Below are 920654 nucleotides of genomic sequence, written 5' to 3' on the forward strand. Positions count from 1 at the left end.
AGGGCCAGCATCAGCAGCAGCATCCCGGCGACGCCGGACCAGCTCGCCGGCCGGTAGCCGATCGCCGCGGCCCCGGCCACTGTCACCGCCATCTGGAGGACGACGGCGATCAGCGCGGCGACGACCGGGCCGACGAGGAACGGTGTCGTGGTGCCGTGGGCGAGCCGCAGGCGGTCGAGGTATCCGCTGCTGAGGTCGCCCAGCACCAGCGTGCCGGCGGCGCCCGCGCCGGTGGCGACGCCGGTGAGCAGGATCAGCGGCAGCAGGAACGCGATGAAGCTCGTCCCGTCCAGGTAGGTGCTGCCGACGGCGTCGAGCTGCCCGGCGTAGACGAGCAGGAAGAACAGGGACTGGGCGACCGGGGCGACAAGCAGTGCGGGCGTACGGAGCACGGCACGCGTGGAGCGTCTGATCGCCGCGAGGACGACAGGGGCCGGGGAGTGGCGGGGCGGGGCGACTGCGAGCGGGAGCACGGGTTCGGGCCTTTCGGGGTGCGGTGGGATCACGCCTCAGCGGGCGGCGAGGGCGACGAAGACGTCGTCGAGGGAGGGCTCGGCGAGGTGCAGCCGGGTGATGTCGGCGGCGGCGTCTCCGGCCTCGACCAGGGCCTTCGCCAGGGCGCGCGGGTCGTCGGGAACGCTGAGGCGTACCCGGTCCGGGCGGTCGGGGTCGGCGCGGAACCCGGCCTCGGACGCGGCGGCGAACGCGGCAGCGGCGGCGGCGCCGGACAGGTCGAGCGTGAGCGTACGGGCGCCGACGCGCTGCTTGAGCGACGCCGGTGAACCCTGGGCGACCACCCGGCCGTCCCGGAGCACCGCGATCTCGGTGGCGAGCACGTCCGCCTCGTGCAGGTCCTGGGTCGAGATGAGCAGCGACGTGCCGGCCTGGTTGAGGCGGGTCAGCTCGGTCCAGAAGTCGATGCGCGCGAGCGGGTCCAGGCCGGTGGTCGGCTCGTCCAGGATCACCACGGCGGGCTCGGCGACGAGCGCCACGGCCAGGTCGAGCTTGCGGCGGGTGCCGCCGGAGAGCGTGGCGACCCGGGCCGCGCGGTGCTCGCCCAGGCCGAACAGGTCGACCAGTTCCCGCGTACGGCGGGCCCGCTCCCGGCGGCCGAGCCCGAGCGCCACGCCGTGGAAGTCGAGCACCTCGGTGGGGGTGGCCAGCGGGTCCAGGGCGTTCGACTGCGGCGCGAGGCCGATCAGGCGCCGGGCGTCCCGCGCCTGCGTGACGGTGTCGAAGCCGCCGACGCGTACCGAGCCGGACGTCGGGGTGCGCAGCGTCGCGATGATCTCCAGCAGCGTGGACTTGCCGGCGCCGTTGTGGCCGAGCACGACGAACCGGCTGCCCGGCGCGACTGTCAGGTCGAGCGCGCGCAGGGCGTCGCGCGTCCCGTAGGTCTTGGTCAGGGCGGTGGCGAGCACGAGCGGGGTCATACGCACCACCCTACCGACCGGTTGGTAGGGGAGCCAAATCCGGTTGTCGGCCCACCCGTCCGCCGTTAGCGTCGCGGCATGTTCGCCACCGACCGGGTCCGCCTGCGTCCGCCCACCCCCGACGACGCGCCGGACATGTTCCGGCTGCACAGCGACCCGGAGCTGCACCTGGTCACCGACGACGAGCCGTTCCTGCCGCACCACGTCGGGCAGGTCCGGGCCCGGCTGGAGAAGCGTGCCGCCGAGCAGCCGGAGGCCGCCGCTCCGGTGTCGCTGCTGGCCGAGACCGTCGCCGACGGCACGTTCCTCGGCACCGGCGTGCTCTGGGGCATCAACGCCTTCAACGGGTACGCCCACCTCGGCATCACGCTGCTGCCCGAGGCGCGCGGCCAGGGCTACGGCACCGAGGTGATCCGGCTGCTCTGCCGGTACGGCTTCCGCAACCGCAACCTGCGCCGGCTGGAGATCGAGACGCTCGCCGGCAACACGGCCATGCGGCGTACCGCCGAGCGGTGCGGCTTCGTCCACGAGGGCACCCAGCGGGACCGCGAGTACGACGGCGACGGCTTCACCGACCTGGTGATCTACGGCCTGCTGCGGCGCGACTGGACGCCGTAGCAGGCGGTCCCGCGCTCAGCCGGTGCGGTAGAACCGCTGCGCGCCCGGGTGCAACGGGATCGGGCGGGTCGCCGCGGCACTGGACCGGTTGAAGTTCGCCGCCTCCGGGTGCACCTGGATCAACTCGCCCTGCCAGGTGAACAGCACCCGGGTCAGGTCGTACGCGAGCTGCTCCGGCATGTCCGCCGCCACCAGGATCACGTTCGACACGGTGATGGTCGGCGTCGGCTCGGGCGTGCCGTAGACCTCCTTCGGCAGCGTCGCGGTGGTGTAGACAGCGCCGAAGCGGGCGCTCAGCGGCTCGATCAGCTCGTCGATCGGCAGCAGCCGGAACGTGCCCGGTGCGGACGAGAGCAGATCCTTCACACCGGGAGTGGGCAGACCGCCGGAGAAGAACATGGCGTCCAGGCCCTTGGCGCGCATCCGCTTGACCGTCTCCGGCAGCGACAGGTTGAACCGCTGGATGTCCCGGTTCGGGTCGATGCCGCCGGCGGTGAGCAGGCGCCCGGCGATGATGTCGGTGCCGGACTTCGGCGAACCGGTGGAGATGCGCTTGCCGCGCAGGTCGGCGAAGCTGCCGATCTTTCCGTCGGCGCGGACGATCACGTGGGTGTAGTTGCTGTAGACCCGGGCCAGCGCCCGTACCGGCTGCGGCTGCTTGTCGAACGCCCCTCGCCCGTCGACCGCGTCCGCCGCCGTGTCGGCCAGGCTGAACGCGATCTCCATGTCCCCGCTGGCCACCCGGGTGATGTTCTCCACCGACGCGCCGGTCGGCTCCGCCCGCGCCTCGTACCCGGGCAGGTGGCGGGTGATCAGGTCGGCGTACCCGCCGCCGAGCTGGTAGTACACGCCTGTGGTGTTGCCGGTGGCCAGGAAGATCCGCCCGCCGTGCCACGCCTCCGGGGTGGAGTCCTCGGCCGCGCAGCCGACCACCAGCACCGCCGTCATCAGCGCGGCCAGCAGCCGCAGCGGGCGGCCGGTCACCGTCGCACCGCCGGTTCCAGCGCCTCCGCCACCCGCTGCACGAGCGTCGCCGTCTCGTAGCCGATCTGCCCCAGGTCGCAGCCGGGCGCGGCCAGCACGCCGAGCAGCGCCCGCTCACCCACGGCCATCACCAGCATCACCCCGCCGTCCATGTCCACGATCTGCTGGCGTACCCGGCCGGCGGACATCAGCCGGGCCGCGCCCACTGTCAGGCTCGCCAGCCCGCTGATCACCGCCGCGAGCTGGTCGACCTGGTCGGGGGCGAGGTCGGGTGAGGACGCCAGCCGCAGCCCGTCCTCGGAGACCGCGAGCGCGTGCGAGACGTCCGGCACCTGCTCGGCGAAGTTCGCCAGCAGCCAGTCCAGGCCGGCGGAGGACGGTGAGGTCATGGTCTTCTCCCGTTGGGTGTGGTGTTCGGGGCACGGCGGGTCGCGCTGGCCACCCCCTCGGCGAGGGCGGACAGCCGGGCACGTACCACTTCGGGGTCGAGCAGGTCGATCGCCGGCGGCGGCGCGGTGGTGTCCGGCATCGGCTCGGGCAGGTGGCCGCCCACCTGCCGCCGTGGTAGCCCGGCGGCGGTGGTCGGGACGGGCGTCGGCGGCACGCTCACCGGCCGGATCCGCGCCGCGCTCGGCGCCAGCAGCGCGCCACCGGGCGTGCGGACGGCGGCGACGCCGCGCACCGGGCCGACGGTCGTGGCGCTGGTGACGAGACTGCGGCCACCGGCCGGCCCGGACTTGAACCAGGCCGCGGCGCGCTGTCGCCGCTCGGCCGTCGGCCGGGACGCCACCGACTCGACCCGGGTCAGCACCGATTCCGGTACGTCGACCTGTGCCACAGTGCCGGTGCCCGGGTTGTGCAACTGCACCCGGATCCCGTGCCGGGCGGCCAGGTGGGCCACCACGTGCAGGCCCATGCTGCCCGCCGCCGCGCTGGACAGCGTGGCCGGCGCGGCCAGCCGATCGTTGATCTCGGTCAGCCGGCTCTCGCTGACACCGATGCCCTGGTCGTGTACGCGCAGCACCAGCCCGTCGACGGTGCGCCGCCCGTCGACGAGCACCCGGGCCTCCGGTGGCGAGTAGACGGTGGCGTTCTCCAGCAGCTCGGCCAGCAGGTGCACCAGGTTGCCGGCCGCCGCGCCGTGCACCGCAGCGGTCGGCACGTCGATCTCGACCCGCGGGTAGTCCTCGATCTCGGAGGCCGCCGCCCGCACCACGTCGTCCAGCAGCAACGCGCCCTCGTGCCCCCGGCCGGGCTCGCCACCGGCGAGCACCAGCAGGTTCTCGCCGTTGCGGCGCAACCGGGCGGCGAGGTGGTCCAGCGCGAACAGGCGGGCCAGCGCGTCCGGGTCGGTCTCCTCGCGCTCGAAGTCGTCGAGCAGCCGCAGCTGCCGGGTGATGAGCGTACGGATGCGCCGGGCCAGCGCCTCCGCCATCCGGGTCACGTCCAGCCGCAACTCGGCCTGCTGCCCGGCCAGCCGCAACGCGGCCCGGTTCACCGTGTCGAACGCCTCGGCGACCTGCGCCACCTCGTCCTTGCCGCGCCTGATCCCGTCGGTCATCCGGGTCGCCGGACCCTCCGCCGGGGTCCGCTCGCCCGCCGCGATCGCGGTGATCCGTTCCGGCAGCTCCCGGTTCGCCATGGTGAGCGCGGCCACCCGCAGCCGGCGCAACCGGCGGCTGGTGCGTACCGCCAGCAGCACTGCGGTGACGAGCGAGCCGAGTGCGACGGTGCTCGTCGCGCCGGCGGTCAGCACCGCACGCAACCGGGCCGTCCCGGCCAGGTCCGCCGCGTCCCGGTCCAGCCCGTCGGTCAGGTCCCGGCCGAGCAGGTTGTACCGGCGGATCGCGCCGCTCTGCGCCACGTACCAGGCGTCACCGTCGGTCTTCACCGTGCCCGGCGCGCCGTCGGAGTCGAGCACGGCGTCACCCATCCGGCGGGCAGTGGTCACGTCGGTGCCGTCGACCAGCCGGTACCAGGCCCTGTTCGCCGGGGCGGAGGCGATCCGCAGGAACTCGGCCTGCCGCTGCTCCCGGGCACCCCGCAGCCGGCCCAGCCGGGCCAGCTCGCCACTTTGCAGTCCACCCCTGACGAACACCGCCCGCAGCAGGTCGCGCTCCAGCGCGGACAGGTGCTCCTGGGCGGCCACCGCTGCCACCTCGCGCGCCTGGTTGGCCAGGTCGGCGTCGCGGAGCTGACTCGGCAGCGCGTCCGCGACCGCGAGCAGCGACTCCACGAGCGACACGTACGCCGGGTCGCCGCGCTCACCGGCCAACGCCAGGTCCCGGGTGGGTGCGAGCTGCGCCAGGCGCCCGCCCACGTCGTCGAGCACCCCGGCCAGATCCGGGGCGGCCCGGCGCGCGTCACCCTGCGCCGAGCGGTAGCGCTCCACCGCCGTGTCCACCCGCCGACGCTGCGCGTCCACGAGCGGGCGGCCGGACGTACCGCCGCGCTGGCGCAACGCGGCCGTCTCGGCCAGTTCTCGTTCCAGCTCGTGCACCAGCCGTACGGTCGCGGTGGCGGTGCCGGCCAGCACGCGGGCCCGGTCGGCGTCGGCGGACGCGTCGAGCGCGGCGCCGGTCTGCGCCGCCCCCAGCACGACCAGACCGGCAGTGGCCACCAGGATCGGGGCCAGCAGTTGGACGCGGACCGAGCGGAGGCGTCCGGTGCGGTCCGCGGAGCGGTGATGCCGGCGTACGCGGGCCGGGTGGGGCAGCGGCACGGGGGTCTCCGGGTCGGGTCGGTGGGCCGGGCCCGGACGCGCGTCCGGGCCCGGCCCGTTCGGGTCAGCTCGCGCCGAGGTCGCTCAGCGCCCGCTCCGCGCCGCGGTGCAGCGGCACCGGGTCGGTCTTGCGGGCGTTGCCCAGCTCGATGCCCTTCGCCGCCGGGTTCGCCTGGGCCAGGGCGTCCTTGGAGTCGAACACCGTACGGGTGATCGCGCAGGCCACGTCGGCGTCCAGGTTGTCCCGCACCAGCAGCACGTTCGGCACCACGATGGTGGGCACGTCGGCCGGGGTCCGGTAGATGTCCTTGCCGATGGTGCCCGCCTGGTACGCCGGGTTCAGCTCGGCCATCTTCGGCAGCAGCGGGCTGATGTCGACGAACTTCACCTTGTCGCCCGACGTGGTGAACAGGTCGGTGACCCCGCCGGTCGGCACGCCGCCGGACCAGAAGAAGCCGTCGATGCTGCCGTCCTTCATGCCGTCGACGGTCTTGGTGAGGTCCAGCCGCTGCGCCTGGATGTCCTTGGCCGGGTCCAGTCCGGCGGCGGTGAGCAGCCGGTTGGCGATGACCTCGGTGCCGGACTTGGGCGAGCCGGTGGAGATCTTCTTGCCCTTCATGTCGGCCACCGACGTGATCCCCGCGTCGGCGCGGACCACCACCTGCGTGTAGTTGTCGTAGATCCGGGCCAGCGCCTTCACCGGCTGCGGCGAGCTGAAGCTCCCCTTGCCCTGCACCGCGTTGACGGCGGTGTCGAACAGCGAGAACGCCACGTCGTACTGGCCGGCGACGAGCTGCTCGACGTTCTGCACCGAGGCGCCGGTCTCGGCGGCCGTCCCGGTGAGCTTGCCGTCGGTGGACTTGCTCAGCTCACCGGCGAGCGCGTTGCCGACCACGTAGTAGACGCCCGTGGCGTTGCCGGTGGCGATGCCGACCCGGGTGTCCTTGGTGACCTTGCAGCTGACCTCGCGGGCGGCGTCGTCCTTCGCCGCGCCGTCCTGACGGCCCCCGCAGCCGGCGGCACCGGCGGCGACCAGGACCAGTGCCCCGACACCCGCCACTATCCTCGCGTCGATCCGTCCCACTCTCTCTCCTCCCCAAGGTCCACGGATTCTTCGACCGCCGGGCGGCCGGCGTGCCCGGCGGCGCCACGTCGGACGTACACGCCCGCGACCGCGAGCGCGGCGAGCGCCGCGCCGATCGCCATGGGCAGTGGTTCCAGCCAGAGCAGCACCAGCCCGGCGATCGCGCCGACGATCCGCTCCGGCACGCCGGCCGGGCCCACACCGGGCAGCCAGCCGCCGGCCGCGACCGCCAGCACGGCGACGCCCAGTGCCGACACCAGGCCGGCCGTCACGATCCGCCCGGCGCCGCCGATGCCGAGCAGGCCGAGACCGGTCGGTGTGATCACGAAGGCCAGCGGAATCAGGTACGCAGGCAGCGCGTACCGCAGGGTCTGCCACATGGTCGGCACCAGCCGGCCGCCGGTGACCGCGGCGGCGGCGACAGCTGCGAGCGCGGTCGGCGGCGAGACCTCGGACAGCACCGCGAAGTAGAAGACGAACATGGCCGCGGCGGGCGCTTCGACGCCCAGGTTGAGCAGCGCCGGACCGATGATCACCCAGCCGATGACGAACGAGGCGGTGACCGGCACGGCGAGGCCGAGCAGGCTGAGCGCGACGGCGGCGAGCACGGCGGTGAGGGCCAGCACCACTGCCGGCTCGGAGCTGACCGCCTGCGCCCCGTCGATCAGCAGCGCGGCGGCCTGCGGCCCGAGGCCGGTCTTCGTGGTGGTGGCGGTGATGATGCCGGCCGCGGCGCAGACGGCGCTCACCGCGAGCACCCCGCGTACGCCGTCGCGCAGCGCCTCCACCAGCCGGGCCGGCGTGAGACGGTGTCGCCGGTCCAGGAAGGACAGCACGGCGGCGAGCGCGGTGGCGATGACGACCGCGCGCATCGCCGACGCGCCGAGCGCGAGCACCACGATGATCACGAAGAGCGAGAGGAAGTGGTAGCCGAAGCGGGCCAGCAGCCGCCAGGCCGAGCCGGTGTCGATGACCACCGGGCGGACCCCGGAGCGCCGGGCGTCGATCTCGACGGAGAGCAGGATGCCCAGGTAGTAGAGGATCGTCGGCACCGTTGCCCAGCCGAGCACCTGGAGGTAGGAGACGCCCAGGTACTCGGCGATGATGAACGCCGCGGCGCCCAGCGTCGGCGGCGACAGGATCGCCCCCACACCGGCGGCGGCGAGCATGCCGCCCGCCCGCTCGGCCGGGTAGCCGGCGCGGCGCAGGATGGGCCAGGTCACCGCGCCGATGCTGACCGTGGTGGCGGCGCCGGAGCCGGAGACCGTGCCGAGCAGGAAACCCGAGGCGACTGCGGTGCGCCCGGCGGCCGTCCGGGAGCGGCGGAACGCGGCGGCGGACAGCTCCACGAAGAACCGGCCCGCGCCGGACAGGTTGAGCACCGCGCCGTAGATGGTGAACAGCACGATGTAGGAGGCGGCCACGTCCAGCGGGGTGCCGTAGAAGCCGCTGTCGGAGTTGTAGAACGCGTCGACGAGCTGCCCGAAGTCGAGCCCCGCGTGCGCCACCGGCCACGACTGCGGCAGCAGCCCGCCGTAGTAGCCGTACCCGAGGAACAGCACGCAGACCGCCGGCAGGATCCATCCGGTCGTGCGCCGGCACGCCTCCAGCAGCAGGAGCAGCAGCCCGGTGCCGAACGCCACGTCCAGCGGATCGAGCAGGCCCTGCCGGTCGAGGAAGGCGTCGTACCCGCCGCCACCGGCGCCGATGGTGACCGGCAGCACCGGGTAGAGGCAGACGACGAGCGCCGCGAGGGCCAGCAGCCAGTCCACGGGCGTCGGTCCGCGCCGGTCGTCCGCGTCGGCCGCGTCAGCCTTGACGCGTCGCAGCCGCACCCCCGAGGGGTACGCGAGGAACACGATCGGCAGGACGCCGGCCAGGAAGAAGATCAGGTAGTACTTGCTGCCCTGGGCCAGCGGGAAGAACACCTGCCAGAGCGTCAGCAGCCCGACCGCGACGGTGATGCCGGTGAAGAGGACACCGACCGGTCCGGCGAGTACGCGTCCCGGCTTCTCCTCCTCGAACCGGGCGGCCAGTTCGCGGGCGTCCTGGGTTTGTTCCTGGCTCTCGCTCTTGTCGCGGGTCTCGTGCTCGCCTGCGGTGTGGTGCTCGTCCGCGGTGTGGTGCTCGCCTGCGGTGCGGTGCGCTGCTCGGCTGTGGTGGTGGGTCTCGCCCGGCCCGTCGTCGGCCCACTCGGGCCCGGCGACGCTTCCGTCGTCCGGCGGCAGCGACACCACCTCGGCGTCCACGTCGGACCCCGGTCGTCCGCCGGACGGCGGCCGGGGTTTGGGGGGAGTCGCGTCGGAGGGGCGAACGGGCGGCACGAGGGGGCACGATACGCGAATAGCGCGCATGTTGGGAACATTGCCGATCGTGATTGCAATGAGTGACGGAATGGAGCTTCGCTCACTCGCGTCACTTATTTCTTGAAACTGTTTCGCAATGGCGGGAGAAGGGTTCTCCCGGCTCTCTCCCGATATCACTTACAACGATGAAGAATGAACGTGCCGGGGATGCTTGTCGTCACGCAACGTGTCCACTGAGGTGGGTGCGTCTTTCGTGGCGGCTCGCGCGGACGGCGCCCGTAGCGCCCCGCTCGCGCCGCGCTGTGTGCGCTCGCGCCCGCCACGCTCACCCGGTTGGGAAATGGCTGGAAAGCGTCTTCGCCGTCTCACGTTTCCACGATCGACTCCACTTCGCCGAGGTGGTGGCATCGGAAGACGGATCACGCGTTACCCCAGCGCCCCGGCTTTCGCCGCCCGCACACCGCGCTCTCGCTTCCGCACACGGTGGCCGGTCAACCGGTGGCCGACCCTCGGTGAGTGGAACGTCATGGGTGCTTCCGGCCCCGTTTGACACCCATGACGTTCCACTCGTCGTGACGGTCGTCGTGATGGTGGCGATCGGTGGTCGCGGTGGAGCGACGGCTCGCCGGGATTCGGGCGGGAAGTGGCGGGGCGGCGGTGGGAGCGCTGCCCCCGCCGCCTTTGCTCTGCATCCATCGGCGCACATGGTTACGGAGCGTGTCTGTCGCGCGCGTGGCTGCAGAGCCAGAGGCGGCGAGCGGGCGGAAGGTGCCGACGGGGGAGGCGGTGACAGGGCGCGGGCAGTGGAGCGGGTGGGAGTTGAGGGCCGGGCGGGGTCGCGGAAGGGGCCGGCAGGGAGGTGGGTGGGGACGGTCGCCGGCGGTCGAGTGGCCGGTTTGCGGGTGCGGTGGTTATCGCTGCCCTCGTCAGGGCATGTCGTGCGGGACGACATGACGACGAGGAGGTGCCATGGCCGCCCGCGACGACGCCCACGACGTCCACGAGGACACCCGCGACGGGCGTGAGGACGCCCCCACCACGCGCGACGACGCCCGCGCCGGGCACGACCGGCCGGACGGGCGGAAGCACGCCGGACCGGTGGGGCCGGACGACGGGCCGGACAGCCCGGCCGACCTGTCGGCGACGGGCTGGATGGCGACCCTCAAGCGGACCGTGCGGGAGTTCCAGGACGACAGCCTGACCGACTGGGCCGCCGCGCTCACCTACTACGGCGTGCTCTCCATCTTCCCGGGCGTCCTGGTGCTGATCTCGGTGCTCGGCCTGCTCGGGGACCGGGCCACCGAGGGGGTGCGGGACACCGTCGGGCAGGCGGTGCCGGAGGAGAACATCCGCCGCATCATCGAGAGCGCTATCGACCAGGCGGGCCAGTCCGGCGGGCTGGCGAGCATCGCGGCGATCGTCGGTCTGGTGGCGGCGTTCTGGTCGGCGTCCGGTTACGTCGCCGCGTTCATGCGGGCCTCGAACAGCATCTACGACGTGCCGGAGGGGCGGCCGATCTGGAAGACGCTGCCGGTACGCCTCGGCGTGACCGCGGTGATCGGCGTGATGCTGCTGATCAGCGCCGTGATCGTGGTGTTCACCGGCGGGCTGGCCGAGCAGGCCGGGAACGCGATCGGGCTGGGCGAGACCGCCGTGACGGTGTGGAACATCGCCAAGTGGCCGGTGCTGCTGGTGCTGGTGAGCCTGATGTTCGCGATCCTTTACTGGGCCTCGCCGAACGCCCGGCACGGCGGCTTCCGCTGGGTCAGCCCCGGCGGCGTGCTCGCGGTGGTGCTCTGGCTGGTGGTGTCCGGCCTGTTCGCGCTCTACGTGAGCAACTTCGGCTCGTACAACAAGACGTACGGCGCGGTGGCCGGCGTGATCATCTTCCTGGTGTGGCTCTGGCTGAGCAACGTCGCCATCCTGCTCGGCGCCGAGTTCGACGCCGAGCTGGAGCGCAGCCGCGCCATCGCCGCCGGGCACCCGGCCGACGAGGAGCCCTACGTCGAGCTGCGCGACGACCGCAAGCTGCGCAAGAAGGGCCGCGCGCACTCCCGCTGACCCCCAGAACGCATCGCCCCGCCCGGAAGAATCCCCGGCGGGGCGATGCGTTTTCATGATCCGGAACTCGCTTTTGTTCGTATGGACAAAAGTTTGCATCAGACGTGCCGAAGCTATGGACATGCGGCCCGGAAGGCTCCTACTGTGTCGGACACAACACACATCGCTGTCGTCGATGTGACGGACTTCCGATGCGGAGGTGACTGCCGGTGCGGACGGTCGACCCCCTGCACGTACGGCTTCTGCGACTGCTCCGGGACGAGGGCGCGGTGTCCCGCGCCGAACTCGGCGACCGGCTCCAGATGCCCCGCCCGCGCCTGCTCGCCGAGCTGGAACGCCTGGTCTCCCTCGGCTACGTGGCCGAGGCGGGGCTGGCCGCCTCCCGGGGCGGGCGGCGCTCCACCCTCGTCGAACTGAGCCCGCACCTGCGGTTCGCCGCCGTCGACCTGGGCGCCAGTTCGATCGACGTGGAGGTGGTGAACGGCCGGCTGGAGACGGTGGCCGCCTACACCGAGACCGCCGACATCCGCTCCGGCCCGAAGGTGACGCTCCAGCGGGTCAACGAGCTGCTGCACAAGGCCAAGGTGGACGGCGCGTACGAGCGGCTCGACGCGGTGGGCATCGGCGTACCGGGGCCGGTCAGCTTCCGCGACGGCGTGCCGGTCTCCCCGCCGATCATGCCGGGCTGGGACCGGTTCCCGGTCCGCGAGCTGCTCACCCGTGAGCACGGCTGCCCGGCCGTGGTCGACAACGACGTCAACATCATGGCGATCGGCGAGCGGCACGGCGGCGTGGCCCACTCGGTCGACGACTTCCTGTTCATCAAGATCGGCACCGGTATCGGCTGCGGCATCTACCTGCACGGCGAGGTCTACCGGGGCACCGACGGCTGCGCCGGGGACATCGGCCACATCCAGGTCGACCCGAACGGCCCGATGTGCAGCTGCGGCAACCTCGGCTGCCTCGAGGCGGTGTTCAGCGGCGCCGCGCTGGCCCGGGAGGCGACAGTCGCGGCCCGCACCGAGGTGTCCCCGGCACTGGCCGAGCGGCTCGCGGCCCGGGGGATGGTGACCGCGCTGGACGTGGCGCAGGGGGCGATCGAGGGGGACGTCACCTGCATCCAGCTCATCCGCGACGGCGGCCGGCGGGTCGGGAGCGTACTGGCCGGGCTGGTCAGCTTCACCAACCCGTCGATGATCGTCATCGGCGGCGGGCTCGCCCAGCTCGGGCACATCCTGCTGGCCGAGATCCGCAGCGTGGTCTACCGCCGCTCGCTGCCACTGGCCACCGGCAACCTGCCCGTCGTCCTGTCCGAGCTGGGCCCGCGCGCCGGCGTCGCCGGCGCGGCGGTGCTGGCCAGTGACCTCGCATTCGGGGAGGCAGCGTGAACGACACCGGCAAGCCGCTCGTCGAGGCGCCCGCGGACGCCGTCGCGGGCGAGGTGGTCCTGCGCCTCACCGACGTCGTCAAGACGTTCCCGGGGGTACGCGCGCTCGACGGCGTGCAACTGGAGGTGCGGGCCGGAGAGGTCCACTGCCTGCTGGGGCAGAACGGCGCCGGTAAGTCCACACTCATCAAGGTGCTGGCCGGGGTGCACCGGCCGGACTCCGGCGAGGTGCTCTGGCGGGGCGAGCCGGCCTCGTTCGCCAACCCGCAGGCCGCCATGCGCGCCGGCATCGCCACGATCTACCAGGAACTCGACCTGGTCGACGACCTGTCGGTGGCGGAGAACGCGTTCCTCGGCCACGAGCCGCGCCGGTTCGGCTTCGTCCGGCGGGGGCACATGGCCCGGCGTACCCGGCAGATCCTGGCACGGCTCGGCCACCCGGAGATCCCGCCGGGACGGCTGGTGCGGCACCTGCCCGCCGCCGGGAAGCAGATCGTCAGCATGGCCCGGGCGCTGTCCCACGAGGCGCGGCTGATCATCATGGACGAGCCGAGCGCGGTGCTGGCCCACGACGAGGTGGCGAACCTGTTCCGGATCATCCGGGAACTCACCGCGCAGGGCATCGCGGTCATCTACATCTCGCACCGGCTGGAGGAGATCCGCGAGATCGGCGACCGGGTCACCGTACTCAAGGACGGCCGGACCACGGCGGCGAGCCTGCCGGCCCGCGAGACGCCGACCCGCGACCTGGTCGCCCGGATGACCGGGCGGACCATCGAGTACGTCTTCCCGCAGCGCCCGGCCGACCACGGGGGCGGCGCGGAGCTGCTGCGGGTGGACGGGCTGACCCGGCACGGCGAGTTCGCCGACGTCTCGCTCGGGGTCCGGGCGGGAGAGATCGTCGGCATCGCCGGGCTGGTCGGTTCCGGCCGGTCGGAACTGCTGGAGACCATCTTCGGCGCGCGCCGGGCGCACGCCGGGACGGTCCGGGTGGACGGCCGTGCGCTGCGTCCCGGCAGTGTGGGCGCGGCGGTACGGGCCGGGATGGGCATGGCGCCGGAGGAGCGCAAGAGTCAGGCGCTGCTGCTCGGCGAACCGATCTACCGCAACGTCACGCTCGCCACGTTCAGCAGGTACGCCCGCCTCGGCTTCACCGACACCGGACGGGAACGCGCCGAGGCGGACCGGATCGCCGCGTCGCTGGAGCTGCGGCCCCGGGACGTACGCCGACCGGTGCGCACGCTGTCGGGCGGCAACCAGCAGAAGGTGGTGGTCGGGCGGTGGCTGCTCGGAGACACCCGGCTGCTGCTGCTCGACGAGCCGACCCGGGGCGTGGACGTGGGCGCCCGCGCCGAGCTGTACCAGGTGATCCGCGATCTGGCCGCCCGTGGCGTCGGGGTGCTGCTGGTCTCCAGCGAGGTGCCCGAGGTGCTGGGCCTGGCCGACCGGGTGCTGGTGATGCGGGAGGGCCGGGTGGTCCGCGAGGCCCCGGCCGGCGAACTGGACGAGAACACAGTGCTCGACCTCGTCATGGCGGGGTCTCTCATGGAAGGCGCACCGGCATGAGCGATGTCAGAGAATCCTCGCTGCCCGCGCAGTCGCCGCCGGTGGAGCGGACGGAGACCGCGAAGGCCGGCGCGCCGGCGAAGCTCTCCTGGTGGCGCGGTGACGGCGGGGAGGGCGTCAAGCGCAACCTCGGCCTGCTCGCCACGCTCGTCGTGCTGGTGGTCATCGGCGTCCTGACCCGCCCCGACCTCTACGGCGACCCGAACTGGGTGTGGGGCAACACGCTCACCATCCTCAAGCTCGCCTCGGTGGTCGGCGTGGTCACCGTCGGCATGACCTTCGTGATCATCGGCGGGGGCATCGACCTGTCGGTCGGCGCGATCGTCGCCCTCGCCGGGGTCTGGTGCACCACAGTGGCCACGCAGAGCTACGGCGCGGGCGGCATGATCTTCACCGCGCTCACAGTCGGGCTCGCCGTCGGCGTGGTGAACGGGCTGCTCGTCTCGTACGGGCGGCTGGTGCCGTTCATCGCCACGCTCGCCATGCTCGTGGCCGCCCGGGGGCTGGCGGCGGAGATCTCCGACAAGCAGACCCAGGTGTCGGGCAACACGTTCATCAACGGCATCGCCAGCACGAACGTGCTCGGCATCCCGCTGCTGGTCTACATCCTGGTGGCGGTGGTGGCGGCCGGCTGGGTGCTGCTGAACCGGACCACGTTCGGCCGCCGTACGGTGGCGGTCGGCGGCAACCCGGAGGCGGCCCGGCTGGCAGGCATCAACGTCCGCCGGCACACGGTGCTCCTCTACGCGCTGTCCGGCCTGTGCTGCGGCATCGCCGCGGTCATGCTGACCGCGCAGGCCACCTCCGCGCAGGCGGCGATGGCCAACCTCTACGAGCTGGACGCGATCGCCGCCGCGATCATCGGCGGCACGCTGCTCAGCGGCGGGCGGGGAACGATCATCGGCTCCCTGCTCGGGGTGATCATCTTCTCCACCATCACCAACCTGTTCGCCATCAACAACCTCTCCGCCGAGGCCCAGAACATGGTCAAGGGCGGCATCATCGTCGCCGCCGTCCTGGTCCAGCAGGTGCAGTTCGGCAGTCTCACCCAGTTCCTCGCCCGCAACCGGGCCACCACCACCTGACCCCACGCGCACACCCGGCTGCCGTCGTACCGACTGTGGTCCGGCCCGCCACACCCGAAACCACCCCACCACCTCATCCCAGGAGGCGTCATGAGAACACCGCGCCATGACCTGTCCCGCCGCCGGCTGCTCTTCGGCGGGGCCGCCGTCTCCGCCGGGGTGCTGCTCGCCGGCTGCACCAGCAACGAGCAGAACCCGACCGAGGCGCAGACCAAGGCGGCCGGTTCCGGCGCCAACACCGAGACGGGCAAGAAGGTGAGCATCGGCTTCTCCGCCCCGGCCGCCGACCACGGCTGGATCGCCGCCATCACCAACAACGCCAAGGCCCAGGCCGGGGCGTACCAGGACGTCGAGCTGAAGTCGGTCGAGGCCGGCGCGGACGCGGCGGCCCAGCGGGCGGCGCTGTCCACGCTGATCTCGCAGAAGCCCGACGTGATCGTGCTGCTGCCGCACGACGGCAAGGAACTCAACGCGTTCGGCCTGGAGGCGATGAAGGCCGGCATCCCGGTGGTCAACCTGGACCGGGCCTTCCCGGACGCGCGGGCCTACCGGCTGCAGATCAAGGGCGACAACTACGGCATGGGGGTGGCCGCCGCCACCTACATCGCCGAGCAGCTCAAGGCCAAGGGCGTCAGCAACCCGGTGATCGGCGAGATCCCCGGCATCGAGTCGCTGGAGCTGACCCAGGAACGGTCGAAGGGGTTCGCCGACACGCTCGCCTCGTACGGGTTCAAGGTCGCCAACCGGCGGCCCGCGGAGTTCACAGTGGACTCGGGGCAGCAGGCCGCCACCGGTCTGTTCCAGGCGCTGCCGAAGATCGACGCGGTCTGGAACCACGACGACGACCAGGGCATCGGTGTGCTCGCGGCGGTCAACCAGGCCAACCGCAAGGAATTCGTCATGGTCGGCGGCGCCGGCTCCAAGAAGGCCATGGAGGACATCGCCGCCGACAACACGGTCCTCAAGGCCACAGTCACCTACAGCCCGTCGATGGCCTCCTCGGCCATCTCCCTGGCTCGCCTGATCGGCCAGGGCAAGGGCATGTCCGACCTGGTCGAACTCCAGGTACCGAAGGAGATCGTGCTCGCCTCCGAGACGATCACCAAGGAGAACGCGAGCGACTACCTGAAGCTCGGGTTCTGACACACGGGGGGAGACCCACCTTGTCCAGTCACGACAGCATCCTTCGGGTCGGCATGGTCGGCTACGCGTTCATGGGCGCCGCGCACTCCCAGGCGTGGCGCACCGTGAACCGGGTGTTCGACCTGCCGGCGCGGGTGCGGATGGCGCTCGTCTGCGGCCGCGACGAGCCGAAGGTGGCCGAGGCCGCCGACCGGCTCGGCTGGGACGGCTACACCACCGACTGGCGGCGGCTCGTCGAGTCCGACGAGATCGACGTGGTCGACATCTGCACGCCGGGGGACAGCCACCGCGAGATCGCACTCGCCGCGCTCGCCGCGGGCAAGCACGTGCTGTGCGAGAAGCCGCTCGCGAACAGCGTCGCCGAGGCTCGGGAGATGACCGAGGCCGCGGCCCGGGCACGCGAGTCCGGGGTACGCGCGATGTGCGGCTTCAACTACCGGCGGGTGCCCGCTGTCGCCCTGATGCGGCAGCTGGTGGCCGACGGGCGGATCGGCGAGATCCGGCACGTCCGGGCGACCTACCTCCAGGACTGGATCGTCGACCCGCAGTTCCCGCTGGTGTGGCGGTTGCAGAAGGACAGGGCGGGCTCCGGCGCGCTCGGTGACATCGGCGCGCACATCATCGACCTGACCCAGTACGTCACCGGTCAGCTCGTCACCGGGGTCAGCGCGCTCACCGAGACGTTCGTGCGTCAGCGGCCGCTCGTCGCCGGGTCGAGCGGCCTGGCCGCGCAGGCCGACGGCAACGGCAGCGCGACGGGCCAGGTGACGGTTGACGACGCGGCGGTGTTCGTGGCCAGGCTCGACGGGGGAGCGCTGGCCACGTACGAGGCGACCCGGTTCGCCACCGGCCGCAAGAACGCCCTGCGGGTCGAGATCAACGGCTCGCGCGGCAGCGTCGTGTTCGACCTGGAACGCCTCAACGAGCTGGAGTTCCTGGACGCCACCCGGCCGGCCGCCGAGCAGGGCTTCAGCCGGATCCTGGTGACCGAGCCGGACCACCCGTACCTGGGTGCGTGGTGGCCGCCCGGCCACATCATCGGCTACGAGCACTCCTTCACCCACCAGGCGCGCGACTTCGTCGAGGCGGTCGCCACCGGCGCCGACCCGGCCCCGTCGTTCGCCGACGCGTTGCAGGTCCAGCTCGTGCTCGACGCGGTGACCCGCTCGGCCGAGCGGGCCGCCTGGACGGAGGTGGAGCCCGCTCTGGCCGAAGCTTCCGCCTGACCCGAGACGGCCCCTACGGGGTCCGTCGACACTCACCGGCGCCGGCCGGCGAGGGCCCGCCGCGGTTGCGCCCCGCGGCGGGGACGAGGCCGGCTCCGGGGAGCGTGCCGCCGGTGTCCGCCGGCACGACCAGCACGGCCCTCCGGTGCGGCCGGACCGGGATTCCCCGGCCGCACCGGTGGACCGGCCATACCTGGGGAGGTAGCGCGAATGCGTACGGGTGTCTGGCTGGTGGGTGCGCGCGGCTCGGTCGCCACCACGAGCGTGGTCGGGGGACTGGCCCTGCGGGCCGGGCTCACCGCGCCGACCGGCTGCGTGACCGAGCTGCCCGACCTGCGCGGGCCCGCCCTGCCGGGCTTCGCCGATCTCGTCTTCGGCGGCCACGACGTGGTCGCCACCCCGCTCACCAAACGCGCCGAGGCGCTTGCCGCCGCAGGCGTGCTGCCCGCCCGGCTGGCCGACGCCGTGGCGCCCGACCTGGCCGCCGTCGAGGCGTCGCTGCGGCCCGCGCCCACCGAGGGCGGCCAGGGCGAGCGGATCGCCGCGGTGGTGCGCGACCTGACCGACTTCCGCCGCCGGAACGGGCTGGACCGGGTGGTGGTGGTCAACGTCGCCGCCACCGAACCGGCGCCCGCCCCGCACCCGGCCCACAGCGACCTGGCCGCGCTGCGCGACGCGCTGACCGGCCCGGCCGACGTGCTGCCGCCCAGCTCCGGATACGCGTACGCGGCGTTCACCGCGGGCTGCCCGTACGTGGACTTCACCCCGTCCACGGGCGCCCGCCTGCCGGCCCTGGCCGCGCTCGCCGCCGAACGAAAGCTGCCGTACGCCGGGCACGACGGCAAGACCGGCGAGACGCTGCTCAAGTCGGTGCTCGCGCCGATGTTCGCGATGCGGCACCTGGCCGTGCGCTCCTGGTCCGGCACGAACCTGCTCGGCGGCGGCGACGGCGCCACGCTCGCCGACCCGGCCGCCAACGCCGCGAAGGTGGGCAGCAAACAGCGGGTGCTCGCCGAGACGCTCGGCTACCTGCCGCAGGGCCACACCCGGATCGAGTACGTCGAGGAACTCGGCGACTTCAAGACCGCGTGGGACCTGGTCACGTTCGCCGGTTTCCTGGGCACCGGCATGCGGATGGAGTTCACCTGGCACGGCTGCGACTCGGCGCTGGCCGCGCCGCTCGTGCTGGACCTGGCCCGGCTCACCGCCGCCGCGCACGCCGCCGGCCGCCACGGCCCGCTGACCGAGCTGGCGTTCTTCTTCAAGGACCCGCTCGGCGCGACCGGCCACGCGCTCGGTGAACAGTGGACGGTGCTGCGGGAGTTCGCCGCCGCCCTGCACGCCCGGGTGACGCCGTGACCCGCCTGGCCGACCTGGCCGAGCTGGTCCGGGCGCCCGCCGCGCTCTCCGTACCCGGGGACGTGCTCTCCGGCGCGGCGGCCGCCGGTGCGCTCGGTCCGCGTACACCGGCCCTGGCCGGCGCGTCGGTGCTGCTGTACTGGGCCGGGATGGCCGCCAACGACTGGGCCGACCGGCGGCTGGACGCGGTCGAGCGGCCGGAGCGGCCGATCCCGTCCGGCCGGGTGCGCCCGTCGGTCGCGCTCGGCGTCGCGTCCGGCCTCACCGCCGCCGGGCTCGCGGTCGCCACCGCCGCCGGGGGCCGCCGGGCGGCGGCAGTCGCGCTGCCGCTCGCGGCCACGATCTGGGGGTACGACCTGCGCGCGAAGAACACCGCCGCCGGGCCGGCGGTGATGGCCGCGTGCCGAGGGCTGGACGTGCTGCTCGGCGCGTCCGGCGGGCGGGTGGTCCGGGCGCTCCCGGCCGCGCTCACAGTCGCCGCGCACACCTGGACCGTGACCGCGCTGTCCCGCCGCGAGGTGACCGGCGCGGACCGGCGGCTGCCCGGCCTCACGCTCGCCGGCACCGCGCTGATCGCGCTCACCACCCCGGCCCGGCCGACCGTGTTAAGCGGGGCCCCCTCCTCTACCGGATGCGTTAAGAGGGGGCCCTTCCTTCGGCTCGGGGAGCTGGTTCCGGCGGTGCTCGCCGCCGGGTACGCCGTCCGCTACGGCCGGGCGCAGGCCCGCGTGCTCGCCGACCCGTCACCGGCCCGGGTGCGAGCCGCGGTCGGCGCCGGGATCACCGGGCTGCCCGCGTTGCAGGGCGCGCTCACCGCCCGCGCCGGGGCCCGGCTGCTCGGCCTCGCCGTGGCCGGCGCCGCGCCGCTCGGCCGCCGCCTGGCCCGACTGATCTCACCGACATGACCGCCGCGCCGGCCACCCGGCCCACCGCCGGCCCGCTGTCCGGGCCGGGCGCGCTGCGCTTCGGGTACGGCACCAACGGCTTCGCCAACCACCGGCTCGGGGACGCGCTCGCGGTCCTCGCCGACCTCGGCTACGTGGGCGTCGCGCTCACCCTCGACCACGACCACCTGGACCCGTTCGCCCCCGGCCTGGCCCGCCGGGTCGCGGCCATCAGTCGACGGCTGGACGCGCTGGGGCTGGCCGTGGTGGTCGAGACCGGCGCCCGGTACCTGCTCGACCCGCGGCACAAGCACGCGCCGACGCTGCTGCACGACGACCCGGCCCGGCGGGTGGAGTTCCTGCGCCGGGCCGTCCGGATCGGCGCCGACCTGGGCGCGGAGGCGGTCTCCTTCTGGGCCGGGGTACGCCCACCCGGCGTACCACCCGGCGTCGCCGCCGACCGCCTGGTGGCGGGCTGCGCGACGGTGTGCGCCGCGGCGGCGGAGGCGGGCGTGCCGCTGGGCTTCGAACCCGAGCCGGGCATGTTCGTCGAGGACATCGCCGGGTGGTGGCGGCTGCGCGAGGCGCTGGGCGCGCCGCCCGGCTTCGGCATCACGCTCGACATCGGGCACTGTCGCTGCCTGGAGCCGATGCCGGTGCCGCAGTGCGTGACCGAGGTCGCCGCGCACCTGGTCAACGTGCAGATCGACGACATGCGCCGGGGTGTGCACGAGCACCTGGAGTTCGGCACCGGCGAGATCGACTTCCCGCCGGTGCTGCGTGCCCTGGCCGACGCCGGCTACCGCGGGCTGGTGGCCGTGGAACTGCCCCGCCACTCGCACGCCGCCCCGGCCGTCGCCGCCCGCTCACTGGACTTCCTGCGCACCGCCGCCTCGCGCGGCGAGGGGCGGTGACCCACCACCTTCCACCCGGCAGAGGGGAGACGGCATGACACCCGACCGACTGCGCGCCGCGCTTCGGGGCGTACCCGATCCGCAGTGGCTGGACGCGGCGCTGCGCCGCGTCGCGACCGAACCCACGGCGATCGGGCGGTTCTTCGCCGCCGCCGCCCGGCGGTGCGGTCGCCTGCCGCTGCCCGACCCGCCCGGCTGGACGGCGGACGAGGCGGCCCGGGCGCTGCTGCTGACCGCGCTGCCGCACGGCCACGCCGCCGGCGCGGAGACGCTGTACCGGCAGGGCGACGCCGCCGAGAAACGCGCCGTGCTGCGCGCGCTGCCGCTGCTGCCGATCGGCGCGGAGTGCGTGCCGCTGCTGCACGACGCGACCCGCACCAACGACACCCGGCTGGTGGCCGCGGCGCTCGGCCCGTACGCCCGGCACCTGGAGCAGGCGACCTGGCGGCAGGCGGTGCTCAAGTGCGTGTTCACCGGCGTGCCGCTGGCGGTTGTCGACGGCCTGCCGGAGCGGGCCGACGGCGAGCTGGCCCGGATGCTCGCCGCGTTCGCCGCCGAACGGCACGCCGCCGGCCGCGACATGCCCGCCGACGCGACCGACCTGCTGCGCCGGCTGACCATCCCCACCACGGAGGCGTGACATGCGCATCTTCGACCCGCACATCCACATGACGTCCCGCACCACCGACGACTACGAGCGGATGGCCGCGGCGGGCGTCCGCGCGGTGGTCGAGCCGGCGTTCTGGCTGGGCCAGCCGCGTACGAGCGTGGACAGCTTCGTGGACTACTTCGACTCGCTGATCGGGTGGGAGCCGTTCCGGGCCGGCCAGTTCGGCATCCGGCACCACGCCACTGTGGCGCTGAACCCGAAGGAGGCGAACGACCCGCGCTGCCGCCCCGTGCTCGACCTGCTGCCCCGCTACCTGGACAAGGACGGCGTGGTGGCGGTCGGCGAGATCGGTTACGACGCGATGACGCCGGCCGAGGACGCCGCGCTGGCCGGTCAGCTCGCCCTGGCCGTCGCGCACGACCTGCCGGCGCTGGTGCACACGCCGCACCGGGACAAGGCGCGCGGCGTCGAGCGGACGCTCGCGGTGGTCGCCGAGTCGGGCATCGCGCCGGGACGGGTGCTCGTCGACCACCTCAACGAGGTGACTGTCGAGCTGGTCCGGGACACCGGCTGCTGGCTGGGCTTCTCGATCTATCCGGAGACGAAGATGTCGCCGCCGCGGATGGTGGAGCTGCTGAAGCGGTACGGCACCGAACGGATGCTGGTGAACTCGGCGGCCGACTGGGGCCGGTCGGATCCGCTGCTGACCCGGGCCACCGGGGAGGCGATGCTGCTGGCCGGGTTCGACGCCGACGACGTGGACCGGGTGCTGTGGCGCAACCCGGTGGAGTTCTACGGCCAGTCCGGCCGGCTCGACCTGACCGACCTGGAGGCGAGCGACCCCACCTTCGCCGGCAACTCGATCGCCCGTGGGGGGCAGTGATGCGGCTGCGCCACGCCGACGGCACGACCGTCCATCTCGGCTACTGCACGAACGTGCACCCGGCCGAGGACATGCCGGGCGTCGTCGCCCAGCTCGACAGGTACGCGGTGGCGGTCCGCCGGGCGCTCGACGTGGACCGGCTCGGGCTCGGACTCTGGCTGGCCGCGCCGGTGGCCGCCGCGCTCGCCGCCGACCCGCCGGCCCGGCGCCGGCTGCGCCACGAGCTGGCGGTACGCGGGCTGGAGGTGGTCACGCTCAACGGCTTCCCGTACGCCGCGTTCCAGGCCCCTGTGGTCAAGGGCGCGGTGTACCACCCGGACTGGACCACGCCGCAACGGTCGGCGTACACGCTGGACCTGGCGCGGGTTCTCGCCGACCTGCTGCCCGACGACGCCGTCCGGGGTTCGATCTCGACGCTGCCGATCGCCTGGCGCACCCCGTGGGACGCCGGGCGGGCCGCCATCGCCCGGCGTCGCCTGGACGCGCTGGCCGAGGGCCTGGCCGCGGTGCAGCGGGAGACGGGCCGGGTGATCCGGGTCGGCTTCGAACCGGAGCCGGGCTGTCTGGTGGAGTCGACGGGACAAGCACGCGAGGTATTCTCAGACATGGATACCGACCGACTCGGGATCTGCGTGGATCTCGCGCACCTGGCGTGTGCCTGGGAGCAGCCGGCGGATGCCCTGGCCGGGCTGCGTGCCGCCGGTCTCCCCGTGGTGAAGGTCCAGGTGTCCGCAGCGGTCGAGGCCGCTGACCCGCCCGCCGCGAGCGCGGCGCTGCGCCGGTTCGTCGAACCGCGCTTCCTGCACCAGACGCGGGCTGCCGGTTGCGCAGGCGCCGCCGATCCGGCCGATCCGGCGTACGCGGCCGACGACCTCGACGCCGCGCTCGACGCGCGGCTGCCCGGGGCGTGGCGGGTGCACTACCACGTGCCGTTGCACGCCCCGCCCGAGCCGCCGCTGCGCTCCACAGCGCCGGTGCTGCGCGAGGCGCTGGCCGCGTTGTACGCCGGTCCCGTCGCCGGCTGCGACCACCTCGACGTCGAGACGTACACCTGGGGGGTGCTGCCGGAGGCGCGGCGGCCGCGCGGCGACGCGGAGCTGGCCGCCGGCATCGCCGCCGAGCTGGCGTTCGCCCGCGACGAGCTGACCGCGCTCGGCCTGGCCACGACGGTGGGGGCGCCCTCGTGAGCCGGCGGCTCGTGGTGCTCGACGTGGTCGGGCTGACGCCGCGGCTGCTGGCGCACATGCCCCGGCTGCGCACGGTGGCCGACGCCGGGTTCGCCGCCGAGCTGGGCACCGTGCTGCCGGCGGTGACCTGCTCGGCGCAGTCCACGTTCCTCACCGGCGAGCTGCCCGCCGGGCACGGCGTGGTGGGCAACGGCTGGTACTTCCGCGACCTGGGCGAGGTGCTGCTCTGGCGGCAGCACAACGGGCTCGTCGGCGGCGAGAAGGTGTGGCAGGCGGCCCGCCGCGTCGAGCCGGGCTACCGGGTGGCGAACGTCTGCTGGTGGTACGCGATGGGCGCGGACGTGGACTGGACGGTCACGCCGCGCCCGGTCTATTACGCCGACGGGCGCAAGGAGCCCGACTGCTGGACCGACCCGCCCGAGCTGCGGGACACCCTCACCGACGCGCTCGGCACGTTCCCGCTGTTCAGCTACTGGGGGCCGGGTGCCGGGCTGCCGTCCTCGGCGTGGATCAGCCGGGCGGCGCAGCGCATCCTCGCCGATCACGCTCCCGACCTGACGCTGGTCTACCTGCCGCACCTGGACTACGACCTGCAACGCTTCGGCCCGTCCGGCCCGCAGGCCGCCGCCGCGGCGGCGGAGCTGGACACCGTGCTCGGTCCGCTGCTCGACGCCGCGCGGGAGCGGGACGCCACAGTGGTGGCGTTGTCCGAGTACGGCATCACCGACGTGTCCCGCCCGGTGGACGTGAACCGGATGCTGCGCGCCGAGGGGCTGTTGCGGGTCTACACCCAGGCCGGGATGGAATATCTCGACCCGTGGACCTCACGGGCGTTCGCGGTGGCCGACCACCAGGTGGCGCACGTCTACGTCGAGGATCCGGCGGACGTGCCGGCGGTGGCGAAGCTCTGCGCGTCGCTGCCGGGCGTGGCCGAGGTGCTCGACGCCGCCGGGCAGGCCGGGTACGGGCTGGATCACCCCCGCTCGGGTGAGCTCGTGCTGGTGGCCGAGCCGGACGCCTGGTTCACGTACTACTACTGGCTCGACGACGCGCGGGCGCCCGACTTCGCCCGGCTGGTGGAGATCCACCGCAAACCCGGCTACGACCCGGCGGAGCTGTTCTTCGACCCGGCCGCGCCGGGTGCGGCGAAGCGCCGCGCGGCGGTGGCGCTGGCCCGCAAGAAGCTCGGGCTGCGCTACCTGATGTCAGTGGTGGGGCTGGACGCGGGCGCGCGTGCGGTGCGTGGTTCACACGGGCGCCTGCCCGCCGACCCGGCGAACGGCCCGGTGCTGCTCTGCTCCGACCGGGCCGCGATCCGGCCCCGGGTGGAGGCCACCGATGTGAAGGCGTTGCTGCTCGAACTCGCCGGACTGGCCAGGGAGGCACCATGACCGTAACCGTCGCACCGACCGATCCGGCCCTGCTGCGGGGCCGCTTCGACGCCGCGCTAGCCGCGTTCCTGGACGCGAGAGAGCCGGATCGGCCGGACGACGGTACGGGGGCCGTCCACACTGCTCTGCGCTGGTTCGTCCTGGCCGGCGGCAAGCGGATGCGCCCGCTGTTCTGCTACTGGGGCTGGCGGGGTTTCGGCGGCCCGGACGCCGCGCCGATCGTGGTCGCCGCGGCGTCGCTGGAGCTGTTCCACGCGTTCGCGCTGATCCACGACGACATCGTGGACCGCAGCGACCGCCGCCGGGGCGCGCCGACGCTGCACCGGTTCTTCGCCGAGCTGCACGCCGCGTCCGGCTGGCCGGGCGACCCGGCGGCGTACGGGCGGCAGGCCGCGGTGCTCTGCGGCGACCTCTGCGCCACCTGGTCGGCGCAGATGTTCCACGGGTGCGGGTTGCCGCCCGAGCGGCTGCGCCGGGGGCACGTGCTGCTGGCCCGGATGCGCTCGGAGGTGATCGCGGGGGAGTACCTGGACGTGGTCGGTGCGGCCGGGGACGGCTCGGTGGCGAACGCGCTCACAGTGGTACGGCTGAAGACGGCCCGCTACACGGTGACCCGTCCGGTGCAGATCGGCGCCGCGCTCGCCGGTGCGGCGCCGGAGGAGGTGGCCGCGCTGGCCGGGTTCGGCGACCCGCTCGGTGACGCGTTCCAGCTGCGCGACGACCTGCTCGGCGTCTTCGGTGACCCGTCGGTGACCGGCAAGTCCAACCTGGACGACCTGCGTGAGGGCAAGCCGACGGTGCTGCTGGCGCTGGCCCGGGCGTCCGCCTCGCCGGCCGGTGCGGCCCGGCTGGGGGAGCTGGTCGGCGATCCCGGCCTCGACCAGTCGGCCGCGGCCGAGGTGCGGGGCATCGTCGAGGAGTCCGGCGCCCGGGAGGCGGTGGAGCGGATGATCCGTACCCGGGCCGACGCGGCACTTGTCGCGCTGGACGCGTTGCCGCTGGCGGAGCCGGCGCGGCGGGTGCTGGCGGCGCTCGCGGAGCGGGCGGTCGACCGCCACGAGTGACACCTACTTTTGTCGCAGAGCGCCGAAAGTCAAAGCCGATCGATCAGAAGCTATGGACAGGCTGATCGAAAGGTTTTAATGTCGTGCACAGCACAACGCTGTTTCGCCGAGGCGACCGCCCCGCACCGCCCGCCTCGGCGAGGTGACCTCCGGTCCCGACCGGAGGTCGCGGCCCGCCGACCTCCCCGGCAGGCCGGCGCAGCATCCCCCTGCTCGGCATCCGGCGCGACGCGCGCCCGTTCCTGGCTGCGCGCGTCAGGAAGGGACAGCACAGCATGTCCAGCCACCACCACCCCCGTGCCCGACGACCGTTCGCCGCTGCCGCAGCGCTGCTGCTCGCGGCCACCGCCGGCACCGTCACAGTGGCCGCGGCGTCCGTCCCGGCGTCCGCCCACCCGATCCCGGCGAGCGACTTCCAGCAGGTCGAACTCGCCCGCGGTGTCGCCGAGACCGGCGAACCGATGTCGCTCGCGGTGCTGCCCGACCGGTCGGTCCTGCACACCGCCCGCAACGGCACGCTGCGCCGCACCGACGCGGCCGGCGCCACCACAGTCATCGGCACGCTGCCTGTCTACACCCACGACGAGGAGGGGCTCCAGGGCGTCGGCGTCGACCCCGGCTTCGCCTCCAACCGGCACATCTACCTCTACTACGCGCCGCCGCTGTCCACCCCGGCCGGCGACGCGCCCGCCACCGGCACCGACTTCTCCGCCTGGCAGGGCGTCAACCGGCTCTCCCGGTTCACCCTCAACGCCGACTTCACGCTCAACCAGGCCAGCAAGGTCGACGTGCTCGACGTACCGGCCGACCGGGGGCTGTGCTGCCACGTCGGCGGCGACATCGACTTCGACGCCGCGGGCAACCTCTACCTGTCCACCGGCGACGACACCAACCCGTTCGACTCGGCCGGCTACGCGCCGATCGACGAGCGCACCAACCGCAACCCCGGGTACGACGCGCAGCGCAGCGCCGGCAACACCAACGACCTGCGGGGCAAGATCCTGCGGATCAAGGTGAACGCCAACGGCACCTACTCGATCCCGGCCGGCAACCTCTTCGCGCCCGGTACCGCGCGGACCCGCCCGGAGATCTACGCGATGGGCTTCCGCAACCCGTTCCGGATCAGCGTCGACAAGGCCACCGGCGTCGTCTACGTGGGCGACTACGGGCCGGACGCCGGCACCACCACGGCCCGCGGCCCGTCCGGGCAGGTCGAGTTCAACCGGGTGACCGCGCCCGGCAACTACGGCTGGCCGTACTGCACCGGCACCAACACCGCCACCGAGACGTACGCCGAGTGGGACTTCGCCGCCGGCACCGCCGGCCCGAAGTTCAACTGCACCGGCGGGCCGACGAACAACTCGTTCCGCAACACCGGCCTGGCCACGCTGCCGGCGGCGAAGCCGTCCTGGATCCGCTACGCCGGTGACGCCGGCAGCCCGCCCGAGTTCGGCGGCGGCTCCGAGTCGCCGATGGGCGGCCCGGTCTACCGGTACGACGCGGCGAACCCGTCCACCACGAAGTTCCCGCAGTCCTTCGACGGGCAGTTCTTCGCCACCGAGTTCGGCCGGGGCTGGATCAAGCCGATCCACGTCGGCGCGGACGGCTCACCCGGCACCATCGACAGCTTCCCGTGGACCGGCAAGCAGGTGATGGACTCGGCGTTCGGCCCGGACGGCGCGTACTACGTGCTCGACTACGGCACCGGCTACTTCAACGGCGACGCCAACTCGGCGCTTTACCGCTTCGACTACCTGGGCGGCGCCAACCGCGCCCCGGTGGCCCGCGCCGCGGCCGACCGGACCTCCGGCGCCGCGCCGCTGACTGTGGCCTTCTCCTCGGCCGGCTCGTCCGACCCGGAGGGCGGCGCGCTGACGTACGCCTGGACGTTCGGCGACGGCGGCACCTCGACCGCCGCGAACCCCTCGCACACCTACACCACCAACGGCAGGTACACCGCCACCCTCACCGTGCGCGACCCGCAGGGCGCCACCGGCACCGCGAGCGTGACGATCACAGTGGGCAACACCGCGCCGACAGTCGTCATCGAGACGCCCGGCAACGGCAAGCTGTTCTCCTTCGGCGACACCGTGCCGTTCCGGATCACCGTCACCGACCCGGAGGACGCCACGATCGACTGCACGAAGGTCAAGATGACCTACGTGCTCGGCCACGACCAGCACGGCCACCAGATCACCTCGGCGACCGGCTGCACCGGCTCGATCGCCGTACCCGTCGACGGTGAGCACGACGACGCGGCGAACATCTTCGCCGTCTTCGACGCCGAGTACACCGACTCCGGCGGCCTCACCACGCACACCCAGCACACGCTCCAGCCCCGGCACCGGCAGGCCGAGCACTTCAAGACCTCGTCCGGGATCAACATGTTCGACAAGGCCACCGCCGAGGGCGGCAAGACCGTCGGCGACATCCACAACGGGGACTGGATCGCGTTCCAGCCGTACCTGCTCGCCGACGCCACCGGGTTCACCGCCCGGGTGTCGTCCGCCGGAGCCGGCGGCACGCTCCAGGTGCGGGCCGGCTCGGCCACCGGCACCGTGCTCGGCTCGGCCACCGTCCCGGTCACCGGCGCCTGGGACACGTTCACCACAGTCACCGGCACGATCGCCAATCCGCCGGCCGGCACCACCACGCTCTACCTGACGTTCGCCGGTGGCACCGGGGCGCTCTACGACCTGGACGCGTTCACGCTCACCACGTCGGCGGTCCGTACCGGCCCGGTCAAGGGCCTGGCCGGCAAGTGCCTGGACGTGCGCAACGCCGCCACCGCCGACGGCACCCAGATCCAGCTCTACACCTGCAACGGCACGACGGCGCAGTCGTGGACCGTGACGCCGAACGGCACCGTGAAGGCGCTGGGCAAGTGCCTGGACGTATCCGGCGGGGCCAGCGCGGACGGCACGAAGATCCAGCTCTACACGTGCAACGGCACCGGGGCGCAGAACTGGTCCGCGCAGGCCGACGGGACCGTGCGCAACCCGCAGTCGGGCAAGTGCCTGGACGTGTCCGGCAACAACTCGGCCGACGGCACGGCGGTGCACCTGTGGACCTGCACCGGCGCGGCGAACCAGCGCTGGACCCTGCCGTGAGGATGAAGGAGAACCAGATGAAACTCGTGCGTACCGCACTGGGGGCGGTGACCGCCGTCCTCGCCACCATCGCCTGCACCGTCCCCGCGGGCCCGGCAGCCGCCGCCGACGCCCCCTACGACGTGCTCGTCTTCTCCAAGACCGCCGGCTTCCGCCACGACTCCATCGCGGTCGGCACGCAGGCCGTACGGGAGCTGGGCGCGGCCAACAACTTCACCGTCACCGCGACCGAGGACGCCGCCCAGTTCACCACCGCCAACCTGGCCCGCTTCGAGGCGGTGATCTTCCTCAACACCACGGGGGACGTCCTCAACGCCAGCCAGCAGTCGGCGTTCGAGGCGTACATCGGCGCCGGCGGCGGGTACGTCGGCGTGCACTCCGCCGCCGACACCGAGTACGACTGGCCGTTCTACGGCAACCTGGTCGGCGCCTGGTTCGCCTCCCACCCGGCCATCCAGCCGGCCACGGTGAAGGTGGAGGACCGGGCGCACGCCGCCACCGCGCACCTGCCGCAGCGGTGGAACCGCACCGACGAGTGGTACGACTACCGCACCAACGCCCGCTCCACCGCGCACGTGCTGGCCAGCCTGGACGAGTCCACGTACTCCGGCGGCTCGATGGGCGGCGACCACCCGCACGCCTGGTGCAAGACGTACAGCGGCGGCCGGTCCTTCTACACCGGCGGCGGCCACACCCAGGCGTCCTACGCCGACGCGGCGTTCCGGGCGCACCTGCTCGGCGGCATCCGCTACGCCGCCGGGCGCACGAAGGCCGACTGCCGGCCGGAGACCGGCTACACCGCGCTCTACAACGGCGGCACCACCGGCTGGTCGCAAGCCGGGCCGGGCAGCTTCACCAACGCCGACGCCACGCTCACCTCGGTCGGCGGCATGGGCCTGTACTGGTACAGCGCGAAGCAGTTCACCAACTACTCGTTGAAGCTGGACTGGCGGCTGGCCGGTGACGACAACTCGGGCGTGTTCGTCGGCTTCCCGCCGTCGAGCGACCCGAACTCGGCGGTGAACAACGGCTACGAGATCCAGATCGACCCCACCGACGCGGCCGACCGGACCACCGGCGCGATCTACGGTTTCAAGTCCGCCGACCTGGCGGCCCGGGACGCGGCGCTCAACCCGGCGGGGGAGTGGAACACCTACGAGATCCTGGTCGAGTCCGAGCGGCTCCAGGTCTTCCTCAACGGCGTGCGGATCAACGACTTCACGAACACCGACCCGGTGCGGTCGCTCGCCGGGCACGTCGGCATCCAGAACCACGGCACCGGCGACGACGTGTCGTTCCGCAACATCCGGATCAAGGAACTCGGTGGCACGCCGCCGCCGACCGGCAACACCACCGTCCAGGCCGAGGCGTTCGGTTCGGCGAGCGGCGTCAGCGCGTACCCCAAGGCCGGTGCCAACGGCGGCCAGACCCTGGGGTATGTGGACCCGGGCGACTGGGCCGCGTACCCGGGTCTGGACCTGACCGGTGTGACGTCGCTGCGCGCCCGGGTGGTCTCCGGCGGCCCGGGCGGCACACTCCAGGTGCGGACCGGCTCGCCGGGCGGCCCGGTGCTCGGCCAGGTGGCGGTGCCGAACACCGGTAGCTGGACCACGTTCGCCGACGTGAGCACCGCGCTCACCGGCGTGCCGTCCGGTACGCAGACGGTCCACCTGACGTTCACCGGCAGCGGCTCCGGGCTGTTCGACGTCGACGACTTCACGCTGGTCCGCTCGACCGGCACCGGCGGCGCCGGCCCGATCAAGGGCCTCGCCGGCAAGTGCCTGGACGTGCGGAGCGGATCGTCGGCCGACGGCACCCAGATCCAGCTCTACACCTGCAACGGCTCGTCGGCGCAGTCGTGGACCGTGACGCCGAACGGGCCGGTGAAGGCGCTGGGCAAGTGCCTGGACGTGTCGGGCGGCGGCAGTGCGGACGGCACGAAGATCCAGCTCTACACGTGCAACGGCACAGGCGCGCAGAACTGGTCCGCGCAGGCGGACGGCACGGTGCGTAACCCGCAGTCGGGCAAGTGCCTGGACGTGTCCGGCAACAACTCGGCCGACGGCACGGCGGTGCACCTGTGGACGTGCACGGGCGCGGCGAACCAGCGCTGGACCCTGCCCTGACGGAGGCCATAGAGTGGAGGCGGCGACCGCGAGGTGGCCGGTGACCCGGCGGGAGGCGCAACCCGTCCGGGAGCAGACGCTCCGGCGTCCACCGGTTCCCACGCGCCGCCGCCTCCGGTCGTCCTCGCCCCGGTCCGCGACGGAATCCCCCATCACCACAGGGGAGAAGGACAATGGCGCGACCCATCACGCTCTTCACCGGCCAGTGGGCCGATCTGCCGTTCGACGAGGTCTGCCGGCTCGCCGCCGAGTGGGGCTACGACGGGCTGGAGATCGCCTGCTGGGGCGACCACTTCGAGGTGGACAAGGCGCTCGCCGACGACTCGTACGTGGAGCGCAAGCGGGCCACCCTCGCCAAGCACAACCTCCAGGTGTTCGCCGTCTCCAACCACCTGGTCGGGCAGGCCGTCTGCGACCACCCGATCGACGAGCGGCACCAGGACATCCTGCCGGCCCGGATCTGGGGCGACGGTGCGCCGGAGGGGGTGCGGCAGCGGGCCGCGGAGGAGATCAAGGACACCGCGCGGGCGGCGGCGAAGCTCGGCGTGAACACCGTCGTCGGCTTCACCGGCTCGTCCATCTGGCACACGGTGGCGATGTTCCCGCCGGTGCCGCCGGCCATGATCGAGCGCGGCTACCAGGACTTCGCCGACAGGTGGAACCCGATCCTCGACGTGTTCGACGAGGTGGGGGTGCGGTTCGCGCACGAGGTGCACCCCAGCGAGATCGCCTACGACTACTGGACGACGAAGCGCACGCTGGAGGCGATCGGGCACCGGGAGGCGTTCGGGCTCAACTGGGATCCGTCGCACTTCGTCTGGCAGGACCTGGACCCGGTGAACTTCATCTTCGACTTCGCCGACCGGATCTACCACGTCGACTGCAAGGACGCGAAGGTCCGTACCGGCGACGGGCGGCGCGGCCGGCTCTCTTCCCACCTGCCCTGGGCCGACCTGCGGCGCGGCTGGGACTTCGTCTCCACCGGCCACGGCGACGTGCCGTGGGAGGACTGCTTCCGGGCGCTCAACGCGATCGGCTACGACGGCCCGATCTCGATCGAGTGGGAGGACGCCGGCATGGACCGCCTGGTCGGCGCGCCGGAGGCGCTCCAGTTCGTCCGCCGCCTGGCGTTCGACGCCCCGTCCGCGGCCTTCGACGCCGCCTTCAGCAGCAGCCGCGACTGACCGGTCAGCGGGCGGCGTAGACCTGGTCGCTGACCAGGCGCGCCGCCCCGACCAGGCCGGCGGTGTCGCCGAGGTCGGACAGGACGATCGGCATGCTGCCGGTGGCCAGCGGCGTGGAGCGCCGGTAGACCACGCCCCGGATCTCCGCGAGCAGCACCGGCCCGATCCCGCCGGGTGCGCCGCCGATGATCACGATGGCCGGGTTGACGAAGCTGACCAGCCCGACCAGCACCCGCCCGAGCCGGCGGGCGGCGTCGCGCACCAGCGTCTGCGCCGCCGGGTCGCCCTCGGTGGCCGCCGCCGCCACGTCGGCCACCGACAGCGTCCCGGCCGCGGCCAGCCGGTCCGCCAGCGCCGTCGAGCGCCCGGCCCGCGCGGCGCTCACCGCCTCGCGCACCAGTGCGACATCCCCGCAGTACGCCTCGACGCACCCGTTGTTGCCGCAGCCGCAGAGCGGCCCGTCCTCGGTGAGCTGGAAGTGGCCGATGTCGCCGGCCCCGCTGGCCGCACCCCGGTAGAGCGCGCCGGCGAGCACCAGCCCACAGCCGATCGCCTCGCCCAGCTTGAGGTAGAGGAAGTCGTCGAACGGGCGGCCGGTGCCGGCGTGCCGTTCGCCGAGGGCCATCGCGTTGGCGTCGTTGTCGACCTGCACCGGGCAGCCCAGCTCGGCGGCGAGCGTGTCGCGTACCGGGAAGCGGTGCCAGCCGGGCAGGGCCGGCGCGGACACCGGCGTGCCGTCGCGGACCTCGACCGGCGCGGGCAGCGCGACGCCGACGCCGGTGAGCGACGACAGTCCCGCCTCGACACGCAGTTTGCCGAGCAGTTCGACGATGCGCCCGACCACCACGTCCGGGCCGAGCCGGACGTCCACCGGCTCGTCGTGCCGGGCGAGCGGGTTCAGTTCGCCGTCGGTGAGCGCGACCCGCAGGAGGCCGTCGCCGACGAGCACCGCGCCGAACCGGACCTGCGCGCCGACGCGCAGCAGCGACGAGCGGCGTCCGCCCCGGGACGCGGCCGGTCCGGCGGTCTCCACCAGGCCGAGCGTGGTCAGCCGGTCGACCTCGGCGGCGAACCGGGCCCGGGGAAGGCCGAGGAGGTCGGCCAGCTCGACCCGGGAGCGTGGGCCGTCGTCGCGCAGCAGGCGCAGCAGTCGCGCCTGGTCCGCCGTCTCCGGTCCGACCATCGGCATGTGGTCACCTCCCCACGGAGAATGTGCCACATCGCCGCCCGCGCACACGGGAGCGGGCCGGTCACCCGGAGGTGGCCGGCCCGCTGTCCGCTGGTGTCAGAGCGTGTTGCCGGTGCTGGACGGCTTGGTGCTCGTGCCGGTGGTGGTCGAGCCGGACGCGCTGGTCGAGCCCGTCCCGTTGGCGCTGCGGCTGCCGACCGCGGCCGGCGTGCCGGCGAACGGCTTGTCGGCGTCGGTCATGCCCGGCTTGCCGCCGTTGGTGGCGAGCTTCTCACCGAGCTTGGTCTGCCCCAGCTTGTCCTTGCCCTCCGAGTAGAGCCGGGTCGCCTGGGCCTGCGCGACCCCGGCCGCCTCCTGGACGGTCGGGTGGTCGAGCACCTTGCGCCCGCGGACCACCAGCTCCTCGTACTTCTCCCGGCCGGCACGGGCGCCCAGGACGAATCCCGCAGCCAGCCCGCCAAGAAACATGATCTTTCCGCGCATGGCGGCTCCTTCCGTACCTGACGCTCTCGCCGGTTTCCGCCAGCTCGGCGGAATGACCGTCTCGCGCCTGCTTCTCTGTCGACGGCTAACTACCCATCCTGCTCTCCGCTCATGCCTCCCTGTGCCGAGATGACGATTTGTCCGTAATCCTGGCGCGTCAGCCGGTCCGGTCCTCCTCCGGTAACCCCCTGGCGCGCCACCCCCCGATGTCCTGTACTCTTGTCCCCGTCGCACGGAGCGGAGAGATCCGAACCGAGCGGTGCACGGTCCCCTGTAGCTCAATTGGCAGAGCAGCCGGCTGTTAACCGGCAGGTTATTGGTTCGAGTCCAATCGGGGGAGCTTCGCTCCACGTCACGCCCGTCGGCATCGTCGGCGGGCGTTAGTCGTCGCTGGCCCCCTTCGCGTGCCCGGCTGCCCGGTTTCCGCCCCCGAGTCCTCGTTCGCCCGGCAGGATGGTCGGCGTCGACTTAGACTCCCGCTGCGTCGATTGATGCGTCGATTCGAGGACGGTGGAGATGGCCGCAGGACGCAGCCGCTGGACCGCGACGCTGATCGCGGTGGCGGTGGTGCTCGGCTGGCTGATCGTCGGCGGCATCGCCGGCCCCTACTCCGGCAAGCTCGGCGAGGTCTCCACCAACGACAACGCCTCCTTCCTCCCGGCCGACGCCGAGGCCACCCGGGCGCAGGACCTGGCCGCCGGATTCGTCGACCGGGAGACCACCCCGGCACTCGTGGTCTACGAACGACCCGGCGGCCTCACCCCCGCCGACCAGCAGCGCATCCGAGCCGACGCGGCCCGCTTCGCCGAGGTGCCGGGCGTGGTCGGCCCGCTGCCGCCACCGGTCGTCAGCCAGGACGAGCAGGCCGCCCAGGTGATCGTGCCGATCGACAGCTCCGAGGGCGAACAGATCCGGTCCGTTGTGGAACGCCTGCGCGACATCGCCGGCCCGGACCGCGACGGGCTCACCGTCGACGTGGCCGGACCCGCGGGGCTGCTCGGCGACCTGATCGAGGTGTTCGGCGCGATCGACGGGCCGCTGCTCCTGGTCACGCTGACAGTGGTGCTGGTCATCCTGCTCGTCGTCTACCGCAGCCCGGTCCTCTGGATCTTCCCGCTGCTGGCCGCCGGGATGTCGTACTCGCTCGCCGCCGTCTTCGTCTACCTGCTCGCCGACCACGACATCGTCAAGCTCAACGGGCAGGCACAGGGCATCCTCACCGTGCTCGTCTTCGGCGCCGGCACGGACTACGCGCTGCTGCTCATCGCCCGCTACCGGGAGGAACTGCACCGGCACGAGCGCCCGTGGGACGCCATGCGGACCGCCTGGAAGGGCGCCGCCCCGGCCATCATCGCCTCCGGCGCCACAGTCATCGTGAGCCTGCTCTGCCTGCTGCTGTCCAGCCTCAACTCCAACCGCGCGCTCGGCCCGGTCAGCGCCGTCGGCATCGCCGCCACGCTGCTGGTCATGCTCACCTTCCTGCCCGCGCTGCTGGTCCTCGGCGGCCGCTGGGCGTTCTGGCCCCGGCGACCCCGCTACGACCAGGCCGACCCGCGCACCGAGCACGGCATCTGGGGGCGGATCGCCGGCTTCGTGGCGCGCCGCGCGCGTACCGTCTGGGTCGTCACCGCCGTGGTGCTCGCCGCCCTCGCGATCGGGGTGACCCAGCTCGGCGCCACCACGCTCGGCCAGTCCCAGCTGTTCACCCAGCGCACCGACTCGGTGGCCGGGCAGGAGGTCATCGACAGGCACTTCCCGGCCGGCACCGGCAGCCCCGCCACCATCTTCACCACCGAGGGCACCGCCCGGCAGGTCGCCCAGGTGGCGCAGGGCGTACCGGGAGTCGCCTCGGTGCTGCCGCTCGGTGAGCGGGGCGAGAACGCGCCGCCCGACCCGAACGCGCCCCCCAAGGTGGTCGACGGGCGGGTGCAGCTCAACGTCACGCTCGCCGACCCGCCGGACAGCAACGGCGCCGAACGCACCATCCGCGACCTGCGCGAGGCGGTGCACCGGGTACCCGGCGCCGACGCCGTGGTCGGCGGCTTCACCGCGATCAACGTGGACACCGCCGACGCCTCGGTACGCGACCGCGACGTGATCATCCCGGTGGTGCTGCTGGTCATCGCGGTCATCCTGGCGCTGCTGCTGCGCGCCCTGGTCGCCCCGGTGCTGCTGATCGCCACCGTGGTGCTGTCGTTCCTGGCCACGCTGGGCCTGTGCGCGCTGCTGTTCCGGTACGTCTTCGACTTCCCCGGCGTCGACCAGTCGTTCCCGCTGTTCGCGTTCGTGTTCCTGGTCGCGCTCGGCATCGACTACAACATCTTCCTGATGAGCCGGGTCCGTGAGGAGTCGGTGCGCCGCGGCACCCGCGCCGGTGTGCTCGCCGGGCTGGCCGTCACCGGCGGCGTGATCACCTCCGCCGGCATCGTGCTCGCCGCCACGTTCTCCGCGCTCGCCGTCCTGCCGCTCGTGGTGCTCGTCGAGCTGGGCGTGGCGGTCGCTGTCGGCGTACTGCTCGACACCATCGTGGTCCGCTCGCTGCTGGTGCCCGCGCTCGCGTACGACATCGGGCCGAAGGTCTGGTGGCCGGGCCGCTTGTCGCGGTCGCACCGCGAGGGCGACCGGGCCGGGGCGGGGGTGGACCGTGCCTGACACGGACGTGGTGATCGTCGGCGGCGGCCTGGCCGGCCTCGCCGCCGCCCGGCGGCTGCACCGCGCCGGCGTGCCGTGGCGGCTGCTGGAGGCCGGCGACCGGCTCGGCGGGCGGGTCGCCACCGACCGCGTCGACGGGTTCCTGCTGGACCGGGGCTTCCAGGTGCTCAACACCGCGTACCCGCGGCTCACCGGCCTGGTCGACGTCGGCACTCTCACGATGGGCTGGTTCACCTCCGGCGTGCTGGTGCGCCGCGGCGACCGGCTGGAACGCCTGGTCAACCCGCTGCGCGAACCCACCGGCGCACCCGGCACGCTCACCGCCGGCATCGGATCGCTGACCGATCGGTTGCGGTTCGCCACGCTCGCCGCCGGCTACGCCACGGTGCCGGTCGGGCGGCTCCTCGACACACCCGAGACCAGCGCCGAGAAGGCGCTGCGCCGGGCCGGGCTCTCCGACGCGATCATCGAGGAACTGCTCCGGCCGTTCCTGTCCGGCGTGCTGCTCGACCGCGAGCTGGCCACCTCCAGCCACGTCCTCGCGGTCGTCATGCGCTCCTTCGCCCGCGGCCGGATCGGCCTGCCCGCGGACGGGATGCAGGCGCTGCCGAAGGCGCTCGCCGCGCCGCTGCCCGCCGAGCTGATCGAGCTGAACACCCCGGTCACCGACGTCGCGCCCGGCCGGGTCCGCACCCCGGCCGGCGAGATCACCTGCCGCGCCGTCGTGGTCGCGGTGGACCCGCCCGCGGCGGCCACGCTGTTGCCAGGGCTGCCGAAGGTACGCATGCACGCGTACACCACCTACTACCACCGCACCGACACGGCGCCGCTGGACGAGCCGATCCTGCTGCTCGACGGCGACCGGCGGGAACTGATCGCCAACACGGTGGTGGTGAGCCGGGCCGCGCCCACGTACGCGCCGGACGGCCAGCACCTCGTCGCCACCTCGGTGGTCGGCCCGCAGGCGCCGCCCGAACCGGTGATCCGACGCGAACTGGACCGCCTCTACGGCCGCTCCACCGCCGACTGGACCCACCTCACCACAGTCGCCGTGCCGGACGCGCTCCCGGCCGCACCGCCACCACAGGGCCGGCTGCGCAAGCCGGTGGCGCTCGGAGACGGCCTGTACGTGGCCGGGGACCACCGGGACAGCCCGTCCATCCAGGGGGCGCTCGCCAGCGGGTGGCGTACGGTCGGCGCGGTCCTCGCGGAGTTGCGGCGCGGGTGAGCCATCGGCGGGTAGCGCGTTGTTATCCTCGCGTTGCCCATCGTGCTGTCGCGGCCGTGTTTCCGCCCGGTAGGTGGTGGTCCGCGCAGCGATCGGCGGGTTACGATCCGGCGCGGTCACGGGGCGGTAGCTCAGCCGGTTAGAGCAGGGGACTCATAATCCCTCGGTCGCGGGTTCGAACCCCGCCCGCCCCACCACCCGTTTTCCCTGTTCAGCCATGTTGGCGGCGATCCGGACGTACCGCGTCGAGGTCCGGTCCGACGCTCTCGGTCCGCACTGAGGCCGGTCACTGCGACGAGGAGACAGCGAAGTTCCTGGCGAGCCTTCCTAGGAACTTGGCGGGTCGGTTCCGTCGCACGGGACACCGATACCTAGCTGTACTTGCGCCGTCTGCCCCCGCGACCGAATTGTGAGCGGTAGGCAGGTCGCCCGCGCAACCCACGTGCCGCCGACGAAGGCCAGCCACTGAGATTGGTCGTCGACAGGTGCGCAGGCGCGCACACGGGCGCGCACGGCCGGCACCACTGACGAGCCCCATCCGAGACGCGCCCTGTCCTCCCAGCCGGGTGCCACCCGAAGATCGACCACTGCGCCGCCGCGTACGACCAATCCCCATTTGGCGAACAGCCGGGCTGCCGGGTCCGGTTGCCCCGATTCCTCTGCTTGAAGCACAGGCCGGTCAGGTACCGCGACGTCCTCTCCCACGAGCCGATAGCCCGCCGGCGGTTCCTGCATCGCATCCACCGATACAGTGCATGACTCCTGCCTGGCGCTCCCGTCAGTTGACGGGGACGCGCTCGGGTCAGTACCCAGAGATGCAGTTGGTGCGGGTGGTCGGGCCTCACCCTGGCCGGAACCGCTTGAGGACGTACAGGCTGCTGGCGTCACCATCAGGCAGACGCTGAGCGGCCACCACAACATGCGGCTGGTCCATCGCACGCGCGTCACCTCCTGAACGGCGAGGCCTTCGACGGTTGGGGCGCGACCCGTGAAGCGTCACCGTACCGAAAGGCGGGATGCGTTCGATGCCGCCCGCCCTGCCACGCGAGACGCCCTGCTCAGCCGAGCTACCAGTACCTGCCGCAGGTCGGCTCGAGCTTGTCGACCGCGCTCTCCAGGTCGCCCGTGTCGCTCGCCACCTTCACGATCGCTTCCGCATATTCGAGCTTGGGCTTGATCGAGCGGACCTCGACGTCCTTCCGGCCTGCGGCCATGGTGAGCACCTGGAACTTCTTCTGCAGCGTGCGGTCGGTCTGCTCGCCGGCCACCCTGTTCGCCACCGCCTCGAGGTTGACCAATCGGGTGGACGCCTCCGCCCGGGCGTTGACGAGCTCGGCCTCCACTGTCGAAGTGGAGGCGACCCCGACCAGGATGATCAGGCCGGCGATGGCCTTCTCCAACGGACCCTTGACGGCGGTGCAGGCCACCTTGTTGCTGGCGGTGGCCACTTGCGTGGCCTTCTTGGTCGTGGTCGGAGCTGCGGGGGCCGTCGAGGATCGCGGGGTGCCCGAGGAGCGTGAGGTCGGCGAGGGGCGGGGGGTCGGCGAGGGCTCGGGCGCGAGGCTCGGTGTGGCCGTCGGCGCCGAGGGCATGGGAGTGGGTGACTCCGTATCGGTGCTCGCCGCCACGGCGGTGGGCGTGCCCGGCGTCTCGTCGGCGCGGCCACACGCCGAGGCGGTGAGCAGCATCGCAGCGACCGCCACGTAGAGCCCGAACCGTCGTACCGTCACGTCGTATCCCATCTCGCGATCTTGCGGGAGCGTGACGATACATGTCGGACGCAGTGGCGGCCATCAACCAGATGGACCGCCCGGGTGACAATCGCGCGCATGAGCGCTGCTGACGTCGTAACGGTTGATCTCACTTCGGATCAGCGGTTCCTGCTACGGCGCGGGTTGGCCGAGTGGGGTGGCCCCGCGCATTCCACTGATGAACTCGCCCGGGTCATGGGCTTCCAGGACCGGGCGGACCTCTACCACGGCGAGGGCCGGGCCCGTCGGGAGCGCTCTACCCAACTCACGCCTGCTTCGGCATGCTGACCGGATGGAGAACCCGCACGCCTCGACGCCGTTCGCTCTGCACCTGTACTGCAGAGTCGACGTCCTGGTCACCGACGCGGAGGCTCTCACCGATCGCGCAGTGGCCCAGCTGCGAGATGCGGATGTCGAGTGGCGCACGGAAGACGACGACCTCGAATCGGCGGTCGGAGAACTGCGCGGCAGCGTCGCCGACTCTCTCGGGGCGGTGGTCGACATCGGCCGCCTGATCGAGGGAATCCCCGGAGTGGAGTTCCGAGGCGGTTGGTGCCGCGCCGAGCCGGGGCCGCCTCGGGAGATGCCTGCTCCTGGAAGCCGGCGCTCATCGCTCGGGCACGACCCGGACGATGCTGCTGCCACTGGACGTGGCGTTGCCTCCGTCGATCACTGAGGTGACCAGGTCGTAGAAGCCCGGCTTGGCGTCGGGACCGATCACGATCGTGCTGACGGGACGCTCGCCCGGAGTGCCGGTCGGCCGGACCGGTGTCGCCGTGAAGGTGACCAGCCCGGGCACCGCCGAAGCGGCCTTGAGGTCGTCCACAGTGCCGTACGGGCCCGTCAGCCGTGCGGTCAACTCGACCTGCGGCGAGGTGGAGCCCGGCTCGTCCGGGGACTCGACCGTCCAGTGGACGGTCAGGGTCTGGCCCGGTTGGTACGGCTTGTCGACGTCCAGGTCCTCGCAGCAGGTGTACGCCGGCGGCGGCACCTCCGTTACCGTCTCGGACGGTTCGGCGGCGCAGGCTGCCAGCAACGGAACGGCGAGGCAGCTGAGAAGGCGCAGGCGCGGCGATTTCATGCGCGAGATCGTAGGCGTGGCGCGCCGCTGCCAGGGGGCGGCGGGCAGATGCACCGCAGTCTATGGTTGCCGCGTGAACAGACGCCTGTGGGTGGTGTCGGCACTGGCCGTGACCGCGCTGCTCGCCTTGCCGGTGACCGTCGTCGGCGTCCACGTGACCCACCCTCGGGACGAGGACGGATACCTGGCGTACCTGAAGCAGTACGGCGACCGGCAGAACGGTCGGCCGCTGGCGGTGTTGCCGCCGACCGCGGATCTGGTCGCCGAGGGCGACGCGGCATGCGACTGGTTGCGCGAGCAGCCGTACGCGCTCTGGCGGCACGATCCGGAGTACCGGGAGCTTGTCGTCTTCGAGCGCTACGTCCGGCAGGTCGAGAACCGCTCGCCGGCCTGGGGCGACGAGCTGCCCGATCGGCGATCGGTGACGGGAGCCGCGTGGACCCACCTCTGCCCGGCGGAGTGGGAACTACGCCAGCCCCGCCGTAACCCCTTCGCCCCCAAGCCGCCGGACTGAGCGCGCGGCCCGTCGTTCCCGGCGCCCTCGCTACATCGATCTTGGAGTTGTGGCACCTCACAAAAGCCGCGTGCGGGACATCCGAGGCGCCACAACTCCAAGATCGACGAAAGCCCGCCCGAGGCGGAAGGTCAACGCCCGCGGTTCGTGGCCATCCAGGCGGTGGCGAAGTCGACCAGGGTGCGCTGGTGCATCAGCCGTGCCGTCGCGCTGGCGACCTGGCCGGTCGTCGCGCTGCCTGTCGCCTCGAAGTCGGCGCCCAGCCGGTCGAAGTCGCCCTCGTCGGTGACGACGTCGGTCCACGTGGTCCACCGGCTCGTGCCGTCCGGCAGCCGTACCGCCGAGCCCGTCACCGCCCGCGGCGGCGACGCCTGCCGCCACTCCGCGAGGTGCAGCGAGGTGTTGGAGCTGTGGTCGCAGCCGAGCAGCAGCACCTTGCCGTCGAGCCGGTACACCGCGCCGAGCGGTGAGTGCTCGCCCAGCGCGTCGTCGAGGCGGTGTCCCTCCACGGCGTCGGCGGCGTGCGCGCCGAGCGCGGCGAAGGACACCTGCGGGTGGTCGCTGCGGCGGGCGCCCGGCCAGGTGCGTACCGTCTCGGCGACCGCGCCCATCCACCGGCTCGGCGTGCACGCCGGGTCGAAGCCGGGCGTCTGCTCGCGGATGACCGGCCACCACGCCTCGGGTACGGGCGGATGCCGCCACTCGGCCGGGTCGGTGTTCTCCGGGGTGTGCGTCGGCACGACGAGGGTGCCCTCCGGCCCGAGCGCCGCCAGCAGCGCCCGCACCACCGCCTCGGTGCGACCGGCGACGAACCCGAGACTCCGGTACGACGAGTGCAGCAGCAGAACGTCACCCGGGACGATGCCGAGCACGCGCAGGTCGTACGCGATCGAGCTGACGGTGTGCGGTGCGGCCTGGTCCACCCGCCGCAGTGTAGGCGGGGCCGAGCCTGGACCGGGGACGGTGCCGACGCCCGCGGAAACCGTTTCGCCGATCCCGGGATAGCGGCGGTGCCGTCCGGCGTCTGTCACTGGTGAACGAGGAGACGAGGGTGGTGCGGTGGACGAGGACGAGCGGGCGGTGCTGGCCGAGTTCGTGGCGAGCCGTGCCCCGGCGCTGATACGGGTCGCCTACCTGCTCACCGGTGACCGCAGCAGTGCCGAGGATCTGTTCCAGTCGGCGCTGTCGAAGATCATTCCGAAGTGGCGGAGCATCCGGCACGCCGACCCGGAGGGCTACCTCCGTGCCGTCATGTACCGGGAGCAGGTGAGCTGGTGGCGGCGGTTGCGTCGTCGCCGGGAGTCCCCGGCCGGCGTGCACGAGCCGGTGGTGGCCGACCCGGCCGGCGGTACGGATCTCCGGCTGGCGTTGCGGGCGGCGCTGTGGGAGTTGCCGCCCGCGCAGCGCACCGTCGTGGTCCTGCGCTACTACGAGGACCTGCCGGAGGCCCAGGTCGCCGAACTGCTGGGCTGCTCGGTCGGGACGGTGCGCAGCCGGACCCACCGGGCGGTCACCCGACTGCGTCAGATCCTGCCGGACAGCGAGCTTCTGGAGATGCGGCGATGAGTGATCCGTTCGAAGGTCTGCTCCGCTCCACCCTCACCGACATCGCCGAGGAGGCACCGACTGTGCAGGACTCATTGACCAGGGCGGAACGGCGCGTGCGTAACCGTCGACGCAACACGGTGGCGGCAGGTGCGGCGGGCATCCTGGCGGTGCTGGTGATCGGCGCGCCGTTCGCCTACGCCGGCCGCGGCGACGACCCGGTGATCTCGCCGCAGCCGGGCACGAGCGCCCCGCAGCCGGACCGGACCGAGCCCGTTCCGCCCCCGCCGGGCCTGGCGTCGCCCGTCCCGGTCGGCCCGGACGGCCGGCGGATGCCGGACGGCGCGGACCCGACTCGCCCGGGCGCACCGTCGCCCGTCCCGGTAGGCCCGGAGGGCACGAGCCCGCCGGGCGGTGCGATGCCGTCGCCCAGCCCCATCAGGCGCTGACCGTCGTACGCCGGCACCCTCCGGGCCGGTGCGAGAGCCGGGCCCGCCCCGACCGTGGCGGGCCCGGCCCTCGGCGCGGTCAGTCCATGCGGGTACGCCCGGCCGATCCGAGCCGGGGGGAGAGAGACGGCCCTACCGACGTTCGGCGTCACTCCCACGGTGGGGCGTGCCGGTTCACGTAGTCGCGGGCGCGGGGGAGCGGATCACCCCAGTACTGGTGTGGCATGCGGGAGAAGTGCTCCCGGCAGAAGGTGGCGAGATCGTCGACGATCGCGATCCGCTCCAGGGGGCGCCGTTCGAACTCCCGGTTGGCCGCGAGCAGATCCGCCTCCGGGTTCCAGCCGGCGTGGTCGAACGCCCGGTCCGCCCAGGTCGCGTACACGTGGAAGACCTGGCTCTGACCCGCGAACCGCAACCCCGCGAGACCGATCGGCCGATCCGGGTAGGTGTCCCGGCACACCCAGGCCAGGATGTGGCAGGCCCCGGCGGCGAAGAACGGCTGGTCGGCGCGTTCCCAGGCGAGTCGCTGGTCGGCCCGTTCCTGCGGCGTACGCCGGAAGACGCCCGCTGCCGTCACTGCCACAGGCGCACCCTAGCCGAACGCAGCGCGGCCGTGCACGACGACGGACGGCACGACATGCACCTGCACGCCCGCGTCCGGGGCGAAGATCGGGCTCGGCATGCCGGTGAGCCAGCGCGCGGCGGCCCAGGCCAGCGCCGCCGCCAGTCCGGCCTGCACGGCGAGTACGGACTTGATCCGCAACTGCTGCATCCGGTCCCGCCCGGCGGCCCGGCCGCGCTCGTTCACGCGTTCCCACGCCTCGTCGAACCGTTCCGCGTCCAGGCCGGCGCGCCGCGACGACCCCCGCCGGCCGCCGCGCCCCGCCCGCTGCCCGGTCACCGCCGGCGGCTACCCGCAAAAGCCGCCGCCATTCCCGGCCTCCGCCGGGGTCAGGCGCCCGGTTCGAGGTACGCGGCCAGGTGTGCCAGCGAGGACGCGATGCCCTCCTCGTGCACCCTCTGGTCGATGCCCGGCGGCACACCGGTGGCGGTGACCGTCACAGCGGTGCCGTCGCCTGCCGCCGCGAGGTGCCAGGTCATGGTCATGGTGCCCGCGTAGGCCGGGTCGTCGGCCTGGAACACGGCCGTCTGCACCACCCGGCGTGCCGGTACGAGTTCGGCGAACCCGACGTCGACCACGTCCGTCGCGTCCGACGTCTTACCGGGGCTGCCGGCCGGGTCGAGGTAGGTGAGCACCATCCGGAACCCGCCGCCCGGCCGTGGATCCCAGCGCTCGATCCGCCCGCGCATCCCGTCCGGCGGCAACCACGCCTCCAGGGCGGCCCGGTCGACGAGCGCGTCGTACACCGCCGCCGGTGGCGCGGCGATCGTCCTGCTGCCCCGATCGATCCTGCTCACCCCCCAACCCTAGGCCCGCACCCTCCCGCCCGCGGGTGCTCCTCGTCGATCTTGGAGTTGTGGTCGTGAACGAATGCGGCTGAGACGGGCGATTCAGGCGCCACAAGTCCAAGATCGGCGGGGAGCGGGAGCGGGGCGCGCCCGGTACGCTGCCGCGAATGCCGGTACGACAACACCTCCACGACTCGCTGCTGCTCGGTGACGACGACACCCCGCTGGCCCGGATGCGGCTGCGGGACGACGACGGCACGGCGGTCGCGGCCGACGTCCGGCCGCTGCCCGAGGCGCCGCTCACCCGGCTCGTCGCGCAGGTGCGGCGCGACCTGGCCGGGCACCGGCTGGAGACGCCGGACGAGGCGCTGGCGGCGGCACTGGTGGCCGACGGGCTGAAGCTGGACCGGGCCGCCACCGACATGCGGCACGACCTGACCGGCGTACCCGAACCGGTGGCGCTGCCGGACGGCTGGTCGCTCGGCGCCCCCGGCTGGGACGACGACCTCGCCGAAGGGCTGGACGCGGCGTACGGCCCGGACCACCCGGACGGCCGCTGGCAGCCGAGCGATACCGAAGAGGTACGGGCGATGTTCGACACCGGCGAGCCGGTGCCACCCCTGGTGCCCGCCTCGGCCCGGCTGATCGACCCGGACGGCCGCAGCGCCGGGCACGTGCTGTGCGCCGGGCCGGTGCCGTGGACCGACGACGACTGCGTCTGGATCCTCAACCTGGGTGTGGCGCCCCGCGCACAGCGGCGCGGGTTCGGCCGGGCGCTGCTCGTGCACGCGTTGCGCGGCGCGCGGGAGGTCGGGCTGCCGTCAGTCGGCCTGTCGGTGGTCGACGGCAACCCGGCCCGCCGCATGTACGACGCGGCCGGCTTCCGCGTCCTCACCCGGGTGCTCACGGTTCGCATCCCCGACGCGTAGCCCGCTCGATGCGTCCCGAGGTGGCGAACCCTCAGGCGCCGGTGAGCAGAGGGCGGTGCTCGGACCAGAGCCAGCGCAGGTAGTCGCGTAGCCGTTCCGGGGTGGCGATCCAGCCCTGGCCGGGATAGCGGAGCAGTCGGCTGACCTCGCCGGCCACCAGGTCGTACCCGGCCGCGCCGGTCTCCGGCACGGGGGCGTCCGGTGCGACAGCCACGGGCAGCGGGACCATCGGGATCCGCAGACCGGCGTCGTCGCAGGCCCGCAGCACGGTGAGATAGACCCGGACCAGGTGGTACGGCGAGACGACGAGCGCGACGCTGCCGACGCCGAGCGCCCGCACCTGCTCCGCGATCCACGTGGCCTGCCGGCCGGTGCCGGTGACCGGCTCGGCCTGGAGAACTACCCCGCCGGTCCGGCGCAGACCGAGCCCGCGCAACCGGTCGAGCGTGAGCGGGCGGTAGGTCCGCTCGGCCGAATCGGTGTTCGCCACCAGCAGGTGCCGCAGCGCCGGGCCGGTCTCCCAGGCACGGATCGCGTCGGTGAGACGCCAGTCCTCGCCCTGGCCGGTGGGCACCACGAGCGCGTCCACCCGCTCGGCGGCGCGGTGGGGGAGCGTGAGGACCATCGTGACCGCCTCCAGCACCGCCAGGAGCCGTTCGGCGGGTACGTCCGCGAACGCCTCCGCCTCCACGAGCCGTGGCAGCGGGCGGGACACACTCGTCACGCCCGCGATCTTGCCACGTTGCGGCGGACGGGGGATGAGAGAGCGGCGGCGGAATCGAGTACGCGTGCTCATTCGCCCGGCCCGTCGGCCGGGCAGGATCGAATGCGTGACAACGAGACGTACGCTGCTCGGCGGTCTGCTCCTGGCACTGGCCACGGCCGGCGCCTGGGTGGCCTGGCTGAGCTGGGAGTCCGGCTGGACCGTGGACCCGCAGACCGGCGACATGAGCGGGCCGTACGCGGTCTGGCAGGTCGCCGCCGCGGTGCTGACCCTGGGCGCGCTGGCCGCGGTAGGCGGCTGGTGGCTGAACATCTGGCTGGTGGCAACGGTGATGACAGTGGCGTTCACCGTCCCGTGGGCGGTGCACGCCGCCTCGACCGACGACACCGGCCTGTGGGCGGTCGGGGCGGCGCTCGTGGCCATCGGCACGACCATCGGGACGACGCTGGTCGGCGGCGCCGCCGGGTGGCTGCGCCGCCGGACCGCGTGACGACCGTCGTCAGTCGCGGTTCAGGCGTTCGGCGTACGCGTCGCGCAGCTCCGCCCAGCCGAAGTCCTTCGCCTCCGCGCCCCGGATCGGGCCGACCGGGTCTCCGTCGAGCAGATGGGCGGCGACGTCCAGGCAGAGGTGCCAGCCGGCGGCAGTCATCGGGGCGAGGTCGGGCCGGCCGACCCGGTGCCGCAGCGTGAGCGTGGTGCCGTCGCCGGTCGGGGCCAGCTCCCAGCGGAGCAGGTCGTCGCCCCAGGTGTACTCCAGCAGGTGCGGCCGGTCCGCGCGCAGCACCCGGGCCGGCGCCGGGTGGGCCTGCTCGCCGTCGACGGTGCTGAGCACGGCGTCACCGGTGCGGCCCAGGTCGCGGTCGGCCAGGAACGGCGCCCACGCGGCGAGCTGATCCGGGTCGGTGAGCGCGGCCCACACCGTCTCCGGCGGGTGCCGCAGGTCGCGGACGAAGACCAGGTCCCACCTGTCGTTCGCGGGTTCCAGATGCACCCGGGCGAGCGGGCCGGGACGGAACGTGTCGCGGTCCATCTGTCACTCCTGACTGTCGAGATGGCGTTCCAGGGCGTCGAGATGCGCGGTCCACATCGACCGGTACGGCCCGAGCCAGTCGTCGACTGCGCGTAGCGGCGCCACGTCGACCCGGTAGATCCGCCGCTGCGCCGCCGTGCGGCAGGTGACCAGGCCGGCGTCGCGGAGCACCCGCAGGTGCTTGGAGACCGCCGGCTGGCTCATGCCCAGCGCGTCCACCAGCTCGCCGACACTGCTCTCCGCTCGGCGCAGCCGGTCGAGGATGCGGCGCCGGGAGGGCTCGGCCAGCACGGTGAAGGCGTCGACGGTCACCCTCGCAATATGCCTCATCGGTTATATGCCTGGCAAGGAATGACAGGTCGCGCCGCCCCGGCCCGGCGGGCTCCATATGCTCGGGGGATGGAACTGCGGATCTTCACCGAGCCCCAGCAGGGGGCCACATACGACCAGCTCCTCGCCGTGGCCCGCCGCGCGGAGGAGACCGGCTTCGCCGCGTTCTTCCGCTCCGACCACTACCTGAAGATGGGTTCGGTGAGCGGCGAACCCGGCCCGACCGACGCGTGGACCACGCTCGCCGGCCTGGCCCGCGACACCACCCGGATCCGGCTCGGCACGCTCATGACAGCCGCCACGTTCCGGCTGCCGGGCCCGCTGGCGATCACCGTGGCGCAGGTCGACCAGATGAGCGGCGGCCGGGTCGAGCTGGGCATCGGCACCGGCTGGTACGCCGAGGAGCACTCCGCGTACGGCATCCCGTTCCCGTCGCTGGGGGAGCGGTTCGACCGGCTGGAGGAACAACTCGCCGTCATCACCGGGCTCTGGTCCACCCCGGCGGGCTCCACGTTCGACTTCCCCGGCACGTACTACCCGGTCAGCGACTCGCCAGCGCTGCCCAAGCCGGTGCAGCGCCCCCGCCCGCCGATCCTGCTCGGCGGCATGGGCCCGAAGCGCACACCCCGCCTGGCCGCCCGGTACGCCGACGAGTTCAACCTGCCGTTCGCCTCGGTCGAGGACACCGTCGCGCAGTTCGGGCGGGTACGCGACGCGTGCGCCCAGATCGACCGCGACCCGTCCACGATGACCTGGTCCAACGCGCTCGTGCTCTGCTGCGGCCGAAACGAGGCCGAGGTGAAGCGCCGCGCCGAGGCGATCGGCCGTGACCCCGACGAGCTGCGTGCGAACGGCGCCGCCGGCACGCCCGCCGAGGTGGTCGACACGCTCGGCCGGTACGCCGAGGCGGGCAGCTCCCGCGCCTACCTCCAGGTGCTGGACCTGACCGACCTGGACCACCTGGAGCTGGTAGCCGCCGAGGTGATGCCCCAGCTCTGACCCGGGCTCGCCCGCCCCTTTGCGGCCCGGCCCCGCCGCCCCGGCCGTCCCCGTCGATCTTGGAGTTGTGGCACCTGACAAGCCTCGCCTGAGCGACAATCCGGGCGCCACAACTCCAAGATCGACGGGCCGGGGCGGGCCGAGCCGGTCGGGGCGGGGCGGGGCGTGAGGGTGGGCGGCGGACGGTCAGCTCGCTGTGGCGCGGCGGACGGTGTCGAGGCGGCCGTCGCGGTCGCTGTCCAGGTACGTCACGTCGGGCACACCGTCGCCGTCCAGGTCGATCTGCACCACGTCGGCCACGCCGTCGCCGTCCAGGTCGGTCACCACCTCGACGGAACCGTCCAGATGCCGGGTCACGATCGACCGGCCCGACGCCTGGCGTGGCGGCGGCCCCGGATGAGGCACCGGGTCCGGCTCGGGCTCCGGCGTGGGCCCCGGCACCGGCGCGGTCGCGGCAGGCCCCATCCCCACAGCGGCAGGCGTCACCCCCACGGCGGCAGGCGGCATCCCCACAGCGACGGGCGCCACCCCCACAGCGGCGGGCGGCGTCTCCGCAGCGTCGGGGTCCACGCCGGTCGGGTCGATCTCCTCCTCCGACGGGTACACGTCGCCGCGGAGGCTCGGGTCGCGGTAGCTGCTCATCCCGCCAGGATTCCCGCCGAGTGGCCGGGGCAACCCTGCCGCCGCATGATGGCGGATGATGCAGCGCATGACGGACACCAACTGGGCCGGAAACGTCAGCTGGTCGGCGCGTACCCGATCGCGGCCGACCTCGACCGACGACCTGCGCCGGCTGGTCGCGGAGGCCGACCTGGTCCGGGCCGTCGGCACCGGCCACTCGTTCAACCGGCTCGGTGACACCACCGGCATCCAGGTCGCGCTGGACGGCCTGCCGCCCACCGTCGCGCTCGACGCCGACCGCGGCGCGGTCACCGTCGCGGCCGGTCTGCGCTACGGCGACCTGGCCACCGCGCTCCAGGCTCAGGGGTACGCGCTGGCGAACCTCGCCTCGCTGCCGCACATCTCGGTGGCCGGCTCGGTCGCCACCGCCACCCACGGGTCCGGCGCGCGGAACCGCAACCTCGCCGCCGCCGTCGCCGCGCTGGAACTGGTCACCGCCGACGGCGACCTGATCACCGTCGACCGGGATGATCCACGGTTCGCCGGGCTGGTGGTCAACCTGGGCGCGCTGGGCGTGGTCACCCGGCTCACGCTCGACGTGGTGCCCACGTACGCGGTGCGCCAGCACGTGCGCCTCGGCCTGCCCCGCGCGGCGCTGGACGAGGCGCTGGACGCCGCGTACAGCGTCAGCGTCTTCACCTCGTGGCGCTCGGAGCGCTTCGACCAGGTGTGGGTCAAGCAGTACGCCGACCAGGCCCCGCCGCCCGCCGACTGGCTGGACACGGTGGCCGCCGACTCGCCCCGGCACCCGGTGCCCGGCATGTCGCCGGAGCACTGCACCGCGCAGCTCGGTGAGCCGGGGCCGTGGCACGAGCGGCTGCCGCACTTCCGGCTCGGCTTCACCCCGAGCAGCGGCGACGAGTTGCAGTCGGAGTGGCACGTGGCCCGGGCCGACGCGTCGGCGGCGCTCGCCGCGCTCGACCCGGTCGCCGACCGGATCGCCGCCGTGCTCCAGATCTGCGAGCTGCGGACGATCGCCGCCGACGAGCTGTGGCTCAGCCCGAACTTCCGGCGCGACTCGCTGGCGCTGCACTTCACCTGGATCGGTGACCCGATGGCTGTCGCGCCGGTGCTGGCCGAGGTGGAGGAGCGGCTGGCCCCGTTCGCGCCGCGCCCGCACTGGGGCAAGCTGTTCGAGCGCGATCCCGCCGCCGCGTACCCCCGGCACGCCGACTTCGCCGCGCTGCTGCGCGAGTTCGACCCGAAGGGGAAGTTCCGCACCGCCGAGATGGACCGCTACTTCCCCCGGGACTGAGTTACCGCCCGGCCGGCACCTGCTGGCGCAGGCTGCCACGCTGGACCGCCCGGCTGATGTCGCTGGGCGAGACGATGCCGACGAGCTGGTCGTCGACCACCACGAGCGCCCGGCCGTCGGTGCACTCGTTGAGCCGGGGGAGCAGGTCGGTGAGCTGTTCGTCCGGGCGGGCGAGCACCAGTTCGTCGGCCCGGCAGGACACCTCGGCCAGCGTGGTCGAGGCGCGGCGGTCCGCCGCGATGCCGCGTACCCGATCGAGCGTGACCAGACCGACCGGCCTGCCGTCGACGGTGAGCGGCAGCGCCGAGTGCCGGTACGCGAAGAGGTAGTGGTCGACGAAGTCGGCCACTGTGACGTCGCCGGACGCGGTCTGCGGCTGCGGCGTCATCACGTCGCCCACCCGGATGCCGCGCAGCGCGTCGCCCATCCGGGCGGCGCGTTCCTCCTGGCCGGCGGCCCCGAGCAGGAACCAGCCGATCAGCGCCAGCCAGAGCCCGCCGAACCCGGCGCCGGTGAAGAACCGCCACAGCCCCAGCCCGATCAGCACGACACCGAGCACCCAGCCCGCGCGGGCCGCCACCACAGACGCCTTGGTCCGGTCGCCGGTGAACTTCCAGACCGCCGCGCGCAGCAGCCGCCCGCCGTCGAGCGGGGCGGCGGGCAGCACGTTGAAGATCGCCAGCAGCACGTTGATGCCCGCGAGCCAGGACAGCGCACCGAGCAGCAGGCCGTCCCCGGCCGTCACCGCGACCGCCACCGCGATCGCGGCGAAGAACACGCCGATGATGAGGCTGACCAGCGGCCCGACCCCGGCGATCCGCAGCTCGGCGCCGGGGTTCTTCGCCTCGCCCTTCAGCTCGGCGACGCCGCCGAACAGCCACAGCGTGATGCCCTCGACCTCGATGCCGTTGCGCTTGGCGACCACCGCGTGCGCCACCTCGTGGGCGAGCAGGCCGAGGAAGAAGACCACAGCGGCGGCCAGGCCGGCCGCGATGTAGGCGACGGGGGAGTGACCGGGGTACGAGGAAGGGAACAGGCTCGCCGACAGCGCCCACGCGATCAGCACGAAGATGACCAGGACACTCCAGTTGACGCCGACCGGTACGCCGGCGATTCGACCCAGACGGAAACTCGCCCTCATGTTCCCGTCATACCCGGCGCACCCACCCGCACACCAGGGCCGGCAGGCGGCACTTTTGCACTTGTACGAGTCGTACGAGCTGTACGATCGGGATATGAGTGAGCCCGCCGCCGAACTGCCGATCTCCGATGCCCGAGACAGCCTCGCGGATGTCGTGTCGCGTGCCCACTACGCCGGGCGGATCACTTACGTGACCCGCCGGGGGCAGCGCTTGGCGGCCATCGTCCCCGCCGAGCTTGCCGAAGCGATCGAGCGAGCCGAGGACGCCGCAGATGTCTCGGCGGCCCGCGATGCCCTGGCCCGTATCGACGCCGGCGACACCCCCGTCCCGCTGGCCGACCTGCGCGACGAGCTCGGCCTGTGACGCTGCCACCGGAGCCGGTCTTCGCCGTCCGGGTCGATCGAGCCGCTGCCAAGCTGCTGCGCAAACTCGATAGACCCGTGCAGGCCCGCCTTGTCGACGCCCTCGCCTCGCTGGCCATCGAGCCCCGTCCGGCCGGGGTGAAGGCGCTAGCCGGGCATCCCGGTCTACTGCGCGTACGGGTCGGTGACTACCGCATTATCTACACCGTCCGCGATCGTGAACTGATCGTCCTCGTGGTTCACCTCGGCCATCGTGGCGATGTCTATGACACGCTCTGAGCCTGAGTCCGGTGAGATCATGATGCCGCCGCTCCGGTGTAGGCGCGGGCAACGGTCAGCGGCTCAGCGTCTCGCTCTTGACGGCCCGGATGAAGGCGGCCCAAGTGCCCGGCGGGAAAGCGAGGGCCGGGCCAGCGGGGTTCTTGCTGTCGCGCAGGCCGACCACGTCGGGGAGATTGTCGGCCACCTCCACGCACTCCCCGCCGTTGTTGCTGCGGGTCGACTTGCGCCAGGCGGCGCCGGTCAGGTCAGGCACGGGAGTACTCCTCTGCGACATGCTGGATCAGGCTCTTCGACTTGGACTCGCTCAGCGCGCGGCTCGCTATGTCAGTCCAGATGGTGTTGTAGGCGTCGGTCTCGTGTGGCTTGTCGAGGTAGATGGCACCGGTAGCGGCTTCCAGGTATGTCACCGGCGGTTCCACCTCCTTGCCGCTGCTGTCTCGCGGAAATTCCAGGATCGAGAAAGCCCCGGCCATCGCTCCGGCGTGCAGCCCGGAAGAAAAAGCTAGAACCTGCACGGTTACGTTGGGTAGCTCTGCGGCCTTCAGGATCTGGTGTAGCTGCTCGGTCATGATGGTCGCTCCACCAACCGGACGCCGCAACACCGCCTCGTTGATTATCACGCTGAGTTGTGGGGCGGAGAAGCGGGTGAGAAGTGCCTGCCGCTCCACGCGGAGCTGGATGGCTCGCTCTTGGCCCTCGCGGTCACCTGCCTCGATGGCGCCGCCGGGCATCCGGAAGAGCTGCTCTGCGTAGGCGCGGGTCTGGAGTAGGCCGGGAACCAACTCGGCTTGGTACTGCCGGATGCTGGACGCCGCTGCTTCAAGGCCGATGTAGAGCTGGAACCAGCGCGGAAGGCCCGAGCCGATGTAGTCGTGCCACCAGTTCTTGTTCTCTCGCGTGGCCGATGCCATCGCGAGGACCAGTTCGGTGTCTTCCTCGGAAGCTCCGTAGAGCTTGAGCATCTCCTTGACGTCCGCTGCGCGGAAGCGGACGTTCTCGGCACCGCTCTCAATGCGGTAAAGGGTTGCCCGCGCCCGGTCCAGTTCTTCGGCCGCCTTCTCCATCGTCAGCCCGGCAGCCTTGCGAAGTGATTCGAGCTTCCTGCCGAGCTGCCGTCGAAGCATCGTGGATCCCGTTACGGCCTGTGACACCCCTGCCTCCGATGGTCAGGTAGCGGTTGACGCGCGTTCGCTCAATTTAGCGCCCCCCATGTATCAGAAACAATAGACACGTCACGCTGAGTTCTATGAATGATGTCCAGCGCTGCTAGTACACCTTTTGTTAGACGTTGCATTAGATCCGATGCGGTGCTTCACTGCCTCTGCGGCCACTGTGGAGTTATTGCTGCTCAGTGGCCATGTGAGCCCTGCTGACGTACTGCTGGTCGAAGGCTGCGGTGGCAGGTGCCGGGGTGGGTCCGCCGGTGCGGGGCGGGCCGGCGGACCCGCCCTTCCACGGTTCGATCTCGATGGTGAGAGGCAGGTCTTGTCATGCGCGTCTTCCTTCGGCGGGGACGAGGTAGCCGGCGGTCGGTCCTCGGGTCGACCTGCTACCGCTCGTCGGCGTACCACCCGCTGCGTCCCTGGCAGGTGCGTGAGCGGAGCTTCCGGCCGACCCCGCTGGGACGGCGCGGGCTCGACCCGCAGGAGGTGCGGGAGTTCCTCGACCGCGTCGCCGGTGACCTGGCCGCTGTCTACGACGCGCTGGCGCAGAGCCGCCGCGAGACGGACCGGATCAAGAACGCGCTGCGCCGCTGGCAGTCGGAGCAGGCCCAGGCGCGCAACGAACGGGGATACGACAGGTGACCGAGCGATGGGTGATCCACCTGCCGGTCGTCGTCAACGACCTGCTCTCCGCTCAGCGGCTGGCCCGGGTGGTGGCGCACTGGACCCACGTCCTGCCACAGACCGAGCCCGGCGGCACCACTGTCTCGGCGGAGGACGACCAGAACGTCCGGCACTGGGTGTTCTGCGACCGGTTGCTGCCCGGCGGGCAGCGGTGTCTGCTCCGGCCCGGACACGACGGTGAGTGCTCCCGGCGGTTCCGGCCGCGATGAGCATGCGCCGGAGCAGCGTCGGACGCCCGCAACCGGAAGCGGAATATGCACGAGCCGTGGTCGAGAACGTGAGTGGCTGCGCCAGTTCGGGGGCGACGGGGCGGCCGGCGCGTGAACGGGCTCGTCCTGGACACCTCGGCGCTGCTCCCGGCGGCCCACCCGGCATCGAGGGCCGGAGTCGGTCAGTCGGCCTTCCCGGCCGGGACGACCCACGTCGTCGGCTGGCCGGTGATCGCGGTGATCAGGTCGAAGTCACCGTCGTAGTGCAGAACGGTCACGCCATGCCGTTCGGCCGTCGCGGCGATCAGCAGATCGGCCATCGAGAGCGCGCGGTGGTTGCCCTTGTGCAGCGCCTGCACCTGGATGTCGATCGCACGATCCCAGATGTCGTCGGGCATGGCGAGCCAGTCGAAACCGCGGAGCAGCCATCGAGCGCGCTTCGCGTCCTTGGCCGAGCGGGCGCTGTGTACGACCTCGATCTCGATGGCGCCGCAGACCGCCAGCAGACCGCGATCGGACAACTCGTCCAGGACTGGCGCCACGGCGGGCTTCGGCCACCGGGCCAGCGCCGACTTGTCGAGGAGGTAGCGCTCCCGCGTCATGCCGCTTCGGGCTTCGACGCCTGCCCCGGGTCGGTGAGGTCCGGCAGGCCGCCGCTCTTGAGCCAGTCGGCGAACTCCCGGCGCTTCTCCCGGTTGACCACTTCCTGCAGCGCGGCGTTGACAGTGGCCTTCTTGGTGCCCGTGCCGAGGATCTCGGCGGCCTCGGCCAGGAGGTCGTCGTCGACATCGAGAATGGTGCGGGACATGGCGTGCCTCCTCGTCCAGCAGGCGAACGAGGCGATGATATCAATTTCTCGGCTTCTTGATATACGTCTGCGGCGGTGTCGGGCGTGGTCAGCGCCGTCGAGGGGCCTCGGCGACCACTGTCGGGGAGAACTCGTTCGCCGCCTCCACCGCCCACTCCAGCGCGAAGTCCGCCTCCTCCTCCCAGCCCGGTTCGCCGCCGACGAAGTGCGACCGGCCGGGGAACTCCCGGTAGCCGGTGAGCGCCGTCGAACTCCGGTAGAGGTTGGAGATGCTGGTGGCCAGCGATGCGGGCACCACGTGGTCCTCACCGCCCGCGGTGATCAGCAGCGGGGCGCGGTCGCTGCGCTTCTTGTCGATCTCGGTGGCCGAGTTCGGGTCCAGGTTGGCGAACGCCGCCTCGAACAGCACGTGCCCGGCGCCCGGTACGGCGTACCGCTCCCAGGCGGCGTCGGACTGCTCCTGGCTGATGGTGTTGCCGAAGGCGTACCGGAAGTCCTCCGGGGTGAACGGCACGGCACGGTGCCGGTTCGCCGGGTTGTGCAGGATCGAGTACCCGGACCGCAGCGTGCTGGGCGGCAGCTTGAGCACGCCCCGTACCGGCGCGGGGTGCACGGCGACCACCGCGGCGCCGAGGCGGCGGTCCGCCAGCAACTGGGCGATCAGGCCGCCGAACGAGTGACCCATGATGATCGGCGGGCGCGGCAGGTCCCTGATGATCGCCTCGTAGTGGTCGGCGATGTCGGCGATGCGCTGCGCGGCGATCGGCGCCGGGTCGGCCCGCAGCTCCTCCACCTCGCGGTCCATGCCGGGCCAGGCGGGCGTGAGCACCTGGAAGCCGCGCGCGGCGTACCGCTGCGCCCAGTGCTCCCAGCTCCGCGAGGTCATCCAGAGCCCGTGGATGAGCACGATCGTGTCGACCCGTCCCGTCGGTGCGCTCATGTCTAGTCTCCCCGTTTCGCCGCTGGACGGCCCGCGCGTACCCGGACTGGGTGCCGGCAATCCTGTCTGATCGAACGGACAGGGCACGGACGGGTGGCCCGGATGATCAGCGTCCTGAGTCGACTGTCAGGATGACGGCATGACGGTCAGACTTGCCGACAGGGTTGCCCTGGTGACGGGCGGGAGCCGGGGTATCGGCGCTGCCGTCGCGCGCCGGCTGGCCGAGGACGGCATCCACGTCGCGTTCACCTACCGCACCGCGGAGGACAGCGCGAAGTCCGTGGTGAGCCAGATCGAGGCGTACGGCCGGACCGGGCTGGCGATCAATGCGGACAGCACCGACGCGACGGCCGTGGTCGGCGCCGTGGAGCGGACCGTCGCCGAGTTGGGGCGGTTGGACATCCTGGTCAACAACGCCGGGGTGTTCGCGGGTGGGCCGATCGAGTCGGTCAGCCTCGAGGCCCTGGACCGGGCGATCGCGGTGAACGTGCGCGGGGTCTACCTCGTCACCCAGGCGGCGGTACGCCACATGGGCGCGGGTGGGCGGATCGTCAACATCGGCAGCAGCTTCGCCAGCCGTGTCCCGGCACCCGGGGTGAGCGCGTACGCGATGACCAAGAGCGCCGTGAACGGGCTGACCCGGGCGCTCGCCCGCGAGCTCGGTCCGCGTGGGATCACCGTCAACCTGATCCTGCCCGGCTCGACCGACACCGACATGAACCCGGCGGACAGCGCGGGCGCGGACGGGCAGCGGTCGCACATCGCCCTCGGCCGGTACGCGGATCCGGACGACGTGGCGGCGACCGTCAGTCACCTGGTGGGCGCCGGCGGACGGCACATCACCGGCGCGTCGATCGCGGTCGACGGCGGCGCGACGGCCTGAGCGGATCCGGGCCGACGGCCGGCTGCTGGGCCGAGCCCGGTCAGGGCAGGCGGTCGACCACCACGAAGGCGGTGCCCGGCTCGACCTCGGTCAGCAGCAGGCGCTGGGCGCTGCGGGTCAGCCGGATGCAGCCGTTCGTGACGTTCTTGCCGAGCGTGTCGTCGTTGTACCAGCTGTGCAGGCCGATGTGGGCCCCGCGCAGCCCGGTCGGCACCGCGCCCGGGTCGTCGGGGATCGCGCCGAGGGCGAAGATGTCGACGCCGCCGTAGACGGCCTCCGGGGGCGGGGTGCGGCCCAGCACGAACGTGCGGCCCAGCGGGGTGAGCTGCCCGGACATGCCGAGGCTGACCGGCCAGGTGCGCATCGCGCGCCCGTCCCGGCTCCAGGTGAGGCGGTGGGTGCGCCGCTCCACCACGATCTGGTCGCGCAGCACCACAGTGGTCCAGCCGCCGGACGGCAGCCAGGCGATGGTGCGGTTCGCCGACGGCAGCAACACCGCCGTCCAGCCCGAGCGGCGGTCGACGATCGGCACGGTGAGCCGTACGCCGCTGATGGTCGGCGCGAGGAACGCCAGCGGCCGGCCGCCCGGTGCGTCGTAGGCGGCCACGTTCCGGTTCGGGCGCAGCCCCTCGCTCAGCGGGCGGGTGTCGGCCGGGTCCGGGTCGGGCGGGAAGCCGCGCGGCGCCGGGTCGTAGGTGACCACCGGCAGGTCGTCCGGTGCCGGCGCGGCGGGCGGCACCGACTCCACCGGCGACGGGCTCGGCGCGGCGGTCGTGGCCGGGGGCGCGGCGGCGGGCGGCGCCGCCTGGCGCGCAGGCGCGGCGGTGAGCGCGCGGCCGACCAGCAGCGCGGTGACGAGCAGCAGCGGTACGGCGAGCGCGGCGATCAGCCAGCCGGGAGGCCGGCGCGTGGCGAACCGGTCGAAAAGCACGAAACCGACTGTAACCGACCGGAAGCCCCCGTACCCGGTACTGCGGGTACGGGGGCTTCGCGGCCCGGGTGGCTCAGCTGAGCTTCGCGCCGATGTGGATGGCGATTCCGTCGTGCGCGGCGATGTTCGCGGCGAACCAGCCGGACGAGTCCACGGTGATCACCGGGCCGCTGCACGAGCCGTTGCTGAATGTGCCGTGGACGACGTCGCAGTAGCGGCCCGCCGGCAGCCCGGTGTAGTACGACCGGCCGTTCACCGCGCTGTCCTCGTCGTTGATCGTCAGGTAGCCCTTGCCGGTACGGCTGAACGCGATGTGCTGGTAGCCGTTGTCGTACCAGTTGGAGACCCCGGCGCCCTCGGTGGCGTTGCGGAAGCCGACCATGTTGGCGATGACCGGCCAGCGGTGCTCGCACTCCCAGCCCGAGTAGCAGGTGACGTTGGTGATCCGGTTGCTGCCGTCGGCGGGCGGGCCCTGGTCCCGGCCGCTGTACGTGAAGCTCGACATCACCGCCGGGGTGCCGTACGGCCAGGCCAGCATGAACGCGTTGGCGAGCGCGTACGTGCCGCGGTTGCGGTAGGTGAGCACGCCGCCCTCGCGCTGGGTGTCGTGGTTGTCGGTGAAGACCACCGCCTTCGCGCTCGACAGGTAGCCCCAGGACTCGCCGAAGTTCCGCAGATACGCGAGGCGCTCGTTGTTGAACATCCGGGCCAGGTCCTTGCCGTACCGGAACTCGTGCACGTCGCCGTTGCCGGTGTACTCGGTCGGCTGGATCGGCTCACCGGCGCCGTAGATGACCTCCTGCACCAGGTACGCGCTGCGGTTCAGCTTGGCCTTGATCGCCGCGATGTCGGCGGCCGGCATGTGCTTGCTGCCGTCCAGGCGGAAACCGTCGACGCCGAGCGAGAGCAGGTCGTTGAGGTACGCGGCCAGCCGGCCGCGCACGTACTCCGACTCGGTCTTGAGGTCGGCGAGGTTCACCAGCTCGCAGTTCTGCACCTCGTACCGGTCGTTGTAGTTGGCGATGTCGTTGTTGCCGTTGCGGCCGCAGTAGTGGAAGTCCTGCGCCGAGTAGACGCCCGGGTAGTTGTAGTGGCCGTACGACGAGCCGGCCCAGCCGGTGCCGCCGTTCTCCTGCCCGGACATGTGGTTGACCACGGCGTCGACGATCACCTTGACGCCCGCGGCGTGGCACGTGTTCACCATGGACTGGAACTGCGCGCGGGTGCCCTTGCGGGACTCGATCCGGTAGCTGACCGGCTGGTACGACACCCACCACGGGCTGCTGTTGACGTGCTCCTGCGGCGGGGACACCTGCACGTAGCCGTAGCCCTTCGGGCCCAGCGTGCTGGTGCACTCGGCGGCAACCGAGGTCCAGTTCCACTCGAAGAGCTGGACGATGACCTTCTTGGCGCCGGGGGTGGCGGCGGCGGCCGGGGGCGCCGCCGCGGTGAGGGGGACGAGCAGACTCGCGGCCAGACCCAGGGCGAGCGCGGCGGCGCGGCATCGGCGTCGATGCATCAGGACTCCTGCGGGGTGCGGGGATGCGGGGGAGTGGAGCCTGTATCAGTGCCGGCTTCTTGCAACCAGCCTGAAATTTTGCGGCAAGGTTACGAGCCTGTTGCAAAGTCTGTCAACGCATGGGCATCCGTCGTTGCGTCAGGCGCTACACGCGCGTCCGGTCCGGACGGTTCGAGAATCCGGCCGAGAAATTCGCCACCGGAGGTGATCCGTCCGCGCCGTCCCTCCGTACCTGAGGTGGGAGCAGGGTCGGCCGGTGGGGGCGCCGCCGCGAGACGATCGAGGAGCAGATGGCCCGGGCACAGCAGAACGAGAAGGCGACGACCGTCCGGACCACCACCACCAGTCGTGGTGCCCGGACGATGTCGAAGTCCGCGATGGTGGCGCTGACCGCCTCCGCGCTCGGCCTCGCGTGGGCCGGGGTGGAGCTGGCCGGCGCCGGCGGCGTCATGTACTCGTACGGATTCTTCTTCACCGAGTTCTTCGCCGGGGTGGTCGCCCTGGTCTCGCTCAGCATCACCGTGATGCTGGGCCTGCTCGCCACCGACCGCCTGGTGCTGCTCATCCGGCACCGCGTGCTGCTCCAGTCGGCGCACCGCGCCACCGGCGTGCTCGGCGTGGCCGGGCTGGTCTTCCACGTCATCACCAAGGTCGCGATCGGCCGGGCCGGGCCGACCGACGCGGTGGTGCCGTTCATCAGCGGCAGCGGCCTCTACATCGGGCTCGGCACCGTCGCCGCGCTGCTCATGGTGGGCGTGCTCTGGACCGGCCTGATCCGGGTCCGGTTCGCCGGCGTCGGCCCGAAGTGGTTCTGGCGCGGACTGCACTCGATGGCGTACGTGTCCTGGCCGTTCGCGCTCGTGCACGGCCTCAACGCCGGCCGGCCCGCCGCCGGCTGGGTGGTGCTGAGCTACCTCGCCTGCGTGGTGCTGGTGGTGATGGCGCTGCTGGTCCGCGTCTCGGTCCACCTCGGCAAGCGCAGCCGCGAGCAGCACCAGGCCGTCGCGCTCAACAAGGCGATGGCCGGCAAGGGCGAGGAGCGTACCGGCGTGTTCGCCGCGCTCACCCGGAAGAAGGCCGCGGACAAGGAGGACAGCGGCGCCGGCCGGGGACGCTGGGCCGAGGCGACAGCCACCTGGACCGCACCGGCGGGCACCGCCCGGCGGCGCGACCCGGAGCGGTTCGCCGTACCCGTGGTGCCGGAACCCGGGTCGCTGCGCGAGCCGGTCCGCGCGGCAGCCGCCCGGCGGCGCGACGCCGAACCGGACGCGCCTGCCCGGCGCGCCCGCACCCAGGAGGCGCCCGCCCGCCGCCGCGACGAGGAGCGCGAGCCCGTCGTCCGCGCCCGCGACGAGGAGGCGGCGCCGGCCCGCCGGACCGACGGCGAGCGGCCCCGCCGCCGTCGCCGCGACGACGAGGAGCGCGTGACCCGCCGGTCCCGGAACGAGGAGCGGGTGAGCCGCCGGTCCCGGGACGACGAGGATCTGGTCGCCAGGTACTCGGCTCCGCCGGAGAGCGGCGGCCGGCACTCGGCGCCGCCGGACACCGGCGGCCGCCACTCCGCACCCCCGGACAGCAGCCGGTACGCCACCGCGGCCGAGGTTGCCCGCTACTCCGCGCCGCCGCGCGCGACCGACGAGCCGGAGGAGCCGTGGGACAGCCCGCGCCGCTGGGAGAGCCGCCCGATCTCCGGTGAGCCGATCTCGGCCGGCCCGATCTCCGGCACCCCGCTCTCGGCCGAACCGCTCAGCGGGTCCGGCCGCCGCTACCGCGACGAGGAGGACGTGCCGGAGGAGCCGGACTACTGGCGCCCGCCGGCCCGCTACGCCGCCGACGAGGCGTTCGTGGACGACACCCCGACGCTCGTCGACCTCGCCTCCCGCCGGGCGATGCGCGCGGGCAAGGAGAGCCGGTCCGGCCGTCGCAAGCGGGCCGACGCGGACGCGGTCGACGGCGCGTACTGGGCCGGGCTGCGAGGTGAGGCCCGGTGACGCGCACGACGGTCCCGCCGGTCGCCTGTGTCGGCGAGCCCCGCCTGACCGCCGGGTTCGCCGAGTTCGGCCGGCTCGACCTGCTGGCCCACGAGGAGGTGCACGGCCCGATCGGCCCGATGGAACCGGCGGCGCTGCTGCGACTCGCCGAGGCGATCGACCTCAAGGGCAAGGGCGGCGCGGGCTTCCCGTTCGCCCGCAAGCTGCGCGCCGTGCTGGAGTCCTGCGAGCGGCAGGACCTCGGCGCCGTGGTGGTGGTCAACGCCACCGAGGGGGAGCCGGCCAGCTGGAAGGACAAGGTGCTGCTCACCCGCGCCCCGCACCTCATCCTGGACGGCGCCGCGCTCGCCGCGTTCGCGCTCGACGCCGAGGAGATCGTGATCGGGGTGGCCGACGACGACGTGGGCCGGCCCTCGCTGACCGAGGCGTTGCAGGAACGGCGGATGCCGGTGCCGACCACCATCGTCACGGTGCCGCACCGGTTCATCTCCGGTGAGGGCGGCGCGCTGGTCAACGGCATCAACGGCCTGCCGCACATCCCGCCCGGCACGAAGAAGCGTTCCAGCGACTCCGGCGTCGGCGGTCTGCCCACACTGCTGTCGAACGCCGAGACGTACTCCCAGCTCGCCGTCGCCGCCCGGATCGGCCCGTACGAGTACGCCGCGCTCGGCACCGACGACGAGCCGGGCACCGTGCTGCTCACAGTCACCGGGTCGGCGAAGCGCCCCGCCGTTGTGGAGTGCGCCGCGGGCACACCGCTGCGGGAGATCCTCGACCTGTGCGAGGTGCCGCCCGGCCCGGGCATCCTGATGGGCGGCTACCACGGCAAGTGGATCACCGCGGCGGCCGCCGAGCGGGCCGAGGTGTCCCGCAAGGGGCTCACCGCAGTGGGCGGCACGCTCGGTGCCGGCATCATCGTGCCGCTCGGTGCCGACACCTGCCCGCTCGGCGAGGCCGCGCAGGTGGTGCGCTACCTGGCGGGCGAGTCCGCCGGGCAGTGCGGCCCGTGCAAGATGGGCCTGCCCGACCTGGCCCGCTCGGTCGACCTCGCGGTCTCCGGCAGCGCACCCGTCGAGCTGGTCCGGGCCGCCGCCGGTGACGTCAAGGGACGCGGCGCGTGCAGCCACCCGGACGGCACCGCCCGGTTCGCGCTGTCCGCCATGGAGGTGTTCGCCGACGACCTGCGGCTGCACGCCACCGGCGAGGGCTGCGGCAAACGCGTCAAGGGCATGATGGGCCTGCCCGGCGCGCCGGACGCCAATCCGCAGAAGCTCACCCTGGACTGGTCGCGCTGCGACGGCCACGGGCTCTGCGCGCACGTCGTACCGGACTTCATCCGGCTCGACGGCAACGGCTACCCGGCGTTCCCGCCCACCCCGGTGCCGACGTGGCTGCGCGAGGGCGCGCTCAAGGCGGTCAAGGTCTGTCCCGAACTCGCGCTCCGCCTGGTCCGGGCCGAGTAGAACCAGGAGCCGCCGATGCGTACCGCCGCTCGTGTGACAGCCGCCGCCGTACTGGCCGCCACGCTCGCCGCCGCGACCGCCTGCGCCGCCGGGCCCGAGCCCGGGGACCGGGCCGGAGCGGTCGCACCGGCACCCCCGGCCGCCGCGTCCCCGACCGGGCCGGCATCCGGTCCGGCGTCCGCGTCACCGGCCACGGTGCCGGCCGCGCTGTCGTTCACCGGCAAGACCCTCGACGGTACGGCGTTCGACGCCGCCGCCCTGGCCGGGCGGCCGGTCGTGCTCTGGTTCTGGGCGCCCTGGTGCGCCACCTGCGCCAGCCAGGCGTGGACGGTGGCCGAGATCGCCCCCACCTACCGCGACACGGTCCCGATCGTCGGCGTCGCCGGACTCGGCGAGCAGAAGGCGATGAAGTCGTTCGTCACCGAGTTCGACCTGGGCGGCACGACACAGATCGACGACCGGGCGGGCGCGCTGTGGCGCCGGTTCAAGGTGGCCGAGCAGAGCACGTTCGTCGTCCTGGACCGCACCGGCCGGGTCGTCCACCAGGGATTCCTGGACGGCGAGGCACTGACCCGGCAGGTCGAGACGCTGGCCCGGGGATGACCGGCGCGCTGCTGCTCGCGCTCACCGCGGGCATGCTCGGCGCGGTCAACCCGTGCGGCTTCGCGATGCTGCCCGCGTACCTCTCGCTGCTCGTCGCCGGCCCCGACGGCGGGCGCGGCGCGGTCGGACGCGCGCTCACCGCGACCGCCGGTCTCACCCTCGGGTACGTGCTGGTGTTCGGCGCGTTCGGGCTCGCCCTGGCACCGGCGGCGGACTGGCTGCGGCCCCGGCTGCCGTGGCTGACGGTGACGCTCGGCGTGCTGCTGGCGCTGGCCGGATGCTGGCTGCTCGCCGGTCGGAAGCTGCCCACGCCGCGCCCGCTGCGTGTCGCGCCCCGGCTCACCCGCACCTGGCCGTCCATGGCGCTGTTCGGCGCGGCGTACGCGCTCACGTCGCTGACCTGCGCGATCGCGCCGTTCCTGGCGATCGTGGTGACCAGCCTGCGGGCCGGGTCGCCGCTGCGCGGCCTGGCGCTGTTCGGCGCGTACGCGCTGGGGATGGCGCTCGTGGTCGGCGTGGCCGCGCTCGCCGTGGCGCTGCTGCGCGGCCGGGTCGTGGCGCGGCTGCGCGGCGCGGGCGCGTGGGTGCCCCGGCTGAGCGGCCTGGTGCTGCTGGTAGCGGGCGGCTACGTCGCCTGGTACGGCTGGTACGAGATACGCCTCGCCCAGGGCCGCTACGACGCCTTCACCGACCCGGTCATCCGCACCGCCGCCCGCATCCAGCAGTCAGTGGTGAGCACAGTCGACACGCTAGGCCCCGCCGTCCTCACGGCGCTGCTCCTAGCCGCGCTGCTCCTCGCCGCCCTCACCCGCCGCCCCCGCCCCCGCCCCCTCTCCCGCTCCCGCCCCCGCTCCCTCTCCCGCGATCTTGCAGTTGGTGCCCGGGCGGAAGGGGTGAAGCGGACTTCTCGCGGGCCGGAAGTGCAAGATCGCGGGGGAGAGGCGGGGGCGGGGACGGGGACGCGGGTCAGCGCGGGGTGAGGCGGTCGGTGCCGAGCTTGTCGCGGAGGACCTCCGGGACCACCACCGAGCCGTCGGGCTGCTGGCACTGCTCCAGGATGGCCGGGAACAGGCGGCTGGTGGCGAGCGCCGAGCCGTTGAGCGTGTGCACGAAACGGGTCTGCTTCGCGCCCGGCTCGCGGTAGCGGATCGCCGCCCGGCGGGCCTGGTAGTCACCGGCCCAGGAGACCGACGACACCTCCTTGTACTTGCCGGTGCTCGGCATCCACACCTCGACGTCGAGCGTCTTCTTCATCGAGGCGCTCGCGTCACCGGCGGCGAGCAGGCTGGTCTGGAAGTGCAGACCGAGCTTGCCGACCAGGCCCTCGACGTGCCCGACCATCGCCTCCAGCGCCTCGCCCGCCTGCTCCGGCAGCGTGAACTGGAAGATCTCCACCTTGTTGAACTGGTGGCCGCGCACGGTGCCGCGCTCGTCGGAGTGCGAACCGGCCGCCTCGCGCCGGTAGCACGGCGTGTACGCGAACGCCTTCAACGGCAGCTTCGGCGTCTCCAGGATCTCGTCCTGGTACGCGCCGAGGATCGCCGTCTCCGCGGTGGGCAGCAGGAACTGGCCGCGCGAGGACGACTGCTTGTCGATGTGGTAGACGTCGTCGTGGAACTTCGGGAACTGCCCGGCGGCGAAACCGGCGCTGTCCAGCAGCAGGTGCGGCGGGAGCAGGAACTCGTAGCCGGCCTGGATGTTCTGCTCGATCAGCCAGTTCACCAGCGCCCACTCCAGCCGGGCGCCCAGGCCGGTGTACATCCAGAAGCCCGAGCCGCCGAGCTTCACACCCCGCTCGTGGTCGACCAGGCCGAGCGCGCGGCTCAGCTCCACGTGGTCGCGTACCTTCTCGATGGCCGGCGCCTCGCCGAACGTCCGCACCACCCGGTTGGCCTCCTTGCCGCCGGGGACCACGTCCTCGGCGGGCAGGTTCGGCAGCTCGCTCATCGCCGAGCGGAGCCGGGACTGCACCTCGTCGAGCTGGGACTCCAGCTCCGCGAGCTGCTTGCGCTCGGCCTCCGGGGCGACCGGCTGCGGCGTGCCGCCGGACCGTTTCGCCTCCGCGTACGCGCGCGCCTCGGCCTTGCGGCGCTGCCGCTCGGCGTCGATCTCCGTGATCAGGGCGCGTCGTTCCTGGTCGAGCCGCTGGATGTCGTCCAGCGCCCGGGTGACCTCGGCGGGATCCAGACGCTTCGCCAGCGCGGTCGCCACCGCCTCGCGATCCTTCCGGATCAACTCCATGTCGAGCATGCTGCTCGTACGCCTCCGTCCAGGCAGTCAGGTGGGACCTCCAGATGCTACCGTCGCGCCCCCGCCGCCCCGGCCCGGCCCGCGCAGCCCGCCGCCGCGAGGCCCTTTCCGGTGACGGTGCGTGGTGGTGCCGCCGTCGGTGCGCCGTTCTCACTTTCCGTGATGGTGCTCCGGTGCTGATGCCGCCCCGCTGCGGCTCGCTAGTTCGCTGAACTGGTCAATCTCGCGGATCCGCTCTCCGGCGGACATGCCCCTCCGGCGACTTTGCTCTGCAGCCACCGACGCGGCGTTCGACGGAGCGTCAGCGTCGCGCCGATGGCTGCAGAGCAAAGTGCGCGAGGGGTGACGCACCCAGGAGGGCGGCGGCGTCACGCACAGTCACGGATGCCTGCCGCAGAGCGGTACCGACGCCGGCGAGCGCGGAACGTCAGAGGCGTACCGGCATCAGGACCGAGAAGGCGTGCGCGTCGTCGGCCCGCCGTACGGCCAGCGGGGCGATCGGGCCGTCCAGCTCCAGCACGAGCTGGCCGTCGCCGGACCCCAGCGCGTCCAGCAGGTACTCGCGGTTCACCGCCACCCGAAGCGCATCCGGGCCGCCCGCGCCCGCCCCGCCCTCCACGCCCCCGGCGGCGACCACGCCGTTCGGGTCGACCAGGCGCAGCTCACCCCGGCCGTCCAGGCCGAGCGCCACCACCTCGTGCTCGACTCCCTCGTGCGCGCGGTGGCAGACCGGGACGCCGTCGGCGGTGAGCGCCGCGCGCAGCGCCGCGCCGTCGAACGGGATCCGGTACGTGGGCACGTCGCCGAGCTGCGCCCGCAGCAGCCGCCGGTAGTCGGGGAAGTCGTACGGCAACGGGACGGCGGTCAGCGGCCGGCCCGCCACCGTGACAGTCACCCGGTCGGTGGCGACGACGACCTCGGCGGAGTCGGCGCCGTCGAGGTCCAGCAGCGCGCGGAGTTCGTCGACGGCGGCCACCGGCAGCAGCGCGCTCACCGGCGGGCCGTCGACGGTGCCGCCGACCCGGGCCACGGCGAGCCGGTGCCGGTCGGTGGCGACCAGCCGGACACCGTCCGGCTCGACCTCCACCAGCACGCCGGACAGGACCGGCAGGCCGGGGTCGGCGCCGACGGCGAAGCGTACGGCGTCCACGGCGGCGGCGAGGTCGGTGCGGGACAGCACGAGGCGGGTGGTCACTGTGATCTCCTCCGGGTCGATCAGGCTACGGATCCGGGAGAGTTCGCGACGCGCGTCGGCCAGGCCGTCCTCCAGGCGGCGCAGGTGCGCGTCCAGCAGCCGGTGCACCTCGGCCGGCCGGTGCCGGTTCCGCAGCGCCTCGGCGATGCCGGCCAGCGGCATCCCCACCCGGCGCAGCCCGGCCACCAGCCGGGCCGGGTCCACCTGCTCCTCGGTGTACCAGCGGTAGCCGGTCACCGGGTCCACCCGGGCCGGGGCCAGCACGCCGGAACGGTCGTAGAACCGCAGCGCGCTGACCGTCAACCCGCTGGCCCGGGCCAGTTCGCCGATGCTGCGAAGCTCGCTCTCCACGGCCGTCATCCTGTGACCTCAAGCGGGTCGAGGGTCAACCTCACGCCGGCAGCGTGCGGAACGTGATGCCCGCGCGTACCAGCCGATCCAGCAGCGCGTCACCCATCGCCGTGACCGGCGTGACCTGCCCGGTGGTCTCCGGCAGGTCGTCGAAGGCCAGGCACAGCGCCGACTCGGCGAGCATCTTGGCCGTCTCGTCGTAACCCGGGTCGCCGCCGGCCACCTCGGTCACCACCCGCCGGTCGCCGGCGGTGCCCACGAACCGCACCCGGAACCACGACTTGGCCCGCTGCTCGGCGGTCGGGCCCTGCCCGGAGGCGAGCCGCCCGAGCAGCCAGCGCCGCGTCGGCGCCACCTTCACCAACCCCACCACACCGGCCAGTCCGACGCCGGCGACCAGCACAGTGGGCAGCCGCTTCATCGCCGCGAAGTGCCGGTAGCGGAAGTCCGGGCCGTACTCCGGGCGGGCCGCCGCGGACCGGCGGACCACCTGCGGGTCGATGGTGGGCAGCGGCACCGCCCACTGGCCGAACTCGCGTACCCGGCCGACCTTGCCCGGCACCGCGCGGACCCGGCGTCCGTCCGGGCCGGGCTCCATCGCCCGGCGGGCCCGCGCCGCGCGGCTCATCTCACCGGTACGGGAGAACGCGGTGAGCGCCGAGTGGTACGTCCCGGCGGAGAACCGGCCACCGGCCCGCACGTAGCCGTCCACGGCGATCGGCCCGTCCGCCGGCAGTTGCTTGACCGTGTACCAGACGCCCAGGTCGTGCGGGATCGAGTCGAAACCGCAGGCGTGCACCAGGCGCGCCCCGGTGCGCACCGCCTCGGCGTGGTGCCGCACGTACATCCGGTCGACGAACTCCGGCTCGCCGGTGATGTCGAGATAGTCGGTGCCGGCCGCGGCACAGGCGGCCACCAGCGGCTCGCCGTGGTGCACGTACGGGCCGACTGTCGTGGCCACCACCCGGGCGCTCTCCGCCACCGCCCGCAGCGACGCCGGGTCGGTCACGTCGGCGGTGAGCAGCGGCAGGTCGGCCAGGGCCGGGTCGATCGCGGCCAGCCGGTCCCGCACCGCGGCCAGCTTGTCCGGGTTGCGCCCGGCGAGTGCCCAGCGCAGCCGGTCCGGCGCGTGCCGGGCCAGGTACTCGGCGGTCAGTCCGCCGGTGAAGCCGGTGGCGCCGAACAGGACGAGGTCGTACGGACGGTCTGCGCGCATCCGCCGAGTGTGCCATCCACAGCGCCCACCTTCACGGGGTGAAGAGCACCCGGACGCAGCCGTCGGCCCGGTCCCGGAACAACGCGTACCCCTCGGCGCCGCGCTCCAGCGGCATCCGATGGGTGGCCAGGTGCTCGGTGACCAGCTCGTCGCGGGCCATCCGTTCCAGCAGCGCCGGGATCGCGGCACTGCCCCGGCGCCGGGCGGCGCGGACGGCGAGCCCCTTGTCGGCGAACGCGCCGAGCGGGAACCGGTCCACGAATCCGGGCCGGGCGCCGAGCACCACCACCACGCCGCCCTTGCGACAGGCGTGCACCGCCTCGCGCAGCGCCGCCCCGCCGTCCGGCTCGGCCACCGGCCACCGGCCCGGCGCGGCCGGCGCCCCGGAGGCGTCGACGCACACGTCCGGGCCCCGGCCGCCGCTGCGTTCGCGCAGCTCGGCGAGCACGTCCACGTACCTGTGGTTGAGCGCCTCCACGCCGTCGTGCCCGGTGACCATCCGCAGCCGGTCGTCCCGGTCGTCGACCACCACCACCCGGTCCGCGCCCCGGGCCACCGCCGCGTCGGCGGTGAGCTGGCCGACCGCGCCCGCGCCCCAGACCGCCACCACGTCGCCGGGGGCGACCTCGCCCAGCTCGGCGCCGTACCAGCCGGCCGGTGCGGCGTCGGCGGCGAACACCGCCCGCTCGTCGCTCACCGACTCCGGCACGGCGAACGCGCCCACATCGGCGTACGGCACCCGCACGTACTCGGCGTGACCACCGGCGAAGCCGCCCAGCCGGGCCGGGCGGCCGTACCCGCCGGCGGGGGGTTGCCCCCACTCCGGCTCGGCCGCCACGCCGCTCGTGCCGTTGTCACAGCACGCCGGCAGTCCTTGCCGGCAGAACCAGCACGCCCCGCAGGCCACCGCCGCGCCCACCACCACCCGGTCGGCGACCCGGTGCCGGCGTACCTCCGGACCGACCTCGACCACGTCGCCGAGGAACTCGCGTCCGAGCACCTCCCCGGCGGACGCCTCGGGCACCTGCCCGGCCAGAAGCGGCAGGTCCGCGCCGCAGGTCGTGCTCCGCCGGACCCGGACGATCATGTCCTGGGCGTTGCGCAGCTCCGGGTCCGGGACGCGGCGCACCTCCACGAGACCGGCTCCCGCCCAGCACAGCGCCCTCACGTCACGGTCCCCGGCCGGTCCAGCGGCGAACGGTCCGCCCGCAGCACCTCGCCGGTCTCCAGGAGCTGCTTGGTCTGCCGCAGCACGTGGCGCAGGAACCGGCCCGGGTCGTCGCCGACCAGGTGTGCGGCGAACCCCGGGAGCGTGCACTCCCCGCCCAGCGGGCGGACCGCCAGCTCGGTACCGCGACCGCCGGGGGCCGGACGGGCCCACAGCTCGACCGCGCCGTCGAGGCGGCGCAGCGGCTCGGGCCATCGCCCGGCCGGGAGCACCTGCTCGGGCGCCCCGGCGATCGTCACCACCTGCCACCGGCCCGGCCGCGGGTCGGCGCCGGACCGCCGCGCCCGGCGGCGGGCCAGCACCCGCGCGCCCGCCGGAGCCAGCACCCGTACCCCCGCCAGCACCAGCACGCCCGCCGCCAGCCGCCCGCTCCGCGCCACCTGACCTCCCGCCGTCCCCGGGTGGCCGGCCAACCCGGCCGGCCACCCCGCGTGCCTACAGGGTGCGCGCCGCCCGGGTGAGCGGGGTTCGCCCCGAAGGGGTGAACCGGCGCGCTGCGGGTAACCGCTGCCCGCACCGACGGGGGGAGGGACGCATGCCGGAGGAGGCAGACCAGGTCGTCACCGCACCGAGCGGCACAAGCGACATCACCGGTACGCCCGATCTGCTCACCACCGGCCTCGATTCGCCCGATGTCGCCGGTGGTGCGCTGCCGGGTGGCCCGCCGCTGCTGGCGTCCCGGTTGACGCCGCCCGTGCCGCCCGAGCCGGTCCTGCTGCGTCCCCGGCTGCTCGACCGGCTGGAACAGGGCGCGTCCGGGCCGGTGACGCTCGTCTGCGCGCCAGCCGGCTGGGGCAAGACGACGCTGCTGTCGACCTGGGCGCAGGGGGAACGGGACGGGCCGGCGCCGGCCTGGGTCACGGTGGCCGAGGGGGAGACCACCCGGCGGCTCTGGGGCTACCTCGCGGCGGCCCTGCGTACCGCCGCCGCCGACGATCCGGACGACGGGCCGCCACCGATGCCGGACGGGCCGCCCCGGCCCGAGCAGCTCGAAACGCTCGCCGCCGCGCTCGCCACCCGTGAACGACCCGTGCTGCTGGTCCTGGACGACCTGCACCGGGTCACCGACCCGGCCGCCCTGACCGGGCTGGAGTTCCTGCTCCGGCACTCCGACGGCCGCTTGCGGCTGGTGGCCGGCGCGCGCGGCGAACCACCGCTGGCGCTGCACCGCTGGCGGCTGGCCGGCGAGCTGACCGTGATCGGCGCCGACGACCTGGCGTTCACCGCCGACGAGGTGGCCGACCTGCTCGTCGCGCACGGCGTGGCCGTACCCGCCCCGGCCGTGACCCGGCTCGTCGAACGGACCACCGGCTGGCCGGCCGGGCTGCGCTTCGCCGCGCTCGCGCTCGGCGACGGCGCCGACCCGGCGCGCACCGTGGAACGGTTCGCCGGTGACCAGCCGGACGTCGCCGCGTACCTGCGGGACGAGGTGCTCGCCCCGCTGGAACCGGCGACCCGCGACGTCCTGCGCCGGGTGGCGGTGGCCGTCGCGGTCCACGCCGACCTGGCGGCCGCGCTGACCGGGCGGCCCGACGCCGGGCACCTGCTCGCCGAGGCGGCCCGGGAGGGCGGCTTCCTCCACCAGGACGGCGGCAGCCCACCCTGGTACCGGCCGCACCCGCTGCTGGCCGACGTGCTGCGCGACGAGCTGGACCGGCTGCCCGCCGACGAGGTGCGGGAACTGCACCGGCGGGCCGCCGGCTGGTACGGCACCCACGACCGTCCGGCCGAGGCGCTGCGGCACGCGCTTCTCGCCGGTGAGTGGGCCGACGCCACCGAACTGCTCGTCACCCGCTGGCCCGAGCTGGCGCCGGACGAACCGGCCGCCGTACCCGCTCCGCCCGAGCCGCCCGCCGAGGCGGTCCGCCGGGATCCGGAGCTGGCGCTGGCCGCCGCCGCCGAACGGGCGTACGCCGGGGATCGGGCCGCCGCCGACGCGCAACTGCGGCGGGCGCTGGCCGAGGCCGCCGGCCTGCCCGCGCCCCGCCGTGACCGGTTCGGCCGGCTGGCCGCCGCCGTGGAGCTGAGCCTCGCCCGGCTCGGCGGCGACCACGAGGAGGTACGCCGGGCCGCCGACCGCCTGCTGGCCACCATCGCCGCTGACGAGTCCCCGGGCGGCCCGGACGCCGACAGTGCCGTTGCCGGTGATGCCGGCGATCCGCGCGCCGGGACGGCCGAGCGGCACGACGTGCGCGCGGTGGCCGGTGCCGCGCACGGGCTGGTCGCGCTGGCCGAGGGGGAGCTGTCCACCGCCCGGGACCGGTTCGCCGCCGCGCGGGAGGCGGCGCGGCGAGCCGGGCGGCCGCGTACCGAACTGCTCTGCGTCAGCCGCTCGGCGTTGCTGGAGGCGGCCCGGGGCGCGCTGCGGGCCGCAGAGCAACTGGCCCGGGAGGCGCTGGCGATGCCGCCGTGTCAGGGCTGGTCGTCGCGGTCCGACTGCGGCTACGCGTACCTGGCGCTGGCGTTCGTGGACTGGCAGCGGGACCGGCCGGCGGAGGCCACGGCCCACCTGGCGCTCGCCGGGCCGGCCGGTGCGGAGCCGGGCGGCGCGGCGCTCACCGCGCTGTGCCGGGCCGGGCTGCTGGCCGACGGCGGCGACCCGGGCGGCGCGCTGCGCACGCTCACCGGGGCGCGCGCCGTCGCGCCCGGCGCGGAGCTGGGCGAATGGTTCGCCGCCGACGAGGCCCAGGTACGCGCCGCCGTCGGCGACGTCGACGGTGCCCGGACGCTGCTCGACGCGGCGGGTGACGGGCCGGCGCCGGCGCTGGTGGCCGCGCGGCTGCGGCTGCGCGCCGGTGACGCCCGCGCGGCCGAGCGTGCGCTGCCCGACTGGACCGCGTCCGACGCGGCGGACTGGCCGCTGCCGGTGCGGCTGGGCGCCGGGCTGCTCGACGCGGCGCTCGCCGACGCCTCCGGTGACGCTCGGCGCGCCGGGCGGCTGCTGGAGGAGGTGCTGGCGCTCGCCGAGCCGGACGGCTTCCGGCGCGTCTTCACCCGGGCCGACCCGGGGGTACGGGACCTGCTCGCCGCGCGCCTGGACTCGGGCACCGCGTACTGGGCCACGGTGAGCGAGCTGGTCCGGGGCGTGGACGCGCAACCGGCAGCGGCACCGGCCGACGGTCCGGCCCGGTCGCTCGACGAGCCGCTCACCGAGCGGGAACTGACCATCCTGCGCTATCTCCAGAGCATCCTGTCCAACGTGGAGATCGCCGCCGAGCTGTCACTGTCGGTCAACACGGTCAAGACGCACGTGCGCAACATCTACCGCAAGCTCGACGCGACCCGCCGGCGGGACGCCGTCCGGCGGGCGCGCGAGCTGCGGTTGATCTGACAGTCAGCCGTCGTCGGTGGCGGCGTCCACCACTGCCAGCAGTTCGGCCAGGTCGTAGCCGCCGTCGTGCCGGACGTCGTTGACGAACAACGTCGGGGTGCCGTTGACGCCGCTGCGGATGCCGCCGACGAAGTCCTGCCGGACCCGGTCGGCGTACTCCTGCCGGCCGACCTCCGCGGCGATCTCCTCCGGCGACAGGCCGATCTGCTCGACGCCGAGCGACAGGTGCACCTGGTCGAGCTGGTCCTGGTGCTGGTAGAGCCAGTCGTACATCTCCCAGAACCGGCCCCGGGCGGCGGCGGCCTCGGCGGTCTCCGCGGCGGTCTCCGCGTACGGGTGGACGTTGGTGATCGGGAAGTGCCGGTACACCAGACGCACCATGTCGGCCCGCTGGCGCAGCACCTCCGCCAGGTTCGGGTAGGCGGCGCCGCAGAACCGGCACTGGAAGTCGCCGTACTCGACGACGGTGACCGGCGCGTCCACCGGCCCGCGGACATGGTCGCGTTCGGTCACCGGGATCCGCAGCCGCGCGGTGGTGACCTGAAGGGGCGTGGTCATCCGGTACTCACCCGCCGATCCGCGTCCAGCTGTTCCAGTGCGTCGAGGATCCCGTCCACGCCCGGGTTCACCTCGGGCGGGGACAGATGGCTCCAGGCCACCCGGCCGTCCGGGTCGAGGACCACGAGTGCCCGGTCCGACTGCCCGTGCGGCGCGTACGCGCCGTACCGGCGCGACACCTCGCCCTTGGGCTCGAAGTCGGCGAGCAGCGGGAACCGGATACCCCGGCTCTCGGCGAACGCTCGGTGCGAGTCGACGCTGTCCACCGAGATGCCCAGCAGCACCGCGTCGTACCGCTCCAGCTCGGGCAGGGCGGCCTGGTACAGGGTCATCTGCTCGCCGCACACAGGTGACCAGTCCGCCGGGTAGAAGGCCAGCACCACGGGACGGCCCCGGAACTGCCCGGGGCCCACCTCCCGTCCGTCCGGCGCCGCCGGGAGCGTGAACCCGGGCGCGGCCCGCCCGGGTGTGATCAGCCCGTTCGGATCACTCATGCCTCCCACCATGGCCGCGGCCCGGGTGAGGCGGGCTCACCCGGGCGGGGTGGTTCCGTCAGCGCACGGCGAGGTGGTTGCGCACCTCCCGGATGCCCGGGGCGTTCCACACCACCCGCTCGATCTCCTCGCGCTCGCCTGCGGAGTGGACCTGCCCGTCCAGCAGCACCGTGTCGCCGTGCACCCGCACGTCGACCTCCTCGGCCTCGGTGGCGGCGTTGCGGGCCAGCGCATCCACGATCCGCTCGGCCAGGTCACCGCCGTCGGCGCGCACGGCGGGGCGTACCGCGATGCCGTTGCTCACCCCGCACACGCCGGTGAGCCGGGCGACCGAGCGTTCGGCGGCCCGCCGTTGGTACTCCCATTCGACCTCGCCGTGCAGCGTGACCCAGCCGTCGGCCACCGTCACCTGCAACGCCTCGATCGGCACGAACGCGTCCCATTCCAGCGCCCGTACGGCCGCGACCGCGATCTCCGGGTCCTCCCGCCCGGCCGCGGTGTCGATCCGGACGGCGATGTCGTTGGCGACCGCGCGGACGCGGGCGACCCGGTGCGCGGCCCGCTCGGCGGCCCACTTCTTGGCGTAGCTGTCCACCCGTCCGGTGAGCGTCACCACGCCCTCGGTGACGGTCACCCCGATCTCGTCCGGGCCGACCCGCGGCTCCCAGGTCAGCTCGTCGAGCACGGCGGACTGGATGTCCCGGTCGGTACGCGTGATCGTGTCGGTGGCCATCCGGCTCCCCTCCCGTCGATCGCGGCGCGGGCACGTGGTCCCGCACCCGCGATCCTGCGCGCGCCCCGGGTGAGCGGGCCTCACCCGGGGCGGGTGAGGCAGCACGACGGCCGCCCCCGGGAGTCCCGGGAGCGGCCGTCGTCGTGTCGTACGGGCGGGTCAGCCGTCCAGGCCGGCCGGCGAGTTCGGCCGGTCCACGTCCACGAACTCGATCTCGTCCGCGGCCCGGTCCCGGCTGCCGGCGGCGCGCGCCGCGGTGCCGGCGGCCCAGCCGATCGCCGCGCCCGCCAGCGCCGCCGCGATCAGCAGCGTCCAGGGCAGGGCGGGCCGGCGGCCGGCGAGCGCGTCGAAGGCGAGGGACGCCCGGCGGCGTGCCTCGTCGGCGGCGGAGCCGACCAGGTCGGTGGCGTCGTCGGCCAGGCCGGAGGAGCTGCGGCGGGCGGTCCGGGTGGCGTCGCGCACGCTGTCACCGGCGGAACCGGCGGCGGAGAGCAGGTTCTGCCACGCCTGGTCGGCGACCCGCTCGGCCTTGCCCCGGCGGTCCAGCAGGTTGGATCCGAACATCGTTCTACCTCCTCGGGTGCCGAAGGCCGGCGGCCACTTCGGACTCCGGTGTCCATCCGGCGGGTTCACTGTCTCGGGCAGTGCCCCACCGGGGCGCGTGGCAAACCACGCCGTGGTTCCCGGCCGTGAGCTGCGAACGGGACGAACCACCCGAACGCGCCGGGACCGGTGCCCACGGGACGTGCGTGCGCCCGCTACCCTGGTCGGCGGATCGGCGGGCCCGCCCGGTCGCACGGTTGGCCGCGACCCGCCATACAGGGGAAACTGGAACCCGGAGGTCCGGATTGGGTACGCCCAGGTGTGCCCAGTTCGCGAATTGCTCATCCCGGGGGGTGGCGACCGGGCCGTTGGAGGAATACTCTCGGTCGCGGCCCGCGTACTGATGAGGCGCCCGTCATGGGCGAGTGGAGGTGCTCGCGTGAGCCTGTCGATCGTGAAGTCGGTGCGGCCGGGTGGTGTCGTCCAGATCGCGCCCCGTGGGGAGATCGACGTCGACACCGCGTACGAGGTGCGGGAAGCGATCGCCGAAGTGCTCGCCAAGGGCCGCCCCGCGCGGATCGAGCTGAACATGCGGCTTGTCACGTTCATCGACTCGGTCGGCATCAGCGCCATGGTCGCCGGCTTCCAGACCTGCGAGGTCAGCGGCGTCAAGCTCGTGGTCACCGAGCCGAGCCGGTTCGTGCACCGGCAGCTCTGGGTGACCGGCCTGCTCGGCCTGTTCGGCGCGCCCGAGCCGTGGTTCGCCGACGACACCCCCGAGGTGCTGCCCGGCGCCTGAGCGCGCCGTCCACACCCCCTGCAGCCAGGGGACTTTCTACCCGTTGCCAGTCCGGCGTCGGTACGGGACGATCGTCGCGACGCACGACGGCGAGGGGGCCCGCTTGCAGAGCAGCGACAGCTTCAGCTACACCGTGCAGGCCCGGTGCACCCGGGCCGAAGCGGTGGCGCTACTGGGTGACCTGAGTCGCCAGGGCGAGCTGCATCCGCTGATCGTCCGGGTCCGGAAGCTGCCGGCCCGGCCAGGCGCGCTGGCCAGCTACGCGATCACCGACCGGCTGCAACTGGGCCCGCTGCACTTCCCGGTCACGTACCAGGCGGACGTGCTGATCGCCGGCGAGGACGAGGTCGTCACAGTGGCGCGTCAGCAGCCCGCGACGACGGTCCGCAACCACACCCGGCTGCGCGACGAGCCGGACGGCACGGTACGCATCGACGTGGAGATCACGCTCACCGCTCCGGCGCCACTGTTCGGGTACGCGTTCCGCCAGGCCCGGGCGGCTCACCTGGGCCTGGCGGCTCGTCTCGGAGCGACCCTGGAGGGCCGGCCGGCCTGATCCGGCCGGCCCTCTCGGGGCGCGCTCAGTACACCGACAGGTGCACGTGGTTGGTGTGGTCGCTGGACGGGTCGCCGTTGCCGCCGCTGTACGACTTCCACCCGCTGCTGGGCAGCCAGATCTGCTTGAACCAGATCACGTAGAGCACGGCGAGCGGGTCGGCGTTGCGCACGAAGTATGCGGCCAGGTTGTTGCCGTACGTCCGGTCACCACCGGTGGCCACGCCGCCGAAGCCGTTCTTCTGCGCGGCGAAGTCGCAGGCCCGCCCCTTCGGGTGCTCACCAGAGCCGCTGGGCCGGTGGCACGAGACGTACCGGGTGAAGCCCGCCGCCTTGGCCTGTTGCAGCGCGTGCAGCGTTCGCGGGGTGATGCAGCCGTTCGCCGGGGTCGGGTCGTTGACGCTGCACGACTCCGACGGCCAGGAGCCGTCCGAGTTGCGCGGTGCCGGCTTCGCGTTCTTGCTGGAGGTGCCCTGGACGCTGCCACCGCCGCTGCTGCTGCGCGAGGCCCGGTCGTTCGCCACCTCCAGGGCGCGCTCGGCCTGCTCCTTGCGCTTGGCCATCACCGTCACCTGCTTGCGCTGCTCGCGGATCTCTCCGTCGAGCTGGGCGCGGGTGCGGGTGGCCTCGTCCCGGGTGGTGATCAGGTCGCGCAGCGTACGGTCCTCGTGCGCGGCGACCTGCTCCAGCGCGGCGGCCCGGTCCATGAAGCCCTCCGGGCTGCTGCTGCCGAGCAGCGCCCCGGCGGTCCCCAGACGGCCGTTGCGGTACGCCACGGCGGCGATCTCGCCGACCTTGGCGTCGCGTACGGCCAGCTCGGCGCCGACCGTCTTGAGTTGTTCGTTCAGCTGCTTCTGGCGGCTCACCGACCGGTTCAGCGCGGCTTTCGCCTCCAGCCAGCCCTTGCTGGCCGCGTCGAGCTGGGCACGCAGTTCGGGCGTGCCACCCTCGTCGTCGCCGGGCGCTGCGGCGAGCAGGCCGGTCGCCGGCGCCGCCGAGGCGGGGGAGACCGGAACGGTCGCGACGCCGAGGGTCAGCGTCGCGACGAGCAGGGCCGCCAACCGGGCGGCCGTCCGTCGTACAGGTGCCACTGGGGGCATTCACACGTCCTTCCGTCAACGCCGACCGGGTTAGCTGACGGGTTCGGGACGGAAGATCCCTACCGCTGACGCGGATGCACCCCACGTACGTGGTTCCCCGGCTCGTCCCTGCGGACGATTAGGCGACGGCCGCCCCACCGGGGCCGGGTGGCGCCCGCGGGTGCGGCCGCGACCGAGACTACCGGCGCTGCCCGGGCACGGCTCCGTGGAGCAGTGCCACTAGGCGGGGCAAAACCGGCATAAGACTACATTAGCCACAGTGATTTAAGTGTGTCCTAATCACCACTCGGTCTGTCCGCACACTCCGGCCGACGCTCCGGGTTCGACCTGCAACGTGGCGTGATCGATGGAGAAGTCCTCGTGCAGGGCGGCCCGCGCGGCGGCCAGCACCACGCCCGGGTCCACGCCCGGATCGGTGGTCAGGTGCGCCGAGGCCACCTCCATGCCCGAGGTGAGCGTCCAGACGTGCAGGTCGTGCACCTCGGCCACGCCCGGTACGGCGGCCAGCCGGTCGTGCACGGCGGTGACCTGGAGGTGCTCCGGCGCGGCCTGCACCAGGATGCGCAGCGCGGCCCGGCCGAGCCGCCAGGTGCGCGGCAGGATGAACAGGCCGATGCCGACGGCGACCAGTGGGTCCGCCCACCACCAGTCGGTCGCCGCGATGACCAGCGCGGCGGCGATCACGCCGAGCGAGCCGAGCAGGTCGCCGAGCACCTCCAGGTACGCCCCGCGCAGGTTGATGCTCTCCTTCGACCCGGCGCGCAGCAGCGCGAACGCGACGATGTTGGCGAGCAGGCCGAGCACCGCCACCACGAGCATCGGGCCGGCCAGCACCTCCGGCGGCTCGCCGAACCGGCGTACCGCCTCGACCAGGACGTAGATGGCGACGGCGCCGAGCAGCACGGCGTTGGCGAGGGCGGCGAGCACCTCCAGCCGGTAGAGCCCGAACGTGCGCTGCGGGTCGGTGCCGGCGCGGCGGGTCGCGGTGATCGCGGCGAGGGCCATGCCGATGCCGAGGACGTCGGTGAACATGTGCCCGGCGTCGGAGAGCAGGGCCAGCGAGCCGGTCGTGAAGGCGGCCACCGCCTCGACCACCATCAGGGCGGCGAGCAGCGCGAAGGCGGCCCAGAGGCGGCCCCGGTGGCGGTGCGCCGCGTTGGTCACCGCGCCGCTGTGGTCATGACCTGCGCCCACGCCAACACCCTTCCTGCCCCGTACCGGCCAGGCCCAATGTATGTTCACATCGCTATGTATGCAACTGAACGATGGGTGACCGCCGGGTCACCGTCGGGTGTCCGTCAGGAGGGGTCGAGCGTGGTGAGACGCTGGGTGGCCCGGGACAGCGCCACGTAGAGCGTGCGGACACCCGAGCCGGGGTCGGCCCGGATCTCGCTCGGCGCCACCAGCACCACGCCGTCGTACTCCATGCCCTTGGCCTGCAGGCTGGTCACCACCTGGAGGCGGCCCGCGCCGAGCCCGCCCAGCCAGCCGGCCACCTCGTCCCGGCGCGGCACCGGCGTGATCACCCCGACGGTGCCCTCCACCTGCGCGAGCAGCGCCTCGGCCGCCTCGACGGTGGCCGCCGGCAGGTCGGCGGCGGGCACCGTGCGCTCGACCGGCGGCACGCCGGTGGACCGCACCGCGTCGGGCAGCGGCAGGTCCGGGTAGAGCCGGCGGATCTCCGCCGCCGCCACCGCGAAGATCTCCGCAGAGTTGCGGTAGTTGGTGGTCAGCTCGTAGCGGTGCCGCTTGCGCCGGCCCAGCGCCTGGTCCCGGGCCCGGTCCAGCTCCTGCGGGTCGCCGGTCCAGGCGGTCTGCGCCGGGTCGCCGACCACCGTCCAGGACGCCAGCCGCCCGCGCCGGCCGACCATCCGCCACTGCATCGGCGAGACGTCCTGCGACTCGTCCACCACCACGTGCGCGTAGTCGCGGTAGTCGTCCGGACGCTCCCGCGCCGCCGCGCGGGCGGCGCGCTGCCGATCGGCGTACGTGCTCAGCTCGCGCACGCCACCGGCGAGCTGGTACGGGTCGCGCTTGGGGCGGGCCCGCCGCACCGGCTTGCCGAGCAGCGCGTCCAGCTCGTCCAGCAGCGCGATGTCGGCCACCGTCAGCCCTTCGGTCGCGAGGCTCCGGTACGCGTCGCCGAGCAGCCGGATCTCCGCCGAGGAGAGGATCCCACCGGCGTAGCGGCGCAGCCGGTCCGGGCGGGCCAGCCAGTCCAGCACGTGCCTCGGGTGCAGCCGGGGCCACCAGGCCTTGAGGAACTCGCGGAACTCCGGCCGTTCGATGATCTCGTCCTCGAACGCGGGCTGCTCCGGCAGGCGTCCCACCCGCAGCGTGCGGGCCTGCGCGTAGAGCGCGGCGAGCACCGCGTCGAACGCCGCCCGGCGTACCTCGTTGCGGCGTGCCCCACGGGCCAGCGTCCGGTCCCGGATCGCGTCCAGCGCGGGGCGTTCCAGGCGCAGCAGCTCGCCCCGGTAGAGCAGGCGCAGCTCGGCGGGGGAGTCCGGCACCGCGTCGCGTACCGCGCGTTCCAGCACCCGGCGCATCCGCAGCGAACCCTTCACCGCCGCCACGTCCGGCGGATCGGTCCGGGACGCGGACAGGCCGGGGAACAGCGAGCCCAGCGAGTGCAGCGTGGCGGTCTCCTCGCCCAGCGACGGCAGCACCGAGGCGATGTACTCGACGAACACGCCGGACGGGCCGACCACCAGGATGCCGCCGCCGGCGTACCGGGCCCGGTCGGAGTAGAGCAGGTACGCGGCCCGGTGCAGCGCCACCGCCGTCTTCCCGGTACCGGGGCCGCCGGAGACGATCGTGACGCCGTTGCCGGGGGAACGGATCGCCTCGTCCTGCTCGCGCTGGATCGTGGCGACGATGTCGCGCATGCCCCGGCCGGTGGCCCGGGACAGCGTGGCCAGCAGCGCCCCGTCACCGACCACCGCCATGTCCGGCGGCGCGGCCTCCGGGTCCAGCAGGTCGTCCTCGATCCGGGTGACCTTCTCGGACGCGGACTGGATCGTGCGCCGGCGCACCACACCGCGCGGCTCGGCGGGCGTGGCCTGGTAGAACGCGGCGGCGGCGGGGGCCCGCCAGTCCACCACCAGCGTCTCCGCGTCCACGCCCCGCACGCCGAGACGGCCGACGTGCAGCACCTGCCCGGTACGCAGGTCCAGCCGGCCGAACACCAGCCCCTCGTGCTCGGCGTCCAGCACGTGCCGGCGCTGGGCGGCGTGGAAGACCATCGCGTCCCGCTCGACCAGCGCGCCGAAGTTGCCGACCCGGGCCAGCCGGTAGCCCTCCCGCTCGGCGTCGGCCGCCGACCGGCGCAGTTCGGCCAGCCGGGCGTACACCCGGTCGAGGTGGCGCTGCTCGGCGGCGATCTCCCGGTCCAGCGTGGTCTGGTCGGTCAACGCGGATGCTCCTGTGTTCGGAGGGCACGACGGGCTGAATGAGGGTACGGGCCGCCGGCAACCGCCACGCCGGGGCATGCCGCGCACGTGGCGTACGTCAGTGCCGCTCGCGAGCGGAGACGCTCAGAGGCGGGTCGCCGGGCGGCCGGCCAGCACCCGGTCCAGCACGCCGGCGAGGGCGGCGTTCACCTCGTCGGGGCGCTCCATCATGAGCATGTGCCCGGCACCCGGGCAGACGGTCAGCTCCGTGGTGGGCAGCGCCGCCGCGATCGACTCGGCGCAGGGCGGCGGGGTGAGCCGGTCCCGGTCCCCGACCAGCGCGGCGGCCGGCAGCCCGCCGAGCGCGGCGAGCGTCTCCAGCCGGTGCTGGGCGCCGATCGAGGCGCGGAAACCGCCGATCGAGCGCAGCGTGGCCCGGGCCACCGCTGAGGTGACCAGCCGGATGTCGGCCGGGTCGCAGCGGTCGCCGAACAGCATCCAGCGGATGCTCGGGCGCAGCGCGCGCAGCAGCGCGTGCGGGGGCCGCCAGCCGCCGCAGCGGGCCAGCACCCCGGCGCCTGTCGTCTCGGCCAGGCGGATCAGCCGGGTGATCCGGGGGGAGAGGCCGTACGCGGTGTGCGTGTGCCCCTCGGCGGTGGTGGAGACGAAGACCAGCCCGGCGGTACGCGCGGCGAACCGGCCGGGGTGCCGGTGGGCGTACTCCATCACCGTCATCCCGCCCATCGAGTGCCCGACCAGGACGATCGGACCGGACGGGACGATCTCGTCGATCACCGCCGCCAGGTCGTCACCGAGCTGCGCGAGGGTGGCGTCGCGCAGCGCCAGGCAGCTCGACCGGCCGTGGCCGCGCGCGTCGTACGTGACCAGGCGGACCCGGCCGCCGAAGCGTTCCCGCAGCTCGGCGACCTGACGGTGCCAGCTGCGCCCGTCCAGCGTCCAGCCGTGCAGCAGGACGGCGGTCACCTCGGCGTCGACCGGCCCGGTGACGCTGACGTGCAGGCGTACGTCGTCGGGGAGCCGCAGTTCCAGGTCCGGCATCGTCCACCTCCCGGGCCCGCCGATGTGTGTCCACCGGATGACCCGGCGGTGACACCGGCGTTACCCGCCATGAGACCACGGCAACCGGCCCGGAGAGAAGATTCCCGTCCGGCCCCACGAGGTCGGATCGGTGACCAGGCTGGGAGGCATGCCGTCCACCAGCCCGCGCGCCGCGCTGGCCGAGCTGCTCTCCGGCAACCGCCGTTTCGTCAGCGGGCAGCCGGTGCACGGGCACGACGTCACCGCCGCCGCGGCGGCGGCCTCCGGCGACCAGCAGCCGTACGCGGTGGTGCTGGGCTGTATCGACTCCCGGGTGCCGTTGGAGGCGATCTTCGACCAGACGTTCGGTTCGATCTGCGTGATCCGTACCGGCGGGCACGTGCTGGACCGGGCCGTCCGGGGCTCGATCGAGTACGTGGTGGAGCAACTGGGCGTACGCCTGGTGATGGTGCTGGGCCACGAGCGCTGCGGCGCGGTCGGCTCGACCGTCGAGGCGCTGCGCACCGGACGCCGGCCCGGCGGAGACCTCGCGTACGTGGTGGACCGGATCGCCCCGGCGGTCACCGACGTCGGGGTGGACGACCCGGACGCGCATCCGCTGGCGATCCGCCGCCACGTCCGGCGCACGGTGGCGGCGTTGCGCCGCGACGACCGGCTGGCCGGGCCGGTGGACGCAGGTGAGCTGGCAGTGGAGGGCGCGCTCTACGACCTGGCCACGGGCGAGGTGACGCTGTTGCCGCAGGAGCAGACGCGAAACCGCCCGCCGGGGTGATCCCGGCGGGCGGTCGCGGTGGTGCGGGTGAGAGCGCTCAGCCCTCGAAGACGCCGGCCTCGACGAGGCGCTTCTCGGTGGCGTCCCAGCCGTGGTCCGGGTAGGACGCGGCCAGGCCGTTGATCTCGGCGCGGATCTTGGCGGCGTGGCCGGCGGCGGCCAGCACGCGGATCTCCTCGACGAAGGCGTCGGAGTCGGTGCGCAGGTGCGCGGTCTTGCCGTTGGTCAGGTTGCGCACGTAGGCGTGCTTGCCGCCGTTGAGCGGGATCAGGTACTTGAACTCGCCCAGCACGCTGAGGGCGCCACCCTGGCCAGCCTGGCCGGCCCGGACGGACGCGCGCGCGGTCTTAGAGGTGTTGCTCGCCACGGAGGTACTCCTTGCAGACGTACGGTGGGGACGGAAGCCGTCCGGGGGCTGTATGCGGATGACGCCCGGGTGGGCGCCGGCCCGCGAAGATGTACGGCGGCACAGAACCGCCCAGAGAACTGTACACGACCACGACACCTGGCTGGTCGTCGCGGCGTCAGAGGGCACAACCAGGTCCACCACCCGGGTATTTCCCGCTCCGGGGCCCGGCGAATTTTCCGATTCGCTGGCGCACCACCAGTCACACGGGTCATCATGTGTGCCAGGTACCACTCGGTAGGACGAGGTCGTAGGGGAAGACGCACCTCGGCTCATCGGGAGGTCACCGTGCCAACGCGTGGCGTCGTATACGTCCACTCGACCCCGCTCGCCGTGTGCTCGCACGTCGAGTGGGCGATCGCGCGCGTCCTCGCCGCGCCGGTCAACCTGCACTGGACGGCGCAGCCCGCCGACCCGGGCGCCCGCCGCGCCGAGTGCGGCTGGACCGGCAGCCCGGGGACCGGCGCGGAGCTGGCCGCTGCCCTCCGGCAGTGGCCCATGATCCGTTTCGAGGTCACCGAGGAACCCAGTCCCGGCGTCGACGGCGAGCGCTTCATGTACGTACCGGGCCGCGGCCTGTTCCGCGCCGCTGTCGGCGCGGCCGGCGACATCCAGCTCGGCGAGGACCGGCTCCGCAGCCTGATGGCCGCCGCACGCAGCCCGGAGGCGCTGGCCCACGCCCTGGACAAGGCGCTCGGCACCGCCTGGGACGCCGAACTGGAGCCCTACCGGTACGCCGGGGACGGTGCTCCGGTGACGCTGCTCACCCGGGTCGGGTGACGGCGGCCGAGTTGCCCCGATACGGTGGGCCGCGTGTCGATTTCCCCGCGGCGCTCCGCCGTCGCGCTCGCCGCACTGACCGCGCTGCTCGTCTCCGGGTGCTCGGACGGGCCGGACCGGCCCCGACCTGCCCCGACGAGCCCGGCGCCGTCGTCCGCAGCGCCCGCGCCGAGTGACCCGCCGGCCGCCGATCCGGCCGCCCGCGCGGCCGCGCTCGTCGGCACGCTGAGCGACGAGGACCTGGTCGGGCAGGTGCTGATGCCGTACGCGTACGGCAGCTCGGCCACCGAGGTGTCGGCCGGGTCGGCCGCCGGGAACCGGGCGCTGGCAGGGGTCGACACCCCCGCCGAGATGGTGGCGAAGTACCGGCTCGGCGGGCTGATCCTGGTCGGCTTCAGCGCCGACGACCCGACCTCGGGCAACCAGGCCACCACGAACGTGGACAACCCCAAGCAGGTCCGTGCGCTCACCGACGGACTGCGCGCCGCCGCCGGCAAGCTGCCCGCGGGTGCCGCGCCGTTCCTGATCGGCACCGACCAGGAGTACGGCGTGGTCACCCGGATCACCGACGGGGTGACGCTGCTGCCCAGCCCGCTCGCCGCCGGCGCCGCCGGGAACCCGGCGCTGACCGAGGCCGCCTGGCGGGCCGCCGGGGCAGAGCTGGCCGCCATGGGCGTCAACCTCGACTTCGCGCCGGTCGCCGACGTGCTGGCGACCCGCAGCGCGGTGATCGGCTCCCGGTCCTTCGGCGCCGACCCGGCGACCGCGTCCCCCCAGGTGGCGGGCGCGGTACGCGGCCTGCAGGCCGAGGGCGTCGGTGCCGCGGTCAAGCACTTCCCCGGGCACGGCCTGAGCGCCGAGGACTCGCACACCGAACTGCCGGTGATCAAGCAGTCCCGCGCCGAGCTGGACCGCCTCGCGTTCCCGCCGTTCCGGGCCGGCATCGGCGCCGGGGCCATGGCGGTGATGTCGGCCCACCTGGACGTCAAGGCAGTCGACCCGGGCACCCCTGCCACGTTCTCCCGCAAGCTGCTCACCGACGTGCTGCGCGGCCAGCTCGGCTTCCAGGGCGTGGTGATCACCGACGGGATGAACATGGCCCCGGCGAAGAAGTGGTCGCCGGGCGAGGCCGCCGTACGCGCGCTCAACGCCGGCAACGACCTCATCCTGATGACCCCGAACGTCACCCAGGCGTACGACGGGCTGCGCGCCGCGCTCAAGGACGGCTCGCTGCCCCGCGCCCGCCTGGTCGAGGCGGTCACCCGGGTGCTGACCATGAAGTTCCGGCTGGCCGGGCGGGACGCGCCCGCGCTGTCCACGCTCGACGGCGCAGCCCACCGCAAGGCCGCCGACGACCTGGCCACCGCCGCCGTGACTGTGCTGCGCGGCAAGTGCGGCGGGGCGGTGACCGGCCCGGTGAGCGTGACCTCCTCCGGCGGCCGGGAGCGCACCCGCAAGCTGCTGACCGAGGCGCTCACCGCGGCCGGGGTCAAGGTGGTGCCCTCCGGCGGCACGGTGGTGCACCTGGTCGGTTACGGCGACGGCGCGAAGGACCTGAGCGCCGGCGCCGCCGTGACGGTGGCGATGGACACGCCGTACGTGCTGTCCGGGGCGAAGTCCCCGACGCTGATGGCGACCTACTCCTCCACCCGGGCCTCGATGACCGGGCTCGCCGCGGTGCTCGCCGGCAAGGCCCGCCCGGCCGGCCGCTCCCCGGTGCCGGTCTCCGGCCTGCCGGCCACCACCTGCCGCACCTGACCCGGCCGCCCGCCCGGATCGCGCCGAAACCCGGATGCGTCCGGGCGGCCCCGGCTGGCAGGGTGGCGCCCATGGGAGAGGCAGCACAGGGTTTCCGCTACGTCGAGCGCGCCGACGGCACGGTGGTCATCACGCATCACGGCCGGGTCGCCGGCACGCTGCGCGGCGGCCGGGCCGCGCAGTTCCTGGCCGAGGTCGGCGACGACCCGCAGCTGGCCATGGCCCGGTGGACCGGCAACTACCGGCGCGGCAACGAGCGGACCGCCCGGCAGCACCCCCGCAACCGCGGCTGAGGTGTAAGGAAGGGCCCCCTCTTAACGCCTGCGGTAGAGGAAGGGCCCCTTCTTAACAGTCACTGTTAAGAAGGGGCCCTTCCTTACCTCAGGGCGGAACCTCAGGGGCGGGTGAAGACCAGCGCCACGTTGTGCCCGCCGAAGCCGAACGCGTTGTTCAGCGCCGCCGGGATCTCCATGTGACGTGCCTTGTGCGCCGCGACGTCCAGGGTCAGGCCCTCGTCCGGGTCGTCCAGGTTGATCGTCGGCGGGATCACGCCGTCCCGGATGGCCAGGATGGTGGCGATCGACTCCAGCGCGCCGGCCGCACCGAGCAGGTGCCCGGTCATCGACTTCGTGGCGGTGAGCACCGGGTGGTCGCCGACCGCCTGACGCAGCGCGCCGATCTCCAGCATGTCCCCGACCGGGGTGGAGGTGGCGTGCGCGTTGACGTGCACGATGTCGGTACGGGCCACGTCCGCGTCGGCGACCGCCCGGGCGATGGCCCGGATGGCGCCCTCACCCTCGGCGTGCGGCTGCACGATGTCGTACGCGTCCGAGGTGATCCCCGCGCCGGCCAGGCGCGCGTACACCCGGGCGCCCCGGGCGGCGGCGTGGTCGGCGCGCTCCAGGATCACCACGCCCGCGCCCTCACCGAGCACGAAGCCGTCGCGACCCGAGTCCCACGGCCGGGAGGCCCGCTCCGGCTCGTCGTTGCGGGTCGACATGGCCCGCATCGAGCTGAAGCCGGCGATCGGCAGCGGGTGGATGACCGCCTCGGTGCCGCCGGCCACCACCACGTCGGCCCGGCCGGCGCGGATGATGTCCAGCCCCAGCGCGATCGCCTCCGCGCCGGTCGCGCAGGCGCTGGCCACGGTGTGCACCCCGGCCTTGGCGCCCAGCTCCAGACCGACCCAGGCGGCCGGGCCGTTCGGCATCAGCATCGGGATGGTGTGCGGGGAGACCCGCCGCGGTCCGGACGCCTCCAGGATGTCGTCCTGGGCGAGCAGGGTGGTGGCGCCGCCGATGCCCGAGCCGACGCTCACCGCCAGGCGCTCCGGGTCCGGCCCGGCCTCGTCCAGACCGGCGTCTGCCCACGCCTGCTTGGCGGCGATGATGGCGATCGCCTCCGAGCGGTCCAGCCGGCGCAGCTTCACCCGGTCCAGCACCTCGGACGGGTCGACCGCCAGTTCGGCGGCGATCCGGACGGGCAGTTGCGCGGCCCACTCCTGGGTGAGCGCACCCACCCCGGAGCGGCCGGCGAGCATGGCGTCCCAGGTCGACGCGACGTCCCCGCCGAGCGGGGTCGTCGCGCCGAGCCCGGTGACGACGACGTCGGGACGACTCATGATCAGGACTGCGCCTCGATGTAGCTGACCGCGTCCCCGACGGTCTTGAGGTTCTGCACCTCGTTGTCCGGGATCTTGACGCCGAACTTCTCCTCGGCCGCCACCACGACCTCGACCATGGAGAGCGAGTCGACGTCGAGGTCGTCGGTGAAGGACTTCCCCTCGGCCACGTCGTCCGGGTTCACCCCGGCAACCTCTTCGAGGATCTCGGCGAGGCCGGCGGTGATCTCGTCACGGGTCATTGCGGTTGGTTCCTCTCATCGGGGGTTACCGGTGACCGGCGTCGCCGGTCACACACCTCGGCGCGTTCGCGCCCGAGGGGGTCTCAGGGGCAGCGCACGACCTGACCGGCGTAGGTCAGGCCGCCGCCGAAACCGAACAGCAGCACCGGGGCGCCCGAGGGCACCTCCCGCCGCTCGACCAGCTTCGACAGGGCCAGCGGGATGCTCGCCGCCGACGTGTTGCCGGACTCGACGATGTCCTTGGCGATGATCGCGTCCGGGATGTTCAGCCGCTTGGCGATGCCGTCGATGATCCGGGCGTTGGCCTGGTGCGGCACGAACGCGGCCAGCTCCGACGGGTCCACCCCGGCGCGCTCGCACGCCTGGAGCGCGAGCGGGGCCAGCGCGGTGGTGGCCCACCGGAACACCGACTGCCCCTCCTGGGTGATGTACGGCTGCCAGCCCTCGATCCGGACCGCGTCGCTCTTCTCCGGCGCGGAGCCCCAGACCACCGGCCCGATCCCGGCCGGCTCGTCGTCGGCGGTCGCGCTGACCACCGCCGCCCCGGCGCCGTCGGCGAAGATGATGCAGGTCGAGCGGTCGGTCCAGTCGGTGAAGTCGGAGAGCTTCTCCGCGCCGATGACGATCGCGTTGCGCGCCGCGCCGGCCCGGATCGCGTGGTCCACGGTGCCCAGCGCGTACGCGAAACCGGAGCAGGCGGTGTTGAGGTCGTACGCCCCGGGCGCGTTGATGCCCAGCTTGGCCGCGACCCGGCAGGCCACGTTGGGGCTGCGGTCCACGGACGTGCAGGTCGCCACCACGACCAGGTCGATGTCGGCGGCGGTCAGCCCGGCGTTGGCGAGCGCCTTGCCGGCGGCGGCGGTGGCCATGTCGGCCACCGTCTCGTCGCCCGCGATCCGCCGGGTGACGATGCCGACCCGGTCCCGGATCCACTCGTCGTTGGTGTCGACCATCTGGGCGATCTCGTCGTTCGTGACGACGCGGGAGGGCTGGTAGTGCCCCATCGCGACGATCCGGCTGCCGGCCATTTAGTGCGTTCCTCCGATACGGACGAGGGGCTGGCCCGGTGCGACCGGGTCGTCGTGGTGTGCGAGCCACTCGACGAGCGGCCCGTTGTCGTGCGCGGTCACCTCGACCGGCCCCCGGCCCGTGGTGACGTGGCCGAGGACCTGTCCGGCGCGTACCCCGGCGCCCTCGGCCGGTCCGGCCGACAGGTCGAGGCGGCCGGCGGCGGGGGAGACGACCACCCGGAACGACGGCGCGGTCGGCCGGGCGGCGGGACCGGCGTGCCGGGCGATCAGGCGGCGCGCGGCGGGCAGGTCGGCCGGCGTGTTCAGGGTGACGATCTCGGGCGCGCCCTCGCCCTTGAGCTCCCGCTTGACCAGCCCGGCCAGGGTGCCGGCCGGCGGCAGCTCGATCACGCCGGTGACGCCGAGGTCGGCCAGCGTACGCGTGCACAGGTCCCAGCGGACCGGAGCGGTCACCTGCCGGACCAGCCGGCGTACCGTCTCGGGGCCGTGCCCGACCGGTGCGCCGTCGAGGTTGGACAGCAGGATCCGGGCCGGGGCGGAGGCCGGGACACCGGCGGCGACCGCGGCGAGCGCGGTCTCGGCCGGCGCCATGTACGGCGTGTGGAACGCGCCCGCCACCTGGAGCCGGATGACCCGGGTGCGGGTCGGCGGCTCGGCGGCGAGCCTGTCGAGCGCGTCGACAGCGCCGGCGGCCACGATCTGACCGGCGCCGTTGCGGTTGGCCGGGTGCAGCCCGTGCGCCGTCAGCGCGGCGAGCACCTCGTCCGGGTCGCCGCCGAGCACGGCGGCCATCCCGGTCGGCTCCAGCGCGCAGGCGGCGGCCATCTCCCGCCCGCGTACGCCGGCGAGCGTCACGGCGGCCTCGGCCGGCAGCACCCCGGCCAGCGCGGCGGCACCCAGCTCGCCGACGCTGTGCCCGGCGACCAGCCCGACGTCGTGCATCGGCAGGTGCTCGGCGGCGAGCAGCGCGGCGGCGACCAGCAGCGGCTGGGTACGGGCGGTGTCCTTGATCTCGTCCGCGTCCGCCCGGGTGCCCAGGTGGATCAGGTCCACCCCGGCCAGCGCCGACCACCAGCGCAGACGCGCCTCGGCGCCGGGGAGGTCGAGCCACGGCGCGAGGAAGCCGGGCTTCTGCGAACCCTGTCCGGGAGAGAGTACGGCGAGCACGTGTACGACTCTGACGGATACCGGCGTGCCGCGCTGTAACGTACGGCACCAAACCGCACTAGAACCTTTAGAGGAATCCTACAAAGATTGTCGGCGATCATCGCCGGTCGGAGACCGTCGGCACCACCGGGTCGAGGCGTCCCACTGTCAGCGCGACCTGCAACGCGAACGCGTCGCGCGGGGCCAGCGGCGAGAATCCGGTCACCTCGGCGATCCGCTTCAGCCGGTAGCGCACGGTGTTCGGGTGCACGAACAGCGCCCGGGCCGCGCTCTCCAGCGTGCCGCCGGCGGCGAAGAACGCGTCGAGCGTCTCCAGCAGCTCGCCGCCGGAGCGGGCCAGTGCCGCGTACACGTCGTGGCGCAACCGGCGGCGGGCCTCGGTGTCACCGGCCAGCGCGCGTTCCGGAAGCAGCTCGTCGGCGGCGACCGGGCACGGCGCGGTCGGCCAGGCCGGCGCGGCCCGGAACCCGGCCAGCGCGGCCCGCGCCGACTCGGTGGCCTCGTCCAGGCTGGGCACCGCCGGCCCGACCACCACCGGCCCCTCACCGAAGGCGGTACGCAGCTTCTCCGTGGCCGCCACCGGATCGGCAGCCCCGCCCAGCACGATGACCAGGCGGTCGCCGTGCACGCCGCCGATCACCTCGACGCCGATCCGCCGGGCCTGCCGGTAGACGGTGTGCAGCACGGCTGCCACCTCGCCGCCGGGGGAGCGGCCCACCGCAACCGCCACCGGCGGCGCGTCCGTCCAGCCCAGCGCGGCGGCGCGGCTGGCCAGCACGTCCGGGGAGTCGCCGCGCAGCAGCGCGTCGACCAGCAGCGCCTGCAACCGGGCGTCCCAGGACCCGCGGCTCTCGGCGGCCCGGGCGTAGACCCGTGCGGCGGCGAACGCGATCTCCCGGGAGAAGCGCAGCACCGCCTCCCGCAGCGACTGCTCCTCGCCCGGTACGGCCAGCTCCGACACCTGCTCCTCGACCACGTCGATGGTCACCTTGATCAGCGCCACGGTCTGCTGGAGGCTGATCGAGCGGGCCAGCGCCTGCGGTGCGGCGGCGAAGACCTCGTCCGACACCTCCTGGGTGCGGTCGGTCGCGCCGCCGCCCTGGCGCAGCCACAGCACCAGCGAGCGCACGCCGGCCTGGGCGACGAGCATGACCCAGGAGCGCTGGTCGGCGGGCAGCTCACGGAACCACGGCAGCGTCTCGTCCATCCGCGCCACGCTGGCGGTGGCCAGGCCGCCCGCCGCCCGCTCGATGCGACGCAGCGTCGCCGACGTCTCCGTTCCGCCCGGTTCGCTCACCGCACCAGCCTGACACGGCGTGACCAGCGGATCCACTTCGAGGTGACGCCCTCACCGCGGCGTGACGATCTCCACCGGTACGCGCTGACGATCTCGTGCGGCCGGGCCAGTACGGTGTCAGGGCACGCCGGGCCAGACTCCGGCCGGGCGGGCGAGGGCGACGCGTGAGGGGGGCCGGGGATGGCGCAGGGGGAGGCCGAGCACGGTTGCGCCCAGGGTGAGGCCTGCCGGCGGGGTCACGACCAGCCGGCGACTGCCACGCACCCGCGCCGGCCGTGCCTGAACCACCAGGGGGAGCAGCCGGCCGGCCGGGTGCCGGAGCGTGCCGAGGACGAGCCGGGCGTGCCCCGGCAGCGGGCGGCGGAGCCGGCGCACCTGGCCGACGACGAGCCGGCCGACCGGAGCTGCCGCAGCGACCTGTCGGGCTGGGCGGGAGCCCACCGTCACGGCGCGGTACGCCCGCGCAACCGCACCACACGCCGGGAGCGCCCGCCGCGCCGCTGGTGCTGACGCGCCGCCTGCCGGGCTGACCGGGTGCGGCCGGGCTCAGCGGGTGCGGCCGGGCTCAGCGGGTGCGGCGGCGGACCAGCAGCGCGATGCCGGCCAGCCCGGCGGTGATGACGAGCACGATGCCCACGTTGAGCAGCAGCAGCCGCTGGAGCTCGCCGAGCGCGGTGTCGATGTTCTGCACCGGGTCGAGCGCCTCCTCCGGAAGCACCCGCTCGCCGCCGCCGACGCCTCCGGCGAGCGTGTCGAACTGCGCCGGCATCGGCACGCCGACCGAGCGCAGCGTCTCGGGCATGTTGAGCCGCCCGAAGAACCAGCCGGCCCGGGTGCTGCTCAGGTCCGGCTGCTTGCCCGGCCGGTAGATCCGGGGACCGCCCTTGGCCAGCGGGAACAGGTCGTAGGTGCGCTGCGGGCCGGCGGCGGCGAGCACCACCACCGTGTACTTCGGACCGAGATCCTTCGCGGCCGGGCCGCGCAGCTGGCCGGTCGTGCCCAGCCACTTGACCTGGTCGATCACCAGGTTGACCTCGTTCGGGCTGGTGTCGGCGCGCAGTTTCAGCGGCGCGTCGAGCCGCTCGCCGCTGATGTCGACACCGGTGGGGGCCGGCTTCGGCTTGGGCGCCGCCTGGGCCGCCGCGGTGCCGGTCAGGGCCAGCGTGCACGCCAGGGCCGCCACGCTCCCGGTCACGGCGACCAGCAGCCGTTTCACCCTTCGGATCATCGCCGCCTCCTCGCCCCGTTCGATGGCTGGCTTCCGCTGCAGGTCACACTGGACCGGTGTCCACCACAAAGACTCCGCAGAACGGCGCTCGGTTGCAGCTGGTGGAAGAGTATTTGGAACTATCTGCGAGCTGAGACCGACCAATGAGCGGTCGATGATCATCGGCCGGATCCTACCCGGACGGAGGGAACCATGGGGGGCAGGGTCGCCCGTGTGGCGCGTACCTGGGCGGTGGTGCTCGGGGTGGTCGCGGCGTTCGCGCTGCTGCCGGCCGCGCCCGCCGCCGCGCACAACTCGCTGACCGGCAGTGATCCGCGCGACGGGGCCCGGCTGGCCGCCGCACCGGAGCGGATCGAGCTGCGGTTCCTCGCCACGCCGAAGGAGGCGACGACCGAGGTCACAGTCACCGGCCCGGACAACGTGGCCGCTACCGGCGGCGCGCCGACGTTCTCCGGCAAGCGCGTGATCGTGCCGTTCCGGCCGGGCGCGGCCGGCCTCTACATCGTGACCTACCGGCTGGCCTCCGACGACGGCCACCCGATCAAGGGGGAGGTCCGGTTCACCCTGACCACCGGCACTCCGGCCGAGTCGCCGTCGGCGACGGTGCCGCCCACCAGCGCCGCCCCCGCCACTTCCGCCGCTCTGCCCACCAGCGCGGTGCCGAGCCCCACCCCGGCCGCCGCCGGGGCGGACGATGACGGGGGTACGGGCTGGCTGTGGGCGGCCGGCACGGTGGTGGTGCTCGCGGCGCTGGGCGGCGGGCTGCTGCTGCGCCGCCGGGCCACCCGCCGGTGATCGTGGCCAGTGCGCGGGACCACTCTGCGTGACACTGCCGGCGCAATGATCGCCGAAAACGTATATGCCTCTGAGTCATAATTATGACTCAGAGGCATATCGGCCAATAGAGGAACCGCTTTCTGGCCACGACACGCCCGAGCGTCGGGAACGGGCGCAGTGCCGCGGCTCAGACCAGGCGTACGCGGGCGGCGCGCAGCCGGGTCAGCGTACGGTCGCGGCCGAGCACCTCCAGCGACTCGAACAGCGGCAGGCCGACGGTGCGTCCGGTGACCGCGACGCGTACCGGCGCCTGCGCCTTGCCGAGCTTCAGCCCGCGCTCCGCGCCGACCGCCTCCAGCGTGGCCTTCAGCGACTCGGCGTCCCAGGACTCCAGCGCCTCGAACGCCACGATCGCCGCGTCCAGCAGGTCGGCGGCGCCCTCCTTCATGGCCTTGGCCCATGCCGCCTCGTCGATCAGCGGGTCGGCCAGGAACAGGAAGTCGACGTTCGGCACGATCTCGCTGAGCACCGCGATCCGGGTCTGCGCCAGCGGGGCCACCGCCGCGAACGCGGCCGGGTCGAACTCGTCGGGCTGCCACGGCGGCGGGGCGATGGTCTCGGTGCCGGTGAGCCACGGCCGGCACGCCTCGACGAAGTCCTCCATCGGCAGCGCCCGGATGTAGTCGCCGTTGAACGCGCGCAGCTTCTTCTCGTCGAAGAACGCCGGGGACGGGTTCACCTCGTCCAGCCGGAACTCCTCCTCGATCACCGACCAGGGCACGATCTCCCGGTCGCCCGACGGCGCCCAGCCCAGCAGCATCAGGTAGTTGCGCATCGCGTCGGCGAGGTAGCCCTCGTCCCGGTACGCCTCCAGCGCGACCTTGTCCCGCCGCTTGGACAGCTTCTGCCGCTTCTCGTTCACCACCACCGGCACGTGCGCCCAGATCGGCGGCTTGACGCCGAGCGCGTCCCACAGCAGCTGCTGCTTCGGGGTGTTCGGCAGGTGCTCCTCGGCCCGGATCACGTGGGTGATGCCCATGCTCATGTCGTCGACCACGTTCGCCAGCAGGAACACCGGGGAGCCGTCGCCACGGGCGATGACGAAGTCCTCGATCAGCTTGTTCTCGAACGTCGGCTCGCCGCGGACCAGGTCGACCACCACTGTCTCGCCCTCGTCCGGCGTCCGGAAACGCAGTGCCCGTCCCTCGCCCGGCTCCAGGCCGCGGTCCCGGCAGAAGCCGTCGTAGCCGCGCTGCTGCGGGCCGGTACGCGCCTGCACGTCCTCGCGGGTGCAGTCGCAGTAGTAGGCCCGGCCGCCCTCGTACAGCCGCTGCGCGGCGGCCCGGTGCTCGCCCGCGTACGAGGACTGGAAGTACGGGCCCTCGTAGCTGCCCCGGGCGATGCCGATCCAGTCGAGCGCGGACAGGATGCCCTCGGTCCACTCGGGCCGGTTACGTGCCGCGTCGGTGTCCTCGATGCGCAGCACGAACACCCCGCCCTGCTGCTTGGCGAAGATCCAGTTCTGCAGCGCCGAACGGGCGCCGCCGACGTGGAACATACCGGTCGGGGAAGGGGCGAAGCGTACACGTACCGTCACGCCCCCCAGCCTACGGCGGGCCGCGAGGGGTTTCCGGCAGGGGGCCGGGTCAGGGCACCGACTTGATCTTCACGACCAGGGCGCTGCCGAGCAGGGTGACCGCCGCGGTGACCGCGTACAGCGTCGGGTAGCCGCCGAGGTGCACGACGATCGGCGCGGACAGCGCCGGCCCGAGCACCTGCGGCGCCGAGTTGGCGATGTTGATCACGCCGAGGTCCTTGGCCCGGTCGGTCGCGGCGGGCAGCACCTGGGTGATCAGGGCCGCGTCCACCGACAGGTAGACGCCGTAGCCCGCGCCGAGCAGCAGCGCCGCGACGATCGCCATCGGCCAGGTGGGAGCCGCCGCCAGCAGCACCGCCGCCACCGCCATGATCAGCCCGGAGGTGATCACGAAGACCTTGCGCCGGCCGGAGCGGTCGGACATGCGCCCGGCGACCACCGCGGTGAGCATCATGCCCAGCGTGTAGAGCAGGATCAGCACCAGCAGGGAGCCCTCGGGGTCGGCCACCCGTACCCCGTCGGTGAGGAAGTAGAGCAGGTAGAGCGTGCCCAGCGCGTTGCCGGTCTGCACCAGGAACCGGGTGAACCACGCCCAGGCGAAGTCGGGGTGGCGGCGCGGGCTGATCCACATCGAGGCGAACAGCGAGCGCAGCCGCAGCGGTGAGCGGTGCTCCCGGGGCAGGTGGTCGTCCTGGGTCAGCAGCGCGAACGGCAGCGACAGCAGCAGCACGGCGAGCGCGATCGCCGCGTACCCGGCGGCGTTTCCGGTGACCACGGCGGTGACCAGCACCGCGCCGAGCACCAGACCCAGCGCCTGCGGGATGCCCACCCAGCCGGACACGCCGCCGCGCTGCGCCACCGGCACCCGGTCCGGGATCGCGGCGGTGAGGCTGGCCAGCATCGCGTTGAAGCAGACCTGCGCTGCGACCCAGGCCACCGCCACCCCGGCGATGGTGTTCTGCCGGGCCAGCAGCACCAGGGCGAGCGCGCCGATGACCGCGCCGAGCGCGGTCCAGACGTGGCGGCGGCCGAAGTGGCGGTTGGCCAGCCGCAGCGAGGTGCGGTCGGACAGCGCCCCGGCGAGCGGGTTCGCCAGCACCGCGGCGAGCGCGCCGATGCCGGTGACCACCGCCAGCATGGCCTCCTTGTCGGCCGGGGCGATCCGTTCCACCTGCTGCGGCAGCAGCACCTGGATCGGGGTGAAGAACGCCATCCAGACGCCCAGGTTGGCCGCGAAGATCAGCGCGATCCAGCTCCGCCGTACCGGGACGGTCGGCTCGGCGAGCGCCGCCGGCAGCGAGGCCGGCGTCGGGTTCACAGTGGTCACCGCCGGACCAGATCCCGGAACCAGGTGTACGACGACTTCGGCGTCCGCCGCTGGGTGTCGAAGTCGACATGCACCAGGCCGAACCGCTTGGTGAAGCCCTCGGCCCACTCCCAGTTGTCCAGCAGCGACCAGACGAAGTACCCGGTCACCGGCACGCCCCCGGCCATCGCCTCGCGCACCGCGCGGATGTGCCCGTCCAGGTACGCGATCCGCTCCGGGTCGTGCACCCGGCCGTCGGCGTCCGGCGCGTCGTCGTACGCACAGCCGCTCTCGGTGACCTGGATCGGCGGCAGCGCGTCGCCGTACCGCTCGTGCAGGAGGAGCAGCAGCTCGCGCAGGCCGTCCGGGGCCACCGGCCAGTCGAACGCGGTACGCGGGTAGCCGTCCAGCGGCACGATCTCGAACGGCAGCGGCGAGTCCGCCTCCGGCGCCCGGATGCCGGTCGGGTTGTAGTAGTTGACGCCGAGGACGTCGATCGGGGCGGCGATCACGTCCAGGTCGCCGTCGCGTACCACTGCGGGGTCGGGGCCGAGCGCGTCCGGGTAGCCGCGTCCGAGCAGCGGATCGGTGAACAGGCGGTTGTGCAGCGCGTCGTACGCCGCGGCGGCGGCCCGGTCCGCGTCGGTGTCGCCGGCCAGGCGCACCGGGGAGTAGTTGTTGGCGATCGCCACCGGGGACGTGCTGCGGGCGCGCAGCGCGGCGACCGCGAGGCCGTGCCCGAGGAGCTGGTGGTGGGCCACCGGGAAGGCGTCGAACAGCAGCGTGCGGCCCGGCGCGTGCTCGCCCATGCCGTGGCCGAGGCTCATGTGGATGAACGGCTCGTTGAGCGTGATCCAGAGCTTCACCCGGTCGCCGAGGCGGGCCGCGGTCAGGTCGGCGTACTCGGCGAAGCGGGCGGCGGTGTCCCGGTTGAGCCAGCCGCCAGCGTCCTCCAGCGCCTGCGGCAGGTCCCAGTGGAACAGCGTGGCGACCGGGTCCACACCGGCGGCGAGCAGTCCGTCCACCAGCCGGTCGTAGAAGTCCAGCCCGGCGGCGTTCGCCGGGCCGGTGCCGGCTGGCTGGATCCGGGGCCAGGCGATCGAGAACCGGTACGCGGACACCCCCAGCCCGGCCAGCAGCGCGGTGTCCTCGGCGTACCTGTGGTAGTGGTCGCACGCCTGGTCGCCGGTGCTGCCGTCGGCGATCCGGCCCGGGTCGTGGGCGAACGTGTCCCAGATGGACGGACCACGCCCGTCGACTGTGGTCGCACCCTCGATCTGGTACGCGGAGGTGGAGACCCCCCAGCGGAAGCCGGCGGGGAACTCGGGCATCGGCGCGGTCGTCAAGTCACCCTCCAGGAACGTGAAGCGTGCTCGCGACTCTAGGGCTCTGCGGACCGACGCGCCATAGGCCGAGATGACTGGGTGACGCAAGGGAGTTCGGCGTGTCTTTTCCGAACCCGTCCGCTTAAGTCCGATTTACACATAGAGTGCCAAATATCGCGGATGTGATTTAAGTGGGGGAAAGATACTCATGATCCTCGTGGAACGAAGCGCGCACGTGGCGGCGCCGGTGGATGTGGTCTGGGACGTCGTGCAGCGCGCCGAGCAGCTGCCGGCCTGGCTGGCGGGAGTCCGCGCGGCCGAGGTCCTGTCCGGGGAGGGATTCGGGCGGCGGCAGCTGGTCCAGGCCGGACGCGGCGCCGCGCACGAGGCCGAGGTGATCGCCTTCCAGGAGCCGACCCTGATCGGCTGGCGCGAACGCGCGAAGGGCGCCGGCGCCCGGGCCGAGGCGCGCACCGAGATCTACGTCCAGCTGACCCCGGACGAGGAGGGTGGCGGCACCGTCGTACGCCTGATCGTCGTGCGGTGGCCCGCCGGACCCGTCAAGGCGGCCCTGCTCCGGCTCGGCCTGCGCCGGGTCGGCGCCGACCTGGAGGACTCGCTGGCCCGGCTGACCGACCTGGCCGCCGTCGGCTGACCGAGCCCGTCCCGGCGTCGCCCGCGATGGTGACGGCCCGGCGTTCCCGCCAGGGACGCCGGGCCGTCGTCGTCTGTGCCCGAGGTGTTAAGAAGGGGCCCCTCCTCTACCGGAGGCGTTAAGAAGGGGCCCTTCCTTTCAGCTGTCGCCGCCGGTCTCGCCGACCGGGGCGGCGTTGACGTCGTCCAGCGCGTACTTGCGGGCCGCGTCGGCCGGCACGTGCGCCGGCACCACGCCGCGCAGCGCGAGCTGGCGCAGCGTGGCGACCGCTACCGACTCGGCGTCCACGTGGAAGTGGCGGCGCAGCGCGTGCCGGGTGTCCGACATGCCGAAGCCGTCGGTGCCGAGCGAGGTGTAGTCCCCGGGTACCCAGCGCGCGATCAGGTCCGGCACCGCGCGCATCCAGTCGCTCACAGCGACCTTCGGCCCGTCGGCGTCGGCCAGCTTCCGCGCGATGTACGGCACGCGCGGCTCCTCGCCCGGGTTGAGCAGGTTGTGCTCCTCGCACTCCACCGCGTCGCGGCGCAGCTCGGTCCAGGACGTCACCGACCACACGTCGGCGGACACGCCCCAGTCCTCGGCGAGCAGCTGCTGGGCCTTGAGCGCCCACTGCATCCCGGTGCCGGATGCGAGGATGTTCGCCTTCGGCGCGTCGTCACCGACCTGCGGCGCGGGGGAGTAGCGGTGGATGCCCTTGAGGATGCCCTCGACGTCCACGCCCTCCGGCTCGGCCGGCTGGAAGATCGGCTCGTTGTAGATGGTGAGGTAGTAGAAGATGTTCTCCTGCGCCTCGCCGTACATCCGGTGCAGGCCGTTCTCCACGATGTGCGCCAGCTCGAAGGCGAACGCCGCGTCGTAGGAGACCACCGCCGGGTTGGTGGCGGCGAGCAGCAGTGAGTGGCCGTCCTCGTGCTGGAGGCCCTCACCGTTGAGCGTGGTCCGGCCGGCTGTCGCGCCGAGCACGAAGCCCCGCGCCATCTGGTCCGCCGCCGCCCAGAACCCGTCGCCCGTGCGCTGGAAGCCGAACATCGAGTAGAAGATGTACAGCGGGATCATCGGCTCGCCGTGGGTGGCGTACGCCGTGCCCGCGGCCGTGAACGAGGCCACCGAACCGGCCTCGTTGATCCCCTCGTGCAGGATCTGGCCGGTGGTCGACTCCTTGTAGGACAGGAACAGCTCCCGGTCCACCGAGGTGTAGCGCTGGCCGTGCGGCGAGTAGATCTTCTGGGTCGGGAACAGCGAGTCCATACCGAAGGTACGGGCCTCGTCCGGGATGATCGGCACCCAGCGCTTGCCGAACTCCTTGTCCTTCATGATGTCCTTGAGCAGGCGGACGAACGCCATCGTGGTGGCGACCTTCTGCTTGCCCGACCCGCGCTTGACGTCGGAGAACCGCTCGGTGCCCGGGATGGCCAGCGTCTTGCGCGCGGTGCTGCGCGTGGGCAGGTAGCCGCCGAGCTGCTGACGCCGGTCCTTCAGGTACGCGATCTCGTCGGACTTCTCGCCCGGGGTGTAGTACGGCGGGAGGTACGGGTTCTCCTCCAGCTGCTTGTCCGGGATGTCCAGGTAGAGGCGGTCGCGGAAGAGCTTCAGGTCCTCCAGCGTCAGCTTCTTCATCTGGTGGGTGGCGTTGCGGCCCTCGAAGTGCGAGCCGAGCGTCCAGCCCTTGATCGTCTTGGCGAGGATCACCGTCGGCTGGCCGGTGTGCTCCATCGCCGCCTTGTAGGCCGCGTAGAGCTTGCGGTAGTCGTGGCCACCCCGCTTGAGGTTCCAGATCTCGTCGTCGGACAGGTGCTCGACCATCTTGCGGGTCCGCGGGTCGCGGCCGAAGAAGTGCTCCCGCACGTACGAACCGGACTCCGCCTTGTAGGTCTGGTAGTCACCGTCGGGCGTGGTGTTCATCAGGTTGACCAGCGCGCCGTCGGTGTCCGCGGCGAGCAGCGGATCCCACTCGCGGCCCCAGACCACCTTGATGACGTTCCAGCCGGCGCCCCGGAAGAACGCCTCCAGCTCCTGCATGACCTTGCCGTTGCCGCGGACCGGTCCGTCCAGGCGCTGGAGGTTGCAGTTGATCACGAAGGTGAGGTTGTCCAGCTCCTCGCGGGCGGCCACGCCGATCGCGCCGAGCGACTCGACCTCGTCCATCTCACCGTCGCCGAGGAACGCCCAGACGTGCTGCTGGGAGGTGTCCTTGATGCCGCGGTGGTGCAGGTAGCGGTTGAACCGCGCCTGGTAGATCGCGTTCAGCGGGCCGAGGCCCATGGAGACGGTGGGGAACTCCCAGAAGTCCGGCATCAGCCGCGGGTGCGGGTACGACGGGAGCCCGCCGCCGGGGTGCGACAGCTCCTGCCGGAAGCCGTCGAGCTGGCTCTCGCTGAGCCGGCCCTCCAGGAACGCCCGCGCGTACATGCCGGGGGAGGCGTGACCCTGGTAGAAGATCTGGTCGCCGCCGCCCGGGTGGTTCTTGCCCCGGAAGAAGTGGTTGAAGCCCACCTCGTAGAGGGACGCCGAGCTGGCGAACGTGGAGATGTGCCCACCGACGCCGATCTCCGGGCGCTGCGCCCGGTGCACCAGCATCGCGGCGTTCCACCTGATGTACGCCCGCAGCCGCCGCTCGACGTGCTCGTCACCCGGGAACCACGGTTCGCGCTCCGGCGGGATCGTGTTGATGTAGTCGGTGGTGGTCAGTGACGGCACCCCGACCTGCCGCTCGCGGGCCCGCTCCAGCAGGCGCAGCATGACGTACCGGGCTCGCTTTGTCCCGCGCTCGTCGATGACACCGTCGAGTGACTCGACCCATTCGCTGGTCTCTTCAGGGTCGATGTCCGGAAGCTGGCTCGGCAGACCAGCGGTGATCACCGGGCGCTTGCGTTCCGTAGCCACAGGCGTTCCCTCGGTTTCGTGTGGGATAGGTCTCTAGCGCCATCCTGCCCCCTGGTGGCGTGTGCCGTCACCTCTCCCACCCCCAGACGCGACGCTGAACACAGGTACCCATCAGTAACTTTGCGCTATCACCGGATGCGCTATCGGCGGGCGGGGCGGTGAACCGGGCACTGCGGCAGAATGCGCCGTATGCGCAGTGAGGTGATCACCGTCCGGACCGGCTCCCGGCCGACCGTCCGGGACATCACGAGCGAGGCCGAGCGGTTCGTGTCCGGGGCCGGCGACGGCCTGCTGCACGTCTTCGTCCCGCACGCCACCGCCGGGCTGGCGATCATCGAGACCGGTGCCGGCTCCGACGACGACCTGCTCCGGGCGCTCGACGACCTGCTCCCCACCGACGACAGGTGGCGGCACCGGCACGGCTCTCCCGGGCACGGCCGCGACCACGTGCTGCCGGCGTTCGTGCCGCCGTACGCGACGCTGCCGGTGCTCGGCGGGCGGCTCCAGCTCGGCACCTGGCAGTCGATCTGCCTGGTCGACACCAACGGCGACAACCCCGACCGTCAGGTGCGCTTCTCGTTCCTGGCCGGCTGACCGGCCGGACCGGGCGTGCGACGCCCGGCCCGGCCGCGCCGTCACGGGCGGACCGTCTCCGCCTCCACCGTCTGCCGGCCCTGGTCGACGCCGGGGGCGGCGGTGCGCGCCGCGGCCGGCGGCCGGTCGTGGGTCAGGTTCAGCCCGGGTACGCGGTCCTCGATCACGAACGTGGCCCGGGTGTACGCGGGCGCGTCCGGCCGGCTCACGTACGGCAGGACGTCGAAGTCGGCGGTCAGCTCGGTCGGGGTGATAGTGGTGCGGACGTACCCCCGAAGGTTGTTCTGGAAGCGCAGGTGCGGGTTGAACGCCAGCCACGGGTGCGAGCCGGTCGGCGAGTCGGCGCCGTCCCCGGTCGAGGTGATCGACGAGCAGACCAGCTCGCTGCCGACGGTGCGCGAGGTCGGGTCGGCGTAGTCCAGCTTCAGGTCGCTGGCCCAGTGCGCGTGCACGTCGCCGGTGAGCACTACCGGGTTGCGCACCCCGGCGGCCGTCCAGCCCCGGGTGATCCGGTCCCGGGATGCGACGTACCCGTCCCAGGCGTCCATGCTCGTCACCGTCAGCGGACCGGAGTTGTTGTCCCGCTGGGCGAAGAACACCTGCTGGCCGAGCAGGTCCCAGCGGGCCTCGGAACGGCGGAAGCCGTCCAGCAGCCACGCCTCCTGCGCGGCGCCGGTGATCGAGCGGGCCGGGTCGGACGCCTCGGCGCAGCTCTTGTAGCCGTCGCCGCACGCCTGGTCGTCCCGGTACTGCCGGGTGTCGAGCATGTGGAAGGTGGCCAGCCGGCCCCAGCGCACCCGCCGGTAGAGCTGCATGTCGATGCCGCGCGGGATCGAGGTGCGGCGCAGCGGCATGTTCTCGTAGTACGCCTGGAACGCCGCCGCCCGCCGTGCGGGGAACTCCGGGTCGGGCGCCTCGGGCACCTCGTCGGCCCAGTTGTTCTCCACCTCGTGGTCGTCGAAGACCACCACCCAGGGCGCGACCGCGTGCGCCGCCTGGAGGTCGGTGTCGGTCTTGTACTGGGCGTGCCGCTGCCGGTAGTTCGCCAGCGTCCGGGTCTCCGGGCCCTCGTGGTCGCGCGGGTTGCCGCCGGGGACGTTGTACGTGTCCTTGGCGTACTCGTACTGGTAGTCGCCGAGGTGCAGGATCAGCTCCGGCTCGGTCTCGGCCAGCCGCCGGTACGCGGTGAAGTAGCCGTGCTCGTACTGCGAGCAGGAGGCGAAGCCCATGGCGAGCGCGGAGGGCATCGACCACGGCGCCGGGGCGGTGCGGGTGCGCCCGGCCGGGGACGCCCAGCGTTCGGCCCGGAACCGGTAGAAGTACTCCCGTCCGGGCAGCAGGCCGTCCAGTTCGACGTGCACGCTGTGCGCGGACTCCGGGCGGGCCAGCCGTACGCCGCGGCGCACCACGTGCCGGAAGCGCTCGTCGGCGGCCACCTCCCAGGACACCGGCACGACCCGCGACGGCATGCCGCCCAGGCCGTCCTCGGCCAGCGGCTCCGGCGCCAGCCGGGTCCAGAGCACGAAGCCCTCGTGGTCCGGGTCGCCGGAGGCCACGCCGAGCGTGAACGGGTCGCGGCGCAGCGGGCCGGGCGACGCGGCGGCCGCGACCGGCAGGCCGGCTGCCGCGCCGGCGGCGCCGAGCGCCGCGCCGCTGAGCAGGATGGTACGTCGGGACAGAGCCACGGTTTTCCTCCCCGGAGTCCGGTTCGTCGACTCCCGGCAGCCTCACGGACGTCGATGGCCGTCAGGTGAAGGGCGGACGACCGGCCGGGAATTTCCGCCGAACAGCGCTTCATGATCGGCAATCGGTTGCAGGAGGTGCCTGACCGTTCGGCTGATCGAAGATCGACTCGCCCATACGATGATCGGATGGCGCAATCCACCGTTCCCACCGTCCGTGACCGGGCGGACCTGGCCGGGGAGACCGTGCGCCGGATCCTGCACGTCGCCGCCGCGTTGCGGCACCACCAGGACGAGGGGATCGCGGCGCTGGGCCTCACCCCGGCGGTCGCCCGGGCGCTGCACGAGCTGGACCCGGACCGCCCGCTCCCGGCCCGTGACCTCGCCGAGCAGCTCGGCTGCGACAGGTCCAACGTCACCGGCCTGGCCGACAAGCTGGAGCAGGCCGGGCTGGTGGAACGGCGTACCGACCCGGCCGACCGGCGGCAGAAGGCGCTCGTGGTCACCGGGCGGGGGCGGCAGGTACGCGACCGGGTCCGCCAGGTGATGTCGGACTCCCGACTCCTCGACGCCCTGAGCACCGACGAACTGGCCACACTGCGGGACCTGGTGCTCAAGGTCTCCGACGGAGGCTGCCCGCAGGAGTGTGGCCAGGTCTGAGCCACGCCGGGCGGAACGTGTCCGAGTGGGCGAGGTGGGCCCGAGTCGGTAATGCTGTCCGCGTGACCACCCCGCACGATCTCGACGACCGGCTCCGAGCCGAACTGGCCGCGCTCGGGGCGCCCGACCAGCGGCGCGACCTGGGCGAACCGCTGCCCGACGGCGGTGCGTTGACCGGGGCGCAGGCGCTGGCCCTGTTCGACGCGCAGCTGACCAGCCGGCTGCTCGACCTGGCCGGGCGGTGGCTGTCGGGCTTCGGTGAGGGGTACTTCACTGTCGAGTCGGCCGGTCACGAGGGCGACGCCGCGGTGGCAGCCGCGCTGCGGCCGACCGATCCCGCGCTGCTGCACGCCCGCTCCGGCGCGTTCTACTGCCTGCGCGCGGCCCAGGCCGCCGGCGCCTTCCCCGCAGCCCCGCCGGACCTGCCGCCCGCGACCGGCGCCGACGCCCCACCCACCACCCCGGAACCGGGAAGATCTTGGAGCGAAAGCGCCCCTCCGGGGGCCGTTTCCCACCAAGATCTCGACGTTGACCCGGGGGAGACGGAGGCGGCCAGCCTCCCCGTGGGCGCCGGGATCGTCGTGGACGCGGACGGGGACGCGACTGTCGTCGTACCCGATCTGCCGCAGCCCGCGCCCGACGACGCGTTCGCGGCGGCGGCGCGCGACGTGCTGCGCGGCATCGTCGCCTCCGCCGAGGAGCCCGCGGCCGGCGGGCGGGCGAAGGTCTTCGGCCGCGCCGACCTGGCGGTCGTGCCGACCACCTCGGCCGCCGGTTCGCACCTTCCGCGCGCCGTCGGCCTGGGGCTGGCGCTGGAGCGGCTGCGCCGCGGCGCGCGACCCGCCGACGGCGAGGCCGAGGCGGCGCCCTGGCCGGCCGACGCCGTGGTGGTCTGCGCCTTCGACGACGGCGCGGCCGACCACGCCGCGGCCACCGCCGCGCTGAACACGACCGGCTGGTACGACCACACCGGCCTGCGCATCCCGGTGCTGTTCGTCTGCGCCGACGGCGGCGCCTCCGCCGAGGGCTGGGTGGCCGCCACGCTGCGGGCCCGGCCCGGCATCAGGTACTTCGCCGCCGACGGCACGGACGTGGCCGCGACCTACCGGGTCGCGGCGGAGGCGGCGGAGTGGGTACGCCGGCAGCGCCGGCCCGCCGTGCTGCACCTGAGCGCGGTCCGCCTGATGGAGCAGGGTGACGGCGACGCGGCCCGCGACCCGCTGCTGGCCACCGCGCGGCTGCTGGTGACCTCCGGGTACGCCAGTGGCGAGGAACTGCTGGCCCGCTACGACGAGCGGGGCTGGCAACTGCGCCGCGTCGCCGAGGAGGTGCTGGACGAGCCGAAGCTCGCCTCCCCGGTCGAGATCGTGCGGGAGCTGGCGCCGCGCCGGCCGGTACGGGTGTCCCGCGCGGTCGCCGAGGCGGCGGCGCACGCGGCCGGGCCGGGCGCGGGAGCGCGGGCGGAGGCGTTCGGCGGCAAGCCGCCGGAGCTGACCGGCCCGCTGACGCTGGCGCAGAGCATCAACGCCGCGCTCGCCGACGGCATGCTCGACCACCCCGGGACGGCGGTGTTCGGCCACGACGTGGCCGCCCACGGCGGGGTGTACGGCGTGACCGAGGGGCTGCGGGACCGGTTCGGGGCGGCGCGCGTGTTCGACACGCTGCCGGACGCGACCTCGATCCTCGGGCTCGGGCTGGGTGCCGGGCTGGCCGGCCTGCTGCCGGTGCCCGAGATCCGCCACCTGACGCTGCTGCACGGTGCCGAGGACCAGCTCCGCGGTGAGGCGGCCACCATGCGGTTCCTGTCGCGGGGCGCGTTCCGCAACCCGATGGTGGTGCGGGTGCCCGGCCTGGCGAGCCCGGAAGGACTCGGCGGCCACGACCGCAACGACGACTCGCTGGGGGCGCTGCGGGACGTGCCGGGGCTGGTGGTGGCCGTGCCGGCCCGGCCGGACGACGCCGCGCCGATGCTGCGGACCTGCCTGGCGGCGGCCCGGGTGGACGGCGGCGTCTGCGTGTTCGTGGAGCCGATCGCGCTCTACCACGTGCGGGACCTGTACACGGACGGTGACGACGAGTGGACCGCCGAGTACGCCGAGCCGGGCGCCTGGGCGGACCGGCACGTGCCGATCGGGCGGGCCCGCGTCTACGGGATCGGCTCCGCCGAGGACCTCACCATCATCACGTTCGGTAACGGGGTGCGGATGTCGCTGCGCGCCGCCGCCACGCTCGCCGAGGAGGGCGTGGGCAGCCGGGTGGTGGACCTGCGCTGGCTGGCCCCGCTGCCGGTGGCCGACATCATCAGGGAGTCCTCGGCGACCGGCCGGGTGCTGGTGGTGGACGAGACGCGGCGAACCGGCGGGGTGGGCGAGGGCGTCCTGTCCGCGCTCGTCGACACCGGGTACGTGGGCGCTGCACGCCGCGTAGCCGCACTTGACTCGTTTGTACCATTAGGTCCGGCTGCCCGTCAGGTACTGGTCTCCGCGGAAGCCATCACCCAGGGTGCCCGTACGCTGCTGGCACGGTAAATTCCGTTCCACCCGGTGCGCCACTTGCGCGGCGAGCCGCAACTGTGTGGACTGAGCCCGACGGTGTCACCCGACGCCACGAGCAGGGATAGATGAGGAGGCACTCGACAGTGAGCGCGACCGCTGGCCAGGCCGACGGGGTACGCAGCCTGGCGGACCGGTTCGGTATCGAGCCGGGCATGGTCGTCATGGAGATGGGCTACGACGACGACGTCGACACCGATCTCCGGGACGCCCTGACCGACCGCTGTGGGGAACTCGTCGACGAGGACACCGACGAGGTGGTCGACGCGGTTCTGGTCTGGCACCGCGACGGCGACGGTGACCTGTTCGAGCTCCTCGTCGACGCCCTCGGGCCGCTCGCGGACAACGGCGTGGTCTGGCTCCTGACCCCGAAGGCCGGCCGCGACGGTCACGTCGAGCCGAGCGAGGTCGCGGAGAGCGCGCAGACCGCCGGGCTCCAGCAGACCTCCACCATCAACGCCGGCCGCGACTGGAGCGGGGCCCGCCTCGTCATGCGTCGCGGGTCCAAGAGCAAGAAGTAGGGCGGCGCCGCACACCCGGTGACCGCGGTCGCCGGGTGTGGCAGGCTGATCATCTCCAGACCCGATCCCGAGGGAGCACGCATGCCCATCGAGGTTGGCGCCGAGGCGCCCGACTTCCTGCTCAAGGACCAGAACAACCAGGAGGTCCGGCTCTCCGACCTCCGCGGTAGCAAGACCGTGCTGCTGGTCTTCTACCCGCTCGCCTTCACCGGCATCTGCCAGGGCGAGCTGTGCGAGGTGCGGGACAACCTCAACGAGTACGTCAACGACGACGTCCAGGTGCTGACCGTCAGCGTCGACTCCGTGTACGCCCACAAGATCTGGGCCGACCGGGAGGGCTACCAGTTCCCGCTGCTGTCCGACTTCTGGCCGCACGGCGCGGTGGCGCAGGCGTACGGCGTCTTCAACGACGTCGCGGGCATCGCCAACCGGGGCACCTTCGTCATCGACAAGGCCGGCGTGGTCCGGTTCGCCGAGATGAACATGCCCGGCGAGGCGCGCGACCAGCAGGGCTGGCGCAAGGCACTGGCCGAGGCCGTCGCCGCCTGAGTCCCACACCCCAGGCACGTCGTTGCGCGGGGCCGGAGGCGGGCAGGTAAGCTGGCCGCTCCGGCCCGCCGTACGGGCGTTCCGGGCGCGTAGCTCAGTGGGAGAGCACTCGCCTTACAAGCGAGGGGTCGCAGGTTCGAAACCTGCCGCGCCCACCACCCACCAGCAGTGAACCGCCCCGAGAAGATCATTCCTCGGGGCGGCGACAGCAACAGGGGCTTACGTCGGCGTGCCGGGCGATGGCCTGGACGACGTGCGGCGGGACGCGCAACTCCGTCAGCAGCGAGACGACGGTGTGCCGCAGGTCGTGCAGCCGGACCTCGGGGCAGCCGGCTTTCTCTCGGAGGCCGGCGAAGTGCAGGGCGAGATCACCAGCGCGAAGCCAAGAAGGGTCTGCTGCGCAGATATCGGTGTTCGGTGGCTGTAACGGCGCGCTCCTGGGATGAGGCTGTGCAGCGTCTCTCGGTCAGGGTCTAAGCGCCGGTAGCAAGACTGGCGCGATGAACGCTGCGACCGACACCAGCCCGGCGGCGACGGCGAGGGTGATCATGGCCCACCTCGGCGCTCTTACGACCTGACTGTCGGTGCTACCGGCGCTGGTCACGTCGCTCAGCATCGCCACGATTCGCTCGACGGTGCGCGCCTGGGTCCGCCCGTTGGTTCGGTACCTGCTGTTGCCGGCGTCCAATATGGGTGAGTCGACCCGGAACTGGACGTAGTCGCCGTTGCTCAGGTCGAGACGGATCTTTACGCCGCGCTGGGAGAAGTCGCCGAGCATGTGCCGGGGTATCGATATGCGGCGCAGCGCCGTCTCGATGCGGAGATATTCCGGTGTGACGACGAACCGGGCGGCCGGCCCGGCCAGGTAGCAGCCGGCAACGCCGCTCGCGGCGAGCGCCAGTTCAAGCAGGCTGCCAGCGCGGGGCTGCTCATCCCAGTTCACCAGAGCGGCGCCGGCGAGCCCGCCAGCGATGACCGCCATATACAGGTAGGCAATGCCGCTGCTACGTCGTAGCGAGCGCCGCTGCCTCCCGACGTGGTGTGTCACCCCCAGTTCGTGGGGAACCTTCGGCAGGGTCGATTCTGCGTACCTCAGGGCGTTGGCCGAGGTGATTCGTCCAGCCACCGCTACCAGAAGCGCGACGGCACCGAATATCGCCGGGACCATGAATCTGCCGCCTCCATCGGCGACCTCGGCCGGAGTGCGGACCGCCCAGAGGACCGCCGCAACGGCCAACAGCAGCAGCCCGACGCCCGACACGATCAGCGTCAGCCCCCAAGTCCAGGTGAGCGCGCCGTTGTCGTGCCACTCGACACGTGATCGCTTGCCCACGCCACACCCCCGGCCGATGCCCGCCGGCTACGCGACCGGCGGCCGATCATGTTAAGAGCACCGGCCAAGTCATGTGAAGAGCACCGGTCCAATCGGCCGCCTGCACTGATCGGCGTTCAGTGGACGCGTCGCCCAGCAACCGCTGGACCACAGCCGCGCCAGGTCCGCTGCGGCAAGCTGCCTACGGCCATGACCGGCAACTCCTAGACGTGAGACGGGCCAGGGCGCGGCGGCCGACAGCAACGGTGACCGTGCAGACGGAGCACCCAGAACTTACAAGCGAGGGGTCGCAGGTTCGAAACCTGCCGCTCCCACCATCAAGGGAAGGGTGCCACCACGCGAAGCGAATCCCGGCCACACCTCAACGCTTCCGCCCCGCATATCGGAGCGCGAGTCGTCGGATGATGGCCTCCCCGTCGGTAGCTGGTAGCCAGCTTGCTTCCTCGTGTGATTCGCTCTCTTCCCACTCAGGGATGTCGGAAGGGTCTTCGCCTCCGATGCCGAGCGATACATCGCTGTGACGGGCACGGAAGTAGAACCGCTCGCCACTCGGCAAGTGACCTTCCATCTGCACCGGAGCTGCCTCACACGTCATCTGCGCCTCCCAGCCCTCGCTTTGCAAGGTGGTGGCGAGGCGGAGCCAGGAGGCCATGTGCTGCTGCATCCACCCCTGTGGCGCAGTCTCCTGGTCCATGCGGTCATGGTTCCACATCACGTGGGGACCTTGGCCGCACGAGACACCTCTGGTGGGACGACGGACGAGCGTCGAATGCTGCTGGAGCCGTAGGGTGCCGGACATGCCTGAGGAAGAGGAAGTCGTTCTTCGTCTCGACCGACCGTCAGCGACGGCGCTTGCCGACCTGATCTACAACGTCGGGGAGCACCAGGCCGCCGGCATGGCCATCGCTGAGCTGTCGATGGACGACAGCGAGCGGCTCGGACGGGTGCTCCGTGACCTCTGGCGAGCCTTGGGCGTCCCGCTTCCGTACGGTGGTGTCAGCGGCAGAGAACCTCGTCGCCGGGCCTGATCCCCGCGCTGGGAGTCGCTGACAGCACGGGCGGGCGTAAGAAGGGCTCAGTCGACGACCAAGTGCTGGTGGCATCGGTCGCCGGCGGTGTCCGGCAGCAGGACACACCCGCACACCTGGCAAGTTCCCCAGCGGCCGTACCACGATCCCGTGCGCCGAAATCGGGAGAGGGCTGCCCGCCAAGCGTTCAGATCCGCCTCGTCGGTCTCGCCGTCAACGTCCACCGGGTGTCGGGGCTCGCTGCCGGCCAGGAAACCCGCGACGAAGTAGCGGGCCTCGTCCGACATCGCCGCCATCTCGGTGCGCGAGACGTTGTAACCCACGTTCTCGTGGGGACACCACGCTGCCATTCGCCCGGTGAACGTGTGGCCGTTACCGACCAGGACGTCACGCCCGCAGGGAGCCTCAAACCACAGCCGCTCATCGATCACCGGCTCATCGAGCGGAGCCTGCTCCCAACGCAGCGGGAGGCTCACCTTCGCCAATACGCAGGAGGGGACCGCCTCGTCGGACGGCGGGCACCAAGCCACGAGACTGGCACCCCGTTCGTGGGCGAAGGCGATCGCCTCGTCCCGGGCCATCCGCTTCAGCTCTGTCCCGCTGTCGAGGTACACCTCGGCAGCCTCGATAGCCTCGTCGAAGCGGAAATCGGCCAGCGACCACATCCTGTCGGGCATGGACGAGGACCCTAGATCCACCGAGCCGCCCTCAACACTCGCTTATGCCGTATCGGCACGCCGAGGTGTCGCACTCAGCCGACGGAGGACACGCCTGATGCCCGGCGACTGACGCGGAGAGCGGGAAGACCGCAAGGCCGCCGCGGAAAGACAGGGCGCTGTCCGGCGTGGTTAGAGCGGGCAGTCGGCGGGCCGGCTGCCGCCTGTCCAGCACCGTCGGACGTTCACACGTTGCCTAGCAGTTCAGGATGACGCGCTCGACGTCCGCGCCGGCCTGGACGACCACGGCGTTGGCGCGAAGTTCCTCGGGAAGGTGGTCCCGCTGCCCTTCGTGCGCGAGCAGGGTGGGGGAGCCAGGTGGAAGTACCACGGCATCGGAGAGCCCGATGAACTCGACGAGCATGTCGAGAACCGCGCCGGCGGAGAATCGGCTGATCGTGAAACTGTCGAGAGTGTCGCCGGTGAGGGCGGCGTAGACATCTGCCGTGCCGCCGTCCTCGGCGCTGATGTGCCAATGGCTGTGCTGCGGTGCTCGGCGGTCGACACGGGGCGCAAAGACAGCCAGGAAGGCGTCAGCCGCCATCGGGGCGGCGTAGCCCTGCGCGAAACGCTGAACGAACATGTCGTAGCCCACCCCGGCAAGCTAGCGCCTCGGCCAGAACGATCATGTCCAGTATCAGCCGGGAGACGACATCTGCTCGTCACTGCGGCAGGGCCGTCCTTCGGCGTCAGGCGTCTCGACGCGGATGAGGTAGCCGATCGGCACTCTCTGCTCGCGCTGCATCCCGAGGACGTTGAATCGCACTTCGTGCGTTGCGAAAGAGAACCCCGCACACGGAGGCTGATAGTTCAGAAGGAGATCTTCGGAGAAGCGCAGGGTCGCCCACACGAATATCTGATCGCCCGCCGGAAGGTCGAACGGCTCGAAGGGAGTGGCCTTTCCCCTCTCGAAGCCCTCACGGCCGACATCCATGTTCACGTGAACCTGATCAACAGCGTAGCCGGGGCCGCCGTCTTTGGTCACCTCCTTGAGGCGGACGGTCAGCGGTCCGCGGTTGGCGATGCTGAACCCGTATTCGATGATTCGACCGGGCTGCGCAAGGTACCGGTACTCCGTGTAGAGACCAGCAGTGGCGCTCGACAACGCCTGCGGGTTCGCTCCGAAGTTTCCTTGGTGCAGCTTGTACCTCAGCGTGATCGTGAGGTACGTGGACAGCAGCACGAGCACCACAACCAGGGACGCGAGAATCGCCTTGCCTCGACGCCTGGCGCGGCGGGCAGCGTTCGGCACCACGACGGAATCGTAGAGCGACGAAGGTGGCACCCGCCGACCCGGAAAGGACCTGGATTGCGCCGCGCTCAGCCGGGCAGATCCGCCACACCCGACTGACTTGTCTGGGCGGAGGAGTGCCTGAAATCCAACGCCGATATCAGGTGTTCGGCCAGCGCGTATCGACGCCAGCGGGCTGCTCGGTCCTAGCCTGGCGCGGGGACGGTCCTGACAATAGCCGTTGCCAGGGACGTGGCCTTCTCCTGAGCGGTTGCGGTGACGTCGGCGGCGGTGCTCAGCTTGGGCGACCAGAAGGTGAGCGCCTCGACACTGATGAGCAGCGAACCGTGCGCGAAGATCAGCCGCGCGTCGCCGGGCAGGAACGGCATTCCTTCCGCGCTTTCCGGGTTCACCCGGCTCACCGTCGCCGTGGTCAGCCGCGCGCTCGTCGATCCGATGGTCATCGTGCGTGCGGCCCACCGGGCGGTGGCCATGCCGATGTTGAGGCGGAAATCGTTCCTCGAGCAACGTGCGGTGCGCGCCGTACGTGCGGCCGCGGATGCCGCGGAGGCATCGCGCAAACCGATCACTGTGACGTTCAGAAGGGTTGTCGGGGGCTGGACGTCGACGAAGGTCCCTACGGGGTTGACCTCCAGACCCGCGCCCCACACCTGATCGAACTCCAACCCGCCCCCGTTCGACCGGTCGGGGTCGGCAATGAGCAGGTCGCAGGGTTCATAGGGCTCGCCGACCTCGATCGTGCGCTCCCGGATGTCGTCGCCGACGTCGGCCCGCTCGACCAGCTGGCGAATCGTCGCCATCAGCGCCTCTTGCTCGGTGGGCGATGCCGACGGCGCGGGATTCACGGAGGGCGCCGGAGGCGGTGGCGGGTCGGCTCGTGTGACGCAGCCGGCAAGGCCCAGCACCACCAGTACGCCGGCGACAAATGATCCGCCGCGAACCCGATCAACGATCCTCACGAATCCCCGCTTCCACTCGGGGTGCAGCATATGGCTCATCACGTCTGGCGTTTGCCCGTGCGCGGTCGCTGCGGTAGACGAGACACGCGGGAGCCGCTCAGGCTGGATGGTCGCGCAGGAACGACTGGGCCGCCACCTTAGCGGCCGCAATCGCCTCCTCCGTCTGGTCGAAGGCCGGGCCCCATCCGACGTACAGCTCCAGGAAACGATCGGCCACGGGTCGCAGTTCCGGCAACTGGGAATAGGCCGCGTGCCAGTAGATCTCGTACGCCAGGTCCTCGGCGTCACCGTCTCCCGCAACGATGTCCGCCGCTGCCATGCAGCGTGCCGTTGCCGAACATCGCGATCCGCTTGGCCTTCCGGGCACCGAGCACGTGCTCGTCGCGAGCACGATGTGCGCCTCGCCTGGATGCGAACACCCTGCCGTGCCGCATTCCGCTCATGTCCGCCAGTCGAGGCGATGGTGCGGCATCTCTACGTCGCTGGCGTGTTGTACCGGTCCAGCGTCGCCTTGGAGGTCGACGCGTCGCGGAAGACGAGCTCCCACGGGCCGGTGTTCACGTCCATGTCCTTGCCGAATCCGACCCACTTCCCGGCCATCCGTCGGCCCGTCGGCTCGGCCAGGAGCTGAATCGCCCCGTGATAGCGGGCGCCCCGGTAGTAACCGGCCGGGTCGGTCTGTTCCACCCAGGTGCCGGTGATGACGGCGCCGTCCACGGTGAGGTCCAGCGACAGGGACGAGGACGCCGATCCGGGCAAGCTTCGCGCGGTCAACCTGTCGCCGTGCTGCAGCAGGACGACGAAGTGCTGTCCGGCGAAGGACTCCTCCCGGCCGCTGGAGTAGTACTGGTAGCGGCTGAGCCATACGCCCTCGTACGACCTGTGGGCCGTGGCCGGCTTGGCCGTCGGCGTCGGCGTGGCCAGGCCCGATACGGGTGAGGTCAGGTCGTGGCCACCGTGTTGGTCGTCGGCGACGTGCCCGCCGGGCACTGCGGCGAAGCCGAGCAGTGAGATGGGCAGGCCGGTCACGACCTCCAGCGCGCGAGCGTAGACGGGGCGCGGTGCGGCGATCACGCCTGACTCCCATCGCTGGACGAGTCGCTTGTTGGCGTCGTTGGGCTCGCCGACGCGGTGGCCGGCGGCTTGGAGCGCGCGGGCGAAGTCGTCCTGGCTCATGCGCATTCCGGTACGGACGCCGCGCAGAACCGTGTTGGGGGCGGTCATGCCCGCCACGATAATGCGATGTCGCCTAAATGTCGCCACCTGTGTGGTCGGATTGTCGGCTCTTGTGCCGTCGCGATCGGTGACAGCTGCACGTCACTGTGGACAGGCGGCGGCTGAGAGGGATGCCGCGTTTTCCCTGGCGGAGGTGGAGATGCCGAGCACTGGCGACGAACCGTCGATGAGCCGGAGCGATCTGATCCACGCGGTGGACCGAGGGGCGACAGAGAGGCGACCTCTCGCCGCTGCTGAGGCGGCTCGTGGCGAGGGCGTCGGTCGGTACCTTCCGTCGTCGGCGGTGTCCGGCTTCGGCGAGCGCCTCCAGGCCCGGGAGCAGGAGATCGCCCGGCGCCGTTTGCTGGACCAGGCGCGAGGCGGGCAACGGTCCCCGGACGGCGACGCCTCGCGGGAGCGCCGGGTCTCGTACGACGCGTACCTGTCCGCCGCCGCGTTGACGTTCGCCCGGCGGCATCGGCCGGTCTGGTGCTGGCGGCGGTGGAGACGGGTCTGCCGGTGCGGCGCCGACCTGCCCTGTCATTCGCGGCATCGGATTCCGATCAACCGTGGTCACTGGCCGCAGGGGAGTGACGAGTGATCGGCGGGCCGGAGGAGACGATCCTCGCGGTTCACGTCCGGGGACTCGACGGCATGTGTGCCGGATGCCGGGCGTGGTGGGCGCGGCTCACGCCGTACCCCTGCTGGCAGGTGGAATGGGCGACCAGCCGGCAGGCGCGGGCGGTCACCGCGCGATTCCTGGAGGGCGCGCGGTGACCACCCACGGCCCGGTCATGCCGATCTGGAACTGCGGCGGCTGCGACCTGCCCTGGCCGTGCCCGACGCGGAGGCGGGAGCTGCGGGCGGAGTACGCCGGCGCGCCGGTGTCGCTGGCCCTGTACCTCGGCGCCTACCTCGTGCAGGCCTCGGAGGACATGCCGTGGGCGCCGGCCGGCGCACTGCACCGCCGCTTCGTCGGGTGGACCCGGGAGGCCCGTCCGCGCGAGCGATATGACTGAGAGGCATAAATATGCCTCTCAGTCATATCGCTCGAAGTCATCAACCTTCAGGCAGGCATGACCCTGGGTGACCGGACGGCCCGGCGTCGCCGGCGGTGAGGGGCAGCGTGGGCCAGGCCGCCAGGTCCTGGAGCATCTGCCGGTCGTGGGTGGCGACGACCACCGCGGCCCTGGTCGTCAGCAGGGCGGCGGTGAGGTCGTCGACGAGCGGCGCGGACAGGTGGTTCGTGGGTTCGTCGAGGATCAGCAGGTCGGGACGCTCGGCCAGGCGCAGCGCCAGGTTCAGCCGCCGTTGCTGTCCGTGCGACATCCGGCCGACCGGGGTACGCCGGGCCTCGGCGTCGAGCAGGTTCGTCGCGCCCAGCGGCAGAGGCGTGCCGGAGCCGAGGCGCCCGGTGGAGCGCAGCCGGCCCACGTGCTGCTCGTACAGGTCGTGGGCGAGCATCAGGGGCGGCCAGTCGGGCACCTCCTGGCCGAGGTACGCCACCCGCGCCCCGGACGGGTGACGGACCTCCCCGGTCGACGGCACGAGGTCGCCGGCCAGTACGGAGAGCAGCGTCGACTTGCCCGCACCGTTGGGTCCGGTCACCAGCAGGCGGTCCCCGCCGTTGAGCGTGAGCGTGACCCGGGTACGCAAACGCCCGGCCACCGTCACGTCGTGGCACCGCAGGATCGGCAGTCCGGGCCGGGTGTCCAGCGGCGGCCAGCGCAGCGGCTGCGGTGGCTCCGGGACGGTGATCCGGTGCTCGTCGAGCGCCTCCTGCCGGCGTCGCAGCGCCTGCACCAGGCCGGGGGCGCGGGACTGGCGCTGGTGCTTGCCGTGGCCCTTCTCCGGACGCCAGCCGGTGCTGAGCCGGCCCTGCGCCTCCCGTACCGCGTCGGCCAGCCGCTGGTGCTCGGCCTGCTGCGCCTCGTGGTCGCGTACCCAGTGCGCGAAGTCGCGGCGACGCCCGTCCTGCCAGGCCGCGTAGTCCCCGGCGTAACGGCGCGGGCGCCCGTCCGCGCTGGGGTCGAGGTCGAGGAACTCCGTGGCCACGTCCCGCAGCAGGGCGCGGTCGTGGGTCACCAGCACCACGCCGCCCGGGTGCTCGCGCAGCCGCGCGGTGAGGAAGGCCAGGCTGGCCGCGTCGAGGTGGTTGGTCGGCTCGTCCAGCATCAGCAGGTCGACCCGGGCCCCGAGCAGGCACGCCAGCCGGACCCGGTAGCGCTGGCCGACCGACAGCGTCGCCAGCGGGCGGTCCCGGTCCGGGCAGGCGTCGAGACCGGCCAGCGCCACGTCGACGCGACGCTGCGCGTCCCAGGCGTCCAGCCGGGTCGCCGCGTCGAGCGCTGTGGCGTACGCGTCGTCCGCGCCCGCCCGGCCCTCGGCCAGCGCGTCGGCGGCGTCGTCCAGCGCCCGCAGTGCGCGTTCGGACTCACGGATCGCCCCGTGGACGAGCGTGCCCACCGTCTCGCCGTTGCGCGCCTCCAGGTTCTGCCGGGCGACGCCGATCGTGCCCAGCCGTTCCACGGTGCCCTGGTCGGGCACGAGGATGCCGGCCAGCACGTGGAGCAGGGTGGTCTTGCCGCGGCCGTTCTCGCCGACGACCGCCAGGCGGGATCCGGCGGAGACGGTCACGCCGACGTCGGACAGCACGACCCGGCCGCCGCGTACGACGCGAACGCCGTCGGCCCGGACGTGCGCCCGGTGCCCGGCGGGCAGCGAACCGCCTGAGGTGGATGGGGATGAAGGTACGTGGTCGAGGTTGTTCACAGTCCGCTCTCGGCTCGTCGTGGAGCCGGGCAGCGCGAGGACACCGCCCGGCGGGAACGCCAGGACGGCGGAGCAGAGCTGGTACGTCAGAAGAAGCCGGTCACCCTGCCGCCGTCAGCGGAGGGACCAGGGCTTCATGACGGCGGCGTGGAACCTCATGCGGTGAAGGCTACCCGGGACCGGGCCGGAGATCACCGGAGTTACCGGCGGAGGCGGGCGTCGGCCTCGGCGTCGAGCAGGTCGTTCACCGCCAGCGCCGAGTTGATCAGCGCGAGGTGGCTGAACGCCTGCGGGTAGTTGCCGATCTGCTCACCGGTGGAGGCGATCTCCTCGGCGTAGAGGCCGAGGTGGTTGCTGAAGGTGAACATCTTCTCCAGGGTGAGCCGGGCGTCGTCCAGCCGGCCGGAGCGGGCCAGCGCCTCGACGTACCAGAACGTGCACATGTTGAACGTGCCCTCGTGGCCGGGCAGCCCGTCGGGGGAGTGCAGCGGGTCGTACCGGTGAACCAGGCTGTCCGAGACCAGATCCCGCTCGATCGACTCCAGGGTGGACAGCCACAGCGGGTCGCTGGGCGTGACGAAGCCGACCGCCGGCATGTAGAGCAGGGCGGCGTCGAGCACGTTCTCGTCGTACGCCTGCACGAAGCTGCCGCGTTCCCGGTGGAAACCGCGGGCCATGACCTGGTTGTAGATCCGGTTGCGTTGCTCGGTCCAGCAGCTCATGTCCCCGGGCCGGCCGGTCCGGGTGGCCAGCCGGATGGCCCGGTCCAGCGCCACCCAGGACATCACCCGGCCGAACGTGTAGTTGCGGGGGTGGTGCCGGCTCTCCCAGATGCCGGCGTCGCGCTTGTCCCAGTTGTGGCAGAGCCAGTCGACCAGGCGCACGGTGCTCTTCCACACCTGGTGCGACACCCGGATGCCCTGCTCGTCGGCGAGGTGCATGGCGTAGAGCGCCTCGCCGTGGATGTCGAGCTGGAGCTGGTCGGCCGCGCCGTTGCCGATCCGAACCGGGCGGGAGCCCCGGTATCCCTCCAGGTGGTCGAGCACCTCCTCGTGCAGGTCCGAGGACCCGTCCACCCGGTACATGATCTTCAGTGGGTCCTGGTGGTCGCCTGCTTCGCGGATGCGCTCGTCCAGCCAGTCCATGTACCGGCTGACCTCCTCGGTGAACCCGAGACCGAGCAGCGCGTGCACCGAGAACGAGGTGTCGCGTACCCAGGTGTAGCGGTAGTCCCAGTTGCGGGAGCCGCCGACCAGCTCGGGCAGCGCGGCGGTCGGTGCGGCGATCATCGCGCCGGTCGGCGCGTACGTCATGAGCTTGAGCGTGATGGCGGAGCGCTCGACCATCTCCCGCCAGCGCCCGGTGTAGCGGGAGCGTTCGACCCAGCGCCGCCAGTAGTCCCGGGTCCACTCGAACATGCCCTGGACCTCTTCCGGCGGGATGATCCGGGGTTCCTCACTGCCGGTCTCCAGGATCACCCCGCCGGTGTCGCCCTCCTTCAGGGTGCCGTAGGCGATCAGGTCGCCGCCCTCCATGCGGATCTCGCCGGTCTGGGCCCAGAGCTGCCGCACCGGGTCGATCGGGTTGAAGGTGAGCGTCGCCGACGGGCTGCGGAACAGGTAGCCGTTGCGGTGCCGCTCCAGGTCGTGGCGCTCGCGTGCGTAGTCGAACCGGGGCCGGCACTCCACCCGGAAGCGCATGCTGCCGCGCACCATGTTGACCATGCGCACGATGCGGTGCGAGTCGGTGACCCGTTCGCCGGTGACCGGCATGAAGTCCATCACCTCGGCGACGCCGTCCGCGCTGATGAACCGGGTGATCAGGATCGGTGTGCCGGGCAGGTAGAGCTGCTTGGTGACGTACCGGACCTCGTGCGGGGCGATCTGGAAGAAGCCGCCCTTCTCCTTGTCCAGCAGCGCGGCGAAGATGCTCGGCGAGTCGAAGCGCGGAGCGCAGAACCAGTCGATCGTGCCGTCACAGGTCACCAGCGCGGCGGTCTGGAGGTCGCCGATGAGCCCGTGATCCTCGATCGCCGGATAGCCCTTCACATCGCCCCCCAGGTTCCGACTGCCCTCTCCGACTCAACCTAGGGGAAGAATTGTCAGGTTAGGGGTGATTCGTGGTCACCCACCCGCCCGCGCGCCACGGTGCGCCTCGATCGCCCGCTGGGTCTCCGCCTGCACCAGGTCCGCGTTGATCATTGCCGCGGTCCAGGCGCCCGCCGCCGCGGCGGCGCCGACCTGCGCCGACAGGTTCGTCACGTTGCCCGCGACCCACACCCCAGGCACATCGGTACGCCCCGACTCGTCGGCCGGCAGGTACTCGCCCATCCCGCTGGGGTGCGGTTGCGGACGCAGGCCCAGCCCGGCGAGGAACGCGGCGCGCGCCACCATCCGGGGCGCGACTGTGAGCACCTCGCGGTCGACGGTGCGGCCGTCGCGCAGGCGTACCCCGGTCAGCCGGTCCCCGGCCGTCTCGACGGCCGCGATCTCGCCCTCGACCACAGGCACGCCGCGCGCGGCCAGCTGCTCGGCCTGCTCGTCGGTGAGCGGCGGCGCGGTGTGCCGCAGGTAGACCACATCGTCGCTCCACTGCCGGAACAGCAGCGTCTGGTGCACCGACATCGGGCCGCTGCCGATCACCCCGATCGGCCGCTCGCGCACCTCCCAGCCGTGGCAGTACGGGCAGTGCACCACGTCCCGCCCCCAGCGCTCGCGCAGGCCGGGCACATCCGGCAGCTCGTCGACCAGGCCGGTGGCGACCAGCACGTGCCCGGCGCGTACCCGGCGGCCGTCCGCGAGCGCCACCGCGAACCCGTCGCCGTCGCGGTCCACCGTCTCGACCCGGCCCTCGGTCAGGTGCCCGCCGTAGCGGCGCACCTCGTCCCGGCCGCGCGCCAGCAGCTCGGCCGGCGGCACGCCGTCGTGCCCCAGCAGCGCGTGCACGCCGTCGGCGGGCGCGTTGCGGGGCTCGCCCCCGTCCACCACCAGCACCGAGCGGCGTGCCCGGGCCAGCATCAGCCCGCCGTTGAGCCCGGCCGCGCCGCCGCCGATCACCAGTACCTCGTAGTTCTCGGTCATCGTGACCACCTCCGCGACCAGACTGCGGCCGGAGCCGGCATAACTGCAAACTCTGTTGCCGATGTGGCAAACTGGCCGGCATGGACGACGACCTCGACCAGGCCCTCGACGCGGTCGGCCCCCGGCTGCGCGCGCTCCGCCGCGAGCGGGAGATCACACTCACCGACCTCTCCGCCGCCACCGGCATCTCGGTGAGCACGCTGTCCCGGCTGGAGTCCGGCGGTCGCAAGCCCACGCTGGAACTGCTGCTCCCGCTGGCCCGCGCGCACGGCGTCACGCTCGACGAACTGGTCGGCGCCCCACCCACCGGCGACCCGCGCGTCCACCTGCGGCCGGTCGCCGCGTACGGGATGACCATGCTGCCGCTCACCCGCCGCGCGGGCGGCATCCAGGCGTACAAGCTGATCATTCCGGCCGGCGGGCGGTCCGAACCCGAGCCGAAGACCCACGAGGGGTACGAGTGGGTCTACGTGCTCAACGGGCGGCTGCGGCTCGTGCTCGGCGAACACGACCTGGTGCTCGAACCCGGTGAGGCGGCCGAGTTCGACACCCGCGTACCGCACTGGTTCGGCCGCGCCGACAGCGAGGGGGTGGAGTTCCTCAGCCTCTTCGGCAGCCAGGGCGAACGCGCCCACCTGCGCGCCCGCCCCCGCGCGTCCCGCTGAGCGGCGTCCGCGAACGCGCCCGCCGCGGCGCCGGGGGCGCGACGATCGGCGGGTGACCTATGCGGACGTCGGCGGGCTGCGGATCTGGTACGAGGAACACGGCACCGGCAAGCCGCTGGTCCTGCTGCACGGCGGATACGGCTCGACGGAGACGTTCGCGCCGGTGCGGCAGGCGCTCGCCGCGCGCCGCCGGCTGATCGCCGTCGACCTGCGGGGCCACGGCCGCACCGGCGGTCTGGACCGGCCGCTGCGGTACGAGTCGATGGCCGACGACGTCGCCGGGCTGCTGCGTCACCTCGGCCTGCCGCGCGCCGACGTGCTCGGCTACTCGCTCGGCGGCGGGGTGGCCCTGCGTACCGCGATCCAGCACCCCACGCTGGTCCGCCGCCTGGTGCTCGTCTCCACGCCGTTCCGGCGGCACGGCTGGTACCCGGAGACGCTGGCCGCGATGTCCGCCCACGACGAGCGCGCCGCCGAGCGCATGCGCGGCACCCCGCCGTACGAGCGGTACGCGCGGGTCGCGCCCCGCCCGCAGGACTGGCCCCTGCTCTGGGCCCGCAGCGGGGACCTGCTGCGGCGCGACTACGACTGGTCCGCCGAGGTGGCCGCGCTGCCGATGCCGGTGCTGCTGGTCTTCGCCGACGCGGACGCGATCCCGGTGAGCCACGCGGCGGAGTTCTTCGGCCTGCTCGGCGGCGGCCACCGGGACGCGGGCGGCGACGGCGCCGACCGTCCCGCGTCCCGGCTCGCGGTGCTGCCGGGGCTCACCCACTACGACGTGGTGGCCTCGCCCGCGCTGCCGGCGGCGGTGCTGCCGTTCCTCACCCATCCGGCGCGTGCCCCCGGCTGACTCACCCCACGAGCGCCGGAGCCTCGGCCCGCTCGGCCGTGCGGGGGCGCAGCAGCGCGTACGCGAGCACGACGGCGACCACCACGAGCCCCGCGCCGACCGCGAACGCCGCGTGGAAGCCGCTGGTCAGGGCCGTTGCTCTGTCGTCGCCGAGCGCGACCCGGTCGGCGGTACGGGCGGCGGCCAGCGTGGACAGCACCGCGACGCCGAACGCCATGCCGAGCTGCTGGGTGGTGTTGAACAGCCCGGAGGCGAGACCGGCGTCCTCGGCGCGGGCGGCGGACATGCCGAGCGCGGTGAGCGCCGGCAGCACCAGCCCGAACCCGCCGGCGAGCAGCATCACCGGGAGCACGTCGGGCAGGTAGCGGCCGTCCGCAGGCACCCGGGCCAGCAACGCGAACATGGCGGCGAGCAGCACGAGCCCGGCGATCAGCACGGCCCGCTCGCCGAAGCGGGCGTTGAGCCGGGCCGAGACGCCGAGCGACACCGCGCCGATGACGACAGCCGCCGGGAGCAGCGCCAGCCCGGTGCGGGTGGCGTCGTAGCCGAGCACCTGCTGGAGGTAGAGCGTGACGAGGACCTGGAACGCGAACGTCGCGGCCACGGTGAGGATCTGCACCACGTTCGCCACGGCGACGCCGCGCGAGCGCAGCAGCCGCAGCGGCATGAGCGGGCGGCGCGCGGTGGCCTGCCGGAGCACGAACCCGGCGACCAGCGCGGCGGCGAGCGCGCCCAGTCCGAGCGTGTGCGCCGACGTCGCGCCGTACCGCTCGATCGTGACCACCGTGTAGATGCCCAGCACGAGCCCGGCGGTGACCAGCAGCGCGCCCGCCACGTCGGCGCCGGCGGCCAGGCCCAGGCCCCGGTCGGCGGGCAGCGTACGGACCGCGAGCGCGATCGTCGCCAGGCCGATCGGCAGGTTGATCAGGAAGATCCAGTGCCAGCCCAGTGCGTCGGTGAGCAGGCCGCCGGCGACCTGGCCGATCGCCGCGCCGGCGGCGCCGGTGAACGCGAACACGGCGAACGCCCGCGCCCGCCCGGCGGCGTCGGGGAAGAGCGTGACCAGGATGCCGAGGCTCACCGCCGTGGCCGCCGCGCTGCCGACGCCCTGGAGGAAGCGGGCCGCGACGAGCGTGGCGCTGTTCGCCGCCACCCCGGCCAGCACGGAGGCGGCGGTGAACAGCGCGGTGCCGCCGAGGAACATCGTCCGGCGCCCGATCAGGTCGCCGAGCCGGCCGGCGAGCAGGAGCAGGCTGCCGAACGCGATCAGGTACGCGTTGACGACCCAGCTCAGGCCGGCCGGGGAGAAGCGCAGGTCGCGCTGGATGGCCGGCATCGCCACGGTGACGATGCTGCCGTCGAGGATGGTCATCAGGGCGCCGGTGGCGAGCACGCCGAGGGCGAGCCGCCGGGAGCGGGGAGCGGACATGGAGTCCTCCTGTCGAGAGGTGCGACAGGAGAGACCGTAGCGGATAGTTCCGTTACAGACAATCTATTGAGGGACTATTGGCGGGCCCGGCGGGCCGGCTTCGGGCTCTGCACAGGCGTGGCCAGGTGGCCTGCGGTCAGGCGTTCCAGCGCGCGCAGGAAGACCTTCCGCTCGTCGTCGGGCAGGCTCGCCAGCGCCTCGGCGTGCACCCGGTCGACGATCTCCTGGCTGCGCGCGGCCACCCGGGCGCCCTCCTCGGTCACCGCGATGATCCGCGCCCGCCGGTCCGTACGCGACGGACGCCGCTCGGCCAGCCCGGCCTGCTCCAGCGCGTCCACCGTCACCACCATCGTCGTCTTGTCCATGTCGCCCATCTCGGCGAGCTGGATCTGCGTACGCTCCTCGGGCAGCGCGTGCGCGAGCACGCAGTGCATCCGTGCGGTCAGCCCGATCTCGGCGAGCGCCGCCGCCACCCGGGTACGCAACACGTGGCTGGTGTGGTCGAGGAGGTACGACAGGTCCGGGGTGCTCATCCGCCCAGCGTACCGATGATTCCGTGGCGGATGATCCGGCTCGGATCCGGTCCGGGCCCGGATACGATCTTGTGAGATGTCGTCGGTGAGAGAGGTTGGGTGCGGTGAGCGACGAGCACGGCAGGCAAGTGGTGGTGGGTTACGACGGGTCTCCGGCCGCTAGCGCCGCCATCGAGGTGGGCGCGCTGCTGTTCCCCGGCGCGCACGCGTGGATCGGGCATCTGTGGACGCCTCCGTTCGCGAGCGAGGAACTGCGCAAGCGGCTCTGGACCGGCACCCGCAACATCAACGTGTTCGTGGAGGCGATCGAGCGCGAGGGCGGCCGGGAGGCCGACCGGATGACGGCGGTCGGCGTGATGCTGGGCCGGGCCGCCGGCTGGGACGCCGAGCCGCTCGTGTGCCGCAGCTACGGCGGCGAAGGGCTCCGGCTCGCCGAGCTTGCCGACGAGAAGCAGGCCGACGTGCTGCTGCTCGGCTCGCGGGGCCTCGGCGGCGCCCGCGCGGTGCTCGGCAGCGTCTCCGACATGGCCGTGCACTACAGCCCGCGTCCCGTGCTGGTCGTGCCGCACCCGCTGCTGACCGACGAGTACGACGCGCTCGCCGGCGGGCCGGTGGTGGTCGGCTGGGACGCCTCGGCCGGATCCGAGGCCGCGCTCGCCGCCGCCCGTCGCCTCTTCCCGGAGCGTGAGGTCGTCCTGGTCGCCGTCGACGGCGACGAGGGGGATGCGCCGGAGACTGTCGACGGGCAGCCGGTGACCACGGTGCGCGTCCGCGCCGGCGGCGGTGCTCCGGGCCGCGCGGTGGCCGACGCGCTCTCCGTCGTCGCCACCGAGCGCAAGGCGAGCGTGGTCGTCGTCGGTTCGCGCGGCCGCACGGCGGTCCGCAAGATCCTGCTCGGTAGCGTCGCCATGGCCACGCTGCACCGCGCCCACCGGCCGGTGATGGTGGTGCCGCAGAGCCCGGTCCGCGAAGCCGAGTAGTCCTCCGCGCCGACCTCACGGGTGTCTCCCCGGCCGGGGAGACACCCGTGGCGTTCCACCGCGTCACTGACGCCTGCGGCGGCAGCCCGAGCCGGTCCGGCAGCGCCGCCCCGCCCGAGCCCGCCGGGGCGGGCCGGCCGTCCCCGCGTACCGTCAGCGGCACGGCCGCCACCAGCGCCAGCACCGCCGTGACCACCGCGACGGTCCGCCACCGCGTGCGCCGCGCGGTCCGCACCGCCCGGTCGTGCACCGGGTACGCGGGCACCCCGGCCGCCGCCTCCCGCAACGCCTCCCGCAGCCGTACGCTCACCGCTCGCTCCTCTCCGGAGTCCGCTCCAGAAGTTCGGGGACCAGATTGCGGAGCCGGCGTACGGCGTCGTGCCCGTGCCGCTTCACGGTGCCCACCGAGCAGCCCAGCACCTCGGCCACCTGCGCCTCGGTCAAGTCCTCGTAGTGCCGCAGCACCACCACGGCCCGCTGCCGCGCGGTGAGCCGCCGCAGCGCCGCCACCACGCTCAGCCGCAACGCCGTCTCGTCGGTGTGGTCGCCGCCGCCGCGCTCGGCCGGCGTCGCGTCCAGCCGCTCGGCCACCCGCCGGCGGCGCCACCAGGAGACCTGCTAGAACGCCGGTCGGGCCCAGGATGGTTGAGACGGCCGTCCCTTCGGCGGGCGCTGGCACCCGTCGATGTGCGGGAACTATCCTCGGGCCACGAGCCAGTCGCCATCCGACGGAGTTGTCGATGCTGAAAGGTCTGGCAGCAGACCGGCACGCGCAGGGGGACAGCCGCCGGCTCAACCTCGGCGCGCTGCTGCGGCGCGTCCACCTGACCGGCCCGGTCACGCGCGTCGAGCTGGCCGACTGGATGGGCGTCAACCGCAGCACGGTCATGGCGCTCACCGCGGAACTGGCGGCGGCCGGCCTGGTCCGCGAGGTGACGGCGGGTGGCAGCGGGCGGGCCGGGCGTCCCTCGCGTGTGGTGCGTCCCGCCTCCGACACCGTCTACGTCCTCGCCTTCGACATCGCTGTGGACCGGCTCGTGGCCGCCCGCGTCGGGCTCGGCGGTGTGGTGGCGGCGCGGCTGGAGGCGGAACGGCCACGGGCCGGCGCCGACCTCGACTCCGTTGTCTCGGTGCTCGCCGACTTCGGGCGGGCGCTGCACCACGCCGCGCCACCCGGATCGGTCTGCGTCGGCGTGGGCGCCTCCTACTGCGGCATGATCCGGCCGGGCGACGGGATGGTCCGCTTCGGACCGGACATGGGGTGGGTGGACCAGGCGTTCGGTGCCGAGCTGGCCCGGCGGCTCGATTTGGGCCTGCCCGTCCTGGTCGGCAACGAGGCGCATCTCGGGGCGCTGGCCGAGCATCAGCGCGGCGCCGGTGTCGGCGTCCAGAACCTCGTCTACCTGCACGGTGACGTGGGTGTCGGCGGCGGGATCATCGTGGGCGGCGAACTGCTCGACGGCGACGGCGGGTACGCCTCCGAGGTCGGGCACATGCTCGTGAACCCGTACCAGGGGCGGCCGTGCGGCTGCGGCTCGCGCGGGTGCCTGGAGGCCGAGGTCGGTGAGCGGGCGCTGCTCGACGTCGCGGGCCGCCCGGCGCGGGAGAAGGGGCGCGAAGCGGTACGCGCGGTGGTCGCCGCCGCCGCTCAGGGAGAGCCGGCCGCCCGGGACGCGCTGCGGCACATCGGTGACTGGCTGGGCATCGGCGTGGCGAACGTGATCAACCTGTTCAACCCCGGCGTGGTGATCTTCGGGGGCACGCTCCAGGAGGTCTTCCCCGCCTCGGCCGCCCACGTACGCAGCCGGATCGCCGCGAACGTGCTGCCCATCTCCCGCGACAAGGCCCGCCTGCGCGTGTCCGCACTCGGCTACGACGCCACCTTGATCGGCGCCGCCGAACTGGGCTTCTCCCCGTTGTTCGCCGACCCCCTGGGCGTCCCCACTGCCGGGTGAGCCGCGCCGTGCACCGCCGCGCCTCCAGCCCTCTCGATCGCGTTGATCTTGCAGTTCCGGCCCCGACAAAGCGCGCCAAACCGGCGTCCCAGAGGCCGAAACTGCAAGATCGCCGGGCCGGGCCGGGCCGCGCCGGGCCGCGCCGGGCCGGGCCGGGCCAGGCCGGGCCGGGCCGGGCCGGGGCGGTCAGGGGCGGTCAGGGCTTCAGGCGGTGGGTTAGCCAGGGGAGCAGGGACTCGCCCTGTAGGCGCTGGAATGCCCGTACGGTCGGGATGCCGGGAGGCGGTGGCTGGCGGGCGCCGTCGAGGAAGAACCCGGTGAACCCGGCCAGCACTCCGGTCAGGTCGGCCGGGTTCACGTCGGCGGCCACCGCTCGGGCGGCCAGCAGGGCGTCCGGGTCGTGTCCGCCGTACACCTGCACGTTGACCACTGTGAGCAGCGTGTCCAGCCAGGCCGGCCCGCGGCAGGCCCAGGGCCAGTCGACCACTGTGACCGAACCGTCCGGGCCGAGCCGCAGGTTGTCGGCGCGCACGTCGACGTGGCAGAGCGTGTCGCCGTCGAGTGCGGCCAGTCCCCGGTCGGCGGCGGCGCACAGCTCGGGCAGGTGGGACCGGGCCCACGGGTCGAGGTCGGGCGGCGGGTCGGCCGTGAGGCGCCGCCAGCCGCCGAAGTCGTGTGCGAGCCGTTCGGCGGCGGTGGGTGTGGTCGCGGCTGCGGGCGCCGGGGTGAGCGCGGTGGCCATCGTCTCCAGTGTGGACAGCACGGCGGTCAGCTCGTCGGCCCGCCACGGGGTGACCGGGTGCCGGCCCTCCACGTCGGCGAAGACGAGTGCGATCCAGTGGCCGTCGTCGTAGCTGCCGAGCAGCCGGGGCGCGGGCGTGTCCGGCGGCAGGGCTGCGGCGATCCGGGCCTCGGCGCGGTGCAGGTCGGGGCTGCGGTCGTTCTGCGCCGGGCTGACCGCCTTGACGAAGGCCCGGTCACCACCTGCGGTACGGACCCGGTCGGCGGTGCCGGGGGAGAAGCCGCCCGGCTGCGACCGCGCCGCCACCACCCGGTCGCCGAGGACGCCCTCGACGCCGTCGCGGACGTGCGCGGGCAGTTCGTGCCAGTGCAGCCGGGTCTTCGTCTGAGTCGTCACGGTTCCACGGTGCGTGCCGCCCGCCGTCCGGGGCAACCGGGTTAATCGTTGCGCGTGTAGCGCAGGACGACCACGCCGGCGTCGAACGGGCGCGCCGAGGTGAGCGTGAGCCGCCGCGGATCGAAGCCGCTGTCGACGAGCTTGATGCCGCTTCCGACGACCACCGGGTTGAGCTTGACCACCAGTTCGTCGATCTCGTCGACGAGCTGGCCGGCGAGTTGCCCGCCACCGCAGAGCCAGATGTCACGTCCGGGCCGGGTCTTCAGCTCGCGGACGAGGGTGGCCGGGTCGCCGTCGACGACGTGCACGTCCGGGTAGTCGGCCGGGGGCAGGGAGCGGCTGAACACGTACTGCTCCAGGTGGGCGTACGGGCTGGTGACGCCGACCTTCAGACCCGGCTCGTAGCTGCCGCGGCCCATCAGCACGGTGTCGAAGCGGCCGCCGGGCGGGGAGTCGATGCCGAGCTGGGCGTGGGCGAACGTGGGCAGCGTCTGGGGCCACTCGGCCACCAGGTAGGGCGCCAGGTCGGGCGTCAGCGGGAGGAAGTCGAACGACCCGTCGGGTGCGGCGATGAAGCCGTCGAGGGTGCTGGCGACGAAGTACACGAGCTTGCGCAAACCGGCTCCGATGTCTGAGGTGATCCACGACGGCTGTCGTGGTTAGGTGGTGAATGTACAACACCTGTCGTGGTTGCTGCTAGTGTTTTCGCGTGGCCAGGAATCCGGAACGCCGTACCCTGCTCGCCGACGCCGGGCTGCGGGTGCTCGCCGACGCGGGCGCGCGAGGGCTGACCCACCGGGCGGTCGACGCCGAGGCGGGCGTGCCCACCGGCACCGCCTCGAACTACTTCCCGTCCCGCGCGGCGCTGCTCGCCGGCCTGGCCGAACGCATCTTCGACCGGATCGCGCCCGACCCGGCCGTGCTGGCCGACCTCGGCCGCCGGGAGCCGTCGCTCGCGCTGATGACCGACTACCTGCGCGACATCGTCGCCCGCACCACCCGCGAGCCGGGCCTCACCCGGGCGCTGTTCGAGCTGCGGCTGGAGGCCGCGCGCCGCCCGGAGCTGCGGGCCGCGCTCGGCGGCGTGCTGCGCCGGGGGTACGCCGACGACGTCGCCCACCACACCGCCGCCGGACTACCGGGCGGGGCGTACGAGGTGGCGCTGCTGCACTACGCGGTCGACGGGCTCCTGCTCGACCTGCTCACCACCTCGATCGACGCCGGGTTCGACACCGATCAGGTGGTCTCGGACCTCGTCTCCCGTCTGGTCGGCGACGCCACCGGTTGAGCCTCCTCGCCGTGCGTTAACCCGGGGCGGCCAGCGGGAACGCTGGGGCGGACGCCCCTGGGAAGGAGCAACGGATGAGGGAACGCACCGGACTGACCATCGGCGTGCTCGGCTCCTACGGCGGTCGCAACCTCGGCGACGAGGCGATCCTCACGGGTCTGCTGGACGATCTGCGCCGCCACGAGCCCAACGCCCGGATCATCGTCTTCTCCCGCAACCCGGCGCACACCGCGCTGGCCCACCCCGAGGTCGAGGCGGTGCCGTGGGAGGGCGTCAGCCGGGTCGACTCGTCCCCGGTGCTCAACCAGCTCGACCTGCTCATCCTCGGCGGCGGCGGGATCCTCTACGACAAGGAGGCCCGGCGCTACCTGCGGGTGGTCCGGGTCGCCCAGGAGCGCGGGCTACCGCTGATCACGTACGCGGTCGGGGTCGGCCCCCTCACCGACACGCTCGACAGCGGCATGGTGCGCGAGACGCTGGCGCAGGCCGTCGAGGTGACAGTTCGCGACCAGGAGTCACGGATGGTGCTGGAGGAGGCCGGCCTGGTCAACCCGATCACCGTCACCGCCGACCCGGCGTTCCTGCTCGAACCGGAGGAGTTCCCCCAGCAGTGGCTGCGCGAGGAGGGCGTACCGGCCGGCTCCCGGCTGGTCGGGCTCAGCGTGCGCGAACCGGGCCGGGCGGCCGAACGGCTCGACGTGGACGGCTACCACCGCCTGCTCGCCCAGATCGGTGACTTCCTGGTGCACCGGATCGACGCGTACGTGCTGTTCGTGCCGATGGAACGCGACGACATCCGGCACTCCCACGGCGTGCTGTCGCACATGACCGCCGCCGACCGGGGCCGGATCCTGCACGGCGACTACCGTCCGGCGCAGATCCTCGGGCTGATGCGCCACTTCGACCTCGCGGTCGGCATGCGGCTGCACTTCCTGATCTTCGCGGCCATGATGGGCACGCCGTTCCTGCCGCTGCCGTACGCCGGAAAGGTCTTCGACCTGGCCCAGCGGCTCGGTGTGCCGGCGCTGCGCGGCGTGGAGCGGGAGGTGGAGGGCCCGTTGCTGGCCGAGGTGGACCGGCTGTGGGACGAACGGGCGGCCCGGGCCGACGAGACCGCACGCCGGGTCGCTGAGGTCTGCGAGCAGGCGCGCGGCACCTCGCAGGTGACCCGCAGCGTGCTGGACAGCATCCGGGCCCGCACGCTGACGCCGGCGGTGTGAGCCGGGCCGTCAGACCGCCGGGCCGCGCCAGGCGTAGACCCACTCCCGGCCCGGCTGGTCGTCCGACTCCAGCTCGTAGATCTGCGCCTCCGCGAGGCCCTTCGACCCGAGGTGGTGGTGGGTCAGCGGCGGACGGCCGTTGACGTCCAGCTCGACGGTGACGGTCTCGCCGTCGGCCGCGCCGCCCACCAGAGGGATCTGCACCGAGGAAGCCATGCGCCCATCCTGCCCCGGCCGGCCCGCCCGCGCAGGGGATCACGCGGGGCAGCGGACCGTACACACCGCGTACTAGGGTCCGGGGATGGCGCACCCGACGATCGATCCGGCACTCGGTCCGGTCCTCGCCCGCACGGGCGACGAACGGGCGATCCTCGACGCGTTCCTCGACTTCCACCGTGCCAACGTGCTGCGCAAGGCGCGCGGCCTGACCGACGCCGACGCCGCCCGGCGCCTGGTGCCCTCGCTGACTACACTGGCCGGGCTGCTCAAGCACCTGACCCTGGTCGAGGGGAACTGGTTCCGCTGCCTGTTCGCCCCCGAGCCGGGCGACGTCTACGTCACCTCCCAGGCCGACGCCGACGCCAGCTTCACGCTGGGCGCCGGCGAGACGGTCGAGACACTCGCCGCCGCGTACGAGGCGGCCTGCGACCGGTCCCGCCGGGTCGCCGAGCGGTTCGACCTCGACCACGTGGTGCCGCACCCGCAGCTCGGCGAGGTGTCGCTGCGCTGGGTGCTGGTGCACCTGATCGAGGAGACCGCCCGGCACGCCGGGCACGCCGACATCCTGCGCGAGCTGACCGACGGCGAGACCGGCTCGATCTGACGGGTCACTCGCGGGGCAGCAGCCCGTCCGGGTACTCCATCCCGTCGTGGGTGCACGCGGCAGCCGCCACCCGGGCGGCGTACCGGGCCGCGTCGAGGATGCCCGCGCCGCGCAGCCGGGCGGCGATCACCCCGGCGGCGAAGGCGTCCCCGGCGCCGTTGGTGTCCACCACCGGTCCTGGCGGGGTGGCGGCGGGCACGTGCGTCGGAGGGGCGCCGGGGGTGTGCAGCGTCGCGCCGGCCGCCCCGCCGGTGACCAGCACCGTGCGCGGCGCCAGCTCGGCCGCCTCCTTCGCGGCCCGCTCGCCGAGCCGCGTGTCGCTGACGAAGACCAGGTCCGCGATCCGGGCGAACGGGCGGTGGTAGTCGTTCTCGCCGTCCCAGTCGTGCAGGTCGGTGGAGATCGACGTGGCGGCGCGCAGGACAGCCAGCGAGTCCCTTGCCCAATCCATGATCGACAGGTGGACGTGGGTGGCCTCGGCGACGAGCGCGGCAAGCTCCGCCTCGCCGAACGGCGCCGGCCCCGACCAGGGACGCGGGTCGTGCAGCGACATCCGCCGCCCCGCCGGGTCGACCAGGTTCACCGAGCGGCGGGTGCCGGCCGGCGCGTCGGCGAGCGTGGTCCGGATCGAGGTACGCGCCAGCGCCGCCCGCACCACGTCGCCGGCCGGGTCGGCGCCCAGCACGTCGACGAGCGCCACCCGCAGGCCGAGCGCGTGCGCGGCCAGCGCGACCCCGGCGCCGGTGTTGCCGATCCGCAGGTCGATCGGCGGCACCAGCAGCGAGTCGGCGACGGGCGGCGGCAGGGCGGGCACCCGGGCGCGGATGTCCACGCCGAGCCCGCCGATCACGAGAAGGTCGACCATGGCGCCGACGATAGCGGCGTCCGGCGGCCTATCCTGGCTCCCCGGGCGCCGTCTTCCGGCCCCGGGGACGTCGTCGAGGGGGAACAGTGCTGGTCATCCACGGGTTGTGGCTGCCCGGCGCCGGGCTCGCCCTGTGGGCCGAGGACAGCACGCTTCCGGCCCGCGTGCCCCGCCGTCCCGGCCGCGTCCCGCGCGAGCGCCCGCACCCGTTCGCCGCCGGCCACGCCGCGCTCGCCGCCGCGCTCGACGGCATGCCGGGCGAGCCGATCTCCGTCCTGCTGGACCTGCCGACCCGGGCCGGCTCGCCGCTGGACTCGCCGGAACTGGTCCGGGCCACCGTCGGGGAACCGGTCCGCGGCCCGGTCACCCGCGCCGGATGGCGGGCTCCCGCCCTGGGGTACGCCCCGGACGACGCGTACGCGTTGCTGCGCGCGCCGATGCCGGGCCCGGTCGGGGCGAGCCTGCGGCACCTGTACGAGCTGGCCGGCTTCGCCGCCGACCTGGTCGTACGCGGGCGGCTGCTGCCGGGCGTGCTGGAGGCGTACCCCGGTGGTGTTCCCGACGGTGGACCGGCCGCGACCGGCCGGCGGACCTCGGCGGTGCGGGTGCCGGCGGCCTCGGGCGTCGCGGGGTCCGGGCGGCGGTTGCGGGCCGTGGGGGCGGACGACGTGGCGACCGGATGGGCGCTCTGGCGGCCGCTGCTCACCGGCACCGACGCGACCTGGGCGCGTGACCTGGCGATGGCGTTGCCACCGGCGGCTCGCGCCGCCCGGGAATGGCGGCCCGAGCCCTGGGGTGCGCCGGTGGCCGTCGCGGCGGCACCGGTCGGGGCGGGCGATCGCGGCGGGGCGGGCGGCCCGGCGGACGACGCGTGGGGCGGGCGGGCCGACGACATCGGGGCGGGTGAGCTGGTCGCAGAGGCGCTGGACGCGCTGGTCGACGCCGCCGCCCGGGTGGCGCTCGCCGACACCCGGCTGCACCGGGGGATGCGCCCGGTCGGCGCGGTGCCGCGCTGGCTGGCCGCGCTGACCGGCCCGGAGCGCGCCTTCCCGGCCGAGCCGGACGCGCTGGCGACGCTGCGCGACGAGCTGGACGCCTGGCAGCGCGACGCCGCGGGCGGCGCGGTACGGGCCACGTTCCGGCTCGTCGAGCCGGCCGTCGACCCGGTCGCCGAACTGGTCGAGGACGCCGCCTGGCGGGTCGAGTTCGGCCTGCACCCGGCCGACGAGCCGGGGCTCGTGGTGGACGCCGCGCACATCTGGCAGCGGCCCGCGCCGGCGCTCGCCGCCCGGGGCGTGGAACCGCAGGAGACGCTTCTCGCCGAGCTGGGCCGGGCCAGCCGGCTGTGGCCCGAGGTGGACGCCGCGCTGCGTACCGCCGCGCCCGAGGGCATGGAGCTGGACGCCGAGGGCGCGCACCGGTTCCTGCGCGAGGGCGCGCCGGTGCTGCACGCGGCCGGGTTCGGGGTGCTGCTGCCGTCGTGGTGGCGGCGTTCCTCGTCGCGGCTGGGGGCGCGGTTGCGGGCACGCAGCCGTACCGCCCCGGGCGCTGTCGCCACCACCGCCGGGAAGCTGGGTCTGGACGCGCTCGTCGACTACCGCTGGGAGCTGGCGCTCGGCGACGAGCCGCTGACCGCCGACGAACTGGCGTCGCTGGCCGACCTGAAGTCGCCGCTGGTCCGGCTGCGCGGCCGGTGGGTCGAGCTGGACCCGCAGCGGCTGGAGGCCGGGCTGAAGCTGCTGCGCTCCTCCGGTGAGCTGACAGTGGCCGACCTGCTGCGGATGGGACTGTCCGGTGACGACCGGGCCGGTGAGCTGCCGGTGCTGGACGTGGTCGCCGACGGCGCACTCGGCGAACTGCTGGCAGGTGAGGCGGAACGGCGGCTCACCCCGGCCGACCCGCCGCCGGGCTTCAGCGGGACGCTGCGGCCGTACCAGCGGCGCGGGCTGGCCTGGCTGGCGTTCCTCCAGTCGCTCGGACTCGGCGGGATCCTCGCCGACGACATGGGCCTCGGCAAGACCGTGCAGCTGCTCGCGCTGCTCGCCGGTGACCCGCCGGAGGCCGGGCCCACACTGCTGGTCTGTCCGATGTCGCTCGTCGGCAACTGGCAGCGGGAGGCCGCGAAGTTCGCGCCGGGGCTGCGCGTGCACGTGCACCACGGCGCCGAGCGCACCCGCGGCGAGGGCTTCGCCGCCGCAGTGGGCGAGGCGGACCTGGTGCTCACCACGTACTCGGTGGCCGCCCGGGACGCGTTCGAGCTGGCTGGCGTCGACTGGCACCGCGTGGTGGTGGACGAGGCGCAGGCGATCAAGAACGCCGCGACCCGCCAGGCCGAGGCGGTCCGGTCGCTGCCCGCGCGGCACCGGGTCGCGGTCACCGGTACGCCTGTGGAGAACCGGCTCGCCGACCTCTGGTCGATCATGCAGTTCGCGAATCCGGGGCTGCTCGGACCGGCCGCGACGTTCCGCAAGCGCTTCGCCGAACCGATCGAGCGGCACGGCGACGCCGAGGTGGCCGAGCGGCTGCGCCGGATCACCGGCCCGTTCGTGCTGCGCCGCCTCAAGACCGACCCGTCGATCATCACCGACCTGCCGGAGAAGCTGGAGATGGAGGTGGTCTGCAACCTCACCGCCGAGCAGGCCGCGCTCTACCGCGCAGTGGTCGACGACATGATGGCGAAGATCGAGTCCAGCGACGGGATCGAGCGGCGCGGACTGGTGCTCGCCACCATGACCCGCCTCAAGCAGGTCTGCAACCATCCCGCCCAGCTGCTGCACGACGGCTCCGCGCTGGACGGCCGATCCGGCAAGCTGGAACGCCTCGACGAGATCGTCGACGAGGTGCTCGCGGCGGAGGAGAAGGCGCTGCTGTTCACCCAGTACGCCGAGTTCGGCGGCATGCTGCGTGGGCACCTGTCGGCGCGTACCGGCCGGGAGGTGCTGCTGTTGCACGGCGGCGTCGGCAAGGCCGAACGGGACGCCATGGTGACCCGGTTCCAGACGCCGCAGGGTCCGCCGCTGTTCGTCCTGTCGCTCAAGGCCGGCGGCACCGGGCTCACCCTGACCGCCGCCAACCACGTGGTGCACGTGGACCGGTGGTGGAACCCCGCCGTCGAGGACCAGGCCACCGACCGGGCGTTCCGGATCGGACAGCGCCGCCGCGTGCAGGTACGCAAGTTCGTCTGCGCCGGCACGGTCGAGGAGAAGGTGGCCGCGATGATCGCCGACAAGCGCAGCCTGGCCCGGTCGGTGGTGGGCAGCGGCGAGCAGTGGGTCACCGAGCTGTCCACGGACACACTGCGCGACCTGTTCCGGCTGGAGTCGGGGCGGTGGTCGAGTGAGCCCCGGTTTTGACGACTACGGTCCGCCGGTGCGCGTCGAGGGTGGCCTGCGGGCGCGCAGCACCCGGGGCGCGATCGGGCAGTCCTGGTGGTCCCGGCGGTTCATCGAGGTGCTGGAGTCGTTCGCGCTCGGCTCCCGGCTCACCCGTGGGCGGGCGTACGCGCGGCGGGGGCAGGCGCTCCGGCTGGACGTGTCGCCGGGGACTGTCACCGCCGAGGTGCAGGGATCCCGGCCGCGGCCCTACCCGGTGCGGATCGGGCTGGCCGCGTACCCGGAGGAGACGTGGCGGCGGATCGAGGCCGAGCTGGCCGGGCAGGCGTTCTTCAGCGCCCGGCTGCTCGCCGGTGACCTGCCGGCCGAACTGGAGGAACTGTTCGCCGAGGCGGGCGCGCCGCTGTTCCCGGCTGCGATCGGCGAGCTGGACCAGCGCTGCGGCTGCCCTGACTTCGCGGTGCCGTGCAAACATCTGGCGGCCACGTTCTACCTGCTCGCCGAGGCGTTCGACGCGGACCCGTTCCACCTGCTGCACTGGCGCGGCCGGTCCCGCGCCGAACTGCTCGACCGGCTGCGTACGCTGCGCGGCGCCGACGCCGGCAGCTCAGGTGGAACCGGCAGCTCAGGTGGAACCGGCGGTGCCGGCGGAGCCGGTGGTGCGAGCGGGGCCGGTGGCGCGGGCGGAAGCGGCGGTGCGGGCGCGGAACCGGTCCCGGGTGCCGGGCCGGATTCGGGCGCCGTGCCGGAGCCGGCCGGGCCGGCCGGTGTGCCGGTGGTCGGCGCGGCGCGGGCCCTGGCCGGGTTGCCGCCGGTCGAGGCGGAAGCCGAACCGGACCGGTTCTGGCTGTCGCCGGTGCCGCTGCCGGACCGGCCGCCCACGCTCGCCACCGGCTCGGAGCTGCTGTTGCGCCAGCTCGGTTCACCCGGTGCCATGATCGGTGGGCCGGGCCTGGCCGAGCGGCTGCGCCGGGCGTACCGGGAGTTCGGTCGCGGCGAAGCCGCGTCCCCCAGGGAGTTCGGTCGCGGCGAGGCCGCAGGCGAGCGTTAATAAGGGGCCCTTCCTCTACCGGAAGCGTTAATAAGGGGCCCTTCCTCTACCGGAAGCGTTAAGAAGGGGCCCTTCCTTGCACCTAAAGGAGGCGGCGGCGGAAGCGCCACATCACTGCGGCGTTGGCGACGAGCACCACCGCGCAGATCGCCCCGGCGAGCCGTCCGACGAGCACTGTCATCGCCGGCAGCGACGCCCACAGCACGATCGTCAACAGCATCATGTACCGGCCCCGGCGGCCCTTGATCCGGTTGTCCAACCGGGCGAAGAAGCGTGGATCACTCTCCCGCAGATGACGGGTGATCTGTTCGAACCTGCGCTGATCCTCTTGGCTGAGCATGGCGGTGCCCTTCCCCTCACGGCTTCAGCGGTTCGGCGGCATACCCGGATCGGAGGCCGGTCACGCGCCGCCGCTGCTGCTGTTTCGCCGGACCGGACAGGCGGAACGAGGTTCTCAGCGGAGGCTTATCCGTACCTTAATTTTCGGTGAGGCAATGAACGCCCCCGGCGGCGTCGCCGCTGTGCGAAACCTCGCATCCGGGCGGTGCGCGCCCGGGTCGGCCCTGCTCCGGACGCCGCCGCGCCCCCGCCGCCGCGGCGGGCCCTCCCCGGCGGGCCTGAGCACCGTCTTAAGTGCGCTCACGAGCGCGTTCGGCGCGCCTTGAGCGGCCGGGACGGCATGGCTACTTTCCCGTAGGCAACTTCTCCGGCAACCGTCGCCGCCCCTGCGCCACCCCGACCCCCATCGGGTGGCAGGCGTGCCGGCGCTCGAAGAAAACGGGATAGGTACATGGCCGACCTGAACGTGCCACCGCGTCGACCCCGGGACGACCGCGGCTGGGACGGATACCAGCACCCCCATCCGGACGGGTACCGCGACCCGCACGCGCCGCACCCCGGCGCCCACCCCGCCCAGGGCCCGCAGTGGGTCGGGCCGAACGGCTTCGCCCCCGCCGCGCCGGCCCCCGCCGGCTACCCCCAGTCCGGCTACGGCCAGCCCAGCGGCGGGTACGGCCCGCCGCCCGGCGGTGGACTGCCCGACCTGGACGACGACGGCGACGAGGCCCCGAAGCGGGGCCGGCGCCGGGCGCTGGCCACCCTCGGCGGCGCCGTGGTGGTCGCCGGTGGCGCCGCCCTGGCCATGTCCCCGCAGGTGCGCGGCCTGTTCAGTGACGCGCCGGCCGGTGACGCCACCGGTACGGTGACCACCGACGGCAACGCGGCCCGGCCCAGCGGCCAGCAGCCGAGCACGGTACGGACCTACACCGAACAGAACGAGAGCTACATGGGCTCCCGGGCCGGCGAGGCGCTCAAGCGCAACGCGCCGTCCGGTGGCCGGCTCTACGGCAGCCCGGCCGCCGCCGCCGAGGCGACCAAGGTGACTGTGAAGACGGTCCTCGCCAAGGACCCGATCCGGCACCTCGCCACCCGCACCACGTTCGCCGCCACCCCGAAGGTGATGGCCGACATCAAGCGGCTCGGCATCGACGACTGGCTGCGCCAGCAGCTCGAACCGGAGAAGATCGCCCCGACGAAGGCCGAGCTGAAGCTGGCCGAGCTGCAGTCGCTCAAGCTCAGCCCGACGCAGCTGCGCGACCAGCGCGAGCAGCTCAACGAGAAGGGCGTCGACCCGGCCCGGGAGACGGTGGACGCCACCATCGCCCGGCAGATCTGGTCGGACCGGCAGCTCTTCGAGGTGATGGTCGACTTCTGGAACGACTTCCTGCACGTCGCCGCCGACTTCGACGGCGGGGAGAACTACCGCAACGCGTTCGACCGGGACGTCATCCGCAAGCACGCGCTGGGCAGCTACCCGGAGATGCTCGTCGCCGCGAACAAGCACCCGGCGCTGCTGCTCTACCTGAACCAGGTCGACTCGCGCAAGGACGCGGTCAACGAGAACCTGGCCCGGGAGAACCTGGAGCTGTACTCGGTCGGCGTCGACGGCGGCTACACCGAGAAGGACGTCCGCCAGGCCGCGCTGCTCCAGACCGGACGCGGTGTCGCCGACGGCAAGTACAAGTTCTTCGCCGAGCGGCACTACCTCGGCAAGGTGAAGATCCTCGGGTTCAGCCACGCCAACAACTCCGACGACCCGGTGGCCGCCGACAAGGTCATCGACTCGTACATCCGCTACATCGCGATGCACCCGTCGACCGCCCGGTACGTGGCACAGAACCTCGCCACCCGGTTCGTCTCCGACACCCCGCCGAAGTCCGTGGTGGACCGGCTCGCGAAGGCGTACACCACGAACAAGGGGCAGATCCGGCCGGTGCTGGCGACGCTGTTCAGCTCCTCGGAGTTCTGGGCGGCGATCGGCCAGAAGGTACGCCGCCCGATGGAGTACCTGGTCGCCACGTACCGGGTGCTCGGCGTCTCGCCGGACGCGGCCCCCGGCTTCACCGGCGACAACCGGCGCACCCCGTTCGCGCAGGGGCTGCGGCAGATCCAGGACAAGATGCGCGAACTCGGCCAGTACCCGATGGGCAAGCCCACCCCGGACGGCTACGCCGACGTCTACCTGGCCTGGACCTCGGCCGGGACGATGATCGACGGCTGGAACGAGGCCGGTGACCTGATCGGCGGCTGGCGCAAGCAGTTCACTTTCGTCAAGCCGGAGAAGCTGGTCGCGAAGCCGCCGGCCACCGCCGGGGCGTACGTGGACGCGCTGGCCCAGCGGCTGGTGCAGCAGAAGCTCAGCGCCAAGGAGAAGAAGCTCGTGCTCGCCGTGGCCGGTGTGGCCGAGAGCGCCAAGGTCGACGCCACCTTCAACGGGGCCATCGCCGCTGTCGCGCGGACGATCCTCGCGTCCCCCCAGCACCACCTCCGGTGAGGCATTCGATGGAGATGACCGTGAACCCGTACCCCCTGCACCCCGAGTGCCCCGACCTGCGGCGGCTGGCCGACAACCCGGCCGAGGCGCTGCTGCGCGCGGAGGCGGACATCGTCGCGGCCGAGAACGCGGCCGAGACCGACCGGTACCGCCGGCTGGAGGAGATCGAGGAGGCGCAGCAGGACGGCCGGGGCGTCACCCGGCGTACCTTCGTCGCCGGCGCCGCCGCGACCGCGACCGCGCTCGCGACGGCACAGTTCGTCACCACCTCGGCGTCGTTCGCCGCGACCAAGACCGGCACGCTGATCCACGTCTTCCTCTACGGCGGGCTGGACGGGCTGAGCCTTGTCGCACCGGCCGACGACCCGGTGCTCGCCAAGGCGCGCCCCGACCTGCTGCTCGGTGACGACTCGCTGGCGCTGGCCCGTGGCTTCAAGCTGACCAGCGCGTTCGCGCCGCTGGAGAAGTGGCTCAAGGCCGGGCAGCTCGGCTTCGTGCCGGCCGTGTCGGACCCGCGGCTGTCCCGCAGCCACTTCCAGGCCGCCGACGCGTGCAACCTGGGTGGCCTGCCCGGCGAGACCGGCGGCCGGGGCTGGCTGGACAGCCTGGTCGACTCGCTCGGCAAGGGCACCGCGTTCCGCAGCGTCGGCATCGGCAGCACGCTGCCCCGCTCGCTGGTCGGCGTGAACGGCGCGATCTCCCTCAACAGCGTCGGCGACCTGCGGCTCAACGGCGACGACAAGTTCCGGGCGGCCACCGAGAAGGCGATCCGCGGCCTGTTCACCGGCATCAACCACCCGGTCGAGGAGGCGGTGCAGGAGGGGATGGGCGCGCTGGCCACCGCGCAGAAGCTCGCCGCCAAGCCGTACGCCGCCGCCGAGGGCGTCGAGTACCAGGGCGTCGGGAACGCGTTCAAGCAGCTCGCCCAGCTCATCAAGGGCGGCGCGAACGTGCGGGTGGCGACGGTCGGCATGGGCGGCTACGACACCCACGAGAACCAGGGCACCCGCGAGGGCGGCCAGCTCTGGCGGCGGCTCAACGAACTGGCGAACGCGATGGCCGCGTTCTTCACCGACCTGGGCGACCGGTCGGCGGACGTGACCATCATGGTGTCCAGCGAGTTCGGCCGGCGGGTCGGCTCGAACGGCGGCGGCACCGACCACGGGCACGGCGGTGTGGTCACCGTGCTGTCCGGCCGCAAGCTGGCCGGTTCGCTGCTCGGCACCTGGAACGGACTGGACAAGCTGGACAGCGGCGACGTGCCGGAGTACAACAACATGTTCAACGTCTACGGATCGGTCGCGCAGGGACGCTTCGGCCTGACCACCGCCCAGGTGGACAAGGTCTTCCCCCGGCAGAAGTTCACCCCGGTCAAGATCTACGCGTGACGTACCAGGACACCCGCGCCGCCGGCCGCCGTACCGGGCATCCCGCCCCGTACGGCGGCCGTCCGGCTGCCCCCGTACCCCCGGGTCGTCCGCGTCGCGGACCCGGCGGCCGGCGGGCGCTCGCCGCGCTCTTCTGGCTGGGCCTGGTCGCCGCGGTCCTGCCGTGGTGGCTGGACACCCCGGCCGGATCGCTCGCCGACACCGCCGACCTGCTCACCGCCGGTGGCCGGATCACCGGGCTGCTCGCCGGCTACCTGCTGCTGGTCCAGGTGCTGATGATGAGCCGGCTCGGCGTGCTGGAACGCGCGCTCGGCGGCGAGCGGATCTCCCGGCTGCATCGGGACCTCGGCGCGACGCTGCTGGTGGCGGTGCTCGCGCACATGTCGCTGCTGGTGGTCGGCTACTCCCGCCAGGAACGCAAGACGGTGCTCGGCGAGGTCGGCGCGCTGCTGACCGACTACGAGGACATGGTCTCCGCGTTCGTCGCCGCGGGCATCCTGGTCGCTGTCGCGTTCACCGCGGTACGCGCGGTGCGGCGCCGCCTGCCGTACGAGCTGTGGCACCTGCTGCACGCCGCCAGCTACCTCACGCTGCTGCTCGGGTACGCGCACCAGTTCAGCAACGGCGCGCAGCTCTACGAACCCGGTCCGGTGCGTACCGGCTGGATCGCCGCGTACCTGCTGGTGGTGGCCGCGCTGGTGTGGGGCCGGATGCTCGCGCCGCTGGTGTTCAACCTGCGGCACCGGCTGCGCGTCGCCGACGTGGTGGCGGAGAGCCCGGACACCGTCTCGGTCTACCTGACCGGGCAACGGCTCAACCAGATCGACCTGCTCGGCGGCCAGTTCTTCCGCTGGCGCTTCCTCAACCCCGGCTGCTGGTGGCAGTCGCACCCGTTCTCCGTCTCCGCCGCCGCCAACGACAGGTGGCTGCGGATCACCGTCAAGGTCGTCGGCGGGTACACCGCCGAGCTGCGCGACCTCACGCCCGGCACCCGGGTCTGGGCGCAGGGCCCCTCCGGTACGTTCACCGCCGCGCACCGCACCCGGGAACGGGCGCTGCTCATCGCCGGGGGCAGCGGCATCGCGCCGCTGCGGGCGATGCTGGAGGAGCTGCCGCCCGGCGCGGCGCTGATCTACCGGGCGCGTACCCCCGCCGACGTGCTGCTGCACCAGGAGCTGGACTGGCTCGCGCAGGCCCGGCAGACCTCCGTCTGGTACGTCGTCGGCCGCCGCGACGACCCCGGCCCCCGCCAGGTGATGAACCCCGAGGGCCTGCGCCGGCTCGTGCCCGACCTGACCCGCCGCGACGTCTACCTGTGCGGCCCCGGCGGTCTGGTCGACGAGGCAGTCGCCGCGCTGCGTGCGGCAGGCGTGCCCCGCCGCCAGATCCACCTGACCGCGTTCGAGCTGTAGGAGAGGCACCGCCCATGCGTCGCGCGCTGCTCGCGATCACCGGACTGGCCGCCGGCACCACCGCACTGGTGGTGCTCAAGGGCGCGCCGGGCGCCGGGCAGGCCGGAGCGGACGTACCGGCCGCGCTGGCCCCGGTCGCCCCCGGCGGCTCCGCCGCGCCCGAGCCGCCCTCGCCCACCGGCTCCGCGCCCGGCGTCACCCCGTCGCCGCGCGCCTCGTCGAAGCCGACCCCGAAGCCGTCCGCCGACCGCAGCGCGGCCAGCCGCGGTGGCACCCGCACGCGCACCACACCGGCCGCGCCCCGGACCACCACCAGCGCGCCCAAGGCCACCATCCGCACGGTGACCGGGCCGTCGGTCACCTACGAGTACGGCTCGCTCCAGGTCCGGATCACGCTCAGCGGAAGCCGGATCGTCGACGCCACGGCGATCGGGCTGCCGCTGGGCGGGCAGTCCGGGCAGCGCAGCGACGACGTGCAGGCCCGCTACAGCGGCACCTCCGGCGAGGTCGTGGCCCGGCAGAGCGCCAACCTGAGCACCGTGTCCGGAGCCACCTACACCAGCACCGCGTACAAGCAGTCGTTGCAGGCCGCGCTGGACAAGGCGTGACCGTGCCGGCTCATGCCGGTGCCGGTGCCGTCGGTCCCGGTCCGTCCGCCCGGCGCGGCCTTCGCCGGGTCGAACACATCATGGGTACGGCGATCAGCCTCGACCTGGCCGACGACCTGCCCCCGGAGACCCTGCACGAACTGGCCGAAGACACGTTCGGCTGGCTGCGCGAGGTGGACGCGCGGTTCAGCACGTACCGCGACGACAGCGAGGTGTGCCGGATCGACCGGGGCGACCTGCGGGTCGCCGACGCCTCCGCCGACCTGCGGGCCGTGCTGGCCGCCTGCGCCGACCTGTGGACCGTCACCGACGGGTTCTTCGACGCGTACGCGACCGGTCGTCTCGACCCGTCCGGCTACGTGAAGGGCTGGGCGGCGCAGGTCGCCTCGGACCGGCTGGTGGCCGCGGGCGCGCCGAACCACTGCGTGAACGCGGGCGGCGACGTGCGCGTACGCGGCCGCGACGCGGCCGGTGAGCCGTGGCGGATCGGGGTGCGGCATCCGTGGGACGCGGGGGCGACCTGTCTGGTGCTGACCGGCACCGACATGGCGGTCGCCACCTCGGGCGTGTACGAGCGCGGCCACCACGTGGTCGACCCGCGCCGGGGCGTACCGGCGACGGGTTTGCGCTCGGTGACTGTGGTGGGGCCGGATCTGGGCGTGGCCGACGCGTATGCGACAGCGGCGGTGGCGATGGGCGCATCGGGCCTGGCCTGGCTGGACCGCCTAGCGTCCCCGTGGCAGCACGCCGTGGTCACGGACGAGGCACACCAACACCACTCCCGAACCCTCCCCACCCTGCCCTGACCGCCGCCTCCCGCCCCCGCCGGTGCGTTTGCGTGCTGCCCTTCCCTCCGCCTGCCCTTGGTGCGGTGATCAAGGAGTTTGTGTCCTCCAGAACGTGCTGGGCGGACGCAAACTCCTTGATCAACCGGCGGTGGGCTGGTGGGGGAGGAAGGGAGAGGGGGAAGGGAAGGGTGCAGGCGGGGTCAGCGGAGGGGGCGGTGGAGGATGGCGGGGCGGGAGCCGGTGGGGCGAGGACGGCCGGGGCGGACGCCCAGCGGTCGGGTGAAGGCCCACGGGTGCAGGCGGCGGCGGGGCCGCGCCGGCTCGGTACCGCCGGTGTGGCGGGCAGCGTCGTCCCTGGACATGGTCAAACCCCCGCTCTGGCGCGGACGCGCCCTCGCCAGGAACAACGAGCCCGGTGCCGGGGAGGTCGCTGTCGGCCACCCGTCCGGGTCACCGGACCCGCTGTGACCAGGGAGAACGCTCGGCGTCGGAGCACGCGTTGCGGAAGCACCGGCCGGGTGCTGGGAGGTCAGCGGCCGCGGCGGGGCAGCGGGAGATGACCGGGGAACAGGTCGGCGCCGAGCGTCACCCCGGCCGCCCGTAACGCGGCGATCAGCGCGTTCTGCACCAGGTACGAGTCGGGTAGCTGCCACCGGGCCTGCTCGGGCGCGACCACCCAGCGCACCGTCCCCTCGGGCAGCCGGGTCGGTGGCGCGGGGATCCACGAGCCGGGTCCGTGGCGTACCACGTGGAAGCAGTGCTCCAGCTCGGGCCGCAGCGGGTCGCCGGGGCGTACCAGGAACATCCAGCGGCCGGTCGGGGTGACCAGCGCAGGGCCGCGTACGCCGAAGCCGGCGGGGTGGGTGGCGACCGCTTCCAGGACCTGCCGGCCCAGGTGGGCGGCGACCTCCAGGACGTCGAAGGCGCGGCCGGTGGGCAGCAGGATGCCGTGCGGGCGGCTGCGCCACCAGGTGGCCACCCGGGCCGGGTCGGCGCTGGCGGCGTGTTCCCAGTCCTCCAGCGCCGGGTGGCAGCCCACTGTGGGACAGCCGGCCCGCCCGCAGACGAAGCGGCTGTTCGCCAGGCAGGCGCCGGGGGTGACCGGCCAGCCGTGCAGCGCGTACCGCACCGCGACGCGGCGCAGCCGGACCCGCTCCAGCGGCGAGAGGTGAGCGACGCGCGGTCGGACGTTCCTCCACATGTCTGTCGTCCCCTCTGGTCCCGCCGAACCGTCCACAAGCCACACGTCGAAAGCCGTCACTGCCGTAACCCACGCTCGTTGAGGTGACTAACGGTCGGTGCAACTTGCACGAAAACTACGAGAACTGGCTGGACGGTGGACGCACAACCTGTGCGATCGGCGCGAGCCTGAGGGACGTGGGGGGACCGGCCGGCGCCGTGAGGGGGAGGGAGCGGGAATGGACGAACTGCCCATAGGCCGGCGGGTGGCGTACTGGCGGAGCCGCCGCAAGATGTCCCAGCAGGTCTTCGCCGACCGGCTCGGCAAGTCCAAGAGCTGGGTGGACAAGGTGGAGCGCGGCGTCCGCCGGCTGGACAAGTTCTCCGTGCTCTACGAGATCGCCGACATCCTCCAGATCGACGTGCAGTTGCTGCACGGCAAGGACCCGGAACGGCGTACCGACGCGCTCAACTGCATCGACCAGGTCGAGGTGGAGGAGATCCGCACCGCCCTGGAGCGGTACGACTCGATGAGCGCCTACTTCGACGCGGCGCCCTACCCCCCGCCGCTGGCCGACATGCGCAAGGCGGTGAACCACGCCTGGCTCACCTACCAGTACGGCCGCTACGGCATGCTCACCCGCGCGCTGCCCAAGCTGCTGCGCGACGCCCAGGCGGCAGACGCCGGCTACGCCGCCGGCGACCAGGTACGCGAGGCCGCCCACCTGCTCGGGCAGGTCTACCAGATCGCCTCCTCGGTGCTGCGCAAGCTCGGCGAGTGCGACCTCGCCTGGCTCGCCGCCGACCGGTCGATGGCGGTGGCCCAGCGCGCCGACGACCCGCTGCTGGCCGGCATCGCCACCACGCGCGTCTGCAACGCGCTCGTCGCGATGGGCCGCCCCCGCCCGGCGCTGGAGCTGAACGTCCGCATCGCGGGGCGGCTCGCGCCCGGCGGCGACAACGACGTCCGGCCGGAACGGCTCTCGGTGTACGGGATGCTGCTGCTCCAGGGCGCGATGGCCGCCGCCCGGATCGGTGACTCGGCGACAGTGGACGACCTGCTCGCCGGCGCGGGTGAGGCGGCCACCATGCTCGGCGGCGACCACAACCACTACTGGACCTCCTTCGGCCCGACCAACCTGGAGCTGCACCGCGCGGCGGCGGCGGTCGAGCTGGGCGACGGCGGCCGGGCGGTGGAGACCCACATGCGGCTGTCCGAGCCGGCGTTCAACGCGCTGCTGCCGGAGCGGCGCGCGCACCACCTGCTCGACCTGGCCCGCGGCTACTCCCAGATCGGTGACGTCGCCAACGCCGGGGACATGCTGCTGCGCGGTGACCGGCTCGCGCCCTCCGAGATCCGGTGCCGGCCGATAGCGCACGAATTGATGTCCGAGATTCTCCGTCGCACACGTGGTGCGCCGCCTCCGCCGATCGCGGAGTTGGCTGAGCACATGGGAGTCGGAGTATGAGCGGTCCGAAGACCGCCAACGGGCACCGGCGGGTGCTCTACGTCATCGCCTGCGGTTCGCCGCTGGCCCGTCACGTCGGCCGGCTGGTCGACCTCGCCCAGCGGGAGGACTGGACGGTCTGCGTGGTCACCACGCCGGACGGCGCGAAGTTCGTCGACCGGACGGAGCTGGCCCGGCAGACCGGCCACCCGGTCCGTACGCACTACAAGAACCCGGGTGACCCGGACGTGCTGCCCCCCGCCGACGCCATGCTGGTGTGCCCGGCCACCGTCAACACGATCAACAAGTGGGCGGTCGGCATCACGGACACCCTGGCGCTGGGCCTGCTGATCGAGGCGCAGGGGATGGGGGTGCCGATCGCTGCCGTCCCGTACACGAACGAGGCGATGGCCGCGCACCCGGCGTTCCGGGCCAGCCTGGACCGGCTCGTGCAGTGGGGCGTCCGGATGGTCTTCGGCGACCACGTCGTACGCCTGCACCCGCCCGGCACGGGGGACCGGCGCGCGGACGCCTTCCCCTGGGACGCCGGCCTGGCCGCCCTGCGCGGCGCGGCCCGGCCGGTCGCCCCGGTCGGCTGAGAGGCGCGGTGGGCACGGCCCCCGGCAGACGCCGGGGGCCGCGCCCGGCGACGGTCGGCGTGTACCGGCCCGGACGCCGGTAAGCTGGCCGCCCGTGAGCACAACCGGATCGCCGCACACCGTCGCCGACGTGGTGGCCGCCCTGGACCGCCGTTACCCGCCCGCGTGGGCCGAGGAGTGGGACCGGGTCGGCCTGGTGCTGGGCGAGCCCGACCACCCGGTACGCCGGGTCGCCTGCGTGGTGGACGTGGTCCCGGAGACCGTGGACGAGGCGCTCGACGCCGGCGCGGACATGATCGTCGCGCACCACCCGCTGCTGCTGCGTGGCGTCTCCTCGGTGGCCGCCACCACGTACAAGGGCCGGATCGTGCACCGGTTGATCAAGGCGGACGTCGCGCTGCACGTGGCGCACACCAACGCCGACGTGGCCGACCCGGGGGTCTCCGACGCGCTCGCCGCCCGGTTCGGGCTCACCGGGCTGCGTCCGCTGCACCCGCCCCGCCCCGGCTCGCCCGCCGCCGGGCCCGGCCGGGGCATCGGCCGCATCGGCGAGCTGCCCACCCCGATGACGCTCGCCGAGCTGACCCGGCTGGCCGCCGCCGTGCTCCCGGTCACCGCCTGGGGAGTTCGCGCCGCCGGGGATCCCGGGCGTATGGTTCGTACCCTCGCCGTCAGCGGCGGCTCGGGGGACGGCTTCCTCGCCGAGGCGACCGCGGCCGGGGTGGACGCGTTCCTCACCGCGGACCTGCGCCACCACCCGGCCGGGGAACACCTCGCCGCCGGTGGCCCGGCGCTGCTGGACGCTGCCCACTGGGCGACGGAGCGACCCTGGCTGGACGACCTGGCCGCCTACCTGGCCGCCGAGCTGGACGTCGAGACCGTGGTGTCCGACCTGGACACCGACCCGTGGACCGTGCACGCCGCCGCGCCCCGGCCGGACGACAAGGAGCCCCGACGTGAAGGCTGACCCGAAGGTGCAGCGCCGCCTGCTCGACCTCCAGGCGATCGACACCGCGCTGGCCCAGCTCGCGCACCGCCGCCGCACCCTGCCGGAGCGCGCCGAGCTGGAGGCCCTCGCGCGTGAGCTGTCCGCGCTGGAGGACGAGCGGGTCCGCGCCCAGGTGGCAGTCGACGACCTGGACCGGGACATCGCCCGGATCGAGAAGGACGTCGACCAGGTGCGCGCGCGCAAGAGCAAGGACGAGGCCCGGCTGGCCTCGGGCAGCGGCCCGGCCCGCGAGCTGGAGGCGATCCAGCACGAGCTGGTCTCGCTGAACCGCCGGCAGAGCGACCTGGAGGACGCCGAGCTGGAGCTGATGGAGCAGCGGGAGACCGCGCAGGGTGTGCTCGACGGCATCGAGAGCCGGCTCGCCGAGGCCCGTGAGCGCCGCGCCGCGACCGAGCAGCGCCGCGACGAGACCCTGGCGGAGATCGCCAAGGAGGAGGAGTTCAAGCGCACCTCCCGCCAGCCGCTCGCCGGTGACCTCCCGTCGGACCTGGTCGGTCTCTACGACAAGATCCGCGAGGACACCGGCATGGGCGCCGCGCTGCTCACCGGTGGCCGCTGCGGCGGCTGCCGGCTGGAGATGTCCGGCGCCGACCTGGCCCGTATCCGCAAGGCCGACCCGGACGACGTGGTCCGCTGCGAGGAGTGCCGGCGGATCATGGTCCGGACCAACGAGTCGGGACTGTAGCCGTCGTGGCGGCGCGCGCGGTCGTGATCGAGGCCGACGGCGGCTCCCGGGGCAATCCCGGCCCGGCCGGCTACGGCGCCGTGGTCCGCGACCCGGAGACCGGTGAGGTGCTGGCCGAACGGTCCGAGGCGATCGGTACGGCGACGAACAACGTGGCCGAGTACCGGGGCCTGATCGCCGGGCTGGAGGCCGCCGCCGAGCTGGGCGCGGCCGAGGTCGAGGCGCGGATGGACTCCAAGCTGGTGGTCGAGCAGATGTGCGGCCGCTGGCAGATCAAGCACCCCGGGCTGCGTCCGCTCGCCGCCCAGGCGGCCGGGCTGGTCAGCCGGTTCGCCGCCGTACGGTTCACCTGGGTGCCCCGGGAGCGCAACCGGCACGCCGACGCGCTCGCCAACGCGGCGATGGACGCCGCCGCGTCCGGCGCCGCACCGGCAGCGGCGGCGGCCGAGGCGCGGGAGGCGACTGTCGTGCGCGCCACCGGCACCGACCCGGCCACCACGCCCGCCTCCTGGGAGCCGCGCCCGACCGAGGAGGCCACCCGGCTGATCCTGGTGCGGCACGGGGAGACCGAGCGCACCGTGCAGAAGCGCTACTCCGGCCGGGGCGACGTGCCGCTCACCGGGCGCGGCCGGGCCCAGGCCCGGGCCACCGCCGCCCGGGTGGCCGCGCTGGCGCCGTCCGTCGCCGCAGTGGTCAGTTCCCCGCTGTCGAGGTGTACGGCCACCGCCGAGGCGGTCGCCGCGCAGGTCGGCAACCCGCCGGTACGCACCGACGACGACCTGATCGAGTGCGACTTCGGCGTCTGGGAGGGGCACACGTTCGCCGAGGTACGCGAGGGCTGGGCGGCCGAGCTGGACGCCTGGCTCGCCTCCACCCGGGTCGCGCCGCCGCGGGGCGAGTCGTTCGTGACAGTCGCCGAGCGGACCGGGCGGGCGGTCGACCGGCTGCGGTCGGCGTACCCGGGGGAGACGGTCGTGGTGGTCTCCCACGTCTCGCCGATCAAGCTGGTGCTGCGCGACGCGCTCGCCGCCGGCGACGCGTTCCTGCACCGGCTCTACCTGGACACGGCCGGCATCTCGGTGCTGGACCTGTACCCGGACGGCGGCGTCGCGGTCCGCTCGGTCAACGACACCTCGCACCTCGCGGACGCCTGACGGCCGCTCGGCGCATGCCGGCGGCCGTTCGGCGCATCGACATCACCCGATCGGACGTGACCCCCGTCACAGGGTCGTAGCCTCCGGCCGTCACATGGCCCGCTACGAATGCCCGGAGGGGTGTCACATGTCCGCACCGGAACCGGAGGCGCTCGACACGGCGCGATCCAGGGCGAAGGACAAGAGTCCCTGGAACTGGTTGCTCTTCATCCCGATCGTGGTGCCGCTGATCCCGGCACTGTTCAACGCCGACTCGCCCCGGCTGTTCGGCTTCCCGCGTTTCTACTGGTTGCAACTGGTCTGGATCCTGCTCGGCGTCGGCACCACCACGCTGGTCTACCAGATGACCAAGAAGCGGGGTGACCGCTGATGTGGCGGGACCACCTCACCGAGATCATCGTCTTCACGCTGCTGTTCCTGCTGGTCAGCGCCATGGGTTTCGTGGCTGCACGGTGGCGCAGACCGACGGACATGGCCCACCTGGACGAGTGGGGACTGGGCGGGCGCAGCTTCGGCGGCTGGATCACCTGGTTCCTTGTCGGCGGTGACCTCTACACCGCGTACACGTTCGTGGCGGTCCCGGCGCTGATCTTCGGGGCCGGCGCGGCGGGCTTCTTCGCGGTGCCGTACACGATCGTCATCTACCCGCTGGTGTTCCTGGTGCTGTGCCGGCTCTGGTCGGTCTCGCACCGGCACGGATTCGTCACCCCCGCCGACTTCGTCCGCAACCGGTTCGGCTCGCCGATCCTGGCGCTGCTGGTGGCGATCACCGGCATTGTCGCCACGATGCCGTACATCGCGCTGCAACTGGTCGGCATCGAGGCGGTGCTCAAGACCATGGGCGTCACCGGGGACAGCGCGCTGGCCCGGCACCTGCCGATCATCATCGCGTTCGCCATCCTGGCCGCGTACACGTACCAGTCCGGGCTGCGCGCCCCGGCGCTGATCGCGTTCGTCAAGGACTCGCTGATCTACATCGTGATCCTGGTCGCGGTGATCTGGCTGCCGTACAAGCTCGGCGGCTGGGGCGCCATCTTCGACGCGGCAGACGCGAAGTTCCAGGCGTCACCCGCGCCCGGCGACGGCATCCTGCTCAACCAGAACAACCAGATCCAGTACGTGACGCTGGCGTTCGGCTCGGCGCTGGCGCTGTTCCTCTACCCGCACAGCATCACCGGTGTGCTGGCCAGCCGGAACCGCGACGTGATCAAGCGGAACATGTCCGCGCTGCCCGCGTACAGCCTGCTGCTGGGGTTGATCGCGCTGCTCGGCTACATGGCCATCGCGGCGAACGTGAAGCCGTTGCCCGGCGCGAAGGAGGGTACGACCGACGGCAACACTGTGGTGCCGCTGCTGTTCGACCAGCAGTTCCCGGACTGGTTCGCCGGGGTGGCGTACGCCGCAATCGGCATCGGCGCGCTGGTGCCGGCGGCGATCATGTCGATCGCGGCGGCGAACCTGTTCACCCGCAACATCTACAAGGAGTACCTGAAGCGGGACGCCACCCCGGCGCAGGAGGCGAACGTCTCGAAGATCACCTCGCTGGTGGTGAAGGTCGGCGCGGTGGCCTGCATCGTCTTCCTCGACCCGCAGTTCTCCATCGACCTCCAGCTCATCGGCGGCGTGATCATCCTCCAGACGCTGCCCGCGGTGGCGCTGGGCCTCTACACCCGCTGGTTCCACAGGGGCGCGCTGATCGCGGGCTGGGCGGCCGGCATGGGCCTGGGCATGTGGATGCTCTACCAGATCGGCAACCCGGCGACCGGGAAGAAGCACTTCGCCGGATCGGCGTTCCCGCTGGAGAAGTTCGGTTTCGACACGCCGAAGACCATCTACGTCGGCATCGTTGCGGTGCTGGTGAACCTGGTGGTGGCCGCGCTGCTCACGCTGGTGCTGCGCGCCGCCAGGGTGGCCGACGGGCCGGACGGCACCACGCCGGACGACTACTTCGCCGACGAGGGCGACCCGCGCGTGACGGCGACCGCCGATCGCGGAGACTCCGCGCGGGAGCCGGTGGCGTGAAAGGAAGGGCCCCTTATTAACGCATTCTGCATAATAAGGGGCCCTTCCTAATACCTCAGCGGCGGCGGTTGCGCGCGTCGAGCGCCTCGTTGAGGCGGTGCAACATGTCCGCCAGTGTCTCCCGGTCCGCCTCGGGCCAGGCGGCGAGGATGTCGCCGTACAACCGGGTGCGGGCCGCCCGGACGGCGGCCATCCGCTGAAGCCCGGCCGCCGTCGCGGAGATCACCGTGCCGCGCCCGTCGGCCGGGTCGGGGGTACGCGAGATCAGCCCGTCGCGCTGGAGCGCGGAGACCTGCCGCGTGACGGTGGAGCCGTCCAGGTTCAGCCGCGCGGCGAGCGCCGAGACGTTCTGCGGGCCGGCCGCGTCCAGGTGCCGCAGGATCACGTACGCGGCGCGGTCCAGCAGCCGGTGCTCCATCGTGCCGGTGCCCCGGCGGGTGGCCTCACCCAGGCGCATCAGCAACGCGACCTCGGTTTCGATCCGGCCGAGGGTGACCTCGGGCGCGTGGACGTCGTCACTCATAGCTGTATGATACAAGAAAAATACCTGTACGATACAGCTATATGGGAGGTTGCGGAGTGGATCGCCGATCCGAGCCCAACCGCAGTGCCATCTACGCCACCACGCTCGTGGCGTTCCTCGCGATCGCCGGCATCGCCGTGGTCGACCCGATCCTGCCCGCCATCGGCGAGGCGATCGGCGTCACCGCCTGGCAGGTCGAGCTGCTCTTCACCGCGTACATCGCGGTCATGGCCGTCGGCATGATCCCGGCGACGCTCGCCAGCGGGCGGTTCGGTTTCAAGCCGGTGCTCGTCACCGGCGTCTCGGTCGTCGGCCTGGCCGCCATCGGAGCCTCGTTCAGCAACGACATCGTGCAGCTCTCCGTGCTGCGCGGCGTCTGGGGCCTGGGCAACGCGATGTTCTTCGCCACCGCCATGGTCGTGCTGGTCAACCTCGCGAACGACAGGGAATGGGTGGTCGGCCTGTTCGAGACCGCCCTCGGGCTCGGCTTCGCGGTCGGCCCGCTGATCGGCGGCCTGCTCGGCGAGGTGAGCTGGCGGCTGCCGTTCTTCGTCTGCGGCGTGTTCATGGTGCTGGCGCTCGGCGTCGCCGCCCGCAAGCTGCGCGAACCGGTGAACAAGCAACAGCCGGTACGCCTCGGCCAGATCTTCGCCACCTACCGCAAGCCCGCGTTCGTGACGCTGTGCGTGGTCACCGCCGCGTACAACTTCGTCTTCTTCGTCGTGCTCGGCTACACGCCGCTGTTCCTGCGCCTCGACGTCATCCCGCTGGGCCTGGCGTTCACCGGCTGGGGTCTCGGCCTGGCGGCCGGCATCCTGCTGATCGGGCACCGGCTGGCCCACCGCATCGGCGCGGTGCAGACAGTCGGCGTCGCACTGCTCGGCCTGCTGGTCTGCATGGTCCTGTTCGCCACCTCCACCGGCACCGCCATGTCGCTCGTCGTCCTCGTCGTCGCCGGCCTGTTCATGGGCCTCGCCAACGCCAACCTGACCGACCTGGCGCTCGGGCTCGGCTCCGCCGACCGGCGCGTCGCCACCGGCGCGTTCAACCTGGTCCGCTGGGGCGCCGCCGCGCCCGCGCCGATCATCTCCGGCAAACTGGCCGAACACGGCCTCGCGCTGCCGTTCTGGGTCGGCTTCGGGGTGCTCGCCGCCGGCGTGCTCGCGTACCTCGCGTTCGGGCACCTGATGGCGGCCGGCTACGGCGAACGGGTCATCTGGAACCGGGCCGCCCGCCGCGCCGAGCACGCACCGGAGGAGCCGGTGGGGGAGGCCTACTGACGGGTCCGGTCTTGCCGGGTGGCGTCAGGCCAGCGCCCGCCACAGCAGGTAGAACCCGATGGCGGTGCCGAACACCACGATCACCGTCTTCAACACCACCTGCGGAAGCCGGCGGGCCAGCCGCGCGCCCGCGTACCCGCCGAACAGGGTGGCCGGCGCGACCACCGCGACGGCCGCCCAGTTCACCGGGCCGAACAGGGCGAACACCACGAGCGTGGTCAGCCCCACCACTGCCGAGAGCAGGTTCTTCATCGCCGACACCCGGGCCAGCGTCGCGTCCAGCACCAGCGCCAACCCGGCCACCAGCATCACCCCGAGGGCCGCGCCGAAGTAGCCTCCGTACACAGTGCCGAGCGCGACCATGGTCTGGACCGTGACGGTACGGCGGCGCGCGCCCAACCGTTCCGGATGGCCGACCAGCCGGCGCAGCGGACCCTGGAACGCGAGTACGGCGGTAGCGCCCAGCACGAGGAACGGCACCACCAGCTCGAACGCGCGCGCCGGAGTCGCCAGCAGCAGCGCGCACCCGGCGATCGTACCGAGGACGGCGGTGGGCAGCAGCGACCACAGCTCCCGCCCGCGCGGCAGGTCCACCCGGCTGCCCGCCACGCTCGCCACGTACCCCGGGAAGACCGACACCGAGTTCGAGACGTTCGCCGCCACCGGCGGCAGGCCGGTGGCGATCATCGCCGGGAACGTGATCAGCGAGCCACCACCGGCCACCGCGTTCACAGTGCCCGCGGCGAGACCGGCGGCGAGCAGGAGCGCGGCGTCGGAGAGATCCATGGTCCCCCGAGGCTAGTCGGTCGGGGCGGCGAGCGCGCACCGCGCCAGTTCGGACGCGCACCGCGCCAGTTCGGGCGCGCATCGCGCCAGTTCGGGGAAGTGGCGGTATCCCGGGCCGGTTGATGCCGCCACCTCCCCGAACTGGTGGACGAGATGGTGGGGCGGGGTGGAAATGGGCGCGGCGGGTGCGTCGTTAGGATGAGGGCGCGACGGACGAGTCGACCGGGCGGTCGCGTCGACGGGCTCCGGCCCGTCGCCGAGGAACGTCCGGACTCCACAGGGCAGGGTGGTTGCTAACGGCAACCCGGGGTGACCCGCGGGACAGTGCCACAGAAAACAGACCGCCGGCCCGTAACGGGACGGTAAGGGTGAAACGGTGGGGTAAGAGCCCACCAGCACCCCGGGTGACCGGGGTGGCTCGGTAAACCCCACCCGGAGCAAGGCCAAGAAAGGGCCGTCACCGCAAGATGACGACCCGCGCAGACGCTTGAGGGCTGCCCGCCCGATGTCTGCGGGTAGGCCGCTGGAGCCTGCCGGCAACGGCAGGCCGAGATGGATGGCCGCCGCCGGTGCGCCTATGGGCGTGCCGGTCACAGAATCCGGCGTACAGGTCGACTCGTCCGTCGCCCACCAGCTCAGAGCCGTGATCATGGCTCTGAGCTGGCCGTTTATCCGGTGCTGTTGGTTGACCTTGGTCATCGTTGGGTGGCGTTTGACGGCCTGGCCACGGCCTGAGACGGCCTGGAGACGGCCTGAGTGCTGGCTCAGTAAGCCTCGTGCTGGCTTGGCCGCTGCGGCAACGCGCGGGAGCAATCCGCCATAGCCATCACTTCAACTCGTGCCACTCTCCTGCCCGACGAGCATCACCCGTGCGGACGAACTCCTCGACAACCTGCCAGGCGCGTTCGAGATTGAGAACAAAGTCCGCGGTGAAGTCGACCAGGCCGTCGAGCACCACCACTGCCGCATCTGCGTCCGCAGGCTCATCGGCGGCCAGGAGGGACACGGCGTCCTCGTCCGTCATCAGATGGACGACCGCCGCAGAACCCGCGAACCCGAGCGTCAGCACAGGGAACGCGGCGCTGCCCCGTACTTCGAGGTAGCCGCGCCCCTGGGCACGCAGCTCGTCGAACCGCTCGGTGAGGCTGGCGAAGTCCGACCGTTCCACCGGAGCGAACTTCCCTGACGTCGGAGACGTGGCGCTCCACGACATGGGCACCCGGCAACCTCCTCGACGACCACGAGGGTACGGCTGCGGAGCGCGATCGGTGACCCGGTGATCCGGTGGCAAGCCAGTCCTGGGGTTGGACTGGCGCGGCAGGCGGAAGCCCCGGCCACCCGCGCAGAGTGGCCCCGCAGGCTTCCGTCACGGCCTGGCTTGCAACTGGCTGCTACTCCCGGTTGAGGGCGGTCTCCCGGCGGCTGTCGGTGGCTCACCGCCCCGGCGCCGTAGGCGGCCGGGGCGGCTTGCCGCCGGCCGGGCTTGCCGCCCCCGCACCGCGCGCAGCGCGGTGCCTTGATGTTCGCGTCCTCTACGGACTCACGCGAAACCTCGCGGGTCTGGGGCTCGATTGGGCTCAGGTTGTCGTAGGTCGGCTCTACAGTACGTCCTGCTGTTCGTCTCTCCATGGAGCTGACTCTTCAGGATGGGGTTGAGTTGATGGGGTACAGCCGTCGCGATATGCCAACTCCCTACGGCATCGTGGAGTACTGGAGGAGCAGGTATGAGCAGGTCTTTCCGCACCTAAGGGCCTGGTCTATCGGCTGGGGCGAGCCGTTCTGCTTCAGATGCGGCTGGCTGGCCCCGGTAGATGACACGCAGGCCACTCTTGCTGCTGTCTGGAACTCGGCTAGTGGCTGGCTTGATAGAGCACACTTGCAGGACTTGGCCCTCGGTGGCTCAAACAGGCCAGAAAACCTTGTCCTGCTATGCCGACAATGTCACGACATCATGGACCCCTGCGAGAGTAGGGAAGAGGCGCTTGCGTATGTGAATGACGGGATTCCCGCTGATGGTTGGTGGCAGTTGCATACCGACACCATTTTCGGACCCCGGGCGAACCTTAGCGTGACCTATAAGACCAAGCTCATGCGAGATGTCTATATCCGGTGGGTTGAGTATAAGCGAGTGATCGAGGCCGCAAGGCACGGCGATCCGCAAGCGATCAAGCGCGTTGAGAAGATCTTGGAGCGGGTCAAGGCCAACGCCGAGTCCGAGGGGCGCGACTTCTCGATCACCATCGACGATCTGCAACGCTCCAGTCCTGCGGGCGATGGGTTCAGCGCTCTCTGACGGCCTGGCGGCGGCCTGCAGCAGCCTTCGTGAGGCTCCGCTCCTGGTTGGAGGGGGTGCGGTGATCTTAGTCCGGCGTACAGGTCGACTCGTCCGTCGCCCACCCAGCTCAGAGCTCTGATCAAGATTCTGAGCTGCTTCTAGTACGCGTCGACGGTCGTCGTTGGTCAGCAAGCTCTCGCGGTGCCGACGTCGCCCGTCGTCCCGGCGGTGCTGCCTCCGCGCGGCGTCGTCCAGCCAAACCGGCCGCACGTCGTCGGGATCCTCCGATGGCCGCCGTCTGTACCGGTCACCCACTATCGGAATTCGTGGATGACCTCGATCGAATCGACGATGTGCGCGTTGAACTCGTCGAGTTCGTCGGCTGCAACCCACAGCATCGGAGCGGCGGATCCGCCGAAGGGCCGTGTCGAGTAGCGGCCCAGGAAACCTGTCTCGACGTGGAAGCGGGCCACGTAGCGCACGGGTCCGAACAGGTTCCAGTTCTGCGCAGCCCTGACCGCGAAAGCCTCGTCGAGCATCGGGAAGAAGTGAGTTTGCTCCGGCGAGAGTGGCGGCCACCTGCGCCCCCCTGCCTCGCGGACGAGGTCGAGTTCCTGCTGTCCCAGGGGGCGCCACAGCACTGTGGTTACGTCGCTGCTCACGTCGCCCCCGCTGCCTTGATCGTGATACCGGACAGTCCCGCCGGAGCGAACATCGCAGCACCTCGTGCCTGTTCAGTGTGAGATTTGCAGATGACCGTGCCGCTTGGAGGAGCGGAACTGAGCGTGCGACGGAGACTTCGGATCTTGCCACGAGCACCGACCACTGTCAGGCTTCGAAGATGACCTTGCTCAGACTGATCGAGACCACTCCCGGACAGTATTCGCTGCTGCTGGATGCCGGGACCACTCCAGTCGACAGTGTGATCGGGGAGCTTGGTCACGAGCCCAACGGGTACTTCTGGGCAGGCGTCGCGGAGGTTCTTGTCAGCACCGAGGCCCCGACGCTCGAAGGTCGATTCGCCTATGACCCTGAGGCCGGCATGTTCTGCGCCTACGGCACCGATCGAGGCGCGCTGCAAGAGCTGGAGGCCTTGATGAAGGCGGTAGCCACTGGCGGCGAACGTATGCGGCGGCTGGTCAACGACGCCGAAGCGCGCGGGTTCGAGTTCGACGACTGACAGCTGAAGCGGGCGGTTGACGAGGGAGACGTAGCGCTCCACGCGGTGTCCACCGGCAACCTCCTCGACGATCGCGACGCTCTGGCTCCGGAGTGGTCGCCGAATTCGCAGGAGTGCCAGGCGGTCGTGGCGCTAGCATCGGCCACCCGTCACTGTCGCGGCGGGCTCAGGGGAGGAGAGGCGATGGCGGACGTATCGGTCGATGTGCCGTCGCCCCTGCGTACGTGCATCGCCTTCTGCGAGGTCGAGTGCGTTGTCGGATGCTGCGGGATCGATGCCGTCTCCACGGACCCCGACCTGATCGAGGAATGGTGTCGCCAGGTGGGCTCGGCCGCGGTGATCGAGGCTCGGCTTCAACTCATCGAGCTGATCGAGGTGGTCGAGGACCGCTCCCGTTGCGTCGCGTCGGACGTCCTGAACCACCGCACGCATGACGAGGCCGCGCGGCGTGAGTTGCTGGACTTCCTGGCCGCGCTCGACGCCGGACTGGCTGCCGGGGATGCGTCCGTGAGCGGTGCTGACACCTAGGGAGCCGGTGGCCGGTCCGGGAACGGCTGGGTAGCCCGGGGGCCATCAGGACTTGCGATGATCCGGTGATGACCTCCTACGTGTCCCACACCACCGTGGACTGTGCCGACGCCTACGCCCTGTCCCGCTGGTGGGAAGCCGTCCTCGACTACCGGGAGGACCCGGACGATCCGAACGAGCCGGGCCACGAGGAGTGCATGATCTACTCGCGGGACGGGCGGCACCGCCTGCTCTTCATCGAGGTACCGGACGCCAAGCAGGTCAAGAACCGCATCCACCTCGACCTGCGCCCGGTCGAGGGCACGCGCGACGAGGAGTTGGCCCGGCTGACCGGCCTGGGCGCGGCGGTGGTGGCCGACCGGCGTGAGCCTGACGGCACCGGCTGGGTGGTGCTCGCCGACCCGGAGGGCAACGAGTTCTGCATCCTCCGCAGCGACGCCGAGGTGGCCGCCAGCCGACCGTGACAGGTCCGTCCCCCTCCAGCGATCTTGGAGTTGTGGCGCCCGGAACAGCCCTTCCGCGCAGTTTGCGAGGTGCCACAACTCCAAGATCGACGAGTGCCGGAGCGCGGGGCGGCGGAGCGGTGGGGCGCCGCGCGTGGGACGGCGCGGGGCACGGGGGCCGGTGTGGGACGCTGCGGGGGTGATCGAGCTTGCGGACATCCAGGCGGCCGCCGACCGGATCGCCGACGTCGTCGTACACACTCCGACCGTGCCCAGCCCGGGACTGACCGAGCTGCTCGGCGTACCGGTCACCGCCAAGCTGGAGCTGCTGCAACGTACCGGCTCGTTCAAGGCCCGTGGTGCGGCGGCCAAGCTGCTCGCGCTCGACGACGCGGAGCGGGCGGCCGGGGTGGTAGCGGTCAGCGGTGGCAACCACGGCATCGCGGTCGCGGTGATGGCCGGCGCGCTCGGGGTGGCGGCGACAGTGGTCATGCCCCGGACGGCGCCCGCCCGCGCGGTCGAGGTGGCCCGCGCCGCGGGGGCGGACGTGCGCCTGACCGAGGACATGGCCGGCGCGTTCGCGCTGATGAACCGGCTGCGGGACGAGGGCGTCACGCTGCTGCACCCGTTCGACGACCCGATTGTGCTGGCCGGGCAGGGCACTGTCGGGCTGGAGTTCGCCGACGACGCCGGTGAGCTGACCGACGTGCTGGTCAGCATCGGCGGTGGCGCGCTGATCTCGGGCGTGGCGGCGGCGCTGCGGGCGCGGCGACCGGGGGTACGGATCTGGGGCGTCGAGACCGAGGGCGCGCAGGCGATGTCGCAGGCGCTGGCGAAGGGCGGCCCAGTCGAGGTGCCGCTGTCGTCGATCGTCACCACGCTCAGCGCGCCGAGCGTCTCGCAGCTCACCTATGACCATGTGACCGCGCTGGTCAGCGACGTCCTCGTGGTCTCCGACGCCGAGGCGGTGCGGGGCACGCTGGAGCTGGCCGAGCACGCCAAGGTGTGGGCCGAGCCCGCCGCCGGGTGCCTGCTGCCTGCCGCCCGCCGGGTGGTCGAGCGGGTGGGCGCCGACGCCCGGATCGGCCTGGTGGTCTGCGGCGGCAACGCCACGGTGGCCGACGTGACCGCGTGGGCCGGCCGCTTCGGCCTCTGACCCGCCGCGCCGCGACCGCCGCGACCGCCGCGACCGCCGCGACCGCCGCGCCAAGCGCGCGACCGCGCCGCGCGACCGCCGCGACCGCCGCGCCAAGCGCGCGACCGCGCCGCGCGACCGCCGCGCCACACGAACGACAGAACCCGGGGGTACGCCGGCCGCCTCCGGTCCGGACGGGTGGGATCGGGACGACCGGCGTACGTCAGGACGTGGCCGGGCTGACGCCGTCGAGCAGTTCGGCGAGCCGGGCCGCGGTGGTCGGGGCGTGCAGGTGCAGCCGCGCCACGTTGATGCTGTCCGTGCCGACCACGGCGAGCAGCGCCTCTCCGTTGATCGCGTACACGCTGAGGTAGCCGCCCGCGTTGCGCACCGTGGACTGCTGGAAGTCGCCCTGTCCGAGCCGGAACCCGACCTGGCGGCCGAGTCCGTACGTGGTGGCGGCGAGCGCGGCCAGGTCGTCCGGGTCGGCGCCGTTCTGCAGGTTGTGCGTGACGAGCAGGCCGTCGACGCCGCCGAGGACGCAGCCGTGCACGCCGGGGATCTGCAACCGCAGCGCGGAGAGTTCCTGGGCGATGGCCGGGTACGGCAGTGCCGGGTTGCCGGCCAGCGACTGTGGAAGCGCCCGTGGTGGCGGCAGGGTGCCGGCTTGGGCGCGCGTACGGCGGGGGAGGTCGTCCACCCGGCTCACAGTTCCAGGCTCTCCTCGATCGTGCGCAGTTGGTGCCGCGCCATCGCGAGGTTGGCCCGGCTCTTGCTCACCATCAGGTAGAGGAACAGGCCCTTGCCGGTGCGGTTGCTCAGCGGGCGGATCAGGTGGTACTGGCTGCCGAGCGTGATCAGGATGTCCTCGATCTCGTCGTCGAGCTTGAGCATCTCGATGGTGCGCAGCTTGGCGCGTACGACGTCCGTGTTGCCGGCGGCGGCGACCGTCAGGTCGATCTCGCCGGTGCCGCCGGCGACGCCGAGGGTCATGCCACTTGTGTAGTCGACGAGCGCGGCCCCGATCGCGCCGTCGATGTTCATCGCGTTCTTCAGCGCGATGTCAAGGTTGCCCACGATTTTCTCTCCCCAGCTCGGGTCGCTGTCCGCTGGAAGCGCGACAGCGGATTCGTCCGTCGAGGCTCGCATATGGAGTCGTGCGATGCACCCGGGCCACCGGTGATCCACCTGAGCGGGCCCTGCCGGACCGGCCACCGGTTCCGCCGAAGGGGACACACCGTCCCATTGTCGATCACCGTTCGTCCTGCTACCTCGGGTGCACCCGCCCTATGTAGAGTTCCGATAGAGTGCCGCTGTGCGACTGACCATCCCGGTGGCGAAGGTGCTCTCGGCGCTGCTCGCCGAGCCCGAGGCGCCGCGTTACGGCCTCGACCTGATGCGGCTCACCGGCCTGCCCAGCGGGACGCTCTACCCGGTGCTGCACCGTCTCCAGGCGGCGGGCTGGCTCGCCGCCGACTGGGAGGACGTCGACCCGGTGACCGCCGGCCGCCCGGCCCGCCGCTACTACCGCCTCACCGGCGAGGGCATCCGGTCGGCCCGGCTGGCGCTGGCCGAGCTGCGTGCCCTCGTACCCTCCGAACGTGCCGGCGGCGCGGACCCGGCCGGGGCGCCGGCGTGGTGACCCGGCGGGTGGCGGCGCTGCTGCTGCGGGTCGCGGTACGCCGGTGGCCGGCGGAGCTGCGTGCCGGCCTGGCCCGGGAGTGGGCCGCCGAGCTGCACGAGCTGGCCCGCACCGGCCGCCGCTGGGGGATGCTCCGGTTCGCCGCGAGCCTGGCGGCGCGCCGGGCGGCCACGCCACTGACCGGCCGGGCCGGGTCGCGGCAGCTGGGGCGTACCGCAGGGGTGTTGCTGCTCGCGCCGCCGGCCTGCGTCGCGGTGCTCGTGCTCGCCGGCGCGGTGATGGCCCTGACCCACGGGTGGCTGGAGATGCGCGTGCCGTGGGCCGCAGCCGCGCAGCTGCCGACCTGGTCGGCGCTCACCGCGCTGCTCGGCACGGCGCTCGCGCTCGGAGTCACCCGGGCCGCACGCCGGACCGTACGCGTGGGGGCGCTGCCCACCGCGCTCGGCGTGGTGCTGCCGATCGCCGCGACGGTGACCGCGACGCTCGCGCTGCTCGCCGCGCGAGGTGAGAGCCGGGTGTGGGAGACGGTGCCCGGGCTGCTGCTCTGGCTGGCGCTGCTGACGGCGGCGCTCTGGACCGCCGGGGCGCTGGCCCGCCGGGGCCGGGTCCGGCTCGCGTGGTCGGCCGGGCTGCTCGGCGCGCTTGTGGCGGCCGACGCGGCGGTGGTGCTCGCGGTGGTCACCTCGATCCCGGCCACCGCGCCGGTGGCGGACGGCCTGCCGCCGGACGCGGTGGACCGGATCTCCGCGCCGCTCTGGCTGTTCACCTGCTGGACCGACTCGTCGTTCGGGCTGCCCCGGCCGACCGGGTGGGAACGGTTCCTCATCACCGACCGGGTGCTCGTCGAGCCGATGTTCCATCTGGCCTGCACGCCCTACGCCCTCGCGTACGCGATCGCGGCGGCCCGCCCGGCGCCCGCCGCCGTACCCGGTCCGGAGCCCGTCCCGGCACCCGCCTGAGCGTCAGGCGTTCCAGCTCAGCGCCCGGCCGGCCCGCTCGTAGTGCCCGGCCAGCTCGGCGTCGATCCGCGCGGCGCGCGTCCCGTCTCCACCCGCCAGGTGCCCGGCCCGTGGCCGCCGCGTACCGCGTTGCGTACCGCCGTGGCCACCGAGCCGGTCCGCAGCAGCGTGTCCAGCAGCCGCGACAGCGCCCAGGACGCCAGGTGCCCCAGCCACTCGCCGACCATCACCAGCAGCCCGCCGCCGTCGGACCCGCCCCGGGGCCGGAACAGGTCGGCGGCGTTGCCGAGCATGGTCAGCGCCGGCTGGGTCACCGGCCCACGGCGGACGTCGCCGTTGACGAAGTGGCCCAGCTCGTGGCCGAGCAGCGCGACCCGCGCCGGCCCGTCCAGGGCGCCCCACAGCGGCAGCCCGAGGCCGAGCACACGCCGCCGGCGCAGCCCACCGACGTCGCGTACGCGTTGATGCCGCCGTCGACGCCGATCACGTGCGGCGTCGGTGCGCCCACCGCCGTGGCCACCTCCCGGACCAGGGCGTGCAGCTCGGGCGCCTCGCGTTCGGTGAGCACGTCCAGGTCCCGGTCGAGCCGGCCGAAACGCGGCCGCAGCGCCACCGCGAGCGCGATGAGCGCCACGCCGCCGACCACGGCGAGGTTCGGGAAGGGGTACGCGAACAGCAGCCACACCCCGTTCGGACGAGGGCGGGCATGTCCGGGGTCTTCCGCCGTTCCCCGCCGCAACCGCCCCGACCAGGTCTAATGTGGAGAAGGACGTGACTATTTGTGCCGTTCCGGTGGCGGCCGGGCGGTTCCCGGTGCACAGTGATCGCATGAGCGACGACGGAAGTGGTGGGCACTACTACTGGTGCACGCGACACCACCGGGTCGAGACCGATGCCGACGTGTGCCCCGCCAAGCACGTTCTCGGACCGTACGCCTCAGCCGCCGACGCGGACAACGCCCTGCAGACAGTGCGGGAGCGTAACGACGCGTGGGACGCCGAGGACGCCCGTTGGGCCGGGGAGGGCTGCTAGACGGCGCGGGAGGGCCCGCGTCGAGGTGATCCGTGCTCCGCGAGGGCGAGAGCACGTCCCCAGGAAAGGGAACCGAGATGGCCGAAGCACAGCAGGCCACCCGCCCGGCCGCGAAACGGACGACCGCGAAGAGGACCGCCGCGGGCAGGACGACGACGGTCACCAAGGCGTCGCCGAACGCCTCGGGCGCCGGCGCCGGACGGACACCGGCGAAGAAGGCGGCGGCCAAGAAGGCGGCCGCCAGGAAGGTCGTGTCGGCGGCTCGTAAGGCGCCGGCCACCAAGGCCACCACAAGCAGGACGACGGCGAAGAAGGCCGCCGCTCGTACGGCGCCGGCCGGCCGGGCCACCGCCAAGACCGCGCCTGCGAAGAAGACCACGGCGAAGAAGGCGACCGCGACGAAGACCACAGCGGCCAAGAAGACGGCGGCGAAGAAGACCACAGCGGCCCGGAAGACCACGACGCCCCGGACCACCACGACGCCCCGGACCACCGCGACCGCGAAGAAGGCGCCGGCCCGCAAGACGACGGCGGCGAAGAAGACGACGACGGCGGCCAAGAAGACCACCGGCGCGCGGAAGGTCACCTCGGCGGCGAAGAAGACGACCGCCGCCAAGAAGACCACAGCGGCGAAGAAGACCACAGCCTCGACGCGTCCCACGGCGCGCAAGGCGGCGGCGAAGAAGGCGCCCGCCCGCAAGACCACCACCGCGCGCAAGACCACCACGACGGCGAAGAAGACCACCGCCGCGAAGAAGGCGCCGGCCCGCAAGAGCACCGCAGCCAAGAGCACCACCGCACGTAAGGCGCCGGCCCGCCGCGCCTGACGCCGCGGACACCGCTCCCTCCCGGGGAGCGGAACGTGCGGGGCACTGTCAGGATTGACCGCGTGGTGATCCGACGCGTACTGGCGCCCCGTATCGACTTCGGCGCGCTGCGCCGCGAGCTGGGACTGCCCGAGGGCTTCCCGGCCGCGGCGCAGCGCGAGGCCGACCTGGCGGCCGCCGCGCCGCCGCCCGCAGTCGCCGACCGGACCGACATCCCGTTCGTCACCGTCGACCCGGCGACCTCGCGCGACCTCGACCAGGCCATGCACCTCACCCGCCGTCCCGGCGGCGGCTACCGCGTCCGGTACGCGATCGCGGACGTCCTGACCCACGTACGCCTCGGCGGTGACCTGGAGGCCGAGACGTGGCGCCGCGGGCAGACGGTCTACCTGCCCGACGGCAACGTGCCGCTGCACCCGCACACGCTCAGCGAGGGGGCGGCCAGCCTGCTGCCCGACGCCGACCGGGCCGCCGTGCTCTGGACCGTCGACCTGGACGCCGACGGCGGCACCGCCGCGGTCACGCTGGAGCGGGCGCTGGTGCGCAGCCGGGCCAAGCTCGACTACGGCGGCGTGCAGCGCGACGCCGACGCCGGACGGCTGCCCGAGCCGATCGCCCTGCTGCCCGAGATCGGGGCGCTGCTCACCGCGCGGGGCCTGAGCCGGGGCGCGATCAACCTGCCGCTGCCCGAGCAGGACGTCGAGCCCGACGGCGACGGGTGGCGGCTGGTGCTGCGCGGCCCCGGCCCGATGGAGGAGCACAACGCGCAGATCTCGCTGCTGACCGGGATGGCCGCGGCCGACATCATGCTGGCCGGCCGGATCGGGCTGCTGCGCACCATGCCGCGCCCCCGCCCGGAGGCGGTCGAACGGCTGCGGCTCGCCGCCGGCCCGCTCGGCGTGCCCTGGCCGGACGGCACACCCGTGGGTCAGGTGCTCGACGGGCTGGACACCTCCCACCCCCGGGTGGCCGCCTTCGTCGACCAGGCCGCCGAGCTGATGCGCGGCGCCGCGTACACCTCGTTCGACGGTGACCTGCCCGAGCAGCCCGAGCACGGCGGGGTGGCGGCCGCGTACGCGCACGTCACGGCGCCGCTGCGCCGCCTCGCCGACCGCTACGCCACCGAGGTCTGCCTGGCGCTGCACGAGGGCCGCGAGGTGCCCGAGCAGGTACGGGCCGCGCTGCCGAAACTGCCCGAGGTGATGGCCGCGACCGACCGCACAGCGGGCGCCGCCACCCGCGGCGCTGTGGAACTGGCCGAGGCGGTGCTGCTCGCGCACCGGGTGGGGGAGACGTTCGAGGCGGCGGTGCTCGACGTGGACGAACCGCGTCCGGCGGGTAACGGCCGCCCCGGCCGTCCGCCCGGCGGCACGATCGCGCTCGACGAGCCGCCGGTGCGCGCCCGCTGCGCCGGTGAGCTGCCGCTGGGCGAACGCGTCCGGGTACGCCTCACCGCCGCCGACCCGGCCCAGCGCCGGGTGGCCTTCGAACGGGCGTGACCAGCGCGGCGATTGTCACAGCATCGGGATGCACCGCTCGCGGCCCCGCTTTGCGAGGATGAGCGCATGGCTTACGACGCGACCACGCTGCCCGACGTCTCCGGGCTGACCGTCGGCATCATCGGTGGCACCGGCGACCAGGGACGGGGTCTCGCCTACCGGTTCGCCCGGGCCGGGCAGACCGTGCTGATCGGCTCCCGCACCGCCGAGCGGGCCACCCAGGCCGCCGCCGAGATCGCCGCCCTGCCGTACGTACCGGAGGGTGCCGTCGTCTCCGGCGGCGACAACGAGGACGTCGCCCGGCGCAGCGACGTGGTGATCGTGGCGGTGCCGTGGGACGGGCACGCGGCCACAGTCGCCGCGCTCGCCGGACCGCTGGCCGGCAAGATCGTGGTGGACTGCGTCAACCCGCTCGGCTTCGACAAGCAGGGCCCGTACGCGCTCACCGTCGCCGAGGGCAGCGCCGTTCAGCAGGCCGCCGCACTGCTGCCCGAGTCCCGGGTCTGCGCCGCGTTCAACCACGTCAGCGCGCCGCTGCTGGCCGACCCGGAGATCGACCGGATCGACCTGGACGTGCTGATCTGCACCGAGGACCGGGAACTGGTGGGCGTGGTCGGCGCGCTGGCCGCGCGGATCCCCGGCATGCGGGGCATCTACGCCGGGCGGCTGCGCAACGCCCACCAGATCGAGGCGTTCACCGCGAACCTGATCGCGATCAACAAGCGCTACAAGGCGCACGCCGGCATCCGGGTCACCGACCTCTGACGCGTCGCGCCGCCGTCGCGGCGGCGCGTGTTAAAAAGGGGCCCCTTCTCTACGCCAGGCGTTAAGAAGGGGCCCTTCCTTACACCTCAGAAGGTGTGCTCGGCCGCGGGGAACTCGCCGCCGCGCACCTCGTCGGCGAACCGGCGGGTGGCGTCGGTCAGCGCGCCCGCCAGGTCGGCGTACCGCTTCACGAAGCGCGGCGCCCGGCCGGTCCGCAACCCGGCCATGTCCTGCCAGACCAGCACCTGCCCGTCGGTGTCCGGGCCGGCCCCGATGCCGACGGTGGGGATGGGCAGCTCGGCGGTGACCCGCTTGGCCACCTCACCCGGCACCATCTCCAGCACCACCGCGAACGCGCCCGCCTCGGCCACCGCCCGCGCGTCGGCGAGCACCTCCTCGGCGGCCTCGCCCCGGCCCTGCACCCGGTAGCCGCCGAGCGTGTGCTCGCTCTGCGGGGTGAAGCCGATGTGCGCCATCACCGGGATGCCGGCGCCCGTGATCGCCTCGATCTGGGCGGCGCAGCGTCGCCCGCCCTCCAGCTTCACCGCGTGGCAGCCGCCCTCCTTCATGAACCGCACCGCGGTGCGCAGCGCCTGCGCCGGTCCCTCCTCGTACGAGCCGAACGGCAGGTCACCGACGATCAGCGAGTGCTTCGTGGCCCGTACCACGGCACGCACCAGCGGCAGCAGCTCCTCGGCGGTCACCGGCAGCGTGGTCTCGTAGCCGAAGACGTTGTTCGCCGCCGAGTCGCCGACCAGCAGCACCGGGATCCCCGCCTGGTCGAAGATCGAGGCCGTGTACTGGTCGTACGAGGTCAGCATCGCCCACCGCTCGCCGCGCTCCTTGGCGGCGATCAGGTCGCGGGTGCGTACCCGCCGGGTGGCCGGCCCGCCGTAGAGGGCGGCCACCTCGGCCGGGGTGGACTCCACCATGACAATCTCCTTCCTCGAGGCCGCGCACGCGGTCCCCGGGTTCCCCGCGATCGTCGCACCGGGCGGCGGGCCGCGGGCAGGTCGGAGTGGAGGATGTCACTCCCCGGCCCGGGGGAGCGGTCAGCCGTCCTCGCGCCACCGGTTGGTGATCGGCAGCCGCCGGTCCCGCCCGAACGCCTTCATGGAGATCTTGGTGCCGGGCGCGGACTGCCGTCGCTTGTACTCGGCGGTATCCACCATCCGCAGCACCTTGTCCACCACGGCCGGGTCGTGGCCGGACTCGACCAGGCCGTCACGGCCCAGGTCGCCGTCGACGTAGCCGATCAGGATCGGGTCGAGCACGTCGTAGTCGGGCAGCGTGTCGCTGTCGAGCTGGCCGGGGCTCAGCTCGGCCGACGGCGGCTTGCCGATCGAGTTCTCCGGGATCGGCGGCGTCTGCCCGCGCCGCACCGCGTCCGTGTTGCGCCACTTCGCCAGCCGCCACACGAGCGTCTTCCAGACGTCCTTGACCGGGTTGTATCCGCCCACCGAGTCGCCGTAGAGCGTCGAGTAGCCCACCGCCAGCTCGCTCTTGTTGCCGGTGGTGAGCACCAGGTGGCCCTCCTGGTTCGACAGCGCCATCAGGATCACGCCGCGTACCCGGGCCTGGAGGTTCTCCACCGCCACTCCGGACAGCGACATGTTCGCCAGGAACGTGTCCACCATCGGCTGGATCGGCTCGACCCGGTAGTCCAGGCCGGTGCGCTTCGCCAGGTCCTCGGCATCGGTGCGGGAGTGCTCGGAGGAGTGCTGGCTGGGCATCGAGACTCCGACGACCCGCTCCGGGCCCACCGCGTCCACCGCGATGGCCGCCGCCACCGCCGAGTCGATGCCGCCGGACAGGCCCAGCACCACCGAGGGGAAGCGGTTCTTGTCGATGTAGTCGCGCAGGCCCAGCACCAGCGCGTGCCACACCTCGGCCTCGTCGGCGACCGGCTCGATGATCCCGCCGTCCGCAGCCGGACCGGACGGCGCGGCCGGGATCGCCGGGATCTCGTGGCGGGCCACCCGCATCCCGTCGGCCGGCGCGACGGTCCCGCCGGGCGCCCCGGTCGCCGCCGGCAGCTCCAGGTCGTGCACCAGCAGGTGCTCGACGAACTGCGGCGCCCGGGTCAGCAGCATGCCGTCCGCGGCGACGACCATCGAGTCGCCGTCGTAGACCAGCTCGTCCTGGCCGCCGACCATGTTCACGTACGCGATGGCGGCCCCGGCCTCGGCGGCGCGCCGGCGCACCAGCGGCAGTCGCGCGTCGTCCTTGTTCAGTTCGTACGGCGAGCCGTTGATGCTCAGCACCAGCCCGACGCCCGCCTCCCGGGCCACCGCGAACGGCCCGCCGGCCTGCCACAGGTCCTCGCAGATGGTCAGCGCCACGTCCACCCCGCCGACGCGCACCACTGTCAGCGTGTCACCGGGCACGAAGTAGCGGTCCTCGTCGAAGACGCCGTAGTTGGGCAGATGGTGCTTGAAGTAGGTGGCCACCACCTCGCCCCGGTGCAGCACCGCTGCCGCGTTGCGGGCGCCCCGGCCCGGTTCCGCGTCCGAGCTGACCTGGGGAGGGCCGTCCGCGTCCAGGTAGCCGACCAGGACCGGCAGGTCACCGAGGCCGTCGGCGGCCAGGTCGGCGGCGAGCCGGTGCAGCGCGGCGCGGGACGCGGCCACGAACGAGCGGCGGAACACCAGATCCTCGACCGGGTAACCGGTGAGCATCAGCTCGGGGAACAGGACGAGCTGGGCGCCGGCGTCGGCGGCCTGACGGGTCCACGAGCGGACCAGGCCGGCGTTTCCGGCGAGGTCGCCTACCGTCGGGTTGACCTGGCACAGGGCGAGACGCAGGGTGGGCATGCGTTTATCTTCCCCCAGCCGTCCGGGCCGAATCCGACAGGTCGCGGGAGACCGGGGCGGCGCAGCGCGCGTCCCGCCCGTCCGGACACGGCGGGACGGCCGGCCGGGGAAGGCGTAACGTCGGCGTAACGAGCCCGGTGGAGACTGGGCGGTCAGGCCGGGCCGGCCCGACCGGTGCGGACGTACGTGTCACGAGGGGTGGAAGTGGACCGTCAGCAGGAGTTCGTCCTCCGCACGCTGGAAGAGCGGGACATCCGTTTCGTCCGGCTGTGGTTCACCGATGTGCTCGGCACGCTCAAGAGCGTCTCGGTGGCCCCGGCGGAGCTGGAGGCGGCCTTCGAGGAGGGCATCGGCTTCGACGGCTCAGCGATCGAGGGCTTCGCCCGGGTGTTCGAGTCGGACATGGTGGCCATGCCGGACCCGACCACGTTCCAGGTCTTCCCGTTCGAGGGCGGGGTCAGCGGCGAGAGCGCCCGGATGTTCTGCGACATCATGCTGCCCGACGGCAGCCCTTCCTGGGCCGACCCGCGGCACGTGCTGCGCCGGATGCTCTCCCGGGCGGCCGACAAGGGCTTCACCTTCTACACCCACCCGGAGATCGAGTTCTTCCTGCTGGAGAACGGTCCGCAGGACGGCTCGGTGCCCACCCCGGTGGACACCGGCGGCTACTTCGAGCACACCACGCACGCCGTCGCGCGGGACTTCCGCCGCCAGGCCGTGCTGGCGCTGGAGCGGATCGGCATCTCGGTGGAGTACAGCCACCACGAGGTCGCCCCGGGCCAGCAGGAGATCGACCTGCGCTACGCCGACGCGCTCACCACCGCCGACAACATCATGACGTTCCGGCACGTGGTGAAGGAGGTCGCGCTCTCCACCGGCGTGCAGGCCAGCTTCATGCCGAAGCCGTTCACCGACCAGCCGGGCAGCGGCATGCACACGCACCTGTCGCTGTTCGAGGGGGAGCGCAACGCGTTCCACGACGCCGGCGACCCGATGAAGCTCTCCAAGGTCGCGAAGTCGTTCATCGCCGGGCTGCTCACCCACGCCCGGGAGTACACCGCCGTCACCAACCAGTGGGTCAACTCGTACAAGCGGCTGTTCCCGCAGGCGCTGCCGGACCGGATCACCGAGAGCCCCGCGTACGTCTGCTGGGGTCACCTGAACCGGTCCGCGCTGGTGCGGGTGCCCGCGTACGGCAAGCCGAACTCGGCCCGGGTCGAGGTCCGCTCGCTGGACTCCGCGACCAACCCCTACCTGGCGTTCGCGGTGATGCTCGGCGCCGGCCTCAAGGGCATCGAGGAGGGCTACGAGCTGCCCCCGGGCGCCGAGGACGACGTCTGGTCGCTGAGCAGCGCCGAGCGCCGCGCCATGGGGTACGAGGCGCTGCCGGAGAACCTGGCCGAGGCGATCGACGTGATGGCCGGTTCGGAGCTGGTGGCCGAGGTGCTCGGCGAGCACGTCTTCGACTTCTTCCTGCGCAACAAGCGCTCCGAGTGGGAGCAGTACCGCCGCGAGGTCACCCCGTACGAGCGGCAGCGCTACCTCTCGCTCTAGATCACGCTGGCGCGGTGCCGCTATCGTCTGCGGCACCGCCCCGGCACCACCGCCGGGCGGCGTGAGCCGGGGAGGCGTTGGTGCTGGGAGATCTGCTCGACGGGGCGTGGCAGAGCATCGTGTTCGGGATGGTCGGGGTCGCCCTGATGGCAGCCGGATTCCTGCTCGTCGACCTGCTCACCCCGGGCAAGCTGCGGGAGCTGATCTGGGTGCGCCGCAACGGCAACGCCGCGCTGCTGCTCGCCGCCAACCAGCTCGGCATCGCCGGCATCGTCTTCACCGCCGTGCTGACCAGCTACAGCTCGTTCGCCAAGGGGCTCGCGTCCACTGTGGTGTTCGGGCTGGTCGGCCTGCTGGTGATGGCGCTGGCGTTCCTGGTGCTGGACCTGCTCACCCCGGGCAAGCTGGGCGACGTCATCGCCGCCGACGAGCCGCACCCGGCGGCCCGGGTCAGCGCCGCCACCCACTTCGGCGCCGCGCTGATCGTCTGCGCCTGCATCGCCTGAGGGGTGTCGTACCCCCGGGTTAGCGTCCGGGGGTGAACCGCACCGACCGCCTCTACGCCCTGGTCGAGGAGCTGCGGGCGGTCTCGCCGCGCCCGCGCAGCGCGACCTGGCTGGCCCGCCGCTTCGAGGTGAGCACCCGCACCGTCGAGCGCGACATCTCCGCGTTGCAGGGCGCCGGGGTGCCGATCTGGGCCGAGCCGGGCCGCACCGGCGGCTACGTGGTCGACCGGGCGCGCACGTTGCCGCCGGTCAACCTGACACCGGCCGAGGCGGTGGCGATGGCCGTCGCGCTGCACCGGCTCGGCGGCTCACCGTTCGCCCCGGCGGCCGGCGCCGCGCTGCGCAAGCTGGTCGCGGTGATGCCGCCGGCCGCGGTGGCCGAGGCGCACCGGCTCGCCGGCCGGGTGCACCTGGTCGGCGACGGGCCGGGCACACCCGTCCCGGCCGCCGTCGCCGACGCGGTCGCCGCCGGGCGGGTGCTGCGCCTGCGGTACGCCGACCGCGGCGGTGCCGATTCGGCGCGCGACGTGGAGCCGCTGGCCTACCTGGGCAACTCGGTGCACTGGTACCTGGTCGCCTGGTGCCGGCTGCGCGACGGTGTGCGCTGCTTCCGCACCGACCGGATCCGCTCGGTGCACCCGCGCGCCGAGCCGGTGACCCGGGAGTGGCGTCCCGGCGACCTCGACGTGCCGGTCGACCGGGTGCGCCCGCTCACCCTGGTCTGAAACCCGACAGCGCGGGTCGCCTGCCTCGGCGATCCTGGTGGGTCTGCCGTCCCTGGGGAGGAACGCCGGTGCCCGACACGCTCAGCTATGCCGACGCCGTGCGCCTGCTCGGTGGCGAGAAGAGCAGGGTCGTCGACTGGTTCGACAAGCTGACCGGGGGCGCCTTGCTGGTCGCGTCGGTGCCGGTGCCGGCGCTGCTCGGCATCTTCGACGCCAAGGCGGAGTTCGTCCGGCTCGGCCACGAGCTGGTGCGCACGGCGTCCGAGAAGCGCTCCGGGCTGTCCCGGTACGGGCGGACGCAGCGGCTGGAGGCGGCGCACGCGGTGATCGCGGTGACCGCGTTCTTCGAGGCGCTCCGCGAGATCGACCTCCCGTTCGATGTCGAGGAGCTTCGCGTCACCGCGGCGGAGCAGGTGACGCTGGCCGGGGCCGGGCCGGTGCTGCCCGACGACGACGTCGACGACCACCTCTTCGCCATCCCCGTGCCGCTGCCCGGCCCGCACCTGCCGTATCCCGCGCTCCGTGAGGCGCTCGTCCGCTACTACGACGGGTTGCTCCGGCCGCTGGTCTACTTCCTGGACGGGCTCGCCGGCTTGGGCGACGTCGACGGGAGCCTCCCGGTCCGCCGGGCGCTGCTGCGGCTGCCTTCGGTCGCCGCCGACCGGCACCGGGACCTGCTCACCCGACTCGCCGCCGACTTCCCGGAGGTGTCGCTCTGGCTCGACCTGCACGAGCACGAGGCGACCCGGGCGGAGGTGCGTCGGCTGTCGCTCGGACTGGCCGACCTGCGGCAGTCCCTGGCCGAGCTGTCCATCGGCCGTGCCCCGGACCCGCGCCGGGCCGCGCTCGCCGCCGCGTACGCCGCCGAGCTGCGTCGGCCGGTGATCTCCTCCGGTGACGTGCCCGCGGGGTTGACCGTGCCGACCCTCGGCGAGGCGTACGTGCCGCCGCTGTGCCGGATCGCCGAGTTGGGCTCGCTCGCGCGTCCCGGCGACGAGACCTGGTGGGCCGGACAGCCGGTGCGGGTCGATCTCTGGCAGTCCCTGGTGGTCCATCTCACCGGGCCCGGCGGGACCCGGGCGCCGCTGCTGGTCCTCGGGCAGCCCGGATCGGGTAAGTCGGTGCTCACCCGGGCCCTCGCCGCCCAGCTACCGGCGGCGGACTTCCTCGTGGTCCGGGTGGTGCTCCGCGAGGTGTACGCGGCCGGCGACCTGCAGGACCAGATCGAGCAGGCGATCCGCAACGACACCGGGGAGCGTCTCGAGTGGCCGGCGCTGGCCCGTTCGGCGGGGGACGCGCTGCCGGTCGTGCTGCTGGACGGCTTCGACGAGTTGCTCCAGGCCACCGGCGTCAGCCAGAGCGACTACCTGGAGCGGGTGGTGGCCTTCCAGCGTCGCGAAGCGGCCCAGGGACGGCCGGTGGCGGTGCTGGTGACCAGCCGCACCAGCGTGGCCGACCGGGCGCAGGCGCCGCCCGGCACCGTGGCGGTGCGGCTGGAACCGTTCGACGAGCCACGCGTGGAGGCCTGGGTGCGTTCCTGGAACCGGGTCAACGCGGCCGCGTTCCGGGTCCCGGGTGCGCGCCCGCTCGATCCGGCCATCGTGCTGTCCCACCGGGAACTGGCCGAACAGCCGCTGCTGCTGATGATGCTCGCCCTCTACGACGCCGAGGGACGCGACCTGCGTCAGGCCGGGGAGTTGCGCCGTGGCGAGTTGTACGAGCGGCTGCTGCGGCGTTTCGCCCGGCGGGAGGTGAGCAAGCACCGCGCGGGCCTGCCCGGGCCGGACCTGGAGCGGGCTGTGGAGGCGGAGCTGCGCCGGCTCGCCGTGGTGGCGTTCGCGATGTTCAACCGGGGCACCCAGTGGGTCACCGCCGAGGAGTTGGGCGCCGACCTGGCGACGTTGCCCATCGCCGGCGCGGCGGAGGTCCGGCCGGACGGGCTGCGCGTCTCGTTACCGGCCGCCGAGCTGGTGCTGGGCCGGTTCTTCTTCGTCCACCGGGCACAGGTCGCCGCCGAGCAGCGGCGCCGCGAGACGTACGAGTTCCTGCACGCGACGTTCGGTGAGTTCCTGGTCGCGCGGCTCACCGCTGAGGTGGTGGCCGACCTGGTGACCCGGGAGTCCGCCGCCAGCCTGTCCTGGGGCGGCGGACCCGCCACCGACGACCTGTTGCACGCGTTGCTGTCGCACGCGGTGCTGACCAGCCGGGCCACCGTCCTCGGCTTCCTCGTCGAACAGGTGGCGGGGTGGGGTGAGGCACAGCGCGGCACCTCCGTCCACCTGCTGCTGCGGTTGTTCCGGGGTGCGGCGTACGAGGCCGGGCCGCGCCGCTTCGACGGCTACCGGCCCCGACGCCTGCGGGTGGCCGCCCGCCACGCCGCCTACAGCGCGAACCTGCTGCTGCTCGTCCTGTCGGCGGCGGGGGAGGTGACCGGGCACGAGCTGTTCCCGGAGGCGGTGGCCCCGGTGGACGAGTGGCGCGCCCAGGTCGGGCTGTGGCGGTCACAGCTCGCCGCCGACGAGTGGGACAGCCTCGCCGACCTGCTCGCCCTGGAGCGAACGGGTGAGGCGTCGACCCGGGACGTCCGCATCCGGGTGGACGGCCGGCTCGCCGTACCCCCCGAGCCGGACCCGGGTTGGGTGTCCGGGCTGCCGACCGGCGGGCCGGGATCCGGCTACCGGCTCCCGGTGGAGGTGCTGACGCGTCTGCGGCGGGCGGCACACCTGAGCTGCGACCGGGGCGAGACGATGCTGCTGCACGCGCTGGAACCGATGATCGACCAGTTGCACACCGCGCTCACGGCCTACCAGACTCCGGCGGGCGGCCCGGCTTTCTCGGCCGCCCGGGCGTTGCTCACCGCATGGCTGTTGCCGTTACGACCGACGAGTCAGCGGCAGCGCCGGGACGTGTACCTGCGCTGCGTGCGGCTGACGGATGAGGTGGCGGATCTGGTCGCGTCCTGGGACCGGGCGGCCTTCCTGCGCCTCCTGTTGGACCGGCTCGCCCTGGACCACGAGGCTTCCGCGGAGGTGGTCGCGGATGTGCTGTCGGCCTGCCGGATCTCCCTGGTCACGGACACGGGGGTCTGCGTCGCGCTACTGAAGTGCGTCGAGCGGGCGATGGGGGCCGACGGGGCGGCGGACCGCAGGTTCGCTGCGGTGGTGGGTGACGTGATCGCCGCCCAGGTCGTCTCGCCCGACCCACTCCATCCGGCGACGATCGAAGCGGTGATCCGCCTGCGCGAACGAGGCTTCGTGCCGGAGGTGCCCGTGACGTTGCCCGGATTCGTCGCGCGCCACCAGGGTGACCGGCTCGACCGGGCACGGCGGCTGGATCTGCTGGTGGGGGAGCGGGCCGAGCTGGCGGAGAAACACCGACAGGACGCTGTCGGGGACACCCGCGAGGCTGGTTCCTGACGACGTCGGCCGACCGGCCGGCGCGGTGAGGAGGCAGCATGTCCAGCACGCCCGTGACCTGGTTCGAGATCGGCTCCGACCGCCCGGACGAGGCGCAGCGGTTCTACTCCGAGCTGTTCGGCTGGAGTTTCGACGAGCAGGGCGGCCCGGGCCTGTCGTACCGGCAGACGGCGGCCGGCGGTGAGCGGGGGATCGGCGGCGCGATCCGGGACACCGACACCGGCAATTACGCGATCTTCTACGCCGAGGTGACGGACGTGCCGGAGACCTGCCGCCGGGCGGAGGCGACCGGCGGCACCGTTCTGACGGCGCCGGTGACCACACCGACCGGTCTGGTGCGTGCCCTGTTGCGCGACCCGTCGGGCAACCTGCTCGGCGTGTTCACCCCGCCCGCCGAGGGCTGAGCGCCGCGCCCTTGCTCCCGGCCCGGCCGGTCGCCGACCGGGAGCAAGTCGTTGCGGGCCGTGCAATCCGTTACGCCCATGTCTACTGTGAACCACTGGTTTCGTGGAATCGAAGCTGGTAACTTCCTGGCACCACGCGTCGCAAGTTCTTGCAACGCCTTCATCCCCTTGCGCCCGTCGTGCGGGCGTGGGTGTCAGGAGAGCGCCATGAGGGGCACCACCACCAACCGCCGCCGGTGGGGAGCGCTCGCGCTCGCCGCCGGCGTGCTCGCCGCGCTGCTGCCGTTCACCGCCGCCGCGGCGGCGAACACCGTCACCGTCTACTACCAGCCACCGGCCGCCTGGGGCACGTCCGTCAACATCCACTACGGCGTGGACGGGCAGGCCTGGACGCCGGTGCCCGGCGTGCCGATGGACACCGCCTGCGCCGGCTGGCGTCGCAAGACCGTCGACCTGGGCGCTGCCACCGGCGCCCAGGTCGTCTTCACCAACGGCAGCGGCGTCTGGGACAACAACAACGGCGCCAACTACCGCCTCGGCGCCGGCACCGTGACCGTCGCCGCCGGCCGGATCGGCACGGGCGACCCGTGCGCCACCCCGTCGCCGTCCGGCACCCCGACTCCGAGCCCGTCCGCCACTGTCGCGCCGAGCCCGACGCCGGGAAACACCGCCGAGGTCTGGTACCACCTCACGCCGCGCGGCTGGACCGCCGCGAACCTGCACTACCGGCCCGCCGGCGGCACCTGGACCACCGCGCCGGGCGTCGCCATGGAGACGCGCTGCGCCGGCTGGGCCCGCCGGATCGTCGACCTCGGCACGGCCACCGGCCTGACCGCCGCGTTCAACAACACCGCCGGCGCCTGGGACAACAACGGCGGCGCGGACTACACCCTGGGCGCGGGGCGCAGCGTCGTCGACAACGGCCGGGTCACCGCCGCCGCCGCGGACCCGTGCGCGCCGGTCACCCCGGACACCACCCCGCCGTCCACGCCGGGCGGCCTCACCGCCGTCGCCGACGGTCTGGCGGTCACCCTGACCTGGACCGCCGCCACCGACGACCGGGGCGTCACCGGGTACGAGCTGACCCGCACCGGGGGAGCCGGCGGCACCACGGTCACCAGCGCCACCACCCGGCACGTCGCGTACGACCTGCGGCCCGGCACCGCGTACACCTGGACCGTGCGGGCCCTGGACGCGGCCGGCAACCGGTCGGCGGCGAGTGCGCCCGCCTCCGCGACCACCGGCACCCCGCAGACCGGCGGTGCCCCGCTCGGCGGCGACCCGCGCGAGGACACCATCTACTTCGTGATGACCGCCCGGTTCGCCGACGGCGATCCCACGAACAACCGCGGCGGCAGCCAGCACGTCGCCTCCGGCAACGCGGCCAACGACGACCCGATGTTCCGGGGCGACTTCAAGGGGCTGGTCGACAAACTCGACTACATCAAGGCGCTCGGCTTCTCAGCGCTCTGGATCACCCCGGTCGTGCTCAACCGGTCCGACTACGACTTCCACGGCTACCACGGCTGGGACTTCTACCGGGTGGACCCGCGGCTGGAGAGCGCGGGCGCCTCCTACCAGGACCTGATCAACGCCGCGCACGCCAAGGGCATCAAGATCTTCCAGGACGTGGTCTACAACCACAGCTCCCGGTGGGGCGCCAAGGGCCTGTTCACGCCCACCGTCTACGGCACCCGCGACGACCAGTGGAAGTGGTACTACGACCAGCCGCAGGCCGGCCGGGAGTACGACCCGATGGTCGAGGCGACCGGGAACGACCCGGCGCTCACGCCGGCGCAGAACGCCAAGGCCAAGGGCCGGCCCTACAACGGCGACGTGTGGTCGTCCGCCGCGCCGGCCGGAAACCAGTGCCTGAACTGGGGTACGCCGACCGGCGGGCGCAGCCCCGAGGGCTACACGCTCTACCAGTGCCAGTGGCCGGTCCCGACCAGCAAGCTCTTCCCCGCCGACAAGTACCACCAGTGCTGGATCGGCAACTGGGAGGGTGAGGACTCACGCAGTTGCTGGCTGCACGAGGACCTGGCCGACTTCAACACCGAGAACGCCGCCGTGCAGCAGTACCTGATCGACGCGTACAACCGGTTCATCGACATGGGCGTGGACGGCTTCCGGATCGACACCGCCGTGCACATCCCCCGGGTCACCTGGAACCGGCGCTTCCTGCCCGCCATCCAGCAGCACGCGGTCGCCCGGTTCGGCGAGAAGGGCAAGGACTTCTACGTCTTCGGCGAGGTGGCCGCGTTCGTCAACGACAAGTGGAACCGCGGCTCGGTCAACCACTCCGCGCAGTTCTTCACCTGGAAGGAGCGCAAGGAGTACAGCCCGGACGACGTACGCGCCGCGATCGAGCAGTACGACCACGAGCAGCTGCTCGGCCCGAACGGGCAGCCGACCACCGACAACGCGTTCCTGCGCGGCAACACGTACCACGCGCCGGACCGCTCGCAGTTCTCCGGCATGAACGTCATCGACATGCGGATGCACATGAACTTCTCCGACGCCGGCAACGCGTTCGGCAACGGGAAGGACTCCGACGACAGCTACAACGACGCCACGTACAACGTGGTCTACGTCGACAGCCACGACTACGGGCCGAACAAGTCCTCCACCCGGTACACCGGCGGCACCGACGCCTGGGCGGAGAACATGAGCCTGATGTGGACGTTCCGCGGCATCCCGACGCTCTACTACGGTTCGGAGATCGAGTTCCGCAAGGGCGCCCGGATCGACTGCGGGCCGACCTGCCCGCTCGCCACCACCGGGCGGGCCTACTACGGCGACCACCTGGCCGGCAGCGTCACCGCCGCCGACTTCGGGGTGGTCGGCTCGGCCGGCGGGGCGGTGGCCACCACGCTCGCCCAGCCGCTGGTCAAGCACGTGCAACGGCTCAACCTGATCCGGCGGGCAGTGCCGGCCCTGCAGAAGGGGCAGTACTCGACCGAGGGCGTGAGCGGCGCGATGGCGTACAAGCGGCGCTTCACCCAGGGCGCGGTGGACAGCTTCGCGCTGGTCACCGTGTCCGGCGGCGCCACGTTCCGCGGGGTGCCGAACGGCCGGTACGTGGACGCGGTCACCGGCGACGTGAAGACGGTCACCGACGGCACGCTCACCGCCGCGGCCGGCGGCAAGGGCAACCTCCGGGTCTACGTGCTCGACCTGCCCGGCAACCCGGCGCCGGGCAAGATCGGCGCGGACGGGCCGTACCTGCGCTGACACGGGCGCGGCGGGGTGGCGGTGCGAGTGCACCACCACCCCGCCGCGGTCCGAGGGGATCAGGCGTGGGTGGCCCCGCCGGGCGCCGGCCAGGAGGAGGGAACGGCCGGTGAGGGGCGGCGGGGCCACCGCGTCACTTGCCGCCCTGGCCCTCCTGCTCGGCCTCGGCGCCCTGGTCGGCCTTGCCCTCCGGGCCGCCCTTGTCGCCACCCTTGCCGTGGTGGCCGGGCCTGCCGTCCGGGCCGCCCTTGCCCGGGCCCGGGAACACGCCCGCCTCGGCGGCCTTGAGCACCGCGTCGGCCTGCTCCTGGGTGAGCTTGCCGTCGGTGACGGCCTGGTCCAGCCGCTCCTTCAGCGCGGCCTGCCGGTCCTCGGTCGACGGCCGCTCCGGCCGCTCCGGGCGATCGCCCTGGCGCTGCTCGTGCAGCTTCTCCAGCGCCGTGGTGACCTTGTCGGTCGAGACGCCCAGCTCCTTGGCGAGCGCCTCGGCGAACTCGGCCTGCCGGTCGGCGTGCTTCTGGCGGCGGTCGTCACCCTGGTCGGTGGTGCTGCTGGCGCTCGAAGACGGGTTCGGGCTCTTGTCGTCGGCGAGCGCCACCGTCGGGGCGGCGATCCCGACGCCGAGCACGCCGGCGGCGGCCAGGCCGGCCAGCAGGTGCTTCTTCGACATCGTGCGGATCATGCGATTCTCCTGTTCGGTGGTGGTGCGATGACGTCACCGACAGTGGTCGCCGGAACTGAGGGCCACCCGTGGCTAACCTGTCAGCGAGCTGGCAATCCCGTCCGGAAAGCCCGAATTATTCGTGTTGCCGGGGTGCCGGAGCGCCCGCGAGGCTGGGCGAAACCCGACGGAAGGCCACTCGATGACACAGTCCGCCATCCGCGAGATCCCGCTCACCGGGCCGGGCTCCGGGCCGTACTCGATCACGGTCGGGCCCGACGGCGCGCTCTGGCTGGCGCTGGCCGGCTCCGGCGGCGTCGCCCGGCTCGGCCTCGACGGTGAGGTACGGACCTACCGCGACGACCCGCCCGGCAGCCGCCCGCTGATCATCGTCGGCGGCCCCGACGGCGCGCTCTGGTACACCCGCTCGGGCGACGACCGGCTCGGCCGGATCACAGTCGACGGCGAGACCGGCTCGGTGGCGCTGCCGCCCGGCTGCGGCCCCTGCGGGCTGGTGGTCGGTGCGGACGGCGCGCTCTGGTACGCCGGCATGAGCGACGACACGGTCGGCCGGGTGAGCGTCGACGGGGAGGTGACGTCCTTCCCGCTGCCGGTGACCAAGGGTTTCCCGTCGATGCTGGCGGCCGGCCCGGACGACGCGCTCTGGCTCACGCTCAACCAGGCGAACGCGATCGCCCGGGTCGGCCTGGACGGGTCGGTGACTGTGCATCCGCTGCCCACCGAGGCGGCCGGGCCGGTCGGCATCACCCGGGGCGGTGACGGCGCGCTCTGGTTCGTCGAGATCGTCGCCGGGCAGATCGGCCGGATAATGCCGGACGGGCGGATCGACGAGTTCCCGCTGCCGGACCGGGCGGCGCGCCCGCACGCCATCGTCGCCGATCCGGCCGGTGGCTGCTGGTTCACCGAGTGGGGCGCCAACCGCGTCGGCCACATCGACCCGGACGGCCACATCACCGCCCACACCCTGCCCACCCCGGCCTCGGAACCCCACGGCCTGACGGTCACCCCCGACGGCGCGGTCTGGGCCGCCTTGGAGATCGGCGCCGTGGCCCACCTCACGACCTCGCCGCGTTGATCATGAGGTTGGCGGCAGTTGTGGATCTCTGAACTGCCGCCAACCTCATGATCGCCGGGGTGGGCCTCAGCCTTGGCGGACGGCGGCGGTCGCCGTCAGGGTGCCTGTGGTGGCGTCCAGGGTGGCGGGGGTACCCACCGGGACGGTGAGCTGGTTGGGGCCGTGGCCGATGGGCAGGCCGCCGAGGACCGGCACGCCCAGGTCGCCCAGGCGGTCGGTGAGCACGTCCACGACCGTGGTGTCCCAGCCGTCCGCGCACTCGGTGAACTGGCCGACCGCCACCCCGGCGATCCCGTCCAGCGCACCGCAGCGGCGCAGGTGGGTGAGCATCCGGTCGATCTTGTACGGCGGCTCCTGCACCTCCTCGACCAGCAGGATCGCCCCGGTCAGGTCGGGCATGTCCGGGGTGCCGATGGACGCGGTGATCAGGCACAGGTTGCCGCCGAGCAGCCGGCCCTCGGCCCGGCCGGGCACCCGCACCGGGAACGTCTCCTCCGCCTCGACCGCCGTCACCGTCACCGGCTCGGCGCTGGTCAGCACGGCGTGCAGCGACTCGGCCGAGCGGATCGGCGTGCGCTCGTCCCGCCACGCGGCGCCCGGCCCGTGCACCCCGGCCAGGCGGGCGCCCCGCCAGAGCGCGAACTGCAACGCGGTGATGTCGGAGAACCCGGCCACCACCTTCGGATCCCGGCGTACCGCCGCCATGTCGATCAGGTCGACCACCCGCTGCGCGCCGTAGCCGCCCCGGGTGCAGATCACCCCGCGGATCTCCGGGTCGGCGAACGCCGCGTTCAGGTCCGCGGCCCGCAGCGCGTCGTCGCCGGCCAGGTAACCCCGCCTGGCGTACGCGTTCGGCGCGGGCACCGGCCGCAGCCCCCAGCCGGTGAGCAGCTCGATGCCGCGGGCCACCCGTTCGGGACGGGTCGGCCCGGACGGGGACACCAGCATCACCGCGTCGCCGGGACGCAGGGCCGGTGGGCGCAGGCAGTCGTCAGGCACGATCGGAGCCTAGGGCCTGCCGGACCGTGCCCTGTCGGGCGTACCGGTTAGCCTCGACGTCGTGGCGACCGCGCTGGTGATCGAAAACGACCCGACCGACGACCTCCGCCGCCTGGGGGAGTGGCTCAGCGAAGGGGGCCTTGAGCTGCGCGTGCTGCGTCCGCACGCCGGTGACCCGCTCCCCGGCGACCTGGAGGGGTACGCCGCGCTCGTGGTGCTCGGCGGCGACCAGCAGGCATACCCGGGGTCCGACGGCGGCCCCGGCGCGCCCTGGTTCCCGGCGCTGGAGGGGCTGCTGCGCAAGGCGGTCCGCGGGCGCGTGCCCACGCTCGCCGTCTGCCTCGGCGCGCAACTGCTGGCCACCGCGCACGCGGGCCGGGTCGAACGCAGCCCGTCCGGTCCGGAGGTCGGTCCGGCGCTCGTCGGGCGGCGCGACGCCGCCGAGGACGACCCCCTGTTCCGGTACGTGCCGCTGATGCCCGACGTCCTCCAGTGGCACGCCGACGAGATCACCGAACTGCCGCACGGCGCGACGCTGCTCGCCGCGTCCACCCGCTACCCGCACCAGGCGTTCCGCCTCGGCGACCGGGCCTGGGGCCTGCAGTTCCACATCGAGTGCGACACCGCGATGATCGCCGAGTGGTCCCGCGACTCGGCCGTGCTGGCCGAGCTGGGCTACGACCCGGAGCTGGTGGTGGCGGCCTGCGACCGGGTGATGGCCGACGTCGAGGAGGCGTGGCAGCCGTTCGCGATCCGGTTCGCCGCGCTCGCGCTCGGCGAACTCGGCGACGACAACCCGCGCCGCAGCCTGCCGCTGCTCGGGGCCTGACGGTGACCCGGCCGGCCCGCGGGCGCCTGGCCCGCTACGGATTCGCCGAGGGCGACGGCGCCACCCGCGCCGCGGACCTGCTCGGCCCGGACGGGCTCGCCCTGTGGCGGCCCGACACCCAGGAACCCGCCGACGAACGCGCCGCCGAACTGCTCGCCGCGCTGTCCCGCGCCGCCGACCCGGACCTGGCCCTGCGTCAGCTGCACCGGCTGGTCGAGTCCGAGCGGCGCTCCGGCGACGAGGTGGCCGTACGCGACGCCCTGGCCGCCGACCCCGGGCTGCGCCGCCGGCTGATCGCGGTGCTCGGCGCCTCGTCCGCGCTCGGCGACCATCTGGTCGCCAACCCCGGGCAGTGGGCGGTGCTGGCGACCGAGCCGGACGGGCTCGCCCCCACCGCGGAAGGGCGGCTCGACCTCGGCGTCGCCGCCCGGCTCACCACCGTCACCGGCGCGGTCCCGCTGCTGCGGCAGGCGTACCGGCTCGCGCTGCTGCGGATCGCGGCGGCCGACCTGACCGGCGGGCGCGGCCTGGAGCAGACCATGGCGGCGCTGTCCGGGCTGGCCGACGCCACGCTGGCCGCCGCCTACGACATCGCCGCCGACGAGCTGCCGGAGGGCACGCCGCGCCCCCGGCTGGCAGTGGTGGCGATGGGCAAGTGCGGCGGCGACGAGCTGAACTACGTCTCCGACGTCGACGTCATCTTCGTCTCCGCCACCGACGACGACCTGCCCGCCGCGACCCAGATCGCCACCCGGCTGATCCAGATCTGCGGGCTGGTGGCGTGGCCGGTCGACGCGGCGCTGCGTCCCGAGGGCAACCGGGGGCCGCTGGTGCGCACGCTCGCCAGCCACCTCGCCTACTACAAGCGCTGGGCGCGCACCTGGGAGTTCCAGGCGCTGCTCAAGGCCCGCCCGGCCGCCGGCGATCTGGAACTCGCAAAGGAGTGGATCGACGCGCTGGCCCCGCTCGTGTGGACCGCCGCCGAACGCCCCGAGGCGGTCGAGGACGTCCGGTCCATGCGCCGCAAGATCCTCGACAACGTGCCGCCGAAGGAGCTGGAACGCGAGATCAAGCGCGGCCCGGGCGGGCTGCGCGACATCGAGTTCGCCGTCCAGCTGCTCCAGCTCGTGCACGGCCGGGGCGACGAGTCGCTGCGGGTGCCCGGCACCGTGCCGGCGCTGCGCGCGCTCGTCGCCGGCGGCTACGTGGGCCGCGCCGACGGGGAGGCGCTCCTGCGCGGCTACCGCTTCCTGCGCGCCGTCGAGCACCGGCTCCAGCTCCAGGCCCTGCGCCGCACCCACACCGTGCCGACCGAACCGGCCGCGCTGCGCTGGCTCGCCGCCGCGCTCGGCTACGCGGCCACGCCGGGCCGCAGCGCCGTCGAGGAGTTCCGCGCCGAGTGGGTCACCCACGCCACCGAGGTACGCCGGCTGCACGCCAAACTGCTCTACCGGCCGCTGCTCGAATCCGTGGCCCGCGTACCGGCCGAAGGGCTGCGCCTCACGCCCGAGGCGGCCCGGCACCGGCTGGAGGTGCTCGGCTTCGCCGACCCGGCCGGTGCGCTGCGGCACCTCCAGGCGCTCACCGGCGGGGTCAGCCGGACCGCCGCCATCCAGCGCACGCTGCTGCCGGTGCTGCTCGACGAGTTCGCCGACGCCCCCGAACCGGACCGCGGCCTGCTCAACTACCGGCAGGTCTCCGACAAGCTCGGCAGCACCCCCTGGTACCTGCGCCTGCTGCGCGACTCCGGCCCGGTGGCACGCCGGCTGGCCCGGGTGCTGTCCTCGTCCCGGTACGCGGCCGACATGCTGGCCCGCGAACCGGAGGCGCTGCGGCTGCTCGCCGAGGACAGCGAACTGACCCCGCGTCCACGGGAGACGCTCGTCGACGGCTTCGCCGCCGCTGCCGCCCGCCACGACGACCCGGTCGAGGCGATCCGGGCGGTCCGCGCGCTGCGCCGCCGGGAACTGGTCCGGATCGCCGCCGCCGACGTGCTCAGCCGCGCCGGTTCGCTCGCCCCGCTCACCCCGCGCCCGGTCGGCGGCGGGGAACGCCGGCCCACAGTGGTGGACGTGACGGCTGTCGGCACCGCGCTGTCGCACGTCGCCGACGCCACGCTGGCCGCCGCGCTGCGCGCCGCCCGTACCGTCCACCCCGGACCGCCCGGCCTGCGCTTCGCGGTGATCGGCATGGGCCGGCTCGGCGGGTACGAGTCGAACTACCTCTCCGACGCCGACGTGCTGTTCGTCTACGACCCGCCGCCCGGGGTGGAGGAGAGCGCGGCGAGCGCAGCAGCGCACGCCATCGCCGAGGAGTTGCGCCGGCTGCTGTCCGCGCCCGCCCCCGACCCGCCGCTGGGCGTCGACGCCGACCTGCGCCCCGAGGGCCGGCAGGGCCCGCTGGTCCGCAGCCTGGCCGCGTACGCGCAGTACTACGCGCGCTGGTCCCGCGTGTGGGAGGCGCAGGCGCTGCTGCGGGCCCGGTTCGTCTGCGGCGACGCCGACCTGGGCGCCGAGTTCGAGGCCATGATCGAGCCGGTGCGCTACCCGGCCGAAGGGCTGAGCCGCGAGCAGGTGGTCGAGATCCGGCGGATCAAGGCGCGGGTGGAGACCGAGCGGCTGCCCCGGGGCGCCGACCCGGCCACCCACACCAAGCTGGGCCGGGGCGGGCTCGCCGACGTCGAGTGGGCGGTGCAGTTGCTCCAGCTCCGCTACGCCGGTCAGGTGCCCGCCCTGCGCGGCACCCGTACGCTCGACGCCCTCGCCGCCGCCCGCGACGCCGGGCTGCTCGACGCCTCCGACGCCGCCGAGCTGGCAGCCGGCTGGACGCTCGCCGCCGAGGTGCGCGACGCGCTGATGCTGGTACGCGGCCGGGCCGGTGACCAGTTGCCCCGGCACGGGGTGGAGCTGGCCGGTGTGGTGCGGCTGCTGGGGCGCGAGGACCAGGGCGAGTTCCTCGACGAGTACCTGCGCACCGGACGCCACTCCCGCACAGTCGTCCAGCGAATCCTGGAGTCCCCCCTCTAGACCCGGGCCCGGATGCCGGCCCGGGTGCCGCGGCGTGCCGGGGCCTCGCTGACCGCCTTCGCTGCTCCTCTACCGAGGCTTGTCCCGACACGCGAGCCATGCGTTCCGCATCTCGGGAGCGCCGAGAGATCTTGGTAGCAAACGGCCCCTATGGCGGCCTTTTCGTACCAAGATCTCTACCCGGGTCAGCTCGTGAGGGTGTAGGTGCCGGGTTGGGGGACCGTTACGGTGGTCCACCTGCCGGCTCGGGTGACCGTGGCGCCGTTGGAGACGGTGAGCCAGCGGTCGTGGCGTACCCGGATCGGGATCGGGCCGGGGGCGAGGGCGCGGAACGTGATCGAGGCGCCGTCCTGGCTGATCAGCTCACCGGGCGCGCCGACGATCGGGGTGGGTTCGGCCACCGCGTACAGCTTCCAGTGCCGGTTCGACCAGACCTCGGTCAGGTACGGCTGGCCCAGCTCGACCAGCTTCGCCTCGGATCGCCCCACCCAGGAGAACTCGGCATCGGGCACTGCCACGTACTGCACCGCGTTGTCGGCCAGCCAGTCCCGGTAGGTAACGGAGGTCAGCGGAATGCCGGTGCCGTCCGCGCCGGGCACCGTGGTGAAGAACAGCGGGTTGCGGTCGATGTCGGCCTGGCGTAGCCAGCCCCGGGCCAGCGGCACCTCACCCATCCGGGCCGCCTCCCAGTAGTTGCGGGTCGGCGGCACCTCCACCCGCCCGGTGAGCCCGCGCCGGGCCAGTTCCGCGCGCAGCGGAGCGAAGTACGCCGGGTCGGCCGTCGGATCGTCGGCGCTGCGCAGGTCGGCGGTGACCACCGGCGGCTGCCACCAGCAGACGACGGCGAGCAGGGCGGCCAGCCCGGCCGCTCCGACAGCCCGGCGGGACCGACCCTGGCCGAGCCGGTCAATGCCATGCGCGTCGCTGTCGGGACGGCCCGCACCGAGTCGGCCCGCGCCGAGTCGGCCGCCGAGGCGGCTCGCGGTGAACCATGCGGGGGGCGTCGCCGCGGCGGCCAGCAGCGGCAGCGCGAACATCACCACCAGGCGGGTGGCGTTCAGCCCGACCGGTGTGTGCAGCAGCGCCGACGCCAGCACCCCGGCCGCGGACAGCAGCGCGCCCACCCGCACCGGCCGGTACGCCACGAGAGCCGCCACGACCAGGCTCGTCACCACGGCGTGCACGGTGTCGGCCGTGCTGATGTTCATCCAGCCGCCCTCGCCGAACAGCAGCCCGGTCACCGCCAGCGGCACCGCGGCCGGTACGGCGAGCAGCAGGCCGTCGGCGTACCGGCGGGACAGCAGCAGCGCGACGCCGGCGAGCCCGACGAACAGCCCGGCCACCGGGCTGGCCGCCGATGCGAGCAGCGCGGCGGCACCGGCGGCGACGGCCGCCCAGACGTTCCGGCCGCCACCGGCAGCGCCGGGACCGGCCGGCCCGGCAGCGACACCATCGGCACCGGCGGCGACGAGCCGGGCTCGGCGGGCGGGGACCGTGAGCGCGAGCAGCGCGGCCAGGCCGAACGCGACGCCGAGGGCGTACGTGACCCGGCCGGACACCAGGTTGCCGGCGATCGTCACCACGCCGACCAGGCTGCCGAGCAGCGGGCGGGGCACCCGGGTCCGTACCAGCAGGGCGGCGAACGCGGTGGCGGAGGCGAGCAGGGCGAGCGCGCCGGTGACGCGTACCCCGAGCAGTGCCATCAGCGGCGGTGAGACGAGGCTGTAGCCCCACGGGTGCACGCCGCCGTACCAGCGCAGGTCGACCAGGGCGGCCCCGTGGTCGGCGAAGAACCCGGCGCGGGCGACCTGCGCGGACAGGTCGGAGCCGGTGGCCGGCAGCGTGAGGTAGAGCACGGCGAGGACGAGCGCCGACACGGCGGAGACCGCCACCACCCGACCGCCCCGCATGCCCACCTCCTGATCGCGAACCACCGTACTGGCAGCATGTCGGACGTGCCTCACCACCTCTCGCGCTGGATCGGCCTGGCGGGTTCGGTGCTGCTCGCCGTGGCCGCGTTCCTCGGCGGCGCCCTGCCCGACGGCGAGTTGCGTCCCACGCCGCTCAGCATCTGGCAGGGCCCGAACGGGCCGCTGATCATCGGGTTGTGGCTGGTCGGCACCGCGCTGCTGGCGTGGGCCTGGTGGTCGCTGCGGGACCGGGTGCCGTCGTCCCGGTGGGTGCTGGTCACAGTCGCGCTGTGGCTGCTGCCGATGCTGGTCGCGCCGCCGCTGGGCAGCCGGGACGTGTACGCGTACGCGTGCCAGGGCGCCAGCTTCTCGGCCGGGATCAACCCCTACGAGCAGGGCGTCTCAGCGCTGCCCTGCCCCTGGCTGGACACCATCTCCTACATCTGGCGGGACACCCCGGCGCCGTACGGGCCGCTGTTCGTGCTGCTCGCCGGCGCGGTGGTGGAGGCCACCGGCTCGCTGCTCGCCGCCGTCGCGCTGTTCCGGGTACTGGCCGTGGCCGGGGTGGCGCTCACCGCGTGGGCGCTGCCGGTGCTGGCCCGCCGCTGCGGGGTGCCGCCACGGCGGGCGCTCTGGCTGGCGCTGGCGAGCCCGCTGGTGCCCGTGCACCTGGTGTCCGGCGCGCACAACGACGCGCTGATGATCGGCCTGCTCGTGGCCGGGCTGGCCGTGGTGGCCGCCCGGCCGGGCCGGCCCGGACCGCTGCTCGCCGGTGGGGCGTTGCTCGGACTTGCCGCCGCCGTCAAGATCACCGCGCTGGTCGTGATGCCGTTCGCCGCGCTGGCCGCGATCGTCGGGGCGTACCGGATCAGGACGCTGGTGCGCGACGGCGGGTGGGTGGTCGGCGGCTCGCTCGCCGCGCTCGCCGCCGTGACCCTCGCCTCCGGGCTGGGGCTGGGGTTCGTCGGCGGGCTGGAACAGGGCGGGCTGGTGGTGGCCTGGACGTCGCCGCCGACGGCGGTGGGGCAGACCGTCGGCTACCTGCTCGCGCCGTTCGGCGTGCACGTCGATGCACTGCCGGTGACCCGGGCGATCGGCATGGTCGTGCTGGTCGCCGTGCTGATCTGGCTCTGGTTCCGGTCGTTCCGTCGCGGTGAGCCGTTCTGGCACGCCGGGCTGGCGCTGACCGCCACCGTCGCGCTCTCCCCGCTGTTCCACCCCTGGTACTGGCTGTGGCCGCTGGCCGTGCTCGCCGCCACCGCGCACCGCACGCTCTGGTTCTCGATCGTCACAGTGGTGTCGTCGTTCCTGGTGCTGGCCGACGGCACCGGTTTACCCCGGTACACCAAGATGCCCGGTGCGCCCTTGATGACCCTGTTCGTGATCGGGGTGGTCGTGTGGTTGGTACGGTCGGCTCGCAAGGGCCGGCAGCCGGTTCCCGTGGACTGAGGAGTGTGCCGGTGAGCGAGCCCGACGGACCCGTCCGGCCGATCGCCGCCGGTCTCGCCCGCTACGCCGGCCTCGCCGGTGCCGTACTGCTCACCGTCGCCGGATGGCTCGGCGGCGCGCTACCGGGCACACCACCGCGCGGCACGCTCGCCGCGATCTGGGCCGCACCGCACGGGCCGGTGACGCTCGGCTGCTGGCTGGCCGGGACGCTGCTGCTCGTGGGCGCCTGGTGGTCGCTGCGGTGGGGCGCCCCGTCCGGCCGGTGGGCGTACGTGACCGCCGGGCTCTGGTCGCTGCCGCTGCTCGCCGCGCCGCCGATCGGCAGCCGCGACGTCTACTCGTACGCCTGCCAGGGCTGGACGTGGACGCAGGGGCTCAGCCCGTACCGGATTGGGGTCGCCGCGGCCGGCTGCCCGTGGACCGACTCGGTGTCGCCGATCTGGCGGGACACCCCGGCGCCGTACGGGCCGTTCTTCGTGCTGTTGGCCGGGCTCGCAGTCCTCGCCGGTGGCGGCCTGATCGGGACGATCGTGGCGCTGCGGCTGGTCGCGGTGGCCGGGGTACTGCTGGCCGCGCTCTGCCTGCCCGGCCTGGCCCGCGCCGCCGGGGTGCCCACCCGCCGCGCCGCCTGGCTGGTGCTCGCGTGCCCGCTGGTCGGGATCCACCTCGTGGCGGGCGCGCACAACGACGCGCTCGCGCTCGGGCTGCTCCTGCTCGGCCTGCTGGTGCTGGTCCGCCTGCCGGGCAAGCCGCGTGCGCTGCTGGTGGCCGGGGTGCTGCTCGGCCTGGCCGTGGCGGTGAAGGCGGTCGCCGTCGTGGCGCTGCCGTTCGCGGCGCTCGCCGCCGTGCTCGGCCGCTACACCTGGCGGGCGCTGCTGCGCGACGGCGGGCAGCTGGCCGCGTCGGTGCTCGGCACGCTGCTGGTCGTGTCGCTCGCCACCGGCCTCGGGCTGGGCTGGGTGGAAGGGCTCGGCCACAGCGGCGACTCGCAGCAGTGGACCTCCCCGCCCACAGCGATCGGCTTCGTGATCGACTACGCCGGTGAACTGGCCGGGCAGCGGCCGGCGGCGGTGCCGGTGGCCCGGACGGTCGCGCTGGTGCTGCTCGCCGGGACGCTCGTCGCGCTCTGGTGGCAGGCGTGGACGGCGCTGCGGCGGCTCAACGACGCCCGGCAGCGGGTGGCCCGGCTGACGCTGGCCCGCCCCCGGGTGGCGCTGCTCGGCGCGGGGCTGGCGCTCGCCGCCACGGTGCTGCTCGCCCCGGTCTTCCACCCCTGGTACGCGATCTGGCCGCTGACAGTGCTCGCGGTCGCGGCGGTGCCGCTGGCCCGGCAGGTCTGGTTCGTGGCGCCCTGCGCGGTGGCCTCGGCGCTCACCCTGCCGGACGGATCCAACCTGGCCCGGTTCAGCAAGGCACCGGGCGCGGTGCTGATGACGGCGCTGGTGGTGGTCGTGGCGGTCGTGTGGACGTTCCCACGCGGTTCTAGGAGATGAAGGCAGGCCAGCGGTGCCTGCGCCACTCGTCCCAGGTGGCGAACCCGGCCGGTGGATCGTCGACAGGTTCACTGCCGTCCAGTTCCCCCGGCGTCGGGATGCTCATGACGGCAGCCCACGTGGCGAGTTCCTCGTCGGACATGTGCCAGGTCGTGTGCGGCTCCTCGGCCTGCCGCCGGTCAAGCCGTTGCCGCTGCTCGGCCGGTGTGAGCTGGAAGTAGCGCATCGTCACCGACGCTCCGAGGTCGGCTGCTGCCTGTCGTAGCGCCGAGCGCTCATCTCGGCCCCAGAGGCCGAAGTCGATGACGACGTTGACGCCGAGTTCGAGCGCCCGCAGCGCGATCTCGATGAGCCGTCCCTCGATGACGTCCGAAGCCGACGGCGGGTTCGCCAGCCCGTAGAGGGCCTTCACCCACTCGTCCTTCGTCAGACGAAGGGCCTTCTCCTCGACCTCTATGCGCCGCGCCTCCGTGGTCTTCCCGGTGCCCGGCAGTCCTACGGTCAGGAACAGCGTCGGTCGTGTTGTCATCACTACCCCTACGAGCGGTCGCCTCATCATCGCTGACATCCGGCCATGCCACGATCAGCACGCGACCGCTCGACACGAAACGGCGGCCACGCCGGCTGTGAGCCGGCATGACCGCCGTCCGTCAGGGCGGACCCGATTCGTGCGGGTCGGCGCCTTGATCTACCTCAGCAGTCGAAGTACATCGCGAACTCGTGCGGGGTCGGGCGCAGACGCACCGGGTCGACCTCGTTGGCCCGCTTCCAGTCGACCCAGGTGGAGATCAGGTCCGGCGTGAACACGCCGCCGTCGAGCAGGTAGTCGTGGTCGGCCTCGAGCGCGTTGAGCACCTCGGGCAGCGAACCCGGGACCTGCTTGACGTCGCCCCACTCCTCCGGCGGCAGGTCGTACAGGTCCTTGTCGATCGGCGCCGGCGGCTCGATCTTGTTCTTGATGCCGTCCAGGCCGGCCATCATCATCGCCGAGAATGCCAGGTACGGGTTGCTCGACGGGTCCGGCACCCGGAACTCGACGCGCTTGGCCTTCGGGTTGCTGCCGGTCACCGGGATGCGGGTGCACGCGGAGCGGTTGCGCTGCGAGTAGACCAGGTTGACCGGCGCCTCGAAGCCCGGCACCAGACGACGGTAGGAGTTCACCGTCGGGTTGGTGAAGGCCAGCAGCGACGGGGCGTGGTGCAGCAGGCCGCCGATGTACCAGCGCGCGGTGTCGGACAGCCCGGCGTAGCCGGTCTCGTCGTAGAACAGCGGCTCGCCGCCACGCCACAGGCTCTGGTGGGTGTGCATGCCGGAGCCGTTGTCGCCGAACAGCGGCTTGGGCATGAACGTGGCGGTCTTGCCGGCGGCCCAGGTCTCGTTCTTGACGATGTACTTGAACAGCTGGAGCTGGTCGGCGGCGTGCAGCAGGGTGGAGAACTTGTAGTTGATCTCCGACTGGCCGGCGGTGCCGACCTCGTGGTGCGACCGCTCGACCGTGAAGCCGCCGTCGACGAGACGCCGCACGATCCGGTCGCGCAGGTCGGCGTAGTGGTCCACCGGCGGCACCGGGAAGTAGCCGCCCTTGTACGCGGTCTTGTAGCCGCGGTTGCCGCCCTCCTCGATCCGGCCGCTGTTCCAGGCGCCCTCGATCGAGTCGATGTAGTAGAACGACTGGTGCGCCGAGGTCTCGTGGCGGATGGAGTCGAAGATGTAGAACTCCGCCTCGGCGCCGAAGTAGGCGGTGTCGGCGATGCCGCTGGCCGCCAGGTACGCCTCGGCCTTCTTCGCCACGTTGCGCGGGTCGCGGGAGTACGCCTCGCGGGTGAACGGGTCGTGGATGAAGAAGTTGAGCGCGAGCGTCTTCTGGGCCCGGAACGGGTCGATGAAGGCGGTGGCGACGTCCGGCAGCAGGAGCATGTCGGACTCGTGGATGGCCTGGAAGCCGCGGATCGAGGATCCGTCGAAGGCGAGGCCGTCGGTGAAGACGCTGTCGTCGAACGACTCGACCGGCAGGTTGAAGTGCTGCATCACGCCGGGCAGGTCACAGAAACGTACGTCGACGAACTTCACGTCCTCGTTGGCGAGGTATCGCAGGAGTTCCTCGGAATTGGCGAACACACGTCCTCCTGGCAGGTCCACTCCGTTAGCTGGCTACTGGCGACGCTATGGCCGGGGGGTTGCCCGGCCGTGTCTCGTCTGTTTCCGCCGTGTTACGTCGCTTGCGGAGCGTCATCCCGGCACCCTCTGATGCCGAATGTCGTATTTTTCGTCAGGGGTCGCGGCGGCGCTACCCTGGCCGCTGTGACCGATACCGCCGCCACACCGGTGCCGCCCGCCACCAACCCCGCCTTCACCCCGCCCAGCCTCGGCCGCCGCTTCGGCGCCCTGATCATCGACTGGGTGCTGTGCCTGATGGTCGCCCGGGCCTTCTCCGACCCGGTCCGCGACGGCTGGCCGCCGGTCCTGGTGCTGATCCTGGAGTACGGCTTCTTCATCGGCCTGTTCGCCCAGACCCCCGGCATGTACCTGACCCGGCTGCGCTGCGTGTCCTGGGCCGACGGCGGCCGGATCGGGTTGCTCCGCGGACTGCTGCGCGGCTTCCTGCTGGCCCTCGTGGTGCCGGCCCTGCTCATGGACGAGCACCGGCGCGGCCTGCACGACCGGCTCGCCGGGTCCGTCGTCACCGACGCCCCGCGCCGCTGACCCGCACGAAGAAGGAGCCGGCTCCGCACGGGACCGGCTCCTTTCTCGCGTACGCCGGAGGTCAGCGACCCCGGGTCTGCCGGAACGCGCCACGCGCCGGCCGCATGTTCTTCGGGATCGCGCCCTTGGGCATCTGCGGCCGCGCGGTGAGCGCCTTGAGCCGCTTGTCGAGCGCGTTGACGTCCTTCGGGGACAGGGCGCGGGGCAGCCGCATCAGCGTCATCCGCAGCTTGCGGACCGGCAGCTCACCCTCGCCCTGCCCGATCACGTAGTCGTGCAGCGGGGCGGTGCCGATCACCTTCGCCAGGCGGCGCTTCTCCTGGCCGAGCAGGCCGCGGACGCGCTGCGGGTTGCCCTCGGCCAGCAGGATCACGCCCTGCCGGCCCACCACCAGGTGCACCATGTCCATCTGGGTGGTGGAGCTGACCGCCGGGGTGACCCGCCAGTCGCCGCGCATGCTCTCCATGATCTGCGCCGCCGCGCCCGGCTGCCCCTCGGCGGCGTTCATCATCGCCTTGTTGGAGCGCAGGTTGAGCACGATCAGCACGGCGAGCAGGGCGAGCAGGATGCCGATCGGCAACCAGATCCAGCCCCAGGCGATCACCGCGACCACGGTGAGCGCGAGCGGGATCAGCACCGCCGCCGCGGTCAGCGGCGCGAACCACTTGTCCTGCTTGGCGGTGAACCGGAACACCATCCCGATCTGCTTCAGCCGCTGGCCGAACGAGACCTTCTCCTGGGGCTTTGCCATACCGCAGAGTCTAGTGGTCGGCGCGCACCCCGTTGATCCGTGGCCGCCTCCTGCGCCGTGGGCTGAGTACCTTACCGCCGCGCCGTCCCGAATCGGCCCGCCGGTAAGGAGGCCGGACGGCCGAAGATCAGGCGGCGTACCCATGCCCCGGGGGCACCTTCGCGCGGAGAGTCGATCTCGACAGGGACACACCGCACGACAGGGAGATCCGAGATGTTCGGCAACGACGCAGACCTCATCCTCAGCATCCACCGCAGCCACGCCGCCGAGCTGCAGGCCGACGCGGCCCAGGACCGGCTCGCCCGGTCGCTGCCCCGCCGGCACCCGCGCGGCTGGCTCAGCCGCCGCCAGCACAACGCCCGCCCCGCCGACGCCCGCCGGTGACCGCACCGGCGGCCGTCGCCGGGCTCGCCGGTGCGGCCGGTGCTGTGGGTCGTGGGGAGTTCGCCGGCCCGGCCGTCCCCGGGAATGTGGGCGCGGCCGGTGCCGTGGGGGAGTTCGCCGGTCCGGCCGTCACGGGGGCGGCCGGACCGGCGGCCATCCGCCGTCCGATCGGCCCGGTAGGGCCGTCGGAGGGCCGTGGCATGCTCGACGGCGTGACCGTACGCGCCGCCAGCACCGTCCTCGTCGGCCGCCGGCCCGAGCTGGCCGCGCTCGGCGACGCGCTGGCCCGGTCCCGGACCGGCGAGCCGGCGACGGTGCTCGTCGGCGGCGAAGCGGGCGTCGGCAAGACCCGGCTGCTGGAGGAGTTCGGCACGCAGGTGGACGCCGCCGGCGCGCGCCTGCTCGTCGGCCAGTGCCTGGAGCTGGGCGAGGCGGGCCTCCCGTTCGCCCCGTTCGCCGCCGCGCTGCGCGACGTGCTGCGCCACGACGGGCCGGCCGCCTTCGCCGGCTACGAGGCGGAGTTCGCCCGGCTGCTGCCGGAGCTGGCCCGGATGCCCGCAGGCGTCGCCGCGCCCGCCGGGCCGGCCCTCGCCGACACCCCGCGCGGCTATCTGTTCGACCTGGTCGCCGAGCTGTTCCGGCGGATCGCCGAGGAACGCCCGCTGGTGCTGGTGATCGAGGACCTGCACTGGGCCGACCGGTCCACCCGGGATCTGATCGGCTTCCTGGTGCGGGCCGCCCGCGCCACCCGCCTGCTGGTGGTCTGCACGTACCGCACCGACGAGCTGCACCGGGGGCACCCGCTGCGGCCGTTCCTCGCCGAGCTGGACCGGGTCCGCGGCGTGGACCGGATCGAGCTGGGCCGCCTCGACCGCGACGGCACCGCCGCCGTGCTGGCCGACCTGCTCGGCACCGAGCAGGTCGCCCGGACCGTCGACGACGTGCACGAACGCACCCAGGGCAACCCGTTCTTCATCGAGGAGCTGGCCGCCGCCGGTGGCCCGGTCGGCTGCGCGGCCATCCCGGAGACGCTGCGCGACCTGCTGCTGGCCCGCGTCGACCGGCTGCCCGAGCCGGCCCAGCGGGTGCTGCGGATCGCCGCCGCCGGGGGCACCCGGTTCGCCCACCAGCTCCTCGCCGAGGTGGCCGGCCTGCCCGAGGCCGAACTGGAGGACGCGCTGCGCGCCGCCGTCGCCGGTCAGCTCGTGGTGGCCGACCCGGACGGCGACTACGAGTTCCGGCACGCGCTGGTCCGCGAGGCCGTGCACGACGACCTGCTGCCGGGCGAGCACGCGCGGCTGCACGCCCGGTACGCCGCGGCGATCGAGGCCAACCCGCACCTGGTCGCCGCCGGTCGCGCGCCGGCCGAGATCGCCCACCACTGGTACGCGGCACACGACCACCCGCGCGCGCTCACCGCGGCCCGGGTCGCCGCCGAGGCGGCGGCCGAGCGGTACGCGTACGCCGAGCAGAGCCGGCTGCTGGAGCGCGTCCTCGAACTCTGGGAGCAGGTGCCCGACGCCGCCGACCGGCTCGGCATGGACCATCTGCGGGTGCTGGAGGACACGCTCACCGCGGCGGTGACCGCCGGAGACCTCAGCCGGGCGCTCACGCTCACCCGGGCCGCGCTGGCCGAGGTCGACTCCGACGCCGAACCGCTGCGCGCCGCGCGCCTGCTCGACCACCGGGGCCGGTTGTTCGCGCTGCTCGGCAAGAGCGACGGCGCGGCCGAGCTGCGCGAGGCGTACCGGTTGGCGGCGGGTGCGCCGCACGGCCCGGAACGGCTCGGCGTGCTCGCCGACATCGCGTCGCACCTGATGAAGGTCGACCCTCGGGAGGCCGCCTCGGTCGCCACCGAGGCCGCGGCCGGCGCGTCCGAGGTCGGCACCGACCTGGTGCTGCTGCCCACCCGGATCGCCCTGCTGCACCGCATCGACGGCACGCCGGAGCTGGGGCTGGCCGAGCTGCGCCGGGTGGAGGCGCGGGCCCGTGCGGCCGACGACTCGTGGGCCCTGGTCAGCGCACTGGTCTTCCTCTCCGACGTGCTCTACGAGCTGGGCCGATACGACGAGTCCGAACAGGCGGCCTCGGCCGGGGTGAGCGAGGCGCGCCGGGTCGGCATCAGCCGCTCGATCGGGGCGTACCTGCTGTCGAACCGGGCCGAGGCGCTGATCGCGCTGGGCCGCTGGGACGAGGCGGACGCCACCTGCGCCGAGGCCGCCCGCATCGACCCGCCCGGCGTGTCCGGGCTGCACTGGCTGCAACTGCGCGCCGGGCTCCACCTCGCCCGCGCCCATCCGGGCGCGGACGAGGTCGTCGGGCGGGCGCTGGCGTTCCTCGGCCGCCCGTACCTCTGGCCGAACCACCGGCTGCCGCTGCACGAGCTGCGCGTGGAGGCCGCGCTCGCCGCCGACGACAAGCCCGAGGCGGTACGCGCGGCGCGCGCCGCCCTGGCCGACGCGCACCTGGCCGACCTGCCCCGCGAGGGCTGGCCGGTGCTGAACGCGCTGGCGCGTACCGCCGCGCTGACCGGGGACGCGACGCTCGCCGCCGACGTGTCGGCGGTGGCCGCCGCGCTGCCGGCCCGGCACCCGGCCGAGCACGCCCACGCCGCCCACGTCACCGCGATCCTCGGCGGGACGGCGCCCACCGGTCCCGCCGACGCGCTCGCCGCGTGGCGGGCGACGGTGGCGGCGTGGCGGACGGCCGGGCAGCCGTACCCGCTGGGCCGGGCGCTGCTCGGGCTGGCCGAGGCGGCCGCGGCAGCGGGCGAGCGGGACGAGGTGGCCGCCGCGGTACGGGAGACGGCCGAGCTGGCCGCCCGGCTGGGTGCCACCCCGCTGGGCGAGCAGGCGGCGACGCTTGCCCGCCGGGTCGGGCTGCGCGGCACCGGGCGCCCCGGGCCGGACCTGCTGACCAGCCGGGAGCAGGAGGTGCTGCGGCTGGTCGCCGAGGGGCACAGCAACAGCCGGATCGCCGAGCGCCTGTTCATCTCGCCGAAGACGGCGAGCGTGCACGTCTCCCGGATCATCGCCAAGCTCGACGTGACCAACCGGGTGGAGGCCGCCGCGCTGGCGCACCGCCTCGGCCTGCTCGACCCCCAGCCACCCGTCCCGGCACAGCGCCGCGCCAGGTAGCGCGCCGGACCATCCCGCTTCGCGTCAGGACGCGCCGGGCCGGTCGAGCGTCGGGCCGGTCGAGCGTCGGGCCGGTCGAGCGTCGGGCCGGTCGAGCGTCGGGCCGGTCGAGCGTCGGGCCGGTCGAGCGTCGGGCCGGTCGAGCGTCGGGCCGGTCGAGCGTCGGGCCGGTCGAGCGTCGGGCCGGCCGGGCGTCGGGCCGGCCGGGCGTCGGGCCGGTCGAGCGTCGGGCCGGCCGGGCGTCGGGCCGGTCGAGCGTCGGGCCGGTCGAGCGTTAGGCCGGCCGGACGCCGGGCCAGCCGACCGTCACAGCCGAGCGCCGGGCCGGGCCGGTAGCCGTGCCGGGCCTGCGTCAGCGGCGGGGCAGGTAGATCCGCCAGCCGGCCACGGTGACGACGTCGAGCGTCCCCGATTCGGCGCCGACGCGTTCGTCCAGCCGCGCGGCCAGCGGCGAGCCGGCCGGTGCCACCCACGCCGCGTCCGGGTCGGCGGCCACCTCCCGCCGGTACGCGGGCAGCCTGTCGAAACCGGGGGTCAGGTCGTCGTCGACCACGGCGCAGAGCACGTTCTCGCCTGTCGCGTAGGTGAGCCGGTTGCACGTCCAGTAGCCGCCGCGGACGTTCCGCACGTCGAGCGCGCCGAGCGTGTCCACGAGCGACCGGTGCCGGTCCGCCTCGGCGTGCACGCCCGGCGCGGTCCGCGCCACGTCCACAGTGGCCGCCACGCCGGTGCCGAGCACCCCCGCGATAACCGCCAGCGCCCCGACCCCCGCCATCCGGGCCCTCCGCCCAGCCGGCAGCCCGCCCGCCGCCTTGATCGACTCCACTTCGGGGAGATGGCGGTATCCACCCTCCTCCGATGCCGCCACCTCGGCGAGCTGGCGGCGCGCCGTCAGCCGGCGGGCGGCGAACGGGTGAGCAGCGAGCGGGCGGGCGGCCTGCCACAGTGGCCAGAGCAGGGCCGGCACGGCGACCGCCAGGCACGACAGGTAGCGGCTGCTCTCGATCGGCGTCTGCCCGGCCGCGTTGCTCACCGCGTACGCGCCGAGCACACCCGCCGCGCCGCCGAGCAGCGCGAGCCGCACCCCGGCCTGCACCCGCTCCGGTGAGCCCGGCCCGCCCGAGGTACGGCGAAGCGTGTGCCACGCGGTGAACGCGGCGAGCACCAGCAGCACCGGGAAGACGACGGCCCACCAGAGCTGCCAGGTGGCACACCGGCCGGGGGAGCAGAAGCCCATCGCCAGCGGCGGCCCGAGGACCAGCGCGCCGTGCAGCCGGTCCGCCCAGTCGGCCGGTGTGCCCGTGCCACCGGCCGCCAGTACCGCGGTCACCGGGTTGCGGCCGTGCCGGATGCTGTCCACGAGCATCGGCGCCGCGCCCAGCAGCAGCGCGGCGGTCAGCACCACCCCGGCCCGGCCGGCCAGCTCCCGCCACCGGCGGGCTACGAGCAGCGCGCCGAGCGTCAGCACGTACGGCAGGATCAGCGGATCCACCCAGAGCAGCACTCCGGCGACCAGTCCCCAGGCCGCCCAGCGGGGCAGCCGCGCGCCCGCCCCGGTCAGGCAGAGCCCGACCGTCAGCAGCGCCAGCGCGGCACCGGCCGGGTTCAGCTCCGGGTAGCCGCCACCGGCGATCAGCTGGTTCTTCACCACCCGGTCCGCGCCGAGCGCCAGCACGGCGACCACCAGCAGGGCGTACCAGCGGTCACCGCCGAGCCGCCGGGTCAGCCGCCAGGACAGCAGCAGGAACAACGCGTACAGCGCCAGCGTGGGCACCCGCAGCACGAGCACCGACGGTCCGGCCAGCGCGACCAGCGGCGCGGCCAGGTACGCCTCCAGCGTGCCCATGTACGCCTGGCCGTAGAACCACACCGGGAAGCCGTCACCGCGGGCGATGTGCAGGGCGGCCAGCCCCATCGTCGCCTCGTCGCTGTTGGTGGGCGGCGCGTCGGCGAACAGCAGCGCCAGCCGGTAGCCCACACCGGCGAACCCGACCAGCAGGGCGAGCAGCGTCGGCAACGGCAGCCGCCGGGGCGTACGAGGGCGCACGGCTTCGCGTGGCTCCTCGCGTACCCCGGCGGTCATGCCTGTGATCATGGCATCCGGCAGGCGGCCGGCGGCGGGTGACGCGGTGGTCGGCCGGCCTCAGCCGGCGACGGTGACCTCCCGGCGGGCGTCGAGCGCCTGCTGGTAGAGGCGGCCCGCGCGGTACGACGAGCGGACCAGGGGACCACTCATCACGCCCGCGAAGCCGATCTCCTCGGCCTCCTCGCGCAGCTCGACGAACTCCTCCGGCTTGACCCAGCGGGTCACCGGGTGGTGCCGGGGGGAGGGACGCAGGTACTGCGTGATGGTGATCAGTTCGCAGCCCGCCTCGTGCAGGTCGCGCAGCGCCTGGGACACCTCGGCGCGCTCCTCGCCCATGCCGAGGATCAGGTTGCTCTTGGTGACCAGGCCGTCGGCCCGCGCCTGGCGGATCACGTCCAGCGAACGCTCGTAGCGGAACGCCGGGCGGATCCGCTTGAAGATGCGCGGCACGGTCTCCACGTTGTGCGCCAGCACCTCGGGCCGCGAGCCGAAGACCTCGGCGAGCTGCTCGGGCACCGCGTTGAAGTCGGGGATCAGCAGCTCGACACCGCAGCCGGACTGAAGCGCGTGGATCTGCCGGACCGTCTCGGCGTAGAGCCAGGCCCCGCCGTCGGGCAGGTCGTCGCGGGCGACACCGGTGATGGTCGCGTAGCGCAGACCCATCGCGGCGACCGACTCGGCGACGCGCCGCGGCTCGTCGGCGTCGAACTCGGCCGGCTTGCCGGTGTCGATCTGGCAGAAGTCGCAGCGCCGGGTGCACTGGTCACCACCGATGAGGAAGGTGGCCTCCCGGTCCTCCCAGCACTCGTAGATGTTGGGGCAGCCGGCTTCCTGGCACACGGTGTGCAGCCCTTCGCGCGAGACGAGCCCGCGCAACTGGGTGTACTCCGGGCCCATCTTGGCCTTGACCTTGATCCACGGCGGCTTGCGCTCGATCGGCGTCTCGGCGTTGCGCGCCTCGATCCGCAGCATCCGCCGCCCCTCCGGGGCGACAGTCGCGGTGCGCGCTGGCTGCTCAGTCGTCGGCGCGGATTGCTCGATCGTCACAAAACCGAGCGTACGCCGGTCGGTGCCGGTCGATGAACGAGGGCGACGGCCGTCACGCCGGAATGGCTGTGACACCGGACACCAAGGGCGAAAAAACCCGGTCACAGCGCGGCGCGTGCGGTGCTAGCGTGCCGGGCAGAGCTGTGACGGAGCCGAGTAACGGGCCGATCCGCCAGTCGAGAGAGCCGCCGGTTGCTGTGAGGCGGTCTGGCGCCGGTCCGCGAAGACCCTCCCGAGCTGCGGGAAGAACGGCGTTTCGCGCCCAGTAGAGCCCGCCCGGCCGGCCCCGGTGAAAAGGCGACGAACGAGGCTCCCGCCCTGGCGGGGGCGAAGGTGTGGTGGCACCGCGAGGTTCCCGCTCGCCCACACCTCCCTGGGGATCGCGTTGCGATTGGTCAAGGAGGTAGTCGTCGTGCAACGCATCCTGTCCACAGAACTCCCCGCCCGTGTGGGCGCCACAGTGCGGCTCGCCGGCTGGGTCCACCGCCGCCGGCTGCTCAAGTCGGTGGCCTTCCTGATCGTCCGGGACGCCGCCGGGCTCGCCCAGGTGGTGGTCGCCGCGCCCGCCGTGCGGGAGCAGGTCGAGGCGCTCACCGAGGAGACTGTCGTCGAGGTCGTCGGCACGGTGGTCGCGAACCCCACCGCGCCCGCCGGGGTCGAGGTCGTCGAGCCGACGGTACGTCCGCTCGGGCCGCCCGCCGTCCCGCCCCCGTTCGACCTGTACCGGCCGGTGCTCACCGCCACCCTGCCCACCCAGCTCGACCACGCGCCGGTCGCGCTGCGGCACCCGGTCCGCTCCGCCGCGCTGCGGATCTCGGCGGCGGCCGTGTCCGGCTTCCGGGCCACGCTCGACGGGCGGGGCTTCGTCGAGGTGCACACGCCGAAGGTGGTCGCCTCGTCCACCGAGAGCGGAGCTAACGTGTTCGCGCTGGACTGGTTCGGGCGGCCGGCCTACCTGGCGCAGTCGCCGCAGTTCTACAAGCAGCTCATGGTCGGCGTCTTCGAGCGGGTGTACGAGGTGGGGCCGGTGTTCCGCGCCGAGCCGCACGACACGGTGCGCCACCTGGCCCAGTACACGTCGCTCGACGTGGAGCTGGGCTTCGTGGCCGACCACCGGGACGTCATGGCGGTGCTGCGGGAGACGCTGGCCGGGATGGTGGCGACGGTCGGCGAGCGGGCCGGTGGCGCGCTGGCGACGCTCGGCGTGACGGTGCCGGAGGTGCCGGCCGAGATCCCGGCGGTGCACTTCACCGACGCGCTGAAGATCGCCGGAGCGCCGGCGGACGAACCCGACCTTGCGCCGGCGCACGAGCGGGCGCTGGGGGAGTGGGCGCTCCGCGAGCACGGCAGCGACTTCCTCTTCGTCACCGGGTACCCGATGGCGAAGCGCCCCTTCTACACCCATCCGGACCCGGCCCGGCCCGCGTACTCCAACGGTTTCGACCTGCTGTTCCGGGGCGTGGAGCTGGTGACCGGCGGGCAGCGGCTGCACCGGCACGCCGACTACCTGGCCGCCCTGGCGGCGCGCGGCGAGCCGGTGGAGCCGTACGCCGGGTACGTGGACGCGTTCCGGCACGGCATGCCGCCGCACGGCGGTTTCGCGATCGGGCTGGAGCGGTTCGTCGCCCGGCTGACCGGGGCGGCGAATGTCCGGGAGGTGACCGCTTTCCCGCGCGACCTGCACCGCCTCACGCCCTGACGGCGGGGCGCGGGCTCGCCATCGGGACCGTCGGTCTCGCCGCTTGCTCTCCGGAATCGGCTCGGATCTGCCACTGATAGTGACGATAGGTCGCTCGGCCTTGTGGTCACGCTCGGTGAGGGTTGTTTCGGGGTGGTCGAGCTGCCCTCAACGCCGGTGGATTGCGCTGAGCTGGGGTTATGGCGGACAGCCCTCGGGAGGGAGGGAAGGGTGTCTGCGCCCTTTGCTCTGCAGCCACTGGCGCAGCGGTTGACCGGGAGTGACCGTTGCGGATCCGGCTGCAGAGCAAAGTCGGCGGGAGGCCACATGCTGCGGGCGCAGCCTTGTGACTCAACGTGACCGACGGCGAGGCGGGGCCTGGGTGGGCGGCGGGTCTGGGCGGGCGGCGATCCGGACCGGTCGCACACCGCGCCGCCCGAGCGGTCAGGCCGGGCCGAGCAGGTCCCAGGAGTTGCCGGCGATGTCGCGGAAGACCGCGACCCGGCCGTACGGCTCGGTGCGGGGCGGCCGGACGAACTCGACGCCCGCGTCGACCATCCGGCGGTGCACCGCCTCGAAGTCGTCGACCTGGAGGAAGAAGCCCACCCGGCCGTGGGTCTGGTCGCCGACCGCGCCGGCCTGGTGCTCGCCGTCGGCACGGGCCAGCAGCAGGCCGGTGCCGCCGCCCGGCGGGCGTACGACCACCCAGCGCTTGGGCCGGCCGTCGTTCGTCAGCGACGGCTTGTCCTCGGCCAGCTCGAACCCGAGCACCTCGGTGAAGAAGGCGATCGCGGGGTCGTACTCGGTCACGACGAGCGTGACCAGGTCGAGCCGCACGGGGCTCAGACCTGCGTCAACGTCGGCAGGTGCCGCTCGACCACCGGCAGCACGTCGGCGACGGTGATCGGCCGGCCCAGCTCGGCGGTCAGCGAGGTGACCCCGGCGTCGCGGATGCCGCAGGGCACGATCCGGTCGAAGAAGCCCAGGTCGCAGTCGCAGTTGACGGAGAAGCCGTGCAGCGTGACGCCGCGGGCCACCCGGATGCCGATGGCGGCGACCTTGCGGGCCGGGCCCCGGTCGTCCTCCGGCACCCACACGCCGCTGCGTCCCTCGACCCGGCCGGCGGACAGCCCGAACTCGGCGCAGACGTCGATCAGGAGCTGCTCGGTGCGCCGGACGTACGCGACCACGTCGACCGGGTCGGGCAGCCGGACGATCGGGTAGCCGACGAGCTGCCCCGGACCGTGCCAGGTGATCTTCCCGCCGCGGTCCACGTCCACCACCGGGGTGCCGTCCATCGGCCGGTCCCACGGCTCGGTGCGCTTGCCGGCGGTGTAGACGCTGGGGTGCTCCAGCAGCAGCACCGTGTCGCCCTGCTCGCCGGCCACCACCGCCTCGTGCAGCCGGCGCTGCTCGTCCCAGGCGGCCTGGTAGTCGAGCAGGCCTGCGCGGACGGCGGTCAGCCCGGAAGTCGTCACGCTCACCCGTCCAGCCTAGTCCCGCCCTCCGGGAACCGGACCCGTGAGCCTCGTCGCCATCGCGGGGGACACGGCGACGGTCAGGCCGGCACCCGCCACAGCCAGACGTCCTCCACCCGCTCGGGCGGGCCGAGCAGCGCGGTGGCGGTGCGCCGCAGCGCCTCCTCGTCGACGTCGAACTTGGCGCCGTGCACCCGGTCCGGCAGCACCACCGCCTGGACCCCCCAGTAGCGCAGGTCCGCCCGGGACTCGCGGATGCTGCCGTCGGTGATGATCGGCACCAGCCCGGTCCGGCCCGCCTGGTCCATCAGTGAGTCGAAGGTGCGCGGCACCGGGCCGATCCGGCCCCGGCCCTCCGGCCCGCCGGGCCCGAGGAAGAAGCCGGACGGGATCCGGAACTCACCCTGCCGGTGGGCGAGCGCGTACGCCTGCCAGCGCTGCCCGTCCGGGTAGACGTCCACGGTCAGCGGCAGCGGCGTCAGCACCCCGTCGGGCGGGACGTAGCGCTGCCAGGCGCCGCTGGTGATGAACTGCGGGATCGGCTCGCGGACGCTGGTCAGCAGCGGCGTGGGCACCAGCGGCAGCAGCGCCGCGGCGAAGCCCAGCGCCCAGGCGAGCCCGCTCACCCGGCGCCGGGGCGGCCGGGCGCGCAGCGAGTCGATCGCGTACGCCAGCAGCAGACCGATGACCGGCGCGACCACGAGCGCCAGCCGGGACGGCAACGCCGCGTTGATCACCGGCAGGTTGTCCAGCACCCCGAACGGCAGCGTCTGGTCGAAGCGGCGGCCGTTCCACTTCACAGTGGGCCCCCACGACAGCACCGCGAAGACCACTGCGGTCACCCCGAGCGCCGCGAGGGTGGCCCGGAACGCGCGGTCCGCGCGCCGCCACAGCAGCGCGAAGCAGGCGGCGGCGAGCAGGAGCAGCGGTACGCCGAAGAACGAGTTCTCCTCCGTCGGGTTGGGCGCGAGCGAGGTGCCCCACCCGGCCCAGCCCGCGAGCGACCGGCGCGGATAGGACCCGTACGCGGCGATGTCCTCGGAGTGGATCAACGGGTCGAACCCGGTGCCGTGGAACCGTTGCGGTCCGAGGAAGTGCAGCCACAGCGGGTACGCCAGCAGTGCCCCGGCGACGAGCGCTGTCACGCCCAGCCCGGCCGCCATCCGGGGCAGCGCGGCGCGTACCTCGGACCGGCGGGCCGGGTGCAGCGCCCACACCGCGAGGAACACGCCGAGCGCCAGCGCGGTGAAGAACAGACCCTCGGCGGCGATCGAGAACGCGACAGCCACCAGCAGGCCGAGCACGATCCCGCCGGTGACCGCCCGGCCCGGACGGCGCAGCCGGAACACGCCCCAGATCAGCAGCGGCACCAGCCAGCCCGCGGTCCAGTTCAGGTGCGCGTTGGCGTGCGACACCATCGCCGGGCAGAAGGCGATGAACAGCGCGCCCACCCCGGCGGCCAGCCGGCTGCGCACCAGGTGCCGGCTGAGCAGCCAGTACCAGGCCACCGCCGTCGCGGCCAGGTTGAGCGTGAGGATCACCAGGAACGTCGCGGGCGGCCCGATCAGGTACGTCAGCGGCGCGAAGACCGCCGCGTACACGGTGATCGAGGTGTTCACCGCGAGGTTCACCCCGTCCGGGACGTTGATCAAGGTGGTGTACAGCGGGTTCTGCCCGTGGGTCAGCGCGTGCCCGCCGAACGCCAGCAGCCACTCGAACAGCGCCTGGTCACTGGAGTTGACGGTGATCGCGCGGCTGTTCGGATCCCGCCACATGCCACTCGTCACCCAGAGGGCCAGGGCCAGCGCGGCGAGCGTGACCAGCAGGTCGGCGCGCCGGTCGCGGACGCGCGTCGGCGCCGGGCCGGCGGCCGGGGACGGGGAGGAGGGCACGCAGCGGACGTTACCAACCGGACCTGGGCAGACCGCCCGGACACGGAACTCGCCGCACACTTCGGTGACCGTGAATGTGTGAGCGGCGGCCATTCCGGTGTGACGAAACGCGGCCGTAACGTCTCGGCAACTCGGAGGTGACTCAGTTCACATTCCACGATCGGGAGGTCCCCGTGCCCCGCTCCTCATCCCTCATCGCCCGCGTCGCCGGGGCGGCGGCCGGGGTCGTGCTGGCCGCGGCCACCGCGCTGGTCGCCGCCCTTCCCGCCCAGGCCGCCTCGCTGACCCAGGTCACCGGTTTCGGCTCCAACCCCGGCAACCTGGCCATGTACGCGTACCGCCCGGACGGCCTGCCCACCGGCGCGCCCGCCGTGGTGCTGCTGCACGGGTGCGTGCAGAACGCCTCGACGTACGTCACCAACTCCGGCTGGCAGAAGTACGCCGACCAGTGGAAGTTCACGCTCATCGCGCCGCAGCAGCCCAGCGGCAACAACGCCAACTCCTGCTTCAACTGGTTCGAGACCGGTGACACCGCACGCGGCCAGGGCGAGGCGCTGTCGATCAAGCAGATGGTCGACTACGCCAAGACCACCTACGGCACCGACGGCGCCCGCGTCTACGTCAGCGGCCTCTCCGCCGGTGGCGCGATGAGCGCGGCCATGCTCGCCGCCTACCCCGACGTCTTCGCCGGCGGCTCGATCATCGCCGGCATCCCGTACCGCTGCGCCACCAGCACCGTCACCGCGTTCAGCTGCATGAACCCGGGCGTGGACAAGACCCCGGCGCAGTGGGGCGACCTGGTCCGCGGCGCGTACGCCGGATACACCGGCAAGCGCCCCCGCGTGGCGATCTGGCACGGCACCAGCGACACCACCGTGGCGACCGCGAACGCCGCCGAGTCGCGGGACCAGTGGACGAACGTGCTGGGCCTGTCGACCACCCCGACCAGCACGTCCACGCTGCCGGCCGGCACCGGCCTGGAGGTCTACGGCGCCGACCAGGTCCGCCTCTACCGGGTCTCCGGGATGGGCCACGGCACCCCCGTCGACCCGGGTACGGGCGCGGACCAGTGCGGCACCGCCGGGGCGTACTTCCTGGACACCATCTGTTCGACGTACCGGGACGCGGTCTTCTTCGGGCTCGGCGGTGGCGGCGCCTCGCCGAGCCCGACCCCGACGGCCACCGCGTCACCCACGCCGACGGCCTCGCCCACGCCGACCGCCTCGCCCACGCCGACCAGCGCGCCGGTCTGCGTCACCGCCAGCAACTACGCGCACGTGGTGGCCGGGCGGGCCTACCAGTCCGGTGGCTACGCCTACGCGCTCGGCAGCGGGCAGCGGATGGGCCTCTACAACACCTTCTACAAGAGCACGCTGAAGCAGACCGGGCCCGCGTACTGGGTGATCGGCTGCTGATCCGCCGCGTCGCGCCGCCCTCGGCCGGTCACTCGGAGAGGGCGGCGCGCAGCGCGCCCGCCAGGTCCGGGTGCGCCCAGGAGAAGCCGGCCTTGTCGAGCACGGCGGGCAGCACCCGCGCGCTGGTCAGCGCCTCCTGCGCGAAACCGCCGAGCGCCACCTTCAGCGCCACCGCCGGGATCGGCATGATCGCCGGGCGGTGCAGCTGGCGGGCCAGTTCCCTGGTGAACTCGGCGTTGGTGACCGGCGCCGGGCCGACCACGTTCACCGCGCCGGCGATGCCGTCGCGGTTCAGCAGGAACTTCGCGGCGTCGAGCCAGTCCCGCATCGAGATCCACGGCAGCCACTGCCGCCCGTTGCCCAGCTTGCCGCCGACGCCGAGCCGGAACGGCAGCAACTGCGGCTTGAGCAGGCCGCCGTCGCGGTGCAGCGGCAGTCCGGTACGCAGGCGCACCACCCGTACGCCCGCGTCCTCGGCCGGGCGGGTCGCGGCCTCCCAGACGCGGCAGACATCGGCGAGGAACCCCTCACCCGCAGGTGCCTCCTCGGTTACCGTCCGGTCGCCGGTGTTGCCGTACCAGCCGACGGCGGAGGAGTTCAGCAGCACCGTCGGCCGGTCGGCGGCGGGCAGGCCGGCGATCGTGATGGCGAGCGTGGTGGTGCTGTCCACCCGGCTGGTCCGGATCACCTTCCGGTACTCGTCGTTCCAGCGCTTGTCGCCCACCCCGGCGCCGGCCAGGTTCACCACCACGTCGGCGTCGGCGACACACTGCGGGTCCATCTGTGCGGCGGAGGGGTTCCACTGCCGTTCGACGGGTGTGCGTGGCGGGCGGCGGACCAGGCGGGTGACCTGGTGGCCGTCCGCGGTGAGGCAGTCGACCAGTCGGGTGCCGAGGAAACCGGACGCGCCGGCCATGAGGATCCGCATGCTCACATCTTCGAGTACGCGGCGCGATTCGGATGCGTTGAGCGAAATCACTCACTCGTCACGCCCGCCGGTCACGCACGCTAAACGCGTTGCGCTTTTTTCGAATAGAGATACGCTTGCGTCATGAGCAACGCCCTGCGTGAACGTACGGTCCTTCCCCCGGACGACCCGGCTGAGCTGGCCCGGTTCGTGCAGGAACTGCGGAGCGCCGGCGGTCGTGCGCGGGCCAGGCTGGTCGGGCCGGACGGGTCCGAGATCGAGATCCCCGACGAGTTGTACGGCGTGCTGCGGGACGTGGTGACGGCACTGTCCGAAGGGCTCGCGATCTCCATCGCGCCGCACAACACGATGCTGACGACCCAGGAAGCGGCAGACCTGCTCAACATCTCCCGGCCCACGCTGGTCCGGTTGCTGTCCGAGGGCGAGATGCCGTACACGATGCGCGGCCGTCACCGGCGAGTCATGCTCCGGGACGTTCTCGACTACCAGGAGCGGACCCGGCAGGCGCGCCGCCGGACACTCGACCGGATGACCGCCGAAGCCGAGGAAGACGGCCTGTACGACGCGACGGCCACACCGCGCAGGACGAGATGAGCGTGACCTGAGTGGCGTTCCCGGCGTTTCTCGACACCTGCGTCCTCTACCCGGCGAATCTCTGCGACACCCTGCTGCGGCTGGCCGAGGTCGCCGCCTACCGACCCCTCTGGTCCAAGGACGTCCTGGACGAGCTGCGACGCAACCTGATCGTACGAGGCATCGCGGAGGAGCGGGTCGACCGCCGAATCGGCCAGATGGCCGAAGCCTTTCCGGACGCCATGGTCAGCGGGTACGAGTCGCTGATCGACGGCATGTCCAACGATCCCAAGGACCGGCACGTGCTGGCTGCCGCCGTCCGGGCGAACGCGGAGGTGCTGGTCACGTTCAACGTCGGTGACTTCCCCGAGCCGTCGCTCAAGTCCTTCGACATCGTGGCGGTGCATCCGGACGACTTCCTGCTCGATCAGCTGGACCTCTATCCGGGGCAGACACTCGACGTCCTGCACCGGCAGGCAGCGGCCTACCGCAGGGAGCCGACGACCGTACCGGGTCTGCTCGTACTGCTGGGACGCACCGGCCTGCCCCGGTTCGCCGCGGAGGTCCGCCGACACCTCTGAGGCGTCCCCCCGCGGCGAGACCCGGGCGGTCAGGCGTCGGCGGGGGCGGTGCGCAGGTCGGCGAGCAGGCGCTCCACCTCGGCGAACGCGTCCTGCGGCAGCGGCCCGTACGCCAGCGCGCCGAGATTCTCCTCGGCCTGCCCGACGGTCCGGCAGCCGGGGATCGGCAGGGTGTGCGGGCTGCGGGCGAGCAGCCAGCCCAGCGCGCCCTGGGCGAGCGTGCGGCCGTCGGTGGTCAGCGCCTCACGGACCCGGGCCACCCGCTCGGCCCACTCGGCGCGCGGTACGCCGCCGGTGAACCAGTCCAGCCACTCCGGTGCCACGCCGCGCACGTCGTCGTCGCCCCGGGCGGTGGGAGCATCCTGGTACTTCGCGGTGAGCAGGCCCATCGCCAGCGGCCCCCGGTTCAGGGCGGCCAAGTCGAACTCAGCGCAGACCGCGAGCATGGCGGCGTTGTCCCGCAGCACCGACTGGTCGTGCTGGATCGCCGCGCAGTGCGGTCCGGCCTCGGCGAAGGCGCGCGCCGAGGCGGGGTCGTCGGTGCTCCAGCCGTACGCCCGGATCTTTCCTTCGGCGACCAGGTCCTCCAGGGTGCCGACGAGGTCCAGCGCCCGCGGCACCGGCAGGCCGCCCAGGTGGAGCTGGTAGAGGTCGACGTGGTCGGTGCCGAGCCGGCGCAGCGACCCCTCCAGGCTGCGCCGTGCGTAGTCAGGGCTGGCGTCCTCGCCGAGCGCCTGGCGGGTCGCCTCGTCGGTGGGATAGCCGAACTTGGTGGCGATGACCGCGCGGTCCCGGCGGCCGGCGAGCGCGCGCCCGAGCACCCGCTCGCTGTGCCCCGCGCCGTAGTTGCTGGAGGTGTCGAACAGCGTCGCGCCCAGGTCGAGCGCCCGGTGGACGGTACGCACCGACTCGTCGTCGTCCACCTCGCCCCAGCCGAGCGGTTGGGTGCCGTCCCAGAGCGGGCCGCCGATCGCCCAGCAGCCCATACCGATCGCGCTGACCTCGATGCCGCTGCGGCCCAGCCGTCGTGTCGTCGTCATGCGCCCAGTGTTCACTTTCGAGTGTGCTCGAAGTCCAGCCCTTTTCCCGCCAGCCGGGGCAGGAGCGGGGCGAGCGCGTCGACGGCCCCGGCGCGTACCACGAAGCGGGTGACGCCCCAGCGGCGCCGGTGCCCGGCCACGGCCGAGACGATCTCGGCGGGCGTCCCGGCCAGCACGAACGGGGTGGCCAGCACCTCCGCCGGGGTGAGCCCGGTCTCGGCGGCCGTCCCGGCGGCGGCCGCCTCCGCGTCGTCGGTGACGGCGACGTGCTGGACCAGCGCCTCCAGGACCGGCGGCGTCTCCCGGCCGGCCGCTCCGGCCGCCACGTGCGCGAGCTGCGCCTCGATCTGGTCGGCCCGCCACCGGACGGTGTGCTGGTGGCCGTCGGGCAGCGTACGGCCGAAGCCGGCCAGGCCGACCACGTCGGCGTGCCTTCCGGCCCAGCGCAGCAGCGTCGAGTTGGAAGCGCCGACGGTCAGCGGGATCCGGTCCTGGACCGGGCGGGGCCGGTCGAGCCGTGCCGCGTACGTCGTCAGGTCCCCGGTGTCCACGGTGACCTCGTCGCCGGCCAGCAGCGCCCGGACCGCCTCGGCCACCTCGACGCAGCGGCGTACCCGGCCGGCGACGTCCGGGCGCTCGCGCCCGACGGCCCGCCACTCGGCCGGCGTGTGGCCTGCGCCGAGGCCGAGCCGGGCCCGCCCGCCGGAGACCACGTCCAGGGTGGCCACGTCGGCGGCGAGCAGGATCGGCTCGCGTACGCCGGCGTTGGAGACGTACGAGCCGAGGCCCAGCCTGCTGGTCACGGCCGCCGCGGCGGCCAGCGCGACGAACGGCGACGCGCAGGAGCCGGGGTGGTCGGCCGCGAACAGCGCGTCGAAGCCGGCCGCCTCGACGGTACGGGCCAGCTCGGTCCAGCTCGCCGCGTCGGTGGGCTGCGCCTGTACGGAGAAGGTCGCCATCGCCTCAGCATCGGCGCACGCCGCGCCGCCGGCCACCCCGCACACGCAGATTCTGCCGACGGCCGAACGTCACACGGCGGCGTTCATCTGTTCGTGTCGCGGTCCTCGGGTTGCTCGTGCCACCGGGCCCGCCAGGCCGCCTCGTGCGCCTCGTGGCTGGCGCGCTCCTCGAAGACCAGCTTGCGCAGCGCCTGCCGGCCCTCGGCGAAGACGATCACCTCGACGGCCACCATGCCCACTGTGAGGGCGGTCAGGATGCCCAGCGCGGCCAGCCCCGGCACCCGCTCCGCGACCGGGATGGCCACGCCGAGCAGCAGCACCGTCCCGACCCGGGTCCAGCTCACCGTGCGCAGGGTACGCAGCTGGAACAGCATGTTGCCGCACAGGTAGCAGATCACGCCGCCGTACAGCAGCGGCACGCCCGGACCGTGTGCCGGCTCGCTCGGCGGCACGTTCGGGTCGGCGATCCCGTGCACGATCGTCTCGGCGCCGAGCGCGAACAGGATGATGCCCGCGATCATCGGCAGGAACAGGTACGCGTACGCGTCCCGGGCCATCGCCACCCGGGGACCGTCCTGCGCGGCGTGCAGGGCGATCCGGGCGGCCGGCCCGACCATGTCGTAGTGCGCCCACCAGAGCGCGGCGGTGAAGAAGATGCCGAGCACCGCCGCCGCCACGGCCGGCCAGGTGGGCGGCTGGCCGAGCAGGTTGCTGCCCACGCCGACGGAGATGACCGACTCGCCGAGCGCGATGATCAGGATGAGGTCGTATCGCTCGGTCCAGTGTTCGGCGGACGCGACGCCCCAGCCCCACGTGCCGGCGAGGATGCCGGTGCCGTACTGGAGCAGGATGACGCCGGCCCACAGCACGTCCCGCAGCACCGCCGCCGAGAACAGGTCGTCGATCCTCGGCGGCAACAGCGCGGCGACCAGCAGCAGCGCGGTGCTGCCGACCACCTCGGGGGCGAACCGGATCAGTTGCCGGCGCTCGTTCGGGCTGTCCCGGACGGCGTGCCGGTAGAGCAGCAGGTGCACCAGCCGCAGGACGGTGTAGCTGAGCGCCGCGACCATCGGCCCGGCTTCGTTGCCGCGCGGATCGCGGAACGCGTGCGGCAGCGACAGCGCGAACGTGAACAGCGCGGCCATGCCGACTGTCATGAGCACCGGGACGAAGCCCTCGCCGAGGCGTACCCGGGTGGCGACGACGCTGTGCACCACCCACGACCACCAGAGCACGGCGAGGACCAGCAGCGCGTGCAGCAGCGCCCTGCCGGTCACCTCGAGCGCGGTGGCCCGGGTGATGATGAAGAACGAGAAGACGAAGACCAGGTCGAAGAAGATCTCGAACCGGTCGACCCGGGCGCCCGGGGCCACCGGCACGGCCGGCCCCAGGCGTCCCCGCCACCCGTACGAGCCCACCGGCCGAGTCTGTCAGCGCCGGTCCGGGCCGCGGGCCGATTCCGGTCAGCCCGGCCGGTGGCGCAACCCGTCCATCAGCAGGTCGAGCAGGCGTCCGGCCTGGGCACGCTGGTCCGGCTCGCCCGCCACCAGGGAGACCCCGCTGAGGCTGGCGAGCACGTCGGCGGCGGCCACGTCGGCGCGTACGACGCCCGCTGCGGCGCCCGCCGCGAGCAGCGCCCCGAGCGCGGCGAGCAGCAGGTCGCGGCTCTGCGCGTACGGGTTGGCGCCGGAGGCGATGACCAGCCGCAGCGCGTCGGCCATGCCCCGCTTGGTGGCGAGGTAGTCGACGAACCGGTCCATCCAGGCGCGTAGCGCCGCGTCGGCGGGCTGGGCCGCGAGCAGCGCCGGAGCGGCGTCGCAGAGCTTCTCCAGCTCGTTGCGGTACGCCGCCTCGATCAGTGCCTCCCGGCTCGGGAAGTGGCGGTAGAGCGTGCCGATGCCGACGCCGGCGTCCTTGGCGACCCGGTCCAGCGTTACCTCCGGGCCGTCCTGGGAAAACGCCTGGACCGCGGCGTCCAGCAGCCGCTGCCGGTTGCGCAGCGCGTCCGCGCGCAGCTGTCGGTCGGGCACGGGCACTCCTCCCTCGACCGGGTCGCCGGCCCGGCACGATGGTAACCGGAGCCCCCTCCGATTATGCTGGCGGAGTAACGGAGGATCCTCCGCTTCTCATCGTAGCGGGCGGACATCGGTCCGCGTCGCCGTCGACAAGGATGGACCATGACCAGCTCGACACCAGTCACCACCCCGTTCTCCGCCGAGACAACAGCCCTGGAGGTGGTCCGCGACCTGGACCTGACCGACCGGCGGGCCGTCGTCACCGGCGGCGCCTCCGGGATCGGCGTGGAGACCGCCCGCGCGCTCGCCGCCGCCGGAGCCGACGTCACACTCGCCGTCCGCAACACCGAGGCCGGGCAGCGTGCCGCCGACGACATCATCGGCACCACCGGCAACGACCGGATCCTGGTCGCCCCGCTCGACCTCGCCGACCTCGCCTCGGTGGCCGCGTTCGTCCGCACCTGGGACGGGCCACTGCACATGCTCGTCAACAACGCCGGGATCATGGCCTCGCCCGAGATGCGCACCGAGCAGGGCTGGGAGATGCAGTTCGCGACCAACCACCTCGGGCACTTCGCGCTCGCCACCGGGCTGCGCCCGGCGCTCGCCGCGGCCGACGGCGCGCGGATCGTCTCGGTCAGCTCGGCGGCGCACCTGCGCTCGCCGGTGGTGTTCTCCGACATCCACTTCCGGCAGCGGCCGTACGACCCGTGGCTGGCGTACGGGCAGTCCAAGACCGCGAACGTGCTGTTCGCGGTGGAGGCGACCCGCCGCTGGGCCGACGACGGCATCTACACCAACGCGCTGATGCCGGGCGCGATCCGGACCAACCTCCAGCGCTACATCAGCGAGGAGGAGCTGGCGCGGATGCGCAGCGGCAACGCGGCCGCCTTCAAGACCCCGGAGCAGGGCGCGGCGACCTCGGTGCTGGTCGCCACCTCGCCGCTGCTCGACGGCGTCGGCGGCCGGTACTTCGAGGACTGCCAGGAGGCCGGGCCGAACCAGCCGGGCACTCGCACCGGCTGGGCCGCGTACGCCCGGGACCCGGAGGCCGCCGAGCAGCTCTGGACCGTCTCCGAGGCGCACCTGCGCGGCTGACCCGCGGAAACGAGGAAGGGGGCGCGCGGCATGTCGCCGCGCGCCCCTCGCCGTCTCGGATCTACAGACCCAGCTCGGCCTCGAAGTTGCCGCCCTCCAGCCGCTCCTTCACCGCGGTGAGGAAGCGGGCCGCGTCGGCGCCGTCGATCAGCCGGTGGTCGTACGACAGAGCCAGGTAGACCATCGAGCGGATCGCCACGACCTCGCCCAGTTCCGGGTCGTTCACCACGACCGGACGCTTCACCACGGCACCCGTGCCGAGCATCGCCGACTGCGGCGACGGCACGATCGGGGTGTCGAACAGGGCGCCCCGGCTGCCGGTGTTGGTGAGCGTGAACGTCGCCCCGGCCATCTCGTCCGGGGTGATCTTGTTGGCCCGGGTGCGCTCGGCCAGGTCGGCGATCCGCTTGGCCAGGCCACCCATGTTCAGGTCGCCGGCGTTGTGGATGACCGGCGTGAGCAGCCCGCGCTCGGTGTCCACCGCGATGCCCAGGTGCTCGGCGCCCGGGTAGGTGATCGTCCCGCCGTCCAGGTCCATGCTGGCCTGGATGATCGGGTACGTCTGGAGCGCTTCGATCGCGGCCACCGCGAAGAACGGCAGGAAGGACAGCTTCACGCCGTGCTTGGCCTGGAACGAGTCCTTGGCCCGCGCCCGCAGCTTGGCGACCTTGGTGACGTCGACCTCGACGACGGTGGTCAGCTGCGCCGTCTCGTGCAGCGACTGCTGGAGACGCTTGGCGATGATCGAACGGATCCGCGGCAGCTTCTCCGTGGTGCCCCGCTTGGCGCTCGGCTCCGGCTTGGCGGCCGGCTTGGCCGGGGCGGGTGCGGACGGGGCAGCGGCGGCGGCCGGCGCGGGCTTGGCGGCCTTCGCCTTCTCGGCCGCCTCCAGCACGTCCTGCTTGCGGATGCGGCCACCCACGCCGGTGCCCTTGATCGAGCCCAGGTCCACGCCGTGCTCGGCGGCGAGCTTTCGCACCAGCGGCGTCACGTACCCGGCGGCGTCCTCGCCGTACTCGGACGGAACGCTCGGGCGCTGCGCGGCGGCCGGCGCGGCCGGCTGGGCCGCCTGCTCGGCCTTGGCCGGCTGCGCGGCCTGCTCCGCCTCGGCGGCCGGCTCGTTGTAGGACGCGCCCGGCGTGGGCTCCTCGACCTTCGGCTCCGGCTTCGGCTCGGGCTTCGCCTCGGCCTTGGGCTCCGGCTTGGGCTCGGGCTTCGGCTCCGCCTTCGCGGGCGCGGCGCCGGCCACCCCGACGATCGCCAGCACGGCGCCGACGTCGGCGGTCTCGTCCTCGGCGACCTTGATCTCCTGCAGCGTGCCGGCGACCGGCGACGGGATCTCGGTGTCGACCTTGTCGGTGGAGACCTCCAGCAGCGGCTCGTCCACCTCGACGGTCTCGCCGACCTGCTTGAGCCAGCGGGTGACAGTACCCTCGGTGACGCTCTCGCCCAGGGCCGGCATGGTCACCGGCGTGCCCTCGCCCGACGGCGCGGGCTCGGCCGGCTCCTCGACGGCCGGCTGCTCGGCCTCGGCGCCCGGCTCGGCAGCGGCCTCCTCGGCCTCCTGGGCCTGCTCCGGCTCGGGGCCGGTGCCCTCGGCGGCGGCCGTCGGCTCGGTGGCCGGCTCGGCCTTCTCCGGGGGAGCCGCGCCCGCGTCCTCGCCCTCGCCGGCGATGACCGCCAGCTCGCTGCCGACCTCGGCGGTCTCGTCCTCGCCGACCACGATCCGGCTCAGCACGCCCGCCGCGGGGGACGGGATCTCGGTGTCGACCTTGTCGGTCGACACCTCGAGCAGGGGCTCGTCGACCTCGACGGTGTCACCCTCCTGCTTGAGCCAGCGCGTGACGGTGCCCTCGGTGACGCTCTCGCCGAGCCGGGGCATGGTGACCGATACCGGCATGTTCTCCAGACTCCTTCATTCCCCTGGTGGGATCATCGCCCGTCGCCGGACGCCGCGGTTGTCGTGTCAGGCGTGCGCGTGCAGCGGCTTGCCGGCCAGGGCCAGGTGCGCCTCGCCCAGAGCCTCGTTCTGCGTCGGGTGGGCGTGCACGAGCTGCGCCACCTCGGCCGGGTACGCCTCCCAGTTGTAGATGAGCTGCGCCTCGCCGATCAGCTCACCGACCCGGGCGCCGACCATGTGCACGCCGACCACCGGGCCGTCGTCCACCCGGACCAGCTTCACGTGGCCGGCGGTCTTGAGGATCTGGCTCTTGCCGTTGCCGCCCAGGTTGTAGTTGTAGGTCTTGATCTTGTCGGCGCCGTACTGCTCCTTGGCCTTCGCCTCGGTCAGGCCGACCGACGCCAGCTCCGGGTCGCAGTAGGTGACGCGCGGGATGCCGGCCTCGTCGATCACCGCCGGGTTCTTCCCGGCGATCTCCTCGGCGACGAAGATGCCCTGCTGGAAGCCGCGGTGCGCGAGCTGCAGGCCGGGCACGATGTCGCCGACCGCGTAGACGTTCGGCACGCTGGTGCGCAGCCGCTCGTCGGTCAGCACGTAGCCGCGGTCCATCTTGACGCCCTGCTCCTCGTAGCCGAGGCCGGCGGTGTTCGGGCCGCGGCCCACGGCGACCAGCAGCAGCTCGGCCTCGACCGTGTCGCCGCCCTGAATGGTCAGCTTCACGCCCTTGTCGGTCTTCTCGACCTTCTCGAACGGCTTGCCGACCTTGAAGTTGATCTTCCGCTTGCGGAACGCCCGCTCCAGCGCCTTCGACGACTCCTCGTCCTCGGCGGCGACCAGGCGGGGCAGCGCCTCGACGATGGTCACGTCCACGCCGAAGGACTTCCAGACGCTGGCGAACTCGACGCCGATCACGCCGCCGCCGAGCACGATCGCCGACGACGGGATCCGGTCCAGCGTCAGCGCGTGGTCGCTGGTGATGATCCGCTCGCTGTCGACGTCCAGGCCGGGCAGGCTCTTGGCGTACGAGCCGGAGGCCAGCACGATGTTGCGGCCGGTGTAGCGCTTGCCGTCGACCTCGACGACGTTCTTGCCGACCAGCTTGCCGGCGCCCGCCACGAAGGTGATCTTCTTGTTGCCGCCCACCAGGCCCTGGAGGCCCTTGTACAGGCGGGAGATCACGCCGTCCTTGTACGAGTTGACGGCCTTCATGTCGATGCCGACCAGCTCGGCCTTCACGCCGAACTGCTCGGACTCGCGGGTCTGGTCGGCGATCTCGGCGGCGTGCAGCAGCGCCTTGGTCGGGATGCACCCGTTGTGCAGGCAGGTCCCGCCCAGCTTGCTCTTCTCGATGAGGGCGACGGAGAGGTCCAGCTGGGCGGCACGCAGCGCCGCCGCGTAGCCGCCGCTACCACCTCCGAGGATGACGATGTCGAAGGTCGTGTCGTTCGGCTCGCTCACATCCAACTCCCAGGTCGCGTCACTGCATCGGGGGTTACGGCGGAGTAACAGGCACACCCCACCTCGGTCATCTTGTCACCACCACGGACCGAGCGCGTACCGAGGTGCCCAACGACACGTCGGTGACACGTACCCTTGGCACCGTCTTCGATGACGGCGCTGGGGGAGGAGTGGATTCGGTGGGGCTGTTCCGACGACGTAAGCGGGCGGCCCCGGCGAGCCGCGACCGCGCCGCCGACCGCGCCGATCTGGACCATCTGGAGAACTTCGTCCGGACCCGCAAGGGCGTCGAGGCGTACATCGAGCCCCGCACGACGGTCACCGAGACCACGATCATGCTGATCGCCGACGACGGCGAGTGGACCCGGCGGCGTGTCGGCGGGCCGGACGAAGCACGCCGCTGGGCGCACCGGATCGCCATCCCGATCTACGACGTGCGGCTGATGGGCTATCCGCAGCGCATGCGCGACTACAACGAGCGCCGCAAGCGCCGCCCCGAGCTGTTCTGAGCCGTTCGCGCGCGGGTGTTAAGAAGGGCCCCTTCTACAACGCGAGGCGTTAAGAAGGGGCCCTTCCTTACCCGTCAGCCGTTGGTGGCGACGTCCTCGACCAGGTGCACGAGCGTGCGCACCGGCACGCCGGTGCCGCCCTTGGTCCAGTAACCGGTCGCCTCGCCCGAGTGGTAGCCCGGACCGGCGATGTCGATGTGCGCCCACGCCACGTCGTCGGTCACGAACTCGCGCAGGAACACGCCGCCCTGGAGCATGTGCCCGGCCCGGTCCATCCCGGCGTTGACCTGCGAGATGTCCGCGACGTCCGACTCCATGCCCTTGCGCACGTCGTCGGGCAGCGGCATCGGCCAGGCCGGCTCGCCGGTCGCGTCACCGGCCACCCGCACCCGCTCGCACAGCTCCGGGGTGCCCATCACACCGGCGATCCGCTTGCCCAGCGCGATCACCTGGCCGCCGGTCAGCGTGGAGGTCTCGAACAGGTAGTCCGCGCCGTCCGCGCAGGCCCGCGCCATCGCGTCGGCCAGCACCATCCGGCCCTCGGCGTCGGTGTTGAGCACCTCCACCTTCTTGCCGTTGAACATGCTGATCACGTCACCCGGCCGGTAGCTGGTGCCCGACGGCATGTTCTCCGCCATCGGCAGGTAGCCGGTGACGGTGACCGACGGCTTGAGCGCCGCGACCGCCAGCATGGCCGCGCCGACCGCCGCCGCGCCGGCCATGTCCGACTTCATCTCCCACATGCCCTGCGCCGGCTTGATCGAGATGCCGCCGGTGTCGAACGTGATGCCCTTGCCGACGAGCGCGACCCGCTTGCCGTTGCCGCCGCCGGCGGGCGTGTAGGTGAGCTTCACCAGCCGCGGCGGGGCCTCGGAGCCCTGACCGACGGCGAGGATGCCGCCGTAGCCGCCGGCCTTCAGCGCCGCCTCGTCCAGCACCTCGACCTCCAGCCCCGCCTCGCGGGCGGCGGCGGAGACGACGTCGGCGAACGCCGGGGGACGCAGCTCGTTCGGGGCGGTGTTGATCCAGTCCCGGCTGGTCCGCACCGCACCGGCCACCGCCTGTGCCCGCGCGATCTCGGCCTGGGCGGTCGCGTCGGCCGCGTCCGGCACCGCCACCAGCACCTCGGCCACCGGCTCGCGCCGGGCCGGCTGCGGCTTGGTCTTGTAGCCGGCGAACCGGTAGCCGCCCAGCAGCGCGCCCTCGGCGACCGCGCGCAGCGCGGCCGGGGCGTCGGCGTCGTCGGGCAGAGGCAGGGCCAGGGCGACGCGCGGGGCACCGGCCAGCGCCCGCACCGCGGCACCGGCGGCCCGGCGCAGCGACTCCGGGGCCGGAGCGGCGCCCGAGGGCTCCGGGCCGAGGCCGACCGCCACGACCAGCGGCGCGGTCACGGTACCCAGCGTGGCCAGCTTGATCACCTCGCCCGGGCCACCGGTCGCGCCGAGCAGGGCCAGCGTCTCGGTCAGCTTTCCGTCGAACGCGGCGGCGATGCTCTCCCCGCCGGTGGCCAGCAGCAGGGCGTGGGCGGGTGCGCCGCTGCCCGGCTCGGTGGTCTGGCTGTGCACGCCGATCACGATCGCGTCGACGGCGAGTTCGGCGGGGTCGGTGTCGACCAGGCTGAGGGTGGTGCGGGGCGATGTCACGAAAGCTACTCCGGGCGGGCCGGGCCGGCCGCGTCGTCGCGTACCGGCGATGAAGGTCTCTCCGGCGGCAACCTACCCGCCGGGAGGCGTGGCTGTCCCGCCGATGCGTGCCGACGGGATCCCGCCGATGCTAACCACAGCGGTCCGGGCCGGTAAGTTGCCACCCATGACCGAGGTGACCTCCGACGCCGCCGAGACCCGGCTGCGCCGATCCCCGCTGCACGAGCGGCACACCGCGCTCGGCGCGAAGTTCGCCCCCTTCGGGGGCTGGCAGATGCCGCTGGAGTACGCCGGTGGCGGCGTGCTCAAGGAGCACACGGCCGTCCGCGAGGGCGTCGGCGTGTTCGACGTCTCGCACCTGGGCAAGATCCGGCTCACCGGGCCGGGCGCGGCGGACTTCGTCAACACCTGCCTCACCAACGACCTCGGCCGGATCACCCCCGGCCAGGCGCAGTACACGCTCTGCTGCGACGACGCCACCGGCGGCGTGGTGGACGACATCATCGCCTACCTGCACGCCGACGACCACGTCTTCCTGGTGCCCAACGCGGCCAACACCGCCGAGGTGGCCCGCCGGCTGCGCGCCGCCGCGCCCGAGGGCGTCACAGTCACCGACGAGCACGAGGCGTACGCGGTGCTCGCCGTGCAGGGACCGCGCTCGGCTGAGCTGCTGGGCGCGCTCGGCCTGCCCACCGGGCACGACTACATGAGCTTCTCCACCGCCACGCTCGACGGGGTGGAGCTGACCGTGTGCCGCACCGGCTACACCGGCGAGCTGGGCTACGAGCTGGTCGTGGCGTCCGAGCACGCGGTCGCCGTCTGGGACGCGCTCTTCGCCGCCGCAGACGACGTACGCGCCTGCGGCCTGGCCGCCCGGGACACCCTGCGCACCGAGATGGGCTACCCGTTGCACGGGCAGGACCTGTCCCCGGAGATCACCCCGGTGCAGGGCCGCTCCGGCTGGGCGGTCGGCTGGGACAAGCCGGCGTTCTGGGGCCGCGACGCGCTGCGCGCCGAGAAGGCCGCCGGCCCGGCCCGTACGCTGCGCGGCCTCACCGCCGTCGACCGGGCCATCCCGCGCCCCGGCATGGCCGTGTACGCGGGCGACCGGCAGGTCGGCACCGTCACCAGCGGCACGTTCAGCCCGACGCTCAAGCACGGCGTCGCGCTGGCGCTGGTCGACACCGACCCGAAGCTGGCCGACGGCGACGAGCTGGAGGTGGACATCCGGGGCCGCCGTGCCCGGATGCGCCTGACCAGGCCGCCGTTCGTCAAGCCCTCGGTGCGCTGAGCCGCGCGGGTCAGTCCTCGCCGCGCTCCCCGGCGTCGAGGACTGCCTGCGTCCAGCCGCCCTCCAGCACGCCGGTGCCGTCCAGCACGGCCCAGTCGACCACGTCCGACGCCTCCACCACCACCGGCGAGCCGATCCGCACGCTCGGGTCGGTGTTGGCGTCGCTGGCGCTGGCGCCGACGATCCGTTCCGGGGTGTCCCACGAGGTCACCCCGGCCCAGACGTACTCGGGGCCGTCGTCGCCGGGCAGGCCGTACTTGACCACGAGCTGGCTCTCCTCGGGCAGCCGCCCGGCCAGGAACCGGGCCCGGATGTCGCCGAGCGCCTCTCGGGCGGTCTCCACCGCGCGGCTCATCGCGTCCCCGGTTCGGGTGTAGCGCACGTCCGGCTGGATGCCGTTGAACAGCGTCGCGCAGGCGGCGGCGAAGTAGCGGCCGGGCGGACCCGGATGCCCGGGCGGCGGGTTGAGGCTCAGGAACGAGTCGGCGTCCGGGTCGGTGGCCGGGTCCAGCTCCAGCCGCAGCAGCACCGGCGCGGTCGCGCCGTGCTGCTCCGGATTGCCGTACGCCACGGCGATGTCGTGCCCGGTCACCGTGGCCAGCACCGGAAGCTGCACGAACGCCGGCACCTCCTCGCCTGCCAGCCCGTCGGTCCAGTCCCGCAGCAGCCGCCGGGCCGCGCCGGTCATCACCGCGCCCCACGCCCGGGTCAGGTGGTCCGGTACGCCCTGCGCCTGCAACTCCAGCAGCCCGAACCGGCGCAGTCCCTTCGTAGTGAACCAGAGCCCGTCGGAGTCCGAGGAGTAGGGCACCAGCACCCAGTCGACGAGCCGGATCCGGCCCTGCTCGTCGGGCAGCGAGCGCAGCGCCGCCGCCGGGTCGAGGAACTGGAGCCCGAAGACGTCCACCACGTCCCCGCCGACCGTCTCGGCCACCGCCGCGGCCACGGCGCGGGCGGCCCACTCGTGCGCGGGCGGCCAGCCCGGCCGGTACTCGGCCTGCACCACCACGAGGTGGGTGGCGGCGGCCAGCCGGGCCAGCTGCTCCTCGGTGGCGCCGAACGCGGTGAGCAGGTCCGGCGGCAGCTCGGGGAACTCGTCCACGGTGCGGGTGTCCACGGTCATCAGCGGACTGTCGAGCATCTGCTTGGCCAGCCCGTGCACCGGCTCGGAGAGCCGGCCGGCCAGCCCTTCCACGGCTGTCTTCGGGCTCACCTTGGGCAGCCCGGTGATCGGCACCAGATAGGTCGCGTCGAGCGACTCGGGCACCGGTACCGGCAGGAAGTCGTCCGTGATGAGCATGCCGTCCCCCTCGACCGCGCCGGTGCACTCGCCCCGAACGCTACCCGCCCGGACCGGTGACGCTCAGCCGGTCAGCACCAGTCCCAGGTAGGACAGCGTGGTGACGATCTCCACGAGCGCTCCGAGCACGTCGCCGGTGATGCCGCCGAAGCGGCGTACCAGGTGCCGCAGCAGCCCGGCCGCGACGGCGAGCGCGGCGAGGACGGCGAGCGGCCCCTGCCACGGACGGTCCGGCACCGCGGGCACCGCCGCCAGCGCGACGGCGACCGCGCCGAGCGTCAGCGCGGTCCACCCGACAGTGCCGGCGACGAGCGCGCCCAGGCCCTCCGGCCGGGCCGCCGGCACGCCACGCCGGCAGGCCAGGCCGACGGCGAGCCGCCCGGCCGCGGTGGCCGCGACCACGGCGGCCAACGCGGCGAGCGCGCCCCGGCCGGCCAGCTCCGCGAGCACCGCGCTCTGGAGCAGGAGTACGACCACCAGCGCGACCACCCCGAACGGGCCGACGTCCGGCTGCTTCATGATCTCCAGCGCGGCCGGACCGCGCCGGTACGAGCCGAGCGCGTCGACGGTGTCGGCCAGCCCGTCCAGGTGCAGGCCCCGGGTGAGCAGCGCGCCCAGCCCCACTGTGACCACCGCGGCGACGAGCGGTGGCGCGAGCGCGCCGGTGAGCAGCAGCACCCCGCCGAGTACGGCGCCGAGCAGCGCCCCGACCAGCGGCGCGAGCGCCATCGCGATGCCCGCGGCGGCCCGGTCGACCCGTCCGGCGCGTACCGGGAGGGTGGTGAACGTGGTGAGCGCCAGCCGGATGCCGTCGGCGAGCCGCGCCTCAGTCGGCACGTCGGCCGGGGGAGACCGGCTCGTCCGACCCGATCGTGGTCGGTCCCGGCCCGGCCGGCTCCGGCTCGGCGAAGTCCGGTTCGTCGTCGCCGGTCCGGCCGTCGCCGCTGCCGTCGTCGCCGGTGGGCTCGCCGGTACCGGTGCCGGTGTCGGTGCGGTCGCCGGCGTCGTCGTCGGTGCCGCTGTCGTCGTCGGTGCCGCTGTGGTCGGGGCCGCCCAGCGACGGGTGCACCGGCAGCGTGGCGGCGAGCGTCAACGCGGAGCGCAGCAGCGGCAGCGCGGCCAGCGCGGTCGCCCCCTCGCCCAGGTCGAGCCGCAGGTCCACCAGCGGGGTCAGACCGAGCACGTCGGCGGCGAGCCGTACGCCCGGACGGCCGCCGTGGTCGGGCAGCAGGCACCAGTGCCGGGCCTGCCCGGCCAGGTCGCGGCTGACCATGGCGGCGGCGGTGCCGACCGGCCCGTCCAGCAGCACCGGCACCTTGCGGGCGGTGGCGCCCAGCAGTACGCCGGTGGCCAGCGCGATGTCGCCACCGCCCAGCTCGGCCAGGACGTCCTTGGCCTCCCGGGCGGAGCGCCGGGTGCGGTGCAGCGCGTCCCGCACCGCCGCGCAGCGGACCATCCAGGCGGTGTCGTCGATCTCGCCCTGCTCGGTGACCACCCGGCCGAGCACCATCGGCGGCTCCGCGCCAGCGGTGGCCGCGAGCACCGCCGCGGCGGCGGCCTCGGCCCCCGCACCGCACGCGGCGAGCACCAGCAGCTGCACCCCCGCGTCGGCGGCCTGCTCGGCGAGCCGCCAGCCGTAGCGCAGCGCCGCCTCGACCTCGTCGGCGGACAGGGCCGGGCCGTCCTCCATCGGCGCCGCGACGGGCGCCTCGACGATCTGCAGGCCGGCCCGGTTCTCGGCGGCGAGCCGGGCCAGTGCGCCCCGGCCGGCGCGGGCCTGCCGGGCGCGGCGCGCCGACTCACCGGGCGTCGCGCCGGCCGACGCGCCGCCCTCGTGGTCGCCCTGGATCAGCAGGACGCGCACCGAGTCCCACGGACGCGGCGTCGAGGTGCCCTGGGTGGCGGCCGCGAAGCCGACCACCTGTTCCAGTACGCCGAGACCGGCACCGGCGATGTCGAGGGTGGCGAGCCGGTCGACCGCCTGCGGTCCGGTGTAGTCGTCGGGCATCGGCAGTTCCATGCCCGGCTGGATGACCAGGCCGGTGGCGATCATCGGCAGCGCCATGGTGGGGGCGGCCCAGTCGCCCGTACCGGGCTCGTCGGATGTGGCCGGGGCGGGCACCGGGGCGGCGGCCGGGGTGAGCACCTCGGGCAGCGTCACGTCCCCGGCGCCGAGGTCGGCCGGTACGGCCTGGGTCGGCGCGGGCTGGGCCGCCGCGTGATGGGGCGCGGCGGCGCGGCCGGGCTCGGTCTCGGGCGACGTGGCCGCGGGCGGCACGGCGTGCGCGGGGGCCGAAGTGGCCGGCTTCAGCCACGCCGTCTGACCGGCCACCACGAGCGCGACCGCGTCGCAGGCGTCGGCGACCGCGCGGTTGGTCGCGCCGAGCGCGTCGGTGAACGCCCGGCCCAGGGGCGTGGTGGGCACCAGGGACAGGCCCACCTCGGGGCTCACCAGCACCAGCCGGGCCGTGCTGGAGCGCACCGCCGCTGCCAGCTCGGCGATCGTCGCGGTGTCGTCGGCCGGCTGGTGGGCCGGGTCGAGCAGCACCGTCACCCAGCCGCCCAGGTCGTCCACGAGAAGCGTCTCGTTCGGCCCGGCGGCGGCGATCACCTCGACCAGCCGGCCCGGATCCGCCGCGGTCTCCTCGGTGCTCCAGCTCCCCGGGCGGCGGGCGCGGTGCGCCGCGAGGCGGGTCGCCCACTCGGTGTCCTCCGGATCCCCGGCCGGGGCGGTGGCCACGTACCGGACCGTGGGCGCGTCGGCGACCAGAGACTCGGCGAACTCGGACTTGCCGGAGCGGATACCGCCGAGCACCAGGAGGGTGTGCCACCCGTCAACGGACATGCCCGTACCTTAGTTCGCCCGCCCGCTTTCCGGGCAGCTCGCCCCTCCCCGCCCTCACCCCGCCCTCTCGCGGCGCTGATCTTGCACTTGTGGCCCCCGGGATGCCGGGAATGACCGCTCTGTCGGGGCACTAACCGCAAGATCGCGGGTGCGGCCCGGCGGTGGGGGTGGGCATGATCCATGTGGTGGCGGGCCGTCGTCGGCGGGGCCGACTAGGCTTGCGGAGGTTTGGCGTCCCACGGGACGACGGCGGCGAGGGGAGACGCGGCATGGCGTGGAGCTGGCGGTACGAGGGCACGAACGGCGACGCGGCCGACGGGCCGGCCGAGTCGTTCCCGAGCCAGGCGGACGCCGAGTCGTGGATCGGCCAGGCCTGGCGGGAGCTCGCGGCATCCGGCGTCACCACAGTCGTGCTGGTCGAGGACGACCGGGTGGACTACCGGATGAGCCTGCAACCCCCGGCCGAATGACGGGCTACGACCGCCCGGGCGAGCCGCTGATCCTCGGCGTGCCCCGGGCGGCGTTCCGGCCCAGCCCGATCTTCCTGGCCCTGGTGGCACTCTTCGTCGCCTCCGGGGTGATGACCTGGAACCGGTACGGCAACGTCGGCTTCGACGTGTTCCTCTTCGTCGTCTCGGGCTGGCTGGTCTCGCTGTGCCTGCACGAGTACGCGCACGCCGTGGTCGCGTACCGGTCCGGTGACCGGGACATCGCGCACCGCGGCTATCTCACGCTCAACCCGCTGAAGTACACCAGCCCGCTGCTGTCGATCGTGCTGCCGGTGGTCGTGGTGCTGCTCGGCGGCATCGGCCTGCCCGGCGGCGCGGTCTGGGTGGACCGGCACGCGATCCCCGGCCGGCTGCGGCACACGCTGGTCAGCCTGGCCGGGCCGGCGACGAACGTGCTGTTCACGCTGGTGCTGGTCGCGGCGGTGGCATGGGGGCCGGAACTGGGCGGGCCGCTGGAGTTCTGGGCCGGCGTCGGGCTGCTCGCGTTCCTCCAGCTCACCGCCAGCGTGCTCAACCTGCTGCCGGTGCCGGGCCTGGACGGCGGCAACATGCTCCAGCCCTGGCTCAGCCCCGCCTACCGGCGGATGTACGACCTGTTCGCTCCGTACGGCTTCATTCTGCTCTTCGCGCTGCTGTGGAGCCCGCAGATCAACCGGGCGTTCTTCGGCGCGGTCTTCGCCGTCGGCGACGCGCTCGGCCTGCCGCGCGAGCTGTACCAGATCGGCTACGCCCTGATCCGCTTCTGGGAGTAGCCGGCCCGGTCGTTCCCGGGCCGGTCCGAGCCGGCCCGGGAACGACGCGACGTCACGGGCGCTGAGCCGGGCTCTCGGTCTTCGCCGGATCCCGCTCGGTGACCGGCTCGACGATCTCGTCGATCGCCTTGAGCAGGTCGGCGTCGAGCTTCACGCCCGCCGCCTTCACGTTGTCGTGCACCTGCTCCGGCCGGGACGCGCCGACGATCGCCGAGGAGACGTTCGGGTTCTGGAGCACCCAGGCGACGGCGAGCTGCGGCATGGTCAGCCCGGCCTGCTCGGCCAGCGGCTTGAGCCGCTGCACGCGGGTGAGCACGTCGTCGGTCATGAACCGGGCGATGAACCCGGCGCCGGACTTCTCGTCGGTGGCGCGGGAGCCCGCGGGCGGCGGCTGGCCCGGCAGGTACTTGCCGGACAGCACACCCTGGGCCATCGGCGACCAGACGATCTGGCCGATGCCCAGCTCCTCGCTGGTGGGGATCACCTCGGTCTCGATGACCCGCCACAGCATCGAGTACTGCGGCTGGTTCGAGATCAGCGGGATGCGCAGCTCACGGGCCAGCGTGTGCGCCTCGCGCAGCTGGGACGCCTTCCACTCGGAGACGCCGATGTAGTGCGCCTTGCCGGAGCGTACGACGTCGGCGAAGGCCTCCATCGTCTCCTCCAGCGGAGTGCTGTAGTCGTAGCGGTGGGCCTGGTACAGGTCCACGTGGTCGGTCTGGAGGCGGCGCAGCGAGCCGTCGATCGACTCCATGATGTGCTTGCGGGACAGACCCCTGTCGTTGCGGCCGGGACCGGTCGGCCAGTAGACCTTCGTGAAGATCTCCAGCCCTTCGCGACGCTCGCCCTTGAGCGCGCGGCCGAGCACCGACTCGGCGCGGGTGCCCGCGTACACGTCGGCGGTGTCGAAGGTGGTGATGCCGCTGTCGATCGCGGCGCGGACGCACGCGACCGCCGCGTCCTCCTCGACCTGCGAGCCGTGGGTGATCCAGTTGCCGTACGAGATCTCGCTGACCATCAGGCCGGAGCGGCCCAGGTGACGGAATTCCATGCTCCCGACCCTAGACCCGCCCGGTCGCGGACGCCGTCCGGCGTTCACGCCCCCAGCAGCGCGTCGCGCATCCGGACGGCGAGCCACTGCCGGAAACTCTCCTCCGTCCACCCGCACCGCTGCACCAGCGCCGCGTAGTGCGCCGGGTCGTTGTAGAACCACAGCGCGTCGACCGCGCGGTCGGTGCCCGCGTCCGGCCGGAGCGGGCCGTCCAGGGTGAGCAGCCGGTCGACCACCATGGCGGCGCCCGCGCGGCGGTTGCGCAGCAGCGTCTCCCACAGTTCGGCCACCTCGGGCGCCTCGTCCGCCGCGCGGCGGACCGTCTCGAAGGCGCCGGCCGCGCGGTGGCCGATCAGCGTGCAGACCCCGGCGTACGCGTCGAGCACCGCGCCCTGGTCGGACGCCTCCCAGACCGGCTGGAACCAGGGGCGGCGCGCCACCGGCACCGGCTCGTCGTCGCCGGCGAGCGCCTCGTCGAGCACCTGGCGCAGCAGGGCGGCCTTGGAGCCGAATGCGGCGAACACGGTGGGCCGGGCGACGCCCGCCTCGGCGGCCACGTCGGCCAGTGACGTCGCCGCGTAGCCGCGCGTCACGAACAGGTCGGTCGCCGCCCGCACGACCGCCTGACGGGTACGCCGGGCGCTCTCCTCGCGCACCGCCGAGCGGTAGGGGCGCGTCGACTTGCCGTCCTTGACTCCAGCCATGACCTCGCGATACTAACAATCTATTCACTAGACTCCTGGCTATCGAATGTTCCCGCATTCACTGAAATCGGAGGCCACCCATGTCCGTCCGCCCCTACCTGCTCGGCCCCGACGACGGCGAGGCGTACTGGTTCCTCGGCAACCTGTGCACGTTGAAGGCCGGTGGCCGGCACACCCGGGACCGCCTCACCGTCGCCGAGTTCGTGAACCCGCCGGGCTTCGCTCCGCCCCTGCACCGCCATCAGGTCGAGGACGAGATGTTCTACCTGCTCTCCGGCACCGCCCGGTTCCACTGCGACGGCGAGACGCTCACCGCCGGTCCCGGTGACTTCGTCCTGCTGCCGGTGGGCCTGGCGCACACGTTCGTGGTCGGCCCGGACGAGCCGTTGCGCGCGCTCCAGATCACCACCCCGGCCGGGTTCGAGCGGTTCGCCGCGGAAGCAGGCGTACCGGCTCCGCACCGCCGGCTGCCCGACCCTGCGCCGATCGACCCGGCAGCGCTCGGGCACGCCGCAGCCCGCAACGGCATCGAACTGCTGGGCCCTCCGCCGACGGCGTGAGCGGCCGAGCCGGGGTCGCCGGGGCTGCCAGACGCTGACGGGCCGCGTCCGCCGCTCGAGGTGGCGTGCCGGGCGCGGGTCAGAGCACCGGGCTGGCGTCGGCGAGCAGCCGGTCGATCTCCGCGACCACCGCCGCGCGCCCCGGATGCACCGGGTCGATGAGCGGCTCGCCGCGCCGGTCCAGAGCGCCCCACCGGCCCGACTCGGTGGCGACCAGGAACGCCACCGGATGCACCACCACCGTCGGGTACGCCGGTGGCACCACCACCCGGCCGGCCCGGTCCACCACGCCACGGCGACCGGCCAGCTCGACCACCGCCAGTCCGTCGGCGGTGAACCCGTCGACCTCGCGACCGTCCGCGAGCGGCGTGCCGAGACGGTGGTACCGGGTCGGCACCACCACCTCGCCGGTCAGGTCCACCGCGCCCCAGCCGCCGTTCTGCCGTACCGCCGCCAGGCCGTTGCGGAACGGCCTGGCCTCCTCGTACCCGGGCGGGATCTTCACGATGTTCATCCGGTCGACGGCCATCCACCGGCCCTTGCCGTCCATCGACACCCAGGACAGCCCTTCCGAGAAGGGCACCACCGCCCGGTAGCCGTTGTTCGCCTCGATCAGCGCCGCGCCGGACGTGTCGATGAGCGCCCACCGGGACGCCTCCGGCCGGCGCACCCAGGCCATTCCCTCGTGGAACGGCTGCGCCTCGGCGTACCGGTGCGCGATGACCATCTCGCCGTCGGCGTCCGCGTACCCCCAGAGCTCTTGCTCCTCGTCGAACGTCGGCATCGGCGGACGCGGCGTGCCGAGCACCTCCTCGGGCCGGCGCGGCGCGGGCCCGAAGCCGTCGGCGGCGGCCCGCTCCGCGACCGCGTCCAGCGCGACCTCGACCCGGGCGTTGAGCTGCGCGTCCTCGCCGTGGCGCAGGTCCAGCGCCCGCTCGAAGTGCAGGCACGCCTCGGTCAGCCGGCCCTGGTCGTAGCAGCACCGCCCGGCGTGCTCGTGCAGCAGCGCACGCAGCCGGTCCGGCAGCTCCGGCGAGTTCGCCTCCGCGAAGAGCCGGTCCGCCTCCGCGTGTTCACCCCGCCACCGCAGCGCCTCGGCGAGGCGCGCGCGGGCCAGCGCGGTCCGCCGGAACTCGCCGGTGGCCTCCGCGTACGTGACGGCGAGCCGCGCGTCCCCGAGCGCGTCGTCCAGGTCACCGAGGACCCGGGACGCCACCGCGCGCAGGCTGAGCAGCCGGGCCCGGCTGCGGTTGTCGAGCGTGGTGTCGAGCTTGCCGGTGAGCCCGTCCCGGATGACCCGCAACTGGGCCGGGTCGGGGGCCTGCTCGCGCAGCGTACGCGGATCCAGCTCCCAGCCGACCGCGGCGAGGGCCTGCTCCGGGTCGACAGGAGGCGGCGGCTCGGCGTCCGCCGCAGGTTCGGCGCCGTCGTCGGTTCCGGCTTCTTCGGGGGTACGCCGATCCTGCGCGGCGTCGGCGTCGGCGTGCTCGGTGCTGTTGGTGTGCTCGGCGCTGCCGGCGTGGTCGGCGTCGTGCTCGGTGCTTGTCGGGGTCGGTTCGGCGTCGTCGGCCTGCGTCTGTTGCACGGGTGCGGCAACGGTGGCGTCCGTATCAGCGGCCGTGTCGACCGGCTCCGGGGTGGACGGTGCGGGCGCGGAGTGGCCGGTGCCGTCGGCCGCCGCTGGTCCCTGGGCTGAGCCGTCGGCGATGGTCTCGCGCGTCGTCTCGTCGGCAGTGCTCTCCGGTGCCGCGTCGTCCTGCCGGGTCTCGGTGGTGCCGGAGGCGGCGACATCGTTCGGAGTGCGCTCCGGCGCAGGGCTGAGCCGCTCGGGTGCGGCAGCCATCGCGCCGTGCGGCTCGGGCTCGGCGCGCGGACCGTCGGGTACGGGAACGCTGGTGTCCGCCGTCGTCGGCTCGGCCGGCGGCGGGGTGATCGGCGCGTGCACGGGTGCGGCCGGTGCGTCGGTGGTCGTTGCGGCATCGACCGATGCGCCGGCGGTCGACGCGTCCACGGCGGCGGCATCGGCCGATGCGCCGGCGGTCGACGCGTCCATGGCGGAGGCGGTGACGATCGGTGCGGGTGCGGGTGCGGGTGCGGGTGCGGGTGCCGGTTCAGGTGCGGGTGCGTGCGCCAGTTCGGGTGCCGGCGGTGCGTCGAGGGTGCCCGCGGGTTCGCTGGCGCTGGTGGGTGCGGGTGCGCTCGCATCGGCAGTGGACGCCGGTGCTTGACCGCCGCTCGCACCGGGCACGGCGAGCACGGCAGCGCCTGGCGGCACCGCGGCATCGAGTTCCGGAGTCCTCCTCGCGTCCGCTGCGTTCGTCTCCGCTTGGTCCGTTGCGGCTTCCGGCCCCTTCGCCGCCGATTCCGAAGCCTCCGCCACCGCTGGAGACCCGTCGTCAACGGTCGGGTGCGTGCCCAGCGTTGGCGCGCCGAGGGATGCCGCCGGCGTCTCGACGGACGGCACCCCACTGCGCTCGCCACCCGACGGTGCGATCGAGTCCTGGCCGGGTAGAGATCTTGGTACGAAAGGGCCCCCAGAGGGGCCGAAATCGTCCAAGATCTCCGGCGGTTTCGGGGCTTCCGCGGGCTGGTTCGGGCGGAACCACGCCTCGGCGCCGGGGGACGGTGGAGGCGTCGTCTCCGCCGGTCGGCCGTTCTCCGACGGCATGTCGCTCCGGACAGAGGACGTGCCGGCTCCGAGGCGCTCCGTGCCCTGTGTGGGCCGGGTGTCCGCGTCGGCTTCCGGACGGACGAGGTCCGCCCCGGACACAGCTTGGACGTCCACTCCGGCATCGGGCCGGCTTCCGTCCGAGCGGGACTCGGGCCGTATGCCTGCGTCGGCTCCCCGGCCGCCCTTCTCTGCTGGGACGTCCACATCGGCCTGCGGCCGGCCGGTGGTCGGCGTGGCGTGGGTGGCGGTCCGGGACGTCGTCCCGGCGTGCGCGTCGACCACCGGACGGTCGACCACCGGACGGTCGGAGTCCGTGCTCGGCGTGATCGGGGTGCCGGGCGAGGTCCAGGGACGCGGGTCGGCTACGGGGCGATCGGCGTCCGCGCCCGGGACCGCACGGGTGCTCGTGCCGGGCGTCGCTCCGGAGTACGCGCCGGATCCGGGACCGTTGGTGCCCGCGCCCGCGCCCGCGCCCGTGCTCGTGCCCGTGGTGCCGGTGCCCGTGGTGCCCGTGCCCGTGCCCGTGCCTGTATCCGTGCCCGTGCCCGTATTCGTGCCCGTGCCCGGCGCGGGTCGGATGCCTACTCCGGAGGTCGCTCCGGCGTCGGCTTCGAGACGGTTGGCGTCCGTGTGCGGAGCGGGTCGGCTGCCCGTGCCGGTCGTGGGCCGAGCCGCCTGTGCTTCCGGGGCGGCAGGGCCCATCGCCGGGACGACCGGTGGTGGCGTGGTCGGCCGGGCCGGGGCAGGGCCCGGATAGGTGGGCGGAGCGGGACGAGCCGGCGCGGCCTCGGTCGGCTGGACGGGACCGGCCGAAGGAAGCTCTTGACGTTCCTCGGTCCGCCCATGCGGCGGCGTGGGGTGGACGGGCTCCGCTCGTCCCGTGCCTGTCGGAGCCTGCGCATCGCCTCTGGGCGTGCCGACAGCCGGCGCGGGGGGAGTGACCCCGCCGGAGACCGGTGCGCCGGAACCGGGCGCACCCGAGGCGGGCGCACCCGAGGCGGGCGCACCCAAGGCGGGCGCACCCGAGACGGGCGCACCCGAGACGGGCGCACCCGAGACGGGCGCACCCGAGACGGACGCACCGGGCTCGTCTCGGACGGGAACGGCCGGTGCGGAACCGCCGTCGGCGACGCGTCGGTCGGGCTCGGTCACCGGCGGACGGGTCGCCTCGTACCGACCCGGCGCCGGCATCCGGTGCTGCTCGTCCGTACCAGCTGGTGGCACGGGCCGCAGCGGGGCCTGGCCGGTCGACGGCGAGCCGTCACCGGAGTGCGCGGGCGTGCGCGGTGTCGACAGCGGATCCGGCGCCGCCGGGGCAGGGCGGGGACGGTCGTCGGGGCGCGGGTGCCCGGCCGACCCGGCCGTGCTCCTGCCCTCGGCGCCGCGGACCGGATGAGCATCGGGCCATCGCCCAGGCCGCGTCGTCCCCGGTGCGTCCGGCGGCGTCCGGCGCTCGTCTGGCCGCGCCGTCCGGGAATCGTCGGAACGCGCGGCGACCTCGTCCGGCCGGCGACGGTCCTGCTCCGGCTGCGCTCGACCGGCTTCCGGGCGCGTCGGGGCGGCGTCGGGGCGCGTCGGGGCGATGGGCGGCCGGGTGGCGTGGGGACGCGGACCGGTGCCGTCGGGCTGCGCGCCCGGACCGGCGGGCCGAGCGTCGCGTGGGTCCGGACGGACGGGCCCGTCCTGCTCGGGACGGCGCGCGTCGGGGCGTGGACCGTCGGGGGGCGGCATCGGGTGCCGGGGCGGCATCGGCCGGTCCACGGGTGGGCGGTGCCGGTCGTCCGGCCGGTACGCGTCGGGTTCCGGCCGGGGGCGGGGCTCGATGACGGGCCACTCGCCCTGGTGCGGGCGGGGACGATCGGCCGGCGGGCGCTGCCAACGCTGGTCGGCGCCCGGCCGCACGGGGGCGGAGGCTTGCGGGTCAGCCGGACGGTGCCCCTGCGCGCCGTACCGGCCGGGTTCGCCCTGCTGCGCGGGCCGCCCGTTCTCGGGTGCCCGGCGCTGGGTCTCGGGGTAGGCGGCGGCCTCGCGGCCCGGCGCACGATCGTCCCATCGGCCACCGGCCGGGTCGCGCCGGTCCGCCGGGGGACGTGGGCCGGGCTCGCGCCAGCTGTCACGCCCGGGCTCACGCCGGCCGTCGTGGCCCGAACCGGCCCAACCGGGTTCACGCCGGCCGTCGTGGCCCGGCTCGCTCCAGCCTGGTTCGCGTCGGCCGTCGCGGCCGGGCTCGGCCCGGCCTGGCTCACGCCGGCCCGGCTCGCCCCAGCCGGCAGTGCTCCGCTCCGACGGCGGCACGGCCTGGTCACGCCCGTCGACGCCGGGACCGCGCCGACCATGGGCCGGATCGTCCGGTGACGGCTCAACGAAGGGGCCGCGACGACCATCGGGCAGGGGTTCGCGGCGTCCGCCGGGGGAGTGGTCCTGGCGAGCGTCGGGTGGCGTGCCCCATCGTTCACCGGAAGCCGCCGGACGACCGTCGGCCGGGGCGTGCCTGCGCGGAGCGGGGTGCGGGGTCTCGTTCGGCTCCGGCATCCAGCCCGGTTGGACGGCCTGGCGCGGTGGGCCGTCGGGGCGTACCCAGCGTTGGTCGAGCCGCTCCGGAGGCGGACCGGGGCGGTGGGGCCGACGGCCGTCCGCGCCGGGGCCGTCGGGATGCCCGCGCCGCTCGTCCGGCCCCGCGGGACGCTGTCCGCCGGAACTGGCGGAACCGATCGGGTACGCCCCGCGCGAGGCGGCCGGCCCGTCCAGGTACGTGCCGCGTGGTCCTGCCGGCCCGTCTGAGTGCCCGCCGCGCGGCCCTGCCGATCCGCCCGGATGCACACCGCGTGGCGCTGGCGTGTTCGAGTGCCCGCCGCGTGGCCCTGGCGGTCCGTCCGGACGCCCGCCGCGTGGGTCTGCCGTTCCGTCCGGATGCGCGCCGCGTGGCCCGGCAGGGCTGGTCGGGTGCACCCCGGGCGGGGCCGCGGGACTGATCGGGTACGCAACGCGCGGGACCGCCGGGCTGACCGGGTATGCGCCGTGCGGACCGGCCGGGCTGACCGGGTAGGTGCCGTGCGGACCGGCCGGACTGGTCGGGTATGTGCCGTGCGGGCCGGCCGGACTGGTCGGGTATGTGCCGTGCGGGCCGGCCGGACTGACGGGCTCACCGCCGCGCGGGCCGGCCGGGCTGACCGGATGACCGCCGGCCGGACTGACCGGGTAGGCGTCGCGTGGACCGGCCGGACCCGCCGGACGTCCGCCCTCGTGCCCGGGGGGCCGGGAACCGGCGGGGCTCACCGGGTACGTGTCCTCGTCCGGCGCGGGGCTGACCGGGCGTACCTCGGCGCGGCCGACAACGGGGCGCGGACGCGGCGTCAGGTTCTCGATGCCGATGTCACCCGGGTAGCGCTGCCCGGGGAACTGCGGCTGCCACTCGTGGGTTGGCTCGGCGGCCCAGGCCGGTTCGGCCGGCTCGCGCCAGCTGCCCCAGCCACTCATCGGCAACCCCTCCGGCCGCTCGCGCGGGACGGCCCCGGGGCCGGCTCGCGTCGCTCGCTCACGGCGGTGTCACCTCATTGGAAATTCTCGCGCTGGGGCGCCGGACGTGCCGGTACAGTCGCCCGGTCCAGCACGTCGTGGCTGCGGAAGGAGGGTAACGGCGTGGGCTCGGTCACCGCCACTGTGGCACCACCCACCGGCGCACACGTTACCCCATGGTTTCGGACATTCGGCGCGATCGCGGCGGCCGGGTTCCGGCGGCACGCGACCTACCGGCAGGCCGCCGTGGCGGGGTTGTGCACCAACACCGTGTTCGGCTTCCTGCGCTGCTACATCTTCCTCGCGGCGACGGGTGCGGCGGGCACCGTGGCCGGCTACGACAGGGCGCAGCTCGCCACGTTCGTCTGGGCCGGCCAGGGGCTGCTGGCGGTCATCGCCATCTGGGGCTGGACCGATCTGGCCGACCGGATCCGCACCGGTGAGGTGGCCGCCGACCTGCTGCGGCCGGTGCACCCGGTGACCAGCTACCTCGCCACCGACCTCGGCCGGGCCGGGTTCGCGTCGCTGGCCCGGCTGGTGCCGCCGCTGGTGGTCGGGCCGTTCTTCTTCGCGGTGTACGTGCCCCGGCACTGGGCCACGGTGCCGCTGTTCCTGCTCTCCGCGCTGCTCGCGGTGGTGGTCTGCTTCGGCTGCCGCTACCTGGTCAACGCCACCGCGTACTGGTTGCAGGACGTGCGGGGCCCGATGATCCTGTGGACGCTCGGTTCCGGCGTGCTGGCCGGGCTCTACTTCCCGCTCGGGTTCCTGCCCGGCCCGCTGGAGGCGGTCCTGCGGTACGCCACCCCGTTCCCCAGCATCCTCCAGGTGCCGCTGGACGTGCTCGTCGAGCGGGAGCCGATGGCCACCGGTCTCACCCTGGTCGCGGTGCAGGCCGGCTGGGCGGTGCTGCTGCTGGCGCTGTGCCGGCTGGTGCAGCGTCGCGCCGAGCGCCGCCTGGTGGTCCAGGGTGGCTGAGCGCGCGAGCGTCCCCAGGGTGGCTGAGGTGGGTGAACTACGGGCGTACCGGGCGCTGCTCGGTGCGCAGGCGCGCTCGCAGGCGGCGTACCGCACGTCGTTCGTGGTGGACCTGGTCGGCAACGTGGGCGCCACCGTGTTCGACGTGGTCACCGTCCTGGTGATCTTCGGCGTGACGCGGGAGCTGGGCGGCTTCACGCTGCGCGAGACGCTCGTCGTGGTCGGCCTGTCGTCGTGCGGCTTCGCCACCGCCGACCTGCTGGTCGGCAACATCGAACGGCTTCCCCGGTACGTGCGCACCGGCCTCTTCGACGCCGTGCTGGTACGCCCGCTCGGTGCGCTGCCGCAGCTGCTGCTGATGGACCTGCCGCTGCGCAAGCTGTCCCGGGCCGTGTTCGGGCTCGCCGTGCTGCTGTTCGCGCTCGTCTCGGCCGGAATCGACTGGACGCCGGGGCGGGTCGCGCTGGCGGTGGTCGCCCCGCCGGCCGCCGTGGTCTTCTTCGGCTCGGTCTTCGTGCTGACCGCGACCGTGTCGTTCTACTGGGTCGACTCGGGCGAGCTGGCGAACGCGGTCACCTACGGCGGGCGCGACTTCACCTCGTACCCGATCACCGTGTACGGCGGCTGGTTCCGCGCGCTGTTCGCGTACGGGATGGGGTTCGCCTTCGTCAGTTACCACCCGGCGCTGGCGCTGCTGGGCCGCGCCGACCCGCTCGGCCTGCCGCCCTGGACGGGGTGGGCCGCGCCGGGCGTCGCGGTGGTCGCGGCGGCGCTGGCCGCCCTGGCCTGGCGCGTCGGGGTCCGTCACTACCGGAGTACGGGGTCATGAGCGTCATCGAGATGGACGGGCTGCGCAAGGAGTTCACGGTACGGGTGAAGGCCGGGCCGCTGCGGCGCGAGAAGCGGACGGTGACCGCCGTCGACGGGGTCGACCTGCGGGTGGAGCGCGGCGAGATGCTCGGCTACATCGGTCCGAACGGCGCCGGGAAGTCGACCACGCTGAAGATGCTCACCGGCGTGCTGACGCCGTCGGCGGGGCGGGCCCGGGTGTGCGGGCTGCGTCCGGTGGCCGACCGGACCCGGCTGGCGCTGCGCATCGGGGTGGTGTTCGGGCAGCGCTCGCAGCTCTGGTGGGACCTGCCGTTGCGGGACTCGTTCGACCTGTTGCGGCACGTCTACCGGGTGCCGGCCGGCGAGCACGCGGTCCGGCTGGCCCGCTGCCGGGAGCTGCTCGACCTGGACGGGTTCCTGGACACGCCGGTCCGGCAGCTCTCGCTGGGTCAGCGGATGCGCGGCGAGCTGACCGCGGCGCTGCTGCACGGCCCGGAGGTGCTGTTCCTGGACGAGCCGACGATCGGCCTGGACGTGGTGAGCAAGCAGGCGGTGCGCGGCTTCCTGGCCGAGCTGGGCCGGGCCGGGGACACCACGCTCGTGCTCACCACGCACGACCTGGCCGACATCGAGCGGCTGTGCCGGCGGCTCGTGGTGATCGACCACGGGCGGGTGGTGCACGACGGGTCGATCGCGGAGCTGCACCGCCGGTACGGCTCGCGCCGCATGGTGGTCGCCGAGCTGGACGCGGCGCTGCCCGAGCCGCCGGTGCTGCCCGGCGCGCCGGTGCAGCGGGTGGAGGCGGACGGGCGGCGGCTGGTCTTCGCGCTGGAACGGGCGAGCGTCGCCGAGGTGGTGGCCGGGCTGGCCGGCCTGACCACGCTGCGGGACATCTCGATCGTGGAGCCGGACATCGAGGAGGTGGTGACCCGGCTCTACCGGGCGCCGTCCGCGGTCACGGGTGTTCCATGACGAGTACGGCGAAGGTGCCGGGGGCCAGCGCCTCGTACCGGTGCGGGGTGTCACCGGGGAAGGTGGCGTAGTCGCCCGGCTCCAGCTCGACCAGGTCGGTCTCGGGGCCGACCCGCATCCGCCCGGCGGCTACCACGACGTGCTCGACGCTGCGCGGGGTGTGCGCCTCGGCGAGCCGTACCGCGCCGGGTTCCAGCTCCATCACGTAGACGTCGCGCCGGGCGTGTGGCGCCCCGGCCGCGAGCAGGGTGGCCGAGAAGTCGGCGTGCTCGGACCGGATCCGGGGCCCCTGCCCGGCCCGGACCACGCGGACGGCGGCGGTGGGTGGTTCGACCAGGCGGCTGAACGGTACGTCCAGCGCCACGCCGAGCGCCCAGAGCGTCTCCACGCTGGGGTTGCCGGACCCGGACTCCAGCTGGGACAGGGTGGACTTGGCGATCCCGGCGCGGCGGGCCAGCTCGGTCAGCGACAGGCCCGCGCGTTCGCGCTCGCGGCGCAGCGCGGCGGCGATGGTGGCGAGCGGGGGAGCGGGGTCGATCGCCATATGTTCGCTCCATCGGTCGGTTTGTTCGGTTTGACGAACCAGCGTGCTTCCGTTCAGGATAATGGACATGCGTACGGCATACCGAACGGGCGACGCCCGGGTGCTCCGCGACGTCGCCGCCATCGGCGCGGCGATGCTCGCCGTGGGCGCGTCGTTCGGCGCCGTGGCGGTGGCCGCCGGCCTGCCCGTCTGGGCCACGCTCGCCATGTCGGCGGTCGTCTACGCCGGCGGCGCCCAGTTCATGGCCGTCGGGCTCGTCGCGGCCGGCAGCCCGCTCGCGGCGGTCCTCGCCGGTCTGCTGCTCAACGCCCGCCACCTGCCGTTCGGCCTGGCCCTCGGTGGTGCGCTCGGTTCGCGGCGCGCGCATCGGCTGCTCGGCAGCCACCTGATGACCGACGAGGCCACAGCGTTCGCGCTGGCCCGCCCGGCCGGGCCGGAGCGGCGCCGGGCGTTCTGGCTCGCCGGGGTGCTGCTGTTCCTGGCCTGGAACGCCGGCACCGCGCTCGGCGTGCTCGCCGGCGGCGCGGCCGGCGACCCGGCGACGCTGGGACTCGACGCCGCGTTCCCCGCCGGGCTGGCAGCACTGCTGCTGCCCAGCCTGCGCGACCGGGAGACCCGCCGGGTGGCGCTCCTCGGCGCCGGCCTCGCCGTGCTGGCGACCCCGCTGCTGCCGGCCGGGCTGCCGGTGCTGCTCGCGCTCGCCGCGCTGGCCCTGCCGCTGCTGGCCCGCCGCCGGCTACCCGCCGCGCCGTCCGATGTGACGGCTGCGTCGCACGATCCGGATGCCGCGCCGGACGGGACCGCTGACGAAGCGGCTGACGGCCGGAGTGTGCGGGCCGGGGAGGTCTCGTGCTGATCGCCGTGATCCTCGCGCTGGCCGCCGGCACCTACGGGTTCCGCGTCGCCGGGGTGCTGCTGCGGGACCGGCTGGACCTGCCGGAGTGGTCCCGTCACCTGCTGCCGATCGGCGCTGCCACGTTGCTGGCCGCGCTCGCCGCCACCGCGGCGCTCACCGAGGCCGGCGGCTTCGCCGGCTACGCCCGGCCCGCCGGTGTGCTCGTCGGCCTGCTGCTCGCCTGGCGCCGGGCGCCGTTCGTGCTGGTCGTGGTCGCGGCGGCGGCCACCACCGCGGTGCTGCGCCTGCTCGGCGTGGCCTGAGGCCGGTCCTCGCACGAGAACGGCCCCCCACCGCCGGGGGCGGGGAGGGGCCGAGTCGGGGCCGGTCCGGTCAGACCTTGTCGCCGATGTTCACGCGGGGCGCGGGAGCGCGCATCCGGCGGAACGTGATCGACCGCATGATCGCGTAGAAGTAGAGCGAGCCGAGCTTCTCGGTGCTCTTGGGGAAGCGCTCGCGGACCAGCCGCTTGATCTTCCGGGAGATCAGGATCGAGTCGATCAGCACGCCGAGCGCCAGCGCGCCCCAGAGCACGTTCGACAGCAGCCGCACGATCGGCGGCATGGCCTGGTTGGAGCCGAACAGCACGATCAGCGCGCCGCCGAAGAACCAGGTGCCGATCGTACGGCGGGAGTCGACCACGTTGCGGGCCAGCAGCCGCTCGGGGCCCCGGTCACGCGGGCCGCCCTCGCGGCGGAACTCGGCGGCGGCCTCGGCGCGGGCGGCGCGGCGCTGCGCGCGGGCCTCCTCCTTGGTCAGCGGCTTCGCCGGCGCGGTCGGCCGGCGACCGGCGACCGGACGCTTCGGCGTGACCTGCCCGAGTTCCTTCTTGCTGGGCGTGTAGCCCCGAGGGCGGGCGGCGGACTCCTCGTCGGTCGTCACAGTGGTGACGGAATCCTCGACGAGGTCGGCGGGCTTGCGGCGAAACAGCGACGGCACGCGGCAAGGGTAGCCAACCGGCCGCGTCCGGTGCACATCACGGGTGCACCGGGCGCGGCCGCTTCCGGTCGTGGCGCCGCGACAGGGGCGCTGTCGCGACGCGGAACGGGACGGTCAGGGACGCTCGACGTGGGCGCCGAGGTCGGCCAGCTTGGCCTCGAAGTCCTCGTAGCCGCGGTTGATCAGGTCCACGCCGTACACCCGGGAGGTGCCCTCGGCGGCCAGCGCCGCGATCAGGTGGCTGAACCCGGCCCGCAGGTCCGGGATGACCAGGTCGGCCGCGTGCAGCTTGCTCGGCCCGGCGATCACCGCGGAGTGCTTGAAGTTGCGCCGGCCGAAGCGGCACGGGGTGCCGCCGAGGCAGTCCCGGTAGACCTGGATGTTGGCGCCCATCGTGTTCAGCGCCTCGGTGTAGCCGAGCCGCTGCTCATAGACCGTCTCGTGGACGATCGACAGGCCCCGGGCCTGGGTGAGCGCGACCACCAGCGGCTGCTGCCAGTCGGTCATGAAACCGGGGTGCACGTCGGTCTCCAGCGCCACCGCGTTCAGCTCACCGCCCGGGTGCCAGAACCGGATGCCGCCCTCCTGGCCCGGGCTGCCGCCGCGCGGCGGACGCAGGTCGGTGACCTCGTACTCGCCGCCGACCGACCGGAAGATGTTCAGGAAGGTCATCATGTCGGCCTGCTGGGCGCCCAGCACCTCGACGTGACCGCGGGTCGCCAGCGCCGCCGCCGCCCAGCTGGCCGCCTCGATCCGGTCCGGGATCGGCCGGTGGGTGTAGCCGTGCAGCTTCTTGACGCCCTGGATCTCGATCACCCGGTCGGTGTGCACCTTGATGATCGCGCCCATCTTCTGGAGCACGCAGATGAGGTCGATGATCTCCGGCTCGACCGCCGCGTTGCGTAGTTCGGTGACGCCCTCGGCCATCACCGCGGTGAGCAGCACCTGCTCGGTGGCGCCCACGCTCGGGTACGGCAGCGCGAACTTCGTGCCGTGCAGCCCGTTGGGCGCGGACAGGTGCAGGCCCTCCGGTGTCTTCTCGACGGTGGCGCCGAACTCGCGCAGCGCCTGGAGGTGGAAGTCGATCGGGCGCGGGCCGATGTGGCAGCCGCCCAGGTCGGGGATGAAGGCGTGGCCGAGCCGGTGCAGCAGCGGGCCGCAGAACAGGATCGGGATCCGGCTGGACCCGGCGTGCACGTTGATCTGGTCGGTGCTGGCGCTCTCGACGTTCGTGGGGTCGAAGACGAGTTCGCCCTCCTCCACGCCGTCGCTGACCTTCACGCCGTGCAGGCCGAGCAGACCGCGGACCACCTCGACGTCACGGATACGCGGCACGTCGAACAGCCGGCTCGGTGTGTCGCCCAGCAGGGCGGCCACCATCGCCTTGGACACCAGGTTCTTCGCGCCGCGCACGCGGATCCGCCCTTCAAGCGGAGTGCCTCCGTGTACGACCAGGACGTCGTCGGTCAACGCAACCTCCAGCGCGTTGGGTGCTGCCGTGTCTAGTGATGGGTGCACGAAGTTCATCGCTACCCGGAACGCGGTCATGGGAAAACGGGCCGCGTGTGTCGTCGCCCCGGCAGCATAGCCCTCCGTGACGGGAATGGAATCGGTCACATCGCCAGCGAGGGCACGAACCGGGGTGTCCGGTGCGTTTCCGTGCCAGCGGGGTCACCGACGGTGATCAGGCTCCCGGAAGGGCGAGCATCTGGTCCAGCGCCGACCGGGCGTGTCGGGCGGTCTCCGGGTCGACGGTGATCTGGTTGACCACGCGTCCGGCGACCAGCTCCTCCAGCGCCCAGACCAGGTGCGGCAGGTCGATCCGGTTCATCGTCGAGCAGTAGCAGACCGCCCGGTCGAGGAACATGATCTGCTTGTCCGGGTGGGCCAGCGCGAGCCGGCGCACCAGGTTCAGTTCGGTGCCCACCGCCCACGCCGAGCCGGCCGGGGCCGCCTCGATGGTCCTGATGATGAACTCGGTCGAGCCGACCAGGTCGGCGGCGTTCACCACCTCGTGGCGGCACTCCGGGTGCACCAGCACGTTCACGCCCGGCACCCGCTCGCGTACGTCGTTGACGCTGTCGAGCGTGAAACGGCCGTGCACCGAGCAGTGACCCCGCCACAGGATCATCTTCGCGTCGCGCAGCTGCTCCGGGGTCAGCCCGCCGTTCGGCTTGTGCGGGTCGTAGAGCACGCAGTCGTCGAGCGAGAAGCCCATCTCCAGCACCGCGGTGTTGCGGCCGAGGTGCTGGTCGGGCAGGAACAGTACCTTGCGGCCCTGCTCGAAGGCCCAGTCCAGGGCCCGCTTGGCGTTCGACGAGGTGCAGACCACGCCGCCGTTGCGGCCGACGAAGCCCTTGATGTCCGCCGAGGAGTTCATGTACGTCACCGGCACGGTCTCCGCCGCGATGCCCAGATCGGTGAGCGTGTCCCACGCGGCCTCGACCTGCGACAGCACCGCCATGTCGGCCATCGAGCAGCCGGCGGCGAGGTCGGGCAGGATCACCTTCTGCGCGTCCGAGGTGAGGATGTCCGCGCTCTCGGCCATGAAGTGCACGCCGCAGAAGACGATGTACTCCGCGTCCGGGCGGGCGGCCGCCTCCCGGGCCAGCTTGAACGAGTCGCCGGTCACGTCGGCGAACTGGATCACCTCGTCGCGCTGGTAGTGGTGGCCCAGGACGAACACCTTCGTGCCGAGCGCGGCCTTCGCGGCGGCGGCACGGGCCACCAGGTCGGGGTCGCTCGGCGCGGGGAGATCACCCGGACACTCCACGCCACGCTCGGTGGCGGGGTCGCTGCCGCGGCCGAGAAGCAGCAGCGCCGTGGCGGTGTTGGACGGCTCAACCCAGGTCGAAGTCACGCCCCCATGGTCCCACAGCGCGACCACCGCGCAGCCGTCCCCGATGTGGCCTGCCACACTGCTGCGCATGCGCGTGCTGCTCTGTCCGGACAAGTTCGCCGGCACGCTGTCGGCCCCCGACGTGGCCGCCGCGGTGGCCGACGGCTGGCGTGACGTCGCGCCCGGCGACGACCTGCTGGCCCGGCCGCTCGCCGACGGCGGGCCGGGGTTCGTCGACGTGCTCGCCGGGGCGCTCGGCGGACGCCGGGTGCCGGTGCCCACCGTCGACCCGCTGGGCCGCCCGGCCGCCGGTGAGATCCTGCTCACCGACGACGGCACGGCGTACCTGGAGAGCGCGCAGGCGTGCGGACTGCACCTGCTCACCGCCGCCGAACGCGACCCGAAGGCCACCACCTCGTACGGGCTGGGGCTGCTCGTCGCCGCCGCGGTCGAGGCGGGCGCGCGGACGGTGGTGGTGGGGCTGGGCGGCTCGGCCACCAACGACGGGGGTGCCGGGATGCTCGTCCCGCTGGGCGTCACGCCGCTGGACGGCGCCGGCCGGGCCCTGCCGTACGGCGGCGCGGCGCTCGCCGAGGTGGCCGCGCTCGACGGGGAGCCCCGGCTGCGCGGCGCGACGCTCGTCGCCGCCACCGACGTGGACAACCCGCTGCTCGGGCTGCACGGCGCGAGCAGCGTCTTCGGCCCGCAGAAGGGCGCCGACCGGGCCGGCGTGCTGCTGCTGGACGCCGCGCTGACCCGCTGGGCGGAGGTGCTGACCGAGCGCCTGCCCGGCTGCCCGTCCGGGCTGGGCGCGCTGCCCGGCGGCGGCGCCGCAGGCGGCCTCGGTGCGGCGGTGCTGGCGCTCGGCGGCCGGTGCGAATCCGGCATCGGCCTGGTCACCCGCGCGGTGGGGCTGGACGCCGAGCTCGACGCCGCCGACCTGGTGATCACCGGCGAGGGCTCGTTCGACCACCAGTCACTGCGCGGCAAGGTGGTCGCCGGTGTGGCCGGGGCGGCCCGGGACCGGGGCGTGCCCTGCGTGGTGCTGGCGGGACGGGTGAGCACCGGGCGGCGGGAGGCGGCAGCGGCCGGTGTCACCGAGGCGCACAGCCTCGTGGAGCACTTCGGCGGCGAGGAGCACGGGGGAGTGGACGCGGCGATGGCCCGCCCGGCCGAAGGGCTGCGCGCGCTCGGCGCCCGCCTGGCGCGGCAATGGAGCCGCTGACCGGTTCCGCTGGTCACGCCGCGGGGTGGTGACGCCGGAGGCGGCGTACGATCGAAAGACGGACCACACCGGGAATCACTGGCGGACGTGCGGCGTTGGCCAGGACGTCCGGACCTCATACCGCGCAGGGAGACTTCCACGTGACCACGCCAGCGCAGACCGAGTCGACCGAGGCCAAGGCCCCCAGCACCGTCGTCCTCACCGACGTCGCGGCGCAGAAGGTCAAGGCCCTGATCGAGCAGGAGGGCCGCGACGACCTGCGGCTCCGGGTCGCCGTGCAGCCGGGTGGCTGCTCCGGCCTGCGGTACCAGCTGTTCTTCGACGAGCGCTCGCTCGACGGTGACGTCGTCACCGACTTCGACGGTGTCGAGGTCGTCGTCGACCGGATGAGCGCCCCCTACCTGGCCGGCGCCACCATCGACTTCGCCGACCGGATCGACGCCCAGGGCTTCACCATCGACAACCCGAACGCGGGCAACTCCTGCGCCTGCGGCGACTCCTTCAGCTGAGTCGACAGACCGACCGACAACGGCGGGCCGTCCCGGGTGGGGCGGCCCGCCGTTTCGTCGTACCCCCTGCGCGTGACGTCCGGATGTGCGCCGATCGACCGGTTGGTGACCGACCGCCGTCCGTGCGGCCCGGGGGCCGGTAGGCTGACCGCGCCGTGCTCCCGACCCCGAGGGTTGACATGAAGATCGCCGTGACCGGCTCGATCGCGACCGACCACCTGATGAGCTTCCCCGGCCGATTCGCCGACCAGCTCATCGCCGACCAGCTCGACAAGGTCTCGCTGTCCTTCCTCGTCGACGAGCTGGTGCTCCGCCGCGGCGGCACCGCGGCGAACATCGCCTTCGGCATGGCTCAGCTCGGGCTGCGCCCGGTGCTGCTCGGCGCGGTCGGCGCCGACTTCGCCGACTACCGCTCCTGGCTGGAGCGCCACGGCGTCGACTGCGACTCGGTGCACGTCAGCGAGGTCGCGCACACGGCACGCTTCGTCTGCACCACCGACACCGACATGTGCCAGATCGCCTCCTTCTACGCCGGGGCGATGAGCGAGGCCCGCAACATCGAGCTGGCCCCGGTGGCGCAGCGCCTCGGCGGTCTGGACCTGGTGCTGGTCAGCGCCAACGACCCGGCCGCGATGATCAGGCACTCCGGCGAGTGCCGGGACCGCGGCTACTCCTTCGTCGCCGACCCGTCGCAGCAGCTGGCCCGGATGGACGGCGAGGACGTGCTCGGCCTGATCGACGGTGCCGACTACCTGATGACCAACGAGTACGAGAAGTCGCTGCTCCAGAGCAAGGCCGGCCTTACCGACGAGCAGCTGCTGGACCGGGTCAAGGTGCGGGTCACCACGCTGGGCAAGCAGGGTGTGGAGATCGCCGGCCGGGAGATCGGCACGATCCGGGTGCCGATCGCGCGGGAGATGCAGGCGGTCGACCCGACCGGTGTCGGCGACGGCTTCCGGGCCGGTTTCTTCGCCGCGCTCGACTGGGGCGTCGGCCTGGAGCGGGCGGCCCAGGTCGGCTGCCTGCTGGCCACGCTCGTGCTGGAGAACTTCGGCGGCCAGGAGTACGAGGTCCGCCGCGACCTGTTCGTGAAGCGACTCGCCGAGTCGTACGGTGACGCGGCCGCCGAGGACGTCCGGCCGCACCTGCTGTGACCGGCCCGGCGGCCCCGGCCGGAGGGGTGGACCCGGAGGTCCGCCCCGGCGGCGGCGGTCCGGTGCTCGTCGCGTTCGCCGGGCTGCCGGGCGTGGGCAAGACCACGCTCGCCGCCCGGGTCGGCGCCGCCCTGCGCGCCCCGGTCCTGCCGGTCGACCCGGTCGAGCGCGCCCTGCACCGCTACGGCCTCACCGGCGACGTACCCGGCATGGCCGCCTACGGCGCGGTCGCCGGGCTGGCCGAGGTGCAGCTCGGCCTCGGGCTCAGCGTGGTGGTCGACGCGGTGAACCCGGTCGCCAGCGCCCGGGGCCTCTGGCACGACGTGGCCGAACGGGCCGGCGTGCCGCTGCGGGTGATCGAGGTGCACTGCGGCGACGAGGCGGAGCACCGCCGCCGGGTCGAGGCCCGCCCGCCCGAGGAACACGGCACCTGGGAGCAGACGCTGCGCCGCCGGGCCGAGTACGAGCCGCTGATCGGCCCGCGCCTGGTGGTCGACACCGCCGTGGCCGCCGACCCGCTGCCGGGCATCCTCGCGTACCTGCGCTGACTGCTGGTCGGCCGGCGTTAAGAAGGGCCCCTTCCTCTACCTGAGGCGTTAAGAAGGGGCCCTTCCTTACACCCGGACGTCGTAGGCGGGCCCCGGGCGCTCGGCGAGGAACTCGTGGCCGCGCATCCGGCACCACGCCGGGATGTCCACCGCCGCCGCCGGGTCGTCGGCCAGCACCCGTACCACCGCGCCGACCGGCAGGCCGGGCACCAGCCGGGCGAGATTGATCACCGGTAGCGGGCAGCGCTGCCCCCGGCAGTCCAGCACCTCGTCCGGCTCGCTCCTCGCGCTCACAGGTCCGTCACCCCCGCCTCCGCCCGCAGGTTCGCCACGATCCCGGGCAGCTCGGCCAGGAACCGCTCCACGTCCGCCTCGGTGGTCTCCCGGTGCAGCGACACCCGCACGTTGCCGTGCGACAGCACCCCCATCGCCTCCAGCACGTGTGACGGGCGCAACGTCGACGACGTGCACGACGAGCCGGAGGACACCGCGAACCCGCGCCGGTCCAGCGCGTGCAGCAACGCCTCGCCGTCGACGTACAGGCAGGAGAACGTCACCAGGTGCGGCAACCGGTCCACCGGGTCGCCGACCACCTCCACGTCCGGCACCTCGGCCGCCACCCGCGCCCGGATCCGGTCGACAAGCGGACCCAGCCGGGCCGCCTCCGCCGCCGCGTCGGCCGCCGCCGCGCGCAGGCTCGCCGCCGCCGCGACCACCGCCGGCAGGTTCACCACCCCGGGGGTACGCCCCGACTCCCGCTCGTCGGCCGGGTACGGCGACTCCCACCGGGTGCCCTTGCGCACCACGAGCAGTCCGACACCGGGCGGTCCGCCCCACTTGTGCGCGCTGGCGGTCAGCACCGACCAGCCCGACGGCAGCGGCGCCCGCCCGGCCAGCTGCGCCGCGTCCACGTACAGCGGCACGCCCGCCTCGGCGCACAGCTCCGCCGCCGCGGGCACCGGCTGCACAGTGCCCACCTCGTGACTGGCCCCGATCAACGCCGCGAGGGCCACGCCGGGCGCGGCCACCGCCGCCGCCCAGGCGTCCAGGTCCACCCGGCCCGACCGGTCCACGGGTACGGACACCGCCGCGCCGCCACCTGCCGTGTGCCGCTCCGCGGCGTGCAGCACCGCCGAGTGCTCGATCGCCGAGTGCACCAGCGTCGCCCCGGCCCGCCGCCGCCCGGCCAGGCCTCCGAGTACGGCGGCGTGCGCTGCCGCCGTACCGCTGGGGGTGAAGGACAGCTCGTCGGCGCGGACGCCGAGCGTCTGCGCGGCGGCCTCGCGCGCGGCGTCGAGGAGCTGGCGAGCCCGGCGGGCCGCCGAGTAGAGCCGGGCCGGGTCCGCCCAGCCGTCGTCCAGTGCGGCCAGCATCGCCTGCCGCGCGACCGGATGCAGCGGCGCCGCGCTGGCGGCGTCCAGGTAGACCGGGGAGACGCTCATGAGGCTCCACGCTATCGCCCGGTTACGCCCAAGATCCCCCCGATGGGGGTGGACAGCGACCCCAAGACGGCCTGGCCGGTCATGGTCGAGTAATCTGCGACCGTCGGTGACGCCTTTGCCGTCGGTGTCAAGGAGAACAACCGCCGCGGCGCGCTAGGGAGGCAGGACCAGGTGGTCGCAAGGAGTTCGGAGGTACGGCGCTCGGCCGTACGGCACAGCGCTTCCCCGGGGGCCGGTGGACGCCGGCGGCGTGGTGCTGGTCGAATCGCCGGGCTCGGTCTCGGCGCGGCGGCGCTGCTGGTCTCGCTCACCGGCTGTGACGTCGGTAAGGCGTTCGGCGGGTTCGGCTGGCCGCAGGGCGGCATCACGCCCGAGTCGCACCGCATGTACGACCTGTGGATCGCGTCCTGCATCGCGGCGCTCGCCGTCGGCGTGTTCGTGTGGGGCCTGATCTTCTGGTGCGTGGTCCGCTACCGCAAGCGCGGCAACGAGCTGCCGGTGCAGACCCGCTACAACCTGCCGATGGAGTTCCTCTACACCATCGCGCCGATCCTCGTGGTCTCCGTGCTCTTCTACTACACGGCGGTCGTGCAGACCGACGTGAACAAGCAGTCGAAGAACCCGGACGTCACCGTCGAGGTCGTCGCGTTCAAGTGGAACTGGCAGTTCAACTACCGCGACGGCCAGGGCCCCGAGGCCAACACCGTCGCCTCGGTGCTCGGCACCAGCGAGGTCATCCCGGTGCTGGTGCTGCCCAGCGGCCGCTCGATCCGCTTCGAGGAGACCAGCCGCGACGTCATCCACTCGTTCTGGGTGCCGGAGCTGCTGTTCAAGCGGGACGTCATGCCGGGCAACGTGCGCAACACGTTCGAGGTCTCCAGCATCGACCAGGAGGGCGCGTTCGTCGGCCGCTGCGCCGAGCTGTGCGGCAGCTACCACGCCTTCATGAACTTCGAGCTGCGGGTCGTCTCGCCGGAGAAGTACGACCAGTTCCTGGCGGCCAAGAAGGCCGGCAAGTCGACCCAGGAGGCGCTCGGCGCGATCGGTGAGGAAGAGTACGCCACCGAGACGAAGCCGTTCGACACCCGGCGCGACGTGAACAACTTCAACCCGTCCGACGCGACGGCCGGCGCGGGAAGCTGAGGGGTCCGGCATGAAGACCGAGTGGAAGATCTTCCTGACCATCGCCACGTTCCTCCTCGGCGCGACGATCCTCTACGGCGCCTGGACGTACGCCGACAGCGGCGGTCACGTCGAGTGGATCGGCACGGTGGCGCTGCTGCTGTCCTTCCTGCTCTGCGCGATGTGCGGCGGCTTCTTCTGGTTCGTCTCCCGCCGTATCGACCTGCGCCCCGAGGACCGGCCGGACGGCGAGATCGCCGACGGCGCCGGTGAGGTCGGCTTCTTCAGCCCTGGCAGCTACTGGCCGTTCGGGCTGGCGCTGGCCGCCGCGATCGCCGGTCTCGGCCTGGTGTTCTGGCAGTTCTGGCTGCTGGGACTGGGCCTGGTGGCGGTCGTCCTCGCCACCTGCGGGCTGCTGTTCGAGTACTACTCGGGCACCCGCCGTACCGCCGAGCACTGACAGACCCACCGCCGCAGGCCCGCCACCCCCCACCGGGGGAGGCGGGCCTGCCGCTTTCCCCCACCCCCCCTCCGCCTCCCGCCCTCCGCCCCCCCGGCCCTCCGCCCCCCACCCTCCGCCCCCCGCCCTCCGCCCGTCCCCGTCGATCATGAAGTTGACGGCGCTGGCGGTCCTTTTTGTCCCCGCCAACCTCATGATCGTCGCCCGTGCGGTCGGCCTGGTGCCCGCTCCACCTCCGACACTCACCACCCGGGTTCTCGCTCACCGGGCCGTTCCATTCACCGGAAGCGCCGTTCCACTTGCCAGGACCACAGGAGATCTTGGAAGGAAAGCGCCCTCATAGGGGCCCTTTCCTTCCAAGATCTCGCTCACCGCACCGCTTGTCCGCGTCCAAGGCCGGGTGCCGTGACGGGTCAGCGCCGACACTCACGCCCGAAGGCCCGACGCCCGCCCTCACGCCTTGCGCGCACCGCCGACCGCCCAGGCGAGCGCCGGCCACCGTGCGCTCCCGCGCGGGCCCGGCCTTGTTGATCAAGGAGTTTGAGGCACTTTCGCGCGCCGTCGATGACACAAACCCCTTGATCACCGGTTCGGCCGGGGAGAGCCCTCGCCACCCCGGCCACCAAGCGGTGATCAAGGAGTTTGGGTCCACCGGGGCGACCGTGGGGGACACAAACTCCTTGATCACGAGCGGCGGACGGTTGGGCTGTCGGGCGGGGTGGGGCGGGGCGGGGCGGAGTGGAGAAGGGTGGGCGGCCGCTCGCGGCGCGGGGGCGCAAAGAGGCGCGAGGGCGCAAGAGGCGCGGACAGGCGCGGGGGTGCAAAGAGGCGCGAGGGCGGCAAGAGGCGCGGACCGGCGCGGGGGCGCAAAGAGGCGCGGACAGGCGCGGCGCGCAGACAGGGCGCGGACGGGCGGGAGGGCGGGAGGGCGGGAGGGCGGGAGGGAGCGGCGGTCAGGCGGCCCGGGGGTGGGACGGCCGGCGGGGTGTGCGGCGGCTCGCCAGGCGGGTCTCGCGGAACGTGAACGTGGCGATCACCACTGCCGCGCCGCAACCGGTGCAGATCAGCTCCGGGCAGTCGGCGCCGTGCCCGTCGCCGCACGGCGGCGCCTCGAACAGCACGACGCCCTCGCAGGTGTCACAGTGCAGCTCGCGGTCAGACACGGGAGGCTCCTCTCGCTCCGGGCACCGGCCCAGGCGGTGAGACGCCGGCCGGCGGACCAGAGACCGAAAACGAAAGACCGAAAACGGAAAATAACTCCCGTGTAGTTTGGCACGCGGGTACGACAACACCCGCGCCAGGCCGCCGTCAGGCGGTGCGCGCCACCTCGAGCCAGCGCTCCAGCGCGGCCGCGGCGGCGCCCGAGTCGACAGCCTCGGCGGCCCGGTCCAGATTGGCCCGCAGCACCTCGTGCAGATCGCCGTCGAGCGGCCCCTGGGTGGCAAGCGCGACAGCGGCGTTGACCAGGACCGCGTCCCGCACCGGGCCGGTCTCACCGGCGAGCAGGCGGCGGACGACGTCGGCGTTGTAGACCGCGTCCCCGCCGCGCAGGTCGGCCAGGGTGGCCCGGGGCACGCCGAGGTCCGTCGCGTCCAGCACGGCCTCGGTGACGCTGCCCTGCTGCGCCACCCAGACCCGGGTGGGGGCGCCGGTGCTGAACTCGTCCAGGCCGTCCTCGCCGCGTACCACGATCGCGGAGTCGCCACGGGCCGCGAAGACGGCGGCCATCACCGGGGCCATCCGCTTGTCGAAGCAGCCCACCGCGCCCGCGCGGGGCCGCGCCGGGTTGGTCAGCGGGCCGAGGAAGTTGAACGCGGTGGGTACGCCGATCTCGCGCCGGACCGGGCCGGTGTGGCGCATGCCGGGGTGGAAGCGGGCGGCGAAGCAGAAGCCGATGCCGGCCTCGGTGACGCAGCGGGCCACCTGCTCCGGTGCCAGGTCGAGGGGTACGCCGAGCTGCTCCAGCACGTCGGCGGTGCCACACGAGGAGGAGGCGGCCCGGTTGCCGTGCTTGACCACGCGGACCCCGGCCCCGGCGACCACCAGCGCCGCCATGGTGGAGATGTTCACCGTGTGCGCGAGGTCTCCGCCGGTGCCGACCACGTCCAGCGCGGTCGCGCGTACGTCCTCGGGCAGGTGCACCGGCACCGCGCGGGTCAGCATGGCCTCGACCAGGCCGCCCAGCTCGGCGGGGGTCTCACCCTTGGTGCGCAGCGCCACGGCGAACCCGGCGATCTGCGCCGGGGTGGCCGAGCCGGCCATGATCTCGCCCATCGCCCACGCGGTGTCGGCGGTGGAGAGCTCCTCGCCGCGCAGCAGCGCGTTGAGCAGAAGCGGCCAGGTCCGTTCGCCCATGGCGGGCCTCCCGAGCGGCGTGAGGAATGCGGTTGGGGCGCGCCACGGCCGCGTGGCCGTGGCGCGCGAGGACCGGAGGGGTCAGGCCGCGGCGTGGGTGCGGCGCAGCAGCTCCGCCACGGTGCTGCCGGCGACCACCGGGTCCAGCGGGTGGGTCAGCGTGGCGTCGACCTCGGCGTACGCGGCCAGCCAGCGGTCGGCGGCGCGAGCCAGCACCACGCAGGTCGGCGGCGCGTCGTCCCGGTCGTCCTTGATCTGGCGGGCGATGCCGATGCCGCCGCCCGGGGTCGCCTCGCCGTCGAGCAGGAGCAGGTCGATCTCGTAGTCGTCGACCAGCCGGATGCAGGCGTTGTAGTCGTCGGCCTCGACGAACTCGATCTCGATCCCGGGCGCCGGCCGGGTGCCCACGGCGAGCCGCATCCGGTCGCGGACCTTCGGGTCGTCGCTGTAGAGCAGGACGGTGCAAAGACGATCGCTCATCGTGACGTGGCTCCCACCTCGTAGCTGCCCGCTGATCGTAGCGGTCGTCACATCCGGGCCGTCGCCCCGCCCGGCGGGCTCGGGGCGTACCCCGGAACGTGCCGTCAGGTGCTCGCCTCCGCGGCGCGCTGGCGGGCCTCCTGGCGGTCCAGCTCGCGGTCGAGCCGGCGGGCCTCGCGCTCGGACTGCTTGACCCACTGGACGACCAGGACAGCGAGCATGGTGACGCTGACGAACTCGCCGCCGGCCCACAGGATGCCGCCGGCGACCACCTGGTCGTTCCAGGGGTCGGACCAGGACAGGTTGAGCGACGGGTACCAGTCGCCGCCGAACAGCGTGGTGCTCTGCATGATGGTCAGGCCGAGGACGGTGTGGAACGGCACCGAGAGCAGCATGAGCAGCGCGCGCCCCGGGTACGGCCAGCGGCCGGGCAGCGGGTCCAGGCCGAGCAGCGGCCAGAAGAAGACGCAGCCGGTGGCGATGAAGTGCGCGTGGACCAGTTCGTGCGCCCACTCGTGGCGCAGGGTGAACTCGTAGAGGTCGGTGAAGTACAGCGCGAACGGGTTCACCACGAAGATGGCGAACGCCACGAGCGGGAAGCTGTAGATCCGGATCACCTTGCTGTGCACGATCGCGAGCAGCCGCTTGCGGGGCCGCACCGGCAGCGTGCGCAGCGCCAGCGTCACCGGGGCGCCGAGCGCCAGGAAGATCGGCGCGATCATGGACAGCACCATGTGCTGCACCATGTGCACCGAGAGCAGGGCGGTGTCGTACGCGCCGAGGCCGGTGAGCGTGACCAGGGCGATGCCGCCGAGGCCGGGGCCGAGGAACGACACGGTACGGACGACCGGCCAGCGGTCGCCGCGCAGCCGCAGCCTGTGCACCCCGTAGAGGTAGAGGCCGGCGGCCAGGACGATGCCCAGCGTGAGCCAGCTGTCCAGCCGGGTCTCGGTGAGGACCCGGGTCACGGTGAACGGCGGCGGGGCGCCCTCGCCTCCCGCCGCCAGTGTCGCCGGAACAGCCGAGGTGACGGCGCGGATCTGATCGACGTGCAGCACGCTTTTCAGGGTAGGTCAGGCGAAGCGGACCACCACGATCGGGCCACGGAAGGGACCGGTTTGGCACCCCGCTGATCGTCGGTCCCGGTCAGGGGCAATAATGACCGCGTGACTGCGGCCCCAGCCATTGACAAGAGCCGGATCCACTCCCTGACCCGACCCAACATGGTCAGCGTCGGGACGATCGTGTGGCTCTCCAGCGAACTCATGTTCTTCGCGGCGCTGTTCGCGATGTACTTCTCCATCCGCGCGGCGGCGCCGGAGCAGTGGGAGAAGCACACCGAGGTGCTGAACATCCCGTACGCGACCACGTTCACGGTGATCCTGGTGCTCTCCTCGATCACCTGCCAGATCGGCGTGTTCGCGGCCGAGCGCGGTGACGTCCACGCTCTGCGCCGGTGGTTCACGATCACCTTCGTGATGGGTCTGATCTTCGTGCTCGGTCAGCTGAACGAGTACCGGACCCTGGTGCACGAGGGTGTGAAGATCAACGAAGACGGTTACGGGTCGATGTTCTACCTCACCACCGGCTTCCACGGTCTGCACGTGACCGGCGGCCTCATCGCCTTCGTGATCTTCATGATCCGTACCACGATGGGCCGGTTCACCCCCGCCCAGGCGACCTCGGCGATCGTCGTGTCCTACTACTGGCACTTCGTGGACGTCGTGTGGATCGGGCTCTACGCCATGATCTACTGGCTCCAGTGATCTTGGCGCGTCACGAACCGCGCCGCTGCTCCGTCCCCTGAGACAAGGTCCAACCGGTTAAGGACACAGGTCATGACTTCTGACAACGACCGCCGACGCGGTCTGCTCGCGCGGCTGCGCGGGCGGCCCGTAGCGCGCAGCAGGGGCCGCCGCCGGCTGGGTGCCGCGGTCCGGCTGTTCGCCGCGCTGATGCTGGCCGGCGGTGCCTACACCGTCTTCGCCCCCGGCGTGCAGGCGCAGGACAACCCTCCGTTGACCGCCGCAGGCAACGAGGGCAAGGCGCTGTTCGATGTGAGCTGTGTGACCTGTCACGGTCGCAACGCCCAGGGCGTCGAGGGCCGCGGTCCGAGCCTGATCGGCGTCGGAGCGGCCTCGGTCGAGTTCCAGGTCAGCAGCGGTCGCATGCCGATGGCCCGGCAGGAGGCCCAGGCCATGCGCAAGCCGCCGCAGTTCACCGACGAGCAGGTGCGCCAGCTCGGGCAGTACATCCAGGAGCTCGGCGGCGGCCCGGAGGTCCCCAACGGCGACCTGCGTGAGGGCGCCAACCTGTCCACCGGTGGTGAGCTGTTCCGGATCAACTGCTCGCAGTGCCACGCCTTCAGCGGCGGCGGCGGCGCGCTGTCCTCCGGCAAGTACGCGCCGAGCCTGGCGCCGGCCAGCGACCGGCAGATCTACGCCGCGATGCTGAGCGGCCCGCAGAACATGCCGGTGTTCGGCGACAACCAGATCACGCCCGAGGAGAAGGCGGACATCATCGCCTACATCCAGGAGACGCTGAAGCACGACGGCGATCCGGGCGGCTTCAACCTGGGCCGCTACGGCCCGTCGACCGAGGGTCTCGCGATCTTCCTGGTCGGCATCGTCGCGCTGGTCTTCGCGAGCCTGTGGATCGCGGGCAAGTCGTGACCGGACGGATCAATGCTTCCAGTGCTGTGGCGCCGACCCCCGGCGTCACCCGTAGCGAGGTGACGGCATGAGCACCCACACCGAGCACCAGGCCCAGCAGGGCCCGGAGCCGCTCGACGTGAACGACCCCCGGCTCTCCCGGTTCGACATCGTCCAGGAGGGCGCGCGGCGGGACGACATCGAGATCGTCCACTACGAGCCGCAGGTGGTCCCGGGCAGCAAGGCCGAGCGCCGGCTGACCCGCACGGTCGCCCTGATGTTCCTGCTGACCGGCGTCTTCGCGACCGCCTTCCTGGTGGTCTACATCTGGTGTCCGTGGCAGTGGGAGCCGGGTACCGGCGGCGACAAGCTCTACACGCCGCTGCTCGGCGTGACGCTGGGCCTGGCGCTGCTGGGCATCGGTTTCGGCATCCTGACCTGGGGCAAGAAGCTGCTGCCCAAGGAGGTCTCGATCCAGGACCGGCACGACCAGGCCGACGACCCGGAGGGTCGCAAGATCACCGGCGAGACCATGCTCTACCTGGCCGACGAGATGGGCGTCCGTCGCCGGCCGCTGCTCGGCATCTCGCTGCTCGCCGGCCTGGCGCCGGTGGGCGCGGTGGCCGCGGCCCCGCTGATCGGTGGCCTGATCGAGCAGCCGCACAAGAACAACCAGATGTTCACCACCGGCTTCCAGCCGGGCGAGGGCGGCAAGAAGATCCGGCTGATCCGTGAGGACGGCCGCCCGATCCGCCCGGCCGACGTCAGCGTCGGCGGCCAGCTCACCGTGTTCCCGGGCATCGACGGCGGCGTGAGCAACCTGCACGCCGACTCGCCGACCCTGCTCATCCACCTGCGGGAGGACGACGCGCAGAAGTCGCGCGCCGCGAACGAGCGCAAGGGCCACGGCGACTACATGTGGGGCAACTACGTCGCGTTCTCCAAGATCTGCACGCACGCCGGCTGCCCGGCCAGCCTCTACGAGCAGCAGACCAACCGCCTGCTCTGCCCCTGCCACCAGTCGCAGTTCCTCATCACCGACAACGCCAAGCCGATCTTCGGCCCGGCGAACCGGCCGCTGCCGCAGCTGCCGATCGAGGTGGACGAGGAGGGCTTCTTCGTGGCGAAGTCCGACTACACCGAGACCATCGGTCCCGACTTCTGGGAGCGGCCATGAAGCGCCGAAAGTTTGATGCAGCAGCGCTGCCGGCCAAGAGCGCGCGGGCGGTGGACGACCGCTTCCAGGTGGCCACGCCCCTGCGCAAGCTGCTGAACAAGGTCTTCCCCGATCACTGGTCGTTCCTGCTCGGCGAGATCGCGCTGTTCTCGTTCATCGTCCTGCTGCTCACCGGCGTCTTCCTGACGTTCTTCTTCGAGCCGGCGATGACCGAGGTCATCTACAACGGCAGCTACGCGCCGCTGCGGGGCACCCCGATGTCGGCCGCCTACGCCTCCAGCCTGGACATCTCGTTCGATGTCCGCGGTGGTCTGATCATGCGGCAGATGCACCACTGGTCGGCCCTGCTGTTCATGGCCGCCATCGTGGTCCACATGCTGCGGGTCTTCTTCACCGGCGCGTTCCGCAAGCCCCGTGAGACCAACTGGATCATCGGCTCGCTGCTGTTCTGGGTTGGCTTCCTGGCCGGCTTCACCGGCTACTCGCTGCCGGACGACGGCCTGTCCGGCACCGGTCTGCGGATCGCCTCCGCGATCATCCTGTCGATCCCGGTGATCGGCTCCTGGGTCAGCTCGTCGATCTTCGGCGGGGAGTTCCCCGGCACCATCATCATCAGCCGCTTCTTCATCGCCCACGTGCTGCTCGTCCCGGGTCTGCTGGTGGCGCTGATCAGCGTGCACCTCGGCCTGGTGTTCAAGCAGAAGCACACCCAGTGGCCCGGCCCCGGCCGGACCAACTCCAACGTGGTCGGCGAGCGGATGTTCCCGCGCTACGCGCTCAAGCAGGGCGGCTTCTTCATGGTCGTCTTCGGCGTGATCGCGCTGATGGGCGGCATGTTCCAGATCAACCCGATCTGGCTGTTCGGCCCGTACGAGGCGTGGGTGGTCTCGGCCGCCAGCCAGCCCGACTGGTACGTCATGTTCCTCGACGGCTCGACCCGCCTCATGCCGGGCTGGGAGATCCACATCCCGATCGGCAACGGGTACGTCATCCCACCGTTGTTCTGGCCGACTGTGGTGCTACCCGGAATCCTGGTCGGCCTGTCGACGATGTATCCGTTCCTGGAGGCGCGCCGCCTCAAGGACTACAAGCACCACAACCTGCTCCAGCGGCCCCGGGACGTTCCGGCCCGGACCGCCGTGGGCGCCATGGCGCTCGCCTTCTACGTTGTGCTGACCCTCTCCGGCGCCAACGACGTCATCGCGGACAAGTTCCACATCAGCCTGAACGCGATGACCTGGGGTGGCCGGATCGGCCTGCTGATCCTGCCGCCGATCGCGTACTACATCACGTACCGGATCTGCCTGGGTCTGCAGCAGCACGACCGGGAGGTGCTGGCCCACGGCGTGGAGACCGGCATCATCAAGCGGCTGCCCGACGGCCGGTTCGTCGAGGTCCACCAGCCGCTCACCTCGGCCGACGGCCACGACGGTCACCCGCCGGCGCTGGACTACGTCGGCTGGGTGGTGCCGAAGAAGATGAACCGGCTCGGTGCCCTCGGCCCGGCGATCCGGGGCTTCTTCTACCCGATCGAGAAGCCGGCCGAGGCGCCGGTCTCGCCGGGGCACCCGCCGGTCGAGGCCCGGCCGGAGCGGGAGGAGATCGGCAGCGGCGAGAGCCGTCGCTGACCCTCCCCGGTACGACTGACAGTGGCGCCCGCCGGATCTTCCGGCGGGCGCCACTGCCGTTTCCGCACCGGTCGTCCCGTTCCCTCCCGCGTACGGCGGGAGGCCGGTGCGCCGACGGCCGTCGCCCCCGACACGGACGGGTGGAATCGCAGGAATAACCCCGGTCAGCCGGGTATCCGTGCGGTCCGACGTCTCATGGGGGAGGAACGAATGTTGGGAATCAAACGCCTGGGCCTGCTGGCCGCGCTGGTGGTCGTGGGGCTGGCGCCCGCCGCCGCGGCGCAGGCGGCGGCACAGCCGTCGACGCAGGACACGCAGTACCTGCAGGCGGTTCACCAGGTCAACCTGTTCGAGATCACCGCCGGTAACCTGGCCCAGCAGAAGGGTCAGAACCAGCAGGTCAAGGACCTGGGCAAGATGTTCGTGACGGACCACACCCAGCTGGACCAGACGGTGCAGTCGACCGCGCAGCAGCTCAACGTGCAGTTGCCGGCCGACCCGACCGCCGACCAGCAGAAGGTCCTGGACAAGCTGAACAACCTCAGCGGGGCCGAGTTCGACAAGGCGTGGGTGACCGCGCAGCTCGCCGGCCACGTCCAGGCGATCCAGGCCACCCAGACCGAGATCTCGCAGGGCTCGGAGCAGTCGGTGGTGCAGATCGCGCAGGACGCGCTGCCGGTCCTCCAGGCGCACTACGACGCGCTTGTGGCCCTGGCCCAGACCCTGGGCGTCCCGGTTCCGCAGACCAGCGCCAGCGGCACGCCCAGCCCGGGCGGCACCACGTCCCCGGGTGGCACCGAGTCGCCGGCTCCGGGCGGCACCGAGACCGAGGAGCCCGCTCCGGGCACCACGGAGACCCCGGTGCCCAGCCAGAGCTGACGTACCGCACGGTCGACGGTGGCCGGTCCGCCCGCGAGGGCGGGCCGGTCACCGGCTCGTGTCAGTCGGCGTTCGCCAGCCCGATCGCGAACGCCTCCTCCAGGTCGTGCTGCGAGTAGGCGCGGAACGCGATGTGCGACTCGGTGTTGAGCACGCCCGGCACCTTCGAGATGCTGCCGGCGATGACCTGGGCGATCTGCTCGAACTCCCGGACCCGGACCATGGCGATCAGGTCGACGTGCCCGGCCACCGAGTAGACCTCGCTGACGCCGGGCAGGTTGGCCAGGGTCTCGGCCACCTCGGGGATGGAGTCGGTGGCGCAGTCGATCAGCACGATCGCGGTGATCACGGGACGGTTCTCCGTTCGTCGGCGACGAGGCCCATGCTAGAGCCCGCGCCCCTCACCGCGCCGCCGGGACGGTCAGGTCGTCCCCGGCCCGGATCACCTCGCGCAGGCGTTCCCCGGCCGCGACTGTCGCACCAGGCCACACCACCGACCGGTCCACGTCGCCGTGCACCCGCGCGCCCGCGCCGATCACCGAGCCGGTGACCCGGCCGTCCACCGTCGCGGCCGGGTCCACCAGTCCGTCCGGTCCCGCCGCGTGCAGGTTGGCGGCCAGGTAGTCGGCCGGGGTGCCGGTGTCGTAGAACGTCCCCCGGTAGGGCACGACTGTGAGCGCCCCGGCGGCCTCCGCGGGCCGCCACACCGCCCGGACCAGGTCGCCGAACGTGGGTGGCAGGTCGCGGACCAGCCGCCAGGGCAGCAGCGAGAAACCCACGAACTCGTGGCCGTCGAAGGTCCCGGGGGCGTGCGGGTCGTCGGCGGGACGGCCGAGCAGGCGTACGCCGTGCCCGTCCCACCCGTCCAGCAGCGCGGCGATGTCCGGCCCGGGCGGGGCCTGCGGGTCGGCCAGGTATGCGTCGGCGTTGCCGACCAGCACGCCCCGGCCGTCGATCCAGTCCCGCAGCCGGCCCACACCCCCGGCGGTGCCGAGCGGGGCGTCCGGCTCGACCGACAGGTGGGCCCGTCCGCCCACCCGCGCGACCACCTGGTCGCCCAGGTAGCAGGCGTTCACCGCGACCCGCTCCGGGCCGGTCAGGCCGAGCCCGGCCAGCCGCGCCAGCGCCCGGTCCAGCAGCGGGACGTTTCCCACCGGGCAGAGCGCCTTCGGCACCCGCTCGGTGAGCGGGCGCAGCCGGGTGCCCTCGCCCGCGGCCAGCACCACCGCGCACACCTCGACCCCGGGTGCCGCAGTGCCCGCGTACGGGGTGCTCACGCGGCCGGTGGGTGCTCGCCGGCGCGCGGGCCGATGCCGTAGTAGCCGAGCAGGTTGGCGGTGGCGCGGCTGAGCCGGGGCAGGTCGTCGAGCGGATGGAAGGCGGCCTCGAACACCTCGGCGCCGTCCACCTTCAGCTCGGTGGTCGACGCCGGCACCTCCGCCTCGAAGACCACGTCGACCCAGCCCTTGGCGTGCACCACCGCGTTCGGCACCGCCGGGCGCAGCGCGTCGGGGGACAGACGGACGCCTGATTCCTCGTACAGCTCGCGGGCGGCGCCGACCACCGGGGCCTCGCCGCGTTGCAGCAGCCCGGCCGGCAGCGTCCAGCTGTAGCCGGGCGGCTGGCGCAGCAGCAGGATCCGGCCCGCGCCGGTGGCCTCCGTGTCCTTGACCAGCGTGACCGCGCCGACGATGTACTTCGGTACGGCCAGCCGGACCAGCCGCCGTCGCAGCGGGACCGGAAGCCGGTAGAAGATCTGGTAGCCGAGGGCCCGTCCGGTGGCACGCGCGCGGGGGATCATGCCGTCCAGGCTAGTGGTCCCGGCGCGGACCGGCTCCGTCTACTGCCTGTGGTCGACCAGATCGATCAACTGCTGGACCACGGTGTCCGGCTCGACGGTGCGGTCGAAGACCGCCACCAGCAGCGTCTCCAGGTCGGGGTAGCCCAGTTCCTCGGACAGCCGCAGCAGCGGCAGGTCGCTGGCCAGGCCCCGGTTGTGCTTGCGCAACGCCAGGCCGATCGAGGCCCGGCCGAGCCGGACCTTGTCGGCGATCGAGATGCCCGGCTCGGTGTGCTCGGCGAACCAGCGGTTGATCTGCATCTGGGCGTGCGGGGACTTCACGAAGCCCAGCCACTCCCGGCGCGGGCCGCGCGGGGCCACGTCCGCCTCGAAGCCGCTCTCCGCGTCGTTCTCGGTGAAGATCTCCACCACGTCGCCCTCTTCCAGTTCGGAGGACAGCGGCGCGAGCCGGCCGTTGATCCGGGCGGCCAGGCAGTGGTCGCCGCGCTCGGTGCCCAGCTCGTACGCGAGGTCGACAGGTGTCGCCCCGGCCGGCAGCACCACCTGCCGCCCGTCGGCCACCACCTGGATCTGCGCCTCGGACAGATCACAGCGCAGCGACTCCATGAACTGGGTCGGGTCGACCGTCTCCTGCTCCCAGTCGAGCACCCGGCGCAGCCAGGCCAGCTCGTCCGCCCGGTCGGCGCCCCGGCCCGCGGCCCGGGGGAAGCGGTAGTGGGCGGCCACGCCGTACTCCGCGGAGCGGTGCATCTCGGTGGTGCGGATCAGCACCTCGACCGTGCGGTCCTGCGGGCCGCAGACGCTCGTGTGCAACGACCGGTAGAGGTTGTTCTTCGGGGATGCGATGAAGTCCTTGAACCGGCCCGGCACCGGCCGCCAGAGCCCGTGCACGGCGCCCAGCGCGGCGTAACAGTCGGTCGCCGGACCGTCCACCACGATCGCGATGCGGGGCAGGTCGAACGGGGCGGCGTGGTCGCCGGCGACCGTGTCCTTCCAGATCGAGTAGAGGTGCCGGGGGCGGGGGGAGACGTCGGCGTCGACCCGGTTGCGGCGCAACGCCGCCCGGGTGCGGGCCACCACGTCGGCCAGGTAGGCGTCCCAGCCGGGCCGGTCGTGCACGAACCGGGCGATCCGCGCGTGCTCCTCCGGCCGCAGGTGCAGCAGCACCACGTCGTCCAGCTCGCGTTTGAGCGTCTGGATGCCCAGCCGGTCGCAGAGCGGGACCAGCACCTCCTGGGTCTTGCGGGCGATCCGCTCCCGGGAGGCGGCCGAGCGGACGCCGAGCGTACGCATGTTGTGCAGCCGGTCCGCCAGCTTGATCACCAGCACCCGGACGTCCTTGCCGGCCGCCACGATCATCTTGCGGACGGTCTCCGCCTCGGCGGCCTTGCCGTAGAACGCCTTGTCGAACTTGGTCACGCCGTCGACCAGGTGGGCGACCTCGCGGCCGAAGTCCTCCTGGAGCGCCTGGAGCGTGTAGCGGGTGTCCTCCACCGTGTCGTGCAGCAGCGCGGCGACCAGGGTGATGGTGTCCATGCCGAGGTCGGCGCAGATCTGCGCCACCGCCAGCGGGTGGGTGATGTACGGCTCGCCGCTCTTGCGGAACTGGCCGCGGTGCATGTTCTCGGCGATCGTGTAGGCCCGGCGCAGCACCGAGGCGTCGGCGCTCGCGTGGATGCCTCGGTGGGCGCGGACCAGTGTGGTGACCGGGTCGCCGTCGGCCGTCGGCCAGGTGAGCAGGGAACGCAGGCGGCGGGTGAGCGGTAGTTCGCCCTGGGTCGGGAGCGCGCCACCCAGGGCGGCGCCGTGTCCGGCGTCGACGTCCACCTGGGACACCTCCTCACCCCGGCCCTCGGCCACCGGGAACCGGCGACCGGGAGCAGAGCCCGCGAATCGGGCAGGTCTGCACTCCTTTAACAGACTAAGGGAGTCGAGGTAGTCCGATCGGTCAGTTGGTCATGAGCGTTCGGTCGAGAGTTTGGCGGATCCGCCGTTCTCCGCCTTCGTCAGCAGGTCGCGGAAACGCCCCGCACCGGCCACCGGCGAGGCCCACCCGTCGGTCGTCTCGACCAGCCGGGTCTCCGGTCGTTCCAACCAGGACAGGATCCGCTCGGTCTCCTCGGCGGTCGCGGCCGGCACCGGACCGTGCCCGGGCAGCACCGTCTCGGCGGTGGCGCGGATCGCCGCGATGGTGGGTCGCGGGTGGACACCCGGCGGGGACACCCCGGCCCCGGCGAGCCGGCCGTGCCGCACCAGCGCCAGCTCCCAGCCGCCCCGGGCGGCCGGACGGGCGGCGGCCAGCTCGGCGATGCCGGTCAACGCGGCCAGCCGTTGCATCCGGACCGCCGCGCGCAGCACCGCGACGAGCCGGCCGCGGACCACGGCCGCCTCCTCGTACCGCTCGGCGGCCGACAGCACCTCGATGCGGGCGAGCAGCGCGTCCACCACCACTCCGGGGTCGTCGCTGGTGGCGGTGCGGAACGGCGTCGCCGCTGCGTCGTCGTACTCCTCGGGGGTGATCCGGTGCTCGCAGGGCGCCGGGCAGCGACCCAGCTCGGCCAGCGCGCAGGCCGGCATGGTGGTACGCCGGGAGAGCCGGTGTGTGCACTGCCGCAGCGGCACGGCGTCGTGGAAGCCGGCGGCGGCCAGCTCCGCCGCCTGCCGGGACCGGAACGGCCCCAGGTAGGCCGTGTCGGTGGGCGCGATGTCGCGCACGATCGACAACCGGGGGTACGCCTCGTCGGTGAGCTTCAGCCACACCTGGCGCTCCGGATACTTCGACCTGCGGTTGTACGGCGGCGCGTGCGCCGCGATCAGCCGCAGTTCACGGACCTCCGCCTCCAGCGAGTGGGCGCACTCGACCGCCTCGACGCGCTCGGCGGCGGCGAGCATCTCGGAGATCCGGGCCCGCTTCTCCGCGGCGGTGAAGTAGCTGCGGACCCGGGTGGCGATGTCGCCGGACGTGCCCACGTAGAGCGGCCGGTCGTCGGCGGCCCGGAAGATGTAGACGCCCGGCACCTTCGGCAGCCCGTCGGCGAGGTGCCGCTTGCGGCGCTGGGTGGGCGTGACCGCGCGGGCGAACTCGATCGCCTCGCCGACCGTGCCGACCCGGTGCCCGCCGAGGCGGCCGATCAGCCCGTGCAGCACGTCGACTGTGGCCTTCGCGTCGTCGAGCGCCCGGTGGGTGGGCTGGGTCGCGGTGCGGAAGTAGGCGGCGAGCGTGCCCAGCTTGCGGTTGGGCACCTCGTCGCGGGTGAGCACCCGCCGGGCCAGCGCGGCCGTGTCCAGCACCCGGGGGTTGGGCCAGCGGTAGCCGTGCTTCGCGCAGGCCGCCTTGAGGAAACCCACGTCGTACGGCGCGTTGTGGGCGACGAGCACGGCGTCGCTGACGAACTCCAGGAAACTCGGCAGCACCTGCTCGATCGGCGGGGCGGGCAGCAGCATGGCCTGGGTGATGCCGGTGAGCACGGTGATGAACGGCGGGATCGGCACGCCCGGGTTGACGAGCGTGGCGAGCACGCCCAGCTCCTCGCCACCGCGGACCTTCACCGCGCCGATCTCGGTGATCCCGCCGCCGTCGGGCGCGCCGCCGGTGGTCTCCAGGTCGACCACCACGAAGGTGGTCGCGTAGAGCGGCAGCGCCGGGTCGACACCGCTGCCCGCCGGGTCCAGGCCGGCCAGCGACTCCTGGACGTACTCCGCTCGTGTCACCCGCGGGACGCTAGCGGCACGGTCCGACACTCCTGTCACTGCCGCCCCAGGAGATACCACGGGGGTACGATGAGAGATCGGCTCACTCACCGGGCGGTGGGCCCGTTCGGGGTGGGAGACTTGCCTCATGCCCCTCACCGAGCCGTACGACGACCACTCCTCCGTGGAGGAGCCGGTGGTCGGCGTGCCCGCCGATGAGGACGCGCCACCCGCGATCGAGCCCGAGCCCGTGCTGCCCGAGCCGGTCCGGCAGCGGATCGTCACGCTGACCGCCGCCGTGCTGCCCGGCCTGCCCGCCGACGAGGTGCCGGTGCCGCTGCGGCGGGTCGCCAAGTTCGCCCCCAACCGCCGCGCCCGCCTCGGCGCGCCCGCGATCGCCGCGCAGCTCACCGCCGACCCGCTGTTCCGGCAGCGGATCACCGCCCGGGTCCTCGCCGACGCCGGTGACCTGGGCGCGGCTGTGGTCGAGGGCACCGCACCGGCCGCCGCCGACCCGGTCGAGGTGGCCGCCCTGGCCTACCTGGCCCGGCCCCGCGGCTGGCGGGAACTCATCGACGCCAGCGGCGAGGCGGTACGCGCCGAAGCAGACAGCGCGGTAGTGGCCGAACTGGTACGCGAGGCCGAGCAGCGGGCCGCCCGCGCCGAGCACGACCGTGCGGTGGCCCGGGTCGAGGCGGAGAAGCTGCGCGACGAGCTGGCCCGGGTCCGGGAGGAACTGGGGCAGCTCCGCGAGGAGGCCCGCCAGCTGACCCGTACCCTGCGGGAGACCCAGGCCCGGGAGCGCAAGGCCACCGAGATGCTCGCCACCGAGCGGGGGCGGGCAGCCCGCGCCGCCGCCGACGCGGACGCCGAACTGCGCCGCGCCCGGGCCCGGCTGGCCGAGGCGGAGGCCGCCGCCGGAGTGGCCCGGGCCAGCGCCAAGGAGGCCCGCTCGGTCGACGACGCGCGGCTGTGGCTGCTGCTGGAGACGATCGGCCAGGCCGCCGTGGGGCTGCGCCGCGAGTTGGCGCTCGACCCGGTGGACAAGCTCCCGGCCGACTTCGTCGCCGACGCGTTCGCCGAGCAGCCGGGCACCGCACCGGCCGGCCCGTCGACGCGGGCCCGCGACACCGACGACCCGGCCCGCCTCGACCAGTTGCTCGCGCTGCCCCGGGCGCACCTCGTGGTGGACGGCTACAACGTGACCAAGCGCGGCTTCGGCGAGATGTCCCTGGAGCAGCAGCGCAAGCGGCTCATCACCGGGCTGGGCGGGATCGCCGCGCAGACCGGGGACGAGGTCACAGTCGTCTTCGACGGCGCCGAGCGGATCCACGGCCTGCCACCGGCGCCGCGCGGCGTGCGGGTGCTGTTCTCCCGCAAGGGGGAGACCGCCGACGAGTTGATCCGCCGGCTGGTCCGCGCCGAGCCGGCCGGGCGGCCGGTGGTCGTGGTCTCCTCGGACCGCGAGGTCGCCGACGGGGTACGCCGGCACGGCGCGTACCCGCTGGGCGCCGACTCGCTGCTGCGGCGCCTGGCGCGTTCCTGAGCCCGTCCTTTCTGCCGCTTGATCGACTCCAGTTCGGGGACGTGGCGGGGTCGCGCGCGTGCTGATCGCGCCACTTCGGCGTAGTGGTTCTGTTTCGCGGCGGCTGCTGCCTCGATGTCCGGTTCTGTCGTACCCGAGCGTTAGCGTCGTGGTGACCGACGGTGGTGGCTCCTTCCCCGGCCGCCGCCGGCGACCCGTCAGGAGGCGTTGATGCTGATCGACTGCGACACCTGCGGCAACCGTGGTGCCGGCTGCTCCGGCTGCCTGGTGACCGCCCTGTTCGACTCCGGCCCGGCCGATCTCGGCCCGGCCGAGCACCGGGCGATCGAGGTGTTCGCGCGGGCCGGATTCGACGTGGAGGTGCTGCCGTCCCCACCGGCTGAGACACGGGCACCGGTGCCCCGCCGTGGCGGCCGTCGCCGAATCGCCTGACACCGCCTGCCTGCCCGGGCTCTGTCGACCCTGAGCTCTGTCGGCCGTTCGCTGCCCGGCCCTCGGCCCCGGCGCCGTGCCTGAGCCCTGCCCGACTGATGCCGGGCCACGCTGTCGGGTCGCGCGTCGGGCACGGCGGTCCCGATCGAGGGCCGGGCAATAGGATGGGCGGTCACGGCGGGAGGGGAGCGGCATGACGCGGACGGGGCACGACGGCGGGGTGGGTCGGTGACCCCGCGCGCCTGGGCGCTGCTGACCCTGGGCGGCCTGGTGGTCGCGCTGCTCGTGGCGGTGGCGCTGCTGGTGCCGTGGAGCCGCCCGCCGGCGCCCCGCGCCGACCAGCTCGCGGCACTGCGAGACCTCCCGGCCGAGCAGGTGACCCGGGGCCGGGCGTTCCACGGCGCGCTGCGCCCGGCGGCCTGGTCGGCGCTCGCAGTAGGGCTGGTGGTGGCGCTGCTGCTCGGGCTGACCCCGCTGGGCGGGCGCCTTGTCGAACTGGCCGGCCGGCCCTTCGGCGGGCACTGGATCGCGCAGGCCGTGCTCGGCGGGCTCGCCGTCATGTTCCTCGCCGACCTGCTCACGCTGCCGTTCGCGGCCTGGCGCCGGACCGTGCTGGTCCGCTACGGGCTGAGCACCCAGACCTGGGGCGGCTGGGCGGTCGACCTGCTCAAGTCGTACGCGGTCAGCGCGGTGATCGGCGCGCTGGTCCTGCTCGGCTTCTACACAGTGGTACGGCTCGCCCCGCGCTGGTGGTGGGCGTTCGGCGCGGCCGGCGCGGCGGTCCTGGTGGTGGTGCTGTCGTTCGTGCTGCCGGTGCTGGTCGAGCCGGTGTTCAACCGGTTCACCCCGATGGAGCCGGGCCCGCTGCGCAGCGAGCTGACCGCGATGGCCGCCCGGGACGGCGTACCGGTGCGCGACGTGCTCGTCGCCGACGCGTCCCGGCGCACCAGTGCGGTGAACGCGTACGTCTCCGGGCTCGGCCCGACCCGGCGGGTGGTCGTCTACGACACGCTGCTGCGCGAGGCGGAACCGGCCGAGGTGACAAGCGTGGTCGCTCACGAGCTGGGGCACGCGAAGGACCGGGACGTGTGGACCGGCACGGTGCTCGGCGCGCTCGGTGCCGCCGCCGCGGTGGTGGCGCTCTACCTGATCGGTTCGTGGACGCCGCTGCTGCGGCTCGCCGGCGTCGACTCGATCGCCCAGCCGCGGGCGTTCCCGCTGCTGATCGTGCTGGTCACGGTCGCCGGCCTGCTCTCCACCCCGGTGCAGGCGCTCGTCTCCCGCCGGATCGAGGCCCGCGCCGACGCCCACGCGCTGGCGCTCACCGGCGACCCGGCGACGTTCGAGGCGATGCAGCGGCGACTGGCCGGGGTCAACCTGGCCGACCCCGACCCGCCGCGCTGGGAGCGCCTCTGGTCGGCGACCCACCCGTCCACCGTGGAGCGGATGGCTGCCGCCCGCGCCTACGCCAGGGAGTCCGGCCGATGAGCCGCACCTTGCTGATTACCAACGACTTCCCGCCGCGCCCCGGCGGCATCCAGTCGTTCGTGCACAACCTCGCGGTACGCCAGCAGCCCGGCTCGGTGGTGGTGTACGCGTCGAGCTGGCGCGGGGCGGAGAAGTTCGACGCCGACCAGCCGTTCGAGGTGGTCCGGGAGCGGACCCGGGTGCTGCTGCCCACCCCGCTGATCGCCCGGCGGGCGGCGCGGCTGGCGCGCGCGTACGACTGCGACACCGTGTGGTTCGGCGCGGCGGCCCCGCTGGGGCTGCTCGCCGCGGGCCTGCGGCGGCGGGCCGGGATCCGCCGGGCGGTGGCGTTGACCCACGGCCACGAGGTCGGCTGGGCGGCGCTCCCAGGCGCCCGGTCGGCGTTGCGCCGGATCGGGCGGGGCGTGGACGTGACCACCTACCTCGGCGAGTACACCCGGGCGCGGCTGGCCCGCGTGCTGGACGGGCTCACCGAGCTGCGGCGGCTCGCGCCCGGCGTGGACGTGGACACCTACCACCCGGACGTCGACGGCGGGCGGGTCCGGTCACGGCTCGGGCTGGCCGACCGGCCGGTGGTGGTGTGCGTGTCGCGGCTGGTGCCCCGCAAGGGCCAGGACATGCTGATCCGCGCGCTGCCGGAGATCCGCCGGCGGGTGCCGGACGCCGCGCTGCTCGTGGTCGGCGGCGGCCCGTACCGGTCGACGCTGGAGAAGCTGGCCCGGCAGACCGGGCTGGAACGCGATGTGGTCTTCACCGGCTCGGTGCCCTCGGCCGAGCTGCCCGCCCACTACGCGGCCGGCGACGTCTACGCGATGCCGTGCCGTACCCGCAACCGCGGGCTGGACGTGGAGGGCCTCGGGATCGTCTACCTGGAGGCGAGCGCGACCGGGTTGCCGGTGGTGGCCGGAGACTCCGGCGGCGCGCCGGACGCTGTGCGCGAGGGGGAGACCGGGTACGTGGTCGGGGGCCGGGACGTGGCACAGCTCGCCGACCGGGTGGCCACGCTGCTCGCCGACCGGGATCTGGCCCGGCAGTTCGGCGCCGCCGGGCGCGCCTGGGTGGAGCGGGAGTGGCGCTGGGAGACGCAGGCACAGCGGATGGCCGCCCTGCTGGCCGGCTGACCCCGCGCGGGCCGGGCCGGCAGGCCGCGTGCCGGCCGGATCAGGGCAACTGCGGGCCGGCCGGGTCAGGCGGCGGCGGGGTCAGGGCGGCGGCCGGGTCAGGGCGACGGCCGCGTCAGGAGGCCGCGTCGACGTGGGCGGGCACCCGGCCCAGGTGCGGCGCGGCCGGGCCGGGACGGCCGAAGTGCCAGCCCTGCCCGGCGTCGCAGCCGATCGCGCGCAGCCGGTCGGCCTGGTCGGCCGTCTCCACGCCCTCGGCGGTGACTGTGAGGTCCAGCGCGTGCGCCAGCGAGACGAGCGAGGCGAGGATCCGCTCGTCGGTGCCGCTGCCCGGCGCGCGCAGGCCGGTCACGAACTCGCCCGCCACCTTCAGCTCGTCGACCGGCAGGTCCCGCAGGTACGCGAGGTTGCAGTAGCCGGTGCCGAAGTCGTCGATGGCGACCCGGACCCCGAGGTCACCGAGCACCCGCAGGGCCCGCACCGGCTCGACCACTGTGCTCATCATGGTGCTCTCGGTGATCTCCAGTTGCAGCCGGTGCGGCGGCAGGCCGGTGCGCCCGAGCACGCCGCGTACCTCGGTCACCAGGTCGGTGCGGTGCAACTGCCGGACGGCGAGGTTGACGCTGACGAACGGCGCGTCGCCCTCCGCGTCCGGCCAGGTGCCCGCCTCGCGGCACGCCTCGGCCAGCACCCAGCTGCCGAGCCGGACGATCAACCCGGTCTCCTCGGCCAGCGGGATGAAGCTGTCCGGCCGCAGCACACCCAGCTCCGGGTGACGCCAGCGCACCAGCGCCTCCATGCCGAGCACCCGCCCGTCGCGCAACGACGTCAGCGGCTGGTAGTCGAGGTAGAACTCGCCCCGGTCCAGCGCGGCGGGGATCGCCGCGGACAGCGCGTACCGGGCCAGGTCGCGGCGGTTGCGGTCGGCGTCGAACAGCGACCAGCGGGCCCCGCCGGCGGCCTTGGCCCAGTGCAGCGTGCTGTCGGCCGCGCGCATCAGGTCCATCGGCGAGGTGCCCGCGACCGGGCGTTCCACGATGCCGATGCTGGCGGAGACGGTCAGCTCGTGGCCGTCGACGAGCGCCGGTTCGCGTACCGCGGCGAGGGCCGCCTCGGCGACCTTCACCGCGTCGTCGGTGCCGACGGTGCGTTCGACCAGGATCACGAACTCGTCGCCGCCGAGCCGGGCCACCAGGTGCTCGCCGAGCGCCCGGTGCAGGCGCTGCGCCACCGTCACCAGCAGCGAGTCGCCGATCTGGTGGCCGAGGGAGTCGTTGACGACCTTGAACCGGTCCAGGTCGAGGAAGCAGACACCGACCCGGTCGGCGCCCCGCCCCGGCGCGGTGATCGCGGCGGTCAGCCGTTCGGTGAACAGCGTGCGGTTCGGCAGGCCGGTGAGCGGGTCGTGGGTGGCCTGGTGCCGGAACCGGGCCTCGCTGTCGCGCAGCGCCCGTTCCGCCTGCGCACGGGCCATCATGGCGGCCCGGCGGATGGACTCCTGCTCGTCCAGCGTGCGGTCGCGCAGGGCGCGGGCGTACCCGGTGGCGACCGTGGCGAGCAGCCGGGCCATCCGGTCCTCGACGTCGTCGACGACCAGGTCGAGGTCGCGGACCAGGCGCAGCTGGATCACCTCGACGGTGCGGCCCAGCCCTTCCGCGGAGGCGATGTGCGCCTGCACCAGCTCCGCGCCGACCTGCTGGCCGATCCGCAGGTCGAACGGTTCGGCGCGCAGCGCCTGGGCCAGCCGGTCGGTGAGCCGTTGCAGCATCTCCTCCAGCTGCGACTGGGTCATCGGCAGGTAGCTGGTGCCGGACACCGCCTTGGCCCAGGCCCGGGCGAAGACGCCGGGCCTGCTGCGGGCCGCGTCGTCACCCACCGAGCCGCCCGACCCCGCCCATGAAGACGGCCCGCTCGGCGTTCTCCGCCTGGTCGGGGGAGTCCGGCCGCCACTGCGGCACCCACACCACGCCCGGGTCGACCAGCTCGAAGCCGTCGAACAGCGCGGTCATCTCGGCCCGGCTGCGGATCCAGAGCTGGCTGTCGGTACGCCGGTAGACCCGCTCCGCCTCGGCCCGTTCGCCGGTGCCGGCGCGGCCGTCCTCGCTGGCCTGGGAGAGCACCAGGTGGCTGCCGGGCGCCAGCGCCCCGCGCAGCGTCCGCAGGATCTCCTCCGGGCGGTCGGCGTCCGGGATGAAGTGCAGCACCGCCACGACCATCACGGCGACCGGCCGGGTGAAGTCCAGCAGCCGGGTGACCTCCGGGTGAGCGAGGATCGCCTCCGGGTTGCGCAGGTCCTCCTGGAGCACCGCGGCGTGCTCGTTGCCGGCCAGGATCTCCTGGCTGTGCGCCACCGCCACCGGGTCCACGTCGACGTAGACCACGCGCGACTCCGGGTCGATCCGCTGGGCGATCTCGTGCACGTTGCCGACGGTCGGGATGCCGGAGCCGATGTCGAGGAACTGGCGGATGCCGGCCTGGGCGAGGTACTGCACCGCCCGGCGCAGGAACGCGCGGTTGGCCTGCGCCATCAGCGGCGCCTCCGGCACCGCCTCCACCATCGCGCGGGCGGCCGCCCGGTCGGCGGCGAAGTTGTGCGAGCCGCCGAGGTAGTAGTCGTACATGCGGGCGACGCTGGGGCGCTCGATGTCGATCGTCTCGGGTGCCCAGTCCGGCCGCTGCATGTCCTGCCCCTCGGGTGTCGGCGACACGCGGTCGTCACCGCCGCGCGGATCACCCGGGTATTCTGCCCCTCCGCCGTCGCGGTGCAAAGACCGCCGTCGCTACGCGTCCGGCTGCTCACCGTACGCGACCACACGTGGCCGGGAACGCCGAGAGGCCCGCGTCCGTGGTGGACGGGGCCTCTTCCGGCGGTACGCCTCAGAACTTCGGGGCGTCCGGGGCCTCCAGCAGCCCCAGCCGCAGCGCGGTCATCAGCGCCTGCGCCCGGTTGGCGGCACCCAGCTTCTCGTAGAGCTTGGAGATGTGGGTCTTGGCGGTCGACTCGCTGACGAACAGCTGCTTGGCGATGCCGGCCACGCTCATGCCGTCGGCGAGCAGCCGCAGCACCTGGCCCTCACGGGGGGACAGCTGCGGGCCGGACGGCGCCAGCCGGCGCTTCATCGCCTCGGCCAGGTCGGCGGCGGTGAACGCGCTGGGGGAGGAGGCGGCGTGCCGGGCGGCGGCCACCACCTCGTCGGCCGGGGCGGTCTTCGGCACGAACGCGCTCGCACCCGCCTCCAGGGCGCCGAAGAGCTGGTCGTCACCGGCGTACATGGTGAGCACGACGATGCCCATGGACGCACTGGACTTGCGCAGGGCGCGGGTGGCCTCCAGGCCGCTGCCGTCGGGCAGGCGGAGGTCCATGATCACCACGTCGGGCTGGAGCGCGCCGGCCTGGCGCACGCCCTCCGCAGCGGTGGCCGCCTCGCCCACGACCTCGAACTGACGGTCGCGCTCGAACGCGTGACGCAGCCCCTTGCGGATGAGGTCGTGGTCGTCGACCAGGAGAACCTTGGTACGGGTGGCCGGTGTCGGACTGCTGGTCATCCTCGGGTTACTCCCCTTCTGCTGCTGCGGCGCTGCCGCGCACCTTATCGCGCCGGGGCGACGAACCGAGCACCACCGCCACAGTCGTCCCACTCGGCTGCCGCGGCCTGATCTCCAACCGGCCTCGGATACGTTCCGCCCTCTCGGCCATGATCGCAAGGCCATAGTGCCCGTCCGGGCGCTGGTCACCGATGCCGTGACCGTCATCCGACACTTCGATTCGGGTGTACGGGGGATCCACCTCGCACGTGACCCACAGGTTCGACGCGCCGGCGTGCTTGCGCGCGTTCGTCACCGCCTCCTGCGCGATGCGCAGCAACTCGGCCTCGGTGGCGGCCGGCAGCCGGGCGGTGGACTCGTCCAGCGACAGGTGCACCCGCAGGCCGCCGGACGCGCCGACGGTGCGGGCGTACTCGGCGATGGCGGCGGCCAGGCCACCGTGCCGGTCCACCTCGCTGCGCAGCTCGAACAGGCTCAGCCGCAGCTCGGTGATCACCCGGGTGACCTCCTGGCGCAGCGTGCGCAGCGAGTCGGCGGTTTCCTCCGCGTCCTCGTGCACGGTGGCGAGCGCGTTGTCGATGCCGTACCCGACCATGACCAGCTCCTGGGCGACCCCGTCGTGGATCTCCCGGGCCAGCCGCTGCCGCTCCTCGTTGGTCGCCAGCGAGCGCACCTCGTCGAAGAGCAGCGCGGCCTCCAGCCGCAGCGCCGCCGGGCCGGTCAGCGCCGTCACCCGGGACACCACGGGCGGCGGGTACGCGGCGGCGGTGTCCGCCTCGATCACCACCAGGCCGACAGTGCGTACGCCCGCCACCAGCGGGACGATCAGCGCGGAGACCTCGCCGGAGCGCCGGGACCGGGCCTGCGAGCGGGCCGAGACGGTCGGCTGCTGGCTGGCCCAGGCGTCGGCGATGGCGGAGTCGGCGTCGAGCGTGGTCTCCCAGTCGACCCGGTCCGCGCCGATCTGCGCGAGCACCACGAGCCGGCCGCCGCCGCTGGCGGACAGCACCGCGCCCCGGTCGGTCTTGGCCACCACCCGCAGCTCCTCCAGCAGGTGCTCGGAGATGCCGCCCGGGTCGAGGGTGGCGCCGGGCAGCTGGCGGGCGACCGTACGGAGCTGGGTGAGCAGGCGGGTCGCCTCGGCGTACGGCTGGGGTTTGCCCTCGCCGCGCACCCGCATGACGCGCTGGAGCGTGCCGGCGGTGTAGAGGCCGAGCCCGGCGAGGATCAGCCACTGGGCGCAGACCGCGAGGTAGCCGACCTGGCCGAGCTGCGGCCCGCCGTCGACCTGCGTGAACGCGGCGCTGGCCAGCAGCGTCGCCGCCGCCACGGCGAGCAGCGCGGCGCCCTCGCGGAACCGGCGGCTCAGCGCGGTCACGGTGACCGGCACGGCGAGGTACGGCAGTACCGCCGAGGCGCCCACCCCGCCGGTCACGCCGGACAGATGGGTGTCGGCGGCGACCTGGCTGGCGGCCAGCCCGAGCACCACCACCTCGGCGAAGCGGCTGATCGGGGCGAGCAGCCGGTGTTGGGGGGCGAGCACGGCGGGCAGGCCGGCGACGCCCAGCAGCGCGATCCACCAGAGCTGGGTGGCGTCGCGGGTGGCGAACAGGGTCAGGGCGGCGACCAGCGCGAGGAGGACCGCGCGAGCCGCCGCCGCGAGGGGCTGCGTCGACGGCTGGCGGGATGTGGAGGCGGGCACGTGACGGATGGTAGTCAGCCCCGGTAGATCTCGGCGATCTCCGAGGCGTACGTCTTGTGCACGACCTGACGCTTGACCTTCAGCGACGGGGTCAGCTCGCCGGTGGTCTCGGTGAAGTCATGCGGCAGGATCCGGAACACCTTGATCGCCTCGGCCTTGGAGACCGCCTGGTTGGCCTGGTCGATCGCGGACTGCACCTCGGCGCGCAGCGCCGCGTCGTCGCGCAGCTCGGCCATGCTCGTGGTCTCCGGGCGCCCCTGCCCGGCCAGCCACTTCGGCAGCGCCTCCTCGTCGATGGTGACCAGCGCGGCGATGAACGGCTGCCGGTCGCCGACCACCACGCACTGGCTGATCAGCGGGTGCGCCCGCACCTGGTCCTCCAGCACCGCCGGGGCGACGTTCTTGCCGCCGGCGGTCACGATGATCTCCTTCTTGCGGCCGGTGATGCTCAGGTAGCCGTCGTCGTCCAGGTGCCCGAGGTCGCCGGTGCGGAACCAGCCGTCGGTGCTGATCGCCTCGGCGGTGGCCGCGTCGTTGTGCCAGTAGCCCTGGAAGACGATGTCGCCGGCGATCAGGACCTCGCCGTCGTCGTCGATCCGGATGGTCACGCCGGGCAGCGGGCGGCCGACGGTGCCGATCCGGGTGCCGGTGGGCAGGTTGGCGGCGGCGGCCGGCGAGGTCTCGGTGAGGCCGTACCCCTCGCAGATGGTCACCCCGACGCCGCGGAAGAAGTGCCCGAGCCGCGCGCCCAGCGGCGCGCCGCCGGAGATGGCGTCGCGGCACCGGCCGCCCATCGCCGCCCGCAGCTTGCGGTAGACCAGCTTGTCGAAGAGGGCGTGCTGCGCGCGCAGCCCGAGGCCGGGACCGCCCGGCAGCTCCTGGGCCTCGCTCCACGCGATGGCGACCTTCTCCGCGCGGTCGAAGATCTTGCCCTTCCCCTCGGACTCGGCCTTCTGCCGCGCGCCGTTGTAGACCTTCTCGAAGACCCGGGGTACGGAGAGCACGAACGTCGGCTTGAAGTCCTGCAGCTCGGCGACCAGGTTCTTGGTGTCCGCGCAGTGCGCCATGGTGGCCCGCGCGTGCACGACGCCGACCTGGATGAGCCGGGCGAAGGCGTGCGCGAGCGGCAGGAACAGCAGGGTGGAGGCGCCCTGGCGGAACAGGTTCGGCAGCACCGGCACCGCGTTGGCGATGTCGGAGTAGATGTTGCGGTGGGTCAGCACGCAGCCCTTGGGCCGGCCGGTGGTGCCGCTGGTGTAGATGATCGTGGCGACGTCGTCGGCCTTGAGCAGCGAGCGGCGGGTCTCCACCTCGGCCCGGTCCACCGACGCGCCGGCGGCGACCAGGTCGTCGACGGCGCCCAGGTCGATCTGCCACACCTCGCGCAGCTCGGGCAGCCGGTCCCGGACGCCGGCGACCATGGTGGCGTGCGCGGTGCTCTCCACCACCACCGCCACGGCGCCGGAGTCGCCGAGGATCCAGGCGGCCTGCTCGGCGCTGGAGGTCTCGTAGATCGGCACGGTCACCGCGCCGGCCGCCCAGATCGCGTAGTCGAACAGGGTCCACTCGTAGCGGGTGCGGCTCATCAGGCCGACCCGGTCGCCGGGCGAGACGCCTGCGGCGATCAGGCCCTGCGCCACCGCCACCACCTCGTCGCGGAACTGGCGGCAGGTGACATCCTCGCGCGCGTCCGTTCCCGCGCCGGGGCGGACGAACTGCACGGTGTCCGGGGCGACCTCGGCGTTTTCCCAGACCGGGTCGGTCAGGTTGGCCGCGTCGCCGACGGTGACGATCGGCGGGACGGAGAACTCGCGCACCTGCACTCCCTCGTGCTCTACCGGCGGGGGCCGGCCTGGTCGGCTCTGTCGAAACCTACCCGCACACCCCGGGGGGTCTGCCAGGGAGGTTGCCCGCCCGGCTGGTGGGACGCCGTCCGGCGGGTGGAGCGGGACCGGGCGGGAGGCGGCCGGGTAGCCTCCCCACATGGCGGACTCCTCCACCCAGTCGATCATCGTCGGCGCGTCACCGGACCGGGTGGCGGCCGTCATCTGCGACTTCCCGAGTTATCCCGAGTGGGCCGAGGCGGTACGCCGGGCCGAGGTGATCGAGGAGTACGAGGACGGCTACGCCAGCCAGGTCCGGTTCACCCTCGACGCGGGCGTGATGGCCGACGAGTACGTGCTGGCCTACGAGTACGCCGAGGACATCTCCCGGATCGAGTGGCACCTGGTCGCCCCGTCGAAGATGCAGCGCTCCCAGCGCGGGTCGTACGACCTGGTGGGCAACCCGGACGGGACGACCACGGTGACGTACACCCTTGAGGTGGAGCTGTCCGTGGCGATGCTCGGCATGTTCCGCCGCAAGGCCGAGAAAATGATCATGGACGCGGCGTTGAAGCAGCTCAAGCGCCGGGTAGAAGCACCCGGTGCGGCGCAATGACCCGACCGTCGTCCCGGTAGTCACGCTGGAGGAGCCGAACCATGGGCACCACTGATCCGGGTTCGGCCCGGGAAGAGGCCGAGCGCCTCGTCGCCACACTGCTCGCCGGCGCGAAGATGGCCGCCGCCGCACCCGGCTCCGGCGCCTGGGGTCCGCTCGGTGGGATCCTCTCCGGTGTCCTCGGTCACACCCCGCCCGGCGCCGGCCCCGCTCCGGAGACGCCCGCGCCCGCCGGTTTCGCCACCGGCTCGCCGGAATGCTGTGTCTGCCCCGTCTGTCGCGGTATCGCCGCGTTGCGGGATCCAAGTCCCGAGTTCGCCGAGCGGCTTGCCACCGGCGCCGGGGACCTGGCAGCCGGGGTGGCCAGCCTGCTGCGCGCGTTCACCCCGGCCGAGCCGGAGCGAACCGCCGACGCCGGCACCGCCGCACCGGCCGGATCCGGGGACCACGTGTGGCGCGAGGCGACCCGTACCGGGCATGATTCTCAGCCGGCACCCGAGCAGGACGTGTGGTCCGCCGCCACCCGGGGGGAGGGCGCGGCCGATTCGGGTGCCACCGCCGACGCCGCCGGGCCGCCGGAGCCGGACACGAGCCGGACACCGGCCGGCCGTCCCGTGGTGCCCGCCTCGCGGGCGTCCGGAGAGGTGGGCGCGGACGCACCAGGCGACGGGGCCTGACCACCGGACATCCCGGGACCGTACGGCCGGTTCGGCCGGTCCCCGGGCAGCACAGCAGAGGGGAGTGGCAGCGGTGACGCTGACCATCGGAGTCGACGTCGGTGGCACGAAGGTGGCCGGCGGTGTCGTGGACGACGCCGGCACGGTACTCGTGCAGACGCGACGGGACACCCCCGCCGACGACGTGGCCAAGACCCGTGACGTCATCATCGAGGTGGTCACCGAACTGGCCGCCGGTCACGCCGTGGAGGCGGTCGGCATCGGCGCCGCGGGCTGGATCGACGCCTCCCGCTCCACCGTGCTGTTCGCCCCGAACCTGGCCTGGCGGGACGAGCCGCTGCGCGCGTACGTCGGCGACGCCACCGGCCTGCCGGTGATCGTGGAGAACGACGGGAACGTGGCAGCCTGGGCGGAGTTCCGCTACGGCGCGGCCCGCGACGCCGACGACTCGATGGTCATGTTCACCATCGGCACCGGTGTCGGCGGCGGCATCGTGCTCGGCGGTGGCCTGGTCCGCGGCGCCAACGGCATCGCCGCCGAGCTGGGCCACATGCTCACCGTGCCGGACGGCCACCAGTGCGGCTGCGGCCGGCTGGGCTGCATCGAGCAGTACGCGAGCGGCAGCGCGCTGGTCCGCTTCGCCCGCGCCGCCGCCCGGCAGGAGCCGCACCGGGCGGCCGCGTTGCTGGAGCTGGCCGGGGGCGAGGCCGAGACGATCACCGGTCCGATGGTGACCGCCGCCGCGAAGGGCGGCGACCCGGTCTCCACCGAGGCGTTCGCCCAGGTCGGCCGCTGGCTCGGCACCAGCCTCGCCGACATGGCGCAGATCCTCGACCCGCAGGTGCTGGTGGTGGGCGGCGGCGTGATCGACGCCGGTGACCTGCTGCTCGGCCCGACCCGGCGGTCGTTCGCCGACGCGCTGGCCCAGCGCAGCCGCCTACCCGTCGCCGAGGTGCGCCCGGCCGAGCTGGGCAACACCGCCGGTGTGATCGGTGCCGCCGACCTGGCCCGGCGGATCTGACATGACTGATGCGGGTGTGCCGCTGCGGGTCGTGTCGTACAACATCCACAGCCAGCGCGACGACACGGCCGCGCTGGCCGAGGTGGTCCGGACTGCAGCCCCGGACGTGGTGATCGTCCAGGAGGGACCGCGCCGGTTCCGGTGGCGGCAGAAGACCGCCGCGCTGGCCGAGTCGTTCGGCATGGTGGTGGCGGCCGGTGGCCTGCCGTCGCTGGGCAACGTGCTGCTGACCAGCCTGCGGCTGCGGGTCGTCGACACCAGCTGCCAGCGGTACCCGCTGACGCCGGGACGGCACATGCGCGGCGCCGCGTATGCGCACTGCCGGGTCGGCGGCGTCGACGTGCTGCTGGCCGGCTCGCACCTGTCCACCGACCCGGCCGAGCGGCCCGCCCAGGCGGCGGCGTTCAAGCGTGAGCTGGCCGCGTCCACGCTGCCCGTGGTGGCCGGCGCGGACATCAACGAGGGCCCGGACGGGCCGGCCTGGCAGACGCTCGCCGAGGGGCTCACCGACACGGCGCTCGCCGCCGACCGGGCCGACCGGCACACGTTCTCCTGCGCCGACCCGCGCCGCCGCATCGATGCGCTGTTCGTCGACCCCCGGATCACGGTGGTCGACTACGACGTGGTGGACACGCCGGCGGCCCGCCGGGCCAGCGACCACTTCCCGGTCCTGGTCGACCTGCTGCTGCCCACCGCCTGACCGCGAGGACCGCCGGGCCGTGACGCACGGTCAGGCGCCCGGCGGCCGGCAGGACAACCGCTTCGCCGCCTTTGCTCTGCCGCCATATGCGCACCAGCTACCCGCCGTGACCGGCGGGCCGTGTCCCGGCCGGACGGCCGCGAGACATCGGCGCAGCTCCCGGGGGTGCTGCGTCCGTGGCTGCAGAGCAAAGGGCCAAAGAGGGTACGCCTCCCGCGCCGCCGGTCCACTCACGCTCGGTGACCGGCTCTGCGGTGACGCTGAGTCAGGGGAGCCGGGCGGGCGTCGGGTGCCGGATCCGATGGCTGGACAACGGCGGGCATTCTCGGCAGGATTTCGCTCCGACCCGGCACGCGTGCCGCACAAAGGAGAATTCGCGGTGTCCTCCTCCACCGACCCCGGCCGCCCCGATCCGGACCGGACGGACGTCCCGGTCCGCGACGACCGCCCGGTCTCCGACCGGGGCGACACGGTCTGCGTGATCGGCGCCGGCGCCAGCGGCCTGACCGCCGTGAAGAACCTGCGCGAGGCCGGCTTCGGCGTGGACTGCTACGAGCGGGAGACCGGCGTCGGCGGCGCCTGGAACTGGCGGCACGACCGCAGCCCGGTGTACGCCAGCACCCACCTGATCTCGTCCCGGCCGTTCACCCAGTTCCCCGACTTCCCGATGCCCGACGACTGGCCGGACTACCCGCACCACAGCCAGCTGCTGTCCTACTTCGAGCGGTACGCCGACCACTTCGACCTGCGCCAGCACGTCTGGTTCGGCACCGAGGTGGTCCGCGTCGAGCCGGTCGAGGGGGACCGCTGGGACGTGACCACGCGCAGCACCGGCGGCTACGGCCCCGAGCGCACCTCCCGGTACGCCGCCGTGGTGCTCGCCAACGGCCACAACTGGTCGCCCAAGCTGCCCCGCTACGAGGGGCTGGAGGAGTTCCGCGGCGAGGTCATGCACGCCTCGTCCTACAAGGACCCGGCGCAGCTGCGCGGCAAGCGGGTGCTCGTGGTCGGCGCCGGCAACACCGGCTGCGACATCGCGGTGGAGGCGGCCCAGCAGGCGTCGCACTGCTGGCACTCCACCCGCCGCGGCTACTGGTACGCCCCGAAGTACGTCCTCGGCCGCCCCGCCGACCAGGTGAACGACACGCTGCTGGCGCTGCGGGTGCCGTTGCGCGTACGGCAGTGGCTCTACCACTGGACGCTGCGGCTGACCGTCGGCGACCTGACCCGGTTCGGCATGCCCAAGCCTGACCACCGGGTCTACGAGACGCACCCGATCGCCAACAGCCAGCTCGTCTACTACGTCGGCCACGGCGAGGTCACGCCGGTGCCGGACGTGGCCCGGTTCGACGACCGCGCGGTGGAGCTGACCGACGGCCGCCGGATCGACCCGGAGCTGGTCGTCTTCGCCACCGGCTACCTGCCGCGCTTCGAGTTCCTCAAGGGCCGGGTGCTCGGCGACGAGGACGGCTCCGGGCGGCCCCGGCTGTGGCTCAACGCGTTCACCGCCGGTCACCCCACGCTCGCGGTGGTCGGCCTGGTGCAGCCGGACTCCGGCATCTTCCCGATCTCGCACTGGCAGAGCGTGCTGTTCGCCCGGCTGCTCACGCTGCGCGCCACCCGGCCGGAGCGGGCCGCCGCGTTCGACCGCAAGGTCCGGGCCGGCCTGGGCGAGCGGTACTCGGCGAAGGTCAAGGACAGCACCCGGCACTGGTTCGAGGTCGGGCACGCCGACTACCTGCGCGCGCTCCAGCGGGCGCTGCACGAGCTGGAGGAGGGTAAATGACGGCGGCCGAGCGGGTGCGGGTGGTCCGGTCCTGGGAGTGGGCCCGCCCGGAGCGGCCCGCCCGCCGCGAGGTGCTCGCCGCCCTGCCGGAGCGGGAGGAGGCGAAGCCGCCGCTGCTGTTCGTGCCCGGGTTCGGGCACGGGGCGTGGGCGTTCGCCGAGCACTGGCTGGGGCACGCCGCCGGTCGCGGCTTCCCGGCGTACGCGCTGAGCCTGCGCGGGCACGGCGGCAGCGAGCCGGCGCCGGAGGCGACGCTGCGGTCGTACACCCATGACGTGACGCAGGTGGCGGCGAGCCTGCCGCGGCAGGCGGTGCTGGTGGGGCACGGCGTCGGCGCCCGGGTCGTGGCGCACGCGATGGCCCGCTACCCGGCGCGGGCCGCGGTGCTGGTGGCGCCGGTGCTCGGCGGCTGGGGGACGTTCGGGACGGCGTTGCGGCGCAACCCGGTCGGCACGGTGCCTGCGGTCTTCGGCGCCGGACTGCGACTCAACCGGCGGCAGTTGTTCAGCCGGGAGCTGCCGGACGCCGACGCGCGGCGGCACCTGGCCCGGCTGGGCCGGGCCGGGCGGCGGGCGCAGTGGCAGCTGCTGACCGGCCGGTCGCCGGAGCCTGCGGTGGGCCGCCCGCCGGTGCTGGTGCTCGGCAGCCCGGACGACCGGGTGCTGCCGGCCACGGCGCTGACCAGGGCCGCCCGGCGGTACGCCTCGGCGCCGCTGCTGTTCCCCGGCATGGGGCACGACCTGATGCTCGACGCCCGCTGGCGCGAGCCGATCGACGCGATCCTGGACTGGCTGGACAAGGACCCGGCGCCCGCCCAGGGGTGAGCGCCGGGGCTCGGGTCACCGGGTGGCGGGGCGGCGGCCGACGAGCGTTCCGCTCTCCTCCAGTGCGCTGAGGTAGGACGCCGCCCAGGCGTGGATGTCGTTGTGGGCCAGGTGTTCGCGCATCGCGCGCATCCGGGCCGCGACGTCCTCCGGGCCGGCGCGCAGCGCGGCCAGCAGCCCCTGCTTCAGGCCGTCGAGGTCGTGCGGGTTGACCAGGTACGCCTGCTCCAGTTCGGAGGCGGCGCCGGCGAACTCGCTCAGCAGCAGCGCGCCGGTGCCGTCGACCCGGGCCGCCACGTACTCCTTCGCGACCAGGTTCATGCCGTCGCGCAGCGGCGTCACCGCCATCACGTCCGCGACCCGGTAGAGCGCCACCAGCTCGGCGCGGTCGAACGGCTGGGTGAGGTAGTGGATCGCCGGCTCGCCGACCCGGCCGAACTCACCGTTGATCCGGCCGACCTGGTGCTCCACCCGGTCGCGGAGGATCTGGTACTGCGCCACCCGGTCGCGGCTGGGCACCGCCACCTGGACCAGCACCGTGTCGCGGACCTTGATGTCGCCGTTGGCGAGCAGCTCCCGGTACGCCTTGAGGCGTTGCTCGATGCCCTTCGTGTAGTCCATCCGGTCGACGCTGAGGATCACCTGCTCGGGCCGGCCGAGATCCTGCCGCAGCCGGCGGGCCCGCTCGGCGACCTCGGGGCGGGCGGCGAGCGCGGACATCTCGGCGGTGTCGATGGCGACCGGGAAGGCACCGATGCGCACCACCCGGCCGTCCACACCGATCCGCCGGTCGGTGGCGGGCAGGCCGAGCACCTTGGCGGCGAGCTGGGCGAAGTTGTGCGCGGCCTGGGCCCGCTGGAAGCCGACCAGGTCGGCGCCGAGCATGCCGCGCAGCAGTTCGGCCCGGCGGGGCAGCTGCATGAACAGTTCCGGCGGCGGGAACGGCACGTGCAGGAAGAACCCGATCCGCAGGTCGGGGCGCAGTTCGCGGAGCAGACCCGGCACCAGCTGGAGGTGGTAGTCCTGCACCCAGACCAGACCGCCCGGCTCGGCCACCCGGGCCGCGGCCTCGGCGAACCGCTGGTTGACCCGCTGGTACGCCTCCCACCAGCGGCGGTGGTACTCCGGCTGCTCGACGGCGTCGTGGTAGAGCGGCCAGAGGGTGGCGTTGGCGAAGCCCTCGTAGTGGTCGCGGAAGTCCTCGGCGCTCAGCGGCACGGTGTGCATCCGGACGCCGTCCACGTCCGGCAGGTCGGGCGCGGGACCGGTGCCGCCGGCCCAGCCCACCCAGGTGGCGGGTGTGTGCCGCAGCAGCGGGTGCAGGGCGCTCACCAGGCCGCCGGGGCTGCGGCGCCACTCGAAGGCGCCGTCGGGCGCCACGCTGTCGTCGATGGGGAGGCGGTTGGCCACCACCACGAGGGGGCTCTGTCGCATCTCGGGCATTCCGCTCAGCAGGGGACCGGCAACCCGGAGGAGTCGCAAGCCGGACAGCCGGTGCGGGACGTGACGTTCGGCCTATTCCTACTGACTGTAAGTTACACGCTTGTTACGCCCCCGCCCAGGGCGGGCGGCGTCCCGCCATCCGGGCAGCGTCCGGCGCGGCGTCAGACGACCGCGCCGTCGTCCGGGTCGTGGTCGTCCCGGTCGCCCGGGCGCAGCCGCCAGATCAGCATGACGAAGCCGGCCAGGATGCCGGTGAAGCCGAGCAGCGTGACCACCGACGGGTCGACCAGCGACACCACGGTGGGGGACAGGAACAGCAGGAAGCCGAGCACGATGCAGGCCACGCCGAGCACCGCGTACTTGGAGAAGCGGGGCAGCGGGGGCGGCGGGGGCGGGGTGTAGTGCTCCTCGTCCGACGCCTCGTCGGGCAGGTTCGCGCCGAACGTGTCCAGGCCGTCGAGCAGCGAGGGCTCGTCGTGCCGGTCCCGGCTGAGCGAGACACCGGAGACGTCGGCGGCGTACGGCAGCCGGCGCACGTCGGTGGCGGTCGGGCCGGCGGGCTCCTCGGCCCGGCCGCCGGCGGCGGTGCCCGGCGCGGGCGGGTCGTCCACGTCCTCGGCGGCGGGCCAGGGGTGGCTGCCGGCGCTCGGCGCGGTGTGGAAACCGGCGACGATCTTCGCCCACTCGGCCTCGATGTCCGGCTCGTCGGCGCGCGGCGGGTCGCCCCCGCCCTCGTCGGCGAGCTGGGTCAGGTAGTCGCGGGCGGTGGTCAGGTGCGACCTGTCGACGTAGAGCCGGTCGACCGGGCGGGCCGGGACGGTGGTGGTGCGGGTCACCGGGTTCAGGTCGGCCGAGGGCTGGAGGTAGGCCGCGATGCCACCGGCGGCGAGCACGTCGAGCAGGTGCTCGCCGACGCGTGGATCGACGTCGCCCGCGATCGCGTACTCGGCCGCGTCGAGCCCGTTGTCCCGTCGTCCCCGACGGGGCCCGCCCCCTGACACCGGACACCCCCTTCGCCGATCCCTGCCCGTGCCCTGAATCGTGACACGTCGGCACCCGGTTCCGGGAGTGCGTTGTGGCGTGCCGCTCGTCGTTCGTACCCTCTTCCCGGACTCCCGTGGGCGCCGCCGGCGCCTCCGGGGCCACGCGGCGACCCGTCCGCCGCCACCGACACGGGAAGGACGCCGGTGCTGTACTGGCTGCTGAAGTACGTCGTTCTCGGCCCACTGCTGAGGTTGATCTTCCGCCCGCAGGTCGAAGGGCTGGAGCACGTTCCGGAGACCGGGCCGGTGATCCTGGCCAGCAACCACCTCTCCTTCTCGGATTCGATCTTCACACCGCTGATCGTCAAGCGAAAAGTCACATTCATCGCGAAAGCCGAATACTTCACCGGTAAGGGCCTCAAGGGCCGGCTCACCAAGATGTTCTTCGTCGGCTCCGGCACCATCCCGGTCGACCGCTCCGGCGGACGGGCCGCCCGGGCCGCCCTCGACACCCAGCTCTCCGTGCTGCGCGCCGGTGGCATCGCCGGGATCTACCCGGAGGGCACCCGCTCGCCCGACGGCCGGCTCTACCGGGGCAAGACCGGCGTGGCGCGGCTGGCGCTGGAGAGCGGCGCCCCGGTCGTCCCGATGGCCATGCTCAACTCCGACGCGATCCAGCCCACCGGCCAGATCGTCCCGAACCTGGGCCGGGTGCGGATCCGCTTCGGCCCGCCGCTGGACTTCTCCCGCTACGCCGGGATGGCCGGCGACCGGTTCGTCGAGCGGGCGGTCACCGACGAGATCATGTACGAGCTGATGGAGCTGTCCGGCCGCGAGTACGTCGACACGTACGCCCAGAAGGCCAAGAGCGCCGCGGTGGGGCAGCCGGTCCCGGCCTGACCTCAGCCCGCCCCGGCGATCCGGAGCAGCCCGGTGGCGGCGTGCCGGCCGGCGAACGCGCGTACCCGGGCCAGCGTCGCCGCCGCGGCCGGCGGGTCCGCCTCGGTCAGCGGCCCGACCGCCAGCGCGGACGCGATCATCTGGTCGGTGACGTCGGTCATCTCCGCGTACCCCTCGGCGGCGGAGGTGAGCAGCCGGCCCGCCCGCGCGGCGTCCCCGTCGCCCCGGGCCAGCGCCGCCTCGGCCGACCGCCCGGCCTCCCGTGCCCAGCGGGTCACCCGTGGCGCGTGGGCCAGCAGGTCGCGCACCAGCACCGCGGCGTCGCCGCCGAGCAGCGCGGCGACGTGACCGACCGCCGGCACCCACTCGGCGAACGGGATCATCTTGGTCTGCCGCCAGTCCTCGTCCAGCTCGGTCAGCAGCGCCATCGTCTCGTCCCGGCGGCCCTGCACCGCGCGGCAGAGCGCGGCGTGCGCCAGCGTGGAGCGCAGCACGCGCTGGAAGCCGCTGCGCCGGGCCGCGACGAGCGCCTGGTCCACCAGGTCCTCGCCGGTGCCCGGCCCGGCCGGGTCGTCGCCGAGCGCCCGGATCCAGCCGGACACGGCCACGATGTGCAGGTCCCACTCGTCGGTCGGGCGCCGCGTCGACCCCTCGGCCATCCGCAGCGCCGACGTCCAGTCCCCGCTGTAGTACGACCGGGCCCACTGGTCGCTGAAGCTCACCGTGAGGGCGTGCTCGCCGGCCAGGTCCAGCGAGCGCTGCTCGTCGACCAGCCGGGCCGAGCCGGTCAGGTCGCCCTCCTCCTGGAGCACCCAGGCCAGGTTGTGCACCGCGCGGCGGCGGCTGGTCAGCCGCTCCACCCGGCACTCCTCGGTCACGTCGGCCAGCTCGGCATACGCCTCCTCGGCGCCGGCCTGGTAACGGACCACCGCCAGCGTGATGCGCGCGTTCGCCCGCGCCTCGCGCAGCTCCAGCCGCTCGGCCAGCTCGGCGGCGGTGCGCGCGGCCACGCACGCCGGCTCGGTCTCCGCGTCGAGCATGTGCGCCCGCGCCAGCTCCAGCAGCACGCCCACCTTGTCCTCGCTGTCCGGCAGCGTGGCGTGCAGCCCGATCGCCCGGTCCAGGCAGCGCATCAACTCCGAGCGGTCGGCCCGCGCGAAGGCCGCAGTGGCCAGCAGCCGCCACGCCTTCGCCGCACCGGGCCGGTCACCCGCGCCGGCCAGCCGGCCGGCCAGGGTGGTGAGCAGCGCCGTCCCGCCGCCGTCGAGGAAGCCGTCCCGGTCCCGGTAGAACGCCAGCTCGGCCTGGAACAGCTCGAGCGCCGGGTCCGGACCGCACTCCACGCTCAACGCGCGGTCCACCAGCGTGGCCGCGGTCTCCAGCGCGTGCAGGTCGTACGCCCGGCGTGCGGCCCGGTGCAGCGCGGACCGGGTCGCGGCGGCGTGCGGGGTCTGGTCCAGCCCGACCGTACGGGCGATCTCGTGCGCCGCCCACCTGTGGTTGGCCAGCACCTCGGCCAGGTCGTGCTGCCGGCCGTCGGCGAGCTGCTCCAGCCAGTCGGCGGTGCGCTGGTGCCGGGCGACCCGCTCGGCCCGGGGCAGCCGCTGATAGCAGACGTCCCGGACCAGCACGTGCCGGAACCGGTACTCCGCCTGTCCGGGCATTGTCGACACGGGCAGCTCGTAGACGAGGTCACGGCGCTGGAGGTGGTGCAGCGCGCGTTCGACCCACTCCACCGGGCGGCCGAGCGCCAGCGCCACCGGCGCGGCCCAGAACTGCACGCCGACGACGGAGGCGGCCTGGAGCACCGCGCGGTCGGCCGGGTCGAGCAGGTCCAGCCGGTTGGCGATGACCGCCTGCACGGTACGCGGCATCCCGGCGCCCCCGGCCGGATCGACGAGCGCCAGCCCGGCGGTCCGCTCGGCCAGCCCGCCGTCGAGCAGCATCCGCGCGTACTCCTGGGCGTAGAGCGGGTTGCCGTCGGCGAACTCGATCAGCGGCGCCCGTGCGTCCTGCGGCAGCGTGGCCTGGCCGAGCAGCAGCGAGTAGAGCGTGTCGATGTCCCCGTCGTGCATCGGCGGCACCGAGATGGACATCGCCCCGCTGATCGTGCCGGTCCAGGCCGGGTGCCGCTCGCGCAGTTCCGGCCGGGCGGTCGCGACGACCAGCAGCGGCACGTTGCGGGCCGCCGCGCCGAGCTGCTCGACGAAGGACAGCATCGCCTCGTCGGCCCAGTGCATGTCCTCGAAGACGAGCACCGTGGGGCCGGTCGCGGCCAGGGTGAGCAGGAAGCGCCGCCACGCCGCCTCGGTCTCCGCCGAGGTGAGCCGTTCGCCGGAGACGCCGACGAGCGGGCCCAGCGCCTCGGCCAGCCGTATCGCGTGCGGGTCGGCGAGGTGGCCCAGTCGCTCGCGCAGCCGGTCCCGGATGGTGGCCGGGTCGTCGGCGCCGGTCAGCCCGGCCCAGCTCCGGACGATGTCGGCCAGCGCCGCGTAGGTGACGTTCTCGCCGAACGGCGGGCACTGGCCGGTCAGCCAGGTGACCCGGGTGCCGGGCAGGCTGGCGGCGTGCCGGGCCAGCTCGCGCAGCAGCCGGCTCTTGCCCACCCCGGCCGGGCCGAAGACGGTGAGCAGCTGCGAGGTGCGCTCGGTCAGCGTGCGGTGCAATGCGCTGACCAGCAGGCCCCGCTCGTGGTCCCGGTCGACCATCGGGGTCAGCTCGGCGGTCTGCCCGTCGCGCCGGGGCCGCGCCCGTACGGCCAGCCAGATCCGGCTCACCGACGACCGGCCGCGCAACGTCACCGGTGGCTGGTCGTCGTACTCCATCTCGCGCCGGGTGGCCGCCCAGGTGCTCTCGTCGACCACCACGCCGCCGACCGGGGCGAGCCCCTGCAACCGGCTGGCGGTGTTCACCACGTCGCCGGTGACGAACGCCTGGCCGCCGTCGCGCGCCGCGGCCAGGTCGACCAGGGCCTCGCCGGTGGCGATGCCGACCCGGAACCCGAGCGGCGGGTGCGGTCCGGCCGGCTGCCGGGCCAGGCTGCGTTGCAGCTCCAGCCCGGCGCGTACGCAGCGCAGCGCGTCGTTGTCGGTGGCCACCGGCGCGCCGAACAACGCCATGACCGCGTCGCCGATGTACTTCTCCACCACGCCGCCGTACTGGTGCACCAGCCGGCGCACCGTGGCGAAGTAGACCTGTTGCAGGCTGCGGGCCTGTTCCGGGTCGGCCCGCTCGGCGTATGTCGTGAAGTCGACGATGTCGATGAAGAGCACGCTGACCTGGCGGCGGTCCTCCTGCACCGTGACCGCGTGGTCGCGCAGCGGCTGACCGCAGTTGGTGCAGAAGTTGGCGCCGGTGTCGTTGGCGTGGCCGCAGCCTGGGCAGGCCGCGGCCAGCGGACGGCCGCACCCACCGCAGAAACGGTCGTCCGGCCCGGCGGTCCGGGCGCAGTGTCCACAGGTGAGGTCGATGTCCGGCTCCGTACGCGTGAGGTCCCCAGTGTCCCGCGCGGCCGCGCAGTCGGGTACCCGACGGGTCGGCGGGACGTCACGGCTGTTCGGCCGGGTCTAGTCTCCCCTAGCAGGAAGTCCCGTCGACAGGGAGATTGCCGTGCACGTCCGGCTGTCCGCCTCATGGACCGATCCACGGGGGACGGTGTGGGCCGTCGGTGACACGGTCGACGTGGACGCTGTCACCCTCGCCGAACTGGAGGAAAAAGGCATGGTGGAGCAGCCCGCGGGTAGCGGATCGACCGAGACCACGACCACCACGACGACCCCGCCGAAGAAGACCGACCCGTCGAAGATCGGCCCGGGGCCGAGCTCGCCCCCGGCCGACACCACGAACGACTGACCGGGCGTACGACGAACGGGCGTACGACGAACGCGGCGGGGGCCGGCGGGACGACCGCCGGCCCCCGCCGTCGTCGTGTCAGCGGTCGTTCATGCCGGCCCGGCGGCGCAGCGCCGCCACGTCGGTGACCACGATGCGGCGTCCCTCGGTCCGCAGCCAGCCCCGGCTGGCGAACGAGCCGATGGCCTGGTTGACGCTCTGCCGGGAACCGCCGGCCATCTCGGCGAGCTGGCTCTGGTTCAGCTCGATCGTGATCATCGGGGCCTGGCTCTCGCCGGCCAGCCGGACCAGCGTCTTGGCCACCCGGCCGGGCAGGTCGAGGAAGACGTGGTCGGCGTTCTGCTCGGTGAGCCGGCGGATCAGCTGGCCCAGCGAGCGCATCACCGCGTCCAGGATGCGCGGGTTGGAGTGCACCAGCTCCATGAACGCGGGCCGCGACAGCGCGAGCGCGGCGCAGTCCTCGATCGCCTCGGCCGACGCCGAGCGGGTGGAGGCGTCCAACAGGGACACCTCGCCGAGCACGTCCGGGGGTCGGATCACCGACAGCACCGCGCGCTCGCCGGTCGGGGCGGTGCGGAACACCGCCACCGCGCCGCGGCGCAGCACGATCAGCGACTCGCCGGGGTCGTTCTCGACGAAGAGCAGCTGGCCCTTGCGGTAGGTGCGCGGTACGGCCGCGGCGATGACACGCTGCCGCACCTCCGGCTCAAGCCCGGCGAACATCTCCACACCCGTGAGCGCGTCACCCGGCTCCGGCAGGCGAGACTCCACGGCTCAACCCCTCCCCGGTCAGAAGTCACGACTCGCACACCGGGTGAAGCTGTCAGTCCCGGTACGAGGCAGCTCAACCGGTTCGGCGCCCGACGGCGGTACACATCAGATCATGACGCTCTCGTCGCGTGCTGTACACCCCCGGAAACACTTCCGTGACCATGCCCGGCCGCCGACGGCACGCCCGCCGACCTCGGCGGACGCCCCGGCGACCGGCGCGTGCCGGTGATGGGTGAGGATGGGGGGCGATGGTCTACCGCTATTTCTACGACTGCGAATTCATCGAGGACGGCCGCATCGTCGACCTGGTGTCGATCGGCGTCGTCGACGAGTACGGCCGCGAGTTCTACGCGGTCTCCACCGAGTTCGACGACTCCCGGGCGGTGCCCTGGGTGCGGCGCAACGTGCTGGACAAGCTCCCGTCGCCGGCCGACCGGGCCTGGCGCTCCCGCGCGCGCATCCGCGACGACCTGCACGAGTTCCTGCTGGAGCCGGTGCGGGACCGGCCGGGCGAGCAGCTGGAGCTGTGGGCCTGGTACGCCGCCTACGACCACGTCGTGCTGGCCCAGCTCTGGGGCGCGATGCCGGCGCTGCCGCGGGAGATCCCCCGCTTCACCAAGGAGCTGCGTCAGCTCTGGGACGACCGGGGACGCCCCCGGCTGCCGGACGCCGAGGCCGACCGGCACGACGCGCTGGTCGACGCCCGGCACAACCTGGCGCGGTGGCGGGCGATGACGGCGCGGGAGGTTTGACCGGTTCCGCCCAGGGCACCGGAGCGGCATCTGCGCCGATCCGAGACAGGAGTGCCCCATGAGCAATGAGCCGACCAACGCCGCGGACGCCCGCCGCCGGGTCACCGAGCTGATCCGGGACGCCCGGATCTGCCTGCTCACCACCACCGGCGTGGACGGGCGTCTGGTCAGCCGTCCGATGGGGTTGCAGGAGGCGGACTTCGAGGGCGACCTGTGGTTCTTCGCGTACGCCGACTCGGCGAAGGTCCGGCAGATCCGGGTGAACCCGCAGGTGAACGTCGGTTTCTCCGACCAGCGTCACCACGCCTGGGTGTCGGTGGCCGGCACCGCCACCGAGGAGTGGGACGCCGGCCGGGCGAAGGAGCTGTGGAGCCCGCTGCTGAAGGCGTGGTTCCCGGACGGGCTGGACACGCCCGGGATCACCTTGATCAAGGTGCACGCCGGGTCGGCGGAGTACTGGGACTCGCCCGGCAGCACCGTGGTCAACCTGCTCGGCTTCGCCAAGGCGGCGGTGACCGGCAAGCCGCCGAAGGCGGGGGAGAACCACGAGGTCGGCTACTGACGGGTAGCCCGTCCGCCGTCCGGAACGGCCCGGGGTGCGGTGCCGGCGTACACCTGCGCCGACTACAGTGCGCAGTGACGGCCCGCCCCGGGCCGGCAACGGCGCCGATGGTCTGATCTGACACATATCCTGGGGCTTATCCGGGCTTCACCTGATGCTCCAGGAGGATGAGCAGATCATGCGTATCGGCGTGCTCACCGGCGGCGGCGACTGCCCAGGTCTCAACGCGGTGATTCGGGCGGTGGTCCGCAAGGGCGTCGCCACCTACGGTCACGAGTTCGTGGGCTTCCGCGACGGCTGGAAGGGCCCGCTCGAGGGCCTGACCAAGCCGCTCGGCATCGCCGAGGTGCGCGGCATCCTGCCCCGCGGCGGCACCATCCTCGGCTCGTCCCGCACCAACCCGTTCAAGATCGAGAACGGCGTGGAGCGGATCAAGGACAACCTCGCCGCCCAGGGCGTGGACGCGCTGATCGCGATCGGCGGCGAGGACACGCTCGGCGTCGCGACCAAGCTGCACGAGCTGGGCGTCAACGTCATCGGCGTGCCGAAGACGATCGACAACGACCTCGGTGCGACCGACTACACGTTCGGCTTCGACACCGCCGTCAACATCGCCATGGAGGCGATCGACCGGCTGCACACCACGGCGGAGAGCCACCACCGCACGCTCGTGGTCGAGGTCATGGGCCGGCACGCCGGCTGGATCGCCCTGCACGCCGGTCTCGCCGGTGGCGCCAACGTGATCCTGCTGCCGGAGCGGCAGTTCGACGTCGAGCAGGTCGCCGGCTACGTCGAGAAGCGCTTCCAGCACCAGTACGCCCCGATCGTCGTGGTCGCCGAGGGCGCCCAGCCGCTGGACGGCCAGATGGTGCTGCACAACCAGGAGCTGGACGCGTTCGGTCACGTCCGTCTCGGCGGCATCGGCCAGTGGCTGGCCGAGCAGCTGGAGGCGAAGACCGGCAAGGAGGCCCGCACCGTGGTGCTCGGCCACATCCAGCGCGGCGGCACGCCGACCGCGTTCGACCGGGTGCTGGCCACCCGGCTCGGCCTGCACGCGATCGACGCCGTGCACGAGGGCGACTGGGGCAAGATGGTCGCGATGCAGAGCACGGACATCGTCCGCGTCCCGCTCGCCGACGCCACCCGCGAGCTGAAGACCGTGCCGCTGGAGCGGTACGCCGAGGCCGAGGTCTTCTTCGGCAGCTGATCGACGGCGCACGGGCGTGGCGGGCCGGCGACCCGGCCCGCCACGCCGTGCCCACGTGACCCGGGAAGGGGTACGGCTGATGGCACGCGAGGTGCACACGGTCGCGGTGATCGGCGCCGGCAAGATCGGTGAGCTGATGCTCTCCGGGCTGCTGCGTTCCGGCTGGCCGGTGGAGCGGCTGCTCGCCACCGCGCGGCGGCCGGCGCGGGCGCGGGAACTGGCCGACCGTTACGGCGTACGGGTGGTGGACAACCTCACCGCCGTGACCGAGGCCGAGGTGCTGGCCGTGTCGGTCAAGCCGCAGGACGCCGCCGCGCTACTGGACGAGATCGGCCCGAAGGTGCCGGCCGACAAGCTGGTCATCTCTCTCTGCGCCGGCCTGCCGACCGCCTTCTTCAACCGCCGGCTGCCCGAGGGCACCCCTGTGGTCCGGGTCATGACGAACACCCCGGCGCTCGTCGACGAGGCGATGAGCGCGATCTCGGCGGGCGCGTACGCCACCGGCGAGCACCTGGCCCTGGCCGAGGAGATGTTCTCCCCGCTCGGCGCCACCGTCCGGGTGCCCGAATCGCAGCAGGACGCGGTCACCGCGCTGTCCGGCTCCGGCCCGGCCTACTTCTACCTCCTGGTCGAGGCGATGATCGACGCGGGCATCCTGCTCGGCCTGCCGCGCCAGGTGGCGCACGAGCTGATCGTGCAGACCGCGATCGGCTCGGCGGTGATGCTGCGCGATTCCGGCGAGCACCCGGTGAAGCTGCGCGAGGCGGTCACCTCGCCCGCGGGCACCACCATCTCGGCGATCCGCGAGCTGGAGAACCACGGCGTACGCGCGGCCATGCTGGCGGCGCTGGAGGCGGCCCGGGACCGGGCGCGGGAACTCGCCGCCCAGGCCGACTGACGCCCAGGCGGACTGACGCTCAGCCGGGCCGCGACGCCGGTCCTGGTTGCCGGTGCCGGCGCAGCAGCAGGATCAGTACGGCCAGCGCGAGCGTCCCCCACAGCGGCACCCAGCGGGGCCGGTGCTGGGCGAGTGTGCCGACCGCGCCGCCGACGCTGTAGCTGACCAGGGCGAGCAGCCCGAGCAGGGTGCCCCGCCGGGCCCGGCCCCGGCCCGCGGTGGGGCCGAGCAGCCAGCGGGCGGCCCGCTCGCCGGTCTTCGTCGTGGTGTCCGACTGGTACGTGATCGGCGTCGCGATGCCCGCGGTGCGGCTCGCCAGGGTGGTGAGGCTGCCCATGGCTACCGCGCCCGCGGCGGCGAGCAGCACCCGGGACGCCGTGCCGTGCCGGCCGTACGCGAGCACCAGGTTGAGCACCGTCCAGACGATCATGGCGGCCTCGGTGACCGCGATGTCGACGAGCGGCGCCACCGTCGGCCGGGTTTGGCGGCGGAGCAGATTCACCAGTCCGGCGGCGGTGGCGAACGCGACGATCGAGGCCGCCGAGACGGGCCACGTGGGATGCCCGCCGGCCGGCCCCATGCCGAGGAAGATGGCGTTGCCGGACTGGTTGGCGACGAACGCGCCGTACCGCAGGAACGCGAAGGCGTCCAGCGCGCCGGCGGTGACGACGGCGAGCACGAGCGCTGCGAGCGGGTGCCGGAACTCGCGGTAGGAGTCCGCGGGGCCGTACGGCGCCGACCGGTTCACCCTTCCCCCGTCCGTGTGCAGGAGCGACCCCGGCAGCGTCATCGTTTCGCTGTCGGACCGCTGCGGCGAACCTACTATATGTCGCATATGTAGGTTTTCGGCCGTTTCGGTGGGCGGTCGCCGGCGGACGGGGTGACATGGCGGCGAGCGGACGCGCGGCCGGCCGGCCGCCCCGCCACAACCTCGTGGCGATCGTGTCGATCGTCGTCCTGTCCGGCGCGTTCTTCGGCTACAACCAGGGCGTCATCAGCGGTGCGCTGCACGACATCCGGCACACGTTCGACGTGGACACCTTCGAGGTGGAGGTGGCGGCGAGCTGGGTGACGCTCGGCGCGCTGGCGGGCGCGCTCGCCGGTGGTCACCTCGCCGACCGGATCGGCCGGCGCGGCGCGCTGTGGGTCGCCGCCGGGGCGTACGTCGTCGGCACGATCGTGCAGGCCGCGGCGCCGGCCATCGGCGCCCTGCTCGGCGCGCGGCTGCTGCTCGGCGTGGGCATCGGCGTGGCCTCGGTCGCCGGGCCGATGTTCGCGGCCGAGGCGGCGCCGGAACGGATCCGCGGCGGCCTGCTCGCGGTCTACCAGTTCTCGACCACCTTCGCGATCTTCATCGGCTACCTGGCGGACGAGCTGTTCACCGGCGGCGAGTCGTGGCGCTACCTGCTCGGCGCGGCGGTCGTGCTGGGCGTGGCGCTGATCCTGGTGACAGTGGTGGTGCCGGACTCGGCGGTCTGGTACCTCAAGCGGGGCGACCGGCGCCGCGCCCGGGAGTCGCTGCGCCGCACCGTTCCCGAGCAGCGGGTGGAGCAGCGCCTCGGCGAGATCGAGAAGAGTCTGCACGGCCGCACGGCGAGCTGGCGGGAGCTGCTGTCACCGCAGTGGCGGCGTCCGCTCGCGCTCGGCGTCGGGCTGGCGCTGTTCCAGCAGACGACAGGGATCAACGGCATCATCTACTACGCCGACTCGATCTTCTCGGCGGCCGGATTCCGTACCCCGGAGGCGCAGCTCTCCGCGACCACCTGGGCGATCGGCGCGGTGGACGCGGCGTTCGCGCTCGTCGCGGTGGGCCTGCTCGACCGCGTCGGCCGCCGGCCGCTGCTGCTGGTCGGCCTGGCCGGGATGGCGGTCTCGCTCGCCGTGGTGAGCGTCAGCTTCCTGGGCGCGGGCACCGGGCGCGGCGACGGCCGGATCACCACCTCGGGCCTGTTCCTGCTGGTCGGCGTGGTCTTCTTCGTCGCGTTCTACGCGGTGTCGATCGGGCCGGGCGCGTGGACCGTGATCAACGAGATCTATCCCGGTCCGATCCGCGGCCGGTGCGTGGCGATCGCGTCCGCGACCCACTGGGGCACCGAGTACCTGATCACGCAGTTCTTCCTGAGCCTGCTCGACGCGCTGGGCCGGTCGGGCGTGTTCGCGCTCTTCGCCGGGCTGTGCGTGCTCGGCTTCCTGTTCGTCCGGCGCTACCTGCCGGAGACCAAGGGCCGGACGCTGGAGCAGATCCAGCAGATGTGGGTCGCCGACTACCACCGGCGCGAGCGGGCCCACACCGGTTCCTGAAATCTCCCTGAACGAGCTGCGGGCGGACCAAACCGCTCTTACCGTGACGGAATAGCTGAAACCGTACATAAGGTGCGGACGAAGGGGTCGCGAAGTGCATCTCACGCCGAAGGAATTCGACAAGCTGACGATCCACTCGTTGGCGATGGTGGCAAACGCCCGCAAGGCGCGCGGGGTCAAGCTCAACCACCCCGAGGCGGTGGCGGTCATCTGCGCCGCGGCGCTCGAAGGCGCGCGCGAGGGCAAGACCGTCGAGGAGGTCATGAACGACGCGAGCCACGTGCTCACGGCCGACGACGTGATCCCCGGCGTGGCGGACATGATCCCGATGCTCCAGGTCGAGGCGGTCTTCACCGACGGGTCACGGCTGATCACCGTCCACTCACCCATCCAGTAGAGCAGCGACCGGAGGCCACGGTCTCCGGCAGAGCGGGGGCGACATGGCGAAGCAACACCCGGGACCGAACTCCAAGCACCTTCGGCCCATCGGCGGCTACAAGCTCAGCGACCAACCTCTGGAGCTCAACGCCGGGCGGCCGGTGACCGAGGTGGTCGTGCACAACACCGGTGACCGGCCCATCCAGGTCGGCTCCCACTTCCACTTCTTCGAGGCCAACCGCTTCCTGGAGTTCGACCGTCCGTCGGCGTTCGGCAAGCGGCTGAACATCCCGGCCACGACCTCGATCCGGTTCGAGCCCGGCGACCGCAAGACCGTCCAGCTCGTCCCGTACGGCGGCTCCCAGCGGGTGTACGGCTTCAACGGCCTGGTCCAGGGCTGGACCGGCGACGGGCCGATCCCCGGCTACCGGCCGGACCGGGCCGAGGCGCTCCACCAGGCCCAGACGCGCGGCTTCAAGACCACGTCGCAGCAGCAGGACCAGGGCAAGGGCCAGAGCAAGGGCCAGGGCAAGGGCCAGGACAAGAGCGGCAAGGGCGACAGGTAGCCCGGCAATCCTTCGACGTGCCAGAGCTGGAGCGACAACGCATGAGTCAGATCTCACGGCAGGAATATGCCGGAATGTACGGCCCGACCACGGGCGACCAGATCCGTCTGGGTGACACCGACCTCTACATCGAGATCGAGAAGGACCTGCGGGTCCTCGGCGACGAGGTCATGTACGGCGGTGGCAAGACCCTGCGCGACGGCATGGGCAGTGCCAGCCAGGCCACGAGCGCCGAGGGCGTGGTGGACCTGGTGATCACCAACGTGACCGTCGTGGACGCGCTGCTCGGCGTGGTCAAGGCGGACGTGGGGATCAAGGACGGCAGGATCGCCGGGATCGGCAAGGCCGGCAACCCCAACATCATGGACGGGGTGACCCCGGGCCTGGTGACCGGTCCGGGCACCGACGCGATCTCCGGTGAGCACCTGATCCTGACCGCCGGCGGCATCGACGCGCACGTCCACCTGGTCACCCCGCAGCAGGTGTACGCCGCGCTCAGCAACGGCGTCACCACCCTCTGGGGCGGCGGCACCGGGCCCACCGACAGCACCAACGGCGTCACCATCACGCCCGGTCCCTGGAACATCCACAACATGATGCGGTCGTTCGAGAACCTGCCGATCAACATCGGCCTGCTGGGCAAGGGCAACAGCAGTGGCCGGGCGCCGCTCGTCGAGCAGATCATGGCCGGGGTGCCCAGCTTCAAGATCCACGAGGACTGGGGTGCGCCGCCCGCGGTGATCCGGTCCTGCCTGGCCGTCGCCGACGAGTACGACGTCCAGATCAGCATCCACACCGACACGCTCAACGAGAGCGGCTACATCGAGGACAGCATCGCCGCCTTCGAGGGCCGGACCATCCACACCTTCCACACCGAGGGTGCCGGCGGCGGGCACGCGCCGGACATCATCAAGGTCGCCGGCCAGATGAACGTGCTGCCCGCCTCGACCACGCCGACGGTGCCGTACGGCATCAACAGCCAGTCCGAGCTGTACGACATGATCATGGTCTGCCACAACTTCAACCCGAAGGTGCCCTCGGACGTCGCCTTCGTGGAGAGCCGGATCCGCACCGAGACCATCGCCGCCGAGGACGTGCTCCTCGACGAGGGCGTCATCTCGATGATGCAGAGCGACTCGCAGGCCATGGGCCGGGTGGGGGAGACCTGGCTGCGCACCGTCCAGCTCGCCGGGCAGATGAAGAACGTCCGCGGCAAGCTGGCCGAGGACTCCGACGCCAACGACAACTTCCGCGTCCTGCGCTACGTCGCCAAGATGACCATCAACCCGGCGATCACCCAGGGCGTCTCGCACGTCATCGGCTCGGTCAGCCCGGGCAAGCTCGCCGACCTGGTTCTCTGGGAGCCCGCGTTCTTCGGCACGAAGCCGAAGATGGTGCTCAAGGGCGGCATGATCGCCTGGTCGATCATGGGCGACCCGAACGCGTCGCTGCCCACCCCGCAGCCGGTCTACTACCGGCCCATGTTCGGCGCCACCGGCTCCCAGGTCGCCAAGAACTGCGTGACGTTCGTGTCCCGGGCCGCGCACGAGGCGGGGGTGGCCGAACAGCTCGGTCTGCAACGGCAGGTCATGCCGGTCTACGGCTGCCGCAACCTGACCAAGCGCGACATGGTGCGCAACGACCGTACGCCGAAGCTCGAAGTCGACCCGGAGACCTTCGCCGTGAAGATGGACGGCGTGCACGCGACAGTGCCGGCGGCCAAGAACCTCCCCCTCAGCCAGCTCTACTTCTTCAGCTGACCCGGCGCGGTGCCCGCCCCCGGCCGGGCCGGTGGCGGGGTCGCGTGAAAGGAGAACACATGCTCGTCGAAACGGTACTCGGCAACGTGAACGAGCCGGCCTGGACCGAGCGGCTCCGGGAGGCCAAGGTCGACGACCTCGTCCTCGACCAGTGGGACGCCCAGAAGAGCCGGCTGCGCCGGACCACAAGCCTCGGCACCGAACTGGCGCTGTCCCTGGCCCGCGGCGTACGGCTGCGCGACGGCGACGTGCTGGCCTGGGACGACGCCACCGCGACCGCGGTGGTGGCCCGGATCGCGCTCGGCGAGGTGATGGTCGTGCACCTCGACACGCTGCACGGGGAGTCGCTGGACATGGTGATCCGCTCGGCCGTCGAACTGGGCCACGCGATCGGCAACCAGCACTGGCCGGCGGTGGTGAAGGGCACCAAGATGTACGTCCCGCTGACTGTGGACCGCAAGGTCATGGACTCGGTGATGCGGACCCACGCGTTCACCGGTCTCACCCACGAGTTCATCCCCGGCACCGAGATCATCGCGTACCTGGCCCCGCACGAGTCGCGGCGCCTGTTCGGCGGGGCCGACTCGACCCCGCACACGCACCTGCCCGCCGACCTGAACTGAGGGGCCGGGGTGTCCACGGTGACCGAGGCACTGAAACTGCTCCAGTTCGGCGACTCGGTCTTCCCGGTCGGCGCCTTCTCCTTCTCCAACGGGCTGGAGACGGCGGTCGAGCAGGGCGCGGTGCACGACCGGACCACGTTGCAGGAGTTCGTGCGTACCGTCACGCGCGCCGCCGCCACCGGTGACGGGGTGGCGCTGCTCGTGGCGCACCGCGCCGCCCGCGCCGGTGACCTCGACCGGATCCGGGCGGCCGACGAGGCCGTACACCTGCGCAAGATCAACGAGGAGACGCGGACGATGACCGTCCGCATGGGGCGCAAGCTGGCCGAGGCCGCCGAACGGGTGGTGGGGGAGTCCCTGCTGCGCAAGCGCGTCGCGGAGAGCGGCGGCGGCGTCCCGGTCACCTACCCGGTCGCGCTCGGCGTGCTCTTCGCCGAACTCGGCGTGGGCGAGGCGGACGCGTTCGCCGCCCACCAGTACGGCGCGGCCTCCATGGTGCTCGGCGCGGCGGTCCGGCTCATGCGGGTGGACCACCTCGACACCCAGTCGATCCTCTTCGCGGTCAACGATCGGGTCGGCGAGGACTACGAGGAGGTGCACACCGCCGGGCTCGACGACATGCAGAGCTTCGCACCGCACCTCGACGTGCTGGCCGGCGCGCACCAGCACGCACACGTACGGATGTTCATGAGCTGAGCGCTCACCCACCTGAAGGGCTTTCGGAAATGAAATCAGCGAGTCGGATCGGCGTCGGCGGCCCGGTGGGCAGCGGCAAGACGGCCATCATCGAGGCCGTCGTGCCCCGCCTGGTCGAACAGGGCCTGCGCATCCTGGTCATCACCAACGACGTGGTCACCACCGAGGACGCCAAGCACGTCCGCCGCGCCCTGACCGGCGTGCTGGTGGAGGAACGCATCGTCGGCGTGGAGACCGGCGCCTGCCCGCACACCGCTGTTCGCGAGGACCCCAGCATGAACCTCGCCGCGGTCGAGGACATGGAGGCGCGGTTCCCGGACAGCGACGTCGTGCTCATCGAGAGCGGCGGCGACAACCTCACGCTCACCTTCAGCCCCGCGCTGGTCGACTACTTCATCTACGTGATCGACGTGGCGGCCGGCGACAAGATCCCGCGCAAGAACGGCCCCGGTATCTCCAAGTCCGACATCCTCGTGATCAACAAGACCGACCTGGCCCCGTACGTCGACGCCGACCTGGACGTGATGGCCCGCGACGCCGAGCTGATGCGCGGCGGCAAGCCGTTCGTCTTCACCAACTGCAAGACCGGCGAGGGCATCGACGACCTGGTGGACCTGGTCCGCCGCAACGCGCTCTTCGACGCCGAAGTCCTCGCATGACCACTCTGGACTCCGTCCGGGAACTCGCGCCGTACCAGGATCAGCCGGCGCAGCTGCCGGCCGCCGCGAACGGCAAGGTGGGCATCCTCCGGCTGGGGTTCGAACGGCGCGAGGACCGGACCATCATGCGCGACGTCTTCCGGCAGTCCCCGCTGCTGGTGCAGCGGGCGCTGTACTGGGACGAGGAGATGCCGGGCCTGCCCTGCGTCATGATCCTCACCACCTCCGGCGGCGTGCTCCAGGGCGACCGGCTGCGGATGGACGTCGACCTGGGGCCGGGCGCGCAGGCGCACCTGGTCACCCAGGCCGCCACCAAGATCCAGGAGATGGACGCCAACTACGGCACCCAGGCCCAGAGCTTCACCCTGGCCGACGACGCCTACCTGGAGTTCCTGCCCGAGCCGGTGATCCCGTTCCGGCGCAGCCGGTTCGTCTCCGACACCGTGGTCCGGCTGCCGGAGACCGCCACCATGCTGTACGCCGAGGTGCTCCAGCCCGGCCGCAAGTACTACCGCGACGGCGAGATCTTCGCGTACGACCTGTTCTCCACCACCCTGCGGGCCGAACGGCCCGACGGACGGCCGCTGTTCGTCGAGAAGTTCGTCATCACGCCCGGCCGCTTCCCGGTGTCGCGGATCGGGATGATGGACCGCTTCCACGTCTTCGGCAACGTCGTGCTGCTCACCGACCCGGACCGGGCGGCCCGGGTCTTCGAACGGACCGCGACGCCGGTGTGGGACGAGCAGACACCGCTGGCCACCGCGGTCAGCCGGCTGCCGAACGACGCCGGCCTGGTGTTCAAGGTGCTCGGTCAGGAGACCGAACCGGTCCGCGCCGCGGTACGCGCGTTCTGCACGGCCGCCCGCGAAGAGGTGACCGGCTGCACCTTCCCGCCGGTCTTCAGCTGGCGTTGAGGCGAGGAGGGCAGCGACATGGCCGACATCGGACGAGGCTGGCGCCACCTGGCCGACCGGAACCCGCTGGTCCGGTTCGTCGACGCCGGCCTGCGCGGCGCCGCGCAGGTGGTGCTCCAGAACAACCCGCTCAGCGGCCTGCTCATCCTGATCGCGCTCGCCTGGGGCGCGTTCGAGAACGGGACGCCCCGCGTGTTCGGCGGCGGTGTGCTCGGCCTGGTCGTGGGCACCGCGACCGCGCTGGCGCTACGGGTCGACATGTCCAGCTGGCGCAAGGGCCTGTTCGGCTTCAGCCCGCTGCTGACCGGGCTCGCGGTACCCACGTTCCTCGACCAGCGCCCGCTGATGTGGCTCTACCTCGTGCTCGGCGCGATCGGCACGGTGGTGGTCACGCTCGCCCTCAACGCCGTCTTCAAACGCTGGAACCTGACCGCCTACACGTTCCCGTTCGTGCTCACGACCTGGTTCCTGCTGATGGCGGCGTACCAGTTCGACAGGTTCACAGTGCTCACCAAGCTGACGCCGAAGTTCCCCGGTGAGGGATCGCTGACCGGCGGCACGTTCGACTGGGGCCTCATCCCCGTCTTCTTCAAGGGCGTGTCCCAGGTCTACCTGATCGAGAGCTGGGTCACCGGCCTGCTCATCCTCGTCGCCCTGCTGATCAACTCCCGGTGGTCGGCGCTGTTCGCGGTGATCGGCGCCGTCGGCGCGACACTGCTGGCGCTCTGGTTCGGCGCCGACGGCGCGTCCCTGGACAAAGGGCTGTTCGCCTTCAACGCGGTCCTGACCGCGATCGTGGTGGGCGCTGTGGCGAACCGCCCCGGCGCGCTGGTGACCGTCTACACGCTGTTCGGCATCGCGCTGACGCTGTTCGTGCAGATGGCGCTGACCACCATGCTCACGCCGCTCGGCATCCCGGTGCTGACCGGGCCGTTCAACATCGCGACCTGGCTGTTGCTGCTGCCGGACCGGCACTTCGCGCCGGTACCGAACCACGAACGGGTGAAGGACACCGTGCTGCACACCGTCCGCGACTCCGTCAACCTGCGATAGAAGGAGGGAAACCGTGTCCGCTCCGAACGCGGGTGACACCGCCTGGGTGCTCGTCTGCGCCGGCCTCGTCCTGTTCATGACGCCGGGGCTCGCCGCGTTCTACGGCGGCATGGTCCGCACCCGCAACGTGCTGGCGATGCTGCAGCAGAACATGATCGCGCTCGGCGTGGTCAGCCTGACCTGGGTGCTCGTCGGCTACACGATCGCCTTCGGCGACGACGCCGGCAGCGGGCTGTTCGGCAACCTGGAACTGTTCGGGCTCACCGACCTGAAGGTGCCGCCCGCACCCAACCTGCACGTGGTCGACGGTCGGATCACCATCCCGACGCTGGCGTTCGTGCTGTTTCAGATGATGTTCGCGGTGATCACACCCGCGCTCGTCACCGGCGCCACCGCGGGCCGGCTGCGCTTCGGCGGCTGGGTGCTGTTCCTCGCGGTCTGGTCGATAGTGGTCTACGCGCCGATCGCGCACTGGCTCTGGCACCCCGGCGGGTGGCTGGCGAAGTTCGGCACCCAGGACTGGGCCGGCGGGCTCGTCGTGCACGCCAGCGCCGGCGCCGCCGTCCTCGCCGTCCTGCTCGTCGTCGGCCGACGCCGGGACTGGCCGCACACCGCCGCACCACCGAACTCGATCCCGCTGACCATCGTCGGCGCCGGCATCCTCTGGTTCGGCTGGTTCGGCTTCAACGGCGGCGACGGCCTCCAGGCCAACGGCCTCGCCGCCCAGGCCGTCCTCAACACGCACCTCGCCGCCGCCGCGGCGATGCTCGTCTGGCTGGCGCTGGAACGCGTCACCGACGGACACAGCACCGTCGTGGGCGCGGTCTCCGGCGCGGTGGCGGGCCTGGCGACGGTCACCCCGACCGCCGGGTACGTCAACGCGGCCTCGGCCGTCGCGATCGGCGCGCTGGCCGGCCTGGTCTGCCACTTCGCGCTGAAGCTGAAGTACCTGCTACGCCTCGACGACGCGCTCGACGTGCTCGCCGTGCACTTCGTCGGCGGCATGCTCGGCACGCTCCTGCTCGGCCTGTTCGGCAACCGCGGGGTCAACCCGCTCGGCGCCGACGGGCTGTTCCTCGGCGGCGGAGGCGGCCTGCTGTGGCGCCAGCTCGTCGGCGTGGTGAGCGTGGTCGCGTTCTCGTTCGTCCTAACCTGGCTGATCGCCGCCGGGGTGCAGGCGCTCATCGGCCTGCGTGTGCCGCGTGCCGACCAGGAACGCCTGGACCAGGCGCAACAGGGCGCCGACGCGTACCACCTGGGCGGCGTGACCAGCCTGACCGCGCCGGGCGCGCCCCGGCGTCGTACCACGGCGGCACCGGCCGGCGAACCGTCCGTGCCGCCCGGACAGCGGGTACGGGTGGTCACCGCGCTGCTGGAACCGGACCCGGCCGCGAACAGCGCCGACCTGCGCGACGCGCTGCTGCGCGCGGGCGCGATCTCGGTCATCGTCAGCGACGCCGCCGTGGCGACGACGACGCCGCAGGCGAGCCTGCTGCCGCGTGGCTACTGGCAGGACCAGCCGTTGTCGGCCCGGCTGCGCGTCACAGTGCTGGTGGGTGCGGACGGGGTGGGTGCGGTGCTGGACGAACTGGACCGGATGGGGGCCCGGCGGAGCGATACCTTCGTGCAGGAGGCGGAACGCGTCCAACCCTGACAGGCGGGTGCCTGCCATCGATTCGAGTCTGGTAACCCGTCCCCTCACTCGGCAAGCACGACGAGACGTCTGATCCTTGAGTGTTGGAACGCGATGACGCAGGCTGTGCGTATGGGGCGACAGCATCTGCCGAACCTCGACCCGCCACCCGGATACGGCCCTCGCCGTGCGCTGGGATCGGACGGCTCGTGCTAACGAGCAATGGCCGACTCGACAGGTCAAGCCGTCGAGTCCCGCGGCGGGACATGATCATCCGCCCATTCCCCGTCTTGGCGGCGGACCAACAGCCTGAGGCCGTCCTGGATCGCTTGCGTGGGTGGGCGGAGGGGCAGGCCGAGGACGCGGTTGCCTGGTACCTGCGCGACAAGGCGGTGCGCCGCACAATTTCCCGCCTGCTGCGCGGCTGCGCCATCCTGCTGGGGATCGCCGGCGGAGTCGTACCCCTGGTTAGCGCGGCGAGCGCTGGGAGCGGCGCCAGCTGGGGATATGTCCTGCTCGCCATGGCCGGTGGCTGTCTGGCCTTCGATCACTTCTTCGGCCTGTCCTCGGCCTGGATGCGCGACATCGCTACCGCGCAGGCGCTTCAGCGGGCGCTCACCGAGTTCCGGCTGGACTGGGTGACCACGGAACTACGCACCTCAGCCACTGAGGAAGCGGTGCTACGGCGGCGCGAGGAACTAATCCGCGTGCTCGTGCGGCGGACGGCCGAGTTGGTCGAGGCGGAGACCGGCGAGTGGCTGAGTGAGTTCCGGAGCAACATCGGCGACCTGAACCGGCGGAACGGATGGTCGCCCGCAACGGGTCACCCCTCTGTCGGAGCGGGTCAATCGGCCGGCCCTGACGGCAAGCAGGCCGATATCACTTGAGGCCGCCTCGGTTGCGATGCTGCACGGAAGGTGTAGTGCTCGCGTAACTCGTGAAATGCGTCAAGCGTTACGTCCGGCTCGTATTGCGGCGGATCATCGCTCTTGGCTTCTGCTGCGGTGACGGCCGCGGGGTCCCAATGGGACAGCGCGACCAAGCCGCGCCAGAGGTCGGAATCGTGGTGGGTGCCGTAGCGGGCCCAGGCGGCGAGCATCCCCGCTCGCTTGGCCATTGCCACGTCCTTGCTCAAGCTGTCGCCCACGTACAGACAGTGGGCGGCCGGAACGCCCAGCTGCTCGGCGATCTGACGGGCGATCTCCGGATTGGGCTTGCGTGCCGTCGGTGGCAGTACCCGAACCTCGATTGCGGCCGGAACAGACCGTCGATCGGCGCCCAAAGGGTGAGGCGGCCCGACGAACCGGGGCGCGTAGATCGCCTCCAACATCGCGTCCAACCCGAGCGACCTCGCTCGACTGCTGATGTTCACGTCCTTGGCCTCGGTGTGCCCCACAACGTGACAACCTGTGGCCTTGATGGTCTGGAGCGTGCTTTCCACGTCCGGGTAGAGGTGGAGGTGGCGTCGCCGGACCTCGTTGAAGGCGGCGAAGGCCGGAAGCAGGTGCTCGTGTCGTGCTCGTTGGCTCATCCCGGGCAGGCGTCGCTCGACGGCCGAGGTCTCGAGCAGCGCGAAGGGGTGCTCGGTATTGCCGTGGTTGCGGTGCACGGCCTGGAGGTCGCTCCGCAACTCGTCCTCGGACACGTCGAGGATCTCGGCGGCCACGGCCACCATCGCCCGCACTGCGGGCACAAAGTACGCCACCCAGTCGTACAGCGTGTTGTCCATGTCGAGGATGAGGGCGTGCACGACCGGGCGCCTGGTGGTCATGGGGAAACGACCTTCCAGGGAGCAATCTCGAGTCGGCCGTCTGCCCCGGTTACCAGCGGGGCCCGCCAGGTCATGAAGCGCTCGAATGAGCCCTGCTGTTGACTCCGGTACATTTCCAACTCCACGACGGGACCCGCCATCCGGATCAGGTTGAAGAAGTTACGCCGCCCGTCTGACGATCTCGAGCCGCTGCTCCCACCACCGACGATGTTGAAGCGTCCCAGGTCCCAGCGTTCGTTGCTGTATTCGGGGAGATGGTACGCCTCGGTACGCCAGACGAACGCGCGGTGTTTGTGCCCGTGCACCGCGAGGTGCACCCCGTCACGGGCGGCTAGGCGCTGGATCCTGGGTGCGTCGATGGCGATCCCGAAACCGGTCGCGTACTCGTCGGGCGATTCGAGGTCCTCGGTCAGCGCGAGATGATGATGCAGCGCGAGCACGCGCAGGGCTGATCCAGGGTTCGACCAGGCGAGCGCGCTGGTCACCTCGCGGTACGCGGACTCCTGCACCCGGCCCATGCCCGCCAGGAACGACTGCCCCTGTTCCAGTGAGCTGGAGTTGACCGCGGCGATGTCGACAAGGTTGCCGCCAGGGAAGATGAAACGGCGAGCCATCGAGAGGTGGGGCGAGGCCGGGTATCCGTAGAGCGCTCGAAAGAACTCCCGGTAGTTGGCCGTTGCCGCCGCCGGAGCCACCTCGACCGGTGCTCCATATTCGTACGAGTCACCGCGGGTCCAGGCGATGTCGTGATTGCCGGGTATGACGACGAGGTGCTCCATGCCCAGCCCGAGCAGCCCATTGGTGAGCTTGAAGAGGCCAGCCCGCGCCGCCGCGAACTCGTCGCGGTGGGCGACATAGGTGAGATCGCCTGTGACGAGGACCGCTCCGACCGGCCGCTGGTCACGAGCCAGGGCATCGGAGATCGCGTCGACCATGGTCGGGCGGGTAGCGCCGTCCTCGGTCTCCAGCCGCCACTGATGCTCCGACCGAAACCGCCCCGTCGCATAGTGCGGATCGGTGAGGTGCAGCAGCCACGGCCCCGGGCAGGCGATCGGCTCGGGAGACAGCGCGCCGTCCTGGCGTGGCGACGCGGTCAGGAACCGCTCGCTGGAGTCAGCCGGCTGGGCCGGCCGGATCTCCCAGATGGTGGTGTCCATCGCGCGCAGCTCGTCAGCGTCCAGGATCCGCTTACCCACCAGCCGCTCCAGTTGGCTCCGTGGATGATGGGGCAACGGCGGTGCGGAGGCGAAGGAGAACCTCCCGAAGAATTCCATCGGCTCCTCGGCCAGGGCCACCAGCCGTAGCCAACCCCGGCTGTGCCGACTCGCCCGATAATAGGGTGGAACGCCGTCCCGTTCGGCGTCGGGCGGACTGAGCGAGGTGAAGGCCCCGAGTTCGTCCGGCTGCGGCAGGATCACGCGTTCGACGATGGCGGGATGAACGAGGCCCGTCCCGGAGTGGAACAGCCCGATCGGCACCCGACGTCCCTCCAGCGTCTCGCGTTCGAGCGCCTTCCACACCTCCAGCCGGCCGGGTTCGTTGGGTCGTTTCCACCAGCCCCACCAGCACCAACCACGCTCCTGCAGGACGGCGCGATGCTCGGGCAGGGTGTCGGCGACCAGGTCCCGGTACCGGAACAGGTACCGCGGGTCCGGGGTGCTGGAGCTGGGCGAACGATCGCTCATGCCAGTGAGCCTCCGACGACGGGCGAGGGGCGTCCGGGCAAGCCGATGGCCGATCCGGGAGGAACCATCTGTATACCCGAGCGCGACCATGCCCGATACCCGGCGCCGGTTTGCGGCGGTGACGCCCAGGCCCCGGCGTTCCACGACGTGCATCGAGGTGCGGCGTGTGCCGTGTGGAAGCTTCCCTCTGGACGGTCGTGCCGCATACTGGCCCGGTGTTCACTCTCGCCCAGGCGCGTCACCTGGTGGCCACGTTGCGGCCGCGCGTCGACGAGCTGATCCGGCTGCGGGCCGACCTGGCCGAGTTGCGGGTCGACCTGGCCGACCACGGCGTCAGCGCGCTCGGCGGGCTCGCCGAGGTGAAGGCGCTGGAGGCGCGGCTGCACGTGGTGGTGGACGAGTTCCACCAGCATGAGATCGCGGTCAAGGGGATCGCCCCGGTGCTGCTCGACTTCCCCGGTGAGCGCGACGGCCGGGCGGTGCTCTGGTGCTGGCTGGAGGGCGACACCGACATCCGGTGGTATCACCGGGTCGAGTGCGGTTTCGCCGGCCGCCGTCCGGTCTGAGTCGACCCGTCCGCGCCTGATCTGCGTCGATCTGCCCCCACTGGCGGAATCCTTCAGCCCGCTCCGCGAAACCGGCAACGATTTGTAGGCGTAAGTCGCTATGCGCGCCGGCCCGCAAATCGGTGATCTTCCATCCCCCGTGATCTTATTGATATCTATCTCTCACCACCACTTCACGCCTCCAGGAGTGCGACGTGCGGAGATCCCGTCTTGCCACCCTCGCCCTGACTCTGGCCGCCTCGGTCGGGGTCACTCTGTCTCTGGCCGCCCCCGCCCAAGCGGCCCCGTCCGACCGCTACGTCGCGCTCGGCGACTCGTACGCCTCCGGCGTCGGCGCCGACAGCTACACCTCCGAGAGCGGTAACTGTCTACGCAGCACGAACGCCTACCCGGCGCTCTACAACACCAACATCAAGCCCGCGTCGTACCGTTCGGTCGCCTGCTCCGGCGCCACCACGGCGGACGTCATCAACAGTCAGCTCTCCGCGCTCTCGTCGACCACCACGCTGGTCAGCGTCACTGTGGGCGGCAACGACGTCGGCTTCGCCAACATCATGAGCACCTGCGTGCTCCAAGGGGAGACCCAGTGCGTGGCGGCCGTGCAGTCCGCCATGAACGTGGCCCGTACCTCGATGCCGGGCCGGCTCGCCAACGTCTACAACGGCATCAAGAGCCGCTCGCCCTCGGCCCGCGTCGTGGTGGTCGGCTACCCGGTCTTCTACCAGCTCGGCACTCCCTGCGTCGGGCTCAGCGCGACGTCCCGGGCGAAGATCAACGAGGGCATCAACCTGCTCGACGACATCACCCGCACGGCCGCCGTCTCGGCCGGCTTCACCTTCGCCGACGTCCGCTCCATCTTCGTCGGCCACCAGCTGTGCAGCTACGGGACGAAGTGGCTGCACGCGCTCAACGTGCTGAGCCTGAGCAAGTCGTACCACCCGACGGCCGCCGGGCAGTCCGGCGGCTACTACCCGGTGTTCCGGGCCGCCGCCGGCTGACCCGATCCGCGGCAGCGGCACGCCTCCCCGGGGGGCGTGCCGCTTCGCCGTGCCCGGCGGCGGGTGCGCCGGTCAGGCCGGCAGGACCTTCTCGATCGCCGCGCGCAGCTCGGGATCCTCGGGTGTGACCTGCGGGCCGAACCGGGCGGCCACCGTGCCGTCCGGCGCGACGAGGAACTTCTCGAAGTTCCAGCGCACGTCGCCGGTGTGCCCCTCGGCGTCCGGCGTGGACACCAGCTCCGCGTAGAGCGGGTGCCGGTCCGGCCCGTTGACGTCGACCTTTTCCGTCAGCGGGAACGTCACGCCGTAGTTGACCTGGCAGAACTCCTCGATCTCGGCGGCGCTGCCCGGCTCCTGGCCGGCGAACTGGTTGCACGGCACCCCGAGCACCGTCAGCCCGCGTCCGGCGTACGTGTCGGCGAGTTCCTGAAGGCCCGCGTACTGCGGGGTGAGGCCGCAGCGGGAGGCCACATTGACCACGAGCAGGGCGCGGCCGCGGTAGCGGCCGAGGTCGGCCGGGCCGCCGGTGAGGGCGTCGATCTGGACGTCGAAAACGGTCATGGGACGAGGCTACGACCCCTCGCGCCCACCGTCCCGCGTCACCCGTGAAATCGATGCATCTACATCTTGACGAAGTGGTGACGGCGTGAGTAGCGTCTCAGCAATCAATTTGGAAAGTTTCCTAACTATTGGAGGGACGCCGTATGAAGAGATCGCTCCGCCGGGCCCTGTGGGCCACCGGCGCCGTGGTCGCGCTCGCGGTCGCCGCGGTGCCCATGACCACCGCGTCGGCCGCCGGCAGCGTCACCGCCACGTTCGCCAAGGTGCAGGACTGGGGGACCGGCCACGAGGGGCGGGTGACAGTCACCAACGGCACCAGCTCCACCGTCAACGGCTGGCGCATCGAGTTCACGCTGCCCTCCGGCACCTCGATCAGCAGCTCCTGGGACGCCGACATCACCCGCAGCGGTGACCGCTACGTGGCGGTCAACAAGAGCTGGGCGTCGACGCTCGCCCCCGGCGCCAGCTTCAGCTGGGGCTACAACGGCACCGGCGCGTACAAGGCGCCGGTGAGCTGCACGATCAACGGCGGTTCCTGCACCGGCGGCGGCACGCCGACGACCACCGCGCCGACCACGGCGCCGCCGACCACCACGCCACCCACCACCACGCCGCCGACGACCACCCCGCCGACCACGCAGCCGCCGACCACGCCGCCGCCCGGCGGCAAGAAGATCGTCGGCTACTTCGCCGAGTGGGGCGTCTACGCCCGCAACTACCACGTCAAGAACATCCACACGAGCGGCTCGGCGGCGAAGCTGACCCACATCCTGTACGCCTTCGGCAACACCACCGGCGGCCGCTGCAGCATCGGGGACAGCTACGCCGACTACGAGAAGGCGTACACCGCGGCGGACAGCGTCGACGGCGTCGCCGACACCTGGGACCAGCCGCTGCGCGGCAGCTTCAACCAGCTGCGCAAGCTGAAGAAGATGTACCCGAACCTGAAGGTGCTCTGGTCCTTCGGCGGCTGGACCTGGTCCGGCGGCTTCACCCAGGCCGCGCAGAACCCGGCCGCGTTCGCCGACTCCTGCTACTCCCTGGTCAAGGACCCGCGCTGGGCGGACGTCTTCGACGGCATCGACATCGACTGGGAGTACCCGAACGCCTGCGGCCTCCAGTGCGACAGCAGCGGCCCGAACGCGTTCAAGAACGTGGTCTCGGCGCTGCGGGGCAAGTTCGGCTCCAGCTTCCTGGTCACCGCGGCGATCACCGCCGACGGCAGCAACGGCGGCAAGATCGACGCCACCGACTACGCCGGCGCCGCGAACAACCTCAACTGGCTGATGCCGATGACGTACGACTACTTCGGCGCCTTCAACGCCCAGGGGCCGACCGCGCCGCACTCGCCGCTCTACTCCTACGCGGGCATCCCGCAGCAGGGCTTCTGGTCGGACGCGGCGATCCAGAAGCTCAAGTCCAAGGGCGTACCGTCCAGCAAGCTGCTGCTCGGCGTCGGATTCTACGGACGCGGCTGGACCGGTGTGACCCAGGCCGCACCCGGCGGCAGCGCCACCGGCGCGGCCCCGGGCACCTACGAGGCCGGCATCGAGGACTACAAGGTGCTCAAGAACAGCTGCCCGGCCACCGGCACCGTCGGCGGCACGGCGTACGCCAAGTGCGGCAGCAACTGGTGGAGCTACGACACCCCGTCGACCATCGGCGGGAAGATGAGCTACGCCAACAGCCAGGGCCTCGGTGGCGCGTTCTTCTGGGAGCTCTCCGGTGACACCAGCAACGGTGAGCTGATCGGCGCCATCAAGGGCGGTCTCGGCTGAGCCGAGGGCCGACGCACCACCCACCCGGCGGGGAGGGGCCGCACCGGCCCCTCCCCGCCCGCGTGCCGTCCTGGCCGAGCGCGCCGATCCGGGTCAGGATGGGGAGTCATCCGACCGATCTGGCCGGATGTGGCACACTCGCCGCTCGACGAGTCCACGCGACGGGAGGACAGATGGGTCGCAGCCACCGGGGCCGGTTCACCGGGCTCGCCCTCCTCGCGCTCCTGCCGGCCGCCCTGGCCGCCTGCGGCTCGGGCGGCCAGGGCGGCGACACCCCACCCAGCGGGAAGGCGCCGGCCGAGGAGGCGGCGGCCAAGAGCCGGGAACGGGTGCAGGCGTACCTGGACGCGCTCACCGCCCGCGACGCCGCCGCCGGCCGCAGCCAGCTCTGCGCGCCCATGCACGCCGCCTTCGACTCCGCCGCCACCGGCCCGAACGGCGACTTCGCCGACCACTTCACCGTCCCCGAGGCGACGATCACCGAGGTCCGCTCCGGCCCGAACGGTCAGGAGGTCAGCGCCTCGATCACCGTTGCCGCCGGCTCGCGCAAGGCCGCCCGGTCGCTGCTGTTCACCGTCACCCGCAACGGCGCAGACTGGTGCATCTCCGGCGAGGCGCCCGGCGAGCGCGCGGTCGAGCCGACCGCCGACCCGGCGGGGCCGCCGCCACCGGCGATGGCGCCCTCGCCGGTGTCCTCCCAGTGACCGGAACCATCCCCCTCGGCGGTGAGTGATCGCGACGGTCGCCGTACGCTTTCCTTCATGCGCCATGAGTGGCATCAGCTGAGTCACCCCGCCGTGGGCAGCCCTGGTCTGCAGACCAGCCGCCCGACCGCCGACTCCGCCGAGGACGCGGCCCTCGGCCTCGACCGATGGCGGGAGCTGCCGCGCGCGCAGACCCCGCCCTGGGACGACCCGGCCCAGGTCGCCGAGGTCTGCCGGGTGCTGGACACGGTGCCCTCGGTGGTCGCGCCCTACGAGGTCGACCAGTTGCGGCAGCGGCTCGCGCTGGTCTGCGAGGGCAAGGCGTTCCTGCTCCAGGGCGGTGACTGCGCGGAGACCTTCGCCGACAACACCGAGAGTCACCTGCTCGCCAACGCCCGCACGCTGCTCCAGATGGCCATCGTGCTCACCTACGGCGCGTCGCTGCCGGTGGTCAAGGTCGCCCGGGTCGCCGGCCAGTACACCAAGCCCCGGTCGCTGCCGACCGACGCCCGGGGCCTGCCGGCCTATCGCGGCGACATGATCAATTCCCTGGAGGCCACGCCGGAGGCGCGGGTCGCCGACCCGCAGCGCATGATCCGGGCGTACGCGAACTCGGCCGCCGCGATGAACATGCTCCGGGCGTACCTGGCCGGTGGGCTGGCCGACCTGCACGCCGTGCACGACTGGAACAAGGACTTCGTCCGGCGGTCCCCGGCCGGCGAGCGCTACGACGCGATCGCCCGCGAGATCGACAGGGCGCTGGCCTTCATCCGCGCCTGCGGCATGACCGACGACGAGGCGCTGCGCACCGTGACGCTGCACTGCTCGCACGAGGCGCTGGCGCTGGAGTACGACAGGGCGCTGACCCGGATCTCCAACGGCAAGGCGTACGGGCTCTCCGGGCACTTCCTCTGGATCGGTGAGCGGACCCGGCAGATCGACGGGGCGCACATCGACTTCATCTCCCGCATCGCCAACCCGATCGGCGTCAAGCTCGGCCCGACGACCACGCCGGACGAGGCGATCGAGCTCTGCGAGAAGCTCAACCCGGACAACATCCCCGGCCGGCTCACGCTGATCAGCCGGATGGGCAACCACCGGGTCCGCGACGCGCTGCCGCCGATCGTCGCCAAGGTCACCGCCGCCGGGGCGAAGGTCGTCTGGCAGTGCGACCCGATGCACGGCAACACGCACGAGTCCTCGAACGGCTACAAGACCCGGCACTTCGACCGGATCGTCGACGAGGTGCTCGGCTACTTCGAGGTGCACCGGGGCCTGGACACCCACCCGGGCGGCCTGCACGTCGAGCTGACCGGCGAGGACGTCACCGAGTGCCTCGGCGGTGCCCAGGGCATCGAGGATCTCGACCTGCCCGACCGGTACGAGACCGCCTGCGACCCCCGGCTGAACACCCAGCAGTCGCTGGAGTTGGCGTTCCTGGTGGCGGAGATGCTCCGTGGCTGACGCGAGGAGTGAGCTTGCGAGCCCCGCAGTCGGCAGCCGGAGGAGGCACAGTGGCTGACGTCATCGATCTGCGGACGGACACCGTGACCCGGCCGACGCCGGGGATGCGGGAGGCGATGGCCGCCGCCGAGGTGGGCGACGACGTCTACGGCGAGGACCCGACGGTCACCGCGCTGGAGGCCGAGGTGGCCGCGCTGTTCGGTCACGAGGCGGCGCTGTTCGCCCCGAGCGGCTCGATGGCCAACCAGATCGCGCTCCAGCTGCACGTACCACCCGGCGACGAGCTGCTCTGCGACGCCGACGCGCACGTAGTCACGTACGAGGTCGGCGCCGCCGCCGCGTACGGCGGGATCTCCTCGCGGACCTGGCCCGCGGTGGGCGCGGAGCTGGACCCCGACGTGGTCGCCGGGATGATCCGGCCGGACGGCTACTTCGCGGTGCCCACGCGGGCGATCGCCGTGGAGCAGACCCACAACCGGGGCGGCGGTGGGGTGATCCCGCTGCCGACGCTGCGCCGGATGCGTGAGGTCGCCGACGAGCACGGGGTGGCCCTGCACTGCGACGGCGCGCGGATCTGGCACGCGCACGTGGCCGACGGGGTGCCGCTGGCCGAGTACGGCGTGCTGTTCGACACGCTCTCGGTGTGCCTCTCCAAGGGCCTCGGCGCGCCGGTCGGCTCGCTTGTGGTGGGCAGTGCCGAGAAGATCGCCCGGGCGCGGTTCCTGCGCAAGCGGATGGGCGGCGGCATGCGGCAGGTCGGCATCCTCGCCGCCGCCGGCCGGTACGCGCTGGCGCACCACGTCGAGCGGCTCGCCGACGACCACGTGAAGGCGGCCCGGCTGGCCGAGGCGGTCGCCCCGCACGGCGTGCTCGCGTCGGTGGTGCGGACCAACATCGTGCCGCTGGACCTGACCAAGCACCCGTTGGACGCGCACGCGCTGGCGACTGCCGCGCGGGCGGAGGGGTTGCTGATCTCGGTGCTCGGCCCGCGTACCGCCCGGCTGGTCACCCACCTGGACGTCACCGACGCGCAGATCGACCGCACCGCCACCATCCTGAACACCGCCCTGCGCGCCTGACCCGCGGGCCCCACTGCGCCCCGCGCTCCCCGCGAGGGGGGCGGGCGGACCCGTCAGGGGTGGAGGCGCTTCAGGGTGGCGATGTCGGCGGCGTGGCCGATGTGCTTCTCCGTGGGGGTCTCCACCAGCACGGGCACCCCGGCGGTCGCCGGGTGGCGCATCAGCTCGGCGAACGCCGGCTCGCCGATGGTGCCCTTGCCGATGTTCTCGTGCCGGTCCCGGGTGGAGCCGCACAGGTCCTTCGAGTCGTTCGCGTGCACCAGTCGCAGCCGGTCCGCGCCCACCGTGGCGACCAACGTGTCGAGCGTGGCGGTCATGCCACCCTCGGCGGCCAGGTCGTGACCGGCCGCCCAGGCGTGACAGGTGTCGAAGCAGACCCCGAGCATCGGGTGCCGGTCGACCGCGTCCAGGTAGGGGCCGAGGTGCTCGACCCGGGACGCCAGTGACCGGCCGCCCCCGGCGCTCGGCTCGACCAGCAGCATCGGCCCGCCGGTGGCGGCGATCTCGTCGAGCAGCGGGAGCAGCGCCGAGCGGACCTGCCGCAGGGCCACCTCGGCGTGACCGGCGTCGACAGCGCTGCCGGCGTGGAACACCACGCCCTCGGCACCGATCGCCCGGCCCCGCCGCAGCGCGTGCGCCAGCGTCTCCGCCGACCGGGTCACAGTCGCCGGGGTGGGGGAGCCGAGGTTGACCAGCAGCGAGGCGTGGATGAACACGGGCAGCCCGCGCTCGCCGCACCCGTCGCGGAACAACGCGTCCTGCGCCGGGTCGCCGGACGGCAGCGCCCAGCCGCGCGAGTTCGAGACGTAGACCTGCACCACCTCGGACTCGGCCGCGTCCGCGTACGGCAGGGCCGCCCGGGCCAGACCGCCGGAGGTGGGGGTGTGCGACCCCACCCGCCGGCGTCCGTCACATCCGCTCACAGGCACGTCACAGTGATCGTCGTACCCGGCGGCACCGGCGTGTTCTCGACCGGGTTCTGGATCCGGACGATGCCGTTCGGGTTGAGCTGGACGTTGACCGGGAAGCCCTGGCTCTCCAGCGTCTGCTTGGCCTGCTGGCAGGGCATGTCGACCACCCGGGGGACGGCCACTTGCGGCGGGCCCTTGCTGATCTCCAGCTTGACCTGGGCGCCCTTCTCCACGCCGGTGCCGTCGGCCGGACTCTGGCCGAGGATCTCGTCCTTCGGCTTGTCGGAGTCCTTGACGTTCTCCACCGGCTTCAGCCCGAGCTGCGCGAGGATGGTGCGCGCCTCGGTGAGGCTCTTGCCGACCAGGTTGGGCACCGTCACCGGCGCGCGACCCTTGCTGAGGATCACCGTCACCTTCGCCCCGGGCTTGACCACTGTGCCCACCTTCGGGTCGGTGGCCAGCACCACACCCGCGGGCAGCGTGTCGTCGTACCGGGAGGAGCCCTTGGCCACAACCAGGTTGGCGCCCTCCAGCTCGGCCTGGGCCAGCGCGTAGTCCTTGCCCACCACGTCCGGCACCGGCAGCCGCTCCGGACCGAGCGACAGGGTCAGCGTGATCGTGCCGCCCTTGACGATCCGCGCGGCCGAGCCGGGGGACTGCCCGAGCACCGTGTCCTTGGGGACGTTCTCGTCGTGGCGCGGAGTGGCGTACTTCAGCGTGAAGCCGCCGCGCTGGGCCTGCGCCTCCGCGTCGGCCTTGGTCAGGCTGACCATCTGCGGCGCCACCGTGTAGCGGCCCACGCCGAACCACCAGCCACCCACTGCGGCGACCAGGCCGAGCACCACGACCGCCGCGGCGACGGCCAGCCGTCCGCGCGGCGAGCCCATGATCCGGGTACGCAGGGCGGCGAACCCGGTCCCCGGGCCGTCCTCCTCGACGGCGCGGCGCCGGTGCGGGCGCTGCGCGGCGCCGCTCTCGGGCAGCCGTGCCCACGCCGGGCGCTCGACCGGCTGGAGCGCGGCCACCACCTGGGTCGGCTGGCTCAGGACCGCCGTGTCGTCGCTGAGCTGCCGCAGCACAGTGGTGTGCGCGTGCGGGTTGCCCAGCTCCTCGCGGGCCGCCTGCACCTCGCTCAGCAGCGCCGCGGCGTCGGCCGGCCGGCCGGCCGGATCCCGCCGCGTGGCCCGGGCGACGAGCGCGTCGAGAGCCGGCGGCAGCGTCGGCACCAGCGTCGACGGCGCCGGTACGTCCCGGTCGACGTGCTGCCACGCGACCTCCACAGGACGGTCGCCGTCGTAGGGCACCCGGCCGGTGAGCATCTCGAACAGCACGATGCCGGCCGAGTAGACGTCGGTGCGCGGGTCCGCGTGGCCCTGGGTGACCAGCTCCGGCGCCACGTACGCCACCGTCGCCATGAGCTGGTTGCCGTTCTCGTCCTCGGCGCTGGCCTCGACGGCCCGGGCCAGCCCGAAGTCGGCCACCTTGACCACGCTGTCGACGAGGTTGCGGCTCCCGCCGGTGGGCACCTCGGCGACGAGCACGTTCTCCGGCTTGACGTCGCGGTGCACCAGGCCGGCCCGGTGCGCGGCGGCGAGCGCGGCGAGCATCTGCTCGGTGATCGCGAGCGCCTCGTCCGGGTTCAGCCGGCGGCGCTCGGCGAGCACGTCGCGCAGCGTGCGGCCGCGGACGTACTCCATCACCAGGTACGGCAGGCCGGCGTGGATGCCCTGGTCGTAGACCGCCACCACGTTCGGGTGGGTGAGCCGGGCGATCGTCTTCGCCTCGTCGGTGAAGCGTTCGACGAAGCCGGCCATCCGGGCCTTGGCCTGCGGCGCCTGGGTCGGGTGAATGATCTTGACCGCCACGGTGCGCTCCAGGCGCTCGTCGGTGGCGGTGTACACGGTCGCCATGCCGCCACGGGCGACGCGCCCGCGAATGCGGTAGCGCCCCTCGATCAGCGAGCCCAGCAACGTGTCGGCGACCTGTGTGTCCATCGGCAGGCAGTCTATGTGTCGGAGGGATGAAGGTAGAACAGGATGCTACCGCCGGGTTGCGACAAGGGGGGACCGCCGCGCTCCCGGCGGCGGTGCGGGGTGCCGTGCACCGGGTCCGGCGGGCACGTGGCAGGGTGGTCGGGTGACCGATTCCGTACCCGCCGAGACCGGCCCCGAGCTGGCCGGACCGGCCGACCCGGCCGGCTGGCTGACGCTGCCCGACGTGGCCGAGCGCCTGGACCTGTCGATCAGCAAGGTGCACCAGATGATCCGCGACCGTGAGCTGATCGCGGTGCGCCGCGACGGCGTCCGCCGGATCCCGGCCGACCTGGTGGCCAACCGCACCGTGCTCAAGCACCTGCCCGGAGTGCTCAACCTGCTCGCCGACGCCGGTTACGACGACGAGGAGGCGCTGCGCTGGCTCTACCGGGAGGACCCCACTCTTCCCGGCACCCCCGCCGTAGCCCTCGGCGGCGACCTGGCCCGAGAGGTGAAACGCCGAGCCCAGGCAGTCGCCTTCTAACCCCGAGGACCGCCTCACCGTTCTCGTCGATCATGAAGTTGGCGGCGGAGTCGATCTCCGAAAATGCCGCCAACTTCATGATCGACCGCTTCGGGGGCGGGTGTGGGGGCGGGTGGGCGGGTGGGCGAGGGGGCGGTCAGGCGGGGCGGCGGGTGGCGGCGATGGCCAGGTCGACCAGGGCCTGGCGGGCCTCGGTGTCCAGGTCGACAGCGGTGAGCGCGGCCAGGGCGCTCTCGGTGAGCGCGGTGATGTGCCGCTCGGCCCGATCCAGCGCGCCGCTCGTCGTGATCAGCTCACGCAGCCGGTCCACCCCGGCCGCGTCCAGGTCCGGTACGCCGAGACCGGCCAGCAGTGCCTCCCGGCCGGCCGGGTCGAGCGCCTCCAGTGCGGCCGCCACCAGGTACGTCCGCTTGCCCTCGCGCAGGTCGTCGCCGGCCGGCTTGCCGGTGCGCTCCGGGTCGCCGAACACCCCCAGCACGTCGTCGCGGAGCTGGAACGCCTCACCCAGCGGCAGCCCGTACGCCGAGTACGCGGCGTGCACCTCGGGCGGCGCGCCGGCCAGCGCGGCACCGAGCAGCAGCGGACGCTCGACCGTGTACTTCGCCGACTTGTACCGGGCCACCTTGGCGGCCCGGTCCAGCGAGGTGTCCCCGGTGGCCTGGGTCAGCACGTCCAGGTACTGCCCGACGGTCACCTCGGTACGCATCTCGTCGAAGACCGGCCGGGCCCGGGCCACGGTGGCCGGCGGCAGGCCGGAGGAGTGCAGCAGCTCGTCGGACCAGACCAGGCACAGGTCGCCCAGCAGGATCGCCGCGGCGTCGCCGAAGGAGTCCGCGTCGCCGCCCCAGCCGGCCGTGCGGTGCCGGGCGGCGAACCGCCTGTGCATCGCCGGCTCGCCGCGCCGGGTGTCCGACCGGTCCATCAGGTCGTCGTGGATCAGCGCGCTGGCCTGCACGAACTCCAGTGCGGCAAGGGTGGCGACGACCTGGTCGGAGTCGACCCCGCCGGCGCCCCGGTAACCCCAGTAGCCGAACGCCGGACGCAGCCGCTTGCCGCCGCCCAGCACGAACGCCTCGATCGCCTCGGCGACGGGCAGCAGGCCGTCGTCGACGGCGGTCAGCCAGCCGCGCTGGCCGGCGAGGAACTCGGTGAGCGCCTTGTCGATCCGCTGGCGCAGGCCGGCACGGTCGACGGGGGATACGGGAGCAGCGTGGGTCACGCCACGACGCTAGCGGTTCGCACCCGTTCCCGCCGCGCCCCCGCCCCGGCGTGCCTCGTGGCTCACCGGCGCGGACTGTCGCGCAGGTGGCGCGGCACGCCGGACGGCAGGTAGGGGCGGGCCGCGGTGACCAGTCGCGCGTACCCCCGGGTCGCCGGACCGGGCGGCGCGTGCGCCAGGCCGCGACGGAACGCGGTGAGCTGGCCGACGGCCCGCGGGGATCCGGACCGGACCGCGTCGAGCAGCGCCTCGCCGGCCACCGCGCACGCCTCGGGCACCGCGCCCAGGCCCAGGTGCCCGCGGGCCAGCCAGCCGCCGTACACGGCCGACCGGCGCGGGCGGCCCCGCGCGCCCACCGCCGGCGTCAGCAGCGGCACTGCGGCGGCGTGACGGCCCAGCGCGACGAGCGTGCGCCCGGTCATCGCCGCCAGTTCGGCCGCGTCGAGCCAGTAGAGCCAGGGCGGCTCCCGGCCGGGCTCCGGCGTGCCGGCCCGATCGGCACCGGCCAGCGCCTGCCGGGCCGCGCGGGGACGCCCGGCGAGCGCGGCGGCGAGCGCCACCCGGTGCAGCAGCAGCGCCCGCAGGCCGGGCGAGGCGGTGGCACGGCCGGCGGCGTACCCGATCCGGGCCAGGACCAGCGCGCCGGCCGGGTCGCCGGCGTCGGCCAGCAGGTGACTGGCCGACGCGAGCACGTGCCCGGCCAGCGGCGCCTGCCCGGCGGCCACCGCCGCCCGCAGCGCCAGCCGGTACGCGACCAGGCCCCCGCCGAGGTCGCCCGCGTCGGCGGCCAGCCACCCGGCGAACTGCGCCGACTCGGCGAGCGCGGGCAGCATCGCGCGACGGCCGGCGGGCCCGGCGCGCCGGTAGCCGCGGACCGCCTGCCGCAGCCGGCGGGCGCCGTGCCCGGCGAGGTCGCCGCCGCCGAGCAGGTCGTCCCAGCGCCGCAGCGTGGCGAGCGTCACCCCGTCCGCCGGGTGACCACGACCGGAACCGGTGGGCTCGTCGTCCGGCCCGCGCAGGACGTGGACGCCGAGCGGCCCGGACTCGTCCGCGACGGACATGCGCGGGGCGGGACGGCCGGTCCGGTGCTCGTCGTCCCGTCCGGGACGGCCGGGCAGCGGCGTTGGCGCGGCGGCGAACGGGCCGGCCGGCGTGCGGCCGCCCGGGTCGGCCGCCCAGCGGTACGCGAGCGTGAGCAGGGCCAGCCGGGCCCTGGACCCGGCCGGGTCGACCACCGCAGGCGCCACGCCCAGCCGGCGGCTGCGCGCGGCGGCCCCGGCCAGCACCTCGCCCGGCACCCCCAGGACCGTCGCCAGCCAGGCGGACCAGAAGTCGCCGGGAAGCCGCAGCTGGCGCTCCCAGCGGGACACCTCGTTGCGGGTCAGCGTGGGCACGCCGGAGGCGGCGCACAGCTCGGCGGCCAGCCGCTGCTGGCTCCAGCCACGGGCGGCCCGCAACTCGGCCAGCAGCGGCCCGAGCAGGCGCGGGCCCGGCGGCGGGGACGGGATCATCGGAACCTCCGGGGCGACGGCGCGGATGGCGACGCGGACGCCCGGCCAGTGGCGGCGCCGGCGCGTCGCCGTCGTGGCGACCCCCGCGCGGGCCCCCGGAACGGCCGTCGGCCGCCCCACCGCGCTGCCGCATTTCTACCCCCGGGGTACGACGTCGCGCCGGGACAGGTGTTCGCGGGCTGGGAAGATTCCCGATGCGGCGTGCCGTCCCGGTTACAGTCGGTCTGTGGCGCTCGGTCTTCCCTCGGTCCTTCCCAATCCCCAGCCGGCCATCGGGGAGCTGATCCGTGACGGCCGCCCCACGTTCTCCTTCGAGTTCTTCCCGCCGAAGACCCCGGCCGGGGAGAAACTGCTCTGGCAGGCCATCCGCGAGCTGGAGTCGCTGCGGCCCTCGTTCGTGTCGATCACCTACGGCGCGGGCGGCTCGACCCGCGACACCACTGTCGCGGTGACCGAGCGGATCGCCACCGAGACGACGCTGCTGCCGATGGCGCACCTGACCGCGGTGAACCACTCGGTGGCCGAGCTGCGGCACGTGATCGGCCGGCTGGCCTCGGTCGGGGTGCGCAACGTGCTGGCCGTGCGGGGTGACCCGCCGGGCGACCCGGGCGGCGAGTGGATCGCCCACCCCGAGGGCGTCCGGTACGCCGAGGGCCTGGTCCGGCTGGTCCGCGACAGCGGCGACTTCAGCGTCGGCGTGGCCGCGTTCCCGTACAAGCACCCGCGCTCGCCGGACGTGGACAGCGACACCGCGCACTTCGTCCGCAAGTGCCGGGCCGGCGCGGAGTTCGCGATCACCCAGATGTTCTTCGACGCCGACGACTACCTGCGTCTGCGCGACCGTGTCGCAGCCGCCGGCTGCGACACGCCGATCCTGGCCGGGGTGATGCCGGTGACCCAGATCGGCACCATCGAACGCTCGGTGCAGCTGTCCGGCGCGCCGTTCCCGCCGGCGCTGGCCGAGCGGTTCGAGCAGGTGGCCGACGACCCGGAGGCGGTCCGCCGCCTCGGCGTCGAGCAGGCGAGCGAGATGTGCGAGAAGCTGCTCGACGAGGGCGTGCCGGGGATCCACTTCATCACGCTCAACCGGTCCACTGCGACCCGGGAGGTGTGGCAGCGGCTGCGCGCCGCCGCACGGGTGTGACCACCCGCCACACGACACCCGCGCCGTGCTTCTACGGTTGATCCGTGGTGGGCACACAGCTGAACTGGGACCAGTACGCGACCGCGTGGGCGCGGCTGCACGGCGGCTTCGATCCGCGTACCGCCGCGCCGGTGGTGCGCGCCTGGCTGCGCTTCGCCTACCACGTGGGCTACGTGCTGGGCCGGCTGCGCGTCGGCCCGACCCCGGTGACCGTGTTCGGGGTGCTGCTCTGCTTCTGCGTACCCCTGTTCGTGGAGCGGCCCGGCAACGGGCCGTTCCTGGGCGCGTTGTTCGTGCTGCTGGCGGCCGTGGCCGACAGCGTCGACGGCGCGGTGGCGGTGGCGACCGGCCGCACCACCCGGCTGGGCTACGTGTACGACTCGGTCGCCGACCGGCTCGGCGAGGTGGCCTGGCTGGTCGCGTTCTGGCTGCTCGGCGCGCCGGGCGCGCTGGTCGCGGCGGCCGGTGGGCTGTCCTGGCTGCACGAGTACGTGCGGGCGCGCGCGGTCTCGGCCGGGATGCGGGAGATCGGCGCGGTGACTGTGGGGGAGCGGCCGACCCGGGTCTGCGTCGCGCTGGTCGGGCTGCTGGTCGCCGGGCTCACCGGGCTGATCGACGCCGACCTGACCGCCGGCACCATCACCATGGCCACCACGGTCTGGGTGCTGCTCGCCGGGTTCGGCCTGGGGCAGTTGCTCTCCGCCGTCCGCCGCGCCCTGGTCGACGCCGGCTGACCGCCGCGCCCGCGCCCGCGTAGCCGGCGCGGCGGTCAGCCCGTGTTAAGAAGGGGCCCTTCCTCTACCGGAGGCGTTAAGAAGGGCCCCCTCCTTACACCCTCACCAGGCCGGGCCGACCGCCTCGGCGACGATCTCCGCGGACAACGTGACCATGGGCAGCCCGCCGCCCGGGTGGCTGGAGCCGCCGACCAGCCAGAGCCCGGCCGCCGGACCCCGGTTGGCCGGGCGCAGCAGCCCGCCCGCGGTGCCGTAGATCGCTCCGCCCGGCGCGCCGGTGGCCGCGTCCAGGTCGGCCGGGGTGCGGATCTCCCGGAACACCAGCCGGTCCCGCACGTCGGCACCGCGTTCGGCCAGCACGTCGAGGATCCGGTCCGCGTACGCCTCGGCCAGGCCGGGCCGCCGCCAGTTCACGGCGCTCGCGGCGGTGCCGTGCCGGGGCGCGTTGACCAGCACGAACCACGCCTCGTGGCCGTCCGGGCGGACCGCCGGGTCGTCGGCGGCGGTGACGAACACGGTCGGGTCGGGCGCCGGGCGGGCTCGCACCCCGCGACCCGGGTCACCGAACACGGCGTCGAACTCGGCGTCGTAGTCGCGGGGGAAGAAGACGGTGTGGTGGGCCAGCCCGGAGTCGCCGCGTACGCCCAGCAGCAGCACGAACCCGGCCAGGCTGCGGTCGGTGAGCGCGGCCAGGCGGCGCGGGTCGGGCAGCAGGTCCCGGTAGACGGTGAGCGCGTCCACGTTCGCCACCACCACGTCGGCCGGGATCGGTGCGGCCGCCCCGGCCACGCGTACCCCGTGCACCCGCCCGCCCGCGGCGTCGATCCGGGTGACGGTGGCGTCGGTGCGCACCACCACGCCCAGGTCCAGGCAGCGCGACAGCAGCGCGTCGGCGAGCGTGCCCAGCCCGCCGCGCAGGTACCAGCCGCCGTACGCCAGCTCGGCGTAGGGGACGGCGACGAGCGCGGCCGGGGCGCGGCGCGGGTCGGCGCCGGTGTACGTGGCGTACCGGTCCAGCAGCATCCGCATCCGCGGGTCGGACAGGTGCCGGCGGCCCAGCCCGCGCAGGCTGCGGCCGGGGCCGATGGCGGCCAGGTCGCCCAGCCGCCAGGCCAGCGCCGCCAGGTCGCGGGGCGAGTCGACGGTACGGCGCAGGATGTCCCGGTGCGAGGCCGCCCACACCCGGCCGGCGCGCCGCCACAGCCCGCGCCAGTCGGCGGCGGACCGGTCCCCGAACGCGGCGCCGATCCGGGCGGCGAACTCGTCCGGGTCGGCGCAGGAGTCGAGCGCCTGCCCGCCGCCGGGGAAGACGTGCCGCACGATCGGGTCCAGCGGGACCAGGTCGAGGTATTCGTCGAGCTTCGCCCCGGTCGCCTCGAACAGGTCGTGGAAGACCTGCGGCAGGGTGAACAGGCTCGGCCCGGTGTCGAAGTGCCACACCCCCTCCGGGGTGTGGTGGGCGTACCGGCCGAGCTTGCCCCCGACCGTGCCGGCCCGTTCGAGGACGGTGACCTCGTGCCCGGTGACCGCGAGCCGGGCGGCGGTGGCGAGCCCGCCCACCCCGGCGCCGATGACCACGATGCGCGCCATGGCGTGCCCCTCCTAGGTGACCGGGCGACCCCGCCAGGTGAGCCGGCGTCGCTTCCGCAGATGGTACGACCGGACGGTCAGCCAACCGAGGACCACGACCGACACGGGGTGGCCCAGCGCGTCGGGCCACGCCCGCCCGCCGGTGGCGCGGGCGCTGACCACCCGCCCGGCGACGCCGGCCAGGTAGGCCAGGAACGCCACGGCGGCCACCGCCGGCGCGCCGGCGAGCAGCGCCCCGGCGGCCAGCAGCGGCGGCGCGACGTAGAGCGCGAACAGCAGCGCCAGCACGGCCGCCGCCGCCGTGGGGTGCCCGAACGTCGCCCACAGCGACTTGGTGTAGCCGTCGCGCAGCTGCGGCCAGGTGTCGTACATCCGGCAGGACGCCAGCCGGGAGCCGTCAGCGAGCGCGATCCGCCCGCCGGCCCGCTTCACCGCCCGGGCCAGCTCGATGTCCTCCAGCACCTTGTCGGCCACCGCCGCGTGCCCGCCGGCCCGCAGGTAGCCGGCCCGGTCCACGACCAGGAACTGCCCGCCCGCCGCCGCGAGGGAGGGCCGCCGCGAGCGTTCCATCGCGCGCAGCGGCAGGAACGTGAGCCACAACCACTGCAACAGCGGCTGCACCAGCCGGTCGCCCGCCGTCCGCACCACGATCCGGGGGTACGGCGACAGCAGCGCCGCGTCAGCCGCGCGCAACTCGGTCACGGCCGCCGCCACCGCGTACGGGGTGAGCACCACGTCGGCGTCGACGAAGGCCAGCACGGCCGGTTCCGGGCCGGTACGGGTGGCGAGCTGCCAGCAGGCGTGCGGCTTGCCCAGCCAGCCCGGCGGCGGGGCGACGCCGGTGAGCAGCGTGACCCGGGGATCGTCACCGGCCACCGCGCGGACCACGTCGGCGGTGCCGTCGGTCGATCCGTCGTCGAGCACCACGATCCGCAGGTCCGGTACGCCGCGCTGGGCCAGCAGCGCGCGCAGGCACGGGGTGACCCGTTCGGCCTCGTCGCGCAGCGGCAGCAGCACCGCCACCGGCTCGTCCACCTCGGCCGGGCCGGTGGCCGGGCGGCGCAGCCAGGCGAGCGCGTTGACGAGCGTGTGCCCGGTGAGCGCGGCGACCGCCACGGCCAGCGCGAGGGCGGCGATCATGCCGGGGCGTCGACGCGCGGCTCCGGCTCCGGCGTGCCGGTCCGGTCCTGACGGGCCCGCCACAGCGTCACCGCCAGCGGCACCGCCGCCACCGCCATCCCGGCCGCGCCCCACAGAGCCGACGCGGGCAGCCGCAGGAACACCGCGTGCGCCAGCACGCTGGAGGCGTACGTCCAGAGGTAGAGCGCGAACATCGGGGCGTCCCGGCCGTCGACCCGGTCCGCCGACGGCCCGGCGAGCGGGCGCAGCGCGACTGCGAGCAGCACCGCGAAGCCCAGCCAGCCGAGGTAGTTGCTGACCGGGATGCCGGGTAGCCCGGGCAGCGCCGGGGTGGCGTCGAGCCAGGTCCAGTAGCCCTCGGCCACCATCTGCGGGTCGAGGAACAGGTCCCAGGCGGCCAGTCCGACCGCCGAGAGCGCGATCCGCGCGATGCGGGAACGGACCAGCCGGACTGCGGTGAGCCAGGCCGGCCAGGCCATCCAGGTCCAGGCGAGCGGGATGATCAGCGGCACCCCGGCCAGCTTCGGGCCCAGCTCGCCGGAGTAGTCGTAGCTGCCGAACGGGAACCCGGTGGCCACGCCGATCGCCTCGACCGCGAACCCGCCGCCGGTGACGACCGCGACCAGCGCGACGGCGGTACGGACGCCGCGGGTGAGCAGCGCGTGGCCGACCGAGAGCAGCCAGCCGAGGACCACGGTGGCCACCGTGAGCCCGGCCCGGGTCGCGCCGCCGGTGAGCGGGTAGCAGATCTGGGCGAGCACCAGCACGGCCAGCAGCGCCCAGGGCAGCCGGGCGGCTTTCACTGTGCCGCCTTTCGTTCGCGACTGCGGGGCTCGCAAACCCGGCTCACTCCTCGCGCTCACGGTGTCGCCCTTTCGTTCGCGACTGCGGGGCTCGCAAACCCGGCTCACTCCTCGCGCTCACGGGGCATCCGGCGGGGGCAGCGGCAGGTCCCGGCCGAGCACGCCGAACGGCCGCTCGTCGCCGGGGAAGTGGAAGTGGCGCAGGACGTCGACGAAGCCGAACCGGCGGTACAGCCGCCAGGCCCGGGACTTCTCCTCGTCGGCCTCCGGCGTGGACAGCAGCGTGGTGTCGCCCTCGGCCACGGCGAGCAGCGCGCGCAACTGGCGGGCGCCCAGGCCGTGCCCCTGCGCGGGCGGGCGGACGTGGAGCTCCACCACCTCGAACGGGTGGGCCAGCCAGCGCTGCCGGGCCTGCGCGTTCAGCGCCCGGTGCACCTGGTCGTGCCACCACTGCCCGGTGGCGCCCCGGTAGCCGTACCCGAAACCGGCCAGGTGTCCCTCGTTGGTCAGGCTGGCGACGGCGCGGAAGCCGGGCCGGCGGACGTGGGTGGCGATGTAGCCGCGGCGGGCCTCCAGCAGGTCGGGCCGGTAGCCCATCGCCTCGCCGTAGACGGCCACCACGTCGTCCAGCCGCCGGACCAGGTCGTCCGGTGTCCACCGCACCAGCCTCATGCGTGCCCTCTCGCCGTCTCCGGGGCGCCCTCGGCGGCCCAGCCCAGCACCGTACGGTCGCCGACCACGTCGCCCACCGCGAACCGCGCGAACAGTTCCTCCGCGTACCAGCCCTCGGTGGGGGTACGGGTGATCGCGGCGCGGTGCTCCGGGGAACGGTACGCGAACGCGACCAGGTCCGCCGGGTCGCGCCACACGCTCACAGTGCCCTGCCAGCCCAGCGGTGCCTCGCCGACGCCGAACCGGGCGAGCAGGCCGGGCGCGGCGTGCAGGGCGCCGGCGACCGGCGGGATCGCCCGCCAGAACGTGGCCGCGCGGCGGGCCCGCAGCCGGGCCCGGGTCAGCGCCAGCACCGGCCCGGTGACCCGTCCGCCGGACGGTGTGCCGAACGGCTCGCGGCCGGACCACCGGCCGCGGCTGGTCAGCGGGCGCAGGTCCACCCGTACCGCGGCGCGGGCGATCCGGGCCCAGGAGCGGGCGACCGGGGAGGCGTCGAAGCCGGCCGCGTCGGCGGGGGATTCCCAGACCACGAGTGCGGCCCACCGGGTCAGGTCGGCGTCGCCGGGGCCGAAGCCGGTGCCGGTCCCGGTGCCGAGCAGTTTGGCGAAGCGGACGCCCGGCAGCCGGCGCAGCCGTGCCGGGTGGGTGGCCATCCGGCCCAGCACACCGGGTACGGCCCGGCGGGGCACACGCCACACGTGCAGCGTGACGAGTCCGGGGTTCACGCCACCTCGGCCGGGGTGCCGGCGGTGATCCGCAGCAGTTCCGCGTACGTGGTGGGGAACACCGCCCGGGGTACGCCGCCAGCGGCCCACACCTCGTCGTACCCGGCCAGTGCGGTGTCCACGACGGTGCGCAGCGGAGCGGGGTGGCCGACCGGTGCGACGCCGCCGATCACCTGCCCGGTGTGCTGTTTGACGAACTCCGGGGTGGCCCGGCGCAGGTGGGTCACGCCCAGCGTGGCGGCCAGCCCGGCGGTGTCCACCCGGTGCGCGCCGGAGGTGAGCACCAGCAGCGGCGCGTCGTCCGCGTCGAAGATCAGCGAGTTGGCGATGGCGCCGACGGCGACACCGAGCGCCTCGGCCGCCGCGGCGGCGGTGTGCACCGCGTCGGGCAGCAGTCGGACGAGGCTGGCCTCGCCCGATCCGTTCCGCGCGCCCGCGTCGTCGAGCGCGCGCTGCACCGCCTGCACGTTCGGGTGTGGCTGCATGTACCCATTCTTCCCCCACCCCGGGATGGCCTCGCCGGGGGCCGTCGCCCTCCCGTGCGTCCCCGGCGCGTCACACGTTGCGTTTTCGTCGGTGGGGAGGTGTACTGTCAGGGTAGTTAGAACGAGTGTTCGATTCCGGCTCGAAGTCAGGTTCGCTCGACGTTCGGTTCGACCCGAACGGCAAGCGGCTCAGCTCCCCGGCTGGCCCGGCCTGATCCGAGCCGGTCGCGCACTCGTCGAACGCTCCGGAAGCGGTGTTTCGCGGCACCGGCTTCCGGGAGGTGCGGCACCGCGGGCCGCACCGGGTCTCGGACAGTCGCGAGTCCGGGCCCGTCAGGCAGGTCGTCGCCCGCCGCCCACGACCCCCGGGCGGCGGGCGACGGACCCGCCGGCACGCCGGCCGGGTGTGGGTGTGGGGAAGCGTCCACATCCGGCCGGCCGCCACCTGAAAGGTGCGTCTTCCTCCGCACCGACCGCTCCGGGCGACCGGGCGACGTTCCCCGTCGCGCGACCGCCCGCCCCGGCCACACGCGGAGGAGAGACCCATGCCGATCAGTCCGGCCCAGGCGCCCACGGTGCCCGCGCACGTGCTGCCGCACCGCACCCCCGCCCAGTTGCTCGCGGTGGCCCGCGACGGGCTGGCCGAGGCCGCCCGCACCCGCCCCGACGGCCTCCGGTACGCCGCCGCCCACCTGGCGGCGCTGCGCGCCGCCGCCGCCGTGCTCGCCGCCCGGGCCCGTCCCGCGCCCACCCGCCGGCACCGGATCACCAGCGTCTGGGTGCTGCTCGCCACCGTCGCCCCCGAGCTGGACGAGTGGGCTGCCTACTTCGCCGCCGGCGCGAGCAAGCGGGCTGCCGCCGAGGCCGGCATCCCCCGCGTGGTCACCGCCCGGGAGGCCGACGACCTGCTGCGCGCCGCCGAGGAGTTCGTGACGGTGGTGGAGACCGCCCTCGGCCTGGCGCACCAGCCGGCACTCGACGGCCTGCCCCGCCCGCTGCGGCTCGGCGCCTCCGACTCACCGCCCCGGCCCGGAGCAGCCGCCGCCTGATTCGTGGCGCCCGGCCACCACCGGCGGGACCCCGGGTGGCCGGGCGCCGCACCCACGGCACACGCGTGCCGCGCACGACACGATCCACAGCACCATCCACGGGCGAGGCCCGTGGCGAAACACGACGGGGGGTTGGTCCGATGGCGGGCCGCATGGTGGTCGGTTCCGCCGCCCTGGCCGATCTGGTCCGTCCGGCGAGCGCGCCCGACCCGGCCGGCGGTCACCGGGTGCTGCCCGTCCGGGCCGAGCTGACCGGGCTGCTGCCCAACCGCGGTCTGCGGCGTGGCAGCACCGTGGCGGTCGGCGCCGGCCAGCCCCGGCGCAGCGGCGCCACCTCGCTGATCCTCGCGCTGCTCGCCGAGGCGTCCCGGGCCGGCTCGTGGTGCGCGGTGGTCGGTGTACCCACATTCGGGGCGGGCGCCGCAGCCGAGGCGGGCATCGCCCTGGACCGGCTGGCCCTGGTGCCCGACCCCGGCCCGGAGTGGCCCACGGTGGTCGCCGCGCTCATCGACGGGGTCGACGTGGTGGTCACCGCCGTGCCGGCCACCGTCTCCGCCTCGGTCGCCACCCGGCTGGCCGCCCGCGCCCGGCAGCGCGGAAGCGTGCTCGTCCCGTACGGGCGGTGGGACGGCGCGGACGTCACACTCCAGGTGGTCCGGGGCGTCTGGCAGGGGCTCGGCGCCGGTCGCGGGCGGCTGCGCCGCCGCGAGGTGACCGTCTCGGCCCGGGGCCGGGGCGCCGCCGCCCGTCCCAAGGAGATCAAGGTGTGGCTGCCCGGCGACGAGCTGACCCGGGTGATCCCCCGCTCGGCCGGGCTCGGCGCCCCGTCCGCCGCGCCGTCGCGCCGGCTGCGCGTGGTCGCCCCACCCGCCCGTACGCTCGCCGCGGCCGGTCCGGCGTGAGCGGCGTACCGCAGCGGACGCTGCTGCTCTGGTGCCCGGACTGGCCGGTCCTCGCCGCCGAGATCGTCGACGGGGTGCCCGCCACCGACCCGGTCGTGGTGCTGCACGCCAACCGGGTGATCGCCTGCTCCGAGCGGGCCCGCGCCGAGGGCATCCGGCGCGGGCTGCGCCGCCGCGAGGCGCAGGGGCGCTGCCCGCACCTCACCGTGGTCGACCACGACCCCGGCCGGGATGTGCGGGCGTTCGAGCCGGTGGTGGCCGCCGTGGAGGAGGTGGTCGCCGGCGTCGAGGTGATCCGGCCCGGCGCCTGCGCGACGGCGGCCCGGGGGCCGAGCCGCTACCTCGGCGGTGAGGAGGCGGCGGCCGAGCGGATCGTGGAGCACGTCGCGCAGAGCTGCGCGGTGGAGAGCCAGGCCGGCATCGCCGACGGGGTGTTCGCGGCCGGGCTGGCCGCCCGGGAGGGCCGGATCGTGGCCCCCGGCGGCACCCGCGAGTTCCTGGCCGCCCGGCCGGTCGAGGCGCTCGGCCGGCCCGCGCTGGCCGACCTGCTGCGCCGGCTCGGCGTCCGTACCCTCGGCGAGTTCGCGGCGCTGCCGGCCGGGGACGTGCTTGCCCGGTTCGGTTTCGACGGGGCGCTGGCGCACCGGCTCGCCGGTGGCCGGGACGACCGTCCGCTGGCGGTCCGGCAGCCGCCCGCCGACCTGACCGTCACCGCCGACTACGACGAGCCGGTCGACCGGGTCGACGCCGCCGCGTTCGCCGCCCGCATGCTCGCCGAGCGGCTGCACGAACGGCTGGCCGGGTACGGGCTGGCCTGCACCCGCCTCGGCATCGAGGCGGTCACCGCCCACGGCCAGGAGCTGCACCGGGTCTGGCGGCACGACGGCCTGCTCACCGCCGCGGCCATCGCCGACCGGGTCCGCTGGCAGCTCGACGGCTGGCTCTCCGGCAGCAACGGCCGGGGCGGGACGCGTCCGGCCCGGCCCACCGCCGGGATCGTCCGGTTGCGACTGGTGCCGGACGGGGTGCTCGCCCAGGCGGGCCTGCAACCCGGGCTGTGGGGGGAGACCGGTGAGGAGCGGGAGCGGGCGCACCGGGCGCTCAGCCGGGTGCAGGGCATCCTCGGCCCCGAGGCGGTGGTCACCGCCGTGCTCGGCGGCGGGCGGTCCCCGGCCGACCAGGTGCGCCTGGTCCCGTGGGGCGACGAGCGGGCGCCCGCACGTCCCGGCCCGCCACCCCTGCCGCCCGCCGGGGCCGCTCCGGGTGCCGTGTCCGCCCCTGTCGTCGTACCCGCCGGGGGTGGTGCGGGGCGACGGGCCGGGCGGGGCCGGGCGGTGGCCGAGCCGCCGTGGCCGGGGCGGATTCCGCCACCGTCGCCGGCCGTGGTGCTGCCCACCCCGTTGCCGGCCGACGTGCGTGACGCCGCCGGGGAGCCGGTCGTGGTGAGCGCCCGGCTGGCGGTCAGCGCGGCGCCGGCCCGGCTCACAGTCGGCGACGGCCGCCCGGCCGAGATCACCGGGTGGGCCGGCCCGTGGCCGGTGGACGAACGCTGGTGGGCGCCGGCCGAGGCGCGCCGCCGGGCCCGGTTCCAGGTGAGCCTGGCCGACGGCGCCGCCCTGCTGCTCGCGGTCGAGGGCGGGCAGTGGCTGGTGGAGGCGATCTATGACTGAGCGCCGGGGGAGCGCGGGGTGAGCTTCCACAACCCGAAGATGCCCTGGTCGAAGCTGGAGCAGGTGCTCTCCGGCCGGGCCGGGGGCGAGCGGCACCTGCACGTGGTCGACCCGCTCGCGGTCGACGCCGACGGCGGCGACTCACCGGCCTGGAGCCGCAAGCGCCAGGAGTACCGGCCGCCGGAGCTGGCCCGCCCGGACGGCGTGGTGCCCTACGCGGAGCTGCACGCGCACTCCAACTTCAGCTTCCTCGACGGGGCCAGCCACCCGGAGGAACTGGCCGAGGAGGCGGCCCGGCTCGGGCTCACCGCCCTCGCCGTCACCGACCACGACGGCTTCTACGGCGTGGTGCGCTTCGCCGAGGCGGCCCGCGCGCTGCGGCTGCCGACGATCTTCGGCGCGGAGCTGTCCCTCGGGCTGCCCGGCCCGCAGAACGGCGAACCCGACCCGCTCGGCCGGCACCTGCTGGTGCTCGCGCACGGCCACGAGGGGTACGCGCGCCTGGCCGCCACCATCTCCCGGGCCCAGCTGCGCGGCGGGGAGAAGGGCCGCCCGGTCTACGGCGAGCTGGAGGAACTCGCCGCCGAGCTGCGCGACCACGTGCTGGTGCTCACCGGCTGCCGCAAGGGGCACGTGCCCGCGGCGCTGCTCACCGAGGGCGTCGACGCGGCGGCCCGGGAACTGGACCGGCTCACCGCGCTGTTCGGCGCGGAGACGGTGGCGGTGGAGCTGACCGACCACGGCCATCCGGTCGACGCCGACCGCAACGACGCGCTCGCCGACCTGGCCGCCGCGGCCGGGCTGCCCACCGTCGCCACGAACAACGTGCACTACGCCACCCCGGGACGGCGTCGGCTGGCCACCACCGTGGCGGCGGTCCGGGCCCGGCGCAGCCTCGACGAGATCGACGGCTGGCTGCCCGCCGCGGCCACCGCCCACCTGCGCAGCGGCGCGGAGATGGCGGCGCGGTTCGCCGCGTACCCGGGCGCTGTGGCGCGGGCCGCCGAGTACGGCGCGGAACTCGCCTTCGACCTTCAGCTCGTGGCGCCGAGGCTGCCGGCGTACCCGGTGCCGCCCGGGCACACCGAGATGAGCTGGCTGCGCCGGCTGACCATGGACGGCGCCCGCGAGCGCTACGGCCCGCCCGAGGCGCACCCGGAGGCGTACGCGCAGCTGGAACACGAGCTGCGGATGATCGAAGACCTCGGTTTCCCCGGCTACTTCCTGGTGGTCTACGACATCGTCGCGTTCTGCCGGGCGCAGGACATCTACTGCCAGGGCCGGGGCTCGGCGGCCAACTCGGCGGTCTGCTACGCGCTGCGCATCACCAACGTGGACGCGGTCCGGCATCGGCTGCTGTTCGAACGGTTCCTCGCCCCGGAACGCGACGGCCCGCCCGACATCGACGTGGACATCGAGTCCGACCGCCGGGAGGAGGTGATCCAGCACGTCTACGCCCGCTACGGCCGGGAACACACCGCCCAGGTCGCCAACGTCATCTCGTACCGGCCCCGGTCGGCGGTGCGGGACGTGGCGAAGGCGTTCGGCTTCTCACCCGGCCAGCAGGACGCCTGGAGCAAGCAGATCGACAGGTGGGGTTCGGTCGCCGCGGTCGACGTGGCGGACATCCCGGAGCAGGTGGTCGCGTACGCCAACGAGCTGCAGACGTTCCCCCGGCACCTGGGCATCCACTCCGGCGGCATGGTGATCTGCGACCGGCCGGTGATCGAGGTGTGCCCGGTGGAGTGGGGCCGGATGCCCGGCCGCAGCGTGCTCCAGTGGGACAAGGACGACTGCGCCGCCGTGGGCCTGGTCAAGTTCGACCTGCTCGGCCTCGGCATGCTCTCGGCGCTGCACTACGGCTACGACCTGATCGGCTCCCGCCTTGACCTGGGCGACATGACGCTGGACGACCCCGAGGTCTACGACATGCTCTGCCGGGCCGACTCGGTGGGCGTGTTCCAGGTGGAGAGCCGCGCCCAGATGGCCACGCTGCCCCGGCTCAAGCCGCGCGAGTTCTACGACCTGGTGGTCGAGGTGGCGCTGATCCGGCCCGGCCCGATCCAGGGCGGCTCGGTGCACCCGTACATCAGGCGCAAGAACGGCCAGGAGCCGGTCACGTACGCGCACCCGCTGATGCGCAACGCGCTGGAGAAGACGCTCGGCGTACCGCTGTTCCAGGAGCAGCTCATGCAGCTCGCCATCGACCTGGCCGGGTTCGACGCGGCCGGGGCCGACCAGCTGCGCCGGGCCATGGGGGCGAAGCGGTCGGTGGAGCGGATGGCGCAGATCGCCGACCGGCTCTACGCCGGGATGGCCGAGCGGGGCATCACCGGCGAACTGGCCGACGACGTCTACCGCAAGCTCACCGCGTTCGCCAGCTACGGCTTCCCGGAGAGCCACGCGATGAGCTTCGCCTACCTGGTGTACGCCAGCTCGTGGCTCAAGCGCTACCACCCCGGCCCGTTCCTGGCCGCGCTGCTGAACGCCCAGCCGATGGGCTTCTACTCGCCGCAGACGCTCGCCGACGACGCCCGCCGGCACGGCGTCGAGGTACGCCGGCCGGACATCAACGCCAGCGGCGCCAAGGCGGTGCTGGAGTCCACCCCGGAGACCCGGTGGGGCAGCGTGCCGGGCGAGCCGCCGCACGCCTGGGGACTGGGCGGCCCGGCGGTACGGCTCGGGCTGGGCAGCGTCCGTACCCTCGGCGAGGACGTGGCCGAGCGGATCGAGGCGGAACGCGCCGCGCACGGGCCGTACCGGGACATGCCGGACCTGGCCCGCCGCGTCGGTCTCACCGCCGCGCAGCTGGAGGCGCTGGCCACCGCCGACGCGTTCGCCTGTTTCGGGCTGACCCGGCGGCAGGCCCTCTGGGCCGCCGGCGCGGCGGCTCAGGACCGGCCCGGCCGGCTGCCCGGCACGGTGACCGGCGCGGACCCGCCCACCCTGCCCGGCATGGCCGCGGTGGACCGCCTGGTCGCCGACGTCTGGGCCACCGGCCTGTCCCCGGAGAGCCACCCGGCCCGGTTCATCCGGGACCGCCTCGACGAACTGGGCGCGGTGCCGATCGCCCGCCTCGGCCAGGTGCCACCCGGGCAGCGGATCCGGGTCGGCGGGATCGTCACCCACCGGCAGCGCCCGGCGACGGCCGGCGGCGTCACGTTCCTCAACCTGGAGGACGAGACCGGGATGCTCAATGTCACTTGCTCCCCGGGGTTGTGGCAGAGATACCGTCGAGTCGCCCGCACCAGCGGAGCACTTGTGGTGCGGGGCCGGCTGCAGCGGCACGAGGGCGTCACGAACCTCACCGCGGACCGGCTGGACGCGATCGAGCCCCCCGTCACACCGGCATCCAGGGATTTCCGTTGATGGAGTGATCCACATTACGGTTTCTCCGAGCCGGAGGCGGGAGACTCCCGACGCGGGTGGGCAGAGTGGCCCACCCGGGGTATGGGGGATGAACCGATGACCTTTCACCGCACGAACGCCGGTGGCGTGGCGAACGCCCGACGGACCCGCCTCGGCGCCGACTGGGCGCCCACCCACGAGGCCGAGCCGCGGGAATACCAGGTGACCGACGGCCCGGTGGCCAACCACCAGCGTTCCCGCGCCGAGGACGACCCCGCCGGCGGCGGCGAGTCCTGAACCCGGGCCGGGGGGTGACTAGGCTCGGCGCGTGGAGCAGATCCGAACCCTCACCCCCCGCACCGCCGTCATCTGGTCGGTGCTCCGGGCCGAGCTGGACCGGCGGGCCGGCGAACGACTCTCCGTGCTCGACGTCGGCGGCGGGACCGGCGGCTTCGCCGTCCCGCTCGCCGAGGCCGGTCACCGGGTCACAGTGGTCGACGCCAGCCCCGACGCGCTCGCCGCGCTGACCCGCCGGGCCGCCGAGGCCGGGGTCGCCGATCGGGTACGCGCGACGCAGGGCGACGCCGACGCGCTCACCGGCCTGGTCGAGCCGGCCACCGTGGACCTGGTGCTCTGCCACTCCGTCCTCGAGGTGGTCGACGACCCGGAACCGGTGATGTCCGCGCTGGTCACCGCGTTGCGCCCGGATGGTGCGGCGAGTGTGCTGGTCGCCGGCCGGGCCGCCGCCGTGTTCGGCCGGGCGATGAACGGGCAACTGGACGCCGCCGCCGCGCTCGCCGCCGACCCGCACGGCACCACCGGCGGCCGGGACACGCTGCGCCGCCGCTACGACGCCGCCGACGCGAGCGCGCTGCTCACCGCCGCCGGCCTCGTCGTGGAGGAGATCCACGGGGTACGGGTGCTCGCCGACCTGCTCCCGGCCGCGGTGGCCGACGGCCAGCAGGCCGCACTGGTGGAGCTGGAGCGTGCCCTCGCCGCCCGGTCCCCGTACCGGGATCTAGCCGCCCAGTTGCACCTGTTCGCCCGCCGCCCGGCATGACCGGCCCGGCTCCCGATCCGACGCCCGGTCCGCTCGACCCGGTGGCGCCGCGCTACGACGGCGGCAGCCTGATCGACGTGCTGCCCAGCGCGCTGGCGCTGCTTGGCGTACCGGGCGCGACCGACCGGCTCGGCCTGGCCCCGCGCCTGGCCGGGGTACGCCGGATCGCGGTGCTGCTCGTCGACGGCCTCGGCTGGTACCAGATCCCCACCGCCGCCCCGTACGCCCCGACGCTCGCCGGCCTCGCCGCCACCGTCGGCCGACCGCTCACCACCGGCTTTCCGTCCACCACCCCGACCAGCCTGGTCAGCCTCGGCACCGGCACCCCGTCGGGCGCGCACGGCGTGCTCGGCTTCACGGTCCGGGTGCCCGGCACCGATCGGGTGCTCAACCACGTCGACTGGACCGGCGACCCCGATCCGGCGAGCTGGCAGCCGGTGCCCACCTGGTACCAGCGGGCGCGCGCCGCCGGGGTCGCGGTGACTGTGGTCAGCCGACCCGAGTTCGCTGGCAGCGGCCTCACGCTCGCCGCCAACCGGGGCGGCGACTACCGGGGTGCGGCAGGCGTCGACGCGCTCGCCGCCCGGATGCTGGCGGCGCTTGCCGCCGGGGACGGGCCCGCACTGGTCTCCGGCTACCACCCCGACCTGGACCGGCACGGGCACCTCAGCGGCGTCGACTCCGCGCCCTGGCGGACCGCCGCCGCCGAGGTGGACGTACTGCTGGCCCGGCTCGTCGACGGGCTGCCGCCGGACGCCGCGCTGCTGGTCACCGCCGACCACGGCCAGCTCGACGTGCCCGCCGGGCACCGGATGGACCTGGACACAGACCCCCGGCTGCGCGCCGGGGTACGGGTGGTCGCCGGTGAGCCCCGGGTCCGCTACCTGCACGTCGAGCCGGGCGCCGAGGCCGACGTGGTGGCCGCCTGGACCGAGGTGCTGGGCCCGGCCGCGCAGGTGCTGACCCGGGCCGAGGCGGTGACGACCGGCTGGTTCGGGCCGGTGCCCGAGGCACACCTGACCCGGATCGGCGACGTGGTGGTGGTCTGCCGGGACACGTACGCGGTGGTCGCCACCCGCTCCGAACCGCCGATGGCGTCGCGGCTGGTGGCGTACCACGGCGCGGACACCGCCGCCGAGATGACAGTCCCGCTGCTGGTGGTCCGGGGCTGATCCCGGTTCGTCCGTGCTGGTGGCCGCGGGTCCGGGTCGGCCCCGCCTCGTGCGGGGTCGGCGGGCGGTGGGGTTGTCGGACCGGCGGGCTAGCCTGCTGGCATGGGCCGCAGCCAGTCGTTGCCCCGAGGCGGTGACCCCCGCTTCGGGCCGGACGCCGACGACACCGGCTGCACCATCCTGCACGTCGACATGGACGCGTTCTACGCCTCCGTGGAGGTGCGCCGCCGCCCCGAGTTGCGTGGCCGGCCGGTCGTGGTGGGTGGCGTCGGCCCGCGCGGCGTGGTCAGCTCCGCCAGCTACGAGGCCCGGCGGTACGGCGTCCGCAGCGCGATGCCCACCGCCCGCGCCCGGGCGCTCTGCCCCGGCGCGGTCTACCTCCCGCCCGACTTCACCGCCTACACCGAGGCGTCCCGGGCGGTCATGCGGATCTTCCGAGACGTCACGCCGCTGGTCGAGCCGCTGTCTCTGGACGAGGCGTTCCTCGACGTGGCGGGCGCCCGACGGCTGTTCGGCCGGCCCGCCGACATCGCCGCGCTGATCCGCCGCCGGGTCGCCGAGGAACAGCGGCTGACCTGTTCGGTGGGCGTGGGGCCGAGCAAGTTCGTGGCGAAGCTCGGCTCCACCCGGGCCAAGCCCGACGGCCTGCTCGTGGTCCCGGCCGCCCGGGTGCTGGAGTTCCTGCACCCGCTGCCGGTGTCCGCCCTGTGGGGCGTGGGGGAGCGGTCCGCGGACGCGCTGCGCCGCCTCGGTCTGCGCACCGTACGCGACCTCGCCGAGGCACCGGCCGGCCTGCTGCGCCGGGCGGTGGGCGAGGCGTCCGCCGCCCACCTGCACGAGCTGGCCTGGGGGCGTGACTCGCGCGGGGTCACGCCCGAGCAGGTGGAGAAGTCGATCGGCGCGGAGGTCACGTTCGACACCGACGTGAGCGACCCGGACGAGATCCGGCGGTCCCTGCTCGCGCTCGCCGACAAGGCCGGCGCTCGGCTGCGGGCGGCCGGGCAGGTGGGCCGTACCGTGTCGCTCAAGGTCCGTTTCGCCGACTTCCGGACGATCAGCCGCTCCCGCACGCTCGCCGTGCCCACCGACACCGCCCGGGAGATGTTCGACACGGCCTGGGCGCTGTGGGGCGCGCTGGCCCCCGGCGAGCCGGTTCGGCTGGTCGGGGTCCGGATGGAAGGTCTCGCCCCCGCAGGGGAGACCCCGCAGCAGCTCACCCTGGGTGCGCCCGAGCGCGGCTGGCGCGAGGCGGAGGCGGCGGCCGATGCGGCGGCTGCCCGATTCGGGCGGTCCGTCATAGGTCCGGCCAGTCTTCTCGGCCGTCGTGATACACGACAAGTCGAAAAACCGACCCGGCCGTAGGTCGTCCCGCTTTCCGACGCGCGGGGGCCCTCGTAGACTTGCGGGTAAGCAGCCGGTTGGCTGCCACGGTCTGTCGGCCCGCCCGGGCCGACCAACGTGACCGGGGAGGAGTGCCGTGCCGCTCTCGGAGCACGAGCAGCGGCTGTTCGAGCAGATCGAGCGGTCGCTTGCCGAGGACCCCAAGTTCGCCTCGGCCGTGCGCGCCAGCGACCCGCGTTTCCACGCGCGGCGTCGCGTGCTCGTCGCTGCCGGCGTGGTCGTCGCTGGTCTGGCCCTGTTGATCTACGGTGCCGTGATCAAGATTCCCGCGGTGGCCGTGGCGGGTTTCGTCGTCATGCTGGGCTCGTTGGGCTACGCGGTGCAGTCGCACCGCCGATCCCAGTCGCCCGACCTGCACGTGGTCGGCGGCACAACGAGCCGGCGTCGTCCCCGTGGCCGCAGTGGTGGTGGTCGCCGGGGCTCCTTCCTCGACCGGATGGAGGACCGCTGGCGGCAGCGCCCGGAGGGCCACCGCTGACCGCGTCCCGCCCCTGACCCGGGGCGGGAAACCGGCGGCGCCTCCGTAACAGGCCGGCAAGCGCCGCCGGGGCGACCTGCTGCCGGTCGCCGTGGCAACGCGGGCGAGAGCCCGCGCTCAACCGTGCCCGCAATCGGTCCCACCGTCCGCCACTCACCGTCCGGACCGCCGCTCGGCGCGCCCCCGGCGGTCCGCCTCCTCTGCACACCGCCGGCGCCTCCGTCAGCACATGGTGCCCGGGCCGCCCCGCACGTGAGCGTGTGCACCGCGCCCGGGTCGCCCCGCCACGTGAGCATGTGCACCGCGCCCGGGTCGCGGCAGGGCAGCTCACCCCCTCGTGCCCAAGCCTCCCCGCCTCAGCGCACGGCGAGCACCTCCCCGCCGCTCACCAGCAGGCGCACACCCGCCCTTCACCCGCGATCTTGCACTTTCGGCCAGAGCGGTGCCCAGAATGTCCCGTTCACCCGGGCACAAACTGCAAGATCGCCGAGGTGGGGCGGTGTGCCCAGCTCGCCTGATCAGCCCCTGCTCGCTCGGCAGGCGGGATTCGCTTCCCGTATCCCGGGAGCCGCCGTAGATCTTGGAAGGAAAGCGCCCCTATGGGGGCCATTTCGTACCAAGATCTCGGGCGCATCCGGCCCAGAAGCGGTGATCAAGGAGTTTGTGTCTTCAGCAGGGCTGGATTTGGACACAAACTCCTTGATCAACGCCGTGGGGGTGGGAGGGGCGGGGCGGGACGGGGAGGGGAGGGAGGGGCGGGCGGGGGTCAGCGGGCGGGGCGGTGGGCCAGGAGGCGGCGCGGGCTCCAGCGCGACATGCGCTGCCGGACCTGGCCGCTCGTGGTGACCACCCTCGCCGACCGCTCGGCCAGGCCGGTACGCCAACGCTGCAGCACCGACGGGGGCAGCAGCGCGGCCAGCAGCCGGGTACGGCGGTCCGCGCCCGCCGCCAGCGCGCCCCGGACCGTACGCAGCGCCGGCTGCAACTCCGTGTCGGTCAGCGGGTCACGGGCGTAACGGGCTCGTTCCTCGGCGCGGCCGAGCAGGCGTACCCCCGTTGCGGCGTCCCCCCTCTCGGCGAGCGCCTCCCGGGCCAGCCGCTCGGCGGTGGCCCGTGGGGTCTCCGTGCGGTCCACCCGGACGTGGAAGTCGACGAGCGTGTCGAGCAGCTCGTCCCAGGCGGCGTGCGCGTCGGCGCGGGCCGCCTCGGCGTCCACACCGACGACGACCTGCCGTGTTTCGCCGCGCTGGCCCGGCACCGGCAGCGCGGTGGCCGCGGGCGTGACCGCCCGGACGCGCCGGCGGCGGCGCAGGGCGGAGCGGCGCAGGGCCGGTACGGCGAGCAGCGCCAGCAGCGCCAGCGCACCGGCCAGCCACCACGGCCAGACCGGGCTCTCCTCGGCCGGGCCGCCCTGGTTCAGCGTCAGGCCCTGGTCGGTGTCCTTGTCGAGCCGGTCCGCCTCGTTCGGCCCGGCCGACGGGCCGGCCGCGTCGGGAGCGCTGGTGCTGCCGGTCGAGGGGGTGACCTCCTCGGGGGCGTCGATGTCCGGCGCCCAGGCCGAGCGGACCGAGCCCGTCACGGCCGCCGCCGGGGTGGCGTCGAACGGCACCCAGCCGATCCCGCTGAAGTTGACCTCGGTCCAGGCGTGCAGGTTGCGGTTGGTCAGCACGTACGTGCCGCTGTCGGCCTTGCTGCCGTTGGTGAACCCGACGGCGACCCGGGCCGGGATGCCGGCGGCCCGGACCAGCCAGGCCATCGCCGCGGCGTACTGCTGGCAGTAGCCGACCTTGGTGGCGAGGAAGTCGGTGATGTCCTCGCCGCTGCTGCCGTTGCGGGTGGACAGCGCGTAGGTGAAGCCGTTCTCCACGGAGAAGTAGTCGTAGATCGCCCGGACCTTGTCGTAGTCGTTCGACTTGCCCTTGACCAGCTGCGCGACCAGTTCCTCGACGGCCGGGACGGACGGCCGCTCGGTCTGCTGCCGCATCACCGGGCTGTCCGAGGGCAGCGACGGGGCCGCGCGCAGCGCCGCCGGGCTGAATGTGGACCGTACGTAGTCGAACGAGTAGCTCTTGCCGCGGGCGTTGTCCCGGTTGGAGAAGACGACCTGCTGGTTCGGGTCGTACAGCCAGTTGCCGTTGAGGTCGTCGGTCTTGACCGGCTCGGCGTAGACCGGCATCAACGGCATGTTCAGGTTCTTCGTCACCTCGACCGTGGCGCGGTAGCGCTGCTGGTCGACGCCGCGCGGGGCGCGTTCCCCGGGGTCGGGCAGCGGGCGGGTGATCGGCCGCCCGGTCGGCACGCGTGCCTGGAAGCCACTGGGGCGCAGGTCGTCGACGACACCCAGGCGCAGGTAGAACGGCGTCGTCTCGTTGGTGCTGACCTTGACCAGATCGAGTTCCTCGCTCTGGTTGAGCTGGCCGCTGAGCGCCGCGAACAGGTCGACCCGGCCGGAGCTGCCGCCCTGGCCCGGCCGCCCGCTGCCGTCGCCGGGCCCGGCGCCGACGTTGTTCAGCAGCCCGCCGGTCATCCCGGGCACTGCGAGCGGCAGCGCCACCGCCACGATCACGCCGACCACTGCGAGCCGCCGTCCGGCCGCGGCCAGCGGGGACGCCTCCCAGACGTCCACGTCGCGGCCCTCGCCGGTGAACCGGCGGCCGAACCGGCGTACCCGGTCGACGTTGTCGGTGACCAGCAGCCAGAGGTAACCGGCGGCGCCCACCACGAACGGGGTGGCCGGGACGCTGTCCACGTAGACCGCGACCGGCACCGAGTAGATGGCGAGCATCGGCAGGCCGGCCAGCGCCGGACGGCGCAACCCGACCGCGAGCACGTCCACCACCACAGCGACCGCGCCGATGCCGAGCACCGCGAGGAACAGCAGCGAGTCGACGTCCGGCACCTTCACGCCGTACGAGCGCATGTCCTGCAACGACGTCTGGAGCAGGTCGCCGAAGTGGGCGAACGTGGCCGGGGTCGGTACGAACGCGAGCAGTTCGGTGCCGCCGGGGAAGACCCACGTCAGGCCCAGGGTGAGCCCGGCCAGCATGGCCAGCACCTGCCCCCACAGCGGCATCCGGCCCAGCCGGCTCAACGCGGCCGAGCCGGCCACCACGGCGACCACGACGGCGGCCTGGATCAGCCAGGTCCAGCGTTCGAAGATCGCCGACAGCGGGGCCGCCGCCAGCAGCGTCGCCGCCGCGGCGACGAACCCGATGTTGCGGTGCGGGGTCACAGGACCATCCCTCCGGTCATCGTCGTCCGCCGGCCACCGTCTCGGCCATGGCCGCCCGCAGCGCGAAGCCCTGCGAGCCCCGCCCGGCCTGCGGCCACAGCATCGGCAGGCGGGTGCCGTGCTCCACCCCGATGACCCGCCAGCCGCTCTGCAGCAGCGCGAGCGCGGCGGCGCCGTGCGCCCGCTCCGCCTCGGTCCGGGCGTTCGGGGGCAGGTTGAGCCAGGTGTTGCTGTCGAGCAGGAACGCCACGCAGGTGGCCCCGTTGCCGCGCAGCCCGGCCAGCAGTTCCGCCTCGGCGGTGCCGAGCGTGCCGAGCAGCGCGATGATCAGACCGCCGTCGGCCCGCTGCCGGACCTGCTGCACCAGCGTGGTGATCTCGCCGCGCCGGTCCAGGTGCACGTCGGCGAGGTGGTCGAGCAGCAGTCCCTCGCCGCCTGCCTCGGCGGCACCGACGTCGGCGCCGTTGCCGGTGACCAGCCGGAGCTTGTAGCCGGCCTCGCGCAGGTGCACGGCGATGCTGGCGGCGGCCGAGACCGCCCACTCGAAGCTGGCCGTCGGGCCCTCGCCCCGGTGCCCGGCGGCGCGGGTGTCCAGCACCACCGTCGCCCGGCTCTCCCACGGCTGCTCCTCGCGGCGCACCATCAGCTCACCGGTGCGGGCGGTGGACTTCCAGTGCACCCGGCGCAGGTCGTCGCCCATCCGGTACTCCCGGGTGGCGGCGTCGTCCTCGCCGTGCACCGCCACCGAGCGGGCCCGGCTGTCGCCGCTGCCGGCGTACTCACCGGGCAGCCGGACCGACGGCAGCGGGGTGACCTGCGGGATCACCGTGAGGTGGTCCGTGCTGGGGAACGACCGGGTCAGCTCGCACAGGCCGAACGGGTCGGTCAGCCGGATCACCAGCGGCCCCACCTCGTAGCGGCCGCGCACGTCCGCGCGGACCGTGTACGCCACCGAGCTGGCCTGGTGCGCGCCGAGCCGCTCCAGCACCACCCGGGGCCGGCTGCCCAGCGCGTACGGCAGGCGGTCCTCCAGCAGCAGCGTGCCGGTGGGCAGCCGGGACAGGTTCTGCAGCCGCAGCACCACCCGGGAGCTGGCGCCGACCGGCACCCGGTGCGGCTCCAGCGACCTGTTGCAGGCCAGCTTGTACCGGCTGCGCCCGACGTATGCGGCGGCCAGCAGCGGCAGCACGGCGAGCAGGACCGCCACCCGGAGCAGGTCCTTCTCGCCGAGGATGCCGGCGGAGATCGCGGCGGCCACCGCGGCCGCCAGGAAGGATCGGCCGCGGGTGGTCAGCCCACGCAGGCCGTCGCGCACGTCACGGCCTCCGCGGCTCGTACGGCCCGCGGCCGTTGTTGCCGCCGCCGGGGCGGGTGTCGTACGGCGACCGCTGCCGGTCGTGCGGCAGCGGCAGGCGGTGCACCAGCTCGGAGACGATCGCGTCGGTGGTGCGCCGGGCCAGCTGCGCGTCGGCGGTCGGGATGATCCGGTGCGCCAGCACCGGCACCGCGAGGACCTGGAGGTCGTCCGGCAGGACGTAGTCGCGGCCCTCCAGGGCGGCCACCGCGCGGGCGGTGCGCAGCAACTGGAGCGTGGCCCGGGGGGACGCGCCGAGGCGCAGGTCGGGCGCCTCCCGGGTGGCGGTGACCAGGTCGATCGCGTACTGCTTGACGGCGTCGGCGACGTGCACCTGCCGGACGTGGCCGATCAGCCGGCGGACGGTGGCCGCGTCGGAGACCGGCCGCAGCCCTGGCAGCGGGTCGGTGGCGCCGTGCCCGTCGAGCATGGCCAGCTCGGCGCGCGGGTCCGGGTAGCCCATGGCGATGCGGGCGGTGAACCGGTCGCGCTGCGCCTCGGGCAGCGGGTAGGTGCCCTCCATCTCGATCGGGTTCTGCGTCGCGATCACCATGAACGGCGTCTGCAACTGGTAGGTGACCCCGTCGACCGTGACCTGCCGCTCCTCCATGCACTCCAGCAGCGCCGACTGGGTCTTCGGCGAGGCCCGGTTGATCTCGTCGCCGACCACCAGGTTGGCGAAGACCGCGCCGGGGCGGAACTCGAAGTCGTGCGTCTCCTGGTTGTAGACGCTGACGCCGGTGACGTCGCTGGGAAGCAGGTCGGGGGTGAACTGGATCCGCCGGACCGAGCAGTCGATGGACCGGGCCATCGCCTTGGCGAGCTTGGTCTTGCCGACGCCGGGCACGTCCTCGATGAGCAGGTGACCCTCGGCCAGCAGCACCGCCAGGGCGAGCCGGACGGTGGCGGTCTTGCCCTCGATGACCTGCTCGATGTTGGCCACGATGGCCTCGCTGGCGGCGCGGAACTCGTCGTGCGGCAGCAGACCGCCCACCTCGTCCCAGGTCTGTTGTGTCACGGGCCTCCTCCTCGTCGCCTGGACGGCAGCTCTTTATAGAGCACCTGGACCCGCCGTTGGGTTCGCGACGCCGAGCCTCGTCTGCCGCAGAAATCTCATTGGTATCTCAGGCTAACCATGTTTGTCGTTACTGCCGACTCCCGCAGGTGGTCGGTCGGTTACGCCCGGAATATTCGCCGGACCGGGGGACCGGCCGCCGCGGGTGGAACGGGCGCGCCGCCGCCGAGGGGTGCGAGGTACACTGCCTGCATGGCCGGGTTCTTCCTGCTTCTTACCGAGCCGTGTTGATGCGCTGAACGCGCGACAGCACGGCCGCCCCTCCTGCGCGAGGGGCTTTTTTGTGCCCGCAGCAGACCGCCCACAATTTTTTCGAATCGATCCGCGCCGAGGAGACGCCATGAGTGAGGCAGCCGCACCGGCGACCGACATCCCCCCGTTCCGGTACACCGCCGCCCTGGCCGACGAGATCGAGCACCGCTGGCAGGACACCTGGGCGCGGGAGGGCACCTTCCACGCGCCGAACCCGGTCGGTCCGCTGGCCGACCCGGGCCACCCGCGGGCGGGCGCCGAGAAGCTGTACGTGCTGGACATGTTCCCGTACCCGTCCGGCGCCGGCCTGCACGTCGGGCACCCGCTGGGCTACATCGGCACCGACTGCTACGCCCGCTACCAGCGGATGGCCGGGCGCAACGTGCTGCACGCGATGGGCTTCGACGCGTTCGGCCTGCCCGCCGAGCAGTACGCGGTGCAGACCGGCACCCACCCCCGGACCACCACCGAGGCCAACATCGAGCGGTACCGGGAGCAGCTGCGCCGGCTGGGGCTGGGCCACGACGAGCGGCGGTCGGTGGCGACCATCGACACCGAGTTCTACCGCTGGACGCAGTGGATCTTCCTGCAGGTCTTCAACTCCTGGTACGACGCGGACGCGTGCAAGGCCCGGCCGATCGCCGAGCTGATCGCCGAGTTCGAGGGCGGCACCCGCGCCACCCCGGACGGGCGTCCGTGGGCCGAGCTGTCAGTGGGGGAGCGGCGGCGCGTCGTCGACGACCACCGCCTGGCGTACGTCTCGGAGGCGCCGGTGAACTGGTGCCCGGGGCTGGGCACCGTGCTGGCGAACGAGGAGGTCACCGCCGACGGCCGTTCCGAGCGCGGCAACTTCCCGGTCTTCAAGCGCAACCTGAAGCAGTGGATGATGCGGATCACCGCGTACGGGGACCGGCTGCTGGAGGACCTGGACACACTGGACTGGCCGGAGCCGATCAAGCTGCAGCAGCGCAACTGGATCGGCCGGTCGACCGGCGCGCACATCGACTTCCCGACCGCCGCCGCCCCGGTGCGGGTGTTCACGACCCGGCCGGACACCGTCTTCGGCGCCACCTACATGGTGCTGGCGCCCGAGCACGAGCTGGTCGACGTGCTGACGCCGGCCGCCTGGCCGGAGGGGACGAAGGACGCCTGGACCGGTGGGCACGCCGGCCCGCGTGAGGCCGTCGAGGCGTACCGGAAGGCCGCCGCGGCCAAGACGGACGTGGAGCGGCAGGCGGACAGCAAGGAGAAGACCGGCGTCTTCGTCGGCGCCTACGCCACCAACCCGGTGACCGGCGGGCAGATCCCGATCTTCATCGCCGACTACGTGCTGGCCGGGTACGGCACCGGCGCGATCATGGCGGTGCCCGCCCAGGACGAGCGGGACTGGGACTTCGCCGAGGTCTTCGAGCTGCCGATCGTGCGGACCGTGCAGCCGCCGGAGGGCTTCGACGGCAAGGCGTACACCGGTGACGGCCCGGCGATCAACAGCGCCGCGCCGGAGCGCGGCATCGACCTGGACGGCCTGGGCGTCACCGACGCCAAGGCGCGGATCATCGAGTGGCTGGAGGCGAACGGGCACGGCGCCGGCGCGGTCACCTGGCGGCTGCGCGACTGGCTGTTCTCCCGGCAGCGCTACTGGGGCGAGCCGTTCCCGATCGTGTACGACGAGTCCGGTGCGCCGATCGCGCTGCCCGAGTCGATGCTGCCGGTCGAGCTGCCCGAGGTGGAGGACTTCTCGCCGAAGACGTTCGACGCCGACGACGCCGACAGCAACCCGGAGACCCCGCTGTCGCGGCGGCGCGACTGGGTGGAGGTGGAGCTGGACCTGGGTGACGGGCCCAAGCGCTACACCCGCGAGACCAACGTGATGCCGCAGTGGGCCGGTTCCTGCTGGTACGAGCTGCGCTACCTGGACCCGACCGACCCGCAGCGTTTCGCCGACCCGGAGAACGAGGCGTACTGGATGGGCCCGCGCCGCGACGGTGACTGCGGTGGCACGGACCTGTACGTCGGCGGTGCCGAGCACGCGGTGCTGCACCTGCTGTACGCGCGCTTCTGGCACAAGGTGCTGTACGACCTGGGCCACGTCTCGTCGTTCGAGCCGTTCCGCCGCCTGTTCAACCAGGGCATGATCCAGGCGTACGCGTTCGTCGACCCGCGCGGCGCCTACGTACCCGCCGAGGAGGTCGTCGAGGTCGACGGCCGCTGGTTCCACGGCGAGACCGAGGTCCGGCGCGAGTACGGCAAGATGGGCAAGTCGCTGAAGAACGTGGTCACCCCGGACGACATGTGCGCGGCGTACGGCGCCGACACGTTCCGGGTGTACGAGATGTCGATGGGCCCGCTGGAGGTGTCCCGCCCGTGGGAGACCCGGGCGGTGGTCGGCTCGTACCGGTTCCTGCAGCGGGTCTGGCGCACCGTCGTCGACGAGCAGACCGGTGAGCTGCGGGTCACCGACGAGCCGGCCGACGAGGCGACCCGGCGGCTGCTGCACAAGGCGATCGACGGGGTCCGCGCCGACATGGACGGGATCCGGTTCAACACCGCCATCGCCAAGCTGATCGAGCTGACCAACGGCCTGACCCGGCTGGCGCGTACGCCGCGCGAGGTGGCCGAGCCGCTGGTGCTGATGGTCGCCCCGTTCGCCCCGCACATGGCCGAGGAGCTGTGGCGCAAGCTGGGCCACGACACGTCGCTGGCGTACGCGGACTTCCCGGTCGCCGACCCGGCCCTGCTGGTGGCCGAGTCGGTCACCTACCCGGTGCAGGTGAACGGCAAGGTCCGGGGCCGGGTCGAGGTGCCCGCCGACGCGTCCGAGGAGACCGTCCGCGCGGCGGCGCTGGAGGCGGTCGCCGGCACGCTGGGCGGCAAGGAGCCGCGCAAGGTGATCGTGGTGAAGGGCCGGATGGTCTCGGTCGTCGCCTGACGCCCGCAGGTGGGCGTGTCCACTTCGGGGACACGCCCACCGACGGTCAGGGCGCGCGACGCCGTCGTTCGGCCCGCCACCAGCGGTGGATGATCAGCACGCTGGCGATCAGGCCGAGGCTCGCCGGCGCGGCCGCGTACCAGTTGATCGAACCGGGTGTGGTCACGGCCGCGCCGATCGCCGCGTAGCCGATGGCGGTGGGCGCGGAGGCGATCACGCTGCCGGCCAGGAACGGCATGACCCGGGCCGCGGTGGTGCCGTAGCCGTAGCTGACCAGCCCGAACCCGGCGATCGGCAGCAGCCGTACGGTGACCACGCCGAAGACGCTCTGCCGGGCGAACCAGCCGTCGAGGCGGGCCAGCCGGCCGCGTACCCGCTCGGCGACGAAGTCGCGGCCGAGCACCCGGCCGACCGTGAAGCCGATGGCCGCAGCGAGCAGCGCCGCGCCGAGCGCGTACGCGGCGCCCTGCACCGGCCCGAAGATCGCGCCCGCGGCCAGCGTGACGAACGTGCGGGGCACCAGCGCCACCAGCAGCAGCGCGCCGCCGACCACAGCCGCGGGCGGGCCGTAGCCACCCAGCGAGTCGGCGAGCCGGGGCAGGTCGGCCGGGTCCGGCCGGGGCACCAGCAGCAGCGTCACGCCGAACCCGGCGAGCAGCAGCAGGAGCAGCCCGAACCGGCGCGCCGAGGGCTGCCGCAGCAACCCGGCGAGCCGGCGGGCCACCGGTCGCCGCCCCGGCCGGGCGGCGTCGGTCACGGCCTCGGTGCGGCGGCCACCGCGGTGCGGCGCTCGGAGCGGAGGCGGTCGGCCCAGGTGTCGTCGAGCGGGGGGAGCTGGTGGATGCCGGTCGCCCAGCGCAGCAGCAGGTCGGCCAGGTCGGGGTTGCGCGCCAGCGCCGGGCCGTGCGAGTAGGTGCCGAGCAGCTTGCCCCGCCACGCGCCCTCGGTGGCCCCGTCGTTGCCGACCCCGGTGGTGACCCGGGCCAGCGGGGACACGCCCGGACCGAGGTGGGTGCGGCCGCCGTGGTTCTCGAACCCGGACAGGTGCGGGATGCCGAGCCGCGGGTCGACCTCGCCGGCCAGCTCGCCCACCGCCCGGGTGGGTCCGCGGTCGGAGGAGAGGTCGAGCAGCTCCAGGCCGGCGCAGCGGGTGCCCTTGGCGAAGAACGAGGTGCCGAGAAGCTGGTAGCCGGCGCAGACGCCGAACACCACCGAACCCTGGGCCACCGCCCGGTGCAGGCCGCCGTCGGCGATCAGACGCTGGGCGCCGAGCGCCTGCGGGCCGTCCTCGCCGCCGCCGAGCAGGTAGATGTCGGCGGTGGCGGGCAGCCGCTGGTCGGAGCGGACCTCGAGCACCTCGACCGGCATGCCGCGCAGCTGGGCCCGGCGGGCCAGGATCAGCGCGTTGCCCCGGTCGCCGTATGTGGACAGCAGGTCGGGATAGATCCAGACGATGCGCAGGCTCTCAGTTGACACGGTCCAGCTCCGCTCGGATGTCCTGGAAGGCGGTGTAGTTGGCGATGACCTCCAGCCGGCCCGGTGGCACGGCGCGGACGGCCTCGTCGAAGCTGCGGACGTGCTGGAACGGCACGCCGTTGACCTCCAGTCGCACCGCCAGGTCGTACGCCCTGTCGCCGGTGATCAGCACCTGCCGGCCGGTCAGCGGGGAGAAGTCCACGTCGAACAGCCACGAGGTGTCCAGCCCGTCGGGATCGCGGGCGTTGATGGACAGCAGTGTCGGCGCGACGTCGGCCATGTCGAACGCCTCCAGCCAGCTCGCCGGGTTCTTCGCCAGCAGCAGCCGGATGTTGCGCCCGTCGCGGTCCACCTGGGCGTAGCGGCCGGCCACCGAGGTGACGGTGCCGAGCCGGGACACCGCGTCCACCGGGCGTACGCCGAACTCGGCGGCGACGGCCAGCGCGGTGGCCGCGTTGCCGAGGTTGACCTTGCCGGGGAGCTGGAGCTGGATCTTGTGCCAGGCGCCGGTGGGGTCGAGCACGCCGTCGTCCTCGACCGTCCAGTGCGGCTCGGGGCGACGCAGCGGGCAGCCGGTGCACCACCACTGCTCGCCGGAGCGCTGGATGGTGGAGCCGCACTCGGGGCAGACCCAGGAGTCGTCGTGCCAGCGCTGCCCGGCGCTGAACCAGGTGACGTGCGGCGGCACGTGGCCCTGGGCCGGGTCGGCCGGCGGGCAGGCGGCCCACACCACCATCGGGTCGTCGGCGTTGGCGACCACCCGTACCCGCGGGTGCCGGACCAGGGCGGCGCGCCAGAGCTGCGCCATCATGGCGACCTCCTTGGCGCGGTCGAGCTGGTCGCGGGAGAGGTTGAGCAGCGCCACCACGTGCGGCTCGGTCGCCTCCAGCACCTGGGCGAGGTAGTGCTCGTCCACCTCCAGCACCGCGTACGGCGTGCTGCCGGCCTTTGCGAGCGCCGAGGTGTGGCCGGTGGGCATGTTCGCGCCGAAGGAGTTGGTGGCGACCCGGCCCAGCACGCCGACCGCGGCGGTGGTGAGGCGGGTGGTGGTGGTCTTGCCGTTGGTGCCGGACACCAGGGCGATGGCGCGCCCGGCCGAGAGATGGGCGAGCAGGTCCGGGTCGATCTTGAGGCCGATCCAGCCGCCGATCACCGAGCCGTCGCCACGGCCCGCGGCCCGCGACAGCGCCGCGGCGGTGCGCGACACGGAGCTGGCCACCTTTGCCCGCAAGGGCATCTTCGCGTCCGTCACCCGAGCGAGGTTACCGGACCGCCACCTCCACCAGATCGCCGCCGACGGCGAACCGTTCGGCCGGGGACGGCCCGGCGGACGGGCGGAGCGCGCGGGGCCGGACGGCGGCGGTCGATGTCGGGTAGCGGACGGTGTGGGGCGCGCCCCACCCCCTCCACTCCGCCCCACCCGCGTTGACGTGCGGTTTTGCGCGCGGAAACGCCACGCCGCGCGGGCGATTCTGGTTGCAGGTGGAGGGAAGTGGAGTAGAGTGGGGCGCGATGGTGAGGCCGGGAGGGCCACACCGGCCCGGGGGGTCAGCGGCGCCGCGAACGCCGCTCAGGGCGAGGGGGTTGGGCCGATGTTCCTCGGCACCCACACTCCGCGCCTGGACGACAAAGGCCGGTTGATCCTGCCGGCGAAGTTCCGGGACGAACTGGCGGGGGGTGTCGTGATCACCAAAGGGCAGGAGCGCTGCCTCTACGTCTTCCCGATGCCCGAGTTCCAGCGGATCGCCGACCAGTTGCGCGCGCAGCCGATGACGAGCAAGGCGGCCCGGGCCTACAGCCGGGTCTTCTTCGCCAGCGCGCACGACGAGGTGCCGGACAAGCAGGGGCGGGTCACCATACCCGGCCACCTGCGGTCGTACGCGGCACTGGACCGGGATCTGGTCGTGATCGGAGCGAGCACCCGGGTGGAGATCTGGGACAAGGCGGCCTGGGAGGCCTACCTCGCGGAGAGCGAAGACGACTTCGCCGACATCGAGGAGGGGGTGCTGCCCGGCGGTCTGTAGGGCGTGACGGCGCCCGACGTACTGCGAGATCTCCAGCCGCTTTCGAGTTCCTGGCACCCCTTCCCCGGTGCCAGGCGCACGATCCGACACGGAGGGCCGCGGCCTCCGGCGGGCGGGAGCGGATGGGGATCTGGCGGTATGGCGAGGCGTCGTGGCGACGACGGACACGTGACGGAACGGTTGGCGAACGGGGTGGGGGTCGAGATGGGGGAGCTACGCGGCACGCATGTGCCGGTGCTGCTCGAGCGGTGTCTCGAGCTGCTGGCCCCCGCACTGGGCCGGCCCGGTCGCACCGTCCACGTCGACGCCACGCTCGGCCTGGCCGGGCACGCCGAGGCAGTGCTCTCGGCGCATCCGGACACGGTGCTGATCGGCCTGGACCGGGACACCGAGGCGCTCGCCCACGCGCGGGTCCGCCTGGCCCGGTTTGCCGACCGGATCCACCTGGAGCACGCCGTCTACGACGAGCTGCCCGAGGTGCTCGACCGGCTCGGTTACCCGGCGATCGACGGGGTGCTGTTCGACCTCGGCGTCTCGTCCCTGCAACTCGACGCGCCCGACCGCGGGTTCGCGTACGCGCAGGACGCGCCGCTGGACATGCGGATGGACCAGACCCGGGGGGTGACCGCCGAGGAGGTGGTCAACACCTACTCCCACCCGGACCTGGCCCGCCTGCTGCGGGTGTACGGCGAGGAGAAGTTCGCCGGGAAGATCGCCTCGGCGATCATCCGGGAACGGGAGCGCAACCGGATCACGTCCTCGGCCCGGCTGGCCGAGCTGGTCCGGGACGCCATTCCGGCACCGGCCCGACGAACCGGTGGACACCCGGCAAAGAGAACGTTTCAGGCTTTGCGGATCGAGGTAAACAGAGAACTGGCAGCGCTGGAGACGGCGCTGCCGGCTGCTCTGGACAAGCTCACAGTGGGCGGCCGCATGGTGGTCCTGTCCTACCACTCGCTGGAGGACCGGCTCACCAAGCAGGCGCTCGCCGACCGGGTCCGAAGTAAGGGCCCGGTCGACCTCCCGGTCGAACTGCCCGGGTCGGGCCCGACGTTCCGGCTGTTGAGCCGGGGCGCCGAGCTGCCCGGGGAGGCGGAGGTGGCCGCGAACCCGCGTGCCGCCTCGGTGCGGCTGCGGGCCGCGGAACGGCTCGACCCGGAGGCGGCCCGGCAGGGGCGTACCGACCGCGAACGGTACCGCCGCCGGGTGAAGGCGATGCACCAACCGGGGACGGGGTCACCGGGGTCCGGCAAGGACCCGCGGTCGGCCCCGGGGGACGCGAACGGGACGGACGAGGAGGGGGAGGGGACATGAACGTCGAGAAGCGCGACGGCCGGGGAGCCGTCGGGCAGCGCGCACCGCGGTCGGGGGGCCGGACCGCGGCGCAGCGCACCACGCGGGACACGACGGCGACCGACCGCCGGGAGGCGACTCGCGCCCGGGGGGCGCGCGAGTTCCCGACGCAGGGCAGTGCCGCCCTGCGGCCGGCCGAGCGTACCCGGGTCACCGGTGCGCCCGCGCCGCGCCTGCGGGTCGCCCCGCCGGCGCCGATCCGGGTGCCCCGGGCACCGTTCGTCGCGCTGATCCTGGTGCTGGTGGTCGGCGGGGTGCTGGGCATCCTGGCGGTCAACACCAAGATCAACGAGAACGCGTTCAAGCTGGAGAAGCTCCAGCAGCAGCAGGCCAAGCTGGACGTGGACGAGCAGGAGCTGAAGAAGGAGATCGCGAAGCAGGAGGCGCCCGGCAACCTGACCGCCAACGCCCGGCGGCTCGGCCTGGTCGAGTCCGAGGACCCGGCCTACATCCGGCTGCCGGACGGGCAGACCATCGGGGTGCCGCACCCCGCGCAGGGTGCCCCGTCGGTCACCAGCCAGCAGGGCAACGGAGGCTGAGCGATGCCGCCGAGATCGGATGATCCGCGCCGGGACGCCACGGGCTCCCGGCGCGGATCGTCGCGGGGGTCGGAGCCGCGCGAGCCGGGCCTCGGCGGGATCTCCGACGCCCGCGCGTACACGCCGCGCGGGCGGACCGTGCGCGAGGGCGGCGGCGCGGAGCAACGGCGTACCCCCCGCAGCAACCGGTCCGGCGACCCGTTCCGGCCCGCGTTGCAGGTGCTCGACGGCGGCCGGGCGGGGCGTGCCGGCACCCGCGAGCCCGCGACCGACGGCGCCCGGTCCGGCCGCCGGTCCACCGCCGCGGGCGGCCGGGCCGGCGTGGTGCGGACCGTCTCGTCCCGGCCGGTGCGGGAACCGTTCGACGACGACGACGAGGACGCGCCGCCGCGCCGCCGGTCCCAGCCGCGCCGCCCGGCCGCGCAGCCCCGCCGGCCGGTACGCAAGCCGCGCCGGCCGCCGCGACTCGGCGACCCGCGCCGGCGGCTGCGGCTCGGCACCGTGCTGGCGCTGGCGTTGTTCGCCAGCATCGGCGTGCGGCTGGTCTACCTCCAGACCGTGGACACCCCGGCGTACGCCGACGGCGGCCTGCCCAACCGGCTCGCCGTGGTCGAGCTGCCGGCCCCGCGCGGGGCGATCCTCGACCGCGGCGGCGAGCCGCTGGCGCACAGCGTCGAGGCCCGGTACGTGTTCGCCGACCCCACCCGGGTCAAGGACCGGTTCGCCACCGCGCGCCTGCTCTCCCCGCTGCTCGGCGTGCCCGTGTCCGACCTGGCCGAGAAGATGCGCAAGCGCACCCTGCCCGGCACCGACACCCCGTTGCAGTTCGTCTACCTGGCCCGCGGTGTGGAGATCGGCACCGCCAAGCGGATCATGGAACTCGACCTGGCCGGCATCAACGTGCACCGCGACGAGCGGCGCGAGGTGCCCGGCGGCGACCTGGCGGCGAACCTGATCGGCTTCGTCAGCCAGGACATGAACGGCCTGGAGGGGCTGGAGGCCAAGTACGACGACGTGCTGCGCGGACAGGCCGGCAAGCGGACCTACGAGGTGGGCCTCGGAGACCTGGCCGCGCCCATCCCCGGCGGCTACAGCCGCACCACCCAGCCGCAGCCGGGCAGCTCGCTGAAGCTCACCGTCGACCGGGACCTCCAGTTCATGACGCAGCGGATCCTGGCGAAGCAGACGGCCAAGGTGAAGGGCAGCGTCGGCGCCGCGGTGATCATCGAGGTGCCGAGCGGTGAGGTGCTGGCGCAGGCCAGCCAGCCGACGTACGACGCGGCCAACCCCACCAAGGTCGGTTCCCCGGCCGACCGGGACGACGCGGCCACCACGTTCGTGGTCGACCCCGGCTCGATCCACAAGGCGATCACGTACGGCGCGGCTCTCCAGGAGGGCGTGATCACGCCGGACACCGCGTTCCCGGTCGCCGACACGATCGTCCGGGGCGGCGTCACCTTCCGCGACACCCACCCGGTCGGCGGCCGCACCATGAGCATCCCCGGCATGCTCGCCTTCTCGTCGAACGTCGGCACCATCGAGATCGCCGAGAAGCTGGGCAAGGACCGGCTGTTCGACTACCAGAAGCGGTTCGGGCTGGGCCAGGCCACCGGTGAGGGCATGCCCGGCGAGGCGGCCGGCCGGCTGCTGCCGCCGGACCAGTGGAGCGGCTCGGCGTACGGGTCGGTGCCGATCGGGCACAGCGTGGACGCCACGCCGCTGCAGATGGCCGCCGCGTACGCCACCATCGCCAACAACGGCACGTACGTGCAGCCGCACCTGGTCAAGGAGACCATCGGCGCGGACGGCGAGCGCAGCCCCGCCGCGGCGCCCACCACCCGCTCGGTGCTCAGCCCGGCCAACGCGGCGGCGCTGCGCCGGATGATGGAGGCGGTCACCACGGTCGACGGCCCGGACGGCCGGGCGACCGGTCTGGCCGCCGCCGTACCCGGATACCGGGTGGCCGGCAAGACCGGCACCGGTCTGCGCTACGACGGCGGCAAGCAGCAGCCCGGCGAGGTCGGCTCGTTCATCGGCATGGCCCCGGCGGAGAACCCCCGGTACGTGGTCGCGGTGTTCGTGTGGAGCCCCGGCGGCGGGGGCGGCGCGGTCGCCGCGCCGGCTTTCCGGGAGATGATGGGCTTCACTCTCCGCCACTACCGGGTGCCGCCGTCGCTCACCAACAAGTCCCCGAAGTTCGAGGTCTTTCCGCGCTGAGCGGGGACGGCGGGACATCATCGGTGAGTGGCGACGAACCACCGGGGCGGCTGTGCGGTCGGAACCGGACGACCGGGTAGGGTCTGACGCCGTGCCCGGCAATCCACGTCCCACAACCGTGCGTCCCGTACGGCTCGGCGACCTCGCCGACCGCGTGGCGGCGACCCCGCCGGAGGAGGCCGCCGACCTGGCCGTCACCGGCGTGACCCACGCCAGCCAGGAGGTACGCCCCGGCGACCTGTACGCCGCCCTGCCCGGTGCCCGGCGCCACGGCGCGGAGTTCGCCGCAGCGGCGGCGGAGGCGGGCGCGGTGGCCCTGCTGACCGACCCGGCAGGTGTGGCGCTGGCCGCCGGGACCGGCCTGCCCGTGCTCGTCGTCGCCGACCCGCGCGACGCGCTCGGCGAGGTGGCCGCGACCGTCTACGGCGACCCGACCGCCGGCCTGACCGTGATCGGGGTGACCGGCACCGCCGGCAAGACCTCCACCAGTTATCTGGTCGAGTCGGGGCTGCGGGCTGCCGGGCACGTCACCGGGCTGATCGGCACCGTGGAGACCCGCCTCGGCGACCTGGTGATCGACAGCGTCCGGACCACCCCGGAGGCCACCGACCTGCACGCCATGCTCGCGGTGGCCCGCGAGCACGGGGTGGACACGGTGGTCATGGAGGTGTCCAGCCACGCCCTCGCCATGGGCCGGGTCGGCGGCGTCCGGTTCGACGTCGGCGGCTACACCAACTTCGGCTCCGACCACCTGGACTTCCACGCCGACGAGGCGGACTACTTCGCGGCCAAGGCCAAGCTGTTCGACGGCCGCTGCCGGGTCGAGGTGCTCAACCACGACGACCCGGCGCTGCGTCCGCTGCACAAGCCGGGCACCGTCACCTACTCGGCGGCCGGCGACCCGGACGCGACCTGGTGGGCCGACGGCATCGACGGCGAGGGCTACGCGCAGCGCTTCACGCTGCACGGGCCGGACGGTCTGGCGCTGCCCACCGGCGTGGCGCTGCCCGGCCGGCACAACGTGGCGAACGCGCTGTTGGCGGTGGCGCTGCTGGTCGCCGTCGGGGTGGACCCGGAGACCGCGGCGCGCGGCGTGGCCGCCTGCGGTGGCGTGCCCGGCCGGCTGGAACTGGTCAGCGGCGACGCCCCGGTGCGCGGGGTGGTCGACTACGCGCACAAGGCCAACGCGATCGAGGCGGTGCTCATCGCGCTGCGCGACCTGACCGAAGGCCGGCTGATCTGCGTGCTGGGCGCCGGCGGCGACCGGGACCGGGGCAAGCGGCCGGTGATGGGCGGCGTGGCCGCGCGCGGCGCCGACGTGGTGCTCGTGACCGACGACAACCCGCGGACGGAGGACCCGGCCGCGATCCGGGCCGAGGTGCTCGCCGGCGCGTACGCCGCCGCGACCCCGGCCCGCGTCATCGAGGTGCCCGGGCGGCGGGCTGCGATCGAGGAGGCGGTCCGGGTGGCCGAACCGGGTGACGTGGTGGCGGTGCTGGGCAAGGGCCAGGAACGCGGCCAGGAGATCGGCGGCGAGGTGCTGCCGTTCGACGACCGGGTGGAGCTGGCGGCGGCGCTGCGCGCCCGCTTCGGTGACCTGGTGGGTCAGCGGTGATCCCGCTGACGCTGGCCGAGGTGGCCGCCGCCGTCGACGGCCGGCTCGTCGGCGCCGACCCGGACGCCCGGGTCACCGGCACCGTCGAGTTCGACTCCCGCAAGGTGAACCAGGGCGGGCTGTTCGTCGCCTTCCCCGGCGAACGGGTGGACGGCCACGACTACGCGGCCGGTGCGATCTCCGCCGGCGCTGTCGCGGTGCTCGGCACCCGGGAGGTGCCGGGCGTGCCGATGGTGCTCGTCGGCGACGCGCTCGACGCGATGGGCCGGCTGGCCCGCGCGGTGGTGGACCGGCTGCCCGGGCTGACCGTGATCGGGCTGACCGGCTCGTCCGGCAAGACCACCACCAAGGACCTGATCGCCCAGCTCGCGGTGCGGCTCGGCCCGACGGTGGCGCCGCCCGGCTCGTTCAACAACGAGCTGGGGCACCCGTACACCGCGTTGCAGGCCACGCCGGAGACCCGCTACCTGGTGATGGAGAAGGGCGCCCGCGGGGTCGGGCACGTCCGCTACCTGTGCGACGTGGTGCCGCCGCGGATCTCCGTGGTGCTCAACGTGGGCGTGGCGCACCTGGGCGAGTTCGGCTCGGTGGAGACCATCGCGCTCGCCAAGGGCGAACTGGTCGAGGCGCTGCCCTCCGACGGGCTGGCGGTGCTCAACGCCGACGACCCGCGGGTCGACGCGATGGCGTCGCGTACCCGGGCCCGGGTGGTCCGCTACGGCGAGTCGGAGCGCGCCGACGTACGCGCCGTGGACGTGACAGTCGACGGCCGGGGACGGCCCTCGTACACCCTCGTCACCCCGGAGGGCAGCGCGCCCGTGCGGCTCGGGCTGACCGGCCGGCACCAGGTCTCCAACTCGCTCGCCGCCGCGGCGGTCGGCCGGGAGCTGGGCCTGCCGCTGCCGGACCTGGCGGCGGCGCTGAACGAGCTGGGCCTGGTCTCGACCCGGCGGATGGACGTCTTCGAGCGTCCCGACGGGGTGACCGTGATCGACGACTCGTACAACGCCAACCCCGCCTCCACCGGCGTGGCGCTGCGGGCGTTGGCCAGCATGCGTGGCGAGGGGCGTACCGTCGCGGTGCTCGGCTACATGGCCGAGCTGGGTGACTTCGAACTTCAGGGGCATCAGCAGGTCGGCCGGCTCGCGGCCGAACTGGGAGTGGACCGGCTGCTCGTGGTGGGCGAGCCGGCGGCGCCGATCCACGAGGGCGCGACAGCGGTAGGTAATTGGGGAGGAGAGTCGGTGCTGCTCACCGATCAGGCGGCGGCCGTCGAGGTGCTGCGGAGCGAGCTGCGTCCGGGAGACGTGGTGCTGGTGAAGGGCTCCCGGTACCGGACCTGGGAGGTGGCCGACGCGCTGCGCGCGGACGCCCGGGAGGGTGCGACGGAGGGCGGCGCCGCATGAGGGCGGTCATCGTCGCCATCGGGGTCGCGTTCCTGATCTCGCTGTTCGGCACCCCGATCGCGATCAAGGTGTTCGCCCGGCTCAAGGCCGGCCAGCCGATCCGATCGAACCTCGGGCTCGCCAGCAACGAGGGCAAGAAGGGCACGCCGACCATGGGCGGCGTGGTCTTCATCCTGGCCACAGTCATCGCGTACGTGGCCGGGCACCTGGCTCTGACCACGCTGCCGGACGCGCAGATCGCCCAGGTCGAGCCGACCATCACGGCGCTGGTGCTGCTGGGGCTGATGGTGTTCTCCGGCGCGGTCGGCTTCATCGACGACTTCCTGAAGGTGCGCAAGCGCCACAGCGGCGGTCTCAACAAGCGGGGCAAGCTGGCCGGGCAGATCCTGGTCGGCGCGGTCTTCGGCGCGGTGGCGGTCTACTTCCCGTCCAGCATGACCGACGCCGGCGGCAACGCGACGAACACCGAGACCGTGGGCAGCACCACGCTGAGCTTCATCCGGGACATCCCGGCGCTGGAGATCGGCAAGATCGGCGCGGTGATCGTCATCATCATGGTGGTCATGGCGGCCACCAACGGCGTCAACCTCACCGACGGCCTGGACGGCCTGGCCACCGGCGCCTCGGTGATGGTGCTGGCGGCGTACGCGCTGATCGCGTTCTGGCAGTACCGGCACTGGTGCGCCGACCCGAACTACACCGAGTCGTACTGCTACACCGTGCGCGACCCGCTGGAGATCGCGTTGATCGCCGGCGCGGCGGCCGGCGCCTGCGTGGGCTTCCTGTGGTGGAACACGTCACCGGCGCGGATCTTCATGGGCGACACCGGCGCGCTCGGGCTGGGCGGCCTGATCGCCGGCATGGCGATGTCCACCCGCACCATCCTGCTGCTGCCGATCCTGGGCGGCCTCTTCGTGATCATCACGATGTCCGTGGTCATCCAGATCATCTCCTTCCGTACCACCGGCAAGCGCGTGTTCCGGATGTCGCCGTTGCAGCACCACTTCGAGCTGGCGGGCTGGAGCGAGGTCAACATCGTGGTCCGGTTCTGGATCATCGCCGGTATCGGCGTGGCCATCGCGCTGGGCCTGTTCTACAGCGAGTTCCTCGCCGCGGTCAGCTGACGCCTCGGGTGTAAGGAAGGGCCCCTTATTAACAGACGTCTGTTAATAAGGGGCCCTTCCTTCAGATCCGACACGCCGACCGGGCGGTTGCGCCACGGGCGCGCGGGTCGAGCGGCCATGATGGGCCTGTGGGGGAGGGACGAGACATCCAGGTGACCAGCGACCCGCCGGCCCGCCGTGCCCCGGCGGCCACGCCACCGGCCGACCCGCCCGCGGCGCGCTGGGATCCGGCCGGTGGCCTGGCCGCGCTGCGCGGCCTGCTGGCCCGGCCGCTGGCCTCCTACTACCTGCTGCTGTCCAGCGCCGGCCTGCTGCTGCTGATCGGCCTCACCATGGTCTTCTCCGCCACGAGCGTGAAGGACTTCGCCGAGGGCGGTGACGCGTCCGCGTCGCTGACCAAGCAGGCCGTGTTCGCGGTGATCGGCATCGGCGCGTTCTGGGCCTGCCAGCGGCTGCCCGCGCGCACGTTCCGGGCGGTGAGCCGCCCGGCGCTCGGCGTGGCGGTGGCGCTGCTGCTCACGCTCAACCTGTTCGTCGCGCTGAACTCGCTGTTCGGGGTGACGTCGATCGGGCCGCTGCGGGCCGAACTCCTCTCGCTCTCCCTGGGCCCGATCTCGCTGCAACCGGTCGAGGTGGCGAAGTTCGCGCTGGTGCTGTGGGCGGCGCACGTGCTGGCCCGCAAGGGCGCCTCGCTGGGCTGGTGGAAGGAACTGGCGACACCGCTGTTCCCGGTGGTGGGCCTGCTGTTCGTGCTGGTCGGCTTCAACGACCTGGGCAGCATGCTCTGCCTGCTGGCGCTCGTGGTCGGGCTGCTCTGGGCGGCCGGCGTGCGGGGCCGGGTCTTCGCCGCGCTCTCCGCGATCGGCCTGGCCGGCATCGGCCTGCTGGTGGCCGCCGCCTCGCTCGGCGCCGGCTCCGGCTCCCGGGACGCGGACAACTACCGGCTCGGCCGTCTCACCATGTGGCTCGACCCGCCGGATCCGAAGACCTGCTTCGAGCAGAAGCTGGACTACTGCTACCAGCTCGTGCAGGCCCGCTACGCGATCGGCAACGGCGGCTGGTTCGGCGTCGGCCTGGGCCAGAGCTCGCTGAAGTGGAACTACCTGCCCGAGGCGCACAACGACTTCATCTTCGCCATCGTCGCCGAGGAACTGGGCGTGGTCGGCTGCACAGTGGTCCTGACGCTGTTCGCCGTGCTCGCGTACACCGGGATGCGGATCGCCCGCCGGGTCGAGGACCCGTTCCGCCGGCTCGCCGCCGCCGGCGTGACCGCCTGGCTGGTCGGCCAGGCCGTCATCAACATCGGTGGCGTCACCGGGCTGCTGCCGCTGACCGGCGTACCGCTGCCGTTCATCTCCGACGGCGGCAGCGCCCTGGTGGTGACGCTCGCCGCGATCGGCATGCTCGCCTCGTTCGCCCGCGCCGAGCCGGACGCGGCGCGAGCGCTGCATGCCCGTCCGCCCGCCCGATGGGTCCGACTAGTGTGGGCCCCGTTGCCGCCGCTTCCCGGCCGGCGCCGCAGACCGGCGCCGCCCCCGGCCGACCGAGGGTCCGTGCCCCGGTCCCGGCAGCGGCGGCAGGACGATCAGGCCGCGCCCCGCGGCGCCCGGTCCGACCGGGCGCGCACCGGCGCGGCGAGCGAGAGGAGACGCTGATGGGTCCGCTGCGTTCGGTGGTGCTCTGCGGAGGGGGTACGGGCGGGCACATCTACCCGCTGCTCGCCTTCGCCGACTGCCTGCGCCGACACGACCCGAGCGTCCGGATCACCTGTCTGGGCACACCCAAGGGGCTGGAGAACGAGCTGATCCCGCCGGCCGGCTACGACCTGCGGCAGATCCCGGCCTACCAGCTTCCCCGGTCGGTCAACATGAGCCTGGTGCGTACCCCGGACCGGATGTGGAAGGCGGCGCGCGCCGCGGGCAAGGTGATCGACGAGGTCCAGGCCGACGCCGTGGTCGGCTTCGGCGGGTACGTCTCGGTGCCCGGTTACCTGGCCGCGTGGCGGCGGGAGCTGCCGATCGTCATCCACGAGGTGAACGTGCCGCCGGGCGTGGCGAACCGGCTCGGGATGAAGTTCACCAAGAACGTCGCGGTGGGCTTCCCGCACCAGCCGGCCCAGGCCGAGGCGCTGCGCGACGCCCGCGTGGTCGGCGTGCCGCTACGCCGGGGCATCGCCGGGCTGGACCGGGCCGCGCTGCGCGACGCCGCCCGCGCCCACTTCGGACTCCGTCCCGACCTGCCGGTGCTGTTCGTCGCCGGCGGCTCGCAGGGCGCCCGCTCGATCAACCTGGCCGTCTCCGGCGCGGCGAAGGAGCTGGCCCGCAACGGTGTGCAGGTGCTGCACGTCATCGGCGCCCGCAACGAGCCGGTCTCCGTGCCGACCGACCTGCCGGTGCCGTACGTCACGCTGCCGTACCTGTCCGAGATGGAGCTGGGTTACGCCGCCGCCGATCTGATGCTGGCCCGGGGCGGCGCGATGACCTGCGCCGAGGTGGCCGCGATCGGCCTGCCCACCATCTACGTGCCCTACCCGCACAGCAACCAGGAGCAGAAGCGCAACGCGCTGCCGGTGGTGGAGGCGGGCGGCGGTCTGCTGGTCGACGACGCCGAGATGACCCCGGCGTGGCTGGAGCGGACGGTGATCCCGCTGATCCGCGACCCGCAGCGGCTGTACGCGATGAGCCACGCCGCAGCCGGGTACGGCCGCCGCGACGGCGACGTGGCGTTGCTGAACTTCGTCTACGAGGCGGTGGCCCGCTGATGAGGGGCACCGCGACGGGAAGGTACGTCTGATGAACACCGCGCAGTTCACGCCCGCCGGCACCATGACGGCGGAGGACCTGGGCCGGATCCACCTGATCGGGGTGGGCGGCGTCGGGATGGCCGGGCTGGCCCGGCTCTTCCTCACCCGGGGTCTGCCGGTCTCCGGCAGCGAGCTGCGGGAGTGGCCGTCGCTGGCCGGCCTGCGGGCGCTCGGCGGCACCATCCACTCCAGCCACGAGGCGTCGAACCTCGACGGGGTGGACACGGTGGTCTACTCCTCCGCCATCCCGCAGGACCACCTGGAGATGGTCGAGGCGCGTCGCCGGGGCCTGCGGGTGCTGCACCGCTCCGAGGCGCTCGCCGCCGCGATGACCGGGCGCCGCACGGTGGCGGTGGCCGGCACCCACGGCAAGACGTCCACCACGTCGATGGTCACCATGGTGCTCCAGCAGGCCGGCACCGACCCGTCGTTCGTGATCGGCGGCGAGATCTCCGAGGTGGGTTCCGGTGCGCACCACGGCACCGGCGAGCACTTCGTGGTCGAGGCGGACGAGAGCGACCGCTCCTTCCTCATCTACCGCCCGTTCGTGTCGATCATCACGAACATCGAGGCGGACCACCTCAACACCTACGGCGACCTGGCCACGCTGGAGGCGGCGTTCGCCGAGTTCGCCCGGCTCACCGACCCGGCCGGCTTCGTGATCACCTGCGCCGACGACGCGGGCGGGCGCCGGCTGGCCGAGACGCTGCGCGCCGAGGGCCGCCGGGTCTGGACGTACGGCGAGTCCGCCGACGCGGACCTGCGGATGAGCGAGGTCGTCTCGTCCGCGCACGGGGTGCGCTTCCAGGCCGAGGTCGAGGGCCGGCCGCTGGGTGAGATCCGGCTGCCCGTACCGGGCCGGCACATGGCGCTCAACAGCGCCGCCGCGGTGCTCGCCGCGTACCTGCTGGACCTGCCGGTGGCCGCGGCGGAGGCCGCGCTCGGCGCGTTCCCCGGCGTGCGGCGCCGCTTCGAGCGCAAGGGCGCGGCGGACGGTGTGCTGGTCTACGACGAGTACGCCTACCACCCGACCTCGATGACGCTGGCGTTGCAGACGCTGCGCGAGGTGGCCGGCGACGGCCGGCTGATCGTGTTGTTCCAGCCGTACCGGCTCTACCGCACCCGCGACAACCAGGCGGAGATCGCCGCCGCGCTCGGCATCGCCGACGAGGTCGTGCTGCTGGAGGTCTTCGGCCCCGGCGAGACGCGCCGTCCCGGCGAGGGTTCGGCCGCGCTGATCCAGGAGGTGCCGCTGCCGGCCGAGCGCAAGGTGTTCGTCGAGGCGTGGGACGACGTGCCGGGCGAGGTGGCCCGGCGGGCGCGGACCGGCGACGTGGTGGTGACCATGGGCGCGCCGCCGATCTCGCTGATGGGTGACCAGTTGCTCGACGCCCTGCTCGCCCGCTCCGCCGGGGGCACGGGGCTCGGCGCCGGCGTCGACCCGGACGGCGCGGCGACCCCCGCCGGATGAGTCCCGGTCCGGCCCGCGGCCGTACCCCCGGACCGGACGGCGGGGCGGGGCGGCGCAGCCCGGCCCGGCGCTGGCAGCTCGTGCGGGCGAACGCGGACGCCGTGCCGCCGTCGACCCGCCGGTTCATGGCCCGGGCCCGGCAACGGCGGATGCGGGCCGCGCTGCCCTGGGCGGTCGCCGCGGCGGTGCTCGCCGTCGCGGGCCTGGTCGCGTGGACGGTGCTGGGCACCGGCCTGTTCGGCGTCCGCGAGGTGCGGGTGGTCGGCGCGCAACTGGTCACCCCGGTGCAGATCCGCGACGCCGCGGCGGTGCCGGACAACGAGCCGCTGGCCCGGGTGGACCTGGACGCGACCGCGCGCAAGGTCGGCACGCTGCCGCCGGTGGCCCGCGCCACTGTGGAGCGCCAGTGGCCGGACACGCTGGTGATCCGGGTGCAGGAGCGCACCGCGGTGGCGGCGGTGCCGCAGGGCGACGGCTTCGTGGTCGTCGACGGCTCGGGTGTGGTCTTCCAGCGACTGGACCGGGCGCCGGACGGGTTGCCGCAGGTCCGGGTCGCCCGGCCCGGCCCCGACGACCCGGGTACGCGGGCCGGGCTGGCGGTGCTCGCCGCGCTGGGAGAGAAGCTGCGCGCGGAGCTGGTCGCAGTGGACGTGGCCGGCCTGGCCCGGATCACGCTGCTGCTGCGCGGCGAGCGTCAGGTCTTCTGGGGCGACGCCTCCCGCGGCACCGACAAGTCGACAGTGGCCACCTCGTTGCTGAGCCGCAAGGCGGACCGGATCGACGTCAGCGCGCCGGACGTGGTCACGTTCGAGTGACCCGTGGCTCAGCGAGCCCGCGCTGTGTCCCCTGTCGCTCGGTCGGCGACACGCCGGAACAGGTCCTTGGCTCCTGGCGCGGCGGCGCATACGTTGCCCCGAAGAGATCAGTGGTTGACATAACTCTAAGCCTCTAGTAGAGGGTGAGAGTTCAGCCGCCGGAGGGCACGGGGGCGTGCTCGACCGCTGATCCGGCCAAGCCGTGTGGGGTCGGCCCATGCCAATCTCGAAGGGAAAGGACCGGAGATGACACCTCCGCACAACTACCTGGCGGTCATCAAGGTCGTCGGCATCGGGGGCGGCGGCGTCAACGCCGTCAACCGGATGATCGAGGTTGGGCTCAAGGGCGTCGAGTTCATCGCGATCAACACCGACGCGCAGGCGCTGCTGATGAGCGACGCCGACGTCAAGCTCGACGTGGGCCGGGAGCTGACCCGGGGACTGGGCGCGGGCGCCAACCCGGACGTCGGCAAGAACGCCGCCGAGGACCACCGCGACGAGATCGAGGAGGTCCTCAAGGGCGCCGACATGGTGTTCGTGACCTGCGGCGAGGGCGGCGGCACCGGCACCGGCGGCGCGCCGGTCGTGGCGAACATCGCCCGCAAGCTCGGTGCGCTCACCATCGGTGTGGTCACCCGGCCGTTCTCGTTCGAGGGCAAGCGCCGGCAGGTCCAGGCCGAGGCGGGCATCGAGGAACTGCGCAACCAGTGCGACACGCTCATCGTGATCCCGAACGACCGGCTGCTCGCGCTCGGCGACCGCAACATCTCCATGATGGACGCGTTCCGCACCGCCGACCAGGTGCTCCTCTCCGGTGTCCAGGGCATCACCGACCTGATCACGACGCCGGGTCTGATCAACCTGGACTTCGCCGACGTGAAGAGCGTGATGAGCGGCGCCGGAAGCGCGCTCATGGGCATCGGCAGCGCGCGGGGCGAGAACCGCGCCGTCGAGGCGGCCGAGGCGGCGATCTCCAGCCCGCTGCTCGAGCAGAGCATGGACGGCGCGCGCGGCGTGCTGCTCTCCATCGCCGGCGGATCGGACCTCGGCCTGTTCGAGATCAACGATGCGGCGCAGCTGGTCACCGACGCGGCCCACCCGGACGCGAACATCATCTTCGGTGCGGTCATCGACGACGCGCTCGGCGACGAGGTGCGGGTCACCGTGATCGCGGCGGGCTTCGACGGGGGCACGCCGGCGTACAAGGCGGTGGAAGCGCCGCGCAAGAGCAACCAGAACCCGCCGGCCCAGCCGAACGCGCCGGTGAGCCCGCCGGCCACCATGCCGGCGCCGCAGCAGCCGTCGCGCCGGGTGCTCTTCGACGACGTCGACGTGCCCGACTTCCTGAAGAACGGGTCCTGAGCCGCGCCGATGACGGAGTCACAGACGGCGGTGCGGCCCGAGCGGCGTGCCGAACTCGCGGTCGGCCTGGCCCGGGTCCGGGCCCGCATCGCCGACGCCTGCGCGGCGGCCGGGCGGCAGCGCGACGAGGTCACACTGGTCGCGGTGACCAAGACGTACCCGGCGGCGGACGTGGTCGCGCTGGCCGGGCTCGGCGTGAGCGACGTCGGGGAGAACCGCGACCAGGAGGCGGCGCCGAAGGCGGAGGCGGTCGCCGCCGCCGGGGCCGCGCCGCGCTGGCACTTCATCGGCCAGTTGCAGCGCAACAAGGCCCGCTCGGTGGTCCGGTACGCCGACGTGGTCCAGTCGGTGGACAGCGTCCGGCTGGCCGCCGCGCTGGACGCCGCGGCCGGCGCGGTCCGGGACCGGCCGCTGGACGTGCTGGTGCAGGTGAGCATCGACGGCGACCCGGCCCGGGGCGGGGCGCTGCCGGGCGCGGCCGATCCGCAGCGAGGGCTCGACCCGGTGGCCGCGGCGGTGGCCGGCGCCGACGGTCTGCGGCTGGCGGGCCTGATGGCGGTGGCGCCGCTGGGCTGGGAGCCGGACCGGGCGTTCGCCCGGCTGGCCGAGGTGGCGGCGGCACTGCGGGCCGATCATCCGGACGCGACGGTGCTGTCGGCGGGCATGAGCGGAGACCTGGAGAGCGCGATCGGGTACGGCGCGACACATGTCCGTGTCGGCAGCGCGTTGCTCGGAATGCGCCCTGCGCTGCGGTAGCCTCACCACGACGGAAGCAAATTACATCAGTGTTGTTCAGGACGGCGTTCCCGTAGCCGGGGGCCGTGACGGGCGGACCGCGAACCGCGCGTCAGGGGATTGCCGATCCGGTCCGGTGGGCATGATCGTCCACTCGTGATCAAGCGACACGGCACGGGGGCGCGTGCCGCACGGCGGACGGAAGGGCGCGGGGATGGGTGCACTGCGCAAGGCGGGGGTCTGGCTCGGTCTCGTCGAGGAGGACGACGAGCGGGCGTACGAGGACGGTGGCTACGACAAGGGTGGCTACCGGGAATCGTCGCGCTACCGGTCGAGCCGGTACGCCGAGGAGTTCGCCGACGAGGACGACGACGAGGCCGAGGAGCCGCCGACGACGCGGAGCCGGCTCGGCGACCGGGGCCGGCTGTCCGAGCGCGCCTCCAGCCGCGCGGTCGACGCCGACCGGGCCGAGGCCGAGCGCCCGGAGCGGGCCGAGCGGTCCAGCGTCCGGTCGATCACCCGGTCCTCCGCCGGTGACACCTCGGGCGCGCTGACCTACCACACCCGGGACAACCTCGCGCTCGCGCCGCAGGCCCAGCCGCGGGAGCGGGAGCGCGTGGCGCCGGAGGACGAGCAGCGCTACCAGATCACCACGCTGCACCCGACCACGTACCGCGAGGCGCGGACGATCGGCGAGCACTTCCGCGACGGCGTACCGGTGATCATCAATCTCACCGAGATGGACGAGGCGGACGCCCGCCGGCTCGTCGACTTCGCCGCCGGGCTCGCGTTCGGTCTGCGCGGTACGATCGAGCGCGTGACCAACCGGGTGTTCCTGCTCTCACCGGCCAACGTCCAGGTCACCGCGGAGGACAAGGCCAAGATCGCTGAGGGCGGCTTCTTCAGCCTGAGCTGAGCCGCACGACCGAGGGACGTCGCCTGCCGTGTTGTCGATCCTGTTCCAGGTGCTCTACCTGCTGCTGTACATCTTCCTAATTGTCCTTTTGGCGCGATTTGTTCTCGGGGCGGTGCTGGCCTATGGTCGCCGCTGGCAACCGGGGCGGGGAGCGTCGGCGGGACTGGAAGTCGTGTGGAGCGTCACTGATCCGCCCCTGCGAGCGTTGAGGCGTGTGATCCCGCCACTGCGAATTGGTACCGTGAGCATCGACCTGGCCTCCCTTGTGCTCCTGGTTATCCTGTTCGTGCTGATGGAGTTCGTGTTTAGGCGCCTGATCTTCGCGTTTGCCTGACCAGAGCGCTTTCGCGGCCGCAACTGACCCGAGGAGTTTCGATGCCGCTGACCCCGGCCGACGTTCACAACGTCGCCTTCAAAAAGCCGCCGATCGGCAAGCGGGGGTATGACGAGGAGGAGGTCGACGCCTTCCTGGACGAGGTCGAGCGCGAGCTGGCCCGTCTGATCGAGGAGAACAACGAGCTGCGCGCCCAGGTGGAGCGCGGCGGTCGGGGTGGCGCTCCCGCCGGCCCCGGCGGTGACGCCCGCCTCGCGGCGGAGCTCAACGACGTCAAGGCCCAGCTCGACCGGGTGCAGCGCGACAAGGCGGCCGCCGAGCAGGCGGCCCGCGCGATGCAGGCCGAGCTGGAGCAGGTGCGCACGCAGGGCGGCCCGGCCGGCGTGACCGGTGACGGCGAGCAGCAGGCGCTGCGGGTGCTCATGATGGCCCAGCGCACCGCCGACGACCACGTCTCCGACGCCCGTCGCGAGGCCGACCAGCTGCTCTCCGAGGCCCGTTCGAAGGCCGAGGAGGTCACCCGGGAGGCGCGCGCCAAGGCCGACGCCCTGGAGCGGGACGCCCGCCAGCGGCACCAGGAGGCCATGGGCGGCCTGGACGCCAAGCGCACCGCGCTGCAGAAGCACATCGAGGAGCTCAAGCAGTTCGAGCGCGAGTACCGCACCCGCCTCAAGGCGTACCTGGAGAGCCAGCTGCGTGACCTCGACGGTCGCGGCCAGGGCCTCGAGGTGGAGATGAACCGCGCCGAGGGCACCCGTGCCGCCGGCAGCAACGGTCTCGCCGCGGCCGGTCTCGCCGGCTCCTACGGCGGTGGCCGCGCGGGCTCGCTCGAGTCCGGCCGCTGATCCCGCGTCGGTGGCCGTCCCCGTGACGGCCACCGACCGCCCAGACCGACACGACGCGGCCGGGGGTGAGCCGTGGTAGCCGCCAGCATCCTGCTCATCCTCGTCGCGGTCGTGCTGCTGATCGCCGGCCTCGCCGGCGGATCCAGCCTCCTGCTCATCGTCTCGATCGCGGCCAGCCTGCTGTCCGCCGTCGCCTTCGTCGCGTTCGCCCGCCAGGCCGCCGCGGCGCGGGCCACGGCCGGCCGGGAGACCGGGCCGCGACTGCGGACCGCGCACACCGTCCCGTCCCCGGACGAGCCGGTGAGCCCGGTCCCGCACCACACGTCCACGTTCGGCACCGGCGGATCCGGGTGGCGGCAACCGCCCGGGTCGCCGGTGACCGAACCGGACGACGCCCCGCCGCCGGCCGCGTACTCGCCGCCGGCCGAGCCGTTCGCCGCCGGGCCGTACACGTCGGCGTCCGGCACCGAGCCCGCTGCCGGGCCGTACACGACGTCCGACACCGAGCCCGCTGCTGGGCCGTACACGACGGCGTTCGACGGCGAGCCCGCTGCCGGGCCGTACGCGGCGCCGGATCCGGTGGTCGCGGACGCGGCGCCCTACTCGCCGCCCGGCCCGCGCGTGCCGGAGACCGCACGGCCCACCTCGCCCGCACCGGGCGAGGCGTTCGACGGCGACCCGCCGGCCGAGTTCCTCTCCACCGGTGAGGTCGCCCGGCTGGTCCGGCTGCCCGACGAGGTCCTGGTGGTCGACGGCCATCCCCGCTTCCACCTGCCCGGCTGCCCGCACCTGGTGGGCCGGGAGGACGAACCGCTGCCGGTCGCCGAGGCGGTCGCGCTGGGCTTCACCCCGTGCGCGCACTGCGCCGCCGCCACCACCCTGCTCACCGAGGCCCGGCCGCGCTGACCATGACGATCGCGGACACACTCACCGTCGCGGTGCGGGTGAAGCCCGGGGCGGCCCGCGCCCGGGTGGGCGGGCGGTTCGACGGGCCGTACGGTCCGGCGCTCGTCGTCGCGGTGCACGCGCCCGCGGTGGACGGCCGCGCCACCGAGGCGGCCCGGCGCGCGCTCGCCGACGCGCTCGGCATCCGGCCGGCGACCGTGTCGCTGCGGTCCGGCGCGGCCAGCCGGGACAAGCTGTTCCTGGTCGAGCGCCCGCACGACGGGCTGCCCGAGGTGCTGCGCCGGCTGCGCGACGGCAGCACGGCGTGAGGTCCGGTCCGGCCGGCCGGCGATGACCCCGGGGCTCGACGTCGCGCTGCTCGTGGGCGCTGCCGTGCTGCTGGTCGCGGTGGGCGCGGTGCGGTTCTCCACCCGGCTCGGCGTACCGAGCCTGCTGGTCTACCTGGCGCTGGGCGTGCTGCTCGGCGAGGCCGGCCTGGGCATCCGGTTCGACGACGTCGAACTGACCCGGGTGCTCGGCTTCTGCGCGCTCATCGTGATCATCGCGGAGGGCGGGCTGACCGCGCGGTGGAGCACGCTGCGGCCGGTGCTGGGCCTGGCCGCGGCGCTGTCCACGGTCGGCGTCGTGGTCAGCATCGTGGTCGTCGGCGTGGTGGTGCACCTGCTGCTCGGCCTGGACTGGCGGCTGTCGCTGCTCTACGGCGCGGTGCTCTCCTCCACCGACGCGGCGGCCGTGTTCGCCACGCTGCGCCGGTTGCGCCTGCCGCCCCGGCTGGTGGCCGCGCTGGAGGCCGAGTCCGGGGTGAACGACGCCCCGGTCGTGCTGCTGGTGCTGCTGCTGTCCCGCGCCGGGGTCGAGGCCGCCCACCCCTGGTGGTACGAGGTGCTGCTGCTCGGCTACGAGCTGAGCGCCGGCGCGGCGGTCGGTGTCGGCGCGGGCCTGGCCGGCCGGTACGCGCTGCGCCGGGCCGCGCTGCCGTCGGCCGGCCTGTACCCGATCGCGGTGGTCGGCTTCACCGTGCTGGCGTACGCGGCCGGCTCGGTGCTGCACGCCTCGGGCTTCCTCGCCGTGTACGTCGCGGGCGTGCTGCTCGGCAACTCGCGGCTGCCGCACCGCCAGGCCATCCTCGGTTTCGCCGACGGGCTGGCCTGGCTGGCCCAGATCGGCCTGTTCGTGCTGCTCGGCCTGCTGGTCTCGCCGAGCCGGCTGGACGCGGCGGTGCTGCCGGCCGTGATCACCGGGCTGGCCCTGCTGCTGCTCGCCCGGCCGCTGTCGGTGGCGGTCTCCGCGCTGCCGTTCCGGGTGAACCTGCGCGAGCAGCTGTTCCTGTCCTGGGCCGGGCTGCGCGGCGCGGTGCCGGTCGTGCTGGCGACCATCCCGCTGTCGCTGCACGTGCCGGGCGCGGCCCGCCTGTTCGACGCCGTCTTCGTCCTGGTGGTGATCTTCACGTTGCTCCAGGCCGGGACGCTGGCGCCGGCGGCCCGCCGGCTGGGGGTGACCGCGCCGGCCGAGGCGAGCGAGATCCTGCTGGAGACCGCCCCGCTGGAACGGATGCGCGCCGACCTGCTCCAGATGGAGGTGCCGGCCGGGTCGCGGCTGGCCGGGGTGCACGTGGACGAGCTGCGGCTGCCGGTCGGCGCGGCGGTGACGCTCGTGCTGCGCGACGGTGCCGGTTTCGTGCCGGGCGCCGACACCCGGCTCAAGGTCGGGGACAGCCTGCTCATCGTCGCCACCGCGGGTGTACGGGACGAGACCGAGCGGCGGCTGCGGGCGGTGAGCCGCCGGGGCCGGCTGGCGAGGTGGTTCGGGGAGTACGGCGAGGAGCCGGCCCGCTGATCTGCTACCGTTCCTTTTGCCCCGATTGATGGCAGTCCGGGGCGGATACGTGGGACGACGGTGCGGCACGTTGTCGGACGCCTGTACGTTCCGTATTCTTGCCAACCTCCGGAGTGCACGGCGGGCCCGCTCGCCGTGCACCCTTCCGTACGCGGACGACGCCGACGACGGCGTCCCGCCCACGCACCGCTGACCGCCGCGCCACGCGGCTGAGGGAGCTGACGATGGCGAAGCCAGCCGACACCAGGACCGCCGGTCGCAAGCCGGTGGCGAAGGCCACCCGCAGCGCGGCGGAGACCGAGAAGATCCGGGCCGCCCTGGCGGCACGGCGGGACGAGCTCAACGCCGAGTACGATCAGACGCTGAGCGAGATCACCGAGCTGCAGCGCGACCGGCTGACCGACTCGGCCGGGGACGACCAGGCCGACACCGGCACCAAGACGTTCGAGCGGGAGCAGGAGATCTCTCTCGCCAACAGCATCAAGGAACGGATCACGCAGGTCGAGCGCGCGCTGGAGCGCCTCGACGAGGGTGGCTACGGCTGGTGCGAGCGGTGCGGCAACCCGATCCCGGTGGAGCGGCTCGCCGCGTTCCCGTCGGCCACCCTCTGCGTGACGTGCAAGCAGCTGGCGGAGCGGCGCTGATCACCGCTCCCCGGCGGCCGTACGGCAGACGGTGACCACGCCGTCGCAAGCGTCGATGGGGAGCAGATGACCGCAGCACCGCCCGCCGGGTCCGGCACCACCGAGACGGGCGCCGGCGCGCCCCGCCGTAAGGCCGTCGGCCTGCTGCTCGGCGTGTCCCTGTTCTCGCTGCTGGCGGACCTCGGCACGAAGCAGCTCGCGTTGGCCGAGCTGACCGGCCGGGAGCCGGTGTCGCTGCTCGGCGGCGCGGTCTACCTCAGCCTGACCCGCAACAGCGGCGCGGCCTGGAGCATCGGCTCCGACCACACCTGGATCTTCCCGATCATCACGTTCGTGGTGATCGGGTGGATCACCTGGATGGCGCTGCGGCTGCGCTCGCTGCCGTGGGCGGTGTCGCTGGGCCTGGTGCTGGGCGGCGCGCTCGGCAACCTGATCGACCGGATCTTCCGCGCTCCAGGGCACTTCGTCGGCCACGTGGTCGACATGATCAGCCTCTTCGACCCGTACGGCCAGGTCTGGCCGGTGTTCAACCTGGCCGACAGCTCACTGGTGTGCGGCGTGGTGCTCGCGGTCTTCCTGGAGCTGACCGGCCGGCAGCGCGACGGCTCCCGGCTGCGCGACGAGAAGCGCGACGACGCCGCCCCGGCCGAGCAGCGGGAGAGCGCGTGACCTCCGCGTTCGCCGCCGGCGGCGACACCCGTTCCCTGCCCGTGCCGGACGGCCTCGACGGCATGCGCCTGGACCAGGCCGTGTCCCGCCTGCTCGGGCTCTCCCGTACCGCCGCCGCCGGCCTGATCGACGCGGGCGACGCGCTCGTCGACGGCGTGGCCCGGCCCAACTCGTACAAGGTCAAGGCGGGTTCGTGGCTGGAGGTCACGCTGCCGGCGCCGGCCGCGCCGCCCGCCGTGGTGCCGCAGGCCGTGCCCGGCCTGACAGTGGTGTACGCCGACGACGACATCGTGGTGGTCGACAAGCCGGTCGGCGTGGCGGCGCACCCGAGCCCGGGCTGGACCGGCCCCACAGTGATCGGCGGGCTGGCCGGCATCGGCCACCGGATCTCCACGAGCGGCGCCGCGGAGCGGCAGGGTGTGGTGCACCGGCTCGACGTGGGCACCACCGGGATCATGGCGGTGGCCAAGAGCGAGCGCGCGTACACCGCGCTGAAGCGGGCGTTCAAGTACCGCGAGGTGGAGAAGCGCTACCACGCCGTGGTGCAGGGTCACCCGGATCCGCTGCGCGGCACCATCGACGCGCCGATCGACAGGCACCCGCACCACGACTACCGCTGGGCCGTGGTCTCCGGCGGCAAGCCGAGCATCACGCACTACGACACGCTCGAGGCGTTCCCCGCCGCCAGCCTGCTCGACGTGCGGCTGGAGACCGGGCGTACGCACCAGATCAGGGTGCACTTCTCCAGCATGCGGCACCCCTGCGTGGGCGACCTGACCTACGGCGCGGACCCGACGCTGTCGGCCCGGCTCGGGCTGTCCCGGCAGTGGCTGCACGCCCGCTCGCTGAGCTTCGCGCACCCGGGCACCGGCGACGAGGTGACGTTCGTCAGCGAGTACCCGGACGACCTGGCCCGGGCGCTGGAGATCCTGCGCGACTGACGTGAGTGACGACGCCGCGCGGCCCCGCCGGTCCCGGTCCGCCGCGCTGACCTGGCTCGCGCTGGCCTGCGCGCTGGTGGTGCTCGTGGTGGCGGTGGCACAGCGGCGGGACCGCCCGGTGAGCGACCGTACTGTGGGCGAGGTGACCCGGGTCGGTGTGATCGACGGCGCGAGCATCCCGGCGTACCTGCGCGCCGCCGGGGACGAACTGGCCCGCCTCGACGCGCCCGACGGCTACGCGCTGGTCTCGTTCGACGGTTACCTGACCCCGGCGCGGGCGGCCGCCACGCTGGACGGCACGCGGGTCTCGGCGGTGGTGGCACGGGTGCCGCTGCCCGGCCGGCAGACCGAGATCGTCCGGATCGCGGCGCTGACCCTGCCCCGGGACGTGGTGGCCGGGATGGCCGGCGTCGCGACGCGCAAGGACCGGGAGACCGCGGACTACCGGTCCCGCGCCGCCGCCACCGCCGATCCGGAACTGCGCCGGGTGTACGACAGCGGCGCCGAGGTCGCCGCCCGCGAGGCGGAGGCGTACCGGACGGGCTGCGCCTGCGTCTACGCCGCGGTCGTCAGTGCCCCGCCGGACGCCCTGCGCGGGCTGGCCGGTCGTCCGGGCGTGCGGGTGGTGGACCCGGCGCCGGAGGTGACACGTCTGGACCGGACCGTGTTCACCCCGCCGCTTCCCGAGCAGCGTGACGTGGTCCGGCCGCCGGCCGACACCGGGCCGGCCGAGGCAGGCGGAATGGGCGATTCGTCGGAAGCCGCACGGACGGTGAGCGGACCTTCACCCACCGCCCCCGGGTCCGTCACCGGCTCCGGGGCGCCCAATCCCGCTCCCACCTCCTGAGACATCGGGGCACACGGCGACCGGGCCGATCCCATGGTGCGGCGGGCCACCGGGCGATGTGCGGCGCGGGGAGTGGTCCGAATAGGGTTTCGTTCGTAGCCTGTCAGGCGGAGATCGATGGGCTGGGGGAGGGCGAATCCTTGGACGGCAGCGAGACCGGCTGGGGTCGGCAGGGCGAGCCGGCACCGCGGTGGCGGGCGCTGCTCGACCGGGCCCGGCTCGGCGGTCGCGGCGCGGAGCACGCCGACGCCGACCGGCACGTCGAGGAGCAACCGGCGCCGCCGCCCGACCCGCTGCCCCGCCGTGGCGCGGGCACCGGGTGGACCGGCCGCGCCACCGCCGTCGGCCGGGCCCCCGACGGGTCGTACGGCGCGGAGCCCGCTTACCGGGCCGAGGCCACGTTCCGGGTCGACCCGGCCTTCCGCGCCGATCCCCGGCACGACGGCGAGCCGGCCTACCAGGCCGAACCGGCCTACCGCAGCGACCCCGAACCGTCGTGGCGCGCCGGGCAGCCCTATCCGCCCGACCCGTCCTGGCGCGCCGACCCGTCGTTCGCGCCCGACCCGCGCCCCGAGCAGCCGTTCACCGCCGAGCCGCGCCCGGAACCGTCCTGGCGGCCCGACCCGGCCCGTCCGGAGCCGCGCGGCCGGGCCGAGGCGCCGGCCGAGTCCCGGTACTCCCTTCTCGACGGCGGCTACCGGCCCGCGCCGCCGCCGCCCGAGTCCCGCTACGCGCTGCTCGACCGGGGCCGCTACCGGCCGGACACGCCGCCCGCCCCGGAGCCGGTGGTGCCCGCGCCCCGCCGCCCGCTGGAGGGCCGCTCCGGCCGGGTCGACGCGGCCCAGGTGCAGTGGCGCGCCCCGGAGCCGGACCCGGAACTGGAACGGGCCACCAGCGTGCTGCGCCGCGAGCTGGGCACCCCGCGGGTGCTCGCCTTCGCCAACCCCAAGGGCGGGGTGCACAAGACCACAGCAACCGTGCTCGCCGCCGCGACGGTGGGCAGCGTCCGCGGGCGCGGCGTGCTCGCCTGGGACGACAACGAGCTGCGCGGCACGCTCGGTCTGCGGGCCGGCAGCGCCCGGCACGCCCGCACCATCCGCCACCTGATCCACGACCTGGCGCAGATCGAGATCCTCGAAGGCAACACGCTGCTGTCGCACCTCGACGACTACCTGCGGCATGCCTCCGACGGCTCGTACGACGTGCTGGCCGGCGAGGAGAGCCCGCGCTTCGCCCAGCGGCTCGACCAGTTCACCGTCAAGCGGGTGCTGGAGCTGCTGCGCCGCACCCACGAGGTGGTCTGCGTGGACACCGGCAACAACGTGGAGAGCCCGAACTGGCGCACCGTCATGCAGGCCGCCGACCAGCTCGTGGTGACCACCGTGCCGCGCGAGGACGCGGCGTTCAGCGCGGACTGGATGCTCGACCTGCTGCACGAGGTGGGCATGGGCGAGCTGGCCGACAACGCGGTCACGCTGATCTCCTGCCCCACGCCGGGGCGTACCTCGTTGCAGGACGACCTGGAACGGCACTTCGCCACCCGGACCCGGGCGGTCGCCGTGGTGCCCTACGACCCGGCGCTGGAGACCGGCTCCTCGATCGAGTACCACCAGCTCCAGGCCGAGACCCGCAACGCCTGGCTCAAGGCGGCAGCGGTGATGCTGGAACCGTTCGCGCGCTGAGCGCCGACCACCGCCCCGAGCCGTGCCCGGGCCTGAGAGGATCAACGGGTGAGTCCGGACACCCCTGAGCCCGAGCGGGCGCGCGAGCGCACCGACGGCACCGACGCGCGCACCGACGGCACCGACGCGCGTACCGGCGACGCGGCCCCGCTTCCCGGCGGCGCGTGGCCCGAGCGCGAGCAGCCGCCCGGCTGGCCCGGCGGCCTGCCGGTACCCGCCGGCACGCCGGTCACCGCGCCCGGCGCCGACCCGCTCGCCGGATACCCGGGCGTGGTGGCGGAGCTACCCGGCGCCGACGCCACCCGATCCGGCCGCCCGCTGCTCACCACGCTCGGCGTGGTCGCACTGCTCACCGCGCTCGGCGCGCCGCTGGGCCTGCTGTGGGCATGGGCGGCGCCCGCCACCCCGGTCCGGCAGACCCCCGCCGGCACGGTCTACGCGACCACGCAGCCGGAGCAGCCGATCGCCGCGGACGGCTGGTTCAGCCTCCTGACGCTCGGCTTCGGCGTGCTCGCCGCGATCGCCCTGTGGGTGCTGCTGCGCCGCCGGCGCGGCCCGGCCGGCCTGCTCGCGGTGACGCTCGGCGGTCTCGGCGCGGCGGTGGTGGCCTGGCAGGTCGGCCGCCGGATCGGGCTGTCGACGTTCCAGCGGCTGGTGGAGACCGCGCCGCCGGGCACCGCCTTCACCAAGCCCGTCGACCTGCGCGCCGGCGGCGTCGACTGGTACGGCCCGCTGCCGGTGCCGCACGGGAACCTGCTGCTCGCCGCGTTCGGCGCCGCCGTCACGTACACGCTGCTGGCGGGCTGGTCGCGGTGGCCGTCGCTGCGGCCGGAGCCGGAGCCCGACGCGGCCTGGCCGCCGCCCCCGCCCGGGTTCAGTTCGGCGCCGGGGGACCAGCCAGCTCGCTGAGCGGCACCGGCACCGCGCGCACCTGCCGCAGCAACGCCGTCTCCCGGTTGAGCAGGCGCAGCTCGGCGCGCAGCCGCCCGGCGGTGTCGTCGACGGCGAGCAGCCGCTGCCGGTCGGCGACGGTCAGCGCGGCGGTCGCGGCGACCAGGTGCGACAGGACCGTCGGATCCTCCGGCAGCTGCTCGGTGATCTCCTGCTGGTCCGGCCGGATCAGGCCCAGGTATTGCCGGAACACCGAGATCACCCGGGCCGCCAGCAGGTCGGAGACCTCGTCCGGGCCGTCCGGCTCCGGCAGCCACTCCACCTCGGCGGTCAGGTACGGCTCGGCGGAGGCGTCCACCTCGGCGACCCGGAACCGCCGCCGCCCGACGGTGACGATGTCGAAGCCGCCGTCGGCCAACTCGGTGACCTGCCGCAGCTCGGCGGTGCAGCCGACCTCGTGCAGCGTGACGTCGCCGCCGGGCGGCCCGGAACGCCCCGGCGGCCCGGCCTCCCAGCCGGCCTGGATCGCCACCACGCCGAACTCGCGCGGCGCGCCCTCGGGCAGGCCCACGAGGTGGCGCACCAGCGCCTTGTAGCGCTCCTCGAAGATGTGCAGCGGAAGGACCAGCCCGGGGAAGAGGACGGTCCCGAGCGGGAACACCGGCAGCCGTGCGCTCACGTGATCGAGCGTATCGCCAACCCGCCCGCCCGCGCGTGTCCCGGCTCACCGTCCCGGCGTGCGGGCGGCCCCGGCCGGTGACACCGGCGGCGGCCTAGACTCGCAGGCGTGCTGAATCGGATCGACCTGCGCGGCGGGGCCCGTGACCCGCGCCGCCTGCTGCCCCGTGCCCAGCTCGACGTCTCCGTGGCGGTCGAGCGGATCCGCCCGCTCGTGGAGGCGGTCCGGGACCATGGGTACCCGGCGATCCGGGAGGCGAGCGAACGGTTCGACGGCGTCTCGCCGGAGCGGCTGCGGGTGCCGGTCGAGACGATCCGCGCCGCCGAGGACGAGCTGGACCCGCAGGTACGCGCCGCGCTGCTGGAGTCGATCACCCGTGCCCGCAAGGTCCACGCCGACCAGCGCCGCACCGACCACACCACGACTGTGGTGCCCGGCGGCACGGTGACCGAGCGGTGGGTGCCGGTCGACCGGGTCGGTCTCTACGTGCCCGGCGGCCTGGCCATGTACCCGTCGACGGTGGTGATGAACGTGGTCCCGGCCCAGGCGGCCGGGGTGCGCTCCCTGGTGGTGGTGAGCCCGCCGCAGAAGGACAACGACGGGCTGCCGGACCGCCGGGTCCTCGCCGCCTGCGCGCTGCTCGGCGTGGACGAGGTGTACGCGGTCGGCGGCGCCCAGGCGGTCGCCATGCTCGCGTACGGCGCGAGCGTCGACCCGGCCGGGGACGAGCGCTGCGAGCCGGTCGACATGATCACCGGTCCGGGCAACATCTGGGTCACCGCCGCGAAGCGGCTGCTGCGCGGCGTGGTCGGCATCGACGCCGAGGCCGGCCCGACCGAGATCGCGATCCTGGCCGACGACACCGCCGACCCGGCGCACGTCGCGGCCGACCTGATCAGCCAGGCCGAGCACGACCCGCTGGCCGCGAGCGTGCTGGTCACCCCGTCCACGGCGCTGGCCGACGCGGTCGACGCGGAGCTGGCCCGGCAGGCGCCGGCGGCCAAGCACGCCGAGCGGATCGGCACCGCGCTGCGCGGCGAGCAGAGCGGCGTGGTCCTGGTCGACGACCTGGAGGCAGGGCTGCGGGTGGTCGACGCGTACGCGGCCGAGCACCTGGAGATCCAGACCGAGAACGCCCGCGACTGGGCGCTGCGGGTCCGCAACGCCGGGGCGGTGTTCGTCGGCGCCTGGTCGCCGGTGTCGCTCGGCGACTACTGCGCGGGCTCCAACCACGTGCTGCCCACCGGCGGCTGCGCCCGGCACTCCTCCGGGCTGTCCGTGCAGTCGTTCCTGCGCGGCGTGCACCTGGTCGAATACACCCAGGACGCGCTGCGCGAGGTGGCGCCGCACGTGGTCACGCTGGCGACCGTGGAGGACCTGCCCGCGCACGGCCAGGCGGTCAGCGTCCGGTTCCCCGGGGGCGGCCCGTCGTGACCACGCTCGACGACCTGCCGATCCGCGACGACCTGCGCGGACGGACGCCGTACGGGGCGCCGCAGCTCGACGTGCCGGTGCGGCTGAACACCAACGAGAACTCCTACCCGGTGCCCGAGCCGGTGGTGGCGGCGATCGGCAAGGCGGTCGCCGCCGAGCTGCGCGACCTCAACCGCTACCCGGACCGGGACGCGGTGGCGCTGCGCGCCGACCTGGCCGCCTACCTCGGCCACGGGCTCACCGCCGACCACGTGTGGGCGGCGAACGGCTCCAACGAGATCCAGCAGCAGCTGCTCCAGGCGTTCGGCGGTCCGGGGCGCACCGCGCTCGGGTTCACCCCGGCGTACTCGATGCACCCGCTGCTGACGCTCGGCACCGGCACCCGGTGGGTGCCCGCCCGGCGCGGCGAGGACTTCGGGCTCACCGCCGGCGAGGCGGTGGCCCAGGTCCGCGAGCACCGGCCGGACGTGGTGTTCCTCTGCTCGCCGAACAATCCGACCGGCACCGCGCTCGACCCGGCGGTGGTCGCCGCCGTGCTGGACGAGGCACCGGGCATGGTGATCGTGGACGAGGCGTACGCCGAGTTCGCCCGTCCCGGCACGGTGAGCGCGCTCGCCGTGCTGCCCGGTCACCCGCGGCTGGTGGTGACCCGCACCATGAGCAAGGCGTTCGGGTTCGCCGGCGGCCGGCTCGGCTACCTGGCGGCCGACCCGGCGGTGGTGGACGCGGTGCAGCTGGTCCGGCTGCCGTACCACCTGTCCGCACTCACCCAGGCCGCCGCCCGCGCGGCGCTGGCGCACCGGGACGCTCTGCTCGGCACCGTGGCCGCGATCAAGGAGCAGCGGGACCGGATCGTCGCCGAGCTGCGCGCCCGGGGCCACCGGGTGGCCGACAGCGACGCCAACTTCGTGCTGTTCGCCGTCGAGGGGGACCAGGCGGTGGCCTGGCGTACCCTGCTCGATGCCGGCGTGCTGGTGCGCGACGTCGGCCTGCCCGGCTGGCTGCGCGTCACCGCCGGAACCCCGACCGAGACCGACGCCTTCCTCACCGCGATGGAGACAGTTTCATGAGCCGGATCGCCCGGATCGAGCGGGTCACAAACGAGACGAAGGTGCTCGTCGAGATCGACCTCGACGGCACCGGCAAGGCCGACATCGAGACCGGCGTCGGCTTCTACGACCACATGCTCAACCAGATCGCCCGGCACGGCGGCTTCGACCTGACCGTGCACACCGTCGGTGACCTGGAGATCGACGCGCACCACACGATGGAGGACACGGCGCTCGCGCTGGGCGCGGCGTTCGACCGGGCTCTGGGTGACAAGGCCGGCATCCGGCGGTACGGCTCGGCCACCGTCCCGATGGACGAGGTGCTGGTCCGGGCCGCGGTAGACCTGTCCGGCCGCCCGTACGTGGTGCACGACGAGCCGGCGCTGGCCCCGTACATCGGGCCGGTCTACCCGACGAGCATGACCCGGCACATCTGGGAGTCGTTCGGCCAGTCGGCCCGGATCACGCTGCACGTGGACGTGCTGCGCGCGGCTCGTCCCGGCGGCCACCCGGACGCCCACCACGTGGTCGAGGCGCAGTTCAAGGCCGTCTCCCGCGCGCTGCGCGAGGCCACCGCTATCGATCCGCGTAACGCGGGTGTGGTGCCGTCGACGAAGGGCGCTCTCTGATGAGCGCGAGGAACGCAGCGCAGCGGAGTCCCGCAGTCGCGAATGGAAGGTGGCTCTGATGAGCGCGAGGAACGCAGCGCAGCGGAGTCCCGCAGTCGCGAATGGAAGGTGGCTCTGATGAAGGTGCTGCCCACGCTTCTGTTGATCCTGGCCGGCCTGCTGGTCGGCGGGACGTGGTCGCTGCTCAAGCAGGGCGCCCCTCGCGCCGCCGTGGTGATCACCGGTCTGCTGGCCCTGCTGGCGACCGCTGCCGGGGTGCTCTGGCTGCTGCCGGGGGAGAGCTGATGACGCGGCGGGTGGTGGTGCTCGACTACGGCTCGGGCAACCTGCGGTCGGCCGAGCGCGCGGTGGCGCGCGCCGGCGCCGACGTGACTGTCACCGACGACCTGGACGCCGCCGCGTCGGCCGACGGCCTGGTGGTGCCGGGCGTGGGCGCGTTCGCCGCGTGCATGGCCGGGATCGAGGCGCTGGGCGCCGGGCCGGTCATCGCCGACCGGGTCGCCGCCGGGCGGCCGGTGCTGGGCATCTGCGTCGGCATGCAGATCCTGTTCGGGCACGGCGAGGAGCACGGCGTGGTCACCAAGGGGCTCGGGCTGCTGCCCGGCGGCGTGACCCGGCTGCCCGCGCGGCGGCTGCCGCACATGGGCTGGAACACCGTGCGGCCGCCGGCCGGCTCGACGCTGTTCGCCGGACTGCCGGCGGGCACCCGGTTCTACTTCGTCCACTCCTACGGGGTGACCGACCCGGCGGCGCTGGCCGAGGCGGGGGCCACTGTGACCACCTCGCACCACGGCGCGGACTTCGTCGCGGCGGTGGAGCGGGGGCCGCTGTCGGCCGCGCAGTTCCACCCGGAGAAGTCGGCCGACGCCGGTGCCGCGCTGCTGCGCAACTGGCTCGGCACGCTGTGACCGGCCCGCTGGCGGGCACGCGGGCGTCCGCGTGAGCAAGGAGCGGGCCCGCCGCCGCGCGGCGCGCGAGGCCGAGCAGGAGCGGGCGCGCGCCGTCCGCGCCCGCCGGGTGGCGCGCCGGGAGCGGCGTCGTTCTCTGGTACACCGGCTGACGCCATCGCTGCGGCGCGGCCGTACCGGCCGGCTGCGCCGGCACACCCGCCGCGAGCGGGCGACGATCCTGGTGCTCACCGTGGTGGCGGTGGCCGCCATCTGGAATCTGGTGGACGACCTCGCGCTGCGGCTGGTGCTGGTCGTGTTGTTGTTGCTGGTCCTGCCCGCGATCGTGGTGATCGCGCTGGACCGTCGTTGAGGATCCGAGGAGAGAAGCGTTGAGCCTCACCCTGTTGCCCGCCGTGGACGTCGCCGACGGCCAGGCCGTCCGGCTCGTGCAGGGCGCCGCCGGTAGCGAGACCGCGTACGGCGACCCGCTGGACGCGGCGCTGGCCTGGCAGTCCGACGGCGCGGAGTGGATCCACCTGGTCGACCTGGACGCGGCGTTCGGGCGGGGCTCCAACGCCGCGCTGCTCGCCGAGGTGGTCGGCAAGCTGGACGTGAAGGTGGAGCTGTCCGGCGGCATCCGTGACGACGAGTCGCTGCGGGCGGCGCTCGGCACCGGGGCGGCCCGGGTCAACATCGGCACCGCCGCGCTGGAGGATCCGCAGTGGTGCGACCGGATCTGCGGCGAGTACGGCGACCGGGTGGCGATCGGGCTGGACGTGCGCGGCCGTACCCTGTCGGCGCGCGGCTGGACCCGCGACGGCGGTGACCTCTACGAGGTGCTGGCCCGGCTGGACGCCGCGGGCGCGGCGCGGTACGTGGTCACCGACATCACCAAGGACGGCACCATGCGCGGGCCGAACCTGGACCTGCTGCGCGAGGTGTGCGCCCGCACCGACGCCCCGGTGATCGCCTCCGGTGGTGTGTCCACGCTGGACGACCTGCGGGCGCTGGCCACGTTGGAGCCGGTGGGGGTGGAGGGCGTGATCGCCGGCAAGGCGCTCTACGCGGGCGCGTTCACCGTCGCCGAGGCGCTGGCGACGCTGCGGGCCGGCGCGTGACGGCCGAGCCGGCCGAGAGGCCGGTGGACGCCGGGGTGGTGACCCGGCTCGGCTCGGGCGGCCCGTGGGAGGCGCTCTACGGCTACTCGCGGGTGGTCCGGGCCGGCGCACTGGCGATCACGGCCGGCTGCACGTCCACGGTGGACGGCCGGGTCGCGCACGCCGGCGACGCGGCGGCGCAGACCGCGCAGGCGATCCGGATCGGCCTGGACGCGCTGGCCGAGGTCGGCGCCGGGCCGGGGGACGTGGTGCGGACCCGGATGTACGTGACGGACCGGATCTACGCCGACGAGGTGGGCCGGGCGCACAACGCGGTGTTCGGCCCGGTGCGCCCGGTCGCCACGATGGTGGTGGTGGCCGGGCTGATCGACCCGGATCTCCTGGTCGAGGTCGAGCTGGAGGCGTACCTGCCGGACCGCTGAGCGGTGCCGGGTGACCGGCGCCGCACCGCTCCACGCCCCGATAAGTTGTGCACAACTTGATTGCGCGCTACGGTTCAGGGCGTGACCGATGATCTGGTACTGCGCCGGCAGGTGTGCTTCGCGCTCTACGCGGCGTCGCGCGCCCTGACCGACGTCTACCGGCCCATCCTCGACGAGCACGGGCTGACCTACCCGCAGTACCTGGTGCTGCTGGTGCTCTGGGAGCACGACGACGACGCCCCCACGGTCTCCGAGCTCGGCGCTGCGCTCCGGCTCGACTCCGGCACGCTCTCCCCGCTGCTCAAGCGGCTGGAGGCGGCCGGTCTGGTGGTGCGTACCCGCTCGGCGGCGGATGAGCGCCGGGTCGAGGTGGGCCTCACCGACCGGGGCCGGGCGCTGCGGGAGCGGATGGGTGACGTGCCGCGGCAGGTGGCATCCGCCACCGGGCTCACCGAGGCCGAGCTGGTCTTCCTCCACGGCATCCTCACCCGGGTCACCGAGACGATCCACCGACAGAAGGAGCAGTGACATGCAGGTGCTCTACACCGCCTCCGCCCGCGCCACCGGCGACGGCCGCGACGGTCACGTCCGGACCTCCGACGGCACGGTCGAGCTGGACCTCGCCGTACCGAAGGAGATGGGGGGCGCCGGCGGCGCGGCCAACCCGGAGCAGCTCTTCGCGGCCGGCTACGCGGCCTGCTTCCACTCCGCGCTGCGCGTGGTGGCCCGCCAGGCCAAGGCGGACGTCTCCGGCTCCGTCGTCGAGGCCGAGGTGGGCATCGGCCCGAACGGCAGCGGCGGTTACGGCCTGGCCGTGACGCTCGTGGTGGACCTGCCCGCTGTCGAGCGCGCGGCTGCCGAGCAGCTCGTCGACGCGGCCCACCAGGTCTGCCCCTACTCCAACGCGACCCGTGGGAACGTCGAGGTGACCCGCACGGTCCGCGAGGCCCTGTGAGCACGAGGAGTGCAGCGCAGCGGAGCCCCGCAGTGCGAACCGAGGAGGCCCGATGAGTGAGGCGCGCGTCAACCGGGAGATCCATCTGGCGTCCCGGCCGGACGGCTGGCCGACGCCGGAGAACTTCCGGCTGGTCACCACCGAGGTGCCGACGCCGGGCCCGGGACAGGTAGTGGTCCGAAACCGGTTCATGTCCGTCGACCCGTACATGCGCGGGCGGATGAACGACGTCAAGTCGTACGTGCCGCCGTTCGCGCTCGACGCCCCGCTGGACGGCGGCGCCATCGGTGAGGTGGTGGCCGGCGAGGCCGGTGGCGTCAAGCCCGGCGACACGGTGCTGCACGGGCTCGGCTGGCGCGAGTACGCGCTGGTGGACGCCAAGGGCGTGCGCAAGGTCGACCCCGGCCTGGCGCCGGTCACCGCGTACCTGGGCGTGCTCGGCATGACCGGGCTGACCGCGTACGCCGGGCTGCTCGACGTGGCGGCGATGAAGCCGGGGGAGACCGTGTTCGTCTCCGGCGCGGCCGGCGCGGTGGGCAGCATGGTGGGCCAGATCGCGAAGCTGCGCGGCGCCGGCCGGGTGATCGGCAGCGCCGGTTCCGCGGCGAAGGTGGAACGACTCACCGCGCTCGGCTTCGACGCCGCCTTCGACTACCACGACGGCCCGGTGTACAAGCAGCTCAAAGCGGCCGCCCCGGACGGCGTCGACGTGTACTTCGACAACGTCGGCGGCGATCACCTGGAGGCCGCGATCGGGGCGATGAACCTGCACGGCCGGGCCGCCATCTGCGGCATGATCGCGCAGTACAACGCCACCGAGCCGCCCGCCGCGCCGCGCAACCTGGCGCTGGTGATCGGCAAGCGGCTGACGCTGCGTGGCTTTCTCGTCGGTGACCACGGTCACCTGCGGGAGCAGTTCGTGCAGGAGGTGGCGGGCTGGCTGCGGGAGGGCCGGCTGTCGTACGACGAGACGATCGTCGACGGCATCGAGCAGGCCCCCGAGGCGTTCCTCGGCCTGCTGCGCGGCGAGAACCTCGGCAAGATGCTGGTCCGTCTCTGACCGGTGCGAACGCACTCCACCGCGGGCGGCGGTGACCGGCCTCACCGGCGGGTCACCACCGCCCGCGCGTTCGTTAGGCTCGGGGCATGACGGTGGCGGTACGGGTCATCCCGTGTCTGGACGTGGACGCCGGGCGCGTGGTCAAGGGGGTCAACTTCCTCGACCTGCGTGACGCCGGCGACCCGGTGGAGCTGGCGGCGGCGTACGACCGGGCCGGCGCGGACGAGCTGACCTTCCTCGACGTCACCGCCTCGTCCAGCGACCGGGGCACCATGCTCGACGTGGTGCGGCGCACCGCCGAGTCGGTCTTCATCCCGCTGACAGTGGGCGGCGGTGTCCGCCGGGTCGCCGACGTCGACACGCTGCTGCGCGCCGGTGCGGACAAGGTCGGCGTGAACACCGCGGCCATCGCCCGGCCGGAGCTGATCGCCGAGATCGCCGACCGGTTCGGCCGGCAGGTCCTGGTGCTCTCGCTGGACGTGCGCCGCGCACCGGACGGCACGACGCCGAGCGGTTTCGAGGTGACCACGCACGGCGGCCGGCGGGGCACCGGGCTGGACGCGGTCGAGTGGGCGGCGCGCGGCGCCGAGCTGGGCGCGGGCGAGATCCTGCTCAACTCGATGGACGCCGACGGCACCAAGGCCGGATTCGACCTGCCGCTGATCCAGGCGGTCCGCGAGGTGGTCGACGTGCCGGTGATCGCCAGCGGCGGCGCGGGCGAGGTGGCCCACTTCCCGCCGGCCGTCGGCGCCGGGGCGGACGCGGTGCTCGCGGCGAGCGTCTTCCACTTCGGCGAACTCACAGTCGGCGAGGTCAAGGACGCGCTGCGCGGCGCGGGCCACCCGGTGCGCTGAGGCGGCGGTCACTGCCGGCCGGAGTGCCCCTCGGGGGAGCGGCGCGGCATCGGGATCGACCGGACCACGTACTCCTGCACGGCGGCGGCGTGGTCGTCCTCGTCGAGGTGCCACTCGGACTCGGCGGGCGGGTGCCGCCGGGTCAGCACGCCCTGCACGGTGTCCACTGTGGTGCCGAGACCGGCGCTGGGCCGGGTGCGCCAGAGCCGCTCACCGTCCGGGGTGACCCGGAACCAGCCGTCGGCCACGCTGACCAGGCCCGCGCCGACGAGCCGCCGGACTGCGCCCTCCACCTCGTGCCGCTCCGGGATGGCCTGGTTGAGGTGGTCGGCTGTGGAGAGGACGTCGGCCAGCCGTACGCCTTCGGGGCGGCGTGTCGCGGCGGCCCGCCGGTGCCGGCCGGCGCCACTGGCGATGACAAGCGCGACGAAGATCCAGGCGTCGCTCCAACGCCATCCGTTCTCCCCCATGCAGGAATGATGCCCGGCCGCGACGGCGGAGGAAACACCTGGTTTCCCGGTTGTGCGTCGTCGCAGCTCAGCGCGTTGCGGTCGGTACCGGGCCGTGGCGGTCGGCCCGGCTGCGGTCACGTAGCGTACGCACCCGCCGCCGGCCGTGCGGGCAGCGCGAAGACCGGGATGAAGAACTGGGCCAGCGGGCCGATGGTGAGCGCGTACGCCACCGTGCCGAGGCCGACGGTGCCGCCGAGCAGCCAGCCGAGCGCCAGCACGGTGATCTCGATGACGGTGCGGACCAGCCGGACCGAGAAGCGGGGGTGGCGGGCGACGAAGCCGGTCATCAGCCCGTCGCGCGGGCCGGGGCCGAGCCCGGCGCCGATGTAGAGGCCGGTGGCGGCGCCGTTGGCGACGATCCCGGCGACGAGCAGCGCGACGCGTGCCGGCATGCCCTCTCCGGGCGGCAGCACGGTCAGGGTGGCGTCGACGACCAGTCCGATCACCACGACGTTGCTGACCGTGCCGAGGCCGGGCCGCTGCCGCAGCGGGATCCAGAGCAGCAGCACGAGGGCGCCGACGGCGATGGTGACGGTGCCGAAGGACAGGCCGGTCTGCCGGGCGAGCCCCTGGTGGAACACGTCCCACGGGTCCAGCCCCAGCTCCGACCGGATCATCAGCGCCATGCTCACGCCGTAGAGGACCAGCCCGGCGTAGAGCTGGGTGAGCCGCCGCACCGGTCGGTGCCGGAGATTGCCAAGCTGTGCCATGCATGCCACCCTAGGGGCCAATCGCGGCTATCAAGGGTGCCAATTTCGGAGGTGTGGCCATGACCAGCCAGGTGCGCGGCGTCCAATTGGCGCGACTCCTCGGCCAGTGGCATGCCCTGCCGGGCCGTCGGCGCAGCCCCGACTACGCCGCGCTCGCCGGCGCCGTCCGCGGCTTGCTCGCCGACGGGCGGCTGCCTCTCGGGGTACGCCTGCCGGCCGAGCGGGAGCTGGCCGAGGCGCTGCGGATCAGCCGGACCACTGTCACCGCCGCGTACCGGGAACTGCGGGAGAGCGGCCACCTGGCCAGCCGCCGGGGCGCGGGGAGCTGGACCATGCTGCCCGGCGGGCACCGGGTGGCCAGCACCGGCCTGTGGACGCCGCTCGACGACCGCGACATGATCGACCTCGGCGTGGCCGCGCTGTCCGCGCCCCCGCAGCTCGTCCCCGCCGCCCGGGCCGCGGCCGAGGACCTGCCCCGCTACCTCGGCGGCGCCGGCTACCACCCGACCGGCATCATCGAGCTGCGCGAGGCGGTGGCCCGCGCCTACACCGAACGCGGTCTGCCCACCAGCCCGGAGCAGATCATGGTCACCAGCGGCACCCAGCACGCGCTGGACCTGGTGCTGCGGCTGGCCCTGTCGCCCGGCGGCGCCGTGCTCGTCGAGTCGCCCACCTACCCCAACGCGCTGGCCGCGCTGTCCGCCCGGCGGGCCCGGATCGCCACGCACGGCCTGTCCGACGAGGGCTGGGACGCCGAACTTCTGCTCGGCAGCCTCCGGCAGACCCGGCCGAAGCTCGCGTACGTGATCCCCGAGTTCCAGAACCCGACCGGCCACCTCATGGCCGCCGACCTGCGCGAGCGGCTGGTCGGCACGGCCCACGCGGCCGGCACCGACCTGGTGGTCGACGAGTCCTTCGTCGACCTGCCGCTGGACGACACCACGCTGCCGCCGCCGGTGGCCGTCTTCGACAGGCACTCCCGGGTGATCAGCATCGGCGGCATGAGCAAGCCCTACTGGGGCGGGCTGCGGATCGGCTGGGTCCGCGCCTCCGCGCCCCAGGTGCAGCGGCTGGCCGCGGCCCGGGTCGGGGTGGACATGGCCAGCCCGGTGCTCGACCAGCTCGTCGCCGTGCACCTGCTCACCGAGGCGCCGGCCATCGTGGCGGCCCGCCGGGCCCAGCTCGTCGCCCAGCGGGACGCCCTGGTCGCCGCGCTCGCCGACCGGCTGCCCGACTGGCGCGTACGCGTGCCGAGCGGCGGTGTCACGCTCTGGGCCGAGCTGGACGGCCCGATCTCCAGCGCGCTGGCCCGCGCGGCCGAGGAGGTCGGCGTACGGCTGGCGCCCGGACCCCGGTTCGGCCTGGACGGGACGCTGGAGCGCTTCCTGCGGCTGCCCTTCACGCTGCCCGCCGACGAGCTGGTGGAGGCGGTCGGGCGCCTCGCGGCGGTCCGCTACGACCTGGACCGCACCAGCCGCCCGCAGTGGCGGGAGCCGAGCGTCATCGCCTGAGCGCGCGGTGCCCGTTCCGGTGGTGAATGCGCCGAACGACGGCTGCGGGACGGACGGTGCCCGCACACTGCCCGGGTGGGGAACGGGAGTGGAGTCCGGCGGTCGTGGACCGTGCGGTCCGCCGCCCCGGGTTCCCGCACCACCCGGCTGGAACTCTTCTACGACCTGGTCTTCGTCTTCGCGTTCCTGAACGTCACCACGCTCACCGCCTCGGAACTCACGCCGGCCAACCTCTACCGCTTCCTGCTGGTGCTGGCGCTGCTCTGGTGGTCGTGGACCGGCTTCGCCCGGATGGGCAACTTCTTCCGCGCCGACCAGGGCGTGCTGCCGCTGGTCGGCTTCGTCACAGTGGCGGCGACGTTCATGCTGGTGCTCAGCGAGCCCAGCGCGTTCGAGGACCTCCCCGGCGGGCTGCCCGGCCCGCTGGTCTTCGCCGGCTGCTACTTCGTGATCCGGATGGCCCAGCTCACCGTCTTCGGCTGGGTGGACCGCGCCGACCCGGTCCGGCGCCGCCGGCTTCTGCTGCGCGCCGCGTTCCCGGCCGCCGCCACGGTGCTGCTGGTCATCGCCGGAACCGTGCCGACGCGGCTGCCGCAGGAGCGGTTCGCGATCCCGCTGCAACTGGCGCTCTGGACGCTGGCGCTGCTCGTCGAGTACGTCGGCGGGGTGACGCTCGCCCGTCAGTGGTGGGTGGTGGTCTCGGCCGGGCACTGGGCCGAACGGCACGCGCTGATCGTGCTGGTCGCGCTCGGTGAGTCGATCATCGCCCTCGGCTTCGGCCCGAAGCACGGGCTGCCGCTGACCGGGCCGGTGGCGGTGTCGGCGCTGCTCGGCATCGTGGTCGTCGCGGCGCTGTGGTGGGCGTACTTCGACACGCTCGCCTTCGCGATGGAACAGGCGCTGCACCACGCCCGGGACGAGGCCACCCGGCTCCGGTTGGCCAGGGACGTCTACACGTTCATGCACCTGCCGATGGTCGCCGGGATCATCCTCTACGCGCTCGGCCTCAAGGATCTGCTGGCCGAGGCCGCCGACCCGGCCACGCCCACCTGGGGGCTGCCGCTGGGCGACTTCTGGGGCGCGATCCTGTTCGGCGGGGTGGCGTTGCACCTGCTCAGCCTCGCCGGGTGCTGGTGGCTCGCGCTACGCGAGGTGCACCGGCCGCTGCTGCTCACGGTGGTGGCGCTGGTTGTGGTCGGCCCGTTCGTCTTCCGTATCCCGGAGCTGATCGCGCTCGGTGTGCTCGCGGTGATCACCGGCGTCGGTGTCACCTGGGAGACGCGCCGCGAGGACGGCCTCCGGCGCCGGGTACGCCGGCTCGCGCTGGAGGAGCAGATCGCCGCCGAGGCCGAACAGAGCCGGTGGCGGCGGGGGCACCTGTGAACGGCGTGCGGCCGTGCCCCGGGACGGTGGGGCACGGCCGGCGCGACCGTGTGGCGGTACGGGCTACAGCTCGGCGAGCGTGCCCTCGTACATCTTGTCGATCTCGGAGGCGAAGTTCGTCTCCACGCTGCGGCGCTTGATCTTCAGCGACGGCGTGACCTCGCCGTCCTCGATGGTCAGGTCGCGGGGAAGGATCGTCACCTTCTTGATCGTCTCCCAGCGGTTGAGCTTGGCGTTCAGCTCGGCCACGTACCCCTCGACCATCTCCCGCGCCTGCGGCGAGGTGACGATCGTGGTGTAGTCGCTGCCCTCCAGCGGGGTGCCGGCGGCCCAGCCCTTGATCGCGTCCGGGTCCAGCGTGACGAGCATGGTGCAGTAGTTGCGCGCCTGCCCGATCACCACGGCCTGTGAGGTGTACGGGCACACCGCCTTGAACATGCCCTCGATGTGCGACGGCGCGACGTACTTGCCGCCGGACGTCTTGACCAGGTCCTTCTTCCGGTCGGTGATGCGCAGGTAGCCGTCGGCGTCGAGCGTGCCGATGTCACCGGTCCGGAAGAAGCCGTCCTCGGTGAACGCGGCGGCGGTCTCCTCGGGCAGGTTGTGGTAGCCGCGCATGACCGGCTTGCCGCGCAACAGGACCTCGCCGTCGGTGTCGATCCGGCACTCCAGGTCGCCCATGGCCCGGCCCACGCTGCCGATCTTCAGCCCGTCGGGCGGGTTCACGAACGCGCCCGCGCTGGTCTCGGTCAGGCCGTAGCCCTCGGAGATGGGCAGGTTGGCGGCGGCGAAGAAGGTGGCGATCTCCTTGCTCAGCGGCGCCGCGCCGGAGACCAGCACCCGCATCCGGCCGCCGAGCCGGGCCTGGAGCTTGCTGAACACGAGCTTCTCGGCCAGCGCGTACTTCATCCGCAGCCCGGCCGGGACCGGCTTGCCGGCCTGCTCCAGCGCGACCTTCTCCTTGCCGACCCCGACGCCCCAGGCGAAGATCTTGGCCTTGGCGCCGCCGGCGCCCTGAGCGGTGGTGACAGCCTTGTTGTAGACCTTCTCGAAGACCCGGGGCGCGCCGCACATGAGCGTCGGCTGCACCACGCCGAGCAGTTCGACGAGCTTGTCCACCCGGCCGTCGACGTACGTGGGCAGGCCGACGTGGGTGGCGCCGCAGAGCAGAGTCTTGCCGAACGAGTGCGACAGCGGCAGCCACAGGTATTGCAGGTCGTCGACGCGCAGCAGGCCCAGCTCGGCCTGCGCCACGCCCTCCCAGCACCAGCCGCCGTGCAGCAGCTCCACGCCCTTCGGGCGGCCGGTGGTGCCCGAGGTGTAGATCAGCGTTGCCAGGTGGTCCGGGCCGATGCCGGCGACGAGCATGTCGATCAGGTCCGGCTCCGCGCTCAGCGCGGCGGCGCCCCGCTCCTCCAGCTCGGCCAGGGTGAGCTGCGGGACGGCCGCCGCCGGGTCGGGCGTGCCGTCGAAGAGCACCACGTGGGTCAGCGCGGGCAGGTCCGCCCCGGCGATCTTCGCCGCCTGGGCCTGGTTCTCCGCGAACAGCACCTTCGAGCCGGAGTCGGCGATGATGTAGACCGCGTCCTCGGGCTCGGTGGTGGGGTAGACGGTGGTGGTGGCACCACCGGCGCACATGATGCCGAAGTCGGCGAGCACCCAGTCCAGGCGCGTGTTGGCCAGGATCGCGACCGGGTTCTCCAGGCCGACACCGAGCCCGTGCAACCCGGCGGCGATCGCCTTGGCGCGCTGCCCGACCTGCTCCCACGTCAGCCAGACCGGGCCCGAGTCGTCGGGGGCGGGGTGGGCGAAGGCGTGCCGGTCGGGGGAGTCCGCCACACGCTTGAGGAACATGTCCGGTACGGAACGGTACGGTACATCGAGAGCCATCGCTGTAGCCGCCTTCAGGGGTGGAGGGACGTGACGGGGGTCACGCCGGTCTGCGGTTACCGAAGGGTATTGCGTGCACCCGGCCAGCGGCTAGCCCCGATCGGCCGAGTCGTCAGCGGTCCCGCCTGCTGGAACCGGTCAGGCGTACCGGCTGGCCGCGCGGGACCAGTCGTAGGTGGCCCGGATCCAGTCCCGGCGGGTGTCCAGGAACGCCCGCATCCCCTTATCGGCCACGGCGCTCAGCGCCGCGTCCCGCTCCGCGTACGTGGCGAGGGTCTTGTTGAACCGGTCCGCCGCCGCGTACAGCGCCGCCGACTCGTCCTGCCCGGTCTCGCCCGCGATCGTGGTGACCAGGTTGTGCGCCTCCGGGCTGGCGCCCCGCTCCTTGCCGTAGGAGAACAGGTCGTTGCACCAGCAGATCAGGTCGGTGGCGAGGGCGTCCAGCACGGTGAGCGCCGGCGCGACCCGCTGGTCGGCGCGGGGCGCGGACGGGCGGGCCAGGTCGGTCACAGTGAAACTGGGGCGCACCCCGCCGGTGTGGCGGCGCATCTGCGTGTACTCGGCCACCCCCGGCACCCGCCGGCGTTCCCGGTTGGCGGCCTCCCAGAGCAGCGCCAGCAGGTACTCCCGCAACTGGCTGACCAGGCGCAGCAGGTGGGCCGGCCGGCCCCGGTCGCGGGCCCGCCGGCACAGGTCGTGCAGCGCCAGGGCGATCGGCCCGCCGTCGGCCGGTGCGGGCGCCTCCGGGTCGCCGTGCCGGTCGAGCACCGCCAGCAGCGCGGCCAGCGTGGGCGCCAGCAGCGTGGGCGTCGCACCGAGCCCGTCGTCGTCGCAGGCGTCGTCCACCACGAACAGCCAGTTGATCAGGTCGGTGAGCAGGCGCAATCCGGACGGCGACGCCTCGGGGCAGGCGCGAGCGGCCAGCTCCGCGGCGTGCGCCCCGGCCAGCCGCCGGCGCCCGGCCTGGTCCTCCACCAGGCCGAAGTCGCGTACCCAGGCCGCGCTCTCCGCGGCCGCCTGGTCGACGGCGGGGTGGCGCCGGGAGGGAAAGGGTGGCTCGTGCAGTGCCGAGAGGGCGAAGTCGCGCATCGTCGTCGTCCCCTGTCCGCCGCCCCGCGGGGTCGGGCCGGTGCGCAGGAGCGTACGGGAGGACGTAACCGTTATCGAAGCCGGTCCGTCCACTTTCCACAGTCAGCGAGCGATCGGCTACACACCCTCGGTCAGAGTCCCAGCTCGGCGGTGCGCAGGCGCTCGGCGCGGTCGGCCGGACCGTCCACCTGGACCCGGGCCACCCGCTGCCGTCCGGTGAGGAACAGGACGAGCTCGCCCGGCGCACCGACCAGCCGCAGCCGTTCGCCGCCGCCGCCGGCCCGCAGCTCGCCGTAGCCCGGCGCCTGCACCAGCACCTCGGCCGGGAACCGCCGCAGCGCCATCCGGGCCAGCAGCGCGACCCGCTTCCACAGCACCGCCTGCTGCCCGGCCGGCAGGTCGCGCGGATGCCAGCCCGGACGGGCGCGCCGCACGTCCTCGTGGTGGATGAAGAACTCCATCCCGTTCGCCAGCTCGTCGGTGAGCGGGTTGCTCACCGGGCTCCACACCGGCGGACGGCGTACCCGGGCGATCAGGTCGGCGTACGGCCCGGCGGCGATCCGCCGACGGACCGACTCGCCGTAGCCGCGCAGCGGCGGCAGCAGGATCCCGCCCGCCGCGTCCGGCCGGCGCTCCCGCACCAGCAGGTGCGCCGCCAGGTCACGAGTGGTCCACCCCTCGTTCACAGTCGGTGCGTCCGGTCCCACTTCCAGCATCAGGTCGGCGAGCGCCTCGCGCTCCGCTCGGGCGTACCGCGGCATGGGCCGATCGTAGGCCGGTCCCGGCCGATCGGCGCGCCACGCCCGGCGCGACCACGCCGCCGGACCGCCTCCGGTCGCCGTCGGCCCAGCTCCGGCGGGAACGTGACGGCGGACATATCCCGGCCGGGTCGGCGGGACGGGCGGCGAGCGGTAAGGATGGGGGAGAAAACTGCGGCTTACGGCGGGGGAGAGCGTGGCGAGCGGGACAAGTCGGGACGTGCTCGGCAGAGGGCTACGGGTGCTCGGCCGGGCCATCCGGGAACAGCCACGGATCTTCGCGGTCGCGGTCAGCGGCAGCGTGCTGTTCGGCCTCCTGGTGATCGCCAGCGCGTACGTGGTCGGCGGGGTGGTCGGCGACGTCGTCGTACCGGCCGTGGAGCGCGGCGAGGTGGCCCGCGGGGCGCTGGCGCTCGCCGCGACGGCGCTGTTCGGCATCAGCGTGCTGCGTGTCGTCGGCATCTTCGGCCGCCGGCTCGGCGCCGGTTACATGCAGTACCGGCTCCAGGCCGCCTACCGCCGCCGGGTCACCCGCCGCTACCTGGAACTGCCGCTGGCCTGGCACCACCGCAACTCCACCGGCACGCTGCTGTCGAACGCCAACTCCGACGTGGAGGCGGCCTGGTACCCGATCGCGCCGCTGCCGTTCGCGGTCGGCACGCTGGTGATGCTCGTCGGCGCGGTGGCCTCACTGTTCTTCACCGACTGGGCGCTGGCCCTGGTCGGCCTCGCCGTGTTCCCGGCGCTGTTCGCGCTCAACGTGGTCTACTCCCGCCGGATGGCGCCCCGGCAGGCCCGGGCGCAGCGGCTGCGGGCCGAGGTCAGCGGCATCGCGCACGAGAGCTTCGACGGCGCGCTCGTGGTCAAGACAATGGGCCGCGAGGCCCAGGAGACGGCCCGCTTCGCCTCCCGCGCCGGTGAGCTGCGCGACGCGCTGATCTCGGTCGGCCGGCTGCGTGGCGTGTTCGACCCGATGCTGGAGACGCTGCCCAGCCTCGGCACGCTCGCCGTGCTGGTGGTCGGCGCGCTGCGGCTGCGGGAGGGCGCGATCACCGTGACCGAGCTGGTCAGCGTCGCGTTCCTGTTCACCGTGCTGGCCTTCCCGGTACGCGCCATCGGCTGGGTGCTGGCCGAGCTGCCGCGCAGCGTCGCCGGGTGGGACCGGGTCCGCCGGGTGCTCGACGCGACCGGCGAGATGCCGTACGGCACGACGACGCTCGACCCGGCCACCCGCGAGCCGGCCACGCTCGCCTTCGACGACGTGCACTTCGCGTACGAGCCGGCCGAGGCGCACCTGCCCGGCGCGAAGGTGCTCGGCGAGGTGACGTTCACAGTCCCGGCCGGGAAGACGGTCGCCCTGGTCGGCCCCACCGGCGCGGGCAAGTCGACGATCGCGTCGCTCGCCGTGCGCCTGGTGGACCCGGGCGCCGGCCGGGTCACGCTGGACGGCGTGGACGTGCGGGAGCTGACCGCCGCCTCGCTGGCGGCCACGGCGGGGCTCGTGGCGCAGGTGCCGTTCGTCTTCGACGACACGGTCCGGGCCAACATCGCTCTCGACCGGGCCGGCATCGGCGACGACGAGGTCTGGGCGGCGCTGCGGCTGGCCGAGGCGGACGGCTTCGTGGCCGCGCTGCCGGACGGGCTGGACACCATGGTCGGCGAGCGGGGCACGTCGCTGTCCGGCGGCCAGCGCCAGCGGCTGACGCTGGCCCGGGCGCTCGCCGGGCGACCCCGGCTGCTGGTGCTCGACGACGCCACGAGCGCTGTCGACCCGCGGGTCGAGGCGGCCATCCTGGCCGGGCTGCGCGCGCCCGCCGACGGCGCCCCGGCGTCGATCCTGGTGGTGGCGTACCGCCGGGCCACCATCGCGCTCGCCGACGAGGTGATCTACGTGGAGCAGGGCCGGGTGGTCGCCCGCGGCACCCACACCGAGCTGCTGTCCACCGTGCCCGGCTACGCCGACCTCGTCACCGCGTACGAGCAGGCCGAGCAGGAACGCGAGCAGAATCGGACGTACGACGAGGTCACGCCGTTGACCTCGGGCCTGGAGGTGGACCGGTGAGCGCGAGGAGTGCAGCGGAGCGGAGCCCCGCAGTCGCGAACGAACGGCGGGCCCGGTGAGTACGACCACGGCCGAGACCACCGAGACCACCGAGGCCACCGAGTCGACCTGGCGGACGCTGCGGCGCGGGCTGGCGCTCTCCCCGGAGCTGCGCACCGGCCTCGCCGGCACGCTGGCGCTGGCGCTGGTCTACATGGTCGGCCGGGTGGCCGTGCCGGTGGCGGTGCAGCGCGGCATCGACCACGGCATCGTCGGCGGCCTCGACCTGAACGTCATCTCGCTGACCGTGGCCATCACCGCCGGCGTGCTGGTGGTCACCACCGCCTGCGGGTACCTGATGATGCGCCGGTTGTTCACGGTGAGCGAGACCGCGCTGGCCGGTGTGCGCACCCGGGCGTTCCGGCACGTGCACGACCTGTCCATGCTGCACCAGCAGTCCGAGCGGCGCGGGTCGCTCGTCTCCCGGGTCACCAGCGACGTCGACCAGATCACCCAGTTCCTCCAGTGGGGCGGCGTGATCCTCATCGTCAACCTGGGCCAGTTGCTGGTGACCACCGCCGTGATGCTCGCGTACTCCTGGCAGCTGACGCTCGTGGTGCTCGTCGCGTTCGCGCCCGCGGTGCTGGTGATCCGGCAGTTGCAGCGCCGCCTCGCCGGTGCGTACGGGCTGGTGCGGCAGCGCACCGGCACGCTGCTCGGCGCGATCGGCGAGAGCGTGGTGGGCGCGCCGGTGATCCGGGCGTACGGCATCGCCGGGCGCACCGCGCGGCGGCTGGACACGGCCATCGACGGGCAGCGGGTGGCCCAGCAGCGGGCGATCCGGATCAGCATCATGGGCAGCTCGGTGGGGGAGCTGGCCGCCGGCCTGGCGCTGGCGGGCGTGGTGGTGGTCGGGGTCAGCCTGGGCGTCGACGGCACGCTGACGGTCGGCCAGCTCACCGCGTTCCTGTTCCTGGTCACGCTGTTCATCCAGCCGGTGCAGATCGCCACCGAGGTGCTCAACGAGGCGCAGAACGCGATCGCCGGCTGGCGCCGGGTGCTGGACGTGCTGGACGTCTCCCCGGACGTCGCCGACCCGGGCGAGCAGGGGCGGGAGCTGCCACCCGGGCCGCTGGACGCCCGCTTCGCCGGTGTCACGTTCGCCTATCCGGGCGGGCCCCCGGTGCTGCACGACGTGACGCTGGACATCCCGGCCAAGAGCCGGGTGGCGGTGGTGGGCGAGACCGGAAGCGGCAAGACCACCTTCGCCAAGCTGCTCACCCGGCTGATGGACCCCACCGAGGGGCAGGTCCTGCTCTCCGGGGTCGACCTGCGGCAGGTGCGCTTCGACTCGCTGCGCTCCCGGGTGGTGATGGTGCCGCAGGACGGCTTCCTGTTCGACGCCACGGTCGGGGAGAACGTCCGCTTCGCCCGCCCCGACCTGACCGACGAGCGACTCACCGCCGCCTTCGCCGAGCTGGGCCTCTCGGACTGGCTGGACGGCCTGCCGTCCGGGCTGGACACACCGGTCGGTGAGCGCGGGGAGGCGCTGAGCGTCGGCGAGCGGCAGCTCGTGGCGCTGGCCCGGGCGTACGTCGCGGACCCGGACCTGCTGGTGCTGGACGAGGCGACGAGCGCTGTCGACCCGGCCACCGAGGTCCGCCTGCAACGGACGCTCGACGCGGTGACCCGGGGCCGGACCACGCTCGCCATCGCGCACCGGCTGTCCACCGCGCAGGCGGCGGACGAGGTGATCGTGGTGGACCGGGGCCGGATCGTGCAGCGTGGCCCGCACGAGGAACTGGTCCGCGACGCCGACTCGGTGTACGCCCTGCTGTACGCGTCCTGGCTGGAGCAGACCCGCTGACCTTGGCGGGTCTGCTCGGGAGCGGCGGTCAGCGGGAGTAGAACTCCACCACCAGCTGCTCGTCGCACACCACCGGCACCTCGTGCCGGGCGGGTTCGCGCACCAGCGTGGCGCGCAGTTCGGCCGGCTGCGCCGACAGGTACGGCCGGGGCTGCGCGTCGGCGTGCGCGCCGGTGGCGGCGAGCTGGAACGGCGGCAGCGCGCGGCTGCGCTCGCGTACGCCGACCACCTGGCCGGGCCGCAGCCGGTACGACGGCCGGTCGACCTTGCGCCCGTCGACGGTGATGTGGCCGTGCGCGACGAGCTGGCGGGCCTGGTAGATGCTGCGCGCCAGCCCGGCCCGCAGCACCACCGCGTCGAGGCGTCGCTCCAGCAGCGCGACGAGCGTCTCGCCGGTCTTGCCGGCGCCCCGGGCGGCCTCGTCGAACAGGCGGCGGAGCTGGGCCTCGCTGACGTTGTACTGGTGGCGCAGCCGCTGCTTCTCCAGCAGCCGCACCTGGTAGTCGGAGGTGGTGCGGCGGGACCGGCCGTGCACACCCGGGGGATAGGGGCGCCGCTCGAAGTACCGCACGCACTTGCGGGTCAGCGGGATACCGAGGGCGCGGGAGAGCCGGGCCTTGGGCCGGGGGTGGTTCACGTCGACGTCTCCGATCGTCTAGCCTGCTTCTTAGGTAAGCCTAACCTATGTTGAGGAGGTCGGGATCATGCGGCCCAGCCCGGCGGAGATCGTGCGAACCCTTGTCGCGGGCCGGTTGCCCGCCCTCGTCCACCTGGCCCGGCACCCCGGCCCGCACCAGGTCCGGCACGCCGTCGACCCCGACGGGCGGGTGCTGCTGCTCGTACCCGTGGTCAGTGACCTCGCCGCGGCGCTCGTGCCGCCGGCGGGCGACACCGACGTGGCCACCGTGCTCGACGTGCTCGACCTGCCGCCGGCGGCCGGGGCGCCCTCGCTCGGCCGGGCCTGGGTGTCCGGCTGGGCCGAGCGGCTGGACGGGGACGAGGCGCGCGACGCGGCAGTCGACTTCGCCGCCACCGACCCTGTCGGCGACCTGCTCGACGTGGGCAGCCGCTTCCACCTGCACCGCTTCGAGGTGGCCGAGGCCCGCTGGGAACGCGCCGGGCGCGTGCGCCGGGTCGACCCGGAGGCGTACGCGGAGGCCGAGCCGGACCCGCTGCACCCGGTCGAGGCCGACCTCCTCGCCGACCTGGCCGACCACCACGCCGAGCAGGTCGGCGACTACCTGCGGCGGCGGCTGGACCTGCCCGGCGACCAGACGCCGCAGGTGGTCCGGATCGACAGGTACGGGCTGCTGGTCGCGCACGGGCGGCCCGGCGCGACCCGGCGGGCCCGGCTGGCCTTCCCCCGGCCCGTCGCCGACGTGGCGGAGCTGTCCCGCCTGCTGCACCCGATGCTCTGCCCCCGGGCCGCCGCCTGAGCACAGCCGGCCCGGCTGCCCGAGCAGCGCGGTCCCGGCCGTCGGAGCCGTCGGCCGGGCCGGCTCAGGTGATGTCGCCGGTGAGGTACCGCTGGACCGTCGGGCCGATGGCTGCCACCAGCGTCGCCGGCTCGGCCGTGGCGACCGCGTCGAGGCGGAGCACGTACCGCATCATGGCCAGCCCGGCGAGCTGCGTGGCGACCAGCCCGCCGCGCAGCGCGCGCTGCGCCGGGTCGACGTCGAGCTGGTCGAGCACCCGGCGCAGCACCTGCGTGACCAGGAACTCGCGCAGCAGGCGCGCGGTCCAGTCGTTGCTCACCGCCGACCGCAGCAGCGCCACCGCCGCCGTGCCGGTGGGGGAGTCCCAGACCTCCAGGAACACCCGGACCATCCGCTCGCCGAGCGCGTCCGGGCCGCCGGCGAGCACCGCCGGCAGCAGCCGTCCCGGGTCGGCCGGGAACGCCGTCGCGGCCCGGAACAGCTCCTCCTTGCCGCCGAAGTAGTGGTGCACGAGCGCCGGGTCCACGCCGGCCGCGGCGGCGATGGCCCGGATCGACGCGGCGTCGAAGCCGCGTTCGGCGAACGCCTCCCGCGCCGCGGCGAGGATGGCCTCGCGGGTGTCCGGAGTGCCGGGCCGCCGCCCGGTGCGCCGCGCGTTCACCCGCTGCGCCGGCGCAGCGTCGCGGCGGCCAGCACCAGCGCCGCCACCGCCGCCCCGGCCACGATCGCCAGGTCCCGCCACATCGTCCCGGTCGGTTCGGCGTGCGCGCCGACCTCCTGCAACGCCTCGACCGCGTACGACAGCGGCAGCACGTCGCTGACCGCCTGGAGCCAGCCGGCCATCTCGCCGCGCGGCACGAACAGGCCGCACAGCAGCAGTTGCGGCGCCACCACCACCGGCATGAACTGGACCGCCTGGAACTCGGTGCGGGCGAACGCCGAGCAGAACAGCCCGAGCGCCACCGCGAGCACCGCGTTCACCCCGGCGATCAGCACGACCAGCCATGCGCTGCCCGCGGTCTCCAGCCCGAACACCCGGTACGCGACGACCGAGGCGACTGTGGACTGGAGCACCCCGGCCAGGCCGAACGCGATGCCGTAGCCGAACAGCAGGTCGAGCTTGCCCAGCGGCGTGGTGAGCAGACGCTCCAGCGTGCCCGTGGTGCGCTCGCGGAGCATGGCGATGCTGGTCACCAGGAACATGATGATGAACGGGAAGAAGCCCAGCATGATCAGGGCCACCCGGTCGAACGTACTGGGCCCGCCGGGCGGGGCGGGCTGGTCGACGTACATGAAGTAGACGAGCGTGAGCAGCACCGACGGCACCACCACGAGCAGCGCCACGGTCCGCCGGTCGTGCCGGAGCTGGCGCAGGATGCGCCCGGTGGTGGCGGCCAGGATCCGTCCGTTCATCGCGCCTCTCCCTCGGCGTCGCGGATCAGGCGCAGGAACGCCTCCTCCAGGTCGTCGGTCCCGGTGGCGGCGCGGACCGCGGCCGGGGTGTCGTCGGCGACCAGCCGTCCCTCGCGGATCAGCAACAGCCGGTCGCAGCGGGCGGCCTCGTCCATCACGTGGCTGGAGACCAGCAGCGTGGTGCCGTTCGCGGCCATGGCGTGGAACCGGGCCCACAGGTCGGCCCGCAGCACCGGGTCCTGGCCGACTGTCGGTTCGTCGAGGATCACCAGCTCGGGTTCGCCGACGAGCGCGCAGGCGAGCGAGGCGCGGCTGCGCTGGCCGCCGGAGAGCGTGCCGACGAGCTGGTCGGCCGCCTCGGCGAGGCCTACGTCGGCCACCGCGCGGTCGGCCTCGGCGCGGCCCCGGCCCTGGAGCACCGCGAAGTAGCGGGCGTTCTCCCGCACCGTCAGGTCGGCGTAGACGCTCGGGGCCTGGGTCAGGTAGCCCACCCGGCGGCGCAGGTCGGCCGAGCCGGCCGGGCGGCCGAGCACGTCGACGGTGCCGGAGCCGACCGTCTGCACGCCGACCACCGCGCGCATCAGCGTGGTCTTGCCGCTGCCGCTGGGCCCGAGCAGCCCGGTCACCGTGCCCCGGGGCACCTCGCAGCTGATGCCGTGCAGCACCCGCCGCCCGCCCCGGTCGACCACCAGCTCGCGGACCGACACCGCGTCGTCCATGCTCGCCTCCATCAATTCATCACCCGTTGAACTCAACGGTAGGTGAATTGCGTGCGCCTGGCAATGAGGGACTTGACTTCGAGTGCGCTCGAACTGGAAGCCTGGAGGGCGTGGACATCAGCACGCGGGAGATGAGCCTCACCGTGGGTGAGGCGGCGGAACGGGTCGGCCTGACCACCTACACGCTGCGCTGGTACGAGCAGGAGGGCCTGGTGGGCCGCGTCGGGCGGGACTCGTCGGGCCGCCGGCGCTACACCGAGTCCGACGTCAACTGGCTGTTCCTGCTCACCCGGCTGCGGCGCACCGGGATGCCGGTTCGCGACATGCGCCGCTACGCCGAACTGGCCCGGCACGGGGACAGCACGCTCGGCGCGCGGCGGGCGCTGTTCGAGGCGCACCGGGCCCGCGTGCTGGCCCGGATGGCCGAGCTGGAGGAGGACCTGAAGGTCCTCGAACACAAGATCGACGCGTACCGCCGGGCCGAGGAGGAATCAGGCTGAACGCCCCAGTGGCGGACAGTGGGTCCGGCAACGGTCATTGCGGTGAAGATCGGATTTCGGCACCATGGCGCCGTGGGTCCAGCGCAGTTGCCCGACACCGCGTTCCTCGACGACTGGGCCGCCCGCCTGCGGCAGGCCGCCGACCGGCCGGTCGTCGGGATCATGCTGCGCGGCAGCCATGCCCGGCGGGCCGCCACCGAGCACAGCGACGTGGACGTGGACGTGCTCGTGGTCGCCGACGACGGACGGACCGCCGGCACGGGCACCCGGCAGGCAGCGTCCCGCCGCGGCACGCCGTACGCGGCCCGGCGGGCGTACCTGACCGAGTTCGCCGGTCGCCTCGTGCACGTGTCGGTGGCCGCCCGTGACGTCCGCTCGTGGGTGCGCCGGCTGGGCCAGCCCGCCGACTGGGCGTTCGGCCTCCCGGTCACCGCGCCCGCCCGGCTGCTGTGGGCCGTACCGGAATGGCGCCGCCGGATCGACCTGCCGGTGCTCTGCCAGCCCGCCGACGAGCCGCGCCTGGAGGAGCTGATCGCGACGCTGGGCAAGGTCGCCGCGGCCCGTGTGGCCGACGACCCGGTCGGGGTCCGGCTCGCCGCGGCCGACCTGGCCCGGCTCTGCCCCTCGGTGCTGCGGCCGGCCAACCCGAGCGTGCGCGTGGTGTCCCGCCGGGCCGCCCTGACCGCCGCGCTGGACCTGCCGGTCGCCCCGTCCGGCTACCGCCACGACATGCTGCTCTGCCTCGGGCTGCGCGCCGGCGACCCGGCCGAGGTCGGCGCCGCCGCCGGACGGCTGGTCACCGGCATCCTGCCGCTGATCCGCCCGTACGCCGACGAGATCGCCGCCACCCACGGGGCGGACCTGGCCGAGGCGCTGGTCGACGGCCGGGTGGACCGCTACCTCGGCCGGTTGGGCCGGGCGCTGGGGACGGTGACGCCCGCCTCCCGGGACACGTCGGCGGTGCCCGGGCCGCGTGCGGGAGAATGGTCAACCGTGCCCGCCCCTGACGCGCCGCTGACCGGCGCCCCCGCTCCCGGACCGGCCCGTCCGTCCCGGCTCGACCCGGCCGTCGCGGCCAAGCTCCGCCGCACCCCGGACGGCCTGGTCGCCGCCGTGGTCCGCGCCCACGACTCGGGCGAGGTGCTGATGGTCGCCTGGATGGACGACGAGGCGCTGCACCGGACGCTCACCACCGGCCGGGCCACCTACTGGTCGCGCAGCCGCGGCGAGTACTGGGTCAAGGGCGCCACCTCGGGCAACCACCAGTACGTCCGCTCGGTGGCGCTCGACTGTGACGGCGACGCGCTGCTGGTCAGCGTGGAGCAGGTCGGGGCGGCCTGCCACACCGGGCAGCGCACCTGCTTCTTCACCGAACTGCCGGTCAGCTCCCCGGAGGCGACCCCGTGACCGACGGCACGGTCAGCCCGGACCGGTCCACATTCGCCGACCTGGCCGCCCGCTGGCGGGTCGTGCCGGTGACCCGGCGGCTGCTCGCCGACGCGGAGACGCCGGTCGGGGTCTACCGCAAGCTGGCCGGCGGCCCCGGCACGTTCCTGCTGGAGTCCGCCGAGCAGGGCGTCGGCTCGGCCGGCACGGCCTGGTCGCGCTACTCGTTCATCGGCGTCCGCAGCAGCGCCACGCTCACCGAGCGCGACGGCGCGGCGAGCTGGACCGGCACGCCACCGGCGGGCGTGCCCACCGGCGGCGACCCGGTCACCGTGCTGCGCGAGACAGTCGCCGCGCTCGCCGGGCCGGGCTGGGATCCGGCCGGTGACATGCCGCCGCTGACCGGCGGCCTGGTCGGCTACCTCGGGTACGACCTGGTCCGCCGCTTCGAGCGCCTGCCCGAGCTGACCGAGGACGAGCTGGACGTGCCCGAGCTGGGCATGATGCTCGCGACCGACCTGGTGGTCCTCGACCACTACGAGGGGTCCGCGATCCTGGTCGCCAACGCGGTGCTGCCGCCGCTGGACGACCCCGGCCGGGCGGAGCGGGTCGAGGCCGCGTACCACCACGCCGTCGGCCGCCTCGACGCGATGACCACAGCGTTGTCCCGACCGATTCCGCCCATGGTCTCGACAGTCGGCCGGCCCGGCGTCGGTGACGTGGTCAGCCGCACCCCGGAGGGCGGTTACCCGGAGGCGGTGGAGGCGGCCAAGGAGGCGATCCGGGCCGGCGAGTGCTTCCAGATCGTGCTCAGCCAGCGCTTCGAGCGCCCCACCGACGCCGACCCGCTCGACGTCTACCGGGTGCTGCGCACCACGAACCCCAGCCCGTACATGTACCTTCTGCGCTTCGACGGCTTCGACATCGTCGGGTCGTCCCCCGAGGCGCACCTCAAGGTCAGCGCCGGGCCGGACGGGCGGCGGCGGGCGCTGCTGCACCCCATCGCCGGCACCCGGCCGCGCGGCGGCTCCCCGGACGGCGACGCGAAGCTCGCCGCCGAGCTGCTCGCCGACCCCAAGGAACGCGCCGAGCACGTGATGCTCGTCGACCTGGGCCGCAACGACCTGGGCCGGGTGTGCCGGCCGGGCACCGTCGAGGTGCCCGAGTTCGCCACCATCGAGCGGTACAGCCACGTCATGCACATCGTCTCCACTGTCGTCGGCGAGCTGCGCGACGATCGCACCGCGTTCGACGCGCTGGCCGCGACGTTCCCGGCCGGGACGCTCAGCGGCGCGCCCAAGGTGCGCGCCATGGAGATCATCGAGGAGCTGGAGCCGGTGCGGCGCGGCGTCTACGGCGGCACCGTCGGCTACTTCGCCTTCGGCGGCGACCTGGACATGGCCATCGCGATCCGGACCGCGCTGATCCGCGACGGCCGCGCGTACGTGCAGGCCGGCGCCGGGATCGTGGCCGATTCCGACCCCGCCGCCGAGGACCAGGAGACGCGGAGCAAGGCCGCCGCCGTCCTCGCCGCCATCGCGGCCGCCGAGACGCTGCGGGCGGCCCGGTGAGCGCGCCCGGCACCACCGCGCCGGCGGCCCGCGGCCGGCGCGAACTCGCGTACGCGGTGCTGCTCTGCCTGGCTGGCGCGGGCCTGGCCTGCTGGGCGGTGACCCGGACCTGGGCGGTGGAGGTGACCGCCCGGGGGTCGCTGCCGTCCGGGCGGGCCGAGCGCACCGGCACGGACCTGCTGCCCTGGGTGCTGGCGCTGACCTACGTGGGACTCGCCGGCGGTGGCGCGGTGCTCGCCACCCGGGGCCGGCTGCGCCGGCTGCTGGGCGTGCTGCTGGCCGGTGTCGGCGTGGCCGTGACGGTCGGCGGCGGGATCGGCCTGACCGAGGCCGGGGTGAGCCGGCAGTGGCCTGCGCTGGTGCTGGCCGGCGGCCTGGCGCTGGCGGCCGGCGGCGCGTTCACCGCGCTGCGCGGCGACGGCTGGCCGGCGATGGGCGCCCGGTACGAGCGGCGGTCCGCCCCGGCGGACGAGCCCGGCCGGCCGGCCGTCGAGCGTGGCACCCGGGACGCGTGGGACGCGCTGGACCGGGGCGAGGACCCGACGGTCAGCTGACCGGCTGCGCCTCGCGGGCGTCGCGCCGCTGCCGGGCCGCGGCCCGCGCGGCGGCCAGCTCGGCCACCAGCCGCTCCAGCTCGCGGCGCTGGGCGGCGCGGGCCCGGTCGGCGCAGACCGCCTCCCAGGCGTTGCCGCGGGCGGTACGCGTCCGGCCGTCCCCGGCGACCGCGCGTTCGAGCGTGTCCACCACGCCGACGGCGAGGGAGGCGACGGTACGGGAGATGGTGGTCAAGCCGATGGTCTGGGTCGGCCCGTTGGCGCTCATGGTCACCCCATACGAGATCGTTGGCGACGGTCGGCAGCCGCCGCCGTCGAGTGTGCCCGACGACGATGCTTCCGGGCGGACGTTTCGCCGCCGTGAAGCACAGGTCAACGCTGTCGCACCGGGGACGACCTGGGCAGGGCCGGAGGTCCTTGAGCTTGGTCACAGCCCACGGCCGGAACCCGTCCTGCGGGGCCGGAACGATCGTGGTGAGATAGGGGATGGGTGACGGTCGATGCCAGCGGTGGCGCTGCGTGACATGGCGTTCACCGGAAGTCGGCCATCATGCCACAGCCCATGTCGTGAGGTGCGCCATACCCCCCGGCACTCGTCGCCAGGTGGCGCCCCCTAGCATCGGCCCATGACGCCCGGAGAGGGGAGTCCGTTGGTGACTGCTGAGCATGCGCACGCGGAGGGGGACGACGCCGGAGCGGCGCCGTCCGCAGGGGTGCTCGACGAGATCCTGGCCGGCGTGCGCGAGGACGTGGCCCGGCGCCAGGAGCAGGTTCCGCTGGAGCGGATCCGTGAACTGGCCGCCGCCGCGCCGCCACCGCTCGACGCGTACGCGGCCCTGCGCCGCCCCGGCGTGGCCGTGATCGCCGAGGTGAAGCGCTCGTCGCCGTCCAAGGGGCGGCTGGCCGAGATCGCCGACCCGGCCGACCTGGCCGGTGACTACGCGGCCGGTGGCGCGCGGGCGATCAGCGTGCTGACCGAGGGCCGCTGGTTCGGCGGGTCGCTCGACGACCTCGCCGCGGTGCGGGCCGCGGTGAACGTGCCGGTGCTGCGCAAGGACTTCGTGGTCTCCAGCTACCAGGTGCACGAGGCCCGCGCGCACGGCGCCGACCTGGTGCTGCTGATCGTGGCCGCGCTGGAGCAGAACGTGCTGGTCGGGCTGCTGGAGCGGATCGAGTCGCTCGGCATGACCGCGCTGGTCGAGGTGCACACCGAGGAGGAGGCGGACCGCGCCCTGGAGGCCGGCGCGCAGGTCATCGGCGTGAACGCCCGCGACCTGCGTACCCTGGAGGTCGACCGCTCCGTGTTCGAGCGGATCGCGCCCGGCCTGCCCAGCAGCGTCGTCAAGATCGCCGAGTCCGGGGTGCGCGGTCCGCACGACCTGATCCGGTACGCCTCCGCCGGCGCCGACGCCGTGCTGGTGGGCGAGGGCCTGGTCACCCAGAAGAGCCCGCGCGAAGCCGTCGCCGAGCTGGTCAACGCCGGTAACCACCCGGCCACGCCCCGCCCGGTGCGCTGAGCCGCCGGGCACCCGATCCGAGAGGACGCCCGCGATGAGCGCCGCACCCGCAACCGGCCAGGTCCCCGACGCCGCCGGTCACTTCGGCCGGTTCGGCGGCCGGTTCGTCCCCGAGGCGCTCGTCGCCGCGCTCGACGAGCTGGACGCGGCGTACCGGAAGGCGATGGGCGACGAGGACTTCCTCGCCGAGTTCGACGCGCTGCTGCGCGACTACGCCGGCACGCCCTCGCTGCTCTACGAGGCCCGGCGGTTCTCCGCGCAGATCGGCGCGCGGGTCCTGCTCAAGCGCGAGGACCTCAACCACACCGGCGCGCACAAGGTCCGCAACGTGCTGGGCCAGGCGCTGCTCACCAAGCGGATGGGCAAGCGGCGGGTCATCGCGGAGACCGGCGCCGGCCAGCACGGCGTCGCCACCGCCACCGCCGCCGCCCTGTTCGACCTGGAATGCGTCGTCTACATGGGCCAGGTGGACACCGAGCGGCAGGCGCTGAACGTGGCGCGGATGCGGATGCTCGGCGCCACCGTCGTCCCGGTGACCACCGGCTCGCGCACGCTCAAGGACGCGATGAACGAGGCGATGCGGGACTGGGTCGCCAACGTCGACAGCACCCACTACCTGATCGGCACCGCCGCCGGGCCGCACCCGTTCCCGGAGATGGTCCGCGACTTCGTGCGCGGCATCGGCGAGGAGGCGCGCCGGCAGTGCCTGGACCTGACCGGCGCGCTGCCGGACGCGGTGGCGGCCTGCGTCGGCGGCGGCTCCAACGCGCTGGGCATCTTCCACGCGTTCGTGCCGGACGCCGGGGTCCGGCTCTACGGCTTCGAGGCCGGCGGCGAGGGCGTCGACACCGGCCGGCACGCCGCCAGCATCACCGGCGGCTCGTCCGGCGTGCTGCACGGCACCCGCACGTACGTCCTCCAGGACGCCGACGGCCAGACCATCGAGTCGCACTCGATCTCGGCCGGCCTGGACTACCCGGGCGTCGGGCCGGAGCACGCCTGGCTGCACGACACCGGCCGGGCCACCTACCTGCCGGTCGACGACGCCGACGCGATGGCCGCGTTCGAGCTGCTCTGCCGCACCGAGGGCGTGATCCCGGCGATCGAGAGCGCGCACGCGCTCGCCGGCGCCCGCGCGATCGCCCCCCGGCTCGCCGAGGAGCTGGGCCGGGAGCCGGTGATCGTGGTCAACCTGTCCGGGCGGGGCGACAAGGACGTGCACACCGCCGGCGCGTACTTCGGCATCCTCGACAAGGAGTGACAGCGTGAGCCGCATCGGGGTCGCCTTCGACAAGGCGCGGGCGGACGGGCGGGCGGTGCTGGTCGGCTGCATGCCGGCGGGCTTCCCGACCGTCGAGGGCAGCATCGCCGCCATGAAGGCCATGGTCGAGGCGGGCGTGGACGTCATCGAGGTGGAGATCCCGTACTCCGACCCGGTGATGGACGGCCCGGTCATCCAGAAGGCGAGCGACATCGCGCTCGCCGGCGGTGTCCGCGTCGCCGACGCGCTGCGCGTCGTCGAGGCGGTCGCGGCGACCGGGGCGAGCGTGGTCACCATGACCTACTGGAACCCGATCGAGCAGTACGGCGTGGACGCGTTCGCCCGCGACATGGCCGCCGCCGGTGGCACCGGCCTGATCACGCCGGACCTGATCCCGGACGAGGCCGCCGAGTGGCTGGCCGCCTCCGACGCGCACGGCCTGGACCGCACGTTCCTGGTCTCGCCGTCCTCGACCGACGCGCGGCTGCGGATGACAGTCGAGCACTGCCGCGGCTTCGTCTACGCCACCGCGATCATGGGCGTCACCGGCGCCCGCGCGCAGACCTCCGAGGCGGCACCGATCCTGGTCTCCCGGCTGCGCGAGGTCACCGACATCCCGGTCGGCGTCGGGCTGGGCGTCGGCACCGGCGCGCAGGCCGCCACAGTCGCCGGGTACGCCGACGCGGTGATCGTGGGCAGCGCGCTGGTCCGCTGCGTGCTGGACGCTCCGGACCAGGCTGCCGGCCTGACCGCGCTGCGCAAGCTCAGCGCCGAACTCGCCGAGGGCGTCCGCAACCCGGCCCGCTGACCGCCGGCTCGCCATGCCCTTGATCGACTCCGTTACGCCGAGCTGGCGTGGTCATAGACGCCAGGACCTCGCCACTGCGCCGAACTGGTATCGATCATGCGCGAGCGCGACCCGGCCGCCCGAGATCCTGGTACGAAACGGCCCTCACAGGGGCCGAAACCTACCAAGATCTTGAAGGCGTTCCGCGTGAGCGGGAGGGTGGTCAGCGGCTACTGCTGTCGGCCTGCTCGGACGCGCGCTGGCCGGGCGGGGCGGGCGGCCCGTCGCCGGGTGGCGTGAGCGCGTCGGCGGCGGTCGTGTGCCGCAGCACGCCGGCGCGACCGGCGAGCGCGTCCGCGACCGCCGCGCGCGTGGCGGGGGTCAGCACGTCGGGCAGTTCCTGCGGCGGCCACCACCGCGGCAGGCACCCGGCCACCGGATCGCCCGCGGGCTCGGCGCCGGCCGGCGCGGCGCGGAACACGTGCACCAGCACGTCCGGCCGCCCGCCGCAGCGCCCGGCCGACGGCGAAGGCGCCTGCGGGTCGGTGACCCGGTAGAGGCCGACCAGGTCGACCGGCGTCACCGCCCAGCCGGTCTCCGCACGGACCGCCCGGACGACGGCGTCCGCCGGGCTCTCGTCGTGACGCAGCCGCCCGCCCGGCAGGCCCCAGCGCCGGGCCCCCTCGGACCGGCGGCAGAGCAGCAGCCGGCCGGACCCGTCGGTGACGACAGCGGCGACCGCCCAGGTGAGCGGGCTCATGGACAAACAGCCTACGACCGTGCAAAACAGAAGTCATCCGACCCGCGCGGCAGGCGGCCCGGGGTGCCGCACACACAGTCCGCACCGGTACCGTGTGCACCCGTGACCCTCGCCCCGATGACCCCACTGGCGGCCATGCCCAGCCCCAGCACCGCCGTCTGGCAGCTCGGTCCGGTTCCGATCCGGGCGTACGCGCTCTGCATCATCCTCGGCATCGTGGTGGCCTGCGTGGTCACCGAGTACCGGCTGCGCCGCCGCGGTGTGGCGCCGGGCGCGGTGCTCGACATCGCCGTCTGGGCCGTGCCCGCGGGCATCATCGGCGCGCGGATCTACCACGTGATCACCTCGCCGGAGAAATACTTCGGTGCCGGCGGTGAGCCGATCAAGGCGCTCTACATCTGGGAGGGCGGCCTCGGCATCTGGGGCGCGGTGGCCGGTGGCGCGGTCGGCGCGTGGCTCGCCGCGCGGCAGCTCGGCATCCCGTTCACCGTGATCGCCGACGCGCTGGCGCCGGGGCTGCCCCTGGCGCAGGCCGTCGGCCGCCTGGGCAACTGGTTCAACAACGAGCTGTACGGCGGGCGGACCACGCTGCCGTGGGGCCTGGAAGTGCACGTGATGGACTCGGACAACCCGGGTCACGCGTTGCGCGACGACGCCGGCAACCCGGTGCTCCAGCCCGGGCTCTACCACCCGACGTTCCTCTACGAGGCGCTCTGGAACGTCGGCGTCGCCGCGCTGGTGCTGTTCCTCGACCGTCGTCTGCGGCTCGGCCGCGGCCGGGCGTTCGCGCTCTACGTGATGGGCTACACGGCGGGCCGGTTCTGGATCGAGCTGATGCGCACCGACGAGGCGAACCTGATCCTCGGCGTACGCCTCAACGTCTGGACCGCCGCGCTGGTCTTCCTCGGCGCGCTCGCCTACTTCATCCGGGTCCGCGGTCCCCGCGAATACCTGGTGCCGGTGGGCGAGCCGGCCCTTGCGACCGGCCCGGCCGGGGACGTGTCCCAGGTCGACCTCTCCGCCCGGGAGGCCGCCGAACGGCCGGCCGCGCCCGAGGGCTACCGGGTGGTGACCGAGGAACAGTTCGACGCGTACCGGCAGACCGGCGTGCTGCCCCCGGTCGACGACGAACGGCCGGAGGCCGCCACCGGGGCCGACGCCGCCCCGGACGACGCGGACGAGGCCGGACGCGCGAGCACCGGCTCCGCCGCCACCGAGGGTGCGGACGCCACCGGCCGCGCGGACGCGGACGGCGACGACACGGACCCGGAGCGGGCCGACGCGGAGCGCACGAACGCCGGCCGGGCCGACAGCGGCGGGCGCCCGGCGGACCGGGACAGCTGAGCGGGGGAGTCATGCGCAGCGCGGTGGTGGTCGGCGCCGGCCTCGGCGGAATGGCGGCGGCCGGTGTGCTGGCCCGGTCGGGCTGGCAGGTCACGCTGCTGGAACGCGCCGACCGGGTCCGCCCGGAGGCGACCGCCGTGGTGCTCTGGCCCAACGGGGTACGCGCGCTGCGCGCCCTCGGTCTGGGCGACGGGCTCGACGCGATCGCCACCCCGCTGCCCGACGGTGGCGTGCGCCGCCCGGACGGGCACTGGCTGGTGCAAGCCCGGTCCACGCCGGCCGAGCGGATGCCGGTGGTGGTGCACCGGGAGGACCTGCACGACGCGCTGATCGCCGGCCTGGGTGACCGGGTCGAGCTGCGTACCGGGGTGACAGTGCGGACCGTACGCGCGGCGTCGGGCGAGCGCCCGGCGGTGGGCGACGGCCGGCACACCTACGAGGCGGACCTGGTGGTGGCCGCCGACGGCACCGACAGCGAGATCCGGCGGCACCTCGCCCCGGAGACCGCCGTGGTCAGCTCCGGGTGCGCGGCCTGGCGGGCGGTCATCCCCTGGTACCGGGCCCCGCAGCTGCCCGACGACCAGCCGGTGCACGGCGAGACGCTCGGTGCCGGATACCGCTTCCTGGCCGCCTCGCTCGGCGAGCGGGGCACCGCGGGCGCGTCCCGCCGGGGCGGCGTCTACTGGGTCGCCACCGCCGCGGGCGCGCCCCGCCCCGAGCCGCCGGAGATCCAGCTCGCGCTGCTGAAGCGCTGGTTCGCGGGCTGGCCCGCCCCGATCGGCACGCTGCTGGAGGCGACCGACCCGGAGGACGTCGTCCAGCAGGAGATCCGCGAGCTGCGCCCGCTACCGAAGGCGTACGGCTTCCCGGCCGGTCCGGGCGGCGTGGTGCTGCTCGGCGACGCCGCGCACGCCATGCCGCCGCACCTCGGCCAGGGCGCCTGCCTGGCGTTCGAGGACGCCGCGACGCTGGCCGGGCTGCTACGGGAGTCGCGGCTGCCTGATGCGGTGACCGCGTACGACAGGTTGCGCCGCCCCCGCGCGGCCACGATGGTCCGGCAGACCCGGCGGATGTCGGCGGTCCTGCAGGCCCGGGGCCGGCTGGCGCTGCGCGCGCGGGACGCGGCTCTGGGCACGATCAGCCCGCGACTGCGCAACACCGCCGCCGCGGCGGCCGCCGCCTGGCAGCCGCCGTCCTGACCGTCCGCGCGCGCGGCCTGTCCTCGTGCGGACGTCCCTCGGGCGGCACGGCTCCCCGGCGGCCCGGCCCGCAGTCGGCGCGGTCCCCGGGCGACCGGCCCGGCCCGACAGCCGGGTAAGTAGTCAGATGACGGCGGCGGGCTCGGCGATGCAGGCGGTGCCGATCCGGCGGAATCCGACCCGCAGGTAGACGCGGGCGATGTCCTCGCTGCCGGCGCTCAGGAAGATCAGGTCGGTGCCGGCGGCGCGCAGCTCCCGCGCGAGCGTGGCGGTCACCGCCGCGCCCAGTCCGCGCTGCCGGGCGGACGGCAGCGTGGCCACCCCGGCGATCTCCGCCACGTCGTCGACCCGCATCGCCATCCCGCTGGCGAGCGCGCCCTCGTCGAGCGTCTCGGCGAGCACCGAGATACGCCGCCCGTCGGCGACCCGGGTCGCCTCCTCCTCCAGCGCCGCCACGTCCAGCTGGGCGAGGGCGGCGTCCCGCTCGGCCGGTCCGGCGTCGCCGCGCGCGGTGCCGCCGTTGGCGAAGCCGACCGCCGCGACGGCCCGTCGCAGCGCGATGTCCGCCGCGAAGCCGGGGTCGCCGGGGTCCAGCACCCGCACCGGTACGTCGCTGAACGTCCCCGGATCGGGCAGCCGCTCCGGCTCCAGCAGCATCAGCGGCGCCTCCAGCACGCTGAGCCCGGCCGAGCGGGCCACCGCCAGCAGGTCGGGCTGGTGCTCGTGCACCCACTCGAACGCCTCCGGCAGGCCCAGCTCCCGCTGCCGGGCGCGGACCGCTGTCACGTCGGCGAGCGTGGGATGCTCGGTGGCGTCGAGCCGGGGCCGGGCGTAGAACGGCCAGCCGTCCCCGTCGCGGACGAACAGCACCAGGGCGCCGTAATCCTCGGTCCGGGCCCCGTCGCGGGGCACCGCGTCGTAGAACCGCTCCAACCGGTCGAGTACGTCAACGCGTGCGAGATCCACCGCGCGAGACTACACGTCCCAGCATCTGGAAGTGTGATCAATCTGAACTGGCCTTGCGCCGGAAGCCCTAACGTAGACTCAATAAACCGCAGAGGGCCGACGTCGTCCCCACCATGATCCATCCTGAGTGACGACAGGAGGCCCGGTGGCCTTTCCGTACCCTCACAGCCCGCAGTCGGCCCCACAGGCGACCGGGCTCTACGACCCCGCGTACGAGCACGACGCCTGCGGTGTGGCCTTCGTGGCCGACCTGCACGGGCGGCGCTCGCACCAGGTCGTCGCGAACGGCCTCGGGGCGCTGTGCCGGCTGGACCACCGGGGCGCCCGGGGCGCGGAGCACAACACCGGAGACGGCGCCGGCATCATGATCCAGGTGCCGGACGCGTTCCTGCGCGGCATCGTCGACTTCCCGCTGCCCCCGGCCGGCCAGTACGCCACCGGCCTGGTGTTCCTGCCCGACGACGACGCGGCCGAGGCCCGCGCCCGCCAGGTGGTCGACAAGTACGCGCTGGTCGAGGGCGCCGACGTGCTCGGCTGGCGCGAGGTGCCGACCGACCCGTCCGGCCTGGGCGAGACCGCGCTCGCGGCGATGCCCCGGGTCCGGCAACTGTTCGTGGCCGCGCACCGGCTGACCGGCTCGCCGGACGGCCCGGCCGGCTCCCCGCTGACCGGGCTCGACCTGGACCGGGTGGCGTTCTGCCTGCGCAAGCAGGTCGAGCGGGAGACCGCCGAGCGGGGCGTGCCGGCGTACTTCCCGTCGCTGTCCGGCCGCACCATGGTGTGGAAGGGCATGCTCACCCCGGACCAGCTCCCGGCGTTCTACCCGGAGCTGACCGACGAGCGGGTGGTCAGCGCCATCGCGCTGGTGCACTCGCGCTTCTCCACGAACACGTTCCCGTCCTGGCCGCTGGCGCACCCGTACCGCTTCATCGCGCACAACGGCGAGATCAACACGATCCGCGGCAACCGGAACTGGATGCAGGCCCGCGAGGCCTTGCTCCGGAGCCCGAGCATTCCGGGCAACATCCGCCGGGTCTTCCCGGTGTGCACACCCGCGGCGTCCGACTCGGCCAACTTCGACGAGGTGCTCGAACTGCTGCACCTGGCCGGGCGGAGCCTGCCGCACGCGGTGCTCATGATGATCCCCGAGGCGTGGGAGAACGACCCGGACATGCGCGCCGACAAGCGCGCGTTCTACCGCTTCCACGCCAGCCTGATGGAGCCGTGGGACGGCCCGGCGTCGGTCGCGTTCACCGACGGCGAGATCGTCGGCGCGGTGCTGGACCGCAACGGCCTGCGGCCGGGCCGCTGGTGGCACACCGCCGACGGCCTGGTGGTGCTCGGTAGCGAGGCGGGCGTGCTCGACCTCGACCCGGCCACCGTGGTCGCCAAGGGCCGCCTCCAGCCGGGCAAGATGTTCCTGGTCGACACCGTCAACGGCCGGATCGTCTCCGACGACGAGATCAAGACCGAGCTGGCCGCCGAGCAGCCGTACCAGGAGTGGCTGCACGCCGGCCTGATCGAGCTGGACGACCTGCCGCCGCGCGAGCACACCGTCTACACCCACGACTCGGTACGCCGCCGCCAGCAGACGTTCGGCTACACCGAGGAGGAGCTGAAGATCCTGCTCGGCCCGATGGCCCGCAGCGGCGCCGAGCCGATCGGCTCGATGGGCACGGACACGCCGATCGCCCCGCTGTCCACCCGGCCGCGTCTGCTCTACGACTACTTCCATCAGCTCTTCGCGCAGGTCACCAACCCGCCGCTGGACGCCATCCGGGAGGAGCTGGTGACCAGCCTGGCGTCCACCATCGGGCCGGAGGGCAACCTGCTCGACCCGGGCCCGGCGAGCTGCCGGCAGATCGTGCTGCCGTACCCGGTGATCGACAACGATGAGCTGGCCAAGATCCTGTCCATCGACGAGGACGGCGACCTGCCCGGCTTCAAGGCGGTCCGGGTCTCCGGGCTCTACCGCCTGCGCGACGGCGGCGCCGGCATCAAGGCGCGGCTGACCGAGATCTGCCGGCACGTCTCCGAGGCGATCGAGGACGGCGTCCGCATCCTGGTGCTCTCCGACCGGGACTCCAACGCCGACCTGGCGCCGATCCCGTCGCTGCTGCTCACCGCCGCGGTGCACCAGCACCTGGTCCGCGAGCAGACCCGTACCCAGGTGGCGCTGATCGTCGAGTCCGGCGACTGCCGCGAGGTACACCACGCGGCGGTGCTGATCGGGTACGGCGCGGCGGCGGTCAACCCGTACCTGGCCTTCGAGTCGGTGGAGGACATGATCTCCACCGGCGTGCTGGCCGGCGTGGACCGGGTCAAGGCCGTCCGCAACTACGTCAAGGCGCTCGGCAAGGGCGTCCTGAAGATCATGTCCAAGATGGGCATCTCGACCGTGTCGTCGTACTGCGGCGCGCAGGTCTTCGAGGCGGTCGGCCTGGACACCCGCCTGGTCCACAGGTACTTCCGGGGCACCCCGAGCACCATCGGCGGCATCGGCCTGAACGAGATCCACGCCGAGGTGGCGGCCCGGCACGTGCGGGCCTGGCCGGCACCGGGCGCGCAGGCCACCGACCGGCTGGAGGTCGGCGGCGAGTACCAGTGGCGCCGCGAGGGCGAACTGCACCTGTTCAACCCGGAGACGGTCTTCCTGCTCCAGCACGCCACCCGCAGCCGCCAGTACGACGTGTTCCGGCAGTACACCGCCAAGGTGGACGAGCTGGCCGCGCAGGCGGGCTCGCTGCGCGGGCTGTTCACGCTGCGCACCGGCGTACGCCCGGCGGTGCCGCTGGACGAGGTCGAGCCGGCCTCCGAGATCGTCAAGCGCTTCGCCACCGGCGCCATGTCGTACGGGTCGATCTCGGCGGAGGCGCACGAGACGCTCGCCATCGCGATGAACCGGCTCGGCGGCAAGTCCAACACCGGCGAGGGCGGCGAGGACGTCGAGCGGCTGCACGACCCGGCGCGGCGCTCCGCCGTCAAGCAGATCGCCAGCGGCCGGTTCGGCGTGACCAGCGAATACCTCGTCAACGCCGACGACCTCCAGATCAAGATGGCGCAGGGCGCGAAGCCCGGCGAGGGCGGGCAGCTGCCAGGCAACAAGGTCTGGCCGTGGATCGCCCGGACCCGGCACGCCACCCCCGGCGTCGGCCTGATCTCCCCGCCGCCGCACCACGACATCTACTCCATCGAGGACCTGGCCCAGCTCGTCCACGACCTGAAGTGCGTCAACCCGGCCGCCCGGGTGCACGTCAAGCTGGTCAGCGAGGTGGGCGTGGGCACCGTCGCGGCGGGCGTGGCCAAGCTCAAGGCCGACGTCATCCTGATCTCCGGGCACGACGGCGGCACCGGCGCGTCCCCGCTCAACTCGCTCAAGCACGCCGGCACCCCGTGGGAGCTGGGCCTGGCCGAGGCGCAGCAGACGCTGCTGCTGAACAAGCTGCGCGACCGGGTGACGGTGCAGGTCGACGGCCAGCTCAAGACCGGCCGGGACGTGCTGATCGCGGCGCTGCTCGGCGCCGAGGAGTTCGGCTTCGCCACCGCGCCGCTGATCGTCGAGGGCTGCGTGATGATGCGGGTGTGCCACCTGGACACCTGTCCGGTCGGCATCGCCACCCAGAACCCGGTGCTGCGTGAGCGCTTCACCGGCAAGCCGGAGTTCGTGGAGAACTTCTTCCTGTTCCTCGCCGAGGAGGTCCGCGGCTACCTGGCCGAGCTGGGCTTCCGCAGCATCGACGAGGCGATCGGCCACACCGAGCTGCTCGACGTGGCCGGCGCGATCGACCACTGGAAGGGCCACGGGCTCGACCTGAGCCGTGTGCTGCACCTGCCGGAGCTGCCCGAGGGCGCGGCCCGCCGGGGCGTACGCGCCCAGGACCACGGCCTCGACGCGGCGCTGGACAACCGGCTCATCGAGCTGGCCGGGCCGGCGCTGCGTGACAGTACCCCGGTCCGGGTCGAGGTCGAGGTCCGCAACGAGCACCGCAGCGTCGGCGCGATGCTCGGCGGCGAGGTGACCCGCCGCTTCGGCGGCGACGGGCTGCCCGACGACACGATCGAGTTCCGGCTGCGCGGCACCGCCGGCCAGTCGTTCGGCGCGTTCCTGCCGCGCGGGGTCACGCTGCGCCTGTACGGCGACGCCAACGACTACGTCGGCAAGGGACTGTCCGGCGGCCGGATCGTGGTCCGGCCGGACGCCGACGCGCCGTTCGTCGGCGTGGACGCCACGCCGGGCCGCCGCGCCGAGGACCAGATCATCGCCGGCAACACCATCCTGTACGGCGCCACCGGCGGCGAGGTGTTCCTGCGCGGCCGGGTGGGGGAGCGGTTCGCGGTGCGCAACTCCGGCGCGGTCGCGGTGGTCGAGGGCCTCGGCGACCACGGCTGCGAGTACATGACCGGCGGCACGGTCGTGGTGCTCGGGCCGACCGGGCGCAACTTCGCCGCCGGCATGTCCGGTGGCACCGCGTTCGTGCACCGGCTCGACCAGCGGCTGGTGAACGCCGAGCTGGTCGACCTGTCGCCGCTGCGCGACGAGGAACGCGACCGGCTGCACGAGCTGGTCCAGCGGCACTTCGCCGAGACGGACTCGGCCGTCGCCGAGGACCTGCTCAAGCGCTGGCCGCAGGCGGTGGAGGAGTTCACCGCAGTGGTGCCCCGGGACTACCGCCGGGTCATGGAGATCATGCGGGCCGCCGAAGCCGCCGGCCGAGATGTCGACGACGCGGTGATGAGCGCGCTCAGCGTGCCGTCGGCCGCGCCGGTACCGCCCGCGCCCCGGGCGGTCGCCCAGGAGGTGGCTCGTGCCTGACCCGAACGGTTTCCTGCGCTACGACCGGCGGCTGCCGGCCCGCCGTCCGGTGCCGGTGCGCATCTCCGACTGGCGCGAGGTCTACCCGCCGGCCGGTGAGGAGCTGATCCGCGAGCAGGCCACCCGGTGCATGGACTGCGGCATCCCGTTCTGCCACGACGGTTGCCCGCTGGGCAACCGCATCCCGGACTGGAACGACCTGGTCCGCACCGGCAACTGGGACGCCGCGGTGGAGTCGCTGCACGCCACGAACAACTTCCCCGAGTTCACCGGCCGGCTCTGCCCGGCGCCGTGCGAGGCGGCCTGCGTGCTCGGCCTCGGCGGCCAGCAGCCGGTCACCATCAAGCAGGTCGAGGTGGAGATCGCCGACGCGGCGGTGGCCCGCGACGGTCTGCGGCCCCGGCCCGCCTCCGCCCCGACCGGGCGGTCGGTGGCGGTGGTCGGCTCCGGCCCGGCCGGGCTGGCCGCCGCGCAGCAGCTCGCCCGCGCCGGTCACACGGTCACCGTGTACGAGCGCGACGACGCGATCGGCGGCCTGCTCCGCTACGGCATCCCCGACTTCAAGCTGGAGAAGCAGCACATCGACAAGCGGCTGGCCCAGCTCACCGCCGAGGGTGTGCGCTTCCGGACCGGCGTCGACGTCGGCGTCGACGTGACCGCCGAGCAGTTGCGCGCCGAGCACGACGCGGTGCTGCTGGCCTGCGGTGCGTTGCAGGGCCGGGACACCCCGGAGACGCCCGGCCGGGCGTTGCGCGGCGTGCACCAGGCGATGGCGCACCTGGTCGCCGCGAACCGGGTGGTGGCCGCCGCCGGGGACGGGCGGCCCGCCCTCGCGACGTTGCCCGACGGTACGCCGATCGACGCCGCCGGCAAGCACGTGGTGATCATCGGTGGTGGCGACACCGCTGCGGACTGCCTCGGTGTGGCGCACCGGCAGGGCGCGGCCGGCGTCCACCAGCTCGACCTCTACCCGGAGCCGCCGTCGGAGCGGGACGCGGAGCGCGACCCGTGGCCGACCTGGCCGTGGGTGCTGCGCAACTACCCGGCGCACGAGGAGGGCGGCGAGCGGGTCTTCGCCGTCGCGGTGCAGGAGTTCGTGGACGACGGCACCGGCCGGGTCCGCGCGGTCCGGATCGCCGAGGTGACAGTGGAGAAGGTGGACGGTCGCCGCATCGTCACGCCGCTGCCCGGCTCCGAGCGGGAGATCCCGGCCGACCTGGTGCTGCTCGCCATCGGTTTCGAGGGCACCGAGCAGCAGCCGTTGCTGGCCCAGTTCGGGGTGACCCGCAACCGCCGGGGCGCGATCGACTCCGGCCCCGACTGGCAGGCCGCCGACGGTGTCTTCGTCGCCGGTGACATGCACCGGGGCGCCTCGCTGATCGTCTGGGCGATCGCCGAGGGACGCGCCGCGGCGGCGGCGATCCACGCGTACCTGGGTGGGGTGGGCGAGCTGCCCGCCCCTGTCGACCCGGCCCGCCAGCCGCTCGTCGCCAGGTGAAAAGGAAGGGCCCCCTCTTAACGCCTCAGGTAGAGGAGGGGGCCCTTCTTAACATCCCCCGCCGCGCGGCGCGCTGTCCGTGGACGACGCGCCGCGCGGCGGCGGATGTCAGCGGCCGAGCAGGTCGTGCGCGGCCCGGATCTTCGCCCACGAGGCCGGCTGCGCCGGTGCGGCTGTCGTCCGCGCGGCGGTCGCCACGTCGGGCCGGCCGGGCGTGAACAGCCAGGTGGTGAACACCGCGTCGAGATCCCGTCCGGAGATCCGCTCGGCGAGCGCCTGGAACTGCGCGACGGTGCCGTTGCCGTACTGCCGCTTGGCGGTCCAGGTGCGCAGGATGCGGAAGAACGCGGCGTCGCCCACGGCGAGCCGGATCTGGTGCAGCGCCATCGCGCCGCGGTCGTAGACGGCGGCGTCGAAGATCCCGCTCGGCCCCGGGTCGCCGGGTCGCACCTGCCAGAACTCGGAGTCGGCCGGGTAGCTGTCGTAGGTGAAGTCGAACAGCTCCTGCGCGGTGCCCTCGCCCTGCTCCTCCGACCAGAGCCACTCGGCGTACGACGCGAAGCCCTCGTTGAGCCAGATGTGCCGCCAGTCGGCCACCGACACCGAGTCGCCGAACCACTGGTGGGCGTTCTCGTGCACCACCACGTACGTGTTGGCGCCGCGCCGCCAGAAGCCCGGGCCGTAGACCGGGCGGGTCTGCGTCTCCAGGGCGAACCCGATGCCGTCGACCGGCCCGGCCACGCCGCCCTGCGCCTCGAACGGGTACGGGCCGAACAGCCCGCTCTCCCAGTCGACGATCTCGGCGGTGCGTTCGATGCTGGCCCGGGCGGCGGGCAGGCGCTCGCCCAGCGTGGTGCTGTACGCGTTCACCACCGGCTGCCCGTTCGGCGCGGTGCCGGTGACGATGTCGTACTGCCCGATGGCCAGGAACGCCTGGTACGTGGCGCCGGGCTTGACGCTGCGCCAGCTCCACCGGGTGCGGTTGCCGGCCTCGGGCAGCGGGTCGCGCGGCTGCACGCCGTTGCTGATCACCTCGACGCCGGTCGGCACCGACACCGAGACGTCCCAGGTGGCCTTGTCCTTCGGGTGGTCGTTGCTCGGGTACCACCACCAGGCCGACTCGGGCTCGTTGACGGCGAGCGCCCCGTCGGCGGTACGGGTCCACGCGGTGTAACCGTAGACGGTGGTCTGCGACGGCACGCCGGCGTACTTCACCACGACGGTGAGCTGCTGGCCCTTCGCCAGCGGCCGGGCCGGGGCGATCACCAGCTCGTGGTCGCCGGCCCGGGCGAACCCGGCGACCCACCCGTTCACCCGCACCGACTCGACGTCGAGGGCGAAGTCCAGGTTGAACCGGGACAGGTCCTTCGTGGCGGTGGCGAGGATCGTGGTGGTGCCGCTGAGCCGGTCGGTGGCCGGCTCGTAGCGCAGCCGTATGTCGTAGTGGCCGACGTCGTAGCCGCCGTTGCCGTAGTCGGGGAAGTAGCTGTCGCCCAGCCCGGGACTGCCCGGCGTCGGGGTGGCCGCCGCGGGTTGCGGCCGGCCCCAGCCGGTGGGGGCAGCCTGGCCGGGGGCACCGGTCACTGTGGTGCCGGCTGCGGTGAGGGTCAGGGCGGCGATGGCCGCCGTGAGTGCGCGTCGCACGGTGGGACTCCCTCCGTCGGGTGTCGTCACCGTCAAACTAATCGACACATGTGAACGTATCTGTCCTGTCCGGCCGATCGGGGCTATTCAATTTCGACGAATGTTTCGATAGCATTACCGACCAGTAACAGCACCGATCCCTCGGCCACGCGCGCGGTCAACGGGCTCCACCACCCCTGCCCCGTGGAGGCTCTGCCATGCCCCGTCGCGTCCGTACCGTGTTCGCCGCCCTCCTGGCGGCCGTACTCGGCGCCGTGCTCCTGCCCGGCGCCGCCCGGGCGGCCACCGTCAACTACGTCGCCCTCGGCGACTCCTACTCCTCCGGGGTCGGCGCCGGCCCGTACGACCTGTCCACCTGCCTGCGCAGCCAGAAGTCGTACGCCCCGCTCTGGGCGGCCGCCCATTCGGTCACCAGCTTCAAGTTCCCGGCCTGCGGCGGCGCGGTCACCGCCGACGTGCTGGCCAACCAGGTCGGCCAGCTCAGCAGCAGCACCACGCTGGTCACCATCACCATCGGCGGCAACGACGCCGGCTTCGCCGACGTGATGACCAGTTGCCGCTTCGGCAGCACGTCCAGCTGCGAGAGCGCGGTGAACGAGTCGAAGGCGTTCGCCACCGCCACGCTGCCCGCCCGGCTCGACGCCACGTACACCGCGATCCGCAACCGGGCCCCGAACGCCCGGCTGGTGGTGCTCGGCTACCCGCGGCTGTTCGAGACCGGCTCCTGTGGACTGCTCGCCATGAGCAGCTACAAGCGCACCATCCTCAACCAGGCCGCCGACACGCTCAACGGCGTCATCTCCGGCCGGGCCACCGCCGCCGGGGGCACCTTCGTCGACGCGCGGCCGTTCTTCGCCGGGCACGGCGTGTGCGCCGCCGAGCCGTGGATCCGCGACGTCAGCGGCGTCATCGAGGCGTACCACCCGAACGCGAACGGCTACCGCTACGGCTACCTGGCCGCGCTGACCGCCGCCATCGGCTGATCCGCACGCGAGGAGGGCCCCGCTCGACACCCGTCCGTCGAGCGGGGCCCCGCCGTGCCGGGTTGCATCGAACGTCGACAATGGTGCGACACCGCATGCGACCCGGAGGTGACCATGCGTGAACCGGCGACCCGGCCGCGGCCGGTCCGCGAGCAACTCCCGGCCGGTGGCCCGGAACTGCTCACCCTGCTGGCCCGGCTGCTGCGGCGTCCACGCCGCGGCGACCGCCGGCTCCCGCTGCTCTGGCTGGTCCGGCCCACCGGGGACGGCGCGGTCGCGGCCCTGCTACGGCGTTTCGCGGCGCGCCGGGCCGGGCGCCGGGTGCCGCACGTAGTGCTGGACCTGACCGGCCGCCCGGCCGGCGACGACGTCGCAGCCGTGCTGCGCGAACTGCACCGGCAACTCTCAGTGGAGGCGTTCGGCGCGCCCCGGCTGCGGTTCCGGCACTACCCGCTGGCCGACTGGCTGATGCACCAGACGCTCGCCGTGGACCTGGACGCCGCCGACAGCGGCCGGGCCGCGCTGGTCCGCCGGCTGCGGGACTGGCGGGGACGGCGGACCGGTGACGACCCCCAGGTCGGCGGCGACTCCGGCCTCGGCGCCGCGCTGCACCTGCTGCTCTGGCTGCTGTGGCGGGCCGTGCCCGGCGTCGTGTTCCGGATCGCCGTCTCCGGCCGGGTGCCGCTCGTCGGACGGCAGTACCGCTGGTTCATGCGCCAGCAGTACCTGGCGCCCCGCCAGTCGGTGACGTTCCTCGGCTTCGCCGAGCGGCTCACCGCCGGCTGGCGCGACGGCGAACACCCGGCCCAGGTGGAGAAGCTGCTGCTGCACGCGTTCCTGGAGGACCTGCGCCTGGCGTACCGGCGGCGGTTCTGGCGGCCCGGGGACTGGCGCCGCACCGCCTATCCGGTGCTGGTGCTCGACGGCGCGCGGCCGGACAACGTCGGGCACACGCTGGTCCGGCTCGTCGACGAGGTGCGCAACGAGACCGGCCGCAACGACCCGCTGCTCGTCGTCGCGGTCGCCGCCGACCCGCCGCCGGAACCGGCCGCTTCGCGGCCGCTGACCGAGGCCGAGGAGGCGTACGAGGAGTGGGCCGAGGCGCTGCCGGAGAACCGCCGGCTGCGTCGCTCCGGCGCCTGGCTGATGCTGCTGGAGGCGGACGACCGGGACGTCGACGCCCCGGTGGGAGGCGTCCCGCCGGCCCTTGTCGCACCCGACCCGCCCTGGTGGGCGCGGCGGTTCCTGCCCGCCGCGGTGGCCCTGGCGCTCGTCGCCGGGCTGGGCGTGTGGGCGCACGGGCGGTGGGCGCCTGACTGCCGCCCCTGGCCCACCGACCGGGTCACCGTCCGGCTCGTCGGCGGCGAGTGCGTCGGCTACAGCGACACCGCCGGGCAGGTCTTCAACAGCGAACCCGGGCAGGACCGGCTGCGCGCCGTGCAGCGGCGCATCTTCGCCCAGAACCGGGCCGCCGAGGAGGTGTGGCGGCGCAGCGAGCACCGCCGCCCCTACCTGACGCTTGTCTACCTGGGCAGCCTCACCGGCAACCGGACCCGCGCGGACGAGGAGTCCTACGTCTCCGAGCGGGAGGAACTGGAGGGCATGGCCACCGCCCAGTACGCCCTGCTCCAGGAGTCGGCGGCGGCGGACGACGCGGCGCTGCTGCACATCGTGGTGGCGAACGCCGGGCGGCAGATGCGGCACGCCGACGACGCGGTGCGGATGCTGGAGGGGCTGGCCCGCGACGACCCCACAGTGCTCGGCGTGGTCGGGCTGGTGGACAGCCGCACCAGCACGGCGGCGGCGCTGCGCGAACTCAACCGGGTCGGCCTGCCGGTGCTCGCCCCCACGCTGTCGGCCGACCGGATGGACGCCAACTCCAGCCTCTACCTGGCCATGTCGGCGCCGAACCGGGACCAGGCCCGGATGGTCGAGGCGTACGCCCGGCAGGTGCTGCGGGCGGGGGAGGCGCACGTCTACTGGACCACCGGCGAGGGCAGCTCGCTCACCGACGACCTGTACGTCGCCACCCTCGTCGACGGCCTGCGGGAACGCTTCGGCGACCGGATCACCCGGCTCGACGAGTGGCGCAGCGGGCGGCGGCTCACCCAGGAGTGCGGCTACCCGGGGATGCTCTTCTTCGCCGGCCGCTGGTCGGAGTTCGACGGGTTCATGCGCGCGCTCAAGGAGTGCGGCGCGAATCCGCCCCGGCACCTGGTCGCCGACGACTCGGTGAACCGCTACATGGCCAACCCGGGGCTGCGCGCCAGCGCGCCGGGCAACCTGCCGGTCACGTACGTGTCGAAGGCCGCGCTGGCCACCTGCGCGTCGCTGCGGGCCGCGCAGGCCGGGCGCGACGACGCCCGGGGCAGTTTCCTCACCTGGATCGGCGCGGACGGCCTGCTCGACCCGCCCCGATGCCGCGCCGGGACCGGCCCGCCGGTCGGCGAGCGGGTCAGCCTGGCCTACGACGCCACCATGATGACGGTACGCGCGCTGGAGAGCCTCGCCGCCCGGCTGCGCCACGCCGACACCGGCCGCCGCTGGGAGCCCCGCTCGGTCAACCCGGTCGGGGTGCACGCCGAGGTGCTGCGGCAGAACGCCGCCGGCGGCTACCCGGGGGTCAGCGGCCTCATCCGGTACGCCCCGGACTCAGGCGAACCGGTGGCGAAGCGGCTGGCGCTGCTCACCGTGTCGAAGGTGCCCGACGTGGACGCCGCCCCGGTCGAGGTGTTCCACTGCGGCGTGGCCGACACCGGCCCCGACCCCGGCTGCCGCGTCGCCCCACGCTAGTGCGCAGCCGCCATTCGTGATCATGGTTGGGGTTCGAGGTTGCCGTGCTGGGCAGCCAGGGAGGCAAGGATCATTTCTCGCGCCGCTCGGACCGTAGCCGCGAAGGCGGCCGGCACCGCGGAGCCCCGCCCGGCACGCGCCGGGCGGGGCTCTCGTCTGCTCGTACCCCTTGAGGTCAGCGGGCCGGGACCAGCTCCGCGGCCGGCACCGGCGCCAGGTCCGGCACCGCCGGCCCGATCCGCCGCCGGGGCCACCGGCGGCGACCGGAGGGTACGGCGAGCGCGGCCAGCGCCGCGGCCACCGAGATGCCGGTGAGCAGCAGGAAGCCCGCCGTGAAACCGGCCTCCCGGGGCAGCCCGCTCGGCTGCGGATTCGCGGTGATCACGGCACTGGCGAGCGCCGCGCCGATCGCGCCGCCGATGGTACGGATGTTGGCGTTCATGCCGGTCGCCGCGCCGGTCTGCCCGGCCGGCACGTTCGCCACGATCAGGTTGGCCATCGAGGCGAACGCCAGCCCGATGCCGAGGCCCACCAGGCCGCCGGCGATCCCGACCTGCCAGCGGGTGTCGTGCGCGACGGTCAGCATGGCGGCGGCCGCCACGTTGAACACCGCGTCGGTGCTCAGCTGCGCCTTGGCGCTGAACCGGGACTGCAGCCGTCCGGCCAGCAGGCCGGCCACGAACATGCCGACGAGCATCGGCAGCATCAGCAGCCCGGCCTGGGTGACGCTGGCGCCGAAGCCGTAGCCGGCGCTGGTCGGGATCTGCGCGAACTGCGGCAGGAACGCGTAGACGGCGAACATCGAGGCGCCGTAGAGCAGCCCGACGAGGTTCGTGGTCCAGACCGCGGGCAGGCGCATCATCCGCAGGTCGATCAGCGGGTTCGCGGCCCGGGCCTCGGTCGCCAGCCAGGCGGCCGCGAGCGCCGCGGCCAGCGCCAGCAGCGCGACCACCCGGCCGGAGCCCCAACCCCACGAGGCGCCCTTGCTGACCGGCAGCAGCAGCGCCACCAGCCAGCCGGACAGGAGTACGGCGCTGAGCCAGTTGATCCGGCCCGGGGTGCGTACCGGCGAGCGCGGCACGAACCGGTGCGCGGCGAGCGCGGTCAGCCCGACCACCACCAGCGGGATCCAGAACAGCCACCGGTAGCCCAGGGTGGCCACGATCGGCCCGGCCAGCACCACGCCCAGCCCGCCGCCGACTGCCACGACCGCGGAGATCGAGGCCACCGCCGAGCTGACCCGGGCGGCCGGGAACTCGTCGCGGATGATGCCGAACGAGAGCGGGAAGACGGCGCCGCCGATGCCCTGCACCACGCGGGCGGCGATCAGCACGCCGATGCTGGGGGCGACGGCTGCCAGCAGGCAGCCCAGCGCGAGCGCGGCGAGCGAGAAGACGAGCGTCTTCTCCTTGCCGACCATGTCGCCGATGCGGCCGACGATCGGCGTGAAGACGGACGCGGAGAGCAGGTACGCGGTGAGCACCCAGGTCACCGTGTTGGGCGAGGTGTGCAGGTCGTGCTGGATGGTGGGCAGCACCGGCGTGATCAGCGACTGGAGCATCGCGAAGAATCCGGTGCCGGCGGCCAGCACGAGGAAGGTGAGTCGGCGCGAGCCGCGCCCTGATGAGTGGATCATGTGGGAGAACTCCCCGTTGTCGGTACGAGACTGGTGGCCGCTCGCGCAGTCGTGCGGCGGTGGCGGCCGGGTCGTGCGGGCGCTCAGCGGTCGGCGGGCATGGTGGGACCTCCCGGGTCCGTGTCGTGGCGCGAGGATCGCGTGGCCGGAGGGCGGCCGGAAGTCCGGAGTAAGCTATCCGGAGGGGTGGCTCCGGTCAGTAACCGGAGGCTTGCCTCCATTAACCTAGCGGAGGGGTGCCTCCGGTTGCAAGGCGGAAGGGGTGACGCGCCTCATGGCTGACGCCGACGTGTCCGGCGAGGTCTTCGCGCGCCGCCCCAAGCGGGCCGACGCCCGCCGCAACTACGACGCGCTGATCGCCGCCGCCCGCGAGGTCTTCGGCGAGCACGGCGCGGGCGCGTCGCTGGAGGAGATCGCCCGCCGGGCGGGCGTGGGCATCGGCACGCTCTACCGCAACTTCCCGCAGCGGCGGGACCTCTTCGAGGCGGTCTACGTCGAGGAGGTGCGCGCGCTCAGCGCCTCCGCCGCCGACCTGGCCGACGAGCCCCCGTGGGACGCCCTGGTCGGCTGGCTGCACCGGTTCGTCGCCTACGTGGCCACCAAGCGGGCGCTGGCCGAGGAGCTGGTGCACGACTCCGAGGTGTTCCGCAGCTGCCGCACCGAGATCTACGCGACCGGCGAGCCGCTGCTGCGCCGCGCCCAGGCCGCCGGGGAAGCTCGGCCGGACGCCGGCTTCGACGACGTGATCCGGCTGATCAGCGGCCTCGCCGCGTACCAGTTCCCGGACCCGGCCCAGCGGGACCGCGTCCTGGCCATCGCGCTGGACGGCCTGCGCCCGCCGGCGGGCATGAATTGATACGTCCGGCCGTTTGTTGACGTGACGCATCAAGGGCTGCTCTGTGCGGGAGGAAGTGGCGGGTGCGGCCGGGTTCAGCCGACCCCGCCACGCTCCGCGATCGCCGGGAGCGTCGCGCGGGCAACCGTCGGCGCGGTCCAGTGCGCCGATCTTGCACTTTCGCGCGGCGAAATGCGGCTTATGCACCCATTCTTCAGGGCTGCAGGTGCAAGATCGCCGAGGAGAGGCGGATCGGCCGGCGGCTCCCGCCCGGGAACCGCCGGCCACCCGCTCAGCGGTGCCCGTTACCAGGCCGCCCCCACGGTCCGGTGATCGCGAACACGTACCCCGGTGACTGGATGTTGGCGAACAGCGTCTTCCCGTCCGCGCTGAACGTCGGCCCGGTGAACTCGCTGTCGTTCAGTTCGTTGCGGGCCAGCGGGTACGCCTTGCCCTGCTCGGTGACGCCGACCAGGTGCGACACGCCCTCGCCGTCCTCGGCCAGGATCACCCCGCCGTACGGCGACACGGTGATGTTGTCCGGCCCGTCGTAGTTGCCGGTGTCGGCCTCCGGGTCGGTGTTGACCCCGAAGATGGTCTTCAGCGTCACGGTCTGGCGGCGCGGGTCGTAGAACCACACCTGCCCGTCGTGCTCGTTGGCGCTGCCGTCGTCGTGTCGGGCGTAGCTGGCCACGAAGTACGCGCCGCCGTCGCCCCACCAGGCGCCCTCCAGCTTGCGGCTGCGGGTCACCTCGGCGTCGGTGAACTGCTTGCGTACGGACACGGTCCGGGCGTCGCGGTCCGGCACCTCGACCCACTCCACCCGGTAGCGGGTGCCGGGCGTGGTGGCCTCGGACAGGTCGGCCACGTGCGTGTCGCCGCGCAGGCAGCGCATCGCGGCGAGGCTGCCGGCGGTGCCGCCGTCGGGCCGCTGGGCGAGCGCCCGCAGCGCGCCCTTGCCGGCCCGGAAGCCGGGCGGCGGCGTCCACCGGAAGTACAGGCCGTTGGGCCCGCTCGCGTCCTCGGTCAGGTAGATCGAGTGCGTGTACGGGTCGACAGCCACCGCCTCGTGCGAGTACCGCCCGAGGAACGTCAGCGGCACCGGGTCGGTGTTGGCGGACCGGTCGTGCGGGTCGACCTCGAAGACGTACCCGTGGTCCTTCAGATACCGCCCACCGGCCCGCTGCTCGGTCTCCTCGCAGGTCAGCCACGTGCCCCACGGGGTGATGCCACCGGCGCAGTTGTTGTGCGTGCCGGCGACGCTGACGTACTCGCGCAGCCGCCGCCCGTGCCGGTCCACCTCGATGGTGGTGGTGCCGCCGCGGGCACCCGGGTCGTAGGTGAGGCCGGGCAGCGCGGGCACCGGGTACGGTTCGTCGCCGCCGATCTCGTGGTTGTTCACCAGCACCGAGCCGTGCGGGCCGCGGAAGCAGCCGGTGCCGTCCGCGTCGCTCGGGGTGGGCTGCCCGGACTCCAGGAGCGTCGCGCCCGCCTGCGCGACGACCGTGTACGAGAAGCCCGGCGGCAGCGCCAGCAGGCCGGCCGGGTCCGGCACCAGGTCGCCGTAGCCGACGGCGGGGCGGCAGGCGGGCCGGGCCGCCGCCGGTCCGGCGATCGCCTCCAGGCTGCCGGCCACCATGATGCCGAGTCCGCCGGCCACGCCGCCGCGCAGCAGGGACCGCCGGGGAAGAGGTGAGGTGGTCACGTCGTCGCCTTCCTGTGCGCACGATTGCCTGGGGGAAGGCAAACCGGGCCGGGGGAACGGCGTGCGGCGCGCCCGTCCGTAGCCGGGTGAACAGTGGACGAATCCCCGGTGCGGAGCGCCCCGTGCCGGTGCGGCGCGCGTCCGTTAGGGTTCCCTTCGATCGCAAACGTCGGAGGGCGGACGGTGGGCAGACTCGCGGCGGCGTACCGGCAGGCGGTCGATCGGCATCGGCGGGCGGTGCGGCACTGGGAGGCGGCCCGGCGGCTGCTGGGCGCCGCGGGCCCGGCGCCGGTGGGCAGCCCGGAGCTGGTGGCGCGGCTGGCCCGCCTCGGCGGTGAGCTGGCCGCCGCGGTGCCCGGCACCGCCCGCGTCGCCACCCACCCCGTTCCGGTACGCCTCGGCGCCGCGACCACTGTCGACGGCGCGTTCCCGGTGCTCGTGCCGGTGGGCGCGGGCGCGCACCTGGCCGTCGACGCGGACGCCCGTGACCCGCGCGTCGGCGAGCTGCTGCGGGCGGTGGTGGTACGGCTGCTGACCGCCGCGCCGGCCGGCGCGATCCGGGTGGCCGGCATCGACCAGGCCGCCTTCGGCGCGGCGTTCCTGCCGTTGCGCCCGCTCCAGGATGCCGGGGTGCTCGCCGCGGCGGCGACCACCGAGGCGGAGACGACGGCCCTGCTCGACCTGGCCGAGCGGCACGCCCGTACCGCCCAGCGGTCCGCGCCGGAGGACCGCGAGCTGCTGGTGGTGGTCGCCGCGTCCGCGCCGCCGCCCCGGGAACTGGCCCGGCTGGCCGCGCTCACCCACGCCGGCCCGGCCGCGGCCGTCTGCGTGCTGCTGGCCGGCCACCCACCGGCCGGGCCGAGCGCGGCTCCGCCGCTGGGCGCCACCACCCAGCTTCGCGTCACCGAGCGGTACACGCTCGTCGGCGACCCGCCGGGGCGCCCGTTCAGCACCGACGGCAGCGGGCTGGCCGCACCCGTGGTGCTCGACGGCGACCCGTCGCACGCCACTGTGACCGCGCTGGCCCGCCGGTACGCCGAGGCCGCCGATCAGGACGGCGTCACGTTCACCGACCTGCTGCCCGCGCAGCGCTGGGCCGGGTCCGCCGCGTCCGGGCTGCGTACCGTGCTCGGCCGGGCCGGACGCCGTCCGCTGAGCGTGGCGTTCGACGACGCCACCCCGCACTGGCTGATCGGCGGGCGGACCGGCGCCGGCAAGACGGTCCTGCTGCTCGACGTGCTGTACGGGCTGGCCGCCCGCTACTCCCCGGCCGAGCTGCGGCTGATGCTGCTCGACTTCAAGGAGGGCGTCAGCTTCACCGAGTTCGTGCCCACCGACCGTGACCCGTCCTGGCTGCCGCACGCCGACGCGGTCGGCATCGAGTCCGACCGCGAGTACGGCGTGGCGGTGCTGCGCGAGCTGCGCGCCGAACTGGGCCGCCGCGCCGACCTGCTGAAGCGGCACGGCGTCAGCCGCCTGGCCGACCTGCCGCCGAACGCCCGGCCGCCCCGGATCGTCACAGTGGTCGACGAGTTCCACGTGCTGTTCGCCGGCAACGACGCGCTGGCCCGGCAGGCCGTCGACCTGATCGAGGAACTGGCCCGCAAGGGCCGCTCGTACGGCCTGCACCTGGTGCTGGCGAGCCAGAGCACCACCGGCATCGAGGCGCTCTACGGCCGGGCCGAGGCGATCTTCGGGCAGTTCCCGCTGCGGATCGCGCTGCCCGGCGGCGACGCCGTGCTGGACCCGCGCAACGACGCCGCACGCGGGCTCACCGTCGGCACCGCAGTGGTGAACACCGGCGCGGGCGCGCCCGGCTCGGACGCCGAGGTGCGGTTCCCCGACGCGCACGCCGCCTCGGCCGACCTCGCCGCGCTGCGCCACGAGCTGCACGCGGCCCGCCCGGCCGGGTCACGCCCGCCTGCCGTCTTCCGGGGACACGAGACGCCCCGGCTCACCGACGACCCCGCCTGGGCGGCGCTGACGCCGGGCGCCGACCCGCCGTACGCGCTCGTCGGCCGCGTGGTCGACGTCCCCGGCAGCCCGGCCGGGTTCGCGCTCGACGCCAGCCCCGGCCGGCACCTGGCGGTGGTCGGCACCGCCGCGGCCGGCGCGGACGTGCTCCGGTCGGCGACCCTGTCCCTGGCCCGCCAGCACGCCCCCGGCACCGCCCGGTTCCTGTTCGCGCCGCTGGCACCGGGCACCACCGACGCCGCCGACGACCTGGCCATGACGCTGGCCGCCGCCGGGCATCCGGTCCGGCGCCTCGACGCCGGCGCGCTGCGCGCCCAGCTCGCCGAGGCCGCAACCGGGGACGCCCCGGCCGCCGGGCGCACCTACCTCGTGGTGTTCGGGATGGACGCCGCCGCCACGACGCTCGCCGCCTCCGACCCGGCGACGTTCCGCTCCGGGTACGACGACCTGCGCGCCGTGCTGCGCCAGGGACCGTCGCGCGGTGTGCACGTGCTCGGCTGGTGGCGCGGGCTGCGCCGGCTCGCCGACGACCTCGGCGGCAGCGGGCACCGCGACGACGTGACCGGCCTGGTCGCGCTGAACGTCCCCGCCGCCGACCTGGGCCTGCACCTCGGCGTGCACGACCTCGCGTACGTCCCGCGCGAGGGACGCGCCCTGCTCGTCGACCGGCACGAGCACCGCACCGCGCTGATCGTGCCGTTCGCCGCCGGGAGTGAGGTCACCCCGTGAGCGCGAGGAGTGAGCCGGGTTTGCGAGCCCCGCAGTCGCGAACGAAAGACGGCCTTGTGAGCGCGAGGAGTGAGCCGGGTTTGCGAGCCCCGCAGTCGCGAACGAAAGACATCACATGAGCGGGTTCGACGAGTACGCGGCGCTGCTGCGGGAGTTGTCCACCCGGCAGCGGGGCGGGGAGCGGGAGATCGCCGCCGAGGCGGAGCGCCGCCGCGGCCTCCAGGCCGCCGTCGACTCGGTCGGGCAGCGGCTCGCCGCCCAGGGGCAGCACCTCGACCGGCTCGGGCAGGCGATCGGTGTGCCGATGGCCTCGGTCCCGGCGGAGGAGCCGGCACCGGCGATGGTGGCCGGTGGGGGAGCACCAGGTCCCGCGCCCGGACCGGGTGACGGGGTGACCGGCGGCGTAGCCGACGCGCCGGGGCGGCCGGAGGTCGGGGCGTACCCATCGGGTGGTGTTCCGGCGCCGCGGGCCGGCGACCCGGCGGGGGAGCTGGCGGCGGCGGGGCGGCTCGCCGAGGAGGCCGACGTGTTCGGGCAGCAGGCCGACGCGCTGGCCCGCACGCCGGTGCTGCTGCCCACCTGGTCCGCGCCGGCGCGGGCGGTGGTGGTGTACGCGGGCTGCGCGCTCGCCGGTTCGCTGCTGATGCTGATCGCGATGGTGGGTTCGTCGCTGCCGGTGAGCGGGCTGGACCTGGTGGCGGCGCTGAGCTGCGCGGGCGTGCCGTTGATGTCCTTCGTGGCCGGTCAGGTGGTGCTCGCCCGCTGGGGCCGCCCGACGGTGGAGGGCGACGCGCCCCCGGCCGGACGGTACGTGCCGCTGGGTTTCGTGATCTGCGCGCTGGTCTCCCCGTCCTTCTTCTGCCTCTACCTCCTCCTGTTCCGCCTCCTCCGCTGACCCGGCCCCTACCACTCCGTCGATCATGGAGTTGCGGCCTCCGGGGTGCGGCATTGGTGGCTTTTGGACGGGCGGAAACTGCAAGATCGCGAAGGTGGGAGGGCGGGGTGGGGAGGTAGGCTTCCGGGGCGGGTGAGCTGGGGGAGGGCGTGTGAGCGCGGCGGAGATCATCGCCAGGCTGGCGGCGGCGGCACAGAAGCTGGACGAGGCCAAGGCGCGCACCGCCGCTGCCGCGCAGGACGCGGCCGAGGCGCGGGCGCTGGTGGCGGGCGCGCTGGAGGGGGCCACGGCGGGCCCGCTGATCGGGGTCATCGACTCCTACCGGCAGGCGCTGGCGCAGGCCGCGCAGGGCGGGGAACCGGCCCGGCAGCACGTGCAGGAGACCATCGCGAAGGTGCAGGCGCTGGGCAACTGAGCCCGGTCCGGCATGCCGGTTTGCGCTGAGGGCGCGACAAGGGTTACCGCCGCGTAACTTTTCATTGACGTGTGTGAAATCGGACACGCATCATCGTGACCACGATCGATCGGATCCCACCCGTCCCCCCCGGGTCCGCCCGGGTGCCTCCCCCCGGAGGTGCAGCCCATGCTGCTCCGAACGATCCTGGCCGCCACCACCGCCGCCACCGTCCTGCTCGTCCCGGCCGCCGCCCAGGCCGCCACCGCCGAACCCGCCACCCCGTCGAACACGGCCGCCGTCGCCACCGCCGCGCAACGGGCCGCCGCCGCGGCCGCCGACCCGGTGATCGTGGTCGGTGGCCTGAGTGGAATCTCCATCGCGTACGAGCCGATCGCCGCCCGGCTGCGCGCCGACGGCTACCGGGTCTCGATCTTCCAGTTGCCGAACCTCGGTCTCGGCGACATCCGCGAGTCCGCCCGGGCGTTGTCGTCCTACGTGGACCGGGTGCGCGCCACCACCGGCGCGGCCCGCGTCGACCTGGTCGGCCACTCCGAGGGCGGGCTGGTCAGCCGCTGGTACGTCAAGTACCTCGGCGGCGCGGCCACCGTCGACCAGTACGTCAGCCTGGGCAGCCCGCAGTACGGCACCTACGTCGCGAATCTGGTCGCCGTCCTCGGGCTGGGCAGCTGCGCCGGTGTGATCGCCTGCCAGCAGATGACCATCGGGTCGAGCTTCCTCGCCGACCTCAACGCCGGGGACGACACGCCCGGCCCGGTCCGCTGGGCCACCGTGCGCACCTGGCAGGACGAGCTGGTCCGGCCGGTCGACAACGCCGTGCTCGCCGACGGTGCGACGAACATCCTGGTGCAGGCGTGGTGCCCGCTGCGGGTCGTCGGCCACCTCGGGCTGGTGCTGGACGGCACCACGTACACGGCGGTGCGCCAGGTGCTCGCCGGCGCCCCGGTCCAGCCGAACTGCTTCGCGGTCTGAGCCACGTGCCCGGACCCGCCGTCGCGCGGGTCCGGGCACGTCCGGCCGGGCCCCGGTGCGGGCGCCGGCCGGGTCCGGGCGGTCAGTCCGCGTCCCGTCCCCTGATCACGTCGGCGGCCCGCCAGGCCAGCGCGGTCACCGGGGCGCTGGTCCAGCCGGCCACCATCACCGGCAGCACCGACGCGTCGACCACCCGCAGCCCGTCCACGCCGCGTACCCGCAACCGCTGGTCGACCACGTGCTCGTCGCCGGTGCCCATCGCGCAGGTGCCGATCGCGTGGTAGCCGCAGTAGCCGCGTGCCACAGCCGCCTCGACGATCTCCGCGTCGGTGGTGGTCGCCGTTCCGGGCACCGTCTCGGCCTGGATGCGCTTCGCGATCGGGCCGGTGCCGAAGAACTCCCGCATCCGGCGGAACAGGTCCACCGCCACCCGCCGGTCGTGCTCCGTGGTGAGGTAGTTCGCCACGATGGCCGGCGGCGTACGCGGGTCCGCGTCGGTGATCGTCAGGCTGCCCTCGCTGTCCGGCCGGGTGACGGTGCCCAGGCACATCAGGCCCGGCTCCCGCTCCAGCTCCAGCGCCTTGCCGGGGCGCGGCGGGGCGGCCGAGAACGGCGCCATCAGCAGGTGCGCGTCCGGGCGATCCAGCTCCGGCCGGGACTTGAGGTGGGCCGCCACGTCCAGCACCGGCAGGGCGAGCGGTCCGCCCCGGGTGAGCAGCCAGCGCAGCGTCGCCCGGGCCTGCCCGAGCGGGCTGCCGATGGTCATGTTGTGGCCGCCGGGTTCGGCGAGGCGGTACTGGAGCACGATCGACCGGTGCTCGCGCAGCCCTGCGCCGACCCGGGGCCGGTCGAGCAGCACCGGCACCCCGGCCGCGCGCAGCGTGTCCGCCGGGCCGATGCCGGAGACCTGCAACAGGTGCGGGGTGGCGAGGGCGCCCGCGGCGAGGATCACCTCACCCGCCGCCCGGTACGTGGTCTCCCCGCCGCCGCGCGCCACCCGTACACCTGTGGCGCGGCCGCCCTCGACGAGCACCCGCAGGACGACGGCGCCGACCTCGACGGTCAGGTTGGGCCGGCGCCGCACCGGGTGCAGGAACGCGTCCGCGGCGCTGACCCGGCGTCCGGCGCGGATCGTGGCCGTGGGGTAGCCGATCCGCTCGTCGTCGTGGGCGTCCAGGTCGTCGGCGTGGCGCCAGCCCAGCTCGGCGCCGGTGGCCACCATCTCCTCGGCGAGCGGGTCGGTGCCGGTGGCGACGGACAGCCGCACCGGACCGCCGACGCCCCGGTGCGGCGCGGGCCCGAGCGGGTGGTCCTCCAACTGCGGGAACACCCGCCGCATCGCCGACCAGCCCCAGCCCAGCGGTTCGAGGGCGTCCCAGTCCCGGGCCGCGCCGCGGCTCCAGATCATGCCGTTCACCGACGTGGAGCCGCCGATCATCCGTCCGCGCTGCCAGATCTCCTGGCGGCCCGGCCCGGTGGTGGCCGGGTAGTGCCAGGCGGTGCGCTGGTCATCCATCAGCCGGGAGAACGCCTTCGGCACCCGCACGTACGGGCTGCGGTCCCAGCCGCCCGCCTCCAGCAGCAGCACCCGCGTCCCCGGATCCTCGGTGAGGCGGTTCGCCAGCACGCACCCCGCCGCACCGGCCCCCACGATGACGTAGTCGAACTCCTCCACAGCGGACCCCCACTCGCGAGAATCCCTCTGACAGTAGTTGCTCGATCACAGTCCGCGAAAGGGTCGGTCGGCGGAGGTGCGGCGGCCGGCTCAGGTTGCCTTGGCCAGCGCCTCGAACTCGTCGTCGGTCAGCTCCACCCCGGCCGCCGCCACGTTCTCCTCCAGGTGCGCCACCGACGAGGTACCGGGGATCGGCAGCATCACCGGCGACCGGCGCAGCAGCCAGGCCAGCGCGAGCTGCGCCGGGGTGGCGCCGTGCGAGGTCGAGATCGCGTCGAGCGGGCCGCCGGGCCGGGCCAGGTTGCCGGTGGCGATCGGGAACCACGGGATGAACGCCAGGTCGTGGCGCTCGCAGTGCTCCAGCACGTCCTCCGCGCTGCGGTCGGCCAGGTTGTAGAGGTTCTGCACGGACACGATCGGCGCGATCGCCCGGGCCGCCTCGATCTCCTCGACGCTGACCTGGGACAGCCCGATGTGCCGGATCTTGCCCTCCTGGCGCAGCAGAGCCAGCTCGCCGAGCTGGTCGGCCAGCGGCACCTTCGCGTCGATGCGGTGCAGCTGGTAGAGCGGGATGCAGTCCAGGCCCAGGTGGCGCAGGCTCAGCTCGCACTGCTGGCGCAGGTACTCCGGGCGGCCCACCGGCCGCCAGTCGTCCGGGCCGGAGCGGGTCAGCCCGGCCTTCGTCGCGATGACCAGGTCGTCGGCGTACGGGTGCAGCGCCTCGCGGATCAGCAGCTCGCTGACGAACGGCCCGTACGAGTCGGCGGTGTCGATGAACGTGACGCCCAGCTCGTACGCGCGGCGCAGCACCCGCACCGCCTCGGCCGGGTCCTTCGGGTCGCCCCACACGCCGGGGCCGGTGAGCTGCATCGCCCCGTAGCCGAGGCGGTCGACCGGCAGGTCGCCACCGATCCGGTAGCTGCCCGACGCCTTGGCGGGCTGGGTGCTGGTGGCCATTCGCGGTCCTCCTGTGCTCGTACGTACCTCGCGGGGCGGTGCTGCGCCCCGACCCCTGGACATTCCCCGAATCGTGGCGGCGAAGCACCGGCAGTTGCGGCGAGCGGCCCCGGCGCACCGGGCCGCCGTGGGAGGCTGGGCGGGACGGTGGTCAGGAGGTGCGCATGGCCGCGACGCCACGGCTCGACTTCGCGCTGGACACGTACGAGTGCATCGTGCTCTACCCGGGGCCCTCGGGACGGGCCCTGCCGGACGAGACAGTGCAGCGGTTGCAGGCCGAGCACCTCCAGCACATGCGGGCGCTGCAACGGCGCGGCATCGTGCTCGTGGACGGGTCGGTCGACGGCCCGGCCCGGGAACCCGACCCGCCGATCGGTTTCGGCCTGGCCCGGACCGGCTCGGTGGACGACGTCCGCAGCGTCATGGAGGCCGACCCGGCGGTGCAGGCCGGGCTCTACCGGGTCGAGGTGCTCACCTTCCTCTGCCCGGCCGGCTCACTGGAGTTCCCGCTGGTCAAGACGGAGAGCTGAGGCTCCGAGCGAGCCCCTCCGACGGCACCGCCCACTGCCGCGTACCCAGTGCCCGCCCACGGCCGGACGGCCGGGCGCGGCGGCCCCACAGTGCCCCCGGCCGGCCCGTGACGGGGAGCGGTACGATTTCTCACCGCGCGGTCGCCGATGCCCGCCACACGACGTTCCGGTGCGGTACGCCTACCGCCCGCCCACGCGGTTGACGCGCGTCGTTGGACAAATGTTCCGCAGTCCGCAAGGGGTCGGCCGGGAGGCCGATCCGGAGGAGAGACTAGCCTGATGGGCGTGACACGCCGCGCGAAGATCGTCTGCACTCTCGGCCCCGCAACCGCCTCCCCGGAGCGTATCCGCGGGCTCGTAGAAGCCGGCATGAACGTGGCGAGGCTCAACTTCAGCCACGGCAGTCACGCCGACCACGAATCGGTCTACCGGTTGGTCCGGGAGGCCGCCGAGGCGTCCGGGCGCCCGGTCGCGGTGCTCGCCGACCTCCAGGGGCCCAAGATCCGGCTGGGCCGGTTCGCCGACGGCCCGCACGAGTGGCGCACCGGCGACTCCGTCGTGATCACCGGCGACGAGGTGGTGGGCACCAAGGAGCGGGTCTCCTGCACCTACCGCAAGCTGCCGCAGGAGGTGAAGCCGGGCGACCGGCTGCTGATCGACGACGGCCGGGTCGCGGTCGAGGTCAGCGACGTCACCGGCAACGACATCCGGTGCCTGGTCACCGAGGGCGGCCCGGTCTCCAACAACAAGGGCGTCTCGCTGCCGAACGTCGCGGTGAGCGTCCCGGCCCTGTCCGACAAGGACGCCGAGGACCTGCGCTTCGCCCTCGGCCTCGGCGTCGACCTGGTCGCGCTCTCCTTCGTCCGCTCGCCGGAGGACATCAAGCTCGTCCACTCGATCATGGACGAGGAGGGCGTGCGCCGCCCGGTCCTGGCCAAGGTCGAGAAGCCGGAGGCGGTCGATCACCTGGAGGCGATCGTGCTCTCCTTCGACGGGGTCATGGTCGCCCGCGGCGACCTCGGCGTCGAACTGCCGCTGGACCAGGTGCCGCTGGTGCAGAAGCGTGCCGTGCAGCTGTGCCGGGAGAACGCCAAGCCGGTCATCGTGGCCACCCAGATGCTCGACTCGATGATCGAGAACTCCCGCCCGACCCGCGCCGAGGCCTCCGACGTGGCCAACGCGGTGCTCGACGGCGCGGACGCGGTGATGCTCTCCGGCGAGACGAGCGTCGGCAAGTACCCGGTGCTCACCGTCAGCACCATGGCGAAGATCATCACCACCACCGAGGCCGGCTCGATCGCCGTCCCCCGGTTGCAGCACGACCCGCGTACGCACGGCGGCGCGCTCACAGTCGCCGCCTCGTCGATCGCCCGGGCCATCGGCGCCAAGGCCATGGTCGCGTTCTCGCAGACCGGTGACACCGTCAAGCGGCTGGCCCGGCTGCACTGCGACCTGCCGCTGCTGGCGTTCACGCCGGTGCCGGAGGTGCGCAACCAGCTCGCGCTCTCCTGGGGCGTGGAGACGTTCCTGATGCCGTTCGTCGAGCACACCGACGACATGTTCCGCCAGGTCGACCAGGCGCTGCTCGGCCTCAACCGGGCCAACCCGGGTGACTACGTGGTGATCGTGGCGGGCAGCCCGCCCGGCACCCCCGGCTCCACCAACACGCTGCGCGTGCACCAGCTCGGTTCGCTGGTCGACGCGGCCTCGGCCCGGGCGCTCCAGTGAGTGCGAGGAGTGAGCCGGGTTTGCGAGCCCCGCAGTCGCGAACGAAGGTGACACAGTGAGTGCGAGGAGTGAGCCGGGTTTGCGAGCCCCGCAGTCGCGAACGAAGGTGACACAGTGAGTGCGAGGAGTGAGCCGGGTTTGCGAGCCCCGCAGTCGCGAACGAAGGTGACACAGTGAGTGGGGTGGCGACCGGGCAGGCGGCGGTCGACCAGCTGCTGGAGGTGCTCGACCTCGCCCGTGCCGGGGAGATGACCTTCCGGGGGATGAGCCCGCAGGTGGGTCCGCAGCGGGTCTACGGCGGGCAGGTCGCCGGCCAGGCCCTGGTCGCAGCTGGCCGCACCGTCGACGCGGAGCGGGCCGTGCACTCCCTGCACGGCTACTTCGTGCGCCCCGGCGACCCGGCCGAGCCGATCGAGTACCAGGTGGAGAACGTCCGTGACGGCCGCTCCTTCTCGGTGCGTCGCTCGGTGGCGTTGCAGCACGACAAGCCGATCTTCTTCATGTCGGCGTCGTTCCAGCGCCAGGAGGAAGGGCTGGACCACCACGCCCCGCTCCCGCCGGACGTACCCGGCCCGGACGACGTGCCGACCATGACCGACCGGCTCTCCCGCTACCCGGAGCGCCTCGGCATCTGGGGGATGATCCCGCGCCCGATCGACGTGCGCTACGTCGGCGAGCCCGGCTGGGTCCGCCCCGGCGACCGCCCGGCCGAACCGCACCAGCGGGTGTGGATGCGCCTGGACGGCAAGCTGCCGGACGATCCGCTGCTGCACGCGTGCGCCCTCACGTACGCCTCCGACCTGACCCTGCTGGACTCGGTGCTGTCGGTGCACGGCGAGGTGTGGGGCCCGGGCGGTGTGGTCGGTGCGAGCCTCGACCACGCGCTGTGGTTCCACAGGTCGTTCCGCGCCGACGAGTGGTTCCTGTACGACTGCTGGAGCCCGTCCGCATCGGGCGCCCGCGGCCTGGCCACGGGCCGGATGTTCACCACCGACGGCCGGCACATCGCCAGCGCCGTCCAGGAGGGGCTGCTGCGGCGCGTCGGCGGCTGAGAGCCCGATCGGTGATCGTCCGGGTGCGGGTCGGGGGGCCGGCCCGCACCGCAGCGGACTAACCTGGCCGTATGCGTCTCTCCGCCCGGGTCGACTATGCCCTCCGCGCGGCCGCTGAGCTGGCCTCGGTCGCGGTCGGGGGGACCACTGGGCGGAGCCGGCCGGTGACCGCCGAGCAGATCGCCCGCGCGCAGGACATCCCGCCGAAGTTCCTGGAGAGCATCCTGCTGCAACTGCGCCGGGGCGGCATCGTGCACGCCCAGCGTGGCCCCGAGGGCGGCTACTGGCTGGCCCGGCCGGCCGGGGAGATCTCCCTGGCCGAGGTGATCCGCGTCATCGACGGTCCGCTCGCGCACGTACGCGGGCAGCGCCCGGAACAGCTCGGCTACCAGGGTGCGGCCCGCGCGTTGCAGGACGTCTGGATCGCGTTGCGGGCCAGCGAGCGGGAGATCCTCGAGCTGGTCACCATCGCCGACGTGGCCGCCGGCGCGCTGCCCGGCCGGGTCAACGAGCTGGCCGCCGACCCGCGCGCCTGGAGCTGACGCCGGCTTCCGCACACCCCGGCACACCGTCCGGCGTCTCCTACCAACCGGATGGGGGACTTGACCCGGGGCGCCTCCGTGCCGCATTGTCGACCAAGTTGATAGGAGATACCGAAAAGTCAGGGGGCGCTCGTGCGCAAGCTGCTGGTCCTCGCCCTCGTCGGGCTCGCCGCGCAACTCGTCGACGGCGCGCTCGGCATGGCGTACGGGCTGACCTCCTCGACGCTTCTCCTGTTCGCCGGTGTGGCACCGGCCGCCGCGTCCGCCTCGGTGCACCTGGCCGAGATCGGCACCACGCTCGCCGCGGGCGTCTCGCACTGGCGATTCGGTAACGTCGACTGGCGGGTGGTCGGCCGCATCGCGCTGCCCGGCGCGATCGGCGCGTTCGCCGGGGCGACGTTCCTCAGCTCCATCTCCACCGAGGCCGCGGCGCCGTGGATGGCCGCCATCCTGTTCACGCTCGGCGCGTACCTGCTGGTGCGGTTCTCCCGGCCGCTGCGCGCCAACCGCGCGGCCGGCCGGCTGCGCAGCCGCTTCCTCGCCCCGCTCGGCCTGGTCGCCGGCTTCGTCGACGCCACCGGCGGCGGTGGCTGGGGGCCGGTCGCCACCCCGGCGCTGCTCGTCTCCGGCCGGATGGAACCCCGCAAGGTCATCGGCTCGGTGGACACCTCCGAGTTCGTGGTGGCCGGCGCGGCCAGCATCGGCTTCCTCATCGGCCTGGGCTCCGAGGGTTTCCTGCTGCCCACTGTGGCCGCTCTCCTGGTCGGCGGCCTGATCGCCGCGCCGATCGCGGCCTGGCTGGTCCGCATCGTCCCCGCCCAGCTGCTCGGCGCCGTGATCGGCGGCGTGATCGTGCTGACGAACGCCCGCACGCTGCTGAGCGCCGGCGGCGTGGGCGGCTCGGTGCCGGTGGTGGTGTACGTGCTGCTCGGCGTCGCGTGGCTGGTCGCCGTCGGGCTGGCGGTGCGCGCCCTGCGCCGTACCCGCCGGGCACGCGCCACAGTCGAGGCGGCCCTCGCCGACGGCCCTGCTCCGGCAGGAGAGCCTACCGCGTCGGCGGAGCCGGCGGAGTTCGCCAAGCCGGGTGAGTCCGCCGCGTCGGCGGAGCCCGCGGCTTCGGGGGAGTCCGCCGAGGCCGCGGAGTCGCGGAAGCTCGCCGCCGCCGTCGAAGGCTGAGCCTCTGGGCCTTCCCGGGGCGCCCCCGCACCCGCGAGGGGTGTTCCTCGGCGTGTCGCCCTCCGGAGACACAAGCACTCCAACCGATATGCCTCTCGGTCATAAATATGACCGAGAGGCATATCGGTTGTCGGCTGTCCCTTCTCGCCGCCCGCCGCGACTCTGCCGTGCCGCCGACCTGCCGTGCCGCCGACCTGCCGTGCCGCCGCGCCGGCCGCCACCGCGACGGGACGGGGTGAAGGGCGCGTGCGACGTGCCCGGTGAGTCCGGCGCTTGTGGGCGTGTCCAGCGGTGACCTAGGCTGACGGAGCGCGGAGCCGAATCATGGACGTCGATGTGTTGACGTCGCTCGTCGCGTCAGGGCACGAATTCGCCGGTCCGGGCAGGCCGGCGCTCGCCCCGTGCCTGACCTCCGCGAAAGGCATTCCCCGTGCACCTCACCACCCCACGCCGCCGGATCGCGCTGCTCGCCGCGGCTTCGGCGGTCACCCTGTCGGCCGGCGCGCTCACCACGATGACCGCCGCGGCGGCTGCCGCCGCCTGCCGGGTCGACTACCGGATCACCAACCAGTGGAGCGGCGGCTTCGGCGCCGACGTGACAGTGACGAACCTCGGCGATCCGGTCAACGGCTGGACCCTCGGCTGGAGTTTCGCCGCCGGCCAGCAGGTCGTCCAGGCGTGGAACGCGACTGTCAGCCAGTCCGGCGCCCAGGTCAGCGCCCGCGACGCCGGCTACAACGCGGCCATCGGCACCGGCGGCACCGCGAACTTCGGCTTCAACGGCTCGTGGAACAACGCGTCGAACCCGGTTCCGGCCGCGTTCACGCTCAACGGCACCGCCTGCACCGGCGCGCCGTCCACCAGCGCGCCACCGTCGACGCCACCACCGAGCACGCCCGCGCCCACCACGCCTCCGCCGTCCACACCCCCGCCCACCACCCCGCCACCGACCACCCCGCCGGCCGGCGCGAAGCAGATGGAGGACCTCGACCGGGGCCTGATCAGCGTCCGCTCCGGCAGCGGGAACCTGGTCTCCTGGCGGCTGCTCGGCACCGAGACGACGGGGGTCTCGTTCAACCTCTACCGGGGTGGCACCAAGGTCAACGGCAGTCCGATCACCGGCGCCACCACGTACCTGGACAGCGGCGCGGCGGCCGGATCGGCGTACACCGTGCGGGCCGTGGTGAACGGCGCCGAGCAGGCGGCGTCCGCCCCGGCGCTCCAGTTCGCCAACGGTTACCTGGACGTGCCGATCCAGCCGCCGCCCGGCGGCACCACCCCGTCCGGGGAGGGGTACAGCTACGCGGCGAACGACGCGAGCGTCGGTGACCTCGACGGCGACGGCCGCTACGAGTTCGTGCTCAAGTGGGATCCGTCGAACGCCAAGGACAACTCGCAGTCCGGCTACACCGGCAACGTCTACGTCGACGCGTACACGCTCACCGGCACCCGGCTGTGGCGCATCGACCTCGGCCGCAACATCCGCGCCGGCGCCCACTACACCCAGTTCCAGGTGTACGACTACGACGGCGACGGGGACGCCGAGGTGGCCGTGAAGACCGCCGACGGCACCCGCTCCGGCACCGGCCAGGTGATCGGCAACGGCTCGGCCGACCACCGCAACTCCAGCGGCTACGTGCTCGCCGGACCGGAGTACCTGACCATGTTCGACGGCCGCACCGGCGCGGCGCTGTCCACCGTCGACTACGACCCGCCGCGCGGCACCGTCTCGTCCTGGGGTGACTCGTACGGCAACCGGGTCGACCGGTTCCTCGCCGGCACCGCGTACCTGGACGGGCAGCGCCCCTCGCTGATCATGGCGCGCGGCTACTACACCAGGGCCGTCGTCGCGGCCTGGGACTTCCGCGACGGCACGCTGCGCAAGCGCTGGACGTTCGACTCGAACGCCTCCGGCAACGGCGCCGCCGCCGGCCAGGGCAACCACCAGCTCTCCGTGGCCGACGTGGACAACGACGGCCGCCAGGAGATCGTGTACGGCGCCGCCACCATCGACGACAACGGCCGGCTGCTGTACTCCACCGGCAACGGCCACGGCGACGCCCTGCACGTCGGCGACCTCGACCCCTCCCGCGCGGGCCTGGAGGTGTTCAAGGTCGACGAGGACGGCAGCAAGCCCAGCTCCTGGATGGCCGACGCGCGTACCGGGCAGATCATCTGGCAGACCGCGCCGAGCGGCGACAACGGCCGCGGCGTCTCCGGCGACGTCTGGGCGGGCAGCCCGGGTGCCGAGTCCTGGTCGTCGGCTGTCGACGGGCTGCTGAACACCCGGGGCCAGAACGTCGGGCGCAAACCGTCGTCGGCGAACTTCCTGATCTGGTGGGACGGCGACCCGGTCCGGGAGCTGCTCGACGCCACGAAGATCGACAAGTACGGCACCGGCGGCGACACCCGGCTGCTCACCGGCAGCGGCGTCGCCTCGAACAACGGCACCAAGTCCACCCCGGCGCTCTCCGCGGACCTGCTCGGCGACTGGCGCGAGGAGGTCGTCTGGCGCACCTCCGACAGCACCGCGCTACGGATCTACAGCACGCCTGTGACCACCGGGCTGCGCCTGCCGACGCTGATGCACGACCCGCAGTACCGGGTGGCGGTGGCCTGGCAGAACACCGCCTACAACCAGCCGCCGCACCCCGGCTACTTCCTGGGCGACGGCATGAGCACCCCGCCCGCGCCGAACATCTACCTGCGCTGAAACGGCAGGCACCGGGTCGCCGGCCGCGGAATCCGCTCCGCCGGCGACCCGGTGCACCACACCGCAGCATTCCCGACCCGTCCCGACCGGGAATGCCGTACCACCACCGGGGACAAAGTTATGCGTCCCACGCGACGGTGCGGTGACGTCGCTATGAAGAGCGTGTTTCAGCCCTCCCGGCGCAGCCCGCCCGCCACCTTCTCGGCGATCAGCTCGAACGAGCGGACCCGGTCCGCCACGTCGTACACCATCGTGGTGAGCATCAGTTCGTCCGCGCCGGTGCGCGCCAGCAACTCACCGAGCTGCCGGGCCACCGTCTCCGGCGAACCGGTCGCCTGGCCGTCGCGGCGCTGGGCGACGAACTCCCGCTCGAACTCCGAGTACGGGTACGCCGCCGCCTCCTCCGGCGTGACGAGCGGCTCCGGCCGCCCCGACCGCAGCTTCAGGAACGACAGCCCGGACGGTCCGGCCAGCCACTCGGCCCGCTCGTCGGTCTCCGCGCAGACCGCGTTGACAGCCACCATCGCGTGCGGCCGGTCCAGCCACTGCGACGGCCGGAAGTTCTGCCGGTAGAGCTGCAACGCCGGGATCGTGTTCTGCGAGCTGAAGTGGTGCGCGAACGAGAACGGCAGCCCGAGCAGACCGGCCAGCTGCGCGCTGAACCCGCTGGACCCGAGCAGCCACACCTGCGGCGACTGGCCGCGGCCCGGCGTCGCGGTGATCGGGCCCGGCTCGGCGCCGGAGAAGTAGTTCATCAGGTCGGCCAGCTCACGCGGGAAGTGCTCCGCGGACAGGCCCTCCATGGTGCGGCGCAGCGCCAGCGCGGTCACCTGGTCGGTGCCCGGCGCCCGGCCGATGCCCAGGTCGATCCGGCCCGGGTGCAGCGCCTCCAGCGTGCCGAACTGCTCGGCCACCACCAGCGGCGCGTGGTTGGGCAGCATCACCCCGCCCGAGCCGAGCCGGATCGTGCTGGTGTTCGCCGCCAGGTGCGCGAGCAGCACCGCCGGGGCGGAACTCGCGATGGCGGGCATGTTGTGGTGCTCGGCCACCCAGAACCGGCGGTAGCCCAGCTCCTCGGTGCGGCGGGCCAGCTCCGTGGTGTACCGCAGCGCCTCACCGGCGTTGCCGGTCGCCGCCACCGGGGCAAGATCAAGAACAGACATGGGTACGTCGATCACAGGCAGGTGCAACCCGCGACGTGCCGGAATTGTTCCGCCGGGTGCGCTACCCCATACCGCGGGCCTGCTCGAAGATCAGGCTGGTCTGCGTGTGCTGCACCGCCGGATCGACAGCCAGATGATCCAGGACGAAGTCCCGCAGCGCGTCGCCGGAGGCGGCGCGCACGTGCAGCACGTAGTCCTCCGCGCCCGCCACATGGAACACCGACACCACGCCGGGCAGCCGTACCGACCGGGCGCGGAACGCGTCAACAGCGGCCCGCTCGTGCGCGGTCAGCCGCACCGACACCAGCGCCTGCAACGGCAGGCCCACCGCCGCCGGGTCCACCTCGGCGTGGAACCCGCGGATCGCCCCGCACTCCCGCAGCGCCCGGGTACGCGTCAGGCACGTCGACGGCGCCACCCCGACCCGCTCGGCCAGCGCGTTGTTCGGCAGCCGGCCGTCGGCCGCCAGCTCGGTGAGGATCGCGCGGTCGGTGTCGTCCAGGCCGGCGAACGGCCGTACATCATTCGGTGCGGCAGGCATGCGACCATCCTTCACCGAATCGCAGCCGGGCGAAAGCGTGATCGTCAGAATCTTGTTCGCTGCTATTGCCTCTAGCCGTCGTCATGTTCGACGCTTCCCCCATGACTTCCGTGGACACCGCAGCCGTACACGCCGGGCGCGCCGACCTCGCCGGGCTCGGCGTCCACGTCCCGCCGATCGACCTGTCCACCACCAACCCGCTGCCCTCGGTGGCCGGCGGCGGTGACGACTACGAGACACTCGCCACCGGCGGCACCCTCCCGGCCGGCGGCAGCGCCGTCTACCAGCGCCTCTGGAACCCCACTGTGGCCCGGTTCGAGACCGCCCTCGCTGAGCTCGAAGGCACCGCCGAGGCCGTCGCGTTCGCCAGCGGCATGGCCGCGCTCACCGCCACCCTGCTCGCCGCCACCCGCGACGGCAAGCGTCACGTCGTCGCCGTCCGCCCCCTCTACGGCGGCACCGACCACGTCCTCGCCACCGGCCTGCTCGGCACCGCTGTCACCTGGGCCACCACCGCCGACGTGGCCGCCGCGATCCGCCCCGACACCGCCCTGGTCGTGGTCGAGACGCCTGCCAACCCCAGCCTCGACCTGGTCGACATCGCCGCGCTCGCCGATGCCGCCGGTGACGTCCCGCTGCTCGTCGACAACACCGTCGCCACCCCGGTGCTCCAGCAGCCCGCCCGCCACGGCGCCGCGCTCGTGCTGCACAGCGCCACCAAGAGCATCGGCGGCCACGGCGACGTCCTCGCCGGCGTCGTCGCCTGCGGACCCGAGTGGGCCGCCCGGCTGCGTCAGGTCCGCGCCGTCACCGGCGCCGTCCTGCACCCGCTCGGCGCCTATCTGCTGCACCGCGGCATCCAGACCCTCCCGCTGCGCGTCCGCGCCCAGCAGGCCGGCGCGGAGAAGCTCGCCGCCTGGCTCGCCGGGCACCCCGCCGTCGAGCGCGTCCACCACCCGTCGCTGCACGACCCGGCCGGACTGGTCGGCCGCCAGATGTCCGGCACCGGCAGCCTGCTCGCCTTCGAGGTACGCGGCGGCGCGCCCGCCGCGGCCGAGGTCGCCGGCGCCTGCGAGTTGATCACGCACGCCGTGTCGCTCGGCGGCGTCGACACGCTGATCCAGCACCCGGCCTCGCTCACCCACCGGCCGGTCGAGGGCGACGCCAAGCCGTGCGGCGGGCTACTGCGGGTTTCGGTCGGCCTGGAGGACCCGGAGGACCTGCGGGCGGACTTGACGAATGCCCTATTTGGAACGCACTGATCTGTGCAATGCCTGCACTAGTGGGCTGAGTGGATCGGAGGGCTCTTGGCGCGTCAGCTTCGCGCTTTTGCTAAGGGGTGTGGATAGCGGGTATTGGGGCACCGCACGCTGGGTCTTGATGGACGACTGGCGGAAGTCGCTACTAGGCTCGGTCATCGAATAGGGTGATCCTTCCATCTGCCGCCAGCCATAATCGACTAGATATCCAGGATCTTGATTGTCAGAACCTCCTCTGCTAGGCTCCTCTCCATGATCGCGCCGGACGTGGTGCGTCGGATCACGGGGAGGTTCAGTGTCCATTCCTCATTGGCGCCGCAGTCGGTCGGCTGTGCTGGCGGTGCAAATGGCATTGGTGCTAGCCGCTGCGGGTGGTGCTGTGGCGATTAGTGGGACGCCGGCTGCTGCGAGCTGCAGCCACGGCCACTCAGACAAGGATCCCGGGAGTGAGCAAGTCGTGGGTGCTGGTTCGACCGGGCTTGCCATGCGGACTGGGCCGCATACAAGCTGTGGATTGATCAAACGAGTTCCGAACTCGCACTGGGTCACCCTGGAGTGTTTCGACTACGGGGACTCTGTCAGCGGCATCACCTCGTGGAGTTACGTCAGGTACGGGAATGGGTCCGGCACCTGGAATGGCTGGGTTTCCGACGCCTATCTGAGTAATAGCGGAAGCAGCTTCCGTTGCTAGTTGCGGACTGAATGTCCACGTCAGGCTCACGTAGCGCTGAGTAGTTCGCAGATGCGGGGCATCCGCGGCGAAAAATGGCTTTGTGGTGCTTCGCATCTGCGGACGGTGTCTCGATTTCTGCGATAGCTCTCCCGCCTGCTACTGCCTAGTTGCACCGATACCGGTGCCTTTAAGGTGAATGGGTCGGCTGAGTGGCGGATTAGGAAGCGATATTTCGCGTACCGGCGAAGTCTCGGTTGCTGTTGGTGAGGGAGCCTGGGTCGAGCTTAGGCTTGGCGGTCTCACCCGTAGCGTTATAGCCTGATCGTAGGTGTCGACAGCGAAACGGTAGTCCTCGAAGGGACTCGCCGCTGCTGGCGTTCTGAGGTCAAGTCACGCCTTCGGGCCGACGTGCCGGTCGAGGGCGGCCACTGCCTCCCGGCGCGCCACCGACAGGGAGTTGCGGCGGTTCATCCGCCAGGCGATGCCGAGCCGGTCGAGCGCCTGCTGACAGAGGCCCATGATGTCGGCGGACTCGTTGGCGAACATGTAGCGCGGATAGACGTAGCGCTTGCCGCGCACGACCACCTGATTGGCGAAACGGCAGCCGTCGGAGTGGAACAGGCCGCGCAGGAAGTCGCCCGGATGGGCCTCGACGATGGGTCGCTGCCAGTCGGTCAGGACGATCGGCCGCTCGTGCTTCTTGCCGGGCCCGTGCTGCGGTAGTAGGCACGGCCAGTGCTTGCCGTAGCTCTGCACATTGACGCAGCCCGGTTTGGAGACCCGCTGCACCTTTTCGGCCAGCACCGCTCGCATGGCGTCGTCGCACGCTTCGATCAGGCCCGGCCAGCAGTCGCTGCAGGCGATCCGGAGTACCGGCACCCGGGCCTTGGTGACGAGGTGCCCGTCGCCGAGGTAGAGGCCGAGGAGATAGGCGTAGGCCGCCGGGTCTGCCGGAGCGTGCATGTCGTCACGACAGCGGAAGCATCGCAGTGCGGTGCCCTGCTGCTTCGGCACCGGCCGATCCTTGCACCAGTGGCGGACCGTCGGATAGGAGAGCCCCACGGTCCGCGCCACCTCGGCGACGGTGGCGCCGTCGAGGTAGAGACGCCGCGCCCGGGCGCGCAGTTCGGGTGGATGCACAGCCCTATGGTCGAACGCCTGTATGACATTTCTGGTGCCCTCGGTGGGATTCGAACCCACACTGTATGGAGTTTGAATCCATTGCCTGCTGCCAGTTGGGCTACGAGGGCGCTCCGTGATTCGGCCTCGACAGCCTACCCGCTAGGCTGAGGGCGGCGACACCCGGCAGGGCGGGTGTCGGGCTCGAACCGGTGGGAGTGGCTCGTGGGCGAGATGCAGGCGGACGCCGAGCGCAAGCGCGTTCTGATCGCCGAGGACGAGGCGCTCATCCGGCTGGACCTGGCCGAGATGCTTGTCGAAGAGGGCTACGAGGTGGTCGGCGAGGCCGGTGACGGCGAGACCGCCGTCAAGCTCGCCGAGGAGCTCAAGCCGGATCTGGTCATCCTCGACATCAAGATGCCGATCATGGACGGGCTGGCCGCCGCCGAGCGGATCGCCGGCGCGCGCATCGCCCCGGTGATCATCCTGACCGCGTTCAGCCAGCGTGACCTGGTGGAGCGGGCGCGGGCGGCCGGCGCGATGGCGTACCTGGTCAAGCCGTTCCAGAAGAGCGACCTGGTGCCGGCGGTGGAGATCGCGCTGTCCCGCTACTCCGAGATCGCCGCGCTGGAGTCGGAGGTCGCCGGTCTCACCGACCGGCTGGAGATCCGCAAGACCGTCGAGCGCGCCAAGGGTGCGCTGATGACCACGTACGGGATGACCGAGCCGCAGGCGTTCAAGTGGATCCAGCGCACCGCGATGGACCACCGGATGACCATGAAGGAGGTCGCCGAGCGGATCCTCGCGGAGACCACCGGCGGCGAGGTGGAGCAGCCCGCGTCCTGACCTCCCGCGGAGGCGTCCGATCGATAGGATCGGATCCATGCCTTCCGCGCGCGCCCGGCCGGTCCTCGTCGCCGTCGTCGCCGCGCTGCTCCCGGTAGCCTGCCACGCGACGCCGCGACCGCTGCCCGAGCCCGCCCCGGTACGCCCGCAGTGGCAGCCCGTCGATCTGGCCCTTCCCGCCGGCGCCACCGGACGTCCGGTGCTGCGCGACGTCGCGCGGTGCGCCGGCCGGTGGTACGTGGTGGGCGGGCTGGTCGATCCGGCGGGGGAGACCCGCCCGGCTGCGTGGTCCTCATCGGACGGCGTGACCTGGTCGCCGATTCCGGTGCGCGCGCAGACGTTCTACGGCCGCCAGCACGTGCTCTACGCGGTGGCGTGCCGCGACGACGGGATGGCGGCGCTGGGCGCGAAGACCGGTGGCGTGCACGGCAATCCGCGTACCGGAACGTGGGTGTGGCGTCCGGGTGGGCCGTTGCGGGAGATTCCGGCGGCGTTCGAGTTGTTCGGCGGCCCGCGCGCGGTGAGCGCGTCGCGGCTGGCGGCGGGTCCGGCCGGCTGGCTGGTCGCCGGGGCGCGCGCGGACGGTGCGGCGGTGTGGTCGTCGCCGGACGCGGAGGGGTTCGTCCTGCGCGAGGGGGTCGCGGAGCTGGCCGGCGACGGCCGGGGCCGGACGGCGGCGTACGACGTGGCGGCTGTGGGGCCGGGCTGGCTGGTGGTGGGGTCGTTGCTGCCGCCCGGCGGTACGTCCCGGACGCCGCTTTCGTGGTTCTCGGCCGACGGCCGGGTGTGGCGGCGGGTGGCTCTGCCGATGCCGGCGGGTACCTCCGGGGCGGCGGAGCGGGTGGTGCCGGCCGACGGCGGGCCGGTGGCGGTCGGCCCGGTGGGTGACCGCTTCGCCGTGTGGCGCGGGTGCGACGACTGCGGCTCGCCGTCCGCCGGTTCGGCGGGTGCGGCGCAGGGGTGGCGGCGGGTCGGCGGGTTCGGCTCGGCGGGCCCCGGGGTGTCGTCGGTGGACGCGCTCGCGGCGTCCGGTGGGCGGCTCGTCGCGGTGACCGGGGACGGGGGTCAGCGACGGCTCTGGATGTCGCGTGACGGCGGTGCGTCGTGGCTTCCGGTGATCACGCCGGTGCCGGTGCCGGACGGGGGCGACGCGGCGCTGACGGTGGCCGTCCGCGACGACGGGCTGCTCGTGGTCGCCGACGACGGAAAAACATCCCGTGCCTGGTGGGGGGCGTTGTCCGCCGTCGATCGGTAGCGGGTGGGGAGGGCCTGGCCCGTTACCGAGGAATAGTCGGTGAAAGCCTTTGCCCGCCTTCGCTTCTTACGCCGATGGGCTTGAATCCGCCACGGCGTGTAACGGTTCGGTCAACCCCGCTTTCCAGGTCTTACGCCACCGCTCGCGGTGGGATAACGTCCCGGCCCAGACCGGCGACGACGGTCTTGGTTCGTCCACCCCGCAAGGGCCAATCAGCGGCGGGTGGTTCGGATCATGGACGGAGGAGGGTTCGGGCCTTGAGGCAGAAGCTCGCACGCGTGATCGGCGGGGTCGCCATGCTGGCGCTCGTCGCCGGTGGCACCGCTTGTTCCAGCGGCAGCGACGATGAGGGTTCCGGGGGCAGCGCCTGCGGGAGCAAGATCGCTTTCTTCGGCGCGCTGACCGGTAGCTCGGCCGCGCTGGGCATCAACGAGAAGAACGGCGTCAAGCTGGCCGTCGACAAGTACAACAAGGAGAACCCGGACTGCAAGGTCGAGCTCGCCGAGCTCGACTCGCAGGGCAGCCCGGACCAGGCGCCGGGTCTGGCCCAGAAGGCGATCGACGACACCAAGATCCTGGGTGTCGTGGGTCCGGCCTACTCGGGTGAGTCCGAGGCCGCCGGCCCGCTGTTCAACGAGGCCGGCCTGGTCACCATCACCCCCTCCGCGACCAACCCGACCCTGGCCACCAAGGGCTGGAAGACGTTCTTCCGTGCGGTCGGCAACGACCTGAGCCAGGGCCCCGCCGCCGGCGTCTACATGAAGAACGTGCTCAAGGCCGACCGGGTCTACGTCATCGACGACCAGTCCGCCTACGGTGCCGGCCTGGCCGACGAGGTCAAGAAGGTGCTCGGCCCCGCGGTCGTGGGCAGCGACAAGGTCCAGGGCGAGGGCAAGCAGGTCGAGTTCTCCGGTGTGGTCACCAAGGTCAAGGCCGCCAACGTGAAGGCGGTCTTCTACGGCGGCTACTACCAGGAGGCCGGCCTGATCCGTAAGCAGCTCACCGCTGCCGGCGTCACCGCTCCGCTGGTCGCCGGTGACGGCGTGAACGACGGCGCCTACATCACCTCCGCCGGCCAGGCGGCTGCCGAGGGCACCATCCTCACCTGCCCCTGCCAGCCGTCCACCGAGGCGCGCGGCACCTTCGCCGCCGACTTCAAGGCGCTCAACGGCACCGAGCCGGGCACCTACAGCGACACCGCGTTCGACGCGGCGAACATCCTGCTGGCGGGCATCAAGGCCGGCAAGACCAGCCGTGCCGACCTGCTGGAGTTCGTCAAGGGCTACAGCGGCGAGGGCGTGGCGTCCACCTACAAGTTCGTCGAGGGCGGCGAGCTCGACCCGGCGCAGGTCAAGGTCTGGGCGTTCAAGGTGCAGGGCGGCAAGGTCGTCCCGGACCAGGAGATCCCCAAGTCCTGATCGGTCGATCGCTGGGCTGGCGATTGAGTTGTGATCGCGGGTGCGGCCGGGAGCTGGCTCCCGGCCGCACCCTCTTTTTCTCTTGAGCGACGGAGCGTCCCTCCCTTGGACTTCGACGGATTGTTCTCCAACTTCGGGGAACTCACCACGACCGGCTTGACGCAGGGCGCCATCTACGCCCTGGTCGCGCTCGGCTACACGCTTGTCTACGGCGTGCTCAGGCTTATCAACTTCGCCCACTCCGAGGTCTTCATCGCCGGCGCCTTCGCCGCGATCTGGACCTGGAACGGCTTCGGACTCGACCAGAACTCGCAGGTAAGCGGTATCGGCTCGATCCTGTTCTACCTGCTGGTGGCGATGATCGTGGCGGCCATCGCCTCGGCGGGCACGGCGACTGTGATCGAACGGGTGGCGTACCGGCCGCTGCGGAAGCGCAACGCGCCGCCGCTGGCGTTCCTCATCACCGCGATCGGCGCCTCGATCGCCATCTCCGAGGCGTTCGGCGTCTACACCCGGCGTCTGCCGGAGGGCGCGCCCCGGCTGGTCAGCTCGGAGCCGCTGTTCCACATCGCCGGCGTGCCGATCGACGCGGTGCAGCTGCTCACGATCGGGTCCGCGCTGGTGATGATGTTCGCGCTGGACCAGTTCATCAACCGCAGCCGTACCGGCCGTGGCATCCGCGCGGTCGCCCAGGACGCCAACACGGCGGCCCTGATGGGCGTCAACAAGGACCGCATCATCCTGATGGTCTTCATCGCCGGTGGCACCATGGCCGGTGTCGCGGGCCTGCTCTACGACGTGCGGATCCAGACGCTGACCTACAGCGTCGGCTTCCTGCTGGGCCTCAAGGCGTTCACCGCGGCGGTGCTCGGTGGTATCGGCAACCTGCGCGGCGCGTTGGTCGGCGGCTTGCTGCTCGGCGTCGTGGAGAACTACGCCTCGGGCCTGTTCGGTAGTCAGTGGAAGGACTTCGCCGCGTTCGCGGTGCTGGTCGTGCTGCTGATGTTCCGGCCGACCGGTCTGCTGGGCGAATCACTGGGGAGGGCACGCGCATGACGACCACCATCGACCCGCCGGAGCGGCGGGAGACGGCGGCGGACAAGCTGCGGCAGGGTCGGCACGCGATCTCGGAGCGCTGGCATCACGCACCGCGCTGGGTGCGCTGGGTGCTGCTGGCCGCGGTCATCGTGTTCTTCTACGCGCTGCCGAACAAGGAGTTCTACCAGTACCTCGGGCCGATCCCGACGCCCGGGGCGAACTTCACCCAGGTGCTGTTCACGGTCTCGATCTACGTGCTGCTGGCGGTCGGGCTCAACATCGTGGTCGGCTTCGCCGGCCTGCTCGACCTCGGCTACTTCGGCTTCTTCGCCGTCGGCGCGTACACGGTCGCGGTGCTGACCTCGCCGAGCAGCAACCTCAAGACGCTGTGGCCGTGGCTGCTGGTGGTGCCGATCGCGATCGGCCTGACCATGGTCTCGGGCGTCATGCTGGGTACGCCGACGCTGCGCCTGCGCGGTGACTACCTGGCGCTGGTGACGCTCGGCTTCGCCGAGATGATCCGGATCGCAGCGGTCAGTTCCGAGTTCCTGAGGGGACAGCGGGGCTTCAGCGAGATCCCGCACCCGCCCGGCCAGTACGCCGACGGCCGGCCGTGGTTCGGCGTGCTCGACGCCCGCCCGTACTACTGGCTGGTGCTCACGCTGATCATCCTGGTGGTGATCGGGGTGCGGAACCTGACCCACAGCCGGGTCGGCCGGGCCTGGATCTCGATCCGCGAGGACGAGGACGCGGCCCAGCTGATGGGTGTGCCGACGTTCAAGTTCAAGCTGTGGGCGTTCGCCTCCGGCGCGGCCATCGCCGGCCTGGCCGGCGCGTTGTTCGCCGGTAAGCAGAACTTCGTCAACTCGCAGAACTTCGAGTTGCTCAACTCGATCATCATCCTGGCCGCTGTCATCTTCGGCGGCTCGGGCAACATCGTCGGTGCGATCGTCGGCGGTGGCCTGGTGGCGTACATGATCGAGCGGTTCCGTGGCATCGAGCTGTTCGGCATCGAGCTGTACGAGTACCGGTTCCTCTTCTTCGGCCTGGTGCTCGTGGTGATGATGATCTTCCGGCCGCAGGGCCTGATCCCGAACCGGCGACGAGCGGCGGAGTTCAAGGACCGCCGCAAGGAGGTGATCGTCGGTGAGTGACACCGAGCAGACCCCGGCCGTTCCGGCCCAGGCGGCGGCCCCCGCCGTCGAGACGGTCAACGAGCGGGAGCCGTTGCTGGAGGTCGACCACGTCACGCTGCGCTTCGGCGGTGTGGTGGCCCTCAACGACGTGGACTTCACCCTCTACAAGGGTGAGATCCTCGGTCTCATCGGCCCGAACGGCGCCGGCAAGACCACCTGCTTCAACGCGATGACCGGCATCTACCAGCCCACCGAGGGGCAGATCCGGTTCCTGGGCCAGAAGATCAGTGGCAAGAAGCGCCACCAGATCACCCGCATGGGCATGGCCCGTACGTTCCAGAACATCCGTCTCTTCCCGGAGATGACCGCGCTGGAGAACGTCCAGGTCGGCGCGGACGCGCACCACAAGACCAGCGTGATCTCCGCCCTGCTGCGCCTGCCGCGGCACTGGAAGGAGGAGCGCGAGGGCCGGGAGAAGGCCGAGCGCCTGCTGGAGTTCGTCGGCATCCGCAACCGGATGCACGAGTTCGCCCGCAACCTGTCCTACGGCGAGCAGCGCCGGCTGGAGATCGCCCGCGCGCTGGCCACCGACCCGAAGCTGCTCTGCCTGGACGAGCCGGCCGCCGGCTTCAACCCGGCGGAGAAGGAGGAGCTGCTGCAGCTCATCCGGCAGATCCGGGATCAGGGCGTGACGGTGCTGCTGATCGAGCACGACATGCGCCTGGTGATGGGCGTGACCGACCGGATCGTGGTCCTGGAGTTCGGAAAGAAGATCGCCGAAGGGCTGCCCGCCGAGGTGCGGGACAACCCGAAGGTGGTCGCGGCGTACCTGGGGGTGCCGGACGATGCTGCTTGAGATCGAGGACGTGAGCCTGCTCTACGGGCGGATCCAGGCGCTGCACGGCATCAGCCTGACCGTGGACGAAGGGGAGATCGTCGCGCTGATCGGCGCGAACGGCGCCGGCAAGTCCACCACCATGCGGGCGATCTCCGGCATCCGGCCGGTCGCCTCCGGCCGGATCAAGTTCGCCGGTGAGGACATCACCAAGCTCCGGGCCGACCTGCGGGTGCGGCGCGGGCTGTGCCAGGCGCCCGAGGGCCGGGGCATCTTCCCCGGCATGTCGGTGCTGGAGAACCTGGACATGGGCGCGTACACCCGGCGCGACAAGGCCGGCATCGCGCAGGACCTGGCCCGGGTGCTGGAGCTGTTCCCGCGGCTGGCCGAGCGGCGCAAGCAGCCCGGCGGCACGCTCTCCGGCGGTGAGCAGCAGATGCTCGCGGTCGGCCGGGCGCTGATGAGCCGGCCGAAGCTGCTGCTGCTCGACGAGCCGTCGATGGGTCTCGCGCCGATGCTGATCCAGCAGATCTTCACGATCATCACGGAGATCAACCAGCAGGGCACCACAATCCTGCTGGTGGAGCAGAACGCCCAGCAGGCGCTGGCGCGGGCCCACCGGGCGTACGTGCTGGAGACCGGCCGGATCGTCAAGAGCGGTTCCGGCGCGGACCTGCTGCACGACCCCTCGGTCAAAGAGGCCTACCTCGGCGTGGCCTGACCGACCCCTCGCAAAAGGAGTACAGCCATGTTCCACCCCAACCCCGGACGGCGGGCGGCGCTCGGCGTCGCCGGTGCGGCCGTCCTGCTGCTCTCTCTCGCCGCGTGCGGCGAGAAGGAGAACTCGGCCGAGCCGGGCTCCGGCCCGTCGGTGTCCGCCACGGCCGACTCCACCCTGGCCGCGAAGGTGCCGGACGCCATCAAGGCCGACGGCGTGATCAAGGTCGGCACCGACTCGACCTACGCCCCGGCCGAGTTCCTCGACGCCGACGGCAAGACCGTGGTCGGCTTCGACGTGGAGCTGTTCAACGCGGTGGCGCAGAAGCTGGGTCTCAAGGCCGAGTACGAGTCGGCGCCGTTCGACGCGATCCTGCCCGGCGTGGGTTCGGGCAAGTACGAGGTCGGCGTCTCGTCGTTCACCATCAACCCCGACCGTCTCAAGACCGTCAACATGGTGAGCTACTACTCGGCGGGCACCCAGTGGGCGACCAAGAAGGGCAACCCGGCCGGGGTCGACCCGGAGAACGCCTGCGGCAAGAAGATCGCCGTGCAGGTCGGTACGGTCCAGCTCGACGACATCACCGCCCGGTCGAAGAAGTGCACCGACGCCGGCAAGCCGGCCATCAAGATCGACCAGTACCAGGCGCAGAGCGACGCCACCGCCGCCGTGGGCAGCGGCAAGAACGACGCCATGCTGGCCGACTCCCCGGTCGGCGCGTACGCGGTGAAGCAGAGCAACGGCCAGCTGGAGGTGCTCGGCGACATCTACGAGTCGGCGCCGTACGGCTACGCGGTGAACAAGGACCAGCAGGCGTTCGCCGAGGTGCTCAAGGAGGCCGTGCAGGCGGTCATCGCCGACGGCAGCTACAAGGCCGCGCTCGCCAAGTGGGGTGTCGAGGGCGGCGCCATCACCAACGCTGAACTGAACCCGTCGGTCTGACCATGTCGGTCGACACATCCGGACGGGCACGGCCAGAACCGATCAAGGCCGTGCCCGTGCGGCACCCCGGGCGCTGGGTCGGCGTGGCGGTCATCGCCGTGCTGGTCGCGATGTTCGTGCACATGCTGGTCACGAACTCCGCGTTCCAGTGGTCGTTCATGGTGGACGAGATGTTCCGCCCGCCGATCATCGAAGGGCTGCGCGGCACCATCCTGCTGCTGATCACGTCGATGGTGATCGGCATCGGCCTGGGCATCGTCATCGCGATCATGCGGCTGTCGCCCAACCCGGTGCTGCGTGGCGTGGCCTGGGTGTACACCTGGTTCTTCCGGGCGGTGCCCCGGCTGGTGCTGGCGATCCTCTTCGGCAACCTCGGCATCCTCTGGTCGCGGCTGGAGTTCGGCCTGCCGTTCGACCGGCAGATCGGCGCCCTGTTCGGGCTGCACGACTTCGAGGCCCGGCTGTTCGGGTTCAGCGCGGTGGACATCCTCACCGGCTTCGTCGCCGGCATGCTGGCGCTGGGCCTGTCCGAGGCCGCGTACATGGCCGAGATCGTCCGGGCTGGCATCCAGTCGGTTGACGAGGGGCAGACCGAGGCGGCTCAGGCGCTGGGCATGAGCCGGGCGCAGATCCTGCGGCGGATCGTGTTGCCACAGGCGATGCGGGTGATCATCCCGCCGACCGGCAACGAGACCATCGCGATGCTCAAGGACACCTCCCTGGTGGCCTTCGTGCCGGTGTCGATGGAGCTGTTCTTCCAGCTCAAGGCCGTCGGTTCCCGGACCTTCCAGCCCTTCCCGATGTACGTCGCCGCAACCCTGTGGTACCTGCTGCTGACCAGCGTCCTGTTGGTGGGGCAGTACTACCTGGAGCGGCACTACTCCAAGGGGTTCGGACGCAGCGGGCGGGCTCGGCAGCGGCTACGAGGGCTCGCCGCGGAGAGCGGCAGCACCACGAGTGGGACGGCGCAATGACGGATATGACCGCTTCCCCGCAGACGCCGACCGCCGAGCCCGGGCTGATGGTGCGGGCCGAGCAGGTGCACAAGTCGTTCGGGCCGCTGGAGGTGCTCAAGGGCATCGACCTGGAGGTCCGCTCCGGCGAGGTGTGCTGCCTGCTCGGGCCCTCCGGCTCCGGCAAGTCGACGTTCCTGCGCTGCATCAACCACCTGGAGAAGATCGACGCCGGCCGGATCTGGGTGGACGGCGACCTGATCGGCTACCGGGAGCGCGGCGGCAAGCTGTACGAGATGCGGGACAAGGACGTCGCCGCGCAGCGCCGTGCCATCGGCATGGTGTTCCAGCGGTTCAACCTGTTCCCGCACATGACGGTGCTCCAGAACGTCATGGAGGCGCCGGTGCTGCTGCGCCAGGCCAAGAAGGCGCAGGCCCGCGAGCACGCCGCGCAGTTGCTGGACCGGGTGGGCCTGGGCGACAAGCTCGGCGCGTACCCCGGTCAGCTCTCCGGCGGCCAGCAGCAGCGGGTGGCGATCGCCCGGGCGCTGGCCATGCGGCCGAAGCTGATGCTGTTCGACGAGCCGACCAGCGCGCTCGACCCGGAGCTGGTGGGCGAGGTGCTGGACACGATGAAGGACCTGGCCCGCGACGGCATGACGATGATCGTGGTGACCCACGAGATCGGCTTCGCCCGCGAGGTGGGCGACCACCTCGTGTTCATGGACGGCGGCGTCGTGGTCGAGCAGGGCGACCCGCGCGAGGTGATCTCGGCGCCGAAGCACGAGCGGACCAAGGCGTTCCTGGCCAAGGTTCTCTGACCTCGGCCTCCGGTGCGGCGCGCGCCGCACCGGAGGCCGGAGTTGTCGGGCGTACGGACTAGAGTCGCAGCCGTGACAGCTACGACGCCGCGCCTGCTCCTCGTCGACGGACACTCCCTGGCATACCGGGCGTTCTTCGCCCTGCCTGTGGAGAACTTCTCCACCACCACGGGGCAGCCGACCAACGCCGTCTACGGCTTCACCTCGATGCTGATCAACGTGCTGCGCGACGAGCAGCCGACGCACATCGTCGTGGCGTTCGACGTCTCCCGCCGCTCCTTCCGCACCGACAGGTACGCGGAGTACAAGGCCGGCCGCAGCGAGACCCCGACCGACTTCAAGGGCCAGGTCAGCCTGGTCAAGGAGGTCCTCGCCGCGCTGCGCGTGCCGGTGGTCGAGAAGGAGGGCTACGAGGCCGACGACGTCATCGCCACGCTCGCCTGCCAGGCCCGCGACCAGGGCATGGACGTGCTGATCACCACCGGCGACCGGGACGCGTTCCAGCTCGTCGGCGAGCGGGTGACGGTGCTCTACCCGCGCAAGGGCGTCTCCGACCTGGCCCGGATGGACCCGGCCGCGGTCGAGGCGAAGTACGGCGTCACCCCGGACCGCTACCGCGACCTGGCCGCGCTGGTCGGCGAGACCAGCGACAACCTGCCGGGCGTGCCCGGCGTCGGCCCGAAGACCGCCGCCAAGTGGATCAACCTGTACGGCGGCGTCGAGGGCGTGGTGGCCCGCGCCGACGAGATCAAGGGCAAGGCCGGCGACAGCCTGCGCGAGCGGCTGGCCGACGTGATCCGCAACTACGAGATCAACTGCCTGGTCTCCGACCTGGATCTGCCGGTCCGCCCCGAGGACGCCCGCTGGCAGGGCTGGGACCGCGAAGCGGTGCACCAGGTCTTCGACACGCTCCAGTTCCGCATCCTGCGTGACCGGCTCTACCAATACCTGGAAGCGGTCGAGCCGGAGGCCGAGGCGGGCTTCGATCTCGCAGGCGAGGTGCTCACCGAGCCGGGCGCGCTCGCGGGCTGGCTCGGCACGCACGCCCCGGCGGGCGCACCGGTCGGCCTGGCGGTCACGCTCGACACCGGCCCCAACCGCCGGCACACCGCCACGGTCACCGCGATGGCGCTGGCCACCGCCGCCGGCGCGGGCGCCTGGTTCGACCCGAGCCGGCTGGACGCCGACGACGAGGCCGCGCTGGCCGGTTGGCTGGCCGACGCGGAGCGCCCGAAGGTGCTGCACGACAGCAAGCCGGCGGTGCTGGCGTTCGCCGCGCACGGCTGGGAGCTGCACGGCATCGCCCGCGACACGCAGATCGCCGCCTACCTGGCCCGCCCCGACCAGCGCTCCTACGACCTGACCGACCTGGCGCTGCGCTACCTGCACCGGGAGCTGCGCGTCGACGCGCCGGAGACCGGTCAGCTCACTCTCGACGGGCTCGGCGACGAGGGCGTGGCCGAGCAGAACCTCATGCTCCAGGCCCGCGCCACGCTCGACCTGGCCGACGCGATCGACGCCGAGCTGTCCCGCGACGGCGAGCAGTCGGCCCGGCTGATGGCCGGCGTGGAGCTGCCGCTGATGCGGGTGCTCGCCACCATGGAGCGCACCGGCATCGCCGCCGACACCGACTACCTCTCCGAGCTGGAGGCGCACTTCGCCGCCGAGGTGAAGGCCGCCGCCCAGGGCGCGTACGAGGTGGTCGGCCGGGAGTTCAACCTCGGGTCGCCGAAGCAGTTGCAGGAGATCCTCTTCACCGAGCTGGGCCTGCCCAAGACCAAGCGGATCAAGACCGGCTACACCACCGACGCCGACGCACTCCAGTGGCTGTTCGCGCAGACCGAGCACCCGCTTCTGCACCACCTGCTGCGGCACCGTGACGTCGCGAAGCTCAAGTCGACTGTCGACGGGCTGCTCAAGTCCGTCTCCGACGACGGCCGCATCCACACCACGTTCAACCAGACCGTGGCGGCGACCGGGCGGCTGTCCTCCACCGAGCCGAACCTGCAGAACATCCCGATCCGCACCGAGGAGGGGCGGCGGATCCGGCGCGCGTTCGTGGTCGGCGAGGGCTACGAGTGCCTGCTCACCGCCGACTACAGCCAGATCGAGATGCGGATCATGGCGCATCTGTCCTCGGACGACGCGCTGATCGAGGCGTTCAACTCCGGGCACGACTTCCACGCCGCCACCGCGTCCTCGGTCTTCACTGTCGAGGTCGGCGACGTGACCGCCGACCAGCGCCGCAAGATCAAGGCCATGAACTACGGCCTGGCGTACGGGCTCAGCGCGTTCGGCCTGTCCCAGCAGCTCGGCATCAGCGCCGAGGAGGCGCGCGGGCTGATGGAGAACTACTTCGCCGGGTTCGGCGGGGTCCGCGACTACCTCCAGGAGGTGGTGGCCCGCGCCCGCCAGGACGGCTACACCTCCACCATCCTGGGCCGCCGCCGCTACCTGCCCGACCTGGTCAGCGACAATCGGCAGCGCCGCGAGATGGCCGAGCGGATGGCGCTCAACGCCCCGATCCAGGGTTCGGCGGCCGACATCATCAAGGTCGCGATGCTGCACGTCGACAGCGCGCTGCGCGACGCCGGGCTGCGGTCGCGGATGCTGCTGCAGGTGCACGACGAGCTGGTCTTCGAGGTCGCCCCGGGCGAGCGGGAGACGCTGGAGGCGCTGGTGCGCAAGCAGATGGGCGAGGCGTACCCGCTGTCGGTGCCGCTGGAGGTCTCGGTGGGCGACGGCCGCGACTGGAACAGCGCCGACCACTGACGCCACCGCCGCCCCACCCGCGCCGGCCACCGCCGCCCGCCCGCCCACTCACCCGCCCCGGCGTTGATCAAGGAGTTCAGAGGCCGAGCAGGACGGGCATCGCGTTGACCGCGCCGTGCACCACGAGCAGCGGCCACATCCGGCGGTACCGCGACCACAGGTAGCCGAGGAACAGCCCGGCAACCCCCTGGTTCACGATCACCGACGCCAGGTCGACGGCGGGCCGGCCGCTGCCCTGGATGGCCACGTGCCAGGCCGCCCACACCAGCGACGCGAGCACGATCGCCGGCCAGCGTCCCAGCAGCGACTCCCACCGGGTCTGCAGCCACCGCCGGTAGAAGACCTCCTCCAGCAGCGCGTTCACCGCGAAGGCCACCAGCAGCGTGACGGCCAGCTCGACCGGCGTGACGGTCCGCCCCCAGTCGCTCGCCGGCACGGCCAGCGGCGTCGCGTAACTGAGCACCAGCCACACCGCCACCGGCAGCGCCGGACCCCACCGGTGGGCGGCGTCCGCCGGGGCCGGGCCCGGCCGCCACCGCGGCGGCCACCGGCGCGCGACCAGGAACACCACGGTGGGCACGCCGAGCAGCAGCGCCAGCTTCAACACGGTGTACGCGGGTTCGCCGCCCAGCAGCGGCATGACGGCGGCGAACGCGATCCCGGCCAGCAGCAGCGGCACCGCCTCGCGGTAGGGCGCGACCGGGTCCGGCCACCTCGGGTCGGGTGCGGGCGGGATCAGCCGGATCAGCGCGATCCCGGCCAGCGCCGGTATCCACCGGCTCCACATCGGTACGGTGCCGTCGTGGTCGGCGCTGTACCGGATGCCGGTGTTCCCGGTCACCACCAGGAGGAGCGCCGCGACGGCGACGAGCCCGAGGCCCGCCACGAGGACCACCCGCCCGGCACGGGGATGACGGCCGGCGGTCGGGACGTCTGTCGTCATCGCCGGCACGGTACCAACGCGCGGCTAACGGACCGGGCGGCTCAGCCCTTGAGCGGGTCGTGACCCCAGTTCATCAGCGACCAGCGCCACCTGGTGTCCCGGACGTCGCCTGCGGGCCGCTGCGCCAGGTGGCGGTGGACGTACCCGATCACCTTGCGCATGTGCTTGTAGTCGGCGGCGGTGAGGTCGGCGCGCTTGCGGCGCAGCAGGTCGACGATGCGCCGGCCGGAGTCGTGGCCGACCGACTCGCCGCCCTGGGTGCCCTTCTTGTGCCAGCCGACGTGCTTGGACTCCTCGCTCTCCAGCCAGCGGGACAGCTCGCCCGGCTTCATGTTCACCGCGTCGGTGAACTCCCGGTACGTCTGCTGCGGGTCCTCAGCGCGACTCATGGCGAAGCACCTCCGGGCGGTGGGCCACGTCGCGGCCCGAGTCGTCGTTGGTGATCCGGTACTGCGGTTGCTCGGGCGAGGCGTTCACCGTGTGCCCGCGTACGTGGGTGCGCTCGGTCAGCTTCTCCTTGACGACGCCGTACGCCCGGCCGCTGTGGCTGGCCCAGGAGACGTGGTCGCCGGCGCGGAACTCGTTCTCGGCCATGCCGCCCGGTTACCCGCGGCGGGTACCGAGTAACGGCGTGGTCAGGGCCGGATCTCCGCGATCGGCAGCTTGATCGCGAAGGGATCGGACAGCTCGATCACCTCGCTGCTGTCGTCCACCAGCTCGTACTGCCGCTCGCCGCCGGGGCCGATCCGGTCACCGAGCCGGTACGCGTAGAGGTGCACCGGATCCTGCTCGATCCGCCAGTGGAACGGGATCCCCGCGGCGGCGTACTCGCCCGGCTTGGCGAACCGGTCGACCCGCCGGGTGCCGGGGGAGACGATCTCGACGGCCAGGACGACGTCCGCCGGTCGCAGGAGGGACCTGTCGCTCGGCAGCCCGGCGTGGTGGAGCAGGACGTCCGGTTGGCGGCTGGTGTTGGGGCTGAGCCCGACCCCGACGGCTTGGGACGCCCGCAGGTGAACCGGTGCGTGCGATCGAAGCCAGAGCCACAGCAGGCTGGAGATTGTCTGGTGGCCCAGGGTGGGGGAGGGTGTCGCCTGGATGACTCCGTCGACGAGTTCGACGCGGGGGGCGTCGTCCGGCAGGGTGAGCAGATCCTCCAGCGTGTAGTCCGCACGCTGCTGCCGCATCGGGTCCGGACACCAGGGGCCAGGTGACGCCGGGATGGGCTCGGCGCTCATGCGGCGAGCGTACCGCCGGGTGCCGGAGCCCGTGTCGCACCGGACGTGCGACGCGCTCAGTCCGCCGGCTTCTCCGCGACGAAGATCGCGGTGCCGGGGAACAGCCGCCCGCGCAGCGGGCTCCACTGCCCCCAGATCCCCTCGTGCCCGGCCGGCCACTCCGGCTCCACCAGGTCCAGCAGGCGGAACCCGGCGCCGACCAGCTCCCGGATCCGGTCGCCCAGGGTGCGGTGCTGCTCGACGTACGTGGCCACCCCGTGCTCGTCCTGCTCGACGTAGGGGGAGCGGTCGAAGTACGAGTGCACGGCGGTCAGCCCGCCCTCGCCCGGGTCGTCCAGGAAGATCCAGCGCATCGGGTGGGTGACCGAGAAGACCCATCGGCCGCCGGGGCGCAGCACCCGGGCCACCTCGCGCATCGCGGCCGCCGAGTCGTCCACGAACGGGATCGCGCCGAACGCGGTGCAGACGGTGTCGAACGCCGCGTCGGCGAACGGCAGGGCGAGCGCGTCGGCCTGCACCAGCGGCACGCGTACCCCGGTGCGCCCGGCGGCCTCGGCGGCGTGCCGCAACATGCCGGCGGACAGGTCCAGCGCGACCGGCCGGGCGCCCTGGGCGGCGAGCCAGCGGGCGGCGGCGGCCGCCCCGGCGCCGAGTTCGAGGATCCGCCGCCCGGCGACGTCGCCGAGCAGCCGGGCGTCGGCCTCGCGCAGCCCTTCCGGGCACCAGACGAAGTCGGCGTCGCCGAGGAACGCGCCGTGCTCGGCCTGGTACGTGTCGGCGTCGGTGTCCCACCATCCGCGGTTCGCGCGGCGGATCTCCCCGGCGTCGACCCGTCGGCGGGTCACCCTGTCGTCGTCCACGGGTTCACGCTAGGTCCGGCGGCCCGGACCCGGTGCGGTGGGGTGGTGGCTGGGGCGGATGTGACGGACGAGACAGCTGTGGCACCTTACCGCGCAAAATCTCCGCTTTCGCAGCGGATGAGTTCGCGCGGACCCGGGAGGGCTTGCACGCTGTGGTAATGCAGCGGGTAGGCTAGACGATGCGCTCGCGGATCGTGTGCCTCGGCAGGGAGCAGGTGCGCGGTCACCGGAGCCACTAATGATCTTCTCGCGTCGATCGTTCGGTGTGCCCGGCGACGGATCCGTTGGCGCGGCAGAGTCACCGCGACACCCATGCCCGCTGTGACAACCCATCCGACCGGAGCAACCGCCCACATGACGAGCAGCATCGAGGCCACCTCGAGCGCCAACAAGGTCACCCACGACGACCTCGGCTCTGAGGAAGCTTTCCTCGCCGCGATCGACGAGACCATCAAGTACTTCAACGACGGCGACATTGTCGAAGGCACCGTCGTCAAGGTCGATCGGGACGAGGTCCTGCTCGACATCGGCTACAAGACCGAGGGTGTCATCCCCTCTCGGGAGTTGTCGATCAAGCACGACGTGGACCCGGCCGAGGTCGTTTCGGTGGGTGACCACATCGAGGCCCTCGTCCTCCAGAAGGAGGACAAGGAGGGTCGGCTGATCCTCTCCAAGAAGCGGGCGCAGTACGAGCGGGCCTGGGGCACGATCGAGAAGATCAAGGACGAGGACGGCGTCGTCCGCGGTTCGGTCATCGAGGTCGTCAAGGGTGGTCTCATCCTCGACATCGGCCTGCGTGGCTTCCTGCCCGCGTCGCTCGTCGAGATGCGGCGTGTGCGTGACCTGCAGCCGTACGTCGGCCGCGAGCTCGAAGCCAAGATCATCGAGCTGGACAAGAACCGCAACAACGTGGTCCTGTCCCGCCGTGCCTGGCTGGAGCAGACGCAGTCCGAGGTGCGCACCGAGTTCCTCAACAAGCTCCAGAAGGGGCAGGTCCGCAAGGGCGTCGTCTCCTCGATCGTCAACTTCGGCGCGTTCGTCGACCTGGGCGGCGTGGACGGCCTCGTGCACGTCTCCGAGCTGTCCTGGAAGCACATCGACCACCCGTCCGAGGTCGTCGAGGTGGGCCAGGAGGTCGAGGTTGAGGTCCTGGACGTCGACCTGGACCGCGAGCGGGTCTCGCTGTCGCTGAAGGCGACGCAGGAGGACCCGTGGCGTCAGTTCGCCCGCACCCACGCGATCCAGCAGATCGTGCCGGGTAAGGTCACCAAGCTGGTGCCGTTCGGTGCGTTCGTCCGCGTGGACGACGGCATCGAGGGCCTGGTCCACATCTCCGAGCTGGCCGAGCGCCACGTGGAGATCCCGGAGCAGGTCGTGCAGGTCGGCTCCGAGGTCATGGTCAAGGTCATCGACATCGACCTGGAGCGCCGCCGGATCTCGCTGTCGCTCAAGCAGGCCAACGAGGGCTTCGTCGAGGGCGAGGAGCACTTCGACCCGACCCTCTACGGCATGGCCGCGACGTACGACGACCAGGGCAACTACATCTACCCGGAGGGCTTCGACCCGGAGACGGGCGAGTGGCTCGAGGGCTACGACAAGCAGCGCGAGACCTGGGAGCAGCAGTACGCCGAGGCGCGTCAGCGCTGGGAGGCCCACACCAAGCAGGTGCAGACCTCCCGCGCCGCCGACGCCGAGGCCGCCGCCAACCCGGCTCCGGCCACCACCGGCACCACCACCTCGACCTCGGCCCCGAGCCGTCAGGCCGAGGAGCCGGCCGGCACGCTCGCGACCGACGAGGCGCTCGCCGCGCTGCGGGAGAAGCTCGCCGGCGGCAAGTGACCGGACGCTGACGCCTGTTCGTCCCACCGGACGAACCGGCGACTGCCTCTGACGACGGGCCCCGTCCCCGCGTTCCGCACCAGCGGAGCGCCGGGGGCGGGGCCCGCGTCGTACGCCGGGAGGGTTTGGCATGCGGACGGCAGATCCGGTTGACTGTCCGGGTGCTGAAGGTGGGGCTGACCGGCGGAATCGGATCGGGCAAGAGCGCGGTGGCGAGCCGGCTCGCCACGCTGGGCGCGGTGATCGTCGACTCGGACCGCATCGCCCGCGAGATCGTCGCGCCCGGCACCGACGGGCTGGCCGAGGTGGTCGCCGCCTTCTCCGAGAAGGTCCTGGACGCCGACGGGGCGCTGGACCGGGCCGCCCTCGGCGCGCTGGTCTTCGGCGACGAGGCGGCCCGCCGCACGCTCGAAGGGATCACCCACCCCCGGGTACGCGCGCGCAGCGCCGAGCTGGCCGCCGCCGCCCCCGCCGACGCGATCGTGGTGAACGACGTACCGCTGCTGGCCGAGGTGGGACTCGCGCCGACGTACCACCTGGTGGTCGTGGTGCAGACGGCCGTGCCGACCCGGATGGCCCGGCTGACCCGCGACCGGGGCATGGCCCCGGCGGAGGCCGAGCGGCGCATCGCCGCGCAGGCCGACGACGCCACCCGCCGTGCGATCGCCGACGTGCTCCTGACCAACGACGGCACGCTCACCGACCTGCACGCCGCCGTGGACGCCCTCTGGCGGGACCGCCTGTCGCCCTACGAGCGCAACGTCCGCGAACGCCGCGCCGTCCCGCCCGACCCGACGGCGCTCGCCGGACCGGACCCGACCTGGCCCGAGCAGTACGCCCGGCTGGCCGCCCGGATCCGCCACGCGGCCGGCGGTGAGATCCGGGTCGACCACGTCGGCTCCACCGCCGTGCCGGGACTCGCCGCGCCGGACGTGATCGACATCCAGGTGACTGTGTCCTCGCTGAACGAGGCGGACGGGCCGCTCGCGCAGCGGCTGGCCGAGGCGGGTTTCCCGCGGCTGCCGGGCGAGTGGTGGGACGCCCCGCGACAGCCGGAGCCGGTGCGCTGGGCCAAGCGGCTGCACGGCGGCGCGGACCCGGCGCGTCCGGTGCGCCTGCACCTGCGGGAGGCCGGTTCGCCCGGCTGGCGGTACGCGCTGCTGATGCGCGACCACCTGCGTGCCGACCCGGCGCGGCGGGCCGACTACCTCCAGGTGAAGCGGGAGTTGGCGGCCGCCGCGCCGGAGCACGCCGCCTGGGGCACGGTGACCGATCCCTGGTTCGACGAGGAGCACCTGCGCGCCGAGGAGTGGGCCGCGCAGACCGGCTGGCGGCCCTGACCGGGCCGTCCCGGCGGCGCCGGTTCAGCGGACCGCGGAGGCGGCGCCGGTTCAGCGCGACGTCGAGGCCGACGATCCGCCGCTGCCCGCCGCACGGCCCGGCGTGAGGTCCAGCCGGATCCACACGCCCGGCCCGGTCCGCAGTTCCATCCGGTGCGGCACACCGCCCCGGTCCAGCCACAGGCGTCTGCCGCCCGGCACCTCGAACACGTCGACCGTCCGGTCGCCCAGCCGGTCCTCCCGGACCCGGACGGTGTCACCGGCGGGCGCGCGCCGGGCCGCCCGCAGCGCCGCGTCGAACAGCCGGTCCAGGTCGTCGCCGGGCGGGCGCGCGGGGGCCGCGAGCAGCGCGGCCGGCACCGGTGCCGGGGGAGTGGCGGGCCCGTCGGGGGACCGCTGTACCTCGGCCACCCGTCCCGGCCGGACCCACCGGAGGGTACGCCTGCCGCTGCCCTCCTCGGTCACCGCGAGGTACGCCGACGGGCTCGTCCAGTCCACCGTGCCGGTGGCCCGCAGGTTCGCCGACGGGGCGAGCGGAGCGGCCACCGTCACCGCCGCGCCGCGCAGTGCCCGGAGCCGGGCGGGCAGCGCGGCCAGCCGGGCGATTTCGTCGTCGGTGAGCGCCCGGGGCTGCCCGGGCCGGCCGCCGAGGGCGTCCACCGGATGCAGTGTGGGCCGGTCGGCGCGGGTCAGGTCGACGGTGACGGGTGTGCCGTCGGCCAGCCGGCCGGTGAGCCGGTGCAGCCGGGCGTCGGCGTCCACCCACAGCGTCGGCCGCGGGTCACCAGGCGGTGCGAGGGGTGCCTGGAGCACGTCCACCGGGATGCCGCCGACCCGGTCGGCGCGTAGCCACCGGCCGTCCGCGGCGGGCCTGTCGACCCGGTCGGCGCCGAGCCCGATCAGCAGGTCGCGTACCGCGCCGAGGCCGTGCCCGCCGGCCGGGGACCGCATCCGCCACCGGTCCGCCGGCGGCACCAGCGGGGGCCGGGCCGGGGTGGGCAGCGCGCCGGGGTCTGGCCGCACCAGCAGCGCGGACGCGGTGGCCTGGACCAGGCCCCTGTCGTCGCCCGCGCCCGGGCCGCCGACGTCCAGATAGACCAGGGGGCGGGCCCAGTCGACCCAGCCGACCAGTTCGGTACGGGCGCCGCCGGTGCCGACCGTGACCCGGACGCCGGCGCGTACGTCGCGCAGGTTGGTGACCCGCAGCGCGGCCACCCGGTCGGCCTCGGCGGCGGTGAGCGGGCGTGCCGTCCCGGTGTCGTCGCCGCGGCCGGGTACCCAGGTCAGCAGCCCGGCGACGAGCGTCGCGGCGGAGAGCGCGGCGGCTGCCACGAGCGCGGCGAGCGCGATCCGGCGCCGGTCCGGCCCGTCCGGCGGGTCGTCGGCGCCGTCCAGTTCCGGGTCGCCGCCCGGCCGGGTGGTGAGTGTGGGACGGCGGCCGGCGAGCGGGTCGGCGCGGCGGCGCCGGCCGGCCACGGTGGCGGGCCGGGTCGGTGCGCCGGTGCGGCCGCGGCGGTGGCCGCGACCCGGTTCCCGGGGTACGGCCTGGTCGCCGTCGCCACGTGCGGAGAGCCGGTGCGGGCGGCTCACGGCGCGCTGGCGGCCCGGCTCGTCGGCGGGCGGGGGTGTGCCGGTGTCGGGCTCGCGTCGCGGCCGGCGGTCGGGAGAGGTCCCCACGAGTGGAGAACGCGAGAGCGGGGTTTCGGTGACGAGCAGGGGCGCTCGCGGCGGCCGGTCAGCGCTGCGCGCGACCACCGTCGGCGCGCACGCCGGTCGTCCCGGGTGCTGCGGCCCTGGCGCCGGGGGCGACCGGCCCGCGAGGGGCGATCACCGGCCCGGTCGGCCGCCGCGAGCGGCCTACGGTACGAGGGTAGACCGGTGAGATGAGCCACACAATGGGAATATCGAAGCCGATCAGGGACGGTCGGTGGTCGTGGCCGGAAGTGTCGGACCGCGGGCGTACGGTTGGTGTCATGGCGCTCGACATTCCCCGGCTCGACGGCCGCTTCCAGGTCGTCAGTGAGTTCCAGCCGGCCGGTGACCAGCCGGCTGCCATCGACGATCTTGAGCGTCGCGTGCGGCGCGGCGACCGCAACACGGTGCTGCTCGGCGCGACCGGCACGGGCAAGAGCGCCACCACGGCGTGGCTGGTCGAGCGGCTCCAGCGGCCGACCCTGGTGCTCGCCCCCAACAAGACCCTCGCCGCCCAGCTCGCGAAGGAGTTCGGCGAGCTGATGCCGCACAACGCGGTCGAATACTTCGTCTCCTACTACGACTACTACCAGCCCGAGGCCTACATCCCGCAGACCGACACCTACATCGAGAAGGACTCCTCGATCAACGAGGAGGTGGAGCGGCTGCGGCACTCGGCCACGATGTCGCTGCTCACCCGGCGGGACGTCATCGTGGTCGCCACCGTCTCGGCGATCTACGGCCTGGGCACGCCGGAGGAATACCTCGACCGGGCCGTGCGGGTCAAGGTCGGGCAGGAGCTGGACCGTGACCAGCTGCTGCGCCGGCTGGTCGACATTCAATACGCGCGCAACGACATGGCCTTCCAGCGCGGCACCTTCCGGGTCCGCGGCGACACGCTGGAGATCATCCCGGCGTACGAGGAGCTAGCGGTCCGGATCGAGCTGTTCGGTGACGAGATCGAGAAGCTCTACTACCTCAACCCGCTGACCGGTGACGTGGTCCGCGAGGTCGACAGCCTGATGATCTTCCCGGCCACGCACTACGCCGCCGGTCCCGAGCGGATGGAACGGGCGATCCGCGACATCGAGGCCGAGCTGGGCGAGCGGCTGGCCGAGCTGGAACGGCAGGGCAAGCTGCTGGAGGCCCAGCGGCTGCGCATGCGCACCACCTACGACATCGAGATGATGCGCCAGGTGGGCTTCTGCTCCGGCATCGAGAACTACTCCATGCACATCGACGGCCGGCTGCCGGGCAGCCCGCCGCACTGCCTGCTCGACTACTTCCCCGACGACTTCCTCACGGTGGTCGACGAGTCGCACGTGACCATCCCGCAGATCGGCGGCATGTACGAGGGCGACGCCTCCCGCAAGCGGATGCTCATCGACCACGGTTTCCGGCTCCCCAGCGCCGCCGACAACCGGCCGCTGCGCTTCGACGAGTTCCTGGAGCGGGTGGGCCAGATGGTCTTCCTCTCCGCCACCCCCGGCCCGTGGGAGCTGGAGCAGGCGCAGGGCGAGTTCGTCGAGCAGGTGATCCGGCCCACCGGCCTGATCGACCCCGAGGTGGTGGTCAAGCCGACCAAGGGGCAGATCGACGACCTCATGCACGAGATCAAGCTGCGTACCGAGCGGGACGAGCGGGTGCTCGTCACCACGCTCACCAAGAAGATGGCCGAGGACCTCTCCGACTACCTGCTGGAGAACGGCATCCGGGTGCGCTACCTGCACTCCGAGGTCGACACCCTGCGCCGTGTCGAGCTGCTGCGCGAGCTGCGCAAGGGCGACTACGACGTGCTGGTCGGCATCAACCTGCTCCGGGAGGGTCTCGACCTGCCCGAGGTCTCGCTCGTGGCGATCCTCGACGCCGACAAGGAGGGCTTCCTGCGCAGCGGCCGGTCGCTGATCCAGACCATCGGTCGCGCGGCCCGTAACGTCTCCGGCCAGGTCCACATGTACGCCGACAAGATCACGCCGTCGATGGCGGACGCGATCGACGAGACCAACCGGCGCCGGGCCAAGCAGATCGCGCACAACGAGGCGAACGGCATCAAGCCGGAGCCGCTGCGCAAGAAGATCCACGACATCCTCGACGACATCTACCGCGAGGCGGAGGACACCGAGAACAGCAACGTCGGCGGTGCGGTGCGGCAGTTGTCGCGGGGCAAGGCGCCGGTCAAGGAGACCCGCAGCCGCCGGGGCGCGGCGGCCACCCCGTCGCGGGAGGGGATGGCCCGGGCCGACCTGGCCAACCTCATCCAGGAGCTCAACGACCAGATGCTCGCCGCCGCGCGCGAGCTGCAGTTCGAGCTGGCCGCGCGGATCCGCGACGAGGTGGCCGACCTCAAGAAGGAGCTGCGCGGGATGGACGCCGCAGGGGTCCGGTGACCGGCGTGACGGCCGAGGCGGCGCGATGCTGACCGAGGCCGTCATCGGGCGGCCCGACCCGCGGCTGCGCCAGTGGGTGGACCGCTACCTCGGCTACCGCGAGGACGCGCCCGTCCCGCTCGTACGCCGGGAGGTGGCGGGCGCGTTCGTGGTGCTGATCCTCGGCTGGGGCGACCCCCTCGACGTGACCGACCCGCGTGCCCCCGGTGAGGGCGCGTACGCCGCCAACGCCTTCCTGGCCGGCCCGTTCGACGGCTGGTGCGCCACCCGGACGGCCGGAACCGGCACCGGGGTGCAGGTGCTGCTCACCGCCCCGGCGGCACGCCGCCTGCTCGGGCTGCCCCTGGCCGAGCTGACCAACCGGGCGGTGCCTCTCGACGCGGTGGCGGGCTGGCTGGCCCGGCTGCGCGACGAGCTGGCCGGCGAGCCCGGCTGGCCGGAGCGCTTCGCCCGGCTCGACGCCGCCCTGGCCGCACGGCTGGCGGCGACCGCGCCGCTGGACCCGCACCTGCTGGCGGCCTGGCGGCGTCTGGACGGCAGCGGGGGAGCGGTCGGCGTGACCACGCTCGCCGGGGAACTGGGCTGGTCCCGCCGCCACCTGTCGGTCCGGTTCCGGCGGGAGTTCGGCCTGCCGCCGAAGACCGTCGCCCGCCTGCTGCGCTTCGAGCGGGCGTACGCGAGCCTGGGCCGGACGCTGCTCACCGCGGACGCCGCCGTGCCGGACGACTCCGGGTGGGCGGAGCGGGCCGCCCGGTGGGGCTACTACGACCAGTCGCACCTGATCCGGGAGTTCCGCGAGTTCGCCGGCGCCACTCCGGCCGCGCTGACCGCGCCCGGATCGCATTCGTCCAATCCGGCCTGACCGCCCCGGCGGCAGACTGACGTTCATGCGAAGCATCTATCCGGTCCTGCGGTATCCCGACGTGCGAGCCGCCGCCGACTTCCTCTGTTCCGCGTTCGGCTTCACGGTGCGCGAGGCCCACGAACTTCCCGACGGCACGATCGGCCACGCCGAGCTGGCGTACGGCGACGACCTGGTGATGCTCGGCCCAGGCCCGGCGCCGCGGTCCCGGCCCGCCGACGACGACTACCGCGTCTACGTGGCGCTCGACGACGTGGACGCGCACCACGAGCGGGCCCGGGCGGCCGGGGCGGAGATCGTCCGGGCGCCGTTCGACACCGACTACGGCTCCCGTGACTACGCCGCCCGCGACCTGGCCGGGCTGGTGTGGTCGTTCGGCACCTACCGCCCCTGAGCGCTCAGCCCGCACGGTTGCGCTGTGTGGGCGAGGTATTGCCGAGCGTGACGGTGATGCGTACGCTCCCTCCCGGGAGGCGTGCATGCCGTTGTCAGCAAGTCCTGTGGTCCGGAGGGCGAGGCTCGGCGTGGAGCTGCGCCGGCTGCGTCGTCGCGAGTCGCTCACGCTCGAACAGGTCTGCGCCCGGCTGGGCTGGGCGTCCACGTCGAAGCTGTCCCGCATCGAGCTGGGGCAGAGCCGGCCCGACCTGGCCGACGTGCTCGACCTGCTCGACGTCTACGAGGTGCCGTCACCGCAGCGCGACGAGCTGATCGTCATCGCCCGCGACGCCGCCACCGGCCGGGGCTGGTCGAAGGCGCTCGGCGAGATGGGGGAGCGCCAGCGGGCGTACGCCGAGCTGGAGGCGGGCGCGGAGCGCATCGTGGAGTACCAGTGCGTGCTCGTGCCCGGCCTGCTCCAGACCCCGGCGTACGCCCGCCTGCGCGTGTCGGCCGGTGCGGCACTCGGCGGGGAGGTGGACGTGGAGGCCGACGTGCGCGCCCGGGTGGCACGCCAGGAACTGCTGATCCGGCCGGACCCGCCGCACTACACCGCACTGTTGGACGAGCGTGTCTGCGACCCGGACGGCCTGCCCGCGGACGTGTGGCGCGACCAGATGCGGCATCTGCTCGCGCTCGCCGAACGGCCACGCGTCACCGTCCGGGTGCTGCGGTCCGCGGCGTCGAGCGGCGGCGGGCCGCACCCGCTGGCGCCGTTCTCGTACTACGCCTACCCGGATCCGGAGGACCCGCGCACGGTGCTGGTGGAGACGCTCACCACCGACCTGCGGCTGGTCGCCGAGGCGGATGTGGCCCACTACGAGCGGGTCATCGAGCGGCTGCTGGCGGCGGCGCTGCCGGCGGACGCCTCCGCCGAGCTGGTGGCCCGGCGGCTCGGTGCGGCGCCGGTGCCCCGGCCGCGCGATCCGCACGAGCTGGAGTGAGCCGCACGGCCCGCCGCCGGTGAGGCGCGACCACCGGGCCCGGCGCCCCCGATGCCCGTCGGGACCGGTGGCCGCGCAGCGCGCAGGCTACGGCAGGGGTACGACAGTTCAGGCCGGAACGTCGATGAAGTGCTCGACCAGCGGCGGGCCGGCGAAGTGCGGGCCGATCAGCCCGCGCCACTGCGCGAACCGCTCGGTCTGGCGGAAGTTCACGTCGTGCGCCTCGACCGAGTCCCACTCGACGAGCAGCACGAACCGGGTGGGCGACTCCACGCCCCGGGTCATCCGAACGGAGCGGCAGCCTTCGGCGCCGGCGAGGATCGGCCGCGCCTGCGCGTAGGCGGCGGCGAACTCGTCCTCGTGTCCGGGCGTGACATCGATCAGCGCGACCTCAAGAACCATGCAGGCAGCCTGCCATGCCAGCCCGCCGCCGGTACGTCCCGGGTGACGTCCCGGCGCGCCGCCCACAAGGGATGGCTAGCCTCCTAGGACGCGCCGCGCGACGTGAGCCGCAGCACGTCGAGAGATCGACGGGTGGCCCGGAGATGCGCCACCTGGGTGCGATGGTGAACAATGGCGGCCGAGGAGGGGAGTATTCCCCCGCGACGGAGTCGTCAGCACGGAAGAGCGCCGGCACCCCCGGTGGCCCGACCCGGCTCCGCCGGTCGGAACCCGGCACCCGGGTTCCGGCGGAAGAGACCTCCGACAGTCACCCCTGTCAGCGTCGACGCACCCCGGCACCAACACCCGGCGTACGGTGTGCCCGACGCAGCGTGTCTGCCGGAGGATGGATTTGAACGTGTCCGCATTGGTGTGGGCGGTAACGCTGATCGCGATGATCGCGGTCCTGCTCGCCGACCTGTTCATCATCGGCCGGCGGCCGCACGAGCCGAGCGTCCGCGAGTCCAGCCTGTGGGTGGGCTTCTACGTCGGTTTGGCGCTGCTCTTCGGCGTGGTGCTCTGGCTGACCGCGGGGGGCCGCGTCGCAGGCGAGTTCTACACGGGCTGGCTCACCGAGTACAGCCTCTCGGTGGACAACCTCTTCGTCTTCGTGATCATCATGGCCCGGTTCGGGGTGCCCCGGCAGTACCAGCAGAAGGTGCTGCTCGTCGGCATCATCCTGGCGCTGATCATGCGTGGTGGTTTCATCGCGGCCGGCGCGGCGCTGATCTCCCAGTTCTCCTGGGTGTTCTACATCTTCGGCGCGTTCCTCATCTACACCGCGGTGAACCTGGCCCGGCAGGGCGAGCCGGACGAGGACGAGTTCAGCGAGAACCTGCTGATCCGGTGGAGCCGCAAGGCGCTCCCGCTGTCCCGGGACTACGACGGGGCGCGGATGACCACCCACGAGCACGGGCGGCGCCTGTTCACCCCGATGCTGATCGTGATGATCGCGATCGGCACCACCGACCTGATCTTCGCGCTGGACTCGATCCCGGCGATCTTCGGCATCACCCAGGAGCCGTACCTGGTCTTCACCGCCAACGTGTTCGCGCTGATGGGACTGCGGCAGCTCTACTTCCTGCTCGGCGGCCTGCTGGACCGGCTCATCTACCTCAGCTACGGCCTGGCGGTGGTGCTCGGCTTCATCGGCGTGAAGCTGGTGCTGGAGGCGCTGGCCGAGAACAACCTGCCGTTCATCAACGGCGGCGAGCACGTGGCGTGGGCCCCGCACATCCCGATCTGGCTCTCGCTCACTGTCATCCTCGGCACCCTGGCCGTGGCCACCGCTGCCAGCCTGGCGAAGTCGTCCCGGGACCGGCGCCGGGAACTGGCCCAGGCCCGCCGCTGACCCGCCCGTACCGTAGGGGCGCTCCCATCCCCGGGGGCGCCCCGCGGCGTGTCAGGGGTCAGACGCGGTAGGCGCCGACCAGGGTGGCGGTCCGGTCGGCCGGCAGCTCCTCCTCGACCACCCGGCGGGTCAGGTAGCAGGCGTGCAGCATCCGGCGCCGGCCGCCGCGCGGCTCGGCCGACACGATCCCGACGTGGTGGATGCGCCGGCCGGGCCGGGCGAAGAAGTAGAGGTCGCCGGGGCGTTCGGCGTCCAGCGGCACCCGCGAGGTCGCCGCCGCCTGGTCGTCGGCGTCGCGCGGCAGCGTGATCCCGTACCGCCGCCAGGCCAGGTGCACCAGCCCGGAGCAGTCGATGCCGTCGGTGGACATGCCGCCCCAGACGTAGACCAGGTCGCGCAGCCGTTCGGCGACCGCGAGCACCTTCTCGGCCTCGGGACGCTCGGCGGGCAGCGGCACCAGGTCGTCCTCCGCGGCCCAGAGCGGGTCGGCCCGCCCGGGTACGCGGACCGGGCGTCTGCCGTCCACCGGCGGGCCGGCCGGGGTGAGCCGGGTGCCGAGGACCACGCCGGTGAGCGCCGCGTCGCCGTCCGGCTCGGCGCGCAACGCGGTGTGGGCGACGTCGACAGTCAGCGGGGCGTCGGCGGCCGAGCCGGAACCGGCCGGACCAGCACCGGCCGGGCCGGTACCGACCGGTGCCGGTGCGGCCGGTCCTGGTCCGGACAGAGCGGGGCCGGCCGGGCCGACGTCGGTCGGATCAGGGCAGGACGGGTCGGCGTCGGCCGGATCGGCCAGGTGGGCGGCCCGCAGCCACCCCGGGTAGCCGTCGGCACCGAGCTTCGCCGCGGGCTGGCCCAGCGCCACCACCCGCACCCAGCCGTCCGGCCGGGTCTCGGTGACGCGCACCGGCTCGCCGAGCAGCAGCTGGGTCAGGACGCAGTCGCCGACGAGCTGGTCGCGGTCCATGCCCGCGATCCAGGCGGCGACGTCGGGGGAGCCGGCGAGAGCGGGGCAGTCGATCGGACGTACCGCCTCGGGCGCGGTCCAGAGGGTCGCCACCGGTACCCGTACGACGGCCCGGCGGCCGGGCTGAGGCGCCACGCGTACCCCTCTCTGCGGTGGTCGTCGGGGCGACCATATGAAAAATTCTGACGTTGCTCAAGCATGTGTCTGAATTTTAGCTTCACGCAGTCCGGTGACTCCCAGGCCCGGCGCGTCCGGCAGCAGCACGCTCGCGCCCTCGTACCGGATGCCGCCGCTGACCGGCGACCAGGCCAGCCACCAGGCGGCGTCGAGGTCCGACACGGCAGTGGTGCCGTAGGCGGCGACCAGGCTGGCCGCGGCGCCGACCCCCACCGGGCCCTCCATCATCGAGCCGACGATGGTGCCCATGCCGTGCGCGGCGGCCAGGTCGAGCAGCGTGCGGGCCGGTTGCAGGCCGCCGCACTTGGCCAGCTTCACGTTGACCATGTCGGCGGCCCGCCGCCGGATCACCTCGACCAGGTCGCGCACGTCGAAGACGGACTCGTCGGCCAGGATCGGCAGGTCCACCCGGTCGCTGACCCAGGCCAGCCCGTCCAGGTCGCGGCGGTGCACCGGCTGCTCGACCAGCTCCACGTCGAGCCCCGCGTCCTCGATCGCGCGGATCACCCGCACCGCCTCCCGGGGCGTCCAGCCCTGGTTGGCGTCCAGCCGGATCCGTACGTCCGGGCCGACCGCGGCGCGCACCGCGCGGACCCGGTCCAGGTCGCCGCGGGCGTCCGTGCCGACCTTGAGCTTGAGCACCGTGAACCCCTCGGCGCCGCGCCGCGCCGCCGTCGCGGCCAGGTCGACCGCGTCACCGGCGGCCAGCGTGACGTCGGTCGGCACGCGCAGCGCCGTGCCACCGAGCAGACGCACCAGGGGTACGCCGAGCCGCCGCGCGGCCAGGTCGTGCAGCGCCACGTCGAGCGCCGCCTTCGCCGACTCGTTGCCCACCACGGCGCGGTGCACCAGGGCACAGGCGGCCTGGAGGTCGTCGGCGTCGCGGCCGATCAGCAGCGGCGCGAGCAGTTCGCGTACGCACGCCTCGGCGCCCGCCACCGACGCGCCGGTGACCTGCCAGACCTGCGGCGCCTCCCCGAAGCCGGACCGGCCGTCGCCGTCGACCACCTCCACGACCAGGGTGTCCACGGTGGTGGTGCGGCGCAGCGCGGTGACGAACGGGGTGTGTAAGGGGGCCGACAGACGGTGGGTGCGTACCGCGGCGATCGTCATGTGGGGCACCCTATAGCCAACTGGCGGCGAGCAGGGGAGGGCCGATGGCCGGGCGGGAATGGGAGCTGGTGGGCGCGCCGAACGCGCGTGACCTGGGTGGACTGCCGACGACCGACGGGCGGCGGGTACGGGCGGGGCGGCTCATCCGCACGCCCGCGCTGGGCCGGCTCACCGACGAGGACCTGCCGGTGCTGGGCAAGCTGGGACCGGCGTGCGTGGTGGACCTGCGTGACGTCCACGAGCAGGCGGTGGCCCCGCCGGACCGGCTGGTCGGGGAGCCCCGCACCGTGCACCTGCCGGTCTACGACGCGGCGCACCCGGTGTTCACGTACGTCTCGGCGGTGTTGCAGGGCCACGACCTGGACGCGTACGCGGCGCTGGCCCGCGAGGGCATGCCGGGGGCGATGACGGCGATCTACCGCTGGTTCGTCACCGGGGAGTCGGCGCGGGCCGGGTTCGGTGCGGCGGTGCGGCTGGCCGCCGAAGGCGCGAACCTGCCGCTGCTGTTCCACTGCTCGGCCGGCAAGGACCGGACCGGCTGGCTGTCGGTGGTGCTGCTGACCGCGCTGGGCGTGGAGGATGAGGCGATCCGCGCCGACTACCTGGTGCACAACGAGCTGACCGAGAGCCTGCGCGAGGTGCTGCTGTCCGCGATGATCCAGCGCCGGCCGGACCTGGACCCGGCGGTGGCCCGGCCGCTGCTGGAGGTGCGCCCGGAATACCTGGACGCCGCCTACGACGAGGTGCGCCGCGCGCACGGCTCGTTCGACGCGTACCTGCGGGACGGTCTGGGGGTGACCGACGCGGACCGCGCCGCGCTGCGCGAGCGGCTGCTGGAGTAGCCGGGTCAGCCGGCCAGGTCGTGCCGGGCGGCCCAGACCCGCTCGGAGACGTGCGCGATCAGCCGGCACGCGTCGTCGGAGACCTCGTCACCGTCCGCGCCGCCGTCGGCCAGGTCGGTGGTGGTGCAGACGACGATCGTGTACGGCGGCGCGTCGTCCGGGAACACCACTCCCGCGCCGTGGCGTACGCCGCGTACCCAGCCGTTCTTGTGCGCGATCCGGGTGCCGTCGGGCAGCCCGGCGGCCAGGTCCTCGCGGTGTTCCTGCGCGACGAGCACGTCGAGCATGGCGGCGCAGCCGGCCGGCGAGGCGAGCCGGCCGGGCCGGGTCGCGCCGAGCGCCAGCTCACCGAGCACGGCGGCCAGGTCGGCGGCGGTGACCAGGTTGTCGATGCCGGAGTCGCGGGCGGCGAAGTCCTCGATGCCGCGGCCGGTGACGCTGTGCCGCGCCCCGGCGAGCGCCCACGCCTGCGCCACCGCGGGCAGCCCCACCTGGCCGATGCAGATGTTCGTGGCGAGGTTGCTGGACCGGATGATCATCCGTTCGGCGAGCCAGCGCAGTGGCGCCTCGCCGCCGACGCGGTCCCAGACCGCCTCGTCGTTGTCGTAGTCGCGGTCGTTGGCGAACCGGGGCACGCCCGGCAGCGCGGAGTCGAACGAGTTGCGCACCGGCACCGGCGCGTCCAGGTCGAGCCGGCCGGCCTCGGCGGCGCGGAACAGCGCCACCAGCACGGCGAGCTTCATCGTGCTCGCCGCGTAGTGGGTGGCGTCGGCCCGCCGCGTCCACGTGGGCCGCGCGCCGGGACGGCCCACGTACGCGGAGACGGTGCCGGGCACCCGGTCCAGGTGCGCGTCGAGGTCCTCCCAGATCATGTGCGCACCGTAGCCGATCTTCGGGGCGTACGCGGGGCAGCGGCGACCACGGGGGCGGGGCTAGCGTGCGGAGATGACGACCCCGTTGTACGACGACATCGCCGACTGGTACGAGGAGTACGCCAGCGAGACCTCGTCGGTCTACATGGACCGGGTCCGGTCGGTGCTGGCCGACCTGCTCGGTGACGGCCCGGGGCGGTGCGTGGACCTGTGCTGCGGCACCGGGGCGCACGCGGCCGAGCTGCGGCGTCTCGGGTGGACACCGGTGGGAGTGGACCTGTCCGGCGGGCAGCTACGCCACGCCCGCGCCCGGCTGCCGGTGGCCCGCGCCGACGCGACCGCGTTGCCGCTCGCCACCGGCGCCGTACCGGCGGTGGTCTGCGTGCTCGCGCACACCGACATGCCGGACTATCCGGCGGCGGTCGCCGAGGCGGCGCGGGTGCTGGCGCCCGGCGGCCGGCTGCTGCACGTCGGGGTGCACCCGTGCTTCGTGGGCGCGTTCGCCGACCGGTCCGAGCCGGAGCGGATCGTGATCGACGGCGGGTACGCCTCGCGGGACCGCACGGTCCGCTCGTGGAACGCGACCGGGGTGCGGGCGCGGGTGGGCGCGTGGCATCTGCCCCTGGCCGGCCTGCTGGACGCCGTGGCGGCCGCCGGCCTGCGGCTGACCCGGGTGGTCGAGTCCGGCTCCGGCCCGATCCCCGACGTCCTGGCCCTGGAGGCCACCAAACCCCACTGACCCCACCCCCACCCCCACCCTCGCCCTCGCCGCCTCGCGCCCACCCCGTCGATCATGAAGTTGGCGGCGGATTTGATCTCCTTGACTGCCGCCAACCTGATGATCGTCCGGCGGCGGGCAGCGGCGGGGCGGGCGGAGACGGGTGAGGGGAACGGTGGGGACGGTGGGGACGGGGGGAGCCCGGTCCGCCTAGGGCGGGCCGGGCTCCGGGTGGGGCTGGTGAGCTGGTGGATCAGCCGGCGTGCTTGCGGCGGGCGGCCATCCGGCCGCGCTGGGTCTGGTCCAGCACCACCTTGCGGATGCGCACCGCGGCCGGGGTGACCTCGACGCACTCGTCCTCGCGGCAGAACTCCAGCGCCTGCTCCAGGGACAGCTTGCGCGGCGGGATCAGCTTCTCGGTCTCGTCGGCCGTCGACGAGCGCATGTTGGTGAGCTTCTTCTCCTTGGTGATGTTGACGTCCATGTCGTCGGAGCGGGAGTTCTCGCCGACGATCATGCCCTCGTACACCTCGGTGCCCGGCTCGACGAAGAGCTGGCCGCGCTCCTGGAGGTTGGTCATCGCGAACGCGGTGACCGCCCCGGCCCGGTCGGCGACCAGCGACCCGTTGTTGCGGGTGCGCAGCTCGCCGAACCACGGCTCGTACGACTCGAAGACGTGGTGCAGGATGCCGGTGCCGCGGGTCTCGGTGAGGAACTCGGTCCGGAAGCCGATCAGGCCGCGCGCCGGGACCAGCCACTCCATCCGGATCCAGCCGGTGCCGTGGTTGACCAGCTGCTCCATCCGGCCCTTGCGGGTGGCCAGGAGCTGGGTGATGGCACCCAGGTACTCCTCCGGGGAGTCGATGGTCAGCCGCTCGACCGGCTCGCAGGTCTTGCCGTCGATCTCCTTGGTGACGACCTGCGGCTTGCCGACGGTCAGCTCGAAGGACTCGCGGCGCATCTGCTCGACCAGGATCGCCAGGGCCAGCTCGCCGCGGCCCTGCACCTCCCAGGCGTCCGGCCGCTCGGTGGGCAGCACCCGCAGCGACACGTTGCCGATCAGCTCCTTGTCGAGCCGGTCCTTGACCATCCGGGCGGTGACCTTGGCGCCCTTGACCCGGCCGACCAGCGGCGAGGTGTTGGTGCCGATGGTCATCGAGATGGCCGGCTCGTCCACGGTGATCAGCGGCAGCGGCACCGGGTTCTCGGCGTCGGCGAGCGTCTCACCGATCATGATCTCCGGGATGCCGGCGACGGCGATGATGTCGCCCGGCCCGGCGGACTCGGCCGGCTTACGCTCCAGGCCCTCGGTCATCAGCAGCTCGGAGATGCGTACCCGCTGGGTGCTGCCGTCGGTGCGGCACCAGGCCACGGTCTGGCCCTTGCTGATCGTGCCCTGGCGGACCCGGCACAGCGCGAGCCGGCCCAGGAACGGCGAGGCGTCGAGGTTGGTGACGTGCGCCTGCAGCGGCGCGCCCTCGTCGTACGCGGGCGCGGGAATGGTGTCCAGCAGGGTGCGGAACAGCGGCTCCAGGCTGCTGCTGTCATCCGGGACCGCGCCGTCGGCGGGCTGGGTCAGCGAGGCGATGCCGTCGCGGGCGCAGGCGTAGACGATCGGGAAGTCGATCTGCTCCTCGTCGGCGTCCAGGTCGAGGAACAGCTCGTAGGTGTCGTCCACGACCTCCTTGATCCGGGCGTCCGGACGGTCCACCTTGTTGATCACCAGGATGATCGGCAGCCGGGCGCGCAGCGCCTTGCGGAGCACGAACCGGGTCTGCGGGAGCGGACCCTCGCTGGCGTCGACGAGCAGCACGACACCGTCGACCATGGTCAGGCCGCGCTCGACCTCGCCGCCGAAGTCGGCGTGACCGGGGGTGTCGATGATGTTGATGGTGACGGCCTCCGAGCCGTCCGCCGGCAGGTACCGCACGCCGGTGTTCTTGGCGAGGATGGTGATGCCCTTCTCGCGCTCGAGGTCCATCGAGTCCATGACCCGCTCGGTGGTCTCACCACGGGCGCCGTAGGCGCCGGCCTGCCGCAACATGGCGTCGACCAGGGTCGTCTTGCCGTGGTCGACGTGGGCGATGATGGCGACGTTGCGGAGGTCGGTGCGTAGCTGCATACCCTCCATACTCCTGTCTGCGGTTGCCGGGGCACGCCTCGGGGTCACCCCGAGACAACCCGGATCTGCGTCGAAAGTGCTGTGCCGACCGTTCCAGCGACTGGCATGCTGACACCCGTGCGGGGTGTCCGATGCCTGACCTGCTGAGCTGGCTGCAGGAGCTGCCGCCCCTGCTGATCTACGTGGCCGCCGCGGCGATCGTCGCGGCGGAGACCGCGGTGATCGTCGGGCTGCTGATGCCCGGCGAGGCGACCCTGCTTCTGGTCGGCTTCCTAGCGTACGCGGGGACGCTGCGCCTCGCGCCCGTGCTGGTGGCCATGACCGCCGCCGCCGTGATCGGAGACACACTCGCGTGGCGGGCGGGCCGCCGGTACGGCCCCCGTCTGCGCGCCTCGGGCGTGGGTGCCCGGATCGGCGCGCACCGGTGGCGGCGGGCCGACTCGCTGCTGGAGCGCCTCGGCGGCCGGGGCGTGCTCGCGGCCCGCTGGATCGCGTTCGCCCGCACGCTGGCGCCCCGGCTGGCCGGGTCGGCGGGGATGCCGTACCGGCGGTTCGCGCCGTGGAACCTCGCCGGGGTCGCGAGCTGGGTCGGCGCCTCGGTGCTGGCCGGCTACCTGGCCGGTGAGTCGTACGAGCGGGTGTCGAAGCTGCTCGGCCGGGCCACCGGCGCGGTGCTGGCCCTGCTGCTGTGCCTGCTCGCCGTGGTCCTCGCGGGCCGCTGGCTGGGGCGCAACCCGGACCCGGTACGCGCGCTCACGGCGCGGGCCGCCGCGTTGCCGCCGCTGCGCTGGGTGCGGGCCCGGTACGGGGTGCTGTTCTTCCTGGTCGCCATGCGGGTCGGCCCGGCCTGGACGCTGCTGATCAACCTGGCGCTGGGACTGGCGCTGCTGTTCGTCGCCGGGCTGGCCGTGGCGGTCCTGCTGGAGGCGGTCGTCGCGCACAGCGGGCTCGGGGTCCTCGACGGGCTGGTCGCCGACTGGTTCGCCGCCCGGCGTACCCCCGGGGTGGTCGACACGGCGCTGCTGGCGGTGTCGGTGCTGCGCGGCTGGGTGCTGATCGCCGCGGTCGCCCTGGTCGCCGCGGTGGTGGCGCGGCGGGGCCGGGCGTGGGGGGCCGACCCGCTCGGCGTGCTGGGTACTGTCGGCGCCGCCGTGCCGCTGGTGCTGCTCGTCGTCGTCGCGGACCTGACCGGCCCGGGTGGCCCGGACCGCCCCGGTGACCTGTTCCCGACCCAGAACGCGGTGGTGACCGCGAGCTTCGGCACGCTCGCCTGGCTGCTGTCGCGGGGGGCCCGCTGGCCGGTGGGCGCGGCGGTGTGGACGGCCGCGTCGGCGGGGGTGGTCACTGTCACCGGCGCGCGGCTCTACCTGGGCTTCAGTACGGCGAGCGGCACCGTCACGGCGGTGCTGCTGGGCCTCGCGTGGACGACCGTCTTCGTGGTGGCGTGGGCGACCCGGGACCGGCTGGCCGACCGGGACGAGCGACCGGCCGGCGCGGACCGCGGCGAACGGCCGGCCGACGCGGTGGCGGGGGAGTCGCCGCCCCGGCCCCGGCGCCGCCGGTCCGCGTCGCGGGTACCCCCCGGACCCGTCGATCCTTGCTAGGGTGCGCCGACGGGGGACTACGGGGAGGTCCGATGCGGCGAGGACTCGGCCGATGGGCCGTGACAGTGGTGGCGCTGCTCGCGGCGGCCACGCTGACGGCGTGCGGCGAGGAGGAACGGCCGGTCCGGGAGGTCGCTGCGGACCTGCCCACGGCGGCCCCGGCGGAGCAACCGCAGGAGGCGCCCGCCGACGCGCCGAGCGAGGAGCCACCGGCGGTCGCGGCGATGGGCGGCCGGCCCAGCCCGAGCGCGTCGGCGAAACCGAAGCCGCGGGCCAAGCCGTCGCGCACGACCACGGCGCCGCTGGCCCGGCCGAAGCCGCCGACCGAGACCCAGGTGCCACCGGCGCCGCCGAAGCCGGTGGACGACGGCTGCAAGCCGAGCTACCGGGGCACCAAGGCCAGCCAGAGTCAGGTCAAGGCGGCGCTCGCCGACGCGGCGGCGCGGACGTACTGGCCGACGTCGGCGCCGGACATCCGCATCCCGTCGGCGCTGCTGAAGGCCACCGCCTGGCAGGAGAGCGGGTGGCAGTCCAACATCATCGCCTGTGACGGCGGGGTCGGGCTGATGCAGGTCATGCCGGCCACGGCGGAGTGGATGAACCAGCGCTTCGGCCAGTCGTACGACATCGACGCCTACCGGGACAACGCCTATCTGGGCGGCACCTACCTGGCCTGGCTGACCAAGTACATCGGCGACATGTACTTCGAGTCCGACTACCGGCTCGACGCCTCGCTGTGCACCGCCGAGCTGAACTCCTGCCTGCTCAACGCCGTGATCGCGGCCTACAACTACGGGCACGGCGCGGTCGCGCGGGAGGATCAGCCGCTGACCATCCCCAACCCGCAGTACGTGCGCAACGTGCGGGCGCTGATGACCGAGTGCGAGTGCCTGAGCTTCTGAGCGACCGGACGAACGGGCGGGGGCCGGCGTACGCGCCGGCCCCCGCCCGTGTCGTCAGTCCCGTGCGGTGACCGGCTCGGCCGGCGTCGCGGCGGGCGCGTCGGCGTCCCGGGTGATCCGCCCGGGCCACCAGAACCGGTCGCCGAGCAGGAACGCCAGCGCCGGCACCAGGACGGTACGGACCAGCAGCGTGTCCAGCAGCACGCCGATGCAGACGATGATGCCGATCTGGGTGAGCGTGATCAGCGGCAGCACGCCGAGCACCGCGAACACCGCGGCCAGCAGGATGCCGGCGCTGGTGATCACGCCGCCGGTGACCCGCAGCGCCGACAGCATGCCGTCGCGGGTGCCGGTGCGGCGCGCGTCCTCCCGGGCCCGGGTGACCAGGAAGATGTTGTAGTCGACGCCGAGCGCCACCAGGAACACGAACGCGAGCAGCAGTACCCCGCTGTCCAGCGCCGGGAAGTCCAGCACGTGGTCGAAGAGCAACCAGGCCGCGCCGAGGCTGGCGAAGAACGAGCCGATGACTGTGAGCACCAGCAGCAGCGGCGCCAGGAGCCCGCGCAGCAGCAGCACCAGCACCGCGCCGACCAGCAGCAGGATGAGCGGCAGGATCAGCTGGAGGTCCTTGGTGTTGGCCTCGTTCGAGTCGTAGGTGGCAGCGACCGAGCCACCGACCAGGGCACCGTCGGGGGCGTCCGCGCCCTCCACGGCGGGCGGTGCCGAGTCCGGTACGGCGGACACGGCGTCGCGCAGCGCCACCACGGCCCGGTCGGAGGCGGCGCTGCCCGGCTCGGCGGTGAGCACCACGTCGATCTGGGCGACCCGGTCCCCGGCGGCGCCGGGCCGCGCCGAGGCGACCCCGTCGACGCCGCTGGCCGCGGCGAGGACCGCCTGGGCGGCCTGCGGGGTGGTGAGCACCGCGACCGGCTGGGTGCTGCCGGCCGGGAACGCCCGGGCGAGCGTCTCGGCTCCGGCGACCGCCTCGGGCTTCTCGCTGAACTGCTCGGTCTCGGACAGCCCGGTGCGGATGCCCAGGCCGCCGAGGGCGAGGCCGGCGAGCAGCAGGACTGCGAGCGCGGCGACCGGCAGCGGCCGGCGGACCACCAGTTCGCCGAGGCGGCCCCAGATCCGGCCCTCGCGGGCGGCGCTGCCGACGCGGGGGACGAACGGCCAGAACAGGCCCCGGCCGAACAGCAGCAGCGCGGCGGGGAGCACGAACAGGGCGGAGAGCATGGCGAGGATCACACCGGTGGCGCAGGCCAGGGCGAGCGCCCGGTTGGTCTCCTGCTCGGACAGCAGCAGCGTGAGCACGCCGAGGACGACGGTGCTGCCGCTGGCCAGGATCGGCTCGGCGGTGCGGCGCAGCGCCGACCGCATGGCGGCGAACCGGTCCTCCTCGCGGCGCAGTTCCTCCCGGTAGCGGGCGATGAGCAGCAGCGCGTAGTTGGTGGCGGCGCCGAACACCAGCACGCTGGCGATGCCCGTCACCTGCCCGCTGGGCAGGTAGATGCCGAAGGCGGGGACGAGGGACTCCACCACGCGCAGCGTGATCTGCTCGGTGGCGCCCACCACCAGCAGCGGTACCAGCCACAGGAACGGGCTGCGGTAGGTGACGAGCAGCAGCACCGCCACCACGGCGGCGGTGACCAGCAGCAGGGTGGTGTCCGCGCCCTGGAACACCTTGCCCAGGTCGGCGGTGAACGCGGGCCCGCCGGTGACCTCGACGGTCAGCTCGCCGGGCAGGTCACCGACGGCCTCGCGGAGCTTCTCCACCTCGTCGACCACCGCCGACGGGCCGCCCGCGGTGGACAGCGGCACCGCGACCAGCGCCACAGTGCCGTCCGGGGAGACCTGGGCGGGGGAGACCCGCCCGCCGGCGGCGAGCGAGCTCAACTCGCCGCCGAGGCCGTCGAGCACGCTGCGGTCGGCCCCGCTCAACGGGGCCCGGTCGGCGCGGCTGACCACCACCAGGGCGGTCTGGGCGTCCTTGGAGGGCAACTGCTCCTGGAGCCGCTCGACCTGCGTCGACTGCCACTCCACGGACAGGCCGGTGTCGGAGACGGGCGCCGGATTGTCCGGCTTCGGTAGCCCGAAGGCGACCACGCCGACGACGAGTGCGGCGGCCAGCGTGAGCCAGGCGGCCAGCCGGCCCCGGACGACGCGGGTGAACAGAGACATCTGATGCCCTCACATATTGGTCGCGGGGGATTCTCCCTTAACGAGTATCTTGATGAGCGAGATTATCCGCGGTGGTTCTATGCTGCAACCGGAACTGTTCGACAGGGGGTGGCGGCAAGCGGTGGCGGCGCACAGGATGTACCGGCGACGTGACGACCCACGCGGGCGCATGGTGGCCGACATCACCAACGACCTGCGTCGTTACTCGGTCGACGCGCAGCACATCGGGCACGCGTTCGCCGGGCTGCACGGGCTCAACGCCACCGACCTGTACGCCCTGATCGCGGTCATGGAGGCCGAGCTGGTGGGCGACCCGATCACCCCCGGCCGGCTCGGCGAGGCGCTCAACCTCTCCTCCGGCTCGGTGACCGCGCTGGTCGACCGGCTGGAACGCGGCGGCCACATCCGGCGCGACCGGGACACCGCCGACCGTCGCAAGATCCTCCTGCACTACGCCGACCGCGGCGCGACGCTGGCGCAGAGCTTCTTCGGGCCGCTGGGTCGCCGTACCGACGAGGTGATGGACCGCTTCAGCGACGACGAGCTGGCCGTGGTGCACCGGTTCATGGCCGAGATGGTGCACTCCATGCGTACCCACCGGGACGAGATCCGCGCCGCTCCCCGTCGCGGCGACGCCTCCGGCCCGGCCGACTGATCATGCGGCTGGTCACCCGGGCCGCCACCGCGGCGCTGCGACTGCCCGCCGCCCGCACCGGGCGGGTCGCCGTCACCCGGGACATCCCGGTCCGGGTACGCGACGGGGTGACGCTGCGCACCGACCACTACGCGCCCGGTCTGCCCGCCGCGCCGTGCGTGCTGATCCGCACCCCGTACGGGCGGGGCGGGCCGATCCGGCTGCTGGGCCGCCTGATCGCCGAGCGGGGTTTCCACGTGGTGATCCAGTCGTGCCGCGGCACGTTCGGCTCCGGCGGCGAGTTCGCGCCGCTCGTGCACGAGCGCGACGACGGCCTGGACACGCTGGACTGGCTGCGCCGCCAGCGGTGGTGGACCGGCGCGTTCGGCATGTTCGGCGCCAGCTACCAGGGCTTCGTGCAGTGGGCGCTCGCGGCCGAGGCGGGCGATGAGCTGCGGGCGATGGTCGCCGTGGTGACCGCGTCGGCCACCCGCGACTCCACGTACGCGGGGGAGTCGTTCGCGCTGGACACGGTGCTCACCTGGGCCGAGCTGCTCCAGGCGCAGACGGTGCCCTGGCTGGCCCGGCAGTGGGAGCTCAAACGCGGCCAGCCCCGGCTCGCCCGCGCCCTGGCGCACCTGCCGCTGGCCGAGGCGGACCGGGTCGCCACCGGCGTGACGGTGCCGTTCTTCCAGGAGTGGCTGCGTCACCACACGCCCGACGCCGACTACTGGCGTACCCGGGTCTTCGGCGACCGGATCACCGAGGTCCAGGCCCCGGTGGCGATGGTCAGCGGCTGGCAGGACATCTTCCTGCCGGCCCAGCTCGACGACTACGCCCGTCTGCGGGCCGCCGGGACGCGGACCCGCCTGGTCGTCGGGCCGTGGACGCACGGCAGCCCGGGGCTGCTCCTGGCGTCGCTGCGGGAGGGCCTGGACTGGCTCGACACCCACCTGGCCGGGCGGCCCGGGCCGGAACGCGCGCCGGTACGGGTGCACGTCGGCGGCGACGGCGGCGGCTGGCGCGACCTGCCGGACTGGCCGCCACCGGCCACACCCGCGCGATGGCACCTGCGATCCGCCGGCGGGCTGGCCCCGGAACCGCAGGAGCACGGCGCACCGGACCGGATCTGGTACGACCCGGCCGACCCCACCCCGTCGCTCGGTGGCCCGCTGCTGGTGGCCCAGCGGGCCGGCGCGGTGGACAACCGGCCGGTCGAGGCGCGCCCGGACGTGCTCACCTACACCAGCGAGCCGCTGCGCGACCCGGTCGAGGTGGCCGGGCCGGTACGCGCCGAGATCCACCTGCGCAGCGAACTGTCGTACCTGGACGTGTTCGTGCGTCTGTGCGACGTGGACCGGCGCGGGCGCTCCTGGAACGTCTGCGACGGCCTGGTCCGCGTCGAGCCCGGGCGGTTCCCGCGCGATCCGTCCGGAGTGGTCACCGTGCCGGTGACGCTCTGGCCGACGGCGTACCGCTTCGCGTCCGGGCACCGGCTGCGGGTGCAGGTCTCCGGTGGCGCCCACCCCCGCTACGCGCGCAACCCCGGCACCGGTGAGCCGCTCGGCACCGCTGTGACCCTCCGTGCTGGCTGGCGGGAGATCCTCCACGATCGTGAGCATCCCTCGGCGTTGGTGCTGCCGCTCGTGCCGACACCGTCCACAGCGGGCTGATAGTTCAAAAAAGCGCCCCTGAGCTGGGCACTTCTGCCTAACCGTGGTTAAGCTCGGAGCAAGTGCCCGGTGCCGTGCAGTTATCCGGCGGGGCGCGTCCGCGGATCGCATGTCATCACGCGGTGTGATTGTCGTGCCCTCGCCGGTCATCGATCGGAAGGGGAGCTGCCATGACGTCGGCCCCGGCGAACCTGCTGGCCGTCCGGAACCTGTTACTCACCTATCTCAACGTCGACAAGAACGCCGTACGCGCCGACGACCTGGAGCCGGCGGAGGTCGGCATCGTCGGCGACGTGAACCACCGTGGCGGTTACCACTGCGGCTCCGACCGGGTCGTCACGAACGACTACTCGGTGGTGGAGTCCAGCCGGGACCGGTCCGGGCTCACGTTGTACGCGTCAGCGCTGGACGTCGGCACGTTCTCGGTCCGCTCCGGCGGCGGCACGCACAACCTGCGGACCTTCTCCGCCTGGATGGTGGCGCAGTGCGCCGCGAACGCGGCCGACACCCGGGACATCCGGGAGATCATCTACTCCCCGGACGGGCGGACGGTGCGCCGCTGGGACCGGCTGGGACGGCGGACCGGCGGCGACAGCAGCCACCTGTTCCACACCCACTTCAGCTTCTTCCGCGACTCCACAAAGGCGGGGCGGGACCAGACCCCGCTGTTCCGCCGCTACCTCACCGCGATCGGGATGATCGCCGTCGTGAAACCGGAGGACGACATGGAACAGACCGACAAGCTCATCGGGAACACCGGCTCGAAGAGCCGTACGGTCGGCGACGTCCTGGCCGACCTGCAGAACCTGCGCAACTGGCTCATCTCGCCGGCGAACACCACCGGGCTGGTCAACCCGCCCATGGCGAACTCGCCGTTGCAGCAGATGCTGGCGATGCTGCGCGCCTGGCCGGCACTCGTGGCGCAGGTGAACGAGTTGTCCGGCAAGGACTTCACCGACGAGCAGCAGATCGTCTCCGGGGTGCTGGCCGGGCTGCCGCCGGAGAAGATCGCCGAGGCCATCCCGCCGCAGATCGCCCGGGACGTGGCCGACGAACTGTCCCGCCGGCTGACCGCCTGACCGTCCGGCGCCGCGACCGTCGTGTCGCGGCGCCCCGGTCCGGCTCATTCGGCAAGAGATATTGCGCAACAGCTCTTGCGAATGTCAGACTCGCCGGATGGAACAGCCCACGGTCCGGCAGGTCACCGACTCGCGGGTGCTCGCCGCGCTCGCCCACCCACTGCGCCGCCGGCTCATGGACGTGCTCAAGGTGTACGGCCCGTGCACAGTCGGCACGCTCGCCGAGCACACCGGCCAGGCGCCGGCGAACGTGAGCCACCACCTCAAGGTGCTCGCCGCCGCGGACCTGCTGGTCGAGGCGCCCGAGCTGGCCCGCGACCGCCGGGAACGCTGGTGGCGGCTGCGCGACCGGGGGGTGCGCTGGTCCAACAGCGACTTCGACGACGACCCGGCGGCCCGGGTGGTGGCCGACGCGGCCAGTTCACTCAACCTGGAGCGGCACGCCGAGCTGGTCCGCGCCTGGCAGGCGGCGCCCGACGAGGCGCACGCCGCGTGGGGCGAAGGGCCGTTCAGCACCGACAAGTGGCTGCACCTGACCCCGGACGAGCTGGCCGAACTCAGCCGCGAGGTGATCGAGCTGCTGGCCCGGTGGGCCGACCGGACGGTGCCCGACGACGGGCGCCGCCGCGAACCGGTCTTCGTGTTCGCCCACGGCGTCCCGGGCCGGCCGTGACCGCCACCGCGCGGACGTCCGGCCCGGTCGACGCGCCGCCCGGCGGCTTGTTCCGGCACCGCGACTTCCGGCTGCTCTGGACCGCCCACACGGTCAGCGCCGTGGGCAACAACATGACCGTCGTGGCGCTGCCGCTGGTCGCGGTCGCGGTGCTCGACGCGACCACGTTCCAGGTGGCGGTGCTCACCGCGGCGGCGTGGCTGCCGTGGCTGCTCGCCGGGCTGCCGGTCGGGGCGTGGGTCGACCGCGTCCGCCGCCGGCCCGTGATGATCGCCGCCGACCTGGTCGCCGCCGCGCTGTTCGCGAGCGTGCCGGTGGCCGCCCTGCTCGGCCTGCTCACCGTCGGCCACCTGCTGGTCGTGGCGCTGGGCGCCGGACTGGCCCGGGTCTTCTTCGAGACCGCCGACCAGGTCTACCTGCCCACGCTGCTGCGTCCCGGGCAGGTGCCCGAGGCCAACGCCCGCCTGCACGCCACCCAGACCGCGAGCTACCTGGTCGGGCCCGGGCTGGCCGGCCTGGTCGCCCAGCTCGTCGGCGCGGTGGCCGCGGTGGCGCTGGACGCGCTGAGCTTCCTGCTCTCCGCGCTGTGCCTGCGCCGCATCCGCGCGGCCGAACCCCGGCCGCACCGTCCCGCCGGGACGACGTCGCTGCGCCGCGAGGTCGCCGCCGGGCTGCGGTTCGTCGTCCGCGACCCGTACCTGCGGGTGCTGACGGTCTTCGGGGCGGCCAGCAACATCGGGCTCACCGGCTACCAGGCCGTGCTCGTGGTGTTCCTGGTCCGCTCGGCCGAGCTGCCCGCCGGGCTGGTCGGCCTCCTGATCGGACTCGCCAGCCTCGGCGGCGTGATCGGCGCCGCGCTGGCCGCGCGCCTGTCCCGGCGGCTCGGCAGCGCCCGGACGCTGCTGGTCGCCGGTGCCCTCACCGGCCCGCCCGCGCTGCTGATCCCGCTCGCCGGGCCCGGCGCGCGCACCGGCTGGCTGGTGCTCGGCGGGATCCTGGTGAGCCTCGGCGTCGCCGTCGGCAACGTGGTCAAGGGCAGTTTCCGGCAGACGTACACGCCGTACCGGCTGCTCGGCCGCGTCACGGTGAGCATGCAGCTGCTCAACTACGGGACGATTCCGCTGGCCGCCCTGCTCGCCGGGGCGCTGGGCGCGGCGTGGGGGCCGGGCGGCGCGATCCGGGTGATGACCGCCTGGCTGGCGCTGACCCCGCTGATCCTGCTGGCCGGGCCACTACGGAAACGGCGCGACCTGCCGGCCGCGCCGTTCTGAGGATGCACTGCGGCGGCGGTCGGAGCCCGACCGCCGCCACCGGCACGCGCTACATCGGACGAACGTTGTCCGCCTGCGGGCCCTTCTGCCCCTGGGTCACCTCGAACTCGACCTTCTGGCCCTCGTTCAGCTCGCGGTAGCCACTGCTCTGGATGGCCGAGTAGTGGACGAACACGTCCGGGCCTCCGCCGTCCTGCTCGATGAAGCCGAAGCCCTTTTCCGAGTTGAACCACTTGACCGTGCCGGTTGCCATGCGTCTCTCCCTGTTCAATGCGAGCGAGCACCGGCTCCGCGGCCGGTGATCGCCCTGTACCACCCTGACAGTAACCGTCCGGACCGGAATCCGCTGCCGGAAGCGCGCGGCGCGCCCGTGAATACGTGCGCGACCGGAAAAAGACCCCGCCGTCGGGCCGGGCACGGCATGCTTGCCCCGATGAGCAGGCAGACGGCTCTGGCCGACCTGGAGCAGGAGATCGCGGCGCCCGGCGGGGGCCCGGACCGCCTGCGCCTGGTCGGTACGCCGTTCGTGCCGGAGGTGCGCCTGTACCTGGCCGAGGACGCCATCCTGTGGTGGGCCCGGATGGAGGCCGCCGCCGGGCGGTCGCTGCCGCCGCCGTACTGGGCGTCGGTCTGGGCCGGTGGCCAGGCGCTCGCCCGGCACCTGCTGGACCACCCGGAGCTGGCCGCCGGGCGGCGGGTGCTCGACCTGGGCGCCGGCTCGGGGCTGGTCGCCATCGCCGCCGCGCTCGCCGGTGCCGACCAGGTCATTGCCAACGACATCGACCCGTACGCGGTGGCGGCGGTCACCGTCAACGCCCGGGCCAACCGGGTCCGGGTGACAGCCGACGGCGCCGACCTGCTCGACGGGGTGACCGGCGCCGACCTGCTGGTGGCAGGGGACGCGCTCTACGACGCGGGCCTGGCCGCCCGGGTCCTGCCCTACCTGCGGCGCTGCGCCGCACACGGCGTGCAGGTGCTGGTCGGTGACCCGGACCGGGGCCACCTGCCGCCGGACGGGCTGGAACTGGTGGCGAGCTACCCGGTGCCGACCACCGAACCCTCGGTCGACTCCCCGGTACGCCGGGTGCAGGTGCTCCGGCCCCGATGAGCCCGGCTGACCCTAGGGGTCTCCCCGGCCGGGTGTCGGGGACCACTGGGGGATCATGCCCGATGCGCCTGCGTGCCGCCGCCGCATAGCGTGCAGCTCATGAACGAACTCGTGGCCGCCGCCGGTGAGCTGCCCACCACCCTGTTGATGGGGCTGCTCGGCGTGGTCATGCTCGCCGACGCCGTACCCCTGATCGGGGTGCTGGTGCCCGGCGACGCCGCGGTCCTGGCCGCGGTCGGCGCGGGTCGTCCGGCCGGTGGGGCGCTCACCGTCGCGGCGGTGGTCGCGGGCTGCCTGGTCGGCTGGTCGCTGAGTTTCTTCGCCGGCCGGCGCTGGGGCGGGCGGCTGCGGGACAGCCGGGTGGGCGGCTGGATCGGCGAGTCCCGCTGGGCCGCAGCCGAGACGCTGCTGCACCGCGGCGGAGGACGGATCGTGCTGGTGGCGCCGTTCCTGCCGGTGTTCAACGCGTTGCTGCCGCTGGCCGCGGGCGGGCTGCGGATGTCGTACCGGCGGTTCCTGGTCTGCGCGGCGGCCGGGGCGACCGCGTGGGCCGGGCTCTACGTGGCGCTGGGGCTCGCCGCGCGGGCGCTGACCGGCCTGCTCCCCGGGGCGCTCAACCCCACGGTGCTGACCATGGCGGTCGGGCTGCTGCTGGCCGGCCCGGTGCTGCTCGCCACCCGGCGCCGGCTGCGGGCGCTCACCGCCTGACCGCGCCCGGCCCGGCCGTCACGGGGGAGGCCGGGCCGGGCGTCCTCACCAGCCGCGGGCGCGCCACTGCGGCAACGCGGGCCGCTCGGCGCCGATGGTGCTGTCCTTGCCGTGGCCCGGGTAGAACCAGGTGTCGTCCGGCAGCCGGTCGAACAGCTTGGCCTCGACGTCGTCGATGAGCCGGCCGAAGCGCTCCGGATCCTGGTCCGTGTTTCCCACGCCACCCGGGAAGAGGGAGTCCCCGGTGAAGAGATGCGGGGTGCCGGCCGGGTCGCGGTAGAGCAGCGCGATCGAGCCCGGTGTGTGCCCGCGCAGGTGGATGACCTCCAGCCCGCAGTCACCGACCGGCACCGTGTCGCCGTCGGCGAGCCGCTCGGCCTCGATGGGCAGGCCCTCGGCGTCGTCGGCGTGCACCAGCGCGCGCGCCCCGGTCTTGGCCACCACCTCCTCCAGCGCGACCCAGTGGTCCATGTGCTGGTGGGTGGTCACCACGGCGGCCAGCCCGCCGTCGCCGACCAGCTCCAGCAGGCGCGGCGCCTCGTTCGCGGCGTCGATCAGCACCTGCTCGCCGGTGGCGTTGCAGCGCAGCAGATAGGCGTTGTTGTCCATCGGGCCCACCGACAGCTTGGTGACGGTGAGCCGGTCGAGCTCGCGCACGGCCGGCGGACCGCCGGGCGTGACGTCTCCGGTGTAGGTCATGACGATGTTCAGATCCATTCCGGTGGGTTCGGCAGGGGGCCGTCGGGTTCGACGGTGAGCAGCTCGCCCGCGCCCCGGCCGGTCAGCCAGGCGGCGAGTTCCGGCGCGGGGCCGGTGACCGTGGGCGCCCCCTCCGGGTCACCCACGACGAGTTCGGACGCCGCGCCGTCGAAACGCAGCACCATGGCCGGTGCGGCCGGGTTGCCGGCCAGCCCGGTCACCACCTCGTGCAGCAGCCGCTGAGCGAACGCCTCCGGCCAGTCCGCGGGCCGGTAACCGGCCGCCAGGTCGACGTGGTGCACCTCGACCTCGCGCAGCCGCCCCCAGACCAGCATCGCCGCCGGCCACGGGCCACGCCGGGTCTGCACCGTGGCGCCCCAGGCGTCCACGGGCATCGCCGCGACCGCCGCGTCGAAGCGCTGGCCGCTGCGGCGTACGTCGTCCAGCAGGTCGGCCGGGCCGCGGTCGGCGCCGGCGTCGATGTCGTCGGCGCGGGCCTGCGCCGAGGCGTACATCGGGATCTCCTCGCCGGTGCGCGCCGAGGTGAGCAGGTTGACGAACCCGTCGGCGTTGCGGGCCAGGTGGGTGAGCACGTGCGCGCGGGTCCAGCCCGGCAGCAGCGAGGGCGCCGCGACGTCCGCGGCGGTCAGACCGGACACGGTACGCAGCAGCCGGTCGTTCGCCTCGGCCAGCGCGCCGGTCAGCAGCAGGGGGTCGGCGGTCATCGCGTTCTCACCCGTCCGACCCTAGCGGGCCGGACCGGGCCGTGCCCGGGGGGAAATCGCTTTCGGCGCGTCGGCGTGCCACCTACCGTCGGGGCCGACGACATAGGGCCGGCGCCGGACGCGCCGGGCTCCACGTCGTCGGGTACGCGGCACCGGGAGTCGGAGGGGAGGTGGTGCGCATGCCGGTCGCAGCGCGTGTGTTCCGCCGTACCTCCCCTCGACACCGATGAGGACACCATGACTCTCGATCTGACCGCCCTCGGCTGGGACGCCGGCTGGGCGGCCCATCTCGACCGGCGCGCCGGCCACCGTCCCGGGCGGGTCGCCCGGGTGGACCGGGGCGTCTGCACCGTGCTGTGCCCGCAGGGGCCGGTGCGGGCCAGCCTCGGCGGCGGCGTGCTGTCCGCCGCCGCCCGCGACCTGACCGCGCTGCCCTGCGCGGGTGACTGGGTGCTGCTGTCCACCTGGCCGGACGGCCCGGTCACGGTGGAGGCGGTGCTGCCGCGGCGTACCGCGCTGGTGCGGCGTACCGCGGGCAAGGACGCCAGCGGCCAGGTGCTGGCCGCCAACCTCGACGCCGCCGCGGTGGTCGAGCCGGTGCACCCGGAACCGGACGCCGCGCGGATCGAACGGCTGCTCTCCCTGGTGCACGAATCCGGGGCGGAGCCGCTCGTCGTGCTCACCAAGGCCGACCTGGCCGCCGACCCGGCGGCGGTGGCCCGGCAACTGGCCGACCTCGCGCCGGGGGTGCCGGTGCTGCCGGTCAGCGCGGAGCGGGGCACCGGCCTGGCGCCGCTGCGCAGGCACGTCGCCCCGGGGCGCACGCTCGGCCTGCTCGGCCCCTCCGGCGCCGGCAAGTCGAGCCTGGTCAACGCGCTGGCCGGGGCGGACGTGATGCGCACCCAGGCGATCCGCCGGGTCGACGGCAAGGGCCGGCACACCACCACCTGGCGGTCGCTGGTGCCGCTGCCGGGTGGGGGAGCGGTGCTGGACACCCCGGGCGTACGGGCGGTCGGCCTGCTCGACGGCGCGGCCGGCCTGGACCGGGCGTTCGCCGACATCACCGAGCTGGCCGCCGGCTGCCGGTACGCCGACTGCGCCCACGACGCCGAGCCGGGCTGCGCGGTGCGGGCCGCGATGGACGACGGCGAGCTGCCGGTGCGCCGCTGGGAGAGCTGGCGCCGGTTGCAGCGGGAGATCGAGCACGAGGGCGGTCGCCGCGCGGCCCGGCTGGCGGCCGAACGGCGGGGCGGATGGCGGGCCGGGCGGCGACGCACCGGACGTCCGGCGACCCCGCCCGCACCAGGGGCATTCTGAGCCGGCCCGGGCCGGTCGGGTGGACCTGCGTGGTTCCCGCCCGACCGGCCTGAGCTGGGGGAATGTTCGCGCGACGGAAGTTGTCATACGTCGGGGCTAGAGTTGCCGAGGCGTCTTTTCTGCGCCCGACAACCTGTGAAAACCACCCAGACCCGGCGTCTGGTGCACAGATCCGCCTCATATTCTTCTTCCGGGAGCACACGCACCGTGGCCGACCGACTGATCATCCGTGGCGCGCGCGAGCACAACCTGCGTGACGTCAGTCTCGACCTGCCCCGGGACGCCCTGATCGTCTTCACCGGGCTCTCCGGTTCGGGCAAGTCGAGCCTGGCGTTCGACACCATCTTCGCCGAGGGCCAGCGCCGCTACGTCGAGTCCCTGTCGTCGTACGCCCGGCAGTTCCTCGGCCAGATGGACAAGCCCGACGTCGACTTCATCGAGGGCCTCAGTCCCGCCGTCTCCATCGACCAGAAGTCCACCTCGCGCAACCCGCGCTCCACCGTCGGCACGATCACCGAGGTCTACGACTACCTCCGCCTGCTGTTCGCCCGCATCGGCGAGCCGCACTGCCCGATCTGCGGCGAGCGGATCTCCAAGCAGAGCCCGCAGCAGATCGTCGACCGCGTCCTGGCCATGGCCGAGGGCACCCGGTTCATGGTGCTCGCGCCGGTGGTGCGCGGCCGCAAGGGCGAGTACGTCGACCTGTTCGCCGAACTCCAGGCCAAGGGCTACGCCCGCGCCCGGGTCGACGGCGTGGTGCACCCGCTGACCGAGCCGCCGAAGCTCAAGAAGCAGGAGAAGCACACCATCGAGGTGGTGATCGACCGGCTCAGCGTCAAGCCGAGTGCCAAGCAGCGGCTGACCGACTCGGTCGAGGCCGCGCTCGGCCTGTCCGGCGGCCTGGTGCTGCTCGACTTCGTCGACCTGCCGGAGGACGACCCGGCCCGGGAGCGCCGCTACTCCGAGCACCTGGCCTGCCCGAACGACCACCCCCTCGCGATCGAGGATCTGGAACCCCGCGTCTTCTCCTTCAACGCCCCGTACGGCGCCTGTCCGGAGTGCACCGGCCTCGGCACCAAGAAGGAGGTGGACCCCGAGCTGGTCATCCCCGACCCGGAGCGCACGCTGCGCGAGGGCGCGATCCAGCCCTGGGCCACCGGCCACAACCTCGAATACTTCCTGCGGCTGCTGGAGGCGCTCGGCGAGGCCGAGCACTTCGACATCGACACCCCGTGGCGGGCGCTGCCGTCGCGGGCGCAGAAGACGATCCTGCACGGCTCCGACGACCAGGTGCACGTGCGCTACCGCAACAAGTACGGCCGCGAGCGCTCCTACTACACCGGCTTCGAGGGCGTGGTGCAGTGGATCGAGCGGCGGCACACCGACACCGAGTCGGAGTGGTCCCGGGACAAGTACGAGGGCTACATGCGGGACGTGCCCTGCGCGGCCTGCGGCGGCACCCGGCTCAAGCCGGAGGTGCTCGCGGTCACCCTGGCCGGCAAGAGCATCGCCGAGGTCTGCAACCTCTCCGTCGGCGAGGCGGCCGACCTGCTCGCCGGCATCGAGCTGACCGACCGGCAGAAGATGATCGCCGAGCGGGTCCTCAAGGAGATCAACGCCCGGCTGAAGTTCCTGCTCGACGTCGGTCTGGACTACCTCTCGCTGGACCGCCCGGCCGGCACGCTCTCCGGCGGTGAGGCCCAGCGCATCCGGCTGGCCACCCAGATCGGCTCCGGCCTGGTCGGCGTGCTCTACGTGCTCGACGAGCCGTCGATCGGCCTGCACCAGCGCGACAACCACCGGCTCATCGAGACGCTGCTGCGGCTGCGCGGCCTGGGCAACACGCTGATCGTGGTCGAGCACGACGAGGACACCATCCGGGTGGCGGACTGGATCGTCGACATCGGCCCGGGCGCGGGCGAGCACGGCGGCAAGATCGTGCACAGCGGGTCGGTGCCGGCGCTGCTGGACAACACCGAGTCGGTCACCGGGGCGTACCTGGCCGGGCGGAAGTCCATCCCGACGCCGGCCGCCCGCCGGCCGCAGACGCCGGGGCGCGAGCTGGTGGTGCACGGCGCGCGCGAGCACAACCTGCGCAACCTCACCGTGAGCTTCCCGCTCGGCCAGCTCATCGCGGTCACCGGCGTCAGCGGCTCGGGCAAGTCGACGCTCGTCAACGACATCCTCTACACAGTGCTCGCCAACCAGATCAACGGCGCCCGGCTGGTGCCCGGCCGGCACACGCGGATCACCGGCCTGGAGAACGTGGACAAGGTCGTCGGCGTGGACCAGTCGCCGATCGGGCGGACGCCGCGCTCCAACCCCGCCACGTACACCGGTGTCTGGGACCACATCCGCAAGCTCTTCGCCGAGACCACCGAGGCCAAGGTGCGCGGGTACGGCCCGGGCCGGTTCTCGTTCAACGTCAAGGGCGGGCGCTGCGAGGCGTGCTCCGGTGACGGCACGATCAAGATCGAGATGAACTTCCTGCCGGACGTCTACGTCCCCTGCGAGGTGTGCAAGGGCGCGCGCTACAACCGCGAGACGCTCGAGGTGCACTACAAGGGCAAGACGGTCGCCGAGGTGCTGGACATGCCGATCGAGGAGGCGGCCGAGTTCTTCTCCGCCATCCCGGCCATCCACCGGCACCTCAGGACGCTCGTCGACGTCGGCCTCGGCTACGTCCGCCTCGGCCAGCCCGCGCCGACGCTGTCCGGCGGTGAGGCGCAGCGCGTCAAGCTCGCCTCCGAACTCCAGAAGCGCTCCACCGGCCGCACCGTCTACGTGCTCGACGAGCCCACCACCGGCCTGCACTTCGAGGACATCCGCAAGCTGCTGATGGTGCTGGAGGGCCTGGTCGACAAGGGCAACACGGTCATCACCATCGAGCACAACCTCGACGTGATCAAGACGGCCGACTGGCTCATCGACATGGGCCCCGAGGGCGGCCACCGGGGCGGCACCGTGCTCGCCACCGGCACGCCGGAGGAGGTCGCCGAGGTGCCGGAGAGCCACACCGGGCAGTTCCTGCGGCCGATCCTCAAGCTCGACGGCGAGGCCAAGGGCGCCAAGGCGGCCACCACCCGGGCGGCCAAGGCCAACGGCAGCGCCAAGACGCGGACCCGCAAGGTCCCCGCCGGGGCGCGCTGACCCATCCGGTACGCGTTTTCGCAGGCCGGGCCGTCGGTGCCCGGTCTGTGACGCGCCAGTATGAACCGTGCCCCACGCTGGTGCGTGTTTCCGCAGTAAGCCGAGAGAAAGGCCGGATATGAGTGATGATCAGGCGCTGACCCGACCGGTCACCCAGAGCCGCCGTACCCTGCTCACCGGAGCCGGAGCGATCGGCGCGGCCGTGGTGCTCGCGGGCTGCGGCAGCGACGACGACGCGTCCCCCGGGCTCGCCCCGACCAGCGGCGGCCCGCCCGGCGCCACCGCGACCGGCGACGCCGGCGGCGGCGACCGTGACGGCGGCAGCGCGCTGGCGCGCACCTCGGACATCCCGGTGGGCGGCGGCGCCGTCTTCGCCAGCCAGGGCGTGGTGATCACGCAGCCCGAGGCCGGCCAGTTTAAGGCGTTCGACCCGATCTGCACGCACCAGCGCTGCCCGGTGTCGAACGTCGACGGCGGCACGATCAACTGCACCTGCCACAACAGCCGGTTCTCGATCGTCGACGGCTCGGTGAAGGGCGGCCCGGCCACCAAGCCGCTCGCGGCGAAGGAGATCAAGGTCGACGGCGACCAGATCACGCTGGCCTGACCCGTTCCGCGCCCCCGTCGGCCGGTCGTCGGCGGGGGCGCGGTGACGGTCGCGTGTCAGGGGTGCGGACTAGGCTTGACGCCGTGGCTGACCCCTCGACCTACCGTCCCGCGCCCGGCACCATCCCGGAGTCGCCAGGGGTCTACCGCTTCCGCGACGGCACCGGCCGGGTGATCTACGTCGGCAAGGCGCGCAACCTGCGCAGCCGGCTCAACTCCTACTTCGCCGACCCGGTCGGCCTGCACCAGCGCACCCGGCAGATGGTGTTCACCGCCGAGTCGGTCGACTGGATCACCGTCGCCACCGAGGTCGAGGCGCTCCAGCAGGAATACACCTGGATCAAGCAGTACGACCCCCGGTTCAACGTCCGCTACCGCGACGACAAGTCGTACCCCTATCTCGCGGTCACGCTCGACGAGGAATACCCCCGGTTGCAGGTGATGCGCGGCGTGAAGCGCAAGGGTGTGCGCTACTTCGGGCCGTACTCCCACGCCTGGGCCATCCGCGAGACGCTCGACCTGCTGCTGCGGGTCTTCCCGGCGCGGACCTGCTCGTCCGGGGTGTTCAAGCGGGCCGGCCAGGTCGGCCGGCCCTGCCTGCTCGGCTACATCGGCAAGTGCTCGGCGCCGTGCGTCGGCAGCGTCACCGCAGAACAGCACCGGGAGATCGTCGACGGCTTCTGCGACTTCATGGCCGGCCGCACCGACACCATGGTCCGGCGGCTGGAGAAGGAGATGCTCGACGCCAGCGAGCAGCTGGAGTTCGAGCGGGCCGCCCGGCTGCGCGACGACGTCGCGGCGCTGCGCCGGGCGATGGAGAAGCAGACGGTGGTGCTCGGCGACGGCACCGACGCCGACGTGGTCGCGTTCGCCGACGACCCGCTCGAAGCCGCCGTGCAGGTCTTCCACGTCCGCGGCGGCCGGGTGCGCGGCCAGCGCGGCTGGGTGGTGGAGAAGACCGAGGAGCTGACCACCGGCGACCTCGTGCACCACTTCTGCACCCAGGTGTACGGCGGCGAGCAGGGCGAGGCCGACGTGCCCCGCGAGCTGCTCGTCCCCGAGCTACCAGGCGACGCCGACGCGCTCGCCGACTGGCTCACCGCCCGCCGGGGCAGCCGGGTGTCGCTGCGGGTGCCGCAGCGCGGCGACAAGCGGTCGCTGCTGGAGACTGTCGAGCGCAACGCCAGGGACGCGCTGGCCCGGCACAAGCTCATGCGGGCCGGTGACCTGACCACCCGCAGCCAGGCGCTCGACGAGATCGCCGACGCGCTCGCCATGAACACCTCACCGCTGCGCATCGAGTGCTTCGACGTGTCCCAGATTCAGGGCACCGACGTGGTCGCCAGCATGGTCGTGTTCGAGGACGGGCTGCCCCGCAAGAGCGAATACCGCCGGTTCATCGTGCGCGGCGCCACCGACGACCTGTCGGCCATGTCCGAGGTGCTGCGGCGGCGCTTCGCCCGCTACCTCGACGCCCGCGCCGAGACCGGTGAGCTGGGCGAGGAGACCGCCTCCGACCCCGACCGGCCCGGCATCGACCCGACCACCGGGCGACCGCGCAAGTTCGCGTACCCACCGCAGCTCGTCGTGGTCGACGGTGGCCCGCCCCAGGTCGCCGCCGCCGCGAAGGCGCTCGCCGAGCTGGGCATCGACGACGTGGCGCTGTGCGGGCTGGCGAAGCGGCTGGAGGAGGTCTGGCTGCCCGACGACGAGTTCCCGGTGATCCTGCCGCGCACCTCCGAGGCGCTCTACCTGCTGCAACGGGTCCGCGACGAGGCGCACCGCTTCGCCATCACGTTCCACAGGCAGCGGCGCTCCAAGCGGATGACCGAGTCGGCGCTGGACAACGTCCCCGGCCTCGGCGAGGTACGCCGCAAGGCGCTGCTGCGGCACTTCGGCTCACTGAAGCGGCTGTCGTCCGCCACGGTGGAGGAGATCACCGAAGTGCCCGGGGTGGGCCGGCGTACGGCCGAGGCGATCCTGGCCGCGCTGGACGGCTCCACCACCACCACCACCGAAGCCGCCCCCCGCCCCTGACCCGTTCCCCGGCTCCTGCCCGTTCCTGCTCGCGCCCGTTGTCCGGCCCGCCGGCAACGCCCGAGTGGAACACCATGGGTGTCTCCGCCCGCATTTGACACCCATGACGTTCCACCGACGGCGCTGGTCCCGATGGGCGGAAGCGTCATCCCGCTTCCTGGGAGGGTTCCGCGGGTGGTTCGGTGCGGGTTGTGTCGCCACGCGAGGGCGGGTGACCCGTCGTCCCCGCCCCCCGCCCCCCGCCCCCGCCACCCGTCCCCGTCCCGGCCCCGGCCCCGGCCCCGCCCTCCTCCGCGATCTTGCACTTTGGGCCCGTGGAATGCCCGTTTCGCGAGGCATGTCCGGCACCAAAGTGCAAGATCGCGCGCGGGCAGGGGTGGATCTTGTTGCTGGGGCCCGGGATCTCGCGGATCCCCTCCCCGGCTGGTGGGTTTGGTAGGCGGTGTCCGGTTCGCTGAGATGATCGGGGCTGTGGTCGGTGCCATCGTCAGCGTGGAATCGGTGGCGGGCGCGGGGCGTTGTACATGGCTGACCGCCGAGGAACCGGGTCGAGCGCCGGACACCGGCCCGCCCGGCACCCGGGAGCGGATCGCCAGGTCAGGGAATCGGCCCGGCCCGGTCGTCGTTACATCCCCGAGCCGCGGAGCAGGCCCCCCAGGGTCGCCCGCGCGCCAGCCCTATCGACGGGCACCCCCAAGACTTTCCCCCCTTTCGCGCGGCATCCCCCGCCGCGTCATCCCCCACTTCAGGGAGGCAACCATCATGGCTACCACTCTGCTGCGTAAGACCGTTCTGACCGCTGCCGGTATCGCCGCCACCGCCGGCGGCATCGCCGGCCCCGCGATCGCCGCCCACGCCGCCCCCACCACCAGCGTGGTGGCGGACCGCAAGGGCCACGGCGAGCGGGAACTCGACGTCCGCTACGAAGCCCAGCCCAACTTCTACTTCTGCGGCCCCGCCGCCGCCCGCAACGCCCTGAGCGTGCAGGGCAAGAACATCGACGTACACACCATGGCCCGCGAGATGGGCACCACCGAGGCCGGCACCAACAGCATCAACGACATCACCCCCGTACTGAACAAGGAGACCGGCACCAAGGACGCCTACAAGTCGGTCGAGATCAGCACCCCCAAGGCCGACGACAAGCAGACCGACACCCTGCGCGCCGACGTCGTCAAGACCGTCGACGCCGGACGGGCCGTGGTCGCCAACATCGCCGGCACCGCCACCGACACCGACGGCACCACCCACTCCTTCGAAGGCGGCCACTACATCAGCGTCATCGGCTACCGCGACAACGGCAACACCGTCACCATCGCCGACAGCGCCGACCCCACCACCGCCACCTACCGCATGAACATCGACAACCTCGCCGACTGGATCGCCACCCGCGGCTACAGCACCAGCTAAGACCAACACCGCCGCACCCACGGCTGCAAAGCAAGAAACGCAGCCAATGCGGCGAGCACGACCTCGCGGACCAGAGCACCACCGCGTGACCCCCAGCGAGGCCACAGCACACCGGAAGGGCCCGACCCCACCACGGGGTCGGGCCCTTCCGCGTGCGTCAGGACTCGGCGAGGACGGCCAGGATCGCCTCGCCGTACTTGGCGAGCTTGTTCTCGCCGACCCCGTTGAACCGGGACAACTCGGCGAGGGAGGTGGGCGGCTCGGCGGCGATCTGCCGCAGGGTCGCGTCGTGGAAGATGACGTACGCCGGGACGCCCTGCTCCTTGGCGGTGGCCGCGCGCCACGCGCGGAGCCGCTCGAAGACGGGCGCGGCGGCGGGGGAGAGGTCGGCGACCACAGTGGCCGCGCCCCGCGGCTTGGCGGACCGGCCGGCCGGGCGCTCGGGCTCCTTGCGCAGCGTGACGGTACGGCGGCGGCCGAGCACGTCCGCGCTGGCCTCGGTCAGCGCCAGCGTGCCGTAGTCGCCCTCGACCGCGAGCAGACCCTCGGCCAGCAGTTGCCGCACCACCCCACGCCACTCGGCCTCGCGCAGCTCGGTGCCGATGCCGAACGTGCTGAGCGCGTCGTGGCCGTACTGGTCGATCTTGTCGGTGTGCTTGCCGAGCAGGATGTCGATGCTGTGCCCGGCGCCGAACCGCTGGTTGCGCTCGCGGTCGAGCCGGAAGACGGTGGACAGCAGCTTCTGCGCGGCGACGGTGCCGTCCCAGGACTCCGGTGGTTCGAGGCAGGTGTCGCAGTTGCCGCAGTCGGCCACGCCGGTCTCGCCGAAGTATTCGAGCAGTTGGGCGCGGCGGCAGCGGACCGTCTCGCAGAGCGCCAGCATGGCGTCCAGGTGGGCGGCGAGGTTGCGCCGGTGCGCCAGGTCGCCCTCCGACGTCTCGATCATCTTGCGTTGCTGCACGACGTCCTGGAGCCCGTACGCCAGCCAGGCCGTGGACGGCAGCCCGTCGCGCCCGGCGCGGCCGGTCTCCTGGTAGTAGCCCTCCACCGACTTCGGCAGGTCCAGGTGGGCGACGAAGCGCACGTCGGGCTTGTCGATGCCCATGCCGAACGCGATGGTGGCGATCATGACCAGGCCGTCCTCGCGCAGGAAACGCTGCTGGTTGGCGGCGCGGGTCGAGGCGTCCAGCCCGGCGTGGTACGGCAGCGCGGGGATGCCGTTGGCGACCAGGAACTCGGCGGTCTTCTCCACCGAGGCGCGGGACAGGCAGTAGACGATGCCGGCGTCGCCGGAGTGCTCGTCGCGCAGCAGGCTGAGCAGCTGGCGGCGCGGCTCCCGCTTGGGCACGATGCGGTACTGGATGTTGGGCCGGTCGAAGCTGGCCACGAAGTGCCGGGCCTCGGTGAGCCGCAGCCGGGTGGCGATCTCGGTGCGGGTCGCCTGCGTCGCGGTGGCGGTCAGCGCGATCCGCGGCACGTCCGGCCAGCGTTCGTGCAGCATCGACAGGTTGAGGTAGTCGGGGCGGAAGTCGTGCCCCCACTGCGAGACGCAGTGCGCCTCGTCGATCGCGAACAACGCGACCCGGCCGCGTTCCAGCAGGCCGAGCGTGGACCGCACCGCGAGCCCTTCCGGGGCGAGGTAGAGCAGGTCCAGCTCGCCGGCGAGGTAGGCCGCCTCGACCCGGCGCCGCTGCGCGGGATCCTGGGTCGAGTTGAGGAACCCGGCCCGGACACCGACCGCCGTCAGGGCGTCGACCTGGTCCTGCATGAGCGCGATCAGCGGCGAGACGACCACCGCCACACCGTCGCGGACCAGCGCGGGGATCTGGTAGCACAGCGACTTGCCGCCACCGGTGGGCATGAGCACCAGCGCGTCGCCGCCGGCCACCACGTGCTCGACGACCTCCTGCTGGAAGCCGCGGAAGGCGTCGTACCCGAAGACCCGGCGCAACACGTCGAGCGCGTCGCCGGCCGGTGGGGAGGTGGTCCGCTCGTCGGTGGGGGAGACCATCCGCGCAGTCTACGAGCGTCCCCCGACACCGACCGTCCCGGCGAGCCGTCACGAGCGCGGCGACTTGTTCCGGTCGTCACCCCGTGGAATCCCGGGCCGGGTCGCAGCCGTTAGAGTCGCTGATTGACCATGCGCGGCCGACCGGGCCGCGGCGCCACGGCTGGGGGTAGCGGGTGAGCGAGGCGCGTACAGCGGGTGACCTGGGGCCGACCGAGGCGGAGACGACGCCGGTGCGACCGGCGCCGGCCGAGTCGGACACCTCCCTGGTGGTGGTGACCGGCCTGTCCGGCGGCGGGCGCAGCACCGTGGCGCGGGCGCTGGAGAACGTCGGCTACTACGTGGTCGACAACCTGCCGCAGGCGCTGCTGCTGGACATGGCCGAGCTGGCGTTCAAGGCCGGTGGCGCGGCCCGGCGTACGGCGATGGTGCTGGACGTGCGCTCGCGCGCGTTCTCCACCGACCTGGCCGGGGCGATCCGCGAGCTGCGTGAGCGCGGCTTCCAGCCCCGGGTGGTCTTCGTCGACGCCGACGACGAGGTGCTGATCCGGCGGTTCGAGAGCGTGCGCCGCTCGCACCCGTTGCAGGGCGACGGGCGGCTGGCCGACGGCATCGCTGTCGAGCGGGCGCTGCTGGAGGAGGCCCGCGAGCAGGCCGACGTGATCATCGACACCAGCCACCTGAACGTGAACCAGCTGCGCCGCCGGGTCGAGGAGCTGTTCGGCGGCGAGGACGCCCGCCGGCTGCGGATCACCGTGATCTCGTTCGGCTTCAAGTACGGCCTGCCGCCGGACGCCGACTTCGTGATGGACGCCCGGTTCCTGCCGAACCCGTACTGGGTGCCGGAGCTGCGCGAGCACACCGGCCGCGAGGAGGCGGTCAGCGCGTACGTGCTGGGCCAGGAGGGCGCCGACGCGTTCGTGGCCGGGTACGCCGACCTGGTCAACGCCACCACCGCCGGGTTCGAGCGGGAGGGCAAGCGCTACCTGACCGTGGCGGTCGGCTGCACCGGCGGCAAGCACCGCAGCGTGGCCATCGCCGAGGAGCTGGCCTCCCGGCTGCGCCACTCCGGCATCGCCGCCAACGCCCAGCACCGGGACCTGGGGCGGGAGTGACCCTGACCAGGGTGGTCGCCTTCGGCGGCGGGCACGGGCTCTCGGCGTCGCTGCGGGCGCTGCGTCACTGCGTACCCGAACTGGACCTGGACATCACCGCGGTGGTCACCGTCGGTGACGACGGCGGCTCCAGCGGCCGGTTGCGCGCCGAGCGCGGCGGCCTGCCGCCGGGCGACCTGCGGCAGGCGCTCGTCGCGCTGGCCGGTGACCATCCGGCCACCCGGCGCAGCGCGGCGTTGTTCCAGCACCGCTTCGCCGCCGCCGTGCCGCAGGCGCCGACGCCGGCCGCGCCGGTGCCGGTCGCGGTCGGCGACTCGCTCGCCGGCCACGCGGTCGGCAACCTGCTGCTGCACGGGCTCACCGAGCTGCTCGGCGACCCGGTGGCCGCGCTCGACCACGCCGGGGCGATGCTCGGCGCGGTGGGGCGGGTGCTGCCGATGTCCCGCCAGCCGGTGGGCATCGAGGCCCGGGTCCGCGGCGCCGACCCGGAGCACCCGGACGAGGTGTCCACGGTGCGCGGCCAGCACCAGGTCGCGGTCACCCCGGGCACCGTCGAGTCGCTGCGGCTCAACCCGTCGGCGCCGGCCGCGTGCGCCGAGGCGGTGACAGCGGTACGCGCCGCGGACTGGCTGATCTTCGGGCCGGGCAGCTGGTACACGAGTGTGCTGCCGCACCTGCTGGTGCCGGGGCTGGCCGACGCGATCGTGTCCAGCCCGGCGCGGCGGCTGGTGACGCTCAACCTGGTGGCCGAGAAGGAGACCTCGGGGCTCTCCCTGCCCGACCATCTGGACACACTGCGGCGCTATCTGCCCGAGCTGAAGGTGGACCGGGTGCTCGCCGACTCCACGGCGGTGGGTGATCCCGCGGCGGTCGAACGTGCGGCAGAATCGCTGGGTGCCCGGCTGGTCCTCGCTCCCGTCGCCGTCCTGGACGGCACGCCCCGTCATGATCCAGCCGCCCTGGGCGCCGCGCTGGTGCCTGTCCTGCGCGCCGATCGTTAGACACGTACGTAATCACCGGCGACACGCCGGAACCGGTCCGTGAGGGGGCGCACTATGGCGATGACGGCTGCGGTCAAGGACGAGCTGAGTCGGGTCGACGTGCCCAAGCCCTGCTGTCGGCGGGCGGAGATGGCCGCCCTGCTGCGTTTCGCCGGCGGCCTGCACATCGTGTCGGGCCGCGTGGTGGTCGAGGCGGAGCTGGACACCGGCGCGGTCGCGCGCCGGCTGCGGCGGGAGATCGCCGAGGTGTACGGCTACTCCAGCGAGATCCACGTGCTCGCCTCCGGCGGGCTGCGCAAGGGCAGCCACTTCATCGTGCGGGTGGTCAAGGACGGCGAGGCGCTCGCCCGGCAGACCGGCCTGCTCGACGTGCGGGGCCGCCCGGTGCGCGGCCTGCCGCCGCACGTGGTGGCCGCGAACGTCTGCTGTGCCGTGTCGGCGTGGCGGGGCGCGTTCATGGCGCACGGCTCGCTCACGGAGCCGGGCCGCTCCAGCGCACTGGAGATCACCTGCCCCGGTCCGGAGTCGGCGCTGGCGCTCGTCGGCGCCGCCCGCCGGATCGGCATCACCGCCAAGAACCGCGAGGTGCGCGGCGTGGACCGGGTGGTGGTCAAGGACGGTGACGCGATCGCCGCGCTGCTCACCCGCATAGGCGCGCACTCCAGCGTGCTGGCCTGGGAGGAGCGGAGGGTACGCCGGGAGGTGCGCGCCACCGCGAACCGGCTGGCCAACTTCGACGACGCCAACCTGCGCCGCTCCGCGCGCGCTGCGGTGGCCGCCGCCGCCCGGGTGACCCGCGCGCTGGAGATCCTCGCCGACGACGCGCCGAACCACCTGACCTCGGCCGGACGGCTGCGCCTGGAGCACCGTCAGGCCTCGCTGGAGGAACTGGGCGCGCTCGCCGAGCCGCCGCTGACCAAGGACGCCATCGCCGGCCGGATCCGCCGGCTGCTCGCGCTGGCCGACAAGCGTGCCCGTGACCTGGGCATCCCGGATACGGAAGCGGCAGTCACGCCGGACATGCTCGTGGTCTGATAGGACTCGGGCGGCAGTGCACCGCGAGCGGGATCACCACCCGCCGCAGCGCGACGCCGCGCGCTCGGATATGGTCGCTGCGTACGGCAAGGGGGCCGGAACAGGCGCTCCTCGCCGTGCTCACCGCCTCGGGCGGTCAGGTCTCCGTGACCGCGGCGGGGTGGCCGAGATGACATGTCGACGGCCGGCTCCAACGGTCGGCGCACACACCTCCGCCGGCAGCGGTCTGGCGCCGGCGGACCAGAACGCGAGGAGATGGGACCTGTGACCATCCGGGTTGGCATCAACGGCTTCGGCCGGATCGGCCGCAACTTCTTCCGGGCAGTGCTGGCGTCCGGCGCTGACATCGAGGTCGTGGCGGTCAACGACCTGACCGACAACGCGACGCTCGCCCACCTTGTCAAGTACGACAGCATCCTGGGCCGCCTCCCGCACGAGGTGAAGGCCACCGCCGACGAGATCACCGTGGGCGGCAAGACCATCAAGGCGTACGCCGAGAAGGACCCGGCGAAGCTGCCGTGGGGCGAGGCCGGCGCCGACGTGGTCATCGAGTCCACCGGCTTCTTCACCGACGGCACCAAGGCGAAGGCGCACCTCGACGGCGGGGCCAAGAAGGTCATCATCTCCGCTCCGGCGAAGAACGAGGACGTCACAGTGGTCATGGGTGTCAACCAGGACCAGTACGACCCGGCCAAGCACAACATCATCTCGAACGCCTCCTGCACCACCAACTGCCTCGCGCCGATGGCGAAGGTCCTGCAGGACACGTTCGGCATCAAGCAGGGTCTGATGACCACCATCCACGCGTACACGCAGGACCAGAACCTGCAGGACGCGCCGCACAAGGACCTGCGCCGGGCCCGGGCCGCCGCGCTCAACATCGTGCCGACTTCGACCGGTGCCGCGAAGGCCATCGGCCTGGTCCTGCCGGAGCTCAAGGGCAAGCTGGACGGCTACGCGCTGCGCGTGCCGATCCCGACCGGCTCGGCCACCGACCTGACCGTCGAGGTCGGCCGGGAGACCACTGTGGACGAGGTGAACGCCGCGCTCAAGGCCGCCGCCGAGGGCCCGCTGCGGGGCATCCTCACCTACAACGAGGACCCGATCGTCTCCGCCGACATCGTGACCGACCCGGCGTCGTGCATCTTCGACGCGCCGCTGACCAAGGTGATCGGCAACCAGGTCAAGGTCGTCGGCTGGTACGACAACGAGTGGGGCTACTCGAACCGCCTGGTCGACCTGGTCAAGCTGGTCGGTCAGTCCCTGTGAGTGCGAGGAGCGAGCTTGCGAGCCCCGCAGTCACGAACGGAGGGCTAGCTCTGTGACGATCCGCAACCTCGACGACCTGCTCGCCGAGGGGGTGTCGGGTCGGCGCGTGCTGGTGCGCGCCGACCTGAACGTCCCGCTCGACAAGCAGACCGGGGACATCACTGACGACGGCCGGATCCGGGCCGTCCTGCCGACGCTGAGCGCGCTGGTGCAGGCCGGCGCGAAGGTGGTCGTCTGCTCGCACCTGGGCCGCCCGAAGGGCGCGCCGGACCCGCAGTTCAGCCTCCGCCCGGTCGCCGGGCGGCTCGGTGAGCTGCTCGGTGCCCCGGTGCACTTCGCCGAGGACACCGTCGGCGACTCGGCGCGGTCCACCGTGGCCGACCTGGCCGACGGCCAGGTCGCGCTGCTGGAGAACCTGCGCTTCAACAAGGGCGAGACCAGCAAGGACGACGCCGAGCGGGGCGCGTTCGCCGACCAGCTCGCGGCGTTCGGCGACGCCTACGTGGACGACGCGTTCGGCGCGGTGCACCGCAAGCACGCCAGCGTGCACGACGTACCGGCCCGGCTGCCGCATTACGCGGGCCGGCTGGTGCTGCGCGAGGTCGAGGTGCTCAGCCGCCTCACCGGCGAGCCGGAGCGGCCGTACGTGGTGGTGCTGGGCGGCTCGAAGGTCTCGGACAAGCTCGCAGTGATCGAGGCGCTGCTGCCGACCGTGGACCGGCTGCTCATCGGCGGCGGGATGTGCTTCACCTTCCTCAAGGCCCAGGGCCACGAGGTGGGCACGTCGCTGCTGGAGAAGGACATGGTCGAGACCTGCCGCAACCTGATGGAGCGCGCGCCGGGCAAGATCATGCTCCCGGTCGACGTGGTGGTCGCCGACGCGTTCGCGCCGGACGCCGCGCACGACACCGTGCCCGCCGACGGCATCCCGAGTCACCGGCTGGGCCTGGACATCGGCCCGGAGACGGTGGCCGGTTTCGCCGCCGCGCTGTCGCAGGCGAAGACCGTCTTCTGGAACGGCCCGATGGGCGTGTTCGAGATGGCGGCGTTCGCCAACGGCACCCGCGGCGTGGCCGAGGCGATCACCAAGGCCGACGCGTTCAGCGTGGTCGGCGGCGGCGACTCGGCCGCGGCGGTGCGCGCGCTGGGCCTGGACGAGTCCTCGTTCGGGCACATCTCCACCGGTGGTGGCGCCTCCCTGGAATACCTGGAGGGCAAGACCCTCCCCGGCATCGCGGCCCTGGAGAACTGAATGGCGAGCACGACCCGCCGGCCGCTGATGGCCGGCAACTGGAAGATGAACCTGAACCACCTCGAGGCCAACCTGCTGGTGCAGAAGCTTGCCGCGAGCCTGAACGAGAAGCAGCTCACCGACGTCGAGTGCGTGGTGCTGCCGCCCTTCACCGACCTGCGTACCGTGCAGACCGCCGTGGACGGCGACAAGCTGCTGATCGGCTACGGCGCGCAGGACCTGTCGCCGCACCCGTCCGGCGCGTACACCGGTGACATCGCCGGGCCGATGCTCGCCAAGCTGGGCTGCGGCTACGTGGTGGTCGGGCACTCCGAGCGGCGGCAGTACCACAACGAGGACGACGCGCTCGTCAACGCGAAGGTGTCGGCGGCGCTGGCGAACGGGCTCACCCCGATCCTCTGCATCGGTGAGGGCCTGGAGGTCCGGGAGCAGTCGGGTCAGGTACGGCACTGCTGCGACCAGCTCGACGGCGCGCTGAAGGGGCTCACCGCCGAGCAGGTCACCAAGGTCGTCGTGGCGTACGAGCCGGTCTGGGCGATCGGCACCGGCAAGACGGCGACCCCGGACGACGCCCAGGAGGTCTGCGGCGCGGTGCGCAAGCGCATCGCCGAGACCTACGACGAGGGCACCGCCGAGCAGGTCCGGATCCTGTACGGCGGGTCGGTCAAGGCGTCGAACGTCGCCGCGATCATGGCGCAGCCGGACGTGGACGGGGCTCTGGTCGGGGGCGCCAGCCTGGACGCGGAGGAGTTCGCGCAGATCTGCCGGTTCCCGGAGCACATCACCCGCTGATCGCTCGCTATCCTTGACGCTGCCCGTCCACCGGTCGGTGCCGCCGTGCCCGACAGGTCGGGGCAGTGATCGCAACGAGAGGACTGACCCCCGCCATGCCGATCTGGTTCGCCTACACGATGATCGTGTTGCTGGTCATCACGAGCGTCCTGCTCACCCTGCTGATCCTCCTGCACCGCGGCAAGGGCGGCGGGTTGTCGAGCATGTTCGGCGGCGGCGTCAGCTCCAGCCTGGCCGGTTCGTCGGTGGCCGAGAAGAACCTCGACCGCTACACCGTTCTGGTGGGAATCGTCTGGTTCGCGTGCATCGTCGGGCTTGGGCTCTGGCTGCGGCTGCAGATGGCCAGCGGCACCTGAGCCGACGCTGAGAAGCGTACAATCTGCGCGCGGTCCGTCACGGACCGCGCGCAGTTTTGTTTCTCCGCACGTCGCCCGTCGCCCACCCCCTCCGGCGGCGGTCCCCTCCGACGACAGGGAGCGAGCAACCGTGCCCAGCAACAACGTCATCCGCGGCACCCGGATCGGGTCCGCCCCCGAGCGGTTCGACCAGCGGGTCGAGCCCGCGCCGCGCCGGCCGGTCGTCTACTGGTGCCGCCACGGGCACCGCGTCGAGTTCCTGATCGCCGCCGAGGCGGAGACGCCCGCCGCCTGGGAGTGCCCCCGCTGCGGCGAGCCGGCCGGCCCCGACCCGGGCGACCCGCCGGGCCGCCAGCGCGCCGAGCCGTACAAGACCCACCTGGCGTACGTGCAGGAGCGGCGTACGCCGGAGGAGGGGGAGGCGCTGCTCGCCGAGGCCCTCGACGCGCTGCGGCGTCGCCGCGGTCGCGCCTGACCCGAGGTGTTAAGGAGGGGCCCCTTCTCTACCGGAGACGTTAAGAAGGGGCCCTTCCTTACATGCTCAGCGCAGGCTGCGCAGCCGCGGCGGCACGCTGGCCGCAGCGGCCCGGTCGAGGAGCCAGAGGGTACGGGAGACGCCCCGCACCCCGGCGGCAGGCAGCTGCACCGGCCCGGCCCCGGCCAGCGCCATGCCCACCGCCCGGGCCTTGTCCGCCCCGGCGGCGATCAGCCAGACCTCCTCGGCCGTGTTGATGGTCGGGAGCGTCAGCGTGGTCCGCACCGGCGGCGGCTTCGGGCTGCCCCGCACGGCGCTGACCGGCCGGTTGTCGTGGTGCACCGGGTGCTCCGGGAACACCGACGCGACGTGCCCGTCCTCGCCGACGCCGAGCATCAGCACGTCGAAGTGCGGCACCACCGCGTTCCCGGGCCGGGCCGCGGCGGCCAGCTCCCGCGCGTACCCGGCGGCAGCCGCCTCCGGGTCGTCACCGGCCGGACCGTCCGACGCCGGCATCGGGTGCACCCGGGCCGGGTCGAGCGGCACCGTGTCCAGCAGCGCCGCCCGTGCCTGCGTCTCGTTACGCTCCGGGTCACCGCCGGGCAGGAACCGCTCGTCGCCCCACCACACGTCGACCCGGGACCAGTCGACGGCGTCCCGGGCGGGCAGCTGCCCGACCGCCCGGTACACCGCCGCGGCGATCCGCCCGCCGGTCAGCACCACCGACGCCTGGCCGCGCTCGGCCTGCGCGTCGAGCAGCTTGACCACCAACCGGGCCGCCACCGCCTGCGCCAGCAGGTCGGGGTCGGCGTGTACGGCGACACTCGCCTCAGTCATCCGTCGAGCCCTCGTGTTCCGACCGCCCACCGGCGGTCACCTGTGCCTCCGACCACCCGGTCCGGGCGGTCACTCGTTCGCGGTCGCGCCCGCGTGCGCGGTCACGCCGGCCTCGGCCCGCTGGGCGGTCGCCGGATCCTTCCACACGTGCACCCGCTGGGCCGGACGCTGGTCGAGGCCGGTGATCCCGGCCGCAGCGCCTAGCGCCTCCGCGTACACCTGGTCGGCGTCGAGGCGGCGCAGTTCCTCGGCCAGCTCGTCGCCGAGCGGCCGGCGCACCAGCGGCAGCGTGCGGTCCTCCTGCCCGGTACGCCGGAACACCGCGACGCTGTCGTCCCGGGTGAGCGTCAGCTCGTCGCCGTTGGCGCAGCGCAGCTGCACCTGGCGCATCCGCGGGAACTCCTCGGTGGCGGTCAGGACCGGGTCGATGCCGAGCCGGGCCTTGAGCCAGCCGCGCATCAGTGCCGCCGTCGGGTCCGACGGGGGCGCCACCACGCTCGCCTCGGTGACCCGGGCCTGGGTGGTGTCGAACGCGCCCGCCACGAGCGTGCGCCACGGGGTGATCCGGGTCCACGCCAGGTCGGTGTCGCCCGGGGCGTAGTCGTGGGCCCGCTGCCGCAGCTCGGCGATCGGGTCGGCCGCCTGCGCCGCGTCGGTGATCCGCCGGTCCGCGACCACGCCGAGGAAGTCGGTGGAGATCTCCTCCGGCGGCTCGCCGTGCCACCACGTCACCACCGGTACGTCCGGCACCAGCAGCGGCATCACCACCGACTCGGCGTGCAGCGCGAGCCGCCCGTACATCCGGGTCACCACCGCCTCGCACGGCCCGAGCCGGCCACCCACGACGATCTCCGCGTCCAGCCGGTTGCGGTCGCGTTCCACGTCGGAGCGGACCACCACGAGCAGCCGGCACGGGTGCGCCGCCGCGGCGATGGTGGCCGCCGCCTCGGCCTCGCGTACCCGCTTCTCGTCCACCACCACGATCAGCGTGAGCGCCATGCCACTGGCCACCCCGCCCGCGCTGCGCCGTTCTGCGGCCAGCGCCTTGACCACCTCGTTGCCGGTGGTGTCCCACAGCCCGATCATGCTCTTCTCCAAGCCCGGCCCTCGCGGGCCAGCATCTCGTCGGCGGCCCGGGGCCCCCACTCACCGGCCCGGTACGGCTCCGGGGTCGTGCCCTCCCAGGCGTGCTCCAGCGGGTCGACGACCTGCCAGCTCTGCTCCACCTCGGCGGCGTCCGGGAACAGCGTCCGGTCGCCGATCAGCACGTCCAGCACCAGCCGCTCGTACGCCTCGGGGCTGGACTCGGTGAACGCCTCGCCGTACTGGAAGTCCATCGCGATGTCGCGGACCTCCATCGTGGTGCCCGGCACCTTGGAGCCGAACTTCAGCACCACGCCCTCGTCCGGCTGTACCCGGATGACGAGCTGGTTGGGGCCGAGGGACTCCATGTCGGCGGCGTTGAACGGCAGGTGCGGCGCCTTCTTGAACATGATGGCCACCTCGGTGACCCGCCGGGGCAGCCGCTTGCCGGCCCGGATGTAGAACGGCACCCCGGCCCAGCGGCGGTTCTGGATGCCCAGCTTCACCGCCACGTACGTCTCGGTGGTGGAGCCCTCCGGGACGCCCTCCTCCTCCAGGTAGCCCTTGGCGCGCTCGCCGCCCACCCAGCCGGGCAGGTACTGGCCGCGCACGGTGTCCTCGGAGACGTCCCGCGGCACGGTGATCGCCTTGAGCACCTTGAGCTTCTCGGCCCGGATCTCGTCGGCGTCGAAGCTCGTCGGTTCCTCCATCGCGACCAGGGCGAGCAACTGGAGCAGGTGGTTCTGGAGCACGTCGCGGGCGGTGCCGACCGAGTCGTAGAAGGCCGCGCGAGTGCCGATGCCGACGTCCTCGGCCATGGTGATCTGCACCGAGTCGACGTACTTGGAGTTCCACAGCGGCTCGAACAGGTTGTTCGCGAAGCGCAGCGCCAGGATGTTCTGGACCGTCTCCTTGCCCAGGTAGTGGTCGATCCGGAACACGTCCTGGCGGGTGAAGACGTCGTCGACCAGGTCGTTGAGCGCCTTGGCCGAGGGCAGGTCGTTGCCGAACGGCTTCTCCACCACGACCCGCCGCCAGCCGCCGGACTTGGCGTTGTCCGCCATGCCGGTGCGGGCGAGCTGCTTGAGCACCACCGGGAAGGCCGCCGGGGGGATGGAGAAGTAGAAGGCCGCGTTGCCGGGGATGCCGTGCGAGCCGCGCAGCTCGTCGAGCGTGGCGGCGAGATGGTCGAACGCCGCGTCGTCGTCGAACGAGCCGCCGACGAACTTGATGTTGCCGGCGAGCCGGGCCCACACCTCCTCCCGCCACGGGGTGCGGGCGTGCTTCTTGGCCGCGTCGTGCGCCACCGACTCGAATTCGCCGTCGCCCCAGTCGCGGCGGGCGAAGCCCAGGACCACGAAGCCGGGCGGCAGGAGCCCTCGGTTGGCCAGGTCGTAGACCGCCGGCAGCAGCTTCTTGCGGGCCAGGTCACCCGTCACCCCGAAGATCACCAGGGCACACGGCTCGGGGATCCGGGGCAGCCGCCGGTCCTGCGGATCGCGCAGCGGGTTCACCGGGCCACCTCCTCCTGCGTCTCGGTCCGCTGATTCCAGGTCGTTGATCGTCACGTGCGTGTCCGTCCGGCCGTTTCCAGGAGCTGGGCGACGCCCGTCGCCCGCTCGGTCAGGTGCAGTCGCAGCACCGGTCGCTCCCGGCCGGCCAGGGCCCGCCGGTCGCCGGCGGCCTGGGCCGCCTGGAGCTGCGCGAAGGTGTACGGACGACCGGGCACCTCCAGATCATCGGTGACCGCACCGGTGATCTGGAGGTGCCGGCCGTGGATGTCGGTGTGTTGCGGCCGGCGCGGTCCCCAGCCGAAGGTGACCGGCCGTCCGGCGGCCCGCGCCAGCAGCGGGCGCAGCCCGGCGACCGCCGCGTCGGCGTGCCGGTCGAGGTACGCGGTCACCACGAGGTGCTCCCGTTCACCCAGCCCGTCGAGCAGCCAGCGCAGCGCGCCGGTCAGGTCGGCCGGGGCGCCGCTCGGGGCGTACACCTCGATCGCGCCCTCGACCGACGACGGCGGCCCGCTCTCCGGCGCGTCGCCGGCCACTGCGGCTGCGGGCGCCGCGAACGGGTCGGTCCGCAGCGTCACCGCGGCGGTCGCCGCCGCGTAGGCCCAGGTGAGCAGGTGCGCGCCGAGTGGTCCGTTGACCGCGACGTCGGCGGACACGCCCGGTCCGACACCGGCGCCGAGGGCGCCGCCGAGACCGACCGTCAGCACGCCCGGCCCGGTGGCGCCGGGGGAGTCGGGGGACTCCGCGACCACGGGCAGCAGCCGTCCACCTGTCGCGTCGGCGAGCAGCGCGCCGGCCCAGCGGCCCAGACCGTCGAGGCCGGTGCCGTCGGGAACCAGCGCGATCGTGTCCCGGCCGGCGCCGGGCGCCGCGCCCAGTGCCGCGCCGAGCGCCAGGGCCGGATTGTCCCGGTCCCGGTCGAGCGCGCCGGTGAGCGCCTCGGCCTCGTCCAGCACCTCGGCCACCGGGGCGCCGGCCAGCGCCGCCGGGACCAGGCCGGACGCGGTGAGCGCGGCCCACGGCCCGGACACGCCGGGCTCGGCCGGGATCACCATCGCGCCCAGCTCGTCGGCGCGCGCCGCGAGTTCCGAGCCGGGTTCGGTGACCACCACGACGTGCCGGGCGGCGTCCGGGCCCTCGTCCGCCCACGCCTGCCGGTAGGCGCGCAGGTGGGCGTCGGTGGCCGGGTCGAGGCCGTGCCGGGCGGCGAGCACCAGGAGGGTACGCGCCGGACGGTCGGCGAGCGCGGCCCGGATCGGTCCCGGGTCGGCGGTGTCGAGCACCGTCAGCGGCCGGCCCAGGCACTCGGCCAGCACCTCCGCGGCGAGCGTGTCGTCGTGTGCGCCGGCCAGCACCACGTGGTCCAGGTCGCCCAGCTCGGCGGCCAGTTCGGCGAGCTGGGGGAGCAGGTCCCGGCTGCGCCGGTGAGCGTGCAGCCAGCCCAGCCGGTCGAGGGCTGCCGGCTCGGCGGCGGGCCCCCAGAGGGCCGGGTCCGCGGCGGCGAGCCGGGCCGGGACGTCGTGGGAGACGAGCGTGGCGCGCGTGGACGCGCCGAGAGCGTCCGCGCCGCGCACGGCCAGGCCGGCGGCCATGTCCGCCCGCCCGGCCAGCAGGTCACTCACCGCGCCACCTCGGCTCGCTCAAGGCAGACCACCTCACCCGGTCCACGGTACGGCGCGACGCGTCCCGGGGCCGGGCCCCGGGACGCGTCGGACGCCGTCGGTCACGCGTTGCCGCCGGCCTGCTGCGCCGCCTGCGCGTTCTTCCCGGCGGCCCGGTGCGGGCTGCCCGAGCCCTTGGCCGCCTCGGCGAGGGACTTCTTGACCCCCTCCAGCAGCTCCACCCAGCTCGCCTCGAACTTCTCCACGCCCTCGCGCTCCAGCGTGGCGATCACGTCGGACAGGTCCACGCCCACCGCCAGCAGGTCGTCGAAGACCTGGCGGGCGTCGTCGTACGCGACGGTGACGGTGTCCGGCTTCGTCTCGCCGTGCTCGGCGTAGGCGTGGACGACCGGCTCCGGCATGGTGTTGACGGTGCCGGGCGCGATCAGCTCCTCGACGTAGATGACGTCCCGGTAGTCCGGGTTCTTCGTCGAGGTGGAGGCCCACAGCGGGCGCTGCGGGTGGGCGCCCGCGTCGGCCAGCTTCTGCCAGCGCGCCGAGGAGAACACCTCGCCGTAGCGCTCGTACGCCAGCCGGGCGTTGGCGACCGCGGCCTTGCCGCGCAGCGCCTTGGCCTGGTCCGAGCCGATCTTCTCCAGCCGCTTGTCCACCTCGGTGTCGACCCGGGAGACGAAGAACGAGGCGACCGAGCCGATCTTCGACAGGTCGTGCCCGTTGGCCTGCGCCTGCTCCAGGCCGGCCAGGAAGGCGTCCATCACCTGCGAGTACCGGTCCAGACCGAAGATCAGCGTGACGTTGACGCTGATCCCCTCGGCCAGGGTCGCGGTGATCGCGGGCAGGCCCTCCTCGGTGGCCGGGATCTTGATGAACAGGTTCGGCCGGTCGACCAGCCACCACAGCGCCTTGGCCTCGGCGACGGTCTTCGCCGCGTCGTGCGCCGAGCGCGGGTCCACCTCGATCGACACCCGGCCGTCCACGCCGCCGCTGACGTCGTACGACGGGCGCATCACGTCGCAGGCCCACCGCACGTCGTACGTGGTGAGCATGCGGACCGCCTCCTCGACGTCCACGCCGCGTACGGCGAGGTCACGAAGCTGCCAGTCGTACTCGTCGGCGTCGCTCAACGCCTTCGCGAAGATCGTCGGGTTGGTGGTCACCCCGGCTACGTGGCTCTCCCGGCGCAGCTTGTCCAGCCCGCCGGAGGTCAGCCGTACCCGGGAGAGATCGTCGAGCCAGATCGCCACACCGGCGCCCTGGAGCTCCTTCAGCCTGTCCGTCATGCCGTCCACGCTCCCCTCAGTTGCCGGTCGTGAAACCGGTGATGTCGCCCACCCGGGTCAGCGCCGCGTGCGCGGCGGCCACGATCCGGTCGGGGGTGAACCCGAACTGCTCGAAGAGCACGGTGTGCGGCGCGCTGGCGCCGTAGTGCTCGATGCTCACGCACTCGCCGCTGTCGCCGACGATCGCGCGCCACGACATGGCGATACCCGCCTCCACGCTCACCCGTGCCTTTACCCCGCGAGGCAGCACCGACTCCCGGTACGCCTCGTCCTGGGCGAAGAACCACTCCTGGCAGGGCATGGAGACGACCCGGGTGGGGGTGCCGTCGGCCTCCAGCCGCTCCCGCGCGGTGAGGCAGAGCTGCACCTCCGAGCCGGTGCCGACGAGGATCACCTGCGGCTTGCCGTTCGACGCCTCGGCCAGCACGTACCCGCCCTTGGCGACGCCCTCGGCGCCGGCCAGGTCGGTGCGGTCGAACGTCGGCAGCGCCTGGCGGCTGAGCGCCAGCGCGGTCGGCCGGTCGGTGTGCTCCAGCGCCTGCCGCCACGCCCAGACCGTCTCGTTGGCGTCGGCCGGGCGGACCACGTCCAGGCCGGGGATGGCCCGCAGCGCGGTCAGGTGCTCGATCGGCTGGTGCGTCGGGCCGTCCTCGCCGAGGCCGATCGAGTCGTGCGTCCAGACGTACGTCACCGGCAGCTTCATCAGTGCGGCCAGCCGCACCGCCGGGCGCATGTAGTCGCTGAACACCAGGAACGTGCCGCCGTACGGGCGGGTGCCGCCGTGCAGGGCGATGCCGTTGAGGATCGAGCCCATGGCGTGCTCGCGGATGCCGAAGTGCAGCGTGCGGCCGTACTCGTCACCCGGGAAGTCCTTGGTGGCGTGCGCGGCCGGGACGAACGACGGCTCGCCCTTCATGGTGGTGTTGTTGCTCTCGGCCAGGTCGGCCGAGCCGCCCCACAGCTCCGGCAGCACCGGCGCGAGGGCCTCCAGGATCTTGCCGGAGGCGGCCCGGGTGGCGACGCCCTTGGCGTCCGCCGGGAAGGTCGGCAGCGCGTCGGTCCAGCCGGTCGGCAGCGTACGGGTGGCCATCCGGTCCCACAGCGCCTTGCGCTCCGGGTTGGCCTGCGCCCAGGCGTCGAACCCGGTGGTCCACTCGGCCTGCTCCTGCGCGCCGCGCTCCAGCACCTGACGGGCGTGCTTGAGCACCTCCTCGTCGACCTCGAAGGTGCGCTGCGGGTCGAAGCCGAGGATCTCCTTGGTGGCCTTCACCTCGTCCGCGCCGAGCGCCGAGCCGTGGATCTTGCCGGTGTTCTTCTTGTTCGGCGCGGGCCAGCCGATGATCGTGCGCAGCGCGATGAACGACGGCCGGCCGGTCTCCGCCTTGGCGGCCAGCAGCGCCTCGTACAGCGCCTCCACGTCCTCGTGGTAGTCGCCCTGGTCGGCGTCGCCGCGGCGCCAGTCGACGGTCTGCACGTGCCAGCCGTACGCCTCGTAGCGGGCCGCCACGTCCTCGCTCTTGGCGATGCGGGTGTCGTCCTCGATCGAGATCTCGTTGTCGTCGTAGATCACGCAGAGGTTGCCGAGCTGCTGGTGACCGGCGAGCGCGCTGGCCTCGTGGGTGATGCCCTCCTCGATGTCACCGTCGGAGGCGATGCACCAGATGTCGTGCCGGAACGGCGAGTCGGCGCGGTCCGGCTCGGGGTCGAACAGGCCGCGCTCGCGGCGGGCCGCCATCGCCATGCCGACCGCGTTGCCGAGGCCCTGGCCGAGCGGACCGGTGGTGGTCTCCACGCCCGGGGTGTGGCCGTGCTCCGGGTGGCCCGGGGTGAGCGAGCCCCACTGGCGCAGCGCCTTGAGGTCGTCCAGCGCCAGCGGGTAGCCGGAGAGGAAGAGCTGGATGTAGAGAGTCAGGCTGGAGTGCCCGGCCGACAGCACGAACCGGTCGCGTCCGGCCCAGTTCGGGTCGGCGGGGTTGTGCCGCATGACCCGGTTGAAGAGCAGGTACGCCACCGGGGCGAGGCTCATCGCCGTCCCCGGGTGGCCGTTGCCGGATTTCTCCACGGCGTCCATGGCCAGCACGCGGACCGTGTCGACGGCCCTGCGGTCGAGGTCGGACCAGTTGAGAGCGGGAAGCTCGGGTCGGTTGGCAGCCACGATGGTTGTGCTCCTCGGCAGATGGGCGGAACCCTCACTGATGACCCTATCGAGCGGTGCTAAACGTCCGCCCGGGGATCTCAGCATGCTGTTCTGTACGGATCGCGGACGTTCGGTCGTTCAACCCCAGGTGTGACGGCTCGCACCGTTGCCGGGTCCACGGGGCAGCGAAAACGACGCCGCGTAGTGTGTGGGGCGGTGTGTGGACCCGCAGCGGTCCGGGCCGAACGACCTCCCCCGCCGATGCCGGAAGGTGGCAATCCGTGAGCATGATCACCGAGCGCCCCGTCAGCAACCCTGCCGGGCAGTCGCCGGTGGGCGCGGTGGCGGAGGCGCCGGCGAGCGGCCGGCGGGACGTACGCGCCGTGGTGGCGGCGTACGTGACGCTGACCAAGCCGCGGATCGTCGAGCTGCTTCTGGTCACCACAGTGCCGGCGATGATGCTGGCCCACGGCGGGATGCCGTCGCTGTGGCTGGTCGCCGTGGTGCTGGTCGGCGGGTCGCTCGCGGCCGGCGCGGCGAGCGTCATCAACTGCTACATCGACCGCGACATCGACCAGCTCATGCGGCGCACCAAGCGCCGCCCGCTGCCCGCGCACACCGTGTCGCCGCGCAGCGCGCTGGTCTTCGGCCTGGTGCTGGCGGCCGTGTCGGTGGCGCTGATGGCGGTGGCGACGAACTGGCTGGCGACGGTGCTGACGGTCGCCGCGATCGCCTACTACGACCTGGTCTACACGCTGTGGCTGAAGCGGACCACCGCCGCCAACACGTTCTGGGGCGGCATCTGCGGCGCCGCTCCGGTGCTGATCGGCTGGGCCGCTGTCACCGGCACGCTGGCACCGGCCGCGTGGGGCCTGTTCGCTGTCGTCTTCTTCTGGCAGATGCCGCACTTCTACGCGCTGGCCATCAAGTACAAGGCCGACTACGCCCGCGCCGGGGTGCCGATGCTGCCGGTGGTGGCCTCGGTCCGGCGGGTGAACGCCGAGATCATCGGCTTCTCCTGGCTGACGGTGCTCTCCTCGCTGGCGGTGTGGCCGCTCGGGATGAGCCCGATCTACGGCGTCACCGCGCTCGTGGTCGGCGGGATCTTCCTCGTCGAGGCGCACAAGCTGTGCCGGCGCGCGACGCGCGGCGAGGCGGTCAAGCCGATGCGGCTGTTCCACTGGTCCACCACGTACCTCACGATCCTCTTCGCGGCCGTCGCGCTCGACGCGCTGCTCTGACCCGCCCGTCCGGCGGTTCATCAGAAATTTTTTTCGGGCTTCCCCGGACGTGTTCAACCCGGACAGATTGTGACGATCCCGCCCGTCCGCTTCGCCCGGATATAAGCGACATATGCAGGCAAATTACCTGTGGTTCTTCTTAAACCGATGGGTAATTGGCATCACATTCAGTTCATGGTTCTCGCACATCCGGGTGGAACTCTGCTTAGGCTTCGCGTCATGGCAGATGGTTCCGATACGACGCTGACGGCTGACAAGACCGCCGAGCAGGCCCCCAACGGCCTGGTCGCGGGCATCAAGTCGTTCGCCGCCGGACACGGCGGCGCGAAGGCGGTCATCGAGTACGTCGGCAAGCGCGGCGCACGGATCGTCCTCGTGGGTTCCGACGGGGTATGGGCGGACCAGTTCGCCGACGGCACGGACGTCGCACGCCAGGCCTGCGCCAAGGCCGGGGTCGACGTCGAGAACGCCTGGGAGCGTGAACTGATGGACCAGATGCGTCCGAGCAACGACCTGTGGCGGTCGATGGCCCGGCGCACGATGGCCCGTTGACATATACCGAATGACCGACCACCACCAGTCGACCCGGGGGAGACCCCGGGTCGCTTTCGTCACCTGCGCCGAGCTGCCCGACCTCGACCCGGACGACCGGCTCGCGCTCGGCCCGCTCGCCGCCCGCGGCGTCACCGCCGAGATCGCCGTCTGGGACGACCCGGCAGTCGACTGGTCCGGGTACGACCTGGTCGTGCTCCGCTCCCCGTGGGACTACGCCCTGCGGCGGGACGAGTTCGTGGCCTGGGCGCGTACCGTGCCGGCCCTGGTCAACCCGGCCGACGTGGTCGCCTGGAACACCGACAAGCGCTACCTGTCCGAGCTGTCCGCCGCCGGGGTGCCCACCGTGCCGACCGAGTGGGTCGAGCCGGGGCAGGCGTGGACGCCGCCGCCCGGGGGCGAGTACGTGATCAAGCCGGCCGTCAGCGCCGGCAGCCAGGACACCGGCCGCTACGACCTGACCGACCCGGAGCACCGCGAGCTGGCGCCGGCCCACGTCCGGCGGCTCTCCGACGCCGGGCGGGTCACCATGGTCCAGCCGTACCTCGACGCGGTGGACATCGCCGGGGAGACCGCGCTGCTGTTCCTGGCCGGGCCCGGCGGCCTGGCGTTCAGCCACGCGATCCGCAAGGGCCCGATGCTGACCGGGCCGGACCTGGGCGAGGCCGCGCTCTACAAGGAGGAGCGGATCGACGCCCGCGCCGCCACGGCGGAGCAGCGCGCGGTGGCCGACAAGGTGCTCGCGGTGGTGCCCGGCGGCCCGGACCGCCTGCTCTACGCCCGCGTCGACCTGATCCCCGGCCCGGACGGCGAGCCCGTGCTGGTCGAGCTGGAGCTGACCGAGCCGAGCCTGTTCGTCGGGTACGCCGACGGCGCCCCGGACCGGCTCGCCGACGCGGTGCTCACCCACCTGGCCCGCCGCCGCTGACCCCGGGCCCGGTCGAGCCGGGTCGCGGATGCCGGCCGTCTCAGGTGCCGGCCGTCGTGAGCCGGGCCAGGTGGGCGTCGATCTCCGCACGTGCGTCCGCGGGATCCAGGCCGGTGGTCAGGATCCGTACCGTGACGCCGTCCAGCAGCGTCGCCAGCGCGGCGGCCTCGGCCCGCGCGTCCACGTGCCCGGCGATGCCACCCGCGGCCCGGCCGAGCGTGAGCAGCCGCTCGACGTTGGCCCGCATCTGCGCCTCGCTCTCCGCCAGGATCGCCGCGACCTGCTCGTCGACGAGCGCCTCGGCGGTGAGGACCAGCCAGACGCGGGCCTCGAAGGCGCGTTCGGCGTCCAGCGGGACGAGTTGGCGCACCGCCTGCCGGATCACCTCCGGCGTGACCGGGTCGGCGGGGATCGTCCGGGCCCGCGCCACCACGCGTCCGGCCAGGTGGTCCATTGCCGCCCGGACCATCAGTTCCCGAGCCGGCAGGTAGTGCTGCGCGGTCGCCAGCGGCATGCCGGCCTCGGCGGCGACGGCCCGCACCGTCATCCCGGCCGACCCCGCCCGCGCCAGTACGACGCAGGCCGCCGCGCCGAGATGACGCCGCCGCTCCTCGTGGTCCACAACCTTGGGCACGAGGTGATCATAGATTGTCGGTCATTTGACCGATATAGGTCGGCCGCCTAACGTTGCCCGGCATGACCGCACCCCTCACCGACACCGCACGCGACACCCGCCGGTTCAGCTACCTCGACATGGCGCTCGTGCTCGCCGTCGGCGTCGGCCTGGCCAACTCGGCGGTCGCGGACCTGCTGGCCCGGGGACCGGCGCGGCTGGGCATGCCGGAGACGGCGGCGTCCACCATCGCCTGGGCCCTGATCAACGGCACCCAGCTCGCTGTCGGCCTCGCGGTGGTGCGCCACCGCTTCGGCGAGATCGCCCGGCCGCTGCGGCTCGTCCGCCCGGCGGGCCGCCAGGTGGGCGCCGCGGTGGGCTGGGGCCTGGCCAAGGCCGCGCTCACCCTCGTGCTCGTGGTGGCGCTGCCCGCGGCGCTCGTCGAGGGCGGCGGTGGTGAGGGCGGCTACCCCGCCGGAAGCCTGCTCGCGCAGTTCGCCTTCGCGTTCGCCTTCGGCGCCGTCGTCTCCCCGCTCTACGAGGAGATCCTCTACCGGGGTGTCTTCTACCAGGGGCTGGCCGCGCGGCTGCCCGCCGTGGCCGCCGTGGTGCTGTCGGCGGCCTTCTTCGCCGTCGTACACCTGCCCCGGGTCTTCAACACCGTCAGCGCGCTCTTCGCCGGGCTGCTGTTCGCCTGGCTGCTGCACCGCCACCGCAACCTCTGGGTGCCGATCCTCGCCCATGCCGTCAGCAACGGAACGCTCGTCGCCCTGGCGTTCGCCGCCGAGGCGTCCGCCTGACCGCCCGGAGGCGGCGACAGCCCGCTCAGTCGCGGTCGCTGTGGTTACGTGCCCAGCGACCACCGATCGGCGGGGTGTCCAGCCGCAGCGCGGCCTCGGTGCCGGCCAGGTCGTTGTCCTCGAACGCGCAGGACACGCAGCTGCCCGCCTCGGTGACCCAGATCCCGTACGCCTGGGTGTCGGCGTCCCGGTGCCAGATCCGGTTGCCGCGCACGGTGGCCGAGTCGAACGGCGCGGCGATCGTGATGCCGCCGCACGCCGGTGGCGAGTCGGGCAGCTCGTACGCCGTGCCGGGCCCCGGTGTGTCCGCGCTCCAGCCGGTGGAGCCGTCCGGGCGTACCTCGGCCAGGGAGAGCCCGGTGGCGCTGTTGTCGGACACCACCGCGTCCCGCGAGCCGACCCGGACCACCTTGCCCCGGTGCCCGCCGGCCGGCCAGTCGGCGTTGCCGTCGGCGACCTCGCGCGGGCCGTACCGCACCGCCTCGCCGGAGCCGGAGCAGGCCGGGGCGGAGCGGCGGCCGTTGTCCCGGATCCGGTTCCCGACGATCGACGTGTCGAGCATCGGCCGGTCGATCCGGATGCCGTCCAGCGCGTTCTCCCGGATGTCGTTGTCCTGGATCACCACGTCGGCCGCCGCGCCCCGGTAGCCGTGGCCCAGGTCATGCTCGTGGTAGCCGAAGCCGCCGTTGCGGCTGATCCGGTTGGCCTGCACCGCGTACGGGCCGGGGGTGTTGCCCATGCTGATGCCGTCGCCGACGTTGTAGTCGATCACGCAGCCGGTGACCAGGCCGCCGCGCCCGGCGACCCCGGCGGTGCCGTTGCCCGACACGTCGAAGCCGGCCTCCAGGTTGTTGGTCATGGTGCAGGCGGAGACGATCAGCCCGTCCGCTCCCCAGTCGGAGATGCCGAACCGGTTGGCCTGGCTGTGGCAGCCGACGATCCGGATGCCGCGCGGCGGGGTCCAGTAGTCCTTCTGCAGCTCCAGGAAGATGCCGTTGGTGCCGTTGCCGATGGTGGTGCAGTTGGCGATGGTGAGGCGCTCCACGTCGCCCCAGCCGCCGATGCCGACGCCGATCCCCGCGCCGCCCATCTGGTCGCCGTTGTCCAGCCGGCCGCATCCCACCACGACCACGCCGTCGATCAGGCTGTCCTGGAGGAAGTCACAGCCCAGGCCGGTCGCCCCGGTGTGGTGGATGTAGAGGTTGCGGAACACGCCGCGCACCACGTACTGCAGGCCCAGCCCTTTGGCCAGGTAGTCGTAGGACGTCTGGGCCACGCCGGAGCCGTCGATCTCGAAGTCGGCGAACGAGCAGTCGGCGATGTGCCGGTCCCGGTCCGCGCCGTGCTGCACGGTGGTCCAGAAGGCGAGCGGGACCGGTGCGCTGCGGTTGCCCTCGTTGCTGAGCAGGAAGCGGGTCGCTGCCGGTCCGGCGCCGATCAGCGAGACGCCGCTGCGCCAGACGGTGCCGGCGTCGCGGATCGAGTACAGGCCGGGCGGGCAGTAGATCACCCGGGCCCGGCCGTCGGCGTCGTACCCGGCGCCGAGGCGGTCCACCAGCGCCGCCAGGGCGGGCTGGTCGTTGGTGACCCCGTCGCCGGTGAGGCCGTGCTCGCGGGCGTCGCACCACAGCGGCGCGCCGGCGACCGGGGTCAGCCGTTGCGGGGTGGTGGTGGAGAGGCTCTTGCGCGACACGGGGAGCTCCCCTCGGGCGACTGTCGGTGGCCCGTGCCGCTTTCCCGCTCCCGCCGCGCGGTAACGCCCGCGCTCAGGCGGCGGCGCCCACCCGTTGCGCGGAGGGCGCGGCCGGGGCCTCCGGGGCGGCCGGCAGCCGCTCCCGGGTGGCCCAGAGCACGCCGAGGGTGGCCAGCAGCACCAGGCAGGAGCCGAGCATGTGCGCGCCGACCAGCACGGCGGGCAGGTGGGTGAAGTACTGGACGAAGCCGATCACGCCCTGGCCCAGCTCGACCGCGATCAGCACCGCGGCGGCCCGGGCCGCCCGCGCCGCGCCGACCGCCCGGAACGCGAAGTACAGCGCCACCGACAGGCCGATCAGCAGGAAGACGCCGTCGGCGTGCACCTGGGAGATCGCCGCCGGGTCCAGGCCGTTGCGGGCCGCGCCGTGGTCACCGGCGTGCGGTCCGCTGCCGGTCACCCAGGTGCCTACGACAAGCACCGACGCGCTCACCGCCGTGGTGATCCAGGCGAGCGTACGCAGCGGCGCCGGCACGGTCGGCGCCACCGGCCCGTCCGGGTCCTTGATGCGCCGCCAGAGCGCGTACGCGACCGCGATCACCGCCATCGAGGCGAGGAAGTGCAGCCCGACCACCCACGGGTTGAGGTTGGTGAGCACTGTGATGCCACCGATGATCGCCTGGGCCGGGATGCCGAACAGCACGCCCACGGCCAGCGGCAGCGTCCCGCGGCGGCGGGGGCGGTGCGCCAGCACGGCCAGCACCACGGCGAGCGCGATGATCCCGACCGCGAAGGTGAGCAGCCGGTTGCCGAACTCGATCACCCCGTACACGCCCATCTCGGGTGTCGTGGTGTAGGAGTCCTCGGTGCACCGGGGCCAGGTGGGGCAGCCGAGGCCGGAGGCGGTGAGCCGGACGGCCCCGCCGGTGACCACGATCGCGACGTTCGCGATGATCGAGGCGAGCGCGAGGCGGCGCAGCAGCGTGGCGGAGACCGGAAACCGGACGGATCGCTTCACGAAGCGAATCCTACGCACCGTAGTTGATCCCGATCGGGTGACTCCGGCACCCCGGTGGTCGGGATCACCGGACCCCGGGTTTGCAGGCCCTCGGCGAATTACGTAACGTTGCCGTTGTGAAAAACGCGGCGGCGCTCTCCCGAACGCCGGTGACCGGTCCGGTCGCCGGTGGCTCGCGCGCACGTCGCGGCGTACGGCCCGGCGAGCGGGAGACCGCTCCGGCCGACCTGTCGACCCGCGACCGGGTCACCCAGCTGCTGCTGGAGCGTGGCCCCACCACCGCCGCGCAGCTCGGCTCGGCGCTCGGCCTGAGCCCGGCCGCGATCCGCCGCCACCTCGACGCGATGCTCGCCGACGGTGACGTGGTCGCCCGCGACCAGACCGTCCGCGGCAGCCGCGGGCGCGGCCGCCCGGCCAAGGTCTTCGCGCTCACCGAGGCGGGCCGCGGTCGCTGCGGCACCCACCACTACGACAACATGGCCACCGCCGCGCTGCGGTGGATCGCCCGCACCGGCGGCACCGAGGCGGTCGCGGCGTTCGCGGCCGAGCAGGTCTCCGCGCTGGAGGCCCGCTGCCGGTCGGCCATGGAGGACGCCGGAGACGCCCCGCTCGCGCGGGCGGAGGCGCTCGCCGGCGCGCTGACCGCCGAGGGTTACGCTGCCAACGCGTCCACGATCGCCTCCGGCGGCCAGCTCTGCCAGCACCACTGCCCGGTGGCGCACGTGGCCGCCGAGTTCCCTCAGCTGTGCGAGGCCGAGACCGAAGTGATCTCCCGTCTGGTCGGCACTCACGTACAGCGCCTGGCCACCATCGCGCACGGCGACGGCGTGTGCACCACGCACATTCCCGCCCAGTCCGGTTCCACCGTCACCACTGTGAGGACAGATAGATGACCGAGCAGATCGTCCAGCCCCTGACCCAGGAGGAGCAGCTCGCGGCCCTCGGCCGTTACGAGTACGGCTGGGCCGACCCCGACGTCGCCGGGGCGTCCGCCCAGCGCGGCCTCAGCGAGGCGGTGGTGCGGGACATCTCGGCCAAGAAGAACGAGCCGGCCTGGATGCTCGACCTGCGGCTCAAGGGCCTGCGGCTGTTCGGCCGCAAGCCGATGCCGAACTGGGGCGCCGACCTCACCGGGATCGACTTCGACAACATCAAGTACTTCGTGCGGTCCACCGAGAAGCAGGCCACCTCCTGGGAGGACCTGCCCGAGGACATCAAGAACACCTACGACAAGCTCGGCATCCCGGAGGCGGAGAAGCAGCGCCTGGTCGCCGGTGTCGCGGCGCAGTACGAGTCCGAGGTGGTCTACCACCAGATCCGTGAGGACCTGGAGGAGCAGGGTGTCGTCTTCCTGGACACGGACACCGCGCTCAAGGAGCACGAGGACCTGTTCAAGGAGTACTTCGGCACGGTGATCCCGGTCGGCGACAACAAGTTCGCCGCGCTGAACACCTCCGTCTGGTCCGGTGGCTCGTTCATCTACGTGCCGAAGGGCGTGCACGTGGACATCCCGCTGCAGGCCTACTTCCGGATCAACACGGAGAACATGGGCCAGTTCGAGCGGACGCTGATCATCGTCGACGAGGGCGCGTACGTGCACTACGTCGAGGGCTGCACCGCGCCCATCTACTCCTCCGACTCGCTGCACAGCGCCGTCGTGGAGATCATCGTCAAGAAGAACGCCCGGTGCCGGTACACGACCATCCAGAACTGGTCGAACAACGTCTACAACCTGGTCACCAAGCGCGCCGTGTGCCACGAGGGCGCGACCATGGAGTGGGTCGACGGCAACATCGGCTCCAAGGTCACCATGAAGTACCCGGCGGTCTACATGACCGGCGAGCACGCCAAGGGCGAGGTGCTCTCGGTGGCCATGGCCGGCGAGGGCCAGCACCAGGACGCCGGCGCCAAGATGGTGCACGCCGCGCCGCACACCTCCTCGACCATCGTGTCGAAGTCGATCGCCCGGGGCGGCGGCCGCACCTCGTACCGCGGTCTGGTGCAGGTGCTGGAGGGCTCGACCAGCAGCAAGAGCACCGTCAAGTGCGACGCGCTCCTGGTCGACACGATCTCCCGCTCCGACACCTACCCGTACGTCGACATCCGCGAGGACGACGTGTCGATGGGGCACGAGGCGACCGTCTCCAAGGTCAGCGAGGACCAGCTCTTCTACCTGATGAGCCGGGGCCTGAGCGAGGACGAGGCGATGGCGATGATCGTGCGCGGCTTCATCGAGCCGATCGCCAAGGAGCTTCCGATGGAGTACGCGCTGGAGCTCAACCGCCTGATCGAGCTGCAGATGGAGGGCGCGGTCGGCTGACGCCGGCCGCCCGCCCTCCGACTCACTGACACCTCGTCGCAGAACAGACCAAGGAAGAGATGACTACCCAGGCTTCCGCGCCGCCCACGACCAAGTCGCAGGCGCTCCGCTCGTACGACGTCGCCGACTTCCCGGCCCTGACCGGCCTGGAGGAGGAGTGGCGCTTCACCCCGCTCAAGCGCCTGCGCGGCCTGACCGCGTCGGCGCAGGGCGCGACCGGCGCGGTCCGGCACGAGTACGGTGACCTGCCCGAGGGCGTCACCGTCGACCGGATCGGCCGGGACGACCCCCGGGTGGGCAGCGTGCTCACCCCGTTCGACCGGGTCAGCGCGCTCGCGTACGGCGGGGCCGACGGCGCGCTGCTGGTGCGCGTCGACCGCGACGCGGTGGTGGAGCGGCCGGTGCGCCTGCGGGTGGTCGGCGAGAACGCCGAGGCGCTCGCCTTCGGTCACACGTTCGTCGAGGTGGACCGGTTCGCCGAGGCCACAGTGGTGATCGAGCACGTCGGCTCGGCCACGCTGGCCGACAACGTCGAGGTGACTGTGGGCGACGGGGCGAAGCTGACCCTGGTCACCGTCGCCGACTGGGCCGACGACGCGGTGCAGGCGCAGCACCTCAAGGTGCGGCTGGGCCGCGACGCCCGGATCCTGCACGTGCAGGTCAGCCTCGGCGGCGACCTGGTCCGGCAGTACACGTCGGTGGAGTACACCCAGCGCGGCGGCGAGGCCGAGCTGTACGGCGTCTACTTCGCCGACTCCGGCCAGCACCTGGAGCACCGGCAGCTGGTCGACCACACCGTGCCGGACTGCCGCAGCAACGTCGGCTACCGGGGTGCGCTGCAGGGCGACGACGCGCACACGGTCTGGGTCGGCGACGTGCTGATCCGCGCCGAGGCGACGGGTACCGACACGTACGAGATCAACCGGAACCTGCTGCTCACCGACGGCGCGCGGGCCGACTCCGTACCCAACCTGGAGATCGAGACCGGCGAGATCGCCGGCGCCGGGCACGCCAGCGCGACCGGCCGGTTCGACGACGAGCAGCTGTTCTACCTGATGGCCCGGGGCATCCCGGAGGCCGAGGCGCGGCGCCTGGTGGTGCGCGGCTTCTTCGCCGAGCTGATCAACAAGATCCCGGTCGAGGACCTGCGCGAGCGCCTCGGCGACGCCATCGAGGCGCGGCTGGCCAAGGCGGGCGCCTGATGCTCAAGATCTGCTCCACCGAGGACGTGCCGAAGGGCACCGTGATCAGCGCCGACGTGGACGGCGTGCAGGTCGCGATCGTGCACGGCGAGGACGACGTGTTCTACGCGGTGCACGACGAGTGCTCGCACGCCGCCGTGGCGCTGTCCGAGGGCGAGGTCGAGGGCTGCACGCTGGAATGCTGGCTGCACGGATCCCGTTTCGACCTGCGTACCGGTGAGCCCACCGGGCTGCCCGCGACCGAACCCGTACCCGTCTATCCCGTCGAAGTCCGCGACGGCGACATCTACCTTTCCGTGGACGGCGACGGCCGTCCGCTGCCGAGCAATGGAGTGACCCGCTGATGAGCACCCTGGAGATCCGCGACCTGAAGGTGTCGGTCAAGCTGCCCGAGGGTGAGCTCAAGCCGATCCTGCACGGGGTCGACCTGACCGTGCGCTCCGGCGAGACGCACGCCATCATGGGCCCGAACGGCTCCGGCAAGTCCACGCTGGCGTACTCGATCGCCGGTCACCCGAAGTACGAGATCACCGGCGGCGAGGTGACCCTCGACGGCGAGGACGTGCTGTCCATGTCCGTCGACGAGCGGGCCCGCGCCGGCCTCTTCCTGGCCATGCAGTACCCGGTCGAGGTCCCCGGCGTGTCGGTGGCCAACTTCCTGCGTACCGCTAAGACCGCCATCGACGGCGAGGCGCCGAAGCTGCGCACCTGGGCCGGCGAGCTGCGCGGCGCCATGGAGAAGCTCCAGATGGACCCGGCGTTCGCCCAGCGCAACGTCAACGAGGGCTTCTCCGGCGGCGAGAAGAAGCGGCACGAGATCGTGCAGCTGGAGCTGCTCAAGCCGAAGATGGCGATCCTCGACGAGACCGACTCCGGTCTGGACGTGGACGCGCTGCGCGTGGTCAGCGAGGGTGTGAACCGGGTGCGCGACACCGGCGACACCGGCCTGCTGCTGATCACCCACTACACGCGCATCCTGCGCTACATCAAGCCGGACTTCGTGCACGTCTTCGTGGCCGGCCGGATCGTCGAGCAGGGCGGCCGGGAGCTGGCCGACAAGCTCGAGGAAGAGGGCTACGAGCGGTACGTCGCCGGGGCCGGCGCGGCGCGGGCCTGAGACTCGACATGACCTCGATGGCCATCCCGGCGGGCATGCCGCAGTACGACGACGTGCCGCGCTTCGACGTGGCGAAGGTGCGGGCCGACTTCCCGATCCTCGACCGGGAGGTCAACGGTCACCCGCTCGTCTACCTGGACAGCGCGAACACCTCGCACAAGCCGCGGCAGGTGCTCGACGTGCTCGCCGAGCACTACGCGCTGCACAACGCCAACGTGTCGCGCTCGGTGCACACGCTGGGCACCGAGGCGACCGAGGCGTACGAGGGCGCGCGGGCGAAGATCGCCGCGTTCATCAACGCGCCGAGCGTTGACGAGGTGGTGTTCACCAAGAACTCCACCGAGGCGATCAACCTCGTGGCGTACGCGTTCTCCAACGCCTCGCTGCGCGCGGACGGCGCTGCGCCGGTCGCCCCGTCCCGCGAGACGGACGAGCGGTTCCGGCTGGGCCCCGGCGACGAGATCGTGATCTCCGAGATGGAGCACCACTCGAACATCGTCCCGTGGCAGTTGCTGGCGGAGCGTACCGGCGCGACGCTGCGCTGGTTCCCCGTCACCGACCAGGGCCGGCTCGACGAGTCCGGCCTGGACGACCTGGTCACCGAGCGGACGAAGATCGTCTCGCTGGTGCACATGTCGAACATCCTGGGCACCGTCAACGCCACCTCGCGGATCACCGCGCGGGTCCGCGAGGTCGGCGCGCTGCTGCTGCTCGACTGCTCGCAGTCGGTGCCGCACCTGCCGATGGACGTGGTCGGCTACGACGCCGACTTCATCGTCTTCACGGGGCACAAGATGTGCGGGCCGACCGGCATCGGCGTGCTCTGGGGCCGGGGCGAGCTGCTCGCCGCGATGCCCCCGGTGATGGGTGGCGGCTCGATGATCGAGACGGTGACGATGGCGGGCTCGACGTTCGCCGCGCCGCCGGCCCGGTTCGAGGCGGGCACCCCGCCGATCGCCGAGGCGGTGGCGCTCGGCGCGGCCGTGGACTACCTCACCGCGATCGGCATGCCGGCTGTTCAGTGGCACGAGAAGGAACTGACGGCGTACGCGCTCGACGCCCTCGCCACAGTGCCGGACCTGCGGATCTTCGGCCCGACGGTGCCTGTCGGCCGGGGCGGGACGATCTCGTTCGCGCTCGGTGACGTGCACCCGCACGACGTCGGGCAGGTGCTCGACTCGCTCGGCGTGCAGGTGCGGGTGGGCCACCACTGCGCCAAGCCGGTGTGCACCCGCTTCGGGGTGCCGGCCACGACTCGGGCGTCGTTCTACCTCTACACCACCACCGCGGAGATCGACGCCCTGGTGGCGGGTCTGGAGCGGGTGCGGAAGGTGTTCCAGTGATGCAGCTCGAATCCCTCTACCAGGAGATCATCCTGGACCACTACAAGCACCCGCACGGCCGTGGCCTGCGGGAGGCGGCGGATCCGGCCGCCCGGGTCGGCGAGGCGCACCACGTCAACCCGACCTGCGGCGACGAGATCACCGTACGGGTGGCGACAGACGGCAGCGTGTTCACCGACATCTCGTACGACGGGATGGGCTGCTCGATCAGCCAGGCGTCGGCGAGCATCCTGCACGAGCTGCTGCGCGGCAAGGCCGCGAGCGACGCCGCTGTGGTGCACGAGGCGTTCGTGGAGTTGATGTCCGGGCGGGGCCAGGTCACGCCGGACGAGGACGTGCTCGGAGACGGGGTGGCGTTCGCGGGTGTCGCGCGCTACCCGGCCCGGGTGAAGTGCGCGCTGTTGTCGTGGATGGCGTTCAAGGACGCCGCGGCACGCGCCGGGGTGGGCGTGAGCCCGGAGGTGAAGGCATGAGCGACGAGAACATGACCTCGGAGACCGGCGCGGTGGCGACCGACGGCACGGTTGCCGGTGGCGCGGCCGTCAACGGAGCTGACGGTGCGGCCGCGGGTGCGGCGGCGCCGGCCGGCGGCAAGGCCGCGATCGGTGACATCGAGGAGGCGATGAAGGACGTCGTCGACCCCGAGCTGGGCATCAACGTGGTCGACCTCGGCCTGGTGTACGGCGTCCACGTCGACGACGAGAACGTCGCCACCCTGGACATGACGCTGACCTCGGCGGCCTGCCCGCTGACCGACGTGATCGAGGACCAGGCGCGGCAGGCGCTGACCACCGGTCCCGGCGGCGGCCTGGTCAACGACATCCGGATCAACTGGGTCTGGCTGCCGCCGTGGGGCCCCGACAAGATCACCGACGAGGGGCGCGACCAGCTCCGCTCGCTCGGCTTCAACGTCTGACCGTTCTCCCGGTCACCGCAACGGGCGCGGCACCCTGCCAAGGGGTTGCCGCGTCCGTAGTGTCTGCGGGCTTGATCGACACCGTTACGCCGAAGTGGTGTGGTCGAAGTGGCTCTGATGCCGCTACCTCGGCGTAGTGGTGTCGATCAAGGTGGGCTGACGGCACTGCCGCCGGCGGCGGGGCGAGGAACGGCGAGATCTTGGTACGAAGTCGCCCCTTGGGTGGCCGTTTCCTTCCAAGACCTCCTCGCCTCCCTCATGCCGGGATCCGGCTCCCTCGTTGTGGGAAACTGTCCGCCTTTTCGGCTTGATCGACACCGTTACGCCGAAGTGGTGTGGTCGGAGTCGCTTTGATGCCGCCACCTCGGCGTAGTGGTGTCGATCAAGGTGGGCTGACGGCACTGCCATCGGCGTCGGGCCGGGAACGGCGAGATCTTGGTATGAGATCGCCCCCGAGGAGGCAGATTCGTACCAAGATCTCCAGCCCAGCCCAGCCCAGCCCAGCCGCGGGGTGCGCGTGCGGGCGCGCGGGAAAAGCGGTCGCCGAGTGAGGGAGCCGGGTGCAGGATGAGCGGGTGATCGAGGCGTACCCGAAGCAGGCTCCTGTCCGTGCGGCCACCGCCGCGCGTCGACAGCGCACCCGGCCCTCGGCCGCCTCGACCCATCACCCGTCGTCGTGACCGGGGCGTTCCTGGCCGGCCTGGTCGCCGGCTACGGCGTCGCCATTCCGGTCGGCGCGATCGCGATCCTCATTCTCGGACTCAGCGCGCGTACCTCGTTCAGGGTCGGTGCGGCGGCGGCACTCGGCGTGGCCAGCGCCGACGGTCTCTACGCGGCGCTGGCGGCGCTCGGCGGGGCCGCGGTGGCGAGCGGGCTCGCGCCGTTCGCGGGTCCGCTGCGGCTGGTCGCCGCGGGGGTGCTGCTGGCTCTCGCCGGCCTCACCGCCCGGCGCGCGCTGCGTCCACCGGCCACAACGCACCCGCCGAGCCCGTCGGCCACCACGCATCCGTCGGCCACCACGCACCCGCCGAGCACGACGCAGGAGCCGGGCGCGCGGGGTGGGCTGGACACGCCGGTGCGCGCGTTCGCCGCGGTTCTCGCGCTGACCCTGCTCAACCCGGCCACTGTGGTCTACTTCGTGGCGCTCGTCCTCGGCCGGGGTGACGTGCTCGGCTCCGGTCCGGCGGGCGCTGCCGCCTTCACCGCCGGGGTCTTCCTCGCGTCGGCGAGCTGGCAGTTGCTGATCGCCGGGGGCGGCACGCTGATCGGCCGGGCCCTCACCGGTCCCCGTGGGCGGCGGGTCACCGCGCTGCTGTCCAGCGTCATCATCGCGGCTCTCGCGGTCGCCACTGTGCTCGGCGTCTGACCGACGGGGACGGCCCGACATGTCGGGCCGATGACGGGGCCGTTCGCGATCCGTTACCGGGGGATCGGCCGAACCGGCAGTCCCGGGCGGCGGAAAGATCCATTCCCGGCCCGGCGTTCGACCGCAGGTGTCCTCGGCCGTCAGGTCGGCCGGCTCGCCCTTGCGAAGCGCGGATCCCGCAGGCCGGGACGGCGCGGATCACCGTCCAGGTAGAACCGCATCGTCTTTCCGGTTGATGTTCGAGGTCGCGAGTGGTCCTAGGGTCACGGAACAATCCGTGGACCGTTCACGTACGCCCGGTCATCCCCGCCGGTCGTGCATCAGTCCACACCCGACCGCAGGGAGAAGACTTGAGGATCACCCTGGGGCGTCCGCCGCGCCACCGGCAACCCGCCGGCCGGGCTCGGCGCGGACGGACCGCTGCCCTCCTCGTCGCCGCGCTGGCCGCGGCGACACTTCCCGTTCTCGCCGCGCCCGCGCCCGTCTCCGCCGCACCCGCTGTCCACGGACCGTGGCAGAAGGTGGACGGCAAGCCGGCCGCCACCAAGGCGGGCCGCAAGGCCGCCGTCAAGGCCAAGCGGCTGACCGCGTACAAGCTGGACCGCGGCAGCATGAAGGGCCTGCTGGACAAGGCTCCGGCCGAGAAGCGCGTCGCGGTGGCCCGCGTGGCGAAGCAGGTGGTGTCGCTGCCCGCTCCGGACGGCACGTTCCAACGGTTCGAGCTGGTCGACTCGCCGGTCATGGAGGCGGGCCTGGCCGCGAAGCACCCGGAGATCACCACGTACGCCGGCAAGGGCCTGGACGACCCGACTGCGACCATCCGCGCGGACCTCACCCCGCTCGGGTTCCACGCCTCGGTCCGCTCGGCCGAGGGCAACTGGTACATCGACCCGTACTACCAGCGCGACCAGAGCCTGTACGCGAGCTACTTCGCCCGCGACCTGGAGCACCCGGAGGGCGAGTTCGTCGAGCGTGAGGACGTCACGCAGGAGGCGCACGCGCTGGCCGAGGAGATCGCCGAGGCGGAGGTGCCGGCCGGGCCGCTGGTGAAGCTGCGCACCTACCGGGTGGCGCTGGTGACCGACCCGTCCTACGCCACCTACTTCGGCGCGGAGAACGTCACCGCCGCGAAGGTGACGCTGATGAACCGGGTCACCCAGATCTACGAGGACGAGACCGCGATCCGGCTCGTCCTGATCAACGACACCGACAAGACGAACCTGAACACGCCGGCGCTGGCCACCGAGCCGAACGGTCCGTGCGGCGCGGCTGCCTGCTTCACGCCGGCGCAGCTCACCTCCTGCGGCGGCGGCACGCTCAGCCGTAACCGGATCGTGCTCGGCCAGCTCGTCGGCGCGAGCAACTACGACGTGGGCCACGTCGGCCTGGGCGTCAACGGCGGCGGTGTGGCCAGCCTCGGCGTGATCGGCGGCAACGGCAAGGCGCAGGGCTGCACCGGCCTGCCGACGCCGGTCGGCGACTTCTACGCGGTCGACTACGTCTCGCACGAGATGGGTCACCAGTTCGCCGGCAACCACACCTTCAACGGCACGCAGTACAACTGCTCGGGCGGCAACCGCAGCGCGGCCAACTCGTACGAGCCGGGCAGCGGTTCGTCGATCATGGCGTACGCGGGCATCTGCCAGCAGGACAACCTCCAGCCGCACAGCGACCCGTACTGGTCGCACCGCAGCTACACCGAGATCACCAACTACGTCACCTCGAACCGCCCGGCGATCAACGAGGTGCAGAACGTCTCGCTGTACGGGTTCGACGCCGACGGTGACTCGTTCACCGTCCGCTACGCGGGCGCCGACTCGGCGCCGATCGTGCGGGGCGTCAACTACACCACCGCCGGCATCAAGGCCGCCGTCGAGGGCATCGCCGGCTGGCCGGCCGGCGCGACGGTCACGGTGGCCGCGTTCGGTGGCAGCGGCACGCTCAACGACAACGGCTTCCAGGTGACCTTCGGTGGCACGCTGGCGACCACGAACGTGGCGTCGCTGGAGCTGACGAACGCCTCCGGCGCCTCCGGGTTCGTCGGCGAGACGGCCAAGGGCGGCGCCGTCGACAACGGCGGCTGGCTGGTCGAGGAGACCTCCAACCACGCCCCGGTGGTCACCGTCCCGGACACCGTCACCATCCCGGTGCGTACGCCGTTCGCGCTGACCGGCAGCGCCACCGACGCCGACGGGGACACTGTCACGTACCTGTGGGAGCAGAACGACAGGGGCGCCACGACCGGCACCGCGCTGACGAACAACACGAAGGTCAACGGTCCGCTGTTCCGGGTGTTCGGCGAGGCGGCGATCGTGTCGCCGACCGACACGCTGAAGTACTACTCGCCGGGTCTGAACTCGGTCACCACCGACTCGACCCGGGTCTTCCCCGACATGAGGCAGATCCTGGCCGGCAACACCAACGCCGCCACCGGCACCTGCCCGGCGGCCCCGGCACCGCCGGCCACCGGTGGCGCCTCGAACGTGCCGGCCGAGCTGGTCGACTGCTACTCGGAGTTCCTGCCCACCCGCGACTGGGTCGGCATCGCCGGTGACCGGACCCTGCACTTCAAGCTCACCGCCCGGGACGGGCGGCTGGGTGGCGGCGGCATCGGCAGCGCCGACGTCGCCGTGGTGCTGGCACCGGACGCGGGTCCGTTCCTGGTGACCTCCCAGGACACCGCCGCGGTCCTGGACGGCGGCTCGACCCGGACCGTGACGTGGGACGTCGCCGGCACCGACGTGGCGCCGGTGAACGCCGCGCAGGTGAAGATCTCGCTGTCCGCCGACGGCGGGCAGACCTTCCCGTATGTGCTGGCCGAGCAGACCGCCAACACCGGCACCGCGACTGTGACGCTGCCGAACGTGGCGACCGAGAAGGCCCGGATCAAGATCGAGGCGGTCGGAAACGTCTTCTTCGACGTCAACGACGCCGACTTCACCATCCGGTCCGCCCCGGTCGTCACCAGCACCGCCCCCGGCGGTGGCGTGAGCGTGCAGTACAGCGACGCGCTCTCGCCGGCCGTCACCGTCACCGCGACCGACGGCGACACCACCGGCGCGGACCTGACCGCCGCCGCCACCGGGCTGCCCGCCGGCCTGTCCCTGGCCGTCACGAGCACCTCGGCGACGGACGCCCGCCCGGGTACGCGTACCTGGACGGTCGCCGGCACCACCACGGCGGCCCCGGGCGACTACCCGGTCACCGTGACCGTGTCCGACGGCTCCGGGCTGACCGGCAGCACCTCGTTCACCGTCACCGTCGCCGCCGAGGACGCGGCGGTCAGCTGGGCCGGTGACACGCTCGTGAACACCGCGACCGGCGGTGCGTCCGGCCAGGCGCTGCTGCGGGCCGTGCTCCGGGACGGCTCGGTGCTGCCCGGCGCCACGGACACCACAGCCGGTGACATCCGTACCGCCACAGTCACCTTCACCAGGGACGGCGTGACGCTGTGCACCGCCGTGCCGGCTCTGCTCGGCACGGCCACCACCACCGCGTCCGCGGCGTGCACGGCCACCCTGCCGAAGGGCACGCACACCGTCACCGCGACGGTGGGCGGCAACTACACGGGCGGCACCACCGCCCAGGTCACGGTCGCCGTCTCCGACGGCGGGTTCCTCACCGGCGGCGGCGAGTTCACCGCCACCCGCTCGGCGGGGACCTACCCGGCCGACGTGAACTCCACGGTCGAGGTGGAGCTGAACGCGAAGCCGGGCAAGGCGAACAAGCCCGCCACGGGCAGGGCCGAGGTCGAGTTCCGCTCCGGCGGGAAGTCGTACACGATCAAGGCCGGCACCGTCGACGCGCTCGGCGTCACCTCGGCGGGCCGGACCGCCCAGGTGCGCTACCAGGCCGCCCTGTACGACAACAAGGGCAAGCTGGTGGCCTCCGGCCTGACCCTGGCCGTGACGGTGACCGACCGGGGCGCCCCCGGTAGGAACGACACCGTCGGGGTCACGCTGTGGAAGGGCGGCTCCCTGCTCCTGTCGTCCGACTGGACGGGCGGCGCGACCGCCGAGGTCAAGCTGAAGGGCGGCAACCTCACCGTCCACTGATCCACGCGGTAGACGCGGGAGGGCACCGGCAGCGATGTCCTCCCGCGTTGCGTTCCCGGGTCCGTGGATGGCGTACCGTCGGGCCATGAGCAGCCGACCCGCCGCCGGGGGTGGCCGGTGGGTCGAGGTCGACCCCGGCCGCGTCGCCCGCTGGGTCGAGGGTTTCACCGGCCGGCACGGCCCGCCGACGACGACCGCGCAGGAGTACGGGCTCCTGCTCACCGCCCCGGACGGCGCCACCGCCGAGCTGCACACCCCGCCCGGCGCGAGCGCGTCGGCGGACGTACCCGGATTCGTCGCCTCCGCCACGGCGGCCCGCCGGCTCGGCCTGTTGCTGGCCCGCAAGGGCGCTGTCGCGGTCGGCGTCGCCGACGGCACCGACCTGGTGGTCTCCAAGGTGGACACCCGGTACGTGCAGGGGCGTACCGCGGCAGGCGGCTGGTCCCAGCAGCGGTTCGCCAGGCGGCGCGACAACCAGGCGAAGGCCGCCCTGGTCGACGCGGCCGAGCTGGCCGTACGCCTGCTGCTGCCGGAGGCGGGCACGCTGGCGGCGCTGGTGTGCGGCGGCGACCGGCGCGCGGTGGACACGGTCCTGGCCGACCGGCGGCTGGCCCCGCTCGCGGCACTGCGCGCGCCGCGCCTGCTCGACGTGCCGGAGCCCCGGCACGCGGTGCTGGTGGCGGCAGTCGCCGCCGCCCGGGCGGTCCACATCCTGGTCCGCTGAACAGGAAAGATCACCTCAAGACGGCGCAATCCCGCTCGTCGATGATGCATCGAATCGACTCGATGCATAAGGTCGGTGTCATGAAGCGGCGGGTCTCCGGGCGACCCGCAGGGCCAGCTTCGCCTCCGCCATCACGCCGACATCGTTGGGAGAGAACAACTTCATGAGCGGATATCAGGACGGCCGGCTGCGGACCCGGTGGCGCCGTGCGACGAGGCTCCTCGTCGCGGCGGCGGCGATGAGCGCCGGAAGCCTCGTGCTCACCGCGACACTGACGGCCGGCACGGCGAACGCGGCCGCCGGCCCGGTCGAGCGCGCCGCGCTCGCCGCGCCCGCAGTCACCAGCGTCACCGCGGGCGGCGCGCACACGTGCGCGATCAGCACCGACGGGGGACTGTGGTGCTGGGGCTCGAACTACGGCGGCCAGCTCGGCGACGGGACCACCACGAACCGCAGCGCCCCGGCGCGGGTCGGCACCGCCACCTGGACGAATGTCGACGCCGGCTCCGGGCACACCTGCGCGGTCCGCACGGACGGGACGCTGTGGTGCTGGGGCTCGAACTTCCGGGGCCAGCTCGGCGACGGCACCACCACCAGCCGCAGCGCCCCGGTGCAGGTCGGCACCGCGACCACCTGGGCCCGGGTCGACGCCGGCCCCCAGCACACCTGCGCGATACGCACCGACGGCACGCTCTGGTGCTGGGGCTTCAACCGGACCACCCAGTTGGGCGTCGGCGCCTCGCCGTACGTCGCCAACACCCCGTTGCGGGTCGGCACGGCGACCGACTGGGTGAGCGTCTCGACCGGCTTCGGGCACACCTGCGGTATCCGGACCGGCGGCACGCTCTGGTGCTGGGGGTCCAGCTCGGACGGCCAGCTCGGCCTGGGCAACCTGGCGCCCCAGACGGCGCCCGCGCAGGTCGGCACCACGACCGGGTGGACCGGCGTCGCGGCCGGGTACGCGCACACCTGCGGGGTCCGTTCCGGCGCGCTGTGGTGCTGGGGTGAGAACGGATACGGGCAGCTCGGCGTGAGCGGCACGTACCGCACCGCGCCGGTGCAGATCGGCACCGTCACCACGTGGAGCCGGATCGCCGCCAGCAGCGACACGTCCTGCGCGTCGCGTACGGACGGCAGCGTGTGGTGCTGGGGCAAGAACTCGGCCGGACAGGTGGGCGACGGCAGCACCACCCACCGGTCCGCGCCCGCCCAGGTCGGCACGGCCACCACCTGGACCGGCGGCCTCGCGGTCACCGACCACGGCTGCGGGATCCGCACCGACGGCGGCCTGTGGTGCTGGGGCGACAACAGCGGTGGCCAGCTGGGCGACGGGACGACTGTCAACCGGTCCACCCCGGGTCAGGTGACCCTGCCCGCCTGACCGGCCCAGTCAACGGCACCGGCCCGCACCGCTGACCTGGTCAGCGGTGCGGGCCGGTGCGCGGAGCGGCTCAGGCCCCCGAGCCGAAGGTGTCGCAGGACTTCGGGTCGCCGGTGGTGAAGCCCTTGGTGAACCACTGCTTGCGCTGCTCCGAGCTGCCGTGGGTGAACTCGTCCGGGTTCACCGGCCGGCCGGACCGCTGCTGGATCGCGTCGTCGCCGATCTTTTCGGCGGTGTCGATGGCCTGCGAGATGTCCTGCTCGGTGATGCTGGTGAAGATCTTCTGCCCCTTGTCGTCGGCGGTGCCGGTGGCGTTCTTCGCCCAGGCCCCGGCATAGCAGTCGGCCTGGAGTTCCAGCTTGACCGAGAGCGCGTTCGCGCTCTGCGGGTCGCGCTGCTGCTGGCGGCGCATCTGCGCCTCGGTGCCGAGCAGGTCCTGCACGTGGTGGCCGTACTCGTGGGCCAGCACGTACGGCTGGGCGAACTCGCCCTCCGCGCCGAGCTGGTCGGCGAGCAGCTTGTAGAAGCTGAGGTCGATGTAGACCAGGTCGTCGGCCGGGCAGTAGAACGGGCCCACGCCCGAGTCGGCCGCGCCGCAGGCGGTGCTCACGTTCTGGCTGAAGAACACCGTCTTCGACGGCCGGTACTGCTCGCCGAACGCCTCCGGCATGGCGGTACGCCAGTACGCCTGGATCGAGTTGACGTAGAGCGCGTTGCGGCAGTCGAGCTGCTTCAGCGCGTCCTGCGCCGAGCACTTCTGCTCCAGCGAGGTGTTGTCGCCCTGCTCGGAACCGCCGCCGTTGGTGGCGGCGTTGAGGCCGAACCCGCCGCCCACCAGGGCGACGAGCACGGCGATGATGATGCCCACGATCCCGCCCCGGCCGCCGCCGATCGGGATCGGAATGCCCATCCCGCCGCCCCCGCCGGACCCTCGCCGGTCGTCCACCTGGCTGGTGTCGACCCGCGCGTTCTCGTTCAGCTCCATGTTGACCCCGATCACCGATGTGTCCGTATGTGGTGGTTGCGGTACCGGACCGGGTCCGGACGGCGGTTTCCGTACCCGATGATCTTGCACGGTAATCCGGGGGAGTGGCCCCGCGGAGCCCGGTACACTTGCCCCCGTGCTGCGCTGCGAAGGCTGAACGGCCCCGCGCCGACGGGAAATCACCACCCGCCGGCGCTTTCGCGTGCCCTGAGTCAGCCCTTCCGGACCCGAGAGCGAGTACTCCGAGATGATCACTGCCACCGGCCTGGAACTGCGCGCCGGTTCCCGGATCCTGCTGTCCGACACCACCCTGCGGGTGCAGCCGGGGGACCGGATCGGCCTGGTCGGCCGCAACGGCGCCGGCAAGACCACCACGCTCAAGGTGCTCGCCGGGGAGGGACAGCCGTACGGCGGCCAGATCGACCGGCGCAGCGCCATCGGCTACCTGCCGCAGGACCCGCGTACCGGTGACCTGGACGTCACCGGCCGGGACCGGGTGCTCTCCGCCCGCGGCCTGGACGTGCTCATGGCGCAGATGAAGGAGCTGGAGGACAAGCTCGCCGAGGGCGCCGACGACGAGCGGCTGGTCCGCCGCTACGGCGCGCTGGAGGACCAGTTCGCCTCGCTCGGCGGCTACGCGGCCGAGGCCGAGGCGGCCCGGATCTGCGCCAACCTCGGCCTGCCCGACCGCGCCCTGGCGCAGACCATCGGCACGCTCTCCGGCGGTCAGCGCCGCCGCATCGAGCTGGCCCGGATCCTGTTCCGCGACGCCGGCGAGAACGGCGGCGGCATCCTGCTGCTCGACGAGCCCACGAACCACCTCGACGCCGACTCGATCACCTGGCTGCGCGGCTTCCTCGCCAACCACAAGGGCGGCCTGATCGTGATCTCCCACGACGCCTCGCTGCTGGAGGCGGTGGTCAACAAGGTCTGGTTCCTGGACGCCACCCGGTCCGTGGTCGACACGTACAACCTGGGCTGGAAGGCGTACCTGGAGGCGCGGGAGACCGACGAGCGGCGCCGCCGCCGGGAGCGGGCCAACGCCGAGAAGAAGGCCGGCGCGCTGATGGCGCAGGCGGACAAGATGCGGGCCAAGGCCACCAAGACCGTCGCCGCGCAGAACATGGCCCGGCGCGCCGAGCGCCTGCTCTCCGGCCTGGACGAGGTCCGCGTCGCGGACAAGGTCGCGAAGGTACGGTTCCCGAGCCCCGCGCCGTGCGGCAAGACGCCGCTGACCGCGACCGGCCTGTCCAAGTCGTACGGGTCGCTGGAGATCTTCACCGACGTGAACGTGGCTGTGGACCGGGGTTCCCGGGTGGCCATCCTCGGCCTCAACGGCGCAGGCAAGACCACGCTGCTGCGGATGCTCGGCGGGCTGCTGGAGCCGGACACCGGCGAGGTACGCCCCGGGCACGGGCTGCGGCTGGGCTACTACGCCCAGGAGCACGAGACGCTCGACGTGGACCGGACGATCCTGGAGCACATGCGCAGCGCCGCGTCCGACCAGACCGACACCGACCTGCGCAAGATCCTCGGCGCGTTCCTGTTCTCCGGCGAGGACGTGGACAAGCCGGCCGGTGTGCTCTCCGGCGGCGAGAAGACCCGGCTGGCGCTGGCCACGCTGGTCTGCTCCGGCGCCAACGTGCTGCTGCTGGACGAGCCGACGAACAACCTCGACCCGGTCAGCCGCGAGCAGGTGCTCGACGCGATCGCCCGCTACCCGGGCGCGATCGTGCTGGTCACGCACGACCCGGGCGCGGTCACCGCGCTCAAGCCGGACCGCGCCATCCTGCTGCCCGACGGCGACGAGGACGCCTGGTCCGACGACCTGCTGGAGCTGGTAGAGCTGGCCTGACCCCCCACCCCCTTTCTTGCCGGTCGATCATGAAGTTGACGGCACTTCTGGAGATCCAGATCGCCGTCAACTTCATGATCGACGGGGTGGGCGGGTGGGGCGGGCGGTCAGGGCAGGAGGGCGGCCACGTGGGGGAGGACGCCGGAGGTGAGCAGGATGGTCGCGCCGATGGCGATGAAGATCGCCGGGACCAGCCAGTGGCCGGCGCGGCCGACCAGCGCCACCACCCGGGGGTGCCCGCCGAGCGCGGCGGCGACCGCGCACCACACGGCCACCAGCACGGCGAACACCAGCAGCCAGATCAGCCCGGTGACCGTGTCGAGGGCGCGGAACACCGGCACGTAGACGGCGATGTTGTCGGCGCCGTTCGCGATCGTCACCCCGGCGACGCCGAGCAGGCTGCCGACCACCGCCGGCGGTTCGTCGTCGTCGCGCCGGGTCAGCAGCGCGCGGACGCCGAGCGCGACCGGCAGCAACCCGAGCAGGCCGGGCCACGGATCCGGCACCACGAGCAGCCCGGCGGCGGCCACCACCGCGACCGCGACGAGCGCGCCGATGCCCGCGTACTGCCCGGCGACGATCTGCCAGGGCCGGGGCCGGCCGTTGTGCCGGGCCGCCACGAACAGCACGGTGAGCACGACTATGTCGTCGAGGTTGGTGGCGGCGAACACGCCGGCCGCACCCGCCGCGGCCGTGATCACGTCGAACACCCCGGGCACGATACGGCCCCCGCGCACCCGTCATCCGCATGATCCACACCAGCTCGCCGAACTGGAGGTGTCCGGAGCGCGGCGATGCCGCCACTTCGCCGAAGTGGCGCCGACGGGTTCGTCCGGCGGGTTCGTCCGGCGGGCCGGTACGGATCAGCCGGCCGGAAGGATCACTCTATCGGGAAGCTGACATTGCGTAGCGTGTCGGTTGGCGAATAGTTGATATCTGGCGCATGATCGTCCGAGGCGGTCTAATAGGTGGGACCGTATCCGAACCGCACAGTCTGGGACGTGAGGAATCAGCATGGCAGCCACCGGCACAGCCACCAGCACTGAGAAGGGTCGCCGGATCGTCGGGGCCGAGCGTCAGACGCTCGCCAAAGACCTGGTAAAGCGGTACACCGGCGGAGAGAGCATCCGTGCTCTGGCGGCCTCGACCGGCCGTTCCTACGGGTTCATCCACCGGGTGCTCACCGAGTCCGGGGTGCAGCTGCGGCAGCGCGGCGGCGCCCGGCGCCGGAAGAAGGCGTGACCCGCCCCCCAGCGTCGTCCATCAGCGCGTTCCGGGGTGTCCGGTGACCGCCGAGACGACCGGAGTGCGCTTCGACTGCGACGGGCCGGTCGCGACGGTGACGTTGTGCCGGCCCGACGTGCTCAACGCCCAGACCCCGGCGATGTGGCGCGCGATGAGCGACTTCTCCCGCGACCTGCCCGGCGACGTACGCGTCGTCGTCGTACGCGGAGAGGGGCGCGCCTTCTCCGCGGGCCTGGACCTGGCGGTCGCCGGTGCGACCGGGCCGGGCTCCTTCGCCGAGCTGGCCGCGATGCCGGAGGCGGAGTGCGCCGACCGGATCGCCGGCTATCAGGACGGTTTCACCTGGCTGCACCGGCCGGACGTGGTGTCGATCGCCGCGGTTCAGGGCCACGCCATCGGCGCCGGCTTCCAGCTGGCGCTGGCCTGCGACATGCGGGTGCTCGCCGCCGACGCGAAGCTCTCGATGGCCGAGGTGACCCTCGGCCTGGTTCCCGACCTGGCCGGCACGCGCCGCCTGGTCGAGCTGGTCGGCTACTCCCGGGCGCTGGAGATCTGCGCCACCGGCCGGCGGATGGACGCCGCCGAGGCGGACCGGATCGGCCTGGCCACGCTCGTGGTGCCGAACGACGAGCTGGACGGCGCCGTGCGTGATCTCTCCGCCGGGCTGCTCGCCAACAACCGGGACGCGATCATCGAGATCAAGGCGCTGCTCGCGGGCGCGGCCGTGCGCTCGCACGCCGAGCAGCAGCGCGCCGAGCGCGAGGCGCAGACCCGGCGGATCCGGGACCTGGCCGGGCGGGGCGAATAGCCGGTACGGCGATTTCGTAAGGACCGTTCGGGAAGATCCGGGTTACTCGCGAGGTTGTCACAGGCGTCGGGAGAATGGATTCCGACGGTTCATGCTGCCCCGACGACCCGGAGGTGACGAGTGTCCCACCCGATGGCCGGCGGCGGCATGGGCGGCTGGAGCATGCTCCGGTCGCTGCGTAACCGTGACGAGGTCTCCGCCCACGAGCTCAAGCGCGGCACCGCCCGGCGGATCGTCGCGTTCGCCCGGCCCTACCGGCGCGACATCGTCGTCTTCCTGATCACCGTGATCGTCGCCGCGGTGATCGGCGTGGCCACGCCGCTGCTCGCCGGCGACGTCATCGACGCGATCGCCGGGGGCGGCCCGGACGCCCGCTCGACAGTGGTCCGGCTCGCCCTGATCATCGCCGCGCTCGCCGTGGCCGACGCGCTGTTCTCCCTGGTCCAGCGGTGGTATTCGGCCCGCATCGGCGAGGGCATCATCCTCGACCTGCGCACCCGGGTGTACGACCACGTCCAGCGGATGCCGTTGCAGTTCTTCACCCGCACCCAGACCGGCGCCCTGGTCAGCCGGCTCAACAACGACGTGCTCGGCGCCCAGCGCGCGTTCACCTCGACGCTGTCCGGCGTGGTCAGCAACGTCATCCAGCTCGTGCTCACCGCCGGGGCGATGCTCGTGCTGTCCTGGCAGATCACCGTGATGGCGCTGGTGCTGCTGCCGATCTTCATCATCCCGGCCCGCCGGGTGGGCCGGCGGCTGGCCGAGATCACCCGCGAGTCGTACAACCTCGACGCCAAGATGAACGCCACGATGACCGAGCGGTTCGGCGTCGCGGGCGCGCTCCTGGTCAAGCTGTTCGGCGCGCCGGAGGTGGAGGCCGACCGGTTCGCCCGCCGGGCCGAGCGCGTACGCGACATCGGCATCCAGTCCGCGATGTACTCGCGGACGTTCTTCGTCGCGATGCTGCTCGTCGCGTCGCTGGCCCAGGCGCTGACGTACGGCGTGGGCGGCTGGCTGGCGGTCACCGGGGCGGTCAGCGCCGGCACCGTCGTCAAGCTCGCACTGCTGCTGACCCGCCTCTACGGCCCGCTGACCGCGCTGTCCAACGTCCGGGTCGACGTGATGAGCGCGCTCGTCTCCTTCGACCGGGTCTTCGAGGTGCTCGACCTGCGCCCGTCCATCGCCGAGAAGCCCGACGCGGTGCCGGTGCCGCGCGGCAACGGCCGGGTCGAGTTCCGCGACGTGCGCTTCCGCTACCCGAGCGCCGCCGAGGTGTCGCTCGCCTCCCTGGAGGAGGTCTCGACCCTCGACCGCACGGTGAACGAGCCGGTGCTCAGGGGTGTCTCGTTCGCCGTCGAGCCGGGGCAGATGGTGGCACTGGTCGGCCCCTCCGGGGCGGGCAAGTCGACGCTGTCCATGCTGATCTCCCGGATCTACGACGTCAGCGACGGCCAGGTGCTGGTCGGTGGCGTCGACGTGCGGGACGCGACGCTCGCCTCGCTGCGCGACGAGATCGGCGTGGTCACCCAGGACTCGCACCTGTTCCACGAGACGATCCGGGAGAACCTGCGCTACGCCAAGCCCGACGCCACCGACGACGAGATCTGGGCGGCGCTGGCCGGCGCGCAGGTCGCCGACCTGGTCCGGGCGCTGCCGGACGGGCTCGACACGACGGTCGGCGAGCGGGGCTACCGCTTCTCCGGCGGCGAGAAGCAGCGCATCGCCATCGCGCGGCTGCTGCTCAAGGCCCCGTCGATCGTGATCCTCGACGAGGCCACCGCCCACCTGGACTCGGAGAGCGAGGCTGCGGTGCAGCGGGCGTTGTCCGTGGCGCTGACCGGGCGTACCGCGCTGGTGATCGCGCACCGGCTCTCCACAGTGCGCGACGCCGACCAGATCCTCGTGCTCGACGAGGGCCGGATCGTGGAGCGCGGCCGGCACGACGAGCTGGTGGCGGTCGGCGGCCTGTACGCCGAGCTGTACCGCACCCAGTTCGCGGTCACCGACTCGCCGGCGCCCCACACCGAGGCCGAGCAGCCCGAGCCGGTGGTGACCACGGTGCCGATGGGCACCTACGTCGCCCACGAGGCCATGCCCCCGGCGGCCGCCAACTAGCCCGCGGTGACCGCGGCGCGCAGCTCGGCGAACGCGGCGCCGAGCGTCTCCGGCGTGAAGTGGGCGTTCAGGCCGCTCGGGTTGGGCAGCACCCAGAGCCGGGCCGCCGCGAGCGTCTCCGGCTGCGGCCCGAAACCGGCCTTCGGCCGGGCGAACCCGATCCGGTACGCGGTCACACCGACCACAGCCACCCAGCGCGGCCGGTAGCGCTCGACCTTCGCGGTGAGCGTGGCGGCGCCGTCGACGAGTTCGTCGGCGGTCAGCTCGTCGGCGCGGGCGCTGGCCCGGGCCACCATGTTGGTGATCCCGAGGCCCAGCGCCGGAAGCGTGTCCTGTTCGCTGGGGTGCAGCAGGCGTGGTGTGAAGCCGCCCCGGTGCAGGGCGGGCCAGAACCGGTTGCCCGGGCGGGCGAAGTGCCAGCCGGTGGCCGCCGACCACAGGCCCGGGTTGATGCCGACGAACAGCACGTCGAGGCCGGGCGCGATCACGTCGGGCAGCAGCCGGTCGGCCGCCGCGGCGAGCTGCTCGCGGCTGGGCCGGGGGTGGCGGCGGGCGGGCGTGCCCGGTCCGGGCGCGGCCTCGGGCCGCCCACCGGCCGGCCGCCGTCGATCGCTCACCGGCCCACCGTCCCGGGTGACCGGCCCGCCGAGGGAAGCCCGACCACCGCAGCCACCGTCACAGCCCGCGCAGCGCGCCGCCGTCGACCGGAACGGTGATCCCGGTGACGTACCCGGCGGCGGGGGAGAGCAGGAACGCGGCCACCCTGCCGAACTCCGCCGGGTCGCCGATGCGCCCGAGCGGGATCGCCGCCTCGGCCTGCGCGCGGGCCCGCTCGGGATCGCCGGAACCGGCCAGCAGCTCCCGGTTGCGGTCGGTCATGATCCGTCCCGGCAGCAGGCTGACCACGCGGACACCGCGCGGGCCGAACTCGTCGGCCATGTCCTTGGCCACGCCAGCCAGACCCGGCCGCAGGCCGTTGGAGATGCCGAGGCCTGGTAGCGGTCCGCGTACCGAGGTGGACAGCACCAGCCCGATCGCGCCGCCGTCGGTGAGCGCGCCGGCCACCGTACGGGCGAGCCGGACGCTGCCCAGGAAGACCGTCTCGAACGACTCCCGCCACTGCTCGTCGGTGACGGTGGCGGCGGTGCCGGGCGGCGGGCCGCCGACCGAGATCAGCGCGCCGTCGAGGCGGCCGAAGTGTTCGCGGGCGGCGGCGACGAGCCGTTCCGGGGTGGCGGGGTCGGCGACGTCGGCGGTCAGCCCGATCGCCCGCTGCGGGTCGCCGAGCGCCTCGACGGCGGCGGCCACCCGTTCCGGGTTACGCGCGGAGACGACCACCCGGGCGCCGTCGGCGACGAGTTGTTCGGCGGTGGCGAAGCCGAGGCCGCCGGAGGCGCCGGTGAGCACGTACACCCGGTCGGCGAGTCCGAGATCCATGCACCGATCCTGCCGTACCGGCGGGTGCCTGTCAGCGCGGGGCGGGCCGCACCAGGCGTACCCGGCCGGCGACCTGGACCGCGACGGCGCCGCCGACGCGGGCGAGGGCCGGCAGCCGGCGTGGCCGGGGCGGGCGGCGGCCGTCGTAGCGGCTCGCGGCCTCGCGCACGGCCAGCTCCTCCGCGCCCAGCGGCGGCAGCGCGTCCCGATCGTGCAGGTCGCGGGCCAGGTCCCAGCCGTCGCGCAGCGACCCGTTCGTGGGACGGCCGTCGGCCCACGTGGTGAACGCGGCCGGCCAGGCGGACCCGAGGCCGGCGGCGACCAGCGGCCAGTGCCGGGCGACGTCGCCGGCCCGCTTGCGCAGCAGCGCCCGGCGGGCCGCCTCGACCGGGGCCGGGGCGAAGCCGGGCGGCAGCGGTCCACCGGCGACGAGCGCGGCGACCAGCTCGGCCTGCCGGGCCGCCAGGTCGCCGCTCACGTGACCACCGGGTGGCCGGACGCGGCGGCCAGCGCGTCCAGCTCGCCGCGCAGCTCGGCGGCGGGTGGGTAGTGCCCGTCGCGTTCCAGCAGCAGCGCGGGCGGCCGGCGCCGGGCGCACAGCTCGCGGACCAGGTCCAGCACGGCGGCGGGCACCGGGTCGGTGTGCGTGTCGTGGTAGAAGCCGCCGTGCTCGGCGCCGCCCGCGACGTGCACGTAGGCGATGCGTTCCAGCGGCAGCCGGTCCAGCAGCGCGGCCGGGTCGCCGCCCCGGTTGCGGGCGTTGGCGTGCACGTTCGCGACGTCGAGCAGCAGCAGCGCGTCGGTGGCGTCGAGGATCTCGGTGAGGAAGTCCGCCTCGTCCAGTTCGTCGTCCGGCCAGTCGAACAGCGCCGCGATCGGTTCCAGGGCCAGCGGCACCGGCAGCTCCGCCTGCGTCCGCCGGACGTTCGCCACCACCGCTGCCACGGCCTCGCGGCTGCGCGGCAGCGGCAGCAGGTGACCGGCCTCCAGGCCGCCGGCCCGCACGAACGCGATGTGCTCGCTCACCAGCGGCGCGTCCAGGGCCGCGGCCACCCCGGCCAGGTGCGCCACCCGCGCCCTGTCGACCGGCTCGGCGCCGCCGAGGGACAGCCGCACCCCGTGGGGTACGACGTCGACGCCGCGTCCGCGCAGCTCGGCGAGCCCGTCCGGGAGCGGCCCGGCCGGGGCGACCGCCTCCGCGACCACCTCGACGAAGCGCAGCCCCGGCAGCCCGGCGACGAAACCGGCGATCTCGGGGCGCCAGCCGATGCCGACGCCGGACGGGCCGCTCATCCGCCGCACCCGCCGCCCCCGCCGCAGCCACCACCCCCGCCGCACGAGCTGCCGCCCCCGCAGGAGCCGCCGCCGGCGGTCGCCCCGCCGCCGCACGAGGTGCCGGAGCTGGCGCCACCCGCGTTGCCCATCGCCTGCCGCTGGATCTCGGCCTGCTCCGCGAAGCCCGGATCCATGGTCCAGAGCGTGGCGGTGCCGAACAGCGCCACGCCCAGCGCCACGTCCGTCGCGCCGTACGTGGAGTACGCGGGCCCGGCGGCCGGCCGCAGCCAGGCGTGCCGGCGGCGCATGTCGTTCAGCGCGGCGGTGGCCGCCCGGGTCCGCCAGGGCACGCGGTTGAGCAGCAAGAACGCCAGGCCGAGCGGGAACAGGCCGAGCAGCAGCCAGCCGGTGGGCCGGTCGTTGAGCAGCCCGGAGACCGCGCGCACGATGCCGATCGCCAGCAGGAATCCGACCAGCAGCGCGCCGCGCCGCAGCGTCCGGCGCCGCTCCTGGTCCAGTGCCAGGCCCCGGCGGACCAGGCCGTCGCGCAGGTCGTCGAGCGCGCGCCGGACCCACTCGTCAGCGGCCAGCTCCCGGGTACGCAGACCCCGGCTCGCCGCGTGGTGGACCGCCTGGTCCAGCGGGGTGGCCCCGGCCGGCAGCGGGCCGCCCGTGGTGAGCCGCCGGTCCGGTCGTACGCCGACCGCGCCGGAGTGGCGCAGCCCGCCGAGCGCGGCCCAGACGGCGAGCTGGTCACCACCGTTGAGGTACGCGACCTGCTGCGGACCCAGGTCGCCGTACGCGGTCACCGCCGTGCCCGCCAGCATCCGCCGCCGGTAGACGATCGCGCCGACCACCAGGACGACGGCGAGCAGCAGGTACCAGCGCAGGAAGACGGGGCCGGGGATGCCCCAGGTGTCGGAAGGGGTCATCGTCTGCTCCTGTCGCGCGGAGGGGTCGCGGCTCATTGTGGAGCAGGCGCGCCAGAGCCGATCTCCTGGAGCGGGGTAGTTACCGGACCGAGACCGGCGCCGGTTCAGTGCCGGCGGACGGCCTCCTCGACCAGGTCGAGCACCCGGGCCAGGTCGCCGGCCGGACGGCCCATCGCCAGGTGCAGCACCAGCCCGTCGTAGGCCAGCTCCAGGAACTGGGCCAGCACGTCGATCGGCACGTCGTCGCGGAGCACGCCGGCTTCGCGCTGGCGCAGCAGGCGCTCCCGGGTGGCCCCGGCGATGGCCTCGGAACGCTCCGCCCAGCGCTTGGCGAAGGCGGGGTCGGTGCGCAGCCGGCGGGAGACCTCCAGCTGGCTGCCGAGCCAGCCGGTGGTGTCCGGCGAGACGGCCCGGGCCAGCAGGTCGCGCATGACCTGCACGAGGCCGTTGCGGGCCACCGTCTCCACCATCGCGGCGGCGTCGTCCTCGGCCACCGCGAGGAACAGGGAGTCCTTGTCCCGGAAGTGGTGGAAGATCGCGCCCCGGGACAGGCCGGTGGCCTCCTCCAGCCGCCGCACGGTGGCGCCCTCGTAGCCGTGCCGGGCGAAACACGCCCGCGCCGCCGCGAGGATCTCCTGTCGGCGCGCGTCGAGCTGGTCCTGACTTACTCTGGGCACGAACGGATCGTCGCAGGTGGAACCGGCCGATGCAAACCGTACGTACGGCTTGAGATGCTCCGACGCTTGATCATCTGCCGCCGTCCGGTGGTTACGATCGGCGGGTGACCGCCCCTCCCGCGCGCCCGCTCACCGTCGCCGCCGTCCAGGCCCAGCCGGTCCCCGGCGACGTCGCCGGCAACGCCGGTGCCGCCGCCCGCCTCGTCGCCCGGGCCGAAGGCGCCCGCGTCGTGGTGCTGCCCGAGCTGTTCCTGCCGGCGTACCACCCGCCGACGCTCGGCGCCGATCCGGACGCCACGGACGTGGCTGCCGACGCCGACGGCCGGGTGACCGACACCCGGCTGGACCCGCTGCGCTCCGCCGCCGCCGACGCGGGCGCGGCAGTGGTGATCGGCGCCGCCGTCCGCCACCCCGACCGGCGGCGCACCATCTCCTCGCTCGTCGTGGACCCGGCCGGCACTGTCACCGCCGCGTACGACAAGCAGCAGCTCTGGAGCGGCGAGCGGGAGCTGTTCGACGCCGGACGCCGGGGCGCCACGATCGAGGTCGACACGTGGCGGCTGGGTCTGGGCGTCTGCTACGACGGCTGTTTCCCGGAGCACGCGCGGGCCGCCGCCGGCGACGGCGCACACGGCTACCTCTGCCCGAGTGGCTACCTGGCCGGCTCGGCGCACCGCCGCGACCTCTACTACGCCGCCCGGGCGCTGGACAACACGATGTACGTGGTGTTCGCCAACTCGGTCGGCGGCACCGATCCGTGGCGCTTCAACGGCGGCGCGGCGGTGTACGACCCGGAGGGCCGGCCGCTGGCCCGGGGCGCCGACACCGGCGAGGACGTGCTGGTGGCCACGCTCGACCCGGACGCGCTGGCCGCCACCCGCGCGGCGCACACGATGCTGCTGGACCGCCCGCTCGACGCCGGGGCGGATCGCGCCGTCCTCGTCGCCTGATCGCCGTGGCGGGGCCCTCGGCCCTGTCGGTGCTCCAGCCGTTCCCGTAGGGTGCCCAGGTGCCGTTGCTCCTGCTCGATCTGGACAACACCCTGCTGGACCGCGACGGGCCGTTCCGCGCCTGGGGAGAACGCTTCCTGGACGGCATCGGCGCGCCCCGGGCCGACCTCGACTGGCTGGTGTCCGTGGACGCGGACGGGCTGACCAACAGGTGGGACGTGGCGGATGCGATCCGCGACCGGTACGCGCTGCGCATCCCCTCGATCGACCTGGTCGACGAGCTGCACGACGGCGTGGTGGCCCACATGCGGCTCGATCCGCTGGTGGCCTGCGCGCTGCGGATCGCGGCCGACGCCGGCTGGGTGCCGGTGGTGGTCACCAACGGCGCGTCCCGTCAACAGGACGCCAAGATCCGCAAGACCGGCCTGGACCGGTACGTCGCCGACTGGGTGATCTCCGAGGAGGCGGGCGTCAGCAAGCCGAACCCGAGGATCTTCGCGCTCGCCGCCCAGCGGGCCCGGATGCCGCTACGGGGCGCGTGGGTGGTCGGCGACAGTCCGGAGGCGGACATCGGCGGCGCGACCGCCGTGGGCCTGCCCAGCGTCTGGCTGCACCGGGGACGCCGCTGGTCCGACCCGAGGTTCGCGCCCACCCGGATCGAGGACGGTCTGATCGCGGCCGTCGCGGCCGTACTGGCCGGCTGACGGCGGCAGCGGCGCGGCCGGCAGGCAGCGCGGCGGCACAGCGGCGCACCACGCGGAAAATCCGTTGACCCGCCGCGGGCGGGGCACGAGCATGGTGCCGCGCGAGTGCGCAGCCGGGTGTGCCCGGTCGAGGAGAGGGGGTCGGTCATGGCCGTTTTCGCAGGGTCGTACCACCTGCCTCCACCAGCCTCGATCGAAGGACAGATCCACCCGTGCGCGATCACGACATCCCGGCGCCGCAGCGCCGTGGCCGCGGCAAGAGCCGCTTCGACGACGACGAACCCGACTTCCTGAAGCGGGGGCGGCACACCCCGCCGACCCTCACCGACCCGGACGCCGAGCCCGAGGCGGAGGACGCCTGGTCCTCCTGGGACCAGGCCGTCCACGGCCCCGAGCCGCACCCGGAGTGGCTGGTCACCGAACTGGCCGCCCGGGACACCGAGCTCGGGGTGCTCAAGACCGGCAAGGAGGCGGACGTCCACCTGGTCCGCCGCGCCGTGCCGGGCACCGACCGCGCGTGCCTGCTGGCGGTCAAGCGGTACCGCGACGCCCAGCACCGGCTGTTCCACCGGGACGCCGGTTACCTGGAGGGCCGCCGGGTACGCCGGTCCCGTGAGATGCGGGCGATGACCGGCCGCACCGCGTTCGGCCGGCAGATGATCGCCGGGCAGTGGGCGGCGGCCGAGTTCGCCGCGTTGTCCCAGCTCTGGGAGATCGGGGCCGCCTCCGGGCGGATCGCCGTGCCCTACCCGGTGCAGCTGCTCGGCACCGAGCTGATGCTGGAGTTCGTCGGCGACGCCGAGGCGGGGGAGGCCGCGCCGCGGCTGGCCCAGGTCCGGCCCGACGACGACGAGCTGCGCGACCTGTGGGACCAGCTCGTGGAGGCGCTGACTGTGCTCGCCCGGGCCGGGTACGCACACGGCGACCTGTCGCCGTACAACCTGCTGGTGCACGCGGGCCGGCTGGTGATGATCGACCTGCCGCAGGTGGTCGACGTGGTGGCCAACCCGCAGGGGGCCGACTTCCTGGCCCGCGACGTGCGGGTGGTGGCCGCCTGGTTCACCGCCCGCGGGATGCCCGCGACGGTGACCGACCCGATGGCGCTGACCGAGGCGCTGCTGCGGGAGGCGGGCATCCGCTGACCCGGCGGGCGTCCCGGGCGGGAGACCGCCCGGGACGCCCGCCGGTCCGGGTCACTGGAGGTAGCGCTCGACCTCCGGCACCGGGCGCTCGCCCTGGGCGTCCGGGTCGCCGTGCGCCTGGCGGGCGGCCCGGCGGCGGCGCAGCAGGTCCCAGCACTGGTCCAGGGACTCCTCCAGCGCGCGCAGCCGCTCCCGCGCCTCGTCGTCGGTGCCGGCCTCGTGCTGCTGCGCGTCGGCACGCAGCCGGTGCTCCTCGTCGACGAGTTCCGAGATCCGGCTGAGGATGGTCTTGTCGTCCATGCCCGAAGCTTGGCACAGCGGACGGGTCCGCGCCCGCGTTCTGCCGCCGTCCGCCGGAGGTGAGCGTTGCTCGCTCTCCGCAACGGCCACTGTGTACGCGAGTGACGCATATCCCACCGGCTCCATTCTCGACAAAGAGATTGTTGCTACGTGAAATATCCTCCGACCTGCCTTTTGATCTGCGGCTCAGGATGGCATGCTCGCGAGCAACGTCACGGGTCGATACGGAGTCGCGACCCTGAGTCAACCGAGGGAGCGTTCAGGTGCCCGAACCAACGGACACACCGAGGCCCACCGGCCGACCCCGAACCGTGCCGCTGCGGCAGATCCTGCCGGCGGTGCTCCGCGACCCCGCCCGGGCCCTCATCGACATCGGTAACCGTACCGAAGGCGACCTGGTCCGGCTCAACCTCGGCTCGTTCCGTCCCTACCTGGTCACCCACCCCAAGCACGTGCAGCACGTCCTGCGCGACCGGGCGGACAACTACGAACGGGCCGGTGACGGGCTGTTCTGGCGCCCGGTCAAGCGGCTGTTCGGCGAGGGGATCCTCGGCGAGGGGCAGATCTGGTCGGCCAGCCGCCGGATGCTCCAGCCGATGTTCACCGCCAAGCGGGTCGAGGCGCTGGTCGACGGGATGGCCGACGCGATCCGCGACGCGGTGGAGGAGCTGGACGAGCCGGCCCGCGCCGGGCAGCCGGTCGACATCGGCGTGGAGCAGGCGCGGATCGTCAGCCGGGCGATCATGAAGGTGCTCTTCGCCGACCGGATCTCGGTGCCGGACGCGATGCGCGTGATCGAGGCGCAGGACCGGATCGCCACCGCCGTCATCCCCCGGATCATCGTGCCGTTCGCGCCTCTGTCCCTGCCGATGCCGGGGGACCGCACGTTCGCCCGCGCCGTCCGCATCGTCGACGACGTGCTGGTGCCGATCGTCCGCGAGACACGCGAGTCCGCCGACCAGGGCGACGACGTCATCTCGACGCTCTGGCAGGCCCGCACCGACGACGGGCGGCAGCTCGACGAGCGGCAGGTCCGCAACGACACAGTGGCGATGTTCGCCGCCACCACGGAGACCACCATCAACGTGCTGACCTGGGCCTGGCCGCACCTGGACCAGCACCCCGAGGTGGCCGAGCGGCTCTACGCCGAGATCGACGAGGTGGTCGGCGGCGAGCCGGTACGCCGCGAGCACCTGAGCCGCCTCACGTACACCCGGATGGTGCTCGACGAGTTGCTGCGGCTCTACCCGATCGGGTGGATCATCCCGCGCCGCGCGGTCGCCGAGGACGTCATCGACGGCGTGCCGATCGAGCCCGGCGCCACGATGGCGGTCAGCCCGCTGATCACCCAGCGGATGCGGCAGTTCTGGGACCGTCCGGACGAGTTCGACCCGGAACGGTTCCGCCCCGAGCGGGTCCGGGCCCGGCACCGGTACGCCCACTTCCCGTTCGGCGGCGGGCCGCACCAGTGCCTCGGCATGTACCTGTTCTACCTGGAGGCCCAGCTCATCCTCGCCACCATGCTCAGCCGCTACCGGTTCCGGCTGCACCGCCCCGGCGTACCCGGACTGCGGCTGGCCGCGGCCCTGCGGCCGCGCGAACGCGTCGAGCTGACGCTCGTCGCCGCCGGGCGGACGGAGCCGGCATGACCGACGGGCCGACACCCGATCCGCTTGCGGTCGCCGCGGAGCAGGGCCGGGTCTGCGCGCTCGCCGCGCAGGGCCAGCGCGGCCTGCGCAGGGCCGCCGCCGCGCATCCCGAGCTGTTCCCCGGCGACCCGTTCGACGCGACGCTGTTCAGCAGCATCGCGCAGGCGATGGCGTTCAGCGCCCCCTGGCACACCGCCGCCGAACTCGCGGTGACCAACCGCGCGGTCCTCTGGGGCTTCGCCGTCGACTGGCTGGTCGACCACCAGGCCACCAGCCGGGCCGAGGTCGACCGGATCACCGGCGTCTGCCTGGACGTGCTCGACGGCGGCGAGTCCGCCGACCCGCTGGGCCGGTTCCTCGCCGAGTTGCGGGACGACGTCGCCGCCGCGCCCGCCTATCCGGCGCTGCGCGGCCACTGGCGGGACACGATGGCGCGCACGCTCGACGCGATGGCCCGCGAGTGGGACTGGCGGGGCACCGGCCGCCCCACCCTGGACGACTATCTGGCCAACGCCGACAACCTCGCCGCCACAGTGGTGAACGTGGCGCACTGGATCCACACCGGATCGGTGTCCGACGCCGGCACGCTGGAGCGGCTGATCCAGGTCGGCGACGAGGTCCAGCGGGCCCTGCGCCTGGTCAACGACCTCGGCACCCACCGCCGCGACGCCGAGTCCGGCGACCTCAACGCGCTGCTGCTGGTCGACGACCCGGCCGAGGTCGAGCGGCGCTTCGCCGAGCAGGTCGACCACTGCCGCGTCCTGCTGGCGAAGCTGGCCGGCGAGGTGCCGCGGGAGGCCGACTTCCTGTCCCGGCAGCTCGGCTTCACCACCGGCTTCTACCGGAACACCGATTTCTGGGGCGTGCGGTGACGCTCACCGCCGGATCGGTGCCCGCCACCCGGTCCGGGACCACGCACGACCTGATCACGGCGCTCGGCGGTGAACCGGAGGGGCAGACGTCGCCGTCGGTCTACGAGACCGGACGGCTGGTCGCGCTCGCGCCCTGGCTCGATGGCCACGACCGGCGCGTGGCCTGGCTGCTGGACCGGCAGCGTCCGGACGGCGGCTGGGGCGGTGCCGGCGGGTACGCGCTGGTGCCGACGCTGAGCGCGGTCGAGGCGCTGCTGACCGTGCTGCACCGCGACGGCCCGGCCGCCGCGCCCGCCGCCGCCGCGCACCGAGGGCTGGCGTACCTGACCGGCGCGCTGCGCGCCGGCGCCCCGCCGGACCTGCCGGCCACCGACCTGATCGTGCCGGCGCTGCTGACCGCTGTGGACCGGCATCTCGACGGGCCGGCCGGTCCGCCACCCGGGCTGGCCGAGTGGGCCGGCCGGCCCCGTCTGCCGCTGCCGGCGGGTCTCGACGCGGCCCGGCTGACCCGGGTACGCGGACTGCTCGCCACCGGGAGGCCGGTACCGGAGAAGCTGGCGCACGCGCTGGAGGTGGCGGGCGAGCTGGCGTACCGCGCGCCCGGGGTGCGTCCCTCGGCCAGCGGCGCGGTCGGCGCCTCACCCGCCGCGACCGCCGCCTGGCTGGGCGGTCCGGAGCCCGGGCCGGCACTGGACTACCTGAACGCTGTCGCCCGGCCCGGTCCGGTGCCCTGCGCGAGCCCGATCACCGTCTTCGAACGGGCCTGGGTGCTCGGCATCCTGGTCCGGGCCGGCGTGCCGGTCGGCGCGCCCGACCCGGTGCTGACCGAGCTGCGCGCCGCTGTCGGACCGGCCGGTGCGGCCACCGCGCCCGGCCTGCCCGCCGACGCCGACACCACGGCGGTCACGCTCTACGCGCTGGCCCGGCTGGGCCGCGCGCCCGGCGTCGCGCCGCTGGCCGGGTTCGACACCGGACGGCACTTCTGCACCTGGCCGGGGGAGGACGGGGCGTCGCTGACCACGAACGCGCACGTGCTCGACGCGCTCGGCGAGCAACCGAGCGCGCCCGGCGTCACCGGCGCCCGGCGCCGGGTCACCGAGTGGCTGCTGGGCCGGCAGGAGCCGGACGGGCGGTGGGAGGACCGCTGGCACGCCTCGCCGTACTACGCCACCTACGCGGTGCTGCTGGCGCTCGCCGACCACGCGCCGGACGGCGCGGCGCGTACCGCGGTCGAGCGGGGGGTGGCCTGGCTGCTGGACACGCAGCGCCCGGACGGCTCCTGGGGACGGTGGGACGGCACCGCCGAGGAGACCGCGTACGCGGTGCTCGCCCTGGCCGACGCGGGCCGGTCCGGCGACTCCCGGATCACGTCGGCGCTGGCGCGGGGGCGCCGTCGACTGTCCGAGCTGGACGGATGCGACGGTGAACCGGCACTATGGCACGACAAGGACCTCTACCGCCCGACGCGGATCGTGCGCGCCGCGGTGCTGGCGGCCTCCGGCCGTGCCGGGGCGGCCCGGCACGGGGCCGCACCTACCATGATCAGGATCGCTTGAATGAGGTTCCCGACGGCTGCTAGCGTGCGCCGGAGTCGATCGGATTTCGGACCGACCGAAGACCGGGCCAGGACGGTGTGATGGGTTCCCGCAGTACGAATCTCCGTACGAAGATCATCGCGCTGCTGGCGTCGCTGACCGCGCTCTGGGCGTTCGCCGCATGGGTGACCGTACGGGACGGATTCAACCTGCTCGGCGTGCAGACGCTCAACGCGCGCGTCTTCGAACCGAGCGACCCGCTGCTTCTGGAGCTGCAGGCCGAGCGGCGGCTGTCGCTGCGCTACCTCGGCGAGTCCGACCCGAGCCGGTTGCAGGAGCTGGAGGCCCAGCGCGCGCGTACCGACGAGACCGCCGGCGCGCTGTGGCGCTCGGTGCGGGACTGGCGCACCGAGATCCCGGCCAGCGAGGAGCTGATGCAGCGGCTCGACGAGCTGAAGGCCGAGCTGGACCAGCTCGGCCAGGTACGCGCCGACGTCAGCCGCAAGACCATCGACCGGACCACCACGCTCATCGCGTACGACGACGCGGTCGACGGGATCTTCGCGGTCTTCGACGCCCTCGGCGGCCTCGACGACGACGAGATCGCCGAGGACACCGCCGCGCTCATCGACCTCAACCGGTCCCGGGAGCTGCTGTCCCAACAGGACGCGCTGCTCACCGGCGCGATCGCGGCCAACCGGATCACCGTCGGCGAGCAGACCGCGTTCGCCCGCCTGGTCGGCGCGCAGTGGTTCCTCGCCGACCGCACCGCCCGCGAACTCGCCCCCGGCGACCGTGCCCGCTTCGAGCGGATGGTCGAGGGCGACGCGTTCCAGCAGCTCCGCACGCTCCAGGACCAGGTGCTCGCGGCCAAGGGCGCCGAGGTGCGCCCGCCGGTGACCGCCGCGGCCTGGCAGGCCGCCGCCGAGAAGGCGATGGCCGACCTGCGCGAGGTGATCCTCGCTGGCGGTGAGGACATCGTCTCCCGGGCCACGCCGGTCGCGGTGGGCGTCATCGTGCGGCTGGTGCTCGCCGCCGGTCTCGGCCTGATCGCCGTCATCGCCTCCGTGGTCGTGTCGATCACCACGGCGCGGGCGCTCGTCCGCCAGCTCGAACGGCTCCGCGAGGCCGCCTTCAAGCTGGCGCACGAACGGCTGCCGAGCGTCGTGGAGCGACTGGGCCGCGGCGAGGAGGTGGACGTCGCCCGCGAGGCGCCACCCCTGCAGTTCGGCGACGACGAGATCGGCCAGGTGGGCAAGGCGTTCAACGTCGTGCAGGAGACCGCCGTCCGGACCGCCGTCGAGCAGGCCGAACTGCGCCGCAGTGTCCGCGACGTGTTCCTCAGCCTGGCCCGGCGCACCCAGGCGCTCGTGCACCGGCAGCTGACGCTGCTGGACGCGATGGAACGCCGGGAACACGACGCCGAGGAGCTGGAGGACCTGTTCCGGGTCGACCACCTGGCCACCCGGATGCGGCGCAACGCGGAGAACCTGATCGTGCTCTCCGGCTCGACGCCGGGCCGGGCCTGGCGGCGCAACGTCCCCATGGTCGACGTGGTCCGCGGCGCGGTCGCCGAGGTCGAGGACTACACCCGGGTCACCGTGTTCCCGCTCGGCGAGGTGTCGCTCACCGGCCGCGCCGTCGGTGACGTGATCCACCTGCTGGCCGAGCTGATCGAGAACGGGCTCTCCTTCTCGCCGCCGCAGACCACTGTGGAGGTCCGCGGTCAGCTCGTGGTCAACGGCTTCGCCATCGAGATCGAGGACCGCGGCCTCGGCATGAGCGCCGACGAGCTGGCCGCCGCCAACGCGCGCATCGTCGACCGGTCCGAGCTGAACCTCGCCGACGCCGCCCGGCTCGGCCTGTTCGTGGTCAGCCGGCTCACCGAGCGGCACGGCGTCAAGGTGCAGCTCAAGGAGTCCGCGTACGGCGGCACCACCGCAGTGGTGCTGATCCCGCGTGAACTGATCACCGCCGACGGCGCCGACGAGGCCGACGCCCTTCCCGCACCCGGGACGGCCCTGCCCGCGGCGCCCGCGCCGGACCCGGCGCGGAGCACGCCGGCCGGCGACGGCGACGGGCCGGCGATCCCGTCCGGCCCGGACGGCGGCGCCGAACCGGACCAGCCGGCCGAGCCCGCCCCGCAGGCGCCGGAGCCGGTGACCCAGGCACCTCGGCTGACCCCCTCCGGGCTGCCCGCCCGTACCCGTAAGCGGCAGCCCGCGGTGGCGGGGCCCACCACGGAGCTCGCGGTGGTGGAGCGTCGGCCCGCCGCCACGACCGACGCGGCAGAGGCGTCGCCGGCGGCGGAGCCGGAGACCGAGGCGGAGACGGCGCCGGTCACCGACGCGGGACTGCCGGTCCGGGTTCGCCAGGCCAGCCTCGTGCCGGAGCTGCGGCACGACCAGACCGGGGCGGACGACGACGCCGCCGACGACGACACGGCGCGTGCACCGGAGCAGGTGCGCCGGATGATGAGCTCCTACCAGAGCGGCACCCGACGCGGCCGTACCGATGCCGCGCGCCTGCTCGGCGGAGCGCAGGGGGCCGGCGGTGGGCCGGCCGACGCGGACGAGCAGGTTACCTGACCGGGACGTCGACGCGACGGAAACCGGAAGCTGACGGCACACCAGCCGGGAAGATGAGGACGACGAGTGGCGCAGAAGACGGCTTCGAGCGCGGATCTGACGTGGCTGCTGGATGACCTGGTCGGCCGGGTCAAGCAGGCGGAGCACGCCGTGGCGCTCTCCACCGACGGACTGTTGATGGCCTCGTCCCGCGGATTGAGCCGGGACGACGGCGAGCACCTGGCCGCGATGGCGGCGGGCATCCAGAGCCTGGCCCGCGGCGCGGGCAAGCGGTTCGGTGGCGGGCACGTACAGCAGACCATCATCGAGATGCAGTCCTCCTTCCTGTTCGTCACCGCGGCCGGGCGCAACGCCTGCCTGGCGGTGCTGGCCTCGGAGGACGCGGACGTCGGCCTGATCGCGTACGAGATGGCCATGCTCGTCACCCGGGTCGGCCGGTTCGTCGCGTCACCGACCCGGGAACAGCCCCTCGGCGAGAACGCGGCACGATGACCGGCCGGGGGGACTCCGCGGAGCAGGAGTGGGTGGACGACCACGCCGGCCCGGTGGTGCGCCCGTACGCGGTGACCGGAGGCCGGGCCCGCCCGGTCACCGGCACGTTCGACCTGATCTCGCTGGTCACCTCGACCCGCACCGATGTCGGGTCGGAGTCCGGGCTGGGCCCGGAGCACGTGGCGATCGTCGGCCTCTGCCAGCGGATCCTCTCCGTGGCCGAGATCGCCGCCCATCTCGACCTGCCGGTGGGCACGGTCCGGGTCCTCCTCGGAGACCTGGCCGCCCGCAGCCTGGTACAGGTACGCGAGCCGCGCGCGACCACCGCCGGCCTTCCCGACGAGCACGTTTTCGAGGCGGTTATCAATGGACTACGGGCGCTCTGAGCGGCCGGCGGGCGCCGCGCCGCTGCCCACCGCGATCAAGATCCTGATCGCGGGCGGGTTCGGCGTCGGCAAGACCACAATGGTCGGCGCGGTCAGTGAGACCCGCCCGCTGCGGACCGAGGAGGTGCTGACCGAGACCGGGATCGGCATCGACGACCTGTCCGGCATCGAGGAGAAGTCGACCACCACTGTGGCGATGGACTTCGGCCGCATCACCATCAGCGACGACCTGGTGCTCTACCTGTTCGGCACGCCCGGGCAGGACCGGTTCTGGTTCGTCTGGGACGAGCTGGCGCTCGGCGCGCTCGGCGCGGTGGTGCTCGCCGACACCCGCCGGCTGGCCGACTGCTTCCCGTCGATCGACTACTTCGAGGGGCGCGGTACGCCGTTCGTGGTGGCGGTGAACTGCTTCGAGGGCGCCAAGACGTTCCGTCTGGACGAGGTGCAGGCCGCGCTCGACCTGGACCCGGGTGTGCCGGTGGTGCTGTGCGACGCGCGCAAGCGGGAGTCGGCCAAGGAGGTGCTGATCACGCTGCTGGAGCACGCCATGAAGCTGCGGGAGGCGCGCCGCCGCGCCGCCGAGGACTGAGCGGTCACAACATCGACGGGGGAGTGGCGATGACCGAGGTGACGGTCCGGGCGATGAACCCGGACGAGTTCGACAGATGGCAGGACGAGCTGGCCGCCGGGTACGCGCGGGAGCACGTCACGGCCGGTAACTGGACGCCCGAGGAGGCGCTCGGCCGGGCCCGGGAGGCCACCGCCGGCTTTCTGCCGCAGGGCATGGCCACGCCCGGCATGCTGTTCCTGGTCGGCGAGCTGGCAGACGGCTCACCGGTCGGCCGGCTGTGGATCGGCCTGACCCACCCGCGCGGTCTCGCCGACTGCGCGTTCCTCTACGACATCGAGGTGGCCGCCGGGCACCGGGGCCGGGGCCTCGGGCGGGCGCTGCTCGCGGCCGGGGAGCGGGCGGCCCGGGAGCACGGCGCGCAGGCGCTGGAGCTGAACGTCTTCGGCGCAAACGAGACGGCCCGCAAGCTGTACGAGACGTCCGGCTACCGGGTGGTCACCCAGCAGATGCGCAAGGATCTGTCCTAACGCCGGTCCTCACAGGCGGGTGGCGGTGCGGACCAGCCCGGCCAGGGCCCGGGACCTGCTGTGCGGCGGCCAGGCGATCACGGTGGTCACCGTCGGCGCGTCCGGCACCGGCACGGCGGCCATGTCCGGCCACAGCAGCGACCGGCACGACTCCGGCAGCAGCACCGCGGTACGCCCGAGCGCGACCAGCTGGAGCAACTGGGAGTGGTCCCGCACCTCGGGGCCCGGCCCGTCCGGGTAGGTGCCGTCGCGCAGCGGCCAGCGCGGCAGCGGCAGGCGGGGCAGCGTCTCGACGTCGGCCATCCGCAGCTGCGCCCGCCCGGCCAGCGGATGCCCCGCCGGCAGGACCACCACCTGCTGTTCCGTCACCAGTTCCTCGGTGTCCAGTCCGGTCGTCGAGTCGAACGGCAGGTGCAGCAGCGCCACGTCGGCCCGACCGTCGCGCAGCAGCCGTTCCTGCTCACCGATGCCGGACAGCAGCACCTCCACCCGGACCGCGTCCGGCTCGGCGGCGTACGCGTCGAGCAGTTTCGGCAGCAGCTCGCTCGACGCCCCCGCCTTCGTCGCCAGCACGAGCCCGGCGCCGCCGTTCGCGGCCTCACCGGCGCGGCGGGTACGGCGGTCCGCGGCGTCCACGGCGTCCAGGGCCGCGCGGCCCTCGCGGAGCAGCACCGACCCGGCCCCGGTGAGCGCGACGCGGCGACTGTCCCGTTCCAGCAGCGTCACGCCGAGGCGCCGTTCGAGCTGGCGGATCGCCCGCGACAGCGGCGGCTGGGCGATGCCGAGGCGGCGCGCGGCGCGGCCGAAGTGCAGTTCCTCGGCGACCGCGACGAAGTAGCGAAGCTCTCGCGTCTCCATCCCGCCACCGTACCGCCGGATCGATACCCGTCGGGTATCGCCCGCTACCGAGGTGGTGTTGGAGGCCCGCCCGCCGCGCGGACAGGATCGACACCATGAGTGAACGGACGATCGCGCTGGTGACCGGCGCGAACAAGGGAATCGGGTACGAGATCGCGGCCGGCCTGGGCGCGCTCGGCTGGCGGGTGGGCGTCGGCGCCCGGGACGGGCAGCGGCTCGCCGAGGCGGTGGCGAAGCTGCGCGCGGGCGGCGTGGACGCGTTCGCCGTACCGCTGGACGTGACCGACGACGCGAGCGTGACCGCCGCCGCCCGGCTGCTGGAGACGGAGGCCGGTGGCCTGGACGTGCTCGTCAACAACGCCGGCGTGACAGGTGGCGTGCCCCAGCACCCCGGTGACGTGGACGTCGCGACCATCAGGGCCGCCGTCGAGGTGAACGTGATCGGGGTGGTCCGGGTGACCGAGGCGATGCTGCCGTTGCTGCGCCGCTCGGCCTCGCCCCGGATCGTCAACATGTCCAGCGGCGTCGGCTCGCTGACCCGGCAGAGCGCCTCCACAGGCGAGGACCAGACCGGTCCGCTGTCGGTCGCGTACGCGCCGTCCAAGAGCATGCTCAACGCGGTGACGATCCAGTACGCACGTGCGCTCGCCGGGACGAACATCCTGGTCAACGCCGGCTGCCCCGGCTTCACCGCGACCGACCTGAACGGCTTCCGGGGCGTGCGGACCCCACAGCAGGGCGCGGCGGTCGCGATCAAGCTGGCGACGCTGCCCGACGACGGGCCGACCGGCGGCTACGTCGAGGACGCGGGCACGATCCCGTGGTGAGCGCCGCCCGTCAGCACCACATGACCGGGTTGCCGGTGGCCACCGACGCCGCGCACAGCCGGCGCAGCGGCTCCACGATGTAGGCGAAGTCCTCGCCCGGCCGGCTTCGGGTCCGCACCGCGAGCCGTTCGGGCGGCGGCTCGCCGTGCTCGCCCACCGGCCGCATCGCCACTGTCGTCCGCGTCCCGCCGGCGGTGAACTCCACCCGGTCGCCGGGCAGCGGCCGCTGGCCGAACCGGACGGCCCGGAACAGCGTCACCGGCGGGTCGGCGCGGTCGAGGACGAAGAAGCCGTCCGGGTCGACGCCCGCCTGAAAGCCCGGGCCGAACATGAACAACCCGCGGTAGGCCTCGACGTACTGCATCACGACCGCGCCGGTCGCCTCGTCGATCAGCTCGACCTCGTCGGTGATCCGGTCGGTGCCTGCGATCACGTCCAGCTCGGCGAGCGCGACCGCTGCCCGGTCGGCGGGCAGCGAGCCGCCGTTGGCGTCCGGCAGCGCGGCGGCGAGCGTCGGGAAACGGTGCTCGCCGGCCGCGCGCAACGCCTGCTGGAACAGGCGTACGCCGGCCCAGTTGGACACGCGCTCGCTGACCAGCTCCATGTGCCGGTGCGGGCAGGCGTCCCCGGTCATCCACGCGTAGAAGGCGTTGTCGGCGGCCCCGTCGTACTCGCCGGCCTGCACCAGCGCGAGCCACCCGTCCTCGTCGTAGCCGACCGGCCCGATCGGGCACGGCGTGGCGAGGCCGTCCTGCCAGCACCGGCAGTACACGAACGCGTCGAGTCCCACGCCGGCACGCTACCGGCGCCCGCCCCGGCGCCGCGCGCCGGTTTCGGCGGCTCAGGTGCCCGCGCACCGGCTCGCGACCGCTCGGGTGCCCGCGCGCCGATTCGCGGCGGCTCAGGTGACGGCGAGCAGCACGGCGTCGCCGCTCGCCGCCGCGTCGCGGTAGAAGTCGCGCAGCGCGGTGAAGTAGGGCAGCAGGTAGCCGTCGAACTCGTCGTCGCCGTCGTCCCAGATGTGCGGGTAGATCTCGGCCTCCGACATGGCCTCCGGGTCGAAGCGGGCCCGCAGCGTCGCGTCGTCCACCGCGTCGAGCCCGGCGGCCACGGTGCGGACCGCATCCGGCATGAGCAGCCGGGCCGGGCCCATGCCGAGATCCGGCCCGATCGGGTCGCCGCCGACGATCGCCGGCCCGGCGTCGCCCCGGATCTCGTACGTGGTGCCGGTCAGCAGGTAGTGCAGCCCGTGCCACGCCTTGTCGAGGTCGAGTTCGTCCGGACCGCCCTGGAACAGCGTGCCGACCGTGTCCGGATCGGCCAGTACCGTCGCCAGTTCCGCGCCGGACAGCCGGCGTGCGGCGAACACCATGCCCATGTGGTCGTCTCCCCGGGGGGTGTCTGTGGAAATCGGCGGCAGCGTAACGCAGGCGTCCGACAGCCGTGTGATCATCGGCGTATGGCCACTGACACCCGGCACCTCAGCGTCCACATCGATCGTCCGGTGGCGGAGGTCTACGCCTTCGCCGCCGACCCGGCGAACCTGGCCCGCTGGGCGCCGGGCCTCGGCGGTTCGGTCGTGCCCGTCGACGGCCACTGGTTCGTGGACACACCCGAAGGGCGGGCGCGGCTCACGTTCGCCCCTGCCAACGAGTACGGCGTGCTCGACCACGAGGTGCTGACGCCGTCGGGCGAGACGGTGTACGTGCCGTTGCGCGCCATCGCCGACGGCGACGCCACCGAGGTGGTGTTCAGCCTGCGGCGGATGCCCGGCATGAGCGACGCGGACTTCGACCGGGACACCGCGCTCGTGGAGGCGGACCTGGCCCGGCTCAAGGCCGTACTGGAGAGCGCCACCGGCTGACCGGCGCCCGTGGTCATTCCGGCGTGCCCGTCCGTGCCGCCGTCCGGAGGATGCCGTCGAGGCCCTCGTCGAACAGCAGGTCGTCGTCCCATCGGGTGTCGTCGAGATGGCCGGAGGCGTCGAGGGTCGGATAGGCGTCGGCGTTCGCGGCGATGTGGTCGCGGGCTGCGGCTCTCGCGTCCGGGTCCGCGCTCCGGTGCCACGTGGCTTCCGTGAGCGAGGCGCCGATGACGTAGTTGGCGAGCAGTCGCGTGGCCACCGCGAGCCGAAGTCCGTGACAGCCGCCCCGCACGAGCGCCGACTGCAGGAATTCGGTACGGGCCAGGACGTTGGGCCCGAGCATCGGACGTCCGACCAGCTTCGGTGCCCAGGGATGGCGCAGCATGACGCCGCGCCAGGCCCGGACCAGGACGCGGATGTCCTCCATCCAGTCGTCGCCGGCATCCGGAACCGGCACGTCGCCGAAGACACGGTCGACGGCCAGGTCGAGGACGTCGTCCTTCGTCTTCACGTGCCAGTACAGGGCGGTGGCGGTCACGTCGAGCCGCTGGGCGAGCAGGCGCATCGTCAGGCCCTCGACGCCGTGCTCGTCCAGCACCGTCACCGCGAGTTCCACGATGCGTTCGAGGGTCAGTGGCGGCTTGCGCCGCGCCCGCGGCGGCCCTGCCCGCAGCCACACCGGTGTCGTCGGCGCACCGGGATCTGTCGCGGTCATGGAGCCACTCTAGTTCACTGGACAGGCAGCTTAACAACGGTAAGCTCATTGAACAGACGAAAGTCCGGCCTCGACAGTGGGCAAGGAGGGCACGGCATGCCTCTGCTGCGAGTCCACCTCGACAGCGACCCGGCCACGGCCCGCCGAGTCCTGCACCTGCATCGCGAGGGCGGCGTCCATCACGAGTCGCGGGAAGCGGCCCGGGAACAGGTGTGGCGCCAGGGCCGCACCCCGGCCGGTGACCCGGTCTTCGTCGGCATCACCAACGGGCGCCGCAACGTGCAACTGCTCTACGACGTCGAGGTCTACTCCGACACCGGTCCGTGAACGGCTCGCCGGCACGCATGTTCACTGAAATGGGAATTGCGGCCGGGCTCGGCCGGAGATCGTGAGCGGGAGGGAATTCGGCGCACCGGTGCGCCGGCGTTCGAATCCGGCTCACGCAGTCCGGCTCACGCAGTCCGGCGAACGCAATTCGGTGATTCAGTCGCCGATGGCGTCCCGCATTCGTTCCCTCGTCCAGTATTCGGACGGGTCGGTGGCGCCGGGGCTCGGATTGTGCGTCGCGACCACCGGGCCGGGCGGCGCCGGTCGCCCCGCGTCGCCCTCGCGCGCCGCGAGGACCACGACGGCCGCGGCGACGGCGAGCGCCGCGACGGCGGCCGCGCCGAGCAGCACACGATGTGACATGTCGCCTCCTCCGGGCCGGGTGCCGGTCCGCCTGGTGCCGGCCCGCCTGGTGCGCCGGGTGGCACACCAGGCGGACCGTCGTTCACCAGGTGTCGTTCGCGTACGTGTTGTAGAGCGTCCCCACCACCGCGGCGGAGAAGTACGGCGAGCCGTTCGTGTTCGAGCCGCTCGAGTAGCTCATCACCCCGTGCACGTCACCACGCCTGGTGGTGTTGTCGTAGCTGTAGTACCACGGGCCGCCGCTCGAACCGCCCCCGAAGCCGCAGTTCATCTCGATCCGGTTGCTGCCCGCGTCCCGCGACGTGCCCGAGCAGACCCACTGGATCTCGCCGCTGTCCTTGTTGCTCGGGTAGCCGAAGATGTCGTAGTGGTACGCCCGGCCACCGCCGGTGAGCAGCCCGTTGGCGCCGACCGCGTCCACGATCGACCGGCTGCCGTAGACGAGCGCGACGGCCACGTCGTACTGCCGCTTACGGGTGCTGATCCAGCCGCTCGGCACCGCGAGCGTGGACCAGTCCCAGGTGCCGTACGGCTGCGCGCCGTTGCGGTACGACGGCACGAACATCCAGTTCGCGGTGTGCCAGTCCCGGCCCGGCCCGTCGTGCACGCAGTGCGCGGCGGTGAAGACCATGTTGCGCGCCGGACTGTTCACCACGCTCGCCGAGCAGTAGTGGCCGAGACCGTCGGTGGAACTGGTGTAGAAGATCTTCCCCACCGTGATCGACTCGTTCAGTTGGGTGCCGAAGCCGCTGCCGTCCTTCGGTGCCACCGCCTCCGCGAAGCGCCGCACCCGCTCCGCGGTGGGGCTCTGGGTGACCGGGCCGGCGGCCTTCTCCACCTCGTCGGCGGGAGTGGCCGCCGCCATGCGCTCGGCCGTCCAGTAGGCCCTGGCCTGCGAGGACGACCCCGCCTTGCGCTCGATCGACGTGACAGCAGCCGGAGCGGCCGTGCCTGCGGCGGTGCCGGTGCCGGCCAGTGCCGGAGTGCCGGCGAGGATCGCCGGCAGGATCAGGGCCGGCAGGGCCAGAAGTCTGATCGTCGTCTTCATGAAATCCTTCCCAGTGTTCGATTCCCGGATCGAAACTGGAGCGCCCCCGTTGTGCATCGCGATATCGGCAACGTATCGACGGGCTTCGGAGCGTGTCAACGAATCATGGACGTCGATTGTTTGCGGTGTCGGATGTGCGATCGGGGGGGGGCGAGGGACATCACCGAATTGCAATTTCGCGATGAGTGGGATGCCGGCTTCAGCGGTCGTTCGTTGCCGCCGGTTCGTGAGCGGCGCTCGGCCTCGGTAGCCTCGAAGCCGTGACGAAGGGGCCGGGGCCACGATGACTGCTGATCCGCCGCCCGCCACCGGACGACTGACCTTCGCCGAGATGACCGTCGACGACCTCGACGACATGGCCGCCCTTCTCGGCGACCCGGTCGTGATGCGCTACTACCCGCGACCGAAGATCCGGGCGGAGGCACTGGACTGGATCCGCTGGAACGAGGACCTCTACCGCGGCCACGGCTTCGGACTGTGGGTGCTCAGGTCACGGGCGACAGGCGAGTTCGTCGGCGACTGCGGTCTCACTCCGCAGCCGGTGGACGGGGTGATGGAGGTCGAAGTCGGTTACCACCTGCGGACCGGGATGCAGGGTCGCGGATTCGCCACGGAGGCGGCGGCCGCGTGTCGCGACCACGCGCGCGATCGGCTGGGCGTCGACCGTCTCGTCGCGATCATCCACCCGGACAACATGCCCTCACAGCGGGTCGCGGAGCGGATCGGGCTGAGCTTCGAGCGTGCGACGACGCCCGAATCGGGGGATCCGGTGCACGTGTACGCCGCGCGTCTGGCCTGACCGGGCTCAGCGGCGGGCCGACGTCACGAACCGGGTCCACGCGGCCGGGGTGAAGGTGAGCACCGGACCGGCCGGGTCCTTCGAGTCGCGGACGCCGACCACACCGGGCAGGTTGCCGGCGACCTCGACGCAGTTGCCGCCGTTGCCGCCGCTGCGGGTGCTCTTGCGCCACCGGGCGCCGCTCAGGTCCATGCCGCCGCCACTTCCCTCAGCAGTTCCAGGGTCCGCGCGCGGGGCAGCGCCTCGCCCCGGATGCGTTCCCACCGACGCTCCAGGGTAGCAATCTCCGAGGGCTGCTCGATGATCTGCGCGCGGGCCTGGCTGTCCACATGCGCCACCCGGTTGCCGTCGCGCAGCTCCGCGATGACGAACGGCCCGTCCAGCCCGGGATAGGTCGGCGTGTCGGCCGGCACCACGTGGAGCTGCACGTTCGGCAGCTCGGCGCAGGCGAGCAGGTGGGTCACCTGCGCGGCCATCAGCGCCCGGTCGCCGGCGGCGGCGCGGCGCAGCACCTGCTCGTCGAGCACCACGACGTACAGCGGTCCGCGCGGCCGGGTGAGGATGCCCTGCCGGTCCAGCCGGGCGGTGACCAGGTCGGTGACTTCGTCGGCGGTCAGCGGCTGGCCGATGAACGTGGCCCGGGCGTACGCCTCGGTCTGCAACAGACCCGGCACCCACGCCAGCTCGAACGTGCGTAGCGCGACCGCCTCGCGTTCGATGTCCACCCACGGGCGGAACCAGACGGGCTCGCGGCGGCGGACCGCGTCGGGCCAGAGCGCCTCGATCGGCTGGCCCAGCAGGTTCGCCACAGTCGCGCGGTGCCGGCTCTGCGGGATGTGCCCGGGGTTCGCCCACCGGGCCACCGTCTTCGGGTGCAGGCCGAGCCGCTCCGCCAGGCTCTCGGCGGTGTGGCCGGCGCCGGCCAGCGCGGTGACGAAGGCATGGTTCATGCCCATTCCTCCCCGGAGCAAAAGAACCGTCCGAAGGAGATTACACAACGCTGTGTGATTGTTCGGGCACCCTCGGCACGGTGGAGGCATGACCGAACCGACACCCACATCGGCGTACCCCCGGGTGGTGCTGCCGCTGACCGGCCACCGCGCGTGCGGTCCGGCCTGGCGCTGCGACCGCTGCGGCGAGCCCTGGCCGTGCCCGACCCTGCGGGCCGCGCCCACCGACGCCGCCCGCCGCGCCACGATGATCCCCGAGTTCTCCCGGCTCACCCGGCAGGCCATCCGCGACCTGCGCGGCCGGCCCGACGGCCCGGACCCGATCGCGATCGTGCGGCGCTTCCTGTGGTTCCTGCCGCTCACCGACGCCGAGGCACGCGCCGTCGCGCTCCGCCTCCGCTGAGATGTAAGGAAGGGCCCCTTCTTAACAGACGTCTGTTAAGAAGGGGCCCTTCCTTACATGAAGAACTCAGCTGGCGATCATGCGGCGCAGCACGTACTGCAGGATGCCGCCGTGCCGGTAGTAGTCCGCCTCACCCGGGGTGTCGATGCGGACCACGGCATCGAACTCCAGGCCGGTGTCGGTGGTGACCTTCACCGTGCGCGGGGTGTCGCCGTCGTTCAGCGCGGTGACGCCGCTGATCGAGAACGTCTCCGTGCCGGTGAGGCCCAGCGACTCGGCGGTCTCGCCGCCCGGGAACTGCAGCGGCAGCACGCCCATGCCGATCAGGTTCGAGCGGTGGATCCGCTCGTACGACTCGGCGATGACCGCCTTCACGCCCAGCAGCATGGTGCCCTTGGCCGCCCAGTCACGCGACGAGCCCGAGCCGTACTCCTTGCCGGCCAGGATGACCAGCGGGACGCCCGCCTCCTGGTAGGCCATCGAGGCGTCGTAGATCGAGGTCTGCTCGCCGGTCAGGTGGTTGACCGTGAAGCCGCCCTCGACGCCCGGGACGAGCTGGTTGCGCAGCCGGATGTTGGCGAACGTGCCCCGGATCATCACCTCGTGGTTGCCGCGGCGGGAGCCGTACGAGTTGAACTCGTGCCGGGCCACGCCGTGCTCGGCCAGGTACTTGCCGGCGGGGGAGTCCGCCTTGATCGAGCCGGCCGGGGAGATGTGGTCGGTGGTCACCGAGTCGCCCAGCTTCGCCAGCACCCGCGCGTCGGCGATGTCCTGGACCGGGGCCGGCTCCTGCTGCATGCCCTCGAAGTACGGGGGCTTGCGCACGTACGTCGACTCGCCGTCCCAGGAGAACGTGTCACCGGTCGGGGTCGGCAGCGACTGCCAGCGCTCGTCACCGGCGAACACGTCGGCGTACGCGGCGCTGAAGCCGGTCGCGCCGATCGCCGAGGCGATGACGTCCTGGATCTCGGCGCTGTTCGGCCAGATCTCCCGCAGGAACACCGGGTTGCCCTGGGCGTCCTCGCCGATCGGCTCGTTCGCCAGGTCGATGTCCATGGTGCCGGCGAGCGCGTACGCGACCACCAGCGGCGGGGACGCCAGGTAGTTCATCTTGACGTCCGGGTTGATCCGGCCCTCGAAGTTGCGGTTGCCGGACAGCACCGACACGACTGCGAGGTCACCGTCGTTGACGGCGGCGGAGACCTCCTCCGGCAGCGGGCCGGAGTTGCCGATGCAGGTGGTGCAGCCGTAGCCGACCAGGTTGAAGCCGAGCTTCTCCAGGTACGGCGTGAGGCCGGCGCGGTCGTAGTAGTCCATGACGACCTTCGAACCCGGCGCCAGGGTGGTCTTCACCCACGGCTTGCGGGCCAGGCCCTTGTCCACCGCGTTTCGGGCCAGCAGCGCGGCGCCGATCATCACCTGCGGGTTCGAGGTGTTGGTGCAGGAGGTGATCGCGGCGATCACCACGGCGCCGTGGTCCAGCTCGTACTCGACGCCGTCGGCGCCGGTCACGCGTACCGGATTGCTGGCCCGGCCGCCCGCGCCCACGGCGGCGGTCTCCAGGTCGCGCGGCGCGTCCGCCGGGTCGTTCACGCCGTTGGCGGGGGAGTCGCTGGCCGGGAACGACTCGGCCGACGCCTCGTCGGCCGGGCCGTCGGCGCCGAACGGCTTCTCCTGCTGCGGCACGCCCGGCTTGCGGCCCGGGTCGCCACCGGTCTCGTCGGCTGCCACGTAGTCGCTGAGCGCGGCGCGGAACAGCGTCTTGGCGCTGCCGAGCGGCACCCGGTCCTGCGGGCGCTTCGGGCCGGCCAGCGACGGCTCGATGGTGCCGAGGTCCAGCTCCAGACGCTCGGAGTACTCCGGCTCGCGCTCCGGGTCGTGCCAGAGGCCCTGCTCCTTGGCGTACGCCTCGACCAGCGCGACCTGAGACGCGTCGCGGCCGGTCAGCTCCAGGTAGCGGACGGTCTCGGCGTCGATCGGGAAGATCGCCACGGTCGAGCCGTACTCCGGCGACATGTTGCCGATGGTGGCGCGGTTGGCGAGCGGCACCGCGCTCACGCCCGGGCCGTAGAACTCGACGAACTTGCCGACCACACCGTGCTTGCGCAGCATCTCGGTGATGGTCAGCACCAGGTCGGTGGCGGTGGTGCCGGCCGGCATCTCACCGGAGAGCTTGAAGCCGACGACCCGGGGGATCAGCATGCTGACCGGCTGGCCGAGCATCGCGGCCTCGGCCTCGATGCCGCCGACGCCCCAGCCCAGCACACCCAGGCCGTTGACCATGGTGGTGTGCGAGTCGGTGCCGACGACCGTGTCCGGGTACGCCTGGCCGTTGCGCTCCATGATCGTACGGGCCAGGTACTCGATGTTGACCTGGTGCACGATGCCGGTGCCCGGCGGGACGACCTTGAACTCGTTGAAGGCGGTTTGGCCCCAGCGCAGGAACTGGTAGCGCTCCTTGTTGCGCTCGTACTCCAGCTCGACGTTGCGCTCGAAGGCGTCCTCGCGGCCGAACAGGTCGGCGATGACCGAGTGGTCGATGACCAGCTCGGCCGGGGCCAGCGGGTTGACCTTGGTGGCGTCGCCGCCCAGGTCACGGACCGCCTCGCGCATGGTGGCCAGGTCGACCACGCAGGGCACGCCGGTGAAGTCCTGCATCAGCACCCGGGCCGGGGTGAACTGGATCTCCACGCTCGGGTCGGCGGTGGCGTCCCACGCGCCGAGCTGCTGGATGTGGTCGGCGGTGATGTTCGCGCCGTCCTCGGTCCGCAGCAGGTTCTCCAGCAGGATCTTCAAGCTGTAGGGCAGTCGCTCGTGGCCCTCCACCTTGTCGATCCTGAAAATCTCGTAGCTCGCGTCTCCGACGCGTAGCTGGGTCTTCGCACCGAAGGTGTCGAGGCTCGCCACGTCGTACTCCTTCACACCAGCGACCGTGAGTAGTCCTGAGCAGTTTGTCGCACCGGCCGGGGCGCTGCCGTGCTTAGGCAACACTTACCTGCGTCGGTCTCTACAAAACCGTACGTCCGTCTTGCTATTCGTGCAACCTCGTGCCACGCTGCGGGACGAGGAGGTGCCACCATGATCCATCACGTCCTGCTCGCCTGCCCCCGCGGCTCCGAGGACGCGTCCCGCTCCTTCTACGCGGGCCTGCTCGGCCTCACCGAGAAGCCCAAACCCCCGGCCCTCGCCGCCCGCGGTGGCTGCTGGTTCACCGGGTACGACGCCGAACTGCACCTGGGCGTCGAGGACGACTTCCGCCCGGCCCGCAAGGCGCACCCCGCGCTGCTGCGCACCGACCTGGACGAGCTGGCCGCCCGCCTCGACGCCGCCGGACACACAGTGACCTGGGGCGACGACGAGATTCCCGGCATGCGTCGGTTCCACACGTACGACCCGCACGGCAACCGGCTGGAGTTTCTGGCCCCCGCGGGCTGACCAGGCGCGGGTAGGGTCGGGCGGGTGGTCGACGTACAGCACTGGCTCGCCGCGCTCCCACCGGCCCTGATCTGCCTGCTCGTGGGCGGGGTGATCGGCGTGGAGAGCATGGGCATCCCGCTGCCCGGCGAGATCGTGCTGGTCAGCGCCGCCCTGCTCGCCGCCACAGGCGCCGTCGGGCCCGAGTGGGTGGCCGCCGCCGCGGCGACAGGCGCCATCATCGGCGACTCCGTCGGGTACGCCGTCGGCCGCCGTGGTGGCCGCCCCCTGCTGGAACGGCTCGGCCAGCGCTTCCCGAAACACCTCGGCCCGGCACACCTGGCCCGCGCCGAGCTGAGCTTCGCCCGGCACGGCGTCTGGGCCGTGTTCTTCGGGCGGTTCGTCGCGCTGCTGCGCATCCTCGCCGGGCCGCTCGCCGGGGCGCTGCGCGTGCCGTACCGCCGGTTCCTGGTCGCGAACGCCGCAGGCGGGCTGGTGTGGGCGTTCGGCACCACCTACCTGCTGTTCTACCTCGGGCAGGCCGCCGAGCACTGGCTCAAGGACATCTCCTGGGCCGGGCTGGTGCTGGCCGTGCTGGCCGGCGTGGTGAGTACCGCCTGGCTGCGCCGCCGGGCCAAGCGCCTGCACGTGTCCGAGCCTTCCGACCAGCCCACCCCGGTCCCCGCAGCCGACCGCTGACCCCCGCCCCAGCGCCTTCCCTCGCCTCTGCCTCTGCCCCGGCCTGCCCTCGCCTCTGCGCCGCCGCCCTCGCCTGGTCCCGCTCTCGCCCGGCCCGGCACTCGCCCTTGCGCTGCCTGCCCTCGCCAGGCCCCGCCTCACCCTTGCGCTGCCCGCCCCCACCCGGTTGATCAAGGAGTTTGTGTCCTGCAGCAGCTCCCGCAGTGGCACAAACTCCTTGATCACCGATGTGGGTGGGTGGGGCGGCGAGCAGTGCGGGGTCGCGGTGGACCGGCCGCACCCGACCCGACCACTCCAGAGCGTCGATCATGAAGTTGGCGGCGACAGAACGGACAGGAAACGCCGTCAACTTCATGATCGACGGGGCGGGGTGCGTGCCGGCGGTCAGGGGGCGGTGAGCAGGGTGAGCAGGGTGTCGCGGGCGGTGCGGACGGCGTCGCGGGACTCCTCGGTGTGGTCCAGCGCGTCGAATCCGTGCTGCCCGTTCGGCACGTCCACCACGCACAGCGGGATGCCGCGACGCCGCGCGACAGCCGTGAACGCCTCGATCGTCGGGGCGACCTCGGGCCGCTCCCGCCCGGCCCGGGTCAGCACGAGCGTCGGCCGTGCCGCGCCCTCCGTCTGCGCGGCTCCGACACCTGCGCCGGCGGGCAGGTCGAGGGCGTCGATCGGGCGGAAGCGCGGGTCCACCGGCGGCCATCCGGGCAGCGGCGCCAGCAGGGGATAGGTGGCGGCCACGCCCCGCAGCCAGGCGGGCGGGTCGCGGAGCCAGTCGCCGAGCAGCAGGCCGGCGCCGGAGAAGAACCACAGCCCGAGCCGGTCGGCGTCGACGCGCGGGTCGGCGCGGAGCATTTCGGCGGCGGCGGCGACCCGCGCGGCGACCGTGTACAGGTCGTCCGGGCTCGCGACGGTGAGCCGGGGGATCGCGGTCAGCACGCCTGCCTCGGCGAGCAGCGCGCCGTAGCCGCGGTAGAGCGGCCAGTCCCGCGCGTCGGGTGCTTCGGGTGGCCCCGGTACGCCGTGCACGACGACGACAGCGGGATGCCGACCGTCGCCGGCGGGCACGTGCAGGTCGACGTCGCCGTGCCGTTCCACGGCGGCGGGCGGGGGATCGAGGACGAACGGGCTCTCCCAGAAAACGGTTCCCATCATGGCGATGGTAGGAGAATCCGCCGCCCGCGACTGTCCGGTCAGGACGACGAGGACGCCTTGGCGTGCCGTTCGCGCAGCCGGTCCCGGATCTCCTCCGGGGTGTACGCCCGGCGCCGTCGCTCGGCCCGCGCCACCACCACTCCGGTCGCCGCGACGCCGGCGAGACCCGCGAGCCCGAGTACCTTCCACCACCGCATCCGTTGCCGCATCCGCATAGGGTAGTCCTCCATGAGCATCAGCCTGGACGAGGCCGTGGAGCTGACCCGCACCGGCGATCTGTGGGTGTTCCGCGGACGCAGCGTGCCCGACCGGGCCATCCAGCTCACCACGAACAGCCCGGTGAACCACGTGGGCATGGCCGTGGTGCTCGACGACATGCCGCCGCTGATGTGGCACGCCGAGCTGGGCCGTTCGCTGCCGGACATGTGGACCGGCACCCACCAGCGCGGCGTGCAGCTGCACGACCTGCGGGACGCGGTCTGCGTCTGGGGCAACCGGTACGGCCAGCGGGGCTGGCTGCGCCAGCTCGAACCGCCGGCCGACACGGCGATGGAGGAGGCGGTGCTGCGTACCGTGGCTCGTCTGGACGGGACACCGTTCCCGTCCACCGCGCAGCTCGCCTGGCGGTGGGCCCGGGGGCGGCTGCCGCACCCGCCCCGCCTGAGCCTCGGCGGCCTCCGGGGCAGGGCCGCCGACACCAGCAGGACCGCCGACACGAGCAGGATCGGCGACACCAGCAGGGAGAACGCCGCAGCACTGGAGACGGCGTACTGCGCCGAGGTGGTCGCTGTTACCTACGAGGCGATGGGCCTGCTGCCCGCCGGGCGACGGCCCAACTGGTACGACCCGGGGCGGTTCTGGAGCGGCGACGACCTGGCCCTCAACGGCGGTGCGCACCTCGGTGCCGAGATCGAGGTGCGGATCCCGCCGCGCTGACCAGGTTTGCCGCCGGGGCGTGCCGGTAATGAGGAGCGTCGTGACGGCTTCCACCGACCTCGACACGCTCACCGACTTCTTCGACCGGTACGGCGTGGCGCTGACCACCGCCGACGTGCCGGCCATCGCCGGCTGCTACGCCCTGCCCGGGCTGGTGGTCGCCGACACCTACAGCTTCTCGTTCACCTCGCCCGCTGCGGTGGCGCTCAGTTTCGTCGGCGCCGCGCCCGACTACCAGGAGCGGGAACTCGTCGCGGCAAACGCGCAGATCGAGGACGTGCAGCAGATCTCGGCGCTGCTCACCGAGGTGGCGGTGCGCTGGGAGTTCCTGGACAGCCAGGGCGGCGCGGTGCCCGGCGAGCGCTACCGCTATCTGCTGCGCACCACCGAGGACGGCCCGGTGATCTGCACCGTCATCCGTACCGCCTGATCGTGGTGGTGCGGCGGCCGGCCACGCGGGCCGGCCGCCGCACCGACTGACGTCAGCGGTGGTGGGCGCCGGCCCAGCGGTCGGCCTCGGGGGCCGGGTGCAGGCCGGGCTCGTGCAGGCCCTCCTCGGTGACCTGGCCGATCCGGCGGTACGTGTCCGGCCGGCTGGTACGCAGGATCGCGCCCCAGATCAGGCCGACCACGCCCGCCGCCACCGGGATCGCCGGCAGCAGCCACTTCAGGTAGCTCGCCGTGTCGGGGGCGAGCAGCGCGTCGAAGTTGAACAGCAGCACCAGCAGCACGGCGGTGAGCAGGACCGTGCCGAGCGCCGGGGCGATGGCCCGCTGCCACGCGCTCTCCGGGCCGGGGCGGCCCCGGAAGAAGCCCACCACGGAGGCCGAGGTGAGCGTCATCAGCAGCACGACGCCGACCGCCGCAGCGCCGGACAGCCAGGTGAACAGGTCGATGACCGGGTCACGGCCGGTCATCGCGAACGCCAGGAACACCACCACTGCGAGGACGCTCTGCACGAGCGAGCCCGCGACGGGCGCGCCGCTGCGGCTGGAGGTGGCGCCGAGGAAGCCCGGCAGCACCCGCTCCCGGCCCAGGGCGAACAGGTAACGCGCCACGCCGTTGTGGAACGACAGCAGGGCGGCCAGCACGCTGGTGATGAACAGGACGTTGGCGATGTCCGCGACGACCGCGCCGGTGTACTGGTCGAGTGCGCCGAAGATGATGCCCGGCCCCGCCTCGGCACTGGCCGCCGGGGCGTTCTCCGGACCGGTGAGCACGGTCAGCGCCCAGGCGGAGAAGGCGTAGAACAGACCGGTGAACGCGACCGCGATGTAGGTGGCCCGGGCCACGGTGCGCCGCGGGTCCTTGACCTCCTCGCTGTAGATGGCGCCGCTCTCGAAGCCGGTGAAGGAGGCGATGGTGAACGCGAGCACCGCGCCGAAGCCGGCGCCGAACAGGTGGCCGGGGCTGATGCCGGCGGTGGTGACGGTGCCGCCGTCGGGGTTGGCGAAGGCGACCAGGTCGAAGATCAGCACGGCCACGCACTCGAGGATGAGCAGCACCGCGAGGACCGTGGCGTTGAGGTCGATGCGCAGGACGCCGAGCGCGCCGATGAACACCCAGGCCAGCAGCGCCCAGACCCACCAGTCGAGACTGATGCCGGTCTTGGCGTCCATGAAGTCGCCCAGGATCGCGCCGAGCAGGCCGTAGAGACCGATCTGGATCGCGTTGTACGCCGCCAGCGCGACAGCCGAGCCGGCCACCCCGCCGGCCCGGCCGAGGCCGTTGGCGATGTACGCGTAGAACGCGCCGGCGTTGGCGACGTACCGGCTCATCGCGGCGTAGCCGGTGGCGAAGACGGCGAGCACGGCGGCGAGGAGCACGTATCCGAGCGCGGCGCCGATGTTGCCGCTGACCGCGTACATGGTGGTGACACCACCGCCGAGAACGGTCAGCGGGGCGGACGCGGCGACGGTGAAGAAGACGAGGTGGGCGGTGCCGAGACGACCGCGGCGCAGCCCACCGTCGGAGAAGAACGGATCGGAGGACAAGGCTTCTCCAGGGGAGGGGGTGAGGGGATTGAGGTGTCTACTTCGGAACAACCTGAAGCAGGGTATTGGTGATCACTGATCGTGACAACCCCGCTTCGATATCGATTGGGGTGCGCGTGATCGGCCGGAATTGAGCTGTGCGTGGTCATGCCGTACCGTCCCGTGTCGACGATCACGGCCACCGTTCGAGGATGGACCATGACCTACCCCGGGGCGCAGGCCACTTACCGGCTTGCGGATGCGCTGTTCCTTATCGGACACGACGAGTTCACCGGCAAGCCACATGTCGCCGTCGACCGGCTGGAGTGCGGGCTGGCCGGCGCCGCGCTCGCCGAGCTGATGTTCGAGGGCCGGATCGCCCTCGACGGAGGGGGGATCGCCGCTGTCGATCCGCGGTTGTGGCAGGAGCCGCTCACCGACCTGCTGATCACCGAGATCCTGCGCCGCGAGGGTGCGCATCCGGCCCGGCTGTGGATCCGCTACCTGCGGACCCAGCTCAACATCAACGAGCGCGTCGGCACCCGGCTGGTCACCGCTGGCGTGCTCCGGCGCGAGCAGGGCAAGCTGATCGGCCGGATGGTGCGCTGGCCGGCCATCGACCCGAACCAGGCGGCCTCACCGCGGGTGCGGCTGACCGCGATGCTGATGCACTCGTCCCCGGCCGAACTGGACCCGGGCACGCTGCTGCTGGCGACCCTCGCCGAGGCGGTCGGGCTGGCCACGCACATCTTCGATCCGCAGGTGGCCACGCGGATGCGCGACTGCCGCCGGTTCCTGCCGGCTCAGCTCGAAGGGCTGCTCGCCGCCGTCGTGGGCGCGCTCGACGTCACCACCACGACGGTACGGCGATGACGTCCCGCCCCGGGCCGAGCCGGGGCGGGACGGTACCGGTCAGGCCGGGTCGCGCCACATCGGGTAGAGGCTGGGGCCCTCCGGCAGGTCCAGCGTGAGCGGGCGGCGCCGGAATCCGAGCCGCTCGTAGAGCGCGGCGTTGCGCGGCGAACTGGCCTCCAGGTACGCCGCGGTGCCGGCCTGATCCAGCTCGGCCAGCTTGTTACGCAGCAGCGCCGAGCCGACGCCCTTGCCGTGATGGTCGGGGTGTACCGCGATGAAGGGCAGGTACCAGTGCGGCTCAGCCGGGTGCCGGGCGCTCATCATCTCGTCCAGCACGCCGAACCGCTTCATGGCCTCCGCGCCGATCGCGGCCTCCATCTCGTCGAACTCGTCGCCCTCGTCGGCGTCGTGTCCTTCGCCGGTGGGCAGCCAGAGCGTGGCGCCCAGGCCGTCGCCGGCGACGTGCACCTCACCGGTGCGCAGCGCCAGCGCGACGAACGGTCCGAAGAAGGCGGGATGGACCCGGGCGCGGTGGTCGTCGGCCGGGAAGACCCAGCCGCTCACCGGATCCCGCATGAACGCCTCGGCGAGGATCGCGGTCACGACGGCTGCGTCCGCCGTGGACGCCCGCCGGATGTTGCCCTGCCACTCACTCACTGGCCAACCGTCCTACCGGCTCGACGAGCCATTGTGGTCATTGATCGGCGTGCAAGGTATCAGGTGTCCACGCCGTGCGGCAGGCCCCGATCGGAGTGCTCGCCGCGACCCGGTCCGTGTGGCTACGCTGGCCCGGACCCCGACAGGAGGACCATGTCCCGCACGCGTCGTCCCGGCCCGCAGCCCGGGACCGCCATGACCTCGTCCCCCTGGATCCTCGTCGCCGCGGGCGTGGTCGTGATGGTGGTCCTGCTGGTGGTGGCGCTCGGTTCGGTGCGGGGCCGGCGTACGTTCCCGGCGGCCGGTCCGGCGGATCCGGTGATGTCGCTGCCGCACGTCCCGCTGACGCCCACGGCGGTCAGCGCCACCGGCCCGTCGCCGGTGGCCGCCACCGCTCCGGTGGTGCCGGGCCTGTCTCCCCGGTCCACGGTGCTGCCCGCCCGGCCGACGCCGGCCGCGCCGACCCCCAGCCCTCGGGGCGTGGCCCGGCCGGTGCCGCCCGCGCCGCCGCCTCCCGCGCCGCCGCCGTCCGCGGTGACCGGCCGGTACAGCGTGATGAGCGCCTTCGACGGCGGCTTCATCGGCGAGGTGCTGCTGGTCAACACCGCGCGTACGCCGCAGGGCTGGACGGTGCGCGCGGTGTTCCCCGGTGGCCGGCTGGTCACCGCCTGGGTCGAGGGCGCCGAGCAGGGCGTGTTCCGCTTCGACGACGGCGTGTTCACCTACCGCAGCGGGTTCGACCTGGCCCCCGGGCAGTCCGTGCCGGTGCGGTTCCACATCGAGCGGGCCGGCACCCGGCCGGTGAGCTGCACTGTCGACGGCACGCCCTGCACCGACCGCTAGATCCGGCGGCCCGGTCGGGGTCGGCGCGAGTGTCTCCTCTTGCAAGGTGACTGCTTTGTTGCGGCATGGTTTGCAAGGTATTGCAGAATGTTTCGGCAAGGGCTAGCGTGCGGGCGAATCAGCGACCAGAGAAAGGCCGTCGATGAAACCGCCGCCGATATCCCCCAAGGCGCTGCTCGCCCTGGTCACCTCCCTCGTACTCACTCTCGTCGGCGTGCCGGTGGCCCTCCACCAGCTCGGCGCCGACGCCACCGCCCCGGCCGCCACCCCCGACGTCCTGGCCGCCGGCAATGCTCCGCAGTGGAACCGCGAGCCGTCCCCCGACGCGCTCCTCAAGGCCGGCACCGGCACCGCCAAGGCCGAGCAGTTCTACTTCGTCCTGCCCGACCGGTTCGCCAACGGCGACAAGCGCAACGACACCGGCGGTCTGACCGGCGGCCGGCTCACCACCGGCCTCGACCCGGCCGACAAGGGCTTCTACCACGGTGGCGACCTCAAGGGCCTGATCGACCGGATGGACTACATCCAAGGGCTCGGCACCACCGCCATCTGGCTCGCGCCGATCTTCAAGAACCGTCCCGTGCAGGGCACCGGCGCGGACGTCTCGGCCGGCTACCACGGCTACTGGATCACCGACTTCACCCAGGTCGACCCGCACTTCGGCACCAACGCCGAGCTGAAGAAGCTGGTCGACCTGGCCCACCGGCGGGGCATCAAGGTCTACCTCGACATCATCGTCAACCACACCGCCGACGTCATCCGGTACGCCGAGGACAAGTACGGCTACGTGGACAAGAAGACCGCGCCGTACCGCGACGCGCAGGGGCGTCCCTTCGAGGACCGCAACTACGCCGACGGCACCCGGAAGTTCCCGGCGGTGAACTCGACGTCGTTCCCGTACACCCCGGTGTTCGCCACCCCGGCCGACGCGAAGGTCAAGGTACCGGCGTGGCTGAACGACCCGACCATGTACCACAACCGCGGTGACTCCACCTTCGCCGGGGAGAACAGCGAGTACGGCGACTTCTTCGGCCTCGACGACCTGTGGACCGAGCGTCCCGAGGTGGTCCGCGGCATGACCGACATCTACGCCCAGTGGATCGGCAAGGCCGGCGTGGACGGGTTCCGCCTCGACACGGTCAAGCACGCCAACCTCGACTTCTGGCCGCAGTTCGCCCGCGGCATCGACGCCGCCGCCGCGAAGGCCGGCAAGAAGGACTTCTTCATGTTCGGCGAGGTCTACAGCGCCGAGCAGGAGATCCAGTCCACCTACGTGCGGCAGGGCGGACTGCCCGCCACGCTCGACTTCTCGTTCCAGGAGGCGGCACGCGGGTACGCCGCCGCCGACGGCTCGGCCAAGACGCTCGCCGACGTCTACGCCAAGGACGACCTGTACTCCGCGCGGGACACGAACGCCAACCGGCTCACCACGTTCCTGGGCAACCACGACATGGGCCGGATCGGCTCGTTCGTCGCCGCCGCCGGCGGTGACGACGCCACCCAGCTGAACCGCAGCCGGCTCGCCCACCAGCTCATGTTCCTCACCCGCGGCCAGCCGGTCGTCTACTCCGGCGACGAGCAGGGCTTCACCGGACCGGGCGGCGACAAGGACGCCCGGCAGGACATGTTCGCCTCGCGGACCGCCGACTACCTCGACGACGACCTGATCGGCACCACCCGCACCCACGCCGCCGACCAGTACGACACCCACCACCCGCTCTACCGGACCATCGCCGAGCTGGGCGAGCTGCGGACGGCGCACCCGGCGCTGCGCGACGGCGTGCAGGTGACCCGGTACGCGGCCGACGGGCCGGGCGTCTTCGCGTTCTCCCGCGTCCTGCCCGCCGACCGGATCGAGTACGTGGCGGCGGTGAACAACGCCGCGACGCCGCAGACTGTCACAGTGGACACCTGGTCGGCCGGCGCCCGCTTCACCGGCGTGTACGGCGGCGCCACCGGCGCGACCGCCGGCGCGGACGGCAAGCTGAGCGTCACCGTGCCGGCCATGTCGGCGCTGGTGCTCAAGGCCGACCGGGCGATCCCGCAGGCCGGGGCACCGAAGATCACGATCACCGAGCCGGGCGACACCCCGGTCCCCGGCAAGGCCGCCGTCACCGCCCAGGTGACCGGCGACCCGCTCGCCACCGTCACGTTCGCCGCCCGGGTCGCGGGCGGCAAGTGGACGCTGCTGGGCACCGCGCACCGCGCGCCGTACACCGTGCACCACGACCTGACCGGCCTGCCCGGCGGCACCCGCGTGGAGTACAAGGCGGTGGTCCGCGACGGCAAGGGCCGCACCGCCACCGCCCGGGCCACCGGCACCGTCGGCACCCCCGCCCAGGGCGCGTCGCGGGACTGGGCGATCGTGCACTACCAGCGTCCGGCCGGCGGGTACGACGACTGGCGGCTCTACGCCTGGGGCGACATCGACCCGGCGTACGTGACGCAGTGGCCCGCCGGGCAGCCGTTCGCCGGTGAGGACTCGTACGGCCGGTTCGCCTGGGTCAAGCTCAAGCCCGGTGCGAAGACGGTCGGGTTCCTCGTGATCGACGGCGACGGCAACAAGGACGTCGCGAACGACCGCACCATCGACGTGACTGCGACCGGCGAGGTCTGGGTCAAGCAGGGCGACCCGGCGGTCTACCCGACGCGGCAGGCCGCCACCGGCGAACCCGACCCGCCCGTCGCCCAGGACACCGCGCTGATCCACTGGCGCAAGGCCGACGGGAACTACGACGGCTGGGGCCTGCACCTGTGGGACGGCGCGGCCAACCCGACCGACTGGGCCGCCCCGCTCAAGCCGGAGAAGACCGACGCGTACGGCGCGGTGTTCCGGGTGCCCCTCGCCGCCGGGGCGACCGGGCTGAGCTACATCATCCACCGAGGCGACGAGAAGGATCAGCCCGAGGACCAGCGGCTCGACTTCGCCGGTGCCGGGCGCGAGGTGTGGCTGCTCGCCGGCGTGAAGGGACGGCTGCTGCCGACCACCACGTCCGGCGCCGCGAAGGATCTCGACCTGACCAAGCAGAAGGCGCAGTGGATCGACAGGTCCACGGTGGCGTGGGCGACCGGGCCGACCGACGGCAGGCGGTACGCGCTGGCAGTCGCCCCGGCCGGTGGGATCGGCCTCGCCGACGGTGAGCTGACCGGCACGTACACCACCATCGCGCTGCGGGCGCAGCGCAACGGGCTGACCGAGGCGCAACGGCAGGCGTACCCCCATCTCTGGGCCTCGCGCGCCTTCTCGCTGGACCGCGCCGACCTGGCCCGGGTGCCGGCGGCGCTGCGCGGCCAGATCGTGGTGACCGAGCGGGACGCCGAGGGCGCGCTGCTCGCCGCCACCGGCGTGCAGATCCCCGGCGTGCTCGACGACGTCTACGCGGCGGCGACCGGCGCGAAGCTCGGGCCGACGTTCGCCGGCCGGGTGCCCACCCTGGCGGTGTGGGCGCCGACCGCGCGGACCGTGTCGCTGGAACTGTTCGACTCGCCCACGGCCCAGCCGGCCACCGTGGCGATGCGCCGCGACGACCGCACCGGCGTCTGGTCGGTACGCGGCTCGAAGGCGTGGAACGGCCGCTACTACCGCTACCGGGTGCAGGCGTGGCAGCCGGCCACGCAGAAGATGGTCACCGCGTCGGTGACCGACCCGTACTCGGTGGCGCTCGCGCCGAACTCCACGCACAGCCAGATCGTCGACCTGACCGACCCGGCGCTCGCGCCGGCCGGCTGGGCGAACCTGCGCAAGCCGGCCGCGCCGCCGGCGTCCAAGGTCCAGATCTCCGAGCTGTCGGTACGGGACTTCTCCATCGCCGACACCACGGTTCCCGCCGACCGGCGGGGCACCTACCTGGCGTTCACCGACCCGAACAGCGCCGGCATGAAGCACCTGCGCAAGCTCGGCGACGCCGGGGTCAACCACCTGCACCTGCTGCCGGCCTTCGACTTCGCCACCATCCCGGAGAAGCGGGCCGACCAGGCCCGGCCGAACTGCGACCTGGCCGCGCTGCCGCCGGACTCCGACGAGCAGCAGAAGTGCGTCGCGGCGGTCGCCGGCACCGACGGCTACAACTGGGGGTACGACCCGCTGCACTACACGGTGCCCGAGGGTGGGTACGCCACCGACCCGAACGGCGCGAAGCGCACCACCGAGTTCCGCCAGATGGTCGCCGGAGTCAACAAGGCCGGGCTGCGGGTGGTCATGGACGTGGTCTACAACCACACCTCGGCCGCCGGCGCCGACCCGAAGTCGGTGCTCGACCAGGTGGTGCCGGGCTACTACCACCGGCTCCTGGAGGACGGGACGGTCGCCAACTCCACCTGCTGCGCCAACACCGCGCCGGAGCACGCCATGATGGGCAAGCTCGTGGTGGACTCGCTGGTGACCTGGGCCAAGGCGTACAAGGTCGACGGCTTCCGGTTCGACCTGATGGGCCACCACCCGAAGGCGAACATCCTCGCCGTACGGGCCGCGCTGGACAAGCTCACGCTCGCCCGCGACGGCGTGGACGGCCGCAAGATCCTGCTGTACGGCGAGGGCTGGAACTTCGGCGAGGTCGCCGACGACGCCCGGTTCACGCAGGCCACCCAGGCCAACATGGCCGGCACCGGCGTCGGCACATTCAACGACCGGCTCCGCGACGCGGTGCGCGGCGGCGGCCCGTTCGACGCCAACCCGCGGGCGCAGGGCTTCGCCTCCGGCCTCTACACCGACCCCAACGGCGACGACGTCAACGGTTCGGCGGCCGAGCAGCGGGCCCGGCTGCTGCACCAGCACGACCTGATCAAGGTGGGGCTGACCGGGAACCTGCGCGGCTACCGGTTCACCGACTCCACCGGCAAGCGGGTCACCGGGGCGCAGGTCGACTACAACGGCGCCCCGGCCGGGTACACCGCCGCGCCGGGCGAGGCGGTCACCTACGTCGACGCGCACGACAACGAGATCCTGTACGACGCGCTGGCGTACAAGCTGCCGCAGGGGACCTCGGCGCAGGACCGGGCCCGGATGCAGGTGCTCGCGCTGGCGACCACCGCGCTCGGGCAGGGTGCCGGGTTCGTGACCACCGGCTCGGAGCGGCTGCGCTCGAAGTCGCTGGACCGCAACTCGTACAACTCCGGTGACTGGTTCAACCAGATCCGGTGGGACTGCGCCCAGGGCAACGGGTTCGGCGCCGGCCTGCCGCCGGAGGCCGACAACAAGGACAAGTGGTCGTACGCGAAGCCGCTGCTGGCCGATCCGTCGCTGGTGCCGGACTGCGCGGCGATCGACCTGGCCGACGCCCGGTACGCGGAGCTGCTGCGCGTCCGCCGGTCCTCGCCGGTGTTCGGGCTCGACACCGCCGCCCAGGTGCAGAAGCGGGTGGCGTTCCCGCTGTCCGGGACGAAGGAGACCCCGGGCGTGCTCACCATGACCCTCGACGCGCGAGGGCTGGACGGGAGGTGGAAGTCGGTGACAGTCGTCTTCAACGCCACGCCGGAGACGGCGAAGCAGACAGTCACCGGGCTGCGCGGGGCGAACGTGGCACTGCATCCGGTGCTGCGGGACTCGGCCGACCCGGCGCTGCGTACCGCGTCGTTCGACCGGGCCGCCGGCACGTTCACCGTGCCCGCGCGCAGCGTGGCGGTGTTCGTCCAGAGCTGACCGCACGGCCGACCGGCCCCCTGCCACGTTTCGTGGCAGGGGGCCGGTCGCGTACCCCGGGCCGTCAGGTCAGTTGAAGCAGTCCTCGACGGTGTTGGCGCAGTTGGTGGGGTCGTTGTTGCTGATGAGGGACTTGTCGTCGAGCTTGACGCGTCCTTCGTTGTTGAGGACGCCGCCGGCGACCCGGTGGAGCTTGCTGGAGTCGGTGGCGGTGTTCTTGGTGACGTGGGTCTTGGTCAGGGTGATCTTCGCCTTGTTGTTGAAGATGCCGCCGCCGTTGAGGGCGGTGTTGCCCTTGATGTCGGTGTCGCGGATGGTGAGGGTGGCGTTGTCGTCCTTGTCGTGGTCGCGGACGATGAAGCCGTCCTCGATCTTGACGAGCCACTCACCGTTGAAGATGCCGCCGCCGAAGCGGTTGGCGGTGTTGTCGACGATCTTGCTGTCGGCGATCGTGGCGCTGGCGTGCTCCTTGTTGTCCGGGTAGCCCCAGTGCTTGCCACCGGTGACCACCACACCGCCACCGTCGCCGTCGGCGTGGTTCTTGGCGACGTGGACCTTCTCCAGGAGCAGGTCGGTGTTCTCGGCGTACACGCCGCCACCGTTCTCGCAGGCGGTGTTGCCCGTGATCGCGGTGAAGGAGACCGTGACGGTGCCGCCGCTGCTGAACAGACCGCCGCCGTTCTTGCCGGCGCGGTTGTCCGACAGGGTGGACTTGACGCCGTCCTTGCCGTGGTCGGAGCCGAAGATCTCGACGATGCCGGCCTCGTGGTGCTTGCCCTTCGGGTCGTAGCCCTTCGGCCCGGCGGAGGCCGCCGGGCCGTGCCCACCGGACAGGCCGCTGCCGTTGGCGATGCCGCCGCCGTTGCCGCCTGCGGTGTTGTCGTCGACGTGGGTCTCCTCGACCTTGAGGATGCCCTCGTTGTAGACGCCGCCGCCGTCGCCCTGGGCGTGGTTGCCGACGACCTTGCTCTCCTTGAGCCAGGTGCGGCCGTAGTTGGCGATGGCGCCGCCGTCGCCCTCGGCGTTGTTGTCGACGAGCTTGACGTTGTCCAGGTAGGCGCTGCCGCCACGCTCGACGAGCAGCGCGCCGCCGTCGCCCTCGACCCGCTTGTCGTCGTCCTTGCCGCCGTTCATGCCGTCCGCGACGGGCGTGACAGCGGCGGCCGTGGTCGCCGCGGCCGGGGCCGCGACAGCCGGGGCCGCGACAGCCGGGGCCGCTACCGCCGGGGCGGCGGCCGGCGGCTGGCCGCCGCCGGGGTACTTGAACTCGTTGGCGTTGCCGCCCTTGACGGTGAGGTCCTTGAGGGTGAGGTCGCCGCCGTCGACGACGCGGAAGATGCGGAAGGTGTCTTCGGCGTCGCGCTTGATGGTGGAGTTGTTGCCCTTGATGGTGACGTCCTGCTTGATCTCGGGCAGGGCGGAGCCGAACTTGCGGTCCTTGACGCCGAGTTCGTAGGTGCAGTTCTCGGCGAGCTTGATGGTGCCGCCGTGGTCGCGGTTGGCCAGTTCGAGGGCGTCGATCAGGGCCTCGTCCTTGCAGGGGACCTCGCGGGTCTTGCCGTGGTCGTCCTTGCCGTCCTTGCCCCACTCGCCCTTGTCCGGGCCCCACTCGCCGCGGTCGCGGCCTTCCTTGCCGCGGTCCTTGCCGTCCTTGCCGTACCCGTCCTTGTCGTACCCGTCCTTGTCGTACTCGCCCTCGGCGCCCTTGTCGCCGTAGTCGCCGTCGCTGAGCTGCTGCGTGGTCGACCACTTGACGTCGGCGAGCCGGTGCGGGCCGGTGGCCCCGGTGGTCGCGTAGGCCACGCCGGCGAGGCTGACCGCTCCGGTCAGGCCCACAACGCCGGTGGCGAGCCACATCCGGCGACGCCGGAGCGGGGAGATGGTCTTGCTGGTGGCGTCATCGTTATTGCGAAGGTAGTTGGACATCGGAGCTCTCTGCCCTCTCCTTGTACCTGACAAGGTCGCTTCGCCCTGGCGAGGCGGCCTTCGCTACAAATCGGTTGTAGCTGCTGAAGATGACCGTATGAGAACCTTCTTCGCCTCGTGGTCATACACGAAAAAAACCCGCATAAGGGTGTGGGTGGGATGGGCGGGCGCAGTGCGGCCCGGATGCCCCGGCGGGGGACACCACGGCCAGCCGGGCTGTCCGGGGTGGGAGCCCTCCTCGCGACACGGCGCGAGGAGGGCTTCCCGGTTATGTGGTGGTTCCGTTAGTTGAAGCAGTCCTCGACGGTGTTGGCGCAGTTGGTGGGGTCGTTGTTGCTGATGAGGGACTTGTCGTCGAGCTTGACGCGTCCTTCGTTGTTGAGGACGCCGCCGGCGACCCGGTGGAGCTTGCTGGAGTCGGTGGCGGTGTTCTTGGTGACGTGGGTCTTGGTCAGGGTGATCTTCGCCTTGTTGTTGAAGATGCCGCCGCCGTTGAGGGCGGTGTTGCCCTTGATGTCGGTGTCGCGGATGGTGAGGGTGGCGTTGTCGTCCTTGTCGTGGTCGCGGACGATGAAGCCGTCCTCGATCTTGACGAGCCACTCACCGTTGAAGATGCCGCCACCGAACCGGCCGGCCGTGTTGTCCACGACGGCGCTGTCGGCGATCGTGGCGCTACCCGCGAGGCCGTCCTTCTCGGCGCCGTTACCGGCCCAGTCCCGACCACCGGTCGTCACCACGCCGCCGCCGTCGCCGTCGGCGTGGTTGCCCGCCACGTGGACCTTCTCCAGGAGCAGGTCGGTGTTCTCGGCGTACACGCCGCCACCGTTCTCGCAGGCGACGTTGCCGCCGATCGCGGTGAACGAGACGGTGACCCAGCCGCCGCTGCTGAACAGACCGCCACCGTTGTGGCCGGCCCGGTTGTGGCTCAGCGTGCTCAGCGAGGCGTCCTTGCCCTCGTGCGCCCCGATGATCTCGACCGTGCCCGCGTGGTGCTTGCCGTGCTCGCCCTTGTCGCCCTTGCCGGGCTTCGCGGCCGAGGTCAGGTCGACCGGCCCGTCGTGGTGCTCACCGCCGCCGTTGGCGATGCCGCCGCCGTTGCCGCCTGCGGTGTTGTCGTCGACGTGGGTCTCCTCGACCTTGAGGATGCCCTCGTTGTAGACGCCGCCGCCGTCGCCCTGGGCGTGGTTGCCGACGACCTTGCTCTCCTTGAGCCAGGTGCGGCCGTAGTTGGCGATGGCGCCGCCGTCGCCCTCGGCGTTGTTGTCGACGAGCTTCACGTTCGACAGGTGCGCGCTGCCGCCACGCTCCACCAGGAGCGCGCCGCCGTCACCCTCGAACCGCTTGTCGTCGTCCTTGCCGTCCGGGACGAGCGTCGTCGGCGCGGGGCCACCGCCGCCGGGGTACTTGAACTCGTTGGCGTTGCCGCCCTTGACGGTGAGGTCCTTGAGGGTGAGGTCGCCGCCGTCGACGACGCGGAAGATGCGGAAGGTGTCTTCGGCGTCGCGCTTGATGGTGGAGTTGTTGCCCTTGATGGTGACGTCCTGCTTGATCTCGGGCAGGGCGGAGCCGAACTTGCGGTCCTTGACGCCGAGTTCGTAGGTGCAGTTCTCGGCGAGCTTGATGGTGCCGCCGTGGTCGCGGTTGGCCAGTTCGAGGGCGTCGATCAGGGCGTCGTCCTTGCAGGGGACCTCGCGGGTCTTGCCGTGGTCGTCCTTGCCGTCCTTGCCCCACTCGCCCTTGTCCGGGCCCCACTCGCCACGGTCGCGGCCGCCCTTGCCGTACCCGTCCTCGCCCTTCTCGCCGCCCTTCCCGCCCTCGGCGCGGGAGTCGTCAGCGGCGTTCTGCGGCGCGGCGGCGTGGTTCTCCGCCACCGGTTCGGTGCCGGACTTGTCGTCGCGGGCGGCGAGACCGCCGAGTGCCGCCAGCCCGACGACGCCGGTCAGCCCGGCCACGCCGGTGGCGACCCAGAGCGCCCGCCGCTTGCTCGTCCGCGGCGGGGGCGCCATCGGCGCGCCGCCGTCGGGTGTCGTTACGTCGTTCGACATGAGAGCCCTTTCGGTTCTTCCCAAACGGGTCGCACCGCCCCAGGCCGGGCGACCAGCTACAAACCGGTTGTAGCCTCTGATCAGCACCGTATGAGAAGGTTCCTCGCGAGGAAGACGTATCCGAAAAAAGCCCGCATTCCTCCCACGAACGGCGGTCGGTGACCAACCACGTGAGCGGTACGGGAACGGCCCGGAACGGCGGCGGGCCCCACCACCTGGCGGAAAGGCGCGGTGGTGGGGCCCGAGGGAGTTCGCGGCCGCGGGGGATCAGCCAGGCAGGCGGGGGCCCGCCTCACGCTGCTCGGCCAGCCAGGTCTCCACCTCGGCGGAGGCGCGCGGCAGCCCGGCCGACATGTTCACCGGGCCGTCAGCGGTGACCAGGATGTCGTCCTCGATCCGCACGCCGACGCCCCGCAGCTCCTCCGGGACCAGCTCGTCCTCCGGCTGGAAGTAGAGCCCCGGCTCGACGGTGAGCACGTACCCCTCGCCGAGCGGCCCCTCGCGGTAGGTCTCCTTGCGGGCGTTGGCGCAGTCGTGCACGTCGATGCCGAGCATGTGACTGGTGCCGTGCAGCGTCCACCGCCGGTAGACCGTGGAGGCCGGGTCCATCGCCTCGTCCACGCTGACCGGCAGCAGCCCGAGATCCTTCAACGCCTCGGCCAGCACCCGCATGGAGGCGAGGTGCACGTCCCGGAACGCTACGCCGGGCCGGCACATCTCGATGCCGGCCTGCTGCGCGGCGTACACCGCGTCGTAGACCTGACGCTGCAACGGCGTGAACCGGCCGTCGACCGGGAGCACCCGGGTCACGTCGGCGGTGTAGAGGTTGCGGTTCTCCACGCCCATGTCCATCAGCAGCAGCTCACCCGGACGGGTGGCGCCGTGGTTGTGCACCCAGTGCAGGATCGTGGCGTGCTCGCCGGCCCCGACGATCGAGCCGTAGCCGACGTCGTTGCCGTCGTGCCGGGCACGCAGCGCGAAGACGCCCTCCAGCAGCCGCTCGGAGACCCCGCGGTCGGCGGGCAGTGCCCGTGCCACGTCCTCGAAGCCGCGCACCGTCGCGTCGCACGCCTCCTGGAGCTGCGCGATCTCCCACTCGTCCTTGACCAGCTTCAGCTCGGCGATCGCGATCGCCAGCTCCCGGTCGCGGCCGGGCTGCCCCTCGGCGCGCGCGCCGTCGTACTGACGCACCGCCGCGTCCACCCGGGCGTCGAAACCGCGGAGCACACGGGTACGCCCCGGCGCCAGCTCGGCCAGCGCGGCGTCCAGCTCGCTCAGGTCGGCCGTCGGCAGCCCCAGCTCGGTCGACTTCTCCCGCAGCGTCGGCCGGCGGCCCACCCACAGCTCGCCGTGGCGGCTGCGGAAGAACTCGTCGGTCGCCCGGGACGACCGGGGCCGCATGAACAGCGTGGCCTCGCCGCCCGGCCGCAGCACGAGGACGCTGTCCGGCTCCAGGTCGCCGGTCAGGTACGCGAAGTCGCTGCCCGGCCGGAACCGGTGGTCGGTGTCGTTGGCGCGTACCTTCTCGTTGCCGGTGGGGATGACCAGCGTCTCGCCCGGGAAGGCCTCGGCTAGCGCGGCCCGGCGCTTGGCGTGGTTGGGCACCTCTGCGCGCGGTGTGACCGGCAGTTCGGTGTCCCGCCAGCCCTGCCGCATGAACGACAGGAACGCCTCCGGGAAATCCGGGTCGTGCGACTCCGTGCCGTCCGCCGCCTTGCCCTGCCCGGTCCGCTCCTCGGCCATGATCCGCCCCTCCCTGAGCCTCGTCGCTGGTCCCGACGGTACCGCGCGCACGACAGCGGGAGGTGCCTGCGGTGCCGCGACGGTGGCTTCCGGCGCGTGGAAAGATGGCGGCCATGTGCGGACTCCTGGCCTTCTTCAGCGCGCGCGGCGACGCCGCCGCCCACCGCGACAACATCGCCGGCGCACTGGAGTGCCTGCACCACCGCGGCCCGGACGAGACAGGGGTCGAGGTGGTCGGCGACGCCTCCGGCCGGTACGCGGACGGCGTGTTCGCGCACAAGCGCCTGGCGATCATCGACGTGGCGCTGAGCCACGAGCCCCTGCCGTACGCGGGCGGGCGGTACCTGCTCACCTTCAACGGCGAGATCTACAACTACATCGAGCTGCGCGAGGAGCTGATCCGCGACTACGGCGCCCAGTTCGCCACCAACGGCGACGGCGAGGTGATCGTCGCCGGCTACCACTACTGGGGTGAGCAGGTGCTCACCAAGCTGCGCGGCATGTTCGCGTTCGTGATCTGGGACCGGCAGGAGCGGCGGGCCTTCGGCGCGCGGGACTACTTCGGCATCAAGCCGCTGCACTACCTGGAGACACAGGACGGCCTCTACCTCGCCTCGGAGAAGAAGGCGCTGCTGCCGTTCGCGCACTCGGCGTACCAGGGCGACGCTGGTATCGACACCGCGAACCTGAGCCACTACCTGACGCTGCAGTACGTGCCCGAGCCGGGCACCCTGCACAAGGGGATCAGCCGGATCGGCTCGGGGGAGTACCTGACCTGGACCCCTGGCGGCCGGATCGAGGTGCGCCGCTGGTACCGCCCGGTGTTCCGGCCGGCCCCGGTCTCCGACGAGCAGCGGCTCTACCACGACATCCGGGAGACGCTGCGCGAGAGCGTACGGATGCACATGCGCTCGGACGTGCCGGTCGGCTCGTTCCTGTCCAGCGGCATCGACTCCACAGCGGTGGTGGCGCTGGCCCGCGAGTTCAACCCGAACATCCTCACCTTCACGGTCGGCTACGACGTGCCCGGCTACTCCGAGATCGACGTGGCCCAGGACTCGGCCCGGCACCTCGACGTGACCACCATCCCGACCAAGATCGGGCCGCAGGACATGATCGACGCGCTGCCGAAGATCGTCTGGCACCTGGACGACCCGGTCGCCGACCCGGCGCTGGTGCCGCTGTACTTCGTGGCGAAGAAGGCCGCCGAGCACGTCACAGTGGTGCTCTCCGGCGAGGGCGCGGACGAGTTCTTCGGCGGCTACACGATCTACCGGGAGCCGCTGTCGCTCAACGCGGTCAACAGCCTGCCCGACGGTGTGCAGAAGGGCCTGCGCGCCGTGTCCAAGGCGATCCCGCAGGGCGTCAAGGGCAAGAGCTTCCTGGAGCGCGGCACCACCCCGATCGAGGAGCGCTACTACGGCAACGCCCGGATGTTCACCGAGGAGGAGAAGCAGCACCTGCTGCGCCGCTACGACCCCTCGGTGCGCTACACGGACGTGACCGCGCCGATCTACGCCGAGTGCACCGAGCTGGACGACGTCACCAAGATGCAGTACGTCGACCTCTACACCTGGCTGCGCGGCGACATCCTGGTCAAGGCCGACCGGATCTCGATGGCGCACTCGCTGGAGGTGCGGGTGCCGTTCCTGGACCGGGAGGTGTTCAACGTCGCCGCCGGCATCCCGGTCGACCTGAAGCTGCCGCCCCGCTCCGAGGCCACCAAGTACGCGATGCGCCAGGCGCTCCAGGGCGTCGTGCCGCCGGCCATCGTCAACCGCAAGAAGCTGGGCTTCCCGACCCCGACCCGGGTCTGGCTGCGCGGCGAGATGTACGAGTGGGCGCGGCACGTGCTGGCCACCTCGGGCGCGGGCGACCTGATCGACCTGTCGTACGCGATGCGCCTGCTCGACGAGCACAAGCGGGAGGAGGCCGACCACTCCCGCAAGGTGTGGACCGTGCTGATCTTCTGCATCTGGCACGCCATCTTCGTGGCCAAGACGCTCGACCCGGGCATCCAGCGCAACCAGTCCGCGCTGCTCACCAAGCCGGTCGTCGGCAGCATGGTCCGCTGACCCGCCAGACATGACAGGGCCCCCGGGGTACGCCCCCGGGGGCCCTTCCCGCTACGGGATCACCTGCCGGTGCAGGTGACCGTCGGCAGGGAGTTGGTGCCGGAGAAGTTCGCGGTGAAGCCGAACGTCGTGGTGCCCTCCGGCGGGACGCTGCCGTTGTAGGCGGCGTTGGAGACGCTCACCGACGCCCCGCTGCCGCTCAACGTGCCGTTCCACACCTGGTTGATGGTCTGACCGCTGGGCCAGGTCCAGTTCGCGGTCCACCCGGAGTACGTCCGGGTGCTGTGGTTCATGATCGTCACTTCGCCCTGGAAGCCGCCGTTCCAGGCGCTGACCACCTTGTACACCGCCATGCAGGTGCCGGACGGCATGGTCGGGCTCGTCGTCGGCGCGGGCGTGGTCGGGGCCGGGGTGGTCGGCGCGGGCGTCGTCGGGGCGGGCGTGGTCGGCGCCGGGGTGGTCGGGCCGGGGCTGCCGCCCGAGCCGATCCCGGTCACCTCGCCGTTGCCCCCGTCGAACGTCACGTCGGAGCAGCCGAAGAAGTTCTCCTGGCTGTCCGAGCGGACCCAGCGCGAGTAGATGATGTGCCGGCCGCTCTTGTTCGACGGCAGGTTACCGGTGAAGTAGTAGTGACCGTCGTTGGTGCCGACCGCGCCGCGCTGCGGCGGGTTGGTCACCTGCAGGAACGGCTGCTCCTCCAGGTCGCTCCAGGCCAGCGGCCGGTTCGGGCTCCAGCTGTCCTTGGTCACGTAGAAGTAGAACGTGCCCGGGTGGTGGGCCCAGTTGCTGTACCGGAACTCCATCGACCGGCCCGCCGTCAGGTGAGTGATCGGCCAGTCGTTGCGCGCCGCGTCGTACCCGCTGAAGCCGGGGTTGCCGCCGCTGCACAGCTTGCCGTCGGGGATGAACCCGACGGTCCGCCCGCCGGCGTCGGAGCGCAGCACGCTGAACCAGTTGTACAGCGAGTTCGCCCCGTTCGCGGCCACCGCCGACGAGCAGGCGGGGTTGTTCGGCCGGATCTCACCGGTTCCGGTGAGGCCGTCCTTCCAGCACAGGTAGGTGCGGGCGCCCGGCGTCATGGCCGCGCCGTGCGCGGCCGCCGGTCCGGAGTTGGTGGCCAGGGCGAACGCGCCCAGGGCCAGGGTGGCGGCCGCGGTGAGCAACGCGGCCGTACGGGATCGGTGCACGGGGATCTCCTGACTCGCGGAGCGTGGCCCGGTTCGGCCCGCCCCGCTGCGACGAGCGGATGCGACGATCGCGGTGCCCGCGCCCGGTCGGCGTGCGGCCGGGGCCGTCGGCGGGCGCGCACCGCCTGCGGTCCGTTGCCACGGACCGTGGATGCCCTCGCGTCGGCTCGACCCGGCGGCCGGCGACGCGGCAGCCCCCCGCGTCGTTACCCGGCATCGCCATCCCACCACGTCCGGACGCCGCCCGCAATAGGTGCTGCTCGATGTCCGGGTCGCGGCGCGCCGCGACCCCGCCATGCGCCAGGATCGGGGGAGGACGACGAGGGGAGCCAGGATGGGGTACGCGGTGGTGCTCGGCGAGGCGCTGGTGGACCTGCTCGACGCCGAGCACGACGGAGAACCCGTCTACCGGCAGGCGATCGGCGGCGGCCCGCTCAACGTGGCGGTGGCGATCGCCCGGCTCGGCGGAGACGCGCGGTTCGTCGGATCGCTCGGCGACGACGCGCTGGCCGGGCGGATCCGCGCGTTCCTCACCGACGCGGGTGTGGACGTGAGCGGGACTGTCACGGTGCCGGCGCCCACAGCGCTCGCCGTGGCGACGTTCGCCGGCGCGGAGCCGGACTTCCGCTTCTACGGCGAACCCCGCTCGTACGCGCTGCTCGGCCCGGACGACCTGGACGTGGCGCTGGTCGAGGGCGCGGACGTGCTCTACTGCGGCTCGATCGTGCTGCTCGACCCGCCGGTGCTGGCCGCCGCCCGGCGCGCCTGGTCGATCGCGGGCGCGCTGCGGGTGTTCGACCCGAACGTGCGGCCCCGCCTGCTCACCACGCCGGGCGCGCTGGACGGGCTGCGGGCGGTGGTCGCCGAGTTCGCGGCCGCCGCGCACCTGGTGAAGCTCAGCAGCGCCGACGCGCGGCTGCTCTACCCGGACGAGCCGGTCGAGGGCGTCGCCGCGTACCTGCGGGAACTGGGCGCGAGCACCGTCGTGGTCACGCTCGGCGCGGACGGCGCCCTGGTCGCCGCCGCCGACGACGTGGTACGCGTGCCCGCGCCGAAGGTGGACGCGGTGGACGCCACCGGCGCGGGCGACTCGGTCATGGGCGCGCTGGTGGCCGACCTGCTGGCCGCCGGCGAGCCGGCCGACCCGGCCGGGTGGCGGGAGCGGGTCGCGTTCGCGCTGCGGGTGGCGGCGGTGGTGTGCGAGTCACCGGGCGGCGCCACAGCCATGCCCACCCGCACCGCTGTCGAAGCCCGCTTCGCGTGAAAGGAAGGGCCCCTTCTTAACGCCTCCGGTAGAGGAGGGGCCCCTTCTTAACACCCGCCCCACGCGCGGAGGCCGGCGTCACGCGCGGAGGGCGAGCTCAGGCGCGCGGACGGGTCATCGTCAGGACGGCGGTCAGGGACAGGAACGCGGCGCCGGCCAGGACCACAGCCATCGGCAGCGCGCTGCCCTCGCCGCCGAGCCCGACCAGCGGCGCGGCGAGCGCGCCGACCACCGACTGGATGCCGCCCATCAGCGCCGCAGCGGTGCCCGCGTGCCGGGCGTGCGCGTCCAGCGCCAGCGCGGTGCTGTTCGGCATCACCATGCCGAGCGAGCCGACGAAGGCGAACAGCGCCACCGCCGTCACGGCCAGGCTGCCGGCCAGCGCGCCGCTCAGCACGCCGACCGCGGTGACCAGGCCGACCACGAGCGTGGTGACCAGCAGCCGGCGCGGCGTGAACCGGTCGAGCAGCCGGGCGTTGGCCTGCCCGACCGCGACCAGGGCGAGCGCGTTGACGCCGAAGATCACGCTGAACACGGCCGCGGAGACGCCGAAGACGTCCTGGAACACGAACGACGACCCGGAGATGTACGCGAACAGCCCGGCGAACGCGAAGCCCTGCGTCAGCGCGTACCCGAGATAGACCCGGTCGGCGAGCAGCGACCGCATGGTCCGTACGGTGGCCCCGAGGCCACCGGTGCTGCGGCGCTCGGCCGGCAGCGTCTCCGGCAGGCGCAGCGCGACGGCCACGGCGAGCACCGCCCCGATGACGGCGAGCGCCACGAAGACCGCCCGCCACGAGCCGAACCGCAGCACCAGGCTGCCCACGCCCGGCGCCGCCACCGGTGCCACGCCGAAGACCAGGGTGAGCCGGGAGAAGTACTTCGCGGCGTCCCGTCCCGAGTAGAGGTCGCGGACCACCGCGCGGGCGACCACCACGCCCATGCCGCCGGCGACGCCCTGGGCGAACCGCGCGGCGGCCAGCAGCGGGGCGTTCGGCGCCGCGGCGCACGCCAGCGCCAGCACCGTGTACGCGACCACGCCGACCAGCACCGGGCGGCGGCGCCCCCAGCGGTCACTGAGCGGACCGGTGACGAGCTGGCCCAGGGCGAGGCCGATCAGGCAGGTGGTCAGCGAGAGCTGGATGCCGGCCTGGTCGGCGCCGAGGTCGCGGGTCATGGCCGGGAACGCCGGCAGGTACATGTCCAGCGACAGCGGACCGATCGCGGTGAGCGTGCCGAGCAGCACCAGCAGCGTCACGCCGCCGGTGGACGCGGTGGTGCGGTCGGCGGCCGGGCGCGCGGCGGTCGGCGCGGCGTTGCTCACGAGTGGGTACCCCCTGGATCCGGTGCGTCCGGGTACCTTACATCTGTAGTCAGAACTATTGCGATGTGAGGCGGGTGACCCCGTGGCGACGAACGAGCAGGTCGCGCGCGTCGGAGCGGTCGTGGGGGAGCTGCACCGCCTCCTGCGCCGCCGGACCGGGGCGCGCGTCGGACGAGACCCGCTGCCCGAGGCGCAGGTGGAGTTGCTGCTGCTGGTCCGGGAGACGCAGGGGATCAGCGGCAAGGAGGTGGCCCGGCGCCTCTGCACCGCGCCCAACACGGTGAGCACGCTGGTCCGCGACCTCACCGACGCCGGGCTGCTGGCCCGTGACCGCGACCCCGGCGACCGCCGGGTGCTGCGGCTGCGCGTGACCGAGGCCGCCCGGGCCCGGATGGCCGACTACGAGACCAACCGCGCCGCGCTGCTCGACGAGGCACTGGCCGAGCTGGACCCGGCGGCGAGGGAGGCGATCCTGGCCGCCGCCCCGCACCTCGACGCGCTGCTCGGCGCACTGCGGGGCCATGCCCGGCCGGAACCGCCCGGACGGGCCTCCGGAAACCCGGTGGCCGCGGCGCCGTCCCGCCCCGCATGATCACCGGATGGCCCTGCACCAGGACGAGATACCCGTGGACGAGCAGGTCGTCCGGGCGCTGCTGGCCGACCAGCGCCCCGAGTGGGCCGCGCTGCCGCTGACGCCGGCCGGGGCCGGGACCGACAACACGATGTACCGGCTCGGTGCCGACCTGCTCGTCCGGCTGCCGCGCACCGCCGAGAAGGCCGGCGCCCTGCGCAAGGAACAGCAGTGGCTGCCCCGGCTCGCGCCGCTGCTGCCGTACCGGGTGCCGGAACCGGTGTACGCCGGCGTCCCGGCCGACGCCTTCCCGCTGCCGTGGTCGGTGCAGCGGTGGATACCGGGCGACGAGGTCCGGTCCGGCACGGTCGAGGACTGGGCCGCCCTCGGCGCCGACCTGGCCGCGTTCGTCAGGCACCTGCACGCGACCGACCTGCTCGGCGCGACCCGCGCGGGCCCGCTCAGCGGATACCGCGGCGGCAGCCTCCATCCCTGCGACACGTGGATCTCCGCGGCGCTCGACGACTGCCGGAACCGGATCGGCGACGAGACGGACGTCGACACCCTGGACCGGCTCTGGCGGGACGCCCTCACCCTGCCCGAACCCGCCGGGCCGCACGTCTGGCTGCACGGTGACCTCAAGCCCACCAACCTGCTGGTGCACGACGGCCGGCTGCGGGCGGTCATCGACTTCGGCGGCCTGACAGTCGGGCACCCCGACGCCGAACACGCGCCGATCTGGGACCTTCCGCCGCAGGCCCGGCACGCCTACCGGGAGGCGCTCGGCGTGGACGACGTGACCTGGGCGCGGGCCCGCGCCTGGTCGCTCGGGGTGGCGGCCAGCGGCGTCTCCTACTACTGGGACACGTTCCCGGCGTTCGTCGCCGAGTGCCGCAACCGTCTCCGCGAGATCCTCGCCGACGCCGGCTGAGCGCGGCCGCCGGTCAGGCCGTGCCGTCCAGCTCCGCGTAGCCGCGGCGGGCAGCGATCAGGCCCGGCCGGGCGCCGAACGGCGACTCGGCCGCCACCCGCTCCGGCGGGGCGCTGCCGGTGTGCCCGGCGCGGATCAGCCACGCCTGTCGCGCGAGCTGCGCGTGCTGCTCGCGGACGAAGTCCACGCCGACCGGCTCGCCGTGGCCGGGCACCACCACCGTCGCGGGCGTGGTCAGCCGCAGCAGGTCGGCCAGCGCGTCCGGCCACTTCAGGGGGTACGACTCCTCGAACGCCGGTGGCCCGCTCTGCTCCACCAGGTCGCCTGCGACCAGCACGTCCGCGTCGGGCACGTGCACCACCAGATCGGCGTCGGTGTGCCCGTGCCCGGGATGGCGCAGCACCACCCGCCGGCCGCCGACGTCGAGCACCGTCTCCTCGTGCACCTCGTGCGTCGGCGCCCGCAGTTCGGTACGCGCCAGCTCCTCGGCCAGCGCCGGGTGCCCGGCACGCATCTCCTCGTACGCGGCGCGGCGCACCGCGTCGGACCGGTCCCGCAGCGCCGCCGCGGCCTGGGCCTGCGCGTAGATCGCGGTGTCCGGCCCGGCCAGCGTGGCGTTGCCGAAGCAGTGGTCGAAGTGGTGGTGCGTGTTCACGATCGTCCACGGGTGCGGCGTCACCGCCCGCGCCGCCTCCGCCAGCTCCCGGGCCTGCCCGGCGGTCGAGAGCGTGTCGACGAGCAGCGCCGCGCCGTCACCGGCCACCAGCACGACGTTCACCGCGAGCGTCGGCTCGCGCAGCACGTGCACCCCGGCGGCGACCTCGGAGAACCCGGCCGTCATGACTGGCGCACGGCCCGCTCGACGAAGCGCTGCCGGTCGACGAGCACCCGCTCGACCCGGCCCTGCGCCGCCACGGTGGGCCCGTCGGTGACTGTCACGTCGAAGACGAGCCGCTTCCCGTCGACCTTCACCAGCTCGGCGTGGGCGGCCACGGTACGACCGACCGGCGTGGCCGCGCGGTGCTCCAGCTCCACCCGCACGCCGACAGTGGTCGACCCGGACGGCATCCGGGTCGCGGTGGCGGCCACCGTCGCGGCCTCGGCCAGCGCCAGCACCCGGGGTGTGCCGAGCACCGGCACGTCCCCCGAGCCGACCGCCTGCGCGGTGTCGGCGTCGGTCACTGTGAGCTCGACCCGGGCGGTCAGGCCCGGCGTGAAGGGCGACTCCGGCTGCTCCTGCATGCGGCCGAGCCTAGTGCAGCCGACCCGCGGCCGTCCGGCGTCCGGGCCGCCGCCGGTCCGGTCGCCACCGCCCGCCCGCATGCCCGCCCGTCGCCCGCCGTTAACCTTGTCCGCGATGGCCGAGCTGACACAATCTCCGACCCCCGCCCCCGACGCGACCACCGAATCGCCCGACGGTGGGCGCCGCCGTGTGATCGCGATGACCATCTGGGGCGTCGCCTTCGTCGTCGCCTGGCTCGCCATCGGCCTGCCCACCGACCCGGCGTACGCGTTCCTGTGGATCTGGGCCGGCACCGTCGCGTGGAACTCGGCCCGCCCGTGGCGCAGCCACCTGCGCTTCGCCCGGGACTGGATCCCGGTGGTGCTGCTGCTCGCCGCGTACAACCTGTCCCGGGGGTTCGCCGACAACGGCGCCACCCCGCACGCGATGGAGCTGATCGTCGCCGACCGCTTCCTCACCGGGTGGCTCACCGGCGGCGAGGTGCCGACGATCTGGCTCCAGGAGCGCCTGTACGACGCGTCCGAGGTGCGCTGGTGGGACGTGCTGGTGAGCTGGATCTACTTCTCGCACTTCGTGGCGACGTTCGCCGCCGCCGCGGTGCTGTGGATGCGTAACCGGCGGCGCTGGATCGCGTACATGTCGCGCTGGGGCTTCCTGTGCGCGGCCGGCCTGGTCACCTACTTCGCCTACCCGGCCGCGCCGCCGTGGTGGGCGGCGCAGAACGGCCTGCTCACCGAGGTCGCGCGGATCTCCACCCGGGGGTGGAAGGAGATCGGCATGCACGGCGCGGGCAACCTGCTCAACGCCGGGCAGATCGCCTCCAACCCGGTGGCCGCGATGCCGTCGCTGCACACCGCGTTCGCGCTGTTCGTGGTGCTGTTCTTCATGCGGTCGGTGCGCAAGCGCTGGTGGCCGCTGATGCTGGCGTATCCGCTGGCCATGACGTTCACGCTGATGTACAGCGGCGAGCACTACCTGATCGACGTGCTGGTCGGCTGGGCGTACGTGGGCATGACGTTCCTGGTGGTCGGCCTGGCCGAGCGCTGGTGGGCGGCGCGGCAGGCCCGGCGTGCCGGTGAGCCCGCCGTCGCCGCAGGCGCCCCGTCCGCCGACGGCGACACCGCCGCCGACACCCCGGACCGCGCCGCCGACGACCGGGACGCGGTGCCCGCCGAGCGCCGGTAGGCCCCCCGCCGCCGTCACGGGCGGCCGGGTCGTCTGCGCGCCGCCGTGGTTCGCCGTGGCGTCGCGGCCGCCGGGGTCAGCGGCCGCTGTCGGTACGGCGGGCGGCGCGCGACCGCTCGGTCAGCTCCGCGGCCAGCTCCCACGCGTCGGCCAGATCCCGGTCGACAGCCGCAGCCCCGGCCCCACCGGCGGTGTCCGCGTGCACGGTGGCCAGTCGCAGCAGCCGCTGCACCGGGCCGCGGGTGACGCGCACGCTCTGGATCCGGGCGTACGGCACCAGCGTCAACTGCCTGGTCAGCAGCCCGGAGCGGGCCACGAAGACCCGCTCGTCGAGACCGGCGCCGACCACCTTGCGGCTCAGCGGGCGCAGCCACCGGGCCCGCGACGGGGGCGGTGTGGCGGGCAGCGCGTCCAGCCGTACGCCGGGCAGCACCTCCGCCACGACCATCGCGCCGGTGCCCGCGTCGCCGACCGGCAGCAGCCGGTCCGGGCGGTTGCGGTCGTCCGGCTCACCGGCCGAGTAGCCGGCCACCTCCAGCCGCAGCCGCAACCACCCCTTCATCCGCCAGAGCAGCGGCCAGGTCGCCCGTACGGTCTGCACCCGGTGCAGCGGCACGGTCTGCATCCGCGTCTCCAGCAGCCCGTTGTGCACGCGCAGCGTGCCGTCGTCCCGGTCGAGCCGGAAGCTCCAGTCGTCGAGCACCCGGCGGATCGGTTGCAGCACCACGCCCGCCATCGCGGTGAGCGTGCTCGCCACCGCGATGAACGACCACGAGCCCTCGGAGAGGAACTGGGCGCCGACGAACACCAGGCCCAACGGCAGCAGGAACGCCTGCGGCGTGAGCAACTGGCTGATCAGCAGGTCCTGGTTGCGTACCGCGTGCAGCCGGCGCCCTTCCGGCACGGGCGCGACCGGCGCGCCGGGCTCGGCCGCCGGAACCGGCGCCGGGGCGGAGCGACCGGCCACCGCGAGCAGCCGCTGACGCAGCGCGGTGGCCTCGGCGACGCTGAGGTAGGCCAGGGGCGCCTCGGTCTTGCCCCCGCCGACCACCTCCAGCCGCAGCTCGGCCAGGCCGGTGAGCTGGGCCAGCAGCGGCCGGACCACCTCCACCGCCTGCAACCGCTCCAGCGGGATGGCCCGGGTACGCCGCCACAGCAGGCCCTCGTAGACCCGCAGCTCGCGGCCCACCAGGTGGTAGCCGGTGTTCCACCAGCTCACCACCGACAGCACCGTGGCGCCGAGCACGAAGACGGTGACCAGCACCGCGAACCAGCCGAACCCGACCCGCGACAGCGTCGACCAGGAGAGCCCGGCGATCACCACGACCAGCGACTTCGCGCCGTGCAGCGCCGGGCTGAGCGGATGCAGCCGCTGCCGGGGCTCCTCACCACCGGCGGGCGGCCCGGCCGCCGGACCCCACGGTCCCGGGTACGGCGGCAGCGGCGCGGGCCACGGCCCGGGCGCCGCGTCGGGTCCGGGCGGCGGCCCGTACCCGGGTGCCGCCGAGCCGGGCGGCCCGTAGCCGGGTGGCGGTGCGTACCCGGGAGGTGGCCCGTACCCGGTCGGAGGTCCGTACCCGGTCGGAGGTCCGTAGCCGGGCGGAGGCCCGTACCCGGATGGTGGTCCGGGGACGGGCGGCGGTCCGTATCCCGGCGCGGGCGGCCACGGATACCCGTTGGGCTGCTGACCCGGAGCCGGTGGCTGCGCCGCGTCGGCCGGCGTGGGCGGGCCGGGCGTCGGCTCGGGCCGGTCGTCCTGGGGCGGCGGGGCGCCGGAGTCGCTCCGTTCGCTCACAGGCCCTCCGCCCGGTCCTCGCCCAGGGCGGTCAGCCGGTCGCGCAGCCGGGACGCCTCGGCCGGACGCAGCCCGGGCACCCGCGCGTCGCTCGCGGCCGCGGCCGTATGCAATTGCACGGTGGCGAGGTCGAAGGCGCGCTCCAGCGGACCCGCGCTCACATCGACGAACTGCATCCGCGAGTACGGCACGATGGACAACCGCCGCACCAGCAGGCCGTGCCGCACGAGCAGATCGTCGTCGCGCTCGGCGTACCCCCAGGCGCGGACCGCCCGCACGATGGTGACCGACCGCCAGACGCCCATCAGCACCGCCACGCCGACGGCGGCGCCGAGCAGCCAGTGCCCGGACAGCGCCCAGGCCACGCCGAGCACCACGAGCGCCACGGCCAGCCCGATGCCGAGCCGGATCAGCTCCACCCAGATCAGGTCGCGGGAGATCGGCTGCCAGCGGACCGTGTCCGGCCAGGGCTCCAACGCGCTGCGCGAGGCGGGCGGGAGGCCGGCCGGGCCGTCACCGCTCACCGGGAGGACCTGCCGTGCTCGCCGCCGGTACGGGCTCGGGTCATCTGCTCGCTCACGCTTCGAGCGTAGGCGATCAGGGCAGCGGGACCACCTCGCGGAGGAAGCCGCGTGCGTCGAGGAAGTCACCGAGGGAGCCCCGGTGGTCCGGGCAGGCCAGCCAGGTCTTGCGCCGGTCGGGCGCGTGCAGGCGGGGATTGTGCCAGCGGAGCTGGAAGGCGGCGGGCGCGCGACACCCCCGCGCCGAGCAGATCAGCGTCTCGTCCGGGATGGTGGGAGTCGTCACCGGGGCGAGTCTAGAGGCCGCACGCCGGGAGTTTTAGCGCCGGGCGGCCACGGGGGGAGCCGCCCGGCGACGGGGTGAATCGTACACACTGCGGACCCCTTGTTGTCCACCCGTGTTCAGCGTTTCCCGCGCGGCGGGACGGCGTGGCCGGACGGCGCGGCGAAAATCGTGCCTCTCCCACCCTCGGCTCTCAGCGAGGCATGACAGTCTTGATACGCACCACGCCGCGACGACGAACCTGCTGTGGAGGACCGGTGGCCCAGCCGACCACACCCGACGTGCCGAACCCGACCGAGGTGGCGCCGGACGCGCCGCCCCCGGCGGGCACCACCCCGGCACAGGACGCCACGCTGCTGGAGCGGGCGCTGTTCGAGACCAAGCGGGTGATCGTCGGCCAGGACCGGATGGTCGAGCGGATGTTCGTCGCGCTGCTGGCGCGCGGTCACTGCCTGCTGGAGGGCGTGCCGGGCGTGGCCAAGACGCTCGCCGTGGAGACCCTGGCCCGGGTCGTCGGCGGCTCGTTCGCCCGGGTCCAGTTCACCCCCGACCTGGTGCCCGCCGACATCATGGGCACCCGGATCTACCGGCAGTCCAGCGAGAAGTTCGACGTCGAGCTGGGCCCGGTCTTCGTCAACTTCCTGCTCGCCGACGAGATCAACCGCGCGCCCGCCAAGGTGCAGTCGGCGCTGCTGGAGGTGATGAGCGAGCGGCAGGTCTCCATCGGCGGCGAGAGCCACCGGGTGCCCGACCCGTTCCTGGTCATGGCCACCCAGAACCCGATCGAGCAGGAGGGCGTCTACCCGTTGCCGGAGGCGCAGCGGGACCGGTTCCTCATGAAGATCGTCGTGGGCTACCCGACCGACGCCGAGGAGCGCGAGATCGTCTACCGGATGGGCGTGGCACCGCCCGAGCCGGCCCGGGTGTTCGACACCCCGGACCTGGTCGCCCTCCAGCACAAGGCCGACCAGGTGTTCGTGCACAACGCGCTGGTCGACTACGCGGTCCGGCTGGTGCTCGCGACCCGGGCGCCGGCCGAGCACGGCATGCCCGACGTGGCTCAGCTCATCCAGTACGGCGCCAGCCCGCGCGCCTCGCTCGGCCTGGTCCGGGCCACCCGCGCGCTGGCGCTGCTGCGCGGGCGGGACTACGCGCTGCCGCAGGACGTGCAGGACATCGCGCCGGACATCCTGCGCCACCGGCTGGTGCTCAGCTACGACGCGCTCGCCGACGACGTACCGGCCGACCACATCGTGCACCGGGTGATGTCGACCATCCCGCTGCCCGCCGTCGCGCCCCGTCAGCAGGCCACACCGCCGCCACCGGCCGTCCCGCACAACGGATGGCCCGGGCAGCGGCCGTGACCTCGCCCACCCCGCTGAGCGCCGCCGGCGACCGCTCGGGGGCCGTGCTGGCCCGGCTCCAGCTCATGGTGACCCGCAAGCTGGACGGGCTGCTCCAGGGCGACTACGCCGGGCTGCTGCCCGGACCGGGCAGCGAGGCGGGGGAGTCCCGGGAGTACCGGCCCGGCGACGACGTGCGCCGGATGGACTGGCCCGTCACCGCCCGCACCACCATGCCGCACGTCCGGCGTACGGTGGCCGACCGCGAACTGGAGACCTGGCTGGCCGTCGACATGTCGGCCAGCCTGGACTTCGGCACCGGCCGGTGGCTCAAGCGGGACGTGGCGGTCGCCGCGGTCGCCGCGCTGGCCCACCTCACCGTGCGGGGCGGCAACCGGATCGGCGCGGTGGTCGGCACCGGCGGGCCGGGGACGATGCTGCGGCTGCCCGCCCGCTCCGGTCGCAAGGAGGCCCAGGGGCTGCTGCGTGCGGTCGCCGGCGCCGAGATCCGGCCCGGCCGCAGCGACCTCGGCGCGCTCGTCGACATGCTCAACCGCCCGCCCCGGCGGCGCGGCGTGGCGGTGGTGATCTCCGACTTCCTCGCGCCGCCGCAGCAGTGGGGCCGGCCGCTGCGTAAGCTGCGGGTCCGCCACGACGTGCTGGCCGTCGAGGTGGTCGATCCGCGGGAACTGGAACTGCCCGACGTGGGGGTGCTGCCGGTGGTCGACCCGGAGAGCGGTGAACTGCACGAGGTGCAGACCGCCGACCCGGGCCTGCGCCGCCGGTACGCCGAGGCGGCGGCCGCCCAGCGCGGGGCGATCGCCGCCGAGCTGCGCGCCGCGGGCGCGGCCCACCTGCGCCTGCGTACCGACCGAGACTGGCTGCTGGACATGGTGCGTTTCGTCGCCGCGCAGCGGCACGCCCGCACCAGAGGGACGACGCGATGATCCGTTTTCTGCAACCGTGGTGGCTGCTCGCCGTACTGCCGGTGCTCGCCCTCGCCGCCGCGTACGTCTGGCGGCAACTGCACCGCCGGCAGTACGCGCTGCGGTTCACCAACGTCGACCTGCTGCGTACCGTCGCGCCCAAGGGACTGGGCTGGCGGCGGCACGTCGCGGCCACCGCGTTCCTGCTCTGCCTGCTGGTGCTGGCGACCGGGCTGGCCCGGCCGGCGATCGACACCCGGGAGCCGCTGGAGCGGGCCACGGTGATGCTCGCCATCGACGTGTCGTTGTCGATGCAGGCCGACGACGTGTCGCCGAACCGCCTGGAGGCGGCTCAGGAGGCTGCGAAGCAGTTCGTCGGCGAGCTGCCGGAGAGCTACAACCTGGGGCTCGTCTCGTTCGCCAAGTCGGCGAACGTCCTGGTGCCGCCGACCAAGGACCGGGCCGCCGTCACCACCGCCATCGACGGGCTGGTGCTGGCCGAGGCGACCGCCACCGGCGAGGCGGTCTTCACCTGCCTGGAGGCGATCCGCTCGGTGCCGGCCGACGGCGCCGCCGGCATCCCGCCGGCCCGGATCGTGCTGCTGTCCGACGGCTACCGCACGTCGGGCCGCTCGGTCGAGGAGGCCGCCGCGGCGGCGCAGGCGGCGAACGTGCCGGTGTCCACAATCGCGTTCGGCACCGACTCCGGGCAGGTCGACATCGGCGGGCAGCTCCAGCGGGTGCCGGTGGACCGCACCGCGCTGTCCCAGCTCGCGGAGACCACGCAGGGCTTCTTCTACGAGGCCGCGTCGGCCAGCGAACTGAAGCAGGTCTACCAGGACATGGGCAGCTCGATCGGCTACCGGACCGAGCCGCGCGAGATCACCCAGTGGTACGCGGGGATCGCGTTGCTGCTGGCGCTGTGCGCGGGCGGGCTGAGTCTGCTCTGGACGTCCCGGCTGGTCTGAGCCGGAACCGGCCGGCGGTGGTCAGTGACCGCCGCCGGCCAGCACGAACAGGACGGCCACCCAGACGGCGGCGAGGGTGAAGCCCAGCGGGGCGACGTAACGGCTCATGAGTGTGCTCCGTGGCGACGGTCGGCCGGTGAGGGCCGTGGGGGGTCGGGGCGTACGCGCACGAAGTCGTGACCGGGTGCTCCGCCGCGCGGCAGGCCACACCCCGGCGTGGTCGCCGGGAAGCGGATGCGGTGCGGAGGGCGGGAAGCGGGTCAGCCGGGTGGACCGAGCCGTGGCTCAGCGGGGCTGACGGTGGGCCCGGCCACGACTGGGAGGATCGCTATCTCGCACAGCGATCACCTCCTGCGGTCGGCGGGGCCCGGAGCGGGCACGGAGCGGCCCGTAGACGCGATCATCGTACACCGGGGGTGTGGGTGTCGCGCGCGCGGCCGGCAGCCTCCGCGGACCCCCGCCGACGTCGGCCGGGGTGGGCCCTGTGACCTGCGCGGGTTAGCGCTTACCTGTCGGTAACCCCTAGGCTCCGACCGACCGAGAGATCACTGGAGCAGAGGGGGATCCGTGGCCCGAACCGTGCTGGTGACCGGCGGGAACCGGGGGATCGGCCTGGCCATCGCGCAGGCGTTCGCCAAGCAGGGCGACCGGGTGGCGGTGACGTACCGGAGCGGCGAGGCTCCCGACGGCCTGTTCGGGGTGCGGTGCGACGTGACCGACGCCGAGTCGGTCGACGCCGCGTTCACCGCGATCGAGGCCGAACTCGGCCCGGTGGAGGTGCTGGTCGCCAACGCCGGCATCACCGACGACACGCTGATCATGCGGATGTCCGAGGAGCAGTTCGCGCGCGTCCTCGACACCAACCTGACCGGCTCGTTCCGGGTCGCCAAGCGGGCCTCGACGAAGATGCTCCGCGGCCGCTGGGGCCGGATGATCTTCATTTCCTCGGTGGTCGGCCTCTCCGGCGGCGCGGGCCAGGTCAACTATGCGGCCAGCAAGGCCGGCCTGGTCGGCGTGGCCCGCTCGATCACCCGCGAGCTGGGCACCCGCAACATCACCGCGAACGTGGTGGCGCCCGGCTTCATCGACACCGACATGACAGCGGGCCTGCCCGAGGAGCGCAAGGCGGAGATCCGCAAGTCGATCCCGGCCGGCCGGATGGCCACCCCGGACGAGGTCGCGGGCGTCGTCACCTGGCTCGCCTCGGACGCGGCCGGATACGTCACCGGCGCCGTCATCCCGGTCGACGGCGGCCTCGGCATGGGCCACTGAGCAGAGCACGGAGGAGACACGCAATGTCCGGACTTCTCGCCGGTAAGCGGCTGCTGGTCACCGGCGTCATCACCGACGCGTCGATCGCCTTCTCGGTGGCGAAGCTCGCCCAGGAGAACGGCGCCCAGGTCGTGCTCACCGGCTACGGCCGGCTCTCCCTGGTGGAGCGGATCGCCAAGCGGCTGCCCGAGCCGGCGCCCGTGATCGAGCTGGACGTCAGCAACGAGGAGCACCTGGCCGGGCTGGCCGACAAGGTGCGCGAGCACGTCGACGGCCTGGACGGCGTCGTGCACTCGATCGGGTTCGCCCCGCAGAGCTGCCTCGGCGGCGGTTTCCTCGACGCCCCCTGGGCGGACGTGGCGACAGCGCTCCAGGTCTCCACCTACTCGTACAAGTCCCTCGCCATGGCAGCGCTGCCGCTGATGTCCGCCGGGGGCGCCGTGGTGGGTCTCACGTTCGACGCCACCAAGGCGTGGCCGGTCTACGACTGGATGGGCGTGGCCAAGGCCGGGCTGGAGTCCGCCTCCCGCTATCTGGCGCTGCACCTGGGCAAGCAGGGCATCCGCAGCAACCTGGTCGCGGCCGGCCCGCTGCGGACCATCGCGGCCAAGTCCATCCCCGGCTTCGACCGGTTCGAGGACGCCTGGACCGAGCGCGCCCCGCTGGGCTGGAACCTCACCGACCAGGAGCCCGCCGCGCGGGCCTGCCTGGCGCTGCTGTCCGACTGGTTCCCGGCCACCACCGGCGAGATCGTCCACGTCGACGGCGGCTACCACGCCATCGGCGCCTGAGATGTAAGGAAGGGCCCCTTCTTAACGCCTCGTGCAGCGGAAGGGGCCCTTCTTAACACGTCGCGGCCCGGGTGGTCACCACACCGACCAGGGGGCGTCGCCACGCCGTGACGGCGGGCGAGGAAGAATGGCCCCATGGCGTACGACGCGTTGGTGCTGGTCTCCTTCGGTGGCCCGGAGCGGCCCGAGGACGTTCTCCCGTTCCTGCAGAACGTGACCCGGGGGCGGGGGGTGCCCCCGGAGCGGCTCGCCGAGGTCGCCGAGCACTACCTGCACTTCGGCGGGGTGTCGCCGATCAACCAGCAGTGCCGCGACCTGCTCGCCGCGATCCGCGAGGACTTCGCCGCCAACGGCGTCGACCTGCCGGTCTACTGGGGCAACCGCAACTGGGATCCGATGCTCGCCGACACCGTCGCGCGGATGCGCGACGACGGGATCACCCGGGCGCTGGCGTTCGTGACGAGCGCGTACGGCGGCTACTCGTCCTGCCGGCAGTACCAGGAGGACATCGCCTCGGCCCGCGCCGCGGTCGGCCCGGACGCCCCGCTGATCGAGAAGCTGCGCCAGTTCTGGGATCACCCCGGCTTCATCGAGCCGCACGCCGACGCGGTCCGCGCCGCGCTGGCCCAGCTCGACCCGGCGAAGCGGGACAGCACCCGGCTGGTCTTCACCGCGCACTCCGTACCGATGTCGGCGGCGGCCACCGCCGGCCCGCACGGCGGCCGCTACACCGCCCAGCTCGAGGAGGTCGCCCGGCTGGTGCACGCCGCGGCCGCGCCCGACCTGGCGTACGACCTGGTCTGGCAGAGCCGGTCCGGGCCGCCGCAGGTGCCGTGGCTGGAGCCGGACGTCAACGACCACCTGGCCACGCTGCCCGAGCAGGGCGTGACGAGCGTGGTGGTCAGCCCGATCGGGTTCGTCTCCGACCACCTGGAGGTGGTGTGGGACCTGGACACCGAGGCGCTGGAGACGGCCAAGCAGCTCGGCCTGGACTTCGTCCGCGCCGGCACCCCGGGGGTCGACCCGCGGTTCGTGGCGATGGTCCGCGAGCTGGTCGGAGAGCGCACCGCCCCAAACGGGGAGCGGCTGCGCCGCCGACTCGGCGAGCTGCCCGCCTGGGACACCTGCCCGGCGTTGTGCTGCGTGCCCCCGGCCCGCCGGCCCTGAGCCCGACCCGACGACACCCCTGGGGACGACACGATGCTTGACCGCAAGCCGGTGCAGAGCTGGCTCACCGACATGGACGGCGTGCTGGTGCACGAGGGGCAGCCGGTGCCCGGCGCCCCGGAGTTCGTCAAGAAGCTGCGCGCCTCCGGCAAGCCGTTCCTGGTGCTGACGAACAACTCCATCTACACCCCGCGCGACCTCCAGGCCCGGCTGGCCCGGATGGGGCTGGACGTGCCGGAGGAGGCGATCTGGTCCTCGGCGCTGGCCACCGCCCAGTTCCTGGCCGACCAGCGGCCGGGCGGCACCGCGTACGTGATCGGTGAGGCCGGCCTGACCACGGCGCTGCACGCGGTGGGGTACATCCTGAGCGACTTCGCCCCGGACTACGTGGTGCTGGGGGAGACGCGCACCTACAGCTTCGAGGCGATAACCAAGGCGATCCGGCTGATCAACGACGGCGCCCGGTTCATCTGCACCAACCCCGACGCCACCGGCCCGTCGGTGGAGGGCGCGTTGCCGGCTGCCGGTTCGGTGGCGGCGATGATCTCGAAGGCGACAGGCGTCGACCCGTACTTCGTGGGCAAGCCCAACCCGATGATGATGCGCTCGGCGCTGAACACCATCGACGCGCACTCCGAGTCGACCGCGATGATCGGCGACCGGATGGACACCGACATCCTGTGCGGCCTGGAGGCCGGGCTGGAGACGATCCTGGTGCTCACCGGCATCAGCAGCCGGACCGAGGCGGAGCGGTACCCGTACCGTCCGTCGCGGATCGTCGACTCGGTGGCCGACCTGATCGACGAGGTCTGAGCCGGGGTCTGCGGCGCTAGAGCCGAAGCGGCGCGTTGCAGGCGGCCACCAGGGCCTGCCGGCACGCGGTGGTGAGCGGACGCAGCGCCGCGTCCCGCTGCTGCGCCTCGTAGGTGTTGACCGCGCCGCCCGGTGCGCTCTCGCCGGCCAGCGCGAGCACCCGGTCCAGCACCGCGGCGCGGGCGAACAGGCGGCGGGCCCGCGGATCGAAGCCGGGCGGCAGGTCGGTGGCGCCGTCCGGGCGGCGCAGCGCGGCGAGCGCACCGGCCAGCTCCGGCCGCCACTGCGCGACGTCCAGCCGGGTCAGCGTCGCGGTGGTCTCGGCCAGCACGGCGGCGAGTTCGGCCTCGGCCTCCGCCGCACCCGGCGTGGCCAGAGACGCCTTCGGTGCGTCCGCCGGCAGCGGATGGACCCGCCAGAGCACCGTCTCCCAGGTCATCCCCGAGCCGGACGTGTGCGTACGGACCTCGGGCACCAGCCCCATCCCGCTCGCCACCACCGCCTCGCCCGCCACCAGCGCCGCCCCGGCGAATGCGCCCGGGCCGGGCAGGCCGCGCGGGTCGCCGGGCGCGGGCAGCACCAGGCGGATGTCGTCGGGTGAATGCTTGGCGAGGCTGGGCAGGGCCTCCCGCAGCGACACGTCGGTCCAGGTGCCCGGGGCGTCGGCGACGAGGTGCTCCTCGTCGCCGGCGACGGCGTCGGCCACCTCGTCGAACGGCACCAGGCCGGCGCGCCAGGCACGCACCCAGGCGACGAACCGGCTCGACCGGCGCGCAGCCAGCGTGGCCGCGCCCGTTGCGGGGGAGGACATGCGGAAAGGGTACGTGCTCCGCGCCGCTGCTGTCTCGGCTGCCGCACCGGCGGCGCGACCTGGCCCCAACTACCCCCTTCGCACCGTTTCGTGCCGACGGATGACGGCCCGGTCGGCGCGTCGCCGGGCGACACGCCGGGGCACTGGTTAGCGTCAGCGGCATGGCGGGGCGATACGACGGGGACGTGCTGGCCGGCGACTGGCGACGACGGAAGGTGACCCCCGAGGTCGACGCCGAACCCGACCTGGTGGTCGAGGACGCCGACTCCGGGTTCTGCGGCGCCGTCGTCGGCTTCGACTCCGGCGCGGTGGTGCTGGAGGACCGGCACGGCCGGCGGCGCAACTTCCCGCTGCTGCCCGCCGCGTTCCTGCTCGACGGCAAGCCGGTCACGCTACGACGGCCGGTCCGCGTCCCGGTGCCCGCCGCGCGCCGGCGTACCGCGTCCGGGTCGATCGCTGTGGACGGCGTACGGGCGCAGGTCGCCAAAGCCAGCCGGATCTGGGTCGAAGGTGTGCACGACGCCGCGCTGGTCGAGCGGATCTGGGGTGACGACCTGCGCATCGAGGGCGTGGTGGTGGAACCGCTGGACGGCATCGACGCGCTCGCCGACGAGGTGCGCGCGTTCGGCCCCGGCCCGGGGCACCGGCTCGGCGTGCTCGTCGACCACCTCGTGCCCGGCTCGAAGGAGAGCCGCATCGTGGCCCGCGTGAACTCGCCGCACGTGCTGGTGACCGGGCACCCGTACGTCGACGTGTGGCAGGCGGTACGCCCGGCGGCGCTGGGTATCGCGGCGTGGCCAGTGGTGCCTCCGGGGCAGCCCTGGAAGGAGGGCGTCTGCGCGGCGCTCGGGGTGGGCGAGCCGGCCGACATGTGGCGGCACATCCTGTCCCGGGTGAACAGTTTCGCCGACGTCGAGACGCCGCTGATCAACGCGATGGAGCGCCTGATCGATTTCGTCACCGAGCCCGGGTGACCCGTCGCTGCCCGGTCGTGGTCGCTGTCAGGCTGTGGTCGCTGTCAGGGCTGTGGTTGCGGTTGGGGTCCGGGGGCGACCGTGCCCGGCTCCGGGCGGTCAGGCTTGGTCCCTGCGCCGGTCACGGTCGCCCCCGGACCCGCCGTGCACCGACCCCGCCCGCCCCGAACCCCTCGTCTCCGGTCCCGGGCGCCTCTCGCCAGGTTGATCAAGGAGTTTGTGGGCGTATCGGAGATCAACGCCGACACAAACTCCTTGATCACCGGGGTGAGGGTGGCCGGAGTGTGCGTCGATCTTGCAGTTGTGGTCCGCGTGGATCGGGCATATGGGGCGAAGTGCGGGCCGCAAGTGCAAGATCGACGGGGGCGAGGCGAGGCGGGGTGGGGCGTGGTGGGGGCGGGCGCGGGTGGGGCGTCGGGCGGGGCTGTCAGGGGAGTTCGTCGGGGGTGCGGGTCAGGACGAATGTGGCTATGTCCAGGGCTGTCGGGGTGCCGGAACCGTCTCGGATGACGGTGAGGATCTCGCCGTCCTGGGAGCCGGATCGGCCCCGCCACCGGTCCGGGCCCTCCGGGGTGAACCGGAGCACCGGCCTGCCCACCTGACCGCCGACCAGGTCACCGGCGGCGTCGACGCGGAACTCGTACTCGCCGCCCATCCACCACCAGCGGCCGGTCAGCGCGGCCACGTCGGCGGCGGGCGGGCCGGCCGGGCGCCAGGGGGCGGGCGCGGCCGGTTCGGCGTCCAGCACCAGCGTGAGCGCCTCCCGGCCGAGCGCGCCGACGTGGTGGCCGCGCAGCCCGTACGCGTTGGCGAAGTTGACCACTGCGGTGCGGGTGGGCCGGTGCACGGCCAGGCCGGCGACGTACCCGGGCATGGAGCCGCCGTGCCCGACGTACACCCGGTCGCCGACCCGGTAGAGCTCCACGCCGAGGCCGTGGCCGCCGGTCCACGAGTCCAGGTCGTTGATCACCACTGGGGCGCACATCTCGGTGAGCGTGGCGGGGGAGAGCACCGCCGGGTCCGGGTCGGCCAGGAACGCCGCCCAGCGGCCCAGGTCCTCGACCGTCGACCAGAGCTGCCCGGCCGGGGCCATCGCCCCGGTGTCGGTACGCGGCTCCTCCCGCAGCGTCTCGTGCCAGGGGTGGACGACGTAACCGGGGGCGTACGGCTCGGTGGGGTGGTACGTGGTGCGGCGCATGCCCAGCGGTGTCAGCAGCCGCTCGGTCAGCAGGTCCGCCCACGGGGTGCCGGTGATCCGTTCCAGCACGGCGCCGAGCAGCCCGTACGCCAGGTTCGAGTAGTGGTAGACGAAGTGCGGCGGATGAGCGATCTTGTCCGGCGTCAGCCCGGCCAGCAGCGTGTCCAGGTCCGTGCCCTCGGCGCGCTCCCACCAGTCGCCGTCCGGCTCGCGTTGCAGGCCGCTGACGTGCCCGAGCAGGTGGCGCACCGTCACCGTGCCGACCGGGGTGCCGGGCAGGTGGGCGTCGAGCGGGTCGTCGAGCGCCAGCCGGCCGGCGTCGCGCTGCTGCATCACCAGCACCGCGGTCATGGTCTTGGTGATCGAGCCGACCCGGTACTGGAGGTCGCCGTCCGGGCGGGGCGTCTCACCGGCGACCGCCAGGTGCGCCAGCCGGCCGTCGCGGACCACGCCGAGGGCGAGCGAGGGACCGCGCCCCTCGGCCTGGGCCCGGGCGACCAGCAGGTCCACCTGACGCGCGGTCTCGGGCAGCAGGGGCATGTCGTCCTCCTCGTCGGCGGGTGCCGCGGTACGCCGTGCCGAGCCTAGCGATCATGACAGTTCGATGACACGTGCGTTGACGTGTCAGGATTGTTCTCGTGGACGCCGTGTTCTGGATCGTTCTGGGTGTGGTATTAGCGGTCGCCGAGATCTTCACGACGACGCTCTTCCTGATCATGTTCGGGGTCGGGGCGTTCGCCGCCGCCGGCGCCGCGGCGCTCGGTGCGCCGGTGGCGCTCCAGGCGGTGGTCTTCGCGGCGGTGTCGGCGCTGTCGGTGGCGGTGGTCCGTCCGGTGGTCCGGCGGCACGCCCGGCCGACGCTGGAGACCGGGGAGCAGCCGTTCGGGGTCGAGGCGCTGGAGGGGGCCACCGCCGTGGTCCTGGAGCCGGTCGACGCCGACCGGGGCATGGTCAAGATCGATGGTGAGCTGTGGACGGCCCGCTCGTACGACGCGACGCGCACGTACGCCGAGGGTGAGCGGGTGCAGGTGATCAAGGTCCGGGGCGCTACCGCCCTGGTATGGCAGGACGACATTTCCACCCCGGGTGAGCTGCCCGAAGCGAAAAGGTGAACGGTATGGAGTTTCTGGCGATCCTGATGATCGCGGTGGCGTTGATCGGTGTGGTGACGCTGTTCAAGGCGGTGCGGATCGTGCCGCAGCAGCGTCAGGACGTGGTGGAGCGGCTGGGCCGGTACAAGCGCACGCTGAACCCGGGCCTTAACCTGCTGGTGCCGTTCGTCGACGCGGTGCGCACCAAGGTCGACATGCGCGAGCAGGTGGTCAGCTTCCCGCCCCAGCCGGTGATCACCTCCGACAACCTGGTCGTCTCGATCGACACGGTCCTCTACTTCAAGGTGGTCGACTCGGTTCGCGCCACCTACGAGATCTCCAACTTCCTCCAGGCCATCGAGCAGCTCACCGTCACCACGCTGCGTAACGTGATCGGCTCGCTCGACCTGGAGCGCGCGCTGACCAGCCGCGAGGAGATCAACCGGCACCTGTCCGGCGTGCTGGACGAGACCACCGGCCGCTGGGGCATCAAGGTGACCCGGGTCGAGATCAAGGCGATCGAGCCGCCGCCGAGCATCCGCGACTCGATGGAGAAGCAGATGCGCGCCGAGCGGGACCGCCGTGCCGCGATCCTCAACGCCGAGGGGCACAAGCAGTCGCAGATCCTCACCGCCGAGGGTGAGAAGCAGGCCGCGGTGCTGCGTGCCGACGGTGACCGGCAGGCCCGGATCCTCCAGGCGGAGGGCCAGGCCAAGGCGATCCGTACCGTCTTCGACGCGATCCACACCGCCAACCCGAGCCAGAAGGTGCTCGCCTACCAGTACCTCCAGGCGCTGCCGCAGATCGCCAACGGCACCGCCAACAAGGTCTGGATCGTCCCGACCGAGCTGACCAAGGCCCTGGAGGGCATGGGCGGCGCGCTGGGCGGGCTCGCGAACATGGCCGGCGACGTGCCGTCGCCGGAGGCCGCCAAGAGCGCCGGCGAGGTCGAGCGGGAGGCCGCCGAGGCCGCCCAGGCCGCGGCCGTCGCGGCCCAGGAGATCCACGACGAGGTACGCGTGGCGGAGGCGCAGGCCACCGGCGGCAACAACCCGAAGGGTCTGCCCGCGCCGGAGCCGGTGTCCCCGGCCAGCCTGGTGAACGACCCGGCGGACCAGCGCGAGCGGGGCTGACCGGCAAATCCGAGAATCCCTCATACGGCGCTCCGGCGACTGCCACCATCGGTTTCAGGACGGGTGGTGAGCAGGGCCGGAGCGCCGTTTGCGCGTCCCGGGCCGCCCGTGGCGCGAACGAGGTGAGGCATGAAGGACCCGGCGAACCGGCTGTTCTCCCGTACCCCGGTCCCCGGCGCGCACGACCCCGCCGGTCCGATCGGCTCCCGGCGTACCGGAGGGGGTTTCGGGGTCCTGCCGTTCGTCTCCGAACCCGGCCCGGGAGCGCCGGCGACCGACGCGACCTGGGCCTGGTCGATCCGCCGGTTCGCCCGCGCGGCGGTCTGGCTGCTCCCGGCGTACGCGGTCCTCTACGGCCTGGTGGCGATGGCCAGCGACGGCGGTGTGGGCAACGACCCGTATCCGGCCGACGGCCGGCCGCTCTACCTGGTCGGCTGGGTCGCCTCGGTGTGGCTGGGGCTGCTCGCCCTGCTCGCGCTCACCGGCCTGCTCGCCGCCACCCGCTGCCGCCGCGTCGCGCTGGCCGGGCTGCTGGCGAGCATCGGCGGGATGGTGCTGATGCTGCCGTTCGCCGGGCTGGCCGAGCAGACGCCGGTGTTCGGCGTGACCGCGCGCGGCATCGTGCTGTTCGGCGCCACCCTCTACAGCGTGGGCTGGTTCCTGACCGGCTGGTCGGTCGCCCGGTCCGGGATGTTCTCCTACGGCGACGGGACCATGCTGATGATCGCCGCCCCGCTGCTCGGCCTGGGCGGCGCGCTGATCGGCTCGCTCCAGACGTTCGGCGCGATCTTCGTGCTGGTCGCCGGCATCGGCATCGGCTACCGCAGCGGCCGCCTGGTGCCCGAGACCATCGCCCGGGACGCCGCAGCCGCCAGCGTCGCCGCCGCACCGGTGCCGCCGACGTCACCGAAGGGCCCACTCGGCGCCGGATGACCGGTTCGTCCGGCCGCCGGGAGCTGAACGGTTGCCGTGAGGTAACTGACAGTTGCCTGGCGAGGTGGCCGGTAGGCGGCTTTCGTGGCAATCCTGGAGTCCATGCCGTCTCCCAGGTCGCCGCTGTCGCGGCTGTTCACCGTGCTGCTGGCCGGCCTGCTCGCCGGGCTCGTCCTCGCGCTCGCCGCGCTTCCCGGCGGCCTGCTCGGCGGGTTCGCCGCGCGGGCCGCGCTCGGCGCGTACGCGGACCTGCCCGACGCGCTGCGCACCCCCGTGCAGCCGCAGCGCTCCTACCTCTACGCCAACGACGGCACCACCCTGATCACCACGTTCTACGACGTGAACCGCACCGACGTGTCGCTGGACGAGATCGCCCCGGTGATGCGGCAGGCGATCATCGCGGCCGAGGACCGGCGGTTCTACTCGCACGGCGGCGCTGACCTGCGCGGCATCGCCCGCGCGCTGGTGGCGAACGTCAAGGGCGGCGGCACCGAGCAGGGCGGGTCCACGCTGACCATGCAGTACGTCCGCAACGTGCTCAAGACCGACCCGAACCGCACCCCGGAGGAGCGGCAGGCCGCCACCGAGCAGACCGTCGGGCGCAAGCTCCAGGAGATCCGGTACGCGAACGCGCTGGAGCAGTCGCTCTCAAAGGACGAGATCCTCAACCGCTACCTCAACATCGCGTACTTCGGCTCCGGCGCGTACGGCGTCGCCGCCGCGAGCCAGCGCTACTTCGGCAAGGCCCCGGCCGACCTGACGCTGGGCGAGGCGGCGCTGCTCGCCGGCCTGGTCCAGTCGCCCGACGCGTACAGCCCGATCGACGGCGACAAGGACCAGGCGCTGGCCCGGCGCGGGTACGTGCTCGACGCGATGGCCGAGACCGGCGCGATCACCGCGCAGCAGGCCGCCGCGGCGAAGACCGAGGCGCTGACGCTGCGCCCCACCGCCCAGCCCAACGGCTGCACCGCCACCGCCCAGGGGCACGACGACTGGGGCTTCTTCTGCGACTACCTGCGCCGCTGGTGGCTCACCCAGCCGGCCTTCGGCAGCACGCCCGAGGAGCGGGAGCAGGCACTGCGCCGGGGCGGTTACCGCGTCGTCACCACGCTCGACCCGGAGATCCAGCAGACCGCGCAGGAGCAGGCCACCAAGGTCTACGGGTACGGCAACAAGCGGGCGCTGCCGATCGCGGCGGTCGAGCCCGGCACCGGCCGGGTGCTCGCCATGGCGGTGAACCGGCACTACAGCCTCGACGCCAACCCGGACGGGCAGGCCAACCACCCGAACACGGTCAACCCGCTGATCTCCGGCGGCGCCAGCGTCGACGGCTACCAGGCCGGCTCGACGTTCAAGATGTTCACCATGCTGGCCGCGCTGGAGGCCGGCAAGCCGCTGTCCACCGGCTTCGACGCCCCCAGCAGGCTGCCCACCCGGTACGCCTCGGACGACGAGGGCAACTGCGACGGCACGTGGTGCCCGGCGAACGCCAACCCGCAGTGGATGGACGGCTACCGGATGATGTGGGACGGCTTCGGCCGCTCCGTCAACACGTACTTCGTCTGGCTGGCCGAGCAGGTCGGCGAGGACAAGGTGGTGGAGATGGCCCAGCGCCTCGGCATCACCTTCCGGGCCGACTCCGACGCCGCGTTCGCCCGCGACAACGCCGCCAACTGGGGCGCGTTCACGCTCGGCGTCGCCGCCACGACCCCGCTGGACCTGGCGAACGCGTACGCCACGGTGGCCGCCGAGGGCACGTACTGCACGCCGCTGCCGGTGGTCTCGGTGACCGCGCCGGACGGCGGCGCCGTCGACGTGGCGCAGCCGTCCTGCAAGCGGGTGCTCGAACCGGACGTGGCCCGCGCCGCCACCGACGCGGCCCGCTGCCCGGTCGGCCAGCAGTCCGCGTTCGACCAGTGCAACGGCGGCACCGCCACCGCCGTCGACCGGATCGTCGGCCGCCCGGTGGCCGGCAAGACCGGCAGCTCGGAGCGCAACGCCACCGAGACGTTCGTCGGCTACACCCCGCAGGTCGCGGTGGCAGGCATCGCCGCCAACCCGGACGACGTCACCGACCTGGTCGGCTCCGCCGTGCAGGCCAAGGTGATCGACGCGGTGGCCCGGACCATCAAGACGGCGCTCGCCGGCAAGCCGGTGGCCGACTTCACCGCGCCGAGCCGGGCGCTGGTCGGCGACCCGCAGCGCCCGCAGCCGCCCCGCCGGACCGAGCCGGACCGCCGCGAGCAGCGCCAGGACAGCGAGCTGCCCTCCGACGTGCTGCGCTGGCTGCGCGGCCGCGGGTAAGGAAGGGCCCCTTCTTAACGCCTCCGGTAGAGGAAGGGCCCCTTCTTAACGCCGCGCCGCGGCGCCGGACCCGCAACCGCGTCGACGGCCGCGTCCACGACCGCGTCGAGGGCGGCGGCCACCTCGTCCGGGGTGCCGTCGCCGCCGAGCGTGACGAACGAGCCGAACTCCGGCAGTGCCCGGTAGGCGGCGTCCAGCGCGCGCAGGTGCGCCAGCTCCTCGGTGTCGATGCCCCGCGCGGCCACCCGCCGCTGCGCCACCCCGGGCGAGGTGGCGAGGAAGCACACCACCGCCGGGCGCGGGAAGACGGCGTACGCGGCGCGCACCGCGCGCCGTCCCCGGTCGCCGCGGGCCGCCATGATCACGTCCTGGCACCAGGTCCACCGGTCCAGCACCGCCACCCGTCCGGTCAGGCGGGCCACCGCGACGGTCCGGGCCATCGCCGCCGCGCGCACCGTCGCCTCCAGCGCCGGATAGACGGTACGGCCGAACAGCGCCATCCCGTCGGTGCGGCCGAGCGCCCGCGCCAGCCGGTTCCACAGCGGCCGCCCACCGGCGTTCTCGAAGTACCGAGCCCGGACGCCCTGCTCGCGCAGCCGCGCCGCCAAAGCCCTGGCCTGGGTGGTCTTGCCGGAGCCGTCGACGCCGATCAGCGCGATCATCACGGGGCGGCCCATGGGCCCGGACGCTAACGCACCCGGACAACTCTCCACGGCACGTGTCGGATCCGGCCGGGCGGCTCCGACCCACCGGTGAGCGTGTCCGACCGGGACGCGCCGATACGCGGAGGAGCAGCGCATGGGCAACGTCGTCTACGGGGTGCACACGTCGGTCGACGGCTTCATCGAGGGCCCGAACGGCGAGTTCGACTGGCCGGAGATGGGGGAGGAACTGTCCGCGTACTCGATCGGGCTGGCCGAGCGGGCCGACGCCTTCGTCTACGGGCGGCGGGTGTGGGAGATGATGTCCTCCTACTGGCCGCAGGTCGAGTCGATCTCCGACCACCCGCACGACCTGGCGTTCGCGCCGATCTGGCGGCGTACCCCGAAGATCGTGGTCTCCCGCACGCTCGCCGAGGCCTCCCACGGCGCCGTGGTGGTCGGCGGCGGCGACCTGGCGAAGGAGTTCGCCGAGGTCCGTGAGCGGTTCCCCGGCGACCTGCTGGTCACCGGCGGCACCGGCGCGGCGACGGCCTTGGCCGCGCTCGGGCTCGTCGACACCTACGAGGTGATCGTGCACCCGGTGGTGCTCGGCGGCGGACGGCAGGTGCTGCCCGGCCTGGCCCGGCAGAGCCTGCGGCTGGTCGAGACGCGCCGGTTCGACGGACGGTCGGTGCTGCTGCGCTACGGGCGGGCCTGACGCCTCAGCGGCCCCGGCGGCGGGGCCGGTACGTGGCGAGCGCGGCCGGCACGCCGCGCCGCATGATGCCGGCCCGGTCGCTGTCCCCGCGCAGCACCGCGGCGGCGGTCTTGCGGGCCTGCTCGACGGTGAAGTGCGGCGGCAGCATCAGCTCGGCCGGGTCCACCACGGCGTTCACCACCACCGGGCGGTCCGCGTCGAGCACCCGCTGCCACAGGCCGTCCACCCGGTCGGGGGAGTCGACCAGCTCACCGCCGAGGCCCAGCACCTCGGCCCACCTGTGGTACGCGACGTCCGGCAGGTCCTGGCTGTCCGGGAACATCGGCGTGCCCTCGCCGGACCGCTGCTCCCAGCTGACGAAGGCCAGATCCCGGTTGTTGAGCACCAGCACCACGAACCGGGGGTCGGCCCACTCCCGCCAGTACCTCGCCACCGTGATCAGCTCGTTGACGCCGTTCATCTGCATCGCGCCGTCGCCGAGCAACGCGATCACCGGCCGGTCCGGGTGGGCGAACTTCGCCGCCAGCGCGTACGGCATGCCGCCGCCCATTGAGAGCAGCGTGCCGGAGAGGCTGGCCAGCATGCCGGGGCGGACCCGCACGTGCCGGGCGTACCAGGCGGTGGCGGTGCCGCAGTCCACGGCGAGCATGGCGTCGCCCGGTAGCGAGTCGTCGAGCGAGGTGAACAGCGACTGCGGGTTGACCGGGTCGGCCGGCTGGGCGGCGACCTCGCGTTGCGAGGCCCGCCACTTGCCGGTGGCGTCGGCGAGGGTGGCCCGCCAGGCGGTCGGGCCCGGCCCCGGGCCCAGCTCCTTGAGCAGGGCGCGCAGCGTCGGCCCGGCGTCACCGGTCAGGTTCACCTCGGTCGGGTAACGCAACCCCATCCGGGTGCCGTCGATGTCGATCTGCACCGCCCGGGCCTGGCCCTCCGGCGGGTAGAACTCCGAGTACGGCATCTGGCTGCCGACGATCAGCAGCCTGTCGCACTCGCGCATGAGCTGCCAGCTCGGCCGGCTGCCGAGCAGGCCGATCGCGCCCGTCACCCAGGGCTGCCGGTGGTCGACGGCGGTGAAGCCGAGCAGCGCGGTGGCGACCCCGGCGCCGAGGCGGTCGGCGATCCGGCGTACCTCGTCCTCGGCGCCCAGCGCGCCCTGCCCGACCAGCATCGCCACCCGCTCGCCGCCGCGCAGCACCTCGGCGGCGCGGCGCACGTCGGCCTCCGGCGGCACCGTCGGCTCGCTGCTCGGCACCGCGCTGGTGTGGTAGTAGCCGTGGGCGTGCGGCGGGTGCGGCACCGCCGGCAGGTCCTGCACGTCGGAGGGCAGGACCAGGGCGGTCACGGTACGCCGGGCCAGCGCCGTGCGGCAGGCCCGGTCGACCAGGTGCCGGGCCTGCGACGGGTCGTCGAGCTGGGCCAGAAACGCCGACGCCACATCTTTGTAGAGGGAGAGCAGGTCCACCTCCTGGTAGTAGCCGCCGCCCTCGGCGGGCAGCGCGGTGTGCCCGAGCAGCGCCACCACCGGCTGGTGGTCGAGCTTCGCGTCGTAGAGGCCGTTGAGGGCGTGGATCGCGCCGGGGCCGCTGGTCACCACCACGCAGCCGAGCGGGCCGCCGCCGTACTTGACGTGCGCGCCGGCCGCGAAACCGGCCGTCTCCTCGTGCCGGACCTGGATGAACCGGGCCCGCCCCTCGGCCCGCTGCAACGCCGAGGTCATGCCGTTGATCCCGTCGCCCGGGTAGCCGTAGTAGCGGTGCACGCCCCACTCGGCGAGCCGGGCCACCAGGTAGTCGGCGACGGTGGCGTCGCGGGGGAGGTTGCCGTCGTGATCCGCGCCCATCGTGGTCCCTCCGTCACCGTCGGCCTTCCGGCTCCGTTCCCCGCCCGGGACGACGGAAACCCGGCCCGCGCCGGAGCGGCCGGGCGGGCCGGGCAGAATCGCCTGGTGCCCGTCCACGAGATCACCGACCCCGACGACGACCGGATCGCCGACTACCGCGCGCTCACCGACGTGGAGCTGCGTACCCGCTGGGAACCGCCGCACGGGCTGTTCATCGCCGAGGGGGAGCTGGTGCTGCGGCGGGCGCTGCGGGCCGGCTACCCGGCCCGGTCGTACCTGGTCGACGCCAAGCGGGTGGACCAGCTCGCCGACCTGGACACCGGTGACGCGCCGGTGTACGCGGCGACGCCGGACGTGCTCCAGCGCGCCACCGGTTTCCACGTGCACCGGGGCGTGCTCGCGTCGTTCCACCGCAAGCCGCTGCGCTCCGCCGACGAGGTGCTCGCCGCCGCCCGGCGGGTGGTGATCCTGGAGGACGTCAACAACCACACGAACCTGGGCGCGATCTTCCGGGGCGCCGCCGCGCTCGGCGTCGACGCGGTGCTGCTGTCCCCGACCTGCGCCGACCCGCTGTACCGGCGCAGCGTACGGGTCAGCATGGGCGAGGTGTTCGCGGTGCCGTACGCCAAGCTCGACAGCTGGCCCGGCGGGCTGGACCAGGTCCGGGCGGCCGGGTTCACGGTGCTCGCGATGACACCGGCGCCTGATGCCGTACCGATGCGGCGGCTGACCCCGGCGCAGCGCGAGCGGGCGGCGTTGCTGCTCGGGGCGGAGGGGCCGGGGCTGACCGCGGCGGCGCAGGCCGCCAGCGACGTGCGGGTGGTGATCCCGATGCGGCGCGGTGTGGACTCGCTGAACGTGGCGGCCGCCGCGGCGGTGGCGTTCTGGGAGCTGGGGCGGGACGACGCGCTCTGACGTACGGCTTGCATGACCATGCGAGACCGTGCATAATCTTCCTTGTGTCCAAGGTTCTCACCTCCCTGCCCATCGGCGAACGTGTCGGCATCGCCTTCTCCGGCGGCCTCGACACCTCGGTAGCCGTCGCGTGGATGCGCGACAAGGGCGCCGTCCCCTGCGCCTACACCGCTGACATCGGCCAGTACGACGAGCCCGACATCGCCTCGGTGCCCGGCCGCGCGCTCAGCTACGGCGCCGAGGTCGCCCGCCTCGTCGACTGCCGCGCCGCCCTGGTCGAGGAAGGGCTGGCAGCGCTGACCTGCGGCGCCTTCCACATCCGCTCCGGCGGGCGGGCCTACTTCAACACCACGCCGCTGGGCCGGGCCGTGACCGGCACGCTGCTGGTCCGCGCGATGATCGCCGACGACGTGCAGATCTGGGGCGACGGCTCGACGTTCAAGGGCAACGACATCGAGCGGTTCTACCGGTACGGCCTGCTGGCGAACCCGCAGCTGCGGATCTACAAGCCGTGGCTGGACACCGACTTCGTCACCGAGCTGGGCGGCCGCACCGAGATGTCGGAGTGGCTGCTGGAGCGCGGCCTGCCCTACCGGGACAGCACCGAGAAGGCGTACTCCACCGACGCCAACATCTGGGGCGCCACCCACGAGGCCAAGACGCTCGAACACCTGGACACCGGCATCGAGACCGTCGAGCCGATCATGGGCGTCAAGTTCTGGGATCCGTCCGTGGAGATCCCGGCCGAGGACGTCACCATCGGCTTCGACCAGGGCCGCCCGGTGACGATCAACGGCAAGGAGTTCGGCAGCGCCGTCGACCTGGTGCTGGAGGCCAACGCCATCGGCGGCCGGCACGGCCTGGGCATGTCCGACCAGATCGAGAACCGGATCATCGAGGCCAAGAGCCGCGGCATCTACGAGGCCCCCGGCATGGCGCTGCTGCACGCCGCGTACGAGCGGCTCGTCAACGCGATCCACAACGAGGACACGCTCGCGAACTACCACAACGAGGGCCGCCGCCTCGGCCGCCTCATGTACGAGGGCCGCTGGCTGGACCCGCAGGCGCTGATGCTGCGCGAGTCGTTGCAGCGCTGGGTCGGCACGGCGGTCACCGGCGAGGTCACGCTGCGGCTGCGCCGGGGCGAGGACTACTCGATCCTGGACACCACCGGCCCGGCGTTCAGCTACCACCCGGACAAGCTGTCGATGGAGCGCACCCAGGACTCGGCGTTCGGCCCGGCCGACCGGATCGGCCAGCTCACCATGCGCAACCTCGACATCGCCGACTCCCGGGCCAAGCTGGAGCAGTACGCCTCCGTCGGCATGGTCGGCGGCGGCACCCCGCAGCGGATCGTCGGCGCCGCCCAGGCGGCCTCGACCGGGCTGATCGGCGCCATGCCGCAGGGCGGCGCGGAGGCCATCGCCTCCCGGGGCGTGCCCACCGCCGAGGACGAGGCGCTCGACCGGGCCGCGATGGAGTTCGGCGTCGACTGATCGCCGCCGTCCGCGGACCGTCGTCCCTCCGGGCAGCGGTCCGCGGCTCGTCTCACCTGACCGCCCGCCGGTCCCGCCTCCCCGCGGGCCGGCGGGCGGTGTGGCTTTCGGCAACGGTGGTGACGCAGGGTAGCGTGTCGCCCGTGTTCCCTACCGTGCGTGAGGTGCTGGACCTGGTGCCCGTGCGCCACGGCGCGCCGCGCCTGGTCGCGGGGAACGCCGGGCTGGACCGGTCGGTGCGCTGGGTGCACATCGCCGAGGTGCCCGACATCGCCACCCTGCTCGGCGGCGGGGAACTGGTCCTCACCACCGGGATCGGCCTTCCCGGCGACGACGCCGGCCTCCGCGAGTTCATCGGCGCCCTGGCCGACGTCGGCGTCTCCGGGCTGGTGGTCGAACTGGGCCGCCGCTATGTCAGCGGAGTGCCACGCGTGATGGCCGCCGCCGCCGAACGACGTGGCCTGCCCCTGATCGAGCTGCGCCGGGGCACACCGTTCGTCCGGATCACCGAGGCGGTGCACGCGCTGATCGTCGACGCCCAGCTCACCGAGCTGCGCGCCACCGAGGAGATCCACCAGCGGTTCACCGAACTGTCGGTGGAGGGCGCCGAACCGGCCGAGGTGCTGCGGCAGGCCGCCGAACTGGCCGGCTGCCCGATGGTGCTGGAGAACCTGTCCCGGCAGGTGCTCGCGTACGACCCGGCGGGGGAGAACGCCCAACTGCTGCTGGACGGCTGGGAACGGCACTCGCGGCAGATCCGCCCGCCCGGGCGCACCGCGTACGACCCGGACAGCGGCTGGCTCGTCACCATAGTGGGCGCGCGGGGACAGGACTGGGGACGGCTGCTGCTGCGCTGGCCGGCCACCGAGTCCACCCCGCCGACCCGGCTGACCATCCTGATCGAACGGGCCGCCTCCACGCTGGCGCTGGGCCGGCTGATCCGGCGCGACGCCGAGGGCCTGGAACGGCAGATCCACCGTACGCTGCTGACCGCCCTGATCGACCACACCCGTCCGGTGGACGAGGTGGCGCTGCGCGCCAAGGCGCTCGGCGTCGTCCTGGACCGCCGCCACCTGGTCGGCGTCGTGGTCCGGCACCGCGCCGACGAGCCGTCCGGTGACACGGGCGCCCCCGACGACGAGCCGGCTGCCCGCCGGGGCGCGCGCCGCGACACCGACGCCGAGGACCCGGAAGCCGGCCCCGCCCGGCTGCGCGACCTCGCCGAGGCGGTCAGCCAGGCCGTCCGGGACGCCAAGCTCACCGCGCTGACCAGCCCGCTCGACGACCAGGCCGTGGGCGCGCTGCTGGCGCTCCCCGACCCGGCCGCCGAGGAGAAGGCACTGTCCGCGTTCGCCGCGGCGTTGCGCCGGGTACGCCTCGACGCCGCCCCCGCCGCCCGCCCGGCGTCCCGCCCGTCGGAGTCGCCTGACCGGCCCGCCGGACGGGCCGTGACATCGGGGAGCGCGCGACCGGCCGACGCGCCGCCCCGGGCCGCGATCGTGGTGGCGGCCGGGTCCGGTGTGAGCAGCCTGCGCGAGGCACGCCGGTCACTGATCGAGGCGCGGCAGGTGGCGGAGGCGGCGCGGCGGGATCCCCGGGACCTGCCCTGCTACCGGCTGCCGCACGTGGGGCTGGCCGGGCTGCTGCACCTCTTGCGTGACGAGCCCCGGTTGCAGACGTTCGTCGAGCGTGAACTCGGGCCGCTGCTCGCCTACGACGCCCAGCACCCGCGGGAGCAGTTGCTCGGCACGCTGCGGGCGTACCTGGAGCAGGGGCGCAACAAGTCGGCCGGCGCGGCCGCCGCGCACCTGTCCCGGCCGGCGTTCTACGAACGGCTGGCCCGCATCGGCCGCATCCTCGACGCCGACCTCGACTCGGTGGACAGGTGCCTGTCCCTGCACGTGGCCCTGCTCGCCCTGGACGCCATCCGCACCCCCTGACGCCGCCCGGGCCAAACCCTGCCCGTCCCGCCCTCCGCCCCTCCGCGCTGTCCCGCGTCGATCTTGGAGTTGTGGCGCCCGTAATGCCCCTGAAGCGAGGTCTGCGCGGTGCCACAACTCCAAGATCGATGACGTGTGGGCGGTCAGGTCAGGGCGGTCAGGGTCTTGGCGTAGAGGGCGGGGACGTAGTTGTCGCCGCCGGGGGTGAACACGTCGGAGGTGGCCGCCGCCTGCCAGGCGGTGTCGGGCAGTGCCGCCACCAGAGCGCGCACCACCGGGACGTCGCGCCACTGGTCCTGCTGGGCGAGCAGGCTCAGCGCGACCACCGACTCCTCCACCTCGCCCACGCACTCGAACGGCTTGTGCCCGTCGATGCCGAGCAGCTCCCGGTAGCCGGGGATCTGGGATTCGTCGGCCAGCAGGTCACCGGCGAAGATGCCGGTCAGCCGCTCCCGGGGCATGAACGGCGCCATGGCCAGGAACACGAACCGGCACTTCGGGCAGTCGCGGCACCAGCGCTCGCTCGCGTCGCGCAGCTTGAACGCCGCGTTGCAGCTGGTCACCACCGCGTCGTACCGGTCGATCTCGGCGAACAGCCGGGCGATGTGCAGCTCGGACAGGGAGCGCAGCAACGAGAAGTACGGCTCGGTGAGCCCGGCGTGCTCGGCCAGCGCCGCGCGCAGCAGCCCTTCCGCCTCGACGCCCTTCGACCACTGGTGGTTGATCTCGTGGCCGTTCCAGATCAGGTTCGGGTCGGACGCGGAACGCTCGTTCGACATCACCACCGGGCCGAGCCCGTGCAGGACGGCGGTGGCCACGGCGATCAGCGAGTTGATCGCGGTGACCGGGATGTGCCCGTTGCGCGCGCCTGCCGCGTTCAGCTCGAACAGCACCGGGTCGAGCCGCCGCCGGGCGGCCAGCGGCACCAGGTCGGACGCCTCGTTCACCGACACGATCACGTGGTTCGGGTTGACCGAGAACGGCACCGGGTCGAGGCCGGCGCGGCGCAGCGCCTCCAGCGTGACGATGGAGTCCTTGCCTCCGCCCACCGCCGACAGCGGACGACGGTCGGAGTTGTCCACCGGCACCGCCGGGTCCACGGTGCCCGACGGCACCTCGGGACGCAGTTCCAGCACGTGCGGCAGCTCGTTGCGGTACGCGTACTCGGCGAGGCCCTTGGTGTAGACGGCGGTGACCAGCGCGACGGCGGCGGCGCCCAGCGGTGCGGGCAGCACCAGCCGGGGCGGCGCGGCGGCCTTGTAGTAGCTGACGCCGGCGACCACGTGCAGCAGCTCCAGCACCCGGGCCAGGGTGGCCGCTGTGGCGTCGGAGACCGGCTCGGCCGGCAGCGGAAGCGTGATCACCTCGGTGAACCGCTGCTCGCCGCCGGGACCGGTCAGGGCGTAGTCGAACAGGACCTCGCCGGTGGCGAAGTCGATCGAGTAGGACGGGAAGGTGAAGGCGTCCATCCGCCGCAGCTGCTCGTTGGGCACACGCCATACTAGGCCCTGGTTCGTCCGTCCGTGTCCGGCTGGGCCGGACCCTGCCCGCCGTCGACCGAGTCCGAGGAGAGCCCGTGCGCCTGTCTGATCTGCGCGGACGTCATGTCGCCGTCTGGGGTGCCGGCCGCGAGGGCCGGGCCGCGGTGACCGCGATCGCCGCGCACGGGCCGGCCGGCCTGGTCGTCGTCGACGACAGCGCCAACTTCCTCACCCTGCCCTGGGACGGTCCGCTGGCCGCCGCGCCGCTCGTCACCGGCGAGGAGGGATTCGAACGCCTCGCAGCCGCCGACGTGGTGGTCCGCTCGCCGGGTGTGCCGAACACCCACCCGTGGATGGTGGAGCTGCGCCGCCGGTCAGTGCCCGTCACGCAGGGCAGCGCGCTGTGGATGGCCGACCACGCGGACCGGACCGTCGGGGTGACCGGCAGCAAGGGCAAGAGCACCACGTCCAGCCTGATCAGTCACCTGCTCACCGCGATGGACCGGCCGAACGTGTTCGGCGGCAACATCGGGGTGCCGCTGCTGGACCTGCCCGAGGCGGAGCTGTACGTGCTGGAGCTGTCCAGCTACCAGTGCTCCGACCTGACCGACTCGCCGCGGGTGGCGGTGGTGACCGCGCTGTTCCCGGAGCATCTGGACGCGCACGGCGGTGAGCGGGAGTACTACCGGGACAAGCTGAACCTGATCGCGCACGGCCCGCACGCCGTGGTGGTCAACGGCGCCGACCCGCGGCTGGCGGCGGAGCTGGGCGACCGTGCGGCGGTACGCGTCGGCTCGCCGGACACCACGCATGTGGCCACCGGGCCGGACGGCACGCAGTGGTTCCACCTGCGGGACACGCCGCTGTTCCCGCGCGCCGTGCTGCCGCTGGTCGGGCGGCACAACGAGGGCAACCTCTGCGTCGCGCTGGCGGTGCTGGACGCGCTCGGCGTCGATGTGGTGGCGCGCAAGGACAGCCTCGCCGTGGCGGTCGCCGAGTTCCAGGGCCTGGCGCACCGGCTCACCGAGATCGCCGATCCGTCCGGGCTGACGTTCGTCGACGACACGCTCGCCACCAGCCCGTACGCGGCCATGCACGCGATCGACGCGTACGAGGGACGGCCGCTGACCGTGATCGTCGGCGGGGCCGACCGAGGGCTGGACTACAGCCCGCTGCGTGCGCACCTGGCCGGCCGGGAGATCACAGTGATCGGCGTGCCGGACAGCGGCCCCCGCATCGTGGAGGCGCTGTCCGGGCTGCCGTCGGTGCGTACCGAACTGGCCGACGACCTGGTCGCCGCCGTCGGGCTGTCCCGCAAGCTCACCCCGGCCGGCGGGGTGGTGCTGTTGTCCCCGGCGGCGCCGAGCTACGGCCGGTTCCGCAACTTCGAGCACCGCTCCGAGGTGTTCGCGCAGGCGGTCGCCGACACCGCCCGCTGAGTCAGCCGCGCTCCGCCCGCGTGTGCCGCGGCGGCCCCGGCTCGGCCGACAGGATCGCGTCGAGGGACTCGGTGGGCGCCGAGCTGTCGACCGGCTCGCGCGGTGCCGGCGCGACCTCGGTTTGCGCGGCCGCCGGGCCGACGTCGGTCGCCCGGCGCTTGACCGGCGTCCACGCGAACGCGAGCGCGCCGCCGACGAGCGCCAGCAGCATGCCGATCAGGAACCCGCCCAGGTTCGAGGTGAGCCAGGAGACCAGCCCGAGCACGAGCGAGAGCACCGCGTAGAAGACGCGTTGCTGCGGCGTGGTGATCAGCAGCACGCCGCAGATCACCAGGACCAGGGGGACCAGGTACGCGGCCAGCCCTTGCGGCCCGACGTGCAGCAGCACCCCGAGCGGCGCGCGCAGCGTCACGAGCATCTCCGCGCCGCCGAGCGCGATGAGCAGCCCGGCGGTGAACGGCCGCGCCCGGCGCCAGCGCCGCCAGCGTGTACGGACGCCGGCGGCGGGCGCCGAGTGCTGTCCTGCGGTCACGTCAGCACCCTTCGGAGCTGAAGCCCATGCGCAGGTTGGGCAGCGTGAAGACGGCGGCGGTGGTGGCGTAGTTGTTCTGCCGCAGGTTGGTGATGGTCACGGTGTCGGCCTGCTGGGCGAACACGCCCGGGTTGCCCTTGACCCCGGGGACCTTGTCGACGGTGCTGGCGTCCTGCCCGACGTCGATGTTCTTGAAGGAGGCGTTACCGGCGATCTCGTCGCCGTCGACCACGAGCGTGCGGGCGGTCACCGGCTTGCCGGAATTGCCGGCGGTGATCCGCAGGTTGGTCCCGCCCAGGTTGATGCTCTGGCAGAGATTGGTCAGCTCGGCCTTGTCGATCGCCGAGACGATCACGAGCACCTGCCCGCCGGTGTCGCCCTGGTTGGGGCTGTCCGGGATCATCTGGTCGAGCGTGGCGAACTGCTCGAACCCGGTGCCCTCCAGCTTGTCGGCGGTGACAGTGAACGGCATGCCCGAGATGGCGAACTGCGCGCCGAGCACACCCTGCGCGGTCAGCACCACCATGCCGGCCGCGCCGGCCGCCACGGCGCCGAACGTGACAGCGAACCGGCGCCAGCGTACGCCGCTTCTCGGTTGATCGGTCTCGATCTGCTCGATCTGCTCCGACATGCCGGCCCCTTTCGAGATCAATTCATCTGCGACGATGTGAATTGGCTTCGCAGGATGTGCGCGCCGAGGGGCGCAGGCCGAAGTTACCGCTGAGTAAAGGGGCGGTCAACTGCCTGTAGCAGATCGTTGGGCGGTATTTGCCAAAAGCGGCCAAAGTGAAAAACCGCTGCGGTTTTCCACCGCTCAGGGCTGGCCGGGCGCGCAGGGCGCGGTCGCGGCCGGGCCGTCGTCCGCCCGGGCCGCCCGGGCGACACGGCCCGCCTCCCGCGGGCCGAGGAACGGCGCGGTGGCCGCGTACGTGAGCGCCGGCAGCAGCAACGGCAGCTCCTCGGCCCGCCCCTGCGCCACCCGCTCACGGATGGTGGCGTGGATGCCGCCGACCACAATGGACAACAGTGCGTCCCGGTCCACGCCGGCCGGATCCGGCCCGGCGTCGGCGAAGAACCGGCGGAAGCTGCTCAGCAGCGCGTCGCGCTCCCGGCGTGCGTCGGGGCCGGCCGCGTCCACCTCGACCAGCGCCATCCGGGCGAAGGCGGGCACGCTCGCCAGCACGTCGAGCAGCGTGCGCAGCGCCGCCCGGGCGGCCTCCGGCCAGTCCGGGCCGGCGTCGCGGTAGGCGTCCTCCATCAGGTGCGACACCACCGCGATGCCGTGCCGGTACGCGGCCAGGAACGCGTCCTGCTTGCCGCTGAACAGCGCGTAGAACGCGGGCCGGGTGACCCCGGCGGCGTGGCAGATGTCGCTGACCCGGGCGTTGTCGTACCCCCGGGTGGCGACCTCCCGGACCAGCCCGTCGAAGAGGCGGTCGCGCTGGGTCGCCGCCACCTCCTCGGCCGGCACGCGTCGCGGGCCGCGCTTGATGGCGCGGTCCGGGTCGCGGCCGTGGCGGGCACCCGGCAGGGGTACGGGCGCCGGCGACGGCGGGCTCGGGACTGTCACTCATCGACCTTTCTTGATGCGTTGACTTTACGACCCTCCGAGGTTTATAACTTTCGACACGCTCAGTTCACGCCTCGTCACCGCTGGTGATCTCTTCTCGTCGGTCACCCGAACGCGTCGAAGGAGGGCCGGATGGCTGCCATTATCGCCGCGCGCACCCGTCCCCCCAAGGCCGGAGAGATCCAGGTGACGCGGCGTCGCCGCACTGCGCCACGCCGCCCGGCCCGCTGAGGCCGCAGCGGCGCACCACCACCTGCGGCGGCCCGATCCCGGCCGCCGCGCCCACCGGCTCCGTCCATGCCGGACGCCGCCGGCACCGTTTCCTGTCCCACCGCCGGAAGGAACAACCATGCCCAGGTACGGACGCATCGGCGCGGGCCTCGCCGCCCTGGCGCTGCTGACCGGTCTGGTCGGCGCCGCCCCCGCCACCGCCGCACCCTCCACCTCGCTCGCCAGCGCCGTGCTGACCTACCCGACCGTCGCCGGCACCGCCGTGTCGGTGGGCGACGTCATCCAGGCCAGCCTGCGCAGCGGCACCAACGCCACGTTCTACTCCTCGACCAGCGGCACCACCGGCATCAAGTGCGCCGCGTCCAGCTTCAGCGCCAAGGTGCTGACCAACCCGACCGCACCCGGAACCGCGACCGAGAGCCTCACCGCGCAGTCGTTCACCAGCTGCACGACGAACGTCTTCGGCACCACCGGCGTGCAGAGCGTCACGGTCAACAACCTGCCGTACACCACCTCGGTGACCAGCGCCGGCGTGGTCAAGATCTCCGGGACGACGGCGGCGCCGATCCAGAGCACCGTCGTGCTCAACTCGCTGCTCGGCGCGATCACCTGCGTCTACCGCACCAGCACGAACTCGCTGACCGGCACGGCGTCCAACGCCACCAACTCGATCAGCTTCACCAACCAGCCCCTGACCAAGTTCTCCGGCCCGTCGCTGTGCTTCGGCACCGCGTACTTCACCGCGTCGTACTCGCCGGTGAAGGACACCAGCAAGACCGGCAGCCCGGCGGTCTACGTCAACTGACACCCGGCTCTCGGGCCGGTGCGCGGCGATTCGCCGGGCGCCGGCCCGCACGCCGGTTCAGCCGGCCGTCAGCGTCGCGTGCAGCGCGCGCATCGACCGCAGCGCCGACCGGATCTCCTGGAGGTAGCGGCCCGGAGTCAGGGTCGGCTCCGGTACCGCCACCGCGGCACGCGCGGCCGGGTCCACCCCGACCGTCTCGATGCCGCACCCGTACGGCACGGCGAGCGTCCGCAGCGCGTCGCAGTGCTGGAACGGCACGTAGATCGGGGCGGTCACCATCAGCACCGGGTCGTCCGCGCGCAGCCGCACATGCTCGGCCCAGAACCGCTGCGTGTCGGCGGTGTGCGCGCGACGGTGGTCCGGTTCGCTCGACGGCGCGGCGAGCACCCGTACCGGGGGCAGCCCGGCCGGCCGGTAGGTGCGCGAGGACCAGGCCCGGTGCGGATGATCGGCCGGCTCGCCGCGCTCGTCGTCCGGCTCGTCCACCCCGAACGCCAGCCGCACCCCGGCGTCGAGGACGTCCACCTCGGTGGCGCAGCCGGACAGGCCGGCGGCGTCGAGCGTGCGGGACTCGGCCGCCGACAGTGGCCGGAAGCTGCCGAGCACGGCCACCTCGCCGGTCACCTCGGCCGCCGTCCGGGCCAGCACCGCCGCGTACGCGGTACGCCGCAGGCAGGCGTGCGCCAGCCCGCCGAGCACCAGCAGGTGCGCGTACCTGGATCGGGCCGGCGCCACGGCGCGGACCAGGCCCAGCGCGGCGGCGGCGCTCAGCACCAGTCCGGCGGTGGCCGGGTCGAACGCCGGCTCCCGGGCGTCCGGGCGTTCCCGTCCCTGCCGGAAGTCCCAGCGGCGGGCGGAGAACGCGTCCAGCCCGGCCAGCACCGCCGCCAGGTCGCCGCCGGGCCAGTCACCGCCGAAGTGCGCCACGAGACGCCGCACCGGCGCCGACTCCACCCAGGACCGGATCCCGGCCAGGAGTTGCGCCCGCGTCGTGCCCGCCGCGCCGCCCGGCAGCGTCACCTGATCCGTCCGCACCCGGCGGATGCTACCGCCCGGGACAGTTGTTTCTGCCCCGGTCGCGGTGGGAGCGTGCGGGGGTCCACCTCCGCTGAAGGGTGCGCCGATGACCTCCGACGACCTGCTGGCCCGGCACCGGGCCGTGCTCCCCTCCTGGATGCCGCTCTACTACGCCGAACCGCTGGAACTCGTCGCCGGTTCCGGCCGCCGGGTCACCGATGCGGCCGGCCGGACCTATCTGGACTTCTTCGGCGGGGTGCTGACCACGATGGTCGGCCACGACATCCCGGAGATCCGGGAGGCGGTCGAACAACAGCTGCGGACCGGGCTCGTGCACACCTCGACGCTCTACCTGATCCGGCAGCAGGTCGAGCTGGCCGAGAAGATCGCCCGGCTCTCCGGCATCCCGGACGCCCGCGTGTTCTTCACCAACTCCGGCACCGAGGCGAACGAGGCCGCGCTGCTGGTCGCCACGAACCACCGGCGCTCGCACCAGATCCTCGCGGTACGCAACAGCTACCACGGCCGGTCGTACGCGACGATGGGCGTCACCGGCAACCGCGGCTGGTCGGCCAGCGCCCTCAACCCGTTGCAGGTGGCCTGGCTGCACTCCGGTGAACGGCTGCGCGGGCTGCTGGCCCGGCTCGACGCCGCCGACCGGGTCGACGCGGCGGTCGAGGACCTGCGCGAGGTGCTCGCCACCCAGACCGCGGGCGACGTGGCCTGCCTGATCGCCGAGCCGGTCCAGGGTGTCGGTGGCTTCGTGCACGGACCGGACGGGCTCTTCGCCGCCTGGAAGAAGGTCCTCGACGAGCACGGCATCCTGCTGATCAGCGACGAGGTGCAGACCGGGTGGGGGCGTACCGGCGAGCACTTCTGGGGCTACCAGGCGCACGGCGTCACGCCGGACCTGCTCACGTTCGCCAAGGGCATCGGCAACGGGTTCGCGCTCGCCGGGGTGGTCGGCCGGGCCGAGGTGCTGGAGTCGGTGCCGGCGATCAGCTTCTCCACGTTCGGCGGCAACCCGGTCTCCACCGCCGCCGGCAACGCGGTGCTCGACTACCTGCTCGACCACGACCTCCAGGGCAACGCCGCCCGGGTCGGCGCGATCCTGGGCGACGGCCTGCGCGCGGCCGTCGCCGGACTGGACCAGGTCGCCGAGGTACGCGGCAAGGGCCTGATGCTCGCCGTCGAGTTCGTCCACCCGGGCACCGTCGAGCCGGACGCGGAGCTGACCACCCGCGTCTTCGAGGCGTGCCGGGCCGGCGGCCTGCTCGTGGGCAAGGGCGGCCTCTACGGCAACGTGATCCGGATGGGCCCGCCGCTGACGCTCACCGAGGACGAGGCCCGGGAGGGTCTGGCGATCATGGTCGACGCGATCCGCGCCTCGATCGAGGCGTGAGCGTCAACCCGGCCGGCGCCGTCCCGCCCGTCCGGACCTGAGCAGCCGCAGCAGACCCGCCCCGGCCAGGTACGCCACCAGCGCCGGGGCGGGCAGGCCCAGCGGCTCCGGCGCCGCCTTGGGCGCGAGGCTGTTCAGCAGCAGGCCGACCAGCACGCCCGCGTACCCGGCGACGGCCAGGGCGGCGCGCAGCCGCCGGCCACCCGCTCCGGCCGGCCCGGTCGCGACCGGGCGGCGGGTGCGGGCCTCGACCGGACCGAAGACGGCGACCAGCACGGCCAGCACCGCGGCCAGCGCGAGCAGCCACGGTACGCGCCACGCCCACCAGGCCGCCGAACCGACAGGGGGAGCAGGCAGCACGCCGAGCGCGTCCAGCAGGCCGACGAGCAGCACCGCGGCGGTCAGGTGCCAGAGGAACAGCGTGAGCACCACGGCGTTGACCGCGAGCACCGCCTGCCAGGGGCCGGACCGGCGCAGCCAGCGCCCAGCCGGGCGTCGCAGCAGCAGGATGAGGCCGAGCTGGGCGGCGGCCGCGGCCATCAGCGCCAGGCTCGGCGGTGCCGCGTTGTCCAGCCGCTCGCCCGGCACGTGGAGCATCGCCACCGGGTACGGCCCGGCCACCGTGAGCAGCACCAGCGCGACCAGGCCACCGCCCAGCAGGACCGCGCCGGCCCGGCCGGACAGCGGCAGCCCGCGGCGGAACAGGCCCCGAGGTCCTGCTTCACCAGCATCGGCCGCGCCGGCGTCGGCCGCGTCGCCGATGCGGCGGGCGTCCGGCCGGGCGGCGTCGTACCAGGCGAAACCGACCTGATGGACGGCCAGCCAGCCGAACAGGTAGTTGCCGTCGGCGAGCGCGGCCGGGCCGAGGAGCCGGCCGAGGTCGCCGAGCGCGACCAGCACCACGAGCGCCGTCGGCACGGCGAGCCCGAACCGGCGGTGCAGCGCGTACATCGGCGGGGTCAGCGCCACCACCGCGACGTAGGCGACCAGGAACCACAGCGGGATGGTGGCGAACCAGACCACTGTGCGCACCTGCCCCGCGTCGGCGCCGCGCAGCGTGGCGATCCCCGCGCCCGCTGACAGGACCAGCAGCAACACGGTGGTGGGGCGGACCAGCCGGGCGCTGCGGTCCACCAGCCACCCGGCTGCCGACCCGCCCCGGCGCCGGCGGGCGGCCAGCGAGGCGGCGTTGGCGTAGCCGCCGACCAGGAAGAACACCGGCATCACCTGGGCCACCCAGGTCAGCGGCCAGGCCCAGCGCAGGTCGGCCAGCGCGGAGTGGCCGGCGGGGCGGCCGTTGTCGTACCCGATGGCTGTGACACCCCAGTGGCCGAGCACGACCATGGTGATGGCCAGCGCCCGGAGCAGGTCGACGTAACGCTCCCGCCCCGGCGGCGTGCGTTGCGCGAGCTGCCGCAGGCGGCGCATGGGCTCAGGCTAGGCCAGCCGGGCCCGACCGGTACGGATAACGGATCGGTCGAGAGGTCTTGTGGTCCCCGTCGCACTGTCGTAGAAATTCTTCATTGGAAATGCGTCTTGTGAAGACAAGCGACAGGGTGCTCACCGCGCGTACCCGGACCGAGGAGATGCGATGAACAGGCGTGAGATCCTACGGCGCAGCGCCGCCGCCGGTCTGCTGGCCACCCCCGCCGCCGGGCTGCTCGCCGGCTGCGCCACGTCGGGTGGGGGCGACGAGGGCGACAAGGGCGCGTACAAGGGCACCAAGAGCGAGCAGAACCCGCTCGGCGTGGCCGAGGACGCCCCGCTGGAGGTGGTGATCTTCAACGGCGGGTTCGGGGAGGACTACGCCAAGGCCCACGAGGCCATGTACAAGGAGCGCTACCCGAAGGCGGAGATCAAGCACTCGGCCACCGCGGAGATCAGCAAGACGCTCCAGCCCCGCTTCGTCGACGGCAGCCCGCCGGACGTGGTCAACAACTCCGGCGCCGGCCAGATCGACTTCAACGGCCTGGTCTCCCAGAATGCGCTCGCCGACCTGGGCGAGCTGCTCGCCGCGCCGAGCCTCGACACGCCCGGCAAGACGGTCAAGGACACGCTGCTGCCCGGCACCGTCGAGGTCGGCTCCTACGACGGCCGGTTCCTGGTGCTCAACTACACCTACACGGTGTACGGCATCTGGCACTCGACCAAGCTGTTCGCCGACCGAGGCTGGGAGGACGCCAAGACCTGGGACGACCACATCGCGCTCTGCCGCCGGATCAAGGCCGCGGGCATCGCCCCCTGGACGTACGCCGGTGTGCACCCCCGCTACATGAGCTGGCCGCTGATCTCCACCGCGATCAAGCTCGGCGGCCCGTCCGTGGCGCTGGCGATCGACAACCTGGAGCCGAACGCCTGGAAGTCGGACGCCATGAAGACCGCCGCCGACGCCTGGCACCAGATCGTCAAGGACAAGTTCATCCTCGACGGCTCCCCGGGCCTGGACCACAAGCAGTCGCAGACCGCCTGGTGCCAGGGCAAGGCCGCGTTCATCTCCTGCGGCTCCTGGCTGGAGAGCGAGCAGAAGGACGTCACGCCGGCCGGCTTCAACATGACGGTCGCGCCGACGCCGAGCCTGGGCAGCGGCGACAAGCTGCCGTACGAGGCGATCCGCGGCACCGCGGGCGAGCCGTTCATGGTGCCGGCGAAGGCGCGCAACGTCGCCGGCGGCCTGGAGTACTTCCGGACCATGCTGTCCCGCAAGGGCGCCCAGGACTTCACCAAGAAGGTCGCCAGCCTGCCCGTGGTCGCCGACGCCACCGAGGGCATCGACCTGCCGTACGGGCTCAGCACGGTGGTCAAGGCGCTCGACGCGTCCGGGTCCAACGGCTTCAACTGGGTCTACAACAACTACTACCGCAAGCTGGAGCGCAACCTGGTCGACGCGGCCTGCGGCGAGTTCTTCAGCGGCCGGATCTCCCCGGCCGAGTTCCTCGACCAGTGCCAGAAGGGCGCCGACTCGATCGCCCAGGACAACTCGGTCAAGAAGTACAAGCGGTCCGCGTGATGCGACAGGGCCGCCTCCCCCTGATCCTCACGTTCCTGCTGCCACCACTGGCGTTGTACGGCATCTTCGTGCTGTCGCCGTACCTCCAGGCTTTTCAGATCTCCACCACCGACTGGATGGGCTACTCCGCGCAGGCCGACCCGGTCGGCATGGCGAACTTCCGCACGCTGCTGCACGACGGGTACGTGTGGAACGCGTTGAAGAACAACGCGATCCTGCTCGCCGTGGTGCCGGTGGTGACGATCGGGCTGGGCCTGTTCTTCGCCAGCATGCTCACCATGGGCGGCCGCAAGGGCCGGGCCGGTGTGACCGGGGTGCGCGGCACCTCGGTCTACCGGCTCGTCTACTTCTTCCCCCAGGTGCTCTCGGTGGTGATCATCGCGCTGCTCTGGAAGGAGATCTACAGTCCGACGAGTGGCCTGCTCAACGGCGCCCTGCGCGCCGTCGGGCTGGCCACCCCGGCCTGGCTCGGCGACCCGCGCTTCGCGTTCTGGTGCGTGCTGGCGGTGATGGTGTGGAGCAACGTCGGCTTCTACGTGGTGCTCTTCGGCGCCGCCATGCAGGCCATCCCGCGTGACATCTACGAGGCGGTGCTGCTCGACGGCGCGTCCCGCACCACGATGCTGCGGAAGATCACCATTCCGCTGCTCTGGGACACCATCCAGGTGGCCTGGATCTACCTCGCCATCGCCGCGCTGGACGGCTTCATCCTGGTCCAGCTCATGACCAACGGCGGACCGAACTTCTCCTCCGACGTGATCGGGCTGAGGATGTACGACACGTCGTTCGGCAGCGAGAACAAGTTCGGGTACGCCTCGGCGATCGGTGTGGCGATGTTCTTCCTGACCCTCTCGGTGGCGGTGCTGGCGCTGCGCACCGCCCGGCGTGATCGGATCGAGTACTCGTGACCACAGTGGACCCCGGTGCGGCGACCGGCGCCACGACCGCCGGCACGACCCGCCCGGACGACGCGACCCACCCGGCCGGCGCGGGCCGATCCGCCGACCGGCCGCCGCGCCGCGAGCTGGGCGTGGCGAACGTCTTCTCGCACGGCTTCCTGCTGCTCTGGGCGGCGATGACCGTCCTGCCGCTGGCCTGGATGGTGCTCAGCTCGCTGAAGAGCAACGGCGAGATCATCGCCGAGCCGTGGGGGCTGCCCGAGGCGCTGCGGTTCGACAACTGGTCGCGCGCCTGGACCAGCGCCCACATCGGCCGGTTCTTCTTCAACAGCCTGGTCGTGGTGGCCGGCTCGCTGAGCCTGACCATGCTGCTCGGCGCCACCGCCGCGTACGTCTTCGCGCGGTACGAGTTCCGCGGCCGGCAGGTCGTCTACTACCTGTTCGTCGGCGGCATGATGTTCCCGGTCTTCCTGGCGCTGGTGCCGCTGTTCTTCGTGGTCCGCAGCGTCGGTCTGCTCGGCACCTGGCCGGGCCTGATCCTGGTCTACACCGCGTACTCGCTGCCGTTCACCGTGTTCTTCCTGACCGCGTTCTTCCGGACGCTGCCGACGTCGGTGGCGGAGGCCGCGCTGATCGACGGATGCGGGCACTTCCGGCTGTTCTTCCGGGTGATGCTGCCGATGGCGAGACCGGGACTGATCAGTGTCGGGATCTTCAACTTCCTCAGCCACTGGAACCAGTTCCTGCTGCCGCAGGTGCTCCTGCCCGGCGACGGCCAGGACCGGATGCTCGCCCAGGGGCTGAGTTCGCTCGCGGTGAGCCAGGGCTACGCCGGTGACTACGCCCAGTTGTTCGCCGGCCTCACCATCGCGGTGCTGCCGGTGCTCGTGGTGTACGTGGCGTTCCAGCGTCAGGTCCAGTCCGGACTGACCGCCGGGCAGCTCAAGTGAGGTGGTTGCCACAGGCAACGGGACAGTGGGGAAGATCGAGCTGACCTAGGGTGGGCCGGCACGCTCATCTATCGACAGGAATCTCATGTTCTTCCTCCTCTACACGCTGTTGCTGCTGCTCGGTGGCATCGCGATGATCGCCGTCGGTGTGGCGGTCAAGGAACAGGGGACCGGCTCCCGGATCCTCAACGTGGTGATCGGCCTGGCCTTCTTCGGGTACGGCTTCTATCTGCTGTTCCTCTTCGACGGCGACAGCTACCGGATCTTCTTCTACGTCTTCGTGCTGCCGATCCTGCTGATCGTGCGCGCGGTGAAGGCACGCAAGGAGGCCCGCGAGCAGGCCGCGGCGCAGCAGTTCGCGGGCGGCCAGCAGTTCGCGGGCGCGCCGTCGTTCACGGGCGGCCAGCAGTACCCGGGTGGGCAGCAGCAGCCCGGCATGTACCCGGGGGCGGGGCACGGTCAGCCCGGCCCGGCGTTCCCGCCCGCCCAGGGCCAGCACGCCCCGGGGCAGCCCGCACCGTACGGCGCCGCGCCGCAGGGGCACCCGGGTCAGCCCGCCCCGCAGGGCTGGTACCCGAATCCGCCCGCGCCTCAGGGCAGCGCGCCCCAGGGCCACCCTGGTCAGCCCACGCAGTACGGCCCCGCGCCGCAGGGGCACCCGGGTCAGCCCGCGCCGCAGGGCTGGCACCAGGCTCAGCCGGGTTCGCAGGACCGATACTGATCAGCCGGAGCGCCCCGGCTCACGCCGAGAACTGCCGGAAGCCGCGAGTGGAACGTCATGGGTGTCAAACCGCCGTTTTGACACCCATGGCGTTCCACCCAACAGCGGCCGCCGCAGCGCGGCGGCCAGCGCGGCAAGGCCAGCGCGGCGGGGCGGCCAGCAGGGCGGGTCAGGTGGGCGGGGGCACCAGGCGGGTGTGCAGTGCGGTCGGGTCGGTCACCTCGGGCAGGTCCCGGGCGGCGAGCCAGGCCGCGGCGGCCGCACCGTCCCCGGCGCCGTGCAGCGGTGCGCCGGGCCACCGTTCGGCCAGTTCCGCGCGTACCGCGCCGGCCAGCGGGGTGTCACCGGTGAGCAGCCCGCCGCCGAGCACCACCGGATCGGCCGCGCCCGGCGGGCGGATGCGGGACACGCTCTCCGCCAGCAGCGCCGCGGCCTCGGCGATCAGCGCGGCGGCTGCCGGTTCCCCGTCCCGTGCCGACGACACCACGAGCGGCGCGAGCCGGGCCAGTTCCACGGGCGGCCGCCGGGTCACCGCCTGCACCACGGCTCCGGCCGTCGCCCGCGGCTGAGCGTCCACAGCGGTCGTGCCGGTCAGCTCCGCCAGCACCCGGCGTCCCAGCTCACCGGGGGTCTCCGCGCGGTCCAGGTCGGTCAGCAGCCGCCGGACCGCCTCGCGGCCGAGCCAGAACCCGGAACCCGCGTCGCCGAGCAGCCAGCCGTGGCCGTCGGCGGTGCGGTCCAGCCGCAGGTCGCGTACCTGGGCGGCGATGGCGCCGGTGCCGGCGACGAGCACGGTGCCGTCCGGGGCGGCGGTGCCGGAGGCGTAGGCGACGAGCGCGTCGCCGTGCACGGCGTACGGGCATCGCAGCCCCGCCTCGGCCCACGCGTGGTCGAACGCGTCCCGGCCGCGCGGGTCGGCCAGGAGGCGGCCGGCCCCCGCGAGGCCGATGACGCCGGCGCGTACCCGATGGGGGTCGATGTCGGCGAGCGCCGCGCGCAGGGCGGCGAGCAGTTCGGCGGCGGCCCGCTCGGCGCCGTGGCTGGTGGGGTTGCCGCCGCCGGCCCGGCCGGCGCCCAGACGCGTGCCGTCGAGGCTCAGCGCGGTCGCGCGGGTGGACGTGCCCCCGACATCGAGGCCGAGCACGACGGTGTCCGACATGGTCCTCATGCTGGTCGGCCGCGTCGCCGGGCGCAAGATCGCGCCGGTGCGCCAGGTAACAGTTTGAAAACTTCGCCCACGCCCTTGACACGGAGGGCCCTTCAGTAAGAACTTTTACCACTAACAGTTAACACTCTTTTCCGAAAGGCTTCCGCCGATGGTCGAGCACGAGGTGGAGACTTCCGCGGCGACCGCGGTGGTCGATGCCGGTCCGGCCGACCGGCTGGGCGCCGACGGGGTGCTGGCCAGGGTCCGGGCCGGTACGGGGGAGTTGACCGGGGCGCTGCGCCGGGTCGCCGAGCACGTGCTCAGCGACCCGGAGGCGGCGGCCCGGGCCACCATCGTCGAGCTGGCCGAGCGTAGCGGCACGTCACCGGCGACCATCACCCGGTTCTGCCGGGCGATGGGCTTCGAGGGCTACGCCGACCTGCGGCTCGGCATCGCCGCCGAGACCGGGCGGGCCCGCTCGGCCGGCTGGACCGTCGACATCGGACGGGAGATCCAGCCCGGCGACCCGCTGTCCCGGGTGCTCGACCAGATCATGGCCGCCGACACGCGGGCCATGCACGACACCGCCGCGCTGCTCGACCTGGCCGAGGTGGAACGCGCGGCGGTCGCCATCGCCGGGGCCAGCCGGGTGAACATCTTCGGGGCCAGCGGCAGCGCGCTCGTCGGCGAGGAGATGCAGTTCAGCCTGCACCGCATCGGCGTCGCCGCGTGGGCCTGGAGCGACGTGCACGAGGGACTCGCCAGTGCCGCGCTGCTGGGCGCCGGGGACGTGGCGCTCGGCATCTCGCACACCGGGCAGACCCGGGAGACGATCGAGCTGCTCGCCGAGGCGGGCAGTCGCGGGGCCACCACAGTCGCGCTGACCGGCTTCCCCCGCTCGCCGCTGGCCGAGCTGGCCGACATCGTGCTGGTGACCGCGAGCCAGGCCACCACGTTCCGGCCGGACGCGCTCTCCGCCCGGCACCCGCAGCTCGTCGTGCTCGACCTGCTCTACATCGCGGTGGCGCAGCGCACCCACGACCGCGCCCACGCGGCCTTCCGGCGTACCGCCCAGGCCGTCGACGGGCACAAGGCCGCGAAGGGGGCCCTCTCATGATCAGTGCCCAGCGGTACGCCGACGCGGTCCGCCCGGTGCTCGACCGGCTGGTGGACAGCCAGGCCGTGGCGGTGGATCGCGCGGCCGACCTGATCGCCTCCGGGCTGCGCGCAGGATGCGTGCTCCAGGCGTTCGGCGCCGGCCACTCGGAGGCGTTCGCCGCCGAGCTGGTCGCCCGGGCCGGTGGCCTGGTCCCCGCCAACCGGCTCTCCCTGCACGACCTCGTGCTGCACGGCGACGCGCCCCGCGACGTGCTCGCCGACCCGAAGCTGGAACGCGACCCGGCCGTGGCGCACCAGCTCTACGCCCTGGCGGCGCCGCAGCCGGGGGACGTGTTCGTGGTCGCCTCGCAGTCCGGCATCAACGGCTCGGTGGTCGAGCTGGCGACGCTGGTCAAGCGCGGCGGCCATCCGTTGATCGCTGTCACCTCGGTCGAGCACACCGCCCGGGTAGCTCCTCGGCACCCCTCCGGGCACCGGCTCGCCGACCTCGCCGACGTCGTGCTGGACAACGGCGCGCCGTACGGCGACGCACTGCTGCCGCTCGAGGGCGGCGGCGCGGTCTGTGCGGTCTCGTCGGTCACCGCGGCGCTGCTGGCGCAGCTGCTGACCGCCGAGGTCGTACGACGGTTCCACCAGGCCGGAGAGGTACCCCCTGTCTACCTCTCCGCCAACGTCCCCGGTGGGGACGAGCACAACCTCGCCCTCGAGTCGCGGTACGCCGGGCGTCTCCGGCGGACCGCCTGACCCGACCCACAAGGAGAGACAAGATGTCGGTTTCCCCCGAGAAGTTCGGCGACGTCAGCCGTCGGACCCTGCTGCGGCGCGCCGCGGCGGCCGGTCTGCTGGCCGTACCGGCGGCGGGTCTGCTGAGCGCGTGCGCCGGCAGCGAGCCGAGCAAGTCCGACGGCGGCGGCGCGGCCAAGAGCAAGGACAACCCGTTCGGCGTCAAGGACGGCAGCGCGGTCAAGGTGGTCGTCTTCAACGGTGGCCTGGGTGACCAGTGGGCCAAGGAAGACAAGGTCATCTTCAACGCCAAGCACCCGAACATCACGGTCAACATGTCTTCGACCCAGAAGATCAAGACCGAAGAGCAGCCCAAGATGGCGACGCAGCCGAGCGATCTGGTGATGAACTCGGGCGCCGACATGATGGACCGCAGCACGCTGATCAACGAGGGCGCGATCGAGCCGCTGGACGACCTGCTCACGGCGCCGGCCTGGGACAGCGAGGGGACCGTGGCCGACAGCCTGCTGCCGGGCACGGTCGCCGACGGTACGCAGAACGGCAAGTTCTACGTCGTGAACGTCGCGTACACGGTGTGGGGCAACTGGTACAACGCCGCGCTGTTCAAGAAGGAGGGCTGGACGGCGCCGACCACCTGGGACGAGTTCTTCGCGCTCGCGCCGAAGATCAAGGCCAAGGGCATGGCGCCGTACGTGCACGACGCGGTGCACGGCTACTACCCGCGCTGGGCGCTGTTCGCCAGCATCTGGAAGGCGGTCGGCAAGCAGGCCGTCGTCGACATCGACAACCTGAAGGACGGCGCCTGGAAGGCCGACGGCATCGTCGCGGCGCTGGAGCCGTGGGAGAAGCTGGTCAAGGACAAGCTGCTGCTGCCGGGCAAGCTCGACCACACCCAGTCGCAGCAGGCGTTCCTGGACGGCAAGGCGGCCTTCATCCAGGTCGGCACCTGGCTGAAGAACGAGATGGCCGCGACCATCCCGCCGGGCTTCGAGATGACCATCTCCGACTACTGGAGCAAGAGCGGGGACAAGGCCGCCAAGGACGTCTTCGCCTCCTCCGGCGAGGGGTTCGTGGTGCCGAGCAAGGCGCCGAACAAGGAGGCCGCGAAGGAGTTCCTGCGGGCCATCCTCTCCAAGGCCGGTTCGGCGAAGTTCGCCGAGCTGACCAAGTCGCTGGCCTCTACCAAGGGCTCCGGCGACAACGTCCAGGACACCGCGCTGGCGTCGGCGAACTCGCTGATGAAGAACGGCAGCTCGGACCTGATCTCGGTGAAGTTCCCGGACTTCTACGCCGACCTGGACAAGGAGAGCCAGAACCTCTCCGAGGAGCTGATGGCCGGCCGCCTGACCGCGCAGCAGTTCGTCGACAAGATGCAGGCGGCCGCCGACAAGGTCGCCAAGGACTCGTCGATCAAGAAGCAGACCCGCACCGCCTGATCACCGCGAGGAAGTGAGTCCAATGCGGCACGGAGTCGCGCGTTTCGTCACGGGCTTCCTGGCCCTGCCCGTCGCGCTGTACCTGTTCTACGTGGTGTGGCCGTTCGCCCAGGCGGCGGGTTACTCGCTGACCGACTGGGGCGGGTACTCCGATTCCCAGCGCTTCGTCGGGCTGGACAACTACGTCCGGCTGTTCTCCGACGAGCTGATCCGGAAGGCGTTCTGGCACAACGTGTTCTTCCTGGTCACCGTGCCGCTGTTCACGATCGCGCTGGCCCTGTTCCTCGCGTTCCTGCTCAACGTGGGCGGACGCGAGGACAGGGCCGGCATCCGCGGGGTGTTCGGCTCCGGGCTCTACAAGGTCATTTTCTTCTTCCCGCAGGTGCTGTCGCTGGTGGTCATCGCCGTCATGTGGCAGCAGATCTACCGCACCGACGGGCAGGGCCTGATCAACGGCCTGCTCATCAAGATCGGGCTGGTCGACGCGGACAACCCGATCGCCTTCACCGCCGATCCGGAGCCGTTCCTCGGCGTGCCGGCGGTGCTCTGGTGGCTGCTGTTCATCGCGGTGTGGAGCGGCGCCGGCTTCTACATGGTGCTGTTCTCCGCCGCGATGCAGTCCATCCCGAAGGACATCTACGAGGCCGCGATCCTCGACGGCGCGGGCCGGTTCCACACGTTCTTCCGGGTGACCCTGCCGCTGCTGCGGGACAGCATCTCGGTCGCCTGGGTCTATCTGGGCTTCATCGCGCTGGACATGTACGCGCTGGTCTTCGTCATGACGCCGAGCCAGGGCGGGCCGAACCACGCCAGCGAGATCTTCGCCTCGGTGATCCAGTTCAACGCGTTCCAAAAGGGCCAGTTCGGTTACGCCTGCGCGATCGCCGTCGCGCTGGCCATCTTCACCATCCTGCTGGCCGCGCTCCAGCTGAGGATCACCCGCCGTGAGCGGATCGAGTACTGAGGAGGTCTGGACGATGAGCACTGTGACCCACACCTCCGGCCCGGCCCGGTCCGACACGGTGCCGCCGGACCGGCCGCCGGCGGACCGGCGCGCGAAGGACGTCGGCAACGGCTTCGGCGGCCGGATCTTCAACGGCTTCTCGCACCTGTTCCTCGCGGTCTGGGCGATCATGGTGGTCTACCCGCTGCTGTGGGTGGTGATGTCGGCGCTCAAGACCGACTCCGAGGTGATCCGCGAGCCGCTGTCGCTGATCCCCGACGCGTTGCAGTGGGACAACTTCGCCCGCGCCTGGACCGCCGGGATCGACAGCTTCTTCCTGAACACGCTGCTCGTGCTCGTGTTCAGCGTGACGCTGACGATGCTGCTGGGCTCGATGGCCGCGTACGCCCTGGCGCGCTACGAGTTCCGCGGCAACCGGCTGATCTACTGGATGTTCCTGTCCGGGCTGACGCTGCCGATCTACCTGGCCGCTGTGCCGCTGTTCAAGGGCGTCTACAACACCGGGGTGAGCCTCCCGCTGCTCGGCCCGAACAAGCACCTCATGCTGATCCTGGTCTACGTGGCCTGGTCGCTGTCGTTCACGATCTTCTTCATGCACTCGTTCTTCCGGACGCTGCCCGACTCGATCGCCGAGGCGGCCCAGGTCGACGGGGCCTCGCACACCCGCACGTTCTTCAGCGTGATGCTGCCGATGGCCAAGCCGGGCCTGATCAGCATCGGCATCTTCAACGTGCTCGGCCAGTGGAACCAGTGGTACCTCCCGACGCTGCTCATGCAGTCGGTGTCCGGCGAGCCGAAGAACCAGGTGATCGCCCAGGGTCTGATCGAGCTGTCGGTCAACCAGGGCTACAAGTCCGACTGGTCCGGACTCTTCGCCGGTGTCACCATGGCGATGCTTCCGGTGCTGATCGTGTACATCGTCTTCCAGCGCCAGGTGCAGTCCGGCCTCACCGCCGGCGTCGGCAAGTAACCCTCCGGGGTGTAAGGAAGGGCCCCTTGTTAACGCGCAGCGTTAACAAGGGGCCCTTCCTCTACCGCAGGCGTTAAGAGGGGGCCCTTCCTTCCACGCGGAGCGTGTCAGGGGGAGGGGGCAGAATGCGTCCGTGCTGGTGGCGGTGGTGGCGGACGAGCGGGGCGGCGGCGTGCTGCAACCGCTGCACGCCGACGGCACCCCGTCCGGCCCGGCCGAGGAGGTCACCGACCTGGCCGCCGCCGTGGCCGCCCGGGAGGGCGCCGGGCACCCCCGCTGGGTCTGGGCCGCCTGGGCGGGAGTCTACCCGGCGCTGCTGCGCGCCGGGGTGCGGCTCGACCGCTGCCACGACGTCGAGCTGACCGAGGCGCTGCTGCTCGGGCACGCGGGCCGGTGGGGCGAGCCCCGCGCGCTGCCAGCCGCCTGGGCCCGGGTCACCGGAGCGCCGGTCCCGCCGGACCCGGCGCCCCGCCCGCCGGAGCCGCCGGGCCACGCCCAGGCCGCGCTCTTCGAGCCGCCGTCGGGCCCGCCCGGTCCGGGCATCACGGCGTTGACCCGGGTGTACGCCGACCAGCTCGCCCGGATCGCCGCGACCACCCACCCCGGCCGGTTCCGGCTGCTGGTGGCCGCCGAGTCGGCGGGCGCGCTGGTGGCGGCGGAGATGGGCGCGGCCGGTCTGCCCTGGCGCGCCGACGTGCACGACGCCATCCTGGCCGACCTGCTCGGCGAGCCGTCCCCGGTCGGCGGGCCACCGCGCCGGCTGGCCGAGTTGCAGGCCCGGATCGCTGACGCGTTCGGCGTACGCCAGGTGCACGCCGACTCGCCCGCGGAGCTGTTGCGGGCGTTCGCCCGCGTGGGCGTGGATCTGCCCAACACGCGCGCCTGGGTGCTGCGCGGGGTGGAGCACCCGGCGGCGCCGCTGGTCCTGGAATACAAGGAGCTGTACCGGATCTGGACGGCGCACGGCTGGGCCTGGCGCGACGCCTGGGTCTCCGGCGGCCGGTTCCACCCGGAGTACGTACCGGGCGGCGTGGTCTCCGGCCGGTGGGCGACCCGGGGCGGCGGGGCGTTGCAGATCCCGAAAGTGATCCGGCAGGCAGTGGTGGCGGACCCGGGCTGGACGTTCGTGGTGGCCGACGCGGGCCAGCTCGAACCGCGCGTGCTCGCGGCGGTCTCCGACGACGAGCGGCTGGCGGCGGCGGGCGGCGCCGGTGACCTCTACGCCGCCCTGGCCCGGGACGCGTTCGCCGGTGACCGGGCGAAGGCCAAGGTGGCCCTGCTCGGGGCGATGTACGGGCAGACCGGCGGGGCGGCCGTGCCGGCCCTGACGGTGCTGCGGAAGAACTATCCGACCGCGTTCGGCTACGTCGAGGCGGCGGCGCGCACCGGTGAGGCGGGCGGGCTGGTCCGGTCCTGGCTGGGCCGCACCTGCCCGCCCGGGTCGGCGGGGTTCGCCGAGGGGGAGGAGGCGATGCCCGACGGCGGGGCCGATCCGCACAGCCCGTCGGCCCGGGCGGCCCGCTCGCGGGGGCGCTTCACCCGCAACTTCGTCATCCAGGCCACTGCTGCCGAGTGGGCCTCCACGTTGCTGGCGACGCTGCGCACCGAGCTGGCCGGCACGGAGGCGGAGCTGGTCTTCTTCCAGCACGACGAGGTGATGGTGCACTGCCCGGCCGGGCAGGCGGCGGCGGTCGCCGAGGCGGTCACCGCCGCCGGCGGGCGGGCCACCCGGCTGCTGTTCGGCGACACCCCGGTCCGGTTCCCGCTCGACCTGTCGACAGTGGACTGCTACGCGAACGCGGCATAGTCACGCAATTTTCCGTTTTGCCCCGCTACCCGCCCCCGGCCGCGCTCGTTGGGCCCGGTGTGCGTACGACGGGACGGACCGGGCGGCTGTGCCCGGTCCGTCCCCTGATCGAGGGGGCACCGCTGAACCGGATCGCTGCAATGATCATCGCCGCCGGTGGCGGCCGCCGCATCGGCGGACCCGAAGCGCTGCTGCACCAGGGCGAGAAGCCGCTGGTCAGCCAGATGATCGACACGATGGCCGAGGCGGGCTGCGCACAGGTCGTGGTTGTCCTGGGCGCGGCGGCCGAGCAGGTGCGGCAGACCACCGACCTGAGCGGCGCCACTGTGGTGGTCAACCGCGCCTGGGGCACCGGGGTGGGCTCCTCGATCCGGGCCGGGCTCGCCGCGCTCACCGACGACGACATCGAGGCGGTCGTCGTGGTGCCTGTGGACATGCCCGGGCTCACCGCGGCGGCGGTCCGCCGGGTGACCGCGCTGCCGTACCCGGACGTGCTGGTCTGCGCCACCTACGACGGGCTGCGCGGCTACCCGATGCTGTTCGGCCGCCGCCACTGGTCCGGCATCGCCACGCTGGCCAGCGCGGACGTGGGGGCGCGGCCGTACCTGTTGGCGCACAAGGACCAGATCGTCGACATCGCCTGCGACGCGGTGGCCGACGGCAGCCGGATCGACAGCCCGGAGCTGATGGCGCTGTACGGCCTGTCCATCCCCGAACAGCGCGTGGGCGCCTGAGGCGCGCCCGCTGTCGGACCCGGATGCCACGATGCCGTCATGGCCTACGACGAGGACCTGGCGAACCGGGTACGGGAAGCCCTCGGGCACGAGCCCGGCATCACCGAGCGGCGCATGTTCGGCGGCCTGGCGATGATGCTGCGCGGCAACATGGCGGTGGTGGTGCGCGGCGCGGGCGGCCTGATGGTCCGGGTCGACCCGGCCGAGGCCGAGCGTGCGCTGGCCGAGCCCGGCGCCGAGGCGACAGTCATGCGGGGCCGGGAGATGCGGGGCTGGGTCACCGTGTCGCCCGATGCCTGCGAGCGCGACCCGGACCTGACCCGCTGGGTCGGCAGGGGCGTCCGCTTCGCGCGCACCCTCCCGGCGAAGTAGCGCGACAGCGGGGAAATCCGGCTGCGCGGCCGGGCCGCCCGGCCTACGCTCCTGACCTGCCGCCGACGACGGCGGCGGATCGGAGACGGGCGGATGGCGGTTCACCTCTACGCGGTCAGCCTCGACGCGGGCGACCCGCGGCGGCTCGCGCGGTTCTGGTCCGGGGTGCTCGGCCGGGAGATCCTCGACGACCCGCGCGAAGGCGTGGCGCTGGGCGGCGACGCCCACAGCGACTTCCGCATCCGGTTCCTGCCCAGCACTGCGCCGAAGACAGTGCAGAACCGGATCCACTTCGACCTGACCAGCGCGTCGCCGCAGGCCCAGCGGGACACCGTCGACCGGGCGCTGACGCTGGGCGGGCAGCACATCGACATCGGCCAGGGGCCGGACGACGACCAGGTGGTGCTCGCCGACCCGGAGGGCAACGAGTTCTGCGTCATCGAGGCGGGCAACAACTTCCTCGCCGGCTGCGGCCCGGTCGGCGCTGTCAACTGCGACGGCACCCGGGCGGCCGGCCTCTTCTGGAGCGAGGCGCTGGGCTGGCCGCTGGTCTGGGACCAGGACGAGGAGACAGCGATCCAGTCGCCGCGCGGGGGCGCGAAGGTCACCTGGAGCGGCCCGCCGCTGATGCCCAGCGGCGGGCGGGACCGCGTACACCTGGATCTGGTCGCGGACGGTGACCGGGACGCGGAGGTCGACCGGCTGCTGGCGCTCGGCGCGGCCCGGGTCGGTACGGGAGAACACACCGCTGACGACGTGGTGCTGGCCGACCCGGACGGCACCGAGTTCTGCCTCCTGACGCCCCGCTGAGGCGGGTGCGGCCCCGGGGGACCGCACCCGCACCGATCAGCGCAGTCGCAGGCTCGGCTCCAGCGTGACCTCGAACAGCCGGTCCCACGGCAGCTCGACCCGCACCGCGGTGACCCGGTCCAGCGTCGCGGTGAACGTCCTGCGTCCGCGTACCCCGAGCACCAGCTCGCGCCCGGCGAAGTGGTCGGCGAAGTACCGTTCGGTCAGCGGTACCAGCCGGTCACGTACCCAGCCGTCGAAGTAGCGCTTCTGCTCGGCGGTCAGCGCCAGCGGATCCCAGCCCTGCGCGCGGGCGTGCGCGTACGCCTCGACCTGCACCACGTTCTTCCACGGGTCGTCCTTGACGAACCGGTAGAGCAGGTACTCGGCGTGCGCCTGGGCCGGTCCGCGCAGCTCCGGCACGCCGAAGCCGCTGCCGGACGAGCGCAGGTACGCCCACCGCGCGGTGCCGTGCGCGAGCGCCAGCCCGAGCGCGTTGCCGCCGGTGTTCCATCCCGAGTACGACAGCAGCGCCGGCAGGTCCAGGCGGGCCTCCATCCGGGACACCAGGTCGTGGTCGCCCTTGTTGACGATCAGCGGGTCCACCACGATCACCGGGGTGCCGGCGGCCAGCAGCTCACCGATGCGGCCGACGAAGGCGTCCAGGTCGGCGGCCCGCTGTCCGGCCGCCGCCGAGGGGGTGTTCACCGCGAGGACGATGTCCGCGTCGCCGGTCACCATCCGGCCGCCCACCGAGGTGACGTGCCGGCGGATGTTCTCCGCGAACGGGATGCCCTCCAGCGCTGCGGTCCAGCCCTCGCCGGACACCCCGGCGTACTCCACCCGGTAGGTGGGCGCTGCGCCGGCGGCGACGACCCGCGCGACGAGCAGCGCGTTGACCTCGTCGGCGCCGGGGAAGATCTCCACCCGGTCGCCGACGCCGAGCCGCGCCACGAGCGCCTCCAGCTCGACCCGCTCGGCGCGGGCCAGGCCGACCGGCGCGGTGTCGTCCTCGGAGAGCACCAGGTGGCTGATCGTCCCGTCCGCGACCCACTCCACCATCAGCCGGTTGACCTGGTGGTTGCGTGCCCGCGCGGCCAGGTAGTCCTCGACCACGGCGTCCGGGATGCGCGCCCGCACGGCGTCGAGCTGGCCGCGCAGCGACTCCTGGCCCAGGTTGACCACCTGGTCGTACAGCTTGGCCCACTGGACCAGCAGGTCACGGTAGTTGTCCAGGTCGGTGCCGGTGCTGGTGATGGCGAGCCGCTGGATCGTGTCGTGCACCTCGATCACCGCGTCGGACCGGCGTGCGCGCAGCCGCCGGATCGCCTCCAGGTTGCGCAACGCGTCGGCCAGGGCCGGTGCGGCGGTACGCGAGGCGATCAGCCCTCCGTACGCGAGCATGCTCACCGAGATCACGTACCCGTCGGTGCCGTCGGTGCCGTCGAGCCAGCGGGCGATGCCGGCGCCGTCACCGGGGGTGAAGAAACGGCCCAGCAGGTTCCGCGGCGGCAGCAGCACCTCGGCGTCGGCGCTCGCACCGGTCATCTCGGCGCAGTACGTGTTGACCGGCCGGTCGTCCAGCGGCACCAGCGCCACGCTCGGTCGCCGGCCGGCGGGCCGGGCGAAGGCGGGGCCGCCGAGGGCGACGGTGGCCAGGCCGGCCGCGCCGGTGGCCGCAAGAAGGGTTCTTCTCTTCATCGATGCTCCCTTTTCTCCGGCGCGCTCGCCGCCCGGGGGGTGGCCGGAACCAGCCGGCGGGTGATCCACAGCGGCGAGGTGACGGCGTTGCCCATCACCACCGCGTGGGCGCCCGCCTCGAAGGCCCGGCTGATCTGCTCCGTGGTCCGGTAGCGCCCTTCGGCGATCACCGGTACGGGCAGCAGCGCGGCGAGTCGCGCCACGAGCCCGAGGTCGGGCCCGTCGATCGGTGGGCCGGCCGGCGTGTAGCCGGACAGCGTGGTGGCGACCGCGTCCGCGCCGGCCTCGACGGCGGCGACGCCCTCGGCCACTGTGGAGACGTCGGCCAGGACCAGCGCGTCGCTCTGCTCGTGCACCGCGCGGACGGTGTCGGCGAAGGTCCGCCCGTCGGGCCGGGGGCGGTCGGTGGCGTCCACCGCGACGACGTGCGACCCGGCCCGCACCGCCTCCAGCGCGTGCCCGGCGGTCGGGGTGATGAACACGCCCTGCGTGCCGTGCTTGTACAACCCGATCACCGGCACGTCGACGGCGGCGCGTACCGCCCGCACGTCGTCGGGATCGTTGACCCGGACCGCCACCGCGCCGCCGCGGACCACGGCGGCCGCCAAGCGGGCCTGGACGTACGGGTCGCGCATCGGGTCGTCCGGGTCGTCGGGCAGGGGCTGACAGGACACGACCAGCCCGCCGGCCAGTTCGTCCAGGACACTCACGTGCTTGTTCCTCCGTCGTGGTGGATCGGTGCGGTGGCGAGCCGGGCGGCGCCGACCACCACCGCGTCGGCGCCCAGCGCCGCGGGAAGCAGCGGCACGTGCGCCCAGCCGCCTGGTAGCTCCGCCCGGTAGGCGGCCGTCGCGGCGGGAAGCACTGTGGCGGCGGCGCCGCCGGCGACCACCACCGCGTCCGGGTCGAGCAGGGCGACGAGCCCGGCCAGGGCCGCGCCGAGCGCGGCGCCGGCCCGGTCGACGACCTGCCGGGCGGTCGCGTCACCGGCCGCCGCGCGCCGCGCCACCTCCCGGCCGGTGACCGGGTCACCGCCGGCGAGCGCGTACGCGGCGGCCAGGCCGGTGCCGGAGGCGATCGCCTCCAGGTGCCCGTACCGGCCGCAGCCGCAGCGCAGCCGCTGTGCGCCCGGTGCCGGCAGGTGCCCGAGCTGGCCGGCCGCGCCCCGGGCGCCGCCCTCGACCCGCCCGTCGTTGACGATCGCGCCGCCCAGGCCGGTGCCGACGGCGGCCAGCAGCACGTGCCCCAGGCCCTGTCCGGCGCCGGCCCAGCACTCGCCGAGCGCCGCCGCGGCGACGTCGTTGGTGACGCGCACCGGCCGGCCCAGCCGCGCGGCCAGCTCGTCGGCGACCGGGGTGCCGGCCCATCCGGGCAGGCTGTCGGTCGCGTACCGGATGGCGCCGGTCGCCGGGTCGACGGTGCCCGCGGTGCCCACCCCGACCGGCCCGGGGCCGGCGGCGGCGAGCAGGTCCGCGGCCAGGCCGGCGGCGGTGTCCAGCACCGCGGCCGGCCCGCCGCGCGCGGGGGTGGGCGCCTCGCGGCGGCCGAGCACCCGCGCACCGGGACCGACGAGGGCGGCGGCGGTCTTGGTGCCGCCGATGTCGATCCCGACGACCGGACCGGTCATCCCTTCAGACCGGTGTGCGCGAGGCCCTCGACGAACTGCTTCTGCGCGATGACGAACACCGCCAGCACCGGCAGCGCGGTCATCGACGCCGCCGCGAGCTGGACGTCCCACATCGGACCGCCGTACGCGTCGACGAACTGGGTGAGCGCCTGCGGCAGGGTGAACTTGTCCGGCGAGGAGAGGAACACGATCGGTTCCAGGTACAGGTTCCAGCTGTGCAGGAACGTGAAGATGGCCACCGCGCCGAGCGCGGGCCGGGACAGCGGCAGCGCGATCTTCCAGAACGTGGCGAAGCGTCCCAGCCCGTCGACCCGCGCCGCCTCCTCCAGCTCACCGGGGAGGCTGATGAAGAACTGCCGCATGATGAACGTCGCCAGCACGCTCGGCGCCCCGAAGATCGGCACCAGGATCAGCGGCCAGTGGGTGTCGATCAGGCCGAGCTTGAAGAACATCTGGAACAGCGGCACGATCGTCACCTCGCTCGGGATGAGCAGGCCCGCGAGGACGACCAGGAACAGCACGTTCTGTCCCCGGAACCGGATCCGCGCGAACGCGTACCCGGCCAGCGACGCCACGGCCAGCGTGCCGACGGTGACCAGCAGCGCGATGTAGAGGCTGTTCAGGTACTGCTGCCCGAACGGCTGCAGTTCGAACACCCGCTGGTACGCGTCCAGCCGCGGATCGGTCGGCAGCAGCTGCGGCGGGAAGGAGAAGATGTCCGCCACCGGCTTCAGCGACGAGGTGACCATCCACCAGGTGGGGAACACGAACGGGACGGCCAGGACCATCAGCACCCCGTAGAGCACCAGCTTGGTCCGCCGGGACAGGTCACGATTCATGGAAGACCCACCTCTTGCGCATCTGCCACTGCAGCACTGTCAGCGCGAGCACGATGACGAACAGCAGGATCGACAGCGTCGCGCCGTAGCCGAAGTGATGGAACTGGAAGGCCTGCTGGTAGAGGTAGTAGACGAGCACAGTGGTCGAGGTGCCGGGCCCACCCTGGGTGAGCACCGCGATCTGCGCGAAGACCTGCAGCGAGCCGACCACCGTGATGATCGACGTGAGCATGATCGTGGGGCTGATCAGGGGCACGGTGATGCGCCAGAACTGGCGCATCCGGCTCGCGCCGTCGACCTCGGCGGCCTCGTACAGATCGGCCGGCACGCCCTGGAGGGCGGCCAGGAACAGCACCATGTTCAGGCCGACGTTCTTGAACACCTGCACGACGATCACCGACAGCATCGCCGTGCCCTCGCCGCGCAGCCAGTTGGGGCCGTCGACGCCGATGGTGTCGAGCAGGCCGTTGATGCCGCCGTTGTCCTGCAGCAGGAAGCCCCAGACGATGGTCCACGCGACCAGCGAGACCACCACGGGGGAGAAGAACAGGGTGCGGAACACGATGGTCCCGCGCAGCTTCTGGTTGAGCAGGACGGCCAGCAGCAACGCCAGGCCGAGGTTGAACACGACCAGGCCGACCGAGAACAGGCCGGTCGACCGCAGCACCGGGCCCAGGTTGGGGTCGTCGGCCAGCGCGGCGTAGTTGTCGGTGCCGATGTAGTCGAAGCTGCCGGCCAGCACGTTCCACTCGTGCAGGCTGTACCAGACCACGAGGACCAGCGGCAGGATCACGAAGACCACGCTGCCGAGCAGCTGCGGGGTGATGAACAGGTATCCGGTGAGCTGGTCCCGGCGGCGGGTGGTCCAGAACGGCCGGGCCCGGCCCGGGGCGGGCCCGGCAGCAGCCGGGCCCACCCTGGTGTCCGTCTGGGTCATGATCCTCGGCCCTACTTCGCCAGCAGCGGCTGGATCTTGGAGCAGACGCCGTCGAGTACGCCCTTGACGTCCGCGTCCGCCTTCCACAGCGGGTCGAGCGCGGCGCGCACCTGCTGGCTCAGCTCGGCCTGCCCGGAGTGGCTGGGCTTGACAGTGCCGTTGGTGATGCCGTCGATGACGACCTTCTGCAGCTGCTCCGGCTTGAGCTTCGGGTTCGTCTTGGCCAGCGTCTCGGCGGTCAGCTGGGACTGCCGCGGCGGCGGGAAGAACTGGGCCAGCTTCGCCGAGTTGGCGGGGTTGGTGAAGAAGGCCAGGAAGTCGGCGGCCTGCTCGGCGTGCGGGCTCTTCTTCATCACGCCGATGCCGGCCTGGCCGACCACCGCGTACGGGCCCTTCGGGCCGGCCGGCAGCGGGACCAGGTCCCAGTCGAAGCCGTTCTCCTTCAGCAGCGAGGCGCGGGAGATCTGGGTGACGGTCATGGCGGCGTCACCGGCGAAGAAGTCGGCGGTCGTGCCCGGACCGGGCAGCGCCTTGCCGGTGAAGATCGCCTTGTGCAGCGTGGTCATCGCCTCGACCATCTCCGGGCTGTTGAACCCGCAGCTGCGGCCGTCCTCGCTCCACGCCTGGGCGCCCCAGCCGGTCCAGAACGTGGCCAGGTTGTCCCAGCCCTTGTAGTCGAAGTCGCGGACCACGAGCCCGGCCTTGCCCGACTTCGCCGCTGTCGCGCCGGCCGCGGCGAGCGCGGTGTCCCAGTTCCACTGCCCGGCCGCGATCAGCTCGGCCGGGGTCTTCTGCCCGGCCTTCTTGAGCATGTCGTTGTTGACGAACACGCCGAACGGCGAGGTCGAGAACGGGTACGCGAAGAGCTTCCCGTCGTTTCGCCAGAGCTTCAGCGTGGCGGGGGAGAGGTCGTCGTACTGGTAGCCGTCGGCCTTCTTCAGCGTGTCGTCGAGCGGGCGCAGCGCGCCGGAGGCGACGAAGTCCGGAGCCGAGTTCTCGAAGATCCACGCGAGGTCCGGCGCGTTGCCGCCGGCGATCTGCGTGGTCAGCGTCGTGGTGTAGTTCTCGAACGGCAGCGGGTCGAACTTGATCTCCGCGACGTCCGGGTTGTTCTTGCGGTACTCGTCGGCGATCTCGTTGAACAGCTTGAGGTGCGCCTCGTTCGCCGACCAGACGGTCATCCGCAGGCTCGCCGGACCGTCGTCCTTCGCGTCGCCGCCACCGCCGCAGGCGGTCAGGGCGAGCACACCGGTCATGGTCGCCGCGACCAGGCCGGACAGTCTTCCGTATCTCACTTTCTTCTCCTCACCGGGGGTTCAGTAGCCCGCGATCTGCGGCCAGCGGCATTCCACGCCGGCGGCCGAGATGCGGTCCGTGAATTCGGCCAGCAGGCGGGGGGTGCCGCGGACCGCGCGCGGGGACTCGCCCCGCGCAAGGCAGAAGTCGGCCAGCAGGCCGGCGACCTCACCGACGTTCCACTCGACCGGGTGCAGTCGGTAGCTGCCGTTGGTGACGTGCGTGGTGCCGATGTTCTTGCCGGCCGGCAGCAGGTTCTCCATCCGCTGCGGGATGAGCGCGCCGAGCGGGATCTCGAACGGGCAGGAGCCGACGTCGATGTAGTTGTCACCGCCGGTCGACGGGTGCAGGTCGATGCGGTACATGCCGACGCCGACCGAGTCGGGGTAGCTCACCGCGCCGTGCTCGCCGCGTACCGCGAGGGAGAGGTCCTGCTCGACCACCGTGTACTCGGCGCGGATGCGGCGCGACTCCCGGATGTAGGGCGCCTGCGCCAGCCCGTCGGGGCTGCCGGTCACGTCGCCGCGCAGCCGCAGCCCCGGGTAGCCGGTGCCGCCGTCGGGGCGGGGCGCCTCGGTCTGGAGCCAGTACAGGACGGAGTACGACAGCTCGCGCGCCTGGGACAGGTGCCAGGACGCGTTCGGCACGTCGATGACCGGGCCCTCGAAGTAGTCGATCATCGGCCAGTTGACGAGCGTGATGTCGCTGCCGTACGCGCCGTCGACGAAGTTGCGCCGCGCCGCGATGCGCCGGAACGTCCACAGGTTGCCGTCGCCCGGGTTGAGCCGCTGGTCGGCGTTGACGCCCAGCGGGTCGTCGTCCGGGTTGGGGGTGAAGCTGCGCTCCACGATCTCCAGCGTGCGCGGGTGCGGCGACCGCCAGGACAGCAGCCGGTCGCCCCAGAAGTCCGGCTTGTAGTCGCGCCAGAAGTCGTAACCGGCGGGACGGTCGATGGTGTGGTCGCCGTCGACGTGGTCCAGCGCGAAGCAGACGGACACCGCCTGCATGTTCAGCGGCTGCGCCTCGGCGGGCGCGCTCGGCTCACCGGTCTGCGCCTGCGACTCGAACCCGGTCACGTACTCGGTGCCGGTCAGCGGCAGCAGCTCACCGGTCTCGGTGGCGTCCAGGACGTACGGCGCCTCCACCTCGATCCGCTCGTCGCGGTCCCGGTGGGCGAGCGTGACGCCGGTGACCCGGTCGCCGTCGGTCTCGGCCGCGACCGGCCGGTACGGCTGCAGCACCGTCAGCCGCCCGGACCCCCGGTACGGCGCGAGCATCTGCTCCAGGACGGCGACCGCGACGCGGGGCTCGTGGCAGAGCCGGCTCACCCAGCCGGCGCCCGGGTTCAGGTCGGTCCACGCCCGGGACCGCTCGGTCAGCGGGTAGTGGCGGCGGTAGTAGTCGCGGATGCCGTCGCGCAGCTCCCGGTAGCTCGCGGTGGCGCCGAACTGCTCGATCCAGGAGTGCTCGTCCGGCGGGACCGCCTGGCTGGTGAGCTGCCCGCCGAGCCAGTCGAACTCCTCGGTCAGGATGACGGACCGGCCGGCACGGGCCGCGGCCAGCGCCGCGGCGACACCGCCCAGTCCGCCCCCGACGACGAGGACGTCCGCACGCATTAGTACCACTTGCTTCCTTCCAGTTGCGCGGCCGGGCGTGTCAGCGCCGGTCGGCCGCCGATCCAGGGACGCCGAGGGTGTCGCCCTCGACGAGTTCGCAGGGCAGGAGCCGTTGCTGGAGGCCGCCGGCGCTGCCGTCGATGACGCCGGTCAGCACCTCGACGGCCTGGCGGCCCATCTCCTCGCGCGGGATGCGGAACCCGGTGAACGTGATGTCGGTGGGCACCGGGACGGTCGGGTCGCCGAGTGTCACGACGGACAGGCCACCGGGCACCGTCAGTCCCTTGCGGCGGGCGGCCGACTCCAGCGCGACAGCGGTGGCGAAGTCCTCCACGAAGGCGACGGTGCTGCCGTCGGCCCGCAGGTCGTCCACTGTGGCGTCGGCGGTCTCCGCCGTCGCGGTGATCTGGCGGGCGCTCTCCGCGCCGGCCGCGCCGGCGTGGAAGCCGCTGCGCCGGTCGTGCGAGGACTCGGCCGCGGTGCCCATGCCCACGTACGTCAGGCGCCGGTGCCCCAGGTCCAGCGCCCGCTCCGCCAGCCGGTGGACCGCGCTGGCGTAGTCGGCGCCGACGTAGGGCACCGGCCCGCCGGCGTCGTCGCGGCGCCCGACGGCGACGTAGGGGAACCCGTCGCGGTTGAGCCGGAGCAGCTCCGCGCCGTCGATCTCCCGGCCGAGCAGGATGCATCCGTCGGCCAGCCGCAGCCGGTTGTCCTGGTGGAAGATGCGCCGCCGGCCGTCCACCACCGGGGCGCTGGTGAACAGCAGCAGGTCGCAGCCGACCCGTTCGGCGTACTCCTCGATGCCGAGCAGGAACGGGTGGAAGAAGTCCCGGCTGCCGCTGGGGAAGGCCGGCTCGTAGGTGAAGACGCCGATGATCCGGTTGAACCCGGAGGCGAGGCGGCGGGCGGCCGGGTCGGCGGCGTAACCCGTCTCGGCGATGACCTGCAACACCCGGTCCCGTGTCTCCGGCGCGATCCGGACGTCGGCGTCGGTGCGGTTGTTGAGCACCAGCGACACGGTCGCCTGGCTGACGCCGGCCATTCGCGCGATGTCACGCTGGGTGACACGCCTGGGGGGAGGGGTCACGTCGGTCCTTCCACTTCCGCTAATGCGTATTAGCGATCGGGTCGGGATGGAGCCTCTCTGCTGTCCCGCCGTCCTGTCAAGGGGTGGCCGGAAGATTTCCGTTCGATGAACTCCCTGGAGTAATGCGCATTAGTAGCCGCGCTCGACTCTCTCCGGCAGCTGTTCGAGCGGGGATCTTGACAAGGGCCGACCGGGCGAGCGACAGTAGGCGGACCTCGGCACTAATGCGCATTAGCGTGTCGTCGATCGTCCGCCCCGGATGATCGACGATGCCTGCTTCCCTACCCAGAGTGATGCTGGGTGGCCCCTTCCTGCTGCCACCCCGGGCGCTACCGTTCCCATGGGACGGTCGTGGCGCCGTCCGCACGGGGGAGGGGACAACGTGGGCACCACTGTCGCTCGTCATCTCGCCGGAGCCACGGCGGCCTGGCTCGTCGTCGTCGCGGAGGCGGTCGCCGGTTACCTCGGCCTGCTGGCGTACGCGCTGGTCACCGGCGCCGACCCGGGTGGCCCGCTGGCCGGGCCGCTGCTGGTGCTGATCGCGGCGCTGCTCGGCGTGGCCGCGCTGCCGCTGCTGTTCGCGCCGGCCGTCGCGCTCGGTGCGGCAGCGGGTCGGCGGCGGACCGGTCCGGCGCTCGCGTTCGCCGGGCTCGTCGCGGTCGTGCTGGCCGCCGGGTACGCAGCCGCGGTGGCGGTCGCCACGGACGTGCCCGGCGCCCGGGTGCCGCTGGTGGCCGGGATCGCCGCGCTGCTGGTCCTCCCGCCGACGGCGGCGTACGCGCTCACCGCCCGCGGCGTGGGCTGGACCGCCCGCCTGATCCGGCGCCGGACGGCCACCGCCCGCCCGGTACGCGCCGAGGCGGGCTGACCTACACCTGGATGTCGAAGCGCTGCAGCACCGACGGGGCGACCAGCCCCACCGCGGCCAGCACGGCCAGGATCGTCATCGCGGTGCGCAGCACCACCGTCTCGGCCTTGCTGCCGGTACGCAGGGCGATCTTGTTGGGCAGGCCGATCATCGTCCACATCCGGCGTTTGATCGGGATGGGCCACAGGATCGGCACCCCGGCCCGGGTGATCATGTCGCCGAGGATGTGCACGAAACAGCCCACGCCGACGGCGAGCCCGATCATCGGATAGCCCCGGTCGCCGGGCAGGTTGGCGAACGTGAACCAGGCCGCGGCGGCGGACACCAGCGTGACCACCACCCAGCCGGCGCGCTCGGCCCACTGGTCGAACAGCCCGCGCAGCGCCAGGCCGATCATGAAGAAGAGGATGCCGACCACCGCCCACTTGCCGTAGTGGGCGCAGAGCGCGGTGGTGCCCCAGCCGACGAGCACGGTGAACGGGATGGTGTGGGTCAGCGTGCGGTGCCCGTTGTTGCGGCGGGGATCCTTGCTGAGCTTGGTGGCGTAGTAGACGCCGAGCGAGATCTTCTCCATCACCTCGGCGACGAAGAGGCTGACCACACCGAACGTGCGGGCCACGGTGGCGCCGCCCTGGTTGCGGGTGACCTTCCCGGACAGGTCGAGGTCGGGGAAGAGCGCCCCACCGGCGCAGACCGCGGTGCCCACCGCCAGGGCCAGCGGTGTCTGGTGGTAGTCCGCGAACTGGGCCATCGCCCAGGAGCCGGTCAGCCACGCCGCCGCGCCCGAGAGCGCGTGGGACGGTCCCATCATCTCGGCTCGCCCTTCCCGAAGATCTTGATCCAGAAAACTACGCCACTGTAGTCAGCCCGTGTGACAGCGGGGCATCAGCCGGACGGTCCACTGGGGAAGGCGCGCCGCGGCCGCCGCATCAGCCCGCGGTACGGGTGGGCCGGACCGTGCCGAGGCTCGCGCGGATGACGGCGAACTGTTTCGAGGCGGCGGGCCAGTCCGCGTCGGAGGTGGTCCAGCCGAGCGTCCAGCCGGCCCGTTCGCCGGGCAGGACACGCAACGCGCGCATCCGTTCCCCGTAGGGCGCGGTCCAGCGGCACTCCCACGCCGCGCCGGGACCGTCGGACTCCAGCCGGACCTTCTGGTAATGCGGCAGCCGGCCGGCCGAGGTCAGATCCCGCTCGGACGACTTCAGCCGGCCCACCGGATCACCGCCCGGGTACGGCTCGACGCCCAGGATGCGCCGCGTCTCCGGGTCCTGGAAGCAGGTGGTGTCGCCGGAGCGCAGTTGCAGCCAGCCGGCGGGCAGGGCGATGCGGAAGCCGCCGGTGTCGGCGGGCCAGACCCAGCCGGTCGGAACGGTCACCGGCGGGTCGTCCGGTGGCGGCCCCTTGCGGACCGGCGTGCCGGCCACGTCGGGCCGGACGCAGGGGAACGGCGGAGGCGGCACGCCCGGCCCGGGCGGGCGGTCCCAGGGGCGGGCGACGGCCTCGGTGGAACTGCCCGCCTGCGGCGTCTCGTCGCGACCACTGGTGATCGCCAGCGCGGTGCCCACACCCGTCACCACGGCCAGCAGCACGGCTCCCAGCACCAGTCCCCAGCGGTGCAGCGGGTTCCCGTCCCCGGAGGTGAGCGGGGGATCGGCGGGGCGGGGTACCCCGGCGGGCCGGGGCGGGGCGGGATGTACCGCGCCGCTGTCGACCGGTCCGCTGTGGGCGACCGGCGGAGGCTTGGCGACCGGCGCGGCGCCGTGGCCGACGATGTGCACCGGGCTGAGGGCGTCGGCGCGGGGCGCCGACTCGGGGCCGGCCGGGCTGCCCGGGTCGACGAAGCTGGTGAGGACGGTGGGGCCGAGGCTGATCGGACCCGGGCGGGCCGGCCCGCTCCGGCGCGGGTCCGGGGTCGCGTCCGGGGCGCCCTGCTCCGGCTCACCCGTGCGGCCTCGCTCCGGGTCACCGGTCCGGCTCCGCTCCGGGTCACCGGTCCGGGCGCGGCCCGGTGGCGCCGCCCGGCCCACCGCCGCCGAGCGACCGACCGCACCCGAGCCGCCGACCGCACCCGAGCCGCCGACCGCACCCGAGCCATCGGCCGCACCCGAGCCATCGGCCGCGGCCGGGCCGCCGATGACACCCGAGCCGCCGACCGCACCCGAGCCGCCGTTCGCGTCCGGACGGCTGATCGCATCCGACCGGCTGCCCGGGGACGGGGGACCGCCTGCGTCCACGCGCCCGACCGCCCCCGAGCCGCCGGCCGGGGACGACGTCCTCCCTGCCTCCGCGCGGGCGGCCGGGACGGAGCGCCCGGCTGTACCGGAGGGACCGGCCGGACCAGCCGCGCCGGCCGCGTCCCCGGATGGTGGCGCGCGGTCGCCCTCGGCGGGCGGGGCCCACTCGCTGCGCTTCGCCGCCCGGCTCCACGCGCGGGCGGCGGCGGCCGGCGGCATCAGGTCCGGGTAGATGCCGCCCGGAGCCGCCGGGTTCCCCGGTGACCCCGGCTCGTCACCCGCCGGGACGTCGGCATCGCGGCCGCCGGCCGGCCGGTCGGACGACGCAGCGGTGGTACGGCCCGCAGAGCCGGCGGCCTCCGCGTCGGCCTCCGACACCGCGGCGACGCCGAGCAGGCGGGCCGTCTCGCGGTGCCCCAGGCGGGTACGCGGATCGCGCCGCAGCAGCCCGGCCAGCACCGGCGCCAGCGGGCCGGCGTGCGGGGCCGGGTCGGGCGGCCGGGTGGCGAGCGCGGCGAGCGTGGCCATCGCGGTGCTGCGGGCGTACGGGGAGCGGCCCTCCACAGCGGCGTGCAGCGTGGCGCCGAGCGACCACATGTCCGCCTCGACGCTCGACACGCCCTCGGCGGCCCGCTCCGGTGCGACGTACTGGGGGGAGCCGAGGACCAGGCCGGGCCGGGTCATCGCGCCGTCGCCGCCCTGGAACACGGCCAGCCCGAAGTCGGTGAGCAGCACCCGCCCGTCCCGGGCCAGCAGCACGTTCGCGGGCTTCACGTCCCGGTGCAGCACCCCGGCGTCGTGCGCGGCGCGCAGCGCGGCGAGCACCGACAGGCCGATCTCGGCGGCGCGGCCGGGCGGCAGCGGCCCGTCGGTCTCGATGATCTCCTGGAGCGAGCGCGACGGGACGTACTCCATGATCAGCCAGGGTTCGCCCTGGACCCGGACCACGTCGTAGACCCGCACCACGTTGGGGTGGTTGAGCCGCGCGGACGTCCGCGCCTCGCGCAGCGTACGGGCGCGCAGCTCGTCCTGCTCGTTCTCGGCGAGCCAGTTCGGCGGCACGACCTGCTTCACCGCGACCTCGCGTTGCAGCTCCTCGTCGCGCGCCCGCCAGACCTGGCCCATCCCGCCGCGGCCGACCAGTTCGAGCAGGCGGTACCGCCCGGCGATCACTACCTCCTGCACCGCACTCCTCACCGCTGGTCAGTGGTCCACAATAGCCAACGGATCGGACGGTACCTATCGCATGTCAGCGCGTCCTGTTCCTAACTCGCCGCGCCGGCGAGCAGGTTCCCCTCCGGGACGGTGATCGGGGACCGGTCACCGGCCAGCAGGGCGGTGACCCGGCGGGTCTGGAACGCGTCGTGGTCGCGGCGGGCGGTGGCGTAGGCGGCGGCGGTCCGGGCGGCGATCGCCGACCAGGTGTAGCGCCGGCTGACCATGCTGCGCGCCTTGCGCGCCACCCGCCGGGCGAAGACCTCGTCGCCGAGCAGCCGGTCGACGGCGCCGGCCAGCGCGTCCGGGTCGCCGTGCGGGAACGTCACCCCTGTGACGCCGGGCTCGACGATCTCGGCCAGCCCGCCGGTACGCGCCACAGCGAGCGGCGCTCCGGCCGCAGCCGCCTCCAGCGCGATCATGCCGAACGGCTCGTAGAGGCTGGGGATCACCGTGGCGTCGGTGGCGGCGAGCACCGCGGGAAGCTGGGTGGCGTCCATGAAACCGGCGAACCGGACCGTGTCTCCCACGTGCAGCCGCCGCGCCTGGTCGACCAGCTCGTCGCGGTACGGCCCGTCCCCGGCGATCACCACCCGCAGGCCGGGGTGCCGCTTCGCCAGGTGCGGCACGGCGTGCACGAGGTGCTGCACGCCCTTCTCGTAGACCAGCCGGCCGGCGTACCCGACGAGCGGCCCGCCCGCGGCGAAGCGTGCCCTGGCGGAGGCGACCGCGTGCGGCCGCGCCCGCCAGGCCCGGTCGTCGACGCCGTTGGCGACCACGTCGATGCGTCCGGCCGGCACGCCGAACAGCCGGGCCACCTGGTCACGCATGTACCCGGAGCAGGCGATCACCCGGCCGGATGCGTTGCTCAGCCAGTGCTCGACGCCGTGGATGGTGCGGTTCATCTCCTCCGGCAGCCAGCCCTGGTGCCGGCCCGCCTCGGTGGCGTGGATGGTGGTCACCAGCGGCACGTCCAGGTGCTCGGCCAGCGTGACGGCGGTGTGCGCGACCAGCCAGTCGTGGGCGTGGATCACGTCGTAGGTGCCGGACGAGGCGGCGCGCAGCGCGGCCCGGGTGAGGGTGTGGTTGAACGCCATCGTCCAGGCCAGCAGCGAATCGGTGGCGAGCGGGAACCGGACCGGATCTTCGGCGGCGCGGACGATGCGGACGCCGTCGGCGTACTCCTCCAGGGGAGCGCCCTCGGCGTGGCGGGTGACGGCTGTGACCTCGTGCCCGGCGGCGGCAAGCGCCACTGACAGCGCGTGGACGTGGCGGCCGAGGCCACCGACGAGCACCGGCGGGTACTCCCAGGAGAGCAGCAGCACCCGCAGGCGCCGGGCGGGCTGGATGTCGATCACTTCGGCGTCAGCTGACACGCGGCCCCCTTTGAGTTGTGGCGTCCCCACCCCGGCGGCGGCATCGCCGCGGTGCCGGGTGAGGTCGCCGCCCATCCTGCCGAGGGGTCGATAACCGGCGGCGACGCGCCGGTTGCCGGTCTGTAACGCGTTACCGGCGCATCCGCCGGGCGCGTAGCAGCTCGGCCACCGACCACGCCTGGAACGGGCATCCGGTGGCCGCGTGCGGCGCCGCGCCGTCGGCTGTCTCGCTCACCGAGCCCAGGCCGTCCTCGGCGAGGTGGCCCACGAGCCCCACCAGCAGGTCGTCGGTGGGCAGCCCGGCCCGGCGGTGCGCGTCCAGCAGCGGCCCGGTCAGCCACGGCCAGACGGTGCCCTGGTGGTACGCGGAGTCCCGCTCGGCGGGCCCGCCCCGGTGCCGTCCGGTGTAGCCGGGGGAGTCCGGGGCGAGGCTGCGCGATCCGAGCGGGGTGAACAGCGCCTCGGTGATCCGTCGTAGCGTGGCCTCGTCCGGCTCCAGCGGGGCGTGCGGAAGGGACCAGGCGAGCAGCTGGTTGGGGCGCAGCAGGTCGTCGTCGTGGTGCGCGGCCCCGCCGAGCGGGTACGCGGGCGCCGGGGCGTCGACCACGTCGTGCAGCCAGCCGGCCGGGGCGGGGAACCGCTCCCGGAACGCGGTGGTGGCCCGGCGGTGCAGGGCGTGCAGCGCGGCGGCGTCGCGTCCGGCCAGCTCGGTCAGCTCGGCGAGCCCGGCCAGCCCGTTGATCCACAGCGCGTTGACCTCGACCGGCTTGCCGGTACGCGGGGTCACCGGCACCCCGTACACCCGGGCGTCCATCCAGGTGAGCGCCACGTCCGGCGGGCCGCCCTGGGCCAGCAGCCCGTCGGCCGGGTCGACGCCGATGCCGTACCGGGTGCCCGCCACGTGCGCCTCGACCACGCCGTGCAGCGCGGGCAGCAGCTCGTCGCCCAGGTCGGTGTCGCCGGTGACTGTGACGTGCCGGTGCACCGCGTGCAGGAACCACAGCGTCGCGTCGACGGTGTTGTACTCGACCCGGCCGGTGTCGGCCGTGTTCGCCAGCATGCCCTCGTTCAGCGTGGCCGCGTACGCCCGCAGCAGGTCCCGGCCCTCGTCGGCCCGGTTCGTGCACAGGAACAGGCCCTCGTAGGAGATCATCGTGTCCCGCGACCAGGCCCCGAACCAGGGGTAGCCGGCGACCACGTCCGGGCCGGTGGCGGTGCGTACCACGAACGCGTCGGCGGCCAGCGCGAGCGTCGCCTCGACCGCGTCGCCGGGTTCCGCCGCCGCGACCACCGCACGGCTGCGCCGCCGGGCCGCCTCGACCACGGCGGTCGCCGGTGGCGGCTCCTCGGCCAGGTCGTCCGCCCAGGCCAGCACCGACACGGTCGCGCCCGGCTCGTCGAGCGCGCCGGTGAACCGGCCCGCGTACCAGAGGTCCTCGTCCGGGTGCAGGCCGCGCTCGGCCTCCGTCCGGTGGCGCACCCCGTGCCACCACTGCCCCTCCGGGGTCCAGTCCGGCCCGGCCAGGCGGTACGCGCCGTCGATCACCGCGCCGCCGGCCGCCGGTTCCAGCCGGGGCGCCGGGCCGTCGGCGCGCCGCTCGCCGTGCGCGTCGCGCCAGGTGCAGGCCGCGGCCAGGTCCAGCCGCACCGGGCCGCCGGAGATCAGCCGGTGCACCACCGCCACGCAGGAACGGCCGTACGTCATGGCGATCTCCCGCTCGATCACCACGTCGCCGATGCGCCAGCGCCAGCGGGGCACCCCGTCGGCCAGGTCGAAGCGCTCCAGCAGCTCGAAGCCGCGCGGGTCGACCACGCCGGAGGACCACTCGTGCGCGCCGAGGCGGACCTGCCGCCCCGACGGCAGTGTCACCGCCGGGTCGAGGCTCACGAGTCCCACCTTGCGGGACGCCGGCGTGTCACCGGCCACCACGAGCAGCCCGTGATACCGGCGGGTACGCAGTCCGGCGACGGTGCCCATGGCGTACCCGCCGCGCCCGTCCGTGACCAGCCATTCCCGCGCGGCGGCGGCGGACAGCTCGCCGCAGACCCGCGGCCCGAAACGGATGTCGATCAACTTTCCTCCACCGGCAGCGAGGTGTGACATGCCACGGCGACAATGGCCGCTGTGGAGATGTACCCCGGCGGCGTCGAAGATGTGCCAGTGATCACCGACCGGTCGACCTCCGCGTCCCCCGACCCCGAGCGGCACCGGCTCGCCCAGGCCGACGCCGGGGAGCAGGACTGGCGCGCATGGGGCCCCTATCTGTCCGAGCGGGCGTGGGGGACGGTCCGGGAGGACTACAGCGAACACGGCACGGCGTGGGACTACTTCCCCCACGACCACGCGCGGTCCCGAGCGTACCGGTGGAACGAGGACGGCATGGCGGGCGTCTGCGACGACCGGCAGACGTTCTGCTTCGCGCTCGCGCTGTGGAACGGGCGCGACCCGATCCTCAAGGAGCGGATGTTCGGCCTCGGCGGCGACGGCGGCAACCACGGGGAGGACGTCAAGGAGTACTGGTGGTACCTCGACAGCACGCCGACGCACTCCTTCATGCGCTGGCGCTACCACTACCCGCAGGCCGCCTTCCCGTACGACGAGCTGGTCGCGGTGAACGCGCTGCGCGGCCGGGACGACACCGAGTACGAGCTGGTGGACACCGGCATCTTCGACGACGACAGGTACTGGGCGGTGACTGTCGACTACGCCAAGGCGTCGCCGACGGACATGTGCGTGCTGGTCACAGTGGCGAACCGGGGCGACGAGGACGCGACGCTGCACGTGCTGCCGACGCTGTGGTTCCGCAACACCTGGGCGTGGGGCCTGCCGGGCACCGACCGGATGCCGAAGCTGACCGGCGAGGAGGCCGGGGCGCGGGGCGGCGCCCGGCTCGTCGGTGACCACTGGGTGCTCGGCCAGATCCTGCTGGAGGGCGACGGCGACCCGGTGCCGCTGCTGTGCGACAACGAGACCAACGCCGAGCGGCTGTGGGGGCTGCCCGGGCGGTCGGCGTACCCGAAGGACGGCATCAACGACCACGTCGTGGCCGGCGCGGCCACCGTCAACCCGGACCGCACCGGCACCAAGGGCGCGCTGCACTACGTGCTGGACGTACCGGCGGGCGAGCAGCGGCAGATCCGGCTGCGGCTGACCCGTACCGCGCCGCCGCCGGCCGCCGCGCCACCCGCCCCGGCCGACCTGGGCGACGGGTTCGACACCGTCCTCTGGGCGCGCCGGGCCGAGGCGAACCGCTTCTTCGACAGCGTCATCCCGGCCGCCGCCACCGCCGACGAGGCCCTGGTCGCGCGCCAGGCCATCGCCGGGCTCATGTGGGGCAAGCAGTTCTACCACTTCGACGTCGAACGCTGGCTCGCCGGCGACCCCGGCTCCGCGCCCCCGCCGTCCGGCCGCCGGCACGGGCGCAACAGCGCCTGGTGGCACATGAACAGCTTCGACGTGATCTCCATGCCGGACCCGTGGGAGTACCCCTGGTACGCGGCCTGGGACCTGGCCTTCCACTGCGTCACCATCGCCCGGGTCGACCCGGGCTTCGCCAAGGAGCAGATCCTCCTGCTGCTGCGCGAGTGGTACCTGCACCCCAACGGGCAGATCCCGGCGTACGAGTGGGCGTTCGGGGACGTGAACCCGCCGGTGCACGCCTGGGCGGCGCTGAAGGTCTTCGAGATCGACGGCTCCCGGGACCACGAGTTCCTCGCCCGGGTGATGCACAAGCTGCTGCTCAACTTCACCTGGTGGGTCAACCGCAAGGACACCGGCGGCAACAACGTCTTCGAGGGCGGCTTCCTCGGGCTGGACAACGTCGGCCCGTTCGACCGCTCGGCCGCGCTGCCGGTCGCCGGGGTGCTGGAGCAGTCCGACGGCACCGGCTGGATGGCCATGTACGCGCTCAACCTGCTCGACATGGCGATCGTGCTGGCCGAGCACGACCGCGCGTACGTGGACACCGCCACCAAGTTCTTCGAGCACTTCGCGTACATCGCCGCCGCCGCGTACCACCAGGGGCTGTGGGACGCCGAGGACGCGTTCTTCTACGACGTGCTGCGCCTGGCCGACGGGACGAAGGTGCCGCTGAAGGTGCGCTCGGTGGTCGGGCTGCTGCCGCTCGCAGCCGTCACCCGGCTCACCGCCCGGACCATGCGCCGCCTGCCCGAGCTGGGCGCCCGGCTGCGCTGGTTCCTCACCAACCGCCCCGAGTACGCCGAGGTGATCGGCGCCCGCCGGATCGGGCCCGACGGCCGCCAGCAGCGGCTGCTGTCGATGGTCGCCCCGGACCAGGTGGTACGGCTGCTGGCCCGGATGCTCGACACCGACGAGTTCCTCTCCGAGTACGGGCTGCGCACGCTGTCCCGGGCCCACCTGGACAAGCCGTTCACCGTCACGCTCGGCGGGCAGGAGTTCAGCGTCGGCTACGAGCCGGCCGAGTCGACCAGCGGCCTGTTCGGCGGCAACTCCAACTGGCGCGGCCCGATCTGGATGCCGACGAACTTCCTGCTGATCAGCGCGCTGCGCGACTACGCCGCGTTCTTCGGCGACGACCTCCAGGTCGAGTACCCGACCCGGTCCGGCGTGAAGCGCACGCTCGACGAGATCGCCGACGACCTGTCCGCGCGGCTGATCTCGCTGTTCACCCGCGACGGCTGGGGACGGCGGCCGATCTACGGCGCCGCCCAGCTGTTCCAGACCCACCCGGACTGGCGCGACCTGATCTGCTTCCCGGAGTACTTCCACGGCGACAACGGCGCCGGCCTCGGCGCCTGGCACCAGACCGGGTGGACCGCGCTGGTAGCCGACCTGATCCTCACCTTGCGCCGCTGACGCGGCCGAACCCTCACCTTGCGTCGCTGACGCGGCCGAACCCTCACCTTGCGCCGCTGACGCGCGGGGCGCGACGGGAAGCCCCGCCGCGCCCCGCACGCTCACGGCAGCGGCAGGAACGCCAGCCGGGCGTGATACTCGCCGGCCACCGTCACCGTGTCGCTGCCGACCCACAGACCCCGGTCGGTGGCGTACAGCTCGCCGGTGCCCACCCCGCGGTCCTTCGTCGGGTTCCAGGGCAGCGCCTTACCCGTGGCCGGGTGGATCGCCCCGATGCCCGGCCGGGACACCGCGCCCGGACCGGCCGAGTTGCGGCCCTGCGGGTTGTCCAGCCAGCGCTGGTGCCCGCCGACGTAGACCGCCGCGCCGGTCACCGCCACCGACAGCAGCGTGTCGCCGCCGGTGTAGTTGGCCCAGGTCGGCTGTTTGCCGCCGGTGGCCGTACCGAACTCGAACCGCGCCGCGGCGTCGCACAGCGTGCCCGGGAACGCCGCGCCGGTGGTGACCACCGCGAACCAGGTGCCGTCCGGGGAGATGTCCACCCCGCGCAGGTACGACGGCATCGACCGCGCGCACTGCGGCTGGTAGCGGTCGGTGGCCCAGCCGGAGAGCGTGGCGCCCGCGCCGGACAGGTTCGCCACCGCCAGCTGGTGCCGGGCCACCCCCGCCACCGTGCTGAAGTTGCCGGCGAACACCAGCCGGGTGCCGTCGGCGGAGACGTCCAGCGCCTCGACCTTCACCGGCGCGGTGGCGCCGGACGTGGTCTTGCGCGGGCCGGCCAGGTTCAGGTTGACCGACGCGTCGGCCGCCCCGGTGGTGGCGTTCACCGCCGCCAGGGCACGCCGGGTCACCCCGCCGACGGTCTGGAACGCGCCGCCGACGATCAGCCGGTTGCCGACCAGGCGTACGTCGTTCACCTGGTTGTTCAGCGCCGGCGTGGTGAAACCGGCGACCCGGGCGCCGGTGGCCGCGTCGATCCGGGCCAGCCGGGACGCCGCCGTGCCGTTGACAGTGGTGAACGCGCCGCCGATGTAGAGCGAGCGGCCGTCCGGCGCGGCGGCGAGCGCCTTGACCGCGCCGTTGACCTGCGGCCGGAACGTGGTGTCGATCCGGCCGGTGGTCGCGTCCAGCGCCACCAGCCGGGGCATCGCCAGCTGGGCCGACTGGCCGGCGTTGCGCACCTTGGTGAACGTGCCTGCCACGTACACGCGGTTGCCGATCTGGAGGATGCGGTGGACGGTGCCGTCCAGCGCGTGCGGCGTCCAGTCGACCGGGTTGGTGCCGACCACTGTGGTGTGTGAGGCGTTGACGGCCAGCGCCGGGGATCCCGGCAGCGCCGCGCCCGCGACGGCGAGCGTCGCGGCCACCGCGACGGCGGCGCGCCGCCGGCGCCGTCGTCCAGGTGGATGATCGGGTGAGATCGTCATGGCCGAAGCATGCCGTCGGACCAGGGATTCCGCAGTCGGGTAGCCGCCGGTAACGGGCCGCCGACCGGATAATCCGCGTGGCCCGTCCGGCGGTCGGACAGTACGGTGTGCGAGGTCCGCGAGGGGGAGGGGGACGCGATGCCGTCGCGCCGGGACGCCGCCGTGCTGGTCTTCGACGCCGACGACACGCTCTGGGAGAACAACGTCCTGTTCGAGCGCGTCATCGACGACTTCCTCACCTGGCTCGACCACCCCACGCTGGACCGGGCCCGGATCCGCGCGGTGCTCGACGACATCGAGCGCGCGAACGCCGTTGCGCACGGCTACGGCAGCAAGGTCTTCCTGCGCAGCCTCGGCGAGTGCCTGGAGAAGCTGCGCGAGCGTCCGGCCACCGCGCGGGAGCGCACCGAGATCGAGCAGCTCGCCGCGGCGCTGGTCGGGCACCAGGTGGAGCTGATGCCGGGCGTGGCCGAGACGCTCGACGACCTGGCCGGGCGGCACGAGCTGCTGCTGCTGACCAAGGGCGAGCGCGAGGAGCAGCAGCGCAAGCTGGACGCGTGCGGGCTGCTGCACCACTTCCGCGCCGCGCACATCGTGCCGGAGAAGGACGCGGACACCTACCGCTGGCTGGCCCGCGAGCACGCCTTCGACCCGGCCGCCGCCTGGATGATCGGCAACTCGCCGCGCTCGGACATCCTGCCCGCGCGGGCGGCCGGGATGAACGCGGTCTTCATCCCGAACGAGAACACGTGGGTCCTGGAGCACGACGAGCTGGACCCGTCCGACCAGCGGGTGATCCGGCTGGCCGCGTTCCCCGACCTGGTCCACCACTTCTGACCGGGCCGGTAACGTCCGGGACGTGCCGCTGACCTTCCCGTCGCACCTGGCGCCGGTGCTGCCGCTGAAGCTGTGGCGGCCGGGCTGGTTCGACGGGGTCGCGCTGTGCACCGGCGCGGTGGCGCCGGACGTCGCGTACCTGTTCACCGGCACGGCGCCGGCCCAGAACCTGCGCACGCACACGCTCGGCGGCCTGCTCTGGTGGTGCCTGCCGGTCGCCCTCGTGTACGCCTGGGTGGTGCGCCGCGTGATCGCCGGCATCGCGGTGCACCTGCCCGGGCAGCGGTTGTTCGGCTGGCCCTGGTACGCGACCCTGGCCCGGGTACGCCACCCCTGGCAGGTCACCGTCTGCTCGGTGCTCATCGGCGCGTTCAGCCACGTGGCGTGGGACCGGGTCAGCGACAGCGAGCGGCTGCCCCGGCTGCTCGGCGTCACCGACTTCCACGCCGTGACCGGCGTGTACTGGTACCGGTTCGTGGACGTGGTGGCCGGTCTCGCCGGTGCACTGCTGGTGGTCGTCCTGGCCGTCTCCGAGGCCCGCCGCGGCGTGCGGACCGGTGGCGTACGCGAACCCGTGCCGGAGGCGAACCCGTTGGTGTTCTGGCGGGTGGCGCTGGCGGTCACCGGGCTCGGCGCGCTGCTGATGCCCGCGCTGCCAGCGGCCGGCGTCCCCGCCCCGGCGGGCGTCCGGGCGCTGCACGTGGCCGCGCTGGCGCTCGTCGCCGGGGCCGTCGCGGCCCGGACCGTCCCGCCGCGACCGGCTGGGCGCAGTCCGCGTCTCGAAGTCGAACAGCGCGAAACGGGCTGACCCCGTTACGCCGACATGCCGCAATTCGGCATAGACATCAATCACAAGCGCGGTCGCCGGTCATCGCTTGTCCGGCCTGCGCGGACGCGCCTAACCTGAGCCGGCGCCCACGTCTCGTCGGGGTGAGACGGGGGCGCACCGGAGTCCGGTGGTAAGAGCACCGTGGAGCTGAGTGCGGGCATACCGGCTCGCCGTGCGGAGCCCGGCGGAAGGCGTCGTGCCACGCCTGCCGCGTTCCCGCGGCGCAGACCGCTACCGAACCGGACGGCCGGGGTCAGGACCGGGGAGTTGCGGACCCGGTCCTGACCCGTCCGGCACCCCTCACCGCCGCCCGGATTGCCGGTGGGACACCTCTGGTGCGCGGGCCGGTCACGGAGCGACACTGAGTCATGACACCTCAGCGCGTACCGCTGCTCGCCGGCCTGGTCGTGCTGTTCGCGGCGGCCTGCACGGCGACCGGCCACGACGGCGCGTCCCCGGCGCCCACCCCGACGGTCGCGGCGGCGTCCGCGCCGGCCGGGACCGATGCGCCGGAAGCCACGCCCACCCCGCCCGTGCCGACCGAGGCGGCGTCGAAAGGGGGATCCTGGCGCGTCACCTGGGGCTGGGCGGTGCCCGGCGGCCCCGCCCGGGTGACCCATCGGGTACGGGTGCCGGTCACCCCGCCGCCCGGGGAACCGCTTCCCGTCCTGGTGGCGGTCGACGTCGGCGACCACCCGGCGGAGGGGTTCAGCCGGATCACGTTCGCCTTCCGCGGACCCACACCGTCCTACGAGGTCGCCTACGTGCCGCAGGTGGTGACCGAGGGGCGTGGAGCACCGGTCGCGCTGCCCGGCACGGCGTACCTGTCGGTGCGTTTCGAGCCGGCCCAGGCGCACGACGCCCGCGGCGGCGGTACGGCGGACCTGCCACCGGCGGCCATCCGCTTCCCGACGCTGCGCGGATGGGCCGTGGCCGGGGACTTCGAGGGGCACCTCAGCTTCGGGCTCGGCCTGCGACCGCCCGAGGGCGGCCGGCTGCCGGTGCGGCTGGGGGAGGGTGACCGCCCGGACGGCACGCACGTCGTCTCGGTCGACGTGCGGCGGAGCTGACGCGGCCCGCACCGGCGGGACCGGTGCGGGCCGACGGGTCAGCGGTCGATGATGTTGTTGTTCTCGTCGATGCCGTGGGTACGCCAGTAGACGTCCCACTCGTCGTCGACGTGCTTCGGCACCTTGCCCTCCGGGTAGCGCACGTACGGCGGCGTCGGTTCCTCACCGTCCGGCACGCAGGAACTGCCGCCCTGCGGGCCGACCGCGATCACCGGGTACTCGTCGCTGCCGCAGATGCTCTGCCGCAGGGAACAACCGGTGGTCGCCATCAGCCCGGCCAGCCCGAGGACGGCAAGAACGACCATGATTCGAGTTCGCACGGGGAGAATTGTCGTCGCCGCGGACGGCCCCGCCATCGGTACGGGTACTCAATTCTCGTGACGTCGGTGACTCAGGTCAGCTCGCCCCGCACGATCGCCACCGCCACCCGGCAGAACTCGTCCATGTCCGGCTGGAAGCCGGCCGCGATGTCCGGGTGCAGGCCGGAGCGGGTCTCGTCGAGCAACCGACGGCAGACGTCCTCCACCGGCTCGCCCGCGTAGCCGGCCCGGACCCGGTCGGCGGCCGCCTGGAGGGCCGAGGTCAGCTGATCCTCAAGCGGGCCGCGCAGCTTCTGCTGCACAGGGTCGAGCCCGCTCGGATCGAGCGTGACGTGTGGCTCCGACATCGGCACTCCCTTCCTCGGCGTCCGCGGTACCCCACCGCGGACGTCGGTCAAACCATCGTCGGTACGGCCGACACCCGGACCCGATACGAGAAATCCTCCGCCGGCTCCTCGACGTACGACAGCCGGCGGATCTGCCGGTCGTCGGACCAGAGCGCGACGTCGACCAGCACCCCGAGGTGGGCGAGACCGATGCTGGAGACCCGCTTCTTGTCCTGGAGCACCGCGCACACGCCGCCCAGCAGCGTGCTGGCGTCGGAGGTACGGTGCCCGGGCGGACAGCGCAGGGTCAGGTCCACCTCGACCGGCCCGGTCAGCGGGGTCCACCCGGTCCGCTGGGCCGCCGTGCAGGCGGCCTGAAGCAGGGTGCGGACCCTCGTCGCCTGCCGGTGCCCGGCGGCGAAGATGGACAGGGCCTCGGTCTTGACCGGGGGCAGGCCGCTCACCTCGAACGTCAGGGCGAGAGCGCGGGTGTCCTGCACGACGGCACCTCCTCGGGGGAATCCTGCCCAACCGGGGAACGCGCGCACGGCACTTCCCGTCAGAACCAACCGATCGGGCGGGCGATGGGGGACGGCCGGAGGCGCATCGGCGTCGACGGCGACGCGCCGGCTACGGAGCCAGCCCCACGCTAGTGCAGACCGCTGACGCTGGGTAGCCTCGCCGTTTCACTACGTGGGACGACGTGTCGATCGCCCCGGCCCGGTTCGTGCCGTCGCCGTCACATGTCCGTGATGTTTCGCTCCGTCGCAGGTCGGGCACGTTCAGCCGCACGACACGCCCGGGGCGTCGGGCGATCGGGCCGATGCCCCGGTCGTCTCGCCGTGCACCGGGGCGCGGCTCACTCCCCGGATCTTCGCCGAAGAGAGGGGGAGGGTGATGACGACAGTCCCCGACACGGCCGCACGGCGGCCGGCCGGACGCGCGGCGGCAGCGGCCGCCGCGCTCGCGTTGGTGGCCCCGCTGGCCGCCTGCGGATCCGGCGGCGACGGCGGCGTCCCCACGATCAACCTGTACTACCCGCCGGAGCAGAACCTGCAGAAGGTCGTCGACACCTGCAACACGCAGGCCCAGGGGCGGTACCGGATCGACTACCGGGTGCTGCCGCGCGAGGCCGACGAGCAGCGGGTGCAGATGGTGCGGCGGCTCGCCGCGCAGGACAACGGGATGGACGTGCTCGGCCTGGACGTCACGTGGACCCAGGAGTTCGCCAGCGCGAAGTGGATCCGGGAGTGGACCGGCCAGGACAAGGCCGAGGTCGAGCAGGGCACGCTGGGCGGCCCGCTGGACACCGCCCGGTACGAGGACAAGCTCTACGCCGCGCCCAAGAACACCAACGTGCAGCTGCTGTGGTACCGGTCCGACCTGGTGTCGCAGCCGCCCAAGACCTGGGACGAGATGATCTCGGCCGCCCAGCAGCTCAAGGAGCAGGGCAAGCCGTACCAGGTGCTGACCATGGGGGCCCAGTACGAGGGCCTGGTGGTGCTCTACAACACGCTCGCCGAGAGCGCCGGCGGCAAGATCCTCAGTGACGACGGCAAGAAGGCGGAGATGGACGCCGGCGCGGTACGCGCACTCGACCAGCTCAAGAAGTTCGCCACGTCGGGCGTGACCTCGCCGTCGTTCAGCAACGCGCTGGAGGACCCGGTGCGGCTGGAGTTCCAGTCCGGCAAGGGCGCGTTCCAGGTGAACTGGCCGTTCGTCTATCCGGCGCTCCAGGAGGCCAACCCCGAGCTGGCCAAGAACGTGAAGTGGGCCCGGGTGCCGGGCATCGACCCGGGCACCCCCAGCAAGGTCACCATCGGCGGGGTCAACCTGGCGGTCAGCACCTACTCGAAGCACCCGGAGGAGTCGTTCGAGGCGGCCCGCTGCCTGCGTAACGCCGAGAACCAGAAGTTCTCCGCCGTCAACGACGGCGTGCCGCCCACCATCGAGGCCGTCTACGACGACCCGGAGATGACCGAGGCGTACCCGATGAAGGAGACCATCCTGGAGGAGCTGAAGGAGCCGGCGGTGCGGCCGCTGACCCCGGCGTACCAGAGCATCTCCACGGTGATGTCGGCGATCCTGTCGCCGCCGTCGGCGATCCGGCCCGAGCAGACCGCTGACGAGCTGCGCAAGGCGATCTCCGACGCGCTGGAGTCCAAGGGGGTTCTGCCATGAGCGTGAACGCCACCCCGGCCGGCGCGCAGGCCGCCGCCGAGGCCGAGGCCGAGCAGCCCGGCGGCCGGCACGCCGCCGTACCGGAGCAGCGGTCCCGGCGCGGCTCCCGCGCCCCGCTGAGTGACAACAAGCGCGCCGAGCGGCGCCTCGGCCTGCTGCTGTGCGCGCCGGCCGCGCTGGTCATGGTGCTGGTCACCGCGTACCCGATCCTGTACTCGGTCTGGCTGTCGCTGCAGCGTTTCGACCTGCGCTTCCCCGACGAGCGGGAGTTCGTCGGCCTGGAGAACTACGTCACCGTGCTGACGAACGACTTCTGGTGGACCGCGTTCGGGGTGACCGCGCTGATCACGGTGGTCACCGTCGCGGTCGAGCTGGTGCTCGGCATGGGCCTGGCGCTGATCATGCACCGGACGCTCGTCGGCCGCGGCATCGTCCGCACCGCGGCGCTGATCCCGTACGGCATCGTCACTGTGGTCGCGGCCTTCTCCTGGCGGTACGCCTGGACGCCCGGCACCGGCTACCTGGCGAACCTGTTCGACGGCAGCGCCCCGCTGACCGAGCGGGCCAGCTCGCTGGCGATCATCATGCTGGCGGAGATCTGGAAGACCACCCCGTTCATGGCGCTGCTGCTGATGGCCGGGCTGGCGCTGGTGCCGGAGGACCTGCTCAAGGCGGCCTCCACCGACGGCGCGACGGCGTGGCAGCGGTTCACCAAGGTGATGCTGCCGGTGATGAAGCCGGCCATCCTGGTCGCGCTGCTGTTCCGCACGCTCGACGCGTTCCGCGTCTTCGACAACATCTTCGTGCTCACCAACGGCGGCAACGAGACGTCGTCGGTGTCGATGCTCGCCTACAACAACCTGATCCGGGGCCTGAACCTCGGCATCGGCTCCACGATGTCGGTGCTGATCTTCATCACCGTGGCGATCATCGCCTTCGTGTTCGTGAAGCTGTTCGGCACCGCTGCCCCGGGCAGCGACGATGGGGAGAGGCGCTGACATGGCAGTGGAAACCACCACGCGGGCGAAGCTGCGCTGGGGCCTGCTGGACGTCGTGGTCGTCGTCTTCGCGCTGGTCCCCGTGCTCTGGATCGCCTCGCTGTCGTTCAAGACCCCGGCCACGCTCACCGACGGCAAGTTCTGGCCGCGGGAGTGGACGCTCGACAACTACCGGACCATCTTCGACACCGACCAGTTCGTCCGGGCCCTGGTCAACTCCATCGGCATCGCGCTGATCGCCACCGCGATCGCCGTGGTGCTCGGGACGATGGCCGCGTACGCGATCTCCCGGCTCGACTTCCCCGGCAAGAAGCTGCTGGTCGGAGTCTCGCTGCTGATCGCGATGTTCCCGCAGGTGTCGCTGGTGTCGCCGCTGTTCGAGATCGAGCGGCAGCTCGGGTTGTTCGACACCTGGCCCGGACTGATCCTGCCGTACATCACGTTCGCGCTGCCGCTGGCGATCTACACGCTGTCGGCGTTCTTCAAGCAGATCCCGTGGGACCTGGAGAAGGCGGCGAAGATGGACGGCGCCACCCAGGGACAGGCGTTCCGGCGGGTGATCGCCCCGCTGGCCGCGCCCGGCGTGTTCACCACGGCCATCCTGGTCTTCATCTTCTGCTGGAACGACTTCCTGTTCGCGATCACGCTCACCTCGACCGAGCGGTCCCGCACGGTCCCGGTGGCGCTGCAGTTCTTCACCGGCGAGTCGCAGTTCGAGGACCCCACCGGGGCGATCTGCGCCGCCGCCGTGGTGATCACCGTGCCGATCATCCTGTTCGTGCTCTTCTTCCAGCGCCGCATCGTCTCCGGTCTGACCTCCGGCGCAGTCAAGGGATAGGTGGTAGCAATGGCCGACATCGTGCTGGACAAGGTGAGCAAGCGGTTCCCGGACGGGACCACCGCCGTACAGGACGTCGACCTGGAGATCGCCGACGGCGAGTTCGTGATCCTGGTCGGCCCGTCCGGCTGCGGGAAGTCCACCACGCTCAACATGATCGCCGGGCTGGAGGACATCAGCTCCGGTGAGCTGCGCATCGGCGGCGAGCGGGTCAACGACAAGGCGCCCCGGGACCGCGACATCGCGATGGTCTTCCAGTCGTACGCGCTCTACCCGAACATGACCGTGCGGGAGAACATGGCGTTCCCGCTGCGGCTGGCGAAGATGGACAAGGAGACCATCAACCAGAAGGTCGATGAGGCGGCGAAGGTGCTGGAGCTGACCGCGCTGCTGGACCGCAGGCCGGCCAACCTGTCCGGTGGCCAGCGGCAGCGGGTGGCGATGGGACGGGCGATCGTCCGGCAGCCCAAGGCGTTCCTGATGGACGAGCCGCTGTCGAACCTGGACGCCAAGCTGCGGGTGCAGATGCGCACCGTGGTGTCGCGGCTGCAGAAGCAGCTCGGCACCACCACCGTCTACGTCACCCACGACCAGACCGAGGCGATGACGCTCGGCGACCGGGTGGTCATCATGCGGGGCGGGGCTGTGCAGCAGGTCGGGCCGCCGCAGGAGCTGTACGACCACCCGCGCAACCTCTTCGTCGCCGGGTTCATCGGCTCGCCCTCGATGAACTTCGTGCACGCCGTCGTGGAGGACGGCCGGCTGCGGACCGCGCTCGGTGACGTGCCGGTCGGCGACCGGATCCGCCGCGAGCTGGAAGGCGGCGACGCGCCCCGGGAGCTGATCCTGGGCATCCGCCCGGAGCACTTCGAGGACGCGGCGCTGATCGACGACGAGACCCGCCGCCGGGGCATGGAGTTCGAGGCGCCGGTGGACATCGTCGAGTCGATGGGCTCGGACAAGTACGTCTACTTCACCGTCGAGGGGGAGCGGGCCACCGCCGCCGAGCTGGAGGAGCTGGCCGCCGACACGGGTGCGGCGGACTTCGCCGGCGCCGGGTCGAACCTGGTCACCCGGCTGTCGGCGGAGTCGCCGGTACGCGAGGGCGAGTCCCGCCGGGTCTGGTTCAACCTGGAGAAGATCCACCTGTTCGACCCGGGCAGCGGCCGCAACCTGACGCTGCACGAGGGCCGCTCCGCCGGCGCGCTGGCCGACTGATCCGCCCCCGTCCCTCATCGGGCTGAGTGGAACGCCATGGGTGCTTCGGCCCCGCTTTGACACCCATGGCGTTCCGCTCAGCGTGGGCGCGTCGCGGTTGGCGCGTGCCCGGTCCGCGGGGGTGTGGTCACCAGGAGTGGCGCAGCTCCAGGCTGAGGAAGCGGGCGTAAGCGGTGAGCGCCGCGTCCACCCGGGCGCGCAGCGCGGCGTCGAACGGCACGAGCTGCTGCACCTTCACCGTCACCGCCCTCGCGCCGAGCGTCCGCGTCCAGGTGCCGACCACGCGCCCGCCGCGCACCACAGTCGACCGGAACACCCCGTTGTTGCCCGGGACCACGGCGGCGGCGTGCGCCGGGTCGAGCATCAGCGAGCGGTCCTTGAAGCCGAGCAGGTATTCGTCGAAGCCGGGCAGCGTGTGCAGGTCGTCGACCGGCGCGCGGGGCGCGTCGAGCAGCGCGGTGTCGACCACTGCGGGCTCGCCGTCGACCTCGACCGGGGCGAGCAGGTCACCGGCCAGCGTGATCGCCCGGGTCGCGTCGGTGACGGTCAGGCCGGTCCAGCGGGCCAGCTCGTGCCGGCTCACCGGGCCGTGGCCGCGTACGAAGCGGTGCGCCAGCAACGCCAGCGCCTCGTCCCGCTCCGGGCGGTGCGGCTCGGGCGCCCACTCGTCGAGCAGCGCGAACGTCTGCTCGGTGCCGACGTGCGGGGCGATGCAGGTGACGCCGCGCAGGCTGGTGAACAAGAGCAGGTGGTAGCCGCGCTGATCGCCCGTGTCCAGCCCGGCGGCGCGCAACGCGGCAACGCATCGGGCGCGGGTGAGCCGGCCGCCCCCGGTCAGCGCCGCGCCCAGCACGTCACAGGCCCGCTCGCCGTCGGCGACGGTCAGCCCGAGCTGCCGCCACCGACCGGCGATGCCCACAAGCGTCCGCACCCCGGTCAGCTCCAGCATCCACCGCGCGTCGCGCGCCGGGACCAGGTGCACGGTGCCGCGCATCGGCCAGGTGCGCAGCGCCTCGCGCCGCTCCAGCGCCGCGCGGACGTCGTCCTGGGTGGCGCCGGGAAGGCGTACGCCGAGCGACCACAGCCCGCTCGCCGCGTCCTGCGCCTGCATGGCGCCGAACCACTCGACCACGTCGGCGACGCCCCGCGGGCGGGTGGTGGGGTGCGGGCGCAACAGCAGGCCGGTCATGCGCAGCGCGAGCGCCTCGGCGCGGTTGAGGCGTACGGTCACGGGCGTCAGCGTAGGCCCGGGGTACGACAACGCGGCCCCTGATCGCGCTGCGCCGGCGGCGCTGCCGACACCAGCGCGATCCCCCGTTCAGGTTCCCGGCGCGGGGGCGGCCGCTGCGGCCGGCGCCGGTTCGACCAGCATCCCGTGTGAGCTGGGCCGGTACAGCGGTTGCCGGCGGAACTTGCGCAAATCTTGAGCCGGCTCAGTCCAGGCGCCGGTACATGACCAGCAGATCGACGTACCCCCGGGTGGGGTGCCGGAAGCCCTCCGGCACCCGGCCGATCACCTCGAAGCCCAGCGACCGCCACAGCTCGACGGCCCGTGTGTTCGTGGCCACCACGGCGTTGAACTGCATGGCGCGGTAGCCGTCGGCCCGGGCCGCGTCGAGCACGTACGCCGCCAGCGCCCGGCCGACTCCGCGCCCGGCGGCGGCCGGGGCGACCATGAACGAGGCGTTCGCCACGTGGTCGCCGGGACCACCCTGGTTGGGCGCCAGCTTGGCCGAGCCGAGCACCGTGCCGTCCGGCGCCACCGCGACCACCGTCCGCGCCGGCGGGGCCGGCATCCAGAGCCTGCGGGCCTGCTGCTCCGTGACGTCCCGGGGCCAGGTGTACGTCTCGCCGGCCGCCACGATCGCACGCAGGAACGGCCAGATCAGCGGCCAGTCGGCCGGCGTGGCGGTGCGGATCTCCACCCGGAGAGCATGCCACGCCCGGAGTTTGACGGAACAAGTAACGGGTAGTCGCCGGAGCTGACCCGAAACGAGGAGGGAACGTCTGATGGATGGCCAGGTCAAGGTCGCGGTGATCTATTACAGCGCGACCGGCATCACCTACCAGATGGCGCAGGCGGCGGTCGAGGCGGCGGGCGAGGCCGGCGCCGAGGTGCGTCTGCGCAAGGTACGTGAGCTGGCGCCCGACGAGGCGATCCGCTCCAACTCCGGCTGGCAGGCGCACCGGCTGGAGACCCAGGACGTGATGGAGGCGCAGCCGGACGACCTGTCCTGGGCCGACGTGGTCATCATGGGTTCGCCGACCCGGTACGGCATGATCGCCGCCCAGCTCAAGCAGTTCATCGACACCACCGGCCCGCTCTGGGCAGCGGGCGCGCTCGCCGACAAGGTCTACAGCGGGTTCACCTCGACCGCCACGTTGCACGGCGGCCAGGAGGCGACGCTGCTGTCGCTGTACACGGTCTTCTACCACTGGGGCGGCATCGTGGTGACCCCCGGCTACACCGACCCGAGCCAGTTCGTCGCCGGCAACCCGTACGGCGCCTCGCACACCAGCAACAACGGTGAGGTCGCACCGGACCACGTGGCACTGGCGGCCACCGCGCTCACCGCCAAGCGGGCCGTGCTGATGGGCGCCGCGCTGAAGCGGGGCATGGCCGGCTGACCCGACTGGCGACCGGTGGCCGGACGGGGGCTCTCGAACCCGTCCGGACCACCGGTCGCCAGAGCCCTACCCGCGATCGGCCGCTCCATGCGCGCTCAGCGCCGGCCGGTCGAGCAGATGCCCGAGCAGGTCCGCCAGGACCCTCGTACCGTCCTGGCTCAGCACCGACTCCGGGTGGAACTGCACCCCGGCGAAGCCCGCGCCGCGCAGCGCGTGCACCGCGCCGTCGGCCGGGTCGCGGGACACCTCGACCGGGCCGTACGGGCCGGCGACCCGGTCGGCGTCGGCGCGGGCGGTGAAGCTGGCGTAGAACCCGACCCGGCGGGTCGTCCCGAACACCGGCACGTCCCGCGGCAACCCCTGGTACGGGGCGTCGCGGCGGTGCAGCGGCAGGCCCAGCAGCCCGGCGAGCAACTGGTGGCCCAGGCACACCGCGAGCGTCGGCCGGCCGGACGCGAGCAGCTCGGTCAGCAGCGTCCGCAGCGCCACCATCTTCGGCGCGGTCGCGTCCCGCGGGTCACCCGGCCCGGGGCCGACCACCACCAGGTCGTAGCCGTCCAGCGGGCCCGGGTCCGGCCAGTCCCGGCGGGTCACCGCCAGGCCCAGCGCGCCGAGCTGGTGGGCCAGCATGCCGGTGAACGTGTCCTCGCCGTCGACGATCAGCGCCCGGCGCCCGGCCAGCCCGCGCAGCGCGAGCGCGCCCGGTTCCCGCTGCTCCAGCCAGAACCGGGCCAGCGGGGCGTTGCGGGCGGCCAGCGCGGCGCGTACCTCGGGGTCGTCGGCGTACCGGACGGCCGGCTCGCCGGCGGAGCGCGGCGCGTCCGGGCCGAGACCCAGCGCGGCCAGCACACCGGCGGCCTTCGCGTGCGTCTCGGCCACCTCCCCGGCGGTGGTCGAGTGCCGGACCAGCGTCGCGCCGACCGGCACCCGCAGCGCGCCGGTGGGGGAGATCTCGGCGGTACGGATCAGGATCGGCGCGTCCAGCGTCTGCCGGCCCTGCTCGTCGCGGCCCAGCAGTGCGAGCACCCCGGCGTAGTAGCGCCGGCCGGTGCGCTCGTGCCGGGCGATCACCCGGCAGGCGTTCTCCATCGGGCTGCCGGTGACGGTGGGCGCGAACATGGTCTCCCGCAGCACGTCGCGTACGTCCCGGGAGCAGCGCCCGGCCAGCAGGTACTCGGTGTGCGCCAGGTGCGCCATCTCCTTCAGGTACGGCCCGACCACCTGGCCGCCGTGCTCGGCGACCACGGCCATCATCTTCAGCTCCTCGTCCAGCACCATGTACAGCTCCTCCACCTCCTTCTCGTCGTGCAGGAAGCGCAGCAGCTCAGCCCGGTCGACGGTCTCGCCCCGGTGCCGGAACGTGCCGCTGATCGGGTTCATCTCGACCAGCCCGTCGGCGACGCTGACGTGCCGCTCGGGGCTGGCGCCGACGAGGATGCGGGTGCCGGTGTGCACCAGGAACGTCCAGTACGCGCCCCGTTCGCGCAGCAGCAGCCGGCGCAGCGCGGCCAGGGCCGCCGCAAGCGGGTCGCCCTGCACTGTGGCGCGCATGGTGCGGTGGATGACGAAGTTCGCCCCCTCGCCCCGGCCGATCTCGTCGGCCAGCACCCGTTCCACGATCGCCGCGTACTCGTCGTCGGCGATGTCGAAGCCGGCGTCGCGGGTGCGCACCTCGGCGTCGGGCAGGTCGTCGAGCACTTCGGCCAGCGGTATCCGCCGGTGTGCCTCGACCGCCAGGAACTCCAGCGGCAGCCCGTCGTCGACGCACTCGAAACCGCGTTCGGTGACCTGCCGGAACGGCACCAGGGCCAGCGTGTGCGGACCGGCGCCGTCCTCGGGCAGCGGCAGGTCGGCGAGCCGGCCGGCGGTGCGTACCGGGCCGGTGAACAGGTCGACGTGGTCGGCGCCCTCGCGGCGGACGAGCGCGAACGGGCCGGGGTCGCGGCCGGCCGCGACGGCGGCGAGCGGGTCGGACGGGCGGGTCATCGGGTCTCCTCGGTGGGCCGGTGGCCGCCGGTGAAGGCGACCCGGGATGCCGGGGAAGACCGGCGGCCGCCTCGTCGGGCGGCCGCGTGGGGAAGCTACGCGCGGGGGTGGGCCGCCGGGTCGGCGGGCCACCAGCAGGACAGGTGCGCGGGCATGACGATCACTGTACGCGATCGGCAGGCGCCGTGGAACCCGATCGCGCGTCACCGGGTACGGATCTTGGCGTGACCGCCGGTCCCGCCGGGTAGGTTGACCGGCGATGGACATTCTCGCTCTGGACCTGGGCACCTCCTCGGTGCGCGGCCTGGTGCTCGACGCGGACGCCGTGCCGCGCCCGGGCGCGCTGGCCCGGCGCCGGGTGCGCCTGGTCACCGGGGACGACGGCAGCGGGACGCTCGACGGCCCGGCCTACCTGGCGTGCCTGGTGGAGTGCCTGGACGAGCTGGCCGCCGGCGGGCACCTGCGGGACGTGGACCTCGTGGCCACCTCCGCGCAGTGGCACTCGGTGCTGCCGGTGGCGCCCGACGGCACACCGTCGGGGCCGGTGCTGACCTGGCTGGACACCCGGCCGGAGCCGCTTCCCGGAGTGACCGGGCCGGCCGACCCGGCGGACTTCCACGGGCGTACCGGCACCTGGTGGCACCGCTGCTACTGGTCGGTGCGGCTGCCCTGGCTGCGTGAGCGCGTCGACGGGTCCGCCCGCTTCACGGGGCTCGCCGAGTACGTGCTCGGCACGCTGCTCGACGACGCGCCGATGTCGATCTCGCTGGCCTCCGGCACCGGGCTGCTCGATCTGCGCCGCCTCGACTGGGATCCGGAGGCGTGCGAGCTGGCCGGCGTACGCCCGGATCAGATGCTGCGGCTGGCCCCGGACGGCTGGCACGGCCGGCTGAACGCGGCGTACGTGCGGCGCTGGCCGCAGCTGGCCGCCGCGCGGTGGGCGCCGCCGGTCGGCGACGGCGCGGCCGCCAACGTCGGCTCGGGCTGCGTCGACCCGACCCGCGCGGCGGTGACAGTCGGCACCTCCGCGGCGGTCCGCATGATCCAGGCCGTGCCGGCCGGTGCGGAGCCGCCGCCGCTGCCGGAGCAGCTCTGGCGGTACCGGGTCGACCACAACCACGTGGTGACCGGCGCGGCGTACTCCAGCGGCGGCAACCTGTTCGCCTGGGCGGCGCGCGAGCTGCGGCTGCCGGAGGGCACGGAGCTGGAGGCGGCGCTCGATCGCGTCGCCGGTTCGGTGCGGGCGAACCCCCGCTTCGGCGGCGACCGGCCACCGGGGGTCGCCCCGGCGGGCTCGGGGGAGCTGCGCGGGCTCAGCTTCGGCACCACAGCCGTGGACATCCTGGCCGGGCTGATGAGCGGCCTGTGCCGGCTCGTCGCGGACGACCTGACGCTGCTGGAGGCCGGTATCGGCGAGCCGATGGAGGTGATCCTCGGCGGTGGGGCGCTGACCGCCTCGCCGTGGTGGCGCGGGGCGTTCCTCGACGTGCTCGCGCCCCGCCGGGTGTGCTGGCAACGCAACCCGGAGATCGGCGCCACCGGCGCCGCGCTCGTCGCGCTCGGCCGGCTCACGGAGGCGGACGAGATCGCCGGGATCGGCCGGACGGACGAGGCCGCCTCGCACGCGTGACCGTCCACCCGAGGCGCTGACCGTCCTGGTCATGCCGTCCGGGCGGCCGTTGACACCGACCGACGGCCTGATTGGATGGACTCCGCTCCCCGACGTGGTGGGGCGGGACGAGGAGGCAACCGTGGGCGCAGCTCCCGACCCGGCTCGCGGTGCGGCCCCTGCGCCGCACCGGCGGCGCTCCGGGTTCCGGCTGCGGGACTGGCGGATGGGAACCAAGCTCGCCACGGTGCTGGTGATCCCCTCTCTGGCGTTCCTCGTCCTGGCCGGCATCCAGACCCGGGGGCTGGTCGGGCAGACCACCACGCTGAGCGCCTTCGCCGAGCAGGTCGGCATCGGCCGGCAGATCTCCACCGCCGTCGACCGGCTCCAGCACGAACGGGACCGCACCGCGGGCGAACTGGCCGCGCTGCGCCGCGCCGGCACCGGCGCGGACCGGGACGCCGCGGTCGCCGCGCTCAAGCCGCTCCAGGAGGCCACCGACCGGGCGATGGCCGAGCTGCGCGCCGCCGCCGCGCCGCTGGCCGACGCGGACGCCGCCTGGCGGGTCTCCTACTCCGAGGCGCTCGAGGCGTACGACCAGGTGGTGAACATCCGGGCGGCGGTGGCGCCGGCGGTGCTCTCCAGCGACACCGTGCTGAGCAACTACCACCGGTCGATCGCGGCGCTGCTGAGCCTGCTGGCCGAGCCGTCGCCCGGCAGCGGGCGGCAGGAGCTGACCGAGGCGGTGCTGCGGTACGTGCAGCTGTCCCGGGTGAAGGAGCTGTCCTCCCGCATCCGCGCCGAGCTCTACGCCGCCGCCCGGTCCGGCCGGTACGAGGCCGACGACCAGGTGACGCTCAGCGACCTGCGGGCCCAGCAGCTCACCGCGCTCGGCGCGTTCCGGGTCGCGGCGACCGCCGACCAGATCCGCCGCTACGACCGCACCTCGGTCGACCCGGCCTTCGTCGCCGCGACCCGGTTGGAGGAGCGGACGCTGCCCGGCGGTGACGCGAAGCCGGTCCTGCTCGACGCGACCCAGTGGTGGGCGGCCAGCGAGCAGCGGCAGGAGCTGTTCCGCCAGCTGGAGAGCGAGATCGTGGCCGACGCGGTACGCCAGGCCGACGACGCCAGCGCCCGCCAGCTGCGCGACACGCTGCTGGTGGCCGGCGGGATCGCCACTGTGCTCCTGGTCGCGGTGCTGATCTCGCTGCTGGTCGGCCGGTCGGTGGCCCGCGCCATGCGGCAGCTGCGCGGCCAGGCGCTGCGGATCGCGCAGGTGGACCTGCCGCTGACACTGCAACGGCTGCGCACTGTGGACCGCCCGATCGGCGCGATCGACGTACCGCCCTCGGTGATCGACTCGCAGGACGAGATCGGCGAGCTGGCGGAGGCGTTCGTGGCGGTGCACCGCAGCGCCGTCGACGTGGCGGTCGAGCAGGCGATGATGCGGCGCAACGTCAACGCTATGTTCGTCAACCTGGCCCGGCGCAGCCAGGTGCTCGTCGAGCGGCAACTGGAACTGCTCGACGAACTCGAACGCGAGGAGAGCGACCCGGAACAGCTGGAGAACCTGTTCAAGCTCGACCACCTCGCCGCCCGTATGCGCCGCAACGACGAGAGCCTGCTGGTGCTCGCGGGCACGGAGTCGACCCGGCGGTGGAACCGCCCGGTGGGCCTGGGCGCGGTGCTGCTGGCCGCGAGCGCGGAGATCGAGCAGTACCAGCGGGTGCGCCACGAGAACCGGACCGACCTGCACGTCGTCGGGCACGCGGTGGGCGACCTGGTGCACCTGTTCGCGGAGCTGCTGGAGAACGCCACCGCCTTCTCCCGCCCGGACACCGCGGTGCGGGTGGTCGTCGAGCCCGACGGCCGGGGCGCGCTCGTGCAGATCGTCGACGAAGGGCTGGGCATGAGCCCGTCGGCGCTGGCCGAGGCGAACGCGGTGCTCGCCGAGCCGCCGGCCGCCGACGTGTCGGCCTCGGAACGGATGGGTCTGTTCGTGGTGAGCCACCTCAGCGCCCGGCACGGCGTACGGGTGCGGTTGAGCGCGGGCCGGGAGGGCCTGGTGGCCCGGGTGCGGATCCCGGTCGAGCTGCTGGCCGAGGCGCCCGCGCCGGAGGTGGTCCAGGCGACGCCGGCCCGGCTCGCGCGCGGGACGTCGCAGCCGGCGCTCACCGGCCCGGTCGCCGCGTCCGGTGCGCTCGCCGCGGCGACCGCCGAGCTGCCGGTGGCCGGCTGGCGTCCGGCGCCGGGCCGGCCCGCGGCGCTGCCGATGTCCCCGCTGACCGGGCGGCCGCTGGGTGACGGGACGGATGCCGGGGCCGCCGCGCCGGTACCGGCCGCCGCGCCGGTGACCGTGCCGCGTCCCCGCCCGGGGCGGGCCGAGGACGTGCTCACGCCGGACGCCGGCGCGGCCGGTGGCGGGTGGTTCAGCCGGCAGGGCCCGGCCGCGCCGGCGCCGGGTGTGACGCCGGCACCGGCGGCGACGCCGGTGACCGGAGGGACGAACGAGCGGGGCCTGCCGGTACGCGTTCCGATGGCCCAGCTCGCCTCGGCCGCCCCGGCCGACCGTCCGGCGGTGCGGCACGAGCCGGACCCGGAGGCGGTCGGCGGCATGCTGTCGCGCCTCTACAGCGGGGTACGGCGGGCCGAGGCCGAGGAGACCACCGAGATGTACCTGCCGCGCGATGAAGGAGGACGACGACAGTGACGACGTTGAGCCAGGAGGCACGCGACCTGAGCTGGCTGGTGAACGCGTTCGCCGAGCGGGTTCCGGGGGTGGCGCACGCGGTGGTGGTGTCCTCCGACGGCCTCCTGGTGGCGATCTCGGCGCACCTGCCGCGCGACCACGCGGACAAGCTCGCCGCGGTGACCTCCGGCCTGATGAGCATCACCGCCGGGGCGGCCCAGATGTTCGACGGTGACGTCGTCAAGCAGACGGTGGTCGAGATGGGGCGCGGCTACTTCCTGGTGATGCAGATCCGGGACGGCTCGATCCTGGCCACGCTGGCCGGGGCGGACGCCGACATCGGCGTGGTCGGCTACGAGATGGCGCGGCTGGCCAAGCAGGCGGGCGAGATGCTCACCCCGGCGCTGCGCGCCGAACTCCAGCAGGCGCTGCCGCGCTGAGGTGACCGGTGCCCGGCCGGCGTCGCGCCGGCCGGGCAGCCGTGGCCTACAGACCGTTGCGGCGGATCACGTCGCGGTACCAGTGGGCGCTGCGCTTGAGCACCCGCCGCTGGCTCGCGTAGTCCACGTAGACCAGGCCCCAGCGCTGCTCGTACCCCTCGGCCCACTCGAAGTTGTCCAGCAGCGACCAGACGTGGTAGCTCTCCAGCGGCACCCCGTCGCCGACGGCCCGGTGCGCGGCGGCGAAGTGGTCGCGCAGGAAGGCGACCCGCCCGGCGTCGTCGACGTTGCCGTCCGGGCCGGGCACGTCGGGGCAGGGCAGGCCGTTCTCGGTGATGGTGATCGGCACCCGGCCGTAGTCGCGGGTGACCCGGGTCAGGATGTCGTACATGCCCTCCGGGTAGATCTGCTGCCACTCCGCCTCGGAGGTGGGCCACTTGCGGACCGTGCCGCCGTCGCCGGTGACGTAGATCGGCGTGTAGTACTGCACGGCGAGCAGGTCGACCGGACTGGAGATGATCTTCAGGTCGCCGTCGCGGACGCCGCGGACCATCCGGCTGTCCGGGCCGAGGTCGTCCACCACGTCCTGCGGGTACGCGCCCTTGAAGATCGAGTCGAGGTAGAGGCGGTTCTCGTAGCCGTCGTGGAGCCGGGTCGCGGCGGCCGACTCGGCGGAGTCGTCGGCCGGGTAGCAGGGGTGCAGGTTGAGCGCCGGGCCGATCCGGCCGGTGAGGCCGGTGGCGCGCAGCGCCTGCACGGCGAGGCCGTGGGCGAGCTGCAGGTGGTGGGCGACCAGGTACGCGGCGTCCTCGTCGCGGATGCCCGGCGCATGGTGGCCCCAGATGTAGCCGTTCTGCACCACGGTCTTCGGCTCGTTGACGGTCAGCCAGACCGGCACCCGGTCGCCGAGGGCGCGGAACACCACGTCGGCGTACTCGGCGAAGCGCTCGGCGGTGTCCCGGTTCTCCCAGCCGCCGGCGTCCTGGAGGGCCTGGGGGAGGTCCCAGTGGAACAGCGTGGCCATCGGCGCGATGTCGCGCTCGTGCAGCCCGTCCACCAGGCGGCGGTAGAAGTCGAGGCCGCGCTGGTTGGGGCGGCCGGAGCCGTCGGCCTGGATGCGGGGCCAGGAGATGGAGAAGCGGTAGCTGCGCAGCCCGAGGTCGCGCATCAGGTCCAGATCCTGCGCGTACCGGTGGTAGTGGTCGGCCGCGACGTCGCCGGTGTCGCCGTTGCGGATCCGGCCCGGCGTGCGGCTGAAGGTGTCCCAGACGGACTCACCCCGCCCGTCCTCCTTCGCGGCCCCCTCGATCTGGTACGCCGAGGTCGCCGCACCCCAGGCGAAGCCGTCCGGGAAACGCAGCCCGCGGTCCGGCTCCGGGTCGGTGGTGCGCTCGGGCGGGCTGTCGCAGCCGCCGAGCGCGACTGTGGTTGCGGCGACCCCCGCCGCGGTGGTGCCGGCGAGCCCGGTCCGGGCCGCGCCGGCCGCGGTCGCGGACAGGGCGGCGCGGCGGAGCAGGCGCCGTCGGGTGAGTAACGACATGAGGTTTCTCCTCGGAGTGACGGGCCGCCCTGGGCCGGGAGCGCTCCCATCATAGCCAGGGAGCGGCCGGCCCCGATCCGGCGGTCGCGGCGAGGTGCGGCGCGGCCGGCGGGCGGCCGGAAAGTGGGTGGGCGGGGGCGTCGCTCGGGAACGTCGCTCGCGGCGGCGTGAGCGGCGAGGGGTGGGGCGGATAGCGAGAAAGGCCGTCCGGGTGGCGTGTCACGCCTGTCCCGTCGGCCTCTTTTGCCGTCGACAACGGGGGTTTAGTGTGGGGACGGGGGAGGGCAACCCCCGTCCCCAACGATGGTGCACACACGCACGAAGTGGAATTGGCGTCCGTCGTGCGCGTCGCGCGGGAGCCGGGCCACGCGAGTGGCTCTGGTTCCACCTCCCTCCGTCTGGCGGGTGACGGCCGGCGGCGGCGTCCGGGCTGGTCCGCCGTCGGCCTCTGGGCCGCGCCGGGCACGGGTGCACCCGGCGATCCAGTACTTGTATCACCGTCGATGGAAGCGCTCCCATCGGCGATGCTGCGACTGTAACGCCCGTCACGGGTTTGGAAAAGCCCCTAAACGAGATCGAAACATGGAAGCGCGTATCTGCGCTGGCCGTTGTGGTGGGAGCGCTTCCATGTCACACTCTCGTCACGCCACGCGGAGCCAGTGAACGCGAGCGCGGGCCGCCGAGGGCACCCGGTGACGAACCGGTGCGGCGCCCCGATCCCCGGCACGGCCGGGACGACCACCTTTCCGGACGCCTCCGTCCCCCCGCGTACGCCCCGTCGGCGCGTGGAGGCGCCCTGCCGGGGCCCACGGTCCCGGCCCGGTCCGAGGAGACACCGCCCACATGAGACTTCTGGCCAGACGTCGCCGTACGGCGATGGTCGCCGCCACCGCCCTCGTCATAGGCGGGGTGGCCCTGCCCGCGGGTGCCGCACAGGCCGCGCCCGCCTGCGACGTGACCTATGCGACGAGCGACTGGAACAACGGGTTCACCGCCAACGTCACCATCAAGAACCTGGGTGACGCGCTGAACAACTGGTCGCTGAAGTTCGCCTTCCCGAACAGCAGCCAGCGCGTGACCCAGGGCTGGTCGGCCCGGTGGAGCCAGTCCGGCAGCGAGGTCACCGCGACGAACGAGTCGTGGAACGGCAGCCTGCCCACCGGCGCGTCCACCAGCATCGGCTTCAACGGCAGCTACAGCGGCAGCAACCCGAAGCCCACCGCGTTCACCCTCAACGGGGTCGCCTGCAACGGCGCGCAGACCAACCAGCCGCCGACGGTCTCCCTGAGCGTGCCGTCCGGCCCGTTCGAGGCGCCGGCGGACGTGCCGCTGACCGCGACCGCGAGCGACGCCGACGGCACCATCAGCAAGGTCGAGTTCTACCGCAACGGCCTGCTGGTCAACACCGACACCACCGCGCCGTACGGCTACGACCTGCTCGACCTGCCGGCCGGCAGCTACACCGTGCAGGCCAAGGCGTACGACAACGCGGGCGGCACGGCCGTCTCGGAGAAGTCGTTCACGGTCACCGCGGCGAGCGGGCCGAAGCTGGTCGCCAGCCCGTCGGCGGTCACCGTCGCCGAGGGCGGCAGCGCCACGGTCCGGTACACGCTCAGCGCGGCGCCCACCGCCAGCGTGCCGGTGACCCTCGCCGTCACCGGTGACAGCGACATCACCGTCTCGCCGTCCACGCTGACGCTCACGTCGAGCAACTGGAGCACCGGCGTCACCGCCACGGTCTCGGCCGCGGAGGACTCCGACACGGTCGGCGGCACCGCCACCATCACCGCGTCGGCCACCGGCTACGCCCCGATCTCCGTCGTCGCCACCGAGGCGGACAACGACACCCCCGGCGGCGACAACGCCTACATCAAGAAGTTCCTCGACCAGTACGGCAAGATCAAGAACTCGGGCTACTTCAGCCCCGAGGGCGTGCCGTACCACTCGATCGAGACGCTGATCGTCGAGGCGCCCGACCACGGCCACGAGACCACCTCGGAGGCGTTCAGCTTCTGGCTCTGGCTGGAGGCGCAGTACGGCCGGGTCACCCAGAACTGGGCCCCGTTCAACAACGCCTGGACGGTGATGGAGAAGTACATCATCCCGTCGCACGCCGACCAGGCCACCGCCGGCTCGCCCGGCACTCCGCAGTACGCCGCCGAGCACAACCTGCCCAGCCAGTACCCGTCGGCGCTGGAGGCCAGCGTCCCGGTCGGCCAGGACCCGCTGCGCTCGGAGCTGCAGTCCACCTACGGCACCGGTGACATCTACGGCATGCACTGGCTGCTCGACGTGGACAACACCTACGGCTACGGCCGCTGCGGCGACGGCACCACCCGGCCCGCGTACATCAACACCTTCCAGCGGGGCACCCAGGAGTCGGTGTGGGAGACCGTGCCGCAGCCGTCCTGCGACACGTTCAAGCACGGCGGCCCGAACGGCTACCTGGACCTGTTCGTCAAGGAGTCCAGCGCCCCGGCCAAGCAGTGGAAGTACACCAACGCGCCGGACGCCGACGCGCGTGCCGTCCAGGCCGCCTACTGGGCGCTGACCTGGGCCAAGGCGCAGGGCAAGCAGGCCGACGTGGCGGCCACCGTGGCGAAGGCCGCCAAGATGGGCGACTACCTGCGCTACGCGCTGTTCGACAAGTACTTCAAGAAGATCGGCAACTGCGTCGGGGCGTCCACCTGCCCGGCCGGCAGCGGCCGTGACTCGGCGCACTACCTGCTCTCCTGGTACTACGCCTGGGGCGGCGCGTACGACGCCTCGCAGAACTGGTCGTGGCGGATCGGCTCCAGCCACAGCCACTTCGGCTACCAGAACCCGTTCGCGGCCTGGGCCATGACCAACGTCGCGGAGCTGAAGCCGAAGTCGCCGACCGCGGTCTCCGACTGGCAGAAGAGCCTCGACCGGCAGCTGGAGTTCTACACCTGGCTCCAGTCCGCCGAGGGCGGCATCGCCGGTGGCGCCACCAACAGCTGGGACGGCAGCTACGCCCAGCCGCCGGCCGGCACCGCCACCTTCTACGGCATGTACTACGACGTCGACCCGGTCTACAACGACCCGCCGTCGAACCAGTGGTTCGGCATGCAGGCCTGGTCGATGCAGCGCATCGCCGAGCTCTACCTGGAGACCGGCAACGCGAAGGCCAAGGCGCTGCTGGACAAGTGGGTGCCGTGGGCCATCGCCAACACCACGGTCGGCACCAACTGGTCGATCCCGTCGGACATGAAGTGGACCGGCCAGCCGGCCAACTGGAACCCGAGCAGCCCGCAGCCGAACACCAACCTGCACGTCGAGGTGACGGTCAAGGGTCAGGACGTCGGCGTCGCCGGCGCCTACGCCCGCACGCTCATCGCGTACGCGGCCAAGTCCGGCAACACCGCGGCGAAGAACACCGCCAAGGGCCTGCTGGACGCGCTCTCGGCGTCCGCCGACAGCAAGGGCGTCTCGACGCCGGAGAAGCGCGGCGACTACAAGCGCTTCGACGACGTCTACAACGCCGCCGACGGCCAGGGTCTCTACGTCCCCAACGGCTGGACCGGGAAGATGCCCAACGGCGACGCGATCGCCCCGGGCAAGAGCTTCCTGGACATCCGCTCGTTCTACAAGAACGACCCGGACTGGCCGAAGGTGCAGGCGTACCTGGACGGCGGTCCCGAGCCGGTCTTCAACTACCACCGGTTCTGGGCGCAGGCGGACATCGCCATGGCGTACGCCGACTACGGCACCTACTTCCCGCAGGGGTGAGGTGACCCCTCCTCCGCAGGCGGGTGAGAGCCCGCCTGCGGAGGAGGCCGACCCGGCCGATGGGGGAACGGAGCGGCCGGGTCGGCGAACGGCCTGACGCCCACGGTCAGGCCGGGTGGGCCGGCCGTCCGGCCGACGCAGCGGACCGGCCGGCCCACCACTCCGCCCGGCGACGACCCATGGCGCGAAAAGGCACGGAAAATTCAGCGGTCCACGGGATCACATCCGGGCCCTGGACGGAGTAACGTAATTGACGGAGAGGCCGCTCCCCCCGTGGCGGCCTCTCCATTATTCTGTGCGCGCCGCCACACCGTCGGTGCCCGCCGGGTCCATCGGGTGCCGCAGCCCCGGATGACCGGCCGGCAGCGAGCGCCGGATCACCACCCAGCTCCCCGCCAGCGCCGCCGCGATCAGCGGCCAGGTCAGCGCCGCCCGCGCCACGGTGAGCGCGACCACCTGCCCGTACAGCCACAGCGGGACGAACACCGCGACCCGCAGCACGTAGGTGGCGGCCCACACCCAGCTGGCCCGGCCGTACGCCCGCAGCAGCGCCGGGTCGCGCCGCCACCGGGTCCGCTGGCCCAGCGCCGTGCCGACCACCACACCCAGCAGCGGCCACCGCACCACGATGCTCACCGCCCAGGCCAGCGCGCTCGCCGTGTTGGCGGCGATCTGGAGCAGGAAGAAGTCGGCGGCCCTGCCGGTGCGCAACGCGATGAGCGCTGCCACGCAGACCGCGAGCAGCCCGACCAGCACCGAGCGGGGACGGTCGCCGCGCCGCCACCGCCAGCCGGCCACCGCCGTGCCGGTCAGCACCGCCGCGAGCACGCCGCCGCCCAGCCCGCCGAGCACCCAGCCGAGCCCGAACGCCAGTGGCGGAAGCGTCGCGTCCACCGCCCCGCGCCGGCCGCCGAGCAGGTCGGCCAGTGACTCCGGCCGCGGCCCGTCCTCCGGTTGCCGCTGTGGCGTGCCGGTCACGCGCCACCTCCTCGAAATCGCCCGCCTCACCGTACGCCGCCGCCGATGGCGCTCCGCCGCGCGCCGGAGCGGACCTACCGTTAAGTTGTCCGGGTGCGGGAGACGGCGAGGGGTTGGACGGCAGTCTGGTTGGTCGTACTGGCCCTGATCCAGACAGCCGCGTTCGGGCTGGTGTGGCGCTTCGCCGTACACACCGAACTGGGCCAGTGGCTGGACACGGTGGCGCTCACCGGCAACCGGATCGGCCAGGACCGCATCGACGGTCCGGTGGACACGATCCTCAACGCCATGTCGGTGGTGTCGCTGCTGGCCGCGACCGCCGTGATCGGCTTCATCGCGCTGATTCGGGGGCGCAAGGCGCTCGCCGTCACCGCGACGCTGCTCATCGCAGGCGCGAACGTGACCACGCAGCTGCTCAAGTACTACCTGGTCCGTCCCGACTTCGGCATCGACCCGGAACGGGCCGCCGCCGGCAACAGCCTGCCCAGCGGTCACACCGCCGTGGCCGCCTCGGTGGCGGTCGCGCTGATCCTGGTGCTGCCGCGCAAGCTGCGGGTCGCCGGGGCGTTCCTCGGCGCCGGGTACGCCGCCGCCGCCGGCGTCGCCACGCTCTCCGCCGGCTGGCACCGGCCCAGCGACGCGGTCGCCGCGTACCTGGTGGTGGGCGCCTGGGCCGCCGCCGCCGGACTGGTGCTGCTGTTCTTCCAGCGGGAGCAGGCGGTGGTCGAGCCGGGCGACGCGCACCGGGTGGCCGGCGCCGTGCTCGGCGGCATCGGCGTGGTGGCCCTGCTGGCCTCCGCGGTGGCGCTGTCCTGGCTGGTGGACCGTTCCACCATCCCCGTCGAGGCGCTCGGCCGCCGTCCGCTGTTCATCGGGTACGCGGGCAGCGCGGCCGGCATCGTCGGCGCGATCGCCGTGGTGGCCGCGCTGGTGCTGGTCGTGGTGCACCGGCTGGTGCCCCGCTGGAAGGGCTGACCGCCGGTGCGGACCGTACGGGAGGCGTTCCGGGCCGAGTGCGAACGCCTGGAACGGGTGCTGCGCGACCTGGACGACGCGGCGCTGGACCGGCCCACCCCGTGCCCGCCCTGGCGGGTGCGTGACCTGGTCGCGCACGTGAGCACCGGAGCCGGACGCCTGGCCGGGATGCTCGCCGAACCCGCGCCGCCCCGGCCCGAGGTCGACGCCGCCGCCTACTTCGGCGCGGCCAAGTTCAGCCCGCCGGTCGACCGGGACCGCATCGACTCGGCCCGCCGGGCCGCGCGGGAGCACCCGGGCGCGGCCGAGGTGGCCGACGAGTTCGCCCGAGCCTGGCGCGCCACCGGCGAGGCGGTCGCCGCAGCGCCGCCCGGCCGGGTGGTACGCACCCGCCACGGTGACGCGATGGCGCTGCCGGAGTTCCTGCGTACCCGCGTGGTGGAGGTCGCGGTGCACGGCCTGGACCTGGCCGACGCGCTGGACGGGCCGCCGTGGCTGACCCCGGCCGCGGCGGACGTGGTGGTGGGCGTGCTCACCGGCGGCGTGCCGGTGCCGCCGGGCCTGCGGTGGGACGCGCTCACCGTGCTCCGCAAGGCCACCGGGCGGCTGCCGCTGACCGGCGACGAGCGCGCCGAGCTGACGCGGGCCGGCATCGGCCGGCTGGCCTTCGGCGGCTGACGGCTCAGCGCCCGGCGCACCGCCGCAGGTGCTCCAGCACGATCGGGTCGATCCGGGCGGGCACGAAGCGTTCCTCCAGGTTCTCCAGGCCGGTCCAGGCCGCCAGCGCGTCGTCCAGGCCGGCCGGGCCGACCGGGTGACCGGTGGCGGCGAGCAGCTCGGTCACCTCGGCCGCGAGAGGGCCGGTGAGGTCACGCAGCGTGGCCGGGTCGGGGCGGCCGAACAGCATGTGGTGGATGCCGAGCAGGCGGCGCAGCTCGGCGACCGGGTCGACGTGGTCGTCCACGCGCAGGTCCACCAGCTCGTCGCCGGTGCCGGCGTAGCCGCCGTGGCGCTGCACCACGAGCATCGCGGCGCTCTGCCGGCCGCGCCGGTCGCCGCCGGCCGCGTCACCGGCGGTGAGCGCGGCCAGCAGGCGCTGCGGGAACGGCAGGTCGTCGCGGGCCAGCCAGGCGTCGCGCAGCGCGTCGATCACCTGCGGGCCGGTCAGGATGTTGCCCTGCGCGGCCCAGCCGTCGCCGGCCTGCCCGCCGGCCCACGGGTGGCAGCGCGGCCCGGTCCAGGTCGCCCCGTCACCGGTCGCCCCCACCACGGCGAGCTGCCTGTCGTCGCGGCCGGGATCGGCGGCGACCAGCCCGGCCACCGCGTCGCCGGCGGTGACGCCGGTACGCAGCAGCGCGAGCGCCTGCGCCCGGTAGGCGAGGTTGGCGTGCGCCTGGGTGGCGACCGCGCCCACCAGTGCCTCGGCCGCAGGCACCAGCGCCCCGGCGGCGAGGAACCGGCTGGCCACCGCCACCCCGTACAGGTGCCCGTCGGCGGAGCGGGCGACGAGCGAGAAGGTCACGCGCGGATCGTAGCCCGGTCGCGGTGTGCCGCACCGGCGTCGCCGCTCAGAACGGCGTCGCCGCCTCCTCCGGCGGGCGGCCCCAGGCGCGGCGCGCGTCGGCCACCGCCACCGCCGTCAGGACCACCGCGGCGAGGATCGCCGCGACCAGCGGCGCGAGGCGCACCAGCAGCGGTACGGGCAGCAGCAGCGCGGCGATCCCCACCAGCCGGGACGGGGAGACACGGCCGAACACCTCGTACTCGAAGCGGGCCCGGCCGGCCAGGAACACGGCCGGCCCGCCGAGGACCACGGCCATCCACGGCAGCTCGTTGTGCCCGGCCGGGTGCTCGATGACCAGTTCGTAGCCGATCGCGGTGGCGACCACCCCGATCACCATGACCAGGTGGGTGTCGGCGGCGGACCGCCCGATGGTGGCCGGGTGCGCGGCCCGGGTCACCGCCTCCCCGAGGATCTGCCCGGCCCGCTGCACGTAGATCCGCCACAGCAGCACCGAGGTCGCCAGCGCGACGGCGAACGCGACGACCATGCCCGGGCTGGTGGAGGAGCGGGTGAACGACAGGCCGGCGAGCAGGATCGTCTCGCCGAGCGCGACCAGGAAGATCTGCTGGTAGCGCTCGGCCAGGTGCTCGCCGTGGATGTCCCACCGGGACACCGTCGAGCGGCCCAGGCCCGGCAGCGGCCAGCCGAACCGGGCGGCGAGGTACTCCAGCAGCAGCGCCGTGGTCCACAGCACCACCCGGGCGCTGCCCGGCAGCAGCGCGCCGGCCAGCCAGAGCACACCCGTGGCGCAGAACGTGATCAGCATGCGCAGCTTGAGCCGCCGGTACTGCTGCTTGTGCAGCACCAGCACGAGGATCGCCGGCCGGCTCACCTGGGCCACCACGTACGCGGTGGCGAAGATCAGGCCGCTGTGGCTGAACGCGCGCGGGATCGCCACCCCCATCACCATCGCCGAGATCAACGCGGTGATCACGATGACCTGCAACCACAGGTGGTGCGGGTCGTAGCGGCTGGTCGTCCACGCCGTGCCCTGCCACACGGCCCAGAGCGCGAGCAGCAACAGCAGCGTCTTGCCGCCGCCGGTCACCGCCGACCAGCCGGTCTGCCCGCCCTCCAGCACCAGGTCCTCGAAGGCGCGTGCCGAGATCCGGGTCAGCGCGAACACGTACACCAGGTCGAAGAACAGCTCCAGGAACGTGGCCCGGTCGGGTCCGCCGCCGGACGAGCGCAGCGCGGTCGGCTCGGCGGTCCTCACCGCCGGGCCCCGTCCCCGGTCCGACTCATGCGGCAGTCGTAACACTCTTTCCCGGCGTCTCGGTGCGGATCACCCATATCCGCCTGGATCTTGCTCCGGGCGGTGCTGGACGGGCACCATCGACGGGTGACGAACCGATGGGGCATGACCGTGCCGCTGGGCGGTATCCCGCTCGCCGACCACGCCGCCGTCTACGCGGCTCTGGACGACGCCGGGTTCACCGACGTCTGGTCGTCGGAGGTGGCCGGCGCGGACGCGTTCACCCCGCTGGCCCTGGCCGCCGCGTGGTCGCCGCGGCTGCGCCTCGGCACCGCGATCACGCCGGTGTTCACCCGAGGACCGGGACTGCTCGCGATGAGCGCCGCCGCGCTGGCCGAGGCCGCGCCGGGCCGCTTCGCGCTCGGCGTCGGCGCCTCGTCGCCGGTGCTGGTGCGGGACTGGAACGCGATCGGATTCGACGAGCCGTTCAAGCGGACCCGGGACGTGCTGCGCTTCCTGCGGGCCGCGTTGCGCGGCGAGACAGTCGACGGCGCGTTCGACACGTTCGCGGTCCGGCGGTTCACGCTCGAGCGGCCGCCCAGCGTGCCGCCACCGGTCCTGCTGGCCGCGCTGCGCCCCGGCATGCTGCGCCTGGCCGCCGCCGAGGCCGACGGGGTGATCCTCAACTGGCTGGCCGCCGACGACGTGCCGACCGCGCTCGCCGAGGTGGGCGAGCGGCGGCCCGGCTTCGACGTGGCCGCCCGCATCTTCGTCTGCCCCACCGAGGACACCGCGTACGCCCGTGCGCTGGGCCGCCGCATGATCACCGGCTACCTCACGGTGCCCGCGTACGCCGCTTTCCACAGGTGGCTGGGCCGCCAGGACTCGCTCGGCCCGATGTGGGAGGCGTGGGCCGCGGGGGACCGGCGGGGCGCCTCCGCCGCCGTGCCGGACGAGGTGGTCGACGCGCTGGTGCTGCACGGCTCGCCCGAGCAGTGCGTGGCGGCCGTCCGCCGGTACGCCGACAACGGCGTCGACGTACCGGTCATCGCGGTGCTGCCCACGCCGGAGATCACCGAGGGCGGCGCGGCGGCCTGGATGGACCTGCTGCCCCGGCTCGCCCCCGGAAAGGCGGCCTGAGATGAACCTGACCGACCGGGTGGTGGTGATCACCGGCGGGGCCGGTGGGATCGGGGCGGCGCTGGGCCGACGGTTCGCCGCCGAGGGCGCCGCCGCGATCGTCCTGGCCGACCTGGCCGCCGACGCGGCCCGCGCCGCAGCCGACGCGATCGGCCCGGTGGCGAGCGGCGTCGGGCTCGACGTCACCGACGAGGCGGCGGTACGCGCGCTCGTCGAGGAGACCGAGCGCCGCCACGGCCGGATCGACCTGTTCTGCGCCAACGCGGGCGTCGCCACCGGCGGCGGCATCGACGCGCCCGACGCGGACTGGGACCGGGCGTGGCGGGTGAACGTGCTCGGGCACCTGCACAGCGCCCGCGCGGTGCTGCCGGGAATGCTCAGCCGGGGCCAGGGGCACCTGCTGCTCACCTGCTCGGCGGCGGGTGTGCTCACTGCGGTCGGGGACGCCCCGTACACCGCCACCAAGCACGCCGCCGTGGGTCTCGCCGAGTGGCTGGCGATCACCTACCGGGACGCCGGCATCCGGGTCAGCGCGCTGTGCCCGCAGGGCGTGGACACCCCGATGCTCGCCGACGGCCTCGCCGAGGGGCACCTGGGCGCCCGGGTGATCGCCGCGTCCGGGGCGATCCTCACGCCGGACCAGGTCGCCGACGTGGTCGTGGCCGGGCTGGCCGAGGAACGGTTCCTGATCCTGCCGCACCCCGAGGTGGCCGACTACGCCCGCCGCCGCGCCGAGGACCCGGACGGCTGGCAGGCCGGGCTGCGCAAGCTCGTCCGGAAGTTGCGCGCCGCCGACCGCTGAGCCCGGCCGTCGCGGCGGTTCCCTCGGGCGTGGCGGGCAGCACCGCGGCAGCGGGCCGCGCGCCGAGGCCCGGCCGGTCCGGTCAGCGGCGCCACCGCAGCGGCCCCGGGTGGACCGTCCACAACAGTCGCCCCCACCGGGAGCGGGCCGAGCGCAGCGCGTCGCCGAAGCCCTGGCTCAGCCGTGCGGCCCGCTCCGCCTGTTCCGGCGTGACACTGCCCGGCGCGAATCCCGCCTGGTTGAGCAGGGCGGCCAGCTCGTCGACCGCCGCCTCGTCCGGGCCGCCGACCGCCGCGCTGTCCCCGGCCCGGTCCGTGGGTGCGGCCGCGCCGTTCCCGGGCCGGTCCGTGGGACCGGCCGCGCCGTCCCCGGGCCGGTCCGTCGGTCCGGCCGCGCCCTCTCCGGACCGCGCCGCGCGGGCCTCGACGAGCGTGCGGCGGGCCCGCTCGGCCACCTCCGCCGCCGCCAGGTCCGGCCCCGCCGGGTGCCCGGCCAGGCGCAGCGCGTCGGTCAGCTCCCGCCACGCGCCCGCGACCCGCTCGCCCGGGTCGGCGGCGTCCAGACGGGAGCGGGTCAACCGGCGACGCGCCGCGTACAGGGCGGCCAGCACCGCGCCGACCAGCAACGCCAGCCCGCCCACGCCGCCGCCGACCAGAACCGGCGTGCCGAGCCCGCCCTCGTTCCGGCCGGGCGCGGGCGCGGCGGCCGGGGGCGTGACGCTCGGCTCCTCGGTGGGCGCCGGCACCTCCGACGGCGGCGGGTCCTCCGGCTGCGGCCGGAAGTCCTCCTCCACCGGGCGGGGCTCCTCATCCGGACGGGGCATCGGGTCGAACGGCACCCAGCCGACACCGTCGAACAGTACCTCCGGCCAGGCGTACGCATCGGCGGCCCGCACCGGACCGTCGCCCTTGGGCTCGAACCCGACCACCACCCGGGTGGGCAGCCCGGCGAGGCGGCCGAGCACCGCGAACGCGGCGGCGAACTGCTCCGAGGTGCCCCGCTGCCCGCCGCCGTTACGCGGTCCGAACAGGAAGAACGCCAGGTTCGGGTACGCGTGCCCGCTGGGCGCGTCGGCTGTCACCCGGTAGTGCTCGGCCAGGAACGTCGCGATCGCGTCGGCGCGCGCGTACGGGGCGCCGTTCGACTCGGCGAGCTGGGTGGCGAGCCGGCGCACCGGCTCCGGCGCCCCGTCCGCCACCCGCAGCACCCGGGCCACCTCGTCCCCGGCGGGCACGTTCGCCGTGGGCAGCAGGTTCGCGTCCGGGCGCTCCCGCACCGACGACACCTCGTACCGCAGCCCCGGCGCGAGCCCTTCCGGGCGGATCAGTGTCCCGGTCGCCGGGTCGTACGCCACCCGCGCGCCCGTCACCTCGCGCGGCGTGGGCACCGCCGGCAGCAGCCGCCCGGTCAGGTCGCCGACGGTGATCTCCTGGCGCACCTCGTCGGTGGCCGCGTCCGGGGCCGGCTCGGCGGCGGGCAGGATCCGCCCCGCGTTGCGGTACGTGGCGCCGACCCGCCAGGTCACCCCGTCGTAGTCGCTGAGCACCGCCAGCCGGATCCGCGGCGACCCGCCGTCACCCGCGCCCGCAACCGTGCGCACGTCGAGCAGCCGCTGGTCCGGGTTCAGCGCCCACCCGGAGATCCGGATCAGCGGGTTCTCGTCCAGCGACTCCACCCGGGGCGGCTCCACGTAGCGGCGCGGGTCGACCGGCCGCTCGTCGACCTGGGCGGCCACCACCGGGGCGAGCAGCGCCGCCAGCGCCACCACCACTGCCAGCCCGGCCGCGCTCGCCGCCACCAGACGCAGCCGCACCGCCGCGCGTACCGCAGGAGTGAGACCGGCGACCGGATCGGGCGCCGGACCGTCGCGGCGCGCGGGCGTCGCCAGGCCGGCCGCCGCGACCGCCGCGAACAGCACCGTCGGGCCGATCGCCGGATCCGCGTTCGGCCCGACCACATAGAGCGCGCCGGCGTACAGCAGCGCCGGCGGCAGGTAACCCAGCAGCACCCGCCCGGCCCGCAGCGCCACCTCGGCGGCGGTCAGCCCGGCCAGCCACGCCGCGACCACCGGCACCAGCACCGTGTCCGGCGCCGGCTCGACCGGGATCATCGCGGTGAGCAGCCGCGGGATCGCGTTGCGGGCAGCGTCGGCGGCCACCTCGCCGAGCCCGCCCGGCAGCGCCGCGTGCGCGGCGGCCAGCCGCAGCGACAGCAGCGTCCACCCGGCCAGCGCGGCCACCGACAGCGGCGCCACCAGCCAGGACGGCAGCCGCCGCGCGGCCACGCTGACCAGCACCGACCCGGCCGCCGCACCGGCCATGAGCCGGGCCGGCAGCGGGTCCGCGTACACCCGGCCCAGCACCACGCCGCAGAGCGCGACCAGCACGATCAGCGCGACCGGGACCGGCACGGCCCGCAACGCCCGGACCGCCGCCTGCGTCCGCGGCGTCACCACCGGCGGACCCCGTCCCACTCGGCGGCGAACGCCGCGCCGTCCGCGGCGTCCAGGACCGTGAGGCCCGCCGCGCCGGCCGCCGTCGGCCCGTCCGCGCCGAACATCCCGACCACCACCGAGGGGTACGCGCCGCGCAGCGCGCCGACGTGCCCCAGGTCGTCGCGGCCGCCCGGCCCGGTCAGGAAGACGAGCGTGTCGCCGAGCCGGTCCCGGCGCAGCCGCCCGGTCGCGGCGGGCAGCACGTCCGGCCCGGCGTCCGCCAGCTCCACCGCGGCGAGCCGGTCCAGCGGCCCGGCCGCCCCGGCGGGCTCTACCTCGGCCGGTACGACGAGCAGCATCTGCACCGGCAGGTCCTCCCGCACCGCGGCGGCCACCACCGACGCCGCCGCCTCGCACGCCGCCTCGAACGACTCCGCGACACCGCCCGCGCGGTCCGGGTGCGCCGGCGCACGGTTGTCCAGCACCACCACCAGGCGCGGCAGGCTGGTGTCCATGTTCTCCCGCACCATCAGCTCACCCACCCGGGCGCTGGTGCGCCAGTGCACGCGGCGCAACTCGTCGCCCACCACGTACTCCCGCAGCGAGTCGAACGTGATCGACCCGTGCGGCACGCTGTCGGTGCGCCCGTCCAGGCTGCGCCCGGCACCGGTGGGTACCGCGGAGAGCGGGTGGATGCGTGGGTGCACCCACACCGGCACCGTGCCGCCGTAGCCGCGCGCCAATGCCACCAGGCCCAGCGGATCCCGGCGCACCACCCGCAGCGGCCCCACCGGCACCACCCCACGCCGGTGCGTCGGCACGTCGTACCGCACCACAGTGTCCCGGCCCGGACGCAACCGCAGCAGCGGCACCGGCACCAGCGCCCCGGCGCAGCGGTCCTCGGCCACCAGGTTCGCCGCCCGCAGCCGCCCGCTGTTTCGCACCGTCAGCTCCATCGCCGCCGGCTCACCCCGGGCCACCCGGTCCGGGTCGGCCCGCCGCTGAACGCTCAGCCGGGGCCGCCAGGCCGCGTTCACCACGGCGTAGCCGACCGCCACCGCGGCCGCCGCGCCGAGCACCGTCAGCTCCGGGTACGCGTAGCGGAACCCCACGCCGAGCAGCACCAGGGCGGCGACGAGCAGCCCGATGCCACGGGCGGTGATCCCCACGCTCAGCCGTGCACCGCTGTGGCCTGGCCCGACGGCAGCGGCACCGGCACCGACGCGACCGCCTGCCGCAGCACCTCGGCGGGCGTGACACCCCGCACCTGCGCGTCCGGGGTGAGCAGCAGCCGGTGCGCGAACACCGGCTCGACGAGCGCCTTCAGGTCCTCCGGCATGATCCAGCCCCGACCGTCGATGAGCGCGTACGCGCACGCCGCCCGGGTCAGCGCGATCACCCCGCGCGGGCTCACCCCGACCCGCACCTGCGGATGGGTACGCGTCGCCGCGGCCAGCCGCACCGCGTACGCGTAGAGCGGCTCGGCGATGTGCACCCGCCGGGCCATCTTCACCATCTCGCCCACGGTGGCGGTGTCGGTGACGGCGGTCAGCGAGTCGGGGGAGCGGACCGTGGCGCCGCGCAGCACCTCCACCTCGACCGCCTCGTCCGGGTAGCCGACCGACAGCTTCACCAGGAACCGGTCGAGCTGGGCCTCGGGCAGCCGGTAGGTGCCGTCCATCTCCACCGGGTTCTGCGTGGCCACCACCAGGAACGGTTGCGGCACCGGATGCCGTACGCCGTCCACCGTGACCGTCCGCTCCTCCATGACCTCCAGCAGCGCCGACTGCGTCTTCGGCGACGCCCTGTTGATCTCGTCGGCGATCACGATGTTGGCGAACACCGGCCCCGGGTGGAACTCGAAGCCCCGGCTGGCCTGGTTGAAGATGGTCACCCCCGACACGTCGGAGGGGAGCAGGTCCGGCGTGAACTGGATGCGCCGCCACTGCCCCTTCACCGTCGCCGCGACGGCACGGGCCAACGTGGTCTTGCCCACGCCCGGCACGTCCTCCAGCAGCACGTGCCCCTGCGCGAACAGCGCGGTCAGCGCCAGCCGCACCACCTGCGGCTTACCCAGCACGACCGCGTTGACGTTGTCGGCCAGCCGGGCGGCCAGGGCGGCGAAGCCCTGCACCTCCGGCTGGCTCAGCGGTTCGTGCGTGTTCACGGATGCGCCTCTCGGACGGTGCGGTCAGCAGGCGGGCAGCACGTTGAGGTCGTCGCCGCCCTCCAGGTTGAGCCAGGCCCACGGGATGTACGTCTTGCCCTTGTACTCCACCTGGACCCACCAGGTGCTCTGCTTGTTGTTGTTGTAGATCCAGGCGTCCACGTCCTCGCCCTTCACCTTGCAGTACGTGCGCAGCCGCCGGCCGTCCGGCACCCAGCCGGCCTGCCGGTCGTTGTCCTGCCGCGGGACCTCGAAGATCTCGTTGCCGTTGCGGCCCGGCACGTCCTTGTCGCAGTACGTCCGCTGGTCGCCGTCCGGACCGTTCTTGCAGGTGGCGACGCCGTACACCGGGTCGGTGGTCTGCGCGCGCGAAGCGGTGCCCTTACCGGCGGCGTTTGATGCGGTCAGCGTCACCGTATACGCGGTCCCCGGCGTCAGCCCGGTCACCCGCAGGCTGGAACAGCTTCCGCTCGCCGTCTTCCCGCCGGTCGCCGCCGTGCAGGAGGCGCGCCCGCCGCCCGCGTCCACAGTGAACGTCACAGTCACCGACGTGGCGTCCGCCGACGAGCCGGTCACCGTGATCCGGGGCTCGGCCACCGTCCGCGCGGTGGTGCTCGCCTCCGGTCCCGGCCCGGCCTCGTTCACGGCCTTGACCTTCACCGTCACGTTCTGCCCGTTGCCCAGCCCACCCACGGTGGCCCGCACGTCGGTCACCTCGACGGACTTCCCGGCCGCCTCCACCACGTACTTCGTCACCGGCCGGCCGTTGTCCACCGCCGGGGACCACTGCACCGCGATCGTGCCCGGCTGGTCGGCGACAGTCGACGCGCGCAGCTCGGTCGGTGCCTTCGGCGTGGTGAACGGCACCACAGTGTTGCTCACCGGCGACGCCTTCGACCCGGCGCCCTTGTCGCTCACCGCGGTCACCGTGAACGCGTACTGGGTGCCGTACTCCAGTTGCCCGGCCGGCACCACCAGCTCCGTCTTCGCCGACTCGCCGGCCGGGGCGCTCGCACCCGCCGAGGTCGCCGTCACCGCGTACTTCGCGATCGTGTTGCCCTGGCCGTCGGCCTCGGGCCAGCTCACCCGCACCGTGCCGTCCGGCCGCGCCTCGGCGGTCACCGACGCCGGCGGGTCCGGCACCTCGGCGGTCGGCACCACCGGGTTGCTGCGCCGCGGCGGCCCCTCACCCTTGGCGTTCACCGCGTGCACCGAGAACGTGTACGTCTCACCGTTGGTCAGGCCGGTGACCTCCAGGGCACGCTGGTTCGCGCCGACCTGGTGGGTCTGACCGGCGCCCTCCACCACGTACCGGGTGATCTCGGCGCCGTTCGACGCGGCGGCCTGCCAGCTCACCCGCGCCGACGCGTCACCGGCGGCGGCCGTCACCGACTTCGGCGCACCCGGCTTGGACACCTTCGGCTTCTTCGGCGGGGGCGGCGGCGGAGCCACCGGCGGCGGGTCGCCGCCCAGCACGTCGTTGGCGTACTTGTCGACCTCACGCACCTGGTTGCGGTCGTCGACCACCTGCGCGGTGGACGAGTCCGGCGGGTTGATGAACAGGTGGTTCTCGCGCACCTCCAGCTCGACCGGGCCGGGCCGGCCGGAGCCCTTGACGGTCTGCACGAGCTGACCCTCGGCGTCGAAGGCGTACACCGTGCCGGTGGTCTCGTCGGCGCAGTAGAACCGGCCCGCCCAGGCCACCGCCGGGCTCAGCCGCGCGCCGGTGCCGGGCACCGTGAACCGCTTCACCTCGCGGCTGTCCCGCACCACGTGCACCGACCGGTCACCGGGGACCGTGACCGGCACCTGCGGCCCGCTGGTACGCGTCGGCAGGTTCCCCGGCGCGGTCATGCTCAGCTCCGCCCGCTGGGTCTGACCGCCGACCACAGTGACCAGCGACGCCGAGGTACGGTCCAGCACCGCCACACCCTCGTCCAGCGTGGACACCACCAGCTCGTGCGCCGGCTCGGCCACGTCGTACGTCTCGACCCGCTTCGGGCTGAGCCCCGCGGACGGTGCGTCACCCGGCGTCTCCGGCAGCTCGGCGGCGGTCACAGCCGAGACGGTGCCCTCGCTCGGCACCGCGACCCACAGCTTGCCGGCACCGTCGAACGTGCCACCGGTGATGCCCGGCGGGTAGCGCACCGGCTCACCCACCGGCGTCAGCGCCCGCGGGTCGAGCTGCCGGACGATGCCCTGCACCGCGTCCACCACGAACGCGGAATCCTCGTGCAGCGCCACGCTCACCCCGAACCCCGGCGCGGTCGGCGTCGTCGCGGTGATCTGCAGCGTCGCCAGATCCAGCGAGCTGACCCGGCCGGTGTTGAGATCGCGCAGGATCAGCAGCCGGTCGGTCTGCGCCACCTGCATCTGGTGCCGCCGCCCACCCGGCACCTCCATCCGGGTGTCCACCCGCGCGGTGACACCGTTGACCCGGGCCAGCTCACTGCGGGTGGTGCTCCACAACCAGGACGACGCGTCGAAGCTCGCCACCGCGTTGTCGGCCGCGCCCAGCCCGAGCACCGTGAGGCCCATCGCGGCCAGCAGCGCGGCCACCGTGCCGATGGTGACCAGCCCGCCCCGCATCCGCGACCGTGGACGAGCCTGCTCCGGCCCGGTGCCCGTGACGTCCTCGATGGTGGTCACTGCCGGCTGCCTCCCCGTGTCGGTGGGAGAGAGACGCCGAGCACGGCCGACCCTCCCCAGAGCCGGGAGCCATCATAGGTGCCGTCCGGAGCCGGTGAAACCCGCACCGTCCTCCTGTGGACACCGAGCGTGTCGTCCGTGGACGCTCAGTTCGGCGTGCCGCCGCCCTCCCGGTCCGTGCAGACCTGACCCGAAGTGGCGTACGAATCGGTCGAGTAGACAGCCAGCACCGTGAAGCAGTAGTCCAGCTTCGCGCTCAGCCCGTTCACCGTGTACCGGGTCTGTCCGGCGTCCACAGTCGCCATCACCCCGAGCTTCTGCCCGGCCCGGCCACCCGCCACCACGAACGGCACCCCGCCGTTCGTCGGATCGGTCCAGGTCACCGTCACTGTGGTGGTGTCGTCGCGCAGCTTCAGGTCCCCCGGCGGCGGCCCGGCCACCTTCGGCGACGCGGCGCCGGACGCGGGCACGGGAGCCGGAGGCGGCGCCGCCTCCCGGTTCAGCAACACCACGCCGACGCCGACCGCCGCGACCACCGCGAGCACCGCACCCCCGACCACAAGGGCCAGCACCGTCCGGTTGCGGCCGTGCTCCGGTTCCTCCGTCTCGGGGTACGCCGCCGGCGGCTGGTGGAACATCGGCGGGGTCGCCGGCCACGCGCCCTGATCCGGCTGGGCCGGCGGCTCCGGTCGGGTGGACTCGGGGAAGTCCAGCAGGTCCTCGTAGATCGTCATCGGCCGGTTCGGCTCCGGCGCGTCCGGCTCCGGTTCGCCTGCCGCGTCGGCGGGTGCCGGCTCGTCATCCTCCGGCTCCGGGCCGGTGGGCCGGTCGACCGGCTGGGACGGGGCGGCGCTGCTCCACGGCGGCGCGACCATGCCCCACGGCGGTACGGAGGAACCGCTGACGGGTGCCGCGCTGACCGGTGCCGCGGGTGGTCCGCTGACCGGCGGTGGATAGGTGCCGGGGGGAGCGCTCACCGGTGGGTGTCCGGCGGGCGGCGCGCTGACCGGCGGTGGGTAGCCGGGTCCGGGTGGTCCGCTGATCGGCGGGCCCGGAGGGTCGCTGACGGGTGGTGCGGGTGGTCCGCCTGCCGGCGTCGGGTAGCCGGGTGCGGGTGGTGCGCTGATCGGCGGCGGATAGGCCGGTGCGGGTCCGCCGGCCGGTGGCGGGTAGCCCACTGCCGGTGCGGCGCTGACCGGCGCGGCGGGCGGGCCGCTGACCGGTGGGGGGTAGCCGCTTACCGGAACCCCGCTGACCGGGTAGCCGGCCGGTCCGCTGACCGGCTGTCCGGGAGGGCCACTGACCGGGTGCGTGGGTGGCGCGCTGACCGGCGACGTCGGGGGTGATCCGACGGGCGGTGCGCTGACCGGCGGTGCGCTGACGGGTGCTGGGTTGACGGGTGCGGCACTGACGGGCACGGCGCTGGTGGGCGGTGGGCTGATGTGGGGTGCGGCGGGCAGCGGTGCTCGGCCTGCCGGAGGCGCACCGGCGTCGGGCGTGCCGAGGGTGCCCGACGCGCCTGCGGAGGGGGCGCCCGGCTGCTTCACGCTCGCGGCGGCGTCGGTGACCGGTGCACCACCCGAGCCGCCTCCACTCGTATCCGACGGGCTCACCGGCGGTCCGCTGACCGGGGACGTGCTCAGCGGCGGCGCGCTCGCTGCGAGCGGCGCGATCATCCCGGATGAGCCGGCCGAGGGCGTGTTAGCAGGGGATTTGCTGGCCGGTGGTGCGCTGACAGGGGGTTCGTCGGCGGAAGCGGTCGCTGCGGGGTTCGCCGAAGCGTCGCGTGCTGCCTTTGCGGCGTTGCGTTCCGCCTCCTCTTCCAGCAGCGGGCCGATCTGCTGCACCTGGATCGTCGGCTTGTCCCAGCCCGGTCCACCGGGGACGGGCGGCACGGTAGTGGCGCTGGCTCTGCTCGTTTCGGTATCGGCCGGGTCCGTATCGGCAGTCCGATCCATATCGGCGGCTCGGCTCGTATCGGCGCGTGGGGAAGCGGGGACGGCCTCGGTCGTCGGTGTCGCCCGTTGGGCCGGTGCCGGTCGGGGCGCCACGGGGGGTGCCGTTGGGGTGGCAGTAGCCGCAGCGGATTCCGCCACCGGCTGGAAAACCGGCACCGGAGGCGCCGTCGAGCCCGCAGTGGTGCCCGGTGGCGGGGCGGACGGGGTCGTCCCCGGCGCGGGGACCGGAACTGCCGGCGACGGTGGCAGGACACCGCTCTCCATCGGCGGAACGCGCGGTGCCGGCGGGAGGACGGTCGAAGGTGGCGGTGGCAGGACTCCCGCCGATGGCGTCTGTGACGCAGGCGGAGTGCTTCCCGTGGAGGGCGGCGTCTCGACGACCGGTGTTGCTGGCGGGGGCGGGATGACCGGCGGGGGCGGTAGCGGAGACGCGCCGACTGTCCCGGGCATCTGTGAGGGCGGCGTAACCGCCTTACCCGGCGTTTGCGGCGAGACGCCGACAGTGCCGGGTCTCTGTGGCGGGGCGCCAGCAGTGCCGGGTGTCTGCGGGGACGGTAGTGGTCTCCCAGCGGTGCCCGGCACCGGCGGAGGCGGGACCGGAGGCGTGCCAGCCACGCTCGGTGCCGGTGGTGGCGACACTGGAGGCGTACCGGCCACGCTCGGTGGTGGCGGGACCGGACGTGCGGGGGCGGACGGCGCCGAGACGGGCGCGACACGCGCTGCGGCGGCCGAGGACGCCGAGCCCGGCATCGGAGGCACCGCCGGCCTCGCGGGTACCGGCGCGCCGGCCGTGGGTGCCGTCGTCGGCGTTCCCGGCGTTCGCGGTGTTCCCGGCGTTGCCGCCAGGGCTCCGTGGGGCGGCGGGGGCACGGACGTGCCGGAGGTCGCCGGGTCCAGGGGTGCGGCAACGGGGACGCGGGGCGGTACCGGCGTCACGCCGGGAGCGACGGCCGGTCGACCGTAGGTTCCCGGCGGAAGCGGGGTGGCACCTGGAGCCGGTGGAACCGCGGTTACGCCCTGAGCCGGCGGTACCGGGGTGACACCGTGGGCCGGGGGCACCGGGCGGATGCCGGGAGTCTGCGGGGCGGCCCCGGCAGTCGGCGGTGTCGCTGGTGCGGTGGGTTCGACGGGAACTACCGGGAACCGGGAGGTGGCCTCTTCCGTGATGGGCGCGAACCGGGTCGTCGCCTCCGAGGCAGCCGGCGAGGGCGGCGCCCACGGACTCGCGGGTCCGCTCGGCCCGGCGGCGGGAGGGTGGTGCGGCGGGGCAGGCGCCACCGGGGGCGGAGGAATGATCGGCGCGGACTGAGGTGGCTGCCCGGCGTGGGGCCCATGCGGTGCCGGGCCCGGGCGGGGAGCCCACTGTGAGCCGGGTACCGGCGGATTCGCTGCGGGCGCACCCGGGGCGACGGGCCGGGGCGGTGCGGGTGCGTGCGGGTGCAGCGGTGGGACAGGCCGCAACGAGACGGTGGGTTCGGACACTCCGTGCCCGGGGTACCCGGAGGAGGCGGGACCGGGTTGGCCGGGCCGGGCCGGGCCGGGGCTCCCAGGCAACGCTGGATCGGCATGTCCGGGCACTGACGGATGGGGGTGCCCGGGACGGCCCGCATTCGGGTATCCGGGCGGGGGCGGAGCGGGGTGCGGTGCGGCATCGGCGGCGGAGCCGCCGGGGGAGGGGCCATAGCCCGCGGGAGCGGCGGCGGAGCCGCCGAGGTACTGGCGGGCTGCGCGTACCGCGGGGTGGTCCGGACCGAGCACGGCGGACCCGGCGGTCGCCACGCGGCTGTAGTTGCGGCGGGCCTCGTGCCGGTTGCCCAGCTCCTCGGACACCCCGGCGAGGTCGAAAGTGAGCGCGAGCATCAGCGGGTCGGCCTCGCCGCGGCGGCGCTCGCCGGCCGCGTAGGCCTCTTCGAGTACGCGCCGGGCGGCGGCTGGGTCGTCGGCCTCGCGGTGCAGCCGGGCCAGCAGGTGACCGGTGGCCAGGACGTCCTGGTGGTCCTCGCCGTACGCCGGGCGGGCCGCGATGATCGCGTCGGCGAGCAGGCGGCGGGCGCTTGTCAGGTCACCCGCGGCGCGTAGCGCGAGGGCCTGGTGTTGAGTGGCGATCAACGGGGAGGGGTGGGACACGTGAGCAATGCTGCCCGGAATCGCCTGTTGCGCGCTACCCACACGATCGTTGTGGCCGCTGACCTGCGCAAACGTGCCGCGCTGGAGCTGATGTGCATGATCGTTCCGGGCCGTGTACAGTAATGCCCCGTGCGGCCCGCCGGGCCGACCGATGCGGTGAGTAGCTCACATTGGTCGACCGGGTAGGCTGGTACGTGCAGGTCCGGGTGGCGGAATGGCAGACGCGCTAGCTTGAGGTGCTAGTGCCCGTATAGGGCGTGGGGGTTCAAGTCCCCCCTCGGACACTCCCGCGTAGCATCCGTGCGACGTTGGACGTTCAGGTGGTCAAGCATGCTTGACCACCTGATTTCACTCTCTGTTACCGCCGTTGGTGGCAGCCTCGTCGTTGGGCGAGGTGGGTCATGACAGACCGGCCGATCGATTCGGTGATCCCGGCGGTGGTTCCGTCAGGCGGGCTCAAGATCCGCGGCGACTCGCGTGCCGCGATGAAGCGACCGCCGCTGCCGCTGGCGCGACTAGCTCCTACTCGTGACAGCAGCACGGTGTATGGGCTGGCGACTCTTGATGTGCATGGCCGCGTCGCTGATCGGGCGGTGATGATCGCTCTCGGCTGGGCTCCTGGCCTCAGGCTGGGCATCAGGGAAAGCGGCGGCCTGATCATCGTCGGCCCTGACCCGCGCGGGGTGTTCCGGGTGACGAAAGAGGGCCATGTGCGGTTGCCCGCTGTGGTCCGCCAGTGGTGCGGGTTGACGGCTGGCGATCGGGTGCTGCTGGCGGCCGATCCGAGGGCCGGACGTCTCGTGCTGCACCCGCCGGCCTCGCTGGACGCGGTGGTCGCGCGGGTGCAGGACGAGGCGTTCGCGGGTGGTGAGTCGTGAGCGGCGTGGCGGGCAAGGCCGAGCTGGAGGCCGCTCGGTTGTTGCTGTCGCGGATGGGCATCTCTCCAGCGGATCTGGTGGCGGCGACGTCCGATCGTCCGCCGGCTCCGACGTTCGCGGAGTATGTGCCGGTGGTTGCCGCTGCGGTGAGTGCTGGGACGCGGCGGGCGTACGGGTCGTACTGGAAGCGCGTGGTCGAGCAGTGGGGTCAGCGGCGTATCGATGAGCCGACACCGTCGGAGATCGAGCGGCTGGCGGAGTACGTCAAGACGCACGTGGTGGCCCGCCGTAACGCGCGGGGTGGGCGCAGCGCGGCCGAGCATCTGATCGCGTCGTTGCGATGCCTGTACCGGCGGGCGGTCGCCGACGGGCTCCTGTCTGAGGCCGAGAACCCGGCGTTGAAGGTGGCGAAGCCACGGCGGCTGCCGAGCACCCGGCGGGCATTGGCGGACACCCGGTTGGCGGAGATCAACGAGGTAGCGGCGTCCACGGGTGACGATCCGGCGTTAGACAGTCTGCTGCTGCGGTTGCACACCGAGACGGCGTGCCGCCGAGGTGGGGCGTTGGCGTTGCGGCCGGTCGACCTGGACCCGGACCAGTGCCTGATCCTGCTGCGGGAGAAGGGTGAGACGGTGCGGTGGCAGCCGGTGTCGCCCACACTCATGCGGTACCTGCAGCGGCACGCCGAGCAGCGGCACGCGACCGAGACGGGGCCGTTGTTCCGGTACCGCAGCGGGCAGCCGATCACCTACCGGCGTTACGACCACCTGTGGGTGCGCATCGGTGAGCACCTGCAGTGGGTGCACGCGCAGCAGATCAGCACCCACTGGCTACGGCACACCACGTTGACCTGGGTGGAGCGCAACTTCGGCTACGCCATCGCCCGGGCCTATGCCGGTCATTCCGCCGGCGGGGGAGATGCCGGAACCACCGCCACCTACGTTCGCGCAACTATCCACGAGGTTGCTGCCGCGCTGGCGGCACTTACCGGTGAGCCACATCCGCTGGCGTAGTGGGGTGTTGGGGCGGGCCCTGTCCTAGGCGGACTGGGTCCGCCCCAAACGATTGGAGTGGGCCCCTCCGGTAGGCGCTCGCCGTCGTACAGCGCGGTTACGGTGACGGCTATGGGCTTTCCGCAGGTGCCGAGTCCTCGGCGGTCCGCCGAGGATGACGCTGACCAGGCCTTGCCGTTTGCCATCGGACTGGACGACGCGTCACCGGAGCGGGTCGCTGCGGTGGCCGCTGTGCTGGTCAATACTTGGCAGGCGGATTCGGGTCGGTTTGCGGCGGCGGCCGCGGTGTGCCGACGCCGGCAGGGCGAGGGGGACGAGGATGTTTGGGGGGAGACTGCGAACCTTCTGGACCGGGCCCTGCGCATAGTCCACGACGCCGGTGCCGACAACGACGATGATGCTCGGGTCCGGCTCCTCGGACAACTCTTCCCGGATCCAGGGCCCTTCCGGTGGGACACGGCGCGACGCCGCGATCCTGTGTGGTGGCTGCGCCGCCTGGCGGCACTGCGCGTCCGCGCGGTCCACCTACCAGCCGGCGCGCCTGCCGGGTTCCAGCGGCTGGTCCTTCGTCGGGGCCTGCTCGTCGTCGGTCAGGTCGACTTCCAGGTGTGCCAGGGGTGTCGGCGTGGCTACCTGCGGAAGATCAGCGTTGATGGGGCCGCCAAAGGCTATGGGATCGGCACCCGCGCCGTGCTCAAGCTCTATCGGCGGTACCCGGGCCTCACCTGGTACACGACCACTCAGTACGACACCGCTGGGACGTTTTGGCAGAAGGTCGCGCGGCGAACGGATGGGGCTTTTACCGAGAACCACGACGGCGCGTGCGAGCACATGAAGATCGACCGACGGGCCTGACCCACACGTCGGCATAGCTCAGCTGTTGCGGTGACCATAAACCTTGACCGGGTTGGCACCAAGGCAGGAGTCGTCACGCTGTCCCTCATGGGCCAACGTGACAACCGGGAGTCTGATGTCCGACGGCTCCTCGACGATTTGTGCATCAAGCTGGGCTTCTGCCTGCCACCCGAGGAGAGCCAACGGCTTCGCGAGTCCCCTCCGGTGAGGTGGACAGCTTCACTGATGGGGTCTTCGAGGCCGAGGGAATGGGCGACATGAGGTACACGGACCTCCGCCGTCAGGTACGAGGGGTCGTCGATCAGTAAATGAGGCGATGGGTAGGGACCGAGGATCAAGCAGCCGGAGGTCAGACCCGGTGAACGTTCGTGGTCACCGCACTATGCAGGGGATCCGCCGGCCCGCGGTTTTCGGCGACGGTGCGGTGGGCTGGTGCGCGATGAGGTTGTTCGGCTCCAGCCAGACCTCGTGTGAGGCTCTACGTCGCTGACCTGCTCGGACGCGGGATATCCACAGGGAAGCACCAGGTGGGGTGGACGAGGCGCGGCCGATTGTCGGAGGCTTCCCGCATGGAGTTCCCGGAAGCAGCCACCATCCTGAGTGCGCGTCTCGCCGCTGGCGGTGACAGCCTCGCCGCCGCCGGCGCCGTCCACCTGGCCATCGAAGCCTGGAAGCACTTGGGCGGGGTTGATCCCGCGTGGGACCGCCTCGGACTGGAGGTCCTGGACGTCCGCAGCCGCCTTTACGAGGACGACGTCGTCGTGGACGCGGCTGCCCCGGACGCCGACGGGCCCGAGGTGCGGGCTGCGGTGAGGGATCTCATTGAGCACCTTGCCCAGCACCACGATCGCCGTGCCGTCGCCGAGGATGGGCTGGCTCAACGGCTCGACCACGACGCGGCCGCCCAGCAACTACGCCGGGCGGCAGCGGCCCTGGCATGACGGTCGGCTTCTGGTACGAGGAGGCGCAGCGGGCGATGCGGGCGGCCACTGCGGCGGTGACCAGACGCCGTGCGGGGACCGCTGGGGAGATCAACGGTCTGGTGGGTGCCCGGTCGGACCTCTATCACCAGCTGGCCAGGGTGACGGAGCTGCTGGTCGGTGGTCGTCCGGTGGCGGAGGTGCCGGACAAGGCGGCTGCCGCGCTGGTTCTCGGGCGGCATGGGCAGAGCCTGACCCGGTTCTATGTGGGGTTGCGGGCCGCCGCAGTGGTGAACGAGCGGCTACCGCCAGCACCGGAGGTCTCCGATGGCGCGGCACGGTCGCTGCGCCGGGCCGCTGACGCGATTGGCGTCATGGGTGACATCATCGCCGGTCACGTTCCACCCGGGCGGCGTCCCGATACGCCAGAGGGGATCGCTATCCGTGCCGGGGGCGGTGTCCAGGGAGGGCTTGGTGATATTGCCCGGCTCGCCGTGGATGCCGTGCGGCTCGACGGCCGCCTTCCCGCTTGGCTGGACCGGGGTGGACCTCTGGCGCAGACGTACAGGCCGGTGGCGGAGGCAGCCAGATGGACGAGCGGCAGCCGGTTGAGCGCCGTCGCCAAGGAGCTGGTCGCGGCCGCGAAGGCTCAGCCCGACCTACGTGAGCTTGATATCGCCCGGTCGCCGCTGCATCCGGCACCGGCGGTGGACACCGTCGATGCGGCGATCGCAGCGGTCCGCGCTGCGCGAACCTGGCTGTGGCTTCACCCCGCCCAGGTCACGGGAGTGCACCTTCAGGTCGGGACGCAGCTCGGCCTGGCGGCGCACGTCCTCACGGCCGACGGATCCCTGGCGATGACCGGGGGTTGGCGGCAGGCGGCGATCGCCGCTGCCGAGCTACGCGCGGCACCGGCGGCCGGCCCGGCCCAGGACACCGTCGCCGAGATGGGCGAGGCCCTGCGGTGGGCCCGCTCGCTGCTGGGCCCTGCAGCAGCCCGGGGGCACATGCAGCATCGGGGGAGGGACGCCGCGCGGCTCGGCAGCGAGATGTTGCTGATGGCCGCCGCCCTCCACCGAGGCCTACGCACGGCGACGCAGCGGCGGAATCTGTTCGTTCGAGGGGATGCCATCCTCGAGCGTCCCGCCGGTTCGCTGGTCTACCGAGCCGCTCCCCATTGGCGGCCCGCAACAGCCGACGATGACCTTGTGCGCGACCTCAGCCGGGCGTTGTGGCAGATTGTCGGGTCCGGCGCCGAGGGTGATCCGGCGAGCATGGTCGCTCATGTGCTTGCCCAACCGCCTCGCCCGCGAGCGGTGAGCCCAGCAGCCGCAGAGAGCCGCAGTCCGAAGCCGGATGTGCTGCCGGACGACCGGGCGCGCCCGGGTCCCAGGCAGGGAGAGGGTAGGCAACCAAACCCGGCTGGCGCCGAAACCTTGGCTGCGGTGTCGGGCAGGGAGGCGGTTGAAGATGGCGGAGTGCCGTTGTCGGGCGAGATTCTGATCGACTAGTTCGGCGGCGGCGAACCGGTACACGTCGTACCCGTGAAGCCGCGGTTCCCGGTCTTCGGCGACCGGTTCGCCGTAGCGATGAGGCTCGGCACGGCCGTCAGGGCGTACGTAGTGCTGGACGCCATCGCGCTCGATGACGGTGCGGATACCTGGGGAAGTAGCAGCAGGAAGTACATGCGCTGTCGCGACAGGGGCGGTTTACCTGGGGCATGGTGGGCTCGCGTGTACGGGTCGCAATGCAGGTAGACCTCAGGGATCACGGGTCTTCGACAGCCTCCCGCAGGCTGACGAATTCGTCATCGTGCAGCTTCGGTTCGTTGGCGGCCATGTGCACGACGTCGTTGCCCAGGTGCTCGCCCCTGACGAGCCGAAGCGGCGACGCCGCCGCGACGGGCGCTGACGGCTGAGTCGAAGTGACCCTGAAGGCTGACAAGACGAACATTTGTTGTAGCCGATCTTCGCCCGTTCCGGGTGGCCCCTCACCGACGATGGGCGAGGGGACAGGGATGATGAGCTTTCACAGCCCGCGCAGGCGGTGAGTCCGGCCCGGCGCCGGGCTGCGGCGGATCTCGCGTTGCGCCGGCCGGTCGCGCCGATGCTCGCCGCGCCGGTCGATGTGGTACCCGAAAGTCCCGACCTGCTTCATGAACCCAAGTGGGACGGGTGGAGGTGCATCGCCTTCCGCGAGACCGACGGGGTGTACCTGCAGTCGCGGGCTGGCCGGAACCTCACCACCTACTTCCCGGACATCACCCGGGCGATCCGGACGCTCCCGCATGGGGTGGTGCTGGACGGTGAGCTGATCGTGTGGGAGCGCGGCCGGACGAACTTCGCGCAGTTGCAGCGGCGCGTCACCGCCGGCCGCGGCCTGCTGCGCCTGGTCCACGACTGCCCCGCCCACTACGTGCTGTTCGACCTTCTCGCGGACGCCGGCGGGCAGGTGGTTCTGAATTTGCCGCTGTCGGAGCGGCGAGTCCGGCTGGAGCGGCTGCTCGCTGACGCGCCGGCGCAGCTCGCCGTGACGCCGCAGACGACCGACATGCGGCTGGTGGCGGACTGGCTGCTGACCTGGACCGTCGCGGCCGGGATCGAGGGCGTGGTTAGCAAGCGGCTGGCCGGGCGGTACGAGCCTGGCCGGCGCGGCTGGTGGAAGTTCCGGACCCGGATCGTGACCGAGGCGATCGTCGGCGGAGTGACGGGCAGCATCCGCAACCCCGACACCCTGTTGCTCGGCCGGTTCGATCGGAGGGGACGGCTGCGGTACACGGGGCGGACACACCCGCTGACGGGCCTCCAGCGGACGGAGCTCGCCGGGCTGCTGTCTCCGCTACGGCCTCGGCAACACTACAGTGCCGCCGTGGTGCACCCGTGGCCGGAGCCGTTACCCGCGTCCTGGTCCGGACAGCTGGACCGGCCGGAGCCGCTGCGGTACGTGCAGGTGGAACCCAGCGCGGTGGCGGAGATCGACGCCGACGTGGCGTTCGAACACGGACGATGGCGGCACCGGGTGAGGTACGCGCGCTTCCGGCCGGACATGTCGGTGTACGACGTACCGCTGCTGCTCGGCGAGGAGGAGGGCTACTTCGGCGACCTGGGGTGAGTGTCCGTGGGTCTGCTGATGAGCGGCGGGTGCTGCCGGATCCGCTGCAGCACGCCTCAAACAGTCACCTGAGCCCGAGCCGCTTGCATCCGCTTCTGGCCGATGAGAGCGCGCTCCAAGGCCGCAATGAACGGTGAGTGCCCGGGTGGCCGAGGACTCGGGCGGCTGCTGGTGCGCTTCGTAGCGTCCGACCGTCAGCTGAAGAACCATTCTTGTCAGTCCCTCCCGCTACTGTCGATAGCCGGGGTGAGCAGGACGAATTGAGCTACCACGGTAGGCGTTCCCCGTGGATTCGCTAGCGGACGGCCCACAGCCCGGGCACTCACTGTTGATACGTCGGGTAGGTGGCACGTGGAGGAGATCAGGCGATGCCGGCGTTGGTGACGCAGTTCGACGAAGCGCTGAGGAACATCGAGCCGACGGAGGCCGACAAGACGAACGCGCCGTTGGCTCATGCAGAGGTGAGTGATGCGCTCGCCGACGATTCGGTGATCGCAGGTTGGGGTTTCGAGCGGCTGCTCATCGGTAGCTACAAGCGGCACGTCAGCATCCGGCGGATCAAGGACGTCGACGTATTCGGCCGGCTAACCGAGGTGGGGAGTGACGTCTTGCCGAGCACGCTCCTGGGCGAGTTCGAGCGTGTACTGAGGAAGGCGTTCCCGCCAGTTGACGGCAAGACGCGGGTACACCGGCAGGCGCGCAGCCTCCAGGTGAGCTTTCCGGAGTACGACGGGCTGTACGTGGACGCGGTCCCGGCGCGGCCATGGACTTCGCCTACTGGCGTCGAGGCGTGGCAGCTGCCGAAGCGCGAGGACGGTGACGATCCGCAGGGCTGGCAGGCGACGAACCCTCATGAGCTGACCCGCCTGACCAGTGAGTTGAACAACGCGGACAACTTCGACGGCTTCTACGTGCCAACTATCAAGCTGCTGCGGCAGACGCGCCGAAGTCTGGTGGGTAAGCGCAAGCCCGGTGGGCTCACCGTCGAGATTGCCGCCCTGCACGCTTTCCGCACCGGCCTGGTTGAGGGGCCGACGCAGGCCGACTACTACGCCAGCGCACTACGGGAGACCGGGAACGTCCTGCACGACGCGTTCGTACTCGACTTCGGGCTCGATGATCCGACGATCCCCGGCGAGAAGGTGGCCGTCCGGGCAGAGGACGAGGACAAGCGCGACCTCGCCAATGCCTTTCTGGACGCCGCCGATCGGGCCGAGGAAGCTTTGGCCAGCGATAATCGGTGCGCTGCCGCGAAGGCGTTTCGTGATCTGCTCGGTAAGGCCGTCGATGACCAAGGGGACAACGACTACGTGTTCCCGATGCCCGCGGACTGCAACGCTGACGGCACCGCCAAGCGGTTCGCGTCAGTGACCGCTGGAGACCGTGCCGTTCCAGCAGGTAACCGCCGGTTCGGATGACCACCGTCGAAGGAAGCGACGCGGCCGAAGCGCTGCGTATCGGCAGGGCCGTCGCCCGCGACGCGCTCCTGGACGTTCTGGCCCAGGCCGGCTTCCGGCGTGTTGCCGGCCCAGAGGATCGCTGGCGCGGTGCCCTGACGTTCCAGCCAGCCAATCGAGACAACGGGTCGGTGCGAACGACGCTGGTCGAGGTCGTCCTTGAGGAAGACTTCCCCTTCACTGCACCGAAGGTCTTGCCGCTGAGCCGTGGCTGGGCCGAGCAGGTAACCGGGCGAACGTTCACCGACAGCTATTACGAGGCCAGCAACGGCTGGCACCGCGACCTCGACCGTGCGATGTGCCTGTTCATCCAGGCAGATCACACTCGGATCCCCTGGGCCGACGGCGAGCAGTTGCTGGACCAGGCCCGTGCCTGGCTGGCCCAGGACGCGGCAGGGTGGGGCGACGACGTACCCGCGCTGGACCTCGACCGGTACCTGCACCCCTCGGCAGAGCGAGCCCTCATCCTGTACGGCAATCTGGCCGGACACGAGGGCAAAGTGCTCCAGCTGCGCCGGAAACGCCACGGCGTTCTTCGCGTCGGCCCAGTAGCGGCGCCTCGCCGGCAGGGCCGCGCCAGCGGCCACCGAATCTGGCCGTCCGACACAGTGCTGATACTGAACGCTAAGGAATTGGACGGCCCGATCCGAGACTGGGATGATCTCTGCGCCGCCGTTGACGCTGACGGTGCCCGTACTCTGGCCCGCGCCTACGACGACGGCCTGCGGAAGGTAATGCTGATCTACCGCCACCGCACGGCGCGAGGAGTACTGGGACTCGCGCTCGCCGCCGACAAGGACGACAAGGTGACCGTGAAATCCTTGAAGACGGCTCCCGACGACCTCACCACGCGCACCATCCGCGCTCATCCCCGAACGGAGGAGCTCGCCAGCAAACGAGTCGCGGTCGTCGGCGTCGGCGCTATCGGGTCGGTGGTCGCTGACCTGCTACATCGCAGCGGCGTCGGGGAACTGGTGCTGATCGACGGTGACCTCCTTCTGCCGGGCAACACCACACGCCACCTGCTCGACGGCGATGCAGTCGGGTTGCCGAAGGCGCGTGCAGTCGCGGAAGCCCTGTGCAAGACACGCCCCCGGTTCGGTGCCGTGCAGTGGCAAGACGAGCGGCTGCGATCCGTTGCCGACGCTCTCACCCTGCTCGCCGGTCACGATGTTGTCGTCGATGCCACGGCCGACTCCACCGCCACCGCAATGCTCACTGCGGCGGCGCGAGCTGGCGCCGGGCACCTGCTGTCCGTGTGCGTCCTCGCTGACGGCTACGCCATCCGAGTCGACCGCGCTCCCGTCCGTGACGGCGAGCAGCCGCTGCCACTCCCGCAACTGCCGCCACCCCACAGTAACGTCTACGAAACCGGGTGCGGCAGCCCCATCAGCCAGACACCACCGGCGGCGGTGTGGGAGGCCGCCGCCCTTGCCGTCCGCCACACCACCGGCCTGCTGCTAAATCCCGGCGCCGCCGCGCCTGGCGAACAACGTGCCCTCGCCGAAGGGCAAGATCAGTGACTGCATACCAGGGCCCGGGCGATCTCCTCATTACCCGGCAAACCCTCGACGCGATGATCGCCGACGGAATGGCGGCGCTTCCGCACGAAACTGGCGGCATCCTGCTCGGCTTCCGCACACCAAACCTCATTGTGGTCACCCGCACGGTCACGGTCGCGGATCCGCAGAGCAGCCGACGCAGCTACCTGCGGCGCCACCGCCAAGCACAAGCCCGAATGGCCATCGGGCGCGGCGATGCCCCGCCTGTGGTGGGATACGTCGGCGAATGGCACACCCATCCCGCTGACATTGGCCCAAGCCGGACCGACCTGCGCGCCCTCGCAGCCATCGCCCGCCTCGCCCAGGGGCCCGTAGCACTCGTCGTCCTCGCCGACCCAGCCCAGAGGCTCTCGCATCTCCACGGCCGCGTTGCAATCCGCCAAGACATTTGGCCCGTGGTCGCCATCAACCCCGTCCAGATCGAGAAGGCTGAGGTGGCGATCACCGAGGACGCGGCAGCCAGCCTGGAAGCCGAAGCCACGGCCCTCACGACAAGGGAGTCTTCTTGAGCGCCAAATCCGACGACAACCGGCCATTTAACCTGCGCACCGCCTTCGCCGCGAAGTCGAAGCGACTACGGGCCGTCATGGAGGCCGCACCGGAGCTCGTCGGTCACATGCCGACCATCGGCGACGGCAGCGAAGCCGAATGGATCACGATGCTTCGCGACTTTCTACCGAGGCGATACGCCGTCGACAAGGCCTTCGTCGTCGACAGCTGCGGCCACCAAAGCCTCCAACTCGACGTCGTCGTATACGACCGGCACTTCACCCCATTGTTCTGGGAGATGGGCGATGCTCTCTTCCTGCCCGCAGAGAGCGTCTACGCCGTCTTCGAAGCCAAGCAGGAACTCAACCTCGAATATCTGCGCGAGGCCGGAGAAAAGGCGGCCAGCGTCCGCCAGCTGCATCGCACAACCGCGCCCATCGTGCACGCAGGCGGCACCGTCAATAATCCGAAGCCACCGCCGCGAATCCTCAGTGGCCTGCTGGCCTGCCGGAGCCGCTGGAATCCACCCTTCGGCCCCGCACTGCGCAAAGGCTTGGACAATCTCACCGAGGACGAGCGCATCGACCTCGGCTGCGGTCTCGAACATGGCGCGTTCGAGCTACCCGAACACACCAGCGCGGATCCCGGCCTCGTCACCGCGGACGCCGAGGTCGGTCTAGCCTTCTTCGCGATGCGGCTCCTTGCCCGGCTCCAACAGATGGGCACGGTCTCAGCTATGAACATCGACGCTTACACTTCCGTGCTCGCGCAGCGGTCTCGTGAACTGCCAACAGAGGTTCCGGCACAACAATAGCGCTGTGACTCGGCCTGCGATCTTTAGCGCCCGGTCAGCGCGAACGCAATCATCGTCGCTGCACGGCCGGTTGAGGCTCAACTGGCAGGCCACCCTATCAGCGTAATCGGTAGCTCCAGCGACCCCGTAGGTACCCGAACGGAGCCGGTTTGTTTCGTGCGGGTCTCGAACGTGGCCTGGGACGGCGTCATGATCAGGCGAACGAGTTTGCCGAGTTGGCGACCGACCATGATGTTGGGCGACTCCAGTCATATCTCCTTCGATATTCAAAGGAGTGCCAGCTATCGAAGCCCGGCTGCGCGCGCTCTCTCCAGGAACGCAACGTGAGAATGCAGGTTACGCTCTGGGATACGCCACAAGCGTGCCACTCTCGGTAAACCGGATAGCATCGCGGCGGACTCTTCGCCGATGTTAGAGAGAAACGATTCGTAGGGTCGACGAAACCTACCCACTAGCATCTCGTATGTCTCGGAATCTACCTTCTCCCACATACTTAACATTGCAACTGCTGTAAGTACGGCTGCAGCAGGTCCGGATAGCGCTGCGGCGACCGTGGCAGCTGCCGCGCCCGCAACTGGGACGCGTAGCCGAGCGACAAGTCCTTGAGACTCACGCGCGACTGCCTTCGCAATCTGCCCACGCATACGACTCTCTCGTTTTGACCCAATATCGGCGAGATGTTCCTCCAGCTCTCGTCGCCGCCGCCGGAAAGGGCCAGCTTCAGCCCGAAGCGAAGCCAGCTCTTCCCAGAAATTATCTAATGAATTGATCCTGCCGAGGAGTGCAGATAGGAAAACTGGCAACTCGAGGGTGGACGACTCCTCTTCTCGGCGTTTCCGTACCGCCTCTTGGATTACCGAAACGGAGCGGATCTTCTCCTCCGCTACCACCATTCTTTTATGTTCAAGCGCTCTAAATGGTGCACGAAATGCTGAGGCTGAATATGGAACCTCAAGCATGGCGGCAATCTGCGAATTGATTAGGCTGCGATGATTTGCTTCACTGACCACGGCGCGGAGAAATCCAGATTCGTCTTCGCATTCACCTGTAGACCAATCCGAATCGCCTCCACTGATACGAGTCCAGTCCAGAAAGACGTCCGCGGTTGGCGACAGTCCCGAATAGACAGTACGGTGTAGGCAGTCACCAATCAAATCGTCATGATCGATCCGTCGGCCCAGGAGAGTACTCCACACGCGAGCGGCTTGCGCTAGCTCCTCACGCCCAAGCGGGCTAGCGTTTTCGCGCAGCGCTTCCATCCTTTTGAGCACGCTGGACACGATGTTGGCCAGCGCATATCCGACTGGTTTTACCTCAAGTTCACCACTGGTTCTCGCAACGCCACGGTCGAGTGGAACAAAAACCCTTTCGCCGAGCTGTTCATTCCACTTCTCCGAAGAAGATCCTGCGAAGTGCATTACGTGATCATAAAGAACTACCGAGCGGACCAGTGTTCCAAGATCGAATAGAGCGGCGGGCGACGGCATGTCTGCCATGTCGACAACGCGCTGACATGAGTACAGCATCGTAGTGTCCGTGAAGACGGCAACTCCATCCTTCCGGTCTTTAACAGACTTAACCCAGTCGCGCATTGCAGCGGATCCATTTCGCCAGGAGAAGGGGCCATCGGGATCTACCGACTCCGCCAGTGAAGAAATCCCAAACTCCGCCACAGAACGGGCTACGGAATCGCGAGGCGGGAGCCACGCCCGATTACGTGATGCCGTCACCCCCATCAATGCCAACCTGAAGGCTGCAGCGCTATCGCCTACACTCATACTTCTAAGGTTACACGGCTGCAGCAATCTCGCTCATTTCGCCAATTCGAATGATACACTCTCGACAAAGGCCCGAGTCGATCACCACTGTGTCCGAATCTGGCGATCGTCGTAGGCATTCTGTGGCATATGCCGGAACGCACACTCTCATGGCCGCTGACCGAGCGGTCCGGTAGCCAGGCGTCATGGGCAGCCGCCGGCTTCAAGAGAGCGTGCCAGAGGCCTCATGTTGGGCTGGCGAATACAGCAGGTAACGAATACCGCGCACCGCCAGGCGCTCGGCGGGAAATGTCCGTGTACGACATGCCGCTGCTGCTCGGCGAGGAGGAGAGCTACTTCGGTGAGGCGTGAGGGTAAACAGTTGTCGGTCCCGTGTGCCACGATCGGCTGCTGCGAGCAGACCACGACGTTCCTGGGGCTGGCGAGGCTGGACGCAGGCCGCGGCTGCCGTCGCCGGCTGCGAGGCGCTCCAAGCAAATGGGGGCCTATTGCCTTGAGTTGTCTGATTCCTGCTCAGAGCCAGGTCGGTGGCGTGGTGTCTTGCTGTCGCCCCCTCGGGCGGTTTCCTCAACCCGTAGAAGGTTGTCGATGATCACGGCGATGCCGTCTTGGGCGGCGGGTGAGAGCTTGGTGATGGATCGTGCCATCACGCGGACGCGCCGGCTGTGTTCTTCAGGCTCTTCTTGATCGCCGAGTAGGTAGCCGGCGGGTACGTCGAAGAACTGGGCGAGCGCGCGGAGCGTGGATGCTTTGGGGTTGATTCGAGGTGCGCGCAGCAGGTTGCGGATGCCTTCGGCGGTGATGCGGTGGCCGGCTTTGGTGAGTTCCCGGGCAACTTCGGCCTCTGTGTAGGGTGGCCGGCCTTCGGTGTTGGCCTCGAAGAGGGTTCGGAGCCTCGTTTGGATCAGGTGTGAGGCTGCGGCCTCGGCCTGGTCGGCTGGTGTGTCCTTCATGGAGTCCCCCAACTCCAACCACAGTTGGCCACAACAAAAACTGCGGTTGACGCTCTTCTGTGACCTGTGCTTAGCTCTCAGTATCGCTCGCAACTGCGGTTCGGTTAAACCCGAACTGGAGTTGCCTGGAGCGTAGCGGATCGGGTCGCCGTACGCGAGATGGCATCCCGGCCGCGAGCGGCGACGCAGGAGGGGACACGTCGTCGCTGTAGGGCCTGCTTCGTCTGGTCAGCGTCCAGGCCGTGACAGTAACGGGGGACCGGCCGCGTCGATGTCGACGTCGGTCTGTGCTGTACGGCAAGCCTTACGGGGAGGCGGACGTGCAAGGTCCATCGGACGAGCAGCCCGAACAGCTCGCCGCCCGTGCGCCTTCGGGCGGGCGCGGCGGTGGGCAGGGGGAGCTGGCGGGCAGGGAGAGGGCCCTCCCGCCGGCTCCCACCCCCGAACAGATCGCGGCCCGGGCCTTGGCCTCGGTGCCTTCGGGGCCGCGCCTTGTCGGTGAGGCGGTGGTGCGGGAGATCCCGCGAGAGTTCGGCGCGGGAACCCGGGTGGAGACGCTGTGGTGGCGGGCGGCGTCGCTGCGTGCGGGCTGTCCACTGGTGTGTGTGTCCTCGGCGGACGGCGGCGTCGGGCGGTCCGCGCTGACCGTCGGGCTCGGCGGGCTGCTGGCTCTTGCTGTTCCCGATCCGGTGGTAGCGGTCGATGCGACCTTGCGGGCGTGGGGTGGCCTGGAGCATCGGGTGGCCCGGCGCAGCTCGTCGACGGTGTGGGACGCGGTGGCCGCGGATGCCGGCTTGGCGGAAGGCGGGGCTGCGGAGCGGTTGACGCAGGTAGGGCCGACGGGGCTACGGGTGCTGGTTGGGGAGAGCAAGTTGACCGCGCAGCGGCGCCCACCGACGTGGCCGGAGATGTTCGGCGTGATCGGCCATCTGCGGTCGGTGTACCGGTTGGCGCTGTTGGATCTGCCGACGGCGGACAGTACATCGACGTGGCGGACGCTGGGCTGGTCGACGGTGCCGGTGCTGGTGTCGAGGGCGACGGTGGACGGGGTGCAGCACACGCTGCGGCTGCTGGCCCACATGCGCGGTGCGGGCCTGGCGCATGTGCCGGACCGGGCGGTGGTGGTGGTTATGGCGACCTCGCCGTCCGTGGCGCGTGAGGTGCGGGCGGTGGAGCAGTTGGCGCGGCAGGCTGCTGCGGAGCTGGTGCGGGTGCCGTATGACCCGGGGCTTGCGCGGGCGGATCCGCTTGACCCGCGGGCGCTGAGTAAGGCCACTCGGTCGGCGTTGACCGAGGTTGCCGCGGCGGTGATCGACCGGTGTCCGGTCGAGCCAGCGGCTGTCCTTGGTCCGGGATCGTCGGCCTCTAACGGGGAGGACTAATCGTGTTGCATCAGCTTGCGGCGGCCCTGACGGTGCGCGCCCCGGCGGTGGCGGCGCTGTTGGCGCCGACGCCGACGCCCGAGCCGTCGGGTGATGGTTTCGACTTCAGCCGGATCAGCCCGGACCCGTCGGCTGTGCCGCGGTCGGACCTGTTCTACAAGCTGGCCAACGCCGCGCTGTTCCTCGGTGTGATCTCGGCGGTGGCGGGGCTGGCGGCGGGGGCGATCGCGTTCGGCATCGGCCCGATCTTCGGCGCGCACATCATCAGTGATCGCGGGAAGTCGATGATGTGGAAAGCCGGCCTGGTGGCGATCGTCGTCGGGTCAGCCACGTCGATTATCGCGTTCCTGCTTACCGAGATTTAGCAGGTGGCGGTCATGAGCAGAGCGGAGTTCAAGTCGACTACCGGCCGCCGGATGCCGATGGTGGCTGCAGTGCTGGTCGTGGTGGCGCTCGCCGGTGTGGCGGTGTTCGCCGCCGGGCGTGCGAGTACGCCGGAGCGGCAGGTGATCGCGCGGTATGTCGAGCGGGTGCAGGCCGGGGTGCCGGTGGGTTTCCCGGGCACGCCTCGCGGCGGCGGAGACGCGGCGGCGGCGTACACGCAGGCGCTAGCCTCTGCCGGTACGCGGTCTGCGACGAGCAGGCAGGCGATGGTGGACCTGATCGCCGCCGAGGGAGCCGGATCGGCGGTGCACCCCCTCGTGGGGCCGGCGGCGCACGGAGAGACGATCTCGCAGACGGTCGTGGCGCGGGTCTGGGTGCCTGACGCGGACCTCGACGCGGTGGTGCCCGAGGACCGCGAGGTGTCGGTGCGGATGCTCGTCTGCACCTTGAGCGGCGCCACGACGAGCAGCCCTGCGGATCCGAATGCCGGATTGGCGGGCGGCTGGTACGTGCAGTCGGCGACGGTGCGGTGGTCGCAGGCTCGGTGGCGGCTGGTGACAGCGGAGCGTCCGGTGCCGGTGCCGCCGCCGGATCAGCGCGGTGCGCGCCGCGACGGCGGACCGCGGGACATGCAGCCCCTCGTCGACGTGCTCAGCTCGCGGTCGTGGGCGCCGGGGACGGTGTGACGGATGGCCGTGGTGCCCGCGATGCTCCGGCTGCTGCTGACGGTGGTGTCGCTGACGACGGTCGGGCTGACTGCTGCGGGACGGGCTGCGGCGGCACCGACGCCGGTCCCGTCGCCGTCGGCTTTGGCCTGCCCCGCACCTCCAGTCGATGGCCGGCCTGGTGTCGGTGCGGAGCCGCTGGCACAGCCGCAGGTGAATTGGTGCCAGCCATGGGTGCGGTGGCGGGCGGGCGATGGTTGGACGACGGTGTGCAGCGCGGCGGCCAGCGCCGCGGATCAGGAACGCTGCGACGCGATGGCGCTGACCGTGCAGTCACCGCCGCCGGACGGCACGCCATCGGTGCTCGATGAGCGCCTGCCTGCCGCTGGTGAGCAGCCGGTGCGCTGCGAGCGTCTGGACGAGAAGGCAACGCAGGACCAGGCGAACGCCGAGCGGTGGAAGGCGAAAGCGGACCGCTGCCGCGCGCTACGCCCGGTGCTGGTGGCGTCGTCGTCACTCAAGCCGTCGTCGGAATGTGGCCTGGTGGACGTGTCCTGCAAGGTGGGAGCGCAGGTCAAGGAGGCGGCGCGCACTGGCTTCGAAGGCCTGGCCGACATTGCCGTCGCAGGGTTCGCGTGGGCGCTGGGCAAGTTGGCCGAGGTGGTGTTCACGCAGTCCTCCACCGTTGCCGACGAGCCGTTCTACGGCGTCTACAACGACATCAGCGGGGTGCTGATCGTCGTGGTGCTGGTGGTCTTTGTGCTCTCGACGGCGATCAACGGACTGCGGCTGAGTGGACCTGGGCCGCTGTCGAGCCTGGGCGGGCTGGTCCGGGCGATGTTCGGCATCGCGTTCGCCGGCGGTATCGCGTACCTGCTGATGGCGGCCTGGGACGAGGCGACGGTGGCGTTGATCGCCCGCAACCAGCAGCGGGACTGGCAGCCGAGCATGTGGGTCGACGCGCTCAACACGCTCACCGCCGACACCGGCACGATCCTGCTGGCCTTCGTCGTCGCGATCGTTGGCGTGATCGGGCTGGTGCTGGTGTTCGTGATGCTGCTGTTCCGGTCGTTGCTGGCCGCCGGGGCGGCGCTGTTCGGGGCGATGGCGATGACCGGTCAGGTCATGGCCGAGACCCGCGCGTGGGGCCGGAAGTGGTTCTGGACCTGCAACGCGCTGGCCAGCAGCAAGTTCTTCATCGCCGCGCTCTGGATCTACGGCACCCGCACCACCTACGAGAGCGACAACGTGGTCAACGTGCTGCGGGGCTTGTTCATCATCGTGCTGATGGTCCTCGCGCCGTGGATCCTGCTGCGGCTGACGAGCATGTGGGACGGCTACCTCGCCGACGTCGACGCCCGCGGGTTTCTGACCTCGGCGGCCACGGCGGTGGGGATGGACGCCGCGTCGCGGCGCTTGGCCGAGCCGTTGAGCGGCGGCGGTGGCGGCATGGACGCGACGTCGCTGATGCAGGGCAACTCCGAGGCCATCCCCACTAACCCCGGCGGGCCAGTCGGCGCGCTCGCCGGGCTACCCGACACGGTCGAGGCCCTGCACGGCCGGGGGGACAGTGACCAGTTCGGCGAGCCCGCCGGGCAGGCGGGCGGCGAGCAGGGCGGGGGCGAGAACACCGACGAGGCCGCCGGGGTGGAGCGCGACTCCCGCACAGCGCAGGGCGATGTGGCCCACGGCCAGCTCACGCTGCCCGGCGACGCCACCGGCGAGCAGGGTGCGCTGCCGGTGACCCCGCAGGGGGCGCGCGAACAGGCAACCGCGTTCACCGGAACGGATGCCCCGGTCGCAGGCGGCCCACCGTCTGGTGGCAACGGCGCGCCGGGTCTTGGCGGCAGCCCTGAGCTGCCGGTTGACGAGGCCGGTAGCGGAGGCGCGACACCGACGAGCAGCAGCCCGGCTGCCGGCCAGGCGGGCGGGGCGGCGGGCGGGCAGGGCGGTGCCGCCGCTGCCGGCGCAGCCGCCGAGATTCCGATCGTGCCCGTGTAGGCGAGCAGAGGAGTAGGGCGTGACTCAGTTCCACTTTCCTCCGCGGTCCACCCGTGGGTCGATCCTGGGCTTCTCCTGGGGGCAGATCGGCACGGCGGTGGCTGGGGTGATCTGCCTGGTCATCGCCGCGAACATGCTGGCGGTCGGCCGGCAGGGCGCCGCCGGTGGTCTGCTGCTGGCGGCGGTGCTGCTGCTCACGATCGGGCTGTTGCGGATTCGGGGTCGCCGAGTCACCGAGTGGACGCCGATCGTCGCGGGGGCTTTGGCGCAGCGGGTAGCCCGGCAGGACCGCTACCGCGGCGCGGTGTGGGCGGCGAATCCAGGCACGAAGCATCTGCACCTGCCCGGCCCGGCGGCCGGCTACCAGTGGCTACCGGCGGTGGCTGCGGACGGGCTGACCGAGGTGGGGTTGCTGCACCACCGGCGGGAGGGCAGCGTGACCGCGACGCTGACGTGCGCGGGCAGCAACCTCGTCCTGGCGGACACGTCGGTGCAGCATCAGCGGCTCACCGCGTGGGCGGACGTGGCGAACCTGCTCGGCACCGAGTACGCCGACAGCGGCCTTGCGCGGTGGTCGCTGACGGCGCGAGCGGTGCCGGACGTCAGCAACCGGGCACAGCGGTACCTCGCGAAGCAGGCGGTCGACACCGGCGCGGCGGCGTACCGGTCGCTGGCCGAGCTCACTGCGGCGGCAGGGCCTGGCACGCAGCGCCACGACGTGTTCCTGACCGTGGTGTTCGACGTGCGGAAGCTGTCCGGAGAGGTCGCCGACGCGGGCGGCACGGACGCGGCTATCGCCACGGTGGTGCTGGACAAGCTGACCGGTGTTCGGGCGGCGGTGCGGGAGGCCGGCATCGAGACTGGGGGCTGGTTGACGCCCCGGCAGTACGCGGCGGTGCTGCGTGGCCAGTTCGACCCGGAGGACAGCGACCTCGAGGTGGCGCCGCACGCGGCGGGGCCGGTAGCGGCGGAGACGGTGGGCTGGTCGTCGTACCGGCACGACTCCGGTTTCTCGCAGACGCTGTGGGTGTACGAGATGCCCCGCCAGCCGGTCCCGATGACGTGGATGACGCCGCTTTTCACCCGCACCGTCGGCCGGCGCACGGTGACGGTGGTCGCCGAGCCGGTGCCGGCGCAGCTGGCGCAACTGGCGACCCGGCGGGACAAGGTCGCCCGCGCCGGTGACGAGGTGACCAAGCGGCGGATGCGGCTGGTCCGCACCGCCCGGGAGGACGAGGAAGCCCGCGCGGTCGAGCAGATCGACCGGGAGCAAGCCGCCGGGCACGTCCGCTACCGGTACGCCGTGCTGGTCACCGTGACGGCCGACAGCCCGGAGCAGCTGCGCTACGACGTGCGCGCCGTCAGGCGGGTTCTGGGACGGTGCGGCTGCCAGGCGGTGGTGCTCTACGGCGAGCAGGACCAAGCATTCGTGGCCGGGGCGCTGCCCCTAGCGCGCGGCCTCAAGCCGATGCGGGGGTGGTTCGCATGACCCGCATACGCAGGAACACGACACCCCGGGTACGCCGGGAAGGATCGTGGTCACAGCGCCTTGCTGATTCCGCCGCCCGGCGCGACCTCGCGGCGGCGCAGGCGGACCTCGCACGGGAGCAGCGGGCACTGCGGCGGCTGACCGAGCAGCTTCTCGGCCCGCCCTCGGTAGACGGCCGGGGGGCCTTTGGACGGGCCGCGGGACGGGTGTTCTGGCGGCTGCGGCTTCCGCCGCTGGTCACCACCAGCGCGCAACTGTGCAGCGTCTACCCGTTCGTCGCCGACCCGGGTCTGGGTGTGGACGGGCCACTGATCGGACAGGAGGTGTACTCCCGCGCCGGGTTCGTGTTCTCTGTGCACGAGCTGTACCGGGCGGGCGTGCTCAGCGCCCCCAACATGGTGGTCACCGGCGAGATCGGGTCGGCGAAGTCGTCGCTGCTCAAGACCATCGCGTTCCGCGGAATCCCGTTCGGGGTGCGGTTCTACATCGTCGACGTCAAGGGCGAGTACGACAACCTCGCCGACGCAGCCGGCATCCAGCCGGTGCGGGTCGGCCCCGGCTCCGGGGTGGTGATGAACCCTCTGACGGGCATCCGCCGACTGCCCGATCAGGGTGAGGCGGAGTGGTTGCAGATCCAGCGGGCACGCAGACTGCTGCTGCTGGAAGGGCTGCTGGAGATCCAGCTCGGCGGGCCGCTGAGCGAGGCGGAACGATCCCTGGTCGAATACGCCCTCGACGCGGTCACCCGCGCCGACGACGGCACCAGCCCGGACCGGATGGCCACCCCAACCCTGTCCCGGGTCCTGACTGCCATGGGCGACCCGTCCCGGTGGGCGCACCGGCTGGCCGGGGTGCACTACGACGTCGACCAGTTCACTGCCGACAGCCGCCGTGTCCGCCTGGCACTGGAACGGCTGATCACAGGCGCGCTCGGCGGGATCTTCGACGCCCCGGCCGCGTCGACCCTGACGATCGACTTCGACCAGCCGGGCGCGATCCTGGACCTACGGGCAGTCCGCGCATCAGACCAGATGACGGCCATGGCGATGACCTGCGCGCAGTCGTGGCTAGAGGCCGAGCTGACTCGCCCGAACGCCCCAGCCCGCGTCTGCCTGTACGACGAGTTCGCGCTGGTCAGCCGCCACCTCGGGCTGATGAGGCGCATGCGCGAGCAACTAAAGCTCGCCCGAGCGCTCGGCACGGCGAACATCCTTGCCTTCCACCGTTTCACGGACTTGTCGGCCAGCGGCAGCGCCGACTCCGAGCAGGTCCGCATCGCCCGAGGGCTGATCGAGGACACCGGCGTGCGGGTGTCCTACCGACAAGCCCCGGGCTCACTGGAGGCGGCACGCGAGTTCCTGGGCACCACGGACGTGGAGACCAACCTCCTGCTGCACCTGCGCCGCGGTGTCGGGCTGTGGAAGGTCGGGCTGCGCTCCTACGTCGTCAAGCACCAGCTTTCCTCGATTGAACGGCGCATGGTCGACACCGACAGCCGGATGCGGCAAGCCCCCGATGCCGAGCCGGAGAGGGTGCCGTCGCCGGGGGAGCAGGATGCCGTGGTGGGGCAGGTGCGGTGATGGCCGGCTCACTCATGTCTCCGGGACACCGGCTGCCCCGCCGGGGGGCGGCCCGCGCCGACATCCTGGCCCGACTGGCGCTTGCGGGCATCGCGGCGCTGCTGGTGCTGTCGGGCACCGTCACGCTGTGGCTCGCCGGGCAGGCCGGCGGGCTGCTCACCCACGCGGCCTGGCCGGACAGCTCACCCGCCGACGCCCCAGGCATCGCCCTACGGTTCATCACCAACCCGGGCGACCCGGTCCAGGCGTGGCCGCCCGCTGCCCGAGACACGCTGCCGCCAGCGCCCCTGCTGTACGGGCTGTGGGTCGTCCTGCTCAGCGCCACTGTCGTCGGCATCGGCGCGGTGACGATGCGGGCGGCGCGGCGGTGGGTACGCCGGCGTGGCTTCGCCGGCCGTAAGGACCTCGACCGCGTGGTGACGGCCGAGGCGGTGCTGCGCCGCGTCGACGTGCTGCGGCCGGGCCTGACCATCCGCGACGCCGACCGGCCCGAGACCGTGGCGGTGAAGCAGCGGCGCCGTGCGGACCCGCTGGAGGTGGCCCGGCTGCTCGGCCACCATGCGCTGACGGGTGAGCCGCTGTACCTGGCCAACGAGTACACCGAACTGCTCGCCGGGGCGGCCCGGTTCGCCAACAAGACGAGCCGCTACATCATCCCGAGGGTCGCCGACGCCCGCGGCGCGGTCATCTCCACCTCCACTCGGCTAGATGTCGCGTCGGTCACCTACGACCTGCGCGCCGAGGTCGGCCCGACGTGGATCTTCGAGCCGCAGGGCCAGGTGCCGGGAGTGCCGCGACTGCGCTGGTCACCGATCGACGGGGCGGAGGACCCGGACATCGCGGCGCTGCGCGCCAAGGGCTTCGCCGCCGGCGCCGGCCTCAAGGGCAACGTCGACAACGGCCAATACTTTCAGGACCAGGCGGCGTCGATAATCCGCGGGCTGCTGCACGCCGCCGCCCTAGACGAGCGGGCCACGATGACCGACGTGGCGAGCTGGGCTGCCAACCCCGCCGACCCGCGCGCCGAGCGGATCCTGCGCCACCACGGGCAGACGGTGTGGGCCGACCGGCTCGCTTTCCACCGAGAGACCACGGGCCGAAGCCGCGATGCCATCCAGTCGGTGGTGTTCGGCGCGCTCGACGCGTTCAGCAACCCCCGCATCCTGCACGCATGCTCACCGCCGCGCGGGCAGCAGTTCCACCCCGAGCAGTGGCTCGACGAGTCCGGCACCCTCTACCTGGTCGGCACCCGCAGCGGGCAGGCGCTGATCGCGCCGCTGTTCGCCGCCATCGCCGAGGACATCATCTACCGCACCCTGCAACGGTCGTTCCTCGCGCCGGGCGGGCGGGTCGAGCCCTGCCTGTACCTGATCGGTGACGAGATCACCAACATCGCGCCGCTACCGTCGCTGCCCGCGCTGGCATCCGAGGGCGGCGGCGCCGGCATCGCCCTGTCGATCGCCTGCCAGAACACCCACCAACTGGAAGAACGGTGGGGCCGCGACGGCGGCCAAGCGCTACGCGACGGCGCGAACGCCCGCTTCGTGATGGGCGGCACCCAGGACGTCAACGCGCTCAAGGACGCCCAGTCGCTGCTCGGGCAGGTGCAGGAGTTGTCCTCGGCGGCGTCCTGGGGTGGCGGTCGGGCCAGCGTCCAGGAGAACACCCGCCGGGAGTACCTGGTCGACCTGGCGGAGCTGCGCACACTGCCGACTGGGCATGCCCTGGTGCTGCTGGGCAACATGCCACCGGTCGAGGTGGTGCAACCGGCCTGGTGGGAGCGCACGGACGCCGACCGGTTCCAGCGGGCGCAGGCCGCTTTCAGCGCCCGACTGCGGGAGGCACGCTGATGCCGGATCGCACCTTCCTGTTCGACATCCCAGAGCAGGCGTCACCGCAGGAGCGCGCGACCGCCGAGCTGGCCGGGCTGATCGACACGCTGCGCGGCGCGGTGGAACAGCTCGCCGAGGCGCACGTCGCGCTGTCGGACCGCGTCGACGCTCTCGACAGCCCGACCGGGTTCGTGCCGGCACGGCACTGCTGGCGGGACCTTCACCGCGACGACGCCCGCGAGCTGTGGGCGTGGCTGATCGCCTGGACCCGGTGGCTGTCCGACCGGTACGGGCTGGCGCAGGACCTCGGCGCATGCTGGCCGGCGCATCCGGCCCTGGTGGAGGAGCTGACCGCCCTAGCCGTGTCATGGCACCACGCCTACTCGGCCAAGGCGGACCCTGACGCGCCACTGCGGTGGCACGAGGCGCTGCACCGCGCACGCACCCGCTGGCAGCAGTGGGACACCACCCGATGCCGACACGGCCAGCACACCCCCCGCAGCCCGGACGCCGTCTGGTCGCAGCCGTGGCCCGATACCGCCGACCAGGCGGTCAGCGAGGACATCCGCGCACGGCCGACGCCCGCGGCGGCGACCCAGGAGGTAGGGGGCAGCAAATGACACATCCAGCCGAGATCACCAGCGTCTGGGACTGGCAGCGATTCGAGGCCGCCCTTACCGGGCTGCGCGTCGGGGTCGACACCCTCGACGACTTCATCGCCGGCATCCACGACGCACGCGACACCTGGCAAGACGACGAAGAGAGGCAGCAGTGGACAGACATCGACGAGCAGACACGACGGGACACGGAGCTGGACTGGGCCAGCGACGGGCACCTCGACGGCGACTACACCCGCGACGTCGACGAATGACGACAAGCACCTCATTCGACGCTCCGCTCGCCGCGATCACCAACAGCCTCACCCAACTGCGCGACGACGTCGGCTCCCTCGTTGACGCGGCCAGCCGGCATCCCACCGCGCAGCGGCGCGCCGCGCTGGTGGACGTCCACCACCAGTTGCGCTTGCTCGGGCAGCGCGTCAACGCCGCGCTCGGCTCCCCGCCAGCCCAGGACCCGCCGCCCCACGAGCCCCCGGAGCAGGCATGACCCGCACTCGCAGCCGAGGCACACTCCTGGTGGCTGCGATGCTGCTGGCAGCCGGCTGCACCAGCCGTACGACCGGAGCTCCCGCCCCGCAGGCAAGCAGCCCTCCGGCGGTGACACCGCCGGCCGACATGCTTCCGGACCCTGACGGTGTCCTGCCCACCCGCTCCACCGCCGCGGACCCCGCAGCCGCGGCCACGGCGACACGGTTCGTCGCCCGGTGGGCACGCCCGGACCTGCCCGCCGCCCAGTGGCGCGCCGACGTGCGCCCGTACGCCGTGCCCGGCTACGCGGACCTGCTCGACACCGTCGACCCGGCCAACGTGCCCGCCACCCGGGTCACCACACCCGGCCGCGTCGTCACCGCCACCCCTGATCGGGCGGAGGTCGACGTCGGCACGGACGCGGGCGTGCTGCGCGTGGTGTGCGTAAGCGACGGCCAACGCTGGCTGGTGGCGACCCTCGGGATGCCGGAGGTCGCCCGGCGATGAACGGAAAGCGGGTCGGCGTCGGCGTCGCTGTGGTGGCTGCGCTGCTGGTGGTGTGTGGCCTGCCGTTAGCGTCGGTGATCACCGAAGCGCCGGCCGAGGCCTGCGCTCCCGCTGCTGCCCAGGCCACGAGCAGCGCGGGCACGCGCGGCGGGGTCGGCCGGTGGAACAGCGAGCAGGTCACCAACGCGGCCACGATCGTCACCGTCGGCCAGCAGCGGGGGATACCGGCCCGAGGCTGGGTCATCGCGGTGGCCACGGCGATGGTCGAGTCCAGCCTGCGGAACCTGCGCGGCGGCGACCGCGACTCCGTTGGCCTGTTCCAGCAACGGCCCAGCCAGGGATGGGGCACCCCGACGCAGATCCTCGACCCGGTCTATGCCGCCGGGAAGTTCTACGACAAGCTGCTGCGCATCCCCAACTGGCAGCAACTGCCACTGACCGTCGCCGCGCAACGGGTCCAGGTTTCGGCGTTCCCCGACAAGTACGGCGAGTACGAGCAGGACGCCGAGCAGGTCGTCGCGGCCGTGACCGGCGTCGCCACGATCAGCGACCTGCCCGGGGCCAGCCTCGCCGTGTGCGGCGGCGCCCCGAACGTGGCTGCGTCGGGATGGACCCTGCCCGTGCAGGCCGCCGTGGGCAGCGGCTACGGGCCGCGGGCCGGACGGCTGCACGCTGGCGTGGACCTGATCGCCGTCCGCAACACCGTCATCCGCGCGGCCAGCTCTGGCGAGGTGGTGTGGTCCGGCTGTGACCCCGGCACCGGCAGCTGCGACATCGACGGCAGTCCGAGCACCCGCGGATGCGGCTGGTACGTGGACCTGGTGCACGCCGGTGGTTACGGCACGCGGTATTGCCACATGGTTCGCCGCCCCGACGTACGCGTTGGCGACACCGTGCAAGCGGGCCAGCCGATCGGACTGGTTGGCACCAGCGGCCATTCCTCCGGTCCGCACCTGCACTTCGAAACTCACCAGGCGGTTTGCGGCGGATCGCGCTGCGACCTGAGCACCGCCAACTCCACCGATCCGGTGCCGTTCATGCGCGAGCGCGGCGCCCCGCTTGACGAGAGCAGGTGAGGCCCGACCTCGCACCACGACGCCACATCCGACAGCGCACACATCACGGGGGTGAAACATGCGCACCGACCAGAACCAGCATCCATGCCTGCCCACACCTGAACCGCCGCCACCGGCCGACCGTGCCGGCAGCAAGGGCCAACATCGCGACCGGCACACCCTGCGCCGACCGCGACACCTGCGGAGGCCACGATGAGCGCCTCCACCCGGCGGCAGATCGCAGGGGTCTACCGCCCACCCGTCAACTCTCGACCGGCCCCGCCGCCGCGCCCGGACGCAGTGGCGCAGCTGTGCCGCACCGCGAACACCGTCCGCGCGCATCTCGAACGCACGGTGTTGCGGGAGGCGGGCATGACCTGGACCAGCTACGACGTGCTGGTGCTCATCTGCGCCCGGAGAGTGGTCGAGCCTCGCGCCATCGCCGTGGAGGTGGGCATCGCCAAGGCCACCCTCACCAACACGCTCAGCGCGCTCGTCGATCGGGACTTGGTGCGCCGCCAGCTACACGAGCGTGACCGCCGGCGCGTCGTCGTCAGACCCACGCAGGCCGGCCTGGACCTTGCACGGGAGCTGCAACGCCTCGTGCACGCCCGGCAGGCGGAGCTGTTCGCCGGCCCAGGGATGCCGCCAAGAGACAACATCGCCCACGTGCTGCGGGTGGTTGCCGCCCGCTCCCGCCCGGACGACGCCACCCCGAGGGGGGAGGGCGCCCGGTGACCGGCAACATCCGATCGCCGCTCCCCTCTCGGCGGCGTCCGTGCCCGTGGGACAGCGGCGAAGGTGGGACCCAATGACACGGCGGACGACCATGCTGGCCGAGAAGGCCGTTCCCCATAGCGAAGTGCCCAACGCCCCCGGACCCGGATGGCGGCTGGGCGTCCTCTACGGGCCCGCTGTCTACGGCGTCAGCGCCGCCGCCGTCGCGCTCCCGGACGCAGCCCAGCATCTTCGCGCCAGCGGCCCAGCGCTCGCATGGATCCTCACCGCGTACGCCGTGGGCATCGGCGTCGGTGCGGTCACCGCCGGACGCATCACCGATCTCTGGGGCAGCCGTCCGGTCCTCCTGATCGCCGTCACACTGCTCACCACCGGAGCGCTGGCATGCGCGGTCGCCCCCAACCTGGCCGCCGTCGTAACCGGTCGAATCCTGCTGGCAGTGGGCTCCGGCGCGGTCAAAGCCTCCGCGCTCACGATGGCCGCCCACCTGCCGGCACCGCAACGCCCGGCGGCATTGGCCCGATTCGGCGCCTGCCTAGCCGCGTTTGGTGCCACCGCGCCGCTGGCCGGAGCAGTGACGGTGGCCTGGTCGTGGCGGATGGCACTCGCCCTGCCCGTGCTGTCCATCGCCGCAATCCCGCTCTGCTGGCCCCTGACCACCCCACGCCGGCACCGGGAGCCGCTGGACTGGCCCGGAGCGGCACTGCTCGCGGTCGTCGCCGCCGGACTCCTCCTGACCGCCCAAACCGCGGCCCAACACACCAGCGCGATCACCATCACGGCGACGGCTGCCGCCACCACAGCCACCGCCCTCATCCTCGCCATCCGCAGCCGACGCCACTCCGGCGGATTCGTCCTCGACACCGTCCTGTTGGCCGCATGGTTCCGGCGCGCGGCGCTCGCCGGTGCGGGCGTGTACGCCGGCCTGTTTGCCATCCTCTACGCGGCACCGCACCTGCTGACGAAGCTTGGCTACGGCACCACGCACATCGGGCTGCTCCTGCTGCCCGGCGCCGCCGTTGGTGCCGCGCTGGCCCGAGGCGCCGCATCCGCCGCCCGCCGCCTGCCTGCCCGGTACGTCCTGTCGGCAGCCAGCCTGCTGGTCGCGGCCACACTGTGCTACGCCGCCATCGACCCCGGTCCGATCGGCGTCACGGCAGCCGCCACGGCCGCATTCGCCGCCTCGGCGATCGCGCAGATGCTGCTCACGGCAGAAGCCACCAAACACGCCCCTCCACCTTGCCGCGGTGGAGCGATCGGACTACTCACCCTGGCCACCTTCGTAGGCGGTGGCGGCGGTACCGCACTCTGCGCCGCACTGTGGCAGCCATGGGGACCAGCCGCCACCCTCGCCATCACCGCACTGCTCCCCGCCGTAGGCGCCGCCGCAGCCTGGCGACTGCGCCCCCCAAGCAACGGGCGCCCCTACTAACATCGATTGAGAGGATGTCCATGGCCCAGGCACCCACCATTTGCCCGACCTGGGCCCTCAACTCTGCGCCCTCTTCGACAAGCTCGCCACCGCAGACCGAATGGGCCCGACCGGCGGCACGTCCATCAGTGGCTTTCGCGCATTCGCACCACTGCTCGCCTTCGCGGTCTACAACAACGGCGACGCAACTGCGACCCCGCCCACCTGAGCTACCCCTGCGACCCCGCATGTGAAGCCATCAGATTCTTCTCGGGCACCAAAGCTGCTGGGTTAGGTGCTGAATGGGGCAAGGCCTGAGTTTCCGGCGACCACGAGAGCGTCAACAAGGGCTTGCCACTGCGGGAGCGTCCCGTGCTCTTCGACTTCTGCGCGGATCGCTGTCAGCCACTCGTTGGACGACCATGACTGGTTGACCGTGACTTGGTCGTGTTGGATGCAGAGGTCTTCAACCCAGGCGAGTCCGCGGGTGGCTTGCTCTTCGATCGGCAGCTTGCGTACGAGCCGGATCAGCGCATCGACACAGCGCGCCTCCCCCTTGCCCACAGGCAGCCACTGATCCACTAGGTCGGTGAGTTGAGCCGGGTCGATCCAGTCGATGGGTGGGCCGGACAGCTCGTTGTACATGCCCTGCGTCCATGGTAATGGATCGGGCAGCAGGGCGGCCGCGGCCCAGGATCCCCAGGTACGCTCGTGGTAGACGTTGGGCTCGTCGTCTGCGTATGTGAGGGCGTGGGTGAGCAGCTCTGGCCATGTGCTTCTCGCCGCCTCGGCGAGGATGTCGCTTTCGGCGCCGGCCGCGGCGAGTCCGTGAAGGATGTTCACCAGCAGTCCCGCGTCGCTTCGCAGGACGTCGAGGTGTTCGAGTATCGGGCTCGGGTTTCCGTCGACCGCGTAGGACTGCAGCAGGGCGCGCGCTGCGACGAGCGTGTGCGTTCCTCGATGGTCCGCAGTCCAGCCTCTGCTCTCGTGCCGCACCATGGCGCTCCGCTGGACGGCAAGCAGGTCGAAGAGGAGTTGCTTCGCGTCGATCGTCACGCAGTGGCCGGTAGTTGCTGCGACACCCAGCGCGCGGATTGCCGGATCGAGGACGGCGATATCAACAGATTTGCCGTCGAGTTCCTTCAGACGTGCGGTCAGGTCGCCCTCGATCCTGACCCTTGCCCTGCGCTGAGTATGAACGTTCCATGGCCCGAACTCGGCTCCGCGAGCTGTCTCGATGACCCATGCGAGCGCTGTCTTGTGGACGCAGTCCGTGCCGGCACACTCTGACGCCCAGAGAACGTCGCATCCGCGGGCTAGAAAGAGGCGTGTTTCGAGCGGCGCCTTGCTGGCCAGGGCGAGCCCCGCCGCGGCGACGTCGGCGACGGTTACGCCTGCCTCGGAGAGTGCGGGGGCGAGTGCCGGTGTGAGTAGGGCGGGTAGGGCTCGCGCGGCGGCTCGGTCGGCACCGAGTTGGAAGTATTGGCCTTCGTCGCGTAGGTCTTCGGAGTCGCGGAACGCTGCAGCGATTGCCACCACGAGCTCGACAGCGAACGCCCCTTCGTTGCCTAGGGCTTCGGGTTCGCCGTTGACGACCCGCTCGATGGCTGTTCGTGCGACTTGTGCGGCGGCGTCGTGCGGACGCATGTGCATGGCGTGCTGTTCGGCGTTGAGGAGTGCGTGCGCGGCGGCCAGGTCGTCGGCGATCTCCGCCGCGGTGGGCGGCTCGTGGTCGTCATGGAAACTCGCTGACCCCCAGTAGCGGTTCTGGAGGCGCAGTACTGTTTGAACCTGCCCTTGTTGGGCGACAGACTCGGCCTGCGCTGCAATTGCTTCGGGCGGCGGCACGACTTGCAGGTAGAGGCGGCCGCCGTCTTTGGTGAGCTGGTATCGGGATTCGTCGAGGTTGGCAGCCCAGTTCAAGACTCGGCCTGATTCGAGACCCTGTCGGACACCGTTGGCGACGAGTTCTTCACCGATACCGCGAAGCTCGGCGCGTCGTTCCTCATCGGCGTGAGTCATGAGCCAAACGGATACTTCTCGTGGCGTCCATTGGCGACGTTCTGGGTGCGTGAGGCCTTCCGAGGAGGCCCGGAATCCGTAATGTTCGCTGGTCGCACGGCTGAACTCGAGGATCCAGACGGCAGGCTCGGCTAGGAAATGGTCGAGCTGGCTGCCGGCCTTTTCGATGTTTCGGGCGAACAGCCCATACAACATCCCTGGGATTGCGAGGTTTTCGCAGCCGTTGAGGAGGTACTCGGCGATGAGCTTTGGGGTGGCGCCCGCATTCAGTAGTGATTCGGCGACGCGTTCCATGGCTTGGAGCGCGCTCATACAGGGGTTCGGGCCGACAGATGTTCCTCGATACCAAGCCCATACGTGGCCGTCACCGACGTATTCGCGGGATTCACCGGTAAGATCAAGCGCGATGCCCGAGGAGCCATCGTCCACCTCGGCCTTGCTGCCGCGCTCGCCTGCGGGTTGTTCGAGCGCGTTGAACGACCGGTTCAGTCGTGAGGTGGTTTTGACTCGGATTCGTGCGGCGTGGTTGAGGATGTTGTTGAGCACTCGGATTGATGTGGTGAGTTGTGCGGCGTTGAACAATTGCCAAAACCCGCCGAAGTAGTACGCGGCAAACGGTGGCCCGAAGCCCATCCAGCGTCCTTGGTGATCACGGATGCCTTCGTCGTGGTAGTCCCAGTCCCAGTCGCCATCGGCGTCCTCGTCGATGTAGTAGGCCTCCATCAGAGCCCCGAGGAGTGCGGGATCGTGCTGAGCGATGCTACGGGCACTGAACGGTGCGTCTACGGCTGGTGCGAGGAAGGCAGGCGCGTCTTCAGCGAGCGTACGCAGGCACGCTTCGATGTCGGCGTTGATGTCGGGTCCGAGCAGCGCCAAGGTTTCGACGAACTCGTCGTCCGTGACCTGGTAATCCAGGACCCTGCGCTGGCGTCGCCGCCTCGCCGGCCGGGCGGGTAGGGCATCCTCGGTTGCCTGCTTCCGCGGGAACTGTGCCCAGAACGCCAGCAGGCGCCCTCGAAGCGCTTCACGCAGTTCGTGGCCCGCTGGCTCATACGCCACGACGAGTGCCTGGAGCCAATTCGTGAGGACTTCGAATGCCTGCTTGGAGATGTTCCAGGGCTCTGCCTGGTCGATCAGGTAGCGTGCGACGGGTGCCCCGAGCGCCGGGTGGACGAAGCCGTCAAAGGAGAACCGCTGTCGTACGATGCGGAGGACTTCGGACAGTTGTAGGTCGTCCGTGCCGGTGTCGACCGTGGTTTTAATGCACTCGTATGCGGCCGGTGTATCGAGGACTGCCTCGATGGGAACGTCCGCCCATCTGGAGCCGTGTGCGCCGGCGATCCTGTGGAAACCCGAGACCAGCCGCCGGAAGGTCCGTTCGGGCTGGCGAGCTGGGTCAACCAGGAGGCCTTTGCATGCGAGGGTGACAGCAGAGAGGGTCCACCTTGGTACGCCGGCGGCCTGGAGTGTGTCGGCGACCTGTCCGGAGCGGACGAGGTGGATGGCAGTTGCGTAGCGGCGCACTTCGTCGTGTGCGAACTGTGGGTGCTGACGGTAGATGTTGGGCGGTGCCAGAAGGTGATCGGCCCGCAAAGCATCGACCGCAGCGGGGTCGAGAGCCCCCGATGCAAGCAGGGCATCCGGCCCAGCCAGTGATGCTGCCGCCAACGCGAGGAGCGTTTCTTCACGTGCCTGTGGTGAGCCCTGGATGCGACGCCCGTCGCCGCGGACGACCTTGCTCCAGATAGCTTCGAGACACTCCCACTCGCTCATCGGGCCGTCGAGTGCGAGACCCGTACGAGAGAGCAGATCAAGTACGACGAGGCGCCTGAGTAGGGACGTGGCGGACAGGTTCCGTAGGAGCCCACGCAGCAGTGGGAATCGTTGCGTGACTCGGGCCAGTTCGTCGTCGTCGAGGGGTTTGACCTCGAACGTTTGGATGGATTGTTGACGGCCGACGCTTAGCTGTTCGCGGACAAACTCGGCTGCGGGGTCTGCGGTTATCGCCACGACTCCCAACCCGGCCTTCCAAGCAGCGTCGAGGAGGTCTCGAAGAAATCCAGCTGACCGTTCCACGGCTGCGTCTGCGGCGTCGACGACCAGGACTCGACTTGGCGCGGATACTTCTGCCACTACCTGGCCGACAGATGCCCCCAGCATGTGCCGGAGCTCGACGGGAGTGCTCGGCAGGTCTCGGAAGTTGACGACGACTGCTTCGAATACCCCGGATTCGGCGGTCTCGAGTTCCCTGATGGCAGAGAGAGTAAGGGCGCTCTTCCCGGTTCCCGAAAAGCCGGTGACGAGCAGTGCACCTCGTTCAGAAGCGACTCGACGGAGTTCGGCCGCGAGGCCTGCACGTCGTTCGGTAAACGGCAGTTCGAGTAGGCCACCGCCGTCAGCGTCAGCGCCGAGGGTGCTTCGTACGGTGCCGAACGCAACGGCTCGGTACTGGTTCAGGACGTCCCACGCCTGTCTGGTGCGCGTGGACGGGACGTCGAGGAGCAGGTGGGTGTCTCTCCGTAACACGTTGAGGTCGACTACGGCCCCCATCGCGTCGTAGCGGCCGGCGTTTACTGCGAGCCGATCACGAAGTCCGACGCCGTCTGCGGTGGGGGCTGCGATGCGGTCCAAGGAGGTGGCGACGGCGGTCCAGTCTGTCTCGTCTGGGCTCTGCAGTCTGAACCCGAGGATGCGAAGCCGTCTAAGGAGTGCCCAGGTCAGCTCCAACACCTCGACTTCAGGGCGTGCCTGATCAAGAGCGGCTGCAACCATCTGGCGCAAGTACTTGTAGCGGCCCCGGACGCTCTGCGACCAGCGGCCTTCGGTTTCTAGGGCAGTGTGGAAGCTCTTGGCGTTGCGGTTTGTTCGGGCGATGTCGCACACCTTGGCGACCTGTTCCCATTCGGTCTTCCATCCTGCGACCGCTACGGCAACGTGTCCGTCAGGGTGTGTGGCCACTTCGTCGAGCAGCGACTTCACCAACTTGACCGTCGGTGGATCGCTGGGGACGAAGTGTGGTGTCGCTCGGCATGCGATGGCGAGCTCGACCTCCCGGTCGCCGGCTACAACGAGGAGGTCGTCGACTGGGTGCGCGGGCCCGGTTTGGAACGCGAGCGACCGGACGGGGAGATCGTTCGTTTCGGTGTGACGGCTGCCGGTGAGCATGCTCCCGAGGTAGGTGACGGCAACGCGGTGGGCAAAGGTAACTCCGCCTCCGCCCGTTGAGTAGGTGTTTGCGCCGGTCGGTGTCGTCGCCGCTGCGTCGGTGGCGGCGGGAGTCTCGTTCGGGCTGTTCATCACATCTCCGGCATGCGCTTCTCACGGCTCCGCTTCGCACAACACTCTAGGGCGGCCGCCCGACACAACCGAAGTCTCTGGTCGCCTCGTCCGAGGCAAGTCACCTCCTGACTGAGGCCGCCGACCGGACATACAAATCGCGGGGGCCGGTCTTGGTCCTAGCCTCGGCCGCCGCGCGCCAGCAAACCGACATCGTCCTGGTTGATGATGACGGCGGACATTAGGTGTGCGCCGGGCCGGTGGCGTGGTTACCACCATGGCTCGTCGACGAAGGCGGTCGTGTATCAATCAATCTCCGTCTCGTTGGTGTTATGGCGGGTGGTGATCCGCTCGTACGCGTCGTGTGCGTGCTGCGGCAGGTGCTCGCGGACCGGTGTGGTGTGGGGCGTCGGGCGGGTGTCGGCTACCGCCTGGACGCGGGCGGTGGTGGCGGCGACGACGTTGGCGAGTGCCGCGTTGCGGCTGGCGGCGCGGCGGGCCTGTTCGGCGGCGGCGGCGAGGCCGGCGTAGCGCGCCGGTAGGGCGCTGTCGTACCAGCGTTTCCATGCCGCGTGCTGGGCGTCAAGGGCGGTGGCGCGTTGGCTGTGCTCGGCGATCTGGTGGTCAAGGCTGGCCAGCTTCTGCTGAAGGCTGCTGACCTGGTCAGCCGCTGCGGCGGTGTGGGTGTGCAGGTCGCGTTGTGCGGTGAGGCGTCGGGTACGTGAGGGGCCGCGATGCCACCAGCGGGGTTGCAACCGTTGCGCGCGCAGCACGGTGTGGCGGTGGGTGGCGTCGGCCGCGGCGAGCAACTGGGTGAGGTCGTGACGGTGGTGTTCGGTGTCGGTGAGGGCGCGGTAGGTGGCGCGCAGCTCGTCGGCGACGTAGGCAGGTGCGGTGCCGTCGATGTCGCGTTGCGCGGTGATGAGGCGGGTGAGTTCGGCGTCGGGTGCGGTGGTGAGCTTGCCGGCGAGGGCGGCGGCGCCGAGGACGAGTCGGGCCCGGTGCCAGGCGTTCCAGCGGGTGATGTCGCTGGTGCGGGGCTCGGGTCCGATGGGGTGGTCACCGATCAGCTGATAGGTGTCCCGGTAGGCGGCGACGACTTCGGCGCGGGTGAGCCATTGTTGGCGGCCGAAGTCGTCGGTGGGGATGTCGCCGAGGGCGAGGCTCCAGGCGGGTCGGGTCTGTGCGGCGAGGTGCGCGAGTGCTTCGGCGCGGCGGCCGCAGATGGCGGCGACCTGGCGAAGCGCGCCACCGATGTCGCCGGTGAGGTCGGCCGGGAGGCGGTCGGTGTGGGTGCGCCAGTGTTCTGGGCGTTCGGCGACGGCGGGGTCGGCGGTGGCTCGTTGCATGAGGCGGTCGATGCGCCAGATGAGGACGGCGGCGATGTCGTCTGCGGTGTCGAGTTCGCGTACTCGGATGACGCGGCGGAGGATGTCGCGGGGTTCGTGGCCGGCGGCGGCGTAGGTGGTGAGTCGGTTGATGAGCGCTGGTAGGGCGAGGTCGTGGGCGAGCCGGTCGGCGAGGGCGGGGCCGCTGAGTTGGCGGACGATGGCGAGGTGTTCGGGGATGCGGGCGCGGGCGGTGAGGTCGTCGTAGATGGGCGTCCAGGTGTGCAGGGCGTCGGCGTCGGCCCAGAGCTGCTGTTCGGTTTCGGTGGCGGAGCGCTCGGGTGCGCTGCGGCGCATGATGTCGGCGAGAACGGCGACGCGGGCGGTGGGCGGGGCGGGTGGGGTGCCTTCGCGGGGGTCGTCGTCAGTGACGACGTACGCCTCGTTGAGCGCTCGGCCGCGGGTGAGCATGACGTAGACGCGGGCGAGGGAGGTGTTGTCGTCGATGAGCGCGCGGGCGGTGTGGACGGTCTGTCCTTGGACCGAGTCGACGGTTTGGGCGTACGCGAGGTGGGTGTGCTGGGCGGTGTAGGCGGCGGGCAGGACGGCGTTTGTGCCGGTGGTGATGTTGGTGACGTGGAGTTGCCCGTCGCGGGTGACGGCCTTGATGCGCCACTGGTCGCGGTTGGTGACGTAGTCGGGGCCGGCGGCGATGCACCGGTCGTTGCGTCGGGTGACGATGATGTCGCCCACGCTGGCCAGGTTGCCGTCCCGCAGGCGGACGCCTCGGCCGGGCTGCACGTGGCCCGCGGCGATGAGCAGATTGCGGGCGTGGTGGGCGATGTCGCTGGCCTCTTCGGTGGTGTCGACGAGCATCATGCTGCGGCGGCCGGCGGTGATGTCGGCGAGCCACCGGGTGAGCATCTGGTCGACGAGGTGGCGGCGGTGCCCGCCGACGAGGCGCCCGCGCCGGTCGTACTCGTCTAGGACGGTGGGGTCGCCGTGGCGGAGCCGCAGTGAGGCGGGGCCTTCCCAGGCGTGGGTGAAGCGATGCACGTGCGACAGGGAAGTGGTGACGCCGAGGGTGGCGAGGTAGCGGAGCAGCCCACCGGGTCCGACGGCGGATGTCTGATTGGGATCGCCGACGAGGATGAGCTTGCCGCGTACCTGGTCGAGCTGGGCGGTGATGCGGGCCAGATCGTGGCTGGAGACCTGGGATGCCTCGTCGACGATGACCCATTGCCCGGGTGCGAACGCCCAGTGGCGGGCTCGGGTGCCGGGCGGGGGACGATGTTGCGCGTGCAGCCACCGCGCGACGTTCTCGGTGCGCAGGGTGGTCCCGTCGGGTTGGCGGGTGGCGTCGGCGAGCAGGTTGGCGGCGGCCTGACCGACGGTGAGACCCAGCACCGGTATGCCTGCGGCGTGGGCTGCGGCGACGACGGCCCGTTGAAGGTGCGTCTTGCCGGTGCCGGCGGGACCGATGACGCCGGTGATGTGCCGGTCGTCGCCGATGAGGAACCGCAGTACCTCGGCTTTCTCTCCGGACAGGTCCATCCGCTCGATGGCGGCGTTGACGGCCTCGGCAGGTGCGGGCTGCGCGCCGCGTTGGCGGGCGTAGGCGATGACTTGGTGCTCGGCGGCGAGGACGGCGTGGGTGGTCAGGTGCAGGTCCCGGTGGCGGGTGTATTCGCTGTGCAGGTCGCTGGCTCGTTGCAGGCTTGGTCCCCACTGCACGAGCGCGGGGGGAGTCAGGACGCGGAGGCCTCCAGCCCCTTCGGTGACGGCGCGCGCGGCGAGGCGTTGCACGCGTTGCCAGTCCGCGGCGGGCGAGTGCCCGGGTGTGATGTCGAGGACCTGGCCGATGGCGAGTTCGAGGTGGTCGTGGCCGAAGACGGCGCGCTGATGGCTGAGCGTGTGCACGGCGCGGGCGACCGCCAACCGGTCGTCGGCGCGGACGGCGGCGTCGATGACGTGCGTGCGGCGTGCACGGGGGACGCGAAGCTGGGCGGTGGCGTCCCGTAGCGTGGCCTCGTCTAGGGCGGCGGGGTCGGCTGCGAGACCGCGGGCCCGGCGCAGCACCCGCAGCGCGATGGCGGCGGTGTCATCGTGCGCGTGCCCGGTGAGAAGACGTTGGATCTGCCCTTGTGTGTCGAGGCCCATCTTGCGGTCTTCGGCGAGCCAGCGGCGCACGGCTTCGTGGGTCGACTCGGCGCCTTTGTGAGGGCGGCGGGTGCGCAGGGTGGCGTCCTGGGCGCGAGTGCGCCATTGTCGCGGTGCCATCCGCTGAAGCGGGGACGCGCCGCGGTGGATCTCTTCGGTGATGGCGGCGCGACGTTTGGCGTAGTGGCGCAGGGAGTCGTCGCTGATGCCGACGATCTCACGGATGCCGGTGTCGGGGCGTGGGGCGAAGGTGATGCCGCGGCGCTGGCGTAGCTCGGCTTCGATCGCGCGTTCGTAGGCGACGCGGGCGCCGATCGCGGCGCGGTAGAGGGCCCGGCCGTCGAGGGCGAGCCACTGGGGTTTCGCGTCGTGGCTGTGGGCTTGAACTTTGGCGGAGACCACGATGTGCGCGTGGAGTTGGGGGTCACGTTCACGGCTGAGGCGGTGGTCGAAGACCATGGCCGCCAGGCCGGCGGTGTCGAGTTGGCGGACGCCCCCGGCGCCGGCGCGGGCATAGGCGCCGTGCCGTTGTAGGTGGTCGAGCACGACCCGCACCCCGGCGTGGTGGGCGGCCATGACGTCGCGTTTGACGTCGTCGTCGCCGAAGGCCCACAGCAGCGACACGGACTTGACCGGAGACACGGTGACGTCGAACGCGGACACAGCCCGTCGCTCTGGGGCGGTCATCGCGTCGTACCACGCCTTGTCGCGCTGTTCGACCGTGGCGTCGTCAGGCAGGAGTGACAGCGCTCGCTGTGCGGCTACGGTCCGATACGCGTCTGTCTGCGGCGCGTAGGTGCGCCACCGCTGTCCGAGCTGATAGCCGGCGCGGGGATGGCGTCCCTGGCCGACAAGGAAGCGCATCTGGCTCTCGGTGACCCAGCCGCTCATTCCGAGGACCGTGGCGCCGTCGCCAGCCCACCAGCCGGGGCTCTCACCCCGCGCCGTCGGGTCCATGTAGTACGGGGCCGGGCCCCCGGTGGTCGGGGCGCGCATGTCGTGCCTACCGGCCGCGACTTGCTCCATCAGATAGCGATATCCGCTGCCGGGCGAGATTCGCGTGATGGACAACATGGGAAAACCGTAGAAGATCAACTAGAAGGTGGGTGGTGGAGAATGCAAGAGGGTGTGTCGCCTCTAAGGGAGTGAGAATCGTGAGGGTGGGCGTTCGTGCAGGTAGGAAGCTGTGTGGCTGGTCCGAGTGAAGGTTCGAGGTGATTCCTGAAATTGCGGCCAGGATCGAACGAATAGGCAAGACGGCAGGCTCGGGATATGTTGGTGGGATCCGAAAGTCGCTACGGTCGGGATATGGCGAGTCGAACGGGGAATGATGCGGTCCGTGCGCTTCGGGCGCGGCAGGAGGTCGAGCGGCGTGCCGTGCGGGCTGTCGAGCAATCGGCGTCGGCGCTTGCGGATGCTGCAGAGCGGCGGCGCGAGTTGCTGGCAAAGGTAGACGGGGAGGTTCGGGACGCAACGGCAGCACATGAACTGTCGGTGGTGGTCCTTGCGGCGATTCTCCGTGACGACGGGTTGGCCGCTGAGTTGGCCGGTGTGGACGTGAGCAGGGTTCGGGCGCTGCGGCGGACGGTGGACGGTAAGGCGGTGCGCGAGCGCATCGCGCAGTTGGGGTCGGTGATGCCGCGTCGTGGCCGGCCGCCTGCGCCGGAGGTCGTGTCGCACGGGGGCGTGTTGGGTGATGTCGGGTCAGCCCCCGGCCTGGTGGATGGCGGCTGACCCGTGGATGCGCTGTGGGACGTGGGGTGAGAGTCGGGAGCGGCAGCCGGCGGCGGCGTGCTCGATGCGCGCCGACGACGTCTCGCGTGCGCCCGCCGAGCCGCTGCGCGCGGCCGGGCGGGCGCGGGGTCAGGGGTGCTGGCCGAGCAGGCGTCCGGGGTCGCCGGTGGTGGTCCATCCGGCGCAGTCGCTGAACAGCCGGTGCGCGCTGTGGGCGAGCGTGATCGGGTACAGGTTGGGGCGCTGCACGTAATGCTTGCCGTGCTGCCAGAGGTCGAGCAGCATCGCGGCCAGTCGCAGGGTGGCGCGCATTCGTCCGGGGTTGCAGTCCTCGCAGTGGTGCCGGCGGGCGTACTTGATTAGTGCGACGGTTGCGGCGCGCAGTCGTACAGCGGTGGCCAGGTCGTGGACCGGCTCGGAGGGCCACGCGGGGCGGTGGTCGCACAAGTCGAGGTGGCTGATGACGTGCGCCATGCGGCGGCGGGCGTCTTCAAGCATGGCCAGGATTTGACCGGCGCGGCGGACGGCGGGCGTTGCCGCCGGGATCAATGTCGTGGGTGCCGTGAGGACAGACATAGGGGCTCCTCGTGTTGGCGTTCGTGTGGGGCGGTGTTCGCCGTTCCGCCCGGATGGCGCGCGTGGTGCGAGGGGGAGGGCGGCCCGGGTGGGGTGACCCGGGCCGCGCCGGGGCGTTAGCGGTAGCGGCGGCGTGAGGCGGCTGCCTTGGTAGCGGTGGTTGCGGTGGTGTGGTGCCACACCTGGACGGCTGCGCCGTGGCGCTTGGCGTCGTACATAGCAGCATCAGCCCGAGTGAGCAGGCCGGAGGCCGTACGGGTGCCGTGGTCGGCCATCGCAAGGCCAACGCTTGCGCGGCAGTTGACGGGCTCACCGAAGATCGCGAGCGTGCTGCGGTCGAGGGCATCGGCTGCGGCGGTGGCGTTCTCGCGGCTGGTGCGTTCGCCGCCATCGGTGACGATCAAGAACTCGTCGCCGCTCATTCGGCCGATGTAGGCAGTGGGTAGGTCGAGTGCGGTGAGGGTGTCCGCGACGTGGATTAGCAGGCTGTCGCCTGCGGCGTGCCCATGTTGGTCGTTGATTGCTTTGAAGTCGTTGAGGTCGAGCAGGGCGACGCTGACGGGCCGGGCGCGGTCGGCCAGCAGCGCGTTCAGGTGGCGTAGGAGCGCGCGGCGGTTGGGCAGGCCGGTCAGCGGGTCGTGGTCGGCCTCGTGGCGGGCGGTGGCGAGGGCGGTGCGAAGTCGTCGGTTTTGTACCAGGAGTGCGACGAGGTTGGCGGTGGTGATTGCGAGCAGGATCGTTTGCCACGCCGTTTGCATTCGGGTGCTCCCTGGGGTTGGGGTTTGTGTGGTGCGCGGTGGGGGTTCGCCGTCCCCTCCGAGCAATCATTACTATACCTAATCCGATGGTGTCGGTCTATCCAATTCGGCCGGCACGGTCGAGAAACCTCAGTGACTTTGATGTGCCGGCGGCTACGTCGATCACGCCCTTATTTGTCGAGGTGTTGCCATTGACGGGTAACAGGGGAGCCGGCGAGGCCGGCTCCCCTGTGACGTCTCTACGGCTGGTGTCGCTTGCGGGCGTCGCCGAGCACGTGAACCTGATCGGTCAGGATGAGCGGGGCGTCGGCCGGTCCCTTGATGTGAGGGCGGACGTAGGTTCGGCGGCGCAGTCCGCGGCCGGGGCCGTAGGGCTGCTGCCGGAAGAATCCGGCGACCCACCATCGGCGGGTGTAGACGCGCGTGGTCGTGCCGTCGGGGCTGTCCTGGCGGGCCTGCTGTTTGCGTCGCAGCCGTACCAGCCGCACCGTTGGCGCGGGTCGGTTGGCGCGCTGGTATGCCTTGCGCGTCGCCTTGTCGGCTGGTTCCTCGGTGACTTCGGCGTCGGGCTGCGTCGACAGGATCCACGTGGCGATCAGGGAGCACAGCATCAGGCGCGTCTGTTCGCTGTTGGGTGCGTACGGCTGACCGAAGCGCAGTCCAGCGCCGCTACTGACTGGGGCGAGCCAGCCGATGCGCTCGCGCAGCCCCTGCAATTCCAACTCGGTGGGCTGCTGACCCTGTAGGAGGGTTTCTGCGGGGGTGTAGAAGGTGATCCAAACGCCACCGGGGATCGGTCCCCACTGTGCTGCGACGATTGGCACCGTTAGCCCGGTGTGTGGCTCCACCGGCTGATAAATCGGCGTGTGCCAGACGAGCAGGCCGTCGGATGCCGGCATCTCGACTTGCTCGACGCGCACGTCAGGAAGATCGCGCGCCGCGTGCGCGGCGAGGGCGGTGAAATCGGGGTCGATCCAGAACACGCGTCCGTTTTCCGCATGGTTTGCCATCAGGGCGGTGTACTGGCGCAGTGCTTCGGGGTTGCGGGCGTCAACGATCGCGGCGGGGGCGTCGACTGGGGCACCGGGGAACAGGTGCCCGGGGATCTTGTACGTCTCGCCGCTGTCGAGCAGGCGCAGGAGATACGAGCCGCCGGACGTGCGCCAGAAACGCACGAGCCGGTCCCGCACCTTTGGCAGCATCTGCGGGCGCAGCGACCGTACCTCGGGGGCGGGAGCGGCGTCCTGCGCGGGAGGGCAACTGCGGTTGTTCGCCCCGTAGGGGAGCGGTTGTCGTGCCGGTGTGCTGGGAGTGGCGGCGAAGAGGGCTTGGTGCAGGGGTCGGAAGAAGCTCTGCGCGTCATCCGACAGGCCACGGCGGCGGGCGCGTTTGACGGCGCGAGCGGTCAGCCCTTCGGGGTCGCGCTGCTCGACCAGGCGCGCGCATCCCTCGCACGCTGCCCAACTGCCGCCGAGGTTGTGCATCGCCATGCCGCTGACGTCGGGTGCGGTCGTCATGGCGATTTCGAGCTTTGCGAAGGTGAACGACGCCACCGGGCGAGGCGCGGAGCAAAAATCGCAGGTCATTTCGACGTGCGCGAGCTGTGCGAGCGGCACCGGGTTGGGTTCGTGGTCGTCGTTGCTGCTGCGGGGATGAAGGAACGTCCTTCCGCCGCCCTGGGTGGTGATCACGGTGAGGGGTACGCCGCACGTCGTGCAGCCGTACCCCTCGACGATCGGCGGAGTGCCGACGTCGTGGGAGTCCATGCGTCTCCTTTGGGTTGGGGTTTGTGTGATGTGCGGTGGGGGTTCGCCGTCCCCTCCGAACAATCATTACTATACCTCTTCTGATGGTATGGATCTATCCGATTCGGCCTGGATGGTCGAGAAATTTCGATGATCTTGACGGTGGTTTGCCGGCGGCTACGCCGATCACGCTGCCGTGTACGGACACGGCGCGTCCCCCCACTTCCTTTGGCGGTGGGGGGCGAGTTCACTCGACCCGCGGCGCGCGCAGTGGAGGTCAAGTCCGGGCGCGGGGTTTCGAGGAAAGATCATGCGGGGTGTGCATGATGTTTCCGAGCCGCGCCCGGACTTGACCGGAGCGAGCACGTCGCTAGCCTGTCGCGGCCCCCACCGGTGAAGGGGTTTGGGCAGTGCGGCCGGAGGCCGCTTCCGGTTTACCCGGCCCGCCAGGGCCGGGCGTCTCGTGAGCGGAAGTACGGTGATCGGTCGGGGTCGGCGGCAGCCCTACGCCGAGGGCTAGCTGAGCAGATCAGGGGTGGGGGGTGTGCCCTGCTCGTCCAGGATGGCCCACAGCGTTTCGCGCCTCCACTTGCGGCGGTAGCGCCCCTTTGGGCCTGCTGTCTGCTCATCGGCGCGCTCCAGCACGCGACTGGGTAGGGCGTTGGCGGTGCTGTAGCCGAGCACTCGGGCGGCTTCGGCTTTGCCCACCAGTTCGTCCGGCTTGCCGGAGCGGTCGGGGTGGCCGTGGGGAGTGCCGGCTGGCCGTCCGGTTCGCGTCGCGCCTCCCTTGCCGATGCGGTTTTCCGCGATCTCCCACACGGTGCGGCGCTTCCACCGTCTGCGTTTGCGGCCGGATGGGGTCGACGATTCGTCATCCACCTGCTGCTGCAGCCGTAGCCACACGGGGTTGTTTCCGGCGAGGGCGCTTCGGTCGCGGTAGCCGAGGATGCGGGCCGCTGTCGCGGTGTCGACCAACTCGTCCGGGTCCCCGGAGCGGTCGACGCTGTCGCGTGCGCTGCGCGTGGCCTGTTCGCGTGGCAGTTCGTATTTGGCGATGTCCTGACGGTGCCATGTGCGGCCGTCGGCGGCGCGCTCGGGGAAGCCGTTGCTGTCGCGCTCGCGGTAGAGCCGGTCGAGGTGGCTGACGGAGATGCCGAGCATCGCCGCTGCTTCGACCCGGTTGACGACATCGCGGCCGTGTGGGGAGCGCGTGGACATGGAGTGATGATGCCGTACGCACTGGTGGGCGAGCCGCATGGTCGGCGGATGGCGGCTGAGGACGCTTCTCATGGTCTGCTTCACGGCCGATGGTTGGGGGCTGCCGTACGATGGGCGGCACGCGTCCGGCGTAAGGGTTCGTTGGGGCCCGTGTGGCGTCGGATGCCAGGCGGCCGGGGGGAGTTCGCCAAACTAACCCCCCGGCCTCCGCCGAGCAGTCGCCCCAAGGGCGCTGGGGCGCTGTGGTCACTGGCCCCGCGGTGGGTGGTGCCGGGCATTGGGAAGGCACCGTCGCGCGGCGCGCGCCAGGACCCCGTATTGCGTGTCGCCCCTGGCGATCACCTGCCCGGTCGGCAGCCTGCGCGCCACGTACTCGCAGCGCTGGGCGTCCCATCCCCCGAGGCAGACGGGCGATGGTTCGGTGATCATGTCCCATCGTTCACCGTCGGTGCCGTTGATGTGGACGTGGAACTCGCGAGTGAGAGTCCACCTGTCGCTGTAGGTATCGAGCCGGAGGCCGTGGGGATTGTTGTCCCGGAAGAGGCGCCAGCGGCCATCGCCTCCGAGCAGCCGCGCGATATCCCGCTGTCCGTCGAGCGGGGCTTGGCCAGGTGGGTGCCGTACTGGTGTGGTGGTCGCGTTCTGGCTGAGCGGCCGGTTTGGCATGGTCGAACCCCGTGGGTGGTGTGGTGGGCCCCCGGAGGTTCGCCGTCTCCGGAGAGAGTCATTACTACACAGGCATCGAGTGTGTGGGCTGAGCGCGGATTGTGGCGCACGCGGAGCTGGCAGGGCGGGCCGGCAGCGGACCTGATGGGACGCGGACGTGTTCCGGCCCGCCCGGTGGCCGCGGGAGCAACGGCCTGGAGCACGACGGGCTCGGGACAAAATTGGTCTTGGGTGGTGCCGGTCGGGAGCCGGTTGTGGCCCCCGACCGGCAGCGGCTAGGCGGCGAGGTTGCACCCGGTGTCGGGGTCCGCCTCCGTGTCGGCAACTGCGGTGTCAGCAGCAGCGGCGGTTGCCGCGTCAACGCCGTGGCCCTCGCTCTCTGCCTGCTCGGGTTCGGCCTCGGGGCGGGCAGGCTGCGGGTCGTCTGGCTCCGTGTTCGTGGCTACGGCGGGGGCCGTTCGCCGGTTCGTGGCGCGGTTGACGACGCCGTCGATGATGAGCTGTTCGACCTTGCCGACCTGGAAGCCGTTGGTGATGCACCACTGCAACCACTTCGCGACGGCCGGGTCCGGGGCACGCCAGGAGGTGCGGGTGATGGCGCTTTCGTTCGCGGCGGCGATGGCGGCCAGGGAGATGACCGTGTAGCGGGCGTCGCTGACGCGGGCCGGGACGCGGCTGGTGCCGGCGCGCTTGGTCTTGCCAGGCGAGAGGAGGCCGTCCAGCATCTTCCGGCCGCCGTTGATCCAGGTGGACAGGATGTAGCTGGAGTCGGCCAGCATCTCTGCGATGAGCTTGTTGGTGCCCTTGGGTGGGGTCTTGCCAGCGAGCAGGTTGGTCAGCCACTCACGCCGGACGGTGTTCGCGGCTTCCATCAGTTTGTTGTTTTCGATGACGCGCCGCCGCTCGGCCTTCTGCTCTTCGGTCATGGGGCTGCTGCGGGCGACGTTCGTGCCGTAGCTGTATTGGGTGTGTCCGTGCTTGCGCCAGTCGGTGCAGTAGGTGCGTTCGGTGAGGCGGTGGTCGTAGGCCAGGTACAGCAGGACGGCGTGGCCGGGGCAGGCGATGTGGTCCTCGGCGGTGATGCGCTGGCCTTCGGCGTCGCGGAGGTCGCTGATCTCCTTGACCTTCGCGTCGTGGTAGCTGGGGTGTTCGGTCAGCAGGGTCACCCCGGCGGCGGTCAGCTCGGCGCGGCGCGCGGCTTCGGCTTCGCGGGCGTTGCGGGCGGAGCGGGCCTGTTCGACGGCTCGGGCGAACGCGAACGGTCCGGCGTCTTCGGCTTCCTGCAACAGCGTTTCGATGGTGTCGGGTTCGTCGGTGAACTCGGCGAGGGCGGCGGCCTGGGTGAAGTCCAGTCCGAGTGCGTGGGTGCGCTCGGCGGTGTGCTTGTCCAGGGCGGCGACGCAGCGGCCGGCCTTGACCTGTTCGGGGTGGTAGCCGGTGCTGCGGGCGATCTCCTCGTCGCTCATGCCGTCGAGGGCGAGCTGCTGGATGCCTCGGGACACCTGCGCGGCGGTGGGGTCCTTGCGGTGGACCTGCCGCAACATGCTGATGATCTGATCGCGGTTGCCGGCCAGGTCGTCCCGGACGATGGCCGGGATGTACTCCTGCTCGGCTTCGACGGTGGACCAGTATCGCTGCTCGCCGTCGATGATCAGGTACGTGTCGTTGTCTAGCGGCGTGACGATGACCGGGGCGAGCAGCCCGCGAACGCCGTCCTCTTGCAGGTTCTCCACGATGCCGGGCAGGGCTTGGGCGTCGTCGCGGACGTTGTCGGGGTTGGGCTTGATCTGCTTGATGGGCAGCAGTTCGTAGCCGCCGGGCAGGGCGGGCTTGGCGACGGTGTGCTCGGTGTCGGCTGCTTGCGCCGGGTCGGTGGTGGGGGTGGTCGACAGGTCGGGCAGTCCGTCCGGGTTGGGCTGGTCGGTTTCCGCGCTGGGCTGCGCGTCGGTTGCGGTGATCGTGAGCACGGGTGTGCTCCCTTCGGTTGTGGGTTTGTTGGTTGGCCAGTCAGGCCCGGGTTGCCGTCCGGGCCTGACCGGTGGTTTCGGGGCCGCTGCGTTCAGCGGCGCTGGCGTATCCGTGTCGGGTCGCTGCGGAGTTGCCACTGAAAGGAGGAACGTCGCGCCGCTGTTAGGCGGCTGTGGCGAGGGCGGTGAGGCGGGGGCGGGCGGCTGGTGCGGGCATGGCGCATTCGGTGCAGGTGGTGCTGTTCCACCGGTGTGGGCTTGCGCCGTCGCCGGCTGGGCAGGGGCGGGTTTGCAGGTCGCTGATGTCGGCGGCGTTGAGGCAGGTGGGGCAAAGCCCCCAATTGGCGGTCGAGGGACCGGCGATGGGGGAGTCACATTGGGCGCAGTACAGGCCGGCCTGGCGTAGTGCCTGGCCGATCACGTCGGCGGTGGTGACGGCGCGGCGGGCTGTTGCCGCGAGGTTCTTCCATGCGGCGGTGTTCTGGACGCGGCGCCAGTCCTCCGTGTTCAGGGCTGGGTCGTGGAGGCTGCCGGGGTCGTCGGCCTGGGCGCGTAGGTACGCCTCGACTTCTGCCCGGCCGAACAGCGGTCCGGTCCATTGGTAGGTGCGGGCGAGCACGGAGACGAGGTGTCGGGCGTCGGGCTCGGCAAGGTTGCGGGGCAGGGACACGCCGTGGGGCAACCCGATGAACAGGGGCATTGCTTCTCCCAAGGTGCGCAGCGGTGGGTTTCCAGCGCACGGCCGTGGGCGGGCTGAGGCCGGGTTGTTGTGGCCGTGCGGTGCGGGAGCGGTAGCCCGCGTCGGCGTGCTCGATGCGCGTCGACGCGGTCAGCCGTGCGGCTGGGCGCTGGGTCCGGGTGCCGCTGGCGGGTTGCGCCAGCGGCACCCGGGAGGTCGGGTCAGAGCGTGGCCGCGATTTCCATCGCCCGGATGCCGACGCCCTCCATCTCGTACGCGGCGTCGGGGTCGGTGAGGGTCTTTGCGGCGCTGGTGACGGCGTGCATGATGCCTCCGGCCGTGCGGTCGCCGCCGTCGATGAAGTGGTTCAGGATGAGCCGCTGCTCGTCCTCGGTGAACCGCAGCCGCTGGGCGACGACCCGGATGGTGTGGTTGGGGTCGGGGATCCGGCGGCCGGCCTTCTCCTCGATCTCTTCGATCTTGCGCTGCACGTAGCGGACGTCGAGGAATCGGCGCACGGCGTCGCGGGTCTGCTTACCGATCAGGTTGAGGTTCGCCTGGTGGGTGTCGTTGCTCCACCGGATGGTGCCCTCGTCCATCTTCGCGCCGAGGTGCACCGCTCGCAGGGCGTCTTTGGTGATGGTGAGGCCGTTGTCGCAGACCTGCACGACGATGCGGGGAGTGACAGTGAACGCGCCAGAGCCTGTCTCGCTGTTCGTGAAGACGAGACCGGCGAAGACGGTTGGGTTGTCCGCGCCGGTGGCTCCGGTGAAGGGGCTGCGGTAGTTGCGCAGCAGGTTGCGGGCGAGGCTCTTGATGGCCTCGGAGTGCACCCGGACGACCATCCGGCGCTCGCTCAGGTCGCAATCCAATTTGACGCTCATGCCCGACTCGCGGATGCCGGACAGGACGGCCATCAGCACGTCGAGGTTGTCGATGATCTTGTATCCGTCGCTAAGGAAGGCGCGCAGGATGCCGCCACCGTTGCCGTCGGACAGGCAGCGGGCGAGATAGCGCTTGCCCTGGCTGAGGTCGAGCCAGCCGTTGATGTTGGCGTCGTAGAGGTGCAGTGCCTGCGCGCGGGTCTTGCGCAGGTAGCTGGTGGGGATGCCGAGCTTTTCGCCGAGTCCCGCGTCGCCCAGTTCGGTGGGCCGGTAGAGCCCGTCGGAGGGGGTGACACCCGATTCGCTGAGGATGGGTTCCGCGCCGGTGATGCGCAGGTGTCCGGCCTCGGCTCGCAGCATCGCCGTGCCAGCGACGATGTCGAGCTTGTGCGCCTGCTGGAGGTCGAGGATGCGGTGCAGGTCCGGCAGCGTCGCGTGCCGGGCGGCCAGGGGGATGGTGTCGAGCGCGTTGCTCACCGTTGATCCCTTTCGGTTGGGGTGTTGGCTGCGAGGGCGGGGGTTGCCGTCCCCTCCCTCATGTATTTAATGATACATGACCAGCCCCGCAGAGTCCACTTGAGACCGTTCAATTCGTGAAATTCCAGCGTGGCCAATGTGTAACCGTCGGTAATTAATAACGCATGATCTACTAACGTTTCTCTACGTGCTGATTGGTGAATTGGTCGGCGCAGCCGGTTATGTGATGTGCGTCAGAGAGCCTTCCCGGTGGCCTGATCTTTGATCGACCATGTTTGGCTGTGGGGGTCAAGCCTGGGGTGTGGCTTGACCCCCACAGCCAAACATGGTTGGCACTGTGGGGTCAGGTCGCCGGGAAGGATCGGCGCTGCCTCCCCCTTCCCGGAGCCTGCCTCGCCGGCGAGGCGCCGCGGTTCAGCGGCGGGACGCTGACCCGGCTGGAGGCCATCGACCGAAGGTCGATTCAGCCCAAGCGGCGAGACGGCTGTCGGACCGGGCGGGCTAGCGGGCGTCGAGTGGTGCGAATGGGTCTACATCCGGAAGCAGTCGTCTTGCCTTACGGCAAATTCGCTTCAGGCAGCGGCTGCATTAGGAGTCACTGGTTGGCAAATCGGGCGGCGTGGCGCTGAGCACCTTCCCGCTCCGGGTGTTGATCCATTCCTGCACGCGTCTGCGTTTCCAGTAACGAGTAGATCCCTGTACTGGTGCGGGTTCTTCGCGGTCAGGCATGGGAAGGTAGCCGTCCTCGCCGCGGTCCCACACGGCCTTGCTCATTCCGACGTACTTGTCCCACCCGCCCTGCGTGATGGTGAGAATCTCCCGGAACTCGGTGGCGGAGATGAGCTCCTCGGGGTCGCCGTTGAGGTCGACATGATGGACCCGCGCTCGGGAGGATTCCACGATCTGCGGTAGGAGGACATCCCGGACGTGCTTCAGCTCGTCGATGGGAAGCCACGCCTTCTTGTCCTGCTTGACCGACGCGGGCCAGCCTGACCCTTGGGCGCGCTGCTTCGGTGACGTCTTGAGCCGCACCGTCTGTTCGGACCGTCCGGTCAGCTCGGCTGCGCCGGCTATGTCCGTGTGTGGCCGGCCACCAATGTTCCGGATTTCCATGCCTACCCCTGCCTGCATCGGTGGCCAGCGGTTGGAACGGCCGGGGGAACATCGTCCGCGAACGAACGAAGCGGCAACCCCCCGGCCGCGTGATCCAACCAACAGCCCCACCCACAAGTCCACCGCTAAGCGGCGGACGTGTGGCCGAAGCGGTGCAGATGGTAGCAGCCTGGCTCTCGGTCGCCTGGGAGATCGGCGGGTTGATGCCGTACTTGAGAGCCGTGCTCCCCCTGACGAAGCCCGGCAAAGACGATCGGCAAAGAGCGCCACCGGCTGCGGCCAGGAGCAGCGCTGTGCGCCCAGAGAGGACGGACGCCGTTCAGCTGCCCCGCGGGACGGCTGGTAGAGCGCCCGAAGGGGCACGGATTACCGATTCGGCCATGTCGAGCGCGCGGAGCAGGGCTCTTTGCTGCGCCGCCGACAGGGTGCCTGCGTCCAAGCCGCATGTTGATACGAGCGTCTTGAGCTGATTGACCCGTTGATGGTGGGCGGCGGCGAGGCAAGTGGGATGAGTCAGTAGATCGCGTGCGGCGTACCCGTCGCCAGCAGCGTGTTGGATCAGTTCGACGCCGAGCTGCTCGGCGGCTGGGTGATCGTTATCGAGGGCGTCTAGAAGGGTGAGGCCAAGCCGGGTGTGGAAGACGGTGAGTCCGGGCTTGGCGGGTCCGAGGGCGTGGTAGGCGGTCAGCGCCTTGTTCGCCTGGTCGTCTGCGGGATCGGAGTCTGGCATCAGCAGGAGCAGGCAGGCAGTGACGGCGTCTTCCCATGGTTCGCCCGGTTGGGTGGCGTCTAGCATCGCGCGTGCCTGGCGGTAGCGGCCTGCTGTGGCATGGGCTATGACGCTGATCTGCCTGCCGTCGAGCATGCGTGCGCCGATGCCGTTGTATTGGGTGAGGCGGTGGCTGGCGTCGTCCCACCGTCCGGCGCTGGCGAGGGCGTGGGCGCCGGTGCCGAGCAGGACGGCCCATAGCCAGGTTCGTGTCTTGGTGTGGGCACCGGGTGCCTCGGTGAGGCGGGCGACGGGGATGGTGAGGCCGTCGATCAGGGTGTCGGTGCGGGTGTCGATGGCCTGGAACAGGGTTTCCAACAGGGCCCAGGCGGCGGGGCCGTCGCCCGCGCGGATGCGGAGGCGGGCGAGGTTCACGATCGGTTCGAGTGCGTGCTGGGGATCGCTGCCGTGGTCGAGTGCCGCGGTGGCGAGCCGGTGGCACCAGGTGTGGGCCAGGTCGGGCATGTCACAGTCCGAGGCTAGGAGCGCGGCGAGGTTGAAGACCGCGGTCGCGGCGGCCACGTCACCGCTGTGGTAGGCGAGGTCGGCGCGTTCCTCGAGGTCGGCGATGCGCTGGGGCAGGGGTGTGCATACGGGGCGGGGCCGGGCGATCAGCGGGAATCTACGGGCTATTGCGGGGTTCATGAGTCACCGCCCGGGGCCGAGGGCGCGGTGGGGTTGGTGCCGAAGATGATGTTTCTGGCGGCGGTGGCGAGTGCCGCTTGGTGCAGGCCAGGAATGCTGCGCCGGTTCCAGGCGAAGATCACGTGGTGGGCGAGGGTTGCGCGGAGGCCGCGCTGCAACTGTCCTGTCCGGTTGAGCCGGTTGAGAGTGTCGCCGGCGGCGATGTAAGCCTCGAACCAGCTGCGAGTGGCGGCCAGCGGCGCCCCCTGGTGGGTGAGGCTGGCTGGATCGGCAGTGAGGAGCCGTTTCACCGCGTGCAGCAGGTTGTTGACGAGCGTGGGCTGGGGTGGGTCTCGGTGGTTGGCGACGCGGGCCCAGACGTCGCCTTGTTCGTACCAGTCAAGGCCTGCGGCTCGCATCATGGCCGCGGCGAGCATGATCGACAGCTCGGGGTGCCGCGCGGCTAGGTGGTTGGAGCCGGGGGTGAGTAGCTGGCGGCTGTCGTGATGCCACAGATGGTGGGTGGTGTCCATGGCTCTGGTGCCGCCGAAGGCGTAGGTCTCGGGCTCGTAGATTCCCGGAACGGCGGCGCTGATATGGCGGTCGTGGCGTAGGCGGGCCAGCTGGCTGGCCAAGTAGTGGTCGGCGGTGGTGGAGGCGGGAAGGTAGCGCAGCCGCCAAGTGCCTTTCCGGACGTAGAACCAGGTGGTGATGAGCTGGCGGGTTTCGGCGTCGACGAGGATCGGCGCGAGATGGGCGGTGGCTACTTGGTCTGCGGCGTGGGGGTCGGGGAAGGCGATGGTGGTCTGCCGCCATTTGGGTGGCGTCATGTTCGTTTCCCTTGGGTTCAGGCGAGGGCGAGGAAGGTGTCCCAGCTGGTCGCCGGGCTGCCGGTGACGGCGGTCTGCAGCGCCAGCACGGCACCGGCCGTGCCGTTCAGCAGCTCTGGATCACCTTGGGCTTGGCTGGCGAGCTGGTTGGCGAGTTCGGCCGCCAGGCCGGGCAGCTCGGCGGTGAGCTGACCCGCGCGGTGCGGGTCGGTGCTGGCGGCGGCCAAGCGGCTGGCAGCCTGCAGGAGGCCGGCTTTGCCGTGGCAGAGGCCGATCTCGGGCAGCCGGGCGCGTTGGGCGGCGTCTCGCAGCACGGCGAGCACAGCCTCTTCTGCCCGTTGCTGGCGGGCCGTATCTCGCAGGGCGAGCCCGGCGAGTTGCTGAGCGCGGGCGATGCCGGGGGTGCCGTAGCACCAGGAGGGCCGGTGCCGCCGTGGGGTGGTGTCGGGGGTGACGTAGCCGGGCCACCATGTTCCGGCCGGGTCGTCTTGGCGGTGGTGGTCGGTCCAGTCGCATAGAGCGGCGAGGGCGTTGCGGGCTGCGGGGGTGTCGTGGCCGTGGAGGATGGCGTAGGCGAGCAGGGCGATGAGGGCGCTGATGCCGTGGGCTACGCCGATGTTGCCGTGCCCGTGGGGAAAGTCTGGGTGTGGTGTGCCGCCGAGCCCCGATGGCAGCCACCACGGCGGCTGCGTGGAGCCGTTGCCGAGGGGTTCGGTGATGCGGGCCAGGTAGGTCATCACGTCGCGGCTGATGGGGTGCTCGGGGTGGGCGTGCAGGTGGTAGAGCCCGAGCCCGGTCAGGCCGTGGACGAGGTCGAACTCGTACATCGTCAGCGGGTCGCGGCGGTCTATGCGGGCGTGTGCGGCGACGAGCCGTTGTCTGGTGAGGGTGATCGTGGCGTCGTTGAGGCTGGCGAAGGCGCGGTGGTAGCCGCCGAGGGGGCGGGCGGTGTGCAGCATGAACGCCAGCGCGGGGGCGCCGTGGAAGGGGTCGGAGTTGCGGCCGATGCTGACCGGCTCGCTGCCGGCGGCGCGTATCCAGCGGTGGGCGGTGGCTTCGTTGCCGTGTCCGGAGACGGCCCGCTCGATGTGCAGCAGGGCGATGCCCACCGCGCCTCCGGCCAGCGATTGCGGCCGGGTCCGCCCGTCGCGTGACGGGCCGACGATGGAGGGGCTGGCGAGTCTGGCGCAGACCGCCGCGAGCACATCCGAGGGGTTGGCGGTGGTGGTCGGGGTGGTCACGTGATGCTCCTTGTCGTCCAGCTCAGCGCGGCGGCGCGGGCGAGGTGCAGGCAGGCTCGTTCGCTGTCGAGGTCGGCCCCGGCGACGCGGACGTGGTGCAGGTGCAGCAGGTCGGGCAGCAGCTCGGCCGGCGGCATGGTGCTGACGGTGGGCAGGCTGTCGCGCCAGGCGGCCACGGTGCGGCGGCGCCGAGCCCAGCGGTCCGTCAGGTTCTCGCCGCCGGTCAGGGACGCCACGGCGGTGGGGTCGTACGGGTTGGCCAGGCGGATGGCCTGGTCGTAGACGGCTCGTGGGGGTGCTGGCCGGTGCGCGCGGGTACGGGCTATCAGCCATCGCAGGGCGTCGTGTGGGTCGCCGATGACCGCCGTGACGAGGTCGACCATGCTCGCGGCGGTCAACGCCTGCCAGCCCAGGGTGGGACGTCGCGTGGTGACGGCCAGTTGGGCGAGCGCGGCTGCGGAGTCCGCCGCGAACACGGCTGCCGTTGCCTGGTACGCGGCCAGGCTGCCGAAGCGGCCAGGCTCGCCGAAGTCGGTGTCCCACTGGACTCGCTGGGTCAGGTCGGCGTCGGTCAGCTCCTGCGTCCAGCCGGTGATGGCTTCGATGGGCAAGCCGCTGATACGCAGCCGCAGGTGCGGCTCCGGGTCGGCGTGGCGCAGGAACCACCACCTGCCCGCCGGCGGGAGTTGCACGACAAGCCGAGGCAGGTGGGCGGTAAGGATGGTGGTCTGTTCTTCCGGCCGGGCGTAGATCTTCAGGTAGTGGTGGTCGCGGCCAGGCAAGCTGCCGTGGGTACGGACATCGACCAGGGGGCTGGTGAGGCGGGGCGCTGGTGGTCTCGCGGTGGTGGCGGTCAACGGGATGACGATTTCGTGGGGATGCCCGCCGATCCAGGCGGCGCCTTCGGGGATGAGATGCAGCAGTGCGGTGGGGTTGCGGGTCAGGTGGTCGCGTAGCAGCGCCCGGTGAGCGGGCTTGTCCAGGTCGAGGCCGAGGGTCTGGTCGCCGATACCAAGCGAGACGGCGGTAGGGCAGCCTGTGGCCTTGAGCCAGGTGGTCAGCGCGCGGTCCCAGTGCTGCCAGCCGGCATGCCGGTCGGGCAGTTCGGCGGCGCTCAGGTGCCACCGCCCGGGGCTCAAGAGGGTCCGGCCGTACCGCAGCGCGGGCAGGAACGGCAAGCCCTTGGCCGCTGGCCCCCACTCCAGCGGTGAGCACGGGGTAGCGAGGGCCACGGGCGCTTCGGCCAGGAAGCGGGCCAGAGGGTGGGCGTGTCGTACGGGCTCGACCGCGTTGACTGCGACCGGCTGCAGCGCCCGTCGGCGAGAGATCGACACCAGGTACAGGCGGTGCGCGTCGGCGGTTACCGCGATGTCGTCCAAGCCGATCGCGGCCTGCGACGGGGCGTGGTACTCGCCGACGGGGATCAGATGCGGCAGCACCTGGGGGGCGCGGTTGACGTCCAGGCTGATGGTGTAGCGGGTGACCGCGGACAGCTGGGCCAGCAACGCGCCGGCGCTGGCTGGGCTGTCGGCGGCGCAGGAGGCCATCCGGTGCCGGTCGGTCTCGCCGAACATGTCTAGGAACCGGCCCGCGGTGGAGAAGGCTTGCGCTGAAGCACGTACGACCGACAGCAGGAAGTCGCCGCCGGCGATGGCTTGGAGGGAGTCGGCGTGGACGCGCACGGTGAGCTCGGCGGTCGGCGGGATCTCGGTCGGCGCCGGGCCGGCCAGCCTGTCCAGGAGGACGTCGTCGAGGTCGACCTCGTGTTCACGGTGCAGGGCGGCACGTTGCGCCAAGGCGAGTAGCCTCCGGTCCCTGTCGGTCAACGCGGGCGAATCATCGGCCGGCTCGCCGGTGAAGCCGTCCGGATAGCCGAGGCCCACCTGGGCATCGATCGCATCCAGGAGCGGGACGAGGGCGTGCAGGCCGTACCGGTTCAAGAAACGCGTATGCCAGTCCCGCCACCGAAGCGATGTCGGCCGGGCGAGGCGGGTCAGCGCGGCAGCGGCGCGGCATGCCTCGGCCGTCACCGTCGTCGGCACCACGAGGTCGCAGTCCAGCCGCAAATCGACACCGACCGCCTGCCCGGGCTGGATCACGGCGGCGGCTCTGCCGAGGTCCCGGCGGCGGGCATCAGCCGTGGCCTCGTCCGGTGCGCGGTCGTGTCGGGCTTTGAGATCGCGAACGCGACGCAGCGGATCAAGTAGCTCGCCTACGTCGCCGCCTTCGGCTGCGGCGGTCTCCAGCTGATCCACGAGATGCGCCAGGGGGTCGGTCTCGGTCGACGGCGGGCGCAGGCTGGTCAACAGCAACCGCTGCGTCACCATTTGGCCGACCAGCCGCTGCGCGCCTTCCTGCGGCGCCCCACATTCGGCCGTCAGCTTGCCGGTGAGGTCGGCCCACCGGATCGGCTCAGCCGCCAGCGCGAGAGCCGTGCGGATCATGTCGGTGGTCTTGATGCGCAGATGCGTGGGCGCACCTGCGGGGTCGGTCGTGGCGGCGCGGTACTCCAGCACCAGCCTCTCACTGCGCTCGACCAGCAGGTTGTTGGCGCGCACCATCACATGCGGGCGCAGCCGCACGTCGGATTCCAGGCCATCGAGGACGGCGGCCAGCCAGGATGCCTGAAGGCGAGCGAAAGGCCGGTGTGCAGTGCCCCAGTGGATGCGGCCGGTGCGGCTCGCGGTGGCGGGGGCAACGCCCGCGAACAACCCGTATGGTGTGGCACGGGTGGTAGTGCGCAGCAGGTAGCGCATGACCGCGAGCACCACCCGGCGGGCGTCAGATTGCGACGGGCCGCCGCTGATGGCGGCGGTGACCCGCTCGGCGAGGTCCGGTGACGCGTGGGCCAAGGCTGCCGCGAACCCCGGAACCGCCAACGTCTCGGCAAGCCACAGGCGCCAACTGGTCGCCGTGTCGCTGCCGGTCAGGTCAGGCCATGCGCCGATCTGGCCCGGGCGAAGTACGGCCGCCCGGAGCATCAAGGCATCGTTCACGCTGCGGTACACACCAGCCTCCCCATGGGCGTGATCATCTGTCTGCGGGTGAGGAGTGCCCGACCCTCGAGAGCAGGTCTCCCCGGGCCGGGCACTCCTGATCCGCTGTCGATGGCTCGCCTTACGGCCTGCCCATCTGGTTTGGGCTGGCCATCAGAGCGAGCCACCAGCGGATGCGGCTGGTCAGCAGCTGGTGCAGGCCGACGCGCAGGTGCTGCCGCAGTTGTCCTCGGTCATCTTGATGATGTGCTCGACGGTGCCGCCGGCCTCGATGAACTCGATGTCGAGATCGAAGTCGTCGAGGGTGCCGCCCTCGACGTCGGGCTGGACCGTGGCGAGCTGGGCCATGACAACCTCCCTGGTTGCAGTGATAGGGGTTCCCCGACGCTCCCCCCGGCGTGGGCCGCTGAGGTGAGCGCCGAAGTCTCTTAGGACCAGGCGACGGCGAGGACGCCGTGTCGCTTGGTGCTGTGCCACCCGGTCAGATCGCTGGTGTCGGCGGTGTTCGGGTGGTAGGTGATGTGGGCAGCGCCGCGCCGGTAGTAGGAGTCCGCCCAGGTGCGGATCATGGCGAGCAGCTCGGCACCGACCTGCTCGGCTTCCGGCCCGTGGGCGATGACACCGGTCTCGTAGCCGCTGACGGTCTGCGGATTCTCCCGCTTGATGCGATAGGCGAAGCTGCCGCCGCGCACCAGCGTCGGGGTGCCGTTGCGTACCGTGCGGTTGACTACGCCCTGATCGACCGCGGCCTGCGCGGCGTGAATCATCGGCAGTTCCGGCCCGCTGGTCAGCAGGTACAGCTCCAGCTCGTCCGGCATGTCGAACGGCGTGCCCGACCAGCTCTCCACGGGCTTGGTGTTGAGCGCCTTGCGCAGCGCCGGCACGTCGAACGTGAGAGTGCTGTTCTGGTCGAGGCGCAGCCCGACGTCGGGGGTGACCGGGATCAGCTGCTCGCTGGCGGCGCCGTCGCCCTGCATCGGCACGAACGAGCCGAGCCGGTAGTTGCTGGCCGTCAGCACCGACCTGCCGGGGGCGCGGTCGAAGGCGACCAGGCGGGTGATCCCGGCGAAGCGCAGCGGCACGACGATCCGGCCGTCCGGGGTGAGCTGATCGAGCCAGGCGGGCGGGATGTCCCACGCCCCGACCGTGACCATGATCCGGTCATACGGCGCGTGCTGTGCCACGCCGTGCTCGGCGTCGGCGAGCACGACGTTGACCTGCTCGTACCCGGCCCGGCGCAGACCCGCGCGGGCACGGTCCACGACGTCGGCATCGATGTCCACGGTCGTCACCGAACCGGTCGGCCCGACGACCTCCGCGATCAGGGCGGCGTTGTAGCCACCCGAGCCGATCTCCAGCACGTTCATGCCCGGCCGTACCTCGGCCAGTTCTAGCTGGATGGCCTGAATGTGCGAGGCCGAGACCACGCTGGTCTGACGCCCCTGAGCGTCAATCTTGGGCACCAGGGTGCTGTTGGTCTGATACACCTTCTCCAGCGGTTCGCCGGGTGCGAACTCGTGCCGGGGCACCGCGTTCATCGCTGCGGCGACGCTGTCGGTGGTGATCAGACCTTCGTCGCGCAGCGTGCCCACCATGGCCTGGCGCAAGGTGGTGGCGTCGTCGACCTGCAATGTCATGGGAATCCTTTCGGGTAGCGGGGGCTGGCGGACTTGGCGTCCCGCTTCGCCCTATGGGTTTGGGCGGCTGGGTTGTTGCAACCTGACCCAGCGAGGCTGGCCCGAGGCCAGAGTCAGCTGCTCGTGGGCCAGGAGATCGTCACCACGCCGTGGGTCTTGTTCATGACCGTGGCGTCGGCGCGAATCTGGGAGCGGTCGCCGCCGGCGGGCCAGTAGGCGAACGTCGGAGGCGTGTGCCGCCCGGCTCGGTCCCACGCCTGGATCTGTTCGATCAACGCGGCGGCGGCCACCTGCCCGTCGCGTCCGTAGGCGCGGGCACCGAACTCCGCCCCGGCGCCCTGCATCGCGTCCCGCAACACGAGGCAGGCGAGCCCGGCTCCGCGTACGACCGCGAACGGCAACCAGCGCTTCCGGGCAGCCAGTGCGCTGCCCTCGTCGGCGGCGAGGCGGCCGAACCCATCCAGGTACCACGCGAGCCACAGGTGCAGGTCGGCGAAGGAGATCCCGTGGCTGACCGTGACGCCAGACCAAAATTCGGCCGCGTCGGCGTCCAGCACGCCATTGAGCTGAATCAGATCCGGGGGTGCGCCGGAGTCGAACGCGAGCTTGACCTTGCCGCCGGTGGTATCGGCTAGCTCGAGCACCTGGTCGGCGTGGCGGCCGGCGCCCTGCATCGGCACGAACCCGGCCACTTCGGCCGACGTGCTGGCCAGGTGGTCGCCGTCGCGCCGGAACCCGATGGTGCGGGTGACCCCGTTCATAATCAACGGGAGGACGAGCACGCCGTCCGAGGCCAGTTGGTCGAGCCAGGCCGGGGCGATGTCCCACGCCCCGACCGTCACGATGATCGCGTCGAATGGCCCCTCGTCCGGCACGCCGTGCTCGGCGTCGGCGACCAGGACACGGACTCGGCTGCTGTAGCCCGTGGCGTCCAGCGCGGTCGAGGCCAGGTCAATGATCTCGGGGTCGATATCAATGCTGACTACTCGGCCCTCCGGACCGACGACCTCTGCGAGGTAGGCCGCGTTCAATCCGCCCGAGCCGACCTCCAGCACCGTCATGCCAGGTCGCAGCTCGGCCAGTTCCAGCATCCGCGCCTGGATGTACGCCGCGGACACCGACGAGATCGCCATGCCGTCCTGATCGCGCTTGGTCACCACGGAGCTGTCGTAGCCATAGGCGACCTCAGTCGGCGTACCGGCCGGCATGAACCAATGCCGCGGCACCGCTCGGATCGCCGCCTCAACGAGAGCGCTCGTGACCATCCCCTTATCGCGCAGCGTGTCCACCAGCGCGGCGCGGAGCTGGGCGGACTCGCCGATGCTTGTCTCAGCCATCTGGGTTACTCGTACTTCCTTCTCATCGGGTCGGACAGGCACTCCTGCATTCGGGGCACGCCTGGTGCGGCGAATGCAGGAAGACAGGGGGCCGGCGGGAGCGCTGCGCTGGTTCCTGCGATGTCACCGACGCCTAACGACAGGAGTGGTTCGTCGTACCCATCGCCGCCCGAGCCGCTGTAGCACCGCGAGTTGTTCTGGGGAGGGGGCGTGCGGTCACGGCGGACCTCCTATCAGGGCGAGGCGGGCGGTCAGGCGTCCTGGTGCTGGTGGCCGTTGGTGGCGCACTCGCGCCAGATGCGGGACAGGTGCCGGGTCATGTGGGCGGTGGCGGGGTGGCCGGGGTGTTCGCGCCGGTGGGTGGTGATGGTGTCGGCGAGGAGGGTGCGGGCGGCTTGGCAGTGGCCGAGGGCGTACAGGATGAGGGCGGTGGCTGCTTGGACGGCGAGGGTTTGCTGGGCGTGCGGGCCGTCGGATTTGGAGAGGTGGCCGGTGAGTTCCCGGTAGAGGTGGTAGGCGCGCTGATGGTGTCCGCCGCGCGAGTGGGCAGCGGCGAGGACGTGGAGGGCGTGCAAGGCCCGCCGGTGGGCGAGCCCGTGGAGGTGGACTGTGCTGGCACGGGCGTAGGTGGCCCAGGTTATGGCGTCGGCGGGGTGGCCGAGACGGAGTTGCAGTTCGGCTAGGAGGATGGCGGCTTCCGCGTGCACCGCGTCGGCGGGCGCGGTGGCGGGGTCGATGCCGGTGAGGCTGGCGTGCAGGAGTTGCCGGGCGCGCAGCGGGTCGCCGAGGACCAGGGTGCGGGCGGTGGCGACACGCTGTGCGCGTTCGGCCTCGAACCGGCCGGGTTCGAGAACAGGGGTGGCGCGCCAGGTGAGGGTGATGTCGCTGGGGGTGGCACCGACGGTGATGCGGGCGAGGACGCGGTGGGCGTGGACGGCTGCGAGGTGTGGCGGGATCGGGGTGCTGGTCGACGGGATGATCCGAGCGGCGCGCGCCAGGATCGCCCGACCGATGGTGTCGGCGACGGCCACGCTATCCAGGGGCCGGGGTCTGCAACCCTGCTGGCACTGGTAGCCCTGCCCAGAGTCGTGCGACTCGGCGTGAGTCATTGGCTGCTGGCAGAACCTGCAGTGCAGCAGTCCCGGCGGCAGGTACATCTCGCACGAGTCGGCGGCCGGCCTGCATGGCTGGAGCGCGACTGGGGCAGTCGCTTTGGTGACCCATTTCTGGACTAGGCGCGGGTCGAGGTTCATCTGATGGGCGACGGTGGTGACGGCGCCGTATGCCCTGACTCGGCGGGCATCCGTGACGCGCTGGACGACGGCGTCGATCAGGTCTGGAGGGTATCTGCTTGGAAAGGCCATGATTCGCGGAGCCAGTTTCAGGACGGGGGTGGTCAGCTGCCTGTGGATGTCACCGGTGAGGCTGTTAGTGACGGGAGCGATGGGGCTACACATGGAAGCCTTGCCAGCGGTTGTCGACCGGGCGGGCCGGGTTGATCGGCATGGCACTGCTGCCGTGGCGAGCGTTGCGGCGCATCGGCTGCAGGGTCGGGCCGTCCGGCAAGGTGATCGCCGGCCGGGGTGTGTAGCCGTATCGGGCGAGCAGGTGCTCCCCGCCTGAGGGAACAGCGGTCCAGGACGGCAGGTCGATGCGGTCGAGGCGGCTGCGGTGGTGGGCCAGCAGCGCGACGCCACAGCCGCCCCGTTGGGCGTCGGTGCGGACGGCGAGGAACGCCAGTTGGTAGTGCGGTTCGGTGGGCTGTTTCTCGGCAAGGAGCGTGTCCAGCAGGTCGAAGCGGTCGGCGTGTGGTCCGGCGGCGTCGGTGAGCCGGGTCCGGTAGTTGGCCGGTGGTGGGATGGGTCGGTAACGGTGAAAACCCACGGTGGCGGCGGTGAGGTCATGGGTGAGGTGGATGTCGCCGAAGAACATCGCATGTTCTACCCAGATCGCGACGACGTCGGCCAGCACCTGGCACCTCTGCCCTGGGTCGGGCACCAGCCACGCGGCGAGCGGTGTGGGGTGCAGGGCGTCGGCGATCAGCAGGGCGACCAGATCCTTGTCTGCCCAACGGGCGGCGCGAATGTGCACCAGGCTCTCCATCGGATTAGATGTCCTTGTGGTCTCGCTTCACCGGTACGTTGCGGTGGCGAGGTCACCGACGGCGGCGTCGAGGGCGGCGGTGATGTCCCGCACCGACCGGTGGTGCTGGCCGGCGATGGCCTTCAGGTGCGCCGTCACGGTCGTACTGTCGTCGTTGAGGTAGAGGTGGCCGGTGAGGCCGAGGGTGGCGACGAGTCCGGCGAGTGCGGCGGTGTGGTTGTCGGGCTGCTCACGGCCTTGAGCGACGTACCGCAGGCGTGCGCGGGCGACGACCGCCCACTTGGTGTCGGTGGCGAGGTAGGTGTCGGTGCGGGCAAGGCCGCCGAGGCGCCGGCGAGTGACCTGCCGGAGGATCCCGGCGGCGACGAGTCCGGCGCGGGTGCGCTCGTATAGGTCGTCGGCGAAGCCGCGCAGGAACGCCTTCACCGGTGGTGCTGTACGCCCATAGCGGATGAAGCCGATGGCACTGTCCCCGATCAGGTCTCCGAGCGGTTGATCGGTGTGCAGGCGCAGCCACCGGTCTCCGGACAAACGGTCGTTGTTCGGGTCGAGGACGATCCGCCCGGCGAGAAACAGGTCGACCAGGACCGCGCCGGCCAGCCCCAACGCCAAGGCTTGGCGGTGGATGTGCGGGTGGCCGGCGTCGTCGTCATGGCCGAGCAGGAACAACTCGTCGCGCAGCGGCAGCCGAGCAAAACTCATCGGCCCGCCCCTTCCGTGGTCTGGACGCAGACTGCCGCAGGCTGGTGCGCAACCTGGGCGGACGCCCACTTGCCGCCGCCGGTGGGTCCCGCGGATCCGATGAACATCAGTACCCAGCTGGCACTGGGCAGGGATGGTTCCCTGCGGATAGCGAGCCGAGGAGGTTCACTCACGAGCTGCTGCTCCTTTCATCCCGACCCCGGCGAGGAAGCCGGTGAGGAAGGGGCTGGCTGACGCGTGTCCCCTCTCGATCTGGTCCTCGGGATCAGGGCGCCACCGAGCAACAGGGACGAGCGCTGCGTTGCTCGCCGACTTCGCTGCTGGCCCGTCGGCAGGGACCGTGGCGAAGTCGCCGAACAGCGCCTCGACCTCTGCGGGGGCGCGCAGTTGAAGTGGGGTAGGCGTGCGCTGATACAGCCTCTGCACCTCATCGGTCTGGCTTGTGGCCGTGCCGGAGGTCGCGTGGGAGATGACGAGGGCGCTGCCAGGGGGCATCGCGGCGCGGAATGGTTCCACGATGGCGTTGACGTCGCCGGGGATGAAGTGCAGGACCGAGACGAAGAGGACGGCGACGGGACGGGTGAGGTCGATCAGCCGCTGCGTGGTGGGGTTCTGGAGGATGAAATCCGGAAAGCAGATGTCGGCCTGGATGACATCGACCCGCGGGTCGTTATCCAGCAGGGCCTTGGCGTGCGCCACGGCTACCGGCTCGACATCGACGTAGAGAACCCGTGCATCGATGTCGATGTGGTGGGCGATGTCGTGGACGTTGCCCACGGTCGGTATCCCCGAGCCGAGGTCGAGGAACTGGTGTATGCCCTGCTGGAGTGCGTAGCGGATGGCGCGGCGCAGGAACGCGCGGTTGGCGCGGGCCGCGTCGGCGACATGGGGTGCGACGGCGAGTATGGCATCGGCGGCGTGACGGTCCGCGGCGAAGTTGTGGCTGCCACCGAGGAAGTAGTCATACATCCGTGCGGCATTCGGACGAGTCAGGTCGACCTCGGCGGGTGCCCAGCTCATCGCCTCAGTTCCCATGGTCTTTCCCCGGTTGCTCGCTCGGGGCCTTGGCGATGTGGCGCAGCCGCTGGTGCACTCCCTCGTAGGGGCTCATGCCTGCCAAGATCGCCTTGTTGACGGCGGCGTGCATGGTGTAAAGCGGGTCGCAGACGTTGCCAGGTGCGGCTCGACCGGCCTGCGAGACGACCTGGTAAGCGTCAAGTAGCTCCAGGCCGGTCAGTTGTGCGGTCCAGGTAACCAGGTCGTGCTGGCTGATGCGGTAGGCGTCCTCAAGCGGACGGGCGGCGCCGATCGAGATGATCCGGTGGTCGGTCTCGATGCGCGGCCATGGTGTGGCCACGCCCTTGATCAGGTCGACAGCGACGGTGACGTTCATGGCTGTCTCCACCGCGACGCCGCACACCTCGCCCTGGCCTTGGCGGGCGTGGCCGTCGCCGATGGCGAACAGCGCCCCGGGGGCGTTGACGCCGAGGTACACGGTGGTGCCAGGGCGGATCTCCGGGGTGTCGAGGTTCCCGCCGTGCGCATCAGGTACGACCGTGGAGCGGGCTTCCCCGCCGGCCGGGGCCAGCCCCACGGTGCCGAGCATCGGCTCCAGGGGCATGACGATCGCATGACCGGAGCGGCGGGCGTGGAAGGTCACGGTGCCTGCCGCGGTGTCGATGGTGTAGCGCCACACCCGCTCCTCGAGCGGTGGGTGCAGCATCGGCGTGGTGTGGGTCGCGGTCAGTGCCCCGAAGTGCGGGAAGGTTGCTGACATGCCCCAGTCGCGGGCCGGGGTGATGGCAGCGAAGTGCAGCGCGAGGGTGTCGCCAGGTTCTGCGCCGAGCACGTGGAATGGGCCGGTGACGGGATTAAATGCTTGGCACACCTTCGACGGCAGGTCGTCCACGGTGCGCACCGCCCCGCCGAAGCAGTCCTCAGTGCTGGTGACAAGCAGGCTGCCCGGCTTGATCTCGGCGACCGCCGGGTGGGCGCCGAAGGTGTAATGCAGCTCGTCTTCGGTTGGCTGGTAGGTGACCGTGCTGGTCATGCCGCCTCCCGTCCGCTGGCAAGTCCGGACAGCTCGGGGCGGCGGCCGGCGGCGTACAAACCTGCCAGAGCCAGGAGGCCGAGGGTGAGCCAGACGAAGCCGAGGCGTTGGGCGGCCACGTTGGCGTTGACCACGACGTAGGCGAGGATGGCGAATCCGATGCCCGGAAGGATCAGGTGTGCGATCAGGTTGCGGCTGCGTCGGCGGACCAGGTAGTGCCAGACGACGGCGAGGTGCAGCACGAGGAACGCGGTCATTGCGCCGAAGTTGATCAGGCTGGACAGCAGCGCGATGCCATCGTCGCGCCAGTTCATGTAGAGGCCGATCGTCAGCGACACCAGCGCAGTGAGGGTGATGGCGTGGGTGGGCACGCTGTGGCGCACCGACACCTTGGCCAGGAACTTCGGCAGCTGCCGGTCGCGGGCCATGGCGTACAGCAGCCGCGAGGTGGCGACCTGCGCGACGAGGGAGTTCGCCACGCCCCAGGCGACGGCCGTGGCGACCGCGCACAGGGTGGCCAGCCAGGGACCACCGGCGAGCCGGGCGGCGTCGTAGAACGCGGTGCCTTCCGGATCGCCATTGACGAGGAGGCCATCCGGGTTGGGCAGCAGCAGCGCGGCCATCCAGGTCTGGGCGATGAACAGCAATCCGGCCACACCCAACGCCGCGGCCATGGCCCGGCCGATCTGCCCCGCGCCGCCCTTGTTCTCCTCGGCCAGCATCGAGATGCCGTCGAAGCCGAGGAAGCTGAGCACGGCGATCGACACCGCGCCGAACACCAGCGCCCAGGTGAACGTGTCGGGGTTGTAAATCGGCGCCCAGGAGAAGCCCTCTCCCTTGCCTTGCGCGAGGGCGCGGCCCGCGGCGGCAAGGAAGATCACCAGGACGATGACCTCGCCGACGAGCATCACTCGGGTGATCAGGGCGGTCATCCGGATTCCCCGGTAGTTGACCAGGGTGTTCACCAGCACGAAGCCGACCAGCCAGACCCACACTGGAACCGCAGGCACGGTGGAGTGCATCGCCACCGCCGCGATCAGGTACAGCAGGCTCGGCACCAGCACGTAGTCCAGCAGGATCGCCCAGCCAGCGAGGAACCCGACCGGTGCGCCGATCCCTCGACCGGCGTAGTTGTACACACTCCCGGCAAGGGGAAACGCCTTGACCATCTGGGCGTATGAGGCGGCAGTGAACACCAGCGCCGCCATGCCGATGACGTACGCCAGCGCGACCATCCCGCCGGCGCCGGAGTAGACGGATCCGAAGATGCCCATGGGCGCGATCGGCACCATGAACACCAGCCCGTAGAAGAGCAGGTCGGCGAAGCCGAGTGAGCGGCGCAGCTCCGGTCGGTATCCGAACCGCGAGGAGTCGGGCGACGCCTGCGCCAAGCCGATCTCCGGCGGAGGCGCTGTCTGCCTAGTGTGCATGCTGTTTCATTCCTTCCTGTCGGTCAGCGACGCCAGCTCACTTCCGCCAGTGCTAGAGCTGGCCAAACGGCGGCAGCGGCTTCGAAGGCAGACGCATCGCCGGGAGCTGCTGAATCGGTTGCTAGAGGCGCCAGATCATGGACAAGTCCTGGGCGCAGCCGCCGAGAAGTACGGGCGACCGACAATCGGCGGATGATGGGCCAAGTTCCTCGGACGCGGCGTCCGCCACCAAACCCGGTGCCGGCGCCGCCGGCTCCAGAACGAACTGTTCGATGTCCTCGGCATCCACGGCCGGTCAGCTGGCAACCGCAGGGCCCCCGGGTAGTCCCGCTGACCGAGCACTCCGAACGGGCTGCAGCGCGTGCCGCAACCGCGCCAGCGCGGCAGACCCTCGAGGGTGAAGACCCCCGAGACAGGTGATCCGGGCTGCGCCAGCCACTCACCACCGCGGCCGGAAGCGGCACAGCGAGCGCGGTCACGCACGCTGTCGCTTCGCACGTCGACGACCACGAGGACACCTCCACCATCACCGCTGCTCGCAAACGCGAGGGCTGCCACAGCAGTGGAGGTAGCGCGAAGCCGCAGCGCCCATCCATCGCCGTGGTTGTCTGTGCGACCAGCCTGCGGGTTCGGCCTGTCCCATGACGATGCGTGGACGTTCTAGTGTTGTCCTAGTTTCAGCTCGTCTGCGCCCGCCGTCGTCTACTACGCTGCCGACTGCGACAATGACGCTGAGTGCATAGCCTGGGGGATATCCCGTGGAGACGGTACGGCGGTGGACCGGCCGCGAGGCGAGAGCACTACGCCTGGCCCTGCGCATGAGCGTGCGTGGCTTCGCCGAGCACTTGGGCGTCAATCCGGCGGCCGTCTCCAACTGGGAGAAACGCGGTACCGCGACCCGCATGCGCTATGAGACCCAGCAGATGCTCGATGTCGATCTGGCGCGGTCGCCGATCGAGGTCAAGCAGCGGTTCGCCCAGACCCTTAAAGCGTCAGCGGCCGCAAGTTCGAGCGACTCGCCCCCGCCTGCCGACAGCCCCGGGCCCGCAATACAAGATCTCGGCGCCCGTTCCAGGGAACGGACGGCTGCCATCCTCGCGGCGCTCGGTGGCCAGCAGCCCGACGACCTCGTGTACGCGCCTCCGGCCGACGTCCAGCGGCTGGTTGCGGACTTCCTCGCCTCGGCGGCGCGCGTCTACCTGGTCGCTGGCCCCCCGGGCTGCGGCAAGACCAGCTTCACGCGCCATGTGGCGTCTCAGGCTCCTGGGGTGGATGTTCAGCTGCTGACCGCGGACTCGTGGACCGAGGACATCGACCTGGCGCGGGAGATCCTCCGCTACGGCTCCCTGCCGGCCGGCGAGGATCCGCTGCTGACCCTAGAGGATGAGAGCCGGAGCCTGTCCAGGCCGCTGCTTGTCGTCATCGACAGTCCGCAGTCCCGCGCCGTGGTGGACAAGGTCTGCCGCCAGCTCGACGGCACGCTGCGGCAGGTGCTCTCGGGCAACCTGAGGTTCCTCCTCGTTCTACGCACACCGCCGGACGTCGAGCTGGCGCCCTACCCCGTCCTGGCCGCAGCGGTCATGCCCGGCCAGGATCATGGTGCCGGCCCGTCGCTGCGGCTGGACCGCTGGGACGTCGGCACGGCCCGCGACGTGTGGAACGCGCAGCGGGATGCAAGCGAGCCCCCGTTCGACGCCCTGCCCGCGAAGATTCGTAACTTGGCTCGCCTGCCGCTGTACATGAGCCTCATCCGGGCCGCGAAGTCGACCGAGCCGCTCGGGCAAGCCAACGCCTACCGGCTCGTGGAATTCTGCGTCGCCTCGATCTTGAAGGCGGCGGGCCTGGACGTCGAACGTACGACGGCGGATCTGACGGCACTCGCGCGACGGCAGCTCGCCTCCGCATGGCCGCACCCCCTCCTTCCCGCAATCCAAGGCGATCCGCCAGGGAACGTCGGTGACCTCACCGTGTCCTCGGCCGCGAGGCTCGTGCGGTCCGGCCCGTTCGGCGGCTTGATGTTCCATCACGACGTCATTCGTGAGTACCTCTTCGCACGGTGGCTCGCCCAGCTCATCGAGTCCCATGGACGCTCGACCGTCACCATCGAGCTGCTCAACGACCTGGCCGCTCGCACGAGCACATCGGCCGACCTGCGAGGCGTCCTGGAATTCCTCTTGCAGGGCTTGGATGCGACCTCACCGGAGCTGCTGGCCGCCGTCGCGCAGTCACCGTCGGTCAGCATCACCGAAACGCTGCCATTGATGCTCGACCTCACCAGCGATGCCCCCGCCTTCGCCACGGCCGAGGTGCTGCGCGTGTGCGCCTCTCGGTGCCTGCACGACAACGGCCTTCCCCTCGCCAGAGCTCTCCTGCACACCAGCGCAGCCGCCTCGGCGCTCGGTGCGGAGTACCCCCGGTGGATGCTGCGGGTGCTGCGCCGCTTCGGCCCGGCAGTATGGTCCGACATCGTGGCGTGCGTGGAGACGCGGCTGCCCATCGCGGCCATCCACGACTTCGTCCGTCTCGCGCAACTCGACACAGTTGAAGACGCGGTGTTCATCGCCCGACACTTCTACGTCTTCCTCGCCACCGACGACGGCGGTTCCCAAGAACTGAAGGCACTTCTGGCCCACCCAGACTGGCGAGCCCGGGCCGCCCTCGCCGAGGGGATCCGAGCGGGCCGCGCCATCCCACACCACACGATGGCCTCGATCATGGAATCGTTGGCCGCGGACCGCGACTACAAGGTCCGCGCAGCCGTCGCCGAAGCCGTCGGCCGCTCGACCGCACCCGGCGTGGAACACCTACTCGCCGCTTTCCTCGACGACCGGAACTGGCACGTCCGCGAGCGCCTCCTTCAAGGGCTTGCCGCCCGAGTCGGACACGACGACTCGGGCGCCGACCTGGTCATCAGGGCCCAGGGAGCATGGCGAAACGGTCCCCGCAATGTCCGAGTCGCCGCGCAGCGGCTCCTACTCAAATCCGGCAGGCAACCGATCCAAGACGAGGATTCATCTCGCAGCGCCCTGTTCGGCCTTTTACGAGAGATCCGCACCGGCACCCTACGGCTACCCATGAACGTCCAATCCGCTCTGGTCAACCAGGGCGTCGCCTCGGCCGACTGGCTCGTTCGCACCGAAGCCAACCTGCTCGCCCCCTACGCCACGGCCACGAGCACAGCACCAGGCATCAGCAAGGAAGCCTTCCGCCGTCTCCGAGACAGGCGCGCACTTCAAGTCGCGCTCGATGTCCGCGACGTCGACTACGCCATCACCGTCGCACAGGCCGCCGCTACCGCTGGTGTGCAATTCATCGAGATCGGCGACCCGCTCATCAAGAGCGTCGGAATTCGAGCCATCAGCGCCATCAAGCAGCGAACCCATGGCGCGTGGATCGTCGCCGAGATGATGTCCGCAGACTGGGGACGCGATCAGGTGGTCCTCGCGACCGAGGCAGGAGCTGATGTCGTGCTGCTCATCGGACCCGCCAGCACTGCTAGCGTGTCCGCAGCCGTCGAAGCGAGCAAACGCCTCGCCGTCCCCATCGTCATCGACGTGCCCGAAGGCCGGCTGATCCAACGCTGGGTCCAGGACATGGAACGCGCGGGAGTCGACGGCTTCGCCATCACCACAAACATCGACCTGGGTGTAGCCGGTTTCCACCCTCTCGACCAGGCACAACTCATCAGGTCATGGACCAAGCTGCCGGTCGCGGTCTCCGGCGGCTTCGAACCCACGGACGTCGAGGCCAGCAGACGACACTCATGGGACATCCTCGTCGTCGGTCGCGGAGTCACCGACTCCCTGGATCCCGCCGTTGCCGCGCGGGACCTCGCCGCATCGATCGAACTCACCGAAGGAAACCGCTCATGATCATCACCCCACTCACGGTCGACCGCATCCCCGACCTCGAGAAACTGCTGGCACTGGGGGAGCCGTACATCAGGCTTCGGGGTTCATCGGACTACTGGCTGTACGCCACGCTGTTCGCCAATACCTGCCCACTCGCCATCATCGATGGAGAGGTCGTCGGCAGCGTGATCGCCTTCCGAAGCCAGGTCGACCCGTCAGAGATCTACCTGCAGGACGTGATGACGCACCCGAGTCACCGTCGGACAGGAATCACGCGGGCGCTCGTAGAGGAAGTTGACCGCCAAGGCGCTCTCTGGGGATGCCGGCGCCTCTTCCTCACATCAGAACCGGACAACCACGCCGCGCACGGAGCGTGGCTCGCCATGGGCTTCAGCAACGTTCCCGGAGACACGACCGAGCGAGGCGTATCTGTGATCTACGACTACAAGGGGCCGGGGAAGCACCGCGCCGTCTATGAGCGATCGATCGGTGCCTAGCATCAAGTGGCCCGCGCAGGAGATCACCGCCGAGACGTGCACGGCGAGGTAGACCTCGACATGGTGTGATGCCAGTCGGCGAGGGGGTCGTACCGGCGAGATCTTCGGCTCGCGCGCAGCCGTGCAGGCAGGTAAAGGCGGGCTTGCTGCGGCGAGACGAGACGCGGTCCTCCAGCGCGCCGCATGTCGCGCTGCTCACGTCAACGCGGACAGGGTCCCCTGCCCGCCCAGCTCGGGCTGGCGGCCGCGCAGCGGCTGCGCCCGGCCCGGTTGGGCGGGCGTAGGTCACGCGGCGTGTGGTGGGACAGCGGGCTGGTAGTGAAGGCGTAGGAGGCGGCACACCATGTCCGCGCGCCGAACCTTCCTCGTGTCCGACCCGTGCCGATAGCCCCTGAGCGATAGCAGCCGTTGAATGAGACGGGAGGCGCCCAGAACATGGCAGGGCAACGACTACCCGAGATGCCTTGCATCAGGCGCACTTCCCCGTTGCCGACCCTGGTGATCGTCCGCGGCAACTCGGGCAGCGGCAAGACGCCCACGGCCCGTGAGGTCCGCCGCCGCTACGGCCGCGGGTGCGCTCTGATTGAGCAGGACTACCTGCGCCGGGTCATGCTCCGCGAGCACGACAGCAGCCGCACCAATCCGGTCGCTCCCACGTTCATCACCGCCACCGCCAAGACAGCGCTCGATCTGGGCTACCACGTGGTCTTGGAGGGCATCCTGCACACCGGCCGCTACGAGGCCGTCCTGCGGCAACTCATCGCCGAGCACACCGGCCCGACGCACGTCTACTACCTCGACGTGTGCTTCGAGGAGACCATCCGCCGCCACCAGACACGCGCCGAACCGATCAACGTCACACCCGAGCAGATGCGCGAGTGGTACAGCGCTCGGGACTTGCTCGACGTGCCCGGCGAGCGCATCATCCCCGAGACCTCCACGTTCGAGCAGACCGTTACCACCATCCTTACGACCAGTGGCCTGGCAGGCAGCCCACCCTTGACGCCATGCCCGAACCGGTGCCCCCACTGCGCTGCGAAAGCCCAATGAGCGCCAGCGCGGCGCCGGAGTTCTGAGGCGTGGGGCTACCACCACCGCTGTCCTACGAACACCGGCCCTTCGACCTCACCGTGGCCGACGGCGAGCCCTCGCCGGTCGGTTGGACCATTCGCGATGCACTTCTGGGCCAGCGCACCGGGCCGAGCGAGATTGTGGCGGAACGTCCGGCCCATACTCGGCGACGGCAGGCAGGGTAGGCAGCTCGACGAACGGATCTCCGCCCTCGCCGCTAGCCGAGCCGCCCGACCGGGCAGCTAGCCGCCGACTCGTTGTGCCGCACCATCTCGGGCAGCTCAGCTAGCCAGTCGAGCCGGAACAGGCAGCGCTCGCTGACGGCCTTGTCCGCCGACGCCGTGTGTCGGCCGGTTCGGCCATGTCACCGTCCGCACGAACTGCTACTCCGGTTCCGGTTCACCTGGTTAGCCGCCAGGTCAGGGCCCAGCGCCCGCGACCGTAACTGTCCGGAAAGTGGTTGCAGGTGGCGGTCATTGCATCGCACTCCGTTGCTCGAGCTTTGTGCGTAATGGAGTTTACCGAAGCCTTCGGCACTCGCGGTTAATCCCTTACTGCGACTCACCTACGTTCTGTCACGCTGCAGCGTCTCAGTGCGCAATGGATGACCAAAACGACTCTTTGGTGTTGAAAGACACCCTTGCGCGGTCATACGTTCCGACTGGTGTCGATACAGCGGAGAAAGGGGGGTGCTGCAATGCGTAAGGGCGTCGAATGGGGCTGAGCACCCGTCGCATACCTGCTACTGTGGACGATCTACTTGGAAGGGCTGGGGCTGATGATCACGGGGGATTGATTGATGCCGATCCAGCGTGGAAAATGGGCGCTGGGCCTGTTGACATCCATCGTTTTCGTTTCGGCGCTGGCGTGCCTTGTGTGGGCTGTTAAACACGCGGGGCGGCCGGCGCCTTACTATTCCGTCTACCTCTTGATGGGCGCAGCGCTCATGGCGGTCGGCGCGATTTGCTCAGCGCCGCTTCCACAACGGGTTCCGATCCGGATCACCTTGACTCCTACGGCGTGTCTGGTCTGTGCCTCGGCTCTGCCGGTTCCGTGGGTCGTCCTGTGCACGGCGGTCGGGGTTACTGTGGCGCGACTCGTAATGAGCCGTTCCCGGTCGTCCGGCCTACACAAAGTGCTCCACAACAGCAGTATGGATGTCGTCACCGCGGCAGCGGCGGGGTCGGTGATGTATACCTTCGGCGCCCAGCCCGGCTTCACTGAGCATGCTCTCGGCAGCCCGGGCCTGCTCCGGCAGGTGGTCGCTTTCCCTATCGCGGCGCTGGCGGTGCTGGCTCTGGAAGAGCTGGTCACGATGACCACGGTCACATTGGCGACCAGAAGGCCCTTTCTGGCGGTCCTGCGCCACCTATGGCGGACCCGCCTGATCGTTGCCGTCGGAGAAACCGTCACTGCAGGCATCGTTGCGGTCGTTACTGGGCTTGACCTGCGAGCGCTGATAGCGCTGCCGGCGGTGATGCTTATCGTGCACCTCGCGTTGACTTATCGACTTCGGATCCGCGAGGAGCGGCGTGCTTGGGAGGACCTGGCGGTGCTGAGCGACGCATTGTCCGCCCGGGATCTCGAGTTCGTTCTTCGCACCGCCGCCGCCGGAGCGGTAAGGCTGTTCGGTGCTCGGGCCGCAGACATCGAGGTCGATGGCGGCAAGCGGCTAGTGCGTGCTGGTGGCGACGCTGGCGACGCTCGGGTGGTGTTTGACGGGCCGGCCTCCGATGCTCCCGACATCGTCGAGTCGCGGCCAACGGTGCGGTCCGAGTTCGGGGACTACGCGACCGGGCTGCACGGTGTGGTGCGGTTGTATTTCGGCGGGGCCGGCGACGAACTGTCAGCGCGAGAGCGTGTCACCCTACGAACATTCACTGCCACCCTGGCAACGAGTCTTGACAACGCGCACGCGTACGCCCTGCTGGCGCAGGAAGCGCGCCGGCATGAGGTGGCAGCCACCCAGGATCCGGACACCGGCCTGCTTAATCGCAGAACGCTGCTGTCCCGCGTCGCCGAGATCGCCACCGGGACGTGCCATGTGGTCGCGGTTCGCCTAGAGAACTACGACTTTCTCGCGGACCAGATCGGCAGGGATGCGGCACTGACGCTGCTGAACGAACTCGCCGGAAGGCTGTGCCATGCCCCGGGGGATTCGGGCTCCGTCGTTGGACGTATCGGCGATGCCGAGTTCGCCCTCATCCTGTGGGACGTGCCGCAGGACGCCGCGTACCAGCGGGCGTACTGGACCGTCGCGGCACTACGCCGCCCGGTCACCACCGACCAGGGCATGCTCAACGTCCGGGCGAGCGCAGGAATGACATCTGGCGCCGCCGCCGATGTCGCGGAGCTGCTCGACGCCGCAGAACAGGTGATGTGGCGGGCCATTCGCCGGGAGCAAGACCGGTTGGTGTCATATCAGACTGGTCCCGCACACGGCCGTGCCCTGGATCGGGACCTGGTCGACGCACGGATGTCGATCGCGTACGAGCCGATTGTCGACCTCACCACCGGCAGGATTGTGATGATGCAGTCCGTGCCGCGAATCCTCTACTCACGGCACGATGTGCTCGTCGCCGACGAGTACATCTACCAGCTCGTGATGAATCAGGATGGCCTGGAAGCCCTCGCACGCAAGGTGATCACGCGATCCCTGTCCGCCGCGGTGACCTGGCGGGAAGCGCTGCCGCACGCTGCGCTGGTGGTGCCAGTGCCCGCGCGCGCCCTCACGCCCAGATTCGTCGACGGGCTCCGTGATCTCCTGCGCAACCACGCTGTGGCGGGATCATCTCTGGTGCTGGAGCTGGCGCAACCTAGTGGCCTGCCCAGCCGCGACGTGACCGACCTGCTCCGGCAGTACGGGGTGCGGCTGTTGCTGGGCAACTACGGCAGCATTCAGGGCAGCATTCAGGCGCTCAACGCCGCCACTTGGAGCTTCCTCCGGCTCGACCCGGCCTACGCACTCGACGCCGGGTGGCGGCCGGCGCAGGCTGTCATCCGCGCGGCAGCCGACCTCGCCATCGACCTGGACCTCGCGGTCATCGCGCCCGGGATAACCGTCGAAGAGGAGCGGCACGAGTTGGCGAGGCTCGGCTGCGCACTCGGCGGTGGGCCATTGTTCGGGGGCGAGATGTTCCCGAGTCAAGTTCGGAATCACGCCTCGCTGTGGCAGCCGACGGCCTTGCACGACGGGGCGCAGATCGTGCGCTTACACCGCACGCGCTGGACGACCAGGCCGCGTCGCGCTGTCCGGCAGCGGCATGACGGGTAGACCACGCGCCAACGTCGCAGGGGGAGAGGCCTCGCTGGTATCGGCGGACGCGATCACCGGCACCCAGCAGTCCACCTCGGCGGCGACGAGGGGCGAGTCATGCAGAGCGCGAGACATCCTGGCCAGGCGGCGGGCCTCAGCGCGCACGTCAGTCACGTCCAAGGGCGCGGCGACGAAGGGCGAATCGTCAGCGAGCGGCAGCGCGGCCTGACGTCGACGCAGCGCGACCGCTACCGTCGCTGCTTCGGCGACTGCAGCTACAGCAGCAGAATCGAGCCGGTATCGCAGGGCTCGCCGCTCCGCGCTGTCGTGAACCTGTCCACTGCACCACGGTCTCAGCAGCCGCAACGCGTCGTGGACCTCGATTACCCGTCGATGGCGGTGGTGTCTACCACCTACCTCTACTGGGAGCTGTTCACCCGTGCTGGTGCTGATGATCTTTGCGTCAGGCATACCCGCCCGCAGCGTCATCCACAACTGGGTGACGTGCCAGTCCGCACGAAGGTCCGTCCATCTCCGCGATGACCAGAGCCTCCACGGCACCCTCGAGAGAGCTGCTACCTGCCGCGTACAAGGTTCGGCGGTGCTGCCGGCGGCCTGGGCCATCTGCTGGTACAGCAGGTCAGCGGCCAACTCGGCTTCAGCCTCTAGCGCAGCATCGACGTCTGCGTGTAGGGCATCGCCGTCGTGATCGAGGACCAGATGTGCGACCTCGTGTAGAACCGTCTGCGCCCGTCCGAGCGTGGGCAGCGCTGCGTCGATGATGATGTAGTCGGCTCCGTCGAGCCGAACGAGTAGACCGGGCGGATGCTCGGCTCCCAGTCGTTCACCGCGTATGTGTAGGGGGCGGCCCCGAACACGCCCGATGGCCTCACACCAGGCGTCCACCGTGTACGGAGCGGGCGGCGGCGGCACGCCAGCCTTGCGCAGACGTCGTGCGAGACGCGCCCGAGCCCAGAGCATCCACACCTCCTGACACTACGATCAGTGCCGGGCCAAAGGTCAGAGTGTAACGCCCGAACGGGTTACCTGCAGGCCCCCTGATCATGAGGGCCCCATCGAGATGAGCCTGTTCGACTAGGCTCCGCCTCCACAACGGACGGCGCTAACGGCGTGGCATCACAGGTGCGCAGGGACGGGGAGAGAAACAGTGGTCGAAACGTACAAGGATGCACGCAGCGCCGGTGGTGGCCGCGCCATCGTCGCACGAATATATGACTACCTCCTTGGCGGCGATCAGAACTTCCCCGCAGACCGCGAAGCCGCACGACAGCTCTTGCAGGCTGTTCCCGACGCGGCCGACATCGCCTGGTCCAACCGCCTGTTTCTGCGGCGCGCGGTCCGAGTGCTGGCCGAAGCGGGCATTCGACAGTTCCTCGACCTCGGCTCCGGCATCCCCACCCAGGGCAACGTGCACGAGATCGCCCAGGCGGTCGACCCCACCAGCAGAGTGCTGTACGTGGACATCGACCCCGTCGCGGTTGTCGCGTCCAACGAGCTTCTGATGGGCATCCCGGGCTGCCGGGCCATCGAAGGCGATTTCACCCGCCCCGACCTTGTTATCGATGCCCTCCACGAGGGTGACCTCGCCAGCGTGATCGACCTCGACCAGCCCACCGCGCTGCTCTACTGCGCGGTGTTGCAGCAGGTGCCCGACGATCGGGTCGATGAAGTCGTGGCACCAATCCGCGACCGGCTTGTCCCCGGCAGCGCGATGGTGCTCTCGCACCTGAGTGCGGCGGCTGTTACGGACACATATGAAGAGTCGAGCGTGTCAACGGCGAAGAGTGGAGCCATTTTCATCCTGCGTAGCGGTCGGCTTCGACGCGGTGCAGGACGAGGATGGCCTGCACGATCGCGGTCGCTCGGCGTGGGCAGCAGCGCAGCTTGACCAGGATTTTCCAGGTCTTGAGGGTGGCGATCGCGCGTTCGCCGCGGGCGCGGATCTTCGCGTGCGCTCGGTTGACGGCCTTCTGCCGGCGTGACAGCTTCGGCCGGAAGCGGCGCCGCTTGAACGGGGTGCGCACGCTGCCGGGGGCGCCTTGATAGCCCTTGTCCGCGAAGGTCATCACGTCGGTGCTGGCCAGGGCGTCGATGATGCCGTGGGTGCGGGCGGCGGTCAGGTCGTGCGTCGAGGCGGGCAGCGCGGCCGAGGCCCAGACGAGACGCCCGGCCGCGTCGGCGATGACCTGCACGTTCACGCCGTGACGCTTGTGTTTTCCGGAGTAGTACGGCTTCTGGTTGGCGACCCGGTCGATCGGGATCAGGGTGCCGTCGAGGATTGCGTAGGCGAGCAGACGGATCCTGGTCATGGCCGTGGCCAGGTCGTCGGCGGTCGCGGCGAGCAGGTCGATGGCCTCGCGGACATAACGCCAGGCGGTCGTGACGCCGATGTCGAATCCGGCGGCCAGGCGGGTGTAGGTGTCGCCGTTGCGCAGGTGGGCCAGGGCGAGCAGGGCTTGCCGGCCGGGGTCGAGGCGTCGCCACCGAGACCGTTGCTGCTGGCGGCGGGTTCGGATGAGGGCGGCGAGGTGGTTCAGGCTGCGGGTGGACAACGGAATCGCGGCAGGGTAAGACAGCACAGCGAGGCTCCCGGTTGGGGCATCTGATCTTGGTCGATTGCTGTCTTACCGGGAGCCTCGTCCTACCTGGACACCGGCCTCCCACACCGCCCGTGACCTGCGCCGTCACGATGAAAATGGCTCAGTGTGTTTCGCACTCAAGCGGCAACCGAGATCACCCTCCGCACCGACGCGCAGCTCACCGCGCTCTTCGGCGACTACACGCTCATGGCGCCAGGCCTCGTGCCGCTCGGCGAATGGCGACCCGAGTTGAGCGAGCCGGACCCCTACGCCGCGACGCCGGCGCGTTCACCGATGCGGGGTGCCGTGGCCACCAACTGACCGCTGAGACCAAGACGGGCGCGAGATCGGGAGCCGGATGTCGTAGGCGCTCGCGATACTCGCGGCTATGGCAACCGGAGCGACCTGCCCGCACTGCGGCGCCGCTGGAACGCGCGCTCTGCCTGCGGTGCGCGCAACGGGGGCGCGAGTGGCGCGTACGTCCACCACGACATTGGCAGGGGGAATGCTTGCCGTACGCAGCCGCAGTGCCATGGCGTCGTCGAGCCTTCTGGCTGTGCAACTACGGCCCCCCTGCGCACTCCCGTTCGGCGTCGCGGCCAGCGGCAGTAGCAGCAGCATGTGCGGGAATCGTGGTCTTCCTCAGCTACGGGCTGCTGGCCGCACCACCGCCCTCCGCGCAGGACTCCGCTGCGGGCATGTTCGCAGCGGCGATTCTCACCGCTGTGGGCGGCGCGGCTGGGCTGCTCGCGGCTGTCCGCCGGCACCGTGCTCAGGGATCGCGGGCGGTGACGGAGCGGGCGATGTGGGTGTGGCGTTCAGGGACCTGGTGTGGAAGCTGTCACCACGTGGCCCTGCCGGTCCCCGGCGCAGGCCGCCGGGTCATCGTGAGCGCGGAGCAGGCGTACCAAGCGGTTCACGACCTCGCGCGAGTGGATGCCGGTGGGGCACCGCGGCTGGCAACGTAGAAGCTGCCCAACTCAGCCACGGCGGAGGCCCGAGCGGGAAGCTGCCAAGATCGACTGCCGGCGACTTCCGGTGTTGGGTGCGCTTCCCAACACGGCTGCCCATCACCGGGACGACTCACCCCACTGCGCGGTGCCATCTTGCTGGCGGCCGGCGGTCTGCTCGCGCCATGTGCCCGGCGACGGTGCGCGCAGGAGGCGGTCGACCATTTCCAGGGCTTCCTCCGGGGAGTCGAACTCCCAGCGCAGCACGTTGCCCGTCTCGCTGTCGCCAGCTCGGGCAACCACCTTCCAGTGGGTCTGTCGGATGAGCCAGACGTCGCGGCGCGCGAGGCGACCCCACGTTCCGTTCCACCATCTCCGTGCTACCTCATCCACAACATGATCGTACGCATGTTCGAACAAGTGTTGTGTGGCCTCCCCGCGAACGGGTCATTCGCAGCGATCCTCGGCACCCCGGCCGCGCGCCTCGCAGCAGTCGGGGCGGTGCCGGTAGACCCGCAGATCGCACCCCTGCCGCTGGGCGAAGTCGGGCGTCGCCTCGTACAGGCAGGCCCGCCACACGACAGCCCGCCCGACGGCAGACACCACCTGGCCGTCGCCAGGTCCGCCGCGCAGCAGCACCCTCATGCCACCCGACGGTACGCAGCCCAGCGACAAGCGGCGACGGATTCGTCGCCGACCTTGGGTAACCCCCGCAGGTCAGGAGGCGCTTGCCGGCGGAACCCCGGTTCGGAGAGCAGGCCCTGCGCCCGGAGTTGCGCGGCAGTGGAACATAAGCAGCCGGACGACTGGCAGGCAGAGCTGCCGCCGTCGTGTGCACCGACGGCGGGCCGTGACAGGGCCTGCGAACATAGTGGCCCGGCCGGGCGGATAGGCTTTTTGAGGGCTTCGCCTGCGGTGCGGTGTGGGGACGGCTGGGGCAGGGGGACAGCGGTGCCGAGAAGGCTTGTGGTGGCGGAGTGGGAGGACGGGCAAGAACCGTTCGACTCGCGGAAGAAGCCGGGCAGCTACAGCCCAGCAACACATCTACCGGGCAGTTCACGCAAAGCCGGGGAGATGACGATCACGCTGCCGACGGAAGAGGACCTGGCTGAGCGTCCTGGAGAACCGCCGGAGCACCGCCAGCGCGCTGCCGCCCAGCGGCCGTTGCAGCGCGGCGATAACCCCGCCGTCGATGCCTTGGCCGACGCCCTTGTCCTCGCTGCGACGAAGGCCGTGGATTGGGTTTTTGAGACAGGGGGCCCGAAGGCCTGGGCGTGGGGTAACCAGACCGTGGCGGATTGGAAGTCTAGACGAGCAAGAGCTGCCGTTGAGCCCGCTGCGTCCGTGGAGGTCGAGCCGGTCGCAGTACAGGTTGAGCCAGCTGACGTGACACACGTTGCGGGTACCGCGGTCGAGGCGGACAAGCCCATTATGAGCTGGACCGAGGTGCAACAGCGCCTTCGCGTAGCCGACGCGGCCGAACAACTCCGTGACCAGCAGATAAAACTGGTGCTGGGGTCACGGATCGTCGATGATGGCGACCTGACGGAGCTGGGCAGCGCGGCCGCGCCGTCCACGCAGGCGCAGGTGGGTGCCAGTGACCAGCTGATGCTGCAAGCAACGCCATCGCTGGCTGGCGCAGATCTCCGGGTCCAGCTCGACGGCATCCGCAAGCGCGACTGCTGGCAGGGCGACGGCACACCTGTTCAGCGGACGTGAAAGTACTGCAAGCATCGGCACGTCGCGGCGGTTCGGAGCCCGGTTCCCGCTTTGCACCAGGCTGTTTGTTCAGACGGGTAGAGACGAGTCGTCGGCCGCCGGGCGCGTGCCGGCGACTGGGGTGGGTTTGCCGGCGGTGACGTTCCAGCTCCACCCTGGCAGTGCAGCAAGCAAGGCGGCCCGCTCGTTGGTTATCTTCCCGGCCCGGTACTCATCGCGGCGTTTCGCCGCCCAGCGGCCGAGCGGAAAGCCGTCATCGGTGACATGCGAGACGGCGACCCGGGCGTGACCGTGTACCGCCACGTAACCGGTCAACGCGGTGATGCCCCGAGTGAAGTGCTCATCCTGCGGGTCCCACGACCACCCTGGCAATGCAGCAAGCAAGGCGACCCGTTCGTCGGTTATCTTCCCGGCCCGGTACTCATCGCGGCGTTTCGCCGCCCAGCGGCCGAGCGGAAAGCCGTCATCGGTGACATGCGAGACGGCGACCCGGGCGTGACCGTGTACCGCCACGTAACCGGTCAACGCGGTGATGCCCCGAGTGAAGCGCTCATCCTGCGGGTTCCACGACCACCCTGGCAATGCCTCGAGTTCCGCAGCGCACTCTTCTGGCAGGCGGCTGCGGCGGCGGTCCCCGCGGCGTTTGTTGACCCAGCCGCCCAGCCAGAAACCGTCAGCGGTGACGTACCGATGGGGCACGCAGGCGTCACCGCTGCCGGTGACATATGCGCGAAGCGCCGCCAAGCCCTGCGCGAAGCCGTCGGCGATCGGGTCCCAGCTCCACCCCGGCAGGGCTTCGAGCAGTTCACGCCGGTGCGGCGACAGCGTGCCACGTCGATACTCAGCCCGGCGGTTCGCCGCCCAGAAACCTAGCTGGATGCCGTTGGCGGTTGTGTGAGACGACGGCACCGCCGCGGTGCCGGTTTCCGCGACGTAGCTCTGCAGGGCGTCGAACGCGCGGTCGAAGCGAGTCTTGTGGGTATCCCATGTCCAGCCGGGCAGCGCCTCGAGTTCGGCTATCCGGTCCGGTCGCAGCTGACCCGCCCGCCGGTTGCTCCGGCACGCTTCCACCCAGCCACCGAGCCGGAATCCTTCCTCGGATACGTGATCCTTGGGAACGTAAGCGTCGCCCGCCTGCGCTACATACGTGCGCAGTACAGCCAGCCCTTCTGCGAAGGCGCTCTCGTGAGGTTGCCAGATCCAACCGGGCAAGGACTCTAGCGCCGCGGCTCGGTGGGCCGCCAACCGACCGGCCCGGTAGTCCGCCCGGCAGCGTCCCACCCAGGCGCCCAGCCGGAAGCCGTCCGCAGTCCGGTAGGTGCCCGGAACCTGTGCGGCTCCCATCTCGTCGACGTATCGGCGTAGGCAGGCCAGCCCGGCATCGAACTTGGATTCCCGGGTCTCCCAACTCCACCTGGGCAACGCCGCAAGCCGTGCGGCGCGGTTGGCGGCAAGCCGGCCGGCCCGATGGTCCGCCCGGCGCTTAATCACCCAGGCACCAAGGCCGAACCCGCTCGCCGTCACATGGTCGCGAGGCACCAGGGCGTGGCCTTCGCGTGCGACGTAGACTTCAAGCTCGACCAGGCCCCTGTGAAACGCCGCCATACGGCTGTGCCAGCTCCACCCGGGCACGACCTCCAGTTGCGCCGTACGGTCTGCGGCCAGTAGCCCACGGTTGTGCTCGACCCGCCGACGGGTGACCCAGGCGCCCAACGCAAGTCCGTCTGCGGTGACGTGGTCCTTTGGTACGAGGGCATGCCCGTTTTCGGTGGCGTACTCCCACAGGGCGGCTAGCCCGTCCGGGAAACTGGTGTCCTCCACCTCCCACACCCATCCCGGCAGCTGCTCCAACTGCGTCACCCGGTGTGCCGAGAGAAGTCCCTTCCGGTACTCGCCTCTGCGCGTACTGACCCATCCGCCCAATCTCACTCCGGAAGCGGTGACATGCGCCTGCGGCGGACTGGCATGACCGTTCTGCTGGACGTACTGCTGAAGTGCGTCGAAACCGATGGTGAACGCCGTGTCGTGCCGATCCCAAACCCATCCCGGCAGATTCTCAAGTCGCACCGCCCGAGCCTTGGACAGCCGGCCCTGCTTCCGCTCGGTCCGCCGCTTCACCACCCACCTGCCAAGGGCGAATCCGTCGCTAGTGACGTGGTCGCCGTACACGAGCGCGGTGCCGTTCTCGCGCACGTAGCGCTGCAACTTCCCGAATCCGTAGAGGAAGCTGCTTGTCGTAGTCTCGACAATTCGCACCCGGAGCCGGTCCGCCAGTTCCACGCCGTTGAGCGTGGGCAGATCGAGGACGAGCTTGTCCAGCGCCGATGGGCGGATGCCAGCGCCAGCGCCAAGGTCGACGCGCAGTTTGTCGAGTTGCTCGGCGAACGTCTCATCGTGATCTCGCAGTGCGGCCAGCACCTGCCAGACGCTGTCGAACGCGCTGCTGGTCAGCGCAGTGTCCGGGTCGTCGGCCGGCTGAAGCACGACAGGAAGAATGATCAGGCTCTTGGTACCCCGTGTTCCGAGGCGCAGCGCCCGGCCAACCGCCTGCACGATGTCGACGGCTGATCGCCGTGGGTCGGCGAATAGGACCGCGTCTAGGTCCGGCAGGTCAACGCCGGTCGTGAGGCACCGGGCGTTCGCGAGCAAGGTCCTGGCGGGTCCACCGGTCTGCCCGGTAGCGCCCAATGTCCGCAGCAGGCCGTTGCGCTGGCTGGTCGGCATCGTGCCGCAGATGTGGGCGGCCTGGATCGGACCCGGGTCGGCGGCCGGGGCGACCGCTGGAAGGTCGTTGACGAGCGCGGCGAACGTACGGGCCCGGCTGACCCGGGAGTGGAAGCTGAGCGCGGTGCGAACTCCCTTCTCCCGCATCGCCCGGCCGATCGCCACCACGGCGGCGAACGTGGCGCCGTCGACGGGTTCACCTGCGGCGCCGACGATCGCCCGCTCGACCGCCGGATGAGCTGCACCGCCGCGGGCGCGGTCGTGGGCGGCCACCTCCCGAGCGGTGACGCCGAGAACCAGAACCTCGTAGTCGGCCAGCAGACCGAGCCCGATGGCCTCACCGAAAGTGAGCCGATGTGCGACCGGGCCGAACACTGCCCGGTCGTCCATGCTGGAGGTGACGGCGTCCAGCTCCGCGGCACTGCGGGAGAGGTGGGCCGGCACCACTCGCGGCGTCGCCGTCGCGAACACCCGGCGGCGAGTCCGGATCCGCCGGCTATCCAGTACGGTGGCGAACGCGGCGGAACAACGGCCGGCAACATAATGCGCCTCGTCGGCCACCACGAGGTCGAACGCTTCGGTAGCACTGTCGGCCATGGCCTCGGCGATCACCGGACTGGAATGGTACGTGGAGAAAACCGCAAGAGGTCGTTGATCATCCAGACCCTCGGCGAGGTGTTTCCGCAGCTCGACCACGTTGGTGAGCACCGGGACAGGAAGGTCGGCTGGCGATACATGCAGTTCGTCATTGTCGGCCCTGGCCACCGTCGGGTCGCCGCAGACGGCCACCGCCCGAAGGCCTCCCGTGGGGCCGGCCTGAGCTGACCACTCTCGCAGCGTCTGAGCAAGCAGCGACAGGCTTGGCAACAGCACCAGCATCCGGCGGGCGCCGACGCGCTCGGCGATGCCGTGACACGTCAGCGTCTTGCCGGTGCCGCACGCCATCACCAGCGACGCGCGAGCCTCATCGGCGGCAGACAGCTGCGCATCCAGTTCCGCCACCATCGCGTCGACCGCGTCGACCTGATGGTCCCGCAGGGCTCGGCGCGCCAATCGCATGGATATCGTTGGCTGCGCGTCGGCCAGCGCGGCAATGCTGGCGGGCCAAGTTGCCGCCGACTCCTCGAGACCTGCCCGGCCAATCACCGTCACCGGGGCCGCCTGGTCCCGGATGACACGGCGGGCATTCGGCGCCAGCCGATCGGTCGACATGACCAGCAGTCGGCGTTCGAACTGCCCTGTCGCGGAGGCCGCAAGGAAGGAATCGACGTCGGACTTGGTGACCGTGGTGCCAGCGGCGTACCCCTTGCATTGCACCGCCCAGAGTCCTCCGCCAACCGATTGGACGACAAGATCGATACCGATGTCGGGGCCGGTGGCGCCGGGCCAATCAGGCCACGGCCATACGTGGTCGACCTGGGGACCCCACACCGGGTCCGCCCGGAGCCAGTACCGGACCAACGCCTCGAATTGGCGTCCCCGCGCAGCTTTGCTTCCGGTACCGATCTCGGCGAGGAGCCGAGCGAGGTAGCCGGGCGAACACGGCGTAGGCGGCCCTGTCACCGTTGTACTACACGACGCCGTTGTACTGACTGTCACGACGGCAGGGTGACACGAGGGTATGACAACCTCTGGGCGACTACAGTTGCACGCGCTGCAACCGCTCGGACATGGCCGATCGCGGCGGGCGAAGGATCCAAAGTACGGTGCGGGTGCGCCGAGCACGGGCATGGCTGGTGCTATCCCGCGTGGGCGAGACAGCATTCACCCCCAGGGCTGCAGCCCGACCAGACGCCCACCAGGAAGACCTCGAGTAATCAATCGCAGTCCGCAGAAGCCTCGATTCAGCCGGCTAGTCCCGCTGCAACACATATCCGCTCGGTCAGATTGCCGAGGCCGATTGAATACGTTCGAGTGCACCGATCTTCGGCGTGATCGGGTGCACTGTTCTCGGCAGATCCGCGCACTGCCACGCGCAGCACCAGCAGCCTTGGCCCTCACGCACCGCTACTTGACTCTCGGCGAGGCAGCCGCGGACAGGCCCGTGCCGGGGCCTGTTATGGCCGTCCCGGTGGAGCCCATCTCGTCCGCCATAGCCACCCGAGGGACCACGCGGTCATCGAGAGGTTCAGGAAGTGTGACGCCACAGGTCGCGCAGGGGCGCCCAGGAGGAGCCGAGACCTTCCTCCCAGTAGGCGGTCAGGATCCCGGCGACAGGCTGCGCGGGATCGCTCCACCACAGTGCGGCCACCGTCTGTCCGGCGTGCTCTCCGGCGGGCACTCGGTAGGCGTACTCGACGTGAAGCTGCGGAGGGTGTTCGGCGAGCGTTGGGGTGGGTTGCAGCATGCCGGGAGCCAGATGTTGTGACTGCTCCGCCTGGGCTGCGTATCGAGCGTGGGCTGTATCCCGATCGGCAATGCTGCGATATGAGATCCAGTAGACGGTGACGATCCCGGCGGTGCATCGGGTACGCGTCTGCTCGCCGTCGCCGCGCTCAGGTCCTCCGCTTTGGGTATCGCCGGTGCAGTCGCTCATGCGGGCGAGCCAGGGCGCGGCGAAGTCGGCGAGCTGCTTCGTCGGGATGTGGCTGCGATTGACGCTGGCCTGACGCTCGGCGAACGGACCTTCGGCATCGCCTGTGGGGCGGTCCCTTGGGCTCTCCGAGGATGTGGGTGCACACCAGCTCGCGAAACCGGTGCCGAGCCCGGCACCGGCAAGGAGCACCGCGAGGATCATGGCCACCAGCCGGGCGCGGCTGGTCCTTGGTCGATGACTGTGCGGGCTGGCGGCGTGGGCTGGAGTGGAGACGCCGCCTGCAGGACGTACGGGAGTGACGGCAGGCGCCCGGCCAGGCGCCCTCGCCGGCACGTCGTCGTGGCCGGTCGGCCAGATCGCCTGGTCCGGGCCCTGCCTCGTCACAGTTGCCCTCCCTATTTGTGTCGTGGCGTTAGCCGATCTTGCGTCGACGGCCGGCAAGGACCAGACCTGCGCCGATGAGGACCGCGCCGGATCCGACCGCCGTGATCGAGGCGACGCGCACCCCGGTCACGGGCAACCCTGGTCCTTGATCGGCGCCGCCAGCGACAACCGCGGCGTCGGACGTCGGCGTGGACGTGTTCGAGACGCTGCTGGACGGCCGCGAGGGCTTGAGCGGAGGCCGGGCCGTCGGTGATTTGCTCGGTTCAGGGAGCGGTGGCGTGGAGGGCTCAGGGCCCGGAGGTGTGGTGGGTTCCGGATCCGGCCCCGGGTCGGTGGGATCGGGCTCCGGCGTCGCGGTGGGATCCGGCGCGGGCGGGCTCATGTCGGTGCTGGTCGCCTCCGCGGTCGCGGCCCTCGTCGCCGACGCGTCCGGAGCAGGAGTGGCATCGGCGAGTGTGGGTGAGGCTGCGACCATCAGGCCGACAGCTGCGCTGGCTGCCGATATTGCCAGGACATTCCAGGTGCGAATCGATCCGAAATGCACGAGTAATTTCCTCCCCCTCGAAGTGTTGAACTCGGCCTTGACGGAAGGTGCGATGCTCCGCCGTGCTGTGAGGAAGAAACGTAGCTTCTTGCTGTGTCAGCTACCAGCGTGATGCGCGCCGGAGGATTACCTTCTGGCGGACATAATCCCAGGTCAACCGTGCCTGCATAATGTGGTGACTGGACTGGTGAAACCGACTAGTAGTGGCCGGAAACGTAGACACTCCGGTTGGGCGTGTGCTGAATTGATCGCGTTGTTGGCGCAGACCTCACAACGGGGGAGCAGGTCTACGCCCGGAGCCCGCGACATCATCCGCGCGTGCTGCTAGCTCGCGCCCCCGGATAGGTGCGTCAAATGGCTTTGCTGCCACTTCCCTTCGGCTGTCAGTCGCCTAGTCGTCGACGGGCGATTCCCTACGGCTTGATGCTTCGCGCGGCGATCGCAATGTGGGGCCTCGCCGCCGTGGCGCTGGCAGCGTCCGGCTGCACCGGCGCCGCTAAGTCTTCGCCTGTTCCCGGCGCGACCTCCACCGCCATAGCGGGCGCCTCGACGACGCCAGCCGCGCCACCCTCGACCGCGACCCTCTATCGCCCGATTGACGCGCTATGCAGCAAGCTGGACCTGCGCTCCGTCGCCGACATCATCGGGCTGGTAGGGAGCCGGCAGGAGAGCTCCCGAACGAGCGGCAGCACCGCCAACCTGGCGTGCACCGCCACGGTGGGGCGCCTACCCAACGGTGTCGTGATGACGGTGCACGTCGACATCGTGGAGCCTGACTCGGCTCGCCTGATGTATGAGGGCATCCGGCAGGCGCAGCAGGACGCTGGCCCGGTCAACGATCTGACCGGCGTCGGCGGCGCCGCCTACACCTACACAGACGAGTCGACCGGCTTCAACTTGGCCACCTACGACGCGAACCTGTACCTGACAATCGCGGCCGCGCCGCTGCGCCTCGGGGCTGCGCTGCCCGGCGACCTGCCCGCCCGGCTGGTGGCCGTAGCGACCTCAACTCTGGCCGCCCTGCGCACCTGATCAGGCCGCCGCGACGCGATCCACCGGAACGCCGATCCCGACAACGCCTCGCCTGCCCATCGGTCCGACCGTCCTTGGAGATTTCCTGTGCCCACAACACCTCTACCCGCTGTGTTACCGGGAGCGGGCGACACCGACTACGCCCGCTACATGCGCATAGACGACCTGCTGTCCTTGCAGAAGGGACCGGGGGAGTGGGTACACCCTGACGAACTGTTGTTCCAAGTCGTGCACCAGAGCAGTGAACTGTGGCTCAAGCTCACCCGCTCACATCTCGCCAGGGCCCTCGCGCACATGGCCGCAGATCAACCGTCCGCGGCGGAACTCCTCCTCCATCGGGCTGCGGAAGCGCTGAGGCTCATCACCGAGCACCTGCGCATCCTGCGGTCACTGCCACCGGCGCAGTTCGCCGTCATCCGGACCGCGCTCGGCAACGGTTCAGGGTTCGAGAGCCCCGGGTGGCGGCTTCTCCGCGAAGCGACCACGGAGCTGGACATCGCGTTCGCCCGGCTGCTGTCCTCGCTGCGCCTCACCCCCGTCGACCTGTACAGGGGACAGCCGTCGGACCCGCTGTACCGGCTCGCCGAGGCGCTGGTGGAGCTGGACGAGCGGATCGCGCTGTGGCGCACCGAGCACTACAGCGTCGCCACCCGTGTCATCGGTCAAGGCGTGCTCGGCACGGGCCGTACCCCGGTTGACAGCCTCACCAAGCTCATCGCCCACCGCCGGTTTCCGACCCTGTGGGAAGCCCGCAGCGAACTCACCGAAGCGTTCTCGCGCGTGGCCTGTCCCCGGCAGGTGCAGCCGTGACCGCCGCGGCACTGGCCCGACCCGCGTTGCTCCGGCAGCGGTTGGCCACGCCATCCGGCAGCGCCCATCTGGCGGCGTGCAGCATCGCCCCCCGCACCCTCGATCTGGAACAGGCCGTTGCCCGGATGCTCAACGACCTCTCTCGGCCAGGCTTCTGGCAAGCATGCGAGGAGCAGGTCGCCCAGGCCCGCCAGCTGTTCGCCCGGCTCATCGGCGCCGACGCCGACAAGGTCGCGATCCTGCCCAACGCCAGCGTTGCCGCGCACCAGGTGGCGGCCGGCCGCCGGTGGCGACGACGCCGGGAAATCCTCACCACCCCCGCCGAGTTCCCGGGGATCGCTCATATCTGGATGGCCCAACCCGGTGCGCAGGTGCGCTGGTGTGGCACTCCCGGCGGGACGGTGCACACCGGCGACTACCTGTCGGCGATCACACCCCGTACCGCGCTGGTGTCGGTGCCCGCCGTCACCTACCGCGACGCCATCCGCCTCGACATCGCACGTATCGCCGATGCCGCGCACGAGACCGGTGCTGCCGTATTCGTCGACGCCTACCAGGCCGCCGGCGTCATTCCCCTCGACGTCGACGCCCTGCGCTGCGACTACCTCGTCACCGGCACCGGCAAGTATCTGCTCGGGCTGCCCGGCTTGGCGTTCCTCTACGTCCGGCATCCTGGCGGTCGGCCGCCGGCGCTCACCGGCTGGCTCGGCCGCACGGACCCCCATGCCTTCCGCACCACCGTCCTGGACTCGCCGCCGCACGCCCGGCGCTACGAGACCGGCACCCCCGCCGCAGCCGCCGTCTACGCCGCTGTCGCCGGCCTGTCCCTGATCGGTGACCTCGACCTGCGGCAGGTACGCCGCCACACCCAGCGGCTCATCGCCATGACCGCGCAGCGGCTGGCCGCCCAGGGCGAGGTCGTGCGTCTGGCCGCCGACGTCGATGCGCAAGGCGCACACCTGGCGCTCATCGAGCTACACGCGGAGGCGATGGCCGCCTGGCTCGGACACCGCGGTGTCATCACCGCGCCCCGTAGCGGTGTCCTGCGCTTGGCCATGCACGCCTACACCACGAACGAGGACATCGACGCCGTATGCGAGGCGATCGCCGCGTACCGGTGCCGCAGCCGCACCCGCCCTGGAGCGGCCCGATGAATCCCGAGCCGCTGCACCGCTGGCTGGCCCACCGACGACCCACCACACACCGCTTTCCTTACGACACTGTCGTCGACGCCTACCTCTACTACGGCAAGCACTTCATCCCCGAGGCATGGACCACGCCGCTGCGCTCCGCCCGTGAGCGCCTGCCCGAGGTGTCAGGACCGCGCGCATACCTGGCCGACTTCCTGGCCGTCGCCCTCGACAAGGTCGACGGCAGGTACGACTACCGCACATACCTCGCCCTGCCCCTCCTACCGTTACCTGACGCGGAGAGCAACGCCGAACCGGCAGACCAGCTGCTGGCCCGCCGCGACCACCTGCACACCTTGCTCCTGACCGACCTCATCTCCTTCGAGCTGCGCGCCCTCGACAGCACCGGGGCGCCGCTGCCCCAGATGCGTCCCGACGCGATGGTGGTGAGGAAACGGGCGCGACACGCGGTACGCGCCGCTGCTCCCGCACTGCGCCGGCTCAGCTTCGACATCCCTGCCGCCGGCGATCCGATGGCGCTGGCCCGCCGCCTGGCCGCGCTGACCGCAATCGATCGCACCGCAGCTGACCGGCTGATGCTGCGGACCACCATGCTGCCGGTCGAGCGCGTCCACGACGAGTACCTGTTTATCCGGGTCCTGCAAGCCTTTGAGTCCACCCTCGCCCTGCTCGCCGTGGACCTCACCGCAGCCATCACCGCCGTGGACGAAGACCGTCTGCCCGCGGCCGGCACGCGCCTGTCCTTCGCGGCCTCGCTCCTGCGCGAGACCGCACCGCTGTGGTCGCTGCTGGCCACCATGCAACCGGAGGCGTTCCACGCCTTCCGCGTCTACACCGACGGGGCAAGCGCCATCCAGTCCCGCGCCTACAAGCTGGTCGAATCGCTGTGCCGCACTCCCGACCCGCAGCGTCTGCACTCAGTGGCGTACCTGTCCGTGCCCGACGTGTACGCCCGCGTCATCAATGGACAGCGCAGTCTCGACGAAGCCCTGGACGCCGTCCGCGCCGACCATCGAGCTCTCGCGCAAACGCCCATTCTGGCCGACGGGATGCGGCAGTTCGCCGCCGCCGTGCGCCAATGGCGGCGCACCCACTACCGCCTCGCCGTGCGAATGCTCGGCACCGAACGACCAGGCACCGGCGCCACGCCGGGAACGCCTTACCTCCTCCACGGCCGCGACCAAAAGGTCTTCCGCAACAGCGACGCCCACGATCCTGAGGAGCGGTGACCGATGACTGCGCCATCGACCGTGCGCCGACGGGCGGGCATGCCCCACGATCAGCTGCCAGCCCAAGCCCACGCCTTCCTCCGCCAACGGCACAACGAGTTAGGGATGCCCGGCCTCGCGCGCCGCTGGCGAGAGGTGCGCGCCGAGATCCGCGCGAACGGGACGTGGCGGCCGACCTACGACGAGCTGGCCTACGCGGCGCGGGTGGCCTGGCGCAACTCCGGCCGCTGCATCGGCCGGCTGCGCTGGCCCAGCCTCATCGTCCGCGACCGCCGCCACATCACCACCCTGCAAGAGGTGCGGCGAGAACTGGCCGCTCACCTCGACGAAGCCACCAACGGCGGACGGATCCGCTCCGTCATCACCGTCCTCCCACCCGCCACACACACCGGCCCGCCCCCGGTGCGCATCATCAGCCCGCAGTTGGCCCGCTACGCGGCCTGGCAGAGCAGAGACGGCGTCCTCGGTGACCCCACCAACGTGGCCTTGACCCACCTGGCCACCTACCTCGGCTGGTCAGGACCCACTCGGCGTGGCCTGTTCGACATCCTGCCCTGGATCGCCGCCACCAACGACGGGAGACTGCACCTGCTACCGGCCGAGCCGGCGCACATCCTCGAAGTGCCGATCCACCACCCCGATCATCCGTGGATCGCTGACCTCGGACTGCGCTGGCCCGCCGTACCCGTCATCAGCAACATGGTGCTCCACTTCGGTGGCCTGCAGTTCCCTGCTCCGTTCAGCGGCACCTTCATGGCTTCCGAGATCGCCACCCGCGACCTCGCCGACGAACACCGCTACCACCAACTCCCCGCCATCATCGCCGGCCTGGGCCTCGACGACCGCGACCGGCTGCGCGCCGACAAAGCCCTGCTCACCCTGCACGAAGCCGTGCTGCACAGCTTCGAAGCGGCGGCCGTGTCCATCACCGACCACCACCGCGAAAGCCGGGCCTTCGCCCGCTTCGTGCAACACGAGGAAGCAGCCGGCCGCGTCGTGGTCGGTGACTGGAGCTGGCTCAACTCCTACCCGATGACTCCTCAGGACCCCTCCTGGAGTCGCTACTACAACACCGGCCAACCCACCCCGGCCCTTCTTCCGGACCCGTACTGCCTCGCCCTCACCGCCGGCCACCCCAGGCCCGGCCACGAACCCTCACTGCGTCAGCGCGCCGACGTCCCCCCGGCCGCTGCCGCCACACCCAACTACGCAAGGGAGGACACGTGTCCACACGCACACCCGCCAAGGCACATCGGCGACTGACCCGTCTGGCTTCGGCGGCCGTCACCCTGACGGCCGTCACCGCCGAGTTCGTCGGTGTCTCCGGCGGGCCCGCCCAGGCCGCCGGCTGCCGCGCCGCACCGTACAGCGCGAAATTCGGGGCCGCCGACTACTTCATGCAGTACGACGGCGTCGAAGTCATCAGCTACCCCAAGTACCCCAGCTACTACCGCACCACCAGCCAGTGCCGCGATATCCAGGTCCGCAACACCGGCGACGGCGTGGACTTCGGCCCCTTCTACGCCTGCGTCAACTTCTACGGACGTGCCACCTGCAACAACTGGACCTACGTGCCCGTCGGCCAGTGGCGCAACCTGGCCACCAACGTCAAGGACGGCACCAGGTTCTACGTCTGGGTCCGCATCGACATGGGCAGGTACTACGGATTCAGGGCCGTCGGCGACTGGTGATCGAGCTTGGGGCCTGCGGTTGCGCGGGCCCCAAGCTCCCGTACCGCTAGTAGTCGCCAATTGGAACGCGTTGCATCGATGCGATGAGACCTGAGAGCTCGGCTCCCGAGCAGGCCACCTACATCCTAGGATGCCTAGCGGATGTGATCTTCTCGGAAGCGGCAAGTTTGGGGTTGAGGTCGCCGAGAACCAGATTCTATGAACTAGATGTGCGGGGAGTCGGAGCAATGGCTTTTGCGAATGCGGCATCCGGAGGTGACGAGGGCGCGAGGCGACCGGCCAAGGCACCAACATCATTGCTGGCAGCCATCGGTCTCCCGGCCCCTCGGAGACGTAGATCCGCGAATGGCGGCCATTGGCAATACTGTCTCAGTGTCATGGACGTGCGAGGGCGGCTTGCCGATCGAGCACCGGTTCGCGCAATGGGGTGGAGCCCGGGCGACTCGCTGAACGGCAAAGTAGGGGATGGCTTCATCACAATCCAGCGCGGCGAGGACGGGACCTGTCTGGTGACAGCACAGGGCCACCTCCGCGTACTCTCTCCTATCAGGCATTCGGCCGACCTGTGCGGCGGTGAACGACTCTTGGTGGTGGCGCGGAGGAAGGAAGGAGCGGTCATCCTTTGCACCATGGACCTTGTGGAGTCTGCGCTCGCAGCTTTCATTCGCAGTGACTCAGGTGGTGTTACATGACCGGCCTGTTGCCGAATGGACTAACCAACCAAGAGGTAGCCGCCCTGCGGTCGATTCTTGCGCGGATCCCCAACGAAAGGTCACCTGGACCGTCGGCAATCGGCGAAGCGCCGGAAGTCCCGACCTTTCGCGACTACATCCAGCGCGTATCGGTGGCCGTTGCTCCAGGCTCCCGCCGGATTTATGAGAGCTACTGGAAGCGAATCGACCAGTGCTGGGGCGAGCGCAAGCTGAACGACCCGACACCATCCGAAATCTCGGCGCTTGTCGAGCAGATCCGCGCGAGTGCGGTCGTGCGGAGTAACTCACGCGGGGGTCGATCAGCGGCTGAGCACACGGTCTCCGCCCTTCGCTGCCTCTATGCATTCGCGGTCGCCGACGGCTTGATTGCCGACGCGGAAGATCCAGCTCGACGGGTGGCGAAGCCCCGAAGGCTGCCGAGTAATCGACACGCCCTGACGGAACGTCAGCTTGCGCAGATTGTGGAACACGCAGGGAGTACGGGAAATGATCCGCACCTAGACTCCCTGATTCTGCGGCTTCACATCGAAACAGCCTGCCGGCGGGGTGGAGCGCTCGGTCTGGACCGGGCGGACCTGGACCTCGATAACTGCTGCATTCGGCTCACAGAGAAGGGCGGGACAGTTCGCTGGCAGCCCGTCTCGCCTTCTATGCTGCGTATGCTTGTCCGGCACTACGAAGAGCGCGGGAACAACGGCGGCGATACGCAACTACTCAGATACCGGTCGGGCGCTCCGTTGACGAGCCGTCGCTACGATCATCTCTGGCAGCGATTGGGGCGTCGCCTCCCTTGGGTCCAAGCCCAGCAGGTATCGACACATTGGCTACGGCATACCACGTTGACCTGGGTTGAACGGAACTTTGGATACGCCATCGCAAGAGCATACGCCGGCCATACCGGTCGTTCGGACGCCGGTGTGACAAGTACCTACGTCAAGGCAGATATCTACGATGTTGCTCGGGCGCTATCCGCGCTTTCGGGCGAGCCGCATCCGCTCCTTGCCGAGGAGTAAGCCCCGGGTGCTTCGGTAAGTCGCCGGCAGAGGCTTTATCGACTTCTGTTTGCATCAGGGTCGGCATTTGTGTGCCTGAAGGCAGGTTAACCCGGACCCCTTCGTTAAGGCCTGCCTGGTGGTCACTCAGCACGGCCAGGTCCGAGATCGCCCCACCACCATCGGCGCCCATCACCGCCAGGTCCACCGCGACCTGGCCCGGATCGTGCCGGCCGCCGCCGCAGGCCGGCGAAAGCATCGCCGAACGGCTCGCTCAGCCCGGCCACCTCCGCGATCTCAGCGAGCAACGAGCGCCGGCATGGTCCCCGCCATGCCCGTCGGCACTCATGATGATCCTCGAGCGCGCTCCGCTCGTTAGGGCGGACCACGTCTCGGGACATCGCCCGGCCGGTTTTGGACCGGTAGTCCATACGCGGACTCGACCCATCCTCGCGCAGAGTGAAGTAGTACCGGTTGTGCCCCTGGTCGAACCGCATCCCGAGGCTGCGCAGATGCCATGACAGCGTCCGGTTGAGCAGCTCCACGTACCAGCGCTGCCCGTCTGATGTGCTGCACAGGTCCCGGGCTGTTAGTGACTCAACCGCGCCCCGGTCGACTGAGCGGGCGAACGGACCCGACGCCGACCGCAGATCGTGGAAGGCAAACAAGCGCCGCTCACGGGTGATAAACGCGACCGGGCCCTCGTCGGCATCCCAGCGGACCGTGGCGGCCACCTCCTTCGGGCTGGCGGCCACGTACGGCGCTGACCGGATCTGCTGCGGCAACTCCGAGACGACCAGCAGGCTCGACAGCAACGTCTCGGACACAACGGGGGCTGCGGTGGCTTCAGCTGGCGCGGCGAGGAACGGCGCCTCGTGTCGGCGCTTCATTTCTGTCAGCACATCGACCGTGTAGGTGCGCGGCCTACGGTCGACGATCTTGTGGTGCCGTTCGCACAGCAAGATCAGGTTTTCGGCGCTGTTCCGCTCGTCGTCGGTGAGCACCCCGCGCCCGCGCGGTCCCTGCCTGCTCGCGGCGACGATGTGCGCCATCTCGCCGGTGACCACTCCGGGCTCTCCCGAATCGCCCGGCTCGCACAGCCGCTGTTCACAGCCGGTGAAGGCGCAGAGGTTTCCACTGACCGCATAGAGGCGTTTGACTTCGCGGTCCGGTATCGCTCCGCGGCTCGCCAACCGGATCCACCTCCTCAAGGTCGGGCCTGACTGTAACGGGCCGGTACGACACTCCCGCTGCCGCGAACCCTAAGCAGCGGGAGCTGGTCCACGGCTGCGGCAAGACCGTCAGCAGGCACAGGCACGCCGTCTGCCGCCGAATTGACGGCTACGAGGCACCCGCGGAAACGATGAATGCCGTGGTGCGCCGGCTCCCACAGTTCAACCCATCGGCCGCATGGTCGTCGTTCGGACCACGGAACATGTCGATGGCCGCAGCGGCCCGGCAGGCCGTTGGACTATGCACCGGCTCGCGCGACGGCTACCTTCTGATCAGTGCTGGAAACGGAGGGTGACAACGATCTGCCGATCCCCGCGCCCGTCGCGGGGTGCGGTACCAGCTGACGGTCGTCGTCACTGCTGCCATGTGTGCCGTAGTGGCCGGCTACCGCTCGTACGCCGCGATCGCTGAGTGGGTCGCTGACGTCCCGGCCGCGACCGCGCTGGGCCGTCCCTTGTCCTGGTGGTGAGGTAGCCGCACTCATCAGCGTTGACCCAACGCTCGGTGAGTCCTGCCGAATGAGACGACGACCGTCGGCTACTGACCGGATATGCTGCTGCGGCCGGAGCGGTGGGGACGAACCGGGCGCGGCGCGGAGGGCGGAACAGTGGCAGAGGCTGGGCAGGACCGGTGGGTCGACGTCTCGCCCTCGCAGTTTCCTCACGAAGCCGAGGGACTGGCCCTGGTCCGGGCGATCATGCCCGACGAGACGCCGTTTCGCGCCTGGTCGAACTTCGAGTTCCGCGATTCGCGGGGCCGATGGCACGAGGTCGATCTGCTTCTTCTCGGTCGTAAGCAGCTGCACCTCATCGAGCTCAAGTACTACTCCGGCACACTCCGGGGTGACGATCAGCGCTGGGCCCGTGACGGTCGGCGGCCGGAAGATTCCCCGCTCAAGCTGACGCGGCGTAAAGCGCAGTATTTCGCGAGCAAGTTGAGAGACGAGCTGCGGCTGTGGGCGCAGGAGCAGAACGTTCAGATCTCCGACGAGCGGGACGTTATTCCGTTCGTCCAGGAGGCCGTCTTCCTGCACCACCCCGACCTGCGCTGCGTTCTCAGCCCGGCAAGTGCGATCAACCTCTATGGCCTCGACGACCGCGTCTCGCAGAGCCACCTCACCGGCATCTCCGAACTCGTGCTCGAACCTGCAGGGCGGCGGGCGATCGGCCCGAACCAGGAACACATCCTGGTCAAGCTGCTGGAACGCATCGGCCTCGTGCAGCGCCGCGAACGCGAGGCGGGCTCGTGGGTCATCGAGGACCAGGCCATCGACTCCGACGAAGGCTGGCAGGACTGGCTCGCCTATCACCGGGTGGTCCAGCAGGACCGTGCCCGGATCCGTTTCCGGGTGCTGCCGCCGACAGCGAGTCAACCGGAGCGAGCCGCGGCCCGTCAGATCGCGGAGCACGAGTTCCGCATCATGTCGCGGCTGCAGCACGACGGGCTGCTGCGCCCTCGCGACCTGGTCGAATCCGAACTTGGCATCGGGCTTGTCTACCCGTACGACCAGCAATGGCAACGTCTCGACCTGTGGCTCGCCGGCCAGGAACAGGGCGTACCGCTGGCGACGCAGCTGTCGATGATCCGCCAGATCGGTGAGGCTTTGCAGTACGCCCACAACAATCGGGTCGTGCACCGCGGGCTGATTCCGCCCGCGGTGTGGGTGCGTCCGGTCCCCGGCACCCAGGGTGACGTCAAAGTTCGGGTCGGTGACTGGCAGGGCTCCGGAAGTCTCCAGAACGTCTCAGCCACCATCGGCACGGTTCATGGCGTGACCTCGCTGGTCGACGTGTCCCTGGACGATCACGGATCAGGGGCGGCCGAGGTGTTCACCGCGCCCGAGGGGGCCTGGAGCGCGGACGCCGACCGCATTCGGCTAGATGTGTTCGGTCTGGGCAGCCTGGCCTTCTATCTGCTCACCGGGCGATCGCCGGCACCGAGCCGGAGTGCCCTGAAGCAGCGCCTGCGCGACCAGCAAGGCCTCGACTTGGCGATCGAGCTGCCGCAGATCCCGTCGACGCTGCGCTCGCTCGTCCTCAAAGCGACCGATCCGGCACCCAGCCGGCGGACGGCCGACGTCACGACCTTCCTGTCGCAGCTCGGCGCGGCCGAGCGCGACGCCGCCACCGCGAACGAGGAGACCGACCCGCTCGAGGCGGCACCCGGCACCGTTCTCGACGGAAGGTTCCGCTTGATCCGGCGGCTCGGGCAGGGCTCGACGGCCGTGGGCCTGCTCGTGCAGGACCTGCTCGCCGAAGGAGACCCCGAGTGCGTCCTCAAGGTGGCCCTCAACGATACGGCCGCGACGCGTCTCGACGATGAGGCGGAGGCGCTCAAGCGGCTCGACCACCCCCGTATCGTGAAGGTTCTCGATCCGCACGTGGTCGTTGGTGGCCGGCGGGCGCTGCTGCTCGAAAGCGCGGGAGCTGAAACTTTGACCAGCGCTCTGCGGGCGCGTACCCGGCTGTCGTACGACCTGCTTGACCGGTATGGAAAGGACCTTCTCGACTGCCTCGTTGCGTTGGACAAGGCCGGGATTGATCACCGTGACATCAAGCCGTCCAACCTGGGCGTACGGGAGAGCCGCGGCGACCGCACCAAGCACCTGATCCTCTTCGACTTCTCCCTGACCCGCGCTGCAGCCTCCGCCACGCAGGCCGGGACCCCGCCGTACCTCGACCCGTTCCTGACCGGCGCCCGGGATCGATACGACTCGGCGGCGGAACGCTATGCCGCAGCCGTGGTTCTCTTCGAGATGGCGACCGGCAGCGTCCCGGTCTACGGAGACGGCAAGGGCGACCCGGGAAGCACCCGGGACGAGGCCACCATCAGGCCGGAAATGTTCGACCAGACGTTGGCCGGCGATCTGGTCGACTTCTTCCGCAAGGCATTGGCCAGCGACGCCGGCGCCCGGCATCACACCGCCGAGGCCATGCGCACCGCGTGGCTGACGATCTTCGCGAAGGACGACACCACCGAGCCCGGCGAGTCGTACGACGAACTTGCTGCCAAGGCCGCTCTGACCACGCCGTTGCGTGACTCCGGGCTGACCGGCCGGGCCCTGTCGGCGCTGGAGCCCTACGCCGTCGAGACCGTCGGCGAGCTGCTGACCGTCGACCCGGTCAGGCTGTCCCGGCTGCAGGGGGTTGCGAACTCGACTCGCTTGCAGATCACGTCACGCATCAAGGAGTGGCGCGCCCGGCTCGGTTCCGAAGTCCGTACGACCGACCGAAGCGGTCCGGCGCTCACTCCCACGGCCGCCGCCGATTTGTTGCTGCGTGTCGTCGCCACACCGCGTTCACCGTCACGCGGCGGAGTCGTCCGGCTGGTCCTGGGGTTCGACACAGCGCTCGACGCCTTCGCCACGCACGCCCAGCTCGGGGCGAACCTGGACGAGCCGGTGCAGCCGTCGCGTATCACGACACTGCTCGGAACCCTGCAGGAGCGGTGGGCGGGGGACGATCACGCGCGGGCCCTCCTTGACCGGCTGGCGGAGGCAGTCTCTACCCGCCTCACCGAGCTCGGCTCCGTCGCGACGGTCGCCGAACTGACCCGTACGATGCTCGAAACGCTCGCACCCGAGCCCCATGTGGACCAACGGTTGGCACGTGGCCTGCTCCGCTTCGCCCTGGAACGGCGCAAAGCGATGAACAAGGCCGACGGCTCGCAGCTGCCGGTCTGGGTTCGCCGACGTGCCGGCGTCGTCACGCTCCTGGCCGAGGATCAGACGCTATGTGACGTCGCCGAATCGCTGGCAGCGGAGGCGGACCGCCTTGTCGGTGCCACCGGTGACGCCGCGAACGCGATCATTCCGGCTCAGCGTGTGCAAGCCCGCCTCGAAGCGGCCGTTCCCGTGGAGAGCAGCTGGCCGGCGGCCCTCGCCGATCCTCTACGCCGCGTGACTCTGGCCGCAGCCGCGTCGACGCACGCGGCTGCCACCGGTGCCGGCGACCTGCACCACCGCGGACTCACCGCGGTGGCGGCCCTGGCTCAGACTTTCGCGGACTTCGGCGGGCAGCAGCTCACCCCGGACGAAATCCGCGAACGCGTACGGGTCCGGTTCCCCGCGGTGCCGGCGCTGCCGCAGCGGCCGGCGCTCGACAGCCTGATCACGGACGCGGGTCTCGGCCTGACCTTCGACGACCGGCTGCGCGTCTATCGGGCCCTGCAGACCGGCAAGGCCACAACGGGGCTGGAGTCCCGGTCGGCGACCAGCCTCGCGGTGACGACATCTCCCGTCGGCACGACCGGCGCGTTGGGAGCGAGGCTGGAAACGTCTATCGGCAGCCGGTCGTTCCTCGCGCTCGGCACCCGGGCCGACCGCCTGAGCCGGTTGATCGATGCTGCCCGGGCCCGCTACGGCGCTACCATGGTCGACCTGACGGGCGCGTTGCTGGAGGCGCTGCGGTCGGTGTCCGCGGCTGCCAACATGCCTTGGGATCTGGTACGCGCCGCGGACGCCGAACGCGAGTCAAGCCGTCCCCGTCGCGGTCTGGAGGAGCTGGTCCGCCGGTCCTGGCCAGAGGTCGAGGCGGCCGTCGGGCGAGCCCTTGCCGACGGGAGCGCGGACTCGCCGGTGCTGCTCACGGACGCGTCGCCGCTCGCCCGCTATGACAACATGGCACTGCTCACCCGCTGGACCGACCTGGCCGCCCCGCGCCGCCGTGCGGTCTGGCTGCTCGTGCCGCAGCTCAACGGCAACCACGGTCCTGTGATTGACGGCCGGCCGGTTCCGCTCGCCGCGCCCAACCAGTTTGTCAACCTCGACAACGAGTGGATCGACAGCACGGCTGCTCTGAGCGCAGCCGCCCAGAAGGAGCAGTAGCAATGGCGGTCTCAACGGGGTTGACGGCAGCGCTCAAGAAGGTGGCCCTCGATCTGGAGGAGGACCTTCGCGACCGTGTCGCCTCGCAGCCCGACATCCTAACAATGTGGAAGCAGGAGCACAAGGCCGCAGAAAGCCGCGAGCGGACGGCCATGTCGTGGCAGGAATGGCGCGACGACCGGGTGACGCAGGCCGCGGTCGCGTGGGTGCTGACCACGGTCTTCGTACGATTCTGCGAGGACAACCGCCTGCTCAAGCCGGTCTGGATCGCCGGACCCGCCGACCGCCGGCAGGAGGCGCTGGACGCGGAACTCTCCTACTTCCGCACCCATCCCGAAGACACCGACCGCGAGTGGGTGCTCCAGGCGGTCGAATACCTGCGGAACACGAAGGCGACCCGGGATCTGGTCGAGTCGCATTCGCCGCTCTGGACGGTCTCTCCGTCGGGTCAGGCCGCCAAGCGGCTCATCGCCTTCTGGCGTGAACGCACCGCCGACGGCGACCTCGTCTGGGACCTCGCCGATCCTGATCTGTCGACCCGATTCCTCGGTGACCTCTACCAGGACCTCTCCGACTACGCCAAGGATACGTTCGCGCTGCTCCAGACGCCCGAGTTCGTCGAGAAGTTTATTCTCGACCAGACTATGGAGCCAGCGCTCGCCGAGCGGCCACTCGAAGGCTTCAAACTCATCGACCCCACCTGCGGGTCGGGCCACTTCCTCCTCGGCGCCTTCGCCCGACTCAACGAACGCTGGGCCGCGCATGCCCCGGGCATTGAGGTGCAGGCACGGGTGCAGAAAGCACTCGACGCCATACACGGCGTGGACCTTAACCCCTTCGCTATCGCCATCGCCCGATTCCGGCTCATGGTCGCCGCACTCAAGGCAGCCGACCTCAGGTTTTTGGAAAATGCGCCTGCATTTCAGTTCCACCTTGCATCCGGCGATTCGTTGCTCCATGGCCGGTCGCAGCTGACATTAGACCTTCCCGGGGTGGAGGATCATGACTCTGGCCTGAGTGGGTTTGCATACGCAACGGAAGACCTGGCGGCCTTACGTTCGATTCTGGAACCACATCGATATGACGTCGTTGTGGGAAACCCGCCATACATTCCGGCTAGGGATAGGAAGCTGAACGCGGCATACCGGGACCGGTATCCAACCTGTAAGGGGATATACGCACTTTCTGTTCCCTTTCTGGAGCGATTCTTCCAACTCGCCAGGCCACCCGCTAGAGAACGTCCGGCTGGATGGGTAGGGCAAATAACCTCCAATTCTTTCATGAAGCGGAAGTTCGGTTCGCGATTGGTCGAAGAGTTTCTTAGCCGCCAAGACCTCCAGATTATTGTTGATACCTCAGGTGCTTACATACCGGGCCACGGAACTCCGACCGTCATCATCGTTGGCCGCCCCCAGTCCCCGCAGAAGAGTACGGTAAAGGCCGTTCTTGGCATCCGGGCTGAGCCCGGTCAGCCAGATTACCCAGCTCGGGGCATTGTGTGGTCATCTATTGCAAATAACATTGGAATAGTCGGATTTGAGAACGAATACATTTCGGTGGCTGAAATTCCTAGGAGTTCTTTAGCCAGGCATCCATGGAGCTTGTCTGGCGGTGGGACCGATGCTCTCCTTCAGGTCCTGGAGCGAGGTTCCGTGCCAGCTCGGAGTCGCGTCACTCGAATAGGGTTCTATGGCGACTCTCACGCCGATGAGGCGTTCTTCCTCTCCCGCCACGTGATGGATCGGTGGAAAGTTCCGTCCAATCTGACTAGAGATGCGACACGCGGGGACGCAGTTCGCGATTGGGGCGCTTCGTTCGACGACTGCGCCCTCGTTCCTCCCGCCGTGAGCGGTGTCAACTCGACCCAAGATGCTCTGAATGACGGAATCCGCCTCTATTGGCCGCTTCGAACCGAACTCTGGGCACGTGGAACGTTCAGTGGGGGAACGTATCGCTCCGATGGTCGCGACTGGCTAGAGTGGCACCAACTTCCGCGTGATCGCAACACGGCGCCTTATGCTATTGGCTTCGCTGAGGTCGCAACACATAACCACTTCTATCTCGACAGCGACGGCAAGGTTTTCAACCGGACCGCACCGGTACTGAAGCTGCCGATGGGGTCCACAGAAGAAGATCACTTCGCTTTGCTCGCGGTGATGAATTCTTCATCGTCATGTTTCTGGCTAAGGCAGAAGTGTCACAACAAGGGGCGACCTGGGGCCGAGGCTGCTGGAGCAGACGAACCATGGGAACATCGTTTTCAGTTCGCTGGAACGATCCTACTGAATTTTCCACTTCCGCCTCAGATTTCCACTCGCAGAGCTCGCGAAATTCATGAGCTATCGACGTCTGCGAAATCTGAATTCTCGCGCGCATTTTCCCCCAGTTCTGTGCCGTCGGCCGGCGAGATAGATAGGATTGGCCTCCTGCAAGGCGAAACGCGCCGACGGATGATTTCCCGGCAGGAAGAGCTTGACTGGGAAATGTATCGGGCTTATGGGATCATCAATGATGATCTTACTTACTCGGGTGACGATCTACCTGGAATCCTCCCCGAAGAACGTGCGTTCGCCATTGTAATGGCACGCGACTGTGTAGCTGATCGGCTGCAGACTAGCTGGTTCGATCACTGGAATCACAAGTTTGCGAGGATCATTGACATTCCTGAACACTGGCCGCAGAAATATCAGGATGTGGTGCAGCGGCGGCTTGATCTAATCGAGTCGAACAAATTCATCAACCTCCTTGAGCGTCCTGAGTACAAGCGGCGGTGGGCAAGCGAGCCGTGGGAGAAGCGGGTCGAGAAGGCGTTGCGGGCGTGGCTGCTCGACCGTCTGGAGGCACGCTCGTACTGGTTTGATGCGCAGGGTCGGCCCACCACGCGATCGGTGGCTCAGCTCGCCGACATTGTGACCCGGGACTCCGATCTCGTATCCGTCCTGCAACTATGGGACGGCCGCAAGGACCGGTCGGTCACCCAGCAGCTCTCCACGCTGTTGGACACCGAAGGCGTGCCCTTCTTGGCCGCGTACCGGCTGAAGGATTCGGGGCTGCGTAAGCGCGAAGCGTGGGAACATACCTGGGATCTGCAGCGCCGTGAGGACAAGGGTGAGAAGGTCGGCGAGATTCCGGTGCCGCCGAAGTACACAACCGCAGACTTCCGGAAGCAGTCGTGGTGGCAGCACCGGGGCAAGCTCGACGTGCCCAAGGAGCGGTTCATCCTCTACCCGAACGCTGGGCGAGAGACCGACCCCACCCAGTTGCTCGGGTGGGCCGGCTGGGACCACGCTCAGCAGGCCCTGGCCCTGAACGCGGTGATCGCCGAGCGGGAGGCCGAAGGCTGGGCTGACGATAAGCTTGTCCCCCTGGTCGCCGGCCTCGCAGAGCTCCAGCCCTGGGTGCGGCAGTGGCACGACGAGACTGACCCCACCTACCAGCTCAACCTGGCCGACTACCTGGAGGAGCAACTGCGCGGTCGCGCTCACCAGGTGGGCATGACGGTCGAGCAGCTTGGTGCCTGGAGGCCGCCAGCCGCCAGCCGAGGACGCCGATCGAGGTCGTGACAGCCATGACGATGCAGCTTGAGGAGAAGGCGTGAGTACCCCGCTCCGCGACGTCATCACCATTCCCGAGCGTGCCGGCGCGGAGGACTACGTCCTGCGTCTGACCGACTCGGTCGGGCACAACGCGGTCCAGCGCACGGTCGATGAATACGTCGTCACCGATGCGCTGGTCGAGGCGTTTGACGCGGCTATGGGCCTGGTGGCCGAGGGAATCACCTCCGGCACGAGCCGCGGCTCGTTCCTCACCGGCTCGTTCGGTTCGGGTAAGTCGCACTTCATGGCCGTGCTGCATGCCCTCCTCGAACACGAGGCGGCCGCCCGGTCCAAGGCTGAGCTTCAGCCCGTTGTGGCGCGCCACGATCCCGTCCTGGCGGACCGGAAGATCCTGCCGCTCGCCTTCCACATGCTCGGGGCGCGGACGATGGAGGAGGCCCTCTTCCAGGGTTACATCCGCCAGATCGCCGAGCGCCGCCCCGGTGCGCCGCTGCCCGCCGTACACAAGTCTGACGCCCTTCTCGAAGACGCTGAACGTTACCGGGCCCAGCTCGGCGACCAGCAGTTCTTCGCCGGCCTCAACGGCGAAGCAGGGGGCGACGGCGCGGCCGATCCCTGGGCTGCTGTGCTGGGCGCGGGGGAGTGGGATGCTGTTCGCTACGCCGAGGCTCGTGCGGCCTCGGCCGCGAGCCCCAGCCGGCAGAAGCTGGTTTCGGCCCTGGTCGAAACGTACTTCCGCTCCTACACGCAGCAGGCGGAGTACGTCGACCTGGACACCGGCCTGGCGGCGATCTCGACGCACGCCAAGAGTCTCGGCTACGACGCCGTGGTTCTCTTCCTCGACGAGCTGGTCCTGTGGCTGGCGTTCTCGGTGCAGGACCGGGAGTTCTTCCGCCGCGAATCGCAGAAGCTCACCAAGCTGGTCGAGTCGTCCATCGGTGGTCGTCCTATCCCGCTCATCTCCTTTGTGGCCCGGCAGATGGACCTGCGGCGCTGGTTCGCCGACTCGGGCGCCAGCGGCGCGGAGCAGGACGCGCTCGACCGCGCCTTCCGCCACCAGGAAGGCCGGTTCGGTGTCATCCCGCTCGGCGACGACAACCTGCCGTACGTGGCCAATCGCCGCCTCCTGCAGCCCAAGGACGCCGATGCTGCCGCCGTGCTCGAGGGCGCGTTCGGTGCGATCGACCGCCGGCCGGCGGTGTGGGACGTGCTGCTCGACGGCGTGAACACCGATGAACGGCATCGGGGCTCCGATGAGAAGGCGTTCCGCCTCACCTACCCGTTCTCTCCGGCCCTGGTGTCGACCTTGCGCAGCCTGGCCAGCGTCATGCAGCGCGAGCGGACCGCGCTCAAGGTCATGCAGCAGATGCTCGTCGACCGGCGCGAGACTCTTACGATCGACCAGATTATCCCGGTCGGTGACTCCTTCGACCTCGTGGTGCAGGGGCAGACCGGGCAGGCGCTGGACGCCGAGGCGGCTGCTCTCTTCCGGTCGGCCAACAAGCTCTACACCGACAAGCTGCGGCCCTTGCTGCTCGGGATCCACGGCATCGACGAGCGGACCCTGCGCGAGGAGCCCGAAAAGGTTCCGCCGGGATTCCGCACCGACGATCGGCTGGCCAAGACCCTCCTGTTGTCGGCCGTCGCCCCGAAGGTTCCGGCCCTGATGGCGCTGACCGCGGCCCGGCTCGCGTCGCTCAACCACGGTTCCATCGTGTCGCCGCTGCCGGGTGGTGAGGCGGCTGTCGTGCTGTCCAAGGTGCGCACCTGGGCCCGGGACATTCCGGAGATCCATCTCGACGGCGACGACCGCAACCCGACGATCCGGGTGCAGCTGTCCGACGTCGACTACGAGTCGATCGTGGAGCGGGCCAAGGCCGAGGACAACGAGGGCCGGCGCCGTGAACTGTTGAAGGAACTCGTCAGCGAAAGCCTGGGCATTACGCTGGCGTCCCAGGATCTGCAAGGCGCCTACCCGTACGACTTCATCTGGCGTGGCTCGAAGCGCAAGGTCGATGTACTCTTCGGCAACGTTCGCGACCGCAGCTGGCTGTCCGACGACCACTTCCGGGCGGCCCCGGACACCTGGCGCATCGTCATCGACCATCCGTTCGACGACCCGGGCCACTCGACGGCCGAGGACCTGCAACGGCTGGACGAGATGGTGGCTCGCGGTGTGCAGGAGCGGACCGTGGTGTGGCTGCCGCGGTTCCTGTCGGACGACAAGATCCGCGAACTGCGACGCCTCGTCATCCTCAACTGGCTGCTCGACGGCAGCACCGAGCGCTGGCAGGGGCACGCCGACCACCTCAACGAGACCGACCGTGCCCTGGCCCGGTCAATCCTGGAGTCCCAGCGCAACACGCTGCGGCGCAGCCTTGAGGACGCGGTGCAGCAGGCATACGGCGCCGCGTCACCGCGCCCGGGTGTCCTCATCGAGGACGCGTCACACGAGCGGACGCTGTTCTCCTTCGAGCGTCGCTTCGCCCCTGTCAATCCGGTCGGCGCCACGCTCGGTCAGGCCTTCAACAACCTGCTCGACCAGGCGTTCAAGGCTCTCTACCCCGCGCATCCGCTGTTCGAGCCAGGCGACGTCGAGGTCAAAGTCCGCGACCTCAAAGCCGTTGCTCGGTACGTCGCACAGAGCGCGGCGGACAGCGAGAAACGCGTCGAGCTTCAGGCCGACGCCGCCGTGGTACGACGGATCGCGGAGCCGCTCGGCGTCGGCAAGGCCACGGAGATGCACTACCTCTTCGGCGACGATCGGTTCACCCCGTGGGGTCAGGAGATCGAGCGAGCACTCGGCCGACGAGCGCAGGAACAGGGCAAGCCCGCCGACGGTCCGGTGACCGTCGCGGAGCTGCGGCGCTGGATCCGGGACGTCTCGCCCGCCCATGGATTGCGGGACGAGGTCGCCGACCTGGTTGTCATCGCGTGGGCGGCGCTGCGGCAGCGGGCTTGGTTCCAACAAGGGACGGCGCTGCCGGTCGTACCGGAGCCTGGCTCGCTCACCCCGGTGATGGAGCTGCGCACCCAGGAACTGCCGTCCGCCGGTGATTGGGAGACGGCGCGAACCGTGGCCGGCGCGATGCTCGGCATCACAGCCGGGGCGTATCTCACCGCGCCCGCTGTGGCTGATTTCGTCGGCCAGGTCGCCACCAAGGCAGCGGAACTATCGAAGACAGCGCCCGGGTTGGTGGGAGCGATCGAGGCGGCGTACCGACGTCTGGCGATTGCAGAAGGTAGCCGGCTGAGGACCGCCAAAGCCTGTTCCGCGCTGATGCAGCAACTGCGTCACCTGGACGGCGTCAAGCTCGTCCAGGTGTTGGCGAAGGCGGATCTCGGCGGTGCGACTCCAGTCGCCGCGGGTAAATCGCTGGCTTCGGCGGACGCTGTTGACAAGGCACTCACTGCGTTTCCTTGGCACCGGCTCGACCCGCTTCGCGAAGCTATGAAGGGCGAGGGAAGCCGCGCCGCGGATGCTGCTGCCGTCGTGAACGGCCTACGGGCCGCTCTGGAGCAGGACGAGTTGCCAGTCCCGATTGGACGGGCGCTTGCCTCCTGCGAGGACGGGATCTTCAGCTGGTTGGCGGGAAGCACCGCGCCCCCGGCGGGTCCTACGCCCACGCCAAAGCCGCCGGTGGTGTCGGGCCCCAAGGCCGGCAGTTCCAGCCGGGCAGGCGGAGCGGGAAACAGAGACATCATGGACCAGCTGCAAGCCTTCTTGAACGACCACCCTGACGTCACCGTCGAGGTGACGTGGCGAGTGCTGCCGTGACCGCCATAGCCACAACGCGGGTGAGCGCATCGATGGTGCTCGCCATCGTTGACGAAGCCCGCGCCAAGAACTACGGCAGCGGCGTCATCGGCATCCGTGGCGTCCCCGACCGCGCCATCACCGCCGACCTCCAACACCAGGGCCAGACCGTACGGGTCCGAGCGGCCGAGTCAGCGCTGGCCGCCCGCGAGCTGCTCGGCGACCACCGCGACGGCGACTGGCTCGTCGTCGTCACCGACCGTGACGACGCCGACCTCGGCGCCGGTATCCTCGCCCACTTCATCTGGCAGCGCTTGCGCAGCCCTGACCCCTGGGAGGCAGTGCGGACTCGATTCGCTGCCACCGGGATCGACCCTGCCCTGACCAGCCGACCGGACAACCGAGAGCTGGCCACCGCGTTGGTCGCTGCAACCCCGCAGGCGGGCTGGCCTGCAGCCCCGGCCGGGGTACTCACCCGCACCCACGCGCTTGGTGCCGTCGCCGCAACCCACCTCGGCTTCGATACGGACACCGCCGACGTCCTCGGCGTCCTCCGCTGGTCGATCGCTGCGCAGAGCGTCGCCTCCCTCGGTGCTTTGCGCCGAAGCGTCGGAGACCTGCTCGCCGACACCACGCTTGACTGGATCGCCCAGCGGGCGGGCTCGGCGGCAGGCCCGATACGTGCGCTGCTGTCTCGTGGCGAGCTCGCCGACGTCGTACCGCTCGGTCTGGTCCTTCGCTTGCTGACCGCTGACCGATATGACCCGCCGACAGCGCATCAGGCCCAACTTGCTCTGGTCCGGCTCGAACCGCGGTGGGGCGATCCCAGCCCTTCGCAGACCGCGTTGGCCGCACTCGGGCAAGCAGCGGACACACTGTTGTCCGACCTGATTCACGATCGGCGCGCCGACGACGACGTTGCGCGCTCCCTCGACCGGGCCGACGTGATTCTCGCGCAGATCCAGGCCGAGCCGCTGGCCCGCTACTCAGACCTTCTCGCCGGCGGATTACGGGCACGATTTGTCGCGCTTGCCGACGCCCTGCGTCGGGCAATCGCTTCACCTGGCCATCTCGACAATACGAACACCGTCGAGACCGCCTGGGCAGCAGTTCAGACGCACCGGCTCGGAGCGAAAACGCCACTTCGCGTTCCCTTCGAGGCCGCGGTACGACTTGTCCGGTGGCTCTCTGAAGTTGATCCTCCGCCCGGCGCTGCCTCGGATGCCCGTGCGCTCGGCGCTCTCGTGCGCCAGTACCTCGACAACGCGGCATGGGCTGACGCGGCGATCAACGACGCGTTCGGCGGCGTTGACGATCCGAGCCTGTCAAGCGCGCTCCACGCCGTCGTCACGGCCGCGCAGAAGCGACGTCGCGCACAGGAACGTCGCTTCGCCCGGGCGCTCGCCTCAGCGCCAATCCCTACCAGCCGCGGCGTGCCCGCCGACTCGGGAACCATCTGGTACCTAGAGCAATTGCTACCAGGCTGCGTCATCCCGCTCGCCCGCAAGGCCCCCGTGCTGCTGCTCGTCCTCGACGGTATGAGCGCCGCTGTCGCGACGGAGATCCTGTCCGACGCGACTACACGTCTCGGCTGGATCGAGGCTGCCCTGCCAGGAGCCGGCAACCGCCGGAGGACTGCAGCGCTCGCGGCGTTGCCGTCAGTCACCGAGGTGAGTCGTGCCTCTTTGCTCTCCGGCCGCCTAACCCGCGGGCAGCAGTCCGAAGAACAGCACGGGTACGCGGAAATCACCGCCAAAGGCGGAAAGATCACTGCACGGCTCTTCCATAAAAAAGCAGTGGATACGACGGCAGCAGGCTGGTCGGTCAGCCCGGACGTCGGCAGCGCCATCGATGACATCGAGCTGTCGCTGGTGACCGTCGTCCTGAACACGATCGACGACGCACTCGACCGCAGCGACCCTGCGGGAACGGTTTGGACCGCTGACGCTGTCAAGCATCTTGAACCGCTTCTCGCTCGGGCTGCAGCCGCAGGGCGGACGGTCGTCGTGACCTCCGACCACGGTCACATCGTCGAACGCCGCCAAGGCGCACAACGCTCGTACCCGAATATTTCCAGTGCTCGTTCTCGCCCGGCGACCGCTCCGGTCCAGGACGACGAGATCGAGGTCAGCGGCCCTCGCGTCCTCACCGACGGCCACCGAGCCGTCCTGGCCGTCGACGAGACCCTCAGGTACGGACCCCTGAAGGCCGGCTACCACGGGGGAGCGAGCGCAGCGGAGGTCGTCGTCCCGGTGGCCGTCCTCGTACCTGATGAGACCCGCAACCGGGCCGGCCTGGACTTGCTGCCGCCGCAGGAACCCACTTGGTGGCTCACCTCCGCGGCCGCTCCGCGGCTGCCTGCCGAGCCGCCAGCCCCGAAAGCCGTGATCACCAAGAGCCGCGGAGATCGACAGGACAGCCCGGCCCTGTTCGACCTGGGCCCACAGGCCACCGAGCAACCGGCGGTGACACTCGGCCAGGCCATCGTGACCAGCTCGGTCTACAAGGCACAGCGGAGGATCAACGGCCGCCTCATCGTCACCGACGATCAGATTGCGAGCATCATCGACGCGCTGGTGGGGGCAGCTGCCAACCGGCTGGCACCAACCCTCGCAGCCCAAGCCCTAGGAGTGGCACAGACCCGGCTCCGGGGTGCGCTGACGCAGGTTCAGCAACTGCTCAACATTGAGGGATACGCCGTTCTGGCCGTCGAACCAGCGACCGGCACGGTCACGCTTGACGTCACGCTCCTGTCCGAGCAGTTCGAGGTGCCCTCGTGACGCTGGACGTCTCCCAGCGGCGCCGACGCGAGGTGATCGATGCGCTTCGCCGTGGAACCGTTCCGGAGAGCGGACTCGACCTGCTCGCGGTCGGCCTCGACCGATTTGCCGCCGCTCTCGACGGCGAGCTCGACACGGTCAGTTCTGGCGGCGCCGTGTTCAAGGCGGTGCGGGGCGAATACGGCGCTGGCAAAACCTTCTTTACTCGGCACTTGGCCGAGCGGGCTCTCCGCCGCGGTTTCGCCGCGGCCGAGGTACAGATCTCCGAGACCCAGACGCCGTTGCACCGGTTGGAGACCGTGTACCGGCGCATCACCGAGTCCATGCGGACGGCGTCGATACCATCCAGCGCGTTCCGCGCTGTTCTTGACTCCTGGCTGTTCACGCTGGAGGCCGATGCGCTCGAAGCTGATCCCGCCGCGGAGGCAGACGTGGGCGCGGCGGTGGATCGGCTCCTCGAACAGCGGCTCGCCCAGGTCAGCAAGCACTCCCCGCTCTTCGCACTGGCGTTGCGTGGCTACCGGGCGGCGTTGAGCTCGGGCGACACCGTCGTCGCCGACGGACTGGCCGCATGGATGGCCGGACAGCCACAGGTCGCGGCGTCGGCGAAACGAGCCGCCGGAATCCGTGGCGAGCTCGACCATTTCGGCGCCATGGCCTTCCTCCAGGGGCTGCTCACCGTCCTGCGGGACGCCGGCCATCCGGGGTTGGTCCTTGTCCTCGATGAGGTCGAGACACTGCAAAGGGTCCGTGGCGACGTCCGGGACAAGGCACTCAATGCGCTGCGCCAGATGATCGACGAGGTGCACTCCGGACGCTTCCCCGGACTGCATCTCGTCATCACCGGCACGCCTGCGTTCTACGACGGGCAGCAGGGCGTGCAACGGCTCGCCCCGCTGGCGCAACGGCTTGCCGTCGACTTCGGCACGGATCCCAGATTCGACAACCCCAGGGCCGTGCAGATCCGTCTGCCGGGCTTCACGATCGGGTCCCTGGTCGAGCTGGGTGGCCGCGTTCGGGATCTCTACGCCGCCGGGTCAACTGCTCCCGACCGGATACGGACTCTGGTCGACGGCGCGTACCTTGACCAGCTGGCTCGTGCCGTTGCCGGCGGCCTGGGTGGAAAGGTCGGCATCGTGCCGCGCCTGTATCTGAAGAAGCTGGTGGGCGATGTCCTCGACCGGGTCGACCAGTTCCCGGACTTCGACCCGAGGCAGCACTACGCGCCGACAATGTCGGCAGCGGAGATGACCGACGTGGAACGCAACGCCGCAAGCGCCGACGACATCAAACTAGACGTGTGACCGCCGACCTGCTGCATCCCGTGCTGCTGCACCACATCGTCAACTCCCTGCAATGGCCGGGTCTGCGACCCCTGCAGGAAGCTGCTGTGGGGCCGCTTCTGGCTGGCGAGGACACGCTCCTTCTCGCCCCGACCGCTGGGGGCAAAACCGAAGCGGCAGCGTTTCCGCTGTTGTCCCGGATGGCAGCCGAGGGCTGGTCTGGAACCTCCGTGCTGTACCTCTGCCCGCTCAAAGCCCTGCTCAACAATCTGCTGCCGCGCTGGGAACGCTACGCCGACTGGCTGGGACGGCGAGCCGCGCTCTGGCATGGCGACGTCACCGCGTCGCGACGGCGGGCCATCCTGGCTGCCCGCCCAGACGTGCTCCTGACCACGCCGGAATCCTTGGAATCGATGCTGGTCAGCCGTAACGTCGACCATCGGGCGTTCTTCGCCGGTCTGCGTACCGTGGTCGTCGACGAGGTGCACGCTTTTGCCGGCGACGACCGTGGCTGGCATCTGCTCGCCGTCCTGGAACGTCTGACCCACCTGATCGGCCGTCCCGTTCAGCGGATCGGGCTCTCGGCAACCGTGGGCAATCCGGATCGCCTGTTGACCTGGCTGCAGGGCTCCGGCGCGGGTGTTCGGGCCGGAAGCGTCATCGCTCCTGACCTGCCGGTCGCCGCGACAGCGACTACGGTGACACCTCCGCCGGGCGAAATCGAACTCGACTTCGTCGGATCCCTGCAGAATGCTGCCACCGTGCTCGCCGGGCTGCACTCCGGTGAGAAACGGCTGGTCTTCTGCGAATCCCGCCAGGCCGTAGAACAGCTTGGCAGTCTTCTGCGGGATCGCGGCATCACCACCTTCCTGTCACACGCCTCGCTGTCCGCTGACGAAAGAAGACGCTCGGAAGAGGCGTTCGCCGAGGCACGCGACTGTGTCATTGTTTCGACCAGCACACTCGAACTGGGAATCGACGTCGGTGATCTCGACCGTGTCATTCAGATCGACGCCCCCTCGACCGTGGCCTCATTCCTGCAACGACTCGGGCGGACAGGTCGGCGGCCTGGCAGCATCCGCAACTGCCTCTTTCTCACCCGCAGCGGCGACGCCCTGCTGGAGGCAGCGGCCCTGCTGGTGCTCTGGGGCAGCGGATGGGTCGAGCCAGTCGTCGCCCCGCCAGAGCCACGGCACATCGTCGCCCAGCAGATGCTCGCGCTCTGCCTGCAAGAACACCGAGTGGGAGATCAGAACTGGCCGCAGTGGTGGAACGGTCTCGACCCCTTCGGCCGCGGCGCCACCCCGATCCTTCGCCATCTGATCGATCAGGGCTACCTCGACAGCGACAGCGACATGCTTTACATCGGTCTCGAAGCTGAACGGCGCTTCGGGCACCGACACTTCATGGGCATGACAGCAGTATTCGTCGGAGCACCCGAGTTCACCGTCCTGGTGGGCCGCGATGAGCTGGGCCGCGTCGATCCCGCGCTGCTCACGGAGGAGGTGCAGGGCGACCGTCGACTGCTACTCAACGGGCGAAGTTGGCGGGTCACCTACATCGACTGGCGGCGCCGGCGCTGTTTCGTCGAACCCGCCGAGAGCGGCGGAAAGGCTCGCTGGACGACCGGGGGCTGGGCAGGCCTCGGATTCGAGCTGAGCCGCGCCATGCGCGAGGTGCTTCTCGGCGCCAACCCCCCGGTAAAGCTCACTCACCGAGCAGCCAAGCGCCTCGCCCAAGAGCGGGAAGAGCGATCCGCGATGGTGCATCCGGGTGGCAGCGTCATCCTTCGCGATCGGCACGGCGACGACCTGCGGTGGTGGACCTGGGCCGGTTTCCGCGCGAACGCCACCTTGGCGGCCACGTTGACCGAGGTGGTCGACCCGGTCCAACGCTTCGATGACTGCCAGGTCCGCCTACGGGCGAATCTCACTCGGGAAGAATGGCGGACACTCATCGCCGACGCAGATCAGCGTCTGTGCTTGCCCGAAGTCAACAAGAAAGCTCTTGACGGACTCAAGTTCAGCGAAGCGCTGCCGGAGCGGCTCGCGCTGGCGACGTTGGCGTCTCGCCTCGCCGACCTCGGCGGCGCAACCGCTGTCCTGCAGGAGCCGACGCGGTTCGTTCAGGCATAGCCGGGCAGTGTGTCAGTCTGGCTGTGTGACGTGTTCGAGTTCGGCTACGAGGTTCGCGAGTGTGGCCTCTCCAGTCTCGGGCTCGATGGGGACCTCCGACGCGACGCTCTGGCCCTCCAGCGTGCTGACCCTGGCACACCTCACCCTCACCGACCGGGCCCGCCGGCTGAGGGACAGCGACGGGGGCCTGCACGTGCAAGCACTCGTGGAGGTGCATCAATAATTGTTATTCGGTCGCCGTGGCGCCCGGTTGGTTGGGCCGCACTGATCGTGTCGCCGTTGCTGGCCACCCAAGCCGACCTCTTGTTCCCCAGTGCTGGCCGGCGACGTGGGCGTGCAGCGGCGCGGGGGAGCCAACCATGATCTTGGCTGCCGCTTCGTCTCGGCGGGCTGCCGGGTCATTCGCGGCGGTCCTGGGCGCCTCGGGGGTAGGGCTGGCAACAGTCAGGGCGGTGTCGGTAGACGCGTGGGTCACGGCCGCGCCGGTGGCCGTACGCGGGTTTGATCACGTGCAGGCAGGCCTGCCACACGGCGGTCTCCCCACGCCGGGCGCCACCTGGCCCGCATTGGGCCCGCCGCTCAGCAGCACCTCCACGCTCTGACGGTGCGAAACGTAGTCAGCGGTCCGGCTGCACCGCGAGCGGCAGGAGCGGGAAGCTTTGTGCCGGGGTGGTCGCTGCTCTGTCGGTGCCTCCGGGCAGACTGATGCCGTGCCAGTCATCACCGCCGTTCTCGGGGACATCACGACGCAGGACGTTGACGCCATCGTCAACGCGGCGAACAAGGCGATGCGCGGAGGCGGCGGTGTGGATGGCGCGATCCATCACAGCGGAGGCCCGGCGATCCTGCGTGACTGCATCGCCCGGTTTCCTGACGGCCTCGCCACCGGCGACGCCGGATGGACAACAGCAGGCGACCTGCCCGCCCGGTGGGTCATCCACACCGTCGGCCCCAACTACCACGCCGGTCAGCGCGACCGCTCCCTGCTGGAGTCGTGTTACCGGCGCGCGCTTAAGGTCGCCGACGAACTGGGCGCGCGCAGCGTCGCGTTCCCGCTGATCAGCACCGGCGTCCGCGGTTGGCCACACGCCGATGCCATCGAGGCGGCGATCGAGACCATCGCGGCCGCCGAGACGGGCGTCGACGAGGTACGGCTCGTCGCATTCGACGAAGCCATGCACAAGCGAACCCGCGCGGCCGTCTGGGTTCGGTGTCCGCCGTCCGTCGACACAGACAGCGTCGGCTCCTTGTTTGAGCGCGAGCCGATCCAGTACTCGCTGCGCGGCGATTTCTACCTGTGGCGAGAACTTCGCGCGCGGTTCGCCGACACGCCGCTGCCAGACGACTGGTTCGACTTACGGACGCTCATCATGGACACCATCGAGCAGGTTGTCGGCGAACATCTCACCAGCCGCGAATCGGCACCGTGGCACGACCACGCCGGAGCGATATACGTCCCCGAGTTCGACCCGGGCCACGGCATGTCTGCCGGCGCCGTCCACTTTCCATGGTGGGTGCACACGGGCGTGCCGATCCTGCTCGACCGCTACGCCGCGCGACGCGAACCCCGACACATTCCCGGCTGACTGACTCGATCCACCTGCACCAGGCACGGCCCGGGCATTGTGGTAGGCCAGCGGACGGCGTGGACGGCGCTTGGTCCACACTACACAGACTGCCCTCAGCGCACGGCAGTGGACGCGGCCGCGTGCAGGATGACTTCCCACGCGACAGCTGGCATCCTGGAGTCCCGATGGCTGCTTCGAAAGGGGCGCGGTGGTCAGGGGCCGCACAATCAACGATTGGTACCTCGGTCGTGGCTCGTCCTCGGCGGATGACAGGACTGACGACGAAGCTTCCGATCACGGGCCTGACACGTGGCTGGACCGGGCTCTGGCCACACCTGATCGCTCTTCCGCACCCCTGGCTATGAAATCCAAGCCCCCTGCCCGGCGACGAGGCAAGGCGGAGGCGACCGCGGCTTCGGCAGGCATCCGTCGCGCACCAAAGCCGTCGGTTCGTGAACTCGAGAGTGAGATTGCCGTCATCCTGCGCTCGAAGGCGCAGGAATCCGTGCAAAAAATTCTTCACCGCAAGGGCGACGGTTGGGCTCGCCTGACATCGAAAGAAATTTCTCTTGCCGTACGCCGGGTACAATCCCGAATCAAGCGCATCCCGAAGCCCCGCAAGGAGATAGTGGTCGCTGCGACACCCAGACCTGTTGAGGTTCGCCCTCCTCTCGAGGAAATTCGCCGGGCGGTTCTTCATATTCATGCGCGCCGGCCGTTGTGGGCCACCTGGGAGATCTCGCGTCACCTCCGCAACATGGGATGGGCGAATGTATCGACCGACCTGGTGAGGAGCATTCTTCCGCCGCCTGGTATCTCGATACCTGGTACCGAGAGCCTGGCTGTCAAACGGCGCCGCGCTAAGACCAAGAAAGAGCGAATCGGTCCGAAAACCCGCAAAGCGCTACAGCAAGCGGCTTCGCCCCGTAAGGCGAAATCCGATGGAGCTCCGCCATCCCTGACAAAACAAGCGCCACCCGAGGTTGCCACACGAGGGACGGTGTTCTGCCCTTCGTGCGGCGTCCGGATCTCGGTGCTGGGGTCGTGCCGCTGCTCGTGAACATCGTTCTCCCTGCGGCGAAGATCCAGTGGCCTTGCGCCGCAGTGGTGGACCCGACCGGATCCCGACCCTGACCGCCGCCGGGCCTCGGGCCTACCGAATCCGCGTCCCTGTCCGCGGACGAGACGCGGCCACCGACGCAGCCGTTTCCGACCCGGTCGAGCAGTACCCGATCATCGCTTGGCCGGCACCGCTGCACCTGATCAGGTGAAGCATTGGAATTCTCCCCCCGGCAGACGGGCTTTGATCTCAGCTTCACGCTGGACAAGATCGCCATGCATCCCGTAGACAACTTCTCGGTGTGTGGTCGCCGGCAAGTTGAGGGTGCAATCCGAGCCGTGACCCGTCAGGCAGCGAAAGTGATGATGAGTTGACGACAGAGGTGCGGTCGTTCGAGGAGGCCGTTCGGTCGGCCGTCGAGCAGGGACGCGCGGAACTGGTGCACCTGGACGACATCACGGACGGCTTGGTCGCCGCCTTCACCCAAGGGCAGGGCCCGGGCTCGATCGCTCGGCTGGAAGACTTCGTCCAGGGGTTTCCGGCGGAGCTGCGGCGTCACCTCGACCGTGAGCGGGAGTCGCTCGGCACGTTCAACATCGCGTTCTTCGGGCGGACCGGCGCCGGGAAGAGCACCCTGCTGTCGGTGTTCGGCCGGCTCGACGGGGCGTACGTCTCGCCCGGTGACAACGATTTCACCACTGAGGTGCGCCAGGTCGGGTGGCGGGACTGCCGGCTGTTCGACACACCCGGGATCAACGGCTGGGGCGCCTCCGAGAGTCGTGATGTCCTCGAAGCCCGGGCCCGTGCGGCGGTTGAGATCGCCGACATCGTGCTCCTGTGCTTCGACAGCCAGTCCCAGCAGGCGATGGAGTTCAAGAAGATCGCCGCCTGGGTCCTCGACCGGGGAAAGCCGGTGGTGGCCGTCCTCAACTCCCGCAACCGGCGCTGGCATCACCCGGCGGTGGTCCGGGAGTCCGGCCGCCGGCATCTGTCCGAGACGGTTCGCCAGCACGCCGACAACATCCGGACCCAGCTCGCCCAGATCGGGATGTTCGACATCCCGGTCGTCGCGATCCAGGGCCAGCGGGCCCTGTACGCGCGCGCCGCGACCCCGTTCCGCGGTCCGTTCCCCGAGGACTTCCAGAACGAACGGGAAAGTTTCGGTACGGACTACCTCGACCGCTGGTCGAACTTCCCCAAGCTGGAGCGCCTCATCACCGCATCGATTGCGGAGGGCGGCGCCGATCTGCGGCTGACCGCGCTGCGCGAGGACATCCGATCACGGTGCCGCCGCGGGATCGGCGAGCTCGAAAACCTGGCGGCCGAGCTCGAGCGGGAGGCGGAGTCCCTGGAGCGGCGGGTCGAGTCGCTGTTCGCCGTGCTGGGCTATCCGGAGGACGCCGAACGTGCCCAGTGGCTGCACGACGCGGCGCTCAGCGGAGATCTGGTCGATCTGTCCGAGCAGGCGCGGGGCGGCCCGTACACCTCGCCGCCCAAGGGGTCGCTGGACCGTTTCGTCCGGCATCTGGCTGCGTCGCACCTGGCGGGCTGCCACCGGCAGGCGAAGGTCAACGTCGACGACGCGATCCAGCGGGCCTTCGCCGAGCGCAAGGCGTTCGGCGAGCCGGAGTTCCGGGCCGCCACGTACGACGAAGGAGCCATGGCCACCGCGGCGCAGGCCGTGTGGGCGGACCGTCAGGTGTTCCTCCAGCGTGAGCTGGAGATCGCGGTGGACGACGAGTCCGCCGTGAGCGGGCCGGCCGCGGTGCACGCTGCGACGATCGCCGGTGACAAGGGCGGCAGCGTGGCGGGTGACGCCGCCCAGGGCACGAGCATCGCGGTGGGTCTCGGCGCCCTTGCGCTGCCGCTCATCTGGAACCCCGCGGGATGGGTGCTCGCCACCACGCTCGCCGGCATCGGCATCGTCACCCAGGTCGGGAAGTACTTCGGTAAGAAGGCGAGCGAGCAGGGGGCGGAGCAGACCCGGAAGGCGAAGGCCGACGCCATCGCCGAAGGTCATCGGGCGGTGGACCGGACGTTCGTCGCCTACGAGGACGCGCTCGTCCAGGACAGCCGCAGAGCCGCGTGGACGTCGCTGGGGCCCGCGGTCGGCGAGTCGCTGAGCGCCGCGATCGAGCGTCGGATGGCGCGCGCCCGGATCACGCGGCTGCTCGACAGCCTGCGGACCTACGCCGACGCGGTCCGGCCCGCGCCGGCGGTGACCGACGTCCTGCGGCGGGCACAGCGCCGGATCGGGGAGACCCCGGCCGAGGTGACGCGGGTGTTGCTGGGCGAGGACTGGCTGGAGTCCGGCGTCGACTACCAGCCGGTGCGGATCGGCGAGGCGGTGCGCGAGGCGTACGCGAGTCGCCAGGAGGCGGACCGGGCGCGGCTGGCACACGCCGTGACCGCCGCGTGGCGGTCACCGACGCCGGCGCAGATCTACTCCTGGCGTCACGACCTGGAGGACGCGGCCCGGCGTGACCGCGCCCTGGCCGACGTCGTCGGAACCTTCTGGCGCGTCCGCGGGGCGCGGCCGGTCTTCGCCGTGCTGGGGGACTACAACTCGGGTAAGTCGTCGCTGGTCCACCGGATCATGGTGGACGGTGGCCTGCGGCCGGACACCGCGTTCGACATCCGGGCGCTGCCGGCGACCACGGTCGCGAGCCGCTACCGGTTCCCCGGGTTCGATCTCGTGGACACACCCGGCCTGCAAAGCGGACACGACGAGCACGACGCCACCGCGCTCGAGGCGATCACCGAGGCCGCTCTCGTGCTCGTCGTCGTCCACGTCAACCTCCTGGTCGGCAACACCTCGATGCTGGAGGAGCTCCTGCACGGCACGGAGATGACCGCCGCCAAGGGCGGGCGGACGGTGTTCCTCATCAATCGGTGCGACGAGCTGGGCGTCGATCCGCTGACCGCACCCGATGATTTCCTCAATCTGCAGAACCGCAATCGCGAGGAGCTGCGCGCGGCCCTCGCCGCGCGTTGCGCCGACGTGGAGCTCGACCGGATCCACTGCCTGTCCGGGGATCCGTTCGGCCTGGTCGGTGGGGCGGCGACGGCGCAGCCCGTGGACTTCGACGAGCATCGGCTGTGGGACGGCGTGGCCGCACTGACGAGCGCCCTGTCCGGCCTCTCCGACGAGCGGCCGCCCTCGACGCGGCCGTCACCGCCCTCAAGCGTCACCGGCACACGCTGCACCAGGTGCTGGCCGAAGGCGAGAAGGAGCTGAGCCACCTGGAACCGCTGATCGCCAGCCTCCGGGACGCGGTGCGCGACGCCATGATCGTCGAGAGCTCACTGCGCGAGGACGCCCGCCGCATGGTGGACCGCCACGCGGTGCCGGCGAAATCCGCGGTCGCGGACCTCGAGCGCAAGGACGCCCAGAAGCTGACGAGCCTCGTCGAGTCCTGGTGGAAGACACCGCAGTTCGAGGCTGATCTTGAACGCTACCGCGACGACGCGGCACGCCGGTTGGCCGAGTGGCATGGCGATCACCTCCCGACGATCGGACGCGAGATACGCGCTGCCGAACTCCAGGTGGCACCCGAGCTCGCGGCAGAGTTCCAGGCCCAGGGAACCGCCTGGTACGAGGAGGTGGCCGCAGGCGCGGGCAGTGTCGCAGGAGCCGTTGCGCCGCTCGCGAAAGCCCTCGGAAACCGGGACGCATTCTACACGGTCCTGAAGCAATTCAACTACAAGTTCAAACCGTGGGGCGCGGTCAAGGGCGGCGCCAACGTCGCTCGGGCCGGGCTCGTCCTCGGGGCCATCGCCTCCGCCTTGGACATCGCGGAGATGGCCACCGACGCCCAGAAGGCCGGCCAGCACCGGGAGCAGCAGGAATCGGCGTGGCAGAAGATCGACGAGACGGCCGCCCGGATCGTCGATCTGATCATGCGCGATGAGCAGTGGGGAGGTCACGTCGCCTACCTCGAGCAGCAGACCGCGGACCTCGAAGCGCTGCTCGACGAACACCTCGCCCGGGAATCGTCGATCGTCGAGCAGATGGAATCGGCAAAGGTACGTGTCGAGGTGGCCGATGCCCTGATCGTGGCCGCGGAAGAAATGGAAGGAACGGATTACAGTGGTTGACATTGACGCGGTGCGCGACTGGCTGGGGCGGCTTCCCGGTGGATCGCCCGGGCGGCACGCCGACGACTGGGACGCCTTCCAGAAACGGGACCGACCGGTCGTGACCCTCTTCGGGTCCTACGACACCGGCAAGAGTTCCCTGCTCCGCCGCTTGCTCGTCGACTCAGGCCGCGACGTTCCCGACTGGCTGACGATCAGCGCACGCCACGAGACCTTCGAGGTCAACGACGTCGAGTTCGGTACGTGCATCGTCCGCGACACCCCCGGATTCGACGTCGGCGCGTCCGGCGTCCGCGAACAGAACAGCTCCCGCGCGATGGCCGCGGTCGGGCTCACCGACGTCGGCATCGCGGTGCTGACCCCGCAGCTGGTGACCGCCGAACGCGACGTACTCCGGAGGCTGTTCACGCAGGGCTGGCCGGCCGGGACGATGTGGTTCGTCATCTCCCGATTCGACGAGGCCTACGGGAACCCGGAGTCCAACCCCGCGGGGTACCGGGAACTCGGCGACCGCAAGGTCCGCGAGTTGCGGGAACTATTCGGCCTGGACGACCGCGTGCCGGTCTTCGTCGTCTCGCAGGACCCGTTCGAGACTGCCGGGCCGGCCACCGATCTCGGCCGCGACACCTGGGACGAGTTCCGGGACTGGGACGGCATGCAGGACCTCACGAACGCTTTCGGCGCGGTGTCCCCGTCAGCCCTGCCCGGATGGCGGCACGCGGCCGGGCAACGGTACTGGTCAGCGGTGCTGGACGAGACCTTGTCCGTACTGCGCGGGCAACTGGCGGACTACGCCGAACAAGCCAGGGTGGCCGCCCACGGCGTCGATCGCCGCGACCAATGGGAGAGGCAGCTCGGCAACCTCGACCGGGCCGCCCATGCCGGCCTCGAAGGCCTCGTCGACGAGGTGCTGCGGCGGTCGTGGGAGTCCGGCTCCGCCGCCGACGAACTGCAGCGCACGGTCGGCGAGTGGTTCATCAAGCATGAAGGCCACCTCGATCGGCTGCGGCAGTCGATCCGCAAGGGCAAGGAGCGAGACCGCGCCCTCCCCACCTGGGCCGGCTTCGCTTCGCTGGTCGGGACACTCAAGTCCGGGGAGAACGCCGCCACCGCCCCGGACGGGCCCGGCCAGATCTCGGAACACACCAACAACATCGGGAGCATGCTGCTCGGCGTGCTGAAGACCATGACCAAGGACGTCGGACAGACCGCCGGCAAGGAGACCAAGACGTTAAAGATGGCCGAGAAGGTGAAGCCGTACCTAGGCACCATCGAAGCCGCGCTCCCCCTCACCGTCTACCTGACGAAGTTCGTCGACCAACACCTCGCGAATCGCACGCGCCTGAACCAGGACAAGGCCGCGGCCGAGATGCGTCAACAGGTCATCGCCGAATGCACGCGGCTCGCCCGCGACACCTGGCAGCCGTTCGTCGACGACGTACGCGACGAGATCATCGCCCAGACGAAAGACCAGGTCGACCTCGACGCGAGCCTGCGCCAACTCGTCAGGCAACTGCAAGAAGCCATCGTGGAAGGCGAGGGTCTCTCTCGAGCGGCTGCAAGGCCGCTGCACGAGACAGGGGCGTAAGCAAGCGGGTTGCTGATCGTCTGTCTCGTCCCGTCATGGCTATTCTCCTCCCCGGGTCGCCCTTGGTTTTCCTCGGCACCACCCGAGGTACTTCACCAGCGACCAGCGTCGGCTCGCCCAACGGATCATCGTCGCAGGGGCGCCGAGGGAGGGTTTTGTAGTCACACACGAGTCACCGTGCTGCATCAGGCCGCCGAAGGTTCGTTCCAGGACCCACCGGCGGGATGAACGCGGAAGCCCTTCCCGGCGTGGCGGCGTACCCACTCGACGTCGATGCAGAGCCCGGCGCCGTTCGTCCGCACGACGGTGTTGTAGCCGCTTGAGGCGTTCACTGCGACACCCCACAAGGGACGGTAGGTTACGGGTCATGAAGGCAGGCTCAGTTACTGCCGTCGCCACGGCAGCGGTCCTCCTTGCCGGTTGCGGCAACAGCGCCGATACACCAGCACCCCGGGGTCCAGTTTCGCAGGCCAGTTCGGCCGCGCCTGCCACGAGAACCCCGACCGCTGTGGACAGGTCGCCATCCCCGACTGAGGACCAGGGCCCGGCCCGACTCAAGATCGGCCAGACATTCACCGGCGCTGGTTGGAAAGTAACCATTTACTCGGCCAAATTTGACGGACAGGCGGACTCCGAGCCCGACAAGGGCAAAGTGTGGGTGCCGGCCGATGTGAAGATCTGCAACGCCACCACGGGGGAGAGCCTGCCGACCCCGAGTTGGAGCTCCTGGCAGCTCAAGACCACCGACGACTACCAACTACAGCCCGCCGACATCACTCCCGAACCGCGGCAGCCTGCCCTGCCTTACTCCGCCACAGTCCTGCCGAAAGACTGCGTTCGCGGCTGGCTCACCTTCGAGCTGGATAAGGGAAGCAGGATCAAGGAGATCCGTCTCATCGAAGACCAACTGTTCGGTCCAGGCCCGGCCATAGCGATCTGGGGCTAAGAGGCGGATGTCTCTGCAGCGAGTATGGCGCTCAACGACCTTCTGTCCCATAAGGGCAAAAGCGCGGCGCCCATGGTCTCATGCACCTATGGAGCGTTGCGCCCCGATGATCGTGCCCTCTGCCGGAAGATCAGTGATTTGGAGTGCCGGAGGACGAGGCCACAGGCGGCTTGCCGCTTCTGACTGAGATGTCCCCAGGGTGGATACCTCCCGCAGTCCATGGCGCGATGACGAGGGCCGGTGCCGAGGCCACTCGACGAGCGGGCCCCGGGATGTACGGCGTCGGCGGCGGCCAGCCGGAGAGACTGTCTCCAACGTCGTCACCCTGGCTATCACCTCGACGCTCGTCCGTGCTTGCGCCGAGTCGGAGCCGGCGGCAGACTGGCGGCCGTGGTGACTGGTCCTGGGTGGTCGTCTTCAGGATCAAGGACTTACGCGGGCCGGTTTCCGCTGTCGGTGGAGCGGTTCACCATGAACGTTGTAGATCGGCTTGTGCCCGGGGTCACGACGGTTACTCTCAACGCCCGCTACTACGCGCTTCACGGCCTGATCTCCGCGGAGGCGCAGAGGCGGGGCTTGCCCCGCAGCGCGGCACAGAGCCTGTTGCGCCGGGCTGAGGTCGTCGTTGGGGCGGTGTCGGCGCGTCACTACCGCGCCGCCGGCTTCGCCCACGAGGCGCTGTCCCGACCACACGGATACGACGAGATCCTGAGGCGGGGGTCCGACGGCGGCGTGGATGTGGCGGAGTTGGCCGCGCCGGGTGTCTACGCCAAGCCGAATTGGGGTTTCTGGCCGGCGTACCGGGGCTCCGAGGTTCTGCTTCGAATCGTGACCAGAGCCGACGACATCGGTCCCGGTGACCAGATGGATACCGGTGCTGTCGCTCAGGGGCTCGGCGACGTGCTTGACCTGGTCAGCAGGCGGACCCTCGACGACGCGACGCTCGACGCCTACGAGTCGCTGTGCATCTGCCATTCGGCCACCAGCGCGGACGGCGCTTGGCTCGCCCGACTGTTCGCCGCCTCGGACGCCGAGACGCCCGCGACGCGGGCCGGTGTCCGCCGGCAGACGCTGCGCATGATCGCCCGCGTCATTCAGCTGACGGAGGTCCGCCGGGTAACCCGTGACGTGTCGCGATTTCTTGCATACGAGCCGGAGGCGATGAGCGACCCGGTCCTGTCCGCATTGGAGCTGTCCGACGAGTGGCGGGGCCTCATCCTGCGCAACTACTCCGTCACGGCGTGGCGGAGCCTCTGGGCCTGGCTTGTCAACGGCATCCAAGGGCTCACGCCCCGCGCGGAGCTGGCCGCACACCTCGCGGACCTGCTACCCGACAGCACCGTCGGAGCGTTCCGGGATGGGCTGCCACGAACCATGGACAGCACGGGACGGCCGGTGCCCGCCGAGCACGATCCGGGGCTGTTGGGCCTGGAGACTCCCGTGCGCGACCTCAGCGTGCTGGCCCTCGGCGCTCGCCGTGTGCGTGAGCTGGCCGGTCGGGAGCTGCACGGCTTCGAGGGACACGAGGCACAGGACCGCTACGAGCAGCTGGCGCCGCGGTGGTTGGCCGACCAGCTTGACCGATGGCACGACAGGTCACTGCGCGACTTCGCCCGATGGCTCACCGACACGATGGTCGACCGGTCGCAGCGGCTCGCGCTGGCCAAGGCCCGCGTCGATCCCCGAAAGGGCGTTCTCAAGATTCCCACCCGGGTGCATCTGCGCGATGACCTGCTGTTCCGCGACTCCGACGAGACGGCGGGTTCCGCCTCGCTGCGGTGGGACCAACTGGCCGGCATCCTCGCCGGCATGGGCCTGCTCGCCCGCACCGACGCCGTGTGGGGGATCGGTGACCGGGGTGACCTCATTGCCTGACCAGGCCTTCGACGTCGGCGGCGGCGACTACCAGAACGCCGGCGACGTCGTGACAGTGCCGTCGCCTCTGCCGTACATCTTTGCCGAGGAGAAACACGCCGATCGGCAGGCCCGTGAGGCGCTCTTCTGCACCTTCAACGCCGACCTAGGCTTCTTCGAGCGTGCCGTGCTGGGCGTCACCCAGGCGACCGGTGCCCGCGTCACGGTCGTCGGCGATCTGCGCATGTCCAACCCGGACCCGCGCGCCGCCCGAAACGCCGGCACCCGCTACGTGCACGGCCTCGCCGTACCCCCAACCGCGGGGAGGGCCTTCCACCCCAAGCTCACCGTCATCGTGGGGCCCGCGCGAGCGCTGGTGGCCGTCGGCTCGGGCAACCTTTCGGTCGGCGGCTGGCACCTCAACGCCGAGACCTGGACGATCGCCGCCGTGGATCGGGACAGGTGTCCCCGGCTGGTCGTCGACGCGGCGGAATGGCTGCGGAGCGTCGCCCGGCTCTGCGCGATCAGCCCGCCCGCCGCCGACGCGATGGGTCGCACCGCCGCCGCCCTCGAAGCCTTGAGCGGAGGCCAGGTCGTTGACACGGGCCACCGGCTGGTGCACACCTCCGACGCTCCCATCATCGACCAGCTTCCGGTCACGCCCGTGGAGTGCCTGCGGCTCTATGCGCCGTTTCACGACGCGCGCGCCGAGGCAATCCAGGAGCTGACGCTGCGTCTGGCCCCGGCACGTGTCACGCTCGCCGTGCAATCCGGGCACCGGACAGTCGTGCAACCCGAGGCGATAGCCCGTGTGATCGGCGACCTCGGCATCGACCTCGAGGTGGTGGAGGACCGGCACCGCTCCTACCGACACGGCAAGCTCGTCGAAGCCATCGGCTACGACGGCGCATGCTGGACGCTCACCGGCAGCCCCAACCTGTCCTCGGCAGCTTTGCTCAAGCCCGTCGCCGACGGCGGAAACGTCGAGCTCGCCGTTCTTGCCCGGCCTTCCGCACCGCTGTTTCCCGGCGGTGTGCCGATCCGCCTCGACGAGGTGCCCGCCGTCCGGATCAGCACGACCAACCACGTCGACACGGCCACCAGGGCCACGCTCCTCGCGGCGACCCGCGCCGCCGGCGGACTGCACCTCACGTTCGCGCACCCCACACCCCGCCCGGTACGGATCGTGGCCTCCTCCCACACCGATTTCGACACCTGGGCCGACGTCGGTGCCGTCCCCGAAGGCGCCGTCCAACACCTCATCGCCGGCGTCGACCTGCCCGGCGGATCCCGGGTGCGGACGGCATGGACCGAACACGGCGTCACGCGCGACGGAAACCTGGTGTTCGTCACCGATCCCGAACGGACCATGTTCCGGGTGAGCGACGAGCCGCGGGGAGGCTCCCAGGGACCGATCGAGATCCTCGCCGACGCGCGCCTGGCCGAACGGTGGCTCCACGGGGTCCGGCAGCTCGCCGCCTCCCGCGCCAGCATCGCCCTACCCGCCGCAGGCGGCACCAGCGGGCCCACCGGCGAGTCGGAGACAGCCACCGGCACGCCGAGGCTCGACACCGACCCCGAGGACTGGCTGCGCTACAGCGACGACGCCAAAAGCCGGCTCGGCACAGCCATGTTCCACTTCTCACTCGGCGGGTTTGCGGCCCTTTCCGCCACCAGCACGAGCTACGGCAGCGACCTGCTCCAGCCGACCGACCTCCTCAGCGACGAACGCGCCGCCGGACTCGACGGAGACGACGCGAACACCGTCAACGACGACATCGACCCCTCGACCGGGCAGAACGCCGAGCTCGGCGGCTCCCGCAACGCGGACGACGAGAGCGACCCGAACGACGACAACGACGAGCGAGCGCTGCACGAGTTGCGCCGCGTCGGCCGCGCGCTCACCCGTGCCGTTCGCGTCGACCTCGCCCACCTGCCCGCCATCGACCGGTTGGCGGTCGGGACGCTCGTGCTCGTCGGCGTCGAACTGGGCGCCTGGGAGACGCCGCACGGTGAGCAGGGGTGGATCACCGTGCTCGCCCAGGTGGTCGAGACGCTCGACCTGGACGACATGCCAGCGGCCATCGAGGCCAACGTCGCGAGCGTGGCCGCCGTCGCTCTCTACCTCATCCGCGACCACCTACCCACGGCGGGCCGCCCCGCCGAGTACCTGCGCTACGAGGAGGCCGCCGAACGGGCCGCGCACCTCGTGGTCGCCGCCGACGCCACCCTCGTGGCTGACTACGCGGAGGCCATAAGCAACAGCCGCGGCTTCCCCATCGACCCGGACGACGTCATGCGCACCGCGGTGATGATCGTCGACGACGACCCGCTCGCCACCGCCATCGACAAGCTGGAGGACCGCCGGCCGGCCTGGCGGGTGAACCGGCACGCTGACACCGCACTCCACGTCGGCGGCGCCTTCACCAACCCGTTCCACGCGGCCGCCGAGGCTCTCGATGCCATCGACGGCGCCGGCGTCGTCGCCGTGTGGGCCACCGGCGCGAACGGCAGATGGGCGATCGCCGCCCGGGCCGCAGATGACCTGATCCGGGTAGAGCAGCGCGACGGAGCGGTGCGATGGTGGCACTACCGGCTCACGGTGCTCGGCGACGCCACCCGCATCGCCCGGGACAATGAACTTGCTAGCCGCGTCCGCATCAACCACGGCCCGCTCAACCGCGCCTTCCCGGAGGCACTGACCCTACTGGCCAGGGCCGGCATCGACGTCGCTGCGGGACCACCGGAGTAGGCGGTCGCGGCGGCGCCGGTCCGGATTAGCGGCGTATACCGGCCCGCGACGCAGAAGCCCTGCGTCGCTCGGCACTGTCCTGCCCGGCACCGGTCGTCGATCTGGGCGCGGTGCGGGTGCGGACCTGGTAGAGGCGGGGAGGGCGCCGTCAGTACAGGGCTCGCCACGCAGCGTTGGCAACTCCATTCCGTACCCCCGCAACTCGCTCTCGCAGCACCTCCGCGAACGCCGGGCTGTCTCCAGCTCGCCGCAACGGCCCGGTTAACTGGGAGGATGTCGCCGAGGACGGCCGGGGGCATCTCGACGGCCAGGTGAACCAGGGGCGGCAGCGCGGTAGCTGCTGGGCTGGAGGCCGAGGCGTTGGAGCCGGTGGGTGATGGTGGCGGGCAGGACCGGCCGGTCGGGATGCTAACCGGGAACCAGGCATGGGCCGGAGTCGGTGATGCGTTTGGCGACCGGGTACGCCTCTCCTCGAGGTCGCGCTCCCGCCGTTCGCGTGCCACGCTCAACTGCCCCACCAGCACCAGCACCAGCACCAGTAGCCCCAGCGCCCGGCAGCAGCGCCGGCGGCGTGCTGGTGACTCCCGCGCCTACCAGGGGGTATCCTGCGGGCATGGCCGACAGGAGCCCCAACACCGGCGCCCGCAGCGAGGAGATCCTCGCCGCCGCCGGCCTCGTCGTCTCCGACGAGGGGAAGGCTCGCGCGCGCCGCCGCCTGGACGAGGCCCGGGAGCGGTGGACGGCGGAGCTCGACGCCCAGGCTCGCGAGCAGCTTGGCCTGCCGGCCCGCGCCGCGTGACCGAACCGGCCGTCCGGGTCGTCCTCGACGCCTCTGCGATCATCGCCTTCACTCGAGGGTCGATTGACGTCGGTGAGGTGATCGCCGAGGTCGCCGACGAAGAGAACTGCGTGTTCGGGCTGCCGGTACTGTGCGTGGCCGAAGCCGCCCGGATGGTCGTCGACACGGACCGCCTGCAGCTGCTCGTCAACCACCCGATCGCCGAGATCCTCTCGCCACCGCCGGACAGCTGGGAGGCCCTCGCAGTCACCCTCGACACGGTCGGCAGGGTCGACGCCGCCACCGCGGTGCTCGCCGCGATCGACCTCGGTTGCAGCGTGCTGACCGGCCAGCCCGGCCTGTACGGCGGCATCGCCGGCGGCGGCCCGGTCATCCCAATCTGACCCAGGTACTACACGGCGTGGACCGCCACCGCGACGGCGAGCAAGACCCGATGTGCACCGGTCAACGCGGCCGGCTCACCATCTCCGGCATCACGCAAGTTCCCCCGATCCGCATCTGGCGTCTATCGTCGCGCCTTGACCTTCCCCTGACCGAAAGGTTCAGTCAGGTACGGGTAGAGCCGTGCCGGCCAGTCGGCGACGCGTGATGCCACCCGGGCCGTTTGTTAGGAGGGCTGTGATGACCGCGGCAGCAGATCGCACCGCAGAGGGCCGGGTGGCTGTTGAGCTTCGTTCGGTGCCGGACTGTCCGAACCTCGCGCCGGCTCGGCATGAGCTGCGCGCGGCCCTGGCCGACGTCGGTCTGCCCATCACGGGGGTCACCGAGGTCGTGGGCGACTATCCGTCTCCGTCGATCCTGGTCAACGGCGTGGACGTGATGGGCGCCACCGGCGACGGTTCAGCGGCCTGTCGCTTAGATATCCCCACTGGCGAGCGCATCCGCGCTGCCCTGCGCCAGGCGATAGGCGCCGGACCCGCTACCACCGCAAGGGAGCAGAGCCGGGTCGATTGCTGCCAGCAGCCGGGCAATGCGATCCGGACAGATCGGCCCCGCCGCGCCGAGCAGCTCCCCGACAGCCTCCAGCAGGTGCATCGAGCGATCCTGCATCACTTCGCCGCCACCGGAGCTGCCCCCACTGATGCCGACATCCGCGCTGCCGCCAGCGAGGCGGACCTGGACACCGCGAAGGCGCTGCGGGAACTTGCCCGGGAAGACCTTGTCGCCCTCGACAGCGGCGGGCGTCTGGTCGCGGCCTACCCGTTCTCCCCAACGCCGACGCCGCACCGGGTTTCATTCGGCGATGTCGAGGTGTACGCGATGTGCGCCATCGACGCGTTGGGCATGCCGTTCATGCTCGGCACCGACGCGACCATCACCTCCGCCGATCCGCACACCGGCCAACCGGTCCGCGTGACCATCACCAACGGTGCCGCCACCTTCCAGCCGGCCGAAGCGGTGATCGTGTACGCGGCCACCGGAGACGCCGGTCGCTCCGTGGACACCTGCTGCTCCACCATCAACTTCTTCACGAGCGCATCCGGCGCTCAGGCGTGGATCGACGCCCACCCCAGCCTGGCCGCCACGGTTCTCGACCAGGACCAGGCCGTCACCCTCGGCCGCGACATCTTCGAACCGCTGCTCGCCCCCCACACCGCCCTCGACCACCGCTTGGTCTGACGCCCGGTCGGCTATCGCCACCGTTAAAGCGGCTCACGGCCAGCGGCGCCGGCTGGCCGACCACGGGCAAAAACTGGTGTCCCTACTCCTAACCACGGTGTCGCCACCGATCCGACCAGCCCGGCACCGTGGATGAGGCAAGACCTTGCCGGCGTGGCCGACGCACCCGCGACCAGAGCGGACGCCCGTGCCGGCACCCGCAGGATTGGGCGCCGGCCTTCGCGGGTGCCGCTCAGCGGGCCTTCTTCGTCGCTCGCTTGCGGGGTGGCGTCAGCAGGTCGGCGATCGCCGCGATCGCGGGCGGCACGAGCCGGTAGTACGCCCAGACGCCGCGCTTTTCGCGTTCGAGCAGGCCGGCCTCGGTGAGGATCCGAAGGTGATGACTCACGGTCGGCTGGGAGAGACCGAGCGGCGCGGTGAGGTCACTCACGGACGCCTCGCCCTCCGGGGCGGACTGGATCAGACTGAGCAGTCGCAGCCGGGCCGGGTCGGCGAATGCCTTCAGCACTCCCGCGAGCCGCTCGGCATCGGCACGCTTGATCGGCTCGCCGGCCAGCGGCGAGACGGCAGGTGTAGCAGTTTTCGCAGTTGGCACGCCGTACATCGTTGCACCGACACCATCGATGCGCCGGTTGAACCAGTACCGGGTCACCGTCAGTTTGCGGGCAGGGAGCCGTGTTGACCTGTCCCGGCCGTGTCAGCGGCCGGATGAGCGAGTTGTCGGCCCCGCCCGAGGGGTGACTAGCGACGGGCAGCGCCGGCGGGTTGGTCAGGCGGTGGGGCCCAGTCCGGTGAGGAGCTTCTCCACCCGGGTGCGGATCTCGTCGCCGATCGGGCGGACCGCTTCGACGCCCTTGCCGGCGGGGTCTTCGAGATTCCAGTCCTCGTAGCGCTTGCCGGGAAAGACGGGCCGCCGCATGCCAGGGCACCCAGCCCCGTGGCGCGACCGGACCACACCCTGCGACGCATTGCGGCGCGTGCCGTGATGCGCGACCCCCGGTTCTGGATCCTCGTTGCCGCCCTGATCGCCCACGGTGCCGCCACCAGCGCCATCGGCGTCCCCGTGGTCGGTTACCTCATCAGCCGCGGCCACCCGGCCACCTTCGCCGCCACCCGGCCACCTTCGCCGCCACCGCCGCCGGCCTGCTCGGCGTTCTGTCTGTCACCGGACGACTCGTCCTCACCGGCGCCCGACGCCGCCTACCGGTCACCACGATCGTCGTCGCGGTGTTCGCGATCCATGCCGCCGCAGCCCTCGCCATGCCCCTCGCTGCCAGCACACGGATGGGGGCCGCAGTCGAAGAAGGAGGAGCGACGGTCGGGCCAGGAACCCTATCCTCCTAGGACGTCTTAGAAGGCGTGTTCCTGCCGCGGGCACGGAAATCCTCGCCCGCTCGCTGCCAAGTCCGGGCCAGTCACACCTCATCAGTGCATGACGTCACCTAGGCCAGCAATGCCGGGCGACCAGAGAAGCAGCGCCTGAACAGCGCACGTGAGCGCAGCGTGGATCGGAGCGTCGAGCCGGGGTCCAGCGTGCCTCCTATGGAGCGTGGCGGAGTGCTGATCGGCTGAGTCGCCTTCGTTGCAAGCTCTGCTGGTCCAGTCGATGTTCCGTCCACGGCGGACTCTTGGAGAAAACTGGAACTTGCTGGAACGCGTGGAAGCGGCTACGGTGTGTCCGTGGCTGAATCTCTCGACGATCTCGAGGCGCGCATCGACGAGCTGCGCACAGCCGTGCGTCGTGCCCTGATGGCCGGTGATCGGGCCGAGGCGCGGCGTCTGCGATCCGACCTTCGTCAGGCGGAGGTGCAGTGGGATGACGCGCTTCTGGCGATCGAACCGGAAAAGCTGGCTTCGCAACCGCGGACCGAGCCGCAGGACGCCGGGAACCTGCTGTCGATTCGTGACCAGGTCCACCAGGCCTTGACGTTCCTGGGCGTCCCGGCGGCGCCGAAGCTCATCGTCGCCCTGCACCAGGCGGTCTTCGCTGGAGCCTTGAACGGGCAGCAGCTGACGAGCCTTCGCCGAGACGAGGAAAGATCCTTCAAGACGGCGCCGTGGGCTCGGCCGTACTACTTGTGTGCGGCCCTGACCGCTGACCGGCTCTCGCCTGCCCGCGGTCTCCTGGCTGTCTCCACCTGGCCGCTTTCCACCCGTATCGTCGGGCCGCTGAGTCCCAGGGTTCACTTTCTGACCTCGGCGATCCGTATCGCCGAGCACCTGAGCCACCCGGACTGGGTGACTCTGCCCGCCCGGCGTCTGTTGTGGCAGTTCGCCGCCAACATCCCCGGCGGTGCCACCTCATTCGACACGACGAGGCCGGACGCCGTGCGGCGTGCGGCGCAGGCCGAGCTGGAAGTTCATCGTGACGCAGACCTGTCGCAGCGCGAAGCGGCAGCCCGGCGCGCCGTCGACCAGCTCGACGATCTTCACCAGCTGTTCGGCGCCGCTCTCAAGGTGGCGTCGCATGCTGCGAGCGACACCTGATCTTGAATCCGCACTTCCCACGCGAAGGAAGAGCACGTGAAAGAACTGACGGCGCGTCTTGACGCGCTGCGGGGGGACACTGAACCACAGAGCCTCGACGCCAGGGCTATCTCGTCGATTGTCGGCAACCCGGGCTGCGGCCGCCGGAATCTGCTGGATGCAGCCGGTATCGACAAGGACGAGCTGGCCCGAGCCATCCGGCACCCGATGTACGCCAAGCCGTCGCGGATGGTACTTGCCCGAGGCGCCCAGTTCGAAGCCCAGGTCAAGGCGAGTGGCGGTGCGCAGCTGCTGACGTTGCTGCGGGAGGACATCGGGCTATCCATTCCGGAAGCCGAACACGAGGACTTGAAGACCATCGGCGGCAACGAGGGCAAGCTAGCCCGGTACCGCAACACGGTTCAGCGGCTGACCGCTGTGGCCCGCTCGGCGCAGGATGGCGGGACGCTGTTCGACCACCCGTACTTGAAGATCACGGTCGCGGGTTACGACGTCTTCCTCGAGCCCGATCTGGTGGCTGTGAAGTCGGGCGGGAAGTTCTACATCGTCGAGGTCAAGTCGTTCTCGGTGATCGACGGCCAGGCGCCTGCGGCCGCGGTGGAAGGCGCAGAGTTGCAGGCTGCGGTCTACGTCTACGCCCTTCGGGAACTGCTTCGTTCCCACGGGTTCGACGAGGACCTGGTGGCGGACGAGGCGATCTTCGTGTGCCCGCAGAACTTTATCAACAAGCCGTTCGCGGCCCGGGTCAACGTCCGGAACCAGGTCGCGGCGGTCCGGCGGATGCTGATGCGGATGCATGACCTCGACACGATTCTGTCGAACCTGCCGGCAGGGTTGACGTTCGCTCTGCGTGGCCCGGCCGGTTCCCGCTCCGCCGAGGAGCTGAAGGCGGGCCTGCGTCTGGTGCCGGCACGCTACGCACCGTCGTGCCTGGACACCTGTGAGATGGCGCGGTTCTGCCGCTCCGAGGAACAAGGTTCCACGGCGGTGCTCGGCCGGCAGGTCCGTGAGGAGCTGGCGCTGGACACGATCGGTGAGGTCGTCGGTCTGGCTCGCGGTACGCGCCTTCCTGGCCTGGACCAGGTCGAACAAGCTGAGTTGCTGCGGCGGGCCCAACAGTATCGGGACGAGTTGCTCGGGAGCTTGATGTGAGCCTGCTGACGTCCCTGGCCCGCGCCCATGCCAGCGACCAGGCGGTGGCGCAGCGCCTGACGACTGTCCGGCATCTGCATGTGAGCAGTGAGCCGCTGGTGTTCGTGCCGTTGGCGATGGCGGGCGAGGCCCACGCCCCGCTCGCCGTCATGATTGGCACCAGCCCTGATACACCGGAGCTGTTGACGGTTGCGCAGCCCCGGAACCGTGACCAGCAGGTTGCCTTCGCCTATGAGCTGGCCAAGATCTTCGCCGCCTACATCACGCCGCGCACGAACCGGCGTCTTCCGGTGCGTGCCGGCGCGTCCGGCGTGCAGTACCGGTGCGCGGACGCACCGCAGGTCTGGGTGCCGAACCGTGCCGGCGTCGAGTTCATCCGGATCCTCGGGCGCTCCACCCGCTTGCGAAGGAGTACAGGCGAGTGGGCCGTGCCACGCAACATCCCGGTCATGGGTAAATGGCTGACGTTCCTCGCCGACCGTGCTGAATACGCCGGCTCCGCCATGCTGGTCGCGGCGACCGACGCGCTGACCCTGCATTGGGCAACCGGGCAGAGCACCGAGGAGGACCAGCATCTTCCCGCTGTACTCGGCTGGATCGCGCCGCCACCCGGGATGACCGGGCGGGATGCCGCGCGTGCCTGCGAAAATCCGTTGAAGGTACCGCCTGCCGGACCTGCCACGGATCCGTCGTTCGACAACGGCATCCTCGAGCCGCTGCTCGCCGCCTACCACCAGGCGGCGAGCCCGGCGGCGTCGCGCATCGCCGAGGACAAGATCCGCAAGGAGTTGCGAAAGCAGCTCGACGGCACCTGGCATCGGATGTGGCAGGCGATCACCCTGTTGCGTGACCCTAGTCTTCCGGCCGGTGCTCATGTCGGTGTTCGCTGGGAACGGGACCTTGACGCTTTCACGCAGGCCGCCGACTGGATCGCGACCAGCCCTGGGGCGCAGCCCAAACGTGACTCAGCGGTGTACGCCGCCCGGCGCCTGTACTGGTTGGAACGGGCCCAGCAGCAGTATGACGCGGAGCGCGCCTTCGACGACCCGATGGTGATGGCCGAGGCTCGGATGATCGGTGAGGCGTTCGTCGGTACCGTCATCGCCGCCGTCCCGAACCGGCGGGTCGGCAGGAGCCTGCGGCCGCTGATCACCGTATCGACCACCGACGCGATCAGCCTCGCCGCCGGCGAGAGCGGTCTGCGCCGGCCTGAGTTGCTGGACCAGAAGACCACGGTCGTCTCGGTGACTCGTGACGGCGACACGGTGATGGTCGAGCTGGAACTTCGCGAGGGCATGGGCAGCGGGCGTGAACCACGGCCCGGCACCGTCCCCGCCGTAGGGGACTCCGTGTGCTACAGCCTCTTCAAGGACGACTACCGCCGGGCGCCGACGCTGCCGCGCAAGGAGGACACCCCGTGGACTCATGGCGGCCCGCCCAAGCCTTACCTGCCGACGGAGCAGGATGCCCAGGAGCCGTGGTCATGACCGTCACCTATGTCCCGCCCACCGCGGTCCTCGACGTACTTCGGTTATTGACCGAGGGTCCGCAACCTGGCGTGGTGCTCAACTCACCCCCCGGAGCTGGCAAGAGCACCGCCGTCACCTACATGGCTCACCACCTGGCCCGGCACGGCGACCAGGTGCGCGTCGTCGCACAAACCAACTCCCAAGTCGACGATCTCGTCGCCAAGATCGCCGCCGTGGATCCGGGGATCACCGTCGGCCGATACACCGCCTACGGCTACCCGGTGCCGGCCACCCTCGCAGCCTCCAACATCCTGATTGCGAACCGGTTCCCCGATCTGCGTCAGGCAGCCATCGTGGTTGCCACCGCAGCGAAGTGGCTCGACCCCGTCATCACCGAGCGCGGGCCGTGGGCGATCATCGACGAGGCGTACCAGATGCGTTCGGACACCCTGTTGCGACTCGCTTCGACGTTCGAACGGGCTGCGTTCGTCGGCGACCCTGGGCAACTCGACCCGTTCTCCGTCGTCAACGTCGACCGATGGACCGGCCTGGCCTGGAGCCCGCTGCAGAGCGCGGTGGCCGCCATGCTCGCTAACAATCCGGACATCCCGGAACGGCAGCTGCCGCGCTCGTGGCGGCTTGCCCCTCACACCGCGATCCCGGTGTCGGACGCCTTCTATCCGTTCGCACCCTTCGAATCCGCGCCCGAACAGGGCGCGCGGGAGATGTGGCTGCCGACCCGCAGCCTCGGCAATAGCCCCGCTGACCGGGCGATCGAACATGCCGCAGCCAACGGCTGGGCCTTCTACCAACTGCCGCGCCGGCACACGGTGCGCACCGACGCTGAAGCGGTCGCCGCGGTCGTTGCGCTCGCTGTGCGTGTTCTCGAGCGCGGCACGATGCTCCGCGATGAACGCCACCCCGATGGTGCCAGGGTGACGGCAGACCGAGTGGCGATCGGTGTGGCACACCGCGACCAGATGGCTGCCATCAAAAGCGGGCTGGCCGAGACCGCTTATCCGAACATCCGCGTCGACACCGCGAACCGGCTGCAGGGCAGCGAGTACGACATCGTCATCGTGCTACATCCGCTGTCCGGCCGCCGCGACGCCACGGCGTTCCACCTCGAATCCGGGCGGCTGTGCGTCCTGACCTCACGGCACCGGCATGCCTGCATCGTGGTCGCCCGCGACGGCATCTCCGACCTGCTGGACGCCCACCCGTCCGCCGACCCCGTGCCCTTTAACACGCAACCGCGCTTTCCCAACGGCTGGGAAGCCAACCAGGCCCTGCTTGAGCATCTCATTGCCCACCGCATCCGGGCCCTCTGAGCTCACCCCTGGCACCGTTCTGGCCGGCCCTTGTCGGGTTCACAATGCCGGTCCTCCCACCGATCGCAGCCACTGACGACGAAGAGGTCGCACGTGAAAGTACTGCACACCTCCGACTGGCACCTCGGACGTACCACCTATGGCCACTCCCGGGCGAGCGACCACGAAGCGGTGCTCGCCGAGATCACCGAAATCGCTGCCGCCACCCGCCCCGACCTGATTCTCAACACGGGTGACTTGTTCGACATGCAGCGGCCACCGCTGCACTCGCTCAAACTGGCCACCAGCACGCTGCACAACCTCGCCGAGATCGCTCCAGTCGTGGTCGTCTGCGGCAACCACGACTCGGCTGCATACCTGCACTGGCTGCACGACCTGCTCAGCCGGTCCGCGCCGATCCACTTCGTCACCAGCCACGACAACGCCGTCGGTGAAGTCCTGCGGTTACCAGCCGGCGAGCAGGCGATTCACGTCGCCGCACTGCCGTTCATCAGCGCCAACCGCATCGTCAACGTCTTCGACGAACCCGGCCAGCGGCGCATCACCTACGCCGGACACATCGCCGGCTTGCAGCAGCGCCTCATGCGCGAGCTCAGAGACGGGTTCGACGCGTCCCGCGACGTGAGCGTGTTTGCCGCACATCAGTACATCGCCGGCGCCATCCCGTCGCGGACCGAGAACCCCAGCCACACCTGCGACTTCTACGCCACCGATCCACAGCACCTGCCGGTGGTCACCTACGCGGCGTTCGGTCACATCCACAAACCGCAGCCACTGCCGACCACCAGCGTAACGGGCTGCTACGCAGGCTCACCCCTGCAGCTTGACTTCGGTGAGGTCGGCGAGGACAAGAGCGTCGTCGTCGCGACGCTGCAGCCCGGCCAAGGCGCCGTCCTTGAACGAATTCCGCTAAAGCGCGGCCGCCGGCTGCACTACATCACCGGAACGCTCGACGAGATCCGCACCACGGCGGCCTCCGTGACCACGGACATCTGCCTGGTTACGGTCAACACCGAAAACCACATCGACAACCTGGCCGGCCAGATCCGCGGCCTGCTGCCTGAGGCCACCATCGCCGATCTACGGGAGAACGCCGCCGACCGCAGGCTCGAACTGCTCGCCCCTGTCGACGACGCCACCGACGTCGACACCACGACGTTGTTCAGCGAATACCTCGCCACCCGCGGTGTCCAAGGCGTCTCGGCGCAACAGGTTCTTCAGCTTTTCAGCACCCTGCTGCCGCACGCCAGCGAACACGAACCACCCGAGCTGCCGGAAGAGCAGCTACTGGCGGCCGACCCCGAGATCGCCTTCCCGCTGCCGGCAACCAGCACGGCCACCATCGGAGGGGCGGCATGAGACCACAGACATTGACCTTCTGCGGCCTGGGCACGTACACCGCGAAGCAGACCATTGACTTCACCGATAAGCGCTTCATCGCGATAGTCGGCGACACCGGCGCCGGGAAATCGACGATTCTGGAAGCGATCTGCTACGCCCTCTACAACCGATGCACCTACGCTGCCACCGCATCCCCGTTGATCGCCGACGGCGGTGACGGCACCCTCGCCGTCGAACTCACGTTCACCGTCGGCAGCCGCCGATGGCAGGTATCACGGTCCGTCAGCCGGCACACCGCCACGTCAGTGCACCGGCTGACCTGCCTCGACACCGGCGCCCTAACCACCGGGGCCAGGCAGGTCACCGCAGAGATCCGGCGGATTGTCGGGCTCGACTGCGACACCTTTCTACGTGCCGTGGTCCTGCCCCAAGGCCGCTTCCAGGAACTGCTGCGCATGAGCGACCGTGACCGAGGCAAAGTCCTCGACTCCGTCCTCGGTCTCGAGCAACTGGGCCAGGTCCGCGAGCACGCCCGAACCCTTCAGGCGCGGCTCAAGGACCGGCTCAACGAGTACCAGCTGCACCGCAGGAGGTTCCTCGACGACCCGGCCGCGGCGCTGGCCGCCGCGGCCGAACAGCACAGCGTGCAGCAGCAGGGCCTGGAACATCTCCAGAATGCTCGGGCCGCCATCGCTGATGCGCGTGCCGAACAGCGACGAGCCGCCGGGGCGGCCAGCACGCTGACCCAGCTGAAGGAATCCCTGGCGGCCGCAGTTCCTGCCGGCGCCGCCGACCAGCTACACGCCTTGGCGTTGCAGGCTCAAACGCTCAACGGCCAGCGCGCCGACATCAACCAACTGACCCACCAACTGCAGATCGAGCAAGACCTCCTGCAAGGTCAGCTCACACAGGCCGAGCAGTACGGCGGGAATGTGGCCGGCACCGCCACGACGATCAACACTCTGAAATACCTCGCCGAACAGCTACCCCAGCAGCGGAAACGCCACCGGCAGTTTACGGAGAACGCCGCAGCCCTTGCCGTCGAGCAGCTCCGGCTACAAGGCGTGCAACAGAGCCTGGCCGATCTTGAGCCAGCCGTCGCGGCGGCCAACAAGACGCATGCAGACGCGGAAACGGCGTTCAAACGAGCCCAGGATCGGCAGCACAAGGCCGTCGAACGACTGAGGATCTGGCGCGGAGCCGCCGCAGACCTAGAGAAGGCACGCGCAGAACTCGCCACGACGGAAGAGGCTCTCGGCACCGCCATAGCCAAGGCAAGAGAAGCGGCGGGTATCGCAGAAGAGGCCGAGCACAACCGGAGCGAGAGCGAACAAACGCACCGCGCGCTGCTGAAGGCGAACGCCGCAGCGCACGCCGCCGCGGACCTCGAACCCGGCGCGGCATGCCTCATCTGTACTCGTCCCCTGCCTGCCGACTTCACGGCACCGATCGCACCCGACCTCACCGCCGCCGACGACGCCCACAAGAAAGCCCGAGTCCGGGCGGAGAAGACGGGTCGGGCGGCCGCCGTAGCGGCCGCCCGGGTGGAAACCCTGGAACGAGACAACCTGCCTGCCGCGCAGCAGAGCGTGACCACAGCCGAGAGCCTGCTCAGTGAAGCGCTGATCAGCCTCCAGGAAGTCGTTGGAGACGCCGACCTGTCGGGAACCGACGAGCAGATCCTCAAACTGGTCACCGATGACGCTGCCAAAGCGCAGCAAGACGTCGAGCGCGCCGGAAAGATTCGCGACGACACCCGCGATACCGCGACCGCCGCCAGAACCGAATTCGTCACCCTCTCAGAGGCCCACGCCAAGCGCATGTCTGCCCATCAGGAGCAGGAACGCGACAACGTCGCCTTGCGCCAATCGATCGACGAGGCGGCCAGCCGCCTACCCGCCCGCTTCACTCTCGCCACACCCCTGGACGTCGCGGAAGTCCAGCAACAGAAGGCAGCAGCCGAAGCCCATCAGCGACTCCTTCAGGAGCTGGCCGGCCGACGGACCGGCGCCGAACAAGCGCTCGCCGGCCTGCGCTCGCGGAGCGCGGCGCTGGAGACGACCTACGCCAAGAAAATCACCAAGCCGGCGGCGACGCTGCGAGACAAGCTCTTGACCCTGGCGCAGCGGGTTAACGACGCCGCAGGGGCATTCGGACTCGAAGAACCGGCGGCCGCGCCCGCCGCGCACGTAGACCTGGACACGCAGGCGCACTGGGCTGCTGATCTTCTCGCTCAGGCAAAGGAACTCCTCGGCATCTGCGCCGCAAAAATCGACGAACAGCAGCGTGCCGAGAAGGCTGCCGGAGAGGCCATCGGCCTTGCCTGCCATACGGCTGGTGCCGCCGGCGAAGAAGACCTCGAGCAGCAATACCTTGCCGCCCACGGTACGGTCCAGAACCTGAAAAGACAGATCGAGCGCGCCCGGGAGGAACTCCCCGTGGTGAACGCGTTGCAGGAGCGGATTGATGCTGCGGCTGGCACAGTCGATGTTCTTGCGCAACTGTCGGTAGTGCTGGCCGAGGGCAAGTTCATCGCTGACGCTGTCAGCCGGCGCCTCCAAGCGCTGCTTCGCCAGGCAAGCGAGATCCTGCTCTCGATCTCCGGTGGCCGCTACAGGTTCGCGGCCGACTTCCGGATCATCGATATGGACACCATGGCTGCCCGAGATGTTAAGACGCTCTCCGGCGGCGAAACCTTCCTCGCCAGCCTCGCCCTGGCGCTCGCCGTAGTCGAACTCGCCAGCCGTGCGACCGGCCACGTCGAAGCGCTCTTCCTCGACGAGGGCTTCGGCACCCTTGACACCACCTTCCTGCGCGATGCCCTCAATACGCTGACCGACCACAGCACAACCGGCCGGCTGGTCACGGTGATCAGCCACATGCGTTCCATCACCGAGAACGCTGAACATGTACTAGTCGTGGAGAAGTCCCTGACAACTAGTCACGCCCACTGGGCCGACGCCTCGGAACGAGAGAGGATCATCAACGATGACCTTGGTCGTGGCCTGCTTGAATAGGCTGACAGGGCGCCAAGCTGGCCACGCAAAGGCTCCAGACCGAGATGATGCGCGAGTACCACGGTTGCGGGCGTGGCCTCTCGTGGCGACGCGGCAGTGTGATCTGGCTGAGCGGGGGAGGACTGTGTTGTCGATGGCAATGCACAATCCTCCGTTGACCCGGAGCGTACTGGTAGTAACCCCCGCGTGCGGTCAGCTACGCCGGCCACGGCGGTCCCGGGCACATGCCGTCGATCAGCCGAGGCCTGAGGACGCAGCTCCAAGCGGCTCGCGGCCGGCGAGAACCTTAACCGCCGAGGCCACCGGCATCCCGGAGGCGCCGACGATCACTTCAGCCCGCCCCGGCACCCGATCCAAGGGGGGCAACGGAGGCACCAACTGGTGACCGAGATCGCAGAGCTGCCATTTGAGGAGCACGCTGCTGATTCTGCCGTGCTTGCGCTGTACCGGCAGGTGTTCGCCGTTCTGGCCCGTGACGCGAACCAGATGGTCGACGACCCGGCGCTCGTCCGCGTCGACGAGCTGATCCTGAACGCATTCGCGTCCGCGGGCCCGGCCGGCTTGACGGTGGAGCAGGTGATCGCTGCGTTCGGAGACACCTCGCCCGTCGCGGTCCGGCGCCGGTTCGAGGTGCTGCGCTCCTATCGTGCGATTACCAAAGTCAACGAGCGACCGAACGAGATGTTCTACCAGGCGGCGTTCGCGCCGTACGTGATGCTGCTGTTCCTGCGCCGGCTGGCGCAGACCGGCGGCCTCGGCGAGCTGCACCAGATGCTGTCGATCGCCCGCCTCTCGATCGAGGACGCCGATACCACCCTCGAGCAGGCCCAAGCGCAGCTGCAGGACCTGGCGAACGTGTTCCGGCTGCTGGCGAACCCCATCATGCAGATGGCGAAGTCCGGGACGGTCGAATCGTTGCGAAGCTCGGCGCAGCCGATGCTCGGCAACAGCGAACTCATCGACAAGGCGACCGTCTTCCACAACCTGGCGACGGAGAAGTGGCCGCAGCTGTTGCCAGAGTGCACGCAGCTGCGGATGGCGTTGGCCGCGTATCGGGACGCGGTGAACGCCGCGGCGCGGCGACTGATCGACCGGGCCGGCCGAACCCGGGCGTTGGGGCTGTTGCCAGCGGAGAAGTGGCGCAGCTTCGCCCGCGACGCCACCGGCGACGAGCTTGCGGCCGCGCTGGACGGGTTGCTGTTCGACGCGCCGAATCCGCACTTCACCGTTGACGACCTGCTCGACGCGGTCGAAGAAGGGTTGCGGACCGACACGGGGCGGACACCGCCGCCTCGGCCGCGGATTGACGATGAACCAGGCCCTGAACAGGTCGGTGCCGATATGGAGGCGGAACTGCTTGCCACTCGGGCGGAGGAGCTGCTGGCCGGCCGCGACGAGGTCACCGTCGCCGAGCTGTTGGACACTGCCGGGGATTGGGCGGCCAGCCGTCGGGTGCTGTCGGACTTGACCGCGATCGGCTTGCGACCCGAGCTGCCTTACCTGCTGACCTGGGGGGACGGGCTGCGGATCAACGTGGTCGGAGACCTGACCTGGATCACCGACGGCTGGTTCAGGCGCCGGACACCGGCGGAGGCGCCGGCGTGAACGAACACGACACCGCACTGTGGTGGGCGAAGATCCGCTCCGGCGGCCCGCAACAGGCACCCGCGGGCAGCCCATCCCCAGCAGGGATGCGGCGCCTGGTCGAGCCGGACGCCCAGTCAGTGTGGTTCCTGCCGAACCTGCCGCCAAGTGCTGCGCCGGAGGTCCTCGCCGAGTACCGACAGGAACCGGCGACGCTACAGGATTCGGCCGGCACGCTACGAGTGTTCGCCGCCTGCCTGCGCTGCTGCTGGCCGGACCCGGGCACCGACTTGTGGCCGGGCCAGCCGGCCGATCTTACTGACGTCGACCAGGTGCTACAGCAGCTGACCCCGGGCCGGGACCGGGCCAGCCGGCGCAAGCTGCTGTCCGCCAGCCTGCGCCGGCTGGAAGCGTCCCGGTGGGTGCTGCAGACGGCCGACCGGGTCCGGCTGGGGCCTCGCGTCACCGGGTGGGGGTCGCTGGAGCTGTCCACGCTCCGGGAACTGTGGCGGATGATCCCCGACCCCCAGCCGAAGTCTGACCCAGGCGGAGGGGAGGCGCCGTGAACCGCAACCAGAACCCGCTGTTCGACTCCGTCCTTGCGACCCTGACCGACCGGCAGCGCGAACACGTCGAAGCGGCGTACGCCCTGCTGGAGCACAGCCGCGAACCCGTCCACCGGCAGGAACTGCACGCGTTGCAGGACCCGACCAGCCGGGACCGACTCGAGCAACTGCTGCGCCACACCGGCCGGGTCCTCGTCCAGGTCGACGGGCTGCGGTTCACCTCCGGATATGACGACACAGTTGCCGCGCAGCTCACCGCCGCCGGCTGGCAGCCACTGACCACCGTCGAGCGAGCCGTGCTCGCTCTCGTGCTCATCTACTCGGTCGCGATCGCCCGCAGCGAGGAACGCCTCGCTCCCGACACCTGGACGAGCCCGTACCCGACCACCGAGGCCGACATCCTGAAGGCCAGCAAACTCCCGGCGGTCGCCGCAAAAGCCGCAGCGAGCAAACTCGTCGCCGCCGGGCTGCTCACCCGGGTCCGCGACCGCGCCGACGCCGAAGGTGGATACGTGCCCGGCCCGCAACTGTTGCGCCTGACCCCGGCCGCTCGGGCCCGGCTGCAGGAACAGTTGATCCTCGCCGCCGCCCCGAACCATCCGCTCGCCGCCGCAATCCGTGAACGCCGCAACCGCACCGCCAGCAGGGAGAACATTCGTTGACCGCAGCAGGTAACCCCGTCGACGACGGCGCCACCGACATCGTCGGACCGCGGGTCCTCGCCGGCATCCAAATGATCAATATCTCCCGGCTGTCGACCCACCCGGTCCCGATCACCTCCCGCGGCCTGATCACCATCGCCGGCCAAGGACCGTCGGACTCCAACGGCGCTGGAAAGTCGTCGTTCATCGCCGGCCTCAGCCTGCTGCACGCCGACGAGCAGTGGCGGCTGCAATCCGGCGCGCAGGCAGCCGCCGAACTGCTGTTCACCGCCGAACTCGCCGGGCAGGAAGTCGTCCACGCGAACGCCGACCACGGCTACATCGTCGGCGTGTTCGTCCCGCCCACCGCCCGGGCGCTCGCCGAACTTGAGGCGGACGTGCTGACGGTGTGGCTGCGGATCAACCGGCAGGCGCCCCACGTCGAACTGCGATGGAAGCCGCAGCTGCACGTCGCGTACGGTGCCAGCGAAAACGACCGGGCCGGCAGCGCCGACGGCTTGTGGGACGAGTTACCGCGCAGCAACGGTCGTACCGACATCCGGGCGAACAAACTCGCCCGCACCCTGTATGGGCAGACCGTGCGATGCGTGTCGTTCCTGTCCACGTCGGTGCGAGCCAGCCCTACAGCGAACCTGCTGGCCCAGCCACTGAACGAGCTGACCCCGGAGCGGATTTTCGATGCGATCGGTGCGCTGACCGGCCTGACCCGCGAGATCGACGACGAACAGGCGGCCCGGCAGAATCAGTACCAAGCCGCGCTCGCCGCGAACACCGCGAAGGAAGAGTACGAGCGGTGGGACGAGCGGGTCACCGTCACCGAAGACATGATCCGGGCCCGCGAAGCAGCCCGTACGGTAAAGGCCGACGCGCTCGACAGTTGGCGGTCGCGGTGCGCCCGCTACCTCGTCGACGGTGTCGCCACGGACGCGGAGCTGCGGCATGACATCACTCAGCTCGAAGCCAAACGCAAAGAGCTCCAAGCAGCCATCGACGCTGCCGACGTCAAAGTCGGTCAACTTACTGACGACAAGGCGTTCGACGAGAGCTACCGGCAGCGGGTGAAGGCGTACAACGACATCGACGCCGAGGTGAACAGTCTACGGAAAGAACAGACCGGTTACGTCGCCCAGGTCGAGCTCCTCACCACACGTAGCCGCGCTTTGCGGGAGAAGGCGGTCGTCGCGGACGGTCGGACCGTCGCCCAGGCCGAGCATGAGCTCCGCGACGCCAACGCCGCGGTCGACCGCGCGCAACGCCGCAAAGGCATCACCGAACAAGCCGTCAAGGACGCACGTAAGGCGCTGGCCGCCGCAGAACGCGGCGAGGACGTCGCGGTCGCCCAGGTGCAGGCGCTGCGCGCGGCTGGCTTCACCGAGGCCGTCCCGCTTGTCGACGTGGTCAGTCTCACCGACGAGCAGCGCCCTGTCTGGGAAGCACGGCTGCTGCCGTATCGGCATGCGGTCGTCGTCACCGATGCGACTGCCGCCCAGGCGGCGCTCACCGACGTCCCCGGCTCGCTGCTCGTCGAAGCTGACCCGGACGGATTCGCGGGTGGCCCAGACCTGCCAGCGGCGGCGAACGCGGTGGTGACCGTGGCCCGGTTCCTGACCGCTCTGCGGGACCGTGCCGGCACCGGTGGACTGATCGACACGGCCGCCGGGGTGCATGGTATTGCTGGGTACGCAGAAGCCATGACCGGCCGCGCCGGCCGGATTCAGGCTGCCCGTGACGCCCTCACCGCCGCGTCCGCTGACGACGGTGAGGCGGACGACAGCGTTCGGGACGCGCAGCGGGCCAAGAAGCGTGCTGATGGGCGGGTCGAGGGAGCCAAGGCGGCGCTCGAGGCCGACGAGATCGACTCCCAGGTCGGGAAGTTACGGAAGAAGAACGCGAAGATCGATGAGGAGCTGGACGAACTCGCTGCCCCACATGCCCATGCGAAGAAGGCTTACCTGACGGCGCTTTCGGAGAAGAGCGGCCGCAACGAGCGGATCGCCGCCGCGAAAGCGGAGAAGGAACGGTTGAGCCGGGACCTGCAGCAGAACCAGGATCAGTGGCAGGCGAAAATCGACGCGCGGGCGGAGTTGGACCTGCCACGTCGGCAGGAAGCGTGGGCGGGCACCTTCGCGTCCGCGGAACAGCACCTGCTCACCCTCACCGAAACGGAGCAGAAACGCGGTGTCGCCGAATGGGACGACCTGTGTGCAGGGCAGACCGACCGGCTGCAGCAGGCGTGTTTCCCGCCGGGCACCCCGGACGAGCAGCTGCCGGAGGAGCTGAAAGTCGTCGACCAGCAGCGCCGCGACCGCCGGCTCAGCGCCTACATCCGGCTCATCCCGCAGGTACTGCGGATCATCGGCCAGCACCTCGACGACCTTGAAAGCATCGACCGGCAGCAACTCGACGAGATCAGCGCCGAACGGGAACGACTCACCGGGACGCTGCAGAGCGCCGAAGACCACCTGAGGGAGGCCCAACTCGCGGCGACCGCAGTGCGAGCCACCCTCGCGAAGGCCATCAAAGCCAAGCTGAAGCAGGTTTCTGACGAGTTCGACGCCCTCGACCAGGCGTATGGCGGGTACGGCGGCGCCCTCGACTTCCCCGAACCAGAACCACCAGCAGACCCGCAGAAGCCTTGGCAGTGGGCGAGCACCCCACGGTGGCGACGCGGCGAAGGGAAACCACTGTCGTCGTACCAGCTGCGCGGCAACACCGCCCAGATGGACGACAAAGCCGTCAAACTCGTCTGCGCGGCCGCGCTTGCCGGCTCGCAGGACCGGCCGCTGCTGCTCGTCCTCGACGAACTCGGACGCAACCTCGGCTCTGCGCACCGCCGTGACGCGGTCGCCCTGTTCGAGAACATCGGCCGGGACCGGGCGATCAGCGTCGTCGGCGCCCTGCAGGACGACATGGAACGGTACGCCGTCGGCTCCTCCAGCCTGTACATCAAGCTACGGCGAACCTCGGACGCATACGCCTACAACCAGGCACCCGTCGTCGTCGGCAGCGAGTCCGAAACAGCCCGCGTCGAGCTGCTCAGCATGTGGATGACCTCCTACCGCGGGGAGACACAAGCGTGACGATCCCAGGCGGCTCCGCATCCGACAACGCCGTCCCGGACGCAGAACCGGATCGTGAAATCGTGCTGACCTGGATCACTGACTATCCCGGACTGGTCGTGTACGCGCCGCTACCAGCCAGTGGCCGGTATCCACGCGACCGGAACGGCGACCCGTACTACCGCAGCGTGCGGCTGCGGGCCGAAAACCCCGGTCAGCCGCCGCGCCGGCCCGCCGGCCTGCTTTCCGACACCGACTGGGCGTGGATGACCCGCAGCGAACACGCCTGGCGGCAGGTCGCCGACAAGTTCGGCGCCCAAGCCGAGACGATCGTGTTCGCCCTCGCCCGGGCCGCGTGCGTCACCATCGGCTACGACCTGAAAGGCAGCCGGCCAGCACCGAGTCCGAAGCGGGTGTACCCGCACCCCGACCTCTCTGCCGCAGAGAAGTACCGCCGCGCAGTCCGCCGCGACCAGCGGTCCACCCTGCAGTCCCGCGCCGCCGAACTCGCCGCCGACCTGCGCGATGAATGGCCCGGCGTCGCCCAAGCCCTGCACACCACCGAACACCCGGACCGGCTCGGCTGGGCAGTCACCGCCGCAACCGATCTGACCGCCGGCGTCGTCCACAACTCCGTCCGCGCCTTCGTGCAAACCCACGCGGGAAGCACCAAAGCCCGCGATGACGTTCAGCGGCTGCTGACCGAGCTCGGATTCGAACCCGACGCCCTCGCTGCACTCGGCCTATCCCGCAGCCCATACATCGGCATCGGCGGCCCGGTCCGGCTGCAGGTCTCAGATGCCGTCATCGATCTTTCCCCGCTGCCTGGCCCGCATGACATCCGGCTCAGCCCTCAGCACACGATCTCCATCGACATACGCCGCGGGACGGGGCCGCTTCTGATCATCGAAAACCGGCAGGCCGCCGAAACGCTATGCGATATCGACGCGGGCGTGCCGGTCATTTGGTGCCACGGCCAGCCACCAGAGCCCGTCCTCAACCTGATTGCCGAAGCAGCAGTGCAGGCCTCGTCAACACTGATCTGCACCGACGCCGACCTTGGCGGAGTGCGTATCGCCGCGAGAATCCACGACCACCTCGCCGCAGAGTTGACAGTCCACGTCATCGACGTCGGCGCTGCACGGCACCAACCCGGCCGGGCTTTCTCCGCTCACAGCCGGGCACATCTGGAACCGTTCGCGACCCGGAACGATCAGATCGGAGCCTTTGCCCGCAACTGCCTGGATCGTGGCTACGCCATCGAACAGGAGGCGACCGTGAAAGCAGCGCTGACCGAAGCACTGGATCGGATTCGACGAAACTGACGGCGGCGCAGCCCGCAGTGCAGTCACTCGATGCGAATCGATCGACGACGGCACGAAGCCACTCGCCCACTCGCTCCACACCCACAACATCCTGCCGCAGATGGCTACAGCCGCCATGGCTGGCGTCGGTGGAACGCAGGGCAAGGTGACCTGACCAAAGGCTCCGCATCGTGCCGTAGCGTGGGGACAGCAAATTAGAGGGACTTCCCCCGGCGATCCATGCTTGTGGTCTAGTGTTACGCAACGTAGTTCGCTACTGTTGGCGCATGAACACCCATTTCGAATATGGGTGCTACGTAGACGTGTCTGAATCTCGGACACGTTAACCCCCACGGGTGTCAGCGATGGCGTTCGGTGGGGTTTCCGCTGTTCGGCGCTGATGCGGTATCGCTTGCGGTCGATAAGTCGGCGTGGGGGTTGGGATCGAATGGATGCCCAGCGCGCCGCCGATGGCGCAGCTGACCAGGGCATCGTGTTCAAGTAGGGCGTCAACCACTGCGTGGGGGTCGGTGTGCGGCATGCCGAGGTGTTCGGCGAGCTGCCGGATGGCCTTGGCTTCGTGGATGTAGACAATGCGTGGCCGGGTGGTGCCGGCCGGGACCGCGCTGCGGAAACCGTGACGGCACCGGTAGGCGGCGTGGCTGTTGACCCAGTGCGAGTCGAGGATCCGGCCGCACTCCTGGCAGCGGATCAGTCCGGTGAGTAGGTAGCGTCCGCTCGACCCGTCGGCGGGTGCCGGCAGGGCGTTGGTCTGCTGTGCGGCGACGAAATCGTGTTCGCTGACCAGCGGCGGATGCGCAAGGTCCCGGGAGATGACCCACTGTTGCATCAGGTTCCAGCGGCGTACCTCCGATTGACCGAGCAGGTCATCGGCGGCGTCGAGGGGGCCGCGGTCGGTGTGCTGCCGGTTCCAGACCTGCCGGCCGGTGTAGCGAGGGTTGGCCAGGATCGATGCCACCGTGCGTAGCGTCCATCCGGCGCCGCTGCGGTGCCGGTTTCGGCCGGGGTCGACGCTGGACGGGCAGGGCACGTGCCGGTCGTTGAGGTCGCGGGCGATTCCGGCGACGCTGCGCCCGGTGAGGCGCTGGGCGAACATCCACTGGACATGCGGAGCGGTGGCAGGGTCGGGTTCCAGCCGGTGGGCCACGCGTCCCCACTTGGCGTGGGCCCGGTTCGGGTGCGGTCCTGCCGCGACCAGTCGGTAACCGTACGGTGGTCGGCCGCCGAGGTGGCGGCCTTGCTCGATGACCTGGGCCCGCATGGCGGCCTTGGCGCGGAACCGCGAGCGTTGGACCTCTCGTTTGGAATGCACGCCGAGCAGGGCCAGCAGCGACAGGTGAAGGTCGTTGCTGGCGTCGACCGGGCCGTTGAGCTCGGGCAGCCACAGCTCGACGCCGTAGAGTTTGAACAGCGGCGCGAGGTCGCGGAACTGGTTGCCGTAGAAGGCTCGTTCGAACTCTCCTATTACCACCGCGTCGAATCCGCGGTCGGGGTCGGCGAGGGCTGCCAGCAGTCGCGCGGCTTGCGGGCGGCGCGGCCAGGGCAACTGCCGGGAATGGCCTACGTCGAAGAATTCGGCCACGATGACGCCTCGGCCGTCGATCACGTCTTCGGCGAAGTCGCGCTGCCAGCGCGCCGACGACAGCTGGTCCTGGAATTCCCGGGTCGACATCCGGCCGTAGAACGCGAAGCGGATGCCCAGGGGATGTGGTGTTATCGGGCGCCGCTTCCGTGGGCGGCGTCGCCGGTTCGGCTGCCGTATCCACCAGCCGAGCAGGTCGGGGGCGTCGAGCTTCGCCGAGTCCTGCACCAGGACCTCCCACACTGAGGTTTGCAGTTACTCATCTCGATATTGGTGGACAACGACGCAGGGGTTGGCTGGACTCGGCCCCGCACACAGACCTGTTGGCTCGACTGGTAGGGCAACCGCCGGTCGAGTGGGGCGCGTTCTGTCGATCTCGTAGTGGTTGAAGATCCTTATGATCACCCGTGGCACATGCCCGGTCACGGTCGATCTTGGTCTTGTCCAGGGGAGGACGCGGTCTTCGCCGACCTCTCGGGGAGGCAAGCCGATCGACACCGCCATCGGCCTTGCGTGCGTAGCCCATGAATGTGTGCCTATGCGGTGTCACCGCACGGTGAGCGGAGGCCTTGACGAAATCTTGACGGTACGCCGCATCGGTCGTTGAGACGCCGGTCGGAGCATGAATGGCGTAAGGCACGGAAGCGAGGTAGGGAGACGGCGATGATGGGCTACGGCTGGGGTATGGGGATGGGCGGTTGGATCTTCATGGCCCTGTTCTGGATCGTGGTTGTCGGGCTGATCGTCTGGGGCGTCGGCGTTCTGCTGCCCCGGGGCCGCTCGGAGCAGGGTGGCCGGCCGGAGCGGCCGGAGGAGATCCTCGACCGTCGGTTCGCCCTCGGCGAGATCGACGTCGAGCAGTACCGGCGGGCACGCGAGGACCTGGCGGCGGCCCGTTCGGCCCGGAGGTGAGGACGATGAGGCACAAGCGGGCGGCGCTGGCCGCGGCGATCGTCGCGGCGGTGACAGCGGTGACCACCGGGGCAGCCTGGGCGGCGGCCGATCCATCACCCCCGAACTGGAACATGATGGGCGGCCACTCCGGCCCCGGCATGATGAGCGGCGCAAGCATGATGGGCGGTTCCTACGGCCTGGCCGGTGACGGGCAGCGGGTGGAGTCGCTGGACCAGGCCCGTCAACGCGGGGCCGCGTTCGCCGACCGGCTCGGTCTGCGCGTCGGTGAGACGATGCAGTTCGCCAACGGCTACTACGCGGAACTGACCACAGCAGCGGGGCGCGGTGCCACGGAGGTGCTGATCGATCCGGGCAGTGGTGGGGTCAGCGTCGAGTACGGTCCGGCGATGATGTGGAACACCGGCTACGGGATGCACGCCCGCGCGACGACCGGGGCGGCGCGGGTGTCGGCGGCCGAAGCCACCACCATCGCCCAGCGCTGGCTCGACCGGCAGGGGAGGGGACTGGTTGCCGGCGAGGCCGATGAGTTCCCCGGGTACTACACCCTGCACACGCTGCGGGACGGAAGGCCGGTCGGGATGATGTCGGTGAACGCGTACACCGGCGCGGTGTGGGATCACACGTGGCACGGGACGTTCGTCACCATGAGCGAGGAATAGGTGCCATGCGGGTTGACGGGGTGGAGCCGGGCGCCGGGGGCGCCCGGTTCCGCGCGCTGGTGGTCGACGACGAGCCACCCCTGGTGCAGGTCGTCTCCGGCTACCTGACCCGGGAGGGCTTCGACGTGGTCACCGCCGCAGACGGCAACGCCGCCGTGGAGTCGGCCCGCGACACCGAGCCGGACGTGATCGTGCTGGACCTGATGCTGCCCGGTATCGACGGCGTCGAGGTGTGCCGGCGTGTCCGGGCGTTCAGCGACGCGTACATCATCATGCTCACCGCCAAGAGCGACGAGGTGGACAAGTTGGTGGGGTTGTCGGTCGGGGCCGATGACTACCTGACGAAGCCATTCTCACCCCGGGAGCTGGTCGCCCGGGTGCGCGCCATGCTTCGCCGCCCGCGTACGCCTTCGGCCGTACCGGAGACCCAGGTCCGCCGATTCGGCGACCTGGAGATCGACGTGGCCGGGCGGGAGGTCCGCGTGCGCGGCCAGGATGTTGAGCTGACGCGCACCGAATTCGACCTGCTCGACGCGCTCAGCGCGCAGCCCCGGGTGGCGTTCAGCCGGCGGCAGTTGCTGGACCATGTCTGGGGCGGCGACTGGTACGGCGACGAGCACGTCATCGACGTGCACGTCGGTAACCTGCGTCGCAAGCTCGACGACGACGCCACCCAGCCGCGCTACGTCCGCACCGTCCGTGGCGTCGGCTACCGGATGGGTCCGGGCTGATGCGGCCCGGACTGCGAACCGACCGGCTCTCGACCCGGCTGTTCATCGCGCAGTCGCTGATCGTGGCTGCCGGGGCGGTCACCCTGGTGCTGGTGGCGTTCGCCGTCGCGCCGGCCCTGTTCCGCAGTCACCTGCACCGCATGATGGGCATGTCCGCCGGCATGACCCAGGATCTCGAGTCCGCCCTGATCGCCACGCTGCTCGTCGCGCTCGGTGTGGCGGTTGGCGCCGCTCTGGTGACGTCGTTGGCGGTGAGCTGGTTCATCACGCGGCGGTTGGCCGGTCCGCTGTCCGAACTCTCCGGAGTCGCGACCCGCGTCGCCGACGGTGACTACGACGCGCGGATGCCGCCGAGCCGGCTGGGAGCGGAGCTCGCCGCGGTGGATGACGCGTTCAACCGGATGGCCGCCACGCTGCAGAACACCGAACGGCGCCGGCTGGAGCTGCTCGCCGACCTCGCACACGAGCTGCGTACCCCGATCGCCACCGTCGACAGCTTCCTCGAGGGCATCGAGGACGGTGTCATCCCCGCCATCCCGGATACGTGGCGGACGCTTCGCGATCAGACCAGGCGGCTGGACCGCCTGGCCGATGATATCCACGGCCTCTCGCGGGCGGAGGAACGCCGGGCCGACCTGCGGGTCGAGCCGCTGGACGTCGACGTGGTCGTTGACGAGGCGGTTCGCGCCGCAGCCGCCGGTTACGCAGACAAGGGCGTCGTCCTCGAACACCGGGCCGGTCCCGCGCCGGCGCGGGCGCTCGCCGACCCCGACCGGCTGCGCGAGATCCTCGACAACCTGCTCGGCAACGCGCTCCGCCACACTCCCACCGGCGGAAGCGTCACGATCACCACCAGCTCCAGCGCCAGAGAGGCGGCCATCGCGGTCGCCGACACCGGCGAGGGCATCGCCGCCGAGCACCTGCCACACGTGTTCGATCGGTTCTACCGGGCCGACCCGGCCCGCAGCCGGACTACCGGGGGTAGCGGCATCGGGCTGACCATCGCCCGCGCCCTGGCCCAGGCCCACAGCGGCCGGCTCTCGGCCGCCAGCGCCGGCATCGGAGCCGGTGCCACCTTCACCCTCACCCTGCCCGCAATGCCGGCCCGCTGAGTTGCCGGCACGCAGGCGGGGGAAGCATGTGACGTGCGCCCGATCACACGTACGCGGGGATGCGGTCGGGTGCGTCTCCCACGCGACCGACGCCCCGCCCCTACTGAAGCCCGGGCCCGTTCTTCAGCGAATCTTCATGGTCTTCGGACGGGTCTTCCGCCGACTTCGCGTCATTGTTGGTGGGGGCGGAAGGTCACCCTGAACCCTGCCAGGACAGGGGCCCTCGGCCAGCAAGTTGATCAACGATGAGAAGGTGGACGCAGCCGATGAGCAGGACGTCGCAGCCGACGCGACCGAGCAGCAGATCCGGCTCCGCGCGTAAGGCGCAAGCCGGCGAGCCGCAGTCCGGGCCGACCCGGAAGATCGTCGTGACGGCGCTGGCCGCGCTGGCCGTCCTCTCCGCCGTGGTGGTGTTCGTCCTGCGGGACCAGGGCTCCTCGGCTGACCACGGCGCGGCGGGTACCGGGCACGACGGGTTCGGGCACGTGCACGGGGTTGCGACCGACCCGGGCAGCGGGGCCCTGTACGTCGCCACCCACGTCGGGCTGTTCCGCGTCGACGACGCGCACACCGCCGTGCGGGTATCGAAGGACGCCCTGGACCTGATGGGCTTCACCGTGGTCGGCCCCGGGCATTTCCTGGCCTCCGGCCACTCCGAGGACGGCCCGGCCAACGTAGGTCTGATCGAGTCGACCGACGGTGGGGTGACCTGGCGGGCGAAGTCGCTTTCCGGCGCGGCGGACTTCCACGGGCTGCAGGCCGCCCACGGCTCGGTGTACGGCTACAACTCCACGGATGGTGCGTTCATGGTGAGCGTCGACCAGCGGACCTGGGAGCAGCGGTCCCGGGTGGCGATGGGGGAGTTCGCGGTCAGCCCGACCGATGCGCAGAGCATCCTCGCGGTGGGGCGCGACGGGCTGCAGCGCTCCACCGACGGCGGCCGGAGCTGGCAGACGGTCGCGGGCGCTCCCGCTGTCGGCCTACTCGCCTGGGACCGCACCGGCGTGTGGGGGGTGGCCCAGGACGGAGCGATCTGGTCCTCGACCGATGGCGGGCAGCAGTGGCAGCGCCGCGGAGCGGTGCCGGGGCAGCCGCACAGCATCGCCACCGACAAGGGCACGCTCTTCGCCGCGCTCGCCGGTGACCGGGTCGTCGCCACCACCGACGCGGGCGCCACCTGGACCGACCGGTACGTGCCGCAGTGAGGTCGCCGGGCCGCTACCGTGGCCACAGCGGGTGCTCGCTGGCACTCAGGGTCCGGCGACGGCCGGCAGGTCGGTACGCCGGCAGAGTTGGTGCAGGTCACCTATCTTCGCCACCATGAGTGACGACGAGAAGCAGCGCCGCGTCTGGGACCGGCACGCCGCCGGCTACGACCGGCAGATGGCCTTCATCGAACGCCGCTTCCTGCGCGACACCCGGGAGTGGATCTGCCGGCAGGCCACCGGCGCCACCCTCGAGGTCGCCATCGGCACGGGGCGAAATCTGCCCTACTACCCGGACAGCGTACGGATCACCGGGGTCGAGTTGAGCCCGAGGATGTTGGAGATTGCGGGCCGGCGGGCCACCGAACTGGGCCGGGAGGTCGACCTGCGGCCCGGTACCGCCCACGACTTGGACTTTCCCGATGCCACCTTCGACACCGTCGTCTGCACCCTCTCACTCTGCGCCATCCCGGACGACCACCGCGCGGTCGAGGAGATGATCCGGGTCCTGCGCCCCGGCGGTCTGCTCCTGCTGGCCGACCATGTGGTCGGCGCCAATCGTCCCGTTCGGGCGATTCAACGCCTCATCGAACTGGTCAGCGTTCCGGCGGCCGGTGAGCATTTCCGGCGGCGTCCCATCCGTGACGTGGCCGCGGCCGGTCTGCACATCGAGCAGCATCAGCGCTTCGCCGCTGGTGTGATCGAACGCCTCGCAGCCAGTAAGCCGGCCGGCACGTGAGGGAGATTCCCGCCCTGCCCAACTTGTCCGTCGAGGGGTTCCGCCCTGACCAGCAAGGGTGCCAGCGGCGGCCTCAGCCGGTCAGGGAGATCGACACCTGCTGGCCTCCGCCGATGGTCTGCGGCGGCTGTCTCGCCACGTGAACGGTGACCGGTGCCGCGTTGCAGGGTGAGGCGATGAGGGCGAGGGCGCTGCCGGTGGCCGTGACGTGCAGCTGGTGGCCGCGGTAGGTGATCAGGGTGTGCAGCCGGGTGATCTCGTGCGGTAGGCGGGGGTTGAACCAGAGGGCGTCCTGCCGGGTCTCGATTCCCAGGTAGCAGCGTTCGGCCAGGTCGAGGGTTCCGGCCATGGCGCCGAGGTGGATGCCCTCCCGGGTGGTGCCGCCCTGGGTGTCGCGGATGTCGGCGGCCAACGCGTCGGTGAAGTTTCCGAAGGAGGCGGTCCGGTTGGTGCGGGCCTGCACCCAGGCGTGCACCACCCTGCTCAACGTCGATCCGTGGCTCGCCCGGTGCAGGTAGAAGCCGGCGGTGCGGGGCAGGGCCTCCGGTGGCCAGTGGTACCCCAGGCCGGCGAGCAGCTCGCGCAGTTCCTCGGCGGAGAGCAGGTAGAGCAGCATGAGCACGTCCGCCTGCTTGCCGATGCGGTAGCGGTTGGGGGAGTCCCCTTCGGCGGCGAGGATGAGGTCGAGCCGGCCGATGTTCCCGTACCGGCGGCGGTAGGCGTCGAGGTCGAGTTCCGCGAGGTCGGCGTAGCCGTCGAACTGGCTGATGATCCGGTCGTCGTGCCACGGCACGTACATCCTGGTGGTGATCTCGGCCCACCGCGCCAGCTCGCCGTCGTCGATGCCGAGCCGGTCGGGCAGGCTCGTGCCGTCTCGGCAGGCCAGCAGGTCGACCACCGCGAGGGCCTGGCGTAGCAGCCACACCGTCATCACGTTGGTGTAGGCGTTGTTGTCCAGGCCGGGTGCCTCGCGGTCGGGGTAGCCGTCGTGGAACTCGTCCGGGCCCATCACGCCGGTGATCTCGTACCGTCCGGTGCGCGGGTTGCGCCGCGCCAGGTCGGCGAAGAACCGGGCCGTCTCCAGGATCAGCTCCCCGCCATGCGTACGCAGGAAGTCCAGGTCCCCGGTGGCCTGGTGGTACTGCCACACCGAGTACGCGACCGCCAGGCCGACGTGCCGTTGCCGCGCCGACCGGTCCCGCATCCACCGGCCGGTACGGGTGTTGAACAGCTCCCTCGGCGTCTCCTCCCGGCCGTCGCTGCCGGACTGCCACGGGAACATCGCCCCCCGGCAGCCGATCGCGGCCGCGGCCCGCCGCGCGGCGTCGAGGCGACGCCACCGGTAGAGCAGCAGCGCGCGGCTGGCCTCGGGCAGGTGCAGCGCCAGCACCCGGTGGACGAAAACCTCGTCCCAGAAGACGTGACCCCGGTACCCCTCGCCGTGCAGGCCGCGCGCACCGACGCCGGCGTCGAGGTCGGTGACGTTCGGCGAGGTGGCGACCAGCAGGTGGAAGGTGTGCAGGTTGAGCTCCAGCGATGGCCAGGGATGGTCCGTGTGCAGCTCGATGTGGCTGCGTTCCCACAGCCGCCGCCACGCGCGGACCTGCTCACCGAGCAGTTCGGCGAAGGAGCCGGCCCGGGCCGCCGCGTCCCGGGACGCGGCGGCAGGTTCCGTGACCGCCCGGTCCTGGGAGGTGTGGTGGGCGGCGATCTTCTCCACGCGCAGCGGCTGGCCCGCGCGCACCGCGACCGTCCAGGTCTCCTGCGGACGACCGGGCAGCATGTCCACGCGCCGTTGTGCGTCCACGCGGACGCCGGCTTGGAACAGCCGGGTACGCACGGCGGTCGCGACCTCGACCCGGGACTGGGTCGTGCTGACCCGCAGCCACAGTCCGTCGTCGCCGTCTCGTCCCTGCCCGTCCGGGCGCAGGTGCCGGCCGGCCAGCGGCCCGTACTCGGCGACCTGCCGGTTGGCGACCCGACCGTCGATGCCCGAGCGCACCTGCAGCGTGCCCGACCAATTCTCCGGCACCAGCGTGGTCTCCAACGCGGACAGGTGCGGCGTCGCCATCGAGACGAGCATGCGCGACACCATGGTGGTGGCTCGGCCCGAACCGTCGACATGCCGGTAGCGGCGGTGCAGCACCCCGGCTCGCAGGTCGAGCGTCTGCCGGTGCTCGCTGACGCCGCGCGCGTCCGGTCTCACCCACCGCTCTCCGGGCCGTCGCCAGCGCAGCGTCAGCCAGTTCGGCAGGTTGACCAGGCTCTCGTCCTCATGGACGTGCTCATGCAGTCGCGTCCGCAGCCGGTTGAAGATCGCAGCGGCGTAGGTGCCCGGGTAGTGGCTGCGGCCGGCATCGGCCTCCGGTGCCGCGCCGCGGGTGGCCAGGTAGCCGTTGCCGATCGTGCACAGCGTCTCGCGGATCCCCTCCGTCGCGAGGTCGACGCCGGTGTAGTCGAGAAGCCAGCCGGCGTGCTCGGCGCCGGCCGTCGACGCCGGCTGCCACCATCGGCGTCGCATCGCCTGTTCGTCGACCGTCACGTACGCCAGACCGCGCAGCACCGGTTCCGCGCCGTGCGCCCGCAGTTCGGCCGCTGCCCAGGCCCCGCCGTACGCGATACCCACGACCAGCCCGAACCCGCCGCGACAGGCGGCCTGCACCCCCGCCGGCGCGCAATGCACCACCGCGGTTCGCGCCGGATGCACCCCGAGCAGCCTTGCCGCCTGCAGCAGGACCGCCGGGTCCGGCAGCCGCGCCGTAACCTCCTGGCCGTCTAGCACGAGGTCGGTCAGCTGGTCGATGCCGAATCCGTTGCCAGGCCGGCCGATGACTCCGGACGTCAGCCCCGACCGGCGCAGCGACCCGAGCAGGCTCTGCGCCTCCGCGACCATCACCGCAGTCGGCGGCCCCCAGGTGGCCGGTGGGTTGTGCTCCGACACCGCTGCCAGGTCGAACAGGACCGCGTCGAGACGTTCGAGGGGCAGGCGAAACCTGTCAGCACCGCAGCTGTCTCGCGCGTCGATGCCACTGTCGCCGCAAGTAGTCACCACCCGCCTCCACGAGCCTTCGGGTGAGGAGGCCCGCCCGGCAGGAGCCGCAGACCTTCCAGCGAGACCCTATCCGTGGCCAGGCCAGCCAGCGGCGGAATCGCTGAGATCCCACCGGCGCGCCGTCGCACCCGCGATGGTGAAGACCTGGGGCGTCGGCGCAGCGCCGCCCCAGCCGCTGATGTGCCGGGGCGGTGAGCGTGGCACCCGGCGGCCGCAGACAGGTTTCGGGAGGCGAGGCAGGTGCACCACGGCGGCGGGCAGCCCGGCCATGCCTGCGGCGGCGCCGGGACGCACCCGCAGCACGACAAGCACGCCGGCCACACCCCCGAGATGTTCCGCAGCCGGTTCTGGGTGTGTCTGGCGCTGACCATCCCGGTCGTCCTCACCAGCCGTCTAATCATGGACTGGCTGGGTTACTCGCTGGACTTCCCCGGTGTTTTGTGGGTTGGTCCGGTGCTCGGGTCGGTGGTGTTCTTCTACGGCGGTTGGCCGTTCCTCGTCGGCGCGGTCCGCGAGGTCCGCGACCGCGCCCCCGGCATGATGCTGCTGATCGGGATGGCCATCACCGTGGCGTACGTCGCCTCCGCGGCGACGAGTGTCGGCCTGTTCCGCCTGGACTTCTGGTGGGAGCTCGCCGCCCTGGTCACGATCATGCTGTTCGGCCACTGGCAGGAGATGAAAGCCATCGGCCAAGCCCGGGGGGCCCTGGCCGCGCTGGCCGCCCTGCTGCCCGATGAGGCCGAGCGGGTCGGCCCGGGCGGAGCCGTCGAGCGGGTGGCGGCGGCCGAGTTGCGGGTCGGCGACAGGGCGCTGGTCCGCCCCGGTGGACGCGTGCCCGCTGACGGGCACGTCGTCGAGGGCGGCGCCGAGCTGGACGAATCGATGATCACCGGCGAGTCGCGGCCGGTCCCACGTCGGGTGGGGGACCGGGTGGTCGCCGGCACCGTGGCCACCGACTCGGCGATCCGCGTCCAGGTCGACGCGGTGGGGGAGGACACCGCCCTGGCCGGCATCCAACGGCTGGTCGCGCAGGCGCAGGCAGCCGGTGGGCGGGCGCAGGCGCTGGCCGACCGGTTCGCCGCGTGGCTGTTCTACATCGCCACCGCCACCGCGCTGCTCAGCCTGATCGTCTGGTCCGCGCTCGGCCGGGTCGACCAGGCCGTCGTCCGTACCATCACCGTGCTGGTGATCTCCTGCCCACACGCCCTCGGCCTGGCGATCCCACTGGTCATCGCCCTGTCGACCAGCGTGGCGGCCAACTCCGGGATCCTGGTCAAGGACCGTCTCGCCCTGGAACGGATGCGCACCGTCGACGCGGTCCTGATCGACAAGACCGGCACCCTGACCAAAGGCCAGCACACCGTCACCGGCGTCGCCGCCGCCGACGGCACCAACGAGGACGAGGTGCTGCGCCTGGCCGCCGGAGTTGAGGCCGACAGCGAGCATCCCCTCGCCCGGGCCATCGTCGCCGCCGCCCAACGAGTCGGACCGGCAAGCGGCTCGGAGTTCCGGTCGCTGCCCGGCCGCGGGGTGCAGGCCACCGTGGCCGGGGCGGCATACGCGGTGGGCGGCCCGGCCCTGCTGCGGGAACTGCACGCCGACGTCCCTGCCGAACTGCGCCAGGCCGAGCAGGCGTGGTCGGCGCGCGGCGCCGCCGTGCTCTACCTGGCCCGCCTCGACGGCCCGCCCCAGCTGCTCGGCGCGCTGGCGCTCGAGGACGAGGTACGCCCGGAGGCCCGACAGGCCATCGCCGAGCTGCGCCAACTCGGAATTCGGAAGATCGCGATGATCACCGGTGACGCCCGCCCGGTCGCCGACGCGGTCGCCGCCGATCTCGGTTTCCGTCCCGGCGAGGACGAGGTCTTCGCCGAGGTGCTACCCGCCGACAAGGACGAGATCGTCGCCGGCCTGCAACAGCGCGGCCACCGGGTGGCGATGGTCGGCGACGGCGTCAACGACGCCCCCGCCCTCGCCCGCGCGGACGTCGGACTGGCCATCGGCGCCGGCACCGACGTGGCCATCGAATCCGTCGGCGTCGTCCTCGCCTCCTCCGACCCGCGTGGCATCTCCGCCACCGCCCGCCTGTCCAAGGCGTCCTACCGCAAAATGGTCCAGAACCTCGTCTGGGCCGCCGGCTACAACGTGGTGGCCATCCCCGTCGCCGCGGGCGTCTTCGCTTGGGCCGGTGTGGCACTCAGCCCGGCCGCCGCCGCCGTGCTCATGTCCGCCTCGACCATCGTCGTCGCCCTCAACGCCCAGACGCTGCGCTGGGTGCACCTCACACCACAGGACCACTGAAGACGCATGTCAGTCCTGTCAGTCGCTGGCGCTGGCAACGGTCGCCCCGCTGACCGTCACGGCGCGGTAGGGACGCGTCCGGGGGAGGTTGAGGGCCCAACCGGACCTCGGTCGTCCTCAGTGCCGACCCAGTCAGTAGCGGTCCTTGAGGATCTTCTTCATCTGTGTGATCTCTTCCTCCTGTGACTTCACGATCTGGTCGCAGAGCTCGATGATCTCGGGGTCGGTGATATCTGATTCCTGGCAGACCAGCACGGCCCGGGAGTGGTGCGGGATCATCGACTTCAAGAAGCCCTCGTTACCCACGAACGGCTCGGTGCGCACGGCAGCGAATCCGCCGATGAAGACAGCAGCGAACGCGATGTACAGCATGATGTTGAGACGCTTGTTGGTGAACATGCTGCTCATGACGCCCATCATGATCACGCCCATGATCGACACCATGATCAGTGACATGTAGAAGTTGCTCAGGTTGAGGTAGAAGTCGCCGAAGCGGCGGATCTGCGACAGGGTCAGGACGAACATGACGACCAGACTCACCGCCAGGACGACACCGAACCGAACATAGTTCTGCTTCATCGCTCCTCCGGAGTGGACAGCGTGGTGAGCATCGGGCAAGGGCCCTCAGTACCCGGGTAGACCAGATCCAACCGACGCAACTCTCACCACGCTTCGTCGAGGCGTCCCACCAGCGGATGACATCTTCTGGGTGAGGACGCATCGGGCGGGCATGGGTCCTAACGTGCGGGGGTGGACAGCGTTCACCTGCCCCGCCGGCTGCTGCTCGCCGGACTCGGCTCAGCTGCAGTGGCAGCCGTTGCCGGCTGCGAGTCGCACCGCGCCACATCCTCGACGCCCCGGCCAACGAGCAGCCCACGGCCGACCGGCGCATCGCGCGGAGCCGGGGCGGCGCTGCGGCGAAAGATCGCCAGCCTGCTCGTGGTCGGCTTTCGCGGCGCCCAAGCCCCGAACTGGATCATCAAGGCGGTGCGGGACGGTCTGGGCGGTGTGATCCTCTTCGACCAGGACCTGGAGAGCAAGTCGGTGCGTAACATCCGCTCGCCCGAGCAGGTTACGGGCCTGGTGAATACCCTGAAAAGCGCCTCGCCCGGCCGGCTCATCGTCTCCATCGACCAGGAAGGTGGCCGTACCGCCCGCCTCAACCCGAGCAACGGCTTCCCGGCGACCAGGTCGGAGGCCGAGATCGGCGCGGAGAACTCCACGTCGGCGACCGGCGACTGGGCGCGAGGACTGGTGGCGGGGCTGACGCGGATCGGGGTCAACCTGAACTACGCCCCGGTCGTCGACCTGAACATCAACCCCGACAGCAGGGCTATCGGCAAGCTGGGTCGCAGCTTCTCGGCCGACCCGGACGTGGTCGTCAGCAACGCCACGGAGGAGATCCAGGCGCACCGGGCGGCTGGTGTGAAAACCTGCCTGAAGCATTTTCCCGGATCGGGTAGCGCCGCCGGAAACACCGATTTCGAGGTCGTCGACGTCAGCGACACCTGGCAGGTAAAGGAACTCGAACCGTTCCAACGGCTGATCCAGGCCGGCCTCGCCGACTCCGTCATGGCCGCCCACGTGCTGAACAAGCAGCTCGACCCGGCGTACCCGGCGTCGCTGTCAGCCGCGACCGTGACCGATCTGCTGCGCGGCCGGCTCGGCTGGCGCGGGCCGGTGGTCAGCGACGACATGCAGGCGGTCGCCATCACCGACCGGTACGGTGCCGCCGAGGCGGTCGCCCTGGCGTTGCAGGCCGGCCTCGACCTGCTCGTCTTCGCCAACCAGCAGGTACACAACGAGAGAGTCGTCGAGGAAACAGTCGACACGATCACCAATCTCGTCCGGGCCGGGCGCATCACCGAGGACCGCATCGACCAGTCCGTCGCGCGAGTGGATTCCCTCCGCCCGAAACGCTGACCGAGGTGCTCCGGGCACGCTCCAACCCGTGTGCGTGCTCGCGGCACAACATGCGTCGGCTACTACCTCATGATAGTAGAAGTGGGTGAGGAGACGGCTGGATCGGCAGACGCCGGACCCGACGATGGGCTTGTCACGTGCCGGGTGAGGGTCCGGTAAGGCAGGGCACCCTCTGATTTCGGCCCAAGATCTCGCACAGTGCCTGACGGCGAGCGGCGAAGGGAGACAGCACCGGCCGGCGGGGCCCCGGATGGCCGAGCGCTCGGTGAGCAGCTTGGGAGTCAGCAGCGCGGAGGGAAGCGGAATGTACGCAGGGGCAGCGAGCATGGCCTTGGTGGCCGCGCTCATTGTCGGCGGTCTGTACCTGGCCCACCGGGCTTTGGCGATCGCTGCCTCACCGCTGGGGAGCGTGCCCTTCCAGTCCGGGTGGCAGCCTGAGGAGCACGCGTTGTCGCGCTACCACGTTCGGTGGTACCTGGCCACGCTGCTCTTTCTCGCGTTCGACGTGGAGATGCTGTTCATGTACCCGTGGTCGGTGGTCGTCGCCCGGCTCGGGGCCACAGCGATCGTCGAGATGTTCGTCTTCCTCGGGGGAGTCTTCCTTGCGGTGCTGTGGGCCTGGCGGGAAGGCGCGCTGCGATGGGTCTGAGCGACGCGGTGAGTCGGCTCGCCGTCCGGCACGCGCACGTGCTTGTAGCAGAGGCGCCGGGGCACTGGGTGACCCGGGCCGCGGTCGAGCGCCACGTCCTGGCGCGCGGCTGGCGGCTGGCTTTGTCCCCGGCAGAGGCCGACATCCTGGCCGTCTGCGGCCCACCGCCCTCGCAGCTGGCGGAGCCGCTGCACCGGCTGTGGGAGCAGATGCCCGGCCCGCGGGCTCGCATCGATGTCGAATCCCCGCATGCCGTCCCGCCCGCCCTCGTCCTAGCGCAGGAAGATCTGCTCGACCTCAACCGGCAGCGGACCGACAGCCAGGACCGGTCATCCGGCCACACCGCGATCGGCCATGCCCACACCGGCGACCAGCTGCCCCACGAACGGCACGCGCCACAGGAGCACGCCGACCACACCCCGGAGCGCCGCCATGGCGGCGGACAGCAGGACGAGGCGGCCCATGAGCCGCACGCCGACCACGGCAACGGCGCCGACTCCGCGGGAAGCCAGGAACGTCCACACCGCGCAGCGCCGGCGCATGAGGGGCACGGCCACGTCGGCCACGAGGAACCGCCACGCGGCGGCGGTGAGCACGCCGACGACGACGGCGGCCAGGGGCATGGCGATCACGGCCACACCGAGCATGGCGACCACGACCAGAAGGCGGCCCGTGGGCAGGCGGGTCATGGTGGTGGTGCGGCGCACCCCGGGCACGAGGACCTGCCCTCTGAGGGCCACGGCGACATGAGCCATGCCGGGCACGCCGCCCACGCCGATTCTGAAGACGTCCATCACAAGGGGATGGGGCAGTCTTCCCACGGCGCAATGACGCACGAGGGCCACGGCGGAATGGAGCATGGCGGCATGGCCCACGGCGGCATGGAGCACGGGGGTATGGACATGGCCCCCGGCGGTATCCCGCTCGCCTCCGGCGGTGAGGACCGCGACGGCTTGGAGATGGACTTCCTGCACCTGCGACTTGGCCCGGTCCTGGCGTACTGGCCGGCGGGCCTCGTCCTGCGGTGCACCCTTCAGGGTGATGTCATCGTCGATGCGGAGACCAGCCTCGTCACCGCGACCGATCCCGCCGCCGAGCCGGAGCGCCGGTACGCGCCGGAGGACCTGCGCCGGTTCGCCGCCAGACGCTGCGACAACGCCGCCAGCCTCCTGGGCCTCGCCGGCTGGGGTGATGCCGCCTCCCGCGCTCGGCGTATCCGTGACGCCCTGCTGTTCACCGATGACCGTGACGGGCCAGCAGGGGAACTCGAACGGCTGCGCCGCGTGGTCGGCCGGTCGTGGTGGCTGCGGCGCTCACTGCACCGCATCGGGCCACTGGATGCGGACGACCTCGCCCGCCGGGGTCTGCCGGCCACCATGGCAGGCGACGTGCGTGACCGGCTGCTGGCCATGCTCAATCACGCGGCGAACAGTATCGGCGGCCAGCGGCCCGCTGGCTCGTCGCTCGGCGTACCCGTCGACGCGATCCCTGATCTCGTACGCGGGTGGGACCTCGCCACCGCCCGCCTCATCGTCGCCAGCCTCGACCTCGACCCCCTCGTCACGGACCGCGAGGTGAGTCATGCCTGACGTCACCGTGCTCCCCGCCGGCTGGGCGCTGGCCGCCGCAGCACTGCTCGGACTGTTGGCGGCCGCGGCCGCCGCCTTTGACGGGTTCCTGGCCTCATGGGCATCCGGCGCAAGCTCCTCAGGGCTGAGTCAGCCGTTCGGTGAGGTGGCCCGGCTGATGCGCCAGCGGCGGCGGACCACGGTAGCGGGGGACAGCCTGCTGTGGCGTATCGGCGGGGCGGGACTGCTGTTCATGGCGTTGATGATCATCACGGTGGTGCCGCTGGGGCGGTGGACGCTGTTCAACCTCGATGTGGGGGTGATCTGGTTCAACGCCATGGACGTTCTGGCGTGGGCGTTCGTGTGGCTGACCGGCTGGGGTGCCAACTCGGCCCACTCCCTGATCGGCGGTTACCGGTTCCTCGCCCACGGCCTGGCCTACGAACTGCCGCTGATGTTCGCGCTCGTGGCACCCGCAGTAGGTGCGTCGAGCCTGAACGTCGGGACGATCGCCGCCGCCCAGCAGGGCCTCTGGTTCGTCGTCTGGATGCCGGTGGCCTTCCTCGTCTTCTGCCTGGGCGTCCTCGCGATCGCCGTCTGGGGACCCTTCTCCCCGGCCCTCGGCGCCGACGTGGCCGGCGGTGTGACCGCCGAACTGTCCGGCGTCGACCGGCTGCTGTTTCAGGGTGGCCGGTACGCGCTGCTCGCCGCCGGGGCCGCGTTCGCGGTGCCGATGTTCCTCGGCGGCGGCGCCGGCCCGCTGCTGCCCGACTGGGCCTGGGTGCTGATCAAGACCCTTGCCCTGCTGGCCGCATTGGTGTGGCTGCGCCGCCGCCTGCCCGCGGTACGACCGGACGTGTTCATGGAGGTCGGGTGGATCGTGCTGCTGCCCGCGGTGCTGCTGCAGGACCTGGTCGTCGCGGTCGTCGCCGTAGGGAGGGGCTGAGGTGGTCACCCACGTCGTGTTCTGGGCCCTGGCGGTTGTCGCCGTGCTCGCCGGCGCTGCGGTGTTCGTCGTCGACTCGATGGCCCGCGCCAGCTACGCGCTCGCCGTGTCGTTCATCGCCGTCGGTCTGCAGGTGCTGCTGATGCAGCAGAACTACGTCGGGGTGGTGACGATCCTGATGATGGTCATGGAGATGGCCGTCATGGCGGTCTACATGGTCATGTTCATGGGCATGAACCCGGCGCTGATGCCGATGAGCATGGTCCACGACAACCGGCACGCCCTGGCGGTGTCCATCGGCGTGTTCGTCCTGCTGGCCGCCGGGGTGCTGCTCGTGCCGTGGCCCACGCGGCGCGGTGCCCCGCCCGTCGACGTCACCGAGGCGTTGGGGGAGGAATTGATGGGTCCGAAGATGCTGGTCATGACCGGCGTTGGGGCGGTCATGGCGGTGACCATCGTCGCCGGCGTGGTCCTCGCCGCCCACCGGACCCGCTACGACCGGTTCGGCGACGACCTGCGCCGGCGACCGGCCGACGACCCGCAGCCCGGAGGGGTCGGCCGATGACCCTGCAGACCGTGCTGCTCGTCGCGGCCGCGCTGTTCAGCGTCGGCCTCTACGGCGCCCTGTCCCAGCAGGTCGTCGTCATGGTGATGATGGGGCTGGAGCTGATGCTCAACGGTCTCATCCTGGCCGGCGCCGGATTCTGGTGGTTCCTCGCCCCGCACCCGTCCGGGCAGGTCCTGCTGCTGGTCATCATCACGGCGATGACCGTCGAGATGGCGATGGGCTTCGCCGTGGCCACCCACCTGCACCGGGTACGCCGCACCGACATGACCGACATGGCCGCGGACCTGTCCCGATGAACGGGCTTGCGCAGGCGGCGCTCTGGTCACTGGTGGCCCTACCGGCTGGCGTCGGCGCGTTGCTCGCGTTCGACCGGCGGGCTGACCGGCTCGCGGCACCCGTCGCGCTCACCGTTGCCACCGGGTCGGTGGCCCTGTCGGCGGTGGTCGGGGTGGCCCGGCCGCGGGTGGCGGCGCCGTTCCTCGCCGGCACCGAGTTCGCGCTCGCCGTCGACGGGCTCGCCGCCCTGGTGCTGCCGATGTTGACGGTGGTCACCCTGCTCGTGCTACTCGCCGCAGCAGGGGAGATCCGCCGCTCCCGGGCCCGCTTCCACGGCCTGATGCTGCTCTTCGCCGCCTCCGTCGCGCTCACCGCCACCGCGGCGACGCTGCCCACCCTGCTGTTCGCCTGGGAGATCATGGGCGCCGCCTCGTACGCCCTGATTGGGTTCTGGTGGCGCGACTCCGACCGGGTGTCCGCAGGCCTGACCGCGTTCGTCACCACGCGCGCCGCCGACCTGGGCCTCTACCTCGCCGCCGGCGCGGCCCTCGCGGGCGGCGCCGGTCTGGCGTTGCGCGATTTGCCCGACAGCAGCCCCGGCTGGCGGCACCTCATCGCCGCCGGGATGCTCATCGCCGCGCTGGGCAAGGCCGCGCAACTGCCCTTCTCGTTCTGGCTTTCTCGGGCGATGGCCGGCCCGAGCCCGGTCAGCGCGCTGCTGCACTCCGCGGCCATGGTCGCCATGGGCGGTTACCTGCTGCTGCGCGTCGAGCCGCTGCTGGCCACGACCGGGTGGGCGGGCCCGGCCACCATGTGGGCCGGAGCGGTGACGGCGCTCCTGCTGGGGGCGGTGGCGGTCGCCCAGCGGGACCTCAAGCAACTCCTCGCCGCCTCCACCTCCGCCCAGCTTGGTTTCGTGGTGCTAGCCGCCGGGGCCGGCGGGATCGCGGGCGGCGCGACGCACCTGATCGCGCACGCCGCCACCAAGGCCTTGCTCTTCCTCGCGGCCGGAGCTTGGCTGACGGCGCTGGGCACCAAGCAGCTCGCCGGGCTGCGCGGGGTCGTCGCTCGGTGGCCGTGGGTCGGGTGGACGGCAACCGTCGGTGCGCTCGCGCTCGCGGGGATGGCGCCGCTGTCGCTGTGGGCGACCAAGGACGAGGTCCTCGCGGCGGCCCTCGAGCAGTCGCCGTGGCTCTACGCGGTGGGGTTGGCCGCGTCGGCGCTCTCCGCCGCCTACGCGGGGAAGGTGCTGGTGGTCATCTGGCGGCGGGTCCCCCCCGACCAGCAGGCCGACGTCGACGCCCACCGGGACGAGGAGGAGACGGCCACCAGGCGGGTCGGCGTCCTACAGCAGGCGCCGCTGGTCGCGCTCGCGATCGGTGCGGGGTTCGCTGGCCTGCTGGCTCTGCCACCGGTCGGCGCCACGGTCGCGCGGACCGTCGGGCAGCCGGAGAAGTTCCACGTGTCGCTGCCGGAGCTTGGGGTGTCGGCGGTGATCGCACTGGTCGTCGTCCTGGCGGTCGCCCGCCGCCCGATCCCCGAGCCGCGCTGGGCGCTGCACTGGCTCGGGCTGGAGCCCGCAGCACGAGTCCTGGTCGTCCGACCGACGCTGCGCTGCGCCGAGGCGTTGGCCCGTTTCGACGACCGGGTCTTGGACCGGGCCGCGGTAGCCCTGGCGCGCACGGTGCTGAGCCTGTCCCGCCGGGCCGGCTCGTTCGACGACCGGGTCCTCGACCGGGGCGTCGAATTCGCCTCGGCCCGGACGCTACGGATGGCCGCTCGGGCCGGCCGGGCCGACGACCGGTGGCTCGACGGGGCGGTGGAGGCGTTCGCCGCCGGGATGCGCCGGCTCGGGCAGTTCGCGCGCCGGCCGCAGACCGGACAGCTCTACCAGTACTACCTACAGGCCGTCGTGGTGCTCCTCGTCGGTGTCGTCGTCCTCGTGGTGTTGGGGTGAACCCGTGCTCAGCGTGATTGTCTTCCTTCCCCTGTTCGCAGCGGTGGCACTGGTCGCGCTGCCGCGGCTGGGAGACACCGCGGCGCGCTGGACCTGGATCGCCGTGACCGCCGTCGATCTCGCGTTGATCGCCGTCGTCTGGTGGCGTTACCACACCCCGCCGACCGGTGAGCTCGCCTTCGCCGAGCGGGCGGCGTGGATTCCCGGCGTGAACAGCAGCTACCACATCGGTGTGGACGGGCTCTCGCTGCCGCTGGTGGTGATGACCGCCGTGATCTTCCTGGCCTGCGCGGTGTACGCACTGCACGAGCGACACCGGCCCCGAGGGCAGGCGGCGCTGTTTCTGTTCCTGCAGAGCGTCAGCCTCGGTCTGTTCGTCGCCGCCGACCTGGTCCTGTTCTTCGTCTTCTTCGATCTGTCCATCGTCGGCATGTACTTTGTCATCGCCGGCTGGGGCCATGGCAACTGGGCACACTCGGCGCTGAAGTTCTTCCTCTACACCTTCCTCGGCTCCCTCGCGTTGCTGGTTGGGTTCATCGGCCTGTACGTCGCTGCCGCCCCGCACACGTTCGACATGCCGGAACTCGTCGCCACGCCGCCGTTGCAGGGCCGGCCGGTCGCGGGTGGGCTGGTGCTGGCGGCGATCCTGCTCGGTCTGGCGGTGAAGACGCCGACCGTGCCCTTCCACACCTGGCTGCCGCCGGCACACACCGACGCACCGGCCGTCGGCTCGGCGGTCCTCGCCGGGGTGCTGCTGAAGATGGGCACCTACGGCTTCGTCCGCATCGCCATGCCGATGCTCCCGCAGGCGTGGAGGGCGTGGGCCTGGGTGGTCGTCGTCGTCGGCGTCGTGTCGGTGCTCTACGGGGCGCTCGTCGCGCTGGCCCAGTCCAACGTCAAACGCATGATCGCGTACACGTCGGTCAACCACATGGGCTACATCGTCCTCGCCGTCGGCGTGGCCGGCCTGGTCGCCGCCGACACCGCCCAGGCTCGCGGCGTGGCGGTCGTCGGGGCGGTCACCCAGATGGTCAGCCACGGCCTGATCACCGCGGCGCTGTTCCTGCTCGCCGGCGTCCTGCGGGACCGCGCCGGCACCTACGACATGCGTGACTTCGGCGGGCTCGGCGCGCCCGCGCCGACCTTCGCCGCGCTGTTCGCCGTGGGTGCGTTCGCCTCCCTCGGCCTGCCCGCCTTCTCCGGCTTCATCGCCGAGTTCCAGATCTTCACCGGCAGCGTCGCCGCGGCACCGGTCACCGCCGTCGCCGTGCTCGGCATCCTGATCACCGCGGCGCTGTTCCTCCGCGCGCTGCAACGCGTCTTCACCGGCGACACCACCGGCAGGTCCATCGGGTTCACCGACCTGCGCGCCCGCGAACTCTGGTCGGTCGGGCCGCTGCTGCTGCTGTCCCTGCTGATTGGGGTGCTGCCGCGCCCGCTGCTCGACGTCATCGAACCGGCAGCCCACGCCGTCGTCGGCCTGCTCGGGCGGTGACCGGTGGAAACGGAGATGATGCGACCGCTGCTGCTGGTCCCCGAGATGCTGCTCGCCGGCGGCGCCCTCGCCGCTCTGATCGGCGGTTCCTTCGTCCCCCGCCACCGGCAGTGGATCATCCGGATCTTCACCGCCGTCGTGCTCGTCGCCACGATCGTCGTCGCCGCGATCCAGTTGGGCGAGCCGGCGACGAGCGCCTTTGACAACTCGTTCGCCGTCGACACGGCCACCGGGATCGCCCGCATCCTCGCGGCGTCCGGCACCCTGCTCATCCTGGCGATCGCGGCCGACGAGATCTCCGGTACCGCGCGGGAGAGCGAAACCTACAGCCTGCTCCTGTTCTCCACCGCCGGCGCGGTGCTGCTGGCCGGGGCGAACGACCTGCTCGCCCTCGCCGTCGGGTTCCTGCTCGCCAGCATCCCGCTCTACGCGCTGATCGGTCTTGCCCACACCGCTGCCGGCGCCGAAGCCGCGCTGAAGACGTACCTGTTGGGAGCCTTGTTCGGGATCCTGCTCCTGCTGGGCGTCACCGTGCTGACCGGCCTGTCCGGCACCACCACCTATCCCGAACTTTCGCAGCGCCTGCCGGACATGCCCCGCGGGGCGGTCGCGGTCGCTGCGGTGGCTCTCCTCGCAGGGCTGATGTTCAAGGCCGGCGGCGTACCCGCGCATTTCTGGGTGCCCGACGCCGCGCAGGGCACCTCCGCCACCGCGGCGACGTTCCTGACCACCGTTCCGAAGATCGGCGCGCTGATCGCCGTCTTCCGACTCGCCGGCGTCCTTCCCACCTCCGTGTCCTGGGCGGTCGCGGTGGCTGTCGTGGCAGCCGTCAGCATGACCCTGGGAAACCTGGCCGCCTACTGGCAATCGGACCCACGCCGGCTGCTCGGCTGGTCCACCGTCAGCCAGGTCGGGTTCCTGCTCGTGCCCATCGTGGCCATTGGACGAAGCGACCTGGCACTGCCGTCGCTGCTGCTGTACCTGGCCGGCTACACGGTGACGAACATCGCCGCGTTCGCGGTCACCGCCGCCCTTCCGGAGCACCGCGACCTCACCGACTTCCGGGGCCTGGCCTACCGGCGGCCGGGGCTCGCCGCGGCCCTGCTGGTCGCCCTCCTCGGCCTGGTGGGCACCCCGCCGACGGCGGTGTTCGTCGGCAAGCTCACCACCGCGACCGCCGCCTGGGACGGCGAGTACGCCTGGCTCGCCGTCGTCGTGTTCGTCAACAGTGTGCTCAGCCTCTTCTACTACCTGCGCTGGATCGTTCCCGTGTACCGAGAGCCCGGCGACTCGGCGGTGACCTCCGAGGCCGTCCTGCGGCGCGTCACGGCGCGGACGGCCATCCTCGCGTCGGCCGTCAGCCTGGCGCTGGGGCTGGTGGCCGGACCGCTCTGGTACGTGGTCAGCCGCTAGCCCTCGGTGACACTTTGGCTGCTCGGGCCGTCCCCTCTTCAACTATCGGCCAATAGTAGGTAAGGATGTGGGCGAACCCGCCGCGGGTGGGGCCGCTACCGCGCAGCCCCGCCCGCTTCCCAAGGCCAGAAGGAGTCCGTGCTGGTGGCATCCCTGCCCCTTCGCCGTCCCCCCGCGAGCCACCCGCCCGTCCGTCGCGGCGGGCTGGCCCGCCGTGCACTCGTCCTGCTCGCGGCCGCTGCGCTCGGCGCCGGGCTCCTGGCGGCACCGGTCCACGCCGCGCCCTCGGCGGACGAGATCGAAGCGCAGATCGACAAGCAGTGGGAACAACTCGAGCCCACCATCGAAGGCTTCAACAAGGTGCGGGCCCAGCTGAAGGTCAACCAGAAGAAGGCGGCGGACCTCGAGAAGAAGATGGCCCCGCTGGAACTGGAGTCCGCCGCTGGCGATGAACCGGGTCGGCGCTATCGCCGCCCGGTACTATGTGCGGGGCCCCTCGCAGGAACTGGGTGCCCTTCTGGTGAGCACCAAGCCTGGGACCCTCGCCGAACAGTTGGTGATCCTCGACCGGCTTGCGGCCCAGCAGCACCAGGAAATCGCCGGTGTGCTGGCTGTCCGCGACCGGTACCAGGCGCAGAAGAAGAAGCTGGACGAGCTGATCGCCGCGGAGGTCAAGCAGCAGGACGAGTTGGCGGCGAAGAAGAAGCAGATCGACGCCGAGATCAAACGCCTGACCGCGTCGCTGCCGAAGACGACGGTGAAGGTAACGGGCTGCCCCACTATCAGCGGCGTGGTCAGCAGCGCCGCGCAGACGGCGATCCGCGTCGCCTGCCAGCAGGTCGGCGACCCGTACGTCTGGGGGGCCGACGGCCCGGACGCTTTCGACTGTTCTGGGCTCACCCAGTACGCCTACAAGGCCGCGGGTATCTCGCTCACTCACTTCACCGGCGCGCAGTGGAACGAGGGTCGGCCGGTGTCCCGGGCCGACGCCCGCCCCGGCGACCTGATCTTCTTCTTCAGCGACCTGCACCACATGGGGCTGTACCTGGGTAACGGCCTGATGGTGCACGCGCCGCGGGCCGGTAAGCCGGTCAACGTCCTGAGCATCACCTACATGCCGGTCGCCGGCTTCCGCCGCGTCACCTGAACCGTCGGTCGATGACAGGAGGCTCCCATGGCCGAAGGCCGCGGGAGCCTCCTGTCACCCCGGGGGATAGGTCAGGCTGTTACTCCTGGTACGCCAGGTTGATCATCATGCCGGTCTCGGCGTGGTAGATGTTGTGGCAGTGGGTCATCCACTGGCCCGGGTTGGTCGCGTCGAACTCGACCGCGACGGTCTGCTTCGGCACCACGATCACCGTGTCCTTGCGGACGCCGGTGTCGGTGACGGCGAACGTGTGGCCGTGCACGTGCATGGGGTGGAACATCGTGCTTTGGTTGACGAACTCCAGCCGCACCCGCTCGCCCTGGCCGACCAGCAGCGGGTCGAGCTTGTCGGTGGTGGTGCCGTTGATGGTCCACCGGTAGGGCATCATCGAGCCGCCCAGTTCCAGGCGGTGCACCCGATCGGCCTTGCGGCGCTCCAGTTTGACGGCGTCGGCAGGGCTCAGGCCGCCGGTGAGCAGCACTCGGAGGTCCAGCTCCGCAGGGTGGACAGTCGCGGCCGGCGGGCTGCCGGCGCCGGTGCGGACCACGGCCACGCCTTGGCCGCTCTTGCCTTCGGCGACCGCGACCAGGGGAAAGACGCCGTCGCCGAGGTCCACGGTGACGTCCGCCCGTTCCCCCATGCCGAGCACCAGGGCGTCGCAGGCGGTGGGGGTGACGGGGAAGCCGTCGGTGTGGGTGACGGTGAGACGGTGGCCGCCGAGGGCGATCCGGAACGCGGTGTCGGAGGCGGCGTTGACGAGGCGGATCCGCACCCGCTGGCGCGGTCGACCGGTCAACGTCACCGGGGCGTCCGGTGCCCTGCCGTTGATCAGATAGTGCGGGTAGACCACGTCTCCTGCCCCACCTAGCAGGGGCGAGGTCATGCTCTCCATGCCGCCCATCGACATGCCGCTCATGCCGCCGTGCTCCATGCCGGCCATGCCGTTCATGCCGGCCATGTCGTCGTGGCCGCCCATCGACTGCAGCGACGCCAACACGTCGTCGGGTGTGCGGCCGGTGCCGTCGACCCAGTCGTCGAGCACCACGATCCACTCCTGGTCGTACCGGCCGGCCTCGTGCGGGTCGTCGACCACGAGCACACCGTAGAGAGCGCGGTCGAGCTGGACTCCCGAGTGCGGGTGGTAGAAGTAGGTGCCCGGGTCAGGGGCGGTGAACTCGTAGGTGTGCGTTCCGCCCGCAGCGATCGACCGCTGGGTCACTCCGGGCACGCCGTCCATGTCGTTGCGCAGCGCGACGCCGTGCCAGTGCACGCTCGTCTCGGTGGCCAGACCGTTGGCCACCTCGACGCGGAGCACGTCGCCGGCCCGCGCGCGCAGCAGCGGACCCGGCGCGGAATCCTGGTAGCCCCAGGTCTGCACCTGCCGGCCGCCGAGGTCGAGGGTGACCGGGCGCGGGTTGAGCCTCGCGGACACGGTGCGGGCGCCGGCCCGCCGTCGCGCTGCCTCGGTCCGGGCCACCAGGTCCCCGCCCGGAGCCACGAGACGGGGGTCGAACAGCCCGCCGGCCCAGGCGGCGGCGCCGGCCGTGCCGGCGATACCGACCGTGCCGGCGATTCCGGCCAGCAGTCGTCGGCGGGTGAGGGTGGGGGACATGGCTGCTCCTTCGGCTGCGAGGAACCCTGTCTGCAGCCTGACCTTCGCCGCGGGCCGACGGCCACGTCGCACGGCTTTCTTCAGTGAATCTTCATGAGCGATCGCCGGTGACCTGGGTCCGCCCGGCCTGACCGGCAGGGCAGGATTGGCCCATGGGTGTACGTGTGCTGGTGGTCGACGACGAGCGCAGCCTGGCCAAGGTCGTCGCCAGCTATCTGGAGCGCGACGGTCACGAGGTGAGCTGCGTCTTCGACGGCCGGTCGGCGGTCGCGGCCGCCCGGCGGGACCGGCCCGACGTGGTGGTGCTGGACCTCGCCCTGCCGGGCCTGGACGGCATCGAGGTCTGCCGCCAGATCCGCACGTTCACCGACTGCTACGTGGTCATGCTCACCGCCCGCAGCGAGGAGGTCGACAAGCTCATCGGCCTCGGCGTCGGCGCGGACGACTACCTGACCAAGCCGTTCAGCCCGCGCGAACTCGTCGCCCGGATCCGCGCCATGCTGCGCCGTCCCCGCGCCGCCGTGGCCCCGGCCGCGGAGCAGTCGACCCGGACGGTCGGCGGGCTGCGGGTCGACCTGGCCGGCCGTGAGGTGTACGTCGACGAGCAGCCCGTGGAACTCACCCGGACGGAGTTCGACCTGCTTGCCGCGTTGTCCGCGCAGCCGGACACGGCGCTGCGCCGCCGGCAGCTCATCGACGCGGTGTGGGGTGCCGACTGGGTCGGCGACGAGCACCTCGTCGATGTGCACATCGCCCACCTGCGCCGCAAGCTCGGCGACGATCCCGCCGGGCCCCGGTTCATCCGCACCGTCCGCGGCATCGGCTACCGGATGGGGCGGGGATGAGACGACAACTGGGACTGCCGGGCCGGCTTCTCGCCGCCCAGGCCCTCGTGGTGCTGGTCGGCGCGGGAACCCTCGGCCTGGTGGCGGCCGTGGTCGGGCCGGCGATCTTCCGGAGCCATCTGAGGCGGGTGACCGGTCCGGTCGACCCCGGGACCGCTCATCACGTCGAGCAGGCGTACGCCTCGGCCAGCGCCCTCGCCCTGGGGGTCGCGATCGCCGTATCGCTGCTCGCCGCCCTCGCCGTCAGCGCCTACCTGGCTCGCCGCCTTGCCCGACCGGTCACCCAGTTGGCGACCGCCGCCGCGGACGTCAGCCGGGGCGACTACGCGGCACGGGTCAACGGTCCCGGCCTCGGTCCGGAGTTCGACACGGTCGCCGCCGCCTTCAACACGATGGCCGCCCGGCTGGCCGACGCGGAGGCGACCCGCCGCCGTCTGCTGGCCGACCTCGGCCACGAGCTGCGTACTCCGTTGGCCACCATCGAGGCGTACGTGGACGCGGCCGAGGACGGGATCGCGGTCGAGGGCGAGGACACCTGGACGGTGCTGCGGGCGCAGACCACCCGGCTGCGCCGTCTGGCCGAGGACGTCGTCGCGGTGTCCCGCGCAGAGGAGCACCAACTCGACCTGCGCCCCCGACCGGTCGCCGTCGGTGAGCTGGTCAGCGCTGCCGTGGCCGCCGCCCGGCCCCGGTACGCGGCGAAGGGCCTCACCCTGCACGAGCAGGTGGCACCGGACGTCGGAGTGGTCGACGCCGACCCGGTACGGATGGGGCAGGTGCTGGGCAACCTCCTCGACAACGCCCTGCGCCACACCCCACCGACCGGGCGCGTCAGCGTGCACGCCACCCGGGCTGCCGACGAGGTGCGCGTCAGCGTCACCGACACGGGAGACGGCATCGACGCGCGGCACCTGCCGCACGTCTTTGAACGCTTCTACCGGGCGGACGCCGCCCGGGACCGCGAGCACGGGGGATCGGGCATCGGGTTGGCCGTCGCCCGCGCTATCGTGACCCAACACGGCGGCAGGATCACCGCCGCCAGTGAGGGCCCCGGCCGGGGCGCGATGTTCACCGTCGCCCTGCCCGGCGCAGGGCCCGCCGCAGGCAGCTGACGAAGCGCGTGGGGGAGGCCCGTCAGCGCAACCCGTCCAGCCTGCGGCGGTACTCCTCGTCGTCCAGCTCGCCACGGGCGTAGCGCTCGGCCAGGATCCGCCGGGCGGAGTCGCCGTGGTCCGTCGCGCGTCGGCCGGTGCCGACCGTGAGCCAGACCGCCGCGACGATGATCACGGCCAGGACCAGCCAGCCGACCATCATCAGACCCATCGGCCAGAACCAACCGTTGCCATCATGCATGTGGGTCACGTCCTTTCCGCTGTCGGACCCTGCTGTTCTCCTGGACCTGACGGCGTCGCCGGCATACCCGTCGCCGCTGCCGGCTCACCTGACCGACGAATTCGTCTCCGACGGGCCGCGGCGCTCGCTGCCACCGGAGTGACCGCTGTGGTCACCGTGGCCGCCGTGCATGAACAGCATCATCAGCGGGCAGGCGAGCGCGAGCAGCCCGTACGCCACCGAACGTGCCGGCACGCCGATCGCCAGCGCCCCCGCGATGAGGATCACCAAGGCGGTCACGTACAACGGCAGATGTCGCCTCATCACCGGTCTCCTTTCTCGTAGCTCCCAAACCGAGCCTGCTCCCGGGTTCCGCCGGGCGGCAGCGCCTACCGGCCCCGGCCGTACGGTCGAAGGTCCTACCCCCTCCGGGTAGCGGTAACAGGAAGCGCTCAAGACCACGTACCAGCAGCCTTGCCCTATACCCCCTAGGGGTATATGTTCGAGGCGGAGGTGGACCTCATGACACGCCACGACACCCACCATGCCCCGCTCGCGACGGCACCCGAGCACCCGCACCCCGCTCACGGCCACGTCGCCGAGCGGCACGCAGATCACACGCCAGAGCGTCGCCCGCCGGATCAGCCCCAGCACCACGACCACCACGGGGGACACGGCGGCGGACACGACAAGCACGCCGGGCACGACCCGGAGCAGTTCCGGCGCAAGTTCTGGCTGAGCCTGGCGCTGACCGTGCCGATCGTCGCCACCAGCCACATGATCATGGACTGGTTCGGCTACACCCTCGACTTCCCCGGCATGACCTGGGTCGGGCCCGTCCTGGGGTCCCTGGTCTTCGCCTACGGCGGCTGGCCGTTCCTGGCCGGCGCCGTTCGGGAGGTCCGCGACCGGGCTCCCGGCATGATGCTGCTGATCGCGATGGCGATCACCGTCGCGTACGCCGCCTCGCTGGCCACGAGCCTGGGTGCGTTCAGCCTCGACTTCTGGTGGGAACTCGCCGCGCTGGTCACCATCATGTTGCTCGGGCACTGGCAGGAGATGAAGGCGATCGGGCAGGCCCAGGGCGCCCTGGCGGCCCTCGCCGCCCTGCTGCCCGACGACGCCGAACGCCTCGACGACGCCGGGCAGCCGCACCGGGTGCCCGCCGGCGACCTGCGCGTCGGCGACCTGGTCCTGGTCCGCTCCGGCGGCCGGGTTCCCGCCGACGGACGGATCGTCGACGGGGCCGCCGAACTCGACGAGTCCATGGTCACCGGCGAGTCCCGGCCCGTGCCCCGTACGGTCGGCGACAAGGTGGTCGCCGGCACCGTCGCCACCGACTCCACCCTGCGGGTCCGCGTCGACGCCGTCGGCGAGGACACCGCCCTGGCCGGCATCAGCCGGCTCGTCGCCCAGGCGCAGGCGTCCGCCGGCCGCGCGCAGGTGCTCGCCGACCGGTTCGCCGCCTGGCTGTTCTACCTCGCCACCGCCGCCGCGCTGATCACCTTCGGCACCTGGTGGGCACTGGGCGACGTCAACGAAGCCGTGGTCCGTACGGTGACGGTTCTGGTGATTGCCTGCCCGCACGCCCTCGGGCTGGCCATCCCGCTGGTCATCGCCCTGTCGACCGCGGTGTCGGCGAAGGCGGGCATCCTGGTCAAGGACCGCATGGCGCTCGAACGCATGCGTGGCGTGGACGCGGTGCTGTTCGACAAGACCGGCACCCTGACCAAGGGCGCCCACACCGTTACCGCCACCGCCGCCACCGCAGGGCTCACCGAGGACGAGGTGCTGCGGGTCGCCGGCGCGGTGGAGGCCGACAGTGAGCACCCGCTCGCCCGGGCCCTGGTGCGGGCAGCCCAGGGGCACGGTCTGATTGCCACGGCGCGGGACTTCCGCTCCCTGACCGGACGCGGCGTCCAGGCCGTGGTCGACGGCACCTCCTACGCGGTCGGCGGTCCGGCGCTGTTGCGGGAGCTCGATGCCACTGTGCCCGCCGACCTGGCGGACGCCAGCAGCCGGTGGTCGGCCCGCGGCGCGGCCGTCCTGCATCTGCTGCGGCTGCCGGCGGACGGCCGACCCGAAACGATCGGCGCGTTCGCGCTGGAGGACGAGGTCCGGCCGGAAGCCCGGGAGGCGATCACCGAGCTGCGGGAACAGGGCGTCAAGAAGATCGTGATGATCACCGGAGACGCCCGCCCGGTCGCCGAGGCGGTCGCCGCCGACCTGGGCTTCCGCCCCGGTGTGGACGAGGTGTTCGCCGAGGTGCTCCCGGCGGACAAGGACCGCGCGGTCGCCGACCTGCAGGCGCGGGGCCTGACGGTGGCCATGGTCGGCGACGGGGTCAACGACGCGCCCGCCCTGGCCCGCGCCGACGTCGGCATCGCGATCGGCGCCGGCACCGACGTGGCCATCGAATCCGCCGGTGTCGTCCTGGCCTCCTCCGACCCGCGCGGCGTCACCGGCGTGATCCGGCTGTCCCGCGCGTCCTACCGCAAGATGGTGCAGAACCTGGCCTGGGCGGCCGGCTACAACGTGGTCGCGATCCCCGTCGCGGCCGGCGCGCTGGCGTGGGCGGGCGTGGCGCTCAGCCCGGCGGTCGGCGCGGTGCTGATGTCCGCCTCCACCATCGTGGTGGCGCTCAACGCACAACTGCTCCGACGGGTCCGCCTCACCCCCGGACGCCGTTGAACGTCCCGCTCTGGCCCGGCCGGCTCGCCGCAGGCCGGGCCAGAGCCGTCACGAGGGATCCGGGCGGCGACACGGACCGCCGGTAGGCGACCGCGACGGCCAGGGACAGCACCACGATCCACCCGGAGGCCAGCACCAGCGCGCCGAGTTCGTCGAACCCCCGGGTCAGCGCGCCGTCGAGGAGAACCCTGACGCTGCCGTAGCCGGGAAGCGCCTTCGCCCAGGACGGCGGCTGGGAGCGCAGCATCGGGCTCTGGCTGATGCCGAGGTCGAGAAAGGGCAGCAGAAACGCCATGAACACCCCACCGACCCGGCCGAAGACCGGCGCGAGCAGCGCACCGACGAGCGCGTACGTGCCGGCGACCAGAAGGTTCCCGGCGGCGTACACCGGCCAGCGGACCGCGTCGAACACCGACGCCGTGGTGGCCAGCGACACCACCGTGGCCAGCAACGCCGCGGCGGCGAGCACCCCGAGCCGGCCGGCCAGCAACGCCGCCGGACGCAACCCCGCCAGGGCCGCGCGGCGGTCGCCGGCGCGGCTGTCCAACAGCGTGAACAGACCGGCCAACGCCGCCAGCGAGGCGACCGCGATGGGCGCCATCGTCGCCCCGTGCACCTCGGGCATCGGGTAACTCCCGGCCAGCCGCCGGCCGTGCTCCCGCACCGTCACCGTGATGGGCTGGTCGGGAGTGATCGCGTCCGCCAGCAGGATGAAGATCACCGGCACCGCGACGTAGAGCGCCCACAGGGCCGGATTGCGGCGGGCGTCGCGCCACGCCGCCCGGCCGGCGCCCGCAAGCTGGGCCCGCCACCCGCCCGGCCGCTGCCGGCGACGGGGCTGCCCGGCGCGGCGGGTACGCCGCACCGCGAGGGTCCAGGCGACCGCGACCGCCGCGACGGTCCACACCAGGGCCCAGCCGACGTCGCCGAGCCGGCCGGCGTGCCCCGACGGGAGATCCACCATCCACGAGGTGACGAAATGCGTCGGCAGTATCCGGGTGCCCACCCGCTCCTGGGCCCCCATCGCCGGGCCGAGAAAGACGTCCAGGATCCAGATCAACAGCACCACCACCGAGCCGTTGACCGGGTTGCTCACTAGCGTTCCCACGGCCGTGCCGATGGCGACGTAGATGACCGCCGCCATGAGTGTGCCGACCACCACGTGCCCCGGGCGGTCGATACCGGTCCGGAGCGCGAGTGTGACCAACGCGATCGCGCTGACCAGCACGGCCAGCGCCAGCCCGGTGAGAAGCCGGGCCGCGACCATGCGTGCCGGCCGCAGCCCGGCCAGCACCACCCGTTGGTCAGTGTCGCGGGTGGCGGCGCTCTGGAAGTACATGCCGATGCCGGCGAGGAACGCCGCCGACCACGCGGCGGTGGCGTTCTCGACCGCCGCGCCGCCGCGGCCGCCGAGAATCCGCGCGGCATCGGCCAGGGTGCCCGCCACCACCGCCACGAAGACCACGGGTACGACGACCAGCAGCAGCAGGTTCACCCGGTTGCGGGCGTAGTCGGCCAGGAACCGCCGCACGAACGCCAGGACGGTCACCGGGATGCCACCCGGCCGTCCGTGATGGCCACGATCCGGTCGAAGCGCTCCTCGTCCACCACGAAGTGGCTGATGACCAGTGCGCTGCGGCCGGCCCGCCGGCGCTCGCCGACCAGGTCCCAGAACTTCTGGTACGTGTCCCAGTCGAAGCTCGCGTAGGGCTCGTCGAGCAGCATCAGTTCCGGGTCCGGCAGCAGGGCCAGTGCCAGGTTGAGCTTGGCGAGGGTTCCGCCGGAGAGCCGCTCGGCGCGGGTGCGGGCGTACCGGGGGAAGCCCAGTTGGTCATACAACGACTGCCGGGACCGCTCCGTCTCCTCCTCGGCCATGCCATAGGCGTGGCCGAACAGGTCGAAGTGCTCGTCGCAGGTCAGCCGCGGATACAGCTGCGGGCTCTGCGGGCAGTAGCCGATCCGTCCGCGGTGCGACACGGTCCCCGCGTCTGCGCGTAGCGCGCCGACCAGAATCTTCATCAGGGTGCTCTTGCCCGAGCCGTTCTCACCGATCACCCCGACCACCTGACCTGGCCCCAGGTCGAGATCCACCCCACGCAGCACGGGCAACGCCGCCGGAACGGTCCCCGACGGTAGGACTTGCGCAGGCCCCGGGCCGTCAGCACGGCCGTCCCCGGCGGCCGGTCGGCTGCGGATTCCTCACCGCCGGTCACAGGTCACCTCCGTGCGCACGGGGTGGTGGTGCGAGGGTTCGTACTGCCCCAGCTTAGGGGCGGTGGGGGAGGGGTACCGCCGTTACGCCGGGCCCGTCTGCAGCGGCTGCCACCGCGCACGGTGAGGGCGACGGGAGTGTCCCGGGTGGTTCCGCGCGCCTGCCCGGCATCCTGGTCTTCGTGGTGTGGGTCCCCTCGGCAGGGTGCCCATGCGTGCCATCTACTATGCGTGATTAGTAGACGCGTGTCGGGATCGCTCGTTCCTGCCCATCTCGGCACGTGTGCTCTCGTGACACACGAGGAGGTGGCGATGCGACAGGTGGCGGGTTACCCCCATCGCGCGACGCAGCGCGCGGCGACTCTGGCACTGGCCGGCGCCATCGGCGCGGCGGCGGCGTTCGTCCTTCGCTTCGATCCGACCGACCGGGTCGCCGACCCCACCGGCCCCTGCCTCTGGCACGCGATGACCGGCATCAACGGTCCGGGTTGCGGCGGCACCCGAATGTTCTACTACCTGCTGCACGGCGACCTCCTCGAAGCGGCCCGCCACCATCTGGCCGCTCTGATCGCCGTTCCCTTCCTTCTCTACGCGGGCATTCGCTGGGCCGGCGTCGCCTGGTTCGGGCGGGAGTTGCCTGCGCTGCGGTTGTCGCCACGCGTCTACTGGATCTATGGTGCCGCCTTCCTGCTCTACAGCACCGTGTTGCGCAACCTGCCGTGGCCACCGTTCAGCTGGTTCGACATCCCGAACCTGACCCCTTGATGCGGCGGCTTCAGACCTCGATCTCTGGCAGGCGGATTTGCACCGACTATCCTGGTACAGCATGAAAAGCGCGAAGGCGGGCGCGTCGGGCGGGCCGGAGCAGCGCGCGGCCCTGTGGCTGATGCTGCTCGTCGCACTGGCCTTCGGTGTTCTCGGCATGCACACCGTCGGCCACCATCCCAGCCTCAGGGGCTCCGGCGTCGAAAGCGCGATGGCGGACCTGCGGCACACACCCGTGGTGCCGGCAGGCGAGCAGAGCCTCAGCGGCTCGGACGGCCACGGTCGCGGCGTTGACGCATTCGCCGTATGTCTGGCGGTGCTCGGCGCGGCGGTCGTTCTCGCCTCCCTGTCGATGCTCCGGCGGTGCCGACGAGAACTGCCCGTATCCGCACGCGCCAGGCAGTGGACGTGGGGTCGAGGATGTGGCCCTCCGCCCCGACCTCCCCTCGGACTGCGGATGACCGCGGTGTCGGTCCTGCGGACATAGACCCTCGCGCGCCGCCAAGCCCCCATCACAGGACCGTCTGCCAACCACTAGCGACAAGGACCATTCACTCGATGAAGCGAACCATCCTGCGCCGGACTGCCCTTGCCGGTGTCGCCCTGTCCGCTCTGCTCGTCACTGCCGCCTGCGGCGGGGGCGACGACATGGCCGGCATGGACCATTCCAACAGCAGCCTGTCGACCGGCGCCTCGTCCGCAGCGAACGGCACGTTTAACGACGCAGACGTCATGTTTGCCCAGATGATGATTCCGCACCACCAGCAGGCCGTTGAGATGGCCGGCCTCGCTCCGAGCCGCGCGAAGGACCCGGAGCTGAAGGATCTGGCCGCCAAGATCAAGGCCGCCCAGGATCCCGAGATCACCACCATGAAGGGCTGGCTGACGGCGTGGGGGAAGCCCACGTCTCCGCCCAGCGGCCACAACATGCCGGTGATGTCGGCCTCGCCCGGGCATGACATGCCGGGGATGAATTCGGACATGCCGGGCATGATGTCCGACCAGGAGATGGCTGACCTCACGGCCGCCAAGGGCACTGACTTCGACAAGAAGTTCGCCCAAATGATGATCGCCCACCACAACGGCGCCATCGAGATGGCCAAGACCGAACAGGCCAACGGCAGCAACCCGGACGCCAAGGCTCTCGCCGCCAAGATCGCCGCAGACCAGGCGGCGGAGGTGCGGACCCTCCAGAAGATCCTCGACCGCCTGTAGGCGCGTACCTGTCCGGCCGGGCTCGAACTCTGGTTCGAGTCCGGCCGGTCCCTTTTCCGGCTGACCGCCCTGAATCCTGTGGCCGGGGCCTCACCTGCGGAATGCGGGAACCGGGCCGCCAGTTGGTCCTTAACCGCAGGCCGGAGCCGGACGCTCCGGGGTGTGCGTATCCCGGCTCGCAGGCGCGTGCCGAACCGAGAAGAGCGGCGAGTGGTCCGCGTGATCGCTGCGGCTCCCCGAGGAGAGGCGATACATGAACAACCCTGCCCGACGGTTTTCGGTCAGCAACACCCACAACTCCGCCGTGGTGAGGAAATGCGTGGCCGCGGCGGGAGTGGCTCTTGCCGGCATCGTCGCCGCAGGTCCGGCGACAGCTGCCTTTGCCAACCCGGCTGCTGCCGAGGCGACAGCCAGAGCAGCTTCCGGCAAACAGGTGAACGACTACACGTTCCAGGCGCAGCCCAACATCTACTACTGCGGTCCTGCCTCCACGCGGATCGCGCTGAGCGCGCAAGGAAAGATCGAAGACCAGGACAAGCTGGCGAGTGAACTTGGCACCACCTTCGCCGGCACCGCCTCGGCCTTCGAGATCACCCGAGTGCTCAACGACAGCCTGGGCGAGCGGGAGTACAAGACCGTGGAGATTCCCAACGAATCGGCCAGCGCCGACGAGGTGCACCGGCTCAGGGCCGACCTCACCAAGGCCATCGACGAGCAGCGCATCCCGGTGGTCAACGTCATCGGTGCCGCCGTGGGTGCCGAAGGCGTCACCCGATCCTTCCCCGTGGGGCACTACCTCACCGTGGTCGGCTACGACAGCGACGGGGGCCGTCTCAAGATCGCCGATCCCTGGCAGCCTGTCGGTGATGGCACCTACTGGATCTCGGCTGCGGACCTGGCGAACTGGTCCGCCTCGCGCGGCTACTCGGCCTGACCAGCACCGTGGGCCCCTCGCCGTTCTGGCGAGGGGCCACTGTGCGGCTCGGCGATCCGGCGACGGACCCCTCCACCGCGGTCGATCCGACGATCAGGCCCAGATCACGTGGGTGACGACCATGGTGCCGTCGGCGAAGTGCCGGACGTAGGTGGAGTGCCGGTCGGCGCGGGAGCCGCTGACCAGCGTGCCCCAGCACTCCGGGGAGTTGCCGACCGAGGCGCCTGCCGGCGCGGAGCCGACCGTGCTGGTCGAGTCGACGTGCGAGTAGATGGTGACCAGTTCGTCGTAGTCGTGCTGGTTGGGGTGCTGGTTGGTGCTCGGGTCGTTGGTGTAGTCCATGCAGGTGCCGAGGTTGGCGTTGTTGAAGTTCTCGTCCTGGTGGTCGAGGCCGAAGGTGTGGCCGACCTCCTGGCAGGTGACGAGGTTGCGCCACGCCGGGGTGTTGTACTGGGCGGTGTTGAAGTAGGTGTCGTTCAGCTTCACGGTGCCCTGGGTGATGTGGGTGCCGCCGGTGACCGAGATCGAGGCGATGCCGAGCCAGCCGTTGTTGCCGTAGGTGGAGTTGCACACCTCGACCCGACCGGCGGTGGCCTTGCAGGTCTTCGGGCTGACCGAGCCGGCCACGACGGTCGTTCCAGGACGGTGGACTTGCTCCAGTCGGCGGAGGCGCCGGACAGCGCCGAGTCCCACTGCGAGCTGACGTTGTCACCGAGCTTCAGGCTGAACGGGTTGGCGGTGCGAGCCCAGTGGTAGCCGCCCCAGCTGTGGTTGGCCTGGGCGGGCGACGGGAAGGCCAGCAGGGCGAGGGCGGCGGCACCGGCGGCGGCCAGCAGTTTATTGCGCATTCCAGCTCCTCTGGGAGTGCCGTGGAGGGTGGGTACGGCATCGACTCGGGTCACTTCATACGCCTGCCCTGGCGGGGGTGGAACCTTGCGGAACGCAACCTTTCCGCCGTCTGCAAATATGGACCATCGTCGAGGTCGTTCTGGCCGGGCCGCGCGCTCCTGAGGTATCGGGCCTCTGTGCTCGCCAGCCCTCACGGTCCCGGTGCGCCTTGCTGGCCTGGCGGGTCGCCCCGCGTACCCTTGCGGGCACGAAGGGAGCGCACGTGGCAGAGCTGGGCAGACTCGAGGCGGCGGTCATGGACGTCCTGTGGCGGGCCGGCCAACCTCTGCTGGTCAGAGAGGTCCTCGACGCACTGACCACCGACCGCGCTCTGGCCTACACGACGGTTCTCACCGTGCTCGACAACCTGCACCGCAAGGGTTGGGCGGCGCGTGCGAAGGATGGCAAGGCCTACCGTTATCGCCCAGCCGGCAGCCGGGAGGAAATCGCCGCTCGCACGCTGCGTCAGGTGCTCGAGACCAGCACGGACCCCGACCTGGTGCTTCTGCATTTCGCCAGGTCGGCCTCGGATCGGGAACTGCACATCATCAAGCAGGTGCTCCACGAGCGGGAGCCCGGGGCGTGAGCGTCGCGCTGGCACTGGTCGCCGGTGTCGTGGCCGCCGCCTGGTGGGGGCCCGTCGCGTTGCGATTCTGCTTCCGCCACGTTGCTGACCCGGTCGCCGTGCTGCTCGGCTGGCTCGGGCTGCTCGTCGCCGTGACGGCCACCTTCGGCGTCGCCGTCGCCGTGTTGCTCGCCCCGGGCGCTGCCCACGAGTGGGCACTGCATGACCTCGCCCGACTGTGTTGGCACTGGGCGCGGCCCAGCCGTCCCCCGGCCCTCGGCGAGGTCCTCGGCGGGGCGGGCGCTCTGGCCATGGTCGCGGCATTCACGAAGTTCGCCGCGTCCTGCGTCCGCCGCGCCCGGACGGCCGGTCGCGCCCGGCGCGTGCACGGGGATCTGCTGGCTCTCTCCGGCGGCGCGGCCGAGCCCGGTGACGGGGCGGTGCTGTGGATCCCACACCCCACCCCGTTGGCGTACAGCCTCGGCGGGGCCGGCGGGTTGACTGTGCTCGCCAGCTGTACCCGAGATCTGCCGGCGGATCAGCTCGCCGCGGTGCTGAGCCACGAGCGCGCCCATCTGCGCGAGCGCCACCACCTGCTGGTATCCGCCGTGGAAGGGCTTGCATCGGCCGTTCCCTGGCTGCCGCTGACGCGGGAAGCACCCGCCGCCGTCCGTCTGCTAGTCGAGCTGCGTGCGGACGCTGCGGCCGTCCGGGAGTGCGGCCATGCGGCCGTGCGCAATGCGCTCTTGAGCTTCGCTGGTGCGCCCCATCCGCCGTCCGCCCTGTCGATGGCCGGGGGAGAAGTGGGAGTCCGGTTGCAGCGGCTTCAGTCGCGTACCCCGCACGGCCGCAATCTTGCGACCCGGACCGCGTTCGCTGCGGCCGCCCTCGGGGCGCCCGTGGGCATCGGCATGCTCGCCGCGGTCCTCACCTGTCTCTAGACGGCCGCCGCGCACTCTGACGCGTGGGATGGAAGCGTCAGCCGGCGAGGCCACCGGTTTCATGGCCGCTGCTGGTCAGGTGGGCACGCAGTTGGTCGTCGGTGGGCTCGACCAGGAATTTGCCGTCCGGCCACACCAGGGTGGGAATGCGACGTTGCCCCTGCTGCAGGCCACGGATCAGGTCCGCCGCAGCCTGGTCCTCATCGACGTCGACGTACACGTACGGGATGCGGGCGGCGTCGAGCAGGGCGCGGCTGCGTCGCACGTCGGGACACCAGCCGGTGCCGTACACGACGAGCTCATCGGGGCGGGAACGATCGTTGACGGTCAACTCGGTCTCCTCGTCGCCGGGACGGATGGCAAGGCGGCATCCCTGGGCGCCAACCGGTGCCCCAGGGATGCGAGATGCCCCGCGGGTCAGTCCACGAGCTGGTAGCCGGCCCGCTGCACGACCGCGCGGACCTCGGCGGTGTCCAACGGGTTCTCGCTGAGAACGGTGATGGTGCCCGCGGCCACGTCGGCCTGGACGTCGGTCACGCCGGCGATCTCGGAGACGTGCCCGGTCACCTTCTTGGCGCAGCCGCCGCAGGTCATGCCGGACACCTGGTAGGTGCTCCGGGCGCCGCTGCCGGTGCCCTGGGCCGCCGGGGCGCTGTCGATCGTGATGGTGCCGCAGCCGCAGCTGGCTTCATTGCCGCACATGGGATCTCCTCGGTGTCGCAGACGATGGCGTGACGGTGCGCAAGGTCCGTCCGTCGACGGTCGGCTGTGCGCCGGCCCGCAGGCGTTTGAATATACCCCTCCCCGGTATGCCCCTCAAGACCTCGACCGATCCGTGTGCTTACCCTGGCATGTCATCCGGATCACTTGACGACAGGTACCGGTGGGGGGTACAAAATTGCCGCTACCCATACCCCCTAGGGGTAAGAAAAGGAGTGATCACGATGTCATCCGGATCGAAGCGCTGGTGGGCCCTCGGACTCATCGCCCTCGCCCAGTTCATGGTCATCATGGACACCTCGATCATCGGCGTCGCGCTACCACGCATACAGGCGGATCTGGGTTTCTCACCGGAGAGCCTGTCCTGGGTCTTCAACGCCTACGTCGTCGCGTTCGGCGGCCTGCTCCTGCTCGGCGGCCGGCTGTCCGACCTGTTCGGCGCCAAGCGGATGTTCGCCGCCGGCTGGGGTGTCCTGCTCATCGGCTCCGCCGCCGCGGGCCTGGCCGGCAGCGTCACGGTCGAACTGGCCGCCCGCGCCGTACAGGGAGCCGGTGCGGCGCTGATCGCCCCGTCGGCGCTGACGCTGCTGATGATGCTCTTCGGCGCCGAACCCAGGGAACTCACCCGGGCCCTCGCCCTCTACGGCGCGGCGGCACCCGCCGGTGGCACCGCGGGCGTCTTCCTCGGCGGCGTCATCACCGAATACCTCAGCTGGCCGTGGGTCTTCTACATCAACATTCCCATCGCCGCGCTCGCGCTGCTGGCCACCCCGGCCCTGATGCCCGCCGGCGGTACCCGCCGCGGTTCGCTGGACGTGCTCGGCGCCCTCACGGTCACCATCGGTCTCGGCGCCGCGGTGTACGGCATCGTCCGCGCCCCCGAGGTGGGCTGGGCCTCTGGGCAGACCTGGCTGGTGCTCGCCGGAGCCGTGGTCGCCCTCGCGGCGTTCGTCGCCATCCAGGCGGCCCGCCGGGAGCCGCTGATGCGGCTGTCGATCTTCCGGGCGCCGAACCTCGCCGCCGCCAACGTCGCCCAACTTCTGCTCGGTGCGGCGTGGATCCCGATGTGGTTCTTCCTCAACCTCTACCTGCAGCAGGTCCTCGGCTACAGCGCCTTCCCCAGCGGCGCGGCACTGCTGCCGATGACCATCCTCATCATGATCGGCATGATCGCGCTCGCCCCGCGCGCCATCGCCCGCTTCGGCCCGAAGCCCATGGTGGTCACCGGCCTCGCGGTCCTCGCCGTCGGACTCGGCTGGCTCGCGTTGGTCCGCCCCGACGGCAGCTTCACCGTTGACGTGCTGCCGGCCTCGCTGGTCGCGGCGCTGGGTATGTCGCTGGCGTTCATCCCGTCGCTCGGTACGGCGATCTCCAGCGCCCGCCCCGAGGAGGGCGGACTCGCCTCCGGCATCGTCAACACCGGCTACCAGGTCGGCTCCGCGCTCGGCCTGGCCGCGATGACCGCGGTCGCCTCCGCCGCCGGCGCCGACCGGCTCGGCGATCTGCCCGCCCTCACCGACGGATACTCCGCCGCCTTCGTCGGCGCCGGGATCATCGCCGCCGCAGGCGCCCTCACCGCCGGTCTCACCCTCCGCGCGGCCAAGCGACAGCCTGTTAACGAGGCCGAGACAGTACCCGCGGCCTGACCGAATCCATCAACCGCCTGTCTGACGCCGGTGGATGAGTCTGATCCCGACTGATCCACCGGCGCATTCATACGATCAGCGCCCGACCCACGCGAGGCGGCCCTGGCGGTGAGGTGCCCTCGACTCCTGTCACGCGCTGCTGCCGACTACGTCTCGGCGTTGACGAGGATCGCGGTGACCAGCACGACGGCGACCATCAGCAACGCCTCGACCAGGACAGTGCGGCGTAGCTGATAAGTGGCGTCCATCGCGCGGTCATCCAGCCTGGGCACGACGCGCCGGCTGTTGTACAGCCCGACGAGGGCAACAGCCGCCACCAGGGCGACCTTGACGAGAAGCACCCGCCCCCAGTCGGTGGTCACGAGATGGCCCGGCCGTTCCAGGATCAGCAGGGTCAACGCGACGCCAGCGACACCCGTGAGCGCTACCGCGGCGGTGGCCGGTATGGAGAATCGCACCGCCATTTCGGCGGCACCCGTCGGTACGCCGAGGCGGGCGCGGCTCAGCAACAGGGCAGCCAGGAGAAGAACTCCGCCGACCCACACCGCGGCGGCAATGGTGTGGGCGAAATCGGCCGCCACGACGACGGCCCGAGGTTCCGCGGTGACGGTGTGCCCATCGACCAGAAAGGAACCCAGCAGCAGTGCCACGGTGACCGCCATGAGCACAGGCCGCACCGGTCGCGCTCGCACCCGCTGAACGCCGTCGCCGGCCGCGCTGACGGCGGCAGCCGTCACCAGGTTCCGGGAGTCGGTGGGTATCGCTGCGACGGTCGGAACGGAGTGACGCCCGACCGCGTGCCGGCCCCGAATCAGCGCCGCTTCGAGTGAACCGGACACGAGCAGACCGGCCGCACCGGTGAGTCGCAGGACCAGGCCGGCGGCCACCGGTGTCTGGCTGAGGGCGGTCACCGACGAGGCGCTGGCCGCCGAGGCGAAGGTGCCCTGCTCGCTGAAGACCGCCGCGAGTGCAACCAGCTCAAAGGCCGCTCCAGCCGCCACCGCCAGCCCCGCCGTCCGCACCCAGATCTGCACCACCCGGATGTCACTGCGTGTGCCGACCAGTGTGGTCAACGCGAAGACAAGACCACCGACACCGAGCAGGATCGCCCCGTAGGAAAGCCAACGCCCGACGGCGCCGACAAACCGCACCGGCGCCTGTTCCGCGTCGGCGGTGTGGCCAACAGCGTGTCCTCCCGCGTGTGCCGACGGCGAAGCCGGGGGCACACCTGGCCCACCATGGCCGGCATGTCCGTGCGGGCTGGCTGTTGCCTGGGGTTTAGCGGCCGTTCCGGGCGTCGGGGGAGGCGAGGCCACCGTAAACGTGATGACACCCGTCAGGGGGTGGGCGTCCGGGGCCGCGACGCTCCATCGCAGCTTGAACGTGCCGGTGGTCAGGCGAGCGGTCGGGTGGACCAGCCACGTTCGGCCTCCGTCGGGCGTGTGGCTGGCGGCCGGTAGGCCGATGCCGTTGCCGTCGGAAAGCTTGAATCCCGCTCCTGTGGGCGTGCCGGCGGCGCTGAGCGTCAGCCGGATCTCCTGGACGGCGCCGTCGATCCGCGCGCCGTCGGCCGGAACGGCCCGGAGCAGCTTGAAATGTGCGGCCGCAGGGGAAGCGAACCCGAGGGCCACGATGAGGGCGGGAAACAGCGCCAGCCACACCCGAATTGCCCAGCGCGCGGCGCGACGTGCTGGCGACTGAGGACATGCGAGACCCGGCGATGCAGCAAGCAAGGTCAGGCCGCCCGGCGACGCCGCTGGAAAGGCACTGTTGATCCTTCCGCCAAGGAGGCGCGGGCCGGTGCCCACACATCGCTCCCACGTGGTGCGGTCGCCATCCTAGGTCAACTACTACCCGCCCTTAGTAGGGGCGGGTCAGCTTCGACGATCCAGAAAGTCAGGTTGGGGGAGAGCGCCAGCATGGTGGCATCGCCGACTCGCAACGGCGACGGACTGCGCCGGGAGTGGTGCGAGGCATTGCCGCGGTCCCGGTCAGCCGTGGTCGGGTCGCTCTGTGGCCCCGCGGTGACGGATTTTGAAGCGGGCCACCGCGATCAGCGCGACGATCATGCTCTCGTACGCGGTTCCCACTTGCTTCGCGCGGCGCGCGCCCAACCGTCGGCAGGGCGGCGATCCGGCCTTACGCCGCCCGCCGGGATTGGGTTGATTTTCGTCGAAGCCACGTCGACATTCGAACGTCGAGCTACCCGCGGTCTGCGCGGGCTGACTGCCGGGTGTCACGAGCGCCGCCAACTTCATCTCCATGAACGCCTGTGCGGTAACGGGGAGCTCGCACTGACTTGTGTCTGCGCGCGGCCTCGGCCCGTACCACCACTACCGCCGCTGCTGCCGGCCCGGGTTTGCTGAATTGTGACTGAAATTGGTGTGGGGCTACGTACGGCCGCCCAGGAAACGGCCATTCGGGTGAGTATGCGGCGATCGGCCAAGCAATTGAGCGCCAACAGCATTCCGATGTCCGGTTACGTCCCGAGGGTTCCGCTATAACTGCTCGTCCCATTGAGTGGCATGAGTAACTGGAGGTTCCGATCAGAGTAGCGATGTTCGAGGCTTATGCAGGTGGGAGCCCTTGGCATACGACGTACCCACCGGTAATGTCGGCGCGTCCGGTGCGGTTTCCGATCGCAAGTGGCGACGCCGCTCCGACCCGCCTAATCGTGATCTCATGAACCGGGGACCCAGGCAACACCGGGGTGAATCCGCGAGCCACGGCCCGCGGTAGGGCGTACTTCCCGCCCGAATCCGTCAGCTAACCCGGTAGGCGGCCACGGAAGGAGTGCCAGCCTCGTGCGAAACACCTCCCGATACTCCCCACGCCTCCACGGCATCGCGGTGCCGACACTCGCCTGACTGTGAGTCCCGGCAACTGCCCCCCAGCCCGGCCCACCGGGCGCTCCCCATCCCCGCGGCACCCCGCCCAGTCACAACGTGCGTGAGTTCCTCCGCGCGTCGGGCCGGCCTGTGCCGCTCCAGCCCGTGGAGGAACACATGAAGCACCACATGAAGCGTCAGCTGCGGCGTCTTGTGACCGAGCGCCCGTACAAGATCATCGCCGGCTCCGCCGCGGCGCTCGTGCTCGCCAGCGGCGTCGGCACGGCGCTGGCCGCCACCGATCACAACGCGCCCGTCCGCCAGGGGAACACCGCCGCCGGGCTGGCTCCGCGGCTCGGTGATGTCGCCACCCGCGGCGAGGCTCGCGTCGCCGCCGAGCCGTCGCCGTCAGCGAAGGACAGGGCCACGACCGACCCGGACGTGACCAAGAAGGCGAGGCCGAAGCCTCCGTCGACCAAGGTCCTCGACCACACCTACGAGGCGCAGACTGCCTACTGGAACTGCGGCCCGGCCGCTGTGCGCAACGCGCTCAGCGCGAGCGGCGTCGAGACCACCCAGGACGCGATGGTCGCCCCGCTGAACGCTGGCGAGAACGGCACCAACTCGGCGGAGGACACCACTCGCGGGCTCAACCAGATGGTCAAGGGCAACCCGTACCGGACGCACATGATCCCGGGCCAGGCCGCGACGCCGGCGCAGATCGACCAGCTCCAGGCCGACGTGGTCACCGCCATCACCGACGGCCGTGCCGTGGTCGCCAACACCGTCGGCTCCGCGACCGATACAGACGGCGGCTGGCACTCCTTCCCCGGCGGCCACTACATCGCCGTGGTCGGATATAAGGACGACGGCCGGACGGTGCGGATCGCCGACTCCGCCGACCCGAACATGGCCGCCTACTGGATGACCACCATCGACCTGGCGAACTGGATGGCCACCCGCGGCTACTCCGCCTGATCCCATCTCCGGCCCTCGGGCACCGGCTCGTTCGAGCCGGTGCCCGTCGCCTTTCGGTTCGCGCCCAGTAGCAGGCAGGACGGCACGTCGTGCGCCCTCTGGTATGGCTCAGCCGATCATCTTGTGCGGTCAGGTTAGGTGCCGCCCGACGCGGCGGGCAGGGGCGAACACGTACAGGTCCAGCATGCCGGGTGGGTTGGCCAGGCCGGGGCCGCCGGCGCGAAATCCGAACCAGCCCCTCTGTGGACTTTGGTGCGTCACCGATAACGGCATGACGCCGACACGGGAAACTCCATAGTGCCGCTCGCTGCTATAGGATTACGGCATGAGCACCCATGCTGAGCATGGGTGCCGTGACTTTGTGTCCGAATCCCTCGGACACAACATCTCCACATATTGATCATGGGTTGAACGGGCTCACTTGCCTGAGGCTCCTGTGGTCGGTGTACATCGTTCCTGATCGCAGATGATGCTGATCTTGTTTCTGTGCAGGAGCGCGGCCAGGTCATGCGGGTTCTGGGCGTCGCTGGCGAGGCCGGGATGTCCCATCAGTCGCGCGATGATGTGGTCTTCCCTGAGGTAGAGCATCTTGCGTCGGCCGTTGGTGGGCTGTTGGGTGCTGGTGTGGCCTTGGCGGCATCGGTAGCCCGGACGCTGGTTGATCCAGTGGGATTCCAGTCTTCGGCCGCATGGTGCGCAGCGCAGCAGGCCGGTGAACAGGTAGCGGCGGGCAGTCCCGTCGTGGCTGGCCACAACTGCACACCGTGCTGTTCGAGCAGGGGTGCCAGGTGCTGCAGCTGGTTGGCGGAGAATGCTCGTTCGTATTCGCCGACCACGATCGCGTCGAACCCACGGTGCGGATCGGGGAGCGCGGCCAGCAGCGCGGCGGCCTGCGGACGCTGCCGCCAGCCGCGGCGGCGCGAGCAGCCGGCATCGAAGTACTCGGCGACGATCAGCCCGTGACCGGCGACGAGTTCGCTGGCGCAGTCCCGCTGCCAGTGCCGGGACGTCACCCGGTCTTGATGCTCGATGGTCGACATCCGGCCGTAGAACGCAAACCGCAGACCACCCTGCCGCCGGACGCGCGGCTGCGCGCCGGCGTGCGGCTGGCTGTTGAGCCATCGGGTCATGGGATCCGCGGGATCGTCACTCTGGTGGTCCGACACGCCAACATTTCTACGAAGGATCTTCATGGTCGAGTCGGACAAAAAGTCCGCTGCGCTGGATGAAGGGCTGTCGGGCCGGAGCCGGTGGTAGCCGCCCGAACAAGGCGGTCCAGCTACGACCGCCCGATGCAGGCCGCGCCGACGAGTGGCCCACGGGACTTTCGAACGCGACGTGGTGACGCAGTGGTTCGCCGACCTTGAGATAAGCATCCGGGGCAGGACGGGAACCCGCACCCGCACGACGGCTGCGGCCGTGGAGTGTCGTAGTCTGCGCTGGTGACGTGGGACGGTCCGGCTGGTGCGATGCGCGGCTACCGCGCTGTCGCGGTGGCGGTCGTCGTCGCTGCGGTTCTGGTCCTGCACGCGCTGCAGTGCGCTAGGGGTCTGGACACTGCGACACCTTCGGCGGCTGCCAGTTCCACGACCTCCCTCGCTTCCTACGACGCGTCTGCGGCCCTGAACAGCCTCGCTGATGCCCTCGCCTCCGCCGATCCGGAGGCGACTGACGGGCATCATGCGCCGGCAGATGGCGGGAGCGTGGCCGTGACGGCCTGCCTGCTGTTGCTGGTGATCGGCGGCGCTGTCGTACTGGGGGCATTCCAGCGCTGGGTCCGCCGGCTACCTGTTGGCCGGGGGCTGCGTCACCGGCCGGTGAGCCGGCCTGTGACGGTCCGGCTGCTGTCACTGTTGTGCGTGTCGCGGGTGTAGAACCGGTTTGCGGTTGTGAGCCCGTGGCGGTCCACGCGTCCTGATACGTGGCCGGCTGAGTAGCCGTCGCGGGCCTTCGTTCCTGCCGAGTCTGCCAAACGTGGTCCTGGCCAGTCGGCCAGCAAGCTCGGCTGTCCCTTCGTCGGGTCTGAGGATGCCGTGAACGACACCGTCACTTACATGCTGGCCGTGCGCGGGTTGTGCTGCGACCGTGCGGAGAGCGCAGTACGGCGAATTTTGGAAGATCTGCCGGGGGTGCATCGGGCGCACGTGTCCGCAGCAGCGGGCCGCGCGGTGGTGGACGCCGACCCGGTCGTCGTCACCGCTCCCGTGCTGACCGCGGCGCTCGCCGCGTCCGGCTATCCGTCCCGGCTGGAATCGCTCTGATCTCCGGCCCGCCCGCCGCCTCCTGATCGGGGCGTGCGGTAGCGGGTTGACTCATTCGTGGAGAGTCGATGGCTGCTCTATCTGACAATCTGTTCACTCTTGCTCTCCTCGGCCACCTCACGGCCGTGATCGCCTTTGCCGCGGCCCAGGTGGCACCGCGGCGGGTTGCCGTACCGGTTCCTGCGACGGTGCCTGCGGCTGCCGTCCCGACGATGGCTGCCGTGTCGCGCCGGGTTGCCATCGGGCGCGTCGTCGGCCTGGGCGCGGTCGGGGCGGCCGCGGCGGCGCAGGCCGGCAGCCTGGTCGCCCGGGCGGCCGCGGCGGGGCGCGTGCCGTGGGGAAACATGTACGAGTTCATCGTGGCGGTGACCCTGGTCGGGGTGCTCGCCTGGCTGGTCCTGGCGGTCCGGCGCCCCGCGTTGCGGCCACTGGGCCTGTACGTCGCGGTGTGCGCGTTGGTGCTGCTCGCCGCGGCGGGCCTGCACGTGTACACGCCGGCGGGTCCGCTGGTACCGGCGTTGCAGTCGGTGTGGCTGGCGGTGCACGTCAGCGCCGCCGCAATCGCGTCCGGGTTGTTCCTGATCGGGTTCGTCGCTGCCGTGGCCCTGCTGCTACGGGCGCGTTATGAGCGACGGGGCACGCCGAGATCGGGGGATCTGCGTGACACCTTGGCGGCGCGGCTGCCCGCGATGGCGGTGTGGCGGCGGCTGTCGTTCCGGATGCACGGGGCGGGCTTCCTGGTGTGGACCTTCGCGGTGATGGCCGGAGCGGTGTGGGCGGAGGCGGCGTGGGGCCGCTTCTGGGGCTGGGACCCGAAGGAGACGTGGGCGTTCATCTCCTGGGTGGTGTATGCGGCCTACCTGCACGCGAACGCGACCGCGAGTGTGCGGGCCACCACCGCGGCGTGGGTGGCGGTGGTGGGCTGGGCGACGATGATGTTCAACCTGTTCGCGGTGAACCTGGTGATCTCTGGTCTGCACTCCTACGCGGGGGCCTGAGCCGTGGTCAGCCGCTACTTGACGGGGTTTGCGCCGCGGCCCGCGGCGGTTGTCGCACCTGCGTGCGGCGCGGAGCTCTCCTCGTCGTGCGGCGCGGCGGCGGCCGAGAGCAGCCGGGCGAACAGCTGGGCGGTGCGGGCGCCGGTCATGCCGGTGCCCGTGAACCGGTGGGTCACCCCGTTGACGTGTTCGATCGTGACGGTGATGCCGCCGTTGGCCTGCTCACTGCGGGCCGCGCTGATGTCCCGTACGTGGATGGCGGAGCCGGGGTGGCGCTCGGCGCGCCAGAGCAGCACTGCGGCGACGGCTGCACCGATGCCGCCGGCGATGATCAGGCCGACTGTCGCGGCGGTGGCCCACAGGCCGACGGCCGGGCCGATCGCGTGGCCGACACCGATGGAGATGGCAGCGAGGCCGAGGCCGAGCATCACCGCTCCGGCGGACCAGTGCAGCAGCCTCCGCCAGCGGGTGGCGGCGGGGGTGATCCACACCGTGGTGTCGTCGGAGCGGAGGCTGGCGGTCTCGCCGGAGTCGAGCGCAACGGGGAACACCTTCACGCCGCTACCGTACGTCACGCAGAGAGAGGGCGGACAACATGCCTGGCTTCCCGAGCGGCTATCGTCGGGGCGTGTCGCCCTGGCTTCGTCCCCGCTGGCTCGTTGGCCACGTGCTCGTCGGTGTGGTCGCGGTGGTGTTCCTGCGGCTGGGCTGGTGGCAGTGGCAACACGCGCGGCAGGGCAACACCCTCAGCTACGGGTACGCGTTGCAGTGGCCGCTTTTTGCCGCCTTCGGGGTCTTCTTCTGGGTCAAGGTGGTGCGCGAGCGGTTGAGCCACGCCGACGTCCGACGGCAGGGGGGCAGGCCGCAGGCAGCGGTGCCGTCGCTGGGTCACAGCTGGCGCTTCGAGCGCAGCGACCCGGACGGCGCGGCGCCGGCGCGGATGACGCCCGCCGCTGTGACGCAGACCGACGCCCAGGATCCGCAGGTGGCCGCCTACGAGGACATGCTGCGGTGGCTCAACGACGACCCCCGCCGGCACGTCTCGGACTACCCGGGCTTCCAGGACCGCTAGACCTCGACACCTCGAACGCGCCGCTGCCGGCACGGTCCCGTCGCACCGGCGTCGATGACGGCTGCCGGCTCAGGCAAATGCCGCCAGCGGTCTCCGCGGCGCCGAGCCTGCTGACAGATGTCCGCATCGACACCGTGCCGCCACCACCGCGCCGCTGCGCAGACAACCACCTGCGGCCGCGCCTGTGCGAAGGTCGTCACTCCAGTGCCGTGAGGCGTCCCGCCGGCGGCTCCCGCCACGCTGCTCTCCGGCTGCCCGCGGACGCGGCCGCGCCCGATAGGCAGCTCCTGGCGTCGGGCCTCGCCTCGACGACCATGCGTGGTTCTGCCGGCCGCTGCTCGTCGAAGTCACGCCTCGACCGTCGGTCGCGGCCCACGCGTGGGCGTCCTCGACCGGTGGCGGACGAGCGCCGCTGCGGTGTGCTTCCGCCCGGCCCGCCTTGCCAGCCGACCGGCATGGCTAGCGACGGCCCGTGCGGCCGAACACCCGACGTTGACCACGAGGACCAGGAGGGTCTGTGAACATGAGTACGCCGGCGACAGCCGGGCACGACGATCCGGCGGCCGGGGACGTGACGGTGCGGCCGAGGCGGATACGGCAGATCAGCCTGGGCGCCGCAGCGGTGATCCTGGCGATCAACGTGTACGCGGGGCTCACCTTGAGTGGAACCACCTCCAACGGGGGAAAACTGTTTCCCGCCGACCGGTGGGCAGTCATCGGGGTCGGGGTGTTATTCACCGGGCTGACCCTGCTGCCGTGGCGGCTGCGGGTGCAGGCCGACGTCGAGCGGGTGCGGGTGCGCAACCTGCTCGGTGATGTCACCGTGCCGTGGCAGGTGGTGGAGCGGGTTCGGTTCGACCGCAAGGCGGTGTGGGCGTCGCTGGATCTGGTCAACGGCGACGTGGTGCCGCTGCTGAGCGTGCAGGTGATCGACCACGCGGACGCCGTCGCTGCCGTCAGACGTCTGCGAACCCTGCTCGCCGCCGCCCGGGCCATGGATGCGGACGGGGCCGGTTCCGTGGCGCCACCCGCCGAGGGCGGGCCCGCCGTTGAAGGGGCGGCCCCTGCTGCGGGGGATCGATCCACCTCCAGTTGAGTTGCACTTATTGCAATGTGAGCATATGTTGGCTCGGTCGGTCGACAGGAGGGGCAGCCGGGCATGGGCGAGGGACACGACCACGGGCAGCAGATCATGCGCGCCGGTGAGAAGCACCGGGGCCGGTTGTGGGCGGCGTTCGCCCTGCTGGTCGCTTTCATGCTGGTCGAGGCGGTCGCGGCGTGGTTGACCGGTTCGCTGGCGCTGCTGTCGGATGCCGGGCACATGTTCACCGACGTGCTCGGCATCGGCATGGCGCTGGCGGCGATCACCGCAGCCAGCAAGGCCTCTCACGACGGGCAGCGCACATTCGGGTTGTATCGGATGGAGGTCCTCGCCGCGCTGGCCAACGCGGTGCTGCTGTTCGGCGTCGCCATCTACGTGCTGGTGGAAGCGGTGCGCCGCTTCTCCGCGCCGCACGAGGTGCTGGCCGGGCCGATGCTGGTCGTCGCGGTGGCCGGCCTGGTGGCCAACATCGCGGCATTCTTCCTGCTGCGTTCAGGCTCGGAGGAGAGCCTGAACGTGCGCGGCGCCTACCTTGAGGTGCTCGGCGACCTGTTCACCTCGGTCGGCGTCATCGTCGCCGCTGGAATCATCGCCCTGACCGACTGGTGGTACGCCGACCCGATCATCGCGGTGGCGGTGGGCCTGTTCATCCTGCCCCGCACCTACAAGCTGGGCCGGGCCGCGGTGCGGGTGCTGGTGCAGGCCGCCCCGCCGCACCTGGACGTCGCGCAGGTCCGCGACGCCCTGGCCGCGGTCGACGGCGTCGCCGACGTGCACGACCTGCACGTCTGGACCCTGACCTCGGGGATGGAGGTCGCGTCGGCGCATCTGATCCTCGCTCGCGACAGTGACCTGGCGGGGGTCCTGGCCGCGTCCCGGCAGGTGTTGCACGATCGGTTCTCCATCGAGCACGCGACCCTGCAGGCCGAGCCGCAGGGCGCCGACGGCGTCTGCGACGCAAGCGGTTGGTGATGGTTTGTGGGGAACTTTCCGCTGCCTCTGCGCGACTATCTGAGGAATGACCCGCTAGCTGGGAGTCCGGCCTTGACCCGCACGTACCGTTTCGTCCTGCCCGTCCGTGTTGCTGCTGCCCTCTGCGTGGCCACCGCCCTGCTCGTGCCGGCCACGCCGGCGTGGGCACACAACGCCCTGCGCGACTCGACGCCGGCCGCCAACGCCCGTCTGGCCGCCGCCCCGCAACAGATCGAGCTGATCTTCGTCGAACGGCTCGATCCGCGGTTCACGACCATCGCGGTCACCGCCCCGGGTGACGTTGCCGCCGTCGCCGGCAAGCCGGCCGTGTCGGGTACCCGCGCCACCCAGCCGCTCAAGTCTGACCTGCCCGCCGGCAGGTACACGGTGGCGTACCGGGTGGTGTCCGTCGACGGGCATCCGGTGCAGAGCTCCTACACGTTCACCGTCACCGCGTCGGCGTCCCCGCTCGCGGCATCCGCACCGCCGGCGTCGGCCCTCACCACACCGCCGTCGGTGCCGGCGACCACTGCCGCTTCCTCGGCCGCCGCCGCTGATGGCGCCCCGAGCATGGGGGTCGGGCTGGTGGCGGTGCTGCTCGCGCTCGTGGCGGCCGGGGCGGGTCTGCTGCTGTGGCGCAAGCGGGCGGCCCGGCGATGAGCATGCAGAGCGTCGTGCGGCGTCCGGTGCTGGTGCCCGTCGGCACTGTCCTCGTCGCGGCCGCGGTCGGAGCGGCGCTGTTGTGGTGGGGTGGCGGCGCGGTACCCCAGACGGTGCCGGGCCTGCCGGACCCGGGCCCGACCACCGCGTGGATCCTGCCGGCCGCCCGGTTGGGCATGCAGGTCGGTGCGGTCATCACCGTCGGGCTGCTGCTGGCCGTGGTGATGCTGTCGCCCCGCGACGACGAAGGTCGCCTGTCGGCCCTGGGCTACCGCCGCCTGCGCGCTGCGGCATTCAGTGCTGCCGCCTGGGCGGCGGCGTCCGCGGTGGCGGTCTGCTACACCCTGGTCGACCTGTTCGGGCTGCCCGCCGCCCAGGTGTTGTCCGTGCGGGCGGTGCTGCACTTCGCCCTCAGCGTGGCGCTCGGGCAGGCGCTGGCCCTCAGCGGCGTCCTCGCGTTGCTCGTGGCGCTGATCGCCGCCAGGAGCCTGCGTCCGGGCGGTGCCCTGGCGGCGTTGTGTATCGCGGTGGCGGCGACGATCCCGCCGGTGTTCACCGGGCACGCCGCCGGTTCCGGCAACCACCAGATCGCGGTGTCCGGGCAGCTGCTACACGTCATCCCGGTCACCCTGTGGGCGGGGGGTCTGTTCGCCCTGGCCGTCACCGCCCGCGGGTCGACCGCCGACCTGGCCGTCGCGGTGCGCCGGTTCTCGCCGCTCGCGCTGGCCTGCCTGGTCGTCGTCGGCGCCTCCGGCCTGGTGTCCGCCGCCACCCGCCTGTCCGCCCCGGCGGAGTTGCTGACCACCCGTTACGGGCAACTGCTGCTGGTCAAGATCGCGGCGCTCGCCGCGGTCGGGGTGGCCGGGCTGCTGCACCGCCGCCGTTCGATGCCCGCCCTGTGCGCGGGGCGGCGGCGTCCGTTCCTGCGGGTGGCGGTGGTGGAGACGCTGCTGTTCGCCGCCACCCTCGGCGCCGCCGTGGCGCTGTCGCGTACCCCCGCACCGCTCGGTGAGGTGGAGGAGGACTCGACGGCGGCCCTGCTCGGTTTCCCCATGCCGCCACCGTTGAGCATCGAGACCGTGGCGAGGCTGTGGCTGCCCGACCCGCTGATCATCGCCGCCGCGGTGGCCGCCGCCGGGCTGTACCTGGCCGGGGTGTGGCGACTGCGCCGCCGCGGTGACACGTGGCCGCCCGCCCGCACCGCGCTGTGGCTGGCCGGCTGCGCGGTGATCGTCATCGCCACGTCCAGCGGCCTGGCCCGTTACGGACCGGTGTTGTTCGCCGTGCACATGGTGCAGCACCTGCTGCTGATGATGGTCGCCCCGATCCTGCTGGTGCTCGCCGGGCCGGTCACCCTCGCCCTGCGCGCGCTGCCCCCGTCGACCGACCCCCGGTGGCCCGGCCCCCGTGAGTGGCTGCAGACCGCCCTGCACTCCCGGGTCTCCCGCGCGCTGACCCATCCAGTGGTCGCGCTGGCCCTGTACGTCGTGAGCCTGTACGTGCTCTACTTCACCGGCCTGTACGAGCTGGCGGTCCGTTCCCACGCCGCGCACCTGGCCATGATCGGCCACTTCCTCGGCGTCGGGTACCTGTTCTTCTGGACCGTGATCGGCATCGACCCCGCCCCCCGGCGGGTGCCACACCCGCTGAAGGCGATCCTGGTGCTGATCAGCATGGTGCTGCACGCCTTCCTCGGTGTGGCGCTCATGCAGTCGGGCGGCGTTCTCGCCGCCGACTGGTGGACCGCCCTCGCCCGTCCCTGGGGGCCCACTCCACTTCAGGACCAGCGCAACGCCGGCGGGGTCGCCTGGTCCTTCGGGGAACTGCCCACGGTCATCGTGCTCGGCGCCCTGATGCTGCAGTGGATCCGCGCCGACGAGCGGGAAGCCCGCCGCCGTGACCGCGCGGCCGACCGCGCCGAAGCGGAGGGCCGCGAGGACGACGAACTGGCCGCCTACAACCGCATGCTCGCCGGACTCGCCGAACGAGACCGGCAGGTTCCCCGGTGAACCGCCGCCCGCCGAATGCCGGTGCCGGGAACCGGCAGCGGGCGATCAACGACTACCTGTCGACGACGGCACACGAACGAGGCAGAAAGTTGGTTCGGATGAGACACCGATGGGCGATCGTCGCACTGGCCGTCACGGCCGCCACCGTCACGGCGGCCAGCCCCGCGTGGGCCCACACCGACGCGAAGCTGACGCCGGCGCGCGCGGGCGCCGCCAACGCCGTGCTGTCCGTCGACGCCGAGGCCGAGTCCCGCACCGCCGGCACCACCTCGGTGCAGGTCTACCTGCCCGAGGGCATCGCCGCGTCAGACATCACCCTGCTCAAGGCCCCGCCCGGCTGGAAACTGTCCACCACCACGCCGAACAGCTACACCGTCGCCGGACCGGCCGTCCCGGTCGGGCAGGACGCCGAACACCAGGTACGCGTGCGGCAGCTGCCCAACACTGCGCAGGTGTCGTTCAAGATCCTGCAGAAGTACAGCGACGGACGTATCGACCGGTGGATCGAGGTGCCCAGCTCCGCCAACCCGGAGCCGGCCAACCCCGCCCCGACCGTGAAACTCGCCGCCGCCCCGACCCCCAGCCCGACCGGCTCCGCCGTCGAGGCGAGCAGCCCGAGCGTCGCACCTGCCACCGACGCCCCGATCACCGATGGACCTGCCGCGAGCACTCAGCAGGACGCCGGTAACGGCGGGGTGTGGCTGGTCGTCGGGATCGTCCTGGCGCTGCTGGCCGCCGCCGGCATCGTGGTGTCGTTGCGGCGACACCGGCCCTGAGTGCGGCGACCTGGTCGGGCTCGGGCGCTGATGCCCTTCGTGGACACTTCCACCGATAGGATCCGTCCCGTGCCGGTGCGGTGGCGGGACCCGGTCAGTCGACGCGATGGCCTGCGTCTGCGCGAGCTGCTCTGCTTCCTCGTCGCCGCGGTCGTCGCGATGATCGCGGCCCACGGGACGCTCGACGTGGCCGCGGCGAGTGTCACTCACCCGTCCCCGTCCTCGACGGCCCTGCACGCCCAGCCCTGCCCGGACGAGCGGCCCGGCCACGTCACGCGCGCCTGCCCGGCGGAATCGCCCCGCACACTTCCCGTCGCCGAGCCTGCCAGCCCCACCCTGAGGTGCCCGCCCGTGCGGCCCTCAGGCGACCTACCGCATGTAGACCAGCGGCGCGTTTCTGCAACTGCTCGGCGGCGGTGTTCTTGAGCACGACTGAGCGGTGATTCTCGGCGGCTCTGATCCCGTGGCGATGACACCAGCAGCTACGTGCGCACTGGGACAGCTGCGGCTGAGCAGCGCCGGGGACAGCCGCTCACCACGGCACCGGGCATAGACAAGCCCGCCAGTGCCACTGGCGCTGGTGACCTGGCGCTTGCCAGTACGCGCTACAACCCGGCGAGGGTGTACAGCCCGAGGAACCCGACGAAGAACAGGGCGGCCGTCCACGGGGTCTCGGGGTGTTCGTGAGCCTCCACCAGAAGCTCTTCGGTGACCAGGTACAGCAGGGCAGCAGCACCGAAGGCCAGCACAGCGGCCAGGACCCCACGGCTGGCGCCGCCGAGCAGTGCCGCACCGCCGATCGCTCCTGCAGCGGTCGCCAGACCGAGCGCACTCGGAATCATGGCGGCCCGCACCCGGCCCGCACCTCGCTTGGCCAGTGCGGCGCTCACCGACAGGCCGAGGAACAGGACCTCCAGGGTGAGTGCGATCGTGAGGATGACGCCCTGGCTCTTTCCGAGGGTGACGCCCAAGCCGACGAGCAGGCCGTCTACGAGCAGGTCGACACCGACCGCGGCCAGCAGCCCGGCGGGGACACCGATGGGGCGGGTGGCCTCCACCCGGCGGGAGTAGGCCCCCAGAGCCAACAGCAGAACCACGCCGGCGGTGAACGCGCCCACCACGATCAGCAGGTGGCCTTCTCGGCGCAACTCCGGCAGCAGCTCGCCAGCGAGCGCGGCGAACACCACTCCGGCGGCGAAGTGCTGGATTCCGCTGGAGACCGCCGGGCCGGGAGTCCTCAACGTAGCGATCACCGCGCCTGTCACGGTGGCCACGACGGGAAAGGCCACCAGGATCGCTGCCGTGCCGACTACGTTCACAGGCGTCCTCTCCTGTCCTCGACCCAGAGCGCGAGGCGCCGTCAGGGCACCCTGGTGTTCGTGCCCGGCGATTGGTCGGCCAAACCAGCGCGGCTCGGTCCCACCGACTTTGAGCAGCTTCGGGAGGCGCGCTCGATGACGCGGCGGTCGTGATCGCTGCCGTCGTGGTGTCTGCGAGCATGGACTGTTCCGTAGCTGGTGGTCTGGAACAGGTGGAGGTGGGGGCATGGCGACGGATCTGGTCGGCGCCCTCGCCGGGGCGTCGTTGGCCGCGTTCGCGCTGGCCTGGATGTCGGCGGTGGCCGGCCCCGGCGGCGGTGTGCTGCTGCTGCCCGTGTTCACCGCGCTGTTCGGACTGCGGTGGCACTGACTCCCGCGACCCTGCTGGGCGCCTGGGTGGGCAAGAAGACCGTGGGGCGGATCAGCGACCG

805 protein-coding genes, 5 tRNA genes, 1 other RNA gene, 10 pseudogenes and 2 riboswitches (2 of these 823 only partly in view) are annotated in these 920654 nt (G+C 72.3%); of the genes and pseudogenes, 497 read left to right on the top strand and 324 right to left on the bottom strand.

Annotated elements, in window-relative coordinates; genetic code table 11:
- Together BFV98_RS26285 and BFV98_RS26290 are read right to left on the bottom strand one after the other, a co-directional pair.
- Positions 1 to 473: the 5' portion of an ABC transporter permease gene (locus BFV98_RS26285; protein ID WP_071098092.1), read on the bottom strand. It extends 319 nt beyond the left edge of the window; 473 of the gene's 792 nt are visible here — the first part of the coding sequence; its start codon is at positions 471 to 473; the stop codon falls past the left edge of the window.
- 36 nt (positions 474 to 509) lie between these two features.
- Positions 510 to 1433 carry an ABC transporter ATP-binding protein gene (locus BFV98_RS26290; RefSeq protein ID WP_071098093.1) on the bottom strand — a complete coding sequence of 308 codons (924 nt, stop codon included), beginning with the start codon at positions 1431 to 1433 and terminating at the stop codon, positions 510 to 512.
- Between the two features lie 78 nt (positions 1434 to 1511).
- Here BFV98_RS26290 and BFV98_RS26295 point away from each other — a divergent pair, with 78 nt between their 5' ends.
- Positions 1512 to 2051: a GNAT family N-acetyltransferase gene (locus tag BFV98_RS26295; protein WP_013287920.1), complete on the top strand. Its 540-nt coding sequence runs from the start codon at positions 1512 to 1514 to the stop codon at positions 2049 to 2051.
- A gap of 15 nt (positions 2052 to 2066) precedes the next feature.
- Here the strand turns inward: BFV98_RS26295 and BFV98_RS26300 are convergent, their stop codons facing one another.
- From BFV98_RS26300 to BFV98_RS26320, 5 genes are all read right to left on the bottom strand, one after another.
- Positions 2067 to 3035: a TAXI family TRAP transporter solute-binding subunit gene (locus BFV98_RS26300; protein ID WP_071098095.1), complete on the bottom strand. Its 969-nt coding sequence runs from the start codon at positions 3033 to 3035 to the stop codon at positions 2067 to 2069.
- The gene (locus tag BFV98_RS26305) at positions 3032 to 3424 is read right to left on the bottom strand and encodes a roadblock/LC7 domain-containing protein (protein ID WP_013475557.1); all 393 of its coding nucleotides are present in this window, start codon (positions 3422 to 3424) and stop codon (positions 3032 to 3034) included. The genes BFV98_RS26300 and BFV98_RS26305 overlap by 4 nt, the downstream gene beginning before the upstream one ends.
- Positions 3421 to 5757, bottom strand: coding sequence for a nitrate- and nitrite sensing domain-containing protein (locus BFV98_RS26310; RefSeq protein ID WP_013287917.1), 2337 nt, complete (start codon positions 5755 to 5757; stop codon positions 3421 to 3423). Before BFV98_RS26310 ends, BFV98_RS26305 begins: the two co-directional genes overlap by 4 nt.
- A 64-nt stretch (positions 5758 to 5821) precedes the next feature.
- Positions 5822 to 6841 carry a TAXI family TRAP transporter solute-binding subunit gene (locus tag BFV98_RS26315; protein WP_013475559.1) on the bottom strand — a complete coding sequence of 340 codons (1020 nt, stop codon included), beginning with the start codon at positions 6839 to 6841 and terminating at the stop codon, positions 5822 to 5824.
- Positions 6817 to 9090 (bottom strand): TRAP transporter fused permease subunit, encoded by a 2274-nt coding sequence (locus tag BFV98_RS26320; RefSeq protein WP_071098097.1) that lies wholly within the window; start codon positions 9088 to 9090, stop codon positions 6817 to 6819. Before BFV98_RS26320 ends, BFV98_RS26315 begins: the two co-directional genes overlap by 25 nt.
- Positions 9091 to 10116: 1026 nt before the next feature.
- On the opposite strand from BFV98_RS26320, the gene BFV98_RS26325 reads away from it, so the two are divergent.
- The 17 genes from BFV98_RS26325 to BFV98_RS26405 all read left to right on the top strand — a co-directional run bounded on the left by BFV98_RS26325 (position 10117) and on the right by BFV98_RS26405 (position 32327).
- A complete protein-coding gene (locus tag BFV98_RS26325; protein WP_071098099.1) occupies positions 10117 to 11208 on the top strand; it encodes a YihY/virulence factor BrkB family protein in 1092 nt (363 codons plus the stop codon).
- A 209-nt stretch (positions 11209 to 11417) separates the two neighbouring features.
- Positions 11418 to 12596: an ROK family protein gene (locus BFV98_RS26330; RefSeq protein WP_071098101.1), complete on the top strand. Its 1179-nt coding sequence runs from the start codon at positions 11418 to 11420 to the stop codon at positions 12594 to 12596.
- Positions 12593 to 14161 (top strand): sugar ABC transporter ATP-binding protein, encoded by a 1569-nt coding sequence (locus tag BFV98_RS26335; protein WP_013287912.1) that lies wholly within the window; start codon positions 12593 to 12595, stop codon positions 14159 to 14161. Before BFV98_RS26330 ends, BFV98_RS26335 begins: the two co-directional genes overlap by 4 nt.
- On the top strand, positions 14158 to 15246 hold the full coding sequence (locus BFV98_RS26340) for an ABC transporter permease (protein WP_013287911.1): 1089 nt from the start codon (positions 14158 to 14160) through the stop codon (positions 15244 to 15246). Before BFV98_RS26335 ends, BFV98_RS26340 begins: the two co-directional genes overlap by 4 nt.
- A gap of 90 nt (positions 15247 to 15336) precedes the next feature.
- Positions 15337 to 16389 (top strand): substrate-binding domain-containing protein, encoded by a 1053-nt coding sequence (locus BFV98_RS26345; protein WP_013287910.1) that lies wholly within the window; start codon positions 15337 to 15339, stop codon positions 16387 to 16389.
- Positions 16390 to 16442: 53 nt separating this feature from the next.
- Positions 16443 to 17615 (top strand): Gfo/Idh/MocA family protein, encoded by a 1173-nt coding sequence (locus tag BFV98_RS26350; RefSeq protein WP_369752285.1) that lies wholly within the window; start codon positions 16443 to 16445, stop codon positions 17613 to 17615.
- A 210-nt stretch (positions 17616 to 17825) separates the two neighbouring features.
- Positions 17826 to 18974 (top strand): inositol-3-phosphate synthase, encoded by a 1149-nt coding sequence (locus tag BFV98_RS26355; protein ID WP_071098103.1) that lies wholly within the window; start codon positions 17826 to 17828, stop codon positions 18972 to 18974.
- A complete protein-coding gene (locus BFV98_RS26360) occupies positions 18971 to 19879 on the top strand; it encodes an SCO3242 family prenyltransferase (RefSeq protein WP_047892053.1) in 909 nt (302 codons plus the stop codon). Before BFV98_RS26355 ends, BFV98_RS26360 begins: the two co-directional genes overlap by 4 nt.
- Positions 19876 to 20772, top strand: coding sequence for a sugar phosphate isomerase/epimerase (locus tag BFV98_RS26365; RefSeq protein ID WP_071098105.1), 897 nt, complete (start codon positions 19876 to 19878; stop codon positions 20770 to 20772). The genes BFV98_RS26360 and BFV98_RS26365 overlap by 4 nt, the downstream gene beginning before the upstream one ends.
- A 34-nt stretch (positions 20773 to 20806) precedes the next feature.
- Complete coding sequence (locus BFV98_RS26370) at positions 20807 to 21412, top strand: EboA domain-containing protein (RefSeq protein ID WP_071098107.1); 606 nt, start codon at positions 20807 to 20809, stop codon at positions 21410 to 21412.
- 1 nt (position 21413) lies between these two features.
- Positions 21414 to 22265, top strand: coding sequence for a TatD family hydrolase (locus tag BFV98_RS26375; protein ID WP_030271737.1), 852 nt, complete (start codon positions 21414 to 21416; stop codon positions 22263 to 22265).
- Positions 22265 to 23452: a metabolite traffic protein EboE gene (eboE, locus tag BFV98_RS26380; RefSeq protein WP_071098109.1), complete on the top strand. Its 1188-nt coding sequence runs from the start codon at positions 22265 to 22267 to the stop codon at positions 23450 to 23452. Before BFV98_RS26375 ends, eboE begins: the two co-directional genes overlap by 1 nt.
- Positions 23449 to 24843 carry an alkaline phosphatase family protein gene (locus BFV98_RS26385; protein WP_071098110.1) on the top strand — a complete coding sequence of 465 codons (1395 nt, stop codon included), beginning with the start codon at positions 23449 to 23451 and terminating at the stop codon, positions 24841 to 24843. The genes eboE and BFV98_RS26385 overlap by 4 nt, the downstream gene beginning before the upstream one ends.
- On the top strand, positions 24840 to 25907 hold the full coding sequence (locus BFV98_RS26390; protein WP_071098112.1) for a polyprenyl synthetase family protein: 1068 nt from the start codon (positions 24840 to 24842) through the stop codon (positions 25905 to 25907). The genes BFV98_RS26385 and BFV98_RS26390 overlap by 4 nt, the downstream gene beginning before the upstream one ends.
- A gap of 275 nt (positions 25908 to 26182) precedes the next feature.
- Positions 26183 to 29017, top strand: a complete 2835-nt coding sequence (locus tag BFV98_RS26395) for an RICIN domain-containing protein (protein ID WP_071098114.1) — start codon at positions 26183 to 26185, stop codon at positions 29015 to 29017.
- 17 nt (positions 29018 to 29034) lie between these two features.
- Positions 29035 to 31143, top strand: coding sequence for a ThuA domain-containing protein (locus tag BFV98_RS26400; protein ID WP_071099003.1), 2109 nt, complete (start codon positions 29035 to 29037; stop codon positions 31141 to 31143).
- Positions 31144 to 31316: 173 nt separating this feature from the next.
- Complete coding sequence (locus BFV98_RS26405; protein WP_071098116.1) at positions 31317 to 32327, top strand: sugar phosphate isomerase/epimerase; 1011 nt, start codon at positions 31317 to 31319, stop codon at positions 32325 to 32327.
- A 4-nt stretch (positions 32328 to 32331) separates the two neighbouring features.
- Here BFV98_RS26405 and BFV98_RS26410 read toward each other — a convergent pair whose 3' ends face one another.
- Both BFV98_RS26410 and BFV98_RS26415 read right to left on the bottom strand, forming a co-directional pair.
- The gene (locus tag BFV98_RS26410; protein ID WP_071098118.1) at positions 32332 to 33516 is read right to left on the bottom strand and encodes an ROK family transcriptional regulator; all 1185 of its coding nucleotides are present in this window, start codon (positions 33514 to 33516) and stop codon (positions 32332 to 32334) included.
- Positions 33517 to 33612: 96 nt separating this feature from the next.
- Positions 33613 to 33999: a hypothetical protein gene (locus tag BFV98_RS26415; RefSeq protein ID WP_013287896.1), complete on the bottom strand. Its 387-nt coding sequence runs from the start codon at positions 33997 to 33999 to the stop codon at positions 33613 to 33615.
- A gap of 267 nt (positions 34000 to 34266) precedes the next feature.
- On the opposite strand from BFV98_RS26415, the gene BFV98_RS26420 reads away from it, so the two are divergent.
- From BFV98_RS26420 to BFV98_RS26435, 4 genes are all read left to right on the top strand, one after another.
- Positions 34267 to 34339 (top strand) — tRNA-Asn (locus tag BFV98_RS26420).
- A 176-nt stretch (positions 34340 to 34515) separates the two neighbouring features.
- Positions 34516 to 36651, top strand: a complete 2136-nt coding sequence (locus tag BFV98_RS26425) for an MMPL family transporter (protein WP_071098120.1) — start codon at positions 34516 to 34518, stop codon at positions 36649 to 36651.
- The gene (locus tag BFV98_RS26430) at positions 36644 to 37879 is read left to right on the top strand and encodes an NAD(P)/FAD-dependent oxidoreductase (RefSeq protein WP_071098121.1); all 1236 of its coding nucleotides are present in this window, start codon (positions 36644 to 36646) and stop codon (positions 37877 to 37879) included. Before BFV98_RS26425 ends, BFV98_RS26430 begins: the two co-directional genes overlap by 8 nt.
- A 120-nt stretch (positions 37880 to 37999) precedes the next feature.
- Positions 38000 to 38076, top strand: a tRNA-Ile gene (locus tag BFV98_RS26435).
- A gap of 870 nt (positions 38077 to 38946) precedes the next feature.
- Here the strand turns inward: BFV98_RS26435 and BFV98_RS26440 are convergent.
- Positions 38947 to 39621, bottom strand: a complete 675-nt coding sequence (locus tag BFV98_RS26440; RefSeq protein WP_071098123.1) for a hypothetical protein — start codon at positions 39619 to 39621, stop codon at positions 38947 to 38949.
- A 301-nt stretch (positions 39622 to 39922) separates the two neighbouring features.
- Between BFV98_RS26440 and BFV98_RS31615 the strand changes: the two genes are divergently transcribed.
- The gene (locus BFV98_RS31615; RefSeq protein WP_176921730.1) at positions 39923 to 40306 is read left to right on the top strand and encodes a hypothetical protein; all 384 of its coding nucleotides are present in this window, start codon (positions 39923 to 39925) and stop codon (positions 40304 to 40306) included.
- On the opposite strand, the gene BFV98_RS26450 is transcribed toward BFV98_RS31615, so the two are convergent.
- A complete protein-coding gene (locus tag BFV98_RS26450; RefSeq protein WP_255368251.1) occupies positions 40238 to 40711 on the bottom strand; it encodes a hypothetical protein in 474 nt (157 codons plus the stop codon). The genes BFV98_RS31615 and BFV98_RS26450 overlap by 69 nt on opposite strands.
- A 73-nt stretch (positions 40712 to 40784) precedes the next feature.
- Here BFV98_RS26450 and BFV98_RS26455 point away from each other — a divergent pair, with 73 nt between their 5' ends.
- On the top strand, positions 40785 to 41225 hold the full coding sequence (locus BFV98_RS26455; RefSeq protein ID WP_255368252.1) for a DUF732 domain-containing protein: 441 nt from the start codon (positions 40785 to 40787) through the stop codon (positions 41223 to 41225).
- Between the two features lie 131 nt (positions 41226 to 41356).
- Here the strand turns inward: BFV98_RS26455 and BFV98_RS26460 are convergent, their stop codons facing one another.
- The gene (locus BFV98_RS26460) at positions 41357 to 42148 is read right to left on the bottom strand and encodes an aminoglycoside N(3)-acetyltransferase (protein WP_071098128.1); all 792 of its coding nucleotides are present in this window, start codon (positions 42146 to 42148) and stop codon (positions 41357 to 41359) included.
- A gap of 136 nt (positions 42149 to 42284) precedes the next feature.
- Between BFV98_RS26460 and BFV98_RS26465 the strand changes: the two genes are divergently transcribed.
- Together BFV98_RS26465 and BFV98_RS26470 are read left to right on the top strand one after the other, a co-directional pair.
- A complete protein-coding gene (locus tag BFV98_RS26465) occupies positions 42285 to 42791 on the top strand; it encodes a SigE family RNA polymerase sigma factor (protein WP_013287889.1) in 507 nt (168 codons plus the stop codon).
- On the top strand, positions 42788 to 43219 hold the full coding sequence (locus BFV98_RS26470) for a hypothetical protein (protein ID WP_071098129.1): 432 nt from the start codon (positions 42788 to 42790) through the stop codon (positions 43217 to 43219). The genes BFV98_RS26465 and BFV98_RS26470 overlap by 4 nt, the downstream gene beginning before the upstream one ends.
- Positions 43220 to 43367: 148 nt before the next feature.
- Here the strand turns inward: BFV98_RS26470 and BFV98_RS26475 are convergent, their stop codons facing one another.
- From BFV98_RS26475 to BFV98_RS26485, 3 genes are read right to left on the bottom strand one after another with little or no spacing between them, the layout of a single operon-like run.
- A complete protein-coding gene (locus BFV98_RS26475) occupies positions 43368 to 43802 on the bottom strand; it encodes a hypothetical protein (RefSeq protein WP_013287887.1) in 435 nt (144 codons plus the stop codon).
- Positions 43803 to 43811: 9 nt separating this feature from the next.
- Entirely contained in the window at positions 43812 to 44120 is a 309-nt protein-coding gene (locus BFV98_RS32375; protein WP_071098131.1) for a hypothetical protein, read from the bottom strand.
- Positions 44121 to 44170: 50 nt separating this feature from the next.
- Positions 44171 to 44638, bottom strand: a complete 468-nt coding sequence (locus tag BFV98_RS26485; RefSeq protein WP_013287885.1) for an SRPBCC family protein — start codon at positions 44636 to 44638, stop codon at positions 44171 to 44173.
- 158 nt (positions 44639 to 44796) lie between these two features.
- Here BFV98_RS26485 and BFV98_RS26490 point away from each other — a divergent pair, with 158 nt between their 5' ends.
- A complete protein-coding gene (locus BFV98_RS26490) occupies positions 44797 to 45558 on the top strand; it encodes a GNAT family N-acetyltransferase (RefSeq protein ID WP_013287884.1) in 762 nt (253 codons plus the stop codon).
- Between the two features lie 31 nt (positions 45559 to 45589).
- On the opposite strand, the gene BFV98_RS26495 is transcribed toward BFV98_RS26490, so the two are convergent.
- Positions 45590 to 46282 (bottom strand): hypothetical protein, encoded by a 693-nt coding sequence (locus tag BFV98_RS26495; RefSeq protein ID WP_013287883.1) that lies wholly within the window; start codon positions 46280 to 46282, stop codon positions 45590 to 45592.
- Between the two features lie 106 nt (positions 46283 to 46388).
- Between BFV98_RS26495 and BFV98_RS26500 the strand changes: the two genes are divergently transcribed.
- Complete coding sequence (locus BFV98_RS26500; protein ID WP_013287882.1) at positions 46389 to 46772, top strand: hypothetical protein; 384 nt, start codon at positions 46389 to 46391, stop codon at positions 46770 to 46772.
- Positions 46773 to 46781: 9 nt separating this feature from the next.
- On the opposite strand, the gene BFV98_RS26505 is transcribed toward BFV98_RS26500, so the two are convergent.
- Positions 46782 to 47312: an SRPBCC family protein gene (locus tag BFV98_RS26505; protein ID WP_071098132.1), complete on the bottom strand. Its 531-nt coding sequence runs from the start codon at positions 47310 to 47312 to the stop codon at positions 46782 to 46784.
- Positions 47313 to 47315: 3 nt separating this feature from the next.
- Positions 47316 to 47624, bottom strand: coding sequence for a metalloregulator ArsR/SmtB family transcription factor (locus BFV98_RS26510; protein WP_013475589.1), 309 nt, complete (start codon positions 47622 to 47624; stop codon positions 47316 to 47318).
- 87 nt (positions 47625 to 47711) lie between these two features.
- On the opposite strand from BFV98_RS26510, the gene BFV98_RS26515 reads away from it, so the two are divergent.
- Positions 47712 to 48641, top strand: a complete 930-nt coding sequence (locus BFV98_RS26515; RefSeq protein ID WP_071098133.1) for an LLM class F420-dependent oxidoreductase — start codon at positions 47712 to 47714, stop codon at positions 48639 to 48641.
- A gap of 186 nt (positions 48642 to 48827) precedes the next feature.
- Here BFV98_RS26515 and BFV98_RS26520 read toward each other — a convergent pair whose 3' ends face one another.
- Complete coding sequence (locus BFV98_RS26520; RefSeq protein WP_071098134.1) at positions 48828 to 49283, bottom strand: hypothetical protein; 456 nt, start codon at positions 49281 to 49283, stop codon at positions 48828 to 48830.
- A 67-nt stretch (positions 49284 to 49350) separates the two neighbouring features.
- Here BFV98_RS26520 and BFV98_RS26525 point away from each other — a divergent pair, with 67 nt between their 5' ends.
- On the top strand, positions 49351 to 50577 hold the full coding sequence (locus tag BFV98_RS26525; protein ID WP_071099007.1) for an FAD-binding protein: 1227 nt from the start codon (positions 49351 to 49353) through the stop codon (positions 50575 to 50577).
- Between the two features lies 1 nt (position 50578).
- Here BFV98_RS26525 and BFV98_RS26530 read toward each other — a convergent pair whose 3' ends face one another.
- On the bottom strand, positions 50579 to 51718 hold the full coding sequence (locus tag BFV98_RS26530; RefSeq protein ID WP_071098136.1) for a site-2 protease family protein: 1140 nt from the start codon (positions 51716 to 51718) through the stop codon (positions 50579 to 50581).
- 94 nt (positions 51719 to 51812) lie between these two features.
- On the opposite strand from BFV98_RS26530, the gene BFV98_RS26535 reads away from it, so the two are divergent.
- Both BFV98_RS26535 and BFV98_RS26540 read left to right on the top strand, forming a co-directional pair.
- Complete coding sequence (locus tag BFV98_RS26535) at positions 51813 to 52082, top strand: type II toxin-antitoxin system prevent-host-death family antitoxin (protein WP_174361730.1); 270 nt, start codon at positions 51813 to 51815, stop codon at positions 52080 to 52082.
- Entirely contained in the window at positions 52079 to 52360 is a 282-nt protein-coding gene (locus BFV98_RS26540) for a type II toxin-antitoxin system RelE/ParE family toxin (protein WP_083395318.1), read from the top strand. Before BFV98_RS26535 ends, BFV98_RS26540 begins: the two co-directional genes overlap by 4 nt.
- 55 nt (positions 52361 to 52415) lie before the next feature.
- On the opposite strand, the gene BFV98_RS26545 is transcribed toward BFV98_RS26540, so the two are convergent.
- Positions 52416 to 52616 carry a DUF397 domain-containing protein gene (locus tag BFV98_RS26545; protein ID WP_013287873.1) on the bottom strand — a complete coding sequence of 67 codons (201 nt, stop codon included), beginning with the start codon at positions 52614 to 52616 and terminating at the stop codon, positions 52416 to 52418.
- Positions 52609 to 53487, bottom strand: coding sequence for a helix-turn-helix transcriptional regulator (locus tag BFV98_RS26550; protein WP_174361729.1), 879 nt, complete (start codon positions 53485 to 53487; stop codon positions 52609 to 52611). The genes BFV98_RS26545 and BFV98_RS26550 overlap by 8 nt, the downstream gene beginning before the upstream one ends.
- Positions 53488 to 53853: 366 nt before the next feature.
- Here BFV98_RS26550 and BFV98_RS26555 point away from each other — a divergent pair, with 366 nt between their 5' ends.
- Both BFV98_RS26555 and BFV98_RS26560 read left to right on the top strand, forming a co-directional pair.
- Positions 53854 to 54168: a DivIVA domain-containing protein gene (locus tag BFV98_RS26555; protein ID WP_071098137.1), complete on the top strand. Its 315-nt coding sequence runs from the start codon at positions 53854 to 53856 to the stop codon at positions 54166 to 54168.
- The gene (locus tag BFV98_RS26560) at positions 54165 to 54419 is read left to right on the top strand and encodes a hypothetical protein (RefSeq protein WP_013287870.1); all 255 of its coding nucleotides are present in this window, start codon (positions 54165 to 54167) and stop codon (positions 54417 to 54419) included. The genes BFV98_RS26555 and BFV98_RS26560 overlap by 4 nt, the downstream gene beginning before the upstream one ends.
- A gap of 182 nt (positions 54420 to 54601) precedes the next feature.
- On the opposite strand, the gene BFV98_RS26565 is transcribed toward BFV98_RS26560, so the two are convergent.
- The 3 genes from BFV98_RS26565 to BFV98_RS26575 form a co-directional block, all read right to left on the bottom strand.
- Entirely contained in the window at positions 54602 to 55021 is a 420-nt protein-coding gene (locus BFV98_RS26565) for a PIN domain nuclease (RefSeq protein ID WP_013475595.1), read from the bottom strand.
- Positions 55018 to 55227: a type II toxin-antitoxin system VapB family antitoxin gene (locus BFV98_RS26570; RefSeq protein ID WP_013475596.1), complete on the bottom strand. Its 210-nt coding sequence runs from the start codon at positions 55225 to 55227 to the stop codon at positions 55018 to 55020. Before BFV98_RS26570 ends, BFV98_RS26565 begins: the two co-directional genes overlap by 4 nt.
- 88 nt (positions 55228 to 55315) lie before the next feature.
- Complete coding sequence (locus BFV98_RS26575) at positions 55316 to 56167, bottom strand: alpha/beta hydrolase (protein ID WP_013287867.1); 852 nt, start codon at positions 56165 to 56167, stop codon at positions 55316 to 55318.
- Between the two features lie 139 nt (positions 56168 to 56306).
- On the opposite strand from BFV98_RS26575, the gene BFV98_RS26580 reads away from it, so the two are divergent.
- On the top strand, positions 56307 to 57050 hold the full coding sequence (locus BFV98_RS26580; RefSeq protein WP_013287866.1) for an SDR family NAD(P)-dependent oxidoreductase: 744 nt from the start codon (positions 56307 to 56309) through the stop codon (positions 57048 to 57050).
- A gap of 40 nt (positions 57051 to 57090) precedes the next feature.
- On the opposite strand, the gene BFV98_RS26585 is transcribed toward BFV98_RS26580, so the two are convergent.
- Positions 57091 to 57981, bottom strand: a complete 891-nt coding sequence (locus BFV98_RS26585) for a L,D-transpeptidase (RefSeq protein WP_013287865.1) — start codon at positions 57979 to 57981, stop codon at positions 57091 to 57093.
- A gap of 73 nt (positions 57982 to 58054) precedes the next feature.
- Positions 58055 to 59500 carry an alpha-amylase family protein gene (locus BFV98_RS26590; protein ID WP_071098139.1) on the bottom strand — a complete coding sequence of 482 codons (1446 nt, stop codon included), beginning with the start codon at positions 59498 to 59500 and terminating at the stop codon, positions 58055 to 58057.
- Positions 59501 to 59790: 290 nt separating this feature from the next.
- Between BFV98_RS26590 and BFV98_RS26595 the strand changes: the two genes are divergently transcribed.
- The 4 genes from BFV98_RS26595 to BFV98_RS26610 are packed head-to-tail and all read left to right on the top strand — an operon-like array spanning position 59791 to position 64537.
- Positions 59791 to 61491: a hypothetical protein gene (locus BFV98_RS26595; protein ID WP_071098141.1), complete on the top strand. Its 1701-nt coding sequence runs from the start codon at positions 59791 to 59793 to the stop codon at positions 61489 to 61491.
- A complete protein-coding gene (locus tag BFV98_RS26600; protein ID WP_013287862.1) occupies positions 61488 to 62954 on the top strand; it encodes an NADH-quinone oxidoreductase subunit NuoF family protein in 1467 nt (488 codons plus the stop codon). The genes BFV98_RS26595 and BFV98_RS26600 overlap by 4 nt, the downstream gene beginning before the upstream one ends.
- A 15-nt stretch (positions 62955 to 62969) precedes the next feature.
- Positions 62970 to 63557, top strand: a complete 588-nt coding sequence (locus tag BFV98_RS26605) for a redoxin family protein (protein ID WP_071098142.1) — start codon at positions 62970 to 62972, stop codon at positions 63555 to 63557.
- On the top strand, positions 63554 to 64537 hold the full coding sequence (locus tag BFV98_RS26610) for a cytochrome c biogenesis CcdA family protein (protein ID WP_071098144.1): 984 nt from the start codon (positions 63554 to 63556) through the stop codon (positions 64535 to 64537). Before BFV98_RS26605 ends, BFV98_RS26610 begins: the two co-directional genes overlap by 4 nt.
- On the opposite strand, the gene serS is transcribed toward BFV98_RS26610, so the two are convergent.
- From serS to BFV98_RS26635, 5 genes are all read right to left on the bottom strand, one after another.
- On the bottom strand, positions 64524 to 65807 hold the full coding sequence (serS, locus tag BFV98_RS26615; protein ID WP_013287859.1) for a serine--tRNA ligase: 1284 nt from the start codon (positions 65805 to 65807) through the stop codon (positions 64524 to 64526). The genes BFV98_RS26610 and serS overlap by 14 nt on opposite strands.
- Positions 65808 to 66234: 427 nt before the next feature.
- Entirely contained in the window at positions 66235 to 67362 is a 1128-nt protein-coding gene (locus BFV98_RS26620; RefSeq protein ID WP_071098145.1) for a MerR family transcriptional regulator, read from the bottom strand.
- A gap of 31 nt (positions 67363 to 67393) precedes the next feature.
- The gene (locus BFV98_RS26625; protein ID WP_071098146.1) at positions 67394 to 68569 is read right to left on the bottom strand and encodes a trans-acting enoyl reductase family protein; all 1176 of its coding nucleotides are present in this window, start codon (positions 68567 to 68569) and stop codon (positions 67394 to 67396) included.
- Between the two features lie 31 nt (positions 68570 to 68600).
- A complete protein-coding gene (locus BFV98_RS26630; RefSeq protein WP_071098149.1) occupies positions 68601 to 69737 on the bottom strand; it encodes an alcohol dehydrogenase catalytic domain-containing protein in 1137 nt (378 codons plus the stop codon).
- A complete protein-coding gene (locus tag BFV98_RS26635; protein WP_013287855.1) occupies positions 69734 to 70177 on the bottom strand; it encodes a hypothetical protein in 444 nt (147 codons plus the stop codon). Before BFV98_RS26635 ends, BFV98_RS26630 begins: the two co-directional genes overlap by 4 nt.
- A 155-nt stretch (positions 70178 to 70332) precedes the next feature.
- On the opposite strand from BFV98_RS26635, the gene BFV98_RS26640 reads away from it, so the two are divergent.
- Positions 70333 to 73128, top strand: a complete 2796-nt coding sequence (locus BFV98_RS26640; RefSeq protein WP_071098150.1) for a LuxR C-terminal-related transcriptional regulator — start codon at positions 70333 to 70335, stop codon at positions 73126 to 73128.
- 3 nt (positions 73129 to 73131) lie between these two features.
- On the opposite strand, the gene BFV98_RS26645 is transcribed toward BFV98_RS26640, so the two are convergent.
- The 4 genes from BFV98_RS26645 to BFV98_RS26660 form a co-directional block, all read right to left on the bottom strand.
- Positions 73132 to 73686, bottom strand: a complete 555-nt coding sequence (locus BFV98_RS26645) for a thioredoxin domain-containing protein (RefSeq protein WP_013475608.1) — start codon at positions 73684 to 73686, stop codon at positions 73132 to 73134.
- Positions 73683 to 74180, bottom strand: coding sequence for a redoxin domain-containing protein (locus BFV98_RS26650; RefSeq protein ID WP_013475609.1), 498 nt, complete (start codon positions 74178 to 74180; stop codon positions 73683 to 73685). The genes BFV98_RS26645 and BFV98_RS26650 overlap by 4 nt, the downstream gene beginning before the upstream one ends.
- Positions 74181 to 74238: 58 nt before the next feature.
- Entirely contained in the window at positions 74239 to 74913 is a 675-nt protein-coding gene (locus BFV98_RS26655) for a BON domain-containing protein (RefSeq protein ID WP_071098151.1), read from the bottom strand.
- A 159-nt stretch (positions 74914 to 75072) separates the two neighbouring features.
- Positions 75073 to 75477, bottom strand: coding sequence for a hypothetical protein (locus tag BFV98_RS26660; RefSeq protein WP_013287850.1), 405 nt, complete (start codon positions 75475 to 75477; stop codon positions 75073 to 75075).
- Positions 75478 to 75895: 418 nt separating this feature from the next.
- Between BFV98_RS26660 and BFV98_RS26665 the strand changes: the two genes are divergently transcribed.
- Both BFV98_RS26665 and BFV98_RS26670 read left to right on the top strand, forming a co-directional pair.
- Positions 75896 to 76255, top strand: a complete 360-nt coding sequence (locus tag BFV98_RS26665) for an STAS domain-containing protein (RefSeq protein WP_013475611.1) — start codon at positions 75896 to 75898, stop codon at positions 76253 to 76255.
- A 103-nt stretch (positions 76256 to 76358) separates the two neighbouring features.
- A complete protein-coding gene (locus tag BFV98_RS26670; RefSeq protein ID WP_013287848.1) occupies positions 76359 to 76811 on the top strand; it encodes an SRPBCC family protein in 453 nt (150 codons plus the stop codon).
- Between the two features lie 25 nt (positions 76812 to 76836).
- Here the strand turns inward: BFV98_RS26670 and BFV98_RS26675 are convergent, their stop codons facing one another.
- The 4 genes from BFV98_RS26675 to BFV98_RS26690 all read right to left on the bottom strand — a co-directional run bounded on the left by BFV98_RS26675 (position 76837) and on the right by BFV98_RS26690 (position 82361).
- A complete protein-coding gene (locus BFV98_RS26675; protein ID WP_013475612.1) occupies positions 76837 to 77910 on the bottom strand; it encodes a hypothetical protein in 1074 nt (357 codons plus the stop codon).
- Positions 77911 to 77914: 4 nt separating this feature from the next.
- Positions 77915 to 78045, bottom strand: a riboswitch (cyclic di-AMP (ydaO/yuaA leader).
- 144 nt (positions 78046 to 78189) lie between these two features.
- Positions 78190 to 79104, bottom strand: a complete 915-nt coding sequence (locus BFV98_RS26680) for a cation diffusion facilitator family transporter (protein WP_013287846.1) — start codon at positions 79102 to 79104, stop codon at positions 78190 to 78192.
- A 104-nt stretch (positions 79105 to 79208) separates the two neighbouring features.
- Positions 79209 to 81323: an AAA family ATPase gene (locus BFV98_RS26685; protein ID WP_013475614.1), complete on the bottom strand. Its 2115-nt coding sequence runs from the start codon at positions 81321 to 81323 to the stop codon at positions 79209 to 79211.
- A 123-nt stretch (positions 81324 to 81446) separates the two neighbouring features.
- Positions 81447 to 82361, bottom strand: coding sequence for an alpha/beta fold hydrolase (locus BFV98_RS26690; RefSeq protein ID WP_030271650.1), 915 nt, complete (start codon positions 82359 to 82361; stop codon positions 81447 to 81449).
- A 148-nt stretch (positions 82362 to 82509) separates the two neighbouring features.
- Here BFV98_RS26690 and BFV98_RS26695 point away from each other — a divergent pair, with 148 nt between their 5' ends.
- The gene (locus BFV98_RS26695; protein ID WP_071098152.1) at positions 82510 to 83133 is read left to right on the top strand and encodes a carbonic anhydrase; all 624 of its coding nucleotides are present in this window, start codon (positions 82510 to 82512) and stop codon (positions 83131 to 83133) included.
- A 37-nt stretch (positions 83134 to 83170) separates the two neighbouring features.
- Here the strand turns inward: BFV98_RS26695 and BFV98_RS26700 are convergent, their stop codons facing one another.
- Positions 83171 to 83500, bottom strand: coding sequence for a hypothetical protein (locus tag BFV98_RS26700; RefSeq protein ID WP_013287842.1), 330 nt, complete (start codon positions 83498 to 83500; stop codon positions 83171 to 83173).
- Positions 83501 to 83827: 327 nt separating this feature from the next.
- Here BFV98_RS26700 and BFV98_RS26705 point away from each other — a divergent pair, with 327 nt between their 5' ends.
- The 3 genes from BFV98_RS26705 to BFV98_RS26715 all read left to right on the top strand — a co-directional run bounded on the left by BFV98_RS26705 (position 83828) and on the right by BFV98_RS26715 (position 86370).
- Positions 83828 to 84319, top strand: a complete 492-nt coding sequence (locus BFV98_RS26705; protein ID WP_013287841.1) for a DUF3145 domain-containing protein — start codon at positions 83828 to 83830, stop codon at positions 84317 to 84319.
- 33 nt (positions 84320 to 84352) lie between these two features.
- Positions 84353 to 86077 carry a glycoside hydrolase family 3 protein gene (locus BFV98_RS26710; protein WP_071098153.1) on the top strand — a complete coding sequence of 575 codons (1725 nt, stop codon included), beginning with the start codon at positions 84353 to 84355 and terminating at the stop codon, positions 86075 to 86077.
- Positions 86078 to 86148: 71 nt separating this feature from the next.
- The gene (locus BFV98_RS26715) at positions 86149 to 86370 is read left to right on the top strand and encodes a hypothetical protein (protein ID WP_013287840.1); all 222 of its coding nucleotides are present in this window, start codon (positions 86149 to 86151) and stop codon (positions 86368 to 86370) included.
- A gap of 101 nt (positions 86371 to 86471) precedes the next feature.
- Here BFV98_RS26715 and fabF read toward each other — a convergent pair whose 3' ends face one another.
- The 5 genes from fabF to BFV98_RS26740 form a co-directional block, all read right to left on the bottom strand.
- Entirely contained in the window at positions 86472 to 87698 is a 1227-nt protein-coding gene (gene fabF, locus BFV98_RS26720; RefSeq protein ID WP_013475619.1) for a beta-ketoacyl-ACP synthase II, read from the bottom strand.
- A 2-nt stretch (positions 87699 to 87700) separates the two neighbouring features.
- Positions 87701 to 87940: an acyl carrier protein gene (locus BFV98_RS26725; protein ID WP_007072348.1), complete on the bottom strand. Its 240-nt coding sequence runs from the start codon at positions 87938 to 87940 to the stop codon at positions 87701 to 87703.
- 83 nt (positions 87941 to 88023) lie between these two features.
- Entirely contained in the window at positions 88024 to 88968 is a 945-nt protein-coding gene (locus tag BFV98_RS26730; RefSeq protein ID WP_013287838.1) for a beta-ketoacyl-ACP synthase III, read from the bottom strand.
- Positions 88969 to 90138, bottom strand: coding sequence for an acyltransferase domain-containing protein (locus BFV98_RS26735; RefSeq protein ID WP_013287837.1), 1170 nt, complete (start codon positions 90136 to 90138; stop codon positions 88969 to 88971).
- A gap of 97 nt (positions 90139 to 90235) precedes the next feature.
- On the bottom strand, positions 90236 to 91471 hold the full coding sequence (locus BFV98_RS26740) for a CdaR family transcriptional regulator (protein ID WP_225319759.1): 1236 nt from the start codon (positions 91469 to 91471) through the stop codon (positions 90236 to 90238).
- Between the two features lie 144 nt (positions 91472 to 91615).
- On the opposite strand from BFV98_RS26740, the gene BFV98_RS26745 reads away from it, so the two are divergent.
- The gene (locus BFV98_RS26745) at positions 91616 to 91945 is read left to right on the top strand and encodes a hypothetical protein (RefSeq protein ID WP_013475622.1); all 330 of its coding nucleotides are present in this window, start codon (positions 91616 to 91618) and stop codon (positions 91943 to 91945) included.
- 55 nt (positions 91946 to 92000) lie between these two features.
- Here the strand turns inward: BFV98_RS26745 and BFV98_RS26750 are convergent, their stop codons facing one another.
- Positions 92001 to 92663, bottom strand: coding sequence for a hypothetical protein (locus tag BFV98_RS26750; protein WP_013287834.1), 663 nt, complete (start codon positions 92661 to 92663; stop codon positions 92001 to 92003).
- Between the two features lie 192 nt (positions 92664 to 92855).
- On the opposite strand from BFV98_RS26750, the gene BFV98_RS26755 reads away from it, so the two are divergent.
- Positions 92856 to 93458, top strand: coding sequence for a copper resistance CopC family protein (locus tag BFV98_RS26755; RefSeq protein WP_071098154.1), 603 nt, complete (start codon positions 92856 to 92858; stop codon positions 93456 to 93458).
- A 169-nt stretch (positions 93459 to 93627) separates the two neighbouring features.
- Here BFV98_RS26755 and gltX read toward each other — a convergent pair whose 3' ends face one another.
- Genes gltX through BFV98_RS26770 form a run of 3 tightly spaced genes read right to left on the bottom strand, consistent with a single transcriptional unit; the run spans position 93628 to position 97674 of the window.
- Positions 93628 to 95037 (bottom strand): glutamate--tRNA ligase, encoded by a 1410-nt coding sequence (gltX, locus tag BFV98_RS26760; protein WP_083395319.1) that lies wholly within the window; start codon positions 95035 to 95037, stop codon positions 93628 to 93630.
- A gap of 49 nt (positions 95038 to 95086) precedes the next feature.
- Entirely contained in the window at positions 95087 to 96364 is a 1278-nt protein-coding gene (locus tag BFV98_RS26765; protein ID WP_013287831.1) for an MFS transporter, read from the bottom strand.
- Positions 96361 to 97674, bottom strand: coding sequence for a GH1 family beta-glucosidase (locus tag BFV98_RS26770; protein WP_071098158.1), 1314 nt, complete (start codon positions 97672 to 97674; stop codon positions 96361 to 96363). The genes BFV98_RS26765 and BFV98_RS26770 overlap by 4 nt, the downstream gene beginning before the upstream one ends.
- A 202-nt stretch (positions 97675 to 97876) precedes the next feature.
- On the opposite strand from BFV98_RS26770, the gene BFV98_RS26775 reads away from it, so the two are divergent.
- Entirely contained in the window at positions 97877 to 98323 is a 447-nt protein-coding gene (locus BFV98_RS26775) for an SRPBCC domain-containing protein (RefSeq protein WP_013287829.1), read from the top strand.
- Positions 98324 to 98461: 138 nt separating this feature from the next.
- Here BFV98_RS26775 and aceE read toward each other — a convergent pair whose 3' ends face one another.
- Complete coding sequence (gene aceE, locus BFV98_RS26780; RefSeq protein WP_013287828.1) at positions 98462 to 101206, bottom strand: pyruvate dehydrogenase (acetyl-transferring), homodimeric type; 2745 nt, start codon at positions 101204 to 101206, stop codon at positions 98462 to 98464.
- A gap of 189 nt (positions 101207 to 101395) precedes the next feature.
- On the opposite strand from aceE, the gene BFV98_RS26785 reads away from it, so the two are divergent.
- A complete protein-coding gene (locus BFV98_RS26785) occupies positions 101396 to 101800 on the top strand; it encodes a secondary thiamine-phosphate synthase enzyme YjbQ (protein WP_030271630.1) in 405 nt (134 codons plus the stop codon).
- Positions 101801 to 101841: 41 nt separating this feature from the next.
- On the opposite strand, the gene BFV98_RS26790 is transcribed toward BFV98_RS26785, so the two are convergent.
- Positions 101842 to 103485: an alkaline phosphatase gene (locus BFV98_RS26790; protein ID WP_071098160.1), complete on the bottom strand. Its 1644-nt coding sequence runs from the start codon at positions 103483 to 103485 to the stop codon at positions 101842 to 101844.
- 186 nt (positions 103486 to 103671) lie between these two features.
- Between BFV98_RS26790 and BFV98_RS26795 the strand changes: the two genes are divergently transcribed.
- The 5 genes from BFV98_RS26795 to BFV98_RS26815 all read left to right on the top strand — a co-directional run bounded on the left by BFV98_RS26795 (position 103672) and on the right by BFV98_RS26815 (position 107922).
- Positions 103672 to 104142 (top strand): MarR family winged helix-turn-helix transcriptional regulator, encoded by a 471-nt coding sequence (locus tag BFV98_RS26795; protein ID WP_013287825.1) that lies wholly within the window; start codon positions 103672 to 103674, stop codon positions 104140 to 104142.
- 62 nt (positions 104143 to 104204) lie between these two features.
- Entirely contained in the window at positions 104205 to 106670 is a 2466-nt protein-coding gene (locus tag BFV98_RS26800; protein WP_255368254.1) for a transketolase C-terminal domain-containing protein, read from the top strand.
- Positions 106671 to 106780: 110 nt separating this feature from the next.
- The gene (locus tag BFV98_RS26805; protein ID WP_013287823.1) at positions 106781 to 107215 is read left to right on the top strand and encodes a DUF3052 domain-containing protein; all 435 of its coding nucleotides are present in this window, start codon (positions 106781 to 106783) and stop codon (positions 107213 to 107215) included.
- A gap of 81 nt (positions 107216 to 107296) precedes the next feature.
- Positions 107297 to 107764, top strand: a complete 468-nt coding sequence (locus BFV98_RS26810) for a peroxiredoxin (protein ID WP_013287822.1) — start codon at positions 107297 to 107299, stop codon at positions 107762 to 107764.
- Between the two features lie 83 nt (positions 107765 to 107847).
- Positions 107848 to 107922 (top strand) — tRNA-Val (locus BFV98_RS26815).
- A 308-nt stretch (positions 107923 to 108230) separates the two neighbouring features.
- On the opposite strand, the gene BFV98_RS26825 is transcribed toward BFV98_RS26815, so the two are convergent.
- Positions 108231 to 109097, bottom strand: a complete 867-nt coding sequence (locus BFV98_RS26825; protein ID WP_071098168.1) for a hypothetical protein — start codon at positions 109095 to 109097, stop codon at positions 108231 to 108233.
- A 361-nt stretch (positions 109098 to 109458) separates the two neighbouring features.
- The gene (locus tag BFV98_RS26830; RefSeq protein WP_255368255.1) at positions 109459 to 109791 is read right to left on the bottom strand and encodes a hypothetical protein; all 333 of its coding nucleotides are present in this window, start codon (positions 109789 to 109791) and stop codon (positions 109459 to 109461) included.
- Positions 109792 to 109894: 103 nt separating this feature from the next.
- Here BFV98_RS26830 and BFV98_RS26835 point away from each other — a divergent pair, with 103 nt between their 5' ends.
- Positions 109895 to 110125, top strand: coding sequence for a hypothetical protein (locus BFV98_RS26835; RefSeq protein ID WP_255368256.1), 231 nt, complete (start codon positions 109895 to 109897; stop codon positions 110123 to 110125).
- Positions 110126 to 110172: 47 nt separating this feature from the next.
- On the opposite strand, the gene BFV98_RS26840 is transcribed toward BFV98_RS26835, so the two are convergent.
- The 6 genes from BFV98_RS26840 to BFV98_RS26865 all read right to left on the bottom strand — a co-directional run bounded on the left by BFV98_RS26840 (position 110173) and on the right by BFV98_RS26865 (position 114285).
- Positions 110173 to 110802 (bottom strand): hypothetical protein, encoded by a 630-nt coding sequence (locus BFV98_RS26840; protein WP_071098171.1) that lies wholly within the window; start codon positions 110800 to 110802, stop codon positions 110173 to 110175.
- A 235-nt stretch (positions 110803 to 111037) separates the two neighbouring features.
- On the bottom strand, positions 111038 to 111436 hold the full coding sequence (locus BFV98_RS26845; RefSeq protein WP_071098172.1) for a hypothetical protein: 399 nt from the start codon (positions 111434 to 111436) through the stop codon (positions 111038 to 111040).
- Positions 111437 to 111478: 42 nt separating this feature from the next.
- Positions 111479 to 112096, bottom strand: a complete 618-nt coding sequence (locus BFV98_RS26850) for a hypothetical protein (protein ID WP_143025359.1) — start codon at positions 112094 to 112096, stop codon at positions 111479 to 111481.
- A 182-nt stretch (positions 112097 to 112278) separates the two neighbouring features.
- Positions 112279 to 113052: a hypothetical protein gene (locus tag BFV98_RS26855; RefSeq protein ID WP_255368257.1), complete on the bottom strand. Its 774-nt coding sequence runs from the start codon at positions 113050 to 113052 to the stop codon at positions 112279 to 112281.
- A 97-nt stretch (positions 113053 to 113149) separates the two neighbouring features.
- The gene (locus tag BFV98_RS26860) at positions 113150 to 113371 is read right to left on the bottom strand and encodes a hypothetical protein (RefSeq protein WP_255368258.1); all 222 of its coding nucleotides are present in this window, start codon (positions 113369 to 113371) and stop codon (positions 113150 to 113152) included.
- A 155-nt stretch (positions 113372 to 113526) separates the two neighbouring features.
- A complete protein-coding gene (locus BFV98_RS26865; protein ID WP_143025360.1) occupies positions 113527 to 114285 on the bottom strand; it encodes a DNA-binding transcriptional regulator in 759 nt (252 codons plus the stop codon).
- 286 nt (positions 114286 to 114571) lie between these two features.
- Between BFV98_RS26865 and BFV98_RS26870 the strand changes: the two genes are divergently transcribed.
- From BFV98_RS26870 to BFV98_RS26880, 3 genes are read left to right on the top strand one after another with little or no spacing between them, the layout of a single operon-like run.
- The gene (locus tag BFV98_RS26870; protein WP_235437370.1) at positions 114572 to 114868 is read left to right on the top strand and encodes a hypothetical protein; all 297 of its coding nucleotides are present in this window, start codon (positions 114572 to 114574) and stop codon (positions 114866 to 114868) included.
- The gene (locus BFV98_RS26875; RefSeq protein ID WP_018787085.1) at positions 114865 to 115044 is read left to right on the top strand and encodes a hypothetical protein; all 180 of its coding nucleotides are present in this window, start codon (positions 114865 to 114867) and stop codon (positions 115042 to 115044) included. The genes BFV98_RS26870 and BFV98_RS26875 overlap by 4 nt, the downstream gene beginning before the upstream one ends.
- Entirely contained in the window at positions 115041 to 115286 is a 246-nt protein-coding gene (locus BFV98_RS26880) for a hypothetical protein (protein ID WP_071098178.1), read from the top strand. The genes BFV98_RS26875 and BFV98_RS26880 overlap by 4 nt, the downstream gene beginning before the upstream one ends.
- A gap of 40 nt (positions 115287 to 115326) precedes the next feature.
- On the opposite strand, the gene BFV98_RS26885 is transcribed toward BFV98_RS26880, so the two are convergent.
- The 3 genes from BFV98_RS26885 to BFV98_RS26895 all read right to left on the bottom strand — a co-directional run bounded on the left by BFV98_RS26885 (position 115327) and on the right by BFV98_RS26895 (position 120119).
- Positions 115327 to 117039, bottom strand: a complete 1713-nt coding sequence (locus BFV98_RS26885) for an ABC-F family ATP-binding cassette domain-containing protein (RefSeq protein ID WP_255368259.1) — start codon at positions 117037 to 117039, stop codon at positions 115327 to 115329.
- Between the two features lie 200 nt (positions 117040 to 117239).
- Positions 117240 to 119087: a glycoside hydrolase family 15 protein gene (locus BFV98_RS26890; protein ID WP_013287814.1), complete on the bottom strand. Its 1848-nt coding sequence runs from the start codon at positions 119085 to 119087 to the stop codon at positions 117240 to 117242.
- Positions 119088 to 119162: 75 nt separating this feature from the next.
- Positions 119163 to 120119, bottom strand: coding sequence for an NAD(P)/FAD-dependent oxidoreductase (locus BFV98_RS26895; RefSeq protein ID WP_071098180.1), 957 nt, complete (start codon positions 120117 to 120119; stop codon positions 119163 to 119165).
- Positions 120120 to 120199: 80 nt separating this feature from the next.
- Here BFV98_RS26895 and BFV98_RS26900 point away from each other — a divergent pair, with 80 nt between their 5' ends.
- Both BFV98_RS26900 and BFV98_RS26905 read left to right on the top strand, forming a co-directional pair.
- Positions 120200 to 120784, top strand: a complete 585-nt coding sequence (locus BFV98_RS26900) for a helix-turn-helix domain-containing protein (RefSeq protein WP_071098182.1) — start codon at positions 120200 to 120202, stop codon at positions 120782 to 120784.
- Between the two features lie 52 nt (positions 120785 to 120836).
- Entirely contained in the window at positions 120837 to 121634 is a 798-nt protein-coding gene (locus BFV98_RS26905; protein ID WP_071098184.1) for an alpha/beta fold hydrolase, read from the top strand.
- A 1-nt stretch (position 121635) separates the two neighbouring features.
- Here the strand turns inward: BFV98_RS26905 and BFV98_RS26910 are convergent, their stop codons facing one another.
- Positions 121636 to 123063 (bottom strand): MFS transporter, encoded by a 1428-nt coding sequence (locus BFV98_RS26910; RefSeq protein WP_071098185.1) that lies wholly within the window; start codon positions 123061 to 123063, stop codon positions 121636 to 121638.
- 74 nt (positions 123064 to 123137) lie between these two features.
- Positions 123138 to 123596, bottom strand: coding sequence for a MarR family winged helix-turn-helix transcriptional regulator (locus tag BFV98_RS26915; RefSeq protein WP_013287809.1), 459 nt, complete (start codon positions 123594 to 123596; stop codon positions 123138 to 123140).
- Positions 123597 to 123700: 104 nt separating this feature from the next.
- Between BFV98_RS26915 and BFV98_RS26920 the strand changes: the two genes are divergently transcribed.
- Positions 123701 to 124576, top strand: coding sequence for a universal stress protein (locus BFV98_RS26920; protein WP_071098187.1), 876 nt, complete (start codon positions 123701 to 123703; stop codon positions 124574 to 124576).
- 306 nt (positions 124577 to 124882) lie between these two features.
- Here the strand turns inward: BFV98_RS26920 and BFV98_RS26925 are convergent, their stop codons facing one another.
- Positions 124883 to 125167, bottom strand: coding sequence for a sigma-70 family RNA polymerase sigma factor (locus BFV98_RS26925; protein ID WP_083395320.1), 285 nt, complete (start codon positions 125165 to 125167; stop codon positions 124883 to 124885).
- Positions 125168 to 125316: 149 nt separating this feature from the next.
- On the opposite strand from BFV98_RS26925, the gene BFV98_RS26930 reads away from it, so the two are divergent.
- Positions 125317 to 126531, top strand: a complete 1215-nt coding sequence (locus BFV98_RS26930) for an ROK family transcriptional regulator (RefSeq protein WP_071098189.1) — start codon at positions 125317 to 125319, stop codon at positions 126529 to 126531.
- 196 nt (positions 126532 to 126727) lie between these two features.
- Here BFV98_RS26930 and BFV98_RS26935 read toward each other — a convergent pair whose 3' ends face one another.
- Positions 126728 to 127669 (bottom strand): phosphotransferase, encoded by a 942-nt coding sequence (locus BFV98_RS26935; protein WP_071098191.1) that lies wholly within the window; start codon positions 127667 to 127669, stop codon positions 126728 to 126730.
- A gap of 41 nt (positions 127670 to 127710) precedes the next feature.
- Positions 127711 to 128286, bottom strand: coding sequence for a dihydrofolate reductase family protein (locus BFV98_RS26940; protein WP_071098193.1), 576 nt, complete (start codon positions 128284 to 128286; stop codon positions 127711 to 127713).
- A 92-nt stretch (positions 128287 to 128378) separates the two neighbouring features.
- On the opposite strand from BFV98_RS26940, the gene BFV98_RS26945 reads away from it, so the two are divergent.
- Together BFV98_RS26945 and BFV98_RS26950 are read left to right on the top strand one after the other, a co-directional pair.
- The gene (locus BFV98_RS26945) at positions 128379 to 128957 is read left to right on the top strand and encodes a TetR/AcrR family transcriptional regulator (protein WP_071098195.1); all 579 of its coding nucleotides are present in this window, start codon (positions 128379 to 128381) and stop codon (positions 128955 to 128957) included.
- Between the two features lie 74 nt (positions 128958 to 129031).
- A complete protein-coding gene (locus BFV98_RS26950) occupies positions 129032 to 130177 on the top strand; it encodes a polysaccharide pyruvyl transferase family protein (protein ID WP_013287803.1) in 1146 nt (381 codons plus the stop codon).
- A gap of 9 nt (positions 130178 to 130186) precedes the next feature.
- On the opposite strand, the gene BFV98_RS26955 is transcribed toward BFV98_RS26950, so the two are convergent.
- A complete protein-coding gene (locus BFV98_RS26955) occupies positions 130187 to 130393 on the bottom strand; it encodes a hypothetical protein (protein WP_071098197.1) in 207 nt (68 codons plus the stop codon).
- An 85-nt stretch (positions 130394 to 130478) separates the two neighbouring features.
- Here BFV98_RS26955 and BFV98_RS26960 point away from each other — a divergent pair, with 85 nt between their 5' ends.
- Positions 130479 to 131000 carry a DinB family protein gene (locus BFV98_RS26960; RefSeq protein WP_013475649.1) on the top strand — a complete coding sequence of 174 codons (522 nt, stop codon included), beginning with the start codon at positions 130479 to 130481 and terminating at the stop codon, positions 130998 to 131000.
- A gap of 4 nt (positions 131001 to 131004) precedes the next feature.
- Here the strand turns inward: BFV98_RS26960 and BFV98_RS26965 are convergent, their stop codons facing one another.
- Positions 131005 to 131865, bottom strand: coding sequence for a carbohydrate kinase family protein (locus BFV98_RS26965; RefSeq protein WP_071098199.1), 861 nt, complete (start codon positions 131863 to 131865; stop codon positions 131005 to 131007).
- A gap of 86 nt (positions 131866 to 131951) precedes the next feature.
- On the opposite strand from BFV98_RS26965, the gene BFV98_RS26970 reads away from it, so the two are divergent.
- The gene (locus BFV98_RS26970; RefSeq protein ID WP_071098201.1) at positions 131952 to 135218 is read left to right on the top strand and encodes a DEAD/DEAH box helicase; all 3267 of its coding nucleotides are present in this window, start codon (positions 131952 to 131954) and stop codon (positions 135216 to 135218) included.
- Positions 135202 to 136248, top strand: a complete 1047-nt coding sequence (locus BFV98_RS26975; RefSeq protein ID WP_071098203.1) for an SWIM zinc finger family protein — start codon at positions 135202 to 135204, stop codon at positions 136246 to 136248. The genes BFV98_RS26970 and BFV98_RS26975 overlap by 17 nt, the downstream gene beginning before the upstream one ends.
- Positions 136249 to 136330: 82 nt before the next feature.
- Here the strand turns inward: BFV98_RS26975 and BFV98_RS26980 are convergent, their stop codons facing one another.
- Positions 136331 to 136588: a DUF3040 domain-containing protein gene (locus BFV98_RS26980; protein WP_013287797.1), complete on the bottom strand. Its 258-nt coding sequence runs from the start codon at positions 136586 to 136588 to the stop codon at positions 136331 to 136333.
- A 450-nt stretch (positions 136589 to 137038) separates the two neighbouring features.
- Here BFV98_RS26980 and BFV98_RS26985 point away from each other — a divergent pair, with 450 nt between their 5' ends.
- From BFV98_RS26985 to BFV98_RS27005, 5 genes are all read left to right on the top strand, one after another.
- On the top strand, positions 137039 to 139081 hold the full coding sequence (locus BFV98_RS26985; protein WP_071098204.1) for a DUF1800 domain-containing protein: 2043 nt from the start codon (positions 137039 to 137041) through the stop codon (positions 139079 to 139081).
- Positions 139082 to 139095: 14 nt separating this feature from the next.
- Complete coding sequence (locus BFV98_RS26990; RefSeq protein WP_236619445.1) at positions 139096 to 140469, top strand: DUF1501 domain-containing protein; 1374 nt, start codon at positions 139096 to 139098, stop codon at positions 140467 to 140469.
- Positions 140466 to 141881 carry a ferric reductase-like transmembrane domain-containing protein gene (locus BFV98_RS26995; protein WP_013287794.1) on the top strand — a complete coding sequence of 472 codons (1416 nt, stop codon included), beginning with the start codon at positions 140466 to 140468 and terminating at the stop codon, positions 141879 to 141881. Before BFV98_RS26990 ends, BFV98_RS26995 begins: the two co-directional genes overlap by 4 nt.
- Before the next feature lie 14 nt (positions 141882 to 141895).
- Complete coding sequence (locus tag BFV98_RS27000; protein WP_071098206.1) at positions 141896 to 142489, top strand: FMN-binding protein; 594 nt, start codon at positions 141896 to 141898, stop codon at positions 142487 to 142489.
- 80 nt (positions 142490 to 142569) lie between these two features.
- Positions 142570 to 143295, top strand: coding sequence for an FAD:protein FMN transferase (locus BFV98_RS27005; RefSeq protein WP_071099012.1), 726 nt, complete (start codon positions 142570 to 142572; stop codon positions 143293 to 143295).
- A 511-nt stretch (positions 143296 to 143806) separates the two neighbouring features.
- Here BFV98_RS27005 and BFV98_RS27010 read toward each other — a convergent pair.
- Positions 143807 to 144478 carry a bifunctional DNA primase/polymerase gene (locus BFV98_RS27010; protein ID WP_071098208.1) on the bottom strand — a complete coding sequence of 224 codons (672 nt, stop codon included), beginning with the start codon at positions 144476 to 144478 and terminating at the stop codon, positions 143807 to 143809.
- Between the two features lie 217 nt (positions 144479 to 144695).
- Between BFV98_RS27010 and BFV98_RS27015 the strand changes: the two genes are divergently transcribed.
- The 7 genes from BFV98_RS27015 to mctP all read left to right on the top strand — a co-directional run bounded on the left by BFV98_RS27015 (position 144696) and on the right by mctP (position 151373).
- The gene (locus BFV98_RS27015) at positions 144696 to 145925 is read left to right on the top strand and encodes a helix-turn-helix domain-containing protein (protein ID WP_013287790.1); all 1230 of its coding nucleotides are present in this window, start codon (positions 144696 to 144698) and stop codon (positions 145923 to 145925) included.
- On the top strand, positions 145922 to 146503 hold the full coding sequence (locus BFV98_RS27020; RefSeq protein ID WP_013475658.1) for a flavoprotein: 582 nt from the start codon (positions 145922 to 145924) through the stop codon (positions 146501 to 146503). The genes BFV98_RS27015 and BFV98_RS27020 overlap by 4 nt, the downstream gene beginning before the upstream one ends.
- Positions 146504 to 146597: 94 nt before the next feature.
- Positions 146598 to 147470, top strand: coding sequence for a Nif3-like dinuclear metal center hexameric protein (locus BFV98_RS27025; protein ID WP_013287788.1), 873 nt, complete (start codon positions 146598 to 146600; stop codon positions 147468 to 147470).
- Positions 147460 to 148197 carry a zinc ribbon domain-containing protein gene (locus BFV98_RS27030; RefSeq protein WP_071098209.1) on the top strand — a complete coding sequence of 246 codons (738 nt, stop codon included), beginning with the start codon at positions 147460 to 147462 and terminating at the stop codon, positions 148195 to 148197. The genes BFV98_RS27025 and BFV98_RS27030 overlap by 11 nt, the downstream gene beginning before the upstream one ends.
- A gap of 5 nt (positions 148198 to 148202) precedes the next feature.
- A complete protein-coding gene (locus tag BFV98_RS27035) occupies positions 148203 to 149351 on the top strand; it encodes a bifunctional RNase H/acid phosphatase (protein WP_071098211.1) in 1149 nt (382 codons plus the stop codon).
- A 127-nt stretch (positions 149352 to 149478) separates the two neighbouring features.
- Positions 149479 to 149721, top strand: a complete 243-nt coding sequence (locus BFV98_RS27040; RefSeq protein ID WP_013287785.1) for a DUF3311 domain-containing protein — start codon at positions 149479 to 149481, stop codon at positions 149719 to 149721.
- Positions 149721 to 151373 (top strand): monocarboxylate uptake permease MctP, encoded by a 1653-nt coding sequence (gene mctP, locus BFV98_RS27045; RefSeq protein WP_013287784.1) that lies wholly within the window; start codon positions 149721 to 149723, stop codon positions 151371 to 151373. The genes BFV98_RS27040 and mctP overlap by 1 nt, the downstream gene beginning before the upstream one ends.
- 55 nt (positions 151374 to 151428) lie before the next feature.
- On the opposite strand, the gene BFV98_RS27050 is transcribed toward mctP, so the two are convergent.
- Positions 151429 to 151896: a MarR family winged helix-turn-helix transcriptional regulator gene (locus BFV98_RS27050; RefSeq protein ID WP_013287783.1), complete on the bottom strand. Its 468-nt coding sequence runs from the start codon at positions 151894 to 151896 to the stop codon at positions 151429 to 151431.
- Between the two features lie 56 nt (positions 151897 to 151952).
- Here BFV98_RS27050 and BFV98_RS27055 point away from each other — a divergent pair, with 56 nt between their 5' ends.
- Positions 151953 to 153176: an MFS transporter gene (locus BFV98_RS27055; RefSeq protein WP_030273141.1), complete on the top strand. Its 1224-nt coding sequence runs from the start codon at positions 151953 to 151955 to the stop codon at positions 153174 to 153176.
- A gap of 24 nt (positions 153177 to 153200) precedes the next feature.
- Here BFV98_RS27055 and BFV98_RS27060 read toward each other — a convergent pair whose 3' ends face one another.
- Positions 153201 to 153962, bottom strand: coding sequence for a sulfite exporter TauE/SafE family protein (locus BFV98_RS27060; protein WP_071098213.1), 762 nt, complete (start codon positions 153960 to 153962; stop codon positions 153201 to 153203).
- Positions 153963 to 154176: 214 nt separating this feature from the next.
- Between BFV98_RS27060 and rnpB the strand changes: the two genes are divergently transcribed.
- Positions 154177 to 154585: RNase P RNA component class A (gene rnpB / locus BFV98_RS27065), an RNA gene on the top strand.
- A gap of 203 nt (positions 154586 to 154788) precedes the next feature.
- Here the strand turns inward: rnpB and BFV98_RS27070 are convergent.
- A complete protein-coding gene (locus BFV98_RS27070; RefSeq protein WP_071099014.1) occupies positions 154789 to 155130 on the bottom strand; it encodes a hypothetical protein in 342 nt (113 codons plus the stop codon).
- A 459-nt stretch (positions 155131 to 155589) separates the two neighbouring features.
- Here BFV98_RS27070 and BFV98_RS32030 point away from each other — a divergent pair, with 459 nt between their 5' ends.
- On the top strand, positions 155590 to 156255 hold the full coding sequence (locus tag BFV98_RS32030; protein WP_255368260.1) for an HNH endonuclease: 666 nt from the start codon (positions 155590 to 155592) through the stop codon (positions 156253 to 156255).
- A gap of 296 nt (positions 156256 to 156551) precedes the next feature.
- Here the strand turns inward: BFV98_RS32030 and BFV98_RS27080 are convergent, their stop codons facing one another.
- Positions 156552 to 156899, bottom strand: a complete 348-nt coding sequence (locus tag BFV98_RS27080) for a hypothetical protein (protein WP_071098215.1) — start codon at positions 156897 to 156899, stop codon at positions 156552 to 156554.
- Positions 156900 to 157078: 179 nt separating this feature from the next.
- On the opposite strand from BFV98_RS27080, the gene BFV98_RS27085 reads away from it, so the two are divergent.
- From BFV98_RS27085 to BFV98_RS27100, 4 genes are all read left to right on the top strand, one after another.
- Complete coding sequence (locus tag BFV98_RS27085) at positions 157079 to 157417, top strand: immunity 51 family protein (protein WP_030273135.1); 339 nt, start codon at positions 157079 to 157081, stop codon at positions 157415 to 157417.
- A 45-nt stretch (positions 157418 to 157462) separates the two neighbouring features.
- Entirely contained in the window at positions 157463 to 157945 is a 483-nt protein-coding gene (locus tag BFV98_RS27090) for a DUF6331 family protein (protein WP_255368261.1), read from the top strand.
- Positions 157946 to 158013: 68 nt separating this feature from the next.
- Complete coding sequence (locus tag BFV98_RS27095; RefSeq protein ID WP_071098217.1) at positions 158014 to 158409, top strand: VOC family protein; 396 nt, start codon at positions 158014 to 158016, stop codon at positions 158407 to 158409.
- Between the two features lie 178 nt (positions 158410 to 158587).
- Complete coding sequence (locus BFV98_RS27100; RefSeq protein WP_013287774.1) at positions 158588 to 159544, top strand: threonine/serine dehydratase; 957 nt, start codon at positions 158588 to 158590, stop codon at positions 159542 to 159544.
- A 202-nt stretch (positions 159545 to 159746) separates the two neighbouring features.
- Here BFV98_RS27100 and BFV98_RS27105 read toward each other — a convergent pair whose 3' ends face one another.
- Both BFV98_RS27105 and BFV98_RS27110 read right to left on the bottom strand, forming a co-directional pair.
- A complete protein-coding gene (locus BFV98_RS27105) occupies positions 159747 to 160232 on the bottom strand; it encodes a roadblock/LC7 domain-containing protein (RefSeq protein ID WP_013287773.1) in 486 nt (161 codons plus the stop codon).
- On the bottom strand, positions 160229 to 160600 hold the full coding sequence (locus tag BFV98_RS27110) for a hypothetical protein (RefSeq protein WP_013287772.1): 372 nt from the start codon (positions 160598 to 160600) through the stop codon (positions 160229 to 160231). The genes BFV98_RS27105 and BFV98_RS27110 overlap by 4 nt, the downstream gene beginning before the upstream one ends.
- 238 nt (positions 160601 to 160838) lie before the next feature.
- On the opposite strand from BFV98_RS27110, the gene BFV98_RS27115 reads away from it, so the two are divergent.
- The gene (locus BFV98_RS27115) at positions 160839 to 161165 is read left to right on the top strand and encodes a PadR family transcriptional regulator (RefSeq protein WP_013287771.1); all 327 of its coding nucleotides are present in this window, start codon (positions 160839 to 160841) and stop codon (positions 161163 to 161165) included.
- Complete coding sequence (locus BFV98_RS27120) at positions 161159 to 162124, top strand: hypothetical protein (RefSeq protein ID WP_255368262.1); 966 nt, start codon at positions 161159 to 161161, stop codon at positions 162122 to 162124. Before BFV98_RS27115 ends, BFV98_RS27120 begins: the two co-directional genes overlap by 7 nt.
- Positions 162125 to 162141: 17 nt before the next feature.
- Here the strand turns inward: BFV98_RS27120 and BFV98_RS27125 are convergent, their stop codons facing one another.
- Positions 162142 to 162438: a hypothetical protein gene (locus BFV98_RS27125; protein ID WP_071098218.1), complete on the bottom strand. Its 297-nt coding sequence runs from the start codon at positions 162436 to 162438 to the stop codon at positions 162142 to 162144.
- On the bottom strand, positions 162435 to 162809 hold the full coding sequence (locus BFV98_RS27130; RefSeq protein ID WP_071098220.1) for a hypothetical protein: 375 nt from the start codon (positions 162807 to 162809) through the stop codon (positions 162435 to 162437). The genes BFV98_RS27125 and BFV98_RS27130 overlap by 4 nt, the downstream gene beginning before the upstream one ends.
- Positions 162810 to 162952: 143 nt before the next feature.
- On the opposite strand from BFV98_RS27130, the gene BFV98_RS27135 reads away from it, so the two are divergent.
- The 4 genes from BFV98_RS27135 to npdG all read left to right on the top strand — a co-directional run bounded on the left by BFV98_RS27135 (position 162953) and on the right by npdG (position 166247).
- Positions 162953 to 163156, top strand: coding sequence for a hypothetical protein (locus tag BFV98_RS27135; protein ID WP_255368263.1), 204 nt, complete (start codon positions 162953 to 162955; stop codon positions 163154 to 163156).
- A gap of 77 nt (positions 163157 to 163233) precedes the next feature.
- Positions 163234 to 163983: a histone gene (locus BFV98_RS27140; RefSeq protein ID WP_255368264.1), complete on the top strand. Its 750-nt coding sequence runs from the start codon at positions 163234 to 163236 to the stop codon at positions 163981 to 163983.
- A 62-nt stretch (positions 163984 to 164045) separates the two neighbouring features.
- Positions 164046 to 165482: an RNB domain-containing ribonuclease gene (locus tag BFV98_RS27145; RefSeq protein WP_071098223.1), complete on the top strand. Its 1437-nt coding sequence runs from the start codon at positions 164046 to 164048 to the stop codon at positions 165480 to 165482.
- A 66-nt stretch (positions 165483 to 165548) separates the two neighbouring features.
- Entirely contained in the window at positions 165549 to 166247 is a 699-nt protein-coding gene (gene npdG, locus BFV98_RS27150) for an NADPH-dependent F420 reductase (RefSeq protein WP_013287766.1), read from the top strand.
- Positions 166248 to 166333: 86 nt separating this feature from the next.
- Here the strand turns inward: npdG and panB are convergent, their stop codons facing one another.
- Together panB and BFV98_RS27160 are read right to left on the bottom strand one after the other, a co-directional pair.
- Positions 166334 to 167179 (bottom strand): 3-methyl-2-oxobutanoate hydroxymethyltransferase, encoded by an 846-nt coding sequence (gene panB / locus BFV98_RS27155; protein ID WP_013287765.1) that lies wholly within the window; start codon positions 167177 to 167179, stop codon positions 166334 to 166336.
- Positions 167180 to 167299: 120 nt separating this feature from the next.
- Positions 167300 to 169060, bottom strand: coding sequence for an NAD+ synthase (locus BFV98_RS27160; protein WP_071098225.1), 1761 nt, complete (start codon positions 169058 to 169060; stop codon positions 167300 to 167302).
- Positions 169061 to 169264: 204 nt separating this feature from the next.
- Between BFV98_RS27160 and glnA (BFV98_RS27165) the strand changes: the two genes are divergently transcribed.
- The 6 genes from glnA (BFV98_RS27165) to BFV98_RS27190 all read left to right on the top strand — a co-directional run bounded on the left by glnA (BFV98_RS27165) (position 169265) and on the right by BFV98_RS27190 (position 178899).
- Positions 169265 to 170614, top strand: coding sequence for a type I glutamate--ammonia ligase (gene glnA, locus BFV98_RS27165; protein ID WP_013475676.1), 1350 nt, complete (start codon positions 169265 to 169267; stop codon positions 170612 to 170614).
- 80 nt (positions 170615 to 170694) lie between these two features.
- Entirely contained in the window at positions 170695 to 171120 is a 426-nt protein-coding gene (locus tag BFV98_RS27170; protein ID WP_071098227.1) for a DUF350 domain-containing protein, read from the top strand.
- A 32-nt stretch (positions 171121 to 171152) separates the two neighbouring features.
- Positions 171153 to 171845 (top strand): YafY family protein, encoded by a 693-nt coding sequence (locus tag BFV98_RS27175; protein ID WP_071098229.1) that lies wholly within the window; start codon positions 171153 to 171155, stop codon positions 171843 to 171845.
- A gap of 68 nt (positions 171846 to 171913) precedes the next feature.
- Positions 171914 to 175261 carry an NACHT domain-containing NTPase gene (locus BFV98_RS27180; RefSeq protein ID WP_071098231.1) on the top strand — a complete coding sequence of 1116 codons (3348 nt, stop codon included), beginning with the start codon at positions 171914 to 171916 and terminating at the stop codon, positions 175259 to 175261.
- 38 nt (positions 175262 to 175299) lie between these two features.
- A complete protein-coding gene (locus BFV98_RS27185; protein ID WP_013287760.1) occupies positions 175300 to 175665 on the top strand; it encodes a VOC family protein in 366 nt (121 codons plus the stop codon).
- Between the two features lie 207 nt (positions 175666 to 175872).
- Complete coding sequence (locus BFV98_RS27190) at positions 175873 to 178899, top strand: carbohydrate binding domain-containing protein (protein WP_071098233.1); 3027 nt, start codon at positions 175873 to 175875, stop codon at positions 178897 to 178899.
- A 133-nt stretch (positions 178900 to 179032) separates the two neighbouring features.
- Here BFV98_RS27190 and BFV98_RS27195 read toward each other — a convergent pair whose 3' ends face one another.
- Positions 179033 to 179581 (bottom strand): hypothetical protein, encoded by a 549-nt coding sequence (locus tag BFV98_RS27195; RefSeq protein ID WP_013287758.1) that lies wholly within the window; start codon positions 179579 to 179581, stop codon positions 179033 to 179035.
- 181 nt (positions 179582 to 179762) lie between these two features.
- Here BFV98_RS27195 and BFV98_RS27200 point away from each other — a divergent pair, with 181 nt between their 5' ends.
- Positions 179763 to 180656 carry a virginiamycin B lyase gene (locus BFV98_RS27200; RefSeq protein WP_071098234.1) on the top strand — a complete coding sequence of 298 codons (894 nt, stop codon included), beginning with the start codon at positions 179763 to 179765 and terminating at the stop codon, positions 180654 to 180656.
- A gap of 66 nt (positions 180657 to 180722) precedes the next feature.
- On the opposite strand, the gene BFV98_RS27205 is transcribed toward BFV98_RS27200, so the two are convergent.
- A complete protein-coding gene (locus BFV98_RS27205) occupies positions 180723 to 181604 on the bottom strand; it encodes an LD-carboxypeptidase (protein ID WP_369830091.1) in 882 nt (293 codons plus the stop codon).
- Between the two features lie 112 nt (positions 181605 to 181716).
- Here BFV98_RS27205 and BFV98_RS27210 point away from each other — a divergent pair, with 112 nt between their 5' ends.
- Together BFV98_RS27210 and BFV98_RS27215 are read left to right on the top strand one after the other, a co-directional pair.
- Positions 181717 to 182484, top strand: coding sequence for a type 1 glutamine amidotransferase (locus BFV98_RS27210; RefSeq protein WP_013287755.1), 768 nt, complete (start codon positions 181717 to 181719; stop codon positions 182482 to 182484).
- A gap of 2 nt (positions 182485 to 182486) precedes the next feature.
- On the top strand, positions 182487 to 185510 hold the full coding sequence (locus BFV98_RS27215) for a bifunctional [glutamine synthetase] adenylyltransferase/[glutamine synthetase]-adenylyl-L-tyrosine phosphorylase (protein WP_071098238.1): 3024 nt from the start codon (positions 182487 to 182489) through the stop codon (positions 185508 to 185510).
- A 185-nt stretch (positions 185511 to 185695) separates the two neighbouring features.
- Here the strand turns inward: BFV98_RS27215 and BFV98_RS27220 are convergent.
- Positions 185696 to 186892, bottom strand: a pseudogene (locus BFV98_RS27220) (hypothetical protein); the annotation flags it as partial.
- Positions 186893 to 186979: 87 nt separating this feature from the next.
- Positions 186980 to 187420: pseudogene (locus BFV98_RS33115) on the bottom strand (hypothetical protein); the annotation flags it as partial.
- A 36-nt stretch (positions 187421 to 187456) separates the two neighbouring features.
- Here BFV98_RS33115 and mptB (BFV98_RS27225) point away from each other — a divergent pair.
- Together mptB (BFV98_RS27225) and mptB (BFV98_RS27230) are read left to right on the top strand one after the other, a co-directional pair.
- Positions 187457 to 188869: a polyprenol phosphomannose-dependent alpha 1,6 mannosyltransferase MptB gene (gene mptB / locus BFV98_RS27225; RefSeq protein ID WP_013287752.1), complete on the top strand. Its 1413-nt coding sequence runs from the start codon at positions 187457 to 187459 to the stop codon at positions 188867 to 188869.
- Between the two features lie 11 nt (positions 188870 to 188880).
- On the top strand, positions 188881 to 190362 hold the full coding sequence (gene mptB / locus BFV98_RS27230; protein WP_071098242.1) for a polyprenol phosphomannose-dependent alpha 1,6 mannosyltransferase MptB: 1482 nt from the start codon (positions 188881 to 188883) through the stop codon (positions 190360 to 190362).
- Here the strand turns inward: mptB (BFV98_RS27230) and BFV98_RS27235 are convergent.
- Together BFV98_RS27235 and glnA (BFV98_RS27240) are read right to left on the bottom strand one after the other, a co-directional pair.
- A complete protein-coding gene (locus tag BFV98_RS27235; RefSeq protein ID WP_013475688.1) occupies positions 190352 to 190891 on the bottom strand; it encodes an ATP-binding protein in 540 nt (179 codons plus the stop codon). The genes mptB (BFV98_RS27230) and BFV98_RS27235 overlap by 11 nt on opposite strands.
- A 164-nt stretch (positions 190892 to 191055) precedes the next feature.
- Positions 191056 to 192480 (bottom strand): type I glutamate--ammonia ligase, encoded by a 1425-nt coding sequence (gene glnA, locus BFV98_RS27240; RefSeq protein WP_013287749.1) that lies wholly within the window; start codon positions 192478 to 192480, stop codon positions 191056 to 191058.
- 129 nt (positions 192481 to 192609) lie between these two features.
- On the opposite strand from glnA (BFV98_RS27240), the gene BFV98_RS27245 reads away from it, so the two are divergent.
- A complete protein-coding gene (locus tag BFV98_RS27245) occupies positions 192610 to 193065 on the top strand; it encodes an RDD family protein (RefSeq protein WP_071098243.1) in 456 nt (151 codons plus the stop codon).
- 61 nt (positions 193066 to 193126) lie between these two features.
- Here BFV98_RS27245 and BFV98_RS27250 read toward each other — a convergent pair whose 3' ends face one another.
- Positions 193127 to 193816, bottom strand: coding sequence for a DUF4191 domain-containing protein (locus BFV98_RS27250; RefSeq protein WP_013287747.1), 690 nt, complete (start codon positions 193814 to 193816; stop codon positions 193127 to 193129).
- Positions 193817 to 194029: 213 nt separating this feature from the next.
- On the opposite strand from BFV98_RS27250, the gene BFV98_RS32380 reads away from it, so the two are divergent.
- On the top strand, positions 194030 to 194200 hold the full coding sequence (locus BFV98_RS32380; RefSeq protein ID WP_013287746.1) for a hypothetical protein: 171 nt from the start codon (positions 194030 to 194032) through the stop codon (positions 194198 to 194200).
- A gap of 212 nt (positions 194201 to 194412) precedes the next feature.
- Positions 194413 to 197337, top strand: a complete 2925-nt coding sequence (locus BFV98_RS27255; RefSeq protein ID WP_255368265.1) for an AAA family ATPase — start codon at positions 194413 to 194415, stop codon at positions 197335 to 197337.
- A gap of 352 nt (positions 197338 to 197689) precedes the next feature.
- Here BFV98_RS27255 and BFV98_RS27260 read toward each other — a convergent pair whose 3' ends face one another.
- Positions 197690 to 199420 carry a DUF423 domain-containing protein gene (locus BFV98_RS27260; RefSeq protein ID WP_255368266.1) on the bottom strand — a complete coding sequence of 577 codons (1731 nt, stop codon included), beginning with the start codon at positions 199418 to 199420 and terminating at the stop codon, positions 197690 to 197692.
- 60 nt (positions 199421 to 199480) lie between these two features.
- On the bottom strand, positions 199481 to 200470 hold the full coding sequence (gene lipA, locus BFV98_RS27265) for a lipoyl synthase (RefSeq protein WP_013287743.1): 990 nt from the start codon (positions 200468 to 200470) through the stop codon (positions 199481 to 199483).
- Between the two features lie 412 nt (positions 200471 to 200882).
- Between lipA and aspS the strand changes: the two genes are divergently transcribed.
- A complete protein-coding gene (gene aspS, locus BFV98_RS27270; RefSeq protein ID WP_071098247.1) occupies positions 200883 to 202169 on the top strand; it encodes an aspartate--tRNA(Asn) ligase in 1287 nt (428 codons plus the stop codon).
- A gap of 423 nt (positions 202170 to 202592) precedes the next feature.
- Here the strand turns inward: aspS and BFV98_RS27275 are convergent, their stop codons facing one another.
- The 3 genes from BFV98_RS27275 to BFV98_RS27285 all read right to left on the bottom strand — a co-directional run bounded on the left by BFV98_RS27275 (position 202593) and on the right by BFV98_RS27285 (position 205518).
- Positions 202593 to 202985 carry a VOC family protein gene (locus BFV98_RS27275; RefSeq protein WP_013287741.1) on the bottom strand — a complete coding sequence of 131 codons (393 nt, stop codon included), beginning with the start codon at positions 202983 to 202985 and terminating at the stop codon, positions 202593 to 202595.
- A gap of 5 nt (positions 202986 to 202990) precedes the next feature.
- On the bottom strand, positions 202991 to 203632 hold the full coding sequence (gene lipB, locus BFV98_RS27280) for a lipoyl(octanoyl) transferase LipB (protein ID WP_030273076.1): 642 nt from the start codon (positions 203630 to 203632) through the stop codon (positions 202991 to 202993).
- A 74-nt stretch (positions 203633 to 203706) separates the two neighbouring features.
- Positions 203707 to 205518, bottom strand: coding sequence for a hypothetical protein (locus tag BFV98_RS27285; RefSeq protein ID WP_047892941.1), 1812 nt, complete (start codon positions 205516 to 205518; stop codon positions 203707 to 203709).
- Positions 205519 to 205691: 173 nt separating this feature from the next.
- Here BFV98_RS27285 and BFV98_RS27290 point away from each other — a divergent pair, with 173 nt between their 5' ends.
- Positions 205692 to 206933 (top strand): PHB depolymerase family esterase, encoded by a 1242-nt coding sequence (locus BFV98_RS27290; RefSeq protein ID WP_071098248.1) that lies wholly within the window; start codon positions 205692 to 205694, stop codon positions 206931 to 206933.
- Between the two features lie 28 nt (positions 206934 to 206961).
- On the opposite strand, the gene BFV98_RS27295 is transcribed toward BFV98_RS27290, so the two are convergent.
- Positions 206962 to 207861: a TIGR01777 family oxidoreductase gene (locus tag BFV98_RS27295; protein WP_071098250.1), complete on the bottom strand. Its 900-nt coding sequence runs from the start codon at positions 207859 to 207861 to the stop codon at positions 206962 to 206964.
- A gap of 123 nt (positions 207862 to 207984) precedes the next feature.
- On the opposite strand from BFV98_RS27295, the gene BFV98_RS27300 reads away from it, so the two are divergent.
- The gene (locus tag BFV98_RS27300) at positions 207985 to 208455 is read left to right on the top strand and encodes a helix-turn-helix domain-containing protein (RefSeq protein WP_013475700.1); all 471 of its coding nucleotides are present in this window, start codon (positions 207985 to 207987) and stop codon (positions 208453 to 208455) included.
- A gap of 11 nt (positions 208456 to 208466) precedes the next feature.
- On the top strand, positions 208467 to 209015 hold the full coding sequence (locus BFV98_RS27305) for a PIN domain-containing protein (RefSeq protein WP_071098252.1): 549 nt from the start codon (positions 208467 to 208469) through the stop codon (positions 209013 to 209015).
- A gap of 29 nt (positions 209016 to 209044) precedes the next feature.
- On the opposite strand, the gene BFV98_RS27310 is transcribed toward BFV98_RS27305, so the two are convergent.
- The 4 genes from BFV98_RS27310 to BFV98_RS27325 form a co-directional block, all read right to left on the bottom strand.
- Positions 209045 to 210055: an aldo/keto reductase gene (locus tag BFV98_RS27310; RefSeq protein WP_071098254.1), complete on the bottom strand. Its 1011-nt coding sequence runs from the start codon at positions 210053 to 210055 to the stop codon at positions 209045 to 209047.
- A gap of 11 nt (positions 210056 to 210066) precedes the next feature.
- Positions 210067 to 211014, bottom strand: coding sequence for a TIGR03621 family F420-dependent LLM class oxidoreductase (locus tag BFV98_RS27315; protein WP_071098256.1), 948 nt, complete (start codon positions 211012 to 211014; stop codon positions 210067 to 210069).
- Positions 211015 to 211097: 83 nt separating this feature from the next.
- Positions 211098 to 212432 (bottom strand): low temperature requirement protein A, encoded by a 1335-nt coding sequence (locus tag BFV98_RS27320; RefSeq protein ID WP_071098258.1) that lies wholly within the window; start codon positions 212430 to 212432, stop codon positions 211098 to 211100.
- Between the two features lie 45 nt (positions 212433 to 212477).
- A complete protein-coding gene (locus BFV98_RS27325; protein ID WP_013475705.1) occupies positions 212478 to 213044 on the bottom strand; it encodes a TetR/AcrR family transcriptional regulator in 567 nt (188 codons plus the stop codon).
- A gap of 147 nt (positions 213045 to 213191) precedes the next feature.
- Between BFV98_RS27325 and BFV98_RS27330 the strand changes: the two genes are divergently transcribed.
- The gene (locus BFV98_RS27330) at positions 213192 to 214127 is read left to right on the top strand and encodes an SDR family NAD(P)-dependent oxidoreductase (RefSeq protein ID WP_030273064.1); all 936 of its coding nucleotides are present in this window, start codon (positions 213192 to 213194) and stop codon (positions 214125 to 214127) included.
- A 61-nt stretch (positions 214128 to 214188) separates the two neighbouring features.
- On the opposite strand, the gene sucB is transcribed toward BFV98_RS27330, so the two are convergent.
- Complete coding sequence (sucB, locus tag BFV98_RS27335; protein WP_071098260.1) at positions 214189 to 216027, bottom strand: 2-oxoglutarate dehydrogenase, E2 component, dihydrolipoamide succinyltransferase; 1839 nt, start codon at positions 216025 to 216027, stop codon at positions 214189 to 214191.
- A gap of 66 nt (positions 216028 to 216093) precedes the next feature.
- The gene (gene lpdA, locus BFV98_RS27340; protein WP_071098261.1) at positions 216094 to 217485 is read right to left on the bottom strand and encodes a dihydrolipoyl dehydrogenase; all 1392 of its coding nucleotides are present in this window, start codon (positions 217483 to 217485) and stop codon (positions 216094 to 216096) included.
- 179 nt (positions 217486 to 217664) lie between these two features.
- On the opposite strand from lpdA, the gene BFV98_RS27345 reads away from it, so the two are divergent.
- Positions 217665 to 217994, top strand: coding sequence for a hypothetical protein (locus BFV98_RS27345; protein WP_013287729.1), 330 nt, complete (start codon positions 217665 to 217667; stop codon positions 217992 to 217994).
- Positions 217995 to 218068: 74 nt separating this feature from the next.
- Here the strand turns inward: BFV98_RS27345 and BFV98_RS27350 are convergent, their stop codons facing one another.
- The gene (locus BFV98_RS27350) at positions 218069 to 219637 is read right to left on the bottom strand and encodes a leucyl aminopeptidase (protein WP_071098263.1); all 1569 of its coding nucleotides are present in this window, start codon (positions 219635 to 219637) and stop codon (positions 218069 to 218071) included.
- A gap of 166 nt (positions 219638 to 219803) precedes the next feature.
- Between BFV98_RS27350 and gcvT the strand changes: the two genes are divergently transcribed.
- The gene (gene gcvT / locus BFV98_RS27355; RefSeq protein WP_071098265.1) at positions 219804 to 220928 is read left to right on the top strand and encodes a glycine cleavage system aminomethyltransferase GcvT; all 1125 of its coding nucleotides are present in this window, start codon (positions 219804 to 219806) and stop codon (positions 220926 to 220928) included.
- Between the two features lie 10 nt (positions 220929 to 220938).
- Here gcvT and BFV98_RS27360 read toward each other — a convergent pair whose 3' ends face one another.
- The 3 genes from BFV98_RS27360 to BFV98_RS27370 form a co-directional block, all read right to left on the bottom strand.
- Positions 220939 to 222228 (bottom strand): DUF2314 domain-containing protein, encoded by a 1290-nt coding sequence (locus BFV98_RS27360; protein ID WP_013287726.1) that lies wholly within the window; start codon positions 222226 to 222228, stop codon positions 220939 to 220941.
- A 63-nt stretch (positions 222229 to 222291) separates the two neighbouring features.
- Positions 222292 to 223065 carry an adenosylcobinamide-GDP ribazoletransferase gene (cobS, locus tag BFV98_RS27365; RefSeq protein ID WP_071098266.1) on the bottom strand — a complete coding sequence of 258 codons (774 nt, stop codon included), beginning with the start codon at positions 223063 to 223065 and terminating at the stop codon, positions 222292 to 222294.
- Positions 223055 to 225073 carry a bifunctional adenosylcobinamide kinase/adenosylcobinamide-phosphate guanylyltransferase gene (locus tag BFV98_RS27370; RefSeq protein WP_071098268.1) on the bottom strand — a complete coding sequence of 673 codons (2019 nt, stop codon included), beginning with the start codon at positions 225071 to 225073 and terminating at the stop codon, positions 223055 to 223057. The genes cobS and BFV98_RS27370 overlap by 11 nt, the downstream gene beginning before the upstream one ends.
- Before the next feature lie 269 nt (positions 225074 to 225342).
- Here BFV98_RS27370 and BFV98_RS27375 point away from each other — a divergent pair, with 269 nt between their 5' ends.
- Both BFV98_RS27375 and BFV98_RS27380 read left to right on the top strand, forming a co-directional pair.
- Positions 225343 to 225543 carry a hypothetical protein gene (locus BFV98_RS27375; protein WP_013287723.1) on the top strand — a complete coding sequence of 67 codons (201 nt, stop codon included), beginning with the start codon at positions 225343 to 225345 and terminating at the stop codon, positions 225541 to 225543.
- Positions 225540 to 226334 (top strand): site-2 protease family protein, encoded by a 795-nt coding sequence (locus BFV98_RS27380; RefSeq protein ID WP_071098270.1) that lies wholly within the window; start codon positions 225540 to 225542, stop codon positions 226332 to 226334. The genes BFV98_RS27375 and BFV98_RS27380 overlap by 4 nt, the downstream gene beginning before the upstream one ends.
- A gap of 52 nt (positions 226335 to 226386) precedes the next feature.
- Here BFV98_RS27380 and BFV98_RS27385 read toward each other — a convergent pair whose 3' ends face one another.
- Both BFV98_RS27385 and BFV98_RS27390 read right to left on the bottom strand, forming a co-directional pair.
- Positions 226387 to 227385: an aldo/keto reductase family protein gene (locus BFV98_RS27385; protein WP_030273051.1), complete on the bottom strand. Its 999-nt coding sequence runs from the start codon at positions 227383 to 227385 to the stop codon at positions 226387 to 226389.
- A 44-nt stretch (positions 227386 to 227429) separates the two neighbouring features.
- Positions 227430 to 228089, bottom strand: a complete 660-nt coding sequence (locus tag BFV98_RS27390) for a TetR/AcrR family transcriptional regulator (protein ID WP_013287720.1) — start codon at positions 228087 to 228089, stop codon at positions 227430 to 227432.
- A gap of 80 nt (positions 228090 to 228169) precedes the next feature.
- Between BFV98_RS27390 and BFV98_RS27395 the strand changes: the two genes are divergently transcribed.
- Positions 228170 to 228649 carry a cupin domain-containing protein gene (locus BFV98_RS27395; RefSeq protein WP_013287719.1) on the top strand — a complete coding sequence of 160 codons (480 nt, stop codon included), beginning with the start codon at positions 228170 to 228172 and terminating at the stop codon, positions 228647 to 228649.
- Between the two features lie 79 nt (positions 228650 to 228728).
- Here the strand turns inward: BFV98_RS27395 and BFV98_RS27400 are convergent, their stop codons facing one another.
- Positions 228729 to 230702: a WG repeat-containing protein gene (locus BFV98_RS27400; RefSeq protein WP_369830068.1), complete on the bottom strand. Its 1974-nt coding sequence runs from the start codon at positions 230700 to 230702 to the stop codon at positions 228729 to 228731.
- A 2388-nt stretch (positions 230703 to 233090) separates the two neighbouring features.
- Here BFV98_RS27400 and BFV98_RS27405 point away from each other — a divergent pair.
- From BFV98_RS27405 to BFV98_RS27420, 4 genes are all read left to right on the top strand, one after another.
- On the top strand, positions 233091 to 233675 hold the full coding sequence (locus tag BFV98_RS27405; RefSeq protein WP_143025362.1) for a hypothetical protein: 585 nt from the start codon (positions 233091 to 233093) through the stop codon (positions 233673 to 233675).
- Positions 233676 to 234959: 1284 nt separating this feature from the next.
- Positions 234960 to 235811: an ABC-2 family transporter protein gene (locus BFV98_RS27410; RefSeq protein ID WP_071098274.1), complete on the top strand. Its 852-nt coding sequence runs from the start codon at positions 234960 to 234962 to the stop codon at positions 235809 to 235811.
- A gap of 28 nt (positions 235812 to 235839) precedes the next feature.
- Positions 235840 to 236640, top strand: a complete 801-nt coding sequence (locus BFV98_RS27415) for an ABC transporter permease (protein WP_013287714.1) — start codon at positions 235840 to 235842, stop codon at positions 236638 to 236640.
- Complete coding sequence (locus BFV98_RS27420; protein ID WP_071098275.1) at positions 236637 to 237614, top strand: ATP-binding cassette domain-containing protein; 978 nt, start codon at positions 236637 to 236639, stop codon at positions 237612 to 237614. Before BFV98_RS27415 ends, BFV98_RS27420 begins: the two co-directional genes overlap by 4 nt.
- On the opposite strand, the gene BFV98_RS27425 is transcribed toward BFV98_RS27420, so the two are convergent.
- On the bottom strand, positions 237598 to 238158 hold the full coding sequence (locus BFV98_RS27425) for a helix-turn-helix domain-containing protein (protein WP_013287712.1): 561 nt from the start codon (positions 238156 to 238158) through the stop codon (positions 237598 to 237600). The genes BFV98_RS27420 and BFV98_RS27425 overlap by 17 nt on opposite strands.
- A 67-nt stretch (positions 238159 to 238225) precedes the next feature.
- Between BFV98_RS27425 and BFV98_RS27430 the strand changes: the two genes are divergently transcribed.
- Both BFV98_RS27430 and BFV98_RS27435 read left to right on the top strand, forming a co-directional pair.
- The gene (locus BFV98_RS27430; RefSeq protein WP_071098277.1) at positions 238226 to 239014 is read left to right on the top strand and encodes an AzlC family ABC transporter permease; all 789 of its coding nucleotides are present in this window, start codon (positions 238226 to 238228) and stop codon (positions 239012 to 239014) included.
- Entirely contained in the window at positions 239008 to 239316 is a 309-nt protein-coding gene (locus BFV98_RS27435) for an AzlD domain-containing protein (protein WP_013287710.1), read from the top strand. The genes BFV98_RS27430 and BFV98_RS27435 overlap by 7 nt, the downstream gene beginning before the upstream one ends.
- Before the next feature lie 70 nt (positions 239317 to 239386).
- On the opposite strand, the gene BFV98_RS27440 is transcribed toward BFV98_RS27435, so the two are convergent.
- From BFV98_RS27440 to nadA, 3 genes are all read right to left on the bottom strand, one after another.
- Complete coding sequence (locus BFV98_RS27440) at positions 239387 to 239992, bottom strand: DUF3043 domain-containing protein (protein ID WP_013287709.1); 606 nt, start codon at positions 239990 to 239992, stop codon at positions 239387 to 239389.
- A 114-nt stretch (positions 239993 to 240106) separates the two neighbouring features.
- On the bottom strand, positions 240107 to 241462 hold the full coding sequence (gene murA / locus BFV98_RS27445) for a UDP-N-acetylglucosamine 1-carboxyvinyltransferase (RefSeq protein ID WP_030273035.1): 1356 nt from the start codon (positions 241460 to 241462) through the stop codon (positions 240107 to 240109).
- 214 nt (positions 241463 to 241676) lie between these two features.
- Entirely contained in the window at positions 241677 to 242852 is a 1176-nt protein-coding gene (nadA, locus tag BFV98_RS27450) for a quinolinate synthase NadA (protein ID WP_030273033.1), read from the bottom strand.
- Between the two features lie 43 nt (positions 242853 to 242895).
- On the opposite strand from nadA, the gene BFV98_RS27455 reads away from it, so the two are divergent.
- The 4 genes from BFV98_RS27455 to BFV98_RS27470 all read left to right on the top strand — a co-directional run bounded on the left by BFV98_RS27455 (position 242896) and on the right by BFV98_RS27470 (position 246267).
- A complete protein-coding gene (locus tag BFV98_RS27455; RefSeq protein ID WP_083395321.1) occupies positions 242896 to 244056 on the top strand; it encodes a glycerate kinase in 1161 nt (386 codons plus the stop codon).
- 140 nt (positions 244057 to 244196) lie between these two features.
- A complete protein-coding gene (erpA, locus tag BFV98_RS27460) occupies positions 244197 to 244565 on the top strand; it encodes an iron-sulfur cluster insertion protein ErpA (protein ID WP_013287705.1) in 369 nt (122 codons plus the stop codon).
- Positions 244566 to 244744: 179 nt separating this feature from the next.
- Entirely contained in the window at positions 244745 to 245719 is a 975-nt protein-coding gene (locus BFV98_RS27465; RefSeq protein WP_013287704.1) for a carbohydrate kinase family protein, read from the top strand.
- Positions 245716 to 246267, top strand: coding sequence for an ATP-binding protein (locus BFV98_RS27470; RefSeq protein ID WP_013287703.1), 552 nt, complete (start codon positions 245716 to 245718; stop codon positions 246265 to 246267). The genes BFV98_RS27465 and BFV98_RS27470 overlap by 4 nt, the downstream gene beginning before the upstream one ends.
- A gap of 66 nt (positions 246268 to 246333) precedes the next feature.
- On the opposite strand, the gene BFV98_RS27475 is transcribed toward BFV98_RS27470, so the two are convergent.
- Positions 246334 to 246561 (bottom strand): sulfurtransferase TusA family protein, encoded by a 228-nt coding sequence (locus BFV98_RS27475; RefSeq protein WP_071098279.1) that lies wholly within the window; start codon positions 246559 to 246561, stop codon positions 246334 to 246336.
- On the bottom strand, positions 246558 to 247709 hold the full coding sequence (locus BFV98_RS27480) for a cysteine desulfurase family protein (protein ID WP_013287701.1): 1152 nt from the start codon (positions 247707 to 247709) through the stop codon (positions 246558 to 246560). Before BFV98_RS27480 ends, BFV98_RS27475 begins: the two co-directional genes overlap by 4 nt.
- Before the next feature lie 171 nt (positions 247710 to 247880).
- Here BFV98_RS27480 and coxB point away from each other — a divergent pair, with 171 nt between their 5' ends.
- Entirely contained in the window at positions 247881 to 248852 is a 972-nt protein-coding gene (gene coxB / locus BFV98_RS27485; RefSeq protein WP_030273023.1) for a cytochrome c oxidase subunit II, read from the top strand.
- Between the two features lie 10 nt (positions 248853 to 248862).
- A complete protein-coding gene (locus tag BFV98_RS27490) occupies positions 248863 to 249291 on the top strand; it encodes a cytochrome c oxidase subunit 4 (RefSeq protein WP_013287699.1) in 429 nt (142 codons plus the stop codon).
- A 953-nt stretch (positions 249292 to 250244) separates the two neighbouring features.
- Here BFV98_RS27490 and BFV98_RS27495 read toward each other — a convergent pair.
- The 4 genes from BFV98_RS27495 to BFV98_RS27510 all read right to left on the bottom strand — a co-directional run bounded on the left by BFV98_RS27495 (position 250245) and on the right by BFV98_RS27510 (position 253184).
- A complete protein-coding gene (locus BFV98_RS27495; RefSeq protein ID WP_013287698.1) occupies positions 250245 to 250454 on the bottom strand; it encodes a hypothetical protein in 210 nt (69 codons plus the stop codon).
- A 145-nt stretch (positions 250455 to 250599) separates the two neighbouring features.
- Positions 250600 to 251646, bottom strand: coding sequence for an anthranilate phosphoribosyltransferase (gene trpD, locus BFV98_RS27500; protein ID WP_013287697.1), 1047 nt, complete (start codon positions 251644 to 251646; stop codon positions 250600 to 250602).
- A gap of 81 nt (positions 251647 to 251727) precedes the next feature.
- Positions 251728 to 252126, bottom strand: coding sequence for a hypothetical protein (locus tag BFV98_RS27505; protein WP_013287696.1), 399 nt, complete (start codon positions 252124 to 252126; stop codon positions 251728 to 251730).
- 104 nt (positions 252127 to 252230) lie between these two features.
- The gene (locus BFV98_RS27510; RefSeq protein WP_013475726.1) at positions 252231 to 253184 is read right to left on the bottom strand and encodes a cytochrome c oxidase assembly protein; all 954 of its coding nucleotides are present in this window, start codon (positions 253182 to 253184) and stop codon (positions 252231 to 252233) included.
- A gap of 108 nt (positions 253185 to 253292) precedes the next feature.
- Between BFV98_RS27510 and BFV98_RS27515 the strand changes: the two genes are divergently transcribed.
- The 5 genes from BFV98_RS27515 (at position 253293) to BFV98_RS27535 (ending at position 258461) form a co-directional block, all read left to right on the top strand.
- Entirely contained in the window at positions 253293 to 253892 is a 600-nt protein-coding gene (locus BFV98_RS27515) for a heme-copper oxidase subunit III (protein WP_013287694.1), read from the top strand.
- A 72-nt stretch (positions 253893 to 253964) separates the two neighbouring features.
- The gene (locus BFV98_RS27520) at positions 253965 to 254798 is read left to right on the top strand and encodes a cytochrome c (RefSeq protein ID WP_013287693.1); all 834 of its coding nucleotides are present in this window, start codon (positions 253965 to 253967) and stop codon (positions 254796 to 254798) included.
- Between the two features lie 67 nt (positions 254799 to 254865).
- The gene (locus BFV98_RS27525) at positions 254866 to 255954 is read left to right on the top strand and encodes a ubiquinol-cytochrome c reductase iron-sulfur subunit (protein WP_071098281.1); all 1089 of its coding nucleotides are present in this window, start codon (positions 254866 to 254868) and stop codon (positions 255952 to 255954) included.
- Entirely contained in the window at positions 255951 to 257582 is a 1632-nt protein-coding gene (locus BFV98_RS27530; RefSeq protein WP_013287691.1) for a cytochrome b N-terminal domain-containing protein, read from the top strand. Before BFV98_RS27525 ends, BFV98_RS27530 begins: the two co-directional genes overlap by 4 nt.
- Before the next feature lie 210 nt (positions 257583 to 257792).
- Positions 257793 to 258461 (top strand): DUF4142 domain-containing protein, encoded by a 669-nt coding sequence (locus tag BFV98_RS27535; protein ID WP_013287690.1) that lies wholly within the window; start codon positions 257793 to 257795, stop codon positions 258459 to 258461.
- A 61-nt stretch (positions 258462 to 258522) separates the two neighbouring features.
- Here BFV98_RS27535 and BFV98_RS27540 read toward each other — a convergent pair whose 3' ends face one another.
- The 5 genes from BFV98_RS27540 to BFV98_RS27560 all read right to left on the bottom strand — a co-directional run bounded on the left by BFV98_RS27540 (position 258523) and on the right by BFV98_RS27560 (position 263973).
- On the bottom strand, positions 258523 to 258810 hold the full coding sequence (locus tag BFV98_RS27540) for an Lrp/AsnC family transcriptional regulator (RefSeq protein ID WP_013287689.1): 288 nt from the start codon (positions 258808 to 258810) through the stop codon (positions 258523 to 258525).
- 52 nt (positions 258811 to 258862) lie between these two features.
- A complete protein-coding gene (locus tag BFV98_RS27545; protein ID WP_071098283.1) occupies positions 258863 to 259738 on the bottom strand; it encodes an NTP transferase domain-containing protein in 876 nt (291 codons plus the stop codon).
- The gene (locus BFV98_RS27550) at positions 259735 to 260262 is read right to left on the bottom strand and encodes an NUDIX hydrolase (protein WP_013287687.1); all 528 of its coding nucleotides are present in this window, start codon (positions 260260 to 260262) and stop codon (positions 259735 to 259737) included. Before BFV98_RS27550 ends, BFV98_RS27545 begins: the two co-directional genes overlap by 4 nt.
- A 39-nt stretch (positions 260263 to 260301) precedes the next feature.
- Positions 260302 to 262089 (bottom strand): bifunctional (p)ppGpp synthetase/guanosine-3',5'-bis(diphosphate) 3'-pyrophosphohydrolase, encoded by a 1788-nt coding sequence (locus BFV98_RS27555; protein ID WP_013287686.1) that lies wholly within the window; start codon positions 262087 to 262089, stop codon positions 260302 to 260304.
- A 129-nt stretch (positions 262090 to 262218) separates the two neighbouring features.
- Positions 262219 to 263973, bottom strand: a complete 1755-nt coding sequence (locus tag BFV98_RS27560; protein WP_071098285.1) for a DEDD exonuclease domain-containing protein — start codon at positions 263971 to 263973, stop codon at positions 262219 to 262221.
- Positions 263974 to 264100: 127 nt separating this feature from the next.
- On the opposite strand from BFV98_RS27560, the gene BFV98_RS27565 reads away from it, so the two are divergent.
- From BFV98_RS27565 to BFV98_RS27580, 4 genes are all read left to right on the top strand, one after another.
- Positions 264101 to 265498, top strand: a complete 1398-nt coding sequence (locus BFV98_RS27565; protein WP_013287684.1) for an NYN domain-containing protein — start codon at positions 264101 to 264103, stop codon at positions 265496 to 265498.
- A gap of 210 nt (positions 265499 to 265708) precedes the next feature.
- Positions 265709 to 265930 carry a hypothetical protein gene (locus BFV98_RS27570; protein ID WP_071098287.1) on the top strand — a complete coding sequence of 74 codons (222 nt, stop codon included), beginning with the start codon at positions 265709 to 265711 and terminating at the stop codon, positions 265928 to 265930.
- 228 nt (positions 265931 to 266158) lie between these two features.
- Entirely contained in the window at positions 266159 to 267418 is a 1260-nt protein-coding gene (locus BFV98_RS27575; protein WP_071098289.1) for a M48 family metallopeptidase, read from the top strand.
- Positions 267415 to 268539, top strand: a complete 1125-nt coding sequence (locus BFV98_RS27580) for a glycosyltransferase family 4 protein (protein WP_071098291.1) — start codon at positions 267415 to 267417, stop codon at positions 268537 to 268539. Before BFV98_RS27575 ends, BFV98_RS27580 begins: the two co-directional genes overlap by 4 nt.
- A gap of 115 nt (positions 268540 to 268654) precedes the next feature.
- On the opposite strand, the gene BFV98_RS27585 is transcribed toward BFV98_RS27580, so the two are convergent.
- The 5 genes from BFV98_RS27585 to BFV98_RS27605 form a co-directional block, all read right to left on the bottom strand.
- Positions 268655 to 270331 carry a bifunctional diguanylate cyclase/phosphodiesterase gene (locus BFV98_RS27585; RefSeq protein ID WP_255368363.1) on the bottom strand — a complete coding sequence of 559 codons (1677 nt, stop codon included), beginning with the start codon at positions 270329 to 270331 and terminating at the stop codon, positions 268655 to 268657.
- A 76-nt stretch (positions 270332 to 270407) separates the two neighbouring features.
- The gene (locus tag BFV98_RS27590; RefSeq protein ID WP_030273947.1) at positions 270408 to 271220 is read right to left on the bottom strand and encodes an SAM-dependent methyltransferase; all 813 of its coding nucleotides are present in this window, start codon (positions 271218 to 271220) and stop codon (positions 270408 to 270410) included.
- A gap of 196 nt (positions 271221 to 271416) precedes the next feature.
- Positions 271417 to 272085, bottom strand: coding sequence for a response regulator transcription factor (locus tag BFV98_RS27595; RefSeq protein ID WP_013287678.1), 669 nt, complete (start codon positions 272083 to 272085; stop codon positions 271417 to 271419).
- Between the two features lie 7 nt (positions 272086 to 272092).
- Positions 272093 to 273787 carry a GAF domain-containing sensor histidine kinase gene (locus BFV98_RS27600; protein ID WP_013287677.1) on the bottom strand — a complete coding sequence of 565 codons (1695 nt, stop codon included), beginning with the start codon at positions 273785 to 273787 and terminating at the stop codon, positions 272093 to 272095.
- 14 nt (positions 273788 to 273801) lie between these two features.
- The gene (locus BFV98_RS27605) at positions 273802 to 275604 is read right to left on the bottom strand and encodes a long-chain fatty acid--CoA ligase (RefSeq protein ID WP_013475734.1); all 1803 of its coding nucleotides are present in this window, start codon (positions 275602 to 275604) and stop codon (positions 273802 to 273804) included.
- A gap of 166 nt (positions 275605 to 275770) precedes the next feature.
- Between BFV98_RS27605 and BFV98_RS27610 the strand changes: the two genes are divergently transcribed.
- The 6 genes from BFV98_RS27610 (at position 275771) to BFV98_RS27635 (ending at position 281234) form a co-directional block, all read left to right on the top strand.
- On the top strand, positions 275771 to 276226 hold the full coding sequence (locus BFV98_RS27610; protein ID WP_013287675.1) for an SRPBCC family protein: 456 nt from the start codon (positions 275771 to 275773) through the stop codon (positions 276224 to 276226).
- 41 nt (positions 276227 to 276267) lie between these two features.
- Positions 276268 to 276903 carry a hypothetical protein gene (locus tag BFV98_RS27615; protein WP_013475735.1) on the top strand — a complete coding sequence of 212 codons (636 nt, stop codon included), beginning with the start codon at positions 276268 to 276270 and terminating at the stop codon, positions 276901 to 276903.
- Between the two features lie 73 nt (positions 276904 to 276976).
- Entirely contained in the window at positions 276977 to 277924 is a 948-nt protein-coding gene (locus tag BFV98_RS27620) for an ROK family glucokinase (protein WP_036311523.1), read from the top strand.
- A 1-nt stretch (position 277925) separates the two neighbouring features.
- Complete coding sequence (locus BFV98_RS27625; protein WP_013287672.1) at positions 277926 to 278624, top strand: endonuclease/exonuclease/phosphatase family protein; 699 nt, start codon at positions 277926 to 277928, stop codon at positions 278622 to 278624.
- A gap of 379 nt (positions 278625 to 279003) precedes the next feature.
- Positions 279004 to 280410, top strand: a complete 1407-nt coding sequence (locus BFV98_RS27630; protein ID WP_013475736.1) for an NAD(P)/FAD-dependent oxidoreductase — start codon at positions 279004 to 279006, stop codon at positions 280408 to 280410.
- Complete coding sequence (locus BFV98_RS27635) at positions 280407 to 281234, top strand: alpha/beta hydrolase (protein ID WP_071098295.1); 828 nt, start codon at positions 280407 to 280409, stop codon at positions 281232 to 281234. The genes BFV98_RS27630 and BFV98_RS27635 overlap by 4 nt, the downstream gene beginning before the upstream one ends.
- Before the next feature lie 15 nt (positions 281235 to 281249).
- On the opposite strand, the gene BFV98_RS27640 is transcribed toward BFV98_RS27635, so the two are convergent.
- Both BFV98_RS27640 and BFV98_RS27645 read right to left on the bottom strand, forming a co-directional pair.
- On the bottom strand, positions 281250 to 282668 hold the full coding sequence (locus BFV98_RS27640; protein WP_013287669.1) for a trehalose-6-phosphate synthase: 1419 nt from the start codon (positions 282666 to 282668) through the stop codon (positions 281250 to 281252).
- A 170-nt stretch (positions 282669 to 282838) separates the two neighbouring features.
- Positions 282839 to 283678 (bottom strand): DUF308 domain-containing protein, encoded by an 840-nt coding sequence (locus tag BFV98_RS27645; RefSeq protein WP_013287668.1) that lies wholly within the window; start codon positions 283676 to 283678, stop codon positions 282839 to 282841.
- 186 nt (positions 283679 to 283864) lie between these two features.
- On the opposite strand from BFV98_RS27645, the gene BFV98_RS27650 reads away from it, so the two are divergent.
- A complete protein-coding gene (locus tag BFV98_RS27650) occupies positions 283865 to 284560 on the top strand; it encodes a 1-acyl-sn-glycerol-3-phosphate acyltransferase (RefSeq protein ID WP_013475739.1) in 696 nt (231 codons plus the stop codon).
- A gap of 2 nt (positions 284561 to 284562) precedes the next feature.
- Here BFV98_RS27650 and BFV98_RS27655 read toward each other — a convergent pair whose 3' ends face one another.
- Positions 284563 to 288030, bottom strand: a complete 3468-nt coding sequence (locus BFV98_RS27655) for an adenylate/guanylate cyclase domain-containing protein (RefSeq protein ID WP_083395322.1) — start codon at positions 288028 to 288030, stop codon at positions 284563 to 284565.
- Positions 288031 to 288169: 139 nt separating this feature from the next.
- Here BFV98_RS27655 and BFV98_RS27660 point away from each other — a divergent pair, with 139 nt between their 5' ends.
- Positions 288170 to 288412 (top strand): hypothetical protein, encoded by a 243-nt coding sequence (locus BFV98_RS27660; RefSeq protein WP_013287665.1) that lies wholly within the window; start codon positions 288170 to 288172, stop codon positions 288410 to 288412.
- Positions 288413 to 288490: 78 nt separating this feature from the next.
- Here the strand turns inward: BFV98_RS27660 and BFV98_RS27665 are convergent, their stop codons facing one another.
- Positions 288491 to 289183, bottom strand: coding sequence for a Crp/Fnr family transcriptional regulator (locus tag BFV98_RS27665; protein ID WP_013287664.1), 693 nt, complete (start codon positions 289181 to 289183; stop codon positions 288491 to 288493).
- A gap of 248 nt (positions 289184 to 289431) precedes the next feature.
- Here BFV98_RS27665 and BFV98_RS27670 point away from each other — a divergent pair, with 248 nt between their 5' ends.
- The 4 genes from BFV98_RS27670 to proC all read left to right on the top strand — a co-directional run bounded on the left by BFV98_RS27670 (position 289432) and on the right by proC (position 292602).
- The gene (locus BFV98_RS27670) at positions 289432 to 289935 is read left to right on the top strand and encodes a polyadenylate-specific 3'-exoribonuclease AS (RefSeq protein ID WP_013287663.1); all 504 of its coding nucleotides are present in this window, start codon (positions 289432 to 289434) and stop codon (positions 289933 to 289935) included.
- 58 nt (positions 289936 to 289993) lie between these two features.
- Positions 289994 to 290497 carry a pyridoxamine 5'-phosphate oxidase family protein gene (locus BFV98_RS27675; protein ID WP_013287662.1) on the top strand — a complete coding sequence of 168 codons (504 nt, stop codon included), beginning with the start codon at positions 289994 to 289996 and terminating at the stop codon, positions 290495 to 290497.
- A 178-nt stretch (positions 290498 to 290675) separates the two neighbouring features.
- Entirely contained in the window at positions 290676 to 291704 is a 1029-nt protein-coding gene (locus BFV98_RS27680; protein ID WP_041799310.1) for a 6-phosphofructokinase, read from the top strand.
- A gap of 79 nt (positions 291705 to 291783) precedes the next feature.
- Positions 291784 to 292602: a pyrroline-5-carboxylate reductase gene (proC, locus tag BFV98_RS27685; protein WP_013287660.1), complete on the top strand. Its 819-nt coding sequence runs from the start codon at positions 291784 to 291786 to the stop codon at positions 292600 to 292602.
- 19 nt (positions 292603 to 292621) lie between these two features.
- On the opposite strand, the gene BFV98_RS27690 is transcribed toward proC, so the two are convergent.
- Positions 292622 to 293350: a YoaK family protein gene (locus tag BFV98_RS27690; protein WP_255368270.1), complete on the bottom strand. Its 729-nt coding sequence runs from the start codon at positions 293348 to 293350 to the stop codon at positions 292622 to 292624.
- 137 nt (positions 293351 to 293487) lie between these two features.
- Here BFV98_RS27690 and BFV98_RS27695 point away from each other — a divergent pair, with 137 nt between their 5' ends.
- The 11 genes and pseudogenes from BFV98_RS27695 (at position 293488) to BFV98_RS27745 (ending at position 304072) form a co-directional block, all read left to right on the top strand.
- A complete protein-coding gene (locus BFV98_RS27695) occupies positions 293488 to 294903 on the top strand; it encodes a sugar porter family MFS transporter (RefSeq protein WP_071098299.1) in 1416 nt (471 codons plus the stop codon).
- Between the two features lie 94 nt (positions 294904 to 294997).
- The gene (locus BFV98_RS27700) at positions 294998 to 295300 is read left to right on the top strand and encodes an urease subunit gamma (RefSeq protein WP_013287657.1); all 303 of its coding nucleotides are present in this window, start codon (positions 294998 to 295000) and stop codon (positions 295298 to 295300) included.
- A gap of 43 nt (positions 295301 to 295343) precedes the next feature.
- A pseudogene (locus BFV98_RS27705) lies at positions 295344 to 295679 on the top strand (urease subunit beta); the annotation flags it as partial.
- Positions 295680 to 295888: 209 nt separating this feature from the next.
- Positions 295889 to 297607, top strand: a complete 1719-nt coding sequence (locus tag BFV98_RS27710; protein WP_013475748.1) for an urease subunit alpha — start codon at positions 295889 to 295891, stop codon at positions 297605 to 297607.
- Between the two features lie 59 nt (positions 297608 to 297666).
- Positions 297667 to 298230, top strand: coding sequence for an urease accessory protein UreE (gene ureE, locus BFV98_RS27715; RefSeq protein ID WP_013475749.1), 564 nt, complete (start codon positions 297667 to 297669; stop codon positions 298228 to 298230).
- Positions 298231 to 298248: 18 nt separating this feature from the next.
- Positions 298249 to 298926: an urease accessory protein UreF gene (locus tag BFV98_RS27720; protein WP_255368271.1), complete on the top strand. Its 678-nt coding sequence runs from the start codon at positions 298249 to 298251 to the stop codon at positions 298924 to 298926.
- A 29-nt stretch (positions 298927 to 298955) separates the two neighbouring features.
- Positions 298956 to 299585, top strand: coding sequence for an urease accessory protein UreG (ureG, locus tag BFV98_RS27725; RefSeq protein ID WP_013287653.1), 630 nt, complete (start codon positions 298956 to 298958; stop codon positions 299583 to 299585).
- Positions 299582 to 300499, top strand: coding sequence for an urease accessory protein UreD (locus tag BFV98_RS27730; RefSeq protein ID WP_071098302.1), 918 nt, complete (start codon positions 299582 to 299584; stop codon positions 300497 to 300499). The genes ureG and BFV98_RS27730 overlap by 4 nt, the downstream gene beginning before the upstream one ends.
- Positions 300500 to 300517: 18 nt before the next feature.
- Positions 300518 to 301552: an urea transporter gene (gene yut, locus BFV98_RS27735; RefSeq protein ID WP_030273918.1), complete on the top strand. Its 1035-nt coding sequence runs from the start codon at positions 300518 to 300520 to the stop codon at positions 301550 to 301552.
- A gap of 13 nt (positions 301553 to 301565) precedes the next feature.
- Positions 301566 to 303206, top strand: a complete 1641-nt coding sequence (locus BFV98_RS27740; protein WP_071098304.1) for an ammonium transporter — start codon at positions 301566 to 301568, stop codon at positions 303204 to 303206.
- Between the two features lie 245 nt (positions 303207 to 303451).
- Positions 303452 to 304072, top strand: coding sequence for an SLATT domain-containing protein (locus BFV98_RS27745; RefSeq protein ID WP_071098305.1), 621 nt, complete (start codon positions 303452 to 303454; stop codon positions 304070 to 304072).
- Here BFV98_RS27745 and BFV98_RS27750 read toward each other — a convergent pair.
- Both BFV98_RS27750 and BFV98_RS27755 read right to left on the bottom strand, forming a co-directional pair.
- A complete protein-coding gene (locus tag BFV98_RS27750; protein ID WP_071098307.1) occupies positions 304030 to 304956 on the bottom strand; it encodes an HAD family hydrolase in 927 nt (308 codons plus the stop codon). The genes BFV98_RS27745 and BFV98_RS27750 overlap by 43 nt on opposite strands.
- Entirely contained in the window at positions 304953 to 306641 is a 1689-nt protein-coding gene (locus tag BFV98_RS27755; RefSeq protein WP_071098309.1) for a metallophosphoesterase, read from the bottom strand. The genes BFV98_RS27750 and BFV98_RS27755 overlap by 4 nt, the downstream gene beginning before the upstream one ends.
- Positions 306642 to 306856: 215 nt before the next feature.
- Between BFV98_RS27755 and BFV98_RS27760 the strand changes: the two genes are divergently transcribed.
- Positions 306857 to 307207, top strand: coding sequence for a DUF2203 domain-containing protein (locus tag BFV98_RS27760; RefSeq protein ID WP_041784221.1), 351 nt, complete (start codon positions 306857 to 306859; stop codon positions 307205 to 307207).
- A 194-nt stretch (positions 307208 to 307401) separates the two neighbouring features.
- A complete protein-coding gene (locus BFV98_RS27765) occupies positions 307402 to 308205 on the top strand; it encodes an SGNH/GDSL hydrolase family protein (protein WP_013287645.1) in 804 nt (267 codons plus the stop codon).
- A gap of 72 nt (positions 308206 to 308277) precedes the next feature.
- Here the strand turns inward: BFV98_RS27765 and BFV98_RS27770 are convergent, their stop codons facing one another.
- Positions 308278 to 308766, bottom strand: a complete 489-nt coding sequence (locus tag BFV98_RS27770; RefSeq protein WP_013287644.1) for a glutathione peroxidase — start codon at positions 308764 to 308766, stop codon at positions 308278 to 308280.
- Positions 308767 to 308909: 143 nt separating this feature from the next.
- Between BFV98_RS27770 and BFV98_RS27775 the strand changes: the two genes are divergently transcribed.
- The 4 genes from BFV98_RS27775 to BFV98_RS27790 all read left to right on the top strand — a co-directional run bounded on the left by BFV98_RS27775 (position 308910) and on the right by BFV98_RS27790 (position 313791).
- Positions 308910 to 310544 carry a glycosyl hydrolase family 18 protein gene (locus BFV98_RS27775; RefSeq protein WP_071098311.1) on the top strand — a complete coding sequence of 545 codons (1635 nt, stop codon included), beginning with the start codon at positions 308910 to 308912 and terminating at the stop codon, positions 310542 to 310544.
- 173 nt (positions 310545 to 310717) lie between these two features.
- Complete coding sequence (locus tag BFV98_RS27780) at positions 310718 to 311248, top strand: hypothetical protein (protein ID WP_082171357.1); 531 nt, start codon at positions 310718 to 310720, stop codon at positions 311246 to 311248.
- 57 nt (positions 311249 to 311305) lie between these two features.
- Positions 311306 to 312712: a class II 3-deoxy-7-phosphoheptulonate synthase gene (locus tag BFV98_RS27785; RefSeq protein WP_013475760.1), complete on the top strand. Its 1407-nt coding sequence runs from the start codon at positions 311306 to 311308 to the stop codon at positions 312710 to 312712.
- Between the two features lie 104 nt (positions 312713 to 312816).
- A complete protein-coding gene (locus BFV98_RS27790; protein WP_071099028.1) occupies positions 312817 to 313791 on the top strand; it encodes a low specificity L-threonine aldolase in 975 nt (324 codons plus the stop codon).
- Positions 313792 to 313844: 53 nt separating this feature from the next.
- On the opposite strand, the gene BFV98_RS27795 is transcribed toward BFV98_RS27790, so the two are convergent.
- Both BFV98_RS27795 and pknB read right to left on the bottom strand, forming a co-directional pair.
- Positions 313845 to 314714 carry a deoxyribonuclease IV gene (locus BFV98_RS27795; RefSeq protein WP_030273905.1) on the bottom strand — a complete coding sequence of 290 codons (870 nt, stop codon included), beginning with the start codon at positions 314712 to 314714 and terminating at the stop codon, positions 313845 to 313847.
- Complete coding sequence (gene pknB / locus BFV98_RS27800) at positions 314711 to 316696, bottom strand: Stk1 family PASTA domain-containing Ser/Thr kinase (protein WP_013287638.1); 1986 nt, start codon at positions 316694 to 316696, stop codon at positions 314711 to 314713. Before pknB ends, BFV98_RS27795 begins: the two co-directional genes overlap by 4 nt.
- A gap of 142 nt (positions 316697 to 316838) precedes the next feature.
- On the opposite strand from pknB, the gene BFV98_RS27805 reads away from it, so the two are divergent.
- On the top strand, positions 316839 to 317219 hold the full coding sequence (locus BFV98_RS27805; protein ID WP_013287637.1) for an Rv2175c family DNA-binding protein: 381 nt from the start codon (positions 316839 to 316841) through the stop codon (positions 317217 to 317219).
- 136 nt (positions 317220 to 317355) lie between these two features.
- On the opposite strand, the gene BFV98_RS27810 is transcribed toward BFV98_RS27805, so the two are convergent.
- Both BFV98_RS27810 and BFV98_RS27815 read right to left on the bottom strand, forming a co-directional pair.
- Positions 317356 to 318438, bottom strand: a complete 1083-nt coding sequence (locus BFV98_RS27810) for a polyprenyl synthetase family protein (protein WP_013287636.1) — start codon at positions 318436 to 318438, stop codon at positions 317356 to 317358.
- A gap of 62 nt (positions 318439 to 318500) precedes the next feature.
- Positions 318501 to 319949, bottom strand: a complete 1449-nt coding sequence (locus tag BFV98_RS27815) for a helix-turn-helix transcriptional regulator (protein WP_071099030.1) — start codon at positions 319947 to 319949, stop codon at positions 318501 to 318503.
- Positions 319950 to 320175: 226 nt separating this feature from the next.
- Between BFV98_RS27815 and metF the strand changes: the two genes are divergently transcribed.
- Both metF and BFV98_RS27825 read left to right on the top strand, forming a co-directional pair.
- Entirely contained in the window at positions 320176 to 321093 is a 918-nt protein-coding gene (metF, locus tag BFV98_RS27820; RefSeq protein WP_013287634.1) for a methylenetetrahydrofolate reductase [NAD(P)H], read from the top strand.
- 44 nt (positions 321094 to 321137) lie between these two features.
- Complete coding sequence (locus BFV98_RS27825) at positions 321138 to 321827, top strand: CDP-alcohol phosphatidyltransferase family protein (RefSeq protein ID WP_013287633.1); 690 nt, start codon at positions 321138 to 321140, stop codon at positions 321825 to 321827.
- A gap of 102 nt (positions 321828 to 321929) precedes the next feature.
- On the opposite strand, the gene BFV98_RS27830 is transcribed toward BFV98_RS27825, so the two are convergent.
- The 6 genes from BFV98_RS27830 to BFV98_RS27855 all read right to left on the bottom strand — a co-directional run bounded on the left by BFV98_RS27830 (position 321930) and on the right by BFV98_RS27855 (position 327242).
- Positions 321930 to 323417, bottom strand: a complete 1488-nt coding sequence (locus BFV98_RS27830) for an NAD(P)/FAD-dependent oxidoreductase (RefSeq protein WP_030271890.1) — start codon at positions 323415 to 323417, stop codon at positions 321930 to 321932.
- Between the two features lie 12 nt (positions 323418 to 323429).
- Complete coding sequence (locus tag BFV98_RS27835; protein ID WP_030271892.1) at positions 323430 to 324557, bottom strand: glycosyltransferase family 2 protein; 1128 nt, start codon at positions 324555 to 324557, stop codon at positions 323430 to 323432.
- Positions 324554 to 325360: a carotenoid biosynthesis protein gene (locus BFV98_RS27840; RefSeq protein WP_030271894.1), complete on the bottom strand. Its 807-nt coding sequence runs from the start codon at positions 325358 to 325360 to the stop codon at positions 324554 to 324556. The genes BFV98_RS27835 and BFV98_RS27840 overlap by 4 nt, the downstream gene beginning before the upstream one ends.
- 117 nt (positions 325361 to 325477) lie before the next feature.
- Positions 325478 to 326032, bottom strand: a complete 555-nt coding sequence (locus BFV98_RS27845; protein WP_013287629.1) for a GNAT family N-acetyltransferase — start codon at positions 326030 to 326032, stop codon at positions 325478 to 325480.
- Positions 326029 to 326757 carry a monooxygenase gene (locus tag BFV98_RS27850; RefSeq protein WP_071098313.1) on the bottom strand — a complete coding sequence of 243 codons (729 nt, stop codon included), beginning with the start codon at positions 326755 to 326757 and terminating at the stop codon, positions 326029 to 326031. Before BFV98_RS27850 ends, BFV98_RS27845 begins: the two co-directional genes overlap by 4 nt.
- Positions 326754 to 327242: a YbaK/EbsC family protein gene (locus tag BFV98_RS27855; RefSeq protein ID WP_013287627.1), complete on the bottom strand. Its 489-nt coding sequence runs from the start codon at positions 327240 to 327242 to the stop codon at positions 326754 to 326756. The genes BFV98_RS27850 and BFV98_RS27855 overlap by 4 nt, the downstream gene beginning before the upstream one ends.
- Positions 327243 to 327787: 545 nt before the next feature.
- Here BFV98_RS27855 and BFV98_RS27860 point away from each other — a divergent pair.
- The 9 genes from BFV98_RS27860 to BFV98_RS27900 all read left to right on the top strand — a co-directional run bounded on the left by BFV98_RS27860 (position 327788) and on the right by BFV98_RS27900 (position 338322).
- Positions 327788 to 328291, top strand: coding sequence for an SAV_6107 family HEPN domain-containing protein (locus tag BFV98_RS27860; protein ID WP_013287626.1), 504 nt, complete (start codon positions 327788 to 327790; stop codon positions 328289 to 328291).
- Between the two features lie 140 nt (positions 328292 to 328431).
- On the top strand, positions 328432 to 329193 hold the full coding sequence (locus BFV98_RS27865; RefSeq protein WP_013287625.1) for a hypothetical protein: 762 nt from the start codon (positions 328432 to 328434) through the stop codon (positions 329191 to 329193).
- Positions 329190 to 330863 (top strand): DNA polymerase Y family protein, encoded by a 1674-nt coding sequence (locus tag BFV98_RS27870; protein ID WP_030271896.1) that lies wholly within the window; start codon positions 329190 to 329192, stop codon positions 330861 to 330863. Before BFV98_RS27865 ends, BFV98_RS27870 begins: the two co-directional genes overlap by 4 nt.
- A gap of 18 nt (positions 330864 to 330881) precedes the next feature.
- Positions 330882 to 334232 (top strand): error-prone DNA polymerase, encoded by a 3351-nt coding sequence (locus tag BFV98_RS27875; protein WP_013475771.1) that lies wholly within the window; start codon positions 330882 to 330884, stop codon positions 334230 to 334232.
- Between the two features lie 96 nt (positions 334233 to 334328).
- Positions 334329 to 334508 (top strand): hypothetical protein, encoded by a 180-nt coding sequence (locus BFV98_RS27880; protein WP_013287622.1) that lies wholly within the window; start codon positions 334329 to 334331, stop codon positions 334506 to 334508.
- A gap of 31 nt (positions 334509 to 334539) precedes the next feature.
- A complete protein-coding gene (locus BFV98_RS27885) occupies positions 334540 to 335271 on the top strand; it encodes a methyltransferase domain-containing protein (protein ID WP_013475772.1) in 732 nt (243 codons plus the stop codon).
- Positions 335268 to 336443: an alkaline phosphatase family protein gene (locus tag BFV98_RS27890; protein WP_071098314.1), complete on the top strand. Its 1176-nt coding sequence runs from the start codon at positions 335268 to 335270 to the stop codon at positions 336441 to 336443. Before BFV98_RS27885 ends, BFV98_RS27890 begins: the two co-directional genes overlap by 4 nt.
- Positions 336444 to 336545: 102 nt before the next feature.
- A complete protein-coding gene (locus BFV98_RS27895) occupies positions 336546 to 337805 on the top strand; it encodes a DNA polymerase IV (RefSeq protein WP_071098316.1) in 1260 nt (419 codons plus the stop codon).
- A 115-nt stretch (positions 337806 to 337920) separates the two neighbouring features.
- Positions 337921 to 338322, top strand: a complete 402-nt coding sequence (locus tag BFV98_RS27900; protein ID WP_013287618.1) for a DUF3040 domain-containing protein — start codon at positions 337921 to 337923, stop codon at positions 338320 to 338322.
- A 766-nt stretch (positions 338323 to 339088) separates the two neighbouring features.
- Here BFV98_RS27900 and BFV98_RS27905 read toward each other — a convergent pair.
- From BFV98_RS27905 to BFV98_RS27915, 3 genes are read right to left on the bottom strand one after another with little or no spacing between them, the layout of a single operon-like run.
- Entirely contained in the window at positions 339089 to 341554 is a 2466-nt protein-coding gene (locus BFV98_RS27905; protein WP_013475775.1) for a DUF3488 and transglutaminase-like domain-containing protein, read from the bottom strand.
- 16 nt (positions 341555 to 341570) lie between these two features.
- Positions 341571 to 342869: a DUF58 domain-containing protein gene (locus tag BFV98_RS27910; RefSeq protein WP_030271900.1), complete on the bottom strand. Its 1299-nt coding sequence runs from the start codon at positions 342867 to 342869 to the stop codon at positions 341571 to 341573.
- A 1-nt stretch (position 342870) separates the two neighbouring features.
- Positions 342871 to 343926: a MoxR family ATPase gene (locus BFV98_RS27915; protein WP_013287615.1), complete on the bottom strand. Its 1056-nt coding sequence runs from the start codon at positions 343924 to 343926 to the stop codon at positions 342871 to 342873.
- A 397-nt stretch (positions 343927 to 344323) separates the two neighbouring features.
- Between BFV98_RS27915 and leuS the strand changes: the two genes are divergently transcribed.
- Positions 344324 to 347164 carry a leucine--tRNA ligase gene (gene leuS, locus BFV98_RS27920; RefSeq protein ID WP_030271904.1) on the top strand — a complete coding sequence of 947 codons (2841 nt, stop codon included), beginning with the start codon at positions 344324 to 344326 and terminating at the stop codon, positions 347162 to 347164.
- A 46-nt stretch (positions 347165 to 347210) separates the two neighbouring features.
- Here leuS and BFV98_RS27925 read toward each other — a convergent pair whose 3' ends face one another.
- From BFV98_RS27925 to BFV98_RS27935, 3 genes are read right to left on the bottom strand one after another with little or no spacing between them, the layout of a single operon-like run.
- The gene (locus BFV98_RS27925; RefSeq protein ID WP_030271906.1) at positions 347211 to 347921 is read right to left on the bottom strand and encodes a TVP38/TMEM64 family protein; all 711 of its coding nucleotides are present in this window, start codon (positions 347919 to 347921) and stop codon (positions 347211 to 347213) included.
- A complete protein-coding gene (locus BFV98_RS27930; protein ID WP_013287612.1) occupies positions 347918 to 348640 on the bottom strand; it encodes a type 1 glutamine amidotransferase in 723 nt (240 codons plus the stop codon). Before BFV98_RS27930 ends, BFV98_RS27925 begins: the two co-directional genes overlap by 4 nt.
- A complete protein-coding gene (locus BFV98_RS27935) occupies positions 348630 to 349877 on the bottom strand; it encodes a MurT ligase domain-containing protein (protein ID WP_013287611.1) in 1248 nt (415 codons plus the stop codon). Before BFV98_RS27935 ends, BFV98_RS27930 begins: the two co-directional genes overlap by 11 nt.
- Before the next feature lie 355 nt (positions 349878 to 350232).
- Here BFV98_RS27935 and mraZ point away from each other — a divergent pair, with 355 nt between their 5' ends.
- The 25 genes from mraZ to BFV98_RS28060 all read left to right on the top strand — a co-directional run bounded on the left by mraZ (position 350233) and on the right by BFV98_RS28060 (position 376633).
- The gene (gene mraZ, locus BFV98_RS27940; protein WP_013287610.1) at positions 350233 to 350664 is read left to right on the top strand and encodes a division/cell wall cluster transcriptional repressor MraZ; all 432 of its coding nucleotides are present in this window, start codon (positions 350233 to 350235) and stop codon (positions 350662 to 350664) included.
- 204 nt (positions 350665 to 350868) lie between these two features.
- Positions 350869 to 351978, top strand: a complete 1110-nt coding sequence (gene rsmH / locus BFV98_RS27945; protein WP_030271908.1) for a 16S rRNA (cytosine(1402)-N(4))-methyltransferase RsmH — start codon at positions 350869 to 350871, stop codon at positions 351976 to 351978.
- Positions 351975 to 352556, top strand: a complete 582-nt coding sequence (locus BFV98_RS27950; RefSeq protein WP_013287608.1) for a hypothetical protein — start codon at positions 351975 to 351977, stop codon at positions 352554 to 352556. The genes rsmH and BFV98_RS27950 overlap by 4 nt, the downstream gene beginning before the upstream one ends.
- A gap of 3 nt (positions 352557 to 352559) precedes the next feature.
- Positions 352560 to 354773, top strand: coding sequence for a penicillin-binding protein 2 (locus BFV98_RS27955; RefSeq protein WP_071098318.1), 2214 nt, complete (start codon positions 352560 to 352562; stop codon positions 354771 to 354773).
- A gap of 52 nt (positions 354774 to 354825) precedes the next feature.
- On the top strand, positions 354826 to 356388 hold the full coding sequence (locus BFV98_RS27960) for a UDP-N-acetylmuramoyl-L-alanyl-D-glutamate--2,6-diaminopimelate ligase (protein WP_174361726.1): 1563 nt from the start codon (positions 354826 to 354828) through the stop codon (positions 356386 to 356388).
- Entirely contained in the window at positions 356385 to 357794 is a 1410-nt protein-coding gene (murF, locus tag BFV98_RS27965; RefSeq protein WP_071098319.1) for a UDP-N-acetylmuramoyl-tripeptide--D-alanyl-D-alanine ligase, read from the top strand. The genes BFV98_RS27960 and murF overlap by 4 nt, the downstream gene beginning before the upstream one ends.
- Positions 357791 to 358918: a phospho-N-acetylmuramoyl-pentapeptide-transferase gene (gene mraY, locus BFV98_RS27970; protein WP_013287604.1), complete on the top strand. Its 1128-nt coding sequence runs from the start codon at positions 357791 to 357793 to the stop codon at positions 358916 to 358918. The genes murF and mraY overlap by 4 nt, the downstream gene beginning before the upstream one ends.
- A gap of 152 nt (positions 358919 to 359070) precedes the next feature.
- The gene (locus BFV98_RS27975) at positions 359071 to 360573 is read left to right on the top strand and encodes an FtsW/RodA/SpoVE family cell cycle protein (protein ID WP_036310930.1); all 1503 of its coding nucleotides are present in this window, start codon (positions 359071 to 359073) and stop codon (positions 360571 to 360573) included.
- Positions 360573 to 361679, top strand: a complete 1107-nt coding sequence (murG, locus tag BFV98_RS27980; protein ID WP_030271920.1) for an undecaprenyldiphospho-muramoylpentapeptide beta-N-acetylglucosaminyltransferase — start codon at positions 360573 to 360575, stop codon at positions 361677 to 361679. Before BFV98_RS27975 ends, murG begins: the two co-directional genes overlap by 1 nt.
- A gap of 31 nt (positions 361680 to 361710) precedes the next feature.
- A complete protein-coding gene (gene murC, locus BFV98_RS27985; protein ID WP_071098321.1) occupies positions 361711 to 363192 on the top strand; it encodes a UDP-N-acetylmuramate--L-alanine ligase in 1482 nt (493 codons plus the stop codon).
- Positions 363189 to 364007 carry a cell division protein FtsQ/DivIB gene (locus BFV98_RS27990; protein ID WP_013287600.1) on the top strand — a complete coding sequence of 273 codons (819 nt, stop codon included), beginning with the start codon at positions 363189 to 363191 and terminating at the stop codon, positions 364005 to 364007. Before murC ends, BFV98_RS27990 begins: the two co-directional genes overlap by 4 nt.
- 246 nt (positions 364008 to 364253) lie before the next feature.
- Positions 364254 to 365369 carry a cell division protein FtsZ gene (ftsZ, locus tag BFV98_RS27995; protein WP_013287599.1) on the top strand — a complete coding sequence of 372 codons (1116 nt, stop codon included), beginning with the start codon at positions 364254 to 364256 and terminating at the stop codon, positions 365367 to 365369.
- Between the two features lie 9 nt (positions 365370 to 365378).
- Entirely contained in the window at positions 365379 to 366125 is a 747-nt protein-coding gene (locus tag BFV98_RS28000) for a YggS family pyridoxal phosphate-dependent enzyme (RefSeq protein ID WP_071098323.1), read from the top strand.
- 193 nt (positions 366126 to 366318) lie between these two features.
- On the top strand, positions 366319 to 367020 hold the full coding sequence (locus tag BFV98_RS28005) for a cell division protein SepF (protein WP_013287597.1): 702 nt from the start codon (positions 366319 to 366321) through the stop codon (positions 367018 to 367020).
- A 28-nt stretch (positions 367021 to 367048) separates the two neighbouring features.
- Complete coding sequence (locus BFV98_RS28010; protein ID WP_013287596.1) at positions 367049 to 367354, top strand: YggT family protein; 306 nt, start codon at positions 367049 to 367051, stop codon at positions 367352 to 367354.
- Between the two features lie 41 nt (positions 367355 to 367395).
- The gene (locus BFV98_RS28015; RefSeq protein WP_013287595.1) at positions 367396 to 368199 is read left to right on the top strand and encodes a DivIVA domain-containing protein; all 804 of its coding nucleotides are present in this window, start codon (positions 367396 to 367398) and stop codon (positions 368197 to 368199) included.
- A 72-nt stretch (positions 368200 to 368271) separates the two neighbouring features.
- Entirely contained in the window at positions 368272 to 369105 is an 834-nt protein-coding gene (locus BFV98_RS28020; protein WP_071098325.1) for a hypothetical protein, read from the top strand.
- Between the two features lie 2 nt (positions 369106 to 369107).
- Positions 369108 to 369413: a DUF167 domain-containing protein gene (locus BFV98_RS28025; RefSeq protein ID WP_013287593.1), complete on the top strand. Its 306-nt coding sequence runs from the start codon at positions 369108 to 369110 to the stop codon at positions 369411 to 369413.
- Positions 369414 to 369435: 22 nt separating this feature from the next.
- The gene (locus BFV98_RS28030) at positions 369436 to 370941 is read left to right on the top strand and encodes a potassium/proton antiporter (protein WP_013475792.1); all 1506 of its coding nucleotides are present in this window, start codon (positions 369436 to 369438) and stop codon (positions 370939 to 370941) included.
- Positions 370942 to 371165: 224 nt separating this feature from the next.
- Positions 371166 to 371585, top strand: a complete 420-nt coding sequence (locus BFV98_RS28035) for a TraR/DksA C4-type zinc finger protein (protein WP_013287591.1) — start codon at positions 371166 to 371168, stop codon at positions 371583 to 371585.
- Between the two features lie 66 nt (positions 371586 to 371651).
- The gene (lspA, locus tag BFV98_RS28040; protein ID WP_030271929.1) at positions 371652 to 372254 is read left to right on the top strand and encodes a signal peptidase II; all 603 of its coding nucleotides are present in this window, start codon (positions 371652 to 371654) and stop codon (positions 372252 to 372254) included.
- Entirely contained in the window at positions 372251 to 373195 is a 945-nt protein-coding gene (locus BFV98_RS28045) for an RluA family pseudouridine synthase (RefSeq protein WP_013287589.1), read from the top strand. The genes lspA and BFV98_RS28045 overlap by 4 nt, the downstream gene beginning before the upstream one ends.
- Before the next feature lies 1 nt (position 373196).
- Complete coding sequence (locus BFV98_RS28050) at positions 373197 to 374042, top strand: hypothetical protein (RefSeq protein WP_030271931.1); 846 nt, start codon at positions 373197 to 373199, stop codon at positions 374040 to 374042.
- Positions 374043 to 374182: 140 nt separating this feature from the next.
- Positions 374183 to 375724, top strand: a complete 1542-nt coding sequence (locus BFV98_RS28055; RefSeq protein ID WP_013287587.1) for an ATPase — start codon at positions 374183 to 374185, stop codon at positions 375722 to 375724.
- 48 nt (positions 375725 to 375772) lie between these two features.
- Positions 375773 to 376633 carry a DUF2567 domain-containing protein gene (locus BFV98_RS28060; RefSeq protein WP_013287586.1) on the top strand — a complete coding sequence of 287 codons (861 nt, stop codon included), beginning with the start codon at positions 375773 to 375775 and terminating at the stop codon, positions 376631 to 376633.
- Here the strand turns inward: BFV98_RS28060 and BFV98_RS28065 are convergent.
- Positions 376599 to 377294 (bottom strand): LON peptidase substrate-binding domain-containing protein, encoded by a 696-nt coding sequence (locus BFV98_RS28065; protein WP_030271932.1) that lies wholly within the window; start codon positions 377292 to 377294, stop codon positions 376599 to 376601. The genes BFV98_RS28060 and BFV98_RS28065 overlap by 35 nt on opposite strands.
- A 108-nt stretch (positions 377295 to 377402) precedes the next feature.
- Between BFV98_RS28065 and hisD the strand changes: the two genes are divergently transcribed.
- The 12 genes from hisD (at position 377403) to hisF (ending at position 385705) form a co-directional block, all read left to right on the top strand.
- Positions 377403 to 378728 (top strand): histidinol dehydrogenase, encoded by a 1326-nt coding sequence (gene hisD, locus BFV98_RS28070; RefSeq protein WP_030271934.1) that lies wholly within the window; start codon positions 377403 to 377405, stop codon positions 378726 to 378728.
- A complete protein-coding gene (locus tag BFV98_RS28075) occupies positions 378725 to 379798 on the top strand; it encodes a histidinol-phosphate transaminase (protein WP_030271936.1) in 1074 nt (357 codons plus the stop codon). The genes hisD and BFV98_RS28075 overlap by 4 nt, the downstream gene beginning before the upstream one ends.
- Positions 379795 to 380406, top strand: a complete 612-nt coding sequence (gene hisB / locus BFV98_RS28080) for an imidazoleglycerol-phosphate dehydratase HisB (RefSeq protein ID WP_013287582.1) — start codon at positions 379795 to 379797, stop codon at positions 380404 to 380406. The genes BFV98_RS28075 and hisB overlap by 4 nt, the downstream gene beginning before the upstream one ends.
- A gap of 117 nt (positions 380407 to 380523) precedes the next feature.
- The gene (locus BFV98_RS32385; RefSeq protein ID WP_013475798.1) at positions 380524 to 380691 is read left to right on the top strand and encodes a hypothetical protein; all 168 of its coding nucleotides are present in this window, start codon (positions 380524 to 380526) and stop codon (positions 380689 to 380691) included.
- A complete protein-coding gene (gene hisH / locus BFV98_RS28085; protein WP_030271938.1) occupies positions 380691 to 381314 on the top strand; it encodes an imidazole glycerol phosphate synthase subunit HisH in 624 nt (207 codons plus the stop codon). Before BFV98_RS32385 ends, hisH begins: the two co-directional genes overlap by 1 nt.
- Positions 381315 to 381345: 31 nt before the next feature.
- Positions 381346 to 381666 carry a hypothetical protein gene (locus BFV98_RS28090; RefSeq protein ID WP_030271939.1) on the top strand — a complete coding sequence of 107 codons (321 nt, stop codon included), beginning with the start codon at positions 381346 to 381348 and terminating at the stop codon, positions 381664 to 381666.
- 19 nt (positions 381667 to 381685) lie between these two features.
- Positions 381686 to 382414, top strand: coding sequence for a bifunctional 1-(5-phosphoribosyl)-5-((5-phosphoribosylamino)methylideneamino)imidazole-4-carboxamide isomerase/phosphoribosylanthranilate isomerase PriA (gene priA, locus BFV98_RS28095; protein ID WP_018785235.1), 729 nt, complete (start codon positions 381686 to 381688; stop codon positions 382412 to 382414).
- Positions 382411 to 382836: a Rid family hydrolase gene (locus BFV98_RS28100; RefSeq protein WP_030271943.1), complete on the top strand. Its 426-nt coding sequence runs from the start codon at positions 382411 to 382413 to the stop codon at positions 382834 to 382836. The genes priA and BFV98_RS28100 overlap by 4 nt, the downstream gene beginning before the upstream one ends.
- 81 nt (positions 382837 to 382917) lie before the next feature.
- The gene (locus BFV98_RS28105; protein WP_013287576.1) at positions 382918 to 383364 is read left to right on the top strand and encodes a MarR family winged helix-turn-helix transcriptional regulator; all 447 of its coding nucleotides are present in this window, start codon (positions 382918 to 382920) and stop codon (positions 383362 to 383364) included.
- A 1-nt stretch (position 383365) separates the two neighbouring features.
- The gene (locus BFV98_RS28110; RefSeq protein WP_013287575.1) at positions 383366 to 383791 is read left to right on the top strand and encodes an organic hydroperoxide resistance protein; all 426 of its coding nucleotides are present in this window, start codon (positions 383366 to 383368) and stop codon (positions 383789 to 383791) included.
- A gap of 52 nt (positions 383792 to 383843) precedes the next feature.
- Positions 383844 to 384851: an NADP-dependent oxidoreductase gene (locus BFV98_RS28115; protein ID WP_013475802.1), complete on the top strand. Its 1008-nt coding sequence runs from the start codon at positions 383844 to 383846 to the stop codon at positions 384849 to 384851.
- 86 nt (positions 384852 to 384937) lie between these two features.
- Entirely contained in the window at positions 384938 to 385705 is a 768-nt protein-coding gene (gene hisF, locus BFV98_RS28120; protein WP_013287573.1) for an imidazole glycerol phosphate synthase subunit HisF, read from the top strand.
- Positions 385706 to 385713: 8 nt separating this feature from the next.
- Here the strand turns inward: hisF and BFV98_RS28125 are convergent, their stop codons facing one another.
- Both BFV98_RS28125 and BFV98_RS28130 read right to left on the bottom strand, forming a co-directional pair.
- Entirely contained in the window at positions 385714 to 386175 is a 462-nt protein-coding gene (locus BFV98_RS28125; RefSeq protein WP_013287572.1) for a hypothetical protein, read from the bottom strand.
- A gap of 116 nt (positions 386176 to 386291) precedes the next feature.
- Complete coding sequence (locus tag BFV98_RS28130) at positions 386292 to 386927, bottom strand: YitT family protein (RefSeq protein ID WP_013287571.1); 636 nt, start codon at positions 386925 to 386927, stop codon at positions 386292 to 386294.
- 59 nt (positions 386928 to 386986) lie between these two features.
- On the opposite strand from BFV98_RS28130, the gene BFV98_RS28135 reads away from it, so the two are divergent.
- Both BFV98_RS28135 and BFV98_RS28140 read left to right on the top strand, forming a co-directional pair.
- Positions 386987 to 388438: a PLP-dependent aminotransferase family protein gene (locus BFV98_RS28135; protein ID WP_030271948.1), complete on the top strand. Its 1452-nt coding sequence runs from the start codon at positions 386987 to 386989 to the stop codon at positions 388436 to 388438.
- Between the two features lie 111 nt (positions 388439 to 388549).
- A complete protein-coding gene (locus tag BFV98_RS28140) occupies positions 388550 to 389821 on the top strand; it encodes a low temperature requirement protein A (protein WP_071098327.1) in 1272 nt (423 codons plus the stop codon).
- A 63-nt stretch (positions 389822 to 389884) separates the two neighbouring features.
- On the opposite strand, the gene BFV98_RS28145 is transcribed toward BFV98_RS28140, so the two are convergent.
- From BFV98_RS28145 to BFV98_RS28155, 3 genes are all read right to left on the bottom strand, one after another.
- Positions 389885 to 391711, bottom strand: a complete 1827-nt coding sequence (locus BFV98_RS28145; protein WP_013475807.1) for a long-chain fatty acid--CoA ligase — start codon at positions 391709 to 391711, stop codon at positions 389885 to 389887.
- 138 nt (positions 391712 to 391849) lie between these two features.
- On the bottom strand, positions 391850 to 392800 hold the full coding sequence (locus BFV98_RS28150) for a terpene synthase (RefSeq protein WP_071098335.1): 951 nt from the start codon (positions 392798 to 392800) through the stop codon (positions 391850 to 391852).
- A 131-nt stretch (positions 392801 to 392931) separates the two neighbouring features.
- Complete coding sequence (locus BFV98_RS28155; protein WP_071098337.1) at positions 392932 to 393561, bottom strand: TIGR03085 family metal-binding protein; 630 nt, start codon at positions 393559 to 393561, stop codon at positions 392932 to 392934.
- Positions 393562 to 393754: 193 nt separating this feature from the next.
- Here BFV98_RS28155 and BFV98_RS28160 point away from each other — a divergent pair, with 193 nt between their 5' ends.
- Together BFV98_RS28160 and BFV98_RS28165 are read left to right on the top strand one after the other, a co-directional pair.
- The gene (locus tag BFV98_RS28160; RefSeq protein ID WP_176921733.1) at positions 393755 to 395620 is read left to right on the top strand and encodes an ABC transporter ATP-binding protein; all 1866 of its coding nucleotides are present in this window, start codon (positions 393755 to 393757) and stop codon (positions 395618 to 395620) included.
- A gap of 55 nt (positions 395621 to 395675) precedes the next feature.
- Positions 395676 to 397466 carry an ABC transporter ATP-binding protein gene (locus BFV98_RS28165; protein ID WP_013475811.1) on the top strand — a complete coding sequence of 597 codons (1791 nt, stop codon included), beginning with the start codon at positions 395676 to 395678 and terminating at the stop codon, positions 397464 to 397466.
- Positions 397467 to 397494: 28 nt separating this feature from the next.
- On the opposite strand, the gene rpsD is transcribed toward BFV98_RS28165, so the two are convergent.
- A complete protein-coding gene (rpsD, locus tag BFV98_RS28170; RefSeq protein WP_030271960.1) occupies positions 397495 to 398103 on the bottom strand; it encodes a 30S ribosomal protein S4 in 609 nt (202 codons plus the stop codon).
- Between the two features lie 67 nt (positions 398104 to 398170).
- Between rpsD and BFV98_RS28175 the strand changes: the two genes are divergently transcribed.
- The gene (locus BFV98_RS28175; protein ID WP_030271961.1) at positions 398171 to 398902 is read left to right on the top strand and encodes a DUF2470 domain-containing protein; all 732 of its coding nucleotides are present in this window, start codon (positions 398171 to 398173) and stop codon (positions 398900 to 398902) included.
- A gap of 64 nt (positions 398903 to 398966) precedes the next feature.
- Here the strand turns inward: BFV98_RS28175 and BFV98_RS28180 are convergent, their stop codons facing one another.
- Genes BFV98_RS28180 through BFV98_RS28190 form a run of 3 tightly spaced genes read right to left on the bottom strand, consistent with a single transcriptional unit; the run spans position 398967 to position 401034 of the window.
- The gene (locus BFV98_RS28180) at positions 398967 to 399563 is read right to left on the bottom strand and encodes a TetR family transcriptional regulator (protein WP_013475814.1); all 597 of its coding nucleotides are present in this window, start codon (positions 399561 to 399563) and stop codon (positions 398967 to 398969) included.
- A complete protein-coding gene (locus BFV98_RS28185; protein ID WP_013287560.1) occupies positions 399560 to 400315 on the bottom strand; it encodes an ABC transporter permease in 756 nt (251 codons plus the stop codon). The genes BFV98_RS28180 and BFV98_RS28185 overlap by 4 nt, the downstream gene beginning before the upstream one ends.
- Complete coding sequence (locus tag BFV98_RS28190) at positions 400312 to 401034, bottom strand: ABC transporter ATP-binding protein (protein ID WP_013287559.1); 723 nt, start codon at positions 401032 to 401034, stop codon at positions 400312 to 400314. Before BFV98_RS28190 ends, BFV98_RS28185 begins: the two co-directional genes overlap by 4 nt.
- A 110-nt stretch (positions 401035 to 401144) precedes the next feature.
- Between BFV98_RS28190 and BFV98_RS28195 the strand changes: the two genes are divergently transcribed.
- From BFV98_RS28195 to BFV98_RS28210, 5 genes and pseudogenes are all read left to right on the top strand, one after another.
- Positions 401145 to 401534 (top strand): MerR family transcriptional regulator, encoded by a 390-nt coding sequence (locus BFV98_RS28195; RefSeq protein WP_013287558.1) that lies wholly within the window; start codon positions 401145 to 401147, stop codon positions 401532 to 401534.
- A 162-nt stretch (positions 401535 to 401696) separates the two neighbouring features.
- Positions 401697 to 402347, top strand: a pseudogene (locus tag BFV98_RS32805) (phosphoribosyl-AMP cyclohydrolase); the annotation flags it as partial.
- A 180-nt stretch (positions 402348 to 402527) separates the two neighbouring features.
- Positions 402528 to 402941 carry a phosphoribosyl-AMP cyclohydrolase gene (gene hisI, locus BFV98_RS32810; protein WP_030271963.1) on the top strand — a complete coding sequence of 138 codons (414 nt, stop codon included), beginning with the start codon at positions 402528 to 402530 and terminating at the stop codon, positions 402939 to 402941.
- Positions 402938 to 404491: an anthranilate synthase component I gene (locus tag BFV98_RS28205; RefSeq protein ID WP_071098341.1), complete on the top strand. Its 1554-nt coding sequence runs from the start codon at positions 402938 to 402940 to the stop codon at positions 404489 to 404491. The genes hisI and BFV98_RS28205 overlap by 4 nt, the downstream gene beginning before the upstream one ends.
- On the top strand, positions 404488 to 405045 hold the full coding sequence (locus BFV98_RS28210; RefSeq protein WP_013287555.1) for a Trp biosynthesis-associated membrane protein: 558 nt from the start codon (positions 404488 to 404490) through the stop codon (positions 405043 to 405045). The genes BFV98_RS28205 and BFV98_RS28210 overlap by 4 nt, the downstream gene beginning before the upstream one ends.
- Here BFV98_RS28210 and BFV98_RS28215 read toward each other — a convergent pair.
- Positions 405038 to 405313 carry a hypothetical protein gene (locus tag BFV98_RS28215; protein ID WP_013287554.1) on the bottom strand — a complete coding sequence of 92 codons (276 nt, stop codon included), beginning with the start codon at positions 405311 to 405313 and terminating at the stop codon, positions 405038 to 405040. The genes BFV98_RS28210 and BFV98_RS28215 overlap by 8 nt on opposite strands.
- Before the next feature lie 445 nt (positions 405314 to 405758).
- On the opposite strand from BFV98_RS28215, the gene trpC reads away from it, so the two are divergent.
- From trpC to trpA, 3 genes are read left to right on the top strand one after another with little or no spacing between them, the layout of a single operon-like run.
- Entirely contained in the window at positions 405759 to 406562 is an 804-nt protein-coding gene (gene trpC, locus BFV98_RS28220) for an indole-3-glycerol phosphate synthase TrpC (RefSeq protein ID WP_030271968.1), read from the top strand.
- 34 nt (positions 406563 to 406596) lie between these two features.
- Positions 406597 to 407823, top strand: a complete 1227-nt coding sequence (trpB, locus tag BFV98_RS28225; protein ID WP_071098343.1) for a tryptophan synthase subunit beta — start codon at positions 406597 to 406599, stop codon at positions 407821 to 407823.
- 4 nt (positions 407824 to 407827) lie between these two features.
- Complete coding sequence (trpA, locus tag BFV98_RS28230; protein WP_013287551.1) at positions 407828 to 408631, top strand: tryptophan synthase subunit alpha; 804 nt, start codon at positions 407828 to 407830, stop codon at positions 408629 to 408631.
- Positions 408632 to 408833: 202 nt separating this feature from the next.
- Here trpA and BFV98_RS28235 read toward each other — a convergent pair whose 3' ends face one another.
- Positions 408834 to 409370 (bottom strand): NUDIX hydrolase, encoded by a 537-nt coding sequence (locus BFV98_RS28235; protein ID WP_030271972.1) that lies wholly within the window; start codon positions 409368 to 409370, stop codon positions 408834 to 408836.
- A gap of 102 nt (positions 409371 to 409472) precedes the next feature.
- On the opposite strand from BFV98_RS28235, the gene lgt reads away from it, so the two are divergent.
- Both lgt and BFV98_RS28245 read left to right on the top strand, forming a co-directional pair.
- Positions 409473 to 410714: a prolipoprotein diacylglyceryl transferase gene (gene lgt / locus BFV98_RS28240; RefSeq protein WP_071098345.1), complete on the top strand. Its 1242-nt coding sequence runs from the start codon at positions 409473 to 409475 to the stop codon at positions 410712 to 410714.
- An 11-nt stretch (positions 410715 to 410725) separates the two neighbouring features.
- Complete coding sequence (locus tag BFV98_RS28245; protein WP_013287548.1) at positions 410726 to 411913, top strand: NAD(P)/FAD-dependent oxidoreductase; 1188 nt, start codon at positions 410726 to 410728, stop codon at positions 411911 to 411913.
- A gap of 123 nt (positions 411914 to 412036) precedes the next feature.
- Here the strand turns inward: BFV98_RS28245 and BFV98_RS28250 are convergent, their stop codons facing one another.
- Positions 412037 to 412879, bottom strand: a complete 843-nt coding sequence (locus BFV98_RS28250) for a GNAT family N-acetyltransferase (RefSeq protein ID WP_071098347.1) — start codon at positions 412877 to 412879, stop codon at positions 412037 to 412039.
- A 145-nt stretch (positions 412880 to 413024) separates the two neighbouring features.
- Between BFV98_RS28250 and gltB the strand changes: the two genes are divergently transcribed.
- Both gltB and BFV98_RS28260 read left to right on the top strand, forming a co-directional pair.
- Positions 413025 to 417692 (top strand): glutamate synthase large subunit, encoded by a 4668-nt coding sequence (gene gltB / locus BFV98_RS28255; protein WP_071098349.1) that lies wholly within the window; start codon positions 413025 to 413027, stop codon positions 417690 to 417692.
- Positions 417685 to 419190: a glutamate synthase subunit beta gene (locus BFV98_RS28260; protein WP_071098351.1), complete on the top strand. Its 1506-nt coding sequence runs from the start codon at positions 417685 to 417687 to the stop codon at positions 419188 to 419190. Before gltB ends, BFV98_RS28260 begins: the two co-directional genes overlap by 8 nt.
- Positions 419191 to 419298: 108 nt before the next feature.
- On the opposite strand, the gene BFV98_RS28265 is transcribed toward BFV98_RS28260, so the two are convergent.
- On the bottom strand, positions 419299 to 420834 hold the full coding sequence (locus BFV98_RS28265; RefSeq protein ID WP_071098354.1) for a M1 family metallopeptidase: 1536 nt from the start codon (positions 420832 to 420834) through the stop codon (positions 419299 to 419301).
- A gap of 197 nt (positions 420835 to 421031) precedes the next feature.
- Between BFV98_RS28265 and BFV98_RS28270 the strand changes: the two genes are divergently transcribed.
- Both BFV98_RS28270 and BFV98_RS28275 read left to right on the top strand, forming a co-directional pair.
- Complete coding sequence (locus BFV98_RS28270; RefSeq protein WP_071098356.1) at positions 421032 to 421817, top strand: SGNH/GDSL hydrolase family protein; 786 nt, start codon at positions 421032 to 421034, stop codon at positions 421815 to 421817.
- 114 nt (positions 421818 to 421931) lie between these two features.
- Positions 421932 to 424610 (top strand): hypothetical protein, encoded by a 2679-nt coding sequence (locus tag BFV98_RS28275; protein WP_071098358.1) that lies wholly within the window; start codon positions 421932 to 421934, stop codon positions 424608 to 424610.
- Positions 424611 to 424785: 175 nt separating this feature from the next.
- Here BFV98_RS28275 and BFV98_RS28280 read toward each other — a convergent pair whose 3' ends face one another.
- Positions 424786 to 426246: an MFS transporter gene (locus BFV98_RS28280; RefSeq protein ID WP_071098360.1), complete on the bottom strand. Its 1461-nt coding sequence runs from the start codon at positions 426244 to 426246 to the stop codon at positions 424786 to 424788.
- A gap of 274 nt (positions 426247 to 426520) precedes the next feature.
- Between BFV98_RS28280 and BFV98_RS28285 the strand changes: the two genes are divergently transcribed.
- Positions 426521 to 427102: a TetR/AcrR family transcriptional regulator gene (locus BFV98_RS28285; protein ID WP_030271987.1), complete on the top strand. Its 582-nt coding sequence runs from the start codon at positions 426521 to 426523 to the stop codon at positions 427100 to 427102.
- Between the two features lie 271 nt (positions 427103 to 427373).
- Here the strand turns inward: BFV98_RS28285 and BFV98_RS28290 are convergent, their stop codons facing one another.
- The gene (locus BFV98_RS28290) at positions 427374 to 428786 is read right to left on the bottom strand and encodes an alkaline phosphatase PhoX (RefSeq protein ID WP_071098362.1); all 1413 of its coding nucleotides are present in this window, start codon (positions 428784 to 428786) and stop codon (positions 427374 to 427376) included.
- Between the two features lie 183 nt (positions 428787 to 428969).
- Between BFV98_RS28290 and BFV98_RS28295 the strand changes: the two genes are divergently transcribed.
- The 4 genes from BFV98_RS28295 (at position 428970) to BFV98_RS28310 (ending at position 433771) form a co-directional block, all read left to right on the top strand.
- Positions 428970 to 431489: an FtsK/SpoIIIE domain-containing protein gene (locus tag BFV98_RS28295; RefSeq protein WP_083395324.1), complete on the top strand. Its 2520-nt coding sequence runs from the start codon at positions 428970 to 428972 to the stop codon at positions 431487 to 431489.
- Positions 431490 to 431604: 115 nt separating this feature from the next.
- Positions 431605 to 432384 (top strand): hypothetical protein, encoded by a 780-nt coding sequence (locus tag BFV98_RS28300; RefSeq protein ID WP_071098363.1) that lies wholly within the window; start codon positions 431605 to 431607, stop codon positions 432382 to 432384.
- Positions 432385 to 432535: 151 nt separating this feature from the next.
- Entirely contained in the window at positions 432536 to 432799 is a 264-nt protein-coding gene (locus BFV98_RS28305) for a DUF6244 family protein (protein WP_013287536.1), read from the top strand.
- A 168-nt stretch (positions 432800 to 432967) separates the two neighbouring features.
- Entirely contained in the window at positions 432968 to 433771 is an 804-nt protein-coding gene (locus BFV98_RS28310) for an alpha/beta fold hydrolase (protein ID WP_013475832.1), read from the top strand.
- An 82-nt stretch (positions 433772 to 433853) separates the two neighbouring features.
- Here BFV98_RS28310 and BFV98_RS28315 read toward each other — a convergent pair whose 3' ends face one another.
- On the bottom strand, positions 433854 to 435446 hold the full coding sequence (locus BFV98_RS28315) for a GMC family oxidoreductase (protein WP_071098365.1): 1593 nt from the start codon (positions 435444 to 435446) through the stop codon (positions 433854 to 433856).
- A gap of 90 nt (positions 435447 to 435536) precedes the next feature.
- A complete protein-coding gene (locus tag BFV98_RS28320) occupies positions 435537 to 436403 on the bottom strand; it encodes an aldo/keto reductase (protein ID WP_013475834.1) in 867 nt (288 codons plus the stop codon).
- A gap of 164 nt (positions 436404 to 436567) precedes the next feature.
- Here BFV98_RS28320 and BFV98_RS28325 point away from each other — a divergent pair, with 164 nt between their 5' ends.
- From BFV98_RS28325 to BFV98_RS28350, 6 genes are all read left to right on the top strand, one after another.
- Positions 436568 to 436933, top strand: coding sequence for a YciI family protein (locus tag BFV98_RS28325; RefSeq protein WP_013287532.1), 366 nt, complete (start codon positions 436568 to 436570; stop codon positions 436931 to 436933).
- 279 nt (positions 436934 to 437212) lie between these two features.
- The gene (gene pyk / locus BFV98_RS28330) at positions 437213 to 438661 is read left to right on the top strand and encodes a pyruvate kinase (RefSeq protein ID WP_013287531.1); all 1449 of its coding nucleotides are present in this window, start codon (positions 437213 to 437215) and stop codon (positions 438659 to 438661) included.
- A 182-nt stretch (positions 438662 to 438843) separates the two neighbouring features.
- Entirely contained in the window at positions 438844 to 439713 is an 870-nt protein-coding gene (locus tag BFV98_RS28335) for an acyl-CoA thioesterase II (RefSeq protein WP_071098367.1), read from the top strand.
- A gap of 71 nt (positions 439714 to 439784) precedes the next feature.
- The gene (locus BFV98_RS28340) at positions 439785 to 440255 is read left to right on the top strand and encodes an Rrf2 family transcriptional regulator (RefSeq protein WP_013287529.1); all 471 of its coding nucleotides are present in this window, start codon (positions 439785 to 439787) and stop codon (positions 440253 to 440255) included.
- A 132-nt stretch (positions 440256 to 440387) separates the two neighbouring features.
- Positions 440388 to 441431: a sulfite exporter TauE/SafE family protein gene (locus BFV98_RS28345; protein ID WP_071098369.1), complete on the top strand. Its 1044-nt coding sequence runs from the start codon at positions 440388 to 440390 to the stop codon at positions 441429 to 441431.
- A gap of 430 nt (positions 441432 to 441861) precedes the next feature.
- On the top strand, positions 441862 to 444144 hold the full coding sequence (locus tag BFV98_RS28350; protein WP_071098370.1) for a cellulose binding domain-containing protein: 2283 nt from the start codon (positions 441862 to 441864) through the stop codon (positions 444142 to 444144).
- Between the two features lie 167 nt (positions 444145 to 444311).
- Here BFV98_RS28350 and BFV98_RS28355 read toward each other — a convergent pair whose 3' ends face one another.
- A complete protein-coding gene (locus BFV98_RS28355; protein WP_176921735.1) occupies positions 444312 to 445307 on the bottom strand; it encodes an LLM class flavin-dependent oxidoreductase in 996 nt (331 codons plus the stop codon).
- Between the two features lie 61 nt (positions 445308 to 445368).
- Positions 445369 to 445848: an Lrp/AsnC family transcriptional regulator gene (locus BFV98_RS28360; protein ID WP_047894721.1), complete on the bottom strand. Its 480-nt coding sequence runs from the start codon at positions 445846 to 445848 to the stop codon at positions 445369 to 445371.
- An 83-nt stretch (positions 445849 to 445931) separates the two neighbouring features.
- Between BFV98_RS28360 and BFV98_RS28365 the strand changes: the two genes are divergently transcribed.
- Entirely contained in the window at positions 445932 to 447110 is a 1179-nt protein-coding gene (locus BFV98_RS28365; protein ID WP_071098373.1) for a PLP-dependent aspartate aminotransferase family protein, read from the top strand.
- Between the two features lie 1060 nt (positions 447111 to 448170).
- Here BFV98_RS28365 and BFV98_RS28370 read toward each other — a convergent pair.
- Together BFV98_RS28370 and BFV98_RS28375 are read right to left on the bottom strand one after the other, a co-directional pair.
- Complete coding sequence (locus BFV98_RS28370; RefSeq protein ID WP_255368276.1) at positions 448171 to 448980, bottom strand: helix-turn-helix domain-containing protein; 810 nt, start codon at positions 448978 to 448980, stop codon at positions 448171 to 448173.
- A tRNA-Leu gene (locus tag BFV98_RS28375) sits at positions 448953 to 449030 on the bottom strand. Before BFV98_RS28375 ends, BFV98_RS28370 begins: the two co-directional genes overlap by 28 nt.
- A gap of 94 nt (positions 449031 to 449124) precedes the next feature.
- Here BFV98_RS28375 and BFV98_RS28380 point away from each other — a divergent pair.
- The 11 genes from BFV98_RS28380 (at position 449125) to polA (ending at position 461633) form a co-directional block, all read left to right on the top strand.
- On the top strand, positions 449125 to 449745 hold the full coding sequence (locus BFV98_RS28380; RefSeq protein WP_030503803.1) for an ANTAR domain-containing response regulator: 621 nt from the start codon (positions 449125 to 449127) through the stop codon (positions 449743 to 449745).
- Positions 449746 to 449782: 37 nt separating this feature from the next.
- The gene (locus BFV98_RS28385) at positions 449783 to 451000 is read left to right on the top strand and encodes a hypothetical protein (protein WP_071098375.1); all 1218 of its coding nucleotides are present in this window, start codon (positions 449783 to 449785) and stop codon (positions 450998 to 451000) included.
- 257 nt (positions 451001 to 451257) lie between these two features.
- Positions 451258 to 452418, top strand: coding sequence for a branched-chain amino acid ABC transporter substrate-binding protein (locus BFV98_RS28390; RefSeq protein ID WP_013287520.1), 1161 nt, complete (start codon positions 451258 to 451260; stop codon positions 452416 to 452418).
- Between the two features lie 105 nt (positions 452419 to 452523).
- A complete protein-coding gene (locus tag BFV98_RS28395) occupies positions 452524 to 453474 on the top strand; it encodes a branched-chain amino acid ABC transporter permease (protein ID WP_013287519.1) in 951 nt (316 codons plus the stop codon).
- Positions 453471 to 454610 carry a branched-chain amino acid ABC transporter permease gene (locus BFV98_RS28400; protein ID WP_030274114.1) on the top strand — a complete coding sequence of 380 codons (1140 nt, stop codon included), beginning with the start codon at positions 453471 to 453473 and terminating at the stop codon, positions 454608 to 454610. The genes BFV98_RS28395 and BFV98_RS28400 overlap by 4 nt, the downstream gene beginning before the upstream one ends.
- Entirely contained in the window at positions 454603 to 455448 is an 846-nt protein-coding gene (locus tag BFV98_RS28405; protein ID WP_013287517.1) for an ABC transporter ATP-binding protein, read from the top strand. The genes BFV98_RS28400 and BFV98_RS28405 overlap by 8 nt, the downstream gene beginning before the upstream one ends.
- Positions 455438 to 456148 carry an ABC transporter ATP-binding protein gene (locus BFV98_RS28410; RefSeq protein WP_013287516.1) on the top strand — a complete coding sequence of 237 codons (711 nt, stop codon included), beginning with the start codon at positions 455438 to 455440 and terminating at the stop codon, positions 456146 to 456148. The genes BFV98_RS28405 and BFV98_RS28410 overlap by 11 nt, the downstream gene beginning before the upstream one ends.
- A gap of 27 nt (positions 456149 to 456175) precedes the next feature.
- The gene (locus BFV98_RS28415) at positions 456176 to 457087 is read left to right on the top strand and encodes an ABC transporter substrate-binding protein (protein WP_030274117.1); all 912 of its coding nucleotides are present in this window, start codon (positions 456176 to 456178) and stop codon (positions 457085 to 457087) included.
- A gap of 2 nt (positions 457088 to 457089) precedes the next feature.
- Positions 457090 to 458061: an amino acid ABC transporter permease gene (locus BFV98_RS28420; protein ID WP_030274120.1), complete on the top strand. Its 972-nt coding sequence runs from the start codon at positions 457090 to 457092 to the stop codon at positions 458059 to 458061.
- A 5-nt stretch (positions 458062 to 458066) separates the two neighbouring features.
- Positions 458067 to 458861 carry an ATP-binding cassette domain-containing protein gene (locus BFV98_RS28425; RefSeq protein ID WP_030274122.1) on the top strand — a complete coding sequence of 265 codons (795 nt, stop codon included), beginning with the start codon at positions 458067 to 458069 and terminating at the stop codon, positions 458859 to 458861.
- Positions 458862 to 458933: 72 nt separating this feature from the next.
- Complete coding sequence (gene polA, locus BFV98_RS28430; RefSeq protein WP_030274124.1) at positions 458934 to 461633, top strand: DNA polymerase I; 2700 nt, start codon at positions 458934 to 458936, stop codon at positions 461631 to 461633.
- 76 nt (positions 461634 to 461709) lie between these two features.
- Here the strand turns inward: polA and BFV98_RS28435 are convergent, their stop codons facing one another.
- The 5 genes and pseudogenes from BFV98_RS28435 to BFV98_RS28455 form a co-directional block, all read right to left on the bottom strand.
- Complete coding sequence (locus BFV98_RS28435) at positions 461710 to 462576, bottom strand: CPBP family intramembrane glutamic endopeptidase (RefSeq protein WP_030274126.1); 867 nt, start codon at positions 462574 to 462576, stop codon at positions 461710 to 461712.
- Positions 462577 to 462620: 44 nt separating this feature from the next.
- Positions 462621 to 462965 (bottom strand): annotated as a pseudogene (locus BFV98_RS28440) (DUF3140 domain-containing protein); the annotation flags it as partial.
- Positions 462952 to 463170 (bottom strand): DUF2945 domain-containing protein, encoded by a 219-nt coding sequence (locus BFV98_RS28445; RefSeq protein WP_013287506.1) that lies wholly within the window; start codon positions 463168 to 463170, stop codon positions 462952 to 462954. The gene BFV98_RS28445 and the pseudogene BFV98_RS28440, both read right to left, overlap by 14 nt.
- A gap of 41 nt (positions 463171 to 463211) precedes the next feature.
- Complete coding sequence (locus tag BFV98_RS28450) at positions 463212 to 463814, bottom strand: Uma2 family endonuclease (RefSeq protein ID WP_255368277.1); 603 nt, start codon at positions 463812 to 463814, stop codon at positions 463212 to 463214.
- Positions 463815 to 463870: 56 nt separating this feature from the next.
- The gene (locus BFV98_RS28455; protein WP_013287504.1) at positions 463871 to 464674 is read right to left on the bottom strand and encodes a class I SAM-dependent methyltransferase; all 804 of its coding nucleotides are present in this window, start codon (positions 464672 to 464674) and stop codon (positions 463871 to 463873) included.
- A gap of 312 nt (positions 464675 to 464986) precedes the next feature.
- Between BFV98_RS28455 and rpsA the strand changes: the two genes are divergently transcribed.
- Together rpsA and coaE are read left to right on the top strand one after the other, a co-directional pair.
- On the top strand, positions 464987 to 466513 hold the full coding sequence (gene rpsA, locus BFV98_RS28460; protein ID WP_047893869.1) for a 30S ribosomal protein S1: 1527 nt from the start codon (positions 464987 to 464989) through the stop codon (positions 466511 to 466513).
- 161 nt (positions 466514 to 466674) lie between these two features.
- Positions 466675 to 467853, top strand: a complete 1179-nt coding sequence (coaE, locus tag BFV98_RS28465) for a dephospho-CoA kinase (protein WP_071098379.1) — start codon at positions 466675 to 466677, stop codon at positions 467851 to 467853.
- Positions 467854 to 467904: 51 nt separating this feature from the next.
- On the opposite strand, the gene BFV98_RS28470 is transcribed toward coaE, so the two are convergent.
- Positions 467905 to 469530 (bottom strand): hypothetical protein, encoded by a 1626-nt coding sequence (locus tag BFV98_RS28470; RefSeq protein ID WP_255368278.1) that lies wholly within the window; start codon positions 469528 to 469530, stop codon positions 467905 to 467907.
- A 296-nt stretch (positions 469531 to 469826) separates the two neighbouring features.
- On the opposite strand from BFV98_RS28470, the gene uvrB reads away from it, so the two are divergent.
- From uvrB to BFV98_RS28490, 4 genes are all read left to right on the top strand, one after another.
- Positions 469827 to 471932, top strand: a complete 2106-nt coding sequence (uvrB, locus tag BFV98_RS28475) for an excinuclease ABC subunit UvrB (protein WP_071098381.1) — start codon at positions 469827 to 469829, stop codon at positions 471930 to 471932.
- Positions 471933 to 471957: 25 nt separating this feature from the next.
- Positions 471958 to 472794, top strand: coding sequence for a helix-turn-helix domain-containing protein (locus tag BFV98_RS28480; protein WP_030274133.1), 837 nt, complete (start codon positions 471958 to 471960; stop codon positions 472792 to 472794).
- A gap of 25 nt (positions 472795 to 472819) precedes the next feature.
- A complete protein-coding gene (locus BFV98_RS28485) occupies positions 472820 to 473188 on the top strand; it encodes a VOC family protein (protein ID WP_013287498.1) in 369 nt (122 codons plus the stop codon).
- Between the two features lie 85 nt (positions 473189 to 473273).
- On the top strand, positions 473274 to 474173 hold the full coding sequence (locus BFV98_RS28490) for a DUF5753 domain-containing protein (RefSeq protein WP_013475858.1): 900 nt from the start codon (positions 473274 to 473276) through the stop codon (positions 474171 to 474173).
- A 108-nt stretch (positions 474174 to 474281) separates the two neighbouring features.
- Here BFV98_RS28490 and BFV98_RS28495 read toward each other — a convergent pair whose 3' ends face one another.
- On the bottom strand, positions 474282 to 474575 hold the full coding sequence (locus tag BFV98_RS28495; protein WP_013287496.1) for an antibiotic biosynthesis monooxygenase: 294 nt from the start codon (positions 474573 to 474575) through the stop codon (positions 474282 to 474284).
- 391 nt (positions 474576 to 474966) lie between these two features.
- Here BFV98_RS28495 and BFV98_RS28500 point away from each other — a divergent pair, with 391 nt between their 5' ends.
- Positions 474967 to 475965 carry a TerC family protein gene (locus BFV98_RS28500; RefSeq protein WP_013287495.1) on the top strand — a complete coding sequence of 333 codons (999 nt, stop codon included), beginning with the start codon at positions 474967 to 474969 and terminating at the stop codon, positions 475963 to 475965.
- A gap of 58 nt (positions 475966 to 476023) precedes the next feature.
- On the opposite strand, the gene BFV98_RS28505 is transcribed toward BFV98_RS28500, so the two are convergent.
- Together BFV98_RS28505 and BFV98_RS28510 are read right to left on the bottom strand one after the other, a co-directional pair.
- Positions 476024 to 477064: a C40 family peptidase gene (locus BFV98_RS28505; protein ID WP_030274135.1), complete on the bottom strand. Its 1041-nt coding sequence runs from the start codon at positions 477062 to 477064 to the stop codon at positions 476024 to 476026.
- Positions 477065 to 477121: 57 nt separating this feature from the next.
- Complete coding sequence (locus BFV98_RS28510; protein WP_013287493.1) at positions 477122 to 478219, bottom strand: mandelate racemase/muconate lactonizing enzyme family protein; 1098 nt, start codon at positions 478217 to 478219, stop codon at positions 477122 to 477124.
- Positions 478220 to 478263: 44 nt separating this feature from the next.
- Between BFV98_RS28510 and BFV98_RS28515 the strand changes: the two genes are divergently transcribed.
- Positions 478264 to 479061 (top strand): tyrosine-protein phosphatase, encoded by a 798-nt coding sequence (locus BFV98_RS28515; protein WP_013475861.1) that lies wholly within the window; start codon positions 478264 to 478266, stop codon positions 479059 to 479061.
- A 5-nt stretch (positions 479062 to 479066) separates the two neighbouring features.
- Here BFV98_RS28515 and BFV98_RS28520 read toward each other — a convergent pair whose 3' ends face one another.
- Complete coding sequence (locus tag BFV98_RS28520) at positions 479067 to 479933, bottom strand: serine hydrolase (protein WP_030274137.1); 867 nt, start codon at positions 479931 to 479933, stop codon at positions 479067 to 479069.
- Between the two features lie 73 nt (positions 479934 to 480006).
- Between BFV98_RS28520 and BFV98_RS28525 the strand changes: the two genes are divergently transcribed.
- Positions 480007 to 480672: a class I SAM-dependent methyltransferase gene (locus BFV98_RS28525; RefSeq protein ID WP_013287490.1), complete on the top strand. Its 666-nt coding sequence runs from the start codon at positions 480007 to 480009 to the stop codon at positions 480670 to 480672.
- Between the two features lie 232 nt (positions 480673 to 480904).
- On the opposite strand, the gene typA is transcribed toward BFV98_RS28525, so the two are convergent.
- Entirely contained in the window at positions 480905 to 482773 is a 1869-nt protein-coding gene (typA, locus tag BFV98_RS28530) for a translational GTPase TypA (protein ID WP_013287489.1), read from the bottom strand.
- Positions 482774 to 482904: 131 nt separating this feature from the next.
- On the opposite strand from typA, the gene BFV98_RS28535 reads away from it, so the two are divergent.
- Together BFV98_RS28535 and BFV98_RS28540 are read left to right on the top strand one after the other, a co-directional pair.
- A complete protein-coding gene (locus BFV98_RS28535) occupies positions 482905 to 484377 on the top strand; it encodes a DedA family protein (protein ID WP_030274138.1) in 1473 nt (490 codons plus the stop codon).
- Between the two features lie 32 nt (positions 484378 to 484409).
- Positions 484410 to 485279 (top strand): lytic transglycosylase domain-containing protein, encoded by an 870-nt coding sequence (locus tag BFV98_RS28540; RefSeq protein ID WP_013287487.1) that lies wholly within the window; start codon positions 484410 to 484412, stop codon positions 485277 to 485279.
- 54 nt (positions 485280 to 485333) lie between these two features.
- On the opposite strand, the gene BFV98_RS28545 is transcribed toward BFV98_RS28540, so the two are convergent.
- The gene (locus BFV98_RS28545; protein WP_071098383.1) at positions 485334 to 487460 is read right to left on the bottom strand and encodes an MMPL family transporter; all 2127 of its coding nucleotides are present in this window, start codon (positions 487458 to 487460) and stop codon (positions 485334 to 485336) included.
- Between the two features lie 136 nt (positions 487461 to 487596).
- Between BFV98_RS28545 and BFV98_RS28550 the strand changes: the two genes are divergently transcribed.
- The 5 genes from BFV98_RS28550 to BFV98_RS28570 all read left to right on the top strand — a co-directional run bounded on the left by BFV98_RS28550 (position 487597) and on the right by BFV98_RS28570 (position 492790).
- Positions 487597 to 488115, top strand: coding sequence for a MarR family winged helix-turn-helix transcriptional regulator (locus tag BFV98_RS28550; protein WP_030274141.1), 519 nt, complete (start codon positions 487597 to 487599; stop codon positions 488113 to 488115).
- A 2-nt stretch (positions 488116 to 488117) separates the two neighbouring features.
- Positions 488118 to 489767 carry a CocE/NonD family hydrolase gene (locus tag BFV98_RS28555; protein ID WP_071098384.1) on the top strand — a complete coding sequence of 550 codons (1650 nt, stop codon included), beginning with the start codon at positions 488118 to 488120 and terminating at the stop codon, positions 489765 to 489767.
- Between the two features lie 170 nt (positions 489768 to 489937).
- A complete protein-coding gene (locus BFV98_RS28560) occupies positions 489938 to 490846 on the top strand; it encodes a hypothetical protein (RefSeq protein WP_013287483.1) in 909 nt (302 codons plus the stop codon).
- A gap of 97 nt (positions 490847 to 490943) precedes the next feature.
- Positions 490944 to 491519, top strand: a complete 576-nt coding sequence (locus tag BFV98_RS28565; protein WP_013287482.1) for a helix-turn-helix transcriptional regulator — start codon at positions 490944 to 490946, stop codon at positions 491517 to 491519.
- On the top strand, positions 491516 to 492790 hold the full coding sequence (locus tag BFV98_RS28570; RefSeq protein ID WP_013287481.1) for an MFS transporter: 1275 nt from the start codon (positions 491516 to 491518) through the stop codon (positions 492788 to 492790). The genes BFV98_RS28565 and BFV98_RS28570 overlap by 4 nt, the downstream gene beginning before the upstream one ends.
- 49 nt (positions 492791 to 492839) lie before the next feature.
- Here BFV98_RS28570 and BFV98_RS28575 read toward each other — a convergent pair whose 3' ends face one another.
- Positions 492840 to 493043, bottom strand: coding sequence for a cold-shock protein (locus BFV98_RS28575; protein WP_013287480.1), 204 nt, complete (start codon positions 493041 to 493043; stop codon positions 492840 to 492842).
- Positions 493044 to 493223: 180 nt separating this feature from the next.
- On the opposite strand from BFV98_RS28575, the gene BFV98_RS28580 reads away from it, so the two are divergent.
- The gene (locus BFV98_RS28580; RefSeq protein ID WP_013475868.1) at positions 493224 to 493898 is read left to right on the top strand and encodes a methyltransferase; all 675 of its coding nucleotides are present in this window, start codon (positions 493224 to 493226) and stop codon (positions 493896 to 493898) included.
- A 99-nt stretch (positions 493899 to 493997) separates the two neighbouring features.
- A complete protein-coding gene (locus BFV98_RS28585; protein ID WP_013287478.1) occupies positions 493998 to 494606 on the top strand; it encodes a DedA family protein in 609 nt (202 codons plus the stop codon).
- 45 nt (positions 494607 to 494651) lie between these two features.
- Here BFV98_RS28585 and BFV98_RS28590 read toward each other — a convergent pair whose 3' ends face one another.
- Together BFV98_RS28590 and BFV98_RS28595 are read right to left on the bottom strand one after the other, a co-directional pair.
- Positions 494652 to 495305 (bottom strand): MBL fold metallo-hydrolase, encoded by a 654-nt coding sequence (locus tag BFV98_RS28590; RefSeq protein ID WP_041784581.1) that lies wholly within the window; start codon positions 495303 to 495305, stop codon positions 494652 to 494654.
- 8 nt (positions 495306 to 495313) lie between these two features.
- A complete protein-coding gene (locus BFV98_RS28595) occupies positions 495314 to 496030 on the bottom strand; it encodes a maleylpyruvate isomerase family mycothiol-dependent enzyme (protein ID WP_013287476.1) in 717 nt (238 codons plus the stop codon).
- Positions 496031 to 496267: 237 nt separating this feature from the next.
- On the opposite strand from BFV98_RS28595, the gene rsgA reads away from it, so the two are divergent.
- The 5 genes from rsgA to BFV98_RS28620 all read left to right on the top strand — a co-directional run bounded on the left by rsgA (position 496268) and on the right by BFV98_RS28620 (position 504550).
- Positions 496268 to 497347 (top strand): ribosome small subunit-dependent GTPase A, encoded by a 1080-nt coding sequence (gene rsgA / locus BFV98_RS28600; RefSeq protein WP_013475871.1) that lies wholly within the window; start codon positions 496268 to 496270, stop codon positions 497345 to 497347.
- Between the two features lie 207 nt (positions 497348 to 497554).
- Positions 497555 to 500497, top strand: coding sequence for an excinuclease ABC subunit UvrA (gene uvrA / locus BFV98_RS28605; protein WP_013287474.1), 2943 nt, complete (start codon positions 497555 to 497557; stop codon positions 500495 to 500497).
- Between the two features lie 118 nt (positions 500498 to 500615).
- The gene (locus tag BFV98_RS28610) at positions 500616 to 501104 is read left to right on the top strand and encodes a Rieske (2Fe-2S) protein (RefSeq protein WP_013287473.1); all 489 of its coding nucleotides are present in this window, start codon (positions 500616 to 500618) and stop codon (positions 501102 to 501104) included.
- A gap of 83 nt (positions 501105 to 501187) precedes the next feature.
- On the top strand, positions 501188 to 503140 hold the full coding sequence (gene uvrC, locus BFV98_RS28615; protein ID WP_071098386.1) for an excinuclease ABC subunit UvrC: 1953 nt from the start codon (positions 501188 to 501190) through the stop codon (positions 503138 to 503140).
- Between the two features lie 762 nt (positions 503141 to 503902).
- The gene (locus tag BFV98_RS28620; protein WP_071098388.1) at positions 503903 to 504550 is read left to right on the top strand and encodes a C39 family peptidase; all 648 of its coding nucleotides are present in this window, start codon (positions 503903 to 503905) and stop codon (positions 504548 to 504550) included.
- A 157-nt stretch (positions 504551 to 504707) separates the two neighbouring features.
- Here BFV98_RS28620 and recQ read toward each other — a convergent pair whose 3' ends face one another.
- Complete coding sequence (gene recQ / locus BFV98_RS28625; RefSeq protein WP_071098390.1) at positions 504708 to 506561, bottom strand: DNA helicase RecQ; 1854 nt, start codon at positions 506559 to 506561, stop codon at positions 504708 to 504710.
- Between the two features lie 200 nt (positions 506562 to 506761).
- Here recQ and rapZ point away from each other — a divergent pair, with 200 nt between their 5' ends.
- The 8 genes from rapZ to BFV98_RS28665 all read left to right on the top strand — a co-directional run bounded on the left by rapZ (position 506762) and on the right by BFV98_RS28665 (position 513853).
- Entirely contained in the window at positions 506762 to 507673 is a 912-nt protein-coding gene (gene rapZ / locus BFV98_RS28630) for an RNase adapter RapZ (RefSeq protein ID WP_221488539.1), read from the top strand.
- Positions 507670 to 508674 carry a uridine diphosphate-N-acetylglucosamine-binding protein YvcK gene (yvcK, locus tag BFV98_RS28635; RefSeq protein ID WP_013287468.1) on the top strand — a complete coding sequence of 335 codons (1005 nt, stop codon included), beginning with the start codon at positions 507670 to 507672 and terminating at the stop codon, positions 508672 to 508674. Before rapZ ends, yvcK begins: the two co-directional genes overlap by 4 nt.
- 54 nt (positions 508675 to 508728) lie before the next feature.
- A complete protein-coding gene (gene whiA, locus BFV98_RS28640) occupies positions 508729 to 509709 on the top strand; it encodes a DNA-binding protein WhiA (RefSeq protein WP_013287467.1) in 981 nt (326 codons plus the stop codon).
- Between the two features lie 264 nt (positions 509710 to 509973).
- Positions 509974 to 510978, top strand: a complete 1005-nt coding sequence (gene gap / locus BFV98_RS28645) for a type I glyceraldehyde-3-phosphate dehydrogenase (RefSeq protein WP_071098392.1) — start codon at positions 509974 to 509976, stop codon at positions 510976 to 510978.
- Positions 510979 to 511030: 52 nt separating this feature from the next.
- The gene (gene pgk, locus BFV98_RS28650) at positions 511031 to 512230 is read left to right on the top strand and encodes a phosphoglycerate kinase (protein ID WP_071098394.1); all 1200 of its coding nucleotides are present in this window, start codon (positions 511031 to 511033) and stop codon (positions 512228 to 512230) included.
- Entirely contained in the window at positions 512231 to 513022 is a 792-nt protein-coding gene (gene tpiA, locus BFV98_RS28655) for a triose-phosphate isomerase (protein ID WP_013287464.1), read from the top strand.
- Between the two features lie 95 nt (positions 513023 to 513117).
- Positions 513118 to 513378 (top strand): preprotein translocase subunit SecG, encoded by a 261-nt coding sequence (secG, locus tag BFV98_RS28660; protein WP_013287463.1) that lies wholly within the window; start codon positions 513118 to 513120, stop codon positions 513376 to 513378.
- Between the two features lie 130 nt (positions 513379 to 513508).
- Positions 513509 to 513853: an RNA polymerase-binding protein RbpA gene (locus tag BFV98_RS28665; protein WP_013287462.1), complete on the top strand. Its 345-nt coding sequence runs from the start codon at positions 513509 to 513511 to the stop codon at positions 513851 to 513853.
- A gap of 66 nt (positions 513854 to 513919) precedes the next feature.
- On the opposite strand, the gene pgl is transcribed toward BFV98_RS28665, so the two are convergent.
- The 6 genes from pgl to tkt form a co-directional block, all read right to left on the bottom strand.
- Complete coding sequence (gene pgl, locus BFV98_RS28670) at positions 513920 to 514690, bottom strand: 6-phosphogluconolactonase (RefSeq protein ID WP_013475877.1); 771 nt, start codon at positions 514688 to 514690, stop codon at positions 513920 to 513922.
- A gap of 69 nt (positions 514691 to 514759) precedes the next feature.
- Complete coding sequence (locus BFV98_RS28675) at positions 514760 to 515776, bottom strand: glucose-6-phosphate dehydrogenase assembly protein OpcA (protein WP_013287460.1); 1017 nt, start codon at positions 515774 to 515776, stop codon at positions 514760 to 514762.
- Positions 515773 to 517287 carry a glucose-6-phosphate dehydrogenase gene (gene zwf, locus BFV98_RS28680; RefSeq protein WP_071098396.1) on the bottom strand — a complete coding sequence of 505 codons (1515 nt, stop codon included), beginning with the start codon at positions 517285 to 517287 and terminating at the stop codon, positions 515773 to 515775. Before zwf ends, BFV98_RS28675 begins: the two co-directional genes overlap by 4 nt.
- 50 nt (positions 517288 to 517337) lie before the next feature.
- A complete protein-coding gene (locus BFV98_RS28685; protein ID WP_030274167.1) occupies positions 517338 to 518906 on the bottom strand; it encodes a hypothetical protein in 1569 nt (522 codons plus the stop codon).
- A gap of 101 nt (positions 518907 to 519007) precedes the next feature.
- Positions 519008 to 520186 (bottom strand): transaldolase, encoded by a 1179-nt coding sequence (gene tal / locus BFV98_RS28690; protein WP_071099035.1) that lies wholly within the window; start codon positions 520184 to 520186, stop codon positions 519008 to 519010.
- A gap of 16 nt (positions 520187 to 520202) precedes the next feature.
- Positions 520203 to 522341 carry a transketolase gene (gene tkt, locus BFV98_RS28695; RefSeq protein WP_071098398.1) on the bottom strand — a complete coding sequence of 713 codons (2139 nt, stop codon included), beginning with the start codon at positions 522339 to 522341 and terminating at the stop codon, positions 520203 to 520205.
- A 263-nt stretch (positions 522342 to 522604) separates the two neighbouring features.
- On the opposite strand from tkt, the gene BFV98_RS28700 reads away from it, so the two are divergent.
- The 3 genes from BFV98_RS28700 (at position 522605) to BFV98_RS28710 (ending at position 525044) form a co-directional block, all read left to right on the top strand.
- The gene (locus BFV98_RS28700) at positions 522605 to 523564 is read left to right on the top strand and encodes a heme o synthase (RefSeq protein ID WP_013287455.1); all 960 of its coding nucleotides are present in this window, start codon (positions 522605 to 522607) and stop codon (positions 523562 to 523564) included.
- A gap of 219 nt (positions 523565 to 523783) precedes the next feature.
- On the top strand, positions 523784 to 524116 hold the full coding sequence (locus BFV98_RS28705) for a hypothetical protein (protein ID WP_013287454.1): 333 nt from the start codon (positions 523784 to 523786) through the stop codon (positions 524114 to 524116).
- A gap of 10 nt (positions 524117 to 524126) precedes the next feature.
- On the top strand, positions 524127 to 525044 hold the full coding sequence (locus tag BFV98_RS28710) for a RimK family alpha-L-glutamate ligase (RefSeq protein ID WP_030274172.1): 918 nt from the start codon (positions 524127 to 524129) through the stop codon (positions 525042 to 525044).
- Positions 525045 to 525084: 40 nt separating this feature from the next.
- On the opposite strand, the gene BFV98_RS28715 is transcribed toward BFV98_RS28710, so the two are convergent.
- Positions 525085 to 525678 (bottom strand): TetR/AcrR family transcriptional regulator, encoded by a 594-nt coding sequence (locus tag BFV98_RS28715; RefSeq protein ID WP_013475885.1) that lies wholly within the window; start codon positions 525676 to 525678, stop codon positions 525085 to 525087.
- A 62-nt stretch (positions 525679 to 525740) separates the two neighbouring features.
- Between BFV98_RS28715 and BFV98_RS28720 the strand changes: the two genes are divergently transcribed.
- Complete coding sequence (locus tag BFV98_RS28720) at positions 525741 to 526457, top strand: CPBP family intramembrane glutamic endopeptidase (protein ID WP_013287451.1); 717 nt, start codon at positions 525741 to 525743, stop codon at positions 526455 to 526457.
- Positions 526458 to 526482: 25 nt separating this feature from the next.
- On the opposite strand, the gene BFV98_RS28725 is transcribed toward BFV98_RS28720, so the two are convergent.
- Positions 526483 to 528150 (bottom strand): right-handed parallel beta-helix repeat-containing protein, encoded by a 1668-nt coding sequence (locus BFV98_RS28725; RefSeq protein WP_030274174.1) that lies wholly within the window; start codon positions 528148 to 528150, stop codon positions 526483 to 526485.
- Positions 528151 to 528223: 73 nt separating this feature from the next.
- Positions 528224 to 529186 carry a heme A synthase gene (locus BFV98_RS28730; RefSeq protein WP_176921736.1) on the bottom strand — a complete coding sequence of 321 codons (963 nt, stop codon included), beginning with the start codon at positions 529184 to 529186 and terminating at the stop codon, positions 528224 to 528226.
- A 98-nt stretch (positions 529187 to 529284) separates the two neighbouring features.
- Here BFV98_RS28730 and BFV98_RS28735 point away from each other — a divergent pair, with 98 nt between their 5' ends.
- From BFV98_RS28735 to BFV98_RS28790, 12 genes are all read left to right on the top strand, one after another.
- Positions 529285 to 530061 carry a metalloregulator ArsR/SmtB family transcription factor gene (locus BFV98_RS28735; RefSeq protein WP_013287448.1) on the top strand — a complete coding sequence of 259 codons (777 nt, stop codon included), beginning with the start codon at positions 529285 to 529287 and terminating at the stop codon, positions 530059 to 530061.
- A complete protein-coding gene (sufB, locus tag BFV98_RS28740) occupies positions 530058 to 531488 on the top strand; it encodes a Fe-S cluster assembly protein SufB (RefSeq protein ID WP_013287447.1) in 1431 nt (476 codons plus the stop codon). The genes BFV98_RS28735 and sufB overlap by 4 nt, the downstream gene beginning before the upstream one ends.
- A 59-nt stretch (positions 531489 to 531547) precedes the next feature.
- Positions 531548 to 532690 carry a Fe-S cluster assembly protein SufD gene (sufD, locus tag BFV98_RS28745; protein WP_013475889.1) on the top strand — a complete coding sequence of 381 codons (1143 nt, stop codon included), beginning with the start codon at positions 531548 to 531550 and terminating at the stop codon, positions 532688 to 532690.
- A complete protein-coding gene (locus tag BFV98_RS28750) occupies positions 532690 to 533034 on the top strand; it encodes a non-heme iron oxygenase ferredoxin subunit (protein WP_013287445.1) in 345 nt (114 codons plus the stop codon). Before sufD ends, BFV98_RS28750 begins: the two co-directional genes overlap by 1 nt.
- Positions 533034 to 533807 (top strand): Fe-S cluster assembly ATPase SufC, encoded by a 774-nt coding sequence (gene sufC, locus BFV98_RS28755; RefSeq protein WP_013287444.1) that lies wholly within the window; start codon positions 533034 to 533036, stop codon positions 533805 to 533807. Before BFV98_RS28750 ends, sufC begins: the two co-directional genes overlap by 1 nt.
- 8 nt (positions 533808 to 533815) lie before the next feature.
- On the top strand, positions 533816 to 535150 hold the full coding sequence (locus BFV98_RS28760; RefSeq protein WP_071098399.1) for a cysteine desulfurase: 1335 nt from the start codon (positions 533816 to 533818) through the stop codon (positions 535148 to 535150).
- Positions 535150 to 535623, top strand: a complete 474-nt coding sequence (sufU, locus tag BFV98_RS28765; RefSeq protein ID WP_013287442.1) for a Fe-S cluster assembly sulfur transfer protein SufU — start codon at positions 535150 to 535152, stop codon at positions 535621 to 535623. The genes BFV98_RS28760 and sufU overlap by 1 nt, the downstream gene beginning before the upstream one ends.
- Positions 535620 to 536066 (top strand): metal-sulfur cluster assembly factor, encoded by a 447-nt coding sequence (locus tag BFV98_RS28770; RefSeq protein ID WP_013287441.1) that lies wholly within the window; start codon positions 535620 to 535622, stop codon positions 536064 to 536066. The genes sufU and BFV98_RS28770 overlap by 4 nt, the downstream gene beginning before the upstream one ends.
- A gap of 676 nt (positions 536067 to 536742) precedes the next feature.
- On the top strand, positions 536743 to 537432 hold the full coding sequence (locus BFV98_RS28775; protein ID WP_071098400.1) for a LysE family transporter: 690 nt from the start codon (positions 536743 to 536745) through the stop codon (positions 537430 to 537432).
- 350 nt (positions 537433 to 537782) lie between these two features.
- Positions 537783 to 541487: a M12 family metallo-peptidase gene (locus tag BFV98_RS28780; RefSeq protein ID WP_255368283.1), complete on the top strand. Its 3705-nt coding sequence runs from the start codon at positions 537783 to 537785 to the stop codon at positions 541485 to 541487.
- A gap of 85 nt (positions 541488 to 541572) precedes the next feature.
- Positions 541573 to 542211, top strand: coding sequence for an acVLRF1 family peptidyl-tRNA hydrolase (locus tag BFV98_RS28785; RefSeq protein WP_071098404.1), 639 nt, complete (start codon positions 541573 to 541575; stop codon positions 542209 to 542211).
- 163 nt (positions 542212 to 542374) lie between these two features.
- Positions 542375 to 543592 carry a hypothetical protein gene (locus BFV98_RS28790; protein WP_071098406.1) on the top strand — a complete coding sequence of 406 codons (1218 nt, stop codon included), beginning with the start codon at positions 542375 to 542377 and terminating at the stop codon, positions 543590 to 543592.
- Between the two features lie 70 nt (positions 543593 to 543662).
- On the opposite strand, the gene BFV98_RS28795 is transcribed toward BFV98_RS28790, so the two are convergent.
- Positions 543663 to 544577, bottom strand: coding sequence for a neutral zinc metallopeptidase (locus BFV98_RS28795; protein ID WP_013287436.1), 915 nt, complete (start codon positions 544575 to 544577; stop codon positions 543663 to 543665).
- A gap of 247 nt (positions 544578 to 544824) precedes the next feature.
- On the opposite strand from BFV98_RS28795, the gene BFV98_RS28800 reads away from it, so the two are divergent.
- The gene (locus tag BFV98_RS28800; protein ID WP_013475896.1) at positions 544825 to 546432 is read left to right on the top strand and encodes an ABC-F family ATP-binding cassette domain-containing protein; all 1608 of its coding nucleotides are present in this window, start codon (positions 544825 to 544827) and stop codon (positions 546430 to 546432) included.
- A gap of 107 nt (positions 546433 to 546539) precedes the next feature.
- Here BFV98_RS28800 and BFV98_RS28805 read toward each other — a convergent pair whose 3' ends face one another.
- Positions 546540 to 547142 (bottom strand): cadmium resistance transporter, encoded by a 603-nt coding sequence (locus BFV98_RS28805; protein ID WP_255368284.1) that lies wholly within the window; start codon positions 547140 to 547142, stop codon positions 546540 to 546542.
- Between the two features lie 304 nt (positions 547143 to 547446).
- Between BFV98_RS28805 and BFV98_RS28810 the strand changes: the two genes are divergently transcribed.
- The 3 genes from BFV98_RS28810 (at position 547447) to BFV98_RS28820 (ending at position 550600) form a co-directional block, all read left to right on the top strand.
- On the top strand, positions 547447 to 547674 hold the full coding sequence (locus BFV98_RS28810; protein WP_007072022.1) for a helix-turn-helix domain-containing protein: 228 nt from the start codon (positions 547447 to 547449) through the stop codon (positions 547672 to 547674).
- Between the two features lie 43 nt (positions 547675 to 547717).
- Positions 547718 to 548485, top strand: coding sequence for an enoyl-CoA hydratase/isomerase family protein (locus BFV98_RS28815; RefSeq protein ID WP_013287433.1), 768 nt, complete (start codon positions 547718 to 547720; stop codon positions 548483 to 548485).
- 132 nt (positions 548486 to 548617) lie between these two features.
- A complete protein-coding gene (locus BFV98_RS28820; protein ID WP_030274200.1) occupies positions 548618 to 550600 on the top strand; it encodes an ABC transporter ATP-binding protein in 1983 nt (660 codons plus the stop codon).
- On the opposite strand, the gene mug is transcribed toward BFV98_RS28820, so the two are convergent.
- The 6 genes from mug to BFV98_RS28850 form a co-directional block, all read right to left on the bottom strand.
- The gene (gene mug, locus BFV98_RS28825; protein ID WP_071098410.1) at positions 550597 to 551217 is read right to left on the bottom strand and encodes a G/U mismatch-specific DNA glycosylase; all 621 of its coding nucleotides are present in this window, start codon (positions 551215 to 551217) and stop codon (positions 550597 to 550599) included. The genes BFV98_RS28820 and mug overlap by 4 nt on opposite strands.
- 58 nt (positions 551218 to 551275) lie before the next feature.
- The gene (locus BFV98_RS28830) at positions 551276 to 552037 is read right to left on the bottom strand and encodes an SDR family oxidoreductase (protein ID WP_071098412.1); all 762 of its coding nucleotides are present in this window, start codon (positions 552035 to 552037) and stop codon (positions 551276 to 551278) included.
- Positions 552038 to 552068: 31 nt separating this feature from the next.
- The gene (locus BFV98_RS28835) at positions 552069 to 552515 is read right to left on the bottom strand and encodes a hypothetical protein (protein WP_071098414.1); all 447 of its coding nucleotides are present in this window, start codon (positions 552513 to 552515) and stop codon (positions 552069 to 552071) included.
- Positions 552512 to 553330, bottom strand: coding sequence for a DUF692 domain-containing protein (locus tag BFV98_RS28840; RefSeq protein WP_071099036.1), 819 nt, complete (start codon positions 553328 to 553330; stop codon positions 552512 to 552514). Before BFV98_RS28840 ends, BFV98_RS28835 begins: the two co-directional genes overlap by 4 nt.
- Complete coding sequence (locus tag BFV98_RS28845) at positions 553327 to 554244, bottom strand: TIGR04222 domain-containing membrane protein (RefSeq protein WP_071098416.1); 918 nt, start codon at positions 554242 to 554244, stop codon at positions 553327 to 553329. The genes BFV98_RS28840 and BFV98_RS28845 overlap by 4 nt, the downstream gene beginning before the upstream one ends.
- A gap of 104 nt (positions 554245 to 554348) precedes the next feature.
- The gene (locus tag BFV98_RS28850; RefSeq protein ID WP_013287426.1) at positions 554349 to 554921 is read right to left on the bottom strand and encodes a TetR/AcrR family transcriptional regulator; all 573 of its coding nucleotides are present in this window, start codon (positions 554919 to 554921) and stop codon (positions 554349 to 554351) included.
- Between the two features lie 104 nt (positions 554922 to 555025).
- Here BFV98_RS28850 and BFV98_RS28855 point away from each other — a divergent pair, with 104 nt between their 5' ends.
- From BFV98_RS28855 to BFV98_RS28865, 3 genes are all read left to right on the top strand, one after another.
- Positions 555026 to 555871 carry a carbon-nitrogen hydrolase family protein gene (locus BFV98_RS28855; protein ID WP_013287425.1) on the top strand — a complete coding sequence of 282 codons (846 nt, stop codon included), beginning with the start codon at positions 555026 to 555028 and terminating at the stop codon, positions 555869 to 555871.
- Between the two features lie 59 nt (positions 555872 to 555930).
- Entirely contained in the window at positions 555931 to 556575 is a 645-nt protein-coding gene (locus BFV98_RS28860) for an HAD family hydrolase (protein WP_013287424.1), read from the top strand.
- A gap of 212 nt (positions 556576 to 556787) precedes the next feature.
- A complete protein-coding gene (locus BFV98_RS28865; protein WP_013287423.1) occupies positions 556788 to 557717 on the top strand; it encodes a serine protein kinase RIO in 930 nt (309 codons plus the stop codon).
- Between the two features lie 51 nt (positions 557718 to 557768).
- On the opposite strand, the gene BFV98_RS28870 is transcribed toward BFV98_RS28865, so the two are convergent.
- Positions 557769 to 558017, bottom strand: coding sequence for a DUF2630 family protein (locus BFV98_RS28870; RefSeq protein ID WP_013287422.1), 249 nt, complete (start codon positions 558015 to 558017; stop codon positions 557769 to 557771).
- Positions 558018 to 558328: 311 nt separating this feature from the next.
- Between BFV98_RS28870 and BFV98_RS28875 the strand changes: the two genes are divergently transcribed.
- From BFV98_RS28875 to BFV98_RS28910, 8 genes are all read left to right on the top strand, one after another.
- Positions 558329 to 559666, top strand: a complete 1338-nt coding sequence (locus BFV98_RS28875; protein ID WP_030274215.1) for a cytochrome P450 — start codon at positions 558329 to 558331, stop codon at positions 559664 to 559666.
- Positions 559663 to 560538: a terpene synthase family protein gene (locus BFV98_RS28880; RefSeq protein WP_071098418.1), complete on the top strand. Its 876-nt coding sequence runs from the start codon at positions 559663 to 559665 to the stop codon at positions 560536 to 560538. The genes BFV98_RS28875 and BFV98_RS28880 overlap by 4 nt, the downstream gene beginning before the upstream one ends.
- On the top strand, positions 560535 to 562094 hold the full coding sequence (locus tag BFV98_RS28885; RefSeq protein ID WP_071098420.1) for a prenyltransferase/squalene oxidase repeat-containing protein: 1560 nt from the start codon (positions 560535 to 560537) through the stop codon (positions 562092 to 562094). The genes BFV98_RS28880 and BFV98_RS28885 overlap by 4 nt, the downstream gene beginning before the upstream one ends.
- Before the next feature lie 80 nt (positions 562095 to 562174).
- The gene (locus tag BFV98_RS28890) at positions 562175 to 564661 is read left to right on the top strand and encodes a nitrate- and nitrite sensing domain-containing protein (RefSeq protein WP_071098425.1); all 2487 of its coding nucleotides are present in this window, start codon (positions 562175 to 562177) and stop codon (positions 564659 to 564661) included.
- Between the two features lie 66 nt (positions 564662 to 564727).
- A complete protein-coding gene (locus tag BFV98_RS28895) occupies positions 564728 to 565153 on the top strand; it encodes a roadblock/LC7 domain-containing protein (protein ID WP_013287417.1) in 426 nt (141 codons plus the stop codon).
- Positions 565150 to 565539 carry a DUF742 domain-containing protein gene (locus BFV98_RS28900; RefSeq protein WP_013287416.1) on the top strand — a complete coding sequence of 130 codons (390 nt, stop codon included), beginning with the start codon at positions 565150 to 565152 and terminating at the stop codon, positions 565537 to 565539. The genes BFV98_RS28895 and BFV98_RS28900 overlap by 4 nt, the downstream gene beginning before the upstream one ends.
- Positions 565520 to 566128 (top strand): ATP/GTP-binding protein, encoded by a 609-nt coding sequence (locus BFV98_RS28905; RefSeq protein ID WP_013287415.1) that lies wholly within the window; start codon positions 565520 to 565522, stop codon positions 566126 to 566128. The genes BFV98_RS28900 and BFV98_RS28905 overlap by 20 nt, the downstream gene beginning before the upstream one ends.
- Before the next feature lie 29 nt (positions 566129 to 566157).
- Positions 566158 to 566637, top strand: a complete 480-nt coding sequence (locus BFV98_RS28910) for a GNAT family N-acetyltransferase (protein ID WP_030274220.1) — start codon at positions 566158 to 566160, stop codon at positions 566635 to 566637.
- A 9-nt stretch (positions 566638 to 566646) separates the two neighbouring features.
- On the opposite strand, the gene BFV98_RS28915 is transcribed toward BFV98_RS28910, so the two are convergent.
- Positions 566647 to 567495, bottom strand: coding sequence for a LysR family transcriptional regulator (locus tag BFV98_RS28915; RefSeq protein ID WP_071098426.1), 849 nt, complete (start codon positions 567493 to 567495; stop codon positions 566647 to 566649).
- A 95-nt stretch (positions 567496 to 567590) separates the two neighbouring features.
- Here BFV98_RS28915 and BFV98_RS28920 point away from each other — a divergent pair, with 95 nt between their 5' ends.
- Positions 567591 to 568322 carry an SDR family NAD(P)-dependent oxidoreductase gene (locus BFV98_RS28920; RefSeq protein ID WP_030274223.1) on the top strand — a complete coding sequence of 244 codons (732 nt, stop codon included), beginning with the start codon at positions 567591 to 567593 and terminating at the stop codon, positions 568320 to 568322.
- Between the two features lie 10 nt (positions 568323 to 568332).
- Here the strand turns inward: BFV98_RS28920 and BFV98_RS28925 are convergent, their stop codons facing one another.
- Positions 568333 to 569112 carry a hypothetical protein gene (locus BFV98_RS28925; protein ID WP_030274225.1) on the bottom strand — a complete coding sequence of 260 codons (780 nt, stop codon included), beginning with the start codon at positions 569110 to 569112 and terminating at the stop codon, positions 568333 to 568335.
- A 111-nt stretch (positions 569113 to 569223) separates the two neighbouring features.
- A complete protein-coding gene (locus BFV98_RS28930) occupies positions 569224 to 569700 on the bottom strand; it encodes a YfbM family protein (RefSeq protein ID WP_030274227.1) in 477 nt (158 codons plus the stop codon).
- 81 nt (positions 569701 to 569781) lie between these two features.
- Between BFV98_RS28930 and BFV98_RS28935 the strand changes: the two genes are divergently transcribed.
- Positions 569782 to 570186 carry an SRPBCC family protein gene (locus tag BFV98_RS28935; protein WP_071098428.1) on the top strand — a complete coding sequence of 135 codons (405 nt, stop codon included), beginning with the start codon at positions 569782 to 569784 and terminating at the stop codon, positions 570184 to 570186.
- A gap of 13 nt (positions 570187 to 570199) precedes the next feature.
- Here the strand turns inward: BFV98_RS28935 and BFV98_RS28940 are convergent, their stop codons facing one another.
- Positions 570200 to 570901: a TetR/AcrR family transcriptional regulator gene (locus BFV98_RS28940; protein ID WP_071098430.1), complete on the bottom strand. Its 702-nt coding sequence runs from the start codon at positions 570899 to 570901 to the stop codon at positions 570200 to 570202.
- Between the two features lie 96 nt (positions 570902 to 570997).
- Here BFV98_RS28940 and BFV98_RS28945 point away from each other — a divergent pair, with 96 nt between their 5' ends.
- Positions 570998 to 571228 carry a hypothetical protein gene (locus BFV98_RS28945; protein ID WP_013475917.1) on the top strand — a complete coding sequence of 77 codons (231 nt, stop codon included), beginning with the start codon at positions 570998 to 571000 and terminating at the stop codon, positions 571226 to 571228.
- 156 nt (positions 571229 to 571384) lie between these two features.
- On the opposite strand, the gene BFV98_RS28950 is transcribed toward BFV98_RS28945, so the two are convergent.
- Together BFV98_RS28950 and BFV98_RS28955 are read right to left on the bottom strand one after the other, a co-directional pair.
- The gene (locus BFV98_RS28950; protein WP_013287408.1) at positions 571385 to 571591 is read right to left on the bottom strand and encodes a hypothetical protein; all 207 of its coding nucleotides are present in this window, start codon (positions 571589 to 571591) and stop codon (positions 571385 to 571387) included.
- Between the two features lie 82 nt (positions 571592 to 571673).
- Positions 571674 to 572639 (bottom strand): serine protease, encoded by a 966-nt coding sequence (locus BFV98_RS28955; protein ID WP_071098432.1) that lies wholly within the window; start codon positions 572637 to 572639, stop codon positions 571674 to 571676.
- Between the two features lie 283 nt (positions 572640 to 572922).
- On the opposite strand from BFV98_RS28955, the gene BFV98_RS28960 reads away from it, so the two are divergent.
- Positions 572923 to 573438 (top strand): GNAT family N-acetyltransferase, encoded by a 516-nt coding sequence (locus tag BFV98_RS28960; RefSeq protein WP_071098433.1) that lies wholly within the window; start codon positions 572923 to 572925, stop codon positions 573436 to 573438.
- Between the two features lie 6 nt (positions 573439 to 573444).
- On the opposite strand, the gene BFV98_RS28965 is transcribed toward BFV98_RS28960, so the two are convergent.
- Together BFV98_RS28965 and BFV98_RS28970 are read right to left on the bottom strand one after the other, a co-directional pair.
- Positions 573445 to 573630, bottom strand: a complete 186-nt coding sequence (locus BFV98_RS28965; protein ID WP_030274233.1) for a DUF397 domain-containing protein — start codon at positions 573628 to 573630, stop codon at positions 573445 to 573447.
- Positions 573621 to 574388, bottom strand: a complete 768-nt coding sequence (locus BFV98_RS28970) for a DUF5753 domain-containing protein (RefSeq protein WP_047893331.1) — start codon at positions 574386 to 574388, stop codon at positions 573621 to 573623. Before BFV98_RS28970 ends, BFV98_RS28965 begins: the two co-directional genes overlap by 10 nt.
- Positions 574389 to 574476: 88 nt before the next feature.
- On the opposite strand from BFV98_RS28970, the gene BFV98_RS28975 reads away from it, so the two are divergent.
- Positions 574477 to 574791, top strand: coding sequence for a hypothetical protein (locus tag BFV98_RS28975; protein WP_013475922.1), 315 nt, complete (start codon positions 574477 to 574479; stop codon positions 574789 to 574791).
- A 66-nt stretch (positions 574792 to 574857) separates the two neighbouring features.
- Here BFV98_RS28975 and BFV98_RS28980 read toward each other — a convergent pair whose 3' ends face one another.
- Complete coding sequence (locus BFV98_RS28980; protein WP_071098435.1) at positions 574858 to 577713, bottom strand: aconitate hydratase; 2856 nt, start codon at positions 577711 to 577713, stop codon at positions 574858 to 574860.
- A gap of 156 nt (positions 577714 to 577869) precedes the next feature.
- On the opposite strand from BFV98_RS28980, the gene BFV98_RS28985 reads away from it, so the two are divergent.
- Both BFV98_RS28985 and BFV98_RS28990 read left to right on the top strand, forming a co-directional pair.
- Complete coding sequence (locus BFV98_RS28985; RefSeq protein ID WP_013287401.1) at positions 577870 to 578226, top strand: VOC family protein; 357 nt, start codon at positions 577870 to 577872, stop codon at positions 578224 to 578226.
- A 24-nt stretch (positions 578227 to 578250) separates the two neighbouring features.
- A complete protein-coding gene (locus BFV98_RS28990) occupies positions 578251 to 578904 on the top strand; it encodes a DedA family protein (protein WP_071098437.1) in 654 nt (217 codons plus the stop codon).
- A 384-nt stretch (positions 578905 to 579288) separates the two neighbouring features.
- Here BFV98_RS28990 and BFV98_RS28995 read toward each other — a convergent pair whose 3' ends face one another.
- Together BFV98_RS28995 and BFV98_RS32045 are read right to left on the bottom strand one after the other, a co-directional pair.
- Positions 579289 to 580053, bottom strand: coding sequence for a hypothetical protein (locus BFV98_RS28995; RefSeq protein WP_255368288.1), 765 nt, complete (start codon positions 580051 to 580053; stop codon positions 579289 to 579291).
- A 41-nt stretch (positions 580054 to 580094) separates the two neighbouring features.
- The gene (locus tag BFV98_RS32045; RefSeq protein WP_139135452.1) at positions 580095 to 580286 is read right to left on the bottom strand and encodes a hypothetical protein; all 192 of its coding nucleotides are present in this window, start codon (positions 580284 to 580286) and stop codon (positions 580095 to 580097) included.
- Between BFV98_RS32045 and BFV98_RS29000 the strand changes: the two genes are divergently transcribed.
- A complete protein-coding gene (locus tag BFV98_RS29000; protein ID WP_071098440.1) occupies positions 580285 to 580992 on the top strand; it encodes a hypothetical protein in 708 nt (235 codons plus the stop codon). The genes BFV98_RS32045 and BFV98_RS29000 overlap by 2 nt on opposite strands.
- 40 nt (positions 580993 to 581032) lie before the next feature.
- Positions 581033 to 581422, top strand: coding sequence for a hypothetical protein (locus tag BFV98_RS29005; protein ID WP_030274248.1), 390 nt, complete (start codon positions 581033 to 581035; stop codon positions 581420 to 581422).
- 52 nt (positions 581423 to 581474) lie between these two features.
- Here the strand turns inward: BFV98_RS29005 and BFV98_RS29010 are convergent, their stop codons facing one another.
- Positions 581475 to 582986 carry an APC family permease gene (locus BFV98_RS29010; protein ID WP_013475927.1) on the bottom strand — a complete coding sequence of 504 codons (1512 nt, stop codon included), beginning with the start codon at positions 582984 to 582986 and terminating at the stop codon, positions 581475 to 581477.
- 198 nt (positions 582987 to 583184) lie between these two features.
- Between BFV98_RS29010 and BFV98_RS29015 the strand changes: the two genes are divergently transcribed.
- Positions 583185 to 583838, top strand: coding sequence for a GPP34 family phosphoprotein (locus BFV98_RS29015; protein ID WP_013287394.1), 654 nt, complete (start codon positions 583185 to 583187; stop codon positions 583836 to 583838).
- Between the two features lie 39 nt (positions 583839 to 583877).
- On the opposite strand, the gene BFV98_RS29020 is transcribed toward BFV98_RS29015, so the two are convergent.
- Complete coding sequence (locus tag BFV98_RS29020) at positions 583878 to 584477, bottom strand: GNAT family N-acetyltransferase (protein ID WP_013287393.1); 600 nt, start codon at positions 584475 to 584477, stop codon at positions 583878 to 583880.
- A 153-nt stretch (positions 584478 to 584630) separates the two neighbouring features.
- Between BFV98_RS29020 and BFV98_RS29025 the strand changes: the two genes are divergently transcribed.
- The gene (locus tag BFV98_RS29025; RefSeq protein WP_071098442.1) at positions 584631 to 585320 is read left to right on the top strand and encodes a cellulose binding domain-containing protein; all 690 of its coding nucleotides are present in this window, start codon (positions 584631 to 584633) and stop codon (positions 585318 to 585320) included.
- Positions 585321 to 585462: 142 nt separating this feature from the next.
- Complete coding sequence (gene pulA, locus BFV98_RS29030) at positions 585463 to 590958, top strand: pullulanase-type alpha-1,6-glucosidase (protein ID WP_071098444.1); 5496 nt, start codon at positions 585463 to 585465, stop codon at positions 590956 to 590958.
- A 69-nt stretch (positions 590959 to 591027) separates the two neighbouring features.
- On the opposite strand, the gene BFV98_RS29035 is transcribed toward pulA, so the two are convergent.
- The 3 genes from BFV98_RS29035 to BFV98_RS29045 form a co-directional block, all read right to left on the bottom strand.
- The gene (locus tag BFV98_RS29035) at positions 591028 to 592884 is read right to left on the bottom strand and encodes a hypothetical protein (protein WP_071098446.1); all 1857 of its coding nucleotides are present in this window, start codon (positions 592882 to 592884) and stop codon (positions 591028 to 591030) included.
- 284 nt (positions 592885 to 593168) lie between these two features.
- A complete protein-coding gene (locus tag BFV98_RS29040) occupies positions 593169 to 594929 on the bottom strand; it encodes a hypothetical protein (protein WP_071098448.1) in 1761 nt (586 codons plus the stop codon).
- A 267-nt stretch (positions 594930 to 595196) separates the two neighbouring features.
- A complete protein-coding gene (locus BFV98_RS29045; protein WP_013287388.1) occupies positions 595197 to 596672 on the bottom strand; it encodes an aminopeptidase P family protein in 1476 nt (491 codons plus the stop codon).
- Positions 596673 to 596785: 113 nt separating this feature from the next.
- On the opposite strand from BFV98_RS29045, the gene asnB reads away from it, so the two are divergent.
- Positions 596786 to 598747, top strand: a complete 1962-nt coding sequence (gene asnB, locus BFV98_RS29050) for an asparagine synthase (glutamine-hydrolyzing) (protein WP_036311876.1) — start codon at positions 596786 to 596788, stop codon at positions 598745 to 598747.
- Between the two features lie 59 nt (positions 598748 to 598806).
- On the opposite strand, the gene BFV98_RS29055 is transcribed toward asnB, so the two are convergent.
- On the bottom strand, positions 598807 to 599940 hold the full coding sequence (locus tag BFV98_RS29055) for a lytic polysaccharide monooxygenase (RefSeq protein WP_174361809.1): 1134 nt from the start codon (positions 599938 to 599940) through the stop codon (positions 598807 to 598809).
- A 328-nt stretch (positions 599941 to 600268) separates the two neighbouring features.
- Here BFV98_RS29055 and BFV98_RS29060 point away from each other — a divergent pair, with 328 nt between their 5' ends.
- Complete coding sequence (locus BFV98_RS29060) at positions 600269 to 601198, top strand: carbohydrate kinase (RefSeq protein ID WP_013287385.1); 930 nt, start codon at positions 600269 to 600271, stop codon at positions 601196 to 601198.
- Between the two features lie 97 nt (positions 601199 to 601295).
- Here the strand turns inward: BFV98_RS29060 and BFV98_RS29065 are convergent, their stop codons facing one another.
- Positions 601296 to 602522: a multidrug effflux MFS transporter gene (locus BFV98_RS29065; RefSeq protein ID WP_047893412.1), complete on the bottom strand. Its 1227-nt coding sequence runs from the start codon at positions 602520 to 602522 to the stop codon at positions 601296 to 601298.
- Between the two features lie 82 nt (positions 602523 to 602604).
- Between BFV98_RS29065 and BFV98_RS29070 the strand changes: the two genes are divergently transcribed.
- Both BFV98_RS29070 and BFV98_RS29075 read left to right on the top strand, forming a co-directional pair.
- Positions 602605 to 603114 carry a MarR family winged helix-turn-helix transcriptional regulator gene (locus tag BFV98_RS29070; protein WP_071098450.1) on the top strand — a complete coding sequence of 170 codons (510 nt, stop codon included), beginning with the start codon at positions 602605 to 602607 and terminating at the stop codon, positions 603112 to 603114.
- Positions 603115 to 603121: 7 nt separating this feature from the next.
- Entirely contained in the window at positions 603122 to 604024 is a 903-nt protein-coding gene (locus BFV98_RS29075) for an aminoglycoside phosphotransferase family protein (protein ID WP_071098452.1), read from the top strand.
- Positions 604025 to 604037: 13 nt separating this feature from the next.
- On the opposite strand, the gene BFV98_RS29080 is transcribed toward BFV98_RS29075, so the two are convergent.
- Together BFV98_RS29080 and BFV98_RS29085 are read right to left on the bottom strand one after the other, a co-directional pair.
- A complete protein-coding gene (locus BFV98_RS29080; protein WP_071098454.1) occupies positions 604038 to 604865 on the bottom strand; it encodes an MBL fold metallo-hydrolase in 828 nt (275 codons plus the stop codon).
- A complete protein-coding gene (locus BFV98_RS29085) occupies positions 604862 to 605266 on the bottom strand; it encodes a thioesterase family protein (protein WP_013287380.1) in 405 nt (134 codons plus the stop codon). The genes BFV98_RS29080 and BFV98_RS29085 overlap by 4 nt, the downstream gene beginning before the upstream one ends.
- Before the next feature lie 115 nt (positions 605267 to 605381).
- Between BFV98_RS29085 and BFV98_RS29090 the strand changes: the two genes are divergently transcribed.
- Positions 605382 to 606452, top strand: a complete 1071-nt coding sequence (locus BFV98_RS29090; protein ID WP_013287379.1) for a phosphatase PAP2 family protein — start codon at positions 605382 to 605384, stop codon at positions 606450 to 606452.
- 76 nt (positions 606453 to 606528) lie between these two features.
- On the opposite strand, the gene BFV98_RS29095 is transcribed toward BFV98_RS29090, so the two are convergent.
- The 3 genes from BFV98_RS29095 to BFV98_RS29105 all read right to left on the bottom strand — a co-directional run bounded on the left by BFV98_RS29095 (position 606529) and on the right by BFV98_RS29105 (position 609054).
- The gene (locus BFV98_RS29095) at positions 606529 to 607893 is read right to left on the bottom strand and encodes a PH domain-containing protein (protein ID WP_047893420.1); all 1365 of its coding nucleotides are present in this window, start codon (positions 607891 to 607893) and stop codon (positions 606529 to 606531) included.
- A gap of 350 nt (positions 607894 to 608243) precedes the next feature.
- The gene (locus tag BFV98_RS29100; RefSeq protein WP_013287377.1) at positions 608244 to 608771 is read right to left on the bottom strand and encodes a PH domain-containing protein; all 528 of its coding nucleotides are present in this window, start codon (positions 608769 to 608771) and stop codon (positions 608244 to 608246) included.
- Positions 608772 to 608844: 73 nt separating this feature from the next.
- On the bottom strand, positions 608845 to 609054 hold the full coding sequence (locus tag BFV98_RS29105; protein ID WP_071098456.1) for a hypothetical protein: 210 nt from the start codon (positions 609052 to 609054) through the stop codon (positions 608845 to 608847).
- A 254-nt stretch (positions 609055 to 609308) separates the two neighbouring features.
- On the opposite strand from BFV98_RS29105, the gene BFV98_RS29110 reads away from it, so the two are divergent.
- The 7 genes from BFV98_RS29110 (at position 609309) to BFV98_RS29145 (ending at position 616331) form a co-directional block, all read left to right on the top strand.
- Positions 609309 to 610415 (top strand): MoxR family ATPase, encoded by a 1107-nt coding sequence (locus tag BFV98_RS29110; protein ID WP_013287375.1) that lies wholly within the window; start codon positions 609309 to 609311, stop codon positions 610413 to 610415.
- A complete protein-coding gene (locus BFV98_RS29115; RefSeq protein ID WP_041799075.1) occupies positions 610394 to 611341 on the top strand; it encodes a DUF58 domain-containing protein in 948 nt (315 codons plus the stop codon). The genes BFV98_RS29110 and BFV98_RS29115 overlap by 22 nt, the downstream gene beginning before the upstream one ends.
- Entirely contained in the window at positions 611338 to 612288 is a 951-nt protein-coding gene (locus tag BFV98_RS29120; protein ID WP_013287373.1) for a VWA domain-containing protein, read from the top strand. The genes BFV98_RS29115 and BFV98_RS29120 overlap by 4 nt, the downstream gene beginning before the upstream one ends.
- Positions 612289 to 612855: 567 nt before the next feature.
- Positions 612856 to 613560, top strand: a complete 705-nt coding sequence (fabG, locus tag BFV98_RS29130; RefSeq protein ID WP_013287372.1) for a beta-ketoacyl-ACP reductase — start codon at positions 612856 to 612858, stop codon at positions 613558 to 613560.
- A 23-nt stretch (positions 613561 to 613583) separates the two neighbouring features.
- On the top strand, positions 613584 to 614351 hold the full coding sequence (gene fabI, locus BFV98_RS29135) for an enoyl-ACP reductase FabI (protein ID WP_013287371.1): 768 nt from the start codon (positions 613584 to 613586) through the stop codon (positions 614349 to 614351).
- A 135-nt stretch (positions 614352 to 614486) separates the two neighbouring features.
- Positions 614487 to 615518 (top strand): ferrochelatase, encoded by a 1032-nt coding sequence (locus tag BFV98_RS29140; RefSeq protein ID WP_071098457.1) that lies wholly within the window; start codon positions 614487 to 614489, stop codon positions 615516 to 615518.
- 33 nt (positions 615519 to 615551) lie between these two features.
- Positions 615552 to 616331 (top strand): HAD-IIA family hydrolase, encoded by a 780-nt coding sequence (locus BFV98_RS29145; RefSeq protein WP_013287369.1) that lies wholly within the window; start codon positions 615552 to 615554, stop codon positions 616329 to 616331.
- Between the two features lie 16 nt (positions 616332 to 616347).
- On the opposite strand, the gene BFV98_RS29150 is transcribed toward BFV98_RS29145, so the two are convergent.
- Positions 616348 to 617142 (bottom strand): hypothetical protein, encoded by a 795-nt coding sequence (locus BFV98_RS29150; RefSeq protein ID WP_013287367.1) that lies wholly within the window; start codon positions 617140 to 617142, stop codon positions 616348 to 616350.
- 161 nt (positions 617143 to 617303) lie between these two features.
- Between BFV98_RS29150 and BFV98_RS29155 the strand changes: the two genes are divergently transcribed.
- Positions 617304 to 618116: a DUF3097 domain-containing protein gene (locus BFV98_RS29155; protein WP_071098459.1), complete on the top strand. Its 813-nt coding sequence runs from the start codon at positions 617304 to 617306 to the stop codon at positions 618114 to 618116.
- 427 nt (positions 618117 to 618543) lie between these two features.
- Here BFV98_RS29155 and BFV98_RS29160 read toward each other — a convergent pair whose 3' ends face one another.
- On the bottom strand, positions 618544 to 619854 hold the full coding sequence (locus BFV98_RS29160) for a serine hydrolase (RefSeq protein WP_071098461.1): 1311 nt from the start codon (positions 619852 to 619854) through the stop codon (positions 618544 to 618546).
- 98 nt (positions 619855 to 619952) lie between these two features.
- Here BFV98_RS29160 and BFV98_RS29165 point away from each other — a divergent pair, with 98 nt between their 5' ends.
- The 4 genes from BFV98_RS29165 to BFV98_RS29180 all read left to right on the top strand — a co-directional run bounded on the left by BFV98_RS29165 (position 619953) and on the right by BFV98_RS29180 (position 624775).
- The gene (locus BFV98_RS29165; protein WP_013287364.1) at positions 619953 to 620426 is read left to right on the top strand and encodes an NfeD family protein; all 474 of its coding nucleotides are present in this window, start codon (positions 619953 to 619955) and stop codon (positions 620424 to 620426) included.
- A 5-nt stretch (positions 620427 to 620431) separates the two neighbouring features.
- Positions 620432 to 621538 carry an SPFH domain-containing protein gene (locus BFV98_RS29170; RefSeq protein WP_013287363.1) on the top strand — a complete coding sequence of 369 codons (1107 nt, stop codon included), beginning with the start codon at positions 620432 to 620434 and terminating at the stop codon, positions 621536 to 621538.
- Between the two features lie 129 nt (positions 621539 to 621667).
- Positions 621668 to 622471 (top strand): hypothetical protein, encoded by an 804-nt coding sequence (locus tag BFV98_RS29175; RefSeq protein ID WP_013475946.1) that lies wholly within the window; start codon positions 621668 to 621670, stop codon positions 622469 to 622471.
- 102 nt (positions 622472 to 622573) lie between these two features.
- Complete coding sequence (locus BFV98_RS29180) at positions 622574 to 624775, top strand: transglycosylase domain-containing protein (protein ID WP_030272709.1); 2202 nt, start codon at positions 622574 to 622576, stop codon at positions 624773 to 624775.
- Positions 624776 to 624789: 14 nt separating this feature from the next.
- On the opposite strand, the gene BFV98_RS29185 is transcribed toward BFV98_RS29180, so the two are convergent.
- Positions 624790 to 625452, bottom strand: coding sequence for a thymidylate kinase (locus tag BFV98_RS29185; RefSeq protein ID WP_071098463.1), 663 nt, complete (start codon positions 625450 to 625452; stop codon positions 624790 to 624792).
- Positions 625453 to 625573: 121 nt separating this feature from the next.
- Between BFV98_RS29185 and BFV98_RS29190 the strand changes: the two genes are divergently transcribed.
- On the top strand, positions 625574 to 626134 hold the full coding sequence (locus BFV98_RS29190) for a dihydrofolate reductase family protein (RefSeq protein WP_071098465.1): 561 nt from the start codon (positions 625574 to 625576) through the stop codon (positions 626132 to 626134).
- 4 nt (positions 626135 to 626138) lie between these two features.
- On the opposite strand, the gene BFV98_RS29195 is transcribed toward BFV98_RS29190, so the two are convergent.
- Positions 626139 to 627971 (bottom strand): thiamine pyrophosphate-requiring protein, encoded by a 1833-nt coding sequence (locus BFV98_RS29195; RefSeq protein WP_071098466.1) that lies wholly within the window; start codon positions 627969 to 627971, stop codon positions 626139 to 626141.
- 102 nt (positions 627972 to 628073) lie between these two features.
- Between BFV98_RS29195 and BFV98_RS29200 the strand changes: the two genes are divergently transcribed.
- The 3 genes from BFV98_RS29200 to BFV98_RS29210 are packed head-to-tail and all read left to right on the top strand — an operon-like array spanning position 628074 to position 632322.
- Entirely contained in the window at positions 628074 to 628886 is an 813-nt protein-coding gene (locus tag BFV98_RS29200) for a TrmH family RNA methyltransferase (RefSeq protein ID WP_369830092.1), read from the top strand.
- 44 nt (positions 628887 to 628930) lie between these two features.
- Positions 628931 to 630382, top strand: coding sequence for an argininosuccinate synthase (argG, locus tag BFV98_RS29205; RefSeq protein WP_013475951.1), 1452 nt, complete (start codon positions 628931 to 628933; stop codon positions 630380 to 630382).
- Positions 630383 to 630438: 56 nt separating this feature from the next.
- Positions 630439 to 632322 carry a PucR family transcriptional regulator gene (locus tag BFV98_RS29210; protein WP_369830093.1) on the top strand — a complete coding sequence of 628 codons (1884 nt, stop codon included), beginning with the start codon at positions 630439 to 630441 and terminating at the stop codon, positions 632320 to 632322.
- A gap of 143 nt (positions 632323 to 632465) precedes the next feature.
- On the opposite strand, the gene BFV98_RS29215 is transcribed toward BFV98_RS29210, so the two are convergent.
- Positions 632466 to 633815 carry a hypothetical protein gene (locus BFV98_RS29215; protein ID WP_071098470.1) on the bottom strand — a complete coding sequence of 450 codons (1350 nt, stop codon included), beginning with the start codon at positions 633813 to 633815 and terminating at the stop codon, positions 632466 to 632468.
- Between the two features lie 83 nt (positions 633816 to 633898).
- On the opposite strand from BFV98_RS29215, the gene murD reads away from it, so the two are divergent.
- Entirely contained in the window at positions 633899 to 635242 is a 1344-nt protein-coding gene (gene murD / locus BFV98_RS29220) for a UDP-N-acetylmuramoyl-L-alanine--D-glutamate ligase (RefSeq protein ID WP_071098471.1), read from the top strand.
- 1 nt (position 635243) lies between these two features.
- On the opposite strand, the gene BFV98_RS29225 is transcribed toward murD, so the two are convergent.
- From BFV98_RS29225 to BFV98_RS29235, 3 genes are all read right to left on the bottom strand, one after another.
- A complete protein-coding gene (locus tag BFV98_RS29225; RefSeq protein ID WP_030272721.1) occupies positions 635244 to 635774 on the bottom strand; it encodes a DUF6114 domain-containing protein in 531 nt (176 codons plus the stop codon).
- Between the two features lies 1 nt (position 635775).
- Positions 635776 to 636405 (bottom strand): DUF6230 family protein, encoded by a 630-nt coding sequence (locus BFV98_RS29230; RefSeq protein WP_013287351.1) that lies wholly within the window; start codon positions 636403 to 636405, stop codon positions 635776 to 635778.
- Positions 636406 to 636588: 183 nt separating this feature from the next.
- On the bottom strand, positions 636589 to 637344 hold the full coding sequence (locus tag BFV98_RS29235) for a TetR/AcrR family transcriptional regulator (protein WP_013287350.1): 756 nt from the start codon (positions 637342 to 637344) through the stop codon (positions 636589 to 636591).
- A 349-nt stretch (positions 637345 to 637693) separates the two neighbouring features.
- Between BFV98_RS29235 and BFV98_RS29240 the strand changes: the two genes are divergently transcribed.
- Positions 637694 to 638380, top strand: a complete 687-nt coding sequence (locus BFV98_RS29240) for a hypothetical protein (protein ID WP_013287349.1) — start codon at positions 637694 to 637696, stop codon at positions 638378 to 638380.
- 57 nt (positions 638381 to 638437) lie between these two features.
- On the opposite strand, the gene BFV98_RS29245 is transcribed toward BFV98_RS29240, so the two are convergent.
- Complete coding sequence (locus BFV98_RS29245; protein WP_071098473.1) at positions 638438 to 639400, bottom strand: hypothetical protein; 963 nt, start codon at positions 639398 to 639400, stop codon at positions 638438 to 638440.
- A 103-nt stretch (positions 639401 to 639503) separates the two neighbouring features.
- Between BFV98_RS29245 and BFV98_RS29250 the strand changes: the two genes are divergently transcribed.
- Entirely contained in the window at positions 639504 to 640799 is a 1296-nt protein-coding gene (locus BFV98_RS29250; RefSeq protein ID WP_071098474.1) for an aspartate aminotransferase family protein, read from the top strand.
- Between the two features lie 3 nt (positions 640800 to 640802).
- Here BFV98_RS29250 and BFV98_RS29255 read toward each other — a convergent pair whose 3' ends face one another.
- A complete protein-coding gene (locus tag BFV98_RS29255; RefSeq protein ID WP_071098476.1) occupies positions 640803 to 642227 on the bottom strand; it encodes an acyltransferase in 1425 nt (474 codons plus the stop codon).
- Between the two features lie 163 nt (positions 642228 to 642390).
- On the opposite strand from BFV98_RS29255, the gene ngcE (BFV98_RS29260) reads away from it, so the two are divergent.
- The 4 genes from ngcE (BFV98_RS29260) (at position 642391) to BFV98_RS29275 (ending at position 646376) form a co-directional block, all read left to right on the top strand.
- Positions 642391 to 643806 (top strand): N-acetylglucosamine/diacetylchitobiose ABC transporter substrate-binding protein, encoded by a 1416-nt coding sequence (gene ngcE, locus BFV98_RS29260; protein WP_071098478.1) that lies wholly within the window; start codon positions 642391 to 642393, stop codon positions 643804 to 643806.
- Positions 643806 to 644714, top strand: coding sequence for a carbohydrate ABC transporter permease (locus BFV98_RS29265; protein WP_013287344.1), 909 nt, complete (start codon positions 643806 to 643808; stop codon positions 644712 to 644714). Before ngcE (BFV98_RS29260) ends, BFV98_RS29265 begins: the two co-directional genes overlap by 1 nt.
- The gene (locus tag BFV98_RS29270; protein WP_013287343.1) at positions 644711 to 645655 is read left to right on the top strand and encodes a carbohydrate ABC transporter permease; all 945 of its coding nucleotides are present in this window, start codon (positions 644711 to 644713) and stop codon (positions 645653 to 645655) included. The genes BFV98_RS29265 and BFV98_RS29270 overlap by 4 nt, the downstream gene beginning before the upstream one ends.
- Positions 645656 to 645740: 85 nt before the next feature.
- Positions 645741 to 646376, top strand: coding sequence for a hypothetical protein (locus tag BFV98_RS29275; protein ID WP_071098480.1), 636 nt, complete (start codon positions 645741 to 645743; stop codon positions 646374 to 646376).
- 169 nt (positions 646377 to 646545) lie between these two features.
- Here the strand turns inward: BFV98_RS29275 and BFV98_RS29280 are convergent, their stop codons facing one another.
- Positions 646546 to 647535: an N-acetylglucosamine kinase gene (locus tag BFV98_RS29280; RefSeq protein WP_071098482.1), complete on the bottom strand. Its 990-nt coding sequence runs from the start codon at positions 647533 to 647535 to the stop codon at positions 646546 to 646548.
- A gap of 157 nt (positions 647536 to 647692) precedes the next feature.
- On the opposite strand from BFV98_RS29280, the gene BFV98_RS29285 reads away from it, so the two are divergent.
- From BFV98_RS29285 to BFV98_RS29325, 9 genes are all read left to right on the top strand, one after another.
- Entirely contained in the window at positions 647693 to 648640 is a 948-nt protein-coding gene (locus BFV98_RS29285) for a MurR/RpiR family transcriptional regulator (protein WP_013287340.1), read from the top strand.
- The gene (locus BFV98_RS29290) at positions 648637 to 649386 is read left to right on the top strand and encodes an SIS domain-containing protein (RefSeq protein WP_013287339.1); all 750 of its coding nucleotides are present in this window, start codon (positions 648637 to 648639) and stop codon (positions 649384 to 649386) included. The genes BFV98_RS29285 and BFV98_RS29290 overlap by 4 nt, the downstream gene beginning before the upstream one ends.
- Before the next feature lie 23 nt (positions 649387 to 649409).
- A complete protein-coding gene (ngcE, locus tag BFV98_RS29295; RefSeq protein ID WP_013287338.1) occupies positions 649410 to 650822 on the top strand; it encodes an N-acetylglucosamine/diacetylchitobiose ABC transporter substrate-binding protein in 1413 nt (470 codons plus the stop codon).
- A 22-nt stretch (positions 650823 to 650844) separates the two neighbouring features.
- Positions 650845 to 651786: a carbohydrate ABC transporter permease gene (locus BFV98_RS29300; RefSeq protein WP_013287337.1), complete on the top strand. Its 942-nt coding sequence runs from the start codon at positions 650845 to 650847 to the stop codon at positions 651784 to 651786.
- A gap of 13 nt (positions 651787 to 651799) precedes the next feature.
- Positions 651800 to 652756 (top strand): carbohydrate ABC transporter permease, encoded by a 957-nt coding sequence (locus BFV98_RS29305; protein ID WP_071098484.1) that lies wholly within the window; start codon positions 651800 to 651802, stop codon positions 652754 to 652756.
- A 133-nt stretch (positions 652757 to 652889) separates the two neighbouring features.
- A complete protein-coding gene (locus tag BFV98_RS29310; protein ID WP_255368291.1) occupies positions 652890 to 654563 on the top strand; it encodes a bifunctional 3'-5' exonuclease/DNA polymerase in 1674 nt (557 codons plus the stop codon).
- 140 nt (positions 654564 to 654703) lie between these two features.
- Positions 654704 to 655297, top strand: a complete 594-nt coding sequence (locus tag BFV98_RS29315; protein ID WP_013287334.1) for an NTP transferase domain-containing protein — start codon at positions 654704 to 654706, stop codon at positions 655295 to 655297.
- Positions 655298 to 655336: 39 nt separating this feature from the next.
- Positions 655337 to 655669 (top strand): TfoX/Sxy family protein, encoded by a 333-nt coding sequence (locus BFV98_RS29320; protein ID WP_013287333.1) that lies wholly within the window; start codon positions 655337 to 655339, stop codon positions 655667 to 655669.
- A 93-nt stretch (positions 655670 to 655762) separates the two neighbouring features.
- Entirely contained in the window at positions 655763 to 656479 is a 717-nt protein-coding gene (locus BFV98_RS29325; protein WP_071098486.1) for a VOC family protein, read from the top strand.
- Positions 656480 to 656515: 36 nt separating this feature from the next.
- Here the strand turns inward: BFV98_RS29325 and BFV98_RS29330 are convergent, their stop codons facing one another.
- From BFV98_RS29330 to BFV98_RS29365, 8 genes are read right to left on the bottom strand one after another with little or no spacing between them, the layout of a single operon-like run.
- Positions 656516 to 658159, bottom strand: coding sequence for a DUF4127 family protein (locus BFV98_RS29330; protein ID WP_071098488.1), 1644 nt, complete (start codon positions 658157 to 658159; stop codon positions 656516 to 656518).
- Positions 658156 to 658869 carry an N-acetylmannosamine-6-phosphate 2-epimerase gene (locus BFV98_RS29335; protein ID WP_071098490.1) on the bottom strand — a complete coding sequence of 238 codons (714 nt, stop codon included), beginning with the start codon at positions 658867 to 658869 and terminating at the stop codon, positions 658156 to 658158. The genes BFV98_RS29330 and BFV98_RS29335 overlap by 4 nt, the downstream gene beginning before the upstream one ends.
- Positions 658866 to 659786, bottom strand: a complete 921-nt coding sequence (locus tag BFV98_RS29340) for an ROK family protein (RefSeq protein ID WP_071098492.1) — start codon at positions 659784 to 659786, stop codon at positions 658866 to 658868. The genes BFV98_RS29335 and BFV98_RS29340 overlap by 4 nt, the downstream gene beginning before the upstream one ends.
- Positions 659783 to 660625, bottom strand: a complete 843-nt coding sequence (locus tag BFV98_RS29345; RefSeq protein ID WP_071098494.1) for a carbohydrate ABC transporter permease — start codon at positions 660623 to 660625, stop codon at positions 659783 to 659785. The genes BFV98_RS29340 and BFV98_RS29345 overlap by 4 nt, the downstream gene beginning before the upstream one ends.
- Positions 660615 to 661562, bottom strand: a complete 948-nt coding sequence (locus tag BFV98_RS29350; protein WP_013475969.1) for a carbohydrate ABC transporter permease — start codon at positions 661560 to 661562, stop codon at positions 660615 to 660617. Before BFV98_RS29350 ends, BFV98_RS29345 begins: the two co-directional genes overlap by 11 nt.
- 11 nt (positions 661563 to 661573) lie before the next feature.
- Positions 661574 to 662857, bottom strand: a complete 1284-nt coding sequence (locus BFV98_RS29355; protein WP_013287326.1) for an ABC transporter substrate-binding protein — start codon at positions 662855 to 662857, stop codon at positions 661574 to 661576.
- 21 nt (positions 662858 to 662878) lie between these two features.
- Entirely contained in the window at positions 662879 to 664474 is a 1596-nt protein-coding gene (locus BFV98_RS29360) for an FAD-dependent oxidoreductase (RefSeq protein WP_030272743.1), read from the bottom strand.
- A gap of 40 nt (positions 664475 to 664514) precedes the next feature.
- Positions 664515 to 665561: a LacI family DNA-binding transcriptional regulator gene (locus BFV98_RS29365; protein WP_013287324.1), complete on the bottom strand. Its 1047-nt coding sequence runs from the start codon at positions 665559 to 665561 to the stop codon at positions 664515 to 664517.
- Positions 665562 to 665943: 382 nt separating this feature from the next.
- On the opposite strand from BFV98_RS29365, the gene BFV98_RS29370 reads away from it, so the two are divergent.
- Positions 665944 to 666429: a hypothetical protein gene (locus BFV98_RS29370; protein ID WP_071098496.1), complete on the top strand. Its 486-nt coding sequence runs from the start codon at positions 665944 to 665946 to the stop codon at positions 666427 to 666429.
- Between the two features lies 1 nt (position 666430).
- Here BFV98_RS29370 and BFV98_RS29375 read toward each other — a convergent pair whose 3' ends face one another.
- From BFV98_RS29375 to BFV98_RS29390, 4 genes are all read right to left on the bottom strand, one after another.
- A complete protein-coding gene (locus BFV98_RS29375; RefSeq protein WP_013287322.1) occupies positions 666431 to 667240 on the bottom strand; it encodes a metal-dependent hydrolase in 810 nt (269 codons plus the stop codon).
- Between the two features lie 118 nt (positions 667241 to 667358).
- Positions 667359 to 669848: a serine/threonine protein kinase gene (locus BFV98_RS29380; RefSeq protein WP_013287321.1), complete on the bottom strand. Its 2490-nt coding sequence runs from the start codon at positions 669846 to 669848 to the stop codon at positions 667359 to 667361.
- Positions 669849 to 669928: 80 nt separating this feature from the next.
- Positions 669929 to 671254, bottom strand: coding sequence for a glycosyltransferase family 4 protein (locus BFV98_RS29385; RefSeq protein WP_255368292.1), 1326 nt, complete (start codon positions 671252 to 671254; stop codon positions 669929 to 669931).
- Between the two features lie 130 nt (positions 671255 to 671384).
- On the bottom strand, positions 671385 to 673328 hold the full coding sequence (locus BFV98_RS29390) for an amylo-alpha-1,6-glucosidase (RefSeq protein ID WP_071098500.1): 1944 nt from the start codon (positions 673326 to 673328) through the stop codon (positions 671385 to 671387).
- A gap of 42 nt (positions 673329 to 673370) precedes the next feature.
- Here BFV98_RS29390 and BFV98_RS29395 point away from each other — a divergent pair, with 42 nt between their 5' ends.
- Positions 673371 to 676091, top strand: a complete 2721-nt coding sequence (locus BFV98_RS29395; protein WP_030272745.1) for a glucosidase — start codon at positions 673371 to 673373, stop codon at positions 676089 to 676091.
- 101 nt (positions 676092 to 676192) lie between these two features.
- Here BFV98_RS29395 and BFV98_RS29400 read toward each other — a convergent pair whose 3' ends face one another.
- Entirely contained in the window at positions 676193 to 677518 is a 1326-nt protein-coding gene (locus BFV98_RS29400) for a hypothetical protein (protein WP_255368293.1), read from the bottom strand.
- 138 nt (positions 677519 to 677656) lie between these two features.
- Here BFV98_RS29400 and BFV98_RS29405 point away from each other — a divergent pair, with 138 nt between their 5' ends.
- The 3 genes from BFV98_RS29405 to BFV98_RS29415 all read left to right on the top strand — a co-directional run bounded on the left by BFV98_RS29405 (position 677657) and on the right by BFV98_RS29415 (position 680254).
- Complete coding sequence (locus BFV98_RS29405; protein ID WP_013475977.1) at positions 677657 to 678355, top strand: HAD family hydrolase; 699 nt, start codon at positions 677657 to 677659, stop codon at positions 678353 to 678355.
- 22 nt (positions 678356 to 678377) lie between these two features.
- Complete coding sequence (locus tag BFV98_RS29410; RefSeq protein ID WP_071098504.1) at positions 678378 to 679163, top strand: DUF4184 family protein; 786 nt, start codon at positions 678378 to 678380, stop codon at positions 679161 to 679163.
- Positions 679164 to 679552: 389 nt separating this feature from the next.
- Positions 679553 to 680254, top strand: a complete 702-nt coding sequence (locus BFV98_RS29415; protein ID WP_071098505.1) for a hypothetical protein — start codon at positions 679553 to 679555, stop codon at positions 680252 to 680254.
- 38 nt (positions 680255 to 680292) lie between these two features.
- On the opposite strand, the gene BFV98_RS29420 is transcribed toward BFV98_RS29415, so the two are convergent.
- The 3 genes from BFV98_RS29420 to BFV98_RS29430 form a co-directional block, all read right to left on the bottom strand.
- A complete protein-coding gene (locus BFV98_RS29420; protein WP_225319692.1) occupies positions 680293 to 680574 on the bottom strand; it encodes an SCO0607 family lipoprotein in 282 nt (93 codons plus the stop codon).
- Positions 680575 to 680645: 71 nt separating this feature from the next.
- A complete protein-coding gene (locus BFV98_RS29425; protein WP_013287312.1) occupies positions 680646 to 680921 on the bottom strand; it encodes a hypothetical protein in 276 nt (91 codons plus the stop codon).
- A 47-nt stretch (positions 680922 to 680968) separates the two neighbouring features.
- A complete protein-coding gene (locus tag BFV98_RS29430) occupies positions 680969 to 681400 on the bottom strand; it encodes a hypothetical protein (protein ID WP_013287311.1) in 432 nt (143 codons plus the stop codon).
- Positions 681401 to 681797: 397 nt separating this feature from the next.
- Here BFV98_RS29430 and BFV98_RS29435 point away from each other — a divergent pair, with 397 nt between their 5' ends.
- Genes BFV98_RS29435 through BFV98_RS29450 form a run of 4 tightly spaced genes read left to right on the top strand, consistent with a single transcriptional unit; the run spans position 681798 to position 686135 of the window.
- Positions 681798 to 683081 carry an ABC transporter substrate-binding protein gene (locus tag BFV98_RS29435; RefSeq protein WP_030272752.1) on the top strand — a complete coding sequence of 428 codons (1284 nt, stop codon included), beginning with the start codon at positions 681798 to 681800 and terminating at the stop codon, positions 683079 to 683081.
- The gene (locus BFV98_RS29440; protein ID WP_013287309.1) at positions 683078 to 684079 is read left to right on the top strand and encodes a carbohydrate ABC transporter permease; all 1002 of its coding nucleotides are present in this window, start codon (positions 683078 to 683080) and stop codon (positions 684077 to 684079) included. Before BFV98_RS29435 ends, BFV98_RS29440 begins: the two co-directional genes overlap by 4 nt.
- A 1-nt stretch (position 684080) precedes the next feature.
- Positions 684081 to 684917, top strand: a complete 837-nt coding sequence (locus tag BFV98_RS29445; protein WP_013287308.1) for a carbohydrate ABC transporter permease — start codon at positions 684081 to 684083, stop codon at positions 684915 to 684917.
- A gap of 9 nt (positions 684918 to 684926) precedes the next feature.
- Positions 684927 to 686135: an ABC transporter ATP-binding protein gene (locus BFV98_RS29450; RefSeq protein ID WP_013287307.1), complete on the top strand. Its 1209-nt coding sequence runs from the start codon at positions 684927 to 684929 to the stop codon at positions 686133 to 686135.
- A 127-nt stretch (positions 686136 to 686262) separates the two neighbouring features.
- Here the strand turns inward: BFV98_RS29450 and BFV98_RS29455 are convergent, their stop codons facing one another.
- Entirely contained in the window at positions 686263 to 687366 is a 1104-nt protein-coding gene (locus tag BFV98_RS29455) for a winged helix DNA-binding domain-containing protein (RefSeq protein WP_083395327.1), read from the bottom strand.
- Between the two features lie 202 nt (positions 687367 to 687568).
- Positions 687569 to 688060 carry a GNAT family N-acetyltransferase gene (locus BFV98_RS29460; RefSeq protein ID WP_071098507.1) on the bottom strand — a complete coding sequence of 164 codons (492 nt, stop codon included), beginning with the start codon at positions 688058 to 688060 and terminating at the stop codon, positions 687569 to 687571.
- Positions 688061 to 688145: 85 nt separating this feature from the next.
- On the opposite strand from BFV98_RS29460, the gene wrbA reads away from it, so the two are divergent.
- Positions 688146 to 688763 carry an NAD(P)H:quinone oxidoreductase gene (gene wrbA / locus BFV98_RS29465; protein ID WP_013287304.1) on the top strand — a complete coding sequence of 206 codons (618 nt, stop codon included), beginning with the start codon at positions 688146 to 688148 and terminating at the stop codon, positions 688761 to 688763.
- Positions 688764 to 688829: 66 nt separating this feature from the next.
- On the opposite strand, the gene BFV98_RS29470 is transcribed toward wrbA, so the two are convergent.
- Positions 688830 to 690749 carry a chorismate-binding protein gene (locus BFV98_RS29470; protein WP_071098509.1) on the bottom strand — a complete coding sequence of 640 codons (1920 nt, stop codon included), beginning with the start codon at positions 690747 to 690749 and terminating at the stop codon, positions 688830 to 688832.
- Positions 690750 to 691008: 259 nt separating this feature from the next.
- Between BFV98_RS29470 and BFV98_RS29475 the strand changes: the two genes are divergently transcribed.
- Genes BFV98_RS29475 through BFV98_RS29485 form a run of 3 tightly spaced genes read left to right on the top strand, consistent with a single transcriptional unit; the run spans position 691009 to position 695487 of the window.
- Positions 691009 to 692379 (top strand): FGGY family carbohydrate kinase, encoded by a 1371-nt coding sequence (locus tag BFV98_RS29475; protein ID WP_071098510.1) that lies wholly within the window; start codon positions 691009 to 691011, stop codon positions 692377 to 692379.
- 31 nt (positions 692380 to 692410) lie between these two features.
- A complete protein-coding gene (locus BFV98_RS29480) occupies positions 692411 to 695068 on the top strand; it encodes a nitrate- and nitrite sensing domain-containing protein (protein ID WP_013475985.1) in 2658 nt (885 codons plus the stop codon).
- A gap of 5 nt (positions 695069 to 695073) precedes the next feature.
- Positions 695074 to 695487: a roadblock/LC7 domain-containing protein gene (locus BFV98_RS29485; RefSeq protein ID WP_196806755.1), complete on the top strand. Its 414-nt coding sequence runs from the start codon at positions 695074 to 695076 to the stop codon at positions 695485 to 695487.
- A 46-nt stretch (positions 695488 to 695533) separates the two neighbouring features.
- Here the strand turns inward: BFV98_RS29485 and BFV98_RS29490 are convergent, their stop codons facing one another.
- Complete coding sequence (locus BFV98_RS29490) at positions 695534 to 697027, bottom strand: GH1 family beta-glucosidase (protein WP_071098512.1); 1494 nt, start codon at positions 697025 to 697027, stop codon at positions 695534 to 695536.
- A gap of 852 nt (positions 697028 to 697879) precedes the next feature.
- Between BFV98_RS29490 and BFV98_RS29495 the strand changes: the two genes are divergently transcribed.
- Complete coding sequence (locus BFV98_RS29495) at positions 697880 to 700777, top strand: glycoside hydrolase family 48 protein (RefSeq protein ID WP_030272767.1); 2898 nt, start codon at positions 697880 to 697882, stop codon at positions 700775 to 700777.
- 288 nt (positions 700778 to 701065) lie between these two features.
- Here the strand turns inward: BFV98_RS29495 and BFV98_RS29500 are convergent, their stop codons facing one another.
- On the bottom strand, positions 701066 to 701755 hold the full coding sequence (locus BFV98_RS29500; RefSeq protein WP_071098514.1) for a DUF3159 domain-containing protein: 690 nt from the start codon (positions 701753 to 701755) through the stop codon (positions 701066 to 701068).
- Between the two features lie 93 nt (positions 701756 to 701848).
- On the opposite strand from BFV98_RS29500, the gene BFV98_RS29505 reads away from it, so the two are divergent.
- Together BFV98_RS29505 and BFV98_RS29510 are read left to right on the top strand one after the other, a co-directional pair.
- A complete protein-coding gene (locus BFV98_RS29505) occupies positions 701849 to 702730 on the top strand; it encodes a phosphatase PAP2 family protein (protein ID WP_071098516.1) in 882 nt (293 codons plus the stop codon).
- A gap of 6 nt (positions 702731 to 702736) precedes the next feature.
- Complete coding sequence (locus tag BFV98_RS29510) at positions 702737 to 703408, top strand: maleylpyruvate isomerase N-terminal domain-containing protein (RefSeq protein ID WP_071098518.1); 672 nt, start codon at positions 702737 to 702739, stop codon at positions 703406 to 703408.
- A gap of 4 nt (positions 703409 to 703412) precedes the next feature.
- Here BFV98_RS29510 and BFV98_RS29515 read toward each other — a convergent pair whose 3' ends face one another.
- Both BFV98_RS29515 and BFV98_RS29520 read right to left on the bottom strand, forming a co-directional pair.
- Complete coding sequence (locus BFV98_RS29515; protein ID WP_071098520.1) at positions 703413 to 704252, bottom strand: DUF1028 domain-containing protein; 840 nt, start codon at positions 704250 to 704252, stop codon at positions 703413 to 703415.
- Positions 704253 to 704298: 46 nt separating this feature from the next.
- A complete protein-coding gene (locus BFV98_RS29520) occupies positions 704299 to 705510 on the bottom strand; it encodes a low temperature requirement protein A (RefSeq protein ID WP_071098522.1) in 1212 nt (403 codons plus the stop codon).
- Between the two features lie 144 nt (positions 705511 to 705654).
- Here BFV98_RS29520 and BFV98_RS29525 point away from each other — a divergent pair, with 144 nt between their 5' ends.
- Positions 705655 to 706629 (top strand): LLM class F420-dependent oxidoreductase, encoded by a 975-nt coding sequence (locus BFV98_RS29525; protein WP_013287292.1) that lies wholly within the window; start codon positions 705655 to 705657, stop codon positions 706627 to 706629.
- 1 nt (position 706630) lies between these two features.
- Positions 706631 to 707431: an SDR family oxidoreductase gene (locus BFV98_RS29530; protein ID WP_013287291.1), complete on the top strand. Its 801-nt coding sequence runs from the start codon at positions 706631 to 706633 to the stop codon at positions 707429 to 707431.
- A gap of 82 nt (positions 707432 to 707513) precedes the next feature.
- Here BFV98_RS29530 and BFV98_RS29535 read toward each other — a convergent pair whose 3' ends face one another.
- The 6 genes and pseudogenes from BFV98_RS29535 to BFV98_RS33120 form a co-directional block, all read right to left on the bottom strand.
- Positions 707514 to 709904 (bottom strand): transglutaminase domain-containing protein, encoded by a 2391-nt coding sequence (locus tag BFV98_RS29535; RefSeq protein ID WP_071098524.1) that lies wholly within the window; start codon positions 709902 to 709904, stop codon positions 707514 to 707516.
- Positions 709880 to 711034 (bottom strand): DUF58 domain-containing protein, encoded by a 1155-nt coding sequence (locus BFV98_RS29540; protein ID WP_071098526.1) that lies wholly within the window; start codon positions 711032 to 711034, stop codon positions 709880 to 709882. Before BFV98_RS29540 ends, BFV98_RS29535 begins: the two co-directional genes overlap by 25 nt.
- A 2-nt stretch (positions 711035 to 711036) precedes the next feature.
- On the bottom strand, positions 711037 to 712032 hold the full coding sequence (locus BFV98_RS29545; protein WP_013287288.1) for a MoxR family ATPase: 996 nt from the start codon (positions 712030 to 712032) through the stop codon (positions 711037 to 711039).
- Positions 712033 to 712056: 24 nt separating this feature from the next.
- Positions 712057 to 714621 (bottom strand): fibronectin type III domain-containing protein, encoded by a 2565-nt coding sequence (locus BFV98_RS29550; protein ID WP_176921788.1) that lies wholly within the window; start codon positions 714619 to 714621, stop codon positions 712057 to 712059.
- A 206-nt stretch (positions 714622 to 714827) separates the two neighbouring features.
- On the bottom strand, positions 714828 to 715658 hold the full coding sequence (locus BFV98_RS29555; protein WP_255368367.1) for a fibronectin type III domain-containing protein: 831 nt from the start codon (positions 715656 to 715658) through the stop codon (positions 714828 to 714830).
- Between the two features lie 2934 nt (positions 715659 to 718592).
- Positions 718593 to 718808 (bottom strand): annotated as a pseudogene (locus tag BFV98_RS33120) (hypothetical protein); the annotation flags it as partial.
- Between the two features lie 158 nt (positions 718809 to 718966).
- Here BFV98_RS33120 and BFV98_RS29565 point away from each other — a divergent pair.
- From BFV98_RS29565 to BFV98_RS29590, 6 genes are all read left to right on the top strand, one after another.
- Positions 718967 to 719050, top strand: a tRNA-Leu gene (locus tag BFV98_RS29565).
- Positions 719051 to 719167: 117 nt separating this feature from the next.
- On the top strand, positions 719168 to 719644 hold the full coding sequence (locus tag BFV98_RS32820; RefSeq protein ID WP_225319821.1) for a hypothetical protein: 477 nt from the start codon (positions 719168 to 719170) through the stop codon (positions 719642 to 719644).
- Entirely contained in the window at positions 719641 to 720657 is a 1017-nt protein-coding gene (locus tag BFV98_RS29575; protein ID WP_047893966.1) for a site-specific integrase, read from the top strand. Before BFV98_RS32820 ends, BFV98_RS29575 begins: the two co-directional genes overlap by 4 nt.
- Positions 720658 to 720768: 111 nt before the next feature.
- Entirely contained in the window at positions 720769 to 721512 is a 744-nt protein-coding gene (locus BFV98_RS29580) for a hypothetical protein (RefSeq protein ID WP_053065514.1), read from the top strand.
- A 569-nt stretch (positions 721513 to 722081) separates the two neighbouring features.
- Positions 722082 to 722453, top strand: coding sequence for a hypothetical protein (locus BFV98_RS29585; protein WP_135241044.1), 372 nt, complete (start codon positions 722082 to 722084; stop codon positions 722451 to 722453).
- The gene (locus BFV98_RS29590) at positions 722450 to 723943 is read left to right on the top strand and encodes a hypothetical protein (RefSeq protein WP_047893964.1); all 1494 of its coding nucleotides are present in this window, start codon (positions 722450 to 722452) and stop codon (positions 723941 to 723943) included. The genes BFV98_RS29585 and BFV98_RS29590 overlap by 4 nt, the downstream gene beginning before the upstream one ends.
- A gap of 256 nt (positions 723944 to 724199) precedes the next feature.
- On the opposite strand, the gene BFV98_RS29595 is transcribed toward BFV98_RS29590, so the two are convergent.
- The gene (locus BFV98_RS29595; protein WP_047893963.1) at positions 724200 to 724385 is read right to left on the bottom strand and encodes a hypothetical protein; all 186 of its coding nucleotides are present in this window, start codon (positions 724383 to 724385) and stop codon (positions 724200 to 724202) included.
- Between the two features lie 153 nt (positions 724386 to 724538).
- Here BFV98_RS29595 and BFV98_RS29600 point away from each other — a divergent pair, with 153 nt between their 5' ends.
- From BFV98_RS29600 to BFV98_RS29620, 5 genes are all read left to right on the top strand, one after another.
- Entirely contained in the window at positions 724539 to 725543 is a 1005-nt protein-coding gene (locus BFV98_RS29600; RefSeq protein WP_071099043.1) for an ATP-dependent DNA ligase, read from the top strand.
- Between the two features lie 368 nt (positions 725544 to 725911).
- Positions 725912 to 726961 carry a nucleotidyltransferase gene (locus BFV98_RS29605; protein ID WP_047893958.1) on the top strand — a complete coding sequence of 350 codons (1050 nt, stop codon included), beginning with the start codon at positions 725912 to 725914 and terminating at the stop codon, positions 726959 to 726961.
- Positions 726958 to 728523 (top strand): ThiF family adenylyltransferase, encoded by a 1566-nt coding sequence (locus tag BFV98_RS29610; protein ID WP_047893957.1) that lies wholly within the window; start codon positions 726958 to 726960, stop codon positions 728521 to 728523. Before BFV98_RS29605 ends, BFV98_RS29610 begins: the two co-directional genes overlap by 4 nt.
- A complete protein-coding gene (locus BFV98_RS29615) occupies positions 728520 to 729071 on the top strand; it encodes a Mov34/MPN/PAD-1 family protein (RefSeq protein WP_071098535.1) in 552 nt (183 codons plus the stop codon). Before BFV98_RS29610 ends, BFV98_RS29615 begins: the two co-directional genes overlap by 4 nt.
- On the top strand, positions 729068 to 729865 hold the full coding sequence (locus BFV98_RS29620) for a DUF6602 domain-containing protein (protein WP_143025364.1): 798 nt from the start codon (positions 729068 to 729070) through the stop codon (positions 729863 to 729865). The genes BFV98_RS29615 and BFV98_RS29620 overlap by 4 nt, the downstream gene beginning before the upstream one ends.
- Positions 729866 to 730146: 281 nt before the next feature.
- Here BFV98_RS29620 and BFV98_RS32065 read toward each other — a convergent pair whose 3' ends face one another.
- Complete coding sequence (locus BFV98_RS32065; protein ID WP_143025365.1) at positions 730147 to 731643, bottom strand: hypothetical protein; 1497 nt, start codon at positions 731641 to 731643, stop codon at positions 730147 to 730149.
- 485 nt (positions 731644 to 732128) lie between these two features.
- Positions 732129 to 732596 carry a hypothetical protein gene (locus tag BFV98_RS31660; protein ID WP_082171458.1) on the bottom strand — a complete coding sequence of 156 codons (468 nt, stop codon included), beginning with the start codon at positions 732594 to 732596 and terminating at the stop codon, positions 732129 to 732131.
- A gap of 287 nt (positions 732597 to 732883) precedes the next feature.
- On the opposite strand from BFV98_RS31660, the gene BFV98_RS29625 reads away from it, so the two are divergent.
- From BFV98_RS29625 to BFV98_RS29690, 14 genes are all read left to right on the top strand, one after another.
- Complete coding sequence (locus BFV98_RS29625; RefSeq protein ID WP_071098539.1) at positions 732884 to 733978, top strand: hypothetical protein; 1095 nt, start codon at positions 732884 to 732886, stop codon at positions 733976 to 733978.
- Between the two features lie 2 nt (positions 733979 to 733980).
- Entirely contained in the window at positions 733981 to 734343 is a 363-nt protein-coding gene (locus tag BFV98_RS29630; RefSeq protein WP_225319861.1) for a hypothetical protein, read from the top strand.
- Positions 734344 to 734355: 12 nt separating this feature from the next.
- The gene (locus tag BFV98_RS29635) at positions 734356 to 735048 is read left to right on the top strand and encodes a hypothetical protein (protein ID WP_143025366.1); all 693 of its coding nucleotides are present in this window, start codon (positions 734356 to 734358) and stop codon (positions 735046 to 735048) included.
- Positions 735049 to 735051: 3 nt separating this feature from the next.
- Positions 735052 to 737028: a hypothetical protein gene (locus tag BFV98_RS29640; RefSeq protein ID WP_143025367.1), complete on the top strand. Its 1977-nt coding sequence runs from the start codon at positions 735052 to 735054 to the stop codon at positions 737026 to 737028.
- Positions 737029 to 737047: 19 nt separating this feature from the next.
- Positions 737048 to 738517: an SCO6880 family protein gene (locus tag BFV98_RS29645; protein WP_047894041.1), complete on the top strand. Its 1470-nt coding sequence runs from the start codon at positions 737048 to 737050 to the stop codon at positions 738515 to 738517.
- Positions 738514 to 740097: a hypothetical protein gene (locus BFV98_RS29650; protein WP_225319871.1), complete on the top strand. Its 1584-nt coding sequence runs from the start codon at positions 738514 to 738516 to the stop codon at positions 740095 to 740097. Before BFV98_RS29645 ends, BFV98_RS29650 begins: the two co-directional genes overlap by 4 nt.
- Positions 740097 to 741947, top strand: a complete 1851-nt coding sequence (locus BFV98_RS29655) for a type IV secretory system conjugative DNA transfer family protein (protein WP_225319872.1) — start codon at positions 740097 to 740099, stop codon at positions 741945 to 741947. Before BFV98_RS29650 ends, BFV98_RS29655 begins: the two co-directional genes overlap by 1 nt.
- Positions 741947 to 742549, top strand: a complete 603-nt coding sequence (locus BFV98_RS29660) for a hypothetical protein (protein WP_053065516.1) — start codon at positions 741947 to 741949, stop codon at positions 742547 to 742549. Before BFV98_RS29655 ends, BFV98_RS29660 begins: the two co-directional genes overlap by 1 nt.
- The gene (locus BFV98_RS29665) at positions 742546 to 742800 is read left to right on the top strand and encodes a hypothetical protein (protein WP_030500395.1); all 255 of its coding nucleotides are present in this window, start codon (positions 742546 to 742548) and stop codon (positions 742798 to 742800) included. The genes BFV98_RS29660 and BFV98_RS29665 overlap by 4 nt, the downstream gene beginning before the upstream one ends.
- A complete protein-coding gene (locus tag BFV98_RS29670; RefSeq protein ID WP_047894043.1) occupies positions 742797 to 743036 on the top strand; it encodes a hypothetical protein in 240 nt (79 codons plus the stop codon). Before BFV98_RS29665 ends, BFV98_RS29670 begins: the two co-directional genes overlap by 4 nt.
- A gap of 128 nt (positions 743037 to 743164) precedes the next feature.
- Positions 743165 to 743524, top strand: a complete 360-nt coding sequence (locus tag BFV98_RS29675) for a hypothetical protein (protein WP_143025368.1) — start codon at positions 743165 to 743167, stop codon at positions 743522 to 743524.
- Positions 743521 to 744600, top strand: a complete 1080-nt coding sequence (locus tag BFV98_RS29680) for a M23 family metallopeptidase (RefSeq protein ID WP_071098542.1) — start codon at positions 743521 to 743523, stop codon at positions 744598 to 744600. The genes BFV98_RS29675 and BFV98_RS29680 overlap by 4 nt, the downstream gene beginning before the upstream one ends.
- A 192-nt stretch (positions 744601 to 744792) precedes the next feature.
- Entirely contained in the window at positions 744793 to 745317 is a 525-nt protein-coding gene (locus tag BFV98_RS29685) for a MarR family winged helix-turn-helix transcriptional regulator (protein ID WP_047894046.1), read from the top strand.
- A 91-nt stretch (positions 745318 to 745408) separates the two neighbouring features.
- Positions 745409 to 746749: an MFS transporter gene (locus tag BFV98_RS29690; protein ID WP_071099047.1), complete on the top strand. Its 1341-nt coding sequence runs from the start codon at positions 745409 to 745411 to the stop codon at positions 746747 to 746749.
- A 270-nt stretch (positions 746750 to 747019) separates the two neighbouring features.
- Here the strand turns inward: BFV98_RS29690 and BFV98_RS29695 are convergent, their stop codons facing one another.
- Positions 747020 to 752047: an ATP-binding protein gene (locus BFV98_RS29695; protein WP_225319826.1), complete on the bottom strand. Its 5028-nt coding sequence runs from the start codon at positions 752045 to 752047 to the stop codon at positions 747020 to 747022.
- Positions 752048 to 752331: 284 nt separating this feature from the next.
- Positions 752332 to 756609: a MobF family relaxase gene (gene mobF, locus BFV98_RS29700; RefSeq protein WP_143025369.1), complete on the bottom strand. Its 4278-nt coding sequence runs from the start codon at positions 756607 to 756609 to the stop codon at positions 752332 to 752334.
- Positions 756610 to 756822: 213 nt separating this feature from the next.
- On the opposite strand from mobF, the gene BFV98_RS32070 reads away from it, so the two are divergent.
- On the top strand, positions 756823 to 757248 hold the full coding sequence (locus BFV98_RS32070) for a hypothetical protein (RefSeq protein WP_143025370.1): 426 nt from the start codon (positions 756823 to 756825) through the stop codon (positions 757246 to 757248).
- A 129-nt stretch (positions 757249 to 757377) separates the two neighbouring features.
- Here BFV98_RS32070 and BFV98_RS29710 read toward each other — a convergent pair whose 3' ends face one another.
- From BFV98_RS29710 to BFV98_RS29805, 21 genes are all read right to left on the bottom strand, one after another.
- Positions 757378 to 757746 carry a hypothetical protein gene (locus BFV98_RS29710; protein ID WP_143025371.1) on the bottom strand — a complete coding sequence of 123 codons (369 nt, stop codon included), beginning with the start codon at positions 757744 to 757746 and terminating at the stop codon, positions 757378 to 757380.
- 194 nt (positions 757747 to 757940) lie between these two features.
- On the bottom strand, positions 757941 to 758582 hold the full coding sequence (locus BFV98_RS29715; RefSeq protein WP_053065519.1) for a GGDEF domain-containing protein: 642 nt from the start codon (positions 758580 to 758582) through the stop codon (positions 757941 to 757943).
- 239 nt (positions 758583 to 758821) lie between these two features.
- Complete coding sequence (locus tag BFV98_RS29720; RefSeq protein WP_047894141.1) at positions 758822 to 760348, bottom strand: hypothetical protein; 1527 nt, start codon at positions 760346 to 760348, stop codon at positions 758822 to 758824.
- Positions 760349 to 760843: 495 nt separating this feature from the next.
- Complete coding sequence (locus BFV98_RS29725; protein ID WP_143025372.1) at positions 760844 to 761545, bottom strand: hypothetical protein; 702 nt, start codon at positions 761543 to 761545, stop codon at positions 760844 to 760846.
- 941 nt (positions 761546 to 762486) lie between these two features.
- Complete coding sequence (locus BFV98_RS29730; protein ID WP_071098549.1) at positions 762487 to 764178, bottom strand: ParB/RepB/Spo0J family partition protein; 1692 nt, start codon at positions 764176 to 764178, stop codon at positions 762487 to 762489.
- A gap of 163 nt (positions 764179 to 764341) precedes the next feature.
- Positions 764342 to 764878, bottom strand: coding sequence for a hypothetical protein (locus BFV98_RS29735; RefSeq protein WP_071098551.1), 537 nt, complete (start codon positions 764876 to 764878; stop codon positions 764342 to 764344).
- A gap of 200 nt (positions 764879 to 765078) precedes the next feature.
- Complete coding sequence (locus BFV98_RS29740; RefSeq protein ID WP_071098553.1) at positions 765079 to 766218, bottom strand: DUF932 domain-containing protein; 1140 nt, start codon at positions 766216 to 766218, stop codon at positions 765079 to 765081.
- Positions 766219 to 766806: 588 nt separating this feature from the next.
- Complete coding sequence (locus tag BFV98_RS29745; protein ID WP_047894145.1) at positions 766807 to 767331, bottom strand: hypothetical protein; 525 nt, start codon at positions 767329 to 767331, stop codon at positions 766807 to 766809.
- Positions 767332 to 767650: 319 nt separating this feature from the next.
- A complete protein-coding gene (locus tag BFV98_RS29750) occupies positions 767651 to 768622 on the bottom strand; it encodes a hypothetical protein (protein ID WP_141722613.1) in 972 nt (323 codons plus the stop codon).
- 119 nt (positions 768623 to 768741) lie between these two features.
- Positions 768742 to 769554 carry a thiopeptide-type bacteriocin biosynthesis protein gene (locus tag BFV98_RS29755; protein ID WP_030500416.1) on the bottom strand — a complete coding sequence of 271 codons (813 nt, stop codon included), beginning with the start codon at positions 769552 to 769554 and terminating at the stop codon, positions 768742 to 768744.
- Positions 769555 to 769571: 17 nt separating this feature from the next.
- On the bottom strand, positions 769572 to 770795 hold the full coding sequence (locus tag BFV98_RS29760; RefSeq protein ID WP_052165555.1) for a lanthionine synthetase C family protein: 1224 nt from the start codon (positions 770793 to 770795) through the stop codon (positions 769572 to 769574).
- Positions 770792 to 773803, bottom strand: a complete 3012-nt coding sequence (locus tag BFV98_RS29765; RefSeq protein WP_030500418.1) for a lantibiotic dehydratase — start codon at positions 773801 to 773803, stop codon at positions 770792 to 770794. Before BFV98_RS29765 ends, BFV98_RS29760 begins: the two co-directional genes overlap by 4 nt.
- 171 nt (positions 773804 to 773974) lie before the next feature.
- Positions 773975 to 774139, bottom strand: coding sequence for an FxLD family lanthipeptide (locus BFV98_RS31665; RefSeq protein ID WP_082171406.1), 165 nt, complete (start codon positions 774137 to 774139; stop codon positions 773975 to 773977).
- An 80-nt stretch (positions 774140 to 774219) separates the two neighbouring features.
- A complete protein-coding gene (gene fxlM, locus BFV98_RS29770) occupies positions 774220 to 775428 on the bottom strand; it encodes a methyltransferase, FxLD system (protein ID WP_083395331.1) in 1209 nt (402 codons plus the stop codon).
- Positions 775429 to 775541: 113 nt separating this feature from the next.
- Positions 775542 to 776765: a methyltransferase, FxLD system gene (fxlM, locus tag BFV98_RS29775; protein WP_030500420.1), complete on the bottom strand. Its 1224-nt coding sequence runs from the start codon at positions 776763 to 776765 to the stop codon at positions 775542 to 775544.
- A gap of 251 nt (positions 776766 to 777016) precedes the next feature.
- Positions 777017 to 777796, bottom strand: coding sequence for a hypothetical protein (locus BFV98_RS32075; RefSeq protein ID WP_143025373.1), 780 nt, complete (start codon positions 777794 to 777796; stop codon positions 777017 to 777019).
- A 418-nt stretch (positions 777797 to 778214) separates the two neighbouring features.
- Positions 778215 to 778868: a hypothetical protein gene (locus BFV98_RS29785; RefSeq protein WP_030500422.1), complete on the bottom strand. Its 654-nt coding sequence runs from the start codon at positions 778866 to 778868 to the stop codon at positions 778215 to 778217.
- 27 nt (positions 778869 to 778895) lie between these two features.
- Positions 778896 to 779570 (bottom strand): GPP34 family phosphoprotein, encoded by a 675-nt coding sequence (locus tag BFV98_RS29790; protein WP_030500423.1) that lies wholly within the window; start codon positions 779568 to 779570, stop codon positions 778896 to 778898.
- 165 nt (positions 779571 to 779735) lie between these two features.
- A complete protein-coding gene (locus BFV98_RS29795; protein WP_071098555.1) occupies positions 779736 to 780590 on the bottom strand; it encodes an SAM-dependent methyltransferase in 855 nt (284 codons plus the stop codon).
- 4 nt (positions 780591 to 780594) lie between these two features.
- On the bottom strand, positions 780595 to 781620 hold the full coding sequence (locus tag BFV98_RS29800; protein ID WP_071098557.1) for an acetamidase/formamidase family protein: 1026 nt from the start codon (positions 781618 to 781620) through the stop codon (positions 780595 to 780597).
- On the bottom strand, positions 781617 to 783050 hold the full coding sequence (locus BFV98_RS29805; RefSeq protein WP_083395332.1) for an APC family permease: 1434 nt from the start codon (positions 783048 to 783050) through the stop codon (positions 781617 to 781619). The genes BFV98_RS29800 and BFV98_RS29805 overlap by 4 nt, the downstream gene beginning before the upstream one ends.
- 758 nt (positions 783051 to 783808) lie before the next feature.
- Here BFV98_RS29805 and BFV98_RS29815 point away from each other — a divergent pair.
- The 4 genes from BFV98_RS29815 to BFV98_RS29830 all read left to right on the top strand — a co-directional run bounded on the left by BFV98_RS29815 (position 783809) and on the right by BFV98_RS29830 (position 791743).
- On the top strand, positions 783809 to 786922 hold the full coding sequence (locus tag BFV98_RS29815) for an orotidine 5'-phosphate decarboxylase / HUMPS family protein (protein WP_255368297.1): 3114 nt from the start codon (positions 783809 to 783811) through the stop codon (positions 786920 to 786922).
- Positions 786919 to 787398 carry a GNAT family N-acetyltransferase gene (locus BFV98_RS29820; protein ID WP_071098560.1) on the top strand — a complete coding sequence of 160 codons (480 nt, stop codon included), beginning with the start codon at positions 786919 to 786921 and terminating at the stop codon, positions 787396 to 787398. The genes BFV98_RS29815 and BFV98_RS29820 overlap by 4 nt, the downstream gene beginning before the upstream one ends.
- 459 nt (positions 787399 to 787857) lie before the next feature.
- The gene (locus tag BFV98_RS29825; protein ID WP_071098562.1) at positions 787858 to 788448 is read left to right on the top strand and encodes an AAA family ATPase; all 591 of its coding nucleotides are present in this window, start codon (positions 787858 to 787860) and stop codon (positions 788446 to 788448) included.
- A 1174-nt stretch (positions 788449 to 789622) separates the two neighbouring features.
- Complete coding sequence (locus BFV98_RS29830; RefSeq protein ID WP_176921737.1) at positions 789623 to 791743, top strand: EAL domain-containing protein; 2121 nt, start codon at positions 789623 to 789625, stop codon at positions 791741 to 791743.
- Here the strand turns inward: BFV98_RS29830 and BFV98_RS33125 are convergent.
- Positions 791681 to 792706, bottom strand: coding sequence for a DUF6545 domain-containing protein (locus BFV98_RS33125; RefSeq protein WP_369830094.1), 1026 nt, complete (start codon positions 792704 to 792706; stop codon positions 791681 to 791683). The genes BFV98_RS29830 and BFV98_RS33125 overlap by 63 nt on opposite strands.
- 187 nt (positions 792707 to 792893) lie before the next feature.
- Here BFV98_RS33125 and BFV98_RS29840 point away from each other — a divergent pair, with 187 nt between their 5' ends.
- Positions 792894 to 793634, top strand: coding sequence for an SAM-dependent methyltransferase (locus BFV98_RS29840; protein ID WP_071098568.1), 741 nt, complete (start codon positions 792894 to 792896; stop codon positions 793632 to 793634).
- Here the strand turns inward: BFV98_RS29840 and BFV98_RS29845 are convergent.
- A complete protein-coding gene (locus BFV98_RS29845; protein WP_013283918.1) occupies positions 793543 to 794325 on the bottom strand; it encodes an IS5/IS1182 family transposase in 783 nt (260 codons plus the stop codon). The genes BFV98_RS29840 and BFV98_RS29845 overlap by 92 nt on opposite strands.
- A gap of 126 nt (positions 794326 to 794451) precedes the next feature.
- Between BFV98_RS29845 and BFV98_RS29850 the strand changes: the two genes are divergently transcribed.
- Positions 794452 to 794646, top strand: coding sequence for an SAM-dependent methyltransferase (locus tag BFV98_RS29850; protein ID WP_071098569.1), 195 nt, complete (start codon positions 794452 to 794454; stop codon positions 794644 to 794646).
- 762 nt (positions 794647 to 795408) lie between these two features.
- On the opposite strand, the pseudogene BFV98_RS33130 reads toward BFV98_RS29850, so the two are convergent.
- Positions 795409 to 795695: pseudogene (locus tag BFV98_RS33130) on the bottom strand (hypothetical protein).
- A 27-nt stretch (positions 795696 to 795722) separates the two neighbouring features.
- On the bottom strand, positions 795723 to 795920 hold the full coding sequence (locus BFV98_RS29860) for a hypothetical protein (RefSeq protein WP_071098572.1): 198 nt from the start codon (positions 795918 to 795920) through the stop codon (positions 795723 to 795725).
- Positions 795921 to 796349: 429 nt separating this feature from the next.
- On the opposite strand from BFV98_RS29860, the gene BFV98_RS29865 reads away from it, so the two are divergent.
- Complete coding sequence (locus BFV98_RS29865; RefSeq protein WP_071098573.1) at positions 796350 to 796994, top strand: hypothetical protein; 645 nt, start codon at positions 796350 to 796352, stop codon at positions 796992 to 796994.
- A gap of 69 nt (positions 796995 to 797063) precedes the next feature.
- On the opposite strand, the gene BFV98_RS29870 is transcribed toward BFV98_RS29865, so the two are convergent.
- Together BFV98_RS29870 and BFV98_RS29875 are read right to left on the bottom strand one after the other, a co-directional pair.
- Positions 797064 to 801317, bottom strand: coding sequence for a DEAD/DEAH box helicase (locus BFV98_RS29870; protein ID WP_176921738.1), 4254 nt, complete (start codon positions 801315 to 801317; stop codon positions 797064 to 797066).
- A 529-nt stretch (positions 801318 to 801846) separates the two neighbouring features.
- Positions 801847 to 802455, bottom strand: coding sequence for a hypothetical protein (locus BFV98_RS29875; RefSeq protein WP_071099053.1), 609 nt, complete (start codon positions 802453 to 802455; stop codon positions 801847 to 801849).
- Between the two features lie 371 nt (positions 802456 to 802826).
- Between BFV98_RS29875 and BFV98_RS32085 the strand changes: the two genes are divergently transcribed.
- The 8 genes from BFV98_RS32085 (at position 802827) to BFV98_RS31675 (ending at position 810821) form a co-directional block, all read left to right on the top strand.
- Positions 802827 to 803294, top strand: a complete 468-nt coding sequence (locus BFV98_RS32085) for a hypothetical protein (RefSeq protein ID WP_143025375.1) — start codon at positions 802827 to 802829, stop codon at positions 803292 to 803294.
- Between the two features lie 242 nt (positions 803295 to 803536).
- On the top strand, positions 803537 to 804214 hold the full coding sequence (locus tag BFV98_RS32830) for a hypothetical protein (RefSeq protein ID WP_255368301.1): 678 nt from the start codon (positions 803537 to 803539) through the stop codon (positions 804212 to 804214).
- A gap of 87 nt (positions 804215 to 804301) precedes the next feature.
- The gene (locus tag BFV98_RS29885; RefSeq protein WP_083395335.1) at positions 804302 to 805024 is read left to right on the top strand and encodes a tryptophan 2,3-dioxygenase family protein; all 723 of its coding nucleotides are present in this window, start codon (positions 804302 to 804304) and stop codon (positions 805022 to 805024) included.
- The gene (locus BFV98_RS29890; RefSeq protein ID WP_255368302.1) at positions 805021 to 806178 is read left to right on the top strand and encodes an aminotransferase class V-fold PLP-dependent enzyme; all 1158 of its coding nucleotides are present in this window, start codon (positions 805021 to 805023) and stop codon (positions 806176 to 806178) included. The genes BFV98_RS29885 and BFV98_RS29890 overlap by 4 nt, the downstream gene beginning before the upstream one ends.
- Positions 806175 to 807404, top strand: a complete 1230-nt coding sequence (locus BFV98_RS29895; protein ID WP_071099058.1) for a tryptophan 2,3-dioxygenase family protein — start codon at positions 806175 to 806177, stop codon at positions 807402 to 807404. Before BFV98_RS29890 ends, BFV98_RS29895 begins: the two co-directional genes overlap by 4 nt.
- Before the next feature lie 3 nt (positions 807405 to 807407).
- Positions 807408 to 808667, top strand: a complete 1260-nt coding sequence (locus tag BFV98_RS29900) for a nitric oxide synthase oxygenase (RefSeq protein ID WP_143025376.1) — start codon at positions 807408 to 807410, stop codon at positions 808665 to 808667.
- Positions 808628 to 809095: a hypothetical protein gene (locus BFV98_RS29905; RefSeq protein WP_071098579.1), complete on the top strand. Its 468-nt coding sequence runs from the start codon at positions 808628 to 808630 to the stop codon at positions 809093 to 809095. Before BFV98_RS29900 ends, BFV98_RS29905 begins: the two co-directional genes overlap by 40 nt.
- 688 nt (positions 809096 to 809783) lie before the next feature.
- Positions 809784 to 810821, top strand: coding sequence for a site-specific integrase (locus BFV98_RS31675; protein ID WP_083395337.1), 1038 nt, complete (start codon positions 809784 to 809786; stop codon positions 810819 to 810821).
- 122 nt (positions 810822 to 810943) lie between these two features.
- On the opposite strand, the gene BFV98_RS29910 is transcribed toward BFV98_RS31675, so the two are convergent.
- Positions 810944 to 811993 (bottom strand): HNH endonuclease, encoded by a 1050-nt coding sequence (locus BFV98_RS29910; protein WP_176921739.1) that lies wholly within the window; start codon positions 811991 to 811993, stop codon positions 810944 to 810946.
- A 356-nt stretch (positions 811994 to 812349) separates the two neighbouring features.
- On the opposite strand from BFV98_RS29910, the pseudogene BFV98_RS31680 reads away from it, so the two are divergent.
- From BFV98_RS31680 to BFV98_RS29945, 7 genes and pseudogenes are all read left to right on the top strand, one after another.
- Positions 812350 to 812502 (top strand): annotated as a pseudogene (locus tag BFV98_RS31680) (transposase family protein); the annotation flags it as partial.
- 81 nt (positions 812503 to 812583) lie between these two features.
- On the top strand, positions 812584 to 816858 hold the full coding sequence (pglW, locus tag BFV98_RS29915) for a BREX system serine/threonine kinase PglW (RefSeq protein WP_083395338.1): 4275 nt from the start codon (positions 812584 to 812586) through the stop codon (positions 816856 to 816858).
- Between the two features lie 2 nt (positions 816859 to 816860).
- A complete protein-coding gene (gene pglX / locus BFV98_RS31685; RefSeq protein WP_083395339.1) occupies positions 816861 to 820421 on the top strand; it encodes a BREX-2 system adenine-specific DNA-methyltransferase PglX in 3561 nt (1186 codons plus the stop codon).
- 31 nt (positions 820422 to 820452) lie between these two features.
- Entirely contained in the window at positions 820453 to 824193 is a 3741-nt protein-coding gene (locus BFV98_RS29930; protein WP_071098590.1) for a DUF6079 family protein, read from the top strand.
- A 20-nt stretch (positions 824194 to 824213) separates the two neighbouring features.
- Entirely contained in the window at positions 824214 to 826952 is a 2739-nt protein-coding gene (pglZ, locus tag BFV98_RS29935) for a BREX-2 system phosphatase PglZ (protein WP_143025378.1), read from the top strand.
- A complete protein-coding gene (gene brxD, locus BFV98_RS29940) occupies positions 826949 to 828256 on the top strand; it encodes a BREX system ATP-binding protein BrxD (protein ID WP_071098594.1) in 1308 nt (435 codons plus the stop codon). The genes pglZ and brxD overlap by 4 nt, the downstream gene beginning before the upstream one ends.
- A complete protein-coding gene (locus tag BFV98_RS29945) occupies positions 828253 to 830370 on the top strand; it encodes a DEAD/DEAH box helicase (protein WP_071098596.1) in 2118 nt (705 codons plus the stop codon). The genes brxD and BFV98_RS29945 overlap by 4 nt, the downstream gene beginning before the upstream one ends.
- 398 nt (positions 830371 to 830768) lie before the next feature.
- On the opposite strand, the pseudogene BFV98_RS32835 reads toward BFV98_RS29945, so the two are convergent.
- Positions 830769 to 830965, bottom strand: a pseudogene (locus BFV98_RS32835) (hypothetical protein).
- A 115-nt stretch (positions 830966 to 831080) separates the two neighbouring features.
- Here BFV98_RS32835 and BFV98_RS29950 point away from each other — a divergent pair.
- The 4 genes from BFV98_RS29950 to BFV98_RS29965 all read left to right on the top strand — a co-directional run bounded on the left by BFV98_RS29950 (position 831081) and on the right by BFV98_RS29965 (position 838684).
- Positions 831081 to 831956 carry an O-acetyl-ADP-ribose deacetylase gene (locus BFV98_RS29950; RefSeq protein ID WP_071098598.1) on the top strand — a complete coding sequence of 292 codons (876 nt, stop codon included), beginning with the start codon at positions 831081 to 831083 and terminating at the stop codon, positions 831954 to 831956.
- A gap of 1412 nt (positions 831957 to 833368) precedes the next feature.
- On the top strand, positions 833369 to 836236 hold the full coding sequence (locus BFV98_RS29955) for a GTPase (RefSeq protein ID WP_083395340.1): 2868 nt from the start codon (positions 833369 to 833371) through the stop codon (positions 836234 to 836236).
- Entirely contained in the window at positions 836209 to 837096 is an 888-nt protein-coding gene (locus BFV98_RS29960) for a LeoA/HP0731 family dynamin-like GTPase (protein WP_071098601.1), read from the top strand. The genes BFV98_RS29955 and BFV98_RS29960 overlap by 28 nt, the downstream gene beginning before the upstream one ends.
- Complete coding sequence (locus BFV98_RS29965) at positions 837089 to 838684, top strand: GTPase domain-containing protein (protein ID WP_071098603.1); 1596 nt, start codon at positions 837089 to 837091, stop codon at positions 838682 to 838684. The genes BFV98_RS29960 and BFV98_RS29965 overlap by 8 nt, the downstream gene beginning before the upstream one ends.
- A 185-nt stretch (positions 838685 to 838869) precedes the next feature.
- On the opposite strand, the gene BFV98_RS32400 is transcribed toward BFV98_RS29965, so the two are convergent.
- Entirely contained in the window at positions 838870 to 839016 is a 147-nt protein-coding gene (locus tag BFV98_RS32400) for a hypothetical protein (RefSeq protein ID WP_161801610.1), read from the bottom strand.
- Between the two features lie 176 nt (positions 839017 to 839192).
- On the opposite strand from BFV98_RS32400, the gene BFV98_RS29970 reads away from it, so the two are divergent.
- The 6 genes from BFV98_RS29970 (at position 839193) to BFV98_RS29995 (ending at position 846655) form a co-directional block, all read left to right on the top strand.
- Entirely contained in the window at positions 839193 to 839630 is a 438-nt protein-coding gene (locus tag BFV98_RS29970) for a DUF4352 domain-containing protein (protein WP_047891307.1), read from the top strand.
- Positions 839631 to 840086: 456 nt separating this feature from the next.
- On the top strand, positions 840087 to 841505 hold the full coding sequence (locus tag BFV98_RS29975; protein ID WP_047891306.1) for a hypothetical protein: 1419 nt from the start codon (positions 840087 to 840089) through the stop codon (positions 841503 to 841505).
- Positions 841480 to 844236, top strand: coding sequence for a hypothetical protein (locus tag BFV98_RS29980; RefSeq protein WP_071098605.1), 2757 nt, complete (start codon positions 841480 to 841482; stop codon positions 844234 to 844236). Before BFV98_RS29975 ends, BFV98_RS29980 begins: the two co-directional genes overlap by 26 nt.
- A 613-nt stretch (positions 844237 to 844849) precedes the next feature.
- Entirely contained in the window at positions 844850 to 845035 is a 186-nt protein-coding gene (locus BFV98_RS29985; protein WP_071098607.1) for a hypothetical protein, read from the top strand.
- The gene (locus BFV98_RS29990; protein ID WP_071098609.1) at positions 845032 to 845418 is read left to right on the top strand and encodes a hypothetical protein; all 387 of its coding nucleotides are present in this window, start codon (positions 845032 to 845034) and stop codon (positions 845416 to 845418) included. Before BFV98_RS29985 ends, BFV98_RS29990 begins: the two co-directional genes overlap by 4 nt.
- Positions 845419 to 845656: 238 nt before the next feature.
- Complete coding sequence (locus BFV98_RS29995) at positions 845657 to 846655, top strand: alkylmercury lyase family protein (RefSeq protein WP_176921740.1); 999 nt, start codon at positions 845657 to 845659, stop codon at positions 846653 to 846655.
- A 232-nt stretch (positions 846656 to 846887) separates the two neighbouring features.
- Here BFV98_RS29995 and BFV98_RS30000 read toward each other — a convergent pair whose 3' ends face one another.
- Positions 846888 to 847259, bottom strand: coding sequence for a helix-turn-helix transcriptional regulator (locus BFV98_RS30000; protein ID WP_046566796.1), 372 nt, complete (start codon positions 847257 to 847259; stop codon positions 846888 to 846890).
- A gap of 165 nt (positions 847260 to 847424) precedes the next feature.
- Complete coding sequence (locus BFV98_RS32840; RefSeq protein ID WP_225319483.1) at positions 847425 to 847748, bottom strand: hypothetical protein; 324 nt, start codon at positions 847746 to 847748, stop codon at positions 847425 to 847427.
- Between the two features lie 587 nt (positions 847749 to 848335).
- On the opposite strand from BFV98_RS32840, the gene BFV98_RS30010 reads away from it, so the two are divergent.
- From BFV98_RS30010 to BFV98_RS30060, 11 genes are all read left to right on the top strand, one after another.
- The gene (locus tag BFV98_RS30010) at positions 848336 to 849142 is read left to right on the top strand and encodes a hypothetical protein (RefSeq protein ID WP_071099062.1); all 807 of its coding nucleotides are present in this window, start codon (positions 848336 to 848338) and stop codon (positions 849140 to 849142) included.
- A gap of 36 nt (positions 849143 to 849178) precedes the next feature.
- Positions 849179 to 850294 (top strand): hypothetical protein, encoded by a 1116-nt coding sequence (locus BFV98_RS30015; RefSeq protein ID WP_225319484.1) that lies wholly within the window; start codon positions 849179 to 849181, stop codon positions 850292 to 850294.
- A complete protein-coding gene (locus BFV98_RS30020) occupies positions 850291 to 851781 on the top strand; it encodes a hypothetical protein (RefSeq protein WP_046566794.1) in 1491 nt (496 codons plus the stop codon). Before BFV98_RS30015 ends, BFV98_RS30020 begins: the two co-directional genes overlap by 4 nt.
- A complete protein-coding gene (locus tag BFV98_RS30025; protein ID WP_071099063.1) occupies positions 851778 to 853094 on the top strand; it encodes an AAA family ATPase in 1317 nt (438 codons plus the stop codon). The genes BFV98_RS30020 and BFV98_RS30025 overlap by 4 nt, the downstream gene beginning before the upstream one ends.
- 93 nt (positions 853095 to 853187) lie before the next feature.
- On the top strand, positions 853188 to 854453 hold the full coding sequence (locus BFV98_RS30030) for an exonuclease subunit SbcD (RefSeq protein WP_071098612.1): 1266 nt from the start codon (positions 853188 to 853190) through the stop codon (positions 854451 to 854453).
- Positions 854450 to 857452: an AAA family ATPase gene (locus BFV98_RS30035; protein ID WP_083395344.1), complete on the top strand. Its 3003-nt coding sequence runs from the start codon at positions 854450 to 854452 to the stop codon at positions 857450 to 857452. The genes BFV98_RS30030 and BFV98_RS30035 overlap by 4 nt, the downstream gene beginning before the upstream one ends.
- Positions 857453 to 857833: 381 nt before the next feature.
- Positions 857834 to 859057, top strand: coding sequence for a hypothetical protein (locus BFV98_RS30040; RefSeq protein ID WP_047890770.1), 1224 nt, complete (start codon positions 857834 to 857836; stop codon positions 859055 to 859057).
- A complete protein-coding gene (locus BFV98_RS30045) occupies positions 859054 to 859602 on the top strand; it encodes a hypothetical protein (RefSeq protein ID WP_047890771.1) in 549 nt (182 codons plus the stop codon). Before BFV98_RS30040 ends, BFV98_RS30045 begins: the two co-directional genes overlap by 4 nt.
- Positions 859599 to 860264: a hypothetical protein gene (locus tag BFV98_RS30050; protein WP_047890772.1), complete on the top strand. Its 666-nt coding sequence runs from the start codon at positions 859599 to 859601 to the stop codon at positions 860262 to 860264. Before BFV98_RS30045 ends, BFV98_RS30050 begins: the two co-directional genes overlap by 4 nt.
- Complete coding sequence (locus tag BFV98_RS30055; protein WP_071098615.1) at positions 860261 to 863344, top strand: hypothetical protein; 3084 nt, start codon at positions 860261 to 860263, stop codon at positions 863342 to 863344. The genes BFV98_RS30050 and BFV98_RS30055 overlap by 4 nt, the downstream gene beginning before the upstream one ends.
- A complete protein-coding gene (locus BFV98_RS30060; protein WP_235437322.1) occupies positions 863341 to 864648 on the top strand; it encodes a hypothetical protein in 1308 nt (435 codons plus the stop codon). Before BFV98_RS30055 ends, BFV98_RS30060 begins: the two co-directional genes overlap by 4 nt.
- 322 nt (positions 864649 to 864970) lie before the next feature.
- Here the strand turns inward: BFV98_RS30060 and BFV98_RS30065 are convergent, their stop codons facing one another.
- Positions 864971 to 866458, bottom strand: coding sequence for a recombinase family protein (locus tag BFV98_RS30065; RefSeq protein ID WP_083395384.1), 1488 nt, complete (start codon positions 866456 to 866458; stop codon positions 864971 to 864973).
- 435 nt (positions 866459 to 866893) lie between these two features.
- Here BFV98_RS30065 and BFV98_RS30070 point away from each other — a divergent pair, with 435 nt between their 5' ends.
- From BFV98_RS30070 to BFV98_RS30095, 6 genes are all read left to right on the top strand, one after another.
- Positions 866894 to 867142, top strand: coding sequence for an SHOCT domain-containing protein (locus BFV98_RS30070; protein WP_030271497.1), 249 nt, complete (start codon positions 866894 to 866896; stop codon positions 867140 to 867142).
- Between the two features lie 5 nt (positions 867143 to 867147).
- A complete protein-coding gene (locus tag BFV98_RS30075; RefSeq protein ID WP_198039661.1) occupies positions 867148 to 867804 on the top strand; it encodes a hypothetical protein in 657 nt (218 codons plus the stop codon).
- 5 nt (positions 867805 to 867809) lie between these two features.
- The gene (locus BFV98_RS30080) at positions 867810 to 868535 is read left to right on the top strand and encodes a response regulator transcription factor (protein WP_047890774.1); all 726 of its coding nucleotides are present in this window, start codon (positions 867810 to 867812) and stop codon (positions 868533 to 868535) included.
- Positions 868535 to 869647 (top strand): cell wall metabolism sensor histidine kinase WalK, encoded by a 1113-nt coding sequence (locus tag BFV98_RS30085; protein WP_036310736.1) that lies wholly within the window; start codon positions 868535 to 868537, stop codon positions 869645 to 869647. Before BFV98_RS30080 ends, BFV98_RS30085 begins: the two co-directional genes overlap by 1 nt.
- 266 nt (positions 869648 to 869913) lie before the next feature.
- Positions 869914 to 870852 (top strand): F510_1955 family glycosylhydrolase, encoded by a 939-nt coding sequence (locus tag BFV98_RS30090; RefSeq protein WP_030271505.1) that lies wholly within the window; start codon positions 869914 to 869916, stop codon positions 870850 to 870852.
- A gap of 115 nt (positions 870853 to 870967) precedes the next feature.
- Positions 870968 to 871591 carry a class I SAM-dependent methyltransferase gene (locus BFV98_RS30095; protein ID WP_030271507.1) on the top strand — a complete coding sequence of 208 codons (624 nt, stop codon included), beginning with the start codon at positions 870968 to 870970 and terminating at the stop codon, positions 871589 to 871591.
- A 73-nt stretch (positions 871592 to 871664) separates the two neighbouring features.
- Here the strand turns inward: BFV98_RS30095 and BFV98_RS30100 are convergent, their stop codons facing one another.
- Positions 871665 to 874532 carry a glycosyl hydrolase family 65 protein gene (locus BFV98_RS30100; protein WP_052166169.1) on the bottom strand — a complete coding sequence of 956 codons (2868 nt, stop codon included), beginning with the start codon at positions 874530 to 874532 and terminating at the stop codon, positions 871665 to 871667.
- Between the two features lie 351 nt (positions 874533 to 874883).
- Between BFV98_RS30100 and BFV98_RS30105 the strand changes: the two genes are divergently transcribed.
- Positions 874884 to 876941, top strand: coding sequence for a heavy metal translocating P-type ATPase (locus BFV98_RS30105; RefSeq protein ID WP_013476056.1), 2058 nt, complete (start codon positions 874884 to 874886; stop codon positions 876939 to 876941).
- A gap of 132 nt (positions 876942 to 877073) precedes the next feature.
- On the opposite strand, the gene BFV98_RS30110 is transcribed toward BFV98_RS30105, so the two are convergent.
- The gene (locus BFV98_RS30110; RefSeq protein ID WP_013476057.1) at positions 877074 to 877520 is read right to left on the bottom strand and encodes a DUF305 domain-containing protein; all 447 of its coding nucleotides are present in this window, start codon (positions 877518 to 877520) and stop codon (positions 877074 to 877076) included.
- A gap of 171 nt (positions 877521 to 877691) precedes the next feature.
- Here BFV98_RS30110 and BFV98_RS30115 point away from each other — a divergent pair, with 171 nt between their 5' ends.
- The 10 genes and pseudogenes from BFV98_RS30115 to BFV98_RS30165 all read left to right on the top strand — a co-directional run bounded on the left by BFV98_RS30115 (position 877692) and on the right by BFV98_RS30165 (position 888883).
- Positions 877692 to 878864 carry a glycoside hydrolase family 3 N-terminal domain-containing protein gene (locus BFV98_RS30115; protein WP_225319486.1) on the top strand — a complete coding sequence of 391 codons (1173 nt, stop codon included), beginning with the start codon at positions 877692 to 877694 and terminating at the stop codon, positions 878862 to 878864.
- A 325-nt stretch (positions 878865 to 879189) separates the two neighbouring features.
- Positions 879190 to 879513, top strand: coding sequence for an NADH-quinone oxidoreductase subunit A (locus tag BFV98_RS30120; protein ID WP_176739798.1), 324 nt, complete (start codon positions 879190 to 879192; stop codon positions 879511 to 879513).
- Positions 879504 to 881102, top strand: coding sequence for a hypothetical protein (locus BFV98_RS33135; RefSeq protein ID WP_013476060.1), 1599 nt, complete (start codon positions 879504 to 879506; stop codon positions 881100 to 881102). Before BFV98_RS30120 ends, BFV98_RS33135 begins: the two co-directional genes overlap by 10 nt.
- Positions 881095 to 882027, top strand: a complete 933-nt coding sequence (locus BFV98_RS30135; protein WP_013476061.1) for a complex I subunit 1 family protein — start codon at positions 881095 to 881097, stop codon at positions 882025 to 882027. The genes BFV98_RS33135 and BFV98_RS30135 overlap by 8 nt, the downstream gene beginning before the upstream one ends.
- 1 nt (position 882028) lies before the next feature.
- On the top strand, positions 882029 to 882592 hold the full coding sequence (locus BFV98_RS30140) for an NADH-quinone oxidoreductase subunit J (RefSeq protein WP_013476062.1): 564 nt from the start codon (positions 882029 to 882031) through the stop codon (positions 882590 to 882592).
- A complete protein-coding gene (locus tag BFV98_RS30145; RefSeq protein WP_013476063.1) occupies positions 882589 to 882891 on the top strand; it encodes an NADH-quinone oxidoreductase subunit K in 303 nt (100 codons plus the stop codon). Before BFV98_RS30140 ends, BFV98_RS30145 begins: the two co-directional genes overlap by 4 nt.
- Positions 882888 to 884828, top strand: a complete 1941-nt coding sequence (locus BFV98_RS30150) for a proton-conducting transporter membrane subunit (protein WP_013476064.1) — start codon at positions 882888 to 882890, stop codon at positions 884826 to 884828. The genes BFV98_RS30145 and BFV98_RS30150 overlap by 4 nt, the downstream gene beginning before the upstream one ends.
- A gap of 4 nt (positions 884829 to 884832) precedes the next feature.
- The gene (locus tag BFV98_RS30155) at positions 884833 to 886323 is read left to right on the top strand and encodes a NuoM family protein (RefSeq protein ID WP_071098619.1); all 1491 of its coding nucleotides are present in this window, start codon (positions 884833 to 884835) and stop codon (positions 886321 to 886323) included.
- A 3-nt stretch (positions 886324 to 886326) separates the two neighbouring features.
- A complete protein-coding gene (locus BFV98_RS30160) occupies positions 886327 to 887736 on the top strand; it encodes an NADH-quinone oxidoreductase subunit N (protein ID WP_030271518.1) in 1410 nt (469 codons plus the stop codon).
- Between the two features lie 144 nt (positions 887737 to 887880).
- Positions 887881 to 888883: pseudogene (locus BFV98_RS30165) on the top strand (C40 family peptidase).
- Positions 888884 to 888962: 79 nt separating this feature from the next.
- On the opposite strand, the gene BFV98_RS30170 reads toward BFV98_RS30165, so the two are convergent.
- Positions 888963 to 890495, bottom strand: a complete 1533-nt coding sequence (locus tag BFV98_RS30170) for a multicopper oxidase family protein (RefSeq protein ID WP_071098620.1) — start codon at positions 890493 to 890495, stop codon at positions 888963 to 888965.
- 152 nt (positions 890496 to 890647) lie between these two features.
- Between BFV98_RS30170 and BFV98_RS30175 the strand changes: the two genes are divergently transcribed.
- Together BFV98_RS30175 and BFV98_RS30180 are read left to right on the top strand one after the other, a co-directional pair.
- Positions 890648 to 891340: a response regulator transcription factor gene (locus BFV98_RS30175; RefSeq protein ID WP_013476069.1), complete on the top strand. Its 693-nt coding sequence runs from the start codon at positions 890648 to 890650 to the stop codon at positions 891338 to 891340.
- Positions 891337 to 892452 (top strand): cell wall metabolism sensor histidine kinase WalK, encoded by a 1116-nt coding sequence (locus BFV98_RS30180; RefSeq protein WP_013476070.1) that lies wholly within the window; start codon positions 891337 to 891339, stop codon positions 892450 to 892452. The genes BFV98_RS30175 and BFV98_RS30180 overlap by 4 nt, the downstream gene beginning before the upstream one ends.
- 22 nt (positions 892453 to 892474) lie before the next feature.
- Here BFV98_RS30180 and BFV98_RS30185 read toward each other — a convergent pair whose 3' ends face one another.
- Together BFV98_RS30185 and BFV98_RS30190 are read right to left on the bottom strand one after the other, a co-directional pair.
- Positions 892475 to 892693: an SHOCT domain-containing protein gene (locus BFV98_RS30185; RefSeq protein ID WP_013476071.1), complete on the bottom strand. Its 219-nt coding sequence runs from the start codon at positions 892691 to 892693 to the stop codon at positions 892475 to 892477.
- A gap of 84 nt (positions 892694 to 892777) precedes the next feature.
- Positions 892778 to 892996, bottom strand: a complete 219-nt coding sequence (locus BFV98_RS30190) for a DUF2933 domain-containing protein (protein WP_013476072.1) — start codon at positions 892994 to 892996, stop codon at positions 892778 to 892780.
- Between the two features lie 198 nt (positions 892997 to 893194).
- Here BFV98_RS30190 and BFV98_RS30195 point away from each other — a divergent pair, with 198 nt between their 5' ends.
- Positions 893195 to 895363, top strand: a complete 2169-nt coding sequence (locus tag BFV98_RS30195; RefSeq protein WP_225319487.1) for a heavy metal translocating P-type ATPase — start codon at positions 893195 to 893197, stop codon at positions 895361 to 895363.
- Here the strand turns inward: BFV98_RS30195 and BFV98_RS30200 are convergent.
- Positions 895344 to 896912 (bottom strand): ABC transporter permease, encoded by a 1569-nt coding sequence (locus BFV98_RS30200; protein ID WP_063778291.1) that lies wholly within the window; start codon positions 896910 to 896912, stop codon positions 895344 to 895346. The genes BFV98_RS30195 and BFV98_RS30200 overlap by 20 nt on opposite strands.
- Positions 896909 to 897418, bottom strand: coding sequence for an ATP-binding cassette domain-containing protein (locus BFV98_RS30205; protein WP_230650666.1), 510 nt, complete (start codon positions 897416 to 897418; stop codon positions 896909 to 896911). Before BFV98_RS30205 ends, BFV98_RS30200 begins: the two co-directional genes overlap by 4 nt.
- Positions 897419 to 897886: 468 nt before the next feature.
- Here BFV98_RS30205 and BFV98_RS30210 point away from each other — a divergent pair, with 468 nt between their 5' ends.
- From BFV98_RS30210 to BFV98_RS30225, 4 genes are all read left to right on the top strand, one after another.
- Positions 897887 to 898339: a DUF2752 domain-containing protein gene (locus tag BFV98_RS30210; protein WP_030271525.1), complete on the top strand. Its 453-nt coding sequence runs from the start codon at positions 897887 to 897889 to the stop codon at positions 898337 to 898339.
- Between the two features lie 61 nt (positions 898340 to 898400).
- Positions 898401 to 898826 (top strand): hypothetical protein, encoded by a 426-nt coding sequence (locus BFV98_RS30215; RefSeq protein ID WP_071098622.1) that lies wholly within the window; start codon positions 898401 to 898403, stop codon positions 898824 to 898826.
- A gap of 71 nt (positions 898827 to 898897) precedes the next feature.
- Complete coding sequence (locus tag BFV98_RS30220) at positions 898898 to 899554, top strand: DUF305 domain-containing protein (RefSeq protein WP_071098624.1); 657 nt, start codon at positions 898898 to 898900, stop codon at positions 899552 to 899554.
- A gap of 253 nt (positions 899555 to 899807) precedes the next feature.
- Positions 899808 to 900488: a C39 family peptidase gene (locus BFV98_RS30225; protein WP_052166170.1), complete on the top strand. Its 681-nt coding sequence runs from the start codon at positions 899808 to 899810 to the stop codon at positions 900486 to 900488.
- Positions 900489 to 900581: 93 nt separating this feature from the next.
- Here BFV98_RS30225 and BFV98_RS30230 read toward each other — a convergent pair whose 3' ends face one another.
- Entirely contained in the window at positions 900582 to 901115 is a 534-nt protein-coding gene (locus BFV98_RS30230) for a hypothetical protein (RefSeq protein ID WP_052166171.1), read from the bottom strand.
- A 484-nt stretch (positions 901116 to 901599) separates the two neighbouring features.
- Here BFV98_RS30230 and BFV98_RS30235 point away from each other — a divergent pair, with 484 nt between their 5' ends.
- Positions 901600 to 901962, top strand: coding sequence for a BlaI/MecI/CopY family transcriptional regulator (locus BFV98_RS30235; protein ID WP_082171187.1), 363 nt, complete (start codon positions 901600 to 901602; stop codon positions 901960 to 901962).
- Positions 901959 to 902882: a M56 family metallopeptidase gene (locus tag BFV98_RS30240; protein WP_030271533.1), complete on the top strand. Its 924-nt coding sequence runs from the start codon at positions 901959 to 901961 to the stop codon at positions 902880 to 902882. The genes BFV98_RS30235 and BFV98_RS30240 overlap by 4 nt, the downstream gene beginning before the upstream one ends.
- 37 nt (positions 902883 to 902919) lie before the next feature.
- On the opposite strand, the gene BFV98_RS30245 is transcribed toward BFV98_RS30240, so the two are convergent.
- Positions 902920 to 903213 (bottom strand): glutaredoxin family protein, encoded by a 294-nt coding sequence (locus BFV98_RS30245; protein WP_047890777.1) that lies wholly within the window; start codon positions 903211 to 903213, stop codon positions 902920 to 902922.
- 86 nt (positions 903214 to 903299) lie between these two features.
- On the bottom strand, positions 903300 to 903584 hold the full coding sequence (locus BFV98_RS30250; protein ID WP_036310742.1) for a heavy-metal-associated domain-containing protein: 285 nt from the start codon (positions 903582 to 903584) through the stop codon (positions 903300 to 903302).
- Positions 903585 to 903826: 242 nt separating this feature from the next.
- Between BFV98_RS30250 and BFV98_RS30255 the strand changes: the two genes are divergently transcribed.
- The gene (locus tag BFV98_RS30255; RefSeq protein WP_030271537.1) at positions 903827 to 905248 is read left to right on the top strand and encodes an MFS transporter; all 1422 of its coding nucleotides are present in this window, start codon (positions 903827 to 903829) and stop codon (positions 905246 to 905248) included.
- Between the two features lie 146 nt (positions 905249 to 905394).
- On the opposite strand, the gene BFV98_RS30260 is transcribed toward BFV98_RS30255, so the two are convergent.
- Positions 905395 to 906909: a copper resistance CopC/CopD family protein gene (locus tag BFV98_RS30260; protein WP_030271539.1), complete on the bottom strand. Its 1515-nt coding sequence runs from the start codon at positions 906907 to 906909 to the stop codon at positions 905395 to 905397.
- A gap of 330 nt (positions 906910 to 907239) precedes the next feature.
- On the bottom strand, positions 907240 to 907512 hold the full coding sequence (locus tag BFV98_RS32095) for a hypothetical protein (protein WP_135241034.1): 273 nt from the start codon (positions 907510 to 907512) through the stop codon (positions 907240 to 907242).
- A gap of 391 nt (positions 907513 to 907903) precedes the next feature.
- Positions 907904 to 908044: riboswitch (cyclic di-AMP (ydaO/yuaA leader) on the top strand.
- Between the two features lie 209 nt (positions 908045 to 908253).
- Here BFV98_RS32095 and BFV98_RS30265 point away from each other — a divergent pair.
- Entirely contained in the window at positions 908254 to 909054 is an 801-nt protein-coding gene (locus BFV98_RS30265; RefSeq protein WP_036310744.1) for a C39 family peptidase, read from the top strand.
- Between the two features lie 417 nt (positions 909055 to 909471).
- Here the strand turns inward: BFV98_RS30265 and BFV98_RS32850 are convergent, their stop codons facing one another.
- The gene (locus BFV98_RS32850) at positions 909472 to 909807 is read right to left on the bottom strand and encodes a zinc ribbon domain-containing protein (RefSeq protein WP_230650663.1); all 336 of its coding nucleotides are present in this window, start codon (positions 909805 to 909807) and stop codon (positions 909472 to 909474) included.
- A gap of 11 nt (positions 909808 to 909818) precedes the next feature.
- Here BFV98_RS32850 and BFV98_RS32855 point away from each other — a divergent pair, with 11 nt between their 5' ends.
- The 4 genes from BFV98_RS32855 (at position 909819) to ccsB (ending at position 912313) form a co-directional block, all read left to right on the top strand.
- Entirely contained in the window at positions 909819 to 910283 is a 465-nt protein-coding gene (locus BFV98_RS32855) for a hypothetical protein (RefSeq protein ID WP_225319833.1), read from the top strand.
- 213 nt (positions 910284 to 910496) lie between these two features.
- Positions 910497 to 910928, top strand: a complete 432-nt coding sequence (locus BFV98_RS30270) for a hypothetical protein (protein WP_030271542.1) — start codon at positions 910497 to 910499, stop codon at positions 910926 to 910928.
- Positions 910929 to 911087: 159 nt separating this feature from the next.
- Positions 911088 to 911315, top strand: a complete 228-nt coding sequence (locus BFV98_RS31695) for a cation transporter (protein WP_082171188.1) — start codon at positions 911088 to 911090, stop codon at positions 911313 to 911315.
- Between the two features lie 68 nt (positions 911316 to 911383).
- Positions 911384 to 912313 carry a c-type cytochrome biogenesis protein CcsB gene (gene ccsB, locus BFV98_RS30275; protein WP_030271546.1) on the top strand — a complete coding sequence of 310 codons (930 nt, stop codon included), beginning with the start codon at positions 911384 to 911386 and terminating at the stop codon, positions 912311 to 912313.
- Positions 912314 to 912327: 14 nt separating this feature from the next.
- Here the strand turns inward: ccsB and BFV98_RS30280 are convergent, their stop codons facing one another.
- The gene (locus BFV98_RS30280) at positions 912328 to 912870 is read right to left on the bottom strand and encodes a hypothetical protein (RefSeq protein WP_123111663.1); all 543 of its coding nucleotides are present in this window, start codon (positions 912868 to 912870) and stop codon (positions 912328 to 912330) included.
- Between the two features lie 71 nt (positions 912871 to 912941).
- Here BFV98_RS30280 and BFV98_RS30285 point away from each other — a divergent pair, with 71 nt between their 5' ends.
- From BFV98_RS30285 to BFV98_RS30310, 6 genes are all read left to right on the top strand, one after another.
- Complete coding sequence (locus tag BFV98_RS30285) at positions 912942 to 913385, top strand: hypothetical protein (protein WP_030271549.1); 444 nt, start codon at positions 912942 to 912944, stop codon at positions 913383 to 913385.
- 622 nt (positions 913386 to 914007) lie between these two features.
- Positions 914008 to 914481: a PH domain-containing protein gene (locus BFV98_RS30290; RefSeq protein ID WP_167796919.1), complete on the top strand. Its 474-nt coding sequence runs from the start codon at positions 914008 to 914010 to the stop codon at positions 914479 to 914481.
- 63 nt (positions 914482 to 914544) lie between these two features.
- Entirely contained in the window at positions 914545 to 915459 is a 915-nt protein-coding gene (locus BFV98_RS30295) for a cation diffusion facilitator family transporter (protein ID WP_030271552.1), read from the top strand.
- A 72-nt stretch (positions 915460 to 915531) separates the two neighbouring features.
- Complete coding sequence (locus BFV98_RS30300) at positions 915532 to 916119, top strand: copper resistance protein CopC (RefSeq protein ID WP_063778292.1); 588 nt, start codon at positions 915532 to 915534, stop codon at positions 916117 to 916119.
- The gene (locus tag BFV98_RS30305; protein WP_030271556.1) at positions 916116 to 918128 is read left to right on the top strand and encodes a cytochrome c oxidase assembly protein; all 2013 of its coding nucleotides are present in this window, start codon (positions 916116 to 916118) and stop codon (positions 918126 to 918128) included. Before BFV98_RS30300 ends, BFV98_RS30305 begins: the two co-directional genes overlap by 4 nt.
- Positions 918129 to 918226: 98 nt before the next feature.
- Positions 918227 to 918904 carry a DUF1775 domain-containing protein gene (locus BFV98_RS30310; protein WP_030271559.1) on the top strand — a complete coding sequence of 226 codons (678 nt, stop codon included), beginning with the start codon at positions 918227 to 918229 and terminating at the stop codon, positions 918902 to 918904.
- 605 nt (positions 918905 to 919509) lie between these two features.
- Here the strand turns inward: BFV98_RS30310 and BFV98_RS30315 are convergent.
- On the bottom strand, positions 919510 to 920223 hold the full coding sequence (locus tag BFV98_RS30315; RefSeq protein WP_030271561.1) for a ZIP family metal transporter: 714 nt from the start codon (positions 920221 to 920223) through the stop codon (positions 919510 to 919512).
- 226 nt (positions 920224 to 920449) lie between these two features.
- On the opposite strand from BFV98_RS30315, the gene BFV98_RS32405 reads away from it, so the two are divergent.
- Entirely contained in the window at positions 920450 to 920593 is a 144-nt protein-coding gene (locus tag BFV98_RS32405) for a hypothetical protein (protein WP_157551500.1), read from the top strand.
- Positions 920584 to 920654: the 5' portion of a hypothetical protein gene (locus BFV98_RS32105; RefSeq protein ID WP_176921741.1), read on the top strand. The gene runs 67 nt beyond the window's last position; only the first 71 of its 138 coding nucleotides appear in the window; its start codon is at positions 920584 to 920586; its stop codon lies off the right edge, out of view. The genes BFV98_RS32405 and BFV98_RS32105 overlap by 10 nt, the downstream gene beginning before the upstream one ends.

The organism is Micromonospora sp. WMMB235 (genome assembly GCF_001855515.1).
GTDB lineage: Bacteria > Actinomycetota > Actinomycetes > Mycobacteriales > Micromonosporaceae > Micromonospora > Micromonospora aurantiaca.

What these genes read in the sequence shown, in the direction of transcription:
- BFV98_RS26290 (WP_071098093.1), bottom strand. Translation starts at nt 1,433, where the DNA reads ATGACCCCGCTCGTGCTCGCCACCGCCCTGACCAAGACCTACGGGACG.
- BFV98_RS26295 (WP_013287920.1), top strand. Translation starts at nt 1,512, where the DNA reads ATGTTCGCCACCGACCGGGTCCGCCTGCGTCCGCCCACCCCCGACGAC.
- BFV98_RS26305 (WP_013475557.1), bottom strand. Translation starts at nt 3,424, where the DNA reads ATGACCTCACCGTCCTCCGCCGGCCTGGACTGGCTGCTGGCGAACTTC.
- BFV98_RS26325 (WP_071098099.1), top strand. Translation starts at nt 10,117, where the DNA reads ATGGCCGCCCGCGACGACGCCCACGACGTCCACGAGGACACCCGCGAC.
- BFV98_RS26340 (WP_013287911.1), top strand. Translation starts at nt 14,158, where the DNA reads ATGAGCGATGTCAGAGAATCCTCGCTGCCCGCGCAGTCGCCGCCGGTG.
- BFV98_RS26345 (WP_013287910.1), top strand. Translation starts at nt 15,337, where the DNA reads ATGAGAACACCGCGCCATGACCTGTCCCGCCGCCGGCTGCTCTTCGGC.
- BFV98_RS26350 (WP_369752285.1), top strand. Translation starts at nt 16,443, where the DNA reads ATGGTCGGCTACGCGTTCATGGGCGCCGCGCACTCCCAGGCGTGGCGC.
- BFV98_RS26355 (WP_071098103.1), top strand. Translation starts at nt 17,826, where the DNA reads ATGCGTACGGGTGTCTGGCTGGTGGGTGCGCGCGGCTCGGTCGCCACC.
- BFV98_RS26365 (WP_071098105.1), top strand. Translation starts at nt 19,876, where the DNA reads ATGACCGCCGCGCCGGCCACCCGGCCCACCGCCGGCCCGCTGTCCGGG.
- BFV98_RS26370 (WP_071098107.1), top strand. Translation starts at nt 20,807, where the DNA reads ATGACACCCGACCGACTGCGCGCCGCGCTTCGGGGCGTACCCGATCCG.
- BFV98_RS26375 (WP_030271737.1), top strand. Translation starts at nt 21,414, where the DNA reads ATGCGCATCTTCGACCCGCACATCCACATGACGTCCCGCACCACCGAC.
- eboE (WP_071098109.1), top strand. Translation starts at nt 22,265, where the DNA reads ATGCGGCTGCGCCACGCCGACGGCACGACCGTCCATCTCGGCTACTGC.
- BFV98_RS26390 (WP_071098112.1), top strand. Translation starts at nt 24,840, where the DNA reads ATGACCGTAACCGTCGCACCGACCGATCCGGCCCTGCTGCGGGGCCGC.
- BFV98_RS26395 (WP_071098114.1), top strand. Translation starts at nt 26,183, where the DNA reads ATGTCCAGCCACCACCACCCCCGTGCCCGACGACCGTTCGCCGCTGCC.
- BFV98_RS26400 (WP_071099003.1), top strand. Translation starts at nt 29,035, where the DNA reads ATGAAACTCGTGCGTACCGCACTGGGGGCGGTGACCGCCGTCCTCGCC.
- BFV98_RS26405 (WP_071098116.1), top strand. Translation starts at nt 31,317, where the DNA reads ATGGCGCGACCCATCACGCTCTTCACCGGCCAGTGGGCCGATCTGCCG.
- BFV98_RS26410 (WP_071098118.1), bottom strand. Translation starts at nt 33,516, where the DNA reads ATGCCGATGGTCGGACCGGAGACGGCGGACCAGGCGCGACTGCTGCGC.
- BFV98_RS26415 (WP_013287896.1), bottom strand. Translation starts at nt 33,999, where the DNA reads ATGCGCGGAAAGATCATGTTTCTTGGCGGGCTGGCTGCGGGATTCGTC.
- BFV98_RS26425 (WP_071098120.1), top strand. Translation starts at nt 34,516, where the DNA reads ATGGCCGCAGGACGCAGCCGCTGGACCGCGACGCTGATCGCGGTGGCG.
- BFV98_RS26440 (WP_071098123.1), bottom strand. Translation starts at nt 39,621, where the DNA reads ATGGGATACGACGTGACGGTACGACGGTTCGGGCTCTACGTGGCGGTC.
- BFV98_RS31615 (WP_176921730.1), top strand. Translation starts at nt 39,923, where the DNA reads ATGGAGAACCCGCACGCCTCGACGCCGTTCGCTCTGCACCTGTACTGC.
- BFV98_RS26450 (WP_255368251.1), bottom strand. Translation starts at nt 40,711, where the DNA reads ATGAAATCGCCGCGCCTGCGCCTTCTCAGCTGCCTCGCCGTTCCGTTG.
- BFV98_RS26470 (WP_071098129.1), top strand. Translation starts at nt 42,788, where the DNA reads ATGAGTGATCCGTTCGAAGGTCTGCTCCGCTCCACCCTCACCGACATC.
- BFV98_RS26490 (WP_013287884.1), top strand. Translation starts at nt 44,797, where the DNA reads ATGCCGGTACGACAACACCTCCACGACTCGCTGCTGCTCGGTGACGAC.
- BFV98_RS26505 (WP_071098132.1), bottom strand. Translation starts at nt 47,312, where the DNA reads ATGGACCGCGACACGTTCCGTCCCGGCCCGCTCGCCCGGGTGCATCTG.
- BFV98_RS26515 (WP_071098133.1), top strand. Translation starts at nt 47,712, where the DNA reads ATGGAACTGCGGATCTTCACCGAGCCCCAGCAGGGGGCCACATACGAC.
- BFV98_RS26520 (WP_071098134.1), bottom strand. Translation starts at nt 49,283, where the DNA reads ATGAGCAGCTACCGCGACCCGAGCCTCCGCGGCGACGTGTACCCGTCG.
- BFV98_RS26525 (WP_071099007.1), top strand. Translation starts at nt 49,351, where the DNA reads ATGACGGACACCAACTGGGCCGGAAACGTCAGCTGGTCGGCGCGTACC.
- BFV98_RS26530 (WP_071098136.1), bottom strand. Translation starts at nt 51,718, where the DNA reads ATGAGGGCGAGTTTCCGTCTGGGTCGAATCGCCGGCGTACCGGTCGGC.
- BFV98_RS26535 (WP_174361730.1), top strand. Translation starts at nt 51,813, where the DNA reads ATGAGTGAGCCCGCCGCCGAACTGCCGATCTCCGATGCCCGAGACAGC.
- BFV98_RS26550 (WP_174361729.1), bottom strand. Translation starts at nt 53,487, where the DNA reads ATGCTTCGACGGCAGCTCGGCAGGAAGCTCGAATCACTTCGCAAGGCT.
- BFV98_RS26555 (WP_071098137.1), top strand. Translation starts at nt 53,854, where the DNA reads ATGCGCGTCTTCCTTCGGCGGGGACGAGGTAGCCGGCGGTCGGTCCTC.
- BFV98_RS26565 (WP_013475595.1), bottom strand. Translation starts at nt 55,021, where the DNA reads ATGACGCGGGAGCGCTACCTCCTCGACAAGTCGGCGCTGGCCCGGTGG.
- BFV98_RS26570 (WP_013475596.1), bottom strand. Translation starts at nt 55,227, where the DNA reads ATGTCCCGCACCATTCTCGATGTCGACGACGACCTCCTGGCCGAGGCC.
- BFV98_RS26575 (WP_013287867.1), bottom strand. Translation starts at nt 56,167, where the DNA reads ATGAGCGCACCGACGGGACGGGTCGACACGATCGTGCTCATCCACGGG.
- BFV98_RS26580 (WP_013287866.1), top strand. Translation starts at nt 56,307, where the DNA reads ATGACGGTCAGACTTGCCGACAGGGTTGCCCTGGTGACGGGCGGGAGC.
- BFV98_RS26590 (WP_071098139.1), bottom strand. Translation starts at nt 59,500, where the DNA reads ATGCATCGACGCCGATGCCGCGCCGCCGCGCTCGCCCTGGGTCTGGCC.
- BFV98_RS26595 (WP_071098141.1), top strand. Translation starts at nt 59,791, where the DNA reads ATGGCCCGGGCACAGCAGAACGAGAAGGCGACGACCGTCCGGACCACC.
- BFV98_RS26605 (WP_071098142.1), top strand. Translation starts at nt 62,970, where the DNA reads ATGCGTACCGCCGCTCGTGTGACAGCCGCCGCCGTACTGGCCGCCACG.
- BFV98_RS26610 (WP_071098144.1), top strand. Translation starts at nt 63,554, where the DNA reads ATGACCGGCGCGCTGCTGCTCGCGCTCACCGCGGGCATGCTCGGCGCG.
- serS (WP_013287859.1), bottom strand. Translation starts at nt 65,807, where the DNA reads ATGCTCGACATGGAGTTGATCCGGAAGGATCGCGAGGCGGTGGCGACC.
- BFV98_RS26620 (WP_071098145.1), bottom strand. Translation starts at nt 67,362, where the DNA reads ATGACGGCCGTGGAGAGCGAGCTTCGCAGCATCGGCGAACTGGCCCGG.
- BFV98_RS26625 (WP_071098146.1), bottom strand. Translation starts at nt 68,569, where the DNA reads ATGCGCGCAGACCGTCCGTACGACCTCGTCCTGTTCGGCGCCACCGGC.
- BFV98_RS26640 (WP_071098150.1), top strand. Translation starts at nt 70,333, where the DNA reads ATGCCGGAGGAGGCAGACCAGGTCGTCACCGCACCGAGCGGCACAAGC.
- BFV98_RS26645 (WP_013475608.1), bottom strand. Translation starts at nt 73,686, where the DNA reads ATGACCACGCCCCTTCAGGTCACCACCGCGCGGCTGCGGATCCCGGTG.
- BFV98_RS26650 (WP_013475609.1), bottom strand. Translation starts at nt 74,180, where the DNA reads ATGAGTGATCCGAACGGGCTGATCACACCCGGGCGGGCCGCGCCCGGG.
- BFV98_RS26655 (WP_071098151.1), bottom strand. Translation starts at nt 74,913, where the DNA reads ATGGCCACCGACACGATCACGCGTACCGACCGGGACATCCAGTCCGCC.
- BFV98_RS26660 (WP_013287850.1), bottom strand. Translation starts at nt 75,477, where the DNA reads ATGTTCGGATCCAACCTGCTGGACCGCCGGGGCAAGGCCGAGCGGGTC.
- BFV98_RS26675 (WP_013475612.1), bottom strand. Translation starts at nt 77,910, where the DNA reads ATGCCCCCAGTGGCACCTGTACGACGGACGGCCGCCCGGTTGGCGGCC.
- BFV98_RS26690 (WP_030271650.1), bottom strand. Translation starts at nt 82,361, where the DNA reads ATGCCGGACCTGGAACTGCGGCTCCCCGACGACGTACGCCTGCACGTC.
- BFV98_RS26695 (WP_071098152.1), top strand. Translation starts at nt 82,510, where the DNA reads ATGCCGTCCACCAGCCCGCGCGCCGCGCTGGCCGAGCTGCTCTCCGGC.
- BFV98_RS26715 (WP_013287840.1), top strand. Translation starts at nt 86,149, where the DNA reads ATGGGAGAGGCAGCACAGGGTTTCCGCTACGTCGAGCGCGCCGACGGC.
- fabF (WP_013475619.1), bottom strand. Translation starts at nt 87,698, where the DNA reads ATGAGTCGTCCCGACGTCGTCGTCACCGGGCTCGGCGCGACGACCCCG.
- BFV98_RS26725 (WP_007072348.1), bottom strand. Translation starts at nt 87,940, where the DNA reads ATGACCCGTGACGAGATCACCGCCGGCCTCGCCGAGATCCTCGAAGAG.
- BFV98_RS26730 (WP_013287838.1), bottom strand. Translation starts at nt 88,968, where the DNA reads ATGGCCGGCAGCCGGATCGTCGCGATGGGGCACTACCAGCCCTCCCGC.
- BFV98_RS26745 (WP_013475622.1), top strand. Translation starts at nt 91,616, where the DNA reads ATGGCGCAGGGGGAGGCCGAGCACGGTTGCGCCCAGGGTGAGGCCTGC.
- BFV98_RS26750 (WP_013287834.1), bottom strand. Translation starts at nt 92,663, where the DNA reads ATGATCCGAAGGGTGAAACGGCTGCTGGTCGCCGTGACCGGGAGCGTG.
- BFV98_RS26755 (WP_071098154.1), top strand. Translation starts at nt 92,856, where the DNA reads ATGGGGGGCAGGGTCGCCCGTGTGGCGCGTACCTGGGCGGTGGTGCTC.
- BFV98_RS26770 (WP_071098158.1), bottom strand. Translation starts at nt 97,674, where the DNA reads ATGCCCGAGTTCCCCGCCGGCTTCCGCTGGGGGGTCTCCACCTCCGCG.
- BFV98_RS26775 (WP_013287829.1), top strand. Translation starts at nt 97,877, where the DNA reads ATGATCCTCGTGGAACGAAGCGCGCACGTGGCGGCGCCGGTGGATGTG.
- BFV98_RS26785 (WP_030271630.1), top strand. Translation starts at nt 101,396, where the DNA reads ATGCGCAGTGAGGTGATCACCGTCCGGACCGGCTCCCGGCCGACCGTC.
- BFV98_RS26795 (WP_013287825.1), top strand. Translation starts at nt 103,672, where the DNA reads ATGGCGCAATCCACCGTTCCCACCGTCCGTGACCGGGCGGACCTGGCC.
- BFV98_RS26810 (WP_013287822.1), top strand. Translation starts at nt 107,297, where the DNA reads ATGCCCATCGAGGTTGGCGCCGAGGCGCCCGACTTCCTGCTCAAGGAC.
- BFV98_RS26830 (WP_255368255.1), bottom strand. Translation starts at nt 109,791, where the DNA reads ATGGACCAGGAGACTGCGCCACAGGGGTGGATGCAGCAGCACATGGCC.
- BFV98_RS26835 (WP_255368256.1), top strand. Translation starts at nt 109,895, where the DNA reads ATGCCTGAGGAAGAGGAAGTCGTTCTTCGTCTCGACCGACCGTCAGCG.
- BFV98_RS26840 (WP_071098171.1), bottom strand. Translation starts at nt 110,802, where the DNA reads ATGCCCGACAGGATGTGGTCGCTGGCCGATTTCCGCTTCGACGAGGCT.
- BFV98_RS26860 (WP_255368258.1), bottom strand. Translation starts at nt 113,371, where the DNA reads ATGGCAGCGGCGGACATCGTTGCGGGAGACGGTGACGCCGAGGACCTG.
- BFV98_RS26895 (WP_071098180.1), bottom strand. Translation starts at nt 120,119, where the DNA reads ATGACCGAGAACTACGAGGTACTGGTGATCGGCGGCGGCGCGGCCGGG.
- BFV98_RS26900 (WP_071098182.1), top strand. Translation starts at nt 120,200, where the DNA reads ATGGACGACGACCTCGACCAGGCCCTCGACGCGGTCGGCCCCCGGCTG.
- BFV98_RS26910 (WP_071098185.1), bottom strand. Translation starts at nt 123,063, where the DNA reads ATGTCCGCTCCCCGCTCCCGGCGGCTCGCCCTCGGCGTGCTCGCCACC.
- BFV98_RS26915 (WP_013287809.1), bottom strand. Translation starts at nt 123,596, where the DNA reads ATGAGCACCCCGGACCTGTCGTACCTCCTCGACCACACCAGCCACGTG.
- BFV98_RS26930 (WP_071098189.1), top strand. Translation starts at nt 125,317, where the DNA reads ATGCTGAAAGGTCTGGCAGCAGACCGGCACGCGCAGGGGGACAGCCGC.
- BFV98_RS26950 (WP_013287803.1), top strand. Translation starts at nt 129,032, where the DNA reads ATGAGGGAACGCACCGGACTGACCATCGGCGTGCTCGGCTCCTACGGC.
- BFV98_RS26955 (WP_071098197.1), bottom strand. Translation starts at nt 130,393, where the DNA reads ATGGCTTCCTCGGTGCAGATCCCTCTGGTGGGCGGCGCGGCCGACGGC.
- BFV98_RS26960 (WP_013475649.1), top strand. Translation starts at nt 130,479, where the DNA reads ATGGCGCACCCGACGATCGATCCGGCACTCGGTCCGGTCCTCGCCCGC.
- BFV98_RS26965 (WP_071098199.1), bottom strand. Translation starts at nt 131,865, where the DNA reads ATGGTCGACCTTCTCGTGATCGGCGGGCTCGGCGTGGACATCCGCGCC.
- BFV98_RS26980 (WP_013287797.1), bottom strand. Translation starts at nt 136,588, where the DNA reads ATGCTCAGCCAAGAGGATCAGCGCAGGTTCGAACAGATCACCCGTCAT.
- BFV98_RS26985 (WP_071098204.1), top strand. Translation starts at nt 137,039, where the DNA reads ATGGCCGACCTGAACGTGCCACCGCGTCGACCCCGGGACGACCGCGGC.
- BFV98_RS26990 (WP_236619445.1), top strand. Translation starts at nt 139,096, where the DNA reads ATGACCGTGAACCCGTACCCCCTGCACCCCGAGTGCCCCGACCTGCGG.
- BFV98_RS27000 (WP_071098206.1), top strand. Translation starts at nt 141,896, where the DNA reads ATGCGTCGCGCGCTGCTCGCGATCACCGGACTGGCCGCCGGCACCACC.
- BFV98_RS27005 (WP_071099012.1), top strand. Translation starts at nt 142,570, where the DNA reads ATGGGTACGGCGATCAGCCTCGACCTGGCCGACGACCTGCCCCCGGAG.
- BFV98_RS27010 (WP_071098208.1), bottom strand. Translation starts at nt 144,478, where the DNA reads ATGTGGAGGAACGTCCGACCGCGCGTCGCTCACCTCTCGCCGCTGGAG.
- BFV98_RS27015 (WP_013287790.1), top strand. Translation starts at nt 144,696, where the DNA reads ATGGACGAACTGCCCATAGGCCGGCGGGTGGCGTACTGGCGGAGCCGC.
- BFV98_RS27020 (WP_013475658.1), top strand. Translation starts at nt 145,922, where the DNA reads ATGAGCGGTCCGAAGACCGCCAACGGGCACCGGCGGGTGCTCTACGTC.
- BFV98_RS27040 (WP_013287785.1), top strand. Translation starts at nt 149,479, where the DNA reads ATGTCCGCACCGGAACCGGAGGCGCTCGACACGGCGCGATCCAGGGCG.
- mctP (WP_013287784.1), top strand. Translation starts at nt 149,721, where the DNA reads ATGTGGCGGGACCACCTCACCGAGATCATCGTCTTCACGCTGCTGTTC.
- BFV98_RS27050 (WP_013287783.1), bottom strand. Translation starts at nt 151,896, where the DNA reads ATGAGTGACGACGTCCACGCGCCCGAGGTCACCCTCGGCCGGATCGAA.
- BFV98_RS27060 (WP_071098213.1), bottom strand. Translation starts at nt 153,962, where the DNA reads ATGGATCTCTCCGACGCCGCGCTCCTGCTCGCCGCCGGTCTCGCCGCG.
- BFV98_RS32030 (WP_255368260.1), top strand. Translation starts at nt 155,590, where the DNA reads ATGGAGCTGACTCTTCAGGATGGGGTTGAGTTGATGGGGTACAGCCGT.
- BFV98_RS27085 (WP_030273135.1), top strand. Translation starts at nt 157,079, where the DNA reads ATGACCTTGCTCAGACTGATCGAGACCACTCCCGGACAGTATTCGCTG.
- BFV98_RS27095 (WP_071098217.1), top strand. Translation starts at nt 158,014, where the DNA reads ATGACCTCCTACGTGTCCCACACCACCGTGGACTGTGCCGACGCCTAC.
- BFV98_RS27135 (WP_255368263.1), top strand. Translation starts at nt 162,953, where the DNA reads ATGAGCGACGACGGAAGTGGTGGGCACTACTACTGGTGCACGCGACAC.
- BFV98_RS27140 (WP_255368264.1), top strand. Translation starts at nt 163,234, where the DNA reads ATGGCCGAAGCACAGCAGGCCACCCGCCCGGCCGCGAAACGGACGACC.
- npdG (WP_013287766.1), top strand. Translation starts at nt 165,549, where the DNA reads ATGGCTTACGACGCGACCACGCTGCCCGACGTCTCCGGGCTGACCGTC.
- panB (WP_013287765.1), bottom strand. Translation starts at nt 167,179, where the DNA reads ATGGTGGAGTCCACCCCGGCCGAGGTGGCCGCCCTCTACGGCGGGCCG.
- BFV98_RS27160 (WP_071098225.1), bottom strand. Translation starts at nt 169,060, where the DNA reads ATGCCCACCCTGCGTCTCGCCCTGTGCCAGGTCAACCCGACGGTAGGC.
- BFV98_RS27185 (WP_013287760.1), top strand. Translation starts at nt 175,300, where the DNA reads ATGTCCAGCACGCCCGTGACCTGGTTCGAGATCGGCTCCGACCGCCCG.
- BFV98_RS27190 (WP_071098233.1), top strand. Translation starts at nt 175,873, where the DNA reads ATGAGGGGCACCACCACCAACCGCCGCCGGTGGGGAGCGCTCGCGCTC.
- BFV98_RS27195 (WP_013287758.1), bottom strand. Translation starts at nt 179,581, where the DNA reads ATGATCCGCACGATGTCGAAGAAGCACCTGCTGGCCGGCCTGGCCGCC.
- BFV98_RS27200 (WP_071098234.1), top strand. Translation starts at nt 179,763, where the DNA reads ATGACACAGTCCGCCATCCGCGAGATCCCGCTCACCGGGCCGGGCTCC.
- BFV98_RS27205 (WP_369830091.1), bottom strand. Translation starts at nt 181,604, where the DNA reads ATGCTGGTGTCCCCGTCCGGGCCGACCCGTCCCGAACGGGTGGCCCGC.
- mptB (WP_013287752.1), top strand. Translation starts at nt 187,457, where the DNA reads ATGTCGGACGTGCCTCACCACCTCTCGCGCTGGATCGGCCTGGCGGGT.
- BFV98_RS27235 (WP_013475688.1), bottom strand. Translation starts at nt 190,891, where the DNA reads ATGACAACACGACCGACGCTGTTCCTGACCGTAGGACTGCCGGGCACC.
- BFV98_RS27245 (WP_071098243.1), top strand. Translation starts at nt 192,610, where the DNA reads ATGCCGAATGTCGTATTTTTCGTCAGGGGTCGCGGCGGCGCTACCCTG.
- BFV98_RS27250 (WP_013287747.1), bottom strand. Translation starts at nt 193,816, where the DNA reads ATGGCAAAGCCCCAGGAGAAGGTCTCGTTCGGCCAGCGGCTGAAGCAG.
- BFV98_RS32380 (WP_013287746.1), top strand. Translation starts at nt 194,030, where the DNA reads ATGTTCGGCAACGACGCAGACCTCATCCTCAGCATCCACCGCAGCCAC.
- BFV98_RS27260 (WP_255368266.1), bottom strand. Translation starts at nt 199,420, where the DNA reads ATGACCGCCGGGGTACGCGAGGAGCCACGCGAAGCCGTGCGCCCTCGT.
- BFV98_RS27295 (WP_071098250.1), bottom strand. Translation starts at nt 207,861, where the DNA reads ATGCGGATCCTCATGGCCGGCGCGTCCGGTTTCCTCGGCACCCGACTG.
- BFV98_RS27300 (WP_013475700.1), top strand. Translation starts at nt 207,985, where the DNA reads ATGAGCAACGCCCTGCGTGAACGTACGGTCCTTCCCCCGGACGACCCG.
- BFV98_RS27310 (WP_071098254.1), bottom strand. Translation starts at nt 210,055, where the DNA reads ATGACGACGACACGACGGCTGGGCCGCAGCGGCATCGAGGTCAGCGCG.
- BFV98_RS27315 (WP_071098256.1), bottom strand. Translation starts at nt 211,014, where the DNA reads ATGGCGACCTTCTCCGTACAGGCGCAGCCCACCGACGCGGCGAGCTGG.
- BFV98_RS27330 (WP_030273064.1), top strand. Translation starts at nt 213,192, where the DNA reads ATGACCAGCTCGACACCAGTCACCACCCCGTTCTCCGCCGAGACAACA.
- sucB (WP_071098260.1), bottom strand. Translation starts at nt 216,027, where the DNA reads ATGCCGGTATCGGTCACCATGCCCCGGCTCGGCGAGAGCGTCACCGAG.
- gcvT (WP_071098265.1), top strand. Translation starts at nt 219,804, where the DNA reads ATGACCGAGGTGACCTCCGACGCCGCCGAGACCCGGCTGCGCCGATCC.
- BFV98_RS27360 (WP_013287726.1), bottom strand. Translation starts at nt 222,228, where the DNA reads ATGCTCATCACGGACGACTTCCTGCCGGTACCGGTGCCCGAGTCGCTC.
- BFV98_RS27370 (WP_071098268.1), bottom strand. Translation starts at nt 225,073, where the DNA reads ATGTCCGTTGACGGGTGGCACACCCTCCTGGTGCTCGGCGGTATCCGC.
- BFV98_RS27375 (WP_013287723.1), top strand. Translation starts at nt 225,343, where the DNA reads ATGGCGTGGAGCTGGCGGTACGAGGGCACGAACGGCGACGCGGCCGAC.
- BFV98_RS27380 (WP_071098270.1), top strand. Translation starts at nt 225,540, where the DNA reads ATGACGGGCTACGACCGCCCGGGCGAGCCGCTGATCCTCGGCGTGCCC.
- BFV98_RS27385 (WP_030273051.1), bottom strand. Translation starts at nt 227,385, where the DNA reads ATGGAATTCCGTCACCTGGGCCGCTCCGGCCTGATGGTCAGCGAGATC.
- BFV98_RS27390 (WP_013287720.1), bottom strand. Translation starts at nt 228,089, where the DNA reads ATGGCTGGAGTCAAGGACGGCAAGTCGACGCGCCCCTACCGCTCGGCG.
- BFV98_RS27395 (WP_013287719.1), top strand. Translation starts at nt 228,170, where the DNA reads ATGTCCGTCCGCCCCTACCTGCTCGGCCCCGACGACGGCGAGGCGTAC.
- BFV98_RS27400 (WP_369830068.1), bottom strand. Translation starts at nt 230,702, where the DNA reads ATGGACGCGTCGACCGCCGGCGCATCGGCCGATGCCGCCGCCGTGGAC.
- BFV98_RS27420 (WP_071098275.1), top strand. Translation starts at nt 236,637, where the DNA reads ATGAGCGTCATCGAGATGGACGGGCTGCGCAAGGAGTTCACGGTACGG.
- BFV98_RS27425 (WP_013287712.1), bottom strand. Translation starts at nt 238,158, where the DNA reads ATGGCGATCGACCCCGCTCCCCCGCTCGCCACCATCGCCGCCGCGCTG.
- BFV98_RS27430 (WP_071098277.1), top strand. Translation starts at nt 238,226, where the DNA reads ATGCGTACGGCATACCGAACGGGCGACGCCCGGGTGCTCCGCGACGTC.
- BFV98_RS27455 (WP_083395321.1), top strand. Translation starts at nt 242,896, where the DNA reads ATGTGGCCTGCCACACTGCTGCGCATGCGCGTGCTGCTCTGTCCGGAC.
- BFV98_RS27465 (WP_013287704.1), top strand. Translation starts at nt 244,745, where the DNA reads ATGAAGATCGCCGTGACCGGCTCGATCGCGACCGACCACCTGATGAGC.
- BFV98_RS27480 (WP_013287701.1), bottom strand. Translation starts at nt 247,709, where the DNA reads ATGAGCGTCTCCCCGGTCTACCTGGACGCCGCCAGCGCGGCGCCGCTG.
- BFV98_RS27490 (WP_013287699.1), top strand. Translation starts at nt 248,863, where the DNA reads ATGAAGACCGAGTGGAAGATCTTCCTGACCATCGCCACGTTCCTCCTC.
- trpD (WP_013287697.1), bottom strand. Translation starts at nt 251,646, where the DNA reads ATGGGCGAACGGACCTGGCCGCTTCTGCTCAACGCGCTGCTGCGCGGC.
- BFV98_RS27505 (WP_013287696.1), bottom strand. Translation starts at nt 252,126, where the DNA reads ATGAGCGATCGTCTTTGCACCGTCCTGCTCTACAGCGACGACCCGAAG.
- BFV98_RS27520 (WP_013287693.1), top strand. Translation starts at nt 253,965, where the DNA reads ATGACTTCTGACAACGACCGCCGACGCGGTCTGCTCGCGCGGCTGCGC.
- BFV98_RS27525 (WP_071098281.1), top strand. Translation starts at nt 254,866, where the DNA reads ATGAGCACCCACACCGAGCACCAGGCCCAGCAGGGCCCGGAGCCGCTC.
- BFV98_RS27530 (WP_013287691.1), top strand. Translation starts at nt 255,951, where the DNA reads ATGAAGCGCCGAAAGTTTGATGCAGCAGCGCTGCCGGCCAAGAGCGCG.
- BFV98_RS27535 (WP_013287690.1), top strand. Translation starts at nt 257,793, where the DNA reads ATGTTGGGAATCAAACGCCTGGGCCTGCTGGCCGCGCTGGTGGTCGTG.
- BFV98_RS27550 (WP_013287687.1), bottom strand. Translation starts at nt 260,262, where the DNA reads ATGATCCCCCGCGCGCGTGCCACCGGACGGGCCCTCGGCTACCAGATC.
- BFV98_RS27565 (WP_013287684.1), top strand. Translation starts at nt 264,101, where the DNA reads ATGCCCCTCACCGAGCCGTACGACGACCACTCCTCCGTGGAGGAGCCG.
- BFV98_RS27570 (WP_071098287.1), top strand. Translation starts at nt 265,709, where the DNA reads ATGCTGATCGACTGCGACACCTGCGGCAACCGTGGTGCCGGCTGCTCC.
- BFV98_RS27580 (WP_071098291.1), top strand. Translation starts at nt 267,415, where the DNA reads ATGAGCCGCACCTTGCTGATTACCAACGACTTCCCGCCGCGCCCCGGC.
- BFV98_RS27585 (WP_255368363.1), bottom strand. Translation starts at nt 270,331, where the DNA reads ATGACCCAGTCGCAGCTGGAGGAGATGCTGCAACGGCTCACCGACCGG.
- BFV98_RS27590 (WP_030273947.1), bottom strand. Translation starts at nt 271,220, where the DNA reads ATGCAGCGGCCGGACTGGGCACCCGAGACGATCGACATCGAGCGCCCC.
- BFV98_RS27595 (WP_013287678.1), bottom strand. Translation starts at nt 272,085, where the DNA reads ATGACCAGCAGTCCGACACCGGCCACCCGTACCAAGGTTCTCCTGGTC.
- BFV98_RS27610 (WP_013287675.1), top strand. Translation starts at nt 275,771, where the DNA reads ATGGCGGACTCCTCCACCCAGTCGATCATCGTCGGCGCGTCACCGGAC.
- BFV98_RS27615 (WP_013475735.1), top strand. Translation starts at nt 276,268, where the DNA reads ATGGGCACCACTGATCCGGGTTCGGCCCGGGAAGAGGCCGAGCGCCTC.
- BFV98_RS27625 (WP_013287672.1), top strand. Translation starts at nt 277,926, where the DNA reads ATGACTGATGCGGGTGTGCCGCTGCGGGTCGTGTCGTACAACATCCAC.
- BFV98_RS27635 (WP_071098295.1), top strand. Translation starts at nt 280,407, where the DNA reads ATGACGGCGGCCGAGCGGGTGCGGGTGGTCCGGTCCTGGGAGTGGGCC.
- BFV98_RS27640 (WP_013287669.1), bottom strand. Translation starts at nt 282,668, where the DNA reads ATGCGACAGAGCCCCCTCGTGGTGGTGGCCAACCGCCTCCCCATCGAC.
- BFV98_RS27670 (WP_013287663.1), top strand. Translation starts at nt 289,432, where the DNA reads ATGGTCTACCGCTATTTCTACGACTGCGAATTCATCGAGGACGGCCGC.
- BFV98_RS27675 (WP_013287662.1), top strand. Translation starts at nt 289,994, where the DNA reads ATGAGCAATGAGCCGACCAACGCCGCGGACGCCCGCCGCCGGGTCACC.
- BFV98_RS27680 (WP_041799310.1), top strand. Translation starts at nt 290,676, where the DNA reads ATGCGTATCGGCGTGCTCACCGGCGGCGGCGACTGCCCAGGTCTCAAC.
- proC (WP_013287660.1), top strand. Translation starts at nt 291,784, where the DNA reads ATGGCACGCGAGGTGCACACGGTCGCGGTGATCGGCGCCGGCAAGATC.
- BFV98_RS27695 (WP_071098299.1), top strand. Translation starts at nt 293,488, where the DNA reads ATGGCGGCGAGCGGACGCGCGGCCGGCCGGCCGCCCCGCCACAACCTC.
- BFV98_RS27710 (WP_013475748.1), top strand. Translation starts at nt 295,889, where the DNA reads ATGAGTCAGATCTCACGGCAGGAATATGCCGGAATGTACGGCCCGACC.
- ureE (WP_013475749.1), top strand. Translation starts at nt 297,667, where the DNA reads ATGCTCGTCGAAACGGTACTCGGCAACGTGAACGAGCCGGCCTGGACC.
- ureG (WP_013287653.1), top strand. Translation starts at nt 298,956, where the DNA reads ATGAAATCAGCGAGTCGGATCGGCGTCGGCGGCCCGGTGGGCAGCGGC.
- BFV98_RS27730 (WP_071098302.1), top strand. Translation starts at nt 299,582, where the DNA reads ATGACCACTCTGGACTCCGTCCGGGAACTCGCGCCGTACCAGGATCAG.
- yut (WP_030273918.1), top strand. Translation starts at nt 300,518, where the DNA reads ATGGCCGACATCGGACGAGGCTGGCGCCACCTGGCCGACCGGAACCCG.
- BFV98_RS27745 (WP_071098305.1), top strand. Translation starts at nt 303,452, where the DNA reads ATGATCATCCGCCCATTCCCCGTCTTGGCGGCGGACCAACAGCCTGAG.
- BFV98_RS27750 (WP_071098307.1), bottom strand. Translation starts at nt 304,956, where the DNA reads ATGACCACCAGGCGCCCGGTCGTGCACGCCCTCATCCTCGACATGGAC.
- BFV98_RS27755 (WP_071098309.1), bottom strand. Translation starts at nt 306,641, where the DNA reads ATGAGCGATCGTTCGCCCAGCTCCAGCACCCCGGACCCGCGGTACCTG.
- BFV98_RS27770 (WP_013287644.1), bottom strand. Translation starts at nt 308,766, where the DNA reads ATGACCGTTTTCGACGTCCAGATCGACGCCCTCACCGGCGGCCCGGCC.
- BFV98_RS27775 (WP_071098311.1), top strand. Translation starts at nt 308,910, where the DNA reads ATGAAGAGATCGCTCCGCCGGGCCCTGTGGGCCACCGGCGCCGTGGTC.
- BFV98_RS27780 (WP_082171357.1), top strand. Translation starts at nt 310,718, where the DNA reads ATGGGTCGCAGCCACCGGGGCCGGTTCACCGGGCTCGCCCTCCTCGCG.
- BFV98_RS27785 (WP_013475760.1), top strand. Translation starts at nt 311,306, where the DNA reads ATGCGCCATGAGTGGCATCAGCTGAGTCACCCCGCCGTGGGCAGCCCT.
- BFV98_RS27790 (WP_071099028.1), top strand. Translation starts at nt 312,817, where the DNA reads ATGCGGGAGGCGATGGCCGCCGCCGAGGTGGGCGACGACGTCTACGGC.
- pknB (WP_013287638.1), bottom strand. Translation starts at nt 316,696, where the DNA reads ATGGACACACAGGTCGCCGACACGTTGCTGGGCTCGCTGATCGAGGGG.
- BFV98_RS27815 (WP_071099030.1), bottom strand. Translation starts at nt 319,949, where the DNA reads ATGATCCCGTCCCCGCCGCCGGGCCCGCGCCTGCTCGGGCCGCTGCTG.
- BFV98_RS27830 (WP_030271890.1), bottom strand. Translation starts at nt 323,417, where the DNA reads ATGGCGCGCATCGTGGTCATCGGCGCCGGGGTGGGCGGGCTCGCCACC.
- BFV98_RS27835 (WP_030271892.1), bottom strand. Translation starts at nt 324,557, where the DNA reads ATGATCGCCGCCCTCGCGCTGGCCGTGGCGGTCGCCGCGCTCACCGGG.
- BFV98_RS27845 (WP_013287629.1), bottom strand. Translation starts at nt 326,032, where the DNA reads ATGAGGCTGGTGCGGTGGACACCGGACGACCTGGTCCGGCGGCTGGAC.
- BFV98_RS27855 (WP_013287627.1), bottom strand. Translation starts at nt 327,242, where the DNA reads ATGCAGCCACACCCGAACGTGCAGGCGGTGCAGCGCGCGCTCGACGAC.
- BFV98_RS27860 (WP_013287626.1), top strand. Translation starts at nt 327,788, where the DNA reads ATGCCGATCAGTCCGGCCCAGGCGCCCACGGTGCCCGCGCACGTGCTG.
- BFV98_RS27865 (WP_013287625.1), top strand. Translation starts at nt 328,432, where the DNA reads ATGGCGGGCCGCATGGTGGTCGGTTCCGCCGCCCTGGCCGATCTGGTC.
- BFV98_RS27880 (WP_013287622.1), top strand. Translation starts at nt 334,329, where the DNA reads ATGACCTTTCACCGCACGAACGCCGGTGGCGTGGCGAACGCCCGACGG.
- BFV98_RS27890 (WP_071098314.1), top strand. Translation starts at nt 335,268, where the DNA reads ATGACCGGCCCGGCTCCCGATCCGACGCCCGGTCCGCTCGACCCGGTG.
- BFV98_RS27895 (WP_071098316.1), top strand. Translation starts at nt 336,546, where the DNA reads ATGGGCCGCAGCCAGTCGTTGCCCCGAGGCGGTGACCCCCGCTTCGGG.
- leuS (WP_030271904.1), top strand. Translation starts at nt 344,324, where the DNA reads ATGAGTGAGGCAGCCGCACCGGCGACCGACATCCCCCCGTTCCGGTAC.
- BFV98_RS27935 (WP_013287611.1), bottom strand. Translation starts at nt 349,877, where the DNA reads ATGCCCTTGCGGGCAAAGGTGGCCAGCTCCGTGTCGCGCACCGCCGCG.
- mraZ (WP_013287610.1), top strand. Translation starts at nt 350,233, where the DNA reads ATGTTCCTCGGCACCCACACTCCGCGCCTGGACGACAAAGGCCGGTTG.
- rsmH (WP_030271908.1), top strand. Translation starts at nt 350,869, where the DNA reads ATGGGGGAGCTACGCGGCACGCATGTGCCGGTGCTGCTCGAGCGGTGT.
- BFV98_RS27950 (WP_013287608.1), top strand. Translation starts at nt 351,975, where the DNA reads ATGAACGTCGAGAAGCGCGACGGCCGGGGAGCCGTCGGGCAGCGCGCA.
- BFV98_RS27955 (WP_071098318.1), top strand. Translation starts at nt 352,560, where the DNA reads ATGCCGCCGAGATCGGATGATCCGCGCCGGGACGCCACGGGCTCCCGG.
- mraY (WP_013287604.1), top strand. Translation starts at nt 357,791, where the DNA reads ATGAGGGCGGTCATCGTCGCCATCGGGGTCGCGTTCCTGATCTCGCTG.
- murG (WP_030271920.1), top strand. Translation starts at nt 360,573, where the DNA reads ATGGGTCCGCTGCGTTCGGTGGTGCTCTGCGGAGGGGGTACGGGCGGG.
- murC (WP_071098321.1), top strand. Translation starts at nt 361,711, where the DNA reads ATGAACACCGCGCAGTTCACGCCCGCCGGCACCATGACGGCGGAGGAC.
- BFV98_RS27990 (WP_013287600.1), top strand. Translation starts at nt 363,189, where the DNA reads ATGAGTCCCGGTCCGGCCCGCGGCCGTACCCCCGGACCGGACGGCGGG.
- ftsZ (WP_013287599.1), top strand. Translation starts at nt 364,254, where the DNA reads ATGACACCTCCGCACAACTACCTGGCGGTCATCAAGGTCGTCGGCATC.
- BFV98_RS28000 (WP_071098323.1), top strand. Translation starts at nt 365,379, where the DNA reads ATGACGGAGTCACAGACGGCGGTGCGGCCCGAGCGGCGTGCCGAACTC.
- BFV98_RS28005 (WP_013287597.1), top strand. Translation starts at nt 366,319, where the DNA reads ATGGGTGCACTGCGCAAGGCGGGGGTCTGGCTCGGTCTCGTCGAGGAG.
- BFV98_RS28015 (WP_013287595.1), top strand. Translation starts at nt 367,396, where the DNA reads ATGCCGCTGACCCCGGCCGACGTTCACAACGTCGCCTTCAAAAAGCCG.
- BFV98_RS28025 (WP_013287593.1), top strand. Translation starts at nt 369,108, where the DNA reads ATGACGATCGCGGACACACTCACCGTCGCGGTGCGGGTGAAGCCCGGG.
- BFV98_RS28030 (WP_013475792.1), top strand. Translation starts at nt 369,436, where the DNA reads ATGACCCCGGGGCTCGACGTCGCGCTGCTCGTGGGCGCTGCCGTGCTG.
- BFV98_RS28035 (WP_013287591.1), top strand. Translation starts at nt 371,166, where the DNA reads ATGGCGAAGCCAGCCGACACCAGGACCGCCGGTCGCAAGCCGGTGGCG.
- lspA (WP_030271929.1), top strand. Translation starts at nt 371,652, where the DNA reads ATGACCGCAGCACCGCCCGCCGGGTCCGGCACCACCGAGACGGGCGCC.
- hisB (WP_013287582.1), top strand. Translation starts at nt 379,795, where the DNA reads ATGAGCCGGATCGCCCGGATCGAGCGGGTCACAAACGAGACGAAGGTG.
- BFV98_RS32385 (WP_013475798.1), top strand. Translation starts at nt 380,524, where the DNA reads ATGAAGGTGCTGCCCACGCTTCTGTTGATCCTGGCCGGCCTGCTGGTC.
- hisH (WP_030271938.1), top strand. Translation starts at nt 380,691, where the DNA reads ATGACGCGGCGGGTGGTGGTGCTCGACTACGGCTCGGGCAACCTGCGG.
- BFV98_RS28110 (WP_013287575.1), top strand. Translation starts at nt 383,366, where the DNA reads ATGCAGGTGCTCTACACCGCCTCCGCCCGCGCCACCGGCGACGGCCGC.
- BFV98_RS28115 (WP_013475802.1), top strand. Translation starts at nt 383,844, where the DNA reads ATGAGTGAGGCGCGCGTCAACCGGGAGATCCATCTGGCGTCCCGGCCG.
- hisF (WP_013287573.1), top strand. Translation starts at nt 384,938, where the DNA reads ATGACGGTGGCGGTACGGGTCATCCCGTGTCTGGACGTGGACGCCGGG.
- BFV98_RS28125 (WP_013287572.1), bottom strand. Translation starts at nt 386,175, where the DNA reads ATGGGGGAGAACGGATGGCGTTGGAGCGACGCCTGGATCTTCGTCGCG.
- BFV98_RS28130 (WP_013287571.1), bottom strand. Translation starts at nt 386,927, where the DNA reads ATGGCACAGCTTGGCAATCTCCGGCACCGACCGGTGCGGCGGCTCACC.
- BFV98_RS28135 (WP_030271948.1), top strand. Translation starts at nt 386,987, where the DNA reads ATGACCAGCCAGGTGCGCGGCGTCCAATTGGCGCGACTCCTCGGCCAG.
- BFV98_RS28145 (WP_013475807.1), bottom strand. Translation starts at nt 391,711, where the DNA reads ATGGCTCTCGATGTACCGTACCGTTCCGTACCGGACATGTTCCTCAAG.
- BFV98_RS28150 (WP_071098335.1), bottom strand. Translation starts at nt 392,800, where the DNA reads ATGCGCGACTTCGCCCTCTCGGCACTGCACGAGCCACCCTTTCCCTCC.
- BFV98_RS28155 (WP_071098337.1), bottom strand. Translation starts at nt 393,561, where the DNA reads ATGCCGCGGTACGCCCGAGCGGAGCGCGAGGCGCTCGCCGACCTGATG.
- BFV98_RS28175 (WP_030271961.1), top strand. Translation starts at nt 398,171, where the DNA reads ATGCGGCCCAGCCCGGCGGAGATCGTGCGAACCCTTGTCGCGGGCCGG.
- BFV98_RS28185 (WP_013287560.1), bottom strand. Translation starts at nt 400,315, where the DNA reads ATGAACGGACGGATCCTGGCCGCCACCACCGGGCGCATCCTGCGCCAG.
- BFV98_RS28190 (WP_013287559.1), bottom strand. Translation starts at nt 401,034, where the DNA reads ATGGACGACGCGGTGTCGGTCCGCGAGCTGGTGGTCGACCGGGGCGGG.
- BFV98_RS28215 (WP_013287554.1), bottom strand. Translation starts at nt 405,313, where the DNA reads ATGAGCGCCAACGGGCCGACCCAGACCATCGGCTTGACCACCATCTCC.
- trpB (WP_071098343.1), top strand. Translation starts at nt 406,597, where the DNA reads ATGAGCGCCGCACCCGCAACCGGCCAGGTCCCCGACGCCGCCGGTCAC.
- BFV98_RS28235 (WP_030271972.1), bottom strand. Translation starts at nt 409,370, where the DNA reads ATGAGCCCGCTCACCTGGGCGGTCGCCGCTGTCGTCACCGACGGGTCC.
- BFV98_RS28245 (WP_013287548.1), top strand. Translation starts at nt 410,726, where the DNA reads ATGCGCAGCGCGGTGGTGGTCGGCGCCGGCCTCGGCGGAATGGCGGCG.
- BFV98_RS28270 (WP_071098356.1), top strand. Translation starts at nt 421,032, where the DNA reads ATGCCCCGTCGCGTCCGTACCGTGTTCGCCGCCCTCCTGGCGGCCGTA.
- BFV98_RS28275 (WP_071098358.1), top strand. Translation starts at nt 421,932, where the DNA reads ATGCGTGAACCGGCGACCCGGCCGCGGCCGGTCCGCGAGCAACTCCCG.
- BFV98_RS28280 (WP_071098360.1), bottom strand. Translation starts at nt 426,246, where the DNA reads ATGATCCACTCATCAGGGCGCGGCTCGCGCCGACTCACCTTCCTCGTG.
- BFV98_RS28285 (WP_030271987.1), top strand. Translation starts at nt 426,521, where the DNA reads ATGGCTGACGCCGACGTGTCCGGCGAGGTCTTCGCGCGCCGCCCCAAG.
- BFV98_RS28300 (WP_071098363.1), top strand. Translation starts at nt 431,605, where the DNA reads ATGAGCGGGTTCGACGAGTACGCGGCGCTGCTGCGGGAGTTGTCCACC.
- BFV98_RS28310 (WP_013475832.1), top strand. Translation starts at nt 432,968, where the DNA reads ATGCTGCTCCGAACGATCCTGGCCGCCACCACCGCCGCCACCGTCCTG.
- BFV98_RS28320 (WP_013475834.1), bottom strand. Translation starts at nt 436,403, where the DNA reads ATGGCCACCAGCACCCAGCCCGCCAAGGCGTCGGGCAGCTACCGGATC.
- BFV98_RS28325 (WP_013287532.1), top strand. Translation starts at nt 436,568, where the DNA reads ATGGCCGCGACGCCACGGCTCGACTTCGCGCTGGACACGTACGAGTGC.
- pyk (WP_013287531.1), top strand. Translation starts at nt 437,213, where the DNA reads ATGGGCGTGACACGCCGCGCGAAGATCGTCTGCACTCTCGGCCCCGCA.
- BFV98_RS28340 (WP_013287529.1), top strand. Translation starts at nt 439,785, where the DNA reads ATGCGTCTCTCCGCCCGGGTCGACTATGCCCTCCGCGCGGCCGCTGAG.
- BFV98_RS28355 (WP_176921735.1), bottom strand. Translation starts at nt 445,307, where the DNA reads ATGTCTGTTCTTGATCTTGCCCCGGTGGCGGCGACCGGCAACGCCGGT.
- BFV98_RS28360 (WP_047894721.1), bottom strand. Translation starts at nt 445,848, where the DNA reads ATGCCTGCCGCACCGAATGATGTACGGCCGTTCGCCGGCCTGGACGAC.
- BFV98_RS28365 (WP_071098373.1), top strand. Translation starts at nt 445,932, where the DNA reads ATGTTCGACGCTTCCCCCATGACTTCCGTGGACACCGCAGCCGTACAC.
- BFV98_RS28385 (WP_071098375.1), top strand. Translation starts at nt 449,783, where the DNA reads ATGCCTTCCGCGCGCGCCCGGCCGGTCCTCGTCGCCGTCGTCGCCGCG.
- BFV98_RS28400 (WP_030274114.1), top strand. Translation starts at nt 453,471, where the DNA reads ATGACGACCACCATCGACCCGCCGGAGCGGCGGGAGACGGCGGCGGAC.
- BFV98_RS28410 (WP_013287516.1), top strand. Translation starts at nt 455,438, where the DNA reads ATGCTGCTTGAGATCGAGGACGTGAGCCTGCTCTACGGGCGGATCCAG.
- BFV98_RS28415 (WP_030274117.1), top strand. Translation starts at nt 456,176, where the DNA reads ATGTTCCACCCCAACCCCGGACGGCGGGCGGCGCTCGGCGTCGCCGGT.
- BFV98_RS28420 (WP_030274120.1), top strand. Translation starts at nt 457,090, where the DNA reads ATGTCGGTCGACACATCCGGACGGGCACGGCCAGAACCGATCAAGGCC.
- BFV98_RS28425 (WP_030274122.1), top strand. Translation starts at nt 458,067, where the DNA reads ATGACCGCTTCCCCGCAGACGCCGACCGCCGAGCCCGGGCTGATGGTG.
- BFV98_RS28435 (WP_030274126.1), bottom strand. Translation starts at nt 462,576, where the DNA reads ATGACGACAGACGTCCCGACCGCCGGCCGTCATCCCCGTGCCGGGCGG.
- BFV98_RS28445 (WP_013287506.1), bottom strand. Translation starts at nt 463,170, where the DNA reads ATGGCCGAGAACGAGTTCCGCGCCGGCGACCACGTCTCCTGGGCCAGC.
- BFV98_RS28450 (WP_255368277.1), bottom strand. Translation starts at nt 463,814, where the DNA reads ATGAGCGCCGAGCCCATCCCGGCGTCACCTGGCCCCTGGTGTCCGGAC.
- rpsA (WP_047893869.1), top strand. Translation starts at nt 464,987, where the DNA reads ATGCCCGCTGTGACAACCCATCCGACCGGAGCAACCGCCCACATGACG.
- uvrB (WP_071098381.1), top strand. Translation starts at nt 469,827, where the DNA reads ATGGCGCTCGACATTCCCCGGCTCGACGGCCGCTTCCAGGTCGTCAGT.
- BFV98_RS28480 (WP_030274133.1), top strand. Translation starts at nt 471,958, where the DNA reads ATGCTGACCGAGGCCGTCATCGGGCGGCCCGACCCGCGGCTGCGCCAG.
- BFV98_RS28485 (WP_013287498.1), top strand. Translation starts at nt 472,820, where the DNA reads ATGCGAAGCATCTATCCGGTCCTGCGGTATCCCGACGTGCGAGCCGCC.
- BFV98_RS28490 (WP_013475858.1), top strand. Translation starts at nt 473,274, where the DNA reads ATGCCGTTGTCAGCAAGTCCTGTGGTCCGGAGGGCGAGGCTCGGCGTG.
- BFV98_RS28495 (WP_013287496.1), bottom strand. Translation starts at nt 474,575, where the DNA reads ATGGTTCTTGAGGTCGCGCTGATCGATGTCACGCCCGGACACGAGGAC.
- BFV98_RS28510 (WP_013287493.1), bottom strand. Translation starts at nt 478,219, where the DNA reads ATGACGATCGCCGCGGTACGCACCCACCGTCTGTCGGCCCCCTTACAC.
- BFV98_RS28515 (WP_013475861.1), top strand. Translation starts at nt 478,264, where the DNA reads ATGGCCGGGCGGGAATGGGAGCTGGTGGGCGCGCCGAACGCGCGTGAC.
- BFV98_RS28520 (WP_030274137.1), bottom strand. Translation starts at nt 479,933, where the DNA reads ATGATCTGGGAGGACCTCGACGCGCACCTGGACCGGGTGCCCGGCACC.
- BFV98_RS28525 (WP_013287490.1), top strand. Translation starts at nt 480,007, where the DNA reads ATGACGACCCCGTTGTACGACGACATCGCCGACTGGTACGAGGAGTAC.
- typA (WP_013287489.1), bottom strand. Translation starts at nt 482,773, where the DNA reads ATGCAGCTACGCACCGACCTCCGCAACGTCGCCATCATCGCCCACGTC.
- BFV98_RS28535 (WP_030274138.1), top strand. Translation starts at nt 482,905, where the DNA reads ATGCCTGACCTGCTGAGCTGGCTGCAGGAGCTGCCGCCCCTGCTGATC.
- BFV98_RS28540 (WP_013287487.1), top strand. Translation starts at nt 484,410, where the DNA reads ATGCGGCGAGGACTCGGCCGATGGGCCGTGACAGTGGTGGCGCTGCTC.
- BFV98_RS28545 (WP_071098383.1), bottom strand. Translation starts at nt 487,460, where the DNA reads ATGTCTCTGTTCACCCGCGTCGTCCGGGGCCGGCTGGCCGCCTGGCTC.
- BFV98_RS28550 (WP_030274141.1), top strand. Translation starts at nt 487,597, where the DNA reads ATGTACCGGCGACGTGACGACCCACGCGGGCGCATGGTGGCCGACATC.
- BFV98_RS28555 (WP_071098384.1), top strand. Translation starts at nt 488,118, where the DNA reads ATGCGGCTGGTCACCCGGGCCGCCACCGCGGCGCTGCGACTGCCCGCC.
- BFV98_RS28560 (WP_013287483.1), top strand. Translation starts at nt 489,938, where the DNA reads ATGACGTCGGCCCCGGCGAACCTGCTGGCCGTCCGGAACCTGTTACTC.
- BFV98_RS28565 (WP_013287482.1), top strand. Translation starts at nt 490,944, where the DNA reads ATGGAACAGCCCACGGTCCGGCAGGTCACCGACTCGCGGGTGCTCGCC.
- BFV98_RS28575 (WP_013287480.1), bottom strand. Translation starts at nt 493,043, where the DNA reads ATGGCAACCGGCACGGTCAAGTGGTTCAACTCGGAAAAGGGCTTCGGC.
- BFV98_RS28580 (WP_013475868.1), top strand. Translation starts at nt 493,224, where the DNA reads ATGAGCAGGCAGACGGCTCTGGCCGACCTGGAGCAGGAGATCGCGGCG.
- BFV98_RS28585 (WP_013287478.1), top strand. Translation starts at nt 493,998, where the DNA reads ATGAACGAACTCGTGGCCGCCGCCGGTGAGCTGCCCACCACCCTGTTG.
- BFV98_RS28590 (WP_041784581.1), bottom strand. Translation starts at nt 495,305, where the DNA reads ATGACCTACACCGGAGACGTCACGCCCGGCGGTCCGCCGGCCGTGCGC.
- BFV98_RS28595 (WP_013287476.1), bottom strand. Translation starts at nt 496,030, where the DNA reads ATGACCGCCGACCCCCTGCTGCTGACCGGCGCGCTGGCCGAGGCGAAC.
- rsgA (WP_013475871.1), top strand. Translation starts at nt 496,268, where the DNA reads ATGACTCTCGATCTGACCGCCCTCGGCTGGGACGCCGGCTGGGCGGCC.
- BFV98_RS28610 (WP_013287473.1), top strand. Translation starts at nt 500,616, where the DNA reads ATGAGTGATGATCAGGCGCTGACCCGACCGGTCACCCAGAGCCGCCGT.
- BFV98_RS28620 (WP_071098388.1), top strand. Translation starts at nt 503,903, where the DNA reads ATGGCTACCACTCTGCTGCGTAAGACCGTTCTGACCGCTGCCGGTATC.
- recQ (WP_071098390.1), bottom strand. Translation starts at nt 506,561, where the DNA reads ATGGTCTCCCCCACCGACGAGCGGACCACCTCCCCACCGGCCGGCGAC.
- whiA (WP_013287467.1), top strand. Translation starts at nt 508,729, where the DNA reads ATGGCGATGACGGCTGCGGTCAAGGACGAGCTGAGTCGGGTCGACGTG.
- tpiA (WP_013287464.1), top strand. Translation starts at nt 512,231, where the DNA reads ATGGCGAGCACGACCCGCCGGCCGCTGATGGCCGGCAACTGGAAGATG.
- secG (WP_013287463.1), top strand. Translation starts at nt 513,118, where the DNA reads ATGCCGATCTGGTTCGCCTACACGATGATCGTGTTGCTGGTCATCACG.
- pgl (WP_013475877.1), bottom strand. Translation starts at nt 514,690, where the DNA reads ATGACTGAGGCGAGTGTCGCCGTACACGCCGACCCCGACCTGCTGGCG.
- BFV98_RS28675 (WP_013287460.1), bottom strand. Translation starts at nt 515,776, where the DNA reads ATGATCGGGCTGTGGGACACCACCGGCAACGAGGTGGTCAAGGCGCTG.
- tal (WP_071099035.1), bottom strand. Translation starts at nt 520,186, where the DNA reads ATGACGGACAGGCTGAAGGAGCTCCAGGGCGCCGGTGTGGCGATCTGG.
- BFV98_RS28705 (WP_013287454.1), top strand. Translation starts at nt 523,784, where the DNA reads ATGGCAGATGGTTCCGATACGACGCTGACGGCTGACAAGACCGCCGAG.
- BFV98_RS28710 (WP_030274172.1), top strand. Translation starts at nt 524,127, where the DNA reads ATGACCGACCACCACCAGTCGACCCGGGGGAGACCCCGGGTCGCTTTC.
- BFV98_RS28720 (WP_013287451.1), top strand. Translation starts at nt 525,741, where the DNA reads ATGACCGCACCCCTCACCGACACCGCACGCGACACCCGCCGGTTCAGC.
- sufB (WP_013287447.1), top strand. Translation starts at nt 530,058, where the DNA reads ATGACCGAGCAGATCGTCCAGCCCCTGACCCAGGAGGAGCAGCTCGCG.
- sufD (WP_013475889.1), top strand. Translation starts at nt 531,548, where the DNA reads ATGACTACCCAGGCTTCCGCGCCGCCCACGACCAAGTCGCAGGCGCTC.
- BFV98_RS28750 (WP_013287445.1), top strand. Translation starts at nt 532,690, where the DNA reads ATGCTCAAGATCTGCTCCACCGAGGACGTGCCGAAGGGCACCGTGATC.
- sufC (WP_013287444.1), top strand. Translation starts at nt 533,034, where the DNA reads ATGAGCACCCTGGAGATCCGCGACCTGAAGGTGTCGGTCAAGCTGCCC.
- BFV98_RS28760 (WP_071098399.1), top strand. Translation starts at nt 533,816, where the DNA reads ATGACCTCGATGGCCATCCCGGCGGGCATGCCGCAGTACGACGACGTG.
- sufU (WP_013287442.1), top strand. Translation starts at nt 535,150, where the DNA reads ATGCAGCTCGAATCCCTCTACCAGGAGATCATCCTGGACCACTACAAG.
- BFV98_RS28770 (WP_013287441.1), top strand. Translation starts at nt 535,620, where the DNA reads ATGAGCGACGAGAACATGACCTCGGAGACCGGCGCGGTGGCGACCGAC.
- BFV98_RS28785 (WP_071098404.1), top strand. Translation starts at nt 541,573, where the DNA reads ATGAGCAGCCGACCCGCCGCCGGGGGTGGCCGGTGGGTCGAGGTCGAC.
- BFV98_RS28790 (WP_071098406.1), top strand. Translation starts at nt 542,375, where the DNA reads ATGAGCGGATATCAGGACGGCCGGCTGCGGACCCGGTGGCGCCGTGCG.
- BFV98_RS28795 (WP_013287436.1), bottom strand. Translation starts at nt 544,577, where the DNA reads ATGGAGCTGAACGAGAACGCGCGGGTCGACACCAGCCAGGTGGACGAC.
- BFV98_RS28800 (WP_013475896.1), top strand. Translation starts at nt 544,825, where the DNA reads ATGATCACTGCCACCGGCCTGGAACTGCGCGCCGGTTCCCGGATCCTG.
- BFV98_RS28810 (WP_007072022.1), top strand. Translation starts at nt 547,447, where the DNA reads ATGGCAGCCACCGGCACAGCCACCAGCACTGAGAAGGGTCGCCGGATC.
- BFV98_RS28820 (WP_030274200.1), top strand. Translation starts at nt 548,618, where the DNA reads ATGGCCGGCGGCGGCATGGGCGGCTGGAGCATGCTCCGGTCGCTGCGT.
- BFV98_RS28830 (WP_071098412.1), bottom strand. Translation starts at nt 552,037, where the DNA reads ATGGATCTCGGACTCGCCGACCGGGTGTACGTGCTCACCGGCGCCTCC.
- BFV98_RS28840 (WP_071099036.1), bottom strand. Translation starts at nt 553,330, where the DNA reads ATGAGCGGCCCGTCCGGCGTCGGCATCGGCTGGCGCCCCGAGATCGCC.
- BFV98_RS28845 (WP_071098416.1), bottom strand. Translation starts at nt 554,244, where the DNA reads ATGACCCCTTCCGACACCTGGGGCATCCCCGGCCCCGTCTTCCTGCGC.
- BFV98_RS28870 (WP_013287422.1), bottom strand. Translation starts at nt 558,017, where the DNA reads ATGGACGACAAGACCATCCTCAGCCGGATCTCGGAACTCGTCGACGAG.
- BFV98_RS28880 (WP_071098418.1), top strand. Translation starts at nt 559,663, where the DNA reads ATGACCGACGGGCCGACACCCGATCCGCTTGCGGTCGCCGCGGAGCAG.
- BFV98_RS28890 (WP_071098425.1), top strand. Translation starts at nt 562,175, where the DNA reads ATGGGTTCCCGCAGTACGAATCTCCGTACGAAGATCATCGCGCTGCTG.
- BFV98_RS28900 (WP_013287416.1), top strand. Translation starts at nt 565,150, where the DNA reads ATGACCGGCCGGGGGGACTCCGCGGAGCAGGAGTGGGTGGACGACCAC.
- BFV98_RS28905 (WP_013287415.1), top strand. Translation starts at nt 565,520, where the DNA reads ATGGACTACGGGCGCTCTGAGCGGCCGGCGGGCGCCGCGCCGCTGCCC.
- BFV98_RS28910 (WP_030274220.1), top strand. Translation starts at nt 566,158, where the DNA reads ATGACCGAGGTGACGGTCCGGGCGATGAACCCGGACGAGTTCGACAGA.
- BFV98_RS28915 (WP_071098426.1), bottom strand. Translation starts at nt 567,495, where the DNA reads ATGGAGACGCGAGAGCTTCGCTACTTCGTCGCGGTCGCCGAGGAACTG.
- BFV98_RS28920 (WP_030274223.1), top strand. Translation starts at nt 567,591, where the DNA reads ATGAGTGAACGGACGATCGCGCTGGTGACCGGCGCGAACAAGGGAATC.
- BFV98_RS28930 (WP_030274227.1), bottom strand. Translation starts at nt 569,700, where the DNA reads ATGGGCATGGTGTTCGCCGCACGCCGGCTGTCCGGCGCGGAACTGGCG.
- BFV98_RS28935 (WP_071098428.1), top strand. Translation starts at nt 569,782, where the DNA reads ATGGCCACTGACACCCGGCACCTCAGCGTCCACATCGATCGTCCGGTG.
- BFV98_RS28940 (WP_071098430.1), bottom strand. Translation starts at nt 570,901, where the DNA reads ATGACCGCGACAGATCCCGGTGCGCCGACGACACCGGTGTGGCTGCGG.
- BFV98_RS28945 (WP_013475917.1), top strand. Translation starts at nt 570,998, where the DNA reads ATGCCTCTGCTGCGAGTCCACCTCGACAGCGACCCGGCCACGGCCCGC.
- BFV98_RS28950 (WP_013287408.1), bottom strand. Translation starts at nt 571,591, where the DNA reads ATGTCACATCGTGTGCTGCTCGGCGCGGCCGCCGTCGCGGCGCTCGCC.
- BFV98_RS28955 (WP_071098432.1), bottom strand. Translation starts at nt 572,639, where the DNA reads ATGAAGACGACGATCAGACTTCTGGCCCTGCCGGCCCTGATCCTGCCG.
- BFV98_RS28960 (WP_071098433.1), top strand. Translation starts at nt 572,923, where the DNA reads ATGACTGCTGATCCGCCGCCCGCCACCGGACGACTGACCTTCGCCGAG.
- BFV98_RS28965 (WP_030274233.1), bottom strand. Translation starts at nt 573,630, where the DNA reads ATGGACCTGAGCGGCGCCCGGTGGCGCAAGAGCACCCGCAGCGGCGGC.
- BFV98_RS28970 (WP_047893331.1), bottom strand. Translation starts at nt 574,388, where the DNA reads ATGAACCATGCCTTCGTCACCGCGCTGGCCGGCGCCGGCCACACCGCC.
- BFV98_RS28975 (WP_013475922.1), top strand. Translation starts at nt 574,477, where the DNA reads ATGACCGAACCGACACCCACATCGGCGTACCCCCGGGTGGTGCTGCCG.
- BFV98_RS28985 (WP_013287401.1), top strand. Translation starts at nt 577,870, where the DNA reads ATGATCCATCACGTCCTGCTCGCCTGCCCCCGCGGCTCCGAGGACGCG.
- BFV98_RS28995 (WP_255368288.1), bottom strand. Translation starts at nt 580,053, where the DNA reads ATGGGAACCGTTTTCTGGGAGAGCCCGTTCGTCCTCGATCCCCCGCCC.
- BFV98_RS29000 (WP_071098440.1), top strand. Translation starts at nt 580,285, where the DNA reads ATGAGCATCAGCCTGGACGAGGCCGTGGAGCTGACCCGCACCGGCGAT.
- BFV98_RS32045 (WP_139135452.1), bottom strand. Translation starts at nt 580,286, where the DNA reads ATGGAGGACTACCCTATGCGGATGCGGCAACGGATGCGGTGGTGGAAG.
- BFV98_RS29015 (WP_013287394.1), top strand. Translation starts at nt 583,185, where the DNA reads ATGACCTACCCCGGGGCGCAGGCCACTTACCGGCTTGCGGATGCGCTG.
- BFV98_RS29025 (WP_071098442.1), top strand. Translation starts at nt 584,631, where the DNA reads ATGTCCCGCACGCGTCGTCCCGGCCCGCAGCCCGGGACCGCCATGACC.
- pulA (WP_071098444.1), top strand. Translation starts at nt 585,463, where the DNA reads ATGAAACCGCCGCCGATATCCCCCAAGGCGCTGCTCGCCCTGGTCACC.
- BFV98_RS29035 (WP_071098446.1), bottom strand. Translation starts at nt 592,884, where the DNA reads ATGTCCAACTACCTTCGCAATAACGATGACGCCACCAGCAAGACCATC.
- BFV98_RS29040 (WP_071098448.1), bottom strand. Translation starts at nt 594,929, where the DNA reads ATGTCGAACGACGTAACGACACCCGACGGCGGCGCGCCGATGGCGCCC.
- BFV98_RS29045 (WP_013287388.1), bottom strand. Translation starts at nt 596,672, where the DNA reads ATGGCCGAGGAGCGGACCGGGCAGGGCAAGGCGGCGGACGGCACGGAG.
- asnB (WP_036311876.1), top strand. Translation starts at nt 596,786, where the DNA reads ATGTGCGGACTCCTGGCCTTCTTCAGCGCGCGCGGCGACGCCGCCGCC.
- BFV98_RS29060 (WP_013287385.1), top strand. Translation starts at nt 600,269, where the DNA reads ATGGGGTACGCGGTGGTGCTCGGCGAGGCGCTGGTGGACCTGCTCGAC.
- BFV98_RS29075 (WP_071098452.1), top strand. Translation starts at nt 603,122, where the DNA reads ATGGCCCTGCACCAGGACGAGATACCCGTGGACGAGCAGGTCGTCCGG.
- BFV98_RS29080 (WP_071098454.1), bottom strand. Translation starts at nt 604,865, where the DNA reads ATGACGGCCGGGTTCTCCGAGGTCGCCGCCGGGGTGCACGTGCTGCGC.
- BFV98_RS29085 (WP_013287380.1), bottom strand. Translation starts at nt 605,266, where the DNA reads ATGCAGGAGCAGCCGGAGTCGCCCTTCACGCCGGGCCTGACCGCCCGG.
- BFV98_RS29090 (WP_013287379.1), top strand. Translation starts at nt 605,382, where the DNA reads ATGGCCGAGCTGACACAATCTCCGACCCCCGCCCCCGACGCGACCACC.
- BFV98_RS29115 (WP_041799075.1), top strand. Translation starts at nt 610,394, where the DNA reads ATGGCCCGGGCAGCGGCCGTGACCTCGCCCACCCCGCTGAGCGCCGCC.
- BFV98_RS29120 (WP_013287373.1), top strand. Translation starts at nt 611,338, where the DNA reads ATGATCCGTTTTCTGCAACCGTGGTGGCTGCTCGCCGTACTGCCGGTG.
- fabI (WP_013287371.1), top strand. Translation starts at nt 613,584, where the DNA reads ATGTCCGGACTTCTCGCCGGTAAGCGGCTGCTGGTCACCGGCGTCATC.
- BFV98_RS29140 (WP_071098457.1), top strand. Translation starts at nt 614,487, where the DNA reads ATGGCGTACGACGCGTTGGTGCTGGTCTCCTTCGGTGGCCCGGAGCGG.
- BFV98_RS29145 (WP_013287369.1), top strand. Translation starts at nt 615,552, where the DNA reads ATGCTTGACCGCAAGCCGGTGCAGAGCTGGCTCACCGACATGGACGGC.
- BFV98_RS29150 (WP_013287367.1), bottom strand. Translation starts at nt 617,142, where the DNA reads ATGTCCTCCCCCGCAACGGGCGCGGCCACGCTGGCTGCGCGCCGGTCG.
- BFV98_RS29155 (WP_071098459.1), top strand. Translation starts at nt 617,304, where the DNA reads ATGGCGGGGCGATACGACGGGGACGTGCTGGCCGGCGACTGGCGACGA.
- BFV98_RS29160 (WP_071098461.1), bottom strand. Translation starts at nt 619,854, where the DNA reads ATGCCCCTGCTGCCCGAGACCGCGCGTCAGGTGGACCTGCTGGTCGCC.
- BFV98_RS29170 (WP_013287363.1), top strand. Translation starts at nt 620,432, where the DNA reads ATGGAGTTTCTGGCGATCCTGATGATCGCGGTGGCGTTGATCGGTGTG.
- BFV98_RS29175 (WP_013475946.1), top strand. Translation starts at nt 621,668, where the DNA reads ATGAAGGACCCGGCGAACCGGCTGTTCTCCCGTACCCCGGTCCCCGGC.
- BFV98_RS29180 (WP_030272709.1), top strand. Translation starts at nt 622,574, where the DNA reads ATGCCGTCTCCCAGGTCGCCGCTGTCGCGGCTGTTCACCGTGCTGCTG.
- BFV98_RS29185 (WP_071098463.1), bottom strand. Translation starts at nt 625,452, where the DNA reads ATGGGCCGCCCCGTGATGATCGCGCTGATCGGCGTCGACGGCTCCGGC.
- BFV98_RS29190 (WP_071098465.1), top strand. Translation starts at nt 625,574, where the DNA reads ATGGGCAACGTCGTCTACGGGGTGCACACGTCGGTCGACGGCTTCATC.
- BFV98_RS29195 (WP_071098466.1), bottom strand. Translation starts at nt 627,971, where the DNA reads ATGGGCGCGGATCACGACGGCAACCTCCCCCGCGACGCCACCGTCGCC.
- BFV98_RS29230 (WP_013287351.1), bottom strand. Translation starts at nt 636,405, where the DNA reads ATGTCGGAGCAGATCGAGCAGATCGAGACCGATCAACCGAGAAGCGGC.
- BFV98_RS29240 (WP_013287349.1), top strand. Translation starts at nt 637,694, where the DNA reads ATGCCCAGGTACGGACGCATCGGCGCGGGCCTCGCCGCCCTGGCGCTG.
- BFV98_RS29250 (WP_071098474.1), top strand. Translation starts at nt 639,504, where the DNA reads ATGACCTCCGACGACCTGCTGGCCCGGCACCGGGCCGTGCTCCCCTCC.
- BFV98_RS29255 (WP_071098476.1), bottom strand. Translation starts at nt 642,227, where the DNA reads ATGCGCCGCCTGCGGCAGCTCGCGCAACGCACGCCGCCGGGGCGGGAG.
- ngcE (WP_071098478.1), top strand. Translation starts at nt 642,391, where the DNA reads ATGAACAGGCGTGAGATCCTACGGCGCAGCGCCGCCGCCGGTCTGCTG.
- BFV98_RS29265 (WP_013287344.1), top strand. Translation starts at nt 643,806, where the DNA reads ATGCGACAGGGCCGCCTCCCCCTGATCCTCACGTTCCTGCTGCCACCA.
- BFV98_RS29275 (WP_071098480.1), top strand. Translation starts at nt 645,741, where the DNA reads ATGTTCTTCCTCCTCTACACGCTGTTGCTGCTGCTCGGTGGCATCGCG.
- BFV98_RS29280 (WP_071098482.1), bottom strand. Translation starts at nt 647,535, where the DNA reads ATGTCGGACACCGTCGTGCTCGGCCTCGATGTCGGGGGCACGTCCACC.
- BFV98_RS29285 (WP_013287340.1), top strand. Translation starts at nt 647,693, where the DNA reads ATGGTCGAGCACGAGGTGGAGACTTCCGCGGCGACCGCGGTGGTCGAT.
- BFV98_RS29290 (WP_013287339.1), top strand. Translation starts at nt 648,637, where the DNA reads ATGATCAGTGCCCAGCGGTACGCCGACGCGGTCCGCCCGGTGCTCGAC.
- ngcE (WP_013287338.1), top strand. Translation starts at nt 649,410, where the DNA reads ATGTCGGTTTCCCCCGAGAAGTTCGGCGACGTCAGCCGTCGGACCCTG.
- BFV98_RS29300 (WP_013287337.1), top strand. Translation starts at nt 650,845, where the DNA reads ATGCGGCACGGAGTCGCGCGTTTCGTCACGGGCTTCCTGGCCCTGCCC.
- BFV98_RS29305 (WP_071098484.1), top strand. Translation starts at nt 651,800, where the DNA reads ATGAGCACTGTGACCCACACCTCCGGCCCGGCCCGGTCCGACACGGTG.
- BFV98_RS29315 (WP_013287334.1), top strand. Translation starts at nt 654,704, where the DNA reads ATGATCATCGCCGCCGGTGGCGGCCGCCGCATCGGCGGACCCGAAGCG.
- BFV98_RS29320 (WP_013287333.1), top strand. Translation starts at nt 655,337, where the DNA reads ATGGCCTACGACGAGGACCTGGCGAACCGGGTACGGGAAGCCCTCGGG.
- BFV98_RS29325 (WP_071098486.1), top strand. Translation starts at nt 655,763, where the DNA reads ATGGCGGTTCACCTCTACGCGGTCAGCCTCGACGCGGGCGACCCGCGG.
- BFV98_RS29330 (WP_071098488.1), bottom strand. Translation starts at nt 658,159, where the DNA reads ATGAAGAGAAGAACCCTTCTTGCGGCCACCGGCGCGGCCGGCCTGGCC.
- BFV98_RS29340 (WP_071098492.1), bottom strand. Translation starts at nt 659,786, where the DNA reads ATGACCGGTCCGGTCGTCGGGATCGACATCGGCGGCACCAAGACCGCC.
- BFV98_RS29345 (WP_071098494.1), bottom strand. Translation starts at nt 660,625, where the DNA reads ATGAATCGTGACCTGTCCCGGCGGACCAAGCTGGTGCTCTACGGGGTG.
- BFV98_RS29350 (WP_013475969.1), bottom strand. Translation starts at nt 661,562, where the DNA reads ATGACCCAGACGGACACCAGGGTGGGCCCGGCTGCTGCCGGGCCCGCC.
- BFV98_RS29360 (WP_030272743.1), bottom strand. Translation starts at nt 664,474, where the DNA reads ATGCGTGCGGACGTCCTCGTCGTCGGGGGCGGACTGGGCGGTGTCGCC.
- BFV98_RS29375 (WP_013287322.1), bottom strand. Translation starts at nt 667,240, where the DNA reads ATGATGGGACCGTCCCACGCGCTCTCGGGCGCGGCGGCGTGGCTGACC.
- BFV98_RS29395 (WP_030272745.1), top strand. Translation starts at nt 673,371, where the DNA reads ATGGCCGCTGTGGAGATGTACCCCGGCGGCGTCGAAGATGTGCCAGTG.
- BFV98_RS29400 (WP_255368293.1), bottom strand. Translation starts at nt 677,518, where the DNA reads ATGACGATCTCACCCGATCATCCACCTGGACGACGGCGCCGGCGGCGC.
- BFV98_RS29405 (WP_013475977.1), top strand. Translation starts at nt 677,657, where the DNA reads ATGCCGTCGCGCCGGGACGCCGCCGTGCTGGTCTTCGACGCCGACGAC.
- BFV98_RS29415 (WP_071098505.1), top strand. Translation starts at nt 679,553, where the DNA reads ATGACACCTCAGCGCGTACCGCTGCTCGCCGGCCTGGTCGTGCTGTTC.
- BFV98_RS29425 (WP_013287312.1), bottom strand. Translation starts at nt 680,921, where the DNA reads ATGTCGGAGCCACACGTCACGCTCGATCCGAGCGGGCTCGACCCTGTG.
- BFV98_RS29435 (WP_030272752.1), top strand. Translation starts at nt 681,798, where the DNA reads ATGACGACAGTCCCCGACACGGCCGCACGGCGGCCGGCCGGACGCGCG.
- BFV98_RS29440 (WP_013287309.1), top strand. Translation starts at nt 683,078, where the DNA reads ATGAGCGTGAACGCCACCCCGGCCGGCGCGCAGGCCGCCGCCGAGGCC.
- BFV98_RS29445 (WP_013287308.1), top strand. Translation starts at nt 684,081, where the DNA reads ATGGCAGTGGAAACCACCACGCGGGCGAAGCTGCGCTGGGGCCTGCTG.
- BFV98_RS29450 (WP_013287307.1), top strand. Translation starts at nt 684,927, where the DNA reads ATGGCCGACATCGTGCTGGACAAGGTGAGCAAGCGGTTCCCGGACGGG.
- wrbA (WP_013287304.1), top strand. Translation starts at nt 688,146, where the DNA reads ATGGATGGCCAGGTCAAGGTCGCGGTGATCTATTACAGCGCGACCGGC.
- BFV98_RS29470 (WP_071098509.1), bottom strand. Translation starts at nt 690,749, where the DNA reads ATGACCCGCCCGTCCGACCCGCTCGCCGCCGTCGCGGCCGGCCGCGAC.
- BFV98_RS29475 (WP_071098510.1), top strand. Translation starts at nt 691,009, where the DNA reads ATGGACATTCTCGCTCTGGACCTGGGCACCTCCTCGGTGCGCGGCCTG.
- BFV98_RS29480 (WP_013475985.1), top strand. Translation starts at nt 692,411, where the DNA reads ATGCCGTCCGGGCGGCCGTTGACACCGACCGACGGCCTGATTGGATGG.
- BFV98_RS29490 (WP_071098512.1), bottom strand. Translation starts at nt 697,027, where the DNA reads ATGTCGTTACTCACCCGACGGCGCCTGCTCCGCCGCGCCGCCCTGTCC.
- BFV98_RS29525 (WP_013287292.1), top strand. Translation starts at nt 705,655, where the DNA reads ATGACCGTGCCGCTGGGCGGTATCCCGCTCGCCGACCACGCCGCCGTC.
- BFV98_RS29530 (WP_013287291.1), top strand. Translation starts at nt 706,631, where the DNA reads ATGAACCTGACCGACCGGGTGGTGGTGATCACCGGCGGGGCCGGTGGG.
- BFV98_RS29550 (WP_176921788.1), bottom strand. Translation starts at nt 714,621, where the DNA reads ATGCGGGGCGGGCTGGTCACCATCGGCACGGTGGCCGCGCTGCTGGCC.
- BFV98_RS32820 (WP_225319821.1), top strand. Translation starts at nt 719,168, where the DNA reads ATGACAGACCGGCCGATCGATTCGGTGATCCCGGCGGTGGTTCCGTCA.
- BFV98_RS29580 (WP_053065514.1), top strand. Translation starts at nt 720,769, where the DNA reads ATGGGCTTTCCGCAGGTGCCGAGTCCTCGGCGGTCCGCCGAGGATGAC.
- BFV98_RS29585 (WP_135241044.1), top strand. Translation starts at nt 722,082, where the DNA reads ATGGAGTTCCCGGAAGCAGCCACCATCCTGAGTGCGCGTCTCGCCGCT.
- BFV98_RS29590 (WP_047893964.1), top strand. Translation starts at nt 722,450, where the DNA reads ATGACGGTCGGCTTCTGGTACGAGGAGGCGCAGCGGGCGATGCGGGCG.
- BFV98_RS29595 (WP_047893963.1), bottom strand. Translation starts at nt 724,385, where the DNA reads ATGTTCGTCTTGTCAGCCTTCAGGGTCACTTCGACTCAGCCGTCAGCG.
- BFV98_RS29600 (WP_071099043.1), top strand. Translation starts at nt 724,539, where the DNA reads ATGCTCGCCGCGCCGGTCGATGTGGTACCCGAAAGTCCCGACCTGCTT.
- BFV98_RS29605 (WP_047893958.1), top strand. Translation starts at nt 725,912, where the DNA reads ATGCCGGCGTTGGTGACGCAGTTCGACGAAGCGCTGAGGAACATCGAG.
- BFV98_RS29610 (WP_047893957.1), top strand. Translation starts at nt 726,958, where the DNA reads ATGACCACCGTCGAAGGAAGCGACGCGGCCGAAGCGCTGCGTATCGGC.
- BFV98_RS32065 (WP_143025365.1), bottom strand. Translation starts at nt 731,643, where the DNA reads ATGAGTGTAGGCGATAGCGCTGCAGCCTTCAGGTTGGCATTGATGGGG.
- BFV98_RS31660 (WP_082171458.1), bottom strand. Translation starts at nt 732,596, where the DNA reads ATGAAGGACACACCAGCCGACCAGGCCGAGGCCGCAGCCTCACACCTG.
- BFV98_RS29635 (WP_143025366.1), top strand. Translation starts at nt 734,356, where the DNA reads ATGAGCAGAGCGGAGTTCAAGTCGACTACCGGCCGCCGGATGCCGATG.
- BFV98_RS29640 (WP_143025367.1), top strand. Translation starts at nt 735,052, where the DNA reads ATGGCCGTGGTGCCCGCGATGCTCCGGCTGCTGCTGACGGTGGTGTCG.
- BFV98_RS29650 (WP_225319871.1), top strand. Translation starts at nt 738,514, where the DNA reads ATGACCCGCATACGCAGGAACACGACACCCCGGGTACGCCGGGAAGGA.
- BFV98_RS29655 (WP_225319872.1), top strand. Translation starts at nt 740,097, where the DNA reads ATGGCCGGCTCACTCATGTCTCCGGGACACCGGCTGCCCCGCCGGGGG.
- BFV98_RS29660 (WP_053065516.1), top strand. Translation starts at nt 741,947, where the DNA reads ATGCCGGATCGCACCTTCCTGTTCGACATCCCAGAGCAGGCGTCACCG.
- BFV98_RS29665 (WP_030500395.1), top strand. Translation starts at nt 742,546, where the DNA reads ATGACACATCCAGCCGAGATCACCAGCGTCTGGGACTGGCAGCGATTC.
- BFV98_RS29670 (WP_047894043.1), top strand. Translation starts at nt 742,797, where the DNA reads ATGACGACAAGCACCTCATTCGACGCTCCGCTCGCCGCGATCACCAAC.
- BFV98_RS29675 (WP_143025368.1), top strand. Translation starts at nt 743,165, where the DNA reads ATGCTTCCGGACCCTGACGGTGTCCTGCCCACCCGCTCCACCGCCGCG.
- BFV98_RS29680 (WP_071098542.1), top strand. Translation starts at nt 743,521, where the DNA reads ATGAACGGAAAGCGGGTCGGCGTCGGCGTCGCTGTGGTGGCTGCGCTG.
- BFV98_RS29685 (WP_047894046.1), top strand. Translation starts at nt 744,793, where the DNA reads ATGAGCGCCTCCACCCGGCGGCAGATCGCAGGGGTCTACCGCCCACCC.
- BFV98_RS29690 (WP_071099047.1), top strand. Translation starts at nt 745,409, where the DNA reads ATGCTGGCCGAGAAGGCCGTTCCCCATAGCGAAGTGCCCAACGCCCCC.
- BFV98_RS29695 (WP_225319826.1), bottom strand. Translation starts at nt 752,047, where the DNA reads ATGAACAGCCCGAACGAGACTCCCGCCGCCACCGACGCAGCGGCGACG.
- BFV98_RS32070 (WP_143025370.1), top strand. Translation starts at nt 756,823, where the DNA reads ATGGCGAGTCGAACGGGGAATGATGCGGTCCGTGCGCTTCGGGCGCGG.
- BFV98_RS29710 (WP_143025371.1), bottom strand. Translation starts at nt 757,746, where the DNA reads ATGCTTGAAGACGCCCGCCGCCGCATGGCGCACGTCATCAGCCACCTC.
- BFV98_RS29715 (WP_053065519.1), bottom strand. Translation starts at nt 758,582, where the DNA reads ATGCAAACGGCGTGGCAAACGATCCTGCTCGCAATCACCACCGCCAAC.
- BFV98_RS29720 (WP_047894141.1), bottom strand. Translation starts at nt 760,348, where the DNA reads ATGGACTCCCACGACGTCGGCACTCCGCCGATCGTCGAGGGGTACGGC.
- BFV98_RS29725 (WP_143025372.1), bottom strand. Translation starts at nt 761,545, where the DNA reads ATGTCCACGCGCTCCCCACACGGCCGCGATGTCGTCAACCGGGTCGAA.
- BFV98_RS29735 (WP_071098551.1), bottom strand. Translation starts at nt 764,878, where the DNA reads ATGCCCCTGTTCATCGGGTTGCCCCACGGCGTGTCCCTGCCCCGCAAC.
- BFV98_RS29745 (WP_047894145.1), bottom strand. Translation starts at nt 767,331, where the DNA reads ATGGAAATCCGGAACATTGGTGGCCGGCCACACACGGACATAGCCGGC.
- BFV98_RS29755 (WP_030500416.1), bottom strand. Translation starts at nt 769,554, where the DNA reads ATGACGCCACCCAAATGGCGGCAGACCACCATCGCCTTCCCCGACCCC.
- BFV98_RS31665 (WP_082171406.1), bottom strand. Translation starts at nt 774,139, where the DNA reads ATGGCCCAGCTCGCCACGGTCCAGCCCGACGTCGAGGGCGGCACCCTC.
- fxlM (WP_083395331.1), bottom strand. Translation starts at nt 775,428, where the DNA reads ATGACATTGCAGGTCGACGACGCCACCACCTTGCGCCAGGCCATGGTG.
- fxlM (WP_030500420.1), bottom strand. Translation starts at nt 776,765, where the DNA reads ATGGCTGAGACAAGCATCGGCGAGTCCGCCCAGCTCCGCGCCGCGCTG.
- BFV98_RS29785 (WP_030500422.1), bottom strand. Translation starts at nt 778,868, where the DNA reads ATGGAGAGCCTGGTGCACATTCGCGCCGCCCGTTGGGCAGACAAGGAT.
- BFV98_RS29790 (WP_030500423.1), bottom strand. Translation starts at nt 779,570, where the DNA reads ATGAGTTTTGCTCGGCTGCCGCTGCGCGACGAGTTGTTCCTGCTCGGC.
- BFV98_RS29795 (WP_071098555.1), bottom strand. Translation starts at nt 780,590, where the DNA reads ATGAGCTGGGCACCCGCCGAGGTCGACCTGACTCGTCCGAATGCCGCA.
- BFV98_RS29800 (WP_071098557.1), bottom strand. Translation starts at nt 781,620, where the DNA reads ATGACCAGCACGGTCACCTACCAGCCAACCGAAGACGAGCTGCATTAC.
- BFV98_RS29805 (WP_083395332.1), bottom strand. Translation starts at nt 783,050, where the DNA reads ATGCACACTAGGCAGACAGCGCCTCCGCCGGAGATCGGCTTGGCGCAG.
- BFV98_RS29820 (WP_071098560.1), top strand. Translation starts at nt 786,919, where the DNA reads ATGATCATCACCCCACTCACGGTCGACCGCATCCCCGACCTCGAGAAA.
- BFV98_RS29825 (WP_071098562.1), top strand. Translation starts at nt 787,858, where the DNA reads ATGCCTTGCATCAGGCGCACTTCCCCGTTGCCGACCCTGGTGATCGTC.
- BFV98_RS29830 (WP_176921737.1), top strand. Translation starts at nt 789,623, where the DNA reads ATGGATGTCGTCACCGCGGCAGCGGCGGGGTCGGTGATGTATACCTTC.
- BFV98_RS33125 (WP_369830094.1), bottom strand. Translation starts at nt 792,706, where the DNA reads ATGCTCTGGGCTCGGGCGCGTCTCGCACGACGTCTGCGCAAGGCTGGC.
- BFV98_RS29860 (WP_071098572.1), bottom strand. Translation starts at nt 795,920, where the DNA reads ATGAGGGTGCTGCTGCGCGGCGGACCTGGCGACGGCCAGGTGGTGTCT.
- BFV98_RS29865 (WP_071098573.1), top strand. Translation starts at nt 796,350, where the DNA reads ATGACGATCACGCTGCCGACGGAAGAGGACCTGGCTGAGCGTCCTGGA.
- BFV98_RS29875 (WP_071099053.1), bottom strand. Translation starts at nt 802,455, where the DNA reads ATGATCCTCGCGGTGCTCCTTGCCGGTGCCGGGCTCGGCACCGGTTTC.
- BFV98_RS32830 (WP_255368301.1), top strand. Translation starts at nt 803,537, where the DNA reads ATGGCTTTGCTGCCACTTCCCTTCGGCTGTCAGTCGCCTAGTCGTCGA.
- BFV98_RS29895 (WP_071099058.1), top strand. Translation starts at nt 806,175, where the DNA reads ATGAATCCCGAGCCGCTGCACCGCTGGCTGGCCCACCGACGACCCACC.
- BFV98_RS29900 (WP_143025376.1), top strand. Translation starts at nt 807,408, where the DNA reads ATGACTGCGCCATCGACCGTGCGCCGACGGGCGGGCATGCCCCACGAT.
- BFV98_RS31675 (WP_083395337.1), top strand. Translation starts at nt 809,784, where the DNA reads ATGACCGGCCTGTTGCCGAATGGACTAACCAACCAAGAGGTAGCCGCC.
- pglW (WP_083395338.1), top strand. Translation starts at nt 812,584, where the DNA reads ATGCTGCTGCGGCCGGAGCGGTGGGGACGAACCGGGCGCGGCGCGGAG.
- pglX (WP_083395339.1), top strand. Translation starts at nt 816,861, where the DNA reads ATGGCGGTCTCAACGGGGTTGACGGCAGCGCTCAAGAAGGTGGCCCTC.
- BFV98_RS29985 (WP_071098607.1), top strand. Translation starts at nt 844,850, where the DNA reads ATGGCCGACAGGAGCCCCAACACCGGCGCCCGCAGCGAGGAGATCCTC.
- BFV98_RS29995 (WP_176921740.1), top strand. Translation starts at nt 845,657, where the DNA reads ATGACCGCGGCAGCAGATCGCACCGCAGAGGGCCGGGTGGCTGTTGAG.
- BFV98_RS30000 (WP_046566796.1), bottom strand. Translation starts at nt 847,259, where the DNA reads ATGTACGGCGTGCCAACTGCGAAAACTGCTACACCTGCCGTCTCGCCG.
- BFV98_RS30025 (WP_071099063.1), top strand. Translation starts at nt 851,778, where the DNA reads ATGACCGTCACCTATGTCCCGCCCACCGCGGTCCTCGACGTACTTCGG.
- BFV98_RS30035 (WP_083395344.1), top strand. Translation starts at nt 854,450, where the DNA reads ATGAGACCACAGACATTGACCTTCTGCGGCCTGGGCACGTACACCGCG.
- BFV98_RS30070 (WP_030271497.1), top strand. Translation starts at nt 866,894, where the DNA reads ATGATGGGCTACGGCTGGGGTATGGGGATGGGCGGTTGGATCTTCATG.
- BFV98_RS30075 (WP_198039661.1), top strand. Translation starts at nt 867,148, where the DNA reads ATGAGGCACAAGCGGGCGGCGCTGGCCGCGGCGATCGTCGCGGCGGTG.
- BFV98_RS30080 (WP_047890774.1), top strand. Translation starts at nt 867,810, where the DNA reads ATGCGGGTTGACGGGGTGGAGCCGGGCGCCGGGGGCGCCCGGTTCCGC.
- BFV98_RS30085 (WP_036310736.1), top strand. Translation starts at nt 868,535, where the DNA reads ATGCGGCCCGGACTGCGAACCGACCGGCTCTCGACCCGGCTGTTCATC.
- BFV98_RS30090 (WP_030271505.1), top strand. Translation starts at nt 869,914, where the DNA reads ATGAGCAGGACGTCGCAGCCGACGCGACCGAGCAGCAGATCCGGCTCC.
- BFV98_RS30095 (WP_030271507.1), top strand. Translation starts at nt 870,968, where the DNA reads ATGAGTGACGACGAGAAGCAGCGCCGCGTCTGGGACCGGCACGCCGCC.
- BFV98_RS30110 (WP_013476057.1), bottom strand. Translation starts at nt 877,520, where the DNA reads ATGAAGCAGAACTATGTTCGGTTCGGTGTCGTCCTGGCGGTGAGTCTG.
- BFV98_RS30120 (WP_176739798.1), top strand. Translation starts at nt 879,190, where the DNA reads ATGGCCTTGGTGGCCGCGCTCATTGTCGGCGGTCTGTACCTGGCCCAC.
- BFV98_RS33135 (WP_013476060.1), top strand. Translation starts at nt 879,504, where the DNA reads ATGGGTCTGAGCGACGCGGTGAGTCGGCTCGCCGTCCGGCACGCGCAC.
- BFV98_RS30135 (WP_013476061.1), top strand. Translation starts at nt 881,095, where the DNA reads ATGCCTGACGTCACCGTGCTCCCCGCCGGCTGGGCGCTGGCCGCCGCA.
- BFV98_RS30145 (WP_013476063.1), top strand. Translation starts at nt 882,589, where the DNA reads ATGACCCTGCAGACCGTGCTGCTCGTCGCGGCCGCGCTGTTCAGCGTC.
- BFV98_RS30150 (WP_013476064.1), top strand. Translation starts at nt 882,888, where the DNA reads ATGAACGGGCTTGCGCAGGCGGCGCTCTGGTCACTGGTGGCCCTACCG.
- BFV98_RS30170 (WP_071098620.1), bottom strand. Translation starts at nt 890,495, where the DNA reads ATGTCCCCCACCCTCACCCGCCGACGACTGCTGGCCGGAATCGCCGGC.
- BFV98_RS30175 (WP_013476069.1), top strand. Translation starts at nt 890,648, where the DNA reads ATGGGTGTACGTGTGCTGGTGGTCGACGACGAGCGCAGCCTGGCCAAG.
- BFV98_RS30180 (WP_013476070.1), top strand. Translation starts at nt 891,337, where the DNA reads ATGAGACGACAACTGGGACTGCCGGGCCGGCTTCTCGCCGCCCAGGCC.
- BFV98_RS30185 (WP_013476071.1), bottom strand. Translation starts at nt 892,693, where the DNA reads ATGCATGATGGCAACGGTTGGTTCTGGCCGATGGGTCTGATGATGGTC.
- BFV98_RS30190 (WP_013476072.1), bottom strand. Translation starts at nt 892,996, where the DNA reads ATGAGGCGACATCTGCCGTTGTACGTGACCGCCTTGGTGATCCTCATC.
- BFV98_RS30195 (WP_225319487.1), top strand. Translation starts at nt 893,195, where the DNA reads ATGACACGCCACGACACCCACCATGCCCCGCTCGCGACGGCACCCGAG.
- BFV98_RS30210 (WP_030271525.1), top strand. Translation starts at nt 897,887, where the DNA reads ATGCGACAGGTGGCGGGTTACCCCCATCGCGCGACGCAGCGCGCGGCG.
- BFV98_RS30215 (WP_071098622.1), top strand. Translation starts at nt 898,401, where the DNA reads ATGAAAAGCGCGAAGGCGGGCGCGTCGGGCGGGCCGGAGCAGCGCGCG.
- BFV98_RS30220 (WP_071098624.1), top strand. Translation starts at nt 898,898, where the DNA reads ATGAAGCGAACCATCCTGCGCCGGACTGCCCTTGCCGGTGTCGCCCTG.
- BFV98_RS30225 (WP_052166170.1), top strand. Translation starts at nt 899,808, where the DNA reads ATGAACAACCCTGCCCGACGGTTTTCGGTCAGCAACACCCACAACTCC.
- BFV98_RS30250 (WP_036310742.1), bottom strand. Translation starts at nt 903,584, where the DNA reads ATGTGCGGCAATGAAGCCAGCTGCGGCTGCGGCACCATCACGATCGAC.
- BFV98_RS30255 (WP_030271537.1), top strand. Translation starts at nt 903,827, where the DNA reads ATGTCATCCGGATCGAAGCGCTGGTGGGCCCTCGGACTCATCGCCCTC.
- BFV98_RS32095 (WP_135241034.1), bottom strand. Translation starts at nt 907,512, where the DNA reads ATGGAGATGAAGTTGGCGGCGCTCGTGACACCCGGCAGTCAGCCCGCG.
- BFV98_RS30265 (WP_036310744.1), top strand. Translation starts at nt 908,254, where the DNA reads ATGAAGCACCACATGAAGCGTCAGCTGCGGCGTCTTGTGACCGAGCGC.
- ccsB (WP_030271546.1), top strand. Translation starts at nt 911,384, where the DNA reads ATGGCTGCTCTATCTGACAATCTGTTCACTCTTGCTCTCCTCGGCCAC.
- BFV98_RS30295 (WP_030271552.1), top strand. Translation starts at nt 914,545, where the DNA reads ATGGGCGAGGGACACGACCACGGGCAGCAGATCATGCGCGCCGGTGAG.
- BFV98_RS30305 (WP_030271556.1), top strand. Translation starts at nt 916,116, where the DNA reads ATGAGCATGCAGAGCGTCGTGCGGCGTCCGGTGCTGGTGCCCGTCGGC.
- BFV98_RS30310 (WP_030271559.1), top strand. Translation starts at nt 918,227, where the DNA reads ATGAGACACCGATGGGCGATCGTCGCACTGGCCGTCACGGCCGCCACC.
- BFV98_RS32405 (WP_157551500.1), top strand. Translation starts at nt 920,450, where the DNA reads ATGGCGACGGATCTGGTCGGCGCCCTCGCCGGGGCGTCGTTGGCCGCG.